Here is a 673,721-nt window from a genome sequence, read left to right as displayed (position 1 = left end):
TTGAGGTCCAGTAGCGCCGGTAGCACCAGTAGCACCTGTGTTACCTTGAACACCCTGAGGTCCAGTAGCGCCGGTAGCACCAGCAGGTCCTTGAGCACCTTGAGGTCCAGTAGCACCTGTGTTACCTTGAGGTCCCTGAGGTCCAGTAGGTCCCTGAGGCCCGCCAGAAGGTCCGGTAGGTCCGGTAACTCCTATACCAGTAGCGCCCGTGGCACCGGTAGCACCTGTGTTACCTTGAACACCTTGAGGTCCAGTAGCACCAGTAGCGCCGGTAGCACCCGTGTTACCTTGAGCACCTTGAGGTCCAGTGGCACCGGTAGCACCTGTGTTACCTTGAACACCTTGAGGTCCAGTGGCACCGGTAGCGCCAGTAGCACCCGTGTTACCTTGAGGTCCAGTAGCGCCGGTAGCGCCCGTGTTACCTCGAGGTCCAGTGGCACCGGTAGCGCCAGTAGCGCCCGTGTTACCTTGAGGTCCGGTAGCGCCAGTAGCGCCCGTGTTACCTCGAGGTCCGGTAGCACCAGTAGCGCCTGCTGGTCCAGTAGGTCCGGTAGGTCCTTGAATGAACGAAGCAGAATTAACTAGAGCAGTTTGTAATGCTGCTATTAATTTAAGAAGCTCTTGAAGTGTGCAAGGGTCAATTCGGAATAATTTTGTAATGTATAGTAAATAGTTAATGAGATTTTGAAGCTCAATAAATACAGCGCTTGCTACAAAGGTTGGATTTCTTAATATAGTTATTAAGTTTTTAATAATAGCTAACCCTTGTGCTTTCAGGGAGGAAGTAGCGTCTAGTGAACAAATAAATTTACTTAGTAGGTTCAATGTATCGATTAGATCTTCAATATTTTGGGGAGATGGATTTGCAAAAAGTGTTGGGATTATTTTTGTTAAATCAATAATAATCGCACGAAATGTTCTAAGTTGAGCTTTAGTAATTGGGATTGATGGAGTATTTGGGATTCGTCCAGCGCTACTTGGAAAGCATGGTTTGGAGAATTTGTTTTGATTGTCGTTATAACGAGACATTAAATCTCTCCTTTCTCACGAAAATGTGAACGAAACTCATCATAGTAGATGCAGAAATTAGTTAAATGGTCATAGTAAAATCGTTTGTTTAAAGAAAAAATAGAAAAAACGCCTTACAATAAGGCGTTTTTTCTATTTTCTGCGTATTGATAATATCGCTTTAATGAAATTTTTGATTTGAATCCAGCGAGCTTTATAATTTCTGATTCAGGAGTTTCTTTTTTTATTAAGTTTAAAATATAGGTGTTACGAAAATGTTGTCCTGAAATTCCTTTACGTAAATTGGCTCTAGCCACTTCGAGGCGAATCATTTTTTGTATAGCAATTTCCGTTAATGCCTTTGGTGCATCATTTTCATATACCCACCTGTATGTTCCGCGGTTAAAATCAAATGCGACAAACAATGAATCATCACTATGATACTTAGGACGAACTGGTTCTGGGATACTTTTGTAATAATTATATAGTTGTTTTTTGTCTTCTTTTGCTAATGTAATTGTTCTTTCTACACCTGCGGTTGCTGGGATTGACAATGTGTTAGTTTCAAAGTGAACGTGATGCATTGTTAATGCTGTAAGTTCCTGTAAGGATAAACCGTAGTCGATCAATAGATTTAAAATAGCAATATTGCGATCCATTAATAAAGGGCGCACAGGAAGTTGTTTTTCTGAAAGTCCTTCTAATGAAGTGACTATATACTTTAATCTTTTTTCTTCATCAGGTGAAATGAAATCTTCGTTACGAAGTGTACGGTCTGGTTGAATAGATATTTCCATATTCTTCAATGGATTGGGAATGTTTAGAAAGTGATGCATTCTATTTAATACAGTAAATACACGATGCATCGTTTTTTCTGAGTAATGTCGATTCGTTTTTAAATCGGAAAAGTAATCTTCGTAGTCTTTTGTACAAAGTGTAGCCCATATATTACTGGAAGGGAGCTTTTTGTTTTTTTCTAACCAATGTCCGAAGTCTTCAACGTCATAAACATAACGTTTAATAGTTGAGGGTTTTCGGCCTTTATTCAATAAAAAAATAGAAAAGGCTTGTATTGTATCATGGAATTCCGTTGTCTCCATAGTCCCACCACCTTAATTATTTCTTATATTATAGCAAACTTTTCTGAAAATAGGCATTTACAAGGGGGACAGGAATAATAATATTTGGTGAGTGGATAAAGTGAAACTATAATCAGTGGGGATTTTGTTCATCCTCTGCGATTATTAGTTGAACCAATCGGGCATTTACGGGCGGTTATCTCCCGCTTAAATACCAAACGTTTGCTGAATGTCGAGGTGGGAGTCTTACTGCTCGCAAATAGCGGGATAAAATGAGGTGATTGTATGGAACAATCGATGCGAAAGAAAAACAACAATCAAATTAATATTGTGTTAAACCATCGAAAGAAAATTTCTTTGCCAGCCGCAGAAAATAAAACGGTAATTTCAAATGAAACTACAATTAAACATGAAATGCTGCAGAGAATTGAAGAAGAGATGGGGAAGCTTGTTGGGATGGATGATATAAAAAAGATAATAAAAGAAATATATGCTTGGATTTATGTGAATAAAAAAAGACAAGAGAAGGGATTGAAGTCTGAGAAGCAAGTGCTTCATATGCTGTTTAAAGGGAATCCGGGTACAGGGAAGACGACTGTTGCTAGAATGATAGGAAAATTGCTGTTTGAGATGAATATTCTATCGAAAGGCCACTTGGTTGAAGCTGAACGTGCTGATCTTGTAGGAGAGTACATCGGCCATACAGCTCAAAAAACAAGAGACTTAATAAAAAAAGCAATGGGAGGTATTTTGTTTATTGATGAGGCGTATTCTTTAGCTCGAGGAGGAGAGAAGGACTTTGGAAAAGAAGCAATTGATACGCTTGTAAAACATATGGAAGATAAACAACATGGTTTTGTATTGATTTTAGCTGGATATTCAAGAGAGATGAATCACTTTCTTTCATTAAATCCAGGGCTGCAATCTCGTTTTCCATTTATTATTGAATTTGCGGATTACTCGGTAAATCAGCTATTGGAAATTGGAAAGAGAATGTATGAAGATCGTGAATATCAGTTATCAAAAGAAGCTGAATGGAAATTTAGGGATCATTTACATGCGGTGAAGTATTCGTCGCAAATTACATCGTTTAGTAATGGGCGGTATGTACGGAATATTGTTGAAAAATCAATTCGTACACAGGCGATGCGGTTGTTGCAAGAAGATACGTATGATAAAAATGATTTAATTGGAATATCGAGTATGGATTTGATGCTCGAAGAGGAGACGCACAGTACATAAACTGTGCGTCTATTTTTGTGTATAAGTTCGTTTACTCTTTTTTTGCTTTTTCTTGGTGCGCTTTATGGAAGCGTTCCATTTTAGCGCTCTTTTCGTGTGCTGAATTAGGGTCGTGTCCAAATTGGTTTACTGAACTTTTTTGAGCTCCTTTATTAACGTGGTTTGTCATTTGTATTCACCTCACTTTAAAAATTAGTATAAACATTATATAAAGAAAAAATCGTTAGAAAAGAAAAACCTCTTTACGATATGTAAAGAGGTTAGATTGCTATTTATGCATTGAACGTTCTTTCGTTTCGATACGTCTGTGCGGTAAATGCCATTTGTAATGAATAGAAACCATGCGGAAGCAAACAATTAAAATGAATAAAATGTAAAGGGCCCAATCGCTAACAATAATTTGAGCGCCAATTAAGAAACCTGCTAAAATTGTCCAAAAGGCATATACTTCAGCTCGAAGAACGAGAGGTTTTCTGCGGGCTAAAAGGTCGCGAATGATACCGCCGCCGATACCAGTTAAAACAGCTGCCACGATTGTGGCGCTAATTGGTAAATTTAATTTTTGAGCATATAATGCTCCTTGTACAGCAAATGCTGATAAGCCGATAGCGTCAGTGATATTTTCCCACTTTTTCCAATGTCTAATTAACTTATTTGGAAAAAGAAAAATAATAGTCATTGATAAAAGTGCGATTTGGAATAACATGTCTTGTTGCCAAAACGCGACAATCGGATAACCGATTAATAAATTACGAAGGGCACCTCCCCCAAATGCGGTTGCCATTCCTAAAATATACACCCCGAAAATATCATAATCCTCTTCCATTGCAACAATGGCTCCGCTTAGTGCGAAAGCGATTGTGCCTATGATGCTAAAAATCTCCCATGCCATGAATTTTCTCCCCCGCTAACTAGATGAAATGTGCTTCCTCTGCTATTATATTAGAAGGTTTAAATTTCGAAAAGGATGAGTGAACATATTTGATGGAAGAAAAAGAAAAAGTCATATTAGTAGGCTGTCAATTGCCGCAAGATGATGATGAAAAATTTATGCATTCCATGAAAGAGCTTGCATCACTAGCTAAGACTGCGAGAGCGGAAGTGTTAGTTTCAACAACGCAAAAACGACCGAAGTTTCATCCGGCAACTTACATAGGTAAAGGGAAATTAGAAGAGCTTACAATGCTAACTGAAGAATTAGAGCCGGATGTTATTATATTTAATAATGAATTAACGCCGAGTCAAATTCGGAATTTATCCTCAGTATTAGATGCGAGAGTAATTGATCGAACGCAACTAATACTAGATATTTTTGCGCAACGTGCGAAGTCGAGGGAAGGTAAGCTTCAAGTAGAATTAGCTCAGTTGCAATATACAATGCCACGTCTTATGGGGCAAGGGTTGTCCTTATCACGTCTTGGTGGTGGTATTGGAACGAGAGGACCGGGTGAGACGAAACTTGAGACGGATCGTCGTCATATTCGATCGCGTATTGATGAAATAAAGAAACAACTTGCAGTTGTTGTGGAACACCGAAAAAGATATCGTGAGAGAAGAAAAGACAATAAAGTATTTCAAATTTCATTAATAGGCTATACAAATGCAGGGAAATCGACACTGTTTAATAGATTAACGGAAGCTAATACGTTTGAAGAAAACCTTCTGTTTGCAACACTAGACCCAACGACGAGGAAGATGCCCTTACCTTCTGGTTATACAGTATTACTAACTGATACTGTTGGTTTTATACAAGATTTACCCACTTCATTAATTGCTGCTTTTCGTTCAACACTGGAAGAAGCGGGGGAAGCAGATGTTATTTTACATGTAGTTGATTCTGCGGATCCTAACTACATAGGGCATGAAAAAACAGTAAAACGATTATTATCAGAACTTGAAATTAATCATATTCCTATTATTACGTTATATAATAAAAAAGATGAATTACATCAAAACTTTATTCCGTTTCCGAAAAGTGATTTCTTAATGACTAGCGCTTTTGAAGAAAGTGATGTATTGCGTATAAAAGAAGCGATAGAAATGAAAATGAAGAAAGAAATGGATCGTTATCGAGTAGAAATCCCTCCGAGTGAAGGTAAGTTATTAACGCTTTTAAAGACGGAAACGCTATTAGCAAAGATGGAGTTTCTGGAAGATAAATTTGTATATGATTGTGCAGGGTATATTTTTACTCATTCATCGCTTAATGTGCAATTAAAGAGATTTTTAGTGGAAGAAGGAGAAAATAAAAATGTTTGATCGTTTGAAAAATGGAGAAAAAATTGCTCCAATCGTAAAAGAAGTAGAGAGTCAGATTACAGAAGTGCATAAACGTGCGGATGAAGTAATTGAAAGTAATCAGTTTCGTGTATTAGAAAGTTTTCGTAAACATAAAATTAGTGACTCGCATTTTATCCCGACGACAGGTTATGGTTATGATGATATTGGCCGTGATACGTTAGAAAAAGTGTATGCTGATGTATTTGGGGCGGAAGCTGGACTTGTTCGTCCGCAAATTATTTCAGGTACTCACGCTATTTCTACAGCGTTATTCGGTATTTTACGTCCAGGAGATGAGTTATTGTACATTACTGGGAAACCGTATGATACGTTAGAGGAAATCGTTGGTGTGCGTGGGAAAGGTGTAGGTTCATTTAAAGAATATAATATTGGTTACAATGCAGTTCCGCTAACTGAAGGTGGGCTTGTTGATTTTGAAGCTGTTGCAGCAGCGATTCATAGTAATACGAAAATGATCGGTATTCAGCGCTCGAAAGGTTATGCTACTCGTCCATCGTTTACTATTTCTCAAATTAAAGAGATGATCGCGTTTGTTAAAGAAATTAAACCTGATGTTGTTGTGTTTGTAGATAATTGTTATGGGGAGTTTATTGAAGAGCAAGAGCCGTGTCATGTTGGTGCAGATTTAATGGCGGGTTCGCTTATTAAAAACCCAGGCGGGGGAATTGTAAAAACTGGTGGTTACATTGTCGGTAAAGAACAGTATGTTGAAGCGTGTGCATATCGTTTAACATCTCCGGGAATTGGTGCGGAAGCTGGAGCGTCTTTATACAGTCTGCAAGAAATGTATCAAGGGTTCTTCTTAGCGCCACATGTTGCAGGACAAGCGCTGAAAGGTGCAATTTTTACAGCTGCGTTTTTAGAAAAGTTAGGAATGAACACGTCACCAGCGTGGAATGCACCAAGAACAGACTTAATTCAATCTGTTCAATTTGATGATAAAGACCGTATGGTTGCCTTCTGTCAAGCGATTCAATATGCATCTCCAATTAATTCGCATTTTACTCCGTATGCAAACTATATGCCAGGTTATGAAGATGATGTAATTATGGCGGCGGGAACATTTATTCAAGGTGCAAGTATTGAATTATCTGCTGATGGTCCGATTAGACCACCGTATGTTGCATATGTGCAAGGTGGATTAACGTATTCGCATGTTAAAATTGCGATTTGTTCTGCGATTGATGAATTGATTGAAAAGAATTTATTAACAATTTCTTAAAGGGGAGCTGTCGATATCGGCAGCTTTTTTCGTATAAAAGTAACGATTTATGCGATTAGAAAAAAGAATGAAAAAATTTATAAAAAAATCATGTAAGAAAAGCTAACATCTATTGACACTAAACATAACATGTTATAAAATGAGAAGCAGTTAAGGCGAAGGAGGAACTGAAAAATGAAAGAAGATAGACGTTCTGCCCCGCTGTTTCCAATTGGTATTGTTATGGATTTAACACAATTGTCTGCACGTCAAATTCGCTACTATGAAGAGCATAATCTTGTTTCTCCAACCCGTACAAAGGGGAATCGTAGATTATTTTCATTTAACGATGTAGATAAGTTGTTAGAGATTAAAGATTTGTTAGATCAAGGCTTGAATATGGCTGGTATTAAGCAAGTGTTACTAATGAAAGAAAATCAAACAGAAGCAGTGAAAGTAAAAGAAGAAACGAAAGAAATTTCAAAAACTGAGCTTCGCAAAATACTTCGAGATGAACTACAACATACAGGTAGATTCAATCGAACTTCATTGCGACAAGGTGACATTTCAAGATTTTTTCACTAAAGATAACTGATTCTGAAGGCGATTAGAGGGACTAAGGAGGAATTTATAATGTCTAGATACACAAAAGAAGATATTTTCCGTTTGGCGAAAGAAGAGAATGTAAAGTATATCCGTTTACAATTTACGGACCTTTTAGGGGTAATTAAAAACGTAGAGATTCCAGTGAGACAATTAACGAAAGCTCTTGATAACAAAATGATGTTTGATGGATCTTCGATTGAAGGTTTCGTACGTATTGAAGAATCTGATATGTATTTATATCCTGATTTAGACACTTGGGTAATTTTCCCTTGGACAGCTGAAAAAGGTAAAGTAGCTCGACTAATCTGTGATATTTACAATGCAGATGGCACTCCATTTGATGGAGACCCACGTAACAATTTAAAACGTGTGTTAAAAGAAATGGAAGCTTTAGGGTTTTCAGACTTCAATCTTGGACCAGAGCCAGAATTCTTCCTATTTAAGGTTGATGAAAAAGGAAATCCAACATTAGAACTAAACGATAACGGTGGATACTTCGACCTTGCGCCGATGGATCTAGGGGAAAACTGTCGTCGTGATATCGTTCTTGAACTTGAAGAAATGGGATTTGAAATTGAAGCATCTCACCATGAGGTTGCTCCAGGGCAGCACGAAATTGACTTTAAATATGCAAATGCAATTCGCTCATGTGATGACATTCAAACATTCAAACTTGTTGTAAAAACAATTGCTCGTAAACATGGTTTACACGCAACGTTTATGCCAAAACCACTATACGGTGTGAACGGTTCAGGTATGCACTGTAACTTATCATTATTTAAAAATGGTGAGAACGTATTCTTTGATGCAAACGGTGACTTACAATTAAGTGATGATGCTCGTCACTTCATCGCAGGTATTTTAAAACATGCACCAGCATTTACAGCGATAGCAAATCCAACTGTAAACTCATATAAACGTCTAGTACCTGGATATGAAGCGCCTTGTTACGTAGCATGGTCTGCACAAAACCGTAGCCCGTTAGTACGTATCCCTGCATCTCGTGGTATTAGTACACGCGTAGAAGTACGTAGTGTTGACCCAGCTGCAAACCCATATTTAGTAATGGCTACATTATTAGCTGCAGGTCTTGATGGAATTAAAAACAAATTAACTCCACCAGCTGCAGTAGACCGTAACATCTATGTAATGACAAAAGAAGAGCGCGAAGAAGCAGGTATCGTTGACTTACCAGCAACATTAGCGCAAGCATTAGTTACATTACAATCTAATGAAGTAGTATGCGGTGCACTAGGAGAACACTTACTTGAGCACTTCATCGAAGCGAAAGAGATTGAGTGGGATATCTTTAGAACACAAGTTCACCAATGGGAACGCGATCAATATATGTCTCTTTACTAAGAGGCTTGAACCCTTGATACAACTCGTATCAAGGGTTTTTTAATTCCCTATTATTACAATTTTATATGGTTGCAAAATGAAAAACAGCCACATAAAAGCCTTGATACTACGGTATCAGGGCTTTTTTAGTGAAGTTATTGGATATGTTAACTACTAGATAATGGATTGTTTTTGGTTATTTTGAATCATGTTACTAAGAAAATCTTTTCAAAAGAATTGATCTTATCTTTTTTAATCACTTGTGCTAAAACTTAATAATTCTTTACTGCCTTGTACAACGCGAGCGATGATTTTTATGTCCTCATCTGCAAGGCTATAAGTTTGTGGCTTGTGAATCAGATTATTACTCAATGATATTAACGTAATGATGCTCAGTTATAACACAGTCTTATTCAGAATTTCGTTAGTTCATTTTCTAAATTTAGGGAATAAATATAGCTTAGTACCTTGCAATAAATAATACTAAGTGGTATATTATGGATAAAACAGGTACCGTGTATTGAACAGTACTAAGATAGGAAAGGAGGATAACACTTGAACGTTCAGTTTAAAAAAGGTGTGCTTGAACTTTGTGTATTAGCACTTGTAAAACGTAAAGATAGTTACGGTTATGAACTTGTTCAGCAAATTTCTAATAAATTTTTAATATCGGAAGGGTCAGTATATCCTTTGTTACGTCGTTTGACGAAAGAAGGGTATTTTCAAACGTATTTAAAGGAATCTACAGAAGGGCCACCTCGTAAATATTATCAATTAACAGAGCAAGGGGAGACGCAATTTCATTTGTTGGTAACAGAATGGCGTGATTTTGCGAAAGGGGTACAAGAAATTATTGAAGGGGTGGAATGGGATGAGTAAAGAAGGGTTTCTTAAAGAATTATCAAGTTATCTTAGAAAGTTACCAGAGGAAGAGAGGCAAGATATTTTATTGGATTATGAAGAGCACTTTCAGTTTGGACTAGAAGAGGGGAAAACTGAATCAGAAATAATTCAGGGCCTTGGTTCTCCGAAAGTAATCGCAAAAGAGTTACTTGCGATGTATCGCTTCGATGAAATGAAAAAAAATCCATCGACTTCAAATGTGACAAGAGCTGTTATGGCAGCGATTGGACTTAGTTTGTTTAATTTTATTATTGTGTTAGGCCCGTTAGTCGCAATTGTTGCTTTTATATTTTCTTTTTGGATTGGTGGTATTGCTAGTGTAGTAACACCATTTTTCGTTATTGGAAAAGTATTTATGGGTACTTTTATATGGTTGGATCTTTTCGTTAGTATAACGTTTGTTGGAGTAGGTTTATTGTTGTGTATTATCGCTTTTTATAGTACAAAGTGGTTTAAGAGATTGTGTGTACGATATGTAATATGGAACTTCAAAATGATAAAAGGAGAGTAAATGATGAAAAAACTATTTTTAATCGCTATCGCTTGTATCATTATTGGAGTAATAGGAATTTCCCAAACATATGAAAAAGCAGTACAAACTGCTGAAAAAGGCGATAAAGAAGATGTAATTAAAAACGAAACATTAAAAAATATAGAAGTTAAGTTAGATGCCGGAGATATTGTTATCCAAAAATCTCCTGATTCTTCTTTTTATGTAAAGCAATCAGGAGATGTACGTAAACAAGAGATTCGTATTGCAGAAGATGGTGACACATTAAAAATTATTGGGGAAAGAGAAAAAGGTGCTTCATTTGATTTTTCTTTTTATGATTTTAGGTTTCAAACGTCTAAATTGACTCTCCTTGTGCCCGAACGCTCTTATCAAGATGTAAAAGTAAATTCATCTGCTGGACAAATCGAAATGAGTGATGTGAAAAGTGATAGCGTAAGTGTTAGAACACTTGCTGGAGAAGTAGAGTTGAAACAAGTAACGGCTAAGAATGTGGAGGGATCGACAAAAGCTGGTGAGGTGAACTTTAAGAAGGTATTAGGGAAAGTGACCGCAAAAACAACAAGTGGGGAAATAAATATTCAAGATCATGATTCCAAGTATAATCTAGAAGCAAGTTCAACTGCGGGAGATATAGATATTACTTTATCGGAAAAACCACAAGATGCGGTAATTACTGGGCAAAGTGCTGCCGGAGATGTAACAATTTTTAATGAAGAAAATAATAACGTAACAATTGGCAATGGTAGTAAAAAGATTAGCGGTAAAACGGCTGCGGGAGATGTGACGATTGAAACTCGTTAATAAGAAATAGAATGTATGGAAATCTATCAAAATACAAAAAAGAAGATAATTACCGTATATAAATAAGGTAATTATCTTCTTTTTATTATTTTTAATGTAAATCACGATATACGCCAATTACTTTCCCGATAACTGACACTTGTTTTAAAATGATAGGTTCTAATGAAGAGTTTTCTGGTTGTAGACGGAAATGGTCTTTTTCTTTATAGAAACGTTTAACAGTTGCTTCGTTATCTTCTGTTAAAGCGACTACAATTTCACCATTATATGCAGATTGTTGTTGGCGAACAACAACTAAATCTCCATCGAAAATACCAGCTTCAATCATACTATCTCCAGAAATACGTAACATGAACACTTGGTCTGCTCCAGCAACAATACTAGCTGGAAGTGGGAAATGTTCCTCTACGCTTTCGACCGCTGTAATTGGTAAACCGGCAGTAACTTTTCCGACAATTGGAACTTGAATAACAGATTGTGTTTCCGTATCCATTCGGTCTTCACCTAAAATTTCAATGGCACGTGGTTTTGTTGGATCGCGTCGAATGTATCCTTTTTCTTCTAATCGTGATAAATGTCCGTGCACTGTAGAACTAGAAGCGAGGCCGACTGCTTGACCAATTTCACGTACGGAAGGTGGATATCCTTTTTCTTGTACTTTTAGCTTAATAAAGTCGAGAATGTCTTGCTGGCGTTTCGTTAACTTTTCCATGTTTTCTAACACCTCGTTTTCTTTCATTTTTCTTATTAATAAGTATAACATGTGAAAAAACATTCTACAAACATAAGTTCGAACAAATGGCGGATTTATGTTACACTATAGGGAAATAATAGGGAGAAAGAGGGGTTCAAAATGAATGCAATTATTTATGCACGTGTGAGTACAACGAAAGAAGCGCAAGAAACATCATTATTACGTCAAAAAGATGAATTATTGCATTTAGCTGAGCGCTATCAAATGAATGTTACTAAGGTGATTGAAGAGCAGGCTAGTGGATATACAATTGAACGTGACGGTATATTAGAGGTGCTGGATACAATTCGAGACGAACAAATTGATGTGTTACTTATACAAGATGAAACGCGCCTTGGTAGAGGAAATGCGAAGATCGCATTAATGCATTGTTTACATAAAGAAGGCATAAAAGTATATACGCATACACATAATGGTGAATTACAATTGTCGGATTCTGATTCTATGGTATTAGATATTATTGGTATTGTTGAAGAATATCAAAGAAAGATTCATAATTTGAAAATTAAACGAGGTATGCAACGTGCAGTAGAAAAAGGTTATCGTCCAGAAAATAATTTAAAAAATCGTCATTTAAGTGTAGGAAGAGAGAAAAAAGAAGTGCCAATTGAGGAAATTGTACGTTTGCGAAAAAGTGAACTCACGTTTGAAGAAATTGCAGCAACATTACGTGGATTTGGTCATAATGTTTCAAAGGCGACTGTACATCGTAGATATGTAGAGTATACGAAGCAATTGCTTGATAAAGAAGAGTAACTATTGTATGATAATAATCAGTTTTGATTAGAAGGGGGATTCGAGATGATTAATCACGAACTCGTTGAACGCATTAACTTCTTAGCGAAAAAAGCAAAAGCTGAAGGTTTAACTGAAGAAGAGCAACGTGAGCGTCAATCGCTACGTGAACAATATTTAAAAGGATTTCGTCAAAATATGTTAAACGAACTTAAAGGAATTAAAGTTGTTAACGAAGAAGGTACAGATGTTACACCGACGAAATTAAAAGCTTTAAAAAAGCAAGATAATGCAAAATTAAATTAAAAGATGGGCGAAGCCCATCTTTTTTTATTTGTAAAAATCGTTATTTAATAACTTTCCAGTTGTTATTAACTGTTGCTTCTATCGTTTTATGTTCCAATATATAATTAGCGATAAGTTCAGACATATCTTTGGGTATATCTTTTACTACCGGTTTGTTTTGAAACATAAAGAAATTTCCCCCGCCACTTGCACGATAATTATTCATTACAACTTCATATTCTTCATTCGTATTAAGAGGAGCACTGTTATGCTGTAAAGATTCTACTCTTTCACCAATTGGTTTTGAAATGTTTAATACATATGAAATCCCTTCCCACATATCATAATTATAATGTTGTGGTTTTGGTTCTATGTAGGTAGGACTTACGATGATGGATCCATCTGTTTTTAATGTGAAATAAGAAGCAGAGAGTTCAAGAGCGGCTTTTATATCAGCTCCAGTTATTCTAATTACTTTTAATGTGTTTGGATAAATATAATTAGAAACGATGTCACGCATTGTTACATGTTCCGGGAAACCTGGAGATGTATTATGGAACAAACTTGTACAAGAAATTGATACCTTAGCTATATCCATCTGTATTTTATTTATGAATTCGATAAAAGGATGATCGTGCAAACGAGTTTGCATAGCATCTGAAATTTGCATGTCCCCCTGAATGATTCCAATAGGTTGATCAAGCCACTTTTGTGTTTTCTCTTCGTAATCGGCTACCAATGAAAGTACATCTTGGTCCGCTTCAATTCCTTGTACAGATAATAATTCAGAAGAGCTCTCTTTTTTTACCCATTTACGTTTCGTTTTTTCGAATGTTACTTTTACTTTTCCGACTGAGTGTCCATTGCATCCGGTCTGTAAAATTGTTACACCGTTAGCCATTGTGTGAGAAATTTCTCGGTGTTGATGACCTGTTAGTAAAAGATCTATGCCTTCAATTTCATGGCACATTGCATATCCTTGGTTTTCACCTGTTAACACTTCAGTAGGTTCCCCGGTTTGTAAATCTTTTTCAAATCCACCGTGATAGGCTACGACTAATAAATCGGGTTTCTCATGTTCGCGAATATAAGAAACCCATTTTTTTGTAGTCTTTAATGCATCTTCAAATAGTAAATCTTTAATGTGATGAGCCTGTTCCCAATTTGGGATGTAATGTGTTGTTACCCCTAAAATAGCGATTTTTATATTGGATTCAATCTGTTTGATTAAATAAGGTTTTCCGAAATAGGGTTTGTTTATGTTTTTATCTAATATGTTTGCTGATAGGTACGGGAAGTTCGCAGTAGTCACAGCATTATTTAATATATTCATCCCGTAATTAAATTCATGATTGCCGATAATTGCAGCGTCATATTGTAAGTAATTCGCTAATAAGGACATTGGATTTTTTTTGTTTTTTTCGTATGTAACGTAATGATAAGTAAATGGTGTTCCTTGAATAAAGTCGCCATTATCAATTAAAAGAACGTTTGTATTTTGGGAACGTTCTTTTTTTATAAGAGTAGAAATTTTAGCTAAACCAAGTTCTGCTGGGGAGTTATCTTGGTAGTGAATAGGATAAACAGTGCCATGTATATCGCTTGTTAATAAGATGTTTAAAGTTACAGTTTGATTTTGTTCCAATATGACTCACCTTTTCTATTGTTATCTTCCAATTAATCATATCAAATATGTGAAGTGAATTTTGATGTGAATGTATAGAATGTGTAAAGATTCTGTAAATAACCAATTGTGTATCAAAATATGTGATATATTTCTTCATGTTTACGGAAGGTTATTTTATAACAAGAAAAATGGAGGCATTAATATGTTGAAAAAAGTTTTTGCAATGAGTACAACAGTTGTACTAGCGGCCGGATTATTAAGTGGCTGCGGGACGAAAGAGTCCAGTGCAAGTAAAAATGAAGATACGAAAAAAGGTTATGTACCAAAGACCTTAAATGTTCAATTTGTTCCTTCTCAAAATGCGGATACGTTAGAGGCAAAGGCAAAACCATTGGAAAAGCTATTAAGCGATAAATTAAATATTCCGGTAAAAGTTAGTATTTCAACGAACTACAATACAATTGTAGAAGCGATGGCATCTAAACAAGTAGATGTAGGATTTTTACCGCCAACAGCGTACGTATTAGCACATGAAAAGAAGGCTGCAAATGTAATTTTACAAGCACAACGTTTTGGAGTAGAGGATGAAACAGGAGCTCCTACAAAAGATTTAGTAGATTATTATAAATCTGAGTTTGTTGTTAAAAAAGACTCTAATATAAATAGTGTAAAAGATTTAAAAGGTAAAAAGATTGGTTATCAAGACGTAACATCATCAGCAGGGTATGTATGGCCTGCAGCTGTTCTATTAAAAGAGGGAATTGATCCGTTAAAAGATGTGAAACCTGTTACATTAAAAGGTCACGATCAGTCGCTTATTGCTCTTTTAAATGGTGACGTAGATGCAGCTGTTGTATTCCAAGATGCTCGTAATATTGTAAAAAAGGATTATCCGAATATATTTGATCAAACGAAAATAGTGAAATTTACTGAGAAAATTCCGAACGATACAATTTCTGTACGCTCGGATTTAGATGCAGAGTGGAGCAAGAAATTACAAGATGCTTTCATTGAAATTGGAAAAAATGAGGAAGGCCGTAAAATCATTAAAGAAGTATATTCTCATGAAGGATATATTAAATCTGATGATAGTAAATTTGATATTGTTCGTGAATATGGAAAGACAGTGAAGACGCAATAATACATAGTGAAATGGCGGCTAGCTGGAAGGTGTGAGATTTCAGTTAGTTTGCCGTTTTTTAGTTATTGATAATACATTGAAAGTAGGTAAGATGTGTGATAGAGTTTCGAAATGTTTCTAAAATGTATCCGAATGGCACAAGGGGATTGAATAATATAAATTTAAAGATTCAAAAAGGTGAGTTTATTGTAATGGTCGGATTATCCGGAGCTGGAAAATCTACACTTCTCAGATCCGTAAATCGTCTTCATGAGATTACAGAAGGAGAAATCATTATTGAAGGTGAGTCTATTACTTCTGCGAAAGGAAAAGGATTAAGGCGTATGCGCCGGGATATCGGTATGATCTTCCAGAGTTTTAACCTTGTAAAGCGATCAACAGTATTAAAAAATGTATTAGCTGGTCGTGTTGGATATCATTCCACATTACGTACAACGTTAGGTTTGTTTCCGAAAGAAGATGTGGAGCTCGCATTTCAAGCATTAAAAAGAGTGAATATTTTAGAAAAAGCATATGCGCGTGCTGATGAATTATCAGGAGGACAACAGCAACGTGTATCGATAGCTAGAGCATTGGCGCAAGAAGCAAAAATCATATTGGCAGATGAGCCTGTTGCATCGTTAGATCCACTTACGACAAAGCAAGTGCTAGATGATTTGAAAAAAATTAATGAAGATTTTGGAATCACGACAATTGTAAATTTACATTCTATTGATTTGGCTAGACAATATGCGACACGCATTATCGGATTACATGCAGGAGAAATTGTTTTTGACGGTTTAGTAGAAGAAGCAACGGATGAAAAATTTGCTGAAATTTATGGGGACGTTGCTCAGAAAAGCGAATTATTAGAGGTGGCAGTAAAATGAATGACGTGACGATATATTCAAATGAAATACCGAAGCCGCCGAGTAAATTGAAACATATGTTAACGTTTATTTTAGTTATTTTAATGCTGTGGAGTAGTAGTGTACAAGTAGATGCATCATTTTCAAAACTGGTAGACGGTTTTCCAAATATGGTAGATCTATTGAAAGAAATGGTGCCACCTGATTGGAGTTATTTTCAAGTTATTACAACAGCGATGTTAGATACAATACGTATGGCGATTATTGGGACGACCTTAGGAGCGATTTTAGCTATTCCACTTGCATTGTTTGCAGCAAGTAATGTGTTTACTAACACATTTTTATACAGTCTAGCTCGAATGATTTTAAATTTTATACGAACAATACCAGATTTATTATTGGCGGCTATTTTCGTAGCGATTTTTGGAATTGGGCCACTTCCAGGTATTTTGGCTCTTACTTTTTTTTCAATTGGACTTGTGGCGAAATTGTTGTATGAATCAATTGAATCAATTGACCCTGGCCCACTAGAAGCGATGACAGCTGTAGGGGCTACTAAGGTACAATGGATTGTTTATGGAGTCATTCCACAAGTAAAAGCACACTTTGTTTCCTATGTACTATATACATTTGAGGTGAATGTACGTGCAGCGGCTGTCCTAGGTTTAGTAGGAGCAGGTGGTATTGGACTATATTATGATCGTACACTTGGATTTTTACAATATCAACAAACTGCTTCTATAATTATCTATACCCTTATTGTTGTTTTGTTAATTGACTACATTAGTACATTGTTGCGGGAGAAACTATAATGAATAGAACGACGATGATTGTGCCAAAACCGAAGAAACCGAGTATATATCGCTGGATTATTTTAATAGCACTTACAGTTGTATATGTATGGGCCTTTTCAGGAGTACCATTAGAAGGGATAAAGGACACAGCAGGTGAAATCACGAAAGCAATTATGACAGGGATATTAAATCCAGACTGGTCGTATGTATCTTTGCCAGATGGTGAAGATTTATTACATGGATTAATTGATACGTTGGCAATTGCGATATTAGGTACATTTATTTCTGCATTTTTATCTGTTCCGTTTGCCTTTTGGGCGGCAACGAATATGAGTAGTGGAAAATTAACTTCAGGATCTGGGAAATTTGTACTTAGTTTTGTTCGTACGTTTCCTGAATTAGTTATGGCTCTTTTATTTATAAAAGCTGTTGGTCCAGGCTCTTTTGCAGGAGTATTAGCTTTAGGATTACATTCTATTGGAATGTTAGGGAAACTATATTCAGAAGGAATTGAAAACATAGATAAAGGACCGACGGAAGCGTTGCTAGCAACAGGAGCAAACCGTTTTCAAATACTTTGGTATGCAGTGTTACCACAAGTGTTACCAGATTTTCTATCGTATACGTTATACAGATTTGAAATTAATGTAAGATCCGCTGCGATTTTAGGGGTTATTGGAGCGGGAGGGATTGGTACACCTTTAATTTTTGCGCTGAGTTCACGGAATTGGTCTCGTGTTGGTATTATTTTATTAGGTATTATTTTAATGGTAATTATAATTGATTTGATTTCAAGTTCGATTCGGAAACGGATTGTTTAACTTATTTGAAAAGCATCGAAGTTAGATGCTTTTTTATGTTTTTAAAAACGTATTTAAAAAAGTAAGAATAGAAGAAATTTGTATAAATATACAGATAATTCTCTTTCTTTTTAAAATAAAAATAATGAAAAAGTATGTCATATTGAATGCCCATACATTCCCGGAAACATTGATTTTTTTATAAAAAATCAAAAAAATATCAACATATTTGTCGATACATGTTGTATAATCTTGCGTGGGAAGCTATCATATAAATGTATAAAACGTTTACTAATATAAGCGAAGGGAAGAATAGCATGTCACATTCAATCGAACAACTTTCTATCAACACGATTCGCACATTATCCATCGATGCGATTGAAAAAGCAAACTCTGGTCACCCAGGAATGCCAATGGGTGCAGCACCAATGGCTTATACATTATGGACTCAATTTATGAAACACAATCCAAATAACCCAACGTGGTTTAACCGTGATCGTTTCGTATTATCTGCAGGTCATGGTTCAATGTTATTATACAGCCTACTTCACCTATCTGGTTATGATGTAACAATGGATGACTTAAAGAACTTCCGTCAATGGGGAAGCAAAACTCCAGGACATCCTGAGTACGGTCATACAGCTGGTGTAGATGCAACGACTGGTCCACTTGGACAAGGTATTGCAACTGCTGTAGGTATGGCAATGGCTGAAAGACATTTAGCTGCTAAATATAACCGTGATGCGTATAATGTAGTAGATCATTATACATACGCTATTTGTGGTGATGGAGATTTAATGGAAGGCGTTTCTGCTGAAGCATCTTCATTAGCTGCTCATTTACAATTAGGTCGCCTTGTTGTGCTTTATGATTCAAACGATATTTCATTAGATGGCGATTTAAATCGTTCATTCTCTGAAAGTGTAGAAGATCGTTACAAAGCATACGGATGGCAAGTAATCCGTGTTGAGGATGGAAACGATATTGAAGCAATCGCGAAAGCAATTGAAGAAGCGAAAGCTGACGAAAAACGCCCAACGCTAATTGAAGTAAGAACGACAATTGGTTTCGGTTCTCCAAACAAATCAGGAAAATCAGCTTCACATGGTTCTCCACTTGGTGTAGAAGAAACAAAATTAACGAAAGAAGCATATGCTTGGACTGCTGAGCAAGATTTCCACGTAGCAGAAGAGGTATACGACAACTTCCGTAAAACAGTACAAGATGTTGGTGAAACTACGCAAGCAGAGTGGAACACTATGCTAGGTGAATATGCACAAGCATACCCAGAATTAGCAAACGAATTCCAAGCAGCAATGAACGGTCAACTTCCAGAAGGTTGGGAGCAAAACTTACCAACTTATGAATTAGGATCAAAAGCAGCAACTCGTAATTCTTCTGGTGCTGTAATTAATGCAATTGCAGAGTCTGTACCATCATTCTTCGGTGGATCTGCTGACCTTGCTGGTTCTAACAAAACATACATGAATAACGAAAAAGACTTTACAAGAGATGATTACAGCGGTAAAAACATTTGGTACGGTGTACGTGAGTTCGCAATGGGTGCAGCAATGAACGGTATTGCATTACATGGCGGTTTAAAAACTTACGGTGGTACGTTCTTCGTATTCTCTGATTACTTACGTCCAGCAATTCGCCTTGCAGCATTAATGCAATTGCCAGTAACGTATGTATTCACACATGACAGTATCGCTGTTGGTGAAGATGGTCCAACACATGAACCAGTCGAGCAATTAGCAGCGCTTCGTGCAATGCCGAACGTTTCTGTTATCCGTCCAGCTGATGGTAACGAATCTGTTGCAGCTTGGAGACTGGCTTTAGAATCTACAAACAAACCAACTGCTTTAGTATTAACTCGTCAAGACCTTCCAACATTAGAAGGTGCAAAAGATGATACGTATGAAAAAGTAGCAAAAGGTGCATATGTAGTTTCTTCAAGCAAGAAAGAAACGGCTGATGTTATCTTACTTGCAACTGGATCTGAAGTAAGCCTAGCTGTTGAAGCTCAAAAAGCATTAGCAGCAGACGGTGTTGACGCAGCTGTTGTCAGCATGCCATCTATGGATCGTTTTGAAGCTCAAACTGCAGAGTACAAAGAATCTGTATTACCAAAAGCAGTAACAAAACGTTTCGCAATCGAAATGGGTGCTACATTCGGATGGCACCGTTACGTAGGTCTTGAAGGAGATGTGTTAGGTATCGATACATTCGGTGCTTCTGCTCCTGGTGAGAAGATTATGGAAGAGTATGGATTTACTGTAGAGAACGTTGTTCGTAAAGTAAAAGAAATGCTTTAATGATTTCAGAAAAATCTCTCCGGCATGGAGAGATTTTTCTATGTAAATGAGTTTTTTCGACAGAAAAAGTTTTTTATCTCTCCGCAGTCAGACAATCATTGCAAATTTTCTTATATATAATGAAGAGAAAAGGTTGTCCAGATTGGGAGGGGAAAAATGAAAACGTATGAATTGTATTTAATTCAAGAGGATATTGCGAAATCTTATTTTGGTCGTGAATATTTGTTTTTTGATTTATTTGCTCGATTTTCAGAATCTGGGTCCCTTTCGGAGAAAAAAGTGTTATATAAACAAATGATGTATATAACAAAACCATTGCAAGTAATGAAAATTCATCATAAATTAGAACAAGCTTTGCGCGTTCTTGGTAAATATGATAGAACACATCATACACATACACTTTATACGGGAGCGGAGTACGGTGAAATAATGGTGAAACCGCACTATATTCGCATGAATACCTCTGGAAATGTCTCTATGGAAACGACTTTCTTTGAGGTGTTAAGAAAGTGTGAATTAACATTTTTAGCTATGGATTATGAAAATACAAAGTACGGATGGCTGAATCCTCTAAAACAAGTACGAACATATGTGTAAAAAATGTCGAATTGTATCTTGTCTTATTGAAAAGGTTTTAGTACACTGTAAGGTAGACAACATGAAGGAGGAAAATATATGCCAATTTGGTTAGGTATTCTAGTGGGCGTAGTAGCACTAGTAGCAGGCGTGGCGTTAGGATTTTTCATTGCCCGCAAATACATGATGAATTACTTACAAAAAAATCCACCAATTAACGAACAAATGTTAAAAATGATGATGATGCAAATGGGACAAAAACCTTCCCAAAAGAAAATCAATCAAATGATGAGCGCAATGAACAAGCAACAAATGAAATAAGCGCTAAAAGACACTCGCTAAGAGTGTCTTTCTTTTTGTTAGTTACAGTTTTTAAAACTTTTAAAAATTCTGTATTTTTGATAAACTGAAAACATCGCTCATTTTAAGGGAGGAGGAAAAAAATGAAAGTGTTTATGAATTTAGCGTGGTTTTTTAAACAAGAAAAACGAGCATACATAACCGGAATTATTTTATTATTTGGCGTTGCACTTTTAGAACTTGTAGCACCAAAAGTAATTGGAATCGTTGTAGATGAAATTAATGATGGAACATTGACGACCAATAAGTTACTAAATTGGGTTGTACTATTAGTAATTGTAGGTATTACGATGTACATATTACGTTACATATGGCGTATTATGATTTTCGGGTCTTCGTTAAAATTAGCTCGCCAATTACGAAAAAATTTATATGAACATTTTACAAAGATGAGTCCATCTTTCTATCAGTCAAATCGAACAGGTGATTTAATGGCACATGCGACCAATGATATTCAAGCGATCCAGCAAACTGCTGGAGCGGGTGTTTTAACGCTTGTTGATTCATTAGCTGTTGGGGGATGTGTACTCGTAGCGATGGGTTTTACAATTAGTTGGAAGTTAACATTGTTAAGTTTAATTCCGATGCCGATTGTAGCCATTTCGACAAATTATTATGGAACGTTATTACATAAAAGGTTTCATAAAGCACAGCAATCGTTTTCGGAAATTAATGATAAAGTGCAAGAGAGTATGAGTGGAATGAAAGTGATTCGATCGCTTGGGCAAGAGAAAGAAGATTTGCAGGCGTTTCGAAAAAAATCAGAAGATGTTGTGCATAAAAATGTGTTAGTTGCACGTATTGATTCGTTATTTGATCCGACAATCGCTCTTATCGTTGGATTTTCTTTTTTAATTGCAGTATGTTACGGATCGGTATTAGTTGTAAGAGGTGAATTAACAGTAGGTGATCTCGTTACATTTACGACATATTTAGGTACCCTTGTTTGGCCAATGTTAGCGTTTGGATGGTTGTTCAATATTATGGAGCGTGGGCGTGCTTCATATGACCGTGTAGAAAAAATTCTTTCACAAAAATCAGATGTAGTAAATAGAGAAAATGCTGTACATACAATAGCGAGCGGTAATGTTTCGTTTGCTGTTGATTCATTTTCGTATAAGAAAAATGAACTGTTACATTTAAACGATATTCACTTTGATTTGAAGAAGGGCGAAACACTAGGAGTTGTAGGACGTACAGGTGCAGGGAAAACGACTTTATTAAAATGTTTAATCCGTGAGTATGATCATTTTAATGGTGAATTAAAAGTTGGGGAGCGAGATATTCGAGATTTAACACTTCATGGTGTCCGTTCTGCTATTTCATATGTGCCGCAAGATCATTTTTTATTTTCAGCAAGTATTGGTGAGAATATTGCCTTTGGAAAGGCGGATGCTACATATAATGAAATTACCGAAGCTGCAGATATTGCTTGTATTCATAATGATATCCTCCAATTTTCAGAAGGATATGAAACAGTAGTAGGGGAAAGAGGCGTTTCGTTATCTGGTGGTCAAAAACAGCGAATCTCTATTGCTCGTGCTTTATTAACAAATGCTGAAATTTTAATTTTGGATGATTGTTTATCAGCGGTAGATGCAAAAACAGAAGAGACAATTTTAAGTGCCTTAAAGAGGGAAAGAGCAGGGAAAACGACGATTATTACTGCACACCGATTAAGTGCAATTCAGCATGCCAATCTTATTCTTGTTGTTGATGAAGGTAGAATTGTACAAAGAGGTACACATGAAGAATTAATGAAGGAAAACGGCTGGTATAAAGAAATGTATGAAAGTCAGCAATTAGAAGCTTTAGTTGAGAAAGGAGGCGTATGATGGTAGAGAAGAAGCGAAGTGATTTAAGTAGATTGCTTTCTTATATGAAGCCATATAAATGGTTGCTATCTTTAGCATTTATCTTTTTAGTTGGTGCGACAGTAACGGAAATGATGGGGCCTTTTTTAATTAAACAATTCCTCGATGAACACCTAGTACCGCGGGATTTTGAACGATCAGCACTCGTTACTTTATTTGTAATTTACATAGTTGCTCATTTATTAAAAGTATTATTTACGTATTTAAATCTATTGTACTTTCAGAACATTGCTTTTAAGATTGTTCAAGATATGCGAGTTGAAGTATATGAACATGTTCAAAAGCTATCATTAAGTTTCTTTGATCGTACGCCAATTGGTACGCTCGTATCTCGTATAACGAATGATACGGAAGCGATTAAAGATTTTTATGTCAGTGTATTATCAACATTTGTGAAAAATGTAGTCTTTTTAGTAGGTATTTTAATAGCGATGTTTTTATTAGATGTAAAATTAGCGTTATTTTCTCTCGTATTAATTCCGATAATGTTCGCGATTATGGTATTATATCGCCGGAAAAGTGCAGCTTTTTATTTAGAAGTACGTAATCAACTAAGCGTGTTAAATGCAAAATTGAACGAGTCCATACAAGGAATGAATATTGTTCAAGTGTTCAGACAAGAAAAACGTATGAGAAAAGAGTTTGAAGAAGTGAATAATAAACATTATAGTGCAGGGCGACGTACATTGAAGTTAGACGCATTACTTTTACGACCAGCTACGGATTTAGTACATATTGTAGCTATTGCTTTAGTACTAGGTTTATTTGGGATTGATGCTTTAAAGAGCCCTGTTGAAGTAGGCGTTTTATATGCTTTTGTTAACTATATACATCGTTTCTTCCAACCTGTAAATGAGATGATGATGAAATTGTCCTTTTTCCAACAGGCACTTGTTTCGTCATCACGTGTATTTCATTTAATGGACGAGAAAGATTTAGCACCGGTTCAAAAAGGCAATGAGAATCCTCAAGTTGTGGATGGAGATATTGAATTTAAAAATGTTACTTTTTCGTATGATGGAAAGCGTGACGTTTTAAAAAATGTATCATTTCACGTGAAACAAGGGCAAACGGTTGCTTTTGTTGGGCATACTGGTAGCGGAAAAAGTACGATTATGAATTTGTTAATGCGATTTTATAATCTTAAGTCAGGAAATATTGTAATAGACGGTGTAGATTTAGAAAAATTTGAAGAACGAGAAATTAGAAAGAAAATAGGACTCGTATTGCAAGATGCATTTTTATTTGCTGGAAATGTAAAGCAAAATATTCGTATGTATAATGAAGAAATTACGGATGAAGAAGTAAAAGAAGCTGCTCGATTTGTGCAAGCGAATACGTTTATTGAAAAGTTACCAGAGCAGTATGAAACAGAAGTAGTAGAAAGAGGTGCAGCATTTTCAAGCGGTCAACGACAATTAATTGCTTTTGCTAGAACGATAGCAACGAATCCGAAAGTATTAGTATTAGATGAAGCAACAGCTAATATCGATACAGAAACAGAAGAGGCTATTCAAACAGCGTTGCAACAAATGCGAAAAGGTAGAACGACGATAGCCATTGCGCATAGGTTATCTACAATTCAAGATGCAGATCAAATTTTTGTGATGCATGATGGAGAGATAGTAGAAAGAGGAACACATCAAGAATTACTAAGTGAGCAAGGTTTGTATTATAATATGTACTTGTTACAAAATAAAGGGAGTTTGCAAAAGGCCTTGTAAATACAAGGTCTTTTTTATTTTGTATACAAAATATATTTACTCTTTGTTTCTATAGCATAAATGTCGTGTCCTCTTATGAAACTTGTACATATTGTATGTATACGAAGTAAAAAAATTGATAGGAGATTTTATATGCAAAACAGATCGAGTTCAAATGTTACGTTTATTGATGTGTCTCATTGGGAAGGGAATATTGATTGGAATGCAGTGAAGGCATCTGGAATTCCAGCAGCGTATGCAAAAGCGACAGAAGGTGTAAATTACATTGATCCTACTTTTACTAAAAATGTACAAGCAGCCCGAAGTGCGAATGTATTAATTGGTGCATACCATTTTGCACGTCCAGAACAAAATGATGCAATTTCAGAGGCGAAATATTTTGTGAGTATATTACAAAGTAACCAGACAGACTTAATGCCAGTTCTGGATTTAGAATCACCAAAAGATCCGAGTAATAGTAATTTAACTGGTAGCGCTATATCGAATTGGGCAAGAAGCTTCATAAATTATGTGAAACAGGCTACTGGAAAAGATGTAATGTTATATACAGGAGTTTGGTATATTAATGAGTTCGGAATTAGCGGATTAAGTGATATTCCACTTTGGATTGCTAAATACTCGAGTACACCGCCTGCTGATGCTGGTGGATGGACAGCGTGGACAGCATGGCAGTACACAGATTCTGGACAAATTTCAGGTGTAGGAAATTGTGATGTATCAGCTGCAGTTTCACTAGAAGCTTTACAAGGGAATGGAGCAAGTGGTGGAGGGAATGTTTCTCCGCCTAATAATGCAACTCCAGTGTATGGGGTTGCTATAATTAATGGAGATAATGTGAATTTGAGAAGTGGACCATCTTTGCAGTCTAGTATAATTCGCCAATTGAATCGTGGCGAAACATATGAAGTTTGGGGAGAACAAGATGGATGGCTTTGTTTAGGGACAAATCAGTGGGTATATAATGATCCGAGTTATATTCAGTATAAACATTATGTGGCGACTATTACTGGTGATAATGTAAATTTACGTGACGCTCCATCATTAAAAGGAAATGTTATAAGACAGTTACATCATGGTGAATCGTATCGAGTATGGAGTAAGCAAGATGGATGGCTTTGCTTAGGGACAAATCAATGGATATACTACGATCCAAGTTATATTCAGTATGGTGTACAATAGAGTGAAAATAAAAGGTGCCCCGTCAGAGGTGCCTTTTATTAAAAATATACAACTTTTACAAAGTCTATATCGAAACCATAGTATACTATAGTAGATATATTTTAAAAAAATAATAGAAAATGAAATAAAGGGGTAAAAATATGAATTATGTGCTAATAGGTGCGGTTTTAATATTATTAGCTGTAGTATTTGTGCTGTTTTATAAAAATAAACAGTTAGAATCAGAGAGTCAGCAAGTAGAATTTGAAAAGAAACAAGCAATTGAAACGTATGAAAACGAAATTGCAGCTACGGTGATAGAGCATAAAGAACAACAAAATAATTTAAAAAATATGGAACAGAAAAAATACAATGATTTACAAGTAAGTGCAAATAGAGAAATTGAAAATATGCGTATGATGAAAAATCAATTAGCTATGCAACATAGTAAAGAACGTAGTGAAATACAAAATAAACATAATAACGAAATACATATGTTTCAAAAATTAATTGCAAATTTACGAGAATATACTAAAAACGGCGCTGAAATGAATATGTACGAAACATTACATTATATGAAGCGAGGATTCATAGAGCAAGGCATCATATTAGATGCTGAAATTGAAATCATGCCGAATGTTTTTATTAAAAATAATAGTGAAATAAACGATAATCGAATCCATCATCTCATCTTGTGCAAAACTGGTATTTATCTACTTGAGACGAAAGAATGGGAAGAGAAATTAATTCATGGTTTAACGAAAGAAAATGCTGGTATATATTCATTTATGATTGATGAAATGGGTAAGTATCAACAAGAACTTGAAAAAGAAGAGACATTTGAATATATAGTAGGTAAAGATTCGTCAACTATACAAGTGAAAAATGAAGGGAATCCAGTATATAAGGCGAAGAAACTATCTCAAATTTTATACAATTGTTTGAAAGAAATGCAGGCTAATAGTATAAAAGAAAAGGTAAAACCAGTTGTATATTTTTATAATGAAAATGGAAAAGAAATAATAGATCTTTCTAGTGAGGAAACACCTAGATTAAAAGATCGGGAGCAAATTGTAACGTTCTTCAGAAATGAAATCTTAGCAGGGAAAGTAGTATATACAGTGCAAGAATTAGAACAGATTCGAGAAATGATTAGCCGGATGAATTATATAGTGAGTTAAAAGGGGAGATCTTTCTGAACGCTATGCTACGTGGCATTTTGTATGTATATTTTTGTTTGTATATAGTAATGTACATTGTATTTATATTCGTCATTGATATGGTCCATATACCCTTAAGTGTAAGGAGCATTTTTGTAGTATTCATACCATTTGTTTTATTAGTCATGATTCAAAGGGCTATTTTATATGTTTCTAAAAATCGTAATGAAGAAAAGAAGCAAATGTTGGGGGTTTTAATAGTAGCACTCATACCATTAATAGTGTGCACTGTACAACTAAGTGTAAATGAATATACATCAAAGTTTAATCAAAATAGATGGTTAAATCATGCAGATAAGCGGGTACATATGGTAGATGATCTATTACAAAAATATAAATTAATAGGGAAATCAAATGAAGAAATTATCCAATTGTTAGGAGCTCCAACGGAAACGAGAAGTGGGGAAGAAGGAGTTACCACTTTGTATTATCTTGGGACTGAACGTGGCTTTATTCCAATAGATAGCGAACAGCTTGTTTTCCAATTTGATAGAGATGGAAAAGTCATGGAATATACGGTGCATAAAGATTAAAGAAACGTAGAGGGAAGCTATATGTTATAGCTTCTTTTTTATTTTTCAATATGTCACGGAAGGGGGAGAAGGTTTTTGAGTGGAATAAGGAATGAAAGCGGAGGTGATGCATATATATAGATGCATTGGGTGATTATTAGTCCGATTGGTGAGGGGTAATAATTAATAAGTACGAACAAAAACCCCACTCATTAAAGTTTCACTTTATCATATTGTATAAATGAAAAGGAGGTAAGACGGTGAAAGCAATCCCGACTGATGTCCTGAGTAAAGAATTGATGGAAAGAGAAGGAGTTATCTCTATTACAGTAAAGGAATTTGAAAAGATAGAAGTAGCTGGAGTGGTGGTCGCTGGTCCAGCAGTTATTTTGATTAATCAAGATTAAGTACATATCATTGAAATAAAAAGCATCCATCTAGGATGCTTTTTATTTGTATGTAAGCATAAATATGATGGATAATTGTGTTACTGGAGGGAAAGTCTGTGGCAATAATTATAACAATGTTAGTAATGGGTATTTTATTAGGATTTGTTGGAGCTGGAGGAGCTGGGTTTATTATCGCGATACTCACTTTAGTATTCCAAATTCCTATTCATGTTGCTCTTGCAACATCTTTAACTGCAATGGCATTTACGACATTATCAGGTGTTGTAAGTCATTACCGTGAAGGCAATGTTGCACTTATTATAGGCGGGATTGTTGGGGGATTTGGCGCAATTGGCTCTTATATTGGTTCTAAATTTGGTTCACTTATACCAGCACATCTTCTTCATTGGTTTACAGCTGGGATGTTATTTTTATCGGCAATTTTTATGTTTATTAAATTAATTATGTTCCAAAACAAAGAGAAGTCGTCTTTATATAAACATAAAGAGTTTTCCGTGAACTACTTGTTGAAATGTGTATGCCTTGGATTAGTTACTGGAATGATGGCTGGTTCATTTGGGATTGGTTCTGCACCGTTTATTCAACTTGGATTAATGGTTCTATTGGGACTTACGATTCAGCAATCTGTAGGGACAACAATGCTTGTTATATTACCGATTGCAATTGGAGGCGGGATAGGATATAGTTCGGAAGGATATTTAGATTATATATTGTTATTGCAAGTATTGATTGGGACCATGTTAGGGGCATACATTGGCGCGAAGTTTACAAATTATGCACCGCGAACGCTTTTGAGGTTTTCGATGATTATGACACCGGTTTTAGCTGGGTGTATGCTATTGATGGAATAAAGTGAAATTATAATCAGCAGGGGGTTACTGCTTACAAATAGCGGGATAAAATTAATATAGCAAACTATTAATATATTTTACGAATGAATTATATAGGTAATTCATATTTCCCATATAAAAGGATTTGTTTTAATATTATGAGTGTAAAGTTCGAGTATTCGAAGTACTACTTGAATTATATCCCTATCCCTTTTCTAAAAATGCGAACAAGTTTTGCCCTATTCTATTCAATAGTTAATTGCATAGAAATATATTGTTCGATGACCATTATGGAACGTACATAATGGGAAAATCCCGATCCTTAAAGAGGATGCCCCTAATCTTCATGTGAAAATATGATCGGATATGAAAGCTGCCCAATTTATGGTCAGCTTTCTTTTTGTTCGAAAATTATTTCTTCTTTAATTTCTGTTTGCAATAATACAGTTTTTCCGAAGCGACGTTTGCATTCCGCGCGCACTTTTTCAAGGGCTAGTAGCTGAGTAGTGGCGGGAACTGTGACAATAGCTTGGCGAGGTTTTCGATTTTCTTCACAAAAGACACATTCCACAACATAATTAGAAATCATATTTTCATCCTTCCATTTTTAATTTCTAAGAAGGGATTGTCTATGAAGTTGATGTAACTTTTCGTCATTGTTTTATTATTTTCCTCTTTTTTCAAGGGGAAAATAATAAAGAAGGCGAATTTTAGTAGGGGAGGGATGTTTATGGAGAGATGGATAGGTAGTGCAGCGGTATGTGTAAATGAAAAAAATGAAGTTTTAATGGTACTGCAGGGAAAAGAGGGAGAAGAAAAAAGGTGGTCTGTCCCAAGTGGAGGACTTGAAAAGGGAGAGACACTAGAAGAATGTTGTATTAGGGAAGTTTGGGAAGAAACAGGTTACAATGTGGAAGTTGTAAATAAAATATATGAAAAAGAGGGTATTACATACGGTGTTCCAGTGTATGTCCATTATTATTTTGTTAAACAAATAGGCGGTAATATGAAAATCCAAGATCCTGATGAGTTAATACATGAAATTGCTTGGAAAGGGATACATGAAGTTGAACAATTGTGTTTAGCTTTTCCAGAGGATTATGAATTGCTGTACCAATATATAAATAAAGAAGCAAGTATGTAAATACTTGCTTCTTTAATGTATCCAAGACAAGAAAAGCGGAACGATAACTAAACTAGCGCCTGCTGTTAAAAGCATGGATAAACTTGCAATTGTTCCTTCCACAGGACCGATTTCGAATGCTTTTGATGTACCGGTTCCATTTGCGCTCGTTCCTAACATAATACCTTTTGCGATTGCTGTTTTAATACGGCAAATACGTATGAGAGAAGGACCGAGCAATGCTCCTGTTAAGGCAGTTAAAACGACAAATACAGCAGTTAATTGTGACATACCACCAATCATTTCTGAAATAGCCATTGCGATTGGTGTTGTTACGATATGTGGCGCTAAACTATGTTCTAGTGATGAATCAATTTGAAAATAATTTGCTAGTAGTGCTGAAGTAATGACTGATAAAAACGAACCGACAATGACATTAAGTAAGATAGCCATTCCATGTTTCTTTAATAAATCAAAGTATTTATAGATTGGCCATGCAAAAGCAACTGTTGCGGGTTTTAATAATTCAGTTAACCAGTGACCACCAGATTCATATGTTTCATAAGGTGTATCTAATCCGAGCAATAAAGAAATTAAAATAATGGGACAGACGAGAAGAGGAGAAAGTAGACTCCAATTCCAGCGTTGATACATTTTTTTTGATATCCAATATGTGAATAGTGTTAATAGTAAACAAAGAAATCCGATCATTGCGTTGATCCTTTCCGCTTTAGTAGCAATTCTGTTAAAAGTCCTGTAACTAAGGTAACGCAAAGAGTGCTAATCATAATAATTAAAATGAGATCGATTCCATATTGTGTTAGTGTATCTCTGTAACGTATGACAGCGACTGCAGAAGGGATGAAAAATAAAATAAGTTCTTTTAATAAAAAATCTGCTCCGTCCTGTATCCATTCTTTTTTAACTAGGTTAAATTTTAATGAAATTAATAATAAAAAAATACCGATTATACTTCCTGGAACTGGGAGGTGTGCCTGTTTTGCAATCCATTCACCTGTCCAAGCGAAACAAAATAGTAATAAAATTTGTCCGCTTAACTTCCACCATTTCATACAGTAACCACCTCTTTCTTTTTTTACATAAAAATTGTAAAAAAGAATTAACAATTTCTACTATACGTTCATTCAAAATATTTGTCTAATATATAAATTATATGTTATTAATATATTAGACATATTAATCGAAAGTGAAAAGGGTGTCCAAAAATGGAATTACGGCATTTGCAATATTTTGTTGTTGTGGCAGAAGAGTTACACTTTGGACGGGCGGCTGCTCGTTTACAAATGACACAACCACCACTTAGTCAACAAATACAGCAATTAGAAAAAGAAATGGGAGTTACATTATTTTCAAGAACGAAAAGAAAGGTTGAACTAACAGAAGCAGGAGAAATGTTTTTAAAAGAAGTAAAAAAGGCGTTTGAACAAATTGAAAAAGCAGTAGAAGTTGCACAAAGTGCGCAAAGGGGAGAAGTAGGATCACTTTCAATTGGTTTTGTAGGTGCGGCGATATATGATATTTTACCATCAATTGTTAGGGAATATAGAAAAAAATTTCCGAGAGTGTCTGTTGCATTACATGAATTGTCAACACCAGATCAAGTTCATGCACTTCATGATAACCGTATCGATATTGGCTTTTTACGTCCACCAATTCCAACACAATTATTAGAATTAGAGCCAATTCAAAGGTTATCTTGCACCTTATGTTTACCAAAGGCACATCCACTTGCAGAGAAAGATGAAATACATATAGAAGATTTACGAGATGAGCCGTTTGTATTTATTACGAGACCAGTATGGCCAGCTTTGTATGATACAATTTTATCTCTTTGCAGAGAAGTTGGATTTAGTCCGCGTATTGTACAAGAAGCAACAGAGTATCAAACAGTTATGGGGCTTGTAGCAGCAGGGATTGGAATTACAGTAATACCCGTGTCGGCAAATAAGTTATATAAAACAGAAGTTGTATATAAAGAGTTATATGATTCTAATTTTGTTGCAGAAATGTCAGTGGCTTACAAAAAAATGAATAGTAATCCAGAGCTGCTAGAGTTTTTAAAAATTGCAAGAGAGAAGAAAAGAATAGAAGTAGAAGATGAGCAATAGTAGTAACAGAATATGGATTTAATTCAAATCCATAAAAGTACACCTTATTAAACAATAAAGCGGAAATGCAACTTAAGTTGCATTTCCGCTTTATTGTTCTTTTTTTAGCTCGATACTAAATAGATAAACGTGTTCATTTTCTTTTAAGAGTAGATCAATATCTGTTTCTTCATCAATGGTAGGAACGCTTACAGTTTCTTTACTGGTTTGGATTACAGCAGCTAAAGTTGTTTTTTGATTGTATTTTAAATTTTTTATAGATTGGATTGTAGTAGTTGCAGAGCTATTTACGCTTGGTGGCGCTTCTTCAGGAACAAGTGTTGAACCACCTTCAATATTCAGATACCACTGCCTTTTTTCTTGTATATCTTTATCGAATTGGAAATGTGGTGGTAAAAAAGAAAGCTTTACTTTCTTTTTTGAAAAATGTGAGGTAGCTATATTAGCAATTTCTTTTGTTTTTTTACCATTGTTATAATAATCAATTGTAGCATTTATTTCATCTTTATCATTTTTAAGAGTAACGTTATAAAACATGCTATTTCCTTCTTGAAAAGGAGTCATTTGTAAAATAGAAGCTTGCTCTTTTGTTAATTTGTATGGCTCAACAATGGCAACTTCATTGTTTTTTATTTGGCTACAACTTGTGAGTAATAATAAACACAAGATTGATAGTAATTTTATACGCATGCAATCTCCTCCTTTTTACAATTATATTCTAAATGTGATTTTTTATCATTTCGTTTTCTAGGACTAAAGACTTAGAAGAAATTCCGATTGTAGTGCGATGTTTAAAATGTCATATTTTTATACACTAGTAGTATAGAATGCGTATGTAATAAGGTAGGGGAAGAATTTTATGTCTTTATGTCGGTTAGCGAGAAAAAATATTAGAACATTTGCTACCAAAAGGATGAAGCAATTTATGTGGATTGCTATGAGTACTATGATTTTGTTTTTTATGATATCGTTACAATTTAATGAAGGAGCTATTTTGAAAGTAGGGGATGCATTTGTATTTCAAATGTATTTTTACACACTGTTTATTGCACTAATTTTCATATGTATTTTTACTACATATAAAATGATGTACTCCCTTTTGCTAGTGAGGAGAGAGGAGTTTACATCTTATGTAGCAGAAAATATAAAAAGAAAAGAAGTACTATGTTTATTATGTCAGGAGCAATTATTCATTTATGGAGCAGCGTTTGTTTTTGGATTAGTTAATGGGATGTTATTTTTAAAATTATTTACGGTTATCTTTATGAAAATAGCAGGGATACAAGGAGTAAATAGTGCGCCAATTACAATATATGCAGTTGTAATTATTAGTGTAATTATGATGACTGTCGTTTTAATATCGATGATGCAATGTTATCGATTTGTTCGAAGTTTAAAAGATGAAAATTCGTTGCGGTTTAAAGAAAGGGCATGAGAAATCATGCTTTTTTCTATTTTACACGTAAAAATAATCGTGTTACAGTGAAAAGACCTGACAAAGAATGGGAAGGAAAGGTTGTATAGAATGACAAATGAACAATCAATTGTAAAAGTCGATCGGTTAACGAAGCGAATCGGCTCAAAGACACTTGTACAAAATATTAGTTTTGAAGTGAAAAAAGGCGAGGTTGTCGGTTTACTCGGACCAAACGGTGCTGGAAAAACGACTTTAATGAGAATGATGGTTGGTATGATCCGTATGACAGAAGGTGAAGTATGGATTGATGGTCAATCTGTGAAACAGCAATTTGAAAAAACCGCTGCGAAAATTGGGGCGGTAATTGAGACACCCGAATTTTATCCTTTTTTGAGCGGGTATGAAAATTTAACATATTTCGGACGAATGAATGGTAATGTGACCGAAGAGCGTATCGATGAAGTAGTGAAATTGTTAGGAATGGGACAAGTAATTAATCGTAAAGTAAAGGCATATTCACTCGGCATGAGACAACGTTTAGGAATCGCTCAGGCGCTTATTCACGATCCGGATGTGTTGGTACTAGATGAACCGACGAATGGATTAGACCCTAGTGGAATACATGAAATGAGAATGTACATAAAAAAAATTGCACACGAACAAGGAAAAGCTGTACTTGTATCGAGTCACTTACTTTCAGAAGTTGAATTAATGTGTGACAGAGTTATCATTATTCAGCACGGGGAATATGTGGCTACGCAAAATATTCAGCATAGCCAAAGCGAAGAGATGGAGACGATCCGTATACGTGTAGATGATGCGAATAAAGCAGCGGAAATATTAGGGCATGATGTTTTAGTAAAAGATAATGAATTACTTATTAATGTAAAAGATGAAGAAATCCCAAATGTTATTCGTACATTGCTTGAGAAAAATATTCAAGTGTATCGTGTATATGAAGAAAGAAAAACGTTAGAAGAGCAATTTTTAGAATTAACAGGGGGAAAAGATATTGTTTAATTTAGTATATAACGAACTGTATAAAATATTTAAGCGGAAGCGAACGATTATTCCATTTGCGGTTATTGCAGTATTAATAATCGGATTAGGGTGGGTTACGGTAAAGTATTTTGAACCGGAAACAAAAGGATGGAAAGTAGATTATACAGAACGTACTGTAGAAATTGAGAAAAAGCTTGGCATGAAAAAAGAAGCTATTTTAGCAGAAAAATCAGGGGATGAGCTTGTAAAAGAATACCAGCTTAAGATGAAGCATTTAGATACGGATACAGCACCGGCAAGCAGTTCTCCACTTTCTTTCATGAGAGATACAGGTTTTATCGTATTTCCAATTTTGCTCCCATTTATCCTCGTGTATGCAAGTACAATTTTTGCGAATGAATATAGCTGGGGAACATATAAATTTTTAACAATCCGTCCGGCGAGTCGATTTAAAATTTTAACAGCAAAGTTTTTAGCAATCATTATATTTGCAGCTTTATTGTTTATATTTAATATGATTTTCTCTGCTTTATGTGGACTTGTTATTTATAAATTCCAACAGCCTGCATGGAGTGAGTTTATTTTCCAAGATGTAAATATAATAAAACAAAATATTTTTGTGGAAGCAAGTAAATATTATGTTTTATCGTGGTTACCAACGGTTGTGTATGCATCGTTTGCATTTATGATTTCTGTGTTAACGAGATCTAGTGGAGGTGCAATTGGTATTTCACTATTCCTTGCTTTATCAGGCAATATTGCGTTATTAGCAGCCACTAGATATAACTGGGCGAAATATTTATTGCCAGCAAACACAGATTTATATAGTATTTCAAAGAATGGAAGTTTTATTGATGGAGTAACATTCCCGTTTGCATCATGTATGTTACTACTTTATTTGTTCGTATTTTTATGTATTTCATATACTGTGTTTTTAAAACGTGATTTAACTTAATAAGAAAAGCCGTTCAGGGTGCTGAGATGCACTTTGAACGGCTTTTTTTATGAGAATTGTTTAAGTGCTCTTTCGGCTAGTAAAGCAAAGTATTCGGCACTTATAGGCAGTGCCTCTTCATTAATTGTAAAAGCAGGATGATGCCATTCATGTGTACCGCTCGTTCCCATAAAGACGAATGAACCTGGTATTTCCTGTTGGTAAAATGAAAAATCTTCTCCAGCCATTGACGGACTAGGCGAGATGATATTAAGGTTCATCTTTGTGGCAACTTGAGTAGATAAGTCTGTAAGAGCTTTATCGTTGTGAACAGCAGGAGGACCTGAAAAAAAACGGAATTCCGTTTTTACACCTAATGCATCAGATACACCTTTAATAATACGCTCCATGAGTGCTGGGATCTTTTCACGTGTTTCAGCTTGGAACGTGCGAATAGTTCCTTCTAACGTAGCTTTTGCAGGAATCACGTTCCACGTATTTCCTGCATGAATATTTGTAACACTAACAACCGCATTATGAGATGAACTTATATTTCGGCTTACAATTGTTTGCAGTGCCATCACAAGTTGAGAGGATGCGACAATAGGATCTACGCCAGCATCTGGTACAGCCGCGTGTGTACCAACTCCGTGAATTTCAATTTCAAATCGATCAACTCCGGCCATCAGTGGACCATCTTTAATGCCAATTGTACCTACTGGTAAATCAGGTTTATTATGCATGCCGAAAATCGCTTGCACATTACGTAAATGTCCAGCATTAATAACTTTGCAAGCGCCATTACTACTTTCTTCAGCTGGTTGGAATATGAAGCGAATCGTTCCATTTAGGGAAGATTCTCTTTCTTTTAATAAGAAAGCAGTACCTAAAATAGCAGCTGTATGAAAATCGTGTCCACAAGCATGCATTTTCCCTCGTACTTTAGATGCATAGGACAAATGTGTTTCTTCTTGAATAGGAAGGGCATCAATATCAGCACGAACTGCTACAATTGGCCCGTTTTTATTACCAGACACTTCAGCGATAATTCCTGTTTCTAAATTGGAATCAATGATAGTAATGTTTTTCTCTTCTAACCAATTTTTTATTGCTTTTGTTGTTTCGAACTCTTCATATGATAGTTCTGGATACTCATGTAAATGTCGACGGATGGAAATAAGTTTTTCTTTTAGTTGATTTGAAATAGATACCATGTAGTATGCCTTCTTTCTTCAGCAAAATATTTACCATAAGTATACAACAATAAAAGAGAGGATTCTCAAATGAAAATCCTCTCTCGTTTATCCCATAAAAGCCCGATTGGTTCAACTAATTAAAGTTTCACTTTATGCTGCGACTTTTTTATGCGTATGATGTTTACGATAACGTCCACGCATTGCGTATGCAATTTGCGGGATTGCAATCCCAATTAATATAAGTGATACACCGAACCATTGTGAAGATAGTACAGCCTCTTTTAAAACGAATACGGACATAATTGTTGTAACTGGTAGTTCCGCTGCACCAAGAATAGTCGCTAAGCCAGAACCGATTTTTGGAATCCCGATTGTAAAGGCAATAGATGGAATGACGATACTAAATGTTCCTAATCCTAAACCGTATTTCCAAAGACCTTGAGAAATGGCACCATTAAAAATAAATGTTGGTGGGAATACAATCATGACTAAAGTTAAAGCACCAGTCATTAAGAGAACACCGCGCGGTAATGAAGGTACTTCAACAGCAACTTTTCCGCTCACGAAAATGTATGTTGCGAATGTAACAGCAGATAATAAACCTAAAATGATTCCAGTCGTATCGAAAGCACCTGCTGATTGTTCTAGTAAACCACTTGATAAAAATGTCCCTACAAGTAAGAAAATAACAGAAATAACTTTTTCTCTTGAAGGTAATGTTTTTGTTGCGACTGCTTCAATGATAATTCCGACCCAAACGAATTGGAATAAAAGAATAATTGCAATAGAAGCTGGTACAGTTTTTAATGAGGCATAATAAAAAATTCCGGTAAAACTTGCAGATGTTCCTGCAACGAATAAAAGTAATGCTTGCTTTAAAGGAACGCGATGTCTAGAAAATAGAAGTGTAATAGCAAGCAGAATAATCCAACCGAACAAATATTGGCTGCCAATTACCTCTCCAAGTGAAAATCCTTCTGCATATGCAAGCTTAACAAAAATAGCTAAAATTCCATAACTACACGCTCCTAATAAAACTAAAAGAGAATAACGAAGCATGAAAAATTCCTCCCATCTATATGAAGTTGTTCCGTATCGAAAATATATAACTAGAGGGAAGTATACAAAATTAGAAATAAAGGGTCAAATGAAAGAAAAGTATGACATTTTATAGAATAATAATAAAAGTATGATATTTATGCATAATCTTGAAATTATTAATAGTAGAAGTATTATAAAATCAACTTTGCATTGTATAGAGACAGCATTTGAAAAAAATATTTTTTAAACAAATATGTAAATAGGCGTACTAGTAGCGTGCTAATTATTTGAGAAACTATGTTACCTTTGTTATGTTAATAACAATTAAAGGAGTTTCATAATGCATTTGAGTTTTTTCTATATAATAGAAGGAAATGAAAACGTTTTATTAGAAACTGTGAGGAAATATGTTTTTTCTTATTGCCACGTTGTAAAAGTGATTTCACGAATTGTTCATAGTATTTTTATGTGTTTTTGTTACAATATTTAGGGAGAGGAGTGGAATGATGCAAGATATTAGTATTTTTTTAGCGTTTGGCGCCGGGTTCTTATCATTTATTTCCCCATGTTGCTTACCGCTTTATCCGGCATTTTTATCGTACATAACAGGTATGTCGGTTTCTGAATTGAAAGAAGAAAATGCAATGCTTCGCAAAAGAAGTATGATACATACAGCGTTTTTCTTACTTGGATTTTCAATTATATTTATTGCAATTGGATTTGGTACAAGTTTTATTGGAGGAATCTTTACTGACTATAAAGATTTAATCAGACAGTTAGGTGGTATCTTTATCATCGTGTTCGGTTTAATTATTGTCGGGGTGTTTAAGCCGAAATTTTTAATGCAAGACCGTAAATTTACATTTAAAAATCGTCCAAGTGGCTATTTTGGATCAGTACTAATTGGATTAGCCTTTGCAGCAGGGTGGACGCCATGTACCGGACCAATTCTAGTGTCCGTAATTGGATTAGCAGCAACAAACCCAGAATCAGCAATGATTTACATGATTGCTTACATACTTGGATTTGCTATCCCGTTTTTCGTACTGTCATTTTTTATTACGAAAATGTCTTGGATTAAAAGAAATAGTATGGCCTTCATGAAAGTCGGAGGATACATTATGATTGTTATGGGTGTCTTCCTATACTTTAACTGGATGACGAAAATTATCGTATATTTCTCAAGTTTATTTGGTGGTTTTACCGGTTTTTAGTATTATTCTGCGAAAATGTTGGAAATACTAACGGAAAAGCATATAATGAAAGTATATTTTGCATATAGCCACAAAAAAGGATGAGAAAATATGAACATAGTTGTTTTATCCAGTATCGTTGCTGTTTGTATGGCTGTCGGTGCGATGTTTATTCGTTTAAAAGCAGCTAAGAAACCTGCAACATTGAAAAAAATTATACTTCCGCCATTTTTTATGAGTACGGGCGCATTGATGTATGTTTTTCCTGAATTTCGATTAACTCCAGCAGAAATGTTAGAAGCAATTGGTGTCGGTTTGATTTTCTCTATTTTTCTTATTAAAACATCTAAGTTTGAAATTAGAGGACAAGAGATTTATTTGAAGCGTTCAAAAGCCTTTGTTTTTATATTAATTGGATTACTTGTCGTGCGGATTGTATTTAAAACATACTTAAGCCAATCTCTTGATTTAGGACAACTTAGTGGCATGTTCTTCTTACTTGCGTTTGCGATGATTGTGTCATGGAGAATTGCAATGTATCGTTCCTTTACGAAATTACAGAAGGAAATGGAAAAAGAAGATGGTTTTTATAATGAAAAAGATATGAAGCTAACTTAAAAACTGTATATGTACTAAATAAAAAGACAGCGTTAAAGGCGCTGTCTTTTTTATCGAAAATAATATGGAGTTACTTTGCGAGTAAAGATTGATAGTTAGAATAATCAATCTTTTTTTCTTGTAGTTTTTTAATTAAAAATTTATGATCACGCTTTGGTGTGGCAATGATATATCCTTTAATAATTAAGTCTTGTGTAATTCGAGAGGCATTTTCTTGTAATGCAAGTTCCCCGATTTTTCCAGCGATCTTTGATTTTGCAACATCGCGAAATAGTTCTGGAACAGGGCTTACAAGCTCTTCTAACAATTGTTTTTGTTCGTCAGCCCATAAATGTCTCGTTTTATTTATGTAGTGTTCTTCCCAATCCAAAATGGACATGCCGTCTTCTTTTGGTAATCGTTTTAAAAATTTTCTGAACATAAAGTATCCACCGATAGACATAAGCCCTAATAAAATAACCGTCCATAATACAATGAACCAACTGAACCATCCTTCGAGCAAGCATATCCCCCCTTAATGATAGCGGTTTTCTTTTATTCATATTATATACAGTGAGATTCATAGAAAGCAAGAACGCTTGGTCATTTTGACCAAGCGTTATAGTTTAAACGAAGTATAGTTGTTCAACACATAAATTATTATTATCGTCTTCAACATACTCAATAATAAGTGTGCCAACTTTACGATCTTTATCTTCAGTTGTGAAAATAGAGTAAGAAGTAAAACGTGTTTTTGATAGGCCGCTTATATGTGTAGGTAAAGAAATGTAGTCGTTATCGCGGAAGAATTCCATCAGTTCAATATCCTCAAATTCTTTTCGGTCAACTTGTTTGTTTGTATAGCGGCGTTGAAGTTGTTTTAAAGACTCATTCCAAGAAATTGCTTTTGTGTCGTATACCATTGTTCTATCTCCTTACTGTATGTAATCATTAAGAACATACGTTCTAATCTAGTATACTCTTTTTATTCGAAAAGGGAAAGCAAAAAATAATGTAAGCTTGGATTTCCAAGCTTACATTATTGATGCGTCCGTCATAATCTCTATTTTTTATTATAAGTTAGATAGGAATAAGAAACAAGATGATATATATAATGTTGAGAGTTTTAAAAATTCTGTATATTATAGGTGTACTAAAGTGTAAGGGAATGAGAGGTATGGTATACGTAATTTCACTGCAAGGGCCGATGGCTAGCGGAAAAACAACATTGGCTAAAAGGTTAGAGAGATGTGGGCTTTCGGTTATATATGAAAATCCTTATCCAATTGTAGAAAAGCGAAAGCGATTAAATTTGGATATGAATTCAAAAGAAGGGTTTATCATAAATCAAAAAATGTTTATTGAAGCAAAAATTAAGGAGTTTCAAAATGTGAAAGATTCAGTCGTAATTTTTGATCGCGGACCAGAAGATATTGAGTTTTTTACACTCTTTTATCCAACGATTATAGGGGAAGAGTGGGATATAGAAGCTGAATTGAAAGATGAATTATATGAATTAAGAGAATGCCGTTCGGATGCGATTTTTTACTTAGATGTTACGAAGAAGAATGTATATGATAGAAAAAATAATGATAGAACAAGAAACAGAAGTACGTTTGAGGAGCAATTTAAATTAGTAGAAACTGAAAAAGACTGGTATAAACAATTTCCTGTAACTTATGTGGACACGAATAGATTAACAGTGGACGATTTAGAGGTATATTTTATGGACTGGTTAAAGGAGAGAGAGCTATGAAAAAAATACTTTTACTTGTATACCCAACATTTGCAGAGTTTGAAATAACAGTAGCAACGGCATTGCTGAAGAATAAATTTGAAATCATTACAGCGGGCTTAACAAAAGAATTGATTATAAGTGAAACAGGTTTGCAAGTGCAACCACATATAGAATTAAGGGAAGTGCATGTAGAAGAATATGAGGGAATTATTATTCCAGGCGGGGATGCGATACATATGAAGGATGCAGAAGGACTCTTTTCAGTCATTCGCCAATTTCACGAACAAGAAAAATTAGTAGCTGCTATTTGCGCTGGACCGTATGCGCTAGCAAAAGCAGGCTTATTCAAAGAAATCTCGTATACAGTGACCATAGATTATCAAAAACTTGATTGTTTTCCAGTAGAAAATTTTGTGTATAAAGAAGTTGTGCAACACTCAAATATTATTACAGCACAAGGACATGCATTTGTACCATTCGGAATAGCGATTGCCTCTTACTTTGGGATAGCGAACGAACATAATACAAATTTTTATGGCGGTAAGGGTAATGTGATGATGGAGAAACTTTTATCTGAAAATGTATAAAAGCTAGCGAATGCTAGCTTTTTTCTTTTTTACACCGATAAATAACTAAAGTTTTCGGATCGCGCCATATACCGTTATGAAGTGATAATTCATTTTCTACTTCTTCTTTTAGCCATACCTTCATTTCCGCGTGAAGAAGTGTATTATCAGGTATATTTAGCGACGGAAACATGCTAGAAATATAGTTTACTATTGGGGTAGAATGATGAAAAACGAGCGCATTATGAATAACTGTTTCTTCAACCGTTGGAAAAACGGATTGTAATATCTCTTTACCATTTTCTAAACAAAATGGAGTGACTGATGATGTTGTTTTCGGTAAATCAAATGCGTCTAACATGCGGTTACACATTTCAACTATACGAGGTAATGTAACACTAGAATTTGTTGTAGCTAAAAGTGAGCCGCCGGGACGAATTACTTTATGGAATCCTTGAATTGTTTTTTCAACATCTTTCATGTGATATAACATATGTCTTGCGATTATTAGGTCATAATAATTTGTTTTGAAAGGGAGTTTACTAGCATCCCCTCGTTTCCATTCTATTAAGTTATTCGTCTTAGCAGCTTCAGCAAGCATAGCTTCGGATTGATCCAACCCGGTTAATAGGCCTTTATGACCATTTGTTTGTAAAAGGGAAAGGAATTTTCCGCTAGCGCACCCAACCTCTAATATGCTTTCTTCCCCTTGAAGTTGTAAATGTTCAATAACGATTTCATCTAAATTCACTTGTTTTTCTTCGTAATGTTTATGCGTATCGATACGTGTTTGTAAATTGTTACTGACGCTATATTGCCTTTTTACATCATTCATTTTTTCATATTCCACTTTCGTACAAAATTGTTGGATCGCATGTGTTAATACATCCGTTTTCTTTAAACCTTCGTAATGGAGTGCAGCTTCAAACCTTGCAAGTAATTTTTCTTCAATTCGAAAATGAATATCTTTTCGCTTCGTCATTGAAATCTCGCCCCTTTGCATCTGTTAGTGAGACTATAGCATGCTTGGAAAAATTGTGTAAATAATTTGTGTACACAAATGGAGGGGATGAAAAAAATGTTTGAATGTGAGTTTAAACTATTGACGATTTAACCGTTTTCATATATTCTTAAATTAAGTAATATTCAAATAATTCAAAAGAAATGAGAGAGTCACATGCTTCTTCAAGGAACACATCGAATTGGTCGTATGGCCATGCTGTTGGCACTTGCGGATGAAAATGAAAGTCCTGTATTATCCATTCCGAAAGGTTGGAAGTATTGTACGGGGAAAGTGGGTTCGATGAATTCGCAAAAGGTTGTCGCAGCAATGGAAACAGCGGCTAAGAGCAACCAAGTTATTGAAACAGATGTTTACAGAGAAACACATGCACTTTATCATGCAATTATGGAAGCTTTGTACGGAGTGACGAGAGGTCAAATTCAGTTAGCAGACGTTCTTCGTACAGTAGGACTTCGGTTTGCGATTGTGCGCGGTACACCATACGACGGAAAAAAAGAAGGCGAATGGGTTGCTGTTGCATTATATGGAACGATTGGTGCACCTGTAAAAGGATCTGAGCATGAGGCGATTGGTTTAGGAATTAATCACATATGATTTGCCCATAGTCTATTAGTTAGAAGGGGGCCTTACTTTTTTAGGACAGAAGTCTGTCTTAAAAAGATAAGGTCCCCTTTTGCCTTTTTAAGGAGGAAAAATGATGATTACGTTAACAGGACATACATTGACAGTTGAAGAAATGAAGAGGTTATTACTTGAAGGAGAAGGTGTAACAGCTTGTCCAACTAGTATGCAAAAGGTAGCAGAATGCCGCGAAGTAGTTGAGAAAATCGTAGAAGACGGAAAAGTCGTTTACGGTATTACAACTGGATTTGGAAAGTTTAGTGATGTGCTAATTCAAAAAGAAGATGTGAAGGCACTTCAGCATAATTTAATTCAGTCACATGCATGTGGGATAGGCGATCCATTCCCAGAAGAAGTATCACGCGGTATGTTAATTTTACGAGCGAACACGATGCTTAAAGGAGTATCTGGTGTTAGACCGCTCGTTGTAAATATGCTTCTTGAGTTTGTAAACCGTAAGATTCACCCAGTCGTTCCGCAACAAGGTTCACTTGGTGCGAGTGGAGATTTGGCACCTTTATCTCATCTTGCGCTCGTATTATTAGGCGAAGGTGAAGTGTTCTATAAGGGGAAACGCGTTCATGCAATGGTTGCTCTTACAGAAGAAGGGCTTGAGCCAATTGAACTTGAAGCGAAAGAAGGTCTTGCATTAATTAATGGTACGCAGGCGATGACAGCGCAAGGAGTTCTTTCTTATATAGAAGCAGAAGCAACGGCGTATCAAGCTGAACTAATTGCTTCGATGACAATTGAAGGGTTACAAGGCATTATTGATGCATTTGATGAAAATGTTCATAAAGCACGTGGTTATAAAGAGCAAGTGGATGTAGCAAGCAGAATTCGTGACATTCTTCATGATAGTAAGTTAACAACAAAACAAGGAGAACTACGTGTACAGGATGCCTATTCACTTCGTTGTATCCCGCAAGTACACGGTGCTTCTTGGCAAGTTTTGAATTATGTGAAAGAAAAATTAGAAATTGAAATGAATGCCGCAACAGATAATCCGCTAATCTTTGATGGCGGGGAAAAAGTAATTTCAGGTGGTAATTTCCATGGTCAACCGATTGCGTTTGCGATGGACTTCTTAAAAGTAGGAATGGCGGAACTTGCAAATATTTCGGAGCGCCGTATTGAGCGTTTAGTAAATCCGCAATTAAATGATTTACCACCATTTTTAAGTCCAGAACCAGGACTGCAGTCAGGTGCAATGATTATGCAGTATGCTGCAGCGTCACTTGTTTCTGAAAATAAAACGTTAGCACATCCGGCGAGTGTAGATTCAATTCCGTCTTCTGCTAACCAAGAAGATCATGTAAGTATGGGAACAATCGCTTCACGCCATGCTCATCAGATCATTCAAAATGCAAGACGTGTTCTTTCAATTGAGATGATTTGTGCAATGCAAGCAGCAGAATATCGTGGTATTGAAAATATGAGTACAGTGACGAAGAGCTTCTACCATCAAGGTCGTCAGCAAGTGCCATCTATTAAAAATGACCGTATATTCTCAACGGATATTGAAAATATTGCGCATTGGTTAAAAACGAATTATTCAATAAAAGAAAGATTAGATGTAAACGCAGCACTATAAAATGAGAAAAGGGAGAGATTGAAATGGAAAAAGTACAACAAACAATTCGCGCGCCAAGAGGTACAGAGTTACAAACGAAAGGTTGGGTGCAAGAAGCAGCACTTCGAATGTTAATGAACAATTTAGATCCTGAGGTAGCTGAAAAACCAGAAGAATTAGTTGTATATGGTGGAATTGGCCGTGCAGCTCGTAACTGGGAAAGCTACAATGCAATCGTAGATTCATTAAAAACGTTAGAAAGCGATGAAACGTTACTTGTTCAATCAGGAAAACCAGTTGCCATTTTTAAATCACATGAAGACGCGCCGCGTGTTCTGTTAGCGAATTCAAACTTAGTACCAAAATGGGCGAATTGGGATCACTTCCGAGAACTAGAGAAAAAAGGACTTATGATGTACGGACAAATGACAGCTGGTAGCTGGATTTACATTGGAACACAAGGGATTCTACAAGGAACATATGAAACATTTGGTGAAGCAGCTCGTCAACATTTCGATGGTTCATTAAAAGGTACATTAACACTTACTGCTGGCTTAGGTGGTATGGGTGGTGCACAACCTCTTGCTGTAACGATGAATGGCGGTGTTGTCATTGCTATTGATGTAGATAAGCGTAGTATCGATCGTCGTATTGAAAAGAGATATTGTGATAAGTATACAGAATCATTAGAAGAAGCATTGGCTATTGCAAACGAGTATAAAGAGAAGAAAGAGCCTATTTCAATTGGATTATTAGGCAATGCAGCAGAAATTTTACCTGAGTTAGTAGATCGTAATATTATCCCTGACTTAGTTACGGATCAAACATCTGCTCATGACCCATTAAACGGTTATATTCCAGTAGGTTATACGTTAGAAGAGGCAGCGAAACTTCGTGAAGAAGACCCAGAACGTTACGTACAATTATCAAAAGAAAGCATGACAAAACATGTAGAAGCAATGCTTGCAATGCAAGAAAAAGGCGCAATTACATTTGATTATGGAAATAACATTCGTCAAGTTGCTTTCGATGAAGGCTTGAAAAATGCATTCGATTTCCCAGGATTCGTTCCAGCGTTTATTCGTCCATTATTCTGTGAAGGAAAAGGACCGTTCCGCTGGGTAGCACTTTCTGGTGATCCAGAAGATATTTATAAAACAGACGAAGTAATTTTACGCGAATTCGCTGACAATGAGCATTTATGTAACTGGATTCGTATGGCACGTCAACAAGTGGAGTTTCAAGGGCTTCCATCACGTATTTGTTGGTTAGGTTACGGTGAGCGTGCGAAGTTTGGCCGCATCATTAATGAAATGGTGGCAAATGGTGAATTATCAGCACCAATCGTAATCGGTCGTGACCATTTAGATTGCGGATCAGTAGCATCTCCAAACCGTGAAACAGAAGCGATGAAAGACGGTAGTGATGCAGTAGCAGACTGGCCAATTTTAAATGCATTAATTAACAGTGTAAACGGTGCAAGCTGGGTGTCTGTTCACCACGGTGGCGGCGTTGGTATGGGTTATTCACTTCACGCTGGAATGGTTATCGTTGCAGATGGAACAGAAGCAGCAGCAAAACGTATTGAGCGCGTATTAACTTCTGACCCTGGTATGGGTGTTGTTCGTCACGTGGATGCTGGATATGACTTAGCTGTGGAAACTGCGAAAGAAAAAGGCGTTAACATTCCAATGATGAAATAAGGAGGAGAAAACATGCTGGACACTTTACTAATAAATATTGGTCAATTACTAACAATGGATCAAGAAGATGGCTTGTTAAGACGGGAAGCGATGAACACGCTTCCTGTTATCGAAAACGGTGCGGTTGGAATTGAAAACGATGTAATTACTTTCGTTGGAACAGTGGAAGAAGCGAAAGGACTTCAGGCGAAAGAAGTTATTGATTGCGGCGGGAAAATGGTTTCTCCTGGTCTTGTCGACCCGCATACTCATCTTGTATTTGGTGGATCTCGCGAAAATGAAATCGCACTAAAATTACAAGGAGTTCCGTACTTAGAAATTTTAGAACAAGGCGGAGGCATTCTTTCGACTGTAAATGCAACGAAACAAGCATCGAAAGAAGAACTTGTTCAAAAAGCGAAATTCCATTTAGACCGTATGTTATCTTTCGGAGTTACAACTGTAGAAGCGAAGAGTGGTTACGGATTAGATGATGAGACGGAATGGAAACAATTAGAGGCAACTGCACAATTACAAAAAGAGCATCCGATCGATTTAGTTTCCACATTTTTAGGTGCTCATGCAGTTCCGAAAGAATATAAAGGTAGATCGAAAGAATTTTTACAATGGATGTTAGACCTACTACCAGAAATGAAAGAGAAGCAATTAGCGGAATTCGTTGATATTTTCTGTGAAACAGGTGTGTTCTCTGTCGAAGAGTCAAAAGAGTTTTTATTAAAAGCGAAAGAGCTTGGCTTTGATGTGAAAATTCATGCAGATGAAATCGACCCTCTTGGTGGTGCGGAAGCAGCGGCAGAAATCGGTGCAGCATCAGCAGACCATTTAGTTGGCGCTTCTGATAAAGGAATTGAAATGCTTGCAAACTCTAATACAGTAGCCACTTTATTACCAGGAACAACTTTCTATTTAAATAAAGAAAGTTTTGCTCGCGGTCGTAAAATGATTGATGAAGGTGTTGCAGTTGCGTTAGCTACAGACTTTAACCCAGGTAGCTGTCCAACTGAAAATATTCAGCTTATTATGAGCATTGCGATGCTAAAACTGAAAATGACACCAGAAGAAGTTTGGAATGCTGTAACGGTTAACTCATCATATGCCATTAACCGTGGTGATGTAGCTGGGAAAATTAGAGTTGGTCGTAAGGCAGATTTAGTTTTATGGGATGCTTACAATTATGCTTACGTACCGTATCATTACGGCGTAAGTCATGTGAATACAGTATGGAAGAATGGTAATATTGCATATACAAGAGGTGAACAATCGTGGAGCACGGCCACTATTTAAAGAAAAATGCAAAGTTTATTGATCGTGAAGTGACAAAATGGAGTGAGATGATTAAAGATTGGGAGGAAGGCGTAGAAATATTCGGTGCTGCTTTAATTGGAGCACCCCTTTCTAAACCATCTATTAGTCATTCAGGAGCAAGTTTTGCTCCAAAAACAATTCGAGCGATGTTAGATGCATACAGCACATATGCAATTACAGAAGAACACGATATGAAAGAAAGTGTCTTATATGATTGCGGCGATATTACGATGCATGTGACGGATATAAAAGAAAGTCATAACCGAATTGCGAAAACAGTTGGTCATGTAACGAAAGTAAATCCGAACATGATACCAATCGTTCTTGGTGGTGACCACTCGATTAGTTTTCCGAGTATAACAGGCTTTGCAAACAGTAAAGGAAAGGTCGGGATTATTCAATTTGATGCTCATCATGATTTACGTAATTTAGATGATGGAGGCCCGTCAAATGGTACACCATTCCGTAGTTTACTAGAAAATGATGTCATTACAGGGAAACAACTTGTTCAAATTGGAATTCGTAATTTTGCTAACGCACGTACGTACCATGAATATGCAATAGAGCATGGCGTAACAGTGTATACAATGAAAGACGTACGAGAGCGAGAAATAAAAGATATTATCACGGAAAGTATTGAAGTGTTAAGAAAACAAGGTGTGACTTCTATTTATATTTCTCTTGATATGGATGTACTAGACCAAGCGTTTGCACCAGGTTGTCCAGCAATTGGGCCAGGTGGAATGGATAGTACGACTTTACTAGATGCGATTGAATTCCTTGGTAAAGAACCGCTCGTTCAAGGGATGGATATAGTAGAGATTGATCCAACTCTTGATTTCAGGGATATGACGAGTAGAGTAGCAGCGCAAGTGATTATGAGTTTTCTTTTAGCGAGGGAAATAGTTAGTAAGCAGGTTAGTATATAGACGGAAAAGTAGATCTTTATCTATGCCTTATCAAAAACACATTACTACTCAAATGTAGTAATGTGTTTTTATGTTAAAAGAGAATGAATGTGGGTGCAACCGTTAATAAAATTGCGGGTTTTTATAGTGTGTTATGTAAATTTAATTTCTTGCTTTTGAAGTATTGACGCGTAAAATAATTTTATGATAAAATAAAAATTTTGCTAAAAAACTAAAAGTGTGTTAAGCTTGAGAAGGTTACCATATATGGAGGTGGATTATTTGTTTCAAATTGGCGATAACATTGTTTATCCAATGCAGGGAGCAGGTATAATTAAAGCCATAGAAGAGAAGGAAGTCTCAGGAGAAAAACAACAGTATTATGTTATAAAAATGTCGGCTAGTAATATGGAACTAATGATTCCAGCAGGGAGAATATTGAATTCGAATATACGACCAGTGACGGATATAACCGCATTAGCACACATAATGGATATTTTTCAACATGGGGAATCAGATAGATTACTTACGTGGAAACAAAGGTATAAATTGAACACTGATAAAATAAAGACGGGTAAAATGCAAGAAGGTGCTGAAGTTGTGCGCGATTTAATGCGTATACAGAAAGAAAAAGCACTTAATGCAAGCGAAAAGAAGATGTTAGATAACGCATATGAATTTTTGATTAGTGAACTGGGATTAATTGAAGGTATCACAGAAAATCAGATAAAAAGCTTTTGTTAAGGTTCATTACAAATAATGTATTATATCCCAAAAAAGATCTTGAATTTTTTGGGAACATAATTATAGAAAATTTATCATTTCAAAGACATTCAACTCTTTCAAACCACTTTTAGAGCATTACCTCTATTGTTATTACTACAATCAAATCCATTTTTATTTTTTAATTTCATTTATGAATGTTCGAAGTTTAATTGAATACTTCGATAAAATAGTTACTTGATTTTTGCAATCCTGATTCACACTGGCACGGACGAGGAGCCGTAAGGATGAAAGAGAGGTAGGGCTTTCATTGTTTTAGGTATATAAGTTATTATTTTTAGAAGAATACTGAACCATATTCACTTCTATTGATAAGGTATTTTTTATATTAAAGAGATAAACGAATTGACAGCCATATATGGTCAACAAAAAAGGTTTCCTTCTAAGGAAACCTTTTTTAATATTATTTATAGTATTTTATTTTTTTGATATTCGAATTTTTTATTGTAAAGTCGTAAAAATTGACGTTACTATCTAAAAGTAAGTATGATGCGATTATAGTAAGATTTTTTAGGGGGAAGAAAAATGACAAGTTCAAGTAATAAAGCAGCGAGTATTTATGAAGGAACAAATGTAAATGCTGGGGGATTTTTTGAAAACGTTGAAGAAACAAAGTTGTTTGATCCAATTCAAATTGGAGCTTGGTCTCTTCGTAATCGTATAGCGATGGCACCGATGACAAGATGCTTTGCAGATAATGAAACTGGAGTAGTTGGTGCGGATGTAGTGGAGTACTACAGAAAACGTGCTGCGGATGGAATTGGACTAATTATTACAGAAGGAATTGTCATTAGTCCGAGAGCAAAAGGAAACCCAGGAGTACCAGGTATTTATACACAAGAACAAATCGATTCTTGGAAACCTGTTACAGAGGCAGTACATAAAGAAGGCGGGACGATTATTGCTCAAATATGGCATGTTGGGCGTATGAGTCATCATGAAATAATTGGTGGTCAAATGCCACAAGCACCGTCGGCTATCGCTGCAGAGGGAAATGTTCCACGCTTTCGTAAACCGTTTGATACGCCAGAAGCAATGACGTTAGAAGAAATACAAGAAGTGATCGGTCAATACGCACAAGCTGCGAAAAATGCGATCGAAGCTGGATTTGATGGAGTAGAAATTCACGGTGCACACGGATATTTAATCGATCAATTTACGTATGAGTTTGCGAATAAGCGAACAGATAAATATGGCGGTAATTTAAAACAAAGGTTAACGTTTATGAAAGAAGTAACGGCGGCTGTAATAGAAGCTGTTGGAGCTAATAAAACACTTCTTCGTTTCTCTGCTTTCAAAGGTGATAATCCTACTTATATGTGGGAAAACCCTGAGTTTGCAATTGAAACGTTCATAAATATGTTTACAGAGGTTGGATTAACGATGATCCATCCTTCAACGATGAATTATACCCAAGAGATTGCTGACGGAAAGAATTTTCATCAACTAGTAAGAAAATATTGGGATGGTACGATTGTTGGGGTTGGTAATTTAAATCCGAAAGAGGCCGAAGAAGCGTTGCAAGAAGGAACGATTGATGTAGCGGCATTCGGAAGACCGTTAATTGCTAATCCAGACTTTGTTCATCGAATTAAACACGCTGAAAGTTTAGTTGAATATGACGCGAAAGAGCATCTTGCTACGTTAGTATGAATAAAGATAAAAGGAGAACACATCTAGTGTTCTCCTTTTATTATGGAATTTCATAGGGGGAAGCGGGATGAGTGAAACGCTACTCGTTATTATTAGTATATTACTATTTTTAATGTTGCTTTTAATCGTCTTTTTTATCATTACATTTTTTATAAAAAAACGAACACATCATTCTATTTTAAAATTACATCCGTACTTAGGAAGAATGCGCTACTTACTGGAAAAAATAGGGCCTGAATTTCGACAATATTGGTTTGATCATGATACGGATGGAAAGCCTTTCTCACGTTATGATTTTCAAAGTGTTATGTTTTTAGCGAAATATCGCTCTGAAATACTTGGTTTTGGATCAAAACGAGATTTTGAAGCTTCTGGATATTATATTGCTAATACATTATTTCCGATATTAACGGAGGAATTAAGTGTGAATCTCACGCAAGAGCGAGAGGGTAAAAAGTACGTGATTCATAAAGAAGGGTTATTTTCAAGAAGAGAAAAATTGACAGCAGATACAACGAATCTTTGGCTGTACGAAGAAGATGATGCAATTATAGTCGGTGAGAACCGTAAATATCCGTGGAAGCTACATGGCATGTTTGGTGCATCTGCGACTTCTTATGGTGCGATTGGAGAAAATTATATTTTAGCGAGTGGTCTTGGAGCAAAAATGGCAGGCGGATCGTGGATTAATACGGGTGAAGGTGGCGTTATTCCAGAACATTTACATACAGGAGCGAATATCGTTGCGCAAATTGGTCCAGGGTTATTTGGATACCGTGATGAAGACGGTAATTTTTCAATGGGAAAATTCATGGAGAAAGTGAAAGAAAGTAATATTAGAGCATTCGAATTGAAATTTGGGCAAGGTGCTAAAATACGTGGTGGTCATTTAGAGGGGCAAAAAGTAAATGAGAAAATTGCGTTTGTTCGCAACGTCCGAAAGGGAGAGACGATTAATTCACCGAATCGATTTCCATTTTTAAAGAATGCAGCGGATACACTTTATTTTATTCAACAGTTGCAAGAAAGCGGCGGTAAACCAGTTGGAATGAAAATTGTAATTGGTCAGCAGAAGCCTTTGGAAGATTTAATAAAAACAATGAAAGAACTAAACATTTATCCAGATTTTATTACAATAGACGGTTCAGAAGGCGGATCAGGGGCAACGTATAAATCGATGGCAGATTGTATGGGACTGCCGCTTATTCCAGCATTACTTACATTTATCGATACAGCAAACCATTATGGTGTCCGTAACAAGTTTAAAGTATTTGCATCGGGTAAATTAATCACACCAGATAAAGTGGCGATTGCTTTAGCGATTGGGGCGGATGCTGTAAGTTCAGCCCGCGGATTTATGATGGCAAGCGGCTGTATTATGGCCCTTCAATGTAATTCTGGCCAATGTCCATCTGGTGTAGCCACGACGAATCCGCATTATCAAAAAGCGTTAGATCCGTATGAGAAGAAGTGGCGAGTCATGAATTATATTATTAGTATGAGATATAGTTTATTTTCATTAGCAGCGGCAGCGGGAGTGAAGAGCCCGCGCCATTTAACTAGAGAGCATATTGTGTTTAAAGACGAGGTGGGGAGAGTAGTTCCTCTTTCGGAATTGTTTCCTATAGTAAATCAAACCTAAAAGTATATTTGATATGTAAGATTTTTTAAAGGAATAATCATATTTTTGGAAAAATTAGGAGTATAATAGGGAAGTATTTTTAAAAATGACTATTTTTAGGGAGAGATTCACTTGCAGTAAGGTTCTTACAGTATTACAATTTTTTTACTCGTCATAGGGCTCGTTATATTTAGACGCATGCGCTCTATGAATCGACCAATTAATAATAAAGGAAGACGACTACTATTTCCATTATTTTTCTTATTACCAGGTTTTTCTTTATATGCTGCACCGATACAACTTGCTGATTGGCAAATTGGTATAGCTGCTGGGATCGGACTGTTATTGTCAATTCCACTTATTATTTTAAGTGGGTATGAAGTCAGAGAAGATGGTCAAATTTATGCAAAAAAAAGTATCGCTTTTATTGCTACATTTTTAGTTATCGTTCTTTTACGTGCTTATTTTAGAAGACATTTACAAGGTTTAGATCCAAAGTCAATCGGCATTCTTTTCTATACTCTTGCGGTTTGTTATATAGTACCTTGGCGTATTGGATGCTATATGAAATTTCGTAAAGTATACGTAGAGAAAGCGAAAATTGAGACGTCAATAAGCTAAAAGTCATACATTTGTATGGCTTTTTCTTTTAAAATTTATCGGGTAAACGAATAAAAATAAGGTGTGAAAAACACTGTTTAATTTTCTGAATATTATTACTTTAATTTCTTAAAAAATCATTGTAATCCACTGGGATAAAGGCGTTTATAAAGGTTTTCACATGTAATGAAAAGTGCTCGTTCACTTGAAAGAACAAAAAATGTTTGTTAAGGTAGGGAACCATAAGCGAAAACAAGAAAATAGAAAAAGTCATTTTTCGAAATTTTGAATGGCTTATGGAATAAGGGAGAGATTTCGTGAAGATTGAAATTATGGTTTCGCTTGCTATTTATATGGCAGGTATGTTGTATATCGGATATTGGTCTTATAAGAAGACATCCGATTTATCAGATTATATGTTAGGTGGAAGGGGACTCGGTCCAGCAGTTACAGCTTTATCAGCTGGTGCTTCTGACATGAGTGGTTGGATGCTAATGGGATTACCTGGTGCGATGTATGCAACAGGATTATCAAGTGTATGGATTGCGATAGGTTTATTAATAGGTGCTTATGCAAACTATTTAATCATTGCCCCACGTTTACGAACGTATACAGAAGTGGCAAATGATTCAATTACGATTCCAGACTTTTTAGAGAATCGGTTTAAAGATCGTACGAAAATAATTCGTTTTGTCTCCGCTATCGTCATTTTAGTATTTTTCACATTCTATGCGTCGGCTGGTTTAGTTTCAGGTGGACGTTTGTTTGAAAATTCTTTCAACCTAGATTATAAAATTGGTTTATTTGTAACAGTGGGTGTCGTTGTTGCGTATACACTATTCGGTGGCTTTCTAGCCGTAAGCTGGACGGACTTTGTACAAGGTTGTATTATGTTTATTGCGCTTGTACTAGTGCCAATTGTTGCTTTTACGGATGTCGGTGGTGTAACAGAAACATTTAATACGATTAAACAAGTCGATGCATCGCATTTAGATATGTTTAAAGGGACCACAATACTTGGCATTATTTCATTTTTAGCATGGGGACTTGGGTATTTTGGTCAACCGCATATTATTGTCCGTTTTATGGCAATCACCTCTATTAAAGATTTAAAGACTTCTCGTAGAATCGGTGTCGGTTGGATGACAATTTCAATTATAGGTGCAATGCTTACTGGTCTAATTGGTATCGCTTATTATGCTAAAAATAATGCGACATTACAAGACCCAGAAATGGTCTTTGTAACATTCTCCAATATTTTATTCCATCCGTACATTACAGGATTTTTATTATCAGCTATTTTGGCTTCGATTATGAGTAGTATTTCCTCACAATTACTTGTTATTTCAAGTGCAGTAACGGAAGACTTCTATAAAACATTTTTCCGTCGTAATGCAAGTGACAAAGAACTTGTATTTATCGGTAGATTGTCAGTATTAGTAGTAGCTATGATCGCAGTTGTTTTAGCGTATCATCCAAGTGATACAATTTTAACACTTGTAGGTTATGCTTGGGCTGGATTTGGTTCAGCGTTCGGACCAGTCATTTTATTAAGTTTATATTGGAAAAGGACGAATAAATGGGGCGTTCTTGCAGGTATGATTGTTGGTGCAGTAGTTGTTATAGCATGGGTACAAATTCCAAGTTTAAAAGCAATTATGTATGAAATGGTACCTGGATTCTTCTGTAGTTTATTAACTGTTATCGTTGTAAGTTTATTAACGAAAGAACCCGTTAAGGCAGTTCATCGTGAATTTAATGAGATGGAAGCAATATTGGAAGAAGAAACGAAATGATTAGCGAAGAGAGTAAACGAAACTGGCGTTTACTCTCTTTTTATTTAAAATGAAAATAAGGAACTTATTGACAACTAAAAGTAAGTAACTTATAATAAATTTGAGTTCAAGTTAATTTGTACTTTGAATAAAGCTTTCAAATGGAGTAAATATTTTTCGAAAATTATCTCGAATTTGAGATGAATTGACAAGCTGGAAGTTAATGTGTAATTTTGTAATCGATATCTCGAATTCGAGATAAAATTATAATGACGGATTTTACTTTGTAGCATGGACAAAATGAATAATGAATTTAAATGTAAAAGAATTTTTATAATGAAATAAAAAAGGAGTGGAAGAAATGGAAAAGAAAACAATGGGAATCCATCACATTACAGCGATTGTAGGGCATCCACAAGAAAATGTAGACTTTTATGCTGGTGTATTAGGGTTACGTTTAGTGAAACAAACAGTGAATTTTGATGATCCAGGTACGTACCATCTTTATTTTGGAAATGAAGGAGGAAAACCTGGAACAATTATTACGTTTTTCCCATGGGCAGGTGCTCGTCAAGGTATTATTGGGGATGGTCAAGTAGGAATTACGTCTTACGTTGTACCAAAAGGTGCAATGGAGTTTTGGGAAAATAGATTAGAAAAATTCGATGTTTCGTATACGAAAATGACTCGTTTTGGAGAGCAGTATTTAGAATTTGATGATCCGCATGGTTTGCATATAGAATTAGTTGAAAGAGAAGCAGGCGAATTAAATAATTGGAGTTTTGGAGAAGTTACACCAGAAGTAGCAATTAAAGGGTTTGGAGGTGCTGTTCTTTTATCTGCACAGCCTCAAAAAACAGCTGAATTGTTAGAACATATTATGGGTCTTGAGAAAATTGGAGAAGAGGGTGAATTTGTTCGATTCCGTTCTTCTGCTGATATTGGAAATATTATTGATTTGAAATTATCAACAATCGGTCGTGGCCAAATGGGCGTTGGTACAGTTCATCATATAGCTTGGAGAGCGATTGACGATGCTGATCAGCTAGACTGGAAAGAGCATGTGTCGCGTTTTGGATATCACGTAACTCCTGTACAAGATCGAAATTATTTTAACGCGATTTATTTTAGAGAACATGGTGAAATCTTATTTGAAATTGCAACAGATCCTCCTGGTTTCGCTCATGATGAATCGTTAGAGACGATGGGTGAGGAATTAAAGTTACCGGAACAATATGAACAACATAGAAAACAGATTGAACAAACGCTTTTACCATTTGAAGTGAGAAATTTAGATTAAAGTGATTGAAGGGGGAACAGGATTATGATGAAACATGTTTTTCAAAAAGGAAAAGATACGTCAAAACCAGTGTTGTTATTACTTCATGGCACAGGTGGTAATGAATTAGATTTACTACCACTTGCAGAAATAATTGATCCGGAAGCGTCGGTATTAAGCGTTAGGGGAAATGTGTTAGAGAATGGGATGCCGCGTTTCTTCCGCCGATTAGCAGAGGGCATTTTTGATGAAGAGGATTTAATTTTCCGTACGAAGGAATTAAATGAATTTTTAGATGAAGCGGCTAAAGAATATAAATTCGATAGAAATAACATTGTAGCTATCGGTTATTCGAATGGGGCAAATATCGCAGCAAGCTTATTATTCCATTACGAAAATGCATTAAAAGGTGCTGTGCTTCATCACCCAATGGTACCTAGAAGAGGAATGCAATTAGCAAATTTAGCAGGGAAATCTGTGTTTATTGCTGCTGGGACAAATGACCCAATTTGTTCATCAGCAGAGTCAGAGGAATTGAAGGTACTATTAGAAAATGCAAATGCGAATGTAACAATGCATTGGGAAAATCGAGGGCATCAATTAACGATGGGTGAAGTAGAAAAAGCAAAAGAGTGGTATGACAAAGCATTTTAAAAAAAGAAGCATCTGCTAACGATTAGCAGATGCTTCTTTTTTATTTAAGACTGGATTGCAAGATGAGATGAAGAAAGTGGTAGCTCAATATCAACAATCGTACCTTTATTTAATTCGCTTGAAATGTGTAATCTACCATGATGTTCTTCAATTATTTTGTAACACATCATTAATCCTAGTCCTGTGCCTTTTTCTTTTAAACTATAAAAAGGTTCGCCTAGACGGGAGATACGATCTTCAGGAATGCCACAACCTTCATCGATAATTCGTATTAAGATGAAATTATCCTCTAATGGTTTTGTTTGGATGAAAATATTTCCGCCATTTGGCATTGCTTCTATCGCATTTTTTAATATGTTTATAAACACTTGTTTTAATTGGTTACCGTCACATTGAATATCATATACGTAATCAAAATGATCCATGATGATATGAACGCTATGCATAATTGCAGTCGGTAAAATAAATGTAACTACCTCTTCAATTAAAGTTTGTATGTTACAAGTTTGGATAGATAATACTTGTGGCTTAGACATCGCCATAAATTGACTCGTGATGGATTCCATTTGTGAAATCTCACTTAACATAACATCGATATACCATTTCTGCTCTTCACTTATTTCAGGGAGGAGCAACGTTAGAAAACCTTTTAGAGAAGTGAGTGGATTTCGAATTTCATGGGCAATTCCAGCTGTCAGTTGTCCGACTACTGCGAGCTTCTCTGATTTTCGTAGTAACTTTTCAGTTTCTTTTAGCTCAGTAACATCTCGCCCCATCACGATAAGACCTTTGCGAGAACCATCAGGATGATAAAGCGGAACTTTTGATATACTTAAGATTAGATCGAAATCATCTCTATGTATAATAAATTCCTCGCCATGAAGAATTTGTCTTTGTTGCCATGCTAGTTCATCGATTTCTTCACAATGTAAAAAAGCTTCTCGGTATGCTTCATTATATTGAATGAGTTCGCTATCTTTTTTCCCGTGGTAAGGTACATGATGGAAATTGAAGCAAGAAAGTGCGTAATCATTTGCCTCAAGCCAGCGCCCTTCATGATCTTTAAATATAACAAACGCAGGCATGGAGTTTACTAATGTACGTAATCTCTTCTCACTTTCTTTTAGCATATTCTCAATTCTTTCTGATTTTTCAAGCGGCTTCATAATAGCGTATACGCCAGTAAGACGATTTTGAACAAAAATAGGAACTAGTTTTGTCACAACATCTAATAAGAATCCATTTTTATGATAAATAGATAAGATATACTCTTGTTGATTATCCGCTTCAGTATTCTTTATATTTTGTAATACTTGCTCAGAAATATGGGCTTCTAAAATAGAGGTAATATTTTTCTGTTCTAATTCTAAAGAAGTGTAACCTAATATTCTTTCGGCAGAAGGATTTATATGTAGAATAACTCCTTCTAAATTTAATGAAATAATACTATCAGGATTGTGTTCGAACAGAGATGCGTACATTTCTGTTAATGAACGATCTTGTATATGGTTTCGCAAACGTCTAGAAATGTTCGGATGACGTTTTTTTTGAGTTGGTGAATATTTTTTACGACTCATAATAGTTCCTCCGTACAAATAGCATCTAAAAAGATTTGTCTATTCATAACTATAATATAGATGTAATGTGTATTTCTATAAAAAATGGAAGTTATAGAATAAATTTTGTTTTTTTTATTTTTTGCAAGGTGAATGCAGGATGGTAATAAGGGGAGCTTATATTGTTTTATAAACCTTTTGTAAGTTACAGACGGCTGTTTTCCGTATAACATTAGGGTAGAGGAGGGGGAGAGAAAATGAAAAATTATATTCAAGGGATTGATCACGTGCAAGTAGCTGCACCTGTAGGGTGTGAAGAAGAGGCGCGTGATTTTTATGGGAATACGATTGGTATGGAAGAAATTCCAAAGCCAGAAGAGTTGAAAAAACGAGGTGGATGTTGGTTTAAATGCGGAAATCAAGAAATCCATATTGGTGTCGAGCGGAACTTTACACCAGCTAAAAAGGCTCATCCAGCTTTTTATGTGAATGAAATTAATGAATTTAAGCAAACACTTATAGAGCAAGGTGTTAAAGTGATTGATGATTATGCACGGCCAGATGTAATTCGATTTTACGTGTCAGATCCATTTGGAAACCGAATTGAATTTATGCAAAATAAAGACTAGGTGGATTCCCACCTAGTCTTTAACTTCTTCTGAAAAGTCCTAACACTTCTACAGTTTCTGTAATATTAACGAAAGCATTCGGGTCGATTTCAGAAATTGTTAGTTTCATACTTGCTAATTCTTCACGAGAAACGACGGTCATAAGTACACGCTTTTTCTCGCTTGAATAAGCACCTTCGCCATCAAGTAACGTTATTCCACGTACAACAGTTGAAAGAAGTTGTTTTTTCATTTTTTCTGCTTCATTTGTTACAATCATAAGTGTAACTTTACGATGTTTTGTATGAACAGCATCAATTACTTTACCAGTTACATAAATTGAAAGTAAGCTTGTAAGTGCAACATCCCAGGTGAAGAAGAATCCTGCGATTATTACAACGACTGCATTTAAAATAATAAGGAATCCGCCAAGTTTAATGTCTCGCTTGCGGGATAAAAGCATACCGATAATATCAAATCCACCAGTGGATCCATTACAGTTAAAAACAAGACCAATACCAGCTCCGGCGATTACACCTCCGAAGATAGAAGATAACAATGGATCTGTTGCTACGACTTTTACTGGAACGTAGTATAATGCAACAGATAATACAACTACAGAGACAACTGTGTTAAAAATTACTTTTTTTCCAAGACCTATGTACCCTAAAATAAGGATAGGTAAGTTTAATACAAAGTTAATAATGCCTGTGTTTACAGGGGTTACAATCCCTAAAATAATAGCAATTCCGCCAATTCCACTACTTAAAATTTTGTGGGGGATAAGGAAAAGATTAAAGGCAACCGCAATAATAATAGAACCGATAATAACACCAAGGAATCTGACCATTTCTTTCCCGTCCTTCACTGAAAAATTCATATTATTTCAAGATTATATATGATATTGAAAGTTTTGGGTAAAAACAGTTTATTTAGGTAAATTAGATTAATCAAAAGAATTTGAGTATTTTATCATTTGAAAGGGGATACAGTTGTGAAGATAAAAACATATCAACAGAAAAGCCCGTTGAAGCAAGAATGTGAGGATTCTTATTTTTGTAATAAAGAAAAAAAGATTTATGGTGTATGTGACGGTGCAACACCACTTGTCCCGTTTCGTGATGAAAAGGGACATAATGGAGCATACATCGCTTCGTATTTATTTGCAAGTTATTTTACTGCATTACGAGAGAATCATAGTTTACAATTTGCAGTTGCCAAAGCAAATGAAGCATTGCAAAGCAAAATGTTAGAATATGAAGTAGACACGAGAAAAAAAGAGCATTTGTGGTGCACATGTATCGCAGCAGTCCAAATAGTTGGTGAGAAAATTGAATATGCGCAGCTTGGGGACTGTATGATTGTCGCAACTTTTCAAAATGGAACGATGCAAGTATTAACGAAAGACACAGTTGAAGGAATTAGTAAAAGAGCAAAAAAGAAGAGGGAAGAAGATCGTAAAAAAGGGTTATCTGTACCAGAAGAATATGTTTTTCAAGATGTTCGAGAACAGTTAAAATACAATCGTTATCTTGCAAATATGCCAAATGGTTATTCAGTTGCAAATGGAATGAAAGAAGCGATACATTATTTACAACATGGTGAATTACATACAGATGAAGTGAGTGGGATTTTTATTTGTTCAGACGGGTTATTTCACCCAGATTGGTCATTAGAACAAACTGTTGCATATATAAGAAAGAATAGTATAAACGAATATATAGCAATTATTGAAGAGCTAGAAGCGGAAAAGAGAATAAGGCCAGATGATAAAACGATTATTATGATTGATTTTTAAGAGGAGGCAGTTCAAATGGAAATTAAACGTGTCAATCTAACATTTCAAGATGAATTAGTTCCTTTAGAAAAAGTAAACAAACTGATTATTCACCATACAGCTGAAGATGGATGGGACGTGTATAAAACGCATGAATTTCATCAAACTGTAAGAGGGTGGAGCGGAATTGGTTACAACTATTTTATCGAAAAGGATGGAACTGTAGTGGAAGGACGAGGTTTACATATTGGAGCGCACGCGAAAGACCATAACCGCCATACAATTGGAATATGTATGACGGGAAATTTCGATAAATACGATCCAACTCCTGCACAAGTGAATGCATTATATTCTTTATGTAAACTGTTTATGAAGCAATTTGCTATAAAGAAAGAAAATATACTCGGTCATAGAGAGTTAGAAGGAGTTACAAAAAGCTGTCCTGGTAATCGTTTTTCTATGGTAGAGTTAAGGAAGATATTATCTTAAATATAGAGGAGTAACAACGATGATGAATATAAAAATACCAAATGATAAAAAAGAAGAGCTTGTAGCACAAATTCAGCAATTTTTTATGGAAGAAGATTTAGATGAAATTGGACGTTTCCAAGCAGAGCGTTTAATAGAAGAAATGATTAAATTAGTTGGACCGTTTGCATATAATCAAGCAATTGGAGATGCAAGAAAGCTTGTAAGTGAGAAGTTAACGAATATGGAAGAAGATTTATACGTGCTAGAGAAGAATGAAGGAAAATAAAAAAAGAGCCGATGGGCTCTTTTTTTATTTTTCTTTCTTGTGTTCTTTATATTCATGTACTTTTTCTTTTACATTACCAACTGTATCTTTAGCAGTGCCTTTCACCTTATCCCATTTTCCTTCAGCTTGTAATTTCTTATTGTCAGTTACTTTCCCAACAACTTCTTTTACTTCACCTTTTACCTTATCAATGGTACCTTCTACTTTTTCTTTTAAACCATGATCATGTTTAGTCATACATTTCTCCTCCTTGTAGTTTGATTAGAATTCTCTTTTCATATTGCAAGTTGAATGATGTATCTAGTAATATCGTAACAAATCTAGTTTGAATATTCAAATGATTAATAGGATAGAAAAGGATTTGTCATAAAATGTTTAAAAATGTAACGGAAGGAGAAATAAAGTAAATTATATGTCTTTTGCGGTCCATATTGATTTTGTATAAGCAATTTTCATGTGGGCACGTTCCATGTTATTTTGACTGCCGCTACCGAACCTTGCTTGTCCAACTATTAAATTACAATTGGATTCAATAGCTGTTTCAATTCGCTTTTGAATTAATGCAGTATGACAGCCTTTACGCTGAAATTCTGGCAAAGTAGCAGAAGCAGCTAATGAAGCAATCCCATTATTTATGTACAGGACACCAATGCCTGCAGGAGTATTTTGAACTTCGGCTATGAAAAAATGCCATCCTGGTTTATCGTAAAGAATTTCGTTATTTTGGCGCACTCCATCTTTTGTAAAGGATGGCATATTAAATCCACGTACATATATGTCTGCAAAAATATGAAATTCATTTTCTTTCAGTTGGCGTACTGAAATGTTAGCAGGAAGCAGGGATGGATCTTCTCTCGGTATACTATATAAAGCGGTATGGAAGCTGGATTGGTAAAATCCTTTTTGAGACAAGTATTGAAATAATTCAGCTGTCCCTTGAGCTGGTGTAATTTCAAAACGGCAAGGAATTTGTAGTGATTCATAATAAGAAATGATTGCATCAATCGCATCTGCATTTGTAATACCTTTTACCGTATTAAAAGCAGGACCGGCAATTATTTTTGATGAAAAGGTAGTGGCACTACCGAACTTTTTCATTTGCACTTGCATTGGATTTCCACTCATTGCTTGTAGTCCCTCTAATCTAGAAGAGAGCATATCAATTTCTGCATTTTCAATTTCTGTTGCTATATCGAGTGTCATAACAGTAGTCATAAAATTCCTCCGTTAATAAATATATTTCATAGTATATATACGATTTTTGTTTTGAGATTCCTGTTGTAATGTAGGAGAATAAGAAGTTTTTTGGAAGGGAAATGGAATTGAACTGTCGAAGGGAGTAGAAACAGATTAAAGGTGGTGCTCTCATGAAACAAAAAGCCGTGCAGACATGCTCTAATTGTGGTTCTCAAAACATAGGAGAAGGTGAGTTTGTCGGATATGCACAAATACGGAAAAAGGAAACGATGTTCACATCTTCACCGGTGGATGCTTATATTTGTACAGACTGCGGAAATATCCTTTCATTAAAAGTACGACATTATGAAAAGTTTAAGCAGAAGCCGTTATGATTATTGAGTAGTGGTTTTATTAGGGTAGTTAATAAGAGTAATATTTTACATATATATGAGTATGCCTCAGATAAAGAGATGAAAACATATACAGTACATAGTTCGTTATATGACACATAAAAATATATAGAAGAAATTGTGAGGTAGTAGGAGGAAGAAAAAACAGCTCCTCTTGGAATATTTCATATTTAAAACTCCTTTAAATGAATAAAGGAGTTTTTTGATTTTTTATAACAATAATTACCTTTAATTGTTATAATTGGTTATTAAGAAAGGGTGGTTTATTAACGCCATAATCATAGAAGAATAATAGCTAAATCGTATACAAAACCACTATATAACACAATCGCAACCGTAAGTTGACAAGGTGCAACCGCAGGAAGATAGAGGTAAGAGCAATGTTTACATACAATTTAGTTAAGAAAACGAAGGGGGACACACATATGGGATTTGGTGAGAAGCTTTTTAAATTAAGAAAAGAAAAGGGTCTTTCTCAAGAAGCATTAGCCGAGAAATTAAACACAACAAGGCAAGCGGTTAGTAAATGGGAAAACGGTCAAGGTTTTCCTGAAACTGAAAAGTTAATAATGATTGGAAATGTATTTGAAGTATCACTTGACTATTTATTAAAAGAAACTGCTGAGCAAAGTAACGAAAAGGAAAATGGTTATTATGTAAGTAAGGAAATGGCAGAAGGGTATATAGTGTATGGACAAAAAATTTCTAAATATATTGCATTAGGATTTAGCTTGCTTATTTTATCTACAATACCGTACTTATTATTTAAAGAAAATGCAACAATGTCTACGTTTCTTGTCATTATCATTGCAGTGCTTGGGATCGGAGTAATGATGGCACCTGTAACGATAGAAGAGAGTCGATACAATGTATTGAAAAAAGAAGAACTACTATTTGATCAAAACTTTCTAAAAGAATTGACAAAAAGATATGCGATTATTAAGAAGAAGTATGCCGCAGTGATGATTGTTGGATTTTGTTTTATTGCAGCAGGAGCGATACCGTTTTTATTTGAGAAAAAACGAATCACTTCGGGAGAACTCGTACAGTATTATCCTTATTGTGTTGTACTTATTGCTATCGGAGTTTATCTTTTTGTACGTGTGTTAGGAGTGTTAGAGACGTATCGGATTTTAGTAGAAAATAAGGAATACAGTAATCGTTTTATTTTTAAACTGAAAAAGAAAGTAAGGAAAAAGGTAGATAGTTTATAAAAAATAAAAAACATGTTTCGAATCAATGTATTCAAAACATGTTTTTTATCGTTCTGAATTATTTCCAAAGAAATAATTCAGAAAATACAGAAAAATATCGTAATCATTTGTAGAAGTCTGTTATAATAAACGGAAAATGAAAACGTTTTAAAGGGGGACATAACCAATATGATGATGAATGTACCGCTAACAATTAGTTCTATGATGGAAAGAGCAGAGAAACTGTTTTCGAAGAAAGAAATTGTTTCACGGACGCATGATACAGTTACAACGTTAACGTATAAGCAGTTAGGGGAAAGGACGAGAAGACTTTCCAGTGCGTTGAAAAAGCTTGGAATTAAAGAAGGTGAACGTGTAGGAACATTAGCGTGGAACCATCATCGGCATGTGGAAGCGTATTTTGCTATTCCAGGTATTGCTTCTGTTTTGCACACAATTAACATTCGTTTATCTCCTCAACATATTTCATACATTATTCAGCACGCAGAAGACCGAATTCTACTTATAGATGAAGATCTCATACCGCTTGTTGAAAATATTCAATCACAATTATCAACTGTACAAGCTTACATTATTATGACTGATAAAGATGAACTCCCAAATACTACGCTGAAGCCTGTATATCATTATGAAAAGCTATTAGAAGAAGGCGATCCAACTTTCCAATTTGTAAAAGATATTGATGAAAATACACCTGCTGGTATGTGTTATACGTCAGCGACTACAGGAAATCCGAAAGGTGTTGTATATACGCATCGTAGTACTGTACTGCATTGCATGGCACTCGGTTTAGCGGATACAGCTGCTTTATCGGAAAGTGACGCGGCGATGGCAATTGTACCGATGTTCCATGTGAATGCTTGGGGACTTCCTTTCGCTGCTACTTGGTTTGGATCAAAACAAGTTCTTCCAGGACCGATGTTTACGCCGAAAATTTTATTAGAAATGATCCAATCTGAAAAAGTGACGTTAGCTGCCGGTGTGCCGACAATTTGGCTCGGTGTATTACAAGAGTTAGAAAATAATAGTTATGATTTATCTAGTATGACGAGAATACTATGTGGTGGTGCAGCCGCACCGAAAAGTGTTATTAAAGCATTTGAACAGAAACACAATGTTCCTTTCATCCATGCATATGGTATGACCGAAACAAGCCCACTCGTAACACTTGCACGTTTAAAAAGTTATGAAACAGAATTATCGTATGAAGAGCAATTAGAAATTAGATCAAAGCAAGGGTATCTTGTCCCTGGTGTAGAGATGAAAGTAGTCGGTACAAATGGTGAAGTGAAGTGGGACGGTACGGAGATGGGAGAACTATGTTTACGAGCACCTTGGATCGCTGAAAGCTATTATAACGATGATCGTACTGTCGAAGGGTTTCGCGATGGATGGTTATATACTGGTGATGTTGTCACAGTGGATGAGGAAGGTTGCGTGAAAATTGTTGACCGTACGAAGGATGTTATTAAAAGCGGGGGAGAATGGATTTCTTCGGTCGATCTTGAAAATGCTTTAATGGCACATGATGCTATATTTGAAGCGGCTGTCGTTGCAGTTCCTCACCCTCAGTGGCAAGAGCGACCAATTGCCTGCGTTGTTCAAAAGAAAAATAGTACGGTTACAAAAGAAGAAATATATGAGTTTTTAAAACCACAGTTTGCGAAGTGGTGGTTGCCAGACGATATTGTCTTTATGGAAGAAATACCGAAAACATCTGTTGGGAAGTTTTTAAAACAGGCGCTTCGGAAAGAACTGGAGCATTTGCATAGAGAGAAATAAGTGAACTTCTATTTGTAAACTCTAATACATTAATGGTTGACAAAAGAGGGGTGGAAAGATAATATAATTTTTGTGATATGTTATCTAAAATAAATTTTAAGTTTACAAATAGGAGAAGCAAATATGAATACAAAAAACTTAGTTTTTGTCGCTTTATTTAGTTCTATTATGGGAGTGTTAGGGTTAATACCTCCGATTGCTCTTTCTATTACACCAGTTCCAATTACATTGCAATCACTCGGTGTTATGCTTGCGGGTGGGTTGTTAGGATCACGTCTAGGTGCGCTAAGTCAGCTTATTTTCTTACTTATTGTAGGAGTTGGAGCACCATTGCTTGCTGGTGGACGCGGTGGCCTTGGTGTATTTGTTGGACCAAGTGCAGGATATTTACTTGGTTACATCATTGGGGCGTTTGTTATTGGTTATTTAATTGAGCGTTTACGTGAAGTTTCTATTATAAAAGTATTATGTATTAATATAATTGGTGGTATTTTCGTAGTTTATGTATTTGGTATTACTGTACAAGCGTTCTTAATGGATGTTTCTGTATGGGAGACAATGAAAGTGAGTGCTGTGTTTTTACCAGGGGATTGTATAAAAGCAATTATTGCGGCAGTTCTCGTAACAAAATTACATCGTTCATTGAAACATATTATTACGCCCGCTTTAAAGAATGGAAAATATACAAATGCGGGATGATAAAGGGAAGAAACACGTTAATTGCGTGTTTCTTTTTATTATTATTGTAAAGAAAGGACGTCTCATATGGGGATTACAAAAGAATATAAAAAGCATGCCTCTTTACAACCAAATAAAATAGCGATAAAGGAAAATGATAGAGTTTTAACATATAAAGAGTGGTTTGAATCAGTTTGTAAAGTAGCAAGCTGGTTAAATGAAAAAAAATCGAAGAATAAAACGATAGCAATCCTATTAGAAAATCGTATAGAGTTTTTACAACTATTTTCTGGTGCCGCTATGGCCGGGTGGGTTTGTGTTCCGTTAGATATAAAGTGGAAACAAGATGAGCTCAGAGAAAGAATTGAAATTAGTAATCCGGATATGATTGTGACAGAACGATATAAGGTGAATGATCTATTGGATGAAGAAGGAAGAGTAATTGAAATTGATGAGTGGAAAAGAAGGATAGAGAAATATCTTCCTACATATTCCACTGTAGAAAGTGTACAACATGCTCCTTTTTATATGGGATTTACATCAGGATCAACAGGAACAGCAAAAGCATTTTTACGTGCACAACAATCGTGGGTTCATAGTTTTGATTGTAATGTACATGACTTTCATATGAAAAGGGAGGATTCGATTTTAATAGCTGGGACGCTCGTTCATTCTCTTTTCTTATACGGGGCAATAAGTGCATTATATGTAGGACAAACAGTGCACATTATGAGAAAGTTCTTTCCAAATCAAGTATTAGATAAGTTAGAAACTGAAAATATATCAGTTATGTATACAGTTCCGACAATGCTTGAATCTTTATATAAAGAAAGTAGATTAATAGAAAATAAAGTGAAAATTATTTCGTCAGGAGCGAAATGGGAAGCTGAAGCGAAAGAAAAAATAAAGAATATATTTCCTTATGCGAAAAGATATGAATTTTATGGTGCATCAGAGTTAAGTTTTGTAACAGCACTAGTCGATGCAGAAAGCGAAAGAAGGCCAAATTCAGTAGGAAAACCGTGTCATAATGTGCAAGTTCGAATATGTAATGAAGCAGGCGAAGAAGTACAAAAAGGTGAAATAGGAACTGTTTATGTGAAAAGTGATCAGTTTTTTATGGGATACATAATAGATGGGGTTTTAACACGGGAGTTGAATGCAGAAGGTTGGATGACAGTGCGAGATGTAGGCTATGAAGATGAAGAAGGCTTTATATATATTGTTGGTAGAGAGAAGAATATGATTTTATTTGGAGGAATCAATATTTATCCAGAAGAAATAGAAAGTGTATTACATGAACACCCAGCTGTTGATGAAATAGTTGTAATTGGTGTGAAAGATAGTTACTGGGGTGAAAAGCCCGTCGCGATCGTAAAAGGAAGTGCTACGAAACAACAATTAAAGAGTTTTTGCTTACAGAGATTATCCTCTTTTAAAATACCGAAAGAATGGCATTTTGTAGATGGAATACCTTATACAAATAGTGGGAAAATCGCTCGTATGGAAGCAAAAAGTATGATTGAAAACCGGGAGAAAATATATGAATAGAGCAGTCATTGTAGAGGCGAAAAGAACACCTATTGGTAAGAAGAATGGGATGTTAAAAGAGTATGAAGTTCAGCAATTAACAACGCCGCTTCTTACGTTTTTAAGTAAAGGGATTGAGAGGGAAATAGATGATGTCATATTAGGTAATGTTGTTGGGCCAGGAGGGAATGTTGCGAGACTATCTGCTTTAGAGGCGGGACTTGGCTATCATATTCCTGGTGTAACGATTGATCGGCAATGTGGTGCTGGTTTAGAAGCAATTCGAACTGCGTGTCATCTCATTCAAGGCGGGGCAGGTAAGTGTTATATCGCCGGGGGAGTAGAGAGTACAAGTACGTCACCTTTTCAAAAAAGAGCACGATTTTCACCTGAAACAATTGGTGATCCTGACATGGGAGTAGCGGCTGAATATGTTGCGGAGCGTTATAATATAACGAGAGAAATGCAAGACGAGTATGCTTGTCTTAGTTATAAGCGGACACTGCAAGCGTTAGAAAAAGGATATATACATGATGAAATATTTTCTTTTAATGGATTATTAGATGAATCTATAAAGCCAGAAATGAATTATGAACGAATCATTAAAAGAACAAAGCCCGCATTTTTACAAAATGGAACAGTGACGGCAGGTAATTCATGTGGTGTAAATGATGGGGCATGTGCTGTTCTTGTAATGGAAGAGGGACAAGCCCGTAAGTTAGGTTATAAACCTGTCCTTCGTTTCGTTCGTAGTGCTGTAGTGGGAGTAGATCCCAAGCTTCCAGGGACTGGTCCGATATTTGCGGTGAACAAATTATTAAACGAAATGAATGTAAAAGTAGAGGACATCGATTATTTTGAAATAAATGAAGCATTCGCCTCAAAAGTTGTTGCTTGCGCAAAAGAGTTACAAATTCCGTACGAAAAAGTAAATGTAAATGGTGGAGCAATTGCGCTCGGTCATCCGTACGGTGCATCTGGGGCTATGCTTGTAACACGTTTGTTTTATCAGGCACAAAGAGAGTCTATGAAATATGGGATTGCTACATTAGGAATTGGAGGCGGGATAGGGATTGCGCTATTATTTGAGAAAGTAGAAGACTAGCGAGGTAACTAGTTTTCTACTTTTTGAGGAACATAAATATTGCTACCAGGCTTCGCTTTCATTTCGTTCCAAGCAGCAATCGCATCAGCTTTTGCTTTCCCTTTATTATTTGGATCTTCGAAAAAGTCGCGAGTAAAGCGATTGTATTCAAACTGCGAGCTGATAGTTGTTTTATAAGTAGGATCTTTTTTTCGTTCGTTCTCTTCATACCAAAACGTTATCGCGTCTTCATATGTTTTTCCAACATTCTCTTTGAAAAATTTTTGAAGAGCTACTGTAAAGCGGAAGTTTGTTCCGATTTTTTCTTTGAAAAAAGCACGAACATCTTCGCTACAGCGGTGATTGTTAGTAATAATCGTTTGAAGAGAAAGGTCTTTATAGGATAGGGAAGCTTTACTCACCTTTTGAACAGAGCTGTTTTTTAATATTTTACCAGTAGTTAAATAATGTGAGATACGCTCGGTTATTTCGATCTTAGAGCCACTAGCTGGCAAATCATGTTCACGACAAAATGTTTGGAGTTCTGCTTTTAACCAATAATAGTTTTGGAAATCTTCAAGTGATATAGACTTTGTTAAAGTTGGACGCATGAATGTAACAACTACTTTCTTCCATAATTTTCTTCAATTATAAAACGTATGTTCTTTTTATGGAAGGGTTAATTTGTAAATATAATGGGAAGAGGAGATTGCATATGGAAAATGTAATGCAAGTTCGTGTTACAGGAATTTTAATTGAAGATGAAAAGGTATTGCTAGTAAAGCAAAAAGTGGCTAATCGAAATTGGTCTTTACCTGGAGGAAGAGCAGAGAATGGCGAAACGCTAGAGGAAGCAATGATTCGAGAAATGAGAGAAGAGACAGGATTAGAAGTTAACATTCAGAAGCTACTCTATGTTTGTGATAAACCAGATGCTCGCCCGTCTTTATTACATATAACGTTTTTGCTTAAAAGGATTGAAGGTGAAATTATGCTACCTTCTAACGAGTTTGATCATAATCCAATTCATGATGTGAAAATGGTGCCGATTAAAGATTTAAGTCATTATGGTTTTTCGGAAACTTTTATCAATCTTATAAGTGAAGGTTTTGTAAATGCAGGGAGTTATCAAGGTTTGAAACAAAATATAGGTCTGTAAATATAGGGGAAGGATAGCCGTTCGCTATCCTTCATAACATGTTTTAAACTGCTGACTGTAAAGAAGAAACAAGCTGATTTAAAAATTCATCTCCGCTCATAATTGCTTTCCCGCCACCGCGAGCACTCTTCTTATTTCCGCCACCTTTTCCTTCGATTGTAGGAAGAGCGTCTTTTAAAAGAGCATTCATATCGAGTGATACTGATTTTCCGCAAGCGAGAATACATTGTAGTTTGTCATCATTTTCGATGACGAAATACGTAATTGCATGCTCTTGTTGTTCTGTAATAATAGCGGAAAGCTTTGCGATTTCTTGCATAGAACGATTTATAAATACTTTAGAAATAAGTATGTCAGCATGAATTTTTATAGGCTGTAGAAGTAGTTCATTTGCCTCTGCAAATAATAATTTTTCATTCATTGTTTGTATTGCTTTTTCGTTTTCTTTTTGAGAAGTAAGCAGTTGCGCCACTTTTGCTGGAATATCAGTTTCGCTACTGTTTAATTGTTTAGAAACATCTTTCATAATTTGTTGCTGTTGTCCCATTAATTTAAGTGTACGCCAACCAGCGATAAACGTTAAGCGTATACCGCCTTTATTGCGCTCCCATCCTAGTACTTGAATAGGACCAACTTCACCAGTTCGTTTCGGATGCGTTCCACCACAGCCGTTGTAGTCAAAGTTTTCGATAATAACAATCCGTATATTTTCTGTCATAGTCGGTTCTTTACGAAGGGGCAACGTTTTCGCTTCTTCTAAGTTCATCCACTGGATGCGGATTGGATGGTTTTCAAAAACAATTTTGTTTGCAATTTGTATTGCTTTTTCAACCGTTTCTGCATGAAGATTTTCTGTTTCTAAATCAATTGTTACTGTTTCTTTACCAAGATGGAATCCAATTGTAGGCATGTTAAAATGGTCCCAAAAAGCAGCAGATAAAATGTGCTGAGCTGCATGTTGTTGCATATGATCAAAACGGCGCTCCCAATTGATTTTACCTTCTACGTCTTCTGTATGTAATTGTTCTGCGATGTAGTGACGAATTTCTCCGTTTATCTCTTCTACATTGATTACATTGACATCATTTAATGTACCAGTATCATATGGTTGTCCGCCACCTGTCGGATAAAATGCTGTTTCATTCAAAACAACGTATAAGTTACCGTCTTTATCATAATCTTGCTTTATAATTTTAGTAGTAAAGTCTTGCTTATAAGCGTCAGTGTAATATAATTTGTGCTCCAATTTTCTTTCTCCTCTCGCATTAACTAGTTTCATTGTAATGCAATTGAAATTAGTTTCCTAATATTTCAGAAGAAAGAAACTATTTTTAGAATTTTCTTGCTATAATAAGGGAAAGAAAATGCGGGGGTGGAATAAATATGTTATATGAAAACGGTGTAGATAAACTGCTTAGTTTAAGTAGAAATATTTCCGAATTATATCGAGAATTAAACGAAATGACCCGGATTTTAACGGATTGTAATCGAGAAAGTGTGAAGTTTGATCGATTATATGTAAAAGAGTTACTTTGGAAGAAAGAAGATGTAATAGAGAAATATGACCAGCTACTTGTACAACTTTGTATTAACGAATGCTTTGATCTAAAAAGTGTCATTACAGGGGAATATAAGTATACATATGAAGAAGTAGAAAACATAGTTTTACAATTTAATGAAAAGTATAATGTCGCAATCTTAATTAAAGATGTGTGTAAAGAATTACAGTTCACATATGGAATTGATATGGACATAACGAGAACAACTCGGGTATCAACAGCTCAAGTATAGAAAAAGGAAAAGAAAGCAGATCCTTTGCTTTCTTTTTTTTGTGAAAATAGAGAGAGTAGGTTTAACGATGAAGGGGAAGTTACAGCATATTCATCCGCTTGGAATGAGTATTATTTTAGGGACATTGTTTGCTAGGTTTGCAACTTCAATGAGTATCCCCTTTTTAGCGATTTATTTAACGACTGTTAAAGGTGTATCAGCTGGAATGACTGGTGCTATTATCGGAACGAGTGCACTTGTTGGTGTTTTTGCTAGTTTTATCGGAGGGAATTTATCAGATCGATTTGGCCGGAAAACGATTATGCTCTGGTCCATGATCGTTTGGATTTTTGTGTTTATAGGTTTTTCACTTGCGGATCATGTTTTAAGTTTCTTTTTATTAAACGCTTTAAATGGATTATGTAGGTCGTTTTTTGAGCCAACATCAAGAGCATTATTATCAGATTTAACAAAGCCTGAGTATCGGTTACTCGTCTATAACTTACGATACGGTGCAATAAATGTTGGAGTTGCAATTGGACCAATTGTTGGATTACAGATTGGAAGTGCAAAATCAACAATTCCTTTTTTAGTAGCAGCTGGGGTATATATTCTATATACAGCTATATTAGCGTTCCAATTTAAGAAGTATCCAATGGAAAAAAAGAAAGTGAGTACAGAAAAAACGGTTACAATGCTAAATGCGATACGTATATTGCGAAAAGATATAGTATTTTTAGTTGCTTTAGTCGGTATTATTTTGAGTAATTGCGGTTTTTCACATTTAACGACGACAGTATCTCAATATTTTGCAAATGCACATATATTTGAGGATGGGGTGAAGCTATTCTCATATATGCTCGCTTTAAATGCAATTGTTGTAGTGATTATCCAATACCCTGTTATTCAAATGTGCAAAAAGTATACACCGTTAACATCAATTATGGTTGGGACTTTATTTGTGAGCGGGGGATTATTTGGCTTTGGAATAGTAGAATCTATGCTAGGTGCTGCCGTTTGTACAATTATTTTTACAATTGGAGAAGTCTTAATGTTTTCGATGACGGATGTATTTATTGATGATATTGCTGTTGCGCATCTAAAAGGAACATACTTCGGTGCGATGGGCTTTTCGGGAATTGGAGTAGTAATAGGTCCGTGGTTCGGAGGAGTACTTCTCGATTACTACGGGTACCAAAATGGGTTTGCGGTATTTTCAGCACTAGCTATATTTTCAACTGTGGCATTTCCTGTGCTTTTAGTTACAAAAGGTTTATCGAAAAAAAGATATGATAGAAATTCTAATATAGAAATGCATGCGAAATAACATAAGCCCCAGTAACCAACTGGGGCTTAGTTTGAATTATATTAACTCTTAATTTGAAAAAAGAACTTTTTTTTCATGCTTATCAGCAACTTCATTTTTGGAAATATGAATGGCTAAAAATCCGTTTTCTAAGCAGGCTAGCATCTTTTTATAAATGATAGTAGTAGGTAAAGGGATTGTTCGTTGTAAGGAAATGTTTTTATGAAGTATGCATATAGCTAGGCCTGTCTCTAACTTTTTAATGAGTACATTTTGTTCCGTGACATTTTGTACATCTGTTTCCAAAATATATTCTTCTTCGGTTTCGCAAAGATCGATGTGAATTTGATTTGGAAAGCTAAAGTTACTATAAGAATCGGAACAAAATTGATCCATCCATTCTTCGAAACCATCAACATGAAAAAGACAATTCTTCTTTTTCTTGCCCATGTAAGACACCCTCCGTAAAATATCAATTCATATCATGTTATGCATGAATGAAACAGAGGTGAAGAATAAATGATGAAATACAAACATTTTATGTTGAATGTGCACGGTATGTGAATGTTTTTATTACATATCATGATGTGAATGTTTTTTTTGGCGTGAATGGTTACGGTTTTTTACTTTATGAGATCCGCTTAATGGTTCAGGTTGTCCTTGTTTTTCTTTGGATTCACGGTTGTTTTTACCCATTGTATATGACACCTCCTCTTTCTTTTTAGAATGAGAGAAGTTGGTGATTTTATACGAGAATGTTTTTAGAAAAAAAGGTAAAGATAAAGGGGACTAACAATTATAGAAAGGGGATTATATAATGCCATATCATAAAGATAAGCAACAAGCCTTTCAAGCGGCACAGCAAGGAGTTACACAAGCAGAAAATGCATTTAATAATATTGTGAAAAATGACCCTAACTACGGTCATGATTTAAAAGAGTTACGCCAAGAGGTTCAGGAAGCATATGAACAAATTCAAAATGCACTAGAGGTAGCTTCAGAAACACAACGTCCACAACTTGAGCAATATGAAAATAATCTCCAAAATATAATGCGAAATGTAGATCAATTAGAAAAGTAAATGAGGTTGTTGTCTATTCGACAACCTTGCTGCTTTAGTAAACGTTATGCTAAAACAGAAAATTTTTCTATTAGTTTTTTCTTTGCTATGTGCAGTACATATATTTCAAGTGGAAAAAGTGGAAGCGAAAATGTTGCTCAGAAAAGAGCTAGAACCAACTGGTTATGTAACATGGGAAGTACCTAATAATGAAAAAATTATTGCAATTACATTTGATGATGGGCCAGATCCAACGTATACACCACAAGTTTTAGATTTATTACGTCAATATAAGGCGGAAGCGACATTTTTTATGATTGGATTTCGAGTTCAGCGTAATCCATATTTAGTGAAGCAAGTGTTAAAAGAGGGACATGAAATTGGAAATCATACGATGAATCATTTGTACGCAAGTAATTCGTCAGATGAAAAATTAGAAAATGATATTTTAGATGGAAAGAAATTTTTTGAAAAATGGGTGAAAGAACCTTTGCTATTCCGTCCTCCTGGCGGATATATTAACGATGCTGTATTTAAAACAGCGAAAGAGGCTGGCTATCAAACCGTTCTATGGTCGTGGCATCAAGACCCGCGTGATTGGGCAAATCCAGGGGTTGAATCCATTGTAAATCATGTAGTGAAAAATGCTAAAAGTGGCGATATTGTATTGTTACATGATGGAGGGAATGATCGTAGTCAAACGGTAGCAGCGCTAGCAAAAATTTTACCTGAGCTGAAAAAACAGGGCTATCGATTTGTAACGGTTTCGGAATTACTACGTTATAAACATTAGAAGAAATCCCAAAAGGAAAATAGACCTTTTGGGATTTTTCTTTACTGGTTCTTTTTACGTTTCTTATTATTTTGTCGCTCTGCTGGAGTTAAAGGCTCGTTTGCAAATTCTTCATTGTAACCAGTTCCTTGTCCTTGTGCAGATGCAGCATTCATTCCTGAAATAGTATGATTTGCTTTTCTTTTACCCATTTTATTTCACCTCTATAACATTTTTTGTATGTTGAATGATGAGCAGTTCATAGTATGTATGAACTGTAAGTAAACCGCTGATAGAGCACTTTACTTTATGATAATAGTATTCATAAGGAGCATGAAAGCTATTCAAATTTAGAAACATAAAGAAAACTTATGATAATCTATAAGTTTCTTATTATTTACTTATTTAGAAAGTTGTAATAAGATATTATCGTAAGGTATTGAAAAGTTTGTCTACATTTTATATTCAGACAACTTAGTCACGTTTAACAGGGGGGAAACATAATGGTCAAACATAATCCATTTCAATCACGTGCAACTTTTGAAGTAGATGGAAAAACGTATCATTATTATGATTTGAAAGCGCTTGAAAATGCAGGGGTTGGCAACGTATCTCAATTACCATATTCCGTGAAAGTTTTACTTGAATCAGTACTTCGTCAAGTAGACGGACGTGTAATCACAGAAGAGCATGTTACAAATTTAGCGAAATGGGGAACGAAAGATGTGCAAGATATCGATGTTCCATTTAAACCATCTCGTGTAATTTTACAAGATTTCACTGGTGTTCCAGCTGTTGTTGATTTGGCTTCGCTTCGTAAAGCAATGGCAGACATGGGTGGGGATCCTGACAAAATTAATCCTGAAATTACTGTAGACCTTGTAATTGACCACTCTGTACAGGTTGATAGAGCGGGTACGGCAGACGCGCTTGCATTCAACATGGACTTAGAGTTTAAACGTAATGAAGAACGTTATAAATTTTTAAGCTGGGCACAAAAATCATTTGATAACTACCGTGCAGTTCCACCAGCTACAGGCATTGTACACCAAGTAAACCTTGAATATTTAGCACCAGTTGTTCATGCTGTGAAAAATGCTGAAGGTGACTTAGTTGCATACCCAGATTCATTAGTTGGAACAGACTCACATACAACAATGATTAACGGTATCGGCGTTCTTGGATGGGGCGTTGGTGGTATTGAAGCAGAAGCAGGAATGCTTGGACAGCCTTCATACTTCCCAGTACCTGAAGTAATCGGTGTGAAATTAACTGGCACACTTCCAAGTGGTACTACAGCAACAGACGTTGCATTAAAAGTAACACAAGTATTACGTCAAAAAGGTGTAGTTGGTAAATTTGTTGAGTTCTTCGGTAATGGACTAAAGAGCATGCCTTTAGCTGACCGTGCAACAATTTCAAATATGGCACCAGAATACGGCGCAACTTGTGGATTCTTCCCAATCGATGATATTTCATTAGAATACTTACGTTTAACAGGTAGAGATGAAGAGCAAATTCGTATTGTTGAAGAATACTGTAAAGCGAACGGTTTATTCTATACAGCAGACAGTAAAGATCCAATCTACACTGATCTGGTTGAAATTGATTTAAATACAATTGAATCTAACCTTTCTGGACCGAAACGCCCACAAGATTTAATTCCACTTTCAGATATGAAAGATGCGTTCCACAAAGCTGTTGTAGCACCAGTTGGAACACAAGGACTTGGATTTAATGAGCAAGAGTTCGATAAAGAAGTGAAGGTTACATTAGAAGATAAAGAAGTAACGATGAAAACAGGTGCAATTGCAATCGCTGCAATTACAAGCTGTACAAATACATCAAACCCATATGTATTAATTGGGGCAGGTCTAGTTGCGAAGAAAGCAATTGAAAAAGGACTTGTAGTACCTGAGTACGTAAAAACATCATTAGCACCAGGATCTAAAGTTGTTACAGAGTACTTAGATAAGTCTGGTTTAACAACATATTTAGATCAATTAGGTTTCCAAACAGTTGGTTACGGCTGTACGACTTGTATCGGTAACTCTGGTCCATTAGCGCCAGAATTAGAAGAAGCAATCGCAGCAAACGACTTATTAGTAACATCTGTTTTATCTGGTAACCGTAACTTTGAAGGTCGTATTCATCCACTTGTAAAAGCAAACTACTTAGCATCACCACCACTTGTTGTGGCATATGCACTTGCAGGTACTGTTGATATTGACCTGAAAAATGATGAAATCGGTAAGGATGCAAATGGCAATGCTGTTTACTTCAACGATATTTGGCCATCAGCTAAAGAAATTGAAGATGTAGTTCAAAGCGTTGTTACATCTGAACTATTCAAGAAAGAATATGCACAAGTATTTAATAGCAATGAGCGTTGGAATGAAATCCAAACTTCAAACGAAGCTTTATATACTTGGGATAATGATTCAACATACATTCAAAACCCACCATTCTTTGAAGGGTTATCTAAAGAGCCAGGTGAAGTTGAAACGTTATCAGGTTTACGCATAGTTGGTAAATTTGGTGATTCTGTAACGACAGACCACATTTCACCAGCAGGTTCAATTGGTAAGCACACACCAGCTGGACGCTACTTATTAGAAAACGGCGTACAACCAGTTGACTTTAATTCTTACGGTTCTCGTCGTGGTAACCATGAAGTTATGATGCGTGGTACATTTGCAAACATCCGTATTAAAAACCAAATCGCACCAGGAACAGAGGGCGGATATACAACATATTGGCCAACTGGTGAAGTAACATCAATCTATGATGCTGCTATGAAATATAAAGAAGATGGAACAGGTCTTCTAGTTGTTGCTGGTAAAGATTACGGTATGGGAAGTTCACGTGACTGGGCTGCGAAAGGTACTAACTTATTAGGTATTAAAGCAGTAATCGCAGAAAGCTTCGAACGTATTCACCGCAGTAACTTAGTGTTAATGGGCGTATTACCACTTCAATTTAAAGATGGCGAAAGCGCTGAAACATTAGGTCTTGTTGGTAACGAGTCATTTGAAATTCAAATCGACAAAACAGTTAGACCACGCGATCTTGTAAAAGTAGTTGCAACCGATTTAGATGGCAACGAAAAACAATTTGAAGTAGTAGCTCGTTTCGATAGTGAAGTAGAAATTGACTACTACCGTCACGGTGGTATTCTGCAAATGGTTCTTCGTGAGAAAATCGAAGAGTCTAAAGTGTCAAACTAAATAATTGAAATGAACGATAAGGAAGCTGGCAATTGTTAGCTTCCTTATTTTATGGAAAGGGATGAAACCATATGGTTTCATCCCTTTCTTTTTATTATAAAAAATGGGGGGAACGTCATGAAAGAATATAAAAGAATATTGTTACCGTTACAGAAAGAAAAATTATTAGTAATAGCAGCTGTATGCAGTGGACTCTTTGCGGCTATTTTAAACTTATCCCGTCCACTATTCATGGGATTAATTGTAGATAATCTTATTCAACGAGAGCTAAAGGGAGCGTATCTTTACATTACTTTGTTTGCAGCAAGTCGCTTGTTGATGTGGATAAATAATCTTTCATTTGATTATGTAAGCTCCAAAGCAAGTCAGCGAATATTACGAGAGAAGCGTATAGATGTATTACGTCATTTTTTCTTATTACCGTTTGAAGAGAGTGAGAAAATTAAACAAGGAGAGTTAGAGACGTTAGTTGTGTCTGATATTCCGAACTGGGTCAGATTATATGGCTCTATATTAATAGAGTATATACACGCTATTGCCCAATTTATTGGAGCTTTCATAGCACTACAACATATAGATTTGCAGTTTATATTGTGGGTAACTCCGTTTTTATTTTTAAGTGCAATTGTTCCAATACTGATGGGAGGAAAGGTAAGGGATATTGCAAGCATTGCTCAAAAAAATCAATCGAGTGTTGTAGAGATGGTGTCACAGTTTGTAAAGGGTATACAAGATTTACGTAGTTTACAAAAAGAAAAATGGGCCATTCGCTTATTTAAAGGAGTAACGGCACAATCTTATAAATCGGAAGTAAAGAAGACGATGATGCAACATTGCATTGGAGTAGTTGAAACAGTGATTGAAACAGGAGCATATATCGTTGTTCTCATTGTAGGTGCACAAAAAATAATGAAAGGGGAAATGGAAGTTGGTTCACTTGTTGCAGTGTTAGCTACAATTGAAATGCTCTTTTTCCCAGTCCGTTACGTGGGCGATTTATTAATAATGACACAAGTTGCAGTCGCTTCGGCAAATAGAGTTTTTTCCTTTTTAGATAAAAGAGTGGCAGATAGTAATGTAGAAAGAGCGATGGGGATGATAATAACAAATGTTTCATTTCAGGAGAGTGAAGAAGAGAAATGTAGAATTAATAATATTGATTTGCAAATTAATCCTGGTGAATTCGTTATCATTGTCGGAGAAAGTGGTGCAGGAAAAACAACGCTTTTAAAATTAATGACAGGTTTGTATAAACCATCTAACGGTAGTGTTGTTTATTATGGTCAAAAGGCTCGAATGACTACAGTGTGGCAAGAACCACGTTTTTTCCGAACGACGGTAACAGAGAATATGTATTTCGGGGAAGAGGGTTTAGAAAATCAGTTAGAAAAAAATAGTGAACTTATAAATGCAACGCCGATTATTAGAGGGTTACCTGAAGGGAGTCAAACTGTGCTACATAAAAGCGGTGAAGAGTTTTCAGGAGGCGAAAGAAAACGTCTTGCATTATTACGAGCAATTGGTTCAAATCCGAATCTTATTATTTTAGATGAACCGACTGCGGGGTTAGATCCGAGTAATCAAGAAACTGTTTGGAATATGATTGAAGGACTAGGAAGAGATGTAACGAGAATTGTGGCAACACATGATGTAGAGAAAGTGATACTAGCGGATCGTGTTGTCATAATGAGAGAAGGAAGTATTGTTGCATGTGGAAGTCCTGAAAAATTAATAAATAGTCATTCATTTTGAAAGAGATGTGAATAAAGATAAGAGCAGTGACCTTATCTTTATTCAACATCATTTATTTGATATTGGATAGATTCTGAATGATTTAGATCTACGTTAAAAGTAGCAGTCATAAGGAAAGTTGCAATTCCAAGGATTAAGAAAAGGACGAATGAGACTAGAGAGATGTAAAGACAAATACGCCCTACTTTCTTTTTTTCAAGATTGTTACTAAAGAGTGAAATGATCCATGTAATAATACCGATTGGGTATAAAAGAAAACTAAGAATATATAATGTTATTTTTTCGAATGAATTCATAAAAAATCCCCCTTTTGTTGAAGTTTATATAACTACGAAAGTAAAAAGGTGAATGGGCCCATAAGAAGATAAACAACACTTCATCTGTTTTTCTAATTATATGATAAAAAGGAAAAAATTACACTTTAAATAAGAATATTCTAATTATTTCGACTCTGAATATTTCCAAGCTTGTCCGTATAAGCTAAAATAAGGTATATAGTATTTTGATGAATGTGTTAAAAGAAGATAATACGTTAGGGTGATATAAAATGTGGCGGAAGCTTACGATTATTGTAGTGTTACTTTGTTTAGCGGGATACGCAGCTTATGAACAGTTTGGTAATAAAGAGCAGGCGGTAAAAGTGAAGCAAGAAAAAAGTGAAGCTGCGATGAAAGAGATTATCGCAAGGAATGGTATTGAAATAGGGAAGAGTGCGCCAGACTTCGAATTAACGAAGTTAGATGGAACGAATGTAAAGCTATCAGATTTAAAAGGAAAGAAAGTGATTTTAAACTTTTGGGCAACGTGGTGTGGACCTTGCCAACAAGAAATGCCGGATATGGAGGCTTTCTATAAAGAACATAAAGAAAACGTAGAAATTTTAGCAATCAACTATACGCCTTCAGAAAAAGGTGGGAGGGAAGAAAAGGTAAGCAATTTTGCTAAAGAAAAAGGAATTACTTTTCCTATTTTATTGGACAAGAACATTGATGTGACAACAGCGTATAAAGTAATTACGATTCCAACTTCTTATTTTATAGATACAAAAGGTGTCATTCAAGATAAGTTTATTGGGCCGATGACGCAAAAAGAGATGGAGAAAAGGGTTGCTAAATTAAAATAATGGTGAAAAGGTAGAGGTGGAGAGTTCCCATTTCTGCCTTTTCTTTTTCAAGTAGTAATAACTTCATGATATGATGTAAGAAATATAATCGTTTAGAGATAAAGGAGTGTATGGAGTGGGGAATGTATCCTTACCGTTAGATTATGTTGTAATTGATTTTGAAACAACAGGATTTAACCCTTATAATGATAAAATTATTCAAGTTGCAGCGGTGAAATATCGTAATCATGAACTGGTAGATCAATTTGTTTCATACGTGAATCCAGAGCGGCCAATTCCGGACCGAATAACGAGTTTAACGGGTATTACTAATTATCGTGTTTCAGATGCGCCGACGATTGAAGAAGTGTTACCTTTATTTTTAGCATTTTTACATACAAATGTTATTGTCGCCCATAATGCTTCTTTTGATATGCGCTTTTTGAAAAGTAATGTAAATATGCTAGGGCTACCTGAACCTAAAAATAAAGTAATTGATACTGTATTTTTAGCGAAGAAATACATGAAGCATGCGCCTAATCATAAACTTGAAACGTTAAAGCGAATGCTTGGCATTCGTTTAAGTTCTCATAATGCATTTGATGATTGCATTACGTGTGCTGCTGTTTATCAAAAGTGTGCAGCTATTGAAGAAGAAGGGAACCGAAAAGTAAATAAGGCTGTGCTTGATGAAACTGCGGTATACGAAGCGGTGAAAGAAATGCTTGCACGTAATAAACGTAATGTAGAATGGCTACGTTGTATGAATGTAGGAAGTTATTTAGATATAAAAGCTTTTTATCCAGTTATGAGAGTAAAGGTAAAAGGGCGAAAGAAATATATATTAACAGAGATATTAGAAGATGATGTGAAAGAAATATGTACAAGCTTAAAATGTGAACCAGCGTTAAAAAGTGAAGTTGGTAATACGAGAATTATGCTTAATAGCTTAGAGGATGTTATGAAATTAGAAAGTTATATTTTAGAACAGTATGATTTTGTATTACAGGCGCTTCATGATTATAAAGAAAATGAAATGAATGCAGATGAAAAGTTGAAAGAGTATTTAAATATTATGGTATAAAAAACTCCGTGTGCAATATATTGTACACGGAGTTTTTTTAGGAGTACTAAAACATAAAATTTTCTTACAAATCTGATTAAAGAGTTTTTCGTTTGCTCATACTATGTAATAAGAAAGCGAAGGAGAGAGGGTGAACAACATGAGAAGAAGTCGCCGTAAATCGTTTGAAGAACTTGTAAATGAAAATAAACAACAATTATTAAGCGATCGTGATGCAATTGATCGCATTGAAGAGCGCATTGAAAAACGTTATGAAATGAAACTTTTTAAGCAAGCTGAATAATTCTTAACACTAGTACGATACTAGTGTTAAGGAGGCGATAGTAATGGGTAATCCGAAAAAAAATTCAAAAGACTTTGCACCAAATCATATTGGAACACAATCGAAAAAAGCTGGTGGAAATAAAGGAAAGCAAATGCAAGATCAAACAGGTAAACAACCGATTGTTGATAACGGTTAAAAAGGAGAATGTTATCATTCTTCTTTTTTGTGAGGAAATGAAAGATGAGTTTTTAGCAGTAATATGAAAAAAAGGGCTGACTTTTGTCAGCCTTTTTTCGTAATCGTAAAATTTTCAACGAGTAAACGCCAATTTTGCGGGAATGGTAAACCGATTTTCCAGTAACTAATACCGCCTATACCTTGTTCTTTCATTAAATTGAATTTACTTTGAACAGACCGTGAATCTTCAAACCAAACTTCGTGTTGCACGCCGTTTTCATCAAAATAATTAAAATGAGGAGCTTGGGCTGCGAAATCATAACGAATAGGAACATTATATTTACGAGCTAGTGCAACAGCTGCGACAGAGCTAATTGCTTTTGCGGGTGGATTTCCTTGTTTAAATGGAAGCTTCCAATCAAACCCGTATAAATTTTGCCCCATCATAATTTTTTGTGGAGGCATTTGAGATTTTGCATATTGAAGTACTTCTTTCACTGGACCGATAGGAGAAATCGCCATCGGTGGACCGCCTTGCCATCCCCAGTCATATGTCATAATGACGACGAAATCAACAATTTGCCCTTGCGCTTTATAATCGTGAGCTTCGAAAAATTTTCCCTTTTGATTTGAACTTGTTTTCGGTACGAGAGTTGTGCTCAATGTATATTCGCTAGGTAAGCGTGTTTTTACATTTCGTAAAAAGCGATTATACGCCTCGCGGTCTTCAGGTGCTACACTCTCGAAATCGAAATGAATGTCTCGCATGCCATATTTTTCAGCTGTTTGCAAAATGTTAGTAATAAATTTGTTTTGAATCGTTGCGTCGCGTAAAATAACTGATGTTAGATCGGCACTGAAATTACCATTTTCAATATTTGTAATAACGAGCATAGGGATTGTTTTACCTTGCGTTGCAATATTAGCGATTTTAGCTGTTTCAGTAGGTTCTTTTAATGTGCCATCTCTTTTTGCCTCAAAACTAAAATAAGCTAAGTATGTTAAGAATGGATTGATGGCACGTGTAGCATTAACTAAACTCTCTTTAATCGGTATAGTTGAAGGTTGTAAATAAGCGATGGATTCTACAGCTCGTTTTGTACCTTTTGGTACGTATAATTGTTGTCCGACATGGAGAATAGATTTTAAAGATAAATTATTAACTTTAGCTAAACTAGCGAGGGGGACATTATATGTTTGAGAAATTCGATATAGGCTGTCACCAGGCTGTACATAATAATTATTCCCTTTCGTATTAACGATAAGTGCCTGACCAACAACGAGTGTTTCAGCTGGATTTAATCCATTGTCTTTTACTATTTCGTCAGGTGTTGATCCATATTTTGATGCCAAGCTATATACGCTATCACCACTACGAACAGTTACAATTTGAATCATATGCTGGCTCCTTTCGGGAAAAGATTCACTATTTTTATTTTATTTTTGATGTCACTGTATTATGATTAAATGTATGCAAGGTAGCAGAAGTGAAAGAAGGCGAATATACATATGTTTGTAGCAGAACATGAAGTTGAAATCCGTTATGCGGAAACAGATCAAATGGGTGTTGTTTACCATTCAAACTACTTAGTGTGGCTTGAGTTAGGTCGCACGAAACTTATACAAGATTTAGGTTTTTCATATGTTGAAATGGAGAAAGAAGGAATTATTTCTCCTGTGTTAGATTTACAAATTTCATACCGTAAAGCGATGCGTTACGGAGAAAAAGCAATCGTAAAAACATGGGTAGATACTGTGAGCCCACTTCGCGTTGTATATGGATATGAAATATATAATGGTGATGGTGAACTTTGTATTACTGCAAGTACAACGAATATTTGTGCGAAAAAAGAAGGGTTCCGCCCTGTATCATTTAAAAAGTTATATCCTGAGTGGTATGCGAAATATGAGGAAATTAAGAAAAAATAAAAAAGCGTGGCAGAAGCCACGTTTTTTTATTTTTCATAATTAAATTGTGGGAAGTCGTCACCTTCGTTAAGTGTAACAGATAAATTATGTCCATCGAAGAACCATTCATCATCGCCTTCAATAAAGAAGTTAATACCTTCTTCTTGAATTTGAACAGCAGGATGTGCAGGATCATCTTTACGAATACCTAAAGAAAGTCCTTTTTGCACAGTACTACAACCACCGTATTGTACGAAAAAGCGTAGTGTTTCATTTGATTGTAAGTTTAATTCATTTTTATACCATTGTGCTGCTTCTTTTGTTACGGAAAGATTCATGTATAGTTCCTCCAAATTATGTTGCTTTTCTTTAGTATAAAAAATAACGCAAAAAGACGCTATTAATATGCTTCACGTTTTCTTTTTGCGTTATGTGGGTTACGATCTTATTTTTGCTTTTTTGAAAAGTTTGCTTTTGGTTCAGTTTTATTTATAATTCGTCCGATATTTGCACGGTGTTTATAAATAACCATACCTGCTAATAAACACATCGCAATAATGAAGATTTTATCCCCGCTAACAATGGATGCAATAACAGCAACAACTGCTGTTACCATAGAAGAAAGTGATACGTATCTTGTTGTAAATAAAAGGGTGAAAAATACAACAGCCAATATTGCAAAAACAACTGGTGAATAGCATAATAGCACCCCAGCAGAAGTTGCAACTGCTTTACCACCACGGAATTTCGCGAAGATCGGGTAGACATGTCCAAGAACAGCCGCTAACCCGAACCATAGTGGGTGAATATCTAATCCGAAAATCATTGGTAGACTTGTTGCTAATGTCCCTTTTAAAATGTCAGCAATTGTAACGGTAAAACCTGCTTTTTTCCCTAATGTACGGAATGTGTTTGTTCCGCCTAGATTACCGCTCCCGTGCTCACGAATATCGATTCCGTAGCCAATTTTTCCAACAACTAGTGCAAATGGAATCGAGCCAAGCAAGTAGGCAACGATAAATAAAAGATATGTAGTAACCATAAGTTCAGTCTCCTTTATTCAAATGTGTTGATAAAGGGTAAAAAGAGTTTTTCCCGTATATTGTACCATACATTTGTAAAGAGCACATTTCTTTTTTGTAAATGAAAAATTCATTATTTCGTGAAAAAAATTTCACAGTAATGTTACATTTCTCACAGAAACAGCAAGACTATATGTAGTAACATTTTAATCAAAAGACAACAACATATTGGTGGAGGGTTATAAATGTTACAAAATAATACACGTGGAGAAGAATTAATGAAAGTGTTCGAGACGATAGTCCACGGCAATGAACAAGATTTAATGCAAGAAAATGCAAATGTAGACGGCCGCTCTCCAATGGGTGTAATGGGAACGTTCGCATCTGAGAGTGCAAAATATTATGCTGTTGAGAATTTATTGTCAGATCAAGTGAAAAAAGCGATAAATGAAAATATATTATATCCACATGATTTAGATTTTTATGCGACAGGAACGACGACTTGTTCGCAAATTCCGTTAGCGCAAATGCTTGCTAACGGTTTTCATACTGGACATGGACATATGAGACAGCCACAAGACATTAAAAGTGCATTGGCTCTTTCGTCTATTATTTTTCAAGCGAATCAAAATATGCAGCATGGCGGTCAATCGTTTGCACTCTTTGATATTGATTTAGCACCTTATGTACGAAAAACAATTGAGAGACATAAAAAACGATTACAATCATATCCGCTTACGAAAGAACAAATAGAAGAATTCGCATGGAAAGAAACGGAAAATGATACGTATCAAGCGTGTGAGGCTTTCGTTCATAATTCGAATAGTATGCATAGTAGGGGCGGAGGACAAGTACCGTTTATTTCTATTAATTACGGAACAGATACATCAAAAGAAGGAAGAATGTTAATTAAACAACTATTAAAAGCGACACAAGCTGGACTTGGTAAAGGAGAGACACCAATTTTTCCGATTCAAATTTTCAAGATGAAAAAAGGTGTGAATTTTGAAGAAAGTGATCCGAATTACGATTTATTTGAATTAGCATTAGAGACAACTGCAGAGCGATTATTCCCTAACTTTTCATTTTTAGATGCTCCGTTTAATGCAGTGCATTATGATGGAAGACCAGAAAGTGAAGTATGTTACATGGGATGTCGTACCCGTGTTATGTCTAATATACATGGAGAAGAAACAGCGATTGGTAGAGGGAATTTATCATTTACGTCTATCAATTTAGTGAAATTAGCGTTAATTAGTGGTTCAAAAGAAGCATTTTTTGAAGCGCTAAACTACTATTTAGATTTAGGAATTAAGCAGTTATTAGAAAGATTTGCGTATCAATGTACGAAGCGAGCAAGAGATTTTCAGTTTTTATATTCACAAGGTGTATGGCGTGGTGGAGAAGCATTGCAGCCTGAAGACTCCGTAGCTTCGATTTTAAAACAAGGGACGTTAAGTGTTGGTTTTATCGGTCTTGCGGAATGTTTAGTAGCTTTAACAGGAAAGCATCATGGGGAAGATGAAGAATCATGGAAACTTGGGTACGAAATTATTTCCTTTATGAGAGATAGAATGGATAAAGCGACAGAAGAACATCAACTGAATTTCTCGATAATTGCAACTCCAGCAGAAGGATTATCAGGAAAGTTTGTGAAAAAAGATAGAGAAGAATTTGGCGAGATTAGCGGTATAACGAACCATAATTACTATACGAATTCATTCCATATTCCAGTTTATTATAACATTCAAGCGATAAATAAAATCCGTTTAGAAGGCCCGTTCCATGCTCTCTGTAATGGAGGACACATTACGTATATTGAACTGGACGGAGCAGCGATGCATAACAAAAAGGCATTAAAACAAATTGTACAAGCCATGGCAGAACATGGCGTTGGATACGGTTCAATTAATCATCCTGTTGACCGTTGTAAGTGCTGTAGTTATCACGGGGTTATTGGAAATGAATGTCCAAGTTGTGGGAATGAAGATGAGGCTAATATAGAAAGAATTCGCCGTATAACAGGCTATCTTGTAGGAGATATGTCGAAGTGGAATAGTGCGAAACGTAGTGAAGAGATAGATCGGGTGAAACATAAATGAAAGTGATGAATATTATTCATGATAGTGTAGTAGATGGAGAAGGATTGCGGACAGTCGTGTTTTTTGCGGGCTGTCCGCATCGTTGTGTCGGTTGCCATAATCCAAAATCGTGGAATATTTGCAACGGAACGGAAATGACAGTAGAAGAAATTGTGAAAGAGATTGCAAGTAATCCATTAACTGATGTAACATTTTCAGGTGGAGATCCATTTTTTCAAGCTGCTGAAGTGAAAAAGGTAGCAAAAATCGTGAAAGATTTGAAAAAAAACCTATGGATGTATACAGGTTATACGTTAGAAGAGATACAGAGTTCTCAAAATAATGATATGATAGAGTTGTTACATTATGGGGATGTTTTAGTCGATGGAAGGTTTGAAATTGAGAAAAAAGATTTAACACTTCCATTTCGCGGAAGCTCCAATCAACGTATTATTCGATTGAAAGAGTAAAAAGGCGGGATAGATTATATGAATAAAACAGTATTGCTTGTTGAAGATGAAAGAAGATTACGTGAAATTGTTAGTGATTATTTTCGTAATGAAGGCTTTGAAGTAATCGAAGCAGAAGATGGGAAAAAAGCGTTAGAGTTATTTGCAGAGCATGAAATTGATTTAATTATGTTAGATATTATGTTACCGGAAATAGATGGATGGTCTGTTTGTAGACGAATTCGAAAAGAATCAGCAGTACCAATTATTATGTTGACAGCGCGTTCGGATGAGGATGATACATTGCTAGGTTTCGAATTAGGTGCAGACGAGTATGTAACGAAACCATTTAGCCCGAAAGTGTTAGTAGCTCGTGCAAAGACGTTATTGAAACGTGCGGATGGTGCGGTAGGTGTAGCGGAAGAAAATGCTATGTCTTTAGCTGGAATTGAAGTGAATCGTCTATCTAGAACTGTTTTAGTAGATGGAGAAGAAATTATATTGACACATAAAGAATTTGAACTTCTTGTTTATTTAATGGAGAACAAAGGAATCGTTTTATCACGTCAACATTTATTAGACCAGTTATGGGGATATGACTATTACGGTGATGACCGAACGGTTGATACCCATATTAAAAAACTTCGAAATAAGTTAGGAGATAAAGCGAAGCATATCGGTACTGTTATTCGAGTTGGTTATAAATTTGAAGAATAATCTAGAACGATTTGTGTAATTTAGCCTAGGGAAATGGCGATTTTATACTCTCTTTTGAAGGTAGAATGTACAAAAAATACTTTTCTTGTCTACAATGTTAGATAGGAGTATTTTTTTAATTGGATTTCACGATGAGTTCACAAGAAGGACACAAAACGTGACTATACTGAAAATACGAATTCACCAGAGAGGGGAAATAAAACATGGGATATTACGACGGACCAAATTTAAATGAAGAGCATAGTGAAACGAGAGAAGTGAGAAAATCAGGTAGTAAAAAAGGCTATTTCTTCACAGGTTTAGTGGGAGCTGTAGTCGGAGCGGTTTCGATTAGTTTTGCAGCACCATATATGCCATGGGCTCAAAATAATGGAGCACCAGTATCATCATTTAGTTCGGATTCAAAAGTAGAAGGTACTGTAGTTCCTGTTGTAAATAAAGCGAAAAATGAAACTGATTTACCTGGTATGATTGAAGGAGCGAAAGACGTTGTTGTAGGTGTTATTAATATGCAGCAAAGTGTTGATCCATTTGCAATGCAACCGACAGGTCAAGAACAACAAGCTGGTTCAGGATCAGGTGTTATTTATAAAAAAGCAGGAAATAAAGCATATATTGTAACAAACAACCACGTAGTAGATGGTGCAAATAAACTTGCTGTAAAACTAAGTGATGGTAAAAAGGTAGATGCAAAGTTAGTAGGGAAAGATCCTTGGTTAGATTTAGCTGTTGTTGAAATTGACGGCTCTAATGTGAATAAAGTTGCAACTTTAGGTGACTCAAGTAAAATCCGTGCGGGTGAAAAAGCAATTGCAATCGGTAACCCACTAGGATTTGATGGAAGTGTAACGGAAGGCATTATTAGTAGTAAAGAACGTGAAATTCCAGTTGATATTGATGGCGATAAACGACCAGATTGGCAAGCACAAGTTATTCAAACAGATGCAGCGATTAACCCAGGTAATAGTGGTGGTGCATTATTTAACCAAAATGGTGAAATAATTGGGATTAATTCAAGTAAAATTGCACAGCAAGAAGTTGAAGGAATTGGATTTGCTATTCCAATTAATATCGCAAAGCCAGTTATTGAATCACTTGAAAAAGACGGAGTAGTAAAACGTCCAGCTCTTGGAGTAGGTGTCGTTTCGTTAGAAGATGTGCAAGCTTATGCAGTCAATCAATTGAAAGTACCGAAAGAAGTAACAAACGGTGTTGTATTAGGTAAAATTTACCCAATATCACCGGCAGAAAAAGCTGGTTTAGAGCAATATGATATTGTAGTAGCATTAGATGATCAAAAAGTAGAAAACTCACTTCAATTCCGTAAATATTTATATGAAAAGAAAAAAGTAGGCGAGAAAGTAGAAGTTACATTCTACCGTAACGGTCAAAAAATGACGAAATCGGCTACTTTAGCAGATAATTCAGCTACAAAGAATCAATAATCGAAATAAAAGAAAGTCTCTTTCATATTGAAAGAGACTTTCTTTATCGGCTATACTAAAGGAATAGGAGGGATTAATTATGACAATTGAAAACCCAACTCGTACGGAAATTGGTGAAGTGTTAAAGAGAAGCAAAACAATTGCGGTTGTTGGATTATCAGATAAGCCAGAACGTACATCGTATATGGTTTCAAAAGCAATGCAAGATGCTGGATACCGTATTATTCCAGTTAATCCAACAGTAGATGAGGTGCTTGGAGAAAAGGCAGTTTCTTCACTAAAGGATATTAAGGAACACGTTGACATAGTAAATGTATTTCGTCGCTCAGAGTTTTTAATTGATGTTGCAAAAGAATTTGTAGAGATTGATGCAGATGTTTTTTGGGCACAATTAGGAGTACAAGATGAAGATACATATAAACTTTTAAAAGAAAAAGACTATACTGTAATAATGGATCGTTGTATTAAAGTAGAACATGCGATGACAAAATAGTATAGATTTAAAAGTAGAAAGATTGATTCAGCTCTCATTATAGATAAGTAGGGCCGATGAACGAGGTGTTCATCATGAGATTTTTTAAAGGCTGTTTTTGGGGATTGTTATTTGTAATCCCATTTTGGATCTTGATCATTTGGATCATAATAAAGGTTTGGAATGTGTAATCTTGGAATACATATCCATTTCTCGTTGACAAACGATTATTTTTCTGAAATAGTAGCCTAGAGGAATCCTTGTGAGAAAACAAGGATTTTTCTATTGAAGATGGTATATAAAAGAGATAAGATAACTTGCCAAAACTATAGTCGAGGCGTTATTCTATAATAGAAACATATGTTCTGATTTTGGATTAGGAAAGGGGCAAGGAGTTTGGCGAAGCATCAGTTCCAATATAATGAAGATGCGATTCAAGTGTTAGAAGGACTTGAAGCCGTTCGAAAACGCCCGGGTATGTATATCGGGAGTACGGATAGCCGTGGATTGCATCATTTAGTATATGAAATAGTAGATAACTCCGTTGACGAAGCGTTAGCGGGATTTGGCGACGAAATTTCAGTCGTAATACATAAAGATAATAGTATTAGCGTTATAGATAAAGGGCGAGGAATGCCTACGGGAATGCATAAACTTGGGAAACCTACACCTGAAGTTATTTTAACTGTACTTCATGCAGGTGGTAAGTTTGGTCAAGGTGGCTATAAAACGAGTGGTGGTTTACACGGTGTTGGGGCATCAGTTGTAAACGCTTTGTCAGAATGGTTAGTAGTAACAATTAAACGTGATGGTAACATTTATGAACAACGCTTTGAAAATGGTGGTGTTCCTGCAACGACGTTAGAGAAAATCGGGAAAACAAAAGAGTCTGGTACGACAATGCACTTCAAACCAGATACAACGATTTTCAGCACGACAAATTATAATTATGAAACATTATGTGAGAGATTACGTGAATCTGCATTCTTATTAAAAGGAATGAAAATCTCGATAAAAGACGAACGTAATGATTTAGAGGATGTATTTCATTATGAAACAGGAATTGAAGCTTTCGTTTCATATTTAAACGAAGAAAAAGATTCAATTCACCCGGTTGTATACTTCACTGGTGAACAAAACGGGATTGAAGCAGAACTAGCATTCCAGTTTAATGATGGTTACTCAGAAAATATTCTTTCGTTTGTAAATAACGTACGTACAAAAGATGGTGGAACACACGAAGCTGGATTTAAAACAGCAATGACGCGTGTGTTCAATGAGTATGCTCGTAAAGTTTCATTATTAAAAGAAAAAGATAAAAATTTAGAAGGTACAGATATTCGTGAAGGTGTAGCGGCTATCGTTTCTGTACGTGTACCAGAAGAAGTACTTCAGTTTGAAGGACAAACGAAAGGGAAACTTGGTACAAGTGAAGCTCGTTCTTCTATTGATGCCATTGTATCAGAGCATTTAGCTTACTTTTTAGAGGAAAACCCGGATGTAGCTACACTTCTTGTGAGAAAGGCAGTTAAAGCAGCGCAAGCACGTGAGGCTGCTCGTAAAGCGAGAGAAGAAGCACGTAGTGGTAAGAAGAAGAAAAAATCAGAAGGTACGTTAAGCGGGAAGTTAACACCTGCACAATCACGTAATCCTCAGAAAAACGAATTGTATTTAGTAGAGGGTGACTCTGCTGGTGGTTCAGCGAAACAAGGACGAGACCGTCGTTTCCAGGCCGTATTACCATTACGTGGTAAAGTAATTAATACAGAGAAAGCAAAGCTTGCTGATATCTTTAAAAATGAAGAGATTAATACAATCATTTATGCGATTGGCGGCGGTGTAGGAAATGAATTTGATGTTGAAGATATTAACTACGATAAAGTTGTAATTATGACCGATGCCGATACGGATGGAGCTCATATTCAAGTATTGTTATTAACGTTCTTCTACAGATATATGAAGCCACTTATCGAAGCGGGTAAAGTGTTTATCGCACTCCCTCCTTTATATAAAGTAAGTAAAGGAAAAGGTAAGAGTGAAGTAATTGAATACGCTTGGTCAGACGAGGAATTAGACGGTGTAACGAAAAAAGTTGGAAAAGGCTATATGTTACAACGTTATAAAGGGCTTGGTGAAATGAATGCGGATCAATTATGGGAAACAACAATGAATCCTGAAACGCGTACATTAATTCGCGTGAAAATTGATGATGCAGCAAGAGCAGAGCGTCGCGTTACAACATTAATGGGCGATAAAGTAGAACCGCGCCGTAAATGGATTGAACGTAATGTACAGTTTGGTATGCAAGAAGAAGGAAATATTTTAGAAAATGAAATGATTATGGAGACGGAGGTGGAATAACATGCAAGCAGAGAAGTTTCATGACCTCCCGCTTGAAGACGTGTTAGGTGATCGCTTTGCACGTTATAGTAAATATATTATTCAAGATCGTGCACTTCCAGATGCACGTGATGGCTTAAAGCCAGTACAAAGACGTATTTTATATTCTATGTATGTAGAAGGTAATGTACATGATAAAGCGTTTCGTAAATCAGCTAAAACAGTAGGTAATGTTATCGGTAATTATCATCCACATGGAGATTCCTCTGTATATGAAGCAATGGTACGCTTAAGCCAAACTTGGAAAGTACGTAATGTTTTAGTTGAAATGCATGGTAATAACGGTAGTGTTGATGGGGACCCAGCGGCAGCAATGCGTTATACGGAAGCTCGTTTATCACCAATCGCATCTGAATTATTACGTGATCTTGATAAAGAAACAGTTGAATTCGTGTCAAACTTTGATGATACGAGTGAAGAACCAGTTGTATTACCAGCAGCGTTCCCGAATTTATTAGTGAACGGATCTACAGGGATTTCCGCTGGTTATGCAACAGAAATTCCTCCGCATCATCTTGGAGAAGTTATTGATGCTACAATGATGCGTATTGATAAGCCAAATAGTACTGTTGATGATTTATTAACAGTTATGAAAGGACCAGATTTCCCAACAGGCGGTATTATTCAAGGGATTGATGGTATTAAAAAGGCGTATGAAACAGGTAAAGGTAAAATTATTATTCGTGGAAAAGCAGAAGTTGAAACAGTGCGCGGTGGGAAACAACAAATTGTAATCACTGAAATTCCTTACGAAGTGAATAAGGCAAACCTTGTAAAGAAAATGGATGAATTACGTCTAGATAAAAAGTTAGATGGTATTGCTGAAGTGCGTGATGAGACAGATCGTACTGGTTTACGAATTGTTGTTGAATTAAAGAAAGAAGCAAACGCCGAAGGTATTTTAAATTATTTATATAAAAATACAGATTTACAAATTCCATATAACTTTAATATGGTAGCGATTAATAATCGTCGTCCAACACTTATGACATTACCAAAAATTTTGGATGCTTATATTGGACATCAAAAAGAGGTTATTACGAGACGTTCGCAATATGAATTAAGAAAAGCAGAAAATCGTCAACATATTGTAGAAGGTTTAAAGAAAGCATTATCGATTTTAGATCAAGTAATCGAGACAATTCGAGCTTCAAAAGATAAACGTAATGCGAAAGATAATTTAAGTGCAAAATTTGGCTTTACAGAAGCACAGGCGGAAGCAATTGTTTCCTTGCAATTATATCGCTTAACGAATACAGACATTACGGCGTTACAAGAAGAAGCAGATGAGCTTAATAAGAAAATTCTAGAGCTACAGTCAATTTTACAAAGTGAAAAAAGATTACTTCAAGTCATTAAAACTGATTTGAAGAGAGTTAAGAAAACATATAGTGATGATCGCCGTGCTATTATTGAAGAACAAATTGAAGAAATTAAAATAGACGTAGAAGTGATGATTCCACAAGAAGATGTCATCGTTACTGTAACGAAAGAAGGATATGTGAAACGTACTGGATGGCGCTCACATAATGCATCAAACGGCAAAGACTTCGGTATGAAAGAGGGTGACATCTTACTTGAACGATTCGATACGAATACGACTGAAACAGTTCTTTTATTCACAAGTAAAGGGAACTATATATATCTTCCAGTATACGAAATGCCAGATATTCGTTGGAAAGATTTAGGTCAGCACGTTGCAAATATCGTTTCACTCGACCGAGATGAAACGATCATTTGGGCAACGGTTGTACCGAACTTTGAGGAAGAAAAACGATTTATCGTATTTGTAACACGAAATGGTATGATAAAGAAAACAGAATTAAATCAATATAAAGTTCAGCGTTATTCAAGGGCATTCGTTGCTGTAAACTTGAAAAAAGATGATGAAGTTGTCGATATATTTGCGACAGATGGAACGAGTGATATCGTTCTTGCTACACATGGTGCATATGCACTTATTTTCCATGAAGATGAAGTAAGTCCAGTCGGTGTAAGAGCTGCTGGTGTGAAAGCAATTAATTTAAAAGAAGATGACTATGTCGCTTCTGGTAAACCGTTAAATGGTGATAAAGATCAACTTATTCTCGTAACGCAGCGTGGTGCTGTAAAACGTCTAAAAGCATCAGAAATTGAAAAATCAACGAGGGCGAAGCGAGGTCTTGTTATTTTCAAAGAGTTAAAACGTAATCCGTACCGCATTGTCGGTATTGAAATTGTTCGGGACGATGAATTAGTTTACATGAAGACAGAGAAAAACATTGTAGAAGAGATTGATCCGAAAGCGTATCGAAATAAAGACCGGTATAGTAATGGTAGCCTAGTGCTAGATGTAAATGATACTGGTGAAGTAGTAGAAACGTGGACGAAGAAAAGACCAGAATAAAGAGGGCATCTTGCTATGAATAGTAGCAAGATGCTTTTTTCTAGGCAATTTATTATGTAAATAATAATAATCTTGTTATAATAACTGAATGAAATCGTTCTCATAAAGTTCAACTAATCGGGCTTTAACAAGCAGTTGATTCCTCACCTAATTCCTTAGCTTTCACTGAATTTTGGGTTAGGAATCTTACTGCCCGTTAAAGCGGCACAAATGGAGGGGCAACATGAAAAAAATAGGTGTAGGGATTGTAGGATTTGGTTTTTCTAGTACGACATTTCATATCCCACTATTACAAACAATAGAAGAATATGATATTCGAGCTGTATTATCCTCAAAAGAAGAGGTAGTAAAAGAAACATTACCAAACGCTAATGTTGTTAGTACAATTGATGAATTGGTGAAGCGAGCTGATGTTGACTTAATTGTTATTACATCACCTAATACAACTCATTTTCCATATGTAAAAGAAGCAATTTTAAACGGTAAGCATGTTGTTGTAGAAAAACCATTTGTTGTTTCAATTGAAGAAGGGGAAGAGCTTATTACATTAGCAGAGCAGTATAATGTAATGTTAAGCGTATATCATAATCGGCGTTTTGATAATGATTTCTTAACGATTAAGAAATTGTTAGAAGAAAACAGAGTAGGGAATGTATACGCATATGAATCGAATTTTGATCGTTTCCGTCCACATGTGCGTGATCGATGGAGAGAAAAAAATCTACCAGGTTCCGGTATATTATACGATTTAGGATCGCATTTAATTGACCAAGCGTTATCAATATTCGGGAAACCAGATGCGATAAGTGCAGATGTAATAAAACAACGACCAGGTGCAGAGGTGGATGATTATTTCCACATAGTACTGCATTACGGAGTTAAACGTGTCATTTTACGTAGCAGCAGTTATGTGAAAAAAGCTGGACCGCATTTTATAGTGCATGGAGAGAAAGGTTCTATCGTGAAGTACGGTATGGATTCACAGGAAGAGCAATTAAAAAATGGAATGAAGCCAGGGGATAACGGTTATGGAGTAGACGATGAAGAGAATTTTGCTACTTTAGAAACAGAAGAAAGCTTAGAGCGTATTCCAACAGAAGTCGGTTGTTATGACAATTATTATAAAGGTGTACGAGATAGTATATTAAATGGTGAGGAACTACCTGTAACAGCAAAAGAAGGTTTAGATGTTATTAAACTGATTCAATTAGCGATTGAAAGCAGTGAAAAGGGTAGAGTCATTTCTATAAAATAAAAAGACACGAATTTCGTGTCTTTTTTATTAGGAATATGTGAATATGATTAATTAATTAGTTTAGTCGTTTATCATACATTAATTGGATTTGTATGCCATAAGGATCTTCAATAATACCATATGCTTCACTAAATATATTTTTTTCTAGCGGAGAGATTATTTTCACATGCTTATCGGAAATTAAATTATTATAAAACCTTTGTATTTCTTCTAAATTAGCGCTTTGAATGCAAAGTGACATGTTATTTCCAACGTTATAACGTTCATTAGTATTCATTGTATCTTCTGCTATCATTAGCTTTGTATTCCCAATTTGTAAAACAGAGTGAGCAATATGATCTTTATTTTCACTTGTAATTTTAAAAGAACTATCTCTTTTCGCCAGTTCTTCATACGTAACAATTATTAACTTTTTAGCTTCTAAATTACGTATATAAAAATTAATCGCCCCCTTTGCTTGCCCATTCATTGAAAGAAAAATAGCTATTTCTAATGTCATAAATATATAACTCCTTTATTAGTTGATAATTATAATATAGATTAAAAGGGTTTCAATACATGACACCTTTTTGGGAGGGAAATATGAAAAAAACGGAACGAATAAATGATATGCTTATTTTCTTAAAGAATAAAAGATATTTTAATTTAAAAGATTTAATGGCTAGATATGATATTTCTAAAAGTACCGCGTTGCGAGATATTCAATCATTGGAAGAAATAGGTGTACCCATATATTCTGAACTGGGTAGAAATGGAAGTTATAAAATTATAGAAAATAATGTGTTATCACCAATTTATTTTAGTGTGGATGAAATGTATGCGTTATACTTTTCAATTCTTACGCTAAATGGATACAAGACAAAACCATTTAATGTAGAAAGTATTGCGCTTGAAAATAAATTTAAACATGTATTACCTGATAATGTGAGTAAAAATATTTCAATCATGGAACTAACGCTTTCCTTTGAAGTAACAAATCATAGTAATTTTAGTCCGTTCTTAAAAGAAATTTTACAGGGGATTTTTGCTGAGCGAGTTTATCATTTAACATATTTAAAAAAAGGTGAGGAGAAAGCATTGGTTGTCCAATTTATTCGAATAGAATCTAAATTTGGCCAGTGGTATGCTAAAATCTTTAATTTTGAGACAAATCATGTTCAAATAATTAGATGTGATAAAATTCTCTCTATTGTGGAAACAAGCAATGTTCATCCAAAAAATCTTGAAGAATTATTAAGTTATCTTACTACTTTTCACAGGAAGCCTGATGCAATTGATTTTAGCGTCATTGTTAATCAAAAAGGAAAAGACATTTTTGATAAAGAGAATTACCCTTCCATGAGGTTGCAAAAGGAAAATGGAAATTACATTATAACAGGCTATTTTAACAAGCAAGAATCTGATTTTATTTCAAATTATTTTCTGAATTTCGGTGAAACGATTATTTCGATTCAGCCTGTTATGCTAAAAGAGTTAATCTATAATAAGGTGTTATCTATAAAGCAGCATTTAACTTCTTTAAGATAAAGTTAGTTTTAGCTATTTATTTGATATGAGAAAGCCCTTGAGATTTAAATATCCAAAGGGCTTTTTGGTGATTCTATTTGTTCTTTAGAAAAATTATTTTTTTGGGACGGACAGTCCATAAAAGAACATCGTAACGATATCTTGTATATGTTTTTCACGATCTCCTTCAAGAAGTTGTGCCCCAAAATCATCACCTAATTTAGTAAACATTTGAATGTAAAGTAACATCATTTCTTTAGTAAGGTGTGGATTAATTTCGTTTTTGCGCTGAGCTCGTTCTAATATTTCTAAATACCAGGGCAGGATTTTTTCATTTTGATAACTATAAATAAACTTACGGAGTTCTTCGTCCCTTTGCATCATTTGCAGTAACATATCAGGTTGAAATAACCCGCCAGTATTCATTTTTCTTACAATCATTTTTTGCATCATATCATGAAAAGGTAATTTTTCTTCTGCAAGCTCTTTATAATATTGAAATTCAGATATGATAAATTCTTGTATAAGCTCCCTAAATAACGCATCTTTACTTCCGAAATGATTATAAATTGTAACTTGAGAAACGTTTGCTTCTTTTGCGATATGTTCTATTTTCACTTCATTAAATCCGCGTTCTGAAAATAATACGAATGCTGCTTCTTTAATGGCACGCTTTTTCTTTTCTTTTACTCTTTCAAAGCCGTTCAATGCAATCACCTCACTTAAAATATACAAGAAAAAATAATGGAAAACAATAATTTTGAAATATGGACTAATAAATATTTCAAAAAGTTGTTGCGAATATGAAAGATGAGGAGTACAATAATTTTGAAATATCACATATTAAATATTTCAAAAATGAGGTGGAATTATGATTTCAGTTCAAGATGTCACAAAACAGTTTTCAAATGGAAAAGGTTTGTTTCATATTACATTTGATGTAAAAAAGGGAGAAGTATTTGGTTATTTAGGACCGAATGGTGCCGGGAAATCAACGACGATTCGTAATTTAATGGGATTTATAAAACCGACAGCTGGTAAAGCGACAATTTTTGGATTAGATTGTTGGAATGAAGCAGCGAAAATTCAAAGAGAAGTTGGTTATTTACCGGGTGAAATTTCTTTTATTGAAGGAATGAACGGATTAGAGTTTTTTAAATTAATGCAAGGAATGCGTGGATTAAAGGATACGAAAAGACGAGATAAACTGATAGAGCGTCTGCAATTTGATGTGAAAACACCGATTCGCAAAATGTCTAAAGGAATGAAGCAAAAAGTAGGGATAGTCGCTGCATTTATGCACGATCCAGAGGTGTTAATTTTAGATGAACCAACATCTGGACTTGATCCACTTATGCAGCAAGTGTTTATAGATTTAATATTAGAGGAAAAGCAAAGAGGAAAAACAATCCTGATGTCATCACATATTTTTACTGAAATTGAGAGAACTTGTGACAGAGTAGCTATTATTAAAGATGGTCGACTCGTAACGGTTGAAAATATTCACGATTTACAAAGTATGAGAAGACAGGTGATAGATGTAACAGTATCATCACAAGAAGAGATTGAGTCCCTTACAAAGTGTAATTTGCAATTTGAAGCGGTAAAAGGCAGAGAGGCATCTATCATTGTACAAGGAAACTATCAAACTGTTTTACAAACACTTTCAAACTATAATGTAACGGCACTTCAAACGAGAGCGATGGATTTAGAACATTTATTTATGCATTATTACGATAAGAAAGAAGGGGTAGCGCATGAATAAGCAATTGTTTTTAGCTAGTTTGAAAGAAACACAAAAAAGTATTTTGAGTTATGCGTCTGGTGCGGCTTTATATTTGTGGTTATTAATTTGGATATTCCCGTCAATGGTATCAGCGAAAGGGCTAAATGAATTAATAGCTGCCATGCCTGATAGTGTGAAAAAAATCGTTGGTATGGAAAGTCCGATTCAAAACGTAATGGATTTTTTAGCTGGTGAATACTATAGTCTATTGTTTATTATCATTTTAACAATTTTTTGCGTAACAGTTGCGACACATTTAATTGCTCGTCATGTAGATAAAGGAGCAATGGCATACTTGCTAGCAACACCTGTATCTAGAGTGCAAATTGCTATTACACAAGCTACTGTTCTCATATTGGGACTTCTGATTATTGTATCTGTTACGTATGTAGCTGGGTTAGTAGGTGCAGAATGGTTTTTACAAGATAATAACTTAAATAAAGAATTATTTTTGAAGATAAATATAGTCGGAGGGCTCATATTTTTAGTCGTTAGTGCGTATTCATTTTTCTTTTCTTGTATATGTAATGACGAAAGAAAAGCACTAAGTTATTCAGCGAGTTTAACTATCCTATTTTTCGTATTGGATATGGTAGGGAAGTTAAGTGATAAGTTAGAATGGATGAAAAACCTATCATTATTCACGCTGTTTCGTCCGAAAGAAATTGCTGAAGGAGCGTATAATATATGGCCAGTAAGTATAGGGTTAATTGCCGGAGCACTTTGTATTTTCATAGTAGCAATTGTAGTGTTTAAGAAGAGGGATTTACCGTTATAAAGTAGAAAGTCCACTAGAAAGTGGGCTTTTTTTATTTATAAATTTAAACTAGTATGTTTATCGCATAACACTTATAAAGGATATTTATCTTTTTGATTAAGAAAATATTCAAAAAAATGAACCTTTTTCTAGGTTCATACGTCTAATACATGTAAAGTTAAATTGGAAGTGATGAAGTGAGGATGAAACAGGAGGAGCAATTGTGAAAGTAATCCCTTTATATAAAATGATTATAAAAGAAGAAACGGATGTTTCTTTGGCGGAAAAAGGTGATCATGAAGCCTTTATAGCGCTTATACATACAGAAAAAGTGAAGATGTATCGAATAGCAAAGGCGATGTTACGTGATGAGACAAATATAGAGGATGCGATACAGACAACAATTTTAAAGGCCTATGAAAATATAAAAAAATTAAAAAAAGAAGAATTTTTTCAAACTTGGTTAATTCGAATACTAATAAATGAGTGTAACAATATTATTAGAGCGTATAAAAATGTAATTGTGACAGAAGAGAATGATTACAATATGAGTGCGTGTGATCAGTATGAAGATATAGATTTGTGTAATGCGATTCAATCGTTACATGAAGAATTAAGAGCTGTTACGGTGCTTTATTATTATGAAGATATGAATCAAGAGAGTATAGCAAAGCTGTTAGAAATACCGAAAGGAACAGTGAAATCAAGATTGTCACGCGCGAGGGAACAACTACAAAAACGATTAAAGATGGAATAGGGGGTGTAAAGGGTGGATAATGAAAAATTATTTGATGAGAAATTAAAAAAGAGAATAAAAGATGAAAATGTTATAGTACCTCCAGAGTTAAATGAAAAGATTAATGGCACACTACATAATCTTGAGGTAAAAAAGAAGAGTTACAAAATTCATATGATGATAATTAGTGCAGCGGTTTGTATACTTTCAGTGGTATCTATGTCTGAGTTTTCTATACAAAGTTTTGCGCAAAATGGTGGAGTATTTGAATATGTAAAGAAAAAAGCGTTTTCTGATTTTGAAAATGAAGAAGAAATAAAATCGAATGTACATTATCCAGATAAAGAAAAGATTCATCAAAAAATGCTAGATTCTATTGATTATTTTAAAAATATTTCAGGACAATTTGAGGAATATTCTAGCTCATCAAGAATTGCTACAACATATAAGTATGCGATTGATACGGAAAAACAAAGAGGTATCTCTTCGAAAGAAGATAAACTAGCGAAAAAACGAACAATTATATATAACGAGGGCAAGAAAAAAGAGTTTGATGATGAGAAGTATACCTATAAAGAGACAAAATGGAACCCGAAAGAAAGAAACAATGAACTATTAAAATTAAATCCTACGGAAAGGTTATTGAAAAAAGCAGGTGAAAAAAAGCGATATGATGATGAATATATAGGGCTAGCTAAATATAGTATTCAATCAGAATTCGCAGATTTGTTAATTCGATATAAAGATTGGAATTATAAAGAAACGAAATATCTTGGATTAGATTGTTACAAAATTGAAGGAGTCATCAACATAGAGATGCCTGTTAGCACCTCTGAAGATTTAAGAGGGAAATTCGAAATGGTTGTGGAGAAAAATACAGGGATTATGTTGAAATTTCTTAGTTTTCAAGAAGGCTTGATTCAATATTCAGTTACGACTGAATGGATACAAATAGATAAGGGATTGAAAGAAAGTATGTTTCAAAAGGATAGCGCTAAATATGAAAAAATGAAAAACATATTGGATGAATAGAAACAGGAGGAGAGTAAATGGAGAATCATTCATCTTTAAGAGAAGAGAAAAATAAGCAAAAATATAAAAAGAAAACGATAATAAGTTTACTACTGGCGGTATTACTATTTGGTGGAATTGGCTATGGAGCCTATGTATATATGAAAACTTCTAGTCTCGTACAAAAATCTAACTTGAATTTAGCACGAGGTGAAAAATCCAATTTACGTGAGAAATCTGTAAAGCCAATTGCAAATCATGTTTCACTTTTAATTATGGGAATTGATGAAAATCAAGAACGACAAAAGGAATATAATGGTGCATTTCATACAGATGCATTATTGTTAGCGACTTTTAATAAAGACGATAAAACAGTGAAATTAACGAGCATACCGCGTGATACATATACATATGTTCCAGTTGAAAAGAAAAAAGATAAAATAACCCATGCATATGGAAGTGGTTTCGTTAAAAATGGTAGAGATGGAGGACCGCAAGCTTCTGTGGAAGCGGTAGAAAAATTGTTACAGGTGCCCGTTGATTATTTTGTGAAATTTAATTTTGGTTCCTTTACTAAAATTGTTGATGGGTTAGATGGTATTGAAGTGGATGTCCCAGTTGAATTTACGGAGCAAAATAGTAAAGATGAACCTGATGCGATTCATTTGAAAAAAGGATTACAAAAATTAAATGGGGAAGAAGCACTTGCACTAGCAAGAACGCGTCATATTGATAGTGATGCAATGAGAGGTCAGCGCCAACAACTTGTTATTGAAGCGATGTTAAGTAAATTAAAAAGTGTAGGTTCGATTACGAAACTAGAAAAAATGGTTGAGGCGGTTGACGGTGATTTTAAAACAAACTTAGTAATGGATGATATTTTATCTTTTTATAAATACGGATTAAACGGTTCAGTTGAAAAGATTCAATTAGCTGGTGATGATTTATATTTACCTAACGGTCCAAATGGGCAACGTGTATATTATTATAATCCTAATAAAAAAGATCTACAGAGTTTGAGTAATACTCTTAGAACACATCTAGGGTTAAGTGAAAAGCAAATTGAGGAGAATTGAAGCAGGCGAAATGTCTGCTTTTTTATTTTTGTAGAAAAGCGGTTTGTTATAATATACATTATTTATTAACAATAATTTACAAGTATTTTATAGTGGATGGATATAAAGACTGTTAAATCAATACATAGAATTCAATGAGGTATAGTGTTTCGAAACTTTATGGAATTTTTATGAATATTACTGTAAGAAAATAATTTTTTAAAAATTTTCAATAATAGTACTTTACAAATTTTAAAAAATTAGTAGAATAAGAAGTAGTAAGAATCGTCTGATAAATATATAAAGAAAAACAGAATCATCAGAAAATTCTTTAATAGCTATCGTTTAGAATTAGGGAGGGTACAGAAAATGAAAAAGAAAAAAATGAAAAAACTAACAGCAGTTGTAGTACCGGTTTTAGCAATGAGCATGGCACTAACAGCATGTTCTACATCAGGCGGAGATAAAAAGACAAGCACAAACTCAAGTGGAGATAGCAAGTCAGAGGGAAAATTAGCGGCAAAACAAGTGTTGAATCGAACAGTAAACCAAGAGATTCCAACGATGGATTCTTCTAAATCAACAGATACAGTATCTTCACAAATGCTAGGGAATACGATGGAAGGATTATATCGTCTTGATAAAGATAATAAGCCTATTCCAGCTGCAGCAGAATCTAGCACGAAAAGTGAAGATGGTAAAAAATATACATTTAAACTACGTAAAGATGCAAAATGGTCAAATGGAGATCCAGTAACGGCGAAAGATTTCGTATATGCTTGGCAACGTCTATTAGATCCAAAAACAGCTGCTGAGTATGCATTTATCGCATTCCCAATTAAAAATGCAGAAGTGGTTAATAAAGGTGAAAAACCTGTAGCTGAATTAGGAGTGAAAGCGGTAGATGATCTTACGCTTGAAGTTGAATTAGAGCAAGCGGTACCGTACTTCTTAAACTTAGTAGCATTCCCATCGTACTACCCATTAAATGAAAAATTCGTAAAAGAAAAAGGGGAGAAGTTCGGTATAGAGTCTGATACAACAGTTTATAATGGACCGTTTGTTCTTAAAGATTGGAAGCATGAACAAGGATGGCAATTAAAGAAAAATGATCAGTATTGGGATAAAAAGACTGTAAAACTTGAAGAAGTTAACTTCAGTGTTGTTAAAGAACCAGCAACTCTTATCAATTTATATGATAGCGGTCAAGTTGACTTTGCTTTATTAACTGGAGAGTTCGTAGATAAATACAGAAATAAGAAAGATGAATTCGGAACATATTCACAAGTGAGTACGTATTTTATTCGTATGAACCAAAAACGTGATGGACAAGATACACCATTAAAGAGTAAAAAGTTACGTGAAGCAATTGCACTATCAGTTGATAAAAAGAATTTAGCAAACGTAATTTTAAATGATGGATCAAAAGAAGCTGACTTCTTAGTACCAAAAGGTTTAGCAACTGGACCAGACGGTAAAGACTTCCAAGAAACGTTTAAAAATGGTTTAAAACCAAATGCTAAAAAAGCTGCTGCAGCTTGGGAAGAAGCGAAAAAAGAGCTAGGTAAAGACCAAGTTACAATTGAATTCTTAAACTATGATACTGGTAATGCGAAAAAAGTTGGAGAATATATTAAGGACCAAATTGAGAAGAACTTAAAAGGTGTAACAGTTAACATTAAACTTCAACCATTTAAGCAAAAACTAAAATTAGAATCTGAGCAACAATATGATATTTCATACGGTGGTTGGAATCCAGATTATGCAGATCCAATGACGTTCTTAGATATGTTTGAGACTGGACATTCTCATAACCAAATGAGCTTCTCTGACCCTAAATATGACGGCATGGTGAAAAAAGCTGGAACGGAATTAATGAGCGATGCAAAGAAACGTTGGGAAGAGTTAGGAAAAGCTGAAAAAACATTACTTGAAGAAGATGTAGCGATTGTACCTTTATATCAACGTGGAGATTCTTATGTTTTACAACCAAATGTAAAAGGTGTAGTAAAACATAATATCAGTCCAGAATTTAGCTTTAAGTGGGCATATGTAACTGAGAAATAATAGAGTTGTGAAAGTACTTCAAAGCAGTCAACCTGCTTTGAAGTACTTTTTTTATTGTACAATTCAACGTGAAAAATGGAAGAGTAGAGAAAAAACGAAAGGTAGTAGATGGGGGATATCTGTAGTATGTCATAGAAAACAGACCGTCAAGTAAAATAAATTTTCTAAATATTTTAAAAATAACTTTACAAAACTAGAAAAAATAGTAGAATATTAATTAATAAGAATTTTCTGATAACTAGTTATTAGGAAATTACTCGAATTTAGTTTCGTACATATAATTGGGGAGGATACAAAAATGAAGAAAAAGATGAAAAAGTTTACGGCGGTTGTGGCGCCAGTATTAGCGATGAGTATGGCGTTGACAGCGTGTTCTGGATCTGGTGGGGAGAAGAAATCAACTACGACGTCTAGTGGTGGTGGGGAAGAGAAAAAAGCTGAAATTAAATACGCAGCGAAACAAGTATTAAATCGTACAGAAAATCAAGAAATTCCGACGATGGATGTTTCAAAATCTACTGATACATTAGGTTCTCAAATTTTAGGGAACACAATGGAAGGTTTATATCGATTAGATAAAGATAATAAGCCAATTCCAGCTGTGGCAGAATCTAGTACGAAAAGCGAGGATGGCAAAAAATATACATTTAAACTACGTAAAGATGCAAAATGGTCTAACGGTGATCCTGTAACAGCGAAAGATTTCGTATACGGATGGCAGCGCTTACTCGATAAAAATACAGCGGCAGAATATGCGTTTATCGCTTTCTATATTAAAAATGCAGAAGCAATTAATAAAGGTGAAAAACCTCTAACAGATTTAGGAGCAAAAGCGGTAGATGATTATACGCTAGAAGTAGAATTAGAAAAGCCAGTACCGTATTTCTTGAATTTAATGGCATTTCCATCGTACTATCCTTTAAATGAAAAGTTCGTAAAAGAAAAAGGAGATAAGTTCGGTTTAGAAGCAGATACAACGTTGTATAACGGACCGTTCGTTATGGCGTCATGGAAACATGAACAAGGATGGCAATTAAAGAGAAATGATCAGTATTGGGATAAAAAGACTGTGAAATTAGAAGAAATTAACTATAGTGTAGTAAAAGAAGTTGCGACGAAAGTAAACTTATATGATACAGGATCAATTGATTTTACACTATTATCAGGAGAATTCGTTGATAAATATAAATCGAACAAAGAGGAGTACGGTGAGTATTCAGAAGCAAGTACATTCTTCTTACGTTTAAATCAAAAGCGTAACGGACAAGATACACCGTTAAAGAGCAAAAAACTACGTGAAGCAATCGCATTATCAATTGATAAAAAAGGCTTAGCGAACGTTATTTTAAATAACGGTTCAAAAGCAACAGATCAATTAGTACCAAAAGGGCTTGCGACAGGGCCTGACGGTAAAGATTACCAAGATACATTTAAAAATGGTCTAAAATATGATCCGAAAAAAGGTGCAGCAGCTTGGGAAGCAGCGAAAAAAGAACTTGGAAAAGATCAAGTGACAATTGAACTACTAAGCTATGATGATGGAACTGCGAAAAAAATTGCTGACTATTTTAAAGATCAAATTGAGAAAAATTTAAAAGGTGTAACGGTTAACACGAAAATTCAGCCGTTCAAACAAAAACTGAAATTAGAGTCAGCGCAAGATTATGAAGTTTCATTTGCAGGTTGGAGCCCAGATTATTCGGATCCGATGACGTTTATTGATATGTTTGAATCGAAGAGCCCATATAACCAAATGAGTTATTCGAATCCAAAATACGATGAAATGGTAGCGAAAGCAGGTAATGAATTATTGTCTGATCCGAAGAAGCGTTGGGAAACGTTAGGGAAAGCAGAGAAATTGTTCCTTGAAGAAGATGCAGGATTAATTCCTTTATATCAAACAGGTAGAGCGTATGTAATGAAACCGAATGTTAAAGGAATTGTGAAACATAACATCAGTCCAGAATATAGCTTTAAGTGGGCTTATGTAACGGAAGGGAAATAATAAAAAAGAGCGTTTTAAAGGTAGATAATGAACTGCACCCCAATTGTTAGACACAGTCTAACAATTGGAGGTGCAGTTTTTCTATGGCTAAATTTACAGCTGATGAAAAAATACAAATCGTTCTACGTTATTTGAACGGAAATGAAAGTTATCGAGAAATGGGTAGATCGCTCGGTATAAGTGACACAATCATTTTGAATTGGGTAAACCAATATAAACAGAATGGTCTGGAAGCTTTTCTAAAACGATGTACAAATTACACACAACAATTTAAACTAGACGTACTAAACTTTATGATTGAAAACGGTATGTCCTTATTTGAGACGGCAGCTATCTTTAATATTCCTGCCCCTTCAACGATTTCTGTTTGGAAAAAACAGCTCGAAACACAAGGAATTGATGCCCTTCAATCTAAGAAAAAGGGGCGTCCATCCATGAAAAAAGATTCAAATAAACAATTAAAACAACCTTTAGCTGAAGGGTCAGTCGAAGCACTTGAAGCACGCATTAAACAGCTTGAGATGGAAAATGAGTACTTAAAAAAGTTAAATGCCTTAGTTCAAAACAAGGAAAAATCACAAAACAAGACAAAGCGCAAGTAGTCTACGAATTAAGGCATAAATATTCGGTGAAGGCACTCGTGGAGCTAGCTACTATTCCTCGAAGCACGTATTATAATTTAGTAAAGAAAATGAATCGTCCAGATGTAGATGCCGATTTGAAAGCTGAGATTAAAGCGATTTATGAGGAAAATGAAAGTCGTTATGGTTACCGTCGCATTCGTGATGAATTAACGAATCGTGGCCAGAAAGTGAACCACAAGAAGGTTCAGCGTATTATGAAAGAGCTTGGGTTAAAGTGTGTTGTGCGTATGAAGAAATATAAATCCTATAAAGGAAAAGTCGGTAGAATTGCACCTAATATTTTAGAGCGTAATTTTCATACAGATGCACCGAATCAAAAGTGGGTAACAGACATCACAGAGTTTAAATTGTTTGGAGAAAAACTGTATGTATCACCTGTATTAGATTTGTATAATGGTGAAATTATTACCTATACAATTGGTTCTAGACCGACGTATTCGCTTGTTTCAGACATGTTAGAGAAAGCATTGGAACGTTTACCTGAAACCCACCAGCTACTGATGCATTCGGATCAAGGATGGCATTATCAAATGAGACAGTACGTCCGTACACTTGAATCAAGAGCTATCGTCCAGAGTATGTCTCGAAAAGGCAACTGTTACGACAACGCAGTAATAGAAAATTTCTTTGGGATTATGAAGTCGGATTTCCTCTACATAAAAGAATTTGAAAATGTAGAGCACTTTAAAATAGAATTAGAAAAATATATAGATTATTATAATACGAAACGGATTAAGGCAAAATTAAAAATGAGCCCGGTACAATACCGGACTCACTTTTATCAAGCTGCCTAATGAAATAACCGTGTCTAACTTTTAGGGGTCACTTCATAAATGACTTTTAGAACGCTCTTTTACTATTAAATTAAATAGAGAAGAATAAGAAAAGTGGTACTTACATATAGTAGATGTGGGAGAATTCGTATAGTAGTAATAGATTGTTATTGAATTAAATAAATTAATTATTATGAATATTTTTAAAAATACTTTACAATCCGAGAAAAATTAGTAGAATAATAATTAGTAATAATTTTCTGATAATTCAAATTAGAAATCTCTCAAAGTTAGTTTCGTACATATAATTGGGGAGGGTACAAAAATGAAGAAAAAGATGAAAAAGTTTACGGCGGTTGTAGCGCCAGTATTAGCAATGAGTGTGGCGTTAACAGCATGTTCTGGATCTTCTGGTGGGGAGAAGAAAACGACTACGACGTCTAATAGTGGCGGGGAAGAGAAAAAATCCGATATTAAATATGCGGCACAGCAAGTAATGAATCGTACAGAAACGAATGAAATTCCGACGATGGATACTTCTAAAAATACAGATACGTTAGGTTCTCAAATTTTAGGAAACACAATGGAAGGTTTATATCGCCTTGATAAAGACAATAAGCCAATTCCAGCTGTAGCTGAATCTAGCACAAAAAGCGAGGATGGCAAAAAATATACATTTAAATTACGGAAAGATGCAAAATGGTCAAACGGTGATCCTGTAACAGCGAAAGATTTCGTATTTGCATGGCAACGTCTAGTAGATCCAAAAACAGCCGCTGAGTATGCATTTATTGCTTACTATCTTAAAAATGCAGAAGCGATTAATCAAGGAAAAGGAGAAGTGTCTACATTAGGTGTAAAAGCGGTAGATGATTATACGCTGGAAGTTGAACTAGAGAGACCAGTACCATATTTCTTGAACTTAATGGCATTTGCGTCATACTATCCGTTAAATGAAAAGTTCGTAAAAGAAAAAGGGAATAAATTCGGTTTAGAGTCTGATACGACAGTTTATAATGGACCGTTCATACTTACTGATTGGAAGCATGAGCAAGGCTGGAAATTAAAGAAAAATGATCAGTATTGGGACAAAAAGACTGTAAAACTAGAAGAAATCAACTATAGTGTAGTAAAAGAACCCGCTACAAGAGTAAATTTATATGATACAGGTGCGATTGACTTTGCACTTTTATCAGGAGAATTTGTTGATAAGTATAGAAATAATAAAGAAGAGTTTGGCGCATATTCGGAAACAAGTACGTTTTACTTACGTCTAAACCAAAAACGTGGTGGGCAAGATACACCGTTAAAGAGCAAAAAACTACGTGAAGCAATTGCATTATCAATCGATAAGAAAGCTTTAACGAATGTCATTTTAAATGATGGTTCAAAACCAGTGGATTATTTAGTACCAAAAGGTTTAGCAGCTGGACCAGACGGTAAAGATTTCGCAGAAACGTTTAAAAATGGTTTAAAACAAGACTCTAAAAAGGCAGCAGCAGCCTGGGAAGAAGCGAAAAAAGAACTTGGAAAAGATCAAGTAACAATAGAGCTATTAAATTATGATACTGGTAATGCGAAAAAAGTTGGGGAGTATGTAAAAGATCAAGTTGAAAAGAATCTAAAAGGTGTGACAGTAAATATTAAACTGCAACCATTTAAGCAAAAATTAAAATTAGAATCAGACCAAGATTATGATTTTTCATATGGTGGATGGAACCCAGATTATGCGGATCCGATGACATATCTTGATATGTTTGAGACAAAAAATTCACAGAACCAGATGAGCTACTCAAATTCAAAATATGATGACATTATTAATAAAAGTAAGACGGAATGGATGGCTGATGCAAAAAAACGTTGGACAGAATTAGGGAAAGCAGAAAAAGTGTTACTTGAAGAAGATGTAGCGCTCGTACCTTTATATCAAAATGGTAGATCCTATGTTATGAAACCAAATGTAAAGGGAATTGTGAAACATAATATTAGTCCGGAATATAGTTTCAAATGGGCGTATGTAGAAGAGAAATAATAAAGTGAAATTTTAACCAGTGGGGATTTTTCCTCATTCCCCTGTGAAAGAAAAGAGCATTTTCAAGTTGCGGTATCGCACTTGAAAATGCTTTTTTTCTATGCACGATTTTTTTCTGGATGAATATATGTATTATAGAAAACTTGAAGGAGAGTCCTATGAAGCGAAACACATACATCGATTTCCTAGCTTATTACGGAATAGGAAGTGCTCATCCTGGTGGTTTTACGTTAACAAAACAATTGTTAGCACAACTGCCTTTTAAATATGGAGCGAATGTCCTTGAAATAGGTTGCGGTACGGGAAAAACAGCGGCATATATGACAAGGGAATTTGGTTATAAAGTAACAACTGTTGAAAAGAATGAAATTATGATTCAAAAGGCAAAAGATAGATGGTTGTTTGAAGGGTTAGATATACAATTAATTGAAGGAAGTGTAGAGCAATTACCTTGTTTGAATAACTCATTTGAGTTCGTACTTGGAGAATCAATCATCGCTTTTACAGAGAAAGAAAGGGTTATCTCGGAGTGTTACCGTGTATTACAGCAGGACGGTAAGCTTGTTGTCATTGAAATGATTATTGATAGGCACATTGATAAGGGTGAGGAAGAAAAAATCGCCCAATTATATGGCATGAAAGAACTATTAACTGAGAATGAGTGGGTACAATTATTTCAGAAAGCAAATTTTAAAAGAATTACAATTGCTGGCGGTGGCACGATTGCAGAAACGATCTCTGGCTATGTAGAAGAGCCAGAGTGGAATGTATCCTCACATATTCCGAATGAGTTATATGAGGCGTGGGTACAGCATGAAAATGTACGGCTTATGTACCAACACATTTTAGGGCATCGTATTTTTATATGTGAAAAATAAAGAGAAAGAGTTGGCTAAAGGTAGTCAACTCTTTACTATGTTAAATGAAAAATAATGCAGCTAATGTAATTCCGAAGATGAAACCAAATCCGAGTTCAACACCCCAGCCACAACCGCCACCCCAGCCGCCGCCACCACAACTACCGCAACCACGGCCACCACATCCGCAACTGCTGAATCCACCACCGCATCCAAATCCGCAACTATCACATCTGCTAAGGCCGCCGCAAAGGTCACAACCACCGTTTGCATAAGCATCATAGTATCCGAATCCTGAATCAAAAGATGAGCGCTGTTGCACCGGTTCGATCCATACAGAGTTTTGTGTCAAATCGATTATTTTACCTAAATGTATACGGCCATCACGGTCTTCAATCCGAACAACTTTTCCGAAATAACGTCGGCATGTATCATAACATTTTTGTCTATGCATGTTCTTTCCTCCTTCCGCATTACAGTAATACGATATGTAAGGGGGACAAGTGCGGCTTGTATGAATGTCCTATCTATCATAATTGTTATAGGAAAGGGGAAATATAAGAAGAGGATATATAAGGAGGAAAAGGCATGAAATCTACAGATCAGTTTCAGACATACGAAGTACCGTGGGAAGAATTTATTGAAGCGTTGCGAGAGGAAATGAAGAAGCAAGTAGGGGCAGATATTATTGATACAGTAGTTTGCAATTTAGAAGATGGTTTTGAAGTGTATACATATGTGCAGGGGGATTTAGATTTTGAATATAAGGAAGGGCTTGAGAGAAAATACGGAAGTGATGCGAAGATACCTAATGTGTTAACGATAATGTTATTAGCTAGTATTTATAATACAAGTGAAGCGAATATACGCTTGCATGCGGATAATAAAGAGAATCCGATTGTTGAAGTGTATGTAAAGCAATGAAACACGCTGTGAAAGGCGTGTTTTTTATTTGTCCCGCTATTTGTGGGCAGTAAGACCCCCACCTCAAAATTCAGCGGAAGCAAAGAAGTTAGGTGGGGGCCCTGCGGCCCGTAAAATCCCGATTGGTGAGGGCTAATAATCAGTGGGGGATGAACAAAACTCCGACTGATTCAAGTTTCACTTTATATGATAAAATGTTAGAAAATTGAGAAAGAAGGTGAAGGATTGGGAATTAAACATCTTAATTTAACAGTTACAGATGTAACAGCATCTAGAGCGTTTTTAGAGAGGTATTTTGGTTTGATTTGTAGTGGAACAAGGGGGAATGCCTTTGCAGTTATGCGTGATAATGATGGATTTATACTAACTTTAATGAAAGGAAAAGAAGTTCAGTATCCAAAAACATTTCATATAGGATTTCCACAAGAAAGTGAAGAACAAGTAGATAAGATAAATCAAAGATTGAAGGAAGATGGATTTTTCGTGGAGCCTCCTAAGCATGTCCATGCGTATACGTTTTACGTTGAAGCACCTGGTGGATTTACAATTGAAGTGATGTGTTAAGTCAAAAATCAAACTTTTTGTTATGTGTTTTTAAAATAAAAAGTAGGAAAAGTCTGTTTTAAACGTGGAGCTTAAACAGGCTTTTTTACTTATATAATTGGATAGAGAATGCTAGAAGGAATATTACCAAGTGTATGATCTGTTTACATAATAAAGTTATGGTGGGTTAGTTGTCCTAAAATACAAGTCATATATCTTGTTTCCTCTCATAAATTTAAACATAGGAATTTGTCTACAAAGGTGGCGAAGCCTCATCATGAAAATTCGAATTTGTGCCACGTTCATGTTGTTTCTATTTATATGTTTACCTTTATCAGCTTTTGCAAAAGGAGAGGAGGCAAAGGAAAGGGTCGTTTCACTTGTATATGACGATTCGGGCAGCATGAGAAATAACGATCGCTGGAAATATGCCAATTATGCTTTGCAAAGTTTAGTTGCGCTATTAGATGAAAAAGATAAATTTTCTTACGTTCCAATGAGTAAGCCGAATGATCCATTAAACATTTCGTTAACGAAGGATAAAAGGCAAACAGAAATTGAGGGAATTGGAGCGTGGAAAACGTATTTAAATACTCCATTTAGCGCGGTAGAAACGGCGATGCAATCTATAAAAAAGGAAGCAGATATAGATGGAAAACGTGAATTTTGGCTTATTGTATTAACTGACGGGGCATTTAATGATTTAGAGAAAGATAAGGTTGGCGGAAAAGAACAAATTTTGCAGAAATTAGCCCAGTTTAAGAAAGAAATGGATGCAAAAAAGATATCGTTACACCCAGTCTTAATTACGATGGAAGAAGATTTAGGACAACAAGAAAAAGAACAATTAAACACGTTCAAAGAAATATGGAAGAAAGAGATAAATGGTGTTACTATGCCGTCAAGCGGAGAAGATGGCATTGTAAAAAGTGTAAATCAAGTGGCAGCATTAGTTGCAAATCGTGATCCATTCTCCTCTGTTGAATCGATTGTAAAAACGAAAGTAGTGGGGAAAAGAGTAGAGATTACAACACCGTTTCCATTAAAGCGTATGACGCTTGTACGACAATCGCCTTCTCTGCCCGATTATCAGGTCACACAAATTTCTAAACCATTACAATTACAATCTTCTTTTTCCATACATGCACCAGGAGAAGCAAAATTGTTCGGAAATATAGTTCATATAAGTACGGAAAATCAGGAAGTTATTAAACCAGGAACTTATACGATAGAAGTGGACCAGGACATTGAGAAAGAAGGACTACAAGTACTAGTTGAACCGGCGCTTAATTATACGGTTTCTACTTATGACAAAGATGATAGTAGTCAAAAAAATGTAGAGGAAATGTACGAAGGTGTTACTGCTGTTATTGAAGCGAAGCCTACGGAGTTGCCAGTTCAGTCTTCTTACTTTCAGGCAGAAGTAGAAATAGACGGAAAACAATATCCGATGAAGTGGGATGATAAAAGGCATGTGTTTTATTACGAAACTAAGCTTGGTAAAGGGTTAGTACGCGGGAAAGTTCATATGAATATAAAGGGGTTTTATAGACAGACGAAAGAATTTAAAATTGAAACAGCTGAGAAACCAAAATTATCACTTCAAACTGTTACAAAAGATTATGAAGAAAAAGTGACAAATTTAGAGAATAGTAAACCATTTGTTTTGCAGCCACAGTTAGATGGTAAGCCGATGACAGAAGAAGCTGTAAAAAAACTATTAAAATCTACTGGTGTCACATCTAAACAATCAATCAATTATGAAATAAAGCAACATGGAAATCAGATCTATGTTTATCCTCGTCCCTATTACTCCGACACATTTAATTTTACAGATACCGGCACCGTAGAAGCTACCATCGTAATGCAGGATTCAAAATTACAAGAAGTAAAGAAAAACATAACATTCCATATTCAAGATGCTTCGTTTTATGAAAAATATGCGCTTATTTTTAAGTTTGTCATTCCTATCACTTTATTACTGCTAGTAGTAGGAATCATTGTTTTAGGATGGATTGTTCGGCCGAGATTTCACCGGAAGGCACTACTGTATTATGAATGGGATCAAGAGGTAGCGAAAGATTGGCTATATCAATCAGAGCCAGAATTACTTCGAAATAAATGGTGGAACCATTATTTTGGTATCCCATTTAGAGCAGAAAGAAAAACAGTGCAATCCGTTACGTTTATAGCGAAGAAAGGTTCGAAATCTGTCTTTGTAGCGAAAGAATCACAAGTAGTTGGAATGATTATTGATGGGATGTTTATAACAAAAGATGAAGTAGGAATGGAACATAAGACACTATATCCAAATGAACTTTTACTAATTGATAGAGGATATGGTAAGGAGATTTACAAGTATGAATGTGAATAGTAGATAGGGATAAGACGGGGATGGAGTATTGATTCTCTTTCCCTTTTTTCAAACAAGCAAGAATAGGAAGGTGGTTCACATGACATTACAAGTTCCAACAATATTAATTGGTTTAGGTGGAATCGGTAGTACTGTGACGCATCAAATATATGAAAAATTGCCTGAAGAGCGCCGGAAAAAGGTAGCAATGCACGTATTTGATACAGATGTGAATACATTAAGTAAATTTGATCATATTCGAAAGTTTAAGACACAAACAAGTTCTAGTAAAACGCCTAGGGAGTATATTGCGGGAGATCCAACGATCCCAGAGTGGTTTCCGATGGATCCGACTATACTTGATAAGCCATTAACAGAAGGAGCAGGACAGTTACGCGTCATTTCACGTTTAGCGTTACGTGCTGCGATGAAAGAAGATAAATTGACGTCTTTTTGGCAAGAAATCGAGAAAATTTTTCCGGTTACAAGTGATCAAACGGAATATGGTGTGCGTGTCATTATAGTAACATCACTAGCAGGCGGAACAGGTTCAGGGATGTTTCTGCAAATTGCATTATATTTACGTGAAATGCTTCGGAAGAAATTGCAGCATCATAACATTTTAATACGCGGTGCGTTTTTAATGCCGGATGTTTTAGTAAAGACGAGAACGGTTAGTGCGAAAGAATTTGAAACGGTGCAAGCAAATGGCTATGCATCGTTAAAAGAATTACATGCTATTACGCTCGGTTCTACTGGAGAATTATCAAAACGCGGTGGTGTAACAATTGAATTAGAGTATCGCCCTGATCAAGTAGATGAAGACGGAAGAACGAATCATACAATTAAACAACATCATTTACCGTACAATTATTGTTTCTTATACGATTACGAAAATCTACATGGACACCATTTACACAATTTATCAGACTATATGGAACAGATGGCAAATACAATTTATTTACAGTTATTTAGCCCGATGTCTACAAGTCATTTTGCACAGGAAGACAATCAAATTCAGCAATTAGCAGAATCAAGTGGAAAAGGACGATATTGCGGGGCAGGAACGGCAAAACTCATTTATCCATATGAGCATGTGTTAAAATATTGTGCTTTAAAATGGGCGGTGCAAGGTTTAGATGAATCGTGGCTGCATTTAGATCAACTGTTTCAAGAGAAGAAGCAAAGATACGACCAAGATGTAAAACGTGGGATGCAGCGTGAAAAGCCGGAGAGAGGTAAAAGTTATTTAGAGGACTTGGAGCATCTTGCTACGCGTCCAGAGCAAGCTCATATTTTCTATAGACAAATGTACAATGAAACGCGTGAAGGAGCAGAAGGTGGTAAGCTCGGAGTTGCGAAATCAAAACTGTTTTTAGAAGCTGTAGAAAGTTATGTACAACGCACGGTGCAAAAAGATGAGGAATTAAATCGTTTGCAACATGAGTGTAAAATTTCAGCTGCGAAACTGAAAATGATGGAACAAATGAAAGGTGAAGTGGCAAGAGTGGATCATGCAGTTCGCTTATATGCATATGCGATTCCGAGCCGTGTACATGAACATGTAACGACACTTTTATATGACATGATTGAATCAGACCGCTTTTCACCAAGTGGTTCTGAAGGGCAGTCCTATCAATTAAATACATGGTTTTTAAAGAAAACAGATCCAGTTCACCCAGTAGCAGCACGTTTTATGTTATATGAAATTCGAAAGCAGTTAGTAGAAAAAATGAATCGACTACATGAAAATAATGAACAAAAGCGTAATGTAATTCAAAACTACGATAAAAAATTTAATGTGGGTAATATCGATGGAACGGTAACGGCTGTACGCCGAGTTGAAATTGCTCAACAACAAGGCTGGTTCGGAAAAATGATTAATAATCAGCAACGTTCATTCAAAAGAGAATTTGAAGACATCGTAACGCAATATGTACACAAATTAAATGAATATCGAAAAGAAATGCTATTAGAACTTGTGTATCAATCGCTATATCAGGCAGTTAATAAAATGATTCAATATTGGGAAAGATTTTTTGATAATTTACATGAAACACGTGAAAATTTATTGTTTGAAATCCAAAAGCGCAGTAAGGAATTTGAAGGGAAAACAAACCCGACGAATGTATATGTATTAGCAGAGGAACAGCTGCAAGAAAAGATATGGCAAGATATGCAGCAACATTTAAATTTAGGTGTACTACCGAAAGATATATCAGCGGAAATTTATATGAGTTTGTATGCGGAATATTGTCGTGATGCGAAAACAGAAGAGATTCAGTCGAAAAAGGTAGAGGATTTCTATCGCGAACATATACTGAGCTATTGTTATGACGAACTGCAAGTACGCTATCGTGATAAATTAGAATTGAATATTATTGAAGCGTTGCGAAAAGAAGCAGATTATAAGAAACGTGATCGCGATGAATACGTGCGTGAAAAAATTGAAGACCTGTTCCATTTAGCAAGTCCATTCATTCCGAAAGTTGCTCATCATAGGGAATTACAATATTGGGGTATACATCCTTCTTTAAAGAAAGAGCTACAAGAGGAATTAATTCAAGAAATGTTTAAAGAAAAAGATACAGTACACGAAGCCTTTTCGCCATTTGAAGTGATCTGTTATCGAGCGCATTATGGCTTATCGCTGCAAGATTTCCCCAAATTATCATCAGGACATATTTCAAACGGATTTATGAATGATAAAGGTGACTATTTCCAATCGTATTATCGCCGTGTAAACAAATTAAATAGTAAAAAATCTAGTTTAACGCCGCATTTAGATAAGTATTGGCACTTACCAGCCTTTATGCCAGATTTGAATGCGACTCAAACAAAATTAGATTATGATAAATGTAATCGTGCATTACTATACGCATATATGTATCGTTGGATTAGTTTAGTTGCTGTTGATGGACAGTTTGTGTATCAATATAACGGTGTGGGACGTAGCTTTTTAATTCAGTCGATGGGGAAAAATATTTCAAGCGAAAGTTATAAATTACACAGAGCATTGCTTCATAATCCGTTTATTTATGAAAACATCTTGTCACGATTTGAAGAAGAGCAAGAAAAGGCGATGATACAAGGTGGACATTTATATACACATCCGTTCGTATTAGGAGCCCAAGATGTAAGATGGCTTAGAAAAGAACATGTCCACAATCTTTTAGACATGATTTTAATGTATGACCGTGAAGCGAAGTATGATCCGACGTTAGAAGAAACATCAGATGAATTATTAAGACTATTCCTTGATGAAATCGAGTTGTATTTCCAGAACTATTACGGTACAGGTGCTGATATGGTTGCAAAGAAAGAGAAAGAAATGTTTATTAAACAATTGTGGGATCGCTCGCATGCGAAAGGATATGTAGATCCAAATAGCGCTCCGTATAAAAAATGGCAAAATTTATTAAGTATTCAAGATGAAGAAGAAACGCCAAAAACGAATGTATAGTGAATGAAAAGGGAATCCTTAAAAGTGGCAATACAACTTTAGAAAAGAGGGATTCTGATGCCGTTTTTAGGAAGTGTATATCAAATATTTGGGTTATATCCGGAACTTTATTATGGGATGATTTCAGCAGAGTTGCAAGAGGAAGCTCAGAAGGAGCATCTTGAAAATAGTAGTGCAGAAGCTGAAGTGGAAGAATAAAAAAAGTGCAGATGAAAATCTGCACTTTTTTGTTAGTATTAAAATGGTGAAATAACCTCAAATGAATTATTATTTTTGAATAATAATTCATTTGAGGTTATTATGATTTTCATTACATTGTATGTAATGAAAATTGTATGAAAATCAATGTAATAAAATGTATATGAATATTAAGGTGGAAAACAACAATGTTTTTGAGAAAATAATTATGTATAAAAATAACATTTGATACATAATCAACCGATTATTTTTGAGTGATTTATTATTGACAATATAATTAATTGTATGATAAATTCAATCAGCATTCTTAATGGTTTTTTTGGTATGGTTAATATTTTGAAAATTCAATACGGTGTAAAGAGATTGATTTTTCTGTTTTTATTGAGACGGGTTACTAAGTCTATAGGGGAAGTGAACTATGTATATTTTTATTTTTAAAATAGAACAGTAATAAAGAATGTAACAAGTAAGAGATAAACTTGAAAAAGAGGTTTCAAAGAATGAGTCTTTTCATAAAGAAAGCAATGGATGAAGAAAAGAAAAAAGTATTGAATCAAACTTTAGGAGCGATTGATTTAACTCTTTTAGGTATTGGAGCAATTATTGGTACAGGTATTTTCGTATTAACTGGTATTGTAGCAGCGAAACATGCTGGTCCGGCGATTGTATTATCTTTTGTATTAGCAGCAATTATATGTGCATGTGTAGCTTTCTGTTATGCTGAATTTGCATCTACAGTTCCAGTTTCGGGAAGTGTATATTCATATACATATATGACACTAGGTGAGATTTTTGCATTTATAGTTGGCTGGTGTGTTATGCTGGAGTATTTATTAGCGACTTCTGCGGTTGCAGCAGGCTGGTCAGCATATTTTCAGTCATTGCTACTAGGTTTTAATATTCACATTCCTACGGCTTTTGCTTCGGCACCAGGGACGGGGAAGGGTGGAATCATTGATTTACCAGCAGTTCTTATTATTTTAGTTGTTACATTTTTATTAAGTCGTGGTGCAAAAGAAAGTGCACGAATTAATAATATAATGGTTATTATTAAACTGGCTGTTATTGTAGGATTTATCATTGTAGGAACACAATATGTAAAACCAGAGAATTGGCAACCATTTCTACCCTTTGGTTTTCATGGTGTGGTAGGAGGTGCAGCAACCGTATTCTTTGCTTTTTTAGGATTTGATGCAGTTGCAACAGCAGCTGAGGAAGTGAAGCGTCCACAACGTAACGTGCCGATTGGGCTACTTGTTTCCTTGCTCATTTGTACCGTTTTATATGTAGGTGTTTCATTCGTGTTAACTGGAATGGTTCCGTTTACGGAATTGAATGTTGCTGACCCAGTTGCATATGCGTTGCGCACTGTAGGAGAAGATAGAATTGCTGGCTTGTTATCGGTTGGAGCAATAGCAGGGCTAACAACAGTTCTGTTAGTAGCTATGTTTGCATTTGTTCGTGTATCGTACTCGATGAGTCGAGATGGGTTGTTACCAAAAAGACTTTCAAGTGTCCATAAACGTTTACAAACTCCATTTTTTAATACGTGGATTACAGGTATACTAGCAGCTTTATTAGCGGGATTAGTGGATTTGAATTTATTAGCTAATTTAGTGAATATGGGAACGATAACAGCATTTGTGTTTGTATCTATAGCTGTCATTGTATTAAGAAAGACGCATCCTGATATGAAGAGGCCATTCCGTGCCCCTCTAGTACCTTTTTTACCTATCGTTTCAATAGTAAGTTGTATATATTTGGCTTTGAACCTTTCTAAGCTTACTTTAATTAGTTTTGTGGCATGGATTATAATAGGCGTTTTCATATATTTTGTATATGCTAAAAAACATAGTAATGTTAGAAATGGAAATAGAGTATAGTCCATTGAAATAATACTTGTAATGGAAATGAAAACACGCTACTTATTCATATAAGAACAAGTAGCGTGTTTTTTCTATTTAATAATCCCATTTTCTAAAATTTTAATAGTTGGTGCCACTTTCACATTAGCTTTTGAAAAGGAACTTGGCCAATCATCTTCAACTTGTTTCCATTCTTTATATTGAAACGCTCTCGCATAATCACCAAATCCGAATGGATCAAGCTGCTGTTTTTGAATTTTGTGGATTAAATCGTTTAAATCATTGTTTAGTTGTTTTGTAATAAGAGAAGTTAATTTTTTTCTATCATTTTCTATATCCATGTTGAATGTAAGTTCAGATACGGCAATTTTTAAATCCATTTTAATATTAAATTTGAAGCGGTTATCGCTATAGTCTGTACCGATATCATGATTCATACTAAGAACATTTATTGTTATAAAATCGTCGCCTTTTGTATCTTTTAGATGGCTATTACTTTCAACTAAATTAGAGGGGATTTTCATTGTAAGTGAAACGGGTATATTAGCTTTCTTTTGCACCATAAGAAGAAGGGCACTTTCGTAGCGATTTAAAGACATCTTATAAGTTCCACGAGAGGTTAATAGTGCCGAACCGGTAACAATAACATCTTTCTTCCCTTTTTTTATTTCTGAAATAGCAGGAGTTACGCCTTTATTAAAAGTTTGTCTATGAAATTCATGGAATGTCGTAAACACGGTCCGATTGTATAGTTTGTTCGTATTAATTAAATCTGTTAAATATTCAGGAAGAGCAGGCTTATCTTTGAAATTATTATATATAACAGAAGAAATGGGGCCATCTACTGCAACCATGCGCATATTCCCTGTATTTTTAGGGTCGCGATACCAAACATCCAGATAAGGCATAGCTCCTTCTTGTTTTAAAAAATTCGTGCTAAACAATATAAGCTGTAACTTTTCTGTGGACACTAAACCGCTGCTTGAACTGTTAAACGTATCTTTTGCTTCTCGGGGTGTATGTACTTTCGCTTCATGAATTTCGTACTTTTTCTCTACATCTTCATTGAAAATAGGATTTACGTGATACACAATTAATTTTCCTTTTGCTTTTGCGTCAAAACCGTAAATTAATGAGATGGATTGTTTTTCTAAATCAAGCCGATCTTCACAGCCAGCTAAAAAAATTATGAGAAAACAAAATATAATAAAATGAATAAAGCGTCTCATTTAAACTTTTCTCCTTTTCCAATGCTGATAAAGTGTCATGTATAAGAGAAATACAACTGGGAATAGAAAAACGATAAAATAACTAGCAGTTCCCCAAAATTCCCGCAACGAACTTATCTGATAAGAAGAAGGGATATAAAAGAATAAGATGAAAATACACCCGAATAATAAAAAATAAATAGGTAATGAACTGCCTTTTTTGTTAAGTAATTGATTAATACCATCTGAAGCAGTAAAAATATAAGGAATACAGGAATCAAAAATAATAAAGAGATAAAATGACAAAAAGATAATTTCAAACCGCTCAAGAAATGAGAAATGAAACGGTGTAACAAGAGAAAGAGTTGGCCATAAAAACTTTGTTATACCATCTGGACTAAAATAAATAAAAGAAACGAACGTGATTTGAAGATAAATAAATAACGTAATCAAATTTGCAATAACAATTCCTTTTTTTGCAGATGCTTTGTTCGTTAAATAAGGATAAAGGACAAACGCAAACTCGAATCCGAGAAACGCAATGATAGTTGATTTTACGGTGTTTATAATTGGTAGCCATCCTTCCTTGATGAGAGGAAGAAGATATATAAAATGCCCATCTTTAAGAGGAATAAATAATAATAATGGCATCCAAAGTGTAAAGATGACAGTGAAAACAGCAAAACGACTAATAATAAGTGCTCCTTTACATGCAAGCATAAGCATTGGAATAGATAGCAAAATCATAATTAAAGACATAGGAGATCTAGGTAAAATCCAAATATGAATAACGTATAAGAGGGAAAAAATTAAGGAAACAGCTGCGAGTACAGCATATAAAATCCAAAAAATCATTACTACTCTTCCTAGCCATTTTCCAAGATAGCGTATCAGCACATCAAGTAAAGTATATCCTGGATGTTTTTCCATGATTTTTACAATACATAGACTGACTAAAGTAGTAATGACACATCCGATAATAATAGACATCCAGCCATCTGTATTCGCTCCTTGTGCAACTTCACGCGGAAGTGTAAGTACGCCGAATCCGACTTGAACACCACTAATCGTTAAAATGTATTGAAATAAAGTAATCTCCCTCTTTGCACGTTTTGTCACTAATTCTCCTCCTTTTCTTCAACATCTCTTTGCCGGTTATCTTGTTTTAATTGTAGAGATAGTGGCCGTTTCTTCATAATTTTCCATGGGAAACGTATAAGGGTATCTTTTAAATCCGAAGCATATGACGGAGAAAAAGGACTACCATATGGTACACCAAGTGATTCCATAGAAAGAATATGGATGATAATGATTGCCATTCCAACCATAATTCCAATGACGCCAAATAAAGAGGCGGCTATCATCATTGGGAATCGAAGAAGCCGAATTCCTGCTGACATTTCTAAGTTAGGAATAATGAAGGAGGCAACCGCAGTAATTGATACGACGATAACCATAACGTTACTCACAATCCCAGCTTGAACCGCAGCTTGTCCAATTACAATTCCTCCTACGACGCCGATTGTTTGTCCAACAGGCCCAGGAAGCCGAATCGCTGCTTCTCGGAGCATTTCGAGAACTAATTCCATTAATAAAGCTTCTAATATGGGAGGAAAAGGAATTTTGGCTCGGGATTCTCCAATCGTTAACAACAATTTGAGCGGAATCACTTCATAATGGAAGGAAATCATAGCAATATAAAGAGCAGGAGCGAATATTGCAATAAATAGCCCAGTGAAACGAAGGAGTCGTATAAAAGATGGAATCATAGGTCTGAAGCTGTAATCATCTATCGTCTGAAAGAAGGATGAAAAGGTCATAGGTCCTATTAATACGCCTGGTGAGCGATCTACAACAACAGCAATTCGCCCATTTAAAATATGATGTGCCGTTGTGTCAGGACGTTCAGTGATAGACAATTGTGGGAAGAGAGTATAGGAATTATCTTCAACAAATCCTTCTAATTCACCGGTAGTAAGAATAGCATCTACTTTGATTGATTCAATGCGGCATGCCATATCTTGTACAACATCTTCGTTTGTAACATCTGCAAGATAAAGTAAAAAAACTTTAGAGGTTGCTCGTTCGCCAACAGTGAATTCTTTCACTTTTAATTCGCGATTTGGAATATAGCGACGAATAAGTGCGATACTATCACTTGCCACTTCATTAAATCCTTCGTGTGAGCTTTTTATGGAAGTCTCTGTTGTAGGTTCTTCAATACTCCTTTTTGGCGCCGCTTGCGTATCTAGTTCTAAAGCTGATAATTGCCCGTTTATAAATAAAATACTTTTGCCATGTAAGAGAGATTGCTCAATGTCTATCCACTTCTGAACTTTTTTAATATTCCCTATAGAAACAGAAGATTCCCAAAAATCATCTTCATTCCATTCTTTAAATAAGAGAGGACGAAGAATATCTACATTAATAACAGTTTTATCTACAAGTCCTTCCATATATATAAGAGCAGCTTCTTTTCCGTTTTTTAACGGGAAAGTGCGTGTAATTAATTCTGGAATACCACTAAATAATTTGGATAAGTGTTTAAGATTAAGCGGCATGGAGGAAGAAATTTCTTTATTTAATACAGTTTCAGATTGCTCATGTGTAGAGAAAGATTTTTCGCCCCTTATCCATTTTCGAAAAGATCCCATATATTCACCTTATTCCTCGTTGAACTTTATATGGGTTATTATGGATAGTTACATACAGACATATGCGCAGTTTAAAATTTATATTGTATATTTGTACATTTAACGCTATAATTATAGTGTTAAAGATGGAATCGTGATATGACCTGTTATGAATCTATCGTTTTATTTATGAATAAATGGATTGGTATTTTAGCAAGATGTGCTAATAAACTACTCCACCATGATGATAGCGTGCCCAAAATGTGGTGCGTATATTTTCGTGGTGGAGTTTTTTTTATTCTCAAAAAGGGGGAAAGACCATGAATGACAACATGGTTCATATTACAATTGACGGAAAAAAGTATACAGCGGAGCCTGGTTCAACGATATTGGGTGTTATTAATGAGAACGGGATTGAACATCCGCAAATTTGTTACGTGCCGGAAGTAGATCCTATTCAAACATGTGACACTTGTATTGTAGAAGTTGACGGAAAGTTAATGCGTTCTTGTTCGACGATAGCAACGGAAGGTATGGACATTGAACGTGCTTCTGTTCGTGCAAAAGAAGCACAAACAGAAGCGATGGATCGGTTACTAGAAAATCATTTATTATACTGTACAGTATGTGACAACAACAATGGGAACTGTAAACTGCATAATACAGCAGAATTAATGGAAATTGAACATCAAAAATATCCTTATGAACCGAAAGTAGATGTAAGTGAAGTTGATATGACGCATCCGTTTTATCGCTATGACCCTAATCAATGTATTGCGTGCGGTCAATGCGTTGAGGTGTGTCAAAACTTACAAGTAAATGAAACGTTATCGATAGACTGGGAAGCGGAACGCCCGCGAGTTATTTGGGATGAAGGAGTAAATATTAATGATTCTTCATGCGTTAGCTGTGGTCAATGTGTAACGATTTGCCCTTGTAACGCTTTAATGGAGAAAACGATGCTCGGTGAAGCTGGATTTATGACGGGATTAAAACCAGATATTCTTGAACCGATGGTAGATTTAATTAAAGAAGTTGAGCCTGGATATAGCGGTATTTTTGCGGTATCAGAAGTGGAAGCGGCCATGCGTGATACTCGTACGAAGAAAACGAAAACAGTATGTACATTTTGTGGTGTAGGTTGTTCGTTTGAAGTGTGGACGAAGGGGCGTAAAATCCTTAAAGTACAGCCATCTTCAGATGCACCAGTTAACGCAATTTCCACTTGTGTAAAAGGGAAATTTGGTTGGGATTTCGTAAATTCTAAAGAACGAATTACAAAACCTTTAATTCGTAAAAATGGAACGTTTGTTGAATCTACATGGGAAGAAGCACTGAATGTAGTTGCAAATAAATTAGGTACTATTAAAGAAGAGTACGGTAAAGGTTCTATCGGATTTATTTCTTCCTCTAAAATTACAAATGAAGATAATTATGTAATTCAAAAATTAGCTCGACAAGTATTTGGAACGAATAATATTGATAACTGCTCACGTTATTGCCAATCACCAGCAACGGATGGTTTGTTCCGTACAATTGGTATGGGCGGTGATGCAGGAACGATTAAAGATATTGCGCAATCTGGTCTTGTTATTATTGTAGGATGTAATCCGACAGAAGGTCATCCTGTTTTAGCTACACGTATTAAACGTGCACATAAATTACACGGACAAAAGTTAATTGTAGCTGATCTTCGTAAAACAGAAATGGCAGAGCGATCAGATGTCTTTATTAGTCCAAAACAAGGAACAGATCAAGTTTGGTTAATGGCTGTTACAAAATATATGATTGATCGAGGTTGGCATGATCAGGAATTTATTAATGAGAATGTAAACTTCTTTGAAGATTTCAAAGAAAGTCTAGAAGAATATACACTTGCATATGCAGAAGAAGTAACAGGTATTTCAAAAGAAACACTTATTCAAATGGCTGAAATGATTCGTGATGCAGATGGTACATGTATCCTTTGGGGTATGGGGGTAACGCAAAATACAGGTGGTTCTGATACTTCCGCTGCAATTTCAAACTTACTTCTTGCAACAGGGAACTATCGTCGTCCAGGAGCAGGTGCATACCCACTTCGAGGTCACAATAACGTACAAGGTGCTTGTGATATGGGTACTTTACCAGGATGGCTTCCAGGATATCAGCACGTTACTAACGAAATGGAACGTGCGAAATTTGAAACTGCTTACGGAGTGAAAATTGATAGTGAACCAGGTCTTAATAATATTGAAATGCTTCACGCAATTGACGAAGGAAAAATGAAAGCAATGTATCTTGTCGGAGAAGATATGGCTCTTGTAGATTCTAATGCAAATCATGTACATGAAGTGTTGTCGAGCCTTGATTTCTTCGTTGTGCAAGATGTTTTCCTTTCTAAAACTGCTCAATATGCAGATGTTGTATTACCAGCAGCGCCATCTCTTGAGAAAGAAGGTACTTTCACAAATACAGAGCGCCGTGTCCAAAGATTATATCAAGTTCTTCCTACGCTAGGAGATGCGAAACCAGACTGGTGGATCGTCCAGGAGGTTGCGAATAAACTAGGGGCAAACTGGAATTATAGCCACCCAAGTGAAATCTTTGCTGAAATGGCAAGTTTATCACCATTATTCTCGCAAGCGAACTATGAAGTGCTTGAAGGATGGAACAGTTTCCATTGGGGAAGTTTTGATGGAACAAATACACCACTTCTGTTCCAAGATGGATTTAACTTCCCAGATAAAAAAGCTCGTTTTGCGATTGCTGACTGGGTACGTCCAGCTGAATTTCCAGCGGAGTTCGACCTTCACATTAACAACGGTCGTATGCTTGAGCATTTCCATGAAGGGAATATGACAAATAAATCAACAGGTATTCAAACGAAAGTACCTGGTGTTTTCGTTGAAATCTCTCCAGACCTTGCAAAAGAACGTGGCGTAAAAACAGGTTCGTTAGTTCGTCTTGTCTCTCCTTTTGGAGCATTAAAATTACGTGCACTCGTTACAGATCGTGTAAAAGCGAATGAGTTATATTTACCGATGAACTCTACAGATAACGAAACGGCAATTAATTTCTTAACAGGTCCTGCTGTGGATGTACGTACGAATACACCTGCGTATAAACAAACGAAAGTGCGTATGGAAGTGTTAGAAGTTGATGGCGAAAATCCGATGCCAAAAGCGAACCCACGCAATAAAAAACGTCACCCTCAAGCTGGAATTGAGGTACATCGTAAGTGGGCACGTCCAGGGTATGTGCATTTAACGGATAAGTAGGAGGAGAAAACTATGGCTGCACCTATAAAAATGATTCAAAAACAAGAATTAACTGAGGAAGAAATAAAACAGCAAAAATTAGATGATTTAAAGGAGCTTTTAACAAATAATGAAGAAGCTCTAAATCAGATGTTTAATATAGTAGGGGAATTAAATGACATTGGAATGCTAGAAGCTGCAAATTCTATGCTGAAAGCGAAAGAACCAATTGCAAAGATTGTTCTAGGTCAAGTAACTCGTGAGCCTGTTACAAATTTAATTAATAATATGATGGGTGCTGCAGGTGCGTTAACTGAACTTGACCCAGAACTTACGAAAAAGCTTATAGGTAGTTTATTAGTCGGGCTAGAAGAAGGTAATGAACATCTAGAAAGTAATAAAAAAGTAGGGGTATTCGATCTTATGAAAGTATTGAAAGACCCAGATATTAACCGTGCTATCGGGTTTGGGCTTCATTTCTTAAAAGGAATGGGGAAAGGGTTAAAAGACGAATAAACTTCATGAAGTGAACCTTTCCGCCCAAATATTTGTACGAAATAGTTTGGGCGGAAAGCTCATTTTGGTAAAATATATAATAAAGTAAAATGAGGCTTTTGGGAGGTATAATTGTATGTCAAAAAAAGTACATGAATTTAATGATATGATACGAAAACTTCGAAAGGAACTTTTCGGAAAAGGACCAGAACGAATTCATACTGTTTTTGCGGAAAATATGGCTATAGCGACTCTTTACGGAAACTTAACACCTACTGAAAAATTTATTTCAAGTACGATGGACGGTGCGGAAATGGTTCATATGGCTAGAACGAAAATGATTCAAGAAGTGTATGCTGCGAATTCCCGTGAACATTTGGAGGAACTTGTTGGAGCGAAATTAGTAAATTTGTTTTCAGATATGAAAGTAGAAGAAGATATTGCAGTTTCTGTATTTGTTTTTGATAAAAATATAACGTGAGAGAAGGATACTAATCGTGAAACCGATACAGGTAGAAAGAGAAATCTTTCGTTATGAACAAGGAGCATTTAAGCATATAGAGGACAGCATTGTAACAGAGTTTCCTGTCACCATTAAAATGAACGGACAGGAGTTTGTTACAATGGTTAGTACTCCAGAATATATAGAAGATATGGTAATAGGCTTCTTAGCGTCTGAAGGAATCATTCGGAAGTATGAAGATATTGATAGCATATGGATGCAGGAGAAAGAAGGCTTTGTGCATGTAACAACGACAAAAGTAAATCCGTATTATGAACAAATGCAAAATAAACGCTATATTACGTCTTGTTGTGGTATGAGTAGGCAAGGGTTTGTTTTTGCAAATGATGCACTAAGTGCAAAAAAAATGAAGGGTGTCCATGTACAGGTTACGGCAGAGGATTGTTTTCGGTTAATGAAAGAAATGCAGCAATCTGCGGATACGTTTCATCGTACTGGTGGGGTTCATAATGCAGCTTTATGTGATGTTAATGGTATTATTTTAAGCCGAATGGATATTGGTAGGCATAATGCACTAGACAAAATTTACGGTTATTGTTTAAGAAACGATATTTCTATAAAAGATAAAATCATTGTTTTTAGTGGTCGTATTTCTTCGGAAATATTATTGAAAGTTGCAAAAATCGGTTGTGAAATTATACTATCAAAATCAGCTCCAACTGAGTTAGCTTTGCAACTAGCGGAAGATTTAGGTATTACGACAATAGGATTTATTCGTAATCACTCCTTAAATGTATATACCCATCCAGAACGTGTTTTAAATATAAAATAAAAGTGAGGCAATGAAGATGAAATCAGTTACATTAGACAAGTTGCAACGTCCGTTAAAGGATTTACGTATTTCAGTTACTGATCGCTGTAATTTTCGCTGCCGATATTGTATGCCAGAAGAAATATTTGGTCCTGATTACTCGTTTTTGTCTAATGATAAAATTTTATCTTTTGATGAAATTGAAAGGATAACACGTATTTTTGTTTCTTTAGGTGTAAGAAAGTTACGAATTACGGGCGGAGAACCGTTACTTCGAAGAGGTCTTCCAAAGCTTATTGAGCGCCTTAATAAAATTGATGGTGTAGAAGATATCGGTTTAACAACCAATGGATCGTTACTTAAAAAGTTTGCTCCTGATTTATATAAGGCGGGACTATCACGTGTAACAGTTAGCTTAGATTCCTTGGAAGAAGATCGGTTTTTCTATTTAAATGGTAATAGGAGCAAAGTGCAAAGGGTTCTGGAAGGAATACAGGCTGCTGCTGAAGTTGGTATGAAAATTAAAATAAATATGGTCGTTCAAAAAGGGAAAAATGAACAAGATATTTTGCAGATGGCACAATACTTTAAAGAAAATAAGCATATTCTTCGGTTTATTGAGTATATGGATGTTGGGAATTATAATGGCTGGGAGTTAGGTGAAGTTATTTCCAAACAAGAAATAGTAGATACGATTCATCAAGTTATGCCGTTAGAACGGATAGAAGCAAATTATTCTGGTGAAGTGGCTACTAGGTATCGTTATATAGGAAGCGATGAGGAAATAGGTATTATTTCATCAGTAACAGATTCTTTTTGCTCATCATGTACGAGAGCTCGTATTTCTGCAGAAGGAAAATTATATACTTGCTTATTTGCTTCTAAAGGAAATGATTTAAGAGAATTGCTTCGTTCTGAACATACAGATGAGGACATTACAGATGTAGTACGCGATATATGGAATAATAGGGAAGATCGTTATTCAGATGAACGCTTAAATCATACAAATAAGAAAACAATACCTAAAATTGAAATGTCACATATCGGTGGTTAATATATAAAGCTAGCTTCATAGTGAAAAATGGAAAATTTACAAGAGTTGTGGATTTTCTATTTTATAGTAAAAGTGATGATTGATATCTCTGTAAAAGATGTGCAGAGAAATTAAGCAGCATTCAAAAACCTTTATTTGAGGAGGTTTTTTGAAGCTGCTTTTTTATTTGGAGAAAATGGAGGAATGGGTAATGGCATTTCATAAGCCGGAACAAATTGCTGAGCTTGTCATTGAGGCCGGTGTTCAAAAAGTAAGACAGACATTGCCAGCGATGCTTATTCTCGGTTTTTTAGGAGGAGCGTTTATTGCGATAGGTTTTTTACTTAACATTCGAGTTTTAGGGAATTTACCTGAGCGCTGGGGAAGTCTAGTGAATGTTTTAGGAGGAGCAGTATTTCCTGTTGGACTCATGCTCGTAGTATTAGCAGGAGGAGAATTAATTACGGGAAATATGATGTCACTGTCTATGGCGCTTTATGCAAAGAAAATTACATTGATAAGTGTACTGAATAACTGGGTTTGGATTACTTTCATGAATTTTATTGGGGCAATTTTCGTTGCGTATTGCTTTGGGCATCTTGGCGGATTAACAGAGGGAGAGTATTTAAATAAAACGGTAGCGATAGCGGAAGGGAAGTTACATGAATCATTTGGGAGAACTTTAATTTTAGCAATTGGTTGTAATTGGCTCGTTTGTCTTGCTCTTTGGCTCGCTTACGGGACGAGTGATTTTGTCGGAAAAATCATCGGAATTTGGATTCCAATTATGGCATTTGTAGTGATTGGATTTCAGCAAGTAGTAGCAAATATGTTTGTCATTTCCGCTGTTATTTTTGCTGGTCATCTAACGTGGATGGATTTGGCTAAAAATTTTGTTCCTGTTTTTATCGGAAATGTAATTGGAGGAGCTGGGTTTGTTGGTTTTGCTTACTTTGCTTGTTATCAGAAACAACATTCTAATATGAAATAGAGTTCTTGAGAGGAAGGGTATGTAATGGCTGATCGGTATTCACGACAACAGTTGTTCAAACCAATTGGGAGTAAAGGACAAGAAAAAATTCGAAATAAACATGTGTTAATTGTAGGGGCAGGCGCATTAGGAAGTGCAAGTGCCGAAAGTTTCGTACGTGCAGGTGTTGGCAAGTTGACGATTATTGATCGTGACTACGTTGAATGGAGTAATTTACAAAGGCAACAATTGTACTCTGAACAAGATGCGAGAGAGAAAATGCCGAAAGCAATTGCTGCAAAAAATCGGTTAGAACAAATTAATTCGGAAGTACAAATACATGCTTTCGTAATGGATGCAACTTCAGAAAATATGAAAGGTCTATTAAAAAATGTAGATGTAATCATTGATGCAACAGATAATTTTGATATTCGATTTGTAATAAATGATTTATCACAAAAACATAATATTCCTTGGGTATATGGTTCTTGCGTTGGATCGTATGGTATGAGTTATACAATTATTCCGCAAGAGACACCGTGTTTACATTGTATGCTGAAAAATATTCCTGTTACAGGTGTGACATGTGATACCGCTGGAATTATTAGCCCGACTGTTCAAATCGTCGCAGCATATCAAGTGGCAGAAGCACTCAAAATTTTAGTGGGAGATTTCTCAGTAATTAGAAAAACATTTTTCATGTTTGATATATGGAGTAATCAAAATCATTTTATAAAATTAGGGAAAATAAAAACAGACACTTGTCTCTCATGCGGTTTGAATCGAACTTATCCTTATTTATCATACGAAAATCAAACGAAAGCAGCTGTTTTATGCGGAAGAAATACAGTTCAAATTAGAACAGTAGACAATAGGAAATACAATTTTGATGATATAGAAAAAGTATTACAAAAACTGGGGAAAGTAGATCGGAATCCGTATTTACTATCTTGCCAATTCGATGATTACCGCGTGGTTGTTTTTCGAGATGGTCGTGTTTTTATTCATGGTACAAATGATATTTCGAAAGCGAAACAACTATATTATCGCGTATTCGGTTAATAGAGAGGGTGTCAACAATGGAAAGAAGAGTGCCAATTACGGTTGAAGAAGCTGTTCGTAAAGTGATGGGATTTGCTGATAAAGGCTTAAAGGAGCTATTACCAATTGAATTAGCTTATGGACGTATATTAGCAGAGGATTTAGTAGCTGACCATGATGTACCGTCATTTAATCGTTCGCCGTATGACGGATTTGCTATTCGAGCAGAAGATACTAATTTAGCAAGTTATGAAACGCCAATTGTATTTGAAGTAGTGGGTGAAATTGGTGCAGGATCGCTATTCCATGAGAAAGTAGGTCCGTTTCAAGCAGTTCGAATTATGACGGGAGCACAAATTCCGAATGAGTGTGATGCGGTTGTTATGTTAGAGCTGACTCGTCAATATGAGAAGAATGGCAACAATTATATGGAAGTGAAGCGATCATTCAAAACGGGCGACAATATTTCTTTTCAAGGTGAAGATGCTCGTAAAGGAACGGTTCTTGCAAAGAAAGGATCGTACATTAATCCAGGTATTTCAGCTCTTCTTGCTACATTCGGTTATAGTGAAGTGCCAGTTGCGAGAAAGCCTGTAATTGGACTGTTAGCGACTGGGAGTGAATTGCTTGATGTCGATGATTCATTACAGCCAGGGAAAATCCGAAACAGTAATACGTACATGATATTGTCTCAAATTCGAAGAGCGGGCGGCAGAGTAAAATATTTTGGGAAGTTTAGTGATGATTTTAATACGTGTTTTACAGCTGTGAAAGAAGCGCTTGGCCAAGTAGATATGTTAATTACAACCGGCGGTGTATCTGTAGGAGATTATGATTATTTACCAGCTATTTACGAAAAGTTAGGTGCATCTGTTCTTTTTAATAAAGTTGCAATGCGACCAGGAAGTGTTACGACCGTAGCACAATTAAATGGCAAGTTATTATTTGGTTTATCAGGAAATCCATCCGCTTGTTACGTAGGGTTTGAACTATTCGTAAGACCGTGTATTCGGACGTATATGTTTAGTGAAAAAGTACATTTAAAAAGAGAAAAAGCGTTATTAGGAGAAGATTTTCTAAAACCGAATCCATTTACAAGATTTGTACGAGCAAAATTGCAATATGATGAGGGGAAATTAATCGCTTATCCATCAGGGTTTGATAAATCTAGCTCAGTTTCTTCATTGGCAGAATCAAATGCGTTTATCGTATTGCCGGGCGGGACAAGAGGATATAAAAAAGATATGTTTGTTGATGTTCTTTTATTAGAAGATAACGAAGGTAGTGAATGGCCTTGGACATTTCATAAAGTGAGAGGTGGTTCTAATGAGACAAGCGCTATTTGAAATTGTAGATAATCCGATTTTAGTTGAAGAAGTAACGAATAAAGTCGCAAGAAGGGAAGCAGGTGCGATTACAACATTTATTGGTACGGTGAGAGAATTAACAAAAGGAAAACGAACGCTACATTTAGAGTATGAAGCATATAAACCGATGGCAGTAAAACAACTTATGAGAATTGGTGAAGAGATTAGTGAAAGATGGCCGGATGCAAAAGTAGCAATTACGCACCGTGTAGGGCGGCTAGAAATAATGGATATTGCGGTAGTCATTGCAGTTTCATCACCGCATCGTAAAGTAGCTTATGAAGCGAATGAGTACGCGATTGAACGTATAAAACGAATTGTTCCAATTTGGAAAAAAGAATTTTGGGAAGATGGAACGATGTGGATTGGAGATCAACTTGAAAACACACCATATCCAGAAGGAAAACCAAAGAAGGAAGAATGAGAAAATGATTACAATTTTATTATTTGCAAATCTGCGTGAGGAAGTTGGATCGGATCGATTAGTAATTTTAGAAAAGCAAGAAATGACAGTGCAGCAATTAAAAGAATGGCTCAAAGTCAGCTATTGTTTACAATCGCTGGATAAAGTGATGGTGGCTGTTAATGAGGAGTTTGTAATGAATGAAGAGATGATAAAGGCTGGAGATATAGTCGCATTAATCCCGCCCGTTAGCGGCGGGTAATAAGCTTTTTCACCAGATGAAGCGCCAAGAAGATGTTGTATATAAATTAGAATAAGAGAAGGGATGAGTTCCATGCTTACTCAAGAACAAATAATGAATGCATTAAAACATGTAGAGGATCCAGAGTTACACAAAAGTGTTGTAGAATTAAATATGGTTAGAAATGTACAAATGAACGGAACAGAGGTTAAACTTGAAGTAGTACTAACAATCCAAGGTTGTCCGTTAAAAGCAAAAATTCAACAAGATATTGAAGAATCACTTCACGCAATTGGTGCTTCTAAAGTGGATGTAACATTTGGTTCTATGACACAAGAAGAACGTGCAGCTTTAACAGAGAAGTTAAAGAAAAATACTAGAACAGAAACTGGTATGCCGAGCATGCTTCGCCCGGATTCAGGAGTACGTTTTATTACTGTAACGAGCGGAAAAGGCGGAGTTGGAAAATCAACGGTGACAATTAATCTTGCAACTGCACTAGCTCGTATGGGCAAGAAAGTGGGGATATTAGATGCGGATATATATGGTTTTAGTATTCCAGCTATGATGGAAACGAATACGAAACCAACGATGATTGATCAAACGGCAATTCCAGTCATTAGTCACGGTGTTAAAATCATGTCGATGGGATTTTTTACAGAAGGAAATAACCCAGTTATGTGGCGCGGACCGATGCTAAATAAATGGATTCAAAATTTCCTTGCGAATACGCACTGGGGAGAATTAGATTATTTATTACTTGATTTACCACCAGGTACAGGAGATGTTGCGATTGATGTTGCAGCGATGATTCCGCAAGCGAAAGAAATAATTGTTACAACTCCGCACAATGTAGCTTCATTCGTTGCTTCAAGAGTCGGTGTAATGGCAAAACATACGAAGCATGAGATTTTAGGTATTGTGGAAAATATGGCTTATTATGAAGAGCAAGATGGATCGAAAAATTATCTCTTCGGAAAAGGCGGCGGCGAAATGCTTGCAGAACAATTGCAAGCAGAAGTAATTGCCAAGATACCTTTTGCAAAACGTGAAGAAAATAGCGGTTCATCTGTATACGATGAAGATTCTCTTGTTGGAGAAGTGTTTACATCGTTAGCTGAGGATATTATTTATAGAGGATAGAGGGGGAAGTTTAGTATGGCGTGTAACATTGATCATTCTATTGAAGATGTGATGAATAAGCTCGAAAGTCAAAAGAATTCTTTACCTGAAGGGATCTTTAAAGAGTTAAAGAGTTTTTTACAAGGTAATCATTCGCAGAAATTATTAAATGATATTTTTCACTTTCTAAAAAAGTATGATTTAGTCAGTGAGGAAGAACGAGAGACGAGAAACGCACAATTATTGCACATTTTGAATTAAGTACTCTTTGGCTTTAGAATTTTTTCAGAAGGGGTGAATGTGATGGATATGAAAAAGATGATTGAAACGATAGAAGTAACTAGAGTGACTGACGAGGAATTATCGATTTCGAATTTACATCCAAAGCTTGTGAAGTTGTATAGTCAAAAAGATAGTACAGAGTATACGAAGCTATTAAAATATATTTTATCATTATCCGTGCAGTTGAAGCTGAATCTCGTATTGAAATATTTTGGTGTGCGTCCGATTGTTGCTGCAGACGAGCGTATGCAATTTCAAGAGATATTTAAATGCTTAGCTAAGAAAGATGAGAATGGGGAATGGTTTCTAAATTTGGTTTCTTTATATGTAGGGCTAATTGTAGTTCTTCATTTTGAGGAGAAAGTGATTGAGAGCAGTTTTTTTGATGATATGGTAGTGGGTGAATGTAATGAAATATAAGATTCTGCTCATAACATTTTTCTATTTAAATGCTTTAATTGCGATTTTAGTTGGTTTTGTAAATATGAAGGTAACTAATTAAGAAAAAGGAATGAAACTAGTTTGATAAAAAGAGTTCTTCAGTTGTTTCCGGCGTTTTTTCGTGTTACCATTAAGCGAATTTTTCATAAGGAGAGAAAGCGATGAAATGGATTTATTTTCTTATTATTAACGTTATAGCTTTTAGCCTTATGGGGCTTGATAAACGAAAAGCAAAGAAGAAACAGTGGAGAACGCCAGAAAGTACGCTGTTTTTATCAGCGGCAGCTGGGGGAGCAGTTGGAGCTTGGATTGGTATGTATATGTTTCATCATAAAACTCATAAAAAGAAATTTGTTTTCGGCATACCGTTACTTGTTGTAATAACGGTATGTTTATTATTCGTTGTATGAGAAATGTCGAAAGAAATGCAGATTGATTATTGGTAAAGTGAGCATGTGAGACCGTATAATGGAGAAAAAATGAGAAGAGGAGAAAAAGGAAGATGGGGAGTCAATCAGCAGAGCAAAAAAAAGGGATACTATATGCGGCTGGTGCTTATACGATGTGGGGAATTCTACCGATTTATTGGAAATGGATTGAGGAAGTTCCAGCAGATGAAATATTAGCACACCGCATCGTTTGGGCGTTTGTTTTTATGTTACTTGTATTAGGTGTTACGAAGAGGTTTCGCCAGTTTATTGGGGAATTTGTGAATCTTTTTAAACGACCTAAATTATTAATGTCATTAACTATAGCTTCAGTCTTGATTAGCGGAAACTGGTTTGTTTACATATGGGCCGTTAATCATAATCATGTTATTGAAGCGAGTCTTGGCTATTATATTAATCCGCTTATTAGTATTTTACTTGGTACAGTCGTTTTAAAGGAAAAGTTAAACTTTTGGCAATATGTTGCAGTTGGTTTAGCAGGAGTAGGGGTTGTCATTTTAACAGTACGTTTCGGATCTATTCCGTGGGTTTCTCTTTCACTTGCCTTTTCATTTGGATTATACGGATTAACGAAAAAACTATTAAATTATGATGCTACAATTGGACTTACGATGGAAACCATGTTAGTGACGCCGTTTGCGATCATTTATCTTGTTATGACAGGAGCACATGGTTTCGGCTCATTTGGATCTATTTCAATGTTATCAACGTTACTTTTAATAGGAGCAGGTATTGTAACAGCATTACCACTATTTTATTTTGCAAAAGGAGCACAACTTATTCCGCTTTATATGGTGGGATTTTTACAATATATTGCGCCAACAATTAGCTTAATTTTAGGTGTATTTGTATTTGGTGAACATTTCACATCTACACATATGATTGCATTTTTCTGTATATGGGTTGCTTTATTTGTATTCTCGGTAGCGAAGACAAAGTTTTTAGTGCAGAAACAGCCGAAATTTATAAAAAATAAATCAGCAAAAGTATCATAATGCGTAGTATTTTCTACGCATTTTTCTTTATACTTATATTATATAGAATTTCCATTATAGTCAGTAAGGAGCTGAGAACATGGAAACAATTTTACATAATGATCCGCTTATGGCAGCTGTAATTTCATGGTTTTTAGCACAATTAACGAAAGTAGTCTTTAAATTAGTTAAAATGGGTGAATTTGATTTTGCAAAGTTTTTTGCTTCAGGTGGGATGCCAAGTTCTCATGCTTCAACAGTGACAGCGCTTGCTACAGGAGTTGGGGTAGTAGAAGGTGTGGAAAGCTCGATGTTTGCGGTTGCTACTATTTTTGCCATTATTGTTATGTATGATGCTTCAGGAGTAAGGCTTGCAGTAAGTAAACAAGCAAAAATATTGAATGACTTTTTTCACGGTAGAGAAACAGAATATAAGAAGTTAAATGAACTTGTTGGGCATACACCGTATGAAGTAGTAGTTGGTGCTTTATTAGGGATTATTGTCGGAGTAGGATATTGTTTATGAGCGGAACATTTTATATGTTCTGCTTTTCTTTGTTTTTATACATATTCAGCTACCTTTTTGAATATCGTTATACGGATTTCGAAAGGGTGGGTGAGTAACTTGTTATTATATGAAAAAGTGCATGAAGAAATAGCGAGAAGAACAACTGCACTTCAAACGATGCAACGGCAAGATGGTACGTGGCGGTTTTGTTTTGAAGGAGCGCCACTAACAGATTGTCATATGATTTTTTTATTAAAATTATTAGGTAGAGATAAAGAGATAGAACCGTTTGTAAAAAGGTTAGCATCACTTCAAACAAATGAAGGAACATGGAAATTGCATGAAGATGAAGTGGGTGGTAATTTATCTGCTACAATTCAATCTTATGCTGCCTTACTTGCATCGGAAAAATATACAAAAGAAGATGCGAATATGAAGCGAGCGGAAATGTTTATAAATGAGCGCGGGGGGGTAGCGCGTGCTCATTTTATGACGAAGTTTTTATTAGCAATTCATGGAGAATATGAATACCCTTCTCTCTTTCATTTGCCAACACCAATTATGTTTCTGCAGAATGATTCCCCTCTCAGTATATTTGAATTGAGTAGCTCAGCACGTATTCATTTAATTCCGATGATGTTGTGTTTAAATAAAAGATTTCGAGTAGAGAAAAAGTTATTGCCAAATTTAAATCATATTGCAGGCGGGGGCGGAGGATGGTTTCGGGAGGACCGATCTCCGGTTTTTCAAACCTTATTAGGTGACGTGAAGAAAATTATAACGTATCCACTTTCTTTGCATCATAAAGGATATGAGGAAGTAGAACGTTTTATGAAAGAGCGTATTGATGAAAATGGAACATTATATAGTTACGCAACTGCCTCGTTTTATATGATTTATGCTTTACTTGCATTAGGACATTCTATTCAATCACCAATTATTGAGAAGGCTATAATGGGAATTACATCTTATATATGGAAGATGGAAAGAGGGAGCCATTTGCAAAACTCTCCGTCAACTATATGGGATACAGCTTTACTCAGTTATGCTTTGCAAGAAGCTCAAGTTCCGAAAGCAAGTAAAGTGATTCAAAATGCATCAGCGTATTTACTAAGAAAACAGCAAACAAAGAAAGTAGATTGGAGTGTACATGCACCGGATCTCTTCCCAGGTGGTTGGGGCTTTTCGGATGTGAATACGACGATTCCAGATATTGATGATACAACTGCTGTGTTAAGAGCATTGGCGCGAAGTAGAGGGAACGAAAATGTAGACAATGCTTGGAAGCGAGCGGTTAATTGGGTTAAAGGATTGCAAAATAATGATGGTGGTTGGGGAGCTTTTGAAAAAGGGGTAACGAGCCGTATATTAGCAAATTTACCAATCGAAAATGCGAGTGATATGATTACAGATCCTTCTACACCAGATATTACAGGAAGAGTGCTAGAGTTTTTCGGGACGTATGGACAAAACGAATTGCCTGAGAAACAAAAACAAAGTGCGATAAATTGGTTAACGAATGCACAAGAGGAAAATGGATCATGGTATGGGAAATGGGGGATTTGTTATATATATGGTACGTGGGCAGTGTTGACGGGTTTACGGTCACTCGGAATACCATCTAGCGATCCATCATTGAAACGAGCAGCTTTATGGCTTGAACATATACAGCATGAAGATGGTGGCTGGGGAGAATCTTGCCACAGTAGTGTGGAGAAAAGGTTCGTTACTTTACCATTTAGTACACCATCCCAAACAGCATGGGCGTTAGATGCCCTCATTTCTTACTATGATAAAGAAACGCCAGTCATTCGAAAAGGTATTTCATATTTGCTCTCCAACCCTTATATAAATGAAAAATATCCTACTGGAACAGGTTTACCAGGTGGGTTTTATATTTGTTATCATAGTTATGCTCATATATATCCGTTGCTTACTTTGGCTCATTATGCAAAAAAATATAGAAAATAAACCGAGAGATGTCTCTCGGTTTATTTTGTTGGGTAGTAGGTCCCTTTTGAAAAGAATAAGGTTGTGATGTACCTTATTTTTCGGTTGATTGGCGTTTTTGACGTGCATCAGCGGCATTTGCACGTGCGTTTGCTTCTAAGTCATTGTGGTCAGCGAGTTCGCGAGAGAACTCAACATCAATGCCATCAGTTGCTTTGCTTTGTTTGAAATTCTTTTTGTTCATTCGACATAATCTCCTTGCACTTTATGCGACGTTGCAAAGTTAGTTTGACACAAATAGACTTTTTTATACAAAGAGGAATTGGAAAGTAAAAAGCCGAAATATACAGTATAAGTAATAGAAATGGGGGATAGGAATGGAGTTTTTATATGGGAAAACAGCTGTTGTAACAGGAGCTGCACAGGGAATTGGAAAAGAGATTGCAAGGGTTTATGCAAAGCTGGGGGCGAAAGTATTAATTAGCGATGTAAATGAAGAGAAGCTACAAAAAACGACACGTGAATTATCGGACGAAGGATATGAAGTATGCTCATATCGATGTGATGTGAGTAATCAAAATGAAGCGAAGTCGTTAATTGAATATGCGGTTCAAAAATTCGGTACATTACATATTTTGGTGAATAACGCCGGGATTACAAGAGATGCAATGTTACATAAAATGGAGAAGTCTGCTTGGGAACAAGTATTACAAGTGAACTTAACTGGTGTTTTTTATTGTATGCAACCAGCGCTTCTTTACATGAGACAACAAGGGTATGGACGCATTATTAATATATCTTCAATTAGTAGAGAAGGAAACATAGGTCAAGCAAATTATGCGGCTACGAAGGCAGGCGTTGTAGGTTTAACGAAAACGGCAGCGAAAGAAGTTGGAAGTTTCGGTATTACGTGTAATGCGATTTGTCCAGGGTTTATGGATACAGATATGACAAAAACGATACCAGATAAAGTGAAAGAAAAGATGGTTGGCGCGATTCCAGTTGGTAGAATTGGCACGCCAGAAGATATTGCAAACGCAGCAGCTTTTTTAGCATCAGAATACGCATCCTATATTACAGGAGAAGTATTAAATGTGAGCGGAGGACTGCAAGTTTAAAGGAATACATAATGAAAAGAACCTGACCGGATAGGTCAGGTTCTTTCTCATTAATTTAAGTTAAGCCAAACGCTCTTCACTTCTGTATAGTTATTTAATGCATAAGATCCCATTTCACGACCAAGACCGGATTGTTTAAATCCTCCAAATGGAGATGCTGCATCAAAGACGTTATAACAGTTTACCCACACTGTACCAGCACGTACTTTACTTGCAACATAGTGTGCTGTTTTAACACTTTCTGTCCACACACCAGCTGCTAAGCCGAATTGTGATTTATTTGCACGTTCAATTACTTCATCAATATCGTTAAATGGTATTGCAGAAATAACTGGACCGAAAATTTCTTCTTTTGCGATCGTCATTTCATCATTTACGTCAGCGAATACTGTAGGAGAAACGAAGTAGCCTTGATCGAATGGATTACTACCTCCGCAAAGTACTTCAGCGCCTTCTTCAATCCCTTTTTCGATGTAGCCCATTACACGTTTTTGTTGTTCTTCAGAAACGAGAGGACCAATTGTTGTTTCAGGGTTAAGACCGACACCTTGATTTAGTTTTTTAGAATAGAGGACGAGATCAGCCATGACATTATCATACATTTTCTTCGGAACAAATAAGCGTGATCCAGCAGAGCATACTTGTCCTTGGTTAAACATAACACCAGAAAGTGCACCAGGAATCGCGCGAGATAAATCAGCATCTGGCAAGATGATATTTGGTGATTTACCGCCTAATTCAAGTGTAACGCGTTTTAATGATTCGGATGCTTGTCGCATAATTTGTTTACCGACAGGAGTAGAACCGGTAAATGCAATTTTATCAACGAGTGGATGATTAACGAGAGCTTGTCCAGCTGATTCACCGAATCCAGGTACGATATTAATAACACCTTTCGGGAATCCAGCTTCTTCAATTAATTCAGCTAAGTATAGAGCAGATAGTGGAGTTTGTTCTGCAGGTTTTAAAACGATTGTACATCCTGTAGCAAGCGCTGCTCCCATTTTCCACATTGCCATAAGAAGCGGGAAGTTCCAAGGGATAATTTGACCAACGACACCAACAGCTTCATGGCGTGTATAGTTAAAGTAATCACCGGAAACAGGAATTGTTTGACCAACGATTTTCGTAGCCCATCCAGCGTAATAGCGCATATGCTCAATTGCAAGTGGTATGTCTGCTGCCATTGTTTCACGGATTGGTTTTCCGTTATCTAATGTTTCGAGCTGTGCAAGCTCTTCTTTATGTTCTTCCATTAGATCAGCTAACTTGTACATGAGACGGCTTCGCTCAGCAGTGCTCATACGAGACCAAGGACCTTCGTCAAAAGCCATACGAGCTGCGACTACAGCTTTATGAATATCTTCGCGACCAGCTTCAGAAACGACGGCAAGTGTTTCACCAGTTGCTGGGTTAGGTGTTTTAAATGTTTTGCCGGAAGCGCTTTCAATGAAAGATCCATTCACATATAACTTTTTTGTACCTTGAAGAAACTTTTCTACCTTTTCATGAAGATTTACAGCTAGTTGACTCATTGTATAACCCCCTTGAAAATATAATGTAAACGCAGTACGAGACGGCGCTTATTCCGAAATCAAGGATGTGGAAACTAGATGGAAAGCCTCTAATTAAAATCATAATTAATAAATACTGAAAATTCAAATTTCATTTGTGTTACAATTGTAAAAAATATGTAATGTAAGAGAAGCTTCTATATGATTATAAAAAATCCTGCTTGTTTTTGCTTTCTAGTAGGAAAAACTAGAAGAACAATGGTACAATAATACATCGTGAGAGGAGGGGGAAAAATGAAAGATTATCATGATGATCCACGCTTTCGAATAGCCCATAGAGAAGCGTTAATTGGTCTTGGACTTGCTATTATTAATTTTATAATATGGTACGGATTTGCTTATGGGCTTGGTAGTAAAGATCCGAGTGAATATACATATGTATTAGGTTTTCCCGCATGGTTTTTTTATAGCTGTATCGTTGGATTTATCGTTATGGTTATTTTACTTAGTTTAGTTGTTCGTTTTGTATTTCAAGATATTTCACTCGATGAGGAAGAAAAAAGTGAGGAATAATAGATGAATTGGTATGTAATCATTCCAATGATAATTTCGTTTATCGTTGTATTTTTAATTGGTGTATATGCTTCAAGACGCGTGCAAGCAACAGCACATAATAAATTTTTACAAGAATATTTTCTTGGTGGGCGTGAGTTAGGCGGTTTATTATTAGCGATGACAATGATTGCTACGTACGGTAGTGCAAGTAGCTTTATTGGTGGTCCCGGTATTGCTTACAATATGGGGCTTGGATGGGTACTATTATCTGCGATTCAAGTTGTAACAGGATATATCGTTTTAACGGTTATCGGTAAAAAGTTTGCAATTATTGCTAGGAAGATGGAAGCAATTACTCTTATCGATTATTTAAAAGGGAGATACAATAATAAAGCAGTTGTTATACTCTCTGCGTTATGTATTATTATCTTTTTATTTTCAGCGACAGTAGCCCAGTGGGTCGGCGGTGGACGATTAATCGAGTCACTAACGGGTCTATCGTATACAACAGCACTATTTTTATTTACTTTTTCTGTACTTGTGTACGTATTAATTGGTGGATTTCGTGCAGTCGCGCTATCAGATACATTATTAGGAATCATTATGTTAGTTGGAACGACAATCATTTTAATTGCTACTGTCATTGCTGGTGGTGGAATTGAAAAGATTATGCAGGAACTAGTTCAAATTAATCCAAATTTAATTACACCATTCGGAGCAGATGGCAGTTTAACGAAATCATATGTTACATCATTTTGGATTTTAATTGGAATTGGCGTTGTAGGTTTACCGCAAATTAGTGTGCGTGCCATGTCTTATAAAAATTCAAAAGCTATGCACCAAGCTTTAATAATTGGAACAGTTGTCGTTGGTACAATTATGATTGGTATGCATTTAACAGGTGTATTTGCAAGAGTAGTACTTCCAGGTATAACGGTACCAGATAAAGTAATGCCGCTACTCGCGATGGAAGTGTTGCCACCTTGGTTAGCTGGAGTTTTCTTAGCTGCACCAATGGCGGCGATTATGTCTACAGTAAACTCTTTATTATTACTTGTAAGCTCGTCAATTATTAAAGATATATACGTAAATTACATAAATAAAGATGCAGCAGACAGTACGATAAAAAAAGGAAGTTTGTGGATTACTGGTATTGTAGGGCTACTCGTTTATGCAGCGGCGATTAAACCACCAGATTTTTTAATATGGCTAAATTTATTTTCTTTCGGTGGATTAGAAGCAGCATTCATTTGGCCAATCGTATTAGGGTTATATTGGAGAAAAGGAAATGCTACAGGAGCGCTTGCTTCCATTTTCGTTGGAGTAGGTTCATATATGTGTATTCATCTTTTCTATCCAAATCCGTTCGGTATACATACAGTTGTCTTCCCAATTTGTTTTGCGTTTATCGCTTATGTTATTGGAAGTATGAGTGCTGTAAAAAAAACAGTATAGGTTAGCTGAAGAACGTAGTCCTTATAAGACTGCGTTTTTTCGTATGAATTTGTTCTTTTTTATTCTGTATATCCACGTTTATTCATAAATTAATAACAACTGAGGGGATGGAGTTGAGGTCGATGAAAAAAGTGTTATTTTTAGGAGACCCAGGCATTGATGACTCTTTAGCAATTATGTATGGATTGTTGCATCCTGATATTGATATTGTTGGAGTAGTAACGGGATATGGAAATGTAACACAAGAAAAGGCGACAAGTAATGCCGCATATTTATTGCAAATGGCAGGACGGGAAGATATACCTGTTATTAATGGTGCGAAAATTCCTTTATCCGGAGATGTTACAACGTATTATCCAGAAATTCATGGGGCAGACGGTTTAGGGCCAATTAAACCTCCAAAAACTTTTTCGCCAAATATAAAGCCTTTTTGTGCATTTTTTGATCTTCTTGAAAAATATAAAGGGGAATTAATAATAGTCGATGCTGGTAGATCAACAACACTAGCGACGGCATTTATTTTAGAAAAGCCGATGATGAAGTATGTGAAAGAATATTATATAATGGGCGGTGCTTTCTTAATGCCTGGCAATGTAACACCAGTCGCAGAGGCGAATTTTCATGGTGATCCGATTGCGTCGCAATTAGTTATGCAAAATGCTAAAAATGTGACATTAGTACCACTTAACGTTACATCTGAAGCAATTATTACGCCGGAAATGGTAAAATATATTACGAAACACTCTAAAACGAGTTTTAATAAGTTAATCGAGCCGATATTTACGTACTATTATAAAGCTTATAGAAAGTTAAATCCGAAAATAAAAGGAAGTCCAGTACATGACGTCGTTACAATGATGGTTGCGGCAAATCCATCCCTTTTAGATTATGTATATCGTCGTGTCGATGTAGATACAGCTGGAATTGCAAAAGGAGAGAGTATTGCTGATTTTCGGCCTCAACCTGATGCAAAAGCATTAAAAAATTGGGTGCGAATTGGTTGGTCGTTACATTATAAAAAGTTTCTTGAGGATTTTGTGAAATTTATGACGTAGACATAATAGGAGCATACAAGTTAAAATAATGGAGATGGTTATGTAAATGACCATCTCCATTATTTTGTTTTTAAATGATAAATAGAGAAGAGTTACACAATAGGAGAGGAATTTTACTTGAAAAAAACTATAGTATGCGCAGTAATTGTGGGTATTTTTGTTTTGCTAATATCGGGTAACTTTTTAGTGAAAAAAGTGTGGAGTTCAAATAATGATGATGCACAGTATATTGCATCTTTTATTGAAGAACATAAAGATGAAAAAAATAGTGCGCTTCTAGTAAAGAGAAATGATAAAGTTGTTTATTCTGTAAACCCAAATGTTGTATTGCCAGTTGCAAGTACGATGAAATTAATTGTGGCGCTTGAATATACGAAACAAGTTACTGAAGGGAAAATTGATTCGTCTAGTTTTGTGTCGATTAACGATGTGAATCGCTATTATGTGCCGAATACAGATGGTGGTGCACAAGATAGATGGCAAAAGTATTTGGAGAAGACGGGCAAGATAACTGAAGGAGCGGTTTCTTTAGAAGAAGTGGCAAAAGGAATGGTTAAGTTTAGTTCGAATGCAAATGCTGAATACTTAATGGAATTGTTAGGATTAGACAACATCAATCGAAATTTACAAAGTTTATCACTTCCTGCACATCAACCACTATTTCCAATCGTTTCATCTTTGTATATCCCGGGATATTTGCATAAAGAATTACATGTTCCAAAATATAAAATAGAGAAAAAGTTAAAAGAAATGTCTCAAGAGCAATATCGTGAATATTCGATGATTATTCATGAACGCTTAAAGAAGAAGGGACCATTATTACAGAAGGAAATTCCGCTTTATTTAGAGGAACGTTACGACAAAATTTGGTCAGATAGATTACCAGCAGCTTCTGCAAATGATTATATGGTATTACTTCAAAAGGCAAACCATAAAGGTGGCTTGACAGAAGCTGAAGAAAAAGTGTGGGCAAATATCGTTGAAACAGACATGAGTGCTAAGAAATATCGTAAAACATTTAGACATGCTGGGCAAAAGAATGGTTACACACCATGGACGGTTACAAAAGCGGTTTACGCTATGGATAAACGTGGAAACTGTACAGAAATTGTGTTTTTGGCGAACAATTTAAATGAAGACGATAGTGCAGAAATACGGAAACATTTAGCAAACTTACATTTCCAAGTGTTGCAAAGTGATAAGTATGATGCGACTTTTATTAAATAAACTCGGTGCAGAGAGCACCGAGTTTATTTTTATGTACAGGCACTTTTTTTCTATCAATGGGTATGATGGGTAGTAATACTTAGGTGAGAGGGGAAAAGGTGATGAAACAGAGTAAGGAAGAGTTTATAAAGAGTGAAGGCGCTGATTTCCCTGGAAAAACATATGTGGATTGTGTATTACAACATGTATTTGATTTTCAACGAAATTACTTATTGAAAGATATGTTTCAAGTGCATAAAGCACATATTACGATGCTGACTGAAGAAAGTTTAATGAAAATAGAAGAAGCTAAAGTTATATTAAACGCACTTAGAAAAGTAGAGCGAATACCAAAAGATAAATTGGTATATACAGAGCAGCATGAAGACCTCTTTTTTTTAATCGAACATTTAATTTCTCAAGAAGCGAAATGCGATTTTGTAAGTAATATGCATATTGGTAGAAGTAGAAATGATATGGGTGTAACGATGTATCGCATGAGCTTAAGGCGGTATATATTACGATTAATGGAACATTATTTGCTATTGCAAGAAAGTGTACTGCAACTTGCTGATGATCATAAGGAAACGATCATGCCAGCTTATACACATACACAACCGGCACAGCCAACAACATTTGGTCATTATACTTTAGCAATTTATGATACGATGCAAAGAGATTTAGAACGAATGAAAAAAACGTACCAGCTTTTAAATCAGTCTCCAATGGGGGCGGCTGCACTCTCTACAACAAGTTTCCCGATTAAACGAGAACGAGTTGCTCATCTACTTGGATTTACAACTGTAATTGAGAACTCATATGATGCTGTTGCCGGAGCGGATTATTTATTAGAAGTTAGCTCGCTACTTATGGTAATGATGACGAATACGAGTAGATGGATTCATGACTTTTTGTTGTTAGCAACGAAAGAATATGACGGTATTACTGTTGCAAAGCCATATGTACAAATTAGTAGTATTATGCCGCAAAAACGAAATCCGGTTTCAATTGAACACGCTCGTGCAATTACGAGTAGTGCTTTAGGAGAAGCATTTACAGTATTTCAAATGATTCATAATACACCATTTGGTGATATTGTCGATACGGAAGATGACTTGCAGCCATATTTATATAAAGGGATTGAAAAGGCGATTCGTGTTTTTTGTATGATGAATGCAGTGATCCTAACGATGAAAGTAGAAGAAGAAACGTTAAAAAGTCGTTCCTATAAACATGCAATAACGATAACGGATTTCGCTGATGTTTTAACGAAAAATTATGAAATTCCATTTCGGCATGCTCATCATGCAGCAAGTGCTATTGCAAATATGTCATTGGAGCAGAAAAAAGAACTACATGAATTACACTTCAAAGATGTAAATATGTATTTGCAAGAACATTTTAAAATAAATTTATTAGAAAAAGAGTGGAAAGAAATTATATCGCCAGAAGCTTTTATTCAAAAAAGAAATGTATACGGTGGACCGAGTAAAAAAGAAATGAAGCGTATGATTAAAAATCGAAAAGAGTCCTTTCGAAAAGAAGAAGATGTATTTGAAAAGGAAAAACAGAGAATTTTACAAGCTGAAAATGCCTTGAATACATTAGCTTTGAATATTATTGAATCGTAAAAGAGGGATTTAATGAATTAATCGCCAATACTTAATTAAAATATAAATAGAGAGAAGAGATTGTCGATGATTCAATTACATGTATATGAAGAGATTTTTCATTTTAAAGAAGATGTTACACCATTTCTAGAAAAGAATGAGCAGGAAAACAATCTCATATTAGGTGTATTACAAATGGTTCAAGAACCTATATTTATGGGGATAGCGAAACAAGGAGAAGACATTGCGGTTGTATTTCTGCAAACAGAAGAGAAGAAACAAATCATTGTTGCAAATTCTGAAATTTCGGGAGTAGCTATTGAGGAACTTGCAAAAGAGTTAACGAAAGTATATCCAGATATTCCAGGATTGATCGGTAATAAGAAAATTGTACAGAAATTAGCGGAAGAGATTGCTGTATTAGAAAATAAGAAAATGAATGTTGCAATGGAGCAAGGTGTGTATGAGCTGAACAGAGTAAAGAAGAAGTGTAATGCGAACGGACTTTTCCGGGCGGTAAATAATGATGAATTACCATTAATAGAACAGTGGATATATCAATTTTGTGAAGACGTAAAGCTTCCTACTACGAAAGAAGAAGCAAAACAAACTGCGCATACATTAATAACTACAAATCGACTGTTTGGTTTGGAAGTAGATAGGAAACTTGTTTCTGTAGCTGCAAAAACGAGACCAACTAAAAATAATATAACAGTTAATTTCGTATACACGCCGAAAGAAGCAAGGAAAAAGGGATACGCATCTAATTGTGTAGCGGCACTTAGTCAACGTATGTTAGATGAAGGGTACAAGACGACTACGTTATATACTGATTTAGCGAATCCGATATCGAATAAAATTTATCAAGAAATTGGTTATGAGCAAATTGCGGAGTCTGTGCTTATATTTTTAGAGAAGTAAAACAAAAAGGTGTGCAATTTTAGCACACCTTTTTGTTATTCATCAATTCTAATAATCTCGCCTTGAGGGAAGTCCTCAGTTTCTAGTAAGTTACGAATAGCTTTCGCAACATATTCAGGTGATAATAGTTTTCCTTCTTCTTTTAATGCAATGAAGCGGTCCAAATTTATGAAATCTTCTTTATTTGTTTCACGAATTTGTGATTGCATATTAGTATCAACAACACCAGGTGCAAAAGCGACGATTTTTACTGGATATTCTTTTTCTACTTCTTCAGTTGCTACGCACTGTGTAAACATATTTACACCAGCTTTCGTTGTACAATAAGCGCCCCAGCCAAAGTAAGGGTTTTTTCCTGCACCAGATGAAATGTTAATAACGCGTTTATCTACTTTCCAGTCTTTCGTATGTTTCATAAATGTAGATGTAAGAATCATAGGTGCAAGTAAATTAATGTGAACGTTCGTAATGAATTGTTCACTTTCAGCTTTTTCAATTGGCTTCATAGGTGCAACTGTACCCGCATTATTAATTAAATGAATAGAGGATACATTGCCTTTTTTAATAGATGAAATGATCTCTTTAAAGTTAGTTTCTAAGTTATGTACATCTTGAAGATCTAGGGAATGAAAAATGCAATTGCTGTTATATTGCTCTGCAAGTTTTGTAAGCTCTTTATTTTCTCTTCTAGAAATAGAGATGACAGTTGTATTTTTTTCTAATAATTGCGTAGCGATTGCCTCACCTAAACCTTGTGAAGTTCCTGTTATGATAACGTAGCGCATAGTTTTATAAACCCCTCTCATATGTGCGGAATTTTGTTGGACAACGTACATTGTATAGTTTGTCTACATTTTATAGTATAGAGCACTTTTTACTATAATTGAAATGAGATGATTGTGTGCCTTTTATAAATAGGTTTACGACAACAGTACCTGGTGCCGTCACGTTTACTGGGAATACGCTGGGACTTAGCCCTACATCACCTGCACCAGGTAATATTTTTGGTACACTTGCTGTGTTTACGACAGTAAATACAGCATTGCAAGTACCAGGGTTCCCAGCAGGGACAACAGATGAGTGGCAATTGAATTCTTCAAGTGCAATTTTAAATCTTCCAGCGGGGAGCAGTGTGTTATATGCAGAATTAGTTTGGGCTGGTACTTTCCGGACTGATACGGAAGATGTTTTACCATTTTTAAATGATAACATTACATTTACAACGCCAGCAGGGACGTTTTCTGTTACGCCAGATCCTGCTACCGCGCAGCAAGGTTCAGTAGGAAATCAGTTTTATTATGCTCGCTCTGCCAATGTAACAAATCTTGTTAGTGCAGGTGGAGCAGGCACATATACAACGGGTGCTGTGCCAGCTGCAAGAACTTCAGCCGACCCAACAATCAGTCGTTCAGCTGGATGGACGCTTGAGGTTGTGTATCAAAATGCAAGTTTACCACTTCGAAATTTGTCAGTATATGCAGGTCAAGAAATTATCGATGCTTCATCCCCGCCAGTTGATGCTATAATTTCAGGTTTTGCTACGCCGGCAACAGGAGCTGTTACAGGAAGAGTGCTCGTAACTGCTCAAGAAGGTGATTCTAACATTGTTGGAGATCAACTTCGCTTTGGGCCGAATGCAAATGCTACAGTTGCATTATTCGGACCGAGAAATCCTGCGAATAATTTCTTTCAGTCACAAATTTGTAATGATAGTGGAAATTTAGATACGAGCGGCACGTTTGGAGATTTGAATCAGCCGTTAGGGGTAGCTTTGGCCGTCCGAAGACAAGGTTGGGATATTACGAATGTAGATGCCTCCTCATCTTTAGTAAACAGTCAAACATCAGCAACGGTTCGATTTGTTACAAATGGAGATGGATACGCAGCAGCTGGTTTTGGTGTTCAAATTGATGCAACAGGTCCAATTATTAATCCTGTTAAATCAGTTAATAGAACAGTCGCGGGGGTAGGGGATACTCTCACTTATACAATTACGGTCCCAAATACAGGAACAGGAAGTGCAGAAAACGTTGTATTACGTGATAGTATTCCGAACGGAACGATGTTTGTTGCAGGTAGTGTTACGGTAGGGGGAGTAACACAGCCGAATGCAAACCCTGCTAATGGAATTAATTTAGGTACAATCCCAAATAACACGCAAAGAATTGTTACATTTCAAGTTCGAATAACATCATTCCCGAATCCCAATCCTATTTTAAATCGTGCAATGGTGTCATATCAATTCCGTCCCTTCGTTGGTAGTCCTCCTATTACAAGTACGTCTTCTTCAAACACAGTACAAACGACAGTGAACCAAGCAACTATTAGTATGCAAAAATCTGTAGATTTACAGACGGCAACACTTAATGATGTATTAACGTACACAGTTAATGTCACAAATAATGGAAACGTCACTGCGAACAATGTTATTTTTGTTGATAGTATCCCTGCTGGAACAACATTTGTCGCTAATAGCGTTACGGTAAATGGAGTAGCGCGTCCAGGAGCGAATCCAGCAAGTAGTATTAATCTTGGAAGTATTAATGCATCGCAAACGACTGTAGTGCGCTTTCAAGTTCGAGTAACATCGAACCCTCTTGTCAATCCAATTCCAAACCGTGCGAGTGTAACATTTAACTTTACTCCAGTGCCTGGTCAACAACCAGTTTCAGGGCAAGCGACAAGTAATACTGTAGTTACGACAATTAATATAGCTGATATAACAACGAGAAAAACAGTGGATAAAGCTTTTGCAACGGTTAACGACGTTCTTACGTACACGGTAACAATTCAAAATACAGGAAATGTACTTGCAACGAACGTTATTTTTCAAGATCCAATCCCAATTGGAACGACATTTATCGCAAATAGTGTGACTGTGGATGGGGTTTCACAACCTGGGGTAAATCCAGCGACTGGGTTTACAGTAGCTAATATATCTCCTGGCGGAAGTAGGACTGTTACATTTCAAGTACGAGTAACATCTACACCATCGGGAGGTACGATTGCGAATCGCGGAAATGTATCTGCTAATTTCGTCGTTATTCCGAATCAGCCACCGATAACAATTAATAGACAAACGAATACAGTTGTGACACAAGTTAATACAGGCGGTTTAAATGTAATAAAAGAAGTAAATACAACGCAAGCGGCGGTAGGGGATACTTTAACGTACACAATTGCCGTCCAAAATACAGGGAACGTTCCGTTAACAAATGTATTTTTCCAAGACCCTATTTCTTCTGCTGTTTCATTTGTTGCAAATTCTGTAACAATTAATGGAGTACAGCAAAGTGGACTAAATCCGAATACAGGATTCTCTCTTCCGAATATTCCTGCGGCTCAAACGGTTGTAGTCACATTTGACTTAGTAATTGTACAGAATCCAGAAAATGAAGATATTTTAAATCAAGCAAATGTAACAGCAAGCTTTCAAGTGAATCCGAATGAACCACCAGTAACAATCAATGTACCGAGTAATGTTGTGAATACGACAGTACAATCAGGAAACTTTGAAGTTGTGAAAGCAGTCAATACGGATGTTGCAACAGTAGGGGATATTTTAGTATATACAATAGAAGTCATAAATGCAGGTAGTGTACCAGCTACGAATGTATTTTTCCAAGATTCAATTCCCCAAGGGACATTATTTATTGAAAATAGTGTAGTTGTGAATGGTGTTTTACAAGAAGGGGCAGATCCAGAACTTGGATTCCCATTAAATAATTTGCCTACTGGCGCCAGTGTTATTGTTACATTTGAAGTATTAATTGATGAAATTCCCCAAGGAAATAATGTTGTAAATAATGCGAATGTAACTGGAGATTTCCTTGTAAATCCAACAGAGCCACCGATTACTGTAACAGTACCAAGTAATACTGTTATGACAATCGTGAATTCTTCAGGGTTAAATGTAATGAAAAGTGTAAACGCTGCCGAAGCAGGAGTAGGAGATACGTTAACGTATACAGTTCGTATACAAAATAGTGGAACAGTAGCAGCGACAAATGTATCATTCCTTGATCCGATTCCAGTTGGAACCACTTTTGTAGCGAATAGTGTAACAATAAACGGGACACCTCAACCAGGTTTAAACCCGACAACTGGATTTCCACTTGCTAATATTCCAGTAGGAGGGATGGTAACAGTTACTTTCCAAGTGACAATCACGAGTGTACCACCAAATAGAGTTCTTCCGAATAATGCGAATGTCACTGCTGATTTCCAAGTAAGTCCTCTTCAGCCACCAATTACAATTGTAACGATTAGTAATATTGTTGTGACGCGAGTGAATGTAGGATCACTTAATGTAATGAAGAGTGTAAATACACCACAAGCCGGTGTAGGAGATACGTTAACGTATACGATTCTTATTCAAAATACAGGAACTGTTCCTGCAACGAATATTGTTTTTCAAGATCCAATTCCGTCTGGTACTGCCTTTGTAGCAAATAGTGTGACGATAAATGGAGTCGTACAGCAAGGCGCGGATCCTATGCTAGGTTTCCCGGTACCAAATATTCCGGTCGGACAAACGGCTACGATTACGTTTCAAGTTACAGTGACGAGTGTTCCGAGCGGTGGAAATATAAGAAACCAATCGAACGTTACTGCAAGTTTTCTTATAAATCCAGCAAACCCTCCAATAACGACTGTTACAAATAGTAATTTTGTAGTGACGCAAGTAAACACAGCACAGTTAAATATACAAAAATCTTCATCTGTACAACAAGCAGCACTTGGAGAAACTTACACGTATTCTGTTGTCATTCGAAATAACGGTACAGTAACAGCAACGAATGTCTCTTTCCTTGATCCAATTGCTTTAGAAACAACTTTTGTAGCAAATAGTGTAACGATAAATGGAACGCCACAACCTGGATTTGACCCAAATGTTGGTTTCCCGCTTCCTAATATTGCAGCTGGAACATCATTGACAGTAACGTTCCAAGTTACGGTAGTTGCACCGTCTACACGTGGAGCAGTATTAAATACAGCATCTGCTACAGCCACTTTCTTATTAAATCCTTTACAGCCACCTGTAACAACAACGAATTCAAGTAATACAACGGTAGTTACAATACCGTTACCTCCTCCTGGTGAAGTAACTGCAACAAAAACAGTTGATGTTGCAACTGGGGCCGTTGGGGATGTATTAACGTATACTGTGCTCATTTCAAACGTAGGAATTATCTCTGTTACAGATGTGTTCTTCCAAGATGTCATACCAGAAGGAACGACGTTTGTTGACAATAGTGTAACGATAGGTGGAGTGCAGCAACTTGGTTTAAATCCAGAAATAGGATTTACAGTTACTCCATTATTAATCGCTGGTGGAAGTATTGAGGTCACATTCCAAGTGACGATTACAGAAATTCCAGATAATGAAGTCATATTAAATGATGCAGATGTTACATTTACTTCACAACCAAATCCGCAGGAACCACCGATTACGGAAACGATATTAACAAATTTAGTCGTTACGACAATTAATATAGCGTTTATTTTTCCATTGAAACTAGTAGATAAAGAAGTAGCGACGGTAGGAGAAATATTAACGTATGATGTATTGATTTTTAATTTCGGAACAGTGCCAGCGACGAATGTTCAATTTATCGATACTACTTCCGCGGGTGTAGCATTTGTACCAGGAAGTGTGAGCATAAACGGGGTACCAGCACCAGGATTAGATCCTTTCATTGGTTTTACAGTTCCAGATATACCTGTCGATGATTTTGTACTTGTCACATATCAGGAAGTGGTTACAAGCATACCAGAAGGTGGAACGATTGTTAATTTTGTAGACGTTACAGCTACATTTGCTGTAAGTGAAACAGAACCGCCTATTACGGAAACAACGACAAGTAATACGACATTAACAGAAATCAATGAGCCTGGTTTGAATGTTTTAAAATCAGTAAGTCAGCCGGTTGTTGCAGTAGGCGATACAATCACATATACAACAGTAGTTCAAAATACAGGAACAGTGCCAGCAACGAATGTTCAATATAGTGATGTATTACCTTCCTCTATAGCATTCGTGCCGAACAGTGTAACGATAGATGGTGTGTTACAACCTGGATTCAATCCGAATAACGGATTCCCGCTTCCAGATATAAATCCAGGTGAAAGTGTAGAAGTCATCTTCCAAGTAACCGTTGTTAGTGCGCCATCAAACGGAACAATTGCCAATACGGCAAATGTAACTGGAAGTTTTGTATTAGTACCAGGAGAACCGCCAGTTATAGTAACAGAGCCGAGCAATACAACACTTACAACTGTAAATAGAGGGCAATTTAATGTTATTAAACAAGTAAATAGGGTTGCTACTCTCGTTGGAGATATATTAACGTATACGGTTCAAATAACAAATACAGGAACAGTAACAGCTAATGCTGTTCAGTTTGTTGATACCATTTCAGCAGGAGCGTCATTTGTACCAAATAGTGTAACGATAAATGGAGCCCCGCAACCAAACTTAAATCCGATTACTGGATTTGGAGTTGGAGATATCCCAGTTGGTGAAACAGTTATAGTGACGTTTCAAGCGACAGTTACAAACATCCCGTCATCAGGAACAATTACGAACGTTGCAAATATAACAGGAAGCTTTACTTTAGTGCCAGGAGAACCACCAGTTGTAGTAACAGAGCCGAGTAATACGACGATAACTAGAGTGAATAGAGGACGATTCAGCGTTATAAAATCTGTAAATAAAGAAGCGACACGATTAGGAGATACGTTAACGTATAGTGTGCAAGTTACAAATACGGGAACGGTAACAGCAACGAATGTTCAGTTTATCGATGTTCCATCACCTAGTTTAGAATTCGTTCCTGGAAGTGTACAAATAAATGGGATTCCGCAAGTAGGTTTAGATCCATTTGTAGGCTTTGCATTGCCTGATCTTGCAGTAGGGGATAGTGTATTAATTACATTTGAAGTAAATGTAATCGCAGTTCCGCCTTCTAGTAGCATTATGAATACAGCAAGAGTAACGGGTGATTTCGAATTGATTCCAGGAGAACCTCCGTCTACAATTACAAATTCAAGTAATACGACGGTTACGCCGGTAAATAGAGGCAGCTTAGATATGCTAAAAGAAGTAGACCATTCAGTTGTTGGTGTAGGAGAAACGGTAACGTATACTGTTCGTATATTAAATACTGGTACTGCTGATGCAATGAATGTTCAATTTATCGATGTGCTATCTCAGGAAGCTGATTTCGTTCCAAATAGTGTAACGATAAATGGGGTTCCGCAACCGGGGTTAAATCCGCAGATTGGATTTACGATACCTGATATACCAGTTGGTGAGACGGCACTTGTAACATATGAAGCTACGATTACAAGTTTTCCGGATGGTGGTACAGTAGTGAACGTTGCTGGGGCGTTAGCAGAATATATTTTAGTACCAGGGGAGCCGCCAGTTACAGTGATGGATACAAGCAATACAGTTATAGTGACGGTAAATACTGCAATCTTATTTGTTGCAAAAGGAGCAAACTTTGAAGTAGCAATGATAGGGGATGTTGTCACTTACGGAATCGCTGTTATAAATGATAGTACAGTTCCTGTGACCAATATTGTGTTAACAGATATCATTGATCCGAATACGCTGTTTATAAATGGTACGGTAACGGTAAATGATGTACCTCTTCCATTTGCTAATCCGAATACTGGTATTCCGTTAGGTGATTTTCAGCCAAATGATGCTGCAATTATTAATTTCCAAGTTGTAATAATAGGAGGGCAAGTAAATAATTTAGTTACAAATACTGCTACAGCGAATGGGCTTGCAACTGTAAATCCGAATGAGCCGCCAGTAGTAGTTGAAGGTGATAGTAATACAGTTGTTATCCCGTTTATTCCTCAAAATGTCTCAACGACAGTCGTAAAAACGGCAGATTTACAGGTAGCAACAATTGGAGATGTCATTACGTTTACGACAGTCATCACAAATACGGGTGATACTGTAATGCAAAATATTCGTTTTCAAGATATGTTAGATAGTAGTGTTCGATTTGTTCCTGGAAGTGTAACGGTTGATAATACGCCAGTGCCGAATGTAAGCCCGGCAGTAGGGTTTCTTATCGGAATTTTAAATCCTGGTGAAGCAAGGACAGTTTCGTTCCAAGTAGCAGTACAGAGCGCGCCAAATGGTTCAGGAAATTATATAAATCAAGCGAGTATTCGTTTTGAACATCAAGTAGGCACAGTATTGCCACCTGTTACACAAATAGTAGAAAGTAACATAGTTGTCATTCCATTTGTTCCAACGATTGAACAAATTTGCGAAACAAACTTTAATTGCTTAGATAAGATTCCATTTCAATGTTCTCCGTGTAATCATTTGCATGGACATAAAAAATAAAAACAGAAAGAGCATCCTGAAAAATAATTGGATGCTCTTTTTGTTTTAATCATATAGATTCATTTTCGGGCGAGGTGAAAAATTCGTCGATTTTGTCGGAGAGTAGTAATGGAATGGCTCCTTTTATAACAGAAATGTCCCAGTCCCACCATGCGAGATTCTCTAGTTTGTCAATCGTTTCTTGTGGGAAACGATATCGAACAAATTTTGCAGGATTACCAGCTACAATTGCATACGGGGGTACGTCTTTTGTAACAACGCTCCTGGCGCCGATAATGGCCCCGTTACCAATTGTAACGCCAGATAAAATACAGGATTGATAACCAATCCATACATCATTGCCGACTACGATATCACCTTTTGAAGAAGGGTGACCAGTAATATGTGCTCCTTCATCAAAAAGTGCATTAAATGGATAAGTCGTTATCCAGTCTGCGCGATGTTCACCGCCAAGTATGAAAACGACTTCTTCTGCTAATGAACAAAACTTACCTATTTTTAATTTTGTTTCATCGTTCCAAGAAAAAATGGTTGGCCCTACTTTACTATAAGTATAATCACCAATATCATATTTATTATATTCAGGTTTTTGATTTAAATATAACATGCTTCTTCAGCCTCCTTTCTCAATTAAGCGATACGTATGGAATATTATATGCAAGATGTAGTAATGTGAACTGTATTAATAGGTGAAATGAACAAAAGGGAGTGGGATGTATGCGATACGAAATGGGTTTATATAATAAACCGTTTCAGTCAATTCAATCAGGGAAAAAAGTATATGAAGTACGCCTATACGATAAAAAACGTCAACTAATAAACAAAGACGATGAAATCGTATTTACGAATCTTACGACAACAGAAATGATGACGGTAAAAGTAACGGAAATAAAGCGATACGAGAGCTTTAAATCTATGTATGAACAAATTGATAAAAAATTATTGGATTGTGAAAATGATAGTTTAGAGGAAATGTTAGAAAGTACATACAAAATATATACGAAAGAACAAGAAAAAGAGTGGGGAACAGTTGCGATTCGTATTGAGGTAATAAAATGATAAGAAATCGCGGGGCGGCTATTATTGTACAGGAAGGGAAAATCGCTCTTATAAAACGTATTCGAGAAGAGGAAATATATTATGTTTTTCCTGGCGGAGGGGTTGAGGAAGGTGAAACGCCTGAAGAGGCAACGAAAAGAGAGGTATACGAAGAATTAGGGCTACATATAAAAGTGAAGCACCTTATTGCAAAGGTAAAATATAAAGGAAATGAATATTATTATGGTGCCTATATTACAGGTGGAGTGTTCGGAAGTGGAACAGCTGAGGAATTTCAGCGGGAAGGTAAAGGAAGTTATATTCCGTTATGGCTACCGATAAACGAGTTGGAAAAAGTGAATATAAAACCTTATGAAGTGGTCGGAAATATATTTAATCATTATAAAATATAACGTCTGACAACATACAAAAAAAACCATTGACATAGGCTTCTGATTTAAGTATTGTATTCGAGTATGTTTATAATCAGGAGGTTTATATGAGCAATCAAACTACTACACATCATGTGAAAATGACAACAGCGGATCCATCTGGAATTGGTCTATTTGGATTAGCGATGGTAACACTTGTAGCATCATCTCAAAAGTTAGGCTTAACAGATGGCGTTTCACTTGTATTACCATGGGCAATCTTTTTAGGAGGATTTGCACAAATCTTTGCTTGCATTCACGATGCAAAGCATAACAATACATTCGGTACGACAGCATTTGGTGCGTACGGCCTATTTTGGTTAGGTGTTGGAATGACTTGGTTAATTCAACTTGGAGTATTTGGCGAAAAATTAGCACAAGTTGCAGATTCAAAACAGCTTGGTGTAGCCTTTATCGGATATTTGATTTTCACAATCTTTATGACGATTGGTGCAATGGAAACACATAAAGTATTATTTATGATCTTCGTCCTTATTGATTTCTTATTTATTGGTCTTTCATTAAGTACTTTAGGTGTTATGCCGCACGCAATGCATAATTTAGCAGCATATTCTGAACTTCTTATTTCATTATTATCTTTCTATGGTTCAGCAGCAGCAGTGTTAAACACACACTTCGGAAAAGTTGTTTTACCAGTAGGGAAGCCTTTTGGTATTTTTAAAAAGTAATAAAAAAGCACAGATGATTGTATAGTCATCTGTGCTTTTTTTTATTTATTCCTCTATTTGTGGGCTGTCTGAAAAATCCTGATTGGTGAGGGCTCATTAAAGTTTCACTTTATTTGAAATAAGTAATGTGAAATGTAAATAAAAGTAGAAAAAAATCAATTGAAATTGATTCTCATTATTAATATAATGAGAATGAGAATCATTTATTGTTAGAGGGGGATGCCAAAGTGGCAAAAATTTTAATAGCTTATGCAAGTATGTCAGGAAATACAGAGAGTATTGCTGATTTAATTAAAGTTAGTTTAGATGCTTTTGATCATGAAGTAGTATTGCAAGAGATGGAAGGCATGGATGCTGAAGAATTATTAGCTTATGATGGAATCATTTTAGGATCTTATACGTGGGGCGATGGTGAATTACCATTTGAAGCGGAAGATTTTCATGAGGACTTAGAAAATATAGATTTAGCTGGGAAAAAGGTAGCGGTATTCGGATCAGGTGATACGGCGTATGAACTGTTTTGTGAAGCGGTAACGATATTTGAAGAACGCCTTGTAGAACGAGGTGCAGAGCTTGTACAAGAAGGGCTGAAAATTGAATTAGCTCCAGAAGATCAAGAGGATGTTGAAAAATGCAGTAATTTTGCAATTGCATTTGCTGAGAAGTTCTAAGAATGGGAGTGTCAACGTGGAGACGATGTTAAGTGCAACTGCTATTACAAAGTTAAGAGATGGAAAACTGTTGTTAGCTACTACATATAATGGCTTATTTGTTGAACAAGACGGAGAATGGAAACGAATTTTAAATGGTTTTCAAAAACGAATTAGGGATTTACATAGCGAAGATAATGTAGTTTATGGTGTAGGTGACGAAGGGATTTTTATTCGTAGTATGAATGGTGGAGAGAACTGGACAATTCAGCGTTTTCCAACAAAAGCAACAAGTTGGAATGTATGTAGCAATGTACAAGGAACTGTTGTTGCTCATGGAGAAAAAACGCTGTATCTTTCTAATAATTTCGGTTCGACATGGGAGACTATTCATCCGTTTCTTGAGTATGGCAGTGCGGCACCGTCTATTCGATCATTATTTTTATATAAACATTACTTATTTATTGGTACGAAAATACATGCTAAGTATGGTGGTGTTTGGCTCTTTGATTTGAAGACACGTAAATTAAAGAGGATTAAAATTACAATGAATCAAATGATCTCTGCGTTGACTTTACACAATTCTTATTTAGTAGCGGCAAGTGGATCGTGCAAGGGAGTTAGCGGGAATATTTCTTATTGTAAAATAGATGACAGTATTGCGAGTGAAAAAATATATTGGCATACATGTCAAAGTGAGCAGAAAGCAAGTAGTTATTTAGACTTAAGTGTAGACCAACATGTCTTATATACAACTTCAACGCAAAATAAGGCGGGTATTAGTAGTGTGTGCCGTGTACTTCTTGATGAAGGTATTGTTACAGTATGTGATTCAGTTAAAGGGCACGGATGGCGCATTGTTAATCAAAAAGATGGTTATGTAGTAGCTGGATCAGGTGAATTAAAAGCAATGCAGTGGGAACAAAAAATAATTTAAGAAAAAACTTTACTTTTATTATATTGATATGATATAGTATGTTTAAACCATTTTACTTTTAATAATATAGAGATTTAAATGAGCTGTAACTTCCGAGGAGGATAGCAATGTTAAATCTCCTCAGGGGTTGCAGTTTTTTAATATCTGGCTTATTATTGTAAGGTGGTTGAAAATGAATATGTACATATAGGTACATTGTAGGAGGATTTTTTTCATGCAAAACGGTAAAGTAAAATGGTTTAACTCAGAAAAAGGTTTCGGTTTCATCGAAGTTGAAGGCGGAGAAGACGTATTCGTTCATTTCTCAGCTATCCAAGGCGAAGGCTTCAAAACTTTAGAAGAAGGTCAAGAAGTTACTTTCGAAGTAGAACAAGGTAACCGTGGACCTCAAGCTACTAACGTAAACAAGAAGTAATTTTTGAAAAAAGAAGGGCTCGCCCTTCTTTTTTTTTGCATTTTTATAGATATCCTCCTACTTACATATCATAACAAGACTGAATTTTCATTTATTTATTCGTAGTATTTTTGTATAAAGTACATGAATAAATAAATACTGAAAATAAAGTGTTTGTGTGAAAAGGAATTTAGAAAGAGGTAAATAAATTGAAAAACGCTACACATTTCATTGTGTTTGACATTGAGAGGAATTTCAGACCGTATAAATCAGAAGATCCGTCAGAAATAGTTGATATCGGAGCTGTAAAAATAGAAATAGGTACAATGAAGATAATTGAAGAATTTTCGGAGTTAGTAAAACCAAGTGCACGATTAACTCGTCATACAACAAAATTAACCGGTATTATGAAGAAAGATTTAATGGATGTAGAAAAATTCCCTCAAATTATAGAGAAATTTATTCAGTTTATCGGAGAAGATTCTATATTTGTTTCATGGGGAAAAGAAGATTATCGCTTTCTATCTCATGATTGTACATTACATGGTGTTGAATGCCCCATTATAGAAAAAGAAAGTAGAATTGATTTGCAAAAATTTGTTTTCCAAGCATATGAGGAATTGTTTGAACATACGCCAAGTTTACAATTTGCGGTAGAACAGCTCGCTTTAACGTGGGAAGGGAAACAGCACCGTGCTTTAGCAGATGCCGAAAATACAGCAAATATACTTCTTAAAGTGTATAGCGAGAGAGATATTAATAAGCGATACAAAAGACATGGTGAACTTGAACTTGTAAAGAACGGGAAACTAACGGAAAAAGCGAAAAAAAAGATGCGAAAATGGGTGTTTAAAGAACTAAAGAAAAATACAGAACGCCCTTTTGAATGGAGTACATTTGAAAGTAGTGACACGTGGGAAAGTATAACGGAAAGATATTATATAAGTGAAAATACAGTAGAACTTCTGAAAAAACATTTTCGTACGGCAGTGAGAAAAGCGGAACGACAGATTAGGTATTTGGCTGAGATGGAGGAGAATGTAGAGGTTAAATGATATTCTCCTCTATTTCTAGCTACATAAATTTAACATCATTATACTGATGGATGAATAAAGTATTCATATTAAATAGGAATTGATTTGTTGTGATTGGGCCATTATAATTGCTTTGAAAATTAAGGGGTGGTAAGAATTTTTAAATACATTCATAAAATTAGAGCCCATAGAAATGAAAGAGGGTAGAGTTAAATGGAAGCAATCTTTAACATTGTAACAGTTTTAGTTTTGGGGATAATATTTGCCACGCTATCAGCAGTAATTATACTTCCTTTCATAGCAAAGAATAAGAATTGGAAAAAGCTTAATATATCTTTAAAGCGTGGTGTATTAAAGATTAAAATCGAAGAGTAAAATATGAGTTTTATACAAGGGAGGTGTGATAGTGATAGACTTGGATATTAAAGACGTCACCGTACAGATGGAATTAAACGGTGTCTTTTGGAATGAGGATGGGGTTGCTGAAATGACGGTGACTACAAAAGCTGAGCATTCTCTTCTTCTTCGTTTAGTAGTTGACTTAAAAAGTAAAACTATTAGGGCGACAAGTGCCGACATAGTAAATGGATTCTGCCCTCTGTGCAAACAGAAAAAGGACAAATGTAGTGAACTTAATGACCTACAAAACAAAATAGAAATTTTAGAAGAAGCCTACGATTGGGTGAGAGAGCATCCGGAATATCGTTTTCAATTATCTTTTTACGAGTATAATAAATTTGAGGTAGTGAAGTGAAGTTTTCATTTTACCAACATACATAGTGACAACTCTAATGGAAATACGCTTGTACAACAAGGAAGGAATTTACTTGATTCTGCGACAATTGATATCTTGGATCAATAATAATTTTTAAAAATAAGCATATTTTTGTTATAAATCAGGAAAAACGATTCTATTAAGAATCGTTTTTTAATATAAACATCAACTAAGCTCAAAATAAAAGAGCGCTTGTTAAAAGCGCTCAGTAAAAAATAATTATATGGAAGTATTTATTCAATACCGCTCGGATCATACGAATACTGTTGCTTATTCTCAATCCGCTCAATCACATCCTGCAGCTCATCTGGCTTCAGAAACTCAATTGGAGAGAAGCCCTTCTCAAATGTAAGTGTATCAGCCTCAATCATTAATACGTATCGATCATTTACCTTCGCAATATGTATTTGATCCCCGAAATCAGCAAGCAAAGCCTTCACAGAGATATGATCTGCTTTTAGTTTTAATTCCACTTCAGGAGCGTGCTCGACGATTTGAGCGGTAGCTTCCATTACTTCTTCGGTTGAAAATTGTTCCATAATTTCGCGTTTCGGACTGGCAGCCCATACTTCCATCGCTTGGTCGAATTGTTCGCGTTCTTCCGTACCTTCTTCAAATACATCTTCAATTTGGTCGTATACCATGTCCATTACTTGTGTTTTCATAATTTCAGGCATAGAGCGTTCATATTCGACGAATTTTAAGAAGTCTTCAAAGTAGCGGGCATGTGATGCTTGGTGTATTTTTAGTTCGCCTACTTCAACCATACCTTCTTCAGGCATGTATGGGTATTGGATAGATTTCATATTCTTTGTTGTGATGGCCATTTCAACGTTACGAATCAGTGTCGATTCATCAGAAATAGAAGCAACCTTTGGTTCGAAGTCGCATTTCATTACGAATACAAATGGATCATCAAAGTATTTGCGTAGTTTTGCCTGAGCAATTAAAAATACACCACCGCGTACAGCGCTTGTGTCAAGATATGTATAAACGAGAGGTTCGCTCATATCTTTAAAGTTGTCCTTTGTTTCTGCAAAGCGAATACGATTAAAAAGGTTGTAATGAGGGTTTGAATCAAGTTCGTGCCCTTCCTCTACAATAAAGCGACCAATTTTTGTTGGGGCTTGTTCTGTTTTTGCATGACGTTCTACTTTTCGCTTCGATATTTTTAATAACTCACCATTCAAAAATTCTTTTAAGGAGCTATCTTCATATTCTTCAGCGTCTAAAGTTTGAAAATGTTTGTAGCGTTTATCAACTGCTTCACCTTTTCCTTCTACTTGTACAACATAAAAGGAAAGATAATTTATTTCAAAATCCATATTTATCACCTTGTTTCATTTCATTAACTCTTATCAGTATAGAGATGGAAAAAACTTTCGTCAATTTATATAAGGAAGGGGGAGCCCCTTCCTTATATAATTTTTATCTTCTCGATTAAAATCCGTCTTCTAATGCTGCGAATGGAATGTTTAGTCTGTTTTCTACTGTACGTAAACGTTGGTTTAAGCGGTTTAGTCTACGTGTATGGCGCTCAACTGTATTTTCTAGTTGACGTACTCTTTGTTCAAGCTCATTTACGCGTCTTTCTAATTGACGATTTCCAGTGCCAGGAAAAGAGATTGGAAGTTGGAATTGTCTATTTTGGTCATATGGATTCGTTTGCTCTGCTTGATCTATATAAGATTGATATTGTGCTTGTAAGTCATACTGTGGTTGTTGGTACGCATATTGATTATATGGATCATATGGATTGTAGGGATACATAATAACATCCTCCATTTCTTTAAAATAGGTTGAATTCACCATAATGTATGTGCAAAAGCGGAGCGGTGGCACGGCAAATACCTATTTATGTTGACGGGATTTTTCTTTATCCCGCATTAACGGGCAGTAAGACCCCACTGATTAAAGTTTCACTTTATAAAAAATAGCTTGAGGGTTTTTGATTTGTATTTCTTTTGCTTGATGGTATATACTGGATAAAAGAGAGAGTTTACATAAAAGTTACAATTCTATCAAACTCAAACTTTTATGTAAATATGTATAGACATTTATAAAAGAAAAGAGTAATTTATATAGAGTGAAAAATAACTTGTAACATTTTATAAACATATTGTAAAATGATTGTAACAAAACATACATAAAAATGAAATAAATACATAATAGTGATGTTGGGGAAAGGGAGAGAGTATATTGTTCCGTAAAGTAAAGGGTATATTAGTTGGGGTGTTATGTGTAGCTGTAGTGAGTGGCTGTGGTGCAAAAGTAAGTGATGTTGCATTGGTAAGTGATATTGGTGGGCACACTGTAGAGGCTAAAGCAGAAGTGCAAGATACTATTAGTTTAGTTGATGGTCGAACTGGTACTGAAGTGAAAAAATTAGATTTATCTGGTTTAGGCTATTTTGAAGATGAAGCGAAATTTAAAAAGTCTGTAACAAAGGTTGTTGGTGAGGTTGGAAAAAGCGTCGACAAAAAAATGGTTCCTTCACGTATAGCACCTGATGGAAGTTGGCAAGAAGGAAAACCTTCTTATGAATTAATGGAAAAAGAATTAGTAGATAAATTGTTAAACGTTGGTATGTGGGATGCTACGTATCAGTTGCCGATTGTGGAGAAAAAACCAGTCGCAACATTAAGTGATGCGCAAGGAAATGGTACGGTAATTGGTAGATATGAAACGAACTTAGGTGGTTCAACAGGTGGCCGTATTGAGAATATTCGTTTGTCAGCAGCGAGCATAAATGGAGTTGTGTTAGCAAAAGGAGATCGTTTCTCTTTTAATTCATTAATCGGTGATACGACACCAGATAAAGGATATCAATTAGGGAAAGAAATAGTTGATGGTAAATTAGTAGATGGATATGGCGGTGGTGTTTGTCAAACATCTTCAACTTTATACAATGCAGCAGATCAAGCTGGCCTGAAAATGGTGGAGAGAACTACACATTCTAAAACGGTAGGTTATGTTCCACAAGGAAGAGATGCTACAATTGCATATCCATATTTAGATTTAGTATTTGAAAATACGAATGATGCACCTGTGAAGCTTTATATGGGCATTCAGGGTGGAAAGCTAGTTGCTGAAGTACATAAAATGAGATAAGAGTTAAAAAGCCACCTTTTCTAAAAGTTAGAAAAGGTGGCTTTTTATTATGAAAATAAAAATGCATGTAAATTCTGACTTTTCTTATTTACATAGGATGATTTTAGTTGTATCCTTCATAGTAACGGTTATATGTAATGGGAAAATATAGGGATAAGGAGATGAAGTTATTCATGGTACAAATTCATCCGAAAACACGTATTGGTCATGTTGAATTTAAAGTGAAAGATTTAGAGCGTCAAATTGCTTTTTATGAAAATGTTGTAGGCTTAGAGGTAATTAAGCAAGAGGGAAATAAAGCATATTTATCTGGAAAAGGTGGAAAGAACGCGTTACTTGTTCTTGAAAAGTTAGAGGACGGGGTACTGCAAGAACCGCGTACGACTGGTATATATCATGTAGCCTTTTTAGTTCCGACTCGTGAAGCTTTTGCTTCTGCGCTATTTGGGGTTCTTCGTAATAAGAATGTAATTGACAGCCCGGCTGAGCAAGAAGGGCGTTATACATATTCAAATGAAATTTTACCAATTTCAAGGTTTAATAGTGCAAGTGATCATACATATAGCGAAGCTTTTTATTTGCAAGATTTAGAGGGGAATGGTATTGAAATTTATGCAGACCGTCCGCGCGATCGATGGGGAGAAGGGCCAGGAGGAAGTACACCACTTGATTTAAAAGAATTGGCAACATTCGTTGATTATGAGTTTGATGGTTTGCCTGCTAATACTGTCGTTGGGCACGTACATTTAAGAATAGCTGATGTAGAGAAATCACATGAATTTTATGTGAAAACAGTAGGTTTTGAAGTACAACAGCGTGAAGAGGATTGCTTATTTATTTCAGCAGGGGGATATCATCACCATATTGGTGCAAATACGTGGAACGGAGTAAACAATCCACACCCGCCAGTACATGCAACTGGACTAAAGGTATATGCGATTGTACTACCGCATAAAGAAGCGTTAGATGAAGTGAAAGAAAGATTAATAGAAAAACAACATGAAATAAATGAAACTACAAATGGGTTTGCGGTAGTAGATCCAAGTGGTATTACAGTGCAGTTTGAAATAGAAGCAGTGTAAAATAAGCGAGAAAGTGTATAATCACTTTCTCGCTTATTTTTGATACGTAATCCAAGTAGCACAAGGGTTAAAAGGGAAGGATTTTAATAGTTCCATTGCATATATACTAGTTGAATCGAATTCACCTTGAATGAAAGAATAGCCGTGTTTGTTTGCATACATAATTTGTTCGAAAACGAGAATTTTTAGTAATGGTAAATTGTCTGTAGTGTGAGTTCCGCACCATCCTAGTTCTAACGTATCATCCTTTTCCAATGTATGGAGGAAAGAGTACCCAATAATTTCGTTCTCTTCACTTATAATTAGAAAGCTCCCATCTAGTAACACGTCATCAGCTAAGATCTTTTCTTTCCAAGTTTCGAGAGGATATAGAGCAACGGGATTTGCTAAGTGGGTTTGCTCGTAAATGCCTTTTACTAAGTAGGCTAGTTTTTCTAGTAAGTTATTATTAGATAAGATGTTTGATAAAGTTTGTAAATGATAATTTGAATTAGGAACTATATCGATAGGAACTATTTTTTGTAAGTCTAATATTGGCATATATGTTCTTCGGATTTCAATAAACTTATTTTGTTCATAATAAGTTTTTAAATGAGCTGACGTTTCCCATATAGAAGTTTGGAATGGTAAATTAAATTGTTCTCGTTTTTGAATCTCAGTAAATAAGAATTGTTCAATACGTAGCTCTGAATAGAAAGGGTTCGTGTATATTCGAAAGTATGTGCAGTATGGATGGAAGCTACTGTTCCAGGTGAGAAAGATGCCTACTACATCTTTTTTATAGCAGGCAACATACGCACATTTTGTTTTACTATCTCGTAATAAGTTAAATAGATAAGAGTCTTCATTATATAAATCAATAAGTTGTTTTACTTTTAGCTCGTTACTTCTACTATATTTCTCTATAATAAGATTATTTTCATTAGATGGCTTCTTCATAGCTCAATCCAAAATCTTCTTACTACATTTCCATCTTCCTCAGTGAAATCATCATCACGAAGTCCACCGTTATGTAAAATCGTTTTTTCAGAAGCGGTATTCACTGCGTCGCAAACGACAAGTACTTTCTCGATGTTTAATTCCTTCGTTTTTTCTAGCGATAATTTTAATAACTTTGTAGCATAACCTTTTCTTCTTTCAGAAGGGCGAATGCCATAACCAATATGACCGCCAGCGTTAAATAAATGTTCGGTTAAACTATGACGTATATTAACAGCTCCCACAATTTTATTTTCATCTGTAACAAGCCAATATGTAGAATCTGGTACCCAAGTTTCAGGGATATTTATTCCGTTATGCGCATCGAGAAGTTCTTGAACCATAGCTGGGAAGTTTGCAGGATTTTTTGTGATAACCCACGGGATCATTGTTTCACCGCTATTTTTCCATTCGTTATAGAAATCTAAGTATTCTTCTTGTAAATCAGTAGTAGGTGTAAGTAATGAGAGGTTCATTGTTAGTAAGCTCCTTTAGTTATGTAGTTTTTATAAAAAATTATGAAACAAAGTGAAAGCGTTTTCTGAAATTTCTCAACCTAATTTCATGCAATCCACCTTTGGTTTTTTAGAAAATTAGTGAAGGTTTAAAATTAGGAGTTATTTATTTTATGTTAATATTTAAAATATTAACATAAAAAAGTCGGAGTATTAAGTGTATTTTAGTGGTATTCTTTCATGTTGATAAATGGATGTTTGTGATAATTTTTGTTTTATCTATCTATAATGAATGAAAGGGGGAAGTGCCCGTGAGTGTAGATTTTGATTTTATTATACGAATCGGTGTTGCTGGCTTGTTAGGAGCAATGATTGGTATTGAAAGAGAAATTCGATCGAAAGAAGCTGGATTAAAGACTCATTTCCTCGTAGCGGTAGGAAGTGCGTTAATAATGGTTGTTTCGAAATATGCCTTTTCAGATATTGTGTTTGAAGAGCATACGTCTCTAGACCCAAGTCGTATTGCAGCACAAGTCGTTAGTGGAGTTGGTTTTTTAGGTGCAGGCACAATTATTATTCAAAAGCAGGCGGTGAAAGGATTAACGACCGCGGCTGGTTTATGGGCTACTGCCGGTATAGGATTAGCAATTGGGGCGGGAATGTATGTAGTAGGCATTGGAGCGACGATTCTCGTTTTAATTGGTTTAGAAATTGTAAGTCGTATTTTTAAGGTGCAATTTTTATTTCCACAAAATATAACAGTGCAAATGTTTGCAAATAAACATGAAGCGGTACAACAAATATTAGAAACACTACAAGTGAAAGGCATCCCAATACTCTCATATGAGGTGGAAGCTTCACAGCAAGGTACAGAAACTGTTTATAAGGTAGGGATGCAACTGAAAAATATATCGTCAGAAGAAAAGAATGAGTTTATTCAGCATATGCAAACATTACCGGAAGTTACGTTTATAAAGTTAAAATCATAGTGTTGAAAACGTGGATAGATGTAGCAGGAATTTTGCTATTATCTATCTTTTTTGATATAAAATGCACGGAAAGTCAAGCGTTAATTTTACATGAAATGAATATATGTGTGAACGTTACCTTATTTTTTCTCAATACAGGACAAAAAGTAAAAATAGTAAAATAATGGAGCGGGACACTAAAAATGTAAGGTAGGGGAGAGTATGAAAGGCTATTCAAAGAAAATGTTAGTAGGGGTAAGTTTTGCTAGTTTAATGTTAGGGAGTTTTCAAGGGGTAAGTTTGGCAGAAGATACTAAGGGAGAGCAAGTTTCTTATCGAAATGTGCTCAAAATGGAGCCAGTCGGTGTACAACTACCAGTACAAGAATTAGCTCATTCATCGAAAGTGCTCGAAAGCAAGTCTTTTGAGAAAAGGCTACAATTTGCCGATTTATCACAAAGACCGCCTGAGGTAAAAAAGGAAAGTAAGCAATTAGCTGTAGCGAAAACTTATACAATTGCTGAATTAAATCAATTAAGCAATCAGCAGTTAGTAGATTTACTTGTAACAATTGATTGGGAGCAGATTACGGGGCTATTTCAGTTTAATACAGACAGTCTAGCATTCTATCAAAATGATAGTAGAATGCAGGCGATTATTGATAAATTGAAGCAGCAAGGACAAGCCTATACGAAGGATGATTCAAAAGGGATTGAGACATTAGTAGAGGTATTACGTTCAGGATTTTATTTAGGATTTTATAATTCGGAACTTAGTAAATTAAATGAACGAAGTTATCATGATAAATGCTTACCTGCATTAAAAGCGATGGCTAACAATTCAAATTTCAAGCTGGGTACATTAGAGCAAAATAGAGTGGTATCATCATACGGAAAGTTAATAGGAAACGCTTCGAGTGATGTGGAAACGATAACATCAGCTGCAAAAATTTTTAAACAATATAATGATAATTTTTCTACATTAGTAGATAATCTTTCAGCTGGAAATGCTATTTACGATATTATGCAAGGTGTTGACTACGACATTCAATCGTATTTGTACGATACGAGGAAAGCACCGAAAGATACAGTATGGTATCAGAAAATAGATAGTTATATTAATGAATTAAGTCGTTTTGCATTAATGGGAACGATTACAGCAAAAAACGGTTGGCTTATTAATAATGGCATTTATTATACAGGTAGACTCGGTACGTTCCATAGTACAGGAACGAAAGGGTTACAAGTTGTAACAGATGCGATGAAAATTTATCCGTATTTAGGGGAGCAATATTTCGTAGCTGCTGAGCAAATCGCAACGAATTATGGCGGAAAAGATGCAAATGGTAAAGTGGTGAATTTAGATCAAATAAGAGAAGATGGAAAGAAAAAATATTTGCCAAAAACGTATACGTTTGATGATGGGGCAATTGTTTTAAAAGTTGGAGATAAAGTGACAGAAGAAAAAGTAAAACGTTTATATTGGGCGGCAAAAGAAGTGAAGGCACAATTCCATCGTACGGTTGAAAGTGATCAACCTTTAGAAAAAGGAAATCCTGATGATGTATTAACGATAGTTATTTATAATAGCCCAGCAGAATATCAATTTAATCGTCAATTGTACGGATATGAAACGAATAACGGTGGTCTTTATATAGAAGGAACAGGTACGTTCTTTACTTATGAGCGTACGCCAGAAGAAAGTATTTATAGTTTAGAAGAATTATTCCGACACGAGTTCACACATTATTTACAAGGTAGATATGAAGTACCAGGATTATGGGGACAAGGGAAAATATATGAAAATGAAAGATTATCTTGGTTTGAAGAAGGGAATGCTGAATTTTTTGCAGGGGCAACGAGAACGGATAATGTTGTACCGAGAAAGAGTATTATAGGAGGATTATCTTCAAACCCAGCGGAGCGTTATACGGCAGAGCGAACGTTAAATGCAAAGTATGGAACGTGGGATTTCTATAATTATTCCTTTGCTTTACAATCTTATATGTACAATAAGAGATATGATATGTTTGATAAAATACATGATCTTATTAGGAAAAATGATGTAACAGCATATGATGCATATCGCTCTACATTAAGTAAAGATGCGAATTTAAATAAAGAATATCAAGACTATATGCAAATGCTAGTTGATAATCGTGAGAAATATAACGTGCCATTAGTATCAGACGATTATTTAGCAAATCATGCACCGAAACCAGTTTCAGATATTGCGGCAGAAATAACGGCGGAAGCAAAATTGAAAAATGTATCAGTGAAGAAAAATAAATCACAGTTCTTTAATACATTCACACTACAAGGAACATATACAGGAACTGCAGCAAAAGGAGAATATGAAGATTGGAAAACAATTACACAAAACGTTAATGATACGTTAAAACGTTTAAGTGCAAAGGAATGGACAGGCTATAAAACAGTAACAGCATACTTCGTAAATTATCGCGTGAATGCATCAGGACAATTTGAATATGATGTTGTGTTCCACGGTATTAATACAGAAGAAGGTGCAGAGAATAAAGCACCAGTTGCAGTTATAAACGGTCCGTATAGTGGAAATGTAAATGAAGCAATTTCATTTAAAAGCGACGGATCAAAAGATGAAGACGGGAAAATTACTTCCTATAAATGGGAGTTTGGTGATGGAGCAGTAAGTAATGAGCAAAATCCAACTCACGTATATACAAAAGAAGGAACGTATACAACGAAATTAACGGTAACAGACGATAAAGGAGCAACTAATACTGCTACAGCGACTGTAACTGTTCAAAAGAAAGAAGATAACAGTGTAGAAAAAGAACCGAATAACTCATTCCAAACAGCAAACAAACTGCAGTTAAATCAAGTTTTACGTGCTAGTTTAGGAAATGGCGATACAAGTGATTTCTTTGAAATTAATGTGGAGACTGCTAAAAACCTTCAAATTAACGTAACGAATGAAAATAATATCGGAATGAACTGGGTACTTTATTCTGAAGCAGATTTAAATAATTATGTTACGTATGCTCAGCAACAAGGGAATAAACTAGTAGGTAGTTACTACACGTATCCAGGGAAGTATTATTTACATGTGTATCAGTATAGTGGTGGAACAGGGAATTATACGGTGGAAGTAAAGTAGTAAAAAGGGAGTTGTCTTTTTCAATGAATGGCATAAGGTCTATACTTTATTGGAAAAACAATTGTAGGAAATGTCTATAATGATAATAACAAATTAAGTGCCGAGAGATGTTATATTTACATTAAACAAATCTAATCAGTAAATGAGATAAAGTCGATGAACTATTCTTTCATCACGATGTAAGAATAGTTATAAATATTAAGTGCGTTTAATGTAATTAAACTAAAGGATTAGAGTGTATCTGTAACAATAGATAAGCTCTGATCCTTATTATTTTTAATTAACTAAACAGAAAATTTTTGTCGCATTAGCAAGGGATACTAATAGAAAAGCGTGTCCCTTTACCTAAGTTACTCTCTATCTCTATATCTCCGTTTAATTCTTTAATAATACTATAAGCAATCATAGTACCAAGCCCAGTTCCTTTTTCTGTTGTTGAATAGAATGGCAAAGCAATTCGTTTTATTTGTTGAGATGACATCCCAATTCCTGAATCAATAATATCAATTATGATATTTCCTTTTACTTTTTGTATATTTATTTGTAATAATCCACCATTTTTCATAGCCTCAATTCCGTTTTGGATGATGTTGTTTAGACAGAGTTTGAATTTTTCAGGGTCCCCATTTATATAAAAGGAATCTGTACTATTTTGTTTGATTTCAACTTTGTATGATAGAGCGAGTGGTGAAATAGTATCTTTCACCTGATTTAAAATGTGATTAATATCTATTTTCTCTTTTAGGGTGTTCTGTGGTTTGGTTAAAGATAAATAGTTATTAATAGTAGCTTGTATTTGCTGCATTTCAATTAACATGATTTCTAAGTATTGATCCTGAGATAGCTTAGAGGCATGTTTTTCATTTAATAATTGAGTGAATCCATGTACCGTGGTTAGTGGATTGTGGATTTCGTGTGCAATTGACGCTGCTAGTTCGCTAGCTATATAAAATTTTTCAGCTCGTTGTAGCTTTTCTTTCATTTTATATTTCTCAATCATTCCCTCTATTAAATAAACTGATAATAATACTGTGAAAATATTAATGATTATGTAATTTAATAAAAATTCTATGAGAGTAGAGTCTATTTTCCCTCCTGTATGTATTTGAGTTACAATACCGCAAATAGAAAGTGAAGTTGTACATACTAAAATAAGGAGTAAGCTTAATAATACTTTTTTTTCTTTAACATACATAGGTAATAAGTAACGAAAGAGCATTGTTATACCAAAAATAATAGTGAAGATAATAAATGATGGAAGAACGCCATTTCCGCCTAAGTAAAACCGATAAGAAAGATATAAAATTCCTATAAAAACAATGTTTTTTGTATTTCCATATAGAAAAACTAATATTATAGGAATAAAACGTAAATCATAAATAAATCCCACATGTAAATGAAAAGGAAAAGTCATACAAAAAATAATAGCAATGGAGGAAAGGATAGAAAATAATATATTATTACATGTTATTTTTTCTTTAAACTCTAGCCAAAATACGTGATAGCTAAGGATACAAATTATTATAATAAAGGTATTTAATAAAAGAGTAGAAATTCCCATAGTTTTGCATCTCCGATAGTTTGTAAGTAGAATTATGTATGAGTTGGACATAGATGTTTAGTATTAGTAGACTTTTTATTTAAAAAAGGAAGGGTAATTGAAAAACATGCTGTTATATTACTCGTATTAAAATTGATAAGGAAAATAGAAAAAGTCTATTTGAATTTATGTACATATGAAATTATAAACTATTTTTTTATAGGTAAAATTTGGATTGAGTTGCTGATAAAATAAGGTTTTTTAAGTATGAATATTCTGTGAAAATGATATGCGTGTTGACTCCTGTTTTGTAGCCTTCGTTATATTAACATGGAATATATCAAATTACAAAGTGAAATTTTAGAAAAATTTTATTAGTACATTTTATCTGAAATAGAAATGCTATTTATGTGAGTATTTTGGTACTTACTCGTATAAAACTTTGTTAGAAAAAGACTTTAAAATTTACATGTTTTTTATGAAGCGTAATATTGTAGCTTTATCTATGTAGGTTTCTTAATAACTATTAAGGTGAGAGGTTAAGATATATAGGTTTATAGATATGAATTATTACATAAAAACGCACTTAGAAAAGGGTGTATGATGGTAATGGAATACAAACATCAAGGGGGAACTTAAAATGAAGTTAAATAAACTAGTGCTTAGTTGTGGATTAGTTTCAGCATTAACACTTGGTGTGTTAGGGAATAATACTTATGCTGAAGAAGTGCACAAAACGAATAATCCAATTCATGTAGTTGAACACGTTTCTGCAGACTTATTATTAACTCAAACAATGGATTATAGTGGTGAGGCTGTAACTTCTTTCGTATATGATGGGAGTACTGACTTAAGCTTTTCTATGAAAAATAATGGTCAAAATACAATGGGATATAGTGTAAAAGGTCCAAATACAGAGCTAATTGTTGGTGGTTATATAAAACCTGGAGAACAACAAATTAATGTTACAAATGTACGGAATGCTTTATCTCCATTACCGAATGGAACATATAAAATTTATGTTTCAAATGATGATGGTTCTAAGGGGCAATTCCAAGTTTCAGTAAGATCTATGAATTAAATTTAAAACGCTTTGCTTTTAAGTTAATTTAATCTTTACTTATTGGAAAGAAGCTAAATTGAATTGAGAATTACCGATAAAAATGAAAACGAGCACCTTATCTAATTGTGAGAGGGTGTTCGTTTTTTGCTATTAAACAGAAAACAATTATAAATACATTTTGATATTTCCATTGCTAATCTACTAGTTTGTGTCAACGAGAGAATGTCTACTATAAAAGATATTAAAATAAAGATGATGTAACATTCAGCTAAATTATATGGGGAAATAGAAAAACCACTCTTATATAAGTGGTTTTTAGTAATTATTTTTAGGTTATACATTTAAAATTAGGCTAAGTTATAGAAATAATAAACATTTAATCCGTTGTTATTATTTTGGTTCTGGATAATGATTGTAGTATGAGATTCTAATAAATTCTTGGTAGACATTTGTTAATTTGGCATCTCTAAGAGCATCGTTGAATTTTTGCATACGTACACTCCCTTGAGCGTAGCCTCCACCTGGAGTATAAGGGTTTCTTGCTTCAAAGTCATCCAAAAATACTTTTAATTTTTTATAGTCTTGAGATTGATAGAAAGCCACGGCCTCTTCAGGAGTGACATCAAAGTAAGAGGATGACGTTGAGTTATAAGAAGCTGCTTGAGCAGTAGGTGCCTCTAGCATAGTTGCAGCTCCACCGAACATAGTAAGCGCCATAGAAGATACAATAATTTTTTTAAACATAATAAAACCTCCATGTAGAATATTGGATTAATAGTAATCCTGTAATCATTATAGTTACACTGAAAATGATTATCAAATGCAATATTGCATAATGTATCCCGCTATTTTTGGGCAGTAAGAATCCCGCCCAAAAATTCAATGAAAGCAAAGAAGTTAGATGGGAATCGGGCGAATTAAAGTTTCACTTTATTCTTTGAACGAGAAGTCACTTTTATATTTAAATGGAGGAGTGTAATAGATTAAAAGAGGTGTATAAATTACTCGGATTAACAAGAAAATGAAAAGGCTATTTTTAATAGGGGGAAAGCTTAATAACTGGAGTAAAGGAATTGCTATTTATATATTTAACATACATATTTGTTTTTTAAATTGTAGGCGCATTTTAGAATTTGTATATAGTAAATTCGTTAAAAAACTTGATAAATAATAAAATGTGTAAATTTTTTGACTATTTCATTAAAATTATTTAATATTTGTAATTTATTGTTTTATAATGATAATCGGGTCGGTCGTGAATGTTTTAGATATTGCGATATATACTCGGATTAATATATTCTAGGGAGGTTACAAAATTGGGTAAGAGAGTCATTATAAGAGTTTTTACATTATTATCAGTACTGGCATTATTCCTTAATGTATTTTTACCTAGGGCTAGTGCAGAGGTTATGACGCATGAGAAATATTCAATGGACTGGAGTTATAGTAATAGTCTAGGTAAGTACATTCGCACTGAAATGATTAAAAATTCAAGTGGTCAAATTGCTTATTGCTTAACTCTTGGATTAAAATCACCAAATGGTGAAGATCTTCCTGAAATGGGGAAAACAGATAATGTAGTATATAGAGTCTTATTAAATGGTTTCCCACAAAAAAGTGCTGAACAGCTGGGAGTAGCTAATAAAAATGAAGCGCATTATGCAACGCAACTTGCGGTTTGGAATGCATTAGGTCAACTCGATGTAAATGAATTAAAACATGAGAATAAAAATGTTGAAAAAGCAGCTAAGGCTATTATTAGTAATGCTAATAATAGTGAAGAGACTCAAGATATTTTTATGAATGTGATTCCTGCTGAAAAGCAAAAAGCAGAATTAAAGGGTGAATTCTTCGAAACAAATCTATATTCAGTACAAACAAATGCTAAGGGTGGTTCTTATAAGGTAGTAGCGAAAAATGCACCTAATGGAGTTAGAATTGTAAGTGAAAATGGTGAAGTGAAAGATCAGCTTTCAGTTGGAGAAAAATTTCGTATCCAAATTCCTAAGAATACAAAAACGGGTGAATTTAATTTAAGTGTTGCTGCTAATTTAACTAAAGTTCAAGCAATTGCTTACCGTGGTACGGATACTGTTCAGAATGCTACAGTACTATTAGAAAGAAATGAAGAAAAGCTTAGTAGTGATCTTGCAGTAAATTGGGAAGCAGCTGGTTCTTTAAAAATTAAAAAGGTTGGAGAAAATGGAGAAGTTTTAGCTGGTGCAGTATTTGAGGTCTTTAATGCAAATAATGAATCAGTTGGAAAAATCACGACTGGTGCTGATGGTATGGCAGAATTAAACAACTTACCAATTGGTACTTACACATTAAAAGAAATTAAAGCACCAACAGGCTATGTTTCAGATGATAAACCACAAACTATTGAAGTTAAGACAGGAGAAACAGGAGCTGTCCAAATAGTAAATAACAAAGTAAAAGGTAACATCGAAATTAAAAAGCTCAGTGATTCAGGAAAGGTTTTACCAAATGTTGAATTCACAGTCTTTACTGAAGATGGAAAAGAAGTGCAAAAAGTAGTAACAAAAGAAAATGGAATTGCAAACGTTGAAGGTCTTACGTATGGTAAGTATTATTTCTTAGAGACAAAAACACCTAATGGATATATTGGAAATAAAACAAAGTATCCTTTTGAAATTAAAGAGCACAATAAAACACTTACTTTTACAGTGGAAAATACCGAAGTGAAAGGTAGTGTAAAATTACTAAAAGTAGATAATGAAGATATTAGCAAAAAATTAGAAGGTGCAGTATTTGAATTGAAAGATGAAAGTGGAAAAGTAGTTGGGGAATATAAGACAGATAAAAATGGCGAGATTAACGTCAAAGATTTAGCGTATGGTAAATATTCATTTGTAGAAAAGGCTTCTCCACATGGTTACGTTCTTGTTAAAGAACCAATTATGTTCGGAATAAAGGAACATGGGAAGATTATTGAGTTATTGGCAGTTAATCATCATATCAAAGGTGATCTAGAAATTACAAAGGTAGATGTAGCTGATGGAAATAACAAGCTTCCAAATGCAGAATTTACGATTTATAACGAAGCAGGAAAAGAAGTAGTAAAAGGAAAAACAGACGATAAAGGAATCGCTAAATTTGAAAAATTACCATTTGGAAAATACACATATAAAGAAACTGTTGCGCCAAAAGGTTATGTATTAAATGAAGAAACGTTCTCTTTTGAAATTAAAGAGAATGGTCAAATCATTAAACACATTGTCAAAGATGAAAAGATTCCTTCAATAAAAACAACAGCTACTGATAAAACAGATGGTACAAAAGAAATGCACACGTCAAAGTCTGTAACAATCCAAGATAAAGTGGAATACAAAGACCTACAAGTAGGTAAAGAATACACTGTAAAAGGTAAATTAATGAATAAAGAGACTAATAAACCATTAGTTGTAAATGGTAAAGAAGTAACAGCTGAAACGAAGTTTACACCAAAAGAAGCAAATGGCTCTATTACATTAGACTTCACATTTGATGCAACTGGTTTAGAAGAAAAAGAGGTAGTAGTATTCGAAGAGTTATTGAAAGAAGGAAAAACTGTTACAACACATGCTGATATCAATGATAAAGGTCAAACAGTTAAGTTCGTTAAGCCATCAGTAAAAACGACAGCAACAAACAAAGCTGATGGTGGAAAAGAGATTCATTCAAAGGATTCTATCACTATCCAAGACAAAGTGGAGTATACTAACTTAGTTGTAGGTAAAGAGTACACTGTAAAAGGTAAACTAATGAACAAAGCTATTAACAAACCATTATTAATTGATGGAAAAGAAGTAACAGCTGAAACGAAGTTTACTGCAAAAGAAAAGAACGGTTTTGTAACATTAGACTTTACTTTTGTTGGTGCTGAACAGCAAGGAAGAGAAGTAGTCGTGTTTGAAGACTTATTACATGAAGGGCAAGTAATTACAACGCATGCTGACATTAATGATGTAGGTCAAACAGTTCGATTTGTAGAACCTTCTATTAAAACGACAGCAACAAACAAAGTTGATAGTTCTAAAGAGTTAGACGCTTCTAAATCTGTAACAATCCAAGATAAAGTGGAATACAAAGACTTAATCGTGGGTAAAGAGTACGTTGTAAAAGGTAAACTAATGGATAAAGCAACAAACAAGCCATTATTAGTTGATGGTAAAGAAGTAACAGTAGAATCTAAGTTTACTGCTAAAGAGAAGAATGGTTCTATCACACTAGATTTCACATTTAATGCTTCTGCATTACAAGGTAAAGAAGTAGTAGTATTTGAAGAACTGTATCAAGATAATATATTAGTAGCTATTCACGCTGAAATTGAAGATAAGGGACAAACAGTGAAATTTAAAGAGGTAAAGCCGGAACAACCTAAACCAGAACAGCCAAATTCAGATAAAAATACTCCAACACCAGAGCAGCCTAACGAGCAAGTAAAAGAACAACCACAACCTAAGCAAGAAATTCAATCTAAAATTGGATGGTTACCGCAAACAGGTACTAATCTTACAAGTTGGATCTCTATGGCTGCAGGCGCATTACTGTTAATTGTTGGTGGAGTGATTTTCTTAAAACGTAAAAATGCATAGAAATTAAAAAATAAGCACATCTGTTTTTTAACAGGATGTGCTTATTTTCTTACATATCTTTGATTTAAAATAAAATTTTTGCAGGATCAATTAAATTCATTTCTTGTTATGCAAACACATTTTCAGCGGAAATAACGTCTTCACTATTTTGCGCAGGACAGACTTTATAAAAAATGGCTACGTTTCCTGATTTTAAAATAATCCTCTCAAATTGCAATTCTGCTTTTCTAAAAGCTTTACTGCATCAACAATAGAAGTAATTGCTAAAAAATTTTTCAAATAAAATTTATAAAAACTTGATAGGCGATACCAAGTGTAAATACCGTAGCTACTATATGTGCAGTCCATTTAGGCATATTTAAATTTAATACGGTATTGTACAAGATCCCATATAAGATACAAATGATTAATACAAATGCAATGAATTGAAGAACTAATAAAAATAGCGGTTGTTCCATTTATTCTCACTTCCTTTATTTAATATATTAATATAATTTATTTGGAAGTGAAAGTTTTATTTCTATGAATTTCCAAAAATATGATATGAAAGGAATAGTGGTAATCACAAGAATTACTGCAAAATATACTGTAACTAAAAGTATTATTACGAGATCAGTAAAATAGTAAAGAAGGTCACCATTCACGGCGACCTTCTTTACTATGCGTTATACCCAAATAATTTTAAATCTTCTCCAGACCCTGAAATGATTTTCTCAAATCGTAATCCTACTTTTTCTAAAAGTTTTCCTGAGGCAATGTTATCTATAGAAGTAATTGCTACAATTCGTTTCATGCCGAGCTTTTGTACACCGTATTCGATTATCGCAGAAGCTGACTCGTAGCCATATCCTTTTGAACGGAATGTTTCTAAAAAGGCAAATCCGATATCAACGTCTTCTAATGAATCTCTTTTAATAAGGCCACACATACCAAGTGGAGTGAGATCTTCTTTTCGTTCTACTAAGTAAAGGCCAAATCCGAGTTTGTTATACATATCGATGGGACCGTTTACAATATAATTTTTTGCATCTTCTAAGTTTCTAACCCCTTTGTCACCGATAAACTGAATCCATGCAGGATCGTTTACTAATTCAAGAATAAAAGAAGCGTCTTTTATATCAAACCAACGAAGATTTAGACGTTCGGTTTCAAGAACTATCAATTATTACACCACCTTTAAAAAGTTATAACAATTAGTATGGATTGTGTAAAACAAAAGTGCAACATATTTTAATGGGGGTGTTTGTTCACATAAAGTTCGTTTGTTTTGTATAGAGAGATATTTTATAATTAGGATTGATTGTAAAGAGTGAGATACTTATACAATGACTCCTAGGTGACTAGGAGTTTTTACTATATAACTATCATTATTACTAAATATGACACACTACACATTCTACTCAAGGAGGTACATAATGAAGAAATTATATAATGCATCGTTTACGTATTTGATTATCGGTTTATTATCAGGGATTTTCGCTAGGGAGTATGGTAAGTATAAAGGGATTTTAGGATCTACTTTGTTAAATCTTTTGCATACACATACACTTGTACTTGGCTTTTTCTTCTTTTTAATTGCTTTAGGATTAGCAAAAGTATTCGCGTTTCATGAAGTGCAAGGGTTTAATAAGTGGTTTGTTTTACATAACATTGCATTAACATTAATGTTAGGTTCGCTAGCAGCGAGAGGGCTTCTTCAGTTAAATGGAGCTGACTTTAAAGGGTTAACTTATATTGTAGGGTTTTCTCATTCGTTGATGGCAGTTACTTTAATTTGGTTTATGTTGTTAATAAAGAAATCGTTTAAAATGTAGTGAAAAAGAACTTGTAGCGTGTGCTGCAGGTTCTTTTTTTATGTTCAGGTTAAATAATCTTATTTTTCTAATTATTTTGTATAAAGATGGTATACTTGTTTTAAAATTAAAAAGGAGAGTTGATTATGGAAATAACAATTGAACATGTAGTAAATGAATTAAAAGGCATACTTCCTGAAGATCGAGTAGTAATAAATATGACAGTACGAGAGTTACATAGTAAAGATGAATCTTACCACGTTAGTAGTTTACCTGATGTAGTTGTTTTTCCAAAAACGACCGAAGAAGTTAGCGCGATAATGAAAATAGCGAGTCAGCACGGAACAGCTGTCGTTCCATTTGGAGTAGGGTCCAGCTTAGAGGGACATGTAATTCCTTACGAAAAAGGAATTACAATGGACTTTTCTCTTATGAACAAAATACTTGAAATAAGAGAAAAGGATTTTCTTGTGAGAGTACAGCCAGGGGTGACGCGCTCTCAGCTTAATAAAGAATTGAAAAAGTATGGATTATTTTTTAGTGTAGACCCAGGAGCTGATGCAACGTTAGGAGGAATGGCTGCTACAAATGCGAGCGGAACGACAGCGGTAAAGTATGGTGTAATGCGTGATCAAGTTCGAGATTTAGAAGTCGTTCTTGCTGATGGAGGAGTAATACATACCGGGAATTTAGCGGCGAAGTCATCATCAGGTTATCATTTAAATGGTATTTTCGTAGGATCAGAAGGAACACTTGGATGTTTCACGGAGTTAACTTTAAAAGTATACGGTATACCAGAACATGTTATGGCTGCGAGGGCATCGTTTCCAACTATAAATGATGCAGTAGAAGCTGTAATTAACATATTACAAGCAGGTATTCCAATCGCGAGAATTGAACTCGTTGATGAATTATCTATGAAACAAGTAAATTATTACAATGAAACAAGTTACAGAGAAGAACCGACACTGTTTTTAGAGTTTCACGGCAATGAAGCAGGGTTAAAGCAAGATATTGAATTTACGAAAGAAATCGTTCTTGATCATAAATGTATAGAAATTACGTTTGAGACGGAAACAGCAGCGAGAAATAAACTGTGGGATGCAAGACATAACTTAGCGTACTCTTACGTGCATAGTTATCCTGGTAAAAAGCTAATGAGTACAGACGTATGTGTGCCAATTTCGGAATTAGCTGGAGCGATTCAACATGCGAAAGAGGTATTAGATAAAGTAGGGCTTATTGGCGGTATTCTAGGTCATGTTGGAGATGGGAATTTCCATGTACTCTTAATGATTGACACAAATGATAAAGAGGAAGTAAAGAAGGCGGACGAAATAAACGAAAGTATCGTTCTGTATGCTCTTAAACGAGGAGGAACGTGTACAGGAGAACATGGCGTTGGAATCGGAAAACGAAAGTATCAAGAAGAAGAACATGGGGCGGCATTATTTGTAATGGAGAAAATAAAGAAAGCTCTTGATCCGCAAAATATTTTGAATCCGAATAAGGTGTTTCAATTAAAAGATAGGGGCTGATTGGATGAAAGTACTAGAAGCGATAAGTAATATAGCTGGAAAGTATTTTGCGTTTTGGACCGGCTGCTGCACTCCCAAGTGTATTAGCGGCAGTATGGCATAACATTTCAGGGCCAATATTAGCAACCATCTGGTCAAAAAATGCAAAGAACACTTTCAGCGATGAAAATGTATCAATAAATATAGAAAAATAGGAATGATAAATAATGCAAAAACGTATTGTACATTTTGAAGGAATGGTTGTATTTTTAGCCACGATTTATATGTATTCAATATATGAGTTTAGTTGGATTATATTTTTTGTATTCCTTTTAGCGCCGGATTTATCCATGTTAGCGTATGGGATCAATAATCACGTTGGTGCGAAAATATATAACGTATGTCATACATATATCATATCCATATTAATTGTTCTAATAGGTGTCTATTTTAAGATAGATACCGTTATAGTGATTGGCTTAATATGGACAGCACATATTGGAATGGATCGAATGTTTGGATATGGATTGAAATATGAGACGGATTTTAAGGATACTCATATTCAAAGATTATAATTGCTTTTGAGGAGAGGGATACGTTGAAACAGAGAATTACTATCGAAGAATATAACATCAAATGGGAAAGTGAATTTAATAAGCTACAAACTCTCATTAACGATGTGATGGAAGACAGCATTTTATCCATTGAACATGTTGGGAGTACATCTGTTAAAGGGCTTGCATCAAAACCAATACTAGATATTGATGTTGTAATAGAAGAGTACGAAATTTTTCATGAGGTAGTAAAAAAACTTGAGAAGATAGGGTACTATCATCAGTTAGAATGGAGCTTTAAAGGAAGAGAGGCGTTTGGAAGAAAGGATATGTTCGTTCCATGGAACGAGGGAAATACAGTTTGGATGGAACATCATTTATATGTGTGTGATAAAAATAGTGAAGAGTTGAGAAGGCATATAGCGTTTCGAGATTACCTTCGTGAACATACTGAAGTAGCTAATGAGTATGGAAACTTGAAGGAAGAGTTAGCAAGAGAGTCGAAAAATCGATCTAGTTATATTGAGGGTAAGACCGTATTTATTACAAATATATTAGAAAAAATAAACTAAAGCAGCATGGAATACATGCTGCCTATTGTTTTGAAATAGAAAGCTGCCATTATAAAACAAATGCAAACTGGCCCTGTTGATTGATGCGGTTACTAAATATAATAGGAAATAAATTAGAAAAGATCGGAAAAGATCGGAAAAGAGGGAGCTTATGTACATACCAAAATATTTCGCAATACAAGATGAAGAGATGAAGTACGAAATAATGGAACAAAATAGCTTTGCGACATTATTTTCTCAACATAACGGAGAACTATATGCAACGCACTTGCCGTTGTTGCTAAATAGGGAGACCCTTACTTTACATGGTCACTTCGCACGACCGAATGAACAGTGGAAAGATATTGGGACTCAGCAAGTACTAGCTATATTTCAAGGACCACATAGTTACATCTCTCCGTCATGGTATGAAACAAACAATGCAGTACCAACATGGAATTACGTTGCAGTGCATGTATATGGTGAATTAGAAATTGTTGAAGATGAGAAGACATTAGTAGATTCTCTTCAAGATTTAGTAAATAAATATGAAAATCCAGAGAGCACCTACTCACTTAATGATGTAGATCCAAATTATATGGGAGGATTAAGTAAGGGAATAGTTGGATTCAAAATAAAGATAAATAAAATAGAAGGAAAAGCGAAGTTAAGTCAAAATCATTCTGTAGAGAGACGGAATTTAGTTGTGGAGAAACTTGAGAAAGTTGGTAGTGAGGAGAGTAAGAGGATTGCGGAGTTGATGAGAAAATAAAGCCTACATGAAAGGGAAATATTCTAAATAAGCGTATTTAAAAAGACCTTCTTAATTGAAGGTCTTTCATTTTTTAAAGTGCTTTTTCAGTTGTTGTTGAGTTGTAGTCTTTACTTACGTCAACGGATTGAACAAGGTCAGGTCTTTGTGGTGCAGGGGTGTCCCCAATGTTTAATGCTACATATCCTAACTGTGTTTTCGGTGTTTCTGAGGTGAAGCTTAATCCAAGAGTTGTGATGCTAATAACAGCTAAGCCAATGATGCTCAATTTAATCTTTTTCATTATATCAAAGCTCCCTTTTCTTCATGTTTTTTTCTTGCTTGATTGGCCATGTAAAAGTATTGACTAGCTTTTATATGGTCTTCTTTTTCATAAAACATATTTGCTAGAACATCAGTGTACTCTTGTATACATTCCCAAAGGTTTTCTGTTTTAAAGTAAGAAATTCCTTCCAAAATTATCATTTCTAAATCATTTATAGAAGTTTTATTATTTAGTTCTCTTAAAATCATGAAACGATATTGAAACTCTTTGTTTTCTAGTTTATTTGAGATGTTTAATCCTTTTTTTATAAGTTCTTTAGCCTGGGTATATTCTCCAAGCTTGGAGTATTCACGTGCTTCAACAAAAAGTGCTTTAAAGTGATTTGGTTGCTTAGTTGTAACCTCTGAAATATGACGCATTGCTAACTCTGAAAGGTTTTGACTTGCATATAGCCAAGCTAAATTATGTCGTACTCTTAATGATAAAGTCTCCTCTGAATACTTCTGTAGAATATTTAATGCTGAATCAAGTCTAATTTCAGCTTGTTCAAACTGTTTTAAATCAATACAAGATAAACCAAAGATGTTATCACACAAAGCAACATTAATTTCGCAGTTTATATGTTTTGAAAAAATCGCTTTAGCTTCATTTGCAGATTGGATTGCTACTAGTGGTTGATATGTTTGATAATAATAGGAAGCTAAGCGGTAGTTAAATTCAGCATTCTCTAGTTCGTCAGGTACGTGTATTAGCAGCTTTTTAGCGTTCTCGAAAAGGTGTTTTGCTGCATTGTAGTTTCCAATAATTGTATTGTGAATAGCCTTAAAAAAATGATAATAATAAGAAAATAGCCCATTCTCTGGAAGTGGGAAAGAATCAATTTTATTAAAATCATCCTTATTAATATTTAAACCATCTGTTAAAATTTTGTATCTGAAATTAAAAAGTGAATAATACAATTGTAGGTTTGTATCTTCTTCTGAATTAGAGATGATATTTTCAATATCTTTTTTTATTTTTGTTGCATGGGTAGTTTGATGTTGTAACATAGCTCTATACCAGTCATTAAATAATTTTGTAATTTGTTCATTACCTTGTAGTTGAACGTTCATGAAATCCCCTCACTTTTTGAATATTCTTATAAAATATAGTATCAAAAATAAAAATATTTAGAAATGATGTTTTATATTTCTCAATATTTGTTTAACAAGCTTACGAGTAATTCTATTGGAATAGTGTAGAATTTATTTTGGATTAAAGAAATGGCATCGGGGGGTGTGCATTTTAAAGTTTTAGTTGAGTGGGGGGATATAAAAAGGGTGCGTTCACACAATTTATATGAACGCACCTTTTTACATATTAAACAATCAAGTCCCACAAAAAGTACGATAAGGACGACTCGTAGGCGCAGGCGGAATGCAGTATTCTTCTTGATCTGTAGAATACGCATAAGGGTTTGATAAAGCTTCAAGAAGTTGCTCCATTACGCTATAGTCGTCATTTGTAACAGCTGCTTCTAGTGCTTCTTCTACACGGTGGTTCCTCGGGATGATTGATGGGTTATTATTTTTCATCATCTCGTAGGCGTTTTCTTTTGATTGTTCTTGTCTTTCTAATCGAGATTGCCAAAGTTTGTACCATTCTTTAAATTCAGGACTTTCAAATAGAGCTGTATTTTCGATAGCATCAAGAGTTAATGAACGGAATGTATTTGTGTAATCCGCTTTATATTTCTCCATCATTTTTAAAAGTTGCTCAATAAGTGATTGATCTTGTACTTCGTTGCTAAATAGTCCTAATTTCTTTTTCATTCCAAGGAACCACTGTTTTTCATACTGTACGCTAAATTTCGAAATTTCGTCTTGAGCGATTTTTAATGCTTCTTCTTCATCTTCGTGCAGAATTGGCATTAAAGATTCAGCTAGTCGTGCTAGATCCCATGCGGCCATATATGGTTGATTTCCATATGCATAACGACCTTGTGTGTCAATAGAGCTAAATACAGTTCCTTGGTCGTAATTGTCCATAAATGCACAAGGACCGTAATCAATTGTTTCGCCACTGATCGTTATATTGTCAGTGTTCATTACGCCGTGAATAAATCCAACAAGTTGCCATTTTGCGATAAGACTGGCTTGTCTTTTAATGACTTCTTGTAGTAATGCAGTATATCGGTTTTCATGAGATTCAATTTCTGGGTAATGTCTTTTTATCGTATAGTCAGCTAGCGATTTCAGGTCCTCTATTGAACCACGAGCTGCAGCATATTGAAATGTACCGACCCGTATATGACTACTAGCGACTCTAGTTAAAATTGCTCCAGGTAATTTTGTTTCACGATATGTTGGTTCCCCGGTTGTAACAACTGCTAAACTGCGAGTAGTCGGAATATCAAGTGCATACATTGCTTCACTAATAATATATTCACGTAGCATCGGACCGAGTGCAGCACGGCCATCTCCTCGGCGTGAATAGGGAGTAGGGCCAGAACCTTTCAGTTGAATATCGAAACGCTCACCTGAAGGAGTAATTTGTTCGCCAATTAAAAGAGCACGACCGTCGCCTAACATATTAAAATGTCCGAATTGATGACCAGCATATGCTTGAGCTAATGGATGAGCTCCTTCTGGAAGTCCATTGCCAGCGAAAATGGCAATTTCAGCTTCCTTTTTCAGTTCTTCAGGGGTCAAGCCAAGAGATATCGCTAATGAATGGTTTAGTTTAACTAACTCCGGTGAACTTACGGGAGTAGGGGGGATTTCTGTATAAAATGATTGTGGTAAAGTCATATAACTATTATCTAAATTCCAACCTGTTTCATTATTTTTAGTCATTGTATCTCCTCCTTTTTGTATTTTAAATTATGTATTTGTACGTATATATTCTTTGTAAAGTTAACTAAAAGTATAATATAATATTTCCCCTTGCAATCTATTGTAAGGACTTCATTGCACTATGTCTATTTAACAGCAAATACAAAACTCCATTTTTAAAAAAATGGAGTTTTTATTATTACTTAATTTTTACGATTATTTTTCCTTTTGCTCTTCCAGCCTCGGAATATTCCATTGCTTTTTGCGCATCTTCAAAAGGGAAAACTCGATCGATTACCGGTTTGATTTCACCAGCTTCAATATAGTTTGCAATAGTACGTAATTGATCCCCACTTGGCTTCATAAATAAAAATGAATATTGAGCATTATGCTTTTTTTCAAGTGCAGTAAGTTTTTTGCTGGCTAATGAAAATAAGAGAGTTTTAAAGAATCCTGAACCAAATTCTTTACCGAAGCGAGCATTCGGCATACCTGAAACTGAAACAATGTTTCCTCCGCTTTTTATAATATTGAATGATTTTTCAAGTGTTGCACCGCCGATTGTATCAAATACCGCATCATAATTTTTTAGTATATCTTCAAATTTCTCTGTTTTGTAATTAATAATTTCATCTGCGCCAAGAGACGTTACTAAATTCGCACCAGCTTCACTAGCAGTCGTTGTAACAATGGCACCCATTATTTTTGCTAGCTGAATAGCGAAAGTACCAACACCACCGGATCCGGCGTGAATTAAAATCTTTTGTCCTTTTTGTAATTGCATGATGTCATGTAATGCTTGATATGATGTTAAGCCAACGAGTGGAATCGAAGCAGCTTCCTCAAAACTTAAATTTTTCGGTTTTAAAGCTATATCATCTTCATGAATGACTATATACTCCGCGAAAGTACCAATCTTATTTTTTCTTGGACGAGCATATATTTCATCACCAACTTTAAAACGAGTTACTTTTGATCCAACCTTCGTGATGACACCGGCAAAGTCGTTACCAAGGATTAGGGGCATTTCATATTTCAGTAACATTTTTACTTTTCCGTCGCGTATTTTAAAATCAATTGGATTAATGCTAGCTGCATGAATTTCTGCGAGCACTTCATACTCATTTATTTCAGGAGTAGGTACCTCTGCCATACGCATTGGGACTTTTCCATATCTATCAATTATCATTGCTTTCATTTCTTATACCTCCAAGTTTTAATAAAAGTTTTGCAATAGCTTCTCAATATCTAATACAAGATTTTTTAATAAACCTAATTTTGTACGTATATCAATATAATAAAAATTCTTTGTACCTTCTTTTCTCATTAAAATAATGCCAGCTTCTCGTAAAATCTTAAGGTGATGTGATACTGCTGGACGGGAAAGGTGTGTTTGCTTCGTGATTTCTCCTACACGTAATCCTGTTTGACATTCCGTTTCCATTAGCACTAATAAAATAGCTTGACGCGTTTCATCACCAATTGCCAATAATACTTTTTGAGAATCAATAAAATCTTTTTTTATAATATTTAATTGTTCTTGTTTATTCATTTCAATCACTTTGCCTCCAGGTAATTAGTCGAAAGGTTTAAGATGATGAACCATTACTTCGATACGGTAATGCTACATGATTGTTGTATGAGGTGCAATATTGAGAAAGAAAATCGAGACGAATGAATTTTTTATTGTTGAAAATTATAGGGAGATAGAAAAGGGATTGGAAGGACTACATAACACAATAGATGAGGTTTTAAAAACAAAAAATGATGTAACAATAAAATAAGCGGTCGTAACCTTGTATAATCCATAAGGTTACGACCGCTTATAATGTTTGTATTATTTTTGATTTTTACGATAGAACATGGTTCAACGTAAAGTACGTTCTTTTGTTTTACACTTTCATACAGACACAATTCAGGTGGATTATAGATGTATGAAAAGGTAAAAGGGATTTTGGGGCGTAATCTATCTATATGATAATTCAAAATGAAATATAAGTCTATATTTTAATGTTTTTTTTGATTATATTTATGTCACTGAGCTCAGAACAATGATGTGGAGGGTAAATATATGAAATCGAATTATGTACCAGTTTTAATTGTTGGAGGGGGATTATCTGGGTTAGCGTCTGCTTTATTTCTTGCAAAACATAACATTGAGTACTTACTTATTGAAAGGCATCCGTCTACTGCCATTCATCCGAAAGCAGGCGGTCTTACTTTACGTACAATGGAGTTATTTCGAGAATTAGGTTTGGAAAAAAGAATTAAATTGGCAGGTAAAGCATTAGAGAACTGCCGAGGAAGAATAGCAGTTCATACAATAGCTGAGGCGAATAAAGAAGAATTGGAACAAATGAGAGCGACACAATACGGAAACGATGAAGAGTTACTTCAAAAAATAGAAAAGATTAGTCCATCAAAACAAACTGCGTGTTATCAAATTATTTTAGAAGAGGTGATGTTACAAGAAGCGAAAATGCTAGGCGGGCAACTATCTTTTTATCATGAATTAGTTTCATTTGAACAAAATGAAAACGGGGTAAAAGCAAAGATTCGAAATCGTGAAACAGAAAAAGAAAGTGTCATACATTGTGACTATGTAATTGCAGCAGATGGAGCGAAAAGTAAAATACGTGAGCAGTTAGGGATTAAAACTGAGGGGCGTGGAACCATTGGTGGCTATTATATGAATATTTATTTTGAAGCAGACTTAAGTGAGTTTATACAAGGAGACGCATTCGGTTTTTCTATGGTACTTCATCCAGAGGTTCTTGGTGCACTGATCCCAGTAGATAACGAAAAAAAATGGATTTACCATGTAGCCTACGATCCATTAAAAGGAGAGGGACCAGAGGATTTCACGATGGAACGTTGTAAACAAATTATTCAAATAGCAATTGGAAGTACAAATATTGAGTCAGAAATATTAAGTGTTTTACCGTGGGAAGCGGCCGAAAGTACAGCGGTGAAATTTCAAGGAAATCGAGTCTTTCTAGTTGGAGATTCAGCACATATTATGCCGCCAACAGGCGGATTTGGTTCAAATACAGGAATACAAGATGCGCATAACTTAGCTTGGAAATTAGCGGCTGTTATAAAAGGGAAGGCAAAACCAAAATTGTTAGAAACATATCATGAAGAGAGACACTCTGTTGCAAAATTAACGACAGCTTATGCAAGTAGTTTACTGTTTCGTGCTGCGAAGAGAGAGAAAGGCAGTTTGAATAATATGGATGGTTTAGCTGTTACAGCTGGATATCAGTATTGTTCAGAGGCGATTATAGATAATTCAGTCACTCCACATAGAATGGATAGCATAGAGTTGAACGGAAGACCTGGAACGCGAGCGCCACATGTATGGGGAACGTATGAAGGAAAGGAAGTTTCTATATTAGACTTATTCGGTAACAGTTTTGTATTACTTACAGGAGTAAAAAATAGTTCTTGGGCTGAGGCAGCACATACTGTTTCAGCTAAATTAGGAATAAATATAAAAGGGTATCGTGTTGGCTTAAGTGGAGACTTTGTTGCTCCAGAAGATATTTTTAGCAAATTATATGGTATAGGGAATGGAGGTGCTGTATTAATTAGACCAGATGGCTTTATCGGATGGCGTTCGGAAAAAACGGTAGTAAATCCAGATATAGTATTGGAAGAGGTAATGAGAAATTTATTATGTGATTTTTAAGTGAAAATAGAAGTATTGTCTTATATGGGACAATACTTCTATTTTTTTTAGCTGACAAAATAAAAATTATGAAGTGAAAAGACATTATTTTTATTATAAAAATATGTATTAATTCTCTTTCTTTTTTGTTGTTAGAATTTTTTTAGTTTTTAGTTTTAAACGTTGGTAATTACTAGATTGAATCATTTTTTTATTGTATTATATTTCCTAGAGATTACATATTACACTAGGGAGTGGGACTACTTGACTATTGAACCTCTTATTTTATCAAATAAAGAAGTATATGTATTAACTGGTATATTTGACCATGAAACGATGATCGGAATTGAGAACCCCTTTGAAAATTGGTCAGATGAGGAAATAGACAAAGAATTGGATGTAATGTACGAGAATTGGACAAACGAAGAGCTACTCATAATAAAAGAAGATGAAACATTATGTGACAAACAACTTTTAGAATATTTTCGTATTTGTTTAACTACAGGATTTGTTATTGAAGTACAGATAAGTAAAAACAGCGCTTTAGAAAAAAATATTTTCTATTTTAGTGAAAAAAAAGTTATACAAAATGTAATAACAGATGCTAACGGTGAAAAACAATGTACATTTAAAGAATGCGGGACACCAGAGGTAGCTTGGCAATTTATATATCAAGCATTACAGCCTAAAAATACTTTCTCTCGTCCAAATTATACATTTAAAATCCCTTCTTCTGCATATAAGGAAAACATTTTAAATCAATCAAACAAGCAATTAGTAGATTACTTAAAACTTTACTTAGATGATGAAGCTTCCTTAGAGTTAGCAAACATTATACATAATCGTGAAGAGTTAAATACTGTTCAAGTTCATTATTATATAAAAGACTCATGGTCTACAGACTGTATTCAGTTTTTATATAGTCAAAATCAATATTGGCTAATCCAAAAAGTTTTAGATAATGAGCAAACACAAACGAATTTTATTTGTCTTGACACCTTTACAATTACTGAAGAGATAAAGAAAATGGTACTTTATCTTAAATCATTAGGCGGTGAAACAAGGTGAGTGGCGAAATTAAGGTTACTCCTGACCATTTAAGGAAATTGTCTTCTAATATAGAACAAACAGCTCATGAGCTGTTTGAAACATATCAACGTATCAATCAGCAGTTATTTGATATTCCATTCCAGGTATCTGGAAGAGATGCTGTGTTGAATCAATCCCAATATGCAGGCTCAGTGTTAGCTACTATAACGACAGTTTTAAAAGAACAAAGTGATGCATTAAGAAAAATTGCTGATCGTTTTGAGAAGGTTGATCAACAAGAAGTTTCATTTGGGGAAGAAGCAATTGATATTAATTGGTTTGCACCAATGGGTGGCGATATTGATGATTGGAAAGATAACCCTACGGGATCTTTATTTACTTTACTTGGTACTGTAACTGAAGGTGCAGCTGCTTACAAGTTGGCAGCTTTACATAATAAAGGTTTGCGTGTAACACCTTACAAAAATAACAAAGGAAAAGAAATGGTAAGATTTCAAAATCGCACCGTACTAAAGGATAAAAATGGACTTAATGTGATAAGGCGTACAAAATTACCTTTAGCTGAAGTAAAGCAAATAGACGATGTAAAAAGACATGTTTTATCACCAAAAGAAATTCTGAAAGATTCATTGAAATTAAAAACAAATGCTTTAGGCTATGCAGCTATAGGATGGGATGTAATTAATGATACAAAGGAAAATATTGAAAATAAAGCGTCAAAAACTAAGATAGCTGGTGATATCATTGGTGATGCAGCAATTGGGGTTGGCTCTACTGCTGCTAGTGCCTGGACTGGTGCTGCAATAGGTACAGCAATTGGGGGACCAATTGGAACTGTAGTTGGAGCTGGTATTGGATTTGGTGCTTCTGTATTTTTAAGTGTGTTAACTGATGGGATTAAATTTAACAAAGGTGATTGGAATAATGATGGTAAACAAGATTCAGTAAAAGATAGAGTTAAATCAGGAATTGGAACTGTATTAGATAAAATCTTTTAATTTTTTATGAGGTGTATAATGGACAAATATAATGGCAACAGCATAGATGATTGTATACGAATATTAATACCATTTGATATAAGAAATATTGTAGGGGCTTTTGTGTGGTTTTTTATGAATTTTATGCTACTTATCATTCTATTCATATTTCCACCGTACAATATATACTCTTACATAGCTTTACCATTTTATGTGATATGTAATCTATGGGGAATTTGGGTTTCTATTTATAAGCCTAGGCAGCCGCAATTGCAACATTTACTATACTCTGGATTTGTTGCATTAAGTATATCATTTTGTAGTTTTATAGCTGTGCAAAAGTTAGCTTACGAATTCGTAGAAATAGAGTCTCCTTTATTTTTAATTTTATCACTTATTGCATATAGTTTAATTGGTTATAAATCTGTATTATTTTGGATTCAATATTTTACAGACCGCTTAAGAGGGACAACTAATCAAGAAGTAAAAATCCCTAAAATTGTACTTTTTTCAAGTTTAGGTTATATGGTTGGTCAAGTTATTATTGGTATTTTGAGTCAAAAGGCTATGGCTATCGTATTAATCATTCTCGCCTCATTGTTTTCCGTTGTTTTCTTAGCTCTAAGTACACATTTGTATTTTTACTTTGACTTCAAAAAACAATCTATTGCTTCAGGACATTTAAACAAATTACATTCTCAAAAGAAGCCTAAACTGTCAAGGAAGGAAAGGAGACAATCCACGGCTGCTTCGGGACATGTAAATACACCACATTCCCAAAAGAAACCTAAACTTACAAGAAAGGAGAAAAGACAATGAATTCACAACTGATCCCTATAGGCTCTATTGTAATTTTAAAAGAAGGTACAAAGAAACTCATGATTTTTGGACGTAAACAACAAGTGGAAACAGATGAGATAAGAAAGTTCGACTATATGGGATGTCCATATCCAGAAGGCTATATTAATCCAGATTTCACTTATTTATTTAACCATGATGATATTCAAGAAGTTGTTTCAACTGGATATGAAGATCAAGAAGAACGTACTTTCCAAGAAAATGTATTGTCTAAAATATAAATAAGAAATAATGTGAAAAACCTGTTTAAATAAGCCATATCCATCAATTGGAGAAAATGAATAAAATAACGAAATTAGAGTACGTTTTCATGCAGTACTGCATGAAAACGTTTTTTAATTTATGGTTAAAAACAATGACACACCAGTTGAGCAGCTAGGCATACTTATAAGAGAAACAAGGAAATGATCGAGTTGAAATTTTCTTATATCGTACAGATTTATCTGAAAAAATACACACCGAACTTTTGTAAGTTGATGGTTTTGTTTATATAAGGAATTTTTTTATTTGCTTTCAACTTACAAAATAAAAATATTGTAAGTTGAAAAAGGATATGTTAATCTTATAATCTAATTGAAATAGTATTTTTTTGCACTCGACTTACAAATAATAAAAAATGTAAGTTGTTATTTAAATAATATTATTATGTAAATAAAATGGACGGTGAGAAAAATGACAGATAAGGCGTTAACGAAAAATGTTGTTTTAGATGCAGCGGAAAAAGAGTTAATGAAATATGGATGGAGTAGGACGACACTTGTTAGTATTGCGAAGTCACTTGATGTTAGTCATGCGGCTTTATATTCTTATTTTCGGAGTAAGGCCACGCTACGCGATGCTATTTTAGAAAGGTGGCTGCTTAAGTACTCGGATCAGCTTGAGCAAATTGCGGGAAAAGATGGAGATACAGAAATCATTTTACAAGAGTGGTTCGTTTGTTTATTTCAGCTTAAAAAGAAAGAGTTACTTGAAAACGAAGAGTTATTTACATTGAATAGTTCGTTAGTGCAGCAAAAGAATAAGGTGATTCAAAAGCATGAAGAAAGATTAGTTGGACAACTGGAGAAAGTGATAAATCGCGGGATAGAACGCAATGAGATTAAAAAACAGGATAGTTTATTTTTAGCACATACGTTATTTGGGTTACTTTCATCGTTTTATCACCCTGCTTTTTCTGAGAGATGGAAAGAAGAGAGGGTCAACGAAGAGTTTCAAAAGTCATGGGAAATTGTTGCCTGTGGCATTTTTCAAAAGTAAAGGATTACGTATCATATAAGGCTTTCAAATAGTATGAGAAGGGGCGATTATATGAGTCATTATAAAGAAGAGCAGCAACGCGTCAATGTAGTCATTGAAAAAGTAGATGAAGAACTGAAAGAGCTTGATGGCCGAGTTGGGTCGGTGAAGTCAGAAATTGTTAGTATTAGAAAAAACTTTTGGGAAGATGTAAAAGTAAATATAGATAATATTAAAGAAGCGGTTGAAACGGCGGCGAGTATTAGGCAAGAGGCAGAAGTTCTTGCTGAAAGAGAACATACACATCGTCATACGAAAAATGAATATAACCTTTTAACGAAAATAAAAGAAACGCCGTATTTTGGGCGGATTGATTTTAAAGAAGATGCTGAAGCGGATACCGATGAAATGTATATTGGTATCGGCTCTTTTTATGATAAAGAAAATGATGAGTTTTTAGTATATGATTGGCGGGCACCTATTTCGAGTCTTTATTATGATTACACTTTAGGAAGGGCACAGTATAAAGCGCCTATTGGTACGATTTCAGGCGATTTGCTTCTAAAACGTCAATACATGATTCGAAACGGAACGATTCAAAGTATGTTTGATACAGGTGTGACGATAGGTGATGAATTATTACAAGAAGTACTTGGACGCAATGCAAGTGAACAAATGAAAAGTATTGTAGCGACAATACAAAGAGAACAAAATCAAATTATTCGAAATGATAAAAGTGATGTGTTAATTGTGCAAGGGACTGCTGGGAGTGGGAAAACTTCAGCAGCACTGCAGCGTGTTGCTTATTTGTTGTATCGTTACCGCGGGATAGTTCATGCGGATCAAATTTTACTGTTTTCTCCGAATGAGTTGTTCAATAGTTATATCGCGAATGTTTTACCAGAGCTTGGGGAAGAGAATATGCAACAAACGACTTTTCAATCGTATGTGGAACATATGATTGGAAAAAGCTTTACTGTAGAAGATTCATTCGCGCAGTTAGAATACGTTTTAACGAAAAAGCATGAAAGTACGTATGAAACTAGAGTAAAAGGAATTCAATATAAATCCTCAGTTGAATTTATGGGACTACTTGAGAAATACGCGAGAAGCTTAAGTGAAAAAGGTTTACACTTTCATGATGTTACATGTAAAGGTGAAGTGCTCATAGAGGCAAAATCCATATGTGAATATTTTTATAGTTTAGATGTTTCTATTGCTATACCGAATCGAATGCAACTTACAATGGAATGGATTCTTCAGAAGTTACATGAATTTGAAAAGATAGAAGCGAAAAAAGATTGGGTGGAACGAGAAATTCAGTATTTAAATAAAGAAGATTACAATCGCTTATATGAAAAATTAGAGAAAGATAATCAATTTGATTATTATGAGAAGGAACATGAGCTATTAACGAAATATGTAGTGAAGAAACATTTTCGTTCGTTACGTAGAAAGGTGAAAAAATATGCTTTTATAAATCATACTGCGATTTTTGAGCAGTTATTTGAAAGCATTCAGAAAGATCTTTTCGTACCAAATTGTTGGGAAGATATATGTAAGCAAACGGTGAAGCGTTTGAAGAACAAACAACTAGCAAATGAAGATGCTACGCCGTATTTGTTTTTAAAAGAATTACTGGAAGGGTTTAAAACGAATCATCTTGTGAAGTTTGTATTCGTTGATGAAATGCAAGATTATACACCTTTTCAATTAGTATTTTTAAAACGACTATTTCCGAAGGCGAAATGGACGTTACTTGGTGATCGTAATCAAAATATTTTCTCTCATGATCTTAATAGAGAGAATAATATTGTCTCCACATTATTTGCAAATCGTAAAGTAGAAACAGTCCAGCTTAACCGTAGTTATCGATCGACAAAACCGATAATTGAATTTACAAAGTGTATGATTTTAGATGGAAATGATATTGAAGCTTTTAACAGGGATGGTAAGAAGCCCGTTTATATACAAGTAAGTGATGAACGAGAGCGTGTAGAGAATATGGTGTTTAAGATGAAAGAGTTAAAAGAAAAACACCATAAAACAATTGCAATCATTTGTAAAACAAATGAAGAATGTATGAAAGTGATAGGGTTAATAGGGGATACATTACATGTCCATCTTATGCAACAAGAGAATACAACTTATGAGAAAGGCATTGTTGTTATTCCAGCTTATTTGGCGAAAGGGATAGAGTTTGATGCTGTTATTATATTTGATGCTTCTAAATCCAGCTACTATAGAGAGTCTGAACGCAATTTGTTTTACACAGCATGTACGAGGGCTATGCATGAATTATATGTATATTATGCTGGAGAACTAACGGAATTCCTGACGCATGTTCCAGAAAAATTATATATAAGGGAGAAATGTTAGATGACGAATCAATATAATATTTTTCAAAATTGTAGTAAGGAAGTTGCGTTGGTATTACCAATTCCGAAATGTGTGAAATTAGTACGAGAACATAGTGAATTACGTGACGGTGTGAATGTTACCATTCAGCGTTATCAAGCAGAGGAGCCGTTACATTACGGCGGTGCTCATATTACAATCATTACTTCTCAAAATGGTAAGCGTTTATTAAGCTATACGAATATGATGCCAGTATACGCTAATACATTACCTCATAAAGATGAGGCGGAAAAAATAGCGATGGATGTAATGGAAAAGATTGATCTACAATATGCAAGTGGTTTAACTTTACTACGCATAGAAAAACAAACGAGACAGTATAAAGAGGAAAGAGAAATTGTTACTTTCCCTGTTTTGTGGGTGAAAATGATGCATCATAACGGCAGTTTCAACTGGGTAACAATTGGCGGAGAAGGACAAGTCATTGAATTTGAGCGCGAAGTACGCTGGGATTATATGATGAGCCGCCGTCAGACAGAAATGTGGTATTACGATGATTGGGTATTGGCGCGTACGGGGAAAGGGCCACAATTAATAGCGCCAGATGCTTTAGCATAAAGACTATTTCTTAAAATAATATTCACAAATTTCAACAGGTTTGATATGATTAAATTCGACAAGTTAATCGAGGCCGGAGATATTTGAGAAAAGCCATAAATTTATTTAGGGATACAGGAGTGTAGCCTAAATAATTTATGGCTTTTTTTATTGAATGAACCGTACAAAATAGGGAGTTACATGTGAAAAGGAGGGCTATAGGAATTAAATAGGATAATACTAGTTTTTTATATTAATAATATAGAGAAAGTATATTTGTAAGAGTGGAATTTTAATATAGGTTTATAAAAATAATGAAAGTGTGTCTTCTATTTCGTGTAAATCTCATTAGCTTGTTGAAATTTGCAACGTAGGAAGGGTTAGAAGGATGAGAAAAATTATTAGCGTTTTAGTTATTTTCTTTATGACGGGAAGTATCTTTGCTGGGGGAGCTGTTCATGCAAAGACAGAAGGAAAGCATGAGGGGAATGCGAATAAGTTTTTAAATATTGCACATCGCGGAGCAAGTGGACATGCACCTGAGCATACTTTTGCTTCTTATAATCTAGTGAAAAAAATGAAAGCGGATTATTTAGAGTTAGATATCCAATTAACAAAGGATGGCCAATTAATTGCAATGCATGATACAGCAGTTGATCGCACTACAAATGGAACAGGCGAAGTACGTGATAAAACGTTAAGCGAAATAAAGAGTTTAGATGCAGGATCATGGTTTAATAAAGCGTATCCAGAAAAGGCTAAGCAAGAGTATGTTGGGCAAAAAGTTCCAACTCTTGAAGAAATTTTTCAAAAGTATGGAAGAAGTATGAAGTATTATATTGAAACAAAATCACCAGATGTGTATCCAGGAATGGAAGAGAAATTGTTGGCGTTGTTACAAAAATATAATTTAGTAGGTCAAAACATGTCTTCTAGCCGTGTTATGATTCAATCATTTAGTAAAGATAGTTTGAAAAAGATTCATAGTATGAATGAAAATATTCCGTTAGTTCAATTGCTTTGGTATTATCCAAATGAAAACAATGAAATTGTCGAATGGTCTGGCATTACACATGAACCGAAAAGTGTAACAAATGATGATTTTCAAGAAATTAAAAAGTATGCAGCTGGTATTGGACCAAACTTACGTAATGATAACGGAGAACTAATTATTGATGAGTCATATATGAAACTGGCTAGGAAAAATGGACTGTTAATTCACCCTTATACAATTAACGAGAAACCAGATATGAGACTGTTAATCAAATGGGGTGCTACAGGAATGTTTACAAATTATCCGGATCGATTACATAGTGTATTGAAGGAAAAATAAGTGGAAAAGGGTATACCAGTGTTTTAGGTATACCCTTTTTAATTTAACTCCCCGATAAACAGAATCTCTTTTTCATAGCATTCATCTTCATCATAAATAATTTCTTGAAAGCGAAGTGTTTGGAAGGAATGATAAACTGAAATTTCCCATGTCTCCCCAAAATCAATTTCATTTGAAAGAAGAATCCATTTTTGAAATTCACTATTTCTATTAAAGAAATTATGAAAGTAGTTCTCATTTTTAAATATAATGATTTGCGAATCACACAAATTATTTATAGAAATCAAAACAACAACTCGATATGTATGTGTATCGCTCGGTTTCATATTTATTAAATGATTTGCTTGATTTAATAAGGTTTGAATACATAATCGCTTTACTTTTCTAGGTGTTTTACGAGAGTCAATAAAAGCTTGCGAAACTGGCAATAGCATATTCCAATATTCATCGTTATAGAAAGTAGAAGGGAACGTTTTTGTATGTTCCTCAACTCGCTTTATCATAGTGTTTGTTTTTCGTTTCATACCACGTATTTTCTTTTCACGCATTGAGAGTCATCTCCATAAATTTTTGTAATGCAGCAGAGTGATATATATCTTTTCTAGTAATAAAAGTAGTAGGAACTTTTTTGAAGCTATTTGGCAAAGGGTTGAATGATATGTCATGTTGATGACCATTTAAAATAGACTTCATTATAATTGCTACGCCCATACCTGATTTTACACATGCGAGTATCGCTTCAATTGTTCCAAACTCTAATACTCGTTTAGGTGAAATTCCTTCTTCTTGAAGCCAATCTTCTAATAAATTTCTATAATAGCACCCGTGACTAAATGCAAGTAAATTCATGTCTCCTATGTCTTTAAAGGAAGATAAAGGCTTTTTGCTAATGAGAACTAATTCTTCTTCATGAAATATATTTGTATGAAGTTCAGCATGCTGAGTAGAGCCAGCTATAAACGCTCCATCCAGTTTTCGTTCCAATACAAGCCTAATCAATTGTTCCGTCGTATTTGATTCTAAAATCAATTCGACTTTTGGATATTCCTCATAATAGGCCGTTAATATAGATGGAAGTCTTACAGCGGTTGTAGATTCTGTACATCCAATTTTTAAAGTGCCCCTTGGTTCGATCCCATTACTTTGAACTGCTTTAACAGATTGATCCATTAAGTGGATAATTTGTTTAGCGTATGTTAATAAAATCCCACCGTTAGAAGTTAAAGTTACACCTTTTCCGTTTCGGTAAAATAAAGGCACACCTAATTCGTTTTCTAGTTGTTTCATACGCATTGTTACGCCAGACTGTACATAGTTTAAATTTTTAGCTGCGTGAGATATGTTTTTTTCTTTCGCAACTTCGTAAAATACAGTTAAATCTTTTATATCCAAGTATCATCCCTCCATAAAAGGTATCATTTTTTTTGATAGATTACATGATAAATCTTTATTTTATATGATATCAGAACTTTCATACAATGGAAGGGGATGGAGGGATTATTGTGTTAATGGAAGAAAGGATGAATAGTACTTATAAGTGGGTTATGTTAATTTTTGCGACAGTTGCTCAAACAACAGCGACACTTATAACGTATGGTGTTGGAGCATTTGCTTTATTTTGGAAAGAAGAATATGCACTTACGAATACGGAGAGTGGATTGTTAGTAAGTGTTGTAAATATAGGACCGCTATTTTGTATGCTTTTTGTTGGGCGGCTACTTGATCAATACAATGAAAAGTTGTTAATTTCGATAAGTTCATTTTTACTAGGGGGTTCGTTTTTACTGACTAATATGGTCAATGGATTTAATGGGTTACTCTTTGTACTTTTATTAGTAGGAACGTTTTATAGTGTTTCGCAGCCGGGAGGAAGTAAGGTGATAATGAAGTGGTTCTCAAAAGAAAATCGCGGGTTAGCGATGGGGATTAGACAAGCCGGTATACCGATTGGTGGTACATTAGCGGGAGTATTGATCCCGTTTCTTACAATAAAATATAATATGGCCTATGCGGTAAATAGCATTGCATGCATTTGTATAATTGGAGGGTTTTTATTTTTTATATTTTATAAGGAACCATATATTCAAGAGAAAGTTAAACAAGAACGTAGTAAACTTTCTTTTTGGATGCAGTTAAAAGAAGTGATGTGTAAAAAAGAGTTGTATGCAATTTATATAACTGGCATTTGTATGATTTCATTGCAAATGGTGTTAGTTGCACACTTTATAAAATTTTTAGTATTGGAACAATCAATCACGCCAATTTTAGCTGGAAAAGTATTTTCTGTTATGTTCTTTTCTGGAATGGTTGGTAGGGTTATATTAGCAGCTACTAGTGATTTATTTTATAAGGGGAATAGGCGTACCCCCTTATTTATAACTGTTTGTATTTCTATTTTCTTCATTCTAATATTAGTAATGAGCATACATACAATAACGAATGTATTGTATGGCGTAAGTGCATTGTTAGGGTTCTTTTCAATTGGATGGTTTAGTCTTTTTATAACTGAAGTTGCGGAATCAGCAAGTGAAGAATCGGTAGGGATGACAGTGAGTTTTGCACTTACATTAAATCAAATTGCTATTATTGTTGCGCCTGCTTTATTTGGTTATATTGTAGATAAGAAGGGATATACGTACGCGTGGTTATGCATAGTTGTATTACTAACTATTTCAGCGGTTAGCTTATATAGGAAGTATAGAAAATGAAGGAATGTTAGCAATGTAAATTTTTTATGAAGAAAGTCTAAAGAAATGTTGAATGAGCAACATTTCTTTTTTATTTGTTGTATAATCAAAATGTAAATGAGATTCGTTTTCAATTTCGTTCATTACCTCTTTTGAAATTACCTGTAATTTTAGCCATAATTAGCTGTTTTTCTTTATCGTTATTTGCATGATTTATTTTATTTAAAAATTTTTCAGCATCATTTCCTTTTAATACCATAATCTGTTTTCTGTAATATTCAATTAATACCATGTTGTTTTTTATTATCCGATAATGAAACATTTTATCATCTAAACGATTGCGTTTATCGGTATTTTTCATATTACATCTCCATTCTTTTTAGTATGTAACAAATGTTACAAAAGAATTTGAAATTATAGTTTAATGCATCCGATTGTATGTTGGAAATTTTGCAAGAAAGAAATACAATAGAGAGTAGTAAAAATTGAAAATGAGAAAAAGGAATCTAGTTTTAACAGAGTGAATATTAAATAATATTATAATATACTTGATAATTAAAAGATATAAAATAGAATGGATGTACGTTAAGTGAAACTAGATAAAAGAGGGTTCCTAGTATGTTAAAGAAATGGTTAATCGTTTTCTTTATTTTTGCTGTTTTTTGTGGAAGTGTTGTTACACTAATACATGCAAATAAAGGAAAAAAATATGATACAAAGGCATTTTCTAATGTAAATAGTAAGCAAAAAGATGTTAAGCAGGAAGTTGATGCGAATGAGAAAAAGCGTTATGAAATTGCAGCTGGAAAACTAGATCAGTACTTAAAAGATAAAGGATTTAATGGGAGTGTTCTTGTAGCAAGTAAAGATCATGTCATTTTACGAAAAGGCTACGGTTATGCGAATGTGAAAGATCAAGTATTAACAACGCCAAGAACGAAATATCGCATTGGGTCTATTACGAAAACAGTAGTTGCAATATCTATTATGCAACTAAAAGAAAAAGGGAAGTTGAACATTGAAGACAATGTAAATAAATATATCCCATCGTTTCCAGCAGATAAAAATATTACGTTACGAAACTTGTTAACACATACGTCTGGATTACCAGAACAGGGACAAGGTAGTGTTGACGCAGCATCACGGTTAAAATTAGTAACGTGGATTGGGGCACAAACGTTACAATTTCCAGCAGGGACAGGCTGGAAATATACAGATTATAATTATATGGTGCTTGCATATATTGTAGAAAAAATATCGAATAAACCACTTGCTGAATATGTGAAAGAAAATATTTTGACTCCTGTTGAAATGCATGAATCTGGAATGGGCGCAACACTCCCAGAAGATATTTTCTTAGCAGAAGGGTATACGAAAAAAGATAATAAGTTAATAGCCACGCCTCGCTTAAAAATGAACTGGCTGTATGGCTGTGGTGAAATGTATACGACTGTTGAAGATATGAAAAAGTTAGATGAAGCTATTATGGATGGTAAACTACTTTCTAAACAGAGTATATCAGATATGTTTTCTGCATCACCTGCAAGAAAATATGGATTTAGTTTCTATATTTATCCAGATTATTATCATAACCACGGTGTATTAGCTGGCTGGAACACTTTTAATAATTTTAACTGGGATAAACGAACGTTTGTCATATTATTTTCTAACGTCCAAAATGGTATGAATGATGCATTTAATCAAGAATTTAGGAAAATGGCGAATGATTTAATAGAAGGAAAGTAATTATAAAAAAATCGGTATTGATATGTAATTATCAATACCGATTTTTTTATTTTGTAAAGTTTTACTTACTGAATAAAGTGAAACTTTAATCAGCAGGGCCCCACCTAACTTCTTTGCTTTCGCTGAATTTTGAGGTGGGGGTCTTACTGCCCACAAATGGCGGGATAAATAGGTAAAAAAGGTGATTGGCATTTGAATAAATCTAAATAGGTAGTTAAATGATAAGTAATGCAAAGAACAATTGGTAATTTTTACATTGATAAAAAAGCTTGAGCTTCACACTATGTGAAGCTTTACAGTATTGGAGACAAGAACAGGAGGTTGGAAAAATGAAAAAAGCAATAAAGTTTTGTTTAATAGCTACATTATCTACAACGATTATTAGTGGATGCTCTTTTGAGGGTAACAATGAAAATGTTAAAGGGAAAGAAGGAGAAAAAGTAGAGGTACAGAAAAATGCTGGGAAATATACGATGCCAGATGAAAAAGATAAACATGAAGGTACATGGCTGCAATGGCCACATGAATACACATATGGTGAAGAGTATAAGCAGGAAGTTGAACCTATTTGGGTTAAGATGGCAAGTGCTTTAACTGAGGGTGAGAAAGTTCACATTGTTGCATATGACCAGGAAGAAAAGGAGAGAATCAATAAGCTTTTAACAGATGAAGGGTTAAATATGGAGAAGATTGATTTCTTTATCGCGCCTACTGATGATGTATGGGCAAGGGATAGTGGACCAATTTTTGTTTATGACAGCAACAAAAATCTCAAAATATTAGATCCAGCATTTAATGGTTGGGGGAAGAAGACACCTTATAAAAATGATGCTCAAATACGTAAGAATGTTAGTAAACAATCAGGAATTGAAAGAATTGATTGGGGGAAATTTGTCCTTGAAGGCGGCGCAATTGAATTAGACAGCAATGGGACTGCTTTATTAACTCGAAGTGCGGTAACGAATAAAAATAGAAATCCTGATTTATCAGAAAAGGAAATTGAAAAATATATAAGTGACCTTGGGGTATCAAACTTTATTTGGTTAGACGGAGTACCTAATTTAGATATTACGGACTTTCATATTGATGGATTTGCTAAATTCCATAATAAATCTACCATTGTAACGATGAAAGAAGATGACCTAGCTGAATGGGGTTTATCTAATAAAGATATGGATACATTGTTAGATGCCAAAAATGCTTCAGGACAGAAATATAAGTATGAATACTTGCCGCTTAGTAAAGAAAAGGTTGCTTTAGAGAATGGAAAAACTCTCGATTATAAGGGATCGTATATCAATTATTATATTGGGAATACAGTTGTATTAGTGCCTAATTATAATGATCCGAATGATAAAATCGCAAACGATACGATTCAGAAGTTATACCCAGATCGTAAAGTAGTCGGTATTGATGTGAGAGAGTTGTATAAAAACGGTGGTATGATTCATTGTGTGACACAACAACAACCAATTGCATTGAAGTAATTGATTGTAATTTCGTTGTGCTGCTTATATAGACAAAATAGGTGAAATCTTATCTTTACCTATTTTGTCGTTCCTTATTATTTGTAAAAATAAAATTTAAATATAATGATAATTGAATTGTAGTGTATGTTCGCTTTTCGTTTTATATGGTAAAGGAGAAAAATGTTTGTGTTAAAGAATTTTAAAATAGTGTTTTCGTATTTCCCTATCGTTTTACAGTACATTTTAAATGTAGCTTTAATTTGCTTAGGAGTTGTTCTAAGTGTGTTTCTTATGAAAGAAGTCATTCAGTTTATACAAGAACTGAAATTGGATGGTAATGAATCTAGTTATCATTTAATTGATAGTATCGTCGTATTCTTTTTGTACTTTGAATTCATCGTAATGATTATAAAGTATTTTCAAATGAATTTTCATTTTCCATTACGATATTTTATATATATAGGTATAACAGCTATTGTGCGTCTCATTATTATAGATCACGATAGTCCGTTAGATTTATTGTTATATGCCTGTGCAATCTTTGTATTAATTAGTGCGTTGTTCATTGCGAATTCTAAAATGATGCGTCGAGATTTAGAATAGTGAACATTTGTTGTTGAATTAAATAAGATATTTTATCTTTTTGAAAAAAGGAGTAACAGTATTGAAAGAAATAATCTTAACCAGCCTCATAATGATAGGGTTTATGATTCTATTATTTAATTGTATACTTTCATGATTTAAAAGAATAAAAGGTTAATAGAGAAAGAGGTTTTTGTAAATATGGTTCATTACAATAATCAAAATAGTTTACATCAAATATTTACATTAAAAGGGACAATTATAAGAGATATTTTCCCGCAAATCGTATTATATACGTGTATTTCAACGATAGTAGCTGTGATTAATTATTACTATACAGAAATAAATATAAATCAGACTCCTTGGGTAATCGTCGGAGGAGCTTTAGGATTACTATTAGTGTTTCGTACGAATACTGCCTATGATCGGTACTGGGAAGGTAGAAAGCTCTTTGGCACGATTGGTGCTTGTACTAGAAATTTAGCAATTAGTTTTTTATGTCATTGGGATTCTAAAGGGAAGAGTATGGAGCAGGAAAAAATAAAATTTTTACATTTATTAATTGCATTTCCAAAGTTAGCGAAAGGACACTTGAGAGAGGAAAAAAATCTATCTGAAGTGAAATCATTGCTCGCTGTCTGTTCTGAGAAGGAAAAAGCACTTTTGGTTGAGTCCAATCATTTACCGATTAGTATAGTTTTTATGTTGAAAACTATACTATCAAAAGGTTTGAAAACGGGGCAAATTCATCCAAATGCGATAATTAGTATGGAAATGGATTTGAATACGTTACTTACATCTGTGGGTGGATGTGATCGTATCAAAACAACACCTATTCCTTTTGCATATTTTGCTCATATAAAAATTTTATTGATTATATTTTGTGCGACTTTACCGATTGGTCTTGTTGATAGTCTCGGATGGTTTACAGTACTTGCGACTACGTTTATAAGTTTTGCATTCATAGGTATTGAAGCAATAGGGGTTGAAATTGAAGATCCCTTTGGTCAGGATCCAAATGATCTTCCGCTAGAAGGAATTTGTATAGGAGTAGAAGCGCATTTAGTGAATTTATATAATCAAAACGATCTATTAGAAGTAATGGGTTTGAATCTTGATACAAAAATCATTTAATCATTTATTGTTGTTTTAAAATAGGTTATTTAAAAAACTTGTCAAGAGTCAATTTAAGGCTTAACGTCAGCTTTATATTTTTTATATAAATATATAATATTTCTCCATGCTATAATCCATTCATGAAATATACGCGGTTCATGAGTTGTAATGAAAAGAGAAATGAATTGAGGAATAGTTGGCTTTGTGAAATCAGTTATGTAACTACTATTAAAAAGCGAGGTAAATAATATGGAACAAAAACATAATGGGATTATTTTTACTGCAATACCAGACGAATCGAATGAATATTATCAACCATTTTATGAAGACTTGATTTACTTTAATGAATGTTTAAATGAAAAGAAATCAATTGCGGATCAACTTATATCTTTATCTGTTGAAGAACAAGACTTTCATACGAGCTGTTTTGAGTATGATGATATTTGGCTAAGAGATGTTGCACCGGTTGTCACAAATCATCTAGTTAAATTTAAATATCGACCAAATTATTTGCCAGATGATCAAGGGCGATATTTAGATCAACAGTTTAATAAATGGTTGAAAAAGAATGACTTTGAATATGTGAAATCCCCATTAATATTAGATGGTGGTAATCTTATTTGGAATAAAAAAGATACCGTAATATTAACAGAACGTATATTTGATGACAACGATGATTGGACAGAAGAGGAAATTATTGAGCAGTTAGAATGGGATTTAGATGTGAGTCGAGTTATTATTATTCCTGCTGAAGAAGGGGATGTACTAGCACACGCAGACGGAATGGTTAAATTTATTGATGAACATACAATGTTTATTAGTGATTTTTTAGGAGATCATGAATTTAGATATAGTGTTCAAGAGATTATTCAAGAACAAATGCCAGAAGCTGAATTTATAGTTGTTCCTTCATCATATACAGAGAAAGGACAATATGATCAAGAGATAGCATCAGCAAAAGGGTTGTATATAAATATGTTAGAATCATGTGATGCTCTTTATGTTCCTAAGTTTGGACTAGCCAAAGATGAGGAAGTTTTACGATATATTCAACAGTATACGGAGAAGCAAGTTATTCAAATTCATGTAGGAGAAATATCAACAATGGGAGGTGCAATGAATTGTTTAACGTGGTATTGTCCAAGCCATTTGTTACCTTCGAAAATGAGAAGATTGAAAAATCAGAATGAAGATTTTTCAATGAAGAAGATTTTTGATTGGTTTTAATAAATAAGTAATGAAAAGAAAATATATTCAAGGAGTATTGATATGTATACCATCGCTGAGTTTTCTCGGATTTGTAAAATGAGTACGCGGATGTTAAGACATTATGACAAAGAGGAGATATTAAAACCGGCATATGTGAATCCGGTTAATGGGTATAGGTATTATGAACAAGAGCAGCTGGAAGTAGCATTGAAAATAAAAAAGTTAAGGGAGTATAAATTTCCTCTTCCAAAAATTAAAATTGTTTTGCAGTCATCGGATCAAGATTCGTTTGTTCAACATATACAATCACAAATTATCGAGTTGTCTCATGAAGTGAAGCAAAATTTACAGGTTATTTCAGAAATGAATGAAATGGTAATGGTGAATAGTAGTCTAAATATTGCTCGCCATAGAAGTTACGATATATTAATGGGAATGAGGAACGAAGTAACGATAATTACTCAAAGAGTAAAAATAGATATAGATGATATAGATGATTATTTTTATGACTTATATGAAGAGGTACAAAAAAATAACTTTCAAATAGTCGGTTCGCCATCTGCAGTCTTTTATGATGAAGAATATATTCCAAGTAACAGTGATATTGAATTAAGAATCCCGGTTATGCAGGGGAATGATGAAGATGTAGTACAAGAATATGAAATGAAAAAACTAAGTCCACATCAAATCGTTACTACTATGCATTATGGAAGTTACGACTATATAGGTTACGCTTATATAGCGTTAGAAGAATGGGTTGAAAAAAATGGGTATGTAATAGTTAATTCGCCATATGAGGTTTATATAAAGGGACCTGAATGTGATTGTTTAGCAGAAGAGTATGTGACACAAATTTGTTTTTTAGTTACGAAAATAGAATGAGAATAAGGATTGACATTAACATTATGTCAATCCTTATTCTATGTACGAAAGCAATTTATCATAATAAAAAGGTGAAATAAAGAGTCACCTTATAAAGTTGCTACAAGTAAATGAAGATATTCCTGTTGACCTTAACACGATGTCAAAGTATAGACTGTACGTACATTCATATAAGGGGTGAACACGTATGAGAAATATAGAAAATAGTTTGTTTTATATGCCTGCGGAATGGGAGAAACATGAAGGTACATGGCTCCAATGGCCACATGATAAAGCACATAGAGGTGAAGGTTATAGAGCTAAGTTAGATAATATTTGGATATCGATGGCAAAGGAGCTTCACTATGGAGAAAATGTCCATATTGTTGTATGTGATGAAGAAGAGAAAATACATGTCCAATCGAAGTTAATGGAAGCTAATGTAAATATGGATAAAATTGATTTCTTAATTCAAGAAACTGATGATATTTGGATAAGAGATAACGGACCAATCTTTGTAACGGATAAGGAAGGGAATCGCTGCCTAACGCACTGGATATTTAATGGTTGGGGAAATAAATATCCGTACGAAAAAGACGCTAATATTCCGAATAAAATAAGTGAAATGTATCGCATTCCAAAAGTTGAATCTAGTGTCTGTCTAGAGGGCGGGGGAATTGAGATAAACGGAAACGGGACCTTAATGGCGGCGAAAACGTCTATTATAAATGAAAATCGAAATCCCACACTAAGTCAGAAAGAAATTGAAATGGAATTAACGAAATATTTAGGGGTAACGAATTTTATATGGATAACTGGTATACGCGGAGAAGATAATTATGATGAAGATACGGATTATCATATTGATGGCGTGGCACGGTTTGTAAATGAAAATACGATACTGTATGAATATGATCCTTTCGGTGAAGGAGAGCCATACCTTTTGGAGGCGTACGAAAAGCATTATCAAGAATTACGACAAGCGAAAAATATAGATGGAAAGCCATTTCAGCTCATTCCAGTACCAGTAACAAGAAAAGTGGTAAAAGAAGCAGACTGTAAGGGTTCATATTTGAATTTTTATATTGGTAATGAAGTTGTATTAGTTCCTGTATATGGTGATGAACATGACAAGTTAGGGCTGCAAATTATTGAAGGTCAGTTTCCAGGAAGAAGAATTGTCGGTATTTATGTGAATGAATTGTATGCGTATGGTGGTATGATTCACTGTGTGACGCAGCAGCATATAGAATAGAGTAATTCAAATGAAAAAGCATGCAGAGCATATACTCTGCATGCTTTTTATAATGCTGAAAACTCCTCAACAAGTTGAGTGAATTGTTTCAATGCACTTTCAATCGGTTCTGGCGTAGTTAAATCAACACCAGATTTTTTCAATAGGTTTAGTGGATAATCAGAACTTCCACCTTTCAGGAATTCAATATAATTTTTCTGAGCATTCGGATCACCGCTTAATAGTTTATCAGCGATTTGAATGGCAGATGCGAATCCAGTTGCATATTTGTATACGTAAAACGGGCGGTAGAAATGAGGGATTCTAGCCCATCCGTATTTTACTTCTTCATCAAATACAAGTGAATCACCGTTATATTCTTTAAATAGTTTTTCATAAATTTCACTGAAGACTTGTGCATTTAATGGTTTACCTTGTTCCGCCATTTCATGTGTGATTTTTTCAAATTCTGCAAACATAATTTGTGTAAAGAAAGTACCTTTGAATTTTTCAATAAAATGGTTAACTAAATGGTTACGCACGTTCGTTTCTTTTGCTTCTTTTAATAAATAGTGAATTAATAACACTTCATTTACTGTAGAAGCGACTTCTGCCACAAAGATAGAATAATGTGCAGAAATTCTTGGTTGGTATCCATGTGAATAGTGCGTATGCATACCGTGCCCGCATTCATGAGTAAGAGTGAACAGGCTATTTAAATCATCGTGATGATTTAAAAGAATGAAAGGATGAACACCATATACACCAAAGTTATAAGCACCAGAACGTTTTCCTGGTGTTTCTCTTACGTCTATATATCGTTTATCTTTAAAACTTTTTAATGTCTCAATATATTCTTCTCCTAAAGGAGCTAGTGATGCAATCATAATGTCAAATGCTTCACTATATGGGATGTCTTGTTTTGCACCTTCTACTAAATCGACGCCTAAGTCGTATTGTCTTAGTTCATCTACGTTTAATTTTTCTTTTCGAATTTCATTGTATGTATGTAATGTTTGAATGTTTTTTTTCGTTGTATCAATAAGGTTTTCATATACTTCTTTCGGAACCATATCGCCAAATAATGATTTCTCTAGCGCTGATGGATAGTTTCTTAGCTTCGAAACGGTAACATTATTTTTAATAGCAGCGGATAAAGTAGATGCGATGGAATTCTTTAACTGAACATATGGTTTGTAATATGCTTTATAAGCTTCTTTACGCTTTTCACGATTCGTATCTTCTATTAACTTTGCATACATTCCGCGTGTTAAGTTCACTTTTTCTCCATCGTCAGTCGTCACTTCACCAAATAATATATCTGCATTGTTTAACATACCAAATGTGTGCTGTGGAGAAGAAAGAGCTTCACCCATCTGTGATAAAATTGCTTCTTGGTCCTTATTCAATACGTGTTTTTTATAACGATATAATTCAAATAAGTCTTCTTTATAATATTGTAAGCCTTCTGTTTCTTCTATGTAAGAATGTAATGTGCTTTCGTCTATGCTAAGTAAGAAGGGGGAAAAGAAAGATTTAGCTGCACTTACTTTTACGTGTAATTGTGATACTTTATCGACAAGAGATTGCGCGTCAGTATCGCGTGTATCAAGGTCAGATTGTAATCGTGCATAAGCGAACATTAAAGATATTATGATAGAAATTTCTTCACTCTTCGTTAAATAAGCTAATAAACTATTGCCATCGTGAATATTGCCATTAAACTCGTGTAATTCCTTCGTTAATACTTCAATTTTATGAAAATCACTTTCCCAATCTTCAATTGTATGGTAAATGTCTGTTAAATCCCATTTTTCTATATCAGCTACTTGTAATCGATCTTTAAGTTCTGTCATAATCATTTCCTTTCTAAACATGTAGTTATATTTCTATATAACTATGAAATACAACAAATTGCAAAAAATCCCTGCTGAAAATTGAAAAGCCTTGCTAAAATAACAAGGCTTACATACTTATAGTGTAATTCCAAATTTTGAATGTAAAAGGTTTGTAAATTGCATGTCTGTAACGGTTTCTTTCGTTTTTTTACCATTTTTCGCTACTGTAAGGCTATCTTTCGTTAAAGAGGCATGCCCATCTTCAGTTAGTTTTACAATAAGAGGTAGTTTATTAAAGGGTGACCCTTCATGTTCAACGATAATTTTTTGTGCTGTATTTGCTTTTTCTTCATCCACTTCTTCTATATAAAATGCATAGCCTAACGTCCAATCATCAGCAGAAGATTGATCCAAGAACTCATTGTTTTTCCGCATCTCTAAAATGTAGTTTCCCTTTTCGGTCATTTCTTTACGAATACGATAATCTCCTGTAACAGAGTGAATGACTTCACCTGAGAAAGGGACAGGGGCAAGAGGTAAGTATGATCCGAATCCTACTTCAATTAAATAAAGTTCATTATGATGTGTTAAAACGGTTGCAATATGGCCAGAATCAACAGCCCATATGGAGTTTGCAGCGTTATAAACTGTTCCTGAAACGAGATGAACATCGAATCCAAAATCTTTCAGGAAGTAATACATAGTAGGATTGAGTTCATAACAAAGACCGCCACGGTTATTTACTAAAATTTTCTCTTTCAAATTTTCTTTTGATATTTCTTTAAAATTCTTTTCGAGAATATTTAAGTTTTCAAAAGGAACAGTTTGTGCCATTGCGTACATAATGTTAGATAAATCTTCAAATGAAACTGTGTCTTTTTCTTCTATATGTAATCGTGCGAAAAATTGTTTTTGAAAGTCTGTCATAGAAATCCCTCCGTTATGTTTTTATAGGTAAATTGTAAACAATCTTGAATAGGATGTGAAATTAAAACTACGTTGAATATTTGAAGTGAGATTAAAAATAATGTGGGAGAGTGAGAGATTGCTACTTTACTAACGGTGGGACGAATATTATAATAATTCTGATAAACTATGCAAACGCTTTCTTAGAAGGGGATGGTGTACAGATGTTTAAAAAAATAACAATAGTCGGATTGTCAGTTGTTTTGTTTTTACCTAGTATATATGAGGGGAGTAAAGCATATGCAGATACAGTTAACAATGGAACGTTAATGCAGTATTTTGAGTGGTATGCTCCGAATGATGGGAATCATTGGAATCGTTTGCGTACTGATGCTGAAAATTTAGCGCAAAAGGGAATTACATCTGTTTGGATACCACCTGCATATAAAGGAACTACGCAAAATGACGTAGGATATGGAGCATATGATTTATATGATTTGGGGGAATTCAATCAAAAGGGAACAGTGCGGACGAAATATGGGACGAAAGCACAATTGAAGTCTGCAATTGACGCTTTACATAAGAAAAACATCGATGTATACGGTGATGTAGTTATGAATCATAAAGGTGGAGCTGATTATACGGAAACTGTCACAGCAGTTGAAGTAGACCCGAGCAATCGAAATGTTGAAGTATCAGGTGATTATGAAATTAGTGCGTGGACAGGGTTTAACTTTCCAGGGCGTGGAGATTCTTATTCTAATTTCAAATGGAAATGGTATCATTTTGACGGAACAGATTGGGATGAAGGAAAGAAATTAAACCGAATTTATAAATTTAGGGGCATAGGTAAAGCGTGGGACTGGGAAGTGTCTAGCGAGAATGGGAATTATGATTATTTGATGTACGCGGATCTTGATTTTGATCATCCAGATGTTGCGAATGAAATGAAAAAATGGGGAACGTGGTATGCGAAGGAATTAAATTTAGATGGCTTTCGTTTAGATGCTGTTAAACATATTGATCATGAATATTTGCGCGATTGGGTAAATCATGTTAGACAGCAAACGGGGAAAGAAATGTTTACAGTAGCTGAATATTGGCAAAATGATATCCAGACTTTAAATAATTATTTAGCGAAGGTCAATTATAATCAATCTGTGTTCGATGCACCACTTCATTATAATTTTCACTATGCTTCAACAGGAAATGGGAATTATGATATGAGAAATATTTTAAAAGGAACGGTAGTTGCGAATCATCCTACACTTGCGGTTACTCTAGTTGAAAATCATGATTCACAGCCTGGTCAGTCATTGGAATCTGTAGTGAGCCCTTGGTTCAAACCGTTGGCATATGCATTTATTTTAACGCGTGCAGAGGGATATCCTTCTGTTTTCTATGGTGATTACTATGGTACAAAAGGAAATAGTAACTATGAAATTCCAGCGTTAAAGGACAAAATTGATCCGATTTTGACGGCACGAAAAAACTTTGCATATGGTACGCAGCGGGATTATTTTGATCATCCAGATGTAATTGGCTGGACAAGAGAAGGTGATAGTGTACATGCTAATTCTGGTTTAGCAACATTAATCTCTGATGGACCAGGAGGGTCAAAGTGGATGGATGTTGGGAAGAATAACGCAGGGGAAGTATGGTACGATATTACGGGTAATCAAACAAATACTGTAACAATTAATAAGGATGGTTGGGGACAATTCCAAGTAAGTGGAGGATCAGTTTCCATATATGTTCAGCAGTAATTTGGTGATGAAAAAGAAGAGGTAGACTGAAATATAAGTCTACCTCTTCTTTTTATATTGTGCATATTTATCCCGCTATTTGTGGTCAGTCCGATTGGTGAGGGCTTATTAAAGTTTCACTTTATTTTTCCTGAATCTTTATTGTAATAAAAGAGTTAGTCGACCTTTATAACAACAAGAGAGGCATTGGAATATATAATGTCACCCGTGGCTTCTCTTATTCGTACTCGAAGAACGTCCCCTTGATTTAAAGGTAGTAAATCAGTTCTGGCGGATGTAGCTCTCACCCCAGAAGCACCACCAACTCGCGTTTCAATTGCGAATTGAATGGAATCGTTTATTGTAAGATTTAATATACTAGACGATATAGCTTGTATTACAAATACAATTGAAAAGGATACAGAGTACACGCCAGTGGTATCAATTGTAATAGAATTATTTAATGGATTTAGGGTAGTTCCACTAGCAGGTCCTGGAATGGTAAAATTAATATTTGTATTAACTACTGCTGAAAAACCGATTCCTACTTCAGAAGTTATTGCTCCAAATATGGGAAGAATCCCTAAACCGGTTGCGCCAGTAGGACCAGTTATTCCGATTCCGGTAGGACCTGTAACCCCAGTAGGACCAGTTATTCCGATTCCGGTAGGACCTGTAACCCCGGTAGGACCAGTTATTCCAATTCCGGTAAAACCTGTCGCGCCGGTAGGTCCTGTGATTCCAGTAGGTCCGGTGGGGAATGTAAATGGTGGAATTGATGGTAGTGTGGGACCGATTAAATTTGGTTCCAGAGCAGGTCCATGTAAAATATTATATTCTTCACTCATATAGTAAACCTCCTATCATTGCTTGTCATAATTATTAAATGTATTAGGGGAAGTAAATGACATTCGCAATAGCGGAGGCGCTTCTTATAATTTCTCTTCAGTGAATATAGACCTAATTTAAGCAATATTGAAATCTATAGTTACGTACTACTAAAGTATGACACCTTTACTTCTCACGTAACATATAGTATGATGATTTCAATAAATTAGATTTCAATGACTATAATATAAATTAATGAGAGGTGCTTTTTGTGAGTGCGGTAGGTATTAAATAGGAAAAATTTAATGAAATAAATCGGATAAGACCAGGGGATTTTTATGTACATCATACCCCTAATTTTGTCATGCATTTATTTCAAAACCTATGAAGATACCTACAATACTTTATAAAGCGTGTAATAAGGGACTGCCATCTATTTTTATGGCTTATTTCCTCATACGTTATTACACATGCCTTGTAAATGTAAAAGCTGCGGTATCCCCGCAGCTTTTTTGTATATATTTTTAATGTATAAAAATGGTAATTAAATAATGTAGAGCTCATTGGAATCTAATGAGTAGGTATCTTCATTTATGATAAAAATCAATCATAGTGAGGAGAAACAAAATGAATACGATGACTTTTGAAAAGTTACAATATAACGAATTAAAGGATATAGTGAAATCTTATTGTGTAAGTGGATTAGGTAAGGAATTAGTAAACAAATTAGAGCCGAGTACGAGTATAAAAGTAGTGAGAAATCGCTTGAATGAAACGACAGAAGCACGAGCTATATTAGATGCAGAAGGGCATGTTCCTTTCTTCGGCATTTCTAATATTGCTAGTACAATTCAAAAATTAGAAAAAGGGATGATTTTAGATCCAGAAGAATTAGTAAGTGTTTCAGACTTTTTACGTGGGTGTAGAAAGATTAAAAAGTTTATGTTAGATAAAGAATTTTTTGCACCAGTATTAGCTTCTTATGCAAATTCAATGACTGAATATAAAAGTATTGAAGAGGAAATTAACTTTTCAATTAAAGGAAATAGTATTGATGTAGCTGCAAGTAAAGAGTTAAAACGAATTCGAAATAATATCGATTCTGTAGATGGGAAAATAAAAGAACGTTTAACGAAGTTTTTAAATAGTAGTGCAAATAAGAAATTCATTCAGGAATTCTTTATTAGTAAAAAGGATGACCGTTATACGATTCCAATTAAATCTTCCTATAAAAATCAAGTTGCTGGAAGTATTATTGAAGCCTCGGCAAAAGGTTCTACTGTATTTATAGAACCGCATACGGTTACGAAATTGAATGCAGAATTAGCAGGTTTGAAAGCAGAAGAAGCGGTTGAAGAGTATCAGATTTTAGCGACTTTATCAGGAATGGTGTTAGAAAACATTTATAATATAAAGATTAACATGGAGCTAATTAGTCAGTATGATATGGTATTTGCGAAAGCGAAGTTTAGTAAATCGATTGATGGAATAGAACCGAAGTTAAACGATCATGGCTACATTCATTTAGTGAATTGTAAGCATCCGCTTTTAACAGGGCAAGTTGTACCGTTACATTTTAAAATTGGTCAAGAGTATCGTAGTTTAATTATTACAGGGCCGAATGCGGGCGGAAAGACAATTGTGTTAAAAACGATTGGATTGTTAACATTAGCTACAATGTCAGGTCTTCATATTGCAGGAGATAAAGGTACAGAAATCGCTATTTTCGAAAATGTATTCGTAGATATTGGTGATAATCAAAGTATTGAAAATGCACTAAGTACATTTTCGTCTCATATGAAAAATCTTTCTGAGATTATGAGGATGTCAAATAATAATACGTTACTTTTATTTGATGAAATAGGGAGCGGTACAGAACCAAATGAAGGTGCAGCACTTGCAATTTCTATTTTAGAAGAGTTGTACTTTGCGGGATGTATTACCGTTGCGAGTACGCATTACGGAGAAATTAAACGATTCTCAGAAATGCATGATGACTTTATGAATGCAGCGATGCAGTTTAATAGTGAAACGCTAGAGCCGCTTTATAAATTAGTTATCGGAAAATCAGGAGAAAGTAATGCACTTTGGATTGCGAATAAAATGAGCGTAAAAGAACATGTACTGAAAAGAGCGAAAGAGTATATGGGAAATAAAGAGTACGCTTTAGAAAAAGTGAATGAAAGTAAAATTAGAAAACCGAAATTTGTACAAGAAAAAAGAGAATCTCATTATGAGTACAAAATCGGCGATCGTGTGAATTTATTGGATCATGATGATTTTGGTATCATCTATAAGGAAAAAGATAATTTTTATAACGTTGTTGTATATTATAACGGTGAATTCGTTGAAGTAAATGTAAAACGTATTACTTTAGAAGTAGCAGCGAAGGAGTTATATCCAGAAGGATACGATTTAAATACACTATTTGTTGATTATAAAGAAAGAAAAATGCAACACGATATTGAGCGCGGATCGAAAAAAGCACTGCGTAAAATTCAAAAAGAAATAAGAAAGAATAGAGGATAAGTTAAAATGGTAACGATTAGACAAGAACAAAAAAATGATTATAGAAAAACAGAAGAAGTCATAAAAGAAGCATTTTTAAAGGAAGAATTTAGTGATAAAACAGAACATGAACTTGTAAAACGTATTAGAGAATGTGACGCGTTTGTTCCAGAGTTATCAATTGTTGCGGTAGATGAAGATATAGTTGGTCACATTATGTTATCGAAAATTACAATAGAACAAGATGGAACTTCTGTAGAATCGTTAGCACTTGCACCAGTTTCAGTTGCTAGGGGTCATCAGAAAAAAGGAATTGGTGGAAACCTGATTGTAGCTGCATTAGAAAAAGCGAAAGAACGTGGATACGGATCAGTTGTAGTATTGGGACATCCAGAGTACTACCCGAAATTTGGTTTTAAGAAAGCAAGTGAGTGGAATATAAAAGCACCGTTTGAAGTGCCTGAAGAGGTATTTATGATAATGGAATTAACAGAAAATTCTCTTCGAGGTGTAGAAGGAATTGTACAATATTCGAGTGCTTTTGCTGAGTAGGAGTAACGGTTAAGAAATGTAATCATAAAAGATGCTATCTTTTTGTATGGATATACAGAAAGATAGCTTTTTTTATTAAGCGGATCTACTGACGTATATTTTGCTCAATGAATAATTGAGGTGGTAAAATTGATATAGAAACGTAAAGGGAGAGAATGAAATGAATAAGCGAGAAACAGATAGCAATGAGAATGCAGTTACGTTATATGTTACAAGACACGGTAAAACAATATTAAATACGAATCATCGCGCGCAAGGTTGGGCTGATTCTCCATTAGTAGAAAAAGGTGTTGAAGTTGCCACAAATTTAGGAACAGGATTAAAAGATATTCATTTTATGAATGCGTATAGTAGTGATAGCGGCCGAGCGATTGAAACTGCTAATTTAGTATTAAAATATAGTGAGCAATCAAAATTAAAACTTGAGCAAAGAAAAGATTTGCGAGAATTAAATTTCGGTATTTTTGAAGGTGAAAAACTTGAGAATATGTGGGATGTGGTTGGAAAAGCTGCAGGCGTTGCATCACCAGAAGAACTTATGAAGTTTTCTATTCAAGAAGTGATTAATCTTATTAGAGTAGCAGATCCTACAAAACAGGCGGAAGATTGGGAATTATTTTCTACTCGTATAAAAGCTGAGATAGATAAAATTAGTGAAGAAGCTGCTGGAAATGGTGGCGGTAACGTTTTAGTTGTCGTTCATGGGCTTTTGATTACTACCTTAATAGAAATGTTAGACAGTAGCAAAACAAAACTTGGGGTGGAAAATGCTAGTGTGACGAAGATTGTATATCAAGATGGAACATATACAGTCGAGTCGGTTGGAGATATGAGTTATGTTGCAAAAGGGAAAGAAAGTGTGGAAATATAATTAAATCTCAAATAGAAATAAGAAAAGGAAGGTAGAGAAATCTAGCTTCCTTTTCATTTTGTGAATTATGGGATTAATAAAATCTTCCCTGTGCTTTTACGGCTCTCTAATAATTCATGAGCAAGAGCACCGTCTTGTAAAGAGAATGTAGTAGGATTTGAAATGTTTAATTTTCCAGTTGCGATCCAATCGAATAATTGAGTAGATCGTTTTTTACGTTCTTCATAAGTGGTAAGAACGTTCCAAAGGTCTCCGCCAGTTAAAGTTTTTGAAGTATCCATAAGCATACGTGGATCAACTGGAGCAGGATTACCACCAGCCATTCCGTAAAATACGACAGTACCGCCAATTTTAGTAGCGTTAAAACTTTCCTCTAATGTAGAACCTACTGATTCATATACAAGATTTACTCCAGTTCCATTAGTCATTTCAAGTACTTTCGTATGCCATTCTTCGTTATATAAAAATACGTGATCGGCACCAGCTAATGTAGCTATCTTTGCTTTTTCTTTTGATGATGTAAGACCAATTACTGTTCCGCCCTGTAGTTTAATCATTTGAATAAGAAGTTGACCGACGCCACCAGCTGCAGCGTGTACTAAAGCTATATCACCTTGTTTTAGTTGATAGCTATCGTGCGTTAAATAATGTGCAGTTAATCCTTGTAATAAGACAGAAGCGGCTGTTTCAAAAGAAATAGAATCTAGTAGTGGGATTACTTTTTCCGATGGAACGGCAACTAGTTCTGCATTTGCAAATGGGACGTCCGCAAATGCAATACGGTCTCCTAGGTTGATAGTAGTAACGTCAGCTCCTACTTTTTCAACAATTCCAGCTCCTTCATAACCTAATACATAAGGCGGATTGCCAGCAAGATGATAATCGCCGCGGCGTCTATAAATATCAGCGAAGTTTAATCCGATTGCTATCGTGCGGACAAGAATTTCATTTGGACTTATGATTGGATCGTGTATTTCTTTATAGTGTAGAACATTAGCGTCTCCGAATGTTTCGAAACAAAGTGCTTTCATATGGAATACCTCCATTTATATTGTTTATAGATGTTCTTTATCATACAATACAAATATCAATAGACAAAGAGGATTATTTCGATGGAATCAATCGGAAATATCGATTGAAAAGAGGGAGGATAAATGGAAATAAAACAGTTAATTACATTTAAAGTAGCGGCACATACTTTGAACTTTACACAAACTGCGAAGAAATTAAACTTTGCCCAATCGAGCGTTACAGCGCAAATTAAAACATTAGAGGCTGAGCTTGGTACACCGTTATTTGAAAGATTAGGAAAACGTCTTTTCTTAACTGAAGCAGGTAGGAAGTTTCAACTATATGCCGACAAGATGATTGCACTCAGTAACGAAGCGAAAATGGCTGTGAAAGATGATGAAGAAATAGCAGGTACGTTAATAATTGGTGCACAAGAAAGTCAATGTACATACAGACTGCCTTCTATATTAAAGCGGTTTAAAATACAATTCCCAAAAATAAAACTTATATTTAAACCAGCACATTCCAATAAAGATGCGAAGGAACAATTGATGGAGGGGAAAGTAGATCTTGCATTTATTTTGGACGAATGTAAAACAGAAGATGTTTTACATGTGGAACCACTTATGAAAGAAGAATTAAAAGTAGTAGCTACTCCTACGCATCGTTTACTTGAACAACCTTCAGTTTCTATAAAAGATTTAGAGAGTGAAACACTTTTACTAACAGAATTAGGCTGCTCGTATCGGACTTTATTTGAAGAGCTATTTCGCTGGGAAGATGTATATCCAGCAAATAAAATTGAGTTTGTTAGTGTTGAAGCAATTAAACAATGTGTTATTGCAGATTTAGGCATAGCCGTTTTACCAGCAATAGTAGTAGAAAAAGATATACGAGAGGGGACGATAAAAGAGTTACATTTAGAAAATACAATCTCTCCGATTTATACGCAAATCGCTTGGCATAAAGACAAATGGATGACAGTGCCACTGCGACAATTTATTGATGTAACGAGGGAGTTTTTTACAACAGATTAAGTGGAGAAATATTTATTTTATATAAAAGAAAAAATGGCAATTTTGTATAAAGAACCGATGCTTGAATATAACAAGTATCGGTTCTTTTATGTTTTAAATATAGAATGCTATAAAATGTGTATTTCTCAACTTTTTTTCTTACAAGGATAAGTAAAATTCTTCGTATATTCCAATAATCATAAGGGAATTTACAACGTTTATTCGTTTCTGTAAGATGCCTCTAGGAAGTGTGAAAGGAGGACTTACATAGCGGTATAGCTTGTCTTTAGTATACGTACTTATTGTGAGGAGGAATTTAAAATGTTTAAAAAGTTAATGAAAGTATGCGTGTTAAGTGCGGCAAGTATAGGTGTATTATTTAGTTTTCAAGGAAGTACATTTGCAGCTGCTGATTTAAGTAGTTATTATGACGGGAAAAATCCAGCAACAACGAAAGTATACGGGGGAAGTACGACGTGTGATGCAGATGGATTTAATGCAAAATCTACAGCTGTATATGAAGGTAGTAAAAAAGTAGGGACAGTGTATTTACGTTACAGTAATAAATGTCATGCAGCATGGGCTAAGTTTGTTTTAGATCAACCAGCACCAGCTGTTTCAGGAGGAGTGTACGCGTACGCTGTTGTGAATAAATATAAAAATGGTGTATTCCAAAAATCAGTTACTTCTAATCAGGGGAACGGCACAATAAAAACAGGTCAAACGAGCACTTATACAGGAATGGTATTTGATTTAACTGCTGATTTCGGATACACAGCAGATGCTGAAGCAGTTACGTTTAATAACGGTTACGGGAAAACAGCACGTTATTAATAAAGGAGTGAAATGATATGAAACTTTTAAAAAAGACGAGTGCATGTTTATTGCTATCTTTACTCGTTGTAACTAGTATGTTTAGCACGACTAATAGCTATAAAGCATACGCAGAAGACCATTCATATGATGGGAAAAGTCCTTATTATAACAGCTGTGATCAATCCGCAGTAACGAAAGAAAAGAAGTGGATTGATTCAAATTCTTATGTGGAATTAAAATTTAGCACGACGTGTAAGACAGCGTGGGCAAAAGTTACTGTAACTCGCCTGGCAGTTTATAATAACGAAGCTGATGCAAGGATTGTTAGAAAAACAGATGGAAAGGCATACACTTGTGGAAGCGCTGGAGGAAATGGTGTTGTAAATAAAGGGCAAACATCATGCTATACGCCAATGGTATATGACTTAGATCCAAGAAAGGCGCAAGCACAGGGGAAACATGCAATACCAAATAGTGATGCTTATAATTATGCGGAGACTATTTGGTATTGATGAGGATATGGAGATTGTAAGATAGAATATTTTAAGAGCATGTTTTGATTGGATTTCAAAACATGCTCGTTTTGTATTCATTCTAATTTTTTCTGTAATCATGGACCATTGAATTAACTAAGGTCTGTATCAGGAGGATTGTATCCAAGGTGACGAGCCATTGATACAATTTGTCCTTTATGATGAAACTCATGAGTCTCTGTATGAGTTAAAAGCCATAGCGGAGTTGTGCTCCAAGGTTCTCTTTGCCATTTCACTTCATTTGCTATGTTTTCAAGCCAACGATCATTGTATTCATTTAAAAAACTTTGTACAGTCTCATCTACTAATTTAAATCTAGCACGGACTTTCGCGACATCTGCATGCTCAATTTCGTAATCGCTAGCAAATGAAAAATCTGCTCTTTTTTGCTTGAATGCGAATGACCCAAGCCAGTATCGATAGCAATCGGCTACATGAATATGTGTCTTTATAATGCTACCGCTCCCAAAATTCGGAACAGTGCTATGTAATTTTTCTAATGGGATTTCTTCTAAAAATGTGAATAGAGTTTCTCTTGTAGAGCTAATAAGATTATATTGCTGTTTTAAAATATGTAACATGCAAGTACACTCCTCTTTTATTTACATAGTAAGTAATTCTATATTTACGAGGAGTGAACCTTTTTATTATTTTTAATAAGCATATTAGATGTATTTCTTATTTGTTTCTGATAGATTAAACAAGGTGAAACTTTAATAAGTTGAACATTATTAGTTCATAATAAATTGTACATCAAGAAGGGGAACGATAAAATGAACAGACTAGTGGGTTTAAAACAATTTGAAATAACGCGCGGGGCGTTACTTAAATTTATGGAAACGTTAGATGATAAAACTGCGGATACGCAGCCAGAGGGTTTTAACAATACAATTCGTTGGCATATCGGTCACGTGTTAACAGCAGCAGAAGTTTTCATGTTTGGAAAAGAATTCAAACAATTACCAACTGAATATCCAGGTATGTTTGGGTATGGATCACGACCATCTAAATGGAAAACAGAAGGACCATCGTTAGAAGTGTTAACGGCTCAATTAAAAGAACAAGCAAAACGTATTAACGAAATTCCAGCAGAAGCATTTGAAAATAAACTGCCAGAGCCATTCCTAGGATTGGAAACAGTAGGGGAGCTTTACGGTATGATGCTTTATCATGAAGCTGATCATATTGGGCAAATGAAAGCGATGGAACGTATTATTAAAGCTCTTTAGTCTTAATTGCATATAAAACAAGCAATACAGTTGTAATGTTAAATAATATATACAAAAAAGGTAGATAAATTATTATCTACCTTTTTTGTATAACTTCTTGAAGGATTAGGGATTATCATCGTGGTGCTGATGAAGAAGGATAAGAGAATTTTATAATTTTTATGGTGTGATTATTAATTATAGTATTCCTAAATATGGAATATACGTATAATAATAGAGAAGAACTAGAAATAGGGGTGAATACTATGATTACATTAGAGCAAAAGTTGGAGCAATATAAACATACATATGTACAGTTAAAGGGAGAACTAAAATGGAAAACGAGTGATTCTCGAACAGGAATGATGATTGCTGCTATGTATGCAGGTAGTGATAAATTGTTTGATCTCGGACGTTTTTTAGAAATTAGTAGTTATATTAAGAATCAGGTAGGGATGTTTTCATACTTAAAGTCTTATCATCGTTTTGTAGTGGCCGCAACATTAGATATTCACTTTACAGATTACAAGGAAGCTTTTCGGAAGTTTTTAGATTTATATGAACAATTGGTCACTGGTGGCTTTAGCCGGAGTATATTTACTTATCTCGCAGCAGCTGTGCTTTTAACAGAAGAAAATGAACAGCATGGCGCGCACATTCAGCGTTCGATGCAAGTATATAAACGCATGAAAAAGGATCACCTCTTTCTTACAAGTACAAATGATTATCCGCTCGCAGTTTTATTAGCAGGACAATCAGAGCATGTAGAAACACTTATGGACCGAGTGGAACGTCTTTATCAGAAACTAGCGACAGCTGGTTTGCGTAAAGGGAATGATCTTCAATTTTTGAGTCATATTCTTTCACTAAAGAAGGATGTCAGGGAAGAACTATTAGTTGCAAAATGTACAAATATATGGAATTTGTTAAAGCAAGAAAAGGTAAAAGTAAAACAGATGCATTACCCAGCTATCGGGCTACTAGCGTTACTCGAGGACGGAGAAAAAGAGATTCATTCTATTCGAGCATTTATTGAAAAATTGCAGGGGGATAAATTGTTCCGTTGGCATACAGATACAACTATTCTTATTGCTATTCAACTGTTCGTAAGTCAGAAAGGTGAGGAAAGTAAAGCTACTAACACAGGTTTACAAACAATGATAGAAGTCCTCATACAAGCACAACAGGCAGCCATGATGGCAACGATTGCCGCTTCATCTGTAGCAACATCTTCTGCTAGTAGCAGTTCATAATGTGTAATTGCTTATAATCTTGTAAATTATAACTCCCTTGATAAGGACGGTTTAAAAAATATTACTAAAAACAGTTAGCTCATCACTCTCTAATGAGTGATGGGCTAACTGTTTTTACATAATCAGCATTATCTTTTTGATTCCTTCAAATGTTTGAGCTGCGTGACAATCATAATGCTAATAACAACGAGTAAAAACCATGAACTAATTTTGCTTAAGTGAACGAGACTCCATGCTTCCCGTTGATTTGGATATTGCCATGCTCCGAAAAATGTTGCGATGTTCTCTGCAATCCAAATGAAAAATCCGATAAGGAAAAAGGAGAGAACGAGTGGCATTTTATATGTAACGCCTTGTAATGAAAATTGTACAAATGTGCGAGAGAAAACAATGAATAGTAGTAAAGTTAATATCCATCTAAAATCGTATGTAAAGTGGTGTGTGAAAAAATTGAAGTAAATCATAGCTCCTAACGGCACGGCAAAAATTGCTTTCGGCCAATGATGCATTTTTAAATGCAACCTTCTCCACGCTTGACATATGTAACTCGCGACACTCGCATACATAAAACCGCTGTAAAGCGGAACTCCAAAAACCTTCGAATATGCCTCTTCGGGATAACTCCATGAACCGAAATGTACTTTATATATTTCTAGTAAAAGGCCGATGAGGTGGAAGATGGTAATTACTTTTAGTTCGTCTTTTGTTTCAAGACCCGTCTTGTACATAATCCACTGCATAAGAAGGCATACGATGAGTATGAAATCATAGCGGTATAACTCTGGGATTGAAACAATTTTTGAAAGGGCTAGTGTTAAGAAAATAATGACTGGGAATAAGCAAGATAATGCTTGTTCGTAAGTGAAATGTAGTAGTTGTTTTATATAGAACATTGTGTCACCTTCGATGTTTTTTATTGGAAAAATCGAAATAATCAATAATTATACTACGATTTAAAAAATAATCCAGTAGTCTATTTTGCATGTATTTGTAAGTTTTAGAAGGGAATTGTAATGAGTATTTTAATATTGTAGAAAAGTAAAAAAATAGTTTGCTATTTAAAAAAAGTGGGGATATAATATCTAAATGAAAATGATAATTATTATCAATAATAATTACAAATAAAAAATAATTATAAAAAACAACTGAATATAAAGGATGAAATGAAACATGTTACATAAGTCTACTGTACATGCTGGTAATAACCGCTGGATACATATTAAGTTCATATGTTTCATGAGCTTAACAATTTTATGTTTAATTGGATCTATATTTTTAGCCATTTCATTTGGTGCAAAAGATATTCATTTACAAACGGTGTGGGCAGCGGTTTTGGATTACGATCCGAAATTAACACAGCACCAAATTATTTATGAATTAAGGCTCCCGAGAGTAATTGGAGCAGCAGTTGTAGGGGCAGCTTTTGCGGTTGCTGGTGCTGTTATGCAAGGTGTAACACGAAATCCTTTAGCTGATGCAGGTGTACTTGGCATAAATGCAGGAGCGATGTTTGTAGTAGCACTTAGTTTTGCTTTTTTTCCGCATATGCCGTATTCCTATTTAATGATTGTTTCCTTTATTGGAGCAGTCTTAAGTACAGTACTTATTTTTGTTATTGGATCAGCAACATCAGGCGGGTTAACACCAATGAGGTTAACGATTGCTGGAGCGGTTATGGCAGCGCTTTTACATTCATTAAGTTCAGGTGTTGCGATTTATTATGATTTAAGCCAGGATTTAGCGTTTTGGTATGCTGGTGGTGTTGCAGGGGTTAAGTGGGAACACTTGAAATTTTTAGTCCCTATTATTCTTATAACGATTATTTTTGCAATAGTGTTAGGGCGATCTATTTCACTCATATCAATGGGGGATGATGTTGCTACAAATTTAGGAGTAAAAACGAACCGAACGAGAATACTAGGGATGATTATAGTAGTCATTCTTGCAGGTGTATCTGTTTCAGCTGTTGGCTCTATTGGGTTTGTAGGACTAGTTATCCCGCATATTGCTAGAAAATTAGTTGGTGTGAATTATAGACTCATTATTCCTATGTCAGCATTATTAGGAGCTATGTTATTAGTTGTAGCTGATTTAGGGGCAAGAACAGTAAATCCTCCTAAGGAACTTGCGATAGGGATTATGGTAGCTCTTGTTGGAGTTCCGTTCTTCCTCTATATAGCACGTAAAGTTGGGAGGGAGTTGTAAGTGAAGGATCTTTTGAACACAGATAAAAAGAGAGCCATTACTGTAACTACAATTTTTGGTTGTATTAGTATCGCTGTCATTTTAATTAGTTTAAATACAGGGACACTGAGCATTGCACCGCTCAAAGTAATTCAAACGCTTTTCGGTTATGGTGATTTTGAGAGCGAGACCGTGCTATATGATTATCGTATGCCAAGAATAATAATCACAATGTTAGCCGGTATTGGCCTTGGGATTTCCGGTGCGATTTTGCAAGGGTTATCACGTAATGCACTTGCAGACCCTGGTATTTTAGGATTACATGCAGGTGCATCTTTCGGGCTAATTATATTCGTTACTTTCTTTCATTCTATTAATGAGAATGCATCGATTTTAATACCGTTATTTACATTTGGCGGGGGAGTACTAGCTGCATTTTTAATTATTATACTGGCGAGTGATCGGTCAAAAGGTTTACTTCCTATTAGACTTATTCTCGTTGGTATTGCTGTTTCAGCTGGATTTAGTGCGATTTCGTTATTTTTCTCTCTCAAGTTAAATGATGAGACGTATACATTCGCTTCTAGATGGTTAGTTGGTAACGTGTGGGGAAGGGATTGGATTCATGTCCTTGCATTATTACCTTGGATTTTCATACTAACCCCGTATACATGGATAAAATCTAAAACGTTAAATGCATTGTCACTAGGTGATAGTGTAGCAGCAGGGCTTGGTGTTTCTGTTCAAAAAGAACGGTTACTACTTTTAGCTACAGCGGTTGGATTATCTTGCGCGAGTGTATCGATGGCAGGAGGAATTGGTTTTATCGGTTTAGTTGCTCCGCATATCGCAAGGAAGTTAGTAGGTACTACATATCAACACTTTCTTCCTTTAGCTGGCATTATCGGAATGATTATTTTAGTGCTAGCAGATACGATAGGTCGTTCTATATTTGAGCCAAACTCTATTCCAGCTGGTGTAGTAGTGGCGGCATTAGGAGCACCGTATTTTCTTTATTTACTTACAAAAACAAAATAAATACTTCAAAGAGGAGAACATATGAAAAAGAAACTTATTATTTTATTTAGCATGATGTGTATTTTAGTATTAGCAGCATGTGGTCAAACTAAAGCTAATGAAGAGGCAACGAAAAAAACGGAAAAAAGTAATGATCCAAAAATCGCCTCTATGTCCATTCATTTAACAAATAATTTACTTGCATTAGGAATTACACCAGTAGGTTCTGTTATTGGCGGAGATTTAAAAGATTTCTTACCGCACGCAAAAGAGCAGTTGAAAGATACGAAGAAACTTGGTGTTGTAACAGATCCGAATATGGAAGCGTTACTTCAATTGAAGCCAACTGACATTTATGTTGATGAAAAATATGCTGGTAAAGATGTAGCGAAATACGAAAAAATTGCAAAAACACATTCTTTCAACTTAGATGAAGGCACGTGGAGAGATCAGTTAAAACAAGTTGGTAAACTTGTAAACCGTGAGAAAGAAGCGGATAAATATATTCAAGATTACGAAGAGCAATCAAAACGAGTAAAAAGTTTAATAGATAAAGAGCTAGGTAATAACGAAAAAGTAATGGCAATTCGCGTTACTGCAAAAGAATTACGTGTATTTAGTACGAAAAGACCGATGGGACCAATTTTATTCCAAGACTTAGGGTTGCAGCCTGCAAATGGTGTAGAGAAAATTGATGGAAACCGTCCTTTCGAAGTCATTTCACAAGAAGTATTACCTGACTTTGATGCAGATGCTATTTTCGTTGTCGTTAATAGAGATGATAAAGCGAAAGCTGCATTTAAACAACTTCAAGAAACACCAATTTGGAAAGACTTAAAAGCTGTTAAAGGTAAGCACGTATACATTATTAATGACCAACCATGGCTTGACTATTCTGCTTTAGGTAACAAAATGGCAATGGATGAAGCGGAGAAAATGTTTACGAAATAATATAGTTTCGCTATTAGGAAAGGCCCTCTAAATTTGGAGGGCTTTTTATTATTGTTAGAATAAACTAAAAATTATACAATGAAGTTAATTTCGTGTAGAAGAGATGTGCCAATGTCAGCGCTTATTGTAAGTATCCCGTGTATAAAGCAGTTTATAGAATAAGGGGATAAATAGGCTAATAATTATCCCTGTTATTAAAAAAGGGGGAGTTTGAAATGACAATGAATCTTTTTCAAAATAAAACGATTAAATTATCAGCTATTAGAGAAGCAGATGCTGAAGTAATGGCTATGTGGCAAGAAGATAGTGAGTATTTAAGGAATGTAGATACAGATGTAGCATTCCCGCAATCGATACAAGAAATAGCAAGTGATGGGCTATTAAAGGGACGGAGATCGAATAGTGTTTCTTTCATGTTAAGGACAGTTCAAGATGATTGCTTAATTGGTTTTGTTGCAATTCATGGCATAGAGTGGAATAACAGAACGGGTTTATTAGCCATTGGTATAGGAGATGCAAATGATAGAGGAAAGGGATATGGAAGAGAAGCAATCCATCTTATCTTAAAATATGCTTTCTATGAATTGAATTTACACCGCGTCGGTCTGGATGTGATTTCTTATAATAAAGCAGCCATTGCGTTGTATAAAAAGATAGGTTTTCAGATGGAAGGGTGTATGAGAGAAGCGGTTCAAAGAGATGGGAAGTGTTTTGATCGTATCATTATGGGGATATTGCGGGATGAATGGATAGGGTTGCAAGATTAGCGAATACATTCAATATTATATATGTAGTATGCAGGAGATATAATGATAATTGGCGAAAATTTACAGTGAACTGATTGAATTTATAAGGAGTTATGTAAAATGAATTTAGAAAAAGCAAAACCAGTAAATGAAGAGGTCGCTGAATTAAAGGAACTAATTAAAGAGTTACACGGAAGTGTACATCAACTGCAAAGCGAAGTGCAACAACTAAGGCACGAAAGACCAGTTGTTGAAGTGAGAAAAGGTGTTCAATTATCACCAACAATTGTCGGACAAATTGGTGGTATGATTTTAGGTGGGTTAGCAATTATCGGTATATTTTGGTGATGAAAAAAGGTTTGCAGCACGATGCTGCAAACCTTTTGGATTTGACGATATAATTTCATGCAATACAACTTTTACATTAAATAACGTAAATATATATAAGCATGTGATAACAAGAGTGCAACAATAGTTAATGGTAAACCAATTTTTAAGAAGTCCATATAAGAGAAAGCATGTCCTTCACGTTTTGCAATACCAGCAACGACTACGTTTGCAGATGCTCCGATTAGCGTTCCATTTCCTCCTAAGCAAGCTCCAAGAGATAACGCCCACCATAGTACTTCTATTTGCGGAGAATCGACAGATAGTCCGAGTCCTGTAGCTAAGTCTTGAATAAGAGGAATCATCGTAGCGACAAATGGGATGTTGTCGATTGTCGCAGATGCGATGCCAGATACCCATAAAATAAGTATAGCTGCGAATCCGATGTCACCGTTTGTTACGCCGATTACTTCTTTTGCAAGTGAAGAGATAAGTCCGATATCAATTAACCCGCCAACGAGAACAAATAGTCCGGCGAAGAAGAAAATGGTTACCCATTCAACGTGGGCAAATACATCTTCAATATCATGTTCTTTCACGCCGATTAACATAAGAAGTGTAGCGCCTGTCATCGCTATAACGGCAGCGTCTACATGAATAATCGAATGAAGTACGAAGCCTAAAATAGTTAGTCCTAAAATCGAAATAGATTTTAAAAGGAGGCTTTGATCTTTAATGTAATCTTTTTCGTTTAATGCCATTAGTTTTTCGATTTGTTCAGGTGTTGTTTTTAGTTTGTTACGGTACATGAAGTAAATAATGCCAAGTGTCACAATAGAAATAATAATTACGATTGGAGCTAAGTTAAGTAAAAAGGCGTTAAAGTCTAAATGCTTGTTTGCTGATCCAATCATAATATTAGGTGGATCACCGATTAATGTTGCTGTTCCGCCTATATTTGAAAACAGCACTTCTGAAATCAAATAAGGCACAGGATTTACTTTTAAAATACGTGTAATGGATAATGTAACAGGAACGATTAATAAAACAGTCGTTACATTGTCCAAAAATGCTGATCCGACAGCAGTTAATAGGGATAGTAATAATAAAATGCGAATCGGTTTTCCGCCAGCTGCTTTTGCCGCTTTAATGGCCACAAATTCAAAGACGCCTGATTGACTCGTAATATGTACGAGAATCATCATCCCAATTAAAAGGGTAATCGTTTCCCATTGAATATGTGATGTGAAAGCAGTATGTAAATCTACAACTCCAAAAATAATCATAATAGCAGCACCGAATAGTGCGATTACAGCACGATTCAATTTCTCAGAAATAATAAATCCGTACGTGATTAAAAATACGGCAATTGCAAAATAATATTGCCAATTTGCTACTTCATGTGCTGACTGTTCCAATCATGTCACCTTCTTTAAATTATGTATTCAATTGTCGAAATGTATCTCGCTGCAATAATACGGGATAAAATATATTGTAGCAAATTCAAAAAAGAAAGAAAACTATTTAACAAAGTGAAGGAAAAAATGTATTTTTTACATATCATATAAAAAATATAAAAAACACAGTGCAAATTATTAGGAAAAGTGAGCGTTGTCCTCTAATATAGAGATAGCAATTTACATTATTTTTGCGTAAAATGGTTTAAAGAGGTGAATTCCGATGGAAATAGTAAAAGATAGTTCTCTTATTCAAAATGAAATTGAACGTTTTGTAAATAAAGATGTATATATTCATTTAGAAACGACAAACGGAGCGTATGCATCACACATAAATGAAAAGATGATGACAGTTGGTGCTTTCATTCGAAATGCAATTATCCGTTTTGAACGCGGGAAGATAACTGGAACAAATCCATACCGAGTTGGTCTAAAAATGGATCATGGTTGGGTATATGCTGAAGGTATTACGCACTGGGAAGTAGATGGTCAAGAGCGTTTATTACTAGCTGGACATGATAATTTAGGTCGTCTAGCAGTTGCACTTGAGTTAAGCTTAACACCATTTAAGTAAGAAGGAGGGAAACTTATGGAGAGACATGTACTTGTTGTATTTCCGCATCCAGATGATGAAGCATATGCTGCGGGAGGAACAATTCGCTTATTAACAGATCAAGGAGTACCTGTAACATATGCATGTGGTACTCTAGGACAAATGGGACGTAACATGGGTAAGAACGTATTCGCTAACCGTGAAACGATTCCAAATATCCGTGAGAAAGAATTGAAAGATGCTTGTGAAGCGATGGGCATTAAAGATTTAAGAATGCTTGGCTTCCATGATAAAACGTTAGAATTTGAAGATGTTGATTTCGTTGCTGACAAAATTGAAGCAATCATTCAAGAAGTAAATCCATCTCGAATTATTACATTTTATCCAGAGCACGGTGTACATCCAGATCATAATGCATTTGGCCGCGCTGTCGTTCGCGCTATATCACGTATGCCAAAAGAAGAGCGCCCAGTTATCCATGCTGTTGCGATTACGAAAAATCGTGAAGCAGTATTAGGAGAACCGGATGTTGTAAATAACATTAGTGAAGTATTTGATTATAAATTAACTGCATTAGGTGCGCACCGTTCACAAACAGAAGCAATGCTGGAAGATACGCATGCAAAAATAAAAAACAAAGATGCAGCAACATTAAAATGGCTGCAACTTGAACAGTTTTGGACTTATAAATGGGAGTAGGCTAGAAGGATATCTTCTAGTTGCTCTTACATAGAAAAAGCGCCGTCACTTGTGATGGCGCTTTTTCTTGTTGAAGACTATATATTTTTTAGGGTGCTTCAAAATTTTTAAATTAACGTGCAGTGTAGCCTCCATCAACAAGAAGTGTTGTGCCGTTAACAAAACTAGCATCATCACTTGCTAAAAATAAGACAGCTTTAGCGACTTCTTCTGGTGTTCCAAGTCTGCCTTGTGGATGAAGTGAAGCTAAATATTCTTTCTGTTGAGGATTAACACTACCTAGTAAAGGGGTGTCAATATAACCAGGGCACACCGCGTTAATACGTATTCCATATTTAGCGTAGGCAGTACATAAATTTTGAGTTAATAGTTTCACACCACCTTTTGCAGAGGAGTATGCTGTTGGTGTAGGTAATGAAACAAAACTATGAATCGAACCAGCGTTAACGATGACACCACCTGTACCTTGTTTAAGAAATTGTTCAATCGAATATTTATCAGAAAGGAATACCCCAGACAAATTAATATCAATAGTTCTTTTCCACTTTTCATAGGATAATTCGTTTGCCGGTGCATCATCAGCAACGCCGGCATTGGCATACATAATATCTAATTTACCGTATGTACTTACTGTCTCATGAATTAGCTGTTTAATATCTGCCTCTTTTGTTACATCGGTTTTAATAAATAACGTATTATATCCATGTGCATTCAATTCATCTGATAGTTCTTTTCCACGTTCAGAAAAGTCAGCAATAACTACTTTTGCACCTTCTTCGATAAAAAGACGAACAGTAGATTCGCCAATTCCACTTGCACCACCAGTTATGATTGCTACTTTGTCTTTTAATTTCATATAAACCTCTCCATTCATTAATGAATTTAAGTCGAATTTTTAAATCTTGTTACTAAACTATTAACCTTAAATAGTAAGTAGATAGAAGAAAAAAGCTCGCGTTTACTTAATCGTGAGAGTGCTATTTTTTCTTTAGTGTACTTTTTGATACAGTTATGGACGAAAATATTAATTTGGTCAATTTTATCATTAGATTGAATATTTGGTAAAGAGCTCTCGAACAGAGCGAGTAAGGATGTTGAAAAAGTAAAATAAACATTCAGTATTATTTGTAGGGTAAGGAACAAAGGGGAGAGATGCATAACGAAAACTACTACTCTAGTTAAATAGGAAAAAGCCTTGCAGGGGGGCAAGGCTTTAAACAGGGTATTAAAAATGATTGATTTATTAAGAATAACTTCTTCTTGTGAATAAACTAATTTTAGCATAATAACTCATATATATGTGTTACGAATTTGTGAATAAAAACTCAATGATAAAAGTATGAGTGAAAGGAAATAATGTATATGAGAAGCGTATATTTTGAATTATTTAATAGAATAATATATATTTATATTGATTTAATGATTTTAGTTTGTTAAAAATGGGGAAATCGATATGAAGGTTAAATTTGCCGTAATAAAAGATGAGAATTTTGATTGTAGTTTATTGGAAACAAAATTATTGAAAACTTTTAAAGAAGTAGATTGTGAAGCAGATATTGTAAAGGTTGAGGATGAAATTTTTGAAAACAATGATATACAAACGTATTTATCAGAAATAACCATTCATGTTACTGGAAAAAATATTGGATATAGATCGGTTTCAGCCAGTATATTTATTGTTCTAGAGAGTTTATCAATACAGCTATTTCGTATTCATATTAGTATACTTTAAGCAGTTCAAAAAGTGGCTTCTTCAGAAAATCATACTGATTATATGGAGTTGTAAATATGAAAACAATAGAAATTATCGTAGGTGCTCCCGAATGTTGGATTGCACCTTGTTTGTTGTTAAATAAACAAGGGATTCCTTTTTTAATTTATCTTAACGCTGATTTATATAGAAGATAGGAAACATATGAATAATTCAATTAGATTGTACAAATAATTTGGTACGCGGATGTACGCAATGTATTCACAGGTAAGAGGGTTGTCTCATAATATATATAGATTTTTCTATTAAGATGAACAGAGGGTGTGAATATATGGAAGATGTTTACGCTAAAATTGACAGTCTCAAGGCGGAGCAAAAAGAAATTATGAGAGACATTCGTGCTTTAGAAACGCGTACTACTATTAATGAGAAAGATATAGCAACAATCAATAAGCAATTAGAAAAAATAAGTACAAACACAACTTGGATTTTGCGAATTATTATTAGTGCGATAATAATGTCAGTTTTAGGATTAATATTAAAAGGGATGATTTAAAAGAAAGAGGGGAGCTCCCTCTTTCTTTTATGTAAATGAGAAGCTATAAATTTTCCGTTTCCTTTTCATCTGCATACTTATCCTCTAAGGAAATTAATAGAGGAATGGATACAGTTACTAGAATGATTAAAGTAGTTATAAAAGATTTAGAAAGAGAAAAAGAACCTTCAATTAAAGGTGATAAAAACTTGAATGAAAGTATACTTGTTATTAAGGAAATTACTAAAAAGCTCAAAAGAGATATATTTTTATTCTTTATAGATGTCTCTATAAAGTCTTTAACACAGGTTATTACGACAAATATAGTTAATATGATAAGAGAAACAAAATAATGTGTTAAATTCGTCATACTAATAGTAGGATCGTCTATTATGTAAGCAAGTAACTTAGATACTAATATTCCTCCAAACAATAAAATAATAAAAGCAAGTAATCCTTCCGATATATAAGTGCTGAAATTGCCTTTCTTGTTAAAGAGTTTATAGTTTAGAGTAGATTGGGTTATTTGAATTAGGAATAGGGTAATAATCCATACATAATATACAAATGGTAATTCTCCTGAGAATAGAGAAAGTAGAAAGTTTACTACTGTCCTTAAAATTTCAATCATTACGAAAGGCCTCCAGTTTGTAAGCTTGTGACATTAAAATATGCTAGTCTATCGTTTAATAATTAAACTTACGAATTCAAACTATTTCTAATTATTCCATAAAAAGGTGAATGCATCAAGTTATCTTTTTAACAATCCTCCAAGGCCGAGCACTAGTAAAAGAAACGCAGAATGTAATATAATTGAAAAAGTATATTTAAAAATCGATGTTAATATTACCCTCCTATAAGTATTAACATACGTAATTGAGGTGTTTTCTTTGTTGTTTTATGACCGGATTTCTATAATGGCCCCTCCTGTTCCGTAGCTAAGGAAAGTCTTTTTATTTCTGAGATTTTCAAAGTTATAGGAGGGTATGAAAAATGAAAAAAGTCTCAGTACCATCACTTTTGTTAATGATTGTTCTTGTCGCATTTCCGCAAATTAGTGAAACGATTTACACACCGTCTTTACCAGACATTTCAAAGGCGTTACATGTAAGTAATAATGAGGTGCAGTTAACACTTAGTGTGTATTTTGCTGGTTTTGCGTTAGGTGTATTTTTTATTGGGTGGTTATCAGATATAATTGGTCGTCGCCGGGCGATGTTACTTGGAATTGTCGTATATGGCGCTGGGAGTTTCTTATGCTATATTGCAAATTCCATTGAAGTTTTATTGGTAAGTCGTTTTATTCAAGCGTTTGGAGCAAGTGCAGGATCAGTTGTGACGCAAACGATTCTTCGTGAAAGTGTAGAAGGGCATAAGAGGCATGTTATGTTTGCTCAAATCTCGGCAGTCATTGCTTTTACACCAGCGATAGGACCGTTAATTGGGGGCTTTCTTGATCAAATGTTTGGTTTTAAAATAGTATTTTTAAGTTTAGTAGTTATGAGTGTCGGAATTTTTCTGTATACGTTTGTTTCTCTTCCCGAAACAAAGACGGGATCAGTAACGAATAAAATAAATGTGTTTTCAGTCTTGAAGAGGCTAATTACAAATCCGAAAGTAGTAACATATGGGCTATTAATTGGAGGAGCAAATGGTGTTTTATTTAGCTATTATGCAGAAGCGCCGTTTATCTTTATTGAATACTTTCAATTATCGCCTAGTATGTATGGATTTCTAGGAATTGTTGTTGCGTCTGCTTCTATTATTGGGGCGAAAGTTTCAAAACGATTGCTTGCCACGTATAGACCAGAGAAAATTATATATATTGGTTGTCTTGTAATGACAGTGGGAGCTATCCTTTTAACTGTTATTACAGCATTGGGATCAAACCAAAACATAATATATATGATTGGATTTTTAATAGCGATGTTTATATTGCTATTAGGAATTGGAGTAGCGTTACCTAATTGTTTAAGTTTAGCGTTAGTAGATTTTCAAGATGTCATTGGTACAGCTGGAGCGTTGTTTAGCTTAGGATACTATGTAATTGTAACGATGACAATTTGGGGAATGAGTCAATTGCATACGGGCTCGTTACTGGTGATGCCACTTTATTTTCTAGTTATTGTAGTTATAATGGCAGTGTTTACTAGGATATTTATCTTTGGTAAGCAAACTTCGAAATCGATTTAAATATGAAATTGTAAAAGAGTCTCATTTTTTAATGAGACTCTTTTATATTTTGGCTGGGGTAAAGAAGTTAGTAGTTTATTAATATATTAAATTTCTCATTGGTATATAAATCGAATGTGTGGGAAATTACGTTATCAACTATAAAGGTTGAAGTATTTGACATATGAAACCGAGGAAGAAATGCTCTCCTCTGTTATTTATATTGTAATAATATACATGCCGGAATCATATTGAATAGATGTATTTTATTGTTAATTTAGTTAAAAATTAATCAGACTTATGTATAATAATTTATTGAAAAAATAATTGAATTTTTCAGATTAATGAATTAATATAAGGTAAGTAATTTTAAGATTTATAGAATATTGGAAGATGAAAGGTTTTGAGAATTTTATTAGGAGCGCAAAACGATTTTAGGATAGCTTTAAAGCTAGTGTAAAATGACGTTTGCTTCATCATTTTCAGGGCCGAAAGGAATTAGGGGAAAGCATCTTGTTTTAAATGCGGCTATGAATCATCTAAGAGGGGGAAGTGAAGTGGCAAACAAAGAATTGAAAAGAGGTTTAGAAGCACGTCATATTCAAATGATTGCTTTAGGCGGAACGATTGGTGTTGGTTTGTTTATGGGGTCAGCCAGCACAATTAAATGGACAGGTCCGTCAGTAATGCTTGCTTATGCAATTGCAGGTATTTTCATCTTCTTCATCATGCGTGCCATGGGAGAAATGTTGTATATGGAGCCAAGTACAGGCTCATTTGCGACGTTCGGTCATAAGTATATTCATCCGCTAGCTGGTTATATGACAGCTTGGAGTAACTGGTTCCAGTGGGTTATTGTTGGGATGTCAGAAATTATCGCGGTTGGAGCGTATATGCAATATTGGTTCCCGGACTTACCAGCTTGGATACCAGGTATAATCGCAATGGTCATTCTTGGCGCAGCTAACTTAATTTCTGTTAAGTCATTTGGTGAATTTGAATTTTGGTTTGCGATGATTAAAATCGTTACGATTCTATTAATGATTATTGCGGGATTTGGTCTTATTTTCTTTGGAATTGGTAACGGTGGAGAAGCGATTGGCATATCTAATCTTTGGTCAAATGGCGGTTTCTTTACAGGTGGTTTTTCAGGATTCTTCTTTGCATTATCACTTGTAGTTGGAGCGTATCAAGGTGTGGAATTAATCGGAATTACTGCTGGCGAAGCGAAAAATCCGAAGAAGACACTTACAAGAGCGATTCAAAGTACAATTTGGCGTATTTTAATATTCTATCTTGGTGCTATTTTTGTTATTGTAACTGTATATCCGTGGGATCAATTAAGTACAATTGGTAGCCCGTTCGTAGCGACTTTTGCGAAAGTTGGTATTACGGCAGCAGCTGGACTTATTAACTTCGTTGTAATTACAGCGGCAATGTCTGGTTGTAATAGTGGTATTTATAGTGCTGGACGTATGCTTTATACGTTAGGTGTAAATGGACAAGCACCGAAATATTTCACGAAACTTTCTGGAAATGGTGTACCTTTATTCGGTACAGTTGGCGTAATTATCGGTCTGGCGGTTGGTGTTGTTTTAAGTTACATCGCACCGAAAAATTTATTCGTATATGTATATAGCGCGAGTGTACTCCCTGGTATGGTACCATGGTTTGTCATTTTAATTAGTCAAATTAATTTTAGAAAAGAAAAGGGAGCAGAGATGAAAGATCATCCGTTCAAAATGCCATTTGCTCCTGTAACAAACTATTTAACAATTGCCTTTTTAATTATGGTATTAATCGGTATGTGGTTTAACGACGATACGCGCATTTCACTAGTTGTAGGTATTGTTTTCTTAGCTATCGTTACAATTAGTTTCTATGCTTTCGGAATAGGGAAGCGAGCTCCGTTAGACGTTCAAAATAATAAAGAGATTTCAAGTAAATAAAGAAAAGGCTGTTCATCTGGAACAGCCTTTTCTTATTGTTGCTATTTGTCGATAAATCGATATACCTTGACGAATCGTTGATATAATTTGATTTGTGATAGATATATTTGAAAAATCGTTGATATATTGTACGTTATGATAGATATATTCGAAAAATCGTTAATATAATTTTACATACTATCTGTCACTATCATGATTAAAATTTCTCTAATACGATTTTTCCAATGGTGTGCCCGCTTTCAAGTAGTGCATGTGCTTTCTTTAAGTTTTCAGCGTTAATCGGTGTTAATGTTTCATTTTTATGTAAGCTGTACTGATAGTCTAGAAGGAGTTTATTTCTAAAAAGAAGAATTTTTTACTGTATTACTTTATCCAAAACTAAATGTAAAGGTGGATACATAATGACAGTAAAGAAACTTTATTTCATCCCAGCAGGTCGTTGTATGTTAGATCATTCTTCTGTTAATAGTACACTCGCGCCGGGGAATTTATTGAACTTACCTGTATGGTGTTATCTTTTGGAGACAGAAGAGGGGCCTATTTTAGTAGATACAGGTATGCCAGAAAGTGCAGTTAATAATGAAGGGCTTTTTAACGGTACATTTGTTGAAGGACAGATTTTACCGAAAATGACTGAAGAAGATAGAATCGTGAATATATTAAAGCGTGTAGGGTATGAGCCGGACGACCTTTTATATATTATTAGTTCTCACTTACATTTTGATCATGCAGGAGGAAACGGTGCTTTTACAAATACACCGATTATTGTGCAACGAACGGAATATGAGGCAGCACTTCATAGAGAAGAATATATGAAAGAATGTATATTACCGCATTTGAACTATAAAATTATTGAAGGGGATTATGAAGTGGTACCAGGTGTTCAATTATTGTATACGCCAGGTCATTCTCCAGGCCATCAGTCGCTATTAATTGAGACAGAAAAATCCGGTCCTGTATTATTAACGATTGATGCATCTTATACGAAAGAAAATTTTGAAGATGAAGTGCCGTTCGCGGGATTTGATTCGGAATTAGCTTTATCTTCAATTAAACGTTTAAAAGAAGTTGTGATGAAAGAGAAGCCAATTATTTTCTTTGGTCATGATATAGAACAGGAAAAGGGATGTAAAGTGTTCCCTGAATATATATAATGCAAAAAGTCATGAGCTTACGTGCTCATGACTTTTTCGTTTAAAAAATTTTTTTAAATAAATTATAAACTTTTTTTGAACTATCTTCGTTTAACTGATAGTACGTAAGGTTTACATCATCAGGAGTATCTTGCTGAGCAATCATCACTTCGCTGCTGTGATGATCAACTACCCATATGAAATATTTTTTATAAGTTCCATCCTCGAAAGTAATCCACATATCACAATCTATTAAGTCTGATCCTTCTTCATCTAATGTTAATTTACCTTTTTTTGCGGTATTCATACTGTTAATAAACGTTTTTAATTCATCTGTTTTTGTGAGAAAGATATCCTGTTTTGTTTTAATTGATTCTACATGTATATCTTTTATTTCCTGTTTTCCTAAAAAAACAGGGGGCTCATTTGGATCTCGCGAGCTTGAAATAATAGTAGCTTTCTTTTTCGGTTTATTTGCAGTATAGAGATCTTGAATAGATTTTCCCGAGTTTATAAACCATGCAATTCCAGAAATAATTAATATGCTACCTAGCAATAAAATAATTTTTTTAATAGGATTTTCTCCTCTCTATTACTTCGTGTGAAGAGCTTTTCTATTAATATATGATAGGTAAGCGTAAAGTATTATAGTTGAACTTGGTTATGCTTCACAGTTTTTATCGGGCGATCTATGAGTAAATTGTAAGTGAGCCCAATTAATACGAAAATGCCACCGATAACTTTACCAATTGAGAGTTCATTTGTCAGGAAGAAATCAATAATAGTCCCCGCAAATAATTGTCCGATAAAGATGAGTAATGTTAAATAAAAGGCTGATATTTTAGGAGTAATATAGTTGGATAATGAAATAACGATAACTCCTACTAATCCGCCTAAGTATACGGCGATAGGAATAGATTGCAACTTATGAATAGGGATATACAATGAATCTGAACTGAAAATTAAAAATAACATAGAGAAAAATAATCCAGTAATATAATTGAAAAACGTGCCTTCCCAGTTTCCAATTTCCTTTGCTAAATTCGCGTTAATAATTCTAGCAACAACGATAGAAACACCAGCTAAAATAGCGATCGTAATATATAACATTTTCTTGCCCCCATTAATAAATTGTCATGATTATAATTCCAGAAGAGATGAAACATAATCCAACTAGTTTTTTCTTTTCAAACTTTGCAACTTTCATTCCTAATAAACCGAAATGATCAATAACGATGGAAGCAATGGATTGACCGAGTAAACTTAATGCGATCGTAATAGAGGCACCAAGGACGGAGAAACTTATATTGTTAAAAAGAACAGTGAATACTCCAATCGCTCCAGCGCTATATAAAAAAAGTGAAATACCTTTATCGAAATGAATTTTATGTTTGTTTAAGATTAAAACGAAAATAACTGCAATTAAACCGACAAGGTGAATGACAACACTGGCTGTATACTTCCCAATTAACTCGGATAAAATTCCATTCAATGGAAGCATAACGGCGATGAGCACACCAATAAAGACAGAAAGAAAGTTATACAATGTAATATCCCCTTTATATTTCATATTTGTAATGACTGTATCATGCTGAAATTGTGTATTGTTATGACATATGTCATAGTGGAAGAAGAAAATTTTGATTACAATGGGGATGAGTTGTAAAGGTGGGGGACTATGAAGAAAATATGTAATTCAATTAAATTGGCAGAGTATATAAAGCAAAATAACATTGATTCATTTTTTACTAATAATATGAAACCATATATGGAGCTTATATTTTTTAAGAAGAATGAGTTTATTTGTAGAGAAAATGAAGAGATAGATTATTTATATTTCTTTGTTGAAGGAAAAGCGAAAGCGTTTAACACATTAAGTAACGGAAAATCGGTATTATTATGTTTTTACGATAGTTTGCAGTTACTTGGAGATGTGGAGTTAATTCATTCTCAAAGAATCACTTCAAACGTACAAGTGATGGCAGATTCGTATTGTGTGGGGTTACCTTTAGGAAAAGTGAGAAATAAGCTATTTCATGATGCGAAATTTTTAAGATGTATTTGCGGATCATTAGCACATAAATTAAACCGACTTTCCAAAAACAGTACAATTAATTTATTGTATCCACTTGAAAATAGACTAGCGAGTTACATGTTAGCAGCAGGGGAACGAGCAGTTCAGCATGAAAATAGAATTGTATTTAGTGGGAATTTAACGGAAACAGCGGAATTGTTAGGAACGAGCTATCGGCATTTGTTGCGCACATTAAATGTTTTTTGTGATAAAGAGATAATAAAGAAGAATGATGGTTGTTTTGAAGTAGTAAACGTGGAAGTTTTGAGAGAATTGGCAGCAGATGTTTATAAATAGGAGGAGAGTATAAATGATAACACCTATATTTAGAATTTTTGATATTGAAAAAGCAAAACTATTTTACTTAGGTTTTTTAGGATTTAAACTGGATTGGGAACATCGGTATGAGGAAAATATGCCATTATATTTGCAAATTTCGTTACAGGATGCTGTGATACATTTATCAGAACATCATGGTGATGCCTCACCAGGTGGTGCGATTCGGATCAAAATAGATGATGTAAAGGATTATCATTCTGTAGTATTAAGTAAAGAATATGCTTATTCGAAGCCGAATATAGAAAAAACACCTTGGGGTACAATTGAATTAACTGTAATTGATCCGTTTTCAAATAGAATTACACTATACGAGGAAAAATTGTAGAAATGGAATGAAGAGTAGTTCAAAGAGCAGTGAACTGCTCTTTTTTATTTTGAGTAGATATTGAATCATATAAAAAGAAAATGTTATGATTACGGAAACGTATGAATATATGAACAAGTATTCATACGTTTAAGAAGAGGAGGGATTAGAATGAAAGATCTAATTATTATTGGGGCGGGTCAAGCTGGATTAACAATGGGATATTACTTGAAGCAAGAAGGGTATAATTTTTTATTACTTGAGGCAGGAAAACGAGTTGGTGATTCATGGAGAAATCGATATGATTCTTTGCAGCTTTTTACCCCAAGGTCTTACAGTAGCTTGCCGGGTATGGCGTTAATAGGTGAAAAAAATGAATTTCCATATAAAGATGAAATTGCAACTTATTTAGAAGAATATGCAAGACATTTTCAATTACCGGTACAATTGCAAACGGAAGTTATAAAAATAAGAAAGGAGGAAGAAATATTTGAATTGCACACTCCTACAGAAATTTTACAATCGAAAAAAGTTATTATCGCATCAGGTGGTTTTCAGCAACCGTACATCCCCTCATTTTCACAACATCTTTCATCGCATGTTTATCAAATACATTCATCACAATATAAATCACCATCACAAATTCCTAAGGGAAAAGTACTAGTAGTAGGTGGAGGGAATTCGGGAATGCAAATTGTAGTAGAACTTGCAAAGACTCATGAAGTTACAATGTCTATTAGTCATCCTTTAACGTATTTACCGTTACATCTTTTTAGAAAAAGTATTTTCAATTGGTTAGAAGAATTGGGTTTATTGTACGCCGAAGTAAATACAAAGAGGGGGAAATGGTTTCAAAAGAGAAAGGATCCTATTTTTGGATTTGAAGGTAAGGAACTCATTCGTAATGGAGCAATACAACTACAGGAAAAAGTAGTAAGTGCATCAGAAAATAAAATTATGTTTCAGAACGGTGAAACATATAGTGCAGAAAGCGTTATATGGTCAACTGGTTTTGTTCAAAATTATAATTGGATTGAAATTGAACAAGCAGTGAATGAGAAAGGATTTCCTAATCATATAAAGGGAATAAGTCCAGTAAAAGGATTGTATTATATCGGATTGCCGTGGCAGTCTCAAAGGGGTTCTGCACTTATTTGTGGTGTAGGAAAGGATGCAGCATATTTGCTTTCTGAAATCAAAAAAATAGATCAGTAGCAGCGACTACTGATCATCCATATGTACATGAATTAGGAGAGGTCAAACATTTATTAACTTTATTATAATTGATTTTCATAAGAATAAAAACTGAAAATTCTAATTTTATGTTGAGAAAGTTTTTTGTATCGAAATATATGAAAGAATAGGGGGTTTTTAGTAAAAGGAAATATGATATTTATATTTTACTAAAGTGTGATATAGTCAATATAGGATTTATTTCCTTAAATTGGTTTTTGTAGTCATTACATTTTTAAAGCAGAAAGGAGAAGTAATTATGAAGTTTGATGATCAACGCTTACTAGGAGTCCGATTAGGTTCTGTACTTGTGACAGAGGAAAATCAATATTTAGTAATTAAGAAGAAAGATCATTATGCACTGTTAAATATACATAATTTAGAATGCACTCATGTTGAAGTGCAGTTAGAACATTTGGAAGAAATGTTGCGGGAAGATTTCCAAGAAAGTATAACGGAGATTATCGCACCAGAACATATAAAAATTGTTGCGAAAAATGTTATATAGATAAAGAAGCTGGAAGGAACAGCTTTTTTATTTTCATTATAAGGGTAACGTTTTTACAACCTCACCAATGATCCCTTCCATTTGATGAACACCTAAATCGGAATTGGTCATAATAACAGCACCATTCCCGCAGTATGGATAACAAACCATCATACATTGAAATCCAACGCCCCATCCGAGTGAATAAATCTGTAATTCTTCATTAGAATCATCTAGAAAAACACCTAATCCAGTCCATTTTGAGCAACCTTGAGGAGAAATCATGTCTATTACTAATTTTTGAGAAAGTTTTAGTTTGCCCTTTCCTTGTAAGGAATGAATGATTTCAATAACTAAAGCTGATAAGTCAGTTGGTGTTGTCCAAATACCTGAAGCAGCTGCGAATGGATAAAATGGATACTTCTCATTTGTTACAGTTCTATCTTTATTATGTCCGCAAGCAAAAACATCGGTTTTATCTATGTCTTTTGGAGAAAAAAGTGTACTATTTTTCATTTGTAATGGCTGGAAGATGTGTTCTTCTAATAACTGACTAAATGATCTTCCTGTAATATCTTCTAGTAGTAGTTCGATTATACAAAAGTTTGCGTCTGAGTAGTGAAATTCACTTTCTGGTTTATAAGTTACCTCTATAGGTACGGGGCAATATAGTGTTTTACCGGAAAGGAGCTCAGACATATTAGGTAAGCCTTTTGCAGGTGTATAATGTTCAAAACTATTAGGTGGATCAATGAGTCCAGATTGATGGCTTAATAAGTTTCTCAAAGTGATGCTTTTTTGTGAAGTAAATAGATTAGTAGGAATGTTCCAAGATGTGAGTTTATCATTTACGTCTTCGTCTAAATGCAAGATTTCTTGATCTGATAACATTAGTACGAGCATTGTAGTGATGAATTTGCTGATAGAACAAGAATTAAAGAGAGAATTTGTAGTAACAGCTCTAGTTGTTCCAGCTTCAAGTGTTCCAAAGGCAGTCGCTTCATCTAGTTTGCCATTACATATAACAGCGAGGCTTAAACCTGCAACGGAATATTGGTTCATTTTCTCGTATATATTGCTACTTTTTAAGTTCATGGTGACTCCTTTCTTTAAAGACAGAGTAGTATTTTTATTATACAGTAGTAAAAAAAAGAAAACACTTCGTCATTCACCAATGAAGTGTTTTCTTTTTTAGTTAGTTTGAAGTGAACTTTTGAAAAAATTTGTCTCGGTACATGTACATAACCCATGAGATTGTTATTAAAGAAATGATGATTTGTTTGTTTTTAATTGGTGCATTGAAAACAAGCCAACCAACTATATCAAATAACAAATGTAGCACGATTGAAAGAACTACAAATTGAAGTAACGTATTTAAAAATCTTTTCATAAAGTGTCCCCCTAAAATAATAGGTTTTATTAACAGTTTGATATAGTGATATTATACATTAAATGTTTAATGTGGTAAAATTTACATAAGTTAGTGGGATAAAGCAAATGAAAGTTAGTAAGGGGGAACATTCATGGAATTCTGGATGGTTATACTGATAGTAGCCTTTGGTTTCATTTATATCGCTGAAAAATTAACTACAATTGAAAAGAAAAATGATGCGCGTTTAAAGAGAATTGAAGATAGATTACAATTAATTACGAAAGAAATGGGAATTATAGAAAGAGAACCTGAAATTAATAAAGAACTACGCCAGCTTGTAGAAGAAGGCAAAAAAATTACAGCAGTTAAGAGAGTAAGAGAAGCTTTTGGTTTTTCCTTACTAGAAGCGAAGCAATATGTTGATAAATTATAAAAAAGATCATCCATTTGGGTGATCTTTTTTACTGCACCATGCGTGTATTTACATAAGCCGCGATTATAAAGTGTCCAATTAGAGTGATAGGAATAACGATTGTGACATTAGGCGTAGTGAAGACACTACCGATTGTCGCAATGACACCAGCAATTAAATTATAAAGACCTACTATTTTTGATAGTTTCACTTTATCAGGCACGCGGCGTTCGTTGAATCCTGATAAGAGCCAAGTGTACTGCTTTACTCCAATGAAATAAGCTAGTGCAAATGAAAGGATTGCCACTATGAATAATGATGGGGAAGCGAAGAGAGTCATTGCAAACACCTCCGTTAATGGGCTATAAATAAATTATAGTCCGAATGTTATAATTTAACAAAATATAATTTTAGTTTTAAGTGTAATAGAAAAATGGAGTATTGGTAATGAGGGGAGATTAAGTATGAATATTGTGGAGTTTCAGAGGTATGTATCAAATTTCAGTAAAGAAAAAGGATTTCAAGATACAACAATTGAAGAGCGTACGATATATACGATGGCGGAATTAGGTGAATTAGCGGAAGTCATATTAAAGCGTGATACAATACAAGATGCGAAAAGAGAAATCGGTTTAGAAATGTTTGATGTAATTTGGAATGTATGTGATTTAGCAAATAAATTAAATATTGATTTAGAGAAGGCGTTTGAAGAAAAAATGAAAATTAATAAAAAGCGCGAATGGTAAGTAGAATTTTAATTTGTAAAGATGGGTGATATGAATGAAAAAGAAGCTTATTATAGGAGGAATCTTTACTTTAATTAGTGTAATAAGTGTTGTCGTTTACTTAGTTTTTCAAGGCATATTCATTCCGAATCAAATAAGTGCTGATAAGTATGAAATAAAAGGTGTAGATGTCGCATCGTATCAAGGGGATATAGATTGGAGAGAGTTGGAAAAGCAAAATATGAAGTTTGCGTTTATAAAGGCGACTGAAGGAAGTTCGTTTGTGGATGAGTACTTTTCGAAAAATTGGAGGAATGCGAATAAGACAGATATGCGCATCGGAGCGTATCATTTTTTTAGTTTCGATAGTAAGGGTAAAACACAAGCAGAGCAATTTATACGAACTGTTCCAAAATATAAACAAGCACTGCCACCCGTGATTGATGTTGAGTTTTACGCTAACAAAAAAGATAATTCGCCTAAGCGTGAAGATGTTACGAAAGAGTTGGCGGTCATGATTGAAATGCTAGAAAAACATTACGATAAGAAAGTAATATTGTATGCAACGCAAGAGGCGTATGATTTATATATAAAGGATGCGTATCCAAAATGTAATATATGGATTCGTAGTGTTCTTACAAAACCGAGTTTATCTGATGAGAGAAAATGGACGTTTTGGCAATACACGAACCGCGGGAGATTAAGCGGTTATAATGGAAAAGAAAAGTATATTGATTTGAATGTATTTTATGGGAATGAGGAAGAGTTTGAGAATTATGGAATGGAAGATTAAGTTTTAAAGCGTACAAAATTTTGTACGCTTTTTTGTTAATTACATAAAAGTATGCAAATGAAGATGGAACAAACATTTGAGATGAATTGTCTAATATAGGTAATAACTATTTAGCTTGAAAGAAAGGGTTGATAACATGAAAAAGAATACGTTGTTAAAAGTAGGATTATGTGTAAGTTTACTAGGAACAACTCAATTTGTTAGCACGATTTCTTCTGCACAAGCATCACAAAAGGTAGAGCAAATAGTAATCAAAAATGAGACGGGAACCATTTCAATATCTCAGTTAAACAAGAATGTATGGGTTCATACGGAGTTAGGTTATTTTAATGGAGAAGCAGTTCCTTCGAACGGTCTAGTTCTTAATACTTCTAAAGGGTTAGTACTTGTTGATTCTTCTTGGGATAACAAATTAACGAAGGAACTAATAGAAATGGTAGAAAAGAAATTTCAGAAGCGCGTAACAGATGTCATTATTACACATGCGCACGCTGATCGAATTGGCGGAATAACAGCGTTGAAAGAAAGAGGCATTAAAGCGCATAGTACAGGATTAACCGCAGAACTAGCAAAGAACAGTGGATATGAAGAGCCGCTTGGAGATTTACAAACAATTACGAGTTTGAAGTTTGGCAATACAAAAGTAGAAACGTTCTATCCAGGGAAAGGACATACAGAAGATAATATTGTTGTTTGGTTGCCACAATATCAAATTTTAGCTGGAGGCTGTTTAGTAAAATCTGCGGAAGCTAAAGATTTAGGAAATGTTGCGGATGCGTATGTAAATGAATGGTCTACATCGATTGAGAATGTGCTGAAGCGATATGGAAATATAAATTCGGTAGTACCTGGTCATGGAGAAGTAGGAGACAAGGGATTACTTTTACATACATTGGATTTATTAAAATAAGAAATTGTAGAAATACAAAAGAAAGGAGAAATAATTTTCTCCTCTCTTTCTTCTAACTATATTTAAATGCTGAATCTGTCGATTACGTCAGCGTATATTACTGAGATTTTAATTCCAAGTATACAAATACTAGTACTGTCATAATTGCAATAACAACGTAAGTAGCATCAAGCATTATAAGTGTTTTTAAAGTTTCAGTCATCGTAATTCACCCCTGTTATAAAAATATAACATGATCTTTTTATTGATTAGATTAGAGATCATAAAGATAAAATGTATATGAAATTTCTTAAGTAGCTTCTATATAAATATATCATATAAATAATGTAAGTAATGTTAAGATAGTGTAAATGTATTGTAAATAAAGAGGTTTACAATGAAGGCTTTAATAAAAAAATGATAGTTCCTTAAAATAAAAAATACGCTATTTTCATATGAGATGAATTGCAATTATTTGTATAAGGGATTCAAAAAAATTTTTTCGTTGTATATATTTCTCCAAATTAATTATTTAGCTATTTAAAAGTATCGAAAGATGTGTGCACACTAATGTATATTTTTTGGATGTCAATAAAAGTATTATGTCAACAATATGAACTGTCACAAATCTTTATATATTATTGTGATTGATATCACATCACTTTTTTTCAATGGGTATTATGCTTAAGGTGTAATGAATGATTGGGAGAGGGTGGGATGATATGTTTTGTTATCAATGTGAACAAACGCCAACAGGCGGATGTAAAGTAATGGGTGTTTGTGGCAAGAATGAAACGATTGCGAGTTTACAAGATACGATTGTGTTTGGGCTAAAAGGAATTGCAGCTTATCGCACACATGCTGCTCAGCTAGGGTATACGGATGCATTTGTAGATGCTACAACACAAGAAGCTTTATATATGACATTAACAAATTCTAACTTTAACGAACAAGAGCATATTGATATGGCTATGAAAGTTGGGAAATCAGCTTTACGGGTGATGGAGTTATTGGATGAGGCACATACGAATCATTTTGGTGTGCCAGAGCCTGTACAAATTACACAAAATCGTGTAGAAGGTAAAGCAATTGTAGTTACGGGCCATAATTTATTTGCATTAGAAGAACTATTAAAGCAAACAGAAGGAAAAGACATTAATATTTATACGCATTCTGAAATGCTACCAGCACACGGATACCCGCAGCTGAAAAAATATAAACATTTAAAAGGAAACATCGGTAAGGCATGGTATGATCAAAGACGCCTTTTTGAAAAATTTACTGGTGCCATATTAGCTACAACGAACTGTGTTATGCCAATTAAAGGCTCGTACTCTGATCGATTCTTTTCATATGACATTGCAGGTTTAGAAGGTGTACAAAAAATTGAAAATGATGATTTTACACCATTGATTCAAAAAGCACTAGAACTTCCAGAAGTACATATGGAGTCGGATGAACAGTTAGTGACAGGGTTTCATCATAATACAGTATTATCATTAGCTCCAGAAATTATTGATGCAGTAAAAGAGGGGAAGATAAAGCGTTTCTTTGTTATCGCCGGTTGTGATGCACCGGGAAAAGGCGGAGAATATTATCGTGAATTAGCAACGTCACTTCCGCCAGAAACGGTTATTTTAACAACTTCTTGCGGGAAATTCCGCTTTAATGATGTGGATTACGGTGTTGTACCTGGTACGGAAATTCCGCGTTACATTGATTTAGGACAGTGCAATAATTCAATTTCTACAGTGAAAATAGCGGCTGCTTTAGCTGATGCTTTTCAATGTGAAGTGAATGAATTGCCAGTAAGTATTGTACTATCATGGTTTGAACAAAAAGCGGTTGCCATTTTACTAGGGCTATTTAGTCTTGGGATTCAAGATATTCGCATCGGTCCAAAGGCTCCTGAATTTATTTCACCTGGCGTGCTTGATGTATTACAAGAAACATTTGGTTTAAAACTAATTACAAATGCAGCAGAAGATATGGCTATGATGTTATCGTAATAAAAAATGATCTGTCTTATTAATAAGAAGAGCTAGCCATATTCATTAACTTTGGTATAGTATAGCGCCCCAAAATAAAAATGTAGAATTTTTGTTTTGGGGTATTTTCTTTTCTTAGTGGGATAGGTATGGGGCAAAATAAAAAAAGAAAATAGGCTGTATCGAATAGGTAATAGTTGATTTTAGAAAAAATATTAAAAATCGAGTTGACATCCATCACTACTTAGTCATACGATGTACTTGTAATAAGCAATACTGAGTAGTGTTGCTTCTCAAAATATTTTCAGTAGACAATAGGTAATAGCGGATTTTAGAAAAAATTTAAAAATCAGTTGACATCCATAACTACTTAGTCATACAATGTAGATGTAATAAGTGATACTGAATAGTTCGGATTCACAAAAACTGTTCAGTAAAAAATTCGCCTTAGTACTCTGTGATACTGAATATAAGTCAGACAGAATAGGGGGTAAAGGAGGATCAGGACATGGAAAATTTAACTGAAATGCTGAAAGGTTCACTGGAAGGGTGTGTACTGGAAATCATTAGTCGCCGTGAAACGTATGGCTATGAGATTACCCGCCACCTGAATGATCTTGGGTTTACCGAAGTTGTGGAAGGTACGGTGTATACCATCCTCGTACGATTAGAGAAGAAAAAGCTTGTGAATATTGAAAAGAAACCATCAGATATGGGACCGCCTCGTAAGTTTTATTCATTAAATGAAGAAGGCCGCCAGGAGCTTGAATTGTTTTGGAAAAAATGGGATTTTGTATCGTCAAAAATTAACGTCTTGAAGTCAAAATAGGTTCATAAGATAAAATGTTCCGGCCGATATTTTGAGAATTTCTTGTTCGGTTTTATAAAAAAGGAGGAAAATAAGATGTTAGAAATGTTCAAAAAGTTAATTGGTGATAAAAAAGAGTACAAAATGATGATGGCACGAGTTGAGGCTCTGCCAGAGGACTACCAATTTGTATTTAAGAAAATTCAAAACTACATGTGGAATTTTTCAGCGGGTAACGGGATGGATATGTTACACATACAGTATGAATTAATCGATTTGTTCGAAGCGGGTGCAGCGGAAGGAAGACAAGTGCTTGACATTACTGGGGATGACGTGGCTTCCTTTGCTGACGAACTAGTGGCAAATGCTAAAACTTACGTCTCCAAGTATCGTGAAGATTTGAATGAAAGTATTATGAAGAAATTGAGAAAAAAATAAATGGAATAAGTAGTACCGACTGATTAGCTGGTTACACATATGAATTGCCATCATAGCTATTCAGTTATATTTTTAACTCGGTACTAAGTAATACAGAATATCAGTGATACTAAATAGATAGAGGTAAATAAATAGTCTTCGCAAAACATTTTTATAGGGAGGAAAAAAGTATGAGTCATGCAGCGATTTCTGTAAAAGGCTTGAAAAAATCCTTTAAAGACAAGGAAGTTTTAAAAGGGGTAGATTTTGAGGTGCAGCGTGGAGAAATTTTCGCGCTGCTAGGCTCAAATGGAGCTGGAAAGACGACAACGGTTAACATCCTTTCGACGCTAATGAAGCAAGATAGCGGTGAAGTAAGTATTTGCGGATTTGATGTACAGCGTCAACCAGACCATGTTCGTCAAAGTATCAGTTTGACAGGGCAGTTCGCAGCTTTAGACGGTATGCTGACAGGGAGGGAAAACTTGATAGTGATCGCCAAATTACGTGGTGTTTCCAATCCCGCTCAAGTTGCTGACAATCTACTTGCAAGATTTAGCCTGACTGATGCGGCAAACCAAAGGGCAGATCAGTATTCAGGCGGGATGAAGCGCCGGCTTGATGTCGCGATGAGTTTAATTGGGGCGCCAGCAGTTATTTTTCTTGACGAACCAACGACTGGACTTGATCCTGAAGCGCGAATCGAAGTGTGGGATACAGTCAAGGAACTTGCCGGTAGCGGCACAACGATTTTGCTTACGACTCAGTACTTGGAAGAAGCAGAACAACTGGCAGACCGTATCGCTATTTTGCATGGCGGAAAAATTATTACGACAGGTACTCTTGCTGAACTAAAAGAGATGTTCCCGCCAGCAAAAGTGGAGTATATCGAGAAGCAACCGACATTGGAAGAAATATTCCTTTCGATCATTGGCAAAAAGGAGGAGATGTAAATGAAAAGTAAAACAGGTGTATTACTAGGTCGTTTAATGCGTAACATTATGCGCAGTCCGGATACAATTATTACAGTAGCGATTACACCGATTATGATGATGCTATTATTTGTCTACGTGTTTGGCGGCGCAATAAAAACTGGAACGGAAAACTACGTTAATTATTTATTGCCGGGAATTTTGCTAATGGCTATCGCATCCGGTGTAGCTTACACTTCCGTGCGACTCTTTACGGATGTAAAGAGTGGGCTGATGGCACGTTTCATTACGATGCCTATTAAGCGCTCATCCATATTGTGGGCTCACGTTTTAACCTCTCTAGTTGCTAATGTACTTACTATCGGGGTGGTTATTCTTGTTGCACTCTTAATGGGCTTTCGTTCCAGTGCTAATATTCTAGATTGGCTCGCGGTAGCTGGGATACTTGGGATGTTTACGCTGGCGCTAACATGGCTAGCTATCATTCCAGGATTGAAAGCGAGGTCTATGGAAGGGGCGACTGCTTACTCGTACCCGCTAGTTTTTCTTCCATTTATTAGTTCGGCCTTTGTACCTACCGAAACGATGCCAAAAATTGTTCGTGTGTTTGCGGAGAATCAGCCTGTAACTTCAATCGTGAATGCGATTCGTGCTCTTTTATATGAAGGAACTGTTGGTAACGATATTTGGATTGCGCTCGCTTGGTGCGTAGGTATAATGGTCATCTCTTACTTTTTCGCCAGTAAAGCATTTAAACGTCAGTTAGGGTAAGAAACGTGATAAACGAAACCTTCAGGAATAATATATATTTAGAAAAGCACGGGAGATTTTCCGTGCTTTTATTATTTATCATGCTCTCATTGTAGTAAATGAAATGGTATTTAAAAATAGGATAATTATCCAGTGATAAAGCTTAATATTTGAGGCTCACTGCTTATGGGATGTATAAGCACACTCGTTTTTGTAAATCTGCTAATACTTCATCGGGTATTTCTTTGATTTTAATATCCTTCCCTAGAAAAAGCAGCCAATTTATTATTTCCGTCACTTCATCGGGATTGTTAATATTGATAAAAGTTTTTAAAATGGCTGTGGATTGGTAAGGATTAGTATAAGATATTGAAATTTTTAAAGGATGGTATTTTTTGAACTGGGCAATTGCTGTCGGACCAAGTTCAAATACAAGGTTAATTGCTTCGTCCTTCTTACTTAGTTTTTCTAAAATCTTTTTCTTATTTAGCCTTTTGTTCGTCGTGTATGGTTCGATATTAATGAGATCATCGACAGGAAACATCATCTTCTTTTCTTTTTTTAAGTCAAACCCTTCAATGATCCAATGGCTTTTTTCTTGATAAAGGTGCAATAGATAAATTGGATAAGACTTGATTTCTTCATCTTCTTTCATAGTAATCAATAAATGGTTATCCAAAAGAAGGATTTGAATGAGTTTTTCTAACATAGGATGGGGGAGATCAGAAAGCTCAAGTAGATCGGGATTATGAGGGTTAGTCCCTTGGAAAAGCAAGAGTTGATTTAAAAGAACGAGATCATCTTGCTGGGTTTCTGAGATGAGTCCTAGTAGTTTTTCGGCTAAAGATTGACGACTCTTTAGGTAGGGAAGTTGTTGATTCCTCGTAGCCATAAAGGCAATAAAAAGAGCTTTCACTTCATTATCAGTAAAGCGAACAACGGGCAGGATAGAGTTGTGCATAACAAAATATCCCCCAGTCCTCCCAACTTCAGTGACAAGTGGCATTCCCATAGCTTCAATTTCTCTAATGTCTCTAATAGCTGTCGACCGTGATATGTTAAATTCTTGTATGATTTCAGAAATTGTAAAGTGGGAGCGGTTGTTGATATACCGCATAATTGTATTAATCCGTTCAACTTTTTTCATTTTAGTCTCCTAAACAGTATCATTTTTTGACATGGTTTAAAGGTATTATAAACGTATCAGATGAAAAGATAAATCGTTTGATTAATAAAACAAGAGGCAGGTTTTGCAAATGAAAAATTATACTATAGAAGAAAAAGATAGCTTTATTGTGTTAGGTATTGGAACTGAAATTAAGAGTGAATACACAGACTTTGCTGGAATAAATAAAGAAAAGGAAGACTTTTGGTCGGCTGTTAAAGAAGATGGAAGGCTGGACACTTTAAAAGCTTTAGCTACAAATGAATACATTTTTTCCGTGAGCGAAGCGGTGAATAACAAAATGATGTATTATGCGGGTGTCATGACAGAAGCACAAATAGAAGAAGAATCTAGAGTGATTCAGTTTCCGAGGGGAGAATACTTAGTAGTGAAAGGGGAAGACAAAACGGCTAAAGAGCTAAGTAATAAGCTTACTGGCATCGCCTTCGGTCAAGCTTTACCAGAAGCAAAGGATTTTGCCTATGTTGGTGGACCGAATACAACGGTTGAGATGGGACAGAGAAATGGCTTAGTATTTGGTGAAATGTGGATTCCGGTTGTTAGGAAGTAAAGTGATAAAAGGTGCGAATATGGAAAGTAGAGGCTAACGATCTTGTATTGTTGGCCTTTTTGAAATGAATATAATATTCATATACTGCTACACAGTATGTTCTGATAAAATGGAATAAAAGGGAATTCCTGTAAGGTGGTGGCAGATTGAATAAAAAAAGATTATTTGAGCTATTCATAGTAACGTTTGTTTTTCTATTCCTTCATGTAAGTACATTTACTAATGAAAAATTTAACGATAAATTGGGATCTTTTACTTACATTGTTTTATTTCTTATGCTTACTATCAACGCTATATTTATAGAAAGGTATTTTGGTGATATACAAAAGTGGATTCGAAATATTACATGTTGCTTTGCTTTATTCGTAGTGGTTTTAGTAGCTCTATGGATAGGTTATTTTTAGTCCTTACTTAAGAGAATGAGAAATATGTGATTACACTACATTTGATCCGATACTATTACTTAGCTGCATCGGTTTATATTAATCTTTTCTCTCCTCAATCATGATAAAATGTACAATAGGAAATTTTATGTAAGATAAAGAAGGAAGGTTTACGGTCAGCCTGAGTACTTTGCTAGCTTTTGCGCTTGTTTCACTTAGTATGGTGAGCCTATTTTGATTTATCTTATTTCTCATTCCATTACACAGGGGCGTATGGCAGGATTTATTTTTTTATTAAGCATCATGCTTGGATTTGTAATTCATATAAATGAAGCAACTTTAGTATTCACTCAAAAATCCATTGTCTATGAAACAACTAGATTTGTAAACGGCTTTAATAGAAAGATGTCTATTGTATTTTTTGCGGCAAGATTAAATAGCTTTTTTGTTACTTTACAATAAAGTATACTTAATATCAGTAATTCATGTAATTAGGGGTGGTTTCTATATTTAGAGAAAATACAAAAAGGATACTTCTGTCATTAGTAACAAATCCAATACTAATAATTGTATATGGGATTTTTTGTTATGAGTTGGCCTTATACTGTAAGTACGGAAGAATGAATTATAATATTTATATTATGTTATTATGTATAGTACTTTTTATATCCATAACTGCATTTACTACAATGCGGGTGATGAAAAATAGAGAATATAAATCTAAAAAATTAACTAATTCAATAGTATGGAGATCCATTTCTATTATCATTATTGTTACAATTACATCATTTTATGGGATGCAGATTTATAAAAGTGCAATAAATTACAATGGCAAATTGGCATGGTTTATAGAAAAGTTAAAACATGAAAGGTCAGTTAAACTTAAACATAATAATATATATAAATCTGGAGTAGAAGGTATTTTTGAAGATATAAATAAAAAATATCCTTTGCCAAAGAAATTGTATATGGCAACTGATTTTGATCTTACATTTCATTCAGATGGAACAATCACAGCGTTTGATACATTTGTTTATGGGAAAAATGTTGATGGGAAAGAAGAAACTTATTTAATCTCTTATAATAAGAAGAAATCAGAGGATATTACTATAATACGAGATGGATATGCAAAGCCTGATTATAATGATGATAAATTAGTAGAACCTTTAATTAAAACGGTTAAGGCGATCCCAGTTAAGCAAACGGTCAAAAAATGGAATGAAAGTAAGTATGGGTTGATTTATTATGGAAAAAGGAATTGGGGATCCAATACAGAGGGAATTATTAATATTACTGAGGATGGTAAGGGGCAGAGTCTTAAAAAAGCAGCTTCTGATATCATTGGATATACTGTATCTATATTTGTCCCTGGAAAAGAGCAAGAGCTAGTCCCTGCTAGATATAATTTAATAAGTGACGCAAGTTGGAGTAAATCAAAGACGCCTCCAAAAGAAGATATGCTTAAAGAGAAGAAACAACAAGATTTAAAGAATGAAAAAGAACAGTTTTTCCTATCGAAAGAAGTTGGTTATAAACTAAATATGACAGATAAAGCATTAGGGAGCGCCTTTTATTCATTAAGCAAGACTAGTGATGAAGGGAAAACATGGGAGGTTATCAATCCAGACCCATTTAATGGGGGGATTGGTAGTGTATCAGGAATCACTTTTATAAATGATAAACTTGGGTTTTTAGGAGCAATTAGGCCTTCTGGTAATGAAGGAGAGTTATATCGCACAGATGATGGGGGAGTATCTTTTAAAAAGGTAGAATATCCGCCGCATGAAGTGAAATTAGATCATACACAGTCCACAATAAGTCCTTTTGATTCACCTAGTATGCCATATGAGAAAGATGGGGTTTTTAATATGTTAGTTGGACAAGGGGCAGATGGAGACTACAATGGCGATAGTAGTGCACTTTATCAATCAAAAGATAACGGAGAGACATGGGAATTTGTAGAAGAAGTGAAAAAGAAATAATCAGAATTTTTTTTGAAAAATAAGGTAACTACTCAGCTATACATTTTATTTAGAAGTTTGGTAAGGGGTATAATTCCAGCCATGAAGATAAAAATGGACCTATACCTCGCTGCCTTTCTTTGTTTTATTTCTTATGCTTACTATCAACGCTATATATAGAAAGGTATTTTGGTGATATACAAAAGTGGATTCGAAATATCACATGTTGTTTAGCTTTATTTGTAGTGGTTTTAGTAGCTCTATGGATAGGGTACTCTTAGATCCTTACTTAAGAGAATGAGAAGTATGTGATTACAATACATTCGATCCGATAATATTACTTAGCTGCATCGTTTTATATTAATCTTTTCTCTCCTCAATTATGATAAAATGTACAATAGGAAATTTTATGTAAAATAAAGGGGGAAGGTTTATGGTCAGCTTGAGTACATTGGTAGCTTTTGCAATTGTTTCGCTTAGCATGGTTTGTTCACCTGGGCCTAATATGATTTACCTCATTTCCCGTTCCATTACGCAAGGACGTATGGCGGGATTTATTTCTTTATTGGGCATCATGCTCGGATTTGTAATCTATATAATCGCAACTATGTTTGGACTTACAGTTCTATTCGTTGCTGTTCCCGCTGTATATGAAGCAGTAAAGTGGGCAGGTGCTGCTTACTTGCTCTGGCTCGCCTGGAATTCGATTAAACCGGGTGCTACATCTATTATGGAACCTCGTATGATTTCTAATGAGCCACCAAGGAAATTATTTCTGATGGGACTCATGACGAATCTTCTGAATCCAAAGATTGCTATTTTGTATGTATCACTTCTACCTCAATTTGAAGATCCAGAGAAGGGATCGTTGCTTTTTCAAGGTGCAGTTTTGGGGCTTACGCAAATCACTGTTAGCTTTATAGTTAACCTTGTAATTGTATGTACAGCAAGTAAAATTGCAAAATGGTTTGGCACACGCCCGACGTGGCTACGAGTACAGCGTTGGCTTATGGCAAGTGTTTTAACGGGGCTTGCTGTACGTCTTGCTTTTGAACGTCGACAGTAAGAGCTTCTTTACCGTCAGTTTCTATAATATAACCTAATAAATATTAATATAATTTATGTATAGTAGATATTTACCTTATAAAATAAGGGGGAATATTATGACTGAGACAAACGAATCTTCAGGAGTTAATTTGAAAAAAGATGTGAAGTTTTCTATTATAATTCCTGCACACAATGAAGAAAAGTACATTAGAAAATGTTTAGATTCAATTGCAAAGGCATCAGAGGCATATAAAGAGCAAACGGAAGTTATAGTTATTTTAAATCGTTGTACAGATAAAACAGAGGAAATAGCAAAATCTTATAATTGTATTACATTGAAAAATAACGATAAAAACTTATCTAAAATTCGAAATGCAGGGGCTAAAATAGCTAGTGGAGAAATAATCGTTACTATAGACGCTGATACCATAATGACAGAGTCTATGTTGTTTAATGTGGATAAATATTTAGCTTCAGGTACATACATTGGTGGTGGGGTGAATGGTAAGTTTGAAAGAATATCTTTAGGAATATTTCTCTCCGCAATGTTAATCATAATCCCCTTACTTTTTAAGTACGGAGTTATATCTGTAGGGATTTTTTGGTGCTATAGAAAAGACTTTATGGCAATCAACGGATTTAATGAAAACATGCTTATGGCAGAAGATGCAGATTTCGCTAAACGTTTAAAAGAGTGGGGAAAGAAAAATAATAAGAAATTCGGTACTATTAAAAATGGAATGATAACTTCATGCAGAAGATTTGATACATATGGAGACTGGACTTTACTTAAAAATCCAAAAGTAATTTTAGCTTATCTAAAAGGAAATGATAGAAAATACGCAGATAAGACATATTATGATAACCAAGAAAGATAAAAATGGAGAAAATCAGAAGAGGATAGCTAGTACTTTTTTAGATATAATGAGAATCCAACTTAATTTAATAGATATTATAAGAAAACCACCAATTTGATTATCCTTTTTCAAATTGGTGGTTTTTATTTTTGAAATAAATATGTATTTTTTTATAAAAATATTTTTTGACCCCCATAAAACTATGTATTCCTCCGAATATGTATAGTGAAGAAAATAAATAGAAGAAAAATGACTATGAAAGAATATAGAAGCATTAATAAAATTACTAGATTAGGTGGGCATCCAAAATAAAAGGATGAAATTACCAATGGTATAGAGGAGAGTTATTCAAGGATTGCAGATAAAATAGAAAAAGAATAAGCAAAACGAACGGTAGAAAATAAGAAAGTAGATAAAAATACAAACCTAACTGTAGTGCCGAGAGAAAAGGAAAATCATTAAGAAAACGTTGGAAAAAGTTAGACTCGAAAAATATAACTAACAGCAAGAAAACAAGACCGAAGAAAAGTACCAAGAAAATCTGGTTAAATGGTCACTTGTGTAGTGGCCATTTTGCTATTTGAAGGAGGCTGGGAGATTACAAGTGTTGAGTTTAGTAATGAAGATCTTAAGAAAACCGAAAATAGAAGATATCGTATGTAACATACAAAACAACGAAGAAGATAAAGAAGCGTTTATCGTACAGTATCAGCCTTTTATTAGAAAATCAATCTCATCTGTCTGCCGCCGATATATTACAGAACAGGATGATGAATATAGCATTGGATTGTTTGCGTTTAACGAAGCAATTGAACAGTATTCATATACAAAAGGAAAATCCTTTTTAGCGTTTGCTGATCTTCTTATAAAAAGAGATGTAATTGACTATATACGTAAGGAGTCTAAACATAACTTTGTCTTTTTAAAAGAAGATGAGCAAGAGGAAATGTTAGAAATGCAAGTGTCGCTTACGGAGTATATGAAAGAGATGGAAAATAGTAACCGTAAGGAGGAAATTCTTCATTTTCAAAGTGTGCTAGCTGAGTTTAAAATCACATTCTCAGAGCTTGCTAAAGAATCTCCTAAGCATCGTGATACGCGTGAGCACTTAATAGAAATTGTAAAAATTATTATAAAAGAAGAGGAAATGATGGAAGAGCTGTTCCGAAAGAAAAAGTTACCGCTTAAACATATTGAACCGCGTGTTAGGGTAAGTCGTAAAACGTTGGAACGACATAGAAAATACATTATTGCAATGTGTATTATTTTTGCAAACAACTATACATATATTCTGGATTACATAAGAGGGGAAAAGCATGATGAATAAAGGAATTGTGATGGATATAAAAAAGCATAGCGTAGTTGTTTTAACACCAAATGGAGAGTTTATTACGTGTAAAAGAAAAGGGGATTCTTGCATGATCGGGGAGGAAATCTCATTTGATGAGCAAGAACAAAAAGCATCGCATTTTTCGATCCCTTCCTTTTTAAAACCTGCATCAATACTTGTTGCTTGTTTTCTATTTGCAGTGCTGTTTTTCTACAACCAACCAGAAGAAAAAGTATTTGCTTACGTCTCAGTTGATATAAATCCAAGTTTAGAGGTGAGCGTAACGAAGGATTTTCGTGTTATAGATTTACAGGCTTGTAATGATGATGGAAGGCGTATTTTAAAAGAATTGAAGCAATGGGAAAATAAACAATTACAAGAAGTAATACGTACTATTATAAAGCAAAGTCAAGAGGATAAGTATTTAACGAATGATAAGCAAGTTATGCTAACAGCAGTTGCAAAGGACAAGGCGCTAGAACCACAGTTAGAAAAGGCAATGAAAGAATTGAAGAAAGAATATGAGTTAAAACATATTACAGTTGAATATCAAAGTAGCACGATGCAAGTACGAGAGAATGCTAGAAAAGCTGGAATTGGCACAGGTGTCTATATAAAGCAAGAGAATGAGAAAAACAAATCGCTTACTCCTCCTGCCACGCCGCCTAATCCGGTGGAAAATGAAGAAGAGGTGCAATCACAGCCGGAGTCATCTCCTGATGCATCACTGGATTTATCTCCTGTAGACGAAAAAAAATATGAAAAGCAAGAGCAGAAAGAACAAAAGAAAACAGAGGAACAGCCATCGAAGCAAATAAAAGAAAACAATGGAAGAGGATCTCAGCAAGAAAATAGAGGGAATCAACAGGAGAATAAAAGTAGAGAAGCTCAACAAGGAAATAATGGGAATCAGCAAGGGAACAACGGAAGAGAATCACAACAAGGAAATAATGGAAATGGGCAAGGGAACAACGGAAGAGGATCACAACAAGGGAATAATGGAAATGGACAAGGGAACAACGGAAGAGGGTCTCAACAAGGAAATAATGGGAACGAGCAAGGGAACAACGGAAGAGGGTCTCAACAAGAGAATAATGGAAATGGGCAAGGGAACAATGGAAGAGATCCTCAACAAGGAAATAACGGGAATCAGCAAGGGAACAATGGAAGAGGATCCCAGAAAGAAAATGACGGAAACGAGCAAGGGAACAACGGTAGGGGGTCTCAACAAGAAAATAGAGGCCACCAGCAAGGGAATGAAAAGAAGAATCAATAGAATATGGAAGTGAGAGATTCATTTCAAAGCTAAAAGGATTTCTCTCGCTATTGTGGGCAGTAAAACTCCCATCTCAAAATTTGGCTGGAGCAAAGAAGTTAGGTGGGAGTTGGGCTGCTTGTAAATGCCCAATTGGTGAGGGCTGATTAAAGTTGCACTTTATTATTTTATAGTTCTATTAAGAAGGAGTATGTGAAAAATATAATGGAGAAAAACATTCAACAAGAGAAAGATAAAGAAAAACCTGTTTTTTATGATCCGAAAGGAAGGAGAAACATAGCCTTTATTTGGTTTCTATGTACCTCAATAGTTAGTGTAGGTGTTGTATTTTATTTTTTCTTTCAAAGTATTTTTTCAACACCAGAAATTCCAAATATGAATACCGCTGTACAACAAGATACTAAACTTGTACCAATTAATCAAAAACTTAGTGATCAGCAGTTAAAGAAGGAAGAATTTAACCCAAATACCGAAACGAAGGATAATGAAAATTTAGTGAATCCGCCGAAGGATAGTAAACAACCTAAAGAAGTGTATGGTTTTTATGTAAACTGGGATGAAAATAGTACCGCTTCTTTAAAAGAAAATATCGATTCCTTAACTACGTTAGTACCAGAGTGGTATCATTTAAAAGCAGATTTAACGATTAGAAGTGAGATCAAACCTGAGATAGTAAAGTTGGCAGAAAAAAATCAAGTGAAGATTATGCCTTTGCTTACTAACTATACTGAGGAAGCTTCTGGTCCTGATAGTGGGCTAATTCATAAGTTACTGAATTCCTCAAATGATGTAAAGACAAAGTTTATTAATGATTTAGTAAGCCAAGTTAAAAAGAATCATTTTTCAGGAATTAATATTGACTTTGAGGCCGTACCTGAAAGTGATAGAGAAAACTTAACAAATTTTATGAAAGAACTTACTACGGAATTTCATCAACATGATTTGCTCGTTACACAAGATGTTCCAGCTAATGATAAGGCTTTTGATTATAGTGCGTTAGCAAAAATAATAGATCGAATGATTGTAATGATGTACGATGAGCACTATGGAGCCGGGGAACCAGGACCAATTGCTTCAAATAAATGGTTCCAACATACATTGAAAGAACTGAATATTCCGTCTAATAAGCTTATAGTTGCTTTCGGTAACTATGGATATGATTGGCAAGTAAATAGTAAAGAAGCTGCGAAGTCTTTAACTTTCTCAGAAGTTATGGCAATGGCTCATGATTCAAATATGAAAATTCAATGGGATAAAATGAGTGGAAACCCTTATTTTAGGTATAAAACAGAAGGGAAAGAACATACTGCTTGGTTCTTAGACGGTGTAACTCTTTATAATCAAGTGAAAATCGCAATGGACAATAATGCAAAGGGATTTGCGTTATGGAGACTAGGAGCAGAAGACCCTACAATATGGAAAGTTTTAAAAAATCCGATTGAGGCACAAAAAAATCCTAATGTATTACATAAAATCAATAGTTTAGATGAAGTAAATTATTCTGGACAAGGTGAAATTTTACAGATTGAGAATGAAAGAAAAAATGGATTGAGAGATTTTAAAGTAGGCAAAGATGGTTACCTTACAGATGAAGTATATCAATCCTTACCATCTGCATATGAAGTGCAACGATATGGAAAACCAAATGGGAAACAAGTAGTATTAACATTTGATGATGGACCAGACCCGAAATATACGCCAGAAATTTTAGATATATTAAAAGAGAATCAAATAAAAGCTGCTTTTTTTGTACTTGGTGAAAACGCACAACTAAATACTAGTATTGTAAAAAGAATATACGATGAAGGGCATGAAATTGGCAATCATACTTTCAAGCATCCTAACATAGCTGATACGTCTTTACTACGAACGAAAGTAGAACTTAATACGACGCAACGTTTAATTCAGGAAGTAACTGGACATTCTACGGTTTTATTTAGACCGCCATATGAAGCGGATGCTAACCCGGATTCATCAAATGAAATATTGCCTATTTTACGTGCACAAAATATGAACTATACAATGGTAGCGGAAAAAGTTGATCCCGAAGACTGGGCAACACCATCAACAAATGAATTAGTAAAGCGTGCTCTTAATCCCATTTATAAGGGAGAGGGAAATATTATTCTTCTCCATGATGCGGGAGGGAATCGTACACATACAGTAGAGGCGCTCCCAATCATTATTAAAGACCTAAAAAAGCATGGATATAGTTTTGTAACAATTTCAGATTTAATGAATAAAGAACGAGATGAAATTATGCCTCCTGTTTCTTCTGAGGGGAAGCAATATTTACTTTACAATAAAGCTGTCTTTTCAGGAGCTGGATATTTTAAGCATATATTAACAACTATTTTTTATATTGCTATTGGATTAGGGATTTTTCGATTTTTATTCTTAATTTATTTTGCCTGGAAGCAGAAAAGAAAAACGTTATCTCGCTATATTAATTCGTCCTATCAACCTTTTGTTAGTGTTGTCATAGCAGCATATAATGAAGAAAAGGTGATAGCCAAGACGATTCACTCAATTTTGAATAGTAATTATAGAGAATTTGAAGTTATTGTTGTGGATGACGGATCGACAGATGGTACGTCAAAAGTAATGAAAGAAACATTTTATAAACACCCTAAAGTTCGTTTCATTCAGAAAGAAAATGGCGGGAAATCATCGGCAATGAACCTAGGGTTTCAACAATCGCGAGGAGAAATCATTGTCACTTTAGATGCGGATACTATTATTGCGCAAGACGCTATTTCTTTAATGGTTAGACACTTTGAAGATCAGAATGTAGCTGCAGTTTCAGGTAATGTCAAAGTGGGGAATAGACGGAATTTGTTAACTACTTGGCAACATGTTGAGTATATTACAGGGTTTAATTTAGAACGTAGAGCTTTTGATGAGTTAAATTGTATTACAGTAGTTCCAGGAGCTATTGGGGCGTGGCGCAAGAAGAATGTAGTTGAATCTGGATATTTAAGCGAAGATACATTAGCAGAAGATACCGATCTTACTATTACATTTTTACGTCAAGGGCATAGAATTGTATATGAAGAAAAAGCGCATGCTTTTACGGAATCACCTGAGGATGTGAAAAGTCTCATTAAACAGCGATATCGTTGGTCATATGGTACACTTCAATGTCTTTGGAAACATCGAAAAGCGTTGTGTAATTCAAAACATAAAACGTTAGGGTTTATTGCACTGCCTAACATGTGGTTATTCCAATATGTTCTGCAATTCATTGCTCCTTTTGCAGATATATTAATGATTATAGGACTATTTAGTAGTAATCCGCTAAAAGTTTTAGGATTTTATTTTGTATTCTTTTTAATGGATCTTCTCGCTTCTCTGTTCGCATTTAAATTAGAGGAAGAAAATCCGAAACCATTAGTATGGTTAATTTTACAACGTTTTATTTATCGTCAATTTATGACTTATGTTGTCATTAAATCTATATTCTCATCGCTTCGAGGAGTAGCGGTAGGGTGGAATAAACTAAAGAGACTGGGGAGTGTTAAACATTCCACGGAACATAAGGAGGCATCATAAAAGAGCGGACTATCTGCTCTTTTTTTCATTGATTTTAGTTAGTTGAATGTAGAGTTGTAGCATAAAAACTGCTGCTTCTATAACGAGATTCCTATTCACCATTAATAGTGAGACATTATGTTAAGCTAATCCTTTAGTTTCGGATTAAAGTTTTTTTATATTTTTTTAAAATGACGGACACAAAAACGCATATACCTTCGAATTATATATATGGATAACATAAATATGTATATAAAAGGGGAGAAATAAGATGAAAGAAAAAAAAGAAATGTTTCAAGAAATCGCTGAGGTGTTAAAGGTATTGGCGCATCCAGTTCGTCTATCTTTAGTAAAAATAATGCTTGCAAAAGGTCCTACTAATGTAACAACAATGTATGGGGATTTACAAATGCCTCAAAGTACAATTAGTCAACATTTATCTAAACTAAAAGCTGCTAAAATGGTTACAGGTACTCGGAAAGGATTAGAAATTTATTATGAGGTAACTGACAATCGTACAAAATCAATATTAGCATGTTTAGTTTAAATACATACTTCTATTTCAAAATAAAAAACGCTATTCTTTTCTATGATTTTACAGAGAGAATAGCGTTTTTTATTTTTAAGGAGTATCTTTTTATATGCCTATAGAATGGAGTGAAAGGTTTATGGGTTTAAATGTACCTACTATTACCTTAGATTCTAATGCGTCTAATAATGAAAAAATTCTCGGTTTAGGGGTGCTTCTTTATAGCTTACGTACAATTGAGATTAGAAAAAGTAGAGCGAGCGCTTAATGAGGCGGAAGTAGTGTTTATATGCGAAACTTTATAGAAATCTCATTTTTCTAATTGTATCTTTTTAGATTGATGGATGTGGGGTCACGTCCATCAATCTAAGAAAACAAGTTAGCTAAAAAATGATGAAAATAAACTTTATAGAAATAAAAAATATGAACGTAGAGGATTAAACAAAGTATATAGTGCTTTTTTAGTCATGTAATCTTTTAATCTGATGATCTTTTCCCCATTCAAACAGATCATTCATTATTTGCATTAAAGATTTTCCGTATTCACTTATGGTGTACTCAACCTTTGGTGGTACTTCTTGATATACGGTACGATAGATAATCCCATCAGCTTCAAGTTGCCGAAGTTGTTGTGTAAGAACCTTTTGTGTAATGTTTGGGATTTCTCGTTTAATTTCATTTGTTCGCATTTTTCCATCCGACAAAATACATAAAATATGAACTTTCCATTTTCCACCGATTACATCGAGTGTTGTTGCAATTGGGCAATCATCATTTTGATTCATATAACACCTCCAAAGGTACTTCAAGGTTCCTATAGTACCTGAAAGTACGTACTTTTCAATTATATGTAACTCATTCATACTAATACGTAAAGGATTGATTAATTTATAAAGGGGCTGGAAAATGATGAGAACACTTGTAATTGTAGCACACCCTCATATTGAAAAATCAAAAATTAATAAAAGATGGATAGAAGAACTTGAGAAACATTCAGATGAAATTACGGTGCATGAATTATATAAGGTGGCACCAAATTGGGAGTTTAATATTGAACAAGAGCAAAAGTTATTAGTAGAACATGACAGATATATATTTCAATTTCCGCTTTACTGGTACAGCTCACCACCATTATTAAAAAAATGGTTCGATGATGTATTAACATATGGATTTGCGTACGGATCACAAGGAGATAAAGTGAAGGGGAAAGAATTTGGTGTAGCTATTTCTATAGGTGGATTAGAAAAAGATTATGAAAATAGTGGGATTACAATGGATGAGTTGACGAAACCATTCCAAGCTACATGCCTATATACAGGTATGGAATTTATACCTTCCTTTTATTTATATGGTGCAGAATATAAACTAAGTGATGAAGAGATTGATAAAAGTGCACCTGAGTATGTGCAATATGTAATGAACAAGAAGTATTCTAATATATAATGAAAAATAGCCATTTACTTGTGAAGTAAATGGCTATTTTATATTCTTCTTATATTCACTAAGTTTAATCTTTAGTAAATTAATAGTTAATCTGGTAAAATAAAAAACCTAACATATATAAAGGGGAGTTTTACTTGAGAACGATGCGACAATTATTACAAAAGAGAGCAATGCAGTCACCAAATTTGGAAGCGCTTGTAGGAGGGAAGAAAAGATATTCGTTTCAGCAATATAATGAACGAGTAAATCAGCTTGCACATTATTTGTTACATAATGGTGTGCAAAGAGGAGATCGTATAGGAATACTATGCAAAAATAATCACCCATTTCCAAGTGTTATGATGGCAAGTTTAAAAATTGGAGCGGTATTTATTCCGCTAAATCATCAGCTTACTGTATATGAATTAGAAACGATTGTAAAAGAAGCGAAATTAAAAGTGTTAGTTATTGATGAAGAATTTAGTGAAGTGTTATTAAATGTTGATGCTGTTAAAGAAATTCCTTATGTAATTCAAACGACAAAAGAAGGTTTTGGTTCATTTGAATTAGAGCTGCAAAAACAGCCAATGACAGAACCGAACGTAGAAGTTCATGAAGAAGACGACGCCATTTACTTATTTACTTCAGGAACGACTGGACAGGCGAAAGCATGTGTAATTGGACATAAAAACTTACATCACTATTTTGCTGAAATTGCGGGACAAAGAGAAATCCCAGCAGGTGAACGCTTTTTATCTGTGCATCCATTGTTCCATATGAGTGGCGTGCTTTCTATTTTAAATTGTATTTATCATGGCGTTACGATGATTTTCTTAGCTGATTCGAATCCTGCTATTATTTGGGATAAGATTGAAGAAGAGAAAATTACTACGATGCTTGCGTTCCCTGCTGTTTATAGTTACATGCTTGATGAATTAAATAAAAAAGAACGTAATATTTCAACCTTTAAAGTAGCACAAAGCGGTGGTACAAAAGTGCCAGAAACACTCATTCAAAAATATATGGAAAAAGGAATATATATGGTGCAAGGTTATGGTAGTACAGAAGGTTGGGTTGTAACCTCATGGCATCCAATGATGGGAAAAGAAAAGATGTCTTCTGTAGGAAAAACCTTAAAAAATGTAGAGGTGAAAATTGTTCATCCGGAAACAGGACATGAACTAACAACAAATGAAGTTGGAGAGATTCATGTGAAAAGTCCATACATGTTTAAAGGGTATTGGAATAATGAAAAGGCGACAAAGAAGGTAGTAAAAGATAACTGGTTTAACATGGGTGATGCTGGCATGATAGATGACGACGGATTCCTGCATATTATGGGAAGATATAAAGACGTTATTATACGCGGTGGTGACAATGTATATCCAGATCAAGTAGAAGATGTTATTCATGAAATACATGGTGTTTTAGAAGTTGCAGTAGTTGGAGTTCTAGATGACTTTTGGGGAGAGGTTCCAAGAGCTTTCATTGTGAAGGATAGCGAAACAATATTAACAGAAGAAAGTATTACTCAGTATTGTAAACAGAAATTAGCCAGTTACAAAATACCAGAAGTGGTATTCATAGATGAGTTACCGAAAAATGCTTTAGGAAAAGTGTTGAAGAGGGAATTACGAGATGTAGTTCTTGTGAAATAGAAAATTATGAAACGATGGAGAACCCAGTTATGTATAAAGCATGACTGGGTTTTTGTTAATGTTTCTGTTAGTGGAGAGTATAAACGTTTTTGTTTTTTTGATGCAATTTTTTAGCTTGGTAACGCTCGAACGATATTCGGCTATTAGGCAATTTAAACCTCGCTACCTCCACTTGAAATTGTTATAATTAAAATGTTTTTAATATTTCAATAATTAGGAGGCTAGAGAATGAAAATTGCGATAGTCTGTTTCGATAACTTTACTGATATAGATGTTTTTTTACCATGGGATTTATTAAATCGTGTACGTTTAGTTGGCGGTATTTCTGATTGGAATGTCCAGCTATTAGGAACGGAAAAAACTCATATATCCATGTCTGGCTTACGTATCCCCATGACAGGAAGCATATCTGATATACCTTCCGCTGACGCAGTAATATTTGCAAGTGGCAAGGGGGTCCAAGGTTTATATCAAAATCAAGAATATCTTAATAGCATTCATGTAGATCTTCAAAGACAATTAATAGGCTCTATGTGCTCTGGTTCACTACTACTAGGAGCTAAAAAATTGTTAACTGGCAAAAAAGCAACTACATATCCATCTGTAGTAGAACAACTTAAAGAATTTGATGTAGACGTTATTGAACAAAGCTTCGTAAACGAAGGGAATATCTCGACTGCCGCAGGTTGTTTTGCTGCTCAAGACCTCTCAGCTTGGATTATAAGAACCTTGATTAATGAAGAAATGGTTGACACTGTGCTTGAAACTGTTCAGCCAGTGGGCAAAGGTTTATATTTTAAATAATCAAGTTAGAAATAGATAATCTGACTTGATTATTTAAAATGACGTTTTGGTACAATTTCTTCATTAGTGAATCCAAGTAATTCTCCTAAGGAGGGCGACCGTCACATCGTTATCAAGCCAAGGGTTTGGAATTACCTCAAAATGAAAAATTTCCCCTTATACAGTTAATTATAGAATTCGACTTATTTTTTTCGTATTGGGGAACTACTAATTTCTTAAGTTGATGGGCATAAGGTTTGTTACTAGATTTTGTATTTCGTGTAAGATGACAAAGAATATTCAATCAATTACTGGAGGAAGAGATGTAAATGAAGCTGCCGCTATTACAGGTAGAGACAGAGAAACTTATGATCCGTCCGTTCCAAAAAGATGATTACGAAAGTTGGTTAGATGGATTTAATAAGAGACTGCCATCGCAGTATAAATATGACGATGGCTATCAAGTTATGGCATCATCAACAAAAGAATGGTTCACGGAATGGATAAAAGGCTTTGATGAAGCAGCACATCGAGATGAGATGTATGTATTAGGTATTTTTCGTAAAGAAGACGGAGCTAATATTGGTAAGCTAGAGCTGATTAAAATTTTACGTATGGACTATCAATGGGCGATGATGGGATACTCCATACATAATCAATATTGGAGAAATGGATATGGTGTTGAAAGTGTGAAAGCTGCGCTACCGTTATTTTTTAGTTGCCTTGATTTTCATAGAATCGAATTACATATACGTGTTGATAATGAGCCATCAGTACGTCTTGCGGAAAGAACAGGCTTTTCATTTGAATGCAAGAGAGAGGCATTTTCATTAGAGAATGGTAAGTGGATGGATTTTCTTATTTATTTTAAAAATAAGGAGATGAGTATATGAGAGTGGTTATTACAGGTGGAAATCGGGGATTAGGGTTACAGTTAGTAAAAGTATTTCATGAAAAGGGGCATATCGTTTATCCGTTAGTTAGAACTGAGGTTGCGGTAACGCAATTGAAGCAAATGTATAGTTGTAGATGTTTTCCTATATTGGCAGACTTATCGGTTGATGAGAGTACGGAGCAAATTGAGAAGCAGCTTGAGGAATATACAGAGCATGTTGATCTAGTTATAAATAACGCTGGCATTACTGGGAAGGAGACTGAGATTTTACATACAAATTCAGAAGAGTTAACGGATTTATTTAATATTCATTGCTTAGGTGTAATTCGGGCTGTAAAAGGTACATATATGGCGTTAGCTAAATCGGATCATCCGAGAATAGTAAATGTGTCCTCTCGATTAGGATCATTACATAAAATGGCGAACAATGAGTTTCCGCAAGGCCAGTTCTCATATTCATATCGAATTGCTAAAGCAGCACAAAATATGTTAACACTCTGCTTACAACAAGAGTTTGAGAATAAAAGAATTCGTGTAACTGCCATTCACCCAGGAAAATTAAAAACTGATATTGGTGCCTTTGATGCGAATATGACTCCGGCTGAAGGAGCAAAAAATATATATGATTGGGTAATAGATTCAAATGAGGATATTTCAGGGAAGTTTATTGAGCCTGGTGTAGGGGAATTGAAGTGGTGATATACGATCTTGCAATCATTCAGAATCTATTTGGCCCTTCTAAAAAAGTATTAAATGGCTTACCAAATGCAGTAACGATTGAAGAAATAGAAGAAGATGTTTTGTATAACGTACAAACATATAAAGAAAAGATAAGTAGATTTGAAGAGGTTTGTTTTAATTGGGAGTTAAAAAGAGCAAGTATTGTATTAAACAAAAGGTTTAGTAGTTATAACTCAAGTGTGAAAGTGTTACTTGATGTCGGTTTTTCTTTGTATGCCGCAAAGATAGAAGTATGTAGAGAATTGAACAATGTAGAAGAGCTTGAAAGACAATATACATATCGATCAATAGCAGAAGGAACGTTATCGGAAAAAGAATTTAAATATATTTGGGAACAATGTATGTCGGGTTCAGAGAATCAAACTTCAATTTTAACTATCGATGAACATTTTTATTCCGTGCAAACAGAGTTAGGTAAGGGTTGGGAAAAGTCATGTATTGTTTTTTATGATAAAACTGGGCCAATTGGTATGTCCATACCACATATAGAAACTGGAACAGAAAGTGAAGGACGATTATTTTACTTTGGAGTAATGCCTTATTATCGCGGGAAAGGAGTTGCTTCTCATATGCATCTTCAATCTTTACATATGTTAAAGGAAATGGGGGCTACTTATTACATCGGAAGCACGCATACTTCAAATGAAAAGATGCAGAGGATATTTTGGAGAAATAATTGTTCGGTGAAAACGGAGACAGAGCTTTATTATAAAATTTTTAAAGTAGATTAGGAGAAAAGAAGATGAAGATTATAAACGTATTTCATTACGATGCATTTACGAATAAACCAAATAAGGGAAATCCAGCAGGTATTGTATTAGAAGCAGATGGATTAACGGAAGAGGAAATGCAGCGTATTGCTGAAAAAATTGGATTTAACGAAACAACTTTTGTTCTTTCTTCAGAAGTAGCACATATAAAAATGCGCTATTTTACACCTGGTTTTGAAATGGATTTATGTGGTCATGGGACAGTAGGGACGATATATGCCTTGCACGAAAAAGGTTTATTAGAAGAGAAAAGTAACCTTACGATTGAAACGAAGGCTGGGATTTTACCGATACAAATACGTGTAAATGAAAATGGAGAAACCTTTATTAAAATGAGACAGGCAGCACCTCAGTTTAAAGAGTTTACAGGTTCAAAAGAAGAATTAGCTCATAGTATTGGTTTAGAAGTAAATGATTTAGATGTAAGTTTACCGATTGTATATGGAAGTACGGGAAATTGGACTGTAATTGTACCGATTAAAAATCTTAATGCATGTGAGAGAATGAAACCTAATAATGCTGCATTTCCATCAGTATTAAAAGAAATACCTAATGCTTCTATTCACCCAATTTGTCTAGAAACTTATGATGAACTAGCACAAATGCACGGCCGTCATTTTTCATCAGCTTACGCTGGGACGATTGAAGATCCAGTGACAGGAACAGCTTCAGGTGTAATGGGAGCGTATTATGCGGAGTATTTAGAGAAAGATTTTGAACATGAATTGGATTTAATCGTTGAGCAAGGACAGGAAATAAATAAAGATGGTCGTGTAACCGTTTATGTAACGAAAGGGATAGAAAACGAAAAGTTACAAATAGATATCGCTGGAACAGCGGTGTATGTGAAAGAGTTTGAAGTTTCAATATAAAAAAAGAAAGCCCGGCATACATCCGGACTTTCACTATCTGTTCAATACTTCAATATACGAAGCATCTCCAGTTGTTCTTAAAGCAGAGCGAAAATTGTTATTTTCTAGCGTTTTAGCGACTTGTTGTAATTGCTGTGCATCATCATGATGGATAAGTAAGCTGTCAGCACCGCTTTCTTCTATATGAATGTGTTCAACATTTCCAATGGCATCATGTATAGCTTTTAAAAATTCAGGTTTCATGGTGTCCTCCTATATGTATGTAACGTTTTTATTTAGTATTTCCTTATTTTTGAAATATAAAAGTAAATGAAAGGAGAAATAAAATGAATATAAAGCAGTTTAACGAACATATAACATCACTATTTGGAGAGCATCTTCATAAATACGGCGATGATGAATATGGTTTTACTCATATAAGTAAAGATGAATTTCACAAAATCGGTTACACAACAAATTTAACGTTAGAAACTATTGAAGAAGCGTATAGAAATGGAGTCGATATGATAGTTACACATCATGCGCCGTGGAGTTTTTTATTTGGTATGGAAGAGGCTTGTATTGAGAAATTGAAGCAATATGAAATGAATCATTTTTGGGTTCATTTGCCGTTAGATTTTGTAAAGTTTGGCACGTGTACATCGTTATTTAACGGAATTGGGATAGATACAATACTGGAATATTCCACGTATGAGGAAGAAGAACTACCGGGAATAGGAGAATATAAAGAAGCGATTCCTTTTTCAAACTTAGTTGGAAAACTTGAAGAAAAAATGGAAGAGAAAGTGAAGAGCTGGAGAAATCACGATAAACCAGTAAAACGGATTGCGATTTTAACCGGTGCAGGAAACAATACAAATTTGATTGAACGTGCATTAGAAAAAGGGTGTGACACGTACATAACAGGTGAAAAAACATTATATACAGTGCAACATGCGAAATTTAAAGGGATTAATTTAATTGTAGGCAGTCATACGTTTACAGAAGTGTTTGGTGTAGAAAGTTTGGCTCATAAATTACAAGACATAGACCCTGCAATAGAAATTATTAGAGTATATGAAGAGCATTTAGAGTGATAAAGTCACGTTATCATAAATGGGATATTGAAGAAAGCCATTGTAATAAAATAAAATTGTTGTTTGTTATATTAGGATGGTTGGGAGGATTTTCCTTGCGTTTGTCAAATAATAGTAAAGTTGTCTTTTGAATTAAGGGAATCTTCCGAATTAAAGGGTGAGAGAATGGACATTTCAATAATCACTGCACAACTAGTTAAGGAAAAAGTTATTTCACATTATCCAAATAGCGTAAAAGCATTAAACGGGGGAACGACAAGCACTATATATTTGTTAGATGAACAATACGTTGTAAAGTTGAATGAATCGGATGTCATACGTGAAGAAGCTTATTTTCTTCAGTTTTATAAAAAGGACGAATTATTTCCAAAGCTTTTATATAAGGAACCTTTAAATCGCTATATTGTTTACTCATTCCTTGAGGGCACAACTTCTTGCAAACTAGGCTATAAACGGAGTGTTCTTTGTAAACTTGTAAAAGAAGTTATCAATGAGTATGAAGTAGCTACAGAGGTTGATGGCTGGGGATGGAAAGAAAATCCGGTTCAATCTTGGAGTGAATTTTTAACAACAAATGTGATAGAAGCTCATGAAAATGTAAGGCGTTACATAAGTGAAGAAGAGTATAGAACGGTTCTTAAGTTAGCGAATAGGGACGCTGGAATAAATCAGCCGTTTTTATTGCATGGTGATCTTGGATTTCATAACTTTATATTTAAAGAGAATGAGCTGCACGGTGTAATTGATCCTTTACCAGTGTTAGGAGATCCTATATATGATTTAATTTATGCGTTCTGTTCAACTCCGGAAGATTTAACAAAAGAAACGATTGGTTATGCGATGAAACAATGTGTATTTCATAAAAATGACCGTGATTTATATGAAGAGATAGTCATAGGATTATATTTGCGTATAGATACATGTTTACGGCACCACCCGAAAGATTTAGAAGATTATTTAGAAGCTTGGCGTTATTGGATGGGTGAGGTTGAGGTGACTTTATAGTACAAATATTTTTGGGGAGATAGTGAGATGAATGTTGCAGAAGCGAAAAAGGATTTAGCAATAAAAACGAAGAGAGGCCTACCGATTATATTAGCCGGTGTTTTATTTTGGATAGTTATGAGTATAACGGGATTTGTTCTTTCTGAAAAACAAGTGGTGTGGGTATATTTAATCGGTATGGGCTGTGTGTTTCCTTTTGGCTTAATGATAGCTGCTATATTGAAGATTGATATGTTTGCGAAAGGAAATCCGTTAGGGGTTTTGGCAGGCTTAATTGGTGGAATAAATGTATTGAATATTCCACTTGTATTACTTGCCTATTTTCAATTTCCAGAATGGTTACCTTTTGTAGTAGCGATGTTAATAGGTGTTCATTTTATTCCGTACGTATGGATTTATGAAAGTAAAAGTTATGGTTTATTGTCAGTAGGGACTGTATTTGTAACGTCAGTTTGCGGGATTCTTTTTGCAGAAAAAGGATTTACTGTAATTCCGTTATCGGTTACAGTTGTCTATTTACTTACTTTTATAAGTTTATTAATTGAAAATAAAAAAGCAGATCATTATCAACAAAAATCTGCTTAATAAAAATATAGGGATAGGGGAATTTATTATGAAAAATTTCGTTTGTACAACGTGTGGCGTGCAGTATGCGGCGAGTGTAGAAGAACCGGTGAGCTGTCATATTTGTGATGAAGAGAGGCAATATGTGAATCCAAAAGGACAATCTTGGACGACACTGGAAAGCTTACAAATTGGTGATACATATAAAAATGAAATAATCGAAGAGGAAGGTGGACTTTATAGCATTACAACAAAACCAGGATTTGCAATCGGTCAAACGGCATTTGTAGTGAAAACAGAGTCATATCGTTTACTGTGGGACTGTATTACGTATTTAGATGAAACGACAATTACGAAAATAAAAGAGCTTGGCGGATTAGATGCGATTGCGTTGTCTCATCCTCATTATTATTCAACGCAAGTAGAATGGGCAGAGACATTTGATGTACCAATTTATATACACGAAGATGATAAAGAGTGGGTGATGCGTCCGAGTAGTCGTATTATTTACTGGTCTGGTGAGTCTTTACAATTAGCGGATGGGATTACTGTGCATCGTCTTGGAGGACATTTTAGTGGTGGATCTGTCTTACATTGGGAAGAAGGTAATGACGGAAAAGGGATTTTGTTAACAGGTGATATTATTCAAGTTGTAGCAGATGAGCGGTGGGTAAGCTTCATGTACAGCTATCCAAACTTAATTCCACTACCAGCGAGAAAAGTGGAAGAAATGGTGAATCGAGTGAAGCCGTTACAGTTTAATCGTTTATACAACGCTTTTCATCGAGTAGTAAAAGAAAATGCAAATGAGGCAGTTGAACGTTCTGCTGACAGATATATAAAAGCAATAGAAGGAAAGTTGTTTCATACGTAAAAGGAGAGTAGCTTAATGAAAACGTTAGTATGTTTTGGAGATAGTATTACAGCTGATGAAACATTTTTTGATGGAATGCCGAGATTAACACCACGTTTGCAAGAGATGTTTCCGAACTGGAAAGTAGTGAATGCAGGTGTTCCAGGTGATAATACATTCGATGCGTTAAATAGGATTGAAGAAGATGTAATATCATATAAACCAGATTTCGTAACAGTTTTTCTTGGTACGAATGATGCAGTTTCTTTTTCTCAAGTGTCATTACAAGCATATAAAGAAAACTTAGAGAAGATTGTGAACCAAGTTTCATCAGATAAAGTACTACTGATTAGTCCTGCACCAGTTGATGAAGAAAGACAGCGTAATAGAACAAATAGAGTGCTTAGTCAGTATGCAGACGTGGTGGAGAAAGTGGCGAGGGAAACAGGAAGTTATTTTCTAAACGTATTCGCTGAAATGATTCAAGAACGGGATTATAAAAGATTTGTAGAAAATGATGAAAAAGATGGATTACACTTTGGGCCAGAAGGTTATGAGTATGTAGCGAAGTTAATTGGTGAAAAGTTAAAAGGGATTTTATAAGGAGCAAAGCACTTAGTGCTTTGCTTTTTCGTATTTCTTTCGTAGTCCATAAACTTATTGATTGCTGTAATTTGGATAGATATTTGGCATTTTTATCCCGCATTAACTGCCCGTAAATGCCCGATTGGTGAGGGCTAATAATCAGTGGGGGATGAACAAAACCCCACTGATTAAAGTTTCACTTTATGTGGGTAAAAGGTTAGTGCTGTTTTAAAGTAATATAAATTTATTTTTAAAAATTTATATTTCGTAGTTGAAAATTAATAAAGGTGTAACTATAATAGTTACAGTAAGTTTGTTGTTTTGAGATGTACATATTGAATTACAAGAATGAAGGGAGTTTTTATGTAAATCAAAAAGCTATAAAATCTATTGATTTTTATAATAAGATAAAATGCTTTTGGTTCATACACATTATTAAATATGTTATTTCTAATAGAAAACTAGAGGTGGAAAAATGAAAAATTTTAAAGGTATGTTAATATCATCACTTGCAATTACAGCTTTTGCTGGGGTAGGTACGACATTTGTAACAAATACAGTATATGCTGCTAATAACGATTCTAGTAAAATACAAGTTCGTTCTAATAAGAGTATAAATACAACAACTGGCTCGAGATTGCCTGTACTATCAGTCAATCCTTATGATGAACCTAGATTTTCGAGACAGGGATATCTTGAAGAGGCACCTTTAGGAATTAATGCTCCTTATGCTTGGGGAATTAAAGGAGGAAATGGTCAGGGAGCAACTTTTGTAGATTTGGAAGAAGGCTGGTTATTAAATCATGAAGATTTAGTCGGTCAAAATATTGAATTTATGTCTGGAAAAATGAGTAATGATCTTTCTCACGGTACTTCAGTTCTAGGTGTTGTTTCTGCAGCTGACAATGGGATTGGGAACATTGGAATTGCACCAAAAGCAAAGGCAAAAGTAATTTCAGTAATCCGAGATAATGGGAGAATTGATGTAAGAGATGCTATTTTAAGTGCCGTAGATTCTTTACAGGCTGGAGATGTTTTATTAATAGAAGAGTCCTTTAAATATGATGGATATGGAGATGACCCTTTACCAGTAGAAGTATACCCGAGTATATTTAATGCAATTCGCAAAGGTACAGATAAAGGCATTATTATTGTAGAAGCAGCTGGTAATGGTGGGATTGATTTAGATGAATTTAAAGACCGTAATGGTAAACAGATTTTAAATCGAAATAGTCAAGACTTTAAAGATTCAGGAGCTATTATAGTTGGAGCATCTACTGCAAGAGTTCCTCATAAACGTTTAGCTTTCTCTAACTATGGTAGTAGAATTGATGTATATGGTTGGGGAGAATATGTTGATACATTAGATACATATCAAAATCAAAATAGTAAAGGACAAAAAGTTACAGATCAGAACATAATTAATCGTTATACTTCTAATTTTCGTGGTACTTCTAGCGCTTCGCCTATAATTGCTGGGGCTGCTGTATCGATTCAAGGCATTGCTAAAGAACATTTAGGTAAGGCATATACACCAAAAGAATTGAGAGCAATTTTAAGTAATCCTAATACAGGCACAAAGACTAATAACCCATCATCTGATAAAATAGGGGTTTTACCAGATTTAAAAGCGATTTTGTCTAACCTTGGATTTCATAATGATTTGACTACCAATGATCCTATGGTATTTCCAGATAACGTAGAAAAAAATGAAGGAAAAGAAAATTCAACTTTCGTATTTCCAGGTGAAGAAACAAAAAGAACAGGTGATAAAAATTCAACTGTAACCTTTCCAGAAGAAGATTTAAAACAGGAGGAAAAAGAAGAGGGATTAATTGTTTTTCCTGATTAATAAAAAAATACTACCTTCCATTTGGAGGTAGTATTTTTTATTTCTTGTCAATAACAAGCAGGCATGAAATTTGTATTTGTTTATCTTTCATAATGAATTTAACTAAAAAAATCGAATATTTGACTGTTAATTTACTTTTTCGTCTCAATCAATTACATGAATTAATCTAGAAATGCTTGCTGTAATGCTTTCAGTCCATCGCTGTAAATACCATGAAACAGATTTATTGCCTCTTCATCACTAACCTCAACAGGAGTGAATGTACCAGACCACTCTACTAACGATGTGTTACTTTCAGTACCTTCTTTAACCTGGATTGTAGATAAATAATTAGTGACTGGGAACGGTGCATTCATGATTGAATACGTGTAGTAGCGCTCTTTATCATTGAATACTTCTAATCGTTCTATAATTGTATCGCCATCTGGGTTAGCTAGATGACGTACACGACCGCCTTCCGTTAATTTACTGCTAGGTATATAAGGTAACCAGTCTGGAAGGGAGTTGAAACCTCCGATTAATTGCCATACTTGTTCAGGTGAAGCAAAAATTTCCATAGATGTAGTAGTATGTGCCATATTCATTACGCTCCTTTTCATCCCGGTATTTACGGGTAAATAATCAGTGGGAGATGCTCCCACTGATTAAAGTTATATTATTATTTTACGTTGATTGGTAGTGGTGCATTAGGTGCTACTAGTTTTTGTTCGCGCATTTCTTCCCAGAATGCTGCTGGAATTACTGTATTTAAGGCGTTTTGGTCTTCTACAATTCGTTCCGGTTTACTTGCACCAGGAACAACGGCAGCAACTGCTGGATTTGCTAGTGAAAATTGTAATGCAGCAGCTTTGATGCTGATGTCGTGACGATCTGCAAGAGCTTTGATTTTCTCAACCTTTGCAATAATTTCTGGCGATGCTTTTTGATATTCGAAGTGAGCGCCTCCAGCAAGAATACCTGAGCTATATGGGCCACCAACAACAATATCCATATTATGCTTTACAGCTGCAGGCATTACTCGTTGCAATGCACGTTCGTGGTCTAATAATGAATAGCGACCAGCTAGTAAGGATATATTTGGTTTCGCTTCTTCTAAATCAAGCATAAGTTCAATTGATTCTACTTTGTTTACTCCAAGCCCCCAGCCCTTAATAACTCCTTCTTCACGTAAACGTGTTAGCGCACGGAATGCTCCTGTTCGAGCTGTTTCAAATTGTGAAATCCACTCATCACCATAAAAGTCTTGTGCTAAATCATGAATGAAAACAAAGTCTAGACGATCTGTTTTTAAACGTTTCAAACTTTGCTCGATAGAACGAAGTGTTGCGTCTGCGCTATAGTCATTGATCATTTTATTTTTGCGACCAAATTCGAAAAGTCCGCCTTTTTCACCTAAATCACGTGCAGATGGATCTTCTAGTTCATCTGAAATCGTTCGACCTACTTTGGTGCTTAAAAAGTAATCATCACGATTTCTTTTTGACAGTGCTTCACCAAGACGGATTTCCGCTAATCCAGATCCATAAAGTGGAGCTGTATCAAAGTAACGAACGCCATTCTCCCAAGCAGCATCCACTGTAGCGATTGCTTCTTCCTCTGGGATATTACGGTACATATTTCCTAGTGGTGCTGTACCAAACCCGATTTTTTCTTTTAGTAATTTACTCATTATAGATATCCTCCTAAAATGTATTTGAAAATTATTTATTCATTGTGAATGGATGTGAAAATGAAAACATGTCATTTCATCGTCTGACAAAATGTATGATAAAAATACTCACTTTAAAGTACAGGTACTAACAGGTAATTTCTAACACTGCATGACTCACTCAACTCTTACAAATGCTATTATGAAATGTATTTTACATAATGAAAAGTACGTACTTTAAAGTGATATAGATACTAAAAAGTAATACAGGTACTTTTTGGTGCCGTACTACTCATCTGCTGTTTACGTATGCTATTATGAAACATGTTTAACACAATAAAAAGTACGTACTTTAAGGTGCTATAGATACTTAAAAGTAATATTTAAATATTTTAGCTTATTTGTCTTATAAAATTATTAAAGGAGATTTTTATATGAAAACATACAATATTCCTGTAGAGGCAACTTTAGAGGTTATCGGTGGAAAGTGGAAAGTAGTTATCCTTTGTCATTTAAAGAAAGACAAAAAGAGAACGTGCGAATTAAAACAATTAATGTCTGGTATTACACAAAAGATGTTAACGCAACAATTACGTGAATTAGAAGAAGATGGTGTAATCGAGAGAAAAGTGTATAACCAAGTGCCACCAAAAGTAGAATACTCTTTAACTGATTACGGTCATTCTTTAGATTCTATACTCGATACTCTTTGTAACTGGGGAGAAAATCATCTTGAAAAGAATGGTAACACGTCTATGCTTATAACCGCAGCTGAATAAAGAAAGAAAAAACGAACGAGAATACGTTCGTTTTTTCTTTTTGTATAGAGGGAGATTTTTAAGCAGCATAATTACTTTTTTGTAATATAGGTACTTTTTTGTGCTGTAGGAACTAAAATGTGCCGTATAGAAAATTATTTATTTTTACGTAACAATAGATAAGAAATTTATAAAAAAGGAGAGGAGATCGCGTGAAACAATATAATATACCTATAGAAGCAACTTTAGAAATTATCGGTGGAAAGTGGAAGGTCGTCATTTTATGTCACTTAACGAAAGGGACGAAGAGAACGAGTGAGTTGCAACGTCTAATTCCTGAAATTTCTGTGAGAATGTTAACGCAGCAACTACGTGAGCTGGAAGAAGATGGTGTGATTACACGTGAAATTTACAAAGAAATTCCCCCTCGAGTAGAATACTCCCTAACCGATTATGGGTGGTCTTTACAAAATGTATTAAATCAATTAACCGCATGGGGAGAACGATGCATAGATAGAAAAAACACAGAAGTTAAGTGAAATCTCTATATGTAATATTGAAAACACCACCTAATGAAGAGGTGGTGTTTTTCGTTTTAAAACTTTAGAAAGTTGTTATGATGAAAAGTAAAATTTTTGAGGACCTGTTTCAGTCATGGGTACTTAAAAGTGCCTACATCACTTTAAAGTACGTACTATGCTTCATAATATAACCGTTTTATAATGACACTCGTAGCAAGAAGTCATAAAGATTTTAAGCTATGTTCAAAAAGACTTATTAACTAGTATAGTTTTTTGTTCAATTTTTTAGTAGGAGATGTTTTTATGGTTGAAGAACTTTTTTATAAAAAAATACTTAAAAATCTGTTTTCAGATCCAGTTCAAATTACACTTTGGAATGGAGAAACAATACAATATGGCGAAGGGGAACCTCAATTTCATATAACATTCCATAAGCCGCTCTCAAAAAAAGAAATTGCTAAGGATCCTTCTATTGCATTCGGTGAAGCATATATGAATGGGGACCTTGAAATAGAGGGGAATCTTGAAAAAGCAATTCAATCTATTTATAAAAGGCAGGATAGCTTTTTAGGTGATAGTAAGTTGCAATATTTCAAAAGTAAATGGAATTTCTCAAAACAAAAAAATAAAGAAGATATTGCTCATCATTATGATATTGGGAACGATTTCTATAAATTATGGCTTGATGAAACAATGACATATTCTTGTGCGTATTTCCAAAGTGAACAAGATTCTTTAACGACAGCGCAGCATAATAAAGTGAATCATATTTTGAAAAAGTTGAACCTTCAAAAAGGTGATACGCTATTAGATATCGGTTGCGGGTGGGGTGAGCTCATTACAGCTGCCGCTAAGCAGTACGGTGTGAAAGCGATGGGAGTAACATTAAGCGAGGAACAATTTGCAAAGACTTCCGAGCGAATTAAACAAGAGGGACTTACGGATTTAGTTGAAGTATCTTTACTTGATTACCGCGATATTAGGAATCGTAAATTTGATAAAATTGTTAGTGTAGGTATGATCGAACATGTAGGAAAAGACAACATTACGCAATACTTTGAAACAGTTAACAAACTACTAAATGATGGCGGGATTTCTCTGCTACATTGCATTACTTCTCCGGCTAATGGTGGTGCTACGAATGGTTGGATTGAAAAATATATATTCCCTGGTGGGTATGTTCCTGCTGTTAACGAATTAATCACGAACATGACAAATGAACAATTTTTCATTGTTGATGTGGAAAGCTTACGTAGACATTACGGGAATACATTACAACATTGGGCTCAAAATTTTGAAAACGTACTAGAGGAAGTTCGCAAAACGAAAGATGAGCGATTTATCCGCATGTGGCGTTTATATTTAAATGCATGTGCAGCTTCGTTCTTTACAGGTAATATTGATTTACATCAATTTGTATTTACAAAAGGGATTAATGATACAATTCCGATGACACGTTCGTATATGTATGAATAAGAGTATATAGCCAAGTAGCTCTCAAGTCATTGAGTATAAATAAAATGATGATAGGATATAAGTCTATAACGTAAAGTCGAGATGGGAATCAGAAAATGATTTCTATCTCGACTTTTTTATATATAATTTTGAAATTAAAACTATATACTTTTAAAGATAAAAATATATAATAAATGTAGAAACGAAAATTTATGAGCAAGGAAGTTGAAGAACATGACATTAACAATGGGCTTTATTGGATTTGGAAAATCAGCTAACCGTTATCACCTACCTTATCTAAAGACACGTAATAATATAAAAGTAAAAACAATTTTTGTACGTCAAATAAATGAAAAATTAGCGGCTCCATATGAGGAAAAAGGTGTTTACTTCACTACTGATTTAGACGAATTGTTGAATGACAAAGAAATTCAAGTCGTGACGATCTGTACGCCAGCACATACGCATTATGAATTAGCAAAAAAAGTTATACTAGCCGGAAAATCAGTTATCGTTGAAAAACCATTTTGCGATACAGTAGAACATGCGAAAGAATTATTAGCTTTAGGACGAGAGAAAGGTGTAGTCGTTATGCCTTATCAAAACCGTCGTTTTGATGGTGATTTTTTAGCTGTAAAGCAAGTAGTTGAACAAGGATTCCTTGGTGATATTATTGAGATTGAATCACATATTGATTATTTCCGTCCTGGTTCAATCACTCATGAAGCTCCAAAAGAAGAAGGTTCATTTTACAGTTTAGGTATTCATACGATGGACCGCATGATTTCACTATTCGGCCGTCCAAATACAGTGACATACGATATTCGTAATAATGAAGTGGAAGGTGCGGTTGATAACTATTTCGATGTTGGTCTACATTATGGAAATCAGTTGAAGATTAAGCTGAAAACGAACCATATCGTAGCGAAAGATTATCCACGCTTTATCGTTCATGGAACAAATGGATCATTTATTAAATACGGTGAAGATCAGCAAGAAAATGATTTGAAAGCGGGGATTATGCCTGAGAGTGCAGGGTTTGGTGAAGATTCACCGATGTACTATGGAGTTGCTAAGTATCGTAATGCAAATGGTGACTGGATTGAAAAACAAATTAAAACACCGCTTGGTGATTATGGTCGTTTCTATGATGCAGCTTATGACACAATTGTAAATGGTGCACCAAAACTTGTGAAAGACGAAGAAGCGGTAACGAATATTGAAATCTTGGAAAACGGATTTGCTGCCCCATCACCTTCAGTCTACAAACTTGAGGCTTTACATTTGAATGAATAGAAGCGAGTATGCAGTATAAAGGAGGTATGGAAATGGCAAGCGGATCAACACAAGTAAAATACCTCGGCATTTATCAAAAGATTAAACAGCAAATTTTAGACGGTGAATATAAAATCAATGAAAAAATTCCGAGTAGCCCCGTCCTTGCTGAAGAATTTGATGTTTCAGCACTTACTATTAAAAAAGCGCTGGATCTGTTAGTAAGAGACGGCTACATCATCCGCCGGCGCGGAAGTGGAACAGTGGTGCAAGATTGGCGTCAGCAGGAAAAGGCACGAATGATTCAAACTTTAACAGGTACGAAAGCTGTTTACGGCAGTGAGGTAGAAAGTAAAATTATCGAGTTTGCGATTGTTGGTGCTGATGAAGTAGTTGCTGAGAAATTGGGAGTTTCAATCGGTGATTTCGTCTATAAAATCATTCGCCTCCGCATCATTCACAGCATTCCGACGATTATGGAGCATACATGGATGCCAATTTCGGTTATCCCAGGTGTTAAGGCTTCTGTTTTAGAGGAGTCGATATACTCACATATTCAAAATAAACTTGGTCTTGAAGTAGGGACATCTGTTGTCAGGGTTAAAGGAATTCGCCCAGATGATAGGGAAAAGCAGTTTATGAACTTAACAAATCAGGATTTCCTCATGCGAGTTGAACAAGTAGCTTACTTAACGGATGGACGAACTTTTGAATATTCTTATGCAGATCATCTACCGGAAACCTTTGAGTTTGAAACAGTCATTACGGCAAAAAATTATAAAGAGACATAAAAACTGGTTGAGGCAAGTATTGTCTCAACCTATTTTATGTCTTCTACAGTTATTATTCATCTGCTGTAATCAGCATGGATGTGTTCCCGGTTTTTTCAAGATGAACTTCTCCCCAGGAACAGAGGGAATCGAGTATAGCTCCTAAAGACGAACCGTAATCCGTTAAACAGTACTCTACTTTTGGTGGTACTTGGTCATATACTTTCCTTTGGATTACACCATCTTCTTCTAGTTCCCGTAATTGTTGGGTTAACATTTTTTGCGTAATACCAGGCATTAAACGTTTTAATTCACTCGTTCTTTTTGTTCCTTTTTTTAAATGACAAAGGATAACAACTTTCCACTTTCCGCCAATAACTTCTAAAGTCGCTTCTACAGGAATATTGTATGTCTTCATAAAAAAAACTCCTTTGATGAATTTAGATTACAGTTGTGAGCCTACATCCGTTGCAATACTAAAATTATTTCTTTTTAGTACCTATAACACTTTAAAGTGCGTACTATTTATTGTGCTAAATATCGGTCATAATAACCGATGTAAGAGAGAAATAAGCAGAATGGCACTTGAAAATGCATATGTTACTTTTTAGTACCTATAACACTTTAAAGTACGTACTTTTTATTAGGATGAATATAATCCATAATAGCACTTGTAAGCAAGAAATGCGTGAAATGTGCTTTGAAGGAGCCATCATGCTATGGGGAATTTTACATGAGAATAATTTGTTGTGTTATTAAAATTAATCCAAGACTTAACAGTTGATTAATTGAACTGTAAAGTTTAAAATTACAGTAAGATTTTTAAAAGTGAGTTGTTAACGTCTGTAAAATGTAGCATGAATAATAGAGATAAATGAAACATTGCTGAATAATTAACATTATGTGAATTTGATTCTAAACTGTAATTTTTTTTAATACATTTCAATAAGCGATATTTAAAATGTACGTTTAATAACATTAAAGGAGTGAGTTAAATATGGTAATTCTATATACAACAGCAAGCTGTGCTTCATGCCGAAAAGCGAAAGCATGGCTTGAAGAGCATCAAATTGATTATATTGAAAAAAACATCGTATCAAATTCTATGACAGTTGATGAGCTTAAATCGATTCTTCGTTTAACTGAAGAGGGGGCTACTGAAATTATTTCAACTAGATCCAAAACTTTTCAGGACTTAAATATAAATATTGATGAGCTCTCGCTAAATGAATTTTATACATTAATAATTGAGCATCCACTAATGTTGCGTCGCCCGATTATGCTGGATGAAAAAAGATTGCAAATTGGTTTTAACGAAGAAGAAATTCGCAAATTTTTACCACGTAGTGTCCGAACATTTTTAAACATTGAACTGCAAAAGTTGGCTAATTAATAAGTAATAGTATGAAAGAGAAATTTTTTGAAAGGAGGAAACTGAAGGTGATAGAAGTATGCGTTACAGTTAATTATAAAGACAGAAACTATCAAACAAATGTCATTGTGAACAAAGATACGATTTGGACAAAAATTGAACAGTTGGCAGAAGAACAAGTGAAGAAACAGTGGGGTTTTTAAACTTAATTATTTAAACAAATGAAGTTATATGCTAGAGATTATAACTAAATTCAAAATTTTTCAGGTATTAAATATAAATAAGAAATTTTCTTGAAAGGAGGAAGCAGAAGATGATTGAAGTATGTGTTACAGTTAATTATAATGATAGAAATTATCAAACAAATGTTATTGTGAGTAAAGATACGATTTGGACAAAAATTAAACAACTGGCAGAAGAACAAGTGAAGAAACAGTGGAGTGTTTAATTTTATTTTCAACTTAAAAAGCTAAATGAAGTTATCGGATATAGGTGAGACCGGATAGAATATAAAGGAATTAATTTTTTTATGGTAAGAAGTATTCTATATGTTTTAACGTTCTAACCAATCTGTAATATTTATGGCTACAGTATGTTAATATATGAGAAACAATATTTTTAATCGTAGGAGGAAAATCATGAACAGCGACTTTACCTTGGCCATTCACAGTTTAACTTATTTAGCTTTACAGCCAGACCGGATGTCAACAAGTAATGCTATTTCAGAAAGTGCAGGTGTTCATCCAGTACGCATTCGCAAAGTACTAAGTTTGTTAAAAAAACATAAGTTTATACAATCGAAAGAGGGGACTGGTGGCGGTTTTATTTTCGCTCGCGATTTAGATGAAATTAATCTTTGGCATATTTATCAGATAACCTCTGAAGGTGCTTTGCAGCCGAAGTGTCCAGAATCAAACAATCAGTGTGTTGTAGGTTCGAACATGCGAAAAGTTCTTTTCGCTATTTTCTTAGGTGCTGAAGAGCATCTAGGTGAATACTTAAAGAATTATACAATGAAAGAAGTTGTTGACCTTATCAATCAAGAGCGTTAAGCGGCTTAATTATTATATAGCCGTGAGTTCTTAATACTTAAATGTAATGAAAAATATTACAGTATAATTTGTTTTTATATCTTTTTTATCGTCACAAAAAATATTTATAGGAAGGTGAAACGGTATGATGTCAAATAATAATCATGTTTTAAAAGTAGGAGATTGGGTTCGTGGAATATCAAATGAAGGTGAATTAATAGTTGGTTATATTGTATCACTTGATGATGTAGAGGATATAGTTACAGTTAGTATTGTGAAACGTGACGGCCAGTACACAATAAACGAAGCGATTTTACTCTTTAGTAAACACGTTAACAAACTCCCTGAATCAAAGGTAATAAATAAGGAACAAATCCTTTATCTTATAGATCTTGCATTATTAACAGGGGATGAAGAATGGTTTATCGAGCTTTCTTCAAAATTAAACTCGATAAACGAGCTAGTTAATGGGGGAGTTTAATTTTTTAGCTTATGCCCTAATCAATAATATCCTCTCTTTTGTTGCATCTTAATAAAAGAGAGGATTGATGTTATGAAAATAAGATTAACAATGGTTAGCATCATATGTCTGTTTAGTTTTTTATTACCATGCATTTCTGCTCAAGCAATTGTAGAAAAGGAAAATGATATAAACAGAAATTTTGGCATAGATTTAACCGGTTATGAACTTTATTCGTTTGGAGACTTTAACCAATTAGATTATAAGATAACGCCACTTACTCAGTTGTTTTTAGGGATAGTGCAAACAGAAGGTGAGTGGATTAATGAACCACGATTATATATTAAGGGAAATAAAGGTTATTTTCATCTTTTGAAAGCGGACGGTACGAATGTTCTTTATACCGTTGAAAAGAGCGGGGATTTTTGGAGGATTATAGATGTAAAAAGAAAGAAAATCAACAGAATACCTGTACCCAAAAAACTTTTAAAAGAAGTAGTAATTGAGCTCTTATTGGAGCCGATAAGCAAAGAGGTTGAAAACTATTATAAGGAACCAAAACTTTGGTATCGAGGTTCTGAAAAAATACTTGAAATAAGAAAAGATACAACAAATTATACTTTTTATGTAACTGTTCAAATTCAAACTTTTGAGGGTGCACACAATCCGCCTTATGGAGAGGACACAATTACTTTTCGCATAAAAGGAAATGATCTAAAAACGATTCATTACAAACATAGAGATATCTCTGAAGAAGAGTCGAACAAACTAGAATTAAGATGACATTGAAGTGATTTGTTTGTGAATCTTTGATAACGATAATTATGTAAATGAGCTGTCCATATGGGGCAGTTTTTTTGTTTTTTGCTCAGTGTATTTTTTAAAAAATGTATATGAATTCAATATTGATAATATATATCCTAAAAATTGGTTTTTGTATTTTGTGAATCTCTTCTTTTTGTCTACATTAATTATTTATTAGAATATCTTTTGTGTTTAAAATAATTTTTTTTGATAAAAGGGGATATAAGTATTTTTAGAATGAGTCACCTAGAAAGACAATGTATAATTGTATATTTTTACTAACTAATTTAGCTTTACGCGATAAAAACAATGGCTACATGCTAACTGTAAAATATTATCCATATAAAATTATTCCGCTTTAATATTTCTGAAAATATAAAAATATTAATTTTATAAATATACACGTTATAATGAGGGCGTCGAGAGAAATTTTATTATCTCTGGAGAAAATATAAAAAATGCGATTCTTAGTAAGAAAGGTGTGTGATTAGAGGCGAAATGTATGTAATGTGCTTCAGTGGCTTGTGTAAGCAATATCATCAGTGCTACCGAAGTTATGAAAGTAATGTATAGAATTGAGAAAGAAATGCCTCGCAAATGAAGAGAGGCCGGTTTAGCTAAAATTACTGTTAAAAGTAAAAAAGAGAAACCATTAAAGTAATACACTGTTATTAGAGATGTTGCAACGTATTTATGAAGTCTATTCTATATTGTTCTCTTAAGGGGTCTTTATATAAAGAGCGGATACTTTGAGTAAACTTTTTTGTGAACGCTAACAATTATATTAGGACGCTAACTAGCGAATGTTTCAATTTGGATTCATTATGATGAAGGACATACAATGTGGGGCAACTTGTAAGGAATTCATTTTCCGAAAAGGGAATATTTGTTAGATGCAAAGAGAGATGTAGGAATAGATACAAGGGGGAGTTATTATATGAACGGGAATACTGCAAAGAAAATAGAAGTTCAAGCTGAAAATACCGCACTAAAAAATGAGCAATATGCAGATCCGAAAAAGTGGCATAAGCAGGATACTACATGGGCACTCAGTCTATTTGGAACTGCAATTGGAGCAGGGGTGCTCTTTTTACCGATTAATGCAGGTTCAGGTGGTTTATTATCTTTACTACTAATTACATTACTTGCATATCCAGTTATGTACTACTCACATAGGGCGCTTGCTAAAATGATATACGCTTCTAATTCTGCTGATGAGGGGATCACAGGTACAATTAGAGAGTATTTCGGAAATAAAGCGAGTATCATTTTTAACATCGTATATTTCGGTTCAATTTATACAATCGTACTAATGTATTCGGTTGCGCTTACAAATACTGCAAGTAGTTTTATCGTGCATCAATTGCACATGCCAGAGCCTCCAAGGGCTATTTTATCACTTGTATTAGTTCTTGGTCTTATCGCTATACTGAATTTTGGTCAAGATATTACTGTAAAGATCATGAGTATGCTAGTGTATCCTTTCATAGTTTCTCTACTTTTTATCGCAATATCTTTAATTCCACAGTGGAATACGTCAATGCTTAGTTTTTCAGCTGTTTCAACTGCTTCAACAGGAACAGGCTATTTTGGGACGATATTGATGATTCTACCAATCATCGTATTCTCATTTAATCATTCACCTATGATTTCATCATTTGTTGTGAAACAGAGAGCTACGTATGGAATCGAAGCCACTGATGCTAAATGTGCGCAAATACAAAAGGTTTGTTATATCATGACATTCGCTGTTGTTATGTTCTTCGTTTGGAGTAGCGCATTGAGCTTGACTCCAGATGATATAAAAATGGCAAAAGAACAAAACTTATCAATCCTTTCATATCTTGCTAATGAGCTTAATTCGCCTGTAATCACTATTGCAGCTCCAATTATTGCTTTTGTGGCTATTACAAAGTCTTTCCTTGGCCATTATATAGGAGCATTTGAAGTAATGCGTGACATGATTATTAAGTTCGGTAAATCACGTGGAAAAGATATTGAAGAAAAAACAATTAAGACAATAATCCTTACTTTTGTTGTATTATCATGCTGGTTTGTTGCTTATACAAATCCGAGTATTCTTGGACTTATTGATGCTCTAAGCGGTCCTTTAGTTGCTGCTATCTTATGTCTATTACCGATGTATGCGATTCAAAAAGTACCAGTACTAGCTAAATACAAAGGGAAAATGAGTAACGTATTTGTTATTATTGTAGGTGTACTCACAGTTTTAGCAAGTATTAAGTCATTATTCTAATTCACTACTGTTGGTTTTAGTATCAAAATAGTTGGATCTGAGAAAATAAGGAGCAAGTTTTGAATAGTTTTTTTCAAAACTTGCTCTTAAAATATTCTAAGGAATTAATTTTACAAATAAGTTTATTCATATTAGTCATCTAGCGTTTTGGTCATATACTCATCCAATATTATCAAGACCTAAAACAAAAAAATTTAAATATCAAGCGCCTAACGTATTATATATTCCTAATATGTTAGGCGCTTTTATTTTGGATAATAAATTTTGAACCTAAATTTGAATAGTATATTTCTCTATTTGATGCTTATTTAATATTGTAAAATTTGTATTGAAAATTCGAGGTTTTAAAAGTATCATATACATATTCAAACATTTGAAGATGTATATGATACTTTTTGAAATTGAGGAAAAGTAACGGAGGGATTTCAATGGGAAACGAAATGCAACAATTTAAAGCAGATTTCTTTAAAGCCTTAGCACACCCTTTGCGAATAGGTATCTTAGAATTATTGTCAGAAGGTGAAAAAAGCGTAAACGAAATTCAAGATATTCTAAATAAGGAAGGTTCAGCTATTTCTCAGCAATTAAGTGTACTACGTTCAAAAAACATTGTTGTTGGTAGAAAAGATGGAAAAAGAGTTTTATATTCTTTACGAGACCCTATTATTGTGGATTTATTGGTGGTTGCACGGAAGATTTTTAACAACCATTTAATCGATACGATTTCAATGTTAGAAGAGCTAGATGGAGCAGAAAGTGAAATGATGGCTAAGGAGGGATAGGTTGAGTATTGAGGTTAAGAAAGAAGATATCATCCAACATGGAATTGAAACATTTCGCTCATTAGGAGCTCATTACGTTTGTGAAGTTTGTATAAAAAGTGGAAATTCTTGTTGTTTTTCATGCCAACATTTACAAGATGGAGTTGGATGTCGAAAAAGAAATACTGCTTGTACAGCTTGGTTATGTGGAATTCAAGGTTTTTTATTTGATCAAATAGGATTACTGGATGAATGGAATCGTTTTTGGAGTGAAATTCCAGGACAAATGTTTCGTAGAGATATTACTCCAGATAAGGTAAGGATTAGATCGTTTATTGATACAAAGAAGCTAGATAGTCGAGCCGGAGAACGTTTAGCAGAAAGATTGAAATCCTATGTACAACAAGGTGGAGATATAGGTGAATTGGAGTGTCATTTAAGTAAAACATATAGTAAATATTAGGGTGTTTTTTATTTTTGTGAAAAGGACAATTTTCTGTATAAGGGACCGAGAAATACATTTGTAATCCAGATCTATTAAAAATAGAAAAGAAGGGTTTGTAATGAGAAAGTTATTTACAGGAAGGTTTGAAGGATATTCATTAGCACATTTTCAAAAGGATCTTCTTTCAGGAATGATTGTTGGAGTTGTTGCGATTCCACTTGCTATGTCTTTTGCTATAGCCTCTGGTGTTAAGCCAGAGTATGGGATTTATACAACCTGTATTGCTGGAATACTCATTTCACTGTTTGGTGGTTCGAAGTATCAAATTGGAGGACCTACAGGTGCTTTTGTTCCGATTCTTTTAGGAGTTGTAATTACCTATGGATACGAAAATTTACTACTCGCGGGTTTGTTAGCTGGAATTATTTTATGTCTTATGGGAATCTTCAAACTAGGCTCTTTAATTAAGTTTATTCCACGTCCTGTAACAATTGGTTTTACTTCAGGTATTGCTGTTATTATCTTTACGGGACAAATTGCTAGTTTTTTAGGTTTAACAGGTATAAAAAAGCATGAGGAATTTCTAGCAAATTTGAAGGAACTCTTCACTCATATCAGTACTACCAATTTTTATAGTGTTATAACTGCTTTGATTTGCTTTTTTGTTATACTCATAACACCAAAGATTTTACCAAAAGTGCCTGGTTCATTAGTAGGTGTTGTTATTTCAACTGTAATTGCAACTGTATTTTTCTCAGGTCATGTACCTACTATTGGTACAGCATATGGCACGATTCCAAATACACTTCCTCAGTTTGATATACCAGAAATCACATTAGAACGTATAAAACAGTTAATTGGTCCTGCATTTGTTATTGCGATGCTCGGTGGAATTGAGTCGCTTTTATCCGCTGTCGTGGCAGATGGTATGACAAATAGTAAACACAACAGTAACAAAGAGCTTGTCGGTCAGGGGATTGCAAATATTGTTACCCCGTTATTTGGCGGGATTCCAGCGACTGGAGCAATTGCTCGTACAGCGACTAATATTAAGAGTGGGGCTGTATCTCCGATGTCGGGTATTATTCATGGGGGATTTGTGTTATTGACACTTTTACTGTTAGCTCCATATGCTTCACATATTCCTCTTGCTAGTATGGCTCCCATTTTAATGGTGGTAGCTTGGAATATGAGCGAACAAAAACATTTTTATCACATACTCAAAATGAAGACAGGAGATTCCCTTGTATTACTAGTAACATTTTTACTTACTGTATTTACTAGTTTAACAACAGCTGTGGAGATCGGTCTTATTTTAGCTGTTATTTTGTTTACAAAACGTATGAGTAATATGCTTGTTATATCTAAAGTGCTTCCTGATCATACAAAAAAGAATGAAAAATTGTTATCGCATGTGGTAAATAAAGCTCATGATTGTCCACAAATTAGTATTTATACAATAGAAGGCCCATTATTCTTTGGGGCTGCTCAAACATTTGAACAAAATATTTTAGCGACTATTCATTATAAACCTAAAGTTTTAATTTTACGTATGGGAAAAGTTCCTTTTATTGATACCACAGGAGAGTCTTACTTTAGGAATATTGTTCAGCACTTCAAAAAACAAGGTGGCGTACTTCTTATTTCTGGAATTCAATCAGAGCTAAAAGCCAATCTAGATAAGAATGGATTGTACGCTGAGATTGGGAAAGAAAACTTTTTTGATCATACCGGGGAAGCAATTAATTGTGCTTTAGGACATCTGAATACAAAAAAATGTATAGGGTGTAAGCATTTTGCTTTTCATGAGTGTACAGGGCTTTCTCAGCAATCGCAGGAAATCAATACAATAAAGAATAAAGTAAATGCATTAGATTTTTAAAAATTTCACTTCACATACAAAGTTTGTTTGATTTAATCTACTTTTTCATCATTTTATTAAAAAATAGAGAAGAAGAAAGTTTGCTTTGGAGAATGTGGAGAAGATTTTTTACAAGGTGTGAACAAGTAGTTTTTTTTATACATTCAACAAATAAGTATCAAACAGTAAGAAGAGAATATTTTCCGTATATTTAAACGGAAAAGGGAAATTAAAAATAATATTTATTTAATAGAATACACGAAAACGAGTGGAGGAAATAAAAATATGTCTAATTTACCAAATTGTCCAAAATGTAATTCAGAATACACTTACGAAGATGGGAATCTTTTTGTTTGTCCAGAATGTGCTCATGAGTGGACTTTAGAATTAGAAGCTGAAAATAGTGAAGATACAAAGGTAATTAAAGATGCAAATGGAAATATTTTAAACGATGGTGATTCTGTAACAGTAATTAAAGATCTTAAAGTAAAAGGAACTTCATCAGTTGTAAAAATTGGTACAAAAGTAAAGAGTATCCGATTAGTTGATGGAGATCATGATATTGATTGTAAAATTGATGGTTTTGGAGCTATGAAATTAAAATCTGAATTTGTTAAAAAGGTATAAATACAATTTTGTTACATCAAAATTAGTTTGAAGTTAATGAATATACACTGTTTTTCAGCTGTACCCCGTGCCTAACAACTTAAGAATTTCGAATTACCTTGAAATGATAAAATGAACTTTTGGTTATGATTCAGCAGATTTTTTTGGGGAGTACCATGAAATTTTAGCTTGCTAGCAATATAGTACAGCCGAAATATTTGAAATAGCTATAAGACTATTCTTTCGATGGCATGATGAAAGATATGGAAAAGGAATAGGTGTCAATCAGACCTCAATATTAATCTTGACCATTAGCAACAAAAACCACCTCTCATAAAGGTGGTTTTTCAGTATTAATATATTTTAATTAGTCACGTCTAAATGGCCCTTTTGGAGCAATTAGCTCTAAATTAGTACCATCTGGATTATGGAAGTAGGCAACTCCTGTACCAAATCCAGATTTCAAGCCGTTTTCTTGAAAGATAATTGGTTCTCCATATGGGTGCTATCTTATGCCCATCAGGCTAACAAAATGGATTGCCTCTGAAACAAAAAAATGATTTTTATTACTATAAAAAACGTAAAGTATCTGTTTTTAGAAAAAATTAATTTTTATAAATTGATGGAGATATAACTCAATTCTTTTATATATTTAGTTAAATATGATTGTCAGAATCAACTTAAAGTAATTATGATTTCTAGAAATGCGAACTGATGTTTTGAATTGGTTTAAAGTTGCTAGAACAAAATAAAACCAATTGAGCAAAAAAACTTGCAAAAATAAAAAGAGAGATGTATATTAATTGATGTATCAATAATTGATATATCAATTAATATTTTGACAAGAAAGAAAAGGAACATTTTATGAAGGAAATGTTCGTAAATATCAGTGGAGAAGAACGCAAAATACTTATTCATGTTCTATTACAGATGCAAAAAAATGTAGAGAATATTAAAGAATAGAGAGTGTAGGGGGCAGAATAGTGTGGAAATAATCGCAGCTATTTTAGTCGGGATCGTAGCATTAGAACATTTGTTTATCATGATCCTTGAAATGTTTTTTATTGATTCAAAAGTAGCGAAACGTGCTTTCAAATTACCGAAGCATTTAGAAGGAGATCGAAACGTAGCCATTATGTTTGCAAACCAAGGTTTATATAATGGATTTTTAGCGGCTGGTCTCATTTGGGGACTTGTACTTGGACTCAATCCAATTGGTTATATGGTCCAATTATTTTTCGTGATTTGTGTGGTGGTAGCAGCTATTTTCGGAGGTTTCACATCTAATAAATCAATTATTGTGAAACAAGGACTTCCAGCTGTTTTAGCACTGGTTGCCCTTTTATGTATGATATAGAATCAAAGTTTCTCAATAAAAGAACTCATTTTTGAAAAGAATACGCTATTCTTTCTTTAAAATTATAGGAAAGGATGGCGTTTTTGTATGTCTATTTCTATAAGTAGTGAATTATAACTATTCCCTCAAGGGACTCAACTGCTTTTCAGCTTTTGGATATATTTTCATCCATCTTTGTTTCCTCCTATTGTTGGATAGTGTAATAATTGATAAAAATTTTGATGAAATTGGATTATAACGATTGATCAAAAAAGTTAGTGATTAAAAATATTATTCTTTAGTACATACATTTTTAAGATGTTAAATATATTTCATAATAGTCTCTGTAAGATAGGGATAAGTAGAATAGTACTTTAAAGTACCTATAGCACTTTAAAGTGCGTACTTTTTATAACTTTGAATATCATTCATAATAGCACCAGTAAGAAGAAAACAAGCTTTACGGTACTACTAGTTACCAACGATGTTACAGCAGTTTATTTGGAATCAGATTGATTGAAAGGTTGTACTATATGGCCTAATAATTTCGAAAAAATGTCGGTGTGGCATAAAACAATTATGGAGGTTAAAGATATGAGTACTTCAAATTTGAATGAAATAAGTAAACAAATTTTAAAAGAGGAGGAAACGCTTCAATTTTCCTCTTTTACAAATGAAGATGCCTTGCAACTAGGTTTATTTATCGTTGAAACAGCAAAGCGAGAGGGGAAATTGATTGCTGTTGATATAACGAAAAATGGTGTGCAATTATTTCATTTCAAGATGACAGGGACAAATGCGGAAAATACGAAATGGATTGAGCGTAAAAAACGAGTCGTTTCCCTGCATGATCGTAGCTCGTATTATATGCAGATACAAAGTGAAATAAATGGAATTTCATATAATGAAAAATATCTTTTAGATACTTCGGAATATGCTGCGTTTGGTGGATGCTTTCCTATCAGGATAAAAAACGTAGGGGTTATTGGAATGATAACAGTTTCAGGATTACCACCAGAAGAAGATCACGAATTGGTAGTAAGAGCAGTTAAAAATCATTTGAACCAATAGTTGTAACTAGTCAATAGATAATTAATTTTAGGGGGCAATACTATGCCATTAATCGAGCTAAATACTTGGCCAACCATGTCAACAGAAGAAAAGAAGGAATTTATTTATAGTGTAACGGAACTTACAATAAAACTATTAAAAATTGTCCCTGACAAAATTCAAGTGTTGATAAAGGAACTTGAGAAAGAAAACTGGGGGAAAGCTGGGGCTGTAGCAAGTGATGCTACCTTTGCTGAGAAAAGTAGGGTGTCCAATTGGGAGACAAAAGAGTCTTACGATACACCAGGTCGTAACGTTAATGGAATGGCTATTATTAAGATTGATATATGGAATACATTTGATCAAGAGACAAAGGATAAGTGGGTAAACGAACTTACACAAGTAACATCTAAATATACTCATGCACCTTTGGATAAAGTACTAATTCTTATTCGCGAAATGATTCCAGGGAACTGGGGACAAAGTGGTGTAACAGGAGCTAATGCAGATTTCCTTTCCAAAAGTCGTACATTTTAATCATTAAATAAAAAAGGCAAAAATGAACACATTTCTGTTCGTTTTTGCCTTTTTATTATTTGTCTGTGGTAATGAACATGATCCTTTATATGTTTAAGTAATATTCTCTAAAGTTGCCTCTACGGGAAAGTGTATTTCTTCATTTGAAAGTCTTTTTCATGGAATGTAGATTTCAATTTTTGAGCAAAATAAGCTAGGTTATATAAATGTTACTTTTTAGTACCTATAGTACTTTAAAGTACGTACTTTTTATTAGGGTGAATATCATTCATAATAGCACATGTAAGAGAGAAACAAGCTTTACGGTACTGGTAACTAACTATGTTACTTTTTAGTACCTACAGCACTTTAAAGTACGTACTATTCATTGTATTGAATATATTTCATAATAGTACATGTAAGAGAGAGACAAGCTTTACGGTACTAAAAAGAGAATGAAACCATTCATAATAGCGTTTGTAGAGATTAAATATATTTTTTAGAAGATAAAAGGGCCTTTTTATCGCACTATTATGATAGGGATTATAGGGAAGAGGGGGAACTTAATTGAATTCATATACAGCATCGTCTTCAGAAGTTCAGACGAATCGAAGAAGTATATTTGCGTTGTTAGCGTTAGCAATTAGTGCGTTCGGGATTGGGACAACTGAATTTGTTAGTGTCGGTTTATTACCATCTATTTCGGAAGATTTACATGTGTCGGTTACAACGGCTGGTTTAACAGTTTCTTTATATGCGTTAGGCGTAGCGTTTGGGGCTCCAGTATTAACGTCATTAACAGCTAATATGTCACGAAAAACGTTATTAATGTGGATTATGATTATTTTCATTATTGGTAACGGAATCGCAGCGGTAGCAACAAGCTTCACTGTATTACTTATTGCGCGAATTGTTTCTGCACTTTCACATGGTGTGTTTATGTCAATTGGTTCAACAATTGCTGCGGCACTTGTTCCAGAAAATAAACGGGCTAGCGCGATTGCGATTATGTTTACTGGTGTAACAGTTGCAACTATTACAGGGGCACCAATTGGAACATTTATTGGTCAACAATTTGGCTGGAGAACATCATTTTTAGCAATTGTAGTAATTGGAATTATCGCCTTAATTGCAAATAGTATTCTCATTCCATCTAATATGAAAAAAGGTGCGTCTGTATCATTCCGCGATCAATTTAAACTGATTACGAACGGAAGACTGTTACTAGTTTTCATTATTACTGCATTAGGATATGGGGGAACATTCGTAACTTTTACGTATTTATCTCCGTTATTACAAGAGGTAACAGGATTTAAAGCAAATACGGTTACTATCATTTTATTAGTGTATGGAATCGCCATTGCGATAGGGAATGTGATTGGCGGAAAATTATCGAATCATAATCCAATTCGAGCGCTATTCTACATGTTCTTTATTCAAGCGATTATACTATTTGTTTTAACATTTACGGCACCATTTAAGGTAGCTGGGTTAATCACAATTATTTTAATGGGGCTATTCGCATTTATGAATGTTCCAGGGTTACAAGTATATGTCGTAATGTTAGCTGAACGATTTGTACCGAGTGCTGTCGATGTTGCATCGGCAATTAATATTGCGGCGTTTAATGCTGGGATTGCTCTTGGTGCTTATTTAGGCGGTATTGTAACGAACTCGTTAGGGTTAATTCATACAGCTTGGGTAGGCGGCATTATGGTAGTAGGTGCTGTTATTTTAACAGCGTGGAGCATGACATTAGAAAAAAGAGATCAAGTAAAATAAAAGGAGAGAAAATAAAATGAAAAATTTACAAAGTAAAACAGTATTAAGTAATGGTGTGGAAATGCCTTGGTTTGGTTTAGGTGTATTTAAAGTAGAAGAAGGACCAGAACTTGTAGAAGCGATTAAATCAGCAATTAAAGCAGGATACCGCAGCATCGATACAGCTGCAATTTACGGAAATGAAACAGCTGTAGGTGAGGGGATTCGTGCCGGTATTGAAGCAACTGGTATTTCAAGAGAAGAATTATTTATTACTTCAAAAGTATGGAACGCAGATCAAGGATATGAAGAAACGATTGCTGCATACGAAGAGAGCTTAAAAAAATTAAAGCTAGATTATTTAGATTTATATCTTGTTCACTGGCCTGTAGAAGGGAAATATAAAGATACATGGAGAGCGTTAGAAACACTTTATAAAGAAAAGCGTGTACGTGCAATTGGCGTAAGTAATTTCCAAATTCACCATCTGCAAGATGTAATAAAAGATGCAGAAATTAAGCCGATGATCAACCAAGTAGAATACCATCCTCGTTTAACACAAAAAGAATTACAAGCTTTCTGTAAAGAACAAGGTATTCAAATGGAAGCATGGTCACCACTTATGCAAGGTCAATTATTAGATAATGAAACCTTACAGGCAATTGCTGAGAAACATGGTAAAACAACAGCACAAGTGATTTTACGTTGGGACCTTCAAAATGAAGTGATCACAATTCCAAAATCAACGAAAGAACACCGCATTATTGCAAATGCAGATGTATTTAACTTTGAATTAACGAAAGAAGATATGGAAAAAATCGATGCATTAAATCAAAATCACCGCGTTGGTCCGGATCCTGATAACTTTGATTTCTAATAAAAATGAGTAAAAAGAGTGCAAAAATTGCACTCTTTTTTTATTGAATAGACAATAAAATGTTTCTGTTTATATTATGACTTTTAAATTACTTTAGACGAGCTAAAGAACTGATTAACAGTATTAAAGTTTGACATAAAATAATGAATTCTATATTATATGTGCTATAGCATATAAATTGCGATTTATTTAGAGGTGGCATATGGACTTATATGAGTTAACAGGACATCTTGTTCATCATACGGATGTGAAGTTAACAAATTATATAATGTAAGTTTTTAATCACATATTGCATATAAAATTTACCTTTTATATGCTATAGCACATAAGTGTCACCTCTTAACTTGTAATGGTAAATATTCAAATAATACAAGATATATTATGAAACGAGGAGATTTTAGTTATGGAAAAATTCATATTAGCGTTTGATAGAGAACTTGTAATTGCAGAAAAAAAAGACTCAACATGGAGCGTCCAATCGCAGTTTGTAGGTGCGAATCCAGTTGCGTTAGCTTCAGATCCATACGATCCAGAAAGAATGTATTGTGGTACTTTTGATAGGGGATTATGGAGAAGTAAAGATGGAGGAAGTTCATGGGAAGCAATTGGTGGGTTACCTTCATTTGGTGAAGTGTTCCCAGCTAATGCTATTCATATGAGAGCTATTACAGCAGTTTCTGTATCTCCAGCGAAGGGGGATGACGGTAACGGGATTGTATATGTAGGAACTGAACCGAGTGCAATGTTCGTATCCAAAAATGGAGGAGACAGTTTTGAGCTGCTAACAGATTATCGACAAATGCCATCATATTCATCATGGTTCTTTCCTCAAAGAACATATACACACCATGTAAAACATATTGAAATTGATGCTAATAATCCAGAAACTATTTATACGACTATTGAGGTAGGCGGATTAATTAAAAGTGTAGATGGAGGTAAGACATGGACTGAGGAAAAAGAGGGGAACTATCCTCAAGATATTCACATTCTTAAATCACATCGCAATGCCCCAAATCGTTTATACGGGGTGTTAGGTGATTCATTCTTGAAAGAACCAGGTCAAGAGTATGCGGAGAGTAATGATGGAGGTAAGACTTGGAACTATATGTGTAGTGGGCTAAAGCATCATTACGCATATCAAATGGCAGTTAACCCAAATGATCCAGAAAATATTATCATCGCGACATCTTCAAATCCACACGTAGCGCATGATTACAATAATGGAAATTGTGAATCATTTATTTATAAGAAAGAAAAAGATCAGCCTTGGGCAGAAATGAATGCAGGTTTACCAACTCCTAAAGGGGCAATCATACCAGTATTAAAGGCAACAAGTGATGGAACGTTTTATCTGTTTAGCAATAAAGGAGTGTATCAGTCAGTAGACGGTGGTTCAAATTGGACATCATTAGAGATTCCTTGGGAGAATAGATTTATGGAACAACATCCTTATGAGATGTTAATTATTAAATAAGTGACGGGTATAGTTTTTACTACTATTCATTGGTAATGTTTAGTTGAATTTAAATTAAAAATGTAAAAAGCCAGGTAATGTGTTATTCATACTACCTGGCTTTTTTGACCAGCAATTTAAGGTTATTTTCATATTTGTGTAAATATGAAACAAGCAGGATACATGAATAGAGAATGGGTAAAATAATACCGAATGATCACTAGATTGTATCAATGATGCTATAAGAGTTTTTTAGGTAAACTGAAGCAAGAAGCAGTGGTTTAGATTCAGAATGACTAGCAATTGGTGTTATGGTGTTCGATGGTTCAAAAATGAACTCATTTCAACTCATATTCTCTTCGCAATGTATCATTTTGAAGAATATTAAAACTTAGGAGGAAATGAATTATGACAAAAGATTTCTATACTGCACTGAAAGAAAGACGTACTTACTATGGAATTAACAAAGAGGTACAAGTATCGGATGAAAAAATTAAAGAAATTGTGGAGTTTGCTGTGAAATATACTCCATCAGCTTTCAATTCTCAAACTGCGCGATTAGTTGTATTATTTGGTGAAGCTCATGATAAATTATGGGATATTACAACTGAAACATTAAGAAAAGTAGTTGGAGATGGAGATTTCTCAGGAACGCAACAAAAAATGGATTCTTTTAAAGCTGGTTATGGAACAGTACTATTCTTTGAAGATGAGGCTATCGTTAAATCGCTTCAAGAAAAATTTGCTGCATATGCTGAAAACTTCCCAATTTGGTCACACCAAGCATCAGGTATGCACCAATTAGTCGTGTGGACAGGTTTAGAAGCAGAGGGATTAGGGGCATCTTTACAACATTATAATCCATTAATTGACGATGAGGTAAAACAAGAATGGAATGTCCCTGCTAATTGGAAGCTAATTGCACAAATGCCATTTGGTAATCCAACAGCTGCACCAGGTGAAAAAGAATTCCAACCACTTGAAGAGCGTGTGAAATTTCATAAATAATAAACATTATTCATAAGGAATGAGTAAAAAGATTCTAGTTATGAATTCAATCACAAGTGTAACTATATATATATAACACGAAGACATTTAAGTCTTCGTGTTTTTTTTGATTCATTTTTGAAAGTGATAAAGGAGTATAATGGTTTTTAGTTAATTAGAATAAAAATAATCTTATAACTGTATGTAAGAATGTGTGATTTTACAACCTTTTCTATGATAGAAAAGGATACTACGTTAGTAAATGTAAAGGGTTAGAAATTATGGTTTATGGGTTACTTTTTTGTTCCTATGGAACTTTAAAGTGCGTAATTTTCTTTATCGTTAATATATATCATAATGGTATTTATTAGTTGGTTTTAGCGTTACTCTGTTGTTGATGTGATTTTTTAACATTACAATGATTAGAATCAGAATTATCGAGTAGATCTAAATGATGATAATTTCGATTTTTAATTCCGTACAGAGTCCAATAGCTACATAATTTTCGTTTATACTCTTTCGAAAAAAGGGTGGATCTGCTTATTTTCTGTTAAAGATAAGAGAAGTGAACCACAATATAAACGTAATTATTTATTCCAACGTAAGTCAATCATTTAGCACATGAATTTGGAGGAATCTATATGCATATGCAATTAAAAGGAAAAACAGCACTGGTTACTGGATCTACGGCAGGGATTGGAAAAGCAATTGCCACTTCATTAGTAGCGGAAGGAGCTACTGTACTTATTAATGGACGCCGTGAAGAAAATGTTAATCAAACGATAAACGAAATTCAAGCGCAGTATCCGGATGCTATCCTTCAACCCGTAGTAGCTGATTTAGGAACAGAAAAAGGGTGCCAAAATGTGATTGAAAAGTACCCTGAAGTAGACATTCTTATTAATAACTTAGGAATTTTTGAACCTGTAGAATATTTTGATATTCCTGATGAAGATTGGTTTAAATTGTTTGAAGTCAATATTATGAGTGGTGTTCGACTTACTCGCTCGTATTTAAAACAAATGATTGAAAGAAAAGAAGGAAGAGTCATCTTTATTGCTAGCGAAGCAGCTATTATGCCATCTCAAGAAATGGCTCACTATAGTGCGACTAAAACGATGCAACTCTCACTTTCTCGCAGTTTAGCTGAGCTGACGACAGGAACGAATGTGACTGTTAATACTATAATGCCTGGTTCGACTTTAACGGAAGGAGTGGAGACTATGTTAAATAGTCTGTATCCTAATGAGCAATTGACAATAGAAGAAGCTGAGAAGCGATTTATGAAAGAGAATCGACCAACCTCTATTATTCAAAGACTTATTCGACCAGAAGAAATTGCCAATCTTGTCACTTTCTTAAGCAGCCCACTTTCTTCAGCAATTAATGGTTCCGCGTTGCGAATAGACGGGGGATTAGTACGTAGTGTGTTTTAAAAAATTAAAAACAACATAATATTCTGTTGAAGGTAAAGATGGTAAGGCAAATGAGTTGTATTTTATCTATTAATGGAAATATACAAAAAGTAAATTGCGACATGCAAACAGCCGAATTTTCTACTATAAGAAAAATTCGGCTGTTATTTTTTACTTGTTGTAAAGGATGGAAAGCTTTTAAGGTTGTGGCACGCCTCTTAAGACAAAGATAAGGCGAAGCAATCCCGCTGTTATTTGTATTATTTAGTGAAAGTTACCAAACGTTTTTCAACACTATTTTCCCAATTGCTTTATTTGACTCCAAATATTCATGTGCTTGTGCAACTTCATCAAACGTAAAAGGTTTAGAATCTAGCAATGGTCGAAGGTGTCCTTCTTCTACTATTTGCGTTAGTTTAGTTAAAATTTCCCCGCAAGCGTCACGTTTATCTGTATGTAATATTTTTAACGCCATAAAAGTAACGTGCAGAGAGAGTCCTTTTGCGTGTAAAGGAGAGAGGTCATGGGTTGAACGAGCAGCGATTGTTACGACGGTTCCATTGACCGCAGCAGCTTCAAAAGAATGATCAAGATTCTTGCCGCCTACTGTATCAAATATAACTTCAAATCCGTTTCCGTTCGTATGTTTTTGTACATATTCTTGAACAGATTCTTCTTTATAATTAATAGCTATGTCGGCTCCTAGACGATGGGCTATGTCTATTTTGCTTTGCTGAGAAGCGGTTGTAAAAACTTTAGCGCCTGCCCATTTAGCTAGTTGAATGGCTACGTGTCCTACGCCACCAGTAGCTCCATGAATGAGAACATTTTGACCAGGTTTAATATTTGCACGATCAAATAAAGATTCCCAAGCTGTAATTGCAACTAATGGTAGAGCAGCTGCTTCTTCCATTGTTAAATTTTTAGGTTTGTGAGCAATTAATCGCGCATCAGCAAGCATAAATTCTGCAAGTGCACCTCCAGTTTCTTTAAAACCTCCGGCACATCCGTATACTTCATCCCCTGATTTGAATTTCGAAACACCTTCTCCTACTTCAATAACAATACCAGCTACATCGCCGTGTAATATAGCTGGAAACTCAGGAGCGACTGCTGAAACAGCGCCACTACGCATTTTTGTATCGATTGGATTTACACTTGTTGCTTTTACATCGATTAGAACATGACCTGGTAAAAGTTTTGGTTTTGAAACTTCTTCTAATTGAAATACAGATGAATCCCCAAAAGAATGGATAATTTGTGCTTTCATAGTTTATACCTCCTGTTTGTGGTTATAGCATAGCAAAGTGCGAAAAATAAGTATAATATTTTGAATTTGGTTAGTGAGAATTTTATATAAAGAAGAGGAAAGTGCATGAAATGAAATAATGTAACGTACTTCTAAAAACTACTGTAAAGCTTTTTGAAGAAAGGGTAGATGTTATTTTTGCAGCATGATTTATTATTACTCACTTAGTATAGGTACTTAAAAGTGCCTACATCACTTTAAAGTACGTACTGTTATTCATGTTATGGCCGATTTATAATAACACTCGTAGCACAAAGAAAGTTATTACAATTACAATCGGCAACAATGTGGTGTTACAGCATTGTCTATGAAATTTCAAAAGAAATATTAAGAGTAAAGAAAAGTATAGATTTATATGAATGAAGGAAAGTGAGTGAAACACATGGAAAAGTTTGCGAATCATTTTGGATATAATCGTATGTTTGCGAAAGATCAACTTACATTAGGAGTTCACATTCCGATTGAAAATTATCAGTTTCATGCTCCAACGATGGAAAAACAAGTAGAGTTAGTACAAAAAGCGGAACAATACGGTTTTACAGGTGTATGGCTTCGCGATGTATTGCTGCAAGACCCTGACTTTGGTGATCCTGCAACAGGTCAAATTTACGATATGATGATTTATTTGACATATTTAGCAAGCAAAACAGAGAAAATCGCATTTGGAACGTCGGCAACTGTATTGTCACTTCGTCATCCATTGCGTGTGGCGAAAGAAATTGCTACATTGGATCAACTATTTCCAGAAAGAATTATGCTTGGCGTTTCATCCGGTGACAGACGTGCTGATTTCAAGGCGTTAGGTGTTAGTCATGAAACACGAGGTGAAAAGTTTAGAGAAGCGTTTGCTTACTTGGAAGAAATTTTGTATAAAAACTTCCCGTCTATCCAGTCGACACTAGGAGAAGTTCATGGTGCGAATTTAGTTCCAAAACCGTCTAAGCGTATTCCAACCTTTATTACAGGTTTTAGTCAGCAAAATATGGACTGGTTCGCTGAACATGGAGATGGATGGATGTATTATCCACGTAGTCCAGTACATCAAGCGGGAGCAATTGGACAATGGAGAGAACTAGTAGAGGATTATCATCCAGATGTATTCAAACCATTTATACAACCGATGCATTTAGATTTATCTGAAGATCCAAATGAACGTCCTACACCGATCCGTTTAGGTTACCGTACAGGGCGTAAGGCACTAATTGAATTACTTGATATATATAAAAGTATTGGTGTGAATCATTTATTCCTTGCTCTATTTGATGGTCAACGTCCAGCTTACGAAGTATTGGATGAGCTAGGAGAAGAAGTACTACCTCATTTCCCAGCATTGTAAAGGAGTGTAAAGAATGAAAGCAATAGGACTTATGCAATATGGAGATAAAAGTGTACTACAAGAGATTGAAATGCAGAAACCGCTATTGGGAGACAACGATATACTGATTGAAGTATATGCAGCTGGTGTAAATCCTGTGGATTGGAAAATACGTGAGGGTTTACTTCAAGACGTAATTTCTTATGACTTCCCGCTCGTTTTAGGATGGGATGTTGCAGGTGTAGTTGCTGCTATAGGAAAAAACGTAACAGCATTTAAAGTGGGGGATGAAGTATATAGTCGTCCAGATATTGAACGAAATGGTACGTATGCAGAGTACGTGGCTGTAGATGAGAAGTATGTAGCGAAAAAACCGAGAAATCTATCTTTTGAGGAAGCAGCATCAATCCCTCTAGTAGGTTTGACAAGTTGGCAAAGTTTAGTGAAATTCGCTAATGTTCAAAAGGGTAATAAGGTTTTAATTCATGCTGGATCTGGCGGGATTGGTACGTTTGCTATTCAGCTAGCAAAAAGCTTCGGTGCACATGTTGCAACTACGACTAGTACGAAAAACATACAGTTTGTAAAGGATTTAGGCGCTGATACTGTCATTGATTACAAAACAGAAGATTTTTCTTTGCTTTTGCATAATTACAATATTGTATTTGATGTGTTAGGCGAGGATGTACTAAAGGATAGTTATAAAGTACTTGCACCAAATGGAAAGTTAGCGTCTATCTATGGTCCGAAAGGTATGGAAATTCCGCAAACTGAAATAGCAAGAGAGAAAAATATTCAGAGTGACCATATATTTACTGAACCTAACGGATATGAACTTTCTCTTATTACAGAATTAATTGAGGGCGGGAAGATTAAACCTGTTGTAACACATGTGTTGCCTTTACATGTAGAAGGCGTAAAAAAAGCACACCACATAAGTGAGTCAGAACGTGCTCTTGGCAAAATTGTATTGAAGAAACATTAGTAAAGTATGAGGTTTTAGAGACAATATTTTGCTAAGTAGCGAATGAGCTTATATATTCTATTCTAGCAATTGTTTTAAAAGGGAGAGAACAAATGGATTCAATGACATTTCTTTTATTCGGAGCGACAGGGGATTTAGCGAAACGCAAAATTTACCCTGCTTTATATAAACTATTTAGTAATCAAAATATACCACAATCTATTTCGATTATCGGTATTGGCAGAAGGGCAATGTCAGATGTGGAATTTCAAACAAAGATAGAACAATCCCTTGCTACATTTTCTAGAATATCTTCTGATGACGAATCAGGAGTAGAAGAATTTATTAGCACATTTCGTTATTGTCAATTAGATACAGCGAATATAGTGGGCTATCAAGATTTACTGAGCCTTGTAAAAAAGCGTGAAACAGAATTAAATATTTCTGAAAACCGTATGTTTTATCTATCTGTTGTACCAGAAGTATTTGATGTGATTGCTTTAAATATTAAAGAGAGTGGATTGTGGACTACAAAAGGATTAAACCGTCTTATTATAGAGAAGCCTTTTGATTATAATGTAATGTCTGCTCGCGAGTTTAACCGGAAATTAATTGAAGATTTTGATGAAACTGATATTTATTATATCAATCATTATCTTTGAAAATGAATGGTAACTAGGAATACACTTAGAAAAGTATTACAAAATAAATAGTATTTAATTCAAGACATTTTTATTGACGATAATAATTTATGTGGTTAATATACTAGACATAGGATTACTTAATTACTAAAAGTAATTAGATATAAAATATTTCGTTAAGTTCTATAAATAAGTAAGTTGCAGTAGAAATGCTTTGAATTGCCACTATTAATATTGGGGACAATGAGAGAGCGAAAGGTATAAAAAGAATTGGAATTAGATAACTCTTTGTTTTTTATAAAAATAGGAAGTATAAGAGTATGAGCTTCTGTACAATTCATTTTTAGTATATTGACGAGGATTATACAACAAGAGGGGGACTGAACTTGGAATCAATGACCTTTGTTTTATTTGGAGCGACAGGGGACTTAGCGAAACGCAAAATTTACCCCGCGCTATATAACTTATATAGAGATCAAAAGCTTCCAAAGCAGATATCTGTTATCGGGCTTGGAAGACGTCAAGTATCTCATGAAGATTTTCAAGAAAGAATAAAAGAATCAATAGAGACGTTTTCTCGTCAGAGGGAAGAAGGTACTCCGGAACTCGAAGGTTTTTTAGATAATTTTCGCTATTGTCCATTAGATGTGAGTAAGCCGGAAGACTATGAGAGATTATTACAAGTCGTTCGTGAAAGGGAAGAAGAACTACATATAAAAGGTAATAGAATGTTCTATCTTTCAGTTGCTCCTGAATTTTTCGAGACCATTGCTTTAAATATTAAGGAAAGCGGACTTGATAAAACAGATGGATGGAAACGCCTAATGATTGAGAAACCGTTTGGGCACGACCTTACATCTGCTCGTGAGCTGAATGATAAGCTTAGTCGCACGTTTGAAGAAGACGAGATATACCGTATCGATCATTATTTAGGTAAACCGATGATTCAAAACCTTGAAGCGCTAGAATTTGCAAATCCTGTTCTCCAGTCGATTTGGAATAAAGAACATATAGCGAATGTACAAATTACAGCTAGTGAAACGGTTGGGGTTGAAGAAAGAGCTGGATATTATGATCACGCAGGAGCCATTCGAGATATGGTTCAAAATCATATGTTACAAATATTAATGATGACTGCTATGAATCTGCCGGAAAAGGTTAATGCGTGTGAAATTCGAGAGGAAAAACGAAAAGTAATGGAGACGCTTCGTAAAGTGAAAAAAGAAGACGTTCAAAACCATATCGTTCGCGGTCAATACGCTTCAGGAGAGATAAAAGGCGGGCAAGTTGTAGCATATAAAGAGGAACCAGGAGTAAATCCTTCTTCTAACATAGACACATTTGTTGCTGCTCGCTTGTGGATCGATAATCCGTTTTGGACTGGCGTTCCATTTTATATACGAACAGGAAAACGAATGAAAGAAAAGTCTACTCGTATTGTAATCGAATTTAAAAATACGTTAAAACAGCAATATCAAGATAATAATCCAAATGCAGAACCTAACTTATTAATAATTGAAATTAGCCCAGGTGAGAACGTTTCATTACAGTTAAATAGTAAAAATCCATTGAAAAATGGAGAAATTGAACCGATGCGTATTAACTTTACTTGTGAGCAAGCGGATGTGGGAGTACCTGAAGCGTATGAAAGACTCATTCATGATGCTGTGAGTGGAGACGCTACATTCTTTGCACATTGGAGAGAAGTTGAATTGTCATGGGAATGGGTACAACCAATTCTTGAAGCGTTCGAGGAAAACTTATTACCGCTTCATGAATATGAGTCTGGTTCATATGGTCCAGAAGCGTCTAATGAACTGTTGCAAGAAAGTGGATTTAAATGGTGGTTAGATCAAGAGACGGAAAAATAAGTACTTTCTTTCATGAAAGCATTTAGGGGGACGATTACTATGACACAAAACATAAATCAATTAGCAGTGAATACACTTCGTACGTTATCAATTGATGCTATTAATGCGGCAAACTCAGGTCATCCAGGTCTTCCGATGGGAGCAGCACCAATGGCTTATGCATTATGGGCGAATCATTTAAATTACAATCCTAATCACCCAGAATGGTTTAACCGTGATCGTTTTGTTTTATCGGCGGGACATGGATCTAGTCTGTTATATAGCCTGCTTCATTTAGCTGGATATGATGTTTCAATTGATGACTTGAAAAACTTCAGAAAGTTAAATAGTAAAACACCAGGACATCCTGAGTTTGGTCATACTTCTGGAGTCGAAGCGACGACAGGCCCGTTAGGACAAGGGATTGCCAATGCTGTCGGAATGGCAATGGCAGAAGCGCATTTAGCAGCGAAGTTCAATAAGGATGGTCACTCTATTATAGATCACAATACGTACGCTTTAGTCGGAGATGGTGACTTAATGGAGGGTGTCGCTTATGAAGCGATGTCAATGGCAGGACATATGAAACTTGGCAAGTTAATTGTACTGTATGATTCAAATGAAATTTCACTTGATGGTGAATTAGGCATTGCTTTCTCTGAAGATATTCAGAAAAGGGCAGAATCTGTACATTGGCAATATGTAAGAGTTGAAGATGGAAACGATGTCGATGCTATTACAAAAGCTATTCAATCAGCGAAAGAAAATACGGATCAACCTACTCTTATAGAAATTAGAACTATTATAGGTTATGGAAGTCCAAAAGTTGCTGGAACGAACAAAGCACATGGTAATCCGCTTGGAGTAGAAGAGGCAACAGCGACAAAACAAGTGTATGGTTGGGATTATGAGGAAGATTTCTTTGTACCTGAAGAAGTAAAAGCTCATTTTAATGAACTGAAACAAAGAGGTACTGAAAAAGAGAACGAATGGAATGAGCAGTTCAACTTATACAGAGAGTCGAACCCTGCACTAGCAGATGAATTAGAAAAAGCGATTACAGGTGATGTTTTAATTGAAGCGAAAGACATTCTATCCTTTGATATTGAAAAAACGATTTCCACTCGTGTTGCAAGTGGGGAAGCTATTAATCATTATGTGAAATCGATTCCTTCTATTTTCGGTGGAAGTGCAGATCTTTCTCATTCCACTATGACAGATATAAAAGGTGAAGCTGTGTACGCGGTAGAATCGTATGCTGGACGAAATATATACTTCGGTGTACGTGAACATGCAATGGGCGCGGCAGCGAATGGACTGGCTCTCCATGGAGGAGTAAAACCTTTCGTAAGTACATTCTTTGTATTTAATGATTACCTTCGTCCATCGATTCGACTGGCTGCACTGCAAAATTTACCTGTTACTTACGTATTTACACATGATTCGATCGCTGTAGGAGAAGATGGTCCAACGCATGAACCAATTGAACAATTGGCAGCTCTTCGGGCAATTCCTGGTTTAACAGTTATCCGCCCATCAGATGCAAATGAAACAGCGAGTGCTTGGGCGTATGCTTTACAGCAAACGGATGGTCCAGTCGTTTTAGTACTGAGCCGTCAAAATTTACCGGTGTTTAATGAAACGAAAGCGAACATAGAGAATCTCTCTAAAGGAGCTTACGTATTAACACAAACAAATGAAAATCCGGATGTAATTTTAATTGCGACAGGTTCTGAAGTATCCTTAGCTGCTAGTGCAAAAGCGAAACTAGAAGAAGACAATGTTTCTGTTCGTATTGTTGCAATGCCAAGCTGGGAGCTATTCGATCGCCAATCGAAAGAATATAAAGAATCAGTTCTTGCGTCTTCTGTAACGAAGCGAGTATCTCTTGAGATGGGTGTATCTCTCGGTTGGGAACGTTATGTAGGACAAGAAGGAAAAATATTATCGATTGAAACATTTGGAGCTTCAGGAACTGGAGCTGAAGTCATGAATCTATTTGGATTTACGACAGAAAATGTTGTTCAAATTACAAAAAATGTATTGAATTCTTAAGCTATGACTGTGAATACCTTTCTGTACATACCAACTTATTAGTGCTGAAAGGTATTCCAGATTGTAGTGATATGAATTTTTAATAAAAGATGATCTGAGGAGGAATTATATTATGCAAGTAGGATTAATTGGTTTAGGTAAAATGGGATTAAACTTAGGGAAAAATTTAATGGATCATAAACATGAAGTAGCAGCATTTGATTTAAATTCAAGTGCAGTAGAAGAAATGAAAGAATACGGGGCTACAGGTGTATCTAGCTTAAATGAACTTGTTCAGTCATTACAATCACCAAGAATTCTTTGGGTAATGGTACCACACGCTGTTGTTGATTCTGTTATTGATGAGGTTACACCACTTTTATCAAAAGGAGATATTTTAATTGAAGCTGGTAATTCACATTATAAAGAGTCTATCCGCCGATATGAGCAATTAAAGAAAGATGGCATTCACTTTATGGATGCAGGGACTTCTGGCGGAATGGAAGGCGCTCGTAATGGTGCTTGTTACATGATCGGAGGAGATCAAGAAGCTTGGGACATCGTTGAACCTATCTTCCGCGATACTGCTGTAGAAAATGGATTCTTATATGCAGGAAAAGCTGGTAGTGGTCACTTCTTAAAAATGGTTCACAACGGAATTGAATACGGTATGATGGCTGCTATTGGTGAAGGATTTGAGATTCTAGAGAAAAGTGAATTTGACTACGATTATGAAAAAGTATCAAGAGTATGGAACAACGGTTCAGTCATTCGTTCTTGGTTAATGGAATTAACAGAAAATGCATTTTCTAAAGATGCAAAACTGGATGAAATTAAGGGTGTTATGCATTCTTCTGGTGAAGGAAAATGGACAGTAGAAACAGCATTAGACCTTCAAACAGCAACTCCTGTTATCGCAATGTCTCTATTAATGCGCTACCGCTCATTAGACAATGATACATTTACAGGAAAAGTTGTAGCAGCTCTGCGCAATGAATTTGGCGGACATGCAGTAGAAAAGAAATAAAGTGAAACTTTAATAAGTAGGGGCTTTATTCCATACCAATCGGGCTTTTACGGGATAAGCATATTAAACATGTAAATCATCAACGTTTAAAAACTGGAGGGAATTGATCATGAAATTTTTTATTGATACTGCAAATCTTGAGGACATAAAAAAAGCATATAAACTTGGAGTTTTAGCTGGTGTTACAACGAATCCTTCTTTAGTAGCAAAAGAGGGCGTTAAGTTTGAAGACCGTATCGCAGAAATTTGTCAGGCAGTACCTAAAGTTGAGTCTGTTTCGGCAGAAGTAACGCCAGATGCTGTTACAGCTGAAGAAATGATTGCTCAAGCAGAAGAATTAATTAAAATTAACGGTGGCGATAAAAACGTCACGATAAAACTTCCAATGACGCTAGCAGGATTAGAAGCTTGTCGCTATCTTACTGAAAAAGGTGTGAAAACGAACGTTACACTTATTTTCACTGTGAACCAAGCACTTTTAGCTGCTCGAGCAGGTGCAACGTATGTTTCTCCATTTTTAGGACGCTTAGATGATATTTCTGAAGATGGTGTACTATTAGTTGCTAAAATTGCTGAATTATTCGATGTTCATCAATTAGATACACAAATTATTGCGGCTTCTGTCAGACATCCAGATCATGTAACTCGTGTAGCGATGGCAGGTGCTCACATTGCAACAATCCCTTATAAAGTAATCGAGCAACTTGCTATGCACCCATTAACAGACCAAGGTATTGAGAAATTTGCTGCGGATTGGGCGAAAGCTCCTAAATTATAATGCATGAAAGTGAAGGTGCTTTCCGAAAATTGCTTTTCATGAGAGGACAAATCCTAAGTAACTTCATCGTTTAAACTGGATCCTGATTTTGTAGTCTTACTACGTGAAAAAAGCAGAGATGAAAGTGTCATTCACTTTTAAAAAAGGAAAAATTGATCGCGCGAAGCGTTTATCACAATAACATTATAATTATGAAAGAGAAATCCCCTTATTAGAGAGATGAGTTATAGTGTATCTCTAATAAGGGAGATTCTTTTTATATAAATCATTATGATGTGAAGATGCTTTTAAACGTATAGCAATATGTAAAGGTATCTTTTACTCAAGTAAGAACTATATAGGTTCTTTTAATTATATAGTAATTATGAAAGGGTTTACATAAAGGGGGATTGAGTATGAATATGTACCTTTTAATTATTACATTATTATCAATTGTAATTGTTATTTTAGGGGTATCGTGGTGGAGATGGCATGCGTTTATTAGTTTAACGGTTGCAAGTTTGTTTTTAGCAATTATGTCTGGAATGCCAATGGATAAAATAGTGAGTGCTTATGAAACGGGAGTCGGAAGTGTTCTCGGGCATTTAGTAGGTATTTTAGTATTAGGTACAATTTTAGGGAAAATGATGGCAGAGTCAGGTGCTGGAATGCAAGTGGCAGAGTTCTTTATTAAATCCTTTGGGATAAAAAACTTACCATGGGCTATGTTAATTGCAGGTTTTATTATTGGAATTCCGGTGTTTTTTGAAGTAGGTATTTTAATATTACTGCCGTTAGTAATTTCAATTCATAAAACAACGAAACAAAATATTTTATTGATAGCATTACCAGCAATTGCTGGGCTATCTGTCGTACACGGCCTTGTTCCTCCGCATCCAGGGGCAATTGTAGCAATTGGTATTTATAAAGCGAATCTTGGGAAGGTACTATTGTATTCACTCATTATTACATTTTTTGCAGCGATTATTGCAGGTCCTATATTTGCGAAATGGATTCACAAACGTGTAATTCCTGAAAATGAGCCAGAATTGATTCGTGTAAATACAAAATCAACGAAATTACCAGGAATAGGAGTTTCATTTTTAGTTATTTTGTTACCTGTTATGTTAATGGTTTTAGCTGCAGCAGCTCCTTATGTGCCTCTTTCTACTACTTTGATGAAGACTGTCACATTAATCGGTAGTCCTATCATTGCACTATTGATTGCATGTTTTGCAGCGTTTTATTTTCTTGGATTTCGCCAAGGTATCGATAAAAAGGCTATTAAGAAGGTAACAGAAGATAGCTTATTACCAATCGGTTCAATTGTTGCGATTATTGGTGCTGGCGGGGGATTTAAGCAAATTCTTATCGATAGTGGCGTAGGGAATGCTATTGCTCAAATGTCTGAGCATTTAGCTCTATCCCCAATTGTATTAGCATTTATAGTAGCAGGATTAATTCGAATTGCGACAGGGTCAGCGACAGTCGCTTTAACAACAGCAGCGGGTATCGTTTCGCCAATCGTTGAAAATACAACAGGTGTGAACTTAGAGTTACTCGTTATTGCAACAGGTGCAGGAGCATTAATGTTTTCACACGTAAACGATGCTGGTTTTTGGATGGTAAAAGAATACCTAGGGTTAACAGTGAAAGAAACATTTAAAACATGGACGGTATTAGAAACGTTACTTTCATTTATCGCTTTTGGAGGAGTTTTACTACTCGATATGTTTGTTTAAGATAAAGATGTTTCTATTTAGATAATTGTGGCATACAACGTTATCAATAGATAAAAGGAATGTATTTTTATGGTGGGATACTGTAACAATTTTTTGTTAGGAGGAAGAAATGGTGAGCTCAAAATATATGATTGGTGTAGACATTGGAACAACTAGTACAAAATCAGTTCTATTTTCTACTGATGGATCTGTTATTGCTAGTCATGGAATTGAATATCCTTTATATTCTCCTACGCCTGAAACAGCGGAACAAGACCCAGAAGAAATTTTTCGTGCAGTAATAAATACGATTAAAGAAACTGTACGATCAAGTAGTGTACAGCCAAGTGATATTCTTTGTGTCTCTTTTAGTTCGGCAATGCATAGTATCATTGCCGTAGATGAAAAGGGAGAGCCGTTAACGAGATGTATCACTTGGGCAGATAATAGAAGTGCAAGCTGGGCGGAGAAAATAAAGAATGATATGAATGGTCATGAAATTTACCTTCGTACTGGGACACCAATTCATCCGATGTCACCACTTTCGAAATTAGTTTGGCTACAGAATGAGCAGGCAGAGTTATTCGCAAAAAGTTATAAATTCATTTCTATTAAAGAATATGTTTTTTACAAGTTATATAAAGAGTATGTAATTGATTATTCTATAGCGTCAGCAACAGGGATGTTTAATTTGAAATCTTTAAAATGGGATGAAGAGGCTTTACATGTTGCGGGAATTACAGATGAAAAGCTTTCTAAACTTGTTCCAACAACGCACAGTTTAACAGGATTAGATGAAGAGCTTGCCAAAGAGATGAATGTACTTGTTTCTACGCCTTTTGTAGTAGGAGCGAGTGATGGAGTACTATCTAATTTAGGTGTAAATGCAATAGATCCTGGCGTTGTGGCTGTTACAATTGGTACAAGCGGTGCGATACGTGCTGTAACAAATCGTCCTGTAACAGATCCAAAAGGTAGAATTTTTTGTTATGCGTTAACTGAAGACCATTGGGTAATCGGTGGACCAGTTAATAATGGCGGTATGATTTTCAGGTGGGCTCGTGACCAATTGGGTACTTCAGAGATTGAGCTTGCAAAGCGTTTAGGGAAAGATCCATATGAAGTACTTACTGAAATAGCAGCAAAAGTGAATCCTGGATCTGACGGTTTATTGTTTCACCCGTATTTAGCAGGGGAAAGAGCTCCTTTATGGAATGCAAATGCACGAGGATCTTTCTTTGGACTCGGATTGCATCATAAGAAAGAACATCTTATCCGTGCTGTTTTAGAAGGAGTAATTTATAATTTATATACGGTTCTTCTCGCTTTAAAAGAGTTAATTGGCGAACCGAAAAAAATTCAAGCGACAGGCGGCTTTGCAAGGTCGGAACTTTGGAGACAGATGATGGCGGACATCTTCCATCAAGACGTATATGTTCCGGAAAGTTTCGAAAGCTCTTGCTTAGGAGCTGCCATCCTCGGTTTATATAGTTTAGGTGAAATAGATACATTATCTGTAGTTTCTGAAATGGTAGGTGCAGATTTCCATCATGAGCCAAACATGGAAAGTGTGGAAAAATATAAAGATTTAACGCCAATCTATATCCGTCTGTCCCGTCAATTGGAAGAAGAATATGAAAGTATAGCAGCGTATCAAAAAAAGTGGGTTTAAAAGCTATTTACCAAGAAAATATGGTAACGTATAAAGAGGTACTCCGATTTTTTAGGATACTCTTTCAACATAAAATATTTTAAGAAGCATGATGAACGAAAAATATAGGGAGAGAGGGTTATGAAAATGAAGGATAACAAAGAGTTTATTGGATATGTTGGAACTTACACGAAAGAAAATAGCGAAGGAATATATAAGTTTACTTTAGACACAGAAGCAAAAAAAATTAGTAATGTAACACTTGCCGCTAAGCTTGATAACCCTACATATGTAACGATTAACCGAAAGAATGAATATCTCTATTCTGTTGTTAAGGAAGGCGAATCTGGCGGTGTAGCTGCGTATTCCATTGATAGTCATACTGGAGAACTAAAAGCGAAAAATAGACAAGTAGTAGAAGGTGCTTCTCCTTGTCATATTAGTGTTGATAGTGGAAATCATACAGTAGTTACAGCGAATTACCATAAAGGAACGATTGAGTCTTTTGAAATAAATGAAGAAAATGGAACTGTAAATCCTGCTTCATCTATTATGGCACATGAAGGTTCAGGTCCGAATAAAGAAAGACAAGAAAAACCACATGCACATTACGCGGGGTACACTCCTGATGAAAAATATGTAGTGGGCGTTGATTTAGGGATAGATAAAATAATTACGTATGAAGTAAAAGATAGTACATTAACAGAAGTGAATCGTTTATCTGTAAATCCAGGAAGTGGTCCAAGACATATTACTTTTCATCCGAATGGAAAGTATGCGTATGTGATGACGGAGCTTAGTTCAGAGGTTATTGTGTTAACATATAATCCTGCAGAAGGATCCTTTACAGAATTACAGTATATTTCTACTGTTCCAGAAGAGTTTGATGAAAATAATCAAGGAAGTGCGATTCATATTTCTTCTGACGGCCGTTTTGTATATGCAGGTAATCGTGGTCATAATAGTATCGCTGTTTATAGCGTAGATCAAAATTCGGGTCAGCTTACATTTGTTGAACACACATCTACAGAAGGAAATTGGCCAAGAGACTTTGTATTAGATCCTACTGAAAAGTTCCTTGTTGCTACAAATGAAAAGTCACATAATCTTGTGTTATTTTCAAGAGATGAATCTACAGGTAAGTTAACACTTTTACAATCTGATGTTGCTGTGCCAGAGCCTGTTTGTGTGAAGTTTGTAAATGTTTAAGTTGTGTTCGATATAATTTCATAAACTTAGAAAATAATAAAAAGCAAAGCGATATCGCTTTGCTTTTTATTATTTCTTTTTCGGTCTACGTACTAATTCGCCGCCGCAGTTTGGACAAACGTTATGTCTTTCTTCTGTACATGGTGCGCAAAATGTACATTCATATACACAAATGTATGCTTCAGAATCTTGTTCGAGCGATTGATCGCAAATTTGACAGTTTGTTTTCATTTCTAGTGCCATGATAAGTCTCCTTTTAGTTTGAAAATTTATAATTTAATTATAATTCATTGAATAGAAATAGTCCTTTTCAATTGAAAGGAAATCGAATGATAAAGTTATGAATTGAAATGAAAGATGCTAGTTTATTTTAAAATTGATTATTTATTACAGTTGGAATATTATGAAATAGTCAAAAGACAACAGGGGGTATAGATTTTGACTAATCATAACGATCATTTAAAAGCAAACTGCGAAACATGCTTCGGTCTATGTTGCGTTGCATTACCGTTTGCAGCATCGGTAGATTTTGCAGTGAATAAAGATGGTGGTAAACCATGTTCCAACTTACAATCAGATTTTAAATGTAGTATACATAAAAATCTTAGAGGAAAAGGTTATAAAGGTTGTACAGTATTTGAATGTTTCGGTGCTGGGCAGAAGATTTCTCAGGGTACGTTTAAAGGGATTGATTGGAGGAAAGATGCAAAGCATGCAAGAAAAATGTACGATGCTTTTCCGGTTATGCATCAACTTCATGAAATGCTTTGGTATTTGAATGAAGCGATTCTTTTAAAGGCAACACAGCCAATTCATAAAGAGATGGAGACCGCAATTGAGGAGACAGAGCGACTTTCGAATTTAAATCCAGATGAGTTAATGAAAATAAATGTTCCAATGCATAGGGCAGAGGTGAACATTCTTCTTTTAGAAACGAGCGAATTAGTATGGAAGGAAATGAATACTGCGCGTAAGAAACGAATCATTCACCGCGGAGCAGACCTTATGGGAGCGAATCTGAAAAAGAAAAATTTACAAGGTGCAAATTTAAGAGGAGCTTACTTAATTGCGGCTAACTTAAATGGTGCAGATTTAAGAGGAGCAGATCTCATTGGAGCAGATTTGCGAGATGCAGATATTCGCGGGGCTGATTTTACTAATAGTATTTTTCTGACGCAAGTTCAAGTTAATGCTGCTAGAGGGGACAAACATACGAAATTACCGAAATTATTGTCTCGTCCATCGCATTGGAGTGCGTAAAGAGTGAGGAGTATTTAGTGTGGATATATTTCAGTATTTAGAAGAGATGCAAGAGGATGTCTTTTCGTTAGCAGTAGAGCAAATAGAAGCGAAGTATTATGATATTTGTTGCATGTTGGCGTCTACAGAATATGCAGAACGAATTAAAGTAATTGATGTAGAGTCATATAAGGTAAGTATTCGAGTAGGTTTGGATGCAGCTGTAGAAATGGCTACTAATGAAGAAGCAAAAGCGATTTATTTTGAGTATGACCTTGATAACGAGTGGACTAGTCAGTTTTATATTTGTGAGGAGTATGCTCCACTTGAAGAAGAGGATGATGATTGGGCTTCTGAATGGACATATGATGTTGAGGGACCGGAGTCTGTAGAATTAGCGGATATGTATAATGAAAATGGCTTTGACACAAGTGAAAAAGCAATCGGTATCACTTTATATTTAATTGCTAAAACGCTGTGTAGTTTTATAAGTGTACGTAGTGAAGTGCAAAATAATATACCGATTTGTATTGGTTTTCACGACCAAGATCCAATAATGCGAACAGGCAGAGACTAAGAATCTCTGCCTGCTTTTTATTTCTTTTCAAAAGTAGTAATTAAAACGCTACATATAATAAGAATACCACCAATAAAAAAGTTACTATTTAATGTTTCATTTAAGAGCAACCAACCAAGTAACGATCCAACGATAGGTTGGAAGAAGAAAAATAAGGAACCTATGCTTGCATCCAGTAATTCTAATCCTTTATTCCAAAGGAAAAAGGCACCTGCTGTTGAGACGATTCCTAAGTATAATACGCCTAATATTACGTACGTATTTACTGTTCCGATAGAGGCCGCTTGTAGCTCCCATATCATAAAAGGTGTAATAAAAAAAAGTGAAAAGAAAATTGCGTACGTTGTAATAACTAAGGATGAAAATTGGATTGAAGCGATTTTTACATAAATAGATAGTAAAGCCCACGTAATAGCGGCTCCAACTAAAATGATTGTTCCGATAAAATAGGAGCCAATTTCAATATCCCATCCGATTACGATAATGACACCGATTGTCGCTATTATAGTAGATAAAAGTCTACGAGCAGTTAGTTTTTCTTTCAAAATGAGCGCTGCAAATATAACCATAAATGCAGGTGTAGCTGATGTAACTAACGAGCCTGTATGAGCGTCGGATAATTTTGTTCCGATAAATTGGCATGTGATCGAAATGAAATAGCCGATAAATCCAATCCAAGCGAATAGGAGCCAATCTTTTTTGCGAATGGTTACTTTTTTCTTTTGCTTTTTCTCAGCTAGTTTCAAAATGCAATATAAAACAACAAAAGCGATAATAAAGCGTAGCCAAACGAGTGTTAGTGGTGGGATAAAATCGAGTACGTATTTGCTAACAACATACATACCGCCCCATATACTTGCTGCTAGTGATAAGTATATAGCTCCTAAAATTGTTTGTTTCATTTGAAATACCTCCGTCTATTTTTAGGGTAATATGAGCTCCCTAAGACGAGGCATAGTGTATGTGCTAAATGAATGCCCGTCTTAGTTTATAGACGGCCTACAGGTTGATCGTTTTCGAATGAAGTGTTGTAGTACATGAGTGCATTCCTCCTTCATAATTTTATAATGATATTATAACTTAATTTTCAGTTTATTGTACCGGGGTAATTTTTTAGAAATAGAGCGATATGTTCTAAAATAAGAAAAATTGAAAAGAACAGGTGATTTCATAAATATATTTGGCTAGCACGTAATTAATGAAATTTAATAATTTAATTATATAAGTAAAATCATATTCTATAAGTTTAAGAAAATATATGAAGTTGTGTATAAATTGTGAATAATAAACCGTCACGTTTGACTGTACAGTTTATGTGTTGTATGATGTAAGTAATATAAACAAGGGGGGAAGATCGTTGGGAAGGTGTATCGAATCGGACAGTTGGCTCTCATGGCTCACGTGTCGAAACGAACGATTGATTATTATACGAATCTAGGTATCTTAAAAGCGGAGCGATCTCAATCTAATTATCGCTATTACGACGAAACAGCATTTGAGACATTACAATTTATTGAGAAGTGCAAAGAAATGCATATGCCGCTTTGTGAGATTAAAGAGAAAATCGAGGAGAAGAAGAAGCTGCTCGGTATCAATGAACACGTTTCGAAACAAGTGAATGAAGTGACAGACCATATTCATCGATTAGAAGTGGAGCTTACTGAGTTAAAACCGCTTTTAGATGAATTGACTGATTCACAACGTGAAAAAATATCGAAATCTTTATCAGGTCAAACGACAGCTTTAATACAGACACTTGCTCTATTATTATAGAATAAGTGAAATCCGACCTCTTTAATTTTTGTATCGGGCTATGTTTTCTAACAAACAAATAAGAAAACATTATAGTATACAGGAGGTGGACACCTTAGTTTTTTAACTAAGGGGATTCATTGGAAATATTTAATTTAGTCATGGTTGCGATTTTAATCGCATTTACTGGATTTTTCGTAGCAGCAGAGTTTGCGATTGTAAAGATACGTTCAAGCCGTATCGATCAGCTTGTTGCGGAAGGAAGACGCGGTGCTTTAGCAGCGAAAAAGGTAACAACAAATTTAGATGAATATTTATCTGCTTGTCAATTAGGTATTACAGTTACAGCTATGGGATTAGGTTGGTTAGGTGAACCGACAATTGAAAAGTTATTACACCCGTTATTTGAGAAATGGAACTTAAATCCTTCTATTTCATCAGTATTAACATTTGGTCTTGCTTTTATGATTATGACGTATTTACACGTTGTAGTAGGAGAATTAGCTCCAAAAACGATGGCAATTCAAAAGGCTGAAAGGGTAACGTTATTATTGGCAGGTCCATTAATGATGTTCTATAAAGTAATGTATCCATTTATTTGGGTATTGAACGGTTCAGCTCGTGTGATAACTGGTTTATTTGGTTTAAAGCCAGCTTCAGAACATGAAGTAGCTCATACAGAAGAAGAATTACGTCTTATCCTTTCAGATAGCTATGAAAGTGGCGAAATTAATCAAGCTGAATACAAGTATGTAAATAACATTTTTGAATTTGATAATCGTATTGCAAAAGAGATTATGGTACCGCGAACAGAAATCGTTGGTTTCTACCTGGAAGATTCAGTAGAAGAACACATGAAAGTAATCCAAAATGAGCGATACACACGTTATCCGATTTTTGGAGAAGATAAAGATGATATTATCGGTATGGTCAACGTAAAAGATTTCTTTATTCGATATATGACCGAGGATCAAAAAGATTTATCATCTATTCGCTCGTATATGCGTCCGATTATTGAAGTGATGGAAACGACTCCAATTCACGATTTATTACTTCAAATGCAGAAGAAGCGAATTCCGATGGCTGTTTTATATGATGAGTACGGAGGAACAGCCGGAATTGTAACGCTTGAAGATATCTTGGAGGAAATCGTCGGCGAAATTCGTGACGAATATGATGAAGATGAAGCACCGCCAATTCAACATGTGAACGAGCAACATATCATTGTTGATGGAAAAGTGCTTATCTCAGAAGTGAAAGATTTATTTGGATTACACATCGAAGAAGATGATGTGGATACAATCGGTGGATGGATTATGATGCAAAATCATGAAATCGAAGAAGGACAACACGTTGAGGCAGAAGGTTATGAATTTAAAGTGTTAGAAAAAGACGCTTACCAAATTAAACGTGTTGAAATTCGTAAGATGGAACAAGAACAAGAAGAAGAGAAAGCAGCAACTGTGTAAGTTGCTGCTTTTCTTCTAAAGTACAAAAAATGAGAACTTAGGAGCGGATATTTTGATTCAAGAAGCCTTACGTGTATATCGATTACAATTGTATGTGATCTTTAGTGGTTTACTACTTATGTGGACGATTACTCCGTTTGGAAAACAAGTGACAGGGTTCGGTATTGGATTAGCAGTAAGCGCCTATTGTCTTTGGTTATTAGCTCGCAGAGTGGAGAAACTCGGGAAAAGTATCGTAATGAAGGAAAAGGCTCCTGGATTAGGAGTTTTAAACCGATTTGCTGCTGCTATTTTAGGAGCTATCATCATGTATGAAATTGAGCATGAAATGGAAATGTGGGCATTCGGTACAGGTATTTTAGGTGGTCACTTTTTAATGATTGCAAATTTAGCTTATGCAAATATGCAATTAGTGAAAGAAGAAGAGAAGCAAAGGGAACATGCTTCGAAAAATATAGAGCTATGATGAAAGGGACCTAATCGGGTTCCTTTTTTAGTTTAGCGATATTATACAAGTAATCAAATTAACGACAAATATAATACGCTTCTTTTTTGCGTTTTTCAATAGTATGAAAAATAATAAAAAAATTTTAAAAAACCCATCGATTTCTAAAGGTTATGTATGTTATTATGACAAAAGACTTTTTGAAAGAGGTGGATACCAATGTTACAAGCGCTACTTATTTTTGTGCTTCAAATTATTTACGTTCCAATTTTAACAATCCGTACGATTTTGCTTGTAAAGAATCAAACAAGATCCGCTGCTGGTGTTGGATTGTTAGAAGGAGCTATTTACATTGTCAGTTTAGGTATTGTGTTTCAAGATTTATCAAATTGGATGAACATCGTTGCCTATGTCATTGGCTTTAGTGCAGGACTGTTATTAGGCGGTTATATAGAGAATAAATTAGCAATTGGTTATATTACGTATCAAGTTAGTTTACTAGACCGTTGTAATGAATTAGTAGATGAGTTACGTCACTCTGGATTTGGCGTTACAGTATTTGAAGGCGAAGGTATTAATTCTATACGTTATCGCTTAGATATCGTCGCAAAGCGTTCTAGAGAGAAAGAGCTTTTAGAAATCATTAATGAAATTGCACCGAAAGCGTTTATGTCTTCGTATGAAATTCGTTCGTTTAAAGGTGGATATTTAACGAAGGCGATGAAGAAAAGAGCGTTAATGAAGAAGAAAGATGAACATGCATCGTAAAAAAGAGGAATAGTGCTGCATTAAAAGCGCAGTATAAGTCCAAATGTAAAAGGGAGGAATCTATTTTGATGTAGATTCCTCTCTTTTTTTATGAAAAATATTCATCTATTAATTCAAAAAAACTAAATCGTATAATTATGTTTTTTACTCATTCTCAAATTAATGATTAGCCATATAATTTGAAAAAATACCGGTATGATAAACGTGATTAATAAAACGATAAGTGATATTGATTTAATTTCAGGTGTTTGAATAACACCAGCACCATCAACATCTCGTAGCCAAATAATAGCGGCCCATATTCCAAAAACGATAATCCAAAATATGTTACCAATCCACCAAGAAATCCATCGTTTTTTCATGTTAGCACCCCCTACATTTATCTACTGTTAAAAGTATATTTTCTTTTGTTACATTTATAATGAAACAACTTTAAAATCAGTTTTTAACTGTATATCTAACTTGTTTGAAGGTTACTATTTCTCCATCATCATCATCGTCTTTCGTTTGTAAAAGTTGAACTTTTGGTTTGTAGTCCGTCCTATGAGCGTGTTCGATATCTGTAATGTTAAGTTTGTAGGATTCACCATTTTTTAGTTTTTGTTCCAACACTTTTTGATTAGCAACATAAATAAAAGTTACTTTATTTTCATCAATGCCTTTAGTTTTAATTTCTAATTCATTATCTTTTGCTGTGATCGTTGGTGTTAATAATTCCATACTGCCTTTCCCGCTTTCTAAAGAATTCTCTGCTATAGTTGAACATCCTGATAATATGATTCCAGTGAATAGAAGAACAGCTAATTTCTGTTTCATAACATCCCTCAATTCCATGTGATTTTTGATTTTGGTATTGCTAGATTACTAGTGTGGAGCGTAAATGTTTAGTTAGTACCCTCTTGATTGTACCATAATATGTAAAATGAAACAGGATGTATATCCAATTTAAGGGAGAATGAAAAATTTACTGATTGTTGTAAATTCGTATGTTTTAGCTTCTATTTCAATCGAAATGTAGACGAGAGAAAGAAATTTTTTTATAGAAATTATAATTTTTACATTTTACAATAATGATAGGGAATAGATGAATTCATTTACTTCGGAGGTAGTTATTTGAACATTAATGAGAAGGCAATTGAAATGTTTGAACAAAATAAATATGAGGAAGCAATGGAACTGTTTCAACAAGCAGTACATGAATCTAGAGACGTACAATCTCTCAATAATCTGGCTTGGATGTACTTTTATGAGGAAGAGAATGATGATAAAGCTCTTGAATTAATAAGAGAAGTTGTTAAGTTGAATCCTTCTTCATACTTTCCTTATAACATCTTAGGGGACATTTACATGAAACAAGAAAAATGGACAGAAGCGAAAGAAGCATTACAAAAGTCTATTTCGATTCAACCATCAGATGAAGCATATCATAATGTAGCTGTAGCGCATTATAACCTTGGAGAGCTGGAAAAAGCTTCAGACTTTTTCTTGCGAGTTGCAGGGGATTCGGACTATATCATGTATAGTTATGTAAAATGTTTAATTGATTTAGAACGAACGACAGAAGCAAAAGAGAAGTTAGATACTTTTAACAGGGAATCTGATAATTTTTTAGGGGAAATTAATGTAGCAGATTTATATGTTGAGTTGAATTGCTATAAAGAAGCAATTGAATGGTTCGAAAAGGGATATAAAGAATGCTGGAAAAGTCCTAATTGGATTGGTAGATTTGTGTATGCTCTATATAAAACGAATAATTTCTCCCGTATAAATGAAGTTATACGGGAATCTATCGAAGCGAAAACAGCAGAAATAGAAGATGTTCAGAATGAAGAAGTAGAAGAAAACTGGACAGAAAACGATAAGAAAGAGTTAATTGAGGAATATACAGAAGAGAATAATTGTTATAAAACAATGGTAGAACGTATCAAGTCTGGATATGTTCCAGGGTTAGAATTTGAAACGGATTTTATAGGTGGGTGCTATTTGTTTGGTTGTAAAAGGCATAATCATCTTGAATATGAACAATAAAAAGATTCGACTGTCACATATGATGGTCGAATCTTTTTATTAATAGAAGAGCCTGGACCATCGAGCTCATTTGATGAAGAACTAGCTGAGCTGTCTATGTCTACGAAATACTATTCTTTATATAAAGCTAGGATGGTGCCAACTACTTTTATTATTAAGGCGAGAAAGTAAAGTGCTTTATTTAAAAAAATAAGGTCAGAGGTGTACTTTTTTTATAAAAATGCATTTCATATAAAAAGTGTAATTATTTTTGGGGAGGGGGATTGTTGTGCGTCATCATAGAAATTGCAAAAAATTTGGAGTGGCACTGCCTCTTCCACTTATAGGAGCAACTGGTCCGACAGGTAATAGTGGTCCAATCGGTCCAACTGGAGGGCATGAAGGTCCTGTTGGTCCTACAGGGGTGACTGGACTGACGGGAGCAACTGGGCCCCAAGGTCCTCAAGGTATCAGGGGGATACAAGGTCCCCGAGGGACAACAGGAGCACAAGGAATACAAGGAGCTATTGGTGATACAGGAGAGCAAGGCATAACTGGCCCAACTGGTCTTCAAGGTGCTCAAGGATTAATCGGAAACCAAGGTCCAATTGGTGATATTGGAGTACAAGGATTAGAAGGAATACAAGGAGCTACGGGTCCTGCTGGTAGTCAAGGTATACAAGGCACACAAGGAATACAAGGGGAAATAGGTGAGCGAGGACAAACGGGAGCACAAGGAATGCAGGGAGAGAGAGGCATAACTGGAGTCTCGGGTGTAACTGGTCCACAAGGTTCTCAAGGTGTTCAAGGAATACAAGGAGAGCAAGGGGCTATTGGTATACAAGGAGAAGACGGCCTCCAAGGGATACAAGGAATTACTGGAGAGGAAGGGCCACAAGGAGCTCAAGGAATACAAGGTGAAGTGGGTCCAACTGGTTCTACTGGAATACAAGGTGCTCAAGGGATAAGTGGAATAAAGGGGATAACAGGTGCAATAGGTTTACAAGGCCCACAAGGTGTGCAAGGAATACAAGGTATAACGGGAGCAACAGGCTTTCAAGGGATAAAGGGAATAAGAGGTATAACGGGAGCGACGGGTAGTATTGGTATTCAAGGCTTAGAAGGACCACCGGGCGGTCCGACCGGAACAACCGGTCCAATTGGTCCATCTAGTGGAGTGACTGGTCCATCAGGTCCACCAGGTCCACCAGGAGGTCCACCAGGTCCAACGGGACCGACTGGTTCAACAGGTGTAAGCGGAGGGATAGGACCAATTGGAGCGCAAGGAGTGCAAGGTATAACCGGTCCAACAGGTCATCAAGGTGTAAGGGGAGCGCAAGGTTCCCAAGGTGTAGTTGGAGCAGTTGGAGTACAAGGGGCACAAGGTTCTCAAGGTAACCAAGGTATAACCGGTCCAACGGGTGCAGAAGGTTCTCAGGGAATACAAGGTCCGCTGGGAGTAACTGGTCCAACAGGTGCAGAAGGTCCTAAAGGTATTCAAGGTATTCAAGGTGTAATAGGTCCAACGGGTGCACAAGGAATGGTGGGAATACAAGGCGTATCCGGTCCAGTTGGTGTTACAGGAGCGGAAGGAACTCAAGGTGCACAAGGAATCCGAGGAGCAACCGGTCCTGCTGGAGCACAAGGAATCCAAGGCGTACAAGGAATTCAAGGGGAAGCAGGAGCAGCTGGAACACAAGGTCCTCAAGGGGTTCAAGGGATACAAGGGACTACCGGATTGACAGGTACACAAGGTGCCCAAGGTCCTCAAGGAGTGCAAGGAATAATAGGACCGACTGGAGCTATTGGTTTGCAAGGTACTCAAGGAATACAAGGAATAACGGGTCCAACAGGAGCTCAAGGAGTGCAAGGAATACAAGGTGTACAAGGAATTATCGGTCCAACAGGAGCACAAGGAATTAGAGGCCCCCAAGGAAATACAGGAGAAATTGGTATAACAGGACCTCAAGGAGTCCAAGGAGCGCAAGGTAGTCAAGGGCCCCAAGGTCCACAAGGAAATGTTGGAATTACAGGTGCAACGGGTGAAACTGGGGCTACTGGAGCAACTGGGGCAACTGGACCACAAGGTGTGCAAGGAGTGCAAGGGATTACGGGAATACAAGGAATAACGGGAACGACAGGAATTACAGGTGCAACGGGTCCGCAAGGAATACAAGGTATACAAGGAGTTCAAGGTTTGCAAGGCCCAACTGGAGCAAGTGGAGTGACAGGTGCTAGTGGTAGTATAGGACCAGTTGGAGCGCAAGGTAGTCAGGGGCAAAACGGAGCGGTTGGACCTACAGGTGCAACTGGTAGTGTAGGATCAATAGGCTTCTCGGGAATAGTAGGAGCGACTGGAGCGACTGGTTTACCTAGTGGGGGCGGTTATTTCTTTTCCACTGCAACGAGTGCAATTGCAGCGAATGCGCTAATACCAATCAATTCTGGTTCTACAATTTTTGGATCAGGAATTAGTTTAACAAGTGCAACAACTGTAACGTTGAGTACGCCGGGAATATATTTAGTAAGTTATTATTTTCAAGGTGATCCAACTGCCGGAAATGAAACGATTTCAGTAAGGCTGACGTTAAACGGAACACAAGTCGCAGGGAGTTTTATTTTTTATGTTACAGCAGGTTTTGTATTGGAACCAGCGATTTCTAATACGATGATAATTCAAGTTACTTCTTCAAATTCCACCTTGTCATTACAAAATGGTCCATTAGCTATTGGGCATGTAACGACATTAGCGGGAGTAATAACAGCTAGCTTAAACATATTACAAATAGTTTGATGCGTTACAAACGGGAGGAGATGCTTGTGAAGAATCAAGATAAGTGTAGCAAGTTTCAAGCACCTATTCCTTTTCCACCGCCAGGTATTACGGGGCCCACTGGACCAACCGGTCCAACCGGTGCTTTAGGTGGACCGACTGGACCACAAGGAATACAAGGCGTACAAGGTCCAATCGGTCCAACTGGTCCTCAAGGAATACAAGGAGTGCAAGGGGTGCAGGGAGAAAATGGTCCAACAGGCCCAACCGGTTTAACTGGACCACAAGGTTCTCAAGGTAATCAAGGACCTATGGGAGAACGAGGGCCACAGGGAATACAAGGTGTTCAAGGAATTCAAGGTGAAAGAGGTCCGACTGGTCCAACTGGTATTCAAGGGATACAAGGAATTCCTGGCCCAATAGGTCCAACCGGTCCAACAGGAATACAAGGTATACAAGGAATGCAAGGAGAAATCGGGTTAACAGGTCCAACAGGAATACAAGGTATACAAGGAGTACAAGGAGAAAATGGTCCAACCGGTCCAACTGGAAATACTGGTATACAAGGTGTGCAAGGTAATTTAGGGAGTAGTGGTTTACAAGGTGTAACAGGAATACAAGGAATACAGGGTCCGATTGGTCCAACAGGCCCAACCGGTTCTCAAGGGATTCAAGGGGAACAGGGTCCAATAGGGCCACAAGGAGAAACTGGTGTTCAAGGTTTACAAGGTCCCCAGGGAGAAATGGGGCAGGTAGGTCCAACAGGTTCTCAAGGAATTCAAGGAGTGCAAGGTGAAATCGGTCCAACAGGCCCAACTGGTTTACAAGGTGATCCCGGTCCAACAGGCCCGACAGGAGCAACTGGGATAACTGGTCCGACAGGTTCTGCAACAGGTCCGACGGGAGCAACAGGTCCAACGGGGCCACCGGGAGGCCCGACAGGTCCAACAGGTCCAGCAGGATCACCAGGGGGCCCAACAGGTCCGACGGGAGCAACAGGGGCAACAGGGGCGACAGGAGCAACAGGAGCAACTGGAATCCAAGGAGTGCAAGGAATACAGGGTCCAACAGGAGCAACCGGTTTAACAGGTTTGCAAGGAGTACAGGGGCCGATGGGAGCAACGGGTCCAACGGGTGACCAAGGCATTCAAGGACCTCAAGGTGTAATGGGAGTAACAGGTCCAACCGGTCTACAAGGTTTACAAGGGATACAGGGACCGGTAGGAGCAACCGGCCCAACCGGCCCGCAAGGTGTGCAAGGGGCACAGGGGCTAATCGGTCCAACCGGCCCACAAGGAATTCAAGGCATACAAGGTGAGCAAGGCGTAAGGGGAGCAACGGGTCCAACTGGTTTACAGGGGTTACAAGGGATTCAAGGCATACAGGGACCAACTGGACCCCAAGGAATCCAAGGAGTACAAGGGCTGAGCGGCATAACAGGCCCAACCGGTCCACAAGGAATTCAAGGCATACAGGGACCTCAAGGAAATATCGGTCCAACCGGTTCGACTGGAATCCAAGGAGTGCAAGGTCCAGAGGGTCCAACTGGTCCAACAGGGGCGACAGGACCACAAGGAATTCAAGGCATACAAGGTCTACAAGGCCCAACCGGTCCACAGGGCATTCAAGGAATCCAAGGAATCCAAGGGCCTATTGGTCCAACCGGCCCAACTGGACCGCAAGGAATTCAAGGGGTAACCGGTTCGACGGGACCAACCGGAGCAACTGGAGCAACAGGTCCAACTGGAGTAACGGGGCCTCAAGGTCCCCAAGGAATTCAAGGACCACAAGGAGTAACAGGTCCGACGGGAGCAACTGGAGAGACAGGAGCAACGGGCTCACAAGGTCCACAAGGAATCCAAGGACCACAAGGGATAACAGGTCCAACTGGTGCAACCGGCCAGACGGGAGCGACGGGTCCAACCGGTCCACAAGGAATCCAAGGTCCACAGGGTGTGACAGGAGCAACCGGAGCAACCGGCCAGACGGGAGCGACTGGTGCAACTGGACCGACCGGAATACAAGGCATACAAGGAATAACTGGAGCAACAGGGGGAACGGGGGAAACGGGTCCAACAGGTGCCACGGGTCCAACTGGCTTGACAGGAGCAACCGGATCATCTGCTATATCGACAGGTGGCGGATATTTCTTTTCTACATCAACAAGTACAATTGCTGCAAATGCCAACATTCCAATTAATTCAGGGTCCACTGTATATGGCACTGGTGTATCTTTAACTAGTGCTACGACAGTCACAGTAGCGACGCCAGGAATATATTTAGTAAGCTACTATTTTCAAGGGGATGCAAATGGGGGGAATGAGACAGTATCTGTTAGATTGCTATTAAATGGAACGCAACTAACAGGAAGTTTTATACAAAACGTAACGACATCAACTGTCGTAATCGAACCAGCCATTTCAAATACACTTCTTGTGAATGTGACGAGTGCCAATTCAACATTAATATTACAAAATGGCCCGTTAGGTGTAGGGCATGTGACTACTATAGCAGGTGCGATTACAGCAAGTTTAAATGTAGTGAGAATTTTATAAAGAATATAAAAAACACAAGGAATGTCTTTGTAAGACGCACCTTGTGTTTTTTAATATTAAATAAACATTTTCTTTATCTTTTTGGTTGAAAAATATGTTGAAAGAAGTATTTGTGATGTAAGTTATCTACAACTTTATTTGCTTGATATGTGCGGTGTTGTTCTAATCGAAGTCTTTGCTCCATCATTTTTATTGCGTGATCAGATAAACGTAACATAATACATTCTCCTTTTCTATAAATATAGGTGACTATTTGATATCGATCCCATATTTATAATTAAGGAGGCAAAATGTGTAACATAGGCAAAAAGCACCTTCCTCTCCCATTACGCTTACGAGGTTAGCTGTCGGACTCGGGAAGTGAGAGTTTCCCTACTTAAAAAAGATTCGCCCCAAGTAGCATAGCTACAAAAATGGTTCCCCCGCTCCAAAATTTGGACTCAGCAAAAGGTTTTATAAAGTAAAAAATAACATAAAGGAGCGAACGAGTCAAATTATTTTGTGTATTCTGTCTTTTTTAATTGCGTAATAATCATACCGTCAGGAAGTATTGTATCTGATACTGTAATGAATCCGTGTTTTTTATATAAAGTAATAGCAGGGGTATTCGCTTTACCCGTTTGTACAATATATGTCATAGAAGAAGGGAACATGTTAAATATATAAATTAGGAGTTTCGTTGCGATTCCTTTTTGGAAAAAATCGGGCGATACAACTAACCTGTGGATATCGATTAATTTTTCTTCTTGTACAAAAGAAATAAAACCGACAAGTTTATTTTCAGAAAAATATCCATAGAATGTTTCAACACAACTTTGAATATCGTTTACAGTATCATATAAACGAGGTATGGCAGTACTATTTAAATAGTCTGCTTCAACTTTATAAGCTGGAATTTGAACCTGTAAAATGGATGTTGCTACTTCAAAAGAAGTGGAATTTAACTTAAGAATCATAGATAATGAAGCCTCCTTTAAATATGGTATATGAATATAATTGCTTTATGGGTTAGTTTGACAATATTTTTCTTTTTTGCATATAATATATGTATCTCCATATGTAAAATAGTAGTAAATATATTTCTATAGTGAAATATGATTAGCAATGATAAATACATATGTTTGTATTGAATCATACAAACTATAATAGAAATGGAGGACTAAAAATGGGATGGATTATCACATTAATAGTTGGTGCTATTATAGGTGCAATTGCTAGTTCTATAACGGGTAAAAATTTCCCAGGTGGTATGTTCGGAAATATTATCGCAGGTTTATTAGGTGCTTCGTTAGGTGGTAGATTATTTGGATCCTTTGGGCCATCATTTGGTGGGATTCATGTCGTGCCGGCATTATTAGGTGCAATCGTGTTAATTATTATTGTATCATTTGTAGTGAAAGCTGCAAGGAAATAGATATATAGATTATGATGAAGAGCCCTGAATAAGGGCTTTTCATCATTCGAAGAGGTGGTTTCATTGGAGAAAATAAATATAAGAAAAAGAGATAAGTTAAGAAAGTTTTTTAGAGAACAAAATTATTTGGCGGTATTACTTGGATTTGCGTTATTGTTCATTAATATTTTATTGCTAACAAAAATATCATTTGTTTTTACACCGTTTATCGTATTTTTAAAAACAATTTTCTTCCCAGTACTATTAGCAGGTGTGCTATTTTATATTTTGCATCCATTCGTTTCGCTTTTAGAAAAGAAAGGTGTTTCAAGAATCGTATCGATAGCTTCCATATATTTAATCGTACTAGGATTATTTGTATTTTTAGTTGTAACGGTTATCCCTATTATTAAAGATCAAATTGATGCATTAATTGATAACTTACCGTATTTTGGCCATGAGATTGAACAAGCAGCACGTAGATTCGGGGAAAGTAATTTACTCGGTAAAATTCAGGAGAATTTAAATATTAATGTTGCGAATATGGTAAAAGACTACACAGTTGATTTTACAAAGTCATTATCATCAGTAACTGGGAATGTAACTGGATTTTTGAGTACTGTTACAGAGGTTGTTTTAACATTTGTAATGGTTCCATTTATATTGTTCTATCTTTTAAAAGATGGTGAGCAATTGCCGAATCACTTTTTAAAGTTTATTTCAGAGCAAAGACAACCAGCAGCAATGAGAATACTAGATGATATGCATTATGCGATTAGTTCGTACATTAGAGGGCAAATTATAGTTAGCTTGTTTATCGGTATTATGCTATTAATCGGTTACCTTATTATCGGTATTAAATATGCAGTACTACTCGCTATTTTAGCGATGATTGTAAATATCGTTCCGTACGTAGGACCAATTATCGCAATTACACCAGCGTTAATTATTGCGTTTATTGATTCACCAGGGATGGTTTTAAAGGTAATTATTGTAATGATGGTTGTACAATTAGCAGAAGGTAAATTTATTTCTCCGCAAGTTATGGGTAAGAAGTTAGATATTCACCCAATTACAATCATATTTATCATTTTAACTGCCGGAAACTTATTCGGGATTATGGGCATTATTTTAGCTATTCCAGGATATGCGATATTAAAAGTGTTAGTTACACACGGTTATAGATTTGTTAAGTTGAATACGTGAAAAAAGAGCTAAAACAGTGGGAACTGTTTTAGCTCTTTTTTATTAACAATTCATTTGCATATTGGCGCGCCCATTGATCCGCTTCTAATATAGCATCAAGTGAAGGATCTTTTACATTATGATGAGCTTCAACTGTTTTGTAAATTGTTTTTTCAATATCGAAAAAGGCAATTTCATTTTTTAAGTATAGTGCATTCGCAATTTCATTTGCTGCATTTAATACAGCGGGAGTAGTACCACCGATTTTGCCACATTCATATGCGTATTGTAGACAAGGGAACTTCTCTAAATCTGGTTTTTCAAAATGTAAACTACCGATTTCTAATAAATTTAATTTTTCATAGGAAGAAGGTAGCCGAGTAGGATAGTGAAACGCATATTGAATCGGCATTCTCATATCAGGAGCACCGAGCTGTGCCATAACTGATCCATCAATAAATTCTACTAAAGAATGAATGATACTTTCTTTATGAATCATTACATCAATTTTTTCATACGGAATATCAAATAGCCATCTCGCTTCCATTACTTCAAAGCCTTTATTCATTAATGTGGCAGAATCAATCGTTAGTTTTGCACCCATTAACCAGTTTGGATGTTTTAAAGCGTCCTTAGCTTGTAATGTTTGCATTTCTTCACGTGTTTTATCACGAAAAGCACCACCGGAAGCTGTTACAATTAACTTCTCAATCTCTTTATTATTTTCGCCGTTTAAACATTGGAAAATAGCTGAATGCTCACTATCTACTGGAATTAAGCGACATCCGTTTTGTTGCGCTAGTTCAGTTACGATATGTCCAGCTGCAACCAAAGTTTCTTTATTAGCAATAGCGATATCTTTCTTCGTTTTTAATGCCTCAATTGTTGGGAGTAATCCTGAAACACCGACAACAGAACTTAATACAAGATTTGAATCAGGGTGAGTAGCTACTGCGATTAAGCCATCAGTCCCGTGTGTGATTTTTGTATTTGCTGAAATACGCGTACGAAGCTTGTCTGCTAAGTCTTTTGTCGCAACGCTTACAATACGAGGTTGAAACATTTTGATTTGTTGCTCAAGAAGATCGATATTATAATTTGCGGTTAAACCGATGATTTTAAAATGTTCAGGATGAGCTGAAACGACATCTAATGCAGATGTGCCGATGGATCCTGTTGAACCTAAAATTGATATATATTTTACCATGAAAAAACCTCCAAAGTTGTTTCGAATATTTCTGCAAACCTATATAACATTAGACAATTGAAGTGGAAATTCCTGCTATATAAAATAGAAAATTAGGGTTTGTTTGGAAGTGAAATGTGATAAACTGTAAAAAATAACGAAAAAGCAATGAAAGAGAAGAGTACATATTCGAAACTTTTTAGAGAGCTGATGTGTGGTGGAAATCAGTAAGGGATGAATATGGAATGGGCTCTGGAGCTTCTAACTGAAATGAGTAGGTAAAGACGGTTACTTCACGTTATTGAAGTATGAAGTGAGCTAATGATAGCTAATTAAGGTGGTACCGCGGGAGCCTCTCGTCCTTTTTAAGGATGAGAGGCTCTTTTTATTTTGAGAAAGGAGGAGTTAGTGTGAGTGAAAAAATAATGTTAACAGGAATTAAGCCGACAGGTTATCCGCATTTAGGAAATTATATTGGTGCGATTAAACCTGCATTGCAAATGTCAAAGAATAATGAAGGAAAAGCATTGTATTTTATAGCGGATTATCATGCGTTAAATGCTGTGCATGATTCAGAAAAGTTCAGCAGTTATACGAAAGAGGTAGCAGCTACTTGGTTATCGCTTGGACTTGGGGAAGATATTGTTTTTTATCGGCAAACAGAAGTACCGGAAATTCTAGAATTAGCTTGGATTTTAGCTTGCCTAACTCCGAAAGGTCTTATGAACCGTGCTCATGCGTATAAAGCGAAGGTGGAGCAAAATAAAGAAGCAGGGTTAGAGATCGATGCGGGAGTGAATATGGGGTTATACACGTACCCGATTTTAATGGCAGCTGACATATTATTATTTCAAGCTACTCATGTACCAGTTGGAAAAGACCAAATTCAGCATATTGAAATTGCGCGTGATATTGCGACGTATTTTAATCATACATTTGGCACGACATTTACACTACCGGAGTATGTAGTGCAAGAAGAAGGAGCTATTTTACCTGGTCTTGATGGAAGGAAGATGAGTAAAAGTTACGGAAATGTAATCCCATTATTTGCAGAGCAAGAAAAACTTCGAAAGTTAATATTTAAAATCAAAACAGACTCTTCACTTCCAAATGAACCGAAAGAATTAGAAACATTATTTATGATATATAAAGAGTTTGCGACAGAAGACGAAGTACAGTCATTACGTGAAAAATATGTGACTGGAATCGGATGGGGCGATGTGAAAAAAGAGTTGTTTCGCGTTGTAGATCGTGAGTTAGCTGGACCTCGTGAGAAATACACTATGTATATGAATGAACCAAATTTATTATATGAAGCGTTAGAAAAAGGTGCTGAGCGAGCAAGAAAAATCGCGAAGGTAAATTTAGCGGAAATTAAAAAACGGATTGGATTTGAGAGGGGGCGCTGAGCGTTCCCTCGTTTTTCGATATAAATTATTCTTCATATCGATACGTAGAGCAAGGAGTTCGCACTTCTTTTCCGAACTTATTAGTTGCATATATGAAAAAATATGCTAATATAGGGTTACTTATTAAACATGTTTAATAAGTAAAATTAAAGTCACTTATTAAAGGTGTTTAATAAGTTGGCCCTATTCAATAAAAAAGGAGATGAATGTATGAAAACGGAGAAAGAAAAGATGGTGGCAGGAGAAATGTATATTGCGGATGACGAAGAATTGGTGGCTGATAGGGTGGAGGCAAAACGTTTAACACGCCTTTATAACGAGGCGATGGAGACAGGAGATGAGAGGCGTTTTACGTTATTAAATCAGCTTTTAGGTTCTTCAACTGATGGGAAAGCACAAATTAATCCTGATTTTCGTTGTGATTACGGCTACAATATTCATGTCGGAAAGAGCTTTTTCGCAAATTTCAATTGTGTGATTTTGGACGTTTGTGAAGTTCGAATCGGTGATAATTGTATGTTTGCACCTGGTGTTCACATTTATACTGCTACTCATCCATTACATCCGGTGGAACGAAACTCTGGCAAAGAATATGGAAAACCGGTAAAGATAGGTAACAATGTTTGGGTTGGCGGAGGCGCTATTATTAACCCTGGTATTTCAATTGGAGATAATGTTGTAATTGCTTCAGGGGCAGTTGTGACAAAAGATGTACCTAATAATGTAGTTGTTGGTGGTAACCCAGCTAAAGTTATTAAAACGATAGACTTATAGAAATCGTTTTTTATGAGTGAATGAATAAACAGATGTCGTATCGTATAGAAAAGGTGAAAGATGTTTCATATAAAGAAAAATAGTACGGAAAATCGTACGAAGACATTACTTACTTCTTGAAACGCTCTGTTTCGTATTTGTTTTGCCGGTTTTCTCGTTTGCTGTAAGTTTCTATCATGCCTTTCGAGAGGACTCCCACCTCTAAACGTAAGTGAAGGTGGTGAGGTGAATCGAAAGGAATATTTTATTTTCAAGAAAACAATAGAAACATACGTTCTGTTTTGCTATAATATCCTTAACAAGGAGGTGAATAAAATGACAAAGGAAAATCCGTCAAACTATAAAACTCTTCAAATTTGGATTAAAAAAGGGCATCGTATGTATTCTTATTTTCAAGAATGTTGTCATAACGCTAAGAACATGTACAACACCACAAACTTTTATATACGCCAGGTGTACACTGGATTAACACAAGAAAAAGAGTTGCAGCCTTTGCAAAAAGAAGTTCTGGATAATATTCATAAAAATATTGATAAGATGAATGACACACAACTTCTTGCCTATCAGAAGAAATTGGAAAAAGAGAAATTAAAGCCTAAAGAAGAACAGAAAGAGATTACATGTAATTTGTTTTCAGAACCTAATTTTGAAAAACCTTATGTAGATTACAACTTTCTAGATGCACTATTTAAGGCTATGATTCAAAATGATTATCGAGCTTTGCCTACGCAATGTAGCCAGTCAATCATGAAGGGTGTGTTCCAAAATTGGAAATCTTTTTTTGCTAGTTTAAAAGACTATAAAAAGAATCCAAACAAATATGCTGGAACGCCTAGGATTCCAAAGTATATTCGTTCTTCTGAAAAAGAGATTCTGTATACAAACCAAGATTGCATCATTAAAAACGGTAGATTTTTAAAGTTTCCAAAGACGAAATTGCAATTAAATATTGGGAAACTAGGTTTCACTGAAGGTAAACTGAAACAAGTTCGTGTGATTCCAAAATACAATGAATATGTAGTGGAATTGGTAATTGATGTTCCTTCTGAACAACAAATGATTGAAGAGAATGCTCGTTATATGAGTATTGATTTAGGGATTGATAACCTTGCAACCATCGTAACAAACACAGGTATGAAACCTGTCCTTGTTAAGGGCAAACATATCAAAAGCATAAATCAATATTACAACAAAATGAAGAGTCATTTTACAAGCATTCTTAGAAATGGAAAACAAACGAATGAAGGACCTTTTACTTCTAAAAGGATAGAAAAACTTCATCAAAAACGTTACTTGAAAATAAAAGACGTCTTCCATAAAGTTAGTCACCATATCGTAAAACTAGCTCAAGAAGAAGAAGTTTGTAAAATCGTTATTGGTCAAAACAAAAGTTGGAAACAAGAAACGAATATGGGAAAAAGAAATAACCAATCGTTTTGTCATATCCCGCATAATTTACTGATTCAAATGATTACATACAAAGCAAATGCTGTAGGCATTCAAGTTGTTGTAACTGAAGAATCATATACATCGAAAGCAAGTTTTCTGGATAACGACTTCATTCCAACGTATGGAGAAAATGACCAAAATACAACTTTTTCAGGAAAACGAATAAAGCGCGGCATATATCGTTCAGCAAATAAAACTTTAATTCATGCAGATGTAAATGCTGCGGCTAACATTTTACGAAAGGTAATCCCAAATGCATGGACAAATGGGATAGAGGGGTTAAGCGTGAAACAGCTCGCTAATGTGTTAACTCCCCTGACGTTAATCGTCCGTTAGGTCGAAACGTTAGAAACCCCCACTTCAAGCTTTGCTAAGTGGGGGAGTTTTCATTGCTTTAGAAAATGATGTATGATATATTGTCAACGCAACTTATTAAAAGTGTTTAATAAGTATGTTGATTAAGGTGGTGAGCGATTTGAGTGAACAATTTGTTACTCAAAAATCGATTAAAGAGACGATCCTTCGCGGCATTCGTACAGCTCTTCTAGAGCGAGGTAGTGCAACGAAAGTTGAACTTAGTAATACATTAGAAATCAGTTTTCCAACGATAAGTAAATTTATAGAAAAAATGAAACAAGACGGTGAAGTCACTTTAGCCGGTTTAGATGATTCAAGTGGTGGAAGAAGAGCAAAACGATATGAATATAATCCAGAATATATGTTAGGTTTAGCGATATTTTTAGAAAAAAATGAGACGAACTATACAATTTTTAACTGTTTAGGGGAAGTAAAAGAACAAGGCAGTACTTCAAGTGCATTAATCGATACGGGTCTAAGTGTATTGACAGAACATATAGAAAGTCTTATAGCTACGTTTCCAAAGATAAGTTCAATCTCAATTGGTGTTCCTGGTGCTGTCGATAATGGGCGTATTTTCTATATTCCTGGATATGAAAAGTTCCAAAATTTTAATTTGAAAAGTCACTTGGAGGAACTGTTTTCTATACCAGTAGTAATAGAAAACGATATGAATGCTGCAGTACTCGGCTATCATAAAAATACTGGAAACAATGAAAATTCCTCTCTTGTATATTTGTATTCAGGTCAAAATGGCCCAGGTGCGGGGATTATGGTAAATGGAGATGTCGTACGCGGAAGCACATTTTTCTCAGGAGAGATATCTTTCGTCCCGCAGTACGATAATAAAAATTTCTTGCAAGCTTTGAGAAGTGAAGATTCGAATAATCCAGAGGAATATAATATAGATGCTATTACTCGTTTAATAGCTACATGTATAGCTATTATTAACCCTCATGGATTCATCTTCTGTGATGATGAAGTGAACCAAATTGTAATAGATCAGATTGTAAAAAGTTGTCCGCAGTACATTCCGGCAGAACATATTCCGAAAATAACAGTGAGCAACTGGAAAGAAGATTATTTATATGGGTTAAAAAGCCTTGGACTTGATCTTATGATTACGAGAACAAATAAAGAAAATTAAATGAACTGGCAATGAAGCATCCAATTGCCAGTTCAATAACATAAAAGAAAAGGTGTCGATTATGAAAATTGAACATGTAGCAATTTGGGTGAATGATTTAGAAAGAATGCGTGATTTTTATAAACAGTACTTCGGTGGTGAAGAAAATAGCTTATATCACAATCCGAAAAAGCAGTTTGAATCTTATTTCATAACTTTTGAAGGCGGTGCGCGTCTAGAACTTATGAAGCAGGTAGGGATAGACGAGAAAGTACAAACACAAACAATAGGATATGCGCATATTGCTTTTTCAGTAGATAGTAAAGAAAAAGTGAACGAATTAACTAATACATTAAGAGAAGCAGGATACTCAGTGTTAAACGGGCCGCGTACTACAGGGGATGGTTATTATGAAAGTGTAGTAAGTGATCCTGAAGGAAATCAGATTGAGATAACAATCTAACATTATATTTACTAATAATTGATAAAAAATAAAATTTTGTTGTTCCCCAAAATGTGTACGAGAAACCTATTATTTCTGCAGAAAGGGGGACATAATGTTGAGTGAAATCATTTTTATTTTCTGTATATATCCATTGCTTGTTTGTATTGTTTCAATAGCTGGAGCATATAAAGTAGGTACATTTTATGTGATGCCAATAGTAACATTTCTTATTTTTCTTATGTTAAATGTTACAGTGCACGATCCAGCATTTTTCTTTTGGGTGGGCATGTATACTATTCTTTCATTTATTGTTTCTTATATAACTATCCTTTTTATAAAGGGATATAAAGTTGTAAAAAGAGAGCGTTAATATCATTTTGGGAAAATAGGGATTTACGGTGAACGATAACAACCTCATTTCACGTTGTAATGACGGGAAATGAGGTTGTTTGATTTCTATTTTTTATTGGAGTGATGAAAATCGCGAAGAATCTTCTCAATGACTGGATGAAGAGTACTAGGTAACTCATCAAGCGGAAAGAAACGTAATTCTTTTGACTCAGTTTTATCACATACAAGCTCCCCATAAAATTCTCGGCAAATATAAACAACGAGTACACCGTGTACTTGATCGCCATTTGGATAGATTTGAAAGAAATCTGGCCCTGAGTATGTACGGAATAGTTCTGGATTTTTAATAATAAGTCCAGTTTCCTCATATACTTCTCGCTTTAAAGCGTCTTCTAATGTTTCGTTATATTCTAAAGCGCCGCCAATAATGCCCCAGCGGTTAAAGTCTGTACGGAGCTGCAGTAATACTTCACCTTTTTCATTTACTATAATGGCGTGCGAACCTATTAAAATAAGTGGATGATTTCCTACTAAATTTCTCATGTCTTCAATATAACCCATGTTTTGACTCCTTGTTTTTAATAGTAATTAGGAAGTTCTTTTAACATTCTTTCTGTTTTACGTGCTGTAAAGGCTAAGTTATGATCATCTTTCGTTCTGAAAAATAATGTGCGTAAAAAGGTTTTAATGTTGGCACATAAAATACAATACTCATTAAGCGAAAGGCGTTTTCTAATTTGAGGAAGCCTTTTTATTTTTTTATGAATAATAGAAATTAACTCGTTTTGAGGAAAATCATGATACAGCATTGCTAGTAATGGAGTAACAATGCGTTCATCTTCGTTATTATGAAAAAGGTCAGATGGAATAAAGATTTTATTTAATAAACAATGAATTAATTCTTCGTACCACTCAAAGGTCGTATACGTATTATGAACAATTTCGGTAAAAGCATCAGATATGTGAGCAAGACAATGAGCCCATCCTTTATTTTCGATATAGCCCCGAAAATCCGTTTCTAAGTTTGTGTATGTAATGAGTTTATTTTTTATTTCTTCGATATCCTCCTCTGTACAAAAGTAGTGCGAATTAGCGAATTGGAGTATTAACGCAATTAACGAAACAGTGTAAGAACGTGTGAAAACCCCATCTGTATGTGGGGAGTAAATGTCACAATATAAATACTCATCACTTAAACAAGTTTGCAGAAGTAATTTCAGCTGATCGTCCATAAGGAATTCATGATGAATGAAATGCGCAAAACATTTATATATAAGTTGGTAACGAACGTAGCTATCAGTCGTTCCGATATACTGAAGCATGTTCAAAGTTAACTCATTTACGTCTATATGTTGCAGTTGCGTATAGTCATTTTGTTGTATAAGCTCTAACTGTTGTTGCAATGCTGTAATATCCAATGGAGAACCTCCTCCGCACTTTAAAGATGCGATCTTTTCTAGTATTCTATATATTCAAGGACAATCCTGCTCATGCAAGGAGAACGATTAGAAATTCGAGTATGATATAGATGAGGGAAGAATATGACGACGATAGAACAGTTAGAAAAACATTTTAAAATAAGAAGAAGTGCTTCTTCTATTATGATAAAAGAAAATAATGCAGAGGTTTTTACAGAAGAGCAATTAGAAGAGATGTTGCAATATTGCGTTGCTGAAGCTCAAAAAGATGGATTAGAAAAACTACATTTTGAAATCTCTTCAAAAAGTCCAAATTATGATGTGTATAAAAAATGTTTTGAAACGTATTCATTTGAATATATTACTGAAAACATGATTGTATTTAAAGATATATACGAAGTAGAAGATGTAGAAAGTGAAGTTGATTTTAAGTTAATTGAAGAAGTAGGGGAAGAGGCTTTTTATTCACTGTGGAATGAAGCGACGGGAGAACCAGTCGCTCATGATCAATTTGTGCATATGATGCTACAAGAAATTGGTGAGCAATGGAAAGAACATTGCTTAACAGCGAGTGTCGATGAAGAGCCGATAGGAATTGTAATCCCGCATATTGAAAGAGGTACGTTAGAAGAAGGGAAACTTATGTACTTCGCAGTTACTCCAAATATGCGTAACAAGGGATATGAAGCTGCACTATTTGCAGGTGCGATGTTTGTCTTAAAGGAAATAGGTGCATCTTATTATATTGGTGAGACAAATATGCAAAATGAGTGGATGAAGGATGTTTTTGAAAAGAATGGATGTCAGCTGCTGAGTTGTACTGAGCGGTATGTGAGGGAGTTTTAAGATATACCCTGGGACACATCTAGTGGGAACCCGTGTACAAATTTTGAACAAGTAAAAGAACTTTTCGCCTGTTTGTAAGATAAAAAGAAAAATGAGAACGACAAAGTAGATATTTGTATAATAAAATAGAGTAAGATTTGACTATAAGAGAAAGCGTTGGTGAAAGAATGGAGCAGCAAAGAAATTGGCTACAAGCAACTGTAGAAAGAATTGAAGATAATACGTTACAAATAAAGTGGGAAAATAATATAGAAGAAGTTCGTATTTATTGGAGTACTTCACCAGATCATATTGAAGAAAATGGAGAACTACTTGCAACTGTAAATGGAGGATTATCATATACAATTGAAAACCCGAGTGAAAATGAACGTCCATATTTTAGACTAGTAGGAAGTAATGGACAAGCAGTGACAGTAGCTGAGCGTAGATTGCCATTACAAGGTGCGTTTAACTTCCGTGATATGGGTGGATATGAAACGACAGATGGACGTAAAGTGAAATGGGGCAAATTATACCGTTCTGAAGAATTAGCAGGACTAACAGAGTGGGATATCGACTATTTACAAAAGTCTGGTTTAAAGTTAATTTGTGACTATCGTACAGACTTTGAGGTAAAGCATAAGCCAAATCCTGAGATTACAGGTGCTCGTCAAGTGTGCTTACCAGTTATGCAAGACTTAGCGAAAGACCTAAATATAAATGAGTTTTTCCAAGTTGGTGACCTTTCTATGTTAGGAAAACCAGGTGAGTATCTTGTGAAAATGAATCAAGATTTCGTAAGTGGTAACGAGGCATTCGTGAGCTTCTTAAACTTAGCGCAAAACCCGGAAAACTTACCGTTAGTAAACCATTGTACAGCTGGGAAAGACCGTACTGGATTTGGATCAGCATTATTATTACTTTTACTAGGTGTACCAGAGAAAACAGTAATGGAAGATTATTTACTAAGTAACGGTTTCCGTGAAAAGTTAAACGAGAAAATGATGGCCTTTTTAGGTGCAAAACTACAAAACGATGAGAGTAGAGCGATATTAGGTGCGATGTTTGAAGCACGTGCTGAATACTTGCAAGCTGCGATTGGTGAAATTCAAAAACAATACGGATCAGTTGAAGCATACGCTGAAAGGGCTCTTGGCTTTACGAAAGAGTCGTTAGAGGAAATGAAAGAGTTACTGCTGGAAGAAAAGTAAAAAGAAGGGAGGCTGGTTTTAATTAGCCTCCCTTTCTTATTGTTGTTATAATTAAGCTATGAGAATATAGGAGTTGAGAAAAACATCATGAAATACAAAGTTATATTATTCGACGTAGATGATACATTATTAGATTTCCCAAAAACGGAAAGACACGCATTACATAATGCGTTTGTACAGTTTGGTATGTCTACAGGGTATAATGATTATCTTGCAAGTTATAAAGAGATTAGTAATGGATTATGGAGAGATTTAGAAAATAAAATGATTACGCTAAGTGAATTAGCCGTAGAGCGATTTAGACAATTATTTGCAATTCATAATATAGACGTAGATGCGCAGCAATTTAGTGATGTATACCTTGAAAATTTAGGAAAGGAAGTACATCTTATAGAAGGCGCAGTACAATTATGTGAAAATCTACAAGATTGCAAGTTAGGTATTATTACGAATGGATATACGAAGGTGCAACAATCAAGAATCGGAAATTCGCCTTTATGTAATTTCTTTGATCACATTATTATTTCTGAAGAAGTTGGTCATCAAAAACCAGCACGTGAGATTTTTGATTATGCGTTTGAGAAGTTTGGGATTACTGATAAATCAAGTGTACTAATGGTCGGAGATTCGCTAACTTCTGATATGAAAGGCGGAGAAGATTACGGCATTGATACGTGTTGGTATAATCCGAGTTTGAAAGAAAACGGGACAGATGTTAACCCGACTTATGAAGTGGAGAGTCTGCTACAAATTTTAGAAATTGTAGAAGTGGCGGAAGAAAAGGTAGCTTCATTTTAATCATGCTGATATTTGTCGAAAAATCGATATATTGAAAAAATCGTTGATATATTGTGAGTTGTGATAGATATATTGAAAAAATCGTTGATATATTGTAAGTTGTGATAGATATATTTGAAAAATCGTTGATATATTGTAAGTTGCGATAGATATATTTGAAAAATCGCTCATATAAATTCATATACTAAGATATAGAACAAAAAAATAGAGCTACTATACAAGGTCATTCACGTGTTATAATGCGTGAATTAAATATGCGTATATAAATAGTTTCCTAGCGTGATGCGATGTCATGTATGATTAGTGTAACAACTAGAGGTGAATAAAGAATGTTAAAGTTTTTATTTGAGTTAGACAAGAATCTCCCGCAGAAGGATGAGCCACGGTATGATGCTTATTCAAAGGGATTTATCGAAGGAGATGTAACGATTTGCGCGAGTGACAGCGTATTTTTTCAAAAATCATGTATGAAGGTTGCAGAGCTGGGGATTTATTTAGGACAGTGGATGGAACAAGTGCAACATGGGCAGAACGTGCCTATGAAATATGAAACGGCTGACCGTGAAGAGGTAATTCTTGGTTTCTTCTATGAAGAGGATCATAATCAATGGAATGTTTTTTCCAGCTGGCAAGAATTTGAACTTCAAGAGCGTATAGCTACTACAACATTAATAGAGAGCGTTCAACGCTATTTATATGAGTTAAATAAGGAACTGCGCGTGATAGAATATCCTGTGACGTTTGATCAGTACTTAAGAGGAGAGCGAATGATGCAGCTTTCTTACAAACGACTGTGTGATAGCAAAGCAGATACGACACCGATAGAGGTTTATAATGGAAGTGAGCAAGTAGGTGTAGTAAGGGGCTATTATAAAAATACGCTGATGAGAGTGCTGGATTTTATTCCGAAAATTGGTAGTAATATTATTTATGAAATAAAGGATAGTAAGGACAATATTCGCGTCATTGCAAAGGATGTAAGTAGGCAGCGCCAAAGAAGGATTTTAGTAATGTACAAAGATAATCATGATGCAGAGCATGAAATACTTGTATGTGACGGAAAGTTATTGGATGCAAATTTCTTATTTACCTTTACATATAAGGCAGAAGAATATGTTGTTCATAAAACTTCATTTGGAATGGGAAAGTTATTACGAAAGGGCTATGTAATTGCAGATTGGAATATTCGTCTTGAGGAGGATATGTATTACATTGAGATGAATGTATATGATGAAGATTACATGCAGGATCGATACTTACTATTAGGCGTATTTCATGCGGTTTTATATGGATAATCAATAAGAAATACCGTCATTCTTCTTGGAAAGAATGACGGTATTTTTTATTTATCCTCAAAAATAAAAATCTCATCAATCGTACTATGTAATGCCTTCGCTATATCGTGAGCAAGTTGTAAGGAAGGATTGTATTTACCTTTTTCGAGATGACTAATTGTTTCACGTCGCACACCAACGCTCTTTGCTAAATCTTCTTGTGTCATGTTCAATTTGGCGCGGTATTCTTTTATCCTCGTTACGAACGCCATGGTGCATCTTCCATTTCATCAACAGGTTTATCATAAAAGAACATAGAAAAACCGAACGTAAGAATGAGTGTGCCGAAAATAAGAGCGATATCAATTTCTTGTAGCGCCGGGTTTGGAAATAACATTTCAATAAATATAATGATAGCGGTAGTTAGTAATGTAACGATAAATGCATTGCGACACGATTTATTGACAATTTGTTCAAACAGTTCATCGTGTTGAACTGTTCTATACGATGTGAAAAAGGAGAAGAAACAGAACATAGTAAACAATCCTTTTTCATAAAAAAATCCGAGGAAACCGAAGAAACCGAGAAATCCTAAATATTTTATCCAAGTTGTTTTCATGATAGGTCCTCCTTACGTTGTTAGAAATAAGTCACGTTATGTTACAAATATATCACAATTGGATAGGAATGGTAATAATAGTTTTCCAGTTTGCTTCATAATAATAGTAAAAAGAGGAAATATGCTGCGAAATAAAGAGGATAATATTGTAAAATGGTTGTAAGGAGGGGGAGGAAGAAATGCTAACTTGGATCATGATCGTTGTATTACTTGTAGTGATTACTGTCATTGCGACGGTGTTAATTGGGCGGAATGGTGATGCAAATTATAGCAAAGCGACAAAGGGGAATATTAAACGATTAACAATGATTTATATTATACTAGCTGTCGTTTTAGTTGTTGGATTAGGGGTGTATATTTATTTTAAAGGTTAAATAAACTGAAAAATGTAAAAATCTTAAAATAGAAGTATGCTATAATATCAATATAGTTATTTGGTAATTAAGGAAAGGATTGGATGGAATGATTGAAATTACGAATGTGTCAAAAAGTTATAATGGGTCTACCTATGCAGTAAAAGATTTAAGTTTATCTGTACCTAGCGGCGAAATCTTTGGATTTTTAGGACCGAATGGTGCGGGTAAATCCACGACAATTAAGATGATTACTGGCATTCACGGGGTGGACAAAGGGACTATTACGATTAACGGAAAAAATATTATGGAAGAGCCGATGGAAGCGAAGAAGACGTTTGGTTATGTGCCGGATAGCCCAGATATGTTTTTACGTTTAAAAGGAATTGAATATTTAAACTTTATGGCTGATATGTATGAAGTGCCGAAAGAAGTAAGACAAGAACGAATAGAGTCTTTAGCGAAGAAGTTTGATCTTTATAATGCATTATCTGATCAAATTCAAAGTTATTCGCACGGTATGAGACAAAAAATCGTTATTATTGGTGTGCTCGTGCATGAGCCAGATGTATGGATTTTAGATGAACCGTTAACAGGGCTTGATCCGAAATCTGCATATATTTTAAAAGAAATGATGAGAGAACATGCGGATAAAGGAAAGATTGTATTTTTCTCTACACATGTATTAGAAGTAGCGGAAAAAATATGTGACCGGGTTGCTATTATTAATAAGGGGAATTTGCAGTTTAAAGGAAATTTAGATGAAATGAGAGATCATTTTAAATCCAATGAATCACTTGAAAAAATGTTCTTGGAGATGACGGGCAATGAGTAAAATTTGGACGTTAACGAAGGTACTATTAAAGTTAAATTACGCAGATTTTATAGCAGATAAGAAGAAGCGATGGGCGTATGTATTTTCATTTGCAGCTATTTTATTTGTTGGATTTTTAATATTTGGTTCGATGACGCACGGAATGTATGAAGGTCTGAAACAATTAGGGCAAGGGCCGGGAATGATTATTGCAATGGGACTTGCGATTGCGAGTATATGGGTATTTTTAATGAGTATAACGAACATTTTAACTGTATTTTACTACAGCAATGATATTGAAATGTTACTGCCGTTACCATTAAAACCAGCGCAAATTATTTCGGCAAAATTTTTAACGGTATTAATTACACAATACGTAATGAGTTCATTTATTTTATTACCAATCTTCATTACGTACGGTTTAAAAAGTGGCGCATTTATTACATATTACATATATATGATTTTTATTTACTTACTCTTCCCAATCGTGCCGTTAGTATTAGCTTCGTTACTGATGACAATTATTATGAGGTATACAAATATAGCGAAAAATAAAGATCGAGGAAATATATTTATTGGAATCGTAAGTATATTATTTATTGTAGGAATTAACGTATTTATGCAGTGGAGAAATAAAAGTGCGTTTTCTGGAGATGGGGCTGCGGAATACCTTGTAAATAATCAATCTTCTCTTTTAGTACAAATGACAAATTATTTTCCAACTACATATTTTGGAGCAGTGGCATTAGTAGAAAATGCAAATTGGAAGGGACCTTTATATGTAATAATCTTTGCAGTTATTTCATTTGTCTTCTTTGTGTTGTTTTATTACATAGCAGAGCGTACATATTTAAAAGGGGTTATTGGACTTTCAACGAGTACAGCAAAGAAACAAGTTATTTCGGCGGAAGGTTTACAGAAATCAACAGTACAAAGTTCGCATTTAAAAGCGTATGTGAAAAAAGAATTTAAAACGTTATTCCGTACACCACAATTTTTCTTAAATTGCATTGTACAAACTTTCGTTATGCCAATTATGTTGTTCTTTATTTTATTTGTGCAAGATGGAAACTTAAAGTTTATTACAGAGCATATTAACAATCCAGAGACAACAGGATTTGCAATTGGTGTTGGTCTTTGTGCATCGTTATTTTTAATGGGTAGTAACGTCATTGCAACAACGTCATTTTCGCGAGATGGAAGCTCTTGGTTTGTGAATCGTTATTTACCAGTAAAGGCTTCGGATATCTTTTTTGCGAAAGCAATCACTGCTTGGTTAATTAATGTAATCATTTTAGCAGTATTCGGTATTACGATGGCAGTTGTAGCTGGGATTTCTCCAGTCTTCATGATACTGTGGTTTTTACTAAGTGCGAATGGGTTACTGTTAATTAATTTAATCGGAACACGCTGGGACGCACAAACTGCAGATATTCATTGGGATACAGAGCAGAAATTATTTAAAAGTCGATATACAACTTTATGGAATTTTTTAGCTAATATTTTAATAGCTTTAATCATTGTGGGGGGAGTAAGTGTATTATACTTCTTCCTTCATGTCGGACTGTGGGTTATGTTTATCGTTTTATTTGTAATGTTTACGATTGTAAATTATATCTTTATTAAAATGTTAAAATTAGGTGCTGAACGTATACTGTCAAATATTCAATAAGAAGATAGATCCTCTGTATTCATGCAGGGGATCTGTGTATAGATGGAGGAGAAAAAGGTGAAGAAAATAGCAATTGTAACAGGGGCAACTCGTCTGAATGGAATTGGTGCAGCTGTATGCAAGGTGCTTGCTCAAAAGGGGATAGACATTTTTTTCACGTACTGGCCAAAGTATGATAAAGCGATGCCATGGGGAATGAGTGATCAAGAACCCTTTTTGCTGAAAAAGGAAATTGAAAGTTACGATGTTCGATGTGAAATGGCAGAAATCAATTTATCGCAGTCTTATTCGCCAAATCGTTTGTTTTATATGGTATCAGAACGGTTAGGTGATCCATCTATTCTAGTTAATAATGCAGTATATTCTACTCATACGAGAATTGAGGAATTAGATGTAGAGCAGTTGGATAAACATTATACAGTTAATGTTCGGGCTACTATGCTATTAAGTTCATTGTTTATAAAACATTATTCACTTAAAACGGGCGGGAGTATTATTAATCTTACTTCAGGACAGTCAGTAGGTCCAATGCCAGATGAACTAGCATATGCAGCAACGAAAGGGGCAATTGAAGCATTTACAAAGTCAGTAGCACCAGTTGCGATGGAGAAGGGGATTACAGTGAATGCTGTAGATCCAGGACCGACGAATACAGGATGGATTACAGAGGAGCTGAAGCATCATTTAGTATGGAAGTTCCCGCAAGGTAAAGTAGGAGAACCGGTGGATGCTGCGCGCTTAATTTCTTTTTTAGTAAGTGAAGAAGCGAAATGGGTTACTGGGCAAGTCATTCACTCGAATGGTGGTTATTCATAAAAATATTATGTTAACAAATGTTGAGAAACAAAAAACGAAAGAAAATTTTATTTTTTTGTATAAATAAAATGTCAAGAAAGATAAAAATTTGATAGAAGAGTATATCGTCATATGAAGATAGTAATTCTTAATGTGACAATATACTCTTTTTCTTTTACTTGCAAGTAGAAAAATGAAGTAGAAGAAACTCGAATATTAAAATGAGTTTATCAGTTTTTGTACGTATTATTATGAAGATTACTGTCGGAAAGATGATAATTCGTATGAAAAGGGATTTTTTAAGGGGGAATCGAATCGTAAAGGGGAGGATAAATTATGTAAAACATAGGGGGATTTATATGAAAATGAAAAAGGTCGCTATCGCATCGATAACAATTGGTACAATGCTTACTATGGCAGCTTGTAGTCCTTCAGCAGATAAAGAAACGGAAAAGAAAGAGCAAGTAACTGCGCAAAATGATGGAGAAGCAAAAACGACAAGTGCAGATGAAGCGTCAAAAACAACGAAAGATACTGAAAAAGAAACAAATACTTCTTCAAATGAAAAAACAGATAAGGATGCAAAAAATACGAAAGAATCATCAGGGACAGAAAGTAACGGCAAAACGTCAACTCAAAACGAAAATGTAAAAACAAAAGAAAAAGAGACGACAGGAAAAACGAATGATCAAACGACTAGCGGGAAAACAACAGATCAAAGCACAAGTACAAACAATAACGGAAAGACAACGAAAGATCCGAAGAAAAGTGTTGCTGTGAAAACGAATGTTAAAGAAGTTGTAGCATTAATTGATAGCTTGGACAAGCAGTTAGCTGCTAATCCGAAATTGGAAACAGTGAATAAGCTTGGCAAACAAATTAATGAAAAGTGGGATGTAATTGAAAAAGAGCTAGAGGCATCACATCCGACGGATTCTAAAACAATCGGTCAAAGTATGTATCCGTTAATTGTAGGAGCGGAGAAAGAAAAAATCGATATTAATAAAATGAAATCTTTAACGACGAAAACGAAAAAAGATTTAAATCAGTTATTGACGAAACTTTCGTAGTTTCAAAAGCCTACTCGTGTCAGTAGGCTTTTTTGGTTGTTGTAATGTGCACAGTATAACTTATTTATTTTCATTTTCAATTACGATGCGAAAGGAACTAAATGCTTGTTGACTGATATAATCTTCTTCGCTAACTTTATAAGGAAATGGAAAAGCGACGAGTTGAAAATTACTTTCCTGATCCACTGAAGGCAATATGAAATTAAAGATTTGCCTCGTTTCAGGTGCAACTTTAGTATAAACGACTTTTCTATTGTTAAATATTTCAACTTGTTTCCAATCTTTAAAAGCCACGATTGCGTAAGTCATTTCATCATTCGTTTCATTACCGTTTGATAAGGTTAATTGCTTGCCTTCCTTTTCAAAGAAGACAGTTTGTAAGTTCTCTTCACGGTTCGTAACAAATAATGGTTCGTAAAGACCATCTTTTAAAATAGCATCTGGATCTATATGGGAGAGTTTTATTTTTTCGCTTTCTTTCTGAGGAGGATGCATTGAGTATCGCATACTTAGAATATCTTCTAAAATGGCTGCTTTATTTAAGTTATTATCTTTTAATTTGTATTCAGGTTTTTTAATTATTAAAAAGGTTAATTCACTTGCATTAGGAGAAGTGTGTAAAGAGATTTTCGTAGTCATTGAACTGTTGGGCTTCATATCAAAAAAATAGTGTGATATTTCATTAGTAGTATCTTCTATTTTAAAAGGTTTTTGTTCGTAATCTTCTAGAACAATCAATCCATATTTTCGGTTTTCGTTAATAGTATGTACGAATGATAATGATACATTAATTTTATTATCCTCACTAGTAATTGTGCTACCGTTGTTAATATGTTGGCCTTGATTATCCTTCAATCCGTAAGAAATAGTATTGGTTTGTTGCTCTCTCTTATTTTCTTTAGAAGGTGGATGAGGTTGTATGATTGAAGTATTGAACAAAATATAAATTGTAAGTAATGAAATGAGTAAAACACCGATAATAATATATATTTGTTTCATAAATAGCACCTCAATATATGTAAAGTATTAGAGAAAAAAGATATGCAAGATGCATATCTTTTTTCTCTTTCTTACCAGAAGGCTTTTGTTTCGTGATTCACATCATTATAACCACTTAATTTATAGGTATGATTACCGATAGCGTAATCATCTCCATAATAAATGCTTGTGTTGGTCGCTGTAGCACTTACAAAGGATGATTTTTTTGCACTATTACTTTTCGTATTTACTAATGAGCCATCGCCATTGAAAGTTCTTGCTTTTGCATAAACATAGTCTTCGGTCGTAGTTGATTTCGATTTCGCAACTGCATATGGGTTACCAAAAAAGGGAGTATATACGCTAATGTTAGAGTCATTCTTAGGTGCAGCTGCAACAGTCAAACTAGGAACACTAGATGTTTTTGTTGATTGAATTGTATCAAAGTCAACTAAAACGGGCTGCTTGTCTACAGTATCGACCTCTGAAGCACTTGCGTTATTAGTAATACCAAAACCTAAAACCGCTAACCCTAAAGTTGTCACCGATAAAGATTTTTTCATATTCACTAATTTTCCCACCTTTTTAAATTTTTGAGTTCGAACTCAATTCATACAATATATGAAAATTTCGAAACTCTCAATGGTTTATCCCATACTTAACTTTTCTTTTACTTTCGATTCAACATGTCTTCATTTGCAAAAAAGCGAATATATCTTCTAATGCTTAGCCAGCAAGGGATACAGGTTTAACTTTATGAAATTCGTGTAAATTTAAATCTATTTATGTCATTATCTCTGTTATTTTCAAGTTCATATGGGAAACTTATTAAAAAAAGGATGGTGACAAAAATGACAATCGATCGAATTTGTACAATTGGACCCGCAAGTAATAATAAAGAAACGTTAGCACAGTTAATAAAGAATGGTATGAAAATTGTTCGACTGAATTTATCGCATGGCACGCATGAAAGTCATAAAGACATCATTCGTTTAGTGAAATCATTAGATGACTCTATTAAATTTTTGGGTGATGTACAAGGTCCTAAAATAAGATTAGGTGAAGTGAAGGGAGAGCAAATTACACTTCAGGCAGGAGATTCTTTTATTTTACATACACAACCAGTTACAGGGAGTAATACAGAAGCAAGCGTTGATTATGAAGGAATTGCGAATGATGTGAAAGTAGGCAGTAGAATTTTAATTAATGATGGAGAAGTTGAATTAATTGTTGAAAAGATAAGTACGGATAAAATAGAAACGAAGGTAAAAACAGGTGGCAATATCTCATCTCATAAAGGAGTTAATTTACCAGATGCGGCTGTTCGTTTACCAGCTATTACAGAGAAAGATAAAAAAGATATTCAGTTTCTTTTAGAAGAGAATGTTGATTTTATCGCGTGTTCTTTCGTAAGAAAACCTAGTCATATAAAAGAAATACGAGATTTTATACAACAGTATAAAGAAACGTCACCTAATGTAATTGCAAAAATAGAAACGATGGAAGCAATCGAGAATTTTCAAGATATATGTAAAGAAGCAGATGGAATTATGATTGCAAGGGGCGATTTAGGAGTAGAGTTACCGTATCAATGCATTCCGCTTTTACAGAAAATGATGATTCAGGAATGTAATCGAACGAATACATATGTCATTACAGCAACACAAATGCTTCAATCTATGGTAGATCATTCTATTCCAACAAGAGCAGAGGTGACTGATGTGTTTCAAGCTGTACTGGACGGGACGAATGCAGTTATGCTTTCAGCTGAAAGTGCATCAGGAGAACATCCAATCGAAAGTGTGAGAACATTACGTCTCGTTTCAGAATTTGCAGAGCATGTTAAAAAAGATGGACCTTTTGCGATGAAAGATGTACTGGAGTTACTGCATAAATCACTGAATGAGTGATGAATAAAAAAAAGAGGGTGGATATGCATCCCCCCTCGTGTTTACTCTTGTTCTTGTTCATCTAAAATCTTATCAAAAGCAGCAGATACTTTATCAAACTCTTCATCATTTTCAATGTATGAAAACTCATTATCTTCTTCTACTTTTAAAAAGAAAATATCAATGTCTTCCTCAGTTTCTGTTTGGATATCTTCAACAAAGGCAACTGCAATATATTCTGCACCTTCGACATCCATTGCTCCAAGTACTTCTACTTCCTGATCCTCATTATTCTCATCGCTAAGTGTAAACACTTCGCCAACTTCAATATCAGACATATTCATTCTCCTCCTGTTCGACTCTAAAAATAGAGCACTCAAACTGTATACATACTAACATATCTTTCCATGAAAAACCAAATTCATACGTAAGAAAACAATTGATTCTTCTTTAGTATGAGTATACAGCTATTAGGAGTATTATTTGTCTGTGCTATATTACTTAATCCATTCAACAATTGTATCCATAGTCTGTCTTGTTTTATCACGCTTTGGCTCTTCTTTACGGTAACCAAAGGCAACCATAACTGATACTTCAAGATTATCGCCTTGTATAATGCCTTCTTGACGAAGTAAAGAATCTACTTCCTCTTTATCAAATCCTTCTATTGGACAAGAATCAATACCGATTTGAGCTGCACTCGTCATCATATTACCTAAAGCAATATAAGTTTGTTTAGATGCCCAATCAAATACAGCACGATCGGATTGTAATAAGTTAAAATCTGTTTCCTGGAACTTTTTGAAGAATTCATATTTAATTTTTTGAGTGTCTTCAGGCAATCCAATAATATCGTTCATCATATATTTAATATACTCTGCATCATAATGCATATCTTTAATGTTTCTTGAAAGAACAATAACAAAATGACTAGCTGTTGCAAGTTGCCCACCAGCGCCCCATGAATACGGTTGTAGTTTTTCTCTTAATTCTTTATTTTGTACGACAATAAATTTCCAAGGCTCATATCCAAAAGAAGAAGGAGATAATCTGCCTGTTTCTAAAATGAATTTGAAATCCTCTTCTGAAATTTTGTGCATAGGATCGAATTCTTTACATGCATGTCTGAAATGAAAAGCCTCCATAATTTTTTCTTTTGTAATTTCTTTTGTATTTGTCATAAAAGTTCCTCTTTTCATGAATTTATTTTTGTAAGTAAATTATATTTTTAAAGTAACATAGATACAAGTACGCACATTTATGTGGTATAGTATCAAAAAAGATACTAATGTTAAGGGAAGGGATTTATTATGGATTGTCCAAACGAAAATAATATAAATTACCCATTTTTAAATAAATATTCTTGTCCAGTTGAAGCTATGGTTGAGGTGATTGGAGGGAAATGGAAAGGGGTAATTTTGTATCATTTATTAGATGGTACAAAGCGGTTTAATGAATTAAAAAGATTAAAACCAAATATCACACAAAGAATGTTAACACTGCAGCTGAGAGAACTTGAAGCAGATGGCATCATACATCGCGAAGTATACCGTGAAGTGCCGCCAAAAGTAGAATATTCATTAACTGAGCTTGGTGAATCTCTTCGTCCAATGATTTTATTAATGATGGAGTGGGCAACTCATAATATGGAGAAGGTTTTGGAGAGTAGGAATACGAAAGATAATAATTAAGAGTTGAAATTGGTATAGATGAGATATGTGAAATAGTTGTAGAAATAAAAGGTGTTTCCATACGTGAAAACACCTTTTATTTCTATATTTTTACTTTTTAACTTCAACTGCTGAAGTTGGAAAGTTATTTAAGTTTGCAATTTGACCATACCAATCAGCATGTTTAAAAACAACACCTTTTCCATATCCTTCAGTTGAAGTACGTTCCCATAGTGTTGTTGAATAGCTAGCGGTAGGGGATGCTGTACGTACAGAAACAATTTGATTTTGCCAACTAGCAGACAAGTTTTTATAACCGCTACTTACAGAAAAATACTCGCTACCTTGATTTGTGCGTTTATAGAAGTCTGTACTACCAGGTCCGCTTCCTCCAACACCAAGGGGAGTGATTGAATTATTCAACCTTTGTTTATCTTTTTCAATAAAAGCCTCTAAACTTTCTTTGCTCGAAAATCCATAAGATAACCAGTCACCATTTTGATTTTGTTTCGGTAGAACTAACGTTATTTTTACGTCTTCCTTTAATGGAGCACTCAATTTGTTAAACGAATCAACAGTCTTTTCATCTACAGTTACATATTCGAAAGAGGAAATCGTATAATCTTTTTCGGTACTAGCCGATACTAATCCCATTCCTCCAGTTAACGACGAAACAGTTAATAATGCACCTGCTACCAACTTTTTCAGCATGGATTCATCTCCTTAAAACTTAGATTTTTTACATAACTAAAATGTATGTTAATTTGAATACATTGTAAATATTTAGAAATTTATAAAAATTAAACAGAATATTCTTTTATTAGTCTTGAGTAAGGAAAGTAATTAAAAATGAAAAAAAGGTTTACTTAAAAAGTAAATCCTTTTTGCCGACCTATCTCAAAACTCTATGGATTAAAGTTTCATTTTATCCATCTATGAATCATACACTTCTTTTGCATTCATAGAAACAGCATCTAATAAAAGAAAAATGGCTGCTATAATATGTAGAAGGATTTCTATATAAGGAAAGAAGGCAACTAGAGTAACGATAATACCTATATAATGAGCGTACGTATTCATCCCTGCTTTTTTAGCTAATAAAATAGTAGTGATATGTAAAGCAATCAATAGTAGTAAAGGTAATCCATCTAGGTTAACAAGACTTGGAAATAAATAATAACAAGGAATTAATAAAAGATGATAGATTCCTGTGATCCACTTTAGTGCTTGTATGTAAGTTTTCAAAGTGAACCCTCCTAAAACAATCCATATCTGTATATTACCAAAAATAATAGGTGATTGGATATTAAATACTTGTGGTTTTTAGTTGAATATAATCTTTTTATGTTAACTAATTGTTTCTTGTTCTATAAAATAGAAAAACCACCCAAACGAGGGTGGTTCGTATTATAAATAACTACTTAAAGAAGAAAGGGAGACCTTCACCTCACTACCTTCCTTCATATTTCGCAGCATAACGGTTTCTGTACTAAGTTCGTCTTCACCAATGATAAGCACATAAGGGATATTCTCTTTATTGGCATAATTAAGGGCACGTTTTAATTTGCGTCCTGCTAGTTCAAGTTCAACTTTTAAGGAAGTGGTACAACGTAATTGCTGGGCAATTTGTAAGCATTGTAATTCTGTCCCGAGTGGGATGATAAATAGATCCGCTGTAGATGAGATTGTTTCTTTCTGCGATAGTGCTGTATAAATAACGTCTAAACCGAATGAAATACCGACTGTTGGATAGTTCATATTATCACCACGGAATGCTCCGATAATGTTATCGTAACGGCCGCCACTACCTATGCTAGATGTAATTGAGCCATCTTTTAGGAAGATTTCATATACAGTCCCTGTATACATTGTGAGTCCTCTTGCTAAAAACGGATTGAATATCGTATTTTCATTTACTCCGAGAGCGATTAAATATTGCTGTAATTGTTGTAATTCGTTTACGCCATCGGCAACGAGTTGGTTATTGAAAGCTTCTTTAAAGTCAGCAATTGTAAGCTTTAGACAAGATAATACAGTATTACATATTGTATCAGCCATTTCTTCAGAAATTCCGCGCTCTAATACATCTTTTCGTACACCATCAATCCCAATCTTTTCGATTTTGTCTAATGATAAAATGACGTCACTCGTTCGTTCAGTAGGGATGTTAATGGACTCGAGAATACCGTTTAATAATTTTCGGTTATTATATTGAATCGTTACTTCTAAGTTTAACGTTCGGAATAGTTCAAACGCCATGCTCATAAGTTCAGCTTCTGCCATGACGGATTCTACACCGACTATATCAACGTCGCATTGTATAAATTCACGGAATCTCCCTTGTTTAATTGGCCCATCTCGAAATACTTTCCCAATTTCATAACGTTTAAAAGGGAGGCGAATATTCGGATTCATCGCCACGACTTTTGCGAATGGAATGGTTAAATCGTATCGTAAGGCAAGGTCGCGTTTTCCTTGATCCTTTAGCGTATATATTTCTTTTAATATTTCATCGCCACCGCCGTACTTGTAAGACATAAGCTCATACATATTTAACGTTGGTGTCTCTAACGGTTTGCATCCGTATCGTTCAAACGTATCTTCACAAGCCCTTTTAATTTTATTTCGCAGCACTTGCTCCTCTGGTAAATAGTCTTTCGTGCCTTTTACATTTTTCATTTCCATTGTAATCACTCCTTTTTTAAATTAAAAAAAGCTATGCAGGTATAAAAATACCCACATAGCTTTATGAACGCTTCGTGGGTCAACAGGAAAAGCCCTGTACCCACGAAGAAAAATTTTTCTTCGGATACACGGCGTTACGTATGATGATGAAGTTGGAAAGAAGTATTAAAATTTCGCATTATAAATCTCTCCTTAACATAAGTTTTTCCAAATTATATCAGATGATTTTTGAATTATCAATATTTTTAGTTTTGAAATATACGTGAAGTTATGTAGGAGAAATGGAAAAGGGTGTATAATAAAACTTAATAATATGAAATAACCTTTTAAGGAGAACGTTATGAAAAAAGATAAAACAAATGCGATGCGAATATTAGATAAAGAAAAAATTGAATATTCGATGATGTCATATGATCCAGACGATGGGAAAATTGATGGCGTATCAGTAGCCGAGAAAATTGGACGAGAAGTGAGAGAAGTATATAAAACGTTAATCGCTCAAGGGAATAGTAAAAATTATCATGTGTTTATTATTCCGGTAGATGAGGAACTAAATTTAAAAGCTGCCGCAAAAGCAGTAAGTGAAAAGAAGATTGAAATGATTGCTGTGAAAGATATTACGAAAGTGTCAGGATATATTCGTGGTGGTTGTTCACCAGTCGGAATGAAGAAGTTATTTTCTACATGTATTGATGAAAGTGCCCAATCACTTGAAACGATGATAGTAAGTGGCGGGAAAATTGGTATACAAATTGAGCTTAAAGTAGATGACTTGGCGAAAGTGACGAGAGCGCAGTTTGGAGAGGTAACGAAGTAAATATACATAGGAAAAGAAGTTCTTGTTTTATTAAATTTAGATAAAGATTTATAGGATAATTAGTCCATTATGAGGACGGATTATCCTTTTTTCTTGCTACTGATCATGAGACGTTATGTTAACCGAGTGTGTATAAAATATTCAACCGAAAACAAACAACATATCAACTCTATAAAATGGTAAAATAGGGAAAAGGGCATTCTGAATAATACCTTTAGAAACCACTATTTATCACATAGGGGTTTTCAAAAAAGTAAAGGGGGGGGATAAATGAAATATATTAATGGATTGTACATAGCACTTATATTGATGATGTTCATTAATTTACTTAATTTCACAATTTTTGATAATAAATACTCAGGGATAACAATGTATCTTTCTTCCGTTATATTCATAATTGGGAGCGCATTTTTTGGAAGTGCAAAACGGCTTAAAATGAGTGAGAAAAAATAAACCTTTTAGGAGGTTATAATCATTAATGAAACAACAAGAACAAGTAATCTTTCGTGAGGTTCAGCGATCCCCAATTTGGGTATGGATACTCATATTAGGGATCTCCATGCTGATGTGGTATGGATTTATTCAACAAATTATTCTTGATATCCCGTTTGGAGATAAACCAGCTTCTAATGGTGTCTTAATTGTTATGTGGTTGTTGTTCGGGATTGCCTTTCCTGTATTAATGCTTGGAGTATTGAAACTGATCATTGAGGTCCGTGAAAAAGGTCTTTATGTCCGCTTTGTTCCTTTTCATTTTCAATATAAGCAGTACCTTTTCAAAGATATACACCATTATGAATGCATTACTTACAGTCCAATAAAACGATTTGGAGGATGGGGAATTCGTTTTAACCTTAAGAATGAAAAAGCCTATAACATGAATGGAAATAAAGGTATAGAGTTAAAGTTGCGATATAACACAGTAGTAATCGGCACTCAAAAATCAGATGAATTAAAAAAAGCACTGGACTCAGTACAAAAAGTATAATGAAAATTAAACTTTAACAAACGGGCACAATTCAACAATTTCTACTAGGTATACCTACTTTAAAAACAACTTAAATTTACTTCAAATATAGAAAATTATGTAAATAAGTTGTTCACTGGATTCCCATAGAAAACTGTGATGAGATGAAATGTTTGATTTTGAAGCACTTCAAAATCTTAGCTAGATGGCTATGTATCGGTACCGACATTAAAAAGGCAGGAACATATCAAATATGTTCCTGCCTTTGATTTTAGACAGATGTTTCCTAACAGTTGATTTTGTAAATGAAAGTCGAATTTAAATCCATATTTTGTGTGAAATATAAAACATATAATAAAAGTATGAGGTGATACAGTGAGAGAGATTCATATTCATAAAATCATTGCGAATAAGAGAAAAGAAAAGGGAATTACGCAGGAAGAGTTAGCGGCGTATATCGGTATTACGAAGGCATCTGTTTCCAAATGGGAGACGGGGCAGAGTTATCCGGATATTACATTTTTACCACTATTAGCATCATACTTTAACATTAGTATAGATGAACTAATTAGTTATACACCACAAATGGAGCAGGAAGATATTAAAAATTTATATCATCGACTAGCCGAAGCTTTTAGTGAAGAACCGTTTGATGAAGTAATGATGGAGTGCAGGGGAATAATCAAAAAATATTATTCTTGTTTTCCATTATTAATTCAAATAGGAATACTTTTTATTAATCATCACATGTTAACAGAGGACACGGATAGAGGAATTGAAATTTTAGAAGAGGCAATGAATCTCTTTAGCAGAGTGCAGGAAGAAAGTGACGATGTTTCTCTTGTGAAAGAGGCGGCATCGTTTCAAGCAACTTGCTATCTTATACTCAATAGACCAAATGAGGTGCTTCAATTACTTGGCGAAACGATACGTCCTAACTTTCCAGAGGAAGATCTAATCGCACAGGCGTATCAAATGCTTGGAAATACTGAGAAGGCAAATGAAGTGATGCAAATTAGTATGTATCAACATTTAATACAACTCGTTGGGACAATACCGAATTATGTAGTAGTAAATGCTTCAAGCGCTGAAAAAGTAGAGGTAATTTTAAATAGAGCTTTTATGTTAATAGATATATATGAATTAGAAACGTTACATCCCAATATGACTTTAAAAGTATACTATGCTGCTGCACAAGTATATTGCATGCAAGGGAATTTTGAAGGTTCATTAGAAATGCTACGGAAATATGCAGCGGTTTGTACGAATAGTTTCACAGTAAATAGCCTGCATTTACACGGCGATTCCTATTTTGATGCGATTGATGGATGGTTTGCAGAATTTCCACTTGGTGCTAAAACAGTTAGAAATGAAGAGATTATAAAGCGAAGCATGCTACAAAGCATTGCAGAGAACCCGGCTTTCGTTCCGATGAAAGATGTAAGAGAGTACAAAAATATAATAGCGAGTTTGAAATTCAAATTAGATATAACGGAATAGAAGGAGGATTAATATAATGATCTTTGATGAATATGAAGTAGCGGTAAAAAGTGAATTAACTTTGCAAGGTACGATTACAAAGCCAAAAGCTGGTGGGAAGTATGCTGCTGTTGTAATTATCGCTGGATCTGGAGAAGTTGATCGTGATGGAACGATAGTACCGCTAAAGCTTGAGTCGAACATATATAAAGATTTAGCACATGTAATGGCGCAACTTGGAGTAGTGACGCTCCGTTTCGATAAGCGCGGAGTAGGAAAGAGTAACGGAGAAATTCTGAAGACTGGAATGTGGGATTTAGTTAGTGATATAGAGGCCATGATAACGTATTTAAAAGAACAACCATTTGTTGATCCAGAAAATATCATTTTAGCTGGTCATAGTGAAGGGTGTATGTTAGCCACTGTAGTAAACGCAAGAACACCAGTTAATGGACTCATACTTATTACAGGAGCTGCAGAATCATTAGAAGAAGCTACAAAAAGACAAAGAGAAATTGCTTATAAAGAACTAAAAGAGCAGAAAGGAATAAAAGGAAAACTAATGCGTCTTCTTAATGTAGAGAAACGCGGAGAAAAACAGATGGAAAAAATAAAAGAGAAAATGATGAACACAGAAAAAGATACGATTAAAGTTGGTTTTAAACCGATGAATGCAAAGTGGTTTAGAGAGCATTTTCAGCATGACATCTATAAAGACTTACAACAAGTAACATGTCCAGTACTAGCTATTGCTGGTGATAAAGATATTCAGGCTGACCCTGAAAGAGCGAAGCGGATCGGTGAGTATGTGAAGGGTGATTCTGAAGTACGTGTAGTAAAAAATATGGATCATAGTTTAAAAAGTTTTGAAGGTGAATTTAAAGCATTAGAGTTTAAAAAGAATTATGAAGAAGGGGCAGGAAAGCCACTTCATCCAGAGTTGGAAGAAATAATTGTGAATTGGATGGAAGCACATTTTATCCCGGGCAGTAAGGCTTTTACATCAAAATTAGGTGAGGAAGTTGGGAAAGAAAGAAACTGCTTGTAAAAGATTGGTTGTTGAGTGGGAATCTAGTTTAGTATATAAAATTTTTTTAATGAAAAAATCTGTTAAGAGATAGGTTTTTTATCCGATTCTCATTTAAAAACGAACATTTTTAGTTGTTTAATCGGAAATGTTCACTTTTTTCTTGCGCATATACTAGTAGTTTGTTATATTATCCATATAATAATTTTGAATAACATCACTCGTATATACTCGGTAATATGGTCCGAGCGTTTCTACCTAGTTCCCAATGAAAGAACTGGACTACGGGTTAAAGTATTCGGGCGCTCTATGTAATGTGCGCTACCGATTTATAATTTTGCATGTGCTTAATTAACTTTGACTACCGTAGTTCTAGAAAGTAGAGATTCTTCTACAATTTCTAGAACTTTTTTTGTTTGGACCAAAAGCATCGAGTATAGAAAACAACAAGAGAAAGAGGAGATTATTTATGAAGAAGAATACGTTGAAAAAATGTGCTGCCCTAGTAACTACTGTTGCATTGTCATTCTCGATACTTGCGGGATGTGATGCGAGTCCGAAACAAGTTGAGGCAAAAAGCAATCAAAAACCAATCTTAATTCAAGGGCCAATGCCGATAGAAGCAGAAAAGTTTGCGAAAAGGCTAAAAAATGTGAAAGAAGAAAAGTCTGGAACTTTTGTATTTTATAAAGGAACTGTCGACAATTATCCTGTAATCGTTGCGAAAACAGGTAAAGGAATGGAGAATACAGCAGCTGCTACAGCGGTGGCTATTGAAAAATATAAACCTACAGCAATTATTAACCAAGGAACATCAGGTGGACATGATCCAAATTTAAATGTATTTGATATTGTGTTAGGAAAACAAGTTGCAAATATAGGTTCATTAAAAACGACCAATATGGATGAGAACAAAGGAATTGAGCCGACAAAATGGATATCTATGGACTTAATGGCTTCTGAAGGAAGTGCAGGAGAAGATCCAAATGCTGAGAAAATCCGATACTACGAAGGAGATAAGGAATTACTTGCAGCGGCTCATGCAGTGAAAGATAAATATACAAAAGGTAAAGTAGTTGAAGGTACGATTGGTTCAGCAGACGTTTGGAATAACGAAGTTGATAGAATTAAGTGGTTCCATACAAAATACGGTACATCTGTAGAAGAAATGGAAGGAGCTGCTGCAGCTCAAATCGCAAAAGCTTATGACGTCCCGTTTTTAGGGATTCGAGTATTATCTAATAATAAAACAAACGGTGGGAAATACAACCCAAATACAGCAGCGGCAAATCAAGAATATGTATATGAAGTAGTTAAAAAATATATAGGTTCAATGCAAAGTAAATAGTAGTAGTTCTGTTCCAGCATAAACGTCAAGTAACTGTAAATGTTTTCGAGACGGATAAACTTGTCTTAGGAATGGTAGTTGAAAAAGAAAAGCTTGTTTCTTATAGAAAATATAAGAAACAAGCTTTTTTATTTAAAATAAATTGGGTAATTAAACTATAACATCAATATATACCGTTGAATATCATAATAATATAATGGAGGTGATGTTATATGGCTCTTACTACAGGACCAATTGAAAACGTAGGAAATCAACCTGCTAATGCAAATAGAGTTAGGGTAAAAATCCTTAACCGTACTGCGGGCCCACTTACTGGAGTAGCTAGAGTTTTTAGACTTGACGGTTCATTAGTATTAATTGAACAGGTAAACTTCAATGTAAATTCTAATGCTTCTACTTTTGCAACTCTAAGTTTAGTTCATCCTGCTCTTGGACAAGCATTTGAATATGAAGTTCAAATTGTTCCTAATCAACCTGGTGGACTATATAGTGTTTATGGACTAACAGCTGACAGTGTTATCATTACTGCACAACGTATTGTGAACTCAGAATTGACACAGTTTCTTTAATTAAAATAGATTGGTGCCTACATGGTATCCAATCTATTTTTGTACGTATTATTCAGAGAAAGAAAGGTTTTACACAAAAATAAAGACAGTTATGGAAAAAGGAAAAGTCGAGCTATCATCTTGATTTTTATCCCGCTATTTGCCGGGCAGTAAGACCACCACCTCAAAATTCAGCGGAAGCAAAGAAGTTAGGTGAGGGAGGAACGAAATCCCACTGATTAAAGTTTCACTTTATCTGTTTTGTGGCACGGTTTTCTTTGAATGCTTTTTATTCAAACTGTTTTTTTAAGTATTTATCAAATATGCATTATTGCATAAATAAATTTAAATTTATAAGTTAATATTAAACTACTTTTTAATTGTAAAGAATATTTTAATAATCTTTACGGGAGAAGGATATTTCTTGTGAAAAGTAAAATTGTTTGGAAAGTAGATAAACAAAAAGTTTGGAAATGATATAAACTCAATAGAGTTTTGTATTAAATAAAAAGAAAAGGGTGGGTATGGGTTTCTAAAAGTTTTGGGGGGAGAAAGCATTTTTTAGTTGGTAGCTTCAAATTATATTTTAAAGGGGAATGGGTATATGAAGTTTCGAAATACAAAGATTGCTATGATTACGCTATCTTCATTTTTTATTTTAGGTTCTGCATCTCTATCATTCACAGATACTATACACGGTGAAGTAGCTCCTGCATCAGCACAAGAGATTATTGTAAAAAGTTATGACGATACATATTATAATAACGCAATAGGAAAAACGGGCTTAGAATTAAAGAAGGAACTGCATAATATTATTGATAATCATACAAAGTTATCATACAGTGCGGTTTGGGAAGCACTAAGAGATACTGATGAAGATCCAAATAATAAAAATAATGTGATACTCTTATATACTGGTCGTTCGCAAGGGAAGCTTACGAATGGATCAGGAGTAAATAACTGGAACCGTGAGCATGTTTGGGCAAAATCTCACGGTGACTTTGGAACGACTGCAGGACCTGGAACAGATCTACATCATTTAAGAGCGACGGATGTATCTGTAAATAGTTCACGTGGAAATTTAGATTTTGATAATGGTGGTGTGAATCATTCTGAAGCGACAGAATGTAAATATGATAGTGATTCTTGGGAACCTCGTGATAGTGTAAAAGGAGATATTGCTAGAATGCTGTTTTATATGGCTGTTCGTTACGAGGGGGACAACGGCGAAATAGATTTAGAACTAAATGAAAAAGTGAATAACAATAAAGATCCATACATGGGGAAACTATCGGTTTTATTAAAATGGAATGAACAAGACCCGGTCGATGATTTAGAGCGAAAGCGTAATGAAGTGATTTTTACAAAATATCAACATAACCGCAATCCTTTTATTGATCATCCTGAATGGGTAAATAAAATTTGGAACTAAGATTTTTAAAGGTATTATATTTTGATAGAAGGGATTGATCATTATGATCAATCCCTTCTTATATTTTTACTAGAATAAATGATTTTTATAGGATTGAAGAGGAGAATAGGATAGATATTTTATCAAGTTAATTATATATGGGTATTTTAGTACGGTCCCCACTCAATATTCACCCCAACAATAAGAAAAACAAGTCCAATGATAAACCAAATGAGTGCAAGTGGAGCCATGAAACGAATCCATTTTCCATAAGAAATCCCGCTCGCTGCGAGAACGCCCATTAAAACACCAGAAGTTGGATTTAAGCAGTTTACTACACCTTCCCCAAGCATAACAGCCTGTACTGTAACTTGGCGTGTAATGTGCATGAAATCAGCTAATGGAGCTAATATCGGAATAAAAATAACCGATTCTCCTGTCCCGGATGAAATAAGGAAATGTAATGCGGCACTACTTACGTACATACCGATAACGCCAAATACAGGGCTTTGTCCTTCAAGAGCTTGTGCGAGTTGGTTAACGATTGTATCAAGTAATTTGCCTTGTTCTAAAATGACTGAAATACAACGAGCCATTCCGACGATTAAAGCACCGTATATGAGATTTTGGCAACCTGCTAGAAAAGTAGAAGCGATATCGTTTGCTTTCATACCACCTATTATTCCGGCTGTAATTGCTATGAAAATAAAAGTAGCGGTCATTTCTGCGTCCGTCCAATGTAGACGAAAAGCGCCTATTAAAAATACAATTAACGATAAAGCTGAAACGAGTAAAATTAATTTATGACGTATCGTCCAAGGAACTTCTTTTTTCTCTGTTTCTTTTTCGCTTGAAAGAGCGTTACTTGGAAACCAGTTGTCGCCAAGAATGCTTCCTTTATTCGATTTTTTCAAGCGCTTTACATACCAATTAATATAAAGGATAGTGGCAAGTAAAAAAGATATATAGATTGCGGTGCGTAAACCAATCCCGGAAAACATCGGAAGTTCTGCGATCTTTTGTGAAATGCCTAAAGGTGAGGGAGATAAAATAGTAGCATTAAAACCAGCATAAGTGCCTAAATAAATAATTGCTACACCGACGATAGCGTCCCATTTTAACGTGCGTGCAACGATGATACCGATGGGGATAAAACCGATAACTGAGTTAACGATAATACCAGTCGTTCCAAGAATAGAAAAGAGCGCAGCAACTATACAAATGAAAAGTAATTGCTGATTCCGAAATTTGTTAATAACATGATAGATTAAACCGTCAAGAGCACCTGTTTTTTCAAGAATTGCAATAGCTCCACCTGTAAATAAAATTAGAAAGATAATAGGAGCAGCAAGTGTCATTCCTTTTTCAATAGCGGTAAAAAAAGAAACAAATCCTACGGGTGATTGCGGAACAGAATGGTAGCTACCTGGTATTGTCGTTGTAACGGTCCCGTTTGTAACCCTTTTAAATTCTCCAGCAGGAACGAAGTACGTAGCAATGGCGCAAAGTAAGGCAATAAAAAATAGTAGTACGTACGCATCAGGCATTTTAAACTTTTGTTTACTAGGTTGTTTTTTTGCCTCAGTTTGTATTTGCATAAAATCCCTCCTTCTTCACTTGATTAATTTTTAATATTCTGAATTTAATCTGTGAAATAGATTATAATAAAGGTAGCTTCTTAAGGCAATAGTTTTTGTATCCTTTTCCCGCACATACAAATTATTGCAATATTAGACAGGGAAACGATAATAAGCCAAGAATATGTTATGTAGAAAGAAAAAGGAAAAGAGGGAACAAGATGTGGAAAACTACTGATTTATGTGATGAATTTGAAAAGGAATTACAAATATGTCGACAGTCTTTTCGGTCTTTTGGGAAGAAAGAACAATTCTACGGAAAAATTGCAACTGTAAAAGTGAAAGATGATAATGTACTAGTGAAGGAAGGATTGCAAACATTACCAGAAGGAACAGTATTAGTTGTTGATGGCGGAGCGTCTACGAATTGTGCGTTACTCGGTGATAATTTGGCAGCTATTGCGGAAGAAAGAAAGCTAGCAGGAATTATTGTGAATGGGTATGTTCGTGATTCTAGTGAACTAAAGAATATTAATATTGGTATTTTAGCATTAGGAACGATGCCAAATAGAAGTGTGAAAGAAGGAAAAGGAGAACGAAATATTTCATTGCACTTTGGACAAGTAGAATGGAATCCAAATGAATATGTCTATGCGGATGAAGATGGCGTCATTATTAGTGAAAAGAGTTTACATAGTTAAGAGTTAATAAGTTATTATTCTTAGAAAATAAATCCGATAAAGCATGGACAAAATTCTTTGTCAATAGTAAAATAATACAGAAATTTAAAATTTACAGAATGTATAGGTTTATCGTTTTACGATAACTTAAATGGAAGTAAGTTGTGCCAAGAAAAGTGAATGTTATCACAATGATACGTTCATAAACAAAATTATTTTTCCTATACAAATATAGCCGCGAATAATGCGGGTAGGAGGTGTTGTACATTTTTGTTCGACACTTACAAAAAGAGAGTGTCAATCGCACGCCCTTGAAGGGCCTTTTTTTGTGTAAATGGTAGTAAGGGAGGAAATTTTGGGATGGCAATGTTGAAAAAATGGCTGCTTACGTCTTTAATGGCAGTGACACTTGTATTTGTTTCTTTTGCGAATACAGTACATATTACGTTTGCTGAAGGAAATACAGCAAAACTTGCAATTATTGGGGAATCACAAAAAGGCATTATGTTATGTCCGAAAGAAGAGCAAATTAAAGATGGGGAAACAGCTTTAAGTTTGCTGCAAAAGGTCATGGGGGACAAAGTAGAATCTGAAACGATGTCGTTTGGAACATATGTAAAAGGCATCGATGGTTTAATGGCCGGAGCTACAAGTGGTTGGACATACGATGTAAATGATACATCTGCACAAGTTGGGGCAGATAGTTATAAATTAGAGTCTGGTGATGTGGTTGTATTCCGTTTTGTTTCAGACTGGAGCAATATGAGCCAGGAAACATTGAAAGAAACGTTAGATAAGTTCGGGACGTGTAAAACAGAAGAACCTAACGGTGGCAAACCAGAAGAACCAAAGACGGATGATCCAAAACAAGAAAAACCAGAAGAACCGAAGACGGATGATCCAAAACAAGAAAAACCAGAAGAACCAAAGACGAATGATCCAAAACAAGAAAAACCAGAAGAACCAAAGACGGATGGTTCAAAACAAGAAAAACCAGATGGTACAAAAACAAATGATGAAAAACCAGAACAACCAAAGCAAGAGAACATTCAAGATCCAAGTGCACAATTAAACGAAGCCATTTCTAAAACATCAGACAAGATGTTACAAGATGGAATTGAAAGTGATTGGGTAGCTGTAGCGCTTTCTCGTTCTGGAAAGAATGTGCCAATTGAGGCAAAATTAAATTATGTTAAGTCAGTAACTGAAAAAGTAGAAAAGCGCATTAATCGTTTTTCAGCGACAGATTTAGCTAGAACAATTATTATGATGAATGCAATGAGTGCAGACCCTAAAAATGTAGGTGGACATAATTTAGTTCAAAAATTGTATGAGTCAGATAAAGTGAATTCTGTTACAGGTTATGCATTTGCTTTACTTGCATTTGATACGAAGAAGTATGAGATTCCAGTTGAATCAAAATGGAACAGAGTTGCTCTAGTGGAAGCACTGTTAAATAATCAGCATACAGACGGTGGATGGACTTATAATAGTTCAGGTAGTAAAGATAGTGCTAGTAGCGTTGATGTAACAGGTATGGTTTTATCAGCATTAGCTCCTTATCAAGAGCGATCAGATGTGAAACCAGCTATACAAAAAGCTGTTGCGTATTTATATAACGAACAGCTGCAAAATGGCGGTTTTTCAGCTGATGGACAAGAAAATTCAAATAGTACTGCGCAAGCAATTATTGGATTATCACTTGTTAAAGATGTAGATCAAAATCGTCTTCATAAGGCAATGCAAAACCTATTATCATATCAACTTTCAAATGGTGAATTTAAATGGTTACCAAGTGATCAAAATGGTAACGGAATGGCTACAGAACAGGCTCTTTTAGCATTACTTCAATTTAAGGAAATGGGAAAATCTATTTATGATTGGTCTAATGTAGACGCTGGTGATGTAATTAAGCCAAAACCGATTGAAGAGCCAGAAAAGGTCGTTGAACCAGAAAATAATGTAGTAGAAAAAGAAGTTACTGAAGAACCGAAAGAACAAAACCAAGTACAACAAGAAACAAAAGATGAAAATCTAAAAGTAGTTGTAGATAACGAACCGGTTAAGAATAAAAAAATCGGAAACGGTAACAGTCTACCAAAAACAGGAGCATCTTCTCATAGTGCAGCAACAGAAGTAGGTATGGGTGTATTATGTATTGCTTCTGCATATGTATTATGGAGACGTAAAGCAGCTTAACAAAAAATTAGGAGCAATTATTTGCTCCTAATTTTCGTATGAAAGGTGAGAGATAGGATGAGTAAGGTGAAATGGTTCATTTTTTTACTGCTTTCGCTTGGGCTACTTGCCGGATGTGAAGAGGCAGCTGTAAAGCCTGAGAAGAAGGTAGAACCGAAGCAAGAAGAGGTAGCGAAACAAGAAGAACAAAAAGATGAAGCGAAGCCGGAAGAAAAAACAGAAGAAAAGCAAGCTGAATCAGAGCAAAAGCAGCAAGAAGAGCAGAAAGAGAAACAAGAACAAAAAGTAGAAGAGAAGCCGAAAGAGGAAAAGCCGCAGGCACAACCAGAGGTAAAGAAAGAAGAGAAACAACAGGAACAACCGAAAGAACAGCCGGCTGTAAATAAGCAACCAGAGCAGCAACAAGCACAAGAAGAGAAACAACAACCGAAAGCACCAGAAGTAAAAGAAGAAGCAAAGGTTGTGAATCAGCCGAAAGAAACACCGAAGCAGGAGCAAAAGAAAAAGTCAGAGGAGAACAATAGTGTACCAGCTCCACCAACACCGGTACCACCACCAAATCCAGTGCCACCACCAGTACCACCAGTACCTAAAGCAAAACAAGTAACAATCTCGGTAAAAGGAAATAACGGATATATAATGGGTGCGAAAAAGATGGATGTACAAGATGGCGATACTGTGTATAAAGTATTACAACGTACAGGATTAGATGTTGATGCAAGCGGATCTAGAGATAGTATTTATGTAAAAGGTATTAATGATTTATATGAAAAAGATATTGCGGATACTAGTGGATGGAAATATCGTGTGAACGGTGCTTTTCCAAACCATAGTGCTGGTGTAGCTACGGTAAAACCAGGAGATACAATTGAGTGGGTATACGTATTACAATAAGAAAGGCATTCGGTAAAGGGCTATGAAAATAAGTTTTTCTTCTTTACATCCTTTTGTGAATTTTTTCTATTATATCGGGGTGATGATACTATGTATGATGTGTCTTCATCCTCTTTTTTTAATTGGAGCAATAGTATTAATTATTATGTTAAATGTGATGCAAGGAAATAGCGAAAAGATAAGAAAGATGTTACCGAGCACAATTGTTTTCTTTTTTATGGTAATTTTATTTAATTCGTTATTAACGCATAGAGGTCGAACTACGTTGTTTTGGTTAGGTGATAGCCGTATTAAGCTTGAGGCGATTATGTTTGGAATAGTAATGGGGTTATTACTAGTTGCAGTTATGTTTACGTTTGCGTCATACAATGATATTATTTCCAGTCATAAATTTTTATATTTGTTTTCAAGAATTTCACCGAAAGTTGCATTGTTAACGATGATTACAGTGAGATTTGTTCCTTTGTTTATAAGGCGATTAAAGAAAATCACACTTGTTCAAAAGACGAAAGGTGTGCAGGTAGATTCAGGTTCGATAATTGAACGCGTCAAAAATGGTATGCAATTGCTGCAAGTATTATTAATTTGTTCATTGGAAGATGCACTGCAAACGGCAGATTCTATGCAAGCTCGTGGATTTGGTGTAACGAAACGTACGACATATATTCGCTATAGAATGGAAAAACGAGATTGGTATACGCTCAGTTATTTAAGTATTCTATTTATAATTGCTATCATATGTAGTACGTATGGCGGAGGAAAGTTAATCATTTATCCGAAAGTCGAATCTATTTTATTTCAGCAATACGATGGGATGATGTTTATCGTATTTACGATGTTTATTAGTTTACCAATTATAATGGAAGGAAGGGAATGGTTATGGTGGCGCATGCAGAAATAAACAATTTATCATTTGTATATGCTGATGAAAACGAAAAAGCGTTACAGCATATTTCTCTTTCTGTTCAAAAAGGAGAGTTTATTGCACTTGCCGGCGGATCAGGATCCGGGAAGACGACTTTATTAAAACATTTTAAAAAAGAATTACTTCCAATTGGTAAGCGTACTGGGGATACATATTATGATGGTACTTTATTAGAAAATGTACCTGATTTGTTATCTGCTCAAGAAATTGGTATGGTATTTCAAAATCCAGAAAATCAACTCGTAATGGATACAGTTATTCAAGAATTAGCATTTTCTTTAGAAAATATTGGGTTACCATCACATATTATTCAAAAACGAATAGCAGAGCTTATTAGCTTTTTAGGATTTCAAGATTTATTGCATCAATCTGTTCACACGTTATCTGGTGGGCAAAAGCAACTTGTTAATTTAGCTGCGGTATTAGTTATGCAGCCAAAGTTATTATTATTAGATGAACCGACAGCACAATTAGATCCAATTGCTGCAAAAGAGTTTTTAGGATTATTAAAACGGATTAATGAAGAACTTGGAATTACGATTATTTTAAGTGAACATCGTTTAGATGAAGTTATCCCGCTTGCAACACGCGTTGTTTGTATGGATAATGGCTGTATTATGTATGATGGTAGTCCTAAAACTGTTATTACGAATATGTGGGGAGTAGAAACATTCCGTCCATTTATTCCGCAAATTCCAAGGCTATTTTTAGAGTGGAATGTGAGAGATATTCCGTTTACGGTGCGAGAGGCGCAAATGAAAATGAATAATTTTTCAGCGATATCATATGTAAATGAGCCAATAGCACAAAGTGAAAAGCAAGAGGTAATTTTAAGCGCAGAGCATATTTCATTCCAGTACGAAAAAAATAGTCCGCTTATTTTACGTGATTTATCAGTTTCGATTGAAAAAGGAAAATGGGTAGCGCTCGTTGGGAAGAACGGTACAGGTAAGTCTACACTGTTAACAATTTTAGCAGGATTACAAAAAGCGAGAAGAGGGAAAGTAAAGTGGAACGGGAAAGTGATACATAAAATCGATTCGAAAGAACGGTTTAAAAGTATTGGGTATGTATCGCAGCATCCATATTATCATTTTACATTTGATACAGTGTGGGATGAGGTGTATGAACGTGCACGTGAATTATATGGAGAACAAGGAAAAGAAATAGCAGAAGATACGCTAAAACAGTTTTGGTTGTATTCGCTTAAAGAACGCCATCCGCATGATTGTAGCGGAGGAGAGCAACAACTTCTTGCATTATGTACAACGTTATTATCAAAGCCAACGCTATTATTACTTGATGAACCGACAAAGGGGTTAGATCCATGGAAGAAAGAAAGAGTAGGAGAACTATTTAGGGAGCTGCAAAAAGAAGGTACAACAATTGTAATGGCAACGCATGATATTGAGTTTGCAGCGAAATACGTGGATCAATGTATGATGTTATTTGATGGAGCAGTTATTATGAATGATGCACCGAAAGAATTTTTTAGTGGTAACTTCTTTTATACAACATCTATTAATCGATTCATTCGAAAAGAATTGCCATATGCATTAACGTGGGAGGATGTGTACGAAGCGTGTCCAAACGATATGTTGCATTCATAATAGGTATTTTTGCAGTAATAATAGGCACATTACTCTTTACTACACTTATTATGGACGGTTATTACATGTTAAGTAGTTTGTTTTTATTAGTTGTTATTATGTTACCTTTCTATATCCGTTTTGAAAGGAAGGCGTTTGTTTCACGTGAAATTGTTCTCGTTGCTGTATTAGCGGCAATTGCAGCAGTTAGCCGCGTACCATTTTCTATTTTACCGAGTGTACAACCAACTTCTTTTGTTATTATCGTTTCTGCAATTGTGTTTGGAAGTGAAGCGGGTTTTATGATCGGTGCAACAGCAGCGATTGTGTCTAACATCTTTTTAGGGCAAGGTCCGTGGACGCCGTGGCAAATGTTTTCATGGGGTATGATTGGTTTTATAGCTGGATTATTGCGCAATACATTTTTAATGAAAAAGCTATGGGGAAGACTCCTGTACGGATTGTTTGTTGGATTTTTATTTGGCTGGATTATGAATTTCTGGGGACTTCTCGGTTTTATACGAGAGGCAACGTGGGAAACAGTCATTTCGTATTACATCGCAAGTTTTTATTTCGATTTGAGCCATGCAATTTCGAATGTTGTCTTCTTACTATTATTTAGTACTTCTTGGATTACGATTCTCACAAGATTTAAAAAGAAATACGGTATATTAGATAAGCATAACATAGCATAGAAAAGCATACTCATATAAGGTAGGGTCGCGACTTACATATTCGTTTGCCTCTTTCATGCTTCTTACATATTGTAAGGAGCATTTTTTATTGTCAAAAAATAGTCCAATATATATCCGTTACTATATAAAATTATTCGTATAATAATAGGTGAGAACTACTTTCAAAAGGGAGGTGTATAGTTAATGAAGTTAGTTATTCCGAAGCAACATGGTGCATGGGCGATGCTTGCTATACCATTTCTATTAAGTGTCATACTTGGAAAACCTACTATATATCACATTCCATTGTTTATAGCTTGGTTCTTTATCTATTTAGCTACGTATCCATTCCTTATGTACATAAAACAAAAACGAAAAAAAGAGTATTTACATGCTTCAATTGTATATTTTATTATTGCGTTCGTATTTGGGATGATTTCTCTATTATATGAATGGCGCATTCTTTTATTCGTAATAGTCATGATTCCACTATTTATAGTAAATATGCATTATGCTCGTCAAAAAAATGAAAGGGCACTATTAAATGATATTTGTGCGATCATTGTGTTTTGTGTTGGTGGGTTAATTAGTTATTATTTTTCAATGAAACAAATCGATCATACAGCATTATTCATTGCACTTATTTCATTCTTATACTTTTTAGGTAGTACGTTTTATGTGAAAACGATGATACGTGAGAAAAATAATCCGAAGTATCGTTTTATATCTTGGGGTTATCATATTCTATTAACAATCATTGTATTTGCAATTAATCCGTGGTGCTCCCTTATTTTTATACCAAGTGTCATTCGAGCCATTATATTGTATGGCAAAAAAATTTCTATTATAAAAGTAGGGGTTTTAGAAATTGTGAATTCTGTATATTTTTTAATCATAACGGCAATAATTATGAAGTATGCCATTTGAAAAAACTTCCCACCTTATGATGGGAAGTTTTTTCAATCTTGTTCTAAAATGTGAACGGTGTAATCGCAGCGTTGAATAGCTTGTTCGATCGCATAAAGGGATTGCTCAATACGAGCGCGATTAAAATCTTTTTCAACAGTCTGTAGTGCTTCTTCTAAACAATGTTTTGCTTCTTGTAATGATTGAAAAGAATCTTGTACATATCCGCGAGCATTTTGATGCATTTCATAATCCTCCTTGCATATTCATATATGTATAGTATGAACAGTAAAGAAGAAAATATTATTTGTTATATTTGTTTGACAATTAAAATGAAATTACGTATAGTAAGAATTAAGTGAATATTTTCTTATCCAGAGAGGTGGAGGGACTGGCCCGATGAAACCCAGCAACCGCGATGCAGGTGCTAATTCCAGCAGAACATATTTGTTCTGGGAGATAAGACGAAGATATATACGTAACTTCTTCTTATCGGAGAGGTTTTTTTGTTGCAAAAAAACCGATTACGAAAATTTATATTAAGAAGAAAGGGGTTGCGCATTGCTGTGACACTCGAAAAATACGTAAAACTGCGTAGTACAGTTTATGAATATATGATAGAGCAAGATAAGCCAATATCATTGTTAGATATTCAAGAACATATCGTTTCGCATCATGAAGGAAAATTCACGAAAAAGATGTTACATCAATTTTATTTATCAAGACTATTAGATGAACTGAAACTGGATGGGAAAATTACATTAGCTGATGAATATCTCTATACTGAAAAAGGGGTATTTTATAAGGCGAGAAAAGGGAGCTAAGCTCTCTTTTTTTTAAAATAACGGAGTATGTAGAGTAAAAGACTGCTTAAGCAGCCTGATACAGGGAATGGTGTTGAGTGTGTAGTGTCAAAAATTGAATGTGCCTGAAAGAGGCAATTCGTATCGGCTGCAAATGAAAAGAGACACCTTCGCCGAATAGGTGTCAGTCGTTTTGCAAAATAGACTTGCTATTTAACAGTTCTTAGAATAACATGCAGGGTTTTGGAAGTCAAAAGGGAATTAAAGGAAGGGGTACAATTATGTACGCTTACTTATTAAAAGATATAACGAAATGGATCCCAAAGTACGTTGTAGATAAGGGATATGAATATTATGAAGATGGACATGTAGAAGATGTTGAAATACAAGATAACAAAGTGTTTGCTTTCGTTACTGGAAATGCAGGGAATTATGAAGTAGTTATCGATCTCGAAGATTTTTCAAAAAGTAGTTGCGAATGTCCTTATGAAAATTATTGTAAACATATGGCGGCAGTTGTTTATGATATTCAAGGTGCTGGTGAGAGTGCAGTTAAAGAGAAACTGAAAGATTTAGAAAAAGAAGAGTTACTTACTGTATTAAATCGACTGTTGCAAAGTTCGAAAAACGTACAAATTGTAGAGAAGTTATTAAAGAAGGGGTAATTTTAACGATAGAGGGAGTTGTTTTGTAGTGAACGTACTGATTATATACGCTCATCCTAGTCCTTCAAGTTTTAACGGGGCAATTTTAGAGCATGTGCAAAAAGGGCTACAGGAAACAAATCATTCGGTTACGTTGCTTGATTTATACAAGGAACAATTTGATCCGGTACTTGTATTCAATGAAGAGAAGAAAAGACGTGATTTAATAAATGAAGAAGAGACAGCGCGGTATAGAAAATTAGTGGAAGAAGCAGATACACTTCTCTTTATATATCCGATATGGTGGTGGGGGATGCCAGCTATTTTAAAAGGTTTTATTGACCGTATTTTCGTAGCTGGATTTGCTTATAAATATGAAGGGGCTCTGCCGAAAGGATTATTGCAAGGGAAAAAAGCGTGGGTTATTAATACGTTAGACTCACCTCTATGGTACGTCGCATTGTTATATCGATCAGCAGATTGGATTATGATGAAGAGAGGTGTTTTACGTTTTTGTGGCATTCGTGATATAAAACGGTCAGTGTTTCAATCTGTGAAAACGAGTAAAGTATCAAAGCGTGAAAAATGGTTATTACAAATAGAAGAAAAGGCTCGTACATTATGAATGAAGTCGATCGTATTATAAACTGTTGTCAGTATGATAACGAACTTTTTCGAAAGTATATTACGTGTTTACTTCAATTGAAAAAATGCAGCGATACATTTCAACAAATTCAAATAGAGTTAAGAAATGATTATTTAATAAGAGGGATTTGTGAAAGAGAAGTTGATGAGGTAGTACGGGGAAGTAAAGAATATGAAATGCATTTTCTTCCTAAAGTATTACAGTGGAATTTCTTGAGGGAAAATCCACATTTAATTGAAAGAGTGTGTGAAGATTTTTTTGCGTTTGAGTCATTACATCTTACGGACATAGAGTGGAAGATAGTTATAAATTGCATGGGAAATGAATGATTTATTATGTAAAAAAGCTAGTATAAAACTAGCTTTTCGTTTAAATAAATAAAAAGCATAGACTAATGATGAAACCTGCATATAGTAAGTTAATAACGCAAAATCCCATAATGTCACGAGCACCTAAACCAGCTATCGCTAATGCTGGTAATGCCCAGAAAGGTTGAATTAAATTCGTCCAAGCATCGCCCCACGCAATGGCCATTGCAGTTTTTGCAGCAGGTACACCAAGTTCAGCGCCAGCTGGAATCATAATTGGTGCTTGCACGGCCCATTGACCGCCACCAGATGGAACGAAAATATTAACGATACCAGCACTTAAAAAAGTAAAGAGCGGGAAAGTTGATTCGTTTGAAATGCTAATAAAGAAATTAGAAATAGCTCCTCCAAGTGAAAGTCCTTCACTATTTGCTCCAATCATCATGCCCATAATTCCTGCGTAAAACGGAAATTGAAGTAAAATGCCAGAGGCACTTTTCGTAGAGTCTGAAAAAGCGCGAATATACTGAATCGGAGTGCGGTGGAAAATAAGTCCAGCAATTAATAACATAAAAATCACGATATCGAGAGTAAGATTAAATCCTTTCGTATAAAAGTAATTGAAAATATAAATGAGACCTAACAATCCAACACAAAGTGTAATAATGATGCTATTTTCCATTTTTTCAGCGAATGTATTTTTTTCTACTTCTTGAGCAGCAGCTTCTTCATGGAACACGCTAGGATCTACAGTTATCGTATGTTTTTCATCTGGATGCATCGCTTTATTAATGAGAGGCATCGTAACGAGAAAAATAATAACTGGAACGAGAGCGTATGGTGAGAATAACGTTTCTGTTATCGGAATTGCCTCTTTAATACTTCCAGCAGTCGTTTTAATTAACGTTTCACCGCCTGTTGCTAACGTAAGAGGGATAGAGGCAGAAAGACCGGCATGCCAAATGAGAAATCCAGAGTAAGAAGAGGCAATTGCTAGTCTATAATCTAATCCGTCCAGTTGCCTTGCCACTTCTTTTGCGTATAAAACAGATACAACAATTCCAAAGCCCCAGTTTATGTATGCACCAAGTAAACTTACAATGGAAATGGCAATAATACCTTGTCCATTCGTTTTCGGTAGTCTGGCAGCTTTCGTTAATCCTTTTTTAATAAGAGGAGCATTTGCTAAAGCAGATCCAGTCACGAGTACAAGTGCCATTTGCATAGAAAAGGCGAGGAGTCCCCAAATTCCATTACCCCAGTGATTAATCATTTCTACAGGTGTTTGGTGAGTCGCAAACATACCAAAGAAGATAACGAAAACAGTTAGTAAACATGATAAAATAAACGGTTCTGGCAAGAAGCGCTGCACTAAGGCGACGCAACCATTTGTAAAGGAACGAAACAAAATAGATCAACCTCCTTATGTATATGTATTACAATTATTCGAGGTTGTTTCGTTCATAACCTTTTAGAATCGGAAAATTCAGATATTTTAAAAGGGATTGAAATATTTTCAATAAGAGTAGTACCATCATCACCCTGACAAAAAAATGATGGTAGCGGCATATAAGTAAATATTCTATACCGTAAGTGCTGAGCTACCTAACAATCCATCCAATCTGTTTGATAATAGTGTTTACTTTTGATGAGTTAACTCGTAAAGGAGTAAGTCATTCAGCTCCACCTGTTATGGTTTCAAATGTAGCTTATGGTAGAACGATTTATGTAAAATTAGAAACAACATCTAAGAGCAAAGATGTACAAGCTGTTTTTAAATCCTTACTTAAGGATAACAGCGTTGAAACAAGTGGACAGTATAAAGATATTTTTGAAGAAAGTACCTTTACTGCTGTAGTATTCATATTTCTTATGGCTGTATCAATGTTTTTAATGATTGCATTTCCCATTATTAAATCCCCATAAATATAGTCTATCTTAGGTTGATAGTGATGCATGGTGCCTCCATGTATGTAAATGCATCTTGTCGAAATTATTAAAAAGGGGAATCTTTCTATTTGAAGAACTAATAATTGATTGTCAATATGTATTAGAAATCTCAATCTAAACTAAAGGAGAACAAAATGGGACAAAACAATAAGGGCTTTTCTGAAACAGGATTGCGCAAAATGCGCAATATATTGGCGCGGCATGTCGATTCTGGAAAGATTCCTGGGCTCGTCGCCTTAGTCAGCCGAAACGGCGAGACGCACGTTGAAGCACTTGGAACAATGAGGCATGATGGTGGTGCACCAATGCGTCGGGACACGATTTTTCGATTGGCGTCCACTAGCAAGCCAATCGCAGTTTCACCAGTAATGGTTTTGCTCGATGAGTGCAAACTGCATTTAGACGACCCAGTAGACAAATGGCTACCGGAACTCGCCGACCGGCAAGTGTTGAAACGACCCGATGGCCCGCTAGAAGAGACCGTCCCAGCACGGCGTCCTATCACTGTACGAGACTTGTTGACCTCCACATTCGGGCTCGGAGTGGATCTCACGTTGATGGGTTCTCCAATCATGAACTCGTTCTTCGAGAGTGGGATATTCGACACGCCAGGGCAGGATATGCCCGATCCAGATGAGTTTATGCGTCGCCTAGGTGCACTTCCGCTAAGCTATCAGCCCGGAGAGCGGTGGCAGTATCATATCAGTATAGAAGTAATCGGCGTTCTTGTTGCCAGGGTCACGGGTCAGACGTTCGAGTCGTTCTTTCACGAACGCATATTCGATCCGCTAGGAATGAAGGACACTGGATTCTACGTACCTCAGCTCAAGATTGATCGGCTTCCACCAGCCTTCACCCCCAATCCGGAGACAGGTGAATTCATCGTGTGGGATGAGGGGGCGGGTGGACGTTACAGCAAACCTCCAGCATTCCAAGCAGGCGGTGGTGGACTGCTTGGAACCGTCGACGATTATCACGCGTATTTGCAGATGCTTTTGAATAAAGGGATGCACGGCACTAAACGGATCCTGTCTAGGCCCGCAGTACAGCTGATGACCACCAACCGTCTTACTCCGGAACAACAAGTATACCGAGACGATTTGGCCAAAAATAACGTCCATTTGTCGTTCGGACAAGGGATCCAAGGTGGCTGGGGCTTTGGGATGGCGGTGCGTACCTATCTTGGAGACTACGCGTCTATCGGTCAATTCGGCTGGGATGGTGGAACCGGTACTTCAGCTTACGCTGATCCAGATAAACAGTTTATTGGAATTCTGTTCACCCAGGTTGGGATGTCGACTCCGGCCCCATCGCATCTTATCCAAGACTTCTGGACCACGGCCTATCAAGCGATCGAAGACTAGGGTATCGTTTAAAGGAAAACGCCAAAACGGATAGATAATCATAGGCTTGATGGGCATGATCACCACCATGGTTAAAAGTGAAGTACTGCGGTAACAGTTAGGCATTATTAATAATAGCACAACAAAAACTCCTCTTGAATGCAAGAGGAGTTTTTTATTGGGAATAGTAAGGATGAGGGGAGGTGCATTACATATGGGAAAAGGTAGAAGTAATAATGCAGGTAAAAAGCAACCAAATTTCGATGATTCATCTAATTTCGCTAAACAAAGCCAACCGACAGAAAAGAAGAAGAAATAAAAAAAGGATCTCTCTATATCAAGAGAGATCCTTTTTTATTATATTGACGTTTTAGCACAACAGATTGAGTGTTCAATTAAATAGCCATAACTGTGCAAGGTTTAAACTCCTGCTTCCACTACCGTGGAAGCTTCTCTAAATGATGTGCAATATCAATATACATATTTGAGTAAACTGAATGTATTTCATTACTTGGCGTAGCGTTAGAAGAGAAGTGGACAATTACCATATTTGCTTTCGGATCGATGTAAAGTGTTTGTCCGTAACTACCTAACACTTCAAAAGCACCTTGTTCATTGTGCGGAATCCACCATTGATTATGATAAGAAATGGAAGCTCCAGGGCTAATTGCAAGTTCACCTTCTTGGACATTTTTTATATCTTCAGTAATAGAAGAAGGGAGAATTTGTTTTCCGTTATATTCCCCGTTGTTTAATAGTAATTGCCCGAATCTCGCCATATCTCTAGCAGTTGCATTTAAGCCAGCGCTTGCTTGTTCTATTTTCGTTTCATCTGTAACGTAATACGCGTTTTCTTCCATACCAATTTGAGACCAAATTCGTTCGCTAACATTTTCAGCTAATGATTTACCAGTAATAGTTCGAATAACCCAAGCGAGCGTTTCTGTTGATCCGTTATTGTAAGAAAAGGCAGAACCAGGCGGTGCAGTTTCTTCTGCTTCTTGTAACATATCATAAATTTTCATCGGACCGTCGTAATTTTTGCCGCGGGGTAAAATATTGCTAGCTAAATATAATTGTGCATCTTGATTTTCTAGCCCAGGCTGCTCATATCCGTGGGTCGGGTATTCTGCTGAAACTTGCATGTCCATTAATTGCTGAAGTGTCGCTTTTCCGAACGGTGTGTTTTTTAATTCTTTTATGTAAGTGTCAGCTGTTTTCTCTAAATCGATACGATTTTCTTCAGCGAGAGATTGTATAATTGCCCCGGTAAAGACTTTTGCTAATGATGCCATACCATGAGGTTCATTCTGTTTATACCCATTGAAATATCGTTCATATACAAGTTGTCCATTATGTACAACGACAAAAGCATCCGTTTTGTTATCGTCTAAAAGTTTTTTTAGAGGAGTTGTATTTCCGAATCTACGCTCCACAGCAAAATCGTCTAAGTTTTGCAATGCGAAAGGGAAGTGAGCAATTTGGTCAGGATTGTTTTTTACGTCATTAACTAAAGTGAATTCTTTCATATGGGTATACGACCAACGTAAGTAAGGGTCATTTAACCAGTTTTCTTTTGTCACATTATGTTTTGATGGGGTCGTTTTATTTTGTTTGAAGTAAGTAAACCCAAGCCCTGTAATTACAAATATGAATGTTAGTAAAAGTAAGAGTAGGGGAGATTTTTTTAGTTTCATATATGGCCCTCCTTTTTATTTCTACTATAAGTATACGCTCGTCTTGAAGGAAATACAAAATAAGGAAAGTAAACGGGGAAGTTTACTTTCCTTATTAACGTTAAGCGGAAATTTTTCCGTCTGTAGGTTGTTTTTTGAATTTTTGTTTTCGTCCGTGTAATCCATAATATAAAAGTAAAGTGAAAGCAACGATAATAGCTGCGATAAAATACATATTATGATAACTAGATTTCGCTGCGACAATACCTAAAATGAAAGAACCAAAGCCAATACCACTATCAAAGAATGAGAAATACGTAGCTGTCGCAGAACCACGTCTATGGTTTGGAGCAGCAGAAATCGCAATCGTTTGGAAACTCGGAATTAATGTTCCGTAACCTAAACCGATTAGCATACCTGCGCCAAGGAACCAAAATGAAGTTTGTGCTTGGCTTAATATGAACATTCCGATTGTGAAAATAATGATAGCAGGGTAAACAAGTACATTTTCACCGAAGCGATCAAAAATCTTTCCTGTAAATGGACGAGAAATGACAACGACAAGTGCATATACAATGAAGAAATAACTTGCAATTTCACTTAACCCGAGTTCTTTCGCATAAATAGGAATAAAGGATAAAATACCACTATAAGAAAAGGCTAAAACAAATCCTGTAAGTGCAATCGGAATAGAAGATGGTTCGATTAAGTCTTTCCATTTCATTTTTTCACGTTTTTGTTTGCTCACAGGTGCTTCATGCGGAATATTTACAAATAGTCCTAATAAAAATGCAAGTAATGAAAATACGGAACAAACGATAAATAACACAGTAAACGAAAAATGAGAAATAATTGTTAAACCTAAAAAAGGACCAATTACCATCGGCAGACTCATAAATACGCCGAAATATGCAAGTGCTTCGCCTCGTCTATGAGCTGGCGCAACATCAGTTACAATCGTACCAGTAGCTGTCGTTGCCATCCCGAACCCAATACCGTGCAAGAAGCGAAGGGCAAGTAATAAGAATAAACTTTGCGCACCGAAATACATAACAGTAGCGGCTAAAAATAATGAAAGTGAAATAAATAATATTTTCTTTCTTCCTAAATCATCGAGCCATTTTCCTGTGAATGGTCTACATAAAACAGAAGAAATAAGAAACACAGTTGCAACTAAACCAATTTCCTCAGGTTTTCCTTTTAGGCCGTCTATGACATAGACAGGCAGAGTAGTCATAAGCATGTAAAATGTTAAGAAGAGAAATAGACTACTAAAACAAGTTCCGAGGAAATCCTTCGTCCAAAGTTTCTCACTTTGCATCGTCATCCCTCCAATTTAATCTAAATTTTTAATAATTTGTTGTAACACTTGAAATGCTTGATGTAAATCATCTTCATTAATACCTTCTAGCGTTTTTTCTTCGAAAGTATCAACTTCTTCTTGCCATACTGGAATCATCTTTATCGCTGTTTCGGATAAAGAAATGAGCTTCTCGCGGCGATCTTTACCTTCTGTACGAATAATCCATCCCATCGTTTCCATACGTGTTAACGTACGAGTCATCGTTGGTGATTCAACATTTAAATATTGGCATAATTCTGTTTGCGTACAAGAACCAGTTTGATTAATGCGGAAAATAACAGCCCACTGCGCACTAAATAACCCAGTTGGAGATACACGTTCATTAAATTTCTTCGTAAACTTTCGAGAAGTCTGGCTGACGATATGAAAAAAATGTTGTTTTTCGTCCATGTATTTTGATCCTTTCAAATTAGTTACCTAGCTAACTATATACTTTTTTATAATAATTGTCTAGTAATAGACATGTTGATTTATGTAAAAAATTCTTATAGGTTTTATGTTGCGAACGTATATTCTACGTGCTATTCTTTAATTAAGTAAAGAATTTTCTTTCTATTAAATAGAATGGGGGAACTTGTGATGATTAAGCCTGCAACAATGGAGTTTGTTTCACTATCGAACGGAGAAACGATTGCATATCAGGAAGTTGGAAGGCGAAATACAGATATTCTGGTACTCATTCACGGGAACATGACATCGTCACAACATTGGGATTTAGTTATTGAAAAGTTGCAAGATCAATACCATATTTACGCTCTTGATTTAAGAGGGTTTGGACAATCAACGTATAATCAGTCGATAGATTCACTACAAGACTTTGCAGAAGATGTAAAATTATTTATCGACGAGTTAAAGTTAGAGAAATTCTCATTAATGGGCTGGTCAATGGGCGGTGGTGTTGCGATGCAATTTACAGCGAATCACCCAACTTTTGTAGAAAAGTTAATTTTAGTAGAATCAGTAGGAATGAAAGGATACCCAATCTTTAAAAAAGATACGAATGGGCAGCCAATCGTATCAAGTTTAGTAAAGACGAAAGAAGAAATTGCGCAAGATCCAGTACAAATCGCTCCAGTATTAGACGCGATAAAAAATATGAACAAACTATATTACCGTACAGTATGGAATCTATTAATATATACACATAATCAACCTGAACCGGACCGTTATGAAAAGTATTTAGATGATATGTTAACGCAACGTAATTTCGTAGATGTGAATTATGCGCTCATTACATTTAATATTTCAGATGAACATAATGGGGTTGTAGAGGGAAGTAAGCAAATTCATCATATTAAAGCTCCAACGCTTGTCATACAAGGTGATAGAGATTATGTCGTACCGCAAGTAGTCGGTGAGGAATTAGCGAAACATTTGCCAAATGCAGAGTTGAAGGTGTTAGAAGATTGCGGACACTCACCGTTTATTGATTGTTTAGATGTATTTATAAAACATGTAGAAGATTGGCTAGAATAGAAAGAATCCCCAAAATGAAAAGTTTTGCATATACTATAACATTTGTATGTATAAGGGGAGATTATCAATGCATAAACCATCCTTAATCGCTTATTCGCCATATGATCATCATATCTATACAAAAATAATGATAGATCCGATGTATATGCAAGTTTCACCAGCTGTAGTCCCTTTACAAATGCAACAGCCACTAACAGCTCATATGCAACATTACTTATATGGATCTTCATTTTATGAAAATCCATATTTTAAACACTTTCATTACAATGTGAAAGCGCAAGTTTGGGAAGGGTAGGAAGCTAAAAGGTTCATTCTTTTAGCTTCTTTTTTATTGTGAATATTCGTACACGCATTTGAAAAAACAGTTTATAATGAAAAGTGGAAGCGTGAGAAGGAGAGGGACAAAGGATGTCAATGCGTTTTACATTTTGGATTATGGTTGGGATTGTAGCAATTTCTGGTTTATCACAAGGAATGCTCTTACCTGCCATTGCAATGATTTTTGAACAAGAAGGGGTTAGTTCAAGTATTAACGGTATTCATGCGACGGCATTGTACATCGGGATATTAGTTATTTCGCCGTTTCTTGAAAAACCGATGCAAAGGTTTGGAATGAAGCCAATTATTGTTATAGGTGGGTTTCTCGTTATTATTTCATTATTCTTTTTTACACAAACATTTTCGTTTTGGGTATGGTTTATCCTTAGATTTCTAGTTGGAGTCGGAGATCATATGCTTCATGTCGGAACACAAACGTGGATCACGACAACATCAGACCCAAGTAAAATAGGGAGACAAGTATCGATATACGGTGTATTCTTCGGAATTGGTTTTGCTGTTGGTCCGTATTTAGCAAGCACTGTGCAGTACGGTCTTGCGACACCATTTATTATATCTACTATACTTTGTTTAATAGGTTGGCTTTTACTACTTCCAACAAAAAATGCATTCCCAGCGCAAGATGAAAGAGAAGTGAAGAGTGAATCATCATTTTCTCGTTATAAACAAGTTGTTGGATTAGGGTGGATTGCGTTACTAGGACCACTTGCATACGGTGTACTTGAGGCGATGTTAAATAGTAACTTACCAGTATACGCACTTCGTAAAGGGTGGTCTGTTTCAGATGTATCCTTCTTATTACCAGCATTTGCAGTTGGGGGTATTATTACACAGATTCCGCTCGGTATATTGAGTGATAAATACGGAAGGGATCGTATATTAACGTGGACGTTTAGCATAAGTACGGGCATTTTTCTACTTGCCGCCGTATTTGATCAATATTACTGGATCGTCTTTGCCTGCATGCTTTTAGCAGGTATGGTTATTGGATCGTGTTTCTCTTTAGGGCTTGGATTTATGACTGATTTATTACCGAGACATTTACTACCGGCAGGTAATATATTATCCGGAATCGCTTTTAGTTTAGGAAGTATTATGGGGCCTGTATTAGGCGGCGTATTTATAGAGAAAATACAGTATACAAGCTTTTTTATTGCGGTTATGATTATAATGGGAATTCTAGCAATGTTATATATGGTCTACATGAAGAATCAATTCGCATCAAGAAAAATAGAAAGTAGGTTAGGGCATGACAAAACAACCTAATAAAAAGAAATTTGAAGTACTAGAAAATGAAACAATTACAGACTGCTTAACACGTATGGAGCAAGAAGGCTACGCTCCGTCTCGTCGTATGGAAGAGCCGATCTTTCATGAAGTAAAGAAAGACGGCAAAACAGTAGTTGAGCCGTGCGGTAGGAAGATTGTTTTTGAAGGGAAATTGAAGTAATCCAATAACAAATTCTCTTTATCGTATAGAGCCATCCAATAGCTGGGTGGCTTGTTTTTTTATTAATCAATGAAGGAATTAATTAATTAAAATGAATCTCCCTTTCATTTCTCCTAATTGGCTTCTTTATATGGGTCAAAAGATTGCTACTTTTTTTGTATATTGGTAAAATAAGTTCTTGGGTCTTACTTATTGTTATCGGTATAATGTTTGTCGCTTAACGTAAAGAAATTAGTTACAATGATTCCATAATATTTAAAGGGGGTACAGCAACGATCCCCTCTTTTTGGAGCCACTCACAAACGTAAAGCGAGAGAAGAGGCTATATGAACTATTCTTCTATCTTGTTTAGATTAAACGAGTTACTGCAATTGGAACAGGTATATGAAACTAGTCGACATCCTGATGGATCATGTTTCTCTAGCAATCTATCAATTCTGATGGAATTGATAGATTGCTAGAGAATGGAAAATGATTATCTGTATATTCCGAAGCAGATGTAACAGAGTGTCCTTCCATAATTAAGGGTAAAACCAAAATACGTTGTTTTAAAGAATGATTTGTTAGAACTGGTTATAAGTAATAAAACAGAAAAGAGGATCACATGTTAGATACTTTACAGAGAAGTAAAAAGTTTTTTTTATTATGTCTTATTTTTTTAGTGCTTTTAACTGCTTGTGGTAATACAGATGTTAAGACATCTAAAGCTTCATTACCACCGGCTGAATCTAATATAGATACATCATTAAAAGCACCAAATTGGATAGAGAAGAGTCCTATCCAACAGTCTCCTAATTTTACGGAAGATAAAAAAGTAAAATCGGTTGTGAATTTACTAGCAACGGGTGATAATTTATATCATGACGCAGTAATTAAAGATGGCAAACAAAAAGACGGTTCATATGATTATAACTATATTTATGAAAATATCAAAAAAGCTGTTAAATCAAGTGATCTTGCTATCGTGAACCAGGAGACTCCAATTGCAGGAAATAATCTAAAAGTACAGGGATATCCGACTTTCAATACACCTGAAGAAGTAGGCCAATCTTTAGTGGACACTGGATTCAATATAGTGACTCAAGCGACAAATCATGCTATGGATATGGGTATTAAAGGTGTTGCGAATACAAGAGAATACTGGAAGAAATATCCGGATGTTATCCCAGTAGGCATTAATGAGAGTCAAAACGAGCGTAATGAAATAAAAACGATTACAAAAAATGGTATTCGCTTTGCGTTACTAAATTATACATATGGTACGAATGGAATTAAAATTCCGGCTGATAAGTCTTGGGCTTTAAATTTAATTGATAAAAAAGCGATACAAAATGATGTGGAAAAGGCAAAGAGTAGCTCTGATATGGTGATTGTTATGGTGCATTGGGGAGTAGAATATACATCTACACCTTCAAAGCAACAAAAAGAAGTTGCTCAATATTTAACAGATTTAGGTGTAGATGTAGTAATTGGAAATCATCCACATGTAATTCAACCAATTGAGTGGAAACAAAATAAAGATGGACATGAAACGCTAATCTATTATTCTCTTGGAAATCTTATTTCTGCGCAAGAAAAATTAGAAACATTGGTTGGAGGATTATCTTATGTACAATTTGTTGAGTATGAAGATAAAACTTTTGGTATACGACAAGCGGCAATCGTACCGACAGTAACCGACTACGCTGATGGTAAGAAACAATTTAAAATTCAATTTTTAAAAGATTATTCGGATGAAGAGTCTAAAAAACATGGAATTAAAAAATTTGTCGGCCCCGTTTCTTTGAAGGATTTCAAGGAGATTCCTAGAGACGTGTTGGGAAATTGGTATAAAGACTAATAAACAAAAAGGGAATGAGATACAATTAAAAAATTTATAATTTTAGCATTGGTATTGGCAATGGGATGGAGTCTTGCTGCTTGTAGTGGAAAGCAAACATCTCAGGAAACTACTAATAATAACGATAAAAATAAAAAAGAGATACATGCGAATAAAAAAGATGTTTTACCTATCTCTGATCCTAATGATTGGAGAATTATTCTTGTAAATAGAGAGCATATGTTATCAAAGGAACTAGGAATTGAATTAACAAGTATTACCCAAAATGCTAAGCCGAATATGAAAATAGATAGTAGAATTGCAACTTCCTATCAGGATATGGTAGCAGCTGCAAAAAAAGAGGGAATCAATCTTTATTTAAGATCAGGTTATCGAGCTATAAAATTACAACAAACGTATTATGATGCTTCAGTTAAAAGCTATAAATCTCAAGGTTTGTCGGACAAAGAAGCTAGTGCTAAAGCATTGGAATATCTTCAGTATCCTGGTGCAAGTGAACATCATACTGGATTAGCGTTAGACATTATTTCAGTTGAATGGCAGAATACTGTAGAAGATTTAAATGCAAAATTTGAAACTACCGATGCATTCAAATGGTTAGATAAGAATGCTGCAGAGTATGGATTTACTCTCCGCTATCCAAAAGATAAAGAGAATATTACTGGCATTAAGTATGAGCCATGGCACTATCGTTATGTAGGAAAAGAAGTTGCTGTTTATCTAAAAGAAAAAGGGTTAACTTTAGAAGAATATAACGAAAAAATTAAGTCTGGTAAGTAAAAATACACTTTGATTCTATTAAAAAGTCAGATTTGGAGGGTGTGTTAATCTTCCTCCTAGAATTGCGAAAACAGTGTATGATAATGTAAGCACGTATGAACCAGTTATCGTGTGAAACGATGTATGTATAAAAAAGTTACATTTATAAAAGAAGCAATGAAAAAGGATCTGATATTCATATCAGATCCTTTTTCATTCACAACATAGAATACTTACTTAACTAAGCCTTAAAGACTGCCTGCTTTTCAGGTACTACAATAGTAACCTCGCTTTTTTATTTTGGATGTTCGTTTTTCTTAGCTTGATAGACATGTGGAAGTAGTTCAAACAATGCGATTAGCATTTTTTTGTTTGCATGATTTGTGCACCGGATATTCACTATTGATTTCAGTTCAGTAATAACGAATTCTACAATAGATGACAGAACGTATATTTGGTATAATGGAAATATACTACTTAAAATAATGTACATGAGTTATAAAATCTATGTAAAGAGGTAAGGACTACATAACAATAACTAAATGTAAAAGTTCTAGTACATATAGGGTTCAGTTCATGTTAAGCAAATTCGTTATGAGAAAGGAAAAGATGTAATGAATCAAATTTCATTTGAAGATTTATTTGAAGACGAAAAAGAAGATAAAAAAGAAAAGGTAGAGGTAGCCGAAATACCTGCACCTTTATCAGCATTGCAAAAAGATATATTGGAATTAATGGATTCTGAAGAAATAAGTGCACTGGAGTTATGCGAACAATTAATACGATCTGGTAAAATATCAGATGAAAGATTTACAACGAATAAGCCAAAAGCATATGGACAAGTATGCTTAGCATTGGAAGGTTTTGTTACAGAAGGAAAGCTTACTTTTGTTAAAAACGATGAGAAAAGAGATAGGGTGTATAAAGTGAAAGAAGAAATTTCTAACATATAAGTTGTAAAGAGGGAAATGAATTATTTTTAGGGAGGTAGTTCATTTTCTACTTCTACATTAAAAAAGGTGCCAATCTTTCTTGATTGACACCTTTTTTAATAATCTAACATCTAACGTATTTACGTTTGAAACCAACTCTTCCTCTATCGACTTCTTTCTGAATACTTTCGGAAGCATTTAACAAACTGCTTTTTTTATTATCACGTTTTACTTCAACTATACCAACTTCTTTTGCAGTCTCGATTGCTTTTTCGTGTAGTGGCACATATGAAATTGCTACAGTATTTATAAAATTATTCATAGCAGATTTTGTTCGTTCTGGCGCAGCATGAATTGTATTTTTTACAATTTCAAGCATATCGGAAATTTTGCTTTCGACAAATTCATTGTCTTTGCGATTTCCTAAAAGCCAGCAGTAGCAACTCCAGCCCGCTGACATTCGTAGCTCATCCCCACTTGCAATCCATTTATCCGCAACGTCTTGGGCGATAGTTGACTCCGATAAAGTTACTGCTACCACATAATCAGATAGCATATAAAAATATGCCCCGTCCATCCAGAGATCAAAATCAGACTCATTCATAGCTTTTGGATCTGCAATAATGCCTGCAAAGTACATAGCATCGTAGTTACCTGTAGCATAAAGTTCCTCAGCTAACTCTTGATTTACTTTTATTTTCTTAGCGATTGGTTTCATAGCACCTGTAGCTACGCCAAAAACTGGCTCGTGTGCACCGTTAGAGATGTATGTTTTTTTCGTTCTTTCCTTACCAAGGGATTCAAGCTCTTGCATGACTGTTTTAAAATCCATAGCTGTGCACTTCCTTCCTTAATATAAGTAATCATCTAGCTTATATATTTTCAATTCTAATACTAATCGTATGTGAGTAGGATGTCTACTTTCTATAATATTCCCGTATTAATTTTGAAAGCCTAGCTATTCATACTTATGAGGATACTATATTAATGTAAAGGGAGGGACAATACGGATGTAAATAATATTTTATCTTTGGCTCTTTCTCTGTATTATCATGTTATTTTATAATAAGGAAATAAATAGCATTTTAAATTAAGTATGTGAGGTTAGTTATAAATGATAAAGAAATTTACTAGAGTAGTATTAACTATGGTTATGCCAATCAGTCTTATTACAGGTTGTGGAGCTGCTGAAAAAACTGAAGCACAAAAGCCGAAAGGGGTACAAAAGGAGAAAAAGGACTATACGGATTACTCATATGGTAGCAAAGGTATACTAGTAAGCGGAAAAGCGAAAGAACGGCAACAATACGAGATTGGATATATAGATGATAACAAGTTAATTGGGATTGATGAAAATATTGAAGACTGCATTATTTTAGATAATAAAGATGAAGTAGGTCTCATTTGGAAACAAATAGAGCGTGGATCTATTATTGAAGTGCAATACGGTAAGGATCGCAATGATATTGTAGGCGTGCAATTCGTAGGAGATCGTGAGCCATACGAAATTAGTGATAAGTTTGATCGAAATACGATAAACGAAATTGTCGGACAAGTTAAAGGTAATTTGTAATAGTATATAATGTGAAAGAAATAGCATTTACTATAGCTATTAAAGTGTGGATCGTTGAAAATGCTTTTGACGGTATTGGTAATTAGTTGTAAAATAATTTTTGTTGACGGATTTTGTAAAAAGTATGTTAGATGAAATTCATTTGTAGGGATGACATATAAATATTTTCTTAATGGGCATAAAATAATATAATTTAAATATATAAATAAAAAGAAAATATATTAGAAGTACATAGTAGATTCGTATTTTTAAAATTAATATGACAACAAAAGGAGGTTGAGATATATACACGGCGAAAATGTGTGTATATCTATTTATAATAATGAATAAGACAATCAAACAACAAGTAATCGCACTATCAACAAGTCTAGTGATTTTAGGGAGTGTACCTTTATCAGCATCAGCAGAAGAGATAAACAAATCTCAAACTGATCAACTAAATATTGCCCAAGGAGAACATGGAACGAGCGGATTAAATTATTCTAATTTCAAGTTGGAAGTTCCTGATCATGTACAAGTTAACGAAGCAGAAGTATCTGAAAATGAAAAAATGCTTTTAGAAGAATATAAGCATAAACATGATGAAACAGAAGAATTAAACAAAATGAAAGATGCAAAGAAGGGGCAAGTAGCAGAAAAGGAAGCTATTTCAAATATTGAAAAGGCATTTGAATCTGTAGATGGTCGAAATGATGGATCTGATCGTCAAATGAAACCTGTTGCAAAGCCAAGAGGTATTCAATATAGTGCACCGAGTACGAAGAAATATGGAACACTTGCAGGAGTTCCATTTGTAGAGTGGATTGTTCCAGCAGGAAACTCTGATATTCGTCCTGCAAATCCGATGAAAGCACGTTACATTACAATCCATGAGACGGCAAATACGGCCGCTGGTGCTAATGCTGAAAATCATGCGAAATATTTGTATAAACAAGCAACAGAGGGGACGTTCCGAACAGCTTCATGGCATTTTACAGTAGACGATAAACAAATCTATCAGCACTTACCAACAAATGAAAACGGTTGGCATGCAGGAGATGGAGATGGATCAGGAAACAGGGAGTCTATCGGTATCGAGATTGCGGTTAACCAAGACGGTGATTACAATAAAGCGTTAGAAAATGCAAAACGACTTGCAGGTTATTTAATGAACAAAGAAGGAATTGGTGCAGATCATATTTACAAGCATCAACAATGGAGCGGGAAAAAATGTCCTGACATTTTAATTTCACGTGGTAATTGGGCTGGTTTCGTACAAGGAATTCAGTGGTATGCAAATATAAATGCGCAGATTGATACGCCTTTACAAGATAAAAATGAATCATTTGATCCAAATGAAAATAATCCAGCTGAACCTAGCATGGAACTAGTGGTAAATGGTAGTGGCATCAATGTACGTAGTGATGCGGGTATTGAACATCGTGTTGTACGTAAAGCTTCAAACGGAGATCGTTACAAAGTATTAGCGGTTAAAAATGGTTGGTATAAAGTAGGTAATGGAGAATGGATTTTCTATGACCCAAGTTGGATTAAAATTAACTACAATGTACCAAAGGAAGAAGTACAAAAGCCTAAGGAAGAAGTACAAAAACCAAAAGATGATATTACAGGTGGCTGGTTTGAAGGGCATATTCGTAAATTAAACAGTCTAGGTATTATGCAAGGCGAAGGCAATGGTGTATTTGCGCCATATCGAAATGTAACGAGAGCGGAGTTTGCGAAATTAATCTCGAATGCTCTTAAACTACCAGAGGGAAATAAGTCATTTGTAGATATTAATGAGGCACATCCATCACTTCATGACGGTATTAAACGTTGTGCAAGTGCAGGAATTATTAATGGTCGTGGTGAAGGGATTTTTGATCCTAACTCACCAATTACTCGTGAAGAAGTATCTATTATGATTGACAAATCATTACGATACAAAGGAATTACAGGTGAGTTAGTAGCATTACCATTTACAGATAAGCATTTAATAACATACAAAGAATCGGTTCAACGATTATACAGCTTAAAGGTAGTTAATGGTGTTGGAAATAATGAGTTTGATCCCCAAGGTACAGCAACTCGTGGTCAGGCAGCTGCCTTTATTGTGAAGATGTTAGATTCAATGCAAAAATAAAATAAAACTTTAATCAGTGGGGCCACTCGCGTTGCAATCGAGCAGTTTATTCACCGAATTTTGAAATGAGAGTTTTACTGCCTGCAAATAGCAGAATAAATTGTATGTAGAAGCTGACATTGGTAGAAGTAAAAAATAGGAAGAATTTGAAAGGAGCTATCCAAAATAATAATTTGGAATAGCTCCTATTTAGTAGGAAGAACAAATTGTATTTCATAGATTGTAATGCAGAATGCCCTTCCAAGCCCCTCATAAGCCCCTACCAAGTAATAAATCACTAAGAAAAAACAAAAACAAAAACAACTACAAGAACAAAACAAGCACGAAAAAATGAAACCGGCGTTGTAGTAGTAAAAAAAATTGTAATTCGAATGCCAAAACCATTCCCGCATTCCTATTTTTATAATGAAGGATTAAAATCTTCTTATTTACTAGCAAAGAGTGGAGGGAAACATATGGCGGTATACCGTAATGTGCAGGTGAACTTTTGGCAAGATGAATTCATATTAGATTTAACGCCAGAGGAGCGTTATTTTTACATATATTTGTTAACTGGTACGAAAACGAAGCAATGTGGTATTTACATATTACCGAAGCGTGTGGCAGAGCTTGAAACAGGTTATAGTATGGAGACTGTTGAGAAGTTGCTAAACAGGTTTGTTGAGTATGGAAAGATTTTATATGATACGGAAACGAAAGAGGTATTCATAATAAACTGGTTACACTATAACCCTATTTCAAATACGAATGTAGAAAAGTGCGTATTACGTGAGTTAAAGACTGTAAAAAGTAATGAGTTCATACATATCTTTTTACGTAAATGCCTTGAAGAAGAATACACGATTCCATTATTATTGCAGCATTTTGGTATGCCAAAAGAAGAGGATAATAGTAGTTCACAAGTAGTTATTGAAGAGAAAGAAGAAGCGGAAGAGGTAGAAAGTATAGAAGAGGACGTTCCAAATAGTGAAGTTTATAAGTTTTATGAACAAAATATTAGTAGTTTATCCCCATATATTGTGAAAGAATTGAAGAATTGGATACAAAGACTTTCTGGAGAGAAAGTGTTAGAGGCACTTAAAATTGCGTTTGAAAATAATAAGAAAACGTTAGCTTATGTGAAGGGGATTTTGAGGAATTGGTGTAAGAAAGAACGAGTAAATTTTAGTGAAGGAATGCATAGGAGAGAAGTATTCGATTTGTATGATCCATAGTTTGGATAAGGATCTTTTCTTTTCTAAAAGGTTCTTTCACAATAGAAGCGAATAGTGTGAGAAAGGGGTGGTTATATGGAGGTAGTTATAAAGAAGAAACGAAAAAGGGGAAGAAGAATTTTTATTTGGGCTAGTAGTATCGTTCTCTTGTTAGTTATTTCCGCTGCGATTTTTTTGAATATATATACGCTGAAATCTATGCCAAAGATAGATGGAACGATAAAGCTAGAGGATTTACAACACGCTGTTACGGTGAAGCGGGATAGTAAAGGTGTCCCGCATATTAAATCGGAAAATGCACATGATTTATATTTTTCACAAGGATATGTACAAGCGCAAGATCGTTTGTTTCAAATGGATTTAAGTAGAAGACAAGCGTCTGGTATGTTAAGTGAAGTTGTTGGGGAAGCAGCTGTTGATCGAGATAAATTGTTTCGAACACTCGGTTTACGGCGAGCGGCAGAAGCTTCAGTTAGTCAATATGATGGAGAAGCAAAATATGCCCTGCAGTCATTTGCTGATGGGGTGAACGCTTTTATACGTGAGGCAAAAGTGGAAAAGAAATTGCCGGTTGAGTTTACTATATTAGGTTATCAGCCTTCTGAATGGTCAATCGTGGATTCTTTAACAATTGGAAAGTATATGGCGTTTGACTTAGGAGGACATTGGCACGGACAGGCGTTTCGATATTGGGCGCTGAAAAACCTTCCGAAAGAGCAAGCAAATGAGCTATTTCCTAAATATCCGAAAGATGCTCCTAGATTGCTAGCTGAACTGAAAAATACAAATGTGGACGTAGCGCAAAGTTTTTCAAAAACGATAATTCCCCCGGAGTTTAACGGTAGTAATAACTGGGTTGTGAGCGGTGAGAAGAGTGCGTCAGGTAAGCCGATTTTAGCAGATGACCCTCATTTATCCCTTGCGACACCTTCTATATGGTATCAAACGAGACTTGAAATGAAAGATTTAAATGTGAGTGGCGTTATTTTCGCTGGAGTACCAGGTGTTATATTAGGCCACAATGACAAAATAGCGTGGGGCGTTACGAATACGGGGCCTGATGTGCAAGATTTATATATTGAGAAGAGAAATCCTAATAATGAAAATGAATTTCTGTATAACGATAAATGGGAGAAAGCTACGGTAGTTGATGAATCGATTAAAGTAAAAGGCGGGAAGACAATTCCTTATAACGTTACGATTACGAGGCATGGGCCAGTAATTTCAGAGTTTGCGGATAAGGGGAAGGAGAAAACGAAAACCGTCTTCTCTTTAAAGTGGACTGCTTTAGAACCGTCAGCTGAGCTAAAAGCTGTATTAAATATGAACAAAGCAAAAGACTGGACGGAGTTTGAAACCGCTCTTCAAGATTTCCATACACCAACGCAAAACTTTGTGTTTGCATCAAACGATGGCACGATTGCTTATAAAGCGAATGGAAATATACCAGTGCGTAAAAAAGGCGATGGTAGCTTGCCTGTTCCAGGATGGACAGATGAATATGAATGGGAAGGATATATTCCATTTGATCAGCTGCCGAAAGTTATAAATCCGAAAGAAGGTTTTATTTCAACTGCGAATAATAAAATTGTTGATGATGATTATCCGTACCATATTAGCAATACGTGGGCACAGCCATATAGGCAAATGCGTATTCAAGAATTTTTGCAAGAGAAGGAAAAGTATACGGTGAAAGATTTAGAAGAGTTACAGATGGATCAAAAGAATTTATACGGGAAAGAGTTTACTCCTATATTTTTAAAAGAGTTAAATAAAGCATCTTTAAACGAGGTAGAGAAAGAAGGTGTAAACCAATTAACAAAGTGGAATTTTTACGATAGTAAAGATGAAGCGGCACCATTAATATTCCATTTATTAATGAAAGAGATTTCAAATACGTTATTTTCAAAAGAAATACCGAAAGATGTAATGGAGTTATTTAAAGGGAAGTCACAAGTTGTGGATGAATTAATCCGGAAACAAGTAGCAGGAGAAAATAGTGCATGGTTTTCTAAGTACGGAGGTTTCACAAAAGTTGTGCATACATCGTACGAGAATGTAATGAAGAAATTGCAGAAGGAATATGGACCCGATGTTGGGGCCTGGAAGTGGGGCGATTATCATCAACTCGCTTTTACACATCCAATTTCGAAATCATCTAGTATGTTAGCGTTACTCGCTTTTAATCGTGAGAAACCAGTTCCAATTGGCGGAAGTCAAGTTACCGTTCAAGCAGCGAGTTACGGCGATAACGGCATTGTAAATCACGGGGCTTCTTGGCGATTTGTTATTGATACGAAAGATATGTCAAACGGTTATCATATCGTAGGGCCAGGACAATCGGGACATTTTAGAAGCGATTGGTATCATGATCAAATAGATGATTGGGTAAGTGGAACGTATCATACGACTACATTGAATACGGAGGGAATAGAGGGGAAGGTGCTAAATTTAGAACCGAAGTGATAGGGTGTTTTTGTTTGTGGAGGGACTAGTAATAATCTTTTTGATAATGAAAGCTTATCATTTAGAACATAACCCAGTGCTTAAATAATTTTAACAGCCAGCCTACTATCATTTAATTTGATAGTAGGCTGTTTCCATCTTCGAAATACGCTGTAGCAACTTCTTCAGGATTACGATTATTTCCACATGCTGCAAGTGCTGTAACAAATAAAGCCATTACAACTATTAACATGATTATTTCAGTTTTGAGGGGAATTAGTTAACAAAGACCAGGTATTATTTGCAACAGAACGGTCCCTCTGTACCCCTTGTTTCGTCATTTTTCTAGGCCATCCAACTTGACAAATGTTTTTTTATCAAACTACAATGAAAATCATTATCAATAATATAGGAAGGATACTTTTGTCAATAAATGAAAAACAATATATTTATAGGTTAATAACCAGATCTTGTTAAGTGGTATGTACTATTTTTAGTTTAGCGTTGCCCAGAATGTACACCAATTAATCTCGCGAATTACAAGAAAACTATTATTGAAATGAGGCGTGCATTGTGAAGTTGGACGTGAATGAGTTAGCAGAGTATCTTGCCAATAATCCTTTCCGAGTAGAAGGAGTATATCGTTATGCTAAAAATCCAGGTGTGCCTTGTGCTGAGTCTACAGATTCTTTCCCAGGATTTGTATTTCCACTTACAGGGAAGACGCAATTTCAATTTAATGGTACGCCGTATATCCTTTCCCCAGGAAAAGTTATACATGGGGGTGCAAAAATGACATTAGCCCATAAAATGCTTGGTGAAATAAACTGGGAATATATTCTTGTTTTATATCAGATAAGCAATTCAGAACGAGAAGACTCTTGCTTTACTCATCAGCATTTTGAATTATTAACAGGACAATCTCCTCGTCTTGTCGAATTACTTATGCGTCTTTGGGATGTGTATAATCAGCGTGGAGGCATTTCGATGCTTCAGACCGAAATGCTGTTTCGCGAAGCGTTGAATGAAGCTTTATTAAGTGTTGTCAATAGAGAAAACAACTATGAGTCGCATACTTTATTCGAACGAATATCTAGTTACGTTCGTAAATACTATTATAAAGATATTACAATACATACGCTTACAGAACAAAATAATGTTAATCGAAATCGTCTTTCTTACGTGTTTAGAAAGCATGCAGGTATGGGGCCAGCAGAATATGTATTGAACTATCGTATAAAGATGGCTCAAAAAATGTTATGTACAAGTGATGTGCCTGTACAACAAATTGCGCAGGCTGTTGGAATCGCAGACCCTTTTTATTTTAGTAGAGTTTTCAAGAAGCGAGTTGGCATTTCGCCTACTAAATATCGCGAGAAGTTCATCAATAATCCATACTAATGTCAACAGGGGTCCATTCTTATTTGAAAATCACTGTTCTATACTTATGGAGAGTTAAAGGAAACATTGGATTGAAAGAACTTTTATTGAAATCACTCCTTTGTACTATCTGAATGAAAAGTTCTGGCCGGAGCATTTTCTTTTTAAGCGTAATGACGACTTTTTTTACTTAGATTATTGTAATATAGTGGAAGTTAAAAATGAGGAGGGATTATTATCCATTACCAACCTATTAAACTAAATGACGAGTTATCTAAAATTAACGATTATTGGTATCCACGAGTGATTGGTGAAATGAATGATGATCAAATTCAGCTTTTTAAAGCTAATGGAGATTTTATATGGCATGAGCATCCTAATACGGATAAGCTATTTATTGTGCTTGAAGGGGAGATGTTCATCGATTTCCGTGATGGACAGGTGAAAATTTCTAAGGGCGAGATGTTTATCGTCCCGAGAGGCGTTGAGCATAAACCTTTCACTGAAAAGGAATCCCACATCATGTTGGTAGAGCCTAAAAGGGAAATGGATTGATAATCGTAAAAAGATAAAAAAGGAGCGGAAATCCGTTCCTTTTTTATTTATCTTACTATTTTTAGGAGCTTAGTATGAGTAAGATGTGAATAAAGGATGAATAGCATTTTTATCAATAAAAATTTATTGGATTTTTTGTGGAATATATATGAAACGTTGTATAAAATAATCAAGAAAGCCAAAAATTATAGGGGGAAAGTTGTGAAGAAAAATAAGAGTTTAATAAGTTTTTTAGGAGTGTTTATTATGTTGTTTTCTTTTTGTTTTCAAGGAAATGTACAGGCAGATGTAAATACTGTTCAATCTGGAAAAATCAAATCAGGAAACGTAACAGTATGGGAAGTTGGAAATGTAGCGAAAGTATTAGCGGATGTGGAGCGCTTAAATTTAAATACAGTAAATGTACCGATTCAAGTGGATATCCCGAATGTGACTTCTACGAATATGGTAATTAATCAAGCGCAAAAGCAACAAGCTATTATTTTAATTCAAGAATTATTAAAGCGTAATATTCAAGTTATAGTGGAACCGTTCCCGTATATTCAGCAGGGGAATGTTGGAGAGACAGAATGGAACCCAAGTAACATTAATGATTTCTTCTGGAATTGGAAGACGGTTATTCTGCAAGATATTTTTAATTCCATTACAAGTAAATACAATGTGTATGGACTAAAGATTGCTTCTAATTTCGTGAATATGGAGTATGCAGAAGGATACTGGAGCGATACAATTGATTTTGTTCGTAATCAGTATAAAGGAAATGTTTTGTATCAAATGAACTGGTGGTTAACAGCAAGCTGGGACCCTTCTTATGAAGCGAAGTTTAAAGAGAAAATCAATCGCCCGTATTTAAAAAAGGTGGATATTGTTAGCATAGACAGTTGGTTTGAAGTTTCAGGAAAAAGAAATCCAACATATGAAGAAGCGAAGCAAAGTTTATTTGCGACAACAGTATATAATCGTGGGCAAAATGTTGTTCAGCAATTGGAACAATTACATAATGCAACAGGAAAGCCAGTTTACTTCGGTGGATTTAATGTTCCAGCACGTGAACTTGGATTACAAAATCCATGGAATCCAGATGTTTCAAATGTGTTTTCGAAGGATGTGCAATTAAATGGATGGCGTGCTTACCGCGATGTATTAGAACCGAAACCATATTTTAAAGGTTTTTCAATTTGGTTTATTGGCTCTAATGATAGTACACATGCGTATCAAATACATAGTAAAGAAGCAGAGGCAGTTATTAACGGGTGGTACAGAAAATAAATTTTATAAAATAGGTAAGTTTTAAAGTTTACTACATATATTTCTAGTGAAAGGCCTTTCACCATCTTATCACCTAGGGGGCAATCATAATGAAATTTTTGTCTTACCTTACAGTAATTTTGGTGATTCTTGGCGGTTTGAATTGGTTATTTGTAGCGTTAGATTACAATGTAGTTGAGAAATGGTTTGGTTCTATGCCGGCGCTTGTGGACACTATTTATTGGCTCTTTGGTCTTTCTGCTATTTATCAAATCTTTGATCGGTTCTTTACGAACGACTAGCTATTATTATTCTATTATTAGAGTGTTAAGTACGATTATGTACTTAACACTTTTTTATATGTCCATAAAAAAGTCTGCACTTGCAAGCGATTCCATCGCGTCTTGCGCCGTAATAATAGAAAACAAATTGACCGTATATTATATTTTAGGTTATAATTCAGAAAGTTTAAAAAATAATCAAATGAGAAATAGGGAGGTTATGAGGGTAATGGAGAGAGTCTATAATTTTTCAGCAGGACCATCAATACTCCCTTTGCCAGTTTTAGAGAAAGTGCAAAAGGAGCTTTTAAATTATAACGGGACAGGCATGTCTATTATGGAAATGAGTCATCGATCTTCTTATTTTCAAAGTATTATAGAGGAAGCAAGTAACTTACTTCGTGAATTAATGAGCATCCCTGATGAGTATGAAGTTTTATTTTTACAAGGCGGTGCGTCATTACAATTCTCTATGATACCACTGAACTTAATGAATACGTATAAAAAAGCTGGATACGTATTAACTGGCTCATGGTCTAAAAAGGCACTACAAGAAGCCGAAAAAGTTGGGGAAGTACAAGTGATTGCTTCTTCTGAAAAGGAGAATTTTACTACGATTCCTAAACTGGACGGTTTATTAAATGATGAAAAACTAGATTATGTACATATTACAACGAATAATACAATTGAGGGGACAAAATATGTGGACATTCCACATGTAGAAAGAGTGCCGCTCGTTGCGGATATGTCCTCAAATATTTTATCAGAGCGATATGATGTTTCGAAGTTTGGTCTTATATATGCGGGGGCGCAAAAGAATTTAGGACCTGCGGGCTTAACGATTGCTATTATAAAAAGAGATTTAATTGGGGGAGCAGATCGCTCTTGTCCGACAATGTTAAATTATGAAACTTACAGTAAAAATAACTCCTTATATAATACACCGCCATCCTTTAGTATTTACGTAACAAAACTTGTACTAGAGTGGTTGAAAGAGCAAGGCGGAGTATCTGCGATTGAAGAACAAAATAAAATGAAATCTTCACTTCTTTATAATTTCTTAGATGAATCAAAATTGTTTACTTCACCAGTTGATCCTACGTATCGATCACTTATGAACATTCCGTTTACAACACCGTCAGAAGAACTTAATAATGAGTTTTTACAAAAGGCGAAGGAACGCGGTTTCGTTACGCTAAAAGGGCATCGCTCAGTCGGCGGTATGCGTGCAAGTATTTACAATGCGATGCCAGTGGAAGGTGTAAAACAATTAGTAGATTATATGAAGGAATTTGAGCTTGAGAATAGATAGGGAGATGGGGATATGTTTCGTGTTCAAACGTTAAATCAAATTGCAGAAAAAGGTTTACAAGTTTTTACTGAAGAACGTTATGAAGTAGGGGATAAAATCAATCACCCAGATGGGATTTTACTTCGTAGCTACTCTTTACATCAAGAAGAGTTTTCAAAAGACTTAAAGGCGATTGCAAGAGCTGGCGCTGGTGTAAATAATATTCCTGTCGAGCGATGTACAGAAAAAGGAATTGTAGTATTTAACACGCCGGGGGCAAATGCAAACGCTGTAAAGGAACTCATTATTGCCAGTCTTATTATGTCTTCACGTAACATTATTAATGGTGTAAGTTGGACGAAAAACTTAGAGGGTGAAGAAGTACCACAGCTTGTTGAATCAGGAAAAAAACAATTTGTTGGATCAGAAATTGCAGGGAAACGTCTAGGTGTTATCGGACTTGGCGCAATTGGTGCTTTAGTTGCGAACGATGCGTTAGCATTAGGGATGGATGTTATCGGATATGATCCTTATATTTCAGTTGAAACAGCTTGGCGTCTTTCTACACATGTGCAAAGAGCATTTAGCCTTGATGAAATTTTTGCAACGTGTGATTATATTACACTGCATATTCCTCTTACGAATCAAACGAAGGGGATTATTGGGGAACACGCTGTAGAGAAGATGAAAAGAGGGATGCGTCTATTTAATTTCTCTAGAGGAGAACTTGTAGATGAAAAGGTTCTTCAAAAAGCATTAGAAGAAGATATTATTACACATTACGTAACGGACTTCCCGAATGAAAATGTAATAAAGATGAAAAATGTAACAGCGACGCCTCACCTTGGTGCATCTACGTCTGAATCAGAAGAAAATTGTGCAGTAATGGCAGCACGTCAATTACGTGAATATTTAGAGACAGGAAATATTCGTAATTCAGTAAACTATCCAAACGTCGAGCTTCCGTATATCGGAAAGAAACGTATTACAATTATGCATCAAAACGTTCCAAACATGGTAGGACAAATTACAGGATGTTTAGCAGAACATCATATAAATATTGCTGATATGATTAATCGTAGTAAACATTCTTGGGCATACACAATGATTGATATCGATAACGGAATTGATGATATAATAAAAGAGAATATTGTAGAAAATATAAGCAAAATTACAGGTGTTGTAGCCGTTCGAATGATTGTGTAAAGGAGAGAGGAATGTGGCAAAAATACGACCGTTTCGGGCCATTCGTCCAGTAGAGGAAAAAGCAGCACAAGTGGCAGCTTTACCGTATGACGTATTAAATAGTGAAGAGGCAAGGGAAGTTGTAAAAGGGAATCCATATTCTTTCTTGCATGTTGATAAAGCAGAAATTGATTTAGATCCTGAACTGTCACCGTATGATGATCGCGTGTATGAAAAAGCGGGCGACAATTTAAAGCAATTTATACGAGAAGAAGTGTTCATACAAGATGAAGAGCCAGCGCTATATATTTATGAACTGACGATGCAAGGAAGAACGCAGTCAGGCCTTGTCGTTTGTACATCTATTGATGAGTATGAAGATGATACAATTAAAAAACATGAAAGAACACGTCATGAAAAAGAGCTAGATCGTATTCGCCACGTAGATGTGTGTGACGCAAATACAGGTCCGATTTTTTTAACGTACCGTACAAAAGATGAAGTAAAGCATTTAATTAGGAGCTGGAAAGAAGAACATACGCCAATTTATACATTTACAGCAGAAGACGGTGTTAAGCATGTTGCGTGGAAGATTGCAGATGAAGATGTAATTACGACTTTAGTAAACGCATTTGAAGATATTCCTAATCTTTATATTGCAGATGGGCATCACCGTTCTGCATCAGCTGCAAAAGTAGGACTTATGCGAAGAGAACAATATCCAAATTACACAGGAGAAGAGGAATTTAATTTCTTCTTATCGGTTCTATTCCCTCATGATGAATTATCGATTTGGGACTATAACCGAGTTGTGAAAGATTTAAATGGCTTATCAGAGGAACAGTTTTTAAATCAAATTACGCAGTACTTTTATGTAGAAGGAGCACCTGTTTCTCTGTATAAACCAAATGAGCCAAAAACATTTGGTATGTATGTAAATGAGAAGTGGTATAAGCTCACAGTGAAAGAGGAAACGTTTGATGCGAATGATCTTGTTAGAGGTTTAGATGTATCTATTCTGCAAGACCATTTATTAAGCCAAGTGCTTGAAATACATGATCCGCGATCTGATTCACGCATCGACTTTGTCGGAGGAATCCGTGGATTAAAAGAACTAGAACGTCTTGTAAATAGCGGTGAATATAAAGTGGCGTTTTCACTATATCCGACATCAATGGAAGCTTTATTAGCAATCGCAGATGCCGGTGAAGTCATGCCGCCAAAATCAACGTGGTTTGAACCGAAACTTCGCAGCGGGTTGTTTGTTCATTCTTTAAAATAAATAGACTTCTTTAGTTAGAAAAACCGAAATGATTTTTAGTTTCGGTTTTTCTTATTTTACAAGTGTTTTTGAGGAGGGGTATGGATGAAATTGCAAGTAGGCGAAAAAATCACCTTTGAACGAACTTTTACGAAAGAGGATGTTGCGTTATTTACAGAAGTATCAAAAGATGAAGGCGTTCATCATGTTACACCAGATGAGCAGGGAAGATTTGTTGTACAAGGGCTGTTAACATCAACATTGCCTACAAAAATTGGCGGTGATTATAACGTACTAGCTCGCAAAATGGATTTTGAATTTTTACGTCCTGTTTTTAGCGGCGATACGATTCGTTGTGACGTAACTATTGAACAATTTGAGCCTGATGAAAAAAATCGTACAAAAATTATTGCGACGTTTATATGTAGGAATCAACTTGAAAAGGAAGTTATGAAGGGGAGTTTTTCGGGGATTATTCTTTAATTAGTAAGAAAAGAAATGAATAGGTGGGGGCATGATGTCTCTAGGGCGTAGATTTTTAATTCCCCCATGAAGAAAATTTTATGCATTGCTGAATACTGATAATATACTCTGTTCATTTTTAACTTGAATAAACTCGTCAACAAAAAGGACATTCCTAGTATTACAAGAAATGTCCTTTCCACTAAATTATAAGGTATTTTGCTGAAATTCAAACTCTAAAATTAGTTTACTAGTTTGACCTGTAAACTGATAATTATAGGATCCTCTCAGGTTTTCTAAGTTACCGGTAGCTTTAATAATTGTTCCTGGGGAATCTAAATTTCCTTTATCAAATATTCCTTGCTCTAGAGCTGTAAATGTCCCTTGTTGCCCCTTATAAATCCCTTCAAAGTGTAAAAATCCAGAAATTTTAGCAGTAGCTAAGTGACCATCATTTATATTTGAGTCTAAATAATATAATAAGTATTCAACAAAAGCCTTTCCTTTTAATTCCCCATCAATATCATATTCGACATGAGCAATATTAATAGGGAAATCTTTTTTATTATCATCGATTGGTTTTTCATCCCACTTACTTACTGTAAATGTTACTTCCATACACGTAATCTCCCTCCAATTATATACTTTTAAAAAGTACCAATTCACAGACATATCTCATAGGAGTGTTTTTATTCATTCCACGCCACTTTCCAAAATAGAGAAAGATCCATTTTCACAATTAATTTCTGCCATTGCACCGTAAGGTAAAATAAACTTCGGTTCAGTATGGCCAAAATTTAAATTATAAAGAATCGGCAAATCTTCTAAGTTATGTTCCTTCATAACCTGTAATATTTCCTGTTTATATTCTTCATAGTATTGTTCATCTTTCGGTTTACCAAAAATGATTCCTTTTGCTTTTTGCAGAATACCTTGTGCTGCATAATTTCGTAACCAATATTTTATATAACTTGGTTCTGGATGATCTTCAGAAGTTTCAAAGAAGAGAATACTATTCTCCCAATGTTTTTTCTCAGGCCAAAGTTCCGTTCCTTTTGCAAATTCCAATACTTCAATACAACCACCAATTAAGCGCCCCTGTACAGTGGTAGAGCCTTGAAGTAGCTCATATCCATTGTTTTGCTGCATCGTACGTCTTGTATCCTTATTTATTTCAATCCATTCTAAATGCTCACTTGTCCATTCATGAGCTGGTTGAATCTCGCCAATCGTTTCATTTGAAAAGAGGGTACGATTTACCATTTCAATTGTGTATGGATCCATCTCTACATTTTCGGCAAAATCGGTCAAAATTGCTGGACCGTATAAAGAGGAAAGGCCTGCTTTATGACAAAATAAATGTGAAATAGTAACGTCAGAGTACCCCATAAAAATTTTCGGGTTTTCGCGTATCACATTAAAATCTATATAGGGAAGTAACCGGATGCTATCTTCACCGCCAATATTCGCGATAATTGCTTTCACGCGTGTATCTTTAAATGCTGTCATTATATCTTCCGCACGATCCTCTGGATTGTTATAAAGGTATTCGCTACCTTTTAAGCTATTTGGCATTGGGATAACCGTAAGACTAAAAACTTCTTCTAATCTTTTTACTCCTTGTTCATATCGCCATCTTATTTCAGAATCACCTGCACCGCCCCATGAAGGACTTACTGTTGCTACGATATCTCCTGCTTGTAACCTCTTTGGTTTTATTAACATGTTAACCCCGCTCCTACATAATGTAATAGACTACGATTATACAAACTGTATCATTGAAAAAATATGATGCATGACATTAGTTTCTTCATCGTCAATTCGTTTACCTGCTGGGATTTAAGAATTCAATCTTAGTGTTGAATTGTATTTGAAAATTACAGTATGCAACATTGTATGAGAAAGAAAGTTGCTATTTTCTGCAATCTGTAACTGTAATGATTATAAGTTGATCGTATTCAATCCGAAAAATAAAATCATCATGAATGGAGAGGTTACAGCTTTTCCTGAACAAGAAAGCTAGCGCCTTTAGGCATGGGAGAGGTAAGGGAAGTTGGATACGGAGTGTCACTAAAAATCGCAACGTTCGTGGTACTTTAAGTGTCCGAAGTATAGATAATTTCTTCGTTTTTTTGTTGGGATTTTTAGGGGATTATTCTTTGAGTAGTAGATAGAGAGGTGAAAAAATACACCTAATTAATAGGTGTATTTTTTAGACTTGAAAACCACATATGTATTGAAGATTTCTCTGGGGTACAGCGTATCATTACAGAAATCATGCGTATACATAATAGGTGCTATATTGAATGGTTTCCGAATAAATATGGAAATTGAAAACTAAATAAATCTCAATATTGGTAACTTAAATACCTGTACTATGTTAAGAATTAGTAGGAGCACCGCCAGTATTGCCATGAGATTCAACTTTCGGAGCAGGGAAATGTGCATACCCTTCTTGTTTAGGAGCTCCACCAGTGTCACCGATGTTTAATGCAGGAGCGCCGCCAGTGTGGCCCTCAGAAAAAGAAGGAGCTGGTGGAGACGGGAAGTGAGTATGTCCAGCTTGATTTGTGAAACCTGCGTTTAAACCAAATGCAGCAATACCCGTAAATGCAATACCTACAGCGATTTTACCAATTGTTTTTTTCATTTCTTTAACCCTCTTTCATTTGATTTTTTTGCTACTGTACTATTAAAGAAGTATAAACTTGCTTTCTCATGTTGTTGTTTGTTATAAAACGCAAGAGCTAGTTTTTCAAGATACTCAGAAACATAGATATATAAAGATTCTTTATTGAAGTATTCAATTCCTTCTAAAACAATCGGTTCAATTTTGTCTAATTCAGTTTGATTTGTGAAAGCTTCTAATATAGCAAAGTGATGTTTGTGCTCTTCATTACCAAGTTCAGCAATAAGTTGTTTCCCTATTTTAATGTAGTGGTTTGCTTTGTCTATAAGTCCTAATTTTTCATGTTCTTGAGCAAGTAAGAATATAGCTTTGTAGTGAGAGGGGATCTTTTCAACAACTTGTGTCAAGTGACGAATTGCCTCTTCAGAAAGATTCTGGCTAGCATATAGATGACCTAGATTACCGCGTACATACAGTTGTAATGATTCTTCATTTAATTTTTGGAGAATATCTAACGCTTTGTTATAGCTTTCTTCAGCTTGTTCAAAGTGTCCTACGTCTACATAAGAAGCACCAAGTACACTTAAACAGGATGAAATATTTCTTTCACATCCGTGTTGCGATTCGAAAATTTCTAATGCTTTAGAAGCATTTACAATGGCAAAACTTGGTTGTTGTTGGTGACAATGATAAGCAGCGTATCGGTAATAGAAATCAGCTTGTTCAATTTGACTGTGTCCAGATAAAAGTGCATGTGCTTTTAAGAAATATTCTTCTGCTTCTTGATAATGATTAATTGCTGCAAAATAAATCGCTTTATAATAATGATATAGATAAGATAGGTGTTTATCTTCTGGTTTTTCTTGGTCTTCTATGATTTGAAAACTATCTTTCGAGATTGATAGTCCATCTGTCAGAGCTGTATGTCGGAACTGCAGTAATGCGTAATATAACTGATAAAGTGGAATCGTTTCTGTTTCTTTCAAAAGTATTTCTTCATGTTCTTTTTTAGCTTCTTGAAACTGAATTTGTGCTTCCTTAACGTTTTGCGTTAAGATTGCATGGTACCAAGCTTCTAAATGTTTTGTTGTATATGTATGTCCCTTCAATGAAATGTTCATATTAGCCCCCTTGTATATTTTTTTATATAATTGTAACTATAATGGTAACACAATTAAAAGTAATTATATGGAATTTATTTTTGATAAAAAATATTCAGAATTATATAAGTCGGTAAAACCTGTCAGTCCATGTGTTTTTATGAAGAAAAGGACACAATTGACTATAGAATCTTAATAAAATGATGCCACATGTACAATGCTAAAATAAAAGTTGAGAAAGTATGCATGAGGTGTGAATAGGGTAAGAAGGTAAAAATCCTAGCTACAATAGCTAGGATTTTTGTGTTAAATAGTCTCACCGTGAGCTTCTTGTTTAGGAGCAGGGAAATGTTCGTGCCCTTCAAGCTTCGGAGCAGGAGTATCGCCATGTCCTTCAAGTTTAGGAGCAGGAGTATCGCCATGAGCATCTAATTTTGGAGCAGGAAAATCACCATGTCCTTCAAGCTTCGGAGCAGGAGTATCGCCATGCCCCTCAAGTTTAGGAGCAGGAGTATCGCCATGTCCTTCAAGCTTCGGAGCAGGAGTATCAGCATGGCTCTCAAGTTTAGGAGTCGGCGTATCACCAACATTTAAAGCAGGAGCGCCAGTATTACCATGCGCTTCTAACGTAGGAGCAAAGAAGTCAGCGTGACTCTCTTGTTTAGGAGCCATTCCTTCTCCATGAGTATTCGTGTAGGCAGGGGAACCCCCACCATCGCCTTTATTATAAGCAGGAGCCCATGAATCTCCATGTGAATCTAATTTCGAGCTTAAATCAGCATGTGTCTCTTGTTTCGGAGTCCAAGTATCCCCTTTATTATATGATGAAATAGGGGGTCTTCCATGATCATAAGCAGGAGCGCCACCGTAGTCACCATGATTTTCTAATTTCGGAGCAAAAGTTTCACCGTGCTCAGCTTTTACAACGCCTCCATCCCCAATATTTACACCAAAAAGACCAAGGCTAAACACTGATAACCCTACAACAGCTGTACTAATTTTTCTTTTCAATCTATCTCTCTCCTTTTTATTGTTTTATTTCATTTTGTCTAAACGTGGTAGATAAAATGAAACGAATCGTAAAAAATTCCAAATATATTACGATATACGAATAATTCTGTGTAATATTTTGTAAAACCTCCTTGAAATTTGAATTTTATGAAAAAAAATTCGACATGGTTCATTATTCAACTAGTTGAATAAATTTTGATTGAGTTTTTATAAAGCTATTCGTTAACCTTAGGACCGAAAGTGGTTCTTAATTTCTTTATACCGTGGTCATAAGGTTATTTTAGCTTTGAATTAAATTAAAGCCCACTTGCTGTATATTTAAAAATTACAGTATGCAACATTGCATAAGAAAGGGGGTTGCTATTTTTTATAACCTGTAACTATAATGATTACAGGTTGGTCGATACCAATCAAAAAAATAAAATCATCATGAATGGAGATGTTACATATGGGTATGAAAAAAATAATTTTAGCAGGTGCTTTAGGGATCGCAGCATTATCAGGAACAAATGTACCAGGATTAGAACTAACAAAAGCGAGTGCAGCTTCTATTGAATCGAATTTCTCAACGTTAGAAGGACGAGTAGTAGAAGTAGATAACGGTGTGATTGTTGTAAAATCTAAGCAATATGAGGAACCTGTTAGTGTGTATATTGATTCACTTTCAAACGTGAAAGTAGGAGATGAAGTAAAAGCTACTGGATCTATGATGCGTAATTTTACAGAATATATGGTTGCAACTGCAGTTGAAAATACAACAAACAAGTTAGGTATGCACATGAAAGAAGATGGCTCACCTAATTATGTAATTGGAGAAGTATCAAAAGTAGGAACGATGGAAGATGAGGGAGACGGTGCTACTAAATATGTTGTAGTTGAGTATCCATCGCTAAATGGGAAGAAAGATATTATTGATGTTTTCTTAACAAAGGGACAAGTATTTAATGTGGGTGAGAAAGTGAAAATTGATATGAAGTATGTGGGCTGGGGGGGTATTTCTATTAATTGGAACACAGTTGATCATATTGAAAAAGTTCATGAAGCAAAGACGAACGCTGAAAATAATGATGATGTATGGATTTGGTCTTAATAAGGCGAGTATAAGTCGTTATTTGCAATTTTCTCCAAACAATACATGTAAAAACTAAATGTATCATGCAGTACCCATCAAATTATTATGTGTATAACAATTTGATGGGTACTTTTTGTTTTGTGTTTTTTGAGAATAACGGATTTCCAATAAGAATATGATGTTAACACTAGAGCGAAGGTGAAAAAATACAAGATTGAAAGAGGTGTTTAAGGGTGGAACAAGATGAGGTTTATTTACGAGCTAAAAAAAGGGTAGAGAATTTAAAAGCTTTTTACATTCATTTAACGGTTTATATACTAGTGAACTTAATGCTTTTTATTATAAATATAAGTTCTGATTCAAGTAAATTATGGTTTTTATATCCACTTGCAGGCTGGGGTTAGGTATCGTTATACACGGTTTGACAACTTTTCCAGTTGGGATATTTGGGAAAGAGTGGGAAGAACGAAAGATTAAAGAATATATGGAGAAAGATAAGTGAATTTATTTCTGAAACGTATGAATATAAAATCCCATATGAATTTCTATGATCACACGCTTGATGCGAAGTCTATTCTATAGCTTCGCTTATTTGCTTTGTATTTGAAGTTTGTGCGAGTGAGAGTGTTTATATTCATTTTTTAGGCTGAATTGCATGTGAAATCAAAACTTTAGTTGTAGTACATAATAAATACAGTTATTTTACTTTCTTAATTACAAGTGGATATAGGATAAAGTTGACTTATCATCCTATATTAAAATAAAAATAAACCACTGTTCGATTTGAATATTCCACGATATAATGGTGAGAGTTTATGACAGAATAAATATTTACATAAGAAGTGAGGTACTGTATGAAAAAAAGAACGACAGACATTATTTTTATTATTATCGGTGCATTTCTTTTTGCGTTAGGTGTCAATTTATTTGTTATCCCGAACGAGTTTGGTGAGGGTGGAGTAACAGGTATCACGATTATTACGTACTATTTATTTGAATGGTCACCGGGTTTAGTTAACTTAATTTTAAATGCGATTTTGTTAATAGCCGGTTATAAATTTTTAAATAAGATTACAACAATTTATACAATCATTGCTGTAGTTACAAACTCACTATTTCTTCATTTGACAGAAGGTTGGACGATCGCTTCGGATGAAATGCTCGTAAATGCCATTTTCGGAGGAATATTTATTGGATGCGGGATTGGTCTAATCATTCGTGTTGGCGGAACAACTGCAGGTACTACCATCTTAGCAAGGATGACACATAAATATTTAGGATGGAGCATTAGCTACGGTCTACTGTTCTTCGATTTAATCGTTGCGTTTTCATCGTATTTCATCATTGGTGCAGAAAAACTGATGATAACAATTATTATGTTATATGTAGCAACGAAAGTGATGGAGTTTGTAATTGAAGGTTTAAATCCGAAGAAAGCCATTACGATTATTTCTGATAATCCCAATGAAATTGCCGGGAAGGTAACTACCTTAATGGGCAGAGGGGTTACTGTGTACTCAGGTCATGGCTATTACACGAAAACTCCGAAGGAAATTCTTTATGTTGTTATTAATAAGCAAGAAGTAGTGAAGCTAAAGCGGATTGTTCAAACTACGGATCCGGCGGCGTTCATCGCTATACACGATGTTCGTGATGTGTTCGGAGAAGGATTTGTTGATATTTCGAAGGCTTAAAAATTGTTTTTGATTAAAATAATCTTAATACTAAAACGTGAGAATCTATTTTGAATAATCTTTTTTCAAAATAGATTCTTTTTCTTTTTCTTGCAAAAAATCTAATTGTTTCTTAATGTAGTGATGTAGAAGGATGAACGAGAGAGGGTTTAATGAAGATGATACATATTTTATTAGCTGATGACGATAAACATATTAGAGAGTTGTTGCATTATCATTTACAAAAAGAGGGATTTCAAGTTTTTGAGGCGGAAGATGGAAAGGTAGCGCAAGACGTATTAGAGAAGGAAAATATTCATCTTGCGATTGTAGACATTATGATGCCATTTGTTGATGGCTATACGTTATGTGAAGAAATACGGAAGTATCATGATATTCCTGTTATTTTATTAACTGCGAAAGACCAGTTAGTGGATAAAGAAAAAGGCTTCATTTCTGGTACAGACGATTATATTGTGAAACCATTTGAACCAGCTGAAGTGATTTTCCGTATGAAAGCTTTATTACGTCGTTATCAAATGCTGAGTGCAGATATTATTACGTTGCACGGAACGACAATTGATCGAAAAGGTGTGGAAGTAAAGTGTAACGGTCAAACAATTTTGCTTCCTTTAAAGGAATTTGAGCTATTATCACAACTTGCTAGTTATCCTGGAAGAACATTTTCAAGAGAAGAATTAATTGAATTAGTATGGGGAATGGATTTTGAAGGAGATGAACGAACAGTTGATGTTCATGTGAAGCGACTACGAGATCGTTTCTCAAAACGAACGGATGATTTTCAAATTACGACAGTGCGCGGCCTCGGGTATAAGTTGGAGTTGAAATAAGATGAAATCACTATATTCTAGATTTGTATTTATGACGGTCGGCATTATGCTACTTAGTAGTATTATCGGCTTTTTATTAACGAACGTATATTATCAAGTGAAGTTAAAACCGTATAACAGTGAAAAGATTTTAAAGTATGCTGAAGAAGTTAAATCGTTATATGAAAAGCAAAGTGAAGAAAATCAAGAGGCGTACTTACATTCTATCGCAAAGTTAGGGTATGAAATTTATATTGTCGATGATCAAAAGAATGGAAAGCGTATTGGCAATGCGTTTCGTAAGACGTCTATTAGCGATGCTACTGTTCATAAAGTATTGCAAGGAGAAACGTTTAATGGTGTTTCCACCTATCCAACTCGTCTCTTTATTACAGGGTTTTTCGATAATGAATTAATAAATAGTGTTGGTGTACCGGTAAAGCACGGTGATAAACAGTACGCTTTATTTATTCGTCCTGACATTCAGAACCAATTTGGTGAGATGCGAATTTTCTTAGCGGTATTACTTGGGTTTATCGTACTATTAAGCATTATCTTTATAGCGATTGCAGCAGGTTATATCGTTCGCCCAATCCGTAAATTTACGAAGGCTACGCAAAAAATTGCGAGTGGGGAATATGAAATTGAATTAGATGTAAAACGAAAAGATGAAATAGGAACGTTATCTACAAGCTTCCAAAAGATGACGAAAAGTATAAAAGAACTAGATGAAATGAGACAAGAATTCGTTTCGAACGTTTCACATGAATTTCAGTCGCCGCTTTCTTCTATACAAGGTTTTTCAAAGACGTTGCAAACAGAAAAGATGAGTGAGGAAGAAAGAAATCATTACTTACAAATTATTGAAGGCGAAAGTAAGCGAATGTCTAGTTTATGTAAACAGTTACTTACGCTCGCTTCATTAGATAAGGAGGAAAAGGTTTTACAAATAAAAGACTTTTCCTTACAAAAACAAATTAAAGACGTCATTTTTATGCTTGAATGGAAATGGCGGGAAAAAGATATCGCCGTTGAATTTGATGTGCCGGACATTACAATTCAAGGTGATGAAAACTTACTTCATCAAGTATGGAGTAACATTTTCACGAATAGCATTAAGTTTTCAAACGATGGTGGAACGATTGAGTTTTTCGTGGAAGAGTTAGAGTCTAGCGTTATAATTTCTATATCAGACAACGGAATCGGTATGGAAAAAGAAGAAATGGATCGTATTTTTGACCGTTTTTACAAAGTAGATACAGCAAGGGCAAGAAACGTAGAAGGTAGCGGTTTAGGATTATCAATCGTGCAGAAGATTGTTGAACTGCATAAAGGGACCGTTTCGGTATATAGCACGAAAGGGGAAGGGACGACTGTTCGGGTGGAGCTTCCTAAATAGATAGAAGAGGCTGTTTGGGAACAGCCTCTTCTTTTTTTGTCGCTAGTATACGTGTAAAATGAAAAAATATGAGTCATTTTAATTGCATAATCGGATGAGTTTATGGAGTGGGATTAGGAGGAAGTTTATTTAAAAATGTAGAATCTCTACAGAGTTAGAGGGAGTGTATTAAAACTTGAACTGTGTAGGGAGGAAATTACTTTGAAACGAATTGACTTGTTATTAAACGTACTAGATTCAACATTCGACAAAGAGAGTTGGTATGCACCGTTTAAACATGCTATAGAAGGACTTACAGCTGAACAGGCTATGTGGAAACCAGCTGGAGAGACAACGAATACCATTTGGGAGAATGTTAATCATCTCACTTATTACAAAGAAAGACTTGCTGCAAACTTGGAAGGACGTGAATGGACACATAATCTTGACGGTAATGACACCTTTTATCTTACTAAGCAATCTAATAATGATACGGAATGGAAGGAAGTCGTTGAACGCTCTGAAAATGCTCAGCGTAATTTAAGACAGGTATTAAGTGCAATTTCTGAAAGAGAGCTTGAACAAAATTCACTTGAAGGTAAATTACTGGACATCATGCTTCATGATGCTTATCATACAGGCCAAATTATTCAATTAAGGAAAATGCAGGGGGCATGGCCATCAAAGCGTTAACAGAACCTTTTAGTTGGTGCTATTGTTGAATAAATTTTAGATATTCAAACGACTTTATTGTTATATTTTTAACCCCGTTCCAAATTTAGAACGGGGTTATGTTTAGTTTGTTATAAAGCCGCACCTTTCCCGCACTTCTCCTTAAACTGAAGCTCAAAAGTATCCGCCGTAATTTCATCAGCTTTCAGCAAAGCCCGTAATTTTGGATGAAGCAGCCATACGAGGGAAATAAATAAAATCCCGATGCTAGCAAGTGCGAAAATGAGTTGGCTACTATATACATTCGCAGTGTATCCGCCAATTAAAGAGCCGAGTGGCATAGCAATTGTGCCCATGCTTCGTGTGACTGAATTGATACGCCCAAGATATTGGTTTGGAATTACAATTTGACCAATAGTCGCAAATAATATGTTGGTCGCACCAATTGGTATCCAAGCTAAGCCGAATAAAAAAATGGATAGCCATTGAAACGGTACAACCGTTGAGAGAAACCAAAAGAAAGCGCCAGTCGCAAAGCTAATAATGGAGACACGGCCAACATTATGTTTACCAACCCATGAACTGAATAGTGCTCCAATTAAACAACCGGCTGATATAGCGGCTAAAAAGAACCCATATAATCTCACACCACCTAAAGAATCAGCGAAAGAAGGGAGTATGGCCATCGTCATACCGATTGAAAAATTAGCGACAACGGAACCGATTAAGAAGACGCCCATTAAGGAACGAAAGACGATTGAAAACCCTTCTTTTAAATCAGTGAAATATTGCTTAGTTGAAAGTACTGTGTTTGCTTCGGTTTGTTTTGGCATTTTCAATGAAACGAACAAAAGGGCAGTAATCGCAAATGTAAAAGAGTCGATCACATATAAAGTAATTGCGCCAAATAGTACTACTAATATTCCGGAAAGAGTCGTGCAAATTAAATCAATGCCTTGGTATGCAAATGAGAAAAGTGAATTTCCTTTTAATAATTGTGTTTTATGCAGTAGAAGTGGTAAAGCTTTTGACTGTGCGGGATAGGCGAATTGTTCGATAAAGGCTACGATGGGCATGATGATGAGTAGTAGTTGGACTGTCAATAGGTCGAAGTAGTGTGTAATAGGAATGATTAAAATAAGAATGCATTGCAAAACTTGTGTGATGACGAGGGTGTTTTTAATGGACCATCTATCAACGAATGGACCAGTAAGAAATTGTAGTGCAGAAGGTAATAACGTAAGGGAACCAGCCAATCCAGAATAAAAAGGATTACCACTTAATTTGTATACGAGCCACATCGCGGCTACATAATACAAACTATCTCCTATGTTGGTGAAAATTCTTCCTAAAAATAATAAGAGGAAATTCCGGTTTTTTAATATGTCCACTTTATCTACTCCTTTATAATAAATTTATTCGGTAAAATAAATTTGACCGTTTATGTAAAAAAAATCGTATTACGATTTTTCTTCTTTTTTAATAAATTGCTGCATTGTTCTCTCAGCGATTTGAAGTGCAGTAGTAGAAATATAATAAGGTTTACTATTCGGATCTTTATCTGCACCTTTTGTGATTTCGTTTAATTCAGCCATTAATTCATAAAACTTTTTCACCCACACTTGAAATTGTTCTGGCGTAGCATCAAATTCCCAGCAGGATGAAACGTAATTCCACTTAGCTGGATCTTCACTTGCATTTCGTAATGTAAAAGCTTCTTCTGGTGCAGCGAGAATTTGGCTTTTCGTTCTTTCTATCATTTGTAAAAAGATTTGGCGACCTGATTCGCTTAATATTTCTAAATGAGGTAATAGATCTGTAGCAGGGGTGAAGCCTTTAGCGACAGATTGATAAAACTTTTGAATAATCCCATTCTTTTCTTCTGTATAAACGATCTCTATAAGACCATTCTTTTCTAATTCTTTTAAATGATAATGAATTTTCGCCCTTGAAATGCCGAATTTCTCAGAGAGTAATTGTCCAGTATAAGGACGTTCGCATAGACGTATCATCATTTCGGCACGTAGTGGATCGCTTAATGCTTTTAGTTGGCTATAAGTAGTTAGTGTTAATACGGGCTTCAACATGATCAACTCCTTGAATTAAATTACTCGGTCAATATTATTTGACTGAATTGTATCAAGGATTCTATTTATTTTCAATACTTTCAGAAAATTTCTTTTTTTACTCTGTAATCTTCTGTTCATATTCCGTTCATATTTCTTTTTTATGATTAGTGCATAGAAAGAAAGAGGAAGGAGCGAGCGAAATGTTTTTAGCTCTGCGTGAATTGAAACAATCAAAATTAAGATACGGATTAATCGGACTTATCATGGTTTTATTATCATTTTTAGTCCTTGTTATTTCAGGATTAGCAAATGGATTATCATATGATAATGCTTCATCGATTCAAAATATGGAAGCAAATAAGTTCGTTTTAGCGGATGATGCGGAAAATAAATTACTTCGTTCACAAATTAAGAAAGACGATGTAGATAACGTAGTAAGTCAAGTAGGCGAGAAAGAGGCAGTTCCGTTTCGTGTGAAAGTTTCAACATATGAAAAGAAAGATAGTTCGAAAAAGGTTGATATCGCTATTTTCTCAAGCGAACGAGATTCATTTTTAGAACCGAACATTGTAAAAGGTGAGAAATTAGGTACAGCAAACAACGAGATGGTTGCTGATGAATCGATTAATGAGAAGGGAATCGATATTGGAGATACAATTATCGATCCTGTTTCAAAGAAAGAATTTACAATCGTCGGATTTACGAAAGATCAAATGTTTAGCCATACACCAGTCGTTTATGTAAATGAAGACGTATGGGGCGCTATTTCACAACCAAACCAAAAAGATTATAGTGCAATCGCACTTAATACAGATAAAGAAGTAAAAAATGCACACGTAATTGACAAAAAAGAAGTGCTGCAAAGTATTCCAGGATTTAAAGAAGAGCAAGGAACGTTAACGATGATTATTGCGTTCTTACTTGTAATCGCTGCATTACTAATTGGTGTATTCTTCTACGTTATTACACTGCAAAAAACACAGCAATTAGGTGTATTAAAAGCAATTGGTACGAAGAACTCGTATTTAGCAAATAGCTTAGTCGTGCAAGCGTTATTCTTATCAGTCGTTGCGATGGTAATCAGTATCGTTCTTGTACAAGGATTAGAACAAATTTTACCAGCAGGTATGCCGTTCTTATTAACAACACCGATGATTGCACAATATGGAGCAATCTTTATCGTAATTAGTATTTTAGGAACACTTATTTCGTTATACCAAGTATTAAAAGTTGATGCGCTAGAAGCAATTGGAGGCGGGATGTAATGACTTCATTATTAAAATTAGACAAAGTAAGTAAAGTGTACGGAGAAGGGAATACGGAAGTAACAGCCCTTCATCCGATGTCGCTTGATGTGAAAGCTGGAGAATTTATCGGAATCGTTGGTCCTTCTGGATCAGGGAAAAGTACGTTATTATCGATCGCGGGTGCTTTATTATCACCGTCAAAAGGAGATATTTACATTCGTGAGCAAAATATTACACAGTTATCGGAAAAGGAAATGACAGACATTCGTTTGAAAAAAATCGGTTTCATCTTCCAGTTTGCAAACCTTGTTCCATATTTAAATGTGAAAGAACAATTGCTTTATATTGCAAAGCTAAAAAAGGAAAGTAAACAAGAATCCGAAAAGCGTGCAGATCATTTATTAGCGGCATTTGGATTAGGAGAAAGAAAAAATCATTATCCAAATCAACTATCTGGTGGGGAAAAACAAAGGGTAGCAATCGCTCGTGCGTTCATGAACAACCCAGATTTAATATTAGCGGATGAGCCAACGGCAAGCTTAGACTCAAAACGCGCACGTGAAGTTGTTGAAATGATGAAACGTGAAGTGAAAGAGAGCCAAAAAGCAGCAATTATGATTACACATGATGAAAGAATGCTTGATGTATGTGATCGTATATTGACGCTGAGAGATGGGAAATTGGTATGATGAAAAAAGAACTCTTACAATTGTAAGAGTTCTTTTTTTTGTTTTTTCAAGCATTAACAAGAGGAAGAGGGGGGTATACTTTGTGGGAAACGGAAAAGATTTTCGGGGTCATATTTTGCTTTTACTTTCCGCAGCTTATCAAAGTTTGCTCCGTAATATTCTTGTCCGAAATTTTCGATGTTTTGATCTGGAACATTAACATAAGAACCAGTTACATACGGCTTTATTAATTGACGAACTCTTTCAACTGATGCTAGATTGGCAGCTTCTTCAGACTTGTCTTTCCAGCTAGCAGTCCATTCTGTATAAAATAACGGGCTACGCCAAAAGAACGCTGTTTTACTGCTAGGTACTTTACTAATAGCACCTCCCCAATTAATAAAAAAGAAATTAGCTTCTGTTCCAGTAGCTTCTTCTAAAAATCGTTTCATAATGGAAATAGGTTCTTCCGGCCAAAGGTTAAGTGCCCAGGCAGAAGAGAATTTCACACTTTGATCAGATCGACCAGGGATTGGCTCATCTGGATCTAAGAAATCGATAGCGGCTGGGTAAGGTAATTCTTCTATAACAATTTGTGTTGGAGTTCCAGCATTTGTTAAAGGTTCTAATAGTTTGATGAGTTCACTTTTGGAACCTAAAAAAATACCTTCTGCATGGCAAAGTCCATTTATTTTGCTGTAAATTTCAAGAAGGCAGCCCAATCGTGAGTCTACAAAAGGTGCCCATTCTTGCCAAACTTTGAAAACAGTTTCTAACTGATCCCATGGCCAAATGATATTAAAGACTGTGGCAGTATTAGGGGCACGATGAAGCTTCAATGTATATTCAGTGTTGTATCCGAAGTTTCCACCACCACCACCTCTAGAAGCCCATAATAAATCTTTATTGCAACATTGATCTGCTTGAATGATTCGGCCTGTCGCATCTACTGTTTCTAAAGCAATAAGGTTATCACTTATTAGACCGATTGTTCGTGAGACTACTCCAAAACCACCGCCCATTGTAATGCCACCGATTCCAACTGTAGGACTATCTCCAAACGGTGACATAAAACCTTCTCTAGCTAGTCCCTTTACAAGTGGCCCGACGTGAATTCCAGTTTGAACGGTTGCGATACCATTCTTTTTATCTAAACTTACTTTGTTCATATCACTTACATCGATAACGATGCCGCTATTTACTACAGAAAGGTTTTTATCCAGTGCATGTCGACCACTTCTAACACGTAACGGAACATGATTTTCGCGAGCCCATTTAATGGCGTTACTAACATCATATGAATTTTGTGCAAAAACAAAGACGAGGGGGAAGACATCAACGTAAGGATTCCAATTCTTAATAGCTTCTAAATAACCGGGATCTCCTTTGTAAATTACTCGTCCTGTAAGTTTTGTTGAACCCATGTATTTCACTCCTTATCAATATTTATAGATGTCGTTCTAATGTAGCAATGGAACATGGTCATGTAGTAATTAGAAGAATAAGAACTTTATGAGAGGGGGATGAAAATATCATGTAGGTACGAGTAGAGGTTAAATATATGGTGATTTAGATGATTTGGAAAATTTTATTGCTACACAAGTTCTATTAGTAGTGTATGAATTAAGAGTTAGTATTGTTAAAGAATTGTACACTTTCCTATTAGTATGACTTAGGGGAATGACAGTTTTTCAGTTTTGTTAAAGTATAAGGAACTAATCTAAGTTTGAAATTTGATAATTATATTTATTTTTGAGGTATTATCATAATGAAAAAGTGAAAGGTTGAGCTCTGCAACAAATGATATGTGGATAGAAATAGAATCTAACTGTAGAGGGATAACTAGTTTGTAAACGTACTTATATTTGGTCTCTTCCTTAAGAAGCCTATGCATAGGCTTCTTAGAGAAGGGACAGTAGATTATATAATCAAAATGATAGCTGTTTTATAAATACTTTTTAATTTTATTACGAGTAAGTAATAAAACACCGCCTAATACAGATAGCATTCCTAGAGCCATATTGTTTGATTGCTCGCTACCAGCGTTAGGAAGTTCTTTAGCGTTATTGTTTTTAGTACCATTATCTGCTTGCGTTTGTTTAGACTGTGATACTTCATTAATCTTGTTATCAACATTTTGCTTCGTTGTATGTAACTCAGCTAATTTGTCGTCAATTTTTTTCTCAGTATGCTTAAAGTCGTTGATTTTAATATCTAAGTCTTGTTTTTTCTTTGTTAAATCGTCTGAAACAGTTTGTTTCGATTGTTTAATTTCGTTAATTTTATTTAGTAAATCTTCTCTAGCCTTTTGTAATTCAGCTAGTTTGTTTTTTACATCTTGTTTAGCTAGTTCTAAGTTAGCGGAAAGACTGTCTAAATTGCCTTTAATTTTCTTAAGTTCCTCTAACGTGTTACCAGTATTCGGCTTGTTTTCTTTTAGTTCAGCGAGTTTGTCTTCAGCAGTTTGTTTCGCTTTCTTTAACTCAGCTAATTTTTCATCTACTTGTTTTTTTACTTCCTTAAGTTTATTAACCTTTTGATCAATGTTCTCTTTATGTTGCTTCATTTCATTCACTTTTTCATCGACAGTTTGTTTATGTTCTTTAATCTCATTCACTTTGTTATCGATATTTTGTTTATGCTCTTTTACTTCAGCAACTTTATCTTCTACTTGTTTTTTATGCTCTTTAATTTCAGCGATTTTATCTTCGGCGATTTGTTTGTCTTGCTGAAGTTTTGCATCTAACTCTTGTTTATGTTGTTTAATCTCGTTAATTTTTTCATCAGCAACTTGTTTACGTTCATGTAGTTCATTCACCTTAGTATCAACATTTTCCTTAACTTTGTTAAGTTCATTTAATGTTTGATCCACGTTTTCTTTGTGTTGCTGTAATTTCGCATCTAACTCTTGTTTATGTTGCTTAATTTCAGCTAATCGATCTCCCGTACTTTGCTGAGGAGTAGCATCATTTACTTCCGCATGAGCAGAGTTCGCGCCAGCAATCATTGCTAAAGCTAGTGTAGACGCAGCAATTGTTTGTTTTGTTTTCATATTTTTGTACCTCTTTTCTTTCATATGCATGAGCTGTTTTGTGTAAAATTGAGCATATAGAAGTAGATTCTTCCATCATTATATACCATCTGCGCCGTCTAGAGGAAGTATTTGCATAATAATCTATGATTATGTAATTTTTATAGTCTCTTATTTTGGAGTAGGGGAGAACTCTTTAGCAAGATGGACAATTTTTAATATAGTAGAGTTTACATCCTTACTGTTACGAATAACAAACAAATAATCAGCTTCATTTTCTATAGGATCTACTACGTCTTCATGTAGTGATTCAACTTGTTGGCGGTGGAGGACTTCTTTGAAACTGGAATAGTTTCCCCTAAAAATATTTGTACTTCGTTTACTAAGGGCCACTCTTTCATAAAGTACATCATCTGGGATGTCAAAGTGAACTAATACGCGTATATATTCCTCCTTCTTAAACAATTCATTTAGCAAATACATTCGTCCGTTTAGGCTTCTATTTGAGTTACAAATAATAAGGTGTAAATTTGTATGTTCTTTCGCATAATCAACAATGAATTTTGAAAGACTGTGCTTTAGTGTATTTGATCCTTCTGTCGGCTGTAATTTTTCATAATGTGTGTTAATAAATTCAGATTGGTTGTCTTGGTCCATAATAAAAGAATTAGGTAACTCTTTTTCTAGCTCTTTTGCAAATGTAGTTTTTCCACTGTGTGTTTTTCCTACTGTAATGATGACTAATCTTTTCATGACGCCCTCCATTTGTATTGTTATGAACTGGAATATTCGGTGTAGATCGAAATCTTCCTGCTAGAGATTACACAAATTGTTGGAGCGTAGTAGGCTGAAAACTTGACAAAAAAACTTATTTATGCTATAATTTACCGATATAAAAATAAGGTGTATAATAGGGTTCTCCTGGCCAGGGGAACCCTATTTTTGTTGTGAACATGAAGGAGAGTGTATGTGCGTGAAACAAGGTGAAGCAAGTGTAACGTCGTTAGTATCAGCTTTCGGAAGGGCGTATCATAGTGAATTTGATAATCCTAAAATCTTTGATGATTATGTAGCTAAAGATTTCATTTCACAAAAAGAACGTAACAATATTGAAACGAACATGGTTCAAGGGATTCACTTTTTCAATAAAGAAATTGCAGAGCAGTTTCAAGACAATCCAAAAGAAATATTAAAATGGATTACGCAAGTTCAGTTATCACCAACACCTTTAGCACGTGCTGCATATTGTGAAAGAGTATTACTACATGAAATTACATTAGGAGCGAAACAATACGTCGTACTCGGTGCAGGCTTAGATACGTTCAGTTTTAGACACCGAGAATTAGAAAATAAAATAGAAATATTTGAAGTGGATCATCCTTCTACGCAGGTGTTTAAGAAGGAAAGAATAAAAGAAACAGAACTTGAAGTTCCAAAAAACCTTCATTTTGTTTCAATGGATTTTACGAAAGGATTTTCCTATGAACAGTTACGCAATGAAGGGTTTGAACATAAAAAGACTTTCTTTAGCCTTTTAGGTGTTACGTACTATTTAACGAAAGAGGAACTTGCTAGTTTATTAGAATGTTTATTCGAGATGGTTCTGGCAGGTAGTTCTATTGTTTTTGATTATCCTGATGAAAACTTGTTTACAGAAAAGGGACTGTCCAATCGAGTTGAAAATATGGTGAAAATGGCTGCGGTAGGCGGAGAACCGATGAAATCATGTTATTCTTATGCTGAAATGGAAGCACTGTTAGAGAAGGCGGGCTTACTCATTTATGAGCATTTATCACCAGAGGATATTGATGTATTATATTTTGAAGGACGAAACGATTATTTAGAAGCTTTTGAGACAGTGCATTATGTACATGCGGTGAAAAGGTAGGAAATTAGTAGGCATAGGGAGGAATCTCTGTGTCTTTTTTTATAAAAAAGGAAATGAGCTGTAGTGGTGGGAAATATATTTATATAATATGTATGAATTGATTTTTTGTAGAAACTAAAGGAAAGGGGAAATAGAAGATGTTGAAATTACAAGGGAAATACAATGAAGCGAAAGTGTTTACTACGAATGTAGAAAAAACTGCAGCAGGTCAAATTATTGATCTTTGTAACCAAGAATTCGTAAAGGATAGCAAGATTCGTATTATGCCAGATACACATGCGGGTGCAGGTTGTACGATTGGGACAACAATGACAATTCAAGATAAGATTGTTCCTAATTTAGTCGGGGTTAACTAATCGGCTCAGACTTTAAACTACTCACTCAATTGACTGGGAACCCTAACGATAAAAGGCGAGGGCAATCAGCAGCCAGTGGTTATGGTGACATAATCGAATGGTTCAGAGACTTGTACCATGTTAGCAGACTAAGGTACAGAATTATTCCTCATCCATTTTGAATTGAAGAGGAATAATTAATACGGTGAGCCTACAGTAGAGCCTGCATATCTCGATGACTGTAGAGAAGGTATAGTCCACTCTTTCAGGAAACTGAGAGGTAAGTACGATATTGGTTGTGGCATGGAAGTTGTTATGATTAATAAGAAAAAAGAGGAAATCAACTTCGATCACTTAGACGAAACGATACGTAAATTTGTCCCAAGTGGTTTTCGTATTCGAGATAAGGAACATAGATTTTCAAAAATGATTGATTTTGATAGTGTAAGAGCCCCGTTTACATTGCAACGTGCTCAAAAAAGTATTGGTACACTTGGCGGGGGCAATCATTTTGTCGAACTGAATGAGGATGATAAAGGAAATGTATACATTGTCATTCATAGTGGTTCGCGTAATTTAGGGAAACAAGTAGCAGAGTATTATCAAAACTTTGCTTACGAGCAACTTATAAACGTTAAATCTATTAAAGAAGAAATTATTGAGCGTTTAACGAAAGAAGGTAGACAACAAGAAATACATGAAGCTTTACGTGAAATTAAGAAACCGGTGATTCGCAAAGAATTAGCTTATTTAGAAGGACAAGGATTTAAAGATTACATGAATGATATGAAAATTGCTCAAAAATATGCGGAGTTAAATCGTAAAGCAATGATTGATGAAATCGTCACTAAAATGGATTGGAAAGTAACCGATCAATTCACTACAATTCATAACTACATCGATATGGAAAATATGATTCTACGAAAAGGTGCCATTTCAGCTCAGAAAGATGAACGAGTAATCATTCCAATTAATATGAGAGACGGTTCTATCATTGCATTTGGTAAAGGGAATCCAGATTGGAACTTTTCTGGCCCTCATGGAGCAGGACGTATTATGAGCCGTAAGAAGGCGAAAGAAGTACTTAACTTAGAGGATTTTCAAAATACAATGACAGAGGTTTGGACTACATCTGTTTCAGAAAGTACTTTAGATGAAGCACCAATGGTATATAAGCCAATGGATGAGATTGTTGAGAATACAAAGGACACAATTGATATTAAACATATTATTAAGCCGATTTATAATTTTAAGGCTAATTAAAAGAGGAGTAACGTTTATTAAATGAAGAGAACTTGAAAAGAGAGCGTATTTTGTGGCGGTTATATAACAAAGATTAAAAAGACAACATATCAAACGAAGAGATTCATCATATTCATTTACATTTATGTAATGTTAAAGACTAGAAAGCTAGATTGGCGCGAATTACTAATTGTGGAGTGTGAAAAAAAGACAAAATCTCTTAAAAAACACTTAATTTTTTATTCCATTAATCTTTACAATCGCCCCCTATAATGTGAATTGGACAAGCACCTAAGAGAAAGCAGAACATGTCAGTTTGTACATTCTATTATTAGGGGGAGAATTTGTATGAAAAAGACAGTTGCTTCGTTAGCAGTTATGGCGGCATTATTACCGACGTTTTCAGTGCATGCGGAAGGGAAAGAGCAAGCCCGAAAATCAGCTACAACTTTTAATGTTATTAGTGATATTCAAGGTGATTTAGGGGATTTTGATCATGTGCTAAAAGATATGAACAAAGTGACGCCACTTTCTAGAGCGCTTATTATGAATGGGGATATAACGCCGACTGGACAACAGTCACAATATGATGATGTAAAGCGTGTGTTAAATAAAAATAAGCATCCAGAAAATGTATGGTCTACTGTTGGGAATCATGAGTTTTATGCTGGTAAATGGACAGCGGATGGGAAACTCTCTCAAAGTACATGGCCAAATGGTGTAACGGAAGAAACACTATTTGGTCGCTACTTACAATTTAGTGGACAAGAAAAGGTATATCATAAAAAAGAATTAGATGGCTATCCACTTTTATTTTTAGGAACTGAAAAATATATGAAATACCACGATTCAAAAATGTGGGACGAAGTATATATGAGTGATGAGCAATTAGGTTGGTTAAAACAAAATTTAGAAGAGTACAGTCAAAAAGATAAAAATAAGCCAATCTTTATTTTCTCTCATCACGTTTTACCTGATACAGTATCTGGATCAAGACAATCACCATATTTACAAGATTATTTAAACGTGGATAAATTGTATGATATATTAAAAGACTATCCGCAGGTTGTTTTCTTCACGAGTCATACACATTGGGATTTAAACTTACCTGACTGGGCTGGTAAAAAGAAAATTACAGGCGGAGATGAAAAAGGTTTCACTGTTGTAAATACGGGCGGGATTGAAACAGGCTGGATGTCAGCAGGACCAAATGGAGGAGAGAAAACTGCTCCAGATGGCTATTCATTTAAACAAGGGTTACAAGTGAAAGCATATGGTAACGATGTAATTGTGACAGCTTACGATTACAAACGTGATAAGGATATAAAGAAGTTATTAATTAGTGATTCAAAAATTGCGCAGATGGCACCAAATGTAACGGCAGATGATCGTAAAAATATAATTGTCGGTGCAAATGAATATATGGAGTATTCTATAGAAGGAACGAATGAGTGGCATACGTATAGTCAAGCAAATCCTCCGAAATTTGATGGAGATAAAACTGTATACGTACGTAATAAAGGTGAAATGAATTTAGAGCCGGGATTAACGCAGTTACTTCGTTTTTCGGTAAATAAGTGATTGGAGGGAGTCTGCATTTGAATGTGTGGGCTCTTTTTTTGTTGATGAGAAAGGGGTTGCCTGTCTGTCGTTTTTTGTCGATAGATCGATATATTAAGAAAATCGTTGATATACTGCAAGTTACGATCGATATATTTGAAAAATCGTTGATATATTGTAAGTAATGAACGATATATTTAAAAAATCGTTGATATAAATTTCATGTACCGTAATTAAGTTAAAATCATTAATACGGTTTTACTTATCAAAATGAAATTCTAATACATTTTTAACCGAGAAAGGTGACTTCACCATTTTTACATGTAATAATAGTAACGTTACATATATTGCGAAAGAAGTACAAAAGGAGCGTTACAATGAATTTAGCTAAATTACCGAGAAAAAAATATACAGAATCATATACACCAATTGAAAAGTTAAACAATTTTTCTGAAGCACTTGGTGGCCCGACTATTTATTTTAAACGAGATGATTTACTTGGTTTAACAGCCGGTGGTAATAAGACGAGAAAGTTAGAATTTTTAGTTGCGGATGCACAGGAAAAGGGTGCAGATACGTTAATTACAGCTGGTGGTATTCAGTCAAATCATTGCCGCCTGACACTTGCTGCTGCGGTAAAAGAAAAAATGAAATGTATTCTTGTATTAGAGGAAGGGCTTGAGCCAGAAGAGAAGAGAGACTTTAACGGAAACTATTTCTTATATCACTTATTAGGTGCTGAAAACGTCATTGTTGTACCGAACGGAGCAGACCTGATGGAAGAGATGAATAAAGTAGCGAAAGAAGTAAGTGAAAAAGGTAGTACACCATATGTAATTCCAGTTGGTGGATCAAACCCTACGGGCGCAATGGGATACGTTGCTTGTGCGCAAGAAATTATGGCGCAATCATTTGAGCAAGGAATTGATTTCAGTTCAGTTGTTTGTGTAAGTGGTAGCGGCGGTATGCATGCTGGTTTAATTACTGGTTTTTCTGGAACACAAAGCCATATTCCTGTAATCGGGATTAATGTAAGTAGAGGAAAAGCTGAGCAAGAAGAGAAAGTAGCAAAACTTGTAGATGAAACTTCAGCACACGTTGGTATTCCAAACTTTATCTCGCGCGACGCTGTTACGTGCTTTGATGAATATGTAGGACCAGGCTATGCGTTACCAACGCCGGAAATGGTAGAGGCAGTTCAGTTACTTGCGAAAACAGAAGGTATTTTACTTGATCCAGTGTATACAGGTAAGGCAGTAGCGGGATTAATCGACTTAATTAGAAAAGGTAAATTTAATAAGGAAGACAATATTTTATTCGTACATTCAGGTGGTTCACCAGCTTTATATGCGAATACTTCTTTATTTGCATAAGTGTAAAAAGCATTGGGGATCCAATGCTTTTTTTGTTATATACTGGAATTACCGAGAGGTAGGAGGATGATATGAATTCAAATTTAAAATGGATTATATATACGGTACTTGGCATTTCTATTCTATTAATCTTATTTGTGGCTTATGGGGTGTATTCTTATTTTACATTTTAAAAGCGTAATGGAAGTGAACTATTATATACACTAAAGGCGGAGAGCGCTATGCAAATTAGAAATTTGTATTTAGTCTTCAGCGTGATTTGTTTATTTGTGGTAACCAGCTGTTCAAATAATATAGGAAATCATAATCAAACAATCGAAGTGCAAAAACATGCTGGTGATAATCATTATGAGGATTTGAAGGTAATTACAGACAAGAATAAAGTATTGCAAGTAAAGAAAATATTAAATGATACTAACTTTGAAAATAAAAAGGTGGAAATGTCTCGTTCAGCTGATTATCAGTTTGTTTTACAGTTTAAAAATCCGAAAATAGAAGCGAAAGCTGTTTTATATCAAATGTGGATTAGTCCTAATAAGGATAAAGTAGAAATAATGGCGGGGGATAATCAGTACGCTCAATTAGCAGAGAAAGACGCAGCTGCTTTTATGAAGATTGTTACTGGTGAGAAGTTAGCTGAATAAAAGTATATGGTAGATTTTGCTCTCTAATTCCCCGCTTATTTTTCGCTTTGAGGGATAATTAGTGAGAAATATCGAATGAGAAGTAATCGTGAAATAGTAAAGAATATATTCACTGCTAAAAGAAGAGTTGTTTAAAAAACTCTCCGCATCGTTATGTAATGTTAATAAGAAGAAGTAGAAGGTAGAAGGTAGAAGTAAATCTAAATAAAACCCAAAAGGGATAAATAGGAAAATGTAGAATCTTTATATATAAGATGTTCTGAATTTTTAGATATAAGGTAGAGTGGAGGAAGAAAGATGATTCAATTTCCTATGGAAGATGCTGAACAATTTTTTAGATCCTATAGTATTGGTAGGTTTACAGTTAGTGAAGATGAAGGGAAATTAATTTTTAGTACAAACTTAAATGGTCATTCTAATTTATGGGCGATGGATTTACCCAATTTATCCCCTTATCCCTTAACATATTGTAATCAATCAAGCAATTTTATTAAAATGGATTCTTTAAATCGATTTATTTTAGCTGGATTTGATAAAGATGGGGATGAAAATTATCATATTTATGTATTAAAACCAGAGGGTGGTGGATTGCTTGAATTGATTCCAGCAGGAGAGACAGAAAAGGATTACTTTGTGCATTTAACAGAGGATGGGGAACGATTATACTATGTCACAAGTAAAGATAACCCAATGTTCTTAAACTCTCGTTGTTATAATATACGCACAAAAGAAGATACGCTGTTGTTAACTGGTGTGGAGACACCTACATATGTAGAGGCAGTAAGTCCGAATGAATCAAGTTACATTGTTTTAAAGTCATATAGTAATACATATAATGTAGGATATGTAAAAAAAGGAGAAGAACTTATTTGTTTAGTACCTTCCAGTGAGAAAGAACATACTGTAGGCTCCATTTCTTATATTGATGAAAATACAGTGATTTTCGTTACAAATTATGAAGAAGAGTTTTCCTATGTAGCTTCTTTTGATTTAAATAAACAGGAATTCAAACCAATCTGTAAAATAGAGAAGGAAGATATATCCGATATAAAATGGCATGCTGAAACAAAAAATGGCTACATTGTTTCGTCGAAAGGTGTTACAGATAGGTTATATAAATTTGTATGGGATAAAAAAGAGTTAATTCTATTGAATTCTCCGGTAGATACGATAAGTCAAATTGAAATTACAAAATCGGAAAATTTATATTTACTAGGTGAAAGTGCGACGAAAACAGCAAACATCTATTACAAGAAGAATAGAGATACAGAATGGGCAGCATTAACAAAAAACTATGTTATTGGTCTATCTGAATCTTCTTTTGTTGAACCGGATGTTATAACATATGCCTCTTTTGATGGGTTAAACATAGAAGCATTATTATTCCGGGCGAAAGGAGAAGTACAAAACGGATATACAATATTTTGGCCTCATGGTGGTCCACAAAGTGCTGAGACGAAAGATTTCAGAGCATTATTTCAATATTTATTAAGGCAGGGATATAATATTTTTGCGCCAAACTTTAGAGGTAGTACAAGATATGGTTCAACGTTTACAAAAATGATTGAAGGTGATTGGGGAGAAGCACCGCGTTTAGATTGTGTAGCAGGGATCGAATGGTTATTTGAACAGGGGATATCAACTCCTGATAAATTATTTGTTATGGGCGGTAGTTATGGAGGATATATGACCTTATTGCTTCACGGGCGTCATTCAGAGTATTTCCGTGCAGCCATTGACATTTTTGGACCTAGCAATTTATTTAGTTTTATCGAATCTATGCCTGAAAATTGGAAACCGCTCGCAGTTAATTTAATAGGTGATATTAATAATGATAAAGATAAGCTTATACAAGATTCACCAATTACTTACTTAAATCAAATGAATAAACCACTCCTTATCATCCAAGGGGCAAATGATCCACGAGTTGTAAAGGAAGAATCGGATCAAATTTTTCAAGCGTTGCAAGAACAAGGAGTAGATGTAGAATACCTAGTATTAGACGATGAAGGGCATGGATTTTCAAAAAAAGAAAATGAAATATATGTATATTGTCGCATAACAGAATTTTTAGCAAAGCATAAGTAAAAGAAATGGCATTTTACGGGTTATGATCATATCGCTATCAGGCTAAAAATGCAGAGAAATGACAATGAAATTATTGAATAAATAAGAATGAAACAACTTAATCGTTACGTAACAAAAACGCTATTCTTTCCCTAGAATCATAGGAAAGGATAGCGTTTTTGTTGTGAACTTATTGATTTTGTATGAACTGGAAATGTTGTCTAAAGAGTTGCAACAGATTTTTTTATAAATTGAAAGACAAGGAGACGAACTTGGAGGGAGTATTGGAAGCACACAATGAATATATTGAGGAGTGCATGTTTGAAAACATTAAATCAATGGAAAATGAAATGTTTTGTTAGAATGTCTGAGCTGCGGACCAATTCTTCTTTTAATTAACTAAAAGAAGAATTTCCCCATCCCGATTAGACTACTAATCATTCCTATTCCATTCATGGTGCCTTTTCCTGCTGTAAGTAAGTTTCCAAGCATTCCTGGCTGACCGTTACCTCCGTTATTTCCCCATCCCATTGGGGCCCACGGACTACCCCATCCTGGAGGGTTTCCAAAAACACCCGAGTTATTGGTATTGAAATGAAAAGGCTTAGTTGGCGGCGATAGTAAAGCGGCAAGATGCCCTTGTGCGAACATCCCTGTATGATTGAATGGTTGGGCCCAGGGGAAGGAAGGTTTTTGAAAATTAAAACCTGCATGACCTGGTAGTGGAGTCCAATTATCGGGATGTCCTTGGGGCATTATCCCTGCATAATTGATTGGCTGCCCCCAAGAGAAGGGAGGGGGTTGGGGACTGAACCCCGTATAATTGGCTGGTGAATCCCAACTAACTGGATAGACTCGGTAACTCCAATTCTCAGGAAGCTTCAAATCATTCATTACCTCAGATTTAGTTATTTCGGGCTGTGAATATAATGAAATTTGGTTAGTATATTGTTCCCCGTTTCCCTTTGAATTCAAATACCAATATTGGTCCATACGCTTATTCTCCTCACTTTAAAAATGTAATGTTAGACTTAGCCTATGTAATATTCCTTTTTATGGATGGTTACATAACTAGATCTACAAGCCTGTATTTAAAGGAATGGGTGCGTGGTCTTTTTGATTTTTCTCGCTGCCCGTAAAATACCCATTGATTTAAAGTTTCACTTTATTTTAGAAGGGGATTTTCAGTTGCTTATTTTGTGTATTTCAGCCTAATTTAAATTCCGTTAACAAACGTTTTTATAAAGGTTTCATCAACAAAAAGATTTTAAAATGGTATGTTGAGCAAGTGGAATTGCTAAAAAGAGAATATCCATTCGAAGAGTTTGGCAAAATACTGCAAGGGTAATGTTTTCTTGTGCAAATATGTAAACGATTTAAACGAATCAATGAAATTTATAATGAAGGGGCAATTAAATATATGAGTGAAACATTACATAAAAGAAAACCACCATATTTAATGCTTGTAATCCTTTTTATTGGGGCATTTGTTTCATTTCTAAATAACTCCCTTTTAAATGTAGCCTTGCCATCAATAATGAAAGATTTAAACATTCAAGATTATTCAACGATCCAGTGGCTTTCTACAGGGTATATGCTTGTAAGTGGTATATTAATTCCGGCATCAGCATTTTTAATAACGCGTTTTTCAAATAGGAGCCTATTTATTACATCTATGGTGATTTTTATTCTTGGTACTGCCTTAGCGGCTGTAGCACCGAACTTTGGTTTATTACTTACTGGGCGGATGGTTCAAGCGGCAGGCTCTTCAGTTATGGGACCTTTGTTAATGAATATTATGCTAGTAAGCTTTCCAAGAGAAAAAAGGGGAACAGCAATGGGGATTTTTGGACTAGTTATGATTACAGCTCCAGCAATTGGGCCAACACTATCAGGTTATATTGTAGAGTATTATGACTGGCGTTTGCTGTTTGAAATGATTTTACCGTTAGCAATCATTAGCTTACTGTTAGGGATTTGGAAATCTGAGAATGTCATGAAACAAAACAAAAATGCAAAACTTGATTATCTCTCATTACTATTATCTTCTGTCGGTTTTGGCGGTTTGTTATATGGATTCAGTTCTGCAAGCTCCGATGGTTGGACAAATAAATTTGTCTTAACAACCTTAATCATAGGCGCTATTGCCCTAATTGCTTTCATTATTCGTCAATTAAAAATGGATGAGCCGTTATTGGATTTACGTGTTTACAAGTACCCAATGTTTGCACTTGCGTCTGTAATTGCAATTGTTAACGCGGTAGCCATGTTTTCGGGTATGATTTTAACACCAGCTTATGTACAAAACGTCCGTGGCATTTCTCCGCTGAGCTCTGGACTGATGATGCTTCCAGGTGCGGTTATAATGGGGATTATGTCACCAATTACAGGTAAACTATTTGATAAATATGGTCCTCGGATTCTTGGCATAGTGGGGCTTTCCATTACAGCTGTTTCAACTTATATGTTGGCAAGTCTGCAAATTGACTCTAGTCACACACATATTATTCTTATCTACACACTGCGGATGTTTGGGATGGCGATGGTTATGATGCCACTTATGACAAATGGTCTTAATCAATTGCCAACTCGCTTAAATCCGCACGGTACAGCTGTTAATAATACGGCTCAACAAGTGTCCGGTTCGATTGGTACTGCTATTCTTGTTACGATTATGAACTCTGTAACAAAAACAAAAGCTGAAAGTTTAATGTCTCATATAGATCCAACAACCTTTACAGAAACTACGAAGGCAATAGTAACTCAGAAGGCTTTATTATCTGGAATTCAATATTCGTTTTATGTAGCGCTTGGCATGAATGTTGTTGCACTACTATTAGTTTTTTTCGTTAAACGTGTAGATACAAGTGCGGAAGCTGTCGAGAAGCTAAATCGGTAGAGAAAAATAAAACGCTTGATAATGATTCCTACAAGTTTTTTGCTGCTAAGGCGCCGGTATTTAAAGCTGGAAAAGAACTAAAAGAAGCAGGGAAATAATTATATAGTAAAAGAGGACCTGATGTTCATATCAGGTCCTCTTTCATTAGTAACACGGTATACTTGCTTATCGTATTGGTTTAACTAAACTACTGATTTTTCGAATACTACAATCTTAAGCTCGTCAACTTTTCTATTTTGGGGTGTTTTAGAAGAAAATAAATCAAAATAATCGTTTTTATAAACAAATACAAGAGATGAGATCCGTTTGCAATTTCTCATAAACATTACAAGTCTAGATTATCTTTTAACATCAACATTAAAAGGCTCCAATTATATTTATTCGCTTCATTTTAATTTAGTATTTTTCTACAAGTTATAAATTTAATTGCCAAGCTTATACGCAATATCATAATCATGAATAGTTAGGGAAAAGATAAAATAAGGTAATCAATTACATATCTTTATCCCAGGCGATTAGTTGCTATTTCTTCTTTATTAAATGGGATATGTTATCCCGAATTAACGGGCAGTAAGACCCCCACCTCAAAATTTAGCGGAAGCAAAGAAGTTAGGTGGGGGACCAACTGCCCGTAAAAGCACGATTGGTTCAACTAATAATCAGTGGGAGATGAACAAAACCCCCACTGATTAAAGTTTCACTTTATTTCATGCTTTTTTGAAAGGGTGTTTTAAATGGAAAAAAAAGTATCTGCCATTCCTCAGCCGAAAACATATGGACCGCTGGGTAATCTCCCATTAATCGATAAAGATAAACCGACCCTATCCTTTATCAAGATAGCGGAAGAGTATGGTCCCATTTTTCAAATTCAAACTTTAAGTGATACCATCATTGTCGTTTCTGGACATGAATTGGTAGCAGAAGTTTGTGATGAAACACGGTTCGATAAAAGTATAGAGGGTGCTTTAGCAAAAGTTCGTGCCTTTGCTGGGGACGGATTATTTACTAGCGAGACTCACGAGCCTAACTGGAAAAAAGCTCATAATATTTTGATGCCTACATTTAGCCAACGGGCAATGAAAGATTACCATGCCATGATGGTCGATATTGCTGTACAACTCGTTCAAAAATGGGCACGACTTAATCCGAATGAAAACGTAGATGTTCCGGAGGATATGACTCGTCTTACGTTAGATACAATTGGTCTATGTGGTTTTAATTACCGATTCAATAGCTTTTATCGTGAGACCCCTCATCCTTTTATTACTAGCATGACCCGTGCTCTAGATGAAGCGATGCACCAATTACAGAGGCTGGATATAGAAGATAAACTCATGTGGAGAACGAAACGTCAATTTCAGCATGATATTCAATCTATGTTTTCTTTAGTAGATAATATTATTGCTGAACGTAAAAGTAATGGGAATCAGGAAGAAAATGATTTACTTTCCCGTATGTTAAATGTGCCAGATCCGGAAACTGGTGAAAAATTAGATGATGAAAATATTCGTTTCCAAATTATTACCTTTTTAATAGCTGGACATGAGACAACAAGTGGATTGTTATCTTTTGCAATTTATTTTTTATTAAAGAATCCGGATAAGTTGAAAAAAGCCTATGAAGAAGTAGACCGTGTTTTGACAGATCCTACTCCAACATACCAACAAGTTATGAAACTGAAGTATATACGGATGATTTTAAATGAATCGCTACGTCTATGGCCTACCGCTCCAGCATTCAGTCTCTATGCAAAAGAAGATACAGTGATTGGCGGGAAATACCCAATTAAGAAAGGAGAAGATCGTATTTCTGTTCTTATTCCACAGCTACATAGGGATAAAGATGCATGGGGAGACAATGTGGAAGAATTCCAACCTGAACGATTTGAAGAGCTGGATAAGGTTCCTCATCATGCTTATAAGCCATTTGGAAATGGCCAGAGAGCATGTATCGGTATGCAATTTGCACTTCATGAAGCCACTCTTGTAATGGGAATGCTTCTTCAACATTTTGAATTAATCGATTATCAAAACTATCAGCTGGACGTAAAACAAACATTAACGCTAAAGCCCGGTGATTTTAAGATTAGGATTCTACCCCGAAAACAAACTATTAGTCATCCTACTGTTCTTACACCTACAGAGGACAAGCTGAAAAACGATGAAATTAAGCAGCACGTTCAGAAGCCACCTTCTATTATTGGGGCCGATAATCTTTCACTTCTTGTTCTGTACGGCTCGGATACAGGTGTAGCAGAAGGTATTGCAAGAGAATTAGCAGATACAGCTAGTTTAGAAGGAGTTCGAACGGAAGTGGTAGCTCTTAACGATCGGATTGGAAGTTTGCCAAAAGAAGGAGCGGTTCTTATTGTAACTTCTTCTTATAATGGAAAACCGCCAAGTAATGCAGGACAGTTTGTGCAATGGTTGGAGGAACTAAAACCGGATGAGCTAAAAGGTGTTCAATACGCAGTTTTTGGTTGTGGAGATCATAATTGGGCTAGTACCTATCAACGGATTCCAAGATACATTGATGAGCAGATGGCTCAAAAAGGAGCAACAAGATTTTCTAAACGCGGAGAAGCAGATGCAAGTGGTGATTTCGAGGAACAGCTTGAGCAATGGAAACAAAACATGTGGTCTGATGCGATGAAGGCATTTGGATTGGAGCTCAACAAAAATATAGAAAAAGAGCGCAGTACTTTGAGTCTGCAATTTGTTAGTCGTCTTGGAGGATCTCCTCTTGCACGAACATATGAAGCAGTTTATGCATCTATACTAGAAAATCGTGAACTCCAATCACCCAGCAGTGATAGAAGTACACGACATATCGAGGTATCTTTGCCAGAAGGCGCTACATATAAAGAAGGAGACCACCTTGGAGTGTTGCCAGTTAATAGCGAGAAAAATATCAACCGAATTTTAAAACGTTTTGGATTAAATGGGAAGGATCAAGTTATACTGAGTGCAAGTGGACGAAGTATAAATCACATACCTTTAGACAGTCCTGTTAGTTTATTGGACCTTCTTAGTTATAGTGTTGAAGTTCAAGAAGCTGCCACTCGAGCACAAATACGAGAAATGGTAACATTCACAGCATGTCCTCCTCATAAAAAAGAATTGGAAGCATTATTAGAAGAAGGAGTTTACCATGAACAAATACTAAAGAAACGGATTTCAATGTTGGACCTTCTTGAAAAGTATGAGGCTTGTGAAATCCGATTTGAACGCTTTTTAGAACTTCTTCCTGCGCTCAAACCGCGTTACTATTCTATTTCAAGCTCTCCACTCGTTGCACACAATCGTCTGAGCATTACGGTCGGTGTTGTTAATGCGCCTGCATGGAGTGGGGAAGGGACATATGAAGGAGTCGCTTCTAATTACTTAGCTCAGCGTCATAATAAAGATGAGATTATCTGTTTCATTCGAACGCCACAATCAAACTTTGAATTACCTAAAGATCCAGAAACACCAATTATTATGGTTGGGCCAGGTACTGGAATTGCACCATTCCGTGGATTCTTGCAAGCGCGTCGTGTTCAAAAGCAAAAAGGTATTAACTTAGGACAAGCGCATCTATATTTTGGTTGTCGTCATCCTGAAAAAGATTATCTCTATCGTACAGAATTAGAAAATGATGAAAGAGATGGATTAATCTCTTTACACACAGCTTTTTCTCGTCTAGAGGGACATCCAAAAACATATGTACAGCATTTAATAAAACAAGATAGAATCAATTTAATTTCGTTATTAGATAATGGAGCTCATCTTTATATATGTGGTGATGGAAGTAAAATGGCTCCAGATGTAGAAGATACCCTTTGTCAAGCATATCAAGAAATTCATGAAGTCAGTGAACAAGAAGCAAGAAATTGGTTGGATCGTGTGCAAGATGAAGGGCGATATGGAAAAGATGTTTGGGCTGGTATATGAATGTTTCTTAATTAGTTACGTATTAACTAATAAATTTCACTTTATTAGTATAGTGTATCTAGATGAATAATGATTAACCGGACTATTTAGTATCTACTAAATAAAAAACAGGACCTGATATTCATCTATCAGGTCCTGTTTCACATAGACATTATACATGGATATTTTCCACACATTATCAATGTTTGTAATGTAGTTAGCCTTGTGGGTCAGCAATAAAATCAGATATTATTTTTTCGATATCGAAAGGAGTAATCCCTTTATCCAAAGAAAAAATGCTTTCTGCTTCTTCGATTTCTTGAACGAGTTCACCTCTAGCTTCAATATGTAATCGGAACAAGTCATATAAATTCGGTTTAACTAAATTAGTTAAAGCCTTTCCAACTAGTATCATACCTTTTTGATTAGCCTCGATGGTATTATCATAAGTTAGATCTCTTGTAAGAGACAAATCTGTCCAAATCAATTTTCGTTCCTTTAAGTCTAAAATAACTGGAATAGAGATTTGGGTGTCGGCAGTAATATCTACTTTATCTTGAACAGTAGAAGGTTCAAATACTTCACCTGAACCAGGATATTGACGAACCATCCAACCAGTAAAGCATTCTGGTAAATCTTTATATGGTTGGTCTGTGTAAGAAAGCAAAGTCATAACTACATAGCGTCCACCATATTTCAGCACAGACGGAATATCGAAATCAATGAATTCAGATGCTCCCTTTGGTGCAGAAGTAATATCGCCGCTATGGTAGGCTTTGAAATTTTTTGAACGTAAGTTCGTGAAGGATACATGTTCTTTGTATTGCCAATCTTCGTCGTACATTGCAGCAGACAAATCAATGTCAACGCGTCCTGTATGTTGTCCATTCACATAGCCTTCTTTCCACCATAGGAAAAAACGAATCGTATCTCCTTCTGGCAAATCTACTTTACTTCCTCGAGATAATGTGCGAAGCGCTTTGCTGGCTGAACGTTGAGAGAAGGGAACTAAGTGATTTTTTAACTGTTCATCCAAAAATACTTTTCCAAGACTTGGAAGTTCCGTGAAGCGATTTTTTAAAGTATCTTCACACATTTTTACAATCATTAAACAAATATCCTCTGAGATAAATGGAAGTGTATTTTCAATACCTATAGCTTTTGCTACATTTCCCTTTGGAAAAAAGGTACGAAATTCATTTTTATCATTTCGATGCTTAAAATGAGCCGTGAGTTGAAGTAATACAGGAGTAGAAACGTTTCCTATTATACTTAGAAAATCTTCGAGAATATTGAAAACATCTGTTGACTTATTACTACATAAACGGATTAAATGATCCAAGCGTCTGGCAAATTCCCCCGGGCGAGTTTTTAAAAGATTTTTCGCTGTCATGATATCACGATTCAACAAAGCTGCTTCTATTTTTCCATTAAATGTTTCAACTTTAATGTTGTTGCGAAGCATCTCAAATGCTCGGTGGGTTTTTGGGAAACGAGTATGATATTCTGCTGGATGAAGAATTTCACCTAAACGAATCCAACGTTTTTTGTATCGAATCATATCTTCGGTAATGTTTCCGCATTGCTCTAACAATCCTAAAAGGAAGCGTCTTTCTGCTCGGTTAAACTTCTTGAATCGAACGGAGGATGCTAAACTCACATCGCCTTCAGATAAAGCAACTGCAAGGCGAAGAACATCAGTTGCCGTTTTAAAATACTTTGCAGCAGCATCGGCTGATATTTTTCTGTTTATTAATAAAACCCCAATTATAAAAGACATATTTTCCTTATGAGGAATTACATTAGGTAGAAAACAGGAAACATCTTCAGTGTGTGTAATAGCCCATTCTACATCTGTCTTATCAGTTGAGGAAATAGAGCTGTTTGCACTAATCAATTGAGAAATCATTTGATTGAAATCTTCTTCACTTCCTAAGTCAATAACTTTCAAATCAACGCTATCTAAAAGAGGGAGTCGTTCTTCTACTTTTGATACAGGTAGGCGCAACGTCACATAATGAATAACGGCATTGATGTATAAATCAGCGTCACTTAAATCCATCATTTGTTGCGGAAAGTTTGGATACATAGGAGTAAACTGAATATGTGCACCAACCATTTCTTTTAAATGTTTTACCAACTCTTTGTAAAACGATGTGAATGCATCAACCGAAAGTGTTTGCAACTCTTCTATTAAAGGCTCGGAAAAAGTAAATCCTAAACTTTCCAAGTTTTTTAAAACAGTGGCTAAATAAATGTTCGGTAGTTTATTTTCTTCTCTTTTTATAATTACTTTCAAACTTCTTCTTATGTAAATAGAATTTTTCATGAGAACGCCAGCTATTCACTCCTTATAAAAGAGGGGAATAGTCTGACTGTCCTCCTTTCAGTGGTAGATTTTTATTTTTACATGCATAAACACACTAATTGTAGAGAAATGCACTGAGGGTATAAAGCTATTTTTTAGTGAAAAATTAGGGGTATAACATTTAGGTGTTAAGTGGTAATTTGTTAATTAAGAAAAGAAAACCTCTACATCAATGGTTGATAAACTAAAGTTTATTCAGGACCAAAGAAGAAAGAGGTTTTATAGTCTAATTATTTTCATAGGAAATTGACAACTCTAAAACAATTTGAAATTTCTACAAAGAAGGAAGAATTGTCATAGCCTATGTGTTTAGCAGGAAAGTAACATCCCTATTTCGCCAAAGAAGTTAGAAGGAAGGAACGTCATAGCCTGCTTTATTAGTATATTCTCTTGCGGAGAGCAATTCAAGTATACTGTCTGATTTTTTAAAGTTTTCCTAAATGGGAATTTTCATGTTTATCCCGTATTAACAGAGGATTTTTATTTTTGATATATTATGGAATGGAGTTGAATGAGTATTATAAATACAAAAGGTGAAATTAAAAAAACAAAAAGAAAAGTATTACTAACTATACTTACTATGTTAGTAATTATAATTGGATTTGGATATTGGAAACTTTTTAGTTTGCAAGGTGTTCCAAAAGGGGAATTAATTCGAACAGTGAAATCTCCAGATGGAAAATATCTCATCAAGACTTATTTTCATAATGCAGGATCATTAAGTGCGGATGCTGTTAGGGGTGAATTAGTTAACCTTGATACAGATTCAGAGAAAAATATATATTGGAATTATCCAGATACCGATCCATATATTGAATGGGTAAATAAGAATATTGTTAGAATTGGAGATCAAACTTTAGATGTTTCGCAGAAAGAAACCTATGATTGGCGTGATGATGATAAGCACGTTAAAGAAATGCCTAAACAGTTTATTAGATAAAACAAGAAAATTTAAATGTATTTAATCTTATTTGTTTAACTATAGATAGTATTATATGAGTGAAAAAGTCCATTTAAATCTTCTAAATGGACTTTTTTAGGTTTCTAGATACGACTACTGATAAAAATGGAACAAACTTGTTACTTAGGTTGTCTATTAAGTATACGTATAAAACAGGTGTTCATGATAGTTCAATCATTTTATGAAAAGTGAGATGCAAGAAGAGTGATATCCGATACACTCTTTAATTGTATCGATATGTATAACACCTAGAAAAACTATATATTCTTGAAAGAGGTTGAAAATGTATGATAGTCTTAAACAAGTTTTTTAACATTTTACATTACAAAAAGATGGTACCTGTAGTATTTCTTTCATGTGCAACGCTTATAGGCTGTTCCGATGGCAATACTCAGTCTGAATTACCTAAACAAACAAAACAAACAAATCAAACCAAACAAGAAACTACTGGTAATGATTCTTTTGCTAAACTTGAAAAAGAATTTGATGCTAAACTCGGTATTTATGCATTGGACACTGATACGAATCAAACCGTTACGTATCAATCAGATAAACGGTTTGCATACGCATCTACCCACAAAGCTTTAGCTGTGGGAGTACTTTTACAAAAGAAATCAATAGAAGATCTAAATCAAAGAGTTTTGTATACTCGTGAAGATCTTGTTAATTACAATCCAATTACAGAAAAGTATGTTGATAGGGGTATGACTCTGAAAGAGCTTGCAGATGCTTCCCTTCGATATAGTGATAATACTGCGCAAAATCTTATTCTTAAACAATTAGGTGGACCTAGTGAATTCAAAAAATCACTGAGAGAAATAGGAGATACCGTTACAAATCCTGAACGTTTTGAACCAGAGTTAAACGAAGTGCATCCAGGAGACGTACATGATACTAGTACCCCAAAGGCATTAGCTACTAGTCTTCAGGCTTTTGCGCTAGGAGATGTACTTTCAACTGAGAAACGGGATTTATTAATAGATTGGATGAAAAGGAATACTACGGGAGACAACTTAATTCGTGCTGGAGTTCCAGGAGGATGGGAAGTAGCTGATAAGACGGGCTCGGGATCTTATGGAACCAGAAATGATATCGCAATTATTTGGCCACCAAATAAAAAGCCAATTATTCTTGCGATACTTTCTAATCATGATAAAGAGGATGCTAAATACGATGATAAGCTTATTGCAGAAGCAACCAAAATAGCGCTGGGTGTCTTAAAAGCAAAAATAAATAATAATAGTATTAGTTATTGAAATTTTCTTGTTTTTTCGTCACAATACTGTGACGGTCTTTTTGTGTATTTTACAAAAGATCGTCTTAAGTAAAGAAAGAAGATAGAAACCATCTCTATTAAGTTTATTAACTAAGTAACAACAAATATATGCTTTATTGAATACTTATTGCATTTAATGTGGAGGAATAAAATGGAGTCGAAAATTCTTATTGTTGATGATGATAAAGAGATTAGAAATCTTATCTCGGTATATCTGGAAAATGAAGGTCTAAAAACTCAAAAGGCAGAAGATGCTATACAAGCTTTACAACTGTTAGAAGAAAAGGACTTTGATTTGATTATTTTAGATATTATGATGCCGAATATGGATGGCATTGAAGCATGTATGAAAATTAGGGAAGATCGCAATATGCCTATCATTATGCTATCTGCAAAATCTGAGGATATAGACAAAATTCAGGGCCTAGCCTCTGGTGCAGACGATTATTTATCAAAACCGTTTAACCCACTAGAATTAATTGCTAGGGTAAAATCCCAATTAAGAAGGTTTAAAAAATACAATACATCCATAGAACATAATAAAAGCATTCTAGAAATTGGTGATTTAACCGTAAATACAGATACACGTCAAGTATGGGTAAGGGGAAAAGAAACAAGGTTAACTCCAAAAGAGTTTGCTATTCTCGAACTACTCGCCCGCAACAAAGGGATTGTCCTGAGTGTAGCAAAAATATATGAAGCAGTTTGGAAAGAGGTTTTTTATAAATCAGATAATACCGTCATGGTGCATATTACAAAAATAAGAGACAAAATTGAAGAAGATTCTAAACATCCCATTTATATTAAAACTGTTTGGGGAATTGGGTATAAAATATGAAGAATGTTAGTTTCAGAAATAAGATTATTATAAAACTTCTTGGTGCTGTTGCAATTAGTTTTTTTATTTCATTTGGTTTAACAATTCTCATTGTGCAATACGTCATAGATCCATTTTTTATAAAACACGAAGATTTTGGCATGTTTGAAGTGAGACTCGCAATGTTGTTCTTATTTACGTTCGCAATCTTAAACTTTATAGTAATCTTTTTGCTATTGGTTCGAAAGAAAATAGTATATTTGAAGCTCATTTCGGAAAATGTGAATGATATTGCAAATGGAAAACTGGGTTTAACAATTGGGATTAAGGGGAAGGACGAATTGACCCAACTTGCTCAAAATATCAACTATATGTCCAAGGAATTGGAGAATACATTTGAACAAGAAAGACAATTAGAACGTACAAAAAATGAACTTATCACCAATGTATCTCATGATTTACGCACACCTTTAACATCTATTATTGGCTATATAGATTTATTAAAAAGAGGGCAATACAACAGTAACATACAATTACAGGAATACCTTGAAACCACGTATTCAAAGTCACAGAGACTGAAATATTTAATTGATGAGCTGTTTGAGTATACTCGTTTATCAGGTATAGATGCTAAGTTAAACCTTAATGAAGTTGATTTATCAGGTTTGTTGGAACAAATAGTTGGAGAATACATACCTATATTTGAAAAGGAAAGTTTAATCGTTCAAAAATCAATTACGCAAGAAACAATACCTATCTTCATAGATGTAGAAAAAATGGTACGTGTTTATGAAAATCTTTTTATGAATGCGATAAAGTACAGCATGAAACCATCCGAATTATCTATATGTCTTGAACTAATAGGTAACAAGGCAATGTTGAAAGTATCAAATAAAGTCGAGAAACCGCCTGTTAGCGATCCAAATAAATTGTTTGAAAGGTTTTTCAGGGGGGACAAGGCAAGAAAAGATGACCAGGGAAATGGACTGGGACTTGCTATTTCAAAAAGAATTGTTGAACTTCATCATGGTAATATACATGCAGAATATAAAGATGGTTGGATGTCTTTTATTGTTGAACATTCAATTAGATAGAAAGCTTATGGAACTACAGGTTCCATAAGCTTTTTTTAAAACTTAAGAAATCTTAAGGATTTTACGGGGTGTTTCCTAATTTTCATAGTTTATCATGGGTGTATTCAAAGTGATGAGGTGAGCAAAGAAGATAAAAGGAAAGATTTCATTGTAGCTTATTGTAATGAAATAAAAAAATGTAGGAGGATATAAATGATAAAGCCAGTTGTAGATGTAAAAAACATTCAAAAATTGTACGGTAAAAAAGGTGAGAATCAATCACACGCATTAAAAGGTGTATCATTCTCAATTCAAGAGGGAGAGTTTGTTGGTATTATGGGGCCTTCTGGTTCTGGTAAAACAACATTATTAAATGTAATTTCAACGTTAGATAAAGCGACAGGCGGCGTTGTTGAAATTGCAGGAACGGATATTACGAGGATGAAGCAGGGTGAACTTTCTGATTTTCGTTCACAAAAGTTAGGATTCATTTTCCAAGACTTTAACTTATTGGAGAATTTATCTATCTATGAAAATATCGCACTCCCACTTTCACTTCAAGGTGTTTCATCTCGTAATATTGGAAAGAAAGTAGAAAAAGTAGCTGATATGTTAGGCATTACAGCTATACTTCAAAAATATCCTCCTGAAGTATCTGGTGGACAAAAGCAACGTTCCGCAGCAGCACGTGCGCTAGTTCATGAACCAGCAATTATTTTGGGAGACGAGCCGACTGGAGCCCTAGATTCTAAAAATGCAACGAGTTTACTTAATGCCATGACAAGCTTAAATAAAGAGCAAGGTGTATCCATTATGATGGTTACGCACGATCCTTACAGCGCAAGTTACTGTCAACGTATTTTATTCATTCAAGATGGTGAGTTATATAAAGAAATTCATCGCGGTAGTACCCGTGAAGAATTCTATAAAGAAATTTTAGATGTGCTTGCAAACTTAGGCACACAAAAAGCGTAAGGAAGGAAGTTCAATCATGTTATTTAAGCTTTCTATGTCAGGCCTAAAAAGTAAGTTGCAAGATTACATTGTTTTACTTGTTGGTCTTATTGTCTCTATTTCAACTTTTTATATGTTTCAAACGCTAGCATCCAATAAAACGTTCCTTGAATCTAACTCTTCTATTAGGGATATTGTGGCTGTCTTTAAAATTGGTTCCGTTTTGTTAGCGATTATCACATTTTTCTATATTTTATATGCAAACTCTTTCTTATCAGCTCTTCGTCAAAAAGAATTTGGTATGTATATGATGTTAGGAGCAAAAAAGCATAAAGTTACCTTACTTATGTTCATTGAAACAATCATATTAGGTGCCACCTCTCTTTTGATTGGAATTACAATTGGTGTAGGACTTGCAGAAGGTATCGGTCAGCTATTAATGAAACAACTCGAGTTTGCTGGCGAAGGTTATAAAGCATTTTATCTGCCATCTATAGCTATTACTTGCATCTTTTTCTTTGCACTCTTTGTATTATCTGCAATTATGAATAGTATTAAATTATCTCGTATTTCTGTACTGCAACTTGTACATGCTGATGAACAAACAGAACGTGTTGCCATAAAAGGAAAAATGACAGTTGTAGTTGCATTCCTTGGTATTCTTTTATTGGGTATTGGTTATGCATCACTTATTTATATATCATATGCAAATTCGCTAATTGTTTTGGGATTAATGGCTGTTGGATTAATCTCAGCAACTGTTGGTACTTACCTTATATTTGGATCACTTCTTCCAGTTATGATTAACAAGCTAAAGAGTAATAAAAAACGTAGTGAAAAAGGCCTCAATGCTTTTACTTTTGCACAATTAAATTTCCGCATTAATAGTCTAACAAATGTGCTTGCAACAGTAGCAATTTTAGTGGCTCTTGGTGCTGGTGGAATTGCTTGTGGTATGGCATTTAAAAACAACATCCTAAAAATTACAGATCAAATACAAATTTACGATTCAGTCATTCATAATCCAACAGTGGAAGAAAAGACAATTTTGGGTAGTATCTTATTTCAAGAAAAACTTGAATATCATTACAAAGTTGATGATAGATATGTTTATTATCTTAAAGAAGATGTAGAGAAAAATCGCCCTTTCTTGCAAGGTATGAAAATAGAGAAAGCTTCAGAGGAAATACCAATTGTTGCATTTTCAATAAAACGGGCTGAAGGAGAGACAGACACAAAACAATGGATTCAGGTTTTCAGAACGATCCAGCCCAATTATTTATATCCTGATTATGAAATAAAAATTGTAGATTATAACATATACAATGGATTGAAGGGGAAAGAAAGTATTGTGTTTATGGGGAAAACAGATGATTTTGGATCATACATAAAAGAATGGAAAAAACTTGATGAATTACAGATAGCAAAATATAAAAATGTGAAAGCGGAAGAATTGGGTAGTAAGTATCAAACATATATTATGAGTCATGATTTTGCCAGCGGACTAATGTTTATGGGTTTCTTCGTTGGAATTGCATTTTTAGCAATGATGGCAAGCTGCTTAATGTTTAAAGTTCTGTCGGGAGCATCAAAAGATGTAACACGTTATCAAATGCTTCATAAAATTGGTGTTCGCCGAGAGTTATTAACAAAATCGATTTATAAAGAGTTATTCTTCATATTCTTATTCCCAGCAATTGTAGGGATTACTCATATATTAGTTGGTATGAACATGTTTAGCCCTCTTGTAATCGATCCGTACTCCCGCATTTGGTTACCACTTGTTATTTTTGTAGTAATTTACTCGATGTATTACTGGATTACTGTTCAATTATTTAAAGGAATTGTACTCCCTAAAAAAGATTAATGTAATGATGTTGTTTATCCCGCATTAACGGGCAGCACGATTGGTGAGGGCTGATAATCAGTGGGGGATGAACAAACCCCACTGATTAAAGTTTCACTTTATCTTTTACTGTACCTTGTAGCTACATTTTACCTTGCTGTAAAGAAACAAAAAACGTTTTTTTATTCAATAATTCCAATTTCTAGAGCCTTTTGCACAGCTTCTTCTTTGTTACGGACTCCTAGCTTTGTATAAGCTGTGGAAGCATAATTTCTGACCGTACCATTCGATAAATATAACCTTGATGCTATGGTAGTGTATCGAAGTCCCTTGGCTACTAGTTGCAATATTTCTATCTCCCTAGCTGTTAGCTCATAAGCGGTTGCTTTTGATTGTGGTGTCTCTTTTTGCTCATCAAATTTCTCAAATATTTTGTGAGACATTCCTTGATCAATCAGTGTCCCACCTTTGTGAATAAGTCGGATCGTATTAGCTAGCTCCAATGTTTCAATAGATTTGAGTAAAAAACCATCCGCACCGTTGCGAAGCGATTCCAACGCCTGTTCGGTATCCTGAAAAGTGGTAAAAATCAATATGCAGATATGTGGCCATTGTTGCTTAATCTTTTTGGTTGCTTCGACTCCATCCATGTGTTGCATATCTAAATCCATAAGTATAACATGAGGCTGAAGGCGCCCACACAAATCGATGGCTTCATTGCCATCCTCGGCCAAACCGACTACATTTAAATCTTCATATCTATCGAGTAGTGTCCTCAAACTTTCCCGAACAAACGGCTGGTCGTCTACAATTAACAAACGAATAAGTCCATCTTTTATTTCAGTTTGTCGCGGTATGGTACATGTAACAAGCATTCCTTCATCTGGCTTTGTATATACAGACAATTGACCTTGCAAATTCATTGCTCGTTCTTTCATTGCATTCAGACCGAAGCCTTCCTGCCATTCTACATTTCCTTTTCCATTATCTTGAACTTCTAATCTCGTATATTGTTGTTCAAACTGCAATGAAACTATAATTTCAGTTCCCTGACCATGACGTACTGCATTCGTAAGGGACTCTTGTAAGCAACGAATGAACGCTATCTTCGCTTGCCGAGACATTTCATATTCCTCTCCGTATGCCCGAAAACTTACATTAACCTGAGCGTGCTCCTGAAATTCGGCTCCAAGATTTTGGAGAGATTGAATTAAGGAAGGCGATTGACAAGGAGACTCCATTTGATGTAGGTAACCTCTCACGTCCTCGATGCTTTTACGTCCCATTTCAAGCAGAGAATCTAGCCTCTGTATACCCATTTCAGTAGCAAGTTCGGTGCGCAACGTTTCCATCCCCATAATAATAGAAGTATAAGCGTGACCAACTGTATCATGAAGCTCACTCGACAGTCTGTTTCGTTCTTCCGCCAGTGTAATGCGTTCAATCTGAGACATATATTGCTCAAGTACTGCGTTTTGTTTACGAATTGATTCATTTTGTTTATGATTGACGATTAATAAATGAAAAGCGAAGCCCATTACATATGCGAATCCATAATAGGTGACCATAATCCAATAGCTATTACTTGGCGAGACCGCATAGAAAATTCCAGTTGTTATAAAAACCGTTATTGGAGCTGTCCAATAATAGGACAAATGCTTACTATTCGCAGCAATTAGAAACACTGATATAAGAAATGTGTTGTAAGCCCCTGGAAATAATGAGGTTAAATATATACATAGTCCACCATACAGCAGTATTTCTGTGAACAAATAATATTTATAATTGAATAGTAAGGCTACCCATGGAACAGAGAAGGCAATAATTTCCCAAAGAATAATAATCCAAAGTGGTAATGTTAAACCATCCTGAAAATTTAATGTAGCTAGAATGATAGACACACTAGCAAGTAGGCGTACCCCTAACATAATCCAATCATACCAAAACCAATACTTAACCATATCTAACAAGTCCTTTACCCCCTAAATAGCCTACCATTTTACTTCCTATATTATAATTTAATCCTTCCTGCCTTATTATACTTTTTAATTTAAAACTACGATACTACTCACAAAATGCAAACTTCTATTGATTTAGTTGCCGAATCATACTACGTGTATAGCCCCCAATTTTCTTTGTCAAACCATCGACTATTCTAATACTTATGGCGGTAAATACTATACCCATAAACATTACAAAGAGTGACTTGGTAAAAGTATCTATTTGTATAAATATAATATTCATATTGATGTATCGATACAGTAGTGGTGCCAACAGGAACATAAGTGGCATTACGTAAAAAATGATTGCACTAATGAGACTGAAAATGCCAATCGTAAATTTCTGCATTAGCCAATAGACAGCACACCAAGTGTGACGATCTGTTAGCACTAATTTCACCTGAGACCAGTTCGATGTATCCATTGTTATACTTCTATCGTAAGAGTCTGTTGAAATATCTGTATAAATTTTCGTCTGTATGCGCTCGAATTGGATAAAGGGTGTGGTAGTCTGTAGTACGCGCATAATTAATGGAATCCCAACAACAGTAAATGAAAGGATTAAACTAAATAGCAGAGCTATTAGGTAAAAACAAAAATAAAACAATCCTGTACCGAAAGTTAGCAATAAAAAATAACCATTCTGGATGAATCTTGATTTCATAAAGTTCATCGCTCCTATCTATGTAATAACCGAATCATACTGCTTTTTTTGTCATTCTCACTAGTGTAAAAGTGTCATATGACAGTTCTAAATGATGTTAAAAAGGGGAGAGCAGCTTACTTCTGGTTAAAAAAGATGCTTTTATCCCGCTATTTACTGGGCAGTAAGACTCCCACCTCAAAATTCAGCGTTAGGTGGGGGGCGGGCTGCCGGTAAACGCACGATTGGTGAAGGCTAATAATCAGTGGGGGATGAACAAAAAACTGCTGATTAAAGTTTCACTTTATTAATCCTCACAAAACAATCCCGTTCTTACATCTGCAAGAACGGGATTGTTTTGTACTTTTATTTAATATGAGATGGACTTGTTTTTCGAATATGAAAAATAATATCAAATTGCTCAAACAATGAAGTATCAAAATACACCGAACTGTTCGGGAGGATTTGCCCCCCTATACTTAGTAATGGTCTTTTTGCTTTAACCCATTTTTCTGCTTGTCCTTTAAGGTGACGGTTATCCAATAAAAACATTTTATATGGCACTTTTCCGAGAGTATAATTGAAACTTTTTACATCTTGTGGAATAGTGTCGGTTGTAATCTTACCTCCAGTGGAAGGATCATATTCGCTGTATAAGGTAAAATTCCCCTCCGTAGTTGTACTACCAATTGTGACATAATTATTGTCTAAACGTTCCTTCAAAAACTGCCCCGCAACATAAGGGTATAATTTCTCATCGATAATTCCTTTAGCTATATGAATATTGTGTGCCCATACCATCGTTTTACCACCAAATGTCTCTTGTGCCCACATTGCATGATCGGCCAAGTATTGTTCATGTAGTTTTATTATACTTGGATAGTCGTTAGGAAGTAGCATTGTGGTAAATTTCTCTATTGCACTTGCCGTTGCTTTCGCCCAGATGTACTCGGATGGAATTATTTCTGTGTTGGCTTGCTCATTCTCATCTTTTAGTAATCGGGCTACTCTCTCAGCGTTTGCTTTAAACTTCTCTTTTCTTTCAGGAGCAAGTTTCATATATTCCTGTATACTTCCAGTAAAAGAAGACAATTCTTTATAATTTTCTTCTACTTCTGCCAGCAAATCTGGTCGATGGAGCCTTACATAATCAATTACTTTATTAAAGCTACCTTGGTCCAATGCCTTTAAGTCGAGCCCAATAAATTGGATCTTTTTTTTATTGGATGGATCAGCATTATAATCTTTCATCCACTCAATCATGGCTATAATTTCATCAGTAGGATATAACAATTTTAAAAATTCCCTAGGGTTTCCTTTTCCTGTTTGGATATATTCATTTAGTTTTAAGCCGTTTCCCCAATCTTCTTCCATTGCAAAATTCGTAAAACCCATTTCAGTAACCAAATATTTCACAAGGCGAAACTTCATAGTAAAAATTTCAGAGCTTCCATGAGTATTCTCTCCTAATCCTACATATTGCGCGTTCCCAATCATTTTCTTAAGTGGTTTTAAATCTTCAAATGGTTTTGACGGCTCTATCGTTTTTAATGGGTTAGCCTGTGATTGTATTGATTTAACTATATTTTTTTGGACTGATTGACCTGAATTTTCGACTGCTACAGTTTGAGCGTTTCCTACTTCCGCGCATCCTGTGACTAATAAAGCTGTACTAACCATTGCAATCATTCTTTTCTTATTCATTTTTGCCCACCTCAATTGAATTATTTTCAAAAGCAAGATTGATTCATGTACTTGCACGAATCAATTGCTTTAATTCAATTGTTATTTATTCCATATCATATTTTCTAGTTACATATTGTCATAAGATTAATTGACACAAGTCATAGGTTAATCATTACACTTTTGTACTATCGGCTATGACAGTTTATAAATAATAATTAAATTGTTGAATCGCAAGTAAGACTAGATTATGAATTTGGGAGGGATTTTAAAGATGAATGATCTGTATGTCAAAATATTTTTATTCTAAGTTGTAGCTGTTGAAATGACAGGAAGTAAATTTGATAAACAAATGAATAAAAGGGGAAGGGCGGATTACAATGTTATTACACGGAGAAGCATTCCACAATAAAGATAAAATCCAACGTGCTAAAATAGGACTTCAACTCTTTCTAAGTATCTTAACCATTACTTCTATTATTCTAAATGTAGTAGTAATGATTACTAAAAGTATGCCGCTTATTGTGGTATATATGTTTACCCCAGCATTTTCTTCTATTTTGACTCGCATAATATTGAAAGAAGGGTTTAAAGATGTATCTTTTAGTCTCGGTAACTTAAAGATATGGAAGGGGATTGGTTTTGCTCTGCTAATACCTATGATTATTTGTGGAATTACTTATTCTATCGCCTGGTTGAGCGGAATTGCGAGGTTTCAGCCCCCGCAAGGTGGTATGCTAGAACCTATTTACAATATACTTGGATTTCAGTATCTACCGATACCATTAAGTTTCATTTTTATAGTAGTATTGAGCGGAGTTTTAGGTAGCTTGCTTAACTTAATTCCAGTTATGGGAGAAGAAATGGGTTGGCGAGGTTATATGCTTACAAGACTAATCGATGCAGAGTTTTCACGCCCAATCCTTATTAGCGGATTGATTTGGGCAACGTGGCATGTTCCAATTGTTATTGCTGGTCTATATGTAGAGGGAACATCGGCCCTACTTTCAGTACTTGGCATCTATTTTTGTATTGTGCCATTCAGTTATATTACAGCTTATTTACGACTTATCACAGGTAGCGTTTGGCCTTCGGTTATCATTCATACTACTTGGAATGCCATTATTCAAGGACCTTTCGCACGTGCAAGTACAGGAGATCAAACTGAGATTTGGATTGGAGAATCTGGTTTGATAACCGCTATTATTATCTTGGCTACTGCAATAATTATGTCTCGAATCGTAAATTTTACTAAATAGCATACGGATTTGTTTTAAATTCAACTAGTGTAATATGACGAGGCTGAAATAAGATACTCCTAAAAATATTAGAAAAAATCTAGTTGAACGGACTCTTACTTAATCTTAGGCTGCTGGATATATGGAAGGCATCAAGCTAAGGGTTTAATTTATAAAAATAAACTTGATTGTCATAAAAAAATAATGTTTTTCATTTAAAGGCTATGAGATGAAATTTCATCATCTTCATCACATTAGACCTTCAGGAAATAAAAAGTTAAACGATTATACAAATACTCTAACTGAAAAAACGATAGTCCTTTTATCAAAAATGTAGAAGGACTATCGTTTATTTTTTTTACAAAATTAGGGGTTGATGTTCATGAAAATGGATAATATAATTCGTATTTTACGTAAAGAGAAAAATTTCCCCCTAGAATATTAAGCTAAATATCTTGGTGTGACGGTTAATTTAAGTTTCACTTTATGACTTGTAAAGGGCTGTTCAATGCATCGTACTATTAAAAAATCTAAATTAAATCATTAAATTGCGATAAAATGTGGTCGGAAATAATGAAATTTTAGGAAAAATAAGGTACACTAGTCTATGATTTTAGTTGAAAATCGTTTGACGTTAATGCATACGGGGGAAAGATTGATGAACAACAATACAACAAATGAATCAGTTGAAGAAATTGATCAAAAACGAGTAAGATCAAAAAAACGTTATACAAATTGGAAGTTTATCGCAGCGGGTATTGGTGTAATTGCACTTCTTATTGGGGGAATGAGTTATTATCAGGCAACTCACTTCAATTCGAATGTTACAATTAATGACACAAAAGTTGGTGGTCTGAGCGCTGATCAGGCAATACAGAAATTAAAGACATCTGGACTAGCAAACAAAGTCTATGTTGATCAACAACAAATTTTAGATGAAAAAGATACAAAAACGGAACTTACGGAAAAAGATTTGCCTCAAGTTAAGAAACTATTAAAAAGTCAGTGGACATTTTTCCCTTCCTCAAAGGGAGAAAATTATTCATTGCTACCAGAGAAGGCAGATCAGTATCGTAGTGAAACGATGAAAAAACTTGTAGAAGAAACGCTCATCTCTATGAATGAAAAATTAAAAGCGCCTCAAGATGCTATGGCGAAGCTAGAACAAGGGAAAATTGTTATTTCGAAAAGTGTTGAAGGAAAACAGTATGACGTTACTAGTCTACTGAAAGATTACGATAAGCAAAAATATAAAAGCGAAATTCATCTGAAGTCTGCATACATAAAACCTATTAAAGAAGACGATCCGATTGTCAAAAAAGAGGAGAAAGCACTACAGAATCTTCTTGGGCAGTCTGTTGAGTATAAAGTGCAGGATGAAGTTTATCCTTTAAAAGCGAAAGATTTAATTCAAAATGCCTCTATGTCAAAGGATATGAAAGTTACAATTGATGCGAGTGACATTAAGAAGAAAATTACTGAAATTAATAATGCCAAATCAACATTAAATAAAGATTTCTCATTTAAAACGCATTCCGGTTCAGTTATATCAGTAAAAGGGCAAGGCTACGGCTGGGCACTAGATGTTGAAAAAGAAACTAAACAAGTTCAACAAGCCTTTGAGAAAGGCGAAAAGGCGCTTTCTGCTTCTAATATTCACGGAAATGGTTGGGAGAAGGAAGGTATCGGTTATAAAACAACAGCGAATAATGGCATCGGAGACACGTATGCGGAAGTTTCAATTGCAGAGCAACAAATTTGGATTTATAAAGATGGGAAATTAGTCGTTACAACAAATGTAGTAACGGGTAAACATAGCACGGGTGAAGATACATCACCAGGTGTGTGGTACGTCCTATACAAACGAACACCATACACGCTAAGAGGTAGCGCAGTAGGGAAAGCTGATTATGCGGTTAAAGTAGATTACTGGGTTCCATTCACCAATAGCGGTCAAGGATTCCACGATGCCGGCTGGCGAAAAGACTGGGGAAATAATGCTTATTTAACAGGAGGATCAGGTGGGTGTGTGAACCTTCTTCCTAATGTTGCAAAAACTGTATATGATAGTTTGAACACGTATGATCCGGTTATCGTGTACTAGAAAATAGCTACGTATCAAGAAATAAACAAAGTAGGAAATCTTATCTGATGGTATATGAAAAAAACACCTCTTGCATTCGCATACTAAGTGTGCAAATGTAATGGAGGTGTTTTTGTTTGAATATAAAAGTGTATTGCTTATAAGAAACAAAGTAGAAAGAGATTAAGAATAAGTATTCAAATAATCAATAAAATTGACAATGAATATCATTTTCACTTAATATAGAATCGTCGCATTTAATTAGACATGAATTTTTGTTAATATAATAGATTTCTATTAAGTTGTCATATTTACGAACTATCATTAAATATTTTAAGAATTTAAACGTAGGAAAGGGTAATATAAAATGAACTGGAAAAAAGGCGGGTTATGGGTTATTATTTTTTTCGTTGTAAAAGGCACGATTTCTACACTTTTAATCGTTACAGGTGCTAAATATTTTGATTTATCATTTATGCAACTTATCTTATTAATTCTGACCTTATTAGTGATTTCTCTAATAAGTCGAAAGTTACTGTATAGACATAAACAAAACAAAAAGCAAAAAGAGCTAAATATATAATGAAGCCCCAGAGACCATTGGATTTCTGGGGTTATATTTTGATAGTTTTTTCGCATGTATATTAATTTAACAGAATAGGTTGTCCAAAATGATAAAATCGATGATGTTTAAAATGCGTCAGTTATTTTTACATAAGGATTGTAGAGAGCCTTTGAATCAATCTTTATTCTGAAGCTACAGACACGTATAAATTATGCTCTTTTTTCAATTGGTAGTTTAAATGTAAAAGTACTGCCTTCTCCTAATCTACTTTCAACCGTAATTTCTCCTCCATGTAGTTCGACAATCCATTTTACCATCGACAATCCTAAACCTGTGTTTCCGATGTTTGAAGATGTTCGTGCTGCGTCAACTCGATAGAAGCGGTCCCATATTTTAGTAATTTGTTGCTCGCTGATGCCGATGCCATTATCGGAGACTTTACCTATTATGTTGGTTTCATCACGGAATAGTTGCATATTCACAGTTCCGCTCGCTTTACTATAAGCAATCGCATTCGTTAGTAAATTCATTAATAAACGCATCATCAATGTTTGATCTGCTTTAATAAACAGGTCTTCCTCTATATTAGTTGTTAATTCAATCGAAGCTTCTTGAACCATTAATGAAAGTTCTTCTACAACGATTTCCGTTAATTCACTCATATTGATACATTCAAATTGGAAAGTATTATGGTTTCCTTGGTCAGCTCTTGCTAATAATAAAAGTTGTGAGATTAGAGCGGACATTTTACGTGACTGCTTTAAAATTACTTCTAACGATTCTTCCATTTCTTTCGGGTTATTCCTCTGCGATAAAGCGTATTCGCATTGTGAAATAATAACAGATGTTGGTGTTCTTAATTCATGAGATGCGTCAGATGTAAATTGTTTTTCACTTTCAAATGATGTCTCCAATCGCTCAAACATTTTGTCAAAGGTTTGTGCTAAATGATACATTTCGTCTTTCGGTGAACCTTGTAAATTAATTCTCTTCGAAAGGTCTTTACCATCACCAATTTTACTGGCGGAATCACTCATTTGTTGCACAGGTCGAAACGCCCTTTGCGTAATAAAATATCCTCCGAATGCCGCAATAAGAATAAGTAATGGGAATGAGATGATTGTTACCACGATAAGCGTATTCATCGTTGAGGATAATTGGTTCATAGTCATTATTCCACGAACCCAGACTTGCTCATCGCCGCCTGCATTATGGAGAAAATCATATACTATCCATTCTTTATTGCCGTCTTTAATGGTTTGTATTTCATCGGATTTAAGCGATATCTTTTTATTAAAGCTTGTTGGACTATGTCCTACCAACAGCTCACCTTGTTTACTATAAATACTAAGATTTACTCCATCTTCTAAGGTTTCAAAATCATCGTCAATCTTTAACTGCCCATGCTTATATTCGATATCTTCCATGCTTTCTTTTACTGTGCTCTTTAATTGATCTTTCATATTAAAAAGCAAAACTTTATCTGAAGAAGTTAAAATAAAAGCTAACACGAGTGCCATAATAATTACAATTAGCCCCGTATACCACAGGGTCACTCTCATTTTTATTGATAGTCTTTTCATGATTCTACTCGCAATACGTAACCAGTTCCGCGCACTGTATGAATTAACTTCGTTTCAAACTGGCTATCAATTTTTTTACGAAGATAGCGGACGTAAACATCAATAATATTCGATCCGCCTTCATAGTCGTAATTCCACACATGTTGCTCAATTTTATCTCGTGTCAGCACAACTTCTTTATTACGAATCATATATTCTAAAATAGCAAATTCTTTACTGGAAAGAGTGATAACTTGGTCTCCTCTTGTTACTTTATGCATATTGCAATCTACCACTAGGTCAGCGATTTCAAATACATTAGATGTATTTCCTGTTTTTCTTCGCATTAACACTCGAATTCTTGCTAACAGTTCATCAAAAGCAAACGGCTTTACTAAATAATCATCCGCACCTAAGTCGAGTCCTGTTACACGATCATCAATTGTATCTTTAGCTGTAAGAAGCAAGACAGGAGTTGCATTATTGTCCGCGCGTAATCTTTGTAATACGCGTAAACCATCTATTCCGGGAATCATAATGTCAAGGACAATCAAATCGTAGGTAGCCATGTTTATATAATCCAGGGCATCTTCTCCATTCCCACATGCATCGACACTATAATGTTCTGCATTTAATCGTTTCACCAATATATTTTGTAAGTCTTGTTCATCTTCGACAATAAGAACTCGCATTAACATTCTCCTTTTCTTCTTATTAATATGTATCACTATAATTCCAAAACATTAAAGAAAGATTAGAAACTAGTTAATTATATCATTTTATCCCGCATTAACGGGCAGTAAGACTACTCCCTCAAAATTCGGTGAATGCGAGGGAGTTAGGTAGGGATTAACTGCCTGTAAAAGCCTTCACTTTATTTTTTTGTACATTAATCTTCCTTTAATGTTTGTTCGGTAATATAAAGGCAAGGATAAGGTGCACATGTAAAGGGAGGAAAACAGAATGGGAAAATGGATGCTGATTGGAGCAATGTCCTGTTTATTGTTATCAGCTTGTTCTACTCAAGCTGATAACAATACAGAAGTACAACAACTGAAAGTGGAAAATGATAAATTGCAAAAAGAAGTCGCTCAACTACAACAAGAACCAAACAAAACACAAGCTGCTACAAATGATAAGAAGCAAATACAAGATTTCAAAAACGAAGTCACATCTATTGTAGAAAAGGCAAATAAAACAAAACCAGTTGGAGCAAAAGAAGAAAACTTAAATACGTACTTAGCAGCAAAAAAAGAAATTGACCAATTGGATGACAAGATAGATCTATCTGATAATCAGCTAGAAGCAGATTATCGCGCTGGAACGATAACTGTTGAACAATATCAAACGCAAGAAAAAGAACACGATATACTAGAAGATCAATTAGAGCAAGCAGAAAATGCACTTGAAGCAAGATTTGGAATAGATGATTAATCATTAAGGAGTGGATGAAAATGTTAAAACATAAAAAGAAAATAATTATAAGTGTAATTGCTATTTTAGTAAGTGGTATTGCTATTGTTGGTGGATATTATGGTATGGGTTACAATTATGCAAAAAAGAATGAAAACTACACAGAGAAACAAGTTCGTGAAATTTCTTTAGCTCATACAAATGGAGAAATTATTAATGTGAAAAAAGAATTCGAATTAGAAGATGACAACTTAGCACAATCAAAATTTGAATATGAAGTGGAAATCAAGACACCTGATAATCTGTTAAATATTTTAAAAGTTAGTGCTAGAACAGGTACAATAGAACTCAATAATGAAGATTAAATAAATACCGCGTATTTGAAAAAACTCCGAACAAAATTTGTTAGGAGTTTTTTCATGTTTATACTTTACTATTTTAAAATGTGGAAAATCTCCATACTTCTACAATCTATATAAATGACTCAAGCTTCGCATCTTTTGAATGCCCTGAAGCGCTAAACTTAAGCAAAATAATGAGATATTCTATGGAAGAAAGTTGAGGGAGCTAATCGCATATGTTTTATTGAAAGGATGTGATTGAATTATGGAACGGCCGAATTGGGGAATTGGAGGATTAGTATTCGTTGGCTGTATGTTTCTTGGTGGAGGAGTGGGATCTATGTTAGGTAATGCCCAAACTGGATGGCTAATAGGAATGGGCATTGGATTTCTTGGGATGGCTTTAACGAGACTGTTCAGAAAATAATGTAACTGAGATTCTTCTCCTGGTAAATAAGGAAATAAGTAAGTAATTCATGGCATAAGAGCTCTATAAATTATAGTTAGAATCTTCTCTTTTGTATTTGTCTTTTCTAAATTTCTCCATACATAGATACGATTCTCAAGTCGGAGGATAGCACCTTAGGGTGTCTTTTTTATGCTCTTTAAAAATGTCTTAACATATATAGCTGAGTTAATTTAAATAATCAAGAATAATTGAGCTAATAGCTCTCGGTAGATTGCCATCATTTTTTTAATAGATTAGATTCATTACCGTTTCAGACCTATGTATTCATTCATAACCTAACAGTAAAAGGGGGGATGATTAAAGGTATGGCGTTTAATGATGAATTAATTTGTCAACAGTTTGCAAGAATTATCGGCGGGCAAGAAGGATTCGCCGGTGGGAAATGCGTGGCAACAATAAACCGAGATGAAATACGAGCAACAATCTTGGGAAAACGTTTTAGAGTAACAACTTCCTTTTCATTCGAATCACGAGACAATAAAACTGGACGGGCATTATGCCTAGGCCGAGTAGCACTCTTACAAAAAGAAGTCACTGAATTTGTGGCGACAATTATTAAACAAGGAATAATTGTTTCGTCTATACACAATGAGTGGTTATGTGATGATCCAAATTTGATTTACGTTAATATCGAAGACGTTGATGATCCACTAAATTTTGCAAGAAAAGTGAGAAGAGCGTTATGCACGTAATCAATTTCTTTAGTTAAACGAGTGATTATATTAAATTGAAAAGTTCAGCGTGTTGGATGGTTTTATAAAACGAAAGAAGGTGTTTCATATTTGGAATGCCTTTTCTTTATGTTTTCGTTACTAATGTGGGTGGTTAACTGATTATATGCTGTTTATCTTGTAACAGCAAGAACTGGACGAGGTATCTTTAAAGATGTTTGACTATTTGTAGATACCATATTTTATCAAATGTTATTAGCATATCATAAAATGATAAGGGAGAAATCGTCAGAAAGATACGTCAAATTAGTCATTCCTTCTATAATCTAAGGAGGCGATTTTGTTTTTGAAAAATAATAGGTAAATCATTTGACAATTAAAATAATCTACTTTAATATATGTGCCATAGCATATATATGTTGAAACAAATACATTCATTGTGAATGATTGACTGGTATGCTATATCCTTTTATATCTTAATTTATAGAGGTGATATATGAACTTACATGATTTAATAGGCTATCTTGTTCATCGTACTGATGTGAAAATGACCAATTATTTTACGAAGAAATTAAAGCCTTATGGAGTTACGCCAGAGCAGTGGGGGATTATTAGTGTTCTTTGTAGCCAAAGGAGCACTACTCAAAAAGAATTGGCGGAAGCTATTGATAAAGATCAAACTACTGTTGTTAGAATGATACAGTCAATGGAGAGAAAAGGGATTGTAAAGAAGGCTTTGAATGACCAAGATAGGCGTTCACATAACCTTTTTTTAACTGAAAAAGGTGACGAATTAAAGAAAACAATCTTGCCTGTAGTGAAAGACGCTCATCATTTCGTTACGAGTAATTTGAGCGAGGAAGAAATTAAAGTATTACAATCGCTATTAAACAAATTGTATGATACACACTATTAATATTTGTTCCTTATTGATGCTATGCTATTCATAAGGAACAAACTTTGTTTTAGGTATTATATATGCTATAGCATATACTTTTTGTTTGTTTGAACGAATGGGAAGATAACTTTATTTTGTATCATATCTGATTCAGGTTCATTTTTTTGCTTAGTACCAGTCAAATTTTCGAATTATATATGCTATAGCACATAATTTTCAGCCCTTTAATATGGAAAAGGGTAATGTAAATGGAAGCGACTTCCATACGGGTAATCTCAGGAAATAGGGTAAAGGTAGTGACTACTACCTGAACAATACTGAGTTTTTATCAAATAATAAGAAAGGTGTGATTACTATTTTAATTTTCATCAATATTGTAAAAGTAGTGTTGTTTCTGTTCTTTTTAATGACAGGAATGAAAATTATATCCGGGAAAATGGCAGATGAGTTCAAACGATTTGGTTTACCTTCGTTTTTTAATTTCTTAACTGGAGCTTTTGAGATTGTAGGAGCGATTGGAATGTTGATAGGAATCTGGATTCCAGTAGTAGCTTTATGGGCAGGATTGTTATTAGGCGGTACGATGCTTGCAGCTGCATTAACGCTAATTGTATTAGCGAGAGATCCCTTTAAGAAAGCGATACCTGCACTTGTTTTGTTTGTCCTTAGTTTAGGGATAAGTTTGTATCACATTTTTTAAAAATAACCGAAAACTATTAAACTTTCACTTTATGCGTTCAAGTTACTATCATTATGTGATTATTTTACAAATAGGGGGATTCTCAAATTAGTGCTTGAATAATAATAGCAATACTGATTTAGACATTACGATCATTTGAATCATAATCAGTAAAAGAATGGGAAGAATTTTATATTAAAAATAGGAGTGAGTGAAAATGGCATATTTATTACAAGTTGATTTTCCGTTTGAAGGTCCTTTTGGTGAAGAAATGGAAAAAGGATTTTGGGATTTAGCAAAAAGTATTAACGAAGAAGAAGGGTTTCATTGGAAAATATGGACAGAGAATGAAGAAACAAAAGAAGCTGGAGGCATTTATGTATTTGAAGAAAAACAAGATGCTGAAAAATACGCGGAAATGCATAAGAGCAGACTTGAATCAGCTGGTGTTAAAGATATTAGAGTAAGAATTTTTAACATCAATGAAAAGTTAACTAAGTTGAATCGTGGTTTTATTAAATAATTCCGACAGTCGGGGCAAGCGTAAAAAGGAGGGGGATAATCCCCTCTTTTTTAATTCTTAAATTGATGGTGAGGGGGCTCGCATAAAAAATAAACCTAGTGCTATCATGAGATATTTTTTATTTGAACGATTTACAAGACTTCTTGACCAAATATTAGTAAACAATGTTGATAAAGCCTTAATAATATATAAACCAGAGACAGCAATTGCCGATTCTGTTATGTTAAGAACGATTAGGTTTAGAGAAATAATGTAGATTTTCGTTTTACTTTTATCTCAGCAAGTATAACACCGCTTAGAATAAGTAATGCTCCAATATACCCTTTGAGTGACAATACTTCGTTCATGAACAGGTATGCAAATAGTGCAGAAAATACAGGTTCTAATGAAAAAATGAGTCCTGTATGTGTCGGTGTTGTGTATTTCTGTGCCATCGCCTGAATGATGTAGGCAAAAGCACTGCAGAATATACTTAATACCAGTACAGCGATCCAACTTTCTTTAGTGGATGGAAGTTGCGGCTCTTCGAAAATCAGGGCAGAGAGTACGCCAAACCCTCCTGCAAATCCCAACTGAAGAATTCCAAGCTGCAATGTATTGGCCACTTTAGCCGCCCTTCCGGTGACAATAATATGAAAAGCATAAAAGAGAGCAGCGAGTATACAGAGTAAATCTCCAGAATTAAGTGTTAATTGATTATTCAAAGTCAGTAAACCAATTCCAGTCATTGCAACAAGGGAACTAATGATTAGTCTGTAGCTCAGTCGATCCTTAAACAGAACGATAGATAATAAAGGGATAAAGATTACGGTCAAACTGGCTAGAAAACCAGCATTTGAAGCTGATGTCGTTTTTAAACCTAAGATGACTGAAGCAGATACAAAGAAAAGTAAAAATCCTAGAATAAAGCCGTATTTTAAGGTGACAAAATGAATTGAATGAAATTGTTTAAAAAAAACAGCAGCACAAACCAAAAAAGCAATACCAAAGCGTAATGCAACAAGAGAAAATGAAGGGACAGTTTCCAATCCGATTTTCATAAAAAGGTAGGAAGTACCCCAGGTCATTGTAACAAGTAAGATCATAAGATTAGCCTTTATTGGTTTCATTTTTAGTTCTCCTTTACAATTTTTATGTACTTAGTTTAATTGTGATTCAAGTATTAGTAAAACGAATATATGTAATGTTATACTTGAACAAAATTCATACATGAGAAAGTAGGAGAATCGATGAGTCTGACTAAGTTAGAAATCTTTCTGAAGACGGTTGAAATGGGGAACTTATCAAGAGCGGCCGAAGCACTGAATGTGACTCAGTCAGGTGTCAGCCATGCGATTAGAAGTCTTGAATTGGAGTATGGTTTTCAACTGTTATCCCGGAATAAAACGGGCGTTCGATTAACAGAAAATGGTGAGCGTGTTTTAACGCATGTTCGTGAAGTAGTAAATCATAATGAGCGATTGAAGCAAACTGTTGCAGAGATTAATGGGATAGTGGCAGGAACTTTGCGCATCGGAACCTTTACAAGCGTTTCTATTCACTGGTTGCCTGCAATCATTCATCGATTTCACTTGGAATATCCTCGAATTGAAATCAAATTAATGGAAGGTGATTATGGAATGATTGAAACGTGGATTCAACAAGGGGTGATTGACTTAGGTTTTATGTCACTACCGTCGTCGGGCCATCTAGAATCTATTCCACTAAGAAAAGATCGAATGCTATGTGTCCTTCCTAAAAATCACTCATTAAGTAAACAATCTATAATTCAGTACGATCAGCTCGAGAAAGAGCCTTTTATTATGCCTGCTTCTTCATGTGGTTACGATGTTAGGAAAGTATTAGAAGCTGCTAGGGTTCATCTCGATATCCAATTTGAAACCGGTGATGATCATGCGATTGTCGCGATGGTGGAGAACGGGCTTGGAATCAGTGTCATGTCTGAACTCGCATTACAAGGACAATGCGAAAATGTTACGGTTGTGGAATTGGAAGACAAACCTAAACGATCGCTTGGGTTGTCACTTACTTCAATTAAACACGCATTACCAGCGACAAAACGTTTTATCGAACATACCCAAAAATGGCTGGATGGCGATTGAATATATAGGCAAGCAAAAGAAAATTAACATTTTATGATATTTAGTCCATATAGTGGTACCTTTTCAAAAGAAGAAATAAACGGGGAAAGAAAAAGAGCAACTCACAGAAGATATTCACAAAAGCTCTCCAATTATAAGTATGTAGTTAGTGTATTCATCTTATAACGTATAAAAAGACACTATAGAAAGTGTCTTTTTATACGTTGACATACTATGAAAGAAAATGTAGCGATTAATAATAATTTGTTGGATGCTTCTTGGTTAATCCTAGTATATTAATATAGACAAACGTAAATTAAGTTTTGAATATATATAGATTTTTTATGTTTGTACACATCGTTCGTCAACTTCTTTTCGTTTTGATAATTTGTTATTCTGATTTGTAATAACGATAATTAACTAGTAAGTTAGAATAAAGATTTAATACTTGCTAAGATTGTAAGTACTCCTACAATAATAACAAATACATTGCTCATTTTACCTCTATATTGAGCTAATACCGGTACTTTACGGATCGCATACATTGGTAATAGACATAAGATAGCAGCAACTAATGGACCGCTTAGAGCGTCAATGAGCCCAAGAATACTTGGATTTGCATAAGCAACGTACCAGCATGTTAATACGACAAAAGTAAGAATTACTGTCTTAACTGTTTTTTCTTTTATATCTTTTCCACGTGTTTTACCAAATTTGATAATCATGTCACGCATTACTTCATATGATCCTATATAATGGCCAAGGAAAGACTTTGTTATAGCCATAAAAGCAATAATAGGAGCTGCAATCGTAATTACTGGCGAATTAAGTTCATTAGCGAGATAGGATAGGATTGATAAGTTCTGCTCTTTTGCCACTTTTAAATCATCTGGAGTCAAACTCAGTGCGCTGCTCCAAACGAAGAACATAACAACAACGAACGTCATGATATAACAAATCTTTTGTATTTGAGCACATTTAGCATCAGTTGCTTCTATGCCATACGTAGATCTTTGTTTTATCACAAAAGACGAAATCATTGGAGAATGGTTAAATGAAAACACTATGATAGGTAGTATCATCCATATCGTTCCCAAATAACCTGTTCCGGTTGAAGCAGTAGAGACATCTGAAAAACTAAGCATTGATGTGTTCCACTGAGGAATTAGAGATATTGCGATAAATAGTAGAGAAGCTATGAAAGGGTATACTAGCAAGCTCATAATTTTTACAGTGATATCTTGACCAAAATTTAGTATAGCGATAAGACCCAGTACTAAGACAAGCGATAAAATGGCTCTTGAGGGCTCTTTCATATGTAATTGATTCACAATAAAACTACTTGCAGTATTTGTAAGTGCAACTGAATACATCAAGACAATTGTATAAATTGAGACGAAATATACGATGTTAAAAATAATACTCGCCTTATTTCCGAAATACTCTCTTATTGTACCCGTAATTCCCTCATCGGCAGAATTGGAAGCATATATCATTTTAGCAAGCGCTCTATGTGAGTAATACATAACTGGATAGGCAAGTAATGTAATGAGTAATAATGATAATAAACCACCTGAACCTGCATTAATTGGTAAAAAGAGTACTCCTGCTCCAATTGCTGTCCCAAAAAGGCTCAATGCCCACGTAGTATCTTGCTTATGCCACTTTTTAGGATCCAAATATTTCTCGTTTGTAATCACAGTATTTTCAGATTGCAATTCTATTTTTTTAGCAGTATTCCCATTCATATAATAAATCCTCCTTGTATCCTATTCTTAAGTCTTAGGAATATAAGTCGTTCTGGAAAATGAATCTCCTACAAGTTCCTCAAATCGTGTGTTCTTCTCTAATTGAATCTAAAACCCAATGTTTGTTAGCGCTTTCAAAATCTTTTGATTGTAGATGAGTGTATTTAAGTGAATAAGGATTAAAAAATTGTAAGTATGTCCAGAATTCCCCTAAAACTATTGCTTTTAATTCGTGAGACATCTGACTTCCATCCCTTTATATCGCTTCAATAACCTCGTCAACATTGTAGACAGTGCTAAGGCATAGCTAATGCGATGTCTTTTGCTACTAAAGAATTTTTAATGAATTTTCTTTTTGATTACACACCTTTCTTTGAGTGATTTTTTCATCTTGTTCAATTTTAGAAAGTTGATATTTTCTAAGGTGCTAATAGGTTATCCCTAGACGTCCTTATTATAGCTTGTATATTTATAAGTTAAATATTTTTGTATTTTAAGAAAAAATGAACAAACAGAATTTTGAATAGGTAATAAATTCAACATTACATGTAGTATTTGTGTCTAATGTTTGAAACTGTATTAGTTAGAGGGAAATCAGCAGTAATACAGGGGTTCTTAGATTTTCACATTGTTTATATTGGTAATCTCTTGTTGAGATACCTATATTTCTCTTTTTTGAAATATCTTATTTTTAGCGTGAAAGCTGTTGTAATAAATAATACATATAGATGATAGAAACTTATGTTAGGACATGTATAGGTGAGATGTTGAATATTAAATAGTAAATTTGTATTTAAATTCATTTTTCGAAATAAATAAACTTTTATGTGAAGTCAAATTCCTATCAAATTAATACAACTAAATGTTATTAAAATAAAAAATAATCAATTATAAAAGTGATTTTGAACGTAAGGAATTTGTAAGGAAGAGGTAAGAAAAAAGAGATTTTCATTGTGTAAGATGAAAATGTAAAGAAGAGTGAGAGGAGAAAAATACTATATATTTCTATAAAAAACAAATCAATTAATAAGACTTGTTTGGAGGAAAAGAGACATTACAGATTCAATGTCGTCCTTTTGCAGTGGGTTAAGAAGAAAGCTGTGTGATTAGTTCCAAACAGCAAATAACCATTTATACAATATGAATAGGGGAGAGGATTATTTTGATGAAAAAGCATCGTCAAATTACATGTTCAGGTTTAGCTCTATTAATAACTGGAGGTTCCCTGTTTTATACACCTCTAACCTCAAGTGTAAAAGCGGAGTCCATTCAAAATGTATCTAACTCGTTACAAACAAGCACTCAAAGAGACCGTAATTCCGTCAAAGAGGCAATGCGGGATACATTGAAACTAGGATATCCAGGGATACTTGCTAAAACTTCTGAGGGTGGAAAAACATGGAGTTATGCGGCTGGTGTAGCTGATCTGAGTAACAAGAAAGCAATGAAAACAGATTTTCGTTTTCGGATTGGCAGCGTGACAAAGACGTTCACTGCAACAGTTGTACTTCAATTAGCAGGAGAAAACCGCTTGAATTTAGACGATTCTATTGAAAAATGGTTGCCTGGTGTCATTCAAGGAAATGGATATGATGATAAACAGATTACTATCCGGCAATTATTGAATCACACAAGTGGTATCGCTAATTACACAAGGTCAAAGGATTTTAATATGATGGATACAAAAAAATCTTATACTGCTGAAGGATTAGTAAAGATGGGAATATCCATGCCTCCAGATTTTGCTCCAGGAAAGAGCTGGTCGTATTCAAATACAGGATATGTATTACTAGGAATTCTTATTGAAAAAGTAACTGGGAACAGCTATGCGGAAGAGATTGAAAATCGAATTATTGAACCACTTGAATTAGCGAATACATTCTTACCTGGAAATTCAAGCGTCATTCCAGGAACCAAGCATGCCCGCGGATATATCCAATTAGACGGAGCAAGTGAGCCAAAAGATGTTACTTATTATAACCCAAGTATGGGGAGCTCGGCCGGAGATATGATTTCTACAGCTGATGATTTAAACAAATTCTTTTCTTATTTACTTGGGGGCAAGTTATTGAAAGAACAGCAACTAAAGCAAATGCTTACAACAGTCCCTACAGGAGTAGATGAGCTTGGTAATTCCGGGCTTGGAATTTTCAAAATGAAGCTTTCAAACGGTGAATCGATATGGGGGCATGGAGGAACCATTCCTGGCTTTTTAACTTTTGCTGGAGGCACACTTGGAGGCAAGCATACATTGGCAGTCAATTTGAACAGCCTTAAAGCTGATACTCCTGATCCTTTTAAAAATATTTTACTTGCTGAATTTAGCAAGTAGTCTAAAAGTAAAAACGGGTAAAATTTATCATAGTTTCATAGTTACACAAAGGAATGATGAAAACGATCAATTATTTAAGGAGGTAATTCCGTGATGAAAAATAAGCTAACTGGTGTGTTAGCCACTGCATTAGCGGTAACTATGATTCTACCAATAGGAGCGAAAGCATTTTCTGAAAGTAAGACTACTGTTGTAACTGGTGAAGAAGTAGCTAGTCAGGAACTGAAGAAGATTGCAGCAGAGAAGGCGGAGCTACTTACGAAGTCCCATGGGGCAGCTAGCGTGCAGTATGCACTAATTGATAATGGAAAACTTATTTTGTCGGGTCAGGCTGGCAAGAACGATATGGAAGGGGAAAAGCCGCTAACCAAAGATACTTTATACGGGATTGGTTCAGTTAGTAAAATGTATGCAACAGCGGCTGTAATGAAATTGGTCGATGAAGGAAAAGTCGATTTGGATGCTCCTGTTGTCCGCTATGTTCCTGATTTTAAGATGAAAGACGGTCGATACAAACGTATTACACCGCGTATGTTATTGAATCACTCCTCTGGATTGCAAGGTTCTACGTTAGGTAATGCATTTTTATTTAACGATAATGATACCTATGCCCATGATACTTTGTTACAGCAATTGTCAAATCAAAACTTGAAGGCGGATCCTGGTGCTTTCTCGGTATACTGTAACGATGGTTTTACGCTGGCCGAAATTTTGGTGGAAAGAGTTAGTGGTATGAGCTTTACTGAATTTCTACATCAAAACTTTACAGGGCCTTTAAAAATGAATCATACGAAAACGCCGCAGGACAAATGGAGGGATGAAAATCGGGCTGGACTATATTACCCGGCGTACCAAGGGCAACTTCCAATTGAATCGGTGAATGTTATTGGTACGGGAGGTATATCTTCCACGGCAGAAGATATGGTGCGATTCTCACAACTATTTATGGGACAGGGAAAAGGAATCCTCTCTGATAAGGTAGTTAAGGGAATGGAGCAAGAGGAATATAAAAAAGGAATGTGGCCGGGGGCTGGCGAGAATATTTTTAACTATGGTCTTGGCTGGGATAGTGTAAAACTATACCCATTTAGTGAGTATGGGATCAAAGCTTTGGCTAAGGGCGGCGATACGGCATTGCAACATGCTATATTAGTCGTGCTTCCGGAACAGAAAATAGCAGCGGCTGTATTGACATCTGGTGGACGGAGCTCTACAAATCAGCTAATGGCAACTGAATTGCTGCTCGCTACGCTTAAAGAAAAAGGTACTATTAAGGAAATCAAGCCGAACAAATCCTTTGGTAAGCCGGTCAAAGTCAAAATGCCTCAAGGCGTAGCAAAGAAAGCTGGATTTTATGGTAATAGCGAAACTCATTTCAAAATTGAAATTACGAAGAACGGTGAACTATTCTTACCATCTAATCCAGAAGAAAAATATGTATATACTGCTGATGGAAGCTTTATTAATGAGGGGGGTACTTCCAAGCTCAACTTCGTAACCGAGAAGAATGGAAGAACTTATTTGAAGGAGAGCGCATATAAATCTCATCCAGGTTTAGGGCAAAGTGTGATGACCCACTATTTAGCTGAGAAACTAGAAGACAACGTGCTTTCGAAGAAAACCGCTGCTGCATGGGCAAAGAGGGAAGGTGTCAAGTTTTATCGTGTAAACGAGAAATTTAGTTCTATTCAATATCTTGTTCAGTCGAAACATCTTAGTACTCAAATTACTCGCAAGGAAGGCCCAGCAGGCTATTGGGATGGCAGAAAAATTACAGGTCCGAACACCGCGGTGCATCAGATCCAAGTACCCGTGATGAATGGTCGTGATACGACGGAAACGCATTTCTATACAGAAGGCGGCAATGAATATATGGAGATGGCTGGATTGTTATACGTAAGTGAATCTAATGTAAAACCAATTGATGTAGGCCAATCATCCAAAGTTACGTTGGATGCAAATGGGCATGCGAAATGGTTTACAATTCCACAAGCGGCAACAGACAAAAGGATGACCGTGACGCTGCCATCAAATGGTTCATTTGCGGTGTATGATGAGAAGGGAGTTTGCGTCAACTTCACCATTGTGAGTGGCAATAACAAGGTGGAACTTCCGAAGAATGGAACAATCGTATTCGCTGGGGCACCGAAATCGGAATTTGCAATCTCGGTGAACTAGCTATAATTTAAGATGATCTTAAACAAAACCAGTACGGTACAGAAAAGATGTATTACTGGTTTTGTTTGTATTTATGCATTCTCAATGAAAAAGCTTGAATAATATCACTCTCAAGCACTATAAAAACATCAAAACTAGAAAATTAGTATCTCTAGAAGATGTACAGTTTTTTGGGAGTTGAATAATTTTAACAGCGTAGAGAGATAAAATTTCTACTCTTTTTCTTCTTAATTGGGGTACGACCTCAATTAAGAAGGTTTCTTCAATTAATAGAAATGTATGTACATACACATTGTATTTTTATTCCATAACTTTTAAAATTTTGTTCACGATAGTTTGATATTGTAAAAAAAGAAAATATGTGGCACGACATCACTTTGTTTTTTATACAGCTTTGTAATTAAACTATAGTATTGTATTTTTTTTCATTATTGAAATTAGTAATAATAAAATGTATTATTGAAAAGCACAATTTATAATTCAAGTAATCAAGCATATGTACCCATAATAATTTGAACATTCAGAAATTATAATATTGTCTAAAAACGAGGTGAGATTCATAGAAACAGTACATATTAAGTGGTATGGCATGTATAGTATAAATGACTTTTATAATAGGGAAGAAGCTTCTAAGAAGGGGATATTTGCAATCTCTAGAGTATTTGCTAAGAATGTAACATTGCTCTATATAGGACAAACCAAAAGAAGCTTTATACAAAAGATAAGAGAACTTAATAAAGAGTGGACTTTTGATGAGAGCGAATTAAAGATTACATTAGGAATAATAGAATTTCCTAGTGGTGAAATTTACTCTGAAAAGAAGGTAAAAGAGATAAAATCTCTTTTGATTTTACGACATACCCCATTAGAAAACGAAACATCTTTATTATACTATAGAGGGAAATTTAATTTAAAAATTATAAATAAGGGAAGAAGAGGCTTAATTGTTAAAAAGCTTTCTACAGGAGATCTAATGTGGACGTAATTGGAATCACCTTTGAATAAAATTGAAGGTTCCTTAAGTGCAGAAGCTTATCAATTTTTAATGTATTAAACTATTTTGAATAACATATGTCAGATACTTGAAAAAACACAAATTATATTATGATATGAAATCCTGTATGGAAAGTGTAGTTTATTTCTATTGTTTAATAAAAATATTAAGAATTTTAGGGATAATACATAAAGAGTAGAGGAGAAAGTAAACACGGAGGTTTGAAGAATGGGACAAGTAAGCAGATTTCAAGAAAAACAACAGAATCGTCGTCAAAAGGAAATTTTTAATATTGCATTTACTTTGGTGTTAGTGACAGTTGGTATAGTGACATACCAATTGTTTACCCCTTCTAATACATCAACGAAAGCAATTGCTCAAGAAAAGAAAGTAACAAAGATAGAAGAGAAGAAAACCGAAGATAAAGAAACAGCAAAGATAGAAGAGAAGAAAACTGAAGATAAAGAAACAGCACAGTTAGAAGGGAAACAAAAAGTAGAAAAATCGGTAAAAACGAACGGAAATGAGAATAAAGAGGAAGAAAAAACGGTATCTCAAGAAAAGGACCCTCAAACTAATCCTTCATGGAAGCCAATTGGTACAGAGCAAGGAGCGAAACCTGATATGAAATTTAAAGAAGGAACAGTAGATTGGAGTGAAATGAAAAAAGCAATCTCTTATGCTGTTGATGTTCCAGAGAGCCAATTGATTTTCGATTTTATTGGAAATAATGGTAATAATAAAGCCTACGGTAATGTACGAGATAAACAAAGTAATAAAAAATATAAGGTTAATATTGATTGGGTAGAGAATCAGGGGTGGAAACCAGCATCTGTACAAGTGGTAAAATAAATAGTAGAAATGTAATTATATGTTTAAAAGTTTACTCTTGTAAAACTCATAAAAGAGTTTGTTTCAATCAGGACTCTTTTGCTATGTTGACAGGATTAATTACTCAGGCTCAATTGTGAGATCCTGATGCAGACAAAGTTCGAAGTTTATTAAAATCTATCTAATTTAGTGCTTCGAAAGGTTCAAAATTGCATTTTTAAAGCATTAAATAATTAATGGTACCTTTTGAAATATTTTTGGTCTCATTTTATTAGAAACAATTCCGTCTATATAACTAAAAAATGTATTATGATATCTATTGAACATATGAATAGGATAACAATTACCTGCTGTTAGCAAGTTGCAGTTTATCTAATAAAAAGATCACTTGTTTCTAAGACAAGTGATCTTTTTATATACATTTCCTTTACTATTTTTAAAATTGAATAGATATTTCAATCTGTGTAATTACAATAGACTTGATTAAAATTAAAACTGCAACAAGGATAATACCGTCCATATTTGTAGTAAGAAATATATATATAATATCTTAATGCAAGGTTGGCCTATGTTCTATGAAGATACTAAAGAATTATAGGAAACATTGAGAAACGGGAATTATTTTTATTACAATATTTATGCATCTTTAGGCCTAAATAGCTGGGTATTAGCTAAGAAACTTGAGATATTAGACTCCTATTAAGTTAAAAATGACCTTAAGTGTACTTCCCATAAAGAAAATTGTGTAAATAAGCTGTCCATATGGGCAGCTTATTGTATTTTTTGGCTTAGCTTGTTTTTTTCGAAGTGCTGGCGGTTCCTCTACAAGTATTCTTGCATTTAAATTATTTTTAATATATTATATTTATATGGTTATATAGAAATGGATGTATACAAAAAAGACTCAAATCTATTAATAAGATTTAAGTCCTTTTCAAAGATAAAAAGATTGTACCGAAATGGAATACAACTTATACTTTTCTTTTTAATATGTATCTAGTAAAAAGACATCTTTCATCAATAAAATTGTATTTTCAATATAAATGGAAGTTCATTTATATTCAATGATAGGAAATAGTGGGTCTAGAACATAGAGGAACAAAGAACCATACAGAGAAATTTGAAGAACCTGAAAGCTATTGTATGTAGTTTGTTCATCTCAAGTACAATAAAAGAGTCTTACCTCTGTAGGCAAAACTCCACTAGTATTGTTGTATAATATTTACATATCAACTAAAAAACAAAAACCATATAACACCAAGTAGCAGAATCCTAATATTCCTCCTACAGCTAATACTTGTTTAAACCAACTTTTAAATTTTATATTACTGTAAATACCTTGAACTTTTTCCATATTTCCTCCTATTAAGGAGAACCCTTAAAGACTCTCACTTCGTTATGGTACCATTAAAGAATGACTAATAGAGGTTAAATATTGTCAAAATGTATAAATATGCAATATTGCATACAGAAATGTATTGTTACAAATGTAAGCGTTTACTATAATGAAGGTATAAAGTTTAATCACATCCCAGTACTAACAAAAGAGGAGGAAATAATATGGAAATCGCAATGGCAGTTTTAAAATTTATAGGTGGAGCAATCCCATTAGTTCAAGAGCTTCTAAAAGCATTTATGTAAATTCACTATTTAGCAATTATTTATAAAAATTATCATTCGTATGAGTAAAGCCCCTTTAACAATATTAGGGGGCTTTTTAAATTTCTAAATATTTAAGGTTACGTCACATTAACATCAAGTTAAAAGTAAATTTTAAGAATAAATCTATTGAGGATATTTTATAGTGAATCAAGATCCTTTTACAAAGTTGTAGGCATTAAACTCCTACGGCTTTTATTATACTTTATTGAAGTAAAAAGTCTCTTCAGAAAATCTAAAAGGACCTTTTTAGATTTTTAAATACATGACCTACTGATAACTGGGGAGTGTAGAGAATATATATTTGATTTTTAAACAAATATGACAAATTACATGTGTAAGTTAGGTCGATCTTTATCGTAGATTAAAGGGACTTGAATAAAGTTCTTTTTTATTTGTAATCAAATCCCAGAGTGGCCCCTAAACTAATACCGGGAATCGTCTCCTATCCCCTTATACGCTAAGATATTTCCCAAACTTAGACCCCGAATTTGCTTTAACGTGAGGAGAGTCTAATGTCGACTGTCAGAAACGTGCGACAAAAGTCTTAAAAGAATTATTAAACACCTATCGAGGACAGAAAATAGTATTAGGCACTCATGGAGCTGTAATGACTTTGATGTTGTATGAGCTTAGCTTGATAGCGATGGGGTATCGCCAACAAGACTCGAATTTTGCACGCTAAGCAAAAAAACAATAAGCTGTCCATATGGACAGCTTATTTACATAATTCTTGTTATTGGAAGTCGTTTTGAAATTCTATATGTTTACTTTTTTCTTGTTCTTACGAATAAACCACAACATCACAGTTAAAAATAATAAAAAGCTCAGTAAAAAGAGCGGTATTTTTTGAATAAAGAAAAATCCTTTCCAAAAATCTAACCTAGTACTATCAGGAGAATCTGTTGCCATCCCACCTATAAAAAAAGACAACGGAATAGTAAGTATATTTATCCCTAAACCGATCATTACGAATGATAGATTTTTACTCCAGATTTTTGGTAATGCAGCCATAATAAATAAAACTAATGCAGTACCAATTATAAGAAACAGTACTCCAAAATAAAACGCAAAATATAAAACAATTCCCATAATTCCCCTCCAAGACTTTAATTGTACCATCAATAAGGGCAATTTTGGATGAATATGAAATTCGTATATAGTTAACACAACGCCCCATTATCGGTAGCAAATAATTTCATAGAATCCTTGTATGTACAGGGGTTCTTGTTTTTTGTCTATGTATCTCTTATATAGGATTTTATACATCATTGATATAGCGGGGATATGAGGGATCCTCGCTTTTCTTTTTTTCATAAAATTTTGTATGAAAACAGTTGAGTTATAATGTTTTATGCTGAAAAATAAAAACTTTTCTTTGAATTTGAAAAGAAGGTGTTACCTTGTCAAGTGTTGAAGAAAATGAGATAGCAACTGTTGCTACAGATAGTGTAGCGGATACAGAACACGAACTTCATCACATGAGGGTCATCCGAAATCGGTACTTGAGTTAATCGTCAGCTGAGGTCTTTGGAATTGAATTGACGGGTAACTTTAACAAAATAAGGAGTACAATTAAACAGCCTAAAATATGCAAGTTTTTATGCGGAACTGCTTGCGTATTTTGGCTATTTTTGCATTCGTAAAAGATACTGCTATAAGTAAACAGCATTTTTGAATTGCAAAATACCCCCATGACATCAATAGTATAAGTACCAAAAAACGATAATAAAAACTGTATTCATCAGTTTGTACTCCTTATGTGGATCATAAAGTTATTATCCCGTTTATTGTGGGCTGACTAAAGTTTCACTCTATCTCTCCGTCTCAAAAAACTCAATCCACTCCCCATCAGGACCAGCGAAGAATATGTAACGTGTTCCATCTGGTAATGTTTCGATTTCTTCTCCTAGTAAAAAGGTTACGCCGTGTTTTTGTATTCTTTCAATTTCATCCTCTAATGAATCTACCTTAAAGCAAATGTGATGTACTTTTCCTTCTGCTGGCAAGGAAGAATTGTAGCCTTCAATGAGTTCGAGTATCGTTTCTTTCGATTCTTCCACACCTAAAAAAGCGAGTTTTAAATCTGGATTCGGGTGCCCCATACGTTTAAGGAGCTGTAAGCCGACTACTTCTTCATAAAATGAGATAGATGCTTCTAAGTTTGCAACCATAAGTCCTACGTGTTCAATTCTTCTAACTGGCATGTAGATTCCTTCTTTCTGAAAATTATATACAATATATTATTGAAAATTAAGAAAATAAGCAAGATAAAAACCTTACAAATTTTAGCGTGTTGTATGGTATAGTGAGAAAGTATGTTTGGGGAGAAGGAAGGAGATTATACGATGAATACAACTACTCAAACTCCTTCATTATCAGAAACGATGAAAGAGTGGCATTATGCATTAGCATATGAAATTAAACATTGGAAAACGATAGGTGGTAGTAAAATTTCTATCATGAACGGTCGTTTTTTATATACAGATTATGAGAATACAGTGTATGTATTTCAGCTTATTTCGGAAGTAAGCTTACCTGAAGGTTCACCAATTCGAATTGAGTTCGATGGTGAGGAAGCGACAGGAGAAGTATTATCTGTACATGGATTAGAAATAGAACTGAAATTAAATGATTATATACAAGGTGAAATAAGAGAAGCGGTTTTATACAGTGAACCGTGGCAACTTTTAGAGCAACTGCAAGAGCGATTGAAAGAAGCACGTAAAGATAAGCTGAAACGTAATCGTATAAAGCGTCTTGTTGATGGGACGAGCAGTCCGAAACATATTGAGAAGATGAAAAATCCAAAAAATGAACTGGCATATCGCGCGTTTTACAATCCGACAACGTACGTATGGGGACCGCCGGGAACAGGGAAGTCTTACAATTTATCACGTATTATTTCGGCTCATTATCAAAAAGGAAAATCGGTACTTGTGTTAGCTCATAGTAACGCGGCAGTAGACGTATTAATGAGTGAAGTAACGAAGCAAATTGAAAAGAAAAAGAAATGGACGCCTGGCGAAATTGTTCGTTACGGTTATAGTCAGCATGAACATATACGAAATCATGAAACGTTACTTGCATCTAAGTTAGTTGAAACGACGAACGGATCATGGGGTGAGGAAAGACTCTACTTAGAAGAGACACGCCAAGATCTTCGTGAAAAAATCTTATCGTATAAAGCAACATCTGCTGATAAGAAGCGTATACAAGAGATTGAAAGTGAGCTTCGAAAGCAAAAGGCTAAAATTAAAGAAGTAGAAAAAGAATATATTGAAAATGCGAAAGTAATCGGCGCAACTTTATCGAAATGTGCCATTGATGCGCTAATTTATGAGCGTACATTTGATTTAGTTGTCGTAGATGAGGTGAGTATGGCGTTCGTTCCGCAAATTGCATTAGCTGCTTCACTTGGGAAACGTATCGTCGTTTGCGGTGACTTTTTACAGTTACCTCCAATTGCGATGGCAAACCATGAACTCGTTCGCAAATGGCTTGGGGAAGATATGTTTTACCACGCTGGGATTGTTGATTCTGTAAATAAATCAGAAGCGCATCCGAACCTATTTATGTTGCAGGAACAAAGACGTATGCATGCGGATATATCGAAGTTTACGAATTCATTTATTTATAAAAATAGAGTATACGATCATCCGTCTGTTTCAGAGCGTAAAGAACTTGCGCAATTGCAACCGTTCGCAAATGAAGCGAGTGTTTTATTTGATACGAGCCAAATGGGAGCTTTTTCGTTAAAAGATGCTGCTTCTGGTTCACGTTTTAACATTATGTCTGGTTTAGTAGCGATGCAAATGATGTTAATCGGATTGTTAGACGGTGTTCAGTCTATTGGTGTTGTGACACCTTACAGGGCGCAGTCACGCTTTTTATCGACGTGTATTAGAGAAATGTTGCAGAGAACGAAATATCAAAACATACCAGTTTTAGCGGCGACAGTTCATAAGTTTCAAGGTTCTGAAAGAGATATGATGATCTTTGATACAGTTGACAGTTATCCGCAAGAACGACCTGGCGTGTTATTCTTTGACCATAAAAATCATCGCCTCGTCAATGTAGCAGTGACAAGGGCGAGAGGGAAGTTCATTCAATTATCAGATTGCCATTATATGCGTAAAAATCTTTCTAGAAAACAAGCGTTATCGCAATTAACAGCTCATATAGAACGTCATGGAGATGTGTATGATCGCACGACATCAAGACAATTGTGGGAACGGAAAATTTCGAAACGTTTACGCTGGTTTATGGAAATGAATCTTGAAGAGCCGAAAGGGCTATTAAAAGATATTCTAGCCGCAAAACGAAAAATTATTATTTCACTTCCAAGTACAAAACAAGTGGATAAGCGAGTATGGCAAGCGTTAATGCGTACAAATGCACAGATAACAGTTTATAGTGATGGACCAGTTCCACTGAAAAATGTAAAGTTACAAAGACAAAATAAAGCATTCCCGTTTATCGTAATTGATGATGAAATCTTCTGGGCAGGCGCACCGCTCACATCTCAAATGATATTTGAAGGTAGCACGGAATTTCCGTACGTATGTGCAAGACTGCAAGCACCAGAAACAATTGGTGTATTAAAAGGATTTTTAGATATTCGGTAAATTCGGATAGGAATTCCTTGACTTTTACTTGGAATGAACTTAGAATAAAAAATAATTTAATATAATTTTATGAAAATTCTTATCACGAGAGGTGGAGGGACTGGCCCTATGATACCTCGGCAGCGGATTCGTTATGAATACTGTGCCAATTCCAGCAAGGTAACTTGAAAGATAAGAAAGAAGCTCATTTTGACTGTATATACAGAAGCCTCTTTCTATCTTTTAGAAAGAGGCTTTTTTACGTGAAAATAAAAGGAGGAAGAACAATGGGAGCGACAGGAGTAACGTCACAAAGAAAAACAATTGAAGAGAGTATCGAAAGAAATAAGGAAAAGTACATAGAAACAAGTCATGATATTCATGCGAATCCAGAGATTGGTAACCAAGAGTTTTATGCATCTAGAACGTTAAGTTTATTGCTAGGCAGTGCAGGATTTCAGTTGCAGCACAATATAGCCGGACATGAAACGGGATTTATCGCGCGAAAAAGCTCTGGAAAACAAGGGCCAGCAATCGCATTTTTAGCGGAGTACGACGCTTTACCAGGACTAGGCCATGCGTGTGGTCACAATTTAATCGGCACAATTAGTGTTGCAGCAGCAATTGCATTATCAGAAACGCTTGAAGAAATTGGCGGGGAAGTTGTTGTGTTTGGTACGCCAGCAGAAGAAGGCGGGCCAAATGGTAGCGCGAAATCAAGTTATGTAAAGGCAGGTTTATTTAAAGACATTGATGCGGCGCTTATGATTCATCCGAGCGGAAAAACAGCGACAACGAGTCCTTCACTAGCAGTCGATCCACTTGATTTTCATTTTTACGGAAAAACAGCTCACGCTGCAGCTTCGCCAGAAGAAGGGATTAACGCATTAGATGCGGTTATTCAGCTTTATAACGGTATTAATGCACTTCGCCAACAACTTCCGTCAGACGTGAGAATTCATGGCGTCATTACAGAGGGAGGAAAAGCACCTAATATTATTCCTGACTATGCCGCAGCAAGATTCTTCATCCGCGCAGCAACGCGAAAAAGATGTGCAGAAGTAACAGAAAAAGTAAAAAACATTGCTGAGGGAGCAGCGTTAGCAACAGGTACAAAAGTAAAAATTCATCAATTCCAAAATGAAATCGATGAATTACTCGTAACAAAAACATATAACGATATCGTAGCGGAAGAACTAGAACTATTAGGTGAAGATGTAAATCGTAAAGAAAGAGTAGGGATCGGTTCAACCGACGCAGGAAACGTAAGTCAAGTCGTACCGACAATTCATCCGTACATTAAAATCGGACCAGATGATTTAATTGCACATACGAATGAATTTAGAGAAGCAGCACGTTCAGAACTTGGAGATAAAGCATTAATTACATCGGCAAAAGCATTAGCAAATACGGCGTATCGATTAATTACGGAAGAAGGGTTGTTAAAGAAGGTGAAGGAGGAGTTTAGAGAGGCGCAGAGGAATCAAGGGTAAGGGGATTAAAGTGCTCTTTTCAAAGAGTAATCTACTTAATAAGTAGAGATACAAAAAGAACATTGAAATATCAATGTTCTTTTTTGTTTACTAGTCATTGATTTTGTTGGTTTTTCTCAAGAAAGAGAAACTTTTACTGTTAGTGAGGATAATACGTATCCCTTTATCAAAACGACAATTTCTCCTCAAATTCACTCTTTAATACTATTAAAGGAGATGACAAGCCAAATTGCATTAAGGAGTCTAAAAATGCAGCGAGGGAATCCATCGAATCGCTCATGACCTTCATCATATAATTAAATTCCCCACTAATTCGAAATAAATCTGTTACTTCAGGAGCTGCATTACAATACTGGATAAAATCAGAGCATTGGCTCGTTTTAAACATGATGAATGCTTGAATGTTTTTATTAATTTTTGCAGGCTCAAATTTCGTTCGATAAGCCGCTATAACTCCTTGATCTTCAAGCTTGTTAATACGTTCTTTTACAGCAGGTTGCGTCATGGATATAATTCGTCCTATTTCTGAAACAGAAATTCTCGCATTTTCATACAACAAGTTCATAATTTTATGATCGATTTCATCCAGTTTTACGGCGTTTTGCATTGTGTAGCCTCCTTATTTTTGTTTTCTAAAGTAAATTACGAATTATAACTATAATATCATAAGCGAATGGACTAAATTACCTATAAATCTATATTTAAAATGATTGGTGTTTACATGAAAATATAAGTATAGGTTTTTATCAAACGGAAATTTAGGAAGGATGGAAAAAATGAAGAATCTTGATGGAAAAGTAGCGTTAGTAACAGGAGCGAGTCGCGGAATTGGCCGTGCGATTGCGATGAGATTGGCGAAAGATGGAGCATTAGTTGCGATTCACTACGGCCGAAATAAAACAGCTGCAGATGAAACGATTAGTGAGATTGAATCTAATGGAGGAAAAGCGTTCTTAATTGAAGCTGAACTCAATTCAATTGATGGTGTCAAAAAGCTAGTAAAACAGTTAAAGAATGAATTACAAATAAAAGTTGGTACATCAGAGATTGATATTTTAGTAAACAATGCAGGGATAGGTACACAAGGAACGATTAAAAATACGACAGAAGAAGTTTTTGATGAAATTATGTCTGTGAATATTAAAGCACCATTCTTTTTAATTCAGCAAACATTACCATTAATACGAGCAGAGGGCCGTGTGATTAACATTTCATCAGCTGAAGTACGACTTGGTTTTACAGGCTCAATTGCATACGGTTTAAGTAAAGGTGCATTAAATACGATGACACTGCCTCTAGCTAAACATCTTGGAGAAAGAGGTATAACAGTGAATACAATTATGCCTGGATATACGAAGACAGATATCAATGCAAAATTGCTAGATGATCCGGAAATACGAAATTTTGCTACAAACTCATCTGTGTTCGGACGAATAGGGCAAGTTGAAGATATTGCAGATGCAGTAGCATTCCTTGCTTCTTCTGATAGCCGCTGGGTAACGGGGCAAATTTTAGATGTTTCTGGTGGGTTTTGTTTATAGGGGCACTACTCCATAGCTATCAAGATAATCAAGTAAATTACTAGTTATGAAACGATCCTTGTTTCATAACTAGTAATTTATAGAAAGGTAGGGATGATAAAGAAGTCTATTAAAACGTGATTTTTTCGCTAGGCAATTTGAATAAGGGGGCTATTTTTCATTATTCGTAATCTAAAATAATCAAATTTTATTTTACAGTAACAATAAAACAAAATTATTGACCGCATGGTACAAAAAGGGTATTCTATTCATGTTATCTTTAAAATGAGAGGAGGATACGATTGAATAAACGCGGCAGACCTCGAGAGTTTGATTATTCCTCAATTGTAGATGTTGCAATGAAAACATTTTGGTTAAGAGGATATGAAGGGTGTTCTACACAAGATTTATGCAGTGATACAGGACTTGGAAAAGGAAGTTTATACAATACTTTCGGTAGTAAACATGAACTGTATAAACAAGTATTAGAACGCTACCATGAAATTGGGATTAGGGAACAAAGGAAATTGTTACATACTTCAATTCCAGTTAAAGAACGATTAAGTAATTTTTTTGAATGGGCATTGAAAGAAGACTTTGAGAATATGGATCAAAAAGGATGTTTATTGATTAATGCCAGTATAGAACGTGCTAAAAACGATTTAATGGTACAAGAAATTTTCTCGAAGCATGTTGAACTTCTTAAACAAGCTATTGAAACAGTGATGGAGGAAGGATTGCAAACAGGTGAAATTTCAAAGAAGCAATCAGCTGAGGAATTAGCTAGTCTGCTTTTAAGCAGTTATTACGGATTCCGTGTTCTTAATGTATCGATGCAAAATCGTATGTTGTCTGAACAAGTTATCAAAGGAACAATAGAGTCTATTTGTGGCGCTTAGTGCGCTCTTTTTTCGCACTATTTTTGTACCGATCATTACAATAATGAATAAGGAGTGTTTTTATGCCATCGATTATTTATTTATTAGCTTTAGCAATCTTTTGTATGACTACATCAGAATTTATGGTTGCAGGTATGATGAATGAACTTGCTCTTGCATTCCAGGTTCCTGTATCATCTATTGGGTATTTAATTTCAGCTTATGCAGGAGCAATGGTAATAGGAGGCCCCATTTTAACTGCAATCCTCTTACGAATGCGCAGCAAACAAGCATTATTGTTTTTAATGTTCATATTTTTAATTGGTCAATCGCTCGGAGCTATCGCTTGGAACTATGATATTATGATGATTTCACGTATTATAACTGGTATTGCTTCAGCTTCAGCTTTTGGAGTTGCGATTTCCTTTTCTGCGACATTGGTTCACTCTGATTCAAGGGGAAAAGCTGCATCAATTGTACTTGCAGGTTTAATGTTCGCAACTGTATTAGGTTTACCTATAACGACCGTTATTTCGCAATATTTTGGCTGGCGTATTAGTTTTGGGGCTGTTTCTGTTCTTGTGCTAGTATCAGGGATTATGATTCAACGGTTGTTACCATCCTCTTCAAATAAAGAGCAATTAAATTGGAAAGACGAACTTCTGCGATTTAAGAATATTCATCTTTGGGCAGCGTATATAACAAGTATGTTCATTATTGGTGGTACGTTTGCAGCATTTAGTTATTTCACTCCTATCTTTACAAATGTTACAGGGTTTTCAAGTGCAAGTATTCCATATTTACTTGCTCTCTATGGTAGTGCGACGGTAATTGGGAATATAATAATTGGCAAGTTCGCTGATAAATTTACAATGAAAATACTTACGGGTGGATTAATTATATTAATCATAGCGTTGTCTTTATTTGCTTTAAGTGCAGAGAATAAATACATTGCAGTGATTTCTACGATTTTTATTGGTTTAACTGGTGTAGCATTGAATCCAGCTATGGTTGCGAGGGTGATGAAGACAGCTAGTAATGGCATAATGATAAATACCGTTCATAGTTCTTTTATTACGCTAGGTATTGTTATTGGTTCGTCACTAGGTGGTATTGGGATCAGTAAAGGATATGGTTTTGTATCTCCGCTATGGATTGGAGCTTGTTTAGCTATCCTTGGGGTAATTTCGTTATTCCCATATTTACATAAAGGAAAGGCAGATTAAGATGTTTAAAATTTCTTTATATGAGGTACCGCCACATCGCTATCAAGCTAAGCTTATGCAAAGTCCATTTTAGGCGAAATTGTTTCTTTTTCTAAAGGGCAAGTGTAGGTGATTGAAAGATTTGCATACGAAATAAACCTTAACGGGTTTCACTTTTTTGAATTAAGCGGCTTGATTATCAGACATGGTACAATTGTAAACGACACCTAATATATCAAAGACCGTTTTTTTCTCATATCGATAAGATTTCCGCCCGTTTTGCTGTAGGAGGTTGAACAGGAGAATGAGAATCTTTGATAATTCTTGGGTGTCTTTCTGTATGGCTTGATAAATAAGAAAAAAATAATCTCTAATCATATATATGGCCTTATATTCACTCAGCTCTCGTTTCTTTTTCATAAGAAGTAATTGACGCATTTGAACCATAGTAGAAGAACAGAGGAGAATGGCGATCAGTTGCCCATACAAATGGCATTCTAATCTTTCTCGTTTTATCTTTTTACAATGGTGAATATAAAAGAATGATTTCCATGTTTTAAATAAAATCTCGATTTGCCAACGTAAAGAGTACAAATCATGTACTTGTCCCATCGAGACAATATCTGTAGAGGCGTTTGTCATATATACATTGATACCACTAAGTCGTTTGCTACGAGGAGAATACGTCATTCCTTTCTTTTTTTCTCGTATAGCTTGATCACGTAATCGTTTTTGTTGTTGTTCTTTTGTTAGCCGATGAACAATCACACGAGTTGGGACTTTATCAGTCATTCCTACATAAGCGTCGGATATTTCATATGTTTGTCCTGGTTGAAGAGAGCTCATTAAAACCTCCATATCTATCTGGATATACTCTGTACCTTTCTTGATTCTGCTATCTTGAAAATAATCAGGGTTAGGATTTTTTTGATAAATACGTGTATTCGATTTAATACGTGAGATAGAATAAGCTTTTTTATCTTGTATATGTTAAAGATGTTTCAAATAAAAGAATGGGGCAGTTAATGTAGAAGCATTTGATAAAAAAATCGCATAAATGAATTCAAAAAATAGAAATACATTTAATAAAACATATATGGACTTTTCTTTAATATCATAGCTTCAGTTTAACGATAGATAATTACCATGTAATTAGCCGTGCTAAAAAATACATATGATATTTCTATCTCCAGAGTTATATAATAGTGAGCTGTTGTACGTTAATACCACGAAATTTCTTCAATTTCTTTTTTATACTCTTTTTTATCATCTTTGTTTAACTTTTTATTATTAATGTAAACATAGTGCCATTCATAATTTTGTTTTTCTAAATATACATAGAAAACTATTTGTACATGTTCTTTTTCACTATTATCATAACCTGTAAATTCAACTACATAATGTTTTCCTTCTTTTTTTATATACTTCCATTTCGAGTTAGTGGTAAAGGATTCTAATGTCTCTCCTTCTTCACTCCAACGTACAACATTTTTCACATTTGTTTGGGTTGGTAAATATGCTAATTTTATGTCCATAATGTAAAGAAATGATAATAAAAATAGATTGAGGCATAGCATAATTTCAATGTGAGTGCCACCTTTTGCTCGTAAATACAGGTCTTGTTGAGTTTGAGGTAAACTCTTCACTTTTCCTAGAATTTGTATAGCGTGCTTAAAATACCAACGATTACCGTTCCACCCTACAACAAAACAAAATTCTAAATATAAGACTATGTCTACCCACAATGGGATATCTATTAGATGGAAAATAATAAACCATGGAATTTGTAGTAGTCCTAAGAGAAAGAAAAGTTTATACATTTTTCGATATGCTATCCAAAATAACGTGAAGAAGAAGGCTATCCAATTCCAAGTATTTTCTTTTGCTGGATCTTTAACTTCTCCCCATTTAAAGTCATAATAAGATTTCTTATTTTGAACGATTTTAAGTAGTGCTGGAAATGATGTAGCTTCTCCATCTAAATTAGTTATTTTCATCAAAAATTCCTCTCAGTACTGTTTGCATATAATTAGAAAGTGAAGGTAAATCGACAGTTTCGTTTTTCATACTTCTTCAATATGTTATGTATTTTTATAAATTTAATTTTGGTATTTATCATTTTTCTCTAAAGTGTTTTGATGAAAATAATTCTTCATTCATCAGACCAAAGTTCATTCATCAAATATATGAAATTGCAAATTATGGAGTTATCTCATGAAGTGAGACAACATTTACAGATTATTTCTGAAATGAGTGAAATGATAAATAGGAACATAGATCTCATTTCACTCCAACGTAGACACTACGATATATTAATTGGAAAGAGGAGTGAAATAAGTGTCATAACGCAAAGATTACAAATCGATATTAATGATATGGATGAACATTTTAATTCTTATATAAAAGAGTACAAATGAGTGATTTTCAAATAGTAGGTTCTCCATCTGCCATTTTCTATGATGAAGAGTATATTCCGAACCACAATGATATTGAATTAAGAATTCCAATTATATATGATAACACTGGAAATGTATCGCGGGATTGGGAGATAAAAAGCTAGATCAGCATCAAATTGTTACTACCTTACATCATGGGAGTTATGACGATATAGGTTACGATTATATGGCACTAGAAGAATGGATCAAGAATAATAGATATTCTGATAGTTGCTCCACTATATGAAGTCTATTTAAAGGGTCCCGAATGTGATTGTCCAGTGGAGGATTATGCGACGCAAATTTGATATTCGGTTATTAAAAAATAACAACAATAATGATTTGACCTTGACAATATGTTAACGTTTATTCTATTTTCAAAAGTAATTTATCTTAATAAAATAGGTAGAATCTAATTATTTAGTTCACATTTTAATCCAAGGGGTACAAATTTGATGCGACGTGAAAAGGATTTGTTGAAACAATGGAAGGCGGATTTGCAAGCTATTCAAGAAGAGAAGAGACTGAAGAAGAAGAAGGCTAAGAAAAAGAATAAGAAATATAGCATTCCGGGTAATACAGTTGACTTCATGGATGGCAAGAATACTTATCGTAAAGAGAATGGGGTATGGAAACAAAGGAATAAATAAAGTGAGGATAAATGATTTTGATTAAGTGCATGGAAATTACTGTAGGTGCTGACATAATCTAGATAGCGTCTTATTTGTTGTTAAGGAAAGATACTGAAGCAAAAACAGAGTTTGTTAACAAATACACTAAAATTGCGAAAACTAAATTTGAAAACAAATACTATAGTAAATATGAATGGACCATACAGCGGGATAGTAAATGAAGAGATTCCATTTCATAGTGATGGTACAAAAAGTGAAAATGAAAAAGTTATTTCTTATCTATGGAACTTTGGAGATGATACAACAAGTACAGGAGCAAATCCTACCCATGTATATGGAGAAAAAGGAACATACACTGTGGAATTAACAGTAAAAGATAGTAGGGGAAAAGAAAGCAAAGAACAAACAAAGTTACTGTAAAACAAGATCCGCAAACAGGTGAATCCCATGAAGAGGAGAAGGTACTCCCGTTTAATACGCTTGTAAAAGGAAATCTGATTACTCCTGATCAAACAGATGTTTATACGTTTAATGTTACAGATCCAGAAGAAGTAGATATTTCTGTGGTAAATGAACAAAATATTGGGATGACATGGGTACTTTATCATGAATCAGACATGCAAAATTATGTAGCTTGTGGTGAAAATGAAGGAAATGTTATAAAGGGGAAATTTACAGCGAAACCAGGTAAATATTATTTAAATGTATATAAATTCGATGATAAAAACGGTGAATATTCATTATTAGTAAAATGAATTTATTTCTAACATGTATAGAATGATTGTTTTAAGGAGGAGTCTGTTAGGATAGGCTCCTCCTACTTTTTATTTACATATTAGAACCATTAAGAATAGAAAAAAATCGTGTTTGAAAAAAGTTTAATTATTTCCTATCTGCATTACTATAATATCAGACTCTTTTCTTTAATAAGTCTAAAAGTTAATGTACAAAATTCAAGTGCTTATAAGGAATACTTAGCTAACTGTTCACCCCAAGATGATAATTCAGTTTCAATAAATCCTGCTTTTTTATATACAAATTTAGCTGTAAGGTTTTCAGGAGCATATCCAATCATTATTTTAGAAATGTTTGGGTTATTATTGCTTCTTATCTTATCAATTACCAGAGGTATAGCTTGTTTACCTATACCTTGCCCTTGAAATTTTTTATCAATCATAAGTCTATAAATCCAATAATTATTATCATCAGGATCTATCCCAAACATAGTAAATCCTATCATTTTTTCATCAAGATAAATACCGTTTGTATAGAAATTATCTAGAAATTGAACTTCTGCGATAGAATAAAGGTTGGATGCAATAAATGTTTGTTGTTCTGCTGTAACAGAAAGTGTAATTGCTTCTTCCCAATTACTTTTGTCAATAGCCTTTAAATAAATCTTATTCAATCTGAAACTCTCCTTCCAATATTGAAGAGGAAGCACATAGCTTATGGGCTAGTGATACGTTATCCTCTTGTTTTTTTGCCCAATCAAATAGAAATATTTTCTCATCGACAACGCCTCCTTAAAGTTACAATTCAAAAAACATTATTATAATCAATATCAATATAAATATATTTTATCCACTATAAATTATTTTCCTGTTGAAAAGATTCTATTTTTCTGTCTAATTTATCCAAGGTATATGATACCAAGTATCGGGAGAATCTCTTTGCAAACAATTATATTTCACTTTGAATAAAGAATAATGTTTTTTGTTTTGGAGAAGAATATGATTGTTAACTTGATAGCAGTGTGGCGGTACACTATTGTCATCAACCTATTATTCTATGATTTTTGTTTCTATTTACTTATATTTTCATTGTTACTGAACTCTACTTCATTAAAAGTTTGTTTATACCCCAGATTACCTCGTGTGAAAATAAGAATAAGTAAAGCGACAAATCCCAATCCTATCACTACAAATATATCCGTATTCTTTATAACAGGGTTGGTGGAATGAGTTTGTGCTAAACTAAACGTATTTATACTCGCATGAATTAGTATGACAATAAATAAATTACCGTGATTGCAGTTATAGCTCCAAGTAAGAATGATTGAGATCGGCAAACATAGTAAAATAAAAATTGGCAAATGGATATATAGGAGAGAAAGGTCAGAACCCGGGCCACCCTTTTGTGCAGCCGTTAAGAAATGTGGAAGATGCCAGAAAGTCCACAAAACACTAAGTAGTAAAGTAGCTTTTAACGGTCCAAATTTCGATTGTAATCGAGGCAGAGCGAAACCACGCCATCCGATTTCCTCGGGTAAAGGCCCACCGAGAAAGAAAATTGCTATAAAAGAGAAGAGATAGGTTATAAAAAATTCAAAATTAAGGTCACGGAAAGTAGGTATCTCTCCATTTACTATTACCATACCCAGAAACATTGCAGCGGGGATAACGATGAGGGTAAAAAAGTACCACTTCAAACCGACCTTAGTAGTTAGAATGCTGTTTCTAATTTTTTTCCATGACTCTTTGCCTTCAAGAATTCGGATCATGATACATGCTGCTAGCATAGGACCTACAAATGCATTGGCATAAAAGAACAGATTAAACATTTTTGTTTTCGGGAAAATACCCCATTGTGACAAGATAAATGGAATTAATACAACCCACGAGAAAACATATGCCATAAAAAAAAATGAAGTTAACGGATAGAATTCCAAATACTTTCTCAAACCTGTTGATGAATTTTTTGATTTTGTTAAATAATTCAACACAATCACCTCTTCATTTATATAAACCTGCATCCGTGCTAATTCTACATGTTTTGATAAAGAACCTTTTTGATGTAATAATGTTCACTAAAATTTATTTGGTTTGCCGGCTCCAAATAAGAGAAAAAAACTTGCAGAATCTTTCTGTAAGGTTTTTTCTTTAAAAGTATGAGCTATCAGTACTAAAAACCTACAGTACCATATCTAATCTTGTTTCATTAGTTAATTCAATAGTATTAGTAACATCAGTTGGAGAGTTATTTTTAGTTTAGTTTGATTCCTTCTCCTTATCAGCACGGAACTTGTTTAGCATCTCCATAATAATCCATAAGGGGACACCTTTATCTCTTAATATTTTCCATAAATCCATTTCAGTAAATTTGACACTAGATTGTTTTTCTTCTTTTTCTGATGACCGAATATCAAATTTGATAGCTAAATCATTAGTAGCTTCTTTTCCCTGAGTAGAAGGGAAGCCTTGAGTATTTTTTTCTGTACCCACAGTTGAATATATTGTAGATTGATTTACATTATGTGCATGTAACCCAAATTCCATTTCTTGCATATATTTTATATTAATTTAATATATAAATGTAATTGTTTTAAATGTGCTTTGTAAAAATAGCAAATACTAATTAAGTGTGAAGTTAAAATTCAATTCTATATAAATAGGGGTATCACCCATCGCTATCAAGCTAAGAAAGGTAAATGCCCCCAGAACGAGATTTTGTGCTAACTTGTAGCAAAATAGCTCATTTTTTCGTTTTGGGGGCATTTCTTTTTCTTAAGTTAATGGACATGTATGGTGACCTCTATTAGTCGATAGTGAATTAACAATTTCGGGGTTCAGTTCAACTTTATTCAAAATAAGATTTTTTTTGCAGTAAAATCAATGTTAGTGGAACTTTTTTAATCAAACTTTTTTTAAAATTAACATAAATACTTGCAATATTCAAATTAGTACTATATAGTTCTAGTTATGACAAAGATAAAATTAATGAATCAAAAACGTGTGATTGAAGTAGCTGCAACATTATTTTTAGAAAAAGGGTTTGCTTATACAAGTATGGATGAATTAGTACGTGTAAGCAAAGTTTCAAAGTCTAATGTGTATTATCACTTTTCTAATAAGGAAGTATTATTAGAAGGGGTCGTTGATTATTGGATTGAAATGTATCAATCTGCAATTGATGACGTACTTTCTCAGAACCAATTTTTAGTTGAAGATCGTATCCAACTGTTTTTAAAGCAATTATCACAAGGAGTTCAGTCGAGAGAGTATAAGGGGAGCTGTCCATTTATTACTCTTTATATTCAAAGTCCTACACAGGCCACGCAAATAAAAGAAAAAATAGGTCTTTTTTTTACAGGATTACAAAAGAAAGTTTCTCTATTACTTAAACAAGGGGTAGAGAATGGAGAATTTAGAAATACGATTAATATTGATGAGGTTGCATCACTTTTTATTACAAATCTTGAAGGAGCGTTATTTATTTCAGAAACATTGAAGGATGCAACTGTAATCACGAAAACAGCAGATCATTTTTTAAAATTGCTTCGATAAAAGAAGCATTTTTTTTACATCAAATTAGTACTAAATAGTACTAAAAGGGGGATTTTATATGAGAACAGTATTTTTAACTGGTGGAACAGGCTTTATTGGAAAGCAATTAGTAAAAGAATTAGCCAAAGAGGATGTTAAAATTCTTCTTTTAGTGAGGTCGAAAAATAAAGCAACACGCCTTTTTCAAGAAAGAGGCATCTTAAAAAAGGAAGTTATGCACTTTATTGAAGGTGATTTGACGAAAATAGATTTAGGTCTAAGTGCTGAAGATAAGGAGAGGGTATTGAAAACGGATGTGATTATTCACGCAGGAGGCCCCATGGATATTCAAGCGACAAGTAAAGAGGCAGCTTCCGTATTTTTAAATGGCGCCAAACATATTAGTGAATTAGCTAAAAGTATTCATCAATTGAAGGGTTTGCAACAATTTATTCATGTTGTAGGTTATATGAGTCCTTTTGATGATAAAAATAGCAAGATTGCAATTGATGTGTTTAAAGAAGGAAACAATTATTTGAAAATAAAAAATCCATATGAGAGAACAAAATTTTTAGCAGATCTTTATATCCGTCAGCAGGCATCAGCAGTAGGTTATCCGCTTTCTGTAATTAATCCGCCAACTGTAGTCGGTAGTAGTAAAACAGGGAGTACAGAGCAGATAGCAGGATTAGGTTTGCTTGTGATGAGTATGCGAAGAGGGCTCATGCCAGTGATTCCTGGAGGTAAGGGATATAGGTTACCACTTATTTCAAACGATGAGCTTGCGAAGTTTATTGTGCAGGTTTTCAGATTGGAGCAACCGACTATTCAAACATATACACTTGTTGAAGACAAACAGCACGATCAAAACATTGCTGAATTATTAAGTATTATGTCGGAAAGTATGAATATGAGGGCACCAAAAATCTCTGTTCCAATGCCATTTATGAAAGCAATTATGAATAGTGGAGGAAGTAAAATAACAAAAATTCCTTCTGATGGACTGAATTTTATTACAAAACAAAAATTTTTAAATGTTTCAGCGAAAAAAATTATGGGAGGAGATTGGTTTAAGAAGACGAGTGTAATGAAATTTTTCCCTGCCGTAGTAGCTGATCTGGATTATCGAATAATGTATCAAAATGGCCGGCATAATCATTTATTTAAACGAACATTATGCGATAACACTACCCTTTACCAATTACAAGGAGAGGGTAAACCGTTTATATTATTACATGGTTTATTGAGTGATGGAGAGGACTTATTTCCTTTAGCACAAGAGCTTCATGAAAAAACTGGTCAACCTGTATGGATCCTGGATCTTCCAGGTTTGGGACGGTCTCCTTTTAAACTAGAGAAAAACCTTCTAGATATCTATTTGAATGTAGTGAAAAAGTTATTGGAGAAAGCTACGAATGGTGCACATCTAATTGGCCATTCATTCGGTGCGTTTATTCTTCTGGAAGCGTTGGTACAAGAGTACATAGATAAGAAGTATTCAATCACTTTACTTCAGCCACCTGTTGCTAAAAAAAATGCTAAATCGCTAAATGTTCCTCAATTTATGAACAAATGGACATTAAAATTGGCAACTACTAATTTGATAGGGCGATATTTATTAAGTAATGGTTTGTTTGAAAGTATGGAGAGCATCCCTGAATATTATATTGAAAAAATAAGAAAAAGTTTTACTTCTCCTAGAATTTTAAATACTACGGTTCAGCTTAACAGTTTACTACTAAAAAATGATCAAGGTGATTTCAATGAAGTAACAAAGTATAATCTTCACATTATTTGGGGGGATTATGACAGAGCCTATTCTGCTCCATCGCATCTTGGTAAGGTTGATTTTGTTCCATATGGCCATCATTTTCCTCTTAGCCACCCGAGTGAAACGGCAACATTAGTAATAAAAAATAGTAATATTAGCAGATGAGAGTGTGGCGACCGACTAAATAGTTGCTTATCCTCAATTATTAGAAGGGAAGTTCTATCATTTCGCGAATTTGTTAGACATAGACGAGCGCTATAATTTTCTATATCTACATAAAGAGGTGACTACGCATGAATCAAAGACCGTCAGAAGAAGAATACGCCGGGAGCTCCGGCGAATATATCCGTTTGGTGCCGGACGGTAACATCATCGACATTCTGCTCGCCCAGGAAAAGCAAATGACAGAGCTCCTGGCATCGTTGACCGAAAGCCAGGCCACATATCGGTATGCGGAAGGAAAATGGACGCTGAAAGAAGTCGTGGGCCACATTACAGACGCGGAACGAGTCATGACCTACCGCCTGCTCCGGTTCGCAAGAGGGGACCAGACGCCTCTGACCGGTTTCGATCAGGAATTGTTCCTGCCTCCTTTCGGAAGCTGGACAACGGCGCAATTGGCCGAAGACTACCGGGCCGTACGGCAATCAACGATCACATTGCTGCGCGGGCTACCGGCGGAGGCGTGGATCCGCAAGGGGACAGCCAACAACCTAAGCATTACGGCGCGCGCCCTCGCATACGGCATCGCGGGACACGAACTTCATCACATGGGGGTCATCCGAAACCGGTACTTGAGTTAATCGTTGGCTGAGGCCTTTGGAATGGAACAAACACCGCTCATACAACCTTAGATACCGTTCTTATTGGGGTCCCGCCCCACAACCATCAACTTAAGGATTTAGACTATTTTTGAAATTAAAAGCACGTTACTATTCTCTTATGTTAATGAGAAAGGATGACGTGCTTTTTATGAATATGCACCAAAAACAAGAGTTATCTTTATTTGCCGAAGAGTTATATCGATTTTTCTCATTTTGGGGTATTTGTTTTTCTTAGATTGAGGGTGATGGGGCACTACTCTATAATGATCAAATTAAAATTTAAAACAGTTATAGAGACTCCATTCCTCAGAAATATTGTAACTATTAAGTTGTAAAAAGAACCATAGTTTTTCATTTTTGAAAAGGTTATGGTCTTTTTTAATTGTAACAAAGATATGATGCGAGGAAGTTTTTTAGATAAATCAAAAAAATTTGATTAATAAGTTGCATATAGAACTCATCTACGTATATACTATAAACATCAAAAAAAGTTGATGAAGGGAAGCGAACTACAGTGGCACAAAATTTTCAGCTCTATGAGAAAAAGTTTAAAGCGTTGGCGGATCAGAAACGCTTAGAAATCATGTATGAACTTTGCCAGCGAGGTCAGACGTGTGTATGTGATTTAACAGAAGTTTTTGAAATGACGCAATCTAAGTTGTCATATCATTTAAAGATTTTATTAGATGCAGGTTTAATTGTAAAAGAAACAAAAGGTACGTGGAGTTATTATGATTTAAATGATGCGGAAGTGAATAATTTATTATCAGAAGAATTGTGCTGTATCTTTAGAAAAACAGGAAAAGGTAGCTGCTGTTAAAATTTTAATTTATTAATCAAAAAAACTTGATTAATGATATATTAAGAGGAGGAATAAGGTATGAGATATGTTCACGCCGGTATAAACGTTACGAATTTAGAGAAGTCTATTGAATTTTATGAAAAGGTATTTGGTGTTTCACCAGTTAAAGTGAAAACGGATTATGCAAAATTTTTATTAGAGACGCCAGGACTTAATTTTACGCTGAACGTACGAGATGAGGTGAATGGAAATCAAGTAAATCATTTCGGTTTCCAAGTGGATACAGCTGAAGAAATTACATTACATAAAGAACGATTAGAAAAAAAAGGTTTCTTTGCGCGTGATGAGATGGATACGACTTGTTGCTATGCGGTGCAAGATAAGTTTTGGGTAACGGATCCTGATGGTAATGAGTGGGAGTTCTTTTATACAAAAGCACATAGTGATGTTCATAAAATTGATGATCCATCTTGTTGCACGACTTCAAATGAGATAGTTAAAAATTCTTGCTGTTAATAGGAGATGGAAAATAAAATGAAACGTTTATCTTTTCTAGACCGATATTTAACACTATGGATCTTTCTAGCGATGGCTGTTGGGATTGGTTTAGGGTTTGTGTTCCCTAGTGTAGTAGACGGACTGAATACATTACAGGTTGGAACGACGTCTATTCCGCTTGCTGTTGGTTTAATTGTCATGATGTATCCACCATTAGCAAAGGTTCGTTACGAGGAAATGGGCCGAGTATTTAAAGATGTAAAAGTATTGGTTTTATCTTTAGTACAAAACTGGATTATTGGGCCTGTACTTATGTTTGTTTTAGCAATTATTTTTCTTCCTGATAAACCAGAATACATGGTTGGACTCATTATGATCGGGTTAGCACGTTGTATTGCAATGGTAATTGTTTGGAATGACCTTGCTGATGGGGATAAAGAGTATGCGGCAGGTTTAGTGGCTTTTAACTCGGTATTTCAAATGTTGTTCTTCTCGGTTTATGCATATGTGTTCGTAACAGTAATCCCAGAATGGTTAGGAATTGAAGGGGCTATCGTTAATATTACAATGGCAGAAGTAGCGAAATCAGTATTTATCTATTTGGGAATTCCTTTTATAGCAGGTATGTTAACACGCTTTGTACTCGTTAAGTTAAAAGGAAGACAGTGGTATGAAAAGGTGTTTATACCGAAAATTAGTCCACTTACATTACTTGCATTGCTATTTACGATCATCATTATGTTCTCTTTAAAAGGGGAGATGATTGTTAGCGTGCCACTAGATGTAGTAAGAATAGCGATTCCGTTATTAATCTATTTTATTGTAATGTTTTTTGTTTCTTTCTTTATGGGAAGAAAAATTGGTGCAAACTATCCGGTAACAACAACGCTAGCATTTACAGCAGGTAGTAATAACTTTGAATTAGCGATTGCTGTAGCAGTTGGTGTGTTTGGTATTCATTCAGGCGCAGCATTCGCAGCTGTTATCGGACCGTTAGTTGAAGTCCCTGTCATGATTGCACTTGTAAACGTCGCTTTTTGGTTTAAGCGTAAATATTTTAATGACCAACCAGTATAATTTAAAAACAAAGGCGGAAAACAACATGGAAAATAAAAAGACAATCTATTTCTTATGTACAGGAAATTCATGCAGAAGCCAAATGGCAGAAGCATGGGGCAAACAATATTTAGGAGATAAGTGGAATGTGTATTCTGCAGGTATTGAAGCACACGGAGTAAATCCCAATGCTATTAAAGCAATGAATGAAGTGAATATCGATATAACAAATCAAACATCAGATATGATTGATACAAACATTTTAAATAATGCTGATTTAGTCGTTACACTTTGTAGTCATGCGGATTCTGTTTGTCCTTCGACACCTTCGCACGTAAATCGTGTTCACTGGGGATTTGATGACCCGGCAGGAAAAGAATGGTCTGAATTTCAACGTGTTCGCGATGAAATTGGTGAACGTATAAAGCGATTTTCTGAAATTGGGGAATAAATAAAGGCAAGAGCCAATCTTCTATTGTGTTGGAGATTGGCTCTTTTTTATTATGTATTTCATTTACTTATCGCATCGCTTTAAAACCACTCTTAGGAGTAATACAGAATATTATGTGAAGATGGTAAAGTTTCATTTTATAAATTTTACTTTATTAAAAGTTGATTTGTTAGAAAGGATAATCATTTATTGCTATAATGAATGGATGCGTGGCAGAAAATAGATAGAAAGATACTGCTAGTAATTTATACTTAAAATGTAGGGAGATTGAACAGAGTTATGGGGAATGAAAAGGAAATTAGTTCCGCTAAATTAATATGGAAGATGACGCGCCCGCATACATTAACGGCGACGTTTTCTCCTGTAATTTTAGGGACAGTGGCATCACTTTATGTTGCCAAAATTGATTGGCTTTTATTTATTGCGATGATGCTTGCATGTTTAGCGCTGCAAATAGCAACGAACTTATTTAATGAGTACTATGATTTCAAACGTGGATTAGATACCGCTGAATCCGTTGGCATCGGTGGCGGAATTGTCCGTCATGGATTGAAGCCAAAAAATGTGTTAACAGTTGCGCTTTTATTATATGTCGTAGCAGCTTTTATTGGCATTTATATTTGTATGAATAGTAGTTGGTGGTTAGTGGTTATTGGTTTAATTGGGATGGCAGTTGGCTATTTATATACAGGCGGTCCATTACCAATTGCGTACACCCCGTTTGGAGAATTAGTTTCTGGGTTGTTAATGGGGACATGTTTTGTACTCATTGCTTTCTTTATTCAAACGAATACTGTAACGATTGAAAGTGTATTGATTTCCATTCCAATTGGAATTTTAGTAGGTGCAATCAATATGTCAAATAACATCCGAGATATCGAAGAAGATATTAAAGGTGGAAGAAAGACATTAGTAATCCTCCTTGGGAGAGAAAAAGCTGTGGTAACACTAGCGGTAGCCTTTTTCATTGCGTATTTATGGATTGCCGTAATTGTATTAATGGGTTATATAAGCCCTTGGGCATTAGTTATGTTCTTAGGTTTGAGAAAGCCAATTTCTGCGATTCAAAGTTTCCAAAAAGGGGCAAAGGATCCTGGATATATGCGCATCGCAATGAAATCAACAGCGATGACAAATACGATTTTCGGCTTCTTATTATCAGCAGGATTATTAATTAGTTATTTGTTTTAAATAACTTAACCCCAATTTCTCGATTTTAATATAGAGAAATTGGGGTTTTATTTTGAGTTTTTTTACGTTATAAACTATTATCATTTGAAATGTATATACCAATAAATTGCAACTTCATCACTTGTCTTATCCAAACCTTTATAAACAAGAAAATCAAACCCACCAATTACAAATCCACATTTTTCATAAAATTTACATGCTGCGACATTATTATTTTGCGTTTCAAGCATGATACCTGGCATATTTCCTTTTTTTGCCCACTGCTTTGCTTGATCAACTAATTTTTTGCCAACTCCGATTGTACGATATTTTTTATCTACCGTTGTATCTTCTATGTAAGCATAGTGGTTCCAATTCTTTTTCAATACCATTAATCCAATGATTTGGTTATGTAACAGAGCTATGTAAATGACTTGATTAGGTTTATTTATATATTCATTGTAAGCCAGTTCTTCATTATCATCTTGATTTTGTAAATAACTTTTTTCATAACTTGGAACGTCTTCTACTGTATATTCTATGCGTCTATTTCCTTTGGAAAGAGAAAGAATTAACCGAGCATTCACTATAAAACTGTCATCAATCTCCGGGAGATTATCTAAATCATTTGTTTCTAACTCTCTAATTACAAGGTTCATCGGAGTACCTCCACATAATAATATTTCTTCTAGTTCTTCATTTGGTTCAAATGAATTCCAATTACAAAATTATAATAGAATTTCAATAGTACGGCCATCTTTGTATTTTATCTTTATACCGGTATGCTATTATCTTGATGTGAAAATGTTATTTAGAAAGAGTAGTATTTTTTATTTTGGATGTATATCCAGTTTTCAAATTTAACTGTAGTAGAGAAACAAATATTTTTTTAAAGAGTGGATGTAATAGGCTATTCTTTAACTAATTTCGACATTATCTGCATTTTATCTTCACCTTCCTCTATTAATCTATTTATTGTAAATATCAGCTGAAGTTAATGTTTAGCTGCATAAATAATGAATATGAAAATGAGTAGGGAAAGGATCGAAACATAATGAAAGAATCACAAAATAAGAAAAAAACAAGTGTAGTAACTAAGGCAATACTATCTCTAGGAGTTGTTTTAGCAACGACCTTTTTCACGTTCTTTTTAATAGGGAAATGGAACTCTATCCCAGCGAAAGGGGTAGCTAATGAAAATATTAGACTAGCTAATACGCAACAACAAGGAAAGAAAGAGGACACATCGCTGGCAAAACAGAAAAGAGCTGATGGAAAACCAGTAGGAAAGGTTGTTTATTTAACATTTGATGACGGTCCTAGCGAATTAACTGGCAAATTTTTAGATGTACTAAAAGAGCAACATGTTGCTTCGACATTTTTTATGCAAGGTAGCAATTTACAGAATACCGGTTTTCAGGAAAATGTAAAACGAGCAGTAAAAGAAGGACATTATATTGGTGCACATAGTATGACACATAATAGTGATAAGCTATACAAAAAAGGACAATTTGTAACGGAGATGAAAGAAACGTTAGCTCTTATTCATAATATTACAGGTACAACTCCTAAACTAGTCCGTCCCCCATACGGATCTGCACCAGGATTAAAGGGGCAGGATATTCGTAACAAAATTGTAGAAGCAGAAATAAAAGTTTGGGATTGGACGATAGATTCAAATGATTGGAAATTAAAAGGTAACCCACAGCAAATTATAGAAAATGTAAAGCGTACAACAACAGAAGATGTGGAAGTAGTTCTAATGCATGAAAAACCACAGACATTACAAGCGCTTCCGGAAATTATTAAATTTTATAAGGAAAAAGGATATGAATTTGGGGTATACAATGAAGCGGATCATTTTCAACTAAACTTCCAGAAAGATCAACGTCTATAGTATAAACATAATTATTTTAAAAAGGTGTTTTCCATTACTAAATCAATAACTAAGCCAAAAGTCGATTTCTTATTTTATAAAGAAATCGGCTTTTTCGTTTGTATATTACGTTACAAGAGTTTCCTTATTTTCTTCGGAATGTCCTTTTTAGAAATGTATGCAACAGAGTCTTTACAGTAAGAGTATTTTGTTGGGGGTAATCAAAAAAACGTATATTGCAATATGAAAATTCACTTTAATACTAAAGGATACATGACAACGATTCCTATAAATTCTTCTCAATAATTGAAAATAAAATCAATCCAGATTATTATATTGTTATTGTAATTATAAATGTAATTACATTTTATTGAAGGAGGATACAAAGATGAAAAACTCAAAAGGCTCTATTGAATCAGAGATAAGCAAAGCAATTACTCACTGGGAAAAGGACTACCTAGGACGCGGGTCTATATCCGTTAAGACAGATATATTACGGGATATGATTATCGTAAATTTACAAGGTATTTTAACGCCGGCTGAATATACGGTTTGCGAAACGAAAGACGGTATGCTAACGATAAAGAAAAATCGTTCGGAGCTAGTTGAATCTGGAATTGAAGATTTGAAAGAGATTATTCTAGAATTAACTGGAGAAAAAGTGAAAAGCTTTCATACGGATATAAGCTCCCGTACTGGTGAACGAGTAATGATTTTTAAATTGTTTCATAATCTTGAGGAAAAATTTTAAAAATTAAAACCACCGTAGGGTTAGTGGGAGATAATTAAGAAGCCTAAAAGTTTTGCACTTTATTTAAATTTATTAACATGATAATAATTAAAAACTTGAAATTATTTACGTATACTGAATTTTAATTGGAATAACGCTCAAAAAAACTGATAAATAAATTGACAAACTGCTTAATATAGTTTATCTTATAATTGTTTTAAAAAATTAATAGATGCTTATTTTAACTGTTTGCTATAATTAAGGCTTTAGCATTTTTTTAATATGTAATATTGACTAAATGAAAAAGTTTCTTAATTGAAAGATAGCGCATAACATAAATTGATATATTGATTGCATAATCTAGGAGATCAGAGATATACTGTTATTTTTAATAGGAGTAATACATACATTACTATCCTCTATAAAATGGGAGCTCTTCAAAAAACTTTATTGAAGTTAGTTGAAGTGAAACCGACAATCTCCATAATTCAATGATGATATAAAATCATTGAATTATGGAAGTTGTCGGTTTTTTTTATGGGAAAAAACGATGCACTAAAAAGAGTGAATGAAAATTGAAATTTAAAAAACTATCGTAATTAAAAGGAATTTTTATAGGCTATTTTCGCTTAGAAGGGAGTATTTAACATGTTAATTTCGCTGAGTTCATCAACACTGTTAACTTTATTTTTTATGGCGCTTAGTGCTTCTTGGCTAAGTGGATTATTGTTTTTACATGCAAGGGTACCTTTACGTTTTGTTCATATCCATATTGGTATCGCTGCTTTACCTTCATTGGTTTCTTTACTCGCACTTGTTAATAACAATGGAGATAGAGTTGTGGGGCTTTGGCATCTAGATACTTTAGCTTGGTTAATGGCTTTCTTTGTTCTTACAATTGGTTTAATCATTCAGCGTTTCTCTGTACGTTACTTAATGGGGGATCACTCATATCGAAAATACTTTGCACTTTTTACATTTACTACAGGTGTATCTTCGGTTGCATGGTTAAGTGATGATCTTCGCTTAATGCTCATTTGTTGGGGAGCAACGCTTATAGGATTGGTTCTACTTATAGGGCTAAATAAAGGGTGGGAAGTAGTTAGTGAAGCAACTAAAATCTCTGGCTACCTATTTACAATAAGTTGGATTGCCTTGCTATCAGCTATCATTTGGCTTTTTCAAGTAACAGGACAGTGGCAGTTAACATCAGTTTTAACGAATGAAAATGTAGCGCTACATGGAACATTGGAGAGAACAGGAATTAACTTATTAATTATATTAGCTGTGATGATTCCAGCAGCACAATGGCCTTTTCAAAGATGGTTAATTGAGTCTGCTGTTGCTCCAACTCCTGTTTCTGCTATTATGCATGCGGGTTTAGTAAATGCTGGCGGTATCATGTTAACTAGATTTTCACCTCTTTTTCATGATGATATTGCACAAATAATTTTACTAATTTTCTCTAGTATTTCTGTCTTAATAGGTACAGGAATTAGTTTAGTCCAAGTTGATTATAAACGTCAGCTAGTAGGCTCAACTATTGCACAAATGGGATTTATGCTTATTCAATGTGCATTAGGCGCCTATTTAGCGGCTGTTATTCATTTAATTTTACATGGTTTGTTTAAAGCTACACTGTTTTTACAAGCTGGTTCTTCCGTGCAACGTTTTGGGGTAGTGAATCAGTCTAATGAAAATATATCCAATTTATGGATTGTAGTTGGGCGTGTTTTAGGATTATTTATAGCAATTACTTTCTGGTTTATGACTTCTGGAGAGGGGTATCAACTAGTTAGTGCGTTAATCTTAGGATGGTCACTATACTTTTCATGGAAACAGCTTGTTGTTTTTGGAAAGGGAAGAATGGGACGAATTGCTGGCTTAATTGTTTTGATTGGATTTTCTCTCATTTACTTTACTGTTCATAATTCTCTTTATAAATGGTTGCATACTGATATTTATCAAAGTGTTCAACCTTCAGCTCCAGCCGTTATCTTTGTTATATGTATTTTACTATTTAGTAGTGTTATTAGTACTTTCGTTACTCGTCATCAATCTTCTACTTTATTCGCTGTACTTTATCTTTGGTTAGTTCGAGTAGGTGAGGCGAGAAGAAAGTCAGTAGAAAGTCACCCAAGCTATCTGAAACATTATGTATCAAAGGGAGGTAATTCGTGATGAGCATACCGTCAATATTAAAGAAAGATACAAACATTGATATGCAAGAAAATAATATAAATGATTTAGTTGCATCTGCTAGCCGAGTTATTGCACCACTTTGGCCTATCTCTACGTTTGCAGCTCACCACCCTTGGATGGGACTTGAAAAGCAATCATTTGAACAAGTCGCAAATTGGTTAAAAGAAGCTCGTAATGTGGATATTTATCCTAGTGCCTCTATGATTCATTCGGCAAAAGCAAAAGGTGAGATTGAGGAATCATTTTTACAAATGAGTTTGTCTCGTTGGCTGGATTCACAATCTTTTCATATTCCGCGAGAGAAAGCAGAGCGATTTTGCCAAGCAGCTTTAAAATTAGAAAAATTACCTTCTAGTCTATTATCATCGCCAGAATTAAATAAATTGGCAGAAGAAATGAGTTATATAAATACAGCAAGTATGAAAGCCTCTGTTATGCAGCCAATAAGTTCGCTTATAGAGAATCAAAATAGTGAAAACCTATCTGATGTTCTTAATTATCATATCATTAAATGGTGTAAATTATATCTTGATGACTCCGGATCAAGTTGGACGATGCCAAATCGAGAGAAAGGTTTTTATCGTGCATGGCAACACCTTATTAAATTTGATCCAGCGCTCAGTAAAAATGAGCGTAAAGTTTTAAAAGATTGGCCACAAGATGCCGAAGTAGCTTTAGCGAGAGCATTATCTGAACTAGGAATTTCTGAATCTAACATACAATCTTACCTTGAAGGGCACTTGCTTTCTTTGCCTGGGTGGGCAGGAATGATACGATGGCGCTCACAACAATCAATTCAGGAACAGGAACTTCTCATAGAATATTTAGCAGTTCGAATTTCTATGGAGCTGGCTATTGTAAAACCTTATTTACCTTTAAAAAATCAAAAGGTTGAGAAAAAAGTTTCGATCGTCCCCCTTATAGCTTCTTGGATCTATTGGGGGAATATTTCAACACGGGAATGGTTACAAATGCCTGCTGCTGAACAAAGTGAATTATTAGTATTCGCTTATCGTTTTGATGAAAATATTCGCAGAAAACTTTGGCTGGAAGCTTGGGAACAAACGCATGCAGAGCAATTAAAGGAGAAGATTGCTTCTACACAACGTGCAACCGATGATAAAAAGCGTGTATTAGCTCAATTAGCATTCTGTATTGATGTACGTTCAGAACCGTTTCGTCGCCATCTTGAAAAATTAGGTCCGTTTGAAACATTTGGGATAGCTGGTTTCTTTGGATTACCAATTGCAACTAGTGAACTAGGTAGCAATAACAACCATCCTTCTTTGCCAGTTATACTCAAACCGAAACATCAAATAAAAGAGCTCACAAATGAAAATGAACTTAAATCTTATGAGCAACGTAAGAGGGTAGGCAGTTCGGTACGTTATACATTTAAAACGATGAAACAGAACGTACTGACAAGTATGGCGCTACCTGAGTTAAGTGGTCCTTTACTTGGTCTACAGATGGTGACAAGAAGTTTTGTCCCAAGAGGAGTTGGTGGTTTCATTCGTAACCTTCGTAAAACTATGTTACAAAAACCTGATACAACATTCTCGCTTAATCATGTTCATGACACAAAGGGTGAGATACCTATCGGTTTTACTAAAGAAGAAAAAGTGAACTATGTGCGTCAAGCTTTAAAAATGGTGGGACTGACAGAAAAATTTGCTCCTTTAGTTGTAATGTGCGGACATAGTAGTCAAAGTACGAACAATCCTTATGCTGCAGCACTTGAGTGTGGTGCTTGTGGCGGAGCAGCAGGGGGATTCAATGCAAGAGTTTTCGCTACTTTATGTAATCTTCCAGAAGTGAGAGAGGCGTTGTCTGCTGAAGGTATTAAAATTCCTGAGGACACCATTTTTGCAGCAGCTGAACATAAAACAACATTGGATGAATTGGAATGGATTTACGTCCCAGAACTTTCGGAAACTGCGCAAGAAGCATTTGATTGTATCGAGTCGATTATGCCAAATGTGAGCCAACATGCAAATAGAGAGCGTTTAACGCAATTACCAAATTTTAAAACGAAAATAAAAAATGCGAGTAAAGAGGCACATCGATTTGCAGAAGATTGGAGTGAAATACGTCCAGAATGGGGATTAGCTCGTAATGCATCTTTTATTATCGGGCAGCGAGAATTAACTCAGGATTGTGACTTAGAAGGTAGGGCTTTTCTCCATAATTATGATTGGAAACAGGATGAAAGTGGCGATATATTAGCTAACATTATTGCAGGACCAGGAACAGTAGCTCAGTGGATAAATCTACAATATTACGCTTCAACTGTAGCTCCTCATTATTATGGTAGTGGAAACAAAACAACCCAAACTGTAACCGCGGGTCTAGGTGTTATGCAGGGAAATGCAAGTGATTTGTTGCCAGGCTTACCTTGGCAATCCGTTATGCAGTCAGATAGTGAGACGTATCATTCACCACTTCGTTTACTAATTGTAATTCAAGCGCCTATTCAATATATAGAACGTTTGCTAAATAATGATTTCACATTTAGAGAAAAAGCTCAAAATGGATGGGTTAGACTTGCAAGTGTTGATCCAGAGGGACGCTGGAAAAATTGGTAACAATCATGCAATGCATAATCAACTATTGTTACTAGCTTAAAAATTTCATAAATACAATAATGAAGAAGGAGTGCTCCATATGAATTCAAAGAATAAAAAAGTTTTATTGTTAACAGACATTGAACATGGAATAGAGCCTATTATCCAACAAGTAACTAACATTCAACAAGAAAACATGTTGACTATACACAGCTACGATTCTGTAATTGTACATCCTTATGGAGATATAATGAGATCTATTATTATTGCTATTTATCAAGAAAATGTTGAAGAAATTATTGTTGTAGGAATAGAGGATAAAGAAACTGATGTAGTTAATCTACAAATTCAACGTGATTCCATAAAAAATAACAGGGAACTAGATTATCTCTTTGAAAATTGCATGCCTGAATTTTCAAATGGTAGCCTTGATGAATGGCTAAGTGGAAAAGAAAATGTTAGTGAAAATATTGAGAAGAGTATAGATATGATTTGTCATCATCCACTAGTACCGTCTGATGTTAAAGTTCATGGTTTCAAGATTGATAGAACAAGGGGAAAAGAAACGGTCGTTAAAATTCCTACTAAAAAAATAGTTGAAAAAGTTAACTAATTTATTAAAGACAAATAAATTCTTATGTAAAAATTGCTGTTGTATAATAAAATTTATTATGTTTTAAAAATCAGAAAGGATAGCCATGCAAAATAAAATTATTGTTATGTTTCAAAAAGATTTTCGTTTATATGATAACCCAGCTCTATTTGAGGCTGTTCAGTCTGGTGAGGTTCTTCCTGTATATATACAAGATGAAACTTTTTCAATAGGAAGTGCGGCAAAGTGGTGGTTGCACCATGCTGTAATAGATGTAAAGAAGCAACTTGAGGCATTGGGCTCTACTTTAATAATTCGTAAAGGACGTACGGAGGAAGAAATACTTTCTCTCATAGAACAATTAGATATAACAGTTGTATATTGGAATATTTGTTACGATCCGGACAGATTACAATCTAATCAAAAAATGAAAATGATGTTAGAGGATAAAGGTATTATCTGTAAAGAATTTAATTCGCATTTATTATTAGAACCGTGGATTATTAAAAAGAAAGATAACACTGAATATAAGGTGTTTACGCCTTTTTACAATGCATTTCAAAAGCAGGTAATACTTAAACCTATTAGCAGAGTGCAGAGTATAAAGTGGGGAAACTCTTTACCAGCAAGCTTATCTGTTTCAGAATTACACTTGTTGCCGACTATACCGTGGACATCTCATATGGAAGTAATATGGGATCCGACAGAAGAAGGGGCATATAAAACATTCAAGAAATTTTTCTCTAGCAAATTAGTCTCTTATAGTGAAGGAAGAGATTTTCCAGATCAAAATGTCCATTCGATGTTGGCACCGTATCTTTCATTTGGTCAAATATCAGTAAAGCTAATGTTTCATTACTTAATAAATAAAAGTACCGAAAGACAATGTAGTCTTTTTGAAAAACAAGTTAATAGCTTTATACGTCAATTAATTTGGCGAGAGTTTTCTTATTATTTACTATATCATTATCCATTTACAGTATATAGACCTCTTAATAAGAGCTTTGAAAATTTCCCGTGGGATAAGGAAGAGGAGTTATTAAGAGTATGGCAAAAGGGGAAAACGGGTTATCCGTTTATTGATGCGGGAATGCGAGAACTATGGCAAACAGGTTTTATGCATAACCGGGCAAGAATGGCTGTAGCCTCTTTTCTTGTAAAGCATTTGTTAATTCCGTGGCAAGAAGGAGCAAAATGGTTTATGGATACACTACTAGATGCTGATATTGCAAATAATACAATGGGATGGCAATGGGTTGCTGGAAGCGGAGCAGATGCATCACCGTACTTTCGTATTTTTAACCCCATCACACAAGGAGAAAAGTTTGATAAAAATGGAGAGTATATAAGAAGATGGGTACCAGAATTAAGAGATATCCCAAACAAATATATACATAAACCTTGGGAAGCACCTGAGCGTATTTTACAAAAATCCAATATAAAACTTGGGGATACATATCCTTATCCGATTGTTGATCATAAGGCAGCACGAGAGAGAGCCCTTTGTGCATATAAAAGTATGAAAGAATTTGTATGAAATAGGTTAAACAATATGTATTTGGAATTTAAATATTAGGATTTTATCCATTACAAGGACATACTAATCATATAAAGTTTCTATAATCTTCTAGTAAAAAGGAGAATGTTTATGAAAAAATCTAGTATTATAGTATTTTTACTAACATATGGTTTGTTTTATGTTTCTAGTGTTTTATTCCCTATTGATCGTACTTGGTATGATGCGTTAGAAAAGCCGTCTTGGACACCTCCTGGTATGACAATCGGAATGATATGGGCTGTATTATTTGGACTTATTGCATTATCAGTTGCAATTTTTTACAACAACTATGGATTCAAGCCAAAAACATTTTGGTTTTTATTCCTTTTAAATTATATATTCAATCAAGCGTTCAGCTACTTTCAATTTAGCCAAAAGAATTTGTTTTTAGCAACAGTAGATTGTTTACTAGTCGCTATTACTACGTTACTTCTCATTATGTTTTCTTCCAATTTATCTAAAGTATCAGCATGGTTGCTAATCCCATATTTTTTATGGGCTACATTTGCTACATATTTATCTTGGACAATTTATAGTATAAATTAAAGACGTAAATGAAAACTTGAGCACAATGAAAATGCTCGAGTTTTTACGTTTAGTAATGGTAATCTAAAGTATAGAATATACACATCTTAGGGAGGGCATATATGTGAAGAAATGGATAAAAATTACTCTGTACTCTTTACTAGGTATTTTAATTATGGGAAGTGTTACTTTTTTAACGTGGTCTCAGTTTACTTACAAACCAACAAAAGAGGCTTTGTCTTTAGTAGATGATAAAAAAGATGAAAATTATATAGTTTTTGGAGAGAAAGATGCTAAAATAGGGGTTATTTTTTATCAAGGAGCTAAAGTAGAAGCGGAGGCTTATAGTTACTTAGGAGAAGCACTTGCAAAAGATGGGCATTTTGTAGTAATGCCTAAGTTACCATTAAACTTAGCGATATTTGGAATAAATGAGGTAGATAGTGTAATTGAACAGTATCCTGAAGTTCAAAAATGGTATGTTGCTGGGCATTCAATGGGCGGAGCTATGATTTCTAGGTATGCCTTTCAACATGAAGAAAAGGTAGACGGAATTATTTTCTTAGGTTCTTATCCTGCAGATGACTTCTCTACTAAGTCGATTCCAATGTTATCAATTTACGGAGAAGTAGATGCTTTAGCAACTGTAGAAAAAATAGAGAACAATAAAAAGTTTATGTCAAAAAATACAACTATGCACATGATAAAAGGGGGCAATCATGCTCATTTTGGCATGTATGGTGAGCAAAAAGGTGATAATGCGAGTTTAATTACGCCAAAAGCACAACGAGATGAAACAGTGAAAGTAATTGAAGAATGGTTATTGAAACAATGATAACGAATTTAATAAATCTACCGAAAGAATTCTCTCAGCGGTAGATGGAAGAGAGAATAAAGAGCCAACTCGTATGAATTGGCTCTTTTATTTATTTGCTATCTCCAATTGTCCCCTTATTTTCTCCGGAATATCCTCTTTAGAAATAATATCGTAAGAATACACATACTTTCCCTTTACATGAATTTTTAAGTAAGTTTTTCTTATAAAATCATTAGGCGTGTTCGTTCCAACATTATATTCTTTTTCATTGCTTAATTCATCAACAGCTTTTAGTGAGTACATAGCTTTTCCTTTATGATGATAATCCGGAACACCATATCCTTTCGCAACGGCATATACATTTTTTTCTTCAGCAATCGGATTAAATCTGTCTAAATCCCCGCGTAATATGAAAGGTAGTAAGTATATAGGAAGGCCTATTCCTAATATGCAAATTACAAATTTTCTCATTATCGTTTCTCCTCTTGTTCATTTACATGCTTCAGTATAGAAAAAATTTCTTATGAATAAAGGGAGATTTTCTTAAGTTTTTCTTAAAAAGAGTTTAAAGGTTATTTTAACCAAACATTATGTTACTAGAGTATATAGAAGAGAAAAGAAAAAATATCACCAACATGTTAAACATGTATCTTTATAGGGTAGCGAGTATTGGGGAATTTACACAATTTAGATTCTGAAATTTTACGATTAGTAGTTGTTAGGGAAGAGAGAGGGTTTAGAGTTTCAGATGTGTGTCAGTTACAATTGAAAAGTTACATCAACAACAAAAAGGAATACATGAGTAAAAAAGACAGCAAGAAATGTATCTAATGTCTTAAAAGTGTAATTGTAGGAACTATTAGGATATTTTTCCTTAATATATGCATACTAAACATACTATAAAAGGTACATAGAAAGTGAGGGAATCATGGCTAAATTTTTGAGGCGTTTAAAATATAGAGACAACCCTAAGTCATGTTCAATGCGAAACAATACTCATTTTCAGGAAAAAAATATTGAAGACTCCCTCTTAGACGCTGATTTATCCAAAAACATAGCTCATATTCAGAATATATTTCGTCAAGCGCCTGATTTAGTAATTCGGCAGTTTCAAATAACAGTAGGTGGATTAGAAGCAGCCTTAGTATATTTATCTGGATTAACAGATAAAGAATTGATTCAAAATCATGTTCTCAGTCCTTTGATGAATATTGATTTTGATACTAATAGAGAACTTCCAATTCCGTTAGGACAAATTAAGATTATTAATACATTAAGTCAGATTGAAAATGCTATTTTTGGGGGAGATAGTGTTTTATTAATTCACAGTCGAACAACAGCACATCAATTGGATACAAAAGGGTGGCCACAAAGAAGTGTTGAGGACGCACATAACGAAATAGCTCTAAAAGGAGCACATCAAGCTTTCATAGAAACTGGAAGTCAAAATATCGCAATGATTCGAAGATATATTCCTCATCGTGAATTAGCGATAAAAGAAATAATAATTGGTGTACGGAGCAAAACCAAAATTTCTATTTTATATTTGAAAGATGTAGCTTCTGAAGATGTGCTGAAGGAATTAGAAACACGAATTCAAAATATTACAATCGACGCTGTTGCTAGTAATGGCGAACTTATAGAATTCATTGAAGATCACCCTTACTCACCGTTTCCACAATTTATATTAACTGAAAGACCTGATTTGGCTGTATCTCACATTCTACAGGGTAGATTTGTAACTGTAATGGATCATTCACCTAATGTGTTAATTACTCCAACAAATTTTATTTCCTTTTTTCAAGGAGTCGATGACTACGGTACAAGGTGGTTAGTTGCTTCGTCTATTCGGTTGCTTCGCTTTGTCGCCTTTATGGTTGCTTTATTTCTGCCTGCGAGTTATGTTGCGTTTATTTCCTTTAATTTTGAAGTTATTCCTGTAGAGCTATATTTATCTATTGCTGAATCAAGAACGCGCGTACCCTTTTCTCCAGTTATGGAAGCGTTACTTATGGAAATAACATTGGAAACGATGAGAGAAGGGGCTTTACGGATACCTACTCCGATTGGTCAGACAGTTGGAATTGTAGGTGGTATTGTCATCGGCCAGGCGGCTGTTCAGGCGGGAATTGTAAGCAATATTATGATTATTGTTGTTGCTGTTACCGCCATCTCTTCTTTTGTTATCCCTAACTATGATATGGGAGCGGCAGTAAGACTTTTACGCTTTCCAATGATGCTAGCAGCTGCCTTATTTGGAATTGTAGGACTTGTTATCGGGTGGATGACTTTAATTGGGCATCTAAGTAGTCTTAAATCGCTAGGTACTTCTTACGGAACACCATTAGCACCCTTTCGTTTTGCAGATATGAAAGATGTTTTTGTACGCTTTCCTTTATGGACAATAAGAAGGCGTCCTAAGGGGAATGGAACCGATCAAACTATTCGACAAGGAAAGAATCGTAATAAAAGGTGAAATTATGAAAAAGTATGCCTATAATGAAATCACTCTTATGCAGTATATTATTTTAATTAATGGAGTGCAGGTGGGCACTGGCGTTTTATCGCTTCCACGTGTGCTTGCAGAAAAGGCTGGAACAGATGGATGGATAGCTATATTGATTGGTTGGATTTTTTCCACAATATCAGGTGTGTTTATAGTGAAAACAGCTGCAAGATATCCTGAGGATACGATTTATGATATTCTTATACGATTGTTTGGAAAAATAGTAGGGAAAGCATTCGTTGTTATTTACATGATGTACTTCGCTTTTTATTCTTGTATCGTTCTTATAAACGCTATGCTTTACCTTAAGGGATGGCTTCTCCCGAAAACGCCTGACTTTATCGTTATCTTTTTGTTTTCGATTCCTACCTATTTTGTTGCACGTAACGGTCCTAGTATTTTAGGACGGTACGCCGAACTTTTTTTTTATATGGCGCTTTGGATTCCGATATTTTTTTTAATCCCTCTTATAGGGAATGGAAGCTGGATGCCTTTCTTTCCGCTTTTAAAAGAAGGGTGGAAACCGATATTAACCGCTGTACCAAGCACTGTTTATGCTTATTTAGGGTTTGATATTGCTTTCTTTTTATATCCATTTTTACAAAAAAAACAGTATGCAGTCCATGGAATGGTTATAGCAAACACCTTAACGATGTTATTTTATTTATTTGCTACTATTGTTTGCTTTGCCTATTTTAGCCCTGATAGCATTACGCAATATAATCAACCGGTAATAAATTTACTGAAAGTAATTGAATTTCGTTTTTTAGAACGTTTTGACATGATTTTATTGGCTGTTTACTTAACCATTGTTTCCACATCATGGATCCCTGCCCTATACTGTTCTGTATTTTGTTCAAGCCAATTACTTGGAAAACAAGATCACAGCTCTCATGTAGTTGTTCTCTTATTGCTTATTATCGGATTCACATTTTGGACTCATCCTAGTTGGAATGAATCTGAAATTTGGCAACAGGTATTATCGAATACTGGATTAGGAGTAACATATATATTACCTATTATTTTATGGCTGTATTGCTGTCTATATGAGAAGTTTCGCCGGAGGAGAATACATTGAAAAGAAAAGTACTATGTTGTATTTTGTTATTAGTGTTCTTGATGACTGGATGCTTCGATCAAAGAAATGTTGAAGATGTTTCTCTTACTCTTATTCTTGGTATCGATTTAGATCCTAATGATAATTTATTAGTGTATATATCAAGCCCTGTTTTCAATAAAGAAGCAAAAATAAAAGAAGAAACTACTGGTGTGAAATCTGCTACGGTTCGAAAAGCAAGAGACAAATTTGATGCTACGGTTATGGCACTTACCGCCGGAAGTAAAACACAGGTTATTTTAGTTGGAAAAAGGCTACTGAAACAAAAAAACTGGGAAATTTACCTTGATCCATTTTACCGTGATCCCAAAAATACAGTTACCGCAAGGGTTGTCGCTGTAGATGGACCTGTTTCAGACGTCATCTTCTATAGTCCAAAAGATAAACCAAGGCTTCCTATATATTTAACAAAACTAGTTGATACCGCTTTTTTAAGAAATATCACGGTGAAAACAACACTTCAAGAATTATATGAACAAAGAGCAGACAAAGGGCTAACAGCAAATATTACTGAACTGAAAAAAAAGAATAAAATATGGGTGACAGGTACAGCCTTATTGGATGAAAAAGGAAAGTATAAATTAACACTGAAACCTGATGAAAACAAACTCTTACGCATTTTGCAACAAGGAACTGCAGGGGAGTTACCATTTACAGTTCCAATTAAGCTAAATTCAGATAGTCAAGATAAAGATTTGATAAGTTTTACTGCCTATGGTATTAAAGTAAAGACAAAGGCAAGATATGATGATCATTTTATATTTAATGTAGATGTAAAGATGAGAATCGGTATTACAGAACGACTTTTTTCGTTTAACACTAGAAAGGATGCAGCCAAATTACAAAAGGCGATTGAAACTAAGCTAGAAGCTGATTTCAAGCAATTAATACAAAAAATACAAACCGCCAAAATTGATCCTATTGGGCTTGGAGGATATGCAAGAACATACACATATCCAAAATGGAAAAAAATACAAAATAATTGGGGTAACGAATTAGCAAAAGGCGATGTAAACGTCAAGGTTAAGATTAAAATTGGTGGAATGGGTACGATTAAGTAACATGAATTCAACTGTGATCCGTACTAAGATTGCAAGTACTGTCTGTTTTAGAAGGAGAAATGCCTTTAATAATAGTGCAGCCACATCGCTATCTGGGCTTTTCCGTTATAGGTAACATTTTTCAATGCGTAAATAAGAAGGTTCTAGTGTAAAAACTTCAGAGCAATTGCGCCAGAATCACTATTGGATCAGTTTAGATCCATAATAAAAAAAGATTCGATATTCTGAAGTTAAAAGTAAAAAATGAAATTATGAAAGGTAAATTTCAAATAATGCTAATGTTTTATAAAGACATTGTATACGAAGGGATGTACCATTTATGATTGACGAGAAAACAATACAAATTGTGCAGTCAACGGCTCCAGTATTAAAAGAACACAGTATAGAAAAGGAATTGATTCATTATGAATCATTTAGCCCATTTGCAATTTTAGGTGAGTAACTAATACCGGATAGGGTTATAGTCATAATAATGTAAGTAAATAGTTTTTTTGCGATACTTCAATAGTGAAGTATCGTTTTCTTTGTATAATTAAAGCCCAACTATGGATTCTGATGTAATGTTGAAAAAGGATCGCAAGTAATGATCGGTCTGTTCTAATACTAAGTAACTATGATGAAATTGAATCTAAAAAGTATTATGCTAATAAAATAGCGAAAAAATTTTGGAAAAGCAAAAAATAATAGAGCTTAGATTTGCAATAATAAATGTTTTTTCATTAGATAATTACTTTACCAATAATCGGGATGTTTGCGGATACATTTATTTTTGGGATACATAATTATATTTAGAGAATACCCAGTTACAGTATTTGAATTTTTAATAAGAAGGGATGCGAAGGAATGAACTCACAGAGACAAGGCTATGCAGGCTGGTGGCAAGGCGGACACGGTGGTTGGCAAGGTGGACACGGTGGTTGGCAAGGCGGACACGGTGGTTGGCAAGGCGGACATGGTGGCTGGCAAGGTGGACATGGTGGTTGGCCGGGCGGACATGGTGGTTGGCAAGGCGGACATGGATATTAAAAAGATACTATAAAATCATTTTTTTATGCAAAGTTTGTATATTTAGTATCGTTGTATATTTTCATTTGTATAGTAAGGATATAGTGAAAACAGCAAAAAAATCCTGTGAAGTAAGGATTCTATCCATAAAATTAAAGCAGTGGAAATGTCAAAAGAACAAAAGACACCGCTTTTTATTATTCAAGGAGAACGAGACTATCAAGTTCAATCAAAAATTGAAATTCCTCTTTGGAAAGAACAATTAAAAGAACGAGATAATGTAGATTATCGACTATATCCAAAGTTAAATCATTTCTTTACAGAGGAGGATGGGGGAATAAGTAAGCCAGATGAATATTATAGTCCTACTAATATCCCTGAGTATGTTTTAAATGATATTGTTACTTGGGTGCAAGGCAAATCGCAATTAAATTAGCAACCATATGTTTTAATAAAGACTTTCTTTCCGTAATCAAAATAGAAATATTTTTATTAGGTTATATGTTTTTTAAAAGCACTCTTTGAAAAGGAGTGCTTTTTTATTTTTCTATGATTTCTATAAAACAATGGGCTTACCTTCCAAACAAATCGTTATTTGGAGCGCTTTTATCAAAGCAAAGTTCTTGTGACATTTCTTTGATATTAAAAACATGAATAACCTATTGTGTAAAATTTTTTGAAAATTTAGGTTTAACATCTTTAAAATAGGTGTATTACATATTACATAACAACTAAATAAAAAAATAAAAAATCTAAAGGAGGAAAGATACGATGCATACGAATGAAAGAAAAACGGTAGTTTATGAATATCAAAATGAACAGGAAGTAGTTATGAAAGTAAAAGAGCTAGAATTGCAAGGGGTTCGCCACGATGACATTTATGTTTTAGCACATGAAAAACATATAACAAAAAGGATTGCGGATGATACAAACACAAATACGATTGGAGTAAAAGAACAAGGATTGGGAACAAGTATTATCAACTTTTTCTCCAAAAAAGGGGACGAACTTCGAAATCAAATGGAAGAAATGGGGTTGTCGAAGGAGGAAGCTAACTTATATGAAGAAAAACTAGATCAAGGGAAGATTTTACTCCTAGTAACAGCTGAAGTACCAATGGCGAATGATAGGCAGCCGCAAAACTATCATTCTCTGTAATAGATTGCAACATCTGATAAATAGGTAAGGTAATTATTTTAGGTTGTAGCATTGAAGAAAATAAAAATAGAAAAGGATGAGAAAAATGAAACATACAATATTTAAATATACTGTGATTGGAATTACGACCGGAGTCATAGTCTCCCTATTAAAAAAAGAAAATCGGAAAGCTATACAAACAAAAGGAAAAAGCGTAAAAGAAAAACTACAAGAAGGAAACATAAAGGAAACATTGGAGAAGGTAACTGAGACAAGTAAACAATTTTCTGTAACTGCAGCTAATGTTGCAAAACAAACATTACCACAACTGCTTACAGCCACACCAGTTGTCATTTCTACCATTAAAGACTTAACAGAAAACGAAAATAATAAAAAGAAAACAGGTGAAAAGGATTACGAAATAAATGAAAATAGTAAGAACTTAGACGGGGAAAAAACGAAAAATGAAAAGAAATATGTGAAAGAAGGGAAAGAAGAGAGTGCCTAGATTTAACTCTAAAAATAGAAAGTGAGGAAAAAAGTATGAAATCTCTGTATGCAATTGATGTAGGAATTGGCTTTACCAAAAGGGCATATCGACAGGCTGTAGATTCTGAGATGACAATCAAGAGTGAAGCTTCCACACTAGCCCCTGTACCTAATCATGCTGAAAGTGAAGATTTAACAAAGGTAAGTTTTATAGACTTAGACTTTGCATACTACATGGGAAATGAAGCACATCAATCTGACGCTTCATTTCTTCCTCCATTTGACGATGAAATAGAAAATTATTATGAAAGCGAACGATTTAAACAACAAGTATTTGGTTGCATTGCAAAGGATTATAAAGAAAATGTCGTGTTACCTCTAGTTGTTACCGGGCTTCCCATCACTTGTTTTGGTAGTCAGCATGAGCAATTACAACGTGCACTAAAAAAAGAAACTTCCGTGCAAATTGATGGGAAATTTATTCATATTACGGTGGAAAATGCTTTGATTCTTCAGCAACCGGTCGCTTTACATGCCTATTTCTTAAAAGAGGGAATCATTCAGGAACGAGATCGCATCTTAATTATTGATGGTGGATTTCGTACATTAGAAATGACAGATATGAAACAGAATCTCATTTTAAATCATTATGAGACGGAACTAGGATGTAGCAAGCCTTTGAAAAATATTAAGAATATCGTGCAGAATTATGAGGGTGAAAGTAATCAATTGCATATTAACGACATGCCAAACATATTAGAAAAAGGATATGAATGTCGAGAAGAAAATCATGAGACAAGTCAGGTTCATACTTTGATTCAAAAAGAGTTGGATGCACACTTCCAAGACGTCATACGTGTATTACAAGAACAATTTACGTTAGAACAGTATGATACTATCATTTGGACAGGAGGAATAGTAGATCTCCACAAAAAACGAATTGAAAAAATGCAAGGTGAAGTTTCTTCTTTCCGTATGGTAGACGCTTCGAAAGAGGCTGCACTTCATGGATACTATATTATTGGAAGTCAAGTATTTGACGACATCACCAATCAATCTGCATATGAATCTAAATTATAATAACGACTGAAATGGAGTTCGTTGAATAGACGTGCCAAATTATGTAGCTTCTTTTCCACATATAATAAATTCTTTATAAGAAAAGATAAAAAGTGCTTGTATAGAGGAAATGTTTAAAATTGAGAATAAAAATAACTAATATAGGGGGTCTTCCTTTTAAAAGAATAAGACCTCCTATGTCATTTATTTTGTAATTTAGATGATCTAAAAACTTTTCCTCCAATACATGAATACCTACATACAAATTTCATATTACGGATATGATTCGATCAAATATAAAACTATTTAGAAAGGAAGAATAATATGGAATGCATAGAAATGACGAAATGGAGTTGGTATCATGTGAAAACTAGTGAGTTTGAAAAACTTTCTTCTATAATCCCTCGTGATGTAACATCTTATTTCTCTCAATTTGTAAAGAAAATACGTTCTCCTTGTGAAAATGGATTATATGTTTATACGTTATCACCAAGTCAAACTTGTGTATATGGTTCGTTTTTATATGATCAAGATAAAAAGGACGCCAAAATTCAAAAATTTCTTCATTATTTCGTAGCTCATGGAATACTGATAACAGTTCAGGAAAAAGAGGAAGAGGATTTCCAAAAATTAATACATAATTTCCCTATGGGTACAAAAAATTGTAACAGTTCCGCTGAAGGATTATGTGCTATCTTATCAATGTTTATATCTCACTATTTGCGAAAGGTTGACTACTTTGAAAACAATTTCAGAAATGTATTATGGGATTTTTATCATCATAATAACATAGCAGTTTTAGAAAGGATTTATCATATTCGTCATGAATTATTTATGAACACACATGTGTTTCGCTTAATACAAGAAGTGTTACAAGGCCTAAAAGAAGCTTGGTTAGAAAAATTAACAAACACCCTTTGTTATAAACAAACACACGTAAAATTAGAGCGTGGATTACAACTTGTTAAAGAGTACCAAGAAGAATTAGACACGATGATTCATTTACAAGAAGTTGTTTCTTCTCATCGTGGGAATGAAATTATGAAAGCTCTTACTGTATTAACTGCTGTGAGTACGCCTTTGACAGCCTTAGGAGCATTATGGGGTATGAATTTTAAATACATGCCTGAACTAGAATGGAAATATAGCTATTTAATCGCTCTCTTATTTATTATTTTCACAACAGCGGGTATGTATATGTATATGCGATTCAAAGGATGGACAGGTGACTTATTACGAGTAAAGAAAAAGAAATCTTTTTTTAAATCTAATTAATCCTGTTTATAAAAAATATGATAGATATATGGTTTGTAATATTTATTAATTGAGATAGCACCATATCCCCATCAAGTTAAAGTTTTGATGTCCTCGCAATGATAAAAATGGTGAATATTTATATGAAAGATTAGAGCCCTCCTTCTTGTAGGAGGGCTCTAATCTTTGTTAAAAAAACTATATCATATACTTGGGGGCAGACTCATCATCTGAAATTTGTCCGAATTCAATTTAGAATATGGCAAAAGAGAACTTGCGATTAAAAACAAGCTCTCTTTAAAAGAAATAACGTAATTGAGATACTTATATATTAACAATTGTTTTCTTCTAATTCCATATGTCATATGTTGAGAAATAAATTATAAATGGATTGATAAAGCTAAAATGAATGATTGACATAATATTTTGACGATAATATAATGAATCTCGAATTCAAGATAACTTGTAAATGATTGGTAATTATGAGCGTGATTAACGATGAGAGCTTATCTTTAAAGTTGTTTGTTATATTATCTAGGGCAATACAGTCAATTACTAAGCGTATTGAAGAGGATATAAAAAGTTATGGACTTAATCCAACTGAATTTGCAGTGCTTGAGCTACTGTATAGTAAAGGCGATCAGCCTATACAAAAAATTGGAGATAAAATATTACTTGCAAGTAGTAGTATCACGTATGTAGTGGATAAGTTGGAAAAGAAGAGGTTCTTAATACGAAAACCATGTCCTAAAGACCGCCGTGTCACGTATGCGTCAATTACTTCAGAAGGTATTGAACTAATGGATATTATTTTTCCTCAGCATAAAGAGGCGATTCAGCAAATATTTGGTGGTTTGGACTATATTGAGAAAAAAATGATAATCGAAAAGTTGAAAAAATTAGGGTATTATGCACTAGAACTATAAATCTTTAGAAATATATCTCGAATTAGTAATGTCCTAATTAAATATAATTTAAATAAATAGGAGGAAAAATTAATAAATGGTAGTAAATTTATTATAATACAAAATGAATAAAGCGTGTAATTTCAATCGGTATAATATGAAATAAAGTTGTTATGTTAACGTATACATATCGTCCTTTAAATTATAAATCTTTCATAAAGCGGAGAGTGGGTATCAAGAATGGAATTACGTCATTTAGAGTATTTTATTCAAGTTTGTAATAATAATAGTTTCACTAAAGCTGCGGAAGTTCTAGGTATTTCACAGCCGACTTTAAGTCAACAAATACGAGTTTTAGAAGGTGAACTTGATACACCCTTGTTTCATCGAGTTGGAAGAGGTATCAAAATGACAGAAGCGGGTAAGCTGCTATTTGATAAAGGGAAATTTATCATGCAACAATTTGATGACGTTTATAATGAAATTTTTGAATTAAAGGGTGTAAAAAGAGGTGTGATTACTATAGGAGGTCTATTAGAGGATCTCACTTATTTAACACCTTATATTATGAAGTTTCAACAACATTATCCCAACATTGTAGTAAAGATTATAGAATCCGAAGTTGCTGTAAATCAAATCTTTGACAAAAATATTGATTTCGGGATTACACGTAGTGCTCAAATTCCAGACACATTAACAAACACCCTTTTGTATAGTGAAGAGCTCGTCCTTGTCATTCCAAAAAATCATCCTTTGAATGAAAAATCATTTGTTTCTTTTCGAGAATTAGTAGGGATCAGTAGAGTAATGGTTTCATGTAGTTGTCGTGAATCTATTAAGATATATTGTGAGAGTTTAGGGTTATCTTTATCTGAAGCAAATATAGAAACAAAATCTTCTATTTCTCTATTGAGCCTTGTATACAATGGACATGGGGTTGCCATAATACCTCTTTCACTGGTTAACTTTGTTAATAATGATACTTTGAGCATAGTTCGTATTACTGATCCAACACCAAGTCAAGATATTAATCTTATACACTTTGATGATAAATTTTTAAGTTTTGCAGCACGCATCTTTATGCAGAAGTTAAATGATTCTCAAAAAGTATCAGTGTAATAGAAATAATAATGATTCTAGTGTAACAATTGGAAAAATTAAAATCTATAATAAAGTCAAAGGACAGTGGGGTTATATGTGTGGTGTAGTCGATCAAAAAGGGGGATACCATTGACTTTTAATTAAGGAAAAAAGGACAGACTTTGCAAGGAGAGAAGGCTATCAAAAACAAGTTAAGTTAATCAATCAATTCTTTGGTCTTATCGCATAGTAACAGATTCCATATGGGGATATACACTGCTATTTTGAATCTACATATCCTTATTGTAGAAAGAAAACCACCGGCATTATACCGGTGGTTTTGATTTAGAAAGCAAAGCAAGTACAACCAATCCCCCATTTAGTTCCATCTTTTCCTATTACGGTATGAGTGTGTTGATGGAGAGGGTTACTACAACTATGTAACTTGTTATCATGGGAATCGTGAGAAAGTATAGTGTTTGCTAGGTTAGCACCACCATAACCATAAACGCCCGTCGGTGACCAATCAGGTGATGCTGGCGGCAATTCAGGTGATAAATTTTTAAATTCATCATTTCCATAAACAACCTGCCCACCCATAATGGTAAGTAATGATTCAAGGTCTTTGATTTCTTCTTCTGGCACAGTAAAGTAGTCAGCAGACAATACAGCAATATCAGCAAACTGACCTACTGCAAGGGTTCCCTTTTTACCTTCATCACCAGAGAACCACGCACTTCCTTTTGAATATAATTCTAGGGCTACTTTTCTATCAAGTTTATTTTTTTCATCGTATATGGAAAGACCACCAATGGTTTTTCCGGCAACCATCCAGTAAAGAGCGACCCAAGGGTTATAGCTGGAAACCCTGGTTGCATCACTACCGGCGCCAACAGGTATACCAAGATCTAACATACGATAAATCGGAGGAGTATGCTTTGCAGCTTCCTTTCCGTATAAGTCAACAAAGTATTCACCTTGAAAAGCCATGCGGTCTTGGATGGCAATACCGCCATTTAAAGCCTTAACACGTTCCATACTACGATCTGAGATTGTTTCTGCATGATCAAACCACCAGCGTAGCCCATTAAAAGGAATTTCTCTGTTAACTTCCTCAAATACATTTAAGAAACGTGTGATTGACTCGTCATAAGTTGCATGTAAACGGAATGGCCAACGGTTTTCCACCAATAGAGAAATTACTTTCTTTAAGTCGGCTTCCATTACTGTAGCTAGTTCGGGCCGTGGCATTTGAAATTTTTCAAAATCGGCTGCCGAGAATACTAACATTTCTCCGGCACCATTCATTTTATACTTATCATTTCCTTGACCAGGAGAAACAATTTTTGCCCATGAAGCAAAGTCTTCATATTCATGATTAGGATTTTGCGTAAATAGATTATAAGCAATACGCAAAGTTAATTGTTCCTTCTCGGCTAAATGTTCAACAACTTTGTAGTCATCAGGGTAATTTTGGAAACCACCACCTGCGTCGATGGCGCTTGTAATACCTAATCTATTTAATTCACGCATAAAATGGCGAGTTGAGTTAATCTGGTCGTCAAGATTAAGTACTGGAGCTTTACCCAAACTTGAATAAAGAATAGAAGCGTTAGGGTTAGCAATTAAAAGGCCCGTTGGATTACCTCTTTTATCCCGCTGAATTAAACAGCCTGGAGGGTCTGGGGTATCTTTCGTGTATCCCAGTGCACGTAGCCCTGCACGATTTACAAGTGCTCTATCGTAAAGATGTAGCACAAAGACAGGCGTGTCTTCAGAAACAGCATTAATCTCTTCTAATGTTGGCATCCGTCTCTCTTTAAATTGAAATTCAGACCAACCTCCAACTACTCTTACCCACTGAGGAGCAGGTGTACGCCTTGCCTGTTCTTTGAGCATTTCTAGAGCAATAAAAAGTGATGGCACGCCTTCCCAACGTAATTCCATATTATAATGCAGACCACCACGAATAACGTGTATATGAGAGTCATTCAGGCCTGGAATAGCTCTCTTTCTTTTTAGGTCTATTTTTTTTGTTTTTTCCGTGGCACTATTAAGAATCTCATCTCCACCTACTGCAGTGACTAAACCATCAGTTATGGCGATAGCAGATACCTCAGGCTGAGAAGGGTCAAGGGTAGTAATTTTTCCGTTATATAAGATCATATCCGGTAAATTCATGTTCACACCTCGTCTACTTTCTATTATTTTGTAACCATGGATGAAATAATTTACCGAAAATCGGCATGACTACCCATGATAGCAAGGACACTATACATACAGAAACAAAAAAAGCTGACATAATAGGATTCATATGTTTTATAATAGGTCCTATCACTTTAGGAACTAACATGCTAAGAGGCCATACACCCAGAAGGGTAACGATAGACATTTTCCATTTTGGAGGTGGAACTGGCGTTTTCGGAGTAACAAACCAATAAGCCAAACTGCTTTCAGTTTTGTAAGTTGGATTAGTGGCTTGAAATTGCTCGGCCGTTTTTAACAAATCCCGGCGAACATCTGATTCTTGCCAAGCACGTAGATGCTCATACGTATCAAAGCGAAAAATAACAGTATACTCTCTGGATTCGTTACTTGGGACTATTAGATTTACACCTAAATGTCCTGGGAATTTAGTAGCCGCAGCCTCAATTTCATGTCTCCATGTTTCAAACTGTTTTTCTCTACCTTCTTGAATTTCCCATGTAACAATCGTTGTTACTGGATTGCCAGCATCCATCGTGTTCCCTGTATAAGTCTCTTCGACAGCTACTCCTTCTTGTTTCATATTTTCCTGCTTGGAAGCGCGCCATGCACCATAGTATATGCGTATTCTACACCTTGACCATAAGCACCAGTGTGTTCCTTTACAATCTCCATTACAGCATCATAAGTGTCTTTGTGTGCCCAGTCACGTTGGTATTCAAGTAAAACTTGAATTGCTGTCACTGGAATTGCACCAGCTTGTTCTACACGACGCATAGCAGCGTTATGTGCTGTCAAACTAGTACCACCTGAAGCATCATCAACTGCATACACCTCATAGCCAGCTTTAATTGCTTCAAGCACAGGGAATGCAAGGCAAACTTCAGTCCAAAGTGCTGCAAATATTAATTTCTTTCTACCGGTTGCTTTAACTGCCTCAACAAATTTCGGATCTTCCCAAGAGTTCATTGAACTACGTTCTATAATTTCATGGTTTGGGAATATATCAAGAATTTGTGGCCAAAAATAACCAGAAAAGCTGCGTGTTTCAACTGTAGTAAGAATAGTAGGTACGTTAAAAGTTTTTGCTGATTTAGCAAGCAGCATAACGTTATTTATCAATGTTTGTCTATCAATACTTGCAACTCCAAAAGTCATTTGAGGTTGAAAGTCAATTAAAATTAATGCACTGTTCTCCGGATTTAACAATTCTAAATTACTCATAATAAACAGCTCCTTTTTTAATTGTTTAAAATTAATATTATTGAAAAAATATATTTTCTGTTAATTAAACCTGTAATCGTAAAAATAAAATATTTGCTATACCTTTTAATTTAAAAGAGAGTGCTGATTTAATCAGCACTAAATGTATACTATCTAGTTTTTTGAAAGAAAAGCTATTATGCATTTTGTTTACTAAGATCTCGCTGCGCGCCCATATAGCTTCCAATTATATTTTGATAGCCTGGAAGATTGCTAGCAAGCAAATTGCCAAAACCTTCGACATCGTTGCGCCAATCGCGTTGTAATTCGCAAGCTACGCTAAACCAGTTCATAAGTTGCACACCACTATGTGCCATACGAGTATTTGCAGCATCTGCAACTTGTTTACTGAAAGTTCCTGAAGCATCAGTAACAGCAAATACTTCATATCCAGCTTTTATAGCGGAAAGTGCAGGGAAAGCAACACAAACGTCCGTAACTACGCCCGCGATGATAAGTTGCTTTTTTCCAGTTTCTTCGATTGCTTTTACGAAATCATCATTATCCCATGCGTTAATTTGTCCAGGTCGAGCTATTTTTGGTGCATGAGGAAAGAGATCAACCAATTCTTGCATTAAAGGTCCGTTAGGTCCATTTTCAAAACTTGTTGTTAAAATAACTGGTAAATCAAAAAACTTAGCAGTATGAGCAAGAGCTAAAACATTGTTCTTGAATTCATCAACACCATAGTCACGTACTAGTCCGGACATAAGACCAGTTTGATGATCTACTAAAAGAACGACAGCATCATCTTTGTTAATACGAGAATAGAGATCAGTCATTATGTATTCCTCCTAAAAATTAAGTAATCGAAGAAAGTTTAAATAGTCGAATACTATCATAAGTTTCTTCGTTTATAACTAAGCTGACCAATAATATTGGTCATAGCAGCATTCACAGAACATGAAGTGCTATACAAATTTATAGTATTTGAAAACTGATTCATTAATCAATTCTAAATTATCTATAATTTGTATAGGTCGTAACTATAGTTGTTTTCACTATAAAATAGATTGGTTTTACCTATACATCCTATAGATAGAACAATATTGATAGTCACCTATTTTTGTTATTACAATTGAATATGAGTAATGTTCAGTAATTATTTTATGGTGAAAAAGGTATTAGAGGGGGGGATTGTTCCAAAAGGAGAAAATGAATGCATTGGAACAATAGAGTTTCATACTTAGAGTTCACAACATAAACGTGCATGAATAGGTTATGAGATTCATCCGGATTATTGAAGAAAAGGATACATATTAGAATACTTTTTGGAGGTAGAAGCATGGCTAAAATTACTGTGGGAACCGAAAATCAAGCACCAATTGAGATATATTATAAGGATCATGGCACAGGAAAACCAGTTGTACTCATTCATGGTTGGCCGTTAAGTGGTCGATCTTGGGAATACCAAGTTCCAGCTCTTGTTGAGGCTGGATACAGAGTTATAACGTATGATCGTCGAGGGTTTGGAAAATCATCTCAGCCGTGGGAAGGGTATGAATATGATACCTTTACTTCTGATTTACATCAACTATTAGAACATTTAGAGCTTCAAAATGTCACACTTGTTGGTTTTTCTATGGGTGGAGGCGAGGTAGCCCGGTATATTAGTACGTATGGAACAGATCGTATTGAAAAGGCTGTTTTTGCTGGAGCAGTACCTCCATATTTATACAAATCAGAGGATCATCCTGAAGGGGCATTAGATGATGCAACAATTGAAGCATTCAAAAGTGGTGTGATAAATGACCGCCTTGCATTTCTTGATGAATTTACTAAGGGATTTTTCGCGGCTGGTAATCGAACAGATTTAGTTAGTGAGCCATTCCGTTTATATAATTGGGATATTGCAGCCAGTGCATCACCTAAAGGAACACTTGATTGTATTACCGCCTTTAGTAAGACAGATTTTAGAAAAGACTTGGAGAAGTTTAATATACCTACTCTTATTATTCACGGTGATTCTGATGCAACTGTACCATATGAATATAGTGGGAAATTAACACATGAAGCAATTCCTAATTCTAAAGTAGCCTTAATAAAAGGCGGTCCACATGGGCTAAATGCAACGCATGCTAAAGAATTTAATGAAGCACTCCTATTATTTTTAAAGGACTGATTACAACTATATAATTGTTAATTGATAAATTATAAACAAGTAAAAATAAATCTAAAAAAAGATGCTCTTGGATAAATCCAGGAGCATCTTTTTAAATGGTGATATTGAGATGTTAGGCTGATAAATATCCATTAATTTTGGATTGAATATTCTTCTTAACAGCTAAAATGTATTGATTAGAGTTTTTTAGATTTCTTAGAAGTATTGTTATTTTACTATCAAGATAATATTTTGAATAATCCTCAAAACAAAGAAATGTACATTTTTTTTGAGGAAGAAATATCTTGTCAGAAAACAATAAAATCTTATTAATTTTTATAATTGGTAGAATTTTTATGGAAATAATTCTCTTAATATATTAAAATAACATCGTATTATGTCAGATTTTAATTAGGGGAGAGAAATTTTATGTTGAAAAAAATCATTCCAGTTGCTTTAGCATTAAGTACAGTTACTTTTACTAGTGTATTTGCTGCACCTTCAATCCAAGCGAATACAGAACAAAACCGCTACATAGATGTACAAATGCTCGGTATTAACGATTTTCATGGGCAACTAGACACTGTAAAAAAAATTAACAATAAAGATGCAGGGGGAATTGAGTACTTAGGGGCTTATTTACGTGATCGTGAAAAACAAAATCCAAATACATTAAAGGTACATGCTGGAGATGTTGTTGGAGCAAGTACTCCTGTTTCAGCATTATTACAAGACGAACCTACAATTGAATTTCTAAATGATTTGAAATTCGATGTTGGAACGATAGGAAATCATGAATTTGATGAAGGTGTTGAGGAAATGCATCGCCTTATTTATGGTGGATACCATGAGAAAACAGGTAATTTTAAAGGAGCAAAATTCCCATATGTTGCTGCGAATTTCTATAATAAATCCACCGGTCGTTTATTTTTACCACCATTCACTATAAAAAAGGTACAAGGAGTTCCTGTTGGCTTTATCGGAGTCGTAACAACGGATGTTCCTAACCTTGTTATGCCTACTATGCTAAAGAATGTAGAAATTACAGATGAAGTTGAAGCTATTAACAAATCCGTAAAGCAATTAAAAAAACTAGGCGTTAAATCTATCGTTGTTCTTGCACATAACGGAGGTACAACAGATGGGAACGGCGTAACAAATGGTGATATCGTCCGATTAGCAAATGAGACTGATCCAGAAGTCGATGTTATTTTTGGTGGGCATAGCCACACTTATGTAAATGGAACTGTTAATAATAAACTTGTCGTACAAGCAAATTCTTATGGTATGGCTTTTGCTGATGTTGATGTAAAGATTGATCGTAAGACACAAGATATTGTTGAGAAAAAAGCAGAAATTGTTACAACTTACCATGAAGGCATGGAGCCTGATAAAAGAATAAAGAAGAAGATGGAGAAATATCAAGCAAAAATCGCGCCTCTTGTTAATGAAGTTGTAGGTAAGTCTATTGCTCCACTAGATCGCAAACAAAATATGGCTGGTGAATCTACTCTTGGAAATTTAGTTGCTGATGCCCAGCGTGCAACAATGCAATCCCAAATTGCACTTATGAATCCTGGTGGTATTCGTAATGACTTAGATGCTGGTGATATTACATGGGGAGAGATATATGGTATTCAACCATTCGGAAATCAATTAATAAAAGTAAATTTAACAGGTCAAGACATTCGTGATATTTTAAATCAACAATGGCAAAAAGATATAACAAGAATGCTTCAAATTTCAGGGATCCAATACACTTGGGATGCGAACAAGCCTAATGGAGAAAAAGTAACAAGTATTCGCTTAACAAATGGAGAAGAAATTACTCCATCTAAAACTTACAGCGTCGTTGCTAACGCATTTCTAGCTTCAGGTGGAGATGGGTTTGTATCCTTTAAAAACGGTAAAGATGCTGAAACAGGACCAACTGATTTTGAAGCATTAGTAGATTATATAAAAAAATCAAAAGAACCAATTCAGTCTATTATTGATGGAAGAATTCAAAAAATAAATTAGTCTTTTATTAATCTCAAAAACAACTAGATTATCTGTGCGCTATACTTTTTAGTGTACAGGTAATCTATTTTTTTGATTTGAAATAGTCTAACTGTGGCCAATGCGTATACTGTCTAGATACAGAGTGCCGAAAAAAATGAAGTGAACAAAAAATAACCCCTAAATTAACTCTATGATAAAGAGACTACAAACAATCAAAATTTGGAACTTCATATTAACCATATATTAACTACGTTAATAATACATACTGAAATTGAATACTTTAGATAACATCATTTATAACGAATATCTATACATTATGATGTTATGAAATGAGGAGTTTACACTACAATGGATTGAAGCTTATGTAGTTTTATATTCGTATAAGTGAATTAAGAATTTCTTAAGAACCTATTAAGAAATAAGTGAGTTTTAGGAACTAGAATAAATGTATCTGAACAGTAATAAGAAAATGAATGTTTTAAATGGAAGTTGGCAGAGTATGTCAAAAAGCTATAAGTAAATATTTCAGGAGGTTTTTTATGAAAAAGAAAATAATTATTGCAATTGTTGCTTCTGCTATAACAATGACTCATTTTGTAGGAAATACTTATGCAGATTCGAAAACAAAGGTTTCTGTTACAGCTCCCTACAATACAAATCAAATAGCAAAATGGTTAGAGGCACATGCAAAGCCTTTAAAAACAACTAATCCAACTGCACCTCTTAATGATTTGAAACCACTTAAGAATATGGTAGGTTCAGCTTCAATTGTAGGTCTAGGTGAAGCTACGCATGGGGCTCATGAAGTTTTTACGATGAAACACCGTATTGTTAATTATTTAGTATCTGAAAAGGGCTTTACCAATCTAGTTTTAGAAGAGGGATGGGACAGGGCCTTGGAACTTGATCGATATGTTCTTACTGGTAAGGGAAACCCAAGCCAACATCTAACACCTGTATTTAAGACGAAAGAAATGCTAGATTTACTTGATTGGATTCGGCAATATAATGCTAATCCAAAACATAAATCTAAAGTACGTATCATCGGGATGGACATTCAATCAGTAAACGAGAATGTTTATAATAATATAATAGAATATATTAAAGCGAACAATTCAAAACTATTGCCTAGAGTAGAAGAGCAGATAAAAGGTCTTATTCCTGTAACAAAGGATATGAATGCTTTTGAAAGCCTTACGAAAGAAGAAAAAGAAAAGTATATTTCAGATGCTAAACAAATTAGTGCTTTATTAGAAGAAAATAAAAGTTATTTAAATGGAAAATCTAAAGAGTTTGCATGGATAAAACAAAATGCTCGTATTATTGAACAGTTTACTACAATGTTAGCGTCACCTCCTGATAAACCATCGGATTTTTATTTGAAACATGATATTGCAATGTATGAAAATGCGAAGTGGACCGAAGAACATTTAGGAAAAACCATTGTATGGGGACATAATGGACACGTTTCGAAAACAAATATGCTTTCTTTTATATACCCTAAAGTAGCTGGGCAGCATTTAGCAGAATATTACGGAAAACGGTACGTATCTATTGGAACGTCAGTTTATGAAGGACAATACAATGTCAAGAATAGCGATGGTGAATTTGGCCCATACGGAACATTAAAATCGGATGATTCAAACAGTTATAACTACATTTTTGGACAGGTCAAAAAAGATCAATTTTTTATTGATTTACGTAAGGCGAACGGCGTGACAAAAACTTGGTTAAACGAACAACATCCAATTTTCGCTGGAATAACTACCGAAGGGCCTGATATACCAAAAACTGTTGATATATCATTAGGTAAAGCGTTTGATATACTTGTTCAAATTCAAAAAGTGAGTCCATCTCAACTATATCAATAAATTTAGAATCATGTGCCTTAATGACAACTTGAGAAGTGTTTCATATAATACTATGAATTTTGTTTTATATAGTAAGAAGAATAATTGTATTAGAAAAAATTAGCAATTCAACCTGTTAAGAGTAAAATGAATCTTCAATATGTAAAGCGCAAAAAACACTGAAGCGAAAAGCATCGGTGTTTTTTGCGCTTTCGGGCACAGATGCTACTTCAACCCTATTGTACAAGTGATTTTGTATGTAAGGAATTTGTAAGGAATAGGTAAGAAAAAAGAGATTTTCATTGTGTAGGATAAAAATATAAGGAGGCGTGAAGGGGGGAACAAGTACGGCCTACATATAAAACAAACAATCAGTAACAAGAGTGTTTTGTGAAAATAATGAGTACAATGATTGCAAATGCATTGTTGCCTTTTCATCATTTGGAGAATGGATAGCTGTGTGGTTCGTATATGACACTTCTATCAACTATCTATACAATTTTAATAGAAGAGAGGAATTTTTTATGAAAACATGCAGTAAAATTACATGTGCAAGTCTAGCACTTTTAATAGGTGGAAGTTCCCTGTTATACATAACACCAACATCAGTTGTAAAAGCAGAACCTACGCAAAATGTATCTAGTTCGTTACAAACAAGTACGCAAAGCAATCGTACTTCCGTTAAGAAAGCATTACGAGATGAACTGCAACTTGGATACCCGGGAATACTCGCTCAAATTTCTAAGGGTGGTAAAACTTGGAGTTATACCGCTGGGATAGCGGATCTGAGAACTAAGAAACCAATGAAAGCAGATTTTCGTTTTTGCATTGGCAGTGTGACGAAAACGTTCATTGCAACAGTTCTACTTCAATTATCTGGAGAGAACCGTTTGAATCTAGACGACTCCATTGAAAAATGGTTACCTGGCGTTATTCAAGGAAACGGATATGATGGTAACCAGATTACGATCCGGCAAATATTGAATCATACAAGTGGTATTGCTGACTATATAAATTCAAAAGACTTTGATATTACGGATACAAAAAAATCGTATACGGCTGAAGAATTTGTAAAGATGGGGATTTCACTTCCCCCAGACTTTGCCCCAGGAAAGGGTTGGTCTTATTCAAACACAGGATACGTATTACTGGGGATCCTTATTGAAAAAGTAACTGGCAACAGTTATGCCGAAGAGGTTGAAAATCGGATTATTGAACCGCTTGATTTGTCAAATACATTTCTACCTGGCAATTCAAGCGTGATTCCAGGCACCAAGCATGCCCGTGGCTATTTGCAACTAGACGGAGCGAGTGAGCTAAAAGACGTTACTTATATTAACCCAGGTAGCTCGGATGGAGATATTATTTCTACTGCTGACGACTTAAACAAATTCTTCTCTTACTTACTAGGTGGCAAATTACTGAAGGAACAGCAATTAAAACAAATGCTTACTACAGTTCCTACAAATAGAGAGGGAACCGGATATGGTCTTGGAATTCTTGAAATTAAGCTTCCGAACGGTGTCTCGGTATGGGGACACAGGGGGGCCGTTCCAGGGTTTTCCACTTTTGTTGGTGGAACACTTGGAGGTAAACATACACTCGCTATCAATTCGAACAGTTTAAACATTAATAACCCGGAATCTTTTAAAAATATTTTACTTGCTGAATTTAGCAAGTAGGCAAAAAGGAAAAACAGAAAAATTTTGTCATTTGTAATTTCAATCGGAATGGATTACCGCTTGAAATGAGTATAGAAGGCGTTAAGTATCTAGGAATAATCAAACTAATCATGAGAGATGGCTAAGTAAAAGGATTGGTTTATATATTGTATTCTCTCCAGCCGATTAAAGAAGTAACAGATATAATGAGTGATTATTATGTATATATTATTGTAGTTGTGTTTGTATCGTCACTGATTATAAATTTGTATAAGGTGCGAAGTCTAATTTAGGACTTCGCACCTTTGCTGTTTAACAGCTTTTATTACTAAGCTATTAATAATAGCAAAAAGGAGAATGTAACTAGTTATGCAGATGAATCTTGGCACAGGCGCTATGTAGGAGATTTTGCTGAAAATAAATTTAGAAGAATATATGAATTAGAGACATGAAAGTTGAAGTGAATTTTAGTAGTTTTTATGTTTATCAGTTACCTGAAATTCTAGCTGTTTTGTATACAGAGTTTTCCCACCGTGATTGATAGCGCGTAAATATCATTCTTAATTATATGTAGTATGCATTGAGTGAGATTTTTTAGAACTAAATACAGTGTCATCTCCTAATGGTGAAAACAGTATTTGAATATTGTAGGGCTCTTAAGTATTTTTAGGTTTTTAAAGCCCGGTCATTTTAACCAAAATTTTCATAAAAATACCTTTAAAAAGAACATGGGTTCGGATATAATAAGAACAAATGTTCTTTTTATTAGGAGTGATAACCTTGTATGATTATTCTCTTTTACCGAATCGTATTATTCTTTGTGTAGACCTTCGTAGCTTTTATGCAAGCGTATCATGTATTAAAAAAGGACTTGATCCAAGATATACAAAATTGGCTGTCGTAGGGGATGTGAATCAGAGCGGATCAATTGTATTAGCAGCAACACCGCCATTAAAAGCGTTAGGAATAAAGAAGATGGCTCGTTTGTACGAAATACCGAAGCGACCAGATATTATTATTGTGAATCCAATTATGCATACGTATATGAAGTGTTCAACTTTCATAACGGGTTTGGCTTTGCAATATGTCGCACCGGAAGATTTTCATCAATATAGTATCGATGAATTTTTTATGGATATGACTGCAAGTATTCATTTGTTTGCCAGTAATCCGCGCGAATTCGCATTAAAGTTTAAGCGAGAAATATATGAACGTACAAGGATTGAAAGTACGATTGGTATTGGGCCTAATTTATTATTAAGTAAAGTAGCGATGGATGTGGAAGCGAAAAAGAATAGGGATGGAATAGCGCAGTGGACGTATGACGATATACCCGAGAAGTTATGGAGTATTAGACCGCTCAGTAAATTTTGGGGTATATCGTATAAAACAGAAATGAAATTGAATCGAAAAGGTATACATACCATTGGAGAATTAGCTCAGTATCCTTTGAAATATTTAAAGCAATCATTCGGTGTAATAGGAGAAGAATTACATCTACATAGTAACGGAATTGATTTTAGTAGAATAGCAGAAAAATATGTTCCAGCGACAACATCTATAGCGAAAAGCCAAATATTATTGCGTGATTATTCGGTAGAAGAGTTCATAGTTATTTTATTAGAGCATATAGAAGAAGTTTGTTATAGATTGAGACGAGAAAAGAAATGCGCGCAAACAATTCATTTTTCAGTTGGATATAGCAAGGAATACGGTGGGGGAATAAAAAAGGCACATACGTTAAATCGAGCAACAAACTTAACGATGGATATTTATAATGTTTGTACATATTTTTTATATGAACGCCATACAGGAGAGCCGATTCGATCAGTAAGTGTTTCATTAACAAACCTTATTAATGAAGGGGAAGAGCAAATTTCGCTTTTCGATAACATTATACAAAGAGAAAAAGAAATACGATTAACGAAAGTTATGGACGAAATTCGAACACGATTTGGTAAGAACAGTATTTTACGTGGGATTTCTTACACAAGCGTCACAACAGCAAGATATAGAAACACATTATTAGGAGGGCACAAATCGTGAAGAATGCTAATATGCCAAAAGGAAGAGGTATGGTAAAGTGGCAACCGTTTGCCAGTATGCCGGAGCAGTTCGCAGTTATTAAAGAAATGATAAAGGAGCAAACGAAAGCCTCGCGTCCAATTGTAACGCAAGATGCAAAAGAAATGATTGAAAATAAGCTATTAACTTCATTTTTAGGTGAGGAAGAGGTTTTACTTACATATTATAAAGATGGTTATCTATATAAAAATTACATAACAGTCGTGGATATTAATCCATTAAATGAGACGATTACTTGTACAGATGCTTTTCATAATCAAAGACTGTTTAAGTTTGGTGATGTAATTGAAGTGAATTAGAGGGGGAAATAGAAGTGATGACATCTTCCTAACTTAATTATATCATGTAATTTACGTTCGAAATAGACTGTTTCTTCTCATTTACTACTGTTACAATCAAGAACACATGAATAGTAAGGAGAGGTGCCAAATGAGTTCTTTCGTTCTCGATTTTCAGGAAATAGAAAAAACGCAGCTTTTTCTCGTTGGTGGAAAAGGATTGAATTTAGGGGAGTTATCCAATATTCAAGGGATACAAGTGCCAGAAGGATTTTGTGTTACAACGGTAGGGTATGAACAGGCCATCGGAAAAAATGGAGCGTTTAAAACTTTACTGAATCAATTAGCAATGCTAAAAATTGAGGAACGAGATCAAATTGGTGAAATTAGTAAGAAGATTAGAGAAGTCATTATGGCGGTGGAAATTCCAGTTGATGTAGTGGAATCAGTAGTGTATTATCTCGCGCACTTTGGCGATGAACATGCGTATGCAGTACGTTCGAGTGCTACTGCTGAAGATTTACCGTATGCCTCGTTTGCTGGTCAACAAGATACGTATTTAAATATTATTGGAAAAGAAAATATTTTGCAGCATATTAAAAAATGCTGGGCTTCTTTATTTACAGATCGAGCGGTTATATACCGAATGCAAAACGGTTTTGATCATAATCAAGTTTCTATATGTGTTGTCGTTCAAAAAATGGTTTTCCCTGAGGCTTCAGGGATTTTATTTACTGCGGATCCGATTACTTCGAATAGGAAGGTGTTATCAATCGATGCCAGCTTTGGACTTGGCGAGGCGCTAGTATCTGGATTGGTTTCTGCCGATAATTATAAGGTAAAAGAAGACGAAATCGTCGAAAAGGTTATCGCAACGAAAAAATTAGCCATCTATGGACGAAAAGAAGGCGGAACAGTGACAAAGAAAATTGCTCCTAATCAGCAAAAAGTTCAAACACTTACTGAACAACAAATTTTACAACTAGCACGCATCGGAAGAAAAATCGAAGCGTATTTTGGTTGTCCGCAAGATATTGAATGGTGCTTAGTTGATGATACATTTTATATAGTCCAAAGTAGGCCGATTACGACTTTATATCCAATTCCAGAAGTAAATGATGGAGAAAATCACGTGTATATATCAGTTGGTCACCAACAAATGATGACGGATGCGATGAAACCATTAGGTTTATCTTTTTTCCTGTTAACGACTAGTGCACCTATGTGTAAAGCTGGAGGAAGACTATTTGTTGATGCTACGCAAAGACTAGCTTCACCTGCTAGCAGAGATTACTTAATAAACACTTTAGGTAAATCGGATCCGCTCATACGAGATGCATTAACGACTGTAATTGAGCGAGAGAATTTTATTAAATTGTTATCGGATGATGAAAAAGAAAAGAATCTTAGTAAAAATGTGCCACCTGCAAGTTCGCAACAACAACCTGAAAACGATCCGGAAATCGTTACGAATTTAATAAAGAATAGTCAATTATCAATAGAAGAATTAAAACAAAACATTCAAATGAAATCAGGATCAGATGTACTTAGTTTTATTTTAGAAGATATCCAGCAATTAAAGAAAATATTATTTCATCCGCAAAGTATGGCTGTAATTATGGCAGGTATGAATGCTTTATCATGGATCAATGAAAAAATAGAACAATGGCTAGGGGAAAAGAATGCAGCAGATGTACTTTCACAATCTGTACAACATAATATTACGTCAGAAATGGGGCTAGCGTTATTGGATGTGGCAGATGTGATCCGGCCGTATCCGGAAGTCATTGCGTATTTACAGCATGTAGAAGATGACAGATTTTTAGATGAATTAATTCAGTTTAAAGGCGGGGAAAAAGTTCGGGATGCAATCGATGCCTTTCTAAATAAATATGGAATGAGATGCAGCGGAGAAATTGACATTACGAAAACTCGCTGGAGTGAACAGCCAGCTACAATTATACCGATGATTTTAAATCATATAAGGGACTTTGAATATGGTGCTAGTAAACGGAAGTTTGAAGAAGGGCTGCAGGAAGCTTTGAAAAAAGAAGCAGAGCTGTTAGAGCGATTGCAGCACTTGCCGGATGGGGAACAAAAAGTAGAAGAGACGAAGAGAATGATTTGTAACCTCCGCAATTTCATCGGTTATCGTGAATATCCGAAATACGGCATGATTCATCGTTATTTCATATATAAGCAGGCATTACTGAAAGAAGCAGAGAAACTTGTGAAAAATAATGTTCTGGATGAAATAGAAGATATATACTATCTAACTTTTGAAGAACTTCACGAAGTCGTCCGCACAAATAAACTAGATTACAAGATTATTCATAAACAAAAAAATGCGTACAAATTATATGAAAAACTAACACCTCCGCGTGTTATCACGTCTGATGGAGAAATCATTACAGGTAAGTACAAACGTGAAAATCTCCCGGCTGAAGCAATTGTAGGTTTGCCTGTTTCTTCTGGAGTGGTTGAGGGGAGAGCACGCGTTATTTTAAACATGGAAGACGCGAATTTGGAAGATGGAGATATATTAGTTACGGCATTTACTGATCCTGGCTGGACACCTTTGTTTGTTTCTATAAAAGGGTTAGTCACTGAAGTCGGCGGGCTTATGACGCACGGAGCAGTGATTGCACGTGAATATGGCCTGCCAGCAGTTGTTGGAGTAGAGAACGCTACGAAATTAATAAAAGATGGGCAACGAATTCGGGTACATGGAACAGAAGGGTATATTGAAGTGCTGTAGTTGTATTTTAGATAAATAAAGAAATCGTCCACTAAATATAGTGGACGATTTCTGTATGATTTTAATAGTTTTATCAACTTTCATCAATATTTTCTGAAATATTGATGAATCAGAATGTATGTTCATCTAAAATAAAGGTTTTTTTCAAAAATATTACAAATTAAGACAACGAATTGATTGTTATCTGAATTTTCTGTAATATATAAACGTTGTATCGTATTTAATATTAGGGAGGAATGGGGATGAAGAAAAAGCCTTTTAAAGTGCTGTCTACGTTTGCGGCGGCAGCTGTACTTAGTTGCACATTTGGGTATGGGGGGCAATCTGTTTATGCGGCAACGCCGTCTAATGGAGGAACTTTAAGTCCGATTGATGAAAATTTAATTCAAGAGGAGCGTTTAGCAGATGCGCTCAAGAAACGCGGTGTAATTAATGAATCTACGTCGAAAGAAGACACATTAAAAGCTGTTGAAAAATACGTAGAGAAGAAAAAAGGAGAAAATGCGGGAAAAGAACCAGCAGCGGGGGATAGTGTTACGAGAGAAGCTGCTGACTTTTTGAAAAAAGTTAAAGATGCAAAAGCAGATGAGAAAGAAAAAGCAGATCAACCTGCTAGTGGTCCAGTAGCGGGACAAGAGCCGGTTAAAAGGGGATTAAACGGCCAAGTACCAACTACTTCAGCAAAGCAAAAACAATATAACGGTGATGTTCGTAAAGATAAAGTTCTCGTATTGCTAGTAGAGTTTGCGGACTTTAAGCATAACAATATTGATCAAGTACCAGGTTATATGTATTCAAATGATTTTAATCCAGAACATTATCAAAAAATGTTATTTGGTAATGAGCCATTTACACTCTTTGACGGTTCAAAAGTACCAACATTTAAACAATATTATGAAGAGCAATCTGGTGGTAGTTATACAGTAGATGGCACAGTAACAAAGTGGTTGACAGTTCCTGGTAATGCGGCAGATTATGGCGCAGATGCAGGAGATGGCGGTCATGATAATATGGGACCAAAAGGACCTCGTGATTTTGTAAAAGAGGCATTAAATGCGGCTGTAGAAAGTGGTATTGATTTATCTGAATTTGACGAATACGATCAATATGACAATAATGGTGATGGCAATAAAAATGAACCAGATGGTCTGATTGATCACTTAATGGTCATTCACGCTGGAGTTGGGCAAGATGGGGGCGGTGGTAGACTAGGTGATGATGCAATTTGGTCACATCGTTGGCACCTTGGAACACCATATCCAATTGAAGGAACAAAAGCAAAAGTTGATAACTGGGGCGGTAAGATGGCAGCATACGACTACACAATTGAGCCAGAAGACGGAGCGGTTGGTGTATTCGCACATGAATTTGGTCATGATTTAGGTCTTCCAGATGAGTATGATACGAAGTACACAGGAGCAGGTGAGCCAATTAACTCCTGGTCTGTTATGAGTGGCGGTAGCTGGGCTGGTAAGATTGCAGGAACAACGCCACCGAGTTTCTCTCCGCAAAACAAAGAGTTCTTTCAAAAGAACATAGGTGGAAACTGGGCCAATATTGTAGAGGTTGACTATAATAAATTAAATCGTGGTATTGGCTATGCGACGTATTTAGATCAAAGTGTAACGAAATCAAATCGTCCTGGACTGATTCGCGTTAACTTACCAGATAAAGAGGTGAAAGGTATTCAGCCTGCATTCGGTAAGAAGTACTACTATAGTACAAAAGGTGATAACCTTCATACAACATTAGAAACGCCAGTGTTTGATTTAACAAATGCAACAAATGCGAAGTTTGATTACAAATCAATGTATGAAATCGAAACGGATTATGACTTCCTTGAAGTACATGCAGTGAAAGAAGATGGTACAAAAACGTTAGTGGATCGAATTGGTGAAAAGAATGTAAAAAATGGTCTAGACACAACAGATGGTAAATGGGTAGATAAGTCTTATGACTTAAGCAAATTCAAAGGCCAAAAAGTAAAATTAGTATTTGAATATATTACAGATGGTGGTTTAGCACCGACTGGTTTTACTTTTGATAATGCTACATTAACTGTAAATGGAAATGTTGTGTTCTCTGATGATGCAGAAGGAGAAACGAAATTTAAATTAAATGGTTTCGTTGTATCAGACGGTTTTGATAAAAAGAAGCATAACTACTATTTAGAGTGGAGAAACTATGCTGGTGCTGATCAAGCGTTAAAATATAGCAGTGGTGTACCGTATAATACAGGTCTTCTAGTATGGTATGCAGACTCTAGCTTTACAGATAATTGGGTTGGTTTACATCCAGGTGAAGGTTTCTTAGGAGTTGTTGACTCTCACCCAGAGGCAATTGTTGGAACGCTAAACGGAAAACCAACTGTTAAAAATAGTACACGATTCCAAATCGCAGATGCTGCGTTCTCCCTTAACCAAACGCCAGCATGGAAAGTCGTATCTCCAACACGTGGAACATATGATTACAAAGGATTACCAGGTGTAACGAAGTTTGATGATTCTAAATTGTATATAAATGATTTAATCCCAGATGCAGGACGTAAATTACCGAAATTTGGATTGAAATTTGAAGTAGTTGGACAAGCAGATGATAATTCTGCAGGTGCAGTTCGTTTATATCGTTAATAATGTAGAAGCTGTTGAAGGGGAGTCCTTTCAACAGCTTTTTTTTACAGAAATATAAATTTCAAGTTATTAATAAAATAATAGAAATTACTAAGCAAGCTGGCTTATTTCTTTAAACCAGCTGCATAAAAAGGTCCATGAACTGCAATAGTTGATAAAAAGCGAGCAATCTCCTCAGGTGTTTCTTTTTGTCCATTATTTAACCATTGCTGGATGACACCTATATGTGCAGATGCCATATAAGAAGTTAAGTATTCGCTTGGAACAAGTAAATTCTCCTTATTAATGAGAGGACCATTCGTATCTTCAAATAATGTTTTCCACATAAAGTCTTTCAGTTTTGTTTGGAAAGATAAATCTCCTTTCGGACTTAGTACAGCTTTCATAAAATCACTATTTTCATTTAGAAATTCAAGAATAGAAGTGATAAGTATAAATGGCATTGTTGGAGAAGGATTTGTTCCAAGGTCAGCAATAACTTCCGGGAATTTCTGTTTAGCAATGTTAGAAAACTCGTGCATAATGTCTTCTTGGCATTTTGTCATTAAATCAAATTTATCTTGATAGTGCGTATAGAAAGTACCGCGATTAATGTTTGCTTTCGTTGTAATATCTTTCACTGTAATGGCGTCAAAACCTTTTTCTTCAATTAGCTCCACCAATGCATTTCGTATGGCAGTTTTCGTACGAATAACACGCAAATCTAAATTACTATCGCGCAAAGCATGTCCCTCCTTAATTTTACTCAACACATTTAGAAAATGTGTCTTATAACCGACACATTCACGATTTTTGATTATTGTATAAGTTTCAACTCGAACATATAATTCAAAATATAAATAAACAACACGTTGTTGATTATTATAAATCAAATTAAAGGAGGAGAAAAGAAGATGTTTAAAAATAAACTTTTATTGTTATCACCAGTTATTGCACTACTTGTTGTTTTTATTTTTTCATTAACGTTATTTCCAACTGTTCAACCGCAGTCGAAAAACTTGCCAATTGCAATTGTAAATGAGGATCAAGGTGTAGAAATTCCAAATCAACCGAAAATGAATATGGGGCAAACGATCGTTGATAACATGAAAAAAACAGCGAAATCAGAGGAAGAACCCGCAGTGAAGTGGGTAGAAGTAAAAAATAAAGAAGCCGTTCAAAAGGGATTAAACAATAAAGAGTATTACGCGGCATTAGTCATCCCGAAAGAATTTAGTGCAAAACAAGCATCGTTACGCACACCACAGCCATCTTCACCTGAGATAGAAATATATATTAATCAAGGAATGAATACGGCTGCATCAACTATGGCAGGACAAATATTAAATGGCGTGGTTGATAATATGAACAATACTGTTCGTACACAAATATTAGAAGGGTTGAAAACAAAAGGAGCTACTGTAACAACAGATCAAGCTGAGAAATTAGTAACACCTATTGTAAAGAACGTGAAAAATGTGAATGAGGTCGGCAAAAATAGTGCGAACGGTAATTCACCAATATCATTGTTCCAGCCGTTATGGATTGCAAGTTTAGCGAGCGCAGCGATTATTTTTATTGCGATTAGTAAAATACCGGTAAGTTCACGAAAAGAAAACTTTATATTGAAAGTAAAACAAATCGTAACAGGAGCTATTGCGGCACTTGTAATTGGATTTGGTCTTACATGGATTGCAGATGGGATGGTAGGATTAAATATTTCGAACTTCACGGATACAGCTCTATTCTTATCCATTACTTCTTTTAGTTTCTTCTTAATGATATCTGCGGTACTTTCATTAGTTGGGCTAAAAGGAATCGGTTTATTCGCTTTATTACTATTCTTCGGGGCGCCGTTATTATCATTAGCACCTGAGATGTTGTCTCCGTTTTATCAAGACTGGGTTTACTCATGGTTACCAATGAAATTTATGATTGAAGGCCTAAGAGAAATCTTCTTCTTCGGAAAAGGGTTAAGCTGGAATACACCTGTTACTGTACTCGTTTGGATTGGTATAGTAAGTATGATTACTATATTAGCAACTGCATTCAAACGTAGTGTAGTAAAAGGGCATAAAACAGAATTGAACGCTTAAAAAAAAGCCGTTTCACTAAATTAGTGAAACGGCTTTTTTGTGATGAAATCTAAAAGCTGAAGAATGAGTATCTGCTGTTGTCGCCTTAGAATTAAGTCGGAATCTCTAAAGATCGCGTACGTTCCAAACAATTTCACCACGTTCGTCATCCCACGTACTGTGATGCCGCTTAAATCCTATCTTTTCTAGTACCCGGAGGGAAGCGATATTCCAAGCGCCTACAGTCGACCAAAGTCTTTGGCGTCCAGTAGCAATCGCCGCGTCCAGCACAACAGATGCCGCCTCAGTCGCATAACCTTTACCATGAGCGCTGCGGAACAACTCGTATGCAATCTCTGGCTCTTCAAGTGTGGAACGTCCAATAATTAAGCCACAGTATCCGATGAAATCGCCTTCGTCTCTCCTCTGAATAGTGAGAAGGGAAATGCCATTTTCGTCTGCCTTTTTGCGCATCTCAATAAGCCGGCTACGAACGGAATCAACGGCTGGAATGTCCACACCACGTTCACCAATTAATTTGCTCAGCCAAACGGAATCGGATTCCTCCCACATACTAAGCTCAAGTCTTTCGGTTTTCAGCTGGAAGGCCATAGGTTTAAATAAAGATGGCATAGTGGTACCTCCTAGTTATATGATTGGATTCATAATAGCTTCGCATCTCAACACCACATCTGGTTGGAAACCTGATTCATTCGCGAATTTATAGCAACAGCGTACAAAAAATAGTGATATTTTATCCGCTATTTACCGTGTAGTAAAATCCCCACTGATTATAGTTTCACTTTATGAATAAGCAATTCCTTTGCAAAATAGACCCTTTTCTCAAACTTTACTTTCAATCTAAAGTCGTCCCGTTATATATACAGGCTCCTACTATTTCTAAATGCATAAAATGTTAAAAGTATGGAGGGATACGATGTATAATCCGAATTATTATGATTGGTATAGACAAAATGATAAGTTGATTAGTGATATTGAAAAAGCTATAAACGGAGAGTATAGCGCTATAAGCTGCTATGCAAAATTAGCGAATATGGCTCCAAATCAAGTAGAACAAAAACAAATTCTTGAAATTCGTAATGATGAAATAAAGCATTTCCAAAACTTTGTACAAATTTATACGAACTTAACTGGTAGGCAGCCAAAACCACAAATTACTGAAGACTGCCCAAATACGTATTTACAAGGATTAGAGTTCGCTATACAAGATGAACAAAAAACAGTAGATTTTTATTTGGAAATTTCAGATGAGACATCGGATGCACATTTGAAAGAGTTGTTACGGAGAATAGCTGCGGATGAACAAAATCATGCAGTATGGTTTTTATATTACTTCGTGAAGTCGAAGTGAGCATTAAGAATGAACGACTGATGTGGTGCATATATTAAAAAACATTTTAAAACGTAGCGCAACAATTGAATAAGATATGTAAATATAAGCAGAAGGAAACCGTTTCGCTAGTAGTGGAGCGGTTTTTTTATGATGTACATATGTATCGACAAAATATAGTAATTACATTTGATATATAATTTATGAAACGAAAATGAATAAGTTAGGAGCAAGCATATGAAAAGAGGGATTACAGTAGATATTCTAGATGGATATGATAATTTACTTTGGAAAGTATTAAAGCCAATTGATATTACTGTATTTGATTGGCAAGTCATGGGAAGGGAGGAAGCTTATATAATAATAGGGGATGAATTAGGTCCAGAATTATTTTCAGAAGATAACGAGATCATGGAAGGATCAGAATTAAAAAAGCTAATAAAAGATAACATATATTATCTTTTATTTTTAGATCTAAAAGCATGTCCAAAAGGAGAGGTAATAGGAGAAATTGCAACATTTGAAGAATTTAAGGAGAGTAAGTGTGAAGTAGTCGTATTAGTAGCGGATGGTGAGTATATACAAATTTATGCGAAAAACCAAGAAGAGATTGAAATGATGTATGAAAACGCAGTGAATCAAGGATTTTATGTAGAATATATTACAGATGAAAATGATGGAAGGACTCGTTTGTCAGTATGGTAGCAATTTGAAAGGGGAAAGGCAATATGGAGAGAAATATAAGTAAAGAATATGCAATTCGAATTGCTACTGAAAATGAAAGTGATAGTATTATCCTTTTATTAAAAGAGGTAGCACAATGGCTACAATATAAAGAAGTGGATCAGTGGCAGTATCTTTTAGGAGAGGAAGCTACGGCTGAAATACTAGAATGTATAAGAGAGAAATATACATATGTTGTTCTGAAAGAAGATGAAATAGTTGGTACGGTTACAGTTTCTCCTAAACAAAATGAATGGGATGAACATATTTTTGGTAAAGAGGAAGTTTCTAATTCATTATATATTCATAGATTTGCGGTGAAACGGAAGTATAAGGGAAATGGAATAGGAGAATGGATTTTACGGTGGGTAGAAGAGAATGTGCAATGTGATAAAGAGTATTTGAAGTTAGATTGCGTGGGGCATAATCGTACGTTGAATGATTTTTATAAGAAAAATGAGTTTGAATATGTTGGAAGTACGGATGGGCTTAGTAAGTTTCAAAAGAAAAGGAGAATGTGAATGCATCCAATTAACGTAAGTTTAGTTGAAAAGTTAATACAGGAACAGTTTCCTGAATGGGCCCATTTAGAAGTGAAACCTGTAAAGTTTAGTGGTCATGATAATAGAACATTTCATCTAGGGGATGAGATGAGTGTAAGATTGCCAAGTGATGTGGCATATGCACCGCAAGTAGAGAAAGAAAATAAGTGGTTACCACTATTAAGTAAGGGGCTTTCTTTACCGATTTCTACCCCACTTGCGAAAGGAAATCCGTCTGAAGCGTATCCATTGCCTTGGTCTATTAATAAGTGGATAGAGGGAGAAACAATTACGAAACAAAACGTTCGTGATTTAAATGAATTTGCAGCGGACTTAGGGTCTTTTTTAGTAGAATTGCAATCTATTAATGCGAGTAACGGACCTTTAGCTGGAACACATAATTTTTACAGGGGCGGACTTATATCTGTATATGATGAAGAGGCGAGAGTTGCTATTGAAAATAATAAGGATGTTTTTGACGAGGCATTATTAAAGCACCTTTGGAATTTAGCGCTTAGTTCAACATGGGATCGTAAGCCAGTTTGGGTTCATGGAGATGTAGCGCCAGGGAATTTACTCGTTAAAGATGGAAAGCTTTGTGCTGTAATTGATTTTGGTATTTTAGGTGTAGGAGATCCTGCTTGTGATGCAGCGATGGCGTGGACGTTTTTTGATGAAAATAGTAGAAATGTATTTAAAGAAGTATTACGCATGGATGAAGAGACGTGGAATAGAGCGAGAGGATGGGCACTTTGGAAGGCGTTAATTACATATGATGCGAATAGGGATAGTAATGAAAAAGTAGCAGAAGAATCGTATCGTATCATTCAAGTGATTGTGGATGATTATGAGAGGTAATAGAAAAGCCTATTTTAAAATAGGCTTTTTCATATGATTAAATAGTAGAAATGGAAGGAATATAACATAATTATACAGAATATTTAGATAATAGGAGGTGTCGAATTTTGAGTGAAATTGAATTAAAGAGTAATGTAATTAAGACAGGGCGAGAGAAGGGGATTATTCTTCGGTTTATACTTGCTAGTCTTGTTGGAGTGTTTATGTTTTTCGTTCCTGTTACGATAAACGGTGCATCGTCTATTATGATTGATCATATCGTATCGTGGATTAGGGCTTCCGTTCCTGGCATAGTACCTTATTATGCATTATTTGTTATGGCAATTGGTGCGATTTATCCATTTTATACGAAGAAATGGAATGCATCTATCGTAGACATTTGTTTTTCTATTTTAAAAGTAGTTGGCGTTGTTTTTGGAGTATTATATTGTTTGAAAATAGGACCAGCTTGGTTCTTTGCACCAGATGTTGGGCCGTTTTTGTATGAGAAGCTAGTCATATCAGTAAGTTTGCTCGTTCCAATTGGCTCGGCGTTTTTAGCGTTATTAGTCGGATATGGATTGCTTGAATTTATCGGTACATTTTGTCGTCCGATTATGAGGCCATTATGGAATACGCCGGGGAGATCGGCGATTGATGCAGTTGCGTCCTTCGTTGGAAGTTATTCGCTTGCCCTTCTTATTACGAACCGCGTGTATAAAGAAGGAAAGTATACGACAAAAGAAGCGGCGATTATCGCTACAGGATTTTCTACAGTATCCGCTACATTTATGATCATCATCGCAAAAACATTAGATATTATGCATTTATGGAATGTTTATTTTTGGACTACACTTGTTGTAACATTCATCGTGACTGCTATCACCGTAAGAATCCCACCCCTTAGTAGAAAACCAGATACATATGTAACAGAAGAAGGGTTTCCAGAGCCTGTTTATAAAGAGAAAATGTTAGAACGTGCTTGGGAAGATGCGTTAGAAGTATCAAAGTCTGCACCGAGCATTATGAAAAATATTGCAGTGAATTTAAAAGACGGATTTATTATGACAATGGGAATTTTACCATCCATTATGTCAGTAGGATTAATTGGTATCGTCTTAGCGAAGTTCACGCCAATATTTGATTGGATCAGTTATATTTTCTATCCGTTTACATGGCTATTACAATTACCGGAAGCAGACTTAGCTGCTAAAGCGGCATCCGTTGGTATTGCAGAAATGTTTTTACCGTCATTATTAGTTGTAAGTGCGCCACTTGTGACAAAGTTTGTCATTGCAGTTGTTTCCGTATCATCTATACTGTTTTTCTCTGCGTCCATTCCTTGTATATTATCAACAGATATTCCGTTAAAAGTATCTGAACTTATTATTCTGTATGTGCAGAGAACGATTTTAACGTTGCTTATCATTACGCCGATTGCTTATTTGTTGCTTTGAAGTTTTAATAAGATAAAGTTAAACAAAAGAAGCCGTCTGTAAAAAAGAGGGCTTCTTTTGTTTAAAAGCGGGATATTCTTATTTATTTTTCGTATATGACGTAACGCTTCTTAAGAAGATTCCTAGTCCCGCAAAAAAGAATCCTAAGCATAATAAGCTGCCTGGCGTTCCCCAAGTAATTTGATCTAGCATTTATTATCCCCTCCCGTTTATTATTATATAGAATTTATTGGAAATTATCAAAAAAATTCTTTTTTAAGGGTTACTGATGAGTCTTCCTACCTTATACGAGAAGAATATATTTGAAAAGAATTCTTTTCTTTATATTTATTTATTCTTATAATATGTGTTTGATTCTTATGATATAGTAACAACAAAGGGGGCTTAAAAATGGAAATTATTCACGAAAGAGCAAAGTTGCGGTTAATGGATAATACTGATGTCGAAACTTTGTTTTCGATTGTAGAAGGAAATCGGGATATTTGGGCGTATTTAATCTCTAAAATGGATAGTGTGCAAGATATGCAACAATACGTTCAAAAAGCGATAAAGGGTTACGGAAGAGGTACTCAAATACCTTTCATAGTCGTAGATCAACAGTCGAATAAGATTGTAGGAAGTACACGTTTATATAATATTTCAGTAGAAGATAAGACAGTTGAGTTAGGGCAAACGTGGTATCATCCGAGTGTGCAACGTACGAGTATAAATACAGAGTGTAAGTATATGCTTCTTCAGTATGCTTTTGAAAAATTGCATATGCTGAGAGTGCAAATTAAGACGGATGCAAGAAATGAAAAAGCACAACGAGCAATTGAAAGGTTAGGCGCAGTAAAAGAGGGTGTGCTTCGAAATGAAAGAAAATTACCGAATGGTTATGTGAGAGATGCGGTGGTGTACAGTATTATCTCGAGTGAATGGCCAGGCGTAAAAGAACAATTGTTAGAAAAATTAGAGTTGTATAAAGAAAAGTTATAATTCGTGTTTTGAAAGGTATATTGTTCGTGAGATATGAAAAATATACCTTTTTTCTTACAAAATGCTACTTTATTTTAATTCCTTTTGTTTCATCGTTCCCTTCTGAGAAAAAATTCGTTACAATGTAGTTGTATGGTAATAAACTTATGAATTTAAAAAATGTAATGAAAACCGCAAATGAAAATGAATTGATAATCCTCAATTTTAAATGAAAACCCTTTTATACATAAATAACAAGTAAAGTTCCTTCTTTTAAATAAACTCAAACAAAACGATTTGATATAAATGTTTTTTATAGAAGTATGGATGATGTACGGAGGCAATTACAAATGAAAGAAAATAAGAAGAGTAAGAAAAGACGAATCTTTCAAGTATTTTTACTAATGATTTGTTCTGCTATTTTATATGTAAGTTATGCAGCTTACGATATTTGGAGTTATCGTTTTAAAGCAAATGATGACGTGAAAACGGATGCTGGTATCGTACTAGGCGCAGCTTCATGGAACGGAAAACCATCTCCTGTATTTAAAGAAAGAATTAATCATGCGATTTCTTTATATAGGAACGGAAATATTAAAAAGATTATTTTTACAGGTGGTACAAAGTTCGAGGCAGAACTTGAAGAAGCACGTACTGCAAGAGTATATGCAATGAAACAAGGTGTAAAAGAGGAAGATATTTTAATTGAAACTAAATCCCTTTTCACTGAAGAAAATTTAAAAAATGCGAAGCAAGTTGGAATAGAGAACGGTATACAAACATACACGATTGTAAGTGATCCACTTCATATGAAACGCGCAATGAGAATCGCAAAACATATTAATATTGAAGCGTATGCTTCACCAACGCCGACATCAGCATATAAAACGTTAGATACAGAAATACCATTCTTCTTTAAAGAATTATTCTCGTATATTGGATATGTAACCTCTTTGCCGTTAAAAGCATTGAAGGGGGACTAATATAAGAAAAGGATCTATCCTTAAATAGGAACTTTTCTTATTAGTCAAAAACATTGTATTTTTATCGGAATAGTGAAACAATAGAGAGGTAGCTTCATATAATCATAATGACAAAATGAACGGTTTATGAATCGAGCATAAAGTGAAACTTTAATCAGTGGGTGGGTTTCTCACTGATTATTAGTTGAACCAATCGGGCGTTTACGGGCAGTTGATCTCCCACCTAACTTCCTTTGCTTCACCTGAATTTTTAGGTGGGAGTTTTACTGCCCGCAAATAGCGGGATAAAGGAGATTATAGTATGGCACTCTCATTTGTTGAAACAGAAGAACAGTCTTTAATTATTGAGAAAATAAATAAATTGATTCCGAAGTTCATGGAAAGGGAGCATCAGCTAAGTGAATTAGGATCATTTCCGTATGAAAATATAAATGATTTGAAAGATATCGGATATACGAAATTAACGTTACCGAAGGAATTTGGTGGTAGTGCCATTTCTTTATATGACTTTGTTTTATTTCAAGAGAAAATCGCGGAAGGCTGTGGAGCTACTGCATTATCGATTGGCTGGCATCTTGGCATTGTGAAGGAGCTAGCGGAAAATCGCTCTTGGAATGATGAGATGTTCAAATGGTTTTGCGAAGAAGTTCGTAATGGTGCGCTCTTTAACAGGGCAGCAACAGAACCGAAAACAGGGAGTCCGACGCGTGGCGGTAAACCAGAAACAATAGCGGTTCAACAAGGCGAGAAGTGGGTTATAAATGGAAGAAAAACTTTTACAACGATGGCGCCAGTACTTGATTATTTTATTATTTCAGCAAGTATGGAAGGCCAAGAAGAAGTTGGTGAGTTTGTTATTCCAAGAAATACACTCGGTGTATCTATTGAAGAAACGTGGGATAGCGTTGCAATGAGAGGGACTGCTAGCCACGACCTTGTCTTACAAAATGTAGAGATAGAAAGCCGCTTTTTTGCGGATGTGAAGGGCGGAAAAGTAAAACAAAAGGGTATTGGCTGGTTGCTACATATACCAGCATGTTATTTAGGAATTGCACAATCAGCAAGAAATTATGCAGTTCAATTTGCGGAATCATACAAGCCAAATAGTTTAAATCATTCTATTAGTTTATTGCCGAATGTTAGAAAATTAGTTGGAGAGTTAGAACTTGAGCTTATGCAAGCTCGTGTCTTTTTATATCAAATTGCGAAAAAGTACGATGAGGCAGAAGATAAACTATCACTGCAAGCAGAATTAGCGGCAGTGAAATACGCCGTAACAAATGCGGCGATATCCATAGTGGATAAATCAATGCGCATCGTAGGAGCAAAAAGTTTATCAGAAAAAAATCCGCTTCACCGTTACTATTTAAATGTCAGAGCAGGATTACACAATCCACCGATGGATGATGCAACACTATCTATGTTGGCGGATGCGGCGTTTCGGTCGTAGGTTTTTTAGCTTGAATTTTATTGTCTATGTACAATATAGTTGTTTTGAAAGCACGTGTTTGATTAGTAATCGAACGCGTGCTTTTTATGTGCAGGAACGTACCAAGTTGAGATGTAGGTTTTTAATATAAGTGGTTATCATGGTTTTGTGATTGTTTCTTGTTGAAAAGTTCTTATCGCAATGCCAGTTTGGAACCTTTGTAAATAATTACTGAATTTAATCCCAAATCAATGGTCTTTCCAAATCTACCATTCGTAAATATTGTAAAAATTGACCTGCATGGACCGCATCATGATAGGCAATTCGTAATAGCATATCGCCTAAATATCGTTGATAGCCAACATCGCTTCGATCAATAAGGGTTGAATCTAGCTCGGCTATGCTTATTGATTGTACATGTTCTATGAAGTCAGTAAAGTATACTTGTGCCAATTCAATTTCTTTTTTTACACAAGTAATTGGCTCGTCATCATACGGGGTACGTATGTCGTTTATTGAACCGTTGTTTTTTATAATCATATGATAGTAAAAAGTTGAGCTCCATACGTGACGAATCATTTCACCAAAGGACATAGCCTCAGAATCAGGCTTCCAATTAAGAAAATTATCGGGAAGAGAATTCCATAATTTTTCTGAGCGCCTTCTCGTTTCTTTTAAATTTAATATACTAAGATCAATTGCATTCATAATACATTCTCCTTTACTATTAAACTTAAAATAATTGTATCAATTTAATAGTTAGGGTATCATCGAAATATGAATGTATATCCGAATATCTCATATATAGCTAAACTAATTGCTGAACCTACAAGAGCAATCATCTTAGATTGTCTAATGAATAATCAGGCACTACCTGCTAGTGAATTGGCTTATATGGCAAAAGTGTCACATCCAACAATTAGTTCGCATCTTTCTAAATTAGTAGAAGGGAATTTACTTACAGTTGAACAACATGGTAGACATCGTTACTATCGACTTGCTAATCAAGAAGTTGCAGAAGTGCTTGAAAAGTTAGGGACAATTGCACCAACAGTTCAAGTTCGCTCTTTAAAACAATCAAGCCAACTAAAACAAATTCGTTATGCTCGAACTTGTTATGATCATCTTGCAGGCAAACTCGGTGTAGAGATAACTGAAAAATTACTAGATAGGCAATTTATAATTTTAGAGGATGGAGAATACATTGTAACGGAACAAGGTAAGAAATGGTTTCTGAATTTTGGAATAAATGTTGATGAGGCAGATACAAAAAGGAGGGTATTTGCAAAACCTTGCCTTGATTGGAGTGAACGGCGTTACCATATTTCTGGTTGGTTAGGGTCTGCAATTGCAAAACTGCTTTTTGAACAGGGATGGATTACGAAAACGGATAAGAACCGAGCTGTCCATCTTACAAAGAAAGGTGTAAATTTATTGGAAGATCAATTAGGCATTGATATGAAAACTGAGGAAAGAAAAGCTTGAAATTAGAAAAGTCCGTCAAAATGAAGGGCTTTTTTCATTATGGTAGGAGTGTACATGAATAATAGGATGTTACCAATAATCGTTGCCAATAAAAAATCTTTCTTTTTATTCTTCTTTTTTAAGTTTTAAAGGAGAAAGCTAGGCTTCTTATTTTTACTAATGTTATAATAAGAAAAAAGCACGAAAAGAGGTCATCTCATGCTAGAGGTTATTGCAACATGTTTAGAAGATGTAAAACGAATTGAAAGCGCTGGCGGGAAGCGGATTGAATTAATTTCATCTTATACAGAAGGTGGTTTAACACCGAGTTATGCTTTTATAAAAAAAGCGGTAGAAGCGGTAAGTATACCAATTCATGTTATGATTCGTCCGCATGCGAAGTCTTTTACATATACGGAAGAAGAAATTGAAATGATGAAAGAAGATATTATAGTTGCGCAGAAGTTAGGAGCAGCTGGTGTAGTATTAGGCGTATTAAACGAACGAAATGAAGTGGATGAAGAGAAATTAGCGGACTTACTATCTGTTGTAGATGGAATAAATGTAACGTACCACCGTGCGATAGATGATATAGAAAATCCAGTAGAAGCAATGAACACTTTAAAGAAGTTTCATAAAGTGACTCACGTTCTAACTTCAGGTGGACAAGGAAATATAGTAGAGAATATTCCGGTGCTTACAGAAATGCAAAAGGTAAGCGATGGTCAAATTCAGCTTGTAGCTGGAGCTGGCGTGACGAAAGAAAATATAAAGCGATTGCTAGATGAAACTGGAATTTCGCAAGCTCATGTCGGTACAGCGGTAAGAGAAGGAAAATCATGTTTTTCTGAAATAGACCCTAATTTAGTACAAGAATTAGTTAAAATCATAAAATAAGTGCTTAAGAAAGAGGAGAAATGATGAAGGAAAATACGAAGAAAGAATTATTCTCTTGGGCTAAAACGATAGGTTTTACCCTTGTATTAATTGCTATTATTCGCGGTGTTTTATTTACACCTTCTTTAGTGCAAGGTGAATCAATGATGCCCACTTTAAAAAATAACGAACGAGTTCTAGTGAATAAGATTGGTTATAGTATAAGTGGATTAGATCGCTTTGATATTATCGTCTTCCACGGAAAAGAAGGATACGATTTAGTAAAACGAGTAATTGGTTTGCCAGGAGATACAGTTGAGTATAAAAATGATGTTTTATATGTAAACGGAAAAGCGATGGAAGAACCATATTTAAAAAAGTTTAAAGAAAAAGCAGTAGGCCGTGTATTAACTCCAGACTTTACGTTAGAACAAATCACTGGGAAAACGAAAGTGCCAGAAGGCCAAGTATTTGTTTTAGGGGATAATCGTGAAGTTTCTAAGGATGGTCGCATGTTTGGCTTTATTTCAGAAGATGAAATTGTCGGAAAAGGACAAGCTGTTTTCTGGCCGTTGGAACAAGTAAGAGCGTTATAAAGAAAAAGTATGGGAGAAATATTCTTCCGGTGGATTTAAATTACATTTTTTGTAAAACTGAATGTTCAATTAAGAAAGACAGAGGTCATTTTGATTATTACTTTTCAAAATGGCCTCTGTTTATTTGAAGATAGTATTGCAAGGAGGGAATTTAAATGATAAAGAAAGAATCAGAAATTATCTTAAACAGGAAAGGAGCCAGGAAAGTAAACGAAATTCCTAAAGAGGTCTTACAATTACTACAGCAAGGGAAAGTAGAAAGTGTTAATCTAATAGAATGGCTAGCTATAAATCATATTGAACTACTTAAAAATGTCTTACCTTCAATAGGACTCAAGAATAGTTTGGAATGTATAGTAGCTGAATTAGAAAAACAGAACGTTGAAACAGGAATGAAAGTTATACGAATAACAGGGACTTTATTGGATGAAATTATACTCAAAGAGAATGACGGAAACAAGGAAGACGTACTGTTAAAATTATCTAATCATATTTCAGATAGTGTACGATGTTGGGCAGCGTTTATGAATAAAAAATCAAATGACACATTAAAAGATACATTAACATACATTCGACCTTTTGCGGCGGATCATCATTTTGGTGTTCGAGAAATTGCTTGGATGTCTATTAGAGAAGAACTTTCACAAAATATAGAAGAAAGTGTGGAATTGTTAGTAGAATGGGCAAAAAGTGAAGATGAGAATATTCGCAGGTTCTCTGTAGAATCTATTCGTCCTCGAGGTGTATGGAGTAAACATATTGAAATATTAAAACAAGAACCTGAAAAGGCACTTCCTATTCTTAATTTACTTAAATCAGATCCATCAAAATATGTACAAGATTCGGTTGGAAACTGGTTAAATGATGCAAGTAAAACTAAACCGGATTGGGTAATGAACCTGTGTAAAGAATGGGAAAAGGATGCTGACATAAAATCAACTAGTAGAATTATTAAAAAAGCTAAAAGAACGATTTTGAAAAATAAGTAATATACTCGGTAGTTGTACGAAGGAACATTCAATCATGTTAAAAAAGAATAATTTGAATAACTATGAGAAGAGCATGTATTGATCAATACATGCTCTTTATATTTACTTTTTTATTGCAGCTTTTATTCTAATAGTTTTGTAGCAATGTGAACGTTAGAAATTGAACCGTCGTGATTTCTAGGGTTAATTTTATATTCACTGTCAGGAAGCGAATCACTCCAATATAAATTACATTCACTAATAGTTCATTCTTCACGTGTTAAAGTTTTTTCAATCATCCAAGAGCCTTTCATTTTATATAAATCACATATTATTTTTGTTTTTTAATAGCGGACAAAATATATCGGATTATGTACGTGAAAAAATATTGATAGAATTGAAAGAATATTTTATAATTTTAAATTATATGTTTGTTTCGAAAAACGGAATTTAAGTTCCGTTTTTCGGAACGAAAGGGAGATAGAATGAGTATAAATAAAACGGCAGTTAAGACAATGGATATTTTAGAGTTGTTTTATGAGCATGAAGAGCTAAGTTTAACTGAGATGGTTCAGCTTACAAATATGCCGAAAACATCTGTTTATCGTTTAATTGGCTCGTTAGAAGAGATGGAGTTTTTACAAAAAAACGAAAAGGGGAAATATAGTTTAGGGGTCGTATTTTTACGGTTCGGTCAACTTGTTTCACAACGATTATCAGTAAGGAATATAGCAATTCCTTATATGAAAGAGCTTAGAGATAGTTTAGGACAGGCAGTTAATTTAATAATTCAAGATGGTAATGACGCAATTTATGTTGAAAAGATGGAAGGTGTTCAGCCAGTACGCGTATATACGGCGGTTGGAAGAAGAGCACCGCTTTATGCTGGTGCATGTCCGAGAATTTTACTATCGTATTTTTCTGAGGAAGAGAAACGGAGATACATAGAGGAAGTGGATTTAAAACAGTTTGCAGATGGAACAATTGTGGATAAGGAACAATTGCTAGAGGTGTTGCAAATGGTAAAAAAGGAAGGCTACACAATTAGTTATTCTGAGTTAGAAAATCATACAGCCGCAATAGCAGCGCCCATTTTCGCAAGTGATGGAACGGTTGTAGCGGGTATGAGTATTTCGGGATTAGCAATTGAGTACAGCGAAAGTAACATTTCATATTTTATCGCTAAGGTGAAAGAAACAGCACATCGCATTTCGAAAGAACTCGGCTTTTTGGCATAGAAAGAGGGAGTAGGATGAAATTTTCTGCGTTAGGGGATCAAGCAATTATTGTTACATTTGGTGAAGAAATTAAGATGGATATATATGAGAAAGTACAGCGGTTATTTCAAGCACTGCAGCAACATCCGTTTGCAGGAATGATTGAGTGCGTTCCGTCGTTTACTTCATTAGCTGTTTACTACAATGTATACGAAGTATGGAAGAGAAATGAGAGAAGTGAAAGGTCATATGATTACGTTCGCCAGTATATAAAGGAGCTGTGTGATTCTTATAAAGAAGAAGTAAAACAGGATGTGAAACATATTTCTATACCAGTGTGCTACGGGGGAGAATATGGACCTGATTTAGAAGAGGTTGCACATTATAAAGGTTTACAAGTAGAAGATGTGATTCGAATACATAGTGAAACTACATATTTTGTATATATGTTAGGTTTTACACCAGGGTTCCCGTATTTAGGAGGACTATCAAAAGAATTAGAAACACCTAGAAAAGAAATACCGCGGTTACAAATCTCACCTGGTTCGGTAGGAATCGGCGGAAATCAAACAGGTATTTATCCACTGGAAACACCGGGTGGATGGAATATTATTGGTCGAACACCAATCTCCTTATTTAATCCGGAAGAAGAAACACCAACCTTTATTCAAAGCGGTATGTATTTACGATTTATCCCAATAACGAAGGAAGAGTACGTATCACTTGAGGGGGCTAAAGAATGGATGTAGAGGTTTTGCATGCAGGAATGTTTACAACAGTCCAAGATTTAGGGCGATCTCATTATCAACAATACGGTGTACCAGTTGGCGGGACTATGGATCAAAGTGCACTTCGGGTGATCAATATGTTAGTTGGTAATGAGGAGAATGAAGCGGGACTCGAAATGACGATTATGGGACCTAAATTGTTAATAAAGAAAACGACTTTACTTGCGATTGGTGGAGCAGATATGGAACCGTTATTGAATGGAGAACGTATCCCGTTATGGCGTCCCATTTTAGCGGAAGAAGGTAGTATGCTTTGTTTTGGAAAAGTGAAAAGTGGTTGCAGAGCGTATGTAACTTTTGCGGGTGGTATACATATTGAGCGTACAATGGGAAGCAAAAGTACGTACATACTTGCTGCGATTGGTGGTATAGAAGGAAGAATGCTGAAAAAGGGTGACTACTTCCAAATTGGTGCACAACCAGAAATGGCGAGTCGTTTCATTCTAGACTTACAAAAAGATGCGAGAATAAAAACGAAATGGGCAATTAGCAACAGCGTACTACCAAAGTATAAGAAACATCCAAAGCTTCGTGTCATAACTGACTTTGAATATGATCAATTTACAGAAGAAAGTAGAAAGGCATTTTTTACGAAAGAGTATAAGGTATCTAATTATGCTGACCGTATGGGCTATAGGGTTGAGGGAGAAGTTTTAAATAGGATTGAAGAAAAAGAGATTTTATCGAGTCCTGTTACATTTGGAACCATTCAAGTTCCTAATGGTGGACAGCCGATTATATTAATGGCAGATAGGCAAACGACAGGTGGCTATCCGAGAATGGGAAATATCATTTCAGTAGATTTACCTCTTCTTGCCCAGCTAAAGCCGGGGGACTATGTTTCTTTTGAGAAAATTACGCTTGAAGAAGCGGAACAATTGTACATAGAACAAGAAGTAAATATGAATCTATTAAAGAAATTCATCGCTTTACGAAGCTGAAATTAGGAGGAATACATTATGACTACAATCGATTTAAACTGTGATTTAGGAGAAAGTTTTGGCGCTTATAAAATGGGGAATGATGATGAAATTCTTCCGTTCGTTTCCTCTATAAACGTTGCTTGCGGTTTTCATGCGGGTGATCCGTCTATTATGCGTCAAACTGTTGAAAAAGCTTTGGAGCATAACGTAGCAGTAGGGGCGCATCCTGGATTTCCTGATTTAATTGGATTTGGTAGAAGAAACATGAATGTTTCAGCAAGTGAAGTATACGATTATGTTTTATATCAAACAGGCGCATTAGACGCATTTGTGAAAGCGGCAGGCGGGAAAATGCAGCATGTAAAGCCGCACGGTGCCTTATATAATATGGCGGCGTCTAATCCGGAAATTGCAGATGCAATTGCAAAGGCAATTTATCATATAAATCCAAGTCTATTACTTTATGGATTAGCAAATAGCGAGGCGTTTATACAGGCTGCAGAAAAATACAAAGTAACTCTTGTACAAGAGGCTTTTGCGGATCGTACATATAAGCAAGATGGTACATTAACGAGCCGTACAGAAGAAAATGCGCTTATAAAAGATGAAGACGAAGCGATAAAGCAAGTACTTCAAATGATGAAAGAAGGCCATGTAAATGCGGTCAATGGAGAGAAAGTAGCAGTTCAGGCGCAAACAATTTGTTTACACGGAGATGGGGAAAAAGCAGTGCAATTTGCAGAAAGAATATACAGAACATTCAAACTTAATGATATTTCTATTTGTGCACCGAAATAAAAAATAGGGGGAAGTGCTGGGATGATTAAATTAATCGGAATACTACTTGTTGCAGTGGGCTTTTTATTTAGATTAAATACACTTTTAGTAGTTATGGTTGCAGGTATTGTTACTGGTATGGTTTCAGGATTAAGTTTTTATGATGTGATCAGCATGTTCGGTAAATTTTTCATAGAAAATAGATATATGTCTATGCCAATTATATTAACTTTACCGGTAATCGGAATTTTAGAGCGTTACGGTTTAAAAGAAAGAGCAGAAGCACTTATAACGAAATCAAAAGGAGCAACAACTGGAAGAGTATTAATGTCATATTTTACGATAAGAGAATCATCAGCAGCACTAGGGCTTAATATTGGTGGGCATGCGCAAACAGTAAGGCCGCTCGTTGCACCGATGGCAGAAGGGGCCGCGCAAGGTAAATACGGTAAACTTCCTGAAAAATTAAGAGAAAAGATTAAAGCAAACGCAGCAGCTGCTGAAAATACAGCTTGGTTTTTCGGAGAAGATATTTTCATCGCAACTGGAGCTATTTTATTAATGAAAGGATTCTTCGATTCAGTAGGTATGCATGTCGGAGTATGGGATATGGCACTTTGGGGCATTCCGACAGCAATATCTGCACTTATTGTAAGTTGGATTAGATTTAGAAGGTTTGATAAATATATAGAGAAAACAATGAAGGCAGAAGGAAAAGAAGAGAAGGAGGCAATTTAATATGAACATCATCACAATGGATACAATCTATTATGTATTAGGGATAATCGTTGCTTTTATCGCTGTTCGTATCGCATTCGATCGTGAACATCCAAACAGATTCGGTTCTAGTTTATTTTGGGCATTGTTTGCAGTTACATTTTTATTCGGAAATGTAATTCCTTCGTTTTACGTTGGCTGTATAGTGCTCGCTATGGTCGTTTTAGCTTCACTAAATAAAGTAACAAAATCAGAGGAAAAAGAAGTTCCAGTACAAGAACGTGTGAAACATGCTGAGAAATTAAAAAATAAAATTTTTATGCCTGCACTATTAATTCCTATTTTTACAATTATCGGTACGTTGACGTTAGGGAAAATTAAATGGGGAAATGTCTCTCTTGTTGATCCAGATAAAGTAACATTAGTTGCATTAGCGCTTGGTGCATTACTCGCATTCGTTGCGGCGATGCGTATTACAAAATCAAAAATAACAACGCCTGTACAAGAAGGAAGCAGACTATTACAAGCTGTCGGCTGGGCTGTTATTTTGCCACAAATGTTAGCAGCACTTGGCGGTATATTCGCGAAGTCTGGCGTTGGACAAGTTGTTTCAGACTTAGTTGGACAAGTGCTACCGACAGAGTATCCGTTCGTTGCTGTTATGGCGTACTGTTTAGGCATGATGCTATTTACAGTCGTAATGGGAAATGCATTCGCAGCGTTTGCTGTTATTACTGGCGGAATTGGCTTACCTTTAATAGTTCAAATGCACGGCGGAAACCCAGCAATTATGGCAGCACTCGGTATGTTTGCTGGATATTGCGGAACGCTGCTTACACCAATGGCAGCAAACTTTAATATCGTACCTGCGATGCTTTTAGAGCTAAAGGATAAAAATGCGGTTATTAAAGCGCAAGTACCAATTGCTCTTTCAATTTTTATCATAAATATGTTTATTATGTACGGCCTTGTATATCGTTTCTAATTAGGAGGATAAAACTATGAAAACAGTATTATTAACAGGGTTTGATCCGTTTGGCGGAGAAAATATCAATCCAGCTTGGGAAGTAGCAAAAGGTTTGCATGAAAAAACAATTGGAGAATACAAGATAATAAGCAAACAAGTACCAACTGTATTTCATAAATCAATAAGCGTATTAAAAGAGTATATAGAAGAACTAGCGCCGGAAATTATTATATGTATCGGACAAGCTGGGGGCAGACCAGATATTACGATAGAACGTGTCGCAATTAATATTGATGATGCAAGAATTGCTGATAATGAAGGGTATCAGCCGGTAGATGTACCAGTTGTAGAAGAAGGAGTGATTGCATATTGGTCTACACTTCCGATGAAAGCAATTGTAAAAAAACTTCAAGAAGAAGGTATACCGGCTTCCGTTTCACAATCAGCAGGTACGTTCGTTTGTAATCATTTATTCTATGGTCTCATGCATGAACTAGAGAAACAGGATCAGAAAATAAAAGGCGGATTTGTTCATATACCGTTTTTACCAGAACAAGCGAGCAAGTATTCAGGTCAACCAAGTATGTCACTTTCTACTATTCGTAAAGGGATAGAATTGGCAATCGAAGTAACGACGACAGTTGAAGTAGATATTGTAGAGGTTGGGGGCGCAACGCATTAAGTAAAATGAATTGTACAACACCTCCTGTAAACAACTGGTATAATAAGAATAGGAAAATACATAGAGGTGATTTTTGTGCAGCAATTTGAAGAAGTACGTTCAATTTTAGAAAAAGCGAAGAAAATTACAGTATTAACAGGCGCAGGTGCAAGTACGGAAAGTGGTATTCCAGATTTTCGTTCAGCAAATGGATTGTATGCTGATGCGAATGTGGAGATGTACTTATCAAGAGGGTACTATAACCGAAGTCCGAAAGAATTTTGGAACCATTATAAAGAAATCTTTCAAATTAATACGTTCCATCAATATAAACCAAATCGTGGCCATCGCTTTTTAGCTGAGCTAGAAGAACAAGGGAAAGATATTACGATTTTAACGCAAAATATTGACGGTTTACATCAATTAGGTGGCAGTAAGCATGTCATCGATTTACATGGAACACTTCAAACAGCACATTGTCCAAAATGTAAATCAGGCTATGATTTACAGTATATGATTGATCATGAAGTACCGCGTTGTGAGAAGTGTAATTTCATTTTAAATCCAGACGTTGTTTTATACGGAGATACATTGCCGCAATATCAAAATGCTATCAAACGTTTATATGAAACAGATGTGCTTATCGTTATGGGAACATCACTAAAAGTACAGCCTGTCGCTTCATTCCCGCAAATTGCAAAGAGGGAAGTGGGAGCAACAACTATTTTAGTAAATGAAGAGTTAACAGGACAGGAATATAACTTTGATTTTGTTTTTCAAAATAAGATTGGTGAGTTTGTTGAAGGGTTATCGTCGGTTAAATAAGTTATTATTTTTATGAAAAACTGAGGTGTATAGAGAACACCTCAGTTTTTTGTTTGAATAAAATTCATGTTATGACGTATGAAGGGGAATGGTAATAAATAGGTTATAAAATTAAAAAACTGAAAATTAAATCTTTTATTTCTTTAGTAATTAATATAAAATTCTATATATATCATATAAATAAATTTGATACATAATGATTTTGCGTAGAAATGTTAATAGAATGAAGCGAGGGAGCGAAATGAGACAGAAAAAGGAGCAGAAAAAACAATCGAAAAAGAAAAAGACTCATATTCCATTTCGGTTAAATGTACTATTTTTTATTGTCTTTCTTTTATTTTCAGCTATTATAATTCAATTAGGTAAAGTACAAATCATTGATGGAGAAACGTATAGAAATGAAGTAAACAAAAAGGAAGATGTAACGGTAAGTACTCCCGTTCCTAGAGGGAAAATGTTTGATCGACAAGGTCACGTTATTGTAAATAATAAACCATTACGAACCGTTACATATACGAAAATGAGAGGAGTGGACTCGAAAGAAGTTTTACAAGTAGCAAGAGATTTAGCTAAGCTAATTGAAATGTCGCAAGAGGACATGGATAAGTTAACAGAGACAGATAAAAAAGATTTTTGGATGCAGTTAAATGAAAAGCGGGCAGCAGCGAAAGTAACGAAAGAAGATGAGAGTAAATTTAGAAAGCAAGAAATAGAAGGAAAAGAGTTAGATAAAAAAGTAGAAGAACTGCGCCGGGAAAGAATTACACAAGAAGAATTAAATGAGCTTTCAAAGGAAGATATAGAAGTATTAGTAATTAAAAGCAAAATGAATGCGGGATATAAAATGACGCCGCAAATCGTTAAAAAAGACGTAAGTGAAAATGAATATGCTGTCGTTAGTGAAAGGTTGGCAAGTTTACCGGGGGTAGATACAACAGTAGATTGGGAACGTGAATACCCAAATGATAAAATACTGCGCTCTATACTAGGTAGCGTTTCTAATGAAAATGAAGGGTTGCCAAGAGAACAATTAGATTATTATTTAGTTCGTGATTATAATCGAAACGACCGTATTGGTAAAAGTTACATCGAAAAACAATACGAAGATGCACTACATGGAACGAAAGAACAGTCTAAAAATATTATGGATAAAGCAGGGAAGATTGTTCGAACAGAAAAAGTGACTGAAGGAAAAAGTGGAAATAACTTGATGTTAACAGTCGATATGGATTTACAGAAAAGAGTAGAGGGAAGCCTTGAAAAGAATTTACGAGCCTTTCATGCTGCAGAGCCGATGATGGATCGGGCGTTCGTAGTAATGATGAATCCGAAAAACGGTCAAATTTTATCAATGGCAGGAAAGAAAATTGTAAATAAAGATGGCGGTATGCAAATAGAAGATTATGCATTAGGAACGATGACAAGTTCTTATGAGTTAGGGTCAACTGTAAAAGGGGCTACTTTATTAACTGGATATCAAACAGAAGCGATTAAGCCGTATACACACTTCTTTGATGCGCCAATGTATTTTAAAGGAAGTTCTAAGCCGAAGAAATCGTGGAAAGAATTTGGGGATATTGATGATTTAAGAGCTTTGCAAGTGTCATCGAACGTTTATATGTTTAATACAGCTTTAAAAATGGCAGGCATTAATTATGTTCCAAACAATCCATTAGATATTAAACAAGAAACATTTAATAAAATGCGCTACTATTTTAGACAATTTGGCCTAGGTGTGTCGACTGGTATTGACCTACCAAATGAATCGATCGGTCAAATAGGTAGAACTGATAACATACCCGGATTTTTACTTGATTATGCGATTGGACAGTATGATACATATACGCCGCTTCAGCTTGCGCAATATATTTCAACCATTGCAAATGGCGGTTACCGAATGAAACCACAAATTGTACAAGAAGTTAGAGAGCAACCGAATAGACCAGAGGATGTAGGAAAAGTCGTTCGGTCGATTGAACCAGTTGTATTAAATAGATTGGATATGGACACTTCGTACATTAATCATGTAAAAGAAGGATTTAGAAGAGTTTTTCAAGAAGCTGACGGAACAGGTACCGGAACGTTTAAAGGTCTACCATATAAACCAGCGGGAAAAACAGGAACAGCTGAGACAGTATATGGTGGAGAAAGTGATATTGGAAGAGATGAGAACAACAACCGAAAAAAATGTTATAATTTAACTCTTGCCGGTTATGCACCATATGATGCTGATCCGGAAGTAGCTTTTTCAGTTGTTGTACCATGGGTGAATGATGATAAATCAGGAATTAATTCTGCGATTGGTAAAGAGATTTTGGATGCGTATTTTGAATTAAAAACAAATAGATCAAATACAAATTCAATTCCAGTAGAACAACCGAACAAGGCACAGTAAAAATAGTATCACTGCATGGAAACATATTGTGCAGTGATATATTTTTTGAGTTAAAAAGCGCTTTATAAGGTGGGAATGGATATGAAAAAGGAGATTAAGAGAGGCTGGGGAAAGTACATACTATTTATATTTGTGATGGTAATAGGCTACCATTCTTTTACTTTATGTAAAGTGGAAGGCGAATCGATGCAGCCGACTTTATATGAAGAAGACTACGTATTTGTAAATAAAGCAGTAGTACGTCTTTCTAATTTACAGCACGGAGAAATTGTCATTATAAAGGAAGAGGATGAATCGAAATATTATGTGAAACGTGTAATAGGACTTCCTGGTGATGTAATTAACATAACGAATGGAAAGGTATATGTGAACGATAAAAAGCAAGAAGAACCATATACGAACAAAGATTTATTTAACAACACACAAGTGTTTTATAACTTTCAAAAGACAAAAATTCCGCCAAATAAGTTATTTGTAATGGGAGATAACCGCGAAGTGAGTAGAGATAGTCGCAATGGCTTAGGATATATTGAAGAAGATAACATAATTGGCAAGGTGGAATTTGTATATTATCCTTTTTCAAAAATGAAAATGATAGAATAAGTGGGGATGTGCAAAACCCCACTTATTAAAGTTTCACTTTATTTTCTTTAAAAAACCTTTTGGATTAAATGATATGAAAAATTTATGTTTAGACTCGTCGATTATGAAGTTATTGTTTTTAGTTAAAAACTCTTCCACAGCTTCCATTGGGCCAGGACCCCAATCGGGAAGAAGCGGATTTCCGTTAATGGAGGTATCTTCTACAATTATATAACTGCCAGTAGTGACGATAGATTTATATAGCAAGAGTTCTTTGGAAACATGCTCTTTACTATGATCAGAATCTAAAATAACTAAAATCACATCATCAGGTTTGCGCATACTTACTATTGTTTGGATGGCCTGAACAGAAACAGAAGATGCTGTTAAATACGTAATTCGATTATGTGATGGCCGATTTGGCTGCGGAGTTATATCGATAGTAAGTACGTGACCTTTTCCAATTAAATCTAACATAGAAGCTAAATACAGTGCACTACCACCGTGAAAAGTCCCGCATTCAATAATTAAATCGGGCTTTAATTCATAAATGATTTCTTGATACAAAAAGAGATCAGAGGGAAGTTTACAGATTGGAACTCCAAACCATTGTGTATCGTTTAACCACACGAGGCTGTCGTAATATTGTTTTAGAAATTCATTGCTTATAGTATCGATTTTAAATTCTCCTTTCTAAAAAGGATTCTCTCGTTTGACGTAAAGTGTTTACGCATGAAAGTTGTACTATATATTATGTAGTAAGGAATTGTAAGGCGAGTGTTTTTACTTGAAAATAAGCCAAATAACTCATGTGGAAAATGAAAGGAAATGATCGTATGTACAAATACACAATTTGCTTTATTAGAAAAAGCGATAAAATACTGCTATTAAATAGAAATAAAAAGCCGAATATGGGGATGTGGAATGGTGTTGGAGGAAAAATAGAAGAGAATGAAACGCCATACGAAGGAATAATTAGAGAAACGTTTGAGGAAACGGGCATAGAACTTTCAAGTGTAACGTATAAAGGGACTGTTGGTTTTAAAGGTAAAGGTGAGCCCCAGGCTAGTGAAGGAATGTATGTGTTCGTTGCTGATTTGCCAGATGGAATGCAAATGAATACACCATTACGTACGGCTGAAGGCTTATTAGAATGGAAAGAAATTGATTGGATATTAGATGGTGATAATAGAGGAGTAGTTAGCAATTTACCAAAATACTTACCGACAGTATTAACAGAAGAAAATAAGTTAAAACATATATTCACGTACGATAACCGGAATATTATTAATTACACAACTGCATGTTTGAAAGAAGATGATGCGAACAAGCGATATGAAAAACAACTTGTTTCTCAATAGAAGAGGAAAGTGAAAAATCACGTTTTTGCTCTCGTTATATATGCGAGGTGATTATAAGTTTCAGAAATACAATTCATTGGTCATAATTGTAATATGTATGATATAACTTTTCTTATGGTGAAAGAGTAGAGAACATACGTAAACGGAACAAAAAAGGAGGTGGCTTTGCCACCTCTTTTCCGTTAGTCACGAATCGCCTTAATCATAAATCGATGTTGCTTCACATCAAAATATCCTTTTTGCAAGATAATCTCATGTATACGATATAACTCCTCATAGTACCTTTCGACAGTGAAATCAGGAATTTGCCACGGAATTGCTTTTAAATAATAGATGATAGCGCCAATATCATAAAAGCGTTGGAAAGGGAATTCTTCTTTTGCTTCTAAGATAGTAAATCCGTTTTCCTGTAGTTCATTACATGCCGCTTCAAGCGACCAACTTGCAAATTCACTATTTAGTGGTTTGTCAAATTGGTCATTAAGTTCCGCGCAATCGAGACCGCCAACTTGTTGTGTAAGAAATGTTCCATTTGGAGAAAGGATTCTTTTTACTTCAGAAGCAGCATATGATTCATGTTGGTTTAGGATTAGATTAAACTGACCATCTTGAAATGGCAATGAAGTATCATCGTTCACCTCTACAACAGTAACCCCTAAAGGCTCTAATTTCTTTCGAGCAATTGGCACGTTTGGAGCGTAGCCCTCAGTAGCATAAATAGTTGACGGGAACGGTTGTAACATAGATAAAAACTCTCCGCCGCCAGTACCCATATCGAGCATTGATTCTGCATGCTGCATAAGCTGGAAAGCTGTACTGCCATATGACCACGATAAAGGCTCACTCTTCATTCGACCCGTTTCTGAAATAAAAGAAAAATCCCAACCGCTAAAATTTGTATTAGCACTTTCTAATAAAGTTAAAAATAATGGATCACGTTTCATAATTGTATCCTCCTATTTTGTAAGTAAATGATATGTTGAGAAAAGAAAAAAGGAGGACCTCTTATGAAAGGGGAACGGTTTTACGTTTCGTGTTCGAATAGATTCATATAAATTCGCTCCTTGTGAGAATAGTAATTTATATATTCGGGATAATCGAGTGGGAATCCTTTAAAATTATGGGAGAAGGTAGTTGTTTGATGAAAGATTGGATGGAGTGTACAGAAAAAGGGTGCACTCAAACTTTAGAAAAGGTATTTAGTAAACTTAAATTTCCGCCCAGCCCTTTTATGAGATATGTGATATTTCTCACTACTATTAAGTAACAATAAAGTCGTACTGTTTATAAAAGAAGTGACGTTTTTGTATCCCTTTGGATTTACTTATCTATGGGATAAGTAAAGAAGTAGACGTATAAACTGAATATAAAAACGTTTTAATTCTTTGGAAACATTCCATAATTTAGTATTGTTATATATGGAATAATTTATTTGTACGAAAAGAGGAATAAGATGTTTATACAAAAGTATAAGGGTTTGATGCTAGGGATAGTTGGTGCTGTATTAGGAGTAATATCCTTTGTTTATTTTAAAGATTTAGATTATATATAAGACGGGCCTTAAGTTATTATCTGTAACATTAATCATTATAGGTCGGGTTATTGCCTGTGATTCGACCCGTTTCAATAAAAAAGAGAATAATAACGTATAAGATTATTATTATATAAATTTAGCTTGTTGAGCATGGGGAATACTAATCTTACAAAATTGTAAGATTAGAAGTCACATAGTTAGATAGAAGTCATTAACTTATGAAAAAAACTCATCTATAATCCAGATATAAATCATTTACTAAAGGAGTATTCTAATGAAAAAAATTATAAGTTATACAGTTGTTATTGCTATTTTTATAGGAATAGGATTAGGAGTAAAACGTTATGTGCAAGGTCCAGGACAACCAGTCGATGGGATTCTAGTTAGTGGTACTGCAACTGACGTAGAAAAAGTTAAACAAGAGTTTAAAGATGACACTAAACAATCAATAGACTATAAGGTAAAGTACGTCACAACAACAAAAAGGATTCCATTATCAGAAGAAGATAAGAAACAAAATGATACAAATGAAGAATTTGAAATCAACACTACAGAATATGCAGTTATTAATAGTTCTACCGCGGTAAAATTATTTAATAAGGGACTTCTAAGAGCTAGAAAAAATCCAAATTTAGCATCTATTATTTCTGAGAGGGTGAAAGATAAAAATAAAGTATCTAGTGATCAGAATCTATTATTTTCTTATGCGGTTGATAATTCAACGGTTGCTAATTTTGAAAATAACCAGTTGAATTTGAACGGTAAGATGGTATCTGCCCAGTATGTTAAACAGCAAATTTGGATTGGGTATGTTCCAATGAACCTTGTTATTCTAAACGACCAAGACTATAATACAATTTCTGAATCAGAGTCAATAATGAAATTGATTCAATTTCAAAAACGTAATTTTGATTATAAAAACAAACAAGAAGTAGACAAAGTTTTACAACAGATTGATAAGCTCTCTTCGAATAATCAGAATAAAATAAACTTTGTAGAGGTACAAGACTAAATTAAAATGAAAATAAGGTGATATAAATGGAAATCGTAAGAATAGAAAATGTAGTCAAAAGTTATGGTGAAGGAAATAGTAGGGTAGATGCTTTGAAGGGCATAAATCTTTCTATACAGCAAGGGGAATTTGTTTCAATCGTAGGAGCTTCTGGCTCAGGTAAAAGTACATTGTTGCATATTTTGGGAGGATTGGACCGTCCGAGTTCAGGACAAGTATTTATTGGAGAGAACAATATTTATAATTATTCAGATAATGAACTTTCGATATTTAGAAGAAGAAAAGTTGGTTTTATATTTCAGTTCTTTAATTTAATTCCTGTATTGAATGTGCAAGAGAATATAGCTTTGCCCACTTTACTAGATAATGAACCTGTAGATAATCCTTATATGGACGAAATTATTGAAATTCTGGGACTTCATGAAAGACGAAATCATTTACCATCTGAATTATCAGGAGGTCAGCAACAACGGGTTTCGATTGGGAGGGCACTTATAAATCGCCCACATTTAATCTTAGCTGATGAACCTACAGGAAATCTGGATACTCAAAACACAAAAGAAGTCATGGATTTATTAAGATTGACAGCAAAAAAATATAATCAAACTATTGTATTGATTACTCACGATTTAAAAATTGCATCAACTTCTGACCGTATTATTACAATTGAAGATGGCCAAATCATTTCCGATCAGTGGCTATCCACGAATAAGCCTAAGACGGGAGGAAACTAATCTTGATTGGTAATTATAAACAATTAAGCAGGAGATACTTAAAGGGAAATAAGAAACGAACAATTTTAACTTTGATAGGAATCGTACTCTCTGTATCGTTAATTTCTACAATCGGCCTATTTATGAACGGTACTCAGATTTCTCAAATCGAGAATACGAAAAAGAGGCAAGGGTATTCTTTTCATGCCGTTGTATTAAATTACGATGAATCGATATTGAAAAAAATTAAATATAACCCGCAAATTGAATCATTTGGTTTAATGTCACAGGGAGAAACAGTCCAAGTTGGAGAGGCTGCTGTAAAAATAAATTTTGCTGATGATAACGCCTTGGAATTTTTAAAATACAGTATTATTAAGGGCAGATTGCCATCTAATGATCAAGAAGTTGCTGTTGATCCCTGGGTATTACCTTATATAAAAGAAAATATTCAAATAGGTGATTCATTCGAATTAAATGAAAAAAAATACAAATTGGTTGGTTTTCTAAGTGATAGTACATATACACAGGAAAATAAGGTGGGACGGTTACTAACCTATAAGAGTAAGTTTAGCGCTGGTGAAGGAAAAATATTAGTTGGAATTAGCTCAAAAGCAAACTTTAATGAGGTTTTAGAGGGACTCAAGACCATTTCCGGAGAAAATAATATTAATATAAGTAATGAATTAATTCAATTAGAGAAACCAGGTTACAATAATTCGATTATGGCTACGCTAATTATTACAATCAGCATTGTTGTGATAGCGACAATTGTTGTGATTTACAACGCTTTTCAAATCAGTGTCGTAGAACGAACGAGGCAGTTTGGCTTGTTGAGAAGCATTGGTGCAACACGAAAGCAAATTAGACAAATCGTTCTGAGAGAAGCTACTTTTCTGGCTGTTATCGCTATACCAATTGGAATTATATGTAGCCTAATAGCACTTGCCTCTCTGCAGTTCACTTTTTCACTTTTAATGGAAAATAGTAAAGCGGTCTCGATATTTTATGTTGATTGGAATATTTTACTAGTAAGTTCGATTATTACCTTGCTTTCTGTAATAGCGTCAAGTTTGTACCCGGCTTATTTTGCAGGGAAAATCTCCCCTTTGTTGGCAATTAGTAGCAGGTTGTCAATTAAAAAGGAACAAATCAAAAAACAAAAGAATTCCATGGTGAAAAAACCTTTATCTATTCCTTTGAGCATGGCTATGAAAAATGTTAAGCGAAATAAAAATCGCTATACCATTACAATCTTATCAATTATTATAAGTAGTGTGTTATTTATTACTTTCTCGTATTTAATGAGTGTTGCATTTGCATCTAAATCTTTTGATAAGTTATCTGTTAAATCGGATATTACAATTAAGATAGTGGATAATAATCCAGATCATTTAGCTGAAAGTGAACAAGTTTTGCATCAATTGAAATCACTTGAAAATATATCTAAAGTATACGAAAAAAAGGAGAATAGCTTTGAAACTAAATTAAAGGATGTAACTCAATCTTCCGCGACAGTAAAGGAAATAGAAAACACGATTGGAAAAAGCTATACCATTACAATCGTAAATAATTATCAAGAAAATAAAACAAAAAAAGAAGAAAAACTTACTTTACAAGTGCTTGCATATGGTTTCATCACAGTCATTTCTTTAATTAGTAGCGTTAATATCCTCAATACTATAACTATAAGTATCATGACTAGACGAAAAGAATTGGCCGCTTTGAAATCCATTGGTATGTCACAAAAGGATTTGAAAAAAATGATTACCTATGAAGCTTTGATTTACGGTTTTTCTGGAAGTTTACAAGGAATCTTTTTTGGCTGTATATTGTCTTATATTATATATTTAGCTATATCTGATATGTTGAAAATGACATGGACGATTCCCTATGAGGCTTGTATCATTACGTTTGTTTCAGCTTTAATAATTAGTTATTTATCAGTCTTAAATCCATTGAAAAAAATTCAACAAGATAATATTATTGATAATATCAGAGAACAATAATATTATAAGCCTGGCTAGATTATAGCCAGGCTATTGTAATTGGAGTATAAGCTAGGGGAAAAAAGGAGAGGGCATACTTGAATAAAAAAATATTACTAGTTGAAGATGATGAAGCTCTTGGCATAGCCATCGAATTTTCATTGAGAAATGAAGGTTATGAGGTGATTAGAGCGTCCAGTGTAAAAGAAGCTAAACACCAGTTTGTTCACAATACATTTGATTTGTCCATCCTTGATATCGGCCTACCAGATGGTAATGGTTATGACTTATGTTTGTATTTTAAAAAGAAAAACGAGAATTCGATTATTATTTTCTTAACTGCACTAGATGAAGAAGCAAATGTGGTAATGGGGCTGGATATAGGCGGTGATGATTATATAACCAAACCTTTTCGGGTTAGGGAACTCATGGCCAGAGTGAAAGTACAATTGCGTAAACAAGCGTCGCTAGAAACGCCATCTCAAATTTTAAGATCTGAGAATATAAGAATCGATACGAACCTAGTCAAGGTTTATAAAAATTGTGAAAGTATTACATTGACGAATTTAGAATACAAGCTGCTATTGAATTTCATGAAGAATTCTCACAAAGCATTAAAAAGAGATGAACTCCTACAACAAATAACAGAAGGAGAAAATGTTTTTTTTGATGAAAACACGTTATCTGTATACATAAAGCGTTTAAGAGCTAAAGTTGAAGACAATCCTCAAAAACCACAGTTTATCGTTACCGAAAGAGGATATGGTTATCGTTGGAGCAAGGACGTGATTGGGTGAGCAAGATAATGAAAAATACCGAGTTAAAAAGCTATATGACGATACTAGCCGTCCTTTTATCTATATTTGTGATTTACCAATTTATTATTCAACAATTATTTTATGATCATTTGAAAAGAGACTCTATTGCAACATGGGGGGAAATTACAGCTAGGTTGGTAGAGCAGAATCCAGAAAATGAAGCGGAAATTATGAAAGTCTTATCAAGTCATTCGTCTCACTCAAGTAAATATCAGGAAAAAGGGACAGAGATCCTAAAGCAATATGGATTATATGAAGACTTGGATTCAAAATTTTTTCCTCACTTAAATAATCTAATTATTAATCACAATCAATTTATGATGTGGGGATTGATTGCTTTTGGATTTTTACTTTTTGTTGCAAACTACATGCAACAAAAAATTATTTTCAATAAGATTAGCCAGCTTACTAGAGCTGCAAAAAAGATAATCGAGGGAGATTACTCGGTTGTCATCAATGAAAATAAAGAGGGGGATTTCGCGAAACTGGCGATTTCATTTCGTTCAATGAGGGATATCATTAGAAAAAATATGCATGATTTGCTTGAAGAGAAACGGTTTTTAGGAGAAATGTTGCAGGATATATCTCATCAGTTAAAAACGCCGCTTTCAACTATTTCTATCTATAATGAAATGTTGTTAAATGAGAAACTATCCCGAGAGCAACAAGCTCAATTACTACAAAATAATGATATTCAGATTTCTAGAATGAATGTCTTAATTCAGAATTTGTTAAAAGTAGCAAAAATTGATGCAAAAGCGATTTCGTTTGATAAAGAGCCAGGGAATTTAGTAGATACGACTGAGGAAGTACTAAATCGCTTGCAAAGCATGATAAGTGATAAAAATATTTTGATTGATTGGAATGCACCAAGAGAAATAGTCGTTATTCACGACAAATTATGGATGCAGGAAGCTTTGATAAACCTGTTGAAGAATGCAATCGAACATTCTAAACCCGGTGGTAAAATAATGATTCAGGCCAAAAATTCTCCAATCTATACAGAACTAGTAATCCAAGACTTTGGAGAGGGAATTTCAGCTGAAGAATTACCTCATATTTTTGAACGATTCTATAAATCAAGTAGTTCTAAAAAGCACGGATCGACCGGAATTGGATTGGCACTTGTCAAAGCTATTATAGAGGCACATCACGCCTTAATTACAGTTGAAAGTGAAAAAAATGCTTATACAAAATTTACAATTATTTTTATGAAATTTTAATAACAGTTTGGTATATATTTTAATCTTTTTAATATAAAGGGGTTTTTTTATGTTTAATAGATTGAAGTGTTTTCTTTTATCTGAGAAAGAAATAGTTGATACTGTGAAAAAATACAAGGAGGAAAAAATACACGTTTCCATAATAAAAGATTTTTTAGGGGATTTAATCATAATAAGAACTTTTACATTTTTAATGTTTGTTCCAGTATCAACTTTTATTTTTTCAGTTATAATTTATGGAGCTGTTTTCTTTTTATCAGGCATTAAGATTACTGTTTGGGGCATCACTATAATGTTATTAGTTCCAATAACATTACTTTTCTATATGAATATAACTAATACATCAATTATTATTACTGATTTAGTGAGAAAATTTTTATTAACCATAAAATATCTAAATCCATTTTACTCAATCATAAATAAACCTTGGCTCTTTATTTTTGAATTATTAATTGGTTTTTTATATGTATTTCTGCTATCTTTATTTTCTATTTGGATAGTATTACATTCATTAGAAATAGATTTTTCTGAATTTAGTTCGGAGGACAATCGAAGTTTTCAATTTTCAATTATTATTTTACATACAGCAATTTATTTGTTTATAAGAGTTCATGGCCAGTATTGTAAGACAACTAAGCAAAAAATTAAAAAGCTGAAAATGAAGTTTTATTTATGGTTTTGTTCTATGATTGCAAGTATTGTATATATATTTGAATCACTCTTTAATTATATGAATGGAATCCAAGCAATTTATTTTATTTTTGTTTTAATGATTGCTTTAGAAAGAACAGTGACACATTATAAGAAATTTATAGATTTTTTAGAATGTGAAAATTTGTATGAAAAATATTTTTAGAGAGAAAAGTCTTTTGAAATATAAAAAGTTATACCTACTAAATGCTGGACGAGTAAAAAAACGCTATTCTTTTTCTAGAATCATAGGAAAAGATAGCGTTTTTATTTAATATACTCAAAAACAAAAATCTTTTGGTAAAGTACCATTTTTAATAACTGTTCTTAACCCATGTTTTATAATCCAAGGATTAATAGGATGCTGTTTATCACGTAATTGCTGTAACCACTGAAAAACGAGTTCTTTATCTTCTTTCGTAATATCGTTAATATGATTGGCTACAGATTTTTGAACATATTTAGAAGGGTCATTCATTAATGGTTCAAGAAGTTGTAAATTGTACTTAAAATCACCTTTTAGAGCTCCTATTTTTTTAGCCCAAGGAAGCCTTGGTCTTGTACCTTCAGAAACTAATCTCCTAATGTGGCTGTTTTCGTCATGAATCCACTGTTGTAATATGTTTAGTGTATCTTCATGGTATGTTTCAAGAAAGGGCCGAATGGCATATTCAGCAGTATTCCTTTTCGTTATTTCATACATTGCATTAAACGAGATTTTAAAATCGTTAAGCCCATATTTTTCAACGTATTTTGCAACAGGCATGTACATATATCCATTTGTAAATGTGCCTACTTCTGTTGTATTTTCTGGTCCTAATGTTTTCAGTAATATATGTATTGCAGCATTAAAATCTTTTTGTAAAGCATTGTGTAATTCATCTGCAATTACTTCAATACGCTGTTTTAACTCTAAATTTTCAACTTTACAAGCTACAGAATCTACAAAGATGCTTTTAGAGAAACAAGGATCGTGTTTACAAATAGAATCAGCTATTTTTTCTGCTAATTCTTCATTAAATAAAAATTTTAACGGAACATATTTACCCATTTTTTCACCTCGGTGGTCAAATGAAAACAATTTTTATTTTTTAATCGACAATCCATAAACCAAAGTCTCACTCGGAGTCGTAATACTAAAACCTGTCGTCTTATAATCAAGTTTCACCGTATCACCAGTGTAGTCTTTCGTGAATGAATCCATTTGTACGATAAGCTCTGCATCTTCATATACAACATCATCTGCGTTATATGTATCCCAAATTAAATCGATATCAACGAAAATACTACAAGAGTTCGTCATTGTTCCTCTAATGCGAACGATTTTTTTATCTTCAAGTTCTAATCTATGTATAGCTGCTTTCGCTTCATCAGTAATGCGGATGTTCATTGTATCCCAACCTTTATTTATATTTCCTTTATTATTGCAAAAACAGGAGCAATAGGGAAGTAAAGAGGTTTGCAACAAAAAACGAGCAAACAAATTTGTTTGCTCGTTTCACTTTATTTTAGTTCACATTTATCAAGTGGAATCACTTTTGTTTTTTTCGTAAATTTATAACCTAACCATAGTACTAAGAAGAGTGGTAAACCGATGTAAGAAACGAGTACACCGTTCCAATCAATTGCTTCACCCATAAATGCGCCGTAGTTTTGTCCTAAAATTACGATGATACAAAGTGTAAATGCGAAGATTGGACCGAATGGGAACCATTTTGCTCTATATGGTAAGTCATTAAAATCTTTTCCTTGTGCGATATATGCTTTACGGAAACGGTAATGACTAATTGCAATTCCAACCCATGCGATAAAACCAGACATTCCGGATGCGTTTAATAACCAAATGTATACAACACCATCACCGAATAAAGAAGCAATGAAAGCAATACTACCAACAATTGACGTTACGATTAACGCGTTAACAGGTACACCGCGGCTATCTAATTTACCAAGAAACTTTGGTGCTTTTCCTTGGCGTGCTAAATCCCAAAGCATACGAGTTGATGCATACATACCAGAGTTACCAGCAGATAGTACAGCAGTTAAAATAACAGCGTTCATAACAGAGGCAGCAAAGGCAACGCCCGCTTTTTCAAAAATAAGTGTAAACGGACTTACTGTAACATCACTTGCAGCAAGGCTTTCAGTTGTATAAGGAATTAATAAACCGATAACGAGAATCGCAAGGATATAGAATAAAAGAATACGCCAAAAGATTGAACGAATTGCTTTTGGGATATTACGTTCTGGATCAGACGTTTCACCAGCAGCTACTCCTAATAGTTCAGTACCTTGGAATGAGAAACCAGCTGCCATAAACACACCGATAATTGCCATGATACCGCCGTTAAATGGTGCATCTGCAACAGTGAAGTTTTTAAATCCAACCGTTTCACCGCCCATAATTCCAAAAATCATCATGAAACCAACAATTAAAAAGATAATAATCGTAACTACTTTAATAAGTGCGAACCAATATTCAGATTCACCAAACCCTTTAACAGATAAATAGTTTAAAAGGAAAATAATAGCTAAACATAATCCGCTCCAAATAAGAGAAGGGGTATCTGGGAACCAAAATTTCATAATTAATGTTACGGCTGCAAGTTCAGCAGCAATCGTAATTGCCCAGTTATACCAATAGTTCCATCCAAGTGCAAAGCCAAGTGATGGATCAACAAATTTTGTTGCATACGTGCTAAAAGATCCAGTAACAGGCATGTAAGCTGCAAGTTCAGCTAAGCTTGTCATTAAAAAATAAACCATAATTCCAATTGCGGCGTATGCAATTAATGCGCCACCAGGTCCAGCTGTATGGATGACACCACCGCTGGCAAGAAATAGTCCGGTACCAATTGTACCACCGAGAGAAATCATCGTAAGGTGACGAGATTTTAATCCGCGTTTTAATTCACCTTGTCCTTGTGTAGTTTGCGTTTTAGAGGTAGATTGATTTGTTGCGCTATTCATGTTCAACACTCCTTTTCTTGTAGGTTAGGAAGGAGCGGGGGAGAAAAATACAAAAAACCGCCAAAGGAATTTGGCGGAACGTTTCACAAATAACCACCCCATCATACCCTTCCGTTAAGATAGCACCCCACGTTTACACGGTAATTTTGTAAACGTGACAGTTCTGTTCCTTTCGGAGACAGCCCCAGCTCATATTTCCAGAGAAGAAATATAAACTTCGGCAACTTTTCCTTTCAAACGGAGTCAGCTGACATTCTCTGTGTCTCGTCCGTTTTACTATTAAAAGTCGCAACCTCTACCTCATCGGATTGATGAGGATTTATATATTGCTAAGATTTTTAATATATGGCAATTGTAATGACTTTCTGAATATATTGCAAGATATTTTGTTAGGAAAAGTCAAAAAATATCGGTTATTGTATAGGAAACGCTTGCAAAACTCCACCCGAACCTACTATTATGTAGCAATAAGCAAAGAAAAAATTGTTATACAAATGTTTCGCAAAAAATATTGAAAAACCCTCTAAATTAAAAGAAAATTCAGAAAAATATAATTCGACATTCATAATAAAGTCATATTATTTGTTATAATTAGAGTAACGTTTAAGCAAAAAGGGGAAATCAATATGAAATTAGAAACAGAAAGGCTCTATATAGTGCCGTGTACAGAAGAGAGAATTCAAATTGCTAACGAGCAAGGATACAATAGCGGTCCGCATATTGTAGGGCATGTAAAGAATGTAAAACAAGATGCAGCTATATTACCATGGGGCGCGTGGTATGTTCTTCGGAAAGAAGATGATAGCGTTATAGGTGATATTGGGTTTAAAGGGAAACCAAACGAGAATCAAACAGTGGAAATTGGCTATGGATTTATTGAGAAATATTGGAATAAGGGCTATGCAACAGAAGCTGTAAGAGAACTAATCGATTGGGCTTTCAAAACAGGAGAGGTAGAAACAATAATTGCAGAGACACTTCTAGATAATTATAGTTCGATTCGTGTTTTAGAAAAGTTACATATGAAGAGAGTAAATGCTACAGAAACGATGATTAATTGGAAAATAGAAAAATAAAAAATACCGCTCTAAATTGGGCGGTATTTCTTATAGTTATGGTAGCATTTGCTTCTGATCATTTGGATACTCAGCGGTTGATGCGTTAGGACGATTGGAATGATTTCGAACAGCAATGAAAATAGAAATAATAACGACAAGACCAACTGCAACGTAAGAAAGTGAAATAATAGTTGGATCCACTTTAAATGTAGTAAGCAGTGTACGTATATTCGTAAAGATAATAAGACCGCCAACTAATACCCCAAGTAAATGTGCTGGAACGATACGAACTAACCATGCAGCAATTGGAGCTGCGACAATACCGCCAAGCATTAAGGCAAATACCCAAACCCAGCTTACTTGTTCCCAGCCAAGTGAGATGAAGAAGCCAATTGTTGCAGCGAGTGAAACAGGAAATTCACTTGTATCTACAGATCCAATAACTTTTCTAGCTTCATTTCCTCTTGCTAGAAGAACAGGCGTCGTAATCGGCCCCCAACCACCGCCACCAGTTGAATCAACGAATCCAGCGAATAAACCAAGCGGCACAAGTTGTTTTGCAGACATACGCTTATTTGAAGTGACAATTTGTTTTTGAATGATGAATCGTAATAAAATATAAACCCCTAAAGTAAATAAAAATACGGAAATGTACGGTTTGATTACATCGCCAGGCAAATTACTTAAAAAACATGCCCCAACAAATGCGCCGATTGCCCCAGGTAATGTAAGCCTGGAAACTGTATATTTATCAACGTTTCCAAATTTGATATGAGATGCGCCAGAAGCTGCAGTTGTAACGACTTCAGCTAAATGAACCGATGCGGAAGCTACAGCCGGTGCAATACCAAACATTAATAATAGTGAAGTAGACGTTACCCCATACGCCATTCCAAGTGCTCCATCGATCAATTGAGCGAAAAATCCAATAATAGCAAAGACAATTAATTTCTGCATAAATAATCCCCCTGTAATAATAAATGAAAAAGACACTTTTCCCGTATGAGAAAAGTGCCTTTGGTTTTTCCAATCAGCAATAATTAAATTTGTTTCATTATAATACATATTAATCGTATAAATCAACTAGGTTTTAAAGTTTTTGAATTGAATGAAAGAAAAATAAAATATACAATAAAAGGATGGAGAGAAAGGGGAGAAAGACATGTTACGATTTGATCATCTCGTTCACACAGTTCATGGTACACTGGAGGAAGCGGCAAAACAAATGCAGGAACTTGGATTTCATACTGTATTAGGCGGAGAGCATACGAATTGGGGTACTTGGAATAGTTTAAGTTATTTTGATTTATCATATATAGAATTTTTAGCAGTTCAACATGAAGAAAAAGCGAAAGAAGCAGAAAACCCATTAGTACAAGAAACAGTGGTGAAACTACAAAATGGAGAAGGAATGCTACAAATCGCAATCCGAACAGATGCAATTGAGGAGCTAGTAGTTAACTTTAAGAAGCACGGTTTACATACGATAGGGCCATTTGAAGGGAAACGCATGAGAAAAGATGGCCGGCTTTTAGAATGGAAAATGTTATTTGTTAAGCAAGAAGAGAACGAACTGAAATTACCTTTCTTTATACAGTGGAATGAAACGGACGAAGAAAGAAGAAACGATTTACGTAACATTGGAACGATTACGGAACATAAAAACAAAGTACAACAAATTGAAACAATCCATTATGCAGTGAAAAACGTTCGAGAAACGGTGCGGAAATGGAAAGAAGTAATGGGACTATCTACAAGCTCAGTTGTGAAAAATGAAAAATGGAATGCTGAGTGTCAAAGTGTAGTGTTTGGAGATATTCATGTACAGTTTTGTGAACCGATTGAAGAAGGGCTAGTGCTAGAACATTTGAATAAGAATGGCGAAAATCCATTTGCAGTAGAGTTTACAGGTGGAAATAAACGAGAGCATGAAGTGCTAGGTAGTTTGTACATATATTAATAGAGGTGAATGTTGTGGAAGAAATGCTTAGAGAGATAGAGAGAAAACTAGAATGGCCTCGTATTGCAAAGTGTACAGCTATTTCAAAAGGTTTTTCACATGAAGAGAAGTATAAAATTGAATTAAAGAATCAAGAAACTTATTTTGTAAAAATATGTGATGCTGTTCATTTTGAACGTAAACAAGAAGAATATACGTATATGCAACAATTAGAGTCATTACATATTCCAACACCCAAGTTAATTCATTTCATAATACTTGAGAAATTAAATAAATGTGTTCAAGTATTTGAATGGACCCGAGGTATAAATGGTGAAGAAGGTTTAACGAAGCTAACGGTGGAAGAACAGTATAATGCAGGAAGAAAAGCGGGGGAAGTATTAAAGAGGATTCACTCAATTGAAAGAGAAAGTGCAAGTAATAAATGGGAAACATCTAGATGGAATAAATACGAAAGATACATAGAGGCACTAGCAGATTACGAGGTGAATTTTCTGGATTTGAAGCCAGTATTAACCTTTGTAGAGAATCATAAAGATTTATTGAAAAATCGTCCAATAAGATTTTTACATGATGACTTCCATCCAGCAAATAGTATGATTCATAATAAGGAGTTTATCGTTATTGATTTTGGTGGATATGATTTTGGCGATCCAATACACGATTTTTATAATGTAGCGATTTTTACTACAAGAATAAGTAAACCATTTGCGGTTGGACAAGTTCACGGTTATTGCGGAGGCGAACCATCGCTTCATTTTTGGAAACTGTATTCGTTATATGCAGCAATGACATTCCCAGCTGATATCGTATGGACGAACCGAAGTACGCCGCATTTAGTAGATGATATGAAGGAAAGATTAAACGGAATTTTAGAAGAGCATAATCATTTTTCATCTTATATTCCAAAATGGTATCAATCACAACATGTAGATATAGTAAATAATAAATAACGGAGGGATTCATATGGATAAAATAGCGATAATTTCAGATATACATGGTAATATTCCAGCTTTAGAATCTGTGCTACAAGACATTAAATTAAGAGGAATCGAGCGCATTATTTGTCTTGGAGATTTAGTAGGAAAAGGACCTCATTCCAGTGAAGCAATTGAAATCATTCGTAAAGAATGTGAAGTAGTCGTAATGGGAAACTGGGATGATTTTATTACAAAGCCGACTGAATTTGAAGCATTAAAATGGCATCAAAAACAATTATCAGAAGAACAAAACGACTATTTAAGAAGTTTACCATTTTCAATCGAATTTTTTATGAGCGGCAAACTCATTCGTATGTTCCACGCTTCACCGAGAAGTTTGTATGAAAGAATTCAACCACACGCTTCAAGAGAAGAGCGTATTAGTATGTTCGAAAATAGTGATCTGACAGAAAATATAGAAGGGGAAAGAAAACCAGATGTCGTTTGTTACGGTGATGTTCACCAAGCGTTCGTTCAAAATTTCAGAGGGAAAACGTTATGTAATGCTGGTAGCGTAGGAAACCCACTTGAAATAACACAAGCTTCCTATTTAATATTTGAAGGGACTTACAATGAAAAAGAAGCAGAAAGTTTTTCTATCCAACTCGTACGAGTACCGTATGATATTGAATTAGCTATCAGACTAGCAGAAGAACTCGAAATGCCAGAAATTGCAGAATACAAACAAGAATTACGGACTGCACTGTATCGAGGATTTAAGGGGAAATAAGGAGAAATAAGGAGAAATAAGGAGAAATAAGGAGAAATAAGGAGAAATATAAATCAATATTTGTTGTTTATAATTATGTTATGTAGACTAATTACAGGGGAGATATTAGATGGATAAAAAAGAGAATCCGAACGATTGGCCTGTATGGGCGAATGAGTCAGTAGAGATAGTTAGTGCAAATCCTGATTGGCAAGATAAAGGCCGATGTGAAGAACAGCAACTATATGAACTGCTTGCTCCTCTCGGTATAAGCAAAGTAATACATATAGGAAGTACATCCATACCTGATTTACCTGCAAAACCTATCATTGATCTAATGGCTGAAATAGACTCATTTGAAAGAGTACTAGATATTTCAGCTACATTGGCCATATATAATTGGCATTATGTAAGCCCAGAATTAGATGAAAGACCTTGGAGAAGGTTCTTTGTGAAAGTTAAGAATAATAGGCGTGTAGCTCACCTGCATTTGATGGTTAAAGGAACTGAGCGATGGGAGCAACAACTTTTATTTCGCAACCACTTACGAGAAAATCCACAATTAGTTTATGAGTATTCAAATCTTAAACAAGATTTAGCTAAAAAATTTAAACAAGATAGAGAAGCATACACAAAAGCTAAAACAGAATTTATTAAACAAGTTCTAAAATGATACAACCTTGGATTGTAACTATGTTTGAATACAAAAGAAAAAACAAACTTTATTTTATAACTTAAACTTACATGAAAGGCATGTAAACAAAGTGATAGACTGCGATATTTTAATGTATTTCCTTTTATTTATTAGGATAAATTATATATAATTGAATCAAGTTCATATAAGGATAGGCAATTACAGGGGATAAGGCGAAAATATGTTAAAAAACGCAAAAAGGGGACAAGAAATTTAATGAATGAAGTACTAGAATTAAAAGAAGAACTACTACAAATTAAAAATAATAATTATGCTGTACCAGAAGACGTAGATGCATATCCATATGCGCAGTGGATGCTAGATTATATCGGATCACCTGATGCTGAATTACGTGATGATTTAATTTATAGTACGCTTCACACATGGATTACAAATGATGTATTTAGACAAAAAGAGTTAAGAGGATTAATGTTACAAGCAATTAGTCCTGATTATTTATTTTATAAAATTGGTGAAAAGGGAACAGACTCTGTATTTAAACGTGCATTCTCCGTATTAATTCCACCACTTATTTTATCTGTTCATGAAAGAGAACCGTTGTTATCGGAAGAACAATTGTACAGTGTGGCAGAACAAGTGTTGGAATATGTATATTTAGAAGAAGATGTAAGGGGCTACGTAGAAGGAAAAGGCTGGGCACACTCTACTGCACATGCAGCAGATGCGCTCGATGCGTTAGCACGTACAATTCAAAATCGTGAGTTTTCATATGCGATTCTTGCGGCTGTTCGTCAGAAGGTTCGATTGAGTGATTACGTATATGTACACTTTGAGGATGAGAGATTAGTAAAGCCAATTATGTCGTTACATAACCAAAAGCTTTTAACTGAAGAAGAGTGGAGCAATTGGCTACATAGTATAGCAACTGTTGAGGACATCCGACATCCGCAGCATGCTATTTTAGTACAAAATATTAGATCGTTCTTAAGAAGTTTATATTTCAGAGTTTTAGAGACAGAGGGTAGTACAGCCTTTACAGATGATATATTGGAGACTTTGAAGGGTTTGCGTAGATATTAAAATAATCCATAATTAGAAACAAAGAATACATGTTCATTTTGAAAAATTTATTAGAAATTTATTTTTACATTGTACCCTTTTAGTATAGGCTGAAAGGGGTGTCAAATGAAAAAATTATTAAAGTCAGTGAAAATAATATTTTTAATATGTATTAGTATGATTTTCTTTGGAACAGGAGCTGTATTTATATATCATAACTATCAATTAAAAATGGAATCGGAATTAATGAACAATGAAGGCGAACTTGTTAATTTCGATAATAAAAAATTGAATGTTTATAATGAGGGGAGCGGGGAGGATACGTTTGTATTTATGGCCGGATCTGGAATTGCCGCTCCTGTTTATGAATTGAAAGGCTTATATAGTAAATTTTCGAAAGAAAACAAGATTTCTGTAATTGAGAGAGCTGGTTATGGATACAGTGATGTTTTTCAAGATGAGAGAGATATTGATACGATATTAGAACAAACAAGAGAAGCGCTTATTCGAAGTGGAAATAAACCACCATACATCTTAGTACCACACTCTCTATCGGGTATAGAGGCTATTTATTGGGCACAAAAATATCCGGGTGAAGTAAAAGGGATTATTGCATTAGATATTGGTTTACCTAAACAGTACGTAACTCATAAAATAGGCATGGTGGATTCATTAAAAATAAAAGGGATGAATATTTTAACGAAAATTGGTTTTCAGAGATTAGCTCCCTCTATTACTTATAATCCCCAGGTCATTAAGCAATCCTTTTTAAACGAACAAGAAAAAGAAATTTATAAAGCGCTTACATACAAAAGGGCTTTTAATGATGATATGAAGCAAGAACTTTTACAAAGCTATAATAACAGTAAAAAATCAAATTCCTTATCAATCCCAAAAGAAACACCTATTTTATTTATAGATGCAATTGCTAGGCAAAATAAAGATTCAAAGTATACAAAGCAAAAAAATAAAGATTATAGGGAGTTTGCTAGCGAGTTATTAAGAGCTGATGTGAAAATAATTGAAGGCACACATAGTATTTATTTATACGCTCCTGATGAAATATACAAATTTGCTATGGATTTTATTAATAATAAAGTAGTGAAGAACTAAGTAATTATTATTTTAGCGATGAAAGGTCTACATAATGAAAGTATATAACATATTAATTGTTGAAGATGATTTGATGATAGGAGATTTATTACAAAAAATTTTGCAGCACGAGAAGTATAATGTGTATTGGGAGAAAGAAGGAAAGCAAGTTCTTGATGTAATTCATGAGATAGATTTAGTCATAATGGATGTTATGTTACCAGGCGAAGATGGTTATCAAATTACAAAGAAAATAAAAAATTTAGGATTAAATATTCCAATTATATTTCTATCAGCTCGGAATGATATGGATAGTAAATTAAAAGGTTTGATTATTGGAGAAGAATACATGATAAAACCTTTTGATCCTAGAGAGTTGCTATTAAGGATTCAGAAAATGTTAGCTAATCGATATGGTACTTTTACGCAAATTAAACATTTATTTATAGATGCAGAATACAAAAGAGTTCTAATTTATGGTTTGCGTAATGAAGTTGCTTTTACAGCAATTGAACGTAAAATATTCTTCTATTTATATGAAAATAGAGATAGAATTTTATCGAAAGAACATTTCTATGATTACCTATGGCAACTCGAAGATAGAAATCAAAATATCATGAACGTACATATAAAGAAAATTAGGACCAAAATTGATGATAAAACAGGTGATATTATACAGAACATATATGGAGAAGGGTATAGACTAAATACCTACATAAAGAAATGAACTTAAAGAAAAAATATCAGTTACTACTATTCTCCGCTATTATTAGCGTACCACTGTTATTGTTGTCGATTAGTATCTTTGTATCAGTTATTTATAATGTTGTCTTTAAAACTAAAAATAAGAACATCCCTTTTCACGAATCCTATGCATATCCTACTATGTTAATCATATTTTTATTAACACTATTAGTATTAGCTTTTGTATTTTCAAAGTCGATTAACACTGTATTAAACAAAATTAATATATTAAATCAAACAATTCGAGATTTAGCTAGTGATAAAAAAATCCCTAATATAATAGATGTTAAAAGCGATGATGAAATGGGAGAACTGATTAAATCAGTAAACTTACTTATAGAAAGAACAACTTATCGAGAATTGGAACTACAGCAACAGGAACAAATAAAAAAGGAACTATTAAATAAATTACGGCATGATATTAATACACCCTTAACAGCGGTCAGATTACAATTATATTATTTAGAAGGTGAGTACAAGGAACAAGTACCAGTAATTGAATCACTTTATGATCAGATACAATATATAAGTGATTTAACTAACGAATTTAATATTCAATCTACAGAAATCTTAGAGAATACTTATATTGTGCATGATGAAGTGAATATACACAATTTAATAGAAAATATGATTAAAAAATGGAGCTATTTGTATAGCATTCATAAAATTGAATTAGTATATAATCCACAAGATAAAGAGTTGATATGGAATAGTAATGAGTTATGGATTCAAAGGCTATTTGATAATATTTTTCAAAATGTCCTTAAACATTCAGAAGCTAAAAAACTCAAAATCATTATAGATGAAGATGTTGTTTCTTTTAGAGATAATGGGATTGGGTTTGATATAAATAGTAAAGGAACGGGACTTGGTTTGAAAAATATTGAAGATATATCAAAGATGTTCGATATAAAATACACTTTACAATCAAATAGTGAGGGGACAATGTTTTCATTTGAAAATACTAAAGTTTAGAGCAAATTACATAAAATCAACATCTCCCAACCATACTAATAAAATGTGTTGGAGGTGAGTTTAATGGACAAAAAAGACTTTGAAAAAGTATATAATGATTATTTACATCAAGGGGAAGAGCAAGCTCAATTTGAAATAGCTCAGGAAGTTACTTCAGGAGCAGAACAAATTGTTGCTGTTCGTAAAAATGATGATGGAGATTTAATAGCGTTTAAAACAAGTAGCGGGAGAGAGTTAGATTATATGACTGCTCTTAATGAAGCAAAATCAGGGAAGTTAGCTCATGTGGACGTATTTCATAAGTATGGCAGAGATATTATACGTAGTGAACCGGATGGAATAAAAGAAAATAACTTAGATAATTTACCTTCATTTTAAACGGGTAAACCTCAAGAAGAGAATGTACATTACGATATTCTCTTCTTTGTTTTGCGAAGTTTTCCTAGCAAATAGACGATTCATTTTTAAAGTGAGATCATACTTTTAAAGAGTGCTCTAAATTTCTCTTTATCTTCTGCTGTAAATGGTTTCGGTCCCTTTGTACGTTTACCACTTTTTCGAACCATTGCACTTAAATATCGTGTTTGTAACAATTGTTCAATGTTATCATTCGTATACTTATAGCCTTTATGGTGTAGAACGATACAGCCTTTTGCTAAAGCGAGCGAAGCAAGACCGTAATCTTGTGTTACGATTAAATCTTCTTTTTTTGCTAACTGCATAATTCGGTAATCTGCAGCATCTGCTCCAGAATCAACATAAATTGTTTCGACACCTTTTGGCTGCTCTGCATTAGAATAATGTGAAAAACTAGTAACGAGGGTAACAGGAATTTCCACATTCGTAGCCTCAAAAATAATCACATCTTTTACAGGACAAGCATCTGCATCAACGTAAATCTTCATTTTATCACTCCTATAAATAGGTTCGAGTTGATAATAATGGTAGATTTAGGTTTTGTCAAACGAGAAAGCTTTATTTAAAGTTATTTTCACATACCAAAATAGCCTGGCGTAAACGAGAAATACCTTCCGCAATTTGATCAATATCCACTTTTCCATAAGATAAACGTATATAACCATCTTTCGCACCGAAAATACTACCTGGCATAAAAGCAATTTCTTGTTTTAAACTTTGCATAATGAGTTGTTTTTCGTTTATAGGTTCTTTTAATTTCCCCCAAATGTATATACCACCAGTAGGGTTTGAAAAAGAGATTTTATCATGAAGTTGCTCGTTTAGGGCACGAACGATAACGTCTCTTTTTTCTGCTAGTTGTTTTCGTAACGGTACGATATGCGACTGAAATGGTACAGTTTCAAAAAATTGTTGCATAAGCCACTGTGGGAAAATGCTCATACCTAATTCCATTTGGTGCCTTGCGTCGGATAACCTTTCTACTACAGACTGCGGGGCAACGAGCCAACCAACTCGTAAGCCTGGTGCAATCATTTTTGATAAAGAATGTACATAAATGACAGTTCCATTTTCATCAATTGATTTCAAAGTAGGGCAAGGTTGTTTCTTTTCTAGCGTAAGTAAACTAGACGGATCATCTTCCACAATCGCAATTCGTAAGTCTGCACAAAGTGATAATAGTTTTTTTCTACGGTTTGGATGAAGCATCGTCCCCGTAGGGTTTTGGAAATTTGGATTTAAAAAAATCATTTTAATACGGTGTTTTCTATATAACTCCTGTACATCATCTGGGTTAATCCCATGTTCATCAACAGGTAATGGGAAAATACGAATACCTGCTGATTGGAATAGAGGCAGGGAATAACAGTGTGAAGGACTTTCGAAAGCAACAGCATCACCTGGATTTAATAAACATTGCACGATAAGGTGAAGTGCTTGCTGTGCGCCAGATGTAATCATAATGGATTGTTCAGTCGCCTCAACTTTTAAATATTCCTTCATATATTTTACGACCGCTTGTCTTAGCGGGAGATAGCCTTGCGGATGATCGTAACTTAATGAATGCGTTAACGGTTGTTCACGTAAAATCGCTTGTAGTTGATCGTGGGGATAAAGATTACAACCGAGCTCTCCGTTTGCAAAATCAATAATATTTTCATTTTGTTGTACTTCTGCCCGAATATGGCGAAGTAGTGGTAAGTTTGGTAAAAAAGTACCACCTTCTACGAAATTTCTCCAGTTCGGCGTTAATGTTGGAGAAACACCCCACATATGTGTACTCACTCGTGTTCCTTTACCAGTCGTACTCTCTACAATTCCCATAGCACGTAGTTCATTATAAGCAGTCGTTACTGTACTTCTGTTTACATTTAACTGCGTAGCTAATTTCCGTTCTGAAGGGAGGAAGCTTCCTGGAGGAAGTTCTCCATATGTAATACGTTTTTCAATAAAGTCAACAACTTGCTGATAAATAGGGATTTTACTGTCACTATCTAGTTTCCATTCCATAAAAAACGCCTCCGTATCTCTTATATACATCAAGTATAGCAAATTGGCTGGGTAAAAAAACAGCCAATTGGACGGTGTTATATCCAGCCAATTTTACTATGCTAAATAGGGAAGGGGAGATTCGGATGAAACGATGGCAAATGGAATGGCTCCTAGTATCAGTTGCATTAGTATGGGGAGCAAATTATACAATAGGAAAGTATGGAGTGGCATTTATGTCATCCATTCAATTTAATAGTTTACGATTTTTAGTAGCATCACCGGTATTATTACTTATCACTTTTATGATGGAACGCTCATTACGTATTGAAAGAAAAGATTGGTTACGATTAGTAGCAGTCGGTATCGTTGGTACAACAATGTATCAAACGATGTTTATGCTATCTGTGAAATATACTTCAGCAACAAACGCCTCATTATTAATTGCAATGTCACCTATTTTTACAGGGATATTAGCAGTATTGCACAAACAAGAACGTTTTTCGATGAAAGTACAAATTGGTTCAATAGTGGCCTTTGTTGGTGCAGCATTCGTTTTATTAACAGGGCATACAGGAGGAGCTACTTACGAATATGCGTGGCTCGGAAACATAATTGGATTAGTCGCAGCGATTGCGTGGGGATGGTACCCAATATTAGCGCAACCTCTTATAACAAAATATTCCGCAATGAGAGTCACATCTTGGTCAACTTTAATTGGAATTGTACCTCTCGTTGTATATTGTTTATTCAACGTAAATACATTAACGTGGCCAGTAGACATGCCAAGCTGGGGGTCTCTAGCATATTCAATCGTCTTCGCGACAATCTTCGGACTTGCAATGTGGTATGTCGGTATTAGTAAAATAGGCTCAACGAAAGTAATGGTTTATATGTATCTTGTACCATTGTTCGCAGTTATCTTCGCGGCAGTAACTATCGGAGAGCAAATCAACATAATGCAACTCGTTGGCGGACTTATAATCTTTATCGGTTTATATGTTGTAAAAAAGGGTGGAATTCAAAAGCCAGCTCTCAATTTGAAAAAAGTAAGTTAACAATAAAAAGGATCTCTTTCATATAGAAGGAGATCCTTTTGGTTTTTGTAATAAAAGCGCTTGTTCAACAGCCCATTTTTGATGATCATGAATGAGAAGCTCTACAGCAAGTAAAGGAGACATCCACCGCAAAACATGATCTTCCTCACAGTTTTCAGTTTGTGTCTGCACCATGTTCGCAATATAAAAGAACCCATCGTTTAAATAATAAGTATCTTCTTTTTCCGCATAAAAATATCGCATTGCATTACCGATATATTGATTAATTTCAATTACCCATCCTAATTCCTCTAGTAGTTCACGATGTAAGCATTCATCTTTTGTTTCGGTACCTTCCATACCGCCACCAGGTAAAAAATAACGGTCTCCTTTTTGGATAATAGCAATGTTTGAAGAAGTTGAGTTAAAAATAATTGCATAACAACTAGGCCGTAATACATATTGCTCAGTAGGCTTTTTATAACCAAAAATAAGTTTAGATATCATAAAACACGTCACCTCTCTATAAAATACACAAAAGGAATAATAAGGTAAAAATAGAATTGTATAAGTATAATCTTACGAGATTGGAGTGATAACAAAATGATAAATCGAAAGTGTTCGCGCTGTAAAGAAATTACAGGTACATTGCACGGTGGTAAAAAAATTAAGGAAGAATTTCTATGTGAGGACTGTTTGCAAAAAGGAATTGCGAGTGGAGAAATCGAATTATCACAAGTGGAAGAAAAACAAACTTCGTATCTTTCTATAAAAATATTAAAAATAATGAGTGTGATTTATTTAATAGGATCTATTTTAATGGCTTTTTCAACTGGTCCATTTATACATAACCTGGGGTTTGATGAAATGTCCATTTCAGGATCAGAATTAGGTTTAATAAGTATTGTTATGCTAGGTTCTATATTTCAGTCAGTTCTCGTATTTTGCGGGATATGGGTATTCATCCTATTAGTAGAAACAGTCATTAAAATTTATGAAAAAATGAAGTGAGTGAGAGGGAGAAACATATGCGAGTAAGAAACATCCAAGGGGAAGATTATGTAAAGATTCATTCTGTTTTAAATGATTGGTGGGGTGGGAGAGACATGGCTGCCATGTTGCCAAAATTGTTCTTCATTCACTTTCAAGAAACGAGTTTTATTATTGAAGAAGAGGGAGAAACGTTAGGTTTCTTATGCGGTTTTTTTTCACAAACATATAAAGATGAAGCATACGTTCATTTTATCGGTGTGAATCCGAAGTATAGAAGAAGAGGAATTGCATCGACATTGTATTCTTATTTCTTTGATATCGCTCGTGCAAATAACCGTAAAGTTGTAAAAGCAATCACGTCATCAGTAAATAAAAAATCAATACAGTTTCATAGGGAGATTGGCTTTCAAATTGAGGCTGGGGATGATGAGATAGAGGGTGTATCGGTACATACAAATTATGATGGGAACGGCGGGAGTAGAGTGTTATTTTTGAAAAATGTGTAAAGAGAGGCTAACGTGTTGTTAGTCTTTTTGTGATGAGGAGATAAAAGTATGGAGAATAAACAAAGTAGAAATGAGTATGTAAGACGCATACATACAGTTCAAGATTATATAGAATCAAACATAGACAGTTTACTATCCATTGAAGAGCTAGCGGATATAGCAGGATTTTCAAAGTTTCATTTTCATCGAATTTTTAAAGGAATAGTAGACGAGCCGTTATCACGATATGTAAATCGATTGAAGTTAGAAAGGGCAACAAACCTTCTTACATATCGATTGGATATGACGATTACGGATATCGCTTACCATTTTGGTTTCACAGATTCAGCAGTTTTCTCCCGTACATTTAAAAATTATTACGGAGTAAGTCCGTCTCAATATCGAAATCACAATAGCAAGAATTGCAAAGACGTAAGGGGAATTCCTCAATACAATGAATGTAAGAAGGTTCGAGGAAATGTTGAAATTGTAACAGCGGACGATATAAACGTCGCATACATAAGACATATCGGTACATATGAAGAGTTAACGCTAGCTTTTCCAAACATGATAGAGAAATTATTTCATTACGCAGCAGAGGAAAACTATCATGTATTTGAGGATACGAAAGTATTAACCATTTACCACGATCATCATGAATTTACTGAGGACTATCATTTAAGAACAAGTCTATGTGTAACAATTTCAGATGAATCCACAGTAGAAACGAACGACGTTGGAATAATGGTAATACCTTCTGGAAAATATGCAGTAGGACATTTTGAAATATTCCAAGATGAATATAAAGGAGCATGGGATTTCTTATACGGTGAATGGCTGCCAAATAGCGGATATAAACCGAGAGACTCGTATCCTTTTGAAGTATATAGAAATGATCCAAAGCAGCATCCAAAGCATAAACATTTAGTTGATATATATGTACCTATCGAACCTTTTTAATTATTGGTTAAAGGGGAAGGAATAATGAAAACTGCTGAAAAGTTAGATCAGATTATAAAAGAAGAATATGAAAATATGAATGGTATGTTAGTAGTGCAGAAAGGTAATGTTATTTTTGAAAAATATTATAACGGTTACGGTCCAGATGATGCATTTCACATAGCGTCAGTCACAAAAACGATAATCTCTGCGCTAATTGGGATATGTATAGATAAGGGCTATATAAAAAGCGTTGATCAAAGAGTAATAGAATTTTTCCCGGAATATAACGTTAATTCATCTGAAGTAACAGTAAGCCATCTTCTAACGATGACAGCTCCACATCCATTCGTAGACTGGCAGGAACCGTTAGAAGAACTATGTACACAACAAGATTGGATACAATATACGTTAAATAGGATAGGAAGCGGCGGAGAAATTGGATCTTTTAAATATTCATCTGCAGGAGCTCATATACTATCAGCGATTATAACGAACGCAACAGGAAAAAATGCGCGTGAATTTGCGAATGAATACTTATTTCAGCCACTGGGCATGAGAGAAATTCCAAACTATAATATGAAAGCATTTGGATTTGATGACTTATTCGGAAAAGATGTGAAAGGATGGGTTCACGATCCAAATGGTATTTCGACGGGCGGCTGGGGACTAACGTTAACGGTTAGAGATATGGCGAAGTTTGCACAGATTTATTTGAATGAAGGTATTCATAATGGAAAACAAATACTATCAAAATCATGGATAAAAGAATCGACAGAAATGAACCAAAATCAATATGGTTATTTATGGTGGTTACGAGAAGAAGAGGGTGTCTATTCGTATTGTGCAATGGGTGATGGTGGGAATATGATTTGTTGTATTCCAGAGAAGGAATTGGTTGTAGTAATTACTTCTGAAGTTATGCCGAATGCACGGGATAGATGGGAGTTAGTTAAAGGATACATACTTCCTTATTTAAAAGATTAATATGGGTATTTTTATGAAAATAAGAATGAAAGGTTTAGTTAAACTTGTTTTGTACTTCATGATAGAAAAAAGTGTGGTGTTAACAAAGTTATGTAACTAAGATTATAAAACTTCAACACCTATACGATTATTAAATAATTGCAAGGTGTTGAAGTACTTTTTAATCTATTAAGGCTGCTTTCAACTAAAAGAAGAAACATCTTTTTTCTTAGCTGTTTAACTATTTTTTAACTTTGTGCAGTATAAGATACATCGTGCCCAGCACAATTGCTAGTAAGGTAAATTTAATTAATTCTATTAGGCTGGCATCCCACTTGTTTTGTACTACATCTGTTAAATAAAATACATTAAACATACCATGTAAAATTGCTGGTGATATTACGGAACCACCATATTCCCTTGTGTACGTCAAAATGATAGATAATATAAATAATAAAGCAAGATAACTTAATATTCCTACAAACCAAAACTCATAGTTTTTATAAAAGATTGCTACTGGAATATGCCATAAAGACCAGAGAAAAGCTATAATAATAGCTGTTTGTTTGAATGAATATTTTTTTCGTAAATAGTAATGAAAATTCCCACGCCATATAATCTCTTCTAATAATGCAGATAAAAATCCGACTGTAAGACCAACGAGCAAGAGAAATCCTAATTCATTCCAATGATGATATAAGAACTTTATATCATCATTATAAAAATAGAAATGGAGACATAGTCCTAGAAGTAGTGGCAATAATATGGAGAAAATTAGTGTTTTTATTTTGGGACGTGAAAATCCAAATGTGTGAACTAAGTTTTGTTTCTTAAATAATTTTTGAAATAAAATAACAGCTAAAAGTGGAACAACCATGGTAAACCCCAAATAATTACGACCATTTTCTATGTTCAGCAAGATGATATATACAAGTGATGTGAGAAAATAAATACATAATGTTGAATGATAAACTATGTGTTTATTAATATTTTTCACCTGCCTAAGTATGTATAAGTGGTTAATCGAATATCCGATATTTTAATTATATATGAAATGGAAATCGACAGAATGAATATTTCTATATTATTGTTTTTAACATAGAAAAAGTGTCGAAATTACATATATTGAACTTGTAGAAAAAATTAAGCTTTCCCCGTAACTTTCCACAACAAAAAATCGTTTAACAAAAGAAAGGATTTTCAATCATGAATGGGGGAGAACTATGAAGATATTAATTCTAGGTGGTACACGATTTTTAGGAAGAGCTTTCGTAGAAGAGGCTTTACAGAGAGGGCATGAAGTTACATTATTTAACCGCGGAACAAATAAAGAAAATTCTCCTGAAGTGGAGCAGCTTATCGGGGACAGAAATGGTGATGTATCCAGTTTAGAAAATCGAAAATGGGATGTTGTCGTGGATACATGTGGGTTTTCTCCACATCACATTAGAAATGTTGGAGAAGTACTTAAAGATAATATTGAACACTATATATTCATCTCAAGCCTTTCCGTATATAAAGATTGGATTCCGCATGACATAAAAGAAGACTATATATTACAACCTGAACCGACGGCTGAGCAAATAAAGACTGTAGAAAATGGTGAAATATCTCCTTATGAGCATTATGGTGCACTGAAAGTATTATGCGAAAAAGAAGCAGAGAAGTATTGGCCGGGGCGTGTTTTACACGTAAGAGCAGGACTTCTTTCAGGAATGTTTGATTATACAGATCGACTTCCATACTGGGTTCAGCGTGTAGCAAAGGGCGGAAAAGTGTTAGTACCAGGAAGAAAAAATCGTCCAGTGCAATTAGTTGACATAAAAGATGTCGCGAGATTTGGACTCGACATGGCAGAACATAATAAAGCAGGAACATTTAATATAACAGGTCCGAATGATGAATTGACGATGGAAGAGCTACTAAATACGTGTAAAAAGGTTACGAATAGCGATGCTGAATTCATTTGGGTAGACGAATCGTTTATGAGTGAACATAATGTGCAGCCTTGGACAGAAATGCCTTTATGGATTCCAGAAACTTTTCCATTAGAAGGGGAAACGAAGCCGTGGAAAGGTGGGTTTTCTATTAGTATTGCAAGTGCTGTTAAAGAAGGACTTACTTTTAGAAGTTTAGAACATACAGTTACAGATGTGTATAAGTGGATGAAGAGTATGGAGAATTGGGAATTAAAAGCAGGGATTTCAAGGGAAAGAGAAAAGATGTTATTGGATAAGTGGTATGGAATAAAGAGAGTTTAAATAAGAATCTTGTGAAAAAAGGACTCTGTTTATTGGTTAAACAGAGTCCTAATATGAATCTACCACTCAATCGGTTCTTCCCCGTACATCTCCCATAGCTTAGGAAACATCTTTTTTAAACCTTCCTCATCGTCTTCATCCCAATCTAACTCGATATCAACTTCCTCAAACTCTTCATTTGTTAAGACGTGGTATAGTGTAAAGTATGTATCATCTTCATCCCCAGTCTTCTCCATGTAAACTTCTTGCCCGAAATATAGAGTAAGTTCTTCAATCTCTGGGACGTCATACTCACTCAAGTTTTCTAATGCAGGAATTAATCGTTCTGGATTTTCAATACAAGCTTCGTATGTCTCTTTTCCTTGATATAATAACCATCCGCGGAAGTAATCGAAAGTATCATCTGAACAGCCACCCATAATAATATAGGCTGCTGCCCATAAACGGGAGGTATAGGAGTCTTTCAAAAGGCGATGCATATGCGTATCAAAAGCTACAATTTCATGTACTGTACGTTTAGCAAGGTGGGAAGTAAGCCATTCTATTTGTTCTTCTTGGTCCTCACCTTTCGTTTTTGCACGATGAAGTAGTTCCCAAAATTCTTCTTCGGTTATCGTCTTTTCTTTTATGTAATCTTCCCCTTGAATAGGGTCTATATATCCTTTTTTACGTTTGGAAGCAACTAGTTTATTAGCTTCTTTCATACATTCTTCTTCTGTTTCAAACTCTTTCGCTTTCACGCTGCCAGCTGTGCCGATTTTTCCGTAAAACACAACATAGTCTTTTTCTTTCACAACGATTTTCCAAAACTTATTTGATTTCTCAGTTTGCTGGATTAATAACGTTTCCATCCGTACCCCCATAATGTTTTCTAGTGTGCAATGTGATTGTAACATATGTATATACACTTGTAATGATGAAAAATAAGAGTTCGGAAAATTCAAAAACGATTGAATGAAGTGAATAAATTTAGTAACCTTATTTGTACAGTAATTACATAATTGTTTTGTAATAATTCGATATTTATATAAGGGGGCGTTACGGATGGATCTTACGTTTAAAGTTGAGGAAACATGTTTTAATTACCGCGTTGGAGCAATTTGTAAACAGAATAATAAAATACTTATTCTTCAAAACAAAGGGGAAGATTATTGGTATGTACCAGGCGGAAGAGTGAAAATGCTAGAAAATAGTGAAGCTGCGTTAAAACGAGAACTTGCAGAAGAACTAGCTGTTCCTATGAAAGAGAAGAGATTAATATGGACAGTAGAAAATTTCTTTACACTTTCTGAGCGAAAGTTTCATGAGATTAGTTTTTATTATGAAGTAGAGCTACATGAATTACCTGCGAATGGAGCGGATCAATATATTTTGGAAGAAGAGGGTAGAACGTATTTGTTTAAGTGGGTGCCGGTAGAAGAGTTAGATGCATATAGCTTACAGCCTGCATTTATAAAAGAGAAAGTAAAGGATATAGCAGTTCATACAGAACATATCGTTTTACAAAATTAAATGTATTCGGAGGGGAAAAGGGTGAAGGGGACTAAAAAAGAAATACATATAGATGATAAAGTAATTCGTTACACACATATCGAAAAAGGTTCTAGTAGGATTTGCTTTATGTTCTCAGGTTCAGGATACAATTACGATAAACCGTTATTTTATTATGCAACGATGTTAATGCTTGAACATAAAATAGATGTTATACATATTCATTATTCCTTTGATGGACAATTAATGAATAAATCGATGGAAGAAGTAACGAAAGTAATGATGGATGATATTCATCCTATAATGAAAGAAGTATTAAAAGATGAGCAATACAACGAGACTTTGTTTTTAGGGAAATCACTCGGAACAATTCCGATTGCAAATGATTTAATGAAGAGAGAAGAATTCGCGCAGTCAAAAATGATGCTACTTACACCTTTACTGACGTTTGATACAATTTTTGATTCTATCTTACATAGTCGACACGAAGGGCTTTTAGTTATTGGGGATAAAGATCACCAATACAATGCAGATCAAATTGATCAGTTATATAAAACAACTTTAACGATTGATGTTGTTAAAAACGCAAATCATTCTGTAAATGTTGGGGAATATGAAACAAAGAATTCAATTGAAGCGATAGCAAATATAATAGAAAAGCTTAAAGAAGTTGTTAGGAAAAAATAACTTATCAATACATGCAAAAAGAGGTGCGAATTGCACCTCTTTTACTTTTAATAAGCCTTCAACACATGAAGCAAATAATCTTTTCGGTTCAGCGGATTATAATCAACACGTTTTCGAGTAGGGAAGGGAGCCATAAGCTTTGTGAAACCAGCTGGCTTCGTTGTAAATATGCCTTCTCCTTCTGTAAATGAATGTAGTATTCGTTTGAAACTCTCTGTTTTCGCAACAGGTAATGATCCTGTTAACTGATAAGAATTGTAATGGAATATAGGCTCTGCAAAAGTTGCTGGAACGGCAGCGAGTTTATACATTGCAGTACTAATTGCGTGCTCCGGTACAGTTAATTCAAACTCATTTACTGGTTCATATACATATGTTTCAGCTTGCTTTAAAGCATCCATTAATACGATCGGTGTCAAATTTCTAAAGTCACTTGCTGTTGTAACAGGACTAGCATAACCAGTATGTGTTAACGTGACGATAATATCTGTAACTTCCCATCCATATAATCCTTGTTTTAACGTTTGAAATACCGTATCTTCAATCGCTTTATGGAATGCTAAAGGTAGTGATCCGAGTTCAACCCCTAAGTGATATGTTACGCCAGAGTTAAGTTCACCACGTTCAACTTTGAATCCGACTGTTGCGTAAAATGGATTCTCTTTTTCACCCATTACTTCAACAGAATTGCCTAAGCCAATTGGTTTCTCGATACATACAACTCGCGTATTTGAAAAAGTAACTTGCAAATTATATTTCTCATAAAGTGTTGTTTCAATTACTTCTTTTTGTACCTCACCGAAAAGGCGAATGTATAGTTCATTATGAACATCATCTTTCCACACTTTAATAAGTGGATCTTCTTCACATAGCTCCATAAGTGCAGCGTATAAATCATGAATTCTTTCTTTTGATACTGCATCAATGGAAGCTTCCATTTGTGGCTCGGCAAAGTGAATATCTTTTATATAATCCGTACGTTCACCAATAATATCACCAATTTTAATGTCATTCAGTCCCCACACTTTACAAAATTCACCGTTAGGAACAGTAGTAGTTTGAACGGCATTTCCGCTATGAAACATACACATTTTTTTAATCTTTTCTTTATGTGGTAGAGACTCATCGCGCTGTATATCAACATATTTTCTAACATGTAAGCTACCTGAAAAAACTCTTATATAAGCAACCTTTTCTCCAGAAGGTTCACGTTCAATTTTAAAAACAACACCGGATAATGGTTCCTCTTGTGCCGATGTAAGAGCTGGCATTAGGGCCGGAAGTTTGTCAAGTAGTTCTGTTACTCCTATACCTGTCATTGCTGAACCGAAAAAGATTGGATACACACTTGCTTGCTGTATTTGCTGTTCTAGTTTTTCTCTTAATAGTGCGTCCGGTATTATTTCGTTATTTACATATGACTCAAGTAATGATTCATTAAATGGTGCTAACAGTTCCATACAATCGTCATATGATTTATATTCAATGATCCGGGCTTCTTTCGCTCCTTCGTTTAGAACAGAGTAGAAGGGGAATGCTTCATTTGAAAGAACCTCTTTTATTTGTTTCATAACTTTTTCAGTGTTTGCTCCACTACGATCAATTTTATTAACGAATAAAATTGTCGGTATGTTTAGTTTCTGTAATGTTCGCATTAAAATTTTTGTTTGTGCTTGCACACCTTCAACGGCAGAGATAACTAAAATCGCACCGTCTAGAACGCGGAATGATCGCTCCACTTCAGCGATAAAATCAGCGTGTCCAGGTGTATCAATGACATTTATTTTTACATCATCAATAAAGAAAGAAACGACAGATGCTTTAATCGTAATTCCGCGTTGTCTTTCTAATTCCATTGAGTCAGTTTGTGTATTACCACTATCTACTCGGCCAATTTCTTTAATCACATTCGTTTCATAAAGAATACGCTCAGTCAAACTCGTCTTGCCAGCGTCTACGTGCGCGACAATCCCTATATTTATTGTTGTCATATATCAATATCCTCATTTCATTTTCCATTTTCATTTCCTCATTTCTATTTGTGTATTGCCGCATTATCAATCACTCTCCAGTTCTTTAAATTAGTATTATTATAGTGCAATTAACATTATTTGTAACGCTACAAAGCGCCTTAATTTGGAAAAAATAAAATGAAAACAAAATGCTTGCATTCTAAATCGATATAGATTATATTAATTGACATATCAACTATTGATACATCAAATGTTTTCATTTTGATTGTAAAGGAGGGGTAATTTGACAAGTTCATGCTCAAAAGAAGCGATTATTTTATATAAATTACACTTTCTAAATAAAGAAGTAAGTTCGAAATTTGAAGGGTGTACGGGTATGAGCCAGTCTCGATTAGAGCTTATACTTCAGTTATATGAAGTAGGTGAAATTAGTCAAAAAGCACTTCAGCAAGAAGTGAATATTGATAATGCTGCGATAACGAGGCATTTAAAGCAGCTTGAGGCCAATGAGATGATTGTAAGACGTAAAAATCCAGATGATAACAGAATTACGTTAGTTTCTCTTACTGAAGAGGGACGAAATAAAATTCAAGCGTTTCAAGAGGAAAAAGAACGTTTTGCAGCATCTGCATTTAAAGGATTAAGTGAAGAAGAACGCGACAATCTTTTAAATATGTTAAACCACATTCAAGAAAATATAAAAGAATTATAAAAAAGGGAGAATACAACTATGACTAACTCAGTAAAAACAAATGATTTTAACGAAATTTTAACAGGACGTCGTTCAATTCGTAAGTACGACCCTTCAGTGAAAATTAGCAAAGAAGAAATGACTGAAATTCTTACAGAAGCAACACTTGCACCATCTTCAGTAAACATGCAGCCATGGAGATTCGTAGTGATTGAAAGTGACGAAGCGAAAGCAACACTTGCGCCACTTGCGAAATTCAATCAATCTCAAGTAGAAACGTCTTCAGCAATGATTGCTTTATTTGGTGATTTAAACAACTTTGATAACGCAGAAGAAATTTACGGTACAGCAGTAGAGCGTGGACTTATGCCAGCAGAAGTAAAAGAAGATCAAATGAAAAAACTTTCAGCTTACTTCTCTATGGTTACACCAGAAGTAATGAAAGATACAGTATTAATTGACGGTGGTCTTGTAGCAATGCAATTTATGTTAGCAGCTCGTGCTCACGGCTATGACAGTTGTCCAATTGGTGGTTTTGAGAAAGATCAAATCGCAGAAGCTTTCGGACTAGATAAAGACCGTCACGTACCAGTTATGTTAATTTCAATCGGAAAAGCTGCTGACAGTGGTTACCAATCAGTACGTCTTCCAATTGAAAAAGTTGCAGAGTGGAAGTAATTTTAAAGAAATAAGTGGAATATGAAAGGGGAAACACCATGATTATTATTCACGCAATATTTCAAGTAGATCCAGCAAAACAACAAGCATTTTTAGAAGAAATTCAGCCACTCATTCATGGTTCAAGAGAAGAAAGTGGAAATGTATCTTATGACTTATATAAAGATACAGAAAAAGAAAGTGTTTATACGATGGTAGAAGTATGGAAAGATGAAGCAGCAGTTGCGAGTCATAATACGAGTGAACACTTTACATCTTTCGTTAGTAAAGCAGCACAATTTTTAACTGCTCCGCTTGATATAAAGGCTTATAATGGAGAGTTAGTAAAATAATAAGGTAGAAAAAGATGACTTTAGCGTGTGGCTGAGGTCATCTTTTTTATTTTTACAGGAATATATTTACTTTTATCAGTATGTGTTATAATTTGGAAAATAATAATTCTTAATTTTCTGAATAAGTGAAGGCGGGGGATAAATATATGAACATTTTAAAGAAAATCACTAATAATATTTCGAAAGTTATTATAGGAAAAGATGAATCCATAGAACTTGCAGCCATTGCTCTAATAGCAAAAGGACATATTTTATTAGAAGATGTACCGGGGACAGGAAAAACAACACTAGCGAAAAGTTTGGCTAAAAGCGTGGACGCAAAATTTCAAAGAATACAATTTACAGCGGATACTTTGCCCGGAGATGTTATTGGTCTTGAATATTTTAATGTGAAGGAATCGGATTTTAAAACGAGGTTAGGTCCTATTTTTGCAAATATAGTATTAGTGGATGAAATTAATCGGGCTGTACCGAGAACACAATCTTCGTTACTCGAAGTTATGGAAGAGCGTACTGTTACAATTGCGAAACAGACGCATTCATTACCAGAACCTTTTTTAGTAATTGCAACGCAAAATCCTCTTGAATCTGCTGGTACATTTCCTTTACCTGATGCTCAATTAGACCGATTTTTACTTACGATTCGCCAAGGTTATCCTACGAGAGAAGCTGAAAAGGAAATGATGAATCGGTTTCAAACGAATGATCCGTTAGAAACATTACACTCTATTATTTCAAGTGAAGAAATTATTATGATGCAAAAACGTGCAAGAGAAGTGTTAGTAGGAAATGATGTGCAAGATTATCTTCTTGAAATTATTGAGGCAACGCGTAAGCATGAGCTAATTGAAATTGGTGTAAGTCCGCGGGGGACGTTGGCATTTATGAGAGCGATTCAAGCACGGGCTATATTAAATGAAAGAGATTACTGTACGCCAGATGATATAAAGATACTTGCTGCATCTATATGCGCTCATCGTTTAACGTTGACAATTGAAGGGGAGATGAAAACAACAAAAGAACAAATCATGAAAGAAATTCTTCATACGATTAATGTGCCGGTGGAGAATGTACGATGAATCAACAACTTGTGTATACACCTTTAGCGGAGCCTTTCGTAATAGGAGTTATGTCAGTTGTAACCGTTATTTTAAGTGTGTTTTCAAGTAATCTACTCATATTATCTCTCGTATTTTTATATGTAATTTTAATAGGTGCTATGCATGTTTATATACGTAAAGTATCTCGTGTTAACTGGGAATACGATCAAGGAAATTCGAATGTTTTTATCGGTGAAACGAACAGGTGCAAAATAAAAATTTCAAACAAATCAATTTTCCCTATTTTTAATGTTGTATTCCGATTTAAATGTGAAAATAAGATAACTTGGAATCATGATGAAATAAATAAAAATAATAGTACAGGTTCAAATTATTATATGAATTTTAATTTAAAAGGAAGAGAGTCAGTTTCATTTGATTTACAAGCTGTGGCATTAAAAAGAGGCATTGCGAAATGGGAAGAGGTTGAAATTGTTATTACTGATCTCTTTGGATTTATAACGAACCATATCACATATAAACAAGTTGATACGCCCTCCTATTTAGTCTTACCAGCTGTTCCGAAAATACAAGTTCCTGAATTACAAGAATGGTCACGAGGATTTCGAAAAGCGATGTCATCACCCTTATATGATGAAACGAAAGTAATGGGAGTAAAGTCTTATGAAAATGAAGATTTTCGTTCTATCCACTGGAGTGCAACAGCGAAAACAGGGACGATAACTGCGAAAAAGTACGAGCGAACGCAATCAGATAAATACGCGATTTACCTCAACTTGCAAAATAAAAGCGGTATTTCTTTGCGAAATGATACAGAGGAACTAATTGAATTAACAGCAGGTATATGCAAACAACTTCTTATGCAAAACTGTTCGTTTGAAGTATGGATCAATAGTGTAAAAGATAACGGTTTGCTACATATAAAAAATGGGGATAATCGGAAACATTTGCAAAATATATTAAAAGTACTTGCCTCAATATCGGACCAAGATACTCCTGTATCTTCCACTTATTTTTACACAGCAGGCTTTCGTCGAAAAGAATTGGATGCAGTTCCTTTAATTCTTGGTACTTCCCCAAGGAAATACACCAGAACGAATAAATGGGTTGTAATTAAAGAATAAGAAGGGGTTTATGTCATGGTTAATAAAGAGAGACATATGGAAGTAAAGTTGTGGAGTGTTAGAGTATTAATACTACTTTTCTTTACGGTTAGTGCGATAACGTTTTCACAAGGTGTTGTGCATGTACAAGACATAGTAAAAGGGCTGTTTTCTAGTAAGACGGAGACAATATCAGAAAGAAATTATGATTTTACTAGTGTAGACTCACAGTTTGATGAACCTGAAAGAATTATAGATGAAGAAACAGGAGTTGTAGATACAAGAACAAAAATAGATAGGAAAATTCCACTTTTTGTACGAAAAAATTCATGGACTGATGTGTTTTCTGTTCTTTCAAATTCATGGATTAGTGTCGTTTTTTATGTAATTATTGCAGTGGTTATTCTATATGTTTTTTATAAATTAATGAGGAAAAAGGTAACGAAATCAGAAATACAACAGGATAAACAATCGATAACAAAAGAAAACACGGATAGAACTGAAAAGAACAAGAAAGTGAAGCATCAGTTTGAACAGCCGTTACCGACAGATACGATAAGAAAAACGTTAGTTGAATGGGAAAGAACATTACCATTTCATGAACAGAGAAGATCCTATGAAACGATGCAACAGTGGTTAAAAAGAATTAGTAGAACGAGAAATATTACTTCGCTATATGAGTCTGTTCGTTATGGTGAAAAGACGTATACGGAGTTAGATGTGGAAAAAATAATGAAGTGGGTAGAGGGAGATGGGAAGGTGGATATGTAAATATCCACCTTTACTTTTTAGTATAGAAATTTGATTATCATGAATCATTTTCAAATATAAAACTGCCTTCAAATAAGAAAATGAAATTAACTGTAAATTAACTTTATTTACTTATACTTCATTACATGTTAACCTATACTTAATTTTTATAAATTATAATTAATTTTTGATTTTTTAAGGGTGTGAAAATGTAATGAAATCGGTATTAAAAAGCATACTTATTTCCTTTGTTTTTTCAGCAGTAGGTATGTGTTGGTTGCTGTTCTTATTATTTCAAGGGGACGGTGATTGGTTATTATCTTGGATAGGCGTATTAATGTCATATTTATCTTTATATACTTTAATAGATTTATACTGTAAAAATACATACGATAAAAAATTAAATAAATGGCTTATAAAAACAGCGGTGACTAGCTTTAGTTTTGCAGTATTAGGAATCTCATTTTGCATCATACATGAGCTATTAACACCATGGAGTCTTAGTTTAATGGTGTGGTATTGGTTGCTAATGTTAGTATTATTTTTAACGACTATAATATCATTAATCAGTTTAGTATTTGTTAATCGTAAAAATCACAATTTCACCGTTGGATATAGAATGCTCATACTTCTAAATGTATTTCTTACATTAGGACCAGTATTATGGCCGTTATTACTTTCTATTATTGGAAATGGTATGAATGCTAGTGCAGGCTGGTAAAAAGGAATTTAGATTAGTTGTGTAAAGAATAGGATGAAAAGCTGATATAGAATTTTAAATGTTTATGAGAACATGTTTACATAAAAAGTGAAAACATGTTCTCTTTTTATTTGCATGCATAACTCTACCTCAGTTTACCCTATTTAAATTTAAACGTAAGTATTTTGTAAGGAATGAATAAGAAAAAAGAGAGGTTTATCGTATAGGATGAAAGTATAGCTTGAATCAATACGATATTAATAGAGGAGAGAAAGCCTTATGAAAACACGTAATCAAATTAAGTTGGCAAGTTTAGCAGTTTTATTAGCGGGTACTACTCTATTTACACCTGGTTTTACTGTGAAAGCAGAGTCTACTCAAAATATTTCTAATTCGTCACAAGAACCTAATCAAAAGAATCGGAATGGATGGAAACAAGTAATGCAGGAAACAATACAAATTGGGGCACCAGGGGTATTAGCTAAGACGTCTAATAAAGGGAAAGTTAATAGTTATACTGCTGGCGTGGCGGATTTAATTACAAAGAAACCGGTGAAATCGGATTTTCGCTTTCGGATTGGTAGTGTGACGAAAACTTTTACCGCCACGACTGTTCTTCAATTAGTAGGAGAAAATCGCGTACAACTTGACGATCCAATTGAAAAGTGGCTGCCGGGTCTCGTGCAAGGAAATGGGTATGATGGAAATCAAATTACGATACGACAACTTTTGAATCATACGAGTGGTATCGCTGAATATTTAAAGTCAAAAGACGCTGACGTAATGAATTCGAAAAAAACGTATACAGCAGAAGAAATAGTGAAAATAGGCCTTTCTCTGCCTCCAGATTTCTCGCCGGGCAAAGACTGGTTGTATTCAAACACAGGATATGTAATATTGGGAATGCTTATTGAAAAAATAACTGGTAATAGTTATGCGGAAGAAATTGAAAAGCGAATTATTGAACCTCTGGACTTGCCAAATACGTTTTTACCAGGGAATTCACCCGTCATCCCAGGAAAGAATCATGCTCGTGGATATGTGAAAATGGAAGAAACAGGCGAGTTGAAAGACATTACGTATTATAATCCGAGTTTAGCTAATGCAGCTGGAGATATGATTTCTAATGCGGATGATTTAAACAAATTCTTTTCATCTTTACTCGGTGGTAAGTTACTGAAGGAACGCGAGCTAAAAGAAATGCTTACTACAGTTCCTGTAGAAGGAAAAGGGGTTGGGGATGGATATGGTCTTGGAATCTATGAGACTAAACTTCCAAATGGTGTCTCAGTATGGGGGCACGGAGGATCAATTCCTGGGTTTATGACTTTTGCTGGTGGAGTAATTGGAGGCAAGCATACATTTGCTGTCAATGTTAATTCTTTAGGTCCGGTTGATATTCTTACACAGTTTGATAAAATGATGCAAGTTGAATTTAATAAATAGATGAAGAAAAAGCGAATAGGTTTCTGCAATAGCTGTAAATAAAAGAGATGCTTTTTAAATTTCACAAATAAGGACAGTATTAACATTCATAATATGGTATTAAGTATATGTAGAACATAAATATGATACAAGTGTATTTCAAAGTGCAATTCAATCTTATAGTTTAGTATAAAAAGGATGTCAGTTGTATGACATCCTTTTTGTTGTGGGACAAAGAGGTGTTGTTTGTTTTGAAAATTGTTATTTTTGAGAGTATTCCATATAATGAGAGGTATAGGGGCTATACAGGGGAGTTATGAATGGATAATACTTTAGTTTGTTAATTATTTTGTTTTAATAAAAAAGTAAATTGATTTGGAGTGAAATACATTGGGACAAAATCAGTTTAGATGGAGTAACAAGCAATTACGAGAACATGTAGAAATAATAGACGGTACAAGAAGTCCACACAAATTATTAAAGAATGCAACATACTTAAATTCCTATATACGTGAATGGATGCAAGCAAATATTTGGATTTATGATGACCGTATTATATATGTAGGAGAAAAGTTGCCAGAGCAACTATATAAATGTGAAGTCATTGATTGTGATGGAAAGTATGTCGTTCCCAGTTACATAGAACCGCATGCACATCCATATCAGTTGTATAACCCAGAGACGCTAGCAAATCATGCGATGCAATTTGGGACAACGACTTTTATTAATGATAATTTAACTCTATTTTTCACATTAAAACGTGAAGAATCATTTCGTTTATTAGAGGAATTTAAAAAGATTCCAGCTACTATGTATTGGTGGTGCCGTTTTGATGGACAGACTGAATTGCAAAACGGGGAATCTTTGTTTAATAGTAAAGAAATAATAGAATGGCTGAAACAAGAAGCTGTTCTTCAAGGTGGGGAGTTAACAGCATGGCCAAAATTATTACATGGTGATGATGAAATGTTAACTTGGGTGCAGGAAACGAAGCGATTGCAGAAGAAAGTAGAAGGCCATTTTCCGGGTGCATCTGAAACGACTTTAGCGAAGTTAAAACTGTTAGGTACAGATTGTGATCATGAAGCGATGACAGGGCAGGAAGCTTTCACTCGTCTTATGCAAGGTTACACCGTTTCTCTTAGAAATTCTTCCATTAGACCGGATTTAGAAGTTTTATTAAAAGAATTGTTGGAATTAGGCGTGAAACAGTTTGATAGATTTATACTTACTACAGACGGCTCACATCCTTCGTTTTATGAAAATGGAATGACAAACGTAATGATTTCTACCGCGATAAAACAAGGAGTGCCAGTAATAGATGCATACCATATGGCAAGTTATAATATTGCTCGCTATTATAATATGGAACATGTACATGGTTCGATTGCGACAGGTAGAATTGCTAATATCAATATTTTAGAAAGTAAAGAAAACCCAGTACCAATTAGTGTCCTTGCAAAGGGGAAATGGGTGAAGCGTGACGGTGTAAATACGCATGAAGCATTACATATAGACTGGAGTAAATATAAAGTAACTCCATTATCATTAGATTGGTCAATAGAAAAAGAGGATATGATTTTCTCTAATAAAACGGGGATACACTTATTAAATAACGTTATTACAAAACCATATACTAGTGAAATCAATATAGACTGTGATGAATTATCCACAGATCATGATGAATGCTTCCTCATGATGATTGCTCGTGATGGTACTTGGCGAGTAAATACAGTTGTAAAAGGTTTTGCGAAAGAATTAGGTGGTCTTGCTAGTTCTTATTCCGGCACAGGTGATATGATTCTCATTGGAAAAAGTAAAGAAGATATGCTTACAGCTTTTCGTAGAGTAAAAGAGCTCGGTGGTGGAATGGTCGTAGCAGAAAACAATGAAGTGTTACACGAAATAGCATTACCATTGCTCGGGATTATGTCTAATTTAAAAATGAGTGAATTAATACAGGAAGAGAAACAGATGGTGAAATTACTACAAGAGCGTGGCTACACGTATGATGATCCAGCATTTACAATTTTATTCTTTTCTGCGACGCACTTGCCTTTTATACGAGTAACACCTATAGGATTATATGATGTGAAAAGTAGTAAGGTACTGGCTTCGCCGGTGAATTTAATAAAGCAATATTAAAAGGAAAGGCCCTATAATAGTCTAAATTATAGGGCCTTTTACATTATTAGTATAAGAATATTGTAAGCCTCAAATGATATAGTATCTAAATCATTTGAGGTGATATGTAAATATGAAAAAAATATTTTACATTTTAAGCATATTTATTCTGTGTGTATCGATACAACACGTTGTACATTCCCAATCAGATGCACCAAGGTTATCTTCGGATTGTCTCGAAGAAAGAAAAGTTCGAGATGAAAAGTATGTGAAGAATATAATACAGGACATTAAATCCACATTTAATTTAAATATTGATGAACATAGTTTTTGGGAAGTAAGTAAAAGAGATCTGGAGGCTGCCCATTTGATGTATGGTGGAAAGGAAAATGATTCTTATTATAATTCGCTAACTAAAATTTATGATAGTGGTGGATTTAGCGAACAGCCCAGCTTATTTGTGAGGGCGCAAGAAGCATTTTTACTTTATAAAGAAAAAGATAATATCAATGTAATGAAACGCCTAAAACTAGACGTTGAAAAAGGGGAATGGCTCGTTATAAAAACGAAAAAGAAGAAAGGGAAAAAAGTGAAATTCAAGCCTTTGCAATGTGAAAAAGATTATATGAAAAAGAGAAATGAATAACAAAATACGTATTCATGCTGTTTTTATTCAATGATATTTTGCTGTTGATTTGAAATAGAAAAAGGTAAACGAACATATTAGCTTTATGGAATATGTTTGTTTACCTTTTTTTGAGAGATTTAAAAATTGGGGATGTTTTTAGTTGGAAATTATGTACTGGCTAATGAACTTATAACATTCAATGAATTTGTTCTTCATAAACATTAGATTTTGTGTCAAATGATTTATACATTGCCGAACCACCTATGTATATTTTATTCTACAGTATTTATAAAAGAATATTGGCCATGCATAAGAAATATGATTGGCACAGTTTTTGCTTGTATTACATGTAAGGAAGGGAGATTGTATGTAAGGAATCTGTACTCGTAATAGTATAAAACAAGCTACTATTGCATTATTAATCATAGTTGTATTTATAGCGGAACTGTAAATACATACAAATAAGTAGGTTTTCGGTTTAAAAATTCTGAATTTTCTTTTAAATTATTAGGGGGCAATGGTATGGTTAAATATTCGGAAATTTCTAAGTGGATTCTTGGTGTTGGACTAGTGACAATAACATGTAATGGTTTGCAAATTCAAGCAGAGACAAAAGAGAAAAATGTGAAGAACGTATTACAAATGGAGCCGGTAGGAATACAGAAATCTGTTGATGAATTGGCGCACCCTTCAAAAGTACAAGAAAATGCATCTTTTACAAAACGGTTAAAATTAGCGGATTTATCGCAGCGTCCACTAGCACCAAACGATAATATTAAACCGTTAGCTGAAGAAAAAAAGTATTCAATGGCTGAGTTAAATCAATTAAATAATAAACAATTAACTGATCTTCTTGTGACAATTAAATGGTATCAAATTCCAGAATTATTTCAGTTTAATAGTGATAGTCTTAAATTCTATCAAGATGATAGTCGAATGCAAGCAATTATTAATAAACTAGCAGAACAAGGACAAGCTTATACGAAAGATGATTCAAAAGGGATTGAAACATTAGTAGAAGCTCTACGTGCAGCATTTTATTTAGGTTTTTACCATGATGAATTAAGCAAACTAAATGAGCGTAGCTACCATGATAAATGTTTACCAGCTTTAAAAACAATTGCAAAAAATCCAAATTTCAAACTTGGTACATCAGAACAAAATAAAGTAATTGCATCATATGGAAAATTAATTGGAAATGCATCAGCAGATGTTGAAACGGTTTTATATGCAGGTGAAATTTTTAAACAATATAATGATAATCTTGCAACTTTCATTGAAGACAGAACAAAAGGAGACGCTATATATGAGTTGATGAAGGGAATTGACTTTGATATTCAGACGGATATGTACACGACTGGAAAAGAGCCAAAAGATACGATGTGGTTTCGAAATATTGATAACTTTATTAATGAAGTAAATCGTTTTGCACTACTTGGTACAGTAACAAATAAAAACGGATGGTTAATTAATAATGGGATTTACTATGCTGGACGATTGGGCAAGCTTCATAGCACGCCGACAAAAGGACAACAAGTTGTTACAGATGCAATGCGAATTTATCCATATTTAGGAGAGCAATACTTTGTTGCGGCAGAACAAATTACTACAAATTATGGAGGAATAGATGCGAACGGAAAAACTGTAAATTTAGATCAAATTCGAGAAGAGGGTAAAAAGAAATATTTATCGAAAACGTATACGTTTGATGATGGAGCAATTGTCTTTAAAGCTGGGGATAAAGTTAGCGAAGAGAAAATTAAACGTCTATACTGGGCGGCAAAAGAAGTGCGTTCTCAATTTTATCGTACAGTTGGTAGCGATAAACCACTTGAAAGTGGACATGCTGATGATGTGTTAACGATGGTTATTTATAATAGCCCAGATGAGTATCAATTTAATCGTCAACTGTACGGATATGAAACGAATAATGGTGGGATCTATATTGAAGGGACAGGGACTTTCTTTACATATGAACGTACACCAGAGCAAAGTATTTATAGTTTGGAAGAATTATTCCGCCATGAATTTACGCACTACTTACAGGGAAGGTACGAAGTTCAGGGATTATGGGGACAAGGAGAAATGTATCAAAATGAACGTTTAACATGGTTTGAAGAAGGAAACGCAGAGTTCTTTGCAGGTGCAACGCGATTAGATAGTGTAGTACCGCGAAAAAGTATAATTGGTGGGTTATCTAATGATCCTGCAAAACGTTATACAGCATCACAAACATTAAATGCGAAATATGGAACGTGGGATTTTTATAATTATTCGTTTGCGCTGCAATCATATATGTATAATAAGCGCCCTGAAATGTTCGATAAAGTGCATGATTTGATTCGCGCAAATGATGTTTCAAGTTACGATGCATACCGTGCTACATTAAGCAAAGATAATAAGTTAAATGAAGAATATCAATCTTATATGCAAATGCTTATTGATAATCGCGATAAGTATACAATTCCACAAGTATCAGATGAGTATTTAACTCAGCATGATCCAAAATCGCTTTCGGACATTACTTCAGATATTACAAATGAAGCGAAATTAAAAGATGTGAAAGTAACAAAGAATAAATCACAATTCTTTAATACATTTACACTACAGGGGACATATACAGGAAGTGCGGCTAAAGGAGAAGTTGAGGACTGGAAAGTGATGAATGAAGCAACAAATGATATGTTGAAACGTTTTTCAGGAAAAGAGTGGACTGGATATAAAACATTGACTGCTTATTTTGTAAATTACCGTGTAAATAATGCTGGGCAATATGAATATGATGTTGTGTTTAGCGGAGTGAATACGGAAGAAGGTACGGCTGTAGAAAAAGAACCAAATAATTCATTTGAAACAGCAAACCCACTATCTTTGAATATTTTGTTAAGAGGAACCTTGAGCGATCAAGATCAGGGGGATAAATTTGTTATTGATGTAAAGGATCAAAAAGATTTACAAATTTCTGTTACGAACGAACAAAATCTTGGACTGAACTGGGTATTATATTCTGAATCAGATCTAAATAATTATGTAGCTTATGCAACAAAACGTGATGGAAACAAATTGCTTGGAAATTATAATGCAAAGCCAGGGAAATATTACTTAAGTGTATATAAGTATGGTGGTGGAACAGGGAATTATACGGTACAAGTAAAATAGTTTACTATAATTTATTTTGAAAGGAAACTTATTGCATTTTTTAGCAAAATAAAGTATGTAATGTTAAAAATTAAACTATATCAATATATCCCTGTTCTAATTATAGAACAGGGATATATTGGCTTTATATTTTTAAATTAAATAATCTCATTGGATTTTGACAAGAAAATAATTAATATAGATTTGAATTCTCATTCGTAAAGAATACTTTAATCTTCTTAATGCTCTTTCATTTTTGTCTCAATGCTTGTTTTCAAATCAGTTGATACTTGATTGAAATACCCCAAAACGATCTCCCTAATATCATCGGATATAACTTTCAAATCACTAGCTAAGTTCTCAGCGAGATGTTCTTTTTCTATCGGTTTTAACTTCGTATAAAATTCACCAGCCTGCGTAAAGTCATTCTGTTTTGTTATAGAAGTTCTTTCAAGTTTACCTTCAACGTACCTTCCGTCACCGCTTGTAATTTGATTAGCGGGTGTCCAATCTTGCTGTTGGTTAATCGTTAATTTGCGAAATTCGGGACCAATTCTTCTTCTTTGTGAATCACTGTAAATGTTAGCGCGCCCTTGCAGCATTTTATCATCTGATAGTTCTGCACCATCCAGTAAATTAGAAGGGGAGAATGCGACTTTCTCTACTTGTTCCATAAAATTTTCAGGATTTTTATTTAATACCATTTTCCCGACTGGTATGAGAGGGTACGTCTGTTCATCCCATACTTTTGTGTCATCTAAAGGATCATAAGATAGGTAAGCTTCATCTTTCGGATCCATGAGCTGGACGTATAAACCATACTCCACTGGTTTACCATTTTCAATAGCATCATATAAATCTTTCCCGCTATAATCAGGATTTTCAGCAGCTAGTTTAATTGCTTCTTTATTAGTAATGTACTGTACACCTTCAAATGGGTACCAATGATACTTTACATACTTTCGATTACCTTCCGCATTTCTCCATACATATGTATTAACACTATGTCCTGGAATGTGGCGAAGACTTTTGGCCGTACCATTATTAGAGTATAAACGGACAACAAAATGAATAGATTCAGGTGCTTTAGCGACGAAATTCCAAAATCTATTAGGGTCTATTAAGTTATTTTTAGGTGAAGGCAATAATGCTTGAATCGTTTCAGGGAAACGCATTGGGTCACGAACAGAAAAAACAGGAATGTGATTACATAAAAGGTCAAAAATTCCTTCTTTTGTATAAAATTTTGTAGAAAAACCGCGTACATTTCTAGCAGTATCCGGTGTTCCTTTCGTACTAACAGCTAACGAAAATCGCACCATAACAGGAACTTTCTCATTAGAATTTTGTAAAAAACTTAATTTAGTATGTTCAGACATCGAATATATCGTTTGAAAATAACCGAACGCACCAAATCCTTTTACATGAACAGGTCTTTCTAAAATTTTTTCATGAATAAATTCTTGTAATGACTCATGCAGTACACTATCTTGCTCTAGTACGGGTCCACGTGAACCAACTGTTTGAGAGTGAAGTTTAGCTTGTTCATTACGTTCGTCATTTTCATTAAAGTCTTTCCCTAGTATAGATTGCCCCTGTTTATCATAGTTTTCATCCATCGATATAGCCTCCAAATCTTTTTTGTCCATTGTTACTAAATATGATTCTATAGCCTTAATTATGTATGACACGCACAGTTCAAAGCAGTAACATACCGCTAGATGAAAAAAACACATATGTAGTGGACCTGTTGAAATAGAAGAAATTATGGAAAAATGAATATCGGGAAGAGAAAGCACACGTTTTACTAAAAATGTGGAAGAAAACCACTATTAAAATTTCAATCTTAAAACTTAATTTATAAACGATTATATAGAGAATGAACGTTAAAAAAGGGAAAATAAATAGGAGGAATTTAACATGTCGGATTGGTTTCAATTAGATAAAGAATATATGATGTCTACATATTGTCGTACAGAGGTTGCAATGGAAAGAGGAGAAGGGTGTAAACTGTATGATGTAGATGGTAAAGAGTATTTAGATTTATTTTCTGGCGTAGGAGTAAATGTATTAGGATACAATCATCCTAAAATTGTACAAATGACAATGGAGCAAGTTGCGAAATCGTTGCATTTACCGTTTCATTTTTTAAACCCAGTTGCAATTGAGTATGCAAAGAAATTAGTAGATTGTACTTTAAAAAGCGGAAAAGTCTTTTTTACAAACTCTGGTACGGAAGCGACAGAAACAACGTTGAAATTAATTGATAAATATAGAGCTAATAAGGGTGAAGAACGTGAAGGAATTGTAGTACTGAAGAATAGTTTCCACGGGCGTACGTTAGGAGCACTTCATTTTACGAGACAGGAAAGTGTATATCAAAAATTCCCTAAAACATCTATTCCTGTATATGAAGTAGAGCGCGAGAATATAGACCAATTAGAAGAAACCATTATTAAAGAAAATCCAATTGCGATTATGCTAGAGCCTGTTTTAGGTAGCGGGGGGATTTATCCTTTATCAAGTGAATATTTACATGGTGTTCAAAATTTATGTGAAAAATATAATGTACTTCTTGTCGTTGATGAAGTTCAAAGTGGTATGGGTCGAACGGGAAAATTATTTGCTTATCAAAATTTTAATATCACACCGGACATTATTCAAATTGGTAAAGGAGCAGGAGGCGGGATACCGCTAGGAGGAATTATTGTAGGTGAAAGGTTATGTGATGTATTTTCACCAGGAGATCACGGGACAACATTTGCTCATTCATCAATGGGAACAGCTTTAGGTTTAACTGTATTAAATACATTACTTGATGATGGGTTAATGCAAGAAGCTTATGAAACGTCACTATATTTGAATGACAAACTGCAAGATATTCAGAAAGAAAATGCTTATTATATTCAGGAAGTACGTCATGCGGGGATGATGTTTGGGATAAGTGTGAATGACACGAATGAAAATGTGAAGAAATTACAGATTGAGTTAATGAATAAAGGGATGTTAGTCGATCTAACACAAGGGAATATTATTCGATTACTTCCGCCGTATATTATTACGAAAGAGGAAATTGACGCATTCACTTATGAGTTTATTTCCTGTGTTCATAACATAGCTGCTACAGCAAGTATTTAAAAAAATATAAAAAAATATAAAAAGCTGAAGAAGGCGCTATTTTAGCGGCTTCTTCAGCTTTTTAAAATAGTAAATTACTTAACCTAGAGAGCATCTCATTGGACAAATAATTAATTATGTGAAACAATAATAACAGATAAGGAGACGTTAATTTTCCTTAAGTGCTTCGAATTAATTTTATTCAATAAGAGAAGGTGTGCTTAAAGAAGTTAAATTAAAAAGGAGCTGTTTTATTATATGCAACAAAATAATGATTTAAATTTTGAACCTCAAGACGTTAATATTGTCAATCCTAAACAAGCCAGGAAAGCAGTAATTGCTACTGGTATAGGGAACGCAATGGAGTGGTTTGACTTCGGATTATACGCGTATTTAGCGGTTATCTTAAGTCAATTATTCTTCTCAGGTGTTGATAATAGTGGATTGCAACTTGTACTTACATTCGGTACATTTGCAGCAGCCTTTCTCGTTCGACCAATCGGAGGTGTATTCTTTGGTAGAATAGGAGATAAGTACGGCCGAAAAATCGTGTTAAGTACTACTATTATTTTAATGGCACTTTCTACATTATTCATCGCATTACTACCAACCTATGAACAAATTGGTGTATGGGCACCAATACTACTTTTAGTTGCCCGAATGATTCAAGGCTTCTCTACAGGCGGCGAATATTCAGGAGCAATGGTTTATATCGCAGAATCTTCTCCAGATAAAAAGCGTGGTATACTCGGTAGTGGTCTTGAAATTGGAACACTCTCAGGTTACATTGCTGCATCGGTAATTGTTACCATTTTGACGTTATTGTTAACAGATGAGCAAATGCTCAGCTGGGGATGGCGTATTCCGTTCTTAGTAGCTGCACCAATTGGTTTGGTCGGTTTATACTTACGCCGTCATCTAGATGAATCTCCAATCTTTGAAGAGATGGAAAAAGCACAAGAGGAATCTGAAGACAATGAACAATTTTCATTTATGGATATTATTAAATATCACAAAAAAGACTTCTTATTAAGCACAGTAATTGTCGCCTTCTTTAATATTACGAATTATATGATTCTTTCGTATATTCCTTCTTATCTAACTCAAGTACTTAAAGTCAAAGAAACAACGGGCTTATTAATTATTTCTATTACGATGGCACTTATGATTCCACTAGCACTATATTTCGGTAAATTAAGTGATAAAATTGGTAATAAACGCGTCGTGCAAATTGGTTTACTTGGTTTAACTGTATTTGCAATTCCAGCATTTTTACTAATAGGTAACGGACATATTGCAGCTATATTTGCAGGTATTTTCGTACTAGGTTTCTTCTTAAGTGTATATGAAGGAACATTACCTTCATTATTACCATCACTCTTTTTCACTGATGTACGTTATCGAGCACTTTCGATTTCATTTAATATTTCTGTATCGATATTCGGTGGAACAACACCGCTCGTATGTTCATACTTAGTTCATGCAACTGGTAACCCGCTTGCGCCAGCATTTTATTTGACGGGTGTAAGTATTATTGGATTAGTTGTATTTAGTGTATTATTTGTTACGACTTCAGGGCGTGCGCTAAAAGGTTCATATCCTACAGTAGAAACGAAAAAAGAAGCACACCTAATCGCTAAAGAAGACCCTGAAGAAACACTTTGGTGGCATGAAGAGTCATTAGAAATTGAAGCAGGGAAGAATGCTTCCATTTAAAAAGCAACGTAGAAGTATAAAAAGACTCCTATGAATATAGGAGTCTTTTTGTTACGTTATTTCTTTCGTTTCTTCAAATTTTTCTGATAGGCATAAAGCTTATGAATCTCTTCCTTAAATTCATGCAGAAGTACAATGCTTTTACCATTTGAATAACGCACCGTATTATAAGCATCTATAATAATATCACTTTGAATATTTAAATCTTCTTCATCATTTATTCTTTCTAGCCAAGCTTCAACAGTTTCTCCCCGTTTTCTATTTAAAGGAGGGGTTAACTTACTCTCTAGCTTGAAAATTTCCTTCCGAATTTCGTTATGCGGCGGTTTATTTCGTTTAAAACGATTTTGGTTCGTTCCTTCTTTATTAGTAATGATAGTAGATTCGAAGGCAGGCATATTTGGTAAACTGAATTGTTTTCGTCTTTTTATTATTTTCCAAACAACGTAAATAGCAATGGTTGTACATACTATTATGGTAATGCTATTTATGAGTGTGGGGTCAAAAGCACGCTGTCCAAACACATCCTTAATTTGAGGATCCTTTAAATTCCCTTTATTCGACCAAAAATCATCAGTTTCTTTTAATTCAGCTGCTGAAAATAACGGATTGATAGCGTATCCGAATCCTAATGCAACTGTTTCTATGATATAGGAAAAAATAAGTCGAATGAAAGGAAACACTTGAACAAGTACTATACTCATTACACCAATCGTAATGATAGAAATGAAACGTAATAACTGTTGCTTCCGATTTGCCCCAGTTAACCAAAATGTAATCATAATGTGTATAACTAATAGTAACAGCTTCCACAAAGGTGGAAAGGGCGCATAAAATATGGTTGAAATACTAAACCAAACAATACCGCCTAACGATTTTTGAACTGGATATCCTGGTCCGACTACATGTACGATAAAGAAGAAAAGCGGTAACATAATTGTGCCAAATAGAGAGAATGGGAGAAGGAAAGAACAACCAATTATTTGAGTAATGAACAGTATGACAAATCCTGTTGTTTTTTTCTTCATAAATTTATGAAGAAGAAATACGCCTACATAGCCTGTTGCTAAAAATATGGAAATAGCAACAAGGTCATCCCTTTCTGTTAATAATGAAAGGAGGAGAAGCAAAATAAAGTCATTAACGTGATAGAGCCAAGTTTTCAACCGATTCCACCATCCCTTCGCTATTAATGAGGAACGTTGGCTGCGAGAGAAGAGGGAGTTCATTTTTCTGTAAACCAATGTATATCATTGTAGACGAACGTTCTCTCTTTCTCATTACATAATGAAGGAATCCTTGTTTCGGCAGTAACGTACTATCATCTGAAACACGTGCTAATTCTTCTAAAGCTTTTGCATATTGTGTTTGCCCTTCATGTAATGATAAATGTAATGCACCACCTTCTGCTAATACACTAATAAATAATTCAAACGGTATGTGATGCTTCGTTGCATATTGGCAAATGTATGTTGCGAATGAAATTAAATCTTCAACATTATCTTTCCAACCAAATCCACGATCGGCAGCTAAAGAAAGACAAATCGTCCAACTATAATTTTTTACAGGTTCAAATTGCTTCGCTTGTAATTCTTGCATTTTAGCAGATGCCTTCCAATGAATAGAGCGGAAAGACTCACGCTCATATCGCTTTACACCGATAATAGATGTTTCATCATTGTAAAAAGAAAAATTAGTTCGATAAGAACCAGTTAGAAGTTGCTGAAGTTCTTGCAAACCTGCTACTTCTTTAGGAGAAGGATACACAATAATTTCAGTTTTTAACTTATCGAAAACAGGTAAGTGTACATTTAATAAATGAAAAGGATCTTTTAAAACGCATTCGAACTGTTCAATTTGAAACACACCACGTTTCGTTGCGGTTAATGTTAAATCCCATTTTTGCGCCGAATGTGCAGGTTGTGAAAATGGAAAAGAGAATAACGTTTTTGATATTCGTTCAATTCCTTGATCTTTATGCTGTATAAGAGACGAATCTAAATGAAAATAACAAACACCATTAACGAGAGGGATATGTGCACCGTTTTTCAAATGAATAAAAAACTTTCCAGATTCATCAGGGAAAAGCCGAGTTGTTTGTCTCTCGTTTATAACTTCAAATTTTTTCTCTATGTAAGCGACATATTTATAAATGAAAATCGCAAATAAATAATAGGAGAAAAAGAGAAACATTATAATTCGTTGCGGCATAAAAAAGGTAAATAGTATAGCGCCTGGCACAGTTAGTTGAATAATATGGAGTTGAAAAAATAAAGGTACAGTTACTACACGCTGTCCATTCATGCTTGCTCAATCTCCACAGGTACGTCAACTTCTTTTAAAATACTTTGCATTATATCATTTTTAGTCGTGCGCAGGGCACCTTCCATTGATAAGACAATACGGTGATTCCAAACAGAAGGAGTTAAAAATTGTATATCTTCAGGGGTGCAATATTCTCTCCCGCGTAAGAAGGCTAATGCTTGAACTGCGCGCACTAAAGAAAGTGTGGCACGTGGGCTTACACCGTTAGCGATGTAATCGTGATTTCGAGTAGCTTGTGCAAGTTTAATTATGTAATGTTCTAACGGTTCTGATATGAAAATTTCTTTTATTCGTTTCTGTGATTCTAATATATCTTCTAAAGAGATAACAGGTGTGACACGTTCTAGCGGTATATCGTTACGAAAACGTCGCATCATTTGTAACTCATCTTCAGGAGTTGGATAACCAATTGAAATCGTCATTAAAAAGCGATCAAGCTGTGCATCTGGAAGAGGGAAAGTCCCTTGTGATTCAATTGGGTTTTGCGTTGCAATAACAAAGAACGGTTTTGGGAGAGGAGTAGACTGTTTTTCAAGCGTCACTTGTCGCTCTTCCATTGCTTCTAACAAACTAGACTGTGTTCTCGGCATTGCACGGTTAATTTCATCTGCTAGCAAAATGTTTGTCATAACGGGTCCAATTCTTAACTCAAATTCATTTGTTTTTGGGTTGAAGTATTCAATACCTGTTACATCACTTGGAAGTACATCAGGGGTAAATTGAACACGAGAAAAACTACCGCCAATACTTTTTGATATGGTTTTCGCCAGTAACGTTTTCCCAGTACCAGGCACGTCTTCGAGTAGTACATGTCCATCAGCAAGCAGTGAAACAAGCAGTAGATCAATAACATTTTCTTTACCAACAAACACAGATCCTATGTTTTCTTTCAATTTATTTATCATATGTATCATTCCTTTCGGTATAAAAGAGCTAATATTTCTATATTTTAACAAATTATTCAGAAAATTGGTATCATTTTTTAATTCAAAGAAATGGATATTTAATTATTAAATTACTCTTGCATATTTTGGAATATAATTATACAATATCGGTATATGATATATCGTGAGTCGATATATCATGAGGCGATGTATCGGAGGTAGTTATAATGAATGCGAAGGCGCAAAAATATATTCCGTTAACTGAGGCGACATACTACATATTATTGTCACTTGTAAAGCCAATGCATGGTTATGGAATTATGCAAATGGTAGAAGAGATGACAAATGGAGAAGTAAAACTCGGTCCTGGTACGTTATACGGGAATACGACGAAATTACTAAAAGAAAAATTAATTGTTGAAGTTGCCTCTACAGATAGAAAGAAGTGCTATGAGTTAACAACGTTTGGGAGAGAAGTGTTAGAGCTCGAGTATAACAGGTTACAGAGATCTGTAAGGAATGGGAATAGTATATTAGGGGAGTGAATGGAATATGGAGACAAAGAAGGTATTCAAACCTTTCGCGATATGGAGCTTGGAAAAAGAAGAAGCTTTTTTAAGAAAAATGCATCAAAAAGGATGGGCTTTACAAAAGTATAATGTAATGTATACGTTTAAGAAAACTGAACCGAAAGATGTAATATATAAAGCGGATTTTAGACTGGATTATAAAGATTCGAAAGAAAAACAACTAGAATATATTGATATATATGAAATGTGTGGCTGGAAACATGTAACGAGTTTTGCGAAATGGAATTATTTCTGTAAAGAAGTAGACGAGGAAAATGAGTTACCTGATATTTATTCAGACAAAGAAACGAAGATACAAAAACTTGTTGAATTGATACAGTTCGTTGCAATTATGTTTGTAACGTTAATTCCAGTGCTTTACTTATGTTTTCTTGGAGTATCAGAATCAGGATTATATAGAGGTATGGTAGGGTTTTTAGTTTGTATATATTCATATGCGTTTATTAATTTATTTAGAAAGCTTAAAAAATTGAAAAAGGAAATATTTTAACAAAGAGTGATATTCTTAGAGAAGATATATTGGGAAATCATCTTCTCTAATCTTTATATATATTTATTTTGTTCATTCTTTTTTACATAATAAAAGACTACCTTTTTAATTCATAGAATTAACAGTTACAAAGATAATACCAGTAACAATACCTAAAAAAATCATAAATGAAGAAGAAATAATTAATAATAAAGAATTAGCAATAAATATCACTTTATTAGATTTTTGATTTTTAAAATGGTAATAAAGTAAAAGACCACAAATAGTAGAAACAATCCATATTGTTAGACCGTAAGGAGTCGTTATTTTTTCAAAATCGAAGATCCAAAAGTAAAAGATGACTATGTGGCAAGTTACTAGTAGAAATGTTGATGGAAGCATTATCTTTTTATTTAAAATCATTTGTTATCCCCCCCTTATGTAAATATTACCAAAAGGGTGTGGGTTTTAATATATAATAAGGAAGAAATACATCTTTAATTAACTTATTAAATGGAAAAATCCCTTATAGAAAAATCTATTTCTACAAGGGATAATAATGTTTTTATTAGAAAGACTGATTTTGAGCAGGTTTAATAAATTGTTCAGGGTTTTCAACAAGCCCACATACAGCGCATTGGACGCGGTATGTAGGTCCTTGATAGGCCATATGAAAAGCATTCATCGTTTCATTTGTGTATTCTTCTTCTACTTGACCAGTTTGTGGATTTAATTTGACTGGTTTTACTTGTTGTTCAAGAATATTAAAGCGAGTACGGTTCGTTTTACAGCTTGGACATAGCATTGGTTCCATATGTATACACCTCCATTTGTATCATTTCTTAAAATCTTTAATTTTATGCAAGCAAAAAACTTTCTCAATATAAATAGGTGTTTAATGTATTTAAAATTCAGAAAAAATAAAATATAATAAAAGTACGAACTGGTTATGTCCAAACCAAATCTCCTGTTTTATGCCAATAAGCTGGGGGGCCGAGAAATCGGCCTCATTTTTTTTGCTCATTACTACAAGAACAAGGTTTTTGTGAGACTTTTGTCGAAATTTTAGGGATAGATATAAAGGGGGATGTAAAATGGATTTGAAAATGAAGTACATCATTTTATATGTAGAAAATTTTGAGGAATGTTTAAAATTCTATAAAGATATTTTACAGTTACCTATAAAAGCAGAGCACGGTACATATATTGAATTTAATACTGGAACTACCATTTTAGCGATGAATACGCGGCAAGATGTGAAAGAATTAACAGGACTACCGCTTACAGAAGGTGAATTACAGTCTTCTCATTTTGAATTAGGATTCGTTGTTGAGAATGTACAAAAAACGATTGAGCAATTTAGAGAACAAGGAATCAAGATTTTAGTTGAACCGATTGTAAAACCGTGGGGACAAACAATTGCCTACATTGCTGATCCAGATGGAAATTATATTGAAATTTGCAGTTCATTAGAATAGAGGGAGAAAGAGAGATGGGATTTCCAAAACTAGAAACAGAACGTTTACTCTTAAGAGAACTTACACTATTAGATGCAGAAACGATGTTCCAATATTTTTCGAAAGAATCAGTTATACGTTATTTCGGAATGGATTCTTTTGAAAATATTGAGCAAGCGAAAACAACGATTCAAACGTTTAAAAATCGTTATGAAGAGGGCAGTGTATTTCGCTGGGGAATCGAGAAAAAAGGGACGGGCCAATTAATCGGAACGTGCGGATTTCATTTAATTAATAATAATCATAAACGAGCTGAAATTGGTTATGAATTAGATGATACATATTGGGGACAAGGATATGCATCGGAAGCATTACAAGCGATTTTAGCTTACGGATTTGAAATGCTGCAACTGATAAGAATCGCAGCGGTTGTATATGTAGAAAATAAAGCTTCTCAAAAGTTGTTAATAAAAGCAGGATTTCAAGAAGAAGGATTACTTCGAAAACATATGATTCAAAATGGAGTTGCTCATGATACCATTTTATATTCTTTATTAAAAGAAGAGTGGAAGAAGTAATGAGTACAAACGAACTTATAACGATTATGAAGAATCATAGGGAAAATAGATTCATTTTAGGTATAGATGGTTTAAGTCGTTCAGGAAAAACAACATTCGTAGCAAATTTAAAAGAAAATATGAAACAAGAAGGCATTCCGTTTCATATTTTCCATATTGATGATCATATAGTGGAGCGTAATCGACGCTATTATACAAACCATGAAGAATGGTATGAGTATTATTGTTTACAGTGGGATATTACATACTTGAGGCAGAAGTTTTTTCAGAAGTTACAACATGAGACAAAATTAACTTTGCCTTTTTATCAAGAGGAAACAGACTCATGTGAAATGAAAAAAGTACAGATTCCTATTGTAGGCGTAATTGTTATTGAAGGAGTTTTTCTGCAGCGAAAAGAATGGAGAGATTTCTTTCATTATATGGTCTATTTGGACTGTCCAAGAGAGACAAGGTTTCTACGTGAGAGTGAGGAGACACAGAAAAACCTTTCAAAGTTTGAAAATAGGTATTGGAAAGCAGAGGATTATTACTTAGAAATGGAATCGCCGAGGGATAGGGCGGATTTAGTCATTAAATGATTTGAACATAGAAGGTGAATAGAATGAATATTTTATGGGATTTTGATGGGACGTTATTTGATACGTATCCTGCATATACAATGATGCTTTCTGAAATATTAGGTGATTCAGTAGAAAAACAAGAAATATACAAAAACTTAAAAATATCATACTCTCATGCAATTCAGTATTATAATATTTCATGCGAGCAGGAAGAAAAGATTAAAGTTTTGAAGGGAAAATTCACGTCAAAAGATATGAAACCTTTTGCAGGTGTCGAAGAGGTTTTGAAATTTGCAAATAAAAATGTGATTATGACCCATAAACATAGGGAAGGGGTTATGGGCATTTTAAAATATTACGGCTGGGAAAAATACTTCGTAGATATGGTTACAATTGACGATGGCTTTCCTCGAAAGCCAAACTCTTTAGCTTATAATCATCTGCATAAAAAATACAATATTGATTTAGCTATTGGAGATAGAGAATTAGATTTATTACCTGCAAAAGAATTAGGTATTTCAACATGTATGTTTCAAGGTAATTGTGATGTAGCGGATTATTCTTTATCACATTACTCGGAGTTTTTTAAGGTAGTGAGTGATAGAGAGTTTTCTTTATAAAAAAAGTTATTAATAAAGACTGTATCTTTCATTTTAAAGGTACAGTCTTTATTTTTTAGAGCTATTATATACCAATTGCCGTGGATTAAAGAATGATTGTATATCTTTAGTAAAGAAATAGTCAGGTTAGTTGTTAGATAGAAATAAACTGACAGATAAAGTGATAGTGTCCGTTTTATCTGCTTTTTATCATAACCAAATTATGGTTATTCATGCTAATATAAACTCATAGCTATATAGAAGGGGTGGGATTAGTATGAAAACAGAAATAGTTCCTAAAAAGAAGTACAGTATAATAAGCTATATATCTTTACTCATCGGCATTTTGTGTTTTCTATTCGTTTTTATAACGCCAACAAGGATAGCGAATGCAGGTAATATAGTTGGAGATTATATTACAATTGCCCTGACAGGTATAGGTATCATGCTTTCAATAATCACAATGACGAAAAAAACAGAGAAGAAGGGGATTGCTATCCTTTCATTAATACTGTCCTCATCATTTTTTATATTTTGGATCATAGCAATTATCCTATTGTTTACTGGTCAAATTAGTTTTGCACCGTAATGTGTAATAAAAAGAGTCCTTCTCGTATGAAGGACTCTTTTTATTCGGTATCTTCAGGTTGATATTCTAAAATATCCCCCGGTTGGCATTCTAATGCTTTACATATTGCTTCTAAAGTTGAAAAACGGACTGCTTTTGCTTTTCCATTTTTCAAGATAGAAAGGTTAGCCATTGTAATTCCAACCTTCTCCGAAAGTTCTGTTACACTCATTTTTCTTTTTGCTAACATTACATCAATATTAATAATAATTGCCATATTATTCACCTCAGACCGTTAAATCATTTTCTGATTTTATATCTATAGCATCTTTTAATAGTCTTTGGAGAACGGCAGCAAAGACCGCGATTACCATTGAAGCAAAAATCATAATCATCCCGATAATAATAATGCCAGGGGCATCATCTCTCTCTGCCACGAGATAGAAAAGTGGCATACCTAATACATATAATACACTAATTGCCAATGCGCTGTACTTAATATTTTTTAAAGCTTGAACAGATAGCTCTGAGAATGCGTTATTTTTATCAATATAGTTTAAAAGCTTAAATGTTTGGTACAGTGCGAAGTAATAAGGTATTGCTGTTGCGTATAAATTGATAAATACAAGATATTTAATATATGCAATATCTGGATATAATTCTGCGGCGAAGTTTCCTATTTTAGGGACTAAAAAAATGCACATAGCAAGAACGGGGATTCCGATCAGAATCACAACGGTCTTTAAAAAGAGTGTGGATCCTTGTTTCATAAAAAGCACCTCATTTATTTAATATCTTATTAATTTAACACGAAATTTATTGTTTAACAATAAATTTTTATTTCTTTTGATCGAGGATTTATTGTTAAACAAGTAATTAATGAAAAGGATGTTAAATCTTTTTTATAAGATAGATGATACATACCGATATTTAATAAAGGAAAGAAAGGGAAAGTAACTATTGTTAGCTTTATGAGAATTGGGAACTAATAAAACATATGTAGGTTTTGGTATGGAAAAGGAAATAGTGTGTATTTAAATGAATGCAAAGTTTATGGAGGAACAATCATGTTGAATTATGGTGTGAAGATGAAAAAGTTGCTATTAGTGGCAGCTATAATAGTAAGCGTATTAAGTACGGAAAGTATGATGAATTATCATGCGGCCAAAGCTAAGGTGAAAAAAGTAGAACATCAGCCTAAAAATATAATTATGATGGTTATGGACGGAACGAGTTCAACGGCGACAACATTGGCTCGCTGGTATAAAGGGGCACCGCTTACGTTAGATCAAATTGTAACAGGAGGAGTTCGTACGTTTTCGGCGGAATCAGCTATTACAGACTCAGCGCCAGCAGCAACAGCATTAGCAACTGGAAATAAATCAAATTCAGGATATGTAGGTGTATTACCTTCTATTGTAAGTTCGCCTAGCTTAGAGCCAATAAAAGAAGAGGACAAGTTACGGCCGGTCGCAAACGTATTAGAAGGTGCAAAACGTACTGGTCGTGCAACTGGAATTGTTGCTACATCTGAAATTCAGCATGCTACTCCGGCGGGATTCTCGGCTCACCATGTCAATCGCAAGCAATTTGACGTAATTGCGAAGCAGCAAGTATATCAAAATATAGATGTCGTATTAGGCGGGGGAAAAGCGGCGCTGCTACCTATGCAAAGTAATGGAATCCGAAAAGATGGTGAAAATTTAGTGAAGGTGATTCAAGACAGAGGATACGATTTCGTTGAAACGAAAGATGCGTTATTGAACTCCAAATCTAATAAAATTTGGGGCTCTTTCTCACATCATGCTCTTGCGTTTGATATGGATCGTATAGCAACAAACCCAGAACAACCAACACTTTCTCAAATGACAGAAAAAGCAATTCAAACATTATCGAAAGATAAAGATGGCTTCTTTTTATTCGTAGAAGGTAGTAAGCCTGATTGGGCAGCTCATGCTAATGATCCAATTGGGATGATTAGTGATGTATTGGCATTTGATGAAGCGGTAGCAAAGGCGTTACAATTTGCAAAGAAAGATGGGGATACGATGCTCATCGCTTTAACTGATCATGGTAACAGCGGTATCTCTATAGGGAATAGAAATACGACAAAAGGATACAATACTACACCGGTTTCTGCATACATTGATTCATTGAAAAAGGCGAAAATGACACTTGAAGGAACTATAAATAAACTGAAATCTGATTTATCAAATGTAGAAGATGTAGCTAAACTATACGGTTTGGATAATCTAACTCATGATGAAAAAGAAAAATTAAAAGCGGCAAAAAAGAAAATGGATGTAGGACGAATTCTTACTACATTATTGGCTAATCGTGCAAATATCGGCTTTACGACAGGAGGACATACAGGTGAGGATGTATTTTTACATTCTTATGGACCTCAAAAACCAGAAGGCTTAATCCAAAATACAGACATTGCGAAGACGATGGCGAAAGCGATGGGCTTTAACTTAGAAGAAGTAACGAATAAAATATTTTTAGAGAGTGAACAAGCCTTTAAGAAAATCGGTGCAACTGTAACAGCCGACAAAACCGAAGGAGCAAACCCGTTACTCGTAGTAAAACATAATAAAGTAGAAGCACAATTATTTGGTAACAAAAATATAATTCGTATCAATGGTAAAGGGTATGAATTAGGAAGTATTATTGTAGAGAGTAATGGAAAGTGCTATGTACCAGAAGAAGCAATTCAACTATTTGTAAAGCATTCTCGTTAAAAAATTGCCAACCAGTTAAGCTAACTGGTGGCAATTTTTTGCGTTTATTCTAAATATAAGGGTTCGGATTGTTTTGGAAATTTTTCCAGATGAGACTTGTATAAACGTTAAAGGGGAATTATATTTTTTTCTTACATTAAAAAATTTCGTTTTGTAGAATAGAGAATTTATACATATAGTAAAGTCTAATGTATTATCAATTAATATTTACGAAAAATATATTAATACTTTAGAATTTCTTTAATTTTCATTATTTTTTATTTAATATTATTCGTTATATTTATAATGTGTTTATTTCAATTTATCGTATTGCAGCGCAGTTTCATATAATTATAAAGCAATCCTCAAAATAAAATCTCCACTAGAGTAAATTTATTATTTTTTTGCGTCTTTTTTATCCCGCTATTTGCCGGGCAGTAAGACCCCCACCTCAAAAATCAGCGAAAGCAAAGAAGTTAGGTGGGGGTCGGGCTGCCTGTAAAAGCCCGATTGGTGAGGGCTGATTAAAGTTTCACTTTATTTACGAAAATTATTATGCAGCTAAGAAAACTGTAGTTTATTGGATTAGAGGTATATTAGAATTTAGTTGAAGAAAGAGAGAGGGAATAAAATGAATATAGTGCATTTACGTCCTAAACAGCGGTCTAAGTATCGCATTATGCTAGGGACGTGGTATTACTCTACAAAGAGATACATTCAGTGGTTAGTAGACGGAAAAACATATGCAAAAAGGCTCCAACAAGAAAAGCTACCTTGTACAGCAATTCAGCACCGAACGATATTACTTCGTAAGCTCAAAGATGTAGATATGTGGTATCAACAGAATAAGGTTGTTAATTTGAAAATTGCTGTTAAAAAACTAAATGGTATCGTCATTAGACCAGGAGAAACATTTTCTTACTGGCGTTTAATAGGTAAGCCTACGAGGAAAAAAGGATATGTAGAAGGTATGGTATTACACTACGGATCTTTTCAAACAGGTATTGGAGGAGGTCTTTGTCAGCTTTCGAATTTAATATATTGGATGACTTTACATACACCACTGACAGTAACAGAACGATATCGTCATAGCTTTGATGTCTTTCCTGATTCGAGGCGAACTCAACCGTTTGGGAGTGGAGCGACTTGTTCCTATAACTATTTGGATTTACAAATTAAAAATGAAACGGACCAACCGTATCAACTTCACCTTTATATGACAGATGAACATTTAGTTGGTGAATGGAGAACAGTCTATCCGCAACTTTATCAATATGAAGTGTATGAGAAAGAACACTCAATTCAACCTGCATACTGGGGCGGTTATATACGACATAATGTGATTCAACGTAAAGTATATAATCAACAGAAACAGTTAATAGAAGATCAATATGTAACGGAGAATCACGCTATAATGATGTATGAACCACTATTAGCTTGTAATAATGAGAATAGTGAGTAATATGATAATCCATAGATTAAATAGTATAGAAAATATTTAATTCTTATTTTTATTAAAAAAATATAAATCTCAGATTTACTGGATTTTGATTGTAACTTAGAACATATAAAAGTTCACTGTTATTTATTGGAGAGCCTGTTTGTTTTTCTATCTTTTGTATTTCACTCTGCATAAAAAAATATTTCTCAACATTTTATTTGTTGAAAAAGATTGAATATTCGTATTATAACGAATATTATGTTGTTATCGGCAAAAAACGATAATTTGCAGACACTGGGGAGGAAATACATTGAAAAAGAAATTAAAACCATTAGCGGTATTAACAACAGCAGCAGTACTAAGTAGTACGTTTGCTTTTGGAGGTCACGCAGCGTATGCTGAGACACCAACATCATCTCTACCAATAGATGAGCACTTAATACCGGAGGAGCGTTTGGCAGAAGCGCTAAAACAACGGGGGGTAATTGATCAATCTGCATCACAAGCTGAGACGTCAAAGGCTGTCGAAAAATATGTTGAGAAAAAGAAAGGGGAAAACCCTGGGAAAGAAATCTTAACAGGAGATAGTCTTACACAAGAAGCTTCTGATTTTATGAAAAAAGTAAAAGATGCAAAAATGAAGGAAAATGAACAGGCACAGCAGCCTGAAGTAGGCCCAGTAGCTGGGCAAAGTGCTGGATTGAATCCAGGAAAATTAAATGGAAAAGTACCTACTACATCAGCGAAGCAAGAAGAATACAATGGAGCTGTTCGAAAAGATAAAGTACTTGTTTTACTTGTAGAATTTAGCGATTTTAAGCATAACAATATTGATCAAGAGCCAGGATACATGTATTCCAAGGACTTTAATCGTGAACATTATCAAAAAATGTTATTTGGTGATGAACCATTCACTTTATTTGATGGATCGAAGATTAACACATTTAAGCAATATTATGAAGAACAATCTGGTGGTAGCTATACAGTTGATGGGACTGTAACAGAGTGGCTTACTGTTCCAGGAAAAGCATCAGATTATGGTGCTGATGCGGGTACTGGTCATGATAACAAGGGGCCTTTAGGACCAAAAGATTTTGTGAAAGAAGCATTAAAAGCAGCGGTAGCAAAAGGAATCAATTTAGCAGACTATGACCAATTTGATCAATACGATCAAGATGGTGATGGAAATAAAAATGAGCCAGATGGAATTATTGATCATTTAATGGTTGTACATGCTGGCGTTGGTCAAGAAGCTGGCGGCGGTAAATTGAAAGATGATGCGATTTGGTCACATCGTTCAAAACTCGGTTCAAAACCATATGCAATTGATGGCACGAAATCTTCTGTTTCGAACTGGGGCGGAAAGATGGCTGCATACGATTATACAATCGAGCCTGAAGACGGAGCGGTTGGTGTGTTTGCACATGAGTATGGCCATGATTTAGGCTTACCAGATGAATATGATACAAAGTACTCAGGACAAGGTGAACCTGTTGAGTCATGGTCTATTATGAGTGGTGGTAGCTGGGCTGGAAAAATTGCAGGAACAGAGCCAACGAGTTTCTCACCACAAAATAAAGAGTTTTTCCAAAAGAATATGAAGGGGAATTGGGCGAATATCCTTGAAGTAGATTATGACAAACTTAGCAAAGGCATCGGTGTTGCGACATATGTAGATCAAAGTACTACAAAATCTAAACGACCTGGAATCGTTCGTGTTAACTTGCCGGACAAAGATATAAAAAATATCGAATCGGCGTTTGGTAAGAAGTTCTATTATAGTACAAAAGGAAATGACATTCATACAACACTTGAGACACCAGTATTTGACTTAACAAATGCAAAGGATGCTAAGTTCGATTATAAGGCATTTTACGAACTTGAAGCGAAGTATGATTTCCTTGACGTATATGCGATTGCAGAAGATGGAACGAAGACACGCATTGATAGAATGGGCGAAAAAGATGTAAAAGGCGGCGCGGATACAACTGATGGTAAATGGGTTGATAAATCATACGATCTAAGCCAATTCAAAGGAAAAAAAGTAAAACTGCAATTTGAGTACTTAACAGATATTGCAGTAGCTTATAAAGGATTTGCGTTAGATAATGCAGCCTTAACTGTAGATGGAAAAGTTGTTTTCTCTGATGATGCGGAAGGTCAGCCAGCAATGACGTTAAAAGGCTTTACTGTGTCTAACGGATTTGAACAGAAAAAACATAATTACTATGTAGAGTGGAGAAATTATGCTGGTTCTGACACTGCGTTACAACATGCACGTGGACCAGTATTTAATACAGGAATGGTTGTATGGTATGCGGATCAAAGCTTTACAGATAACTGGGTAGGCGTTCATCCAGGTGAAGGGTTCTTAGGAGTAGTAGATTCTCATCCAGAGGCAATTGTAGGGACATTAAACGGACAACCTACTGTGAAGAGCAGTACGCGTTATCAAATTGCCGATGCGGCATTCTCATTTGATCAAACGCCAGCATGGAAAGTAAATTCACCAACTCGCGGTATTTTTGATTATAAAGGATTACCAGGAGTGGCGAAATTTGATGATTCTAAGCAATATATCAACAGCATCATTCCTGATGCAGGACGTAAGTTGCCGAAACTAGGACTGAAGTTTGAAGTAGTAGGCCAAGCTGAAGACAAGTCTGCAGGTGCGGTTTGGCTTCATCGATAAAATAAGGTAAAAAGAAGAGGAGCTGCCATAAGTCGGTGAAATTGACTTATGGTAGCTCTTTTCTTCTTGTGAAAAAACTCTCTGTTTTTTTATGTACTTATTGGAAAAATTCGAAGTTTCTTTGATACATAAAATGCTCCGTCTGTCCAATTATAGAAGCTATTTTGGACGTAAGAAATTTGTAAGTAATGAGTAAGAAAAAAGAGATTTTCATAGTATAAAATATTTATTATAGCTACTTTTAACACCTGATACTAATAGTGTGTTATAATATGAATTAGCAACAAAAAGGAAAGGAATTAGAACAATGACCTTAGAAAATACTAAAAATTTAAAAAAACAAGTTGCTCCTTTTGAAAAATCAACGATTAAAAAAAGTGTTTGGCAACTGATCAACACAATCGTGCCATTTATTATTTTATGGTACCTTGCTTATAAAAGTTTGTCAGTTTCTTATTGGTTAACATTAGTTCCAGCATTGTTAGCCGCTGGATTTATGACAAGGATTTTCATTATTTTTCATGATTGCACCCATTATTCGTTTTTTAAAAGTCGACGTGCAAATAGAATAGTTGGAACGTGTATGGGTGTTTTAACATTATTCCCATTTGATCAGTGGGGGCATGAGCATTCTATTCACCACGCTACGAGTGGTAATTTGGATAAAAGGGGTACAGGAGATATTTGGACGCTTACAGTAGATGAATATGTAGCAGCACCATTTAGACTCCGTTTAGCATATCGTTTATATCGCAATCCATTCGTTATGTTTGGATTAGGTCCGATTTATGTTTTCCTGCTTAAAAATAGATTTAACCGAAAAGGTGCTAGAAAAAAAGAACGTATGAACACTTATTTAACGAATATTTTAATCGTTGCTATTATAGGAATGCTTTGCTGGGCAATTGGATGGCAATCGTTTCTTTTAGTACATGGTTCTATATTTTTAATAGCAGGTTCAATAGGTATTTGGTTGTTTTACGTACAGCACACATTTGAGGATTCTTATTTTGAAGAAGATAAAGAGTGGGAATATGTGAAAGCGGCAGTGGAGGGAAGTTCTTTTTATAAACTTCCAAAAATTTTGCAATTTCTAACGGGTAATATTGGATTCCATCATGTTCACCATTTAAGTCCAAGAGTACCTAACTATAAATTAGAAGAGGCACACAACAATACGCTTCCTTTAAAAAATGTACCAACGATTACGCTTGCTACAAGCTTGCGTTCACTCCGTTTCCGTCTTTGGGATGAGAAAAGTAACAATTTTGTTAGCTTTAAAGATGTCAAAAATATAATTAAAAATAATGTTTCTGTTCGAGTGAAATCTGAACTATAATTGCATCGTATATAAAACTCCCCTTAATCATTTTCGATTTAAGGGGAGTTTTTGTTTAAAGAGTAGATGCCAGATAAGAAGAAAATTTACATAATTCAAATTGTAATTGAAGCAGATTAGGAATTGCTCGTACGTAAGTACAAATATAAGATGACAATAAATACATTATGTTAACAAATGGAGTTATCATGAATTTTCCATTACGAAAACTGTTCATAAATCCGAAGAAAATTAATAGCAAAAGGGGAATCGTACAACATTATATCCAAAAATAAGAAAAGACTTGAACGGAAATTCCATTCATTTTTCTTGGTGTTCCTCATTCCATACACTTAAATAGGACGCATATTCTAGTTCATCTGGATTCTCATGTAACATAGAAATGAATTCTAATTTATTTCCATCACAATCTAGAAAGTATACACTTGCAGCGGGCATCCACCTTTGGACAATTGGCTCTTGATTTCCTTTTCCTTGACTTCCTATCACTTCTATTCCACGTTCCTCTAACCACGCTTTAGAAGTCATTAAAGACTCTAAATTTACACCAAAAGCAAAATGTCTCGGCTCAAAGTCTTCAATGTTATGTACTTCCCATAGTCCAAGCATTTGTTGTTTATTTTCTCCGACCCAAAAGAAAGCCACTCTTCTTTTGGAGAATTTTCTTGCTAACGTTAATCCTAGCTTGTTTTGATAGAAATTTATTGCGTTTTCTAAATTTCTTACATGTAAATGAGTCTCGTATATGTTCTGTATTATTATGATCATTCCTTTCTTTATTGGTAACTACCAATTAAATAGTGAATGTAATTCTAAAGTTGAAATATGTATAAGCCTAGTAATGTACATCTATATCCGATATACCTATTTACTATTATATTGAAATTGGAATGTGATAAATCCCACTGAGGTAGTAAGTGTTTAAATGAACACTCTACTACTTTTGTAGGAGAGGGGATATATCTATTAAATTCAGATGAAATCATATTTAAATAATGAAAAACGCTATTATTTTCGTAAGAATAGCGTTTTTTTATGTTTTTAAGTTGGTGGCCATAGGGTAGAATTTGAAAAATGAGGATTTACAAAGCTAAGAAGTTTAACTCCAAAAAAAAATCGATTTCCTGTGGAGTTAAAGGAATCGACTTTTATATTTACCTTGATGTATTAACGCAGCTGTTAACTTAATAGTAAATAAGTAGAATCCACTATTTCTCCCAAAGTTCGATCAATCGACCTTCAGGATCCTTAATCCAAATAAACTGTCCAAATTCACTGATTTCTTCTTTCTTCTCAAGAGGTACACCAATATTCTCAAGATGCTTTATAGTCTCGTTTAGATTATGTACTTCGAAATTTAACATCACTTGTTGTTCTTTTGGAAAATAATTGTCATTCTCTGTAAAGAAAGAAAAGATTGTCTCATTTCCTAACTGGGGTTTAATCACAGTTCCATTCCAATCTTCTATATCAAGTTTCAACACTTCACTGTACCATTTTTTTATAACTTCAAGATTCTTAGTTCTCCAAAATATTCCTCCAAAACCTTTTATCATCGTATCTAACTCCTGTCTGTCTTTAAATATATATTAAATATATCAAAACAAAACAGTAATAGTAAGCAGAATTATCAACTTATGAATAGTAAAAATAGTAATTGTTAGTATTATAGTATTTACTACATTAACACTTTCTACAACATCATTAGCAGAACTTGAAATTTCGGGAAAGGTATAGAAATGCTCATTTTTCAACCCAAAGTTCACCTGAGCAATCCAGAACTTAAAGTGTTATAAATAATTCTTTCAATAGTAGGGGGAAATGAGAGAAGGAACGATAAAAGACCACACATGAAGTGAAACGCCACGTGTGGTCTTTTATGTATCGTCAAATATTACGAAGTCTCGCTAATTTTACTTTCACTATGAGTGTTAGTAGATATTCTTTTCTTAACTTTAAAGTGATAGTAGGTATAGCAAAAGATGATAAATGGTACAGTGCAATAGATTCCAAGTCGTTGTTCTGGGATAAAAATAAGACTGATTAATATAATGCCATACAATCCAAAACCAAGAATTGGTACGAGTGGATAAAGTGGTGTTTTAAATTTTAAGTCTTCTAATTTTCCACCGTCTGCTAAATAATGTTTGCGGAAAAAGAATTGAGAAACACAAATTGACATCCAAACAATAATGGTAATGACTCCGGAAATTGAAATGAGCCATAAGTAAACCGTTTCAGCAGCTACTACGCTTGTCAAAAGAGAAAAAGCAGAAATAGCTATCGTCATGATTAAAGCGTTGAGAGGAATCCTATGTGATGATAATTTCTTTAAAAAGGCTGGAGCCATTTCGTTTTTTGATAAAGACCAAAGCATTCGAGTAGCAGCGTATAGTCCTGAGTTTGCAACAGAAAGAACAGCAGTAAGAATAACAAAGTTCATAATATCAGCTGCATATGGAATACCGATATTATCAAAAACAGCAACGAATGGGCTCTTTGTTAATCCAGCTTCTTCCCAAGGAATTAAAGCAACAAGAACAAAGATTGCTAAGACGAAGAAAAACATTGTGCGCCATATAATATTTCTAATAGAACGAGGTAAAGTTTTTGCTGGATCTTCACTTTCACCTGCTGCGATTCCAACAAGTTCTGTACCTTGGAAGGAATAGTTGACTGTAACCATTGTTAAAAGAATAGCGGCAAGTCCATTTGGGAATAAACCACCATGATTTACGAAATTTGATAATAGCGGAGCGGGTTCGTCACCTTTTAAATCAATAAAACCGAACATAGCGGCGCCGCCAAGAATAATGAAAGCGATAATGGCAGATACTTTTATACTTGAAAACCAAAATTCTGTTTCTGCATAACTACGAGCAGATAATGCGTTAATAGTGAAGATTGTAACGCCAAATATTAAACACCAAACCCAAACAGGAATATCAGGAAACCAGCGCTGCATTGTAATGCCGGCAGTTGTAAATTCAAGACCGGTCGTATTCGCCCAGCTTAACCAATACAACCATCCGATTGTAAAGCCAGTTGCAGGATTGATGAACTTAGTGGCATATTCTTGGAAAGAACCTGAAACAGGCATGGCTACAGCAAGTTCACCAAGACATAGCATAACGAAATACATTAATAATCCACCGGCCATAAAGGCAAGTACGGATCCGCCAGGTCCAGCTTGACTTATAATAAAGCCAGATCCGTTAAATAACCCCGTTCCAATCACACCACCGAGTGCAATCATGAATAAGTGTCTACTTTTCATCGTCCGTTTTAATTCATTGTTTGTATTGCTTACTTGCGCCATTGTTTTCCTCACTTTCATAGGTGATAGAATAAAGTTTGATGTTTTTCCGTATTATGGAATGTATTCCGTGATGTGAAATCTTGTTATAATTTTCAGATAATTAAAAAGAAAAGTCAATATTTTTTTGTTTGCGTTTTCAATTCTTTGTTAGTGATATGTTTTTATTGTTAGAAAATTAAATAAATAGATTGATTTCATTTCGAATGTTTGCTAAATTGATAGTTAATTAAGCATACTAACATATTACGAGTAAAGTTGAGGCGAGTTATGGTACAGTCCATTGATCGAGCGATAAGTATTATTAAATTATTGAATTCTACAAATGAAAAAGAGTATTGGGCTATTTCTGATATAGCTGATGGAACACATCTCCCGGTTAGTACAGTACATAGATTACTTAACTCTTTAATGGAGCATGGGTTAGTTACACAAATTTCAGAGACAAAACAGTACAAAATTGGACCAATGTGGATGGAAATAGGGTTACGTCAATTGGAGAAGGTAGACTACAGATCTGTTGCAAGAGAAGTGATGAAACGTTTAGCTGCTGAAGTGGAGGAAAGTGTCTATTTAAATATTCCAAACGGAACACATTCTATTATCATTGAAAGAATTGATAGTCCTTTAAAAATTCGAGTTATCGATAATCTAGGGGAACAAATTCCACTTTCAATTGGTGCCGCAAATAAAACGATGCTTGCCAATATGAAAACGAATGAAATGGAACATATTGTAGAAAATTTACTTTCTTCATTACCAGAACAAAAGCAAATTCTTCTTAATCAAATAAAGCAAATAAAAAATGAAGGATATGCTGTCAGTTATGGTGAAAAAACAGAAGGGACAGCTTCAGTAGCTGCACCTATTATCGGATTTAATCATAAAGTAGTAGGAGCATTAAGTGTTGGGTTAATTAGTCATCGTATTAATGATGATCGACTATCTTTTCTTATTAGCAAGGTAAAACAAGCGGCTCATGAAATATCAATAAAAATCGGCAGTACATCAGAACTATAATTTTGATAGCTGTCGTCATTTTTTTATTCATATAATGGAATTAGTTTTCATAATGCGGAAAAATAGGGGGATTTATATGTCAAAGTGGCAATCAAAAGAACAATTGATTCAATTATTAAGCGGTCTTGTTGAAATTCCTAGTATTACCGGTTCAGAAGCTGAAGTAATATTGCCAGACTTTGTTGTGGAACAGTTATCTGATTTACAGTACTTCAAAGAAAACCCGCATCATTTACAAAAAAATCCGACAGGGGACGGACGATATTTTGTTACAGCACTAGTAAAGAAAAGCGATAGTACAAAAAATACTGTAATTCTAGTAAGTCACTTTGATGTTGTAGATGTACAAGATTACGGAGTGTGGAAAGAAGATGCATTTAATCCTAAAAAGTTAACATCTATGTTTTATTCTCATAAAGATGAACTTCCAGACCATGTACGTGAAGATATAGAACATGGGGAATGGCTGTTTGGTAGAGGAACAATGGATATGAAATGCGGCCTCGCATTACAAATGGCAATGATTGAACAAGCATGTGAAGGAAGATTCGATGGGAATGTTCTTTTATTGGCTGTACCAGATGAAGAAGTGAATTCTGTAGGGATGAGGGCCGCTGTTCCAAGACTGTTAGATTTAGCTAGAGAGCATAACTTAGATTATAAAACGGTCTTAAACTCAGAGCCTATGTTTTCAAGACATCCTGGTGACCAAAATAAGTATATTTACACTGGCTCTATTGGTAAAGTATTACCTGGTTTTCTTTGCTATGGAAAAGAGACACATGTAGGTGAACCTTTTGCAGGCTTAAATGGGAGTTATATGGCTTCATTAATAACAGCAGAATTAGAGTTAAACACAGACCTTTGTGACATTGTAGAAGGGGAAGCGAGTCCTCCGCCAACTAACTTACTTCAAAGGGACTTAAAAGAGGATTATTCTGTACAAATTCCGCATCGTGCAGTTACATTATTTAATTTGTTTTTATTAGAAAAATCAATGACAGATGTAGTTTCATTGTTACGTCAAAAAGTAACGAAAGTAGCAGAGAAAATAGAAGAGTCGTATGAAAAACATGCATATCGTTTTTCTAAATATAATCCATTTATACCACCTAATCTCAAAGTAAATGTATTAACTTATGAAGAGCTTATCACATATGCAATTGAGCAACATGGACAAGAAAAAATAAATCATATTCAATCTAATATTATAAAAAATAGAGAAGATAAAGATGATCGTGCGGTAACGATTGATTTAGTAGATAAATTAGCGATTTTATGTAAAGAAAAGGCACCGATGATTGTACTTTTCTTCGCTCCGCCGTACTATCCAGCTGTGAGTTCACGCAACAATCCTTTAATAAAAGAGGTAGTTGTAGAAATGGAAAAGTATGCACACTACAATCATAAGATTACATTTGAAAACCAAAATTATTTTGGGGGGATTTCAGATTTAAGCTATGTAGGCTTGCAGTATCCACTGGATTCAATGAGTTCGCTTGTAGACAATATGCCATTATGGGATAAAGGTTATTCAATTCCGCTTCAGGAATTAGAAGAGTTTGATGTTCCAGTATTAAATATGGGGCCGGTAGGAAAAGATGCACATCAATGGACAGAACGTCTAGATGTAAACTACGCATTTGAAACACTAATAGATATGTTACCGAAATGCATTGAAAAATTATTAGTTTCTAATAAAATTACACAATCATAGTAGGGAATAGGTAAGGGATAAAATAGAACCTTTAAAGAAGATTTGAATTAAATTATTTTAATATAATTAAAAAGCGGAACGGCCAAGCTCAATTTTATATGAGTTTGGCCGTTTATCATGTAGTGAATTTTTAATTAAAATTATGTGAATTCATAGCTAACGTAATCTCTTTTATAGTTTTATTTTTTAGTTTGACCAGATAGTTCAACAGACTTTTGCGTACAACGTTGCATAGCTGAAATAATCGCTGTTCGTAATCCTTTTTCCTCTAATGTTGCTACAGCTTCTATTGTCGTTCCACCAGGAGAACAAACCATATCTTTCAATTCACCTGGATGTATTCCTGTTTCTAGTACCATTTTTGCAGAGCCTAACACAGCTTGAGCAGCGAATTTATATGCTTGATTTCTTGGCATACCATCTAGTACAGCAGCATCTGCCATCGCTTCTATAATCATATATACATAAGCTGGTGAAGAACCACTTACGGATGTGACAACATCCATTAATTTTTCACTTACGATCTCTGTTTGACCAAAACTATTGAAAATGTTTAGTACATCTTCTAAATCTTTTTCTGTCACCATTTCATTCGGGCATAATGCAGACATTCCTTCTCCAACAAGAGCAGGAGTATTAGGCATTACCCTTACAACCTTTACTTTTTTATTAAATGCATTTTCAGTACTTTCAATACTTTTCCCAGCAGCGATCGTAACGATGATAGCATCGTTTTTGATTACTTCTTTTATTTCATTAATTATTGACGCGTATAGGTCTGGTTTGGTTGATAAAATTAAAATATCAGCATTTTTAGCTACTTCATTGTTGTCGGTAGTTGTAGTTAGCCCATATTTTTCACTAGCATTTTTTAAATTAGCAGTGTTTAAATCTGAACAAATAATTTGATTTGAAGACACTATATTTTTGTTTATCATTCCGCCAATCATAGCCATTCCCATATTTCCGCAACCGATGAATCCAATTTGTTTATCCATAATAACTCAATCTTGCTCCTTTTATAATCAATTATATCGGTTTGATATTATTTTCTTAGAATAAGAATAACATCCCTGTGCAATATAAAGAAACATTCTAAGAGAATATATTCCTTTTTGCAACACTAAAAGATAAAAATTAATTATATTCGACATTATGTAAATATATACACTATAATTTAAGGTTTTATGTTTATGAATATGAGTTAAACTTATATCAATTTGTATTTTCATTCAGTAGGGCAATAATTTCATACAAGTAACTTGTGGCTCTATTTATTTTTTAAGATACCTCTTGACACCGAATCGAACTATATCGCATAATATAAAAAAATTAGATCGAAAATCGTTGAAGGGAATTAGTACATATGTCTTCTTGCGAAAGAGAGTGGAATTCACCGGCTGAAAGATTCCTCGTATAGAATGTATCGAACCTATCCCTGAGTCTTAAATGAAAGTTTAGGCGTTCGCCTGCGTTATAGGCACCAAGTGGATATCTATGTATATCAATTAAGGTGGTACCGCGGAACAATGACCGTTTCGTCCTTTTTATTTTATTAAGGGCGAAGCGGTCATTTTTATTTTGCTCTTAAATAATTCAGTGCAGCATTGATGAGAATAGATATAGTTGCAAAGTGAATGAAGTGTAAATTATAAAAACTTTGATTTTAGACTTGGGGGATAAAAAAGTGAAAAAACAACGAATTGTTGTAAAGATTGGAAGTAGTTCCTTGGCAGATAGTCATGTAGGCATCTCTACAGAACAGCTTTCAGATCACGTTGCCGCATTGGCTCGGTTGAAAGCTGATGGGCACGAGGTTGTGTTAATTACATCTGGAGCCGTTGCTGCAGGGTTTTCAGCGCTAGGATATCCTAGCAGACCTGTAACGATTAAAGGGAAACAGGCTGCAGCAGCTGTCGGACAAAGTTTGTTAATGCAGGCGTACACGGAGGAATTCCGTAAATATGGCATCGTTACTGCGCAACTTTTGTTGACGAGAAGTGATTTTTCTAGAAAAGAACAGTATAGTAATGCTTACGCTACGTTAGGAGAATTATTAAACCGTTCCGCTCTTCCAATTATTAATGAAAATGATTCCATCTCTTTAGAGGAGCTGACGTTCGGTGATAATGATATGCTGTCAGCTTTAGTAAGCGGGCTTGTTTCGGCGGATATGCTTATGATCTTTACAGATGTGAACGGGTTATATGACAAAAATCCTCAGAAAAATGCGGATGCAAAAAAATATTATTTTCTTCCTGAAGTTACGGAAGAAATTTCTTCTCTTGCAGGAGATGCTGGCTCAAAACTTGGGACTGGCGGTATGAAATCAAAAATCGATGCTGCAAAGACAGCACTCTCTCTTGGTGTGAGTGTATTTATCGGAACAGGACGTGGGCAGGAAAAGTTTGTAGATGTTTTGAAGGGTAAGGGTGACGGAACGTATGTCGGTAATGCTCCTCAAAAAGAAATGAAGATGAACAAGCAATGGATTGCCTTGCATTCGCTTGTTAGCGGACAAATTGAAGTAGATGCTGGGGCAGCTACTGCCATCATTCAGCATGGTAAGAGTTTACTTCCAGCTGGTGTTACGAATGTATCAGGATTTTTCCAAGTGGGTGAAGTTGTAGAGGTTGTAACGCAACAAGGGCGCGTAATAGGAAAAGGACAATGCGCATATAGTGCAGAGGAACTAAGAGATGTAAAAGGTATGCAAAGCCAAGATATTCAAGTAAGAGGCGAGAGACATAGTTATGAAGTCATCCATAGGGATCATTGGGTTTCACTTTAAAAAGGAGGAAATAAAAATGAATGAAGTGTTGGCAAAGGGGATAAAAGCAAAAGAGGTTGTTAGGGAACTTGTACTAAAATCTACAAATCAAAAAAACGAAGCACTTGCTGCAATTGCAAATCAATTAATAAGTGAAACAGCTTATATTTTAGAGGAAAACAAACGGGATATAGAAGAAGGTAAGGCAAAAGGGTTTTCTGATTCTCTCATTGATCGCCTTATGCTGAATGAACAGCGTATTGTTGATATGACAGAAGGGATTAAGCAGCTAATTGAATTACGTGATCCTGTAGGAGAATGTGTAAGTGCATGGGAAAGGCCAAATGGACTATCTATTCAGGAAATGCGCGTACCACTTGGTGTTGTTGGGATGATTTATGAGGCAAGACCGAATGTAACAGTGGATGCTGCTACAATTTGTTTGAAAACAGGAAACGCAGTCATATTACGTGGTAGTTCTTCTGCTATTCATTCTAATAAAGCGATCGTTGCCGTTATTCACAGGGCGCTCAAACAAACAAGCTTACCTCAAGAAAGCGTCCAGCTTATAGAAGATACAACGCGAGATAGCGCAAAGCAGTTGTTTACAATGAAGGATTATCTAGACGTTCTTATTCCAAGAGGTGGCAAACAATTAATCGATACTGTTGTGAGAGAAGCGTCTGTTCCAGTACTTGAAACAGGTGCGGGAAATTGTCATATTTTCATTGATGAAACAGCGGATAAACAAATGGCATTGGATATTATTATAAATGCAAAAACGCAGCGTCCATCTGTATGTAATGCGATTGAAACGATTGTTCTTCATGAGAAGTGGGCAGAGAAATATGGTAGCGAGTTGTTTTCTTCTTTGAAGGGTAGAGGCGTGGAGCTACGTGGTGATCAAAAAGCATTTGCAATGGATTCTTCAATTGTACTTGCTTCAGAAGAAGACTGGGGGACAGAATTTTTATCTCTTACACTAGCAGTGAAAGTGGTTTCCACTGTTGAAGAAGCGATTCATCATATAAATACGTATGGATCTATGCATTCTGAAGCAATTATTACTGAAAACGAGGAAAACGTCAGCAAGTTTTTTACTTCTGTAGATGCCGCGGCACTTTATCATAATGCATCGACTCGTTTTACAGATGGATCCGAATTTGGATTCGGAGCGGAAATTGGTATCAGTACACAAAAGTTACACGTAAGAGGACCAATGGGGCTTCCAGCATTAACTTCTACAAAATATGTGATTCGTGGAAATGGACAAATTCGAAAATAATAATAAAAGACACTCAATTGGCCTGAGTGTCTTTTATTATAAAAATTATTTACCATACAAATAGCCCAACGAGCATAGCACTTAATAAAGAAACAGCCATCCCGCTAACAAGAAGCTTCCAAACATTTTTACCGATGACTGATGATTTTTCTCCGCCAAATAATGAATTGTAAGTTCCGTAAATCATACCTACTGTACTAAAGTTAGCAAAAGAAGCTAGAAATGTCGTTGCAACCGCAACCGTATGCGGTTGTAGCGACTTTAAGTTTGATTTTAAATCCATCATTGCAACAAATTCATTCGTCGTTATTTTGATCCCCATTAATTCAGCTACGTACATAGCATCACTGCCTGATAAACCGAGTAAAAATGCAAAAGGACTAAAGATAATGGAGAAGATTTTTTGAATTGTTAACCCCGTTACAAAAAAGCCTAAAATCCCATTTAAACATGCTGTTAAAGCTACATATCCAATTACCATGGCTAAAATAACGATAACCATATTCATCCCGACTAACATACTGTTTGAAATAGTAGAAAAGAAATCCTTTTTTTCATGTTTGGAAGGTGTGTAAACAACGTCTTCTTCTTTCGAAACTTCCACAGGATTTAATACATTGGCTAAAATTAATGCGTTAATACAGTTTAATGGGATTGCACTGAAAATATATGTTGCTGGAACCATTGATAAATAAGCACCAAGAATGGATCCGCTAACGCTACTCATACTCATAATTCCAAAAGTTAATAATCGATTTTCTTTTAAAACAGATAATTGATCACGAACAACCGCAAGTGCTTCGGTGTTTCCTAAAAACATCATTTGAATCGAAAAGAAACTTTCTAACTTTGGTAAACGAGAAATCTTTGAAATAACTGCACCTACTTTATCAATAATCCAAGTTAAGATTCCAAAATAAGAAAGAATATCAAAGAACGTGATAACAAAAATGATAGGAAGTAACGCGCTAAAGAAGAAATCAATGTGTGGACTGTCCATAGCGGAAGGAAATGCAAATCGAATTCCTTCATTCGCACATGCCAGTAGCCAACTGAAAAATGACGCAATTTTATTAATGATAATACTGCCTAGCTTTGTGCCCAACATAAACCACGTAATAAAAAGCTCCAATATGATGAGGATTACAATTGGTCTCCATTTTATATGTTTTTTATTAGGCGAACATAAGAAAACGATTAATATGACAACGAAAATCCCTAACATATTTAATATGAAATGCATGTCAACCACTCCTTGAGCTTTATTATTTGTATATAAAAAAGCTCTTATTCTTCTTAATTTAGAATGAATGTGGTTTAATTTATATTTTTGTAAATTCTAAAAGAATAGAAGGTAAAATTCGATAAAAATAGAATTTAATACATAGCAAACAAGGAGGGGATAAAAATGGAGGTCTATCACATAAAGAGTAAAAAGAGGGAAACATACAACGTTCAGGTGAAATATTCGATACTTTTCGAATGTGCACTTGGCATTGCAGCAATTACTCATAAAAGGTTAATTGATACACTTGAAAAGACTGAAAGTGAATGGGAAGGAATTAGACAATCATTAACAAATGAGATGAGAGAACACTTACAGTTTGTAGAAGAACATAATACGTGGAAAGCATTGCTTCAGTTGTTGTATGAAGAGGATTTTCAGGATTTATCGCAGTTTCATGCTAAAATCGATTCACTTTCAGAAGAAGATTTGAAGTATATATGTTTACCGTTTTTAGGAGAGAAGTATGAAGAGAAAAGACGTTTAGCTGCAACGGGAGTTGTATGTGCAATACACGAACTAAAGGAACTAACAGATGATCATCAGTTTTATTCTACTTATATTCGCTTTATATGTGATGTAGATGTACAAGTGCTGAAATCTCATTTAATTGCTGTTATGACAGGTTGGTATGAGAGTGTAATTAAGAAAGAGGAAGAAGAAATATTTTCTATATTAAAACGAGATTATGAAGCAAAAAATGAAATGAATAAAAAGATGAAGCCGGAAGAGTTTGTCGAATGGGCGACTGGCGGAGTGAACTATATGCCAGAGCCAAGTGTTCATCACGTACTTCTTATTCCGCAAATGACGTACAGACCGTGGAATATTGAAGCAGATATTGAAGATACGAAAGTATTTCATTATCCAGTTGCGAATGAAAGCATTCATCCCGAAGATCCGTATGAGCCGAATTATTTTTTAGTTCAAAAACATAAGGCTCTTGGGGATGAAGCGAGATTGCGAATTGTAAAAATGTTGTTTGAAAAAGAACGTACTTTACAGGAAATAACGGAAAGATTGCAGCTTGGAAAATCGACAGTACACCATCATTTGAAATTGTTACGTGCAGCGAAGTTAGTTGATATACATGACGGAAAATATGTATTAAGGAAGAAAGCAGTACAGTCGTTAGCAAAAGAATTAGAAGCGTTTTTGAATAGATAATATGCAACAAGAATGTACATAAAGGGAGGAATTTAAGAGAAAAGTTGGTGAGCTATAGTGAAGAGTGTATTGAAAAATCGTTCTTTCTTTTTTATGTGGATTGGTAGTGCAATCTCAGAATTAGGAGGGGCTTTCGGAACGTTATGTAATTCAATTCTAGTATATGAATTAACAGGATCGGAAATGGCTTTAAGTAGTATGTGGCTATTATATTTCATCCCATCACTCATATTGCAATTAATAAGTGGCCCATTTATTGATAAATGGAGCCGGAAGTGGATTATGATTTGTTCACAATGGATACGAGCGTCCGTATTCTTATTACCTTTGGTGATGCTAGTTACAGGTAGTATAGAAGTTTGGCACATTTATGTTGTTCAAATTGTAGTAGGACTTATTACACCACTTTATACACCTGCAAGTCAAGCAATTACACCGAGCATTGTAGGGAAAGAACAACTTCAAGATGCAAATGCGTACATTGATGGAATGACTCGCCTTATGATGTTTCTTGCGCCAGTATTAGGCGGAGTAGTCATTCATTTGATTGGAACAGAACTTACATTATCTTTCGTATGTATTTGTCTATTTGTTAGTGGTGCTTTCTTATTTTATATAAAAGAAAATAGAACGTCGCAACCTATTCGGAAAACGTGGCTAGAACAATTTCTTCACGGTTTTACATATTTTTCCACAAAACCAATCATCGTTTGGCTCGGTATATTTCTTACTTTCGTACAATTTGGAGTTGGGGTAACGATGGTCACAAATCTTCCTTATATAAAAGACGAGCTATCAGCGGGATATGCGGAATATGGTTATTTTATGGCCGGATTCCCACTTGGCTATGTAGTTGGATCTATACTAGTCAGAAAAGTAACATATAAAAGCCGGCGTATACTTATGCTCGGAGGATTGTTTATAGGGGGACTCACATACATTTCATTAGGATTTAATCATAGTATTATCATTGCAATAATAATTGAAGTAATAGCAGGGATTTGTATTGCATTTTTCAATGTTCATAACACGACAATATGCCAACAAACCGTCCCAAATAATATGATAGGACAAGTATTTTCAGTGCGTTTATTTTTTATACGATCCGCTATGCCATTAGGTGTGTTAGTAGGGGGAATATTGAGTGAAATGTGGGGAGTAAGAGCGCTATATGTAATCATCGGTGCAATTATATGTGTTACATCTTTAATAGGAATGTTACTTCCATATTTCAAATTTTTAGATGAGGCGATAGAAAAGAAATCAGCATAATTCAAAAAATTAAAACTTTACAATTGAAAATAATTATCATAATCAATTATAATAGAAGAATACTAGTATTCGTATAACAAAGAGGGAGTGGGATATATGTTTATCGAAACGAAAACATTTACAGTAAAAGAAGGTACATCAAATATAGTTGTAGAACGTTTCACTGGAGAAGGTATTATTGAAAAATTTGAAGGCTTCATCGATTTAAGTGTTCTTGTGAAAAAAGTAAGACGCGGCGACGAAGAAGTTGTCGTAATGATTCGCTGGGAATCTGAAGAAGCATGGAAAAACTGGGAAACAAGTGAAGAACACTTAGCTGGACATAGAGCAGGCCGTGGTAAACCAAAACCAGATCATATTATTAATGTGGATCATGCAGTTTATTATGTAAAATCATCGAAAGCGGCTTATCAGCAGTCGTAATATATAAGTAGAGGATACATGTTGTAAAAGCAAACATGTATCCTCTTTTTTTATTACTGGGGGGATGGGAATGATAGAAAATCTTTCATTCATTTAAAAAACGTTCTAGGCTATAGAAAAAAATATTAGACTTATAAAGCATAGTCTTAGATGGAACGCTTGAATATCTTGCCTTACATATTTAAGTGTTATGAAAATGAGTCTATATACCTTCTGTTTAAAAGGAGATGAGTACATGAAGCTGAATCATTTAAATTTATGTGTTGATGACTTATCAGAAGCGAGACATTTCTTTGAAACATTTTTTGATTTTCAATTTTTGGAACAAAAAGGGAAAGCACTTGTAGTTATGAGTGATGAGAGTGGATTTATACTTGTGCTAAGTGATCCAAAAGCATTTAAAGGGAATAAGGAAGTTACGTATCCGGAAGCTTTTCATATTGGTTTTTTAGTGGATACTTCAAATGAAGTTGATCAAGCGTATAATCGTTTAGTAGCAGGCGGCATTGAAATAGATAAGGAACCTTATTCGATGCGAGGTAGTAGTTATGGTTTTTATTTTACAGTATTTAATGGCTTATTAATTGAAGTGTCTTGTCTTGATTATAGAGAAGGTAAGAAAGTTTCAAAGCTTAATAGTAATCACCAAGAGTAATCATTTGAAGGTGTATAAAATTTAAGTATGTATCATATTAGAAGACGAATTAAGAAAGTTTCACTGTAAAGTAAAAAAGACAGACTAATAAATAGTCTGCCTTTTTACATTAATTCTTCACATCATCATAAAGTTCAAGTGCCTCTTTCACATTCAATCCATTTTTCACAATACCATGTATTGCTTGAATCATCGCAGCTGGGTGCTCGGATTGCCATATGTTTCGGCCCATGTCTACTCCGATAGCGCCTTCTTGCAATGCATTGTACGTAATGTTTAATGCGTCTTCAATTGAATCTAGTTTTGGGCCGCCCGCGATGACGACTGGGGCAGGGCATGTGCTAGTTATTTTTTCGAATCCTTCGCAGTAATACGTTTTAATAATATCAGCACCCATTTCAACACATACGCGGGAAGCAAGTGCTAGAAAGCGAGCTTCACGTTTTTGTAATTCCTTTGCGACTGCGGTAATGCCGAGTACTGGTAGGCCGTAATCATGAGCTTCAGAAACTACATTTGCGAGATTTGTAACAGTTTGTGTTTCATAGTCTGATCCGACAAAAACAGAAACGCCAACGCCAATTGCGTTTTGCTTCACTGCTTCCTTCACAGGTGTAACAATTGTTTCATTCGCTAAATCTTTACCGACGACAGTAGCGCCGCCAGATACACGCATTACCATCGGTGTGCAGCAGTTTTCAGGAATGCAGGAGCTAAGTACACCGCGTGTTAAAAAGAGGGAGTCTGTATAAGGAAGTAAGTTTTTAACTGTTTCAAGTGGTTGTTCTAGCCCGTGAATTGGCCCTAAAAAGTAGCCGTGATCTATTGCTAACATAACCGCTCTACCATCAGGTAAAATTGTATTTAATCGATTTTTAAATCCCCAAGTCATTCAAAATCACTCCTTCGTTAATGTTGGATTTTCCGTTTGTACCGTATCTTTATTTGGTAAATGTGGTGACTTTATAAAAACAGCTTTAAAAGGTTTGTCAGAATGGTTAATCAGATAGTGAGATTCATGAGGGCGAACTTGCAGGACATCACCTTGTTTAATCGGAACTCTTTCGTTATTTACATAGAAGTCTATTTCACCTTCTAACGCATAAAAAACTTCTTCACACGTTGTATGGTAATGATTTTGAAATTCTTGCCCAGGCTGAATGACAACAAGACCAAGATCAATATTCGGGCCTTGTATTAAATATTTCGGCCCGTTATCACCGAAGCGATAGGAGAAATCATTTTCATTCGCTTTTAACATACAGTTCACTCCTTTATGTAAATGAGTTACAGTGCACCAGGTGCAATCCACATATGTGTTGTAAGTCCTTTATCAGCTAAAGCGAGCTGACTGCTATACACGGTTTTCCATGTTTCATAGAATTCTTTGTATAGCTCGTGATTTTCAGTGACTGGTTCAAATGTATTTTCCCACTGTACAAATTGTTCGGCAGTCTCTTCCATAGATGAATATATGCCAGCGCCAACTCCAGCAGCAATTGCAGTTCCTAAAGCAGCCGCTTCTTTCACAACTGGTACTTTTACAGGAATGCCGAGTACGTCTGATAGAATTTGTGGCCATAGTTTCCCTTTAGCGGCACCGCCAGCAAAAACAACTTCAGAAGGGAATGTACCAGTAAGATTTTCAATTAGTTTTAAGTTTCCAAGTGTAACGAAGGCCGCATTTTCTTCAATAGCACGGAACATTTCTTTTTTTCCGCATTTGTCAGCGTCTAAACTTAAATTTAAGAATGAAGGTGCGGCATGACGCCAAGAAATGTAGTTCATAACGTTTGAAAAAGTAGGGATAATACCATATGAACCGACAGGTACGTCTTTCGCTTGTTCTTCTAATAATTCATAAGCGTCTACACCGAGTTTTTCAGCGAACTTTTTTTCTTCTTGGCAAAAAGCGTCTCGAAACCAACGCATAACGAGGCCAGGGAAAAAGGCAATCGTTTCATATTGCCAAAGGTTCGGAACGACGTGACAATTTACTCGAATTGCAGCATTTGGATCCGTTGTTGACTCTGTAATATTCACTTCCTGTTGCCAAAAGCTGCCGCCGCATATTAAAGTTTGATTTGGCTTTACGACTCCAGTCCCGAGTGCTGCCATTTGAGCATCACCGCCACCAGCGACGACAGGAATCCCTTCAAGTAAACCAGTTAGTGCTGCACACTCTTTTGTAACATTACCAATTACAGTGCCAGCTTCATTTACTTTTGGTGAAAATGGCAACGTTATACCACATTCTTTAGCGACTTCGTTATCCCAATTTCTATTTTGTAAATCAAAGATTCCGGACGTACAACCGTTGGAAGGATCGATTTGCAGTACGCCGCTTAATTTATACAAAATCCAATCATTTAACATCGAAAAGGATTGAATATTGTTGTAGATGTCTGGTTCATGTTTTTTAATCCAAAGTAGACGTGGTAAAGCACCTAATGAAAAAGTTTGCCCAGATTTTCTGTATAAATCTTCTTCAAGATGTGAGCGGATTTCTTTTAGCTCACTAACTTCAGCGGATGCACGGCCATCAACATTTGCACATGCCCATATTTCTTGCCCATTTTTATCATATAAAACAAAACCTTCTCGCATACTTGTAGCGCTAATAGCTTGAATAGAAGAGGGAAGTATATTACTTTTTTGCAGAACTTCTTTCGTACACTGTTGTACAAGTTGCCAGTTTTCTTTTACATCAAAATTCATAGAACCGGGGTAACGAGGATCAGTTTTATGAACCCATTCTTTTTGGCTTACTGCAATTTGATTGCCATGTAAATCAAAGAGAACAGCTCGAATGCTTCCTGTACCAGCATCGAAAGCTAATAAAGTAGACATTAAGAATCACCTTCCTTTCTTAATAAGGAGAGCGCAGTTTCTTCATCAGTAATTAATGTATGAATAAATTTCCCTTTTAAAGCCCCATATATGGCATCTATCTTTTGAGTACCTCCAGCCACACCAATGACATGCTTCATACTGCGAAGAATCGTAAGTGGTGTGCCAATTAGACGATTATGATGCGAGAGCTCTAATAAATCACCATTCGTATTATAAAACTGTCCTAAAATATCGCCCGCCCCGTTTTGACTTCGAATATATGTCATTTCACGTAGCGTTAATTTTTCTTCTTTTACAATCGTAGCGTCTTGAGATAACCCGCCAATACCGACAACTGCCGTATGTGCAAGTGAAGCGACATGAAGCATATCTTTCACACTTGGTTCTGATAAAATACTTTGTGCCATTTCAGTAGAAGATGCTAGAAAAGGAGTAGGAATAATATGAAGATCACCTTGCATGTAGTGTAAATAGTTTTGTTTTCTTGGAAGATAGTGGTTTACTCCGCCTGTTAGCGTTACGAATGAAAGATTAATAGAACTTTCAAAATGAATGTTTTCTAGCATTTTACTTATTGTTTCACCCCAGCCGATGCCGAGTAAATCACCTTGTTGGAGATGAGTCTCTAAATATTGTGCAGCGGCTTTTCCTAGAGAAGTAGCATAATTGTCTATTGGAGTAGGGATAATAAAGGCATCTTTCAAGTGGAACTTTTTCATTAAGTCACGTTCAATGCTCAAGCAATGCAAACCGGTTCCTTTTACATGAAATGTAACGATACCTTCACTGCGTGCCTTATCTAATAACCGGACGACTTTATTTCTTGAAATATGAAGAAGTGAAGCAATCTCTTGTTGTGTTAATTGATCTTTATAATAGTACCAGGCTACTTTAGTTAATAAATTTTCTTCAAAGTTCAGCTGTGACATACTCTTCATCCCTTTCAACAATTGACCAATGCTTAAACATATGTGTCACATATTTTGTTTATTCCAGTTGAAACGATTAATAGTACATTGAAAAAAGTGTTCTAGATATGAAAAAAGGAATATACAATGCTACAAAACAAGTAGAACAAATAATCATTTTCTCAAAAAATGTTCTGGATAAAGGCAGGTGACATCATGTGGAGAATGTGCCCTTATTACAAGTGAAGAAAATGAGTAAGGCGTTTTCGAATCAACTTGTGCTAAAGGAAGTGAACTTACAAGTAGAGCATGGTGATATATACGCTTTAGTTGGTGGCAATGGCGCCGGGAAATCGACATTAATGAAAATATTAACGGGGTTATATTCGTATGATAGTGGAGAAATGTATGTGAAAGGAAAGAGACAGCAGTTTGTAAATCCAAAAGAAGCACACCAAGAAGGGATTTATTTAATACCACAAGAACCGCTCATTTTTCCGCATATGACCATTGAAGAAAATATATGTATCGGGTTAAAAGAAAAGAAAAAGAAACTAAAAGTACAGATTCAGCAATTGATTAGCAGCTTAGGATGGGATATTGACCTTAATAAACTAGGAGGAACATTATCGATTGCGCAACAACAGTTAGTAGAAATCGTTAGAGGATTAATACGAGAAGCCGAGATTCTTATTCTAGATGAGCCAACATCGACATTAACAACTCATGAAATTAAGAGTCTTTTTGTGTTGATGAAAAGTTTACAAGAAAAAGGAATTGGGATGATTTATATTACGCATCGCTTTCCAGAAATCTTTGAAATTGCCAACAAAGTAGCAATACTACGTGATGGAATGATTGTAAGCCAAGGTGATGTATGTGACTATACATATGACATGCTGATGGAGGGACTATTGCCAAAAGGATATAAACAGAAAGAGAAAATAGAAGTAGTTCAAGAGACAGCAAAGACGAAAAAAATATTAGAAGTGGTTGATATAAATGGTCACGCATTCGAAAATATATCATTCACTGTACATGCGGGTGAGGTTGCAGGTGTTGCTGGCATTATAGGATCTGGCAGAACGGAATTAGCGGAAGCGATATTCGGATTGAAAGCTATAAAATCAGGTTCTATTTTATTAGAAGGAAAATCAATTGATACATGTTCTTTGCATAAAAGACTAAGTGAAGGGCTCGTTTATGTGCCGGAAGATAGGGCGAGAAATGGAATTTTCTCAATTGTATCTGTCAAAGAAAATGTTACTGCAGCATGTTTACAGCACAATAATCGCTTTTTTATTAACCGAGAAAAAGAAAGCGCTTTAGTGAAGTCATTTATAGAAAAGTTCCAAATTGTTGTATCAAGTATGAATGAAGAACTTACATCTTTATCGGGAGGTAATCAGCAAAAAGTCGTACTTGCGAAATATCTCGCGTGTAATCCAAAAATCATTATTCTTGATGAACCAACTCGCGGAATTGATGCAAAAGCGAGGCTTGAAGTGTATGAGACGATAGAAAAAATGAAAAGGGAAGGACTCGCCATATTATTAATTTCTTCAGATGTTGAGGAAATTGTCCAATTAGCTAACCGTGTATACGTCATGCGAAATGGTCAATTTGTTTCTCATTTGGAGAAAGAACAAATAAGTGTAGAAGAAGTTACACGTCTTGCATACGGAGGTGTAATGGAATGAAACGTATGTATAAAGTGCACGAAACGTCTATCATACTGTTACTACTAATTTATATAGCTATTGTCGGGATGATAAATCCTAATTTTGTTCAGTTTAACTCATTATCATTAATGATGAAATCAAGCGTTATTTTAGTCGTTCTAGCAATTGGCCAATCGTTCGTTTTATTTACGAAAAATATAGACGTATCAGTTGGCTCAATTATGGGATTAAGCGCGGCAGTTTGCGGGATGTTGTTAACGAACGGGTATAATGCATTCATGTCAATTCTTGCTGCGATAATGCTTGGTGCTATTATCGGTTTCATAAACGGGATTGGCGTTGCAAAGTTTCGGGTACCAGCCATTATTATGACATTAGGGATGCTAGGAATTGTTAGAGGTGCAATGTTAATCTTCACAGGCGGGAAGTGGATTGAAGATATTCCAAACGATTTTAAGCAGCTGTCATCTATCATCATTCTTGGTTTACCTATAACTGTATGGTTCGTTTTTATTATTTTACTACTACTATACTTCTTTTTAAGAAAAGTGCCATTGGGAAGATACTTTTATGCGGTAGGTGATAATGAAGATGGCGCGAGGCTTATTGGTATACCTGTTAATAAAGTGAAGATATATGCGTTTATGATTTCAGGCATAAGCGCTGCGCTCGCTGGTTGCATATTTGTTATGAATATCGGGTTCGTCCCAAATCAAACAGGTACAGTATTAGAATTACAAGTAATCGCAGCCGCTGTACTAGGAGGAATTCATTTAAAAGGAGGAACAGGTTCTATATTTGGAGCCGCATTAGGAGCATTGTTTCTAGAAGTGATAAGCAGCTCACTCGTCTTTTTAAAAATACCAGCATTTTGGAATAATGCCATTTCAGGCTTTTTATTATTACTCATCATCATATTAGATAGTGTTATGAAAAAGTGGAAGGCAAAAAGGAGGATGAATCTATGAAGTATTTATATAGATGGGAAGGGGTTCTAATTGTATTACTTCTTATAGAATTCATCCTTTTTAGTTTTATAAATAGTGATTTCTTAAATATTAGTAATCTCCTTTTTAGTACAAATGATTTCCTATTTATCGCAATTGCGGCGATACCAATGACTTTCGTTATTGTAACAGGAGGAATTGATGTATCGGTCGGATCAATAATGGGGCTCACTTCGATCTTGATTGGTGTACTTTGGATGAACGGAATACCTATTTTGTTTGCTGTCATAATCGCCCTAATAATTAGTTGTTTAGCAGGTGCTTTAAACGGACTCATTATAAAAATGACAGATGTAGAACCACTCGTCGTTACACTCGGAACGATGTTTTTATACGGAGGAATTGCACTCGTCATTTCAGGAGGAGCAGGTGCTTCTGGATATGAAGGGATAAGCGGTTTACCTGATACTTATGTACAACTAGCAAATGGTAGTTTTATAGGAATACCCAATTTATTATGGTTACTTATTTCATTAACAATTGTATACACAATTTTGTTTCACCGAACGATATATGGACGCTACGTAAAATTAACAGGTGCGAATGAAAATACAGCAAAATACACCGGGATTAAGACGAAGAAAGTAGTAATCATTGCTTACATACTTTCTGGGTTAGGAGGTGGATTAGGGGGAGTTTTCTTAACTGCATATTTCGGTTCTGCACGTGCTGATATAGGAAGTGAAACAATATTACCAATCATTACAGCAGTCGTATTAGGCGGGACACTTATTACAGGTGGAAAAGGAAGTATTTTCGGTACTGTACTTGCAAGTATTTTTATAGGCCTTATGCAATATGGCCTACAAATGACAGGCTTAACAAATGAACAATCAAATGTCGTAATAGGTATTATCCTTATTCTTTCAGTTATTATGAGACATTTCAAATTACATCAATTTTTAGCGGGGAAAAGACAGAGTTGGCATAAGGGGGAAATGTCATGAAGAGAAAACTGGGGATTGTATTGATTGTATGTATTTGTTTAATAGGTTTAATCGCTTGTTCCAGTCAAACGGCAGATAAGAAAAAAGCGGATGATGTGAAATTTGCATTTATCCCGAAATTAACTGGAGTTGGCTTCTTTACATCGGGCGGTGAAGGAGCAAAGGAGATGGGAGATAAGCTAGGCGTACAAGTGAAATATGATGGGCCGTCTGAAGCGAGTGTATCAGGGCAAGTAAAGTATATAAATAATTTTATTAACCAAAATTATGATGCACTTATGGTTTCCTCTACATCAGTTGATGGTTTATCGCAATCATTGCAACGTGCTAAGAAAAAAGGAATGACTGTCTTAACGTGGGATTCTGATGTGAATCCCAAAGACCGTTCTTTTTATATAAGTCAAGGGACACCAGACCAACTTGCTAACTTATTAATTGAAATGACTTCCAAGCAAATTGGAGATAAAGGGAAAGTAGCGTTCTTTTATTCTAGTCCAACAGTAACGGATCAAAACCAATGGGTAACGAAAGCGAAAGAAATTATTAAAAAGAAATATCCGAACTGGGAAATTGTAACGACGCAGTACGGTGAAAATAATGCACAAAAATCTTTATCCGTAGGGGAGAACATATTAAAAACGTATCCAGATATTAACGCAGTTATTTGTCCAGATGCAACAGCACTCCCAGCCATGGCGCAAGCAGCTGAAAACTTAAAAATGGATAAAAAAGTAGTGGTAACTGGATTTTCTACACCGAACGTTATGCGTGATTATGTAAAACGAGGAACAGTACAACAATTCGGATTATGGGATGTCAAACAGCAAGGTGCGTTGGCAACTTATGTAGCAAATGAGATTGTTGTAAAAGGAAAGAAGTTAAAAGTAGGGGATAGCTTTGAAGTAAAAGGAATCGGAAAAGTGAAAGTAGAGCCAAACTCCATTCAAGGATATGATTATGAGGCAGAAGGAAACGGAATTATCGTATTGCCAGAACGAGTTGTATTTACGAAAGATAATATTGATAAGTATAATTTTTAGTAGACAAAAAAAACGTCCGAATATATCGGACGTTTTTTTTATTTCTTCATTAATTATGAACAGTTTCTTTTTCGTTTAATCCAAGTGTACGACCAGTCGAAGTGTGAAGATCTTGGAACAATCTTGGATTTTCAGTTAGTGAAATGCCATATGAAGGAATCATTTCTTTTATTTTTTCTTCCCATTCTACCATGCGGCTTGGGAAACATTTTTCTAATACTTCAAGCATGACGTGAACAGCAGTAGAAGCACCTGGTGATGCACCTAGTAATGCGGCGATTGAGCCGTCAGCTGCACTTACTACTTCTGTACCAAATTGAAGTGTTCCTTTACCGCCAGCATCAGTATCTTTAATTACTTGTACACGTTGTCCAGCAACTACAATATCCCAATCTTCACTTTTCGCGTTCGGAATGAATTCGCGTAATTCTTCCATACGTTTTTCGTGCGATAACATAACTTGCTGAATTAAGTATTTTGTAAGTCCCATTTCTTTTACACCAGCAGCTAACATCGTTAAGACGTTATTCGGTTTTACAGAACCGATTAAGTCAAGGTTTGAGCCAGTTTTTAAGAATTTAGGTGAGAAGCCTGCGAATGGTCCAAACAGTAAAGCTTTTTTATTGTCTATATATCTCGTATCTAGATGAGGTACAGACATTGGCGGAGCGCCAACTTTAGCTTTACCGTATACTTTCGCATGATGTTGCTCTACAACTTTTTGGTTTTTACATACCATAAATAGTCCACTTACCGGGAATCCTCCGATATGCTTTGATTCAGGGATACCCGTCTTTTGAAGTAGAGGTAGACTACCGCCACCACCGCCAATAAAGACGAATTTAGCAGTATGATGCTCAATTTTACCACTATTCATATCGTGTACTTTTACTTCCCACAAACCATTTTTCGTGCGCTTAATATTTTCGACACTATGCTTGTAGTTTAGCTCGACATTTTTTGTTTTTAAGTAATCAAACAACATACGTGTTAATGCACCGAAGTTAACATCTGTTCCAGAGTCAATCTTCGTTGCCGCCATCGGTTCATTAGATGTGCGGCCTTCCATAATGAGTGGAAGCCATTTTTTTAATGTTTCAGGAGCATCAGAAAATTCCATTCCTTGAAACAGTGGATTTTTTGAAAGCGCTTCAAAACGGTTTTTTAGAAATTCAACATTTTTTTCCCCTTGTACTAAACTCATATGAGGTAGTGGCATAATAAAATCTTGTGGATTACGAATTAATTTGCTCTTTACAAGATATGCCCAAAATTGTCTTGAAAGCTGGAATTGCTCATTCACTTTTACAGCCTTACTAATATCTATAGATCCGTCAGATTTTTCGGAAGTATAGTTCAGTTCGCATAGCGCAGAATGCCCTGTACCTGCATTATTCCATTCGTTAGAGCTTTCTTCCCCGGCACTTGCGAGTTTTTCAAAAACTTTAATTTCCCATTCTGGTGCTAATTCTTTTAGTAATGAGCCTAACGTTGCACTCATAATTCCTGCACCAATTAAGATAACGTCTGTTTTTTGCTGCATGTTGCTCATGATAATCTCTCCATCCCCTATATTGGCAAAAAAGTGTAGGTGTTTTCTATGTCTAAGCCGTAAAAGAGAAACACCGCCTAGGCCCCACCTAGGTGTATACCTTTTTTGTCTCAATTATATAACCATCTCATACTCTATTATAATAATTAATAGACTAAAATATCTAGTGTTATCTGATAATTTTAAACTATTTAACGTTTTATTCGCTAAAAATCTTATTTAACAAGCTCTTTTAAGGTGATAAATAGAAAAAAATTACAGTTTGAAATTATCTCGAAAAAGCTTACGTATCCTTAAGTGACTAAATCGAGTACCTTTTTATAGGATTATTCTTTCTATAATGGTAAGATTATTCTGAAAAATAAAAAGGAGGGACTCTAATGTGTACAAAAGAACAAATTTCAAACTTATTTCGAAACTTTTCAATAAAGGAATGTAAAGGGTCAAGTGATTTATATGAATATTTATCAATGAAAATTGCTGAAGATGAGGAAGTACTTACACTATCGTCCTATGCTCAGGTAGGTCAACCAGTCCCAAACTTACTATTAGGTGCAGTACATTATTTATTGCTAGCAGGGAAAGAACATCATTTAAAAACGTATTATAGTAGTTTAGTTGAAAATGCTGATACAAATTTAGATAAAGCTTTTAATCATTTTAAAGATTTCTGTAAAGAGTACCGAGAAGAAATCATTACTTTGTTACAAACGAAACTCGTTCAAACAAATGAAGTAAGAAGGTGCGCATACTTATACCCAAGTTTCTGCTACATATTTAACAAAGTGAAGAAGCCGTTAGCGTTAATTGAAATTGGGACAAGTTCTGGGTTGCAACTGTTCTGGGACCAATATAGTTATTCGTACGGGACGGATGAAATGTACGGAAATATAAATTCAAATGTGCATGTAACTTCTGAAATAAGAGGGGAGAATGTACCGCATTTTCTAAAAGAAAGCCCATCTGTCGTAGAAAGAATCGGACTGGACTTACATGTGAATGATTTACATAATGAGGAAGATTATTTATGGTTACGTGCTTTAATTTGGCCAGAACATAAAGAAAGGCTTGAGATGTTTGATCAAGCTGCATCTTTAGTGAAAAATGAATCTGTCCAATTCATAGAAGGAGACGGTGTAGAGCTATTATCATCTATTATTGAACAAATAAGTGAAGAAGCTGTTATTTGTATTTTCCATACACACGTCGCAAATCAAATACCAGAACAAGTAAAACATAAGTTAGAAAAACAAATACAAGAAATTGGCGCAAAACGTGATGTATTCCACCTTTATAACAACATGTGGGATCGTGACCTTCATATTGATTATTATATTAACGGAAACGAATATCGTGAAACGGTTGGAGAAACAGAAGGGCATGGGAGATGGTTTAGCTGGAAGATTGGAAATGAGACGCTTATTTAGATTAATATGGGTGCTCTCACTTGTAAAAGGTTCAAGCATTGACTAAATGACTAAGGAATAAATTTATTAGTACCATACAAAAAATGCTTGGGAGAAATCCTAAGCGTTTTTTGTATTACATTTAAACCCCATAATGGATCATGTACTTTTGTTCTGCTGTAGCTTGTTCAATTTTTGAAGCTAACTCATTCAGCTCATCAGAATTTTTGAAGAACTTTGAAGATGTAACTGTTTCATAGAATATTGCTAATGATTCAGGCGGGATAATTGTAATACCGTAATAAGCTAAACCGTATTCCTGATTTTTGACTGTATGAAAGTAGGTTTTCATAATTGATAAATTTCGATTTAAGCTACTGATAATATCATCATCAACAGAAATACAATGATATTTCTCTGGTGTATAATCTTCGTAATTTTTTTGAGAAGTAAAATCGTCAATTATTCCAAAATCATGGACACATGCCATCATTATCATCCTTTCAATTTTAATAAAGTGAGTTCTATTAAAGTAAAATGGTCATTCGTTTAAGTGTAATAGAAATGGTTATGTAGTTCATAAAATATCTTCGGTTCTTCTTCGTGAAGACAGTTTATTTATCGATAAACTCATCGGGAGCCCAAGTGGCGATTTCATTCCCAGGTGCAGCGACTACAAGCCATTGCTCACATAGAACACCAGATTGCCAACATTCATAATAATCATGAAAACCATTTACAAAAATAATTTGTCCACTCTCTAATGTAATAATTAAATGAGGGCTTTCTAAGCCGAGTCGTATATCGGTAACTTTTTGTCTTCTTATCTTAAATATTCTTTCATATTCTTCTTCCTCAGAATAAACTTCAAATTCATCTTCATTTAATGGGTATCTTTTTTGAGGTTTATTAAATAAACACCATTTGGATTCGATATTGATATATAATTGTCCGTCATAATCAACTGAGTCGTGAAAGTTTGTGAAATGAATCTTTATAGCGGCTGGAGAAATACCAAATTGTAATCCATCAACTTGTGATCCGATGAATAGATTTTTCAACACTTTTTCAGCGTAAATTTTATCCTCTTGATTCATTCTTGAAATCCTCCTTTTCTTAAAAATATACCTTATATTTTTATTGTAATAAATAAATTTTCATGTAAAATGAACCTTTTGTGAAAAACGAGCGAATATAGTGTGAAAGATTACGAGAGGGGAACGAAACTTTGGATGAAGTACAATTAAAAGAATGGCTATATAAAATGGAGTCTGGGGACCAAGAAGCCTTTCAGATTATTTATGAATATACATGTAAAGATATTTATAGAACAGTAGTATTTTTAGTAGGAAGTCAAAACCAAGATGTAGACGATATAGTTAATGAAGTGTACATCAACATGTGGAAGTCCATAACAAACTATGATATGAATCGTTCATTTCGTTTTTGGTTACATGGACTAGTTGTCAAGGAAGTACAGGATTGGCGTCGTAAATCGTGGCGACGATTTCGAATCTTTGAAAAGAAGAAAATGTATGAACAAGATCGGTCTTACATAATGGATGAAGCTATTTTACATAAAGAAACACGAAGTGAATTAGTAGAAGTTGTACAAAATTTATCTTATAAACATCGTGAAGTAGTTATTATGCGTTACTTCCATGAATATAGATTGGATGAAATTGCTGCACTTCTTCAAACCCCTATTGGTACAGTGAAATCTCGACTACACACAGCACTAAAACGATTAAGAATGGAAATGGAGCAAATGCCAAACGAAAGGGAGGAAGAAGTAAATGGATTTTGAAAGATATGTAACAAATGAACTAAAAAGAAAAGCAGAGAATATAGAGCCGTCTCCAAATTTAGATAATAAAGTGCAAACCTCTTTTTATAAATACCAACAGTCGAAAATGAAAAGGAAGGTTTCTATGAAGAAAAAGTTATTACTTGGGTTTGTAGCTGCGGCAATTTTAATACCGACCGGTACTTTTGCAGGTACAACATTAATGGATAAAATTGTAGGGACACCAGAAAAAGCAAGACAAGATATGGGAATGACTGAGGATGGTTATAATGGCGTAATGGAACGTATAGAAATTGCTAAAAGTATATTTACAGAAAAGGACTTTGATAAGTATGTAACTTTATTACAGGAATCGTACTATTTTTATAAAAAAGTAAGTGTCGTAGAGAATGGAAAAAGACAATATACAGCAACCGATCGTCTAAATGCTGATGAAGAAACGAGAGATAGAGAAGTAATGGAACAATTACATACATATGAAGAAAGAATAGATCAACATTTTACCTATACATTTGAACAAGCTGAACAAATAACTGGTTTTCCGGTTAAGTATCCAACGTATATTCCAGTTGGACATCAATTAGTATTGGAAGAGGTAAAAGCCGAAGCAACACTTGGAAAACCTATGCCGCTTATTACGATGAGATATGAAAATCAAAATGTAAAAAAACAGCCACATACTTCAGATGCAGAATTAGGTTTTACAATTCATCAATTAGAAATTGTTGAAGGAGAATATAAAGATTACTTTATTGATAGACCATTTGATAAACCATCTGAAAGAGGACCTAATTTTACTGGAGATATAAAGAAATATAAATTAAATGGCTATAACGTTACATTCGGTGAGTATAAAGAATCGCATGTACGGGCTATGAAAATAGTTGTGCCAGCAAGGGAAGGAAGAAATGCATATCAAGTGTATATAAATGATAGTATGTTGTCTAAAAATGAGCTTGAGAAAGTTTTACTTTCGGTGGTGGAATAGAGAATGAGATTTCAGAAAAATGAAAGTAACTAGTTACTTTCATTTTTCTTTTATGATAATATGTAAGTAAGTACTTACTTACATATTGATTGGAGGAATAAAGATGGGGAAATTAACAGCACGAGAAAAAGTTATGGAAGCTGCTACGTTATTGTTTGGTGAAAAAGGATATACAGCGACAACAATTCGTGAAGTAGCAGAAAAAGCAGGGGTAAACGAGTTAACGATATTTCGTAATTTTAAAAATAAGGAAAATCTTTTTAGGGAGAGCATTATATTACGTACGACACCAGTGGCTTTGTTAGATGAAATAGAAGAGCAGTTTACTGGTGATTTACATAAGGATTTGACGAAAGTGGCGGAAACATACATTCAAATCAATTTGCCAAAGCTAAATTATATTTGGGCTGCGCTAATAGAATCAAGACAAAATAGTGAAATGAAAGCATTACTACATGAGTTGAATTCACATCTAGTGAACCACTTAGAAAAATATTTAAAGCAACTTGGTGAGAAGGGACACATTTCTACCTGTAATTACCGTTTGATAGCGAATATGTTTTATGGACAATTGTTTTTATACATTATGAATGTAAGTATATCGGAAGAAGAAATTCAATTAGAAGAGTATATAGAGACATGTGTAAATTTATTTGTGAGTGGCATTTTAAATCAATAAAACGAATAAGGGTGGCAGAAATGAGGAATAAATTTGCATTAATAGCTTTAATTGCAGGCTTTTTTATGGCGATTTTAGATTCAAATATTGTGAATATCACATTACCAGAAATGACAAAGACATTTCATACTTCAATTGATACAATTTCTTGGGTTGCTAATAGTTATAATGTTGCCTTTGTATCGTGTTTATTAATTGCAGCACGTCTGGCGGATCAGTTTGGTCGCAAGAAGCTATATATTATTGGTTTATTGGGATTTTCTATTAGTTCGTTTATGTGTGGTATAGCCACTTCTTTTCATACATTAGTAGCTTTTAGGATAATACAAGGAATTTCCGCAGCAGTTATCGTACCAGTTGCTATGCCGCTAGGTCTTAATTTAGTACCGAGAGAGAAACAAGGTATGATAGGAGGCATCATGGGAGCTTTTGGGGGATTAGCAGCGGCAATTGGCCCTTCACTTGGAGGCATTTTAACTGACAAATTGAATTGGAGCTGGGTGTTTTTTATTAATGTTCCAGTTGGTATATTATCTTTCATCTTCGTGATTCTTTGTATTAAGGAATCCTATGATCATGCTGCAAGCTCTAAAATAGATTGGGCAGGTATGATTACTTCTGCATCTGCACTATGCTTACTTGTATATGCACTCATACAAGTAAATACAAACCATTTAAGCACGATAAGCTTAATACTTCTTTTTATGCTCTCACTCATAGGTTTTATATTATTTTTTATCATTGAAAAGAAAAGTGAAAATCCAATGTTGCCATTAAAGTTATTCACAAATAAAGAGTTTTTAATCTCGAATTTTTCTTTATTCTTTGTTGGAATGGGATTAATGAACTTTTTGTTTATACTTGCTTTTTATTTCGTTCAAGTAGAAGGTATGTCTGAATTACAGTCAGGTTTAATAATTAGCACACTAGCGATTGTTTCAATGCTTGTTACAGTAATCGTAACACCAATTGCAGCAAATCGGGGAAGCTCATTAGTAGGTAGTATAGGGCTATTAACATTTATCGTAGCATCATATTTATTTAGTCAAATAGATTCAAATTTTACTACATGGGATTATATTTGGCGATTAATAATCGTTGGGATTGGAACTGGGTGCACATTAGCACCGTATACAACAACAGCAGTTTTAAGTGTACCGATTGAAAAGTCAGGTGTTGCTGCAAGTATATGTAATATTTCTAGAACAGTTGGAAGTATTGTTGGGATAGCAATACTGGTGATGTTTCTGAATCATCAGTTGTTAGTTGAAAAAGAGAAGATAAATAGGGAAGTAGTGAAGGTGATTAAAAAAAGTGATTTGTCAAATTTAGAAAGGGAACAAGTATTGCAAGCAATAAATAAAAAACAACAGATAGTATTAAAAACTGATGAGGAGAACAAGATTTACAAGCAACTAAAGGAAAAATATAAGCAAGGAATTATTCGTAGTTATAATTTAGTATTTCTAATGGGTAGTACTATATTTTTTATTGCTTTTGCTTTTAGTATAGGAAGAGTCATTATAAGTAAAAAGAGAAATGAAAGAGCCTTTATACTAAACTGCTAAATAAACAATATAACATGCATGTTTACTTAGCAGTTTGAAAAATATTTAAACAGTTAAAAAAGCGGAATACTTTGCGGAAAGTTAAAGACATTTTTCGGATCATATTTTGCTTTTACTTCCATTAATCGGTCAAAGTTGCAACTGAAGTATGCATCTGGCCAATTTTTAATGGATAGGTCAGGAGTATTAACATAGACACCTTTTGTAAATGGAAGCATTGCCAAACGGAAGTCTTCAACCCATCGAATACTTCCGCCAGCACCTTCTGGTTGCTCCCAAGTAGCGAATATTGACATGTTTGATAGTGCTTTTCGGTAAAAGTAAGCAGTCGCCTCATTTGGCACCTCAGCAACAGCACCGCCTAATCCGTGGAAAAATACGGAGGTGGTGGAAAAGGGAGGTGCATTATTAATAAAGTGATCGATAATGGATAGTCCTTCTTCTGGTAATAGTTCATATACATATGGACCAACACTTTTAAATGGTAAAGGTGTTGCAGGTTGCTTCTCAGCTATTTTCGTTGCTGCTTCTGCCCATGGTATTTCTTCGATAGTTACTTGCATTGGTGAACCGGCTTTTAGTAATGGCTGTAGTAGCATCTGCAATTCTTGAACAGAACCGAGAAATACACCTTGCATTAATAATGATGGTTCTAATCCTGCAGACATAAAAAGAGTAGTTGTAAGTCGTTTATTAGCGCAAGGTAGCGTATATTCTTGCCAAGAGGTTAATACAGGTTTTAAATCTGATATCCCCCAGCTTATTTCTGCAAATCCTACCGTATTAATTTTATGTGTTCGAAACTTAAACGAAGTACATATTCCAAAGTTACCACCACCAGCACCGCGCGAAGCCCAATAGAGATCGGAGTTACACTTGGCGTTAGCGCGTATTATACAACCATTCGCGTCTACCATTTCTAATTCAAGTAAATGATCGAGAGTTAATCCAAACGGACGAGAGAGAATACTATGTCCGCCACCTAAAGTAACACCTGCAATCCCGGGAGTAGGACAAACACCACTCGGCACAACTAATCCTTCAGCAGCAAGTGTTTCAATTAAAGAAATATTTCTCCATCCAGTCCCGATAGTTACAGTTCCATTATTGTGATCTATTTCTAATTGCTTCATTTCACTTACATCAATTACAAGACCAGCATTACTGACGGATAATGCCTCATAATTATGACGTCCAGAGCGCATGCGTATAGGAACGTTATGTAGCCTTGACCAGCGAACAGCGTTTACTACATCCTGCGTATTTTGAGCAAAAATAATGATTAACGGAAATTTGTTGAAGAATGTATTGAATTCTTCACGCGCTGAATTATAATCAGGATCATTAGGTGTAACGATACGACCAGTAAGTTCAATTTTTTGATTATTCATTTCAGTCATCTCTCCTTGACGTGAAATATTTATAATGTGGAAATACAGAACATAAAGAAGAACTGACAATACTTTATAAGTAAATGAATAAAGGAAAAGGATTATTCCAATAAAGAAAAAGGCAGTGCTACATAAGTAGCACTGCCTTTTTGTAATTATATGTATGTGCTCAAAATTTCCCCAGGTAATCCATCAATCTCACAAACTTTCTCCGATGTAAAACCTACGCTTAGTAAAATTTTGCGAGAAGGGATATTATTTGGATCGATCATTGCTTTTAGTACGTTTACATCTGTTTGCTTCACTATTAAAGCTAGATGTTAATTTTTGATTATGTACGTACATACAATGTGTAATTAAGTGAATGATTAACATAGTAATTACAGAAAAGGGTGAATGAAGCATATGAATCAATTTGAGCAAATGATGTACGTTGGTATCATCATGTCTATTGTACTATCCGTAATGATTTTAGGGTCCTTATATTATAATCCTCGACTTTCATTAACTGATTATCCGAAAGATATTCAAAAAGTAGTTTTTCCAAAATCGATTCATGAAAAAAAGCAAACCATTTACTTTAATATTGTATACAATGCTATTCTTTTCGGTTGTCCTTTCGTTTCTACATATATATTACATAAGCATGAAAAATTATTGTATATTGATGCTTATTTACACACTTTTGGTATTTTAATGATTTTCAATTTAGTAGATTTACTTATAATTGATTGGCTAATTTTTTGCTGGATTACTCCAAGGTTTGTTGTGATTCCTAGTACGGCAGGTATGAAAGGATATAAAGATTATAAGTTTCATTTAAGAGGGGCTATAGTCGCTACTCAAATTTTAGCAATCGTAAGTTTATTTTTGGCGGGAATTGCAACAACTATTTAGTGTGAAGAAGGGCATGAAGCTTTTATAAAAGATAAGGAGATTTATAATATATAGAATTAGAAATAAGAATTTGTTAGTATTGAAGTGAGGAGTTTTAATAACAGTATATTAAGCCGTATTAATATACTGTTGCAAATGTTTTGATATTATGTAAAATTATACAATTTTACAGAGACATTTGATAAAATTCAAAAAAATATAATGGAGGCTAATATGAAAAAAGTAATTGGCGCAGCAACAGCAACTGTTTTTGGATTGGGAGCGTTTACCACAACTGCTACCGCAGAAACAATCGTAACAGCAGATGTACTTAACGTACGTGAAAAACCGACTACAGAATCAAAAGTGGTCGAAAAAGTAAAGAATGGGCAAGAGTTAAAAGTCATCAATACCGAAGATGGCTGGTCAAAAATTGAATTGAACGGTAAAGAAGTGTTTGTAAGTTCGGAGTTTACAAAAGATGTGTATCATGTAACGGCGAATTTGTTAAATGTACGTACCGAAGCAAACACAGATTCAGAAATTCTTGGCAGACTAAAAAAAGATGATGTAATTGAATCAACGCATCAAGTAAAAGACGGATGGTTGGAATTTGAGTATAAAGGAAAAATTGCTTATGCAAACGTTTCTTTCCTATCAAGTACAGCACCAACTGAAAAGAAAACTGAAGAGAAAACGAAGCAAGTAGCGAAAGTACAAAAATCAGTTAAAGAAAAGAAAGAAGTAAAGACGCAGAAAGTAGCAAAAGCGAAAGAAACAACGAAAGCACAAGAAATAGTAAAGCCTAAAGAAGAAGTAAAAGTTAAAGAAGAACCGAAAGCACAAGAAATAGTAAAGCCTAAAGAAGAGGCAAAAGTTAAAGAAGAAGTAAAAGTTAAAGAAGAAGTAAAAGCACAAGAAATAGTAAAGCCTAAAGAAGA

651 protein-coding genes, 17 pseudogenes, 5 riboswitches and 2 other annotated features are annotated in these 673,721 nt (G+C 34.9%); of the genes and pseudogenes, 494 read left to right on the top strand and 174 right to left on the bottom strand.

Translation table 11 applies throughout. The annotated features are described in order from the left end of the window. Window positions 1-1,029: collagen-like repeat preface domain-containing protein (locus IBT51_RS10325; protein WP_200483278.1), on the bottom strand; the 1,029-nt coding region annotated here is incomplete at its 3' end. A 113-nt stretch (window positions 1,030-1,142) separates the two neighbouring features. Next, entirely contained in the window at window positions 1,143-2,108 is a 966-nt protein-coding gene (locus IBT51_RS10320; protein WP_000450330.1) for a tyrosine-type recombinase/integrase, read from the bottom strand. A gap of 264 nt (window positions 2,109-2,372) precedes the next feature. Here IBT51_RS10320 and spoVK point away from each other — a divergent pair, with 264 nt between their 5' ends. Then, complete coding sequence (spoVK, locus tag IBT51_RS10315; protein ID WP_000438177.1) at window positions 2,373-3,329, top strand: stage V sporulation protein K; 957 nt, start codon at window positions 2,373-2,375, stop codon at window positions 3,327-3,329. Between the two features lie 31 nt (window positions 3,330-3,360). On the opposite strand, the gene IBT51_RS10310 is transcribed toward spoVK, so the two are convergent. Both IBT51_RS10310 and IBT51_RS10305 read right to left on the bottom strand, forming a co-directional pair. Continuing rightward, the gene (locus IBT51_RS10310; protein WP_000181505.1) at window positions 3,361-3,498 is read right to left on the bottom strand and encodes a hypothetical protein; all 138 of its coding nucleotides are present in this window, start codon (window positions 3,496-3,498) and stop codon (window positions 3,361-3,363) included. 99 nt (window positions 3,499-3,597) lie between these two features. Then, window positions 3,598-4,221 (bottom strand): trimeric intracellular cation channel family protein, encoded by a 624-nt coding sequence (locus IBT51_RS10305; RefSeq protein WP_000312267.1) that lies wholly within the window; start codon window positions 4,219-4,221, stop codon window positions 3,598-3,600. A gap of 92 nt (window positions 4,222-4,313) precedes the next feature. Here IBT51_RS10305 and hflX point away from each other — a divergent pair, with 92 nt between their 5' ends. From hflX to IBT51_RS10270, 7 genes are all read left to right on the top strand, one after another. Then, window positions 4,314-5,588 (top strand): GTPase HflX, encoded by a 1,275-nt coding sequence (gene hflX, locus IBT51_RS10300; protein WP_069356097.1) that lies wholly within the window; start codon window positions 4,314-4,316, stop codon window positions 5,586-5,588. Continuing rightward, entirely contained in the window at window positions 5,581-6,852 is a 1,272-nt protein-coding gene (locus IBT51_RS10295) for a methionine gamma-lyase family protein (protein ID WP_069356096.1), read from the top strand. The genes hflX and IBT51_RS10295 overlap by 8 nt, the downstream gene beginning before the upstream one ends. Before the next feature lie 174 nt (window positions 6,853-7,026). Next, the gene (gene glnR, locus IBT51_RS10290) at window positions 7,027-7,416 is read left to right on the top strand and encodes a transcriptional repressor GlnR (protein ID WP_000656783.1); all 390 of its coding nucleotides are present in this window, start codon (window positions 7,027-7,029) and stop codon (window positions 7,414-7,416) included. 48 nt (window positions 7,417-7,464) lie between these two features. Further along, window positions 7,465-8,799, top strand: coding sequence for a type I glutamate--ammonia ligase (gene glnA, locus IBT51_RS10285; RefSeq protein WP_000092763.1), 1,335 nt, complete (start codon window positions 7,465-7,467; stop codon window positions 8,797-8,799). 534 nt (window positions 8,800-9,333) lie between these two features. Further along, entirely contained in the window at window positions 9,334-9,657 is a 324-nt protein-coding gene (locus IBT51_RS10280) for a PadR family transcriptional regulator (RefSeq protein WP_001102628.1), read from the top strand. Then, a complete protein-coding gene (locus tag IBT51_RS10275) occupies window positions 9,650-10,192 on the top strand; it encodes a DUF1700 domain-containing protein (protein WP_000031386.1) in 543 nt (180 codons plus the stop codon). The genes IBT51_RS10280 and IBT51_RS10275 overlap by 8 nt, the downstream gene beginning before the upstream one ends. Continuing rightward, complete coding sequence (locus tag IBT51_RS10270) at window positions 10,193-10,996, top strand: DUF4097 family beta strand repeat-containing protein (protein WP_001986547.1); 804 nt, start codon at window positions 10,193-10,195, stop codon at window positions 10,994-10,996. Window positions 10,997-11,087: 91 nt separating this feature from the next. Here IBT51_RS10270 and lexA read toward each other — a convergent pair whose 3' ends face one another. Continuing rightward, window positions 11,088-11,708 (bottom strand): transcriptional repressor LexA, encoded by a 621-nt coding sequence (gene lexA / locus IBT51_RS10265; RefSeq protein ID WP_000413738.1) that lies wholly within the window; start codon window positions 11,706-11,708, stop codon window positions 11,088-11,090. 141 nt (window positions 11,709-11,849) lie between these two features. On the opposite strand from lexA, the gene IBT51_RS10260 reads away from it, so the two are divergent. Further along, on the top strand, window positions 11,850-12,506 hold the full coding sequence (locus IBT51_RS10260; RefSeq protein ID WP_000991471.1) for a YneB family resolvase-like protein: 657 nt from the start codon (window positions 11,850-11,852) through the stop codon (window positions 12,504-12,506). Between the two features lie 45 nt (window positions 12,507-12,551). Next, window positions 12,552-12,791 carry a DUF896 domain-containing protein gene (locus IBT51_RS10255; RefSeq protein ID WP_000607015.1) on the top strand — a complete coding sequence of 80 codons (240 nt, stop codon included), beginning with the start codon at window positions 12,552-12,554 and terminating at the stop codon, window positions 12,789-12,791. A 40-nt stretch (window positions 12,792-12,831) separates the two neighbouring features. Here the strand turns inward: IBT51_RS10255 and IBT51_RS10250 are convergent, their stop codons facing one another. Next, window positions 12,832-14,415: a bifunctional metallophosphatase/5'-nucleotidase gene (locus IBT51_RS10250; RefSeq protein WP_200458083.1), complete on the bottom strand. Its 1,584-nt coding sequence runs from the start codon at window positions 14,413-14,415 to the stop codon at window positions 12,832-12,834. A 184-nt stretch (window positions 14,416-14,599) separates the two neighbouring features. Here IBT51_RS10250 and IBT51_RS10245 point away from each other — a divergent pair, with 184 nt between their 5' ends. The 14 genes from IBT51_RS10245 (at window position 14,600) to IBT51_RS10180 (ending at window position 28,983) form a co-directional block, all read left to right on the top strand. After that, on the top strand, window positions 14,600-15,538 hold the full coding sequence (locus IBT51_RS10245) for a phosphate/phosphite/phosphonate ABC transporter substrate-binding protein (protein WP_000915063.1): 939 nt from the start codon (window positions 14,600-14,602) through the stop codon (window positions 15,536-15,538). A gap of 95 nt (window positions 15,539-15,633) precedes the next feature. Next, the gene (gene phnC / locus IBT51_RS10240) at window positions 15,634-16,407 is read left to right on the top strand and encodes a phosphonate ABC transporter ATP-binding protein (protein ID WP_000569234.1); all 774 of its coding nucleotides are present in this window, start codon (window positions 15,634-15,636) and stop codon (window positions 16,405-16,407) included. Further along, window positions 16,404-17,198, top strand: a complete 795-nt coding sequence (gene phnE / locus IBT51_RS10235; RefSeq protein ID WP_001000774.1) for a phosphonate ABC transporter, permease protein PhnE — start codon at window positions 16,404-16,406, stop codon at window positions 17,196-17,198. Before phnC ends, phnE (IBT51_RS10235) begins: the two co-directional genes overlap by 4 nt. Next, on the top strand, window positions 17,198-18,001 hold the full coding sequence (gene phnE, locus IBT51_RS10230; RefSeq protein ID WP_001082388.1) for a phosphonate ABC transporter, permease protein PhnE: 804 nt from the start codon (window positions 17,198-17,200) through the stop codon (window positions 17,999-18,001). The genes phnE (IBT51_RS10235) and phnE (IBT51_RS10230) overlap by 1 nt, the downstream gene beginning before the upstream one ends. A gap of 296 nt (window positions 18,002-18,297) precedes the next feature. Next, the gene (tkt, locus tag IBT51_RS10225; RefSeq protein WP_000019776.1) at window positions 18,298-20,298 is read left to right on the top strand and encodes a transketolase; all 2,001 of its coding nucleotides are present in this window, start codon (window positions 18,298-18,300) and stop codon (window positions 20,296-20,298) included. Between the two features lie 156 nt (window positions 20,299-20,454). Next, window positions 20,455-20,895, top strand: coding sequence for a sporulation inhibitor of replication protein SirA (gene sirA, locus IBT51_RS10220; RefSeq protein WP_000860652.1), 441 nt, complete (start codon window positions 20,455-20,457; stop codon window positions 20,893-20,895). A gap of 78 nt (window positions 20,896-20,973) precedes the next feature. Continuing rightward, a complete protein-coding gene (locus IBT51_RS10215; protein ID WP_001123317.1) occupies window positions 20,974-21,195 on the top strand; it encodes a YneF family protein in 222 nt (73 codons plus the stop codon). A 122-nt stretch (window positions 21,196-21,317) separates the two neighbouring features. Continuing rightward, on the top strand, window positions 21,318-23,069 hold the full coding sequence (locus IBT51_RS10210) for an ABC transporter ATP-binding protein (protein WP_000862466.1): 1,752 nt from the start codon (window positions 21,318-21,320) through the stop codon (window positions 23,067-23,069). Further along, window positions 23,069-24,832, top strand: a complete 1,764-nt coding sequence (locus IBT51_RS10205) for an ABC transporter ATP-binding protein (RefSeq protein WP_088023386.1) — start codon at window positions 23,069-23,071, stop codon at window positions 24,830-24,832. The genes IBT51_RS10210 and IBT51_RS10205 overlap by 1 nt, the downstream gene beginning before the upstream one ends. A gap of 132 nt (window positions 24,833-24,964) precedes the next feature. Beyond that, a complete protein-coding gene (locus IBT51_RS10200) occupies window positions 24,965-26,011 on the top strand; it encodes a GH25 family lysozyme (protein WP_001181401.1) in 1,047 nt (348 codons plus the stop codon). 140 nt (window positions 26,012-26,151) lie between these two features. Further along, window positions 26,152-27,171 (top strand): NERD domain-containing protein, encoded by a 1,020-nt coding sequence (locus IBT51_RS10195; RefSeq protein ID WP_088023389.1) that lies wholly within the window; start codon window positions 26,152-26,154, stop codon window positions 27,169-27,171. A 23-nt stretch (window positions 27,172-27,194) separates the two neighbouring features. Then, on the top strand, window positions 27,195-27,743 hold the full coding sequence (locus IBT51_RS10190; protein WP_065484986.1) for a hypothetical protein: 549 nt from the start codon (window positions 27,195-27,197) through the stop codon (window positions 27,741-27,743). Window positions 27,744-27,982: 239 nt separating this feature from the next. Further along, the gene (locus IBT51_RS10185; RefSeq protein WP_000644411.1) at window positions 27,983-28,129 is read left to right on the top strand and encodes a BC1881 family protein; all 147 of its coding nucleotides are present in this window, start codon (window positions 27,983-27,985) and stop codon (window positions 28,127-28,129) included. Window positions 28,130-28,227: 98 nt separating this feature from the next. Continuing rightward, the gene (locus IBT51_RS10180; RefSeq protein ID WP_000974667.1) at window positions 28,228-28,983 is read left to right on the top strand and encodes a sulfite exporter TauE/SafE family protein; all 756 of its coding nucleotides are present in this window, start codon (window positions 28,228-28,230) and stop codon (window positions 28,981-28,983) included. A 367-nt stretch (window positions 28,984-29,350) separates the two neighbouring features. Here the strand turns inward: IBT51_RS10180 and IBT51_RS10175 are convergent, their stop codons facing one another. Beyond that, entirely contained in the window at window positions 29,351-29,551 is a 201-nt protein-coding gene (locus IBT51_RS10175) for a DUF3903 domain-containing protein (protein ID WP_000625226.1), read from the bottom strand. A gap of 141 nt (window positions 29,552-29,692) precedes the next feature. Here IBT51_RS10175 and IBT51_RS10170 point away from each other — a divergent pair, with 141 nt between their 5' ends. Next, window positions 29,693-30,106: an NUDIX hydrolase gene (locus IBT51_RS10170; RefSeq protein ID WP_053563807.1), complete on the top strand. Its 414-nt coding sequence runs from the start codon at window positions 29,693-29,695 to the stop codon at window positions 30,104-30,106. Between the two features lie 12 nt (window positions 30,107-30,118). Here the strand turns inward: IBT51_RS10170 and IBT51_RS10165 are convergent, their stop codons facing one another. Together IBT51_RS10165 and IBT51_RS10160 are read right to left on the bottom strand one after the other, a co-directional pair. Beyond that, window positions 30,119-30,796: an LrgB family protein gene (locus IBT51_RS10165; protein ID WP_078401410.1), complete on the bottom strand. Its 678-nt coding sequence runs from the start codon at window positions 30,794-30,796 to the stop codon at window positions 30,119-30,121. Continuing rightward, entirely contained in the window at window positions 30,793-31,158 is a 366-nt protein-coding gene (locus tag IBT51_RS10160; RefSeq protein WP_000872365.1) for a CidA/LrgA family holin-like protein, read from the bottom strand. The genes IBT51_RS10165 and IBT51_RS10160 overlap by 4 nt, the downstream gene beginning before the upstream one ends. A gap of 153 nt (window positions 31,159-31,311) precedes the next feature. Between IBT51_RS10160 and alsR the strand changes: the two genes are divergently transcribed. Beyond that, window positions 31,312-32,214 carry an acetoin biosynthesis transcriptional regulator AlsR gene (gene alsR, locus IBT51_RS10155; RefSeq protein WP_000423235.1) on the top strand — a complete coding sequence of 301 codons (903 nt, stop codon included), beginning with the start codon at window positions 31,312-31,314 and terminating at the stop codon, window positions 32,212-32,214. A 90-nt stretch (window positions 32,215-32,304) separates the two neighbouring features. On the opposite strand, the gene IBT51_RS10150 is transcribed toward alsR, so the two are convergent. After that, a complete protein-coding gene (locus IBT51_RS10150) occupies window positions 32,305-32,904 on the bottom strand; it encodes a histidine kinase (protein WP_097920585.1) in 600 nt (199 codons plus the stop codon). Window positions 32,905-33,073: 169 nt separating this feature from the next. On the opposite strand from IBT51_RS10150, the gene IBT51_RS10145 reads away from it, so the two are divergent. From IBT51_RS10145 to IBT51_RS10135, 3 genes are all read left to right on the top strand, one after another. Further along, window positions 33,074-33,649, top strand: coding sequence for an ABC transporter permease (locus IBT51_RS10145; protein ID WP_088023399.1), 576 nt, complete (start codon window positions 33,074-33,076; stop codon window positions 33,647-33,649). A 90-nt stretch (window positions 33,650-33,739) separates the two neighbouring features. After that, window positions 33,740-34,651 (top strand): ABC transporter ATP-binding protein, encoded by a 912-nt coding sequence (locus IBT51_RS10140; RefSeq protein ID WP_053563810.1) that lies wholly within the window; start codon window positions 33,740-33,742, stop codon window positions 34,649-34,651. Further along, window positions 34,644-35,588: an ABC transporter permease gene (locus IBT51_RS10135; RefSeq protein ID WP_200458084.1), complete on the top strand. Its 945-nt coding sequence runs from the start codon at window positions 34,644-34,646 to the stop codon at window positions 35,586-35,588. Before IBT51_RS10140 ends, IBT51_RS10135 begins: the two co-directional genes overlap by 8 nt. 47 nt (window positions 35,589-35,635) lie before the next feature. Here the strand turns inward: IBT51_RS10135 and IBT51_RS10130 are convergent, their stop codons facing one another. After that, entirely contained in the window at window positions 35,636-36,781 is a 1,146-nt protein-coding gene (locus IBT51_RS10130; RefSeq protein WP_053563812.1) for a M20 peptidase aminoacylase family protein, read from the bottom strand. A 132-nt stretch (window positions 36,782-36,913) separates the two neighbouring features. Then, window positions 36,914-37,822 carry an EamA family transporter gene (locus tag IBT51_RS10125; protein ID WP_000947043.1) on the bottom strand — a complete coding sequence of 303 codons (909 nt, stop codon included), beginning with the start codon at window positions 37,820-37,822 and terminating at the stop codon, window positions 36,914-36,916. A 322-nt stretch (window positions 37,823-38,144) separates the two neighbouring features. Here IBT51_RS10125 and IBT51_RS27305 point away from each other — a divergent pair, with 322 nt between their 5' ends. The 3 genes from IBT51_RS27305 (at window position 38,145) to IBT51_RS10115 (ending at window position 39,615) form a co-directional block, all read left to right on the top strand. After that, window positions 38,145-38,294: a hypothetical protein gene (locus tag IBT51_RS27305; protein WP_002152557.1), complete on the top strand. Its 150-nt coding sequence runs from the start codon at window positions 38,145-38,147 to the stop codon at window positions 38,292-38,294. Between the two features lie 16 nt (window positions 38,295-38,310). Beyond that, complete coding sequence (ccdA, locus tag IBT51_RS10120; RefSeq protein WP_001152676.1) at window positions 38,311-39,018, top strand: cytochrome c-type biogenesis protein CcdA; 708 nt, start codon at window positions 38,311-38,313, stop codon at window positions 39,016-39,018. A 90-nt stretch (window positions 39,019-39,108) separates the two neighbouring features. Further along, a complete protein-coding gene (locus IBT51_RS10115; RefSeq protein ID WP_001028640.1) occupies window positions 39,109-39,615 on the top strand; it encodes a CcdC family protein in 507 nt (168 codons plus the stop codon). A 70-nt stretch (window positions 39,616-39,685) separates the two neighbouring features. Here the strand turns inward: IBT51_RS10115 and IBT51_RS10110 are convergent, their stop codons facing one another. Both IBT51_RS10110 and IBT51_RS10105 read right to left on the bottom strand, forming a co-directional pair. Next, on the bottom strand, window positions 39,686-40,117 hold the full coding sequence (locus IBT51_RS10110; RefSeq protein ID WP_000889378.1) for a DUF2621 domain-containing protein: 432 nt from the start codon (window positions 40,115-40,117) through the stop codon (window positions 39,686-39,688). Window positions 40,118-40,220: 103 nt separating this feature from the next. After that, window positions 40,221-40,517: a hypothetical protein gene (locus IBT51_RS10105; RefSeq protein ID WP_000262400.1), complete on the bottom strand. Its 297-nt coding sequence runs from the start codon at window positions 40,515-40,517 to the stop codon at window positions 40,221-40,223. 245 nt (window positions 40,518-40,762) lie between these two features. On the opposite strand from IBT51_RS10105, the gene IBT51_RS10100 reads away from it, so the two are divergent. Together IBT51_RS10100 and IBT51_RS10095 are read left to right on the top strand one after the other, a co-directional pair. Further along, window positions 40,763-41,350, top strand: coding sequence for an AAA family ATPase (locus tag IBT51_RS10100; RefSeq protein WP_003271178.1), 588 nt, complete (start codon window positions 40,763-40,765; stop codon window positions 41,348-41,350). Then, window positions 41,347-41,919: a DJ-1/PfpI family protein gene (locus IBT51_RS10095; protein WP_000722338.1), complete on the top strand. Its 573-nt coding sequence runs from the start codon at window positions 41,347-41,349 to the stop codon at window positions 41,917-41,919. Before IBT51_RS10100 ends, IBT51_RS10095 begins: the two co-directional genes overlap by 4 nt. A 13-nt stretch (window positions 41,920-41,932) precedes the next feature. Here IBT51_RS10095 and IBT51_RS10090 read toward each other — a convergent pair whose 3' ends face one another. Then, window positions 41,933-42,880: a class I SAM-dependent methyltransferase gene (locus tag IBT51_RS10090; protein WP_000166750.1), complete on the bottom strand. Its 948-nt coding sequence runs from the start codon at window positions 42,878-42,880 to the stop codon at window positions 41,933-41,935. Between the two features lie 195 nt (window positions 42,881-43,075). Between IBT51_RS10090 and hutP the strand changes: the two genes are divergently transcribed. The 12 genes from hutP to IBT51_RS10030 all read left to right on the top strand — a co-directional run bounded on the left by hutP (window position 43,076) and on the right by IBT51_RS10030 (window position 57,397). Further along, the gene (hutP, locus tag IBT51_RS10085; protein WP_000926516.1) at window positions 43,076-43,516 is read left to right on the top strand and encodes a hut operon transcriptional regulator HutP; all 441 of its coding nucleotides are present in this window, start codon (window positions 43,076-43,078) and stop codon (window positions 43,514-43,516) included. 103 nt (window positions 43,517-43,619) lie between these two features. Further along, entirely contained in the window at window positions 43,620-45,137 is a 1,518-nt protein-coding gene (hutH, locus tag IBT51_RS10080) for a histidine ammonia-lyase (RefSeq protein ID WP_069356088.1), read from the top strand. 23 nt (window positions 45,138-45,160) lie between these two features. Next, complete coding sequence (gene hutU, locus IBT51_RS10075; protein WP_000416936.1) at window positions 45,161-46,819, top strand: urocanate hydratase; 1,659 nt, start codon at window positions 45,161-45,163, stop codon at window positions 46,817-46,819. A gap of 12 nt (window positions 46,820-46,831) precedes the next feature. Continuing rightward, window positions 46,832-48,103 (top strand): imidazolonepropionase, encoded by a 1,272-nt coding sequence (gene hutI / locus IBT51_RS10070; RefSeq protein ID WP_000887518.1) that lies wholly within the window; start codon window positions 46,832-46,834, stop codon window positions 48,101-48,103. Then, window positions 48,082-49,053 carry a formimidoylglutamase gene (gene hutG, locus IBT51_RS10065; protein ID WP_000399836.1) on the top strand — a complete coding sequence of 324 codons (972 nt, stop codon included), beginning with the start codon at window positions 48,082-48,084 and terminating at the stop codon, window positions 49,051-49,053. The genes hutI and hutG overlap by 22 nt, the downstream gene beginning before the upstream one ends. A 261-nt stretch (window positions 49,054-49,314) precedes the next feature. Further along, window positions 49,315-49,776, top strand: a complete 462-nt coding sequence (locus IBT51_RS10060) for a CarD family transcriptional regulator (protein ID WP_014482101.1) — start codon at window positions 49,315-49,317, stop codon at window positions 49,774-49,776. Between the two features lie 564 nt (window positions 49,777-50,340). Next, a complete protein-coding gene (locus IBT51_RS10055; protein WP_000204578.1) occupies window positions 50,341-51,468 on the top strand; it encodes an alkene reductase in 1,128 nt (375 codons plus the stop codon). A gap of 67 nt (window positions 51,469-51,535) precedes the next feature. Continuing rightward, window positions 51,536-53,110, top strand: a complete 1,575-nt coding sequence (locus IBT51_RS10050; RefSeq protein WP_069356087.1) for an FMN-binding glutamate synthase family protein — start codon at window positions 51,536-51,538, stop codon at window positions 53,108-53,110. A gap of 132 nt (window positions 53,111-53,242) precedes the next feature. Beyond that, complete coding sequence (locus tag IBT51_RS10045) at window positions 53,243-53,710, top strand: CcdC protein domain-containing protein (RefSeq protein ID WP_200458230.1); 468 nt, start codon at window positions 53,243-53,245, stop codon at window positions 53,708-53,710. A gap of 296 nt (window positions 53,711-54,006) precedes the next feature. After that, complete coding sequence (gene putP, locus IBT51_RS10040; RefSeq protein ID WP_069356085.1) at window positions 54,007-55,485, top strand: sodium/proline symporter PutP; 1,479 nt, start codon at window positions 54,007-54,009, stop codon at window positions 55,483-55,485. 340 nt (window positions 55,486-55,825) lie between these two features. Beyond that, window positions 55,826-56,764, top strand: a complete 939-nt coding sequence (locus IBT51_RS10035) for a ring-cleaving dioxygenase (RefSeq protein WP_000412727.1) — start codon at window positions 55,826-55,828, stop codon at window positions 56,762-56,764. Window positions 56,765-56,788: 24 nt separating this feature from the next. Continuing rightward, the gene (locus IBT51_RS10030) at window positions 56,789-57,397 is read left to right on the top strand and encodes an alpha/beta hydrolase (RefSeq protein WP_000975455.1); all 609 of its coding nucleotides are present in this window, start codon (window positions 56,789-56,791) and stop codon (window positions 57,395-57,397) included. 44 nt (window positions 57,398-57,441) lie between these two features. Here IBT51_RS10030 and IBT51_RS10025 read toward each other — a convergent pair whose 3' ends face one another. Continuing rightward, the gene (locus IBT51_RS10025; RefSeq protein WP_000087652.1) at window positions 57,442-58,974 is read right to left on the bottom strand and encodes a BA3702 family sensor histidine kinase; all 1,533 of its coding nucleotides are present in this window, start codon (window positions 58,972-58,974) and stop codon (window positions 57,442-57,444) included. Between the two features lie 236 nt (window positions 58,975-59,210). On the opposite strand from IBT51_RS10025, the gene IBT51_RS10020 reads away from it, so the two are divergent. Continuing rightward, window positions 59,211-59,582, top strand: coding sequence for a VOC family protein (locus IBT51_RS10020; RefSeq protein ID WP_000800772.1), 372 nt, complete (start codon window positions 59,211-59,213; stop codon window positions 59,580-59,582). A 19-nt stretch (window positions 59,583-59,601) separates the two neighbouring features. On the opposite strand, the gene IBT51_RS10015 is transcribed toward IBT51_RS10020, so the two are convergent. Next, window positions 59,602-60,411 (bottom strand): YitT family protein, encoded by an 810-nt coding sequence (locus IBT51_RS10015; RefSeq protein WP_000251344.1) that lies wholly within the window; start codon window positions 60,409-60,411, stop codon window positions 59,602-59,604. A 126-nt stretch (window positions 60,412-60,537) separates the two neighbouring features. Here IBT51_RS10015 and IBT51_RS10010 point away from each other — a divergent pair, with 126 nt between their 5' ends. From IBT51_RS10010 to IBT51_RS10000, 3 genes are read left to right on the top strand one after another with little or no spacing between them, the layout of a single operon-like run. Beyond that, window positions 60,538-61,359, top strand: a complete 822-nt coding sequence (locus IBT51_RS10010) for a protein phosphatase 2C domain-containing protein (protein WP_003271186.1) — start codon at window positions 60,538-60,540, stop codon at window positions 61,357-61,359. A 15-nt stretch (window positions 61,360-61,374) separates the two neighbouring features. Further along, window positions 61,375-61,827 carry a peptidoglycan recognition protein family protein gene (locus IBT51_RS10005; RefSeq protein WP_000403999.1) on the top strand — a complete coding sequence of 151 codons (453 nt, stop codon included), beginning with the start codon at window positions 61,375-61,377 and terminating at the stop codon, window positions 61,825-61,827. 19 nt (window positions 61,828-61,846) lie between these two features. Continuing rightward, a complete protein-coding gene (locus tag IBT51_RS10000) occupies window positions 61,847-62,095 on the top strand; it encodes a DUF2164 domain-containing protein (RefSeq protein ID WP_000981066.1) in 249 nt (82 codons plus the stop codon). Window positions 62,096-62,119: 24 nt separating this feature from the next. On the opposite strand, the gene IBT51_RS09995 is transcribed toward IBT51_RS10000, so the two are convergent. Then, window positions 62,120-62,332, bottom strand: coding sequence for a CsbD family protein (locus IBT51_RS09995; protein ID WP_000160421.1), 213 nt, complete (start codon window positions 62,330-62,332; stop codon window positions 62,120-62,122). Window positions 62,333-62,503: 171 nt separating this feature from the next. Next, on the bottom strand, window positions 62,504-63,310 hold the full coding sequence (locus IBT51_RS09990) for a GNAT family N-acetyltransferase (protein WP_000214335.1): 807 nt from the start codon (window positions 63,308-63,310) through the stop codon (window positions 62,504-62,506). 152 nt (window positions 63,311-63,462) lie between these two features. On the opposite strand from IBT51_RS09990, the gene IBT51_RS09985 reads away from it, so the two are divergent. From IBT51_RS09985 to IBT51_RS09960, 6 genes are all read left to right on the top strand, one after another. After that, window positions 63,463-63,666 (top strand): hypothetical protein, encoded by a 204-nt coding sequence (locus tag IBT51_RS09985; protein ID WP_000810194.1) that lies wholly within the window; start codon window positions 63,463-63,465, stop codon window positions 63,664-63,666. Window positions 63,667-64,109: 443 nt separating this feature from the next. Then, window positions 64,110-64,898 (top strand): helix-turn-helix domain-containing protein, encoded by a 789-nt coding sequence (locus tag IBT51_RS09980; protein ID WP_346655893.1) that lies wholly within the window; start codon window positions 64,110-64,112, stop codon window positions 64,896-64,898. Between the two features lie 168 nt (window positions 64,899-65,066). Beyond that, window positions 65,067-66,680 (top strand): long-chain fatty acid--CoA ligase, encoded by a 1,614-nt coding sequence (locus IBT51_RS09975; protein WP_063548343.1) that lies wholly within the window; start codon window positions 65,067-65,069, stop codon window positions 66,678-66,680. 123 nt (window positions 66,681-66,803) lie between these two features. Next, entirely contained in the window at window positions 66,804-67,379 is a 576-nt protein-coding gene (locus IBT51_RS09970) for a biotin transporter BioY (RefSeq protein WP_001093334.1), read from the top strand. A 66-nt stretch (window positions 67,380-67,445) separates the two neighbouring features. Further along, window positions 67,446-68,909 carry an acyl-CoA synthetase gene (locus IBT51_RS09965; RefSeq protein ID WP_098394706.1) on the top strand — a complete coding sequence of 488 codons (1,464 nt, stop codon included), beginning with the start codon at window positions 67,446-67,448 and terminating at the stop codon, window positions 68,907-68,909. Beyond that, complete coding sequence (locus tag IBT51_RS09960) at window positions 68,902-69,993, top strand: acetyl-CoA C-acyltransferase (protein WP_001078003.1); 1,092 nt, start codon at window positions 68,902-68,904, stop codon at window positions 69,991-69,993. The genes IBT51_RS09965 and IBT51_RS09960 overlap by 8 nt, the downstream gene beginning before the upstream one ends. A gap of 8 nt (window positions 69,994-70,001) precedes the next feature. Here the strand turns inward: IBT51_RS09960 and IBT51_RS09955 are convergent, their stop codons facing one another. Continuing rightward, window positions 70,002-70,583 carry a DUF6434 domain-containing protein gene (locus tag IBT51_RS09955; protein ID WP_069356082.1) on the bottom strand — a complete coding sequence of 194 codons (582 nt, stop codon included), beginning with the start codon at window positions 70,581-70,583 and terminating at the stop codon, window positions 70,002-70,004. Window positions 70,584-70,687: 104 nt separating this feature from the next. Between IBT51_RS09955 and IBT51_RS09950 the strand changes: the two genes are divergently transcribed. Beyond that, a complete protein-coding gene (locus IBT51_RS09950) occupies window positions 70,688-71,131 on the top strand; it encodes an NUDIX hydrolase (protein WP_069356081.1) in 444 nt (147 codons plus the stop codon). Between the two features lie 43 nt (window positions 71,132-71,174). Here the strand turns inward: IBT51_RS09950 and IBT51_RS09945 are convergent, their stop codons facing one another. Next, window positions 71,175-72,377, bottom strand: a complete 1,203-nt coding sequence (locus IBT51_RS09945) for an alanyl-tRNA editing protein (protein ID WP_157452935.1) — start codon at window positions 72,375-72,377, stop codon at window positions 71,175-71,177. 137 nt (window positions 72,378-72,514) lie between these two features. On the opposite strand from IBT51_RS09945, the gene IBT51_RS09940 reads away from it, so the two are divergent. Both IBT51_RS09940 and IBT51_RS09935 read left to right on the top strand, forming a co-directional pair. Then, complete coding sequence (locus IBT51_RS09940) at window positions 72,515-72,922, top strand: hypothetical protein (RefSeq protein WP_000965149.1); 408 nt, start codon at window positions 72,515-72,517, stop codon at window positions 72,920-72,922. A 67-nt stretch (window positions 72,923-72,989) separates the two neighbouring features. After that, window positions 72,990-74,228, top strand: coding sequence for an MDR family MFS transporter (locus tag IBT51_RS09935; protein ID WP_063548335.1), 1,239 nt, complete (start codon window positions 72,990-72,992; stop codon window positions 74,226-74,228). Window positions 74,229-74,276: 48 nt separating this feature from the next. Here the strand turns inward: IBT51_RS09935 and IBT51_RS09930 are convergent, their stop codons facing one another. Both IBT51_RS09930 and IBT51_RS09925 read right to left on the bottom strand, forming a co-directional pair. After that, entirely contained in the window at window positions 74,277-74,657 is a 381-nt protein-coding gene (locus tag IBT51_RS09930) for an Hsp20/alpha crystallin family protein (RefSeq protein ID WP_000516758.1), read from the bottom strand. Between the two features lie 123 nt (window positions 74,658-74,780). After that, complete coding sequence (locus IBT51_RS09925; protein WP_000517654.1) at window positions 74,781-74,903, bottom strand: small acid-soluble spore protein P; 123 nt, start codon at window positions 74,901-74,903, stop codon at window positions 74,781-74,783. 121 nt (window positions 74,904-75,024) lie between these two features. On the opposite strand from IBT51_RS09925, the gene IBT51_RS09920 reads away from it, so the two are divergent. Both IBT51_RS09920 and pdaB read left to right on the top strand, forming a co-directional pair. Then, a complete protein-coding gene (locus IBT51_RS09920; protein WP_001146295.1) occupies window positions 75,025-75,288 on the top strand; it encodes a hypothetical protein in 264 nt (87 codons plus the stop codon). A gap of 46 nt (window positions 75,289-75,334) precedes the next feature. Further along, on the top strand, window positions 75,335-76,060 hold the full coding sequence (gene pdaB, locus IBT51_RS09915) for a polysaccharide deacetylase family sporulation protein PdaB (protein WP_061665781.1): 726 nt from the start codon (window positions 75,335-75,337) through the stop codon (window positions 76,058-76,060). Between the two features lie 41 nt (window positions 76,061-76,101). On the opposite strand, the gene sspO is transcribed toward pdaB, so the two are convergent. Further along, window positions 76,102-76,251, bottom strand: a complete 150-nt coding sequence (sspO, locus tag IBT51_RS09910; RefSeq protein ID WP_000518057.1) for an acid-soluble spore protein SspO — start codon at window positions 76,249-76,251, stop codon at window positions 76,102-76,104. Between the two features lie 291 nt (window positions 76,252-76,542). On the opposite strand from sspO, the gene acnA reads away from it, so the two are divergent. Together acnA and IBT51_RS09900 are read left to right on the top strand one after the other, a co-directional pair. Next, window positions 76,543-79,266 carry an aconitate hydratase AcnA gene (gene acnA / locus IBT51_RS09905; protein WP_063246457.1) on the top strand — a complete coding sequence of 908 codons (2,724 nt, stop codon included), beginning with the start codon at window positions 76,543-76,545 and terminating at the stop codon, window positions 79,264-79,266. Window positions 79,267-79,383: 117 nt separating this feature from the next. Then, complete coding sequence (locus tag IBT51_RS09900; protein WP_200458086.1) at window positions 79,384-81,018, top strand: ABC transporter ATP-binding protein; 1,635 nt, start codon at window positions 79,384-79,386, stop codon at window positions 81,016-81,018. A gap of 38 nt (window positions 81,019-81,056) precedes the next feature. Here the strand turns inward: IBT51_RS09900 and IBT51_RS09895 are convergent, their stop codons facing one another. Next, the gene (locus tag IBT51_RS09895) at window positions 81,057-81,314 is read right to left on the bottom strand and encodes a hypothetical protein (protein ID WP_088023447.1); all 258 of its coding nucleotides are present in this window, start codon (window positions 81,312-81,314) and stop codon (window positions 81,057-81,059) included. Window positions 81,315-81,565: 251 nt separating this feature from the next. On the opposite strand from IBT51_RS09895, the gene IBT51_RS09890 reads away from it, so the two are divergent. From IBT51_RS09890 to sspN, 4 genes are all read left to right on the top strand, one after another. Next, window positions 81,566-82,141, top strand: a complete 576-nt coding sequence (locus IBT51_RS09890) for a redoxin domain-containing protein (RefSeq protein ID WP_200458087.1) — start codon at window positions 81,566-81,568, stop codon at window positions 82,139-82,141. 115 nt (window positions 82,142-82,256) lie between these two features. Further along, on the top strand, window positions 82,257-83,204 hold the full coding sequence (locus IBT51_RS09885; RefSeq protein WP_200458088.1) for a 3'-5' exonuclease: 948 nt from the start codon (window positions 82,257-82,259) through the stop codon (window positions 83,202-83,204). A gap of 139 nt (window positions 83,205-83,343) precedes the next feature. Continuing rightward, the gene (locus tag IBT51_RS09880; protein WP_001254699.1) at window positions 83,344-83,487 is read left to right on the top strand and encodes an FbpB family small basic protein; all 144 of its coding nucleotides are present in this window, start codon (window positions 83,344-83,346) and stop codon (window positions 83,485-83,487) included. Between the two features lie 43 nt (window positions 83,488-83,530). Then, window positions 83,531-83,665: an acid-soluble spore protein SspN gene (gene sspN / locus IBT51_RS09875; RefSeq protein ID WP_000527987.1), complete on the top strand. Its 135-nt coding sequence runs from the start codon at window positions 83,531-83,533 to the stop codon at window positions 83,663-83,665. Between the two features lie 86 nt (window positions 83,666-83,751). Here the strand turns inward: sspN and IBT51_RS09870 are convergent, their stop codons facing one another. Then, window positions 83,752-85,044 (bottom strand): glycoside hydrolase family 18 protein, encoded by a 1,293-nt coding sequence (locus IBT51_RS09870; RefSeq protein ID WP_200458089.1) that lies wholly within the window; start codon window positions 85,042-85,044, stop codon window positions 83,752-83,754. 111 nt (window positions 85,045-85,155) lie between these two features. Here IBT51_RS09870 and IBT51_RS09865 point away from each other — a divergent pair, with 111 nt between their 5' ends. After that, window positions 85,156-85,575 (top strand): acyl-CoA thioesterase, encoded by a 420-nt coding sequence (locus tag IBT51_RS09865; protein WP_000495812.1) that lies wholly within the window; start codon window positions 85,156-85,158, stop codon window positions 85,573-85,575. 26 nt (window positions 85,576-85,601) lie between these two features. Here the strand turns inward: IBT51_RS09865 and IBT51_RS09860 are convergent, their stop codons facing one another. Together IBT51_RS09860 and plsY are read right to left on the bottom strand one after the other, a co-directional pair. After that, window positions 85,602-85,892, bottom strand: a complete 291-nt coding sequence (locus tag IBT51_RS09860; protein WP_001054453.1) for a HesB/YadR/YfhF family protein — start codon at window positions 85,890-85,892, stop codon at window positions 85,602-85,604. Window positions 85,893-85,999: 107 nt separating this feature from the next. Beyond that, window positions 86,000-86,596, bottom strand: coding sequence for a glycerol-3-phosphate 1-O-acyltransferase PlsY (gene plsY / locus IBT51_RS09855; protein ID WP_000258974.1), 597 nt, complete (start codon window positions 86,594-86,596; stop codon window positions 86,000-86,002). A gap of 225 nt (window positions 86,597-86,821) precedes the next feature. Here plsY and IBT51_RS09850 point away from each other — a divergent pair, with 225 nt between their 5' ends. From IBT51_RS09850 to IBT51_RS09815, 8 genes are all read left to right on the top strand, one after another. Beyond that, window positions 86,822-88,678, top strand: coding sequence for an anaerobic ribonucleoside triphosphate reductase (locus IBT51_RS09850; RefSeq protein WP_000940080.1), 1,857 nt, complete (start codon window positions 86,822-86,824; stop codon window positions 88,676-88,678). Continuing rightward, a complete protein-coding gene (gene nrdG, locus IBT51_RS09845) occupies window positions 88,675-89,127 on the top strand; it encodes an anaerobic ribonucleoside-triphosphate reductase activating protein (RefSeq protein ID WP_000867078.1) in 453 nt (150 codons plus the stop codon). Before IBT51_RS09850 ends, nrdG begins: the two co-directional genes overlap by 4 nt. Before the next feature lie 18 nt (window positions 89,128-89,145). Continuing rightward, complete coding sequence (locus IBT51_RS09840) at window positions 89,146-89,823, top strand: response regulator transcription factor (RefSeq protein WP_001044679.1); 678 nt, start codon at window positions 89,146-89,148, stop codon at window positions 89,821-89,823. Window positions 89,824-90,026: 203 nt separating this feature from the next. After that, window positions 90,027-91,268 carry a S1C family serine protease gene (locus tag IBT51_RS09835; protein WP_000542643.1) on the top strand — a complete coding sequence of 414 codons (1,242 nt, stop codon included), beginning with the start codon at window positions 90,027-90,029 and terminating at the stop codon, window positions 91,266-91,268. A 79-nt stretch (window positions 91,269-91,347) separates the two neighbouring features. Then, window positions 91,348-91,761, top strand: a complete 414-nt coding sequence (locus tag IBT51_RS09830) for a CoA-binding protein (RefSeq protein WP_053563831.1) — start codon at window positions 91,348-91,350, stop codon at window positions 91,759-91,761. Window positions 91,762-92,136: 375 nt separating this feature from the next. Further along, window positions 92,137-94,101, top strand: a complete 1,965-nt coding sequence (gene parE, locus IBT51_RS09825) for a DNA topoisomerase IV subunit B (RefSeq protein WP_001062198.1) — start codon at window positions 92,137-92,139, stop codon at window positions 94,099-94,101. Between the two features lies 1 nt (window position 94,102). Next, a complete protein-coding gene (parC, locus tag IBT51_RS09820; protein ID WP_001147467.1) occupies window positions 94,103-96,526 on the top strand; it encodes a DNA topoisomerase IV subunit A in 2,424 nt (807 codons plus the stop codon). A gap of 223 nt (window positions 96,527-96,749) precedes the next feature. Then, window positions 96,750-97,781, top strand: coding sequence for an oxidoreductase (locus tag IBT51_RS09815; protein ID WP_000719762.1), 1,032 nt, complete (start codon window positions 96,750-96,752; stop codon window positions 97,779-97,781). A gap of 55 nt (window positions 97,782-97,836) precedes the next feature. Here the strand turns inward: IBT51_RS09815 and IBT51_RS09810 are convergent, their stop codons facing one another. Next, window positions 97,837-98,280 carry a VOC family protein gene (locus IBT51_RS09810; protein ID WP_200458090.1) on the bottom strand — a complete coding sequence of 148 codons (444 nt, stop codon included), beginning with the start codon at window positions 98,278-98,280 and terminating at the stop codon, window positions 97,837-97,839. 59 nt (window positions 98,281-98,339) lie between these two features. Between IBT51_RS09810 and IBT51_RS09805 the strand changes: the two genes are divergently transcribed. Then, a complete protein-coding gene (locus IBT51_RS09805) occupies window positions 98,340-99,308 on the top strand; it encodes a helix-turn-helix transcriptional regulator (RefSeq protein WP_200458091.1) in 969 nt (322 codons plus the stop codon). Between the two features lie 93 nt (window positions 99,309-99,401). Here IBT51_RS09805 and IBT51_RS09800 read toward each other — a convergent pair whose 3' ends face one another. Continuing rightward, entirely contained in the window at window positions 99,402-100,004 is a 603-nt protein-coding gene (locus IBT51_RS09800; RefSeq protein WP_146632306.1) for a TetR/AcrR family transcriptional regulator, read from the bottom strand. A 154-nt stretch (window positions 100,005-100,158) separates the two neighbouring features. Here IBT51_RS09800 and IBT51_RS09795 point away from each other — a divergent pair, with 154 nt between their 5' ends. From IBT51_RS09795 to IBT51_RS09750, 10 genes are all read left to right on the top strand, one after another. Further along, entirely contained in the window at window positions 100,159-101,052 is an 894-nt protein-coding gene (locus IBT51_RS09795; RefSeq protein ID WP_200458092.1) for an ABC transporter ATP-binding protein, read from the top strand. After that, window positions 101,045-101,851: an ABC transporter permease subunit gene (locus tag IBT51_RS09790; RefSeq protein ID WP_097961077.1), complete on the top strand. Its 807-nt coding sequence runs from the start codon at window positions 101,045-101,047 to the stop codon at window positions 101,849-101,851. Before IBT51_RS09795 ends, IBT51_RS09790 begins: the two co-directional genes overlap by 8 nt. 202 nt (window positions 101,852-102,053) lie before the next feature. Further along, the gene (locus IBT51_RS09785) at window positions 102,054-102,587 is read left to right on the top strand and encodes a sigma-70 family RNA polymerase sigma factor (protein ID WP_200458093.1); all 534 of its coding nucleotides are present in this window, start codon (window positions 102,054-102,056) and stop codon (window positions 102,585-102,587) included. Between the two features lie 12 nt (window positions 102,588-102,599). After that, window positions 102,600-103,598 (top strand): anti-sigma factor, encoded by a 999-nt coding sequence (locus tag IBT51_RS09780; RefSeq protein WP_088023473.1) that lies wholly within the window; start codon window positions 102,600-102,602, stop codon window positions 103,596-103,598. A gap of 17 nt (window positions 103,599-103,615) precedes the next feature. Continuing rightward, on the top strand, window positions 103,616-104,653 hold the full coding sequence (locus IBT51_RS09775; protein WP_088023476.1) for an LCP family protein: 1,038 nt from the start codon (window positions 103,616-103,618) through the stop codon (window positions 104,651-104,653). Between the two features lie 348 nt (window positions 104,654-105,001). After that, on the top strand, window positions 105,002-106,699 hold the full coding sequence (locus tag IBT51_RS09770; RefSeq protein ID WP_002066447.1) for a peptide ABC transporter substrate-binding protein: 1,698 nt from the start codon (window positions 105,002-105,004) through the stop codon (window positions 106,697-106,699). Window positions 106,700-106,997: 298 nt separating this feature from the next. Further along, entirely contained in the window at window positions 106,998-108,704 is a 1,707-nt protein-coding gene (locus IBT51_RS09765; protein WP_000728443.1) for a peptide ABC transporter substrate-binding protein, read from the top strand. 83 nt (window positions 108,705-108,787) lie between these two features. Further along, window positions 108,788-110,142 (top strand): IS3 family transposase gene (locus IBT51_RS09760; RefSeq protein WP_088023479.1). Its coding sequence is split into 2 segments (ribosomal slippage): window positions 108,788-109,241 and window positions 109,241-110,142, totalling 1,356 coding nucleotides; the frame shifts between segments, so codons are not numbered across the junction. Window positions 110,143-110,446: 304 nt separating this feature from the next. Then, the gene (locus IBT51_RS09755) at window positions 110,447-112,153 is read left to right on the top strand and encodes a peptide ABC transporter substrate-binding protein (protein WP_106824429.1); all 1,707 of its coding nucleotides are present in this window, start codon (window positions 110,447-110,449) and stop codon (window positions 112,151-112,153) included. Window positions 112,154-112,311: 158 nt separating this feature from the next. Next, window positions 112,312-113,031 carry a class I SAM-dependent methyltransferase gene (locus tag IBT51_RS09750; protein ID WP_000828255.1) on the top strand — a complete coding sequence of 240 codons (720 nt, stop codon included), beginning with the start codon at window positions 112,312-112,314 and terminating at the stop codon, window positions 113,029-113,031. 40 nt (window positions 113,032-113,071) lie between these two features. Here the strand turns inward: IBT51_RS09750 and IBT51_RS09745 are convergent, their stop codons facing one another. Then, a complete protein-coding gene (locus IBT51_RS09745; protein WP_106824431.1) occupies window positions 113,072-113,464 on the bottom strand; it encodes a hypothetical protein in 393 nt (130 codons plus the stop codon). 134 nt (window positions 113,465-113,598) lie between these two features. Between IBT51_RS09745 and IBT51_RS09740 the strand changes: the two genes are divergently transcribed. The 6 genes from IBT51_RS09740 (at window position 113,599) to bcaP (ending at window position 122,374) form a co-directional block, all read left to right on the top strand. Beyond that, window positions 113,599-113,934 carry a hypothetical protein gene (locus tag IBT51_RS09740; RefSeq protein WP_000842905.1) on the top strand — a complete coding sequence of 112 codons (336 nt, stop codon included), beginning with the start codon at window positions 113,599-113,601 and terminating at the stop codon, window positions 113,932-113,934. Between the two features lie 225 nt (window positions 113,935-114,159). Beyond that, the gene (locus tag IBT51_RS09735; protein WP_023522706.1) at window positions 114,160-114,498 is read left to right on the top strand and encodes a VOC family protein; all 339 of its coding nucleotides are present in this window, start codon (window positions 114,160-114,162) and stop codon (window positions 114,496-114,498) included. A 256-nt stretch (window positions 114,499-114,754) separates the two neighbouring features. Next, window positions 114,755-116,851 (top strand): vWA domain-containing protein, encoded by a 2,097-nt coding sequence (locus tag IBT51_RS09730; protein WP_200458094.1) that lies wholly within the window; start codon window positions 114,755-114,757, stop codon window positions 116,849-116,851. A 79-nt stretch (window positions 116,852-116,930) separates the two neighbouring features. Then, window positions 116,931-120,293: a tubulin-like doman-containing protein gene (locus tag IBT51_RS09725; protein ID WP_200458095.1), complete on the top strand. Its 3,363-nt coding sequence runs from the start codon at window positions 116,931-116,933 to the stop codon at window positions 120,291-120,293. Between the two features lie 57 nt (window positions 120,294-120,350). Continuing rightward, window positions 120,351-120,491: a hypothetical protein gene (locus IBT51_RS09720; protein WP_001116193.1), complete on the top strand. Its 141-nt coding sequence runs from the start codon at window positions 120,351-120,353 to the stop codon at window positions 120,489-120,491. Between the two features lie 500 nt (window positions 120,492-120,991). Then, window positions 120,992-122,374 (top strand): branched-chain amino acid transporter BcaP, encoded by a 1,383-nt coding sequence (bcaP, locus tag IBT51_RS09715; RefSeq protein WP_200458096.1) that lies wholly within the window; start codon window positions 120,992-120,994, stop codon window positions 122,372-122,374. 74 nt (window positions 122,375-122,448) lie between these two features. Here bcaP and IBT51_RS09710 read toward each other — a convergent pair whose 3' ends face one another. From IBT51_RS09710 to IBT51_RS09700, 3 genes are read right to left on the bottom strand one after another with little or no spacing between them, the layout of a single operon-like run. After that, the gene (locus tag IBT51_RS09710) at window positions 122,449-123,585 is read right to left on the bottom strand and encodes a Ger(x)C family spore germination protein (protein WP_001252184.1); all 1,137 of its coding nucleotides are present in this window, start codon (window positions 123,583-123,585) and stop codon (window positions 122,449-122,451) included. Then, on the bottom strand, window positions 123,586-124,683 hold the full coding sequence (locus IBT51_RS09705; protein ID WP_000166524.1) for an endospore germination permease: 1,098 nt from the start codon (window positions 124,681-124,683) through the stop codon (window positions 123,586-123,588). It abuts the gene before it with no gap. Then, window positions 124,683-126,218, bottom strand: coding sequence for a spore germination protein (locus tag IBT51_RS09700; protein WP_000534548.1), 1,536 nt, complete (start codon window positions 126,216-126,218; stop codon window positions 124,683-124,685). Before IBT51_RS09700 ends, IBT51_RS09705 begins: the two co-directional genes overlap by 1 nt. A gap of 299 nt (window positions 126,219-126,517) precedes the next feature. On the opposite strand from IBT51_RS09700, the gene fdhF reads away from it, so the two are divergent. The 17 genes from fdhF (at window position 126,518) to IBT51_RS09615 (ending at window position 142,007) form a co-directional block, all read left to right on the top strand. Next, a complete protein-coding gene (gene fdhF / locus IBT51_RS09695) occupies window positions 126,518-129,457 on the top strand; it encodes a formate dehydrogenase subunit alpha (RefSeq protein ID WP_097912399.1) in 2,940 nt (979 codons plus the stop codon). A 12-nt stretch (window positions 129,458-129,469) separates the two neighbouring features. After that, window positions 129,470-129,952, top strand: coding sequence for a helical membrane plugin domain-containing protein (locus tag IBT51_RS09690; RefSeq protein WP_000729897.1), 483 nt, complete (start codon window positions 129,470-129,472; stop codon window positions 129,950-129,952). Window positions 129,953-130,067: 115 nt separating this feature from the next. Next, window positions 130,068-130,412 (top strand): Na-translocating system protein MpsC family protein, encoded by a 345-nt coding sequence (locus IBT51_RS09685; RefSeq protein WP_000039582.1) that lies wholly within the window; start codon window positions 130,068-130,070, stop codon window positions 130,410-130,412. Between the two features lie 16 nt (window positions 130,413-130,428). Continuing rightward, window positions 130,429-131,226, top strand: a complete 798-nt coding sequence (gene fdhD / locus IBT51_RS09680) for a formate dehydrogenase accessory sulfurtransferase FdhD (protein WP_088023511.1) — start codon at window positions 130,429-130,431, stop codon at window positions 131,224-131,226. Window positions 131,227-131,242: 16 nt separating this feature from the next. Further along, entirely contained in the window at window positions 131,243-132,259 is a 1,017-nt protein-coding gene (gene moaA, locus IBT51_RS09675; RefSeq protein WP_088023513.1) for a GTP 3',8-cyclase MoaA, read from the top strand. Window positions 132,260-132,449: 190 nt separating this feature from the next. Further along, entirely contained in the window at window positions 132,450-133,229 is a 780-nt protein-coding gene (locus IBT51_RS09670) for a formate channel (protein ID WP_088023516.1), read from the top strand. 24 nt (window positions 133,230-133,253) lie between these two features. Then, the gene (locus IBT51_RS09665; protein WP_088023518.1) at window positions 133,254-134,270 is read left to right on the top strand and encodes a molybdopterin-synthase adenylyltransferase MoeB; all 1,017 of its coding nucleotides are present in this window, start codon (window positions 133,254-133,256) and stop codon (window positions 134,268-134,270) included. Between the two features lie 17 nt (window positions 134,271-134,287). Further along, window positions 134,288-135,595: a molybdopterin molybdotransferase MoeA gene (locus tag IBT51_RS09660; RefSeq protein WP_063548302.1), complete on the top strand. Its 1,308-nt coding sequence runs from the start codon at window positions 134,288-134,290 to the stop codon at window positions 135,593-135,595. After that, complete coding sequence (moaE, locus tag IBT51_RS09655) at window positions 135,576-136,040, top strand: molybdopterin synthase catalytic subunit MoaE (protein ID WP_001248111.1); 465 nt, start codon at window positions 135,576-135,578, stop codon at window positions 136,038-136,040. Before IBT51_RS09660 ends, moaE begins: the two co-directional genes overlap by 20 nt. Before the next feature lie 4 nt (window positions 136,041-136,044). Continuing rightward, a complete protein-coding gene (moaD, locus tag IBT51_RS09650) occupies window positions 136,045-136,281 on the top strand; it encodes a molybdopterin converting factor subunit 1 (protein ID WP_088023524.1) in 237 nt (78 codons plus the stop codon). A gap of 72 nt (window positions 136,282-136,353) precedes the next feature. Continuing rightward, window positions 136,354-137,403, top strand: a complete 1,050-nt coding sequence (locus IBT51_RS09645; protein WP_063548300.1) for a P-loop NTPase — start codon at window positions 136,354-136,356, stop codon at window positions 137,401-137,403. A gap of 15 nt (window positions 137,404-137,418) precedes the next feature. Next, window positions 137,419-137,643: a group-specific protein gene (locus tag IBT51_RS09640; RefSeq protein WP_088023527.1), complete on the top strand. Its 225-nt coding sequence runs from the start codon at window positions 137,419-137,421 to the stop codon at window positions 137,641-137,643. Between the two features lie 42 nt (window positions 137,644-137,685). Then, on the top strand, window positions 137,686-138,084 hold the full coding sequence (locus tag IBT51_RS09635; protein WP_000367304.1) for a hypothetical protein: 399 nt from the start codon (window positions 137,686-137,688) through the stop codon (window positions 138,082-138,084). Window positions 138,085-138,266: 182 nt separating this feature from the next. Continuing rightward, window positions 138,267-138,515: a DUF1294 domain-containing protein gene (locus IBT51_RS09630; RefSeq protein WP_000871349.1), complete on the top strand. Its 249-nt coding sequence runs from the start codon at window positions 138,267-138,269 to the stop codon at window positions 138,513-138,515. A gap of 92 nt (window positions 138,516-138,607) precedes the next feature. Next, window positions 138,608-139,549 (top strand): EamA family transporter RarD, encoded by a 942-nt coding sequence (gene rarD, locus IBT51_RS09625; protein WP_200458097.1) that lies wholly within the window; start codon window positions 138,608-138,610, stop codon window positions 139,547-139,549. A gap of 79 nt (window positions 139,550-139,628) precedes the next feature. Further along, window positions 139,629-140,054 (top strand): divergent PAP2 family protein, encoded by a 426-nt coding sequence (locus IBT51_RS09620; protein ID WP_088023530.1) that lies wholly within the window; start codon window positions 139,629-139,631, stop codon window positions 140,052-140,054. Between the two features lie 99 nt (window positions 140,055-140,153). Next, the gene (locus IBT51_RS09615; protein WP_200458098.1) at window positions 140,154-142,007 is read left to right on the top strand and encodes a terpene cyclase/mutase family protein; all 1,854 of its coding nucleotides are present in this window, start codon (window positions 140,154-140,156) and stop codon (window positions 142,005-142,007) included. Window positions 142,008-142,080: 73 nt separating this feature from the next. On the opposite strand, the gene IBT51_RS09610 is transcribed toward IBT51_RS09615, so the two are convergent. Next, entirely contained in the window at window positions 142,081-142,230 is a 150-nt protein-coding gene (locus tag IBT51_RS09610) for a YfhD family protein (RefSeq protein ID WP_001035815.1), read from the bottom strand. Between the two features lie 133 nt (window positions 142,231-142,363). Between IBT51_RS09610 and fabG the strand changes: the two genes are divergently transcribed. Continuing rightward, window positions 142,364-143,104 (top strand): 3-oxoacyl-ACP reductase FabG, encoded by a 741-nt coding sequence (gene fabG, locus IBT51_RS09605; protein WP_000395352.1) that lies wholly within the window; start codon window positions 142,364-142,366, stop codon window positions 143,102-143,104. Between the two features lie 50 nt (window positions 143,105-143,154). On the opposite strand, the gene dhaS is transcribed toward fabG, so the two are convergent. Next, the gene (dhaS, locus tag IBT51_RS09600; protein ID WP_000080280.1) at window positions 143,155-144,639 is read right to left on the bottom strand and encodes an aldehyde dehydrogenase DhaS; all 1,485 of its coding nucleotides are present in this window, start codon (window positions 144,637-144,639) and stop codon (window positions 143,155-143,157) included. Between the two features lie 273 nt (window positions 144,640-144,912). On the opposite strand from dhaS, the gene IBT51_RS09595 reads away from it, so the two are divergent. The 6 genes from IBT51_RS09595 (at window position 144,913) to IBT51_RS09570 (ending at window position 151,420) form a co-directional block, all read left to right on the top strand. Continuing rightward, window positions 144,913-145,191, top strand: a complete 279-nt coding sequence (locus tag IBT51_RS09595) for a YhdT family protein (protein WP_000656237.1) — start codon at window positions 144,913-144,915, stop codon at window positions 145,189-145,191. Window positions 145,192-145,194: 3 nt separating this feature from the next. Continuing rightward, window positions 145,195-146,628 (top strand): sodium/pantothenate symporter, encoded by a 1,434-nt coding sequence (gene panF / locus IBT51_RS09590; protein ID WP_001104824.1) that lies wholly within the window; start codon window positions 145,195-145,197, stop codon window positions 146,626-146,628. Window positions 146,629-146,750: 122 nt separating this feature from the next. Then, window positions 146,751-147,683: a nucleoside hydrolase gene (locus tag IBT51_RS09585; protein WP_000756465.1), complete on the top strand. Its 933-nt coding sequence runs from the start codon at window positions 146,751-146,753 to the stop codon at window positions 147,681-147,683. A 117-nt stretch (window positions 147,684-147,800) separates the two neighbouring features. Next, on the top strand, window positions 147,801-148,910 hold the full coding sequence (locus tag IBT51_RS09580; protein WP_000751368.1) for a serine hydrolase: 1,110 nt from the start codon (window positions 147,801-147,803) through the stop codon (window positions 148,908-148,910). Window positions 148,911-149,011: 101 nt separating this feature from the next. Then, on the top strand, window positions 149,012-150,520 hold the full coding sequence (argH, locus tag IBT51_RS09575; RefSeq protein ID WP_053563853.1) for an argininosuccinate lyase: 1,509 nt from the start codon (window positions 149,012-149,014) through the stop codon (window positions 150,518-150,520). Between the two features lie 66 nt (window positions 150,521-150,586). Next, window positions 150,587-151,420 carry a GNAT family N-acetyltransferase gene (locus tag IBT51_RS09570; RefSeq protein ID WP_200458099.1) on the top strand — a complete coding sequence of 278 codons (834 nt, stop codon included), beginning with the start codon at window positions 150,587-150,589 and terminating at the stop codon, window positions 151,418-151,420. Between the two features lie 35 nt (window positions 151,421-151,455). Here IBT51_RS09570 and IBT51_RS09565 read toward each other — a convergent pair whose 3' ends face one another. Next, window positions 151,456-152,205 carry a (S)-benzoin forming benzil reductase gene (locus IBT51_RS09565; protein ID WP_197241278.1) on the bottom strand — a complete coding sequence of 250 codons (750 nt, stop codon included), beginning with the start codon at window positions 152,203-152,205 and terminating at the stop codon, window positions 151,456-151,458. A gap of 116 nt (window positions 152,206-152,321) precedes the next feature. Here IBT51_RS09565 and IBT51_RS09560 point away from each other — a divergent pair, with 116 nt between their 5' ends. After that, window positions 152,322-159,794 (top strand): DUF7507 domain-containing protein, encoded by a 7,473-nt coding sequence (locus IBT51_RS09560; RefSeq protein ID WP_200458100.1) that lies wholly within the window; start codon window positions 152,322-152,324, stop codon window positions 159,792-159,794. A 49-nt stretch (window positions 159,795-159,843) separates the two neighbouring features. Here IBT51_RS09560 and IBT51_RS09555 read toward each other — a convergent pair whose 3' ends face one another. Then, a complete protein-coding gene (locus IBT51_RS09555) occupies window positions 159,844-160,401 on the bottom strand; it encodes a CatB-related O-acetyltransferase (protein WP_000966308.1) in 558 nt (185 codons plus the stop codon). A 110-nt stretch (window positions 160,402-160,511) separates the two neighbouring features. Between IBT51_RS09555 and IBT51_RS09550 the strand changes: the two genes are divergently transcribed. From IBT51_RS09550 to IBT51_RS09510, 9 genes are all read left to right on the top strand, one after another. Next, window positions 160,512-160,853 carry an ASCH domain-containing protein gene (locus tag IBT51_RS09550; protein WP_001268359.1) on the top strand — a complete coding sequence of 114 codons (342 nt, stop codon included), beginning with the start codon at window positions 160,512-160,514 and terminating at the stop codon, window positions 160,851-160,853. Further along, entirely contained in the window at window positions 160,850-161,245 is a 396-nt protein-coding gene (locus IBT51_RS09545) for an NUDIX hydrolase (protein WP_200458101.1), read from the top strand. Before IBT51_RS09550 ends, IBT51_RS09545 begins: the two co-directional genes overlap by 4 nt. 86 nt (window positions 161,246-161,331) lie before the next feature. After that, window positions 161,332-161,952 carry an acetate uptake transporter gene (locus tag IBT51_RS09540; protein ID WP_000070945.1) on the top strand — a complete coding sequence of 207 codons (621 nt, stop codon included), beginning with the start codon at window positions 161,332-161,334 and terminating at the stop codon, window positions 161,950-161,952. Between the two features lie 227 nt (window positions 161,953-162,179). Continuing rightward, a complete protein-coding gene (locus IBT51_RS09535) occupies window positions 162,180-162,623 on the top strand; it encodes a flavodoxin (RefSeq protein WP_001062759.1) in 444 nt (147 codons plus the stop codon). Between the two features lie 16 nt (window positions 162,624-162,639). Further along, window positions 162,640-163,539 (top strand): WD40/YVTN/BNR-like repeat-containing protein, encoded by a 900-nt coding sequence (locus IBT51_RS09530; protein WP_000449497.1) that lies wholly within the window; start codon window positions 162,640-162,642, stop codon window positions 163,537-163,539. A 214-nt stretch (window positions 163,540-163,753) separates the two neighbouring features. Beyond that, window positions 163,754-163,954, top strand: coding sequence for a cold shock-like protein CspB (gene cspB, locus IBT51_RS09525; RefSeq protein ID WP_001179150.1), 201 nt, complete (start codon window positions 163,754-163,756; stop codon window positions 163,952-163,954). 188 nt (window positions 163,955-164,142) lie between these two features. Then, window positions 164,143-164,988, top strand: a complete 846-nt coding sequence (locus IBT51_RS09520; protein ID WP_200458102.1) for an exonuclease — start codon at window positions 164,143-164,145, stop codon at window positions 164,986-164,988. Between the two features lie 192 nt (window positions 164,989-165,180). Next, window positions 165,181-165,342 carry a hypothetical protein gene (locus IBT51_RS09515; RefSeq protein WP_098127216.1) on the top strand — a complete coding sequence of 54 codons (162 nt, stop codon included), beginning with the start codon at window positions 165,181-165,183 and terminating at the stop codon, window positions 165,340-165,342. A 31-nt stretch (window positions 165,343-165,373) separates the two neighbouring features. Then, the gene (locus IBT51_RS09510; RefSeq protein WP_053563857.1) at window positions 165,374-165,721 is read left to right on the top strand and encodes a hypothetical protein; all 348 of its coding nucleotides are present in this window, start codon (window positions 165,374-165,376) and stop codon (window positions 165,719-165,721) included. 254 nt (window positions 165,722-165,975) lie between these two features. Here the strand turns inward: IBT51_RS09510 and IBT51_RS09505 are convergent, their stop codons facing one another. Both IBT51_RS09505 and IBT51_RS09500 read right to left on the bottom strand, forming a co-directional pair. Then, window positions 165,976-167,067 carry a DUF3900 domain-containing protein gene (locus tag IBT51_RS09505; RefSeq protein WP_088023553.1) on the bottom strand — a complete coding sequence of 364 codons (1,092 nt, stop codon included), beginning with the start codon at window positions 167,065-167,067 and terminating at the stop codon, window positions 165,976-165,978. A 115-nt stretch (window positions 167,068-167,182) separates the two neighbouring features. Further along, entirely contained in the window at window positions 167,183-167,512 is a 330-nt protein-coding gene (locus IBT51_RS09500; RefSeq protein WP_000283711.1) for a hypothetical protein, read from the bottom strand. A gap of 429 nt (window positions 167,513-167,941) precedes the next feature. Between IBT51_RS09500 and IBT51_RS09495 the strand changes: the two genes are divergently transcribed. Then, complete coding sequence (locus IBT51_RS09495) at window positions 167,942-168,853, top strand: VanW family protein (protein ID WP_000488980.1); 912 nt, start codon at window positions 167,942-167,944, stop codon at window positions 168,851-168,853. Window positions 168,854-169,026: 173 nt separating this feature from the next. Further along, window positions 169,027-169,935, top strand: a complete 909-nt coding sequence (locus tag IBT51_RS09490) for a VOC family protein (protein WP_197241285.1) — start codon at window positions 169,027-169,029, stop codon at window positions 169,933-169,935. A 33-nt stretch (window positions 169,936-169,968) separates the two neighbouring features. Here IBT51_RS09490 and IBT51_RS09485 read toward each other — a convergent pair whose 3' ends face one another. Together IBT51_RS09485 and IBT51_RS09480 are read right to left on the bottom strand one after the other, a co-directional pair. Beyond that, window positions 169,969-170,874, bottom strand: coding sequence for a hypothetical protein (locus IBT51_RS09485; RefSeq protein WP_050844392.1), 906 nt, complete (start codon window positions 170,872-170,874; stop codon window positions 169,969-169,971). Next, on the bottom strand, window positions 170,871-171,389 hold the full coding sequence (locus IBT51_RS09480) for a GNAT family N-acetyltransferase (protein ID WP_200458103.1): 519 nt from the start codon (window positions 171,387-171,389) through the stop codon (window positions 170,871-170,873). Before IBT51_RS09480 ends, IBT51_RS09485 begins: the two co-directional genes overlap by 4 nt. Before the next feature lie 290 nt (window positions 171,390-171,679). On the opposite strand from IBT51_RS09480, the gene IBT51_RS09475 reads away from it, so the two are divergent. Both IBT51_RS09475 and colA (IBT51_RS09470) read left to right on the top strand, forming a co-directional pair. Beyond that, window positions 171,680-172,357 (top strand): MgtC/SapB family protein, encoded by a 678-nt coding sequence (locus tag IBT51_RS09475; RefSeq protein ID WP_200458104.1) that lies wholly within the window; start codon window positions 171,680-171,682, stop codon window positions 172,355-172,357. A gap of 201 nt (window positions 172,358-172,558) precedes the next feature. Next, window positions 172,559-175,474 carry a collagenase ColA gene (gene colA, locus IBT51_RS09470; RefSeq protein ID WP_200458105.1) on the top strand — a complete coding sequence of 972 codons (2,916 nt, stop codon included), beginning with the start codon at window positions 172,559-172,561 and terminating at the stop codon, window positions 175,472-175,474. A gap of 307 nt (window positions 175,475-175,781) precedes the next feature. Here colA (IBT51_RS09470) and IBT51_RS09465 read toward each other — a convergent pair whose 3' ends face one another. Next, window positions 175,782-177,035, bottom strand: a complete 1,254-nt coding sequence (locus IBT51_RS09465; RefSeq protein WP_200458106.1) for a sensor histidine kinase — start codon at window positions 177,033-177,035, stop codon at window positions 175,782-175,784. A 619-nt stretch (window positions 177,036-177,654) separates the two neighbouring features. Between IBT51_RS09465 and IBT51_RS09460 the strand changes: the two genes are divergently transcribed. Beyond that, window positions 177,655-178,095: a hypothetical protein gene (locus IBT51_RS09460; RefSeq protein ID WP_088022911.1), complete on the top strand. Its 441-nt coding sequence runs from the start codon at window positions 177,655-177,657 to the stop codon at window positions 178,093-178,095. A 372-nt stretch (window positions 178,096-178,467) separates the two neighbouring features. Here IBT51_RS09460 and IBT51_RS09455 read toward each other — a convergent pair whose 3' ends face one another. Continuing rightward, on the bottom strand, window positions 178,468-178,821 hold the full coding sequence (locus tag IBT51_RS09455) for a hypothetical protein (RefSeq protein WP_000473483.1): 354 nt from the start codon (window positions 178,819-178,821) through the stop codon (window positions 178,468-178,470). A 572-nt stretch (window positions 178,822-179,393) separates the two neighbouring features. Here IBT51_RS09455 and IBT51_RS09450 point away from each other — a divergent pair. Continuing rightward, entirely contained in the window at window positions 179,394-182,675 is a 3,282-nt protein-coding gene (locus IBT51_RS09450; RefSeq protein WP_200458107.1) for a VaFE repeat-containing surface-anchored protein, read from the top strand. Window positions 182,676-182,950: 275 nt separating this feature from the next. On the opposite strand, the gene IBT51_RS09445 is transcribed toward IBT51_RS09450, so the two are convergent. Both IBT51_RS09445 and IBT51_RS09440 read right to left on the bottom strand, forming a co-directional pair. Continuing rightward, window positions 182,951-183,133, bottom strand: a complete 183-nt coding sequence (locus IBT51_RS09445; protein WP_088024250.1) for a hypothetical protein — start codon at window positions 183,131-183,133, stop codon at window positions 182,951-182,953. A 200-nt stretch (window positions 183,134-183,333) separates the two neighbouring features. Then, the gene (locus IBT51_RS09440; RefSeq protein WP_016512486.1) at window positions 183,334-183,837 is read right to left on the bottom strand and encodes a GNAT family N-acetyltransferase; all 504 of its coding nucleotides are present in this window, start codon (window positions 183,835-183,837) and stop codon (window positions 183,334-183,336) included. Window positions 183,838-184,090: 253 nt separating this feature from the next. On the opposite strand from IBT51_RS09440, the gene IBT51_RS09435 reads away from it, so the two are divergent. The 6 genes and pseudogenes from IBT51_RS09435 to IBT51_RS09410 all read left to right on the top strand — a co-directional run bounded on the left by IBT51_RS09435 (window position 184,091) and on the right by IBT51_RS09410 (window position 187,862). Beyond that, complete coding sequence (locus tag IBT51_RS09435; protein ID WP_000737896.1) at window positions 184,091-184,489, top strand: DUF2871 family protein; 399 nt, start codon at window positions 184,091-184,093, stop codon at window positions 184,487-184,489. Window positions 184,490-184,614: 125 nt separating this feature from the next. Continuing rightward, entirely contained in the window at window positions 184,615-186,006 is a 1,392-nt protein-coding gene (locus tag IBT51_RS09430; RefSeq protein WP_000406581.1) for an FAD-binding oxidoreductase, read from the top strand. Window positions 186,007-186,059: 53 nt separating this feature from the next. After that, window positions 186,060-186,200, top strand: a pseudogene (locus tag IBT51_RS09425) (bile acid:sodium symporter family protein); the annotation flags it as partial. Window positions 186,201-186,212: 12 nt separating this feature from the next. Continuing rightward, window positions 186,213-186,560: a DUF4260 domain-containing protein gene (locus tag IBT51_RS09420; RefSeq protein ID WP_053563872.1), complete on the top strand. Its 348-nt coding sequence runs from the start codon at window positions 186,213-186,215 to the stop codon at window positions 186,558-186,560. A gap of 23 nt (window positions 186,561-186,583) precedes the next feature. Continuing rightward, window positions 186,584-187,111: a GrpB family protein gene (locus IBT51_RS09415; protein ID WP_000813613.1), complete on the top strand. Its 528-nt coding sequence runs from the start codon at window positions 186,584-186,586 to the stop codon at window positions 187,109-187,111. A gap of 151 nt (window positions 187,112-187,262) precedes the next feature. Continuing rightward, a complete protein-coding gene (locus tag IBT51_RS09410) occupies window positions 187,263-187,862 on the top strand; it encodes an FMN-binding negative transcriptional regulator (protein WP_200458108.1) in 600 nt (199 codons plus the stop codon). A gap of 73 nt (window positions 187,863-187,935) precedes the next feature. Here the strand turns inward: IBT51_RS09410 and IBT51_RS09405 are convergent, their stop codons facing one another. From IBT51_RS09405 to IBT51_RS09385, 5 genes are all read right to left on the bottom strand, one after another. Continuing rightward, window positions 187,936-188,145 (bottom strand): hypothetical protein, encoded by a 210-nt coding sequence (locus tag IBT51_RS09405; RefSeq protein ID WP_000721431.1) that lies wholly within the window; start codon window positions 188,143-188,145, stop codon window positions 187,936-187,938. Then, window positions 188,145-189,239, bottom strand: a complete 1,095-nt coding sequence (locus tag IBT51_RS09400; RefSeq protein WP_200458109.1) for a response regulator aspartate phosphatase — start codon at window positions 189,237-189,239, stop codon at window positions 188,145-188,147. Before IBT51_RS09400 ends, IBT51_RS09405 begins: the two co-directional genes overlap by 1 nt. 255 nt (window positions 189,240-189,494) lie before the next feature. Further along, the gene (locus IBT51_RS09395; RefSeq protein ID WP_200458110.1) at window positions 189,495-190,961 is read right to left on the bottom strand and encodes a protein adenylyltransferase SelO; all 1,467 of its coding nucleotides are present in this window, start codon (window positions 190,959-190,961) and stop codon (window positions 189,495-189,497) included. 178 nt (window positions 190,962-191,139) lie between these two features. Continuing rightward, window positions 191,140-192,138, bottom strand: coding sequence for an NADP-dependent oxidoreductase (locus IBT51_RS09390; RefSeq protein WP_200458111.1), 999 nt, complete (start codon window positions 192,136-192,138; stop codon window positions 191,140-191,142). An 18-nt stretch (window positions 192,139-192,156) separates the two neighbouring features. After that, window positions 192,157-192,501 carry an ArsR/SmtB family transcription factor gene (locus IBT51_RS09385; RefSeq protein WP_000571870.1) on the bottom strand — a complete coding sequence of 115 codons (345 nt, stop codon included), beginning with the start codon at window positions 192,499-192,501 and terminating at the stop codon, window positions 192,157-192,159. Between the two features lie 510 nt (window positions 192,502-193,011). Here IBT51_RS09385 and IBT51_RS09380 point away from each other — a divergent pair. From IBT51_RS09380 to IBT51_RS09340, 9 genes are all read left to right on the top strand, one after another. Then, window positions 193,012-194,631, top strand: coding sequence for an FAD-dependent oxidoreductase (locus IBT51_RS09380; RefSeq protein ID WP_200458112.1), 1,620 nt, complete (start codon window positions 193,012-193,014; stop codon window positions 194,629-194,631). 243 nt (window positions 194,632-194,874) lie between these two features. Beyond that, on the top strand, window positions 194,875-195,678 hold the full coding sequence (locus tag IBT51_RS09375) for a hypothetical protein (RefSeq protein ID WP_069356031.1): 804 nt from the start codon (window positions 194,875-194,877) through the stop codon (window positions 195,676-195,678). Continuing rightward, on the top strand, window positions 195,675-196,658 hold the full coding sequence (locus tag IBT51_RS09370) for a type VII secretion target (RefSeq protein ID WP_069356030.1): 984 nt from the start codon (window positions 195,675-195,677) through the stop codon (window positions 196,656-196,658). Before IBT51_RS09375 ends, IBT51_RS09370 begins: the two co-directional genes overlap by 4 nt. Before the next feature lie 6 nt (window positions 196,659-196,664). Beyond that, the gene (locus IBT51_RS09365; protein WP_176523455.1) at window positions 196,665-197,456 is read left to right on the top strand and encodes a hypothetical protein; all 792 of its coding nucleotides are present in this window, start codon (window positions 196,665-196,667) and stop codon (window positions 197,454-197,456) included. After that, the gene (locus IBT51_RS09360; RefSeq protein ID WP_069356028.1) at window positions 197,453-197,716 is read left to right on the top strand and encodes a DUF4176 domain-containing protein; all 264 of its coding nucleotides are present in this window, start codon (window positions 197,453-197,455) and stop codon (window positions 197,714-197,716) included. The genes IBT51_RS09365 and IBT51_RS09360 overlap by 4 nt, the downstream gene beginning before the upstream one ends. A gap of 451 nt (window positions 197,717-198,167) precedes the next feature. Then, complete coding sequence (locus IBT51_RS09355; protein ID WP_069356027.1) at window positions 198,168-198,752, top strand: TetR/AcrR family transcriptional regulator; 585 nt, start codon at window positions 198,168-198,170, stop codon at window positions 198,750-198,752. Between the two features lie 51 nt (window positions 198,753-198,803). Then, entirely contained in the window at window positions 198,804-201,110 is a 2,307-nt protein-coding gene (gene helD, locus IBT51_RS09350; RefSeq protein ID WP_200458113.1) for an RNA polymerase recycling motor HelD, read from the top strand. After that, the gene (locus IBT51_RS09345) at window positions 201,111-201,707 is read left to right on the top strand and encodes a hypothetical protein (protein ID WP_098679780.1); all 597 of its coding nucleotides are present in this window, start codon (window positions 201,111-201,113) and stop codon (window positions 201,705-201,707) included. 367 nt (window positions 201,708-202,074) lie between these two features. After that, window positions 202,075-203,019 (top strand): glycerophosphodiester phosphodiesterase, encoded by a 945-nt coding sequence (locus IBT51_RS09340; protein ID WP_088024275.1) that lies wholly within the window; start codon window positions 202,075-202,077, stop codon window positions 203,017-203,019. Window positions 203,020-203,057: 38 nt separating this feature from the next. Here IBT51_RS09340 and IBT51_RS09335 read toward each other — a convergent pair whose 3' ends face one another. Continuing rightward, entirely contained in the window at window positions 203,058-203,567 is a 510-nt protein-coding gene (locus tag IBT51_RS09335; RefSeq protein WP_200458114.1) for a DUF3916 domain-containing protein, read from the bottom strand. Beyond that, window positions 203,560-204,411, bottom strand: coding sequence for a LysR family transcriptional regulator (locus IBT51_RS09330; protein ID WP_200458115.1), 852 nt, complete (start codon window positions 204,409-204,411; stop codon window positions 203,560-203,562). The genes IBT51_RS09335 and IBT51_RS09330 overlap by 8 nt, the downstream gene beginning before the upstream one ends. 86 nt (window positions 204,412-204,497) lie before the next feature. Between IBT51_RS09330 and IBT51_RS09325 the strand changes: the two genes are divergently transcribed. Next, the gene (locus tag IBT51_RS09325) at window positions 204,498-205,727 is read left to right on the top strand and encodes an MFS transporter (RefSeq protein WP_200458116.1); all 1,230 of its coding nucleotides are present in this window, start codon (window positions 204,498-204,500) and stop codon (window positions 205,725-205,727) included. 109 nt (window positions 205,728-205,836) lie between these two features. On the opposite strand, the gene IBT51_RS09320 is transcribed toward IBT51_RS09325, so the two are convergent. Further along, a complete protein-coding gene (locus IBT51_RS09320; protein ID WP_000798787.1) occupies window positions 205,837-206,067 on the bottom strand; it encodes a hypothetical protein in 231 nt (76 codons plus the stop codon). Window positions 206,068-206,324: 257 nt separating this feature from the next. Here IBT51_RS09320 and IBT51_RS09315 point away from each other — a divergent pair, with 257 nt between their 5' ends. The 7 genes from IBT51_RS09315 to IBT51_RS09285 all read left to right on the top strand — a co-directional run bounded on the left by IBT51_RS09315 (window position 206,325) and on the right by IBT51_RS09285 (window position 213,944). Further along, on the top strand, window positions 206,325-207,452 hold the full coding sequence (locus IBT51_RS09315; RefSeq protein ID WP_053563886.1) for a serine hydrolase domain-containing protein: 1,128 nt from the start codon (window positions 206,325-206,327) through the stop codon (window positions 207,450-207,452). 329 nt (window positions 207,453-207,781) lie between these two features. Beyond that, on the top strand, window positions 207,782-208,939 hold the full coding sequence (locus IBT51_RS09310) for an agmatine deiminase family protein (RefSeq protein WP_016080772.1): 1,158 nt from the start codon (window positions 207,782-207,784) through the stop codon (window positions 208,937-208,939). 168 nt (window positions 208,940-209,107) lie between these two features. After that, a complete protein-coding gene (gene psiE, locus IBT51_RS09305; protein ID WP_000916570.1) occupies window positions 209,108-209,524 on the top strand; it encodes a phosphate-starvation-inducible protein PsiE in 417 nt (138 codons plus the stop codon). A 180-nt stretch (window positions 209,525-209,704) separates the two neighbouring features. Further along, window positions 209,705-210,637 (top strand): bestrophin family protein, encoded by a 933-nt coding sequence (locus IBT51_RS09300; RefSeq protein WP_000233823.1) that lies wholly within the window; start codon window positions 209,705-209,707, stop codon window positions 210,635-210,637. A gap of 231 nt (window positions 210,638-210,868) precedes the next feature. Continuing rightward, the gene (locus IBT51_RS09295; protein WP_000435519.1) at window positions 210,869-211,846 is read left to right on the top strand and encodes an agmatine deiminase family protein; all 978 of its coding nucleotides are present in this window, start codon (window positions 210,869-210,871) and stop codon (window positions 211,844-211,846) included. 42 nt (window positions 211,847-211,888) lie between these two features. Next, on the top strand, window positions 211,889-212,710 hold the full coding sequence (locus IBT51_RS09290; protein ID WP_000287980.1) for a MerR family transcriptional regulator: 822 nt from the start codon (window positions 211,889-211,891) through the stop codon (window positions 212,708-212,710). 187 nt (window positions 212,711-212,897) lie between these two features. Beyond that, on the top strand, window positions 212,898-213,944 hold the full coding sequence (locus IBT51_RS09285) for an agmatine deiminase family protein (RefSeq protein ID WP_200458117.1): 1,047 nt from the start codon (window positions 212,898-212,900) through the stop codon (window positions 213,942-213,944). A gap of 47 nt (window positions 213,945-213,991) precedes the next feature. On the opposite strand, the gene pepF is transcribed toward IBT51_RS09285, so the two are convergent. After that, on the bottom strand, window positions 213,992-215,779 hold the full coding sequence (pepF, locus tag IBT51_RS09280; RefSeq protein WP_200458118.1) for an oligoendopeptidase F: 1,788 nt from the start codon (window positions 215,777-215,779) through the stop codon (window positions 213,992-213,994). Window positions 215,780-215,896: 117 nt separating this feature from the next. Further along, on the bottom strand, window positions 215,897-216,688 hold the full coding sequence (locus IBT51_RS09275) for an arylamine N-acetyltransferase family protein (RefSeq protein ID WP_048538083.1): 792 nt from the start codon (window positions 216,686-216,688) through the stop codon (window positions 215,897-215,899). Between the two features lie 203 nt (window positions 216,689-216,891). On the opposite strand from IBT51_RS09275, the gene amyS reads away from it, so the two are divergent. After that, a complete protein-coding gene (gene amyS / locus IBT51_RS09270) occupies window positions 216,892-218,433 on the top strand; it encodes an alpha-amylase (protein ID WP_200458119.1) in 1,542 nt (513 codons plus the stop codon). A 155-nt stretch (window positions 218,434-218,588) separates the two neighbouring features. On the opposite strand, the gene betA is transcribed toward amyS, so the two are convergent. Beyond that, the gene (gene betA, locus IBT51_RS09265) at window positions 218,589-219,260 is read right to left on the bottom strand and encodes a collagen-like exosporium glycoprotein BetA (protein ID WP_200483277.1); all 672 of its coding nucleotides are present in this window, start codon (window positions 219,258-219,260) and stop codon (window positions 218,589-218,591) included. A gap of 607 nt (window positions 219,261-219,867) precedes the next feature. On the opposite strand from betA, the gene IBT51_RS09260 reads away from it, so the two are divergent. From IBT51_RS09260 to IBT51_RS09250, 3 genes are all read left to right on the top strand, one after another. After that, entirely contained in the window at window positions 219,868-221,769 is a 1,902-nt protein-coding gene (locus IBT51_RS09260) for an endonuclease MutS2 (protein WP_182813169.1), read from the top strand. Between the two features lie 6 nt (window positions 221,770-221,775). Beyond that, a complete protein-coding gene (locus IBT51_RS09255; protein ID WP_075718569.1) occupies window positions 221,776-222,300 on the top strand; it encodes a GNAT family N-acetyltransferase in 525 nt (174 codons plus the stop codon). A gap of 160 nt (window positions 222,301-222,460) precedes the next feature. Further along, window positions 222,461-223,171, top strand: coding sequence for a histidine phosphatase family protein (locus IBT51_RS09250; protein ID WP_001042044.1), 711 nt, complete (start codon window positions 222,461-222,463; stop codon window positions 223,169-223,171). Between the two features lie 65 nt (window positions 223,172-223,236). Here the strand turns inward: IBT51_RS09250 and IBT51_RS09245 are convergent, their stop codons facing one another. Then, complete coding sequence (locus tag IBT51_RS09245; protein WP_200458121.1) at window positions 223,237-224,202, bottom strand: quinone oxidoreductase family protein; 966 nt, start codon at window positions 224,200-224,202, stop codon at window positions 223,237-223,239. Between the two features lie 123 nt (window positions 224,203-224,325). On the opposite strand from IBT51_RS09245, the gene IBT51_RS09240 reads away from it, so the two are divergent. The 3 genes from IBT51_RS09240 to IBT51_RS09230 all read left to right on the top strand — a co-directional run bounded on the left by IBT51_RS09240 (window position 224,326) and on the right by IBT51_RS09230 (window position 226,526). Then, on the top strand, window positions 224,326-225,219 hold the full coding sequence (locus tag IBT51_RS09240) for a LysR family transcriptional regulator (protein ID WP_053563891.1): 894 nt from the start codon (window positions 224,326-224,328) through the stop codon (window positions 225,217-225,219). 300 nt (window positions 225,220-225,519) lie between these two features. Next, entirely contained in the window at window positions 225,520-226,032 is a 513-nt protein-coding gene (locus tag IBT51_RS09235; RefSeq protein ID WP_053563892.1) for a YjfA family protein, read from the top strand. A 17-nt stretch (window positions 226,033-226,049) separates the two neighbouring features. Beyond that, the gene (locus tag IBT51_RS09230) at window positions 226,050-226,526 is read left to right on the top strand and encodes a DUF2690 domain-containing protein (RefSeq protein WP_078994400.1); all 477 of its coding nucleotides are present in this window, start codon (window positions 226,050-226,052) and stop codon (window positions 226,524-226,526) included. A gap of 113 nt (window positions 226,527-226,639) precedes the next feature. Here IBT51_RS09230 and IBT51_RS09225 read toward each other — a convergent pair whose 3' ends face one another. Continuing rightward, complete coding sequence (locus IBT51_RS09225; RefSeq protein WP_000902416.1) at window positions 226,640-227,128, bottom strand: DinB family protein; 489 nt, start codon at window positions 227,126-227,128, stop codon at window positions 226,640-226,642. 192 nt (window positions 227,129-227,320) lie between these two features. Here IBT51_RS09225 and IBT51_RS09220 point away from each other — a divergent pair, with 192 nt between their 5' ends. Together IBT51_RS09220 and IBT51_RS09215 are read left to right on the top strand one after the other, a co-directional pair. Continuing rightward, complete coding sequence (locus IBT51_RS09220) at window positions 227,321-227,776, top strand: DinB family protein (protein WP_001081119.1); 456 nt, start codon at window positions 227,321-227,323, stop codon at window positions 227,774-227,776. A 194-nt stretch (window positions 227,777-227,970) separates the two neighbouring features. Beyond that, window positions 227,971-229,008: a DUF4003 domain-containing protein gene (locus IBT51_RS09215; protein WP_002041575.1), complete on the top strand. Its 1,038-nt coding sequence runs from the start codon at window positions 227,971-227,973 to the stop codon at window positions 229,006-229,008. Window positions 229,009-229,136: 128 nt separating this feature from the next. Here the strand turns inward: IBT51_RS09215 and IBT51_RS09210 are convergent, their stop codons facing one another. Then, the gene (locus IBT51_RS09210) at window positions 229,137-229,901 is read right to left on the bottom strand and encodes a DUF817 domain-containing protein (RefSeq protein WP_078401451.1); all 765 of its coding nucleotides are present in this window, start codon (window positions 229,899-229,901) and stop codon (window positions 229,137-229,139) included. Between the two features lie 277 nt (window positions 229,902-230,178). Between IBT51_RS09210 and IBT51_RS09205 the strand changes: the two genes are divergently transcribed. The 5 genes from IBT51_RS09205 to IBT51_RS09185 all read left to right on the top strand — a co-directional run bounded on the left by IBT51_RS09205 (window position 230,179) and on the right by IBT51_RS09185 (window position 234,254). Further along, window positions 230,179-231,213, top strand: a complete 1,035-nt coding sequence (locus IBT51_RS09205) for a FecCD family ABC transporter permease (RefSeq protein ID WP_071731237.1) — start codon at window positions 230,179-230,181, stop codon at window positions 231,211-231,213. After that, on the top strand, window positions 231,214-232,230 hold the full coding sequence (locus IBT51_RS09200) for a FecCD family ABC transporter permease (protein WP_071731236.1): 1,017 nt from the start codon (window positions 231,214-231,216) through the stop codon (window positions 232,228-232,230). Between the two features lie 21 nt (window positions 232,231-232,251). Then, window positions 232,252-233,160, top strand: coding sequence for an iron-hydroxamate ABC transporter substrate-binding protein (locus IBT51_RS09195; protein WP_200458122.1), 909 nt, complete (start codon window positions 232,252-232,254; stop codon window positions 233,158-233,160). Between the two features lie 215 nt (window positions 233,161-233,375). Next, a complete protein-coding gene (locus IBT51_RS09190) occupies window positions 233,376-233,927 on the top strand; it encodes a GNAT family N-acetyltransferase (protein ID WP_000178470.1) in 552 nt (183 codons plus the stop codon). A 99-nt stretch (window positions 233,928-234,026) separates the two neighbouring features. Then, the gene (locus IBT51_RS09185; RefSeq protein ID WP_001047304.1) at window positions 234,027-234,254 is read left to right on the top strand and encodes a coiled-coil domain-containing protein; all 228 of its coding nucleotides are present in this window, start codon (window positions 234,027-234,029) and stop codon (window positions 234,252-234,254) included. A gap of 71 nt (window positions 234,255-234,325) precedes the next feature. Here IBT51_RS09185 and IBT51_RS09180 read toward each other — a convergent pair whose 3' ends face one another. Continuing rightward, window positions 234,326-235,651 (bottom strand): ArsB/NhaD family transporter, encoded by a 1,326-nt coding sequence (locus IBT51_RS09180; protein ID WP_000437988.1) that lies wholly within the window; start codon window positions 235,649-235,651, stop codon window positions 234,326-234,328. 262 nt (window positions 235,652-235,913) lie between these two features. On the opposite strand from IBT51_RS09180, the gene IBT51_RS09175 reads away from it, so the two are divergent. Continuing rightward, on the top strand, window positions 235,914-236,264 hold the full coding sequence (locus IBT51_RS09175) for a YojF family protein (RefSeq protein WP_000407046.1): 351 nt from the start codon (window positions 235,914-235,916) through the stop codon (window positions 236,262-236,264). 15 nt (window positions 236,265-236,279) lie between these two features. After that, entirely contained in the window at window positions 236,280-236,942 is a 663-nt protein-coding gene (gene bshB2, locus IBT51_RS09170) for a bacillithiol biosynthesis deacetylase BshB2 (protein ID WP_200458123.1), read from the top strand. A 112-nt stretch (window positions 236,943-237,054) separates the two neighbouring features. Here bshB2 and IBT51_RS09165 read toward each other — a convergent pair whose 3' ends face one another. Continuing rightward, window positions 237,055-237,798 (bottom strand): SDR family NAD(P)-dependent oxidoreductase, encoded by a 744-nt coding sequence (locus IBT51_RS09165; protein WP_000768018.1) that lies wholly within the window; start codon window positions 237,796-237,798, stop codon window positions 237,055-237,057. Window positions 237,799-238,395: 597 nt separating this feature from the next. Between IBT51_RS09165 and IBT51_RS09160 the strand changes: the two genes are divergently transcribed. Next, entirely contained in the window at window positions 238,396-238,674 is a 279-nt protein-coding gene (locus IBT51_RS09160; protein ID WP_000865005.1) for a hypothetical protein, read from the top strand. Window positions 238,675-238,984: 310 nt separating this feature from the next. Then, window positions 238,985-239,209, top strand: a complete 225-nt coding sequence (locus tag IBT51_RS09155; RefSeq protein WP_000390461.1) for a hemolysin XhlA family protein — start codon at window positions 238,985-238,987, stop codon at window positions 239,207-239,209. A 43-nt stretch (window positions 239,210-239,252) separates the two neighbouring features. Here IBT51_RS09155 and IBT51_RS09150 read toward each other — a convergent pair whose 3' ends face one another. Then, window positions 239,253-239,819 carry a DUF5823 family protein gene (locus IBT51_RS09150; protein ID WP_200458124.1) on the bottom strand — a complete coding sequence of 189 codons (567 nt, stop codon included), beginning with the start codon at window positions 239,817-239,819 and terminating at the stop codon, window positions 239,253-239,255. Window positions 239,820-240,181: 362 nt separating this feature from the next. Between IBT51_RS09150 and IBT51_RS09145 the strand changes: the two genes are divergently transcribed. The 3 genes from IBT51_RS09145 to aiiA all read left to right on the top strand — a co-directional run bounded on the left by IBT51_RS09145 (window position 240,182) and on the right by aiiA (window position 244,463). Then, window positions 240,182-241,381 carry a multidrug effflux MFS transporter gene (locus tag IBT51_RS09145; RefSeq protein WP_200458125.1) on the top strand — a complete coding sequence of 400 codons (1,200 nt, stop codon included), beginning with the start codon at window positions 240,182-240,184 and terminating at the stop codon, window positions 241,379-241,381. Window positions 241,382-241,917: 536 nt separating this feature from the next. Beyond that, complete coding sequence (locus tag IBT51_RS09140; RefSeq protein WP_200458126.1) at window positions 241,918-243,309, top strand: amino acid permease; 1,392 nt, start codon at window positions 241,918-241,920, stop codon at window positions 243,307-243,309. A gap of 401 nt (window positions 243,310-243,710) precedes the next feature. Further along, entirely contained in the window at window positions 243,711-244,463 is a 753-nt protein-coding gene (gene aiiA / locus IBT51_RS09135) for a quorum-quenching N-acyl homoserine lactonase AiiA (RefSeq protein ID WP_000216591.1), read from the top strand. Between the two features lie 40 nt (window positions 244,464-244,503). Here the strand turns inward: aiiA and IBT51_RS09130 are convergent, their stop codons facing one another. The 3 genes from IBT51_RS09130 to IBT51_RS09120 all read right to left on the bottom strand — a co-directional run bounded on the left by IBT51_RS09130 (window position 244,504) and on the right by IBT51_RS09120 (window position 246,012). Beyond that, window positions 244,504-244,998 (bottom strand): hypothetical protein, encoded by a 495-nt coding sequence (locus IBT51_RS09130; RefSeq protein WP_000901530.1) that lies wholly within the window; start codon window positions 244,996-244,998, stop codon window positions 244,504-244,506. An 89-nt stretch (window positions 244,999-245,087) separates the two neighbouring features. Further along, window positions 245,088-245,552: a DMT family transporter gene (locus IBT51_RS09125; protein WP_000965811.1), complete on the bottom strand. Its 465-nt coding sequence runs from the start codon at window positions 245,550-245,552 to the stop codon at window positions 245,088-245,090. Between the two features lie 13 nt (window positions 245,553-245,565). Then, complete coding sequence (locus IBT51_RS09120; RefSeq protein WP_140155581.1) at window positions 245,566-246,012, bottom strand: DMT family transporter; 447 nt, start codon at window positions 246,010-246,012, stop codon at window positions 245,566-245,568. Between the two features lie 108 nt (window positions 246,013-246,120). On the opposite strand from IBT51_RS09120, the gene IBT51_RS09115 reads away from it, so the two are divergent. The 4 genes from IBT51_RS09115 (at window position 246,121) to IBT51_RS09100 (ending at window position 248,900) form a co-directional block, all read left to right on the top strand. Then, window positions 246,121-246,813 carry a cyclic nucleotide-binding domain-containing protein gene (locus IBT51_RS09115; RefSeq protein ID WP_000717647.1) on the top strand — a complete coding sequence of 231 codons (693 nt, stop codon included), beginning with the start codon at window positions 246,121-246,123 and terminating at the stop codon, window positions 246,811-246,813. A 13-nt stretch (window positions 246,814-246,826) separates the two neighbouring features. After that, a complete protein-coding gene (locus tag IBT51_RS09110; protein WP_000632406.1) occupies window positions 246,827-247,180 on the top strand; it encodes a glyoxalase superfamily protein in 354 nt (117 codons plus the stop codon). A 150-nt stretch (window positions 247,181-247,330) separates the two neighbouring features. Continuing rightward, window positions 247,331-248,374 (top strand): flavin-containing monooxygenase, encoded by a 1,044-nt coding sequence (locus tag IBT51_RS09105; RefSeq protein ID WP_197241928.1) that lies wholly within the window; start codon window positions 247,331-247,333, stop codon window positions 248,372-248,374. A 277-nt stretch (window positions 248,375-248,651) separates the two neighbouring features. Next, window positions 248,652-248,900, top strand: a complete 249-nt coding sequence (locus tag IBT51_RS09100; RefSeq protein ID WP_000666948.1) for a hypothetical protein — start codon at window positions 248,652-248,654, stop codon at window positions 248,898-248,900. 36 nt (window positions 248,901-248,936) lie between these two features. Here IBT51_RS09100 and IBT51_RS09095 read toward each other — a convergent pair whose 3' ends face one another. Together IBT51_RS09095 and IBT51_RS09090 are read right to left on the bottom strand one after the other, a co-directional pair. Then, window positions 248,937-249,974 (bottom strand): serine hydrolase domain-containing protein, encoded by a 1,038-nt coding sequence (locus IBT51_RS09095; protein WP_001050187.1) that lies wholly within the window; start codon window positions 249,972-249,974, stop codon window positions 248,937-248,939. Window positions 249,975-250,074: 100 nt separating this feature from the next. Next, entirely contained in the window at window positions 250,075-250,269 is a 195-nt protein-coding gene (locus tag IBT51_RS09090; protein ID WP_000819660.1) for a hypothetical protein, read from the bottom strand. A 133-nt stretch (window positions 250,270-250,402) separates the two neighbouring features. On the opposite strand from IBT51_RS09090, the gene IBT51_RS09085 reads away from it, so the two are divergent. Continuing rightward, a complete protein-coding gene (locus IBT51_RS09085) occupies window positions 250,403-250,684 on the top strand; it encodes a hypothetical protein (RefSeq protein WP_000397721.1) in 282 nt (93 codons plus the stop codon). A 28-nt stretch (window positions 250,685-250,712) separates the two neighbouring features. On the opposite strand, the gene IBT51_RS09080 is transcribed toward IBT51_RS09085, so the two are convergent. Then, window positions 250,713-251,003 (bottom strand): DUF3784 domain-containing protein, encoded by a 291-nt coding sequence (locus IBT51_RS09080; protein ID WP_071731224.1) that lies wholly within the window; start codon window positions 251,001-251,003, stop codon window positions 250,713-250,715. A gap of 124 nt (window positions 251,004-251,127) precedes the next feature. On the opposite strand from IBT51_RS09080, the gene IBT51_RS09075 reads away from it, so the two are divergent. The 8 genes from IBT51_RS09075 to IBT51_RS09040 all read left to right on the top strand — a co-directional run bounded on the left by IBT51_RS09075 (window position 251,128) and on the right by IBT51_RS09040 (window position 257,986). Then, window positions 251,128-251,409: a MazG nucleotide pyrophosphohydrolase domain-containing protein gene (locus IBT51_RS09075; protein ID WP_071731223.1), complete on the top strand. Its 282-nt coding sequence runs from the start codon at window positions 251,128-251,130 to the stop codon at window positions 251,407-251,409. Window positions 251,410-251,443: 34 nt separating this feature from the next. Then, window positions 251,444-252,181 (top strand): glycoside hydrolase family 25 protein, encoded by a 738-nt coding sequence (locus IBT51_RS09070; protein WP_200458127.1) that lies wholly within the window; start codon window positions 251,444-251,446, stop codon window positions 252,179-252,181. Window positions 252,182-252,317: 136 nt separating this feature from the next. Further along, window positions 252,318-253,091 (top strand): BcII family subclass B1 metallo-beta-lactamase, encoded by a 774-nt coding sequence (bla2, locus tag IBT51_RS09065; RefSeq protein WP_200458128.1) that lies wholly within the window; start codon window positions 252,318-252,320, stop codon window positions 253,089-253,091. Window positions 253,092-253,792: 701 nt separating this feature from the next. After that, window positions 253,793-255,079: a hydroxylamine reductase gene (gene hcp, locus IBT51_RS09060; protein WP_002094103.1), complete on the top strand. Its 1,287-nt coding sequence runs from the start codon at window positions 253,793-253,795 to the stop codon at window positions 255,077-255,079. A gap of 487 nt (window positions 255,080-255,566) precedes the next feature. After that, window positions 255,567-255,887, top strand: coding sequence for a PadR family transcriptional regulator (locus tag IBT51_RS09055; protein ID WP_000429488.1), 321 nt, complete (start codon window positions 255,567-255,569; stop codon window positions 255,885-255,887). 75 nt (window positions 255,888-255,962) lie between these two features. Continuing rightward, a complete protein-coding gene (locus IBT51_RS09050; RefSeq protein ID WP_000891986.1) occupies window positions 255,963-256,304 on the top strand; it encodes a DUF1048 domain-containing protein in 342 nt (113 codons plus the stop codon). Between the two features lie 170 nt (window positions 256,305-256,474). Further along, the gene (locus IBT51_RS09045) at window positions 256,475-257,236 is read left to right on the top strand and encodes an ABC transporter ATP-binding protein (protein ID WP_098678166.1); all 762 of its coding nucleotides are present in this window, start codon (window positions 256,475-256,477) and stop codon (window positions 257,234-257,236) included. Next, on the top strand, window positions 257,237-257,986 hold the full coding sequence (locus tag IBT51_RS09040; protein WP_098678165.1) for an ABC transporter permease: 750 nt from the start codon (window positions 257,237-257,239) through the stop codon (window positions 257,984-257,986). A gap of 163 nt (window positions 257,987-258,149) precedes the next feature. On the opposite strand, the gene IBT51_RS09035 is transcribed toward IBT51_RS09040, so the two are convergent. After that, window positions 258,150-259,112 (bottom strand): helix-turn-helix transcriptional regulator, encoded by a 963-nt coding sequence (locus IBT51_RS09035; RefSeq protein ID WP_182813195.1) that lies wholly within the window; start codon window positions 259,110-259,112, stop codon window positions 258,150-258,152. 109 nt (window positions 259,113-259,221) lie between these two features. Between IBT51_RS09035 and IBT51_RS09030 the strand changes: the two genes are divergently transcribed. The 12 genes and pseudogenes from IBT51_RS09030 to IBT51_RS08975 all read left to right on the top strand — a co-directional run bounded on the left by IBT51_RS09030 (window position 259,222) and on the right by IBT51_RS08975 (window position 270,883). Then, entirely contained in the window at window positions 259,222-259,701 is a 480-nt protein-coding gene (locus IBT51_RS09030; protein WP_002195671.1) for a GyrI-like domain-containing protein, read from the top strand. A 146-nt stretch (window positions 259,702-259,847) separates the two neighbouring features. Continuing rightward, window positions 259,848-260,105 (top strand): DUF3963 domain-containing protein, encoded by a 258-nt coding sequence (locus IBT51_RS09025; protein WP_001036214.1) that lies wholly within the window; start codon window positions 259,848-259,850, stop codon window positions 260,103-260,105. Window positions 260,106-260,304: 199 nt separating this feature from the next. Continuing rightward, a pseudogene (locus IBT51_RS27005) lies at window positions 260,305-260,412 on the top strand (LysE family translocator); the annotation flags it as partial. A gap of 169 nt (window positions 260,413-260,581) precedes the next feature. After that, window positions 260,582-262,066: a WD40/YVTN/BNR-like repeat-containing protein gene (locus tag IBT51_RS09015; protein WP_081366353.1), complete on the top strand. Its 1,485-nt coding sequence runs from the start codon at window positions 260,582-260,584 to the stop codon at window positions 262,064-262,066. A gap of 106 nt (window positions 262,067-262,172) precedes the next feature. Beyond that, a pseudogene (locus IBT51_RS09010) lies at window positions 262,173-262,326 on the top strand (DUF3963 domain-containing protein); the annotation flags it as partial. Window positions 262,327-262,478: 152 nt separating this feature from the next. Then, window positions 262,479-263,111 carry a LysE family translocator gene (locus tag IBT51_RS09005; protein WP_023522590.1) on the top strand — a complete coding sequence of 211 codons (633 nt, stop codon included), beginning with the start codon at window positions 262,479-262,481 and terminating at the stop codon, window positions 263,109-263,111. A 97-nt stretch (window positions 263,112-263,208) separates the two neighbouring features. Then, entirely contained in the window at window positions 263,209-263,970 is a 762-nt protein-coding gene (locus IBT51_RS09000; protein WP_197241923.1) for a glycosyltransferase family 2 protein, read from the top strand. A gap of 583 nt (window positions 263,971-264,553) precedes the next feature. Beyond that, on the top strand, window positions 264,554-265,276 hold the full coding sequence (sigI, locus tag IBT51_RS08995; RefSeq protein ID WP_002082432.1) for an RNA polymerase sigma factor SigI: 723 nt from the start codon (window positions 264,554-264,556) through the stop codon (window positions 265,274-265,276). After that, the gene (locus IBT51_RS08990; protein WP_200458129.1) at window positions 265,266-266,555 is read left to right on the top strand and encodes an anti-sigma factor domain-containing protein; all 1,290 of its coding nucleotides are present in this window, start codon (window positions 265,266-265,268) and stop codon (window positions 266,553-266,555) included. The genes sigI and IBT51_RS08990 overlap by 11 nt, the downstream gene beginning before the upstream one ends. Before the next feature lie 204 nt (window positions 266,556-266,759). Then, window positions 266,760-270,107, top strand: coding sequence for a trifunctional glycoside hydrolase family 18/polysaccharide deacetylase/glycosyltransferase family 2 protein (locus tag IBT51_RS08985; RefSeq protein ID WP_197241955.1), 3,348 nt, complete (start codon window positions 266,760-266,762; stop codon window positions 270,105-270,107). Between the two features lie 250 nt (window positions 270,108-270,357). Continuing rightward, window positions 270,358-270,633: an ArsR/SmtB family transcription factor gene (locus IBT51_RS08980; RefSeq protein ID WP_000660066.1), complete on the top strand. Its 276-nt coding sequence runs from the start codon at window positions 270,358-270,360 to the stop codon at window positions 270,631-270,633. Window positions 270,634-270,727: 94 nt separating this feature from the next. Then, window positions 270,728-270,883: a hypothetical protein gene (locus IBT51_RS08975; protein WP_014482089.1), complete on the top strand. Its 156-nt coding sequence runs from the start codon at window positions 270,728-270,730 to the stop codon at window positions 270,881-270,883. A 193-nt stretch (window positions 270,884-271,076) separates the two neighbouring features. On the opposite strand, the gene IBT51_RS08970 is transcribed toward IBT51_RS08975, so the two are convergent. Beyond that, the gene (locus IBT51_RS08970; protein ID WP_001072958.1) at window positions 271,077-271,400 is read right to left on the bottom strand and encodes a winged helix-turn-helix transcriptional regulator; all 324 of its coding nucleotides are present in this window, start codon (window positions 271,398-271,400) and stop codon (window positions 271,077-271,079) included. 124 nt (window positions 271,401-271,524) lie between these two features. On the opposite strand from IBT51_RS08970, the gene IBT51_RS08965 reads away from it, so the two are divergent. The 7 genes from IBT51_RS08965 to IBT51_RS08935 all read left to right on the top strand — a co-directional run bounded on the left by IBT51_RS08965 (window position 271,525) and on the right by IBT51_RS08935 (window position 277,756). Further along, window positions 271,525-272,058: an NAD(P)H-dependent oxidoreductase gene (locus IBT51_RS08965; RefSeq protein WP_002164479.1), complete on the top strand. Its 534-nt coding sequence runs from the start codon at window positions 271,525-271,527 to the stop codon at window positions 272,056-272,058. A 143-nt stretch (window positions 272,059-272,201) separates the two neighbouring features. Then, complete coding sequence (locus IBT51_RS08960; protein ID WP_197241952.1) at window positions 272,202-273,695, top strand: class I adenylate-forming enzyme family protein; 1,494 nt, start codon at window positions 272,202-272,204, stop codon at window positions 273,693-273,695. Window positions 273,696-273,923: 228 nt separating this feature from the next. Then, on the top strand, window positions 273,924-274,499 hold the full coding sequence (locus IBT51_RS08955) for a DJ-1/PfpI family protein (RefSeq protein ID WP_053563915.1): 576 nt from the start codon (window positions 273,924-273,926) through the stop codon (window positions 274,497-274,499). Between the two features lie 308 nt (window positions 274,500-274,807). Continuing rightward, entirely contained in the window at window positions 274,808-275,371 is a 564-nt protein-coding gene (locus tag IBT51_RS08950) for a GNAT family N-acetyltransferase (RefSeq protein WP_088024530.1), read from the top strand. After that, window positions 275,368-276,072: an SDR family NAD(P)-dependent oxidoreductase gene (locus tag IBT51_RS08945; RefSeq protein WP_200458130.1), complete on the top strand. Its 705-nt coding sequence runs from the start codon at window positions 275,368-275,370 to the stop codon at window positions 276,070-276,072. The genes IBT51_RS08950 and IBT51_RS08945 overlap by 4 nt, the downstream gene beginning before the upstream one ends. Beyond that, window positions 276,069-276,845 (top strand): GNAT family N-acetyltransferase, encoded by a 777-nt coding sequence (locus tag IBT51_RS08940; RefSeq protein ID WP_140155631.1) that lies wholly within the window; start codon window positions 276,069-276,071, stop codon window positions 276,843-276,845. Before IBT51_RS08945 ends, IBT51_RS08940 begins: the two co-directional genes overlap by 4 nt. 11 nt (window positions 276,846-276,856) lie before the next feature. Continuing rightward, window positions 276,857-277,756: a PhzF family phenazine biosynthesis isomerase gene (locus IBT51_RS08935; RefSeq protein ID WP_088024539.1), complete on the top strand. Its 900-nt coding sequence runs from the start codon at window positions 276,857-276,859 to the stop codon at window positions 277,754-277,756. A gap of 33 nt (window positions 277,757-277,789) precedes the next feature. Here the strand turns inward: IBT51_RS08935 and IBT51_RS08930 are convergent, their stop codons facing one another. Then, on the bottom strand, window positions 277,790-277,999 hold the full coding sequence (locus IBT51_RS08930; protein WP_001992924.1) for a hypothetical protein: 210 nt from the start codon (window positions 277,997-277,999) through the stop codon (window positions 277,790-277,792). A gap of 83 nt (window positions 278,000-278,082) precedes the next feature. Between IBT51_RS08930 and IBT51_RS08925 the strand changes: the two genes are divergently transcribed. The 6 genes from IBT51_RS08925 (at window position 278,083) to IBT51_RS08900 (ending at window position 283,691) form a co-directional block, all read left to right on the top strand. Further along, window positions 278,083-278,832 carry a Nif3-like dinuclear metal center hexameric protein gene (locus tag IBT51_RS08925; RefSeq protein ID WP_001022440.1) on the top strand — a complete coding sequence of 250 codons (750 nt, stop codon included), beginning with the start codon at window positions 278,083-278,085 and terminating at the stop codon, window positions 278,830-278,832. 165 nt (window positions 278,833-278,997) lie between these two features. Next, window positions 278,998-279,837, top strand: coding sequence for an aminoglycoside phosphotransferase family protein (locus IBT51_RS08920; RefSeq protein WP_053563919.1), 840 nt, complete (start codon window positions 278,998-279,000; stop codon window positions 279,835-279,837). A 27-nt stretch (window positions 279,838-279,864) separates the two neighbouring features. After that, window positions 279,865-280,422 carry a DUF7010 family protein gene (locus tag IBT51_RS08915; RefSeq protein WP_078401559.1) on the top strand — a complete coding sequence of 186 codons (558 nt, stop codon included), beginning with the start codon at window positions 279,865-279,867 and terminating at the stop codon, window positions 280,420-280,422. Between the two features lie 28 nt (window positions 280,423-280,450). Continuing rightward, a complete protein-coding gene (locus IBT51_RS08910) occupies window positions 280,451-281,275 on the top strand; it encodes an MBL fold metallo-hydrolase (RefSeq protein WP_053563921.1) in 825 nt (274 codons plus the stop codon). A gap of 15 nt (window positions 281,276-281,290) precedes the next feature. After that, complete coding sequence (locus IBT51_RS08905; protein ID WP_000855207.1) at window positions 281,291-281,857, top strand: SGNH/GDSL hydrolase family protein; 567 nt, start codon at window positions 281,291-281,293, stop codon at window positions 281,855-281,857. 457 nt (window positions 281,858-282,314) lie between these two features. Next, the gene (locus tag IBT51_RS08900; RefSeq protein WP_088024545.1) at window positions 282,315-283,691 is read left to right on the top strand and encodes a S8 family peptidase; all 1,377 of its coding nucleotides are present in this window, start codon (window positions 282,315-282,317) and stop codon (window positions 283,689-283,691) included. Between the two features lie 161 nt (window positions 283,692-283,852). On the opposite strand, the gene IBT51_RS08895 is transcribed toward IBT51_RS08900, so the two are convergent. Then, window positions 283,853-284,269 (bottom strand): SRPBCC family protein, encoded by a 417-nt coding sequence (locus IBT51_RS08895; protein ID WP_016080843.1) that lies wholly within the window; start codon window positions 284,267-284,269, stop codon window positions 283,853-283,855. Between the two features lie 80 nt (window positions 284,270-284,349). Further along, a complete protein-coding gene (locus tag IBT51_RS08890; protein ID WP_000040529.1) occupies window positions 284,350-285,360 on the bottom strand; it encodes an aldo/keto reductase in 1,011 nt (336 codons plus the stop codon). A gap of 413 nt (window positions 285,361-285,773) precedes the next feature. On the opposite strand from IBT51_RS08890, the gene IBT51_RS08885 reads away from it, so the two are divergent. The 5 genes from IBT51_RS08885 to IBT51_RS08865 all read left to right on the top strand — a co-directional run bounded on the left by IBT51_RS08885 (window position 285,774) and on the right by IBT51_RS08865 (window position 290,139). Then, the gene (locus IBT51_RS08885; protein ID WP_000860820.1) at window positions 285,774-286,118 is read left to right on the top strand and encodes a winged helix-turn-helix transcriptional regulator; all 345 of its coding nucleotides are present in this window, start codon (window positions 285,774-285,776) and stop codon (window positions 286,116-286,118) included. Window positions 286,119-286,309: 191 nt separating this feature from the next. Next, entirely contained in the window at window positions 286,310-286,636 is a 327-nt protein-coding gene (locus tag IBT51_RS08880; protein ID WP_000816339.1) for a winged helix-turn-helix transcriptional regulator, read from the top strand. 285 nt (window positions 286,637-286,921) lie between these two features. Next, window positions 286,922-288,094, top strand: coding sequence for a cyclopropane-fatty-acyl-phospholipid synthase (locus IBT51_RS08875; protein WP_200458131.1), 1,173 nt, complete (start codon window positions 286,922-286,924; stop codon window positions 288,092-288,094). 213 nt (window positions 288,095-288,307) lie between these two features. Beyond that, window positions 288,308-289,369, top strand: coding sequence for an oxidoreductase (locus IBT51_RS08870; protein ID WP_098127962.1), 1,062 nt, complete (start codon window positions 288,308-288,310; stop codon window positions 289,367-289,369). Between the two features lie 32 nt (window positions 289,370-289,401). Beyond that, on the top strand, window positions 289,402-290,139 hold the full coding sequence (locus IBT51_RS08865; RefSeq protein ID WP_000146276.1) for a GntR family transcriptional regulator: 738 nt from the start codon (window positions 289,402-289,404) through the stop codon (window positions 290,137-290,139). A 52-nt stretch (window positions 290,140-290,191) separates the two neighbouring features. On the opposite strand, the gene IBT51_RS08860 is transcribed toward IBT51_RS08865, so the two are convergent. Then, window positions 290,192-290,536 (bottom strand): winged helix-turn-helix transcriptional regulator, encoded by a 345-nt coding sequence (locus IBT51_RS08860; protein WP_200458132.1) that lies wholly within the window; start codon window positions 290,534-290,536, stop codon window positions 290,192-290,194. 579 nt (window positions 290,537-291,115) lie between these two features. Between IBT51_RS08860 and spxA the strand changes: the two genes are divergently transcribed. The 11 genes from spxA to IBT51_RS08805 all read left to right on the top strand — a co-directional run bounded on the left by spxA (window position 291,116) and on the right by IBT51_RS08805 (window position 299,736). Further along, window positions 291,116-291,511: a transcriptional regulator SpxA gene (gene spxA, locus IBT51_RS08855; RefSeq protein ID WP_000236189.1), complete on the top strand. Its 396-nt coding sequence runs from the start codon at window positions 291,116-291,118 to the stop codon at window positions 291,509-291,511. Window positions 291,512-291,558: 47 nt separating this feature from the next. Then, entirely contained in the window at window positions 291,559-291,693 is a 135-nt protein-coding gene (locus IBT51_RS08850; RefSeq protein ID WP_000573515.1) for a BA3454 family stress response protein, read from the top strand. Window positions 291,694-291,803: 110 nt separating this feature from the next. After that, entirely contained in the window at window positions 291,804-291,938 is a 135-nt protein-coding gene (locus IBT51_RS08845) for a BA3454 family stress response protein (protein ID WP_000573532.1), read from the top strand. A gap of 190 nt (window positions 291,939-292,128) precedes the next feature. Further along, window positions 292,129-292,542 (top strand): Rrf2-family transcriptional regulator SaiR, encoded by a 414-nt coding sequence (saiR, locus tag IBT51_RS08840; protein ID WP_001083465.1) that lies wholly within the window; start codon window positions 292,129-292,131, stop codon window positions 292,540-292,542. A gap of 124 nt (window positions 292,543-292,666) precedes the next feature. Next, on the top strand, window positions 292,667-293,002 hold the full coding sequence (locus tag IBT51_RS08835; RefSeq protein WP_000987464.1) for an IDEAL domain-containing protein: 336 nt from the start codon (window positions 292,667-292,669) through the stop codon (window positions 293,000-293,002). A gap of 72 nt (window positions 293,003-293,074) precedes the next feature. Further along, complete coding sequence (locus IBT51_RS08830; RefSeq protein WP_000702350.1) at window positions 293,075-293,764, top strand: DUF3888 domain-containing protein; 690 nt, start codon at window positions 293,075-293,077, stop codon at window positions 293,762-293,764. Window positions 293,765-294,722: 958 nt separating this feature from the next. Next, a complete protein-coding gene (locus IBT51_RS08825) occupies window positions 294,723-296,042 on the top strand; it encodes an aromatic amino acid transport family protein (protein ID WP_200458133.1) in 1,320 nt (439 codons plus the stop codon). Between the two features lie 428 nt (window positions 296,043-296,470). Beyond that, complete coding sequence (locus IBT51_RS08820; RefSeq protein WP_016080855.1) at window positions 296,471-296,824, top strand: ArsR/SmtB family transcription factor; 354 nt, start codon at window positions 296,471-296,473, stop codon at window positions 296,822-296,824. Window position 296,825: 1 nt separating this feature from the next. Then, window positions 296,826-297,266 (top strand): hypothetical protein, encoded by a 441-nt coding sequence (locus tag IBT51_RS08815; RefSeq protein ID WP_000021461.1) that lies wholly within the window; start codon window positions 296,826-296,828, stop codon window positions 297,264-297,266. Between the two features lie 100 nt (window positions 297,267-297,366). Continuing rightward, window positions 297,367-299,130: a SulP family inorganic anion transporter gene (locus tag IBT51_RS08810; protein WP_001228485.1), complete on the top strand. Its 1,764-nt coding sequence runs from the start codon at window positions 297,367-297,369 to the stop codon at window positions 299,128-299,130. A gap of 264 nt (window positions 299,131-299,394) precedes the next feature. Next, a complete protein-coding gene (locus IBT51_RS08805) occupies window positions 299,395-299,736 on the top strand; it encodes a zinc ribbon domain-containing protein YjdM (protein WP_000067658.1) in 342 nt (113 codons plus the stop codon). Window positions 299,737-300,082: 346 nt separating this feature from the next. Here IBT51_RS08805 and IBT51_RS27380 read toward each other — a convergent pair. Beyond that, a pseudogene (locus IBT51_RS27380) lies at window positions 300,083-300,217 on the bottom strand (VOC family protein); the annotation flags it as partial. Between the two features lie 483 nt (window positions 300,218-300,700). On the opposite strand from IBT51_RS27380, the gene IBT51_RS08795 reads away from it, so the two are divergent. The 8 genes from IBT51_RS08795 to IBT51_RS08760 all read left to right on the top strand — a co-directional run bounded on the left by IBT51_RS08795 (window position 300,701) and on the right by IBT51_RS08760 (window position 309,134). Next, the gene (locus IBT51_RS08795; protein ID WP_000402473.1) at window positions 300,701-301,072 is read left to right on the top strand and encodes a DUF1304 domain-containing protein; all 372 of its coding nucleotides are present in this window, start codon (window positions 300,701-300,703) and stop codon (window positions 301,070-301,072) included. 534 nt (window positions 301,073-301,606) lie between these two features. Further along, complete coding sequence (locus tag IBT51_RS08790; protein WP_142338981.1) at window positions 301,607-302,122, top strand: heme-degrading domain-containing protein; 516 nt, start codon at window positions 301,607-301,609, stop codon at window positions 302,120-302,122. A gap of 42 nt (window positions 302,123-302,164) precedes the next feature. Continuing rightward, window positions 302,165-302,638 carry a tautomerase family protein gene (locus tag IBT51_RS08785; protein WP_053563932.1) on the top strand — a complete coding sequence of 158 codons (474 nt, stop codon included), beginning with the start codon at window positions 302,165-302,167 and terminating at the stop codon, window positions 302,636-302,638. Window positions 302,639-303,184: 546 nt separating this feature from the next. Beyond that, the gene (locus tag IBT51_RS08780; protein WP_001089896.1) at window positions 303,185-304,399 is read left to right on the top strand and encodes an MFS transporter; all 1,215 of its coding nucleotides are present in this window, start codon (window positions 303,185-303,187) and stop codon (window positions 304,397-304,399) included. A gap of 16 nt (window positions 304,400-304,415) precedes the next feature. Continuing rightward, window positions 304,416-305,255, top strand: coding sequence for an aldo/keto reductase (locus tag IBT51_RS08775; RefSeq protein ID WP_163092785.1), 840 nt, complete (start codon window positions 304,416-304,418; stop codon window positions 305,253-305,255). 403 nt (window positions 305,256-305,658) lie between these two features. Further along, the gene (locus IBT51_RS08770; RefSeq protein ID WP_200458134.1) at window positions 305,659-306,732 is read left to right on the top strand and encodes a WD40/YVTN/BNR-like repeat-containing protein; all 1,074 of its coding nucleotides are present in this window, start codon (window positions 305,659-305,661) and stop codon (window positions 306,730-306,732) included. A gap of 387 nt (window positions 306,733-307,119) precedes the next feature. After that, the gene (locus tag IBT51_RS08765; RefSeq protein WP_000158938.1) at window positions 307,120-307,719 is read left to right on the top strand and encodes a nitroreductase family protein; all 600 of its coding nucleotides are present in this window, start codon (window positions 307,120-307,122) and stop codon (window positions 307,717-307,719) included. A gap of 620 nt (window positions 307,720-308,339) precedes the next feature. Then, window positions 308,340-309,134, top strand: coding sequence for an SDR family NAD(P)-dependent oxidoreductase (locus tag IBT51_RS08760; protein ID WP_000551091.1), 795 nt, complete (start codon window positions 308,340-308,342; stop codon window positions 309,132-309,134). A 253-nt stretch (window positions 309,135-309,387) separates the two neighbouring features. On the opposite strand, the gene IBT51_RS08755 is transcribed toward IBT51_RS08760, so the two are convergent. Next, window positions 309,388-310,383, bottom strand: coding sequence for a zinc-dependent alcohol dehydrogenase family protein (locus IBT51_RS08755; RefSeq protein WP_000647249.1), 996 nt, complete (start codon window positions 310,381-310,383; stop codon window positions 309,388-309,390). Between the two features lie 421 nt (window positions 310,384-310,804). Here IBT51_RS08755 and IBT51_RS08750 point away from each other — a divergent pair, with 421 nt between their 5' ends. From IBT51_RS08750 to IBT51_RS08705, 10 genes are all read left to right on the top strand, one after another. After that, window positions 310,805-311,758, top strand: coding sequence for an LLM class oxidoreductase (locus tag IBT51_RS08750; protein WP_200458231.1), 954 nt, complete (start codon window positions 310,805-310,807; stop codon window positions 311,756-311,758). Between the two features lie 13 nt (window positions 311,759-311,771). Beyond that, the gene (locus IBT51_RS08745) at window positions 311,772-312,722 is read left to right on the top strand and encodes an NADP-dependent oxidoreductase (protein WP_016080868.1); all 951 of its coding nucleotides are present in this window, start codon (window positions 311,772-311,774) and stop codon (window positions 312,720-312,722) included. A 92-nt stretch (window positions 312,723-312,814) separates the two neighbouring features. Then, a complete protein-coding gene (locus IBT51_RS08740; RefSeq protein ID WP_053563938.1) occupies window positions 312,815-313,363 on the top strand; it encodes a glucose-6-phosphate dehydrogenase in 549 nt (182 codons plus the stop codon). A gap of 365 nt (window positions 313,364-313,728) precedes the next feature. Continuing rightward, entirely contained in the window at window positions 313,729-315,213 is a 1,485-nt protein-coding gene (gene zwf / locus IBT51_RS08735) for a glucose-6-phosphate dehydrogenase (protein WP_071731202.1), read from the top strand. Between the two features lie 39 nt (window positions 315,214-315,252). Next, window positions 315,253-317,247, top strand: coding sequence for a transketolase (gene tkt, locus IBT51_RS08730; protein ID WP_200458135.1), 1,995 nt, complete (start codon window positions 315,253-315,255; stop codon window positions 317,245-317,247). Between the two features lie 112 nt (window positions 317,248-317,359). Continuing rightward, window positions 317,360-318,253: a phosphogluconate dehydrogenase (NAD(+)-dependent, decarboxylating) gene (gene gnd, locus IBT51_RS08725; RefSeq protein ID WP_001195916.1), complete on the top strand. Its 894-nt coding sequence runs from the start codon at window positions 317,360-317,362 to the stop codon at window positions 318,251-318,253. 109 nt (window positions 318,254-318,362) lie between these two features. Further along, complete coding sequence (fsa, locus tag IBT51_RS08720; protein ID WP_000667692.1) at window positions 318,363-319,031, top strand: fructose-6-phosphate aldolase; 669 nt, start codon at window positions 318,363-318,365, stop codon at window positions 319,029-319,031. Window positions 319,032-319,426: 395 nt separating this feature from the next. Next, the gene (gene gntP / locus IBT51_RS08715) at window positions 319,427-320,752 is read left to right on the top strand and encodes a gluconate permease GntP (RefSeq protein ID WP_001057601.1); all 1,326 of its coding nucleotides are present in this window, start codon (window positions 319,427-319,429) and stop codon (window positions 320,750-320,752) included. Between the two features lie 109 nt (window positions 320,753-320,861). Further along, window positions 320,862-322,403, top strand: coding sequence for a gluconokinase (gntK, locus tag IBT51_RS08710; RefSeq protein WP_000254953.1), 1,542 nt, complete (start codon window positions 320,862-320,864; stop codon window positions 322,401-322,403). A gap of 120 nt (window positions 322,404-322,523) precedes the next feature. Then, window positions 322,524-323,591 carry a lactonase family protein gene (locus tag IBT51_RS08705; RefSeq protein ID WP_000782228.1) on the top strand — a complete coding sequence of 356 codons (1,068 nt, stop codon included), beginning with the start codon at window positions 322,524-322,526 and terminating at the stop codon, window positions 323,589-323,591. A gap of 69 nt (window positions 323,592-323,660) precedes the next feature. Here IBT51_RS08705 and IBT51_RS08700 read toward each other — a convergent pair whose 3' ends face one another. Continuing rightward, window positions 323,661-323,834: a DUF1272 domain-containing protein gene (locus IBT51_RS08700; protein ID WP_001162788.1), complete on the bottom strand. Its 174-nt coding sequence runs from the start codon at window positions 323,832-323,834 to the stop codon at window positions 323,661-323,663. Window positions 323,835-324,029: 195 nt separating this feature from the next. Here IBT51_RS08700 and IBT51_RS08695 point away from each other — a divergent pair, with 195 nt between their 5' ends. Together IBT51_RS08695 and IBT51_RS08690 are read left to right on the top strand one after the other, a co-directional pair. Continuing rightward, window positions 324,030-324,851, top strand: a complete 822-nt coding sequence (locus IBT51_RS08695; RefSeq protein ID WP_200458136.1) for a pentapeptide repeat-containing protein — start codon at window positions 324,030-324,032, stop codon at window positions 324,849-324,851. 19 nt (window positions 324,852-324,870) lie between these two features. Then, entirely contained in the window at window positions 324,871-325,407 is a 537-nt protein-coding gene (locus IBT51_RS08690; RefSeq protein WP_000350943.1) for a hypothetical protein, read from the top strand. Window positions 325,408-325,424: 17 nt separating this feature from the next. Here IBT51_RS08690 and IBT51_RS08685 read toward each other — a convergent pair whose 3' ends face one another. Beyond that, window positions 325,425-326,309 carry a DMT family transporter gene (locus tag IBT51_RS08685; protein ID WP_088024571.1) on the bottom strand — a complete coding sequence of 295 codons (885 nt, stop codon included), beginning with the start codon at window positions 326,307-326,309 and terminating at the stop codon, window positions 325,425-325,427. Window positions 326,310-326,772: 463 nt separating this feature from the next. Here IBT51_RS08685 and IBT51_RS08680 point away from each other — a divergent pair, with 463 nt between their 5' ends. The 4 genes from IBT51_RS08680 (at window position 326,773) to IBT51_RS08665 (ending at window position 329,841) form a co-directional block, all read left to right on the top strand. After that, a complete protein-coding gene (locus tag IBT51_RS08680; RefSeq protein ID WP_000285639.1) occupies window positions 326,773-327,180 on the top strand; it encodes a MerR family transcriptional regulator in 408 nt (135 codons plus the stop codon). Between the two features lie 119 nt (window positions 327,181-327,299). Further along, entirely contained in the window at window positions 327,300-328,628 is a 1,329-nt protein-coding gene (locus IBT51_RS08675; protein ID WP_200458137.1) for a hemolysin family protein, read from the top strand. Window positions 328,629-328,680: 52 nt separating this feature from the next. After that, a complete protein-coding gene (locus IBT51_RS08670; protein WP_000613876.1) occupies window positions 328,681-329,094 on the top strand; it encodes an ATP synthase subunit I in 414 nt (137 codons plus the stop codon). 198 nt (window positions 329,095-329,292) lie between these two features. After that, window positions 329,293-329,841, top strand: a complete 549-nt coding sequence (locus tag IBT51_RS08665) for a DUF2179 domain-containing protein (protein ID WP_000938438.1) — start codon at window positions 329,293-329,295, stop codon at window positions 329,839-329,841. A gap of 122 nt (window positions 329,842-329,963) precedes the next feature. Here IBT51_RS08665 and IBT51_RS08660 read toward each other — a convergent pair whose 3' ends face one another. Beyond that, window positions 329,964-330,203 (bottom strand): DUF3923 family protein, encoded by a 240-nt coding sequence (locus IBT51_RS08660; protein WP_000747681.1) that lies wholly within the window; start codon window positions 330,201-330,203, stop codon window positions 329,964-329,966. Between the two features lie 76 nt (window positions 330,204-330,279). After that, the gene (locus IBT51_RS08655; RefSeq protein ID WP_200458138.1) at window positions 330,280-330,675 is read right to left on the bottom strand and encodes a hypothetical protein; all 396 of its coding nucleotides are present in this window, start codon (window positions 330,673-330,675) and stop codon (window positions 330,280-330,282) included. Window positions 330,676-330,954: 279 nt separating this feature from the next. Here IBT51_RS08655 and IBT51_RS08650 point away from each other — a divergent pair, with 279 nt between their 5' ends. The 4 genes and pseudogenes from IBT51_RS08650 to IBT51_RS08640 all read left to right on the top strand — a co-directional run bounded on the left by IBT51_RS08650 (window position 330,955) and on the right by IBT51_RS08640 (window position 337,176). After that, window positions 330,955-331,869 carry a tetratricopeptide repeat protein gene (locus tag IBT51_RS08650; protein ID WP_053563948.1) on the top strand — a complete coding sequence of 305 codons (915 nt, stop codon included), beginning with the start codon at window positions 330,955-330,957 and terminating at the stop codon, window positions 331,867-331,869. Between the two features lie 42 nt (window positions 331,870-331,911). Continuing rightward, window positions 331,912-332,040, top strand: a pseudogene (locus tag IBT51_RS27375) (ubiquinone biosynthesis protein UbiE); the annotation flags it as partial. 97 nt (window positions 332,041-332,137) lie between these two features. After that, complete coding sequence (locus tag IBT51_RS08645) at window positions 332,138-334,642, top strand: collagen-like protein (RefSeq protein WP_200458139.1); 2,505 nt, start codon at window positions 332,138-332,140, stop codon at window positions 334,640-334,642. A 20-nt stretch (window positions 334,643-334,662) separates the two neighbouring features. Further along, window positions 334,663-337,176 carry a BC_3345 family exosporium-associated protein gene (locus IBT51_RS08640; RefSeq protein ID WP_200458140.1) on the top strand — a complete coding sequence of 838 codons (2,514 nt, stop codon included), beginning with the start codon at window positions 334,663-334,665 and terminating at the stop codon, window positions 337,174-337,176. A gap of 73 nt (window positions 337,177-337,249) precedes the next feature. On the opposite strand, the gene IBT51_RS08635 is transcribed toward IBT51_RS08640, so the two are convergent. Further along, window positions 337,250-337,393 carry a hypothetical protein gene (locus tag IBT51_RS08635; RefSeq protein ID WP_000945246.1) on the bottom strand — a complete coding sequence of 48 codons (144 nt, stop codon included), beginning with the start codon at window positions 337,391-337,393 and terminating at the stop codon, window positions 337,250-337,252. A 96-nt stretch (window positions 337,394-337,489) separates the two neighbouring features. Beyond that, a riboswitch (cyclic di-AMP (ydaO/yuaA leader) is annotated at window positions 337,490-337,632 on the bottom strand. Window positions 337,633-337,670: 38 nt separating this feature from the next. Next, complete coding sequence (locus IBT51_RS08630) at window positions 337,671-338,132, bottom strand: GNAT family N-acetyltransferase (protein WP_088025258.1); 462 nt, start codon at window positions 338,130-338,132, stop codon at window positions 337,671-337,673. A 209-nt stretch (window positions 338,133-338,341) separates the two neighbouring features. Between IBT51_RS08630 and IBT51_RS08625 the strand changes: the two genes are divergently transcribed. Then, the gene (locus tag IBT51_RS08625) at window positions 338,342-338,590 is read left to right on the top strand and encodes a GlsB/YeaQ/YmgE family stress response membrane protein (RefSeq protein WP_069355969.1); all 249 of its coding nucleotides are present in this window, start codon (window positions 338,342-338,344) and stop codon (window positions 338,588-338,590) included. 63 nt (window positions 338,591-338,653) lie between these two features. Next, on the top strand, window positions 338,654-339,775 hold the full coding sequence (locus IBT51_RS08620; RefSeq protein ID WP_053563951.1) for an AI-2E family transporter: 1,122 nt from the start codon (window positions 338,654-338,656) through the stop codon (window positions 339,773-339,775). A 28-nt stretch (window positions 339,776-339,803) separates the two neighbouring features. Here the strand turns inward: IBT51_RS08620 and IBT51_RS08615 are convergent, their stop codons facing one another. Beyond that, on the bottom strand, window positions 339,804-340,961 hold the full coding sequence (locus IBT51_RS08615) for a 1-deoxy-D-xylulose-5-phosphate reductoisomerase (RefSeq protein WP_200458141.1): 1,158 nt from the start codon (window positions 340,959-340,961) through the stop codon (window positions 339,804-339,806). A gap of 138 nt (window positions 340,962-341,099) precedes the next feature. Next, window positions 341,100-341,307 (top strand) — a binding site (T-box leader). 43 nt (window positions 341,308-341,350) lie between these two features. On the opposite strand from IBT51_RS08615, the gene IBT51_RS08610 reads away from it, so the two are divergent. The 6 genes from IBT51_RS08610 (at window position 341,351) to IBT51_RS08585 (ending at window position 346,870) form a co-directional block, all read left to right on the top strand. Beyond that, complete coding sequence (locus IBT51_RS08610) at window positions 341,351-342,349, top strand: tryptophan--tRNA ligase (protein WP_088025254.1); 999 nt, start codon at window positions 341,351-341,353, stop codon at window positions 342,347-342,349. Window positions 342,350-342,559: 210 nt separating this feature from the next. After that, window positions 342,560-343,123, top strand: coding sequence for a maltose O-acetyltransferase (locus tag IBT51_RS08605; protein WP_000845630.1), 564 nt, complete (start codon window positions 342,560-342,562; stop codon window positions 343,121-343,123). A 315-nt stretch (window positions 343,124-343,438) separates the two neighbouring features. Then, on the top strand, window positions 343,439-344,908 hold the full coding sequence (locus IBT51_RS08600) for an RNA-guided endonuclease InsQ/TnpB family protein (RefSeq protein WP_200458142.1): 1,470 nt from the start codon (window positions 343,439-343,441) through the stop codon (window positions 344,906-344,908). Between the two features lie 139 nt (window positions 344,909-345,047). Further along, window positions 345,048-346,076 carry an ROK family transcriptional regulator gene (locus tag IBT51_RS08595; RefSeq protein WP_000003038.1) on the top strand — a complete coding sequence of 343 codons (1,029 nt, stop codon included), beginning with the start codon at window positions 345,048-345,050 and terminating at the stop codon, window positions 346,074-346,076. 61 nt (window positions 346,077-346,137) lie between these two features. Continuing rightward, the gene (locus IBT51_RS08590) at window positions 346,138-346,518 is read left to right on the top strand and encodes a VOC family protein (protein WP_000687573.1); all 381 of its coding nucleotides are present in this window, start codon (window positions 346,138-346,140) and stop codon (window positions 346,516-346,518) included. Between the two features lie 97 nt (window positions 346,519-346,615). Next, window positions 346,616-346,870, top strand: coding sequence for a YbeF family protein (locus tag IBT51_RS08585; RefSeq protein ID WP_001289515.1), 255 nt, complete (start codon window positions 346,616-346,618; stop codon window positions 346,868-346,870). Between the two features lie 86 nt (window positions 346,871-346,956). Here IBT51_RS08585 and IBT51_RS08580 read toward each other — a convergent pair whose 3' ends face one another. Together IBT51_RS08580 and IBT51_RS08575 are read right to left on the bottom strand one after the other, a co-directional pair. Next, window positions 346,957-347,412: an NUDIX hydrolase gene (locus IBT51_RS08580; RefSeq protein WP_063220409.1), complete on the bottom strand. Its 456-nt coding sequence runs from the start codon at window positions 347,410-347,412 to the stop codon at window positions 346,957-346,959. Between the two features lie 17 nt (window positions 347,413-347,429). After that, window positions 347,430-348,269, bottom strand: coding sequence for a DUF2785 domain-containing protein (locus IBT51_RS08575; protein WP_000355450.1), 840 nt, complete (start codon window positions 348,267-348,269; stop codon window positions 347,430-347,432). Between the two features lie 123 nt (window positions 348,270-348,392). Here IBT51_RS08575 and IBT51_RS08570 point away from each other — a divergent pair, with 123 nt between their 5' ends. The 4 genes from IBT51_RS08570 to IBT51_RS08555 all read left to right on the top strand — a co-directional run bounded on the left by IBT51_RS08570 (window position 348,393) and on the right by IBT51_RS08555 (window position 352,398). Continuing rightward, entirely contained in the window at window positions 348,393-349,115 is a 723-nt protein-coding gene (locus IBT51_RS08570; protein WP_200458143.1) for a GNAT family N-acetyltransferase, read from the top strand. 167 nt (window positions 349,116-349,282) lie between these two features. Further along, window positions 349,283-350,305 carry a tyrosine-protein phosphatase gene (locus IBT51_RS08565; RefSeq protein ID WP_088022264.1) on the top strand — a complete coding sequence of 341 codons (1,023 nt, stop codon included), beginning with the start codon at window positions 349,283-349,285 and terminating at the stop codon, window positions 350,303-350,305. Window positions 350,306-350,392: 87 nt separating this feature from the next. Further along, complete coding sequence (locus IBT51_RS08560; RefSeq protein ID WP_090977561.1) at window positions 350,393-351,103, top strand: YjjG family noncanonical pyrimidine nucleotidase; 711 nt, start codon at window positions 350,393-350,395, stop codon at window positions 351,101-351,103. A gap of 329 nt (window positions 351,104-351,432) precedes the next feature. Continuing rightward, a complete protein-coding gene (locus tag IBT51_RS08555) occupies window positions 351,433-352,398 on the top strand; it encodes a tubby C-terminal domain-like protein (protein ID WP_200458144.1) in 966 nt (321 codons plus the stop codon). Between the two features lie 47 nt (window positions 352,399-352,445). Here IBT51_RS08555 and IBT51_RS08550 read toward each other — a convergent pair whose 3' ends face one another. Then, complete coding sequence (locus tag IBT51_RS08550) at window positions 352,446-352,649, bottom strand: helix-turn-helix transcriptional regulator (RefSeq protein WP_016122876.1); 204 nt, start codon at window positions 352,647-352,649, stop codon at window positions 352,446-352,448. Beyond that, window positions 352,637-352,996: a DUF3796 domain-containing protein gene (locus IBT51_RS08545; protein WP_000859208.1), complete on the bottom strand. Its 360-nt coding sequence runs from the start codon at window positions 352,994-352,996 to the stop codon at window positions 352,637-352,639. The genes IBT51_RS08550 and IBT51_RS08545 overlap by 13 nt, the downstream gene beginning before the upstream one ends. A 179-nt stretch (window positions 352,997-353,175) precedes the next feature. On the opposite strand from IBT51_RS08545, the gene IBT51_RS08540 reads away from it, so the two are divergent. The 5 genes from IBT51_RS08540 to IBT51_RS08520 all read left to right on the top strand — a co-directional run bounded on the left by IBT51_RS08540 (window position 353,176) and on the right by IBT51_RS08520 (window position 357,700). Next, window positions 353,176-353,370 (top strand): hypothetical protein, encoded by a 195-nt coding sequence (locus IBT51_RS08540; protein ID WP_000958863.1) that lies wholly within the window; start codon window positions 353,176-353,178, stop codon window positions 353,368-353,370. Window positions 353,371-353,458: 88 nt separating this feature from the next. Beyond that, window positions 353,459-354,184 (top strand): ABC transporter ATP-binding protein, encoded by a 726-nt coding sequence (locus IBT51_RS08535; RefSeq protein ID WP_000570204.1) that lies wholly within the window; start codon window positions 353,459-353,461, stop codon window positions 354,182-354,184. After that, entirely contained in the window at window positions 354,177-355,835 is a 1,659-nt protein-coding gene (locus tag IBT51_RS08530) for a putative ABC transporter permease subunit (RefSeq protein ID WP_200458145.1), read from the top strand. Before IBT51_RS08535 ends, IBT51_RS08530 begins: the two co-directional genes overlap by 8 nt. A 57-nt stretch (window positions 355,836-355,892) precedes the next feature. Further along, window positions 355,893-356,651 (top strand): SDR family oxidoreductase, encoded by a 759-nt coding sequence (locus tag IBT51_RS08525; protein WP_000716965.1) that lies wholly within the window; start codon window positions 355,893-355,895, stop codon window positions 356,649-356,651. A 338-nt stretch (window positions 356,652-356,989) separates the two neighbouring features. Continuing rightward, window positions 356,990-357,700, top strand: coding sequence for a hypothetical protein (locus IBT51_RS08520; protein WP_000782542.1), 711 nt, complete (start codon window positions 356,990-356,992; stop codon window positions 357,698-357,700). Between the two features lie 60 nt (window positions 357,701-357,760). Here the strand turns inward: IBT51_RS08520 and IBT51_RS08515 are convergent, their stop codons facing one another. Next, window positions 357,761-358,699 carry a hypothetical protein gene (locus tag IBT51_RS08515; protein ID WP_088022254.1) on the bottom strand — a complete coding sequence of 313 codons (939 nt, stop codon included), beginning with the start codon at window positions 358,697-358,699 and terminating at the stop codon, window positions 357,761-357,763. A gap of 71 nt (window positions 358,700-358,770) precedes the next feature. Then, a complete protein-coding gene (locus tag IBT51_RS08510; protein ID WP_069355958.1) occupies window positions 358,771-359,247 on the bottom strand; it encodes a XoxI protein in 477 nt (158 codons plus the stop codon). 282 nt (window positions 359,248-359,529) lie between these two features. On the opposite strand from IBT51_RS08510, the gene IBT51_RS08505 reads away from it, so the two are divergent. Next, window positions 359,530-360,588 carry a pyruvate kinase gene (locus IBT51_RS08505; RefSeq protein ID WP_000151078.1) on the top strand — a complete coding sequence of 353 codons (1,059 nt, stop codon included), beginning with the start codon at window positions 359,530-359,532 and terminating at the stop codon, window positions 360,586-360,588. 41 nt (window positions 360,589-360,629) lie between these two features. Here IBT51_RS08505 and IBT51_RS08500 read toward each other — a convergent pair whose 3' ends face one another. Next, entirely contained in the window at window positions 360,630-360,911 is a 282-nt protein-coding gene (locus IBT51_RS08500; RefSeq protein ID WP_003271045.1) for a DUF1292 domain-containing protein, read from the bottom strand. A gap of 153 nt (window positions 360,912-361,064) precedes the next feature. Continuing rightward, entirely contained in the window at window positions 361,065-361,748 is a 684-nt protein-coding gene (locus IBT51_RS08495) for an NAD(P)H-dependent oxidoreductase (RefSeq protein ID WP_200458146.1), read from the bottom strand. Between the two features lie 129 nt (window positions 361,749-361,877). Between IBT51_RS08495 and IBT51_RS08490 the strand changes: the two genes are divergently transcribed. Continuing rightward, window positions 361,878-362,258 (top strand): winged helix-turn-helix transcriptional regulator, encoded by a 381-nt coding sequence (locus IBT51_RS08490; protein WP_071731050.1) that lies wholly within the window; start codon window positions 361,878-361,880, stop codon window positions 362,256-362,258. A gap of 90 nt (window positions 362,259-362,348) precedes the next feature. Here the strand turns inward: IBT51_RS08490 and IBT51_RS08485 are convergent, their stop codons facing one another. The 3 genes from IBT51_RS08485 to IBT51_RS08475 all read right to left on the bottom strand — a co-directional run bounded on the left by IBT51_RS08485 (window position 362,349) and on the right by IBT51_RS08475 (window position 364,922). After that, entirely contained in the window at window positions 362,349-362,948 is a 600-nt protein-coding gene (locus tag IBT51_RS08485; protein ID WP_023522519.1) for a hypothetical protein, read from the bottom strand. Between the two features lie 222 nt (window positions 362,949-363,170). Further along, complete coding sequence (locus tag IBT51_RS08480; RefSeq protein WP_000860701.1) at window positions 363,171-363,482, bottom strand: hypothetical protein; 312 nt, start codon at window positions 363,480-363,482, stop codon at window positions 363,171-363,173. 162 nt (window positions 363,483-363,644) lie between these two features. Further along, the gene (locus IBT51_RS08475; RefSeq protein WP_200458147.1) at window positions 363,645-364,922 is read right to left on the bottom strand and encodes a histidine--tRNA ligase; all 1,278 of its coding nucleotides are present in this window, start codon (window positions 364,920-364,922) and stop codon (window positions 363,645-363,647) included. A 340-nt stretch (window positions 364,923-365,262) separates the two neighbouring features. Here IBT51_RS08475 and ybaK point away from each other — a divergent pair, with 340 nt between their 5' ends. The 8 genes from ybaK (at window position 365,263) to IBT51_RS08435 (ending at window position 372,540) form a co-directional block, all read left to right on the top strand. Further along, on the top strand, window positions 365,263-365,739 hold the full coding sequence (gene ybaK, locus IBT51_RS08470) for a Cys-tRNA(Pro) deacylase (protein WP_000710852.1): 477 nt from the start codon (window positions 365,263-365,265) through the stop codon (window positions 365,737-365,739). 270 nt (window positions 365,740-366,009) lie between these two features. Beyond that, window positions 366,010-366,192 carry a hypothetical protein gene (locus tag IBT51_RS08465; RefSeq protein ID WP_000875160.1) on the top strand — a complete coding sequence of 61 codons (183 nt, stop codon included), beginning with the start codon at window positions 366,010-366,012 and terminating at the stop codon, window positions 366,190-366,192. Between the two features lie 25 nt (window positions 366,193-366,217). Next, window positions 366,218-366,727 carry a DUF6141 family protein gene (locus IBT51_RS08460; RefSeq protein ID WP_200458148.1) on the top strand — a complete coding sequence of 170 codons (510 nt, stop codon included), beginning with the start codon at window positions 366,218-366,220 and terminating at the stop codon, window positions 366,725-366,727. 354 nt (window positions 366,728-367,081) lie between these two features. After that, complete coding sequence (locus IBT51_RS08455; RefSeq protein ID WP_001206782.1) at window positions 367,082-368,206, top strand: helix-turn-helix domain-containing protein; 1,125 nt, start codon at window positions 367,082-367,084, stop codon at window positions 368,204-368,206. Between the two features lie 16 nt (window positions 368,207-368,222). Next, window positions 368,223-369,233 (top strand): alpha/beta hydrolase, encoded by a 1,011-nt coding sequence (locus tag IBT51_RS08450; protein WP_086422613.1) that lies wholly within the window; start codon window positions 368,223-368,225, stop codon window positions 369,231-369,233. Window positions 369,234-369,413: 180 nt separating this feature from the next. Next, a riboswitch (purine riboswitch) is annotated at window positions 369,414-369,517 on the top strand. A gap of 164 nt (window positions 369,518-369,681) precedes the next feature. Then, window positions 369,682-370,560: a 5'-methylthioadenosine/S-adenosylhomocysteine nucleosidase gene (locus IBT51_RS08445; protein ID WP_078400313.1), complete on the top strand. Its 879-nt coding sequence runs from the start codon at window positions 369,682-369,684 to the stop codon at window positions 370,558-370,560. A gap of 212 nt (window positions 370,561-370,772) precedes the next feature. Beyond that, on the top strand, window positions 370,773-371,129 hold the full coding sequence (locus IBT51_RS08440; RefSeq protein ID WP_001229424.1) for a hypothetical protein: 357 nt from the start codon (window positions 370,773-370,775) through the stop codon (window positions 371,127-371,129). Between the two features lie 583 nt (window positions 371,130-371,712). After that, window positions 371,713-372,540 carry an endonuclease I family protein gene (locus IBT51_RS08435; protein ID WP_053563973.1) on the top strand — a complete coding sequence of 276 codons (828 nt, stop codon included), beginning with the start codon at window positions 371,713-371,715 and terminating at the stop codon, window positions 372,538-372,540. Window positions 372,541-372,686: 146 nt separating this feature from the next. Here the strand turns inward: IBT51_RS08435 and IBT51_RS08430 are convergent, their stop codons facing one another. After that, complete coding sequence (locus IBT51_RS08430) at window positions 372,687-374,117, bottom strand: YfcC family protein (RefSeq protein ID WP_001166978.1); 1,431 nt, start codon at window positions 374,115-374,117, stop codon at window positions 372,687-372,689. A gap of 200 nt (window positions 374,118-374,317) precedes the next feature. Between IBT51_RS08430 and rraA the strand changes: the two genes are divergently transcribed. The 7 genes from rraA (at window position 374,318) to IBT51_RS08395 (ending at window position 381,984) form a co-directional block, all read left to right on the top strand. Beyond that, on the top strand, window positions 374,318-374,797 hold the full coding sequence (gene rraA / locus IBT51_RS08425; protein ID WP_000266049.1) for a ribonuclease E activity regulator RraA: 480 nt from the start codon (window positions 374,318-374,320) through the stop codon (window positions 374,795-374,797). 339 nt (window positions 374,798-375,136) lie between these two features. Then, entirely contained in the window at window positions 375,137-376,975 is a 1,839-nt protein-coding gene (locus IBT51_RS08420) for a DUF4430 domain-containing protein (protein WP_200458149.1), read from the top strand. Window positions 376,976-377,032: 57 nt separating this feature from the next. After that, complete coding sequence (locus IBT51_RS08415; RefSeq protein WP_078401128.1) at window positions 377,033-377,869, top strand: DUF4430 domain-containing protein; 837 nt, start codon at window positions 377,033-377,035, stop codon at window positions 377,867-377,869. Between the two features lie 22 nt (window positions 377,870-377,891). Continuing rightward, window positions 377,892-378,770: an energy-coupling factor transporter transmembrane component T gene (locus IBT51_RS08410; protein WP_015055161.1), complete on the top strand. Its 879-nt coding sequence runs from the start codon at window positions 377,892-377,894 to the stop codon at window positions 378,768-378,770. Next, on the top strand, window positions 378,743-380,404 hold the full coding sequence (locus tag IBT51_RS08405; RefSeq protein ID WP_015055160.1) for an ABC transporter ATP-binding protein: 1,662 nt from the start codon (window positions 378,743-378,745) through the stop codon (window positions 380,402-380,404). The genes IBT51_RS08410 and IBT51_RS08405 overlap by 28 nt, the downstream gene beginning before the upstream one ends. Continuing rightward, complete coding sequence (locus tag IBT51_RS08400; protein WP_000044913.1) at window positions 380,377-381,078, top strand: ECF transporter S component; 702 nt, start codon at window positions 380,377-380,379, stop codon at window positions 381,076-381,078. The genes IBT51_RS08405 and IBT51_RS08400 overlap by 28 nt, the downstream gene beginning before the upstream one ends. 183 nt (window positions 381,079-381,261) lie before the next feature. Then, a complete protein-coding gene (locus tag IBT51_RS08395) occupies window positions 381,262-381,984 on the top strand; it encodes a YwiC-like family protein (protein WP_000779946.1) in 723 nt (240 codons plus the stop codon). Between the two features lie 32 nt (window positions 381,985-382,016). Here the strand turns inward: IBT51_RS08395 and IBT51_RS08390 are convergent, their stop codons facing one another. Then, window positions 382,017-382,208, bottom strand: coding sequence for a hypothetical protein (locus IBT51_RS08390; protein WP_000554029.1), 192 nt, complete (start codon window positions 382,206-382,208; stop codon window positions 382,017-382,019). 122 nt (window positions 382,209-382,330) lie between these two features. After that, window positions 382,331-382,429: riboswitch (SAM riboswitch) on the top strand. A gap of 40 nt (window positions 382,430-382,469) precedes the next feature. Between IBT51_RS08390 and IBT51_RS08385 the strand changes: the two genes are divergently transcribed. The 4 genes from IBT51_RS08385 to IBT51_RS08370 all read left to right on the top strand — a co-directional run bounded on the left by IBT51_RS08385 (window position 382,470) and on the right by IBT51_RS08370 (window position 384,385). Next, the gene (locus IBT51_RS08385) at window positions 382,470-382,787 is read left to right on the top strand and encodes a hypothetical protein (RefSeq protein WP_002094089.1); all 318 of its coding nucleotides are present in this window, start codon (window positions 382,470-382,472) and stop codon (window positions 382,785-382,787) included. Between the two features lie 260 nt (window positions 382,788-383,047). Then, entirely contained in the window at window positions 383,048-383,431 is a 384-nt protein-coding gene (locus IBT51_RS08380; RefSeq protein WP_000271534.1) for an SWIM zinc finger family protein, read from the top strand. A 28-nt stretch (window positions 383,432-383,459) separates the two neighbouring features. Further along, window positions 383,460-384,035, top strand: coding sequence for an NAD(P)H-dependent oxidoreductase (locus tag IBT51_RS08375; protein ID WP_001101585.1), 576 nt, complete (start codon window positions 383,460-383,462; stop codon window positions 384,033-384,035). Further along, window positions 384,032-384,385, top strand: coding sequence for a group-specific protein (locus IBT51_RS08370; RefSeq protein ID WP_200458150.1), 354 nt, complete (start codon window positions 384,032-384,034; stop codon window positions 384,383-384,385). The genes IBT51_RS08375 and IBT51_RS08370 overlap by 4 nt, the downstream gene beginning before the upstream one ends. 40 nt (window positions 384,386-384,425) lie before the next feature. Here IBT51_RS08370 and IBT51_RS08365 read toward each other — a convergent pair whose 3' ends face one another. Continuing rightward, window positions 384,426-385,772: a short-chain fatty acid transporter gene (locus IBT51_RS08365; RefSeq protein WP_053563982.1), complete on the bottom strand. Its 1,347-nt coding sequence runs from the start codon at window positions 385,770-385,772 to the stop codon at window positions 384,426-384,428. Between the two features lie 136 nt (window positions 385,773-385,908). On the opposite strand from IBT51_RS08365, the pseudogene IBT51_RS08360 reads away from it, so the two are divergent. Together IBT51_RS08360 and IBT51_RS08355 are read left to right on the top strand one after the other, a co-directional pair. Beyond that, window positions 385,909-386,224, top strand: a pseudogene (locus IBT51_RS08360) (thiol-activated cytolysin family protein); the annotation flags it as partial. A gap of 224 nt (window positions 386,225-386,448) precedes the next feature. Further along, on the top strand, window positions 386,449-387,678 hold the full coding sequence (locus IBT51_RS08355; RefSeq protein ID WP_200458151.1) for a serine hydrolase domain-containing protein: 1,230 nt from the start codon (window positions 386,449-386,451) through the stop codon (window positions 387,676-387,678). 416 nt (window positions 387,679-388,094) lie between these two features. Here IBT51_RS08355 and IBT51_RS08350 read toward each other — a convergent pair whose 3' ends face one another. The 3 genes from IBT51_RS08350 to IBT51_RS08340 all read right to left on the bottom strand — a co-directional run bounded on the left by IBT51_RS08350 (window position 388,095) and on the right by IBT51_RS08340 (window position 391,086). Further along, window positions 388,095-389,354 (bottom strand): serine hydrolase domain-containing protein, encoded by a 1,260-nt coding sequence (locus tag IBT51_RS08350; RefSeq protein ID WP_200458152.1) that lies wholly within the window; start codon window positions 389,352-389,354, stop codon window positions 388,095-388,097. Between the two features lie 100 nt (window positions 389,355-389,454). After that, window positions 389,455-390,654: an MFS transporter gene (locus IBT51_RS08345; RefSeq protein ID WP_200458153.1), complete on the bottom strand. Its 1,200-nt coding sequence runs from the start codon at window positions 390,652-390,654 to the stop codon at window positions 389,455-389,457. Window positions 390,655-390,669: 15 nt separating this feature from the next. Next, window positions 390,670-391,086: a MarR family winged helix-turn-helix transcriptional regulator gene (locus IBT51_RS08340; protein WP_000343680.1), complete on the bottom strand. Its 417-nt coding sequence runs from the start codon at window positions 391,084-391,086 to the stop codon at window positions 390,670-390,672. Between the two features lie 189 nt (window positions 391,087-391,275). Between IBT51_RS08340 and phaZ the strand changes: the two genes are divergently transcribed. The 7 genes from phaZ (at window position 391,276) to IBT51_RS08305 (ending at window position 397,513) form a co-directional block, all read left to right on the top strand. Beyond that, on the top strand, window positions 391,276-392,172 hold the full coding sequence (phaZ, locus tag IBT51_RS08335) for an intracellular short-chain-length polyhydroxyalkanoate depolymerase (protein WP_000594880.1): 897 nt from the start codon (window positions 391,276-391,278) through the stop codon (window positions 392,170-392,172). Between the two features lie 67 nt (window positions 392,173-392,239). Further along, on the top strand, window positions 392,240-392,467 hold the full coding sequence (locus IBT51_RS08330; RefSeq protein ID WP_000549497.1) for a hypothetical protein: 228 nt from the start codon (window positions 392,240-392,242) through the stop codon (window positions 392,465-392,467). Between the two features lie 113 nt (window positions 392,468-392,580). Continuing rightward, window positions 392,581-393,777: an MFS transporter gene (locus tag IBT51_RS08325; RefSeq protein WP_000062798.1), complete on the top strand. Its 1,197-nt coding sequence runs from the start codon at window positions 392,581-392,583 to the stop codon at window positions 393,775-393,777. Then, entirely contained in the window at window positions 393,761-393,961 is a 201-nt protein-coding gene (locus tag IBT51_RS08320) for an NETI motif-containing protein (RefSeq protein WP_000166307.1), read from the top strand. Before IBT51_RS08325 ends, IBT51_RS08320 begins: the two co-directional genes overlap by 17 nt. A gap of 604 nt (window positions 393,962-394,565) precedes the next feature. Beyond that, window positions 394,566-395,801, top strand: coding sequence for a CapA family protein (locus tag IBT51_RS08315; RefSeq protein WP_200458154.1), 1,236 nt, complete (start codon window positions 394,566-394,568; stop codon window positions 395,799-395,801). Between the two features lie 48 nt (window positions 395,802-395,849). Continuing rightward, on the top strand, window positions 395,850-396,581 hold the full coding sequence (locus IBT51_RS08310) for a M15 family metallopeptidase (RefSeq protein WP_000241993.1): 732 nt from the start codon (window positions 395,850-395,852) through the stop codon (window positions 396,579-396,581). Window positions 396,582-397,174: 593 nt separating this feature from the next. Further along, complete coding sequence (locus IBT51_RS08305; RefSeq protein ID WP_001071898.1) at window positions 397,175-397,513, top strand: DUF3895 domain-containing protein; 339 nt, start codon at window positions 397,175-397,177, stop codon at window positions 397,511-397,513. A 103-nt stretch (window positions 397,514-397,616) separates the two neighbouring features. Here the strand turns inward: IBT51_RS08305 and IBT51_RS08300 are convergent, their stop codons facing one another. After that, window positions 397,617-398,324: a DNA alkylation repair protein gene (locus IBT51_RS08300; protein ID WP_200458155.1), complete on the bottom strand. Its 708-nt coding sequence runs from the start codon at window positions 398,322-398,324 to the stop codon at window positions 397,617-397,619. Window positions 398,325-398,606: 282 nt separating this feature from the next. Here IBT51_RS08300 and IBT51_RS08295 point away from each other — a divergent pair, with 282 nt between their 5' ends. The 12 genes from IBT51_RS08295 (at window position 398,607) to IBT51_RS08240 (ending at window position 412,530) form a co-directional block, all read left to right on the top strand. Continuing rightward, the gene (locus IBT51_RS08295; protein WP_000591650.1) at window positions 398,607-399,065 is read left to right on the top strand and encodes a hypothetical protein; all 459 of its coding nucleotides are present in this window, start codon (window positions 398,607-398,609) and stop codon (window positions 399,063-399,065) included. Between the two features lie 322 nt (window positions 399,066-399,387). Further along, window positions 399,388-401,187, top strand: a complete 1,800-nt coding sequence (locus tag IBT51_RS08290) for an S-layer homology domain-containing protein (RefSeq protein WP_140155637.1) — start codon at window positions 399,388-399,390, stop codon at window positions 401,185-401,187. Between the two features lie 371 nt (window positions 401,188-401,558). Continuing rightward, window positions 401,559-402,401 (top strand): DnaD domain-containing protein, encoded by an 843-nt coding sequence (locus IBT51_RS08285; protein ID WP_200458156.1) that lies wholly within the window; start codon window positions 401,559-401,561, stop codon window positions 402,399-402,401. Between the two features lie 75 nt (window positions 402,402-402,476). Beyond that, window positions 402,477-404,867 (top strand): penicillin acylase family protein, encoded by a 2,391-nt coding sequence (locus IBT51_RS08280; RefSeq protein WP_069355930.1) that lies wholly within the window; start codon window positions 402,477-402,479, stop codon window positions 404,865-404,867. Window positions 404,868-405,419: 552 nt separating this feature from the next. Continuing rightward, window positions 405,420-406,247, top strand: coding sequence for a helix-turn-helix transcriptional regulator (locus tag IBT51_RS08275; protein ID WP_078400996.1), 828 nt, complete (start codon window positions 405,420-405,422; stop codon window positions 406,245-406,247). A 294-nt stretch (window positions 406,248-406,541) separates the two neighbouring features. After that, on the top strand, window positions 406,542-406,781 hold the full coding sequence (locus IBT51_RS08270; protein WP_000997182.1) for a cupin domain-containing protein: 240 nt from the start codon (window positions 406,542-406,544) through the stop codon (window positions 406,779-406,781). 201 nt (window positions 406,782-406,982) lie between these two features. Continuing rightward, on the top strand, window positions 406,983-408,050 hold the full coding sequence (locus IBT51_RS08265; RefSeq protein WP_053563990.1) for a glycoside hydrolase family 113: 1,068 nt from the start codon (window positions 406,983-406,985) through the stop codon (window positions 408,048-408,050). 89 nt (window positions 408,051-408,139) lie between these two features. Continuing rightward, window positions 408,140-408,331: a DUF378 domain-containing protein gene (locus IBT51_RS08260; RefSeq protein WP_000670801.1), complete on the top strand. Its 192-nt coding sequence runs from the start codon at window positions 408,140-408,142 to the stop codon at window positions 408,329-408,331. A gap of 208 nt (window positions 408,332-408,539) precedes the next feature. After that, window positions 408,540-409,622, top strand: coding sequence for a 3-phosphoserine/phosphohydroxythreonine transaminase (gene serC / locus IBT51_RS08255; RefSeq protein ID WP_078400999.1), 1,083 nt, complete (start codon window positions 408,540-408,542; stop codon window positions 409,620-409,622). Between the two features lie 12 nt (window positions 409,623-409,634). After that, window positions 409,635-410,807, top strand: a complete 1,173-nt coding sequence (locus IBT51_RS08250; protein ID WP_000490222.1) for a 3-phosphoglycerate dehydrogenase family protein — start codon at window positions 409,635-409,637, stop codon at window positions 410,805-410,807. A 13-nt stretch (window positions 410,808-410,820) separates the two neighbouring features. Further along, window positions 410,821-412,068, top strand: coding sequence for a DUF1015 family protein (locus IBT51_RS08245; RefSeq protein WP_200458157.1), 1,248 nt, complete (start codon window positions 410,821-410,823; stop codon window positions 412,066-412,068). A gap of 84 nt (window positions 412,069-412,152) precedes the next feature. Further along, window positions 412,153-412,530, top strand: a complete 378-nt coding sequence (locus tag IBT51_RS08240) for a MaoC family dehydratase (RefSeq protein WP_000776360.1) — start codon at window positions 412,153-412,155, stop codon at window positions 412,528-412,530. Between the two features lie 186 nt (window positions 412,531-412,716). Here the strand turns inward: IBT51_RS08240 and IBT51_RS08235 are convergent, their stop codons facing one another. The 5 genes from IBT51_RS08235 to IBT51_RS08215 form a co-directional block, all read right to left on the bottom strand. Further along, complete coding sequence (locus IBT51_RS08235) at window positions 412,717-413,127, bottom strand: DUF3224 domain-containing protein (RefSeq protein WP_000454093.1); 411 nt, start codon at window positions 413,125-413,127, stop codon at window positions 412,717-412,719. A gap of 75 nt (window positions 413,128-413,202) precedes the next feature. Then, window positions 413,203-414,234 carry a S66 family peptidase gene (locus IBT51_RS08230; protein ID WP_200458158.1) on the bottom strand — a complete coding sequence of 344 codons (1,032 nt, stop codon included), beginning with the start codon at window positions 414,232-414,234 and terminating at the stop codon, window positions 413,203-413,205. A gap of 655 nt (window positions 414,235-414,889) precedes the next feature. Continuing rightward, window positions 414,890-415,159 (bottom strand): hypothetical protein, encoded by a 270-nt coding sequence (locus IBT51_RS08225; protein ID WP_088024506.1) that lies wholly within the window; start codon window positions 415,157-415,159, stop codon window positions 414,890-414,892. Then, entirely contained in the window at window positions 415,156-416,259 is a 1,104-nt protein-coding gene (locus tag IBT51_RS08220) for a tetratricopeptide repeat protein (protein ID WP_001027120.1), read from the bottom strand. The genes IBT51_RS08225 and IBT51_RS08220 overlap by 4 nt, the downstream gene beginning before the upstream one ends. A 285-nt stretch (window positions 416,260-416,544) precedes the next feature. Continuing rightward, window positions 416,545-417,249, bottom strand: coding sequence for a hypothetical protein (locus tag IBT51_RS08215; protein WP_088024511.1), 705 nt, complete (start codon window positions 417,247-417,249; stop codon window positions 416,545-416,547). 448 nt (window positions 417,250-417,697) lie between these two features. On the opposite strand from IBT51_RS08215, the gene IBT51_RS08210 reads away from it, so the two are divergent. The 6 genes and pseudogenes from IBT51_RS08210 to IBT51_RS08185 all read left to right on the top strand — a co-directional run bounded on the left by IBT51_RS08210 (window position 417,698) and on the right by IBT51_RS08185 (window position 422,895). After that, window positions 417,698-418,339 (top strand): F0F1 ATP synthase subunit alpha, encoded by a 642-nt coding sequence (locus IBT51_RS08210; protein WP_000525484.1) that lies wholly within the window; start codon window positions 417,698-417,700, stop codon window positions 418,337-418,339. Between the two features lie 215 nt (window positions 418,340-418,554). Beyond that, window positions 418,555-418,823: pseudogene (locus IBT51_RS08205) on the top strand (2TM domain-containing protein). Window positions 418,824-419,175: 352 nt separating this feature from the next. Beyond that, window positions 419,176-420,015, top strand: coding sequence for a YitT family protein (locus tag IBT51_RS08200; RefSeq protein ID WP_000747488.1), 840 nt, complete (start codon window positions 419,176-419,178; stop codon window positions 420,013-420,015). Between the two features lie 152 nt (window positions 420,016-420,167). Then, window positions 420,168-420,845 carry a response regulator transcription factor gene (locus tag IBT51_RS08195; protein WP_000781973.1) on the top strand — a complete coding sequence of 226 codons (678 nt, stop codon included), beginning with the start codon at window positions 420,168-420,170 and terminating at the stop codon, window positions 420,843-420,845. A gap of 1 nt (window position 420,846) precedes the next feature. Beyond that, entirely contained in the window at window positions 420,847-422,223 is a 1,377-nt protein-coding gene (locus IBT51_RS08190; RefSeq protein ID WP_016124863.1) for a sensor histidine kinase, read from the top strand. A gap of 201 nt (window positions 422,224-422,424) precedes the next feature. Beyond that, entirely contained in the window at window positions 422,425-422,895 is a 471-nt protein-coding gene (locus IBT51_RS08185) for a DinB family protein (RefSeq protein ID WP_000821001.1), read from the top strand. A 110-nt stretch (window positions 422,896-423,005) separates the two neighbouring features. On the opposite strand, the gene IBT51_RS08180 is transcribed toward IBT51_RS08185, so the two are convergent. Further along, window positions 423,006-424,265, bottom strand: a complete 1,260-nt coding sequence (locus tag IBT51_RS08180; protein WP_200458159.1) for an MFS transporter — start codon at window positions 424,263-424,265, stop codon at window positions 423,006-423,008. Window positions 424,266-424,334: 69 nt separating this feature from the next. Next, window positions 424,335-424,958 carry an ArsR/SmtB family transcription factor gene (locus tag IBT51_RS08175; protein WP_053565487.1) on the bottom strand — a complete coding sequence of 208 codons (624 nt, stop codon included), beginning with the start codon at window positions 424,956-424,958 and terminating at the stop codon, window positions 424,335-424,337. A gap of 185 nt (window positions 424,959-425,143) precedes the next feature. Here IBT51_RS08175 and IBT51_RS08170 point away from each other — a divergent pair, with 185 nt between their 5' ends. Together IBT51_RS08170 and IBT51_RS08165 are read left to right on the top strand one after the other, a co-directional pair. Continuing rightward, complete coding sequence (locus tag IBT51_RS08170; protein WP_200458160.1) at window positions 425,144-426,208, top strand: ABC transporter permease; 1,065 nt, start codon at window positions 425,144-425,146, stop codon at window positions 426,206-426,208. Beyond that, window positions 426,208-426,879 (top strand): ABC transporter ATP-binding protein, encoded by a 672-nt coding sequence (locus tag IBT51_RS08165; RefSeq protein ID WP_029442791.1) that lies wholly within the window; start codon window positions 426,208-426,210, stop codon window positions 426,877-426,879. Before IBT51_RS08170 ends, IBT51_RS08165 begins: the two co-directional genes overlap by 1 nt. 53 nt (window positions 426,880-426,932) lie before the next feature. Here IBT51_RS08165 and IBT51_RS08160 read toward each other — a convergent pair whose 3' ends face one another. From IBT51_RS08160 to IBT51_RS08150, 3 genes are all read right to left on the bottom strand, one after another. Next, window positions 426,933-428,282, bottom strand: a complete 1,350-nt coding sequence (locus tag IBT51_RS08160) for an FAD-binding oxidoreductase (protein ID WP_000535922.1) — start codon at window positions 428,280-428,282, stop codon at window positions 426,933-426,935. Window positions 428,283-428,803: 521 nt separating this feature from the next. Then, entirely contained in the window at window positions 428,804-429,910 is a 1,107-nt protein-coding gene (locus IBT51_RS08155; protein ID WP_200458161.1) for an LPXTG cell wall anchor domain-containing protein, read from the bottom strand. A gap of 150 nt (window positions 429,911-430,060) precedes the next feature. Then, on the bottom strand, window positions 430,061-430,642 hold the full coding sequence (locus tag IBT51_RS08150; RefSeq protein ID WP_200458162.1) for an ATP-binding protein: 582 nt from the start codon (window positions 430,640-430,642) through the stop codon (window positions 430,061-430,063). Window positions 430,643-430,856: 214 nt separating this feature from the next. Between IBT51_RS08150 and IBT51_RS08145 the strand changes: the two genes are divergently transcribed. The 7 genes from IBT51_RS08145 (at window position 430,857) to IBT51_RS08115 (ending at window position 439,019) form a co-directional block, all read left to right on the top strand. After that, window positions 430,857-431,777, top strand: coding sequence for a class I SAM-dependent methyltransferase (locus tag IBT51_RS08145; protein WP_200458163.1), 921 nt, complete (start codon window positions 430,857-430,859; stop codon window positions 431,775-431,777). A gap of 137 nt (window positions 431,778-431,914) precedes the next feature. Beyond that, window positions 431,915-432,133 carry an RtcB family protein gene (locus tag IBT51_RS08140; RefSeq protein WP_000916240.1) on the top strand — a complete coding sequence of 73 codons (219 nt, stop codon included), beginning with the start codon at window positions 431,915-431,917 and terminating at the stop codon, window positions 432,131-432,133. 282 nt (window positions 432,134-432,415) lie between these two features. Continuing rightward, on the top strand, window positions 432,416-433,375 hold the full coding sequence (locus IBT51_RS08135; protein WP_088022885.1) for an RtcB family protein: 960 nt from the start codon (window positions 432,416-432,418) through the stop codon (window positions 433,373-433,375). A gap of 327 nt (window positions 433,376-433,702) precedes the next feature. Then, window positions 433,703-434,935, top strand: coding sequence for a DUF4073 domain-containing protein (locus tag IBT51_RS08130; protein ID WP_200458164.1), 1,233 nt, complete (start codon window positions 433,703-433,705; stop codon window positions 434,933-434,935). A 356-nt stretch (window positions 434,936-435,291) separates the two neighbouring features. After that, window positions 435,292-436,287 carry a D-cysteate sulfo-lyase gene (cuyA, locus tag IBT51_RS08125; RefSeq protein WP_200458165.1) on the top strand — a complete coding sequence of 332 codons (996 nt, stop codon included), beginning with the start codon at window positions 435,292-435,294 and terminating at the stop codon, window positions 436,285-436,287. A gap of 221 nt (window positions 436,288-436,508) precedes the next feature. After that, window positions 436,509-436,931, top strand: coding sequence for a YhfM domain-containing protein (locus tag IBT51_RS08120; protein WP_200458166.1), 423 nt, complete (start codon window positions 436,509-436,511; stop codon window positions 436,929-436,931). A gap of 297 nt (window positions 436,932-437,228) precedes the next feature. Beyond that, the gene (locus tag IBT51_RS08115) at window positions 437,229-439,019 is read left to right on the top strand and encodes a S9 family peptidase (RefSeq protein WP_200458167.1); all 1,791 of its coding nucleotides are present in this window, start codon (window positions 437,229-437,231) and stop codon (window positions 439,017-439,019) included. Window positions 439,020-439,397: 378 nt separating this feature from the next. Here IBT51_RS08115 and IBT51_RS08110 read toward each other — a convergent pair whose 3' ends face one another. Continuing rightward, window positions 439,398-439,991 carry a hypothetical protein gene (locus IBT51_RS08110; protein ID WP_053564007.1) on the bottom strand — a complete coding sequence of 198 codons (594 nt, stop codon included), beginning with the start codon at window positions 439,989-439,991 and terminating at the stop codon, window positions 439,398-439,400. Between the two features lie 427 nt (window positions 439,992-440,418). On the opposite strand from IBT51_RS08110, the gene IBT51_RS08105 reads away from it, so the two are divergent. Together IBT51_RS08105 and cypD are read left to right on the top strand one after the other, a co-directional pair. After that, entirely contained in the window at window positions 440,419-441,897 is a 1,479-nt protein-coding gene (locus IBT51_RS08105) for a DHA2 family efflux MFS transporter permease subunit (protein ID WP_000005108.1), read from the top strand. A 734-nt stretch (window positions 441,898-442,631) separates the two neighbouring features. Then, window positions 442,632-445,829, top strand: a complete 3,198-nt coding sequence (gene cypD, locus IBT51_RS08100; RefSeq protein ID WP_078401018.1) for a bifunctional P-450/NADPH--P450 reductase — start codon at window positions 442,632-442,634, stop codon at window positions 445,827-445,829. A gap of 196 nt (window positions 445,830-446,025) precedes the next feature. On the opposite strand, the gene IBT51_RS08095 is transcribed toward cypD, so the two are convergent. Then, window positions 446,026-448,137: a TerD family protein gene (locus tag IBT51_RS08095; RefSeq protein WP_142245182.1), complete on the bottom strand. Its 2,112-nt coding sequence runs from the start codon at window positions 448,135-448,137 to the stop codon at window positions 446,026-446,028. A 550-nt stretch (window positions 448,138-448,687) separates the two neighbouring features. Here IBT51_RS08095 and IBT51_RS08090 point away from each other — a divergent pair. The 6 genes from IBT51_RS08090 to IBT51_RS08065 all read left to right on the top strand — a co-directional run bounded on the left by IBT51_RS08090 (window position 448,688) and on the right by IBT51_RS08065 (window position 455,124). Continuing rightward, a complete protein-coding gene (locus tag IBT51_RS08090; protein WP_000022542.1) occupies window positions 448,688-449,116 on the top strand; it encodes a DUF5412 domain-containing protein in 429 nt (142 codons plus the stop codon). 308 nt (window positions 449,117-449,424) lie between these two features. Next, entirely contained in the window at window positions 449,425-450,393 is a 969-nt protein-coding gene (gene bla, locus IBT51_RS08085) for a class A beta-lactamase (protein WP_200458168.1), read from the top strand. Between the two features lie 171 nt (window positions 450,394-450,564). Beyond that, window positions 450,565-451,251, top strand: coding sequence for a response regulator transcription factor (locus IBT51_RS08080; RefSeq protein WP_075678214.1), 687 nt, complete (start codon window positions 450,565-450,567; stop codon window positions 451,249-451,251). After that, the gene (locus tag IBT51_RS08075; protein WP_000800285.1) at window positions 451,248-452,324 is read left to right on the top strand and encodes a HAMP domain-containing sensor histidine kinase; all 1,077 of its coding nucleotides are present in this window, start codon (window positions 451,248-451,250) and stop codon (window positions 452,322-452,324) included. Before IBT51_RS08080 ends, IBT51_RS08075 begins: the two co-directional genes overlap by 4 nt. 192 nt (window positions 452,325-452,516) lie before the next feature. Next, window positions 452,517-453,278: an ABC transporter ATP-binding protein gene (locus IBT51_RS08070; RefSeq protein ID WP_197235367.1), complete on the top strand. Its 762-nt coding sequence runs from the start codon at window positions 452,517-452,519 to the stop codon at window positions 453,276-453,278. A gap of 16 nt (window positions 453,279-453,294) precedes the next feature. Then, window positions 453,295-455,124, top strand: coding sequence for an FtsX-like permease family protein (locus IBT51_RS08065; RefSeq protein ID WP_088022872.1), 1,830 nt, complete (start codon window positions 453,295-453,297; stop codon window positions 455,122-455,124). Window positions 455,125-455,285: 161 nt separating this feature from the next. On the opposite strand, the gene IBT51_RS08060 is transcribed toward IBT51_RS08065, so the two are convergent. The 3 genes from IBT51_RS08060 to IBT51_RS08050 all read right to left on the bottom strand — a co-directional run bounded on the left by IBT51_RS08060 (window position 455,286) and on the right by IBT51_RS08050 (window position 459,450). Further along, the gene (locus tag IBT51_RS08060) at window positions 455,286-457,073 is read right to left on the bottom strand and encodes a helix-turn-helix transcriptional regulator (RefSeq protein WP_200458169.1); all 1,788 of its coding nucleotides are present in this window, start codon (window positions 457,071-457,073) and stop codon (window positions 455,286-455,288) included. 115 nt (window positions 457,074-457,188) lie between these two features. Beyond that, the gene (locus IBT51_RS08055; RefSeq protein ID WP_200458170.1) at window positions 457,189-457,767 is read right to left on the bottom strand and encodes a sensor domain-containing protein; all 579 of its coding nucleotides are present in this window, start codon (window positions 457,765-457,767) and stop codon (window positions 457,189-457,191) included. Window positions 457,768-458,112: 345 nt separating this feature from the next. Then, window positions 458,113-459,450, bottom strand: coding sequence for an erythromycin esterase family protein (locus tag IBT51_RS08050; protein ID WP_001036229.1), 1,338 nt, complete (start codon window positions 459,448-459,450; stop codon window positions 458,113-458,115). Window positions 459,451-459,809: 359 nt separating this feature from the next. Between IBT51_RS08050 and IBT51_RS08045 the strand changes: the two genes are divergently transcribed. From IBT51_RS08045 to IBT51_RS08035, 3 genes are all read left to right on the top strand, one after another. Further along, window positions 459,810-460,688 (top strand): CPBP family intramembrane glutamic endopeptidase, encoded by an 879-nt coding sequence (locus IBT51_RS08045; protein WP_000924281.1) that lies wholly within the window; start codon window positions 459,810-459,812, stop codon window positions 460,686-460,688. Window positions 460,689-461,325: 637 nt separating this feature from the next. Next, entirely contained in the window at window positions 461,326-462,771 is a 1,446-nt protein-coding gene (locus IBT51_RS08040; RefSeq protein WP_001064062.1) for a L,D-transpeptidase family protein, read from the top strand. Between the two features lie 346 nt (window positions 462,772-463,117). Beyond that, window positions 463,118-463,333 carry a hypothetical protein gene (locus tag IBT51_RS08035; RefSeq protein WP_001104104.1) on the top strand — a complete coding sequence of 72 codons (216 nt, stop codon included), beginning with the start codon at window positions 463,118-463,120 and terminating at the stop codon, window positions 463,331-463,333. A gap of 191 nt (window positions 463,334-463,524) precedes the next feature. On the opposite strand, the gene IBT51_RS08030 is transcribed toward IBT51_RS08035, so the two are convergent. Then, window positions 463,525-464,898: a sensor histidine kinase gene (locus tag IBT51_RS08030; protein WP_078400319.1), complete on the bottom strand. Its 1,374-nt coding sequence runs from the start codon at window positions 464,896-464,898 to the stop codon at window positions 463,525-463,527. Continuing rightward, window positions 464,895-465,569, bottom strand: coding sequence for a response regulator transcription factor (locus tag IBT51_RS08025; protein ID WP_001264528.1), 675 nt, complete (start codon window positions 465,567-465,569; stop codon window positions 464,895-464,897). Before IBT51_RS08025 ends, IBT51_RS08030 begins: the two co-directional genes overlap by 4 nt. A 271-nt stretch (window positions 465,570-465,840) precedes the next feature. Between IBT51_RS08025 and IBT51_RS08020 the strand changes: the two genes are divergently transcribed. The 7 genes from IBT51_RS08020 (at window position 465,841) to IBT51_RS07990 (ending at window position 469,871) form a co-directional block, all read left to right on the top strand. Then, a complete protein-coding gene (locus IBT51_RS08020) occupies window positions 465,841-466,311 on the top strand; it encodes a hypothetical protein (RefSeq protein ID WP_078400320.1) in 471 nt (156 codons plus the stop codon). Window positions 466,312-466,331: 20 nt separating this feature from the next. Then, window positions 466,332-466,655 (top strand): PepSY domain-containing protein, encoded by a 324-nt coding sequence (locus IBT51_RS08015; RefSeq protein WP_000912131.1) that lies wholly within the window; start codon window positions 466,332-466,334, stop codon window positions 466,653-466,655. 241 nt (window positions 466,656-466,896) lie between these two features. After that, complete coding sequence (locus IBT51_RS08010; RefSeq protein ID WP_000441009.1) at window positions 466,897-467,058, top strand: hypothetical protein; 162 nt, start codon at window positions 466,897-466,899, stop codon at window positions 467,056-467,058. Between the two features lie 335 nt (window positions 467,059-467,393). Then, a complete protein-coding gene (locus tag IBT51_RS08005) occupies window positions 467,394-467,792 on the top strand; it encodes a DUF1259 domain-containing protein (RefSeq protein WP_000589730.1) in 399 nt (132 codons plus the stop codon). 475 nt (window positions 467,793-468,267) lie between these two features. Continuing rightward, complete coding sequence (locus IBT51_RS08000) at window positions 468,268-468,687, top strand: MarR family winged helix-turn-helix transcriptional regulator (protein WP_001048563.1); 420 nt, start codon at window positions 468,268-468,270, stop codon at window positions 468,685-468,687. A 331-nt stretch (window positions 468,688-469,018) separates the two neighbouring features. Further along, a complete protein-coding gene (locus tag IBT51_RS07995) occupies window positions 469,019-469,369 on the top strand; it encodes a DoxX family protein (RefSeq protein ID WP_200458232.1) in 351 nt (116 codons plus the stop codon). 196 nt (window positions 469,370-469,565) lie between these two features. After that, window positions 469,566-469,871 carry a monooxygenase gene (locus IBT51_RS07990; RefSeq protein ID WP_098015689.1) on the top strand — a complete coding sequence of 102 codons (306 nt, stop codon included), beginning with the start codon at window positions 469,566-469,568 and terminating at the stop codon, window positions 469,869-469,871. Window positions 469,872-469,958: 87 nt separating this feature from the next. Here the strand turns inward: IBT51_RS07990 and IBT51_RS27000 are convergent. Both IBT51_RS27000 and IBT51_RS07985 read right to left on the bottom strand, forming a co-directional pair. Then, window positions 469,959-470,129, bottom strand: a pseudogene (locus IBT51_RS27000) (MFS transporter); the annotation flags it as partial. Then, the gene (locus tag IBT51_RS07985) at window positions 470,111-470,980 is read right to left on the bottom strand and encodes a DMT family transporter (protein WP_200458171.1); all 870 of its coding nucleotides are present in this window, start codon (window positions 470,978-470,980) and stop codon (window positions 470,111-470,113) included. The gene IBT51_RS07985 and the pseudogene IBT51_RS27000, both read right to left, overlap by 19 nt. Window positions 470,981-471,100: 120 nt before the next feature. Between IBT51_RS07985 and IBT51_RS07980 the strand changes: the two genes are divergently transcribed. Next, window positions 471,101-471,973 carry a LysR family transcriptional regulator gene (locus tag IBT51_RS07980; RefSeq protein WP_063547882.1) on the top strand — a complete coding sequence of 291 codons (873 nt, stop codon included), beginning with the start codon at window positions 471,101-471,103 and terminating at the stop codon, window positions 471,971-471,973. A 407-nt stretch (window positions 471,974-472,380) separates the two neighbouring features. Here the strand turns inward: IBT51_RS07980 and IBT51_RS07975 are convergent, their stop codons facing one another. Continuing rightward, on the bottom strand, window positions 472,381-473,700 hold the full coding sequence (locus IBT51_RS07975; protein WP_200458172.1) for an aromatic amino acid transport family protein: 1,320 nt from the start codon (window positions 473,698-473,700) through the stop codon (window positions 472,381-472,383). A gap of 1,165 nt (window positions 473,701-474,865) precedes the next feature. On the opposite strand from IBT51_RS07975, the gene IBT51_RS07970 reads away from it, so the two are divergent. The 4 genes from IBT51_RS07970 to IBT51_RS07955 all read left to right on the top strand — a co-directional run bounded on the left by IBT51_RS07970 (window position 474,866) and on the right by IBT51_RS07955 (window position 480,056). Beyond that, a complete protein-coding gene (locus IBT51_RS07970; protein WP_200458233.1) occupies window positions 474,866-476,032 on the top strand; it encodes a serine hydrolase domain-containing protein in 1,167 nt (388 codons plus the stop codon). Between the two features lie 93 nt (window positions 476,033-476,125). Further along, complete coding sequence (locus tag IBT51_RS07965; protein WP_200458234.1) at window positions 476,126-478,210, top strand: serine hydrolase domain-containing protein; 2,085 nt, start codon at window positions 476,126-476,128, stop codon at window positions 478,208-478,210. 550 nt (window positions 478,211-478,760) lie between these two features. Next, window positions 478,761-479,195: a hypothetical protein gene (locus IBT51_RS07960; RefSeq protein ID WP_015055158.1), complete on the top strand. Its 435-nt coding sequence runs from the start codon at window positions 478,761-478,763 to the stop codon at window positions 479,193-479,195. Window positions 479,196-479,432: 237 nt separating this feature from the next. After that, window positions 479,433-480,056 carry a YrrS family protein gene (locus IBT51_RS07955; protein WP_200483276.1) on the top strand — a complete coding sequence of 208 codons (624 nt, stop codon included), beginning with the start codon at window positions 479,433-479,435 and terminating at the stop codon, window positions 480,054-480,056. 1,201 nt (window positions 480,057-481,257) lie between these two features. On the opposite strand, the gene IBT51_RS27210 is transcribed toward IBT51_RS07955, so the two are convergent. After that, window positions 481,258-481,389, bottom strand: a complete 132-nt coding sequence (locus IBT51_RS27210) for a hypothetical protein (protein WP_000416933.1) — start codon at window positions 481,387-481,389, stop codon at window positions 481,258-481,260. A 99-nt stretch (window positions 481,390-481,488) separates the two neighbouring features. Between IBT51_RS27210 and IBT51_RS27300 the strand changes: the two are divergent. Together IBT51_RS27300 and IBT51_RS07950 are read left to right on the top strand one after the other, a co-directional pair. Further along, a pseudogene (locus IBT51_RS27300) lies at window positions 481,489-481,676 on the top strand (hypothetical protein). 496 nt (window positions 481,677-482,172) lie between these two features. Beyond that, window positions 482,173-482,319, top strand: a pseudogene (locus tag IBT51_RS07950) (histidine phosphatase family protein); the annotation flags it as partial. A 134-nt stretch (window positions 482,320-482,453) separates the two neighbouring features. On the opposite strand, the gene IBT51_RS07945 reads toward IBT51_RS07950, so the two are convergent. Further along, window positions 482,454-482,786, bottom strand: a complete 333-nt coding sequence (locus IBT51_RS07945) for a hypothetical protein (protein WP_200458174.1) — start codon at window positions 482,784-482,786, stop codon at window positions 482,454-482,456. Window positions 482,787-483,508: 722 nt separating this feature from the next. Further along, window positions 483,509-483,901: a VOC family protein gene (locus IBT51_RS07940; RefSeq protein WP_001145268.1), complete on the bottom strand. Its 393-nt coding sequence runs from the start codon at window positions 483,899-483,901 to the stop codon at window positions 483,509-483,511. A 111-nt stretch (window positions 483,902-484,012) separates the two neighbouring features. Between IBT51_RS07940 and IBT51_RS07935 the strand changes: the two genes are divergently transcribed. Then, a complete protein-coding gene (locus IBT51_RS07935; protein ID WP_200458175.1) occupies window positions 484,013-486,322 on the top strand; it encodes an AAA domain-containing protein in 2,310 nt (769 codons plus the stop codon). Between the two features lie 76 nt (window positions 486,323-486,398). Further along, window positions 486,399-486,500: riboswitch (SAM riboswitch) on the top strand. Window positions 486,501-486,588: 88 nt separating this feature from the next. After that, on the top strand, window positions 486,589-487,794 hold the full coding sequence (locus IBT51_RS07930; protein ID WP_095690583.1) for a M20 family metallopeptidase: 1,206 nt from the start codon (window positions 486,589-486,591) through the stop codon (window positions 487,792-487,794). 166 nt (window positions 487,795-487,960) lie between these two features. Here IBT51_RS07930 and IBT51_RS07925 read toward each other — a convergent pair whose 3' ends face one another. Then, complete coding sequence (locus IBT51_RS07925) at window positions 487,961-488,401, bottom strand: Lrp/AsnC family transcriptional regulator (RefSeq protein ID WP_001178563.1); 441 nt, start codon at window positions 488,399-488,401, stop codon at window positions 487,961-487,963. A gap of 169 nt (window positions 488,402-488,570) precedes the next feature. On the opposite strand from IBT51_RS07925, the gene IBT51_RS07920 reads away from it, so the two are divergent. The 3 genes from IBT51_RS07920 to IBT51_RS07910 all read left to right on the top strand — a co-directional run bounded on the left by IBT51_RS07920 (window position 488,571) and on the right by IBT51_RS07910 (window position 491,418). Continuing rightward, window positions 488,571-489,335: an SDR family oxidoreductase gene (locus IBT51_RS07920; RefSeq protein ID WP_200458176.1), complete on the top strand. Its 765-nt coding sequence runs from the start codon at window positions 488,571-488,573 to the stop codon at window positions 489,333-489,335. 281 nt (window positions 489,336-489,616) lie between these two features. Continuing rightward, window positions 489,617-490,213 (top strand): TetR/AcrR family transcriptional regulator, encoded by a 597-nt coding sequence (locus IBT51_RS07915; RefSeq protein ID WP_001042196.1) that lies wholly within the window; start codon window positions 489,617-489,619, stop codon window positions 490,211-490,213. 62 nt (window positions 490,214-490,275) lie between these two features. Further along, window positions 490,276-491,418: an MFS transporter gene (locus IBT51_RS07910; RefSeq protein ID WP_001139228.1), complete on the top strand. Its 1,143-nt coding sequence runs from the start codon at window positions 490,276-490,278 to the stop codon at window positions 491,416-491,418. A 162-nt stretch (window positions 491,419-491,580) separates the two neighbouring features. On the opposite strand, the pseudogene IBT51_RS07905 reads toward IBT51_RS07910, so the two are convergent. Next, window positions 491,581-492,387 (bottom strand): annotated as a pseudogene (locus IBT51_RS07905) (IS4 family transposase); the annotation flags it as partial. A 230-nt stretch (window positions 492,388-492,617) separates the two neighbouring features. Then, complete coding sequence (locus IBT51_RS07900) at window positions 492,618-493,394, bottom strand: DUF2628 domain-containing protein (RefSeq protein ID WP_200458177.1); 777 nt, start codon at window positions 493,392-493,394, stop codon at window positions 492,618-492,620. Window positions 493,395-493,535: 141 nt separating this feature from the next. Between IBT51_RS07900 and IBT51_RS07895 the strand changes: the two are divergent. The 3 genes and pseudogenes from IBT51_RS07895 to IBT51_RS07885 all read left to right on the top strand — a co-directional run. Beyond that, window positions 493,536-494,140 (top strand): annotated as a pseudogene (locus IBT51_RS07895) (GyrI-like domain-containing protein); the annotation flags it as partial. A 147-nt stretch (window positions 494,141-494,287) separates the two neighbouring features. Next, entirely contained in the window at window positions 494,288-494,482 is a 195-nt protein-coding gene (locus IBT51_RS07890) for a hypothetical protein (protein ID WP_023522421.1), read from the top strand. A 150-nt stretch (window positions 494,483-494,632) separates the two neighbouring features. Continuing rightward, window positions 494,633-495,219, top strand: a pseudogene (locus tag IBT51_RS07885) (PKD domain-containing protein); the annotation flags it as partial. A gap of 206 nt (window positions 495,220-495,425) precedes the next feature. Here IBT51_RS07885 and IBT51_RS07880 read toward each other — a convergent pair. From IBT51_RS07880 to IBT51_RS07870, 3 genes and pseudogenes are all read right to left on the bottom strand, one after another. Further along, window positions 495,426-495,872 (bottom strand): GNAT family N-acetyltransferase, encoded by a 447-nt coding sequence (locus tag IBT51_RS07880; protein ID WP_200458178.1) that lies wholly within the window; start codon window positions 495,870-495,872, stop codon window positions 495,426-495,428. Window positions 495,873-496,268: 396 nt separating this feature from the next. Further along, window positions 496,269-497,219 carry a CPBP family intramembrane glutamic endopeptidase gene (locus IBT51_RS07875; RefSeq protein WP_200458179.1) on the bottom strand — a complete coding sequence of 317 codons (951 nt, stop codon included), beginning with the start codon at window positions 497,217-497,219 and terminating at the stop codon, window positions 496,269-496,271. A gap of 157 nt (window positions 497,220-497,376) precedes the next feature. Next, a pseudogene (locus IBT51_RS07870) lies at window positions 497,377-497,742 on the bottom strand (DUF3914 domain-containing protein). A 441-nt stretch (window positions 497,743-498,183) separates the two neighbouring features. Here IBT51_RS07870 and IBT51_RS07865 point away from each other — a divergent pair. The 8 genes from IBT51_RS07865 to menA all read left to right on the top strand — a co-directional run bounded on the left by IBT51_RS07865 (window position 498,184) and on the right by menA (window position 505,322). Further along, window positions 498,184-498,750, top strand: a complete 567-nt coding sequence (locus IBT51_RS07865) for a TetR/AcrR family transcriptional regulator (protein WP_001072324.1) — start codon at window positions 498,184-498,186, stop codon at window positions 498,748-498,750. Window positions 498,751-498,808: 58 nt separating this feature from the next. After that, a complete protein-coding gene (locus tag IBT51_RS07860; protein WP_200458180.1) occupies window positions 498,809-500,665 on the top strand; it encodes an alpha/beta fold hydrolase in 1,857 nt (618 codons plus the stop codon). A gap of 128 nt (window positions 500,666-500,793) precedes the next feature. After that, window positions 500,794-501,303: a DinB family protein gene (locus IBT51_RS07855; protein ID WP_200458181.1), complete on the top strand. Its 510-nt coding sequence runs from the start codon at window positions 500,794-500,796 to the stop codon at window positions 501,301-501,303. A gap of 535 nt (window positions 501,304-501,838) precedes the next feature. Next, entirely contained in the window at window positions 501,839-502,144 is a 306-nt protein-coding gene (arsR, locus tag IBT51_RS07850; RefSeq protein ID WP_002026021.1) for an arsenical resistance operon transcriptional regulator ArsR, read from the top strand. 60 nt (window positions 502,145-502,204) lie between these two features. After that, window positions 502,205-502,642 carry an ArsI/CadI family heavy metal resistance metalloenzyme gene (locus IBT51_RS07845; RefSeq protein ID WP_200458182.1) on the top strand — a complete coding sequence of 146 codons (438 nt, stop codon included), beginning with the start codon at window positions 502,205-502,207 and terminating at the stop codon, window positions 502,640-502,642. A gap of 18 nt (window positions 502,643-502,660) precedes the next feature. Further along, entirely contained in the window at window positions 502,661-503,701 is a 1,041-nt protein-coding gene (arsB, locus tag IBT51_RS07840) for an ACR3 family arsenite efflux transporter (RefSeq protein ID WP_200458183.1), read from the top strand. A 25-nt stretch (window positions 503,702-503,726) separates the two neighbouring features. Beyond that, window positions 503,727-504,131: an arsenate reductase (thioredoxin) gene (arsC, locus tag IBT51_RS07835; protein WP_200458184.1), complete on the top strand. Its 405-nt coding sequence runs from the start codon at window positions 503,727-503,729 to the stop codon at window positions 504,129-504,131. Window positions 504,132-504,410: 279 nt separating this feature from the next. Continuing rightward, complete coding sequence (menA, locus tag IBT51_RS07830) at window positions 504,411-505,322, top strand: 1,4-dihydroxy-2-naphthoate polyprenyltransferase (protein ID WP_000526090.1); 912 nt, start codon at window positions 504,411-504,413, stop codon at window positions 505,320-505,322. A gap of 80 nt (window positions 505,323-505,402) precedes the next feature. Here menA and satA read toward each other — a convergent pair whose 3' ends face one another. Then, window positions 505,403-505,960 (bottom strand): streptothricin N-acetyltransferase SatA, encoded by a 558-nt coding sequence (gene satA / locus IBT51_RS07825; protein ID WP_200458185.1) that lies wholly within the window; start codon window positions 505,958-505,960, stop codon window positions 505,403-505,405. 395 nt (window positions 505,961-506,355) lie between these two features. On the opposite strand from satA, the gene IBT51_RS07820 reads away from it, so the two are divergent. The 8 genes from IBT51_RS07820 to IBT51_RS07785 all read left to right on the top strand — a co-directional run bounded on the left by IBT51_RS07820 (window position 506,356) and on the right by IBT51_RS07785 (window position 516,183). Next, window positions 506,356-507,198: a polysaccharide deacetylase family protein gene (locus IBT51_RS07820; RefSeq protein WP_200458186.1), complete on the top strand. Its 843-nt coding sequence runs from the start codon at window positions 506,356-506,358 to the stop codon at window positions 507,196-507,198. A 367-nt stretch (window positions 507,199-507,565) separates the two neighbouring features. Continuing rightward, a complete protein-coding gene (locus IBT51_RS07815; RefSeq protein ID WP_000798162.1) occupies window positions 507,566-507,928 on the top strand; it encodes a Na-translocating system protein MpsC family protein in 363 nt (120 codons plus the stop codon). Window positions 507,929-508,555: 627 nt separating this feature from the next. Beyond that, window positions 508,556-510,088 (top strand): NADH dehydrogenase subunit 5, encoded by a 1,533-nt coding sequence (locus IBT51_RS07810; protein ID WP_200458187.1) that lies wholly within the window; start codon window positions 508,556-508,558, stop codon window positions 510,086-510,088. Next, entirely contained in the window at window positions 510,088-512,694 is a 2,607-nt protein-coding gene (locus tag IBT51_RS07805; RefSeq protein WP_200458188.1) for a DUF2309 domain-containing protein, read from the top strand. The genes IBT51_RS07810 and IBT51_RS07805 overlap by 1 nt, the downstream gene beginning before the upstream one ends. A 79-nt stretch (window positions 512,695-512,773) precedes the next feature. Next, on the top strand, window positions 512,774-513,286 hold the full coding sequence (locus IBT51_RS07800; protein ID WP_097987684.1) for a carbonic anhydrase: 513 nt from the start codon (window positions 512,774-512,776) through the stop codon (window positions 513,284-513,286). Between the two features lie 85 nt (window positions 513,287-513,371). Continuing rightward, the gene (locus tag IBT51_RS07795) at window positions 513,372-514,802 is read left to right on the top strand and encodes a cryptochrome/photolyase family protein (protein ID WP_200458189.1); all 1,431 of its coding nucleotides are present in this window, start codon (window positions 513,372-513,374) and stop codon (window positions 514,800-514,802) included. Window positions 514,803-514,913: 111 nt separating this feature from the next. Beyond that, window positions 514,914-515,369: a TspO/MBR family protein gene (locus IBT51_RS07790; RefSeq protein ID WP_200458190.1), complete on the top strand. Its 456-nt coding sequence runs from the start codon at window positions 514,914-514,916 to the stop codon at window positions 515,367-515,369. Between the two features lie 103 nt (window positions 515,370-515,472). Further along, complete coding sequence (locus IBT51_RS07785) at window positions 515,473-516,183, top strand: alpha/beta hydrolase (protein ID WP_089171379.1); 711 nt, start codon at window positions 515,473-515,475, stop codon at window positions 516,181-516,183. 87 nt (window positions 516,184-516,270) lie between these two features. Here IBT51_RS07785 and IBT51_RS07780 read toward each other — a convergent pair whose 3' ends face one another. Continuing rightward, the gene (locus IBT51_RS07780; protein ID WP_071731969.1) at window positions 516,271-516,636 is read right to left on the bottom strand and encodes a YxeA family protein; all 366 of its coding nucleotides are present in this window, start codon (window positions 516,634-516,636) and stop codon (window positions 516,271-516,273) included. 457 nt (window positions 516,637-517,093) lie between these two features. Between IBT51_RS07780 and IBT51_RS07775 the strand changes: the two genes are divergently transcribed. The 12 genes and pseudogenes from IBT51_RS07775 (at window position 517,094) to IBT51_RS07720 (ending at window position 527,817) form a co-directional block, all read left to right on the top strand. Continuing rightward, a complete protein-coding gene (locus IBT51_RS07775) occupies window positions 517,094-518,641 on the top strand; it encodes a spore germination protein (RefSeq protein WP_200458191.1) in 1,548 nt (515 codons plus the stop codon). 4 nt (window positions 518,642-518,645) lie between these two features. Continuing rightward, window positions 518,646-519,749, top strand: a complete 1,104-nt coding sequence (locus tag IBT51_RS07770; protein ID WP_053565489.1) for a GerAB/ArcD/ProY family transporter — start codon at window positions 518,646-518,648, stop codon at window positions 519,747-519,749. Then, complete coding sequence (locus IBT51_RS07765; RefSeq protein WP_069355881.1) at window positions 519,746-520,849, top strand: Ger(x)C family spore germination protein; 1,104 nt, start codon at window positions 519,746-519,748, stop codon at window positions 520,847-520,849. Before IBT51_RS07770 ends, IBT51_RS07765 begins: the two co-directional genes overlap by 4 nt. A gap of 319 nt (window positions 520,850-521,168) precedes the next feature. After that, the gene (locus IBT51_RS07760) at window positions 521,169-521,291 is read left to right on the top strand and encodes a flavoprotein (RefSeq protein WP_000564622.1); all 123 of its coding nucleotides are present in this window, start codon (window positions 521,169-521,171) and stop codon (window positions 521,289-521,291) included. A 401-nt stretch (window positions 521,292-521,692) separates the two neighbouring features. After that, on the top strand, window positions 521,693-521,875 hold the full coding sequence (locus IBT51_RS07755; protein ID WP_200483275.1) for a hypothetical protein: 183 nt from the start codon (window positions 521,693-521,695) through the stop codon (window positions 521,873-521,875). A 115-nt stretch (window positions 521,876-521,990) separates the two neighbouring features. Continuing rightward, window positions 521,991-522,290 (top strand): annotated as a pseudogene (locus IBT51_RS07750) (alpha/beta hydrolase); the annotation flags it as partial. Between the two features lie 335 nt (window positions 522,291-522,625). Continuing rightward, entirely contained in the window at window positions 522,626-523,012 is a 387-nt protein-coding gene (locus IBT51_RS07745; protein ID WP_000557321.1) for a YflT domain-containing protein, read from the top strand. An 85-nt stretch (window positions 523,013-523,097) separates the two neighbouring features. Then, the gene (locus IBT51_RS07740; protein ID WP_000683238.1) at window positions 523,098-523,499 is read left to right on the top strand and encodes a hypothetical protein; all 402 of its coding nucleotides are present in this window, start codon (window positions 523,098-523,100) and stop codon (window positions 523,497-523,499) included. 35 nt (window positions 523,500-523,534) lie between these two features. Then, window positions 523,535-524,560, top strand: a complete 1,026-nt coding sequence (locus IBT51_RS07735; protein WP_200458194.1) for a ParM/StbA family protein — start codon at window positions 523,535-523,537, stop codon at window positions 524,558-524,560. A gap of 303 nt (window positions 524,561-524,863) precedes the next feature. Next, window positions 524,864-525,814, top strand: coding sequence for a magnesium transporter CorA family protein (locus IBT51_RS07730; RefSeq protein ID WP_200458195.1), 951 nt, complete (start codon window positions 524,864-524,866; stop codon window positions 525,812-525,814). Between the two features lie 461 nt (window positions 525,815-526,275). Next, window positions 526,276-526,719: a MarR family winged helix-turn-helix transcriptional regulator gene (locus tag IBT51_RS07725; RefSeq protein WP_016122794.1), complete on the top strand. Its 444-nt coding sequence runs from the start codon at window positions 526,276-526,278 to the stop codon at window positions 526,717-526,719. A 219-nt stretch (window positions 526,720-526,938) separates the two neighbouring features. After that, window positions 526,939-527,817 carry a LysR family transcriptional regulator gene (locus IBT51_RS07720; RefSeq protein ID WP_200458196.1) on the top strand — a complete coding sequence of 293 codons (879 nt, stop codon included), beginning with the start codon at window positions 526,939-526,941 and terminating at the stop codon, window positions 527,815-527,817. A gap of 306 nt (window positions 527,818-528,123) precedes the next feature. Here IBT51_RS07720 and IBT51_RS07715 read toward each other — a convergent pair whose 3' ends face one another. The 4 genes from IBT51_RS07715 to ycaC form a co-directional block, all read right to left on the bottom strand. Beyond that, complete coding sequence (locus tag IBT51_RS07715) at window positions 528,124-529,959, bottom strand: amidohydrolase (RefSeq protein ID WP_023522384.1); 1,836 nt, start codon at window positions 529,957-529,959, stop codon at window positions 528,124-528,126. A gap of 13 nt (window positions 529,960-529,972) precedes the next feature. Further along, the gene (locus IBT51_RS07710; RefSeq protein WP_000806856.1) at window positions 529,973-530,566 is read right to left on the bottom strand and encodes an antibiotic biosynthesis monooxygenase; all 594 of its coding nucleotides are present in this window, start codon (window positions 530,564-530,566) and stop codon (window positions 529,973-529,975) included. Continuing rightward, complete coding sequence (locus IBT51_RS07705; protein WP_000067162.1) at window positions 530,563-531,207, bottom strand: hydrolase; 645 nt, start codon at window positions 531,205-531,207, stop codon at window positions 530,563-530,565. Before IBT51_RS07705 ends, IBT51_RS07710 begins: the two co-directional genes overlap by 4 nt. A gap of 176 nt (window positions 531,208-531,383) precedes the next feature. After that, window positions 531,384-532,028 carry an isochorismate family cysteine hydrolase YcaC gene (gene ycaC, locus IBT51_RS07700; RefSeq protein ID WP_000131213.1) on the bottom strand — a complete coding sequence of 215 codons (645 nt, stop codon included), beginning with the start codon at window positions 532,026-532,028 and terminating at the stop codon, window positions 531,384-531,386. 503 nt (window positions 532,029-532,531) lie between these two features. On the opposite strand from ycaC, the gene IBT51_RS07695 reads away from it, so the two are divergent. The 8 genes from IBT51_RS07695 (at window position 532,532) to IBT51_RS07660 (ending at window position 546,610) form a co-directional block, all read left to right on the top strand. Beyond that, entirely contained in the window at window positions 532,532-533,368 is an 837-nt protein-coding gene (locus IBT51_RS07695) for a bromoperoxidase (protein ID WP_200458197.1), read from the top strand. A gap of 408 nt (window positions 533,369-533,776) precedes the next feature. Then, window positions 533,777-535,366 carry a bifunctional metallophosphatase/5'-nucleotidase gene (locus IBT51_RS07690; protein WP_069355877.1) on the top strand — a complete coding sequence of 530 codons (1,590 nt, stop codon included), beginning with the start codon at window positions 533,777-533,779 and terminating at the stop codon, window positions 535,364-535,366. A 521-nt stretch (window positions 535,367-535,887) separates the two neighbouring features. Then, entirely contained in the window at window positions 535,888-537,219 is a 1,332-nt protein-coding gene (locus IBT51_RS07685; protein WP_200458198.1) for an erythromycin esterase family protein, read from the top strand. Between the two features lie 503 nt (window positions 537,220-537,722). After that, the gene (locus tag IBT51_RS07680) at window positions 537,723-538,880 is read left to right on the top strand and encodes a serine hydrolase domain-containing protein (RefSeq protein WP_200458199.1); all 1,158 of its coding nucleotides are present in this window, start codon (window positions 537,723-537,725) and stop codon (window positions 538,878-538,880) included. 759 nt (window positions 538,881-539,639) lie between these two features. Beyond that, window positions 539,640-540,905 carry a Y-family DNA polymerase gene (locus IBT51_RS07675; RefSeq protein ID WP_200458200.1) on the top strand — a complete coding sequence of 422 codons (1,266 nt, stop codon included), beginning with the start codon at window positions 539,640-539,642 and terminating at the stop codon, window positions 540,903-540,905. After that, window positions 540,902-541,243 carry a YolD-like family protein gene (locus tag IBT51_RS07670; protein ID WP_016081061.1) on the top strand — a complete coding sequence of 114 codons (342 nt, stop codon included), beginning with the start codon at window positions 540,902-540,904 and terminating at the stop codon, window positions 541,241-541,243. Before IBT51_RS07675 ends, IBT51_RS07670 begins: the two co-directional genes overlap by 4 nt. A gap of 130 nt (window positions 541,244-541,373) precedes the next feature. Next, window positions 541,374-543,980 carry a phosphoenolpyruvate synthase gene (gene ppsA, locus IBT51_RS07665; RefSeq protein ID WP_200458201.1) on the top strand — a complete coding sequence of 869 codons (2,607 nt, stop codon included), beginning with the start codon at window positions 541,374-541,376 and terminating at the stop codon, window positions 543,978-543,980. A gap of 242 nt (window positions 543,981-544,222) precedes the next feature. Then, on the top strand, window positions 544,223-546,610 hold the full coding sequence (locus tag IBT51_RS07660) for an immune inhibitor A domain-containing protein (protein WP_200458202.1): 2,388 nt from the start codon (window positions 544,223-544,225) through the stop codon (window positions 546,608-546,610). A 104-nt stretch (window positions 546,611-546,714) separates the two neighbouring features. On the opposite strand, the gene IBT51_RS07655 is transcribed toward IBT51_RS07660, so the two are convergent. Next, window positions 546,715-547,332, bottom strand: coding sequence for a TetR/AcrR family transcriptional regulator (locus tag IBT51_RS07655; RefSeq protein WP_182813493.1), 618 nt, complete (start codon window positions 547,330-547,332; stop codon window positions 546,715-546,717). Between the two features lie 132 nt (window positions 547,333-547,464). Here IBT51_RS07655 and IBT51_RS07650 point away from each other — a divergent pair, with 132 nt between their 5' ends. Continuing rightward, the gene (locus IBT51_RS07650) at window positions 547,465-548,685 is read left to right on the top strand and encodes a YhgE/Pip domain-containing protein (RefSeq protein ID WP_142419402.1); all 1,221 of its coding nucleotides are present in this window, start codon (window positions 547,465-547,467) and stop codon (window positions 548,683-548,685) included. 105 nt (window positions 548,686-548,790) lie between these two features. On the opposite strand, the gene IBT51_RS07645 is transcribed toward IBT51_RS07650, so the two are convergent. Then, complete coding sequence (locus IBT51_RS07645; protein ID WP_200458203.1) at window positions 548,791-549,297, bottom strand: GNAT family N-acetyltransferase; 507 nt, start codon at window positions 549,295-549,297, stop codon at window positions 548,791-548,793. 304 nt (window positions 549,298-549,601) lie between these two features. Between IBT51_RS07645 and IBT51_RS07640 the strand changes: the two genes are divergently transcribed. From IBT51_RS07640 to IBT51_RS07605, 8 genes are all read left to right on the top strand, one after another. Continuing rightward, window positions 549,602-550,036: a ferritin-like domain-containing protein gene (locus IBT51_RS07640; RefSeq protein ID WP_086395656.1), complete on the top strand. Its 435-nt coding sequence runs from the start codon at window positions 549,602-549,604 to the stop codon at window positions 550,034-550,036. Between the two features lie 216 nt (window positions 550,037-550,252). Then, the gene (locus tag IBT51_RS07635; protein WP_000820196.1) at window positions 550,253-550,720 is read left to right on the top strand and encodes a DUF2691 family protein; all 468 of its coding nucleotides are present in this window, start codon (window positions 550,253-550,255) and stop codon (window positions 550,718-550,720) included. 23 nt (window positions 550,721-550,743) lie between these two features. Further along, entirely contained in the window at window positions 550,744-551,259 is a 516-nt protein-coding gene (locus tag IBT51_RS07630) for a GNAT family N-acetyltransferase (protein WP_197242649.1), read from the top strand. Further along, the gene (locus tag IBT51_RS07625) at window positions 551,260-552,138 is read left to right on the top strand and encodes an aminoglycoside phosphotransferase family protein (RefSeq protein WP_000553366.1); all 879 of its coding nucleotides are present in this window, start codon (window positions 551,260-551,262) and stop codon (window positions 552,136-552,138) included. It begins immediately after the preceding gene. Between the two features lie 107 nt (window positions 552,139-552,245). Continuing rightward, window positions 552,246-553,574, top strand: a complete 1,329-nt coding sequence (locus IBT51_RS07620; RefSeq protein ID WP_200458204.1) for a YjiH family protein — start codon at window positions 552,246-552,248, stop codon at window positions 553,572-553,574. 390 nt (window positions 553,575-553,964) lie between these two features. After that, entirely contained in the window at window positions 553,965-554,552 is a 588-nt protein-coding gene (locus IBT51_RS07615; protein WP_000402585.1) for a GNAT family N-acetyltransferase, read from the top strand. A 329-nt stretch (window positions 554,553-554,881) separates the two neighbouring features. Further along, entirely contained in the window at window positions 554,882-555,514 is a 633-nt protein-coding gene (locus IBT51_RS07610) for a YdcF family protein (RefSeq protein ID WP_000662218.1), read from the top strand. Window positions 555,515-555,815: 301 nt separating this feature from the next. After that, the gene (locus tag IBT51_RS07605; RefSeq protein WP_200458205.1) at window positions 555,816-556,964 is read left to right on the top strand and encodes an acyl-CoA dehydrogenase family protein; all 1,149 of its coding nucleotides are present in this window, start codon (window positions 555,816-555,818) and stop codon (window positions 556,962-556,964) included. Between the two features lie 216 nt (window positions 556,965-557,180). On the opposite strand, the gene IBT51_RS07600 is transcribed toward IBT51_RS07605, so the two are convergent. Beyond that, window positions 557,181-557,651: a DinB family protein gene (locus IBT51_RS07600; RefSeq protein WP_200458206.1), complete on the bottom strand. Its 471-nt coding sequence runs from the start codon at window positions 557,649-557,651 to the stop codon at window positions 557,181-557,183. Between the two features lie 69 nt (window positions 557,652-557,720). Between IBT51_RS07600 and IBT51_RS07595 the strand changes: the two genes are divergently transcribed. The 14 genes from IBT51_RS07595 to lepB (IBT51_RS07530) all read left to right on the top strand — a co-directional run bounded on the left by IBT51_RS07595 (window position 557,721) and on the right by lepB (IBT51_RS07530) (window position 570,720). Continuing rightward, entirely contained in the window at window positions 557,721-558,428 is a 708-nt protein-coding gene (locus tag IBT51_RS07595) for an ArsR/SmtB family transcription factor (protein WP_001103808.1), read from the top strand. Window positions 558,429-558,626: 198 nt separating this feature from the next. Next, window positions 558,627-559,304: a copper homeostasis protein CutC gene (locus IBT51_RS07590; RefSeq protein WP_000895109.1), complete on the top strand. Its 678-nt coding sequence runs from the start codon at window positions 558,627-558,629 to the stop codon at window positions 559,302-559,304. Between the two features lie 23 nt (window positions 559,305-559,327). After that, the gene (gene lepB / locus IBT51_RS07585; protein WP_000662498.1) at window positions 559,328-559,879 is read left to right on the top strand and encodes a signal peptidase I; all 552 of its coding nucleotides are present in this window, start codon (window positions 559,328-559,330) and stop codon (window positions 559,877-559,879) included. 155 nt (window positions 559,880-560,034) lie between these two features. Next, complete coding sequence (locus IBT51_RS07580) at window positions 560,035-560,868, top strand: DNA alkylation repair protein (protein ID WP_063547790.1); 834 nt, start codon at window positions 560,035-560,037, stop codon at window positions 560,866-560,868. 464 nt (window positions 560,869-561,332) lie between these two features. Next, window positions 561,333-562,085 carry an IclR family transcriptional regulator gene (locus tag IBT51_RS07575; protein ID WP_200458207.1) on the top strand — a complete coding sequence of 251 codons (753 nt, stop codon included), beginning with the start codon at window positions 561,333-561,335 and terminating at the stop codon, window positions 562,083-562,085. A 14-nt stretch (window positions 562,086-562,099) separates the two neighbouring features. After that, window positions 562,100-562,813, top strand: coding sequence for a 5-oxoprolinase subunit PxpB (gene pxpB / locus IBT51_RS07570; RefSeq protein WP_000672267.1), 714 nt, complete (start codon window positions 562,100-562,102; stop codon window positions 562,811-562,813). Beyond that, a complete protein-coding gene (locus tag IBT51_RS07565; protein ID WP_200458208.1) occupies window positions 562,804-563,793 on the top strand; it encodes a 5-oxoprolinase subunit C family protein in 990 nt (329 codons plus the stop codon). Before pxpB ends, IBT51_RS07565 begins: the two co-directional genes overlap by 10 nt. A gap of 18 nt (window positions 563,794-563,811) precedes the next feature. Beyond that, complete coding sequence (gene pxpA, locus IBT51_RS07560) at window positions 563,812-564,573, top strand: 5-oxoprolinase subunit PxpA (protein ID WP_200458209.1); 762 nt, start codon at window positions 563,812-563,814, stop codon at window positions 564,571-564,573. A gap of 21 nt (window positions 564,574-564,594) precedes the next feature. Then, window positions 564,595-565,290 carry a DUF969 domain-containing protein gene (locus IBT51_RS07555; protein ID WP_000593392.1) on the top strand — a complete coding sequence of 232 codons (696 nt, stop codon included), beginning with the start codon at window positions 564,595-564,597 and terminating at the stop codon, window positions 565,288-565,290. Between the two features lies 1 nt (window position 565,291). Then, on the top strand, window positions 565,292-566,254 hold the full coding sequence (locus tag IBT51_RS07550; protein WP_001021658.1) for a DUF979 domain-containing protein: 963 nt from the start codon (window positions 565,292-565,294) through the stop codon (window positions 566,252-566,254). Between the two features lie 16 nt (window positions 566,255-566,270). Then, window positions 566,271-566,918, top strand: a complete 648-nt coding sequence (gene pcp / locus IBT51_RS07545; protein ID WP_200458210.1) for a pyroglutamyl-peptidase I — start codon at window positions 566,271-566,273, stop codon at window positions 566,916-566,918. Window positions 566,919-566,993: 75 nt separating this feature from the next. Continuing rightward, window positions 566,994-567,722, top strand: coding sequence for an NAD-dependent protein deacylase (locus IBT51_RS07540; protein ID WP_200458211.1), 729 nt, complete (start codon window positions 566,994-566,996; stop codon window positions 567,720-567,722). Window positions 567,723-567,963: 241 nt separating this feature from the next. Continuing rightward, window positions 567,964-570,117, top strand: coding sequence for a peptidoglycan D,D-transpeptidase FtsI family protein (locus tag IBT51_RS07535; RefSeq protein WP_098679882.1), 2,154 nt, complete (start codon window positions 567,964-567,966; stop codon window positions 570,115-570,117). A gap of 81 nt (window positions 570,118-570,198) precedes the next feature. Continuing rightward, window positions 570,199-570,720, top strand: coding sequence for a signal peptidase I (gene lepB, locus IBT51_RS07530; protein WP_016081083.1), 522 nt, complete (start codon window positions 570,199-570,201; stop codon window positions 570,718-570,720). Window positions 570,721-570,753: 33 nt separating this feature from the next. On the opposite strand, the gene IBT51_RS07525 is transcribed toward lepB (IBT51_RS07530), so the two are convergent. Then, a complete protein-coding gene (locus IBT51_RS07525) occupies window positions 570,754-571,377 on the bottom strand; it encodes a cephalosporin hydroxylase family protein (RefSeq protein ID WP_265736949.1) in 624 nt (207 codons plus the stop codon). Between the two features lie 140 nt (window positions 571,378-571,517). Here IBT51_RS07525 and IBT51_RS07520 point away from each other — a divergent pair, with 140 nt between their 5' ends. Next, window positions 571,518-572,060, top strand: a complete 543-nt coding sequence (locus IBT51_RS07520; RefSeq protein ID WP_234472617.1) for an NUDIX hydrolase — start codon at window positions 571,518-571,520, stop codon at window positions 572,058-572,060. Window positions 572,061-572,242: 182 nt separating this feature from the next. On the opposite strand, the gene IBT51_RS07515 is transcribed toward IBT51_RS07520, so the two are convergent. Further along, window positions 572,243-573,004 (bottom strand): class I SAM-dependent methyltransferase, encoded by a 762-nt coding sequence (locus tag IBT51_RS07515; RefSeq protein ID WP_200458212.1) that lies wholly within the window; start codon window positions 573,002-573,004, stop codon window positions 572,243-572,245. Between the two features lie 509 nt (window positions 573,005-573,513). On the opposite strand from IBT51_RS07515, the pseudogene IBT51_RS27295 reads away from it, so the two are divergent. From IBT51_RS27295 to IBT51_RS07485, 7 genes and pseudogenes are all read left to right on the top strand, one after another. Next, window positions 573,514-573,712: pseudogene (locus tag IBT51_RS27295) on the top strand (hypothetical protein). Between the two features lie 156 nt (window positions 573,713-573,868). Beyond that, complete coding sequence (locus IBT51_RS07510) at window positions 573,869-574,606, top strand: lipoprotein BA_5634 family protein (protein ID WP_053564105.1); 738 nt, start codon at window positions 573,869-573,871, stop codon at window positions 574,604-574,606. A 26-nt stretch (window positions 574,607-574,632) separates the two neighbouring features. Then, a complete protein-coding gene (locus IBT51_RS07505; protein WP_000407086.1) occupies window positions 574,633-575,340 on the top strand; it encodes an ABC transporter ATP-binding protein in 708 nt (235 codons plus the stop codon). Window positions 575,341-575,342: 2 nt separating this feature from the next. Continuing rightward, window positions 575,343-577,328, top strand: coding sequence for an ABC transporter permease (locus IBT51_RS07500; protein ID WP_053564106.1), 1,986 nt, complete (start codon window positions 575,343-575,345; stop codon window positions 577,326-577,328). Between the two features lie 77 nt (window positions 577,329-577,405). Further along, on the top strand, window positions 577,406-578,104 hold the full coding sequence (locus tag IBT51_RS07495) for a response regulator transcription factor (RefSeq protein ID WP_001035094.1): 699 nt from the start codon (window positions 577,406-577,408) through the stop codon (window positions 578,102-578,104). A gap of 8 nt (window positions 578,105-578,112) precedes the next feature. After that, complete coding sequence (locus IBT51_RS07490) at window positions 578,113-579,348, top strand: HAMP domain-containing sensor histidine kinase (RefSeq protein WP_200458235.1); 1,236 nt, start codon at window positions 578,113-578,115, stop codon at window positions 579,346-579,348. A gap of 49 nt (window positions 579,349-579,397) precedes the next feature. After that, window positions 579,398-580,204, top strand: a complete 807-nt coding sequence (locus tag IBT51_RS07485; protein ID WP_053564107.1) for a hypothetical protein — start codon at window positions 579,398-579,400, stop codon at window positions 580,202-580,204. 114 nt (window positions 580,205-580,318) lie between these two features. On the opposite strand, the gene IBT51_RS07480 is transcribed toward IBT51_RS07485, so the two are convergent. The 3 genes from IBT51_RS07480 to IBT51_RS07470 all read right to left on the bottom strand — a co-directional run bounded on the left by IBT51_RS07480 (window position 580,319) and on the right by IBT51_RS07470 (window position 583,008). Further along, entirely contained in the window at window positions 580,319-581,089 is a 771-nt protein-coding gene (locus tag IBT51_RS07480; RefSeq protein ID WP_000521691.1) for a DNA alkylation repair protein, read from the bottom strand. Between the two features lie 33 nt (window positions 581,090-581,122). Beyond that, on the bottom strand, window positions 581,123-581,428 hold the full coding sequence (locus IBT51_RS07475; protein ID WP_029442697.1) for an iron-sulfur cluster biosynthesis family protein: 306 nt from the start codon (window positions 581,426-581,428) through the stop codon (window positions 581,123-581,125). Window positions 581,429-581,541: 113 nt separating this feature from the next. Further along, window positions 581,542-583,008, bottom strand: a complete 1,467-nt coding sequence (locus IBT51_RS07470; RefSeq protein ID WP_200458213.1) for an amino acid permease — start codon at window positions 583,006-583,008, stop codon at window positions 581,542-581,544. Between the two features lie 112 nt (window positions 583,009-583,120). Further along, window positions 583,121-583,314: riboswitch (Lysine riboswitch) on the bottom strand. Between the two features lie 320 nt (window positions 583,315-583,634). On the opposite strand from IBT51_RS07470, the gene IBT51_RS07465 reads away from it, so the two are divergent. Beyond that, window positions 583,635-584,084 (top strand): GNAT family N-acetyltransferase, encoded by a 450-nt coding sequence (locus tag IBT51_RS07465; protein ID WP_025117841.1) that lies wholly within the window; start codon window positions 583,635-583,637, stop codon window positions 584,082-584,084. A 36-nt stretch (window positions 584,085-584,120) separates the two neighbouring features. Here the strand turns inward: IBT51_RS07465 and IBT51_RS07460 are convergent, their stop codons facing one another. Continuing rightward, window positions 584,121-585,023 (bottom strand): sulfite exporter TauE/SafE family protein, encoded by a 903-nt coding sequence (locus IBT51_RS07460; RefSeq protein WP_001170743.1) that lies wholly within the window; start codon window positions 585,021-585,023, stop codon window positions 584,121-584,123. A gap of 205 nt (window positions 585,024-585,228) precedes the next feature. Here IBT51_RS07460 and IBT51_RS07455 point away from each other — a divergent pair, with 205 nt between their 5' ends. From IBT51_RS07455 to IBT51_RS07415, 9 genes are all read left to right on the top strand, one after another. Continuing rightward, the gene (locus IBT51_RS07455) at window positions 585,229-586,026 is read left to right on the top strand and encodes a VOC family protein (protein ID WP_200458214.1); all 798 of its coding nucleotides are present in this window, start codon (window positions 585,229-585,231) and stop codon (window positions 586,024-586,026) included. Window positions 586,027-586,040: 14 nt separating this feature from the next. Beyond that, window positions 586,041-586,979 (top strand): phosphotransferase, encoded by a 939-nt coding sequence (locus IBT51_RS07450; protein ID WP_200458215.1) that lies wholly within the window; start codon window positions 586,041-586,043, stop codon window positions 586,977-586,979. Window positions 586,980-586,992: 13 nt separating this feature from the next. Next, complete coding sequence (locus IBT51_RS07445; protein WP_088022776.1) at window positions 586,993-587,736, top strand: metallophosphoesterase family protein; 744 nt, start codon at window positions 586,993-586,995, stop codon at window positions 587,734-587,736. Window positions 587,737-587,845: 109 nt separating this feature from the next. Next, window positions 587,846-588,388, top strand: a complete 543-nt coding sequence (locus IBT51_RS07440) for a GrpB family protein (protein WP_053564111.1) — start codon at window positions 587,846-587,848, stop codon at window positions 588,386-588,388. A 237-nt stretch (window positions 588,389-588,625) separates the two neighbouring features. Further along, the gene (locus tag IBT51_RS07435) at window positions 588,626-589,450 is read left to right on the top strand and encodes a DUF2785 domain-containing protein (protein ID WP_001006686.1); all 825 of its coding nucleotides are present in this window, start codon (window positions 588,626-588,628) and stop codon (window positions 589,448-589,450) included. A 105-nt stretch (window positions 589,451-589,555) separates the two neighbouring features. After that, a complete protein-coding gene (locus IBT51_RS07430; RefSeq protein WP_200458216.1) occupies window positions 589,556-590,542 on the top strand; it encodes an alpha/beta hydrolase in 987 nt (328 codons plus the stop codon). Between the two features lie 34 nt (window positions 590,543-590,576). After that, on the top strand, window positions 590,577-591,248 hold the full coding sequence (locus IBT51_RS07425) for a response regulator transcription factor (protein WP_200458217.1): 672 nt from the start codon (window positions 590,577-590,579) through the stop codon (window positions 591,246-591,248). Further along, the gene (locus IBT51_RS07420) at window positions 591,245-592,240 is read left to right on the top strand and encodes a sensor histidine kinase (RefSeq protein WP_001049590.1); all 996 of its coding nucleotides are present in this window, start codon (window positions 591,245-591,247) and stop codon (window positions 592,238-592,240) included. The genes IBT51_RS07425 and IBT51_RS07420 overlap by 4 nt, the downstream gene beginning before the upstream one ends. 63 nt (window positions 592,241-592,303) lie before the next feature. Beyond that, window positions 592,304-592,618 carry a DUF3892 domain-containing protein gene (locus tag IBT51_RS07415; protein ID WP_000358159.1) on the top strand — a complete coding sequence of 105 codons (315 nt, stop codon included), beginning with the start codon at window positions 592,304-592,306 and terminating at the stop codon, window positions 592,616-592,618. 86 nt (window positions 592,619-592,704) lie between these two features. Here IBT51_RS07415 and IBT51_RS07410 read toward each other — a convergent pair whose 3' ends face one another. After that, a complete protein-coding gene (locus IBT51_RS07410; protein ID WP_000708772.1) occupies window positions 592,705-593,145 on the bottom strand; it encodes a YaiI/YqxD family protein in 441 nt (146 codons plus the stop codon). Window positions 593,146-593,215: 70 nt separating this feature from the next. Next, on the bottom strand, window positions 593,216-594,667 hold the full coding sequence (gene pdxR / locus IBT51_RS07405; RefSeq protein ID WP_000454918.1) for a MocR-like pyridoxine biosynthesis transcription factor PdxR: 1,452 nt from the start codon (window positions 594,665-594,667) through the stop codon (window positions 593,216-593,218). Between the two features lie 125 nt (window positions 594,668-594,792). On the opposite strand from pdxR, the gene IBT51_RS07400 reads away from it, so the two are divergent. Beyond that, the gene (locus IBT51_RS07400) at window positions 594,793-595,704 is read left to right on the top strand and encodes a DMT family transporter (RefSeq protein WP_000832960.1); all 912 of its coding nucleotides are present in this window, start codon (window positions 594,793-594,795) and stop codon (window positions 595,702-595,704) included. Window positions 595,705-595,722: 18 nt separating this feature from the next. Here IBT51_RS07400 and IBT51_RS07395 read toward each other — a convergent pair whose 3' ends face one another. Beyond that, window positions 595,723-596,190, bottom strand: a complete 468-nt coding sequence (locus IBT51_RS07395) for an NUDIX hydrolase (protein WP_000623967.1) — start codon at window positions 596,188-596,190, stop codon at window positions 595,723-595,725. Between the two features lie 96 nt (window positions 596,191-596,286). On the opposite strand from IBT51_RS07395, the gene IBT51_RS07390 reads away from it, so the two are divergent. From IBT51_RS07390 to IBT51_RS07375, 4 genes are read left to right on the top strand one after another with little or no spacing between them, the layout of a single operon-like run. Then, on the top strand, window positions 596,287-596,694 hold the full coding sequence (locus IBT51_RS07390) for a DUF3980 domain-containing protein (RefSeq protein ID WP_000610492.1): 408 nt from the start codon (window positions 596,287-596,289) through the stop codon (window positions 596,692-596,694). A 17-nt stretch (window positions 596,695-596,711) separates the two neighbouring features. Then, the gene (locus tag IBT51_RS07385; protein WP_001266042.1) at window positions 596,712-597,182 is read left to right on the top strand and encodes a GNAT family N-acetyltransferase; all 471 of its coding nucleotides are present in this window, start codon (window positions 596,712-596,714) and stop codon (window positions 597,180-597,182) included. A gap of 48 nt (window positions 597,183-597,230) precedes the next feature. Next, window positions 597,231-598,121 (top strand): AraC family transcriptional regulator, encoded by an 891-nt coding sequence (locus IBT51_RS07380; RefSeq protein WP_000428682.1) that lies wholly within the window; start codon window positions 597,231-597,233, stop codon window positions 598,119-598,121. 24 nt (window positions 598,122-598,145) lie between these two features. Next, window positions 598,146-599,087, top strand: coding sequence for a serine hydrolase domain-containing protein (locus tag IBT51_RS07375; RefSeq protein WP_098976366.1), 942 nt, complete (start codon window positions 598,146-598,148; stop codon window positions 599,085-599,087). Window positions 599,088-599,307: 220 nt separating this feature from the next. Here IBT51_RS07375 and IBT51_RS07370 read toward each other — a convergent pair whose 3' ends face one another. Then, on the bottom strand, window positions 599,308-600,063 hold the full coding sequence (locus tag IBT51_RS07370; RefSeq protein ID WP_084746152.1) for a CPBP family intramembrane glutamic endopeptidase: 756 nt from the start codon (window positions 600,061-600,063) through the stop codon (window positions 599,308-599,310). A gap of 226 nt (window positions 600,064-600,289) precedes the next feature. On the opposite strand from IBT51_RS07370, the gene IBT51_RS07365 reads away from it, so the two are divergent. Beyond that, on the top strand, window positions 600,290-601,327 hold the full coding sequence (locus IBT51_RS07365; RefSeq protein ID WP_000697729.1) for an SDR family oxidoreductase: 1,038 nt from the start codon (window positions 600,290-600,292) through the stop codon (window positions 601,325-601,327). Window positions 601,328-601,386: 59 nt separating this feature from the next. Here the strand turns inward: IBT51_RS07365 and IBT51_RS07360 are convergent, their stop codons facing one another. After that, the gene (locus IBT51_RS07360) at window positions 601,387-602,178 is read right to left on the bottom strand and encodes a DUF4240 domain-containing protein (RefSeq protein ID WP_088022756.1); all 792 of its coding nucleotides are present in this window, start codon (window positions 602,176-602,178) and stop codon (window positions 601,387-601,389) included. A 193-nt stretch (window positions 602,179-602,371) separates the two neighbouring features. On the opposite strand from IBT51_RS07360, the gene IBT51_RS07355 reads away from it, so the two are divergent. Next, window positions 602,372-602,839: an NUDIX hydrolase gene (locus tag IBT51_RS07355; protein ID WP_029442679.1), complete on the top strand. Its 468-nt coding sequence runs from the start codon at window positions 602,372-602,374 to the stop codon at window positions 602,837-602,839. After that, window positions 602,840-603,505 carry an alpha/beta hydrolase gene (locus IBT51_RS07350; protein ID WP_140155528.1) on the top strand — a complete coding sequence of 222 codons (666 nt, stop codon included), beginning with the start codon at window positions 602,840-602,842 and terminating at the stop codon, window positions 603,503-603,505. A gap of 47 nt (window positions 603,506-603,552) precedes the next feature. Here IBT51_RS07350 and IBT51_RS07345 read toward each other — a convergent pair whose 3' ends face one another. After that, window positions 603,553-605,496: an elongation factor G gene (locus IBT51_RS07345; RefSeq protein WP_200458218.1), complete on the bottom strand. Its 1,944-nt coding sequence runs from the start codon at window positions 605,494-605,496 to the stop codon at window positions 603,553-603,555. Between the two features lie 265 nt (window positions 605,497-605,761). On the opposite strand from IBT51_RS07345, the gene IBT51_RS07340 reads away from it, so the two are divergent. The 11 genes from IBT51_RS07340 (at window position 605,762) to colA (IBT51_RS07290) (ending at window position 618,129) form a co-directional block, all read left to right on the top strand. Next, complete coding sequence (locus IBT51_RS07340; protein WP_000204172.1) at window positions 605,762-606,190, top strand: MarR family winged helix-turn-helix transcriptional regulator; 429 nt, start codon at window positions 605,762-605,764, stop codon at window positions 606,188-606,190. A gap of 18 nt (window positions 606,191-606,208) precedes the next feature. Further along, window positions 606,209-606,847 carry a nitroreductase family protein gene (locus IBT51_RS07335; RefSeq protein WP_200458219.1) on the top strand — a complete coding sequence of 213 codons (639 nt, stop codon included), beginning with the start codon at window positions 606,209-606,211 and terminating at the stop codon, window positions 606,845-606,847. Between the two features lie 38 nt (window positions 606,848-606,885). After that, a complete protein-coding gene (locus IBT51_RS07330; RefSeq protein ID WP_000583804.1) occupies window positions 606,886-607,179 on the top strand; it encodes a putative quinol monooxygenase in 294 nt (97 codons plus the stop codon). A 146-nt stretch (window positions 607,180-607,325) separates the two neighbouring features. Further along, the gene (locus IBT51_RS07325; RefSeq protein ID WP_095690642.1) at window positions 607,326-608,258 is read left to right on the top strand and encodes an AAA family ATPase; all 933 of its coding nucleotides are present in this window, start codon (window positions 607,326-607,328) and stop codon (window positions 608,256-608,258) included. Further along, a complete protein-coding gene (locus tag IBT51_RS07320) occupies window positions 608,255-609,364 on the top strand; it encodes a DUF58 domain-containing protein (protein WP_200458220.1) in 1,110 nt (369 codons plus the stop codon). Before IBT51_RS07325 ends, IBT51_RS07320 begins: the two co-directional genes overlap by 4 nt. 15 nt (window positions 609,365-609,379) lie before the next feature. Continuing rightward, entirely contained in the window at window positions 609,380-610,114 is a 735-nt protein-coding gene (locus tag IBT51_RS07315; RefSeq protein ID WP_141241026.1) for a signal peptidase II, read from the top strand. Between the two features lie 193 nt (window positions 610,115-610,307). Next, entirely contained in the window at window positions 610,308-610,814 is a 507-nt protein-coding gene (locus IBT51_RS07310; protein ID WP_000843829.1) for a DUF3902 family protein, read from the top strand. Between the two features lie 258 nt (window positions 610,815-611,072). Then, on the top strand, window positions 611,073-612,239 hold the full coding sequence (locus IBT51_RS07305) for a serine hydrolase domain-containing protein (RefSeq protein ID WP_043936964.1): 1,167 nt from the start codon (window positions 611,073-611,075) through the stop codon (window positions 612,237-612,239). A 369-nt stretch (window positions 612,240-612,608) separates the two neighbouring features. Then, on the top strand, window positions 612,609-614,363 hold the full coding sequence (locus tag IBT51_RS07300; RefSeq protein WP_078401391.1) for an adenine deaminase C-terminal domain-containing protein: 1,755 nt from the start codon (window positions 612,609-612,611) through the stop codon (window positions 614,361-614,363). 112 nt (window positions 614,364-614,475) lie between these two features. Next, entirely contained in the window at window positions 614,476-614,988 is a 513-nt protein-coding gene (locus IBT51_RS07295) for a hypothetical protein (RefSeq protein WP_000719367.1), read from the top strand. Between the two features lie 504 nt (window positions 614,989-615,492). Continuing rightward, the gene (colA, locus tag IBT51_RS07290) at window positions 615,493-618,129 is read left to right on the top strand and encodes a collagenase ColA (protein WP_078401392.1); all 2,637 of its coding nucleotides are present in this window, start codon (window positions 615,493-615,495) and stop codon (window positions 618,127-618,129) included. A 218-nt stretch (window positions 618,130-618,347) separates the two neighbouring features. Here the strand turns inward: colA (IBT51_RS07290) and IBT51_RS07285 are convergent, their stop codons facing one another. Beyond that, entirely contained in the window at window positions 618,348-619,727 is a 1,380-nt protein-coding gene (locus IBT51_RS07285) for a catalase (protein ID WP_063547730.1), read from the bottom strand. 301 nt (window positions 619,728-620,028) lie between these two features. Here IBT51_RS07285 and IBT51_RS07280 point away from each other — a divergent pair, with 301 nt between their 5' ends. Both IBT51_RS07280 and IBT51_RS07275 read left to right on the top strand, forming a co-directional pair. Beyond that, window positions 620,029-621,246, top strand: a complete 1,218-nt coding sequence (locus tag IBT51_RS07280) for an aspartate aminotransferase family protein (RefSeq protein WP_078400965.1) — start codon at window positions 620,029-620,031, stop codon at window positions 621,244-621,246. A gap of 237 nt (window positions 621,247-621,483) precedes the next feature. Continuing rightward, on the top strand, window positions 621,484-622,941 hold the full coding sequence (locus tag IBT51_RS07275) for an MFS transporter (RefSeq protein ID WP_001186932.1): 1,458 nt from the start codon (window positions 621,484-621,486) through the stop codon (window positions 622,939-622,941). Window positions 622,942-622,997: 56 nt separating this feature from the next. On the opposite strand, the gene IBT51_RS07270 is transcribed toward IBT51_RS07275, so the two are convergent. From IBT51_RS07270 to IBT51_RS07260, 3 genes are read right to left on the bottom strand one after another with little or no spacing between them, the layout of a single operon-like run. Continuing rightward, window positions 622,998-624,107, bottom strand: coding sequence for a DUF4018 domain-containing protein (locus tag IBT51_RS07270; RefSeq protein ID WP_078400966.1), 1,110 nt, complete (start codon window positions 624,105-624,107; stop codon window positions 622,998-623,000). Beyond that, entirely contained in the window at window positions 624,082-625,245 is a 1,164-nt protein-coding gene (locus IBT51_RS07265) for a DUF58 domain-containing protein (RefSeq protein WP_078400967.1), read from the bottom strand. The genes IBT51_RS07270 and IBT51_RS07265 overlap by 26 nt, the downstream gene beginning before the upstream one ends. Further along, window positions 625,242-626,171, bottom strand: coding sequence for an AAA family ATPase (locus IBT51_RS07260; RefSeq protein WP_078400968.1), 930 nt, complete (start codon window positions 626,169-626,171; stop codon window positions 625,242-625,244). The genes IBT51_RS07265 and IBT51_RS07260 overlap by 4 nt, the downstream gene beginning before the upstream one ends. Window positions 626,172-626,377: 206 nt before the next feature. Between IBT51_RS07260 and IBT51_RS07255 the strand changes: the two genes are divergently transcribed. Together IBT51_RS07255 and IBT51_RS07250 are read left to right on the top strand one after the other, a co-directional pair. Further along, window positions 626,378-626,695: a PadR family transcriptional regulator gene (locus IBT51_RS07255; protein WP_000991893.1), complete on the top strand. Its 318-nt coding sequence runs from the start codon at window positions 626,378-626,380 to the stop codon at window positions 626,693-626,695. Window positions 626,696-626,774: 79 nt separating this feature from the next. Then, complete coding sequence (locus tag IBT51_RS07250) at window positions 626,775-627,230, top strand: DUF2812 domain-containing protein (RefSeq protein ID WP_015406491.1); 456 nt, start codon at window positions 626,775-626,777, stop codon at window positions 627,228-627,230. Window positions 627,231-627,335: 105 nt separating this feature from the next. Here the strand turns inward: IBT51_RS07250 and IBT51_RS07245 are convergent, their stop codons facing one another. Together IBT51_RS07245 and IBT51_RS07240 are read right to left on the bottom strand one after the other, a co-directional pair. Then, entirely contained in the window at window positions 627,336-627,632 is a 297-nt protein-coding gene (locus IBT51_RS07245) for a hypothetical protein (protein ID WP_071732025.1), read from the bottom strand. Between the two features lie 145 nt (window positions 627,633-627,777). Next, the gene (locus IBT51_RS07240) at window positions 627,778-628,023 is read right to left on the bottom strand and encodes a hypothetical protein (protein WP_000433609.1); all 246 of its coding nucleotides are present in this window, start codon (window positions 628,021-628,023) and stop codon (window positions 627,778-627,780) included. 280 nt (window positions 628,024-628,303) lie between these two features. Here IBT51_RS07240 and IBT51_RS07235 point away from each other — a divergent pair, with 280 nt between their 5' ends. The 5 genes from IBT51_RS07235 to IBT51_RS07215 all read left to right on the top strand — a co-directional run bounded on the left by IBT51_RS07235 (window position 628,304) and on the right by IBT51_RS07215 (window position 630,995). Next, complete coding sequence (locus IBT51_RS07235; RefSeq protein ID WP_098125793.1) at window positions 628,304-628,687, top strand: VOC family protein; 384 nt, start codon at window positions 628,304-628,306, stop codon at window positions 628,685-628,687. A gap of 14 nt (window positions 628,688-628,701) precedes the next feature. Further along, window positions 628,702-629,244, top strand: coding sequence for a GNAT family N-acetyltransferase (locus IBT51_RS07230; protein WP_000506652.1), 543 nt, complete (start codon window positions 628,702-628,704; stop codon window positions 629,242-629,244). Then, window positions 629,244-629,825 carry a kinase gene (locus IBT51_RS07225; protein ID WP_000106123.1) on the top strand — a complete coding sequence of 194 codons (582 nt, stop codon included), beginning with the start codon at window positions 629,244-629,246 and terminating at the stop codon, window positions 629,823-629,825. The genes IBT51_RS07230 and IBT51_RS07225 overlap by 1 nt, the downstream gene beginning before the upstream one ends. A 23-nt stretch (window positions 629,826-629,848) precedes the next feature. Continuing rightward, window positions 629,849-630,427: an HAD-IA family hydrolase gene (locus tag IBT51_RS07220; RefSeq protein ID WP_016512647.1), complete on the top strand. Its 579-nt coding sequence runs from the start codon at window positions 629,849-629,851 to the stop codon at window positions 630,425-630,427. Between the two features lie 256 nt (window positions 630,428-630,683). Then, window positions 630,684-630,995: a hypothetical protein gene (locus tag IBT51_RS07215; protein WP_063547718.1), complete on the top strand. Its 312-nt coding sequence runs from the start codon at window positions 630,684-630,686 to the stop codon at window positions 630,993-630,995. Between the two features lie 40 nt (window positions 630,996-631,035). Here the strand turns inward: IBT51_RS07215 and IBT51_RS07210 are convergent, their stop codons facing one another. Both IBT51_RS07210 and IBT51_RS07205 read right to left on the bottom strand, forming a co-directional pair. Continuing rightward, the gene (locus IBT51_RS07210; protein WP_000974619.1) at window positions 631,036-631,251 is read right to left on the bottom strand and encodes a helix-turn-helix domain-containing protein; all 216 of its coding nucleotides are present in this window, start codon (window positions 631,249-631,251) and stop codon (window positions 631,036-631,038) included. 10 nt (window positions 631,252-631,261) lie between these two features. Continuing rightward, window positions 631,262-631,744: a DUF2975 domain-containing protein gene (locus tag IBT51_RS07205; RefSeq protein WP_000809118.1), complete on the bottom strand. Its 483-nt coding sequence runs from the start codon at window positions 631,742-631,744 to the stop codon at window positions 631,262-631,264. A 297-nt stretch (window positions 631,745-632,041) separates the two neighbouring features. On the opposite strand from IBT51_RS07205, the gene IBT51_RS07200 reads away from it, so the two are divergent. The 4 genes from IBT51_RS07200 to desA all read left to right on the top strand — a co-directional run bounded on the left by IBT51_RS07200 (window position 632,042) and on the right by desA (window position 639,166). Beyond that, the gene (locus tag IBT51_RS07200; RefSeq protein WP_053564141.1) at window positions 632,042-633,715 is read left to right on the top strand and encodes an alkaline phosphatase; all 1,674 of its coding nucleotides are present in this window, start codon (window positions 632,042-632,044) and stop codon (window positions 633,713-633,715) included. Window positions 633,716-634,325: 610 nt separating this feature from the next. Beyond that, a complete protein-coding gene (locus tag IBT51_RS07195) occupies window positions 634,326-635,156 on the top strand; it encodes a VanW family protein (protein WP_088022222.1) in 831 nt (276 codons plus the stop codon). 289 nt (window positions 635,157-635,445) lie between these two features. After that, window positions 635,446-637,827, top strand: a complete 2,382-nt coding sequence (locus tag IBT51_RS07190) for an immune inhibitor A domain-containing protein (protein WP_200458221.1) — start codon at window positions 635,446-635,448, stop codon at window positions 637,825-637,827. Between the two features lie 307 nt (window positions 637,828-638,134). After that, complete coding sequence (desA, locus tag IBT51_RS07185) at window positions 638,135-639,166, top strand: Delta(5) desaturase DesA (protein ID WP_000171497.1); 1,032 nt, start codon at window positions 638,135-638,137, stop codon at window positions 639,164-639,166. 300 nt (window positions 639,167-639,466) lie between these two features. On the opposite strand, the gene IBT51_RS07180 is transcribed toward desA, so the two are convergent. The 3 genes from IBT51_RS07180 to IBT51_RS07170 all read right to left on the bottom strand — a co-directional run bounded on the left by IBT51_RS07180 (window position 639,467) and on the right by IBT51_RS07170 (window position 642,485). Further along, window positions 639,467-639,925, bottom strand: coding sequence for a VOC family protein (locus IBT51_RS07180; RefSeq protein ID WP_200458236.1), 459 nt, complete (start codon window positions 639,923-639,925; stop codon window positions 639,467-639,469). Between the two features lie 449 nt (window positions 639,926-640,374). Further along, a complete protein-coding gene (locus IBT51_RS07175; protein ID WP_000589591.1) occupies window positions 640,375-640,722 on the bottom strand; it encodes a VOC family protein in 348 nt (115 codons plus the stop codon). A gap of 338 nt (window positions 640,723-641,060) precedes the next feature. Beyond that, the gene (locus IBT51_RS07170; protein WP_200458222.1) at window positions 641,061-642,485 is read right to left on the bottom strand and encodes an amino acid permease; all 1,425 of its coding nucleotides are present in this window, start codon (window positions 642,483-642,485) and stop codon (window positions 641,061-641,063) included. 267 nt (window positions 642,486-642,752) lie between these two features. Here IBT51_RS07170 and IBT51_RS07165 point away from each other — a divergent pair, with 267 nt between their 5' ends. Both IBT51_RS07165 and IBT51_RS07160 read left to right on the top strand, forming a co-directional pair. Then, the gene (locus tag IBT51_RS07165; RefSeq protein WP_000250751.1) at window positions 642,753-643,502 is read left to right on the top strand and encodes an IclR family transcriptional regulator; all 750 of its coding nucleotides are present in this window, start codon (window positions 642,753-642,755) and stop codon (window positions 643,500-643,502) included. Between the two features lie 52 nt (window positions 643,503-643,554). Further along, window positions 643,555-645,219 (top strand): M20/M25/M40 family metallo-hydrolase, encoded by a 1,665-nt coding sequence (locus IBT51_RS07160; RefSeq protein ID WP_140155489.1) that lies wholly within the window; start codon window positions 643,555-643,557, stop codon window positions 645,217-645,219. 179 nt (window positions 645,220-645,398) lie between these two features. On the opposite strand, the gene proC is transcribed toward IBT51_RS07160, so the two are convergent. Further along, the gene (gene proC / locus IBT51_RS07155) at window positions 645,399-646,217 is read right to left on the bottom strand and encodes a pyrroline-5-carboxylate reductase (protein ID WP_200458223.1); all 819 of its coding nucleotides are present in this window, start codon (window positions 646,215-646,217) and stop codon (window positions 645,399-645,401) included. A gap of 340 nt (window positions 646,218-646,557) precedes the next feature. Continuing rightward, window positions 646,558-646,768 (top strand) — a binding site (T-box leader). Between the two features lie 138 nt (window positions 646,769-646,906). Between proC and proB the strand changes: the two genes are divergently transcribed. Together proB and IBT51_RS07145 are read left to right on the top strand one after the other, a co-directional pair. Continuing rightward, a complete protein-coding gene (gene proB, locus IBT51_RS07150) occupies window positions 646,907-648,010 on the top strand; it encodes a glutamate 5-kinase (protein ID WP_000744741.1) in 1,104 nt (367 codons plus the stop codon). 16 nt (window positions 648,011-648,026) lie between these two features. After that, the gene (locus IBT51_RS07145; RefSeq protein ID WP_001006624.1) at window positions 648,027-649,274 is read left to right on the top strand and encodes a glutamate-5-semialdehyde dehydrogenase; all 1,248 of its coding nucleotides are present in this window, start codon (window positions 648,027-648,029) and stop codon (window positions 649,272-649,274) included. A 49-nt stretch (window positions 649,275-649,323) separates the two neighbouring features. Here the strand turns inward: IBT51_RS07145 and IBT51_RS07140 are convergent, their stop codons facing one another. Continuing rightward, window positions 649,324-650,517 (bottom strand): NupC/NupG family nucleoside CNT transporter, encoded by a 1,194-nt coding sequence (locus IBT51_RS07140; protein ID WP_000545482.1) that lies wholly within the window; start codon window positions 650,515-650,517, stop codon window positions 649,324-649,326. 165 nt (window positions 650,518-650,682) lie between these two features. On the opposite strand from IBT51_RS07140, the gene IBT51_RS07135 reads away from it, so the two are divergent. From IBT51_RS07135 to IBT51_RS07120, 4 genes are all read left to right on the top strand, one after another. After that, window positions 650,683-651,726: an ArsR/SmtB family transcription factor gene (locus IBT51_RS07135; protein ID WP_048565498.1), complete on the top strand. Its 1,044-nt coding sequence runs from the start codon at window positions 650,683-650,685 to the stop codon at window positions 651,724-651,726. 57 nt (window positions 651,727-651,783) lie between these two features. Beyond that, the gene (locus tag IBT51_RS07130) at window positions 651,784-652,998 is read left to right on the top strand and encodes an MFS transporter (RefSeq protein WP_200458224.1); all 1,215 of its coding nucleotides are present in this window, start codon (window positions 651,784-651,786) and stop codon (window positions 652,996-652,998) included. Between the two features lie 96 nt (window positions 652,999-653,094). Next, window positions 653,095-653,421, top strand: coding sequence for a heme-degrading monooxygenase HmoA (hmoA, locus tag IBT51_RS07125; protein WP_000469496.1), 327 nt, complete (start codon window positions 653,095-653,097; stop codon window positions 653,419-653,421). 235 nt (window positions 653,422-653,656) lie between these two features. Further along, window positions 653,657-654,076: a VOC family protein gene (locus IBT51_RS07120; protein ID WP_000773084.1), complete on the top strand. Its 420-nt coding sequence runs from the start codon at window positions 653,657-653,659 to the stop codon at window positions 654,074-654,076. Between the two features lie 109 nt (window positions 654,077-654,185). Here the strand turns inward: IBT51_RS07120 and lsrF are convergent, their stop codons facing one another. Genes lsrF through IBT51_RS07100 form a run of 4 tightly spaced genes read right to left on the bottom strand, consistent with a single transcriptional unit; the run spans window position 654,186 to window position 657,876 of the window. Continuing rightward, a complete protein-coding gene (gene lsrF, locus IBT51_RS07115) occupies window positions 654,186-654,968 on the bottom strand; it encodes a 3-hydroxy-5-phosphonooxypentane-2,4-dione thiolase (protein ID WP_200458225.1) in 783 nt (260 codons plus the stop codon). 6 nt (window positions 654,969-654,974) lie between these two features. Continuing rightward, window positions 654,975-655,337: a cupin domain-containing protein gene (locus IBT51_RS07110; protein WP_000909986.1), complete on the bottom strand. Its 363-nt coding sequence runs from the start codon at window positions 655,335-655,337 to the stop codon at window positions 654,975-654,977. Between the two features lie 26 nt (window positions 655,338-655,363). Further along, window positions 655,364-656,926, bottom strand: a complete 1,563-nt coding sequence (gene lsrK, locus IBT51_RS07105; protein ID WP_200458226.1) for an autoinducer-2 kinase — start codon at window positions 656,924-656,926, stop codon at window positions 655,364-655,366. After that, window positions 656,926-657,876: a sugar-binding transcriptional regulator gene (locus tag IBT51_RS07100; protein ID WP_140155490.1), complete on the bottom strand. Its 951-nt coding sequence runs from the start codon at window positions 657,874-657,876 to the stop codon at window positions 656,926-656,928. Before IBT51_RS07100 ends, lsrK begins: the two co-directional genes overlap by 1 nt. A 179-nt stretch (window positions 657,877-658,055) precedes the next feature. Between IBT51_RS07100 and IBT51_RS07095 the strand changes: the two genes are divergently transcribed. From IBT51_RS07095 to lsrB, 4 genes are read left to right on the top strand one after another with little or no spacing between them, the layout of a single operon-like run. Continuing rightward, entirely contained in the window at window positions 658,056-659,537 is a 1,482-nt protein-coding gene (locus IBT51_RS07095; RefSeq protein WP_140155491.1) for a sugar ABC transporter ATP-binding protein, read from the top strand. Continuing rightward, on the top strand, window positions 659,534-660,487 hold the full coding sequence (locus tag IBT51_RS07090) for an ABC transporter permease subunit (protein ID WP_200458227.1): 954 nt from the start codon (window positions 659,534-659,536) through the stop codon (window positions 660,485-660,487). The genes IBT51_RS07095 and IBT51_RS07090 overlap by 4 nt, the downstream gene beginning before the upstream one ends. After that, entirely contained in the window at window positions 660,484-661,473 is a 990-nt protein-coding gene (locus IBT51_RS07085; RefSeq protein ID WP_000876510.1) for an ABC transporter permease, read from the top strand. The genes IBT51_RS07090 and IBT51_RS07085 overlap by 4 nt, the downstream gene beginning before the upstream one ends. Beyond that, on the top strand, window positions 661,470-662,513 hold the full coding sequence (lsrB, locus tag IBT51_RS07080; protein ID WP_000823652.1) for an autoinducer 2 ABC transporter substrate-binding protein LsrB: 1,044 nt from the start codon (window positions 661,470-661,472) through the stop codon (window positions 662,511-662,513). Before IBT51_RS07085 ends, lsrB begins: the two co-directional genes overlap by 4 nt. 49 nt (window positions 662,514-662,562) lie before the next feature. Here the strand turns inward: lsrB and IBT51_RS07075 are convergent, their stop codons facing one another. After that, a complete protein-coding gene (locus IBT51_RS07075; protein ID WP_000069161.1) occupies window positions 662,563-664,065 on the bottom strand; it encodes a malate:quinone oxidoreductase in 1,503 nt (500 codons plus the stop codon). A 380-nt stretch (window positions 664,066-664,445) separates the two neighbouring features. Here IBT51_RS07075 and IBT51_RS07070 point away from each other — a divergent pair, with 380 nt between their 5' ends. Then, window positions 664,446-665,492, top strand: a complete 1,047-nt coding sequence (locus IBT51_RS07070) for a DUF2332 domain-containing protein (protein ID WP_053564153.1) — start codon at window positions 664,446-664,448, stop codon at window positions 665,490-665,492. Window positions 665,493-665,613: 121 nt separating this feature from the next. Here IBT51_RS07070 and IBT51_RS07065 read toward each other — a convergent pair whose 3' ends face one another. Next, window positions 665,614-665,964, bottom strand: a complete 351-nt coding sequence (locus tag IBT51_RS07065; protein ID WP_140155492.1) for a short-chain dehydrogenase — start codon at window positions 665,962-665,964, stop codon at window positions 665,614-665,616. Window positions 665,965-666,085: 121 nt separating this feature from the next. After that, window positions 666,086-666,568, bottom strand: a complete 483-nt coding sequence (locus IBT51_RS07060) for a hypothetical protein (RefSeq protein WP_043924677.1) — start codon at window positions 666,566-666,568, stop codon at window positions 666,086-666,088. Window positions 666,569-666,699: 131 nt separating this feature from the next. Between IBT51_RS07060 and IBT51_RS07055 the strand changes: the two genes are divergently transcribed. From IBT51_RS07055 to IBT51_RS07040, 4 genes are all read left to right on the top strand, one after another. Then, window positions 666,700-667,278, top strand: a complete 579-nt coding sequence (locus tag IBT51_RS07055; protein WP_053564154.1) for a sigma-70 family RNA polymerase sigma factor — start codon at window positions 666,700-666,702, stop codon at window positions 667,276-667,278. Beyond that, the gene (locus IBT51_RS07050; protein WP_053564155.1) at window positions 667,268-668,266 is read left to right on the top strand and encodes a hypothetical protein; all 999 of its coding nucleotides are present in this window, start codon (window positions 667,268-667,270) and stop codon (window positions 668,264-668,266) included. Before IBT51_RS07055 ends, IBT51_RS07050 begins: the two co-directional genes overlap by 11 nt. A 103-nt stretch (window positions 668,267-668,369) precedes the next feature. Further along, window positions 668,370-668,945, top strand: a complete 576-nt coding sequence (locus IBT51_RS07045; protein ID WP_050844045.1) for a TetR/AcrR family transcriptional regulator — start codon at window positions 668,370-668,372, stop codon at window positions 668,943-668,945. 20 nt (window positions 668,946-668,965) lie between these two features. Then, window positions 668,966-670,513 carry an MFS transporter gene (locus tag IBT51_RS07040; protein WP_200458228.1) on the top strand — a complete coding sequence of 516 codons (1,548 nt, stop codon included), beginning with the start codon at window positions 668,966-668,968 and terminating at the stop codon, window positions 670,511-670,513. 53 nt (window positions 670,514-670,566) lie between these two features. Here the strand turns inward: IBT51_RS07040 and IBT51_RS07035 are convergent, their stop codons facing one another. Then, complete coding sequence (locus IBT51_RS07035; protein WP_088022200.1) at window positions 670,567-671,904, bottom strand: FAD-binding oxidoreductase; 1,338 nt, start codon at window positions 671,902-671,904, stop codon at window positions 670,567-670,569. Window positions 671,905-672,059: 155 nt separating this feature from the next. Continuing rightward, window positions 672,060-672,212, bottom strand: a pseudogene (locus IBT51_RS07030) (GNAT family N-acetyltransferase); the annotation flags it as partial. A 97-nt stretch (window positions 672,213-672,309) separates the two neighbouring features. On the opposite strand from IBT51_RS07030, the gene IBT51_RS07025 reads away from it, so the two are divergent. Further along, window positions 672,310-672,801 carry a hypothetical protein gene (locus tag IBT51_RS07025; RefSeq protein WP_016512657.1) on the top strand — a complete coding sequence of 164 codons (492 nt, stop codon included), beginning with the start codon at window positions 672,310-672,312 and terminating at the stop codon, window positions 672,799-672,801. 213 nt (window positions 672,802-673,014) lie between these two features. Further along, window positions 673,015-673,721 (top strand): SH3 domain-containing protein (locus IBT51_RS07020; protein ID WP_267911560.1); only part of this gene is annotated, 707 nt, incomplete at its 3' end.

The organism is Bacillus sp. S71, assembly GCF_016625265.1.
Lineage (GTDB): Bacteria > Bacillota > Bacilli > Bacillales > Bacillaceae_G > Bacillus_A > Bacillus_A cereus.
The sequence above is the reverse complement of the archived record's forward strand: the minus strand, read 5'-3'. Positions and strand labels throughout refer to the sequence as shown.

Bases quoted from the DNA above. Each gene is read 5' to 3' on its own strand.
- IBT51_RS10320 (WP_000450330.1), bottom strand. From the start codon at position 2,108: ATGGAGACAACGGAATTCCATGATACAATACAAGCCTTTTCTATTTTT.
- spoVK (WP_000438177.1), top strand. From the start codon at position 2,373: ATGGAACAATCGATGCGAAAGAAAAACAACAATCAAATTAATATTGTG.
- IBT51_RS10310 (WP_000181505.1), bottom strand. From the start codon at position 3,498: ATGACAAACCACGTTAATAAAGGAGCTCAAAAAAGTTCAGTAAACCAA.
- IBT51_RS10305 (WP_000312267.1), bottom strand. From the start codon at position 4,221: ATGGCATGGGAGATTTTTAGCATCATAGGCACAATCGCTTTCGCACTA.
- hflX (WP_069356097.1), top strand. From the start codon at position 4,314: ATGGAAGAAAAAGAAAAAGTCATATTAGTAGGCTGTCAATTGCCGCAA.
- IBT51_RS10295 (WP_069356096.1), top strand. From the start codon at position 5,581: ATGTTTGATCGTTTGAAAAATGGAGAAAAAATTGCTCCAATCGTAAAA.
- glnR (WP_000656783.1), top strand. From the start codon at position 7,027: ATGAAAGAAGATAGACGTTCTGCCCCGCTGTTTCCAATTGGTATTGTT.
- glnA (WP_000092763.1), top strand. From the start codon at position 7,465: ATGTCTAGATACACAAAAGAAGATATTTTCCGTTTGGCGAAAGAAGAG.
- IBT51_RS10275 (WP_000031386.1), top strand. From the start codon at position 9,650: ATGAGTAAAGAAGGGTTTCTTAAAGAATTATCAAGTTATCTTAGAAAG.
- IBT51_RS10270 (WP_001986547.1), top strand. From the start codon at position 10,193: ATGATGAAAAAACTATTTTTAATCGCTATCGCTTGTATCATTATTGGA.
- lexA (WP_000413738.1), bottom strand. From the start codon at position 11,708: ATGGAAAAGTTAACGAAACGCCAGCAAGACATTCTCGACTTTATTAAG.
- IBT51_RS10260 (WP_000991471.1), top strand. From the start codon at position 11,850: ATGAATGCAATTATTTATGCACGTGTGAGTACAACGAAAGAAGCGCAA.
- IBT51_RS10255 (WP_000607015.1), top strand. From the start codon at position 12,552: ATGATTAATCACGAACTCGTTGAACGCATTAACTTCTTAGCGAAAAAA.
- IBT51_RS10245 (WP_000915063.1), top strand. From the start codon at position 14,600: ATGTTGAAAAAAGTTTTTGCAATGAGTACAACAGTTGTACTAGCGGCC.
- phnE (WP_001000774.1), top strand. From the start codon at position 16,404: ATGAATGACGTGACGATATATTCAAATGAAATACCGAAGCCGCCGAGT.
- phnE (WP_001082388.1), top strand. From the start codon at position 17,198: ATGAATAGAACGACGATGATTGTGCCAAAACCGAAGAAACCGAGTATA.
- tkt (WP_000019776.1), top strand. From the start codon at position 18,298: ATGTCACATTCAATCGAACAACTTTCTATCAACACGATTCGCACATTA.
- sirA (WP_000860652.1), top strand. From the start codon at position 20,455: ATGAAAACGTATGAATTGTATTTAATTCAAGAGGATATTGCGAAATCT.
- IBT51_RS10215 (WP_001123317.1), top strand. From the start codon at position 20,974: ATGCCAATTTGGTTAGGTATTCTAGTGGGCGTAGTAGCACTAGTAGCA.
- IBT51_RS10210 (WP_000862466.1), top strand. From the start codon at position 21,318: ATGAAAGTGTTTATGAATTTAGCGTGGTTTTTTAAACAAGAAAAACGA.
- IBT51_RS10205 (WP_088023386.1), top strand. From the start codon at position 23,069: ATGGTAGAGAAGAAGCGAAGTGATTTAAGTAGATTGCTTTCTTATATG.
- IBT51_RS10200 (WP_001181401.1), top strand. From the start codon at position 24,965: ATGCAAAACAGATCGAGTTCAAATGTTACGTTTATTGATGTGTCTCAT.
- IBT51_RS10195 (WP_088023389.1), top strand. From the start codon at position 26,152: ATGAATTATGTGCTAATAGGTGCGGTTTTAATATTATTAGCTGTAGTA.
- IBT51_RS10190 (WP_065484986.1), top strand. From the start codon at position 27,195: ATGCTACGTGGCATTTTGTATGTATATTTTTGTTTGTATATAGTAATG.
- IBT51_RS10175 (WP_000625226.1), bottom strand. From the start codon at position 29,551: ATGATTTCTAATTATGTTGTGGAATGTGTCTTTTGTGAAGAAAATCGA.
- IBT51_RS10170 (WP_053563807.1), top strand. From the start codon at position 29,693: ATGGAGAGATGGATAGGTAGTGCAGCGGTATGTGTAAATGAAAAAAAT.
- IBT51_RS10165 (WP_078401410.1), bottom strand. From the start codon at position 30,796: ATGATCGGATTTCTTTGTTTACTATTAACACTATTCACATATTGGATA.
- IBT51_RS10160 (WP_000872365.1), bottom strand. From the start codon at position 31,158: ATGAAATGGTGGAAGTTAAGCGGACAAATTTTATTACTATTTTGTTTC.
- alsR (WP_000423235.1), top strand. From the start codon at position 31,312: ATGGAATTACGGCATTTGCAATATTTTGTTGTTGTGGCAGAAGAGTTA.
- IBT51_RS10150 (WP_097920585.1), bottom strand. From the start codon at position 32,904: ATGCGTATAAAATTACTATCAATCTTGTGTTTATTATTACTCACAAGT.
- IBT51_RS10145 (WP_088023399.1), top strand. From the start codon at position 33,074: ATGTCTTTATGTCGGTTAGCGAGAAAAAATATTAGAACATTTGCTACC.
- IBT51_RS10140 (WP_053563810.1), top strand. From the start codon at position 33,740: ATGACAAATGAACAATCAATTGTAAAAGTCGATCGGTTAACGAAGCGA.
- IBT51_RS10130 (WP_053563812.1), bottom strand. From the start codon at position 36,781: ATGGTATCTATTTCAAATCAACTAAAAGAAAAACTTATTTCCATCCGT.
- IBT51_RS10125 (WP_000947043.1), bottom strand. From the start codon at position 37,822: ATGCTTCGTTATTCTCTTTTAGTTTTATTAGGAGCGTGTAGTTATGGA.
- IBT51_RS27305 (WP_002152557.1), top strand. From the start codon at position 38,145: ATGCATTTGAGTTTTTTCTATATAATAGAAGGAAATGAAAACGTTTTA.
- ccdA (WP_001152676.1), top strand. From the start codon at position 38,311: ATGCAAGATATTAGTATTTTTTTAGCGTTTGGCGCCGGGTTCTTATCA.
- IBT51_RS10115 (WP_001028640.1), top strand. From the start codon at position 39,109: ATGAACATAGTTGTTTTATCCAGTATCGTTGCTGTTTGTATGGCTGTC.
- IBT51_RS10105 (WP_000262400.1), bottom strand. From the start codon at position 40,517: ATGGTATACGACACAAAAGCAATTTCTTGGAATGAGTCTTTAAAACAA.
- IBT51_RS10100 (WP_003271178.1), top strand. From the start codon at position 40,763: ATGAGAGGTATGGTATACGTAATTTCACTGCAAGGGCCGATGGCTAGC.
- IBT51_RS10095 (WP_000722338.1), top strand. From the start codon at position 41,347: ATGAAAAAAATACTTTTACTTGTATACCCAACATTTGCAGAGTTTGAA.
- IBT51_RS10090 (WP_000166750.1), bottom strand. From the start codon at position 42,880: ATGACGAAGCGAAAAGATATTCATTTTCGAATTGAAGAAAAATTACTT.
- hutP (WP_000926516.1), top strand. From the start codon at position 43,076: ATGCTTCTTCAAGGAACACATCGAATTGGTCGTATGGCCATGCTGTTG.
- hutH (WP_069356088.1), top strand. From the start codon at position 43,620: ATGATTACGTTAACAGGACATACATTGACAGTTGAAGAAATGAAGAGG.
- hutU (WP_000416936.1), top strand. From the start codon at position 45,161: ATGGAAAAAGTACAACAAACAATTCGCGCGCCAAGAGGTACAGAGTTA.
- hutI (WP_000887518.1), top strand. From the start codon at position 46,832: ATGCTGGACACTTTACTAATAAATATTGGTCAATTACTAACAATGGAT.
- IBT51_RS10055 (WP_000204578.1), top strand. From the start codon at position 50,341: ATGACAAGTTCAAGTAATAAAGCAGCGAGTATTTATGAAGGAACAAAT.
- IBT51_RS10050 (WP_069356087.1), top strand. From the start codon at position 51,536: ATGAGTGAAACGCTACTCGTTATTATTAGTATATTACTATTTTTAATG.
- IBT51_RS10035 (WP_000412727.1), top strand. From the start codon at position 55,826: ATGGAAAAGAAAACAATGGGAATCCATCACATTACAGCGATTGTAGGG.
- IBT51_RS10030 (WP_000975455.1), top strand. From the start codon at position 56,789: ATGATGAAACATGTTTTTCAAAAAGGAAAAGATACGTCAAAACCAGTG.
- IBT51_RS10025 (WP_000087652.1), bottom strand. From the start codon at position 58,974: ATGAGTCGTAAAAAATATTCACCAACTCAAAAAAAACGTCATCCGAAC.
- IBT51_RS10020 (WP_000800772.1), top strand. From the start codon at position 59,211: ATGAAAAATTATATTCAAGGGATTGATCACGTGCAAGTAGCTGCACCT.
- IBT51_RS10015 (WP_000251344.1), bottom strand. From the start codon at position 60,411: ATGGTCAGATTCCTTGGTGTTATTATCGGTTCTATTATTATTGCGGTT.
- IBT51_RS10005 (WP_000403999.1), top strand. From the start codon at position 61,375: ATGGAAATTAAACGTGTCAATCTAACATTTCAAGATGAATTAGTTCCT.
- IBT51_RS10000 (WP_000981066.1), top strand. From the start codon at position 61,847: ATGATGAATATAAAAATACCAAATGATAAAAAAGAAGAGCTTGTAGCA.
- IBT51_RS09995 (WP_000160421.1), bottom strand. From the start codon at position 62,332: ATGACTAAACATGATCATGGTTTAAAAGAAAAAGTAGAAGGTACCATT.
- IBT51_RS09990 (WP_000214335.1), bottom strand. From the start codon at position 63,310: ATGACTACTGTTATGACACTCGATATAGCAACAGAAATTGAAAATGCA.
- IBT51_RS09985 (WP_000810194.1), top strand. From the start codon at position 63,463: ATGAAACAAAAAGCCGTGCAGACATGCTCTAATTGTGGTTCTCAAAAC.
- IBT51_RS09980 (WP_346655893.1), top strand. From the start codon at position 64,110: ATGGGATTTGGTGAGAAGCTTTTTAAATTAAGAAAAGAAAAGGGTCTT.
- IBT51_RS09975 (WP_063548343.1), top strand. From the start codon at position 65,067: ATGATGATGAATGTACCGCTAACAATTAGTTCTATGATGGAAAGAGCA.
- IBT51_RS09970 (WP_001093334.1), top strand. From the start codon at position 66,804: ATGAATACAAAAAACTTAGTTTTTGTCGCTTTATTTAGTTCTATTATG.
- IBT51_RS09965 (WP_098394706.1), top strand. From the start codon at position 67,446: ATGGGGATTACAAAAGAATATAAAAAGCATGCCTCTTTACAACCAAAT.
- IBT51_RS09960 (WP_001078003.1), top strand. From the start codon at position 68,902: ATGAATAGAGCAGTCATTGTAGAGGCGAAAAGAACACCTATTGGTAAG.
- IBT51_RS09955 (WP_069356082.1), bottom strand. From the start codon at position 70,583: ATGCGTCCAACTTTAACAAAGTCTATATCACTTGAAGATTTCCAAAAC.
- IBT51_RS09950 (WP_069356081.1), top strand. From the start codon at position 70,688: ATGGAAAATGTAATGCAAGTTCGTGTTACAGGAATTTTAATTGAAGAT.
- IBT51_RS09940 (WP_000965149.1), top strand. From the start codon at position 72,515: ATGTTATATGAAAACGGTGTAGATAAACTGCTTAGTTTAAGTAGAAAT.
- IBT51_RS09935 (WP_063548335.1), top strand. From the start codon at position 72,990: ATGAAGGGGAAGTTACAGCATATTCATCCGCTTGGAATGAGTATTATT.
- IBT51_RS09930 (WP_000516758.1), bottom strand. From the start codon at position 74,657: ATGGGCAAGAAAAAGAAGAATTGTCTTTTTCATGTTGATGGTTTCGAA.
- IBT51_RS09925 (WP_000517654.1), bottom strand. From the start codon at position 74,903: ATGGGTAAAAACAACCGTGAATCCAAAGAAAAACAAGGACAACCTGAA.
- IBT51_RS09920 (WP_001146295.1), top strand. From the start codon at position 75,025: ATGCCATATCATAAAGATAAGCAACAAGCCTTTCAAGCGGCACAGCAA.
- pdaB (WP_061665781.1), top strand. From the start codon at position 75,335: ATGCTAAAACAGAAAATTTTTCTATTAGTTTTTTCTTTGCTATGTGCA.
- sspO (WP_000518057.1), bottom strand. From the start codon at position 76,251: ATGGGTAAAAGAAAAGCAAATCATACTATTTCAGGAATGAATGCTGCA.
- acnA (WP_063246457.1), top strand. From the start codon at position 76,543: ATGGTCAAACATAATCCATTTCAATCACGTGCAACTTTTGAAGTAGAT.
- IBT51_RS09900 (WP_200458086.1), top strand. From the start codon at position 79,384: ATGAAAGAATATAAAAGAATATTGTTACCGTTACAGAAAGAAAAATTA.
- IBT51_RS09895 (WP_088023447.1), bottom strand. From the start codon at position 81,314: ATGAATTCATTCGAAAAAATAACATTATATATTCTTAGTTTTCTTTTA.
- IBT51_RS09890 (WP_200458087.1), top strand. From the start codon at position 81,566: ATGTGGCGGAAGCTTACGATTATTGTAGTGTTACTTTGTTTAGCGGGA.
- IBT51_RS09880 (WP_001254699.1), top strand. From the start codon at position 83,344: ATGAGAAGAAGTCGCCGTAAATCGTTTGAAGAACTTGTAAATGAAAAT.
- sspN (WP_000527987.1), top strand. From the start codon at position 83,531: ATGGGTAATCCGAAAAAAAATTCAAAAGACTTTGCACCAAATCATATT.
- IBT51_RS09870 (WP_200458089.1), bottom strand. From the start codon at position 85,044: ATGATTCAAATTGTAACTGTTCGTAGTGGTGATAGCGTATATAGCTTG.
- IBT51_RS09865 (WP_000495812.1), top strand. From the start codon at position 85,156: ATGTTTGTAGCAGAACATGAAGTTGAAATCCGTTATGCGGAAACAGAT.
- IBT51_RS09860 (WP_001054453.1), bottom strand. From the start codon at position 85,892: ATGAATCTTTCCGTAACAAAAGAAGCAGCACAATGGTATAAAAATGAA.
- plsY (WP_000258974.1), bottom strand. From the start codon at position 86,596: ATGGTTACTACATATCTTTTATTTATCGTTGCCTACTTGCTTGGCTCG.
- IBT51_RS09850 (WP_000940080.1), top strand. From the start codon at position 86,822: ATGTTACAAAATAATACACGTGGAGAAGAATTAATGAAAGTGTTCGAG.
- nrdG (WP_000867078.1), top strand. From the start codon at position 88,675: ATGAAAGTGATGAATATTATTCATGATAGTGTAGTAGATGGAGAAGGA.
- IBT51_RS09840 (WP_001044679.1), top strand. From the start codon at position 89,146: ATGAATAAAACAGTATTGCTTGTTGAAGATGAAAGAAGATTACGTGAA.
- IBT51_RS09835 (WP_000542643.1), top strand. From the start codon at position 90,027: ATGGGATATTACGACGGACCAAATTTAAATGAAGAGCATAGTGAAACG.
- IBT51_RS09830 (WP_053563831.1), top strand. From the start codon at position 91,348: ATGACAATTGAAAACCCAACTCGTACGGAAATTGGTGAAGTGTTAAAG.
- parC (WP_001147467.1), top strand. From the start codon at position 94,103: ATGCAAGCAGAGAAGTTTCATGACCTCCCGCTTGAAGACGTGTTAGGT.
- IBT51_RS09815 (WP_000719762.1), top strand. From the start codon at position 96,750: ATGAAAAAAATAGGTGTAGGGATTGTAGGATTTGGTTTTTCTAGTACG.
- IBT51_RS09810 (WP_200458090.1), bottom strand. From the start codon at position 98,280: ATGACATTAGAAATAGCTATTTTTCTTTCAATGAATGGGCAAGCAAAG.
- IBT51_RS09805 (WP_200458091.1), top strand. From the start codon at position 98,340: ATGACACCTTTTTGGGAGGGAAATATGAAAAAAACGGAACGAATAAAT.
- IBT51_RS09795 (WP_200458092.1), top strand. From the start codon at position 100,159: ATGATTTCAGTTCAAGATGTCACAAAACAGTTTTCAAATGGAAAAGGT.
- IBT51_RS09790 (WP_097961077.1), top strand. From the start codon at position 101,045: ATGAATAAGCAATTGTTTTTAGCTAGTTTGAAAGAAACACAAAAAAGT.
- IBT51_RS09775 (WP_088023476.1), top strand. From the start codon at position 103,616: ATGGAGAATCATTCATCTTTAAGAGAAGAGAAAAATAAGCAAAAATAT.
- IBT51_RS09770 (WP_002066447.1), top strand. From the start codon at position 105,002: ATGAAAAAGAAAAAAATGAAAAAACTAACAGCAGTTGTAGTACCGGTT.
- IBT51_RS09765 (WP_000728443.1), top strand. From the start codon at position 106,998: ATGAAGAAAAAGATGAAAAAGTTTACGGCGGTTGTGGCGCCAGTATTA.
- IBT51_RS09755 (WP_106824429.1), top strand. From the start codon at position 110,447: ATGAAGAAAAAGATGAAAAAGTTTACGGCGGTTGTAGCGCCAGTATTA.
- IBT51_RS09750 (WP_000828255.1), top strand. From the start codon at position 112,312: ATGAAGCGAAACACATACATCGATTTCCTAGCTTATTACGGAATAGGA.
- IBT51_RS09745 (WP_106824431.1), bottom strand. From the start codon at position 113,464: ATGCATAGACAAAAATGTTATGATACATGCCGACGTTATTTCGGAAAA.
- IBT51_RS09740 (WP_000842905.1), top strand. From the start codon at position 113,599: ATGAAATCTACAGATCAGTTTCAGACATACGAAGTACCGTGGGAAGAA.
- IBT51_RS09730 (WP_200458094.1), top strand. From the start codon at position 114,755: ATGAAAATTCGAATTTGTGCCACGTTCATGTTGTTTCTATTTATATGT.
- IBT51_RS09725 (WP_200458095.1), top strand. From the start codon at position 116,931: ATGACATTACAAGTTCCAACAATATTAATTGGTTTAGGTGGAATCGGT.
- IBT51_RS09720 (WP_001116193.1), top strand. From the start codon at position 120,351: ATGCCGTTTTTAGGAAGTGTATATCAAATATTTGGGTTATATCCGGAA.
- bcaP (WP_200458096.1), top strand. From the start codon at position 120,992: ATGAGTCTTTTCATAAAGAAAGCAATGGATGAAGAAAAGAAAAAAGTA.
- IBT51_RS09710 (WP_001252184.1), bottom strand. From the start codon at position 123,585: ATGAGACGCTTTATTCATTTTATTATATTTTGTTTTCTCATAATTTTT.
- IBT51_RS09700 (WP_000534548.1), bottom strand. From the start codon at position 126,218: ATGGGATCTTTTCGAAAATGGATAAGGGGCGAAAAATCTTTCTCTACA.
- fdhF (WP_097912399.1), top strand. From the start codon at position 126,518: ATGAATGACAACATGGTTCATATTACAATTGACGGAAAAAAGTATACA.
- IBT51_RS09690 (WP_000729897.1), top strand. From the start codon at position 129,470: ATGGCTGCACCTATAAAAATGATTCAAAAACAAGAATTAACTGAGGAA.
- IBT51_RS09685 (WP_000039582.1), top strand. From the start codon at position 130,068: ATGTCAAAAAAAGTACATGAATTTAATGATATGATACGAAAACTTCGA.
- moaA (WP_088023513.1), top strand. From the start codon at position 131,243: ATGAAATCAGTTACATTAGACAAGTTGCAACGTCCGTTAAAGGATTTA.
- IBT51_RS09670 (WP_088023516.1), top strand. From the start codon at position 132,450: ATGGCATTTCATAAGCCGGAACAAATTGCTGAGCTTGTCATTGAGGCC.
- IBT51_RS09665 (WP_088023518.1), top strand. From the start codon at position 133,254: ATGGCTGATCGGTATTCACGACAACAGTTGTTCAAACCAATTGGGAGT.
- IBT51_RS09660 (WP_063548302.1), top strand. From the start codon at position 134,288: ATGGAAAGAAGAGTGCCAATTACGGTTGAAGAAGCTGTTCGTAAAGTG.
- moaE (WP_001248111.1), top strand. From the start codon at position 135,576: ATGAGACAAGCGCTATTTGAAATTGTAGATAATCCGATTTTAGTTGAA.
- moaD (WP_088023524.1), top strand. From the start codon at position 136,045: ATGATTACAATTTTATTATTTGCAAATCTGCGTGAGGAAGTTGGATCG.
- IBT51_RS09645 (WP_063548300.1), top strand. From the start codon at position 136,354: ATGCTTACTCAAGAACAAATAATGAATGCATTAAAACATGTAGAGGAT.
- IBT51_RS09640 (WP_088023527.1), top strand. From the start codon at position 137,419: ATGGCGTGTAACATTGATCATTCTATTGAAGATGTGATGAATAAGCTC.
- IBT51_RS09635 (WP_000367304.1), top strand. From the start codon at position 137,686: ATGGATATGAAAAAGATGATTGAAACGATAGAAGTAACTAGAGTGACT.
- IBT51_RS09630 (WP_000871349.1), top strand. From the start codon at position 138,267: ATGAAATGGATTTATTTTCTTATTATTAACGTTATAGCTTTTAGCCTT.
- rarD (WP_200458097.1), top strand. From the start codon at position 138,608: ATGGGGAGTCAATCAGCAGAGCAAAAAAAAGGGATACTATATGCGGCT.
- IBT51_RS09620 (WP_088023530.1), top strand. From the start codon at position 139,629: ATGGAAACAATTTTACATAATGATCCGCTTATGGCAGCTGTAATTTCA.
- IBT51_RS09610 (WP_001035815.1), bottom strand. From the start codon at position 142,230: ATGAACAAAAAGAATTTCAAACAAAGCAAAGCAACTGATGGCATTGAT.
- fabG (WP_000395352.1), top strand. From the start codon at position 142,364: ATGGAGTTTTTATATGGGAAAACAGCTGTTGTAACAGGAGCTGCACAG.
- dhaS (WP_000080280.1), bottom strand. From the start codon at position 144,639: ATGAGTCAACTAGCTGTAAATCTTCATGAAAAGGTAGAAAAGTTTCTT.
- IBT51_RS09595 (WP_000656237.1), top strand. From the start codon at position 144,913: ATGAAAGATTATCATGATGATCCACGCTTTCGAATAGCCCATAGAGAA.
- panF (WP_001104824.1), top strand. From the start codon at position 145,195: ATGAATTGGTATGTAATCATTCCAATGATAATTTCGTTTATCGTTGTA.
- IBT51_RS09585 (WP_000756465.1), top strand. From the start codon at position 146,751: ATGAAAAAAGTGTTATTTTTAGGAGACCCAGGCATTGATGACTCTTTA.
- argH (WP_053563853.1), top strand. From the start codon at position 149,012: ATGAAACAGAGTAAGGAAGAGTTTATAAAGAGTGAAGGCGCTGATTTC.
- IBT51_RS09570 (WP_200458099.1), top strand. From the start codon at position 150,587: ATGATTCAATTACATGTATATGAAGAGATTTTTCATTTTAAAGAAGAT.
- IBT51_RS09565 (WP_197241278.1), bottom strand. From the start codon at position 152,205: ATGCGCTACGTTATCATAACAGGAACTTCACAAGGTTTAGGTGAGGCA.
- IBT51_RS09555 (WP_000966308.1), bottom strand. From the start codon at position 160,401: ATGTTATATTTAAATCAAAAACCTGAATATAATAAATATGATATTGGT.
- IBT51_RS09550 (WP_001268359.1), top strand. From the start codon at position 160,512: ATGCGATACGAAATGGGTTTATATAATAAACCGTTTCAGTCAATTCAA.
- IBT51_RS09545 (WP_200458101.1), top strand. From the start codon at position 160,850: ATGATAAGAAATCGCGGGGCGGCTATTATTGTACAGGAAGGGAAAATC.
- IBT51_RS09540 (WP_000070945.1), top strand. From the start codon at position 161,332: ATGAGCAATCAAACTACTACACATCATGTGAAAATGACAACAGCGGAT.
- cspB (WP_001179150.1), top strand. From the start codon at position 163,754: ATGCAAAACGGTAAAGTAAAATGGTTTAACTCAGAAAAAGGTTTCGGT.
- IBT51_RS09515 (WP_098127216.1), top strand. From the start codon at position 165,181: ATGGAAGCAATCTTTAACATTGTAACAGTTTTAGTTTTGGGGATAATA.
- IBT51_RS09505 (WP_088023553.1), bottom strand. From the start codon at position 167,067: ATGGATTTTGAAATAAATTATCTTTCCTTTTATGTTGTACAAGTAGAA.
- IBT51_RS09500 (WP_000283711.1), bottom strand. From the start codon at position 167,512: ATGTATCCCTACAATCCATATGATCCATATAATCAATATGCGTACCAA.
- IBT51_RS09490 (WP_197241285.1), top strand. From the start codon at position 169,027: ATGGTACAAATTCATCCGAAAACACGTATTGGTCATGTTGAATTTAAA.
- IBT51_RS09485 (WP_050844392.1), bottom strand. From the start codon at position 170,874: ATGAAGAAGCCATCTAATGAAAATAATCTTATTATAGAGAAATATAGT.
- IBT51_RS09480 (WP_200458103.1), bottom strand. From the start codon at position 171,389: ATGAACCTCTCATTACTTACACCTACTACTGATTTACAAGAAGAATAC.
- colA (WP_200458105.1), top strand. From the start codon at position 172,559: ATGAAAGGCTATTCAAAGAAAATGTTAGTAGGGGTAAGTTTTGCTAGT.
- IBT51_RS09465 (WP_200458106.1), bottom strand. From the start codon at position 177,035: ATGGGAATTTCTACTCTTTTATTAAATACCTTTATTATAATAATTTGT.
- IBT51_RS09460 (WP_088022911.1), top strand. From the start codon at position 177,655: ATGAAGTTAAATAAACTAGTGCTTAGTTGTGGATTAGTTTCAGCATTA.
- IBT51_RS09455 (WP_000473483.1), bottom strand. From the start codon at position 178,821: ATGTTTAAAAAAATTATTGTATCTTCTATGGCGCTTACTATGTTCGGT.
- IBT51_RS09445 (WP_088024250.1), bottom strand. From the start codon at position 183,133: ATGGAACAACCGCTATTTTTATTAGTTCTTCAATTCATTGCATTTGTA.
- IBT51_RS09435 (WP_000737896.1), top strand. From the start codon at position 184,091: ATGAAGAAATTATATAATGCATCGTTTACGTATTTGATTATCGGTTTA.
- IBT51_RS09430 (WP_000406581.1), top strand. From the start codon at position 184,615: ATGGAAATAACAATTGAACATGTAGTAAATGAATTAAAAGGCATACTT.
- IBT51_RS09420 (WP_053563872.1), top strand. From the start codon at position 186,213: ATGCAAAAACGTATTGTACATTTTGAAGGAATGGTTGTATTTTTAGCC.
- IBT51_RS09410 (WP_200458108.1), top strand. From the start codon at position 187,263: ATGTACATACCAAAATATTTCGCAATACAAGATGAAGAGATGAAGTAC.
- IBT51_RS09405 (WP_000721431.1), bottom strand. From the start codon at position 188,145: ATGAAAAAGATTAAATTGAGCATCATTGGCTTAGCTGTTATTAGCATC.
- IBT51_RS09400 (WP_200458109.1), bottom strand. From the start codon at position 189,239: ATGAACGTTCAACTACAAGGTAATGAACAAATTACAAAATTATTTAAT.
- IBT51_RS09395 (WP_200458110.1), bottom strand. From the start codon at position 190,961: ATGACTAAAAATAATGAAACAGGTTGGAATTTAGATAATAGTTATATG.
- IBT51_RS09390 (WP_200458111.1), bottom strand. From the start codon at position 192,138: ATGAAAGCAATGATAATTGATAGATATGGAAAAGTCCCAATGCGTATG.
- IBT51_RS09380 (WP_200458112.1), top strand. From the start codon at position 193,012: ATGAAATCGAATTATGTACCAGTTTTAATTGTTGGAGGGGGATTATCT.
- IBT51_RS09365 (WP_176523455.1), top strand. From the start codon at position 196,665: ATGAGGTGTATAATGGACAAATATAATGGCAACAGCATAGATGATTGT.
- IBT51_RS09360 (WP_069356028.1), top strand. From the start codon at position 197,453: ATGAATTCACAACTGATCCCTATAGGCTCTATTGTAATTTTAAAAGAA.
- IBT51_RS09355 (WP_069356027.1), top strand. From the start codon at position 198,168: ATGACAGATAAGGCGTTAACGAAAAATGTTGTTTTAGATGCAGCGGAA.
- helD (WP_200458113.1), top strand. From the start codon at position 198,804: ATGAGTCATTATAAAGAAGAGCAGCAACGCGTCAATGTAGTCATTGAA.
- IBT51_RS09345 (WP_098679780.1), top strand. From the start codon at position 201,111: ATGACGAATCAATATAATATTTTTCAAAATTGTAGTAAGGAAGTTGCG.
- IBT51_RS09340 (WP_088024275.1), top strand. From the start codon at position 202,075: ATGAGAAAAATTATTAGCGTTTTAGTTATTTTCTTTATGACGGGAAGT.
- IBT51_RS09335 (WP_200458114.1), bottom strand. From the start codon at position 203,567: ATGCGTGAAAAGAAAATACGTGGTATGAAACGAAAAACAAACACTATG.
- IBT51_RS09325 (WP_200458116.1), top strand. From the start codon at position 204,498: ATGGAAGGGGATGGAGGGATTATTGTGTTAATGGAAGAAAGGATGAAT.
- IBT51_RS09320 (WP_000798787.1), bottom strand. From the start codon at position 206,067: ATGAAAAATACCGATAAACGCAATCGTTTAGATGATAAAATGTTTCAT.
- IBT51_RS09315 (WP_053563886.1), top strand. From the start codon at position 206,325: ATGTTAAAGAAATGGTTAATCGTTTTCTTTATTTTTGCTGTTTTTTGT.
- IBT51_RS09310 (WP_016080772.1), top strand. From the start codon at position 207,782: ATGAAAAAAGCAATAAAGTTTTGTTTAATAGCTACATTATCTACAACG.
- IBT51_RS09300 (WP_000233823.1), top strand. From the start codon at position 209,705: ATGGTTCATTACAATAATCAAAATAGTTTACATCAAATATTTACATTA.
- IBT51_RS09295 (WP_000435519.1), top strand. From the start codon at position 210,869: ATGGAACAAAAACATAATGGGATTATTTTTACTGCAATACCAGACGAA.
- IBT51_RS09290 (WP_000287980.1), top strand. From the start codon at position 211,889: ATGTATACCATCGCTGAGTTTTCTCGGATTTGTAAAATGAGTACGCGG.
- IBT51_RS09285 (WP_200458117.1), top strand. From the start codon at position 212,898: ATGAGAAATATAGAAAATAGTTTGTTTTATATGCCTGCGGAATGGGAG.
- pepF (WP_200458118.1), bottom strand. From the start codon at position 215,779: ATGACAGAACTTAAAGATCGATTACAAGTAGCTGATATAGAAAAATGG.
- IBT51_RS09275 (WP_048538083.1), bottom strand. From the start codon at position 216,688: ATGACAGACTTTCAAAAACAATTTTTCGCACGATTACATATAGAAGAA.
- amyS (WP_200458119.1), top strand. From the start codon at position 216,892: ATGTTTAAAAAAATAACAATAGTCGGATTGTCAGTTGTTTTGTTTTTA.
- betA (WP_200483277.1), bottom strand. From the start codon at position 219,260: ATGAGTGAAGAATATAATATTTTACATGGACCTGCTCTGGAACCAAAT.
- IBT51_RS09260 (WP_182813169.1), top strand. From the start codon at position 219,868: ATGAATACGATGACTTTTGAAAAGTTACAATATAACGAATTAAAGGAT.
- IBT51_RS09255 (WP_075718569.1), top strand. From the start codon at position 221,776: ATGGTAACGATTAGACAAGAACAAAAAAATGATTATAGAAAAACAGAA.
- IBT51_RS09250 (WP_001042044.1), top strand. From the start codon at position 222,461: ATGAATAAGCGAGAAACAGATAGCAATGAGAATGCAGTTACGTTATAT.
- IBT51_RS09245 (WP_200458121.1), bottom strand. From the start codon at position 224,202: ATGAAAGCACTTTGTTTCGAAACATTCGGAGACGCTAATGTTCTACAC.
- IBT51_RS09240 (WP_053563891.1), top strand. From the start codon at position 224,326: ATGGAAATAAAACAGTTAATTACATTTAAAGTAGCGGCACATACTTTG.
- IBT51_RS09235 (WP_053563892.1), top strand. From the start codon at position 225,520: ATGTTTAAAAAGTTAATGAAAGTATGCGTGTTAAGTGCGGCAAGTATA.
- IBT51_RS09230 (WP_078994400.1), top strand. From the start codon at position 226,050: ATGAAACTTTTAAAAAAGACGAGTGCATGTTTATTGCTATCTTTACTC.
- IBT51_RS09225 (WP_000902416.1), bottom strand. From the start codon at position 227,128: ATGTTACATATTTTAAAACAGCAATATAATCTTATTAGCTCTACAAGA.
- IBT51_RS09220 (WP_001081119.1), top strand. From the start codon at position 227,321: ATGAACAGACTAGTGGGTTTAAAACAATTTGAAATAACGCGCGGGGCG.
- IBT51_RS09215 (WP_002041575.1), top strand. From the start codon at position 227,971: ATGGAATATACGTATAATAATAGAGAAGAACTAGAAATAGGGGTGAAT.
- IBT51_RS09210 (WP_078401451.1), bottom strand. From the start codon at position 229,901: ATGTTCTATATAAAACAACTACTACATTTCACTTACGAACAAGCATTA.
- IBT51_RS09205 (WP_071731237.1), top strand. From the start codon at position 230,179: ATGTTACATAAGTCTACTGTACATGCTGGTAATAACCGCTGGATACAT.
- IBT51_RS09195 (WP_200458122.1), top strand. From the start codon at position 232,252: ATGAAAAAGAAACTTATTATTTTATTTAGCATGATGTGTATTTTAGTA.
- IBT51_RS09190 (WP_000178470.1), top strand. From the start codon at position 233,376: ATGACAATGAATCTTTTTCAAAATAAAACGATTAAATTATCAGCTATT.
- IBT51_RS09185 (WP_001047304.1), top strand. From the start codon at position 234,027: ATGAATTTAGAAAAAGCAAAACCAGTAAATGAAGAGGTCGCTGAATTA.
- IBT51_RS09175 (WP_000407046.1), top strand. From the start codon at position 235,914: ATGGAAATAGTAAAAGATAGTTCTCTTATTCAAAATGAAATTGAACGT.
- bshB2 (WP_200458123.1), top strand. From the start codon at position 236,280: ATGGAGAGACATGTACTTGTTGTATTTCCGCATCCAGATGATGAAGCA.
- IBT51_RS09165 (WP_000768018.1), bottom strand. From the start codon at position 237,798: ATGAAATTAAAAGACAAAGTAGCAATCATAACTGGTGGTGCAAGTGGA.
- IBT51_RS09160 (WP_000865005.1), top strand. From the start codon at position 238,396: ATGAAGGTTAAATTTGCCGTAATAAAAGATGAGAATTTTGATTGTAGT.
- IBT51_RS09155 (WP_000390461.1), top strand. From the start codon at position 238,985: ATGGAAGATGTTTACGCTAAAATTGACAGTCTCAAGGCGGAGCAAAAA.
- IBT51_RS09150 (WP_200458124.1), bottom strand. From the start codon at position 239,819: ATGATTGAAATTTTAAGGACAGTAGTAAACTTTCTACTTTCTCTATTC.
- IBT51_RS09145 (WP_200458125.1), top strand. From the start codon at position 240,182: ATGAAAAAAGTCTCAGTACCATCACTTTTGTTAATGATTGTTCTTGTC.
- aiiA (WP_000216591.1), top strand. From the start codon at position 243,711: ATGACAGTAAAGAAACTTTATTTCATCCCAGCAGGTCGTTGTATGTTA.
- IBT51_RS09125 (WP_000965811.1), bottom strand. From the start codon at position 245,552: ATGTTATATATTACGATCGCTATTTTAGCTGGTGTTTCTATCGTTGTT.
- IBT51_RS09120 (WP_140155581.1), bottom strand. From the start codon at position 246,012: ATGAAATATAAAGGGGATATTACATTGTATAACTTTCTTTCTGTCTTT.
- IBT51_RS09115 (WP_000717647.1), top strand. From the start codon at position 246,121: ATGAAGAAAATATGTAATTCAATTAAATTGGCAGAGTATATAAAGCAA.
- IBT51_RS09110 (WP_000632406.1), top strand. From the start codon at position 246,827: ATGATAACACCTATATTTAGAATTTTTGATATTGAAAAAGCAAAACTA.
- IBT51_RS09105 (WP_197241928.1), top strand. From the start codon at position 247,331: ATGAAAGATCTAATTATTATTGGGGCGGGTCAAGCTGGATTAACAATG.
- IBT51_RS09100 (WP_000666948.1), top strand. From the start codon at position 248,652: ATGAAGTTTGATGATCAACGCTTACTAGGAGTCCGATTAGGTTCTGTA.
- IBT51_RS09095 (WP_001050187.1), bottom strand. From the start codon at position 249,974: ATGAACTTAAAAAGTAGCAATATATACGAGAAAATGAACCAATATTCC.
- IBT51_RS09090 (WP_000819660.1), bottom strand. From the start codon at position 250,269: ATGAAAAGATTTTTAAATACGTTACTTCAATTTGTAGTTCTTTCAATC.
- IBT51_RS09085 (WP_000397721.1), top strand. From the start codon at position 250,403: ATGGAATTCTGGATGGTTATACTGATAGTAGCCTTTGGTTTCATTTAT.
- IBT51_RS09080 (WP_071731224.1), bottom strand. From the start codon at position 251,003: ATGACTCTCTTCGCTTCCCCATCATTATTCATAGTGGCAATCCTTTCA.
- IBT51_RS09075 (WP_071731223.1), top strand. From the start codon at position 251,128: ATGAATATTGTGGAGTTTCAGAGGTATGTATCAAATTTCAGTAAAGAA.
- IBT51_RS09070 (WP_200458127.1), top strand. From the start codon at position 251,444: ATGAAAAAGAAGCTTATTATAGGAGGAATCTTTACTTTAATTAGTGTA.
- bla2 (WP_200458128.1), top strand. From the start codon at position 252,318: ATGAAAAAGAATACGTTGTTAAAAGTAGGATTATGTGTAAGTTTACTA.
- hcp (WP_002094103.1), top strand. From the start codon at position 253,793: ATGTTTTGTTATCAATGTGAACAAACGCCAACAGGCGGATGTAAAGTA.
- IBT51_RS09055 (WP_000429488.1), top strand. From the start codon at position 255,567: ATGGAAAATTTAACTGAAATGCTGAAAGGTTCACTGGAAGGGTGTGTA.
- IBT51_RS09050 (WP_000891986.1), top strand. From the start codon at position 255,963: ATGTTAGAAATGTTCAAAAAGTTAATTGGTGATAAAAAAGAGTACAAA.
- IBT51_RS09045 (WP_098678166.1), top strand. From the start codon at position 256,475: ATGAGTCATGCAGCGATTTCTGTAAAAGGCTTGAAAAAATCCTTTAAA.
- IBT51_RS09040 (WP_098678165.1), top strand. From the start codon at position 257,237: ATGAAAAGTAAAACAGGTGTATTACTAGGTCGTTTAATGCGTAACATT.
- IBT51_RS09035 (WP_182813195.1), bottom strand. From the start codon at position 259,112: ATGAAAAAAGTTGAACGGATTAATACAATTATGCGGTATATCAACAAC.
- IBT51_RS09030 (WP_002195671.1), top strand. From the start codon at position 259,222: ATGAAAAATTATACTATAGAAGAAAAAGATAGCTTTATTGTGTTAGGT.
- IBT51_RS09005 (WP_023522590.1), top strand. From the start codon at position 262,479: ATGGTCAGCTTGAGTACATTGGTAGCTTTTGCAATTGTTTCGCTTAGC.
- IBT51_RS09000 (WP_197241923.1), top strand. From the start codon at position 263,209: ATGACTGAGACAAACGAATCTTCAGGAGTTAATTTGAAAAAAGATGTG.
- IBT51_RS08990 (WP_200458129.1), top strand. From the start codon at position 265,266: ATGATGAATAAAGGAATTGTGATGGATATAAAAAAGCATAGCGTAGTT.
- IBT51_RS08985 (WP_197241955.1), top strand. From the start codon at position 266,760: ATGGAGAAAAACATTCAACAAGAGAAAGATAAAGAAAAACCTGTTTTT.
- IBT51_RS08980 (WP_000660066.1), top strand. From the start codon at position 270,358: ATGAAAGAAAAAAAAGAAATGTTTCAAGAAATCGCTGAGGTGTTAAAG.
- IBT51_RS08975 (WP_014482089.1), top strand. From the start codon at position 270,728: ATGCCTATAGAATGGAGTGAAAGGTTTATGGGTTTAAATGTACCTACT.
- IBT51_RS08970 (WP_001072958.1), bottom strand. From the start codon at position 271,400: ATGAATCAAAATGATGATTGCCCAATTGCAACAACACTCGATGTAATC.
- IBT51_RS08965 (WP_002164479.1), top strand. From the start codon at position 271,525: ATGAGAACACTTGTAATTGTAGCACACCCTCATATTGAAAAATCAAAA.
- IBT51_RS08960 (WP_197241952.1), top strand. From the start codon at position 272,202: ATGCGACAATTATTACAAAAGAGAGCAATGCAGTCACCAAATTTGGAA.
- IBT51_RS08955 (WP_053563915.1), top strand. From the start codon at position 273,924: ATGAAAATTGCGATAGTCTGTTTCGATAACTTTACTGATATAGATGTT.
- IBT51_RS08950 (WP_088024530.1), top strand. From the start codon at position 274,808: ATGAAGCTGCCGCTATTACAGGTAGAGACAGAGAAACTTATGATCCGT.
- IBT51_RS08945 (WP_200458130.1), top strand. From the start codon at position 275,368: ATGAGAGTGGTTATTACAGGTGGAAATCGGGGATTAGGGTTACAGTTA.
- IBT51_RS08935 (WP_088024539.1), top strand. From the start codon at position 276,857: ATGAAGATTATAAACGTATTTCATTACGATGCATTTACGAATAAACCA.
- IBT51_RS08930 (WP_001992924.1), bottom strand. From the start codon at position 277,999: ATGAAACCTGAATTTTTAAAAGCTATACATGATGCCATTGGAAATGTT.
- IBT51_RS08925 (WP_001022440.1), top strand. From the start codon at position 278,083: ATGAATATAAAGCAGTTTAACGAACATATAACATCACTATTTGGAGAG.
- IBT51_RS08920 (WP_053563919.1), top strand. From the start codon at position 278,998: ATGGACATTTCAATAATCACTGCACAACTAGTTAAGGAAAAAGTTATT.
- IBT51_RS08915 (WP_078401559.1), top strand. From the start codon at position 279,865: ATGAATGTTGCAGAAGCGAAAAAGGATTTAGCAATAAAAACGAAGAGA.
- IBT51_RS08910 (WP_053563921.1), top strand. From the start codon at position 280,451: ATGAAAAATTTCGTTTGTACAACGTGTGGCGTGCAGTATGCGGCGAGT.
- IBT51_RS08905 (WP_000855207.1), top strand. From the start codon at position 281,291: ATGAAAACGTTAGTATGTTTTGGAGATAGTATTACAGCTGATGAAACA.
- IBT51_RS08900 (WP_088024545.1), top strand. From the start codon at position 282,315: ATGAAAAATTTTAAAGGTATGTTAATATCATCACTTGCAATTACAGCT.
- IBT51_RS08895 (WP_016080843.1), bottom strand. From the start codon at position 284,269: ATGGCACATACTACTACATCTATGGAAATTTTTGCTTCACCTGAACAA.
- IBT51_RS08890 (WP_000040529.1), bottom strand. From the start codon at position 285,360: ATGAGTAAATTACTAAAAGAAAAAATCGGGTTTGGTACAGCACCACTA.
- IBT51_RS08885 (WP_000860820.1), top strand. From the start codon at position 285,774: ATGAAAACATACAATATTCCTGTAGAGGCAACTTTAGAGGTTATCGGT.
- IBT51_RS08875 (WP_200458131.1), top strand. From the start codon at position 286,922: ATGGTTGAAGAACTTTTTTATAAAAAAATACTTAAAAATCTGTTTTCA.
- IBT51_RS08870 (WP_098127962.1), top strand. From the start codon at position 288,308: ATGACATTAACAATGGGCTTTATTGGATTTGGAAAATCAGCTAACCGT.
- IBT51_RS08865 (WP_000146276.1), top strand. From the start codon at position 289,402: ATGGCAAGCGGATCAACACAAGTAAAATACCTCGGCATTTATCAAAAG.
- IBT51_RS08860 (WP_200458132.1), bottom strand. From the start codon at position 290,536: ATGAAGACATACAATATTCCTGTAGAAGCGACTTTAGAAGTTATTGGC.
- spxA (WP_000236189.1), top strand. From the start codon at position 291,116: ATGGTAATTCTATATACAACAGCAAGCTGTGCTTCATGCCGAAAAGCG.
- IBT51_RS08845 (WP_000573532.1), top strand. From the start codon at position 291,804: ATGATTGAAGTATGTGTTACAGTTAATTATAATGATAGAAATTATCAA.
- saiR (WP_001083465.1), top strand. From the start codon at position 292,129: ATGAACAGCGACTTTACCTTGGCCATTCACAGTTTAACTTATTTAGCT.
- IBT51_RS08835 (WP_000987464.1), top strand. From the start codon at position 292,667: ATGATGTCAAATAATAATCATGTTTTAAAAGTAGGAGATTGGGTTCGT.
- IBT51_RS08830 (WP_000702350.1), top strand. From the start codon at position 293,075: ATGAAAATAAGATTAACAATGGTTAGCATCATATGTCTGTTTAGTTTT.
- IBT51_RS08825 (WP_200458133.1), top strand. From the start codon at position 294,723: ATGAACGGGAATACTGCAAAGAAAATAGAAGTTCAAGCTGAAAATACC.
- IBT51_RS08820 (WP_016080855.1), top strand. From the start codon at position 296,471: ATGGGAAACGAAATGCAACAATTTAAAGCAGATTTCTTTAAAGCCTTA.
- IBT51_RS08810 (WP_001228485.1), top strand. From the start codon at position 297,367: ATGAGAAAGTTATTTACAGGAAGGTTTGAAGGATATTCATTAGCACAT.
- IBT51_RS08805 (WP_000067658.1), top strand. From the start codon at position 299,395: ATGTCTAATTTACCAAATTGTCCAAAATGTAATTCAGAATACACTTAC.
- IBT51_RS08790 (WP_142338981.1), top strand. From the start codon at position 301,607: ATGTCGGTGTGGCATAAAACAATTATGGAGGTTAAAGATATGAGTACT.
- IBT51_RS08785 (WP_053563932.1), top strand. From the start codon at position 302,165: ATGCCATTAATCGAGCTAAATACTTGGCCAACCATGTCAACAGAAGAA.
- IBT51_RS08775 (WP_163092785.1), top strand. From the start codon at position 304,416: ATGAAAAATTTACAAAGTAAAACAGTATTAAGTAATGGTGTGGAAATG.
- IBT51_RS08770 (WP_200458134.1), top strand. From the start codon at position 305,659: ATGGAAAAATTCATATTAGCGTTTGATAGAGAACTTGTAATTGCAGAA.
- IBT51_RS08765 (WP_000158938.1), top strand. From the start codon at position 307,120: ATGACAAAAGATTTCTATACTGCACTGAAAGAAAGACGTACTTACTAT.
- IBT51_RS08760 (WP_000551091.1), top strand. From the start codon at position 308,340: ATGCATATGCAATTAAAAGGAAAAACAGCACTGGTTACTGGATCTACG.
- IBT51_RS08755 (WP_000647249.1), bottom strand. From the start codon at position 310,383: ATGAAAGCACAAATTATCCATTCTTTTGGGGATTCATCTGTATTTCAA.
- IBT51_RS08750 (WP_200458231.1), top strand. From the start codon at position 310,805: ATGGAAAAGTTTGCGAATCATTTTGGATATAATCGTATGTTTGCGAAA.
- IBT51_RS08745 (WP_016080868.1), top strand. From the start codon at position 311,772: ATGAAAGCAATAGGACTTATGCAATATGGAGATAAAAGTGTACTACAA.
- IBT51_RS08740 (WP_053563938.1), top strand. From the start codon at position 312,815: ATGGATTCAATGACATTTCTTTTATTCGGAGCGACAGGGGATTTAGCG.
- tkt (WP_200458135.1), top strand. From the start codon at position 315,253: ATGACACAAAACATAAATCAATTAGCAGTGAATACACTTCGTACGTTA.
- gnd (WP_001195916.1), top strand. From the start codon at position 317,360: ATGCAAGTAGGATTAATTGGTTTAGGTAAAATGGGATTAAACTTAGGG.
- fsa (WP_000667692.1), top strand. From the start codon at position 318,363: ATGAAATTTTTTATTGATACTGCAAATCTTGAGGACATAAAAAAAGCA.
- gntP (WP_001057601.1), top strand. From the start codon at position 319,427: ATGAATATGTACCTTTTAATTATTACATTATTATCAATTGTAATTGTT.
- gntK (WP_000254953.1), top strand. From the start codon at position 320,862: ATGGTGAGCTCAAAATATATGATTGGTGTAGACATTGGAACAACTAGT.
- IBT51_RS08705 (WP_000782228.1), top strand. From the start codon at position 322,524: ATGAAAATGAAGGATAACAAAGAGTTTATTGGATATGTTGGAACTTAC.
- IBT51_RS08700 (WP_001162788.1), bottom strand. From the start codon at position 323,834: ATGGCACTAGAAATGAAAACAAACTGTCAAATTTGCGATCAATCGCTC.
- IBT51_RS08685 (WP_088024571.1), bottom strand. From the start codon at position 326,309: ATGAAACAAACAATTTTAGGAGCTATATACTTATCACTAGCAGCAAGT.
- IBT51_RS08665 (WP_000938438.1), top strand. From the start codon at position 329,293: ATGTTACAAGCGCTACTTATTTTTGTGCTTCAAATTATTTACGTTCCA.
- IBT51_RS08660 (WP_000747681.1), bottom strand. From the start codon at position 330,203: ATGAAAAAACGATGGATTTCTTGGTGGATTGGTAACATATTTTGGATT.
- IBT51_RS08655 (WP_200458138.1), bottom strand. From the start codon at position 330,675: ATGGAATTGAGGGATGTTATGAAACAGAAATTAGCTGTTCTTCTATTC.
- IBT51_RS08640 (WP_200458140.1), top strand. From the start codon at position 334,663: ATGCTTGTGAAGAATCAAGATAAGTGTAGCAAGTTTCAAGCACCTATT.
- IBT51_RS08635 (WP_000945246.1), bottom strand. From the start codon at position 337,393: ATGTTACGTTTATCTGATCACGCAATAAAAATGATGGAGCAAAGACTT.
- IBT51_RS08630 (WP_088025258.1), bottom strand. From the start codon at position 338,132: ATGATTCTTAAGTTAAATTCCACTTCTTTTGAAGTAGCAACATCCATT.
- IBT51_RS08625 (WP_069355969.1), top strand. From the start codon at position 338,342: ATGGGATGGATTATCACATTAATAGTTGGTGCTATTATAGGTGCAATT.
- IBT51_RS08615 (WP_200458141.1), bottom strand. From the start codon at position 340,961: ATGGTAAAATATATATCAATTTTAGGTTCAACAGGATCCATCGGCACA.
- IBT51_RS08605 (WP_000845630.1), top strand. From the start codon at position 342,560: ATGAAAACGGAGAAAGAAAAGATGGTGGCAGGAGAAATGTATATTGCG.
- IBT51_RS08600 (WP_200458142.1), top strand. From the start codon at position 343,439: ATGACAAAGGAAAATCCGTCAAACTATAAAACTCTTCAAATTTGGATT.
- IBT51_RS08590 (WP_000687573.1), top strand. From the start codon at position 346,138: ATGAAAATTGAACATGTAGCAATTTGGGTGAATGATTTAGAAAGAATG.
- IBT51_RS08580 (WP_063220409.1), bottom strand. From the start codon at position 347,412: ATGGGTTATATTGAAGACATGAGAAATTTAGTAGGAAATCATCCACTT.
- IBT51_RS08570 (WP_200458143.1), top strand. From the start codon at position 348,393: ATGACGACGATAGAACAGTTAGAAAAACATTTTAAAATAAGAAGAAGT.
- IBT51_RS08565 (WP_088022264.1), top strand. From the start codon at position 349,283: ATGGAGCAGCAAAGAAATTGGCTACAAGCAACTGTAGAAAGAATTGAA.
- IBT51_RS08560 (WP_090977561.1), top strand. From the start codon at position 350,393: ATGAAATACAAAGTTATATTATTCGACGTAGATGATACATTATTAGAT.
- IBT51_RS08555 (WP_200458144.1), top strand. From the start codon at position 351,433: ATGTTAAAGTTTTTATTTGAGTTAGACAAGAATCTCCCGCAGAAGGAT.
- IBT51_RS08550 (WP_016122876.1), bottom strand. From the start codon at position 352,649: ATGGCGTTCGTAACGAGGATAAAAGAATACCGCGCCAAATTGAACATG.
- IBT51_RS08545 (WP_000859208.1), bottom strand. From the start codon at position 352,996: ATGAAAACAACTTGGATAAAATATTTAGGATTTCTCGGTTTCTTCGGT.
- IBT51_RS08540 (WP_000958863.1), top strand. From the start codon at position 353,176: ATGCTAACTTGGATCATGATCGTTGTATTACTTGTAGTGATTACTGTC.
- IBT51_RS08535 (WP_000570204.1), top strand. From the start codon at position 353,459: ATGATTGAAATTACGAATGTGTCAAAAAGTTATAATGGGTCTACCTAT.
- IBT51_RS08530 (WP_200458145.1), top strand. From the start codon at position 354,177: ATGAGTAAAATTTGGACGTTAACGAAGGTACTATTAAAGTTAAATTAC.
- IBT51_RS08520 (WP_000782542.1), top strand. From the start codon at position 356,990: ATGAAAATGAAAAAGGTCGCTATCGCATCGATAACAATTGGTACAATG.
- IBT51_RS08515 (WP_088022254.1), bottom strand. From the start codon at position 358,699: ATGAAACAAATATATATTATTATCGGTGTTTTACTCATTTCATTACTT.
- IBT51_RS08505 (WP_000151078.1), top strand. From the start codon at position 359,530: ATGACAATCGATCGAATTTGTACAATTGGACCCGCAAGTAATAATAAA.
- IBT51_RS08500 (WP_003271045.1), bottom strand. From the start codon at position 360,911: ATGAATATGTCTGATATTGAAGTTGGCGAAGTGTTTACACTTAGCGAT.
- IBT51_RS08495 (WP_200458146.1), bottom strand. From the start codon at position 361,748: ATGACAAATACAAAAGAAATTACAAAAGAAAAAATTATGGAGGCTTTT.
- IBT51_RS08490 (WP_071731050.1), top strand. From the start codon at position 361,878: ATGGATTGTCCAAACGAAAATAATATAAATTACCCATTTTTAAATAAA.
- IBT51_RS08485 (WP_023522519.1), bottom strand. From the start codon at position 362,948: ATGCTGAAAAAGTTGGTAGCAGGTGCATTATTAACTGTTTCGTCGTTA.
- IBT51_RS08475 (WP_200458147.1), bottom strand. From the start codon at position 364,922: ATGGAAATGAAAAATGTAAAAGGCACGAAAGACTATTTACCAGAGGAG.
- ybaK (WP_000710852.1), top strand. From the start codon at position 365,263: ATGAAAAAAGATAAAACAAATGCGATGCGAATATTAGATAAAGAAAAA.
- IBT51_RS08465 (WP_000875160.1), top strand. From the start codon at position 366,010: ATGAAATATATTAATGGATTGTACATAGCACTTATATTGATGATGTTC.
- IBT51_RS08460 (WP_200458148.1), top strand. From the start codon at position 366,218: ATGAAACAACAAGAACAAGTAATCTTTCGTGAGGTTCAGCGATCCCCA.
- IBT51_RS08450 (WP_086422613.1), top strand. From the start codon at position 368,223: ATGATCTTTGATGAATATGAAGTAGCGGTAAAAAGTGAATTAACTTTG.
- IBT51_RS08445 (WP_078400313.1), top strand. From the start codon at position 369,682: ATGAAGAAGAATACGTTGAAAAAATGTGCTGCCCTAGTAACTACTGTT.
- IBT51_RS08440 (WP_001229424.1), top strand. From the start codon at position 370,773: ATGGCTCTTACTACAGGACCAATTGAAAACGTAGGAAATCAACCTGCT.
- IBT51_RS08435 (WP_053563973.1), top strand. From the start codon at position 371,713: ATGAAGTTTCGAAATACAAAGATTGCTATGATTACGCTATCTTCATTT.
- IBT51_RS08430 (WP_001166978.1), bottom strand. From the start codon at position 374,117: ATGCAAATACAAACTGAGGCAAAAAAACAACCTAGTAAACAAAAGTTT.
- rraA (WP_000266049.1), top strand. From the start codon at position 374,318: ATGTGGAAAACTACTGATTTATGTGATGAATTTGAAAAGGAATTACAA.
- IBT51_RS08420 (WP_200458149.1), top strand. From the start codon at position 375,137: ATGGCAATGTTGAAAAAATGGCTGCTTACGTCTTTAATGGCAGTGACA.
- IBT51_RS08415 (WP_078401128.1), top strand. From the start codon at position 377,033: ATGAGTAAGGTGAAATGGTTCATTTTTTTACTGCTTTCGCTTGGGCTA.
- IBT51_RS08410 (WP_015055161.1), top strand. From the start codon at position 377,892: ATGAAAATAAGTTTTTCTTCTTTACATCCTTTTGTGAATTTTTTCTAT.
- IBT51_RS08405 (WP_015055160.1), top strand. From the start codon at position 378,743: ATGGTTATGGTGGCGCATGCAGAAATAAACAATTTATCATTTGTATAT.
- IBT51_RS08395 (WP_000779946.1), top strand. From the start codon at position 381,262: ATGAAGTTAGTTATTCCGAAGCAACATGGTGCATGGGCGATGCTTGCT.
- IBT51_RS08390 (WP_000554029.1), bottom strand. From the start codon at position 382,208: ATGCATCAAAATGCTCGCGGATATGTACAAGATTCTTTTCAATCATTA.
- IBT51_RS08380 (WP_000271534.1), top strand. From the start codon at position 383,048: ATGTACGCTTACTTATTAAAAGATATAACGAAATGGATCCCAAAGTAC.
- IBT51_RS08370 (WP_200458150.1), top strand. From the start codon at position 384,032: ATGAATGAAGTCGATCGTATTATAAACTGTTGTCAGTATGATAACGAA.
- IBT51_RS08355 (WP_200458151.1), top strand. From the start codon at position 386,449: ATGGGACAAAACAATAAGGGCTTTTCTGAAACAGGATTGCGCAAAATG.
- IBT51_RS08350 (WP_200458152.1), bottom strand. From the start codon at position 389,354: ATGAAACTAAAAAAATCTCCCCTACTCTTACTTTTACTAACATTCATA.
- IBT51_RS08345 (WP_200458153.1), bottom strand. From the start codon at position 390,654: ATGCAAAGTGAGAAACTTTGGACGAAGGATTTCCTCGGAACTTGTTTT.
- IBT51_RS08340 (WP_000343680.1), bottom strand. From the start codon at position 391,086: ATGGACGAAAAACAACATTTTTTTCATATCGTCAGCCAGACTTCTCGA.
- phaZ (WP_000594880.1), top strand. From the start codon at position 391,276: ATGATTAAGCCTGCAACAATGGAGTTTGTTTCACTATCGAACGGAGAA.
- IBT51_RS08330 (WP_000549497.1), top strand. From the start codon at position 392,240: ATGCATAAACCATCCTTAATCGCTTATTCGCCATATGATCATCATATC.
- IBT51_RS08325 (WP_000062798.1), top strand. From the start codon at position 392,581: ATGTCAATGCGTTTTACATTTTGGATTATGGTTGGGATTGTAGCAATT.
- IBT51_RS08320 (WP_000166307.1), top strand. From the start codon at position 393,761: ATGACAAAACAACCTAATAAAAAGAAATTTGAAGTACTAGAAAATGAA.
- IBT51_RS08315 (WP_200458154.1), top strand. From the start codon at position 394,566: ATGTTAGATACTTTACAGAGAAGTAAAAAGTTTTTTTTATTATGTCTT.
- IBT51_RS08305 (WP_001071898.1), top strand. From the start codon at position 397,175: ATGAATCAAATTTCATTTGAAGATTTATTTGAAGACGAAAAAGAAGAT.
- IBT51_RS08300 (WP_200458155.1), bottom strand. From the start codon at position 398,324: ATGGATTTTAAAACAGTCATGCAAGAGCTTGAATCCCTTGGTAAGGAA.
- IBT51_RS08295 (WP_000591650.1), top strand. From the start codon at position 398,607: ATGATAAAGAAATTTACTAGAGTAGTATTAACTATGGTTATGCCAATC.
- IBT51_RS08290 (WP_140155637.1), top strand. From the start codon at position 399,388: ATGAATAAGACAATCAAACAACAAGTAATCGCACTATCAACAAGTCTA.
- IBT51_RS08285 (WP_200458156.1), top strand. From the start codon at position 401,559: ATGCCAAAACCATTCCCGCATTCCTATTTTTATAATGAAGGATTAAAA.
- IBT51_RS08280 (WP_069355930.1), top strand. From the start codon at position 402,477: ATGGAGGTAGTTATAAAGAAGAAACGAAAAAGGGGAAGAAGAATTTTT.
- IBT51_RS08270 (WP_000997182.1), top strand. From the start codon at position 406,542: ATGAATGATGATCAAATTCAGCTTTTTAAAGCTAATGGAGATTTTATA.
- IBT51_RS08260 (WP_000670801.1), top strand. From the start codon at position 408,140: ATGAAATTTTTGTCTTACCTTACAGTAATTTTGGTGATTCTTGGCGGT.
- serC (WP_078400999.1), top strand. From the start codon at position 408,540: ATGGAGAGAGTCTATAATTTTTCAGCAGGACCATCAATACTCCCTTTG.
- IBT51_RS08250 (WP_000490222.1), top strand. From the start codon at position 409,635: ATGTTTCGTGTTCAAACGTTAAATCAAATTGCAGAAAAAGGTTTACAA.
- IBT51_RS08240 (WP_000776360.1), top strand. From the start codon at position 412,153: ATGAAATTGCAAGTAGGCGAAAAAATCACCTTTGAACGAACTTTTACG.
- IBT51_RS08235 (WP_000454093.1), bottom strand. From the start codon at position 413,127: ATGGAAGTAACATTTACAGTAAGTAAGTGGGATGAAAAACCAATCGAT.
- IBT51_RS08230 (WP_200458158.1), bottom strand. From the start codon at position 414,234: ATGTTAATAAAACCAAAGAGGTTACAAGCAGGAGATATCGTAGCAACA.
- IBT51_RS08225 (WP_088024506.1), bottom strand. From the start codon at position 415,159: ATGAAAAAAACAATTGGTAAAATCGCTGTAGGTATTGCATTTACGGGT.
- IBT51_RS08220 (WP_001027120.1), bottom strand. From the start codon at position 416,259: ATGAACATTTCATTGAAGGGACATACATATACAACAAAACATTTAGAA.
- IBT51_RS08210 (WP_000525484.1), top strand. From the start codon at position 417,698: ATGGGTATGAAAAAAATAATTTTAGCAGGTGCTTTAGGGATCGCAGCA.
- IBT51_RS08200 (WP_000747488.1), top strand. From the start codon at position 419,176: ATGAAAAAAAGAACGACAGACATTATTTTTATTATTATCGGTGCATTT.
- IBT51_RS08195 (WP_000781973.1), top strand. From the start codon at position 420,168: ATGAAGATGATACATATTTTATTAGCTGATGACGATAAACATATTAGA.
- IBT51_RS08190 (WP_016124863.1), top strand. From the start codon at position 420,847: ATGAAATCACTATATTCTAGATTTGTATTTATGACGGTCGGCATTATG.
- IBT51_RS08170 (WP_200458160.1), top strand. From the start codon at position 425,144: ATGTTTTTAGCTCTGCGTGAATTGAAACAATCAAAATTAAGATACGGA.
- IBT51_RS08165 (WP_029442791.1), top strand. From the start codon at position 426,208: ATGACTTCATTATTAAAATTAGACAAAGTAAGTAAAGTGTACGGAGAA.
- IBT51_RS08160 (WP_000535922.1), bottom strand. From the start codon at position 428,282: ATGGGTTCAACAAAACTTACAGGACGAGTAATTTACAAAGGAGATCCC.
- IBT51_RS08155 (WP_200458161.1), bottom strand. From the start codon at position 429,910: ATGAAAACAAAACAAACAATTGCTGCGTCTACACTAGCTTTAGCAATG.
- IBT51_RS08150 (WP_200458162.1), bottom strand. From the start codon at position 430,642: ATGAAAAGATTAGTCATCATTACAGTAGGAAAAACACACAGTGGAAAA.
- IBT51_RS08145 (WP_200458163.1), top strand. From the start codon at position 430,857: ATGTGCGTGAAACAAGGTGAAGCAAGTGTAACGTCGTTAGTATCAGCT.
- IBT51_RS08140 (WP_000916240.1), top strand. From the start codon at position 431,915: ATGTTGAAATTACAAGGGAAATACAATGAAGCGAAAGTGTTTACTACG.
- IBT51_RS08135 (WP_088022885.1), top strand. From the start codon at position 432,416: ATGGAAGTTGTTATGATTAATAAGAAAAAAGAGGAAATCAACTTCGAT.
- IBT51_RS08130 (WP_200458164.1), top strand. From the start codon at position 433,703: ATGAAAAAGACAGTTGCTTCGTTAGCAGTTATGGCGGCATTATTACCG.
- cuyA (WP_200458165.1), top strand. From the start codon at position 435,292: ATGAATTTAGCTAAATTACCGAGAAAAAAATATACAGAATCATATACA.
- IBT51_RS08120 (WP_200458166.1), top strand. From the start codon at position 436,509: ATGCAAATTAGAAATTTGTATTTAGTCTTCAGCGTGATTTGTTTATTT.
- IBT51_RS08115 (WP_200458167.1), top strand. From the start codon at position 437,229: ATGATTCAATTTCCTATGGAAGATGCTGAACAATTTTTTAGATCCTAT.
- IBT51_RS08110 (WP_053564007.1), bottom strand. From the start codon at position 439,991: ATGGACCAATATTGGTATTTGAATTCAAAGGGAAACGGGGAACAATAT.
- IBT51_RS08105 (WP_000005108.1), top strand. From the start codon at position 440,419: ATGAGTGAAACATTACATAAAAGAAAACCACCATATTTAATGCTTGTA.
- cypD (WP_078401018.1), top strand. From the start codon at position 442,632: ATGGAAAAAAAAGTATCTGCCATTCCTCAGCCGAAAACATATGGACCG.
- IBT51_RS08095 (WP_142245182.1), bottom strand. From the start codon at position 448,137: ATGAAAAATTCTATTTACATAAGAAGAAGTTTGAAAGTAATTATAAAA.
- IBT51_RS08090 (WP_000022542.1), top strand. From the start codon at position 448,688: ATGAGTATTATAAATACAAAAGGTGAAATTAAAAAAACAAAAAGAAAA.
- bla (WP_200458168.1), top strand. From the start codon at position 449,425: ATGATAGTCTTAAACAAGTTTTTTAACATTTTACATTACAAAAAGATG.
- IBT51_RS08080 (WP_075678214.1), top strand. From the start codon at position 450,565: ATGGAGTCGAAAATTCTTATTGTTGATGATGATAAAGAGATTAGAAAT.
- IBT51_RS08075 (WP_000800285.1), top strand. From the start codon at position 451,248: ATGAAGAATGTTAGTTTCAGAAATAAGATTATTATAAAACTTCTTGGT.
- IBT51_RS08070 (WP_197235367.1), top strand. From the start codon at position 452,517: ATGATAAAGCCAGTTGTAGATGTAAAAAACATTCAAAAATTGTACGGT.
- IBT51_RS08065 (WP_088022872.1), top strand. From the start codon at position 453,295: ATGTTATTTAAGCTTTCTATGTCAGGCCTAAAAAGTAAGTTGCAAGAT.
- IBT51_RS08055 (WP_200458170.1), bottom strand. From the start codon at position 457,767: ATGAAATCAAGATTCATCCAGAATGGTTATTTTTTATTGCTAACTTTC.
- IBT51_RS08050 (WP_001036229.1), bottom strand. From the start codon at position 459,450: ATGAATAAGAAAAGAATGATTGCAATGGTTAGTACAGCTTTATTAGTC.
- IBT51_RS08045 (WP_000924281.1), top strand. From the start codon at position 459,810: ATGTTATTACACGGAGAAGCATTCCACAATAAAGATAAAATCCAACGT.
- IBT51_RS08040 (WP_001064062.1), top strand. From the start codon at position 461,326: ATGAACAACAATACAACAAATGAATCAGTTGAAGAAATTGATCAAAAA.
- IBT51_RS08035 (WP_001104104.1), top strand. From the start codon at position 463,118: ATGAACTGGAAAAAAGGCGGGTTATGGGTTATTATTTTTTTCGTTGTA.
- IBT51_RS08030 (WP_078400319.1), bottom strand. From the start codon at position 464,898: ATGAAAAGACTATCAATAAAAATGAGAGTGACCCTGTGGTATACGGGG.
- IBT51_RS08025 (WP_001264528.1), bottom strand. From the start codon at position 465,569: ATGCGAGTTCTTATTGTCGAAGATGAACAAGACTTACAAAATATATTG.
- IBT51_RS08020 (WP_078400320.1), top strand. From the start codon at position 465,841: ATGGGAAAATGGATGCTGATTGGAGCAATGTCCTGTTTATTGTTATCA.
- IBT51_RS08015 (WP_000912131.1), top strand. From the start codon at position 466,332: ATGTTAAAACATAAAAAGAAAATAATTATAAGTGTAATTGCTATTTTA.
- IBT51_RS08010 (WP_000441009.1), top strand. From the start codon at position 466,897: ATGGAACGGCCGAATTGGGGAATTGGAGGATTAGTATTCGTTGGCTGT.
- IBT51_RS08005 (WP_000589730.1), top strand. From the start codon at position 467,394: ATGATTAAAGGTATGGCGTTTAATGATGAATTAATTTGTCAACAGTTT.
- IBT51_RS08000 (WP_001048563.1), top strand. From the start codon at position 468,268: ATGAACTTACATGATTTAATAGGCTATCTTGTTCATCGTACTGATGTG.
- IBT51_RS07990 (WP_098015689.1), top strand. From the start codon at position 469,566: ATGGCATATTTATTACAAGTTGATTTTCCGTTTGAAGGTCCTTTTGGT.
- IBT51_RS07985 (WP_200458171.1), bottom strand. From the start codon at position 470,980: ATGAAACCAATAAAGGCTAATCTTATGATCTTACTTGTTACAATGACC.
- IBT51_RS07980 (WP_063547882.1), top strand. From the start codon at position 471,101: ATGAGTCTGACTAAGTTAGAAATCTTTCTGAAGACGGTTGAAATGGGG.
- IBT51_RS07975 (WP_200458172.1), bottom strand. From the start codon at position 473,700: ATGAATGGGAATACTGCTAAAAAAATAGAATTGCAATCTGAAAATACT.
- IBT51_RS07970 (WP_200458233.1), top strand. From the start codon at position 474,866: ATGAAAAAGCATCGTCAAATTACATGTTCAGGTTTAGCTCTATTAATA.
- IBT51_RS07965 (WP_200458234.1), top strand. From the start codon at position 476,126: ATGAAAAATAAGCTAACTGGTGTGTTAGCCACTGCATTAGCGGTAACT.
- IBT51_RS07955 (WP_200483276.1), top strand. From the start codon at position 479,433: ATGGGACAAGTAAGCAGATTTCAAGAAAAACAACAGAATCGTCGTCAA.
- IBT51_RS27210 (WP_000416933.1), bottom strand. From the start codon at position 481,389: ATGGAAAAAGTTCAAGGTATTTACAGTAATATAAAATTTAAAAGTTGG.
- IBT51_RS07945 (WP_200458174.1), bottom strand. From the start codon at position 482,786: ATGGGAATTGTTTTATATTTTGCGTTTTATTTTGGAGTACTGTTTCTT.
- IBT51_RS07940 (WP_001145268.1), bottom strand. From the start codon at position 483,901: ATGCCAGTTAGAAGAATTGAACACGTAGGACTTATGGTTGCAAACTTA.
- IBT51_RS07935 (WP_200458175.1), top strand. From the start codon at position 484,013: ATGTTTGGGGAGAAGGAAGGAGATTATACGATGAATACAACTACTCAA.
- IBT51_RS07930 (WP_095690583.1), top strand. From the start codon at position 486,589: ATGGGAGCGACAGGAGTAACGTCACAAAGAAAAACAATTGAAGAGAGT.
- IBT51_RS07925 (WP_001178563.1), bottom strand. From the start codon at position 488,401: ATGCAAAACGCCGTAAAACTGGATGAAATCGATCATAAAATTATGAAC.
- IBT51_RS07920 (WP_200458176.1), top strand. From the start codon at position 488,571: ATGAAGAATCTTGATGGAAAAGTAGCGTTAGTAACAGGAGCGAGTCGC.
- IBT51_RS07910 (WP_001139228.1), top strand. From the start codon at position 490,276: ATGCCATCGATTATTTATTTATTAGCTTTAGCAATCTTTTGTATGACT.
- IBT51_RS07900 (WP_200458177.1), bottom strand. From the start codon at position 493,394: ATGAAAATAACTAATTTAGATGGAGAAGCTACATCATTTCCAGCACTA.
- IBT51_RS07890 (WP_023522421.1), top strand. From the start codon at position 494,288: ATGCGACGTGAAAAGGATTTGTTGAAACAATGGAAGGCGGATTTGCAA.
- IBT51_RS07875 (WP_200458179.1), bottom strand. From the start codon at position 497,219: ATGCAGGTTTATATAAATGAAGAGGTGATTGTGTTGAATTATTTAACA.
- IBT51_RS07865 (WP_001072324.1), top strand. From the start codon at position 498,184: ATGAATCAAAAACGTGTGATTGAAGTAGCTGCAACATTATTTTTAGAA.
- IBT51_RS07860 (WP_200458180.1), top strand. From the start codon at position 498,809: ATGAGAACAGTATTTTTAACTGGTGGAACAGGCTTTATTGGAAAGCAA.
- IBT51_RS07855 (WP_200458181.1), top strand. From the start codon at position 500,794: ATGAATCAAAGACCGTCAGAAGAAGAATACGCCGGGAGCTCCGGCGAA.
- IBT51_RS07845 (WP_200458182.1), top strand. From the start codon at position 502,205: ATGAGATATGTTCACGCCGGTATAAACGTTACGAATTTAGAGAAGTCT.
- arsB (WP_200458183.1), top strand. From the start codon at position 502,661: ATGAAACGTTTATCTTTTCTAGACCGATATTTAACACTATGGATCTTT.
- arsC (WP_200458184.1), top strand. From the start codon at position 503,727: ATGGAAAATAAAAAGACAATCTATTTCTTATGTACAGGAAATTCATGC.
- menA (WP_000526090.1), top strand. From the start codon at position 504,411: ATGGGGAATGAAAAGGAAATTAGTTCCGCTAAATTAATATGGAAGATG.
- satA (WP_200458185.1), bottom strand. From the start codon at position 505,960: ATGAACCTTGTAATTAGAGAGTTAGAAACAAATGATTTAGATAATCTC.
- IBT51_RS07820 (WP_200458186.1), top strand. From the start codon at position 506,356: ATGAAAGAATCACAAAATAAGAAAAAAACAAGTGTAGTAACTAAGGCA.
- IBT51_RS07815 (WP_000798162.1), top strand. From the start codon at position 507,566: ATGAAAAACTCAAAAGGCTCTATTGAATCAGAGATAAGCAAAGCAATT.
- IBT51_RS07810 (WP_200458187.1), top strand. From the start codon at position 508,556: ATGTTAATTTCGCTGAGTTCATCAACACTGTTAACTTTATTTTTTATG.
- IBT51_RS07805 (WP_200458188.1), top strand. From the start codon at position 510,088: ATGAGCATACCGTCAATATTAAAGAAAGATACAAACATTGATATGCAA.
- IBT51_RS07800 (WP_097987684.1), top strand. From the start codon at position 512,774: ATGAATTCAAAGAATAAAAAAGTTTTATTGTTAACAGACATTGAACAT.
- IBT51_RS07795 (WP_200458189.1), top strand. From the start codon at position 513,372: ATGCAAAATAAAATTATTGTTATGTTTCAAAAAGATTTTCGTTTATAT.
- IBT51_RS07790 (WP_200458190.1), top strand. From the start codon at position 514,914: ATGAAAAAATCTAGTATTATAGTATTTTTACTAACATATGGTTTGTTT.
- IBT51_RS07780 (WP_071731969.1), bottom strand. From the start codon at position 516,636: ATGAGAAAATTTGTAATTTGCATATTAGGAATAGGCCTTCCTATATAC.
- IBT51_RS07775 (WP_200458191.1), top strand. From the start codon at position 517,094: ATGGCTAAATTTTTGAGGCGTTTAAAATATAGAGACAACCCTAAGTCA.
- IBT51_RS07770 (WP_053565489.1), top strand. From the start codon at position 518,646: ATGAAAAAGTATGCCTATAATGAAATCACTCTTATGCAGTATATTATT.
- IBT51_RS07760 (WP_000564622.1), top strand. From the start codon at position 521,169: ATGATTGACGAGAAAACAATACAAATTGTGCAGTCAACGGCTCCAGTA.
- IBT51_RS07755 (WP_200483275.1), top strand. From the start codon at position 521,693: ATGAACTCACAGAGACAAGGCTATGCAGGCTGGTGGCAAGGCGGACAC.
- IBT51_RS07745 (WP_000557321.1), top strand. From the start codon at position 522,626: ATGCATACGAATGAAAGAAAAACGGTAGTTTATGAATATCAAAATGAA.
- IBT51_RS07740 (WP_000683238.1), top strand. From the start codon at position 523,098: ATGAAACATACAATATTTAAATATACTGTGATTGGAATTACGACCGGA.
- IBT51_RS07735 (WP_200458194.1), top strand. From the start codon at position 523,535: ATGAAATCTCTGTATGCAATTGATGTAGGAATTGGCTTTACCAAAAGG.
- IBT51_RS07730 (WP_200458195.1), top strand. From the start codon at position 524,864: ATGGAATGCATAGAAATGACGAAATGGAGTTGGTATCATGTGAAAACT.
- IBT51_RS07725 (WP_016122794.1), top strand. From the start codon at position 526,276: ATGAGCGTGATTAACGATGAGAGCTTATCTTTAAAGTTGTTTGTTATA.
- IBT51_RS07720 (WP_200458196.1), top strand. From the start codon at position 526,939: ATGGAATTACGTCATTTAGAGTATTTTATTCAAGTTTGTAATAATAAT.
- IBT51_RS07715 (WP_023522384.1), bottom strand. From the start codon at position 529,959: ATGAATTTACCGGATATGATCTTATATAACGGAAAAATTACTACCCTT.
- IBT51_RS07710 (WP_000806856.1), bottom strand. From the start codon at position 530,566: ATGAAACAAGAAGGAGTAGCTGTCGAAGAGACTTATACAGGGAACACG.
- IBT51_RS07705 (WP_000067162.1), bottom strand. From the start codon at position 531,207: ATGAGTAATTTAGAATTGTTAAATCCGGAGAACAGTGCATTAATTTTA.
- ycaC (WP_000131213.1), bottom strand. From the start codon at position 532,028: ATGACTGATCTCTATTCTCGTATTAACAAAGATGATGCTGTCGTTCTT.
- IBT51_RS07695 (WP_200458197.1), top strand. From the start codon at position 532,532: ATGGCTAAAATTACTGTGGGAACCGAAAATCAAGCACCAATTGAGATA.
- IBT51_RS07690 (WP_069355877.1), top strand. From the start codon at position 533,777: ATGTTGAAAAAAATCATTCCAGTTGCTTTAGCATTAAGTACAGTTACT.
- IBT51_RS07685 (WP_200458198.1), top strand. From the start codon at position 535,888: ATGAAAAAGAAAATAATTATTGCAATTGTTGCTTCTGCTATAACAATG.
- IBT51_RS07680 (WP_200458199.1), top strand. From the start codon at position 537,723: ATGAAAACATGCAGTAAAATTACATGTGCAAGTCTAGCACTTTTAATA.
- ppsA (WP_200458201.1), top strand. From the start codon at position 541,374: ATGAGTTCTTTCGTTCTCGATTTTCAGGAAATAGAAAAAACGCAGCTT.
- IBT51_RS07660 (WP_200458202.1), top strand. From the start codon at position 544,223: ATGAAGAAAAAGCCTTTTAAAGTGCTGTCTACGTTTGCGGCGGCAGCT.
- IBT51_RS07645 (WP_200458203.1), bottom strand. From the start codon at position 549,297: ATGCCATCTTTATTTAAACCTATGGCCTTCCAGCTGAAAACCGAAAGA.
- IBT51_RS07640 (WP_086395656.1), top strand. From the start codon at position 549,602: ATGTATAATCCGAATTATTATGATTGGTATAGACAAAATGATAAGTTG.
- IBT51_RS07635 (WP_000820196.1), top strand. From the start codon at position 550,253: ATGAAAAGAGGGATTACAGTAGATATTCTAGATGGATATGATAATTTA.
- IBT51_RS07630 (WP_197242649.1), top strand. From the start codon at position 550,744: ATGGAGAGAAATATAAGTAAAGAATATGCAATTCGAATTGCTACTGAA.
- IBT51_RS07625 (WP_000553366.1), top strand. From the start codon at position 551,260: ATGCATCCAATTAACGTAAGTTTAGTTGAAAAGTTAATACAGGAACAG.
- IBT51_RS07615 (WP_000402585.1), top strand. From the start codon at position 553,965: ATGGAAATTATTCACGAAAGAGCAAAGTTGCGGTTAATGGATAATACT.
- IBT51_RS07610 (WP_000662218.1), top strand. From the start codon at position 554,882: ATGAAAGAAAATAAGAAGAGTAAGAAAAGACGAATCTTTCAAGTATTT.
- IBT51_RS07605 (WP_200458205.1), top strand. From the start codon at position 555,816: ATGGCACTCTCATTTGTTGAAACAGAAGAACAGTCTTTAATTATTGAG.
- IBT51_RS07600 (WP_200458206.1), bottom strand. From the start codon at position 557,651: ATGAATGCAATTGATCTTAGTATATTAAATTTAAAAGAAACGAGAAGG.
- IBT51_RS07595 (WP_001103808.1), top strand. From the start codon at position 557,721: ATGAATGTATATCCGAATATCTCATATATAGCTAAACTAATTGCTGAA.
- IBT51_RS07590 (WP_000895109.1), top strand. From the start codon at position 558,627: ATGCTAGAGGTTATTGCAACATGTTTAGAAGATGTAAAACGAATTGAA.
- lepB (WP_000662498.1), top strand. From the start codon at position 559,328: ATGAAGGAAAATACGAAGAAAGAATTATTCTCTTGGGCTAAAACGATA.
- IBT51_RS07580 (WP_063547790.1), top strand. From the start codon at position 560,035: ATGATAAAGAAAGAATCAGAAATTATCTTAAACAGGAAAGGAGCCAGG.
- IBT51_RS07575 (WP_200458207.1), top strand. From the start codon at position 561,333: ATGAGTATAAATAAAACGGCAGTTAAGACAATGGATATTTTAGAGTTG.
- pxpB (WP_000672267.1), top strand. From the start codon at position 562,100: ATGAAATTTTCTGCGTTAGGGGATCAAGCAATTATTGTTACATTTGGT.
- IBT51_RS07565 (WP_200458208.1), top strand. From the start codon at position 562,804: ATGGATGTAGAGGTTTTGCATGCAGGAATGTTTACAACAGTCCAAGAT.
- pxpA (WP_200458209.1), top strand. From the start codon at position 563,812: ATGACTACAATCGATTTAAACTGTGATTTAGGAGAAAGTTTTGGCGCT.
- IBT51_RS07555 (WP_000593392.1), top strand. From the start codon at position 564,595: ATGATTAAATTAATCGGAATACTACTTGTTGCAGTGGGCTTTTTATTT.
- IBT51_RS07550 (WP_001021658.1), top strand. From the start codon at position 565,292: ATGAACATCATCACAATGGATACAATCTATTATGTATTAGGGATAATC.
- pcp (WP_200458210.1), top strand. From the start codon at position 566,271: ATGAAAACAGTATTATTAACAGGGTTTGATCCGTTTGGCGGAGAAAAT.
- IBT51_RS07535 (WP_098679882.1), top strand. From the start codon at position 567,964: ATGAGACAGAAAAAGGAGCAGAAAAAACAATCGAAAAAGAAAAAGACT.
- lepB (WP_016081083.1), top strand. From the start codon at position 570,199: ATGAAAAAGGAGATTAAGAGAGGCTGGGGAAAGTACATACTATTTATA.
- IBT51_RS07520 (WP_234472617.1), top strand. From the start codon at position 571,518: ATGAAAGGAAATGATCGTATGTACAAATACACAATTTGCTTTATTAGA.
- IBT51_RS07515 (WP_200458212.1), bottom strand. From the start codon at position 573,004: ATGAAACGTGATCCATTATTTTTAACTTTATTAGAAAGTGCTAATACA.
- IBT51_RS07510 (WP_053564105.1), top strand. From the start codon at position 573,869: ATGAAAAAAATTATAAGTTATACAGTTGTTATTGCTATTTTTATAGGA.
- IBT51_RS07505 (WP_000407086.1), top strand. From the start codon at position 574,633: ATGGAAATCGTAAGAATAGAAAATGTAGTCAAAAGTTATGGTGAAGGA.
- IBT51_RS07490 (WP_200458235.1), top strand. From the start codon at position 578,113: ATGAAAAATACCGAGTTAAAAAGCTATATGACGATACTAGCCGTCCTT.
- IBT51_RS07485 (WP_053564107.1), top strand. From the start codon at position 579,398: ATGTTTAATAGATTGAAGTGTTTTCTTTTATCTGAGAAAGAAATAGTT.
- IBT51_RS07480 (WP_000521691.1), bottom strand. From the start codon at position 581,089: ATGGGTAAATATGTTCCGTTAAAATTTTTATTTAATGAAGAATTAGCA.
- IBT51_RS07475 (WP_029442697.1), bottom strand. From the start codon at position 581,428: ATGAACATCCGCATTACTGATGAAGCGAAAGCAGCTATACATAGATTA.
- IBT51_RS07470 (WP_200458213.1), bottom strand. From the start codon at position 583,008: ATGAATAGCGCAACAAATCAATCTACCTCTAAAACGCAAACTACACAA.
- IBT51_RS07465 (WP_025117841.1), top strand. From the start codon at position 583,635: ATGAAATTAGAAACAGAAAGGCTCTATATAGTGCCGTGTACAGAAGAG.
- IBT51_RS07460 (WP_001170743.1), bottom strand. From the start codon at position 585,023: ATGCAGAAATTAATTGTCTTTGCTATTATTGGATTTTTCGCTCAATTG.
- IBT51_RS07455 (WP_200458214.1), top strand. From the start codon at position 585,229: ATGTTACGATTTGATCATCTCGTTCACACAGTTCATGGTACACTGGAG.
- IBT51_RS07445 (WP_088022776.1), top strand. From the start codon at position 586,993: ATGGATAAAATAGCGATAATTTCAGATATACATGGTAATATTCCAGCT.
- IBT51_RS07440 (WP_053564111.1), top strand. From the start codon at position 587,846: ATGGATAAAAAAGAGAATCCGAACGATTGGCCTGTATGGGCGAATGAG.
- IBT51_RS07435 (WP_001006686.1), top strand. From the start codon at position 588,626: ATGAATGAAGTACTAGAATTAAAAGAAGAACTACTACAAATTAAAAAT.
- IBT51_RS07430 (WP_200458216.1), top strand. From the start codon at position 589,556: ATGAAAAAATTATTAAAGTCAGTGAAAATAATATTTTTAATATGTATT.
- IBT51_RS07425 (WP_200458217.1), top strand. From the start codon at position 590,577: ATGAAAGTATATAACATATTAATTGTTGAAGATGATTTGATGATAGGA.
- IBT51_RS07420 (WP_001049590.1), top strand. From the start codon at position 591,245: ATGAACTTAAAGAAAAAATATCAGTTACTACTATTCTCCGCTATTATT.
- IBT51_RS07415 (WP_000358159.1), top strand. From the start codon at position 592,304: ATGGACAAAAAAGACTTTGAAAAAGTATATAATGATTATTTACATCAA.
- IBT51_RS07410 (WP_000708772.1), bottom strand. From the start codon at position 593,145: ATGAAGATTTACGTTGATGCAGATGCTTGTCCTGTAAAAGATGTGATT.
- pdxR (WP_000454918.1), bottom strand. From the start codon at position 594,667: ATGGAATGGAAACTAGATAGTGACAGTAAAATCCCTATTTATCAGCAA.
- IBT51_RS07400 (WP_000832960.1), top strand. From the start codon at position 594,793: ATGAAACGATGGCAAATGGAATGGCTCCTAGTATCAGTTGCATTAGTA.
- IBT51_RS07395 (WP_000623967.1), bottom strand. From the start codon at position 596,190: ATGATATCTAAACTTATTTTTGGTTATAAAAAGCCTACTGAGCAATAT.
- IBT51_RS07390 (WP_000610492.1), top strand. From the start codon at position 596,287: ATGATAAATCGAAAGTGTTCGCGCTGTAAAGAAATTACAGGTACATTG.
- IBT51_RS07385 (WP_001266042.1), top strand. From the start codon at position 596,712: ATGCGAGTAAGAAACATCCAAGGGGAAGATTATGTAAAGATTCATTCT.
- IBT51_RS07380 (WP_000428682.1), top strand. From the start codon at position 597,231: ATGGAGAATAAACAAAGTAGAAATGAGTATGTAAGACGCATACATACA.
- IBT51_RS07375 (WP_098976366.1), top strand. From the start codon at position 598,146: ATGAAAACTGCTGAAAAGTTAGATCAGATTATAAAAGAAGAATATGAA.
- IBT51_RS07365 (WP_000697729.1), top strand. From the start codon at position 600,290: ATGAAGATATTAATTCTAGGTGGTACACGATTTTTAGGAAGAGCTTTC.
- IBT51_RS07360 (WP_088022756.1), bottom strand. From the start codon at position 602,178: ATGGAAACGTTATTAATCCAGCAAACTGAGAAATCAAATAAGTTTTGG.
- IBT51_RS07355 (WP_029442679.1), top strand. From the start codon at position 602,372: ATGGATCTTACGTTTAAAGTTGAGGAAACATGTTTTAATTACCGCGTT.
- IBT51_RS07350 (WP_140155528.1), top strand. From the start codon at position 602,840: ATGTATTCGGAGGGGAAAAGGGTGAAGGGGACTAAAAAAGAAATACAT.
- IBT51_RS07345 (WP_200458218.1), bottom strand. From the start codon at position 605,496: ATGACAACAATAAATATAGGGATTGTCGCGCACGTAGACGCTGGCAAG.
- IBT51_RS07335 (WP_200458219.1), top strand. From the start codon at position 606,209: ATGACTAACTCAGTAAAAACAAATGATTTTAACGAAATTTTAACAGGA.
- IBT51_RS07330 (WP_000583804.1), top strand. From the start codon at position 606,886: ATGATTATTATTCACGCAATATTTCAAGTAGATCCAGCAAAACAACAA.
- IBT51_RS07325 (WP_095690642.1), top strand. From the start codon at position 607,326: ATGAACATTTTAAAGAAAATCACTAATAATATTTCGAAAGTTATTATA.
- IBT51_RS07320 (WP_200458220.1), top strand. From the start codon at position 608,255: ATGAATCAACAACTTGTGTATACACCTTTAGCGGAGCCTTTCGTAATA.
- IBT51_RS07315 (WP_141241026.1), top strand. From the start codon at position 609,380: ATGGTTAATAAAGAGAGACATATGGAAGTAAAGTTGTGGAGTGTTAGA.
- IBT51_RS07310 (WP_000843829.1), top strand. From the start codon at position 610,308: ATGAAATCGGTATTAAAAAGCATACTTATTTCCTTTGTTTTTTCAGCA.
- IBT51_RS07305 (WP_043936964.1), top strand. From the start codon at position 611,073: ATGAAAACACGTAATCAAATTAAGTTGGCAAGTTTAGCAGTTTTATTA.
- IBT51_RS07295 (WP_000719367.1), top strand. From the start codon at position 614,476: ATGAAAAAAATATTTTACATTTTAAGCATATTTATTCTGTGTGTATCG.
- colA (WP_078401392.1), top strand. From the start codon at position 615,493: ATGGTTAAATATTCGGAAATTTCTAAGTGGATTCTTGGTGTTGGACTA.
- IBT51_RS07285 (WP_063547730.1), bottom strand. From the start codon at position 619,727: ATGGATGAAAACTATGATAAACAGGGGCAATCTATACTAGGGAAAGAC.
- IBT51_RS07280 (WP_078400965.1), top strand. From the start codon at position 620,029: ATGTCGGATTGGTTTCAATTAGATAAAGAATATATGATGTCTACATAT.
- IBT51_RS07275 (WP_001186932.1), top strand. From the start codon at position 621,484: ATGCAACAAAATAATGATTTAAATTTTGAACCTCAAGACGTTAATATT.
- IBT51_RS07265 (WP_078400967.1), bottom strand. From the start codon at position 625,245: ATGAATGGACAGCGTGTAGTAACTGTACCTTTATTTTTTCAACTCCAT.
- IBT51_RS07260 (WP_078400968.1), bottom strand. From the start codon at position 626,171: ATGATAAATAAATTGAAAGAAAACATAGGATCTGTGTTTGTTGGTAAA.
- IBT51_RS07255 (WP_000991893.1), top strand. From the start codon at position 626,378: ATGAATGCGAAGGCGCAAAAATATATTCCGTTAACTGAGGCGACATAC.
- IBT51_RS07250 (WP_015406491.1), top strand. From the start codon at position 626,775: ATGCATCAAAAAGGATGGGCTTTACAAAAGTATAATGTAATGTATACG.
- IBT51_RS07245 (WP_071732025.1), bottom strand. From the start codon at position 627,632: ATGATTTTAAATAAAAAGATAATGCTTCCATCAACATTTCTACTAGTA.
- IBT51_RS07240 (WP_000433609.1), bottom strand. From the start codon at position 628,023: ATGGAACCAATGCTATGTCCAAGCTGTAAAACGAACCGTACTCGCTTT.
- IBT51_RS07235 (WP_098125793.1), top strand. From the start codon at position 628,304: ATGGATTTGAAAATGAAGTACATCATTTTATATGTAGAAAATTTTGAG.
- IBT51_RS07230 (WP_000506652.1), top strand. From the start codon at position 628,702: ATGGGATTTCCAAAACTAGAAACAGAACGTTTACTCTTAAGAGAACTT.
- IBT51_RS07225 (WP_000106123.1), top strand. From the start codon at position 629,244: ATGAGTACAAACGAACTTATAACGATTATGAAGAATCATAGGGAAAAT.
- IBT51_RS07220 (WP_016512647.1), top strand. From the start codon at position 629,849: ATGAATATTTTATGGGATTTTGATGGGACGTTATTTGATACGTATCCT.
- IBT51_RS07215 (WP_063547718.1), top strand. From the start codon at position 630,684: ATGAAAACAGAAATAGTTCCTAAAAAGAAGTACAGTATAATAAGCTAT.
- IBT51_RS07210 (WP_000974619.1), bottom strand. From the start codon at position 631,251: ATGGCAATTATTATTAATATTGATGTAATGTTAGCAAAAAGAAAAATG.
- IBT51_RS07205 (WP_000809118.1), bottom strand. From the start codon at position 631,744: ATGAAACAAGGATCCACACTCTTTTTAAAGACCGTTGTGATTCTGATC.
- IBT51_RS07200 (WP_053564141.1), top strand. From the start codon at position 632,042: ATGTTGAATTATGGTGTGAAGATGAAAAAGTTGCTATTAGTGGCAGCT.
- IBT51_RS07195 (WP_088022222.1), top strand. From the start codon at position 634,326: ATGAATATAGTGCATTTACGTCCTAAACAGCGGTCTAAGTATCGCATT.
- desA (WP_000171497.1), top strand. From the start codon at position 638,135: ATGACCTTAGAAAATACTAAAAATTTAAAAAAACAAGTTGCTCCTTTT.
- IBT51_RS07175 (WP_000589591.1), bottom strand. From the start codon at position 640,722: ATGATAAAAGGTTTTGGAGGAATATTTTGGAGAACTAAGAATCTTGAA.
- IBT51_RS07170 (WP_200458222.1), bottom strand. From the start codon at position 642,485: ATGGCGCAAGTAAGCAATACAAACAATGAATTAAAACGGACGATGAAA.
- IBT51_RS07165 (WP_000250751.1), top strand. From the start codon at position 642,753: ATGGTACAGTCCATTGATCGAGCGATAAGTATTATTAAATTATTGAAT.
- IBT51_RS07160 (WP_140155489.1), top strand. From the start codon at position 643,555: ATGCGGAAAAATAGGGGGATTTATATGTCAAAGTGGCAATCAAAAGAA.
- proC (WP_200458223.1), bottom strand. From the start codon at position 646,217: ATGGATAAACAAATTGGATTCATCGGTTGCGGAAATATGGGAATGGCT.
- IBT51_RS07145 (WP_001006624.1), top strand. From the start codon at position 648,027: ATGAATGAAGTGTTGGCAAAGGGGATAAAAGCAAAAGAGGTTGTTAGG.
- IBT51_RS07140 (WP_000545482.1), bottom strand. From the start codon at position 650,517: ATGCATTTCATATTAAATATGTTAGGGATTTTCGTTGTCATATTAATC.
- IBT51_RS07135 (WP_048565498.1), top strand. From the start codon at position 650,683: ATGGAGGTCTATCACATAAAGAGTAAAAAGAGGGAAACATACAACGTT.
- hmoA (WP_000469496.1), top strand. From the start codon at position 653,095: ATGTTTATCGAAACGAAAACATTTACAGTAAAAGAAGGTACATCAAAT.
- IBT51_RS07120 (WP_000773084.1), top strand. From the start codon at position 653,657: ATGAAGCTGAATCATTTAAATTTATGTGTTGATGACTTATCAGAAGCG.
- lsrF (WP_200458225.1), bottom strand. From the start codon at position 654,968: ATGACTTGGGGATTTAAAAATCGATTAAATACAATTTTACCTGATGGT.
- IBT51_RS07110 (WP_000909986.1), bottom strand. From the start codon at position 655,337: ATGTTAAAAGCGAATGAAAATGATTTCTCCTATCGCTTCGGTGATAAC.
- lsrK (WP_200458226.1), bottom strand. From the start codon at position 656,926: ATGTCTACTTTATTAGCTTTCGATGCTGGTACAGGAAGCATTCGAGCT.
- IBT51_RS07090 (WP_200458227.1), top strand. From the start codon at position 659,534: ATGAAACGTATGTATAAAGTGCACGAAACGTCTATCATACTGTTACTA.
- IBT51_RS07085 (WP_000876510.1), top strand. From the start codon at position 660,484: ATGAAGTATTTATATAGATGGGAAGGGGTTCTAATTGTATTACTTCTT.
- lsrB (WP_000823652.1), top strand. From the start codon at position 661,470: ATGAAGAGAAAACTGGGGATTGTATTGATTGTATGTATTTGTTTAATA.
- IBT51_RS07075 (WP_000069161.1), bottom strand. From the start codon at position 664,065: ATGAGCAACATGCAGCAAAAAACAGACGTTATCTTAATTGGTGCAGGA.
- IBT51_RS07070 (WP_053564153.1), top strand. From the start codon at position 664,446: ATGTGTACAAAAGAACAAATTTCAAACTTATTTCGAAACTTTTCAATA.
- IBT51_RS07065 (WP_140155492.1), bottom strand. From the start codon at position 665,964: ATGATGGCATGTGTCCATGATTTTGGAATAATTGACGATTTTACTTCT.
- IBT51_RS07060 (WP_043924677.1), bottom strand. From the start codon at position 666,568: ATGAATCAAGAGGATAAAATTTACGCTGAAAAAGTGTTGAAAAATCTA.
- IBT51_RS07050 (WP_053564155.1), top strand. From the start codon at position 667,268: ATGGATTTTGAAAGATATGTAACAAATGAACTAAAAAGAAAAGCAGAG.
- IBT51_RS07045 (WP_050844045.1), top strand. From the start codon at position 668,370: ATGGGGAAATTAACAGCACGAGAAAAAGTTATGGAAGCTGCTACGTTA.
- IBT51_RS07040 (WP_200458228.1), top strand. From the start codon at position 668,966: ATGAGGAATAAATTTGCATTAATAGCTTTAATTGCAGGCTTTTTTATG.
- IBT51_RS07035 (WP_088022200.1), bottom strand. From the start codon at position 671,904: ATGAATAATCAAAAAATTGAACTTACTGGTCGTATCGTTACACCTAAT.
- IBT51_RS07025 (WP_016512657.1), top strand. From the start codon at position 672,310: ATGAATCAATTTGAGCAAATGATGTACGTTGGTATCATCATGTCTATT.